At 41.4% G+C, this 922,746-nt stretch carries 828 protein-coding genes, 18 tRNA genes, 13 pseudogenes and 1 riboswitch (2 of these 860 only partly in view); of the genes and pseudogenes, 314 read left to right on the forward strand and 545 right to left on the reverse strand.

What is annotated here, in order from left to right; translation table 11 throughout:
* The 9 genes from IEZ33_RS21110 to IEZ33_RS10835 form a co-directional block, all read right to left on the reverse strand.
* Positions 1-8, reverse strand: partial view of a hypothetical protein gene (locus IEZ33_RS21110; RefSeq protein WP_476738635.1) — the 5' end (the start) only. It extends 151 nt beyond the left edge of the window; only the first 8 of its 159 coding nucleotides appear in the window; it begins with the start codon at positions 6-8; its stop codon lies beyond the left edge, outside the window.
* Between the two features lie 39 nt (positions 9-47).
* On the reverse strand, positions 48-290 hold the full coding sequence (locus tag IEZ33_RS21115) for a hypothetical protein (RefSeq protein ID WP_476738636.1): 243 nt from the start codon (positions 288-290) through the stop codon (positions 48-50).
* A gap of 61 nt (positions 291-351) precedes the next feature.
* Entirely contained in the window at positions 352-1,305 is a 954-nt protein-coding gene (locus tag IEZ33_RS10805) for a DUF3150 domain-containing protein (RefSeq protein ID WP_191600092.1), read from the reverse strand.
* Between the two features lie 98 nt (positions 1,306-1,403).
* Positions 1,404-2,171, reverse strand: a complete 768-nt coding sequence (locus IEZ33_RS10810) for a hypothetical protein (protein WP_191600093.1) — start codon at positions 2,169-2,171, stop codon at positions 1,404-1,406.
* On the reverse strand, positions 2,171-3,130 hold the full coding sequence (locus IEZ33_RS10815; RefSeq protein ID WP_007104990.1) for an AAA family ATPase: 960 nt from the start codon (positions 3,128-3,130) through the stop codon (positions 2,171-2,173). Before IEZ33_RS10815 ends, IEZ33_RS10810 begins: the two co-directional genes overlap by 1 nt.
* A gap of 209 nt (positions 3,131-3,339) precedes the next feature.
* Complete coding sequence (locus IEZ33_RS10820) at positions 3,340-4,356, reverse strand: YqaJ viral recombinase family nuclease (RefSeq protein ID WP_191600094.1); 1,017 nt, start codon at positions 4,354-4,356, stop codon at positions 3,340-3,342.
* Positions 4,357-4,430: 74 nt separating this feature from the next.
* Positions 4,431-5,249, reverse strand: a complete 819-nt coding sequence (gene bet / locus IEZ33_RS10825) for a phage recombination protein Bet (protein WP_191600095.1) — start codon at positions 5,247-5,249, stop codon at positions 4,431-4,433.
* A 79-nt stretch (positions 5,250-5,328) separates the two neighbouring features.
* Positions 5,329-5,748 carry a single-stranded DNA-binding protein gene (locus IEZ33_RS10830; RefSeq protein WP_191600096.1) on the reverse strand — a complete coding sequence of 140 codons (420 nt, stop codon included), beginning with the start codon at positions 5,746-5,748 and terminating at the stop codon, positions 5,329-5,331.
* Positions 5,749-5,763: 15 nt separating this feature from the next.
* On the reverse strand, positions 5,764-6,090 hold the full coding sequence (locus IEZ33_RS10835) for a plasmid-related protein (protein WP_191600097.1): 327 nt from the start codon (positions 6,088-6,090) through the stop codon (positions 5,764-5,766).
* A gap of 367 nt (positions 6,091-6,457) precedes the next feature.
* On the opposite strand from IEZ33_RS10835, the gene IEZ33_RS10840 reads away from it, so the two are divergent.
* Entirely contained in the window at positions 6,458-7,060 is a 603-nt protein-coding gene (locus tag IEZ33_RS10840) for a hypothetical protein (RefSeq protein WP_191600098.1), read from the forward strand.
* Positions 7,061-7,394: 334 nt separating this feature from the next.
* On the opposite strand, the gene IEZ33_RS10845 is transcribed toward IEZ33_RS10840, so the two are convergent.
* The 4 genes from IEZ33_RS10845 to IEZ33_RS10860 all read right to left on the reverse strand — a co-directional run bounded on the left by IEZ33_RS10845 (position 7,395) and on the right by IEZ33_RS10860 (position 11,348).
* On the reverse strand, positions 7,395-8,756 hold the full coding sequence (locus tag IEZ33_RS10845) for a TrkH family potassium uptake protein (protein ID WP_191600099.1): 1,362 nt from the start codon (positions 8,754-8,756) through the stop codon (positions 7,395-7,397).
* 1 nt (position 8,757) lies between these two features.
* Positions 8,758-9,411, reverse strand: coding sequence for a potassium channel family protein (locus IEZ33_RS10850; RefSeq protein ID WP_191600100.1), 654 nt, complete (start codon positions 9,409-9,411; stop codon positions 8,758-8,760).
* 233 nt (positions 9,412-9,644) lie between these two features.
* A complete protein-coding gene (locus IEZ33_RS10855; RefSeq protein WP_191600101.1) occupies positions 9,645-10,322 on the reverse strand; it encodes a response regulator transcription factor in 678 nt (225 codons plus the stop codon).
* Complete coding sequence (locus tag IEZ33_RS10860) at positions 10,323-11,348, reverse strand: sensor histidine kinase (protein ID WP_191600102.1); 1,026 nt, start codon at positions 11,346-11,348, stop codon at positions 10,323-10,325.
* 440 nt (positions 11,349-11,788) lie between these two features.
* On the opposite strand from IEZ33_RS10860, the pseudogene IEZ33_RS21025 reads away from it, so the two are divergent.
* Both IEZ33_RS21025 and IEZ33_RS10875 read left to right on the forward strand, forming a co-directional pair.
* Positions 11,789-11,929 (forward strand): annotated as a pseudogene (locus IEZ33_RS21025) (BCCT family transporter); the annotation flags it as partial.
* Positions 11,910-12,146 (forward strand): BCCT family transporter, encoded by a 237-nt coding sequence (locus IEZ33_RS10875; protein WP_191600103.1) that lies wholly within the window; start codon positions 11,910-11,912, stop codon positions 12,144-12,146. The pseudogene IEZ33_RS21025 and the gene IEZ33_RS10875, both read left to right, overlap by 20 nt.
* A 597-nt stretch (positions 12,147-12,743) precedes the next feature.
* Here the strand turns inward: IEZ33_RS10875 and traN are convergent.
* From traN to IEZ33_RS10910, 7 genes are read right to left on the reverse strand one after another with little or no spacing between them, the layout of a single operon-like run.
* Entirely contained in the window at positions 12,744-16,436 is a 3,693-nt protein-coding gene (traN, locus tag IEZ33_RS10880) for a conjugal transfer protein TraN (protein WP_191600104.1), read from the reverse strand.
* Positions 16,437-16,438: 2 nt separating this feature from the next.
* Positions 16,439-17,467, reverse strand: coding sequence for a TraU family protein (locus IEZ33_RS10885; protein WP_191600105.1), 1,029 nt, complete (start codon positions 17,465-17,467; stop codon positions 16,439-16,441).
* Positions 17,451-18,578, reverse strand: a complete 1,128-nt coding sequence (locus IEZ33_RS10890; RefSeq protein WP_240009505.1) for a TrbC family F-type conjugative pilus assembly protein — start codon at positions 18,576-18,578, stop codon at positions 17,451-17,453. The genes IEZ33_RS10885 and IEZ33_RS10890 overlap by 17 nt, the downstream gene beginning before the upstream one ends.
* Positions 18,579-18,585: 7 nt before the next feature.
* Positions 18,586-19,098, reverse strand: coding sequence for a S26 family signal peptidase (locus IEZ33_RS10895; RefSeq protein ID WP_191600106.1), 513 nt, complete (start codon positions 19,096-19,098; stop codon positions 18,586-18,588).
* Positions 19,082-19,429 carry a plasmid-related protein gene (locus IEZ33_RS10900; RefSeq protein WP_191600107.1) on the reverse strand — a complete coding sequence of 116 codons (348 nt, stop codon included), beginning with the start codon at positions 19,427-19,429 and terminating at the stop codon, positions 19,082-19,084. Before IEZ33_RS10900 ends, IEZ33_RS10895 begins: the two co-directional genes overlap by 17 nt.
* Positions 19,422-21,821: a type IV secretion system protein TraC gene (gene traC / locus IEZ33_RS10905; RefSeq protein ID WP_191600108.1), complete on the reverse strand. Its 2,400-nt coding sequence runs from the start codon at positions 21,819-21,821 to the stop codon at positions 19,422-19,424. The genes IEZ33_RS10900 and traC overlap by 8 nt, the downstream gene beginning before the upstream one ends.
* Positions 21,821-22,513 (reverse strand): DsbC family protein, encoded by a 693-nt coding sequence (locus tag IEZ33_RS10910; RefSeq protein ID WP_191600109.1) that lies wholly within the window; start codon positions 22,511-22,513, stop codon positions 21,821-21,823. The genes traC and IEZ33_RS10910 overlap by 1 nt, the downstream gene beginning before the upstream one ends.
* A gap of 341 nt (positions 22,514-22,854) precedes the next feature.
* Here IEZ33_RS10910 and IEZ33_RS10915 point away from each other — a divergent pair, with 341 nt between their 5' ends.
* Positions 22,855-23,793 carry an Abi family protein gene (locus tag IEZ33_RS10915; protein WP_191600110.1) on the forward strand — a complete coding sequence of 313 codons (939 nt, stop codon included), beginning with the start codon at positions 22,855-22,857 and terminating at the stop codon, positions 23,791-23,793.
* Positions 23,794-23,900: 107 nt separating this feature from the next.
* Here IEZ33_RS10915 and IEZ33_RS10920 read toward each other — a convergent pair.
* Positions 23,901-25,051 (reverse strand): IS3 family transposase gene (locus tag IEZ33_RS10920; protein ID WP_420844856.1). Its coding sequence is split into 2 segments (ribosomal slippage): positions 23,901-24,814 and positions 24,814-25,051, totalling 1,152 coding nucleotides; the frame shifts between segments, so codons are not numbered across the junction.
* A 406-nt stretch (positions 25,052-25,457) separates the two neighbouring features.
* Between IEZ33_RS10920 and abiEi the strand changes: the two genes are divergently transcribed.
* The 3 genes from abiEi to IEZ33_RS10935 all read left to right on the forward strand — a co-directional run bounded on the left by abiEi (position 25,458) and on the right by IEZ33_RS10935 (position 26,913).
* The gene (gene abiEi, locus IEZ33_RS10925; protein WP_191600112.1) at positions 25,458-25,994 is read left to right on the forward strand and encodes a type IV toxin-antitoxin system AbiEi family antitoxin; all 537 of its coding nucleotides are present in this window, start codon (positions 25,458-25,460) and stop codon (positions 25,992-25,994) included.
* Positions 25,995-26,149: 155 nt separating this feature from the next.
* On the forward strand, positions 26,150-26,416 hold the full coding sequence (locus IEZ33_RS10930; RefSeq protein ID WP_000212004.1) for a type II toxin-antitoxin system TacA family antitoxin: 267 nt from the start codon (positions 26,150-26,152) through the stop codon (positions 26,414-26,416).
* Positions 26,407-26,913, forward strand: coding sequence for a GNAT family N-acetyltransferase (locus IEZ33_RS10935; protein ID WP_191600113.1), 507 nt, complete (start codon positions 26,407-26,409; stop codon positions 26,911-26,913). Before IEZ33_RS10930 ends, IEZ33_RS10935 begins: the two co-directional genes overlap by 10 nt.
* A 40-nt stretch (positions 26,914-26,953) precedes the next feature.
* On the opposite strand, the gene traA is transcribed toward IEZ33_RS10935, so the two are convergent.
* From traA to traL, 6 genes are all read right to left on the reverse strand, one after another.
* Positions 26,954-27,340: a TraA family conjugative transfer protein gene (gene traA, locus IEZ33_RS10940; protein ID WP_000180225.1), complete on the reverse strand. Its 387-nt coding sequence runs from the start codon at positions 27,338-27,340 to the stop codon at positions 26,954-26,956.
* Positions 27,337-27,909, reverse strand: a complete 573-nt coding sequence (traV, locus tag IEZ33_RS10945; RefSeq protein WP_191600114.1) for a type IV conjugative transfer system lipoprotein TraV — start codon at positions 27,907-27,909, stop codon at positions 27,337-27,339. Before traV ends, traA begins: the two co-directional genes overlap by 4 nt.
* A gap of 74 nt (positions 27,910-27,983) precedes the next feature.
* Positions 27,984-29,273 carry a TraB/VirB10 family protein gene (locus IEZ33_RS10950; protein WP_191600115.1) on the reverse strand — a complete coding sequence of 430 codons (1,290 nt, stop codon included), beginning with the start codon at positions 29,271-29,273 and terminating at the stop codon, positions 27,984-27,986.
* Between the two features lie 2 nt (positions 29,274-29,275).
* Positions 29,276-30,175, reverse strand: a complete 900-nt coding sequence (locus IEZ33_RS10955; protein ID WP_420844858.1) for a hypothetical protein — start codon at positions 30,173-30,175, stop codon at positions 29,276-29,278.
* Positions 30,156-30,782 (reverse strand): TraE/TraK family type IV conjugative transfer system protein, encoded by a 627-nt coding sequence (locus tag IEZ33_RS10960; RefSeq protein WP_000667170.1) that lies wholly within the window; start codon positions 30,780-30,782, stop codon positions 30,156-30,158. The genes IEZ33_RS10955 and IEZ33_RS10960 overlap by 20 nt, the downstream gene beginning before the upstream one ends.
* Positions 30,779-31,060: a type IV conjugative transfer system protein TraL gene (gene traL, locus IEZ33_RS10965; RefSeq protein ID WP_000433891.1), complete on the reverse strand. Its 282-nt coding sequence runs from the start codon at positions 31,058-31,060 to the stop codon at positions 30,779-30,781. Before traL ends, IEZ33_RS10960 begins: the two co-directional genes overlap by 4 nt.
* 233 nt (positions 31,061-31,293) lie before the next feature.
* Between traL and IEZ33_RS10970 the strand changes: the two genes are divergently transcribed.
* The gene (locus IEZ33_RS10970) at positions 31,294-31,590 is read left to right on the forward strand and encodes a HigA family addiction module antitoxin (RefSeq protein ID WP_191600116.1); all 297 of its coding nucleotides are present in this window, start codon (positions 31,294-31,296) and stop codon (positions 31,588-31,590) included.
* A 195-nt stretch (positions 31,591-31,785) separates the two neighbouring features.
* Here IEZ33_RS10970 and IEZ33_RS10975 read toward each other — a convergent pair whose 3' ends face one another.
* The 20 genes from IEZ33_RS10975 to IEZ33_RS21120 form a co-directional block, all read right to left on the reverse strand.
* Entirely contained in the window at positions 31,786-32,892 is a 1,107-nt protein-coding gene (locus tag IEZ33_RS10975; RefSeq protein WP_191600117.1) for a Fic family protein, read from the reverse strand.
* Between the two features lie 157 nt (positions 32,893-33,049).
* Positions 33,050-33,685 carry an IncC plasmid conjugative DNA transfer DtrJ family protein gene (locus IEZ33_RS10980; RefSeq protein ID WP_191600118.1) on the reverse strand — a complete coding sequence of 212 codons (636 nt, stop codon included), beginning with the start codon at positions 33,683-33,685 and terminating at the stop codon, positions 33,050-33,052.
* The gene (locus tag IEZ33_RS10985; protein ID WP_191600119.1) at positions 33,672-34,232 is read right to left on the reverse strand and encodes a conjugative transfer protein; all 561 of its coding nucleotides are present in this window, start codon (positions 34,230-34,232) and stop codon (positions 33,672-33,674) included. Before IEZ33_RS10985 ends, IEZ33_RS10980 begins: the two co-directional genes overlap by 14 nt.
* A 9-nt stretch (positions 34,233-34,241) precedes the next feature.
* Positions 34,242-36,062, reverse strand: a complete 1,821-nt coding sequence (gene traD, locus IEZ33_RS10990; RefSeq protein WP_191600120.1) for a conjugative transfer system coupling protein TraD — start codon at positions 36,060-36,062, stop codon at positions 34,242-34,244.
* A gap of 47 nt (positions 36,063-36,109) precedes the next feature.
* Positions 36,110-38,260 carry a MobH family relaxase gene (mobH, locus tag IEZ33_RS10995; protein ID WP_191600121.1) on the reverse strand — a complete coding sequence of 717 codons (2,151 nt, stop codon included), beginning with the start codon at positions 38,258-38,260 and terminating at the stop codon, positions 36,110-36,112.
* A gap of 116 nt (positions 38,261-38,376) precedes the next feature.
* Positions 38,377-39,090 (reverse strand): hypothetical protein, encoded by a 714-nt coding sequence (locus IEZ33_RS11000; protein ID WP_191600122.1) that lies wholly within the window; start codon positions 39,088-39,090, stop codon positions 38,377-38,379.
* On the reverse strand, positions 39,091-39,450 hold the full coding sequence (locus IEZ33_RS20745) for a hypothetical protein (protein ID WP_240009506.1): 360 nt from the start codon (positions 39,448-39,450) through the stop codon (positions 39,091-39,093).
* Positions 39,435-40,280 carry a nucleotidyltransferase domain-containing protein gene (locus IEZ33_RS11005; RefSeq protein ID WP_240009507.1) on the reverse strand — a complete coding sequence of 282 codons (846 nt, stop codon included), beginning with the start codon at positions 40,278-40,280 and terminating at the stop codon, positions 39,435-39,437. Before IEZ33_RS11005 ends, IEZ33_RS20745 begins: the two co-directional genes overlap by 16 nt.
* Complete coding sequence (locus tag IEZ33_RS11010; RefSeq protein WP_138942767.1) at positions 40,273-41,427, reverse strand: SAVED domain-containing protein; 1,155 nt, start codon at positions 41,425-41,427, stop codon at positions 40,273-40,275. Before IEZ33_RS11010 ends, IEZ33_RS11005 begins: the two co-directional genes overlap by 8 nt.
* Before the next feature lie 9 nt (positions 41,428-41,436).
* On the reverse strand, positions 41,437-41,805 hold the full coding sequence (locus IEZ33_RS11015) for a metal-dependent hydrolase (RefSeq protein ID WP_129980165.1): 369 nt from the start codon (positions 41,803-41,805) through the stop codon (positions 41,437-41,439).
* Position 41,806: 1 nt separating this feature from the next.
* Complete coding sequence (locus IEZ33_RS11020) at positions 41,807-41,980, reverse strand: hypothetical protein (RefSeq protein ID WP_000224748.1); 174 nt, start codon at positions 41,978-41,980, stop codon at positions 41,807-41,809.
* Positions 41,981-42,109: 129 nt separating this feature from the next.
* Positions 42,110-42,661, reverse strand: a complete 552-nt coding sequence (locus IEZ33_RS11025; RefSeq protein ID WP_191600123.1) for a MarR family transcriptional regulator — start codon at positions 42,659-42,661, stop codon at positions 42,110-42,112.
* Positions 42,662-42,683: 22 nt separating this feature from the next.
* Positions 42,684-43,769, reverse strand: coding sequence for an ATP-binding protein (locus tag IEZ33_RS11030; RefSeq protein WP_191600124.1), 1,086 nt, complete (start codon positions 43,767-43,769; stop codon positions 42,684-42,686).
* Between the two features lie 18 nt (positions 43,770-43,787).
* Positions 43,788-46,820 carry a type I restriction endonuclease subunit R gene (locus tag IEZ33_RS11035; RefSeq protein ID WP_191600125.1) on the reverse strand — a complete coding sequence of 1,011 codons (3,033 nt, stop codon included), beginning with the start codon at positions 46,818-46,820 and terminating at the stop codon, positions 43,788-43,790.
* A gap of 14 nt (positions 46,821-46,834) precedes the next feature.
* Positions 46,835-48,010, reverse strand: a complete 1,176-nt coding sequence (locus IEZ33_RS11040) for a DUF4268 domain-containing protein (protein ID WP_191600126.1) — start codon at positions 48,008-48,010, stop codon at positions 46,835-46,837.
* A 9-nt stretch (positions 48,011-48,019) separates the two neighbouring features.
* The gene (locus IEZ33_RS11045; RefSeq protein ID WP_206696844.1) at positions 48,020-49,405 is read right to left on the reverse strand and encodes a restriction endonuclease subunit S; all 1,386 of its coding nucleotides are present in this window, start codon (positions 49,403-49,405) and stop codon (positions 48,020-48,022) included.
* Positions 49,405-51,834: a type I restriction-modification system subunit M gene (locus IEZ33_RS11050; RefSeq protein WP_191600127.1), complete on the reverse strand. Its 2,430-nt coding sequence runs from the start codon at positions 51,832-51,834 to the stop codon at positions 49,405-49,407. Before IEZ33_RS11050 ends, IEZ33_RS11045 begins: the two co-directional genes overlap by 1 nt.
* Positions 51,835-51,947: 113 nt before the next feature.
* Positions 51,948-52,877: a WYL domain-containing protein gene (locus tag IEZ33_RS11055; RefSeq protein ID WP_191600128.1), complete on the reverse strand. Its 930-nt coding sequence runs from the start codon at positions 52,875-52,877 to the stop codon at positions 51,948-51,950.
* Positions 52,878-52,888: 11 nt separating this feature from the next.
* Positions 52,889-53,182 carry a hypothetical protein gene (locus IEZ33_RS11060; protein WP_191600129.1) on the reverse strand — a complete coding sequence of 98 codons (294 nt, stop codon included), beginning with the start codon at positions 53,180-53,182 and terminating at the stop codon, positions 52,889-52,891.
* Between the two features lie 212 nt (positions 53,183-53,394).
* A complete protein-coding gene (locus tag IEZ33_RS21120; RefSeq protein WP_476738637.1) occupies positions 53,395-53,583 on the reverse strand; it encodes a hypothetical protein in 189 nt (62 codons plus the stop codon).
* Positions 53,584-53,586: 3 nt separating this feature from the next.
* Here IEZ33_RS21120 and IEZ33_RS11070 point away from each other — a divergent pair, with 3 nt between their 5' ends.
* Positions 53,587-53,835, forward strand: a complete 249-nt coding sequence (locus tag IEZ33_RS11070) for a hypothetical protein (protein WP_191603720.1) — start codon at positions 53,587-53,589, stop codon at positions 53,833-53,835.
* Positions 53,836-53,907: 72 nt separating this feature from the next.
* Here the strand turns inward: IEZ33_RS11070 and IEZ33_RS11075 are convergent, their stop codons facing one another.
* Positions 53,908-54,813: a 3'-5' exonuclease gene (locus IEZ33_RS11075; RefSeq protein WP_191600131.1), complete on the reverse strand. Its 906-nt coding sequence runs from the start codon at positions 54,811-54,813 to the stop codon at positions 53,908-53,910.
* Positions 54,814-55,466: 653 nt separating this feature from the next.
* On the opposite strand from IEZ33_RS11075, the gene umuD reads away from it, so the two are divergent.
* Both umuD and umuC read left to right on the forward strand, forming a co-directional pair.
* Positions 55,467-55,916 carry a translesion error-prone DNA polymerase V autoproteolytic subunit gene (umuD, locus tag IEZ33_RS11080; protein ID WP_191600132.1) on the forward strand — a complete coding sequence of 150 codons (450 nt, stop codon included), beginning with the start codon at positions 55,467-55,469 and terminating at the stop codon, positions 55,914-55,916.
* 7 nt (positions 55,917-55,923) lie between these two features.
* Positions 55,924-57,192 (forward strand): translesion error-prone DNA polymerase V subunit UmuC, encoded by a 1,269-nt coding sequence (gene umuC / locus IEZ33_RS11085; RefSeq protein WP_191600133.1) that lies wholly within the window; start codon positions 55,924-55,926, stop codon positions 57,190-57,192.
* A 10-nt stretch (positions 57,193-57,202) separates the two neighbouring features.
* On the opposite strand, the gene mobI is transcribed toward umuC, so the two are convergent.
* Positions 57,203-57,628 (reverse strand): conjugative transfer protein MobI(A/C), encoded by a 426-nt coding sequence (gene mobI / locus IEZ33_RS11090; protein ID WP_476738638.1) that lies wholly within the window; start codon positions 57,626-57,628, stop codon positions 57,203-57,205.
* Positions 57,629-58,110: 482 nt separating this feature from the next.
* On the opposite strand from mobI, the gene IEZ33_RS11095 reads away from it, so the two are divergent.
* The 3 genes from IEZ33_RS11095 to IEZ33_RS20870 all read left to right on the forward strand — a co-directional run bounded on the left by IEZ33_RS11095 (position 58,111) and on the right by IEZ33_RS20870 (position 59,587).
* On the forward strand, positions 58,111-59,085 hold the full coding sequence (locus IEZ33_RS11095; RefSeq protein ID WP_000497805.1) for a ParM/StbA family protein: 975 nt from the start codon (positions 58,111-58,113) through the stop codon (positions 59,083-59,085).
* Between the two features lie 2 nt (positions 59,086-59,087).
* Positions 59,088-59,354, forward strand: a complete 267-nt coding sequence (locus tag IEZ33_RS11100) for a hypothetical protein (protein ID WP_191600135.1) — start codon at positions 59,088-59,090, stop codon at positions 59,352-59,354.
* A gap of 101 nt (positions 59,355-59,455) precedes the next feature.
* On the forward strand, positions 59,456-59,587 hold the full coding sequence (locus IEZ33_RS20870; RefSeq protein ID WP_275672780.1) for a hypothetical protein: 132 nt from the start codon (positions 59,456-59,458) through the stop codon (positions 59,585-59,587).
* A 132-nt stretch (positions 59,588-59,719) separates the two neighbouring features.
* On the opposite strand, the gene IEZ33_RS11105 is transcribed toward IEZ33_RS20870, so the two are convergent.
* From IEZ33_RS11105 to IEZ33_RS11120, 4 genes are all read right to left on the reverse strand, one after another.
* Positions 59,720-59,932, reverse strand: a complete 213-nt coding sequence (locus IEZ33_RS11105) for an AlpA family transcriptional regulator (protein WP_206696845.1) — start codon at positions 59,930-59,932, stop codon at positions 59,720-59,722.
* Positions 59,933-60,020: 88 nt separating this feature from the next.
* Positions 60,021-61,250, reverse strand: coding sequence for a tyrosine-type recombinase/integrase (locus tag IEZ33_RS11110; RefSeq protein ID WP_191600137.1), 1,230 nt, complete (start codon positions 61,248-61,250; stop codon positions 60,021-60,023).
* A gap of 331 nt (positions 61,251-61,581) precedes the next feature.
* Positions 61,582-61,669 (reverse strand) — tRNA-Ser (locus IEZ33_RS11115).
* Between the two features lie 101 nt (positions 61,670-61,770).
* Positions 61,771-62,331, reverse strand: a complete 561-nt coding sequence (locus IEZ33_RS11120; RefSeq protein ID WP_191600138.1) for a nitroreductase family protein — start codon at positions 62,329-62,331, stop codon at positions 61,771-61,773.
* Between the two features lie 109 nt (positions 62,332-62,440).
* On the opposite strand from IEZ33_RS11120, the gene IEZ33_RS11125 reads away from it, so the two are divergent.
* The gene (locus IEZ33_RS11125; RefSeq protein ID WP_191600139.1) at positions 62,441-64,012 is read left to right on the forward strand and encodes a coiled-coil domain-containing protein; all 1,572 of its coding nucleotides are present in this window, start codon (positions 62,441-62,443) and stop codon (positions 64,010-64,012) included.
* A gap of 58 nt (positions 64,013-64,070) precedes the next feature.
* Here IEZ33_RS11125 and queF read toward each other — a convergent pair whose 3' ends face one another.
* The 3 genes from queF to IEZ33_RS11140 are packed head-to-tail and all read right to left on the reverse strand — an operon-like array spanning position 64,071 to position 66,597.
* Positions 64,071-64,895 (reverse strand): NADPH-dependent 7-cyano-7-deazaguanine reductase QueF, encoded by an 825-nt coding sequence (gene queF / locus IEZ33_RS11130; protein ID WP_191600140.1) that lies wholly within the window; start codon positions 64,893-64,895, stop codon positions 64,071-64,073.
* An 11-nt stretch (positions 64,896-64,906) separates the two neighbouring features.
* Positions 64,907-65,680 (reverse strand): ABC transporter permease, encoded by a 774-nt coding sequence (locus tag IEZ33_RS11135; protein WP_191600141.1) that lies wholly within the window; start codon positions 65,678-65,680, stop codon positions 64,907-64,909.
* A complete protein-coding gene (locus IEZ33_RS11140; protein ID WP_191600142.1) occupies positions 65,677-66,597 on the reverse strand; it encodes an ABC transporter ATP-binding protein in 921 nt (306 codons plus the stop codon). The genes IEZ33_RS11135 and IEZ33_RS11140 overlap by 4 nt, the downstream gene beginning before the upstream one ends.
* Before the next feature lie 59 nt (positions 66,598-66,656).
* On the opposite strand from IEZ33_RS11140, the gene IEZ33_RS11145 reads away from it, so the two are divergent.
* Positions 66,657-67,073 (forward strand): PA2817 family protein, encoded by a 417-nt coding sequence (locus IEZ33_RS11145; RefSeq protein WP_191600143.1) that lies wholly within the window; start codon positions 66,657-66,659, stop codon positions 67,071-67,073.
* Positions 67,074-67,118: 45 nt separating this feature from the next.
* Here IEZ33_RS11145 and fabF read toward each other — a convergent pair whose 3' ends face one another.
* The 7 genes from fabF to IEZ33_RS11180 all read right to left on the reverse strand — a co-directional run bounded on the left by fabF (position 67,119) and on the right by IEZ33_RS11180 (position 72,129).
* Positions 67,119-68,357, reverse strand: a complete 1,239-nt coding sequence (gene fabF / locus IEZ33_RS11150) for a beta-ketoacyl-ACP synthase II (protein WP_191600144.1) — start codon at positions 68,355-68,357, stop codon at positions 67,119-67,121.
* Positions 68,358-68,457: 100 nt separating this feature from the next.
* Positions 68,458-68,691 carry an acyl carrier protein gene (gene acpP, locus IEZ33_RS11155; RefSeq protein WP_191600145.1) on the reverse strand — a complete coding sequence of 78 codons (234 nt, stop codon included), beginning with the start codon at positions 68,689-68,691 and terminating at the stop codon, positions 68,458-68,460.
* A 129-nt stretch (positions 68,692-68,820) separates the two neighbouring features.
* Positions 68,821-69,564, reverse strand: coding sequence for a 3-oxoacyl-ACP reductase FabG (gene fabG / locus IEZ33_RS11160; protein WP_191600146.1), 744 nt, complete (start codon positions 69,562-69,564; stop codon positions 68,821-68,823).
* Positions 69,565-69,635: 71 nt separating this feature from the next.
* Complete coding sequence (gene fabD / locus IEZ33_RS11165) at positions 69,636-70,568, reverse strand: ACP S-malonyltransferase (RefSeq protein ID WP_191600147.1); 933 nt, start codon at positions 70,566-70,568, stop codon at positions 69,636-69,638.
* Entirely contained in the window at positions 70,568-71,506 is a 939-nt protein-coding gene (locus IEZ33_RS11170; protein WP_191600148.1) for a fatty acid synthesis protein, read from the reverse strand. The genes fabD and IEZ33_RS11170 overlap by 1 nt, the downstream gene beginning before the upstream one ends.
* 14 nt (positions 71,507-71,520) lie before the next feature.
* On the reverse strand, positions 71,521-71,700 hold the full coding sequence (rpmF, locus tag IEZ33_RS11175) for a 50S ribosomal protein L32 (protein WP_191600149.1): 180 nt from the start codon (positions 71,698-71,700) through the stop codon (positions 71,521-71,523).
* Positions 71,701-71,715: 15 nt separating this feature from the next.
* The gene (locus tag IEZ33_RS11180; RefSeq protein WP_240009508.1) at positions 71,716-72,129 is read right to left on the reverse strand and encodes a YceD family protein; all 414 of its coding nucleotides are present in this window, start codon (positions 72,127-72,129) and stop codon (positions 71,716-71,718) included.
* Positions 72,130-72,378: 249 nt separating this feature from the next.
* Here IEZ33_RS11180 and IEZ33_RS11185 point away from each other — a divergent pair, with 249 nt between their 5' ends.
* Positions 72,379-72,987, forward strand: coding sequence for a Maf family protein (locus tag IEZ33_RS11185; RefSeq protein WP_191600151.1), 609 nt, complete (start codon positions 72,379-72,381; stop codon positions 72,985-72,987).
* A gap of 70 nt (positions 72,988-73,057) precedes the next feature.
* Here IEZ33_RS11185 and sppA read toward each other — a convergent pair whose 3' ends face one another.
* The gene (gene sppA / locus IEZ33_RS11190) at positions 73,058-74,080 is read right to left on the reverse strand and encodes a signal peptide peptidase SppA (RefSeq protein WP_191600152.1); all 1,023 of its coding nucleotides are present in this window, start codon (positions 74,078-74,080) and stop codon (positions 73,058-73,060) included.
* Positions 74,077-74,727, reverse strand: coding sequence for an HAD-IA family hydrolase (locus IEZ33_RS11195; RefSeq protein WP_191600153.1), 651 nt, complete (start codon positions 74,725-74,727; stop codon positions 74,077-74,079). The genes sppA and IEZ33_RS11195 overlap by 4 nt, the downstream gene beginning before the upstream one ends.
* A gap of 68 nt (positions 74,728-74,795) precedes the next feature.
* Between IEZ33_RS11195 and IEZ33_RS11200 the strand changes: the two genes are divergently transcribed.
* Positions 74,796-75,212: a MaoC family dehydratase gene (locus IEZ33_RS11200; protein ID WP_191600154.1), complete on the forward strand. Its 417-nt coding sequence runs from the start codon at positions 74,796-74,798 to the stop codon at positions 75,210-75,212.
* Between the two features lie 52 nt (positions 75,213-75,264).
* Here the strand turns inward: IEZ33_RS11200 and rluC are convergent, their stop codons facing one another.
* Entirely contained in the window at positions 75,265-76,236 is a 972-nt protein-coding gene (rluC, locus tag IEZ33_RS11205; protein WP_191600155.1) for a 23S rRNA pseudouridine(955/2504/2580) synthase RluC, read from the reverse strand.
* Between the two features lie 483 nt (positions 76,237-76,719).
* On the opposite strand from rluC, the gene rne reads away from it, so the two are divergent.
* Positions 76,720-80,061 (forward strand): ribonuclease E, encoded by a 3,342-nt coding sequence (gene rne, locus IEZ33_RS11210; RefSeq protein WP_191600156.1) that lies wholly within the window; start codon positions 76,720-76,722, stop codon positions 80,059-80,061.
* Between the two features lie 142 nt (positions 80,062-80,203).
* Complete coding sequence (locus IEZ33_RS11215) at positions 80,204-81,934, forward strand: SulP family inorganic anion transporter (protein ID WP_191600157.1); 1,731 nt, start codon at positions 80,204-80,206, stop codon at positions 81,932-81,934.
* A gap of 23 nt (positions 81,935-81,957) precedes the next feature.
* Here IEZ33_RS11215 and murB read toward each other — a convergent pair whose 3' ends face one another.
* From murB to IEZ33_RS11250, 7 genes are read right to left on the reverse strand one after another with little or no spacing between them, the layout of a single operon-like run.
* Complete coding sequence (murB, locus tag IEZ33_RS11220; RefSeq protein ID WP_191600158.1) at positions 81,958-82,971, reverse strand: UDP-N-acetylmuramate dehydrogenase; 1,014 nt, start codon at positions 82,969-82,971, stop codon at positions 81,958-81,960.
* A gap of 10 nt (positions 82,972-82,981) precedes the next feature.
* The gene (locus tag IEZ33_RS11225) at positions 82,982-83,458 is read right to left on the reverse strand and encodes a low molecular weight protein-tyrosine-phosphatase (protein WP_191600159.1); all 477 of its coding nucleotides are present in this window, start codon (positions 83,456-83,458) and stop codon (positions 82,982-82,984) included.
* Entirely contained in the window at positions 83,455-83,652 is a 198-nt protein-coding gene (locus IEZ33_RS11230) for a Trm112 family protein (RefSeq protein WP_191600160.1), read from the reverse strand. The genes IEZ33_RS11225 and IEZ33_RS11230 overlap by 4 nt, the downstream gene beginning before the upstream one ends.
* Before the next feature lie 2 nt (positions 83,653-83,654).
* On the reverse strand, positions 83,655-84,695 hold the full coding sequence (gene lpxK / locus IEZ33_RS11235) for a tetraacyldisaccharide 4'-kinase (RefSeq protein WP_191600161.1): 1,041 nt from the start codon (positions 84,693-84,695) through the stop codon (positions 83,655-83,657).
* Entirely contained in the window at positions 84,692-85,114 is a 423-nt protein-coding gene (locus tag IEZ33_RS11240) for an ExbD/TolR family protein (RefSeq protein WP_191600162.1), read from the reverse strand. The genes lpxK and IEZ33_RS11240 overlap by 4 nt, the downstream gene beginning before the upstream one ends.
* The gene (locus IEZ33_RS11245) at positions 85,111-85,740 is read right to left on the reverse strand and encodes a MotA/TolQ/ExbB proton channel family protein (protein ID WP_191600163.1); all 630 of its coding nucleotides are present in this window, start codon (positions 85,738-85,740) and stop codon (positions 85,111-85,113) included. Before IEZ33_RS11245 ends, IEZ33_RS11240 begins: the two co-directional genes overlap by 4 nt.
* A gap of 25 nt (positions 85,741-85,765) precedes the next feature.
* Positions 85,766-87,463, reverse strand: a complete 1,698-nt coding sequence (locus IEZ33_RS11250) for a ComEC/Rec2 family competence protein (RefSeq protein ID WP_191600164.1) — start codon at positions 87,461-87,463, stop codon at positions 85,766-85,768.
* A 42-nt stretch (positions 87,464-87,505) separates the two neighbouring features.
* On the opposite strand from IEZ33_RS11250, the gene IEZ33_RS11255 reads away from it, so the two are divergent.
* Entirely contained in the window at positions 87,506-88,027 is a 522-nt protein-coding gene (locus IEZ33_RS11255; protein ID WP_191600165.1) for a DUF2062 domain-containing protein, read from the forward strand.
* Positions 88,028-88,109: 82 nt separating this feature from the next.
* On the opposite strand, the gene IEZ33_RS11260 is transcribed toward IEZ33_RS11255, so the two are convergent.
* The 5 genes from IEZ33_RS11260 to dapA form a co-directional block, all read right to left on the reverse strand.
* A complete protein-coding gene (locus tag IEZ33_RS11260; RefSeq protein ID WP_191603614.1) occupies positions 88,110-88,793 on the reverse strand; it encodes an ABC transporter ATP-binding protein in 684 nt (227 codons plus the stop codon).
* A gap of 1 nt (position 88,794) precedes the next feature.
* Entirely contained in the window at positions 88,795-90,039 is a 1,245-nt protein-coding gene (locus IEZ33_RS11265; protein ID WP_191600166.1) for a lipoprotein-releasing ABC transporter permease subunit, read from the reverse strand.
* Positions 90,040-90,140: 101 nt separating this feature from the next.
* The gene (purC, locus tag IEZ33_RS11270; RefSeq protein ID WP_191600167.1) at positions 90,141-90,857 is read right to left on the reverse strand and encodes a phosphoribosylaminoimidazolesuccinocarboxamide synthase; all 717 of its coding nucleotides are present in this window, start codon (positions 90,855-90,857) and stop codon (positions 90,141-90,143) included.
* A 24-nt stretch (positions 90,858-90,881) separates the two neighbouring features.
* Positions 90,882-91,958, reverse strand: coding sequence for a hypothetical protein (locus tag IEZ33_RS11275; RefSeq protein ID WP_191600168.1), 1,077 nt, complete (start codon positions 91,956-91,958; stop codon positions 90,882-90,884).
* The gene (dapA, locus tag IEZ33_RS11280; protein ID WP_191600169.1) at positions 91,955-92,836 is read right to left on the reverse strand and encodes a 4-hydroxy-tetrahydrodipicolinate synthase; all 882 of its coding nucleotides are present in this window, start codon (positions 92,834-92,836) and stop codon (positions 91,955-91,957) included. Before dapA ends, IEZ33_RS11275 begins: the two co-directional genes overlap by 4 nt.
* A 173-nt stretch (positions 92,837-93,009) precedes the next feature.
* Here dapA and bcp point away from each other — a divergent pair, with 173 nt between their 5' ends.
* A complete protein-coding gene (gene bcp, locus IEZ33_RS11285; RefSeq protein ID WP_191600170.1) occupies positions 93,010-93,462 on the forward strand; it encodes a thioredoxin-dependent thiol peroxidase in 453 nt (150 codons plus the stop codon).
* Positions 93,463-93,545: 83 nt separating this feature from the next.
* On the opposite strand, the gene IEZ33_RS11290 is transcribed toward bcp, so the two are convergent.
* Together IEZ33_RS11290 and IEZ33_RS11295 are read right to left on the reverse strand one after the other, a co-directional pair.
* Entirely contained in the window at positions 93,546-94,619 is a 1,074-nt protein-coding gene (locus IEZ33_RS11290) for an AI-2E family transporter (protein WP_191600171.1), read from the reverse strand.
* Positions 94,620-94,631: 12 nt separating this feature from the next.
* Positions 94,632-94,877, reverse strand: a complete 246-nt coding sequence (locus IEZ33_RS11295) for a sulfurtransferase TusA family protein (protein ID WP_191600172.1) — start codon at positions 94,875-94,877, stop codon at positions 94,632-94,634.
* A 111-nt stretch (positions 94,878-94,988) separates the two neighbouring features.
* Here IEZ33_RS11295 and IEZ33_RS11300 point away from each other — a divergent pair, with 111 nt between their 5' ends.
* Entirely contained in the window at positions 94,989-96,314 is a 1,326-nt protein-coding gene (locus IEZ33_RS11300) for a M48 family metalloprotease (RefSeq protein WP_191600173.1), read from the forward strand.
* A 47-nt stretch (positions 96,315-96,361) separates the two neighbouring features.
* Here IEZ33_RS11300 and nadA read toward each other — a convergent pair whose 3' ends face one another.
* The 18 genes from nadA to IEZ33_RS11390 form a co-directional block, all read right to left on the reverse strand.
* Positions 96,362-97,411 (reverse strand): quinolinate synthase NadA, encoded by a 1,050-nt coding sequence (gene nadA, locus IEZ33_RS11305; RefSeq protein WP_191600174.1) that lies wholly within the window; start codon positions 97,409-97,411, stop codon positions 96,362-96,364.
* A gap of 71 nt (positions 97,412-97,482) precedes the next feature.
* Positions 97,483-97,558 (reverse strand) — tRNA-Lys (locus tag IEZ33_RS11310).
* A 44-nt stretch (positions 97,559-97,602) separates the two neighbouring features.
* Positions 97,603-98,355 (reverse strand): tol-pal system protein YbgF, encoded by a 753-nt coding sequence (gene ybgF, locus IEZ33_RS11315; RefSeq protein WP_191600175.1) that lies wholly within the window; start codon positions 98,353-98,355, stop codon positions 97,603-97,605.
* Positions 98,355-98,912, reverse strand: coding sequence for a peptidoglycan-associated lipoprotein Pal (pal, locus tag IEZ33_RS11320; protein WP_191600176.1), 558 nt, complete (start codon positions 98,910-98,912; stop codon positions 98,355-98,357). Before pal ends, ybgF begins: the two co-directional genes overlap by 1 nt.
* A gap of 19 nt (positions 98,913-98,931) precedes the next feature.
* The gene (gene tolB, locus IEZ33_RS11325) at positions 98,932-100,224 is read right to left on the reverse strand and encodes a Tol-Pal system beta propeller repeat protein TolB (protein ID WP_191600177.1); all 1,293 of its coding nucleotides are present in this window, start codon (positions 100,222-100,224) and stop codon (positions 98,932-98,934) included.
* Positions 100,224-101,282 carry a cell envelope integrity protein TolA gene (tolA, locus tag IEZ33_RS11330; RefSeq protein WP_191600178.1) on the reverse strand — a complete coding sequence of 353 codons (1,059 nt, stop codon included), beginning with the start codon at positions 101,280-101,282 and terminating at the stop codon, positions 100,224-100,226. The genes tolB and tolA overlap by 1 nt, the downstream gene beginning before the upstream one ends.
* Entirely contained in the window at positions 101,279-101,710 is a 432-nt protein-coding gene (tolR, locus tag IEZ33_RS11335) for a protein TolR (protein WP_240009509.1), read from the reverse strand. Before tolR ends, tolA begins: the two co-directional genes overlap by 4 nt.
* The gene (tolQ, locus tag IEZ33_RS11340) at positions 101,710-102,390 is read right to left on the reverse strand and encodes a protein TolQ (RefSeq protein ID WP_191600179.1); all 681 of its coding nucleotides are present in this window, start codon (positions 102,388-102,390) and stop codon (positions 101,710-101,712) included. Before tolQ ends, tolR begins: the two co-directional genes overlap by 1 nt.
* Positions 102,391-102,399: 9 nt before the next feature.
* Positions 102,400-103,413 carry a Holliday junction branch migration DNA helicase RuvB gene (gene ruvB / locus IEZ33_RS11345; protein WP_191600180.1) on the reverse strand — a complete coding sequence of 338 codons (1,014 nt, stop codon included), beginning with the start codon at positions 103,411-103,413 and terminating at the stop codon, positions 102,400-102,402.
* Positions 103,413-104,021: a Holliday junction branch migration protein RuvA gene (ruvA, locus tag IEZ33_RS11350; RefSeq protein ID WP_191600181.1), complete on the reverse strand. Its 609-nt coding sequence runs from the start codon at positions 104,019-104,021 to the stop codon at positions 103,413-103,415. The genes ruvB and ruvA overlap by 1 nt, the downstream gene beginning before the upstream one ends.
* On the reverse strand, positions 104,018-104,602 hold the full coding sequence (gene ruvC / locus IEZ33_RS11355) for a crossover junction endodeoxyribonuclease RuvC (RefSeq protein WP_240009510.1): 585 nt from the start codon (positions 104,600-104,602) through the stop codon (positions 104,018-104,020). The genes ruvA and ruvC overlap by 4 nt, the downstream gene beginning before the upstream one ends.
* A gap of 112 nt (positions 104,603-104,714) precedes the next feature.
* Positions 104,715-106,484, reverse strand: a complete 1,770-nt coding sequence (aspS, locus tag IEZ33_RS11360) for an aspartate--tRNA ligase (RefSeq protein ID WP_191600182.1) — start codon at positions 106,482-106,484, stop codon at positions 104,715-104,717.
* 233 nt (positions 106,485-106,717) lie between these two features.
* Entirely contained in the window at positions 106,718-108,358 is a 1,641-nt protein-coding gene (locus tag IEZ33_RS11365; RefSeq protein WP_191600183.1) for an NAD(P)/FAD-dependent oxidoreductase, read from the reverse strand.
* 139 nt (positions 108,359-108,497) lie between these two features.
* On the reverse strand, positions 108,498-108,983 hold the full coding sequence (locus IEZ33_RS11370) for a GreA/GreB family elongation factor (RefSeq protein WP_191600184.1): 486 nt from the start codon (positions 108,981-108,983) through the stop codon (positions 108,498-108,500).
* Positions 108,984-109,086: 103 nt separating this feature from the next.
* Complete coding sequence (locus tag IEZ33_RS11375; RefSeq protein ID WP_191600185.1) at positions 109,087-109,569, reverse strand: FKBP-type peptidyl-prolyl cis-trans isomerase; 483 nt, start codon at positions 109,567-109,569, stop codon at positions 109,087-109,089.
* A gap of 300 nt (positions 109,570-109,869) precedes the next feature.
* A complete protein-coding gene (gene cysN / locus IEZ33_RS11380; protein ID WP_191600186.1) occupies positions 109,870-111,483 on the reverse strand; it encodes a sulfate adenylyltransferase subunit CysN in 1,614 nt (537 codons plus the stop codon).
* 104 nt (positions 111,484-111,587) lie between these two features.
* Complete coding sequence (gene cysD / locus IEZ33_RS11385) at positions 111,588-112,499, reverse strand: sulfate adenylyltransferase subunit CysD (RefSeq protein WP_191600187.1); 912 nt, start codon at positions 112,497-112,499, stop codon at positions 111,588-111,590.
* A gap of 410 nt (positions 112,500-112,909) precedes the next feature.
* The gene (locus IEZ33_RS11390) at positions 112,910-113,884 is read right to left on the reverse strand and encodes a hypothetical protein (RefSeq protein ID WP_191600188.1); all 975 of its coding nucleotides are present in this window, start codon (positions 113,882-113,884) and stop codon (positions 112,910-112,912) included.
* A 152-nt stretch (positions 113,885-114,036) separates the two neighbouring features.
* Here IEZ33_RS11390 and IEZ33_RS11395 point away from each other — a divergent pair, with 152 nt between their 5' ends.
* Entirely contained in the window at positions 114,037-114,621 is a 585-nt protein-coding gene (locus tag IEZ33_RS11395) for a superoxide dismutase (protein ID WP_191600189.1), read from the forward strand.
* Between the two features lie 139 nt (positions 114,622-114,760).
* Here the strand turns inward: IEZ33_RS11395 and IEZ33_RS11400 are convergent, their stop codons facing one another.
* Entirely contained in the window at positions 114,761-115,210 is a 450-nt protein-coding gene (locus IEZ33_RS11400; protein ID WP_191600190.1) for a tellurite resistance TerB family protein, read from the reverse strand.
* Between the two features lie 142 nt (positions 115,211-115,352).
* Here IEZ33_RS11400 and IEZ33_RS11405 point away from each other — a divergent pair, with 142 nt between their 5' ends.
* From IEZ33_RS11405 to IEZ33_RS11430, 6 genes are all read left to right on the forward strand, one after another.
* A complete protein-coding gene (locus IEZ33_RS11405; RefSeq protein ID WP_191600191.1) occupies positions 115,353-115,757 on the forward strand; it encodes a YeeE/YedE family protein in 405 nt (134 codons plus the stop codon).
* 14 nt (positions 115,758-115,771) lie between these two features.
* Positions 115,772-116,197: a YeeE/YedE family protein gene (locus IEZ33_RS11410; RefSeq protein WP_191600192.1), complete on the forward strand. Its 426-nt coding sequence runs from the start codon at positions 115,772-115,774 to the stop codon at positions 116,195-116,197.
* 277 nt (positions 116,198-116,474) lie between these two features.
* Positions 116,475-117,641, forward strand: coding sequence for a type III PLP-dependent enzyme (locus tag IEZ33_RS11415; protein WP_191600193.1), 1,167 nt, complete (start codon positions 116,475-116,477; stop codon positions 117,639-117,641).
* Positions 117,642-117,942: 301 nt separating this feature from the next.
* The gene (locus IEZ33_RS11420; RefSeq protein WP_191600194.1) at positions 117,943-119,100 is read left to right on the forward strand and encodes a CaiB/BaiF CoA transferase family protein; all 1,158 of its coding nucleotides are present in this window, start codon (positions 117,943-117,945) and stop codon (positions 119,098-119,100) included.
* A 2-nt stretch (positions 119,101-119,102) separates the two neighbouring features.
* Positions 119,103-119,822 (forward strand): enoyl-CoA hydratase/isomerase family protein, encoded by a 720-nt coding sequence (locus IEZ33_RS11425; protein ID WP_191600195.1) that lies wholly within the window; start codon positions 119,103-119,105, stop codon positions 119,820-119,822.
* A gap of 8 nt (positions 119,823-119,830) precedes the next feature.
* Entirely contained in the window at positions 119,831-120,406 is a 576-nt protein-coding gene (locus tag IEZ33_RS11430) for a cysteine dioxygenase family protein (RefSeq protein WP_191600196.1), read from the forward strand.
* 213 nt (positions 120,407-120,619) lie between these two features.
* Here the strand turns inward: IEZ33_RS11430 and IEZ33_RS21030 are convergent.
* Positions 120,620-120,751 (reverse strand): annotated as a pseudogene (locus IEZ33_RS21030) (Type I secretion system protein TolC); the annotation flags it as partial.
* A 369-nt stretch (positions 120,752-121,120) separates the two neighbouring features.
* On the opposite strand from IEZ33_RS21030, the gene IEZ33_RS11435 reads away from it, so the two are divergent.
* From IEZ33_RS11435 to IEZ33_RS11445, 3 genes are all read left to right on the forward strand, one after another.
* Complete coding sequence (locus IEZ33_RS11435; protein WP_191600197.1) at positions 121,121-121,309, forward strand: CsbD family protein; 189 nt, start codon at positions 121,121-121,123, stop codon at positions 121,307-121,309.
* 62 nt (positions 121,310-121,371) lie between these two features.
* The gene (locus IEZ33_RS11440; RefSeq protein WP_191600198.1) at positions 121,372-121,530 is read left to right on the forward strand and encodes a YqaE/Pmp3 family membrane protein; all 159 of its coding nucleotides are present in this window, start codon (positions 121,372-121,374) and stop codon (positions 121,528-121,530) included.
* A gap of 179 nt (positions 121,531-121,709) precedes the next feature.
* Positions 121,710-122,276: a YqaA family protein gene (locus tag IEZ33_RS11445; RefSeq protein ID WP_206696846.1), complete on the forward strand. Its 567-nt coding sequence runs from the start codon at positions 121,710-121,712 to the stop codon at positions 122,274-122,276.
* A gap of 386 nt (positions 122,277-122,662) precedes the next feature.
* Here the strand turns inward: IEZ33_RS11445 and IEZ33_RS20750 are convergent, their stop codons facing one another.
* The 3 genes and pseudogenes from IEZ33_RS20750 to IEZ33_RS11455 form a co-directional block, all read right to left on the reverse strand.
* Positions 122,663-122,845, reverse strand: coding sequence for a hypothetical protein (locus tag IEZ33_RS20750; protein ID WP_240009714.1), 183 nt, complete (start codon positions 122,843-122,845; stop codon positions 122,663-122,665).
* Between the two features lie 18 nt (positions 122,846-122,863).
* Positions 122,864-123,034 (reverse strand): annotated as a pseudogene (locus tag IEZ33_RS20755) (transposase); the annotation flags it as partial.
* Positions 123,013-123,219: pseudogene (locus IEZ33_RS11455) on the reverse strand (transposase); the annotation flags it as partial. The pseudogenes IEZ33_RS11455 and IEZ33_RS20755, both read right to left, overlap by 22 nt.
* 152 nt (positions 123,220-123,371) lie before the next feature.
* Between IEZ33_RS11455 and IEZ33_RS11460 the strand changes: the two are divergent.
* The gene (locus IEZ33_RS11460; RefSeq protein ID WP_191600200.1) at positions 123,372-123,656 is read left to right on the forward strand and encodes a type II toxin-antitoxin system RelB/DinJ family antitoxin; all 285 of its coding nucleotides are present in this window, start codon (positions 123,372-123,374) and stop codon (positions 123,654-123,656) included.
* Positions 123,653-123,931: a type II toxin-antitoxin system RelE/ParE family toxin gene (locus tag IEZ33_RS11465; RefSeq protein ID WP_046225271.1), complete on the forward strand. Its 279-nt coding sequence runs from the start codon at positions 123,653-123,655 to the stop codon at positions 123,929-123,931. The genes IEZ33_RS11460 and IEZ33_RS11465 overlap by 4 nt, the downstream gene beginning before the upstream one ends.
* A gap of 101 nt (positions 123,932-124,032) precedes the next feature.
* Here the strand turns inward: IEZ33_RS11465 and IEZ33_RS11470 are convergent, their stop codons facing one another.
* Both IEZ33_RS11470 and IEZ33_RS11475 read right to left on the reverse strand, forming a co-directional pair.
* Positions 124,033-124,341 carry a DUF1272 domain-containing protein gene (locus IEZ33_RS11470; protein WP_191600201.1) on the reverse strand — a complete coding sequence of 103 codons (309 nt, stop codon included), beginning with the start codon at positions 124,339-124,341 and terminating at the stop codon, positions 124,033-124,035.
* Between the two features lie 316 nt (positions 124,342-124,657).
* Positions 124,658-125,182 (reverse strand): annotated as a pseudogene (locus IEZ33_RS11475) (IS91 family transposase); the annotation flags it as partial.
* A 110-nt stretch (positions 125,183-125,292) separates the two neighbouring features.
* Between IEZ33_RS11475 and IEZ33_RS11480 the strand changes: the two are divergent.
* A complete protein-coding gene (locus IEZ33_RS11480) occupies positions 125,293-125,559 on the forward strand; it encodes a hypothetical protein (RefSeq protein WP_240009511.1) in 267 nt (88 codons plus the stop codon).
* A 386-nt stretch (positions 125,560-125,945) separates the two neighbouring features.
* Here the strand turns inward: IEZ33_RS11480 and IEZ33_RS20760 are convergent, their stop codons facing one another.
* The 3 genes and pseudogenes from IEZ33_RS20760 to IEZ33_RS11490 all read right to left on the reverse strand — a co-directional run.
* Positions 125,946-126,128: a hypothetical protein gene (locus IEZ33_RS20760; RefSeq protein ID WP_240009715.1), complete on the reverse strand. Its 183-nt coding sequence runs from the start codon at positions 126,126-126,128 to the stop codon at positions 125,946-125,948.
* 18 nt (positions 126,129-126,146) lie between these two features.
* Positions 126,147-126,317, reverse strand: a pseudogene (locus IEZ33_RS20765) (transposase); the annotation flags it as partial.
* Positions 126,296-126,502, reverse strand: a pseudogene (locus tag IEZ33_RS11490) (transposase); the annotation flags it as partial. The pseudogenes IEZ33_RS11490 and IEZ33_RS20765, both read right to left, overlap by 22 nt.
* A 152-nt stretch (positions 126,503-126,654) precedes the next feature.
* On the opposite strand from IEZ33_RS11490, the gene IEZ33_RS11495 reads away from it, so the two are divergent.
* Together IEZ33_RS11495 and IEZ33_RS11500 are read left to right on the forward strand one after the other, a co-directional pair.
* The gene (locus IEZ33_RS11495) at positions 126,655-126,939 is read left to right on the forward strand and encodes a type II toxin-antitoxin system RelB/DinJ family antitoxin (RefSeq protein WP_191600200.1); all 285 of its coding nucleotides are present in this window, start codon (positions 126,655-126,657) and stop codon (positions 126,937-126,939) included.
* Positions 126,936-127,214 carry a type II toxin-antitoxin system RelE/ParE family toxin gene (locus tag IEZ33_RS11500; RefSeq protein WP_046225271.1) on the forward strand — a complete coding sequence of 93 codons (279 nt, stop codon included), beginning with the start codon at positions 126,936-126,938 and terminating at the stop codon, positions 127,212-127,214. The genes IEZ33_RS11495 and IEZ33_RS11500 overlap by 4 nt, the downstream gene beginning before the upstream one ends.
* A gap of 101 nt (positions 127,215-127,315) precedes the next feature.
* Here the strand turns inward: IEZ33_RS11500 and IEZ33_RS11505 are convergent, their stop codons facing one another.
* The 7 genes and pseudogenes from IEZ33_RS11505 to IEZ33_RS11535 form a co-directional block, all read right to left on the reverse strand.
* Entirely contained in the window at positions 127,316-127,624 is a 309-nt protein-coding gene (locus tag IEZ33_RS11505) for a DUF1272 domain-containing protein (protein ID WP_191600201.1), read from the reverse strand.
* 316 nt (positions 127,625-127,940) lie between these two features.
* Positions 127,941-128,465, reverse strand: a pseudogene (locus IEZ33_RS11510) (IS91 family transposase); the annotation flags it as partial.
* A 97-nt stretch (positions 128,466-128,562) separates the two neighbouring features.
* Complete coding sequence (locus tag IEZ33_RS11515) at positions 128,563-129,531, reverse strand: transposase (protein WP_191600204.1); 969 nt, start codon at positions 129,529-129,531, stop codon at positions 128,563-128,565.
* A 78-nt stretch (positions 129,532-129,609) separates the two neighbouring features.
* A pseudogene (locus IEZ33_RS11520) lies at positions 129,610-129,843 on the reverse strand (transposase); the annotation flags it as partial.
* Positions 129,844-129,940: 97 nt separating this feature from the next.
* On the reverse strand, positions 129,941-130,909 hold the full coding sequence (locus tag IEZ33_RS11525; protein WP_191600205.1) for a transposase: 969 nt from the start codon (positions 130,907-130,909) through the stop codon (positions 129,941-129,943).
* A gap of 184 nt (positions 130,910-131,093) precedes the next feature.
* Complete coding sequence (locus tag IEZ33_RS11530; RefSeq protein ID WP_191600206.1) at positions 131,094-132,068, reverse strand: DUF4062 domain-containing protein; 975 nt, start codon at positions 132,066-132,068, stop codon at positions 131,094-131,096.
* A 137-nt stretch (positions 132,069-132,205) separates the two neighbouring features.
* Positions 132,206-133,885 (reverse strand): TIGR04141 family sporadically distributed protein, encoded by a 1,680-nt coding sequence (locus IEZ33_RS11535; protein WP_240009513.1) that lies wholly within the window; start codon positions 133,883-133,885, stop codon positions 132,206-132,208.
* A 360-nt stretch (positions 133,886-134,245) separates the two neighbouring features.
* Here IEZ33_RS11535 and IEZ33_RS11540 point away from each other — a divergent pair.
* Positions 134,246-134,470: pseudogene (locus IEZ33_RS11540) on the forward strand (tyrosine-type recombinase/integrase); the annotation flags it as partial.
* Positions 134,471-135,330: 860 nt separating this feature from the next.
* Entirely contained in the window at positions 135,331-136,179 is an 849-nt protein-coding gene (locus tag IEZ33_RS11545) for an MOSC domain-containing protein (RefSeq protein WP_191600207.1), read from the forward strand.
* 121 nt (positions 136,180-136,300) lie between these two features.
* Here IEZ33_RS11545 and IEZ33_RS11550 read toward each other — a convergent pair whose 3' ends face one another.
* The 12 genes from IEZ33_RS11550 to IEZ33_RS11605 all read right to left on the reverse strand — a co-directional run bounded on the left by IEZ33_RS11550 (position 136,301) and on the right by IEZ33_RS11605 (position 153,053).
* A complete protein-coding gene (locus IEZ33_RS11550; protein WP_191600208.1) occupies positions 136,301-137,308 on the reverse strand; it encodes an MsnO8 family LLM class oxidoreductase in 1,008 nt (335 codons plus the stop codon).
* Positions 137,309-137,481: 173 nt separating this feature from the next.
* Positions 137,482-139,068, reverse strand: coding sequence for an ABC-F family ATPase (locus IEZ33_RS11555; protein ID WP_191600209.1), 1,587 nt, complete (start codon positions 139,066-139,068; stop codon positions 137,482-137,484).
* Between the two features lie 174 nt (positions 139,069-139,242).
* Positions 139,243-139,851, reverse strand: a complete 609-nt coding sequence (gene cobO / locus IEZ33_RS11560; RefSeq protein ID WP_191600210.1) for a cob(I)yrinic acid a,c-diamide adenosyltransferase — start codon at positions 139,849-139,851, stop codon at positions 139,243-139,245.
* Complete coding sequence (locus IEZ33_RS11565; protein WP_191600211.1) at positions 139,852-140,304, reverse strand: hypothetical protein; 453 nt, start codon at positions 140,302-140,304, stop codon at positions 139,852-139,854. It lies immediately after the preceding gene.
* The gene (gene metH / locus IEZ33_RS11570) at positions 140,291-144,025 is read right to left on the reverse strand and encodes a methionine synthase (RefSeq protein WP_191600212.1); all 3,735 of its coding nucleotides are present in this window, start codon (positions 144,023-144,025) and stop codon (positions 140,291-140,293) included. The genes IEZ33_RS11565 and metH overlap by 14 nt, the downstream gene beginning before the upstream one ends.
* Before the next feature lie 191 nt (positions 144,026-144,216).
* Complete coding sequence (locus IEZ33_RS11575) at positions 144,217-146,091, reverse strand: coiled-coil domain-containing protein (RefSeq protein ID WP_191600213.1); 1,875 nt, start codon at positions 146,089-146,091, stop codon at positions 144,217-144,219.
* Positions 146,092-146,253: 162 nt separating this feature from the next.
* Positions 146,254-148,887 carry an aminopeptidase N gene (gene pepN, locus IEZ33_RS11580; protein WP_191600214.1) on the reverse strand — a complete coding sequence of 878 codons (2,634 nt, stop codon included), beginning with the start codon at positions 148,885-148,887 and terminating at the stop codon, positions 146,254-146,256.
* Positions 148,888-148,898: 11 nt separating this feature from the next.
* Positions 148,899-149,723, reverse strand: a complete 825-nt coding sequence (locus IEZ33_RS11585) for a DUF2797 domain-containing protein (RefSeq protein ID WP_191600215.1) — start codon at positions 149,721-149,723, stop codon at positions 148,899-148,901.
* On the reverse strand, positions 149,723-150,004 hold the full coding sequence (locus IEZ33_RS11590) for a YeaC family protein (RefSeq protein ID WP_191600216.1): 282 nt from the start codon (positions 150,002-150,004) through the stop codon (positions 149,723-149,725). The genes IEZ33_RS11585 and IEZ33_RS11590 overlap by 1 nt, the downstream gene beginning before the upstream one ends.
* Before the next feature lie 44 nt (positions 150,005-150,048).
* Positions 150,049-150,921, reverse strand: a complete 873-nt coding sequence (locus IEZ33_RS11595; RefSeq protein WP_191600217.1) for a rhomboid family intramembrane serine protease — start codon at positions 150,919-150,921, stop codon at positions 150,049-150,051.
* Between the two features lie 50 nt (positions 150,922-150,971).
* A complete protein-coding gene (locus tag IEZ33_RS11600; protein WP_191603619.1) occupies positions 150,972-151,853 on the reverse strand; it encodes an NAD(+) kinase in 882 nt (293 codons plus the stop codon).
* A 300-nt stretch (positions 151,854-152,153) separates the two neighbouring features.
* Positions 152,154-153,053, reverse strand: a complete 900-nt coding sequence (locus IEZ33_RS11605; protein ID WP_191600218.1) for a 1-aminocyclopropane-1-carboxylate deaminase/D-cysteine desulfhydrase — start codon at positions 153,051-153,053, stop codon at positions 152,154-152,156.
* Positions 153,054-153,222: 169 nt separating this feature from the next.
* On the opposite strand from IEZ33_RS11605, the gene ydiJ reads away from it, so the two are divergent.
* Positions 153,223-156,297, forward strand: a complete 3,075-nt coding sequence (gene ydiJ / locus IEZ33_RS11610; protein ID WP_191600219.1) for a D-2-hydroxyglutarate dehydrogenase YdiJ — start codon at positions 153,223-153,225, stop codon at positions 156,295-156,297.
* A gap of 77 nt (positions 156,298-156,374) precedes the next feature.
* Entirely contained in the window at positions 156,375-157,115 is a 741-nt protein-coding gene (locus IEZ33_RS11615) for a spermine/spermidine synthase domain-containing protein (protein WP_191600220.1), read from the forward strand.
* Between the two features lie 52 nt (positions 157,116-157,167).
* Here IEZ33_RS11615 and pgm read toward each other — a convergent pair whose 3' ends face one another.
* Together pgm and IEZ33_RS11625 are read right to left on the reverse strand one after the other, a co-directional pair.
* Positions 157,168-158,808, reverse strand: a complete 1,641-nt coding sequence (pgm, locus tag IEZ33_RS11620; RefSeq protein ID WP_191600221.1) for a phosphoglucomutase (alpha-D-glucose-1,6-bisphosphate-dependent) — start codon at positions 158,806-158,808, stop codon at positions 157,168-157,170.
* Between the two features lie 121 nt (positions 158,809-158,929).
* The gene (locus tag IEZ33_RS11625; RefSeq protein WP_191603620.1) at positions 158,930-160,063 is read right to left on the reverse strand and encodes a beta-ketoacyl-ACP synthase III; all 1,134 of its coding nucleotides are present in this window, start codon (positions 160,061-160,063) and stop codon (positions 158,930-158,932) included.
* 180 nt (positions 160,064-160,243) lie between these two features.
* On the opposite strand from IEZ33_RS11625, the gene IEZ33_RS11630 reads away from it, so the two are divergent.
* A complete protein-coding gene (locus tag IEZ33_RS11630; protein ID WP_191600222.1) occupies positions 160,244-161,419 on the forward strand; it encodes a patatin-like phospholipase family protein in 1,176 nt (391 codons plus the stop codon).
* Between the two features lie 44 nt (positions 161,420-161,463).
* Here IEZ33_RS11630 and hpf (IEZ33_RS11635) read toward each other — a convergent pair whose 3' ends face one another.
* Entirely contained in the window at positions 161,464-161,862 is a 399-nt protein-coding gene (gene hpf, locus IEZ33_RS11635; protein WP_191600223.1) for a ribosome hibernation-promoting factor, HPF/YfiA family, read from the reverse strand.
* A 324-nt stretch (positions 161,863-162,186) separates the two neighbouring features.
* On the opposite strand from hpf (IEZ33_RS11635), the gene IEZ33_RS11640 reads away from it, so the two are divergent.
* Positions 162,187-164,343, forward strand: coding sequence for an FAD-dependent oxidoreductase (locus tag IEZ33_RS11640; RefSeq protein WP_191600224.1), 2,157 nt, complete (start codon positions 162,187-162,189; stop codon positions 164,341-164,343).
* Between the two features lie 205 nt (positions 164,344-164,548).
* Here the strand turns inward: IEZ33_RS11640 and IEZ33_RS11645 are convergent, their stop codons facing one another.
* Positions 164,549-166,204 carry a DUF2786 domain-containing protein gene (locus IEZ33_RS11645; RefSeq protein ID WP_191600225.1) on the reverse strand — a complete coding sequence of 552 codons (1,656 nt, stop codon included), beginning with the start codon at positions 166,202-166,204 and terminating at the stop codon, positions 164,549-164,551.
* Between the two features lie 342 nt (positions 166,205-166,546).
* Between IEZ33_RS11645 and IEZ33_RS11650 the strand changes: the two genes are divergently transcribed.
* The 5 genes from IEZ33_RS11650 to IEZ33_RS11670 all read left to right on the forward strand — a co-directional run bounded on the left by IEZ33_RS11650 (position 166,547) and on the right by IEZ33_RS11670 (position 170,681).
* Complete coding sequence (locus IEZ33_RS11650) at positions 166,547-167,416, forward strand: SMP-30/gluconolactonase/LRE family protein (RefSeq protein WP_191600226.1); 870 nt, start codon at positions 166,547-166,549, stop codon at positions 167,414-167,416.
* A 48-nt stretch (positions 167,417-167,464) separates the two neighbouring features.
* On the forward strand, positions 167,465-169,201 hold the full coding sequence (locus IEZ33_RS11655) for a proline--tRNA ligase (protein WP_191600227.1): 1,737 nt from the start codon (positions 167,465-167,467) through the stop codon (positions 169,199-169,201).
* Positions 169,202-169,301: 100 nt separating this feature from the next.
* Entirely contained in the window at positions 169,302-169,646 is a 345-nt protein-coding gene (arsC, locus tag IEZ33_RS11660; protein WP_191600228.1) for an arsenate reductase (glutaredoxin), read from the forward strand.
* A complete protein-coding gene (gene wrbA / locus IEZ33_RS11665; RefSeq protein WP_191600229.1) occupies positions 169,646-170,245 on the forward strand; it encodes an NAD(P)H:quinone oxidoreductase in 600 nt (199 codons plus the stop codon). The genes arsC and wrbA overlap by 1 nt, the downstream gene beginning before the upstream one ends.
* Before the next feature lie 19 nt (positions 170,246-170,264).
* Positions 170,265-170,681 (forward strand): DUF2069 domain-containing protein, encoded by a 417-nt coding sequence (locus IEZ33_RS11670; protein ID WP_191600230.1) that lies wholly within the window; start codon positions 170,265-170,267, stop codon positions 170,679-170,681.
* Positions 170,682-170,784: 103 nt separating this feature from the next.
* Here IEZ33_RS11670 and cysB read toward each other — a convergent pair whose 3' ends face one another.
* Positions 170,785-171,759, reverse strand: coding sequence for an HTH-type transcriptional regulator CysB (gene cysB, locus IEZ33_RS11675; RefSeq protein WP_191600231.1), 975 nt, complete (start codon positions 171,757-171,759; stop codon positions 170,785-170,787).
* A gap of 107 nt (positions 171,760-171,866) precedes the next feature.
* On the opposite strand from cysB, the gene IEZ33_RS11680 reads away from it, so the two are divergent.
* Both IEZ33_RS11680 and IEZ33_RS11685 read left to right on the forward strand, forming a co-directional pair.
* Entirely contained in the window at positions 171,867-172,634 is a 768-nt protein-coding gene (locus tag IEZ33_RS11680) for a sulfite exporter TauE/SafE family protein (protein WP_191600232.1), read from the forward strand.
* 46 nt (positions 172,635-172,680) lie between these two features.
* On the forward strand, positions 172,681-173,754 hold the full coding sequence (locus IEZ33_RS11685) for a 3-deoxy-7-phosphoheptulonate synthase (protein WP_191600233.1): 1,074 nt from the start codon (positions 172,681-172,683) through the stop codon (positions 173,752-173,754).
* A 95-nt stretch (positions 173,755-173,849) separates the two neighbouring features.
* On the opposite strand, the gene nfuA is transcribed toward IEZ33_RS11685, so the two are convergent.
* Positions 173,850-174,431, reverse strand: a complete 582-nt coding sequence (gene nfuA / locus IEZ33_RS11690; protein WP_191600234.1) for a Fe-S biogenesis protein NfuA — start codon at positions 174,429-174,431, stop codon at positions 173,850-173,852.
* Positions 174,432-174,661: 230 nt separating this feature from the next.
* Here nfuA and IEZ33_RS11695 point away from each other — a divergent pair, with 230 nt between their 5' ends.
* The 6 genes from IEZ33_RS11695 to fusA all read left to right on the forward strand — a co-directional run bounded on the left by IEZ33_RS11695 (position 174,662) and on the right by fusA (position 182,122).
* Positions 174,662-176,323, forward strand: coding sequence for a nitrite/sulfite reductase (locus IEZ33_RS11695; RefSeq protein WP_191600235.1), 1,662 nt, complete (start codon positions 174,662-174,664; stop codon positions 176,321-176,323).
* Positions 176,307-176,774 (forward strand): DUF934 domain-containing protein, encoded by a 468-nt coding sequence (locus IEZ33_RS11700; protein ID WP_191600236.1) that lies wholly within the window; start codon positions 176,307-176,309, stop codon positions 176,772-176,774. Before IEZ33_RS11695 ends, IEZ33_RS11700 begins: the two co-directional genes overlap by 17 nt.
* Before the next feature lie 140 nt (positions 176,775-176,914).
* Positions 176,915-177,583, forward strand: a complete 669-nt coding sequence (locus IEZ33_RS11705) for a TIGR04211 family SH3 domain-containing protein (protein ID WP_240009514.1) — start codon at positions 176,915-176,917, stop codon at positions 177,581-177,583.
* Between the two features lies 1 nt (position 177,584).
* Entirely contained in the window at positions 177,585-178,754 is a 1,170-nt protein-coding gene (locus IEZ33_RS11710) for a cation:proton antiporter domain-containing protein (RefSeq protein ID WP_191600237.1), read from the forward strand.
* A gap of 134 nt (positions 178,755-178,888) precedes the next feature.
* Entirely contained in the window at positions 178,889-179,665 is a 777-nt protein-coding gene (locus tag IEZ33_RS11715) for a ferredoxin--NADP reductase (protein ID WP_191600238.1), read from the forward strand.
* Positions 179,666-180,037: 372 nt separating this feature from the next.
* Positions 180,038-182,122, forward strand: a complete 2,085-nt coding sequence (fusA, locus tag IEZ33_RS11720) for an elongation factor G (RefSeq protein WP_191600239.1) — start codon at positions 180,038-180,040, stop codon at positions 182,120-182,122.
* Between the two features lie 82 nt (positions 182,123-182,204).
* On the opposite strand, the gene IEZ33_RS11725 is transcribed toward fusA, so the two are convergent.
* The 10 genes from IEZ33_RS11725 to IEZ33_RS11770 form a co-directional block, all read right to left on the reverse strand.
* Positions 182,205-183,257 (reverse strand): aldo/keto reductase, encoded by a 1,053-nt coding sequence (locus IEZ33_RS11725; RefSeq protein ID WP_191600240.1) that lies wholly within the window; start codon positions 183,255-183,257, stop codon positions 182,205-182,207.
* Positions 183,258-183,344: 87 nt separating this feature from the next.
* Positions 183,345-184,520 (reverse strand): cytochrome-c peroxidase, encoded by a 1,176-nt coding sequence (locus tag IEZ33_RS11730; protein ID WP_191600241.1) that lies wholly within the window; start codon positions 184,518-184,520, stop codon positions 183,345-183,347.
* Between the two features lie 106 nt (positions 184,521-184,626).
* Positions 184,627-184,881 carry a cell division topological specificity factor MinE gene (gene minE / locus IEZ33_RS11735; RefSeq protein ID WP_191600242.1) on the reverse strand — a complete coding sequence of 85 codons (255 nt, stop codon included), beginning with the start codon at positions 184,879-184,881 and terminating at the stop codon, positions 184,627-184,629.
* Position 184,882: 1 nt separating this feature from the next.
* Complete coding sequence (minD, locus tag IEZ33_RS11740) at positions 184,883-185,692, reverse strand: septum site-determining protein MinD (RefSeq protein WP_191600243.1); 810 nt, start codon at positions 185,690-185,692, stop codon at positions 184,883-184,885.
* A gap of 71 nt (positions 185,693-185,763) precedes the next feature.
* Entirely contained in the window at positions 185,764-186,486 is a 723-nt protein-coding gene (minC, locus tag IEZ33_RS11745) for a septum site-determining protein MinC (protein WP_191600244.1), read from the reverse strand.
* A gap of 205 nt (positions 186,487-186,691) precedes the next feature.
* Positions 186,692-187,411, reverse strand: coding sequence for an SIMPL domain-containing protein (locus IEZ33_RS11750; protein ID WP_191600245.1), 720 nt, complete (start codon positions 187,409-187,411; stop codon positions 186,692-186,694).
* Between the two features lie 100 nt (positions 187,412-187,511).
* Positions 187,512-188,798 carry an ATP-binding protein gene (locus IEZ33_RS11755; protein ID WP_191600246.1) on the reverse strand — a complete coding sequence of 429 codons (1,287 nt, stop codon included), beginning with the start codon at positions 188,796-188,798 and terminating at the stop codon, positions 187,512-187,514.
* 20 nt (positions 188,799-188,818) lie between these two features.
* The gene (locus tag IEZ33_RS11760; protein WP_191600247.1) at positions 188,819-189,514 is read right to left on the reverse strand and encodes a response regulator; all 696 of its coding nucleotides are present in this window, start codon (positions 189,512-189,514) and stop codon (positions 188,819-188,821) included.
* A 54-nt stretch (positions 189,515-189,568) separates the two neighbouring features.
* Complete coding sequence (locus IEZ33_RS11765) at positions 189,569-189,970, reverse strand: DUF3019 domain-containing protein (protein ID WP_191600248.1); 402 nt, start codon at positions 189,968-189,970, stop codon at positions 189,569-189,571.
* A 15-nt stretch (positions 189,971-189,985) separates the two neighbouring features.
* On the reverse strand, positions 189,986-190,840 hold the full coding sequence (locus IEZ33_RS11770; protein WP_191600249.1) for a MipA/OmpV family protein: 855 nt from the start codon (positions 190,838-190,840) through the stop codon (positions 189,986-189,988).
* Positions 190,841-191,025: 185 nt separating this feature from the next.
* On the opposite strand from IEZ33_RS11770, the gene IEZ33_RS11775 reads away from it, so the two are divergent.
* The 4 genes from IEZ33_RS11775 (at position 191,026) to IEZ33_RS11790 (ending at position 195,513) form a co-directional block, all read left to right on the forward strand.
* Positions 191,026-191,445 carry a hypothetical protein gene (locus IEZ33_RS11775; protein WP_191600250.1) on the forward strand — a complete coding sequence of 140 codons (420 nt, stop codon included), beginning with the start codon at positions 191,026-191,028 and terminating at the stop codon, positions 191,443-191,445.
* An 86-nt stretch (positions 191,446-191,531) separates the two neighbouring features.
* A complete protein-coding gene (locus IEZ33_RS11780; protein WP_191600251.1) occupies positions 191,532-194,108 on the forward strand; it encodes a serine hydrolase in 2,577 nt (858 codons plus the stop codon).
* A gap of 447 nt (positions 194,109-194,555) precedes the next feature.
* Positions 194,556-194,867: a hypothetical protein gene (locus tag IEZ33_RS11785; protein WP_191600252.1), complete on the forward strand. Its 312-nt coding sequence runs from the start codon at positions 194,556-194,558 to the stop codon at positions 194,865-194,867.
* Between the two features lie 58 nt (positions 194,868-194,925).
* Positions 194,926-195,513 carry a CBS domain-containing protein gene (locus IEZ33_RS11790; RefSeq protein WP_191600253.1) on the forward strand — a complete coding sequence of 196 codons (588 nt, stop codon included), beginning with the start codon at positions 194,926-194,928 and terminating at the stop codon, positions 195,511-195,513.
* A 110-nt stretch (positions 195,514-195,623) separates the two neighbouring features.
* On the opposite strand, the gene IEZ33_RS11795 is transcribed toward IEZ33_RS11790, so the two are convergent.
* The 5 genes from IEZ33_RS11795 to IEZ33_RS11815 all read right to left on the reverse strand — a co-directional run bounded on the left by IEZ33_RS11795 (position 195,624) and on the right by IEZ33_RS11815 (position 200,603).
* A complete protein-coding gene (locus IEZ33_RS11795) occupies positions 195,624-196,367 on the reverse strand; it encodes an amino acid ABC transporter ATP-binding protein (RefSeq protein WP_191600254.1) in 744 nt (247 codons plus the stop codon).
* Positions 196,368-196,379: 12 nt separating this feature from the next.
* Positions 196,380-197,486: an amino acid ABC transporter permease gene (locus IEZ33_RS11800; RefSeq protein WP_191600255.1), complete on the reverse strand. Its 1,107-nt coding sequence runs from the start codon at positions 197,484-197,486 to the stop codon at positions 196,380-196,382.
* A 2-nt stretch (positions 197,487-197,488) separates the two neighbouring features.
* On the reverse strand, positions 197,489-198,622 hold the full coding sequence (locus IEZ33_RS11805; RefSeq protein ID WP_191600256.1) for an ABC transporter permease subunit: 1,134 nt from the start codon (positions 198,620-198,622) through the stop codon (positions 197,489-197,491).
* Positions 198,623-198,710: 88 nt separating this feature from the next.
* The gene (locus IEZ33_RS11810) at positions 198,711-199,730 is read right to left on the reverse strand and encodes an amino acid ABC transporter substrate-binding protein (RefSeq protein ID WP_191600257.1); all 1,020 of its coding nucleotides are present in this window, start codon (positions 199,728-199,730) and stop codon (positions 198,711-198,713) included.
* 192 nt (positions 199,731-199,922) lie between these two features.
* Positions 199,923-200,603 carry a GntR family transcriptional regulator gene (locus tag IEZ33_RS11815; protein WP_191600258.1) on the reverse strand — a complete coding sequence of 227 codons (681 nt, stop codon included), beginning with the start codon at positions 200,601-200,603 and terminating at the stop codon, positions 199,923-199,925.
* A gap of 157 nt (positions 200,604-200,760) precedes the next feature.
* Here IEZ33_RS11815 and iadA point away from each other — a divergent pair, with 157 nt between their 5' ends.
* Positions 200,761-201,930 (forward strand): beta-aspartyl-peptidase, encoded by a 1,170-nt coding sequence (gene iadA, locus IEZ33_RS11820; RefSeq protein WP_240009515.1) that lies wholly within the window; start codon positions 200,761-200,763, stop codon positions 201,928-201,930.
* Between the two features lie 97 nt (positions 201,931-202,027).
* Here the strand turns inward: iadA and IEZ33_RS11825 are convergent, their stop codons facing one another.
* The 11 genes from IEZ33_RS11825 to IEZ33_RS11875 all read right to left on the reverse strand — a co-directional run bounded on the left by IEZ33_RS11825 (position 202,028) and on the right by IEZ33_RS11875 (position 215,517).
* The gene (locus tag IEZ33_RS11825) at positions 202,028-204,013 is read right to left on the reverse strand and encodes a putative bifunctional diguanylate cyclase/phosphodiesterase (RefSeq protein WP_191600260.1); all 1,986 of its coding nucleotides are present in this window, start codon (positions 204,011-204,013) and stop codon (positions 202,028-202,030) included.
* 331 nt (positions 204,014-204,344) lie between these two features.
* On the reverse strand, positions 204,345-204,644 hold the full coding sequence (locus tag IEZ33_RS11830; protein WP_191600261.1) for a DUF1330 domain-containing protein: 300 nt from the start codon (positions 204,642-204,644) through the stop codon (positions 204,345-204,347).
* Between the two features lie 193 nt (positions 204,645-204,837).
* Complete coding sequence (gene goxB, locus IEZ33_RS11835) at positions 204,838-205,998, reverse strand: glycine oxidase maturase GoxB (RefSeq protein WP_191600262.1); 1,161 nt, start codon at positions 205,996-205,998, stop codon at positions 204,838-204,840.
* Positions 205,995-208,046 (reverse strand): CTQ-dependent glycine oxidase GoxA, encoded by a 2,052-nt coding sequence (goxA, locus tag IEZ33_RS11840; protein ID WP_191600263.1) that lies wholly within the window; start codon positions 208,044-208,046, stop codon positions 205,995-205,997. The genes goxB and goxA overlap by 4 nt, the downstream gene beginning before the upstream one ends.
* A 451-nt stretch (positions 208,047-208,497) precedes the next feature.
* Positions 208,498-209,100: a PqiC family protein gene (locus tag IEZ33_RS11845; protein WP_240009516.1), complete on the reverse strand. Its 603-nt coding sequence runs from the start codon at positions 209,098-209,100 to the stop codon at positions 208,498-208,500.
* Positions 209,101-209,118: 18 nt separating this feature from the next.
* A complete protein-coding gene (gene pqiB, locus IEZ33_RS11850) occupies positions 209,119-210,762 on the reverse strand; it encodes an intermembrane transport protein PqiB (protein ID WP_191600264.1) in 1,644 nt (547 codons plus the stop codon).
* Positions 210,762-212,006, reverse strand: a complete 1,245-nt coding sequence (locus IEZ33_RS11855) for a paraquat-inducible protein A (protein ID WP_240009517.1) — start codon at positions 212,004-212,006, stop codon at positions 210,762-210,764. The genes pqiB and IEZ33_RS11855 overlap by 1 nt, the downstream gene beginning before the upstream one ends.
* Positions 212,007-212,221: 215 nt before the next feature.
* On the reverse strand, positions 212,222-212,599 hold the full coding sequence (locus tag IEZ33_RS11860; protein WP_191600266.1) for a PH domain-containing protein: 378 nt from the start codon (positions 212,597-212,599) through the stop codon (positions 212,222-212,224).
* 3 nt (positions 212,600-212,602) lie between these two features.
* Entirely contained in the window at positions 212,603-213,838 is a 1,236-nt protein-coding gene (locus tag IEZ33_RS11865; RefSeq protein ID WP_191600267.1) for a sensor domain-containing phosphodiesterase, read from the reverse strand.
* Between the two features lie 96 nt (positions 213,839-213,934).
* A complete protein-coding gene (locus IEZ33_RS11870) occupies positions 213,935-214,360 on the reverse strand; it encodes a secondary thiamine-phosphate synthase enzyme YjbQ (protein WP_191600268.1) in 426 nt (141 codons plus the stop codon).
* A gap of 395 nt (positions 214,361-214,755) precedes the next feature.
* Positions 214,756-215,517, reverse strand: a complete 762-nt coding sequence (locus IEZ33_RS11875; protein WP_191600269.1) for an EAL domain-containing protein — start codon at positions 215,515-215,517, stop codon at positions 214,756-214,758.
* Positions 215,518-216,245: 728 nt separating this feature from the next.
* On the opposite strand from IEZ33_RS11875, the gene IEZ33_RS11880 reads away from it, so the two are divergent.
* Positions 216,246-217,604 (forward strand): hypothetical protein, encoded by a 1,359-nt coding sequence (locus tag IEZ33_RS11880; RefSeq protein ID WP_191600270.1) that lies wholly within the window; start codon positions 216,246-216,248, stop codon positions 217,602-217,604.
* 166 nt (positions 217,605-217,770) lie between these two features.
* Here the strand turns inward: IEZ33_RS11880 and IEZ33_RS11885 are convergent, their stop codons facing one another.
* The 6 genes from IEZ33_RS11885 to gorA all read right to left on the reverse strand — a co-directional run bounded on the left by IEZ33_RS11885 (position 217,771) and on the right by gorA (position 228,712).
* Positions 217,771-221,526 (reverse strand): SbcC/MukB-like Walker B domain-containing protein, encoded by a 3,756-nt coding sequence (locus IEZ33_RS11885; RefSeq protein ID WP_191600271.1) that lies wholly within the window; start codon positions 221,524-221,526, stop codon positions 217,771-217,773.
* Positions 221,523-222,968 (reverse strand): exonuclease subunit SbcD, encoded by a 1,446-nt coding sequence (sbcD, locus tag IEZ33_RS11890; RefSeq protein WP_191600272.1) that lies wholly within the window; start codon positions 222,966-222,968, stop codon positions 221,523-221,525. Before sbcD ends, IEZ33_RS11885 begins: the two co-directional genes overlap by 4 nt.
* Before the next feature lie 42 nt (positions 222,969-223,010).
* Positions 223,011-223,871 carry a 2Fe-2S iron-sulfur cluster-binding protein gene (locus IEZ33_RS11895; RefSeq protein WP_191600273.1) on the reverse strand — a complete coding sequence of 287 codons (861 nt, stop codon included), beginning with the start codon at positions 223,869-223,871 and terminating at the stop codon, positions 223,011-223,013.
* 77 nt (positions 223,872-223,948) lie between these two features.
* Positions 223,949-225,451, reverse strand: a complete 1,503-nt coding sequence (locus IEZ33_RS11900; protein WP_191600274.1) for an aminoacyl-histidine dipeptidase — start codon at positions 225,449-225,451, stop codon at positions 223,949-223,951.
* 86 nt (positions 225,452-225,537) lie between these two features.
* On the reverse strand, positions 225,538-227,028 hold the full coding sequence (locus tag IEZ33_RS11905; protein WP_191600275.1) for a carboxypeptidase M32: 1,491 nt from the start codon (positions 227,026-227,028) through the stop codon (positions 225,538-225,540).
* Positions 227,029-227,338: 310 nt separating this feature from the next.
* Positions 227,339-228,712 carry a glutathione-disulfide reductase gene (gorA, locus tag IEZ33_RS11910; protein ID WP_191600276.1) on the reverse strand — a complete coding sequence of 458 codons (1,374 nt, stop codon included), beginning with the start codon at positions 228,710-228,712 and terminating at the stop codon, positions 227,339-227,341.
* 255 nt (positions 228,713-228,967) lie between these two features.
* Here gorA and xthA point away from each other — a divergent pair, with 255 nt between their 5' ends.
* Together xthA and IEZ33_RS11920 are read left to right on the forward strand one after the other, a co-directional pair.
* Positions 228,968-229,777 (forward strand): exodeoxyribonuclease III, encoded by an 810-nt coding sequence (xthA, locus tag IEZ33_RS11915; protein WP_191600277.1) that lies wholly within the window; start codon positions 228,968-228,970, stop codon positions 229,775-229,777.
* A 170-nt stretch (positions 229,778-229,947) separates the two neighbouring features.
* On the forward strand, positions 229,948-230,274 hold the full coding sequence (locus tag IEZ33_RS11920) for an ArsR/SmtB family transcription factor (protein ID WP_191600278.1): 327 nt from the start codon (positions 229,948-229,950) through the stop codon (positions 230,272-230,274).
* Positions 230,275-230,284: 10 nt separating this feature from the next.
* Here IEZ33_RS11920 and IEZ33_RS11925 read toward each other — a convergent pair whose 3' ends face one another.
* The 11 genes from IEZ33_RS11925 to sdhC all read right to left on the reverse strand — a co-directional run bounded on the left by IEZ33_RS11925 (position 230,285) and on the right by sdhC (position 244,257).
* A complete protein-coding gene (locus IEZ33_RS11925) occupies positions 230,285-231,121 on the reverse strand; it encodes a DNA ligase (RefSeq protein ID WP_191600279.1) in 837 nt (278 codons plus the stop codon).
* An 88-nt stretch (positions 231,122-231,209) separates the two neighbouring features.
* Positions 231,210-232,430, reverse strand: coding sequence for an L-2-hydroxyglutarate oxidase (gene lhgO, locus IEZ33_RS11930; protein ID WP_206696847.1), 1,221 nt, complete (start codon positions 232,428-232,430; stop codon positions 231,210-231,212).
* 139 nt (positions 232,431-232,569) lie between these two features.
* A complete protein-coding gene (gene sucD / locus IEZ33_RS11935) occupies positions 232,570-233,442 on the reverse strand; it encodes a succinate--CoA ligase subunit alpha (RefSeq protein WP_191600280.1) in 873 nt (290 codons plus the stop codon).
* Positions 233,442-234,608 (reverse strand): ADP-forming succinate--CoA ligase subunit beta, encoded by a 1,167-nt coding sequence (gene sucC, locus IEZ33_RS11940; protein WP_191600281.1) that lies wholly within the window; start codon positions 234,606-234,608, stop codon positions 233,442-233,444. The genes sucD and sucC overlap by 1 nt, the downstream gene beginning before the upstream one ends.
* A gap of 97 nt (positions 234,609-234,705) precedes the next feature.
* A complete protein-coding gene (gene lpdA / locus IEZ33_RS11945; RefSeq protein ID WP_191600282.1) occupies positions 234,706-236,145 on the reverse strand; it encodes a dihydrolipoyl dehydrogenase in 1,440 nt (479 codons plus the stop codon).
* A gap of 133 nt (positions 236,146-236,278) precedes the next feature.
* Positions 236,279-237,796, reverse strand: a complete 1,518-nt coding sequence (gene odhB, locus IEZ33_RS11950; protein WP_191600283.1) for a 2-oxoglutarate dehydrogenase complex dihydrolipoyllysine-residue succinyltransferase — start codon at positions 237,794-237,796, stop codon at positions 236,279-236,281.
* 50 nt (positions 237,797-237,846) lie between these two features.
* Positions 237,847-240,678: a 2-oxoglutarate dehydrogenase E1 component gene (locus tag IEZ33_RS11955; RefSeq protein WP_191600284.1), complete on the reverse strand. Its 2,832-nt coding sequence runs from the start codon at positions 240,676-240,678 to the stop codon at positions 237,847-237,849.
* A 365-nt stretch (positions 240,679-241,043) separates the two neighbouring features.
* A complete protein-coding gene (locus IEZ33_RS11960) occupies positions 241,044-241,748 on the reverse strand; it encodes a succinate dehydrogenase iron-sulfur subunit (RefSeq protein ID WP_191600285.1) in 705 nt (234 codons plus the stop codon).
* Between the two features lie 14 nt (positions 241,749-241,762).
* The gene (gene sdhA / locus IEZ33_RS11965; RefSeq protein WP_191600286.1) at positions 241,763-243,535 is read right to left on the reverse strand and encodes a succinate dehydrogenase flavoprotein subunit; all 1,773 of its coding nucleotides are present in this window, start codon (positions 243,533-243,535) and stop codon (positions 241,763-241,765) included.
* 3 nt (positions 243,536-243,538) lie between these two features.
* Positions 243,539-243,886 (reverse strand): succinate dehydrogenase, hydrophobic membrane anchor protein, encoded by a 348-nt coding sequence (gene sdhD, locus IEZ33_RS11970; protein ID WP_191600287.1) that lies wholly within the window; start codon positions 243,884-243,886, stop codon positions 243,539-243,541.
* The gene (sdhC, locus tag IEZ33_RS11975; RefSeq protein WP_191600288.1) at positions 243,880-244,257 is read right to left on the reverse strand and encodes a succinate dehydrogenase, cytochrome b556 subunit; all 378 of its coding nucleotides are present in this window, start codon (positions 244,255-244,257) and stop codon (positions 243,880-243,882) included. The genes sdhD and sdhC overlap by 7 nt, the downstream gene beginning before the upstream one ends.
* Positions 244,258-244,818: 561 nt before the next feature.
* Between sdhC and gltA the strand changes: the two genes are divergently transcribed.
* Positions 244,819-246,099 carry a citrate synthase gene (gene gltA, locus IEZ33_RS11980; RefSeq protein ID WP_191600289.1) on the forward strand — a complete coding sequence of 427 codons (1,281 nt, stop codon included), beginning with the start codon at positions 244,819-244,821 and terminating at the stop codon, positions 246,097-246,099.
* Between the two features lie 96 nt (positions 246,100-246,195).
* Here gltA and IEZ33_RS11985 read toward each other — a convergent pair whose 3' ends face one another.
* Positions 246,196-246,429: a hypothetical protein gene (locus IEZ33_RS11985; RefSeq protein ID WP_191600290.1), complete on the reverse strand. Its 234-nt coding sequence runs from the start codon at positions 246,427-246,429 to the stop codon at positions 246,196-246,198.
* A 2-nt stretch (positions 246,430-246,431) separates the two neighbouring features.
* A complete protein-coding gene (locus IEZ33_RS11990; RefSeq protein ID WP_191600291.1) occupies positions 246,432-247,514 on the reverse strand; it encodes a DUF2066 domain-containing protein in 1,083 nt (360 codons plus the stop codon).
* A 117-nt stretch (positions 247,515-247,631) separates the two neighbouring features.
* Between IEZ33_RS11990 and purM the strand changes: the two genes are divergently transcribed.
* Genes purM through IEZ33_RS12005 form a run of 3 tightly spaced genes read left to right on the forward strand, consistent with a single transcriptional unit; the run spans position 247,632 to position 250,068 of the window.
* The gene (gene purM / locus IEZ33_RS11995; protein WP_191600292.1) at positions 247,632-248,690 is read left to right on the forward strand and encodes a phosphoribosylformylglycinamidine cyclo-ligase; all 1,059 of its coding nucleotides are present in this window, start codon (positions 247,632-247,634) and stop codon (positions 248,688-248,690) included.
* Positions 248,687-249,340, forward strand: coding sequence for a phosphoribosylglycinamide formyltransferase (gene purN / locus IEZ33_RS12000; protein ID WP_191600293.1), 654 nt, complete (start codon positions 248,687-248,689; stop codon positions 249,338-249,340). Before purM ends, purN begins: the two co-directional genes overlap by 4 nt.
* Positions 249,341-249,354: 14 nt before the next feature.
* Positions 249,355-250,068, forward strand: coding sequence for a DUF3108 domain-containing protein (locus IEZ33_RS12005; RefSeq protein ID WP_191600294.1), 714 nt, complete (start codon positions 249,355-249,357; stop codon positions 250,066-250,068).
* Positions 250,069-250,076: 8 nt separating this feature from the next.
* Here the strand turns inward: IEZ33_RS12005 and mobA are convergent, their stop codons facing one another.
* The 14 genes from mobA to IEZ33_RS12075 form a co-directional block, all read right to left on the reverse strand.
* Positions 250,077-250,661: a molybdenum cofactor guanylyltransferase gene (gene mobA / locus IEZ33_RS12010; protein ID WP_191600295.1), complete on the reverse strand. Its 585-nt coding sequence runs from the start codon at positions 250,659-250,661 to the stop codon at positions 250,077-250,079.
* A gap of 162 nt (positions 250,662-250,823) precedes the next feature.
* Positions 250,824-251,819, reverse strand: coding sequence for a glycosyl transferase family protein (locus IEZ33_RS12015; RefSeq protein ID WP_191600296.1), 996 nt, complete (start codon positions 251,817-251,819; stop codon positions 250,824-250,826).
* Positions 251,816-254,527 (reverse strand): nitrate reductase, encoded by a 2,712-nt coding sequence (locus tag IEZ33_RS12020; protein WP_191600297.1) that lies wholly within the window; start codon positions 254,525-254,527, stop codon positions 251,816-251,818. Before IEZ33_RS12020 ends, IEZ33_RS12015 begins: the two co-directional genes overlap by 4 nt.
* A 324-nt stretch (positions 254,528-254,851) precedes the next feature.
* A complete protein-coding gene (gene nirD / locus IEZ33_RS12025; RefSeq protein ID WP_191600298.1) occupies positions 254,852-255,175 on the reverse strand; it encodes a nitrite reductase small subunit NirD in 324 nt (107 codons plus the stop codon).
* A 9-nt stretch (positions 255,176-255,184) separates the two neighbouring features.
* A complete protein-coding gene (gene nirB, locus IEZ33_RS12030) occupies positions 255,185-257,746 on the reverse strand; it encodes a nitrite reductase large subunit NirB (protein ID WP_191600299.1) in 2,562 nt (853 codons plus the stop codon).
* Positions 257,747-257,799: 53 nt separating this feature from the next.
* Positions 257,800-259,038 carry an NAD(P)/FAD-dependent oxidoreductase gene (locus tag IEZ33_RS12035; RefSeq protein WP_240009518.1) on the reverse strand — a complete coding sequence of 413 codons (1,239 nt, stop codon included), beginning with the start codon at positions 259,036-259,038 and terminating at the stop codon, positions 257,800-257,802.
* A gap of 44 nt (positions 259,039-259,082) precedes the next feature.
* Positions 259,083-259,931, reverse strand: coding sequence for an ABC transporter ATP-binding protein (locus IEZ33_RS12040; RefSeq protein ID WP_420844863.1), 849 nt, complete (start codon positions 259,929-259,931; stop codon positions 259,083-259,085).
* Between the two features lie 12 nt (positions 259,932-259,943).
* Positions 259,944-260,915 (reverse strand): ABC transporter permease, encoded by a 972-nt coding sequence (locus IEZ33_RS12045; RefSeq protein WP_191603626.1) that lies wholly within the window; start codon positions 260,913-260,915, stop codon positions 259,944-259,946.
* 106 nt (positions 260,916-261,021) lie between these two features.
* Positions 261,022-262,365, reverse strand: coding sequence for a CmpA/NrtA family ABC transporter substrate-binding protein (locus tag IEZ33_RS12050; RefSeq protein WP_206696957.1), 1,344 nt, complete (start codon positions 262,363-262,365; stop codon positions 261,022-261,024).
* A 343-nt stretch (positions 262,366-262,708) separates the two neighbouring features.
* Positions 262,709-263,908, reverse strand: coding sequence for a CmpA/NrtA family ABC transporter substrate-binding protein (locus IEZ33_RS12055; RefSeq protein ID WP_191600301.1), 1,200 nt, complete (start codon positions 263,906-263,908; stop codon positions 262,709-262,711).
* Positions 263,908-264,516 carry an ANTAR domain-containing response regulator gene (locus IEZ33_RS12060; RefSeq protein ID WP_240009519.1) on the reverse strand — a complete coding sequence of 203 codons (609 nt, stop codon included), beginning with the start codon at positions 264,514-264,516 and terminating at the stop codon, positions 263,908-263,910. Before IEZ33_RS12060 ends, IEZ33_RS12055 begins: the two co-directional genes overlap by 1 nt.
* Before the next feature lie 220 nt (positions 264,517-264,736).
* Positions 264,737-265,372, reverse strand: coding sequence for a response regulator transcription factor (locus IEZ33_RS12065; RefSeq protein WP_240009520.1), 636 nt, complete (start codon positions 265,370-265,372; stop codon positions 264,737-264,739).
* 121 nt (positions 265,373-265,493) lie between these two features.
* Complete coding sequence (locus tag IEZ33_RS12070; protein WP_240009521.1) at positions 265,494-267,134, reverse strand: HlyD family type I secretion periplasmic adaptor subunit; 1,641 nt, start codon at positions 267,132-267,134, stop codon at positions 265,494-265,496.
* Position 267,135: 1 nt separating this feature from the next.
* On the reverse strand, positions 267,136-269,433 hold the full coding sequence (locus IEZ33_RS12075; RefSeq protein WP_191600303.1) for a type I secretion system permease/ATPase: 2,298 nt from the start codon (positions 269,431-269,433) through the stop codon (positions 267,136-267,138).
* 151 nt (positions 269,434-269,584) lie between these two features.
* Between IEZ33_RS12075 and IEZ33_RS12080 the strand changes: the two genes are divergently transcribed.
* Positions 269,585-269,941, forward strand: a complete 357-nt coding sequence (locus IEZ33_RS12080; RefSeq protein WP_191600304.1) for a hypothetical protein — start codon at positions 269,585-269,587, stop codon at positions 269,939-269,941.
* Between the two features lie 65 nt (positions 269,942-270,006).
* Here the strand turns inward: IEZ33_RS12080 and IEZ33_RS12085 are convergent, their stop codons facing one another.
* The 5 genes from IEZ33_RS12085 to IEZ33_RS12105 are packed head-to-tail and all read right to left on the reverse strand — an operon-like array spanning position 270,007 to position 274,313.
* A complete protein-coding gene (locus IEZ33_RS12085; RefSeq protein ID WP_191600305.1) occupies positions 270,007-271,956 on the reverse strand; it encodes a bifunctional diguanylate cyclase/phosphodiesterase in 1,950 nt (649 codons plus the stop codon).
* Positions 271,957-271,970: 14 nt separating this feature from the next.
* Positions 271,971-272,624: a transglutaminase-like cysteine peptidase gene (locus IEZ33_RS12090; protein ID WP_191600306.1), complete on the reverse strand. Its 654-nt coding sequence runs from the start codon at positions 272,622-272,624 to the stop codon at positions 271,971-271,973.
* Between the two features lie 36 nt (positions 272,625-272,660).
* The gene (locus IEZ33_RS12095; RefSeq protein WP_191600307.1) at positions 272,661-272,951 is read right to left on the reverse strand and encodes a DUF1244 domain-containing protein; all 291 of its coding nucleotides are present in this window, start codon (positions 272,949-272,951) and stop codon (positions 272,661-272,663) included.
* A gap of 19 nt (positions 272,952-272,970) precedes the next feature.
* Positions 272,971-273,561: a DTW domain-containing protein gene (locus tag IEZ33_RS12100; RefSeq protein ID WP_191600308.1), complete on the reverse strand. Its 591-nt coding sequence runs from the start codon at positions 273,559-273,561 to the stop codon at positions 272,971-272,973.
* Positions 273,562-273,584: 23 nt separating this feature from the next.
* The gene (locus tag IEZ33_RS12105) at positions 273,585-274,313 is read right to left on the reverse strand and encodes a pyridoxine 5'-phosphate synthase (RefSeq protein WP_191600309.1); all 729 of its coding nucleotides are present in this window, start codon (positions 274,311-274,313) and stop codon (positions 273,585-273,587) included.
* 188 nt (positions 274,314-274,501) lie between these two features.
* Here IEZ33_RS12105 and IEZ33_RS12110 point away from each other — a divergent pair, with 188 nt between their 5' ends.
* The 3 genes from IEZ33_RS12110 (at position 274,502) to IEZ33_RS12120 (ending at position 276,795) form a co-directional block, all read left to right on the forward strand.
* Complete coding sequence (locus IEZ33_RS12110) at positions 274,502-275,341, forward strand: alpha/beta fold hydrolase (protein WP_191600310.1); 840 nt, start codon at positions 274,502-274,504, stop codon at positions 275,339-275,341.
* A gap of 59 nt (positions 275,342-275,400) precedes the next feature.
* Positions 275,401-276,084 (forward strand): DNA-3-methyladenine glycosylase I, encoded by a 684-nt coding sequence (locus tag IEZ33_RS12115; RefSeq protein WP_191600311.1) that lies wholly within the window; start codon positions 275,401-275,403, stop codon positions 276,082-276,084.
* Between the two features lie 72 nt (positions 276,085-276,156).
* Positions 276,157-276,795, forward strand: a complete 639-nt coding sequence (locus IEZ33_RS12120) for a DsbA family oxidoreductase (protein ID WP_191600312.1) — start codon at positions 276,157-276,159, stop codon at positions 276,793-276,795.
* A 77-nt stretch (positions 276,796-276,872) separates the two neighbouring features.
* Here the strand turns inward: IEZ33_RS12120 and parC are convergent, their stop codons facing one another.
* Positions 276,873-279,158, reverse strand: a complete 2,286-nt coding sequence (parC, locus tag IEZ33_RS12125) for a DNA topoisomerase IV subunit A (RefSeq protein WP_191600313.1) — start codon at positions 279,156-279,158, stop codon at positions 276,873-276,875.
* A 263-nt stretch (positions 279,159-279,421) separates the two neighbouring features.
* Between parC and IEZ33_RS12130 the strand changes: the two genes are divergently transcribed.
* On the forward strand, positions 279,422-280,045 hold the full coding sequence (locus IEZ33_RS12130; protein ID WP_191600314.1) for a cupin domain-containing protein: 624 nt from the start codon (positions 279,422-279,424) through the stop codon (positions 280,043-280,045).
* A 23-nt stretch (positions 280,046-280,068) separates the two neighbouring features.
* On the opposite strand, the gene IEZ33_RS12135 is transcribed toward IEZ33_RS12130, so the two are convergent.
* The 17 genes from IEZ33_RS12135 to IEZ33_RS12215 form a co-directional block, all read right to left on the reverse strand.
* The gene (locus tag IEZ33_RS12135) at positions 280,069-280,956 is read right to left on the reverse strand and encodes a GNAT family N-acetyltransferase (protein ID WP_191600315.1); all 888 of its coding nucleotides are present in this window, start codon (positions 280,954-280,956) and stop codon (positions 280,069-280,071) included.
* 110 nt (positions 280,957-281,066) lie between these two features.
* Positions 281,067-281,948, reverse strand: a complete 882-nt coding sequence (gene aguB / locus IEZ33_RS12140) for an N-carbamoylputrescine amidase (RefSeq protein WP_191600316.1) — start codon at positions 281,946-281,948, stop codon at positions 281,067-281,069.
* A 1-nt stretch (position 281,949) separates the two neighbouring features.
* Positions 281,950-282,993, reverse strand: a complete 1,044-nt coding sequence (locus IEZ33_RS12145) for an agmatine deiminase family protein (RefSeq protein WP_191600317.1) — start codon at positions 282,991-282,993, stop codon at positions 281,950-281,952.
* 15 nt (positions 282,994-283,008) lie between these two features.
* Entirely contained in the window at positions 283,009-284,904 is a 1,896-nt protein-coding gene (gene speA, locus IEZ33_RS12150; RefSeq protein WP_191600318.1) for a biosynthetic arginine decarboxylase, read from the reverse strand.
* 120 nt (positions 284,905-285,024) lie between these two features.
* Complete coding sequence (gene speE / locus IEZ33_RS12155; protein WP_191600319.1) at positions 285,025-285,876, reverse strand: polyamine aminopropyltransferase; 852 nt, start codon at positions 285,874-285,876, stop codon at positions 285,025-285,027.
* Between the two features lie 117 nt (positions 285,877-285,993).
* Entirely contained in the window at positions 285,994-286,953 is a 960-nt protein-coding gene (lipA, locus tag IEZ33_RS12160) for a lipoyl synthase (RefSeq protein ID WP_191600320.1), read from the reverse strand.
* A 1-nt stretch (position 286,954) separates the two neighbouring features.
* On the reverse strand, positions 286,955-287,599 hold the full coding sequence (lipB, locus tag IEZ33_RS12165; protein ID WP_191600321.1) for a lipoyl(octanoyl) transferase LipB: 645 nt from the start codon (positions 287,597-287,599) through the stop codon (positions 286,955-286,957).
* The gene (locus IEZ33_RS12170; protein WP_191600322.1) at positions 287,599-287,907 is read right to left on the reverse strand and encodes a YbeD family protein; all 309 of its coding nucleotides are present in this window, start codon (positions 287,905-287,907) and stop codon (positions 287,599-287,601) included. Before IEZ33_RS12170 ends, lipB begins: the two co-directional genes overlap by 1 nt.
* A 37-nt stretch (positions 287,908-287,944) precedes the next feature.
* On the reverse strand, positions 287,945-289,093 hold the full coding sequence (locus IEZ33_RS12175; RefSeq protein WP_191600323.1) for a D-alanyl-D-alanine carboxypeptidase family protein: 1,149 nt from the start codon (positions 289,091-289,093) through the stop codon (positions 287,945-287,947).
* Between the two features lie 78 nt (positions 289,094-289,171).
* Positions 289,172-290,080 carry a septal ring lytic transglycosylase RlpA family protein gene (locus IEZ33_RS12180; protein ID WP_191600324.1) on the reverse strand — a complete coding sequence of 303 codons (909 nt, stop codon included), beginning with the start codon at positions 290,078-290,080 and terminating at the stop codon, positions 289,172-289,174.
* Entirely contained in the window at positions 290,077-291,129 is a 1,053-nt protein-coding gene (gene mltB, locus IEZ33_RS12185; protein WP_191600325.1) for a lytic murein transglycosylase B, read from the reverse strand. The genes IEZ33_RS12180 and mltB overlap by 4 nt, the downstream gene beginning before the upstream one ends.
* 2 nt (positions 291,130-291,131) lie before the next feature.
* Positions 291,132-292,253, reverse strand: coding sequence for a rod shape-determining protein RodA (rodA, locus tag IEZ33_RS12190; RefSeq protein WP_191600326.1), 1,122 nt, complete (start codon positions 292,251-292,253; stop codon positions 291,132-291,134).
* Positions 292,250-294,127: a penicillin-binding protein 2 gene (mrdA, locus tag IEZ33_RS12195; protein WP_191600327.1), complete on the reverse strand. Its 1,878-nt coding sequence runs from the start codon at positions 294,125-294,127 to the stop codon at positions 292,250-292,252. Before mrdA ends, rodA begins: the two co-directional genes overlap by 4 nt.
* A gap of 11 nt (positions 294,128-294,138) precedes the next feature.
* A complete protein-coding gene (gene rlmH / locus IEZ33_RS12200) occupies positions 294,139-294,606 on the reverse strand; it encodes a 23S rRNA (pseudouridine(1915)-N(3))-methyltransferase RlmH (protein WP_191600328.1) in 468 nt (155 codons plus the stop codon).
* A gap of 12 nt (positions 294,607-294,618) precedes the next feature.
* Positions 294,619-294,972: a ribosome silencing factor gene (rsfS, locus tag IEZ33_RS12205; RefSeq protein WP_191600329.1), complete on the reverse strand. Its 354-nt coding sequence runs from the start codon at positions 294,970-294,972 to the stop codon at positions 294,619-294,621.
* Complete coding sequence (gene nadD / locus IEZ33_RS12210; RefSeq protein WP_240009523.1) at positions 294,969-295,658, reverse strand: nicotinate-nucleotide adenylyltransferase; 690 nt, start codon at positions 295,656-295,658, stop codon at positions 294,969-294,971. The genes rsfS and nadD overlap by 4 nt, the downstream gene beginning before the upstream one ends.
* 11 nt (positions 295,659-295,669) lie before the next feature.
* Positions 295,670-296,929, reverse strand: a complete 1,260-nt coding sequence (locus tag IEZ33_RS12215) for a glutamate-5-semialdehyde dehydrogenase (protein WP_191600330.1) — start codon at positions 296,927-296,929, stop codon at positions 295,670-295,672.
* Between the two features lie 122 nt (positions 296,930-297,051).
* Between IEZ33_RS12215 and tsaA the strand changes: the two genes are divergently transcribed.
* Both tsaA and IEZ33_RS12225 read left to right on the forward strand, forming a co-directional pair.
* A complete protein-coding gene (tsaA, locus tag IEZ33_RS12220; RefSeq protein ID WP_191600331.1) occupies positions 297,052-297,798 on the forward strand; it encodes a tRNA (N6-threonylcarbamoyladenosine(37)-N6)-methyltransferase TrmO in 747 nt (248 codons plus the stop codon).
* Positions 297,788-298,030 (forward strand): hypothetical protein, encoded by a 243-nt coding sequence (locus IEZ33_RS12225; protein WP_240009524.1) that lies wholly within the window; start codon positions 297,788-297,790, stop codon positions 298,028-298,030. The genes tsaA and IEZ33_RS12225 overlap by 11 nt, the downstream gene beginning before the upstream one ends.
* 194 nt (positions 298,031-298,224) lie before the next feature.
* On the opposite strand, the gene rpsA is transcribed toward IEZ33_RS12225, so the two are convergent.
* From rpsA to gyrA, 6 genes are all read right to left on the reverse strand, one after another.
* Positions 298,225-299,907 (reverse strand): 30S ribosomal protein S1, encoded by a 1,683-nt coding sequence (gene rpsA, locus IEZ33_RS12230; protein ID WP_191600332.1) that lies wholly within the window; start codon positions 299,905-299,907, stop codon positions 298,225-298,227.
* A 141-nt stretch (positions 299,908-300,048) separates the two neighbouring features.
* The gene (gene cmk / locus IEZ33_RS12235) at positions 300,049-300,732 is read right to left on the reverse strand and encodes a (d)CMP kinase (protein ID WP_191600333.1); all 684 of its coding nucleotides are present in this window, start codon (positions 300,730-300,732) and stop codon (positions 300,049-300,051) included.
* 19 nt (positions 300,733-300,751) lie between these two features.
* Entirely contained in the window at positions 300,752-302,971 is a 2,220-nt protein-coding gene (locus tag IEZ33_RS12240) for a prephenate dehydrogenase/arogenate dehydrogenase family protein (RefSeq protein WP_191600334.1), read from the reverse strand.
* A 48-nt stretch (positions 302,972-303,019) separates the two neighbouring features.
* Entirely contained in the window at positions 303,020-304,141 is a 1,122-nt protein-coding gene (pheA, locus tag IEZ33_RS12245) for a prephenate dehydratase (protein WP_191600335.1), read from the reverse strand.
* Between the two features lie 6 nt (positions 304,142-304,147).
* Positions 304,148-305,227, reverse strand: a complete 1,080-nt coding sequence (serC, locus tag IEZ33_RS12250) for a 3-phosphoserine/phosphohydroxythreonine transaminase (RefSeq protein ID WP_191600336.1) — start codon at positions 305,225-305,227, stop codon at positions 304,148-304,150.
* 73 nt (positions 305,228-305,300) lie between these two features.
* Positions 305,301-308,012: a DNA gyrase subunit A gene (gyrA, locus tag IEZ33_RS12255; RefSeq protein WP_191600337.1), complete on the reverse strand. Its 2,712-nt coding sequence runs from the start codon at positions 308,010-308,012 to the stop codon at positions 305,301-305,303.
* Between the two features lie 263 nt (positions 308,013-308,275).
* Here gyrA and IEZ33_RS12260 point away from each other — a divergent pair, with 263 nt between their 5' ends.
* The 4 genes from IEZ33_RS12260 to IEZ33_RS12275 all read left to right on the forward strand — a co-directional run bounded on the left by IEZ33_RS12260 (position 308,276) and on the right by IEZ33_RS12275 (position 314,230).
* Positions 308,276-309,610, forward strand: coding sequence for a TRZ/ATZ family hydrolase (locus IEZ33_RS12260; protein WP_191600338.1), 1,335 nt, complete (start codon positions 308,276-308,278; stop codon positions 309,608-309,610).
* Positions 309,611-309,656: 46 nt separating this feature from the next.
* Positions 309,657-310,370 (forward strand): bifunctional 2-polyprenyl-6-hydroxyphenol methylase/3-demethylubiquinol 3-O-methyltransferase UbiG, encoded by a 714-nt coding sequence (gene ubiG / locus IEZ33_RS12265; protein ID WP_191600339.1) that lies wholly within the window; start codon positions 309,657-309,659, stop codon positions 310,368-310,370.
* A 48-nt stretch (positions 310,371-310,418) separates the two neighbouring features.
* Positions 310,419-311,180 (forward strand): YciK family oxidoreductase, encoded by a 762-nt coding sequence (locus tag IEZ33_RS12270; RefSeq protein ID WP_191600340.1) that lies wholly within the window; start codon positions 310,419-310,421, stop codon positions 311,178-311,180.
* A 164-nt stretch (positions 311,181-311,344) separates the two neighbouring features.
* A complete protein-coding gene (locus IEZ33_RS12275) occupies positions 311,345-314,230 on the forward strand; it encodes an insulinase family protein (RefSeq protein WP_191600341.1) in 2,886 nt (961 codons plus the stop codon).
* Positions 314,231-314,616: 386 nt separating this feature from the next.
* Here IEZ33_RS12275 and IEZ33_RS12280 read toward each other — a convergent pair whose 3' ends face one another.
* From IEZ33_RS12280 to IEZ33_RS12300, 5 genes are all read right to left on the reverse strand, one after another.
* Positions 314,617-315,951, reverse strand: coding sequence for a D-serine ammonia-lyase (locus tag IEZ33_RS12280; protein ID WP_191600342.1), 1,335 nt, complete (start codon positions 315,949-315,951; stop codon positions 314,617-314,619).
* 58 nt (positions 315,952-316,009) lie between these two features.
* On the reverse strand, positions 316,010-316,540 hold the full coding sequence (locus tag IEZ33_RS12285; RefSeq protein WP_240009525.1) for an amidase family protein: 531 nt from the start codon (positions 316,538-316,540) through the stop codon (positions 316,010-316,012).
* Positions 316,541-316,908: 368 nt separating this feature from the next.
* Entirely contained in the window at positions 316,909-317,622 is a 714-nt protein-coding gene (locus tag IEZ33_RS12290; RefSeq protein WP_191600343.1) for a pirin family protein, read from the reverse strand.
* A gap of 12 nt (positions 317,623-317,634) precedes the next feature.
* The gene (locus tag IEZ33_RS12295) at positions 317,635-318,585 is read right to left on the reverse strand and encodes a glutathione S-transferase family protein (RefSeq protein ID WP_191600344.1); all 951 of its coding nucleotides are present in this window, start codon (positions 318,583-318,585) and stop codon (positions 317,635-317,637) included.
* Between the two features lie 75 nt (positions 318,586-318,660).
* Entirely contained in the window at positions 318,661-319,101 is a 441-nt protein-coding gene (locus IEZ33_RS12300) for a DoxX family protein (RefSeq protein WP_191600345.1), read from the reverse strand.
* Positions 319,102-319,263: 162 nt separating this feature from the next.
* On the opposite strand from IEZ33_RS12300, the gene IEZ33_RS12305 reads away from it, so the two are divergent.
* Positions 319,264-320,166, forward strand: a complete 903-nt coding sequence (locus IEZ33_RS12305; RefSeq protein WP_191600346.1) for a LysR substrate-binding domain-containing protein — start codon at positions 319,264-319,266, stop codon at positions 320,164-320,166.
* 6 nt (positions 320,167-320,172) lie between these two features.
* Here IEZ33_RS12305 and IEZ33_RS12310 read toward each other — a convergent pair whose 3' ends face one another.
* The 5 genes from IEZ33_RS12310 to IEZ33_RS12330 form a co-directional block, all read right to left on the reverse strand.
* Positions 320,173-320,757 carry a hypothetical protein gene (locus IEZ33_RS12310; protein WP_240009701.1) on the reverse strand — a complete coding sequence of 195 codons (585 nt, stop codon included), beginning with the start codon at positions 320,755-320,757 and terminating at the stop codon, positions 320,173-320,175.
* 124 nt (positions 320,758-320,881) lie between these two features.
* On the reverse strand, positions 320,882-322,084 hold the full coding sequence (gene fabV / locus IEZ33_RS12315; RefSeq protein WP_191600348.1) for an enoyl-ACP reductase FabV: 1,203 nt from the start codon (positions 322,082-322,084) through the stop codon (positions 320,882-320,884).
* Positions 322,085-322,303: 219 nt separating this feature from the next.
* Positions 322,304-322,975 carry a LutC/YkgG family protein gene (locus IEZ33_RS12320; protein ID WP_191600349.1) on the reverse strand — a complete coding sequence of 224 codons (672 nt, stop codon included), beginning with the start codon at positions 322,973-322,975 and terminating at the stop codon, positions 322,304-322,306.
* 16 nt (positions 322,976-322,991) lie between these two features.
* Entirely contained in the window at positions 322,992-324,407 is a 1,416-nt protein-coding gene (locus tag IEZ33_RS12325) for a LutB/LldF family L-lactate oxidation iron-sulfur protein (RefSeq protein WP_191600350.1), read from the reverse strand.
* Complete coding sequence (locus IEZ33_RS12330; protein WP_191600351.1) at positions 324,407-325,252, reverse strand: (Fe-S)-binding protein; 846 nt, start codon at positions 325,250-325,252, stop codon at positions 324,407-324,409. The genes IEZ33_RS12325 and IEZ33_RS12330 overlap by 1 nt, the downstream gene beginning before the upstream one ends.
* A 273-nt stretch (positions 325,253-325,525) precedes the next feature.
* Here IEZ33_RS12330 and IEZ33_RS12335 point away from each other — a divergent pair, with 273 nt between their 5' ends.
* The 4 genes from IEZ33_RS12335 to IEZ33_RS12350 all read left to right on the forward strand — a co-directional run bounded on the left by IEZ33_RS12335 (position 325,526) and on the right by IEZ33_RS12350 (position 329,237).
* Complete coding sequence (locus tag IEZ33_RS12335; RefSeq protein ID WP_191600352.1) at positions 325,526-326,287, forward strand: FCD domain-containing protein; 762 nt, start codon at positions 325,526-325,528, stop codon at positions 326,285-326,287.
* A 46-nt stretch (positions 326,288-326,333) separates the two neighbouring features.
* Positions 326,334-327,581 (forward strand): glycosyltransferase, encoded by a 1,248-nt coding sequence (locus IEZ33_RS12340; protein ID WP_240009526.1) that lies wholly within the window; start codon positions 326,334-326,336, stop codon positions 327,579-327,581.
* Positions 327,582-327,732: 151 nt separating this feature from the next.
* Entirely contained in the window at positions 327,733-327,945 is a 213-nt protein-coding gene (locus IEZ33_RS12345) for a hypothetical protein (RefSeq protein WP_191600353.1), read from the forward strand.
* 377 nt (positions 327,946-328,322) lie between these two features.
* The gene (locus IEZ33_RS12350; protein WP_191600354.1) at positions 328,323-329,237 is read left to right on the forward strand and encodes a homocysteine S-methyltransferase family protein; all 915 of its coding nucleotides are present in this window, start codon (positions 328,323-328,325) and stop codon (positions 329,235-329,237) included.
* Between the two features lie 156 nt (positions 329,238-329,393).
* Here the strand turns inward: IEZ33_RS12350 and IEZ33_RS12355 are convergent, their stop codons facing one another.
* The 3 genes from IEZ33_RS12355 to IEZ33_RS12365 all read right to left on the reverse strand — a co-directional run bounded on the left by IEZ33_RS12355 (position 329,394) and on the right by IEZ33_RS12365 (position 332,086).
* Positions 329,394-330,422, reverse strand: coding sequence for an asparaginase (locus tag IEZ33_RS12355; protein ID WP_191600355.1), 1,029 nt, complete (start codon positions 330,420-330,422; stop codon positions 329,394-329,396).
* The gene (locus IEZ33_RS12360) at positions 330,419-331,822 is read right to left on the reverse strand and encodes an aspartate ammonia-lyase (RefSeq protein WP_191600356.1); all 1,404 of its coding nucleotides are present in this window, start codon (positions 331,820-331,822) and stop codon (positions 330,419-330,421) included. The genes IEZ33_RS12355 and IEZ33_RS12360 overlap by 4 nt, the downstream gene beginning before the upstream one ends.
* Before the next feature lie 96 nt (positions 331,823-331,918).
* Complete coding sequence (locus IEZ33_RS12365) at positions 331,919-332,086, reverse strand: hypothetical protein (protein WP_191600357.1); 168 nt, start codon at positions 332,084-332,086, stop codon at positions 331,919-331,921.
* Positions 332,087-332,306: 220 nt separating this feature from the next.
* Between IEZ33_RS12365 and IEZ33_RS12370 the strand changes: the two genes are divergently transcribed.
* Together IEZ33_RS12370 and IEZ33_RS12375 are read left to right on the forward strand one after the other, a co-directional pair.
* A complete protein-coding gene (locus tag IEZ33_RS12370) occupies positions 332,307-333,122 on the forward strand; it encodes a helix-turn-helix domain-containing protein (protein WP_191600358.1) in 816 nt (271 codons plus the stop codon).
* A 265-nt stretch (positions 333,123-333,387) separates the two neighbouring features.
* Positions 333,388-334,500: a succinylglutamate desuccinylase/aspartoacylase family protein gene (locus IEZ33_RS12375; RefSeq protein ID WP_338040912.1), complete on the forward strand. Its 1,113-nt coding sequence runs from the start codon at positions 333,388-333,390 to the stop codon at positions 334,498-334,500.
* 100 nt (positions 334,501-334,600) lie between these two features.
* On the opposite strand, the gene IEZ33_RS12380 is transcribed toward IEZ33_RS12375, so the two are convergent.
* The 12 genes from IEZ33_RS12380 to IEZ33_RS12435 form a co-directional block, all read right to left on the reverse strand.
* Positions 334,601-336,070 carry an NAD-dependent succinate-semialdehyde dehydrogenase gene (locus IEZ33_RS12380; RefSeq protein ID WP_191600359.1) on the reverse strand — a complete coding sequence of 490 codons (1,470 nt, stop codon included), beginning with the start codon at positions 336,068-336,070 and terminating at the stop codon, positions 334,601-334,603.
* Positions 336,071-336,157: 87 nt separating this feature from the next.
* Positions 336,158-337,315 (reverse strand): iron-containing alcohol dehydrogenase, encoded by a 1,158-nt coding sequence (locus tag IEZ33_RS12385; RefSeq protein WP_191600360.1) that lies wholly within the window; start codon positions 337,313-337,315, stop codon positions 336,158-336,160.
* Positions 337,316-337,325: 10 nt separating this feature from the next.
* A complete protein-coding gene (locus IEZ33_RS12390; RefSeq protein ID WP_191600361.1) occupies positions 337,326-337,982 on the reverse strand; it encodes an ATP-binding cassette domain-containing protein in 657 nt (218 codons plus the stop codon).
* Positions 337,975-338,772 carry an ABC transporter ATP-binding protein gene (locus IEZ33_RS12395; protein ID WP_191600362.1) on the reverse strand — a complete coding sequence of 266 codons (798 nt, stop codon included), beginning with the start codon at positions 338,770-338,772 and terminating at the stop codon, positions 337,975-337,977. The genes IEZ33_RS12390 and IEZ33_RS12395 overlap by 8 nt, the downstream gene beginning before the upstream one ends.
* Positions 338,769-339,716 carry a branched-chain amino acid ABC transporter permease gene (locus IEZ33_RS12400; RefSeq protein ID WP_191600363.1) on the reverse strand — a complete coding sequence of 316 codons (948 nt, stop codon included), beginning with the start codon at positions 339,714-339,716 and terminating at the stop codon, positions 338,769-338,771. The genes IEZ33_RS12395 and IEZ33_RS12400 overlap by 4 nt, the downstream gene beginning before the upstream one ends.
* Positions 339,716-340,612, reverse strand: a complete 897-nt coding sequence (locus IEZ33_RS12405) for a branched-chain amino acid ABC transporter permease (RefSeq protein WP_191600364.1) — start codon at positions 340,610-340,612, stop codon at positions 339,716-339,718. Before IEZ33_RS12405 ends, IEZ33_RS12400 begins: the two co-directional genes overlap by 1 nt.
* A 128-nt stretch (positions 340,613-340,740) precedes the next feature.
* On the reverse strand, positions 340,741-342,018 hold the full coding sequence (locus tag IEZ33_RS12410; protein WP_191600365.1) for an ABC transporter substrate-binding protein: 1,278 nt from the start codon (positions 342,016-342,018) through the stop codon (positions 340,741-340,743).
* A 236-nt stretch (positions 342,019-342,254) separates the two neighbouring features.
* On the reverse strand, positions 342,255-343,544 hold the full coding sequence (locus IEZ33_RS12415; RefSeq protein WP_206696850.1) for an ABC transporter substrate-binding protein: 1,290 nt from the start codon (positions 343,542-343,544) through the stop codon (positions 342,255-342,257).
* Positions 343,541-344,929, reverse strand: coding sequence for a sigma-54-dependent transcriptional regulator (locus IEZ33_RS12420; RefSeq protein WP_191600366.1), 1,389 nt, complete (start codon positions 344,927-344,929; stop codon positions 343,541-343,543). The genes IEZ33_RS12415 and IEZ33_RS12420 overlap by 4 nt, the downstream gene beginning before the upstream one ends.
* A 4-nt stretch (positions 344,930-344,933) precedes the next feature.
* Positions 344,934-346,670, reverse strand: a complete 1,737-nt coding sequence (locus IEZ33_RS12425) for a sensor histidine kinase (RefSeq protein WP_191600367.1) — start codon at positions 346,668-346,670, stop codon at positions 344,934-344,936.
* A gap of 316 nt (positions 346,671-346,986) precedes the next feature.
* A complete protein-coding gene (locus IEZ33_RS12430) occupies positions 346,987-347,772 on the reverse strand; it encodes a class II aldolase/adducin family protein (RefSeq protein WP_191600368.1) in 786 nt (261 codons plus the stop codon).
* A gap of 172 nt (positions 347,773-347,944) precedes the next feature.
* The gene (locus tag IEZ33_RS12435) at positions 347,945-348,463 is read right to left on the reverse strand and encodes a hypothetical protein (RefSeq protein ID WP_191600369.1); all 519 of its coding nucleotides are present in this window, start codon (positions 348,461-348,463) and stop codon (positions 347,945-347,947) included.
* A gap of 307 nt (positions 348,464-348,770) precedes the next feature.
* Between IEZ33_RS12435 and IEZ33_RS12440 the strand changes: the two genes are divergently transcribed.
* A complete protein-coding gene (locus tag IEZ33_RS12440) occupies positions 348,771-349,676 on the forward strand; it encodes a homocysteine S-methyltransferase family protein (protein ID WP_191600370.1) in 906 nt (301 codons plus the stop codon).
* 83 nt (positions 349,677-349,759) lie between these two features.
* Here IEZ33_RS12440 and IEZ33_RS12445 read toward each other — a convergent pair whose 3' ends face one another.
* Entirely contained in the window at positions 349,760-350,707 is a 948-nt protein-coding gene (locus IEZ33_RS12445) for a helix-turn-helix domain-containing protein (protein ID WP_191600371.1), read from the reverse strand.
* A gap of 202 nt (positions 350,708-350,909) precedes the next feature.
* Between IEZ33_RS12445 and exaC the strand changes: the two genes are divergently transcribed.
* From exaC to IEZ33_RS12475, 6 genes are all read left to right on the forward strand, one after another.
* Positions 350,910-352,427: an acetaldehyde dehydrogenase ExaC gene (gene exaC / locus IEZ33_RS12450; protein ID WP_191600372.1), complete on the forward strand. Its 1,518-nt coding sequence runs from the start codon at positions 350,910-350,912 to the stop codon at positions 352,425-352,427.
* A gap of 402 nt (positions 352,428-352,829) precedes the next feature.
* Positions 352,830-354,407 (forward strand): cytochrome ubiquinol oxidase subunit I, encoded by a 1,578-nt coding sequence (locus IEZ33_RS12455; protein ID WP_191600373.1) that lies wholly within the window; start codon positions 352,830-352,832, stop codon positions 354,405-354,407.
* A 1-nt stretch (position 354,408) separates the two neighbouring features.
* On the forward strand, positions 354,409-355,545 hold the full coding sequence (cydB, locus tag IEZ33_RS12460; RefSeq protein ID WP_191600374.1) for a cytochrome d ubiquinol oxidase subunit II: 1,137 nt from the start codon (positions 354,409-354,411) through the stop codon (positions 355,543-355,545).
* Positions 355,546-355,623: 78 nt separating this feature from the next.
* Positions 355,624-355,734, forward strand: a complete 111-nt coding sequence (gene cydX, locus IEZ33_RS12465; RefSeq protein ID WP_191600375.1) for a cytochrome bd-I oxidase subunit CydX — start codon at positions 355,624-355,626, stop codon at positions 355,732-355,734.
* A gap of 5 nt (positions 355,735-355,739) precedes the next feature.
* Positions 355,740-357,581 (forward strand): thiol reductant ABC exporter subunit CydD, encoded by a 1,842-nt coding sequence (cydD, locus tag IEZ33_RS12470; RefSeq protein WP_191600376.1) that lies wholly within the window; start codon positions 355,740-355,742, stop codon positions 357,579-357,581.
* The gene (locus IEZ33_RS12475; RefSeq protein ID WP_191600377.1) at positions 357,565-359,271 is read left to right on the forward strand and encodes an amino acid ABC transporter ATP-binding/permease protein; all 1,707 of its coding nucleotides are present in this window, start codon (positions 357,565-357,567) and stop codon (positions 359,269-359,271) included. The genes cydD and IEZ33_RS12475 overlap by 17 nt, the downstream gene beginning before the upstream one ends.
* Positions 359,272-359,408: 137 nt before the next feature.
* On the opposite strand, the gene IEZ33_RS12480 is transcribed toward IEZ33_RS12475, so the two are convergent.
* Positions 359,409-360,404, reverse strand: coding sequence for a GlxA family transcriptional regulator (locus IEZ33_RS12480; RefSeq protein ID WP_191600378.1), 996 nt, complete (start codon positions 360,402-360,404; stop codon positions 359,409-359,411).
* A gap of 16 nt (positions 360,405-360,420) precedes the next feature.
* On the opposite strand from IEZ33_RS12480, the gene IEZ33_RS21035 reads away from it, so the two are divergent.
* The 9 genes from IEZ33_RS21035 (at position 360,421) to IEZ33_RS12525 (ending at position 369,493) form a co-directional block, all read left to right on the forward strand.
* The gene (locus IEZ33_RS21035) at positions 360,421-361,287 is read left to right on the forward strand and encodes a putative quinol monooxygenase (RefSeq protein WP_240009527.1); all 867 of its coding nucleotides are present in this window, start codon (positions 360,421-360,423) and stop codon (positions 361,285-361,287) included.
* Positions 361,288-361,414: 127 nt separating this feature from the next.
* Entirely contained in the window at positions 361,415-361,795 is a 381-nt protein-coding gene (locus IEZ33_RS12490) for a YybH family protein (protein WP_191600379.1), read from the forward strand.
* A 462-nt stretch (positions 361,796-362,257) separates the two neighbouring features.
* Complete coding sequence (locus IEZ33_RS12495; RefSeq protein WP_191600380.1) at positions 362,258-363,109, forward strand: tyrosine-type recombinase/integrase; 852 nt, start codon at positions 362,258-362,260, stop codon at positions 363,107-363,109.
* 100 nt (positions 363,110-363,209) lie between these two features.
* Positions 363,210-364,178 (forward strand): transposase, encoded by a 969-nt coding sequence (locus tag IEZ33_RS12500; protein ID WP_191603635.1) that lies wholly within the window; start codon positions 363,210-363,212, stop codon positions 364,176-364,178.
* Between the two features lie 380 nt (positions 364,179-364,558).
* Positions 364,559-365,638, forward strand: a complete 1,080-nt coding sequence (locus tag IEZ33_RS12505; RefSeq protein WP_191600381.1) for a DUF418 domain-containing protein — start codon at positions 364,559-364,561, stop codon at positions 365,636-365,638.
* Positions 365,639-365,714: 76 nt separating this feature from the next.
* A complete protein-coding gene (locus IEZ33_RS12510) occupies positions 365,715-366,266 on the forward strand; it encodes a ClbS/DfsB family four-helix bundle protein (RefSeq protein WP_476738639.1) in 552 nt (183 codons plus the stop codon).
* A 132-nt stretch (positions 366,267-366,398) separates the two neighbouring features.
* Positions 366,399-367,289, forward strand: coding sequence for a spermidine synthase (locus tag IEZ33_RS12515; protein ID WP_191600382.1), 891 nt, complete (start codon positions 366,399-366,401; stop codon positions 367,287-367,289).
* Positions 367,290-367,549: 260 nt separating this feature from the next.
* On the forward strand, positions 367,550-368,776 hold the full coding sequence (locus IEZ33_RS12520) for a metallochaperone AztD (RefSeq protein ID WP_191600383.1): 1,227 nt from the start codon (positions 367,550-367,552) through the stop codon (positions 368,774-368,776).
* Positions 368,777-369,028: 252 nt separating this feature from the next.
* Positions 369,029-369,493, forward strand: coding sequence for an ASCH domain-containing protein (locus IEZ33_RS12525; RefSeq protein WP_191600384.1), 465 nt, complete (start codon positions 369,029-369,031; stop codon positions 369,491-369,493).
* Positions 369,494-369,647: 154 nt separating this feature from the next.
* On the opposite strand, the gene IEZ33_RS12530 is transcribed toward IEZ33_RS12525, so the two are convergent.
* Positions 369,648-370,535 carry a class I SAM-dependent methyltransferase gene (locus IEZ33_RS12530; protein WP_191600385.1) on the reverse strand — a complete coding sequence of 296 codons (888 nt, stop codon included), beginning with the start codon at positions 370,533-370,535 and terminating at the stop codon, positions 369,648-369,650.
* A gap of 36 nt (positions 370,536-370,571) precedes the next feature.
* Entirely contained in the window at positions 370,572-371,393 is an 822-nt protein-coding gene (locus tag IEZ33_RS12535) for a PEP-CTERM/exosortase system-associated acyltransferase (RefSeq protein ID WP_191600386.1), read from the reverse strand.
* A 474-nt stretch (positions 371,394-371,867) separates the two neighbouring features.
* Here IEZ33_RS12535 and IEZ33_RS12540 point away from each other — a divergent pair, with 474 nt between their 5' ends.
* Positions 371,868-372,689, forward strand: a complete 822-nt coding sequence (locus IEZ33_RS12540) for a UDP-2,3-diacylglucosamine diphosphatase (protein ID WP_191600387.1) — start codon at positions 371,868-371,870, stop codon at positions 372,687-372,689.
* A 243-nt stretch (positions 372,690-372,932) separates the two neighbouring features.
* On the opposite strand, the gene IEZ33_RS12545 is transcribed toward IEZ33_RS12540, so the two are convergent.
* The 4 genes from IEZ33_RS12545 to IEZ33_RS12560 all read right to left on the reverse strand — a co-directional run bounded on the left by IEZ33_RS12545 (position 372,933) and on the right by IEZ33_RS12560 (position 374,868).
* Positions 372,933-373,406, reverse strand: coding sequence for a GNAT family N-acetyltransferase (locus IEZ33_RS12545; protein ID WP_191600388.1), 474 nt, complete (start codon positions 373,404-373,406; stop codon positions 372,933-372,935).
* Between the two features lie 122 nt (positions 373,407-373,528).
* Positions 373,529-373,777, reverse strand: a complete 249-nt coding sequence (locus IEZ33_RS12550; protein ID WP_191600389.1) for a hypothetical protein — start codon at positions 373,775-373,777, stop codon at positions 373,529-373,531.
* Positions 373,778-374,092: 315 nt separating this feature from the next.
* Positions 374,093-374,329 (reverse strand): RNA recognition motif domain-containing protein, encoded by a 237-nt coding sequence (locus tag IEZ33_RS12555; RefSeq protein WP_191600390.1) that lies wholly within the window; start codon positions 374,327-374,329, stop codon positions 374,093-374,095.
* Positions 374,330-374,442: 113 nt separating this feature from the next.
* Positions 374,443-374,868: a hypothetical protein gene (locus IEZ33_RS12560; RefSeq protein WP_191600391.1), complete on the reverse strand. Its 426-nt coding sequence runs from the start codon at positions 374,866-374,868 to the stop codon at positions 374,443-374,445.
* 162 nt (positions 374,869-375,030) lie between these two features.
* Between IEZ33_RS12560 and leuS the strand changes: the two genes are divergently transcribed.
* The 5 genes from leuS (at position 375,031) to IEZ33_RS12585 (ending at position 382,102) form a co-directional block, all read left to right on the forward strand.
* Positions 375,031-377,478, forward strand: a complete 2,448-nt coding sequence (gene leuS / locus IEZ33_RS12565; protein ID WP_191600392.1) for a leucine--tRNA ligase — start codon at positions 375,031-375,033, stop codon at positions 377,476-377,478.
* Positions 377,479-377,538: 60 nt separating this feature from the next.
* Positions 377,539-378,108, forward strand: coding sequence for an LPS-assembly lipoprotein LptE (locus IEZ33_RS12570; RefSeq protein ID WP_191600393.1), 570 nt, complete (start codon positions 377,539-377,541; stop codon positions 378,106-378,108).
* Between the two features lie 60 nt (positions 378,109-378,168).
* A complete protein-coding gene (gene holA, locus IEZ33_RS12575; RefSeq protein WP_191600394.1) occupies positions 378,169-379,200 on the forward strand; it encodes a DNA polymerase III subunit delta in 1,032 nt (343 codons plus the stop codon).
* A gap of 132 nt (positions 379,201-379,332) precedes the next feature.
* Positions 379,333-381,342: a methyl-accepting chemotaxis protein gene (locus tag IEZ33_RS12580; protein WP_191600395.1), complete on the forward strand. Its 2,010-nt coding sequence runs from the start codon at positions 379,333-379,335 to the stop codon at positions 381,340-381,342.
* Between the two features lie 100 nt (positions 381,343-381,442).
* On the forward strand, positions 381,443-382,102 hold the full coding sequence (locus tag IEZ33_RS12585) for a putative 2OG-Fe(II) oxygenase (RefSeq protein WP_191600396.1): 660 nt from the start codon (positions 381,443-381,445) through the stop codon (positions 382,100-382,102).
* Positions 382,103-382,234: 132 nt separating this feature from the next.
* On the opposite strand, the gene IEZ33_RS12590 is transcribed toward IEZ33_RS12585, so the two are convergent.
* Genes IEZ33_RS12590 through IEZ33_RS12600 form a run of 3 tightly spaced genes read right to left on the reverse strand, consistent with a single transcriptional unit; the run spans position 382,235 to position 386,993 of the window.
* Entirely contained in the window at positions 382,235-383,767 is a 1,533-nt protein-coding gene (locus IEZ33_RS12590) for a SpoVR family protein (RefSeq protein WP_191600397.1), read from the reverse strand.
* The gene (locus IEZ33_RS12595) at positions 383,760-385,037 is read right to left on the reverse strand and encodes a YeaH/YhbH family protein (RefSeq protein ID WP_191600398.1); all 1,278 of its coding nucleotides are present in this window, start codon (positions 385,035-385,037) and stop codon (positions 383,760-383,762) included. Before IEZ33_RS12595 ends, IEZ33_RS12590 begins: the two co-directional genes overlap by 8 nt.
* 33 nt (positions 385,038-385,070) lie before the next feature.
* A complete protein-coding gene (locus IEZ33_RS12600) occupies positions 385,071-386,993 on the reverse strand; it encodes a PrkA family serine protein kinase (RefSeq protein WP_191600399.1) in 1,923 nt (640 codons plus the stop codon).
* 407 nt (positions 386,994-387,400) lie between these two features.
* On the opposite strand from IEZ33_RS12600, the gene IEZ33_RS12605 reads away from it, so the two are divergent.
* From IEZ33_RS12605 to IEZ33_RS12615, 3 genes are read left to right on the forward strand one after another with little or no spacing between them, the layout of a single operon-like run.
* On the forward strand, positions 387,401-388,009 hold the full coding sequence (locus IEZ33_RS12605; protein WP_191600400.1) for a flavin reductase family protein: 609 nt from the start codon (positions 387,401-387,403) through the stop codon (positions 388,007-388,009).
* Between the two features lie 16 nt (positions 388,010-388,025).
* Positions 388,026-390,650, forward strand: a complete 2,625-nt coding sequence (locus IEZ33_RS12610; protein ID WP_191600401.1) for a cyclic nucleotide-binding domain-containing protein — start codon at positions 388,026-388,028, stop codon at positions 390,648-390,650.
* A gap of 49 nt (positions 390,651-390,699) precedes the next feature.
* Positions 390,700-391,632 carry an exopolyphosphatase gene (locus IEZ33_RS12615; protein ID WP_191600402.1) on the forward strand — a complete coding sequence of 311 codons (933 nt, stop codon included), beginning with the start codon at positions 390,700-390,702 and terminating at the stop codon, positions 391,630-391,632.
* A gap of 47 nt (positions 391,633-391,679) precedes the next feature.
* Here IEZ33_RS12615 and IEZ33_RS12620 read toward each other — a convergent pair whose 3' ends face one another.
* The 3 genes from IEZ33_RS12620 to IEZ33_RS12630 form a co-directional block, all read right to left on the reverse strand.
* Positions 391,680-394,295, reverse strand: a complete 2,616-nt coding sequence (locus IEZ33_RS12620) for a bifunctional diguanylate cyclase/phosphodiesterase (protein ID WP_191600403.1) — start codon at positions 394,293-394,295, stop codon at positions 391,680-391,682.
* A 380-nt stretch (positions 394,296-394,675) separates the two neighbouring features.
* Complete coding sequence (locus IEZ33_RS12625; protein WP_191600404.1) at positions 394,676-395,128, reverse strand: hypothetical protein; 453 nt, start codon at positions 395,126-395,128, stop codon at positions 394,676-394,678.
* 3 nt (positions 395,129-395,131) lie between these two features.
* Positions 395,132-395,353 carry a hypothetical protein gene (locus IEZ33_RS12630; protein ID WP_191600405.1) on the reverse strand — a complete coding sequence of 74 codons (222 nt, stop codon included), beginning with the start codon at positions 395,351-395,353 and terminating at the stop codon, positions 395,132-395,134.
* Positions 395,354-395,551: 198 nt separating this feature from the next.
* Between IEZ33_RS12630 and IEZ33_RS12635 the strand changes: the two genes are divergently transcribed.
* Positions 395,552-396,619: a GNAT family N-acetyltransferase gene (locus IEZ33_RS12635; protein ID WP_191600406.1), complete on the forward strand. Its 1,068-nt coding sequence runs from the start codon at positions 395,552-395,554 to the stop codon at positions 396,617-396,619.
* A gap of 8 nt (positions 396,620-396,627) precedes the next feature.
* Positions 396,628-398,580, forward strand: a complete 1,953-nt coding sequence (locus IEZ33_RS12640; RefSeq protein ID WP_191600407.1) for an alkaline phosphatase D family protein — start codon at positions 396,628-396,630, stop codon at positions 398,578-398,580.
* Between the two features lie 109 nt (positions 398,581-398,689).
* Here the strand turns inward: IEZ33_RS12640 and IEZ33_RS12645 are convergent, their stop codons facing one another.
* From IEZ33_RS12645 to IEZ33_RS12685, 9 genes are all read right to left on the reverse strand, one after another.
* A complete protein-coding gene (locus IEZ33_RS12645) occupies positions 398,690-399,613 on the reverse strand; it encodes a diguanylate cyclase domain-containing protein (RefSeq protein WP_191600408.1) in 924 nt (307 codons plus the stop codon).
* Entirely contained in the window at positions 399,610-402,015 is a 2,406-nt protein-coding gene (locus IEZ33_RS12650) for an ATP-binding protein (protein WP_191600409.1), read from the reverse strand. The genes IEZ33_RS12645 and IEZ33_RS12650 overlap by 4 nt, the downstream gene beginning before the upstream one ends.
* Positions 402,016-402,402: 387 nt before the next feature.
* On the reverse strand, positions 402,403-403,302 hold the full coding sequence (locus IEZ33_RS12655) for an AraC family transcriptional regulator (protein ID WP_191600410.1): 900 nt from the start codon (positions 403,300-403,302) through the stop codon (positions 402,403-402,405).
* 71 nt (positions 403,303-403,373) lie between these two features.
* Positions 403,374-404,168 carry an L-iditol 2-dehydrogenase gene (locus IEZ33_RS12660; protein ID WP_191600411.1) on the reverse strand — a complete coding sequence of 265 codons (795 nt, stop codon included), beginning with the start codon at positions 404,166-404,168 and terminating at the stop codon, positions 403,374-403,376.
* Between the two features lie 93 nt (positions 404,169-404,261).
* Complete coding sequence (locus IEZ33_RS12665) at positions 404,262-405,680, reverse strand: mannitol dehydrogenase family protein (RefSeq protein WP_191600412.1); 1,419 nt, start codon at positions 405,678-405,680, stop codon at positions 404,262-404,264.
* Positions 405,673-406,776, reverse strand: a complete 1,104-nt coding sequence (locus tag IEZ33_RS12670; RefSeq protein WP_191600413.1) for an ABC transporter ATP-binding protein — start codon at positions 406,774-406,776, stop codon at positions 405,673-405,675. The genes IEZ33_RS12665 and IEZ33_RS12670 overlap by 8 nt, the downstream gene beginning before the upstream one ends.
* 18 nt (positions 406,777-406,794) lie before the next feature.
* Positions 406,795-407,625: a carbohydrate ABC transporter permease gene (locus IEZ33_RS12675; RefSeq protein ID WP_206696851.1), complete on the reverse strand. Its 831-nt coding sequence runs from the start codon at positions 407,623-407,625 to the stop codon at positions 406,795-406,797.
* Positions 407,626-407,635: 10 nt separating this feature from the next.
* The gene (locus tag IEZ33_RS12680) at positions 407,636-408,496 is read right to left on the reverse strand and encodes a carbohydrate ABC transporter permease (protein WP_191600414.1); all 861 of its coding nucleotides are present in this window, start codon (positions 408,494-408,496) and stop codon (positions 407,636-407,638) included.
* Positions 408,497-408,631: 135 nt separating this feature from the next.
* A complete protein-coding gene (locus tag IEZ33_RS12685) occupies positions 408,632-409,951 on the reverse strand; it encodes an ABC transporter substrate-binding protein (protein ID WP_191600415.1) in 1,320 nt (439 codons plus the stop codon).
* A gap of 373 nt (positions 409,952-410,324) precedes the next feature.
* Between IEZ33_RS12685 and IEZ33_RS12690 the strand changes: the two genes are divergently transcribed.
* Positions 410,325-411,095, forward strand: coding sequence for a class II aldolase/adducin family protein (locus tag IEZ33_RS12690; RefSeq protein WP_191600416.1), 771 nt, complete (start codon positions 410,325-410,327; stop codon positions 411,093-411,095).
* Positions 411,096-411,171: 76 nt separating this feature from the next.
* Here IEZ33_RS12690 and IEZ33_RS12695 read toward each other — a convergent pair whose 3' ends face one another.
* The gene (locus IEZ33_RS12695) at positions 411,172-412,077 is read right to left on the reverse strand and encodes a LysR family transcriptional regulator (RefSeq protein ID WP_191600417.1); all 906 of its coding nucleotides are present in this window, start codon (positions 412,075-412,077) and stop codon (positions 411,172-411,174) included.
* Between the two features lie 128 nt (positions 412,078-412,205).
* Between IEZ33_RS12695 and IEZ33_RS12700 the strand changes: the two genes are divergently transcribed.
* The 10 genes from IEZ33_RS12700 to IEZ33_RS12745 all read left to right on the forward strand — a co-directional run bounded on the left by IEZ33_RS12700 (position 412,206) and on the right by IEZ33_RS12745 (position 422,126).
* Positions 412,206-413,192: a 2Fe-2S iron-sulfur cluster-binding protein gene (locus IEZ33_RS12700; RefSeq protein ID WP_191600418.1), complete on the forward strand. Its 987-nt coding sequence runs from the start codon at positions 412,206-412,208 to the stop codon at positions 413,190-413,192.
* 99 nt (positions 413,193-413,291) lie between these two features.
* Positions 413,292-414,548 (forward strand): aromatic ring-hydroxylating dioxygenase subunit alpha, encoded by a 1,257-nt coding sequence (locus tag IEZ33_RS12705; RefSeq protein WP_191600419.1) that lies wholly within the window; start codon positions 413,292-413,294, stop codon positions 414,546-414,548.
* A gap of 2 nt (positions 414,549-414,550) precedes the next feature.
* On the forward strand, positions 414,551-415,039 hold the full coding sequence (locus IEZ33_RS12710) for an aromatic-ring-hydroxylating dioxygenase subunit beta (RefSeq protein ID WP_240009528.1): 489 nt from the start codon (positions 414,551-414,553) through the stop codon (positions 415,037-415,039).
* Positions 415,040-415,081: 42 nt separating this feature from the next.
* Positions 415,082-415,399: a non-heme iron oxygenase ferredoxin subunit gene (locus IEZ33_RS12715; protein WP_191600420.1), complete on the forward strand. Its 318-nt coding sequence runs from the start codon at positions 415,082-415,084 to the stop codon at positions 415,397-415,399.
* Positions 415,400-415,488: 89 nt separating this feature from the next.
* Positions 415,489-416,451: a TAXI family TRAP transporter solute-binding subunit gene (locus IEZ33_RS12720; RefSeq protein ID WP_191600421.1), complete on the forward strand. Its 963-nt coding sequence runs from the start codon at positions 415,489-415,491 to the stop codon at positions 416,449-416,451.
* 46 nt (positions 416,452-416,497) lie between these two features.
* Positions 416,498-418,441 (forward strand): TRAP transporter permease, encoded by a 1,944-nt coding sequence (locus IEZ33_RS12725; protein WP_191600422.1) that lies wholly within the window; start codon positions 416,498-416,500, stop codon positions 418,439-418,441.
* A 9-nt stretch (positions 418,442-418,450) separates the two neighbouring features.
* Complete coding sequence (gene maiA, locus IEZ33_RS12730; protein ID WP_191600423.1) at positions 418,451-419,092, forward strand: maleylacetoacetate isomerase; 642 nt, start codon at positions 418,451-418,453, stop codon at positions 419,090-419,092.
* A gap of 49 nt (positions 419,093-419,141) precedes the next feature.
* Positions 419,142-420,173 (forward strand): cupin domain-containing protein, encoded by a 1,032-nt coding sequence (locus tag IEZ33_RS12735; RefSeq protein ID WP_191600424.1) that lies wholly within the window; start codon positions 419,142-419,144, stop codon positions 420,171-420,173.
* A 25-nt stretch (positions 420,174-420,198) separates the two neighbouring features.
* Complete coding sequence (locus IEZ33_RS12740; RefSeq protein WP_191600425.1) at positions 420,199-420,897, forward strand: fumarylacetoacetate hydrolase family protein; 699 nt, start codon at positions 420,199-420,201, stop codon at positions 420,895-420,897.
* Between the two features lie 248 nt (positions 420,898-421,145).
* Positions 421,146-422,126: a 2-dehydropantoate 2-reductase gene (locus IEZ33_RS12745; RefSeq protein ID WP_191600426.1), complete on the forward strand. Its 981-nt coding sequence runs from the start codon at positions 421,146-421,148 to the stop codon at positions 422,124-422,126.
* Between the two features lie 112 nt (positions 422,127-422,238).
* Here the strand turns inward: IEZ33_RS12745 and IEZ33_RS12750 are convergent, their stop codons facing one another.
* The 7 genes from IEZ33_RS12750 to hpaE form a co-directional block, all read right to left on the reverse strand.
* Positions 422,239-423,267 carry a TRAP transporter substrate-binding protein gene (locus IEZ33_RS12750; protein ID WP_191600427.1) on the reverse strand — a complete coding sequence of 343 codons (1,029 nt, stop codon included), beginning with the start codon at positions 423,265-423,267 and terminating at the stop codon, positions 422,239-422,241.
* 96 nt (positions 423,268-423,363) lie between these two features.
* Positions 423,364-424,692, reverse strand: coding sequence for a TRAP transporter large permease (locus IEZ33_RS12755; RefSeq protein ID WP_191600428.1), 1,329 nt, complete (start codon positions 424,690-424,692; stop codon positions 423,364-423,366).
* 1 nt (position 424,693) lies between these two features.
* On the reverse strand, positions 424,694-425,221 hold the full coding sequence (locus IEZ33_RS12760) for a TRAP transporter small permease (RefSeq protein ID WP_191600429.1): 528 nt from the start codon (positions 425,219-425,221) through the stop codon (positions 424,694-424,696).
* A gap of 145 nt (positions 425,222-425,366) precedes the next feature.
* Entirely contained in the window at positions 425,367-425,828 is a 462-nt protein-coding gene (locus tag IEZ33_RS12765; protein WP_191600430.1) for a DUF3237 domain-containing protein, read from the reverse strand.
* A gap of 27 nt (positions 425,829-425,855) precedes the next feature.
* Positions 425,856-426,785 (reverse strand): 3,4-dihydroxyphenylacetate 2,3-dioxygenase, encoded by a 930-nt coding sequence (hpaD, locus tag IEZ33_RS12770; protein ID WP_191600431.1) that lies wholly within the window; start codon positions 426,783-426,785, stop codon positions 425,856-425,858.
* 25 nt (positions 426,786-426,810) lie between these two features.
* Positions 426,811-427,191 carry a 5-carboxymethyl-2-hydroxymuconate Delta-isomerase gene (locus tag IEZ33_RS12775; RefSeq protein WP_191600432.1) on the reverse strand — a complete coding sequence of 127 codons (381 nt, stop codon included), beginning with the start codon at positions 427,189-427,191 and terminating at the stop codon, positions 426,811-426,813.
* Between the two features lie 65 nt (positions 427,192-427,256).
* Entirely contained in the window at positions 427,257-428,720 is a 1,464-nt protein-coding gene (hpaE, locus tag IEZ33_RS12780) for a 5-carboxymethyl-2-hydroxymuconate semialdehyde dehydrogenase (protein ID WP_206696852.1), read from the reverse strand.
* 363 nt (positions 428,721-429,083) lie between these two features.
* Between hpaE and IEZ33_RS12785 the strand changes: the two genes are divergently transcribed.
* The 7 genes from IEZ33_RS12785 (at position 429,084) to IEZ33_RS12815 (ending at position 435,115) form a co-directional block, all read left to right on the forward strand.
* Positions 429,084-429,821, forward strand: coding sequence for a fumarylacetoacetate hydrolase family protein (locus IEZ33_RS12785; protein ID WP_191600433.1), 738 nt, complete (start codon positions 429,084-429,086; stop codon positions 429,819-429,821).
* Between the two features lie 12 nt (positions 429,822-429,833).
* Positions 429,834-430,601 (forward strand): fumarylacetoacetate hydrolase family protein, encoded by a 768-nt coding sequence (locus IEZ33_RS12790; RefSeq protein WP_191600434.1) that lies wholly within the window; start codon positions 429,834-429,836, stop codon positions 430,599-430,601.
* Positions 430,602-430,677: 76 nt separating this feature from the next.
* Positions 430,678-431,481 carry a 2-oxo-hept-4-ene-1,7-dioate hydratase gene (hpaH, locus tag IEZ33_RS12795; protein WP_191600435.1) on the forward strand — a complete coding sequence of 268 codons (804 nt, stop codon included), beginning with the start codon at positions 430,678-430,680 and terminating at the stop codon, positions 431,479-431,481.
* A 112-nt stretch (positions 431,482-431,593) separates the two neighbouring features.
* Entirely contained in the window at positions 431,594-432,400 is an 807-nt protein-coding gene (gene hpaI / locus IEZ33_RS12800; protein WP_191600436.1) for a 4-hydroxy-2-oxoheptanedioate aldolase, read from the forward strand.
* 22 nt (positions 432,401-432,422) lie between these two features.
* Complete coding sequence (locus tag IEZ33_RS12805; RefSeq protein ID WP_191600437.1) at positions 432,423-433,322, forward strand: helix-turn-helix domain-containing protein; 900 nt, start codon at positions 432,423-432,425, stop codon at positions 433,320-433,322.
* A gap of 4 nt (positions 433,323-433,326) precedes the next feature.
* Complete coding sequence (locus tag IEZ33_RS12810) at positions 433,327-433,770, forward strand: GlcG/HbpS family heme-binding protein (RefSeq protein ID WP_191600438.1); 444 nt, start codon at positions 433,327-433,329, stop codon at positions 433,768-433,770.
* Between the two features lie 160 nt (positions 433,771-433,930).
* A complete protein-coding gene (locus IEZ33_RS12815; RefSeq protein ID WP_191600439.1) occupies positions 433,931-435,115 on the forward strand; it encodes a multidrug effflux MFS transporter in 1,185 nt (394 codons plus the stop codon).
* A 154-nt stretch (positions 435,116-435,269) separates the two neighbouring features.
* Here the strand turns inward: IEZ33_RS12815 and IEZ33_RS12820 are convergent, their stop codons facing one another.
* A complete protein-coding gene (locus IEZ33_RS12820; protein ID WP_420844879.1) occupies positions 435,270-436,241 on the reverse strand; it encodes an MBL fold metallo-hydrolase in 972 nt (323 codons plus the stop codon).
* Between the two features lie 341 nt (positions 436,242-436,582).
* Between IEZ33_RS12820 and IEZ33_RS12825 the strand changes: the two genes are divergently transcribed.
* Positions 436,583-437,752, forward strand: a complete 1,170-nt coding sequence (locus IEZ33_RS12825) for a p-hydroxyphenylacetate 3-hydroxylase oxygenase component (protein WP_191600441.1) — start codon at positions 436,583-436,585, stop codon at positions 437,750-437,752.
* A gap of 149 nt (positions 437,753-437,901) precedes the next feature.
* The gene (locus tag IEZ33_RS12830; RefSeq protein ID WP_191600442.1) at positions 437,902-438,813 is read left to right on the forward strand and encodes a p-hydroxyphenylacetate 3-hydroxylase reductase component; all 912 of its coding nucleotides are present in this window, start codon (positions 437,902-437,904) and stop codon (positions 438,811-438,813) included.
* Between the two features lie 190 nt (positions 438,814-439,003).
* On the opposite strand, the gene IEZ33_RS12835 is transcribed toward IEZ33_RS12830, so the two are convergent.
* From IEZ33_RS12835 to IEZ33_RS12850, 4 genes are all read right to left on the reverse strand, one after another.
* Positions 439,004-440,107 carry a PQQ-dependent sugar dehydrogenase gene (locus IEZ33_RS12835; RefSeq protein ID WP_191600443.1) on the reverse strand — a complete coding sequence of 368 codons (1,104 nt, stop codon included), beginning with the start codon at positions 440,105-440,107 and terminating at the stop codon, positions 439,004-439,006.
* Between the two features lie 192 nt (positions 440,108-440,299).
* Positions 440,300-441,493 carry an MFS transporter gene (locus IEZ33_RS12840; RefSeq protein WP_191600444.1) on the reverse strand — a complete coding sequence of 398 codons (1,194 nt, stop codon included), beginning with the start codon at positions 441,491-441,493 and terminating at the stop codon, positions 440,300-440,302.
* An 81-nt stretch (positions 441,494-441,574) separates the two neighbouring features.
* Entirely contained in the window at positions 441,575-442,330 is a 756-nt protein-coding gene (locus IEZ33_RS12845) for an alpha/beta hydrolase-fold protein (protein ID WP_191603640.1), read from the reverse strand.
* Positions 442,331-442,441: 111 nt separating this feature from the next.
* Positions 442,442-443,233: an enterochelin esterase domain-containing protein gene (locus tag IEZ33_RS12850; protein WP_191600445.1), complete on the reverse strand. Its 792-nt coding sequence runs from the start codon at positions 443,231-443,233 to the stop codon at positions 442,442-442,444.
* 477 nt (positions 443,234-443,710) lie between these two features.
* Here IEZ33_RS12850 and IEZ33_RS12855 point away from each other — a divergent pair, with 477 nt between their 5' ends.
* Together IEZ33_RS12855 and hpaR are read left to right on the forward strand one after the other, a co-directional pair.
* Entirely contained in the window at positions 443,711-444,883 is a 1,173-nt protein-coding gene (locus IEZ33_RS12855) for an MFS transporter (protein WP_191600446.1), read from the forward strand.
* A 117-nt stretch (positions 444,884-445,000) separates the two neighbouring features.
* A complete protein-coding gene (hpaR, locus tag IEZ33_RS12860; RefSeq protein WP_191600447.1) occupies positions 445,001-445,426 on the forward strand; it encodes a homoprotocatechuate degradation operon regulator HpaR in 426 nt (141 codons plus the stop codon).
* 102 nt (positions 445,427-445,528) lie between these two features.
* On the opposite strand, the gene gbdR is transcribed toward hpaR, so the two are convergent.
* Both gbdR and IEZ33_RS12870 read right to left on the reverse strand, forming a co-directional pair.
* Positions 445,529-446,689: a choline metabolism transcriptional regulator GbdR gene (gbdR, locus tag IEZ33_RS12865; RefSeq protein WP_191600448.1), complete on the reverse strand. Its 1,161-nt coding sequence runs from the start codon at positions 446,687-446,689 to the stop codon at positions 445,529-445,531.
* Positions 446,690-446,909: 220 nt separating this feature from the next.
* A complete protein-coding gene (locus IEZ33_RS12870; protein ID WP_191600449.1) occupies positions 446,910-448,037 on the reverse strand; it encodes an FAD-binding oxidoreductase in 1,128 nt (375 codons plus the stop codon).
* Between the two features lie 332 nt (positions 448,038-448,369).
* On the opposite strand from IEZ33_RS12870, the gene IEZ33_RS12875 reads away from it, so the two are divergent.
* Positions 448,370-449,641: an aromatic ring-hydroxylating oxygenase subunit alpha gene (locus tag IEZ33_RS12875; protein WP_191600450.1), complete on the forward strand. Its 1,272-nt coding sequence runs from the start codon at positions 448,370-448,372 to the stop codon at positions 449,639-449,641.
* A 268-nt stretch (positions 449,642-449,909) separates the two neighbouring features.
* Positions 449,910-450,698, forward strand: a complete 789-nt coding sequence (locus IEZ33_RS12880) for a cyclase family protein (RefSeq protein WP_191600451.1) — start codon at positions 449,910-449,912, stop codon at positions 450,696-450,698.
* A 751-nt stretch (positions 450,699-451,449) separates the two neighbouring features.
* On the opposite strand, the gene IEZ33_RS12885 is transcribed toward IEZ33_RS12880, so the two are convergent.
* Complete coding sequence (locus IEZ33_RS12885; RefSeq protein ID WP_191600452.1) at positions 451,450-452,448, reverse strand: TAXI family TRAP transporter solute-binding subunit; 999 nt, start codon at positions 452,446-452,448, stop codon at positions 451,450-451,452.
* A gap of 214 nt (positions 452,449-452,662) precedes the next feature.
* On the opposite strand from IEZ33_RS12885, the gene IEZ33_RS12890 reads away from it, so the two are divergent.
* Positions 452,663-453,586: a LysR family transcriptional regulator gene (locus IEZ33_RS12890; protein ID WP_191600453.1), complete on the forward strand. Its 924-nt coding sequence runs from the start codon at positions 452,663-452,665 to the stop codon at positions 453,584-453,586.
* Between the two features lie 3 nt (positions 453,587-453,589).
* On the opposite strand, the gene IEZ33_RS12895 is transcribed toward IEZ33_RS12890, so the two are convergent.
* From IEZ33_RS12895 to IEZ33_RS12905, 3 genes are all read right to left on the reverse strand, one after another.
* A complete protein-coding gene (locus IEZ33_RS12895; RefSeq protein ID WP_191600454.1) occupies positions 453,590-454,543 on the reverse strand; it encodes a LysR family transcriptional regulator in 954 nt (317 codons plus the stop codon).
* Between the two features lie 118 nt (positions 454,544-454,661).
* Positions 454,662-456,776, reverse strand: a complete 2,115-nt coding sequence (gene mdoH / locus IEZ33_RS12900) for a glucans biosynthesis glucosyltransferase MdoH (RefSeq protein ID WP_191600455.1) — start codon at positions 456,774-456,776, stop codon at positions 454,662-454,664.
* Positions 456,773-458,254, reverse strand: a complete 1,482-nt coding sequence (locus tag IEZ33_RS12905) for a glucan biosynthesis protein G (protein ID WP_240009529.1) — start codon at positions 458,252-458,254, stop codon at positions 456,773-456,775. The genes mdoH and IEZ33_RS12905 overlap by 4 nt, the downstream gene beginning before the upstream one ends.
* Positions 458,255-458,808: 554 nt before the next feature.
* On the opposite strand from IEZ33_RS12905, the gene IEZ33_RS12910 reads away from it, so the two are divergent.
* Positions 458,809-460,248 carry an NAD-dependent succinate-semialdehyde dehydrogenase gene (locus IEZ33_RS12910; RefSeq protein ID WP_206696853.1) on the forward strand — a complete coding sequence of 480 codons (1,440 nt, stop codon included), beginning with the start codon at positions 458,809-458,811 and terminating at the stop codon, positions 460,246-460,248.
* Positions 460,249-460,357: 109 nt separating this feature from the next.
* Here IEZ33_RS12910 and IEZ33_RS12915 read toward each other — a convergent pair whose 3' ends face one another.
* Complete coding sequence (locus IEZ33_RS12915; RefSeq protein ID WP_191600457.1) at positions 460,358-461,023, reverse strand: glutathione S-transferase; 666 nt, start codon at positions 461,021-461,023, stop codon at positions 460,358-460,360.
* 104 nt (positions 461,024-461,127) lie between these two features.
* Positions 461,128-461,631 (reverse strand): MarR family winged helix-turn-helix transcriptional regulator, encoded by a 504-nt coding sequence (locus IEZ33_RS12920; protein WP_191600458.1) that lies wholly within the window; start codon positions 461,629-461,631, stop codon positions 461,128-461,130.
* A 261-nt stretch (positions 461,632-461,892) separates the two neighbouring features.
* On the opposite strand from IEZ33_RS12920, the gene IEZ33_RS12925 reads away from it, so the two are divergent.
* From IEZ33_RS12925 to IEZ33_RS12950, 6 genes are all read left to right on the forward strand, one after another.
* Complete coding sequence (locus tag IEZ33_RS12925) at positions 461,893-462,858, forward strand: PDR/VanB family oxidoreductase (protein WP_191600459.1); 966 nt, start codon at positions 461,893-461,895, stop codon at positions 462,856-462,858.
* Positions 462,859-462,888: 30 nt separating this feature from the next.
* Positions 462,889-463,968 carry an aromatic ring-hydroxylating dioxygenase subunit alpha gene (locus tag IEZ33_RS12930; RefSeq protein ID WP_191600460.1) on the forward strand — a complete coding sequence of 360 codons (1,080 nt, stop codon included), beginning with the start codon at positions 462,889-462,891 and terminating at the stop codon, positions 463,966-463,968.
* A 90-nt stretch (positions 463,969-464,058) separates the two neighbouring features.
* Positions 464,059-465,072 (forward strand): TRAP transporter substrate-binding protein, encoded by a 1,014-nt coding sequence (locus IEZ33_RS12935; protein ID WP_191600461.1) that lies wholly within the window; start codon positions 464,059-464,061, stop codon positions 465,070-465,072.
* A gap of 109 nt (positions 465,073-465,181) precedes the next feature.
* On the forward strand, positions 465,182-465,697 hold the full coding sequence (locus IEZ33_RS12940) for a TRAP transporter small permease (protein ID WP_191600462.1): 516 nt from the start codon (positions 465,182-465,184) through the stop codon (positions 465,695-465,697).
* Positions 465,694-466,980, forward strand: a complete 1,287-nt coding sequence (locus tag IEZ33_RS12945; RefSeq protein WP_191600463.1) for a TRAP transporter large permease — start codon at positions 465,694-465,696, stop codon at positions 466,978-466,980. The genes IEZ33_RS12940 and IEZ33_RS12945 overlap by 4 nt, the downstream gene beginning before the upstream one ends.
* Positions 466,981-467,450: 470 nt before the next feature.
* Positions 467,451-467,984, forward strand: coding sequence for a glutathione peroxidase (locus IEZ33_RS12950; RefSeq protein ID WP_191600464.1), 534 nt, complete (start codon positions 467,451-467,453; stop codon positions 467,982-467,984).
* A 178-nt stretch (positions 467,985-468,162) separates the two neighbouring features.
* Here IEZ33_RS12950 and glmS read toward each other — a convergent pair whose 3' ends face one another.
* The 3 genes from glmS to IEZ33_RS12965 all read right to left on the reverse strand — a co-directional run bounded on the left by glmS (position 468,163) and on the right by IEZ33_RS12965 (position 473,899).
* Positions 468,163-469,974: a glutamine--fructose-6-phosphate transaminase (isomerizing) gene (gene glmS / locus IEZ33_RS12955; protein WP_191600465.1), complete on the reverse strand. Its 1,812-nt coding sequence runs from the start codon at positions 469,972-469,974 to the stop codon at positions 468,163-468,165.
* 210 nt (positions 469,975-470,184) lie between these two features.
* Positions 470,185-472,803 (reverse strand): hybrid sensor histidine kinase/response regulator, encoded by a 2,619-nt coding sequence (locus tag IEZ33_RS12960; RefSeq protein WP_191600466.1) that lies wholly within the window; start codon positions 472,801-472,803, stop codon positions 470,185-470,187.
* Positions 472,804-472,960: 157 nt separating this feature from the next.
* Entirely contained in the window at positions 472,961-473,899 is a 939-nt protein-coding gene (locus tag IEZ33_RS12965) for an NAD-dependent epimerase/dehydratase family protein (RefSeq protein WP_191600467.1), read from the reverse strand.
* Between the two features lie 233 nt (positions 473,900-474,132).
* Between IEZ33_RS12965 and IEZ33_RS12970 the strand changes: the two genes are divergently transcribed.
* On the forward strand, positions 474,133-475,149 hold the full coding sequence (locus tag IEZ33_RS12970) for a glycosyltransferase family 4 protein (RefSeq protein WP_191600468.1): 1,017 nt from the start codon (positions 474,133-474,135) through the stop codon (positions 475,147-475,149).
* 97 nt (positions 475,150-475,246) lie between these two features.
* On the opposite strand, the gene IEZ33_RS12975 is transcribed toward IEZ33_RS12970, so the two are convergent.
* Positions 475,247-476,230: a glycosyltransferase family 2 protein gene (locus IEZ33_RS12975; protein ID WP_191600469.1), complete on the reverse strand. Its 984-nt coding sequence runs from the start codon at positions 476,228-476,230 to the stop codon at positions 475,247-475,249.
* A 164-nt stretch (positions 476,231-476,394) separates the two neighbouring features.
* Between IEZ33_RS12975 and IEZ33_RS12980 the strand changes: the two genes are divergently transcribed.
* The 19 genes from IEZ33_RS12980 (at position 476,395) to IEZ33_RS13070 (ending at position 500,933) form a co-directional block, all read left to right on the forward strand.
* Entirely contained in the window at positions 476,395-477,603 is a 1,209-nt protein-coding gene (locus IEZ33_RS12980) for a glycosyltransferase family 4 protein (RefSeq protein ID WP_191600470.1), read from the forward strand.
* Positions 477,596-479,068: a lipopolysaccharide biosynthesis protein gene (locus IEZ33_RS12985; RefSeq protein WP_191600471.1), complete on the forward strand. Its 1,473-nt coding sequence runs from the start codon at positions 477,596-477,598 to the stop codon at positions 479,066-479,068. Before IEZ33_RS12980 ends, IEZ33_RS12985 begins: the two co-directional genes overlap by 8 nt.
* On the forward strand, positions 479,052-480,500 hold the full coding sequence (locus tag IEZ33_RS12990; protein WP_191600472.1) for an O-antigen ligase family protein: 1,449 nt from the start codon (positions 479,052-479,054) through the stop codon (positions 480,498-480,500). Before IEZ33_RS12985 ends, IEZ33_RS12990 begins: the two co-directional genes overlap by 17 nt.
* Before the next feature lie 149 nt (positions 480,501-480,649).
* On the forward strand, positions 480,650-481,393 hold the full coding sequence (locus IEZ33_RS12995; RefSeq protein ID WP_191600473.1) for an acyltransferase: 744 nt from the start codon (positions 480,650-480,652) through the stop codon (positions 481,391-481,393).
* A 10-nt stretch (positions 481,394-481,403) separates the two neighbouring features.
* Positions 481,404-482,681 (forward strand): glycosyltransferase family protein, encoded by a 1,278-nt coding sequence (locus IEZ33_RS13000; protein WP_191600474.1) that lies wholly within the window; start codon positions 481,404-481,406, stop codon positions 482,679-482,681.
* Positions 482,678-485,242 carry a hypothetical protein gene (locus tag IEZ33_RS13005; protein ID WP_191600475.1) on the forward strand — a complete coding sequence of 855 codons (2,565 nt, stop codon included), beginning with the start codon at positions 482,678-482,680 and terminating at the stop codon, positions 485,240-485,242. Before IEZ33_RS13000 ends, IEZ33_RS13005 begins: the two co-directional genes overlap by 4 nt.
* 32 nt (positions 485,243-485,274) lie before the next feature.
* Positions 485,275-486,801, forward strand: a complete 1,527-nt coding sequence (locus IEZ33_RS13010) for a GumC family protein (protein ID WP_191600476.1) — start codon at positions 485,275-485,277, stop codon at positions 486,799-486,801.
* A gap of 50 nt (positions 486,802-486,851) precedes the next feature.
* Complete coding sequence (locus IEZ33_RS13015) at positions 486,852-487,958, forward strand: glycosyltransferase (protein WP_191600477.1); 1,107 nt, start codon at positions 486,852-486,854, stop codon at positions 487,956-487,958.
* Entirely contained in the window at positions 487,949-489,106 is a 1,158-nt protein-coding gene (locus IEZ33_RS13020; protein ID WP_191600478.1) for a glycosyltransferase family 2 protein, read from the forward strand. The genes IEZ33_RS13015 and IEZ33_RS13020 overlap by 10 nt, the downstream gene beginning before the upstream one ends.
* A gap of 3 nt (positions 489,107-489,109) precedes the next feature.
* Positions 489,110-489,778, forward strand: a complete 669-nt coding sequence (locus IEZ33_RS13025; protein ID WP_240009530.1) for a sugar transferase — start codon at positions 489,110-489,112, stop codon at positions 489,776-489,778.
* 413 nt (positions 489,779-490,191) lie between these two features.
* On the forward strand, positions 490,192-490,533 hold the full coding sequence (locus IEZ33_RS13030) for an STAS domain-containing protein (protein WP_191600479.1): 342 nt from the start codon (positions 490,192-490,194) through the stop codon (positions 490,531-490,533).
* Positions 490,534-490,541: 8 nt separating this feature from the next.
* Complete coding sequence (locus IEZ33_RS13035; RefSeq protein ID WP_191600480.1) at positions 490,542-491,354, forward strand: OmpA family protein; 813 nt, start codon at positions 490,542-490,544, stop codon at positions 491,352-491,354.
* Between the two features lies 1 nt (position 491,355).
* Positions 491,356-493,467, forward strand: a complete 2,112-nt coding sequence (locus IEZ33_RS13040) for an SLBB domain-containing protein (RefSeq protein ID WP_191600481.1) — start codon at positions 491,356-491,358, stop codon at positions 493,465-493,467.
* 9 nt (positions 493,468-493,476) lie between these two features.
* Positions 493,477-494,184, forward strand: a complete 708-nt coding sequence (locus IEZ33_RS13045; RefSeq protein WP_191600482.1) for a P-loop NTPase family protein — start codon at positions 493,477-493,479, stop codon at positions 494,182-494,184.
* 11 nt (positions 494,185-494,195) lie between these two features.
* Positions 494,196-495,710 (forward strand): response regulator, encoded by a 1,515-nt coding sequence (locus IEZ33_RS13050; protein ID WP_191600483.1) that lies wholly within the window; start codon positions 494,196-494,198, stop codon positions 495,708-495,710.
* A 34-nt stretch (positions 495,711-495,744) separates the two neighbouring features.
* Positions 495,745-497,283, forward strand: coding sequence for a SpoIIE family protein phosphatase (locus IEZ33_RS13055; RefSeq protein ID WP_191600484.1), 1,539 nt, complete (start codon positions 495,745-495,747; stop codon positions 497,281-497,283).
* 50 nt (positions 497,284-497,333) lie between these two features.
* Positions 497,334-498,845: a sigma-54-dependent transcriptional regulator gene (locus tag IEZ33_RS13060; protein ID WP_191600485.1), complete on the forward strand. Its 1,512-nt coding sequence runs from the start codon at positions 497,334-497,336 to the stop codon at positions 498,843-498,845.
* Between the two features lie 252 nt (positions 498,846-499,097).
* Complete coding sequence (locus IEZ33_RS13065; RefSeq protein WP_191600486.1) at positions 499,098-499,904, forward strand: sulfite exporter TauE/SafE family protein; 807 nt, start codon at positions 499,098-499,100, stop codon at positions 499,902-499,904.
* Positions 499,905-500,246: 342 nt separating this feature from the next.
* Complete coding sequence (locus IEZ33_RS13070) at positions 500,247-500,933, forward strand: helix-hairpin-helix domain-containing protein (protein ID WP_191600487.1); 687 nt, start codon at positions 500,247-500,249, stop codon at positions 500,931-500,933.
* A 250-nt stretch (positions 500,934-501,183) separates the two neighbouring features.
* Here IEZ33_RS13070 and IEZ33_RS13075 read toward each other — a convergent pair whose 3' ends face one another.
* The gene (locus tag IEZ33_RS13075; RefSeq protein ID WP_191600488.1) at positions 501,184-502,062 is read right to left on the reverse strand and encodes a LysR family transcriptional regulator; all 879 of its coding nucleotides are present in this window, start codon (positions 502,060-502,062) and stop codon (positions 501,184-501,186) included.
* A gap of 102 nt (positions 502,063-502,164) precedes the next feature.
* Between IEZ33_RS13075 and IEZ33_RS13080 the strand changes: the two genes are divergently transcribed.
* The 5 genes from IEZ33_RS13080 (at position 502,165) to IEZ33_RS21040 (ending at position 506,751) form a co-directional block, all read left to right on the forward strand.
* On the forward strand, positions 502,165-503,352 hold the full coding sequence (locus tag IEZ33_RS13080) for a M20 metallopeptidase family protein (RefSeq protein WP_191600489.1): 1,188 nt from the start codon (positions 502,165-502,167) through the stop codon (positions 503,350-503,352).
* Between the two features lie 49 nt (positions 503,353-503,401).
* A complete protein-coding gene (locus IEZ33_RS13085; protein ID WP_191600490.1) occupies positions 503,402-504,433 on the forward strand; it encodes a TRAP transporter substrate-binding protein in 1,032 nt (343 codons plus the stop codon).
* A 43-nt stretch (positions 504,434-504,476) separates the two neighbouring features.
* Positions 504,477-504,992, forward strand: a complete 516-nt coding sequence (locus IEZ33_RS13090) for a TRAP transporter small permease (protein ID WP_191600491.1) — start codon at positions 504,477-504,479, stop codon at positions 504,990-504,992.
* Positions 504,985-506,268, forward strand: a complete 1,284-nt coding sequence (locus tag IEZ33_RS13095) for a TRAP transporter large permease (protein WP_191600492.1) — start codon at positions 504,985-504,987, stop codon at positions 506,266-506,268. The genes IEZ33_RS13090 and IEZ33_RS13095 overlap by 8 nt, the downstream gene beginning before the upstream one ends.
* A 324-nt stretch (positions 506,269-506,592) precedes the next feature.
* Entirely contained in the window at positions 506,593-506,751 is a 159-nt protein-coding gene (locus IEZ33_RS21040; protein ID WP_420844880.1) for a helix-hairpin-helix domain-containing protein, read from the forward strand.
* 65 nt (positions 506,752-506,816) lie between these two features.
* Here IEZ33_RS21040 and IEZ33_RS13105 read toward each other — a convergent pair.
* Together IEZ33_RS13105 and IEZ33_RS13110 are read right to left on the reverse strand one after the other, a co-directional pair.
* Positions 506,817-507,146, reverse strand: a pseudogene (locus tag IEZ33_RS13105) (GFA family protein); the annotation flags it as partial.
* Between the two features lie 280 nt (positions 507,147-507,426).
* A complete protein-coding gene (locus IEZ33_RS13110; protein WP_191600494.1) occupies positions 507,427-508,377 on the reverse strand; it encodes a LysR family transcriptional regulator in 951 nt (316 codons plus the stop codon).
* Positions 508,378-508,551: 174 nt separating this feature from the next.
* Between IEZ33_RS13110 and IEZ33_RS13115 the strand changes: the two genes are divergently transcribed.
* Entirely contained in the window at positions 508,552-509,205 is a 654-nt protein-coding gene (locus IEZ33_RS13115; protein WP_191600495.1) for a nitroreductase family protein, read from the forward strand.
* A 271-nt stretch (positions 509,206-509,476) separates the two neighbouring features.
* Entirely contained in the window at positions 509,477-510,670 is a 1,194-nt protein-coding gene (gene fdhA / locus IEZ33_RS13120; RefSeq protein ID WP_191600496.1) for a formaldehyde dehydrogenase, glutathione-independent, read from the forward strand.
* A 212-nt stretch (positions 510,671-510,882) separates the two neighbouring features.
* Here the strand turns inward: fdhA and IEZ33_RS13125 are convergent, their stop codons facing one another.
* The 10 genes from IEZ33_RS13125 to IEZ33_RS13170 form a co-directional block, all read right to left on the reverse strand.
* Complete coding sequence (locus IEZ33_RS13125) at positions 510,883-511,431, reverse strand: GGDEF domain-containing protein (protein ID WP_338040953.1); 549 nt, start codon at positions 511,429-511,431, stop codon at positions 510,883-510,885.
* Entirely contained in the window at positions 511,416-512,357 is a 942-nt protein-coding gene (locus tag IEZ33_RS13130; RefSeq protein ID WP_191600498.1) for a GAF domain-containing protein, read from the reverse strand. Before IEZ33_RS13130 ends, IEZ33_RS13125 begins: the two co-directional genes overlap by 16 nt.
* Positions 512,358-512,706: 349 nt before the next feature.
* Positions 512,707-512,889, reverse strand: a complete 183-nt coding sequence (locus tag IEZ33_RS13135; RefSeq protein WP_191600499.1) for a hypothetical protein — start codon at positions 512,887-512,889, stop codon at positions 512,707-512,709.
* Between the two features lie 322 nt (positions 512,890-513,211).
* Positions 513,212-513,288 (reverse strand) — tRNA-Met (locus tag IEZ33_RS13140).
* A 71-nt stretch (positions 513,289-513,359) separates the two neighbouring features.
* A tRNA-Met gene (locus IEZ33_RS13145) sits at positions 513,360-513,436 on the reverse strand.
* A 79-nt stretch (positions 513,437-513,515) separates the two neighbouring features.
* Positions 513,516-513,592: transfer RNA gene (locus IEZ33_RS13150), tRNA-Met, on the reverse strand.
* Positions 513,593-513,668: 76 nt separating this feature from the next.
* Positions 513,669-513,745: transfer RNA gene (locus IEZ33_RS13155), tRNA-Met, on the reverse strand.
* Positions 513,746-513,790: 45 nt separating this feature from the next.
* A tRNA-Met gene (locus IEZ33_RS13160) sits at positions 513,791-513,867 on the reverse strand.
* Between the two features lie 76 nt (positions 513,868-513,943).
* Positions 513,944-514,020: transfer RNA gene (locus IEZ33_RS13165), tRNA-Met, on the reverse strand.
* Positions 514,021-514,065: 45 nt separating this feature from the next.
* Positions 514,066-514,142 (reverse strand) — tRNA-Met (locus IEZ33_RS13170).
* A gap of 373 nt (positions 514,143-514,515) precedes the next feature.
* On the opposite strand from IEZ33_RS13170, the gene msrA reads away from it, so the two are divergent.
* Positions 514,516-515,169 (forward strand): peptide-methionine (S)-S-oxide reductase MsrA, encoded by a 654-nt coding sequence (msrA, locus tag IEZ33_RS13175; protein WP_206696854.1) that lies wholly within the window; start codon positions 514,516-514,518, stop codon positions 515,167-515,169.
* Positions 515,170-515,292: 123 nt separating this feature from the next.
* Here the strand turns inward: msrA and IEZ33_RS13180 are convergent, their stop codons facing one another.
* Positions 515,293-519,117 (reverse strand): CHASE domain-containing protein, encoded by a 3,825-nt coding sequence (locus IEZ33_RS13180; RefSeq protein ID WP_191600500.1) that lies wholly within the window; start codon positions 519,115-519,117, stop codon positions 515,293-515,295.
* Positions 519,118-519,293: 176 nt separating this feature from the next.
* A complete protein-coding gene (locus IEZ33_RS13185) occupies positions 519,294-519,872 on the reverse strand; it encodes a helix-turn-helix domain-containing protein (RefSeq protein WP_240009532.1) in 579 nt (192 codons plus the stop codon).
* A gap of 131 nt (positions 519,873-520,003) precedes the next feature.
* On the opposite strand from IEZ33_RS13185, the gene IEZ33_RS13190 reads away from it, so the two are divergent.
* The 3 genes from IEZ33_RS13190 to IEZ33_RS13200 all read left to right on the forward strand — a co-directional run bounded on the left by IEZ33_RS13190 (position 520,004) and on the right by IEZ33_RS13200 (position 524,449).
* Positions 520,004-521,173 carry a benzoate/H(+) symporter BenE family transporter gene (locus tag IEZ33_RS13190; protein ID WP_240009533.1) on the forward strand — a complete coding sequence of 390 codons (1,170 nt, stop codon included), beginning with the start codon at positions 520,004-520,006 and terminating at the stop codon, positions 521,171-521,173.
* Between the two features lie 153 nt (positions 521,174-521,326).
* Positions 521,327-522,340, forward strand: a complete 1,014-nt coding sequence (locus tag IEZ33_RS13195; protein WP_191600502.1) for a TAXI family TRAP transporter solute-binding subunit — start codon at positions 521,327-521,329, stop codon at positions 522,338-522,340.
* A gap of 81 nt (positions 522,341-522,421) precedes the next feature.
* Positions 522,422-524,449 carry a TRAP transporter permease gene (locus IEZ33_RS13200; RefSeq protein ID WP_191600503.1) on the forward strand — a complete coding sequence of 676 codons (2,028 nt, stop codon included), beginning with the start codon at positions 522,422-522,424 and terminating at the stop codon, positions 524,447-524,449.
* Positions 524,450-524,540: 91 nt separating this feature from the next.
* On the opposite strand, the gene IEZ33_RS13205 is transcribed toward IEZ33_RS13200, so the two are convergent.
* The 4 genes from IEZ33_RS13205 to IEZ33_RS13220 form a co-directional block, all read right to left on the reverse strand.
* The gene (locus IEZ33_RS13205) at positions 524,541-524,912 is read right to left on the reverse strand and encodes a methionine-R-sulfoxide reductase (RefSeq protein WP_191600504.1); all 372 of its coding nucleotides are present in this window, start codon (positions 524,910-524,912) and stop codon (positions 524,541-524,543) included.
* 221 nt (positions 524,913-525,133) lie between these two features.
* Positions 525,134-526,312 carry an acetyl-CoA C-acetyltransferase gene (locus IEZ33_RS13210; RefSeq protein ID WP_191600505.1) on the reverse strand — a complete coding sequence of 393 codons (1,179 nt, stop codon included), beginning with the start codon at positions 526,310-526,312 and terminating at the stop codon, positions 525,134-525,136.
* 29 nt (positions 526,313-526,341) lie between these two features.
* Positions 526,342-527,001, reverse strand: coding sequence for a CoA transferase subunit B (locus IEZ33_RS13215; RefSeq protein WP_191600506.1), 660 nt, complete (start codon positions 526,999-527,001; stop codon positions 526,342-526,344).
* Positions 527,002-527,080: 79 nt separating this feature from the next.
* On the reverse strand, positions 527,081-527,782 hold the full coding sequence (locus IEZ33_RS13220; protein ID WP_191600507.1) for a CoA transferase subunit A: 702 nt from the start codon (positions 527,780-527,782) through the stop codon (positions 527,081-527,083).
* Positions 527,783-527,909: 127 nt separating this feature from the next.
* Between IEZ33_RS13220 and IEZ33_RS13225 the strand changes: the two genes are divergently transcribed.
* Complete coding sequence (locus tag IEZ33_RS13225; protein ID WP_191600508.1) at positions 527,910-528,818, forward strand: LysR family transcriptional regulator; 909 nt, start codon at positions 527,910-527,912, stop codon at positions 528,816-528,818.
* 160 nt (positions 528,819-528,978) lie between these two features.
* Here IEZ33_RS13225 and IEZ33_RS13230 read toward each other — a convergent pair whose 3' ends face one another.
* The 4 genes from IEZ33_RS13230 to IEZ33_RS13245 form a co-directional block, all read right to left on the reverse strand.
* Entirely contained in the window at positions 528,979-529,776 is a 798-nt protein-coding gene (locus IEZ33_RS13230) for a M48 family metalloprotease (protein ID WP_338040913.1), read from the reverse strand.
* Positions 529,777-529,805: 29 nt separating this feature from the next.
* Positions 529,806-530,198 carry a DUF2750 domain-containing protein gene (locus tag IEZ33_RS13235; RefSeq protein ID WP_191600510.1) on the reverse strand — a complete coding sequence of 131 codons (393 nt, stop codon included), beginning with the start codon at positions 530,196-530,198 and terminating at the stop codon, positions 529,806-529,808.
* A gap of 82 nt (positions 530,199-530,280) precedes the next feature.
* On the reverse strand, positions 530,281-530,445 hold the full coding sequence (locus IEZ33_RS13240) for a hypothetical protein (RefSeq protein ID WP_191600511.1): 165 nt from the start codon (positions 530,443-530,445) through the stop codon (positions 530,281-530,283).
* 17 nt (positions 530,446-530,462) lie between these two features.
* Positions 530,463-531,593: a GNAT family N-acetyltransferase/peptidase C39 family protein gene (locus tag IEZ33_RS13245; protein ID WP_240009534.1), complete on the reverse strand. Its 1,131-nt coding sequence runs from the start codon at positions 531,591-531,593 to the stop codon at positions 530,463-530,465.
* 197 nt (positions 531,594-531,790) lie between these two features.
* Here IEZ33_RS13245 and IEZ33_RS13250 point away from each other — a divergent pair, with 197 nt between their 5' ends.
* Positions 531,791-533,257, forward strand: a complete 1,467-nt coding sequence (locus tag IEZ33_RS13250; protein WP_191600513.1) for a RimK family protein — start codon at positions 531,791-531,793, stop codon at positions 533,255-533,257.
* Between the two features lie 68 nt (positions 533,258-533,325).
* Here the strand turns inward: IEZ33_RS13250 and IEZ33_RS13255 are convergent, their stop codons facing one another.
* Genes IEZ33_RS13255 through IEZ33_RS13265 form a run of 3 tightly spaced genes read right to left on the reverse strand, consistent with a single transcriptional unit; the run spans position 533,326 to position 535,319 of the window.
* Positions 533,326-533,751 (reverse strand): group I truncated hemoglobin, encoded by a 426-nt coding sequence (locus IEZ33_RS13255; protein WP_191600514.1) that lies wholly within the window; start codon positions 533,749-533,751, stop codon positions 533,326-533,328.
* 2 nt (positions 533,752-533,753) lie between these two features.
* Positions 533,754-534,629 (reverse strand): DUF3034 family protein, encoded by an 876-nt coding sequence (locus IEZ33_RS13260; RefSeq protein WP_191600515.1) that lies wholly within the window; start codon positions 534,627-534,629, stop codon positions 533,754-533,756.
* An 18-nt stretch (positions 534,630-534,647) separates the two neighbouring features.
* A complete protein-coding gene (locus IEZ33_RS13265) occupies positions 534,648-535,319 on the reverse strand; it encodes a methylamine utilization protein (protein WP_191600516.1) in 672 nt (223 codons plus the stop codon).
* Between the two features lie 176 nt (positions 535,320-535,495).
* Between IEZ33_RS13265 and IEZ33_RS13270 the strand changes: the two genes are divergently transcribed.
* The gene (locus tag IEZ33_RS13270; protein ID WP_191600517.1) at positions 535,496-536,596 is read left to right on the forward strand and encodes a response regulator; all 1,101 of its coding nucleotides are present in this window, start codon (positions 535,496-535,498) and stop codon (positions 536,594-536,596) included.
* Here the strand turns inward: IEZ33_RS13270 and IEZ33_RS13275 are convergent, their stop codons facing one another.
* From IEZ33_RS13275 to IEZ33_RS13295, 5 genes and pseudogenes are all read right to left on the reverse strand, one after another.
* Positions 536,597-537,823, reverse strand: coding sequence for a response regulator (locus tag IEZ33_RS13275; protein ID WP_191600518.1), 1,227 nt, complete (start codon positions 537,821-537,823; stop codon positions 536,597-536,599).
* 45 nt (positions 537,824-537,868) lie between these two features.
* Positions 537,869-538,815: pseudogene (locus IEZ33_RS13280) on the reverse strand (IS30 family transposase).
* Between the two features lie 60 nt (positions 538,816-538,875).
* Positions 538,876-540,582: a sensor histidine kinase gene (locus IEZ33_RS13285; RefSeq protein WP_191600519.1), complete on the reverse strand. Its 1,707-nt coding sequence runs from the start codon at positions 540,580-540,582 to the stop codon at positions 538,876-538,878.
* A 6-nt stretch (positions 540,583-540,588) separates the two neighbouring features.
* A complete protein-coding gene (locus IEZ33_RS13290; RefSeq protein WP_191600520.1) occupies positions 540,589-541,104 on the reverse strand; it encodes a putative pterin-binding protein in 516 nt (171 codons plus the stop codon).
* Between the two features lie 338 nt (positions 541,105-541,442).
* Positions 541,443-542,657, reverse strand: coding sequence for a pyridoxal-phosphate-dependent aminotransferase family protein (locus IEZ33_RS13295; RefSeq protein WP_191600521.1), 1,215 nt, complete (start codon positions 542,655-542,657; stop codon positions 541,443-541,445).
* 257 nt (positions 542,658-542,914) lie between these two features.
* On the opposite strand from IEZ33_RS13295, the gene IEZ33_RS13300 reads away from it, so the two are divergent.
* Positions 542,915-543,340 (forward strand): DUF3010 family protein, encoded by a 426-nt coding sequence (locus tag IEZ33_RS13300; RefSeq protein WP_191600522.1) that lies wholly within the window; start codon positions 542,915-542,917, stop codon positions 543,338-543,340.
* 79 nt (positions 543,341-543,419) lie between these two features.
* Here the strand turns inward: IEZ33_RS13300 and IEZ33_RS13305 are convergent, their stop codons facing one another.
* Positions 543,420-544,301 carry a DMT family transporter gene (locus tag IEZ33_RS13305; RefSeq protein ID WP_240009535.1) on the reverse strand — a complete coding sequence of 294 codons (882 nt, stop codon included), beginning with the start codon at positions 544,299-544,301 and terminating at the stop codon, positions 543,420-543,422.
* Between the two features lie 502 nt (positions 544,302-544,803).
* On the opposite strand from IEZ33_RS13305, the gene IEZ33_RS13310 reads away from it, so the two are divergent.
* The 4 genes from IEZ33_RS13310 to IEZ33_RS13325 all read left to right on the forward strand — a co-directional run bounded on the left by IEZ33_RS13310 (position 544,804) and on the right by IEZ33_RS13325 (position 549,839).
* Complete coding sequence (locus IEZ33_RS13310; RefSeq protein ID WP_191600523.1) at positions 544,804-545,400, forward strand: DUF4402 domain-containing protein; 597 nt, start codon at positions 544,804-544,806, stop codon at positions 545,398-545,400.
* 76 nt (positions 545,401-545,476) lie between these two features.
* Positions 545,477-545,935 (forward strand): DUF4402 domain-containing protein, encoded by a 459-nt coding sequence (locus tag IEZ33_RS13315; RefSeq protein WP_191600524.1) that lies wholly within the window; start codon positions 545,477-545,479, stop codon positions 545,933-545,935.
* Positions 545,936-545,980: 45 nt separating this feature from the next.
* Entirely contained in the window at positions 545,981-546,808 is an 828-nt protein-coding gene (locus tag IEZ33_RS13320) for a fimbrial biogenesis chaperone (RefSeq protein ID WP_191600525.1), read from the forward strand.
* Between the two features lies 1 nt (position 546,809).
* Complete coding sequence (locus IEZ33_RS13325; RefSeq protein WP_191600526.1) at positions 546,810-549,839, forward strand: hypothetical protein; 3,030 nt, start codon at positions 546,810-546,812, stop codon at positions 549,837-549,839.
* A 1-nt stretch (position 549,840) separates the two neighbouring features.
* Here the strand turns inward: IEZ33_RS13325 and IEZ33_RS13330 are convergent, their stop codons facing one another.
* Positions 549,841-550,569, reverse strand: a complete 729-nt coding sequence (locus tag IEZ33_RS13330) for an SPOR domain-containing protein (RefSeq protein WP_191600527.1) — start codon at positions 550,567-550,569, stop codon at positions 549,841-549,843.
* A 25-nt stretch (positions 550,570-550,594) separates the two neighbouring features.
* The gene (locus IEZ33_RS13335) at positions 550,595-551,029 is read right to left on the reverse strand and encodes a YqaA family protein (protein WP_240009536.1); all 435 of its coding nucleotides are present in this window, start codon (positions 551,027-551,029) and stop codon (positions 550,595-550,597) included.
* A gap of 317 nt (positions 551,030-551,346) precedes the next feature.
* Here IEZ33_RS13335 and IEZ33_RS13340 point away from each other — a divergent pair, with 317 nt between their 5' ends.
* The 5 genes from IEZ33_RS13340 (at position 551,347) to IEZ33_RS13360 (ending at position 561,170) form a co-directional block, all read left to right on the forward strand.
* Complete coding sequence (locus tag IEZ33_RS13340) at positions 551,347-554,475, forward strand: phosphorylase b kinase regulatory subunit alpha/beta (protein WP_191600528.1); 3,129 nt, start codon at positions 551,347-551,349, stop codon at positions 554,473-554,475.
* A gap of 22 nt (positions 554,476-554,497) precedes the next feature.
* On the forward strand, positions 554,498-556,678 hold the full coding sequence (gene glgB, locus IEZ33_RS13345; RefSeq protein WP_191600529.1) for a 1,4-alpha-glucan branching protein GlgB: 2,181 nt from the start codon (positions 554,498-554,500) through the stop codon (positions 556,676-556,678).
* A 33-nt stretch (positions 556,679-556,711) separates the two neighbouring features.
* Positions 556,712-558,748: a glycogen debranching protein GlgX gene (gene glgX, locus IEZ33_RS13350; protein ID WP_191600530.1), complete on the forward strand. Its 2,037-nt coding sequence runs from the start codon at positions 556,712-556,714 to the stop codon at positions 558,746-558,748.
* Positions 558,749-558,864: 116 nt separating this feature from the next.
* Positions 558,865-560,133, forward strand: coding sequence for a response regulator (locus IEZ33_RS13355; RefSeq protein ID WP_240009537.1), 1,269 nt, complete (start codon positions 558,865-558,867; stop codon positions 560,131-560,133).
* Positions 560,134-560,198: 65 nt separating this feature from the next.
* Positions 560,199-561,170, forward strand: coding sequence for a serine/threonine protein kinase (locus IEZ33_RS13360; RefSeq protein WP_191600531.1), 972 nt, complete (start codon positions 560,199-560,201; stop codon positions 561,168-561,170).
* On the opposite strand, the gene IEZ33_RS13365 is transcribed toward IEZ33_RS13360, so the two are convergent.
* Complete coding sequence (locus IEZ33_RS13365; RefSeq protein WP_191603648.1) at positions 561,146-561,508, reverse strand: GIY-YIG nuclease family protein; 363 nt, start codon at positions 561,506-561,508, stop codon at positions 561,146-561,148. The two genes, IEZ33_RS13360 and IEZ33_RS13365, sit on opposite strands and share 25 nt — an antisense overlap.
* Before the next feature lie 33 nt (positions 561,509-561,541).
* Positions 561,542-562,150 carry a LysE family translocator gene (locus tag IEZ33_RS13370; RefSeq protein WP_191600532.1) on the reverse strand — a complete coding sequence of 203 codons (609 nt, stop codon included), beginning with the start codon at positions 562,148-562,150 and terminating at the stop codon, positions 561,542-561,544.
* A 407-nt stretch (positions 562,151-562,557) separates the two neighbouring features.
* Between IEZ33_RS13370 and IEZ33_RS13375 the strand changes: the two genes are divergently transcribed.
* The 9 genes from IEZ33_RS13375 (at position 562,558) to IEZ33_RS13415 (ending at position 578,157) form a co-directional block, all read left to right on the forward strand.
* Complete coding sequence (locus IEZ33_RS13375; protein ID WP_191600533.1) at positions 562,558-563,967, forward strand: aminotransferase-like domain-containing protein; 1,410 nt, start codon at positions 562,558-562,560, stop codon at positions 563,965-563,967.
* Between the two features lie 130 nt (positions 563,968-564,097).
* On the forward strand, positions 564,098-565,510 hold the full coding sequence (locus IEZ33_RS13380; RefSeq protein ID WP_191600534.1) for a TolC family protein: 1,413 nt from the start codon (positions 564,098-564,100) through the stop codon (positions 565,508-565,510).
* On the forward strand, positions 565,511-566,680 hold the full coding sequence (locus tag IEZ33_RS13385; protein ID WP_191600535.1) for an efflux RND transporter periplasmic adaptor subunit: 1,170 nt from the start codon (positions 565,511-565,513) through the stop codon (positions 566,678-566,680).
* The gene (locus IEZ33_RS13390) at positions 566,677-569,829 is read left to right on the forward strand and encodes an efflux RND transporter permease subunit (protein WP_191600536.1); all 3,153 of its coding nucleotides are present in this window, start codon (positions 566,677-566,679) and stop codon (positions 569,827-569,829) included. The genes IEZ33_RS13385 and IEZ33_RS13390 overlap by 4 nt, the downstream gene beginning before the upstream one ends.
* A gap of 184 nt (positions 569,830-570,013) precedes the next feature.
* The gene (locus IEZ33_RS13395) at positions 570,014-570,820 is read left to right on the forward strand and encodes a flagellin N-terminal helical domain-containing protein (protein WP_191600537.1); all 807 of its coding nucleotides are present in this window, start codon (positions 570,014-570,016) and stop codon (positions 570,818-570,820) included.
* 216 nt (positions 570,821-571,036) lie between these two features.
* Positions 571,037-571,507 (forward strand): Lrp/AsnC family transcriptional regulator, encoded by a 471-nt coding sequence (locus IEZ33_RS13400; RefSeq protein WP_191600538.1) that lies wholly within the window; start codon positions 571,037-571,039, stop codon positions 571,505-571,507.
* Positions 571,508-571,529: 22 nt separating this feature from the next.
* On the forward strand, positions 571,530-573,215 hold the full coding sequence (locus tag IEZ33_RS13405) for an aminotransferase class V-fold PLP-dependent enzyme (protein ID WP_191600539.1): 1,686 nt from the start codon (positions 571,530-571,532) through the stop codon (positions 573,213-573,215).
* 191 nt (positions 573,216-573,406) lie between these two features.
* Complete coding sequence (locus tag IEZ33_RS13410) at positions 573,407-576,844, forward strand: hybrid sensor histidine kinase/response regulator (RefSeq protein WP_191600540.1); 3,438 nt, start codon at positions 573,407-573,409, stop codon at positions 576,842-576,844.
* Between the two features lie 65 nt (positions 576,845-576,909).
* Entirely contained in the window at positions 576,910-578,157 is a 1,248-nt protein-coding gene (locus IEZ33_RS13415) for a multidrug effflux MFS transporter (RefSeq protein WP_191600541.1), read from the forward strand.
* A gap of 140 nt (positions 578,158-578,297) precedes the next feature.
* Here IEZ33_RS13415 and IEZ33_RS13420 read toward each other — a convergent pair whose 3' ends face one another.
* The 4 genes from IEZ33_RS13420 to IEZ33_RS13435 form a co-directional block, all read right to left on the reverse strand.
* Positions 578,298-580,049: a sugar phosphorylase gene (locus IEZ33_RS13420; protein ID WP_191600542.1), complete on the reverse strand. Its 1,752-nt coding sequence runs from the start codon at positions 580,047-580,049 to the stop codon at positions 578,298-578,300.
* A gap of 18 nt (positions 580,050-580,067) precedes the next feature.
* The gene (locus IEZ33_RS13425; RefSeq protein ID WP_191600543.1) at positions 580,068-581,306 is read right to left on the reverse strand and encodes a glycosyltransferase family protein; all 1,239 of its coding nucleotides are present in this window, start codon (positions 581,304-581,306) and stop codon (positions 580,068-580,070) included.
* A gap of 70 nt (positions 581,307-581,376) precedes the next feature.
* The gene (locus IEZ33_RS13430) at positions 581,377-582,243 is read right to left on the reverse strand and encodes an HAD-IIB family hydrolase (RefSeq protein WP_191600544.1); all 867 of its coding nucleotides are present in this window, start codon (positions 582,241-582,243) and stop codon (positions 581,377-581,379) included.
* The gene (locus tag IEZ33_RS13435; protein WP_191600545.1) at positions 582,240-582,416 is read right to left on the reverse strand and encodes a hypothetical protein; all 177 of its coding nucleotides are present in this window, start codon (positions 582,414-582,416) and stop codon (positions 582,240-582,242) included. Before IEZ33_RS13435 ends, IEZ33_RS13430 begins: the two co-directional genes overlap by 4 nt.
* A 454-nt stretch (positions 582,417-582,870) precedes the next feature.
* On the opposite strand from IEZ33_RS13435, the gene leuE reads away from it, so the two are divergent.
* Positions 582,871-583,530: a leucine efflux protein LeuE gene (leuE, locus tag IEZ33_RS13440; protein ID WP_191600546.1), complete on the forward strand. Its 660-nt coding sequence runs from the start codon at positions 582,871-582,873 to the stop codon at positions 583,528-583,530.
* A 186-nt stretch (positions 583,531-583,716) separates the two neighbouring features.
* Here the strand turns inward: leuE and fadA are convergent, their stop codons facing one another.
* From fadA to IEZ33_RS13485, 9 genes are all read right to left on the reverse strand, one after another.
* Positions 583,717-584,892 carry an acetyl-CoA C-acyltransferase FadA gene (gene fadA, locus IEZ33_RS13445; protein ID WP_191600547.1) on the reverse strand — a complete coding sequence of 392 codons (1,176 nt, stop codon included), beginning with the start codon at positions 584,890-584,892 and terminating at the stop codon, positions 583,717-583,719.
* A 32-nt stretch (positions 584,893-584,924) separates the two neighbouring features.
* Positions 584,925-587,081: a fatty acid oxidation complex subunit alpha FadB gene (gene fadB / locus IEZ33_RS13450; protein WP_191600548.1), complete on the reverse strand. Its 2,157-nt coding sequence runs from the start codon at positions 587,079-587,081 to the stop codon at positions 584,925-584,927.
* A 91-nt stretch (positions 587,082-587,172) separates the two neighbouring features.
* Positions 587,173-588,102 (reverse strand): electron transfer flavoprotein subunit alpha/FixB family protein, encoded by a 930-nt coding sequence (locus tag IEZ33_RS13455; RefSeq protein WP_191600549.1) that lies wholly within the window; start codon positions 588,100-588,102, stop codon positions 587,173-587,175.
* Complete coding sequence (locus IEZ33_RS13460; RefSeq protein ID WP_191600550.1) at positions 588,099-588,851, reverse strand: electron transfer flavoprotein subunit beta/FixA family protein; 753 nt, start codon at positions 588,849-588,851, stop codon at positions 588,099-588,101. The genes IEZ33_RS13455 and IEZ33_RS13460 overlap by 4 nt, the downstream gene beginning before the upstream one ends.
* A gap of 289 nt (positions 588,852-589,140) precedes the next feature.
* Entirely contained in the window at positions 589,141-589,899 is a 759-nt protein-coding gene (locus tag IEZ33_RS13465) for an enoyl-CoA hydratase-related protein (RefSeq protein ID WP_191600551.1), read from the reverse strand.
* Between the two features lie 130 nt (positions 589,900-590,029).
* On the reverse strand, positions 590,030-591,700 hold the full coding sequence (locus IEZ33_RS13470) for an AMP-binding protein (RefSeq protein ID WP_191600552.1): 1,671 nt from the start codon (positions 591,698-591,700) through the stop codon (positions 590,030-590,032).
* A 123-nt stretch (positions 591,701-591,823) separates the two neighbouring features.
* A complete protein-coding gene (locus IEZ33_RS13475) occupies positions 591,824-592,138 on the reverse strand; it encodes an SCP2 sterol-binding domain-containing protein (RefSeq protein WP_191600553.1) in 315 nt (104 codons plus the stop codon).
* Between the two features lie 107 nt (positions 592,139-592,245).
* Complete coding sequence (locus tag IEZ33_RS13480; RefSeq protein ID WP_191600554.1) at positions 592,246-594,045, reverse strand: acyl-CoA dehydrogenase C-terminal domain-containing protein; 1,800 nt, start codon at positions 594,043-594,045, stop codon at positions 592,246-592,248.
* Between the two features lie 218 nt (positions 594,046-594,263).
* Complete coding sequence (locus IEZ33_RS13485; protein WP_191600555.1) at positions 594,264-595,283, reverse strand: CobW family GTP-binding protein; 1,020 nt, start codon at positions 595,281-595,283, stop codon at positions 594,264-594,266.
* A 373-nt stretch (positions 595,284-595,656) separates the two neighbouring features.
* On the opposite strand from IEZ33_RS13485, the gene IEZ33_RS13490 reads away from it, so the two are divergent.
* Positions 595,657-596,490, forward strand: coding sequence for an alpha/beta fold hydrolase (locus tag IEZ33_RS13490; RefSeq protein ID WP_191600556.1), 834 nt, complete (start codon positions 595,657-595,659; stop codon positions 596,488-596,490).
* 5 nt (positions 596,491-596,495) lie between these two features.
* A complete protein-coding gene (locus IEZ33_RS13495; RefSeq protein ID WP_191600557.1) occupies positions 596,496-597,413 on the forward strand; it encodes a GGDEF domain-containing protein in 918 nt (305 codons plus the stop codon).
* Between the two features lie 150 nt (positions 597,414-597,563).
* On the opposite strand, the gene folE2 is transcribed toward IEZ33_RS13495, so the two are convergent.
* The 4 genes from folE2 to IEZ33_RS13515 form a co-directional block, all read right to left on the reverse strand.
* Positions 597,564-598,454 carry a GTP cyclohydrolase FolE2 gene (gene folE2, locus IEZ33_RS13500; protein ID WP_191600558.1) on the reverse strand — a complete coding sequence of 297 codons (891 nt, stop codon included), beginning with the start codon at positions 598,452-598,454 and terminating at the stop codon, positions 597,564-597,566.
* An 82-nt stretch (positions 598,455-598,536) separates the two neighbouring features.
* Positions 598,537-599,754 (reverse strand): zinc metallochaperone GTPase ZigA, encoded by a 1,218-nt coding sequence (zigA, locus tag IEZ33_RS13505; protein ID WP_191600559.1) that lies wholly within the window; start codon positions 599,752-599,754, stop codon positions 598,537-598,539.
* Between the two features lie 343 nt (positions 599,755-600,097).
* The gene (gene dld / locus IEZ33_RS13510; protein WP_191600560.1) at positions 600,098-601,795 is read right to left on the reverse strand and encodes a D-lactate dehydrogenase; all 1,698 of its coding nucleotides are present in this window, start codon (positions 601,793-601,795) and stop codon (positions 600,098-600,100) included.
* A 220-nt stretch (positions 601,796-602,015) separates the two neighbouring features.
* A complete protein-coding gene (locus IEZ33_RS13515; protein WP_191600561.1) occupies positions 602,016-602,318 on the reverse strand; it encodes a hypothetical protein in 303 nt (100 codons plus the stop codon).
* 305 nt (positions 602,319-602,623) lie between these two features.
* Between IEZ33_RS13515 and IEZ33_RS13520 the strand changes: the two genes are divergently transcribed.
* Positions 602,624-603,127 carry a glycine cleavage system transcriptional repressor gene (locus IEZ33_RS13520; RefSeq protein WP_191600562.1) on the forward strand — a complete coding sequence of 168 codons (504 nt, stop codon included), beginning with the start codon at positions 602,624-602,626 and terminating at the stop codon, positions 603,125-603,127.
* Positions 603,128-603,235: 108 nt separating this feature from the next.
* Here IEZ33_RS13520 and IEZ33_RS13525 read toward each other — a convergent pair whose 3' ends face one another.
* Positions 603,236-603,631 carry a DUF3465 domain-containing protein gene (locus tag IEZ33_RS13525; RefSeq protein ID WP_191600563.1) on the reverse strand — a complete coding sequence of 132 codons (396 nt, stop codon included), beginning with the start codon at positions 603,629-603,631 and terminating at the stop codon, positions 603,236-603,238.
* A gap of 625 nt (positions 603,632-604,256) precedes the next feature.
* Here IEZ33_RS13525 and IEZ33_RS13530 point away from each other — a divergent pair.
* Together IEZ33_RS13530 and IEZ33_RS13535 are read left to right on the forward strand one after the other, a co-directional pair.
* Positions 604,257-605,510 carry a D-amino acid dehydrogenase gene (locus IEZ33_RS13530; protein WP_191600564.1) on the forward strand — a complete coding sequence of 418 codons (1,254 nt, stop codon included), beginning with the start codon at positions 604,257-604,259 and terminating at the stop codon, positions 605,508-605,510.
* Between the two features lie 62 nt (positions 605,511-605,572).
* On the forward strand, positions 605,573-605,926 hold the full coding sequence (locus IEZ33_RS13535) for a RidA family protein (RefSeq protein WP_191600565.1): 354 nt from the start codon (positions 605,573-605,575) through the stop codon (positions 605,924-605,926).
* Positions 605,927-606,028: 102 nt separating this feature from the next.
* Here the strand turns inward: IEZ33_RS13535 and IEZ33_RS20635 are convergent, their stop codons facing one another.
* From IEZ33_RS20635 to IEZ33_RS13550, 3 genes are all read right to left on the reverse strand, one after another.
* Entirely contained in the window at positions 606,029-606,217 is a 189-nt protein-coding gene (locus tag IEZ33_RS20635; protein ID WP_206696963.1) for a fasciclin domain-containing protein, read from the reverse strand.
* 118 nt (positions 606,218-606,335) lie between these two features.
* A complete protein-coding gene (locus IEZ33_RS13545) occupies positions 606,336-606,785 on the reverse strand; it encodes a GNAT family N-acetyltransferase (protein WP_191600566.1) in 450 nt (149 codons plus the stop codon).
* 177 nt (positions 606,786-606,962) lie between these two features.
* A complete protein-coding gene (locus IEZ33_RS13550) occupies positions 606,963-607,547 on the reverse strand; it encodes a class I SAM-dependent DNA methyltransferase (protein WP_191600567.1) in 585 nt (194 codons plus the stop codon).
* 411 nt (positions 607,548-607,958) lie between these two features.
* Between IEZ33_RS13550 and IEZ33_RS13555 the strand changes: the two genes are divergently transcribed.
* Together IEZ33_RS13555 and IEZ33_RS13560 are read left to right on the forward strand one after the other, a co-directional pair.
* Positions 607,959-608,942 carry a hypothetical protein gene (locus IEZ33_RS13555; RefSeq protein WP_191600568.1) on the forward strand — a complete coding sequence of 328 codons (984 nt, stop codon included), beginning with the start codon at positions 607,959-607,961 and terminating at the stop codon, positions 608,940-608,942.
* Complete coding sequence (locus tag IEZ33_RS13560; protein WP_191600569.1) at positions 608,912-609,757, forward strand: hypothetical protein; 846 nt, start codon at positions 608,912-608,914, stop codon at positions 609,755-609,757. The genes IEZ33_RS13555 and IEZ33_RS13560 overlap by 31 nt, the downstream gene beginning before the upstream one ends.
* Here IEZ33_RS13560 and IEZ33_RS13565 read toward each other — a convergent pair.
* On the reverse strand, positions 609,752-610,048 hold the full coding sequence (locus IEZ33_RS13565) for a hypothetical protein (RefSeq protein ID WP_191600570.1): 297 nt from the start codon (positions 610,046-610,048) through the stop codon (positions 609,752-609,754). The two genes, IEZ33_RS13560 and IEZ33_RS13565, sit on opposite strands and share 6 nt — an antisense overlap.
* Positions 610,049-610,382: 334 nt before the next feature.
* Between IEZ33_RS13565 and IEZ33_RS13570 the strand changes: the two genes are divergently transcribed.
* Together IEZ33_RS13570 and IEZ33_RS13575 are read left to right on the forward strand one after the other, a co-directional pair.
* Positions 610,383-610,796 carry a VOC family protein gene (locus tag IEZ33_RS13570; protein WP_191600571.1) on the forward strand — a complete coding sequence of 138 codons (414 nt, stop codon included), beginning with the start codon at positions 610,383-610,385 and terminating at the stop codon, positions 610,794-610,796.
* Positions 610,793-611,752, forward strand: coding sequence for a 2-hydroxyacid dehydrogenase (locus tag IEZ33_RS13575; protein WP_191600572.1), 960 nt, complete (start codon positions 610,793-610,795; stop codon positions 611,750-611,752). The genes IEZ33_RS13570 and IEZ33_RS13575 overlap by 4 nt, the downstream gene beginning before the upstream one ends.
* Before the next feature lie 93 nt (positions 611,753-611,845).
* Here IEZ33_RS13575 and IEZ33_RS13580 read toward each other — a convergent pair whose 3' ends face one another.
* The 8 genes from IEZ33_RS13580 to apbC all read right to left on the reverse strand — a co-directional run bounded on the left by IEZ33_RS13580 (position 611,846) and on the right by apbC (position 619,051).
* A complete protein-coding gene (locus IEZ33_RS13580; protein ID WP_191600573.1) occupies positions 611,846-612,601 on the reverse strand; it encodes a M15 family metallopeptidase in 756 nt (251 codons plus the stop codon).
* 1 nt (position 612,602) lies between these two features.
* Complete coding sequence (locus tag IEZ33_RS13585) at positions 612,603-613,880, reverse strand: TRAP transporter large permease (RefSeq protein ID WP_191600574.1); 1,278 nt, start codon at positions 613,878-613,880, stop codon at positions 612,603-612,605.
* Positions 613,874-614,359, reverse strand: coding sequence for a TRAP transporter small permease (locus IEZ33_RS13590; protein ID WP_191600575.1), 486 nt, complete (start codon positions 614,357-614,359; stop codon positions 613,874-613,876). The genes IEZ33_RS13585 and IEZ33_RS13590 overlap by 7 nt, the downstream gene beginning before the upstream one ends.
* A gap of 44 nt (positions 614,360-614,403) precedes the next feature.
* Positions 614,404-615,438 (reverse strand): TRAP transporter substrate-binding protein DctP, encoded by a 1,035-nt coding sequence (gene dctP, locus IEZ33_RS13595; protein WP_191600576.1) that lies wholly within the window; start codon positions 615,436-615,438, stop codon positions 614,404-614,406.
* Between the two features lie 145 nt (positions 615,439-615,583).
* Complete coding sequence (locus tag IEZ33_RS13600; protein ID WP_191600577.1) at positions 615,584-616,498, reverse strand: LysR family transcriptional regulator; 915 nt, start codon at positions 616,496-616,498, stop codon at positions 615,584-615,586.
* Positions 616,499-616,978: 480 nt separating this feature from the next.
* The gene (locus IEZ33_RS13605; RefSeq protein ID WP_191600578.1) at positions 616,979-617,260 is read right to left on the reverse strand and encodes a hypothetical protein; all 282 of its coding nucleotides are present in this window, start codon (positions 617,258-617,260) and stop codon (positions 616,979-616,981) included.
* 111 nt (positions 617,261-617,371) lie between these two features.
* On the reverse strand, positions 617,372-617,965 hold the full coding sequence (dcd, locus tag IEZ33_RS13610; protein ID WP_191600579.1) for a dCTP deaminase: 594 nt from the start codon (positions 617,963-617,965) through the stop codon (positions 617,372-617,374).
* A gap of 9 nt (positions 617,966-617,974) precedes the next feature.
* Positions 617,975-619,051, reverse strand: coding sequence for an iron-sulfur cluster carrier protein ApbC (apbC, locus tag IEZ33_RS13615; protein ID WP_191600580.1), 1,077 nt, complete (start codon positions 619,049-619,051; stop codon positions 617,975-617,977).
* Positions 619,052-619,371: 320 nt separating this feature from the next.
* On the opposite strand from apbC, the gene metG reads away from it, so the two are divergent.
* The 8 genes from metG (at position 619,372) to nth (ending at position 628,559) form a co-directional block, all read left to right on the forward strand.
* The gene (gene metG / locus IEZ33_RS13620; protein WP_191600581.1) at positions 619,372-621,429 is read left to right on the forward strand and encodes a methionine--tRNA ligase; all 2,058 of its coding nucleotides are present in this window, start codon (positions 619,372-619,374) and stop codon (positions 621,427-621,429) included.
* Between the two features lie 294 nt (positions 621,430-621,723).
* Positions 621,724-622,305 (forward strand): electron transport complex subunit RsxA, encoded by a 582-nt coding sequence (gene rsxA / locus IEZ33_RS13625; protein WP_191600582.1) that lies wholly within the window; start codon positions 621,724-621,726, stop codon positions 622,303-622,305.
* A 7-nt stretch (positions 622,306-622,312) separates the two neighbouring features.
* Positions 622,313-622,915, forward strand: coding sequence for an electron transport complex subunit RsxB (rsxB, locus tag IEZ33_RS13630; protein WP_191600583.1), 603 nt, complete (start codon positions 622,313-622,315; stop codon positions 622,913-622,915).
* A 1-nt stretch (position 622,916) separates the two neighbouring features.
* Positions 622,917-625,370 carry an electron transport complex subunit RsxC gene (gene rsxC, locus IEZ33_RS13635; protein WP_191600584.1) on the forward strand — a complete coding sequence of 818 codons (2,454 nt, stop codon included), beginning with the start codon at positions 622,917-622,919 and terminating at the stop codon, positions 625,368-625,370.
* On the forward strand, positions 625,371-626,429 hold the full coding sequence (rsxD, locus tag IEZ33_RS13640; protein ID WP_191600585.1) for an electron transport complex subunit RsxD: 1,059 nt from the start codon (positions 625,371-625,373) through the stop codon (positions 626,427-626,429). It begins immediately after the preceding gene.
* On the forward strand, positions 626,429-627,043 hold the full coding sequence (gene rsxG / locus IEZ33_RS13645) for an electron transport complex subunit RsxG (RefSeq protein ID WP_191600586.1): 615 nt from the start codon (positions 626,429-626,431) through the stop codon (positions 627,041-627,043). The genes rsxD and rsxG overlap by 1 nt, the downstream gene beginning before the upstream one ends.
* Positions 627,044-627,074: 31 nt before the next feature.
* On the forward strand, positions 627,075-627,830 hold the full coding sequence (locus IEZ33_RS13650; protein ID WP_191600587.1) for an electron transport complex subunit E: 756 nt from the start codon (positions 627,075-627,077) through the stop codon (positions 627,828-627,830).
* A 93-nt stretch (positions 627,831-627,923) separates the two neighbouring features.
* Positions 627,924-628,559 carry an endonuclease III gene (gene nth / locus IEZ33_RS13655; RefSeq protein ID WP_191600588.1) on the forward strand — a complete coding sequence of 212 codons (636 nt, stop codon included), beginning with the start codon at positions 627,924-627,926 and terminating at the stop codon, positions 628,557-628,559.
* A gap of 159 nt (positions 628,560-628,718) precedes the next feature.
* Here nth and IEZ33_RS13660 read toward each other — a convergent pair whose 3' ends face one another.
* The 3 genes from IEZ33_RS13660 to IEZ33_RS13670 form a co-directional block, all read right to left on the reverse strand.
* Positions 628,719-629,951, reverse strand: a complete 1,233-nt coding sequence (locus tag IEZ33_RS13660) for an MFS transporter (protein WP_191600589.1) — start codon at positions 629,949-629,951, stop codon at positions 628,719-628,721.
* 364 nt (positions 629,952-630,315) lie between these two features.
* The gene (locus IEZ33_RS13665; protein WP_191600590.1) at positions 630,316-632,874 is read right to left on the reverse strand and encodes a two-component system response regulator; all 2,559 of its coding nucleotides are present in this window, start codon (positions 632,872-632,874) and stop codon (positions 630,316-630,318) included.
* Positions 632,875-632,896: 22 nt separating this feature from the next.
* Positions 632,897-636,076 (reverse strand): ATP-binding protein, encoded by a 3,180-nt coding sequence (locus IEZ33_RS13670; RefSeq protein ID WP_191600591.1) that lies wholly within the window; start codon positions 636,074-636,076, stop codon positions 632,897-632,899.
* A 244-nt stretch (positions 636,077-636,320) separates the two neighbouring features.
* On the opposite strand from IEZ33_RS13670, the gene IEZ33_RS13675 reads away from it, so the two are divergent.
* Positions 636,321-637,634 (forward strand): malonyl-CoA decarboxylase, encoded by a 1,314-nt coding sequence (locus IEZ33_RS13675; RefSeq protein WP_191600592.1) that lies wholly within the window; start codon positions 636,321-636,323, stop codon positions 637,632-637,634.
* Between the two features lie 4 nt (positions 637,635-637,638).
* On the opposite strand, the gene gloA2 is transcribed toward IEZ33_RS13675, so the two are convergent.
* Positions 637,639-638,022 (reverse strand): SMU1112c/YaeR family gloxylase I-like metalloprotein, encoded by a 384-nt coding sequence (gloA2, locus tag IEZ33_RS13680; protein WP_191600593.1) that lies wholly within the window; start codon positions 638,020-638,022, stop codon positions 637,639-637,641.
* 120 nt (positions 638,023-638,142) lie between these two features.
* Between gloA2 and IEZ33_RS13685 the strand changes: the two genes are divergently transcribed.
* The 4 genes from IEZ33_RS13685 to IEZ33_RS13700 all read left to right on the forward strand — a co-directional run bounded on the left by IEZ33_RS13685 (position 638,143) and on the right by IEZ33_RS13700 (position 641,368).
* Positions 638,143-638,403 carry a DUF4212 domain-containing protein gene (locus IEZ33_RS13685; protein ID WP_191600594.1) on the forward strand — a complete coding sequence of 87 codons (261 nt, stop codon included), beginning with the start codon at positions 638,143-638,145 and terminating at the stop codon, positions 638,401-638,403.
* 6 nt (positions 638,404-638,409) lie between these two features.
* Positions 638,410-640,176, forward strand: a complete 1,767-nt coding sequence (locus IEZ33_RS13690; protein ID WP_191600595.1) for a sodium:solute symporter family protein — start codon at positions 638,410-638,412, stop codon at positions 640,174-640,176.
* Between the two features lie 103 nt (positions 640,177-640,279).
* Positions 640,280-640,795 carry a hypothetical protein gene (locus IEZ33_RS13695; protein WP_191600596.1) on the forward strand — a complete coding sequence of 172 codons (516 nt, stop codon included), beginning with the start codon at positions 640,280-640,282 and terminating at the stop codon, positions 640,793-640,795.
* Between the two features lie 243 nt (positions 640,796-641,038).
* The gene (locus IEZ33_RS13700; RefSeq protein ID WP_191600597.1) at positions 641,039-641,368 is read left to right on the forward strand and encodes a hypothetical protein; all 330 of its coding nucleotides are present in this window, start codon (positions 641,039-641,041) and stop codon (positions 641,366-641,368) included.
* An 87-nt stretch (positions 641,369-641,455) separates the two neighbouring features.
* On the opposite strand, the gene IEZ33_RS13705 is transcribed toward IEZ33_RS13700, so the two are convergent.
* The 5 genes from IEZ33_RS13705 to IEZ33_RS13725 all read right to left on the reverse strand — a co-directional run bounded on the left by IEZ33_RS13705 (position 641,456) and on the right by IEZ33_RS13725 (position 646,879).
* Positions 641,456-642,361 (reverse strand): dienelactone hydrolase family protein, encoded by a 906-nt coding sequence (locus tag IEZ33_RS13705; protein ID WP_191600598.1) that lies wholly within the window; start codon positions 642,359-642,361, stop codon positions 641,456-641,458.
* A gap of 152 nt (positions 642,362-642,513) precedes the next feature.
* A complete protein-coding gene (locus IEZ33_RS13710) occupies positions 642,514-643,455 on the reverse strand; it encodes a nucleoside hydrolase (protein ID WP_191600599.1) in 942 nt (313 codons plus the stop codon).
* A gap of 60 nt (positions 643,456-643,515) precedes the next feature.
* Positions 643,516-644,406, reverse strand: coding sequence for a ribokinase (locus IEZ33_RS13715; RefSeq protein ID WP_191600600.1), 891 nt, complete (start codon positions 644,404-644,406; stop codon positions 643,516-643,518).
* A gap of 188 nt (positions 644,407-644,594) precedes the next feature.
* Complete coding sequence (locus IEZ33_RS13720) at positions 644,595-645,836, reverse strand: argininosuccinate synthase (protein ID WP_191600601.1); 1,242 nt, start codon at positions 645,834-645,836, stop codon at positions 644,595-644,597.
* A 173-nt stretch (positions 645,837-646,009) separates the two neighbouring features.
* On the reverse strand, positions 646,010-646,879 hold the full coding sequence (locus IEZ33_RS13725) for a flagellar protein MotY (RefSeq protein WP_240009539.1): 870 nt from the start codon (positions 646,877-646,879) through the stop codon (positions 646,010-646,012).
* 129 nt (positions 646,880-647,008) lie between these two features.
* On the opposite strand from IEZ33_RS13725, the gene rnt reads away from it, so the two are divergent.
* Complete coding sequence (rnt, locus tag IEZ33_RS13730) at positions 647,009-647,659, forward strand: ribonuclease T (RefSeq protein ID WP_191600603.1); 651 nt, start codon at positions 647,009-647,011, stop codon at positions 647,657-647,659.
* A gap of 118 nt (positions 647,660-647,777) precedes the next feature.
* On the opposite strand, the gene IEZ33_RS13735 is transcribed toward rnt, so the two are convergent.
* Entirely contained in the window at positions 647,778-647,936 is a 159-nt protein-coding gene (locus IEZ33_RS13735; RefSeq protein ID WP_191600604.1) for a hypothetical protein, read from the reverse strand.
* Between the two features lie 411 nt (positions 647,937-648,347).
* Between IEZ33_RS13735 and IEZ33_RS13740 the strand changes: the two genes are divergently transcribed.
* The 3 genes from IEZ33_RS13740 (at position 648,348) to IEZ33_RS13750 (ending at position 652,461) form a co-directional block, all read left to right on the forward strand.
* Entirely contained in the window at positions 648,348-648,716 is a 369-nt protein-coding gene (locus tag IEZ33_RS13740; RefSeq protein ID WP_191600605.1) for a YbaN family protein, read from the forward strand.
* A 16-nt stretch (positions 648,717-648,732) separates the two neighbouring features.
* The gene (locus tag IEZ33_RS13745; RefSeq protein ID WP_191600606.1) at positions 648,733-652,065 is read left to right on the forward strand and encodes a DUF748 domain-containing protein; all 3,333 of its coding nucleotides are present in this window, start codon (positions 648,733-648,735) and stop codon (positions 652,063-652,065) included.
* Positions 652,066-652,206: 141 nt separating this feature from the next.
* Entirely contained in the window at positions 652,207-652,461 is a 255-nt protein-coding gene (locus IEZ33_RS13750) for an HP1242/YdcH family protein (protein ID WP_191600607.1), read from the forward strand.
* Positions 652,462-652,531: 70 nt separating this feature from the next.
* Here the strand turns inward: IEZ33_RS13750 and IEZ33_RS13755 are convergent, their stop codons facing one another.
* Entirely contained in the window at positions 652,532-653,401 is an 870-nt protein-coding gene (locus tag IEZ33_RS13755; RefSeq protein WP_191600608.1) for a LysR family transcriptional regulator, read from the reverse strand.
* Positions 653,402-653,552: 151 nt separating this feature from the next.
* Between IEZ33_RS13755 and astA the strand changes: the two genes are divergently transcribed.
* Entirely contained in the window at positions 653,553-654,584 is a 1,032-nt protein-coding gene (gene astA, locus IEZ33_RS13760; RefSeq protein WP_191600609.1) for an arginine N-succinyltransferase, read from the forward strand.
* Positions 654,585-654,612: 28 nt separating this feature from the next.
* Positions 654,613-655,557, forward strand: a complete 945-nt coding sequence (gene ctlX, locus IEZ33_RS13765; RefSeq protein WP_191600610.1) for a citrulline utilization hydrolase CtlX — start codon at positions 654,613-654,615, stop codon at positions 655,555-655,557.
* A 43-nt stretch (positions 655,558-655,600) separates the two neighbouring features.
* Here the strand turns inward: ctlX and arfB are convergent, their stop codons facing one another.
* A complete protein-coding gene (gene arfB, locus IEZ33_RS13770; protein WP_191600611.1) occupies positions 655,601-656,014 on the reverse strand; it encodes an alternative ribosome rescue aminoacyl-tRNA hydrolase ArfB in 414 nt (137 codons plus the stop codon).
* A gap of 154 nt (positions 656,015-656,168) precedes the next feature.
* Here arfB and hisA point away from each other — a divergent pair, with 154 nt between their 5' ends.
* Both hisA and IEZ33_RS13780 read left to right on the forward strand, forming a co-directional pair.
* On the forward strand, positions 656,169-656,936 hold the full coding sequence (gene hisA, locus IEZ33_RS13775) for a phosphoribosylformimino-5-aminoimidazole carboxamide ribotide isomerase (protein WP_191600612.1): 768 nt from the start codon (positions 656,169-656,171) through the stop codon (positions 656,934-656,936).
* Between the two features lie 193 nt (positions 656,937-657,129).
* Positions 657,130-657,966, forward strand: a complete 837-nt coding sequence (locus tag IEZ33_RS13780) for a hypothetical protein (protein WP_191600613.1) — start codon at positions 657,130-657,132, stop codon at positions 657,964-657,966.
* 278 nt (positions 657,967-658,244) lie between these two features.
* On the opposite strand, the gene IEZ33_RS13785 is transcribed toward IEZ33_RS13780, so the two are convergent.
* The 3 genes from IEZ33_RS13785 to pspA form a co-directional block, all read right to left on the reverse strand.
* Positions 658,245-658,688 carry a PspC domain-containing protein gene (locus IEZ33_RS13785; protein WP_191600614.1) on the reverse strand — a complete coding sequence of 148 codons (444 nt, stop codon included), beginning with the start codon at positions 658,686-658,688 and terminating at the stop codon, positions 658,245-658,247.
* A 34-nt stretch (positions 658,689-658,722) separates the two neighbouring features.
* Positions 658,723-658,998: an envelope stress response membrane protein PspB gene (pspB, locus tag IEZ33_RS13790; RefSeq protein ID WP_191600615.1), complete on the reverse strand. Its 276-nt coding sequence runs from the start codon at positions 658,996-658,998 to the stop codon at positions 658,723-658,725.
* A 68-nt stretch (positions 658,999-659,066) separates the two neighbouring features.
* The gene (gene pspA / locus IEZ33_RS13795; protein WP_191600616.1) at positions 659,067-659,741 is read right to left on the reverse strand and encodes a phage shock protein PspA; all 675 of its coding nucleotides are present in this window, start codon (positions 659,739-659,741) and stop codon (positions 659,067-659,069) included.
* A 210-nt stretch (positions 659,742-659,951) separates the two neighbouring features.
* Between pspA and pspF the strand changes: the two genes are divergently transcribed.
* Positions 659,952-660,950 (forward strand): phage shock protein operon transcriptional activator, encoded by a 999-nt coding sequence (gene pspF / locus IEZ33_RS13800; RefSeq protein WP_191600617.1) that lies wholly within the window; start codon positions 659,952-659,954, stop codon positions 660,948-660,950.
* Positions 660,951-661,189: 239 nt separating this feature from the next.
* A complete protein-coding gene (locus tag IEZ33_RS13805) occupies positions 661,190-661,621 on the forward strand; it encodes a BLUF domain-containing protein (protein WP_191600618.1) in 432 nt (143 codons plus the stop codon).
* Positions 661,622-661,630: 9 nt separating this feature from the next.
* Here IEZ33_RS13805 and IEZ33_RS13810 read toward each other — a convergent pair whose 3' ends face one another.
* Both IEZ33_RS13810 and IEZ33_RS13815 read right to left on the reverse strand, forming a co-directional pair.
* Positions 661,631-662,539 carry a hypothetical protein gene (locus IEZ33_RS13810; RefSeq protein ID WP_191600619.1) on the reverse strand — a complete coding sequence of 303 codons (909 nt, stop codon included), beginning with the start codon at positions 662,537-662,539 and terminating at the stop codon, positions 661,631-661,633.
* A 76-nt stretch (positions 662,540-662,615) separates the two neighbouring features.
* Positions 662,616-662,828, reverse strand: coding sequence for a hypothetical protein (locus IEZ33_RS13815; RefSeq protein WP_191600620.1), 213 nt, complete (start codon positions 662,826-662,828; stop codon positions 662,616-662,618).
* A gap of 99 nt (positions 662,829-662,927) precedes the next feature.
* Between IEZ33_RS13815 and yaaA the strand changes: the two genes are divergently transcribed.
* On the forward strand, positions 662,928-663,701 hold the full coding sequence (yaaA, locus tag IEZ33_RS13820) for a peroxide stress protein YaaA (protein WP_191600621.1): 774 nt from the start codon (positions 662,928-662,930) through the stop codon (positions 663,699-663,701).
* A 95-nt stretch (positions 663,702-663,796) separates the two neighbouring features.
* Here the strand turns inward: yaaA and prmC are convergent, their stop codons facing one another.
* From prmC to hemA, 3 genes are read right to left on the reverse strand one after another with little or no spacing between them, the layout of a single operon-like run.
* Entirely contained in the window at positions 663,797-664,633 is an 837-nt protein-coding gene (prmC, locus tag IEZ33_RS13825) for a peptide chain release factor N(5)-glutamine methyltransferase (protein WP_191600622.1), read from the reverse strand.
* A 1-nt stretch (position 664,634) separates the two neighbouring features.
* Positions 664,635-665,726: a peptide chain release factor 1 gene (prfA, locus tag IEZ33_RS13830; RefSeq protein WP_191600623.1), complete on the reverse strand. Its 1,092-nt coding sequence runs from the start codon at positions 665,724-665,726 to the stop codon at positions 664,635-664,637.
* Entirely contained in the window at positions 665,726-666,994 is a 1,269-nt protein-coding gene (gene hemA / locus IEZ33_RS13835) for a glutamyl-tRNA reductase (protein WP_191600624.1), read from the reverse strand. Before hemA ends, prfA begins: the two co-directional genes overlap by 1 nt.
* A 289-nt stretch (positions 666,995-667,283) precedes the next feature.
* On the opposite strand from hemA, the gene IEZ33_RS13840 reads away from it, so the two are divergent.
* From IEZ33_RS13840 to IEZ33_RS13900, 13 genes are all read left to right on the forward strand, one after another.
* A complete protein-coding gene (locus IEZ33_RS13840) occupies positions 667,284-669,074 on the forward strand; it encodes a tetratricopeptide repeat protein (RefSeq protein ID WP_191600625.1) in 1,791 nt (596 codons plus the stop codon).
* A gap of 39 nt (positions 669,075-669,113) precedes the next feature.
* Complete coding sequence (gene lolB / locus IEZ33_RS13845) at positions 669,114-669,683, forward strand: lipoprotein insertase outer membrane protein LolB (protein ID WP_191600626.1); 570 nt, start codon at positions 669,114-669,116, stop codon at positions 669,681-669,683.
* Entirely contained in the window at positions 669,668-670,546 is an 879-nt protein-coding gene (gene ispE / locus IEZ33_RS13850) for a 4-(cytidine 5'-diphospho)-2-C-methyl-D-erythritol kinase (protein WP_191600627.1), read from the forward strand. Before lolB ends, ispE begins: the two co-directional genes overlap by 16 nt.
* A 97-nt stretch (positions 670,547-670,643) precedes the next feature.
* Positions 670,644-671,591, forward strand: a complete 948-nt coding sequence (locus IEZ33_RS13855; RefSeq protein ID WP_191600628.1) for a ribose-phosphate pyrophosphokinase — start codon at positions 670,644-670,646, stop codon at positions 671,589-671,591.
* A 73-nt stretch (positions 671,592-671,664) separates the two neighbouring features.
* Positions 671,665-672,243 carry a 50S ribosomal protein L25/general stress protein Ctc gene (locus IEZ33_RS13860; RefSeq protein ID WP_191600629.1) on the forward strand — a complete coding sequence of 193 codons (579 nt, stop codon included), beginning with the start codon at positions 671,665-671,667 and terminating at the stop codon, positions 672,241-672,243.
* A 19-nt stretch (positions 672,244-672,262) separates the two neighbouring features.
* Complete coding sequence (gene pth, locus IEZ33_RS13865; RefSeq protein WP_191600630.1) at positions 672,263-672,847, forward strand: aminoacyl-tRNA hydrolase; 585 nt, start codon at positions 672,263-672,265, stop codon at positions 672,845-672,847.
* A 27-nt stretch (positions 672,848-672,874) separates the two neighbouring features.
* Positions 672,875-673,966, forward strand: coding sequence for a redox-regulated ATPase YchF (gene ychF / locus IEZ33_RS13870; protein ID WP_191600631.1), 1,092 nt, complete (start codon positions 672,875-672,877; stop codon positions 673,964-673,966).
* A gap of 121 nt (positions 673,967-674,087) precedes the next feature.
* Positions 674,088-674,162 (forward strand) — tRNA-Gln (locus tag IEZ33_RS13875).
* A gap of 29 nt (positions 674,163-674,191) precedes the next feature.
* Positions 674,192-674,268 (forward strand) — tRNA-Met (locus IEZ33_RS13880).
* 15 nt (positions 674,269-674,283) lie between these two features.
* Positions 674,284-674,358 (forward strand) — tRNA-Gln (locus IEZ33_RS13885).
* 18 nt (positions 674,359-674,376) lie between these two features.
* Positions 674,377-674,453, forward strand: a tRNA-Met gene (locus IEZ33_RS13890).
* Positions 674,454-674,468: 15 nt separating this feature from the next.
* Positions 674,469-674,543, forward strand: a tRNA-Gln gene (locus IEZ33_RS13895).
* A gap of 154 nt (positions 674,544-674,697) precedes the next feature.
* Positions 674,698-675,399, forward strand: coding sequence for a TIGR04219 family outer membrane beta-barrel protein (locus IEZ33_RS13900; protein WP_191600632.1), 702 nt, complete (start codon positions 674,698-674,700; stop codon positions 675,397-675,399).
* 104 nt (positions 675,400-675,503) lie between these two features.
* Here the strand turns inward: IEZ33_RS13900 and clpB are convergent, their stop codons facing one another.
* The 3 genes from clpB to rluD form a co-directional block, all read right to left on the reverse strand.
* Positions 675,504-678,083: an ATP-dependent chaperone ClpB gene (gene clpB, locus IEZ33_RS13905; protein ID WP_191600633.1), complete on the reverse strand. Its 2,580-nt coding sequence runs from the start codon at positions 678,081-678,083 to the stop codon at positions 675,504-675,506.
* Positions 678,084-678,219: 136 nt separating this feature from the next.
* Positions 678,220-678,987, reverse strand: coding sequence for a peptidoglycan editing factor PgeF (gene pgeF, locus IEZ33_RS13910; protein WP_240009540.1), 768 nt, complete (start codon positions 678,985-678,987; stop codon positions 678,220-678,222).
* Positions 678,988-679,116: 129 nt separating this feature from the next.
* Positions 679,117-680,100, reverse strand: a complete 984-nt coding sequence (gene rluD / locus IEZ33_RS13915; RefSeq protein ID WP_191600634.1) for a 23S rRNA pseudouridine(1911/1915/1917) synthase RluD — start codon at positions 680,098-680,100, stop codon at positions 679,117-679,119.
* Between the two features lie 161 nt (positions 680,101-680,261).
* Here rluD and IEZ33_RS13920 point away from each other — a divergent pair, with 161 nt between their 5' ends.
* Positions 680,262-681,104, forward strand: coding sequence for an outer membrane protein assembly factor BamD (locus IEZ33_RS13920; protein WP_191600635.1), 843 nt, complete (start codon positions 680,262-680,264; stop codon positions 681,102-681,104).
* Between the two features lie 71 nt (positions 681,105-681,175).
* On the opposite strand, the gene IEZ33_RS13925 is transcribed toward IEZ33_RS13920, so the two are convergent.
* Positions 681,176-681,838: a glutathione S-transferase gene (locus tag IEZ33_RS13925; RefSeq protein WP_191600636.1), complete on the reverse strand. Its 663-nt coding sequence runs from the start codon at positions 681,836-681,838 to the stop codon at positions 681,176-681,178.
* Positions 681,839-681,919: 81 nt separating this feature from the next.
* Entirely contained in the window at positions 681,920-682,132 is a 213-nt protein-coding gene (locus IEZ33_RS13930; RefSeq protein WP_191600637.1) for a cold-shock protein, read from the reverse strand.
* A gap of 389 nt (positions 682,133-682,521) precedes the next feature.
* Here IEZ33_RS13930 and IEZ33_RS13935 point away from each other — a divergent pair, with 389 nt between their 5' ends.
* Together IEZ33_RS13935 and IEZ33_RS13940 are read left to right on the forward strand one after the other, a co-directional pair.
* On the forward strand, positions 682,522-683,733 hold the full coding sequence (locus IEZ33_RS13935) for an ammonium transporter (protein ID WP_191600638.1): 1,212 nt from the start codon (positions 682,522-682,524) through the stop codon (positions 683,731-683,733).
* A 131-nt stretch (positions 683,734-683,864) separates the two neighbouring features.
* Complete coding sequence (locus IEZ33_RS13940; RefSeq protein ID WP_275672811.1) at positions 683,865-684,362, forward strand: DTW domain-containing protein; 498 nt, start codon at positions 683,865-683,867, stop codon at positions 684,360-684,362.
* A 210-nt stretch (positions 684,363-684,572) separates the two neighbouring features.
* Here the strand turns inward: IEZ33_RS13940 and IEZ33_RS13945 are convergent, their stop codons facing one another.
* Positions 684,573-685,502: a porin gene (locus IEZ33_RS13945; protein ID WP_191600640.1), complete on the reverse strand. Its 930-nt coding sequence runs from the start codon at positions 685,500-685,502 to the stop codon at positions 684,573-684,575.
* Between the two features lie 553 nt (positions 685,503-686,055).
* A complete protein-coding gene (locus tag IEZ33_RS13950) occupies positions 686,056-686,766 on the reverse strand; it encodes a fumarylacetoacetate hydrolase family protein (protein ID WP_191600641.1) in 711 nt (236 codons plus the stop codon).
* 163 nt (positions 686,767-686,929) lie between these two features.
* Here IEZ33_RS13950 and IEZ33_RS13955 point away from each other — a divergent pair, with 163 nt between their 5' ends.
* A complete protein-coding gene (locus IEZ33_RS13955; RefSeq protein WP_191600642.1) occupies positions 686,930-689,740 on the forward strand; it encodes a bifunctional diguanylate cyclase/phosphodiesterase in 2,811 nt (936 codons plus the stop codon).
* A 73-nt stretch (positions 689,741-689,813) separates the two neighbouring features.
* Here IEZ33_RS13955 and IEZ33_RS13960 read toward each other — a convergent pair whose 3' ends face one another.
* On the reverse strand, positions 689,814-690,362 hold the full coding sequence (locus IEZ33_RS13960) for a DUF2058 domain-containing protein (protein ID WP_206696857.1): 549 nt from the start codon (positions 690,360-690,362) through the stop codon (positions 689,814-689,816).
* 120 nt (positions 690,363-690,482) lie between these two features.
* Here IEZ33_RS13960 and IEZ33_RS13965 point away from each other — a divergent pair, with 120 nt between their 5' ends.
* Positions 690,483-691,244, forward strand: a complete 762-nt coding sequence (locus IEZ33_RS13965) for a sulfite exporter TauE/SafE family protein (RefSeq protein ID WP_191600643.1) — start codon at positions 690,483-690,485, stop codon at positions 691,242-691,244.
* 283 nt (positions 691,245-691,527) lie between these two features.
* Here the strand turns inward: IEZ33_RS13965 and IEZ33_RS13970 are convergent, their stop codons facing one another.
* The gene (locus IEZ33_RS13970; RefSeq protein ID WP_191600644.1) at positions 691,528-691,737 is read right to left on the reverse strand and encodes a cold-shock protein; all 210 of its coding nucleotides are present in this window, start codon (positions 691,735-691,737) and stop codon (positions 691,528-691,530) included.
* 511 nt (positions 691,738-692,248) lie between these two features.
* On the opposite strand from IEZ33_RS13970, the gene IEZ33_RS13975 reads away from it, so the two are divergent.
* Both IEZ33_RS13975 and IEZ33_RS13980 read left to right on the forward strand, forming a co-directional pair.
* Positions 692,249-693,247, forward strand: coding sequence for a 2-hydroxyacid dehydrogenase (locus IEZ33_RS13975; protein ID WP_191600645.1), 999 nt, complete (start codon positions 692,249-692,251; stop codon positions 693,245-693,247).
* Positions 693,248-693,281: 34 nt separating this feature from the next.
* Entirely contained in the window at positions 693,282-694,172 is an 891-nt protein-coding gene (locus IEZ33_RS13980) for a LysR substrate-binding domain-containing protein (protein ID WP_191600646.1), read from the forward strand.
* 8 nt (positions 694,173-694,180) lie between these two features.
* Here the strand turns inward: IEZ33_RS13980 and IEZ33_RS13985 are convergent, their stop codons facing one another.
* Complete coding sequence (locus IEZ33_RS13985) at positions 694,181-694,573, reverse strand: GFA family protein (protein WP_191600647.1); 393 nt, start codon at positions 694,571-694,573, stop codon at positions 694,181-694,183.
* A gap of 193 nt (positions 694,574-694,766) precedes the next feature.
* Between IEZ33_RS13985 and IEZ33_RS13990 the strand changes: the two genes are divergently transcribed.
* Complete coding sequence (locus IEZ33_RS13990; protein WP_191600648.1) at positions 694,767-695,720, forward strand: LysR family transcriptional regulator; 954 nt, start codon at positions 694,767-694,769, stop codon at positions 695,718-695,720.
* A gap of 122 nt (positions 695,721-695,842) precedes the next feature.
* On the opposite strand, the gene IEZ33_RS13995 is transcribed toward IEZ33_RS13990, so the two are convergent.
* Positions 695,843-696,466: a peroxiredoxin gene (locus IEZ33_RS13995; protein ID WP_191600649.1), complete on the reverse strand. Its 624-nt coding sequence runs from the start codon at positions 696,464-696,466 to the stop codon at positions 695,843-695,845.
* A 136-nt stretch (positions 696,467-696,602) separates the two neighbouring features.
* Complete coding sequence (gene grxD, locus IEZ33_RS14000) at positions 696,603-696,929, reverse strand: Grx4 family monothiol glutaredoxin (protein ID WP_191600650.1); 327 nt, start codon at positions 696,927-696,929, stop codon at positions 696,603-696,605.
* A 231-nt stretch (positions 696,930-697,160) separates the two neighbouring features.
* On the opposite strand from grxD, the gene argF reads away from it, so the two are divergent.
* Together argF and IEZ33_RS14010 are read left to right on the forward strand one after the other, a co-directional pair.
* A complete protein-coding gene (gene argF / locus IEZ33_RS14005) occupies positions 697,161-698,063 on the forward strand; it encodes an ornithine carbamoyltransferase (protein ID WP_191600651.1) in 903 nt (300 codons plus the stop codon).
* 105 nt (positions 698,064-698,168) lie between these two features.
* The gene (locus IEZ33_RS14010; protein ID WP_191600652.1) at positions 698,169-699,095 is read left to right on the forward strand and encodes a LysR family transcriptional regulator; all 927 of its coding nucleotides are present in this window, start codon (positions 698,169-698,171) and stop codon (positions 699,093-699,095) included.
* Between the two features lie 9 nt (positions 699,096-699,104).
* Here the strand turns inward: IEZ33_RS14010 and IEZ33_RS14015 are convergent, their stop codons facing one another.
* From IEZ33_RS14015 to IEZ33_RS14045, 7 genes are all read right to left on the reverse strand, one after another.
* A complete protein-coding gene (locus IEZ33_RS14015) occupies positions 699,105-700,652 on the reverse strand; it encodes an ATP-binding protein (RefSeq protein ID WP_240009541.1) in 1,548 nt (515 codons plus the stop codon).
* The gene (locus tag IEZ33_RS14020) at positions 700,636-701,364 is read right to left on the reverse strand and encodes a response regulator (protein WP_191600653.1); all 729 of its coding nucleotides are present in this window, start codon (positions 701,362-701,364) and stop codon (positions 700,636-700,638) included. Before IEZ33_RS14020 ends, IEZ33_RS14015 begins: the two co-directional genes overlap by 17 nt.
* A gap of 42 nt (positions 701,365-701,406) precedes the next feature.
* Entirely contained in the window at positions 701,407-701,871 is a 465-nt protein-coding gene (locus IEZ33_RS14025; RefSeq protein ID WP_191600654.1) for a DUF1499 domain-containing protein, read from the reverse strand.
* 38 nt (positions 701,872-701,909) lie between these two features.
* A complete protein-coding gene (gene rluB, locus IEZ33_RS14030) occupies positions 701,910-702,800 on the reverse strand; it encodes a 23S rRNA pseudouridine(2605) synthase RluB (RefSeq protein WP_191600655.1) in 891 nt (296 codons plus the stop codon).
* A 193-nt stretch (positions 702,801-702,993) separates the two neighbouring features.
* The gene (locus IEZ33_RS14035) at positions 702,994-703,920 is read right to left on the reverse strand and encodes a class I SAM-dependent methyltransferase (protein ID WP_191600656.1); all 927 of its coding nucleotides are present in this window, start codon (positions 703,918-703,920) and stop codon (positions 702,994-702,996) included.
* Positions 703,921-704,112: 192 nt separating this feature from the next.
* Entirely contained in the window at positions 704,113-704,733 is a 621-nt protein-coding gene (locus IEZ33_RS14040) for an L-threonylcarbamoyladenylate synthase (RefSeq protein ID WP_191600657.1), read from the reverse strand.
* A gap of 80 nt (positions 704,734-704,813) precedes the next feature.
* Positions 704,814-705,698, reverse strand: a complete 885-nt coding sequence (locus IEZ33_RS14045; protein WP_240009542.1) for a PHP domain-containing protein — start codon at positions 705,696-705,698, stop codon at positions 704,814-704,816.
* A 29-nt stretch (positions 705,699-705,727) separates the two neighbouring features.
* Here IEZ33_RS14045 and IEZ33_RS14050 point away from each other — a divergent pair, with 29 nt between their 5' ends.
* A complete protein-coding gene (locus IEZ33_RS14050) occupies positions 705,728-706,264 on the forward strand; it encodes a septation protein A (RefSeq protein WP_191600658.1) in 537 nt (178 codons plus the stop codon).
* A gap of 5 nt (positions 706,265-706,269) precedes the next feature.
* Entirely contained in the window at positions 706,270-706,572 is a 303-nt protein-coding gene (locus IEZ33_RS14055; RefSeq protein WP_191600659.1) for a YciI family protein, read from the forward strand.
* A gap of 33 nt (positions 706,573-706,605) precedes the next feature.
* On the opposite strand, the gene IEZ33_RS14060 is transcribed toward IEZ33_RS14055, so the two are convergent.
* Positions 706,606-706,884, reverse strand: coding sequence for an Rdx family protein (locus IEZ33_RS14060; protein WP_191600660.1), 279 nt, complete (start codon positions 706,882-706,884; stop codon positions 706,606-706,608).
* A gap of 105 nt (positions 706,885-706,989) precedes the next feature.
* Here IEZ33_RS14060 and IEZ33_RS14065 point away from each other — a divergent pair, with 105 nt between their 5' ends.
* The gene (locus tag IEZ33_RS14065) at positions 706,990-707,544 is read left to right on the forward strand and encodes a peptidylprolyl isomerase (RefSeq protein ID WP_191600661.1); all 555 of its coding nucleotides are present in this window, start codon (positions 706,990-706,992) and stop codon (positions 707,542-707,544) included.
* Entirely contained in the window at positions 707,534-709,477 is a 1,944-nt protein-coding gene (gene mnmC / locus IEZ33_RS14070) for a bifunctional tRNA (5-methylaminomethyl-2-thiouridine)(34)-methyltransferase MnmC2/FAD-dependent 5-carboxymethylaminomethyl-2-thiouridine(34) oxidoreductase MnmC1 (protein WP_191600662.1), read from the forward strand. Before IEZ33_RS14065 ends, mnmC begins: the two co-directional genes overlap by 11 nt.
* A gap of 80 nt (positions 709,478-709,557) precedes the next feature.
* Here the strand turns inward: mnmC and IEZ33_RS14075 are convergent, their stop codons facing one another.
* Entirely contained in the window at positions 709,558-709,896 is a 339-nt protein-coding gene (locus tag IEZ33_RS14075; protein ID WP_191600663.1) for a hypothetical protein, read from the reverse strand.
* 116 nt (positions 709,897-710,012) lie between these two features.
* Here IEZ33_RS14075 and cysE point away from each other — a divergent pair, with 116 nt between their 5' ends.
* The gene (gene cysE, locus IEZ33_RS14080; RefSeq protein WP_191603653.1) at positions 710,013-710,825 is read left to right on the forward strand and encodes a serine O-acetyltransferase; all 813 of its coding nucleotides are present in this window, start codon (positions 710,013-710,015) and stop codon (positions 710,823-710,825) included.
* A 39-nt stretch (positions 710,826-710,864) separates the two neighbouring features.
* Here the strand turns inward: cysE and IEZ33_RS14085 are convergent, their stop codons facing one another.
* From IEZ33_RS14085 to ccmA, 12 genes and pseudogenes are all read right to left on the reverse strand, one after another.
* The gene (locus tag IEZ33_RS14085) at positions 710,865-711,098 is read right to left on the reverse strand and encodes a YheU family protein (RefSeq protein WP_191600664.1); all 234 of its coding nucleotides are present in this window, start codon (positions 711,096-711,098) and stop codon (positions 710,865-710,867) included.
* On the reverse strand, positions 711,098-713,140 hold the full coding sequence (gene ligA, locus IEZ33_RS14090; protein WP_191600665.1) for an NAD-dependent DNA ligase LigA: 2,043 nt from the start codon (positions 713,138-713,140) through the stop codon (positions 711,098-711,100). Before ligA ends, IEZ33_RS14085 begins: the two co-directional genes overlap by 1 nt.
* Positions 713,141-713,234: 94 nt before the next feature.
* Complete coding sequence (zipA, locus tag IEZ33_RS14095; RefSeq protein ID WP_191600666.1) at positions 713,235-714,197, reverse strand: cell division protein ZipA; 963 nt, start codon at positions 714,195-714,197, stop codon at positions 713,235-713,237.
* A gap of 64 nt (positions 714,198-714,261) precedes the next feature.
* Positions 714,262-715,437, reverse strand: coding sequence for a tetratricopeptide repeat protein (locus IEZ33_RS14100; RefSeq protein WP_191600667.1), 1,176 nt, complete (start codon positions 715,435-715,437; stop codon positions 714,262-714,264).
* A complete protein-coding gene (locus IEZ33_RS14105; protein ID WP_191600668.1) occupies positions 715,434-715,847 on the reverse strand; it encodes a cytochrome c-type biogenesis protein in 414 nt (137 codons plus the stop codon). The genes IEZ33_RS14100 and IEZ33_RS14105 overlap by 4 nt, the downstream gene beginning before the upstream one ends.
* A complete protein-coding gene (locus IEZ33_RS14110) occupies positions 715,844-716,353 on the reverse strand; it encodes a DsbE family thiol:disulfide interchange protein (protein WP_191600669.1) in 510 nt (169 codons plus the stop codon). The genes IEZ33_RS14105 and IEZ33_RS14110 overlap by 4 nt, the downstream gene beginning before the upstream one ends.
* Complete coding sequence (locus IEZ33_RS14115) at positions 716,350-718,293, reverse strand: heme lyase CcmF/NrfE family subunit (RefSeq protein WP_191600670.1); 1,944 nt, start codon at positions 718,291-718,293, stop codon at positions 716,350-716,352. The genes IEZ33_RS14110 and IEZ33_RS14115 overlap by 4 nt, the downstream gene beginning before the upstream one ends.
* 12 nt (positions 718,294-718,305) lie before the next feature.
* A complete protein-coding gene (gene ccmE / locus IEZ33_RS14120; RefSeq protein WP_191600671.1) occupies positions 718,306-718,761 on the reverse strand; it encodes a cytochrome c maturation protein CcmE in 456 nt (151 codons plus the stop codon).
* Complete coding sequence (ccmD, locus tag IEZ33_RS14125; RefSeq protein WP_191600672.1) at positions 718,761-718,937, reverse strand: heme exporter protein CcmD; 177 nt, start codon at positions 718,935-718,937, stop codon at positions 718,761-718,763. The genes ccmE and ccmD overlap by 1 nt, the downstream gene beginning before the upstream one ends.
* Positions 718,927-719,673, reverse strand: coding sequence for a heme ABC transporter permease (locus IEZ33_RS14130; RefSeq protein ID WP_191600673.1), 747 nt, complete (start codon positions 719,671-719,673; stop codon positions 718,927-718,929). The genes ccmD and IEZ33_RS14130 overlap by 11 nt, the downstream gene beginning before the upstream one ends.
* Positions 719,673-720,335, reverse strand: a complete 663-nt coding sequence (gene ccmB, locus IEZ33_RS14135; RefSeq protein WP_191600674.1) for a heme exporter protein CcmB — start codon at positions 720,333-720,335, stop codon at positions 719,673-719,675. The genes IEZ33_RS14130 and ccmB overlap by 1 nt, the downstream gene beginning before the upstream one ends.
* Positions 720,332-720,931 (reverse strand): annotated as a pseudogene (gene ccmA, locus IEZ33_RS14140) (cytochrome c biogenesis heme-transporting ATPase CcmA); the annotation flags it as partial. The pseudogene ccmA and the gene ccmB, both read right to left, overlap by 4 nt.
* A 141-nt stretch (positions 720,932-721,072) precedes the next feature.
* On the opposite strand from ccmA, the gene fliK reads away from it, so the two are divergent.
* On the forward strand, positions 721,073-722,932 hold the full coding sequence (gene fliK / locus IEZ33_RS14145) for a flagellar hook-length control protein FliK (RefSeq protein ID WP_191600676.1): 1,860 nt from the start codon (positions 721,073-721,075) through the stop codon (positions 722,930-722,932).
* Positions 722,932-723,171 carry an EscU/YscU/HrcU family type III secretion system export apparatus switch protein gene (locus IEZ33_RS14150; RefSeq protein ID WP_191603654.1) on the forward strand — a complete coding sequence of 80 codons (240 nt, stop codon included), beginning with the start codon at positions 722,932-722,934 and terminating at the stop codon, positions 723,169-723,171. The genes fliK and IEZ33_RS14150 overlap by 1 nt, the downstream gene beginning before the upstream one ends.
* Here IEZ33_RS14150 and IEZ33_RS14155 read toward each other — a convergent pair.
* From IEZ33_RS14155 to bioB, 39 genes are all read right to left on the reverse strand, one after another.
* Positions 723,168-723,578, reverse strand: a complete 411-nt coding sequence (locus tag IEZ33_RS14155; RefSeq protein WP_191600677.1) for a DUF2802 domain-containing protein — start codon at positions 723,576-723,578, stop codon at positions 723,168-723,170. The genes IEZ33_RS14150 and IEZ33_RS14155 overlap by 4 nt on opposite strands.
* A 20-nt stretch (positions 723,579-723,598) precedes the next feature.
* Positions 723,599-724,087 carry a chemotaxis protein CheW gene (locus tag IEZ33_RS14160; protein ID WP_191600678.1) on the reverse strand — a complete coding sequence of 163 codons (489 nt, stop codon included), beginning with the start codon at positions 724,085-724,087 and terminating at the stop codon, positions 723,599-723,601.
* 30 nt (positions 724,088-724,117) lie between these two features.
* Positions 724,118-725,377, reverse strand: a complete 1,260-nt coding sequence (locus IEZ33_RS14165) for a chemotaxis protein CheW (RefSeq protein ID WP_240009543.1) — start codon at positions 725,375-725,377, stop codon at positions 724,118-724,120.
* 2 nt (positions 725,378-725,379) lie between these two features.
* On the reverse strand, positions 725,380-726,153 hold the full coding sequence (locus tag IEZ33_RS14170) for a ParA family protein (RefSeq protein ID WP_191600679.1): 774 nt from the start codon (positions 726,151-726,153) through the stop codon (positions 725,380-725,382).
* A 64-nt stretch (positions 726,154-726,217) separates the two neighbouring features.
* Positions 726,218-727,051 carry an OmpA family protein gene (locus tag IEZ33_RS14175; RefSeq protein ID WP_191600680.1) on the reverse strand — a complete coding sequence of 278 codons (834 nt, stop codon included), beginning with the start codon at positions 727,049-727,051 and terminating at the stop codon, positions 726,218-726,220.
* Positions 727,044-727,781, reverse strand: a complete 738-nt coding sequence (locus tag IEZ33_RS14180) for a MotA/TolQ/ExbB proton channel family protein (RefSeq protein WP_191600681.1) — start codon at positions 727,779-727,781, stop codon at positions 727,044-727,046. Before IEZ33_RS14180 ends, IEZ33_RS14175 begins: the two co-directional genes overlap by 8 nt.
* A gap of 2 nt (positions 727,782-727,783) precedes the next feature.
* The gene (locus IEZ33_RS14185; RefSeq protein ID WP_191600682.1) at positions 727,784-728,848 is read right to left on the reverse strand and encodes a protein-glutamate methylesterase/protein-glutamine glutaminase; all 1,065 of its coding nucleotides are present in this window, start codon (positions 728,846-728,848) and stop codon (positions 727,784-727,786) included.
* Between the two features lie 28 nt (positions 728,849-728,876).
* On the reverse strand, positions 728,877-731,153 hold the full coding sequence (locus IEZ33_RS14190) for a chemotaxis protein CheA (protein ID WP_191600683.1): 2,277 nt from the start codon (positions 731,151-731,153) through the stop codon (positions 728,877-728,879).
* A gap of 11 nt (positions 731,154-731,164) precedes the next feature.
* A complete protein-coding gene (locus IEZ33_RS14195) occupies positions 731,165-731,956 on the reverse strand; it encodes a protein phosphatase CheZ (protein WP_191600684.1) in 792 nt (263 codons plus the stop codon).
* Positions 731,957-731,965: 9 nt separating this feature from the next.
* Entirely contained in the window at positions 731,966-732,346 is a 381-nt protein-coding gene (locus IEZ33_RS14200) for a chemotaxis response regulator CheY (RefSeq protein ID WP_206696858.1), read from the reverse strand.
* 56 nt (positions 732,347-732,402) lie between these two features.
* Entirely contained in the window at positions 732,403-733,137 is a 735-nt protein-coding gene (locus IEZ33_RS14205; RefSeq protein WP_191600686.1) for an RNA polymerase sigma factor FliA, read from the reverse strand.
* 98 nt (positions 733,138-733,235) lie between these two features.
* On the reverse strand, positions 733,236-734,582 hold the full coding sequence (gene flhF, locus IEZ33_RS14210) for a flagellar biosynthesis GTPase FlhF (RefSeq protein WP_191600687.1): 1,347 nt from the start codon (positions 734,580-734,582) through the stop codon (positions 733,236-733,238).
* 98 nt (positions 734,583-734,680) lie between these two features.
* On the reverse strand, positions 734,681-736,801 hold the full coding sequence (flhA, locus tag IEZ33_RS14215; RefSeq protein ID WP_240009704.1) for a flagellar biosynthesis protein FlhA: 2,121 nt from the start codon (positions 736,799-736,801) through the stop codon (positions 734,681-734,683).
* 37 nt (positions 736,802-736,838) lie between these two features.
* On the reverse strand, positions 736,839-737,978 hold the full coding sequence (flhB, locus tag IEZ33_RS14220; protein WP_191600689.1) for a flagellar biosynthesis protein FlhB: 1,140 nt from the start codon (positions 737,976-737,978) through the stop codon (positions 736,839-736,841).
* Positions 737,971-738,753 (reverse strand): flagellar biosynthetic protein FliR, encoded by a 783-nt coding sequence (gene fliR, locus IEZ33_RS14225; protein WP_191600690.1) that lies wholly within the window; start codon positions 738,751-738,753, stop codon positions 737,971-737,973. The genes flhB and fliR overlap by 8 nt, the downstream gene beginning before the upstream one ends.
* Entirely contained in the window at positions 738,753-739,022 is a 270-nt protein-coding gene (gene fliQ, locus IEZ33_RS14230; protein ID WP_191600691.1) for a flagellar biosynthesis protein FliQ, read from the reverse strand. Before fliQ ends, fliR begins: the two co-directional genes overlap by 1 nt.
* 2 nt (positions 739,023-739,024) lie before the next feature.
* Positions 739,025-739,765, reverse strand: coding sequence for a flagellar type III secretion system pore protein FliP (fliP, locus tag IEZ33_RS14235; RefSeq protein ID WP_191600692.1), 741 nt, complete (start codon positions 739,763-739,765; stop codon positions 739,025-739,027).
* Positions 739,758-740,177, reverse strand: coding sequence for a flagellar biosynthetic protein FliO (gene fliO / locus IEZ33_RS14240; protein WP_240009544.1), 420 nt, complete (start codon positions 740,175-740,177; stop codon positions 739,758-739,760). Before fliO ends, fliP begins: the two co-directional genes overlap by 8 nt.
* Positions 740,178-740,179: 2 nt before the next feature.
* The gene (gene fliN, locus IEZ33_RS14245) at positions 740,180-740,638 is read right to left on the reverse strand and encodes a flagellar motor switch protein FliN (RefSeq protein WP_191600693.1); all 459 of its coding nucleotides are present in this window, start codon (positions 740,636-740,638) and stop codon (positions 740,180-740,182) included.
* A gap of 12 nt (positions 740,639-740,650) precedes the next feature.
* On the reverse strand, positions 740,651-741,619 hold the full coding sequence (gene fliM / locus IEZ33_RS14250) for a flagellar motor switch protein FliM (protein ID WP_191600694.1): 969 nt from the start codon (positions 741,617-741,619) through the stop codon (positions 740,651-740,653).
* A 5-nt stretch (positions 741,620-741,624) separates the two neighbouring features.
* Positions 741,625-742,149: a flagellar basal body-associated FliL family protein gene (locus tag IEZ33_RS14255; RefSeq protein WP_191600695.1), complete on the reverse strand. Its 525-nt coding sequence runs from the start codon at positions 742,147-742,149 to the stop codon at positions 741,625-741,627.
* Positions 742,150-742,272: 123 nt separating this feature from the next.
* Positions 742,273-744,195 carry a flagellar hook-length control protein FliK gene (locus IEZ33_RS14260; protein WP_191600696.1) on the reverse strand — a complete coding sequence of 641 codons (1,923 nt, stop codon included), beginning with the start codon at positions 744,193-744,195 and terminating at the stop codon, positions 742,273-742,275.
* Between the two features lie 76 nt (positions 744,196-744,271).
* Positions 744,272-745,291 (reverse strand): ATP-binding protein, encoded by a 1,020-nt coding sequence (locus IEZ33_RS14265; RefSeq protein WP_191600697.1) that lies wholly within the window; start codon positions 745,289-745,291, stop codon positions 744,272-744,274.
* 158 nt (positions 745,292-745,449) lie between these two features.
* On the reverse strand, positions 745,450-747,357 hold the full coding sequence (locus IEZ33_RS14270) for a hypothetical protein (protein ID WP_191600698.1): 1,908 nt from the start codon (positions 747,355-747,357) through the stop codon (positions 745,450-745,452).
* 38 nt (positions 747,358-747,395) lie between these two features.
* Positions 747,396-749,351: a hypothetical protein gene (locus IEZ33_RS14275; RefSeq protein ID WP_191600699.1), complete on the reverse strand. Its 1,956-nt coding sequence runs from the start codon at positions 749,349-749,351 to the stop codon at positions 747,396-747,398.
* Between the two features lie 23 nt (positions 749,352-749,374).
* The gene (fliJ, locus tag IEZ33_RS14280; RefSeq protein WP_191600700.1) at positions 749,375-749,812 is read right to left on the reverse strand and encodes a flagellar export protein FliJ; all 438 of its coding nucleotides are present in this window, start codon (positions 749,810-749,812) and stop codon (positions 749,375-749,377) included.
* A 58-nt stretch (positions 749,813-749,870) separates the two neighbouring features.
* A complete protein-coding gene (gene fliI / locus IEZ33_RS14285) occupies positions 749,871-751,190 on the reverse strand; it encodes a flagellar protein export ATPase FliI (RefSeq protein ID WP_191600701.1) in 1,320 nt (439 codons plus the stop codon).
* Positions 751,177-752,103, reverse strand: a complete 927-nt coding sequence (locus tag IEZ33_RS14290; protein ID WP_191600702.1) for a FliH/SctL family protein — start codon at positions 752,101-752,103, stop codon at positions 751,177-751,179. The genes fliI and IEZ33_RS14290 overlap by 14 nt, the downstream gene beginning before the upstream one ends.
* A gap of 3 nt (positions 752,104-752,106) precedes the next feature.
* The gene (gene fliG / locus IEZ33_RS14295) at positions 752,107-753,120 is read right to left on the reverse strand and encodes a flagellar motor switch protein FliG (RefSeq protein ID WP_191600703.1); all 1,014 of its coding nucleotides are present in this window, start codon (positions 753,118-753,120) and stop codon (positions 752,107-752,109) included.
* Positions 753,121-754,788 carry a flagellar basal-body MS-ring/collar protein FliF gene (gene fliF, locus IEZ33_RS14300; protein WP_191600704.1) on the reverse strand — a complete coding sequence of 556 codons (1,668 nt, stop codon included), beginning with the start codon at positions 754,786-754,788 and terminating at the stop codon, positions 753,121-753,123.
* Between the two features lie 25 nt (positions 754,789-754,813).
* On the reverse strand, positions 754,814-755,176 hold the full coding sequence (fliE, locus tag IEZ33_RS14305; RefSeq protein WP_191600705.1) for a flagellar hook-basal body complex protein FliE: 363 nt from the start codon (positions 755,174-755,176) through the stop codon (positions 754,814-754,816).
* A gap of 68 nt (positions 755,177-755,244) precedes the next feature.
* A complete protein-coding gene (locus tag IEZ33_RS14310; RefSeq protein ID WP_191600706.1) occupies positions 755,245-756,588 on the reverse strand; it encodes a sigma-54-dependent transcriptional regulator in 1,344 nt (447 codons plus the stop codon).
* Position 756,589: 1 nt separating this feature from the next.
* Complete coding sequence (locus IEZ33_RS14315) at positions 756,590-757,744, reverse strand: sensor histidine kinase (RefSeq protein ID WP_191600707.1); 1,155 nt, start codon at positions 757,742-757,744, stop codon at positions 756,590-756,592.
* Positions 757,744-758,214 carry a helix-turn-helix domain-containing protein gene (locus IEZ33_RS14320; RefSeq protein WP_191600708.1) on the reverse strand — a complete coding sequence of 157 codons (471 nt, stop codon included), beginning with the start codon at positions 758,212-758,214 and terminating at the stop codon, positions 757,744-757,746. The genes IEZ33_RS14315 and IEZ33_RS14320 overlap by 1 nt, the downstream gene beginning before the upstream one ends.
* A 60-nt stretch (positions 758,215-758,274) precedes the next feature.
* Positions 758,275-758,967: a dethiobiotin synthase gene (bioD, locus tag IEZ33_RS14325; RefSeq protein WP_191600709.1), complete on the reverse strand. Its 693-nt coding sequence runs from the start codon at positions 758,965-758,967 to the stop codon at positions 758,275-758,277.
* Positions 758,968-758,969: 2 nt separating this feature from the next.
* Entirely contained in the window at positions 758,970-759,767 is a 798-nt protein-coding gene (gene bioC, locus IEZ33_RS14330) for a malonyl-ACP O-methyltransferase BioC (protein WP_191600710.1), read from the reverse strand.
* The gene (locus IEZ33_RS14335; RefSeq protein ID WP_191600711.1) at positions 759,742-760,539 is read right to left on the reverse strand and encodes an alpha/beta fold hydrolase; all 798 of its coding nucleotides are present in this window, start codon (positions 760,537-760,539) and stop codon (positions 759,742-759,744) included. The genes bioC and IEZ33_RS14335 overlap by 26 nt, the downstream gene beginning before the upstream one ends.
* Positions 760,540-760,567: 28 nt before the next feature.
* On the reverse strand, positions 760,568-761,740 hold the full coding sequence (bioF, locus tag IEZ33_RS14340; protein WP_191600712.1) for an 8-amino-7-oxononanoate synthase: 1,173 nt from the start codon (positions 761,738-761,740) through the stop codon (positions 760,568-760,570).
* The gene (gene bioB / locus IEZ33_RS14345; protein ID WP_191600713.1) at positions 761,733-762,794 is read right to left on the reverse strand and encodes a biotin synthase BioB; all 1,062 of its coding nucleotides are present in this window, start codon (positions 762,792-762,794) and stop codon (positions 761,733-761,735) included. The genes bioF and bioB overlap by 8 nt, the downstream gene beginning before the upstream one ends.
* Before the next feature lie 393 nt (positions 762,795-763,187).
* Here bioB and IEZ33_RS14350 point away from each other — a divergent pair, with 393 nt between their 5' ends.
* Both IEZ33_RS14350 and bioA read left to right on the forward strand, forming a co-directional pair.
* Positions 763,188-763,562 (forward strand): ComF family protein, encoded by a 375-nt coding sequence (locus IEZ33_RS14350; RefSeq protein ID WP_191600714.1) that lies wholly within the window; start codon positions 763,188-763,190, stop codon positions 763,560-763,562.
* Positions 763,563-763,649: 87 nt separating this feature from the next.
* Entirely contained in the window at positions 763,650-764,957 is a 1,308-nt protein-coding gene (gene bioA / locus IEZ33_RS14355) for an adenosylmethionine--8-amino-7-oxononanoate transaminase (RefSeq protein ID WP_191600715.1), read from the forward strand.
* Positions 764,958-765,018: 61 nt separating this feature from the next.
* Here the strand turns inward: bioA and IEZ33_RS14360 are convergent, their stop codons facing one another.
* The 6 genes from IEZ33_RS14360 to rpsF form a co-directional block, all read right to left on the reverse strand.
* Positions 765,019-766,581 carry a methyl-accepting chemotaxis protein gene (locus IEZ33_RS14360; RefSeq protein WP_191600716.1) on the reverse strand — a complete coding sequence of 521 codons (1,563 nt, stop codon included), beginning with the start codon at positions 766,579-766,581 and terminating at the stop codon, positions 765,019-765,021.
* Between the two features lie 107 nt (positions 766,582-766,688).
* Entirely contained in the window at positions 766,689-768,065 is a 1,377-nt protein-coding gene (dnaB, locus tag IEZ33_RS14365) for a replicative DNA helicase (RefSeq protein ID WP_240009545.1), read from the reverse strand.
* Positions 768,066-768,193: 128 nt separating this feature from the next.
* Positions 768,194-768,637: a 50S ribosomal protein L9 gene (gene rplI / locus IEZ33_RS14370; protein WP_191600717.1), complete on the reverse strand. Its 444-nt coding sequence runs from the start codon at positions 768,635-768,637 to the stop codon at positions 768,194-768,196.
* A gap of 22 nt (positions 768,638-768,659) precedes the next feature.
* Positions 768,660-769,520: a hypothetical protein gene (locus tag IEZ33_RS14375; protein WP_191600718.1), complete on the reverse strand. Its 861-nt coding sequence runs from the start codon at positions 769,518-769,520 to the stop codon at positions 768,660-768,662.
* 18 nt (positions 769,521-769,538) lie between these two features.
* Entirely contained in the window at positions 769,539-769,769 is a 231-nt protein-coding gene (gene rpsR, locus IEZ33_RS14380) for a 30S ribosomal protein S18 (RefSeq protein ID WP_191600719.1), read from the reverse strand.
* 22 nt (positions 769,770-769,791) lie between these two features.
* Complete coding sequence (gene rpsF / locus IEZ33_RS14385) at positions 769,792-770,205, reverse strand: 30S ribosomal protein S6 (protein WP_191600720.1); 414 nt, start codon at positions 770,203-770,205, stop codon at positions 769,792-769,794.
* 134 nt (positions 770,206-770,339) lie between these two features.
* Between rpsF and IEZ33_RS14390 the strand changes: the two genes are divergently transcribed.
* Entirely contained in the window at positions 770,340-771,230 is an 891-nt protein-coding gene (locus IEZ33_RS14390; RefSeq protein ID WP_191600721.1) for a DMT family transporter, read from the forward strand.
* Between the two features lie 20 nt (positions 771,231-771,250).
* Positions 771,251-772,162 (forward strand): DMT family transporter, encoded by a 912-nt coding sequence (locus tag IEZ33_RS14395; RefSeq protein ID WP_191600722.1) that lies wholly within the window; start codon positions 771,251-771,253, stop codon positions 772,160-772,162.
* Between the two features lie 10 nt (positions 772,163-772,172).
* Here IEZ33_RS14395 and IEZ33_RS14400 read toward each other — a convergent pair whose 3' ends face one another.
* From IEZ33_RS14400 to hldE, 7 genes are all read right to left on the reverse strand, one after another.
* A complete protein-coding gene (locus tag IEZ33_RS14400; RefSeq protein WP_191600723.1) occupies positions 772,173-772,991 on the reverse strand; it encodes a DMT family transporter in 819 nt (272 codons plus the stop codon).
* Between the two features lie 231 nt (positions 772,992-773,222).
* Entirely contained in the window at positions 773,223-773,918 is a 696-nt protein-coding gene (locus IEZ33_RS14405) for a thiamine ABC transporter ATP-binding protein (protein WP_191600724.1), read from the reverse strand.
* A complete protein-coding gene (thiP, locus tag IEZ33_RS14410) occupies positions 773,905-775,536 on the reverse strand; it encodes a thiamine/thiamine pyrophosphate ABC transporter permease (protein ID WP_191600725.1) in 1,632 nt (543 codons plus the stop codon). Before thiP ends, IEZ33_RS14405 begins: the two co-directional genes overlap by 14 nt.
* Complete coding sequence (thiB, locus tag IEZ33_RS14415; RefSeq protein ID WP_191600726.1) at positions 775,512-776,525, reverse strand: thiamine ABC transporter substrate binding subunit; 1,014 nt, start codon at positions 776,523-776,525, stop codon at positions 775,512-775,514. Before thiB ends, thiP begins: the two co-directional genes overlap by 25 nt.
* Before the next feature lie 80 nt (positions 776,526-776,605).
* A riboswitch (TPP riboswitch) is annotated at positions 776,606-776,709 on the reverse strand.
* A 91-nt stretch (positions 776,710-776,800) separates the two neighbouring features.
* A complete protein-coding gene (locus tag IEZ33_RS14420) occupies positions 776,801-778,039 on the reverse strand; it encodes a 3-deoxy-D-manno-octulosonic acid transferase (RefSeq protein ID WP_191600727.1) in 1,239 nt (412 codons plus the stop codon).
* A gap of 2 nt (positions 778,040-778,041) precedes the next feature.
* A complete protein-coding gene (gene msbA / locus IEZ33_RS14425; RefSeq protein WP_191600728.1) occupies positions 778,042-779,820 on the reverse strand; it encodes a lipid A export permease/ATP-binding protein MsbA in 1,779 nt (592 codons plus the stop codon).
* The gene (gene hldE / locus IEZ33_RS14430) at positions 779,821-781,248 is read right to left on the reverse strand and encodes a bifunctional D-glycero-beta-D-manno-heptose-7-phosphate kinase/D-glycero-beta-D-manno-heptose 1-phosphate adenylyltransferase HldE (RefSeq protein WP_191603658.1); all 1,428 of its coding nucleotides are present in this window, start codon (positions 781,246-781,248) and stop codon (positions 779,821-779,823) included. It abuts the gene before it with no gap.
* An 87-nt stretch (positions 781,249-781,335) separates the two neighbouring features.
* Here hldE and IEZ33_RS14435 point away from each other — a divergent pair, with 87 nt between their 5' ends.
* Genes IEZ33_RS14435 through waaF form a run of 3 tightly spaced genes read left to right on the forward strand, consistent with a single transcriptional unit; the run spans position 781,336 to position 784,471 of the window.
* Positions 781,336-782,511, forward strand: a complete 1,176-nt coding sequence (locus IEZ33_RS14435) for an AGE family epimerase/isomerase (protein WP_191600729.1) — start codon at positions 781,336-781,338, stop codon at positions 782,509-782,511.
* Between the two features lie 18 nt (positions 782,512-782,529).
* Complete coding sequence (gene rfaD, locus IEZ33_RS14440) at positions 782,530-783,477, forward strand: ADP-glyceromanno-heptose 6-epimerase (RefSeq protein ID WP_191600730.1); 948 nt, start codon at positions 782,530-782,532, stop codon at positions 783,475-783,477.
* A complete protein-coding gene (waaF, locus tag IEZ33_RS14445) occupies positions 783,470-784,471 on the forward strand; it encodes a lipopolysaccharide heptosyltransferase II (protein WP_191600731.1) in 1,002 nt (333 codons plus the stop codon). The genes rfaD and waaF overlap by 8 nt, the downstream gene beginning before the upstream one ends.
* 88 nt (positions 784,472-784,559) lie before the next feature.
* Here waaF and IEZ33_RS14450 read toward each other — a convergent pair whose 3' ends face one another.
* From IEZ33_RS14450 to IEZ33_RS14470, 5 genes are read right to left on the reverse strand one after another with little or no spacing between them, the layout of a single operon-like run.
* Entirely contained in the window at positions 784,560-785,477 is a 918-nt protein-coding gene (locus IEZ33_RS14450; protein WP_191600732.1) for a WaaS/CpsH family glycosyltransferase, read from the reverse strand.
* Entirely contained in the window at positions 785,474-786,259 is a 786-nt protein-coding gene (locus IEZ33_RS14455) for a glycosyltransferase family 2 protein (RefSeq protein ID WP_191600733.1), read from the reverse strand. The genes IEZ33_RS14450 and IEZ33_RS14455 overlap by 4 nt, the downstream gene beginning before the upstream one ends.
* On the reverse strand, positions 786,256-787,035 hold the full coding sequence (locus tag IEZ33_RS14460) for a glycosyltransferase family 2 protein (RefSeq protein WP_191600734.1): 780 nt from the start codon (positions 787,033-787,035) through the stop codon (positions 786,256-786,258). The genes IEZ33_RS14455 and IEZ33_RS14460 overlap by 4 nt, the downstream gene beginning before the upstream one ends.
* A 12-nt stretch (positions 787,036-787,047) precedes the next feature.
* Positions 787,048-787,983, reverse strand: a complete 936-nt coding sequence (locus IEZ33_RS14465; protein WP_191600735.1) for a glycosyl transferase family 90 — start codon at positions 787,981-787,983, stop codon at positions 787,048-787,050.
* 16 nt (positions 787,984-787,999) lie between these two features.
* A complete protein-coding gene (locus IEZ33_RS14470; protein WP_191600736.1) occupies positions 788,000-789,169 on the reverse strand; it encodes a nucleotide sugar dehydrogenase in 1,170 nt (389 codons plus the stop codon).
* 162 nt (positions 789,170-789,331) lie between these two features.
* Between IEZ33_RS14470 and IEZ33_RS14475 the strand changes: the two genes are divergently transcribed.
* Entirely contained in the window at positions 789,332-789,649 is a 318-nt protein-coding gene (locus tag IEZ33_RS14475) for a hypothetical protein (RefSeq protein ID WP_191600737.1), read from the forward strand.
* A gap of 66 nt (positions 789,650-789,715) precedes the next feature.
* Here the strand turns inward: IEZ33_RS14475 and IEZ33_RS14480 are convergent, their stop codons facing one another.
* Both IEZ33_RS14480 and IEZ33_RS14485 read right to left on the reverse strand, forming a co-directional pair.
* Positions 789,716-790,654 (reverse strand): aldose 1-epimerase, encoded by a 939-nt coding sequence (locus IEZ33_RS14480; protein ID WP_191600738.1) that lies wholly within the window; start codon positions 790,652-790,654, stop codon positions 789,716-789,718.
* Between the two features lie 31 nt (positions 790,655-790,685).
* Complete coding sequence (locus tag IEZ33_RS14485; protein WP_240009546.1) at positions 790,686-791,522, reverse strand: sulfurtransferase; 837 nt, start codon at positions 791,520-791,522, stop codon at positions 790,686-790,688.
* A 149-nt stretch (positions 791,523-791,671) separates the two neighbouring features.
* On the opposite strand from IEZ33_RS14485, the gene IEZ33_RS14490 reads away from it, so the two are divergent.
* Positions 791,672-792,427: a TlyA family RNA methyltransferase gene (locus IEZ33_RS14490; RefSeq protein ID WP_191600740.1), complete on the forward strand. Its 756-nt coding sequence runs from the start codon at positions 791,672-791,674 to the stop codon at positions 792,425-792,427.
* Between the two features lie 20 nt (positions 792,428-792,447).
* Here the strand turns inward: IEZ33_RS14490 and IEZ33_RS14495 are convergent, their stop codons facing one another.
* Positions 792,448-793,830 carry an MATE family efflux transporter gene (locus IEZ33_RS14495; RefSeq protein ID WP_191600741.1) on the reverse strand — a complete coding sequence of 461 codons (1,383 nt, stop codon included), beginning with the start codon at positions 793,828-793,830 and terminating at the stop codon, positions 792,448-792,450.
* Positions 793,831-793,967: 137 nt separating this feature from the next.
* Entirely contained in the window at positions 793,968-796,412 is a 2,445-nt protein-coding gene (lon, locus tag IEZ33_RS14500; protein WP_191600742.1) for an endopeptidase La, read from the reverse strand.
* 196 nt (positions 796,413-796,608) lie between these two features.
* On the opposite strand from lon, the gene upp reads away from it, so the two are divergent.
* On the forward strand, positions 796,609-797,265 hold the full coding sequence (gene upp, locus IEZ33_RS14505) for a uracil phosphoribosyltransferase (RefSeq protein ID WP_191600743.1): 657 nt from the start codon (positions 796,609-796,611) through the stop codon (positions 797,263-797,265).
* Positions 797,266-797,386: 121 nt separating this feature from the next.
* On the opposite strand, the gene IEZ33_RS14510 is transcribed toward upp, so the two are convergent.
* Positions 797,387-798,025, reverse strand: a complete 639-nt coding sequence (locus tag IEZ33_RS14510) for a TetR/AcrR family transcriptional regulator (RefSeq protein WP_191600744.1) — start codon at positions 798,023-798,025, stop codon at positions 797,387-797,389.
* Between the two features lie 416 nt (positions 798,026-798,441).
* Entirely contained in the window at positions 798,442-799,593 is a 1,152-nt protein-coding gene (locus IEZ33_RS14515; RefSeq protein WP_191600745.1) for a GGDEF domain-containing protein, read from the reverse strand.
* Positions 799,594-799,884: 291 nt separating this feature from the next.
* Between IEZ33_RS14515 and IEZ33_RS14520 the strand changes: the two genes are divergently transcribed.
* A complete protein-coding gene (locus IEZ33_RS14520; protein WP_191600746.1) occupies positions 799,885-800,814 on the forward strand; it encodes a glucosaminidase domain-containing protein in 930 nt (309 codons plus the stop codon).
* 150 nt (positions 800,815-800,964) lie between these two features.
* Positions 800,965-802,881: a beta-ketoacyl synthase gene (locus IEZ33_RS14525; RefSeq protein WP_191600747.1), complete on the forward strand. Its 1,917-nt coding sequence runs from the start codon at positions 800,965-800,967 to the stop codon at positions 802,879-802,881.
* A gap of 172 nt (positions 802,882-803,053) precedes the next feature.
* Here IEZ33_RS14525 and IEZ33_RS14530 read toward each other — a convergent pair whose 3' ends face one another.
* The 4 genes from IEZ33_RS14530 to IEZ33_RS14545 form a co-directional block, all read right to left on the reverse strand.
* On the reverse strand, positions 803,054-803,449 hold the full coding sequence (locus IEZ33_RS14530) for a hypothetical protein (RefSeq protein ID WP_191600748.1): 396 nt from the start codon (positions 803,447-803,449) through the stop codon (positions 803,054-803,056).
* A gap of 37 nt (positions 803,450-803,486) precedes the next feature.
* Positions 803,487-804,368 (reverse strand): SDR family oxidoreductase, encoded by an 882-nt coding sequence (locus IEZ33_RS14535; protein WP_191600749.1) that lies wholly within the window; start codon positions 804,366-804,368, stop codon positions 803,487-803,489.
* Positions 804,369-804,370: 2 nt separating this feature from the next.
* Positions 804,371-805,147 carry a TatD family hydrolase gene (locus tag IEZ33_RS14540; protein WP_191600750.1) on the reverse strand — a complete coding sequence of 259 codons (777 nt, stop codon included), beginning with the start codon at positions 805,145-805,147 and terminating at the stop codon, positions 804,371-804,373.
* A gap of 96 nt (positions 805,148-805,243) precedes the next feature.
* The gene (locus IEZ33_RS14545; protein WP_191600751.1) at positions 805,244-806,800 is read right to left on the reverse strand and encodes a phosphoenolpyruvate carboxykinase; all 1,557 of its coding nucleotides are present in this window, start codon (positions 806,798-806,800) and stop codon (positions 805,244-805,246) included.
* Between the two features lie 504 nt (positions 806,801-807,304).
* Here IEZ33_RS14545 and gndA point away from each other — a divergent pair.
* On the forward strand, positions 807,305-808,828 hold the full coding sequence (gene gndA, locus IEZ33_RS14550) for an NADP-dependent phosphogluconate dehydrogenase (RefSeq protein WP_191600752.1): 1,524 nt from the start codon (positions 807,305-807,307) through the stop codon (positions 808,826-808,828).
* 75 nt (positions 808,829-808,903) lie between these two features.
* Here the strand turns inward: gndA and IEZ33_RS14555 are convergent, their stop codons facing one another.
* Positions 808,904-809,620, reverse strand: coding sequence for an RNA methyltransferase (locus tag IEZ33_RS14555; protein WP_191600753.1), 717 nt, complete (start codon positions 809,618-809,620; stop codon positions 808,904-808,906).
* Between the two features lie 286 nt (positions 809,621-809,906).
* Between IEZ33_RS14555 and IEZ33_RS14560 the strand changes: the two genes are divergently transcribed.
* Positions 809,907-810,698 (forward strand): inositol monophosphatase family protein, encoded by a 792-nt coding sequence (locus tag IEZ33_RS14560; RefSeq protein WP_191600754.1) that lies wholly within the window; start codon positions 809,907-809,909, stop codon positions 810,696-810,698.
* Positions 810,699-811,024: 326 nt separating this feature from the next.
* On the opposite strand, the gene IEZ33_RS14565 is transcribed toward IEZ33_RS14560, so the two are convergent.
* From IEZ33_RS14565 to IEZ33_RS14605, 9 genes are all read right to left on the reverse strand, one after another.
* Positions 811,025-811,111 (reverse strand) — tRNA-Leu (locus IEZ33_RS14565).
* 80 nt (positions 811,112-811,191) lie between these two features.
* Positions 811,192-811,278: transfer RNA gene (locus tag IEZ33_RS14570), tRNA-Leu, on the reverse strand.
* Positions 811,279-811,307: 29 nt separating this feature from the next.
* Positions 811,308-811,381: transfer RNA gene (locus IEZ33_RS14575), tRNA-Cys, on the reverse strand.
* A gap of 21 nt (positions 811,382-811,402) precedes the next feature.
* A tRNA-Gly gene (locus IEZ33_RS14580) sits at positions 811,403-811,477 on the reverse strand.
* 104 nt (positions 811,478-811,581) lie between these two features.
* Positions 811,582-812,142, reverse strand: a complete 561-nt coding sequence (gene pgsA / locus IEZ33_RS14585; protein ID WP_191600755.1) for a CDP-diacylglycerol--glycerol-3-phosphate 3-phosphatidyltransferase — start codon at positions 812,140-812,142, stop codon at positions 811,582-811,584.
* A gap of 31 nt (positions 812,143-812,173) precedes the next feature.
* Positions 812,174-813,991, reverse strand: coding sequence for an excinuclease ABC subunit UvrC (gene uvrC / locus IEZ33_RS14590; RefSeq protein WP_191600756.1), 1,818 nt, complete (start codon positions 813,989-813,991; stop codon positions 812,174-812,176).
* Between the two features lie 12 nt (positions 813,992-814,003).
* The gene (uvrY, locus tag IEZ33_RS14595; RefSeq protein WP_191600757.1) at positions 814,004-814,645 is read right to left on the reverse strand and encodes a UvrY/SirA/GacA family response regulator transcription factor; all 642 of its coding nucleotides are present in this window, start codon (positions 814,643-814,645) and stop codon (positions 814,004-814,006) included.
* 71 nt (positions 814,646-814,716) lie between these two features.
* Complete coding sequence (locus IEZ33_RS14600) at positions 814,717-815,463, reverse strand: replication protein P (RefSeq protein WP_240009547.1); 747 nt, start codon at positions 815,461-815,463, stop codon at positions 814,717-814,719.
* The gene (locus IEZ33_RS14605) at positions 815,429-816,286 is read right to left on the reverse strand and encodes a DnaT-like ssDNA-binding domain-containing protein (protein WP_191600758.1); all 858 of its coding nucleotides are present in this window, start codon (positions 816,284-816,286) and stop codon (positions 815,429-815,431) included. The genes IEZ33_RS14600 and IEZ33_RS14605 overlap by 35 nt, the downstream gene beginning before the upstream one ends.
* A gap of 226 nt (positions 816,287-816,512) precedes the next feature.
* Between IEZ33_RS14605 and hpf (IEZ33_RS14610) the strand changes: the two genes are divergently transcribed.
* The 6 genes from hpf (IEZ33_RS14610) to IEZ33_RS14635 all read left to right on the forward strand — a co-directional run bounded on the left by hpf (IEZ33_RS14610) (position 816,513) and on the right by IEZ33_RS14635 (position 819,113).
* On the forward strand, positions 816,513-816,830 hold the full coding sequence (gene hpf, locus IEZ33_RS14610; protein WP_191600759.1) for a ribosome hibernation-promoting factor, HPF/YfiA family: 318 nt from the start codon (positions 816,513-816,515) through the stop codon (positions 816,828-816,830).
* A gap of 137 nt (positions 816,831-816,967) precedes the next feature.
* Positions 816,968-817,624 carry a Bax inhibitor-1/YccA family protein gene (locus tag IEZ33_RS14615; protein ID WP_191600760.1) on the forward strand — a complete coding sequence of 219 codons (657 nt, stop codon included), beginning with the start codon at positions 816,968-816,970 and terminating at the stop codon, positions 817,622-817,624.
* Between the two features lie 76 nt (positions 817,625-817,700).
* Positions 817,701-818,093: a sulfurtransferase complex subunit TusD gene (gene tusD / locus IEZ33_RS14620; RefSeq protein ID WP_191600761.1), complete on the forward strand. Its 393-nt coding sequence runs from the start codon at positions 817,701-817,703 to the stop codon at positions 818,091-818,093.
* A 17-nt stretch (positions 818,094-818,110) separates the two neighbouring features.
* Positions 818,111-818,467, forward strand: coding sequence for a DsrE family protein (locus tag IEZ33_RS14625; protein ID WP_191600762.1), 357 nt, complete (start codon positions 818,111-818,113; stop codon positions 818,465-818,467).
* A gap of 1 nt (position 818,468) precedes the next feature.
* Entirely contained in the window at positions 818,469-818,762 is a 294-nt protein-coding gene (gene tusB, locus IEZ33_RS14630; protein WP_191600763.1) for a sulfurtransferase complex subunit TusB, read from the forward strand.
* A gap of 36 nt (positions 818,763-818,798) precedes the next feature.
* Positions 818,799-819,113, forward strand: coding sequence for a TusE/DsrC/DsvC family sulfur relay protein (locus IEZ33_RS14635; RefSeq protein WP_191600764.1), 315 nt, complete (start codon positions 818,799-818,801; stop codon positions 819,111-819,113).
* A 49-nt stretch (positions 819,114-819,162) separates the two neighbouring features.
* Here the strand turns inward: IEZ33_RS14635 and cobA are convergent, their stop codons facing one another.
* The 7 genes from cobA to IEZ33_RS14670 form a co-directional block, all read right to left on the reverse strand.
* The gene (cobA, locus tag IEZ33_RS14640) at positions 819,163-819,900 is read right to left on the reverse strand and encodes a uroporphyrinogen-III C-methyltransferase (protein WP_191600765.1); all 738 of its coding nucleotides are present in this window, start codon (positions 819,898-819,900) and stop codon (positions 819,163-819,165) included.
* Between the two features lie 89 nt (positions 819,901-819,989).
* On the reverse strand, positions 819,990-821,294 hold the full coding sequence (serS, locus tag IEZ33_RS14645) for a serine--tRNA ligase (RefSeq protein WP_191600766.1): 1,305 nt from the start codon (positions 821,292-821,294) through the stop codon (positions 819,990-819,992).
* A gap of 105 nt (positions 821,295-821,399) precedes the next feature.
* Positions 821,400-821,777 (reverse strand): fluoride efflux transporter CrcB, encoded by a 378-nt coding sequence (gene crcB, locus IEZ33_RS14650; RefSeq protein WP_191600767.1) that lies wholly within the window; start codon positions 821,775-821,777, stop codon positions 821,400-821,402.
* Positions 821,778-821,816: 39 nt separating this feature from the next.
* Entirely contained in the window at positions 821,817-823,184 is a 1,368-nt protein-coding gene (locus IEZ33_RS14655; RefSeq protein ID WP_275672812.1) for a replication-associated recombination protein A, read from the reverse strand.
* Between the two features lie 2 nt (positions 823,185-823,186).
* A complete protein-coding gene (gene lolA / locus IEZ33_RS14660) occupies positions 823,187-823,834 on the reverse strand; it encodes an outer membrane lipoprotein periplasmic chaperone LolA (RefSeq protein ID WP_191600769.1) in 648 nt (215 codons plus the stop codon).
* A gap of 42 nt (positions 823,835-823,876) precedes the next feature.
* Complete coding sequence (locus IEZ33_RS14665; RefSeq protein WP_240009548.1) at positions 823,877-826,621, reverse strand: DNA translocase FtsK; 2,745 nt, start codon at positions 826,619-826,621, stop codon at positions 823,877-823,879.
* A 128-nt stretch (positions 826,622-826,749) separates the two neighbouring features.
* Complete coding sequence (locus tag IEZ33_RS14670) at positions 826,750-827,610, reverse strand: hypothetical protein (RefSeq protein WP_191600770.1); 861 nt, start codon at positions 827,608-827,610, stop codon at positions 826,750-826,752.
* A gap of 522 nt (positions 827,611-828,132) precedes the next feature.
* Between IEZ33_RS14670 and aat the strand changes: the two genes are divergently transcribed.
* Positions 828,133-828,870 (forward strand): leucyl/phenylalanyl-tRNA--protein transferase, encoded by a 738-nt coding sequence (gene aat, locus IEZ33_RS14675; protein WP_191600771.1) that lies wholly within the window; start codon positions 828,133-828,135, stop codon positions 828,868-828,870.
* A gap of 227 nt (positions 828,871-829,097) precedes the next feature.
* Positions 829,098-829,316, forward strand: a complete 219-nt coding sequence (infA, locus tag IEZ33_RS14680) for a translation initiation factor IF-1 (protein WP_191600772.1) — start codon at positions 829,098-829,100, stop codon at positions 829,314-829,316.
* Positions 829,317-829,408: 92 nt separating this feature from the next.
* On the opposite strand, the gene clpA is transcribed toward infA, so the two are convergent.
* Positions 829,409-831,667: an ATP-dependent Clp protease ATP-binding subunit ClpA gene (gene clpA, locus IEZ33_RS14685; protein WP_191600773.1), complete on the reverse strand. Its 2,259-nt coding sequence runs from the start codon at positions 831,665-831,667 to the stop codon at positions 829,409-829,411.
* 21 nt (positions 831,668-831,688) lie between these two features.
* Positions 831,689-832,036 (reverse strand): ATP-dependent Clp protease adapter ClpS, encoded by a 348-nt coding sequence (clpS, locus tag IEZ33_RS14690; RefSeq protein WP_206696859.1) that lies wholly within the window; start codon positions 832,034-832,036, stop codon positions 831,689-831,691.
* 318 nt (positions 832,037-832,354) lie between these two features.
* On the opposite strand from clpS, the gene IEZ33_RS14695 reads away from it, so the two are divergent.
* The 10 genes from IEZ33_RS14695 to IEZ33_RS14740 all read left to right on the forward strand — a co-directional run bounded on the left by IEZ33_RS14695 (position 832,355) and on the right by IEZ33_RS14740 (position 841,975).
* Positions 832,355-832,591, forward strand: a complete 237-nt coding sequence (locus IEZ33_RS14695) for a cold shock domain-containing protein (RefSeq protein WP_191600774.1) — start codon at positions 832,355-832,357, stop codon at positions 832,589-832,591.
* A gap of 128 nt (positions 832,592-832,719) precedes the next feature.
* Positions 832,720-833,445: a pseudouridine synthase gene (locus IEZ33_RS14700; RefSeq protein WP_191600775.1), complete on the forward strand. Its 726-nt coding sequence runs from the start codon at positions 832,720-832,722 to the stop codon at positions 833,443-833,445.
* On the forward strand, positions 833,330-833,803 hold the full coding sequence (locus IEZ33_RS14705) for an NUDIX domain-containing protein (RefSeq protein WP_338040919.1): 474 nt from the start codon (positions 833,330-833,332) through the stop codon (positions 833,801-833,803). Before IEZ33_RS14700 ends, IEZ33_RS14705 begins: the two co-directional genes overlap by 116 nt.
* Positions 833,804-833,892: 89 nt before the next feature.
* The gene (gene mnmA, locus IEZ33_RS14710; protein WP_191600776.1) at positions 833,893-835,032 is read left to right on the forward strand and encodes a tRNA 2-thiouridine(34) synthase MnmA; all 1,140 of its coding nucleotides are present in this window, start codon (positions 833,893-833,895) and stop codon (positions 835,030-835,032) included.
* 17 nt (positions 835,033-835,049) lie between these two features.
* The gene (gene hflD, locus IEZ33_RS14715; RefSeq protein ID WP_191600777.1) at positions 835,050-835,676 is read left to right on the forward strand and encodes a high frequency lysogenization protein HflD; all 627 of its coding nucleotides are present in this window, start codon (positions 835,050-835,052) and stop codon (positions 835,674-835,676) included.
* Positions 835,677-835,871: 195 nt separating this feature from the next.
* Positions 835,872-838,094, forward strand: coding sequence for an NADP-dependent isocitrate dehydrogenase (locus IEZ33_RS14720; protein ID WP_191600778.1), 2,223 nt, complete (start codon positions 835,872-835,874; stop codon positions 838,092-838,094).
* A 90-nt stretch (positions 838,095-838,184) separates the two neighbouring features.
* Positions 838,185-838,709, forward strand: a complete 525-nt coding sequence (locus tag IEZ33_RS14725) for a M48 family metallopeptidase (RefSeq protein ID WP_191600779.1) — start codon at positions 838,185-838,187, stop codon at positions 838,707-838,709.
* Between the two features lie 117 nt (positions 838,710-838,826).
* Positions 838,827-840,221, forward strand: coding sequence for an adenylosuccinate lyase (gene purB, locus IEZ33_RS14730; protein ID WP_191600780.1), 1,395 nt, complete (start codon positions 838,827-838,829; stop codon positions 840,219-840,221).
* 128 nt (positions 840,222-840,349) lie between these two features.
* Positions 840,350-841,549: a cupin domain-containing protein gene (locus tag IEZ33_RS14735; protein ID WP_191600781.1), complete on the forward strand. Its 1,200-nt coding sequence runs from the start codon at positions 840,350-840,352 to the stop codon at positions 841,547-841,549.
* A 9-nt stretch (positions 841,550-841,558) separates the two neighbouring features.
* A complete protein-coding gene (locus IEZ33_RS14740; protein ID WP_191600782.1) occupies positions 841,559-841,975 on the forward strand; it encodes a GNAT family N-acetyltransferase in 417 nt (138 codons plus the stop codon).
* Between the two features lie 96 nt (positions 841,976-842,071).
* Here the strand turns inward: IEZ33_RS14740 and IEZ33_RS14745 are convergent, their stop codons facing one another.
* Positions 842,072-842,692: a BamJ family beta-barrel-assembly machinery protein gene (locus IEZ33_RS14745; RefSeq protein ID WP_191600783.1), complete on the reverse strand. Its 621-nt coding sequence runs from the start codon at positions 842,690-842,692 to the stop codon at positions 842,072-842,074.
* Positions 842,693-842,926: 234 nt separating this feature from the next.
* Here IEZ33_RS14745 and IEZ33_RS14750 point away from each other — a divergent pair, with 234 nt between their 5' ends.
* Together IEZ33_RS14750 and IEZ33_RS14755 are read left to right on the forward strand one after the other, a co-directional pair.
* Positions 842,927-843,409, forward strand: coding sequence for a universal stress protein (locus IEZ33_RS14750; protein WP_191600784.1), 483 nt, complete (start codon positions 842,927-842,929; stop codon positions 843,407-843,409).
* Between the two features lie 82 nt (positions 843,410-843,491).
* Positions 843,492-845,429 carry a DNA topoisomerase III gene (locus IEZ33_RS14755; RefSeq protein ID WP_191600785.1) on the forward strand — a complete coding sequence of 646 codons (1,938 nt, stop codon included), beginning with the start codon at positions 843,492-843,494 and terminating at the stop codon, positions 845,427-845,429.
* A gap of 71 nt (positions 845,430-845,500) precedes the next feature.
* Here IEZ33_RS14755 and IEZ33_RS14760 read toward each other — a convergent pair whose 3' ends face one another.
* The 6 genes from IEZ33_RS14760 to IEZ33_RS14785 all read right to left on the reverse strand — a co-directional run bounded on the left by IEZ33_RS14760 (position 845,501) and on the right by IEZ33_RS14785 (position 852,671).
* On the reverse strand, positions 845,501-846,121 hold the full coding sequence (locus IEZ33_RS14760; protein WP_191600786.1) for a LysE family translocator: 621 nt from the start codon (positions 846,119-846,121) through the stop codon (positions 845,501-845,503).
* 62 nt (positions 846,122-846,183) lie between these two features.
* On the reverse strand, positions 846,184-846,960 hold the full coding sequence (locus IEZ33_RS14765) for a hypothetical protein (RefSeq protein ID WP_191600787.1): 777 nt from the start codon (positions 846,958-846,960) through the stop codon (positions 846,184-846,186).
* 69 nt (positions 846,961-847,029) lie between these two features.
* Positions 847,030-847,734 (reverse strand): hypothetical protein, encoded by a 705-nt coding sequence (locus IEZ33_RS14770; RefSeq protein WP_191600788.1) that lies wholly within the window; start codon positions 847,732-847,734, stop codon positions 847,030-847,032.
* A 157-nt stretch (positions 847,735-847,891) separates the two neighbouring features.
* Positions 847,892-849,469, reverse strand: coding sequence for an inorganic phosphate transporter (locus IEZ33_RS14775; RefSeq protein WP_191600789.1), 1,578 nt, complete (start codon positions 849,467-849,469; stop codon positions 847,892-847,894).
* A 262-nt stretch (positions 849,470-849,731) separates the two neighbouring features.
* On the reverse strand, positions 849,732-851,114 hold the full coding sequence (locus tag IEZ33_RS14780; protein WP_191600790.1) for an L-serine ammonia-lyase: 1,383 nt from the start codon (positions 851,112-851,114) through the stop codon (positions 849,732-849,734).
* A gap of 336 nt (positions 851,115-851,450) precedes the next feature.
* Positions 851,451-852,671: an MFS transporter gene (locus tag IEZ33_RS14785; RefSeq protein ID WP_191600791.1), complete on the reverse strand. Its 1,221-nt coding sequence runs from the start codon at positions 852,669-852,671 to the stop codon at positions 851,451-851,453.
* A gap of 254 nt (positions 852,672-852,925) precedes the next feature.
* On the opposite strand from IEZ33_RS14785, the gene IEZ33_RS14790 reads away from it, so the two are divergent.
* On the forward strand, positions 852,926-853,855 hold the full coding sequence (locus IEZ33_RS14790) for an adenosylmethionine decarboxylase (protein ID WP_191603663.1): 930 nt from the start codon (positions 852,926-852,928) through the stop codon (positions 853,853-853,855).
* 80 nt (positions 853,856-853,935) lie between these two features.
* Here IEZ33_RS14790 and zapE read toward each other — a convergent pair whose 3' ends face one another.
* The 25 genes from zapE to IEZ33_RS14915 all read right to left on the reverse strand — a co-directional run bounded on the left by zapE (position 853,936) and on the right by IEZ33_RS14915 (position 889,607).
* Entirely contained in the window at positions 853,936-855,075 is a 1,140-nt protein-coding gene (gene zapE, locus IEZ33_RS14795) for a cell division protein ZapE (protein WP_191600792.1), read from the reverse strand.
* Positions 855,076-855,182: 107 nt separating this feature from the next.
* Positions 855,183-856,073, reverse strand: coding sequence for a transglutaminase family protein (locus tag IEZ33_RS14800; protein ID WP_191600793.1), 891 nt, complete (start codon positions 856,071-856,073; stop codon positions 855,183-855,185).
* Positions 856,070-858,658, reverse strand: a complete 2,589-nt coding sequence (locus IEZ33_RS14805) for a circularly permuted type 2 ATP-grasp protein (RefSeq protein ID WP_191600794.1) — start codon at positions 858,656-858,658, stop codon at positions 856,070-856,072. The genes IEZ33_RS14800 and IEZ33_RS14805 overlap by 4 nt, the downstream gene beginning before the upstream one ends.
* Positions 858,659-858,694: 36 nt before the next feature.
* Entirely contained in the window at positions 858,695-862,069 is a 3,375-nt protein-coding gene (locus tag IEZ33_RS14810; protein WP_191600795.1) for a transglutaminase family protein, read from the reverse strand.
* The gene (locus IEZ33_RS14815) at positions 862,066-863,010 is read right to left on the reverse strand and encodes an alpha-E domain-containing protein (protein ID WP_191600796.1); all 945 of its coding nucleotides are present in this window, start codon (positions 863,008-863,010) and stop codon (positions 862,066-862,068) included. Before IEZ33_RS14815 ends, IEZ33_RS14810 begins: the two co-directional genes overlap by 4 nt.
* Before the next feature lies 1 nt (position 863,011).
* Positions 863,012-864,466: a circularly permuted type 2 ATP-grasp protein gene (locus IEZ33_RS14820; RefSeq protein WP_191600797.1), complete on the reverse strand. Its 1,455-nt coding sequence runs from the start codon at positions 864,464-864,466 to the stop codon at positions 863,012-863,014.
* Positions 864,467-864,710: 244 nt separating this feature from the next.
* Complete coding sequence (gene folE, locus IEZ33_RS14825; protein ID WP_191600798.1) at positions 864,711-865,394, reverse strand: GTP cyclohydrolase I FolE; 684 nt, start codon at positions 865,392-865,394, stop codon at positions 864,711-864,713.
* Positions 865,395-865,543: 149 nt separating this feature from the next.
* A complete protein-coding gene (locus tag IEZ33_RS14830; protein ID WP_191600799.1) occupies positions 865,544-866,605 on the reverse strand; it encodes an MJ1255/VC2487 family glycosyltransferase in 1,062 nt (353 codons plus the stop codon).
* Positions 866,602-867,120: a phosphatase PAP2 family protein gene (locus IEZ33_RS14835; RefSeq protein WP_191600800.1), complete on the reverse strand. Its 519-nt coding sequence runs from the start codon at positions 867,118-867,120 to the stop codon at positions 866,602-866,604. The genes IEZ33_RS14830 and IEZ33_RS14835 overlap by 4 nt, the downstream gene beginning before the upstream one ends.
* Before the next feature lie 102 nt (positions 867,121-867,222).
* Positions 867,223-868,209 (reverse strand): phospholipase A, encoded by a 987-nt coding sequence (locus IEZ33_RS14840; protein WP_191600801.1) that lies wholly within the window; start codon positions 868,207-868,209, stop codon positions 867,223-867,225.
* A gap of 30 nt (positions 868,210-868,239) precedes the next feature.
* Positions 868,240-870,654 carry a putative bifunctional diguanylate cyclase/phosphodiesterase gene (locus IEZ33_RS14845; protein WP_191600802.1) on the reverse strand — a complete coding sequence of 805 codons (2,415 nt, stop codon included), beginning with the start codon at positions 870,652-870,654 and terminating at the stop codon, positions 868,240-868,242.
* Between the two features lie 310 nt (positions 870,655-870,964).
* Positions 870,965-872,869, reverse strand: a complete 1,905-nt coding sequence (locus IEZ33_RS14850) for a PhoX family protein (protein ID WP_191600803.1) — start codon at positions 872,867-872,869, stop codon at positions 870,965-870,967.
* 197 nt (positions 872,870-873,066) lie between these two features.
* Entirely contained in the window at positions 873,067-873,756 is a 690-nt protein-coding gene (locus IEZ33_RS14855; protein WP_191600804.1) for a P-loop NTPase family protein, read from the reverse strand.
* A 41-nt stretch (positions 873,757-873,797) separates the two neighbouring features.
* Positions 873,798-874,148, reverse strand: a complete 351-nt coding sequence (locus IEZ33_RS14860) for a putative quinol monooxygenase (RefSeq protein WP_191600805.1) — start codon at positions 874,146-874,148, stop codon at positions 873,798-873,800.
* Between the two features lie 39 nt (positions 874,149-874,187).
* Positions 874,188-875,429 (reverse strand): sensor domain-containing diguanylate cyclase, encoded by a 1,242-nt coding sequence (locus tag IEZ33_RS14865; RefSeq protein WP_191600806.1) that lies wholly within the window; start codon positions 875,427-875,429, stop codon positions 874,188-874,190.
* Between the two features lie 107 nt (positions 875,430-875,536).
* Positions 875,537-876,739, reverse strand: a complete 1,203-nt coding sequence (locus tag IEZ33_RS14870; RefSeq protein WP_191600807.1) for a sirohydrochlorin chelatase — start codon at positions 876,737-876,739, stop codon at positions 875,537-875,539.
* Positions 876,740-876,804: 65 nt separating this feature from the next.
* Positions 876,805-880,680, reverse strand: coding sequence for a cobaltochelatase subunit CobN (cobN, locus tag IEZ33_RS14875; protein ID WP_191600808.1), 3,876 nt, complete (start codon positions 880,678-880,680; stop codon positions 876,805-876,807).
* Positions 880,681-880,691: 11 nt separating this feature from the next.
* The gene (gene cobW, locus IEZ33_RS14880) at positions 880,692-881,765 is read right to left on the reverse strand and encodes a cobalamin biosynthesis protein CobW (protein WP_191600809.1); all 1,074 of its coding nucleotides are present in this window, start codon (positions 881,763-881,765) and stop codon (positions 880,692-880,694) included.
* Positions 881,766-881,886: 121 nt separating this feature from the next.
* Entirely contained in the window at positions 881,887-882,657 is a 771-nt protein-coding gene (gene cobM / locus IEZ33_RS14885) for a precorrin-4 C(11)-methyltransferase (RefSeq protein ID WP_191600810.1), read from the reverse strand.
* Between the two features lie 65 nt (positions 882,658-882,722).
* Positions 882,723-883,499, reverse strand: a complete 777-nt coding sequence (gene cobJ, locus IEZ33_RS14890) for a precorrin-3B C(17)-methyltransferase (RefSeq protein ID WP_191600811.1) — start codon at positions 883,497-883,499, stop codon at positions 882,723-882,725.
* A gap of 261 nt (positions 883,500-883,760) precedes the next feature.
* Complete coding sequence (locus tag IEZ33_RS14895; protein WP_191600812.1) at positions 883,761-884,729, reverse strand: FkbM family methyltransferase; 969 nt, start codon at positions 884,727-884,729, stop codon at positions 883,761-883,763.
* Between the two features lie 98 nt (positions 884,730-884,827).
* A complete protein-coding gene (locus IEZ33_RS14900; protein ID WP_191600813.1) occupies positions 884,828-886,075 on the reverse strand; it encodes a leucine-rich repeat-containing protein kinase family protein in 1,248 nt (415 codons plus the stop codon).
* A gap of 35 nt (positions 886,076-886,110) precedes the next feature.
* Positions 886,111-886,788 carry a pyrimidine 5'-nucleotidase gene (gene yjjG, locus IEZ33_RS14905; RefSeq protein WP_191600814.1) on the reverse strand — a complete coding sequence of 226 codons (678 nt, stop codon included), beginning with the start codon at positions 886,786-886,788 and terminating at the stop codon, positions 886,111-886,113.
* Between the two features lie 60 nt (positions 886,789-886,848).
* A complete protein-coding gene (locus IEZ33_RS14910) occupies positions 886,849-888,546 on the reverse strand; it encodes a diguanylate cyclase domain-containing protein (RefSeq protein ID WP_191600815.1) in 1,698 nt (565 codons plus the stop codon).
* Positions 888,547-888,578: 32 nt separating this feature from the next.
* Positions 888,579-889,607, reverse strand: a complete 1,029-nt coding sequence (locus tag IEZ33_RS14915; protein ID WP_191600816.1) for an amino acid ABC transporter substrate-binding protein — start codon at positions 889,605-889,607, stop codon at positions 888,579-888,581.
* Positions 889,608-889,984: 377 nt separating this feature from the next.
* On the opposite strand from IEZ33_RS14915, the gene IEZ33_RS14920 reads away from it, so the two are divergent.
* Both IEZ33_RS14920 and IEZ33_RS14925 read left to right on the forward strand, forming a co-directional pair.
* The gene (locus IEZ33_RS14920) at positions 889,985-891,316 is read left to right on the forward strand and encodes a DUF2254 domain-containing protein (RefSeq protein ID WP_191600817.1); all 1,332 of its coding nucleotides are present in this window, start codon (positions 889,985-889,987) and stop codon (positions 891,314-891,316) included.
* Between the two features lie 415 nt (positions 891,317-891,731).
* A complete protein-coding gene (locus IEZ33_RS14925) occupies positions 891,732-892,694 on the forward strand; it encodes a sensor domain-containing diguanylate cyclase (protein ID WP_191600818.1) in 963 nt (320 codons plus the stop codon).
* 27 nt (positions 892,695-892,721) lie between these two features.
* On the opposite strand, the gene IEZ33_RS14930 is transcribed toward IEZ33_RS14925, so the two are convergent.
* The 8 genes from IEZ33_RS14930 to IEZ33_RS14965 all read right to left on the reverse strand — a co-directional run bounded on the left by IEZ33_RS14930 (position 892,722) and on the right by IEZ33_RS14965 (position 900,855).
* Entirely contained in the window at positions 892,722-893,852 is a 1,131-nt protein-coding gene (locus IEZ33_RS14930) for an ABC transporter permease (RefSeq protein ID WP_191600819.1), read from the reverse strand.
* A complete protein-coding gene (locus tag IEZ33_RS14935) occupies positions 893,842-894,852 on the reverse strand; it encodes an ABC transporter ATP-binding protein (RefSeq protein ID WP_191600820.1) in 1,011 nt (336 codons plus the stop codon). The genes IEZ33_RS14930 and IEZ33_RS14935 overlap by 11 nt, the downstream gene beginning before the upstream one ends.
* On the reverse strand, positions 894,849-895,793 hold the full coding sequence (locus IEZ33_RS14940) for an HlyD family secretion protein (protein ID WP_191600821.1): 945 nt from the start codon (positions 895,791-895,793) through the stop codon (positions 894,849-894,851). The genes IEZ33_RS14935 and IEZ33_RS14940 overlap by 4 nt, the downstream gene beginning before the upstream one ends.
* Complete coding sequence (locus IEZ33_RS14945; RefSeq protein ID WP_191600822.1) at positions 895,790-896,467, reverse strand: TetR/AcrR family transcriptional regulator; 678 nt, start codon at positions 896,465-896,467, stop codon at positions 895,790-895,792. Before IEZ33_RS14945 ends, IEZ33_RS14940 begins: the two co-directional genes overlap by 4 nt.
* A 203-nt stretch (positions 896,468-896,670) precedes the next feature.
* A complete protein-coding gene (locus IEZ33_RS14950) occupies positions 896,671-898,047 on the reverse strand; it encodes an FAD-binding oxidoreductase (protein ID WP_191600823.1) in 1,377 nt (458 codons plus the stop codon).
* 722 nt (positions 898,048-898,769) lie between these two features.
* Complete coding sequence (locus IEZ33_RS14955; RefSeq protein ID WP_191600824.1) at positions 898,770-899,462, reverse strand: hypothetical protein; 693 nt, start codon at positions 899,460-899,462, stop codon at positions 898,770-898,772.
* 158 nt (positions 899,463-899,620) lie between these two features.
* A complete protein-coding gene (locus IEZ33_RS14960; RefSeq protein ID WP_191600825.1) occupies positions 899,621-900,316 on the reverse strand; it encodes a VC0807 family protein in 696 nt (231 codons plus the stop codon).
* Between the two features lie 218 nt (positions 900,317-900,534).
* Positions 900,535-900,855 carry a DUF6172 family protein gene (locus IEZ33_RS14965; RefSeq protein WP_191600826.1) on the reverse strand — a complete coding sequence of 107 codons (321 nt, stop codon included), beginning with the start codon at positions 900,853-900,855 and terminating at the stop codon, positions 900,535-900,537.
* A 167-nt stretch (positions 900,856-901,022) separates the two neighbouring features.
* On the opposite strand from IEZ33_RS14965, the gene IEZ33_RS14970 reads away from it, so the two are divergent.
* The 3 genes from IEZ33_RS14970 to IEZ33_RS14980 all read left to right on the forward strand — a co-directional run bounded on the left by IEZ33_RS14970 (position 901,023) and on the right by IEZ33_RS14980 (position 904,210).
* Complete coding sequence (locus IEZ33_RS14970; protein WP_191600827.1) at positions 901,023-901,262, forward strand: phosphatase PAP2 family protein; 240 nt, start codon at positions 901,023-901,025, stop codon at positions 901,260-901,262.
* 93 nt (positions 901,263-901,355) lie between these two features.
* Positions 901,356-902,309: a TAXI family TRAP transporter solute-binding subunit gene (locus IEZ33_RS14975; RefSeq protein WP_191600828.1), complete on the forward strand. Its 954-nt coding sequence runs from the start codon at positions 901,356-901,358 to the stop codon at positions 902,307-902,309.
* A gap of 140 nt (positions 902,310-902,449) precedes the next feature.
* Positions 902,450-904,210 (forward strand): TRAP transporter permease, encoded by a 1,761-nt coding sequence (locus tag IEZ33_RS14980; RefSeq protein ID WP_191600829.1) that lies wholly within the window; start codon positions 902,450-902,452, stop codon positions 904,208-904,210.
* Positions 904,211-904,753: 543 nt separating this feature from the next.
* Here IEZ33_RS14980 and IEZ33_RS14985 read toward each other — a convergent pair.
* Positions 904,754-905,314 carry an HD domain-containing protein gene (locus tag IEZ33_RS14985; RefSeq protein ID WP_191600830.1) on the reverse strand — a complete coding sequence of 187 codons (561 nt, stop codon included), beginning with the start codon at positions 905,312-905,314 and terminating at the stop codon, positions 904,754-904,756.
* Positions 905,315-905,417: 103 nt separating this feature from the next.
* Between IEZ33_RS14985 and IEZ33_RS14990 the strand changes: the two genes are divergently transcribed.
* Positions 905,418-906,371 carry a GlxA family transcriptional regulator gene (locus IEZ33_RS14990; RefSeq protein WP_191600831.1) on the forward strand — a complete coding sequence of 318 codons (954 nt, stop codon included), beginning with the start codon at positions 905,418-905,420 and terminating at the stop codon, positions 906,369-906,371.
* A gap of 31 nt (positions 906,372-906,402) precedes the next feature.
* Here IEZ33_RS14990 and IEZ33_RS14995 read toward each other — a convergent pair whose 3' ends face one another.
* Positions 906,403-907,284 (reverse strand): patatin-like phospholipase family protein, encoded by an 882-nt coding sequence (locus IEZ33_RS14995; RefSeq protein WP_191600832.1) that lies wholly within the window; start codon positions 907,282-907,284, stop codon positions 906,403-906,405.
* Positions 907,285-907,500: 216 nt separating this feature from the next.
* Here IEZ33_RS14995 and IEZ33_RS15000 point away from each other — a divergent pair, with 216 nt between their 5' ends.
* The 7 genes from IEZ33_RS15000 (at position 907,501) to IEZ33_RS15030 (ending at position 914,248) form a co-directional block, all read left to right on the forward strand.
* Positions 907,501-908,148 carry a dioxygenase family protein gene (locus IEZ33_RS15000; RefSeq protein ID WP_191600833.1) on the forward strand — a complete coding sequence of 216 codons (648 nt, stop codon included), beginning with the start codon at positions 907,501-907,503 and terminating at the stop codon, positions 908,146-908,148.
* A 61-nt stretch (positions 908,149-908,209) separates the two neighbouring features.
* On the forward strand, positions 908,210-909,724 hold the full coding sequence (locus IEZ33_RS15005) for an ABC transporter substrate-binding protein (RefSeq protein ID WP_191600834.1): 1,515 nt from the start codon (positions 908,210-908,212) through the stop codon (positions 909,722-909,724).
* Between the two features lie 36 nt (positions 909,725-909,760).
* Positions 909,761-910,006 carry a hypothetical protein gene (locus IEZ33_RS15010; RefSeq protein ID WP_240009550.1) on the forward strand — a complete coding sequence of 82 codons (246 nt, stop codon included), beginning with the start codon at positions 909,761-909,763 and terminating at the stop codon, positions 910,004-910,006.
* An 80-nt stretch (positions 910,007-910,086) separates the two neighbouring features.
* Positions 910,087-911,280, forward strand: coding sequence for an IS4 family transposase (locus IEZ33_RS15015; protein ID WP_191600835.1), 1,194 nt, complete (start codon positions 910,087-910,089; stop codon positions 911,278-911,280).
* Between the two features lie 135 nt (positions 911,281-911,415).
* The gene (locus tag IEZ33_RS15020) at positions 911,416-912,057 is read left to right on the forward strand and encodes an ABC transporter permease (RefSeq protein WP_240009551.1); all 642 of its coding nucleotides are present in this window, start codon (positions 911,416-911,418) and stop codon (positions 912,055-912,057) included.
* Positions 912,057-912,860 carry an ABC transporter permease gene (locus IEZ33_RS15025; RefSeq protein ID WP_191600836.1) on the forward strand — a complete coding sequence of 268 codons (804 nt, stop codon included), beginning with the start codon at positions 912,057-912,059 and terminating at the stop codon, positions 912,858-912,860. Before IEZ33_RS15020 ends, IEZ33_RS15025 begins: the two co-directional genes overlap by 1 nt.
* Positions 912,860-914,248, forward strand: a complete 1,389-nt coding sequence (locus tag IEZ33_RS15030) for an ABC transporter ATP-binding protein (RefSeq protein ID WP_191600837.1) — start codon at positions 912,860-912,862, stop codon at positions 914,246-914,248. Before IEZ33_RS15025 ends, IEZ33_RS15030 begins: the two co-directional genes overlap by 1 nt.
* A 239-nt stretch (positions 914,249-914,487) precedes the next feature.
* Here IEZ33_RS15030 and sstT read toward each other — a convergent pair whose 3' ends face one another.
* From sstT to IEZ33_RS15050, 4 genes are all read right to left on the reverse strand, one after another.
* Entirely contained in the window at positions 914,488-915,729 is a 1,242-nt protein-coding gene (sstT, locus tag IEZ33_RS15035) for a serine/threonine transporter SstT (protein ID WP_191600838.1), read from the reverse strand.
* 206 nt (positions 915,730-915,935) lie between these two features.
* Positions 915,936-917,168 carry an MFS transporter gene (locus IEZ33_RS15040; protein ID WP_191600839.1) on the reverse strand — a complete coding sequence of 411 codons (1,233 nt, stop codon included), beginning with the start codon at positions 917,166-917,168 and terminating at the stop codon, positions 915,936-915,938.
* Positions 917,169-917,519: 351 nt separating this feature from the next.
* Complete coding sequence (locus IEZ33_RS15045) at positions 917,520-918,140, reverse strand: DsbA family protein (RefSeq protein ID WP_191600840.1); 621 nt, start codon at positions 918,138-918,140, stop codon at positions 917,520-917,522.
* Positions 918,134-919,000, reverse strand: coding sequence for an MBL fold metallo-hydrolase (locus IEZ33_RS15050; protein ID WP_191600841.1), 867 nt, complete (start codon positions 918,998-919,000; stop codon positions 918,134-918,136). Before IEZ33_RS15050 ends, IEZ33_RS15045 begins: the two co-directional genes overlap by 7 nt.
* 277 nt (positions 919,001-919,277) lie before the next feature.
* Between IEZ33_RS15050 and IEZ33_RS15055 the strand changes: the two genes are divergently transcribed.
* The 3 genes from IEZ33_RS15055 to IEZ33_RS15065 form a co-directional block, all read left to right on the forward strand.
* Positions 919,278-920,492, forward strand: coding sequence for an MFS transporter (locus IEZ33_RS15055; protein WP_191600842.1), 1,215 nt, complete (start codon positions 919,278-919,280; stop codon positions 920,490-920,492).
* 308 nt (positions 920,493-920,800) lie between these two features.
* Positions 920,801-921,811: a LacI family DNA-binding transcriptional regulator gene (locus IEZ33_RS15060; protein WP_191600843.1), complete on the forward strand. Its 1,011-nt coding sequence runs from the start codon at positions 920,801-920,803 to the stop codon at positions 921,809-921,811.
* Positions 921,812-921,859: 48 nt separating this feature from the next.
* Positions 921,860-922,746: the 5' portion of an ABC transporter substrate-binding protein gene (locus IEZ33_RS15065; RefSeq protein ID WP_191600844.1), read on the forward strand. 463 nt of this gene lie beyond the right edge of the window; the window shows 887 of its 1,350 coding nt (coding positions 1-887); its start codon is at positions 921,860-921,862; its stop codon lies beyond the right edge, outside the window.

Below are 922,746 nucleotides of genomic sequence, written 5' to 3' on the forward strand. Positions count from 1 at the left end.
GTAGACACCTCGTGTTGATATTGCAGCCAGGCCCGCTCATGAGCGGTTTACTGCAATGCTATGTTTGGAACAAATACCATGGCCGTTACCCAAGCTCCTTGTGCGTCCGCATCTGCGATCAAAACAGGGTTCTTGGGGATCACGACACTATGTGTTGGGTACGACCGTTGTACTAACGTTCGACAACACGCCACTTCTGGTATCGATTCGCTTTCAACCGCATCAGTCACACCACGAAAATGTGCTTCAAACTGGTTCAGTTGGCTGGGGTTATGGATAGTTGATTGCATAATTTCCTCTTACATAGTTCAGAGGACATGTGCCCTTCAGGGCAACATGCCCTCAAGGACGTTAGAAATAAAATGAGTTTGGTACAGTCGAACCAAGGTTTGGTCTGACGGTTGGTTGTGGTATTGCACGCAAGTTATCTGCCTGAGCAGATACTGGCTGTGCGGGTTTAGGTTCAGGTTTGGGCATCAGTTGTCTGATATCCAATTGACCTTCACCGTGCATTCTCATCTTGTCTGGATCAGACAAAATTAAAATGGTCGCCATCAGTTCGTGATAGAGATTGTCTGTCACAGGGCCGGTCTTCGGCAGACGAACAAATAAATTGTCCATCGCCTCAACCATCGGCTGAACTCGATGATCTAGGAATGACAAACCATCCAACTTGTCTCTTAATCGCTTGAGCGGATTAAGGGCTCGCTGACTGATTTGATTCTTACCTGCAACGGAGCGCTCAAACAGTTCATTGGCATCACGAGCCACCTCCCTAAAGAGGGTGTGTCCCATACCATTGACCTTGTCATCTAAGCCTCCAGCTTGTTCAGCCGGTTGCATTCGATAGATGGCATAATCGAACTGAAGCCGTTGTTCCACGTCTTCGATGGGTGATAATGCACGTCGGATTGCATCTGCAAATTCCGGGTGTTTCGCAACCCAGTCAAACGTCACCTGATCATAGTTGTCCAAGAACAACTGCTTGCACTGCGCAAACTCCTGACCGATCCGGTCAAGCTCTGGAACAATCTGATCAATTCGGTCTTCAGGGACGGCATAGCCACCTAAAAACCGTACACCGACTTGCTCACACAAGCGCTGCGCTTCTTTCTTAAGCCTTTCAAAGTTCGCCAATGCCTCTGGGTCGCAAATTTTTTTACTCCCTAAGCTGGCAACATCCTTCGGTGGAAGTTGGCTGCCATTGGCTAACCTGAAATCTTCAGGCCTTAGTTTTTTTCTACCGCTCCAGATGGAACAGTCGATGTGACAAATCAATAGTTTGTCGAGGGTTTTAATACTCATAGTGCATCCTCATGCGAGATGGGGACGCACCACTCCCAACAGGAGCAATGGCCCCCGTTTGGGTGGTAGTAATTGACACGCTAATGGCAATACCACTATCAGAAATAGTAATTTTGCGAATCAGGCGACGATTGGTTGAGATCGATTTTCACAGGCATTAAGTCCAGTGCTTCAGCTATCGGGCGAACCCGCTCTAAATCACTGCCTAGCAACCGCAATACATCTTTTTCCAGCTTCAGTTGGTCGGATACTTCTATCCCTTCAGGACTCGCTACTGTGAGCGAACACAGTGGTGGTAATTGACGCTTAAAGGCCAGTAACAGCAACAATGGCCACGGGCCATCATCAGTGTTAACAATGCCAGCGCCTTCACCTGACACTATGCTGATTTGATTGGTACTAGGTAATCCGCTTTTGCAAAACCCTAATGACCATTCTCCAATCCTGACCTGGTTATCATCAATAACAGCCAAGCCATAGGCTTCAAGCAGCTTTGCCATATCGAACAACGCTTTTTGCGCCAGCGAGATTTGGCCATTGACGTCCTTGCGAGTACGAAACTCCCAACTGACGTTATTGGAACACGCGACGCTATCTAGCGCATTTGAGAGTTCAAATGGCCGCCCTTGATGATCAATGCCGACTTGCCCAACAAATCGATAACCCTTGTTGATTTTCTCATTGATTCGTCGGTCTGCTTCAGCGTTAGGATCAGTCGAATCAATCAATCGCTGCTGCGACAATTGACCTGCTTTTCCAAACCGAACTTCAATCTCCTGGTTATCTGCTCCAACGTAAATGGCCCATTCTTTGGCTGTCCCATCAGAATGACTGTAACGGTAAAGAGCAAAGCACTTTTCCATCATCAATCCTCCCAGTGGTCACCGAAGACATCAGCGGCAATACGGTGAATGGCTTCACGTTGCTCCAACTCAGCACGAGCCGTCAAAGACCGAACCAGTGCATACTCCACTGCGTTAGGAGCGCCTTTAAAAGCAAGTGTTAACTTTGCCCAGCGCACCAAGGTCCGAGTGGACATGGTGATACTGAGTTCTGCACCGCCATCCGCGCCCCCAATAAAAAGACGACGAATGTCACCAGCCACCTTCACCATTTTTTGGCGAAAGACCTCTGGTAAGCCCGGCGCAACGTTCTCCAGAATGGCTTCCTCTACAGATGGTTCTGCATAGGTCGCTTCAATGATTCTAAAGCGATCAAGGAAAGCCAAATTCTGTTGAAGCACACCTTGGTACAAGCCCGTCTGGTCACCACTGCCCGCACTGTTGCCGGTAGCGATAAAACGAAACTTGTTATGTGGCATGATGATCTCTCCGCCATTTTGTGCGATGACCAACGGGGCACCTTCCAAAATGTCATTGAGCCCAGCCAGTTCAGCAGGCTCAGCAAGATCCATTTCATTAATGATCAGCAAATGGCCATGCTTCACAGCCAGTGCCAGCGGTCCATACACAAAGGTCATGTTGCCATTAACCAGTGTGTGGTGACCGATAAGATCGGACAACTCCAATCGACCGTGCGCAGTAATTTGCTGAACAGGCCAATTCAATCGAGAAGCAACTTGGCAAATTAGCGAGGTCTTACCGCATCCAGTGGGGCCTGTAATATACAAACCGTCACCGTCTGGGTTAGACAAGAACGCCAATACGTCACGTAAGTCTTCTTTTCTAAAAACATACTCGTCCTTGCGAACGGGAATGTTTGGATGGGTAGTGTCGGCACTAAATCCTTCCAGAACGAAAGCATCAGGAGCCGGGACATTAAACGCTTGATTCACCTGAACCAAAAATGGGGATTGTTCAGTCATGGTAAACCTCATCAGTTTTGACGAGGCCCCATGCCCCAGCAGGGAATGAAGTCCCCGTCGGGTGGTGTGTTGATTGTGGTATGGCTGTGTATGTAAGAGTTCAGCTCGCTCTATCATTCGTACCCAGCATTGGCTACGAGTGAAACTGCTTTCTGATGCACTCGATGTAAGCGCATGAGAAAGGAGCCGAAATCGGCTCCAAGTGAACGTTAAAAATAAAATGAGCTCGGCGAGTCACCTGGCAGAACCAAGTTCTCTTGCTCAAGGCTGATTTTGATTGGTGTTTCAACGGGCTGCTCTGGCTTATTGGTGCTGATGCGCAACCGCTCTTGTGGCGCTTTTCGGTAAGCGGCTAAAACCTGTTCATCCAGCTCGCCTAATTTATCGGTGGCCAATTGCTTATAGTCCACAGGACCCGCCATCATGTAGCGGCTGAGTTTGACCCCAGCATAGTCGGCATGAGCGTAGTTACCCATCATAGCGACCAATTTCGACTGAGTTTCTCGCATTTCCTCTTTCAAAGATTTGATGTGATTTTCCAGTCGAACCACTTCGGCATGTGCTGAGCAATATTGCCGAGACAGCGATGTCCAAAGGTATTGGGCTTCACCCTTGGGAACAAAACAATCTTGCTCAGGGCATTTTGACGGTTCTTTTTTAGTTTGAACTAACTCCCAAAACTGAAGAGCCGTCCCTTGCAACTCAGTTAAGAACGCCTCGTCTCGTTGTATTTCAAACTCAATCAGTTGATCCTCAAAATAGAATACCAACCACCCACGATTGCTATTGGCGACCAGTATTTGATGCTGTACTTGCACCCAATACAACTGGTAGGCCTCGCTTTGTTCTCTGTGAACTTGCACATCCTCAAAAACTGACTGGCAAGGACATTTCAGTTCAACGGGTTCTCCCGCATCGTTGATGCCATCAAAGCTGGCTCGAAAGATTGCGTTATGTTCGGCTTCTGCACATAACGGCAGAAGAAAGTCATTATGCGTATTCTCAAATGCTCGCCTTGCTTGAGGCTCCAACCGTATACCGCGAAGCACATTAGGATTATTCGACAGGTCTTCCGGTAATACGAATCCGGTTTTTTCTGCCCATAATCGCCAAGGTGTTTTGTAGGGTGAACGCCCCATAATAATTGGGGCTTCAGATGCCGTAACCCCTGCAATGCGCCACTGGTGCCATGCAGGAGTACGTTGTGATAGGTCGATAACCTTCATATCGCCTCCTTTGAGGGGAGACTCCCCCGAAGGAGAGAACTCCCCTTCTGGGTCAATTAAACTAATGCTACGACTTAAGAGGCCAAAGGCTGAGACAGCTCTTTTTTGTCTTGTTGCTGTGCATTAAATATTTCTTGTTTCGCAAACGTCAGTTCAACACCTTGAAAATGTTCATTGGCATATTCCAATGCACTATTCCATGCATTTGATGCTTCCGCTCGCTCGATAAGCTTGTAAACAATCCCTCGGGTACGATCATCAACTTGCTCGTTTGGAATCACAGATGGCTCAACAATGTGTGTTGCTTGGCCTTCGATAATTCGCTCCGCTTCGTCTTGATCGAAAATTCCCACAAAGCCAAACGCAATGCGAGAACACTGGATCATGGATTTATGTCTTAGCATTCGCTTAGTGTGCGTCTGCCATGGACCATCTACACGATAAGGGCCATTTTTGCCGTTACCTTCAAAAGGCGGTCGATAGACTTCATCCAGGTATTCAGTGATTTTGACTGGGTGCGAACGGTCGCGCCGATAGATGATGCATTCCATCCATTCTGGGCATTCTTTCGCGCCATCCAGTGAGACTTTGTTTTCTGAAGTCTTAAACTCCATGCCATCAAACTGGTCGTGTTGATTGATGATGCGAGACCATCCATCGACACCTACCACTGGAATAATCCCAGCTTGTTTATCAGGGAACGCAAAAATCTCTTTGGTGAAAGGGTTCAAGCCGTACTGATCTGCAACCACCAAGAGCGCCATCATCTGCTCATTGGTCGGTGCACTACCGTCACGTTGCTTGAATGCTGTTGCTTTTAGAGCATCGAACAGTTTATTCGAGTCGACACTAAAACGCTCAGCAAAGCGTTGGATTAGCTTTGGTTTTTCCATTGTGGACTCCTACAATCAAAGTGGGAGTCTGCCCCTGACGGGAAAGTACTCCCGGCTGGGTTAAAGCGTGTTTGCTCGGTTAAAAATCTGGTTCAGGATATGTTTGTGCCCAATTAGTTTGGGAGCCCGCATCATCCGCCGGTGATGGCTCAGATGTTTTGTTCACACTATCAAGAAGCAGAAACTCGTCCGCGTCCACTTCGGTCAATCGATGCTTAATACCATCTTTCTCCCATGAGCGCGTGCGCTGAGGCCCTTGAACAAAAAGCTTTGCTCCTTTTTGGATCAAATCTTTTGCTCTTAGCCCTAACTTAAATCCACCACGATCTCGAAAAACGACCCGATGCCATTCCGTATGCTCTTTGAGCTCATTGGACTGACGGTCGCGCCATTTTTCAGAAGTGGCCAGTGAAATACTGGTCACTAAATCACCTGATGGATAGGCTCGCGTCTCTGGCTCAGAGCCAACGTAGCCTATGAGTGTTACTTGGTTTTTCATGATGTTCTCCTTGTCTTAGTTGAACTCTGTGCACACAGTCGCTTCTGCCCGGCTGGGCAAAGAAGACTGACGACGCAGATAGGTTGGTATTTCGAGTAAAGCCATGTCGTACGGATGTGGCTCTTTGTAAAACGCAGATGTCAAACGGGGCATGCCAGGTGCTTTAGGCACTATCATTGGACGACGTTTTGGTGTTGATGTGAGCAATCGCTTAATTTGAGAAAATACAAATCGAAACGGGCGCACGCTTTGACGAGCAATCAATCGAAAAAGCAACCAGCTCAGTTTTGCAAGCAACATAATGCCTGCGATTTGGATAATAAATCCGAAGATATATTCCATTGGTAACTCCTTAATTTGGTTTTGAAGGAGTCACCCCCAACTGGGGAAAACTCCCCCAGTTGGGCGGTGAAAAGGCGAACCGTAAGGAACGCATGGTTGAGCATGTAAAAACATGCAGGCTATTTGTTTAAGGAGGCTAGCTACCTCTTACTACCGCTGAGAAAACTCAGAGGTAGGCTTCCTTTGAGCTCATGCTCTCAGGCGCAGATATTACTGAGACAGATCAGCAATATTTGATAGTCAGTGTAACCGTTTTATCCAGACAGGATAGTCAGAAAGATGCTCAATTCATCCATCTAGCTGAAAGGCCATTACTTCACAGAGGATTAGGCTAGGGACTGATTATTGTCATAACAGGAGCAAACTTATGGCCCAAGCAAAACCCAATTACTCGAAACCCATCTTTGAACAATCATTCACAATTAACAGCTTACAAGCGCAACGTGTCGTTGACCGTGTTTTTAGACGGACGGTCAGTGCGCTTTACGGAATCGATGTCATCCTGCGCATCATTGGCGATGAAAACGAAATTGATGAAGTAGAACAGATCATTGGCCAGTTGATCGAGGATTGCGCTAAGGCGGTAGACAGCGAACAAGCTCGTTTGGACGAACTGATGGAGTCCAACGGCATCGATGAAGTACCTGACTACACCGACCCGATTACCTTCAAGGCCAGAATCAGCTCTCCTCAGGTTGGCCAGTTTGTCGGCTTAATTCGGAAACTCGATGCTTTAATGATCTCAATGGACACACTCTGGTTATCTAGTGTGCTTAGCAACAAGCAACGTGTTGATGGCAACTACACATGGCAACAGCGCATCATCAAGCTGGCGCGACGCATTATTGATATTGAAATTCGAGCACGAAAATCAGCTCAAGCCAAGGGTAAAGAAGCAGAAGTTGAACAAGAAGTCCCGTTAACCAATGACGAAATTACTGAAGAGGAAACAGATACCCCCTCCAACTAGCCAACAGGACTACCATCAACCAGCCCCTCTCGAAGGGGTTTTTTTAACCCTGCTACCCGAGATGATAGTTCGGTTGTGTAACAGTGATGTCCGCTCGGAGTCAAAAAACACATTCTATACTGGTTTGTGACTAAAGTTCAGTAAAGTAATTTCTGATGGCACCTACAATATAAATGGTTCATCAATCTAGTATTAAGCATACCCGAGCGAAGAAATTCTAGATTATAAATAGCTCTGCAACTAGCGGCAAAACTAAAGTCAATTGTTGTTTTTATCGTTTTAGATATTGGATTGTAAAACACCGTCTTACTTCCTCGGATTAATAGAAAGAAACTCACCCTATTGCTAACTTTGTCTCTGCAAAACGCAGTTTTTTCTGGCGTGGGGTGGCTAAAAAGTATGCTAAAGTTAATGGTCCTAATCTACCCATGTACATCAAAAATATAATAATCATTTCACCCGATGCAGAGAGCTGACCTGTTAAGCCACGAGATAATCCCACAGTACCTAATGCAGAAACTGCTTCAAATACGACATCTATCATCGGGGCATTTTCCGTCAAAAGTAATGTGAAAATAGCAAACCAAGTCACCATAACCGAAATCATGGTCAATGCTAGAGCTTTGCTGATCGTGCCTTTTGCAATTTCACGTTTAAATACATGTATTTGCTGATCACGGCGTAAGTAGGCGTATGTGGATAAAATCAACACTATAAAGGTCACGACTTTGATACCACTTGCAGTACTTAAAGAGCCGCCACCAATAAACATCAGCATCATGATCAGAGCGGTTGTAGCATCTTCGAGTTGATCAATAGCGAGTGTATTAAAGCCTGCGGTTCTTGGGGTCACTGCCTGAAACCAAGAGGCAAGCCATTTACCGAGTTCGCTGAGTGGCGCTAATGTGTTGGGGTTATCACGTTCTATTAGATATATTGTTATCACAGCAAAAGTATTGATAACCACGGTCCCAGTTATCATCATGCGGCTATAAACCGTCAGCTTTGACCACCGACGGTTTCGCTTTAAATCCATCCAAACGGAAAAACCTAACCCGCCAATGATAAATAATCCTGTAATCGTCAGGTTAACGACGGGGTCATCCACATAAGGCATTAAGCTATTAGCACTTAAGGCAAACCCTGCATTATTAAACGCACTGATGGTATAGAAGAAACCGTGAAAGAAACTGGTTACCCAGCCTTCATCGCTCCAATACCAAGTAAGTATGATGGTTCCCACAAGTTCTACGGTCAAAGCAAACATCAACACGGATTTCGCTGTAGCAACAAGCGTCGAAGAGTCGGTATGGTTGAAGGCTTCTCTTGCGACCGTACGCTCTACAAAGCCGATTTTACCTCCCAAAGCAATCAAGGTCACAATGGCAAAGGTCATGAGGCCAAGCCCACCGCACTGAATGAGTAAAGCAATGATAACTTGCCCAAATAAAGTGAACTGAGTGCCTGTATCAACCACGACTAGCCCTGTCACCGTCACAGCTGAGGTAGCTGTGAACAAACTCTGTATCCAAGTTATTGTCTCATGAGTAGCGATAGGTAATTTCAGTAATAACGTACCCAACAAGATGAGCAGTAAAAAACTACCACTTAAAATCAGTGGCGGCGCACCTATTATTTTTTTTCCTGACTTGGGTCTACGTTCTATCGGCGAGTTAGATGGGTGCCACTGGACCATCTCACACCAACCTTGGAGCAAGGTACTTAAGCTCAGCGCGAGTTCCACACAACAGAATGATATCATTCGCTTTTAAAACAAAATCATGACCAATCTGATTGATCAAGTTTTTTTCACGTTTAATAAGAACAGTTTGCACACTAGCTTTAGCATCACCAAGAATTTTATCAATAGGAGTATCATGTAGTGATGCTCTGATATGAATCTCTACCACATATAAACCATGACCCAATGACAAGTAGTTATTCACCATAGGGTAGTTTAGTGCCTGAGCAACACGTACGCCCATTTCCTCTTCTGGATGGATAATACGTTGAACGCCAAGTTTCGAAACAATGGTGTGGTGTGCTTTAGTGCTAGCCTTAACCCAAATTTCCTTAACATTGAGATTTTTCAATGCCAAGGTACAAAGCAAACTCGACTGCATGTCTTCGCCAATAGCTATTAAAACAGCTTCACTGTTGACAAGATCTAATTCACGCAGCGCATTTTCATCAGTGGAGTCACAAATTATGGCTTGTGTTAACTCCTCGACATATTTCTCAACAATTTTTGGATCGCGATCAACGCCCGTTACTGTGTGTCCGAGATGGATCAATTCAAGACTGGCCGCAATACCAAAACGCCCAAGTCCAATGATAGTAAAATGTGCCATGACAATACCCTTACTAATTTTTTAAAAGTTTGGCAATAAAACGACTAACACCTTGTGGTATTCCTGTCTGCCAAAGATCGTTGCCTGATTAAATATCCAAGACCCTGTATCAGAAAGATGTTCAAAATTGCTTTCTACCATATCAAATCAGGGCCAAGCACAGCCCCCATTCAAAATATGGCATGATCAAGAGTCGAACGGCATTCTTAAGATTAATCATAAGGTAACTACATCTAAACTAAACGATAGCCAATCCCTGATTCGGTTTTAATAAGCTGTTGTTCGTCTGCACTATCGTTAAATTTTTTGCGCAACTGGCTAACCAATACACGCAAATAATGAGTATCATCCGTATGACTTTCGCCCCATACCTCTTTCAACAAGTGTGTTTGTTTAACAAGTTGCCCAGGTGTAATCATGAGCATTTCAATAAACGCAAACTCCTTCTTGGTTAAAATGACTTCGGTATCGTACAGCCAGCATTGATGAGTACTTCTTTGTAGTTTGAGGGCACTAAAAGTCAGGATATCCTTGCTAAAACTCTCACTGACTAAATCTCTCAGCAGTACCTTAATTCGTACAATGAGTTCTCTAATCCCAAACGGCTTACTGAGATAATCGTTAGCCCCTGCTTCAAGCAAGCGAATCTTCTCTTCTTCTTGATCACGTGCTGTTAGGATGAGTACGGGGGTTCTACTTGACTTACGGACCATCGATAGAAACTCGATACCATCGCCATCAGGCAATCCCAAGTCGAGCACCACTACATGCGGCTTAAAATGCTCAAATTGTACTATTGCCATCGCTAACGTGTCTGCTCCTACGTAATCGAAGCCTTCAGTCGCCAAGGAAATGCGCATAAACGTTTGAATTTGAGGCTCATCATCCACCACTAGTATTTTATAGTTCATTCACCCCTCTCCTCGTTGACTGCTTGGCAGCGTAATCTGAATCAAACAACCGTGTTGTACTTCTACACATTCGATATGGCCTTGATGGGCAGAGACCACTCCTTTAGCTACACTCAATCCAAGGCCTGAGCCTGAATCGTCACTTCTTTTTTCCTTGCCTGAATAAAACAGCTCGAACATTCGCTCTGCTTCATCAGGTTGTAGTGATCGGCCTTGATTATAAATATCAATCACCACATCCTGTTGACTCTGATAAATCGTCACACTAACCTGTTTATCTTTAGGGGAATAACGCAGTGCATTATCCAATACATTAAATAGCGCCTGCTCTAGCAAAGCCCGACTGACATCAACCAATGAGACTGCTCCATTGACAGCAACTTCAATACTTGTAGTGGATGAAGAGAAGCGATCGATGACGCTTTTTATGATATGTACAATGGATTCTTGTTGCTTCTGGATGCTAACTACGCCGTGATGCAATTTCATCGCTTGCAATAGGTTCTCTATGTATTGATGTAAGCGATGGCTTTCTTTGATAGCACTGTCAAGCAACTCATCCTTTTCTTTCGCTTGCAATTGCATCTTATATTCTTTGAATGTACCCAAATTACCGATAATCCCCGCGAGCGGAGTTCTCAAATCATGAGATACAGAAAGTAAAATTTGGTGTCGTAATTGAACTTGCTCTAACGCATTTTGTTGATGTCTATATCGCTCAGCGAGCTGACTGGTAATAAAGGCAACTACAATAAAAACGACTAAATTGATGATATCATCCAGGACAAACATCTGTAGCGAATACCGAGGTGTGGTAAAGAGAAAGTTAAAACTGACAGCTTCGGCAGTCGCGGCCACATACGCTATCCGTGAATTACATTGTAAGACAATCACAACGATAGACAGCTGGAGTATCAGTAACACCGCGATGGTTGAACCCAACCAGTATTCAAGTCCTAAAGATGCGACAAGTGCAATAACAAACACTAATGCTGATAAGAGATAGCGCTTTTGTATCCAAGCCATTGCCATACAACTCATTTGAAAGAAAATCTTAATAGTGACTCTATCAGATACAAAACTAGTGTTCGCGTAAAAAAAGCGTTAAATATTGGCGTATCGTAATGATTTGAAGTTGAATTCGGTGAGAACTCCTGAGACCAAAAGCATAGCTAATATGGAGTACTCGCAAATTCATATAATAAGTGCACCACTCATGGTTGAGTAGGTGGCGAGAGATCAATTGCCCATAGGTGGTATTCTAACGTCGCCAAACAATTAGATTATTACCATGAGCTAATACATGGGTTTACTTTGTTGGTGCCCTCTTTATCTTCATCGTAGGCCCTACGGTACTCATTTTATCGTTAGGAGTAGAATCATTAGCTGTGTATCTTTCTGAATTTTTTGCTCGCATTCCGGTTATTGGCACATCGGGTAACAGCCAATAGCCGGGGTGGTGGACAGTCCCGTTTTTTGCAAGCTGTTTTGCTTGGGCACCACTAACTTGCCTGCTCCTGGGTAAAATCACATTGGGCTACACTGTTCGTCAGTTTATTATCGTTAATACCTTACTACCCTCTGTGTTTGGTTTTTTTATGGTTTAGTATTTTCAGTGGATCGTCATTATTTTATGACATCAGTCAAGGCGGGATAATGTTCGAAGCCTATAAAGCAGAAGGTTTTGCCTCAGTCATTTACGTTCTGCTTAACCAATTACCAGGCAGCACATTACTGAGTGTCTTGTTTATTTTTGCCTGCTTTATTACATTCATTATTGTGACAGACTCTAATACTGATGCCATTGGTGGCTTATGTATTTAATTTGTCAGGGGTGCCAGTCATTTCAATAGTTGTTGGATCCGGGTTTGCTTTTATTAAAATGGCCCAACAGGTCAAAAGTAATAGTCTAGTCGCTGAACTACATACTCAAAATGACATGACCAAGGACACCAGCACGGTGCATGAAAAAGTAGCTTTCTAAAAATATGGAGATAAAGCGCTATCCATGGGTAGCGCTTTATTTACAGTTCAAAGCTCCTTCATTTTTTAAAACTAGGGTTTAACGGCAATAGCAGTCTAGTAAGAGAGCGAGTCGGCACTGCTTAGCAACCTCAATAAGTTAAAGTGGTCTATTAACCCATTTACTGTGTGCAGTGAAAGAGTCTTAACAGGCTATATTTACCATTAAGACATTTCTAATTTATCCACTACGTCTAGCATCATTTCTGCTAGGCCATCTGCTCGCTCATTGGTTGTGAATAGCTTTTCTTCAGAAACACCTAGCTTACGACGAACAAACAAAAAAGCATTCAGTGTATGCAACGCACAAAGTGCAAAAATGGTTACTTTAAAGCGGAAAAACGCAGTAAAGTAACCAGTATGGAATATTATTGGCGCAGCTATTTTAGAAGGACGTGCTCAATTATTCCCCGAAATTTCTTCCGTCGCCTCCTGGCGTAATTTCTGAGCATCCATTCCGTTTAGCCTTTCAATAGCTCTGTCTGCGGCACTTTGACGGTTTCCATCAACGTTTAGCGTACTCCCTGAGCCTGTGAGTCTTTCCAAATCCAGTGACGGTATTTCTGGTAGGTTGCCTGTTATTGACAAGATACCTATCCATTCATCCAAATTGACTTGGCTCCAATCTACCTGGTTTAACTGACTCGCGGTCAAACCTTCACAGTTTGGAGACTTTGCACTGCCCCAGCCAAGGCCCAATTGCGGACGCACTTGTTCTTGAATGATCCGTGAAAGTGGCGAAGTAAAACAGCAATATGATTGCCGTTTCTCAACACAGGCACCTAAAAACTTAGACTTGCAGTAAGAACCTACATAGTGGCAACTCTTCAATACCCGCTTGGCGTTCATTTCAAACTCACTCTGCTCACATTTCCAGATAAGCTGAATGAGGATCATAGTGACTGAATAAATCATGTAGGCCGTCATAACCGTACTCAGAACCGCGCCCGCAGCGCCCCCCAGGGCGAAGTTACCGCCCGAAACAACACCATCGGCTCCAACCGCGCCACCAACGTTACTAAACAGTGCCGATTGCGCCCCCGAACCAAAGGTCGTACCTACCCATTCAGCCGTCTTGTTAGTCAACACCTGCATAAAGCCAGTCGCAGCTTGCTCCGCTCCCGCGCCAGCAGCCGTTGATGGCCCAGCCCCCATGAGAGAGTCCCATGCAGACACAAAAGGCTCTTTAACCGCACTCCAGGTACTCGTGATTGGTTCCCTAAGCGTATTCCAGGAACCATAGATTGCAGAAGACGGATTCATAGCCATGACTGCCGTATCAAGCTTGTTAACCGCCACTATCATCGTGATGTAGTCCGATAACGACACGCCACTTGGCTTTTCACAGCAATCCACTATACCGCCAACGGCTTTTTTGCACTGGCCAGCATTACCTTTAAAGACCGTACACTCAACGTTGTCTTGGCCATCAGCTCCCGTGCATGACATATCATTGGTCATAAACTGCGCCGCATTAAGCATCGCTGCGGCCTCTGCAAAGTTAGCCTGCTTGATTGACTCTGGCTCTAAACAATCTGTGCCCATGCAGCGAACTGGCCCCTCACAGTTGTATTGAGTTTCCATTTGAGCGTTTTGCACTTCAACGCTTTGTCCGCAGTCATACACCAAACTTTGGATATAGCAGAAGCCTTCATGACCAGCCCCGCCTTCAGTGCATTCGGTTCTGACGTACTGGCAGGCTGGGTTTTGCTCCAGCGCGGAACACGTATTGGTGGTCGTGTTTTGTCCATTATTGACGATGGTTTGAGTATTACCATTGGCATCTACCCAGCTATCTGAGCTGCCCATGTTGAACTCAGGATGAGCAGTCGAAGCATTGTAGGTCGCTCTTGCCCTCCAGCATGAGAGTCCCAGTCCATCAGAACTGCCGCGACTGGTTAAATGAGCAGGAGACGAAACAACCGCCGGATAAAGGCTTCCAAGATTGGCCAACTCGCCACTACCAACCGTTAACCCGTCGATTCGTTTCGTGCCCGTATCCAAACACTGCCACTGCACCGCAGTAAACTGATCCGTTTGCATCAAGCATTGGTCTACGCCCGGATCACTTGATTGATGAACAATGTCTTGCTCTAAGTACTTGCCAGAGAAGGTCAATGAAGCGCTCAGTTTCGCAGGAGCCAAACACTTCTGAACTTCTCGGCTGCAAGTGTCGAAATCGACTTTGTTCCAGCCGGATTCGCATCTGGAACGAGTGACTTCCTGAGGTTCATGCCACGAAATAATCGAACCATTGACGACTTTACACAATGAGCCAACCAAGGTTCCTTTTGGACAGGTCATTTCAGGGTATTTAATGGACGGTTTCGTCTCAGTCACCGTTTCCTTATTGCCCGTCAGTGAGAGTGTCGTTTTCCAACCATTTGCCTTGGATGGCGACTCGGTGATTTTTATCTCAGTATTTTGATTATCAAAAATCCTCAGCGTCGCGTTTCCAGTTTGCATAGTGCTGCTGTACTGTGGAACAAAACTGAGCGTTTCAGAGCTAAAGCAACTGCGCTCAATAGACCAGCTTTGTTGATGGGTTTCAGCGGATACACGTCGTTCTAACTGACACTGAGTAAGCGTGCTGATCTTCTCGCACACCTGGTAGTCCGGTACATGCTTGGTTTCAGTAAATGGCGTAATCGTCTGAGTAGGCTCACAGGCCTCAAAACTACTTGGCATAAGGTTAGATACCACACACTTTGGATCACTGGTTTGCAATCCACAGTCATAGGTATCGGTAAAACGAATGCATTCTCCTTTATCATTGGTTTCGGCACATTCTGACGACATGAATCCACAGGAAGGATTATCTTCAAGCACTTGGCACGCCTGATTTTCAATCCCCTTATAGCTTTCGTCATCCACACTCACTTGTACACGCCGACACAAAGGCGATATGCCAGCCACAGGGCTTGGGGCAAAGTAGGATTCACAAACTGAAACACCATTGACCACCGTACATCCGTTGGTTGAAGACGGCTGATCCGTGCATTGAATGCTGTAGTCTGAAAACTTCGTCGGGATATCCGCTGCTTGTTCGATACAGGATTGTGGCGACCAACTATCATTCATCACCACCTTGGTTGGATCAAAGCGCACCTTGATGCGTGCATACCCCTCACCACTACCCGTAACTGATACGCGAATTTTTACCGGCACTTCTAAACCGGGCTCTACCGCTTTTAGCCTGGCGGTGAGGTCAGTATTAGGATTGCGTTCCCAACTGGTACTGAGCTCGCAGCGACCTGCCGTTTCTGGTGGAAAGTTATTATTAGGCCCTGACCAGACTTTCTGATCGCCTAGCCACACCTGCATGTAGTCATCCCATTTGGCGTACTCAAGAACGGCTGAGGTAATCGCATCGGGGTTCACGACTTTGAGTGTGATGGCCTGTTCAAACACTTTACAACGGCCACTCCAGTAGTTGTCACCAATTCGCCCTATCCAAACCTCAAGACAACCCTCACCACAAGAGCGAAGGTTCATCGGCCCTGAAACATGCTCAATGATGCCTGCCGTGTAATCGTGAGTGATAGTGCAGCTGTTAACCGCTGTATTGAGCCTGTCGCATTGCTGGTAATTTGGGCGGCCTTCACTTTGAGACTCACAGCCGGGGAAGCTTTGAGTTAATAGATTTGGGTCAGTTTGAACCGCATCGGTTAATGCCCAGAGCGGATCACTGACCATATCTGGCCGAGACCTGTCTTTGATTTGCTGTAGCGAACGAAATGCTTCACCCGTAGCGCCATTTTCGGATGCCATGCTCTCTTGGCGCTGTGTTCCCAATTGATTCATACTGGCATCAGAGCCATAAACGCCCGTTAAGACATCCAATGAGCCCTGATCCATACCAGGGAAAAGCTCTTGCAAGTTAATCGTCTCATTACCACTGCCATTCGGCACCGACAATGTATTGCCATTGAGTGCGGGCATCGTCCAGTTTTGCAGCAATTGCTTACCTTCCTGTTGTCCGCTTAGACCGGATTGGCGCTGCACATCAGCGGCCACACCATGTAAGGGCAAGCACGCCATAGTGATTGATAAAATACCCGCTAACACTCGGGTAAAAAGTGTTGGTTTCATAGTTAACCTCCCGAGTTACAGCAGTCTTGCCAGCGCCACAAAATGTAGAGCGCATCTTCACCGGCACCGGGGATCGTTCGCCACTCTCCCCATTTCATGGTGCTTTCACCGATGACATGCGCACTTTCAGTTTCCGGTACAGGGAAGAACATACTCATCTTGTATTGGGATTTCGGCAGCATGGGGTCGATAACAGGTCGGCATAGCGCACTGTTCCCCATTGTTCGCCTTGCAAGACCACGCCTGTGTTGAGCTGCGATTGCTCGCGCCGCTAAATGGCTGGTGTTTTCTGCTAATGAGCCAAAGGCTAAGGTGTGGCCAGATAAGGGATAGAGATGGCCCCAACTGCCAGCACACCAAAACAACTGGTCGATGGGTTTACCAAGTGTCGATGAGGCAGCGTCAGCGGTACAAGCCGAAATAGCCAATGGATTGGCAACGGCCGCCGCTTCAGGCTGAGTAAAAAAAGCCAGTTCATCGTTCAGCCATGTTGGGTCCAATTCCGACAAATACATCAAGTCAAAGTCCATGTAACCATCGGCATTGCAATTGCCATCCATGAACAAATCGAGCATGACCAAAAGCGGAAAGGCGTAATAATGGTAATGGTAGAAAGCGAGATCACCGGTGTCGTATTCACCCTCGCCATGACCACCTTGCAGTCGCCTATCACCTAACGGTAAGCGAATCCCTCCCAGTGAAGGCGAACAACCTGGCGTTCTGACCAGTTCAATCAAACGCGCTGGCTCCCACATGCTGGTAACAATACCTGGCCTTGGAACACCTAAGTTGTCTTCACATAAGCAAAATGACTTGTTTGATGCACCGCTTGGGACATTGCCAGAGCCAAGAGGAAGCCCTGCAACCCGGATAGGAAAAATGCATGACCAGCAAACATCCGTCAGCAACTTGCCCGACAATAAACCCGCGTCTGGGCAGATCAGTTCGGCTTTTGCAGGCATAGATGCGCCCAGGACAAGCATGACAACGAGAGTCCGCATCAGACGAAACGTATTATTGAGCTTTTGCATGAACAAGCTCCTTTGCTGGAATTTCTTCTATTTCAAACGCGAGCCCCTTTGCTTGAACAAACGATGGGGTGACTTGCAGATCAAAGCGCTGCTTTAGCGAGGCATTGAGAAGGTAAACCGGACTGTCCAATGTCTTTTCGAGCGCATTGAGGCGATTCCAGCCTTGTGCACGGTCGAGCTGCGTGGTGATAAGCGTAATGCGGCGCAGTGTCCTATCTTGGCTCTCAAGCCAATGAGCTACTGCGTCCACTTCTTCAGCGTTCGACGCATTAAACACCACGAGCTGCTGAGTAAATGGCAAGGCTCTGAGCGGGTTAATACGCGTTCCTGCCGGGATCAATGTTCGGCCATTGGCATCTAATAGTGGCCGCTGCATGACGATGGTTGGATCAACCGTTCTTATCCGATACTGCGTGGCTTTGGGTAAGTCAGTGAATGTTTGGCGAGTCCAGAATCGCTCAATGGCTTTTTTCTTTAACGCGCCGAGGTCAAGCAACTGTAAACGCTGCATCGCCACTTGCATCAAATCCGGTTCTAAAATCGAATGAATTGGACCGCGTTGACCCAATGAACCGCTATTGCCAGTTTCAATTTGGCGCTGCAACCAGTCCTTGCTGTAAACCCCTAGTGCACTTGCAGTCACCTTGTCATCCTCTATGCGGAAAATGGCAGGCACGCTAGTCACCCGCCAGTGCACAAAGGCTTTCGGATCGATTCGAACCTGAGGAACAGGATCAAGTCCCGCCATCAGGGTATGCCAATCACGGATAGCCGCTCCCAAGGTCTTTCCTTCAGGAATTCCCCGAAACAACACAATAGCGCCGGTAGCACTGGCCTCTTTAAATAGCTGCTTCAGTGACGAATCACCCAATGAGGACGACGCAAATATCAACCATTCATCGATGTTTTTGCGCGACTTAGGTTGTTCAATCGGTGCAAAAGGGTCGATAAATTCAGATGAACCATCCACAGCACTTTGTAAAATGCTGCGGCTCATTTCGACGATCTTTTTGTCTTCGTCAGACAACGGAAAAGGCTCTTGTGCCCAGGAAACTTGCACCCAAGACAATGGAGCAACCAATAAAAATAAGAGACATAGTCTTTGCATCATCTACCTCCTACCAAAGCGGCCAAGCGCGACCGACAATCTGCTCGCGCTTAACGGCATTCCAATAGCGGGAGTCGAAACTCGTTGCAGCCTCGCCGGAAAACCAATATTCGTTTTCTTGCAGCGTCAATGAACGGCTAAATTCTGTTTCAGCCCCACCAAGACGCTGGGCTAATGCCATGCCGGTAGAGACTTGAGCACCATTCACCAGCACATGCTCAGGAGTCACATTGACTTCATCCCCAGGCATCCCTGTTAGGCGTTTCAGCATACGAGTACCGTCGTTATATAAAGGAGCGAGTCCTTTTGAGTGGAAGGCATACAAACCATCCTTAACGGGCTCTTTATTCCATAGGTCAATCAGATACACCGTGGTATCAGGCAGGCAGCGCTCTTGCTGGGTATCAATACCTATTCGGTAGCGCATCATGGCGTAGGTGCCTACCAAAGCCATGATTAACGCAAGAACGGTCAACCGAATGAGATATGGCCGCCAAGGCATTCTTTTACGGAGTATCTGCATGAGACACCTCCTTTGAGCCTACTGGCACAAATACAGAATCATCAGCACCCACCACCGCTTGGGCATCCAGCACGATAAAACCGGCTGCTTTTAGCTTTTCAATTTGCTGATTGGTCTGAAGCAACCTGGATTCGATGTCTTGTTCGCTGGCATTGGGGCCCAGTGACAACACTGCCTCCCCAAAATCGACTACTGCAATGGGCGTACTTAACGCCAACTGGCTGTGGATGGGTTCGAGTGTTTTCATTAAGAGCCAACTGGTCATTAAACCGCTACCAGCAATAGACAAAGTAATAGAGGCCATAAATGGCCAACGCGTGGACTTATTCATAGCCTCGCTCCTTCAACAACTGAGAGATGGCATCAGCAACAGAAAGGCCTTTGCGCGTTAACTGCTTAATCGCATTTACATCTTCTGCACGGGACGAGTACAACAGCTTGTGAAACGGATCGACGATGAGGCGGCCAATCCCGGTGCCCATTTCGGTAATAAAGAAAATTTCGGAATAGACACCCGTGACGGTATGAACCGTTTTCAGGTATTCATAACCGCCTTCACCGAGTGGCAAGCGGCCTTCTTTTTTGAGCGCGTTGATGGTTTCAGCTTTTTGGCCAAGCAGGTACATATTGGCCGAGTTTTCAGCGATGGCTTTACCTGTAGGGCTGTCATACAAATCGTTGACCGACTGCGTTACCGTTACAGCACTGCCGCCATATTTTCGAAATCGACGGTAACCGGTTTCGATGAACTTACCGACATCACCTTGAGTCAGCAGATCCCAGGCTTCGTCGATGAACACAATCTTGCGACGATCCCGCTCACCTAAATACATCTCTTGTTGGATTTGGTAGATAAGCTGAAGCAACACCACTTGTTGCAGGTGCTTGCGCCCCTTGAGCTCTTCTAACTCCAGAACGGTGAAACGGTTTTTGAAGCGAATATTGTTGTGGCCATTAAAGAAGCGGCCATATTCGCCTTGTGTCGTAAACGGATAGAGCTGCTCACCCACGTCTTGCACACGACGGTCTTCATGATTTTTTAAGGCCTCTGCCACATCATCAACCAACATGGCACGACCTTTTTTCTCCCACAGTTCACGGGTCTGACGCTTTAGGTTGGCCATCTGAAAATCAGTTAATGACTGCGTAGGCGCGGCCATTGCGGCCAATAATCCAACCAGTACATCCGCTTCTTCGTCATAGTCCTCAACGATTTCAAACGGATTTAAGCAAATGCCACTGTCCCGCCCGAACTGTAAGAACTCACCGTCATAGACTTCACACAGCTTTTCATAGGAGCGGCCAACATCAATCACCCAGCATTGCCCGCCTTCTGATAAGTAGGAGGAGATTATTTCGTTCACCAGGAATGACTTGCCCGACCCCGATTGCGCCGCGATGCAACAGTTGTAATTACTGCCCGAGTCATAAAGGGATACACTCATGATCTGGCCATTACGGGAAACAAAGTTAATCACTGGCGTGCCCGTGCCTTTCCAATCCGCAAACAAAGGCAACAGTGGGATCACATGCCGTGTCGCCATGGTCTTGAATCGAAACAAGTCGTTCATCGCCTGGCGGTCAGCACCAAATGGCAAGGCATTCAGGAAAATGGGCAAACAAAAGTACTTGTCTTCCATCAACTCAAATCCGAGCTCTTTGAAATAAGTTCGAGCATTTGAAACAGAGCTGATCGACGTTTCTTCTGTTGGTGAAAACAGCGTTAAGGTCATATTTGCCCGAATAGGACGATCACCTTCTTGCAAGGCTTCAAAAAGAACATCAAATCCCTTTTTCTTGGCTGCCAGCACCGGCACAAACTTGAGCATCGGGCCATAGGCCTGATTGACCGCCCATTGACGCTTCGTCTCTAGACGAGATCGCATCGCCTCGGCTGAAGGAAAGTGAATGGTGACATTTAGCAAAAAGCTGCCGCGTAAGCCGCGACTGCCCGTCATCATATCGCCCGCAAAACTTGCAGCATGACCAAACCAGATCCGCTCAGGCAAGCGCTTAAACGATAAGGTTTTAACTCGGTAATCACCCAGCATCAGACCTTGGCTATCCACCTTGATAGCTCGGTCATAATCCAACACTTGCTCTCTAAGTGGTTTATCTGCCTCACTGCGGATTGGTGATGGATTACGCCAGGAAGCATCTTTTCCCCAGTTAAGCTGAGCACTCAATGCCGCGAGCCAATTTCTGTCAGTCATCTCAGTGACACGAAAACCAACCGTTGCCAGCGCCTGCGAGAAAGAAGCCCGAAGCGCAGATGCTCGACTCAACTCACGCTCCGTCGGTATAGGACTTTCCAAAGGCAATTTGCAGGTGACGATCAGTTGAAAGTTGCGTACCTGAGTCTGGGTCGATTCTTCTATCGGTTGAACCGTGCCCCCATCGAGGAAGTCCGCACGTTTGCGTATCGACGCCCTAAGCAATGGATCGGATTGACGATGCCGTAAGCCCATCATGCGTTGAAGGTCGGTTTGAATATCAGGGGATGCGTATAGGCCAAATTGCAGCAAGGTGTCTTTTGGCCAGTCGTTGTTGAGTAGAACATTAACCCTGTCTGCAACAGACTCATCACCACCCGGCAATGGGTCACATAGAAAACCAAAGCCAACACTCTGGTCTTCCATGAAAAACAGTTGCTCATCGTCTGAATAGGCTAATACTGGCAACAGCTCAGAAGCGCGTTGCCCTGAATACAGAGAGGCTTTCATTAACGCCCCTCCAACCAAGCAGAAAGGTCATAAGGACGGCCTCGGCTGATGCGACCATCATTGGCGACAATGAAAGGCACACCTTGAATGCCAAGGATTTGAGCCGTCACCAAGGTACGCTGCATTGGTTCTAAGTTGCAGGCATCATCCTGTTCTAGGTTACCAATCCGGCCATTGAGCAATGCATCGGTGGCCGCTTTCTTGTCACGCGCACAGCCAAGCTGGCGAACCTGACGCTCTGAATCAGGACCAAGCACTGGCACAGGGAGAATTTGGAAGGTGTATTCTTTGGTTAACGGTAGGGCTTGTTTCAAAAGCTCATGGCAATGCGGGCACCGGGGGTCAACAAAGACCACCACTTTCTTTTTGCCTTCACCCAGCGTCAGAGGATTCAAATCATCCATTTTTAAGCCAAGACGACTTAAGTCCAGCGTGTTCCCCGCTTCACGAATTTCTTCAAGGCTGGTAAGCGGCTTTTTGGACCAGGCATCATAGAGCGTGCCATCAATGACGAACCGGCCACTGTCTGACATGAAAACAATACGGCCATTGCTTTCGACCGCTTTCATACCCGTGACAGGTAAAGAAACCATGCCGTCAATTTTGCCAACGGGCGACACTTCAGACACAGGTTCAGCTTGAACCAATGGAGACAGCGCAAGCGCCAGAATAATTGGAGATACTTTTCGCATGAGGAGTCCTCGTTAATGTAAATCGAGGCTCCAGTCTATGCAGTTGTCCTATGTGGACTCGGTTAGATAGATTGAAGAATTGGATGCCTTGCTAGGGTGCTTAACTATTTGGAAATAACTGTTAGAATTAGGAGGAATAAACAGTGTACAGCTTATAACGAGCAGAAATGAAAAAGGCCGCCTTTCAGCAGCCTCTTCAAATTCTTCTAGATTTCGCCAAAAAACCTATGATTTTAAAGCAATTTCTAGTCAGATTCTGCCCTAGAGCCATATCACGAGCCGATGCTCGGAGGGGGTGTATCTAGGACTTACAGACGCAGTATAGGATTGGAGATAAAGATTTGCAAGTAGATCAAGCGTTCATCAACGCACTAGAGGTAACGCTTTCGAAGTCCCGATTGGACACCTACCGCACATACTTCAGCTGTAAAAATGATGCTGAAGCTCTTGGAACGTATCTTTGGAATAAGTCCTTATCAACAGCATTTTACCCCCTTCTTCAGGCGACTGAAATTACTTTACGAAATTCAATTCATTCAGCTGCTTCCGGCCATTTCAGTGGTAACAAAGAATGGTTTTTAATGAAGAAATTTCCCTCTGCAAAAAAAGAGGCTGAGAAGCAATACCTGAAAAAAGATCGTAAAACACCAATTACTCCCAGACCATCTTCAGATACCGTTGTAGCATCTTTGAGCTTTGGCTTTTGGGTTAATTTACTTACGCAGAATTACGATGACCCAGTAAAAAATACCAAACTTTGGCCGACATTGATTCCAAAAGTGTTCCCAAATGCAAAAAGCACGAACGCAACAAGGACCTCATTACATCATCGATTTAAATTTATAAAAGACTTTAGAAACAGGGTTGGCCACTATGAACCCATCTGGAAAATACGTGAGACTGTTGACGGTGGTGGAAATATTATTCGCTTAGGTCCTACGACCCCGGAAGAAAGCATCATTCGCTTAAACGAATACGTTGATCTGATTGCAGAGAGTTTAATGTGGATGAGCTTTGAACGGTATGATTTTATTGTTGGTATGGGCATCATAGATCACATAAGACAACTATGTTCTCTTGAGGCATTGAGCCATTTTCAGGGAACAAATCCAACCAAACTAAAAGTCAACAAGTTGAAACATGAACTTTCAAAACGTCATAAAGAAAATGGTTCCGTCTCTGGGCTTTATGAACTAACAACATCACTTAAAGGCGTACATAAAGGGAGGAGCATTGTGCTTGAAGTTAAACAGATTTACCCACCAAGAATGATCAAATAAGCTAATCCTGATAAAAAAATAAGGTCCACAAAGCAGTGACTTTGTAGACCCAAACCTTTTAAAGGCATATTTTGAGTTTATCAGGTGCCTGAATCGCTCCTAGTTTCCTAGACACTGCTTTGTTTCAAAAAATAGTTCTTTTCATACTCCATTGGTGACAAGTCATTATTATTTCCATGACGTCGAGTTGGATTATAAAACAGCTCAATATAATTAAATATATCTGCTTTACCTTCCTCTTTGTTCTTATAAATTCTACGACGAATACGTTCTCTTTTTAACAGTGCAAAAAAGCTTTCTGCACACGCATTATCATGGCAGTTTCCTCTACGACTCATGCTTGGGACTAAATTATTAGCTTTAAGCATACTTTGCCAATCATAGCTCGTGTATTGACACCCTTGGTCTGAGTGAACAATAACCTCACCCTTTGGCTTGCGTCGCCAACAAGCCATTGTAATAGCATTAAGTACCAAATCTGTATTAATACGGCCATCCATAGACCAGCCAATTACTTGTCTTGAAAATAGATCAATGATCACAGCAAGAAAAAGCCAGCCTTCTCGTGTACGAATGTACGTAATATCAGTTACCCAAACGGTATTTGGCTTTTCAACGTCAAACTCTCGGTTAAGTAGGTTAGGTGCAATCGTTGATCGTTCTCCACCGCCATAGTTATTTTTCCTCTTATAGCCTCGTTGAGCTTGAAGCCCCTCCGTTCGCATCAGTCGATATACGCGGTTCTTGCCACACTGTTCACCTGTTGATCGTAAATCTTTATAGACCTTGCGATAGCCATAAACACAGCCACTTTCTAGCCAATATTGCTTTATGAAACCCAGTAAATAATCATCTTCTTTGGCGCGTTTGCTAACGGGGTTTGAAAGCCAAGCATAAAAGCCACTGGGGTGGACTTCTAATGCGCGACAGAGCGTACGCACAGGGTATTTCTGTCGGCGAGCTTTTATTAACGTGTATTTTTCTTCGACTCGGCGGCAAAGAACACGGCGGCTTCCTTTAGGATGTCGCGCTCTTCTGTTACACGCTTAAGTTCTGCTTTAAGTCTGCGTAACTCATCAGAATTGGATTGTTTTTCTTGGTAGGAGTGAGCGTTTTCGCCATAGCGATCACGCCAGTGATAAAGGCTTTTAGTTGTTATCCCTAAACGCTTAGCAACATCAGCAATTGAATAACCACCTTCAGTTACCTGCTTAACCGCTGCCATCTTAAATTCTTCGTTATATCGTTCGCCGGCCATGTTGGGCTCCTCTTTAAGTACATTATATAGTTAAAGAGTGTCTAAGATAGAGGGGGCGATTCAGCCCAGTAAAACAGCGCTGATTGCTGGAACAGTTGTGCCAATAATTTCTTGAGAGCTGGCAACAACAGGTAAGGTTGCAGACATAACACTTTTATCGCCTACAAGCGATGGCAGAAGCGCCGTTGCTAGCCAACCGGTTTAGCTGAGCCCGTTTTTTCACACCCTGGGTGTTAAAATTCATCACTGTGTAAACTAACCAAGTCCTTTTAATCCCCCCCCCCTAGAAACCAAGTCAACAAATTTGACACTTTTTGATGTCACTCTTGTAAACTTGTGCCCTACTAAAGTTAAGTCTACACTCATGACATGTTTAAGTGTCATCCTTGATAACTAGAGGCGTATTGTGAAAAAGGCTGAGGCAATTAAAAAGCTCTTAGAATATGACAAGCGTGGTCGCTGTGTTTTTACTAATTCAGATCTGGCCAAAATCTTTCATCAAGATAATGAACGAGCATTGCGTGCAGGAATTAAACGTTTGCAAGACGATGGCTTGCTAACTCGAATGATTAATGGTGTGTACTTATTCAATTTAGCGCAGTCGAAAGGCAGCGACACGTTGGAGCAAATTGCTAAAACTATTCGACGTGGGGAATATAACTACATTAGCTTGGAGTCTGCTCTTTCTGATTATGGTGTTATTTCGCAAATTCCAGTAGATAGGTTAACTGTTATGACAACGGGACGTTCCGGTGAATTCAAAACACCTTTGGGTACAATTGAATTTACGCATACAAAGCGAAATCCGATAGACATTTTAGAAAATACCAGTTTAGTTGGCAGACCACTTAGGTTAGCAACGAAACAAACTGCATACAGAGACCTAAAACGAGTTGGCAGAAATACCCATCTAGTTAACGACGATGCAATGCATAGTAGTTGAACAACTGCAATTGGGGCGCTCTGCCAAGCAAATTTCATCCAGCCAACTACAACCGCTTTTCCCTATCACAGACCCCAAAAGATAATGTGTATCTGTTGACTACACGCTAAAACCGTTTAAACTGTGTATTAAGTAGATATACAGAGGATGGTGTCATGGCTACAAAGACAGCCCCAATCAACATGCGAGTACTGCCATCGGTAAGAGACATCATCGATGCCGCAGCAAGTTTAAAAAAAGTTGATAGAACCGTGTTCATTCAGCAAGCAGCGCTCAATGAAGCGCATAGTATACTGGCAGAACAGCGGGATTTTGTTCTTGAAGCAAAGGCTTTTGAAGCGTTTGATAACGAACTTCGTGCAGAGCCACAGACTCTTGAAGGTATGAAAGATCTGTTTAAAAGGAAAGCGCCTTGGGAATAAGTGCACCAACACTACTCGCTGATGAGCACCAGATTAACGCCTTTCAATGTGGCATCGAAGAACTCGATACTTGGTTAAGAAAGCAGGCGTTAAAAAGTCAAAAACGGGGAACCGCGAGAGTATATGTGGTCAATGACACTGACACCCATCAAGTGGTCGGGTACTATGCCATTGCCATGGGATCAGTTTCCAGAGAGCAAGCTTTCAGTTCATTAAGAAGAAATAGTCCAGATCCCATTCCCATGGTGATTCTAGCCAGGCTTGGAGTAGATAACGCCTATCAAGGTCAAGGCATTGCGGCAGGTCTTTTAAAAGATTGTATCGTTCGCTCAGTACAAGCAATGAACGCTGTCGGTGGAGCAGGAATCTTAGTCCATGCTATTGATGGTAGTGCGCAAACGTTCTACAAGAAATTTGGCTTCAAAGAATCGACGTTTGATCCTTTAGTACTCATGGCAAGGATCTGCGATATCGAAAAATCATTGTCGATAGACTGAGATGACGGCTCCCCTATCACACGAGAAGCCGTCAATATTATCAGGTGCCCAGTAAAACGGCGCTGATTGCTGGAACTGTTGTGCCAATAACTTCTTGAGTGCTAGCAACAACAGGTAAGGTTGCAGACATAACACTTTCAACGACGGTTGGCGTATTGTAGAGACCCATACCGCCACCAATGCCCAAGGCAAAAGCCATCAAGCTTTGGCGAGCGATACCGCCCACAATACCCACCAGAACCATGGCTCCCGCTACGATCCGTCCCAAAGTACCTTGGGTCCAATCTTTTAGGGTATCCCACACATCAGTGAAAGCATCACCACCGGTGCCCGCAAATGAGGGCTCCGAAATCATTAACGCCATTAAACCAAGCGCACCAATGGTCATTAGGCGCTGAGTTTGAATGGTGCGAACTGCATTTGTCATTCGTTAGTTTCTCCGTAGATACTCAAGTTATCGCGCTTACCATCAGCTCCCGCTGAGGCTGAATCGCTTTGAGTCTGAAGTGGACGTAGCACTGGCGAAACCGTTCGAGGTGCTGACACCCCAATATCCCACCGGCGCGGTTCAATTTCGGTAAACACGTAGCTGGATAAATTCAGATCCCCACGGTCATCCTCCCAAGGCGCAATCCAAATTCGCATCACCCTTGAAGGAATGCGAATAGGTGCAGATTGCTGCGTCTCGGGTAATGCTGGATGGCTCAGCAGTCCTGTCTCTAAATCAGATTGTGAATACCCAGAGGGAGAACCAATTCGAGTCGCCACTGCATCAATCGTCTTGGGTGCAGCGCCATTACTGGTAAGCTCATAGACTTCACGAGCGGATAAACAGCGCACACCGTCAGGCATACCTGGGCATCCATATTCACTACTCCCAAGACCCAATGAACTACAGCCAGACAATAAGGTTGAGCCGACTGCCAATAAAAGTAATCCAGCTTTAGACCACTGTTTTGACTGGTGCTTTAGGTTGTTCTGCATTGATGTCGTCATGGTTAACTCTCCTCTGGATACACATCTTATTGTCTGAAACGGACTTCGATCGGTTAGCAACATGCAGGATTTTTTCATCTTCTTGTACCTCCCCCTTGCGAAGTGGCCAACGATAACGAGGCCCCACGAGTGACTATGACTTCAATTCTCCTTGCAGCGTCTACCTCTATGACTGGGAACATATTTTCAGCCATGTCCAAATAGAACTTGGCTACTCGATCCAATGCTTTGCCAGTGCCTTTAATCGCAGCGCCTTGTAATGCTTCTTGGCTCATGACTTGCTGGTACAACTGAGTATCACCGGCATTACCCGTCTGAATCGTCGGAACAGGATTTACATCAAATGCGCCAGCCAAGCCCTGAAGGAACCCGGCCATCATTGATTTGGCCACCAGTTGGCCTTGTTTCGAGACTAATCGGCCACGAATACCGGCTTTGCCGTCTTCACCCACAGCATAAGAATCCAGTCGCGTTTCAATGACGCCACCATCTTCTCTCACACATGAAATGGTCTCGCCTCGCAAATAGGCACGCTCAGAGCTCAAATCACCGTAACCTGCGGCGATCAAGAAACACTCTTTGATATCCGCTCTAAATCGGTTGGGTAAAATGGCTTCCTTTTGAATCCTCAGCAATGCAGGAAAAGGTTCACGTCTTGCAGACTCGTGAGTAGGTGCGTCCAAACCTGTGATCAAAGTACCTGAGATGATGCTGCCTGCCGGTAAATACAAAGGCGGCGCTTCTTGCACAACAACTTCTGGTTCGACAACCACTTCAGGCTCAATCATACGAATCGTGATTGGCGGCAATGGAACATCCCGAGCTCGTGCACCTTGGCCATTGGCTGGATGTTGATAGAGCGGATCTGGCAGCGGCGCATTGGCAAAATAGTCGTCTGGGTTAGACGGCAGTGGCTTTTCTTCTTTAGGCAATTCCATGGCAGATAAAGGCACTTCAAACAGGCTATTTGTGCCTTCAGCTACTGAATCACCTCCAGCGCGAACATCATTAAGTTCCGCTCGAAGGCGAGCCAACTCCGCATTGACCTCACTTGGTATTGAAGGCGAACCTAGGCTTAGCCGTCCTGAATCGACGTCACGACGCAAGCGCTCAACTTCACGACGTAACTGTTCATTGCGCTCACTGAGTAGTTTTACGTTCGCAGCCAAACTATCGACCCCGACATCACGAGTATTGGTATCCGTAAGAATGTGCCGGATCGTTTCCTGTCGGTTCCGACTGCTTGAGCCATCGTCAGGATTAGGTGAAAACACCATCACCATCAGGATGAGGCCACCAGCAATACCAGCAACCGATAGGCCCCGCTTCATGTTCGGGCTCATTTGTTCCCATTGTGCTTTCATCGTTATTCACCTCCCACAAGAAGCGAAGGTCGCTGACTTTCCACCGCTTCTTCACGATGATTGCGAACAACCACATACAACTCAGTCTTTTCACCCGGCAACAAGATATTGCGAGGCCAGTAGGCGCTTGCCACTATATCTGGTGCATGACAGGCTATCTCACTGGCTTCTATCGGTTCATCGGCAAAGCTTTCAACCAGTCCTACATAGACGGTGAAGTAATGTCCCGTCACAATTTGCCCCTGCTTAAAACCAAACTTTAAGCCAGGCTGAAAACATTTCGGGCTTGTGTCAGTTTGGCCAGCTAAACGGATGTCATAGCCTTGTGGTAACTCATTTAGTGCAAGGCGTCTGAGTAAATCACGTAGGTTATCGACGTATGGCTGAGCTGTTTCCCAAGTGGCGGCTTTTCGGTTCACGACGCCCTTAATAGGCCACTGCTGACCATCAATAGCTAAGGTGATTTCACGCGGTGGAATACGACGAGGTACTAAGGTGACTGATAATGAGGGCGCTTCCTGACCAGGCGGAGTGATGTAAAGTGAAACCGGTGATTCTTTGTCCGTGGCCACATATACAACATTCCCCTTGATTTGCGTCTGAGCATCACTGGTTGTTCTCACCTGAGGCGATTCAAACGGCGTCACGATCCGATTCAGATGCCCAAGAGCTACAGGGATCAGTTCATTAACCCCCGGTGTCATCAGTAACGTTGTTGGCACATCCTTTGAAACCGTATTGGTTTGAACCGGTGGATTTGCTGTAGCAGACTGCTTCATCACACTGGCTGGCACAATCGGCAATTCCACGTCTGCATACGACGCTTGAGATAACAGGACGCCACTCAAGCTGATTGCGATTAAGCTTGGTGTCATCCATCGACTAATTTTGGTTCGCATCATTCACCCTCCGGTTTTGCTCTTGGGTCAACTTTTCACGAACTCGCTTCGTTCTAGCTTGCCCCTCGTACGTATCCATCCAACTGAGCTTTGGACGGTATTGCTCAATATCGATGTCAAACTCATAAGTGCGAGTTTGGCGCTGTTCATCTCCAGATGGTCCAGAGACCAAGGAATAACCGGTCACAAAGACATGGCCGGTTTCATACTCATACTCCACTTGTCTGGGTTGGAATTTGAGCGTGACTCGGTCTTCACGGATCTGTCTTGCCTGAATCTCCAGTGCATCGACCACTTGCTGGTACACCGCTGGAGAAAGTAGCGGCTCAATAGCAACCCGGATAAAAGACACATTACCCGGCGTCACGTTGCCCATAAGCTCAGCCAGATAGAGCCCCCAGGATTCCAAGTAAGGCTGAGTAGCCTGGTTTCGTGACACTTCAGCCGTTTCAGACAAGGTTGGTGGTTGAATGGCTACCACGGTATTGCGAGAAAATGCCGCAACCGCAAGCAGCAAGTTAGATAGCACCAGCACTGCAATCAGAAACCGTTGCCATCGGTTCTCTAATTGCGTGCCTTGCCATGATTTTAAAAACACGTCGAACTTCACGGCAGATAGCTCCTGATAAATGGGTTTGGGATCGTCTTGGCCTTGGTTGGCAACAGTCCGGCCCAGTAGATGGCGTGAAGAATAAAACCATCCGGGCGACCATCACGAAAACGCCGATAGAGCTTGGTTGTCACCAACCCCAACAGGCATAAAACCAAGGCATTACCGGTAAAAATGCCGATCACTAGCCCCAACAGAATGGGAGCCATCTCATCGGCACTCCAAAGCAGGAAGTGCGGCGGGTCATCGATATAGGACGGAATACTCACAGGTTCCATAGTCACTCCTCGTTGTTTGAATTGAGAAGTGAAGAATGCCTTGGGATTGACAGGTTCAGTGGTCAGCTAGATGCCGAATTCTTGAAGGTTTTGAGGTGGCTTAGTGATTCTGTACTTACAATCAGATTGATATCGCAACCTTAAGGGTTACAATTAGTTCACGGTAATTGGCACGTTACATTCAGATTCAATGAATGAGATGCGGAAATTGTTAACTACGAGGATTATCACTAATGACTATGCATAACCCTGCTCACCCTGGTGAGATATTAAAAGAGATGGTCATCGAGCCGTTGGAGTTGACGATTACCGATGTTGCAGAACACTTAAATGTAAGCCGTAAAACCCTATCCAATGTATTGAACGGACGAGGTGCAATAACTCCTGAAATGGCCGTGCGCTTGGAGCTGGCTTTTGCTAAGCCCTCTGCTGACCACTGGTTACGCCTGCAAAGCGCTTATGACTTGTCAGTACTCAGAAATCAAAAGGCAACGTTACACGTCAAACCTTATGAACTTGCTTTTGGATAAAGTTGATGGCTTTAAAAACATTGAAAGAAAAAGCACTTAAAAATCCTAGTGTTGTACGGGAATATCATAAACTAAGTCGCGAATTTGCTCTCATCGAACGGAAACTTACACGCAAAATCGCTCGAACACGCAAACCTTAAGCTAGCTGAAAACTGTCGCTAGTTCTATTGGCGTATTCTCTCAATGTTCGTGTTTTTAACTCAAGTGCGCGAGCTTATAACGTGTGCTCCTCCCTCCGGCTTCACTTTTTACCAAGCAACCAATCTCGACCAACGCCGCTAAATGACGAGAAGCGGTTGGCTTACTCACTTTCGCCACTTTATGATATTGCGACGTATTAATGCCTTGGTCAAAATCCCCATCAAGCATTCGATTGAGCACTTTTACTTGCTCCGAGGACAGTCGCGTTTGATCGACATTTCGCCAGAAGTTTGTTTTAAAAACCGTTTGGTCGATTTCTTCGAGCACATTGGTGAAGGTTTCACCTAAGGTGTTTAAAAACCACATAAGCCACGCGGTAATATCCAGTTCACCTTTCTGGGATTGCTCTAATATTTCGTAGTAGCTATTACGGTTGGCTAAAATTGCCACTGACATTGCATAGAAACGGACAGACTGGCGCTCAGCCTGGGCCAGCGCCAAATCAGTGAGTAAGCGGGTGATCCTGCCATTGCCGTCATCTAAAGGATGGAGCGTCACAAACCAAAGATGTGTTATCGCCGCTCTAAGCAATGGATCTAAAGCTGGGTCCTCACGAGAGTCATTAAACCAGCGAATAAACACGTCTAGTTCGGACTCAAGCATATCTCGGCTCGGCGCTTCAAAATGCACCGTGGGTTTATCAATCCTACCCGATACAACCTGCATAGGCTCATCCCCACGTAACTGCCCTCCTATCACAGGATTAAACATGGTGTAACCTTCAGGAAACAGTCGTCTATGCCATTGCAATATTCTCTCAAGTGAGAGCGGCGAGTCTAAATTCTCCACCGCATCTAACATTATTTCTGCAAGGCCATCAGTGCGTTCAGTGGTTGGAAATGGTTTTTCTTCAGAAAGACCGAGCTTATTAGCCAAGGACGAGCGAACAGAAAAAGCGTTGAGCTTCTCACCTTCAATGGCACTCGAATGAATAATGTTCGCCAATAGCGTGTCTAACATACTTTGCTTTTGGTCTTTAGGTTGGCTCGACATCTTGCCCAACAACATTCCTTGGTGAAAGCGAATGTCGCGTAACTTGGGTTCAATGACTTTTTCATCCCAGATAAAGCTTGGCCAGTCAGCTTGTTGCCAGATCCACATCTTGTCGCCTTTTGATTTAAATAACAGCACATTCAAATCATACCATGATTCGAATAAAACCCACAATCACATCTAATAATGATATGAATAACGCGAATATTCATATCATCTTTCGATGTTATCATCCTGTCTTAGTAGACATTAACCTACCTAGGCCTCATATCTTCTTCTGCAAGTGGCTTAACGCCAACCCCGCCATCAACGCCAAGCCGATGATCATCGACGGTAGTACCACCGGTGGAATAGCCAGCGGGACGAACAATCCCATAAACAGCAAGATGACGCCTGAACCCAGAATTATCATGCTATAGCGGTGAATGATAGGGCTCGAAAAATCAAAGGTTGTTTTCTTAATCTTCCAGGTCATCAAGCCGTCCCACAGTGCTGGTAACATGAGAATAAGCGCAAAGGGCAACCAGACCATCAGCAAAGCAAATCGAGTGAACACCTGGTACAACACATCAAAAAATGCCTGAATACGGTCTTCTACCCAGACGAACCAAAAGCCTCCCATGTTCTCCATCCCTTTAGAACGAAGTCGCTGCTCTTCAGTGGGGATCAGAAAATCACGCACAGATTGTTCCATCTGCGTATCAACAACCCATGACTGATACCAGCGATGGCTAGTTTGACCAATCCAATAGCTTGTTTGTGCGCCCAATTGATTTTGGATCATCTGCTTCTCTTTACTGATGACCCGGCCAGTCCAATCACCGGGCACTAACACGCCAATGGCAATAATCTCTAGCATCAGTGCCAGACACAGTAGCCAAACCGACTTATGCTTGCTCATGCCAAACATCCTCTTCTACTCGGGCCAGCATGGCTGAAACGGTTGGCGTCATAATCCGGGCTTTAAGCACTTGTTGAAGCCGCTTTGTCGTCGTATGACCACTTTCATAACGCACTGCGATGCGTCCTTCAGCCAGATACGCCATTCGATTTGGACGATTACGCATCCAGGTGTGGAAATACACACCATCCACGGCGGCCCACTCGAAATGGTCAGGATCACGCAGGCGAATCCCTGTTAAAGCACTGGCAGCAGTCCAGGTCAGTGTCTCAATGAAATGCCACAGTCGTACACTGTCATCATCACAACTCACTTCTTCATAACTGCCCAAGCCATTACACAGACACAAATCAAAGATGGAGTGACCATCTAAGGTGAACGCATCCGTTAAATAGTCTGCCAAGCAATACACTGAGGCCAACGCATGAGGCCAGTCGGCTTCAAGTAGTCTTAAGGTTTCCTTGAACTGGGGGTTATGTTGCTGCCACTGAGCGAGCATTTCTTTACTGGTAAGTGTTGTCATTTTCAGACAGACAGAATGATGCATACAGACTCCTTATGCTGCCTGTGTAGAGCTGGTTAAAATAGGAATGCGACCTTTAATCACGCGGCCACCTGAAAGCTTGGCGATGTACTCCAGGTTGGGAAGCTGGCCTAATAACTGCGGTGGAAACATATCGCCTTCTTCCTCCATCAAGCGTTCGCCATGATTGCCGGTAAACAACGCGGGGCTGTCCGAGTTGGACGACATACCTTGAGTTTGCATGATGTACTGCAACCGAGTCTTAGGCAGGTTGTCAGTAATATACTGCTGCGTTTCGGCGTCCATCACCCGAAGGGCTATCAAGTTGTTAATGTTACCTAACACCTGACGAGCCTTAGCTTCACTGCCTGTACGAGCGGCAAAGTCAGCAAAGGTCTGAGTAGCGATCACACAACGCATTTTTGCGCCACGGCCTTTGTTGAGCAGTTGAATGAAAGGATCGTTAACGACTTCAGCCGCTTCATCGATGAAGATATTTACGGGACGATTATCAACACCATAGTTATAGCGGTCACCGGCCACGGCGGTGAGATCCGATAAAAGCAACGAACCGATGGCGCTGCCAACCATGGCGTCGGTCAATGAATCCAAGCCGATATACGCCACTTGGGCATTGTTGATAATACGGCCAGAATCCGTTATTAACCGGCTGTCATCCACGTCGTTTGCAATCGGTGATAGCAATGGACCTAGTTCACTTGATGTGAGCATATTGAGCACCGGCATCAGTGAGGCCACCATCTTAGAATAGTGGGTTCTATCATGCTCAAACATGCTCAATAGCCCCTCTAAATCGGTATTGGCGGCAACAGGCTGAATGCGTTCGTAGTAGAAAAGCAGCATCGCCATGGCTTGTTTAGCTAAGGTGTTGGCCTTTTCGGTAAAGCGCTTAATCTCCACACTAAAGTTCGGATACACCTGATCCCCCCAGGCTGTGACGGCTTTTACTACCAAACCTTCTGGGCCACCTTCCAAGAATCGTCTCAGTGTTTTCAGATCAGGACGCTGTGACGTAAGCAACAAACCTTGCACGATGTTGTTCAGTGCCATTTGGCCAAAAGCTTTAAATGGATCAGCACCGGTTTCGGATGGGATTAGTGCCGCAATTCGGCTGGCAATTTCAGTGCCCCGGTTAAAGTTTCTCAGGGGATTAAGACGTACTGAATGCTCTGGAAAACCCGGATGAAAATACAGAAAGCGCTCAGGACTACCGGCGGCAATACAAGCTCGCTGCGCATTATCCTTAAGTTCCTTGTCTCCCTTAGGGTCAATAATAATCACGGCTTCATTACGCAAAATGGCCTGGGTGATCATCGCATCAAAGCATCGGGTTTTTCCGGCACCGGTCGTACCGACAATTAAGGTGTGCCCCTCAGTGTGACCAACTGGCTGGTACACATCTTCTTCTTTGGGCTCAACACCATGAATCCAGGTCGAGCCCATTTGCTTGCCGTGACCCTGGTTAAGCAAGGTTTGCTTATCACGCTTTAGGATTTCATAAGCGCGTTGGGCATGGCGTTGGTCCCACTCAAAGCCATAACCTAACCACAATTCATCAGGATGTTTTGCCATCACTTTTTGCAAATGCGACAGCGCCATAAAAGCCAATGGTTTGCCTTTTAGCCCCTTCTGCAACTTATAAAGACGATAAGCCTCAGGCAGGCGGTACAACGCCATGCCCGAGGAAATCCCTGTCATCCACCAAAATGACTCAGGTGGTAGCTCAGTCAGCATTTCTGCGGCAATAGCCCCAGTGGCCCCAACCAGCCAACCTGCTGCTGCCATGGCCTCATAGTTCGTGCGCCAGGGCATTTCGTATGCGTTTTCTTTCATTCATGCTCCGCAAATAACCGTTTGCAATCCGCTTAATTTCAAATGGATTAAGGTTTAGCGTGAGCGGTAAACAGAACCGTTTCCCCCTCATCAAACTGGCATTCGTCACTGGCCGAGATCCCCCGAAGCAGCTGTCCGGCTGGAATGCCATGCTCATTGGCGACTTGGCGTAAGGTTTGAATCGTGACGCGAATACCATCGGCACTATGATCCACGTCTGGGTAATCGCCATCGGTCAGTAAGATGGGCAAATCTTTCACAAAATTAACCATCTGTTGGCGCTGCGCGTGTTTAGGGTCTGTACATGAGTTCGTATTGGGCGCTATCGGCTTTTGCTTACGCTCCGCTCTTGTGGCGGGCTCCTTTGCTTGGCCATTGGTTGTCTCAGTTCGACTCGGCCGCTGTGAAGCCTCATCGTTCTGAATTGCTGACACTGTTTCTGCATCTTGATTGGAGAGATCTATCAGTGCAGTTAGCCCTTTAGAAATCGATACTTTCAGAAGCAACCCTTGCTCCTGAACGCCACCTTTCGTAGTCACAGTTCTGGCCTTACGTGTCGGGTTTGCTGGATCTAGTTCAAGCCAGTCTAATCGACTGAGTTCAGCAAGCAGTTTTCGGGGAGCACACCAATGTCTTACGGCATCGGGATAGCGGATCAGGACTTGCTCACCAACCACAACCAACGCACTGCTGGCCTCTGGAAGCCACGCCAAAGATTCAGGTAGATTCAATGCTGCTACGTTTTGCTGGTTTACGTTATCTGTGATAGCAGCATCGTATGAATGGTGAGGCTTTTCACATCCACCACCCGGAACGTTTTCATTTTTCTGAAGGTGATTAACATCACTAGCATGACAAAGTTCATCATCTTGTTCGGACGGTTTTGTCGATGGCGACTTTGCCAAACTGCTATGTTCGATAGATGATGACGCTTCAGGCAAGCCTGGCTGCTCACTGGAATGGCTCTGAGGTTCTGCTTGTGTTTGCTGTGTTGCTTCCCACTCTGATTTGTTAAACAGTGTCACACCACTTGGTACATTCGAGCTGAACAATAAATCGGCCTCAGATATATGCAGCATGGGTAACCAGATTGGCTTGTCGTCTTTGATCAGCACTTCAGGGGCTAGGCTTTCATATCGCTCATTTGAGGAGGATTTAATGGCCAATCCTCGCTCAATGAGGATGTCCGCAAGGGTATCGGGATCTCTTGGGATGCCTGGTATCTTGTCTTTGGCCAACAGCTCAATGATGTCCTTAGCCGCGCTTTTCCAGACCAGGTAAAGATTGGTTGATTGATTCGATTTTCGTAACCAGACTCTGGCGTCTCGCTGATTGACCAGCCACTGGGAACTGGCAAGTAATCGCCTCATGGCATCAAGTAGATAGCGTTCGACTGGGACACCAAGGGCATTGTCGTCAACGGAAATTCGTTGAGCTTTCAGGTCTCGCTGGACACTGGTTTGGTCAGCTTCAATAACCAATTTAGACAGGACATGCTCGGGATCGGTATTGCCAATTGCCTCCAGCATGGCTTGCAAAATTTCAGGGCCTGGCTGGGTTAACCAGGTGAGCAACTCAGGTGTCATCACCCGGTTTAACACCAGAATTGAAAATTGCTCGTGCCGCTTGCACCGTCCGTCGCGCCAGCGAATGAAATAGCGTTCAATGCTGTTATTTGTGGTCCACTGGGATAAGGTTTCTAAAAAAGGGTTCCACTGATAGCGTCCATCTTCGTCCGTGATGGACAAGTCTGAAACGGGTTTACCAATATCGTGGAACAAACCGCCAAGAGCAGCCGCAACACGCCACCTTGGCTCTAGCTCTTTTTTCTCAACCGGTGTGCCACTGGCAACAAAGATGATCCCTTCAGCTGCTTGTGCCGCCCAGAAAGCAACTTCCAACGAATGACGTAATAGACCACCTGCACCACTGTGATGATGATGCTCAGAAGCTGGCAACAAATGAACATAAGCAGCCAGATGATCAATGCAGGGCTGAATCAGCCTTTGAAACTCACGCTGATTAAAGCCAAGTACCTGGCGCAGTTTGGCAATTAGTTCGTCTTGTGTGGACTGCAAATCTTCAGGTGATGCAGCTGGCAACCCTTTTAGAAATGGCGGATAGCGTGGAATGTCTGCATCCAGTTGAGATGACAGCTCTGTTAGTGCTTTGGTTTGAAAAAATAGGTTTTTAAACATAGTGAACCTCCGACACGATAGTGTGAAGGTTCAATCTGGCGTTGCCGGTTGATTAGACTCAAAAATCCGATATGTATTAACACATATGCCATAAATGCCCGAGGGAGCTTATTAAGCTAAGGCGTATTTCTACTTGGACTTTTAGTTTTTTTCCCAACTCTCCTTTTGGGTTTTTCAATCGGTGTAAAAGCTTCTTGTAGGTGATGGCGAAACCATCTGCGGCGCTCAACTTGACGAAACTCGTTCAAGACAAACCGATAGTCACACGAGCCAAGACGATCACCACAACCACATGGACAAGGTAATTTATTTGCCTCACGCTTGCGCAAACCTAACGCTTTCAGTGCCCGTAGAACCGATGCTTTACCATTAACATTGAACAACTGAGAATAATCATCAATCAGGCCTTTCTCACCATGGTCCAGTTCGCCATAGGGAAAGTTGCCAAATTCAACCCTATGGGACACCGAATAAAGAAACCTGACAACAATCTTTTCGAAAAAGGTTGTCAATGACGAGTCGGTTTTCAAAATTGACTTAATTTTCAGGTCTGAGCCAAGACAAAATGATCCATCAGAGTAAGTATGGAAGTCCTGATTACGAGGAAAGTAACCAGCGGTATCAAACACCACTGGTAAAGCCCTAGGATAATCACTTGGGCATACAATCCTTAGAGAAAATGTTCGCTCTATAAACCGACTTCCAGCTAGCTGTGCTTTTAACTGATACTCTCCCTGTAACTCAACCTTATCTGCATGGACGTCTACTAATCTAATGTTCGGATAGGCCGAGAGAAAAGCCTCTAGGCCTACAGCCTTCCAGTGCTTCATCTATTGCTTAAACCATGGCTTTGGATCAGATGATTGAATTGCGAAAGTTGGTTTTGCTGTCACCGCCGGAATACCCAAGAGACGTGCTACCGAACTTGAATCAAGCTTCAAATCCAAACCATTTTGCGCCGCATTTACTATTCGTTGCGTATCATCACTTGAGCAAAGAGCACTAAAATCAGCTCTAGCTTGATACAGCCATTTATAAAAGTTTTCTTGTAATCGGTATTGAGCAGATTTTTCGTCATACCACTTGTCTGCAAAATCTTCGGCTGGGTTGACTGGGTTCGGAATCATTGGCGCTTGTGCAGAAATATGGTCATCCATCTCGGAGAGCACCGTATTCAACGCTGAAGCCAAATCACTTTCACCTTTATATGATTTAGCAGCCATGTAGTGATGATTACCGATATTGGCTTACTATCCTCATTGTTTTTAAACATAGTGTCACGATGACGCTTCAATAATTGGATCACCTGCTGTAAGGGTGTCTTCCATTGATAATATGGCAGACTATCTATACTGGCTTTAAATCGCATTTCACGTTCGTTTATTACTAACCGTGCCGTCTTCATGCGCGTTTCAAACCATCGAGCATATCCTTCAGGATTGCTGATACGCCAGTTTTCATTCACAACTGCATAAGTGAAATCTGTGTTGTCGGTAATCGAAACTGCAAGCTGAGACACGTTTTGAGCCAAGTTTTCATCAAACTTAGAGTTTTCGACCATCCGCTTTTTCAACAGGCCTCTTCTTGTATCACTCTCTGGCACACACGGAACTATGTCCATGTGAAAGCTAAGCCCATCGGCATACTCTAAGCGCCAACAGCGTTTCTTCTCGGATAGCTCTTCCTTAATGCCTCTGGCGTTTCTATAAAGCTCTAATTCATGACCGACTAGGTGCTTTAGTTGCTTTTGAGTGATAGACGTTTTATCCAGGCCACGCCGAAGATTGCACCCCATGTCTAGGTCATACTGTTCTTCTGAATCGGGCCTAATCGCCGTACCTAGACGAAAGGAACCTTGAGAAAACACGTGGGGATCAAAATTCACGCATGTTGACTCTGGGCGATGTAACCAATCGCCTAGATCCTTATAGCGTTTTTCAGCCTTTTCATAAGCACTGTCAGGTAGCTCAATTTTTTCGAGAATTGTGTTTAGAACATCGTTACTTTTGCTATTACTCATATAGATCTCCTCGAAGCTCGATTGCCATTACAAATTGTTGTGTTTTTATGTCGTGGTCATAAATAAGCCATGGCATATCAGCCTTAGGCATTCTGGCCCGTCCTAATTCGACGGCACACGATACTGGCATCACAGGAAAAATTTGCAGTGGCGTCGCATCCCCGTGTGTATTTTTGATTTCAACAATCAGCTTTCTTATGCACTTTCTGAACAAGGAGAGCTGCTGCTTTGACTGCATGAAATCATTATGAGGCTGCTTTATAGTCACTTCCCAAATCGATGTATCTGGCCCTATAACCCGAGTAATTCGCTCATGCGACACATGGTCACTCAAAGAAAGTACCAGGGCTGGCTTTCCCTCCATATTTTGAGGTCTGTTGATGATGTACTCAAAATCATCTGAACAGTCTTGCCAAAACCAGCCTTTAGGCTCTCGATGCAGCTGATAAGTCTCGACGTCAATTTTGTCGGTGAGCAAAGCGCCAAGTTTTATTAACAATGGTTGAGGAGCTAACGCGAACAATGAAAAATGCTTACAAGAATCCTCTTCGATAATCGATGAAATTTTACTTTGAAAACGCTTCGTTAGGTGTTGCGACTCTGCTTGCCAATATTGTTCAGAGTGATCCTTCAGCTCTGATACCATGGATAGGGTCACTGGCTTTTCAGTTGCCGGATACCAATTCGGAAACATTGCCTCAACACAACCGTGATAATTAATCGGTGATCTTTCAGTTCCAATATTGGCACCATATAAAACAACATTTGATTTGCGATCAGGATCAATGCCTGTGAGTATTTCTATACGTTGCTCATGCTGCATTTTCCAACTAATCAAGAGATCGGCTGGATACCTATCCTCGCTGCCTTTCTGATCAATTTTTTTGTGACAGTCATAGCACATCAACATGAGGTTGCTGACGTCATTCAAGCTGGTTGGCTTAGTTTTAAAGAGTCCCCAACCACGAGGCCCATTCTCAGAAAATGCGTAAATATGAGCATTTTGAGAGACATTGACCGATTCCTGGGTCACCGCTGATTTGTATAGCAACTTATTACACCCGCTAAACTGACAACGCGCAGCGGCACGAGCCCAAAGTTCTCGCTCAACAGGGCGCTTAATGTGCCTCGTGACTTCAACGACCATTCAAAACTCCTATAGTTTGCCAATTAACGGAAGTGAGCGCGGTGTTGTCGCATCACAGAGCAAATGGCTTACATAAGCACATCCGGCTATTAGCCCCAGCCCGCGAAGACACTTATCAATTGCCTCTTCCGGTTGCCACTCATACAAATGTTTGAGACCAACACCTAGTGCAGTTAACACCAATAGACTGTGGCAAAACTGGCGATGGTGAGGGTTACCCAAAGAGGGTTCCAAAATATCTGGAAGCTTGCCAAATAGAGAGCCAACCGTAATGGCAGTTACAGGATGGTGACTGACAGCTTGTTTTTTGTTGTCCGCCAAGGCAACGGTTAAACCAACCGCAGCCCCGACGGCCAAATGGGTTTTACCATTAGCCAAACTATTTCTCCTTCCTGACACCTTTAAAAGGTGTTTTGTCGGATGTCTTTACATCCATGAATCGACCAGTATCAGCATCTCGCTTTACCCAATGTCCGCTTGGCGTCTGAGTCTGAGATCTACCTTTAACGGCACCGTTTCTGTGCCCGTCACCTGATGGGGGATTTGTAGCCATAAAGCCTCCTATTCTGCTTAACTTAATCACATTTATCAGATATTAATAAAAAAGATCCAAAGGATCTGATCAAATAATAAACTTCAATTCTGATTAACGCAAGCAGATTAACCAGAAAATCAAAAAAAACTACAAAATTGATCGGTAGACAAATTCCAGTCCACCTGACTCTGCCACTTCTTTTTGACCTAACACAAGACCTGTAGCATGAAGCTTCTTCAATCGACCACTGGCATTCTGTGCTGAAATGTCAAAGTGCTTAGATACATGTGACGAAGTCACTGTCTTTTTTGCAATAACAAAATCTAGAAGCTCTTTGACAGTCGCACTGAGTTTTACACCAAGTACTTCGTAACCGCTATCGCTCTTTACTAGAAGAGGTTGATCCTTGGCTGTAGCGCCATAAGACCAATTATCCAGAAGGTCACGACTCGGTACATTAGAAAGGTAAAAACCTTTTTCTCCTTTCAATGCTTTAGCCAACGAGATTACACTTTCACGAGGAAATGAAGCATCAGTGAATCGAATGCCTTCCAAGCTGATAGCAAAAATATCGCATGACGGGTGACCATCAACGATCTTTTTAATCTTCACATAGGCTTCACTACCTTCATCGTTACCAAAGGCATGGTCAGAATCTACGACTTCTGAAAGAAGAATTTTATGAGTTAACTGTTTCATCTGCTTAAGTTGACACTATTTATCAGAAATTGTCAACATAGAAGTCAAAACAGATATGGGTTCCTGTGATAGGGACCAACCCCCGATCTTCAGAAACATTGATGAGTTGTCCCTTCGAGTATTCCAAAGCCAATGAGAAAGTTAGCTGCCTAATAACAATGATAACTTTCTCTTTGCTAGCGTGCTCTCGACTACTCTTAAAGCCTAGCCCCCGGCCTTTACCAAAGCGACTAACCTCACCAGATGTAAATGCTTTTTGAACGAGCGCAATGTCATTCTCAACAGTTTCCGCTGAAAACTGTGCGTACAACTTCGGATGTTCACTTTGTAACGTTGTTCTCAAGGTAGCGGCAATACCTAAACCAGAGTCGGATATGACTGTTTGAATATGCTTTGGCTTATTATACGGTCGATACACTTGCAGACCTGCTAGTCCAGGTATTTTGGATTCACTGTGATCAGTAACGTTGCCTACAAGCTCTGAAAAAACAGTCTTAGCCGCTAAGAAATAGCTAGCTGAAGAATGCTCTACAAACCTGTCGCCCAAACGAATTACAAGCTCCTTGTTTTGGGTTGGCTGTGCAATTTCTCCTAGTTCGACCAAGGTATCGCTATTATCCCGATAAGTTTTAGCAGCTGACAAAACGGGCCTTTCAGGAAGACAAGTGACACTTTGATTAAGATAATCAAAGAAGCCATTTCTGCTGAAAAAACTGTGAGTATTAGGACATGCTGTAGTATCCATCACCACATCCTTCCCATTAGCAGTAAGCTGATTCGCCAGAGCAAGAAAACGGGCCAATGCTATCAGCAAAAACTTACAATCGATGCCGAATTTAAATGTTACCTTTGTGGCATCTTTTTGGTACGCAAGCTTACCGATAGCACTTTCAAAGGCTTTCTCATCAATCCAACCTGTACCGAAATCAATTTCCACATGCTGAGCCCGTATCAGGCACCATTCATGATTTGAGTTTTTCACAAACGTATCCTGGTTTTTGTGAAGAAACGAGTTCACTTGGGACTTATCCAGCCCCAGCTCCTTGGCAATTTGACGTCCTTTCAGGCTTGGTGACCCATCTAATAACTCTGAGACTGCCTTCAGCAAACCATCACTCCTTTCTACCTACATACCTACCATTCGTTGCATACTTTGCGTCCACGAGGCTTTAAATGCTGAATCTCCTGCGAACAACTTGTAGAGCTCAAGTTCATCTTTACGGCGTTGCAGCATAATTTCCTTGAGCATTTTTTCGAAGGCCAAATCTCGATTATGAGGATCTGGGTTGTTTTTGTATTTAGATTCAAAATCTGGGTGATTGCGGATACTCTCAGCGATGTTCACGAACTTAACCTTTTGCTCTTCAGGTGTGGCACTCCAGCCCTGGAACCATCGTTCATTAAATGTGCGAATGATTTCATCCAGCGGGTCAGTTTCTTTTTCACCGCCATGCGCCCCACGTGGGTTCGGATTTTGAGGATCAAGCTCCGCTTCTTGGTCACTAAGCTTAATGCTGTGGTTAAGCTTCACACGTTGCAAACCGTATGAACTCAGATCGACAGAATCGAGAAGCTCATCAATAGCATCTGCATCGGGATCTTCCACTTTCAATTTCGGTATTAAAAACTTCAGGAACCAAAACAGTTTTTCCCAGCTGACCATTTCATAAGGCATGATAGACGCCATCTGCCCATAGATTTTCACGAACTGCTTGGCTTTAATCTTAAAGTCCACTTTAGCTTCAGCTTCAAGCTCCAGCTCATGGTCAAACCGCGCTGCTGCAACATCAATGATTGGACTGAGTGTCTGGGCGTCTTCATTCTTGAAATAACGCGTCACAAAGTCTTCAACTTCATACCACTCGTACACACCGACATCGTCCATTTCATCCTTCAACTCGTGCAGCACGTTTATATCTGTAGCCTGCGACAATGACGTTGCTGTGTAGAAAGGATCGAATGCTGACTGAATATCTTCAACCGAGTTGAAAAAGTCTAAAACAAACAGGTCTTCAGTTTTTTTACCCCATTTTGGCGCACTTCGATTGAGACGAGACAATGTCTGTACACACAAGACACTGGCGAGCTTCTTGTCCACATACATGGCGCAAAGCTTAGGCTGGTCAAACCCAGTCAGATACTTGTTAGCAACCACTAAAAGTCGATACTCATCGGTATCAAACATATCTTTGGTATCTGACTCGGCAAAACCATTAATATCTGCTTCGGTATATTCAATACCGTCAACTTCTTTGGTTCCTGAGAAAGCAATGGCAACTTTAAACGGGTTTCCTTGCTCCTCAAGTATCCGCTTAATCGCTTTGTAGTATCGAATGGCCGTCTCAATATTTTGAGTGACCACCATTCCCTTACCTTTACCTTTGAGCTTTTTCGCATTCACGACATGTGGAACAAAATGCTCCAGCATAATCTCTGCCTTGGTATCAATTGTTTGCTGGCTTCGCTCTACATAAGCTCTGAGTTTTTTCTGTGCCTTTTTGGTATCAAACTCAGGGTTATCAGCGATTGATTTCTCAATCTCATAATAACTTTTGTACGTCGTATAATTTGCCAGGACATCCAAGATGAAGCCTTCTTCAATAGCTTGTTTCATCGAATACAAGTGAAACGGCTTGAAAGAGCCATCTTCTTGGCGTTGACCAAATTTCTCCAAAGTGCTGTTTTTTGGTGTCGCTGTAAATGCCAGGTACGACGCATTCCCGCGCATCTTGCGCGATTTCATCGCTTGAAGGATTTTATCCTGAGCATCTTCGGCCTCTTCGATTTCAGACTTGCCCATCGCTCGGTTCATATTGTCATGCGCCGAACCAGACTGTGAGCTGTGTGCTTCATCGATGATCACCGCAAAGCGCTTGTCACTGAGATCGGCGATACCATCAATAATAAACGGAAATTTCTGAATCGTCGTTATAATGATCTTTTTGCCATTCTCCAGCGCTTGCTTAAGCTCAGAAGACTTGTTCGCCGGGGCAATAATGTTCTTTACTTCAGAAAACGCTTTAATGTTATCCCGCAGCTGCTTGTCCAATAGGCGTCTATCGGTAACCACAATTACAGAATCAAATAACGGCTGCTCCAAGCTTTTTCCACCGGCTACATCAGACGAAGCAGGATAGGTTTCAATTAACTGATAAGCAGCCCAGGTAATCGAATTAGACTTACCTGAACCGGCAGAGTGTTGAATTAAGTAAGTCTGACCGACACCGTGCTGGGCAGCATGGTCTACCAATTTTCTCACCACATCCAATTGGTGGTATCGAGGAAAGAACAGGGTTCGCTTTGGTAATGGATCTTTGCTTGACCCATCCAGACGCACAAAATGCTGAATAATATTCGCCAAGCTTTCTTTGGTGAATACTTCTTGCCATAGGTATGCCGTTTTATGGCCCCCTATACCGTCAAAAGAGCGGTTCGGTGGATTACCCTGTCCAAGATTGTGTCCTTTATTGAACGGCAAGAAGAAGGTACTGCCACCTGATAACTTGGTGGTCATATACACTTCGTCGGTATCGACCGCCATATGAACTAGGCAGCGGCCAAAGGTCAGCAATGGCTGAGTTGCATCTCGATCATCCCGATACTGCTTTTGGCCGTGATAACGTGCTGTTTGCCCCGTCCATGCGTTCTTCAACTCCAGCGTTATCAATGGTATTCCGTTAATAAACAATACCATGTCGATTTCTTGTAGGGGATTTGCCATGGAATAGCGCACTTGGCGAGTACAACTAAACACGTTATCTGCAAAGTTTTGCTTTACCTTCTCACTACTGCTTGCCAAAGGGGCTGGATATAGCAAATTGAAGTGAGCATCGTCTACGCTTAGCCCTTTCTTAAGTAAATGCAGAATGCCATGTTTCTTAATTAGTCGGTCAAATCGTTCGAGTAACTTACGCTGCCAATCTGAGGGGTTATTCTTTTGTAGTTTGGCTAGCTCTACTTCCTGTGTCTTTTGCAGAAATTGCCAGAAAAAACGTTCATCAATGGCATATTGCATATTAAAGTCACTAGCAGCACCAATGAAGTATCCAGCACCCAGTGACTGTTGACTCAGCCCCTCTTTGAGCTCTTCAGTACTGATCCCAGCCAGACATTTCTCAATGGCCGACTCTAATGCTTGTTCATTGGTTTGACTGACCATAATTGTAAGTTCCCTTAATCAAAATTCTTCTGTTTCATTGCCTCAGCCGCTTTTTGCAGCGGTCCTTTTAAGGCTTTTTCTAACTTTGTCATCTGCTCTAAGTGCCACGCAACCGCTTGGGGCCACGTATCTTTGTTAAACCCATCAGCTTTGGTCGAAAACTGGATACGGCAAGATTTCTTCTCATCCAGCCTCATCCACTCAAGTTCTGCACCAAAAGTATGCTCAATGTCTTGTTTGGACTGACTCAATAAGTCAAAAAGGTATTTATTATCTTCGGTAACCCCACGGCTGATCCAAAGCTCTACTCGAAGCTCTTTTTGCAGAAATATCAGGTTATACGGACATCCACTTAGCCCTGAGCCTGCTGATAACCAATGATCTTTGCTTGGGCTAATGTTGTTATAGAGTTGGCAAGCGCTTTTCTGAAACGCCTCTAAGGCACGCTCCCAGTACGCGCGCCGCACCGTATGGCGGTTTTTTAGTACCACTTCGGTGGTTTTTTCTTCCGCTTCCTTGGCATTAATGCCGATCATCAACTCTTTCGCTTCTGGCGTTGGGATGATCTGGTCAATATTAATCAGTAGCTGTTCACCCAGTGAATAAGGCGTGATTTTGAAGCAGGCAATGCTAATGCCTTGACCCAATAACCACAGCGCGGTGCTAGTCACTTCTTTGCGAAAGTTCGCCGCAACTAACATAATGCGCTGGCTGTTACCCAGGTTGAGCTTTAACTCATCCAGATCGGGCGCATCCAAAAACTCACATATTCTTTGACTGGCACTAAGAGCGGCACTTGCAGGGGCATTTAACAGGTCAACCTCTCCTATTACAGGCTCATAGCGGTCTAAGTACTGCTGGTAAATTTCAACTATTTGCGCTTTGGTTAAACTGGCGCAGTAAGAAGCATATTTAAGCGCCTGCCACACCACGTCTCGGCCACTGTCGTCCATCTTGTTTTCAATAATGACCAAATTGCCATCTTTATCCAGCGCCAGTAAATCTAAACGTTCACGGGTGTCATCAAAGCCATCAAACTCCTTTTGAATAATCAACAGCTCTTCACCCAATGCGGAAGGCTCGTGTGCCAACCACTCCTGAAGATGCTTGCGCTCAGTAAAGCCCAACTCACTGAACTTCTTGGTCTTAACTGGACTAATCCTGTTGGTCTGATGATTTACCGTGAACATAATCGCTTCCTATTGCTCAACCATTTCTGGGGTGATTTTTATTTTCCCTGTCACGGCGCTGTTGATCAGGGAGGTTTTGTATTCTTTGAGCTTTTCGATTTGATTCTGTTGTATCTCGATAGCTTTCTCATATGCACTAGATTGACTTTTTGTATATGCCAAAATTTCAGCTTGTTCACCTGATGGTGCTACTGGCACGGGAATATCAAAAAGATCACCTGTATACAGGCGAATCAATCCTTCAACAACTCCTGTCGCCCTGATAATGAATTGCTGAATATATGAAGGGTGACGGAATAATATCTCCAAGTATTTGGCGTCTGAAATATGTTCCTTACATTTATAGACGGCATAATCAGGACTAACTAATCCTTTAAATTCAATGTTGCTTTTAAAGAAGACTCCGAGGTGTGCTTTAAGCTTATTAAAAACCAAATCATTCTTATAAACGACTTTATTATCGATATTACTGGCAGCCACTTCTGCCTTGTCGTGATAATCAGCCCTCACAACAAGCCCATGAATTTGACTGACCATAAACAGAGGTTCCTCTCCTGTTTTAGAGCGTTCGTTCCTCTCTTCTAAAACATATTTCAGCCGCTTCACTTCCCAATGCGCTGGAATCTTACCTATCCAATCCACACCGGAGTCTTTCATTGGCACATTGGGATCAAGTCCTTGGGTCACCGCCTGTTGAATGATGATCTGCTTACGCTCTTTCAGCAGGCTAATTTGCTGCTCTTTGATAGCAATCGCTTCGTCGATTTGAGTGGTTTTCTGGTCGAGAAAGTTGGCGATACGGGTTTGTTCATCATCATCCAGCTTTAGAATCCATGCATTCTTAATTAAATCTTGATTCAGAAGCTTAGCGCCGTAGATATTAACCGCTGCATTGTTTTCTAGAAAAATTGGTAGCGCATAATAATAGTAATTAAGATTTAAGTTATCTCTAGGAATAAACGATGCGATGGCTTCGTTTGTATATATATCAGTACTAGCAAACGCTACTTGACCAATAGATAGTTTGAAGCTGTATAACAAACTACCTTTCGGAGTTAATGGTATACGAGCCTGACGTACACCTAGACGAGACAAACAATGATGCCTATTAGTAAACCTTTCATTAAGATCGGCAATTGTGATCCATGGTAAGTCACCATCATAAAACTGTTGATTTCCTGAGGGTGGAGTCCCGCCTGTATGGAACTTGAGTAAACGTTTTAAGGAGATTAGTTCCCAATTATCAGGAATCTCACCTAACCATTCTGCACCAGACTCCTTATAAGACTCATATTTCGGCAGCAACGCTAAACTATGACTCGGGCTGTCCATGCCCTCGCGCTTCGCGCCAACGGCAGTGACGTTGTTCAAATTTATTACCGATAAATTTGCCATTACGCTTCTCCCTGAACTTCCGCCACGTTCACACCCAATATCTGCGCAATAAGACCTTCGGCTTTTTGTTCTAGGTTGATGATATCGGTTGCGACATCGATTAAACTACGCAGCGGTTTATGACGATAGAAATACTTATTGAAGCTGATTTCATAGCCAATTTTTACTGTATCTAGGTTTATCCATGCTTCATCAACATGTGGCTTCACTTCGTCTAGGAAGTACTGGTAAATGCTTTGCGTCAGCGGGACAGATTCTGTATCTCGCAGGTCTGAATTGGTCTCGTAAGTGATGAACTCGCCCTTTTTACCGCCGTCTGCTGTAGGAACGGGGTAATAACCAAAATCTGGCAGGTCAGCGACTTCACAATCAAAGCGCTCCAGCAGGTCGTTTAATTTATCACCCGTTAATTTAACGATCTTTTTAACCACTTTCTTGGCGGTTTCGTCATACCAGCTCACCGCGTTCAGAATGGCATTTTTCTCAGGTGCTGAAAGCTTAATAGCATGGGCTTTTAGCGATTTATCAACTTGGGTTTTAAATTTATTGAAGTCATCAAATTCACTGCTACCGATGTCACCCATCAGCGTTTGTGACGTTTCAAGCAATGCTTTTAGCGCCAGCCAGTGCTTCACATCAAGCAGTTTTGCCTTAGCCTTGGCATTGAGACTGATGTCGTTTTCTTCACACCAAGAAAGAATGTCCTTCTCTATGGATTTTAAGAAGCTCTTTTTCTTGTCAGAACCATAGCCAGTTTTTTCGTAAACGCGTTCGTCGTGCTCTGCGTAAACGTGCTCCATCACTTCACTGAGCTGCTTATCAAAACGCAGTGGGGCTATTGCGTCTTGAGTGAACTTGGCTCTGCGGCGATCTGGGCGCTCGATAGTGACTTTGTAGTAGCCAAAATCGTCATTGCTGAACACCTTACTGGCGATACCGATAGGATCATTGTTTGCATCAAGTGCTCTTTCAACGTCCACACACGCGAGGTAAGTATCAGTGATTTCCGTGATGTGCTCAGGCGCAAATTCGCAGTTTTTGTTACCTAAGTTCTTACGCAACTTACGGTATAGCAAGCTGGCGTCAATCAGCTGTACCTTACCTTTACGTGCCTCTGGTTTATTGTTGTTCAACACCCAAATGTAAGTGGTAATGCCGGTGTTGTAGAACAGGTTATTAGGTAACTGAACGATGGCATCTAGCATGTCGTTTTCAATGATGAAGCGACGAATGTTACTTTCGCCACCGCCCGCATCACCGGTAAAGAGCGATGAGCCATTATGAACAGAAGCAATCCGGCTGCCTAATGGGCTTACGCTCGGATCTTTCATCTTGTTGACCATTTCCATTAAAAAGAGCAGCTGGCCATCACTTGAACGTGGCGTGGCATCTACCACTTCGAGATTTCCCCAATAGTCTTTCAGGCTAACCTTAAAACGCGGGTCAATCACGTCACTACCATCTTTAATATGCTTCTGTTCAGACGCCCAACTCTTACCGTATGGCGGATTAGACAACATAAAGTCAAAGCGAGAAGCCGCAAACTCATCGGTAGACAAGGTTGAGCCTACTTTTATGTTCTCAGGGTTGTTGCCTTTGATCATCATGTCCGATTTACAAATCGCGTAGGTCTCGTCGTTGATCTCTTTGCCGTAGAGGTAAACATCACGGCTGTCGTTAGGGTATTTTTCTTCAATGAAGTTTTGAGATTCAGTGAGCATACCACCGCTGCCACACGCAGGGTCATACACTGTCATGGTAAGCGGTAACTGGTCTTTCACCGGGTCAAACACCAAGTGCGTCATCAGTTCAATAACTTCACGTGGCGTAAAGTGTTCGCCTGCTTCTTCGTTGTTTTCTTCGTTGAACTTGCGGATCAACTCTTCGAACACGTAACCCATACCCAGGTTGGTAAGGGCTGGCATCTTGTTGCCATCTGGGTCTTCGACCGTTTCATGAGTTAGGTTGATATAGGGGGAAACAAACTTCTCGACGACATCAAGAAGGACTTGCTTGGAGGCCATATGACGAATTTGCGATTTGAGGTTAAAGCACTCAATGATCTCTTTGACATTATCGCTAAAGCCAAGCAGGTACTCTTCAAAGTTGGCGAGTAATATCTGTTGGTTATTAGTCGCGGTGTTGAACAGGGATTTCAGCGTCCATTTAGATGTATTGTAAAAGACATAACCACTGGCAGCCTTCAATGGTTCATCATCAAGCTCCGTGGCTTGCATCTCTTCTTTTTGGAACTTTACCTCTTCAAGCACGGCTTCTTTGGTGGGTTCAAGTAACGTATCTAAACGTCGTAATACCACCATAGGTAAAATCACATCACGGTACTTACCGCGAACGTACACATCGCGTAAGCAGTCGTCGGCAATGTTCCAGATAAAGGAGATGAGCTTGTTATGTACACTATGATCCATTTTCTTTTCCTGTTCAGTGTTGGTTGCACCCCACTAGGTTGCTGCAACGGCTTCACTATAAATTTAAAATTCTGTTCTTTATGTAACGCCTAAATGGACGCTACATCGTTCGATTAACTTGTTCTGCCAGGCGCTAGATTTAAGTTTGTGACACCATAAAGTGCTTGGCTGTTACGCAACCAAAGCTGATACTCAAAGCCCATTAATGAGTGTTCCGTAGAACAATCCACATGCCATTGGCGAAGCAAATAGCCAGCAGTTGCAGCTCTAATCTCAACCTTCATCACGCCCCCCGTCATGCCATAATCTAGCTCAATCGCTTCACTGTGCTCTATGCGTGGGTGCGGCACTAACTCCAATTCAACAAAGCGGTTCCATTGTCGGTCTTGGATTTCGAGCTCACTTTCTTTGATAACAGAAGGCGACAAAGTGGAATCTTCAAGCACAACCGCTGCTTTAATGCGGGTCAATACAAAGTCACGGAACTCACCATGCTTGCGGTCATAACCACGAACGTGCCAACGCAGGCCATTGTCCACCAGCGTATGCGGCACAATTTCACGAGTTGTTTCACCGCTCGATAACGACACATAAGTGATGCTCAAGGCTTTGCCTTTGTGAATGGCCTCGGTGACCTTCGCCACTATAGATAAACAGGGCTTGTTAAGGTGATAAGGCGCTTCACAAGCCAGAGGTGGTTTTACCTTTCCAGTAAAGCCATCTCCGTACCCTTGGCTAATCGTCGCCAGCGTTCTCACAACGTCATAGTCGAACAAGGGCTCAAAAGCTTCACCACGCTTATGCAATTTGAGCTTTTGGTCATACTCAATATTGCCTGGTGCAAGCTCTCGGTACATTGTGAAGTCTTTCGTTGCCTGTGTTGGCGCTATACTGAAACGCTCAACCAAATCAGCGCGTACCGCTTCTCCCTTGAATAACAGGGTAAAGTCGATATGCGCAATACGATCACGGCTAGCTTGAGGTAGTTCTTCTAAAAGCGTTCTAGGCTTGCTTCCAGACAGATCATGTTTATTCAGCTTCATGCAACCTTCATCTATTCAATATCTAAGAATTGTGGAGACTTGAGCTTTCTGAGATAAGCTTCCGGATCATGCAAGCCTTGGCTATCTGTCCCTAGTCCAAGCTTCTTTAATAAAGCACTTTTGAGATCTCGACTATGCTCGCCAAAACAAGGGGCATTAGTTGTTTCGTCAATTTCCCGCAGCAAAGCCAATACACCCGAATATGCATGATACTTTTCTGTTTTGGTTGCATTTTTATTGCTAACAATTTGGATCAGCTCTTCTAAAATAGTGAGCTTTGATAAAAGCTCCTTTGATGTATTCATATGGCACTCTCCAGAAACAAACTCCATCTTATGTGGTTGCTCACAGCAAGAAAATAATTTGAATCACGCAACCTAACTAAATTTATTAGGTATCATCCTATCACAAATTATTTTGTAGGGAAGACTAAGCGGCAACTTTTTGATCTGGATTGCAATTGCCGCTCAGGTATGGGCTTGAAGACCTTGTTTTGTGCCAATGCTGATAGCCGCTATCAATGCGCTACCCGAACCAATGGCACCACGATGTTACCGCAATGAGATACCCCTTTGTCCGACTCTGTAGACATCAGAACGCGTTGCTCACTTTCCCTAATGCGCCTGGCAACTTCTGCCTGGGCTGGTAGCAATGGCAGCATCCCTTCAGCAATCGCGTCTGGAGCAGACTCTTGGCCACAGGACATCAAGTGCTTCCATGGATCTTTAAGAAAGCGCTCGAACGTGATGCCAAATTCAATGATGTGGGCAGAGACGAAGATTTCGCCCCAGTATTCAATGTAGGTGTCTTGGTACATGGAAAGATTCCTCTTGTTGGTTATATACCCTGCCTACTTGCAGCCGCAGCGGTGTTACCTGCATTCGCTCACCCCAATCACATAGAAGATCTATGCTCATGGGGACTCGCTCACTTGCCGCCTAGCTGCAACACCAAGTAGTTTGGGTATAACGTAAGTTCACTTTCCATTTTCCAGATGTTTTCAAATATGCAAGGCTTACCTTGTGGAGAGCTACGAAGCTTTAAATCGATTGCGGGCACCTTTGTAGTCATAGTGGGCATGTTCTGAGCCGCGATGGTACAAATCATCCAGGTAAGTTTGTTCCTGCGGCAACTCGTCTTCGCTGATTTCGCGCCACCAATGTTTGTTGGCACCTTTAACACCGTCATGCCAGCGGTAACCACGCTCTTTTAGATAGTCCTTTACATCAAACGGCGCACCAAACGCACGTACTAACACAGTTCGCCTGTCTGCTTCAGACAACAAGTTTGCAACGGACTCGGGCAACAAATGGAACAACCAGGCCATCGCCAAACAATCGGTTGCAGCTCGATGTCCTTCATAAAACCAACCTAAGCGAAGCAGCAGGTACTCAAGCTTTCGACTTTCAAAGCCAAATGCTTTCCAATCTATGCCGCTAGCTGAACAGGCCCAAGACAAATGGCCTAATCCGGCAAACCGCTTTTCAAAGAAAGGACGATCAAACTGTGCATTGTGCGCAACCACCAGCGGATCATCGGATAACCAACTCGCTACCAGTGAATCATCAATGTGCTGGCCTTGAACCATATCATCGGTGATACCGGTTAACTCGGTAATCAGCTCGGGGATTGGCTTGCCGGGATCTTCATACAGGCTGATCACATCAACAATCGACACAATCCGCTGAGCAGAGGGGCTGTAAAGCACCTTAACCATACCAAGCTCAATAATGGACTCATCATCGAAAGACAGTCCGGTTGTCTCTGTATCGAGCAGCACCATTGGCTGTTCATCACCGACCATAGGAGAAAGTTCAAGTGGCCAAGTCTGCGGCTCACGCGTTAATGGAATACGCTCCAGCAATCTAAAATCTTCTGGTCTTTCTGGGATATCCGCGAGACGCTCTAGCGGAAATGGCGCAGGGGCTCTTGTCATTGATGGTTCCTCTTCAATTCTGTTGTTCGCTTTGGGTTATTTCACTGTGCCCTGTTCGTTTATAAACGCGTTTGTACAAAATGCACCTTGGGCCTCAGCGTTTTTTTAATCTTTCTACTGTGTGAACCCATGTATGAAGGCTTTGGCTAAGCCTTTCAGATAGCCTTAGCTAAACCCTTTAGGTAACCCTTACCGATACCCTTTACGCATGACTTAGCCAACCCCTTTTCAAACGGTTGCAAAAGGCTTTAACTGAGTTCGACTGAGCATTTTAATGATGCTCCTGACTTCGCTTTAAGCCAGTAAATTCAATACGAAGCAGAATTTTACTAACTGTTTTTAAACCCTTTGCAAAGGGTTCAACAAGCCTTATCTGACGGTTACTCGACCCATGCGTTAACCAGTAGCAGTAACAGGATCAGTAACAGAAACAAGAGCAGTAGGCAGAAGCAGTATTGTCCAAGCCTTGCAGGCTTTGACGAGGGCGAGCGATCCCCCACATCAAGCTTTTCAACACAAAAAAGAAATCACCCACGACACAACGTCTTACTCGAACAACTACAGTTTTACCTACAATTTTACTTGTAGAAATCAGCATAGCATTAGATACTGTATAAACAAACAGTATTAATTATGATTTTTCGAGGTTCGTCATGAGTGTCTCGCTGATAGGCCGTAGCGGCGCACTTGCCTTCATCAAAGCCAAGCGTCTTCGTATTCCATTGTTCATGGAGCGTGTTTCTGCTGGTTTTCCCTCACCAGCGCAGGATTATGTTGAGCAAACGCTCGACCTTAACGAGCTGTGTATTAAGCGCCCGGCTGCAACGTTCTTTGTGCGTGTTGAAGGGGATTCAATGATTGATGCCGGGATTCATCCAGATGATATTCTGGTGGTTGATCGCTCTGTTCAAGCCAAACACGGTGACATTGTCATCGCTGGCATCCATGGTGAACTCACGGTAAAGGAACTTCAACTGTGGCCGTGCGTCAAGCTGATCCCAAGAAACCGGGCGTATGAACCCATCCATATTCCCGAAGGGACAGAGTTAGAGATATTTGGTGTGGTCACCAATGTGGTGCGAATCATGCGCCGCAAGTCGTGACTGTCCCATGCCTGTATTTGCCTTGGTGGACTGCAACAACTTTTACGCCAGTTGTGAGAAGCTCTTTCGTCCTGATTTAAAAGATACGCCGGTTGTGGTGCTGTCCAACAATGACGGCTGTGTGGTTGCACGCTCGCGTGAAGCCAAGTTTTTCGGTATTAAAATGGGCGTACCCGTCTTTCAGATCAAAGCTAAAATGCAGCGCCATGGCATTTTGGCTTTTTCATCCAACTATGCGCTGTATGCGGATTTGAGCAGTCGAGTGATGCGCACTTTGGAAGAGATGGCACCACGAGTAGAGGTTTACTCCATTGACGAAGCGTTTTTGGATTTAACCGGTATTGAGTCGGCCATATCCCTTGTCGAGTTCGGACAACAAGTGCGAGAGCGCATAGGCCACTGGATTGGGATCACCGTCTGTGTAGGCATTGCACCTACTAAAACACTCGCCAAGCTGGCTAACCATGCCGCCAAGAAATACCCCGCCACTCAGGGGGTTGTAGACCTGACCAATCCAGATCGGCAACGTCGATTGCTCGCATTAGTCCCAGTTGATGATGTTTGGGGCGTTGGTAGACGGCTTTCTAAGCGTTTAAATGCTCTGGGTATCACCACAGCCCTAGACCTCGCCAATGCCTCTCCTAGAGCCATCAGAGACCAGTTCTCGGTGGTTTTAGAGAGAACCGTCAGAGAGCTCAATGGTGAGTCGTGCATTGAACTTGAAGAAATCCCGCCAACTAAGAAGCAAATCGTCTGTAGCCGTTCATTTGCCGTAAAAGTAACGCAATTTGAATTGTTACGTGAGGCCGTATGTGAATACGCAACCCGCGCCACTGAGAAGCTACGCAAAGAACAGCAGCAAGCCAAAGTGCTGACCGTGTTTATACGTACCAGCCCCTTTAAGGACAACGAGCCGCAATACAGCAACTCCGCATCGGGCGAGTTGTTGATACCCAGTTGTGATACGAGGGATTTTATCAAGCTGGCCAGTCACTTACTCAAGCGGATATGGAAGGATGGCTTTCGCTATGCCAAAGCGGGCGTCATGCTGTCTGACTTTTACGATCCCGGCATGTTTCAACCAGGACTATTCGATGACATATCGACCCGCTCTAATAGCCAACAGTTAATGTCTGTATTGGACACAATTAACCAAAGCGGTGCCGGAAAGGTTTTCTTTGCTGGACAAGGCTTGAAGAAAGATTGGTCGATGAAACGAGATCATTTATCTCCAGCGTACACGACACGCTGGAATCAGTTACCACGAGTGAAGTAGACCCTGTGATTCAATAGGCATTCACTCTGCGACGCAGCATGTTGAGCTTATCAACTTGGCGTCGAATATCACTGAAGAATTCTTCTTTCTCCATGGCCAGCGCTAACTCCCATTCTTTGGCTAGACCTTGGCAGTCCAAAAATGAGTATCTCAGCTTCGTCTTTGAAATACGCAGACCTTTACTAAAGACTACTCGCTTGCCTCTTTGACCGTGAAAGCTGTTGATATACCACTCTATGCCAAAGCCATACTTAAAGTCTCTAATACGTACACCAAGCAGCCCCCAATCTTTAAAGGGCACATTCTCGCGAACCTTGTAATGGCTAACCCAAAAGTCATCAACTTCAGCTCGTGCGAGCGCTTTTAGCCTGTCTGTTTCTTGCTGCAATAAATTTGATACTTCCGATTTCCATAGTTCATTGACGATTTCTACCAAACCAATTTCCCCATCCAATTAACCCCAAAAGCCAAAACCACTATCCGTTTGGCTTTTGGATCGAAACGCCAAACGTAAAACTGCCGTAACAATCACTGTTTGGCGTCTCGATATAAATCAACTCGCGCAATCCCATACCTGACAAGAGATACAGCCCGATTTCACTTAAAAACGCCTAAAAAGACGTATCGTCATGAAGATACAAACCGTTTGGCGAGTTCAGGCCAGAATGCAAACGACGTTTGGCGTCTCGATTTTTTTGGCTCATTCATCCGCCGCCAAACAGAGCCTATTCTCATACTTTTGCGAAAATGCAATAGGCAGATAGATGAAAGGATTTGTCACCTTTCTGCCCACCGCCAGTGCACCGAATCCTGATAATGATATTTGAGTGAACCGCCAGAGCACTTGGACATACCCAAGCGTGACCAGTGCGGTTGATTGAAAACCGTTAGAGCACTTTGAGTGCACAGGAGATAAGTATGTTTGTACTAGGCGTAGATATCGGTTACTCAAACCTGAAGCTGGCAATTGGCCAATCAGGCAGTGAACCGAAAACCATTATTCTGCCTGCGGGTGCCGGTCCTGCGGATCGTATGCCGGAGCGTATCGGTGGAGGCGATGATGAAACCTGTTTGTATGTGTCTGTCGATAATGAGCGTTGGGCCGCTGGTGTGCCTGCTGGACGCCTTCAAGGCTGGGAACGAGAGCTTCACCCGGAATATCCCACCACAAAAACCTATAAGGCGCTTTTTCATGCCGCCTTGTTAATGGCTGAAACAGAATCCATCGATTTGGTTGTCACTGGATTACCGGTTTCCCAATTTCATGAACCACAACGTAAGTCTGACCTTGTGAAGCGTTTAAAAGGTGTCCATCAAGTGACGCCTAAGCGCAGCATCACAGTTCATGATGTCAAAGTGCTGCCACAGCCTGCCGGTGCCTATATGGATCTGGTTCAAACAGGTGGAGATTTGGGCTTGATTGAAGAAGGTCGCGTCGTCGTTATAGATCCCGGCTTTTTTTCTGTTGACTGGGTTGCCCTTGAGGCCGGAGAAATTCGCTACAGCTCATCAGGAACCAGTCTTCAGGCAATGTCCGTGCTACTGGAAACCATTGATAAGCTGATTTCGGAAGATCATGGTGCCAAAGTGGGTATGGATCGACTTGAAAAAGCCATGAGAACCGGCGACTTGCAGGTGCTACTATTTGGAGAAAAAGTCGATATTTCACCTTATCTGAATGCTGCAATGAAAAAGGTAGCGCCTGTTGCTCTTACAGCCATGCGCCAATCCATGCGTGACGAAAGCATCAATGCGGACTTGGTATTGATCGCCGGAGGTGGAGCCATGGCTTATAAGGAAGCGGCCAAGGAGATTTTTTCACGAAGCAAGATCATCGTGCCGGAACAGTCTGTTTTGGCGAACGTCCGAGGCTTCTGGTTTTATGGGGCCTGATCATGAGAGTTGTCGTCAACATTCCCCCAGGGAGCCACCCTGAACTGCTCAAAGAATTAGAAAAGACGCCGCCACGGGAACGCGCTGAGCGTCTGCGGATGCTGGCCACAATAGGAATGATGCAACTCTATAATGTTATAGCTGAAACCACAGAAAAAACTTTGTCAGAAGATATTGAAAGTCAGGATAACTTATCAGTAAAGCATTCTGAATCACTTGAAGCTAAGGCTAAACGTAAGCAGTTACTAAAATCAAAACTTTCAGTGTAGTCCATGTGATAAGCAAAAAGTAACGTTTGGTAAATATCTATAGCCAATATCTCAACACTTAAACTAAACGTAACAATGCACAGAATTCAGGGAGGAATGCCATGAAAACACAAAATTTAGAAGAGTTACTACAAACTTTAACAACCATTCATTTTGAAGATATTATTTCCGTACCTCTAGAAGAGCAATCAAACTTCGACTTCGTTGAGCATGTTGAATCACTTCAGGATTAGCTGATAAAGCTTTTTAAAAATGAGCTAGGAAACAAATGCGTTCTCACTCACATACCCCAGAGTTAGGCACCCAAGATATAAAAAAATGCCCATGCCCTAGTTTTGGGAATGGGCATTTTACTAACTAATTTCTTAAGCTTTATTGTCGTGCAGTTGACTTGAATATCGCTGAACTTCTTTTTGGGCGATCCATTCATCAATTTCACTCTCAATCCAGCCAACAGCTCTTGCACCCAATGATATAGGCTTAGGAAATTCATTTTTTGAGATAAAAGAGTAAATCGTACTTCTTGAACAACCGGTTTTTTGACTCAACTCTCGCATTCGAATAATCTTTACTGACATCTTTTCCATTCTCCTCACAAGAAAAAACTTAGTATCGAATATTTAGCATTCCACTGTGGTTAGAAAAGTAAAAAAATCATGAATCTATCTAGCCATTGACGCTATTTACAATAGAAAAAGACCCAAGAGAATTCTTAGTCAGGTAACTACTCCAGCGCTGCATCATTTCTCGACGCCGCTCTAGATAGTCTGTTCGGTTATAGGCATTACGTATCTTGTCTTTACCAATATGAGCAAGTGCTACTTCAATTAAATCAGGATCTTCTCCCCATTCATTCAGTGTAGTACTCGCTAAAGATCTAAACCCATGAGCAGTAGTCCGATTTTTTAACCCAATACGTTTTAACGCTTTATTAATTGACTCAGGATCAACATGGCGGCTATTACTTCTTGTTGAAGGAAAAACATAGGGGCTATTAGACGTAAGCACTTTGAGACCTTCAAGTATAGAAACAGTCTCGTTAGTCAACGGAATTCGGTGTTCACGTTTCATTTTCATTCGGGAGTCTGGAATTATCCATACATTATTTTCAAAATCAATTTCATCCCAACGTGTGCCAGCTGCTTCAGAAGGCCGCGTCATAGTGTGAAGTTGCCATTCAATTAGGTAGCGGGTAACGACATATAAATTTGCATGACCTAAAGCTCTCATTAGATCAGACACCTCGCAAGGGCTTAAAGATTTCATATGCTCGACAACAGGCTTTTTAAATACATCCCTTATACCTGAAAGCGGATTGTGATCAATAAAACCACTATTAACGGCGAAGTTCATGATCTCATTTAGGAGTTGAGCCGTTCTTTTAACAGTTTCTAACTTACCAATACTCTCGGGCTCACGGAGCACTTCTATTACTAATGGAGCACTTAAAGACTTAACTGGGATATCACCAAGTTTATGAAACGCGTACTTTTCAAGCTTTCGCCAGTTATCAAGCATGGTTTTGCTTTTCACTTGAGTGATCTTTAACTCATGCCACTGATCAGCCACATACTTCAAAGTGTATGTTTGTAACAACTTCAGTTTGGCTTTGCGCTCTACGCGCTCAATTTGCGGATCAATGCCTTCGTGCAATAACTTCCTCATCTCATAAGCTTTGTCCCTAGCTTCTGAAAGAGTTACATCGGAGAATGAACCAATACCTATAAATGTCTTTTTACCAGTAACAGGCCTTGTGTATCTAAACTCCCAGAACTTTAAGTTATTAGGTTTAACGTATATATAAAGACCACCACCATCGGATTTTCGAATAGATTTGCCATTAACAGCCTTTAAGGTTTGAACTCGTTTAACAGTTAACTTATTTAAGCTAGCCATGATGCCTCCTTAATCAGCCAGTGTATGACGAGTTCTATGAAGGGAATCACGAAAAAAACAGTCATACAAAAAACCGATTTATATCAATATTTTCAACAACTTAAATATTGTTGATGGTTAAAAAATAATGATTTTTAATTTTGAAATAGGCATTTTAAGTTCAATTAAAAAGTGTATGACTCATATTAAATGCAAGAATAGTCCTACTATCTGCACTACACTTTTTTACTGGACATAATCGTCCATATTGGACCTAATTAAACATAACTAATTGATTTTCATGAATTTCAGACACAAAAAAAGACGTCCTTGGACGTCTTTTCTGTAAATATGGCGGTGAGCAAGAGATTCGAACTCTTGATGCCTTTCGACATACACGCTTTCCAGGCGTGCTCCTTCGGCCACTCGGACAGCTCACCAATTTGGCCTCTCAATTAAGAGTGGCGGTATAATAGTTACGAAGTAATTGAATTGCAAGCATTTTATGATTATTTTTATAAACCAATGCCTTAAAAAGCCATTAAGCCCATGAGATTCTAGTGTCTATTCCGGTATCGTCTACATAACGTGCTTTTTGATCACTTTGACCTACGTAAATAAAGCCGATGATTTGATCATTGTCTTGAAGACCCAATAGCGTTTTTGTTATGTCGCTGTGAGCAACCGGGCCAGAGCGCCAAATTGCGCCATAGCTTAAGGAGTCTAATCCCAATAACACTTGCTGACAGGCGGCGGATACCGCCATGACTTGTTCTATTTGCGGTACTTTTGGATGCACCTCAGTACTGGCATACACCATTAATACACTGGGTGCACGAAACGCTTTTTTAATAAAGCTGTCTTTTTTACTTTCTGGCAACTCTTGAACTTCTGATTTCGCCAAGGCCCAATAGCATTCACCAAGTTGCTCTCTAGCATCGCCTTCATAAATTCGGAACCGCCAAGGCTTTATCGCGCCATGATCAGCCGCCCTACTCGCGGCATTTAGGACCTCATACCATTCGTCCTTAGAAGGCGCGCTACCAGATAGCTGGTTTTTTGAAGATCGATTGCGCATTGCATTTATAATTTCATTACTCATACTGTAGAAAACCTTTTATTTATTAATTTCTTACCATAGACTAAATTTAAGTAAGGTTATTAGAACTTTATCTTAATCTCCGCATTCTTTAAACAGGGGGAGCTATTTAATGGAAAAGTGGTTATTTTGGGGACTTATAGAAGCTTCCACTGTCTTATTTGCCGTTGCCACTTATTTTTCTTGGCGCGCGTGGAATATTTATAAGCAACCAACGACGGAAAACAAGACAGATCCAACAAACACAAAAGTGGATGAAACAGAATTAGAAGCACCCCAAGAAAACCCTGCAAGCCCAGCTGAAGTCGCAGACGCCTTTATGCAATACATTGACCAACACATTAATGTTGCATTAGACAAATTAGAGGCGATTAGAGAAACACCAAACAAATATCTGCAGACAAGGAATAAACTCAAACTTTGGGGTACTATATTAAAGGCTCAGAAGGCCATGTTTATGAATAATAAACAAGATGATCCTTTGCCAATTTTACAACGTTTTTTATCGTCCGTTCTGGATGCTGTGACTAAAGAAAGCCAAAACACCGTTCGCATTGAGTCACTCAAAACAATGCTTGCGGAAATTAGCCGTAACATACAAAGCGCAACTAAAGAAGTAGCGCAAAAAATCTCATCTCTTGAGCAGCAAAAAATCATACAAAGTGAACTACGCACAACCCTCTCCCAGAAAGACAAAGTGATGAGTAACATTCAAGCCAAAGAGGATGAACTTAAAGAGCTAAATCGTTTTGTTAAAAAATCACGTCAATTGATCCAAGATCTAAAAACTTCGCTTGCTAACACAAATAATCAAGAACTGATTTCTTTTTCTGAAACATTTAATGCCACTCAGCAGCAAACAGAGCGCAATACTGACTATGACGATTATCACAGCCTAAAAAAACTAACCGCACTATCTAAACGGCAACAAATTGTAATCGATCAATTAAAAGCCTCGCTTCGATCGTCTAAATCAAAAAAGCATTCTGAGGAAGATAAAGAGTCTCAAGCACTGGCTCTGAAAAAAATGATGAAGCTTACTGAGGAATCAGACAGCCTAATTCAGCAATTAGAAAATGAAATTAGTAACGAAAATCTAACCATTGAAGGGATGAAAAATAAACTGTCTCAAAAAGAAGAAAAAATCAAACAGCTTGAATTAAAAATCAAAGACAGTGATTCAAGCGTCTCTGAGTCACTCAAATCAAATTCACAGCAAAAAACAGCCACACTCAATACCTATAAAACCAATATGAACAATGCCAATCATTTAACGGAAGAGCACGTCCAACAGCAGGCATCTGACGTTGAACAACTCGAGCGCTTACTTAAAGAATCCGAAACCTGTGTCGCCTTACTGACAAATGAATTGAGCTCAGTAGAAGAAGAGAATATTAAATTATTACAACAAGTTGGGGGTATTTCGCAGCAGCAAGCTAACGATAACAAAGAGCAAAATGACGAAGCATCCTTTAAGAGACTTAACGATGAAATTTCAATGCTAGAAAAAGAAATCAATAAACTTAATATCAGCCTTTTAGAGTCCCCCGCCCCCAACAATTACGACACAATAAAAGCCCAATTCAAATCGAAAGAATTGGAATTACAAAGACTGGAATTTGCCCATTCAGATTTAGAAAAGAAGTATTTAAAAGCCGTAGAAAACAAAGAAGCCAACGACTGACAACATGGACGACTGCCACAAACTGTTGGCTTCTTTTACTTAACACTATGCTCTGGTTTTATTGTCTTGTTAAACGATCGTTGCTTAGTGTCACATTATAAGTAGCACGATATGGATTAATATCCAATCCTCCCCGCCTTACGTAACGCGCATAAACTAAAAGAGATTCAGGCTTACATTGACGCATAATATCGATGAACATACGTTCGACACATTGCTCATGAAAGTCCGTATGCTCTCTAAACGAAATAACGTACTTCAACAGAGAAGCATGATCAATCGCCTTCCCCTTATACTCAATATGCACTGAGCCCCAATCTGGCTGATTGGTAACCGGACAGTTTGATTTGAGTAGATGACTGACCAAGCTCTCTTCTACACTTTCGCCACGTTCGCCACTCTCACTCAATTGCAATAATGCCGCATTTGGATGGTATTCTGTCACCTCCACATCAAGCTCATCAATACAAAAATCAGGCTTAATCACTACTAGAGATTCCATGGCTTCTAGATTACGAATAACCACATCCACATCCGCACCGGAAGCTTTTGATAAATCTTGGGACATCAATGATACCACCTCATCTTGACCCTCAAAGTGCGTTTGATTGAATGAATTCAGGTACAATTTAAAGGATTTTGACTCTACTATATTCGGCGAATCGCATGGAAAACGAAATTCAGCCAGTGCAACAATAGGTTTACCTTTTTTATCAAGCCAAGACACCTCATAAGCATTCCAAATGTCTTCGCCAAAAAATGGCAGTTTTTCAGACTCAATCCCCATTTCTGACCATTTGTCTACTCGCGCAATTGGAAACAATAAATTTGCATCGTATTTCGCAACGTATTCTGTTTGTTGTCCTAAAGGTAAAAAACCCATTTATATAGCCCTTAATCTCTAATGCCTTGACCACGGTTTAATAAGTACAAACCGTAACTAAAAAGTACAACAATAAACGACAAAATGATAAAAATCGCCCAATTTACATCTATATCAGATACCCCAAGAATACCAAACCTAAAGGCATTAACCATATATAACACAGGGTTTAGCAAAGACAATTGCTGCCAAAATCCTGGCAGTAAATCTATCGAATAAAACACGCCACCAAGATAGGTCAGAGGCGTTAGGATAAAGGTCGGAACGATCGAAACATCATCAAAGCTACGCGCAAAGATGCCATTGACAAAACCGCCTAACGAGAACAAAACGGATGTCAAAACAACAATCAAGACAGTAATAAAAAGGTGCTGCACCTGCAGATGAGTAAAAAATAACGACAAAATAGTGACAATTAACCCAACAAGCAAGCCTCGTGACACGCCACCTAATACATAGCCCATGAGTATTACCCAATTCGGCGTTGGTGATACCAATAGCTCTTGAACGCTATGTTGGAACTTGGCTGAAAAAAAGGAAGAAGACACATTGGAATAAGAATTAGTAATAATGGACATCATAATCAAACCAGGAACGATGTATTCCATGTAACTAAAGCCACCCATTTCACCAATTCGAGAGCCAATTAAATTACCAAAAATGGCAAAATATAAGATCATTGTAATGGCTGGCGGCAATAGTGTTTGAGGCCAAATACGCATAAAGCGTCGAATTTCACGACGAATAATCGTCAGGAATGCAATGAATATTTCAAACTGACTCATTCTTTATCCTTAGTTAACTTAACAAACAACTCTTCAAGGCGATTGGATTTATTTCTCATACTTGTCACTCTCATACCCTGTTCAGATAAATACGAAAACACGCCATTGAGTGCATTGCCTTTAACCACTTCCACTTCAAATGAATGGCCATCATTAATGAATTTTAATGGGTAACCTTCTATCTCAAACGGAGCGGTAACCTTTTGCTCAAGATCAAATATAAAGGTTTCCATATTCAATGTTTTTAGCAATGACTTTACGCTGGTATTTTCAACAATCTCACCGCGATTAATAATGGCAATGTTACGACACAATTGCTCCGCTTCTTCAAGATAATGCGTCGTTAAAATAATTGTCGTGCCTTGCTCATTAAGCTTTTTAATAAATTCCCACATAGAACGACGCAACTCAATATCAACTCCTGCGGTAGGCTCATCCAGAATGAGTACTTGAGGCTCATGTATGAGGGCTCTAGCAATCATCAATCGTCGTTTCATACCGCCCGATAGCATTCTAGAGGGCGTGTCTTTCTTATCCCAAAGGTCTAGTTGCTTTAAATATTTTTCCGCTCGTACGCCCGCGACGTCTCTATTAATTCCGTAGAACCCCGCTTGAGTAACGACAATATTAAAGACAGTCTCGAAAACATTAAAATTAAATTCTTGCGGCACCACACCTAAATATTTTTTAGCGATCGCAAAATCTTTATCAATGTCCACACCAAAAATGGACACTTTCCCGCCCGTTTTATTGACCAACGAGCATAAAATACCAATTGTTGTCGATTTACCCGCTCCGTTAGGTCCCAAAAGAGCAAAGAAGTCACCCTTGTCAACGGTTAAATTAACCCCTTTAAGTGCCTCAAAACCACCTTCATAGCGTTTTTTAAGATCACTTATTTCAATCGCATGTGTCATAATCTATCTCTAGAGGCAAATGGCCCAATTATTCATTAATTATTAAACAGGTTTTTTTAGTGAACTTACGTACCCAATATATTTTAGATTCATTCACTGAACTCAAACAAAGAATGTTTGAACATCTCCCCTTTGATCAAACGCCACTTGCCGAAGAGGAAGAGGACTTTTTGCAAAAGTGGGATGACCTCATGGAAGAAATTAAATCACTTTCTCATGACTACCTTTTTACAGCTCAAGAGCTGCTTGCAAGGCTAATTCGATGCTACCCAAATCTAACCGCATTGATTAAAAGAGAGCTGCTGTGGTTTGTTGGTGGAGAGTGTCTTCACTTTTTAGGTGACGAAGAACTGGCGTTATATCAAAAATTTGAAGAAACCGCATACGAATACGAACAAAATGGACAAGATTATGATATTGCGTCTTTAATTAGCGAGTTACGTAATAAAGAAACGCCTAATACGATTACCCATTAGATATGCCTGGCATAATTGGCTTACGTTAGCGAATTATGCCACCAATTACATTTTCTTAAACACCAAGGTTCCATTCGTTCCACCAAAACCAAAAGAATTATTCAGTACAACGTTTATCTTTCTTTTTTGTGGGGTCAATGGAACATAATTCAAGTCACACCCTTCACTCGGATCTTCTAAATTTATCGTCGGTGGAGCCACTTGATCTCTAATGGATAAAATCGAAAAAATAGACTCTACAGCACCTGCAGCACCTAACAAATGCCCTATCATAGACTTAGTAGAGCTTATAGCCACATCTGAAGCATCAGCCCCCATTAAAGACTTCACAGCATTACTTTCCGCCAAATCGCCCGCCATTGTCGATGTGCCGTGTGCATTAATATAATCAATTTCGGAGGGGTCAGTCGCCGCATCTTTCAATGCAGATTGCATTGCAGACAAAGCACCTTCACCTGTTTCTGGAGGCGCGGTCATATGGAAAGCATCATCACTCATTCCAAAGCCGCTTAATTCGGCATAAATTTCTGCGCCACGGGCTTTAGCATGTTCATATTCTTCCAGTACCAGTATTCCAGCACCGTCTCCCATGACAAAACCATCTCGATTTTTGTCCCAAGGGCGACTGGCCGTTTTAGGATCATCATTACGAGTAGAAAGCGCTCTTGCGGCGCCGAAACCGCCAATACCAAGTGGGGTAATCGCCATTTCAGAACCACCCGCTATCATCACATCGGCGTCACCATAAGCAATCATTCTACCAGCCATACCAATATTATGCGTACCCGTTGTACAAGCTGTAACAATAGAAATGTTTGGGCCTTTAAAGCCAAAACGTATAGCAATGTGCCCAGATATCATATTAATAATGGCACCAGGTACAAAAAAAGGAGAAATTCTCTTTGGGCCAGATTCAAGCAATAGGCCAACATTCTTTTCTATCATTGGCAAACCACCAATACCAGAACCTATAGCACAACCCACTCGAGTAAAGTCAACCGCGTCCTTATTAATTTTAGCATCGTCTAGCGCCTGTACAGCCGCAGCAACACCATATTGAATAAAGAGGTCCATTTTTCGTGATTCTTTAGCAGTCATGTAAACAGAAGAATCGAAATTCGTTACTTGAGCGGCAAAGCGAGTAGAAAATTGCTGTGCGTCAAATGCGACTATATCGGAAACACCGCTCTTTCCTTCAAGCACATTGTCCCAAGTCTCTTTAACATTATTGCCAAGAGGCGTCACCATCCCCATACCTGTGACAACAACCCGACGACGTGGCATATTTTTCTCCTAAACACGCATTAAATTTGGTCTGACATAAATAAGAAAAGCCGCTGTAAAAAATACAAGCGGCTCTTCTAAAAACTTATTTCACTAAAAATTACAAGTTTGCGTTGATGTAGTCAACCGCAGCTTGAACTGTAGTGATTTTTTCAGCTTCTTCGTCTGGAATTTCAGTATCAAATTCTTCTTCCAAAGCCATAACAAGTTCAACTGTGTCTAGAGAATCTGCACCTAGGTCATCAACAAAAGAAGCCGCTAACACTACTTCTTCTTCTTTAACACCAAGTTGTTCACAAACGATTTTTTTAACGCGTTCTTCAATGCTACTCATTAGAAGTTCCTACTATTATCATTATAAAGCTCAATTGAGCATGATGAATTGTTCAAATTATTTAAAAGATTATATCTCAATGAACCGGTTACCTATTTTCGTTGATCTTTAAACAAAATTCAACTCAAATTACGCCATATACATGCCGCCATTAACATGTAATGTCTCACCGGTTATATATGCAGCGCCTTCTGATGCCAAAAATGCCACAGCGGACGCAATTTCTTGTGGTTGCCCCAATCGAGACGCAGGTACTTTTTCCACTAATTTTGCTTTATGTTCATCAGGCAAATCTTTTGTCATATCAGTTTCAATAAAACCCGGCGCAACGCAATTTACAGTAATGCCACGAGATGCAATTTCGGCCGCCAAAGAACGACTAAAACCTTCAAGGCCCGCTTTTGCAGCCGAATAGTTTGCCTGTCCAGCATTCCCCATAGACCCCACGACCGAACTTATCGAAATGATACGACCAAAACGCGCTTTAGTCATACCTCGCATACACGCCTTGGTTACTCGGAAGACAGACGTCAAATTGGTATTTAGTACCTGCTCCCATTCATCCTCTTTCATTCTTAACATCAAGTTATCACGAGTGATGCCAGCGTTGTTCACCAATACCGTAGGTGCGCCAAACTCACTCGAAATCAGCTTAATGACTGAATCAACAGATTCTGAAGAAGCAACATCTAATACATAGCCTTTGCCAGCATTACCAGCCGCACCCAAGTACTCACTAATGCTTTGAGCACCTTTTTCACTAGTCGCGGTTCCAATTACAACGGCACCTTGGGAAGCAAGCTGTTGAGCAATAGCTTTACCAATACCTCTAGTCGCACCCGTTACTAATGCAATTTTTCCTTCAAGACTCATGCTTATCTCCGTCTTATTTAGTTTTATCTTTTATTTGTCTAACGACACTATTACATTCAATAAAATAGTTTTTATCTTTTGCTTTCTTCAATCGCAGAAGAAAAATCACTAACATTGCCAATACTAGACGCTTCTAACCCTTTGACAATGCGTTTATTTAAGCCTGTCAGCACTTTTCCAGGGCCGCATTCAATCATCTTACTTACACCCAAACTGGACATTAACGCAACCGATTGAGTCCACAACACAGGTTCACTTAATTGTGAAACAAGGTTCTTTTTAAGCAACTCAGGATCAGAAACCGCCTCTGCAGAGACGTTTTGTACCAATTTACATACGGGTGATTTGAATTCAATTTTATCTAATTCAGCCGCCAACTTTTCCCCTGCAGGCAACATCAATTCGCAATGAGAAGGAACACTGACAGGTAGAGGCAACGCGCGCTTCGCACCTGCCTCTTTCATCGCTACCATAGCGAGCTCCACACTTTCTTTTTCGCCTGCAATAACAACCTGACCCGGCGAATTAAAGTTTACTGCACTCACCACACCCGCCGTCTCGGAGCATACTTTTACAACAGTCGTATCATCGAGACCTATAATCGCGGCCATTGCACCTTTCCCTGCAGGCACCGCTTGCTGCATGTATTCTCCACGAAGCCTCACAAGATTCACCGCATCCTTGAATTCCATAGCACCAGCACATACTAAGGCGGAATATTCACCGAGGCTATGTCCAGCTAGGTACTCAGGCAATCCACCTTGCTGCTCACCCCACAAACGCCATAATGCAACACTTGAAGTTAATAATGCTGGTTGCGTTTTATCCGTCTGAGATAAGGACTCTGCATCATTTTGCACTAAATCCCATAAGTCGTATCCCAGAACCTCGGATGCCTCTTTAAACGTCGCTTGAATAATTGGATACGCCAAGGCTAAATCAGCCAACATACCTATCTGCTGCGAACCTTGACCTGGAAATACAAACGCTAATGTAGAATTCATTAAACAACCTCTTTATTTATCTTGGCAGAAATTTTTTCGTGCAAATTATTTTTTGCCATCTCGATTCCATATTCAACGGCACCAGTTAGCGCTATCGCATCTGAGCCGCCATGACCTTTAACAACATTGCCACCAACGCCCACCAGACATGCACCATGATTGCGCCCACCCTTAAATAAAGAATGAATAATATCTTTATCATGACTGGCATTTAATTCTGTGTTGATGAAGGACAACAAACCTTCGGATGCTTTTAAAACGGCATTCCCAACCATGCCATCGCATACAATGACATTTTTCTCCCCTTTGAATATCTCATCTCCTTCGGCGTAGCCAGCATACACTGGCCAAGATCGCCTACTTAATGCCCTATCCACTTCTCGAATAACAGAGCTACCTTTACTTGACTCAACACCGACATTAAGCAACCCTACATGAGCTATTTGATTACCACATGCTTCAATGTAGGCCGCACCTAAGCAGGCAAAACCTTCAAGCATGGTTGCTTGACAATGAACGTTTGCCCCTAAATCCACCAGACAACGTAATGGGGCGCTACCTAATTCACGAATAAGAGCAGGGTACAACCTTGGGCGAACGAGCCCTAAAATAAAACGAGATAAGGCAACCATCACCCCAGTATTGCCGACTGTAACAACCACATCATGCTCTTTGCTTGAAAGGCTTTTGAGCGCTTTGTATAAGGTAGTTTCTTTGCGACGAAATAAGGCTCTATCAACGATGTCATCTTGTAAAATATAATCGGAGCAAGAGACGGTAGAAATAGGTAGATTAGATGAATTAACAGGGGAATAAGATTCGTGATGATAGATTGAGATATCTACATCATCATATTTTTTAAGTACTTCGAGAGCACTCTCAAAAGCAATGCGGGGACCTAAGTCCCCGCCCATAGCGTCTATAGCTACCCTAATCATACTGGGTATCTTAGTTATTCACCTTTTGGGGTGATAACTTGACGACCACGGTAAAAACCATCAGCAGATACATGGTGACGACGGTGAATTTCACCAGTAGATTGCTCTACAGATAAAGTTGGTCCAGTCAATGCATCATGTGAACGACGTTGGCCGCGGCGTGAACGAGTCACTTTACTTTTTTGTACTGCCATTTTGGAGCTCCTAACTTACTTGGCTTTTAATTCTGCCAAAATACTAAATGGATTCGGTTTAATTACCTCATCCTCTGCGTCATCGGTAGACGATGCGTACTTTAAAGCTGCTGGGTTGCAACCACTTTCTTGATGATAAGCGACTATAGGCAAAGCAAGAAGTAATTCTTCCTCTACCAATTTCGACAAAACAACTTCTCCATTGGTCATGACAACTGGATCATATTCTTCAGGAATTTTCTTTGCATGGTCTTCGTCATAAACAAAAGCCAAACTTAGATCAATATCCAAGTCATATGACACAGGCCCAAGGCATCTTTGACAGATGATTTGAACTTGTGATTTTAAATTGCCCGTCGCAATATAGCGCCGATCTTCGTCCACTTTAAAGTCCAGATGAACAACAACTTCCCCAACATCTGATGCCAAGGCAGCGCAAAGCTCCTTAAGCTGGTTAAGGGGCAAAATACCACTGATAGAGAGCTCATGATTCGCTTCTCTGCGTGGATCGAAATATTTAGGTAAAGAGTCATTCAACATGGCGGCAAATAATATTGATAAGAGGCCCGATTGTCAAAGCAAGAATATTCTAAATGCATCTTTTTTATGCTTTTATAAGAATTAAAGTGTAAATTGTATGACTTTAAAGCAATTCCTAACAAAAAAGAGAGAAACTTTGTGAAAGCACCTCTGATTTTGGCGTCCTCCTCTCCTTATAGAAAACAACTTTTAGAACGGCTGCACCTGGATTTCATTTGCATCTCGCCAGATATAAATGAAACAGCAAAACAAAACGAAACCGCTTACGAACTTGTCAATAGACTCGCCTATGAGAAAGCGTCTGCGGTTAATAGCCAATGTAAAGGCAATGGAATTATTATTGCGTCGGATCAAGTTGCGTTATTAGATAGGGTTATTTTAGGCAAACCTCATACACCGGCAAATGCCATAAAACAATTATCCCAGTTTAATGGAAAGAAAGTCACCTTCCTCACCAGTTTGTATGTACTCAACAGCACAACAGGTCAGTACGAAAGTGCCACTGATGAATACCATGTGTATTTTCGGAACTTAACTCAAGCTGAAATTGAAAATTACATAAAAATAGAATCGCCACTCAATTGCGCAGGAAGTTTTAAATGCGAGGGGTTGGGCGCCACGCTCTTTACTAAAATGGAAGGCAATGATCCGACCGGCTTAATTGGCTTACCATTGATCACCCTTTCCGAGCTACTTAGAAAACATGGCGTTAACCCACTAACCCAATTACCAAAAGCCATTAGTTGAAAACAAACGTTAAATCATCCCTTCCCTTTTGCAAGCCGTAAACTTAAATCAAAAAGGAAGGGACATGTCTTCAGTGCATTTTAACGGTTGAAACAAGCTCTAAAATCACACCGACCCCAATGGATTTGGCGAACTCTTCCCACGGCTCTTTTCGAGGTTCGAAGTATACAACGTCAACGCCTTCAAACTTACTATCTAGAACCTTATGAAAACTCATCAAGCCATCTGACAACCCCATATTGACTGATTGCGCACCAGAAAACACCATCCCAGAAAACACATCTTGCGTTTCTTTAAGCCTTGCACCACGCCCATCTTTAACCGCCGTTATAAATTGCTGATGCGTTTCATCTAAAACCGCCTGCCATTTGGCTTTAGCCTCTTCTGTCATAGGCACAAAAGGATCCATAAAAGCTTTATTTTCCCCAGAAGTAAAAGTTCTTCGCTGAACACCTATTTTTTCAATCAAGCCAGATAAATCAAAACCGGATGAAATAACACCTATTGAACCGAGCAAACTGGCCTTATCGACGTAAATCTCATCAGCCGCAGAGGCAATGTAGTAACCGCCTGAGGCCGCCATGTCTTCCACAACAACAATGACTGGCACGGCAGGGTGAGACAGCTTTTTCTCTTTAATCGCATCATAAATAATGCCAGAGTGAACCGGACTGCCTCCAGGACTATTTAATCGAAGCACCACACCATGCAACTTAGATTCTTCATAAGCCTCGTTTAAGAGCTTAACAACAACATCAGAATCGATCTGTTCGCCCGAACCAATGACACCCGTTAACGGCAACACAGCCACAAAAGGTTTACTAATGGCACTCTCGCTGTAATCTACTTGATTGAAAGTAACAAAAATCGCAACCGCAAATAGGGCCAAAAAAGCAAATCTAAAAAAAATCTTCCAACGCCTAGCACGACGCTTTTCTTGAACATTCTCTGATAACACTTTCTCTAATAATGCGTAAACAGAACGCCCCGTATCAGACTCACCTTTACTTTTCGGCGATATCTTTGAACGCCCATCATCTTCCAGCAACTCCATTTGCCCTTTAACGCTATCCTCTTCCTCAGTCCAACTCATACATTATTCCCAACTACATCTATTAATTTAGAAAAATCATCCATTACAGTAAGCGGCCCGCAATTACGTAAACGTTCTTTTTGATGCGCCCCATAACTCACACCAACCGATGGCATTCCAATCGCTTTCGCCATCATAAGATCATACTCTGTATCACCAACCATCACAGCCTGATGAACTGAAACACCTAGCTCATCAAGCAATTCCTGAAGCATTAATGGGTCTGGCTTTGACTTTGTTTCATCCGCACATCGAGTCGCCGCAAAATAATGCTCCGTATGCGTTTCTTTAAGCGCCCTATTTAAGCCTCTGCGAGATTTTCCTGTGGCAACAGCCATTAGAAAACCTTGAGACTTTAAATGCTCAAGCACTTTCATTACGCCATGATAAGCAAGAGGCGTATCATAATCGCCGGCCATAAAAATGCGTTTGTACTCCTCTATAACCTGCATTTTTTTCTCTTGCGACTCTTCAGGCCAAACTTTTTCAGTGGCCTCAGCCAGACCAAGCCCTATAATTTCCTTAATATCATTAGGCACTCGATTCGCAACCCCAACCTTTTTACCAGCCAAAATCATGCAATTACAAATCACCTCAATCGAGTCGAATAAGGTTCCATCCCAATCAAAAATCACCAACTTAATCATTTCAAGCCTTAATATAATCACTACAAAACAGGTAAGATACGCACTTCAATACATTATGGAGCACTTTTATGCCTGTAACATTAGATATCAATACCTTTTCCATTGACCAAACTATTGAAACAACCAACACAACAACAAAAGAAGACGTTCATTTATTCGCCCAAGTCACCGGCGATACGAACCCAGTTCACTTAGACGATGACTATGCCGCCACAACAAGTTTTGGCAAAACCATTGCTCACGGCATGCTAACCGCCGGTTTCATCTCCGCCGCCATAGGCACAAGACTACCTGGTCCAGGCTGCATTTACCTAGAACAGAGCCTTAAATTTAGAGCCCCTGTTTTCATTGGCGATACGGTGACAACACGCTTAACCATTGTCGATATCAATGTTCGACGAAAACGCCTGACATTAAAAACAGAATGCATCGTCAATGACAAAGTGGTCGTCAGCGGTGAAGCCGTAATTATGATACCTATCTAAAACAACTCTTTTTGCCTCAAACACCTTACAGCCCTCATTCATTAGAAGCGTCCTATCCATGAACCGAAGCTAAAGAATGATTCATTAAATCGCGCCATTGATCATCTAATGGCGCCTCTAATAGCATCCTTTCTTCTTGTAAATTGAAATCCAAACGCGTGGCATGCAAACACAATCTTTTGAATCCTAATGACTTAGCAAGTTTTAACTCATCATCGGAGGAGTATTTATCGTCTCCAACAATAGAGTGGCCAGCATATTGGGCATGCACTCTAATCTGATGCGTTCTTCCCGTTACTGGCTCACATTCAATGAGACTAAAACCTTCAAATTGTCTCACCAACTTAAATCGAGTGAGACTTTCCTTACCATCTGGATGAACCTTCACAACTCGCTCACCCGATTTCAACTCATTTTTAAGCAAAGGAGCATTGACCTGTAACTTACGCTTTGACCAATTTCCATGAACAAGGGCAAGGTAAGTTTTTTGTATTCCCTCCTTTTCTCTTAAAGCGGTATGCAGCTCTTTTAATACTGAGCGTTTTTTTGCAATCATAATTAACCCAGAGGTATCACGATCAAGCCGATGAACCAGTTCAACGAATTTCTCTAACGGTCGTATTTGACGAATCACCTCCACCAAACCAAAACTCAACCCGCTACCACCATGGACGGCCAAGCCTGAAGGTTTATTAATCACCATCAATTTTTTATCTTCAAAAACGATTCTGCCTTCAATTTCATTTTTTAATCGATCAGATACTGTCGGTTTTTCAGAAGCAGGCTCAAGTCGTATCGGTGCGATTCTGATAAGATCGCCGGACTGTAATCGAACCTCAGGCTTAACTCGCTTTTTATTAACCCTAACCTCTCCTTTCCTTAAAAGGTTGTATATCCTACCTTTTGGTACACCTTTTAGATGCGTCATTAAAAAATTGTCTACTCTTTGATCATGGTTATTTTCATCAATAGTGACAAATGTGACTTTAGAATAGTCTGTATTATTTCGTTCTGAGTTAGACATAACCAAAGAATGGTTTCCTTTATAATTGAAGCACTTAGTTTTTACTGTTATATTCTATACCACAGAGGGTAAGAGGCACCAAAACGCCTCGAAGAACAAAAGAATTATACAAAGAACACCGCTAGAGCGACACTCTAGTCCACTATCTTACCTCTGTAGAACATAAGCTTAAATAATAAACCGCTTGATTCGGCAAAAACCTTGTCAAGATTAGGTAAATGTCATCCTTGATTGTGCAAAAGCTACAGCTCAAATTTTAAATATTCATGAGAGCCATTCAAGGATTCGCATTTTGTTACTATTAAAAGGCATTGATCGCATAAAATCGTTTCCTTCAAGTTCATAAGAAACGTACGGCGCACTCCAATAGCCCAAGAAAGCAAACGAAATACAATCCTAGGATACGGACTCAAATCCATATTTTGGACATTTAACTCGTCTTTACAAAGTGAACCGACTCGGCCATATAGAGTTCACACTTAAATGATAAGAATGCTAATTAACGCAACTCAACAAGAAGAGTTGCGAGTCGCCCTAGTTGACGGCCAACGTTTATACGATCTTGATATCGAATCTGGTTCCCGCGAGCAGAAAAAAGCCAATATATATAAAGGCCGCATCACTCGAATTGAACCAAGCCTTGAAGCTGCTTTTGTTGATTTTGGAGCAGATCGTCATGGATTCCTTCCACTTAAAGAAATTTCAAAAACGTATTTTTCTAAAAAGCCAAACCATTCTGATGGTCGCATCAACATAAAAGACGTTCTTACTGAAGGTCAAGAAGTGATTGTGCAGGTAGACAAAGAGGAACGCGGCAACAAAGGTGCGGCCTTAACAACGTTTGTCAGTCTTGCTGGTCGTTATTTAGTCCTTATGCCAAACAACCCTCGTGCAGGCGGAATATCTCGCCGTATTGACGGTGATGACAGAACCAACTTGAAAGAAGCCATGTCCGGCCTTAACATGCCAGATAATGGCGGTTTGATTGTTCGCACAGCTGGTGTAGGCCGTTCCACAGAAGAGTTACAATGGGATTTAGACTATCTAAACACATTATGGCTATCCATCACCCAAGCCGCGACAGAAAAACCCGCTCCTTTCTTAATCTATCAAGAAAGCAACATTGTAATACGCGCTATTCGAGATTATTTGCGCGAAGACATCGGTGAAGTATTAATCGATGAAAAAAATGTGTATCAAGACGCCATAAATTTTGTTATGCAAGTTATGCCCCACTTTAAGTCGCGCATCAAACTGTATACCGATCAAACACCTCTTTTTAACCGCTTCCAAATCGAAACGCAGATTGAAACAGCCTTCCAAAGAGAAGTACGTCTTCCTTCCGGTGGATCTATTGTAATTGACCCTACAGAAGCCTTGGTTTCAATCGATATTAACTCAGCCAGAGCAACAAAAGGCGGAGACATTGAAGAGACCGCACTACAAACCAACCTGGAAGCCGCTGACGAAATTGCTCGCCAACTTCGACTCAGAGATATTGGCGGGCTAGTTGTTATTGATTTCATTGACATGACACCAATACGCAACCAAAAAGAAGTCGAAAACCGCATGAAAGATGCTTTAGAAGCAGACCGTGCACGAGTGCAGCTTGGTCGCATCTCTCGCTTCGGACTTCTAGAAATGTCGAGACAACGCCTTCGCCCTTCTTTAGGTGAAACCAGTGGTATTGTATGCCCACGCTGTAACGGACAAGGCTTTATTCGTGATATCGAATCGCTTGGCCTGTCTGTTCTTCGCTTAATAGAAGAGGAGTGCGCAAAAGAACGTACCGCTCAAATTCGTGCCATTTTACCTGTTTCTGTTGCTACCTTCCTATTAAATGAAAAGCGCACGAACATTGCTAAAATTGAAAAGCGCAATCAAGTACATATTATTCTTGTACCTAACCCTCACATGGAAACACCACACTTTGAAGTGGAACGCATCCGTGACGACAGTACTTCTGTTATTCAAGATGACAGCAGTTATAACCTAATTGAAGCACCTGTAACACCACCTTACGAGCCTCGTCAACAAACCGAAGACACTCGTCCTAAGGCGGTTGTTACCAGTATTGCGCCAAAAGCACCGGCACCGGCGGCAGAAGCACCAAAGGCTTCGACAAGCAAAACAAAGCCTGCTAACACGGCAAAACCGGGTTTATTTAGCCGTATTATTAACGCTTTATTTGGATCAGATGAAGTCACTGAAACGACAACTGAAACACCTAAAAAGACACCACCTAAACAAACAACTGAGCGTACTACCAAGAACCCACGTAACGCATCGCGCAACAATAAGCGCAAAGCCAAACATCAGGGATCTTCTACTGCTGAAGAAACAGAAACTCAAAGCAAATCACGCTCTACTCGCCAAACCCGTCGCGAGCAAGCTGAATCAAGAAGCAAACCATCGCGCAACAATAGAGATGACCGTCAGTCAGACGCAAATCGTAACGACTCAAACCGTAACGACTCGTCTAATAACGACAAGAAACCATCACGCGTTGAACGACCTAAGAAAGTTATTCCTGAAGTGAATGAACGCAAACGCGAAAGAAATAGCAATAAACGTCGTAGCGGAAAATTAAAAGAGGAAGCGCAACTTGCTGAAGAAGTAAAACTACAGCAAATTGAAATCGATACTCAGGAAGAAGCCGTAGCCGCTGAAGCAAAAGCAAACAGCAGTAAAAATGCGGACGGTCGCGCACCGAGAGAAAAGCGCAACACCAGTCGACGTACACGCCGTGGCGCCCAAAACACTGAAAAAGAATCTAATAACGAAGAAAATGCAGAGTTAGCCGAAAATTCAGTCAATAATGAGCCAGTAAAAGCAGAAGGCAACACACCAGCCAGCACTCAAGAAGTAGACAACCAAACGTCTATTTTAGAAGAGCTTCAAGCGGCTGTAACAGAACCTACTGAAGCAAAAAAACCAGAAACTGACGCTTTGGCGAACAAACAAACCGAAGCGACTGCGTCTGATAGTGACTCTCGTATAGAAGATAACAACCCTAATAAAAAATTAGACAAATCTGAAAATACGGTTTCTGAAAGTGAATTAAATTCTGAAACACTTCAGCCAGAAACAAAGGTCAAGCCAGCCGAGGATCTAGAAGCCGCCGATCAAGCAAGCCGTAAGACGAAAGAACGCGTTACCCCTAACGTCTCTGAACCTACATCAGTCAACGTCACTGAAGAACCAATAAGCACAACGAGTGAGAATGCTAGCTCAGAGACAGAAACCTTAAATGTGGATAACACTGAAAAGGCAGACTCAGCCGAAGCGACTCAAAGTGAATCGGTTCATACAGAACCAGAAAATTCGACTGAAACCCTATCGGCAACTGAAACCGTCGACAGCAACACCATTAAAAGTGCCGTTATCGATACCGAGGAGCCAACAACCTCCCCGGCCGATACAGCAAGCAATCCTCAACCTGAAATTGATGTCATAACGACAGAAGCTGAATCGACAACCGAGACAGCACCACAATCTCAAGAAAAGGCAAGCAACACAGATGACATAAATCGCTCATCAACCAAGACCAATGAAGCGGTTACGGAGAAACCAGAAAGATCAACGAGAACCCCTCGTCGCGGTCGTGGTAAACCTGCACCCGTAGCAAAAGTCGATATTAAGGAGCCTGTAGAGCTGCCTCAAGCAATCATTGATCAACAAGAAAAGATCAAACTTGAGCGCGAGCAAAGACTCTCTGAAAGTAAACCAAGACGTAACTCTAGAGGCCGTGTACAAAACGACCCAAGATTACAAAGAGAAAGCAAAGGCGAAGACAAACCAGAAGTGGAAACCAGTTCTGACTAACCTAAGCTAAGAAGAAAAGAGCCCGCATAATGCGGGCTCTTTTGCATAAATATATATTTTATTTACCCATTTAAATAAAATTACTATCTATAATTTACTTTATATACCGTTTTAAAAGACAAAAATTAATTAGGATCTTCACATGATTTTTGCCGACTCTCGCTTTAAAGATTTTAACTTTATAGGCGATTTATTTGGTGGAGCCACCACCGCTATCGTCTCCCTTCCACTTGCGCTCGCATTTGGAGCCGCTTCCGGTGCAGGCGCAGAAGCAGGCCTATGGGGTGCCATTTTGGTTGGCCTTTTCGCCTCTTTCTTTGGTGGTTCAACGTCTTTAATTTCTGAACCAACCGGCCCTATGACAGTAGTCATGACAGCCGTCCTTACAACCATGATGGCCGAACACCCAGATCAGGGGCTTGCCATGGCATTTACCGTCGTTATGATGGCCGGCTGTTTTCAGATTTTGCTTGGCAAACTTAAATTAGGCAAATACATAACCCTCATGCCTTATAGCGTAATATCAGGCTTTATGTCTGGTATCGGTATTATTTTAATCATACTACAGCTAGCACCCTTCTTGGGGCAGACCAGCCCAAGCGGTGGTGTACCTGGTACTATCATGGCTATACCAAATCTGGTGCGAAACATGGATTTCGCCGAACTCTTTTTAGGTTTATCCACTCTAGCCGTGCTATTTTACGTACCCAAAAGCTGGAAGAAATACGTACCACCCCAACTTGTTGCCCTTATTTCTATAACACTTCTATCCATTATTCTATTTGATTCCGAATCCATTCGACGAATTGGCGTGATCCCCTCTGGCCTTCCATCAATTCAATGGCCCACCTTTTCTTTTGATTTATTGGGTGAAATGATAATGGACGCCTTAGTCCTTGGAACACTTGGCTGTATTGATACATTACTGACCGCCGTGATTGGCGATAGCCTTACAAGAAAAGAGCACGACTCAAATAAAGAGCTGGTCGGTCAAGGTATTGCCAACCTAGTGTCTGGTTTTTTTGGCGGCCTTCCAGGTGCTGGCGCCACAATGGGAACAGTTGTTAACATTCAAACCGGAGCAAGATCGCCTGTCTCAGGTATTATAAGAGCGTTGATATTGTTCTTTATTGTTATGTGGGCCGCCCAACTAACACAACCTATCCCAATGGCTGTACTCGCTGGTATTGCGCTTTATGTTGGCTTAAATATTCTGGATTGGAGCTTTCTAAAACGCGCTCATAAAGTGGCCCGATCTCCAACTATAATAATGTATGGCGTGATGGTTTTGACCGTTTTCGTTGACTTAATGGTTGCCGTTGGCATAGGCGTGTTTATCGCCAACATACTGACCATTGAGAAACTTAGCCGAATCCAAGAAGGCAATATTAAGTCCATTAGTGATGCGGATGATGATGTACCACTATCAAAACAAGAAAGAGCTTTGCTTGATCAAGCAGAAGGCAAGGTATTGTACTTTTACCTTTCTGGACCAATGATTTTTGGCGTAAGCAGGGCCATTGCTAGACATCACAGTGCAACAACACATTATCAGGCGATGGTGATAGATCTTAGCGACGTACCAATGATGGATTTAACCGTAGGGCTCGCTCTGGAAAACGCCATTAAAGACGCGCTAGAAGCAAATTGCCGCGTTTACATTTTAGCGCCAAATGAACAAACGCGTGAAAGCTTATTTAAACTCGGCGTTAAGAAACAATTGCCTGAAAATGCGTTTGTTGAATCCAGAATGCTCGCTTTAGAACGTGCCTTAGCAGACACAAATGACACGCCAAAAAGACGTCAGGAAGAAGGTGCAGTCAATACAGGAGAAGCCAATAACATACTAACACCGGAAAGCACATCCGATTGATCCCAAGATTATCTATAGTGAGCCTACCCTAACGCAGTAGGCTCTCTTTCAAGCTGCACACCAAACTTACTTTTCACATCGTCAACTATGGCCGTTTGCAACTTCAATAGGTTATCAGACGTTTCATTATCATAGTTAACCAATACAAGCGCTTGCGCCTCATACACCCCTACTCCTCCCACTCTGTGCCCTTTCCAGCCCGCCCTATCAATAAGCCAACCAGCGGCCAATTTCCAACCATCACCCTGTTGATATGAGACAAGGTCAGGGTATAAATGCTTAAGACTTAGGTATTTGGCATCTGAAACAATTGGGTTTTTAAAGAAGCTCCCCGCATTGCCTAATTTTTTGGGATCGGGGAGTTTTTTCTGTCGTATTGCGGACACTTTATTAAAAATTTCTAAAGCGCTCGGAATAAAAGTGTTAAAAGTGCCTTTGGCAAAATAATCTAATTGAGTGTTAGCGAGCGTCGATAATTTAAGCCTAATTTTGGTAACAATATGGGAGCCTTTCCACTCATGTTTGAAGCGACTTTCTCGATAAGAGAAGTGACAATCAGCCACACCAATCCATTCCAAAGCGCCAGTTAAGCGATTATAAACTTCCACTTCCTGTAAGATATCTTTAATCTCTACACCATAAGCCCCAATATTCTGTATTGGGGCGGCACCAGCCGTACCAGGAATTAAGGCCAAATTTTCAATTCCATATAACCCTTGACGAACACTGTACTCAACCGCTTCATGCCAAATTTCACCCGAAGCAAGCTCAAGAATGCAATCAGTCGACCCCTCTATGTAGGATGTAGACATTCCTTTTATACGATTAATCGCCACGACACCTTGCACATCCCCCTCTAAAACGACGTTGCTTCCGGATCCAATAACAGTCAGCGAACACTGCTTATCTTCAACAAACATGATGAGTTCAGCCAGCTCCATTGCATCGTTTACAAGGCAAAAGTACTCAGCATAATAGTTAAAACCAAAGGAATTATGGTGTTTTAGCGAGTGATTATTAAGAATTTGTAGAGGCATAATTGGCTTGTTATTTTGAAGATGAATCAAGAAATGCTAAAAAGTTGTCCGACAAAGCCATAAGATGATCAACCATGACTTCAAACGACTTCTCACCATCGTAATACGGGTCATTTACTTCCCCCAAAGAAGGGCTGTTTGGCAAAGAACCAAATAACAAAATTTTATTTTTATAGGGTTCAGGACACATCGCAATTAAATGTTGATAATTACTTTCATCCATCGCTAGAATCCAATCAAAGTAAGCAAAGTCGTCGTTATTAACCTGCCTTGCCTGTTGATAACCAATATCTATCGAACGCTTTTTTAATGCGGCGATGGAACGAGGATCTGGCTTTGAACCAATATGATAGGCCGCCGTCCCAGCGGAGTCCAACTGCAGATCAATGCCTTTTCTCGAAGCAGCCGCATACTCTAAGATACCTTGTGCCGCTGGCGAACGGCAAATATTACCTAAGCAAACGGTTAACACCTTAATAGATCTCATTTTTTTTGATCAGAATCTAAGCGCTCATCTGTTGTCAGCGTTCGCGCTTCCGTTTCAAGCAATACAGGAATCCCATCACGTATCGGGTAAGCCATTCCTCCCATTTTACTAATAAGCTCTGTTCCCTCTTGATTCAAGATCAATGGTGCTTTAGTAACAGGACAAACCAAAATATCAAGCAGTGCTTTATTCATTTTTAACGTACCTTTGTAAAATTTGATAATGAATTTATCAAATTAAATTTAAAATCTTCAGTTAGCTGCAAACTCACCCTAAGATACCAAACATCATCGTTTTGGATATTAAGAGAGAAACACTTTACAGCATCCTTCTCTGTCATTACTACAGGCCCTTCATTCGGGATATCCTTGGCCTCCAATAAGTGATGGTCAGACAGCCAATGAGTCGAATAATCATTCGCTATATTTAATGTCGTTAAGGTGTTTAAAAAACGAGTCGGATTACCAATTGCCGCCACAACTGACCAAGCAGACTTGCTCTGTAGTACTGATAAGTCAGCCGTTAGCCCCGTTTTAACATTCACTAAATCCACTACACTTAAAGGGAAGCAGGCAAACTTTTCAGAAACCTCTTTAGGAATATACTTAGGACATTCAGAGAATTGCCCCTGTTGAATGACAGATGCAATAAAGTGAACGTCTTTCAACCTTTCAATAGGCTCTCTTAAAGGGCCAACGGGCAGTAAAAAACCATTTCCAAAACCCCTTTCATAATCCACCATCACAATTTCGATATGCCGGTCCAATGCGTAATGCTGTAAACCATCATCGCTAATAACAAGATCAACATCGGCTTCTGCAATCAATTTTTGAACGGCTTGAACACGATCACGCCCTACAACAACGGGGCAAGATGTTCTTTTTGCAAGCATCAACGGCTCATCACCTACGTCTTCTGGCGACGCATCACCAGTAACTAACACGGCGCCTTTATTGTTAGATCCATATCCTCTAGATACAATACCAGGCGTGTAGCCATTCGATACTAACCATTGACACAGAGCCACCACCATAGGGGACTTACCTGTCCCTCCAACAGTCAAGTTACCAACAACGATCACCGGGACGGAAGACTGAAACAAAGACGCTCTACTTTCAAGAAAACGTACTCGTTTTTGTCTAACAAAGCGCTTTATTACTGGCATCAGAGGATAAAAACAACGTGTCCAACAGTGCCCTTCATACCAAGCCTTACTAAATAGGCGATCAAGATTCACTGAGAACGCTCTCTTTCTGCCGTATGAGCTAATTTAGTAAACCCAAGCTGAGAAGCGGCATCATATAGCCTCATAACCATTTCGTAGGATGAATTAGCATCAGCTGTTATGATTAGCGGTATCTGATTATTACCCGAAGACGCTTCCTGCAGTCCAAGCTTAAGAGTTTCAGTACGACCATTGACCAAAGCCAATCCATTAATAACATATTGACCATCAGACGTAATCACCACTTCCAACTTATCATTTCCAATGGAAACCGCATCACTCGCCGATGCCGTTGGTAAGTCAATCGTCAATTCTGTACTTTGCTTAAATGTCGTAGTTACCATGAAAAAAATTAGCAATAAAAAAACAACGTCAATCAACGGTGTTAAATTGATACTTACTTCTTCAATTTTTTGACGGCGAAACTTCAATGTTTCACTCCTGTCTTAGCATCCCTATCCCCATGTATCACTTCGACTAATTTTGTTGCTTGTTGCTCCATCGTCACCACCAGTTCATCAATACGACGACTAAAGAAACGGTGAAATATGAGAGCAGGGATTGCGACACCCAGACCTGCCGCTGTAGTTAAAAGTGCTTCAGAAATACCACCAGCTAACAGCGCCGTATTACCAGCCCCCTCAGACATAAGTACAGAAAACACTTTTATCATTCCGACAACCGTACCAAGTAAACCAAGTAAGGGGGCAATAGCCGCAATGGTACCCAATGTGTTCATAAACTTTTCCAGTTCATGAATGGCATGACTTGCGGCTTCCTGTACACTCTCCTTCATCACATTACGGCCGTGCTTGGAATTCAACAACCCTGCGGCGAAGATAGAGCCTAACCCAATTTCAGATTGCAAATTACGAATTTTTTCAACGGTTAACCTGTCTTCACGAAGCATACCCAAGATCTCAGATAATAAATTTCTTGGTGCTACCCTATTACGTCTAAGAGCCCAAAAACGCTCAATGATAATCGCCATCGCAATGATTGAACAAAGCAATAGTGGCCATATAAAAAAACCACCGGATTTAATAAAATCTAGCACTAACAGCTCCTTCTAAAATTTGACCTTAATTTACCATAATATCAATCTTTTCAATACGCTCACATAGGCCTTGATTATGGCTAAGTAACAAAAAATGACACGCAGAAAAGCCAACATATATTGAATCAGACCTTTCTTTGAGCACGAATTTTTCATTCGCACCGACCTGTATCCACGCCACTTTTAATGCATCAAGCATCTTGATAAGGTTTTCATCAGGCATTGTACTCAAAATAATAAGATCTGGTAGCATATCAAACACCCTTTTTACGGTTAACTTACTATTTGAGTCTGGCCATATCAGTAACGTCCATTTTTTATCCAATAATTCAATCCTTTGTAGATAATTTTTTAGCTCACTCCCTCCCGAATACCACCCAGTATCCAAAAACACAGACCGAATAAAATGATTACCGTCAGTCGTTATTGACTTTTGAAATATTGAAAACAACAACTCATTATTCTTATTTTCAATAATAAACACCTTACTTGGACAAAATTTCCCCGGTAACCAGCAGCTAAATAGTGCTGATTGCGTCACCTCATTACCTACAAAGAGTAATACCACTCCCATCAATACAGTTGCGATAAAAGATAGCCAACGGAAGTACATCACCATAATGACAACGACGAAAATTGAAAACACAATCAATGGCAAAGGTAAAAATGGATTAATTTCAACCAAGGTCATCTGAAGTGCAATAAAACTTAACACATCAAATAAGAAAGCGAGTGCAACGTCTAAGAAAAACATCAAGTAATAGGTGTCTAATAACAATGTTTCGATAACGGAAAAGACACCAACGGGAAACCAGAAAAAGGCGGTAAATGGAATAACCACCATATTTACAAACATGGTGTAAATGGAAACATGCTCTTGCCATCCAACAACAATTATCATGGAGGTAAGGCTAAGCAAGATCTGGATACAAAAAAGTTTTAATGGCCATATCATTGGCACCCGGATCATATGAACAATCACAAAAACCAAGACAAATGACAACCAAAATCCAGCCGAATACAGGTTTTCACTATTGATGGCAATCACTAACATAAAAGCAATAAGAAGTAATTGCTTTACACTCAGTGACCGATGGTAGGCCTTTAATACATTCAGACAAATAAGCATGATACAAGCGCGGCTGACAGCAGGTCCCCATCCAACAAAACTGCCATACAACATTATTAGTACAATAGTAAAAAAAACCTCTAGCGCTCTTTTAGACAGCCCTATTAAAATCAAGGAAGCAGGTAAGACGCACCAAATAACATTCAAAATAATCCGAATTATTGCGTACAGATACCCAACATGAAGACCAGAAACGACAAATAAGTGCCCCACACCCAGCACTTGAACAACCCATTTATCTAATTGATTCATCGCATCTTTTTCGCCAAATAATAAAGCTCTACTAAAACGCCAGCTTGAAAATTTAACAAACATGTTATCCACTGCCCCTTTTGCTAAGCCAAACTTTTGACTGGCCACAATTAAATTGTCATAAAGCAATGCCATGATAGAATGCATCTGATTCAGATATTGACCGACAAACATGAGAAGAAAATACGCAAAAAAAACAAATACAAGATGAACTTCACCTTCTATCCTTACTCTTTGACTGATTAAGTAGAGACAGAGCAGTAAGATGCAAGTAGAATAAAGACCGTTAACATCGTCGGGGACAATGACTGCCCCCATCCATAGAAACAAATGTTGTGACATACAACCTCCATGTTGTAAGTACGACCCAAATACAATTTTAGTATGCCGAAGCGTTACTTCAGAAAATTTATCCCAAACCCTGAAAAATTGAAGTCAAACAAAACTCTGAGCATCTTAGGCTCACAGATTTATGACCAAGATTTATGGCATTTAAGCCGTCGATCCGTTGCAAAAGCATTTTTTATTGGCATTTTTTGGGCATGCATCCCAATGCCGTTTCAAATGCTTGCAGCGGTATTGTGTGCTGTACCATTTCGAGCAAACATCCCCTTATCGGTCGCCCTGGTATGGATCACTAACCCACTCACGATGCCCTTTGTTTTTTATGGCAACTATTTAGTGGGCACTCTCTTTGTCGGTAGTCAAACCACAAAAAAATTCCAGCTTTCCGTTGAGTGGATTTGGGACAAAATGGATCACATCTGGCTTCCGCTGTACGTTGGATCCATCACAACAGGCCTTGTTATCGGCCTAACAGCCTACATCGCTACTTTAGTATTATGGAGACTGCATGTTGTTAAACGCTGGAAATTGAGGCGCTTAAACAAACAAATTAAAAAATAAAGGGATACACTCCTTGTCCCTTTACCTACTCCGTTTTTTCTTAGCCGCGAATTCCTCCCTTAAAAATAATTAACACACCTTGTTACTTTATTTTTTCCAACTCACCCAGAGAAAGCCTGTACGCAGAATCCACCCACGAGAGCATTCTTTCATCGTGAGTAACAATCAAAAAAGCCATATTTTTCGTGGCTTGTAATGACTTAATTAAATTCTGAATTTCTATCGCTGTTGTTTCATCCAAGTTCCCTGTCGGTTCGTCCATTAACACGCAAGATGGATTATTAATTAAGGACCTAGCAACGGCGACCCTCTGTCTTTCTCCTCCGGACAACTGGGCTGGACGATGGGATAAGCGCTCAGCAAGCCCTACTTGAGATAGTAGAGCCGTCGCCTCATCCACCGCAACCTTTTTTCTTTTTCCTGCAATCAGCAGTGGCATCATTACGTTTTCCAATGCTGAAAATTCTGGTAATAAATGATGCAGTTGATACACAAAGCCCAACTCTTTATTCCGCTGCTTAGAGCGTTGCTTGTCATTTAACTTAGACCAGTCTTTACCTGCTAAGCTAACAGAACCAGATGAGGCTAAATCTAAACCAGCTAACAAGTTTAATAACGTCGTTTTACCTGAACCAGAAGCACCAACAATCGCCGCCGTTTCACCTAATTCCAAGGCAAGATTGATCGACTTAAGTACATCAACCACATGTTTACCATCAGAATAAGATTTAGATAAATCACAACATTCCATCACGACTGAAGTCATATTACTCATATCTAAGTGCCTCTGCTGGTTCAATTTGGGATGCTCTCCATGCCGGATAAAGTGTCGCACAGACCGTCATAACAAAAGCAGCAATCACAATTAAGCGAACATCATTCCATTGCAGCTCAGATGGCAGATAACTAATAAAATAGACATCAGCGTTTAAAAATTGCCGATCTAATACTTTCTCAACCCACCCAATAATCGAACTCACATTCAGTGCGGCGGCGACACCTAAAACAACCCCTAGAACAGTCCCTAGTACACCTATAAACACGCCCTGAATAACAAAAACCCACATAACTTGGCCTGATGTTAGGCCCATGGTTCTTAGAATAGCAATATCGGTTTGCTTATCGGTTACCACCATAACCAAAGTAGATACAATATTAAACGCAGCAACGGCAACAATTAATAGCAATAACAACGCAATCATTGTTTTTTCCATTTGTATGGCCTGAAAAAGATTTCCATGCGTTCGCGTCCAATCACTCACTCTATTTTGTCCTGGAACAGCCCTAGCAATATCCCATATTCGGGCGGGCGCAACAAATAGATCATCAAAAGAGATCCTGACCCCTTCAACTTGCCCAGGTTGCAAACGCTTCAATTTCCCAGCATCCCTAACATGTATGTACGAAAAACTACTGTCCAGTTCGGCACCAACTTTAAAAGTACCGACTAAAGTGAAACGCTTCAGCGTTGGGCTAACACCAGCAATGGAGACATTCGCTTCTGGTAAAAGCGCGGTCACTTTATCCCCAACTTTAACTCGAAGCATTCGAGCCAACTGCTCGCCCAAAATAATACCAAATGATACATCGTCTAAATCAGACAACGCCCCCTGGGTCATATTTTTAGAAATAATTGACACTTTCTCTTCAAAGCTTGGGTCAATGCCATTCATTAAGGCTCCATGAACACCAGACTTAGATTGAAACATAACCTGCGTTTGAGTATGTGGGGCTACAGCAATGACATTAGGCTGAGCCATAATAATATCGGATACTGATTGCCAGTCATCTAAGGTAGGCATCCCCCATAGCGTAGCATGAGGCACCATCCCCAAAATTCTTTGTCTTAATTCACGGTCAAATCCATTCATAACAGACAACACCGTTATCAAGACCGCCACCCCAAGCGTTAATCCAGTAATAGAGGAAAAACTAATAAATGAAATAAAGTGGTTAGTTCGCTTCGCTCTCGCGTAACGCAACCCAATTCTTAATGGTAATAAATTTATCAATTCAAGCCCTTTTAAAAATAAAAACGGGAGACATGACAGCCTCCCGTTAAACAACTTTTCTTTTTTGCACAAGCTACAAACGGCTAGCTATTTAGGCTTTGTTACGCAGAAAAATCAATGCCAATTCGGCGGCCAATTTCTTCATAAGACTCAATAACATTACCTAGACCTTGTCTAAAGCGATCTTTATCTAACTTTTCACGGGTTTCACTGTCCCATAAACGACAGCCATCTGGAGAAAATTCATCCCCTAATACAACGTCACCGTGAAACAAGCCAAACTCAAGTTTGTAGTCAACCAGAATCATACCGCCTTCAGCAAATAACGCTTTTAACACGGAATTAACTTGATAAGTTAGCGCTTTCGCTTTAGCCAAATGCTCAGCCTTAGCCCATCCAAATGATTCAACATGGGATTCATTTATCATTGGATCACCCAAAGCATCATTCTTTAAAAACAATTCAAATGTAGGTGGGCTTAATTCTTGACCTTCAGTAACGCCTAAACGACGACATAGGCTGCCTGCAGCAACATTGCGGACAACACATTCAATAGGCATCATGTCTAAGCTTTTCACTAAAGAATCGGTATCACTCAAGCATTTCTCAAAATGCGTTGGTATACCCGCTTCCTGTAGTTTAGTCATAATAAAGGCATTAAACTTATTGTTTACCATGCCTTTACGACTCAGCTGCTCTATTCGCTTGCCATCAAACGCCGATGTGTCATCTCGAAATACGAGAACCATTTTATCAGGATCATCTGTACGAAACACAGACTTTGCTTTACCTGCATACAGCTCTTGTCGTTTTTCCATTGTTAGGGCTCCGAGTAAATTCTATTATGAGGGGTTTATAAAACGTGACATTACTTGATACGAACGTAATTCAGGATAATCAACATCAGAGAAGTCAATAATCAAAAATTTGCCTAACGTATTTGTATCAACTCTAAAGGTATAAATTTCTTCATCCCAATCGATATTATCTAGATTACGCCTTCTACCTTTTATTAAGCTTGGCTTAGACTCATCTTGATCAACAAAAGGAATTTTAAGGTCTACGATATCGCCTATTTTAGGCAATTCCTCTTCTGGCTTTAATGAGAGTTTATTCGAGCTAGTCGACAGTAAATATAAGCCAGCCGAAGAAATCAAGGTTTCTACGTTTTGTGTTTTATCATTTAACCTAAGTACAAACTGCCCCTTATGATCAACCCATAAAGGCGTTGTGTTGGTTTTAAATTGGCTCGATAAAAAAGCGGTAGTATCATTCAGTTGTTTACCTAACACACCCCATAAACGTACAACTGAGGTTTCTGCAAATTGGCTTTCACTCGGGCTTTTCCACTCTGATGAAACACCATCAGATGATTCTTTCCGATAACGAACATCAATTTTGGTACCGATGGGATCAAACGATAAATCAAACTGAAATACAATACCGTCAGATGGTAAGCGAGTAATTGAACGCCACAATGACGCTAATTTACCCTCATTACTCGTGGTGAATCTCTGAGTTTCAATGATTCCATCTAGGTTCGATCGAATTGGGTTACCATCACCATACAAGCCCGTCAGAAAGTTGGTTAGTATATTTTCTGTAACCGATTGTGCGGCCGGAACTAAAAGCTGGTAACGCCCTTCTAATGAGGCAATATGAATCGGCGTTAATGCATGATACAGGGAAGGAGGACTAGGAATTTGAGGCTGACTTAGGTCATTTAAGTTTCCTACACGTTGCTCATTTGGTATATAAAGTTTATCAACTGGTGGCTTACTCCCTTCAGGGTATTTTAAAACCTGGGCATTGGCTTTAACGGTTTTGTAATCATCCCGATGATCCTTGATAACACTAGAGCTACCACAACCTGCTAAAAATAAACATAATATCGTACCAAGAGCACATTGCTTAATCATTTTAATGATATCCCCGAGAGTAACATTGACTCTTCAAGTTGAGCTCGAAATTCAACAGAAAGAGACGTTAATGGTAGACGAATTCCAGCGTCACATAACCCCATTCTATGAACCGCCCATTTTACAGGAATAGGATTAGATTCTAAGAACAAATTAGCGTGTAAAGAAGCCATACTTGCATCCACAGTTCGTGCCATTTCCGCGTTATTTTCAATAGCATAAATAGCCGCTTGGGAAACCTTTTTGGGGGCCACATTAGCCGTCACAGAAATATTACCTTTACCACCAGAAAGCATAAGCTCTACCGCGGTAGCATCATCACCTGAATAAACAGCAAAATCGGCAGGTAATTTTTCAATCAATTCACGGCCTCTTGCCACATCTCCAGTAGCGTCTTTAAGGCCAATGATATTCTTAATAGCAGATAAACGTAGAACGGTCTCATTAGCCATATCGCAGGCAGTTCTTCCGGGTACATTGTAAAGTATCTGTGGAATATCAACCGCTTCAGCGACGGCTTTGAAATGTAAGTAGAGACCTTCTTGGGTGGGTTTGTTGTAGTATGGTGTGACCAGTAAACACGCATCAGCACCCGCCTCTTTCGCCCTTTGAGTTAAATCAATAGCTTCGTGAGTTGAATTTGCACCAGTACCAGCGATAACAGGTACTCGACCTCCTACCTTTTGCACAACTTGACGGATTACATCTGCATGCTCTTCATAATCTAGGGTTGCTGATTCACCCGTCGTTCCAACAGCAACAATGCCGTGTGTGCCTTGTTCAATATGAAACTCAACCAATTCGTCGAGTTTACTTTTATCAACCGCACCATCGTCCATCATTGGGGTAATTAAAGCAACTAAGCTACCGATAATCATTCAGAGTCTCCAAGAAAAAATAACGGGACATATAGTACCGCCCAGCTTGGTTTGAAACAATAACAGTAAGGTGTAAAGCCTTGTAAATAATTGATTGAAAGTAAACTTTTTATCACTATTAATACGTATATCACAATACAATCATTATTTTACTAAAAATAAGGTAACACATTATGACTTTATCCATTGGACAAGAAGCACCAAAATTTGTCTCTAAAGATCAAGATGGTAACGAAATTTCATTAGTGGATTTTTTAGGAAAAAAAGTCGTTTTATATTTTTATCCTAAAGATTCCACTCCAGGCTGCACGACTCAAGCCAAAAATTTAAGAGATAACTTTAGTACATTAACAGAGGCAGGGTACGTTGTTATTGGCGTCAGCCCAGACCCAGAAAAGCGTCATCAGAACTTTATTAAGAAAAACGAACTCCCATTTACCCTAATAAGTGATGAAGATAAATCTGTACACGAACTGTATGGCACGTGGCAGTTAAAGAAATTTATGGGTAAAGAATATATGGGCACCGTTAGAACCACTTTTGTTATTGATGAAGAAGGCAAGATCTCAGGCATCATAAATAAAGTAAAAACAAAAGAACACAGTGAACAAATTCTAGCCCTATAACCTATTTTAAGCCCCTGTGATCGTGCACAACCTCATTCTACAGAGAATTTATAAAAATGCGGGAGTGCACGACACAATCAAACTTAAGCCTGAGTCAAGCGAGGAAGACTCTCCTTAGGCCAAGCATTTAAAATTGCTTTCACTAATGTCGCTAATGGAATGGCAAAGAAAATCCCCCAGAACCCCCAAATACCACCAAAAAATAACACGGCCACAATAATGGCCAATGGATGTAAATTGACGGCTTCCGAAAATAAAAGCGGGACCAATACATTGCCATCTAACGCCTGCACAACTAAATAGGCGATTACGACATATAAAAACTGATTATCTTCAATGCCGTATTGATAGAATGCCACTAGAACAACAGGAATTGTTACCGCCGCTGCACCAATGTAAGGAATTAATACAGACAAACCAACCAATAATGCCAGTAACTCTGCGTACCTCAACCCAAACACAGCGAAAACCACATAGGTCACTATGCCTACTACAAACATTTCAATAAACTTGCCACGAATATAGTTCGCTATTTGCGAATTCATCTCTTGAGCAATGTTTTTCATCATACTGCGTTCTTTCGGTAACCACCCAGTAAACCAATACATAATCTTATGCTGGTCCTTCATTAGAAAAAACATCACTAATGGTACTAAAACGGCATAAATCATTACTGAAAATAAGGAGGGAATACTTGCAAGAGAGAAAGATAACAGCCATTGACCCACATTGGTTAGTTCGGAAGAGAGATCATTTAACACACCATTAATTGAGCTTTGACTTATAATAGGATTTGCCCCTTCAGCAAGTTGACGCAGTAAATTTTGCAGTTCAAGCAGCATTCTTGGGACATCATTAATTAAACGCACCGATTGCTCCCACACGATAGGAACCATCAAACCGACAAATACACCACATCCCATCAAGAAGGAGAAGAATACCAAGGAAACAGATATAGCGTGGTTCATACCAATTTTCTTTAATTTCTCGACAATTCCTTGCAACAAAAAAGCCAGTACAATAGCAATGAGCACTGGAGCAAGAATATTACCTAAAAAGAAGAGGATTCCAATGATACTAACAAGCAGCAATAAAAATATCACCGCCTCTTCATCAGAAAAATAGCGCTTAACTAAATTATCAACTATCTTTAACATATTGACCCACTTCTAATTTTTTTGAACAACAAAAGTAAACACATCTCCTTCATCGAATTGTTCAATTAAACACAGTTCGGTAAGGCTCAAATAATAAGGAATGTCTTTTTTAGAACCAACATCCGTAGTTACTATACATAAAACTTCTTTTGGTGACATCTTCGCTAAAGCCATCTTCATTTTAAGCAATGGCATAGGGCAACAGTCACCACTAGCATCGACCAACACATCATATTTGTGTATGGTGTTTATACTCATATAAGCCTACCTATAAAATTTACCATTATGAAGCAATATCTTACTACTTTAAAAAATCTCTGCATCACATTATTACTGTGCTCTAATTTTTGCTACGCTAATGAAATCATTTTGCCAAGCTTGCAAAAAAGTCTTTCTGAAAGAAGTCTAGACAACCCATCCTATGTGATTGGACAATACTGGTTTAGACAGTTAAATGGCAGTCAACAACTTATCAACTTCCCTCCGGCTTATGATTACTTAAGCGAAAGCCTAGGCCGATTACTTTTATATACTAATCTTTCAGATAAACACGTAGAAATTGGCATACTCAACAGCACAACAAGCAATGCTTTTGTCATGCCCGGCAACCATCTTTTTTTGTATTCTGACATCATTAAGCTACTCGATTCAGAAGACAAGTTCTTTGCATTGTTAGCTCATGAAGCGGCCCACCTTGATGCTAAACATTATGAGCGCCAACAACAAAACGCCCTCCAAGAGCAAAAAAAGATGCTGGCACTAATCGGAACAAGCATCGCTCTTGCACTAGCAGGGTCAGATTCTGAAGCAGGATCAGCCCTTTGGCTTGGGGGCATGGCTAACCATAGCGAAAACGCACTGTCGTACAGCCGTGCGCAAGAACAAGAAGCAGATCGAATAGGAAAATCATATTTAGCCAAAGCCGGTATAGGTTCATCCGCCATGAATGAACTTTTTTTATCCTTTTCAAAAGCATCACCCAGAGGCGAACAACTTGAATTCCTTTCTACTCACCCCGTCCCCCAAAACAGAGCGTCCGATTCACTAAACTCAATTGAGCCGGTGAGTATTATGTTTAAACATGAAAGTGAGTACTTTCAATATTTTCGAGCGACACTGCTGGTTTATAGATCTCTATTAACAGAATCAATCAACCACAGTTTTTTAACGCACCCTAACCCCAGAATAAAACGTTACATTGATATTCTATCTTTTTGGCTCAGAGACATTAAAACAGCACCAGAAATGGTAGAGAAGCTTAATGAAAACAATGAATTTGAAGCGTATTTAAAAGCACAGATTTACATAAGCAGCAAACAAATAGACAAGGCCACCAATCTCATCCATAAAAAACTGGCGCTTGATCCTGACAACGCAACCTATACAACATTGCTGGCTTCAACAACATTCAAGCCTGAGCACAGCGCACCCAAAACGAAACCATATCAATACCAAAGAAATCAGTCTCTCGATACTCGAATTAATATCGCTAAGCACAATCAAAATCTACCGCTTACACTCACTTATTTAGCTCAAAAAAGTTTTGATCAAGGTAAAGCAGATGAAGCACTTACACATTTAAACCGAGCGAAAAAGCTTGCAAACACCCAAGAAAGACAACTTATTGCATCCACATTAGACAATATAAACACCATTATAGAAGCCCAAAAAAGTCTTAACCTGCCCCCCAAATAAAAAAAGCAGGCCAAGCCTGCTTTTGATCTTTGACAAGCAAACTAGATTTATCGAGCCACTTGAAAATCCAGCATCCTTTGAAGTGGTATTAGAGCTTTACGCCTTAATTCCTCTTCAACATGTATCTCATCCGTACCGTGTTTCAAGGCATCACGAAGCAATTCTAAGCTATTTAAAGCCATCCAAGGGCAATGAGCACAACTTCTACAAGTAGCACCTGAACCTGCAGTTGGCGCTTCGATAAAGGTTTTATGAGGAGATGCTTGGCGCATTTTATAAAATATCCCCCTGTCTGTAGCGACAATAAAGGTACTATTTGACATTTCCTTAGATGCATTTAACAGCTGAGAAGTGGACCCAACAACATCTGCAATCTCAACGACTGAATCAGGGGACTCAGGGTGAACCAATATGGCCGCATCCGGGTGTACTTTTTTTAAATCCAGAATACCCTTAGCTTTAAACTCCTCATGAACAATACATGCTCCATCCCAAAGAATCATGTCAGCGCCCGTTTGCTTTTGAATGTAACCACCCAAATGCTGATCAGGGCCCCAGACAATCTTTTCACCTTGATCAACCAGATGATTCACAACCTGCAGCGCGATACTAGAAGTAACAACCCAGTCAGCTCTCGCTTTTACCGCTGCAGAGGTATTTGCATAAACAACCACTTTGCGATCTGGGTATTGATCGCAAAAATCAGAGAACTCATCAATTGGGCACCCTATGTCTAATGAACAAGTTGCTTCAAGGGTAGGCATGATAACCGTTTTCTCAGGACTTAAAATTTTAGAGGTCTCACCCATAAACTTTACGCCAGCCACAACTAATGTTGAAGCACTATGATTTGCTCCAAATCGAGCCATCTCAAGAGAATCGGCTATAATGCCACCCGTTTCCTCAGCTAGAGACTGAATGTCATCATCAGTATAATAATGCGCAACCAAAACAGCGTCTTTTTCAATTAATAAAGATTTAATTTCCTCTTTAAGTAACTCGGAATCTAGAGAAGGCTCTTTTATTAGTTGCTCGGCAGAAGACAGGTATTCTTGGACTGTTTTTCTTAATGGCGATTTGTCGATGACAGTAGACATATTATTAACCCTATTAACTGAATGACAGGTGCTGGCTAAACTATGGAGAAAATGAATAAAGCAGTTCTTAGTGGTGGGTCGTACTGGATTCGAACCAGTGACCAATTGATTAAAAGTCAACTGCTCTACCAACTGAGCTAACGACCCAACGGGGTTCGCATACTATAGAACTGCCTGAAAATTACAAGATTTTATTTTATATTAGACAAATAGCCAGCCGCTAATTTCGCTGTATTTGTTTCAGGAAAACCATCAATAACTTGAGACAGTAAGGCGCGGGCTTTCTCTTTTTGATTCAGTTGATCATATACGATTCCTGACTTGTAAAGAGCATCAGCCTCTTTAGTGTGACCAGAAAAACGTGTCGATACTATCTCAAAATTTTTCAACGCTTGCGCTTTATCATTCTGCACAAGTTTCAATTCACCTAGCCAGTAATAAGCATTGCCCGTTAACTCATTCCTAGGGTACTTAACCACGAAATCAGTAAACGCTTGATCAGCAACTACGTAACTCTTATTTCTTACCAAATCATATGCAGATCGGTAAGCCGCCTGAACTTCAGCAGTAGGCTTTTCTACTTGAATAGGGGCCGATACTATTGAAGAGCCAGCAGTAGAAGGCGAAGCACTAACAACCGGAACGGAAAGAGGTGATGCAACCACAGGTGCAGCGGCCGGCTTATTGAGCAAAGTTGTTAATCTTTTATCTAGGTCAATATAACGATCTAGCTGGTTTCTCTTCATTTTATTAAGTTCGTGAGACTGCTCTTCAATCTTACCTCTTAACTGAGAAACTTCCATCTGCAAGCTTTCTAACTGATACAAAAGCTCAGCGGCTGCCGCGGGAGTGAGACCATTATCTGCTCCATGAACCAACGCAGATGATGCTGTCAGAGACAGCACCATTGCGTAGGAGCGAAGCTTTGAAGCATCAATCATCATTAGTTTTCGTAACGAATTTCAACACGACGATTTAGCTCCCAAGAGCTGTTATCATGACCAAAAGCAACTGGAACTTCTTCACCGAAGCTTACTGATTCAATTTGTGATGCCGCAACACCTTGAATAGTTAAATAACGACTAATTGCTTTAGCACGACGCTCACCCAAAGCCATATTGTATTCACGTGTTCCACGCTCATCAGCATGACCTTCAAGAACAACGCGCGCATCAGGGTTAGCTACTAAGTATTGAGCATGCATGGTTAATGCTTCGCGAGATTCTGGACGTACAATTGACTTATCAAAATCAAAATAGAAAACAGTCGCTACACCGTCAAGCATGGCCATGCCATTTTCATTTGCTACCGCAGAGTCATCAGCAACAATAACACTTGTTAAAGAGCCATCATCACCAGCACCAAACGCTTGATCTGTCGCCTCAGATGTTTCTACAGAGCTAGCTGATGAATCCGTTTCAGAAGCTGTAGTACTACAACCTACGATCCACGCTGCCGACAAACCTACTACCGCAATTTTACTTAATTTTGTAATACTCATTCTTCACTCCTTAAGTGATCTATTTGAAGTAAGGGGACCACGATGGTTCTCTTACATCTCCAGCCGCCGATGGTAACCTATATTTAACCAATCCATCAACGGAAACAACAGATAAAATCCCCTTACCATTATACGTAGTGGCGTACATAACCATACTACCATTAGGTGCAATGCTTGGTGACTCATCTAGATAGGTTTCTGTTAAGACTTGTACACGTCCATTATTCATATCTTGCAACGAGATATTATACTGACCATTATTTTTCTGAACCGTCACTAAAAAGCGTCCATCTGGCGTCATTCTAGCTCTGGTATTCAACTCACCTTCAAAGGTTATTCTTTCAACCGCTTTAGAAGCGATATCAACGCGATAAATTTGAGGGTTGCCTCCTCGATCGGAAGTAAAGATGATACTTTTACCATCTGGTTCCCAGCTTGGCTCTGTATCAATCGAATAATGATTCGTAATACGAGTTAATTTTTGTGTTGCAATATCAAGAACATAGATCTCCGGATTATCATCTTTAGACAGCACTAAAGCCAACTTTTTCCCATCAGGTGACCAAGACGGAGACCCATTCAATCCTTTATACTGAGCAATTTTTTGGCGCTTACCTGTCGCCAACTCCTGAATAAAGATATTAGGTCTACGATCTCTGAACATAACGTAAGAGATAAAACGACCATTATTACTCCATGAAGGAGATAAAATTGGTTCTTTTGATTCCACGATTACTTGAGGACCAAATCCATCCGCATCAGCAACTTGTAACTGGAAGGTCGGTTTTGCTTTATCACCCTCAGCGGTTACATATAATATTTTTGTGCTAAATGCACCACGAACACCAGTCAACAATTCATAAACCTTATCGCTTATATAGTGCGCCGCATCACGGAAATTATTTTTCCTAACTTTAATACTTTCACGACCTTGAACATTTTTTTGCCCCAGCACGTTCAATAATTCAAATTCAATCTCGTATGTATCTCCCGAAAGCAATTTAATCGAGCCAATCAGCACGTAATCCGCCTTTAACAATCGCCAATTACGATAAAATACGTCTTCTTTTTTCGTTGGCTGACTTAGCATCACATTTCTGGGTATCGCATTAAATAAGCCACTGCGCTTGAGGTCATCTTCAATGATTTGAGCCACATCTGGAAGTATCTGCGAGCCTTCATTACCAAACTTAACAACCGCGATTGGCAGAAGCTGATCCGCCCCATTGGTAATCTCAATAACCAGCTGTGCCCGAGCAACACTCGAGAACAGACAAGAACAATACAGTAACAACAATAATATTTTTTTCATTAGCGTCTCAAATCCTGTGGATTAAATATTAAATCAACTTGGCGAAAATTACGTTCAAAAACATAGGAGTCCAGGTCAGCTAGCTCCTCAATTTTCTCAACACGTTTAACAGCATCTACGGCTCGCTGGTCAAACAAAGCATCACCACTGCCTTTCGTGATGTTCACTTGACTAACCTCACCTGTTGGTAAGAAAAATATCCTTAAAAAGGTCCTCATATTATTTCTAGCACTTGGCGGTCTAATCCACGCCCTAGCAATTCGGTCATTTATTAAAGCACTTAAGGACTGAACCATTTGTTGCTCAGCCACATCTCTTTTAGCTTTCTCCGCTTCAGCTAACGCTTGAGCAATCTGCTGCTCAGCCAACTTCTGCTTTTCTTCTGCTTGTTGACGCCGCAACTCTTCTTTACGTTTTTTCTCTTCATTGGCTAATCTGGCCGCTTCTTGCCGCTTTTTCTCTTCTGCTGCTTTCTTTTGTTCTGCGACACGTTTCTTTTCTGCTTCAGCCTCTCTTTTTACCTCTTCTGCTTTTCTCTTAGCAGCCTCAGCGGCTTTCTTTTCTGCTTCCATTTTCTTCCGTTGCTCAGCTTCCTTACGCTTTTTTGCCTCTAAAGCTTGCTGTTCTTTTTGCTTTTTAGCTTCAGCCTCTTTTCTCTGCTGCTTATCGGCTTCAATCTTTAACTGCTTCGCTCTATCCTGCTCCGCCTTATTTTTGGCCTCTTCCTGCTTTTTCTTAGTGAGCGCCAATTGTCTTTTTTGGTCTTCAAGTGCCTTAAGTTCATTTTGTCGCTTTTGCAACGCATTGGCTTTTGCTTTTTCTTGAGCAATCACTTGCGCTTTTCGTTCTTGAGTTTTCTTTTCAGCTTCAGTTTGTTTGCCGATGGACGTTTGTTTAATATCAATCACACTGGCCTGGACAATAGGTGCTCGTTTTGGTTTTATTTCTTCTGCTTCAGAAAAGTCCCACACAAACAGCGCCGACAGCACAACAAGAAGATGCAAAGTAACAGCAAGTACGATGGGTAGAGCATAACTTTCTTGATGAAACAACTTCATTTTTTCAACTCAGGCTCCGTCACAAGCCCCACATTTGGCGCTCCGGCCGCTTGCAATGCCACCATTAAGCGCACAACATCGCCATAAGGAACGTTTTTATCACCTCGAACCAAAACAGGTAAAGATGCATTCTGCGTAAGCACTTTCCGAACTTTATCCTGCAAATCAGCTAAGCTTATTGCATCTTGGGTACCGCCAAAATCCAAAAAGTAGTTGCCTTGATCATCTATAGAAGCAACCAACACCTCAGAGTCAGGATCAGGTATCGGAGCTGCATTTGCATTTGGTAATTCGACATTCACCCCTTGAGTCAGCATGGGGGCGGTAATCATAAAAATAACCAACAATACCAACATAACATCAATATAGGGGACAACATTAATTTCCGACATCGGACGTCGTTTACTACGTCGTTTTAAACGAGGCACTAAGCTACTCCTCCATCACGCACATGAACTTTTCTGTGAAGGATACTCGCAAATTCGTCAGAGAAATTTTCGTAGCTTGATGATAGTGAGTCAGACACGGCGGCAAAACGATTGTATGAAATTACCGCAGGAATAGCGGCTGCAAGGCCAATAGCCGTTGCTATGAGCGCTTCAGCAATGCCAGGGGCAACGGTGGCAAGGGTAGCCTGCTGTACTTCAGCTAAACCAATAAATGAATGCATTATCCCCCAAACAGTACCGAATAAACCGACATAAGGGCTTGTTGATCCTACCGTGGCAAGAAATGATAAATGTTTCTCAAGTTTCTCCTCCTCACGAAACATGGCCACTCTCATTGAGCGTTGCACACCTTCCATAACAGCATCAGGATCGACATTAGATGTCTGTCTTAAACGAGTAAATTCTTTAATACCGGCTGTAAAAATATTCTCTATGCCATCAACCGATCTACCATCTACAGTAATTTGACGATACAACTGGCTTAAATCCATTCCGGACCAAAACAAGTCTTCAAACGTTTTGCGAACCGCCTTCGCTTTACGCAAAACACGCGTTCTTTGAAAAATAATAACCCAAGAAACAACCGACGCCGTTAATAACAACAACATTACTAACTGAACGACGACACTTGCACTTGCAATAAGTCCCCAAATTGACATTCTATACCTCTAAGTTAAATCTGATGGCAACTGATAATTAAAATGCTCATATGCCCGTTTGGTAACTTGACGACCTCTTGGCGTCCTCATTATAAACCCTTGCTGTATTAAGAAAGGCTCAACTACGTCTTCAATTGTATCTCTATCTTCTCCAATAGCCGCAGCAATATTATCTAGACCTACAGGCCGCCCGTCAAATTTCTCAATCATAGTCAATAACATACGACGATCAAGGTGATCAAAACCTTGAGAGTCAACACTCAACATATCGAGAGCGCGTTTAGCAATAACGTCACCCACACACAACTCACCCTTGACCTGCGCAACATCTCTTACTCTGCGCAATAGACGATTAGCAATTCTTGGGGTGCCTCTTGATCTACGCGCTACTTCAAAGCTTCCAGCCTGATCCATCTCAATACCAAGCTTCTTTGCTGAGCGACTCACAATGGAGGTTAACGACTCAACATTGTAAAACTCTAAACGCTGAACAATACCAAACCTATCTCGCAAAGGCGATGTTAATAATCCCGCTCTTGTCGTCGCACCAATCAAAGTAAATGGCGGTATCTCAATTTTTATGGAACGCGCAGCCGGGCCTTCGCCTATCATAATGTCTAGCTGGTAATCCTCCATCGCAGGATACAGAACCTCTTCAATAGCTGGATTTAATCTATGTATCTCATCAATAAAAAGAACATCGCCCTCATTTAGGTTCGTTAACAAAGCGGCCAAATCTCCAGCTCTTTCAAGAACAGGCCCGGAAGTCGTTTTTATCTCAACCCCCATTTCATTTGCAATAATATTGGCTAACGTTGTCTTCCCAAGACCCGGCGGGCCAAAGATCAAAGAATGATCAAGCGCTTCATTACGCTGCTTAGCCGCCTGGATAAAAATCTCCATTTGCTCACGAACAACTGGCTGCCCAATGTATTCCGACAAACTTTGGGGACGAATTGCTCTATCATGATGAAATTCACTTGTTTTTGGCTCAGCCGAAATAATGCGATCAGATTCAATCATCAATTAGCCTTTCTAAGCATATTCTTTAATGCCGCTTTTATGACATCTTCGCTTGTTGCATTAGACATTGGAATAAGCGCAATGGCTTTTGAGGCTTCTTGTGGTTTATAGCCTAATGAAATGAGCGCAGACTCGGCCTCTTGCCTTGGATCTGCCTGAACCTGTTTAAGTACAGCGGGGGTAGAAAAAAGATCTTGTTTTGCGGCTTGACCTAGTTTGTCCCTTAGCTCCACAATTAATCTTTCAGCTGTCTTTTTACCAACACCAGGTATGCCTGTCAGGGCGGTAACATCGGACTCCTGAACAAATTTAACCAATTCATCTGATGACATACTCGACAATATAGCCAATGCCATTTTAGGGCCAATCCCATTGACTTTAATTAAAATACGAAAGAGCGCTCTTTCTGATTTATCAATAAATGCATACAAAGTCTGAGCATCTTCTTTAACTTGAAAATGAGTATATAAAACAACTTGCCCACCAACACTAGGCAACTCATAAAAGGTCGTCATTGAAGCACTTAATTCATAACCAACACCACCAACATCAACCAATAAATCAGGCGGCATTTTTTCTACTAACTTACCAACCAAACGACCAATCACTTTATTTTCCTTACATCTAATTCAGTCCAACGTTTACCTGAGTTTCTTAGTGCTCGCTTACCAGTACCATATTCTAAACCAGACGCCGTTCTGGTGTGCGCGTGACATAAAGCAATGGCCAATGCATCGGCGGCGTCGGCCTGTGGCGATTTATCTAACGACAACAATAATTGAACCATTTGTTGCACCTGTAATTTATCAGCAGAACCACTCCCAACGACCGATTGTTTTACTCGCTTGGCGGAATATTCATGAACAAATACATCATTCAGTGCCGCAACGACAATAGCGGCACCGCGAGCCTGGCCTAACTTTAACGCGGAGTTAGCATTCTTTGCCAAAAACACTTCTTCAATAGCAAACTCATCAGGGTTATATTCAGCAAAAAGTGTCTGAACATTCAGATAAATATTTTTCAACCTCACAGACAACACGTCATCAGGAAGCCTTATACAACCACTGTTTACGTATTTTATTTTACCTTTGGCATCAACATCTATAATACCAAAGCCAGTTATTCTTGAGCCAGGATCGATTGCCAGAATACGTGTTAACACTTTACCACCTTTCGCAGAAAACACACTGTATATCCCAACAGTACTTCAATCAATATTAATAGTAATGAAAAAAGGTCGCATTAAGCGACCTTTTTTATACTTTCTTTACAATTTTAAAATCTTTGCTATAAAAAACTTACTCAACAACAGGTTTACGCACTCTGATACTCAGTTCTTTCAACTGTTTGTCACTTACGGCACCCGGCGCTTGAGTCAACAAACAGGTTGCACTTTGCGTTTTAGGGAAGGCAATAACGTCACGAATGGATTGTGAACCCGTCATCAACATAACCAAGCGGTCCAAACCAAACGCTAAACCACCATGCGGTGGCGCACCAAATTTTAGTGCATCTAGTAAGAATCCAAATTTTTCTTCTTGCTCTTCAGGTGAAATATTTAACAATTCAAATACTGTTTGCTGCATCTCACCTTTGTGTATACGAATCGAACCACCACCTAACTCAGTTCCGTTTAGTACCATATCATAAGCCTGAGATAAGGCCGTTAATGGGCTAGCTTTCAGTTCTTCAGCAGAGCAAGATGGCGCGGTAAATGGATGATGTATAGCGGTAATACCACCATCAGATGTTTCTTCAAACATAGGGAAGTCAACAACCCATAGAGGCGCCCATTCACATGTATACAGATTCAAGTCATCCCCTACTTTACATCGTAAGGCACCCAAAGCTTCTGTCACTACTTTTATGGAATCGGCACCAAAGAAAATTAAATCGCCATCTTGAGCATCGAGACGATCCAACAATTGCTGACGAACCTCAATTGGCAAGAACTTAACAATCGGAGACTGCAAACCCTCTTCAAGATTGGCTTTGTCATTAACTTTAATATACGCCAGACCTTTAGCACCATAAATACCAACAAATTTGGTGTATTCATCAATTTGCTTACGTGTAAGCGCATTACCGCCAGGCACTTTAAGCGCGGCCACACGACCTTTCTCATCTTTAGCAGGCCCAGAGAACACCTTAAAGTCAACCTCTGTCATTAAGTCAGAAACGGTCACAATAGTTAATGGTATACGTAAATCAGGCTTATCAGAACCGTAGGTTTCCATGGCTTCAGCATAAGGCATACGTGGGAATGAACCAAGATCAATGTTTAAAAGCTCTTTAAACATCCCAGTGATCATTGACTCCGTCATTTTCATGATATCTTCTTCACTCATGAATGAGGTCTCGATATCAACCTGAGTAAATTCAGGCTGACGGTCAGCACGTAAGTCTTCATCACGGAAACATTTTGCAATTTGATAATAGCGATCAAAACCAGACACCATTAGCAATTGCTTAAACAATTGTGGTGACTGTGGTAAAGCAAAAAAGCTGCCTTGGTGTGTTCGGCTTGGAACAAGGTAATCACGAGCACCCTCAGGGGTCGCACGAGTCAAAATTGGCGTCTCAATATCCAAGAAACCGTTATCATCTAAATAACGACGTAAAACGGAAGTTACCTTAGAACGGAAACGAAGTTTTTGCTGAACTTCTGGACGACGAAGATCAATGAAGCGATTTTTTAAACGTACATCTTCACCAACAGCTTGATGCTCGTCCAACTGGAATGGGGGAGTGGCCGATCCATTAAGAACTTCAAGATCAAGACCTAAAATTTCAATCTCACCTGTTGGCATATTTGGGTTTGTTGTACCTTCAGGGCGAGCTCTTACTTTCCCTGTCAATTTGACAACATATTCATTACGAACACTGTCTGCAAGAGCAAAGCTTTCTGCACGGTCTGGATCAAAAACGACCTGAGTAACACCTTCACGATCACGTACATCTAGAAAGATAACCCCTCCATGATCACGTCTACGATGAACCCAGCCACATAAAGTGACTTCTTGAGAAATATTGGAAGCATTTAATTCGCCGCAATAATGGCTGCGCATAATATTTATATCCTGTTACTAGCTCAGTAAGAGTGTTTATTTAAGTCCAAAAAGTCGACAGCGGTAAGATCTTTGAGCGCGTCAAACGATCATATCAATTCGTTTTCGACTTTTTAGGTTCTTTCAAATTCTAAAAGGTTCCGCATTATAAGCGAACAAACGCATACACTCTAGGGCATAGGTAAAATTCAATGCCCTTTTATGCATTAATAAAGAGATTCAAAAACGTCGTTTTATTTTTTCAAAATACTTAATGCAACCGCTTCTGCTACTTTTATACCATCTATGCCGGCTGACAAAATCCCACCGGCATAACCTGCACCCTCACCAGAAGGATACAAGCCCGTGGTATTCATACTCACAAAGTCTTTATTTCGTCGAATGCTAACAGGGGAAGAGGTACGAGTCTCAATACCAGTTAAAATGGCGTCATTCATAGCAAAGCCTTTAATTTGACGATCAAAAACCAGTAAAGCTTCTCTCATCGCATCCACAGCGAATGTCGGTAAAGCCTTGGATAAGTCCGTTAATTTAACACCTGGTTTATATGAGGGTTCAACAGAACCAAGCCCTGTGGAGGGAACACCCTTTAAAAAATCACCAACTAACTGGGCAGGCGCATTATAGTTTTCACCGCCCATGGTAAACGCCAATGATTCTAACTGACGCTGCAAGTCAACACCCGCTAAAACGTGCTCTGGGTAATCTTTCTTAGGATCAATGCCGACAACAATAGCGGAATTTGCGTTACGCTCGTTACGAGAATATTGAGACATACCATTTGTCACAACACGCTCACCTTCTGACGTAGCCGCAACAACGGTTCCACCAGGACACATACAAAAACTGTACACACTGCGTCCATTCTCACAATGATGAACTAATTTGTAATCGGCCGCTCCAAGAATTGGATGGCCTGCTTGCACACCAAAACGCCCGTCATCTATTACCGATTGAGGGTGTTCAATACGAAAACCAATTGAGAAAGGTTTCGCTTCCATATACACGCCTTCGTCCAAAAGCATCTGAAAGGTGTCTCTAGCACTGTGACCAATCGCCAACACAAGATGATTCGTTGGTAACACTTCCCCAGAAGACAAAGTCACACCCGTCAATCGACCTTGGTCGGAGCCTTCTTCATGCTCTCGATGTATTTTCTCAACCTTAGAGTTAAACCGTATTTCACCGCCCAAACTAACAATCTCAGCACGGATGTTTTCAACCATCTTAACTAGTTTGAAGGTACCAATATGCGGCTTACTAACATATAAAATTTCTTCAGGCGCTCCAGACTTAACAAATTCTTCCATTACTTTACGGCCAAGGAAACGCTTATCTTTTACCTGACTCCAAAGCTTTCCATCAGAGAATGTACCTGCTCCCCCTTCACCAAACTGAACATTAGATTCTTTATTCAACTTCCTATCACGCCATAACCCCCACGTATCCTTAGTTCGCTGACGCACATCTTGGCCTCGCTCTAAAACGATCGGTTTTAATCCCATTTGAGCCAGTAACAATGCCGCCATAATGCCACACGGACCAAACCCCACAACAACGGGTCTTAACTGCTCTGCCATGGGAAAATTTTCTTCTGCTTTCGCAACAAAATGATAGGATGTATCTGGGGTCGGTTTAACCACATGACTATCAGCAAATCTTTGAAGAACCTTTTTTTCAACGGACTCATTAAGCTCAACATCTAACTGATACAACAAGATAATATTGCCTTTTTTACGGGCATCATAACTTCTTTTAAATATGGTAAAGCCAATTAAATCACTTGCTTCAATATCTAAAGTAGAAACAATGGCGCTATCAAGCTCTTCATCTGTATGATTAAGAGGCAATTTAATATCATTTAGTCGTAACATGGAGGTGGGTGTACTCAAATTAGTATTAGATGGCAGGACTCAGGAGTTAAAGACCTTATTTAATTCAGCGGCGTAGTTTACCACGAAGGCCTTTAAACCGCTAAGATAAGTTTTCATCCCTGCCTTCTCAGGCTCTGACTTACATACAATCTTCAATCTCATAGGTTTTCATTGCCTGAGCAGAATTAAGCACAACGTCATCGCCCTCTTCTTTTCCAAGAAGACACTTTCCTAGTGGTGATGTGATTGAGATTAGGGTAATAGTCTCACGTTTAAGTGTAACTTTCGTCCCACCAGCCACTGGACTAATAAAAAAGTATTGCATTTGATTCGATTGATCAATGAGCTTAACCAAACACCCTTCTGCAACAACAGGACGAACCACTTGATACTGAGACTTACGCTTCACAAACACAGCCAAGTCATTTTCACATTCAATCACCCTTTTGGATTGTCCATGCGCTAGGTAAGATGCCTCAAGGCCAAATGTATCGTATTTGTTTTCAGCAACAGACTCTTCATTTGTCGCCTGCTCATACGCTTGTAACGCGGCCTTGTTGGACACAGCAAGCCTTTCTTTTAAACACAACTGAATACTCTCGATCACATCTTGTTTATTTAACATTTTCGATTCAACAACTTAATTACCCATCAAGATAAACTATTCTGCACAAACAATAATGGCGCCATAAGCGCCATTATTCACACCAGGTAGTTTTTACGCTGGCTTAGTGCTGATGACCGCCCTCACCATGAACATGACCGTGTTCCAATTCTTCTGGAGAAGCTTCACGTACATCGATGATTTCAACATCAAATTTTAGTGTTTTACCCGCCAATGGGTGATTTCCATCTAAAGTAACGCCTTCATCCCCTACGGCAATAACTGTTACAGGCTGCTCACCACCTGGGGTTTGAGCCATAAATTGCATACCGATTTCAATAACATCCACACCTTGAAAGTTTTCACGAGGAACTTCTTGAACCATTTCAGGATAAACAGGACCATAAGCTTCTTCAGGAGAAACAGAAACAGATTCTTTATCACCTGCTTTCTTACCTTGTAATGCTTTATCAAGGCCTTCAATAATATTTTGCGCACCACTCAAAAACACCAATGGCTCTTGACCAATTGAGGAATCTAATTCAGTACCTTCTTCGTCAACCAATGTATAATGCATGCTTACTACGGTATTTGACGCTATTTGCATTGCTATCTCCTTCTTTTATTTATAAGTAGCAGGAACGAGACTTTTATTAAGTAAAAGCCCACTCAAAAATAGCGAGACTTCACGCACCTTGATAATAAGAACCCCCATAATAACGTCCCAAATCGCCAATAACCACCTTGAATGGCACTTTTTCTTTAAGAAACCGTTAAATTCAACAAATACCCAACCGAACAAAAATAGGTATCAGCCCGCCAACCACAACGCCCTGGTCATTTTGTGGTCAAAAAAAATCCCAGACAAAGCTGGGATTTTTCAAACGAAACCGAATTAAGTAAACGGTTATAAGCGAACCGTCTCTATCACACTGAAGACGATATCATCCAATCTTTCTTCAGTAACATGGGAGTCAGCCAACGCTTCATTCTCAATAATAACGGTTAAACCTGTTTTTCTCAAAAGCGCCACATCAGATTCTGTGGCATTTTTCTTCACGATAGCCACAATGCCTTTATTAAGCAAAACCCGTTCAATTAGCTCAACTTGAGAAAACGCATTTTTAGACAAGGAGATGACCGCGGGTTTTTGACCTAAACGAGCCGCTCTATCTTCCGCTGTAACGACAGTGTTTGCATCAAGATCGGCAACCGCCTCTTCAGCCATTGCAGCACCAACAGTCACGTTTGTTAAACGATCAATAACAATGATAGCACCAGTAAAACGACTCTCTACGTATGAATCGAACGCAACGGGGGCATCAAACTGAATGACACATTCAGCAATACCATTTAGCTCGAGCTGGTCGATGTCACTTTTTTCTAACGTATTCACATCAACACGATGCTCAAAATGATGCACTTTACCTGGAACAGATTGCGTACCCACTTTAAAGTTGTACAATTTACCTGGAATCAATGGATGTTCTGCCATCCAAACGATTGAAGCTCTTAACGTAGTAGCCATTAAAGGTTCTTTACCTTTATGAGCCAACATATCACCGCGACTTACATCAATTTCATCTTCCAATGTAAGCGTAACAGCTTGGCCTGATTTGGCCGCCTCCAAATCACCATCATACGTAACAATGGCCTTCACTTTACTGGATTTACCAGATGGCAGGGCAACCACCTCATCACCCGGCTTAACTTGACCTGCCGCAACCGTTCCAGAAAACCCTCTGAAATCAAGGTTTGGTCTGTTGACATATTGCACAGGAAAACGAAAAGCATCGCTTCTTACATCTCGATTAATTTTAACATCTTCAAGGATATTCATTAATGAACCGCCTTGGTACCAAGGCATATTTTCTGAAGGGTTAACTACGTTATCTCCCTTCAAAGCCGACAAAGGAACAAACTGAACATCATCGGTAGCGCGATTACCAAGCTGCTGATTAAAAGCCAAATAATCAGATTTTATTTCATTATATCTTTCTTCTGAGAATTCAACTAAATCCATCTTATTAATTGCAATGACCAGATGCTTAATACCCAATAAAGCGGCGATATAGCTATGACGCTTAGTTTGTGTTTGCACCCCATAACGCGCATCAATCAGAATAATAGCGAGATCAGACGTTGAAGCCCCAGTCGCCATGTTGCGCGTATATTGCTCATGTCCAGGCGTATCCGCAATAATAAATTTACGCTTTTCAGTAGAAAAATAACGATAAGCAACGTCAATAGTAATGCCTTGCTCACGCTCTGCCTGCAAACCATCCACTAGTAAAGCCAAATCAACTTCTTCACCCTGAGTGCCGGACTTCTTACTATCACGCTTGACCGCTTCCATATGATCTTCAAAAATCAGCTTTGAATCATGAAGTAAGCGACCAATAAGGGTACTTTTACCATCATCGACGTTACCGCACGTCAATAAACGCAACATATCTTTTTCTTCATGCTGCTTTAAATAACTCAATATATCTTTATTAATTAATTCTGACTGATGAGACATTACTTACTCCAAAACCTTACTCTGTCAATTAGGCCTTTCATACAACATACAGGTCATTAGTAGTAAAACCCTGCAATACTGAAGATTGAAAACCACGTTAAATGTTAGAAATAACCCTGCTTTTTCTTCTCTTCCATCGAACCAGACGAATCATGATCTATCATTCGCCCCTGCCTCTCAGAGCTTTTTGTAAGCAGCATTTCTTGGATAATTTCAGGAAGTGTATCGGCTTCAGATTCTACGGCACCCGTAAGTGGGTAGCACCCAAGAGTTCTAAAGCGAACCGGTTTCATCATAGGTTTTTCATTTTCATGCAACGGCATACGTTCGTCATCAACCATGATTAATGTGCCATCACGCTCTACAACCGGACGCTCTTTTGCAAAATACAGAGGAACAATATCGATATTTTCTAGGTAAATGTATTGCCATATATCCAATTCAGTCCAGTTTGATAAAGGGAACACTCGAATACTTTCACCTTTATTCACTTTACCGTTATAGATATTCCACAATTCTGGACGTTGGTTTTTAGGATCCCAGCGATGTTGCTTATCACGAAAGGAATACACACGCTCTTTCGCTCGAGACTTCTCTTCATCACGTCTTGCGCCACCGAACGCGGCATCAAAACCGTATTTATCTAAGGCCTGTTTTAGACCTTGTGTTTTCATTACATCAGTATGCTTTGAGCTACCATGAGTAAACGGGCCAATACCCTGAGCCAGGCCTTCAGGGTTCTGATGAACCAATAATTCCAAGCCTAATTTCGCAACCAATTGATCACGGAAGGCAATCATTTCCTTAAATTTCCAACCAGTATCAACGTGCAATAAAGGGAAAGGAGGTTTGCCTGGGTAAAAAGCCTTCATTGCAAGATGCAACATCACAGCCGAATCTTTACCGATAGAATAAAGCATTACAGGATTATCAAACTCTGCCGCCACTTCACGGATGATGTGAATACTCTCAGCTTCAAGCTGCTTTAGATGAGTGAGTCTAGCCTCTGTTGTCATAATATACTGTCTCAATAAAAGTCATAACTGGTTAGCGTTTATCTTAATAAAACCACTATAGCATATCATTAAGTTATAAAAAGAAAACTTATTAGACTTTAAAGGAATATTTATATTAATCTTTTATACACCCATTTCAAATCCGCTCGGTTAACTTTACTGTTAAACAAGGTTATTAATAAGTTACCCTGACTGATAGCTCTAATATTGATCGTGCACATGACGCCGATAAAACTTTTTGCCTATACATAATAAACCAATCCATCGAGCCTACCTATCGAACCTACCTATCGAACCCAAGCTGAAAGGCGCGAAGTGCATGAGAAACAAGAAAAGAGTCAAATTCAAAACCCAAAAAAGGTCGATTAAATCGACCTTTTATTGACAATCACCAACGCGTATTCAGTATTTTAAGGCGCGTCTGCGTCCAACTGTTGCTGAAGTTGTATTTGTAAAACTTGAGACTCTAAACGATTTATGGATGTGTTTATTTGAGCTCTAAAAGCATCCACCGAATCGATCGCTTCCTGATGATCTTTTAACGTTTTTTGCACGTCATTCGAAACCACTTGCGTAACGGCTTGACTCGGCTTATTAGCTAAAGACGCGACTTGTTTGGATAGATCATCGAGTTTAGCTGTTAACGCTGAAATTGTAGATTCATAAGATGAGAGCTGAATAGAGTTGGCTTCCACTCGCCCCTGCAACTCAACCTCTCTGGTATCCAAAGCCGCGGCCGTTTTTTCAAACTGGTCCTGATTTAACGTCAACTCAGTTAAAACGCCTTGCTGCGTTGTCTTAATCTCTTCCAGTGCTGAAACAGCGTCAATTAATTGATTATAACCTGCTTCAACTTCATTAAACGCATCACCCTGAACAGCAATTAATTTTGCTTGAGTCGATGTTGTTTCTTTTAGTGACGAAATCGTACTGTTGATCGAATCTATATTCGCTTTATTAGACGCAATGGCTTTTCTATTTGTGTCATAAGACACACCCCACAATTTGCGGATTTCGCTACTGTGGACGCTTAACGTTTCTTCTAAAGTAGACCCTTGTGCATTCGCCGACACATCTGCCGCAATTAACTGGTGATCTAAATTTTTCACCTCACTTTTCGTTAGCTGCAATTCGTTTAAGAGCATTTGATTTTGCTCCCATAACCAATACCCAGCTCCGCTGGCACCAGCCAAAATCAACAACAATAAAAAATACACACCTCCAAGGCTTGTCTTTTTAGCCGTTGCTCCTGTTGACACACCCGCTGGGTGAGCCGGTGGTGGATTTAATTTCCGCTTGGTTTGAGAGTTAGCGGTTCGTCTTTCGCTTACTTCATCTTGGTCTAAAGTAAGGCTTGGGATATCTACATCATCGTTTCTGGACATCGAGCTCAATTTCTTTATCTACAACTAAAGGGAAAATTTAATAACCATACTAATTTTATGAATATAAAATTCATTTTTTCAGTGCTACTATATAAGCACCATTAACTGCTTGATAACAAGCATTTTTGTATATTAACGCTAGGAGAAAAGATATGTCTTTCGAATTACCAGCTCTTCCTTACGCTAAAGATGCTCTAGAGCCTCACATGTCAGTAGAAACACTAGAGTTTCACCATGGAAAACACCATAACACGTATGTTGTTAAATTAAACGGTCTTGTTCCTGGAACTGAATACGAAGGCAAATCTTTAGAAGAAATCATTGCCGCTGCACCAGCAGGCCCGGTTTTTAACAATGCCGCTCAAATCTGGAATCACACCTTCTTTTGGAATAGTTTAAACCCAAATGGCGGCGGTGAACCAACAGGTGAATTGGCCGATGCCATCAATGCAAAATGGGGTTCTTTTGAAGCATTCCAAGCTGAATTCAACGATAAAGCCGTAAACAACTTCGGTTCAAGCTGGACTTGGTTAGTTAAAAATGCCGCGGGTGAATTAGAAATCGTCAATACTAGCAATGCTGGTACACCGTCAACTAATGGCCAAACGGCACTATTAACCGTAGACCTTTGGGAACATGCTTATTACATTGATTATCGCAATGTACGCCCTGACTATCTAAAAGGTTTCTGGGCGCTTGCTAACTGGGAATTCGCTGCAGCAAACTTCGCCGCTTAATCCTGTTATACGCAGTATAAAAGTGTTTTAAAAGACAATGTAATCTTTTTAAATGCTTAAATAAGCCCCAGTTTGTCTGGGGCTTATTTCTTTGAATCCACTCAAAAATAGCGACGATAAAAATGGGGTATTTGAAACATTAAAGCGCTAACTCTTTTTGCACTTCCAACTTGGTTCGAATAAAGTCTGAATGAGGTACATAAAGCAATTCGCTGATTCTTCTAATACGGTGATCTTCATACTCATCGAGCTCTAAATCTGCATAGGCAATTCGCCACAAGCATCGCATAATTTCATCTTTATCAGCGCGACTCGCTTGCTCATTAATGACATTGGTATACTTAAACATGTCGTTAGCCATTTTAGACTGAGATCTCGCCTCTTCCAGAATGGCCTCAACTTCCGAATCCAAACCTGTCTGAGCTTTTAAAATCTCGAGTATTTTTTCTATTTCCCTTTGATCAACCTCATCATCAGACACCATAATTTCGACAAGCACAGTAGCAAGCGCCAAATGATAGGAGACATCACTTTCTTCAGAGGGTGATTGTGTTAAGTTTGCAAACATTTTTTTGAGTTCAAAAAGCATAATTGGCTCCATTTTTTAGTCATTATAACCAATAACACCGAAGCCCATTGTTTAAAAGATGTAAAAATAATGCAACGAAAAACATTGGTAAATTAGATTTTATTAATATAAGATAATCCTAATATTTGATTTAGGTGTAACTATGGAAAATTTTATTTTACCACTATCCGGTGGGCTATTGATTGGTGTTGCCGCGACCCTTTACCTACTTACAACAGGAAAAGTAGTCGGCATCAGCGGAATTTTTGCTCAAGCATTATTCAATAAGGAGAGAGGGCTACCGATACTCTTTATTATCGGACTTATTCTTGGCGGCAGTACCTACGGCAACCTAATCCCTCAACACACTGACTTTCCTGAAAGCAGAAGTACATTACTTCTCATTATTTCAGGATTACTTGTAGGCTATGGAACTCGATTAGGGCGTGGCTGCACCAGCGGTCATGGTGTCTGCGGAATATCAAGGCTGTCACCTCGCTCAATTATCGCGACATTAATTTTTATAACCAGCGCGATCATCACGGTTTATTTTTTTAACAGTATTTAACATAGGAAGACGATATGAAGGCTCTAATTACATTTATTACCGGCTTGCTCTTTGGCGTTGGTTTGGCCTTTTCAGAAATGACCAACCCAGCTGTGGTTATTGGCTTCTTGGATATAACAAGAAACTGGAACCCTTCCTTACTCTTTGTGATGGTAGGAGCCATCGCCATTGGATTCATTGGTTACCAAATTCAAAAACGCAGAAAAAAACCATTATTCGACTCCAGCTGGTCCATACCAACTCGAAAAGACATCGATTCACCATTAATCATCGGATCAATCTTGTTTGGAATAGGCTGGGGGTTGAGTGGCTATTGTCCGGGTCCAGGACTGACCGCTCTCATTAACAATCCATCCGAAGGTATTATTTTTGTTATCGCACTCATTTTAGGTAGCGGGTTATTTCAGGTGCAATCAAAATTACAAACAAAGCCACAATAAACCATAGAACAAAGCCATAATGGGGAGTGCTTAAATGAATGGAAACTGTCATGATTCTAAAAGTGACCTAATTAATAAAAAAAGCTTGACCTAGAATCATTCTGAAATTAAATTGCGCACGCGTCGTTACTGAACATAATCCGCACCGCTTCAACTGCTGCCGCAGTCGCTTAAGGTTCACACCGGATAAGCAACAGCCATGAGTAGGATGGGGGGGAGGTAAAGACGCATTTATCTTTCGGTTTATGTTTTGTAATAATGAGGAGAACTCCATCTAATGACTATTGACGTCCATTCTTTCTACACACCTGCTAGCTTCGAACGCCTTAAAAAATTGGCTGACACCAAAGAAACTCCTTTTGTTGTCATCGATACCAAAACCATTGAAGAACACTATATTGATTTAAAAAAAGGCTTCCCTATTGCTGATATTTTTTATGCAATGAAAGCCAATCCAGCGCCTGAAATTCTGACATTATTAAGAGATCAGGGCGCAAATTTTGATGTGGCGTCAATTTATGAGCTAGACAAGTTACTTGCGATTGGTGGCGTTTCTCCAGAAAAGATCAGTTACGGCAATACCATAAAAAAAATCAAAGACATTCGCTATTTTTATGATAAAGGCATTCGTATGTTTGCTTCTGACTCAGAAGCCGATTTACATAATATAGCCAAACAAGCGCCTGGCTCACGTGTCTACATTCGTATTCTAACGGAAGGATCTCAGACGGCAGACTGGCCCTTGTCCAGAAAGTTCGGTTGCCACACTGATATGGCGATTAGCCTACTTGTATTGGCCAAAGAACTTGGACTTGTTCCTTACGGCGTTTCTTTCCATGTTGGCTCCCAGCAACGTGACATTGGGGCTTGGGATGAAGCCATTGGTAAAGTGAAAGTTATTTTTGAGCGCCTTAAAGAAGAGAGTGACATCGAGTTACAGATGATTAATATGGGCGGCGGCTTCCCTGCTAACTACATTACTCGGACTAACGACCTTGCCACCTATGCCGAAGAAATCAACCGTTTCTTGGAAGAAGATTTTGGTGCAAACATACCACGCATTATTTTAGAGCCTGGTCGTTCTTTGATATCTAATGCTGGTATATTAGTCAGTGAAGTGGTGTTAATTTCTCGTAAATCCAATACGGCATTAAACCGTTGGATCTTTACCGATGTGGGTAAGTTTTCAGGCCTTATTGAAACCTTAGACGAAGCCATCAAGTACCCGATTCACACAGAAAAATCCGGTGAAGTAGAAGACGTAGTGATCGCGGGTCCAACTTGTGACAGTGCTGATATTATGTATGAAAACTACAAATACGGCTTACCATTAAGCTTGGAAATTGGTGATCGCCTTTACTGGTTATCAACAGGAGCCTACACTACGACTTACAGTGCGGTAGAATTTAATGGCTTCCCGCCTTTAGCCTCTTATTACGTGTAATAGACCTCCACCTATAAAACGCCCTCATTCGTACGGGCGTTTTATAGCGCACAAACAGCACCTCAAACGCCCACCCTCTCCCTCGCTTTGCTTGATTACCTGATCGTGAGTTATTGCATTTAATTTTGTGATAATCACGACTTTTGTACTTTTCGTATTTGTATGCAGAACATTATGTATTGATATACAACACATAATATGTTGATATATGAAAAATCGTATTACTATAAAACACAATCAATGTGTAATACTTGGCTAACAGAATCACAAAACACCTCATTTGATTAAGCGAGAGAGATAAATGAAACCATTAAAAAATATCAAAGTTATTGAGTTTTGCCACGTAGCGGCAGGGCCTTTCTCAAGTATGTCTTTAGCGGATATGGGGGCAGATGTGATTAAAGTAGAGCCAGAAAGTGGTGATTCTATGCGTGCTTGGCCCCCTCTGTCTGAAGGCTTCAGTGAAAACTTCGCGTCTTTAAACCGCAACAAACGATCTATTACATTAAATTTAAAATCTGAATTTGGTTTAGAGGCCGCTCGTCGATTAATTGCGGGGGCAGATGTCGTGGTTGAAAACAACCGTCCCGGAGTAATGAAACGCCTTGGTCTATCTTACGAAGCGGTTAAAGAATTAAATCCAAAGTTGGTTTATTGCTCGGTTTCGGCTTTCGGGCAAACTGGCCCTCGTGCGAACGATGGCGGTTTTGACGTCACTGTTCAAGCCGCTTCCGGTATTATGAGCGTCACCGGTGAACAAGGTGGGGCGCCAGTGAAAGCCGGTGTGCCAGTATCGGATTTTTGTGCCGGACTGTACGCGGCTTACACGATTACTTGTCTATTAAAACAAGTAGCTGAAGGTGGTGAAGGCGGTTTTATTGATATGTCTATGTTAGGTGCTAGCTTGGGAGTATCAGCATTACAAACAAGCGAATACTTTGGTACCGGAATAGATCCGAAAAAACTCGGATCAGCGCACCCGCGAAATGCCCCTTACCAAGCCTTTAAAGCAAAGGACGATTACTTTGTACTGGCTGCCGGAAATGACAAATTGTGGTCTTCCGTATGCGATGTTGTCAACCTCAAAGAGTTGGTGAAACAGCCCAGGTTTCTTACTACAACAGATCGCGCTAAAAACCAGTCCGAACTTAAAGAAATTTTAGAAGCCTGTTTTGCAATGGATGTTGCCGAAGTTTGGGTTGAACGATTACGTGCTGTGGGTGTTCCTTGCGAGCCAATTAACACTTATTCTAAAGCTCTAGAAGACCCTCAAGTTGAACATTCAGGTTGGGTGAGTGACCTAACGCTAGCCTCTGGAGCAAAAACCAAAACCTTTGGCTACCCTGCATTAATTAATGGTAAGAACTTACCTATATATCGAACGGCACCCGGCTTAGGTGAACACAATGATGAAATCTTAAGTGAAATAGGTCTAAAGGCTGGACAGGGAGAAGGATAGGCATGGCTTTGATTGAATTTGAGCAAAAGGACACCACAGGCTTTCTTTATCTTTCTAACCCTGACAAAGGAAACGCTCTCTCACCAGCAATGGTTGAGTCGATGATTTTGTTACTCGAAAAAGACATGCCTTCTGAAATAACATCGCTCGTGATTATTGGCAGAGGCCGACATCTGTGCACGGGGTTTGACCTTTCGGATATAGAGGAACTTTCCGATGGCGATTTACTACTGCGTTTTGTGCGAATTGAACACCTGCTACAACTCATACAACACGCTTCTTATACGACGATTGCGTTTAATCAGGGCGCGGCTTATGGAGCAGGTGCTGATTTATTTTCAGCCTGTCAATATCGTTTTGCTAGTGAGTCCGCAAAGTTTTCTTTTCCAGGACCAAACTTTGGTTTAGTACTGGGAACTCGTCGCTTATCCAATCTTATTGGGGCCAATCAGGCGCTTTCCTTAATTGGCAATAAAAAACCGATAAGAATAGAAACGGCTTTGGAAACCGGTTTGGTCACACACTGCATAGAAGAATCGGATCTTCTTGAAACGATCAGTAACGCGGCAACGTCATTCAGTCCAGAAACGACAGCCGCATTACGAGCCGCTGCTTTAATCGATACTCGTCAAATGGATATGAATGCTCTGGTTCAGTCGGCGTCAAAACCCGGTTTAAAGAATCGAATTCTTACCTATCGAAAGTCACTAACACAAAAATAAGCTTAACTATGATTCAGATTAATAGATTACGACATTTTGTTACTCAAGTTACGGCCGCATTGTCTCCACCTGGTGAACCATCGCAGCCTCCCGCTAACTTAAAAAGTGAACTAAAAAAGTTAGTAAGTCATGACGACTGGTTGCCCGAATCGTTTGCGTTACCTAACCAATCCAGCTATCGACAATATTTACTTTATTGTGATCCTTTTGAACGCATGAGTATAGTTAGCTTTGTTTGGGCTAGGGGTCAACAAACCCCTATACATAATCACACGGTTTGGGGTGCTGTTGGTCAGTTACGCGGTAGTGAAACTTCAATACCTTATGCGCGAGGCCAAGACAAAGTGCTCCGGGCTCAAAGTCCAGAAACAAGCCACCCCAAAGACGTCTTTACTTTTGGGCCCGAAGATGAAGGCGATATACACAAAGTGTTTAATGACAGCTCAGACGTTGCGATAAGTATCCATGTCTATGGCGGTAATATCGGAAAAATTGAAAGATCAACATTTGATGAAAATACGTTTGAAGCTAACTCATTTATCAGTGACTATAGCAACGATGTATTACCCAATATTTGGGTCTAACCCTTAGATTAATATTAGACTCTGAACGTTCAATCGATCTGTTTTTCTACTCACGAATGGCTTTACTGATTTTCACATCAGCGCCATTCGTTCATTACTCAGCTAATAAATGATTTTCGTGAAAACACAAAACACGTCTAAAACTAAGGCTCTACGAACCTTAGATTAATACGAGTAAAGACAAACAGTTTGAACTAATAATAAAATTCACACCTCAACCCACCCTTGACGGTGTTCAGAGCTTTTTCCAGTTAAAGAATCCTCGCCATCTAAGAAAGCACGGCGAACGCATAGACTGATACAGTGGTAATAAGCGGTATCAGATAAACTGGCTTGTTGGTTTCTGGCTCCTGCCGTAGTTTCCTCTCATCCTCGAGTTTTGTTCTTTCTAAATTAAACCCCGATCAAATAAACATCCATAACGCTATGGATGTCCAGTATTGTTCTAATTATGGCACTAATGGATGTGTAGTATTGTTCTTGGCTCCAGTTGGTACAAATTGCATACTGGCCAGTAAAAATTACAGATAAGCGGCATGGCGCTGGGAAAAAAAAATAAAAAAACCTTACTTATCAAAATCTTATAATTTTTTTGATTATTGGCATTTAAATAGCATTAAACAAAGAGCACTTTAAATTCGTTATATCAACATCTTACTTTTTAAAAGCGACAGATATGGCTAATAACATTAAATCGAATCAATAGGCATAAAGATGAATAAAGACATAGCAAAAGGTAAATGGAATCAGTTGACTGGTTCAATACAAAAGAAATACGGAAAATTAACCGACGATGAAATCACAGAGGTGGGCGGTAAATTTGAAAAATTCTACGGCATAATGCAAGAAAGATACGGCATGACTAAAGAAGAAGCACAAAAAGCGTTCAACGAGCTTAATTAACGAATACTAAAAAAGATTACAAGAGAACACCCTACACTAACAACTGAAATTGTGAGGTTAAAATGGATTTAATACGAATTATTTTCTCAATATTATTGCCCCCGTTAGGCGTTTTTTTACAAGTTGGCTTAGGAGGTGCATTCTGGCTCAATATTTTACTGACACTATTTGGGTATATTCCTGGGATCATCCACGCAGTATGGATCATAGCTAAGCGATAACGCACTAAAGAGTGCAAGACTTTGAGGTTCTCCTCAAAGCCTGCACTTACATTAGGTTACTTGTTTATTTTCAGTTAGCTACCTAATGCAAAAATAAGTATTTTTTAAAGGTTGAGTATTTGAATGAGAGTTTTTATCACTTTGCTATGTAACTTGCTGTTATTATTCTTAAGAACATGATGGCAAATCTACAAACAAAAACCAAAAAATGGCTAGAATCGGGTAATGTGTATGCCGTTTTGGCTATTGCTTCATTTTTAGAATCGATAATTGTTCCAATTCCTTTAGAAGCAATCTTAGTTCCCTTGATGCAAGCTCGGCGAGAAAAAATATGGTGGTTAGCATGTTGGGCTACGGTAGGCTGCGTAGCGGGTGCTATTGCTGGCTATTCGGTCGGTTATTTTTTATTCAGTTCTTTTACTGAACACATTGCCAGTTGGTTTTCTGACCCTCAGCAATTAGATAAAGTCACCACACAAATGCAAGAGCAAGGGTTTTGGTATGTATTGTCGATTGGGCTTTTACCTATACCATTTCAGATTGCTATGTTGGCCGCAGGGGCGAGTAAATACGCCTTTGGCATGTTCATTTTAGCTACATTAATTGCCCGTTCATTACGTTATTTTGGTTTGGCCTTGTTAGTCAGATTAGTAGGTAATCAAGCAGAAACGTTATTTAAAAAATATAAGTTACCAGCGACTATCGTCATTACCCTCTTGGTAGTAGCCATATGGGTTATGTTTTGATCATGGCCGATATGGCAAATGTTTACTATGAATATACTATAGACATATATGGACACTCCTGGGTAGTCAAGGCCGAACGTAATCGAATCACTCTTTTTAAGGTGATTTTTAACTTTCTTATTAACTGATCTTGATCTTTTTCTGTCGATTATCACTGATGAAGGGTCGTACTGACATATATCCGACCTATTATGAAAACCTATTTTTGCTGCTCTCTGGCCCTAATGAGATCCGTACTTAACTGTCTCAAACACCCAATCGGTTTTAATAACCTTGTCTTGAACCAGACTATCGTTAAGTGCGGAGAACCCACTTTTACATCATTTTTTCATCGACATAGGTAAATCGTTTTCAGCTTCTAACTTTCTTTATTAGTTTCTATCGCATTAAAGTGCTCGATAATCTTCGTTTCGTTGAAGCAGAATCCACGCTAATCGAGCAAGACGGTTAGCTGTCGCTACAGCCGCTTTATTTTGCCCTCTACGCTCAACAATTTGTTGAATCCATACAGACAGTTTATCTGTTTTACCTTTTGTTCGGTGGAGTAAGGCTCGCGCACCGTGAATCAATTGTTTGCGTAAATATTGATTCCCTCGTTTCGTAATTCCACCATGAATCGATTTTTCTCCACTGGCATATTGCTTGGGTGTGATACCAAGCCAAACAGACAAATCTCTTGGTTTTTCAAATTGACTACCGTTGCCGATGGAAGCAAACAAGGCGGTAGCATTGAGAACGCCAATACCGGGTAAGCACAAATATCAATAGAAAAGAGTTGAGCTAAAAATAAAATTCGCGCCTCGATCCAACCGCGACGGTGCTCAAAGCTTTTTCCTGTAACTGAATCTTCACCACATAAAAAAGCACGGCGAACGCATCGAGAAATACAGTGATAGTAAGGTGTATCAGACAAACTGACTTGTTGGCTTCTGGCCCTTGGCATCGTTTTTTCCTCATCCTTGAGTTTGGTTTTATCTAGTTTAGATCGTGATCAAAAAAACATCAATAAAGTAATGGGTGCCTTAGATTACCCTTAGTTGCCCTTGCCTGACGCTAGTGCTAACATTTGTGTGTACATTAATTTAGGAGCAACTCATGGACACTCGAATTCAATTTCGTGTTGATGACGAAATCAAACGCTTAGCTCAGCAAATGGCTGAAAGCCAAGGACGCACACTTAGCGATGCTTGTCGTGAACTTACTGAGCAAATGGCTGAACAACAACGCAAAGCATTATCTCACGACGCTTGGTTAACTGAACAAGTAAACCTAGCATTTGAGAAGTTTGACTCAGGAAAATCCTCATTTGTTGACCATGACTCAGCAAAAGCACGAATGGCTGAACGAAAAGCAAAGATTCGGAGCCGAGGTCAACAATGATTTTATGGGAAGAAGAATCGCTAAATGATCGTGAGAAGATCTTTGAGTTTCTTTATGACTTCAACCCTGATGCGGCAGACAAAACTGACGAAATTATCGAAGCTAAAGTAGAAAATTTACTTGAGCAACCATTAATGGGTGTTCAACGTGATGGTATTCGAGGACGACTACTCATTATCCCCGAAATCTCAATGATCGTTTCTTACTGGGTTGACGGCTCAGCTATTCGCGTAATGCGAGTTCTACACCAGAAGCAAAAATTCCCTACCGACTGATTGTGGTCGATGGGCAAACTAACGCCCGTAGCACCGGGCAACATGTAGCGTAGCGGAATGTTGTTCCGGTGGCTATGTTTGTTATGAGTTGCCACCATACCCTACCTATTTTTTGGCTCAATTTCTTTTATTGAATTAGAAAATTCTCTAATTTCGGTGATGCTATATTTAGTATGAATTCGTTTTTTTGATTCTGGTTGATGCTCAAGACTTACGCCCATCCTACGTGCTGTTTTTGGACGTATAGGTCTCAAAGTAAAACCACCACCACAATTGGGGCATACATTTTTTAAAAGACCTTCAACGCAAGCAACACAAAAAGTACATTCATAAGTACAAATACAGGCTTCAGTTGAATCGGGAGGAAGGTTCTTATCGCAATTCTCGCAATTTGGACGAAGTTCTAGCATTAGTAAATACTCCCTATTCTGACTGACTCATAACTACTAAGCGGTTATACAGTGGCGAAGCAATGGCTATAACCGTCTGTTGAACGGCCGCTTTATTTATAGGGAATTTGCTTTTTCAAGATTGGCGACGTCCCTGTTTAAATCGCGGTGTTTTTTTGTACTCTTCGAAGGTTACTTTTAAAAAACCTTCGTGTTTTTAGATTTTTCATATTGCTGCCTAATACTTTTACTCGAATTCTAAGTATTAGGCAAGTAAAAGCCCTCAGGTCTCACTACCTGATATTTTTTCCCTTGTCATGTCTTAATCCATTCTTTTCTAACTACTATTTAACCTCAACTGAGTATCATGGTGGTTATCTCCCAGATAAACTACCTTTGATTCACCACAGGAAGGGCATCGACACCCTGTTAGTGCCGTATCTGTCTCTACTTTTTCTACCTTCTTTGTTGGTTCACCACTCTGTCGTTTAATATTTGCCAAGGATCGCTTTTTTACCGCATTCGATAGATAACCATAATGACGAATACGCATGAACCCTTTTGGTAAAACATGTAAAAGAAAACGCCTAATCAGTTCCGCGGGTTCAAGTGACAATCGACTTGCCTTTTTGGTTTTATTATCAAAATAGGACAAGGTCACTTGATTGTCTTTCCATGATTCAAGGCGATGATTATTTAAACCAACTCGATAAGTATAACGCGCTAAATAGCTGACTAAAGTTTCTCGATATTCTAAAGCAGATTTGCAATAAACAACCCATGGATGACTCATTAAATGACTCAGTGTGCCATCCAACGTTGCCTTTTCAATCGTCGATAACGCTCCTTGCCCATACGTCTTAGATTACCATAAAGTAATGGGGGTCTTAGATTACCCAATTCAGTTCTTTTACTGAACACATTGCCAGTTGGTTTTCTGACCCTCAGCAATTAGATAAAGTCACCACACAAATGCAAGAGCAAGGGTTTTGGTATGTATTGTCGATTGGGCTTTTACCTATACCATTTCAGATTGCTATGTTGGCCGCAGGGGCGAGTAAATACGCCTTTGGCATGTTCATTTTAGCTACATTAATTGCCCGTTCATTACGTTATTTTGGTTTGGCCTTGTTAGTCAGATTAGTAGGTAATCAAGCAGAAACGTTATTTAAAAAATATAAGTTACCAGCGACTATCGTCATTACCCTCTTGGTAGTAGCCATATGGGTTGTGTTTTGATCATGGCCGATATGGCAAATGTTTACTATGAATATACTATAGACATATATGGACACTCCTGGGTAGTCAAGGCCGAACGTAATCGAATCACTCTTTTTAGGGTGATTTTTAACTTTCTTATTAACTGATCTTGATCTTTTTCTGTCGATTATCACTGATGAAGGGTCGTACTGACATATATCCGGCCTATTATGAAAACCTATTTTTTCTGCTCTCTGGCCCTAATGAGATCCGTACTTAACTGTCTCAAACACCCAATCGGTTTTAATAACCTTGTCTTGAACCAGACTATCGTTAAGTGCGGAGAACCCACTTTTACATCATTTTTTCATCGACATAGGTAAATCGTTTTCAGCTTCTAACTTTCTTTATTAGTTTCTATCGCATTAAAGTGCTCGATAATCGTCGTTTCGTTGAAGCAGAATCCACGCTAATCGAGCAAGACGGTTAGCTGTCGCTACAGCCGCTTTATTTTGCCCTCTACGCTCAACAATTTGTTGAATCCATACAGACAGTTTATCTGTTTTACCTTTTGTTCGGTGGAGTAAGGCTCGCGCACCGTGAATCAATTGTTTGCGTAAATATTGATTCCCTCGTTTCGTAATTCCACCATGAATCGATTTTTCTCCACTGGCATATTGCTTGGGTGTGATACCAAGCCAAACAGACAAATCTCTTGGTTTTTCAAATTGACTACCGTTGCCGATGGAAGCAAACAAGGCGGTAGCATTGAGAACGCCAATACCGGGTAAGCACAAATATCAATAGAAAAGAGTTGAGCTAAAAATAAAATTCGCGCCTCGATCCAACCGCGACGGTGCTCAAAGCTTTTTCCTGTAACTGAATCTTCACCACATAAAAAAGCACGGCGAACGCATCGAGAAATACAGTGATAGTAAGGTGTATCAGACAAACTGACTTGTTGGCTTCTGGCCCTTGGCATCGTTTTTTCCTCATCCTTGAGTTTGGTTTTATCTAGTTTAGATCGTGATCAAAAAAACATCAATAAAGTAATGGGTGCCTTAGATTACCCTTAGTTGCCCTTGCCTGACGCTAGTGCTAACATTTGTGTGTACATTAATTTAGGAGCAACTCATGGACACTCGAATTCAATTTCGTGTTGATGACGAAATCAAACGCTTAGCTCAGCAAATGGCTGAAAGCCAAGGACGCACACTTAGCGATGCTTGTCGTGAACTTACTGAGCAAATGGCTGAACAACAACGCAAAGCATTATCTCACGACGCTTGGTTAACTGAACAAGTAAACCTAGCATTTGAGAAGTTTGACTCAGGAAAATCCTCATTTGTTGACCATGACTCAGCAAAAGCACGAATGGCTGAACGAAAAGCAAAGATTCGGAGCCGAGGTCAACAATGATTTTATGGGAAGAAGAATCGCTAAATGATCGTGAGAAGATCTTTGAGTTTCTTTATGACTTCAACCCTGATGCGGCAGACAAAACTGACGAAATTATCGAAGCTAAAGTAGAAAATTTACTTGAGCAACCATTAATGGGTGTTCAACGTGATGGTATTCGAGGACGACTACTCATTATCCCCGAAATCTCAATGATCGTTTCTTACTGGGTTGACGGCTCAGCTATTCGCGTAATGCGAGTTCTACACCAGAAGCAAAAATTCCCTACCGACTGATTGTGGTCGATGGGCAAACTAACGCCCGTAGCACCGGGCAGCATGTAGCGTAGCGGAATGTTGTTCCGGTGGCTACGTTTGTTATGAGTTGCCACCATACCCTACCTATTTTTTGGCTCAATTTCTTTTATTGAATTAGAAAATTCTCTAATTTCGGTAATGCTATATTTAGTATGAATTCGTTTTTTTGATTCTGGTTGATGCTCAAGACTTACGCCCATCCTACGTGCTGTTTTTGGACGTATAGGTCTCAAAGTAAAACCACCACCACAATTGGGGCATACATTTTTTAAAAGACCTTCAACGCAAGCAACACAAAAAGTACATTCATAAGTACAAATACAGGCTTCAGTTGAATCGGGAGGAAGGTTCTTATCGCAATTCTCGCAATTTGGACGAAGTTCTAGCATTAGTAAATACTCCCTATTCTGACTGACTCATAACTACTAAGCGGTTATACAGTGGCGCAGCCATGGCTATAACCGTCTGTTGAACGGCCGCTTTATTTATTGGGAATTTGCTTTTTCAAGATTGGCGACGTCCCTGTTTAAATCGCGGTGTTTTTTTGTACTCTTCGAAGGTTACTTTTAAAAAACCTTCGTGTTTTTAGATTTTTCATATTGCTGCCTAATACTTTTACTCGAATTCTAAGTATTAGGCAAGTAAAAGCCCTCAGGTCTCACTACCTGATATTTTTTCCCTTGTCATGTCTTAATCCATTCTTTTCTAACTACTATTTAACCTCAACTGAGTATCATGGTTGTTATCTCCCAGATAAACTACCTTTGATTCACCACAGGAAGGGCATCGACACCCTGTTAGTGCCGTATCTGTCTCTACTTTTTCTACCTTCTTTGTTGGTTCACCGCTGTGTCGTTTAATCTTTTCCAAAGACCGCTTTTTTACCGCATACGATAGATAACCATAATGACGAATACGCATGAACCCTTTTGGTAAAACATGTAAAAGAAAACGCCTAATCAGTTCCGCGGGTTTAAGTGACAATCGACTTGCCTTTTTGGCTTTATTATCAAAATAGGACAAGGTCACTTGATTGTCTTTCCATGATTCAAGGCGATGATTATTTAAACCAACTCGATAAGTATAACGCGCTAAATAGCTGACTAAAGTTTCTCGATATTCTAAAGCAGATTTGCAATAAACAACCCATGGATGACTCATTAAATGACTCAGTGTGCCATCCAACGTTGCCTTTTCAATCGTCGATAACGCTCCTTTCCCATACGTCTTAGATTACCATAAAGTAATGGGTGTCTTAGATTACCCAATAAATCTGCTTACCGCTTAGTAAGGCACGAGGGTATTTGAAATAAAACCGTTGGTTACGCTAGGCAAGTAATCGACAACACCGTTTATTCGGCCTTGACCTTGGTTGGGCGTTTTTGTAACGGGTTATGCTGTTCTCCTGACCAACCACGCTATGAGTATTTTGCTCGAACTTAATAGCGATCGTTAGCCAGTTGTCAGATGATATTCCAAGACGCTGCAAAATGGGTGAAAGCGACAAGTCAATCGAGCCTCGCTTGTCTTGTCGAACAATACGACCTGTCATATCAACCAGTTCAAGATAATCCGTTAACTTAAATAAGATCCCTTTGTTTTTATCTTTGTGCTCATTCCCGATAAAGGGATACAGAGCTTTAGGTTGAGCGCCTTCACCCGCTGCTTTCACTCGTTTCTTGATGCTGGTAAATTCTGATGTTTCCGGTGTCGCTGCGATGTTGGCTCGAATGGGATTAAGATCAACATACGCCATGCAAGCCAAAACAGAGGCTTCGTCTAACAACGCCTGAGACTTAAAGCGCCCCTCCCAAAATCGTCCCGTACAGCCATCTTCAACATTGGCTTGCCGAGCAATCGGTTCGTTTAACTCCCGCATAAACCAGCTGATGTCAGACAACCTTTCTCGATACGCTTCCGCCGACCTTTCTGCTAATTCAAGGGCATAAGCTGGCAGAGTGTCACCGCGGGCGTATTGTTGAGTAAATAATGTACCTTTATGCAATGAATGCCAGCGCCTCAACACCTCATGAGTAGACCAATTTTTGGCTTTTTTTTCATCAAGATGCAGCACAATATGCAAGTGATTGCTCATCACCGCATAAGCACAAATATCGATAGAAAAGAGTTGAGCTAAAAATAAAATTCGCGCCTCGATCCACCCACGACGGTGCTCAAAGCTCTTTCCGGTGACAGAGTCTTCACCACATAAAAAAGCACGGCGAACGCATCGAGAAATACAGTGATAGTAAGGTGTATCAGACAAACTGACTTGTTGGCTTCTGGCCCTTGGCATCGTTCTTTCCTCATCCTTGAGTTTGGTTTTTTTCTAGTTTAGACCGTGATCAAAAAAACATCAATAAAATAATGGGTGTCTTAGATTACCCTCAAAATAGGACAAGGTCACTTGATTGTCTTTCCATGATTCAAGGCGATGATTATTTAAACCAACTCGATAAGTATAACGCGCTAAATAGCTGACTAAAGTTTCTCGATATTCTAAAGCAGATTTGCAATAAACAACCCATGGATGACTCATTAAATGACTCAGTGTGCCATCCAACGTTGCCTTTTCAATCGTCGATAACGCTCCTTGCCCATACGTCTTAGATTACCATAAAGTAATGGGTGTCTTAGATTACCCAATAAATCTGCTTACCGCTTAGTAAGGCACGAGGGTATTTGAAATAAAACCGTTGGTTACGCTAGGCAAGTAATCGACAACACCGTTTATTCGGCCTTGACCTTGGTTGGGCGTTTTTGTAACGGGTTATGCTGTTCTCCTGACCAACCACGCTATGAGTATTTTGCTCGAACTTAATAGCGATCGTTAGCCAGTTGTCAGATGATATTCCAAGACGCTGCAAAATGGGTGAAAGCGACAAGTCAATCGAGCCTCGCTTGTCTTGTCGAACAATACGACCTGTCATATCAACCAGTTCAAGATAATCCGTTAACTTAAATAAGATCCCTTTGTTTTTATCTTTGTGCTCATTCCCGATAAAGGGATACAGAGCTTTAGGTTGAGCGCCTTCACCCGCTGCTTTCACTCGTTTCTTGATGCTGGTAAATTCTGATGTTTCCGGTGTCGCTGCGATGTTGGCTCGAATGGGATTAAGATCAACATACGCCATACAAGCCAAAACAGAGGCTTCGTCTAACAACGCCTGAGACTTAAAGCGCCCCTCCCAAAATCGTCCCGTGCAACCATCTTCAACATTCGCTTGCCGAGCAATCGGCTCGTTTAACTCCCGCATAAACCAGCTGATGTCAGACAACCTTTCTCGATACGCTTCCGCCGACCTTTCTGCTAATTCTATGGCATAGTCCGGCATGGTATCGCCACGCACATATTGTTGAGTGAATAATGTACCTTTATGCAATGAATGCCAGCGCCTCAACACCTCATGAGTAGACCAATTTTTGGCTTGTTTTTCATTAACATGCAGCACAATATGCAAGTGATTACTCATCACCGCATAAGCACAAATATCGATAGAGAAGAGTTGAGCTAAGAATAAAATTCGCGCCTCGATCCACCCACGACGGTGTTCAAAGCTCTTTCCGGTGACAGAGTCTTCACCACATAAAAAAGCACGACGAACACATCGAGAAATACAGTGATAGTAAGGTGTATCAGACAAACTGACTTGTTGGCTTCTGGCCCTTGGCATCGTTTTTTCCTCATCCTTGAGTTTGGTTTTTTTCTAGTTTAGACCGTGATCAAAAAAACATCAATAAAATAATGGGTGTCTTAGATTACCGAGCTGTGCGGAGCCGCATGCAGGGTGGTGTGGGGGCTGGAGGTTAGAAACCTCCGGCTACCCGATTATGTGCTACGTGGCACTTTCTTTATCGCTATCTCTTTAACGCTCTAAGTTGCATCATCTTGGTTTCTCCATATGGAGTTAGCGACCAATATGTTCCACTATCTTTGATGCTTCTTTTCTTTTCACTTTTAGCTATCAACCCCAAGGCTACAAACTGAACTTTCAAAGTTTGAAAATCTACGCTATTAACATTGAGAATTCTTGGTCGCTCCTCTGTTTGTAACTTTAAATACTCGTCAAGCTCTTTTCTTAGATTTGATTCACTAGACTCGTCAAGCATCAGAGGTGCAAGTAAATAAAAACATTCATTCCAAGTAAGTTCCACTGAGGACTCATTTTCGCCGCCGTAATAATAGGAATAATTAAGCACAAAAACATCATTACCTTGCTGAAGTCCCGCGGAACCTTCGGGAGCCGTAGTTCTAGCTTTTTCTAGCTTAGCTTTTAATTCGTCAGCTTCTTTTCGAAGCCTAGCTATTTCTGCATTTGCTTCGTCAGATGAAGCTAAATTGGCTCTAATCCAACCTGTTTGTGGCTTACTTTTAATGAGCTTGACCAAGCTTCTAGACACTTGAGAGCCTAGCTCTGCTGGTGAAGCCCAAAAACGGCACATCTTCTTTTGCACTAAATTACGAAATGCATTTAACTTCTCAATTGATTCTGCAACGTCTTCAGATTTTCCCTTCTCAATCTTTGAAACATCAGAGTGTAAAAACGAAATAATTGGGATGTTTTTCTCTAGTGCATACTCGTATTCCATTTGGGTGTAACTTCTCCCTTCAGGCCCAATGGAGCCATATCGACCAGCTTGTATCAGAACGTAGTAATCACAATCATCAATGAGCCCTTTTATCAGGGTCCACTGATCATCATCAGCTGCCGGAAACAACTCCATGCCGACAGGAATACAATCTAATTCCAACAACGCCTGCATCACTTCCTGTCGTTCTTCAATCAAGTCACTGAATGTAGAACTTACAAATATTTGATATTTTTTATCCATGCTCTCTCTTTAATGAAGCTAATGACTCTCAATGACACATAACGCCCATAATAACAGGCTAAAAATTGTGGGCTAAAATACGAGCGTAGCGAGATAGCCCGCTGTTTTTAGTCCTTGTTAATTTGACTTGTTAGGCATCAAGGCTTCGGTACGGTGCCTACACCGGCAATTTGTACTGCGAACCCTCGTTGTGAAAGACTTTCAAATGCCTTTGAAAGGTTCACTTTACTAAAAAATGGTAAGTTATCCTTCAAGGTTGATGAATCTTCACCAAGTATTACAAATACAACCTCTACACCGTCACTTTTGAAATTATCTAATGGGACGGTATTCTGTAATCCATCACACACGCGTTTGAGAACTTTTCTAGTTGCTTTTCTAAACGCTTTATCACCCAACAATATTTCTGCAGACACACTACCTTGAGCAAATAAGTGACTTAAACCAGCTGAACCACCTTTTCGGTGTTTGACATGAATATACTGCTTGTTTGCAGTCATTAAATCACAAAGCTCAATAGAGGTTGTCGTTCTATTGCTTTTAATTAATTTTTTATCTAAAAGGTAATAAGGATGTGTACTGGCAGCCCTTTCATTGTAGTCACCTTCGGTTTCAATCTTATGCTTTGTCTTACCATCGACGACTTCACTCCATGTATAAACTTCAGGGAACGGTAAGCTAGATATAGGTATTTGTGAAAGAGTAGTGTTTATTCTTGTCATAAAATCAGTAGCGATTTCGTACCATGCCCCAGCAAACAGCACATATACTTTGTTACTTAATTTATGCTCAAAGTAAATAGATTTATATATTTGATGCTCTGTTTCATTTTCATGGACATCGTATACAAATAGTCGATCTCTCTTTATTGAATCAATAGATACAGATGCAACATCAAGATTTGCATAGTAGTCGTTAGTATCAATTGTAGGGGTTATAGTGTTTTTAGAGCGCGTAAAGCTAAAGCCCCAAATAGAATCCCAATCGACTAACTCAGGAATAGTGACACATATATCAGGATTTTTAGCTTTTAATGCTGTAACAAGGTGATTATCTAGGTTTGAAATTTCAGACGATTCTTTAATCTTACGGATGTTATCTACCCATGAAAACTCACCTTTGTAAGAGTCATTATTGTAATAGTCCGAAAGCGTTGAGATTAAATCACTGATTTCATCAATGTTTAACTCTAAACCGAAAGAAAATACAGAATCGCCACCTGAGATATTCTTTAAGTTGACACCTGCTTTGGGTGAACCTGTAACTGCTCTCAATACATCTTTCGAAATATCAATCCCAAAAACGCCGACACCTGACTCTCTCGCAGCTTGAGACTTTTTTTGTACTGCTTGGTCATCTAAAGTAAAAAGATCAACACTTCTCAAACTGTCGTGTTTTAAAGTGTTCAGCGCTGTTTTAATTCCAAAGTCATGGACAAAATACTTGGTATCTAAGAGAAAACGGCCATAACCAAAAATAAAAGCCATTGTATTGTTGGGGGTTTTAATAATTAATAACGCAGAGCTAGATCTATTCGACAGTTCATCCAAATCCACCCCCGTCACTTCTTCAGTAAAAGTAGTCCATTTAGGCTTTTTCTCCGTTGGGATTTTTACGAAAAGATTCCCCTCTAATTCATGTTGAGTATCAATGTCGTAGGTATTAACTTGAGCTGAACTTTTTAAGAATTCACTGACATCAAGATCTTTATACTCATCTTTTACGAGAAATGAATTTAGAAAGAGGTACGGCTTTTTATCATCACCATCCATTGCAGAATACTCCATATTGATGCCTAACATTTTATTAATGCGCATGCGCATCTACACTGTTTTTAATTTCCATATAAATCCCTATAAAAAACTGATTCTATGGCACTTTTTAACCTTTCCCACAGACTGGTTAATTGGAAATCCGAGCGTGCGGGTTTACACATTTATCCACAGCCTGTTATTTGGGATGCGAATATTTTGACCTATTGATACTAAAAGACTTTCTTAATTCTTGCCAGTACAAACGCGCAATACCGCGATTATTTTTTAGACAAATCGAGCCAATTATTGGCAACCTAAAAAAACTGTATATTTGTACAGTTACAGGTCAATTATCCACAAGGAGTGTGTGATGCCTTCTAGTCCGTTTCTTAATTTTATTCGCGGCATGATTCAGTACCTCGTAAGGCCTTAAAAAAGGCCGTCTATGCCGCTAAAATGGTCGAAAAAAGAGTCAACTGTCATACCTTCAGACACTCCTTTGCAACACACTTATTAATGGCGGGTAGAGATATTCGAACCGTTCAAGAACTTCTGGGTCATAACGATGTATCAACCACACAAATTTACACCCATGTTATAGGCCAGCATTTTGCTGGCACTGATAGCCCAATTGAGTTAATCCTATAAAAGCTTCTTCTTAAATAAAAAGAATAAGACAGTATTATCAAAAAACACTTTGTCGGCCTGAAGGCCAGACCTACAAAAGATTCTCATTTTGGTGTGATGTGGTGCTACATAAAAAGTCTGCGTTCATGCGCTCTAAGTGAGTTTGATGACTCTAAAGTACTTTGTCGGCCTGAAGGCCGGACCTACAGTAGATGCTCATTTTAGGTGTGATGTGATGCTACATGAAAAGACGCAGTTTTTTTGTGCTTGTGCGTTCCAATAAAGTTTGAATGACTTGAAAAGGCTTTGTCGGCCTGAAGGCTGGACCTACAGAAGATGCTCGTTTTAGGTGGGATTTGATGCTACATGAAAAGTCTGCATTCATACGGTCTAAGTGAGTTTGATGACTCTAAAGTACTTTGTCGGCCTGAAGGCCGGACCTACAGAAGATACTCGTTTTAGGTGTGATGTGGTGCTACATAAAAAGTCTGCATTCATACGGTCTAAGAGAGTTTAAATGACTAAAAGCACTTTGTCGGCCTGAAGGCCGGACCTACAGAAGATACTCGTTTTAGGTGTGATTTGATGCTACATGAAAAGCCTGCATTCATACGGTCTAAGAGAGTTTGGATGACTCAAAAACACTTTGTCGGCCTGAAGGCCAGACCTTGTTTTGGAAATCGCGTTCTACAGCGATCAGAAAAGAGGATGGTACGAAACCACTGTTGAAATTCTTTTGTTTTTATATGGGCTTTGATATATTCAAGTGACATCTAAAAACCTGAATCTCATTGCTATGAATGTCCCAGCCGTCCCAGCCTGTTTTTCACTAGGTTAAAGAGCGTGACATTTGTGCAACACCTCTAACATTAAGGAAGACAATGCCAGCCACTGTTAGCGAACTTGCCATTTATCCGATTAAATCCATCCAAGGAATCAAGCTGACTCAAGCTGTCGCCACTGATTCCGGCTTCTTTAATGATAGGCGCTATATGCTTGTAAAGCGTTCAGGTGAGTTTATTACAGGCCGCGAAAACCCGTCACTGACCTTAGTTCGATGCACCATTCACCCAGACGACACGCTTGAATTAAGCCATCCCGATAGTGACATTCCTCTTGTCATTAACCCTCATTCGTTTAGTGACAGTAGAATAACGGTAACCATTTGGGAAAACGAAGTGGAAGCACGACTGTGCGGGAGCGAGTGCGATCAGTGGTTTAGTTCTGTATTGGGTGAAGAGGTATTATTAACCTTCTTTGACCAAGATTCTAAACGAGTCACCAAGCGCAGGCCAGATAGGCCAGTTGCTTTTGCGGATGGGTACCCTTATTTAATTACCTCAACAGCCTCTTTAGACGCACTGAATGATCGCTGCTCTGAAGAAATGACAATGGATCGATTTCGCAGCAACATCGTTGTCGATCATTGCGATGCCTTTGCTGAAGACACATGGCAAACCATTCGAATCGGCGAAGCCATCTTTGAAGCAACAAAACCTTGCGCTCGCTGTATTTTTACTACATTAGACCCAATAACAGCACAAAGAAGCCGTAAAGGTGAACCCATCAAGACTTTGGCGAAATTCCGCATGACAGCGGAGAAAGAAGTCACCTTCGGGATGAACTTTGTCTGTATTCAAGAAGGGATCGTAAAACAAAATGACCCTATAGAAGTCATGTCATATAGAGAAGCGGAACACTACCAAGACAAAACATTGATTAAAAAATAATCTGAACTCAATCATCCTAGCTTGTCTAACGTCACTAGGATGATTTTTTTGGTACTACTCTTTGGTGCTACTATGTGATGTTACCCTTGGTGGTAAATCTATAGTCTAACGAAAGCCCGTTTTACCGTTTTCCCGCTAACAGGCGATAGCTGTCTAAGCGATCTTCTTGGCTGTAAGTCACCGTCACCAAAGACAGCTCATCCGTTTGAAATTCATTCGCTAATATTTCAAATTCAGACCAGCATTGGTCTACCGTGCCAATCGTGTAACTTTCTTCAATTTTATCAAAGATGGACTGATGCGAGCTGGACATTGCCTTATAACGATCACGGACTTCAGCTGGAGTGAGGAAATCTTCTCGCTGCCCCATTTGAGCGGCAAACTTACGGTATACGGCCGTACCAGCGCGGAGTTTGGCTTCTTTTTCAGTTTCTCCACAGATGCAAGCAATGGCAAGAATGCGCTGAATACCACCTTGATGCCCTGCTTCTTCCCAGCCTTTTCTGTGCTCTTCAAATATACGAGGGTGGCAGTTATCTGGCGCAATAAAACGCGCCAACGCTAAATGATACCCTAATTGCCCAGCCAATCTCGCGCTGCCACCGCTGGAGCCAAGCATCCACAGCTCTGGCACGTCTCGCACTTCGGGCATCACCTGTATGGGCTTATATGGGTGATTGCTTTCAAAAGAATGGTGAATGAAGTTTTCTAATAACTGCGCCTGTTCCGCATACAACTCACTATTAGAAGATGGGTTAGGAAAAGCCAATGCCGACGAGGTTAAACCTGAGCCGCCGGGTGCGCGCCCTACCCCTAAATCAATGCGACCAGGAAAAAGTGAGGCCAGCATCGAAAAGCACTCTGCCACTTTTAAAGGACTGTAGTGGGATAACATTACGCCACCACTGCCTACTTTTATGCGTTGGGTGATACTGGCTAAATGGGCCACTAAAATTTCAGGACAAGGATTCGCAAAATGCACGCTGTCATGATGCTCTGCTACCCAAAAACGATGATAGTTTAATTCGTCACACATTTTTGCTAACTCAACGGTCAACAAAGGCGCGTCCTTCTTTGCATGAGACCCATGTACAGGCGTCTGATCAACAACCGATAATTTTATGCCCATTATTCACTCTCTTTACCGAAAATATAATTAACATGTTAACTTATTTTGTCTAATCATTGAAGATCATACATTAAAATAAACAAGATTTACCAAGGGGGTATAGAAACAGAAAAGCCAGCTACAAGAGCTGGCTTTTGAGTGGTAATTGGCTCAGTTAACGGAGTCAATCCAACTTATGATTCTTGAGTTTTTAAGTAATCGTCATAAGAACCGTGGTAATCAACGATGCCTGTCGGTGTTAACTCAATAATACGGGTTGCCAGCGAAGACACGAACTCGCGGTCATGAGAGACAAACATCATGGTGCCTGGGTAGTTTTCTAGAGCCAAGTTTAATGACTCTATCGATTCCATATCCAAATGGTTTGTCGGTTCATCTAACAGCATGACATTGGCTTTTTGCAGCATCATTTGACCGAATAGCATACGGCCTTGCTCACCACCAGATAGGACTTTTACAGACTTTTTAATGTCCGTTTGGGAGAACAGCAAACGCCCTAGAACAGCACGAATGTTTTGCTCTTCTTCACCTTCCTTCGCCCACTGCCACATCCAGTCTACTAAATCCATGTCTTTTTCGAACATGTGAGCGTGGTCCTGAGCATAGTAAGACAATTCCGCATTTTCAGACCATTTTACCGTGCCTGAGGTTGGTTCTAAATCACCTACCAAGCATTTTAACAGGGTGGATTTACCGATACCGTTTGGCCCGATAATGGCAATTCGTTCACCGACTTCAACCATCAAGTTAAAGCCACTGAATAATTCCTCATCAAAGGTTTTTCCTAAGCCTTCAACTTGTAACGCCATACGATGAAGTTTCTTTTCTTGATCAAAACGAATAAATGGGTTTTGACGACTAGAAGGTTTCACTTCTTCTAGTTGGATTTTATCGATCTGTTTCGCACGCGATGTGGCCTGCTTAGATTTAGAGGCATTCGCAGAGAAGCGGCTGACAAAGGCTTTTAACTCATTGATTTGTGCTTTCTTTTTAGCATTATCCGCTAACAGACGCTCACGAGACTGAGTCGCCGCCGTCATGTATTCATCATAGTTACCTGGGAATAAGCGCAACGCGCCGTAATCCAAATCCGCCATGTGCGTACAAACACTGTTTAGGAAGTGACGGTCATGGGAAATAATGATCATAGTGCAGTTACGTTCATTCAGTACGCCTTCCAACCAACGGATAGTATTAATGTCCAAGTTGTTTGTTGGTTCGTCTAAAAGCAGAATTTCTGGATCCGAAAACAAGGCTTGAGCAAGCAGGACACGTAATTTCCAACCCGGTGCAATCTCTGTCATAGGACCATAATGCTGGTCTAATGGAATGCCCACGCCCAACAACAATTCACCCGCACGTGCTTCAGCCGTATAACCATCCATCTCCATGAATTCTGCTTCTAAATCACCCGCTCGCAAGCCATCCGCTTCGGTCATATCAGGGTTAGCATAAATGGCGTCTTTTTCTGATTTTACAGCCCATAATTCTTCATGGCCCATAATCACAGTATCAATCACAGAAAAAGCTTCATAAGCGAACTGATCCTGCTTCAGTTTACCCAAACGCTCATTCGTGTCTTTCGAAACGTTACCAGACGTTGGCTCTAAATCGCCCCCTAGAATTTTCATAAAGGTGGATTTACCACAGCCATTGGCTCCGATTAAACCGTAACGGTTACCTTCGCCAAATTTAACTGAAACGTTTTCAAATAACGGCTTTGGGCCGAATTGCATGGTGATATTTGCGGTAGTAAGCAAGGTGATCTTCCGAATTAATGTAATGAATTTGATCCGTAATGATAAACGTTAGTCAACGTTCAAAAATCATACACAGATAGAATGGCGCTATTATGCCATAATTTTCTGGCTGAATCAGAGAAAGGCGAAGAAAAAAACATCAAATAATGGATTCCGAGTGAATCCATTCAATCTCTAAAACTCCAGTCCTTTTTGAGCTTTAATACCACGCTTAAAGGCATGTTTAATTTCTTTGATCTCACTCACGGTATCCGCTAACTCAATGAGGGATTCTGCCGCGCCACGACCAGTAACAACAAGGTGTTGATGTTCTGGACGCGCTAAAATGGCTTGAATCACCTCATCCTCGTCTAAATAATTGTAATGCAACAAATACGTTAATTCATCCAATACAACCAGATCAAGGCTGTCATCTTTTAACATTGCATGGGCATGCTGCCATGCTTCTAAAGACGATTTGACATCTTGTTCCCTATTTTGAGTTTCCCAAGTAAAGCCAGAAGGCATGATTTCCCACTGTACATTGGGCTGAGCTTTAAAAAACTCAATCTCGCCCGTGTCCCAATCCCCTTTTAGAAATTGCACAACACCAACCTTCATACCATGCCCCAATGCGCGCGCCACCATGCCCAACGAAGAACTGGATTTGCCTTTACCATTGCCGGTTAACAGGACAAAGGTTCCCTTGTCTGTTTGCGCTTTAGCAATGCGCTTATCCACATGAAGCTTAATCTTTTTCATGCGTTCAGCGTGTTTTTCTGGGTCTTGAATTGTTTTCGCCATTTACGTTTCTTCCAATGTCTGTTTTAACGCATGCATAAACACATCGCACGCGACTTCAACTTCAATCACATCATTCTGCCAAGCAGAGGCACTGAACCAGCCAGAATACCCTACTTTGATGGACACCTCTGTTTCTAAATCCGACTTTTCTACTAATCGAATGCGCCAGTTTTCGCTGCAAAATTTAGGGTGAAAACGGTAAAAAGCAAAACTCAGTTGGCTTTTTTCTTCAATCTCGCCAATGAGCCCCTTTTTCTCCGTTATCCCACTAAAAACCGAGTACTTTGTCACCATGGGGGCACAGTAAAGCATCCCTTTTGGTAACCACACATCTCTAAGAACCGGGTTCCACTTCCAGTAAGAATGCATGTCTACCAAGGTCAGCCAAACGTCCTCGATGGGTTGATAAAAAACCATCGACTCTTGCGCAAAAAAAGGATTAGATTCTGTCATCTTCAGGGTCATAACCTAGATTAGGTGCTAACCAACGCTCAGCATCGTCTTTCGACATTCCTTTTCTGTTGGCGTACTCTTCTACTTGATCTGGGCCTATCTTTCCGACGCCAAAATACGTGCTTTCAGGTCTCGCAAAATACCAACCACTGACCGCGGCTGTCGGCCACATAGCGTAACTTTCCGTAATGCTAATGCCGGTGTTATTTTCTACGTCCAGCAATGACCACAGTTTTGCTTTTTCCGTATGGTCAGGGCACGCCGGGTAGCCGGGAGCAGGACGAATACCTTGATACTTTTCTTTGATCAGCTCTTGATTCGTTAACGATTCATCGGCCGCATACCCCCAAATTTCTTTACGGGCTTTCTCATGCAGGTATTCAGCACAGGCTTCTGCTAGACGGTCAGCAATGGCCTTAATCATAATGCTATTGTAGTCATCATGGTCTTTTTCATAAGCTTCAACTAAAGGATCAATACCAAAGCCTGTTGCACAAGCAAAAGCGCCAAAATAATCTGATGCGCCACTTTCTTTAGGGGCAATAAAGTCAGCCAAACTGTGATTGTATTTACCCGGTGCGGTCAACTCATTCTGAGTCCGTAAAAAAGATAAGGTTTCTAGTATTTCCTTGCGCTCTTCGTCAGCATAAATTTCCACATCATCGTGATTCACCTGATTTGCTGGAAAAACGCCAATGACGGCTTTTGCTTTTAACGATTTGGATACAATCACGTGTTCTAACATCGCTAAAGCATCTTCATAAACTCGTGTAGCTTCAACACCCACCACCTCATCTGTTAGAATTCGCGGATAAGCTCCTGCCAGTTCCCAAGTCTGGAAAAAGGGTGTCCAATCGATGTAATTTTTTAAATCCGCTAAATTAATGTCATTTTCATCAAAGACGGTAATGCCCAGTTTATTCGGTTTTGCAACGGGAATTGACCAATCAATCGGCGTCTTATTTTGACGCGCTTTAATAATAGAAACGCGTCGTCCCGCACTGGCTCTGTCTTTATAGCGTTTGCGGGTTTTCTCGTAATCCAGCTTAATTTCATCAACAAATTTTTGTCGACGCTCGTCTTTAGCCATTAATGCACTGGCCACACCGACACTGCGAGAAGCGTTGGTCACATGCACCACTTGATTACGCTTGTAATTTTGTTCAATTTTCACCGCCGTATGCGCTTTGGAGGTTGTTGCACCACCAATCATGACTGGAATATCGAAACCTTGACGCTCCATTTCTTTGGCCACATGCACCATTTCATCTAATGACGGTGTAATCAAGCCCGATAGCCCAATAATATCAGCGCCTACTTCACGGGCGGTTTTCAGGATTTTTTCAGAAGGCACCATCACACCTAGATCAATGACTTCAAAGTTATTGCATTGCAGCACAACACCTACAATGTTTTTTCCAATATCATGCACATCGCCTTTTACGGTCGCCATAATCACTTTGCCGTTGCTGGAAGAGGCGGTGTCTTTATTACGCAGCTTTTCTTCTTCAATAAAAGGCATCAAATAGGCCACGGCTTTTTTCATGACTCGGGCCGATTTGACAACTTGAGGCAGAAACATTTTACCTGAGCCGAATAAATCACCCACTATGCCCATGCCATCCATTAATGGGCCTTCTATTACCTCCAAAGGACGATCAAAAAGCAATCTGGCTTCTTCTGTGTCGTCATCAATAAATTCGGTAATGCCTTTCACCAGAGCATGACTCAACCGCTCGCCAACGCCTAAAGAGCGCCATTCTTGTGCGGCTTTTTCGACTTCTTGCGCGCCACTACCAACATACTCTCCGGCAATGTCTAACAAGTTATCGGTGGCATCTGGGGTACGATTTAACACGGCGTCTTCAACGGCATCACGTAATTTTTTAGGAATGTCTTCATAGAGCGCTAATTGGCCCGCATTCACAATGCCCATCGTCATGCCATTTTTAATCGCATGGTAAAGAAAAACCGCATGGATGGCTTCGCGCACATGATTATTGCCACGAAATGAAAATGAAACGTTCGACACACCGCCTGAAATTTTCGCGTAAGGTAGCTCTCGCTTTATATCGCCACAGGCTTCGATAAAATCAAGTGCATAACGGTTGTGCTCTTCAATACCTGTCGCAATGGCAAAAATATTAGGGTCAAAAATAATGTCTTCTGGTGGAAAGTCTACGGTGTCAGTAAGTACTTTATATGAGCGGCGGCAGATTTCAATCTTTCGCTCACGTGTGTCTGCTTGACCCACTTCGTCAAAAGCCATGACAATAACGGCCGCACCGTATTTTTTGATTTTATTTGCTTGCTCGATGAACTTTTCTTCACCTTCTTTTAGGCTAATGGAGTTAACAACGCCTTTGCCCTGAATCCATTTTAAACCGGTTTCTAAGATCTCCCACTTAGATGAGTCCAACATGATGGGCACGCGAGAAATATCAGGCTCTGACGCGATCAATTTTAGGAACCGTTCCATTGCGGCTTCTGAGTCCAACATGCCTTCATCCATGTTGATGTCAATGATCTGTGCGCCATTTTCTACTTGTTGTCTCGCCACATCGAGCGCCGTATCAAAATCGCCCTCCTTAATTAAACGTTTAAACATGGCCGAGCCCGTAACATTGGTTCTTTCACCAACGTTGACAAAAAGCGACGAGTCCTCGATGTTAAAAGGTTCTAAACCTGATAGTCTGCAAGCTTTTTCAATTTCTGGAACGATACGAGGCTGGCTTGAAGCAAACGCATCAGCAAAGGTTTTTATATGAGCGGGGGTCGTTCCGCAGCAACCACCAATAATATTAATAAAACCTTCATCTACCCAGCCTTGAATCTCTTCCAACATTTCTTCTGGCGTTTCATCGTATTCACCAAATGCATTCGGCAAGCCGGCATTCGGATGTGCCGAAACATACGTGTCTGCTATACGAGACAATTCACCTACGTATTGGCGCAAATCTTTCGGCCCTAAGGCACAGTTCAAACCGACACATATGGGTTTTGCGTGTGAAATTGAGTTCCAAAACGCTTCGGTTGTTTGACCTGACAGGGTTCTTCCTGATGCATCGGTAATGGTTCCGGAGATCATAATAGGGTAACGGACCCCTGTCCGTTCGAAATACTCAAGGACGGCATAGATCGCGGCTTTTGCATTTAAAGTGTCAAAAATGGTTTCAATTAAAATAATGTCGACACCCCCTTTGACTAAGCCATCCACCGACACTAGGTAAGCGTCTACAAGCTCATCAAAGGAAACATTGCGATAACCTGGATCATTCACGTCAGGTGAGATTGAACACGTTCGGCTCGTTGGGCCCACCGCGCCTGCAACAAAGCGCGGTTTATTGGGATTCTTTGCAATAAAGTCATCAGCCACTTCTCTTGCAAGGCGCGCCGATTCAAAATTCAGCTCAAAACTTAAATCTTCCATGCTGTAATCCAGCATAGAAATGGAATTAGCATTAAAGGTATTGGTCTCTACTATGTCGGCACCAGCAGCAAAATAGTCACTGTATATCGCACGAATTATTTGCGGTTGAGTAAGAGAAAGCAGATCGTTATTGCCTTTTAAGTCACTAGCCCAGTCCGCAAACCTTTCGCCACGATAATCGCTTTCTTCCAGTTTATAATCTTGAATCATCGTGCCCATTGCACCATCAAGAATTAAAACATTTTGCGCGAGTCTTTGCTCAATAATGGAATATGAATCCGACTTTACCACTAGGTATACCTCTATATATGTTAATGCACATCTACTATAACGAATTGCCGGAAGACAACGCTTGAAAAATAATAATGTGAACGTGAATTTTTTAAGGTTAACCAATCAATAGGCATAAAAAAACGCTCAATAAACCGCTATTTATTGAACGTTTTCCCCATGTATTTTAGGTACTCTAACCGTTTACCAAACTAATCCTTACCTTTCACTAAACGCCCAACAAAAAAACCACCAAGTAGCCCTGCAAAAATGGCAAAACTCCAGAAACCATACTTTTCCCAGAAATCGTCGTTCTCTAACGTAACCAACACTTGATCACGATAAACTTGTCGACTAAAACGCTGGTCATGGTATTGGATTTGTTGATGTATAAAAAGATCGACTCGAGCGGCTCGATGCGCATTTAGTCCACTTATTCTCCAGCGCCACGTTAACTTGCCATTTTCCACTACAGACTCAGCCTCTGTTGCACTGATAAGGTCGAACGCTGTGTCCACAACCAACTCTGCGACATAAGCTTGACCTGATACTACGTTTTCGACATCAGCTGTCACAATCACTTCAAAGGCACTGTTGAGTGGCATGGCCGTAGGACGTTGCCATTTAACATTTACTATGCTGCTTTTTAACTGGTTTTCCAACGAGTTAACCTCGGCTTCGAAAGGTATCAGCGCATTGATTTGCTTTTCTAATATTGATTTTTCTTTCGCTAACGCCTGCTCACGAGCCGAGAGAGTATTCAATTCTGCCGCAATCGAGTTTCGTTGATCCGTCAATTGCGTTAACTCTTTATCTAACTTAGCTTCTTTCACTTTACTTAAATCTAACTCCGCGCGAATGGCCGCTAAAGACAATTCAGTACGGCGATTCATGTCTGTTAGGCGTTCTAACTTTCTTTGTAAATCAGCCAGCCGAGCATTCTCAGAAAGTGAAGAGGAGCCTTCAACTGAAACCATACTTTCGCGGGATACGTATTCTTTCATTAAAGCTTGTTGTTCTTCTAATTGGTTTTCCAATACCTTTATTTGCGCTTGTAAACGCTTATTTGCTTTTTGTAAGTCGCTCTTTTCTAAATTATCACTGTCTAACTCTGAGGTAATATTGCGAGCAAACATAACATTACCAGACGACTTCTCAGCGGCCTCAATGGCATCCGCTTGTAAATTGGCAATGATTTTATCTTGTACAGAGATTCGATCCCATAACACTTGATGTTGAGCTTTTGAGTCAGCAATGGCGCCACCTAGATCAAGATTTTTCTGCTTAAGCTCTGCATAGGCATTGCTAAGACTGACGTTTTCTCTCTCTAATGAAGAGTATTGTTGCCTTAAGGTTTGATAGCGATCTTTTAGTAAATTATGCTTTTCGCTTAACGTTTTATGCTTTGTTTCTAGTTCGATAACGGTTTTTGCGTATTCGTCATTTAGGGCCTGTAAGTTACTAACATTTTCATAGCCGATTGCCAGATCTTTAGAGTCTAAACATGTATTTTGAGCATCCGGTTCAATCACGGCAACATCAGGCGAGGCGATTGATTCCATTGTTTCAACACAGGTTTCTGCGCTATCTGATGCGCTAACTGCATTCCTTTGTGTCGCATTCAGTTGCTCAGTTAAGAGCGCATTATCAGACTCTAACCGTGTTAATTTATTACGTAATTCATTGTCTTTTAATTTTAGGGCCAAATACCGCTCTTCAAGACTTCTACGAGCCGATTTTTCATTCTCAAGAGACCGTAATAACGTCGCATTAGTGCTTTTTGACTTGTTTTGAAGCTGTGAAATTTTTGCTTCATGCTGATTTAACTTAGCATTTAATTCCAGTATTTCCGCTTGATTCGACTCAATTTGTTTCCGTAAAAGAGTGATTTCCGAGATATTTTTTAGCAGGTCATTCTTTAGTTTCACATTTTCATCAGTCAGCTGACTTTGATCGGCATCGGCTTGCGTAGACAATGGCGCAGTTTCTTCAATTGTACTTTCTTGAATTTCTTCCCGAGTTGTTGAACACGAAGAAATAACAAAACTAAAGGCGATCGTACCTATCAGTATTTTCCACCTAACCATCTTTTGCTCCTCTAAAACAAGCCAAGACCACTTAACACGGTTTATCTTATGACAGATTATCCATCAGATTGCAAAAAATCGTCACTAAAAACGTCATTTAGAGAAAAAGCGTTAACAATAAATAGGTTAACGCTTCCCCTATCTCTAAATATTTATTATAGACTAAGCCAGACTTTTCGATACTACTTCAAAGACATCTTTAGACAACTCTTCCATTAAAATACGTTCGAGTTGCTGCTGCATTAGCACAGATAGAGCCGGTTTCATCTTTCTCCAACGAGTCAAAGGTGTACATAGTCGAGACGCCAACTGCGGATTTCTCTTATTTAGTACAATAATTTGATCGGCTAAAAATGCATACCCTGAACCAGACTCATCATGGAAAGTACTCACACTGTTGCCCAAGCCACCCAAAACGGCTCTCACTTTGTTTGGGTTTTTCAAATCAAAGGCATTATGAGACATTAATGCCTTAATTTGTTCCAAACCATGCTCAGTCTCTTGTGCGGCTCTTAACATCAACCATTTATTAACAACTAACGCTTCATGCGACCATTGATCATAAAATTGCTCTAACATGGAAGTAGAATCATCATGATCTGTATTTACCGCAATGGACAGCGCGGAGAATTGATCCGTCATATTATCGGCCGAATGATACTGCGATAACACCGCTTTCTTAGCCGCTATCGAACCAGACTCATTCCAGTAAGATAAGGCGACGTTTTTCAATTGTCGTTGAGAAATTTGCTCAGCATTTGGCAAATAGTCCAACGCAATATTATTTCGCTCATAGCAATCCGCAAATTCTTGCTCTAGGGCCTTAGCAATTAATTGCTTTAGATACGTTCGCGCCTGCTTAATGGCTTGCGGATCCACCTCATCGGATATTTCCGACAAGTAAGCCTGACTTGGTAAGTTCAAAATTAAAGAAACCATGGATTTATCTAACGACTCATCCGAAAGCAAGTGCTTAAACCCAACTAATAACTGTGATTCAATTGATAAAGGCTCATTACGCTTAGCCTGTGTAATGAGAGCATTGAGCTCCCTAACGGCTAACTCTTGAGCCGCACTCCAACGATTAAACCCATCTTCGTCTGAAGACATTAATACCGCCAATTGCTCGACAGTGTAATCGTAAGATAATTTAACCGGAGCCGAAAACCCTCTCAACAAAGAAGGAATAGGCGCCTCATCAACATTGAAAAACTCAAAAACTTGCTCACTCTTACTTAATGTTAAAACGTGGTTTGTTTTAGACTCGCCATCTAATTCCACTGTAAGGGCCTGTCCTTTAGTATCCAGTAAACCCACTCGAATCGGCATAAATAACGGCAGTTTTGTCGGTTGGTTCGACGTAGTTGGTGTCATTTGTGACACCGTCAGCTTGTAGGTTTTAGCGGACTTATCATAGTCACCGGTTACGGTTAACCTTGGTGTACCAGCTTGTGAATACCAACGTTTAAACTGAGATAAATCGATACCACTGGCGTCTTGCATCGCTTGCACAAAGTCATCACACGTTACCGCGTGACCATCGTGTCGATCAAAATAGAGATCAGACCCTTTACGGAAAAGCGCTTCACCAAGTAAGGTGTGAATCATGCGAACAATTTCAGCGCCTTTTTCATAAATAGTTAGAGTATAAAAATTCGAAATTTCAATAAATGACGCCGGTCTAACTGGATGAGACATAGGGCCCGCATCTTCAGCGAACTGAGCCGTTTTCAAGAACGACACATCCTCTATGCGCTTCACAACAGGTGAATTCATATCAGACGAAAACTGTTGGTCTCTAAATACAGTAAAGCCTTCTTTCAGGCTCAACTGAAACCAATCTCGACACGTCACTCGATTACCAGACCAGTTATGAAAATACTCATGAGCAACTACGGCTTCCACACGTTGATAGCCATCGTCTGTCGTTGTTTTAGGGCTGGCAAGTAAACAAGATGAATTGAACACATTTAACCCTTTATTTTCCATTGCGCCCATGTTGAAATCATCAACAGCCACAATCATGAAAATATCAAGGTCATACTCTCTACCGTATTTCTCTTCATCCCATTTCATTGAGCGCTTTAACGCATCCATTGAGTAATCGACTTTATCTATATTATGAGATTCCGTAAAAATCTTAAGCTCAACAGTGCGATTGCTTTGAGTAACAAAGGTATCTTCAAGTACCTCTAAATTGCCAGCGACTAAGGCAAATAAATAGGCTGGTTTTGGGAAAGGGTCATGCCAAACAGCCACCGTTTTACCGTCTTCATTAAGCTCTCTACTTATTTCATTGCCATTAGAAAGTAACACGGGGTATTTATCCGCATCGGCCATAATCGTCGTGGTAAATACGGACATCACATCAGGACGATCTAAATAATACGTGATGTGACGAAACCCCTCTGCCTCACATTGAGTACAAAACATAGAAGAGGAACGATACAAACCTTCAAGACGCGTATTATTTTGCGGTTCAATGAGGGTTTCACACGTTAAAATAAACTGATCAGCGGTTGCTGTAATGATAATTTGATGGTTTTGTATGCGGTACTCTTCCGGTGGCAATTGATAATCATCCATCGCCAGAGCAATCAACTTAACGTCTTCTCCACCATCTAAGATAAGCGGAGACGTCCTAAATTTTGACTCAGGATTACGTCTCATGTGTAAGCGTGATGTAACAATCGTGACGGACTCATCTAAATCAAAGGTAAGCTCCGTTTTGTCTATTAAAAACGCAGGAACTTGATAATCTTTCAAATAAATTGCCGATGGTTGGCCGTCTTTCATAGTTACGAGTCCTATACAATAAACTTTGCGTTATAACCAGTGTATTTGCGAATGTTGATCACACCTGTGTCCAACATCCAGTATTGTCCCTTGATGCCCAATAACGTCCCTTCAACTAAAGGTGTTTTTTCTGCGTTAATGCTAACAACTTTTGTTGGGTACTCGATCACAGGGTAAGTAAAAGTGTGCGTTTCATTTTGATCTGAAAGATCGATTATCGCTTGCAACCCAAATTCATTTTGTAGCGAATCTAACCCTTCATAAACCAATCCTATCAACCGTTCTTGTTCTTGCTCTAAATCCATTTCAGGTGCACGGCCTTTCAGCATGGTACGCCAGTTGGTTTTATCAGCGACAACCTCTTTAAAAAGTGTTTCGACTAAACCAGATAAGCGGCGGTTACTTACACTAAAAATGGCTCTTCCTTGGGTAGCGCCTTGGTCTATCCAGCGAGTGGGTAATTGATCACCTCGAGTAATGCCGACTTTTAATGAAGAAGAGTTGGACAAATAAACATAGTGACTTTGCATACAGTATTTTTCGGCCCACTGCGGCTCACGGCAGGTACCAAGATGATAGTGGCACTTTTCAGGGCTCATAATGCATGAGTCACAGGCGGCGAGTTTAGTAAAGCAGCGATAACAAAAACCTTGGCTAAACGATTTTTTTGTCGATTTACCGCAATGTATGCATTCAATAGCACCACTGAATTCAAGCGCTACTTTTTGTCCTATTAGCGCATTAAGAGGAACCAGCTCATCTCCTAGCTTTAAGCTGTACTCAACCTGACCCTTTATTACTTGGGCCGGCATCTTTCGTATTGATCCTTGTAGCATTAATGTTTTACCTGCGACACGTTATCGACCCATTTTACCGTTTCATGCTCTAGCTCTTCCACTTTACTGTCACAACCAGTGTGAGCATTTCTATCGATAAAACCAACACGTTGCTCTTCGGTTTTGTTCGCATAGTCATAGGCAATAATCGCCTGTAAACACAACTCAGTTTGCTCTGACGTCAAACGGACACCATTGGGCCATTTGCCTAATTCTACAGCTTGCTTTATGCGCCCATAAATCTCAGGGGTTAAGTTATCAATCATGTCGTTAAAATTCATTACATTATCTCTCAAGCTTTTATCATAATGATTAATAAGTACTTTTAGCGTATTTTTGCTATCAGACCATATACCAGTGCGCTGAGCAAACCACTTATTAATCCAACTAAATGGGCTGTATTTGCCATATTCCCAAGGCCCAAGGAGGACGGTAAATCGGTATAACCTATACCAAGCCAAATCATAAAAAATACCATTAGGCCTGGACTTATTAAAGAGGCCCACTTTGAGTTAAGGTAAGGCATTAGCCACGCAAAACCAATACAACCGTACACAAGTCCAGACAAACCGCCGAACAAGGGCGATTCAACTTCCCAATATTGAAAAAGGTTACTTGAAATCGCAATCACCAAAGCACCGAATAACCACAAAAATGAGCCAATTTTTATCTCAAGTTTTCGCCCGATCTCCCATATCCACAATAGATTGAATACTAGGTGCATCATACTAAAGTGAAGAAAAGCGGGCGTGAATAAACGCCAATAAGAATGCGTATCCAACATGGAGGTTAATGACTGAGTGTAAAGCATGTTATTTTCAACAACAATTGGTGTAATAGTAAACCAACCTAAAAAGGTATAATTACGACCAAGTTCCGTTATTAACGAAATAAAAAGGGTGATTAAAATGAGAGCGAGGGTGATTGGGTAAGATTTTATAGCAATAAATAGCTTAGAACGATTGAATGAATTTGTTCTAGAATACGATCTATTGCCATCACCACCCATGTCTTCAGGAGAACGCCCTTCATACACAGAGATTAAATGCTTTACATCATGAGCATGTTGCGCATCAACGACCCAAAGTTCATTTACACCTTGTTGGAATACAACTTGATGGCCTATTTTGTTCTGCCACAACATTTTGCTGAGTTTTTCAGGTGATTGACCTTCAAGAAATCGATACGCTAAAAACATGTTTTTAGTAACCTATTATTGACAGTTAAACTGATTGGTCAAAGACATTTTTATGACGAATACCCTGTTTGCCAACCTAGCTTATTTCTACACACATCATAAAAATCATGGCTTTTTGGATGAATTAAACGAATGGCACCCGCTTTACGATTAATATGAATTTCATCTCCAGGGGCCGCCGTTATATGTAACTGACCATCACAACTAACACTTGGGTAAGTTAAATTTGATTCGCAAACTACAATTCTAATACGTGCATTAGAATCAATAACAATGGGTCTATTACTCAATGTATGAGGGTGCATAGGAACCAAAACCAACGCATCCAGTTTGGGTAGCATAATAGGGCCACCAGCGGACAGAGCATACGCCGTTGAGCCTGTTGGCGTCGCGACAATAAGCCCATCTGATTTTTGATTCATGACAAACTGATCATCAATAAAGAGATCGAAGCGAATCATTCGGGCCGATTTGCCTGGATGTAAAACCAAATCATTTAAGGCGACACCATCCCCACTTGGGCGATTCTGACGTTTAATTTTGGCCTCGATCATAAAACGTTTTTCTTCGAAGAACTCCCCCTTAAAAATGGGGTCTAACTCTTCGGCTAACGCATGTGGAGAGATATCGGTCAAAAAACCCAACGTACCTCGGTTAATGCCCAGAACAGGGATATCGTAATTACATATTGCTCTTGCGGCCCCTAAAAAGCTGCCGTCACCACCCACAACCATGGCTAAATCACATTGGTTGCCTAATTGTCTTAATGGGGCCGTATCCACTTTTATGCCAGGCAACATGGAGGACAGATCTTCTTCAAGAACCGCTTCTTTACCGATATGCTGCAGATATTCTAATAATTTTTTAACGGTATCTAATACTTGGGGCTTATCTAATCTCGCGATCACCCCGACACGTTTAAAATGTCCCATCTGCGCCACTCTTTTCAAATCAATTAACATCAATAGATAACACTCTCCCAAAAAAGAGTGCCATAAAAGAAGACTTTAACATGTTACGAATGTATACCGCTATGCAGTGACCTGAATTCGCAACATTTTATATGTGAAAAGACCTTTTCTGTCAGTCGTCAACCAAGTTAAAATAATGCATAAACAAACGAATAAGCCAACGTTGTAGAAACGAGATCACCATGATAGGTCTATTTTTCTAAGAGTGCGTTAACACGTGCCGTCATCGTATTAGAGTCACATCAAGATAAACGCGTCATACTAGAGTATGGGTGGGTAACCTCTCAAACCTTGTAAGCCACCGGTATGTATTAATAATGTATTGTCCTGTGGCCATCTTCCCTCTCGCATTTCTGTGACAACACCAAATAAGACCTTTGCCGTATATACAGGATCAAATTGGATTTGAGGATTTAATTCAGAAAACTGTACGATAACGTCTTTTAGTCGCCTAGGCAGTTTGGCATAACCACCACAATGATAATCCGCAAGAATAGACAGTCTTTTCTCATCGATAGTTTGATTAAGGCATTTCGCATCATGCATAATACTTTCTAGCAGACCTTCTCCCCCTTTAATGGCCGGAATAACATGCAATCTATCAATGTGTGCATTAGCTAAAAAACCGGCACTTGTGGTACCGGTTCCAGCACTAATCACCCAATGCGGGAAGTCATGACCGCCTTTTTCATAAATGGATTGAGACCACTCAAAACACCCTTGTACGCCCAATGCGTTAGAACCGCCCTCAGGTATCCAATAACACTCACCCAAATAATGCTCTATTTCAGATTTCACTTTTGAGAACATACCTTTGCGGTAATCGCTTCTCAAACTTGGCCAGAGTAATCCCCCTTGATTCACCACATCTTTAAGCGTTGGCGTTAGTTGTAATTGTAATTCACCTCTAACAACAGCAACCGCTTGCATATTATAGTCTGCGCATATATTAGCGAGCGCGTGCAAGTGGTTCGAAAAGGGACCGCCAAAACTGGCAATATGGCTAGCACCAGCTAATTTTGCCGCTTGAATATTATGTTTTAATTTATGCCACTTATTACCAGGCGCTCCTTGATGCTCTAAATCACCACGATAAATCGTCAACTGATAACCGCGCTCTACCAGCTGAATAGGAAGGTTAATCTGTTGAAATAATGACACTTAATAACTCTACTCTATTCGTTAAAAACGCTAACATATCATAAAGTGCACCCCCCATCTGTATATAAGTTCAGGGAAGATACAGAACCAACATATCCATACAAAAAAGATCCCTTTTAATAACGTCTTTTTGATAAAATATCGGCGCTAATTCATGCGGAGAGAGAAAATGATTCCAACAATAACTGAAGTCTCGCCAGTTCAGACTCAATATCTCAAGTTTATTGAACGTCTGAAGGCTTCAGGGTTCTCAGGCGACACCAATTCTGATTATGCCAATCGCATTGTCTTATCCACTGATAACTCAATTTATCAGGTTCTGCCTCAAGGCATACTTTACCCAAGGTCAGTAGAAGACATTCAAATTTTAGTCAAACTTGCTAACCAAAAAGAGTTTCAACATATTGTCTTAAGTCCAAGAGGCGGCGGCACCGGAACAAATGGCCAGTCTCTTACAGATGGGCTAGTCGTCGATTTATCTAGACACATGAATAACATTTTAGAGATCAACGTTGAAGAAGGTTGGGCAAGGGTTCAGACGGGCGTTGTCAAAGATCAGTTAAATAAAGCGCTTAAAGAGAAAGGGTTGTTTTTTGCACCCGAACTCTCCACCAGCAATAGAGCCACCATCGGTGGCATGATCAATACCGACGCCAGTGGCCAAGGTTCGGTCATGTATGGAAAAACACGCGACCATGTTTTAGCATTAAAAACCATTTTGCTTGATGGTACAATTTGGGATTCTGCTCCCGTTACTCAAGAGGCGTTGCAAACGCATATTCAAAGAACAGATTACGCCGGTATCATACATAAAACAGTCGATCTTGCTTACTCAGAAAACAGACAAGCCATCGAAGACACTTTCCCAACGCTTAATCGTTGCTTAACCGGTTACGATTTAGCGCACATAAGAAACCGTGATGGTTTATTCGATTTAAATTCCGTTCTTTGTGGCTCGGAAGGCACGCTTGGCTTTATCGTTGAAGCTAAAGTTAATCTTTTGGCAATCCCAAAATACGCCACGTTAGTCAACATACGCTACAACAGTTTTGAGGCGTCCTTGCGCCACGCAACAGAATTACTTGAAGCCAAACCGACTTCAATAGAAACCGTTGATTCAACAGTATTAGACTTGGCCAAGAACGATATTATTTGGGACAGTGTTGCTAATTTTTTCCCTCAAATTGAAGGCGAAGATGTTCAAGGAATCAATCTCGTTGAGTACACGGATAATGATGAAGCCACCCTCAATCAACGCGTAAAAGCCTTAACCGACACGCTCGATCTTATTGATAAGAGCACATCTAATACGCTTGGCTACACTACCGCTACAGGCCATGGTGACGTCAATAAAATTTGGCGTATGCGTAAAAAGTCAGTGGGCTTATTAGGCAATGCCTCTGGCGAAAAAAGACCTATTCCATTTGTAGAAGACACCGCCGTTCCACCAGAAAACCTAGCCGACTTTATAATGGAATTTAGAGCCGTATTAGACAGTTACAACGTTCAATATGGTATGTTTGGTCATGTCGATGCAGGGGTATTACATGTGCGTCCAGCCATTGATCTAAAAGATGAAGCCCAAGAACCGCTGATTAGAGAAATAACCGATAAAGTCGTCGCCTTAACACAGAAGTACAATGGCTTACTTTGGGGGGAGCACGGTAAAGGTGTGCGCTCAGAATATTCACCTGCATTTTTTGGAGACCTTTACCCTATTATTCAGAAAATTAAAGCCGCATTTGATCCATACAATCAACTTAACCCCGGTAAAATTGCCACACCCTATGAACTAGGCGTGGCGCTCTTAAAAATTGACAGTGTTCCGATACGCGGCCAATTTGATCGTCAGATTTCGACCTCTAACCGTGATCAGTTTAAAGAAAGCCTGTATTGCAACGGTAACGGCGCTTGCCATAATTTTGATCCGAATGACGCCATGTGCCCATCTTGGAAAGGCACCAGAGATAGGCGCCACACCCCAAAAGGAAGAGCGTCTTTAATCCGAGAGTGGGTTCGCGCCATGAGTGAGCAAGGTGTCAATACGGAAGATGCCTCAAAACAAGTTAGGAAAAGCCACTTTATCACCTCATTTCTCCCTAAACTTCGTAACACCATTAACAAAAAGCGGGGGGGATACGATTTTTCACATGAAGTTCATGAATCAATGATGGGCTGCTTGGCGTGTAAGTCGTGTGTGGGCCAATGCCCAATTAAAGTCGATGTACCTGAATTTCGCTCTAAATTTCTAGAGCTTTATTATGGCCGCTATTTACGTCCAACCAAAGACTATCTCATTGGCTCTCTTGAATTTGTGATGCCAAAGCTATCGTTACTAGCGACACCTTACAATTGGATCGTGGAAGCTCAATGGTTTAACCACTTAACCAGCAAGTACATGGGACTGACTGACACCCCAAGTCTGAGTAAAATAAATCTTAAAAAAGAAATGTCACGCCGTGGTATTCGACTGGCAACCCCAATGTCATTAGAAGCGCTCAACCCTAGAGATAGGAAGCGAGCGGTCATTGTGGTCCAAGATGCATTCACGAGTTTTTTTGAGACCGAACTGGTACTGGATACCATGGAGATGCTCAATCGACTAGGCTTCCAAGCGTTCCTTGCGCCCTATCGTCCAAATGGCAAACCATTGCATGTTCATGGTTTTTTAAAAGCCTTTAATCGTACCGCTAGCAAGAACCTGGATATGTTGCAAAACTTATCCTTTTACGGTTTGCCATTCATCGGTATCGAGCCCTCTATGACATTAGCCTATCGTTCAGAATACAGGAAAGCATTTGGTGATTCTCGTTCCATGCCTAACATTCAATTGCTGCAAGAATGGCTCGGCCAACAACAAGAGCACTTAGAAAAGCAACAATTGTCCCTTGGCAAAGACACTTATCACTTGTTGACTCACTGCACGGAAAAAACGAACGCCGCCGCGTCAATCAATAACTGGGTGACTGTCTTTGAAAAACTCGATTTATCTCTGATCGTTGAGACCGTCGGTTGTTGCGGCATGGCAGGAACCTATGGCCATGAATCCCAAAACAAAGCAACATCAAAGGAAATTTACAACCTTTCTTGGAAACAGAAAGTTCAAGACAATGAATTAAAATCAAAACTCGTCGCTACAGGTTATTCTTGCCGTAGCCAAGTCAAGCGGATGGACAGCATTCATATACCACATCCCGCTCAAGCGTTACTAAAACACATACGCATCGCACAAGCGGAATCCTAAACACAACGAATCGACCTTAAGCTGAAAGCCGTGTCGATTCTTTTATACAATGGCCTGAAAGGCAAAAAAGAGAACCCATGACAACATCCAATATCCTTTATAGCTGTGACGATGAGTATGGCCACATAACCGTCTTAGACGACGGTCAGTCTAGAATCCTTTCCTTTGCTAAAGGGGATGAGCAGAGTAAACAGAAAATCTCAACGCCTTTTGTTTTACAACATGAATACACGCAAGCCATGATGCTGGTTTTGCTCTTTAAGCAACCAAAACGGGCCACTATTCTGGGCTTGGGCGGTGGCTGCCTTCTCTCTACTTTACATAATCATATTGCCGGGATAAATTTAACTGCAGTAGAGTTAAGACCCAATGTCATTGATATTGCGGAGCGCTTTTTTCGTTTACCCAAAGGAAAGAAAGTTCAAATAATTGAACAATGCGCCAATCAATACCTAGATAGAAGCGACCAAAAGAAGGTCGATATTCTGTTTACCGATATTTATAATACCAAAGGAATGGATGAATCTGTCTTACAACAGCGCTTTATAGAGCAATGCAATAACAACATAAAGGATGATGGATGGTTGGTGCTTAACTGCTGGTCGGAACACACAAACCACCCAGAACTTATAGAATCATTAAGAGAGTACTTCTTGGACATAAGGGCATTGGATACAGGGTGTGGAAACTGGGTTGTTTTAGCCAGCAAATCCTTTCAAGAGCCGTCCGAGAAGCAACTAAAAAGCCAGGCCCAAAAACTGTCTACCGAGCTTGGCTTTAATTTAACAAAATGGCTAAGTAGATTAAACGAAGTCTAACTTGCAAGGCTAGGCCACTGAAGTACATTTGTGGCCTAGTAAAAAAATAAGACTAATTGATCGCCTTATCCACCAAGGCTTTCGCATCATTTTCAAGATCATTCAGGTGATCTAATGAGACAAAACTTTCAAGATAGATTTTATAGACGTTCTCAGTGCCCGATGGCCTTGCAGCAAACCAACCATTTTGCGTTTCTACCTTTAGACCACCAATAGGCGCCCCATTACCCGGTGCTTCCGTCAGTATGCGTGTAATCACATCACCAGCCAATACATTACTGGAAACGGAACTGGCACTCAAATTAGACAACAAAGCTTTATTCTCTGGTGTCGTTGGAACATCAATACGTTTGTAGTATGGCTTTCCATATTTTTCAACTTGCTCATCATAGAGCTGTTGAGGGTCTTTCCCTGTTACCGCCAAAATTTCTGCCGCCAATAACGCTAAAATAAAACCATCTTTATCCGTCGTCCACACAGAACCATCTTTCCTTAAAAAAGAAGCGCCTGCACTTTCCTCACCACCAAACCCCATAGTGCCATCGTAAAGCCCTTGCACATACCACTTGAAACCGACTGGAACTTCACACAAATTACGCCCAAGTCCAGCCACAACTCGATCGATAATGGCACTTGACACCAGCGTTTTACCAAACTGTATATTTTTACTCCATTGCGGACGATGGCCCGCTAAATACTCAATGGCAACCGCTAAGTAAGCATTTGGGTTCATTAAGCCAGATGTCGAACACACAATACCATGGCGATCAAAATCAGGATCATTACTGACCGAAATATCAAATTGATCTTTTAATTTCAATAAATTCATCATCGCGTATTCTGACGAGCAATCCATGCGAATACGGCCATCTTTATCTAGCGGCATAAAACCAAAAGTGGCGTCCACTTGTGTATTCACCACGGTGAGATCTAACCCATATTTCTCCGCTATTGGCTGCCAGTAATGAATTCCTGACCCTCCCATTGGGTCAACACCCATTTTGATACCCGCTTTAGCAATTGACTCCATATCAATGACGCTGCCCAACTGGTCAACATAATGGCTTATGTAATCGAATGGTTCCAATAAGTCAGATTCATTAGCCAGCTCAAGACGTTGCGTTTTTACTTCTTTAAGCAACCCCTTTAAAAGTGCATTAGCACGATTTGCGATCCAACCCGTCGCGTCGGTATCTGCAGGCCCACCCTTTGGAGGGTTGTATTTAATCCCACCATCTTCAGGTGGATTATGGGAAGGTGTAATGACAATGCCGTCAGCGGTATCTTGATGCGTTGCATTGTGAGTTAAAATCGCATTTGAGATAACCGGTGTTGGTGTGTAGCCATTATCAGATGGAATCCGTAATCGCACACCGTTTGCAGTAAACACTTGAATGGCCGTTTGGTACGCTGGTTCAGATAATCCATGGGTGTCTTTACCCAGATAAAGCGGTCCATCTACGCCAATGGTTTTTCTGTATTCCGCAATAGCTTGGCAAATAGCTAAAATATGGTGTTCATTAAAACTAACGTGCAACGCACTTCCACGATGACCAGATGTGCCAAAACTGACTTTTTGATTAGGATGACGCTCTATATCAGGTGTCCGTGTATAATAAGCCGTAATCAGTTCTGGTAGGTTAACGAGTCTATCGTGAGTGCATGGTTTACCTGCTTGGGGGTGAAGCGCCATAAAATGATCCCTTAAACGGTTAATACAACACGCTTAATACTCCACCATATTGATTGCACATTCAATCGCTAAAACATAAGCCTTATTAATTTATTGATATTTAGCGCTTATATCTTGATTTTCACTCAGCACGTTTCTGAATCACTAAACTACCAATGGAATAACCGGCACCAAATGAGCAAATCACACCAATATCGCCTGGCACTAAATCTTTATGATGCTCAGAAAAGGCGATAATGGAACCGGCTGAAGCGGTATTGGCAAAGCGGTCTAGTACTATTGGTGCCTCATCAAATGTTGCCTCTCTCCCAAGAAGTCTCTTACTAATAAGCAAATTCATATTAATATTCGCTTGATGCAACCACCAGCGTCGCAATTGATTTAGGTTGATATCTAACGATTTTAAATGCGATTCAATGTGATCTGCCGCCATAGGGCAGACATCTTTGAACACTTTACGTCCATTCTGATGAAAAAGCTTATCATCAGCGTAAGGGTCTTCATCAGTAACACGAGTCGTATAGCCAAAATTTGAGCGTATATTGTTCGAATAGGACGTAACACACTGGCTGCCGAGAATGGTGTAACTGTGATCGGACTGACAGGAATCAGAAGACTCAACCACTACGGCCGTTGCCACATCACCAAAAATAAAATGCGAATCTCTATCCTTATAATTAACTTGAGGCGACGTAAGTTCAGGGTTAATGACCAGCACAGCTCGACAACGGCCAGATGCAACAGCATCATGTGCTCGCTGCAAAGCAAAAGTGGCCGATGAACAAGCAACCAGCATATCAAACGCTTGCCCAACAACCCCTAAAGCCGCCTGCACTTCTATCGCAATGGCGGGGTAAGATCGTTGAGTATAAGCGCAAGCGACAATAATCATATCAATGTCTGAAGCTACCTTTTTTGCTTCTAACAAAGCCTTATTTGCCGCTGCAACCGCCATCTCAGCTTGATGTGATAGCTCATCATCCTGCCTAATCGACAACCTAGGGCGCATTCGGTCTATGTCTAAAGCGCCATCCTTGCAATAAATATAACGACTTTTAATACCTGACGCCTTAGCAATAAATTCCGCACTGGAAAAGGGCTTAGCCAACAGCTCACCACTTTCAATTCTTGCTTGATGTTCCTTATTGTAGACTTCAGCCCAAGCATTATAACTCTCAACCAGCTCTTCGTTTGTTATTTTATTGGGTGGGGTCCACAACCCAACACCACTGATTACAACTGACTTATTCTGCATCATCTTTCTCTTCTTGTAATGCTTTAGACCCAAACGGTATGATCTAGGGTCTCTCTTTATTGAAAACATAATGATCTATAATTACATTACCTATAGTTATATCAAAGAAATATCTTTCGGTGCCAGCTATTAAACAACTATATTTCGCGTGTAAAGTAAGAATAACAATTAAGGACATACATGTTTAAGCAGAAAACGAATCCGGCAAATAGCATTACTCAACAGCAACCTAATGCTCACGCCTTAATTTTATCTGGAGGCGGTGCTCGTGCGGCTTACCAAGTAGGCGTTTTATCTACTATAGGCAAATTATTACCTAAAGGCGCGAAACTCCCCTTCCCTATATTATGCGGCACATCCGCGGGAGCATTAAATGCATGCATGTTAGCCACTAATTCCCATGATTTTACAAAAGCGGTCAGTCGGTTAAATTACATTTGGCGACACTTAACCCCCGATAACGTATACGAAACAAAAAGCGTAGAACTGCTTTCCTCGGCCTCAAAAGTATTCGCATCGATAGTGAAGAATAAAAACAACCACGAACACGCTGTGTCCTTACTCAACAATGCACCATTAGATAGGCTATTGCAGCGTTTTCTGCCCCTCCATCAAATAGGCGAAGCCATTAATGAAAAGGAGTTAATCGCTCTCGCCATTACGTCTATGAATTACACGACAGGGGAAACAACCACTTTCTTTGAGGGGGATAAAAATCTAAAAGAATGGTCTGGATTTCGCCACAACGGTAAGGCGTCTAAAATAGATTTCGCACACTTACTCGCTTCTAGTGCCATCCCAACGCTCTTCCCAGCACAAAAAATAGACTCATATTATTATGGTGATGGTGCTATGAGACAAAGATCACCAATCAATCCTGCGATTCAGCTAGGAGCCAATAAAATCATGATTATTGGTGTAAGTGGCAACCGCAACCCTAAATTATGGTCGGATACAGAAGAAGTACCTCACTCACCAACAATCGGGCAAATAACCGGACAATTACTCAATAGCGCGTTCATAGATAACTTAGAAGGTGACATTCAACAACTAGAGCACATCAATAAAATCTTATCTTATGTGGCCGAAGACGTTAAGATCCCCAATATTAAACACATTGATTCTCTGGTCATTTCCCCCTCAGAGGCGATCGATGACATCGCCGCAAAACACATCGATACTTTGCCAAAAAGTATTCGTTTTTTGCTGAATGTAACGGGTAATAGCAACGATTCTTCTGGAAATTCAGCCGCCAGCTATTTGCTATTTACACCAGAGTATTGTCAGGAATTAATTGAATTAGGCCGAAAAGATGCCATGTGGGAAAAAGATAAAATACTTGATTTTTTAAAATAATAAACTGAGCAATAGGGCTCTAAATAAGAGCCCTATATAAGAAACTAATTAATAACCTCTCGTTCAACCAATTCGTTGAACTCGGCTTGATACTCCTTTTCAACAGGACTTTCTACGTCTTTAGCGTTGACGTGATGCACACGCCCTGTAGGGTGACGGGCTTTATGTTTTACCAGTTGTTTTTCTAGTTTGCTAACCAGCATATCGAGTGCTGTAGACAACTGCTTGTCAGTTTTAGCCGTTGCAAATAAATCATGGCCAGGAATGTGAACACTTGCCTCTGCAATTACTTCATTTGTAGCATGTTTTTCAGAATTCAAAATAACATTGATTGTGGTTATCTGGTTATTAATACGTTGAAGATGATCCATTTTTTCTTTAACTAATGCCTGAGTTTCATCGTCAGACTTTACATGATGACCACTAATATTAAGAGTATACATAGATTATTATTCCTTATTCAGTTTACAAAACGATATTTTTAAATATGTACCTTTACCTCTCTCTTTTGCTTTAACCTAAGTAAAACTTATGGCCTAACTCACAAAAATTCAACCTAATTTATTTTTTTTTAGTCTTTTTTTCTGAGAAAGAACAATAATCATACAAAATCCTGAAGAAATACGTTTCTATAAAGTTATTCAATAAGTTACTGAACTATTTTTAATCTGTTTTGTCCTAGTCATTGTCATGTAAATTAACAGAAGATAAACGCATTATGATCATCCCCTCTTTGCTAAAAACCTTAAATTCTACGGAGTGTAAACATGAAAGCGTCTAAAGTTATCATTTTAGGGGTCATCACGTTAGCGATTGCACTCTTTTTCACCTACGATCTGCACACCTATTTGAGCCTGTCGTTTCTTAAAGAACAGCAATCCTCTTTTGCAGAGTTAAAAGCGGAGCGTCCCTTCTTGGTTACTGGCATTTTTTTCATTGGATACATAATTGTAACCGCCTTGTCATTACCTGGAGCGGCCATTTTAACGCTGGCCGCAGGCGCATTATTCGGTTTGTTTCAAGGGCTATTAATTGTCTCTTTTGCCAGTTCGTTAGGTGCCACTTGCGCCTTTTTGGTTTCTCGCTATTTATTCCGAGAATCCGTGCAAGCTAAATTTGGTCAAAATTTAAAATCGTTCAATAAAGGGATGGCGAAAGATGGGGGGCTATACCTGTTCACATTACGCCTTGTACCGGCCTTTCCATTTTTCCTAATAAACTTACTAATGGGCTTAACGCCAATAAAAACATGGCGTTTCTATTGGATAAGCCAAGTCGGCATGTTAGCTGGTACGGCCGTTTTTGTTAACGCAGGAACACAACTGGCTCAAATTGACAGTTTAAAAGGCATTTTATCTCCTGGGCTTATTTTTTCATTCGTTTTACTTGGTGTTTTTCCCATAATAGCTAAGAGAATCATCGCTATGGTTAAATCAAAGAAAAACCTTAAACACATAAAAAAACCTCAGTCATTTGACTACAACATGCTGGTCATTGGTGCTGGGGCAGGCGGACTCGTGAGCTCTTACATAGCCGCTGCAGTCAAAGCAAAAGTCGGCCTAATTGAGCGACATAAAATGGGCGGAGATTGTCTAAATACAGGCTGCGTTCCAAGTAAAGCCTTAATTCGCGCTGGCCATGCTGCTCATGATATGCGTAATGCAGCCAAGCTGGGCCTATCCAACGTAGAACCAGATGTTGATTTTAAAGCTGTTTTCGAGGGAGTTCATAAAGTCATTAAAGAAGTTGAGCCGCATGACTCAATTGAGCGCTATACTGACTTAGGTGTTGACTGCATTACTGGCGATGCAAGGGTCATTTCTCCCTATGAAGTCGAGGTAAACGGCAAAATATTAACCACAAAAAATATTGTGATTGCTACGGGGGCAAGACCTTTTATTCCAGACATTAAAGGCCTTGAGCAAGTTAAATACCATACTAGCGATACCATTTGGGAACTAACAGAAAACCCTGGACGATTGATCGTACTTGGCGGCGGCCCTATTGGCAGTGAGTTAACCCAGTCCTTTGCTAGGCTTGGCGCCGAGGTGACTCAGGTTGAACGTGGCCCAAGAATCATGCCGCGCGAAGATGAAGACGCCGCGAAGTGGATTTCAGATAACTTTATTAGTGAAGGCGTAACGCTGCTAACTGGACACGCTGCCGAAGAAATCATTATCAAAGATGGTGAGAAATTTTTACTTTGCACTTATAAGGACACCCGCACCGACGACACCAGAGACATTCTCATTCCTTTCGACACCTTACTGATTGCGGTAGGCCGCTCCCCGAATGTGCGCGGCATTGGGTTAGAAGAGATCGGTGTTGAGATAAATGAACGCGGAGCACTGGTCGTTGACGATTACTTAAGAACCAACATCCCCAACATCTACGGTGTCGGCGATGTGATCGGTTCTTATCAATTCACCCATACAGCCGCTCATCAAGCCTGGTTTGCAGCTGTAAACGCTCTCTTTGGAAAGTTCAAACAATTTACCGTAGATTATCGCGTGATTCCATGGGCGACATTTACCGACCCTGAGGTTGCTAGGGTGGGTCTTAGTGAAGACGAAGCAAAAGCGCAAAACGTTTCCTACGAAATGGTAAAGTTTGAAATTGAAGAGTTAGACAGAGCGATTGCCGATCGTAAAACGGCGGGATTTGTGAAAGTGTTGACTGTCCCTGGAAAAGATAAAATTCTTGGCGTCACCATAGTTGGCAATCACGCAGGGGATTTAATCGCAGAATACGTCCAAGCGATGAAATATAACATTGGATTAAACAAGGTGCTCGGAACCATACACATTTATCCAACTATGGCCGAGGCCAACAAATACGCAGCCGGAGAATGGAAACGCGCCCATGTGCCCCATAAGTTGATGACCTATGTCGAAAAATTCCACAAATGGGGTCGAGGAAAGTAACAGAGCATTCAATCTAAATTAAAATAAGCACCCGATCAATGATAATGCGATTACTTTATCTACCACCATTGATCAGGTGCCTTCTTATTGAAAGAAAGACTCTATTTTCATTTATGTACGCTAATTTACGATGAAAGCTTAACCAACAACCAGCCATTTCGTAGCAAGGCATTTTGAATTCTTTGAGACTGACTAAAAGGCTCAACTATACGGTTTTCTTATTAACTGGTTTCTGAGAATCCCCAGCATCAATCGACAAGGAAACATAATCTTCAAGCACACCCGCCGTAAAACGCTCACGCTCACTGATTGAACTAATTTTTTCTGATTCCCAGTTAAGCAAGCGAACAAAAACAGAATACTTAGTAATAACCGATAAATTCACATCTTTTATACTGATGCCATTTGATGTCATCAAATGAAACACTTGCTCTAAATTTTTCTGGGCTTCAAACTGACCACTCACGCTGGCAGCAGACAACAACTCTTCCACTTTCAATAAAGGGTTCTCAACCTTATGCGCCTTTTTCGACCCCATAGAAAACGTTAGAAATTTTGTTAGCATATCATCCGTGTAGTTTTCACGAGCATCTATATCCTCTATCTTAGCCGTTTCACTTTCTAACAACTTAATAAATAAACTTTTGCTTTTAATGTCTGAAAATTCCAAATCACGAAGTGACAGATCATTACTGCCCATTATGTCAATCACAGCGTCAAAAGAGACACGTCCTTCTTCTCCATGACGGACAGCATTAGACAGTTGCTTTCTTAGCTCATGCATTATTTTAGCGGCACGATATTCTTCTTTTAGCTGAACATGCCGCTGATAATCGGACGTAATCTTGTTGTAATCTTCCGCTAACTCGTCGTAACCAGCAAGCGCATCACGCTCTTCTCTTAAGCAATGCATACGAATTTCTGAACGACGCTTTTCCCAAGACTCATACGCTTGAGCGCGCAATTGAAACGCTTTCTCTATTGCTTCCTCAAAACTGCGTTCAACTCGGGCTCTCTCACTTCTTTCTGCCAACTCTTCCTGTTCGGTTATCATTCGAGCATTGCGCTTTTCTTTTAACGATTCTTCAGCCAGCTTTTGCTGCATGGCAATGGCATCTAGCTTTGACTGGACATCAGCCTCATTAAAATCCGCTAATTGTTCATGCACTCTATTCCAATACTTATCTTCTTCAAACGGCCTATCCGGATTACTAGAAGCATATTGTCCACGTAATCTTTCAGAGAAATCAACGGCATCAGAACGGAAAGCATTTGCCGCGTCAATAACATTGTCTGCCGCATAATTCATAGATGAAGTGCTATCCTTTACTGAACGATTGAATGGTTTTTTGATGTCTTCAGACGATGTCGATTCGGTTTTTATTTCATGGTTTTCTTCATTCATAGGACAGTCAACGTTTAGATCGGCATTGTCAAAATTGTTTGTGCGGTGAGCAACACTGTCATCATTGGAGCGGCCTAATTTGGATTCAGCATACCCCGACTCATAACCCTCTTCGATATCATCAAGAATCGTTTTACGGCCTGCGTAGGCTTTACTGGCTTCTACAGGTTTTTCACTAAAACGTCTAGAAGAGAAAGATTCCGTAACTTTCGCCTTTTGCGGCTCTGATTCTGTCGTAAACTCTCTGGATTTCGCATTCCAATTCACTCTAAATAGTGTATTTACATCACACAACATAGACTGAGGAATCTCATATTTCTTCAAGAAGTTCTGGTGTATAACTGACTCAGCATGGCGTAACGCCATCTTAGACTCACTTGAATTAGAGGAAGTCGCTAAGTTTAATAGTTTTACAACCTTGCTAATGGCTTTCTTTTTTCTACGTATGCTCACCATAATTGCCTTCCGTATTTAGCCTATTCTTTTATAATTAATAGCATGGTCATTCATATTGATTGTTACCCTTGAAAACGAACAACCTGCTGTAGAAACCAATGTGTAGCAAAAGACTTGCCAACTAATGTAAATACACCAAAACGAACTTGCCATCAATTCGGTCAAAAAAACACCAAGATAATAACAAATAGTATTTTCTGCTGACAACATAGAGACCAGTAATATGCATTTTTTATAGCATACCCCGCCTTATTCAATGCAATGACAAGCTCAAGCATTTATAATCCAGTAAATTATAAGCGTTACTGTATTCTAGACCTTATTCAGTTTTATGGAGACCTCATGCTTAACGTACAATGCTTGATTGATGCTCGGGCAAAACTTGCCGAATGCCCTCGTTGGGACGAACAGAACCACGCTTTATATTATGTGGATATCGACTCATTCCAGTTATGCCGTTATGACCTCGCCTCTGACTCACTAGAAACTCGTCAGTTCGATGAAGAAATTGGCTGCTTTTCTCTTACTGAGTCTGGTGGTTTTATTGCCGCATTTCGTTCAGGCGTGTATACGTTCGCCGATTTTCAAGGTGAACTCACGCCTTATTGGATAGCCGATTACGACATAAAAACCACACGCTTTAACGATGGGCGCTGTGATTTTAACGGTCGCTTCTTGGCTGGCACCATGTACGCCCCAAAGGACGCGTTTAAAGGCGCCTTATATCAATTTTCTGATAACAACAAGACGCTATTAGATCAAGCGGCTTGGACATCAAATGGGCTGGCGTTTTCCCCTGATGGCACAATTATGTATTATTCAGATACGCCAAATCATATTGTTTATAAATTTGATTATGATATGGAAACAGGCAAAGCCTCTAATAAAAACGTTTTTATTGAATTCCCTAGAGGCCTTGGTAGACCAGACGGTGCGGCGGTCGATACCGATGGAAACTACTGGTCAGCACTTTACGCAGGACAAAGAGTCGTCAAGATCAATCCACAAGGTAACATTTTAGAGGAATACCCTGTTCCCGCTATTTATCCTACAATGGTTGCCTTTGGGGGGGCCAATATGAAAACACTCTTTGTAACAACATGCCGAGCCGCTCACACAGATGAAGAACTCGTGTCTTATCCTCAAGCGGGTGGTATTTTTGCGATTGAAACATCCTCCACTGGGTTAATTGAACCCAGGTTTAAAAAATAGAAACACCGTATACAACGCTATCCCATTAACAAACTAGATGAATTAACAATGCGCGCAAGTAATTATTTATTTTCAACATTACGCAACTCCCCAACTGACGCCGTTGTCGTTAGCCATCAATTAATGATTAGAGCCGGTATGATACGACAAGTATCTAAGGGGCTTTACACTTGGCTACCTACAGGCATAAAAGTGTTACGCAAAGCCGAAAAAATTGTCCGAGAAGAAATGCAAAATGCCGGCGCTCTTGAAGTATTAATGCCTGGTGTCCAGCCGTCTGAATTATGGATGGAAACCGGGAGATGGCAAAAATACGGACCGGAGTTACTGCGCCTAAAAGATCGACACGACAGAGACTACTGCCTTGGACCAACCCATGAAGAAGTCATTACCGATTTAGCCCGAAATGAGCTTACCAGTTATAAACAGCTACCCTTAAACTTTTTTCAAATTCAAACAAAATTCCGTGACGAAGTACGCCCCCGCTTTGGTGTAATGCGTTCACGAGAATTTTTAATGAAAGACGCCTACTCGTTCCATGTAAACCAAGAATCGTTGCAGGAAACATACGATGTAATGCATCAAGCGTATTGTAATGTCTTTAACCGTATTGGTTTGGATTACCGCCCTGTTCGCGCTGACACCGGCAGCATTGGCGGTGCATTTTCTCATGAGTTCCATGTGCTAGCCGAATCAGGAGAAGATGATATTGCGTTTAGCGATTCTTCTGACTTTGCTGCCAATGTTGAATTAGCGGAAGCCATAGAGCCAAAAGCCGTCGCTGATGATGCCACACAAGACATGGAAGAGGTTTTCACACCCAATTGTAAAACCATACAACAAGTCGCCAATTTTTTAACATTGCCTGTTGAAAAAACAGTAAAAACAATGCTTATCAAAGGACTCGATGAGAACGGAAACCCGACCATTATTGCTTTGGTTTTACGTGGTGACCACTCAATCAATGAGATCAAGGTTGAAAAAATTGCAGGCGCTGTTATTCCGTTTGAATTTGCTGAAGAAAATGACATTACCCGTGCCGTAGGGTGTGGCCTAGGATCCATTGGACCTATTGGTTTAAAGGATAAAGGCATCCGGGTCATTGTTGACCGATCTGCCGCTGTTATTTCTGATTTCTGCGCTGGAGCAAACAAAGACGATCATCACTTTGTTGGCATTAACTGGTCAAAGAACTGCCCAGAATTTGACGTTGCTGACTTAAGAAATGTAGTTGAAGGTGATCCCTCTCCTGACGGTCAAGGTCAGATTGTTATAAAACGCGGCATCGAAGTAGGCCATATTTTCCAATTAGGTCAACAATATGCCGAGTCTATGAACGCGACTGTACTAGATGAAAATGGCAAAAGCCAAGTCATGTGGATGGGCTGCTATGGAATTGGTGTTACTCGTGTTGTTGCGGCCGCTATAGAACAAAACTACGATGATAAAGGCATCGTTTGGCCTGAATCTATCGCTCCCTACGATGTCGCCATAGTCGCGATGAATTATGACAAATCTGAAGACGTTCGTTCCGTTTGTGACGATTTATACAACACTCTTACTAAAGCTGGCATAGACGTTATTCTTGACGATCGAAAAGAACGACCAGGAGTGAAGTTTGCTGACTGTGAATTACTGGGTATCCCTCACAGAATAGTGGTTGGAGATAAAGGGCTTGCTAAAGGAGAGTTAGAATACAAACACCGACGCTCTGGCGACAGCGAAGACATTGCTTTGGATAGCGCCGTTGACATTCTTCAGAGTAAAATGAACAAAACAACGTAAGTTATTCGCAAGATTTGCCCCATCTACACAATGGGTGGGGCAATAAGTAAATTGTAGACAAAGAACCTTCGACATAAACCAAACACCTCTAGGATTATTCATGACAACCATTTATCACAACCCAAGATGCTCAAAATCAAGAGAAACATTGGCACTTCTTGAAGAAAAAGGCATTAAACTGACGGTTAGACTTTATATGGAAAACCGCCCAAAAGTGGATGAACTAAAAAACGTTTTACACTTTTTGTCATTGCAACCAATCGAGTTAATGAGGACAAAAGAGTCTATCTATAAAGAGCTCAATTTGCATCTACCCGAAACCACCGACGCACAAAGATTATCAGCCATGTGCCAATACCCTAAATTGATTGAGCGCCCAATTGTCATTCATAAAGGCAAAGCCAAAATCGGTCGCCCTCCTGAACACGTCTTGGATTTATTTTAATGCCATCACCCTATGTTCTCATTCTTTACTATAGTCGCCATGGCTCGATTGCTGAGATGGCTAAATACATTGCCAGAGGAGCCAAAAAGCAAACGACGGTGGACGTAAAAATAAGACAAGTACCTGATGTAGCAGCAACAACAACATCGTCTTCACCCTCCATTCCTGATGAAGGCGTTCCTTATTGCACATTGGATGAATTAGCGCAATGTCATGGCTTGATTCTAGGAAGTCCGTCGTATTTCGGCAGTATCGCTGCGCCGTTAAAGCACTTCCTCGATCAAACATCGACTATTTGGATGACAGGGCAATTAATTGACAAACCGGCTTCAGTCTTCACCAGCGGCAGCAGCATGCATGGCGGTCACGAAATGTGCTTACAAGCCCTTTCGATACCACTATTCCATCATGGAATGCTTGTTCAGAGCCAACCCTATAAAGCAAAAGAGTTAATGCAGACAAAAACGGGCGGCACGCCTTATGGGGCCAGCCATCTCGCCACGAGCACAAATAATACGGAGCTCAGCACAGATGAAGCCGCTCTTTGTGAAATGCAGGGATACAGATTGGCTAAATTGATCGATCAACTTAACAAGTAAAGAGAGGCCTTGAGTCATTATGGCAAAAAAAGAAAGCGTTACTCAAAAAGAGAAAGCAAAAGCAACCTCTCTTTATTTGAAAACCTATCCTTTAATGGTGCTCAATTTGATGTCACTTATTGTGGTAATCAGTGTGCATCATTTATTTTTACAAAAAACCGTTTATGATCACCCCTACGCTTTTCTCTTGGCGACTGTATTGCCATTATTACTCATTGTACCGGGAGCACTTAAAGGAAGTTATCGTGGCGCAATCTGGATTTGTTTTGTAACATTGACCTACTTTATTGCCGGCGTGCTGAATTGGACACAAGGGATAAACTGGGCCTACGGAATGAGTGAAACTCTGCTTTCTTTGTCTCTGTTCCACCTAGCATTGATGTACGCAAGATGGAAAGGACTCAGTGAACTTCCACTCAAGAGCCAATCGCTTTAAATAAATTTAACATTGCCAACATCAACACTAAAAAGGCCCCAGAGATAAATAACGATCGTCTTGGGCCTTTTACATTTCATTACGCGGCACTAAGAAGTAAAACTTAATAATGAGGGAGCTGAATCCCATCAAACAAAGCATCAACTTCACTTCGGTTTGCAAGGGACATAGCCTCAGACACAATCTCTTTTGTTAAATGCGGCGCAAAAGATTGAATAAAATCATACATATACCCACGAATAAACGTATTAGATCGGATGCCTATTTTGGTCATGCTGCTTTCAAATAAGTGTGACACATCAATTGCGACAAGGTCGCTGTCTAGATTTTTATCGTATGCCATGGTCGCCACAATACCAACCCCTAACCCCAAACGCACATACGTTTTGATAACGTCAGAATCCGCGGCTGTAAAAACAACATTCGCTTCTAGGCCCGCCTCATGAAACGACTCATCCAATTGAGATCGGCCAGTAAAACCAAATACATAAGTGACTAATGAGTGTTTAGAGAGCTCTTCCAAAGTCAACTGTTCAGTCGAAGCCAATGGGTGCGTCTTAGGAACCACCACCGATCGATTCCAAGTATAACAAGGCAACATAACCAAATTGCCAAACAGCTCTAACGCCTCCGTAGCAATGGCAAAATCCACACCACCGTCATTCGCCATTTCAGCAATTTGCATCGGCGTCCCTTGATGCATATGCAAGCTGACGTCTGGATAATCGGCGATAAAATTATGAATTACTTTTGGCAATGCATAACGAGCCTGTGTATGTGTAGTTGCTATATCTAAAGATCCTTTCCTTTCATCACTGAATTCTTTCGCTATTCGTTTGATATTTTTTGTTTGGCTAAGAATATCACCCGCCAACTCAAGAATTTTTTCACCTGCTGGGGTTACATGCGTCAAATGCTTGCCACTTCGAGCAAACACTTCGACACCTAATTCATCTTCTAATAAGCGAATTTGCTTACTCACTCCAGGCTGAGAAGTATATAAAGCTTGCGCCGTAGCCGACACATTTAGGTCATTACGTGCAACTTCCCAAATATATCTAAGTTGTTGAAGTTTCATTAACGCCCCTTATTCTAAAAAGGTTTAAAAACATAATAAAATATTACTTTATAGAATAGTGAAAAACCTCTAATGTTGCCACAACAATTCTCACTAAGAAGTAAAAGATGGATTTCATTTGGTACATTATGGCGGGTTCGCTCGTAGGTTTAGCCGTTGGCATCACGGGAGTAGGCGGAGGCTCTATCATGACCCCCCTATTATTAATGTTCGGCTTCCCACCTCATATTGCTATCGGAACTGACCTGATGTATGCAGGTTTAGCCAAAAGTACAGGCGTTATCATGCACGCAAAACAAAAGAATGTTAACTGGAACATTATGGCCGCCATGGCCGCTGGAAGCATTCCAGCTTCATTATTAACCGTACTATGGCTATCCCAATACGATACACCGGATTTTTATCAAGAAATTTTGACATCCACTTTAGGTGTCATGCTCGTTGCGACCGCTTTGGTTATTATATTCAGAAAGAAACTGCTATCAGCGAGAGGAGCGGATCACCCAAAATCAAGTCATAGCCGTTTACGGTACATTTTTTTTGCAGGCATTGTACTAGGTACTTTAGTAACACTCACCTCCGTTGGAGCAGGTGCATTAGGCACCGCCCTATTGATGTTACTTTTTCCCACTATGGCCGCTAGAAACATTGTTGGAACAGACTTAGCGCATGCCGTTCCGCTAACTCTAACGGCTGGAATTGGCCATGTCTTTTTAGGGAACGTTGATTACTCATTACTGGTGGCTCTTTTAATTGGCTCTATTCCTGCCATTTATGTTGGCACCCATATTTCCACCTATGTACCAAATAAGGTTTTACAACCAGTTTTAGCTACAGCATTAATGGGATTTGGCGTAAAATACCTTTTCTTTTAAACATAATAACGACTTCGTCGATCAGCAAAAGCAATTAGGATAAAAAATGAGTGACTCCAAGTTAGAAGATTTAAATATTGCCTCATTCTCACCACTATTAACACCAGAGAGAATGAAGCAGGCTTTTCCTGTAACGGAAGAAATTAGAGCGAGCATTACTAAAGCACGTGAAGACATCAAAAACATTCTTGATGGAAAAGATCACAGACTGGTTATCGTGATTGGTCCATGCTCTATTCATGACACCGAGGCCGCACTTGACTATGCCCGTCGATTGAAAGAACTGTCAAAAAAAGTGGATGACACCTTATTAATTGTGATGCGAGCTTATTTTGAAAAACCACGTACCACGGTTGGCTGGAAAGGGCTTATTAATGACCCTAACCTAGATGGTACGTTTGATGTAGAGAAAGGCATGGGGATTGCTCGCAAGCTGTTAATTGATCTTTCTGAAATGGGCTTACCATTAGCCACTGAAGCATTGGACCCAATTTCACCTCAATACATTCAAGATTTAATTAGCTGGTCAGCCATTGGCGCAAGAACGACTGAGTCACAAACTCACAGAGAAATGGCATCAGGTTTATCGGGGCCAGTGGGATTCAAAAACGGTACAGATGGCTCTATGACAGTGGCCGTTAATGCGATGCAATCCGTTTCTCACCCGCATTCTTTTCTAGGTATAAACGAAGCGGGTCAAGTAAGCGTTGTGAACACGAACGGCAATGCGTACGGTCACTTAGTTTTACGAGGCGGTAATGGCAAACCAAATTATGATTCAGTTAACATCACATTGAGTGAGCAGGAACTAACAAAAGCCAAGCTTCCTCATAACATCATGATTGACTGCTCCCATGAGAATTCAAATAAAAAACCTGAGATTCAACCCCTTGTCGCCAAAGACGCTACAAAACAAATCCTTGAGGGCAATAATTCAATCATTGGTTTAATGATCGAAAGTAATATAGGCTGGGGCAATCAAAAAATTAACTCAGACAAAAGCCAGCTTGCTTATGGTGTATCCATTACCGATGCCTGCATAGATTGGAAAGCAACAGAAGAAACCCTGCTTGAAATGACGGATAAGCTGCGCGACGCCTTACCAAAAAGAAAACGTTAACTACTGGCATTTTGCATTGATCCAGTAAAAAATTGATCCAGAAAAAAAGGGCCGCCAATTACGCATTAGCGGCCCTTTTTACAACGACATATTATTTACATAAACGCATTATCTGTAACAGTATGGTCAGTAGAGTCTTTAACCCCGGTTAAGCCTGGCACTTTTTCGATAAGCGTTTTCTCAACACCTTCTTTTAACGTCAAATCGACCGCACTGCAACCCTGACAGCCACCACCAAACTTTAATACGGCAATTTGGCCATCAACAACTTCGATTAAACTTACCTCACCACCATGAGCCGCCAATCCTGGATTGATATCGGAATACAACACATAGTTGATTTGATCTTCTATGGGACTGTCTGCAGACACTTTTGGCATTTTGGCATTCGGTGCTTTAATTGTTAGCTGACCGCCCATTTTTTCTTTTGAGTAATCAACAAACGCCTCATCTAAAAAAGCGACTGAATTCTTTTCGATAAGCACTTTTAATTTGGGCAAATTCAGTATTTCGTCAGATTCAACCGATTCTTCAGGACGACAATATGCCAAGCATGTTTCTGCATAAGGCGTTCCTGGTTGCTGGATAAACATTCTCACAGACATACCGTCAACATCTTGCTTTTCTAGCAAAGAAGACAAATATTCCTGAGCACTATCAGTAATTGTAATATTCATATAAAACCTTATGTCAAACTCTAGGCAATTAATGGGGCTATAGTAACTCAAAACAACCCCCAAGCGAAAGACCAAGTAAAAAAGTAAGGTATTATTTTTATACCCCTGCCTGACCAATATGCCTTATTAGAAAAACCCCTAAACATATAGTTAAATATTCATTTTTAGAATAAGAGATTTTTGGTACAGTAAGCTTACTTTTAATACCATCCAATATAACGGTCCATTATATGTATCAATATGACGCCATTGATCACCAACTTGTTGCGGAACGCGTAGCACAATTTCGTGACCAGACTGAACGTTTTTTAAACAAAGAGCTGAGCGAGCAAGAGTTCTTACCATTACGTTTGCAGAACGGTTTGTATGTTCAACGTTACGCACCTATGTTACGAGTCGCTATTCCTTACGGCATGCTTTCAAGCAAGCAACTAAGAACGCTTTCTGACATCAGTAGACGCTATGACAGAGGGTATGGTCACTTCAGTACTCGCCAAAATTTGCAATTTAATTGGCCAAAACTTGAAGAGGTACCGGATATTCTGGCGGAACTGGCCGCTGTAGAGATGCATGCGATTCAAACAAGCGGTAACTGCATTCGAAACACCACAACAGATCAATATTCTGGCGTTATCGCTGATGAAATTGTTGACCCTCGCCCCTATTGCGAACTCATCCGTCAATGGTCTACTTTCCACCCAGAATACGCTTTTTTACCTCGTAAGTTTAAAATTGCGGTTAACGCAAACGAGAACTCAGATAGAGCCGCCACTCAGGTGCATGATATTGGTTTGCATATCAAAAAAAATGCCGCCGGTGAAATCGGCTTCAAAGTCATTGTTGGTGGCGGTCTAGGTCGTACTCCTATGGTTGGCGTTACTATCTGCGAATTTATTCCACGCGCGGATTTATTAACCTACTTAGAAGCCATTGTTCGCGTATACAATCAACACGGCCGACGTGATAATAAATACAAAGCCCGCATTAAAATTCTAGTTAAAGCTCTGGGTATAGATGAATTTCGTTTGCGCGTTGAAGACGAATGGAAACATATTAAAAACAACGAAAGCACTGTCCCGGCCGCTGAGTTTGAACGCCTACAAAGCTTTTTCACTGAACCAAGCTACGAAGCATTAACAGACAATCCAGGCGCGTTAACGGATAAGTTGGCCGAAAGTACTGGCTTTTCTCGTTGGTTTGAACGTAATACTTTCCCGCACAAAAAACCGGGTTATAGAATTGTTACGTTAACACTGAAAAAAGCCGGTCAAGCACCTGGAGATGCCACGGCAGATCAAATGGATAAAGCGGCTGATTTGGCAGATAAATACAGCTTCAGTGAACTGAGAGTTAGCCATGAGCAAAACCTCGTTTTAGCCGACGTTAGGCAAGACCAGTTGATCGAACTCTGGAACGACTGTAAAGAGGCTGGATTTGCCACACCAACTCTTGGTTTATTGACTGATATGATTTGTTGCCCTGGAGGCGACTTCTGCGCCCTTGCGAATGCTAAATCCATTCCAATAGCAGAGCAGATTCAAGCTGAGTTCGAGAATTTGGACTACCTCTATGACATTGGTGATCTGGATCTAAATATTTCTGGTTGCATGAATGCCTGCGGCCACCACCATGTCGGTAACATTGGCATACTGGGTGTAGACAAGAAAGGCGAAGAGTTTTACCAAATTTCAATCGGCGGCGCATCGGGTCATGATGCCAGCATAGGTAAGATCTTAGGACCATCATTTGCCCAGGAAGAAATCAGTCGTGTAATCCATAAATTGATTGATGTTTACATCGGCCAAAGAACACCAGAAGAGCACTTTATTGACACCTACCGTCGCATCGGAATCACACCATTCAAAGAGGCTGTATATGCAAAAGTTAATTAAAGATGGCTCCATCGTCGAAAATCAATACTCATTGATTCAAGATGGTGATTCGTACACAGACAGCAACGGCATTATTCCGGTCGATAAGTGGTTAGAAAAACCTGTCCCTACGGCTGGTGTATGGCTGAATAGCGACCAAAATCCAAACTTACTGAAAGACGTAGATTTAAGTCAATTCGCCGTAATTGGGGTAAACTTCCCTGCGTTTGTTGATGGACGTGGTTTTACTTATGCTCGACTGCTCAGAGAAAGATACAATTTCAAAGGAGAATTACGAGCCTTAGGCCATTTTATTCCAGATCAACTGGGTTATTTATTAAGAGTTGGCTTTAACAGTTTCGATTTTGCCAGCGAGGTAAATCTTGATTCTGCACTCAAACTACACAAAACATTTAATATTAAGTACCAAGGGGATGTCAGTGATCCAAGGCCTATTTTCCTTAAAAGATAGGTAGATATTTTCAGTTCACTGAAGTAAAACCTAGGTAATATGCGAAAAAGGCTCTTAACGAGCCTTTTTCTATTGCGTATTTCCTAACACCTCTTTATCGTATGTTTTGACTGAAGCTATTGATTGTTAAGGGTCTTATTGTGTTTTATAAATTTATTGTTGGTTTATTTCTATCTGTTGCGTTTTCATCTTCTCTAATGGCCGCGACAGCTTATGTTTCCGATATACAGTTTATTGCCATCAGGGAAGGGCAAAGCAACAGCTCAAGAGCCACAGAACGAGGTATAAAAAGTGGCACGCCTCTTGAGGTGCTATCCAAATCAGAAAGCTATACTCGAGTGAGAACGCCATCCGGTAATGTTGGCTGGGTAGCCAATTATTTCTTAAGTGACGATAAAGTAAGTCGAGATGAATTAGTTGACCTTCAGACACAAATAACATCTTTGTCAGAGACTAAGATCACTTTACAAGACAAACTTGACGATGCAACAGCGTTGGCTGACACGTTAAAAACGGACGTAACCACTCTGGCCATTGAAAAAGAAGCGATTGAAAAACGCTTAAATGAGCTGAACGAACTTACTCAAGAAGCCCAAGAAATAGTTAGCCGAAATAATGAAAATGTTTTTGCTATTGCATCACTTGAACAAAGACTTGCCAGTGCTGAAGAAAAAGCAGATCAACTGCAATCTTCCCACGAACAGAAATGGTTTCTGATAGGTGCCGGAACCTTAGTGGGTGGCTTGTTAATTGGTGTTCTTGTTCCCCTGAATCGTCGTAAAAAAGTCAACAACAGCTCTTGGTCATGAAATGGAAGCGTCCATTGTTCATTCGTTCTTTCTAATCTTTGCTGGGGCAGCGGTTATTGCGACCTTTGCCCTCTATACAAGACAACCTCTAATCATAGCTTATATTGCTCTTGGTGCCTTACTCGGACCATCGGCTTTAAGCTTGATTGATGAACCCGAACTTATGAACGATATGTCGCATATTGGCATCATCTTCTTGCTCTTTCTTTTGGGCTTGGACATGCAACCAAGCCACCTTATCAATATGCTTAAAAAGGCCTCCTGGATTGCGCTACTGTCATCCATAGCTTTTGCAAGTTTTGGCTATGTCATTGCCTACAGCTTTGGTTACACACAAACAGAGAGCATTATTATTGGCATTGCCATGATGTTCTCTAGCACGATTGTGTGTATTAAGTTATTGCCTACAACTGTCCTTCATCATAAACACACAGGAGAGTTGGTTGTTGGATTATTGCTTCTTCAAGACATCATCGCCATTGCTGTTTTATTAGTTCTGTACAGTATCAACGGTAAGGATGGTGGTGGAATCACTCAATTTATACTGCCGGTACTAGGCTTACCTATATTAATCGCTATTGCATTTGCGTTTGTTAAATACATTTTACTTAAACTTATCGCTCGCTTCGATCGCTTTCATGAGTACATATTTCTAGTCTCAATAGGCTGGTGTCTTACGACGGCCATCACAGCAGAAATGCTTGGTTTGTCGGCTGAAATGGGCGCATTTATTGGTGGCGTTGCTCTCGCAACCAGTCCAATTTCTCAATATATTGCCACTAATTTGAAACCATTAAGAGACTTCTTCTTAATTTTGTTCTTTTTTACCATTGGAGCAAGTTTTGACCTCAGCTTATTGGGCGCCGTCATAATTCCCGCCATTGCATTAGCGGTTAGCAGTGTCTTGTTGAAGCCTGTTGTCTTTAGATACCTCCTAAAAGGCCTCAAAGAAGATCGACAGACCTCTTGGGAAGTCGGCTTTCGTTTAGGCCAAGTCAGTGAATTCTCACTATTAATCGCCTATTTAGCCACCAGCATAGGCTTAATAGGAAATTTAGCCTCTCACGTAATACAGGCTACAGCCATTCTTAGCTTCGCTCTATCAACCTATGTGGTGATTTTAAACTACCCTTCTCCGATCGCAATTTCTGACAAATTGCGCAAAGATTGAATAAAAGTAATAAATATATAGAAAGAAATATGAATAAGCACACCTTATTAAGGATATCTAAACTTTCCATAGGATTTTTACGTTCAGTCGTCTTATAGTAGTGCCAATTATTTTGATATATGGAGCGCTCTACAATGGCAAATTTAAGTTCTGAACAGGTTACCTCTGTCCATCATTGGAATGATGGGTTATTTAGCTTTAAGACGACAAGAGATCCAGGCTTTCGCTTTAAGAACGGCCAGTTTGTTATGATTGGTCTTGAAGTGAACGCTCGACCACTGTTAAGAGCGTATAGCGTAGCCAGCCCAAACTACGCCGACGAACTGGAATTTTTCAGCATTAAAGTGCCTGATGGCGCTTTAACATCACGATTACAAAATATTAAAATAGGCGATAACGTCATTATTGGAGGAAAAGCAACAGGCAGCCTCATTGCGGACGATTTATTACCAGGCAAAAACCTTTTCCTATTATCCACAGGCACAGGGTTAGCGGCCTTTATGAGTGTTATTCAAGACCCAGAAGTATACGACCGCTTCGATAGAATCATTTTAGTACACGGGACTCGTCATATCGCCGACCTAGCCTACAAAGAATTTATTGAAAGCGAGCTACCTAGCAATGAATTTTTTGGAGAAGAGGTTAGAGAGAAGCTTACCTATTACCCAACGGTGACTAGAGAAGAATTTAAGAACCAAGGTCGCGTTACCGATTTGATGCGCTCCAATAAACTGACTCAAGATTTGGGCTTACCTGACTTAAACCCAGAAACAGATCGAGTTATGATTTGTGGGAACCAATCCATGTTAGCGGAATGCCGAACTATTCTAGATGAGCGCGGATTTACGATTTCCCCAAAAATTGGAGAAGCTGGAGACTACGTTATTGAGCGGGCATTTGTAGAACAATAACCTAAGCGACCTGGCCTATTTTGTTTTTTACTCGACTGACGCAAAATAGGCAAGCACTCAACAATAAGTCAAGAAAGCCGTAATGCCACCCTCTCAAGCTCATCATTTGTAAATTTCCGCTTAAAATAAGCCATAAAATAAGAAGATTAGCATTCTTCTTACAGACTAAGTAAAGGATCGCTTTTTCATTTGACATTTTTACTCTATAATCCCCCGTGAATTTGCATTATCAATTTCTTTACTTTCTATGAAAGCTGATTTATCACCTTTTGAAGGTAAGAAAATAATGGAATAACCAACGCGAGAGACATGAGAGAAAGGCTGATGTCTTTATCGCGACAATTTTTGTCCTTCACTTATTAGAGTAAAGTAATGGCTGACTTATCAAAATACAGAAACATCGGTATTTTTGCCCACGTTGATGCGGGTAAAACTACTACTACTGAACGTATTCTTAAACTTACCGGTATGATTCACAAAATCGGTGAGGTACATGAGGGTGAATCTACTACCGATTTCATGGAACAAGAAGCTGAGCGTGGTATTACCATCCAGTCTGCTGCCGTTACTTGTTTCTGGAAAGACCACCGTTTCAACGTTATCGACACTCCTGGACACGTTGACTTCACAGTAGAAGTATATCGCTCTTTGAAAGTACTTGATGGTGGTGTTGGTGTATTCTGTGGTTCAGGTGGTGTAGAGCCGCAATCTGAAACTAACTGGCGTTATGCCAATGAGTCAGAAGTTGCACGTATTATCTTTGTAAACAAATTAGACCGTCTAGGTGCTGATTTTTACCGTGTAACTAAGCAAGTTGAAAATGTATTAGGTGCAACACCACTAATCATGGTATTGCCGATCGGTACTGAAGATGAATTCTGCGGTGTTGTTGACCTATTAACGCGCAAAGCCTACATTTGGGATGAAACTGGGCAACCAGAAAACTATTCCGTTGAAGATGTACCTGCAGACATGGCAGATCAAGTTGAAGAATATCGCGAGATGCTTCTTGAAACGGCCGTTGAACAAGATGACGACCTAATGATGGCTTATATGGAAGGTGAAGAGCCTTCTCTTGAAGACGTTAAACGTTGTATCCGTAAAGGTACTCGCGACCTGGCTTTCTTCCCTACTTACTGTGGTTCTGCCTTTAAAAACAAAGGTATGCAACTTCTGCTTGACGCTGTTGTTGACTATCTTCCAAGCCCAACAGATGTTGTGCCACAAGACCTTACTGATGAAGAAGGTAATCCAAACGGTGAAAAAGCAATCGTTGATGCAAACGAGCCATTCAAAGCCCTTGCTTTCAAAATCATGGATGACCGTTTTGGCGCCCTAACATTCGTTCGTGTTTACTCAGGTACGTTAAACAAAGGCGACACCATTCTAAACAGCTTCACGGGCAAAACAGAACGTGTAGGCCGTATGGTTGAAATGCAAGCCGATGACCGTAAAGAGATCAGTACGGCGCAAGCCGGTGACATCTTAGCAATCGTTGGTATGAAGAACGTACAAACTGGTCACACTTTATGTGATGTTAAACACCCTTGTACTCTTGAAGCAATGGTATTCCCTGAGCCTGTTATCTCTATCTCCGTTACACCTAAAGATAAAGGTGGTAACGAGAAAATGGGTATTGCAATTGGTAAAATGGTGGCAGAAGATCCAACATTCCGTGTTGAAACTGACCAAGAAACAGGTGAAACTATCCTTAAAGGTATGGGTGAGCTTCACCTAGACATTAAGGTTGATATCCTTAAGCGTACATACGGTGTTGATCTTGTTGTTGGTCAGCCTCAGGTTGCTTATCGTGAAACCATCACTCGTGAAGTTGAAGACTCTTATACTCATAAGAAACAATCTGGTGGTTCTGGTCAATTCGGTAAGATCGATTACCGTATTAAACCAGGTGAAGCAGGTTCAGGCTTTAAATTCTCTTCTTCTGTTGTTGGTGGTAACGTTCCTAAAGAATTCTTCCCAGCTGTTGAAAAGGGCTTTAAGTCTATGATGGAAGAAGGTACTTTAGCCGGTTTCCCTGTTTTAGACCTTGAAGTTGAACTTTATGATGGTGGCTTCCACGCGGTTGACTCCTCTGCAATTGCTTTTGAAATTGCCGCTAAAGGTGCTTTCCGTCAATCTATGCCAAAAGCGGGCCCTCAGTTGATCGAACCAATCATGAACGTTGACGTCTTCACTCCTGACGATCACGTTGGTGATGTTATCGGTGACCTTAACCGTCGTCGTGGTATGATCAAAGACCAAGAGAAAGGCGTAACAGGCGTTCGTATTAAAGCTGACGTACCTCTATCTGAAATGTTTGGTTACATCAGTACACTGCGTACAATGACTTCTGGCCGTGGTCAATTCTCTATGTTGTTCTCTCATTACCTACCTTGCCCAAATTCTGTGGCAGAAGTGGTGATTGAAGCGCAAAAAGCGAAAAAAGAAGAGAAGTAATTTTCTTTAGCGATCAAAGTTAGCGAATAAAAAGCCGATTCATTGAATCGGCTTTTTTTGTACATTTAAGGCATCTAGTCGTCTAATACGGCATTGGATAGCGCTTATAAACCGCCATAACGTCTTCTAATACAGCTTCTGATAGCGGATTTTTAAACGCATCAATGTCTTCTTTTAGCTGAGACATACTTGTCGCGCCTATAATAGTAGAGGTGACACCGTCAACCTGGTCACACCAAGCTAAGGCCAGATGAGCTAATGAAAGGTTATGCTTTTTAGCGACCTCTAAATAAGATTTTACCGCTTCATTCGCAAGCTCTGTATCTCTAAATAATCCATGACGTTGAGCAAATCCCCATCGACTCCCTTCAGGTCTAGCACCATCTAAGTATTTACCTGTTAAAGCACCTGTAGCCAAAGGTGACCAAGGTAAATAAGCCACATCTTGGTGAACACAATTTTCGATCAAATATGGCCAATCTTTAGCATGCAATAAACTGAATTCATTTTGAATTGACACAGGTTTTGGTAAATTATGCTTGTCACTTAGTCTAAGAAACTCATTAATTCCCCATGGAGTATCATCAGATAAACCAAAATGACGAATTTTACCCGCTTTAATACAGTCATCTAAACCATACAATATATCCAACATACCATCACTTTCTTTCGCCGCATCAACACAACTAAACTGCAACATATTAGGATGGTGCTTGGCAAAATGCGGGCTAGTACGATTTGGCCAATGAAGTTGATACAAATCGATATAATCTGTTTTGAGTCGCGCCAGTGACGTATCAACCGCTTCTATAATCGTTTTACGACTAATAGGAGATCCATTCCGAATATAAGATAAACCAGGGCCGGCTATTTTAGTCGCTAAAACAAACTCGTCACGACGCGCGGCATTTCTCTCAATCCAATTACCAATAATAGCTTCTGTTTTACCATAAGATTCTGCAGTTGGAGGCACCGAGTACATCTCTGCCGTATCGATGAAGTTAATGCCTTCACTTAATGCGTATTCAATTTGTTCATCGGCTTCGGCCTGAGTATTCTGGGTACCCCAAGTCATCGTTCCCAAGCAAACCCTAGAGACAGACAATCCACTACGGCCTAATGGAGAAAATTTCATGTATCACTCCTCAAATAAACTCTCAAAAAATAGTCTCTACTAAAATAGAAAAACTATGACAAACAATAATATACACTTCATTATCATTCAATGAACAGGCGTTTCAAATTTTTTGTCTGTCAAGGTGTTCAAAAATGCGAGTAGAGCGTCTATTTTTTGATCCGTAAGTGCAGGTCCCTTCTCCAATTCTTTTAAATTGACGGTTTCAGGCCATTCGGCTTGATCCCATTCAACCCCAGTTTCTGGGTTAACCGTTCGACTAGGGTTATTAAAGTGATCATAAAATTCAATCACAGTTCTTAACTCTTTAAAAACACCGTTATGCATGTAAGGCCCTGTAACAGCAACATTTCGTAAAGTAGGCACTTTAAATTTACCTTTATGGCGTGCATCGGTCACTCTTGGATTCAGCCATAAACCCGCATCTTTCTTACCCATTGAGTTATCTTTCTCTCTGACCTGAGAATTTTCTGGAATCCCAATGTTTTCATAATGGTAATTAGTAAAGGTTTCTCGCTCATAAAACGGTGATGCGTTTAACTGATGACATGCATTACAATTAGTAAACTGCTGAGAGAAAAACAGTGTCCTGCCCAACTCTTCTTCGGCCGTGAATGTCTCTTCACCTCTTAATACTCGATCGTATTTAGCATCAAAAGGCATAAACAACTCCGTTTCTTCAAACGCCATAATGGCTTGCGTCATTGCGGTATACATAAGAGCGCTATCTTCAAGTACAGGATGACCAAAAATCTCTTCAAAGCGCTTTTTGTAAAATGTATTTTCCTTAATTCTGATCGAGACAGCCTCTTCACTTTCCATACCCATTTCAATTGGGTTTAGGGGAGGCCCCCCTGCTTGCCCTGCTAGAGTCGATTCTCTGCCATCATGAAACTGACCACCAATATAATCGCCAACCGTATTTGTATGAAAGGCCGGAATAAGAGCCGCATAAGCAGCCGTAGGAGCATTACGATCTCCTAAGGAACTGTTGTCAGAGCCTAATGATACCGCCCCATAAACACCATTTTCACGATCATCTACAAAACCTTTTTGAGGGTTATGACAAGTCGCACATGATTGATTACGATGCTTCGATAAATTCACATCGAAATACAGTACAGCACCTAATTGTGATAACAACTCTTGCTTCTCTTGATTTTGGACTAACGCCTGCTTAGAACGCTCTTGAAGTGGACCGCTCTCACAGCCAATCAATCCACAGGCCGCAAAAATAAGTAAGCTTACTTTGATATTTAACATATTGACTCTTTAAAGGTGAATGTAAATCATTATGACCTAATTTTTATAGCAAAAAAAACGCGATTTAATCGCGTTTCTTTAAAATACCCATATTATTTGATTTTCATCATTTTTCTGGCAAAGTTACATTCAATTCTAGAACAGAGCAGTCGTCTGTATTGTCTAACTGAATTTGAACATCATTATCATCTACATGCACATATTTACGAATCACAGCGATGATCTCTCTTTGCATCTGTGGTAAATAATCAGGCTGCTTACGGCGGCCTCTTTCATGTGCAACAATTATTTGTAACCGCTCCTTAGCAACCGATGCAGAGTTAGCCTCTGATTTACTTTTAAAATAATCAAATATACCCACTCTAACCTCCAAGCAGTCGTTTAAAGAATCCCTTTTTTTGCACATCAAGGAAACGTAATGGTCTTTCTTCACCCAATAATCGTTCGACAGCGTCATCGTAAGCCATTCCAGCTTCTGACTCTGTATCTAAAATTACAGGCGTACCTTGGTTTGACGCTTTCAAGACCGCTTCAGATTCAGGAATAACACCCAGCAACGGAATAGCCAAAATCTCTTCTACATCACTCACACTCAACATTTCACCAAGCTCAACTCTCTCAGGATTGTATCGTGTCAGCAACAAATGCTCTTCAATAGGATCATGACCTTGCTCAGCTCTTCGAGACTTACTTTGTAAAATACCTAATATACGATCAGAATCTCTTACTGAAGACACTTCTGGATTGGTGACAACAATAGCAATATCAGCAAAATACAAGGCCATCTGGGCGCCTTTTTCGATACCCGCTGGAGAATCGCATACAATATAGTCGAATTGAGTTGATAACTCGTCCAATACCGTTTGAACACCCTCTTCACTCAACGCATCTTTATCTCTCGTTTGAGATGCCGGTAAAATGAATAAGTTTTTCGTGCGCTTATCTTTTATGAGCGTTTGGCTTAAGGTCGCTTCTTTATTAATAACATTTACAAAATCATAAACGACACGTCGCTCACAACCCATTATTAAATCAAGATTACGCAAACCAACATCAAAATCAATGATGACGGTTTTGTGACCTTTTAATGCCAACCCGGTTCCAATTGCCGCACTGGAAGTGGTTTTACCAACACCACCTTTACCTGATGTGACCACAATAATTTTTGCCAATGCTGTATCTCCCAATGACTGTTATGAGTCTATGTTTAAGCGTTTAAATAGGGTCTAACTACTTGCACTATTTATAACGCAAGAATGTCTAAATTGTCGTCTTTCATTAATACTTGAGCCGATTCTTTCCAAATAATACTTTGTAAAGCATCACTTAACATAAAGTTTCCTGCAATTGAAACCAATTCAGCCTCCATGCTTTTACAAAAAATCCGCGCATTTGTGTCGCCGTTCACACCCGCCAGCGCTCGTCCACGAAGGGCACCATATACATGAATATTACCCTCGGCTAGCACCTCAGCACCAGCACCAACATGAGTAAGAATGACTAAATCACCTTCAGAGTAAACTTGTTGGCCTGAGCGTATAGGTTTTGTGATAACTTTTGTTGGTTGCGTGACTACTTTCTCTTGTACCACAGTCTTTACAACAATATCAGGGTTTTTATCTGTATCAACAATTGGAGGAGTTATCGAACGCGTTTTACTTGGAGGCAACAAAGGCAAATGAAAATCATCATGCCATGCGGGCAAACCAGCCCCTACACTGCGCCAGCCAATCGGTCGAAAGCCTAATTCTGTTACTTGAGAAACCAGAGTATTCAATTCGGTTAAACTCATGTCTCCCTCAAGCTTAGACACATCAATTATCAGTGGTGCTTGGCTAAAGAAATGCGGCGCTTGACTGATTTTTTCACTGATTTGATTAATGACACCAGGAGATGAAAACTTATGCAGCTCAAGTAATACTGTTGTAACGACACTTCCTTTTAAATGGAAGTCTGTTTCTTTCATGCACACGTTCCTTTTATCTTGCAAGAATGCATTGATTATTAAACTTAATAGTTAGCTGCTTATTTTAACAAGCTAAGAAATTAATGAAAGCATTACTGCTTTTAAGAGAAAAAAACACCCTTTTTTCATGAAACTGACAATTCCCATAAATAAAACACAAGATACAAAAGAATAATGACACCATGTTGACTTCTTACAGCACCATTTAATCAGACAAATAATAGGATACGGTTGACACCACTCGTACTTTTTTTATGTGAAGATTATTATTGTCTCTTGAGCTGATACTAAACTGCCCTTGAGAAGCAGTACGAATTTTACCCAAGCTACTTTTAGAGTCTGATGCAAATTTTTCTGCGACCTCTCTCGCCTTTTTCGTTGCTTCTTCAATCATTTCAGGTTTAATTTCATTTAATCGGGTGAAAATATATTCAGTTTGGTAGGAATAATCATTTCCATTAAAGACAATCCCTTGCTTACCCAAAGCGGAAATCCCTCCCATCGTTCGTCGGACAGCATCAATATTATTAGAATAAACCGTCACGGTTTGAGTGGCTGTGTATCGAAATAATGCTTGTGTTTGCCCCCCATATTGCTGAGCGGACTTATCTATAATGGATGGCGCTGAAAAAGTAATTTCATCAGAGTTAACCCCCTCAGCTTCAAGATAATCACGAATTTTATCTGTATTTAAATCGATAGTTTGATACAACGCACCCAAACTGTTATCCGCTACCGTAAATTGAATAGGCCAAATAATAACATCGGCTTTATACTCTCTTTCAGATAGACCTTTAACTGTAACTTGGCGCTCGTATTCCTTATAGCGAATGGCCGCCTCACCCAATAGATACCCTAAAGAAGACAACCCCAGAATGAAGCAAGTCCCTAAAAACACCGAATTAAACCTTGTTAAGTTAGTCATATAGAGCCATCCACCTTACGTTAATCGATTCAAAGTGAGTTAAATTAACACTACAGGTTAGCATTCACCAGTACTCACAAAACATCGTCAAAATCGAAACTTAACTATTCGCTGTGATTTTTTGAAAACGCAGAGACACCTTCGCCCCTCCTAAAACGCTTGATTTATCAATTATCAACAGAGCGGATACCCATTCAGCTATCCGAGAGACAATAGCCAGCCCCATTCCGTGACCTTTTATTCCATGCTCACCTTTCCAAAAAGGCTTCACAACCTGTGCTCTTTGCTCTTCAGGTATTCCCGCGCCATCGTCTTCAATTGAAAATAATGCGCTCTGCCCTTCTGTTTTCAATGAAACGATTATTTTAGAGCAAGCATGTTTCATAGCATTACTCATAAGGTTATTCATCAACATAGCCAGGTAACGTCGGTCGGCCACAATGCTAATAGAGTCTTGATCTAATTGATATTCTATTTCTTTATCTTCCATCTCATGAACAGTAAATAACGATCGTATAAACTGATTTAGATCGATCACTTCATTATTGAGCACCACATTTGACTCATCCAATCGAGCGTATCGTAACAAGGTATCCACTAATGATTCCATTTCCTCTAGATCACAACTAATTCTAGCTAAATATTTGAATCGTGTTTTTAGATCACCCACTTCTTCAAGAGCATCGATACCAAAACGTAGACGAGCAAGAGGCGTCTTTAAATCATGGGAAACCGCTCGACTGAGCATTTTATTGTCGCTGATTAATCGTTCAATACGATCGGCCATGCGATTAAATTCCGTTTCAATATCCGCTATATAAGATATCTTACCTTTAGTAACCCTAGCGTCTAAATCTCCTTTACCAAACGCTCTCGCCGCACTTCTTAAAATGATTAATCGTCCTATTAAAGGAGACAGCCAAACTAATAATATAACAACAACACCGGTATAGAAGGCCAGGGTTAACATCAGGTTTATATTCAAGATGGATGTTTCATTGGTCGTGTTAATGAAGAGTAATGTCATCACTTTATGGCTTTTTTTCATATAAAAATGCAAAGAGACATCGCTTTCAGATTCCAGAATAAGAGGATCGCCTTTTTCGAACCCCTCAGACAAACTGCCCGGTATAGGAAAATTCACTCTATCCTGTAAACTCACCGACAAATGACTTATTTGCTGCCATTGCATCAGAAAGCTTTCTCGACTAGCTGGATCCATGCGATCAAGAGTAGTCGCTAAGTCATGACCCATCGACTTATAAAAGCTAAACTCTTCCATTGATTTGTTATCATCCATTCCATGATAAACTTCATTAATCAACCACCCAAGTCCAATGACGGCCGACACAACAACAAAAATCAAGGAAACAGTGAGTTGCTTCATTTACAAAAAACCTTCTAGTTTTACCATGCGTCGGCGGCAAATAAATACCCTTTTCCCCAAACTGTTTTTATCCTGTAGGGTTGATTTGCATCATCTTCGAGCTTCTTACGTAGACGCGAAATCCTAATATCAATAGATCGGTCAAAACCATCGTAATCAATTCCACGTAAACGCTGCACTAACTCGGCTCGACTGATCACCTTCCCAGCCTCTGAAGCTAAAATCCAAAGCATATCAAATTCATTACTGGACACCGCCACTGGCATCCCATTCAAAGAAACACTTTTTGAAATAGAGTCAATTTTTAATCCTCCAAACATTCTTACAGCTAGCTGGTCGGCCTCACTGCCTCGTCGAAGCAGTGCCTTTATTCTCGCTAATAAAATTCTTGGTTTAATCGGTTTACTAAGGTAATCATCTGCTCCCAGCTCTAGCCCAAGCACTTCGTCACTCTCTTCAACGCAAGCTGTCATCATTAAAATAGGCAAAGGGTAAAATTTTCGAATGTCTTTACAAACATCGAAGCCATTTTTCACAGGCAGCATAATATCAAGTAGAACCAAATCAGGATGATCGGCTTCAACAAGCTCTACCGCTGTATCACCTCTATTAGCAACGCTTACTTCATACCCATGGTCTACTAGGTAGTCACTAATCCACTCAGATAAAGAGGGATCATCTTCAACCACCAATATATGCTCACTTGTTTTTGACATTTTGAAGCCTTTATACAGTTAATTTTAATAACGTTCTAATAAGGTTGGACGCCATTAAAATAAACGCCATTCGCTGTAATTTTTCCGATCGTTTTTGTAAACCCAAGCCACTTTTATTTTTGTTTCAAATACGACATCACCATTACCTTTACGACGAATCTGATAAACCGTGCTGCGGTCTAATTGAACCTCTTTCTTATAGGAACCTATTCCTTTATCGCGCCAACACACTAAAGGCTGAGGCCTTGGTTGCTGGAACAAACAATATTCACCAATATCAGAAACCTTCCAACGAAAAGTGAGGGATTGGTAGCATGTTTGCCCCTTTCTTAATGCAATGCAACGATTCGGTTCTACTTTGAAGAACAAAGCTTGCTCTTCAGCAAATATTGGTAAGGAGATGAGAGACAAGAATAAGCTTGATATTGTTACGAACATCGATAAATTAGTCGTCACGTTCAAACCTCCGAATTAAAAAATATAACTTACGGAGGAAACCCAATAAGTTTGGTTACCCCTTTCCATCAATGGGCTTTCCTTTATGCTATTTGCCAAATCCGTATATCGAATAAACGAAGAAAAAACACTGTGCTCTGTCAGCGGGTAGGTTACACCGACTTCAGTAGAATAGGACAAACTGGATCCAAGACTATACCGAGGAAAACGCGTGGTAGATTCTTGTTCGGACACGCCATAAAGATAGTTATTCGTCTCTTCAGAACTGTACTCTAGGCTGAAAACACCGTGTACATTCCAGTTCTGAATTTGCCAGCTTCTTCCAATTCGTGCCGTACTCGTCATACCACTGCCTTCATGAATGTCGGTTACAAGACGATATTGAAAAATATAATCATCAAAATGCGCTGTTGCTCGAATACCAGCACCATTGTATAAGGTATTTCGATCTTGCAACGCATCATTGCGAACATTTTCATCTAAACTGTTTATCTTCTCATCAACTTCATCGTCAAATTTCCCCTGGACACTAGAAGCAAGAAGATCTAAAGACCAACGCCCCTTATTAAAAAAATTATACCCAAGATTCAAACCATCAGATGTCCCTTGAGACGCTTCTATAAAAAAACCATTATAATAATAATCACCTCCTATTGTGATTCCGACATAGTCATCTACATTATCACCATCATCATAAACACGACCGCCAGTGATATTCGATGCTGATAACCCTATGCCGAAATAACCGCCATTCTCTCTTTTTGACGATTCACCTGAACGAACATCTTGCGCGATGTCTCCAGCTAATGAAAAAGGAGAAGCCGCCAAAACAATGACAAAGGGTAAACATAGTGATTTTACTTTACTCATTTATATGCTCTTTTTTAAATACTACGTTAATTAGGATGAGGGTGATTAAACGTGACTTAAGTAAATAAAGCTGTAACAACATATTGCAATGAAACATTCTGTTACAGGATGCAATTTTTTGATACAGCCCTTCCTGATTATTCCTTTTATATTGCATTCAATAATAACTCATTAGGGGAATGAACTTGACGGCCCAATATCTTCGTTTTTGTATTGCCATATTTATTTCTATTATTAGCTGCATACTGTTTAGCGCCAGTATCGAATCAAGAAGTGACAACATTTCATTAAAAATCGGCGTCTGGCAATCGACTCAGAATAGTGAGTTACTTTTAAATGTCACTAATAATCACTTCTCCTTCTATCATTTAGGTCCAAATAATTGCGTATTATTAGAAAAACAATACCAAATAAAAAATGTTAACACTGTAATAAACAATGTTCATTTCAACAAAGAGTTTCGTGACGGTTGGTTACTCTCACCAACACCTCCAACCCCAATATTAGCTATAACTACGCCCAAAGCTAATACATTGAAAACGATTACTTTCAGGCAAGTCAGCAAACTCCCTAGCCCATGTTTACTTGAGCAAAATAGTCATTAGAAAAATTCGCATTCATCAATAATATTCCCTAACAAGCCAAATTAGAAATTTATAAATACATTTAAACAACCCAGAAGGAGCCATAAATGAGTCCCCATTTACATAACCAATCAACGCCGTACCTAACCGCCTTAATAAGTAGTCTGTTACTCACGGCATGCGGAGATAAGACTGAACTCAGTATCGATTCTTTACCTATTGGTTACTGGCAAGAGGAAGCAACCGGCCTCACCTTAAATATCACAAAAGAGGATGTCTTTATTTATAATGCGTCGAAGCAAACCTGCTCTCAAAGTATGTATTACGAATCACAAGAAGAAGCAAAAAAGTCGCTTACACAACCTAAAATGTCATGGGAAGGAAGCACTCAATTCTTTTCAGCGACTCCATCAGGAGGGTTATCGTCCGAGCGCTTGTCTTTTAAAAAATTAGACACGCTTCCAATGCCATGTCAATTGGCCCCTCCAAAAGACAAATATGATCCGGTTGCGATATTTGAACATACTTGGCACACTTTTAATGACTACTACCCATTCTTTGAGTTACGTAACGTAAACTGGACGTCACAATATGACAAATTCCGACCCAAAGTTACGTCAAACACACCTCAAAAAGAGCTCTTTGTTCTCATCGCCAGTATGTTGTCACCTATTGACGATGGCCATATTGAATTAAGCGTCAACAATAACACTCTTGAAGAGGACTTTAATCCTGCTAGCATGCTTGGTTGGACAAACGCAATTGAACGTCTTGCTCTGGAATATACCGACGGTGATCTAGACCTCTCTTACAAGAGCGTTTTAGATACGTTCAATTCAGGCTTAGAAACCTTTTATTCGATCAATGAATTAAAACATTTAAAAGATTCAAACGGGCGGGATCTAATGGTTTGGGGGGTGCTAAAAAATAATGTTGGTTATCTCCAAATTAACGCAATGGAAGGTTACGCACCTAATAAGGACGGGCTGTTTACCAACACAAAAAACGAATTGACAGAAGTTGAGAAGGCACTAAACAGCGTATTCACTGATTTATCAATGACTCAATCAATGATTGTCGATATTAGATTTAATGGAGGTGGCTACGACGACGTCGCATTAGCAATAGCAGGACGATTTACTAATGACACTTATTTAAGTCATAAAAAACAAAAATACTATTCACACAATACAACGGATCTAAAAAACTATTTTGTGACGCCTTATTCAGACAATGGATACACCAATCCAGTAGCCATTATCACAGGCCCAAATACCGCTAGCGCAGCCGAAATATTCGCTTTATCCATGAAACCGTTAACGCATGTCTCTCAAATAGGTGAACCAACGAGAGGCGTTTTATCAGATGTACTCGATGTTGATCTTGGTGCAGGATGGTCTATCGGTTTATCTCATGAAAATTACTTCAGTGCGAAAAGTGTTCTTTATGAAGGTATTGGTATTCCAGCTGAGTTAGCATCGCCATCGTCAAGTATGTATGCCTTATCAGAGAGCATTTATCCATCCATTAATCGAGCGTACGGGTCCTTCAACATTGACATCTCACTATCAGAATCCGAATTCAATCAACAGATAGAAAGTATCATAACAGAATATAATATCCCCAGTTTAACTGCAGGATGGATCGATAATGAAAAAATCATTAAAACAACAGCATTTGGCTTCGCTGACATTGACCAGAAAATTCCAGCCACCACGAGCACACCTTATAAGTTAGGGTCCATTAGTAAAACATTTCTTGGAGTAAGTGCAATGCAGATGATGGAATTAGGTCTCATTGATTTAGAGACTACTGTTGCTGATACTGGCATCAACATTATCATCGATCACCCTCATATTGATGCAAATAATACCATGACATTACGTCATTTAATGACTCACACCGCCAGCATCAATGATGGCGATAATTACGCATGCAGTTATTACCTAGAAGAAGATAAATCCAGTTTAGCGAATGCATTAGGAGAGAGTGATTGCCCTGAACCAACATCAAGTAACCAGAAAGATTTCTTACATAATTACCTTAATCATGCGGGCAACCTATACAGTGAAACAGAGAATTTCCTAAATACTGAGGTTGGTGACTTTTATAATTATTCGAATATTGGAGCCGCTCTTGCCGCAGAAATGCTGACCACTTTATCAGGCATTCCTTATCAGCAATGGACGGAAGAGAATCTATTTCAAACCATTGGAATGACTAACACCCATTGGTTTAATGGCGATTTCGAGAGTTCAAATAACAAACCTGCTATTAACTACATTCTAAATAACAATGAATCAATCGCTTTACCCCAAAATGCCTTAGCAACGTGGAGTGATGGTGATTTAAAATCGAGTATTGATGATCTATCTCGTTACCTTATGATGGTTGTCCGCGGAGGAGAGATCGATGGAGCCCAAGCCCTTACAAAAGACAGTGTTCACTACATGCTCAGTCCTCAATCAGATGCTACAAACATGTTGGGTTATCCGGCTGTTTTTTGGGAAAACGACGGATTTTTGTTTGGTCATACTGGGGGAGACCCAGGTGTTAACACAACAATGCAATACGACCAAATAAACCAGCTTGGGTATATACTCATTACAAACTCTGATGACGAAGAAGTATGGGGAAGACTGAATCACTTAGTCTACTTAAGAGGCCTTAACTTAACAAAATAAGCTAATTTCTGAGAAAAAGGACGCCTCCGCTTTGGTTCAAGAAAATACAGCTTAAGCGGAGTTTTTTATCACCCCATGAATGCCTCTCAATATTTAAAAGCAATCGTACGATGAACAGCTTACAGACGGTTAACACTCAGTTTTGATTTTCTTACACACTCTCTAATCGATTGACAGTTTTTAAAAAACCACTCATTCGAAACCATCCTATAAAAAAATGCTAGCGCAGGTTTAGCTTTAAACCGAAAGCGTTTCCCGTGAACCACTGTCACCAATGCATCAATCAAAATCAATGAAATGAGTAAAAAAAGTGGATAGGCTCATTAATGGCCAACAAACAACCAAAATAAAAATAAAGTCATTGAATTAAAAATTTTTATACTCATTATTGAAAACATAGCCTAAGATGAAACTAGGCTTAGTTTTTAAAGCAGAGGTTTAAGACACTTGATACGCCTTATTTCAATTGTTAGTTTTTTAGCACTTATTTGCTTATTTGAGAAAGAGAGCACTTTTTCAAATAGTAATAATGATACAGTGCATTTTTCTTGGTCGGAGATGGATCAAGTTCAAACTGTCGAAGCCTCGGCGTCTCTCATTGATGATTCTTCTGATGATCAATCGAACCCTTTCTTAGAACATAGACTTAATCGAATTCAGTGGGTTTCTTTAGTTCTTTTTGATAAAGCTCCAACACGTTTTTTTCGTGTTTTATACCCCAAGCAACACCCTAGAGCACCACCATTCCTATATTCATAACACTTAACGTTAACAAAACCATTTAAACGTATATAACTAATGAATATAGGTGCATCTTATGAAACACTTCAACCGTCTTCAAATTAAACCAACAACTACGCTGTCTTTTCCTGATCTGCAATCTCAAGAACTGTTCCTTGAGTCTCCCGCCACGAGTGTAATAACGGATTTTCAGCAAACACAACCTGTCATGATTGAATTTACCGCAAAAGCTGACGAACTGATTCGATTAATGAAAAAAGAGCACGTCAAACTTAAACTCGTTGTTGATGCCCAAGAAACGTTCATTGGGATTGTGACAACAGATGATTTGGTCGAACAGGAATTTATTCGCCACAGTGCAAAAGGTTTTGAAAGAGAGGAGCTTCTTGTAAAAGATTTTATGATTCCAAAACAATCATTACATGCATTTTCTTATGCTGAGCTTTCAAAAGCCACAATAAGAGATTTATTACACAACCTTAAAGATTATCAAAGACAGCATTTTTTGGTTGTAGACGAGAAGGGAGACAGCATTAGAGGAATTATTTCATCCAGTGATGTTTGTCGAAAATTAAAAATCGAAATTGACTTATTTAACAATTCTAATTTTTCACATATTGCCCATATGCTCGTTGAGGAGAAAAGAGAAGCCATCGTCGCTTAAGCGCCGCCAATCAAAGTTTCACTTTTTAGTAATTCAACATGAACCGATAAAAAAACGACGGATGAGAAACATCAGTCGTTTTTTTATCTCAAAAATCAACTTAACTCATATCAGTGAGCCAGTATTTGATCTAAGAAAAGCTGAGCGCGGTCTGTTTTAGGTTTAATAAAAAACTCGTCAGGCGGCGATATTTCAATAACGCTTCCTGCTTCCATAAAGACAATTCGGTCAGCGAACTCTTTTGCAAACCCCATTTCATGAGTCACGCAAATCATTGTCATACCGTCTTTTGAGAGGGCTCGCATTATTTCCAGCACTTCAGAAATCATTTCCGGGTCAAGCGCTGAAGTAGGCTCGTCGAATAACATAATGTCAGGTGACATAGTTAACGCCCTCGCAATTGCAACACGTTGTTGTTGCCCACCAGAAAGCTGGCCTGGGTACTTGCTCTCCTGTTCACCTATTTTTACTTTATTTAATAAATCTCTAGCCACTTCATTCGCTTGAGCCATAGGCATCCCCAAAACATGACGTAAACCAAAAGTACAATTCTCTAATACTGTCATATGGGGAAACAGATTAAAGTGCTGAAAAACCATTCCTGTATGACGACGAATTTGATCAATATCTTTAACGTTTTCACTGATAGTGATATCACAAATAGTGATATCACCTTCGTCATGTTGTTCTAAGTTGTTCAAACACCGAATCAGAGTTGACTTCCCTGACCCTGATGGTCCACATACGACGATGGTTTCACCCTTAGTAACGACCAGGTCGATATCACGCAGTGCATGATACTTGCCGTACCACTTATTTACTTGATCTAGCTGTACTACCGTTTGTTGAATCATAATGCATTCCAATTAGTGTTTTGTGCGTTTGATACGGCGTTCTAAATAGGCGCCGTATTGGGCGATTGAGAAACAAGCCACAAAGAAAAAAGCAGAAACGACAATTGGCCCTTCTGCATGAAGGCCAAGCCATTCCGCGTTATTGAACGTCGCTTTGACGGCGCCCATCACTTCCAATAAACCAAGAATCATCACCAAGGTTGTTTCTTTGAATAACCCAATAAAATTTGAAATCAACGCAGGAACTGAATTACGCAAAGCTTGAGGCATAACCACATACATCATGGTTTTCCAGTAGCCACATCCCATTGCATAAGAGGCTTCAATTTGACCTTTCGGTACCGCTTGGATTGCCCCCCGAATGATCTCGGCTTTGTAAACGGCTGAGACAAAAATCAAGACGAACAACACACGAAACAATACGTCGATTGTCACACCACTGGGCAAGAAAAGTTGAAGAACCAATGACGCCATAAACAAAAACGTAATCACAGGAATACAACGGACTAACTCGATATATCCAACACATGACAAACGCAAAATAGGTAATTTACTCTGTCGCCCCATCGCTAACAGAATCGAAACAGGTAAAGACAAGCACATAGCAATAATGCCAAGGAAAAAGGTTAGCGTTAAGCCACCTAAAGCACTCGTAGAAATATCTTCAAAAATAAAACCACCTTTCAGTAGCAGCCAGAGTATTACCGGTAATAGTAGAATGTATCCAATCACTATTTTTTGCGAAATGCGTTGGGTAAACAATAATGGGAAAGCAAACAAACCAACAGCAAAAGCTGAGTTCACACGCCACTGCTCGGATTCAGGAAATGGACCATAAAGGTAATAATCAATATATTGTCTGATTGGTATCCAACAGGCGGCATCAGGTGAGCAGTCTGCTCGTCCAGAACCTGAAAATGTGGCAGAGAAAAACAGCCAATTCAAGGCTTTTGGTAATAATGTACCTAATAACAATAGGATAGTAAGCGTAATTACGGCGTCTATCCAAGAGTTAAAAAGGTTGCGTTGTATCCACATCAAAATGCGGCGAGCACTTAACGGACGGCTATCTTGATGTCTCGCCTCTACAGGCTTCCCCGTAAAATTTAGATCATTCATAATTAACGTCCTTTCAGCTGCATGGCGTTATTGAAGCGCCCCATGATGGCCGCAAGAATTAAATTCAAAATCCCGTAGCTCACCATTACAATCACAATACACTCTATGGCTTGACCAGTGATGTTTAAACTACTGCCGCCCATCGTGCCCATAATGTCCATAAAACCAACGACCGAACCTAATGCCGCGGCTTTAAGAACGTTAATATAAATTGATGTCATTGGAGGAATAATAGAATGTAACGCTTGAGGAATAATGACCTTATTCATAACAATATTTCGTTTCACTCCAAGGGCAAGACCCGCCTCCATTTGACCTTTTGAAATGGCCAAAATACTGCCTCGGATCACCTCAGAACCATGACTAGCCGAATAGGTGCTCACAGCAATAATCAACATGACAAATTCGGGCGGAAGCGTCCAACCGTACTTAAAGTTAAATCCAACTAATTGAGGAGCCATAACACTCATAACTGGCGTAAATATGAGGCCTGCTAAGACAACCAAAACAATCGTTACAAATAATGAAGCAAGTAGTCGACGACTTTTTGTCTGTATTTTCTTTCTAACTAAAAAACACAACCCAAGCCAAAGGGAGATCAGTACGATAGAGGCCCATAGACCATAGTTCCAACCGACACTTGGCAATGATAAACCACGGTTAGATAAAAACGACACATCCGCAAAATTAAAGGCTTGCCGCACGCTAGGAAGCGTTAACGAAAAAACATACCAAACCGTAATATGCACTAAGATAGGTACATTCCTCATGTATTCAACAACACAAAGTGAGACAGAAGAAAGTAAGAAATTATCAGACAAACGCATAACCGCCAGAACAAGCGACAAGACAGTGGTCAATAGAATAGCAATAACAGCAAATGCCACCGTGTTCACCATACCTGCTAGCCATGCCATTAAATGTGTCGACGTTTTAGGGTCGTAATGGACAAGACTGTAGCTAATGTCATAGCCTGCGCGTTGAAAAAGAAAATCAAAGCCGCTCGTTAAACCTGCGTTACTCATATTAGTCACCGCATTCAGAACAAGGTACATTGCTCCGTAACCTATGCAGGCGAGAAAAATAAGTTGAATCAGTGCATCTCGAACTTTTCGATTATTAAAAAAGGATTGCATAAACAACTACCATTGATAAAAGGAATACTCTTTAAATGCAATGAAGAACCAGCTTACCCCTGGGAGAATGCAAGCTGGTTACTATCAATTAACGGAAAGGATAGGCGTATAACAAGCCACCGTCAGTATAAAGCGCATTCAAACCTCGCTCGAAATTAAGCGCGGACCCTTTACCAAGGTTACGGTCAAAAATTTCACCGTAGTTACCAACCGCTTTGATCGCGTTGTAAGCCCATTTATTGTCTAAGCCAAAGTTTTGACCTAAGTTACCTTCAACACCAAGTATACGCATCACATCCGGTTTATCACTTTTCAGCTTCGAGTCGACATTGCCTTGAGTAATACCCATTTCTTCTGCTTCGATTAAGGCCATGGCCGTCCATGTCACCACTTGACGCCACTCATCATTACCCTGCTTGACATAGGCACCTAAAGGCTCTTTAGAGATACGTTCAGGTAAAATAACGTGATCCATCGGATTAGGCATACCTTGACGATCGGCCGCAAGAGCCGATGCATCATTTGTTACCGCATCACAACGGTTTGCTAAATAAGCCGCTGTTGACTCAGCACTCGCTTCTACAATTAATGCATTGTAAGTTAGACCACGAGACTCGAAGTAATCATTAATATTCTTCTCACTTGTCGTACCAGGATAAGTACAAATAGTCGCACCATCCAATTCCTCAATAGAATTAACACCCAACGATTTGTTAACCATCAGACCTTGGCCGTCATAAAACCAAGTCGTTGTAACATCAACACCATTTAAACCATCACGAGTGGCCGTAAAAGTAGTAGAACGTGCCAACATATCAATTTCATCCGTAACCAATGCCGTCAAACGGTTACGAGAGTTCATAGTAATAAACTCCACTTTAGATTGGTCACCAAAGACCGCCGCCGCAACGGCTTTACAAAGCGCTATATCTAAACCTGTCCAGTTACCTTTCGTGTCCGGAGTAGAAAAACCCGCTTTACCAGGATGAATACCACACTTCAGGACACCGCGATCTTTCACTTCTTGAAGCTTATCCGCAGCGAAAACAGGAGCACTGGCAGCCATAAAACCAGCGCCAATGACAGCGGTTGCTATGAGTTTTTTCATTATTGTTTCCTTATTGATTTTTTATGTGACACCCAGAGCATACTTTGGATACATATTTATAGTCAATAACGAATAAATGGATACATATAATTTTTTATCTGCAACACTTTCATTAAATAAAAAAAAACGCTTATCCATTCGGTATAAAATACCCAACAATAAGCGTTTTTGGAAAGTGTTGTACTGATAGATTTATGTTGTTAGATCTTGAGCAATTTGCCGGCGTTTAAGTTGATGTGACTTTAACTGTTCAGACAAAGCATAAGCACTCATCATGATATGACTTTCCAAAGCATAACAAGCACCCTCTATATCCCGCTGTTCACAACGCTCAATTAAATCATCATGTTCTCGCAACGATTTAGGGGTGTTACGATTGCTTAAGATAAAAGATTTTAATCTAGCATAATGCCTGTGGTGTAAGCCTTTTACGACATTTTGCATCAATGGTCTATTCGCTGGGCTATACAAAACTTCATGAAATTGATAATTCAATGGAGTCCAGTCTTCAGGCTGGCAATTTCGTAAGTTTTCGTTGATTTCACGGGCTTTGGCGAAATCTTCAGCAAGCATTAAAGGAATGGATAACTCCAGCAACTTCACCTCAATAAGCGCTCTAAGCTCACATTTCTCTAAAAAACTTTCAGGCGAAATAGTCGTCACTGTTGCTCTTCCGGTACCACGAATTTCAACTAATTCTTCACCAGCCAATATTTGTAATGCTTCACGAACTGGAGTTCGACTGACTTTATACGTCGTCGCAATATCAACCTGAGAAAGGGCCATTCCTTCTGGATAGACTCCATTCAGAATTTTTTCTCTAATATCATCCGTAACGGTTAATACCGCTTTTTGCTTATTATTTTCGTTCATAACTTCTATCTAATTAATTTTTGAGTAAACAGCACGAAATATACCGTTAATGCTAACACAGAGAGCAAATATCTGCGAGATTGATGCAAGCAGTCTTGATTAATGAATCCTTTTAATATAAAAATAAACAAATAATGTATCCAATATGGTCCTATATATGTTCAAACTCATCAAGAAAGCAAATATTTACGCTCCAGAATCACTTGGTATTAACGATATTTTGATAGCAGGAGACAAAATACTTAAAATAGAAAAAAACATAGAAATCAGTGGATTAGGTAATTTAGACATCATCGACCTAGGTGGAAAAACCCTAATACCTGGTTTTGTTGATGGTCATGTACATTTAATTGGCGGTGGAGGTGAAGGTGGATACCATACAAGGACACCAGAAGTATTATTAAGCCATTTGACACGGGCTGGTATCACAACGGTTGTTGGCTTACTTGGAACAGATTGCTCAACTCGCCATAACGAAAGCCTATACGCAAAAGCAAAAGGACTCACTAAAGAAGGTGTTAGTGCTTTTATGTTTACTGGTGGTTATAAAGTGCCATCAGAAACCATTACTCAATCCATTCAAAAAGACATTGTGTTTATTGACCAAGTCATTGGATTGAAAACAGCCCTATCAGATCATAGGTCTTCTCAACCGACTATTGATGAACTCTCACGTATGGCTTCAGAAGCACGAGTAGCTGGTTTAATTGCAGGTAAATGCGGACGTATTGTTGTTCATCTTGGTAATTCAACTCAAGGATTTGAACCATTATTTACTGTGATAGAACAATCTGATATTCCCATATCTCAGTTTATTCCTACTCATGTGAATAGAACGATGCATTTAGCAGAGCAAGGTATGGAATGGTTACATAAAGGAGGTTACGTGGACTTAACGGCGGGCATAAATCCTGACAAAGGCGCCAGAGGAAGCATAAAAGCATCTGACTTTTTAGTGCAATGTCATACTAAAGGAATAGATACTCACAAAGTCTGCATCAGTTCCGATGGTAACGGATCTATTCCCATTTTTAATGATAAAAGAGAACTTATTGGTCTAAAAGTGGCCGGCTTTGCTTCACTACTTTATCAATTCAAAGAAATGGTACTCACATGTGGAATGACAATCACAGAAGCGATTACACCTCTAACACAATCACCCGCTGAATGCCTTGGATTAGCCGAAACAAAAGGGCAGATATCACCAGGTAAAGACGCCGATTTCTTAGTACTTAACGAGCAACTCGACATTACGCATACTTATGCACGCGGGATATGCCACCTAAAAGACGGAGTATCACTGATTAAAGGGACGTTTGAGAGCTAATGAACGTTTGCTATGATCTTGCACCCTCTTTTAAAAGTAATAAGGTGCAAGATTTAACTTTCAAAGGCAAAATCACTAATAATAAACACCAGAAAGTCTAACTCAACAAATAAGTCATGTCTTCTTGAGGCAATGCAGGATGAAATAAAAAACCCTGCATTTCATCACAACCATTATCACTTACCCAAGAAGCCGCTTCACTTGTCTCTATCCCTTCAGCTATGATATTAGCCCCCATTATTTTACAAATTTCAACCACAATTTTCGCTAGCCTATCATTTCTAGGTAAATCAGAAATTAAACTTTTATCGATTTTAATGCAATCTGGAGCAAGTTTTTTTAGTCGTGCTAAATTAGAGTACCCTATTCCAAAATCATCAACGGAAATCTTCACTCCCAAACTTCTTATTTTTTTTATGTTGCGTAGAATCTTCTCATCACTTTTTATCAAAGCCGTTTCAGTAAGCTCTATTTCTAAGAATTCCTTTAAGGACGCGCTTTCCTCTATCGATTCTTGCAAAGCATTAATAAAGTGAGACGAGCTAAGTTGATAAATTGAAACATTAATTGATATAAGAATATCAATGTGACGTTTTTTCCAAATTTCTATTTGCTTAATCGCCTCTTTTAAAACCCATATACCCAGTTTATTAATGTGGCCAGCTTGTTCACATAATGAGATAAATGAATCAGGATAAAGTAGTCCATGTTTTGGATGCTGCCATCGAACAAGCGCCTCTAATGCAATGATTTTTTGTGTTTTAGTGCTATATCTTGGCTGATAATGCAAAACCAGTTGGTTAGATAGTATGGCCGATTCCACCTCTGAGGTAAGTTCGTGCCTATATTCAAACCGATTTCTCACCTCATGCTTAAAAACAAAAAATTGATTTTTACCGGCTGATTTAGCTTCATACATGGCTAGGTCAGCGTACTGCATCAAGGTTTTCAAATCATTAGAATGCCTAGGATAAACCGCCACACCGACACTTGGCGTAATGATAGAGTGACTATTATCCGTTTCTATAGGATAAGAAAGAGCTTCAATAATATCTGACGCACGTCTCTCAAAAGTAATGGTTTTATCGTATGACGCAATAAATAAAAATTCGTCTCCCCCTAAGCGAACAACATAATCTTTACTACCACATAAAGCAGATAGTCTTTCAGCTACCTTCACCAGTACCTTATCGCCTTCATTGTGGCCCATTGTATCGTTGATGGTTTTAAATTCATCTAGATCAATGAACATAAAAGCAATCTCTTCTGACTTGTGATTGGATGAGCCAGTCACTACCCTAAATATATCTGGCAAAGCATGGCGATTCGGTAGTTTCGTCAAATAGTCTCGGACAGCCATGGTATTTGCTAAAAACTCAGCTTCTTTTAACCCTTTAACATCTGTAGCACTGACTAAAATGGAAGGTTTACCTGTGACAGGATCAAAACAGCGCCTAGCTTCAATATCATGCCAACTTATCCCTGTTGATGTACCCACTTCAGCCACCAGGTTAGCATCATTCTTTTCACGTATTATTTGCAATAGTTGTAAATAATCCTCTTCGTTGACAAAACGTTCCCTTAAATTTTTATCATTGGAGAAAAAAGCACTTCTTGCAGAAGGGTTTAAATACAGTGTTCTGCCCTTATAATCATGCAAAGAGATCATTAATCGAGTATGCAGCAATGCATCGGCTCCGCGGGTTACTTCGGGCAACACACTGTCTCTTAAATGTCCTTCGCAGAGCATGGCCGTTCGGCCATCATTAAGTAGTATGCCACTAAAACGGATATGCAGTTGGACAGGGTTTCCTTTGGGATAAAGCGTCCATTCTTCAGAAAACGAGTTATCCTTATTGATAAAATCTTCTTGGTATTGAGACAGTCTTTTTTTCACCATTGAAGACATATCTTTTTCAAAATTTCGGTTTTTTAGCTCCTCTATATTATCCGCACTCCAGACTACTAATGCCGCATCATTGGCCCAAACAATCTGAGAAAACTCAATATCGAACACCCAAACAGGCGAGCTAATTTTTTTTACCACTTGAGATTCAATGAAGCCAGTGTTGTACGATGTCACGCTATACCTCTAAAAATAATGATCAGAACACCTCCATGCTTACAACGTTTTCGGCATTATTTCGTCTTTTTTTCTTTGACTTTCAGTTTAGTGTAGCCGATTCGATTAATAAGATGAAAACGAATAAACGTAGGCTCTGAAATATCAGACAACACAAGCATTGTAATCAATGTTTTGTCGTTTCGTGTTATAAAGTTAACTCAACCATTTAGGTCCACAATAAAAAAGTGACTAGGCATGACGTCTTTTACGTCTGTATTCCTCTATGAGTCTTCCGGCCAAGAGACTGCAATCACCTGAATAAAAGAAAAAACCAACACGCTTTTTACAGCTAACTCACCGAGTTTTCTATATTTACCAGAAGGTAATTTGATTCTGAGCCTGAATGACGTAACTTTTTATAAGGCTCATATTCTGCGGAATTAAAAAACGCCATAGCAACGTCTCTTGAAGGAAATTCAATCACGACCGAAAATTGGGGCTTCTTTGACCCCTCAATAATTTCGATATTTTCTGATCGAGTTACGTATTTACCACCATAACTTAATAATAATGGCGTCACATTTTTAGAATATACCTCAATCCAACTAGGGTCAGTTATATTGATTTCTACAATTGCTAGCACTTTCATCGCTCATGCCTCAACTTTCAATAACGTTTTCACTGAATAGATCCATATTCATCCTAAATACGTTACAACTAGCCCACCAAAGGTCTTTATTAATAGCCTGATAAGGTAACATATATAGATTAATATACTTAGTGTAAGACAAGAATAGAAAATCTCCACTCAGAATCCGTTTAATTCTATGACTTTATTAAAGTTAAATATTACGCCTTATCCAAAAGTCACCTGCTTGAAAACGTTTTTCTTGCCCATAAATCACTCGGCGTTGATTCAAATATTGCGTTCTCCCCTCTTCTACAGCATTACTGTATTGATTCAATCTCTCGGCACCTTTCATTACTGGCTCCGCAAAATACTCCGTCACTACGTCAGGCATTTGAACGGCGGACCAAAGAGCGGTTGTCATACCATGGGCTGATAAAGGATCAAATGCTACAGCGGCATCGCCAATGGCAGCCCAACCGGCTAAATGATTTATACCCGCAACAGGAGTCAACCAACGAGTTGCTGCACTGGTGATCTCCGGCGGTTTAACCACGTCAAAGCCAGCGTCCTCAATCCAATATGAAACGTGCTTTGTTTGTGAGATTAAAGCCAACCATAAATCAAGGTTAGCGGTTAACCCTCTAGGAAGAAGATCTGGGTCGGAGTAGAAATTAAGTGACAGTAACCCTGAAGACAGCAAAGAAGCATACCACCAGCCATTCTCAACACTCTCGATAAGCGTTGCGGGTGTTGGGTCTACATCATTATTATTTTTCTGTTGAAGAAAACTGTAAGCCGCAACTAAATGGTCGTCTGTATGGTTATGCGTTTTGTTACTACGAGCAAGCATTTTACCAACCGCTTGCGAACGGCCAGTCGCATCGATAATAAACCTCGCATTTACTTTGCAGCCACCTTGAGTTGTTAGTATCCAAATAGCCTCTTCTTCTTGCATTGAGCTTAAGCTATCGATCAAGAAAAAATCGCTTGCTTGCTTAGCCATATCATGTAAATCACCTTCAAACTTAACTCGGTCTATTATGTGTCCTGCTCCTTCCAGGTGTACAGCCGCATTACGCTCCACTAAAGCATCTTGTCCCCATGAAGAAAAAGTTGCATTTGCTGACCGATGACAGTCGTAGTCTAATAAATAAGATAACCCAAGACTGTGTAAAATGGTGTTGGCGGCCGGAGCCAGAGACTCACCCACTTTATGTCTACTGGATGAATTACCCTTAGAAGATGAGCCGTTTTTGTTAGCGTCAGGACACATCCAAACAACAGAGATACCCGCTTGAGCAAGAGCAATGACAGCAGCCGAACCCGCAATACCATCACCGACTACGGCCACGTCATAACATAGTTCGCTCAATTCGGCAGGTCTCCCATCTTAGGCTTCCAGTCAAACCTTGATTCGACATTACCTCTATCTACTTCGACAAACATCTCTTTAGGAATGGCGGATAATGCGCCCTTACCTGCATGTGACGGCCCGTCACGTCTAACGATAAATCCCATACGCTCCCACAAGGCAATCATATTTGTGATGCCATCCCAATAGCTGGCATTTGCATGATAACCAATACCCGCAACACCTCGCTTCCAGTCTGCGCGATTTTCAAAAAATTTAACTCTCTCTTCATCACTCAAACTATCATTCATTAATTGCTGATAATTCTTCTCAGGCAACACATCCACTGGTAGCAACGCTGGCCACCAAACGGCCGTGGGGAAATCCTCTTGCATAAGTACTTGCTGGCAACTAAATGCATCACACTGCCAGGGTAATCCCATCCAACGAGTCAAATCACCTGCCCATTGATGTCCTAATGGAGGTGACGTGTTCAAACGTGGATCTCCATTAATGGCTTTTTCTAGGGTCAATAAACGTCCAACATTTTGTCCCAACTGAGTTCTTTCTTTATGCGCTAAACGAAACGGTTCTACATGGTCACGATAGTTCCGTGCGTACATTTGCGGAACTCTTAAATAGTAAGTGAGTTCTACTCCTGGATGAAAAGCCCCTCCAGAACAAGGTTCAAGAGCCGCTTCGGTGAGAGCATCTGGCTGTAGAGCCAAATCTAAATCATCGAGGCGAGTTATATTATCGGCTTTCACATCTTCAAAATCATTCACAAACAACCCTTCAGACCAATAGCTTAAAAAGCGATATTGTTGATCCGTAAATTGAAACCACTGCAAAGGACTACCATCAAAATTAATACCATCACCTAACATCATCGGCATCTTTAATCGTTCATCTAAATACGCCGTATCACTGGTATTATGTGGATTACGAAATTTAGAAAATACATCTCGTCTAAACGCAACATTATCTATACTGGGGTCCGCTAGTTTGGCGATGTAATCTGGGTCAGAAAAATCGCCTACCCCCAACCAGCCTTGCCTCAAGTTTGCCGCCGAACTTACCCACTCCATTAACCCTAAACGACGAAATATTGGATAAATGTATTTCCTGAAAGAGATGGGAGTTTCTATTTTATCTGTCCACCCCTGTTTAACATTCATATTCGTAATTGCATCATACAAGGTTGTCACAGGAGGAATTTCCGGGGCAAAATTTGGTCCAATGCAAGCCACCCATGCCGTATCGGCTTCCATGACCGTTCCATCTGGGAAGGTTACTTTTGCTTGCACTGGACCATCACCCCAGTCATCATGCCAACCATCGTTATCAGCAAAACTTGTAATAGGAGCATTAGTTGGACTTTTAGATACGCCATCAGGCGGAATAACAATTAAGCGGCCAACTTCATCTGTTTTTATTTTACCTAAAGCAACGTCTTGCTCCCCCCAGAACTGACCAATGAATTCATAGTGTTTATCCTTTAAATTACTGTTTTTGTTGGTACCCGAAATTGTCTTTTGTTTACCATCAATGACCAACATTTTTTCTCTTTCTTTGTCAGATACAAAATATTGATTACGCTTCATACCAGGAATTCCAGGCGCTAATTCACCATTATCCAACGGGTTGTTAAAGCCGTACCATGCCGCCTTAGTATTAGCCAAATGCACCCGCCATTCTATCGAACCTTTCTCATCTTTTATTTCTCCAATGACACGATCTTGATCATCAAAAGCATAAACACGAAATCGTTGCGCTTGTTTTTTGATCGCTTGAGTACCGTCTTTGAAACCGCCATCAGGCTGAGGAGGAAGACCTGGCACTTCCGGCGCTAAAAAATACTGCTGACTCCCGCCGACTCGACATATACCAATAGCCGGATAGATACCAAGGCGATGTATTTTTGCTCCATCCGGAGCCACCTGCTTTCCGGTTGCCGCAATAGCTGACTTTGGCATCAATGGAAAGCTGCCTAATATAGCAACGCTTCCAGCCATGGCTAAAAAGTCTCTACGCTTTACCCCTTTGGTATTATGATCATCATGGTTCATCTATCACTCCTTGCACAATAATATATAGTTAAGTATTGCTTTAAAAAGACCGTGATTAACAGACTAGTGTAATTTCGGTCAAAAACCATTACACACGGTTACGGAACAAGAACGCGTCAATTACCTCGCTTGTGCATCAAGGGTATTAGGCAAATAGCGGGAATCGAGACCATAAAGGTAGAGTTAGTATCACGCAATACTCTGACGAGAAAGACTTTACAAACTTATTGAAAAAAGCAATAGGCTAACCTAACGCAGAGCAAGCAAACGAATCCATTAACCCACTCTGGATTTATTGCATAAGAAAGCAAAATTGATCAATTTTTTTCCAAGGCAAGTGCATTAATCATGAAGATTTAATTTAGGGATTGAAACAGGTTCTAAAATGGTCTCGGAGAATATTAATAACTTTTGCAAAAACGCAACGACTCATTCGATGAAACCATCAACTTCATTTTTTATAGACGTTAGCCATTTCCTGAATGATTGTCTCGACCACTTTATCTAACCAATTCGTCGCCAAAGTTTGAGTCAACGCCGCATAACCATCTTTTTTCAATGCGTCTTCAACATCAAATGCTTGCGATGCAATTAAGGTTCCTTCAGGTGAAACTAACTGCCATCGACCTGTAATATGCACTAGACCATTAAGATCTGCAAAAAAACGGTCCACTTCAATACTCAGCTGAGCAATAGCGTAACTAGGTAACCGTTGTTTCACAAACCAAGTAATTTGCGGGAGATTCTTTTCCATTCTTTGCTGAGTCAAGCGCGTCAATTGGGGAGAAAGAGGCTCGGCCCACAAGTTAACTTGTGACCGATGCACTTCACCCGTTTTAGACACTAATACGATCTCATTACCAGTCAAATAGTTAGCGACATCAATTGGCATCAATTGCACAGGGACAGGCTTCGTATCTTTTCGATCCCGTTGACTTGATGTTGTGTCTATTAAAAGATATTCATAGCCCAGTTCATCAACCTGTTTTGCACAGCCGGATAAAAAAGTACTGACTAATAATAAGAAGAGCACCGTACGACATTGCATTACCATCTTTATAACCTTCTCATATTATTTGGCCGCCTTCGGCTGAACTTCTGCACGAGGTTTGCTGTCAAAAATCAAAGTATTCGGTTTCTCTCTTAGCTGACGTAACAATGGCTGTAACTCATTCAATGACCGACCTAAAGAGACCATATTTTCTCGTAAAGGACGCCCAATTTGGCCATTCGCTTGATACGTTTCAAGGGTTAAATTTAACTGTTGCATGACCTTTGAAAGATCATCAGGAAGTTGTTGCGTGGCGGATTTTTCGACCAGACTTTCAACGCTTTTGCTAAGCGTTTGCAATTGTCGCAACGTCTCATTTGCCTCTTCCATGGTCTGACCTAACTGTTCAAAGGTTTCTTTAAGGGGCACGGCGGCAAAATTATCCAACAAATTTGATACCTTGCCACCAATATCAGCTAACGCATCAGGTGCTGTAGGAAACACATCATAACCAGCAAATGTCTTCATTTTCGGGGGTTGAGCATTGTCCATAAAATCAAGACTAATCACTCTTGCCGCATTTAAGTAATTGCCTATTTCTAACTTTGCTCGTAGCCCTTGATTAATTCGCGTATCTAAAAGTTCAGTCCATTTTGCCAGTGACTCCTCGCCAGAAACAGACCCATCATGCAGACGCTGGGGCTCTATTCGAGCGAGTACAGGTATAACAGGTCGGTCTAATGAAGCAACGGCATCTATCGAAACACCCGTAAAAGGCACGGCCATTACCGTACCAATACGTACTCCGCGAAATTCAACATCAGCACCAACGGCAAGTCCACTGACATTCGAATCAAACAGAAACAAATACTCGATTGTTTGATTATAAAGATTATTATTCGCCTCTTCTTTTGAGGAGAATAACCGGAAGGAAGTTAAGTCTTTAACCGCTTTACCAGAAACATGATCTTCTCCCAAACCAAAAGATATACCGCCCGACATAAAGGTTTCTAATGAATCTAGCCTGACTTCAAAGCCTTGAACAGAACTTTTAAATGAAAGACCTGGCGTTATCCAGAATTGCACAGTGTCACTTACTAGAGCGTCATAAGGAGGTTTAACAACAATTCGATAAGTAATTGAGCCCGTTGACGTATCAAAACCAACCTCCTCGACATAACCCACTTCATAACCTCGAAAATGCACTAAGGTTCCCACATCCAATTTAGAGGCATTGTCACTGTGTAACAAAATACGAATACCTTCTGTTTTGGTTGATAAAGGTGGTTGGCTTAGCAAAACAAATTCATCACTTTCTTTACCTTTTTCTCCTGGTGACATGTCTATGTAAGCCCCCGATAACAAGGTACTTAAACCACTTACGCCTTCCTTGCCAATTCGCGGTTTTACCACCCAAAACTGCGCATCCTGCTTCAACATTGTTTGAGTTCCCTGATTCATACGGACCTTGATTATTGCTTTATCGTAATCACCGCTTAATCTAATATCAATGACCTTGCCTAAATCAACGTTACGGGCTTTTAATTTAGTCTGTCCGGCTTCTAACCCTTCGGCATTCGCTGCAACGAGTGTGATAACAGGTCCTTGACTGGCCCAGTTTTGGTAAAGCATCCACCCTGCAACAATAATCGCGATTAATGGTACCAACCATATAGAGTTAAAATGCACTCTACGAAGACTCACTATATTATGGTTTTCTTCCATTATTCTTTATCCTCCAAGGACGACGCGTCCCATAATAATCGAGGGTCAAACGACATCGCGGCTAACATAGTAAAAATCACAACAGCCGCAAATGACAGAACAGCCGGTCCAGGAAAAATAGCAATTAAATTACCCATTTGAACCAGTCCAGTTAACACCGCCACAACAAAAATATCAATCATAGACCAGCGTCCAACGATTTCCGTAATTCGATACAGTTTGAGCTTTTGTAAAGGCTCTTTCTCTGTTGGGTAATAAGACTGTAGACAGAGCCAACTTAACGATAATATTTTTGCTAACGGTATCACTACACTCGCAAAAAAGATAACGAGCGCCACAGGATAAGAACCCAAGGACCAAAGTAACAAAACACCTTCCATAATTGAAGATGGCTCGTTTACTCCGAGAAATGTGGTGAACATAATAGGAAAAACATTGGCTGGAACAAACATAATGACAGCGGCAATTAAAAATGCAATGGTTGTGATTAAGCTTTGTGGACGACGACTGTACACTGAATGACCGCAACGGCTACAATGCTTAGCCTCGACGGTCAAGGTCGCTCCACAAAAGTGACAACCTATCAACCCTTGCCTTTTGGCTTGCCGAGGCGTTTTACTGATAGTGTGTTGTGGAGCCAGACCAGCCACCTTATTCCAAAGCCACCTTCTATCCACCAACATGACGGTTTTCAATAAAAGCAGAACATAAGCGCAAAAAGCCCAAAAAGATAACCCAAGTTGAATGTCGGCCATACTGTTCATTTTTACTAACGCGACTAGAATACCAACCAAAAAGACATCGACCATTAACCAAGGTTGGATAACCACAACAGCGCGAACTAAATAGCGCTTCGTCTGCAAACTAATATGTCGATTATGAAATGACCAGACTAGTGTCAAGATTGAGACTAAATAAACAATTGGAAAAACGAATAAAGTCAAGCTAATTATGATACTTAACACCAAGTAATCTTGTGAAATCAGCATACTGACTATATTAAATAAGGTAACGCTGCGTTCCGCACCGTTACTTGAAAAACCAAGAAAAGGGAAAACTAATGCAAAAAAACACATTAACAAAGACGAAATGCCGGTTCCAAGGATTCGCTTTTCTACATGCTCACGAAAATTCAATAAAGTATGACCACATCGTGAGCAAATAAAACGTTCACCAGACTGCAATTGTGGAACCTGGTGTACTAAATCGCACTCCTCGCAGGCGGTAATATTTTCCTGAAACACCAATGACTCCATACAACTCCAACATTGAATTCGGACGTTACCCTCTTAGTAGCAGGGAAATATTACCCATAATCAAGTTATCGGTAAGTGCTCATAAAAAAATTTTAGCAAATGAAGTAAAAACATGAGATAGATAAAGAGCTTAAGTAAAGATCAACCCTTTATTGTTTATCAAAACATCAAATACTTATCATGAGCAGTGTTTTTCATAGAGACTACGCCAATACATAATGACTAATAAGGCGGTTGAACCCTAGTAGATCAAATGATCCTTTCACTTCGAACTTTACTTTTCCCAGTTCGCTTATGTAAAGTTCAATTTCACAATCTAAATCGAGTGTTCCAGATGTTTCAACCGAGAAAGCTTGTATTTTACTATAAGGTATAGAAGTATAGTCTACCTTCGAACCAGTAAGCCCCTGAACGTTCGCGGCAATAATTCGTTTATTCGTAAAAACTAATTGATCTCGAATTGTTTTAAATGCCGCAAAAATAGTCTCATCATCAATTAAGAATTGATGAAAGTCCTCCCTTACTTTATCCATTTCAATAGGTTTTAACTTAAATACGGCTGAACTATCAAAGTCGATCATGATTTATTCCTTATGATAAATGGTATTTTGATAAGAGACCGCTTCGTTGAGCGGGATGGGCTGGCTAAACAAGTACCCTTGAGCCATATCCACTTTAAGATCTTTTAGAACATCAAGTTCTTCAATATATTCAACGCCTTCAGCAAGAAGAGTACAATTTATTGATTTCGAAAAAGCACACAAAGCTTTTGCTAATAAAAAGCGCTTTCTATTAGTATGAATATTACGTATCAGGCTTATGTCTAGCTTAATAATATCAGGCTCAAGCTCTAAAATATGCTGAAAGCTGGCGTACCCAGCCCCAGCATCGTCTATAGCAAGACGTAAACCGGCTTTACGCAATGGCGCGAGTATCCTATTAAAGTCTTCATAGCTCTCAATTGGATCATGTTCCGTCACTTCTAAAACAATATGTTCAATACTAACCTTATCTAAAATCTTGAGAATAGCCCCATTTAAAACGTATTCAGGAGAAATATTAATGGATAAATAGGCTCCACTCTTAATATGCCCTATACTTTTTACGGCTTTTTGAATGGCCAGCTTTTCCAGCGCTTCACCCAAACCAACTAACTTGGCATCTTGGAACCAGAGATTAGGTGGTCGATAGGGTAATGTAAAAAAACGAGAAAGAGACTCAAAGCCGGCCACTTCATTTGTGGCTAAATTAATAATCGGTTGATAGTGAATCTCAACGTCTTCTGATTTTAGTACTTTTTGGATTCGTGATGAGACGTCTCTAAGAAAAACTTCTTCCGTAATATTTTTTTCAATTAAGGTACTGGCTATTTCTGAAATAGCCGTTAAGAAAGACAGGTCTCTTAACGTTAATGTTTTATCCGCTTGATTTTTATAGCAGCATAATGTCCCATAAACTTGACCGCCCTGTAAAATAATCGGTGCACCAATGTAAGAACCAATCATCAGTTTTTGCGTTACCATCAAATTATGAGTAATTGTGTTCAGAGAAGTGTCTGGGATGATATGAGGTAATTCACCATCCACAATTTTTTGACAATAGCTCTCATCTACATGATCCGAATCTCCAGCGCATAAAGGAGATGAGGCTTCACTCTTTTTGTCAAGAATCTTAAAAACACGCCGGTCATCTATAAATTGTGAAATAAAAGCCACATCCATATCTAACTGCTTACGAATAATATGTAATATTTCTTTTAACTTTGCTTCAACGCTGCCTGAATCAACATTTTCAATTATAGTGTTTTGCAACCGATTCATACTATCTCCATTTATTGACGATAGGCTAACCCAAAAAACTGTAAAACAACAGCAGAAGAAAATGGGGTAAACAATACTACCATTAAGAATACCTTATCAAAATGACTCACCATTAAGGGTAATCACGACATTTCTTTTGCCCCCATCATTACGGTGCTCACAAAGATAGATCCCCTGCCAAATTCCAATATTTAACTGACCATTCAGAATAGGAATCGATTGACTCACGCCTAAAACACTAGATTTGATGTGTGCTGGCATATCATCAGCACCTTCATATATATGTTGGTAGTAAGGCGCATTCTCAGGGACATAATGACTAAAGTGCCGTTCCATATCACCTCTAACACTCGGGTCAGCATTTTCATTAATGGTTAAGGACGCTGAGGTATGCTTTATAAAAAGGTGCACTAAACCAATCCTGATTAAGCCTATTTCAGGTATCTGTTTCAATACTTCATCCGTAATTAAATGAAAACCTCTGCGTTTCTCAGATATTTGTATTTCGCGTTGTACCCACATAAATTAACGACACCATTAGAGCTCTGTTTAAAATTTATCAAAAATACCGAAAGTCAATCATGCTTTCGTCCTCTTGGACGTAAGAATAGTTAGAGCCCGCCTTTTCAAACTCAGATTTTCACCGAATTTTTTGGGTATAGCAACTTAAGTAGCATCATAGAAATCTCGAAAAATCACTCGCTTGAAGGCTAATTTCACTCATCCTAATCGTCATTCTTGAAATACCCAAGGTCGATATCACTCTGTGAAGAAAAAATTCACATTTTTTGCAGGCTCATTTGATTCCCAATCAAATTCGTTTCTCACAAAAAAATGAAAAAAATGAAAAAAATGAAAAACATGGTATCGCTAAGGAAGATAAGACGATGAGCACAGAGGGCTTTAAACACCCAATATTAATTAGGAAAATAGACTTCCGGAAGCGCTTCAAAACCTGGTTTTGCAAAATAATACCCCTGCATTAATTCAATTCCAGCTTCTTGTAACCAAACAAACTCCTCATAGGTTTCAATGCCTTCCGCTAGAGCGGTGATATTAAGGTCATGAAAAATAGAAATAGTATTACCAACAATTGACTGGCGAACCTTGTCTAAATGTATATTTCTAATTAAAGACATATCAATTTTAACAATATTGGTTTGAAAATCGGCTAATAAACAAAGGCCAGAATAGCCAGAACCAAAATCATCTAGGGCTGTCATAAAGCCAAAAGACTTATAATACTCCACAATTCTTTTTACATGAGATGTGTCTTCCATCTTTTCAACTTCAGTAAACTCAAATAAGATTCTATCTAGAGGGAAGCCATACAACTTAGCGGCCTCTAAAGTAGTTCGAATGCACCGTTCTGGTTTATAAACGGCATTGGGTAGAAAATTAATACTTAGCATAGAATCCACACCCAATTTAGCGGCTAACTCTATCGCTTTTATACGGCACTTCTGATCAAATAAATAGCGATTTTCATCGTTAACTTGTGAGATTATTGAGTAAGCCGATTCATTATTAAGCCCACGAACCAGCGCTTCATACCCAAAAATTTGCCTCGTGCTAGAGTTAACTATAGGCTGAAAGGCCATCGTAAACTCGAAATCCAACCTGTCTTCACTGCAATGATTACATAACACCTTTACCGCACCCTGTGGTCTTTCTTCCATTATAACCCCCGATATATGAAGTGATTACATCTTGTAATTTAAGACTAGCAACCCCCCTTCAACTGAGCAAGCAATCAAGCACGTGATTGTGCGATTAAGCAAAACCTGAACGCTAACGCTGACTTAGAACGATCGTTCAGGAGCGTAATCATAAATATTATTGGCTACTTGTCATCATTTGTTATTCGTTAGACCTTGCCCATTAAAATTTAATTCGTAGCGAGCTATAGAGCACGCATGTCAAATTTGATCCGTTACTGAAATATTTAAAGCATCTCGAAAATAGCCCAACTATTCACATTCAATACTCACCTCGAATAGCCGGCTTTTATTCACCTGCTGAGGCAGGAGGATTTATTCGAACCTTTCTAAAACAATGACAGGTAATTTATGATGGGTTAGATAAACCATCTAGCTATAAAAAAATAAAAATACGGCCTTATTCAATTAAGAGCCTATTTTAATTCTACACTCACTTAATAAATATAAAACTTAAGGGTATCTCCTGTATGACTCGTTCAACATCAAATTAATTTTCATAGAGTAAATAAATAGATAGATGGGATGCATTATTTATAGGTATGATTAAGTCACACTACTTATAAAAGATAAAATATCGAGATATCTATAAGGTTTTCATTATGCTTTTCTCAGTATTTATTTTACCTTTTTCCGGCTAGAGAAACGCTCAATTAATCTAGTTTATACATTTATAAAAGGGGTAAACAATGTCAAATATCATGTCCCACAGTGAATGGATGAAAAGAACAAAAGGAGGCTTCACTCAGTCCAGAAGCAAGGCGTTAAAAGCAATTGATGCGGCTCTTAAAGAGTTCGACCAAGCACCAACTGAGAAAAATAAAGGGGCTATACTAAAAGCATTGATATCATGGCAACAATCTAAAGGCAATAATTGGAAGCAAAGCATTAGAAATAAAGAAAACGCCGTAGATAACCTATACAGACAATTAACCGGCTTAGGGAATAAGGCGGACATGTTTGCTTTATCTCATATTCAAAACGAGTCTAGAGCCATTATTACAGACTTATTTCAAGGTAAAAAATTAATTTTCAGGCCGGGGTTGCTCACAAAAATCGCTGGAAATAGTAAAACCTTAGGAATAAACACCAACAAAGTCTCTTTCGTAAAGACAACGGTTGGCATTGGCCGTGATGGGCACACATTATCTTCCTCTAGCTCATCATCCTCTAACTCAGGTAACAGTGCAAAAGCGGCGAAGCTAAGCAAAGACCTGCTGAACGAAATCATTCCAAAAGAGTTTCTGGCCGACGTAATGGCGGCGATAAGCAACATAATGCCTAATTTTTTAACTGAACTGGCCGCGTCCTGTATGCCGTTTGTCGGAGTAATTTTTTCAGGAGGGTCGGCTGTTGTAGCAGGCTGCAAAGCGGCACAAGCGGTTTACAAGCTAGATCGCGCTCAAATGCATGCTCAAAGAACCCTAAGTACAGCGGAACCGGCGGCGGCATTTGAAGCGATTACACGAATGTTGAAGCGAGAAGCAGAGCAAAAGACTGAAAAATTTGCAAAAGGGCTAGCTGACTTTGGCTCCAAACTTGCTTCAACTTTAGCGGATGGCGGCACGGCCACCAACGCCGCAATAGGTCTTGCATCTGGTCTAATTAAACTATTAATGTTATTACGAATAGTTCTCAGGGATATTCAAGAAAGAAATGCCGCAAATGAATTACTGTCGAAGCCCATCATTACAATAAAATTATTTGAAGCGAATCCATTAATGGGAGCGTATTTTATTTGTTGTGTGCCCACCAGTGTTATAGTCAATGTCATGCTTAGCAGTAACAATTTCAACACGCCAGGCATGATGGATAAAGTTGAACATGCCGTCAAAAAACACATAAAACCATTAAGAGAACAAGCTCGTAAATTAGCTTCTGAACATCGAATGTACATACCGGAGCTGCAAAACTACCCCGGTATGTTGAAACAAAATAAGAAGAAACTAAAAGCCATGTTAGCGCAAAAGGGCAAAAGCGATATGATAGGCATTGGGAGTGAAGATTTTGACTATATAGTTGGCGAAAATGCCACATCGGAGGTTTGATAATTCGTATTAACTCAGACTTAACCTGATGGTTAACAGCTTTTTAATCGGTGACAGATGAGTGCATCTGATGATGTGTGTCTAAATGGCATTGGGTGAATCGCACACCCAATGCTCTATTTATACTCTCGCTAGTGACCAATATACTCTCGCTAGTGGACAAGGTTTACGCTTCAATTGAGTCAATTTTATATACTTTTTCCAATCTACTCACACCCAATCCTGTCATTTTAGTTACTTTCACTTGAACAGGAATACGATCTTTAAGCGCTTCAACATGACTGATGATGCCAATCATCTTACCTGTCGCATGTAAGTTATCTAAAGCGTCCAACGCCATCTCTAAGGTTTCGCTATCTAATGTGCCAAAACCTTCATCAAGAAATAACGTATCGATACTTGTTTTGTGGGAGACTAAATCCGACAAGGCGAGAGCAAGAGCCAAGCTCACTAGGAAAGATTCCCCTCCAGAAAGGGTTTCCGTAGCTCTTACTGTATCGGCCTGCCATGTATCCATGACCTCTAAAGCGAGATTGTCTGACCCAGCGACATTCCTCTGCAAACAATAGCGTTTATGTAACGCATTAAGTCGTATATTCGCTAAATACACAAGATGATCTAACGTCAGACTTTGCGCAAAGCGTCTGAACTTTGCACCATCAGCTGAGCCAATGAGTTGGTTTAACTGGGTGTAACGAATTAACTCTGTTTCCTTCTTTTGAATTTCAGTGTGTTTAACCGCGCTACTTTCTTGGTTTTGACTATCAACTTTACATGCTTGAGACAGCTCACCTAGCCTCTGTAGCAATGCGCTTCGCTTCGTATCTAACTGATGGGACGCTTCAAGTAACTCAGCCAGTTCACCCTCTATCTCTTTCAAGTCAGTACCGCTTTCTACGGTATTTGCATGGTGGTTCGACCATTGTTCTTGAACCTGCTCTAAGCGTACTTCGGCGTCTCGACCCTCTTGTAAAAGCTGGTTTTCTTTTTCTAATAATGCATTGAGTTCTTCTAGTGCAATTCGACTATTTTGCCATTCTTCCAAACTTTCAAAACAACTTGCTAGCAAAGCTTGGTCCCAAGCATCTTGCAACTTCACATAGTCTGCTTCTAGCAGATTCAGCGTTTTATTATTATGGCTTATTTGTGTCGTATTACGGATATTGTGTTGTTGCCATTGACTCTGTAAATCGGTCGCTTTTTCTAACGGCTTTTCAAAGTCCAAAGTCGCTTGTTTTAATTTTTGCTTTTTCTCTGCCGCTGTTTGTCCTTGCAATAAATCAACTAAAGCAACTTTCAAGGCGTTTAATTCGTTATCCGTTGATCGTTTGATTTCCTGTAATTTGGCTTTTTTGAGGGCAAACTCCTTTAACGCTTCTCCCTTGTAAATTCTATCCTTTTCTAAACTCGCAATCTTCTCATCATGTTGGCGTTGTTCATGCATGGCTTGCTGCCAGGCGTCTAAACGAGACTTTAATTCTGTCAAAGCGACGGCATATTGATTGTTGTAAACGGTGAGGTGATGCTGCTGAGTAATGCCTAATAATTCCACTTCTAAGCTCTCAATGAGCTCATTCATCTGAGTCAATTGAGGTTGAAGTTGATCAAGCGTTTGTTGGTGCCATACTATTGATTGTTCATGCAGCTGTTGTTTCTTATCCTTTTCTGCAATGGTTTTTTCAATAATTTGCAGTTGGTCAGTATACTCGTGCAAAAGTGCTTGCTGCTGTTCAATTACACCTAAAGACTCCCGTTGTTCCTGCAGTCGCTGAGAGACCAATTGCACCACTTGCTGTAATTCAACATGACGGCTTAATGTAAGTGAAGCAACGTGATCCTCAGTCAACCCTTGTTCAACTATGTCATTCAAACCATGTCGAAACTCACCTTCCAATGCGTGAATTTGTGTCGTAAAGGAAGCTTGCTGTTCTTGAAGATGTTTTAAATGGGTCGCTATTTCAATTAGCTTTTCAGCCGCGGCCTTGCCTTCTCTTTCCAGCATGGTTAATTGGTTTTGCTTTTCTGCAAGAGCCTCCGCGGTCTCATTAACTAGGGGTATCGTTAACCCTTCCGCAAAAGGATGGTCTAATGCGCCACATAACGGACAGGGTTCGTGATCGACCAGCTCATGGCGCAGTAATTCTAAATCGGCGATTTTTCTTTGAGCATCCAATAACTGCTGCAAATCTTTGACATGCGCTTTAATCTGCTTATAAGACTGACGCTTTTCAGCAATATAGTGATTTTGTTGTTGCTCTCGTTCTGCAAATTCATGTGCTTTGCTTATTGACTCGTCATTTAACGGCTTGATGTCAAAATACTGTTTTTGCAAACGACTAAGAACATTCAGGGCATTATGCGTTTCTTGTAAAGACATTAATGTTTGTTGCCACTGATTTGGCGTCATTCCATTTGTTAAGTTATTAACGCTTTCTTTCACCAGTGATGCTTTTGCTACCAGTTGATCTTTTTCCTGCTTGGTGAGCTTTTGCTCTTTAAGTATGGCATCTAATGCACTACGTTCATGTTCACTGACTTTTTCGAGTTCAGATTTTCGTTTTAATAAACCCTGCTGTTGAGAAGTAACCTCATCCAACTGCTGAGCTTGATGGATCCAACCAGCCAGTGACTGAGTCACCGTGTCAGGCGATTCCACACTGAGTAACAAGGCTTGATTCGTTTTCTTTGCTTCCTGATGTCGTTGTAAATCCCTTATAATCGCCTCGTGCTCTTGATGCACGCCTTGATAGTCTTGTTCAATTTCTGTTTCTTCATTAAGGATGCGCCGCCATTCTTGCTCTACAGACAATTGTTTATTCAATAAAGGCTGAATCGTCTCTTCTAACTCTTTTTCAAAAGATTCATAGGCCGCAAAGGCCAATTTTTTTTCTGATTTTGCACTTTCTAGAGCTTGCTCTAAAGCTGTCTTTTGAGTGATCAAATCAACCCGATAAGCCTCTAAATCAGACGCGATTTTTTTGTTTTCAGCTAAGGTCTTACCACATTGATCTAAGGATAAGTAAGCGGGTTCTATTTCATTAGCTTGTTTACCTTTATTAAGCCTGTCTAAATCAGGTGCAAAATGTTTCCATTCAAGTTGGTTTTTATTTTTTTGCTCTTGGAACCTTTGCTTCTGCTGATTGAGTTGTTGCGATTGACGCAACCAATCTAGTTTAGTGTTAACGCCTTTTAGCTCTTGATCATAAATCTCTTTAGTCTTAATAAGTTCGGCTTGTTGGTCCTGTAATTGACGTCGTTCTTCCTGACTTAGGATTGGCATAGAATCAAGCGATACTTTGAGCGTTTTTAGTTCTTGATGCTTTTCTTTATGGGTTTCAAAGATAAAACGAGAGATCTCTCCGTAAATTTCTGTGCCTGTTAGCTCTTCCAGTAAGTCAGCACGCTCATTTGACTTGGCATGTAAGAACGCATCAAAACTGCCTTGAGCAAGTAACATAGATTTAGTAAAACGGGAGAAATCTAATCCAGTTAATTCAGTGGTAATGGTCAGTTTATCTTGAATTTTATTGGTCAGTATCTTAGCTGAGTCATCCTTTAGAATCCCATTAAGCTCACTTAATTCAACACTAATGGGCTGCAACTTGCCATCACTTTGACCTCTGGCTCTGCGTTGTCCCCAAAATGCACGATAGCGCTTTGACCGAACTTCAAATTCAACTTCAGCAAGACAAGAAGCCGTATGACGTGTCATCACTTCATTTGAGGTTGGAGATACTTTGATACGTGGCGTTTCATGGAAAAGTGCTAAGCAAATAGCATCAAGTATGGTGGTTTTACCGGCACCCGTCGGACCACTGATGGCAAATATTCCAGCATCAGTAAAAGGGGATTTACTGAAATCCAGCTTCCATTCACCTTTTAAAGAGTTGATGTTTTTTAGTCTTATAGAACAAATCTTCATGGCTCCGGCTTCCTTTTTACATCCGCCTCTGTTTCAGAGGGCACCCTATGCTTCACAGACCCTAACCCTTCATTACCCGCCATGTCTCGCTCTTGTAAGGAAGACACGCATGTCTTAAACATTTTTTTTAATTCTAGAATTTCATTCGAATCATTCTTTTCATCTTGAGATTGTTCCATTTTACCCAAGGTCGATGCGGCCAAACAGCGATCAAACACCTCTTCTACACTGAGCTCTGATAAGGTCTCTTTCGCATCATTATTGTGATCGATCACTTGTGTTTTGACTTGACGGGTCACTCTTAATAAGTCAATTGCAGAGTGTTGAATAATATCCTGAATGTGTTTTTGCACATCACTTAAATACGCATCGGTAATGACTTTAACTTCCAACCATACCGTCTTATTGTCATCAGAGTTTTCCAGACTGGCCACTAACCCTTTTAACTCTTGTAACACGTCACTTACTTCACCTCGAATGGTTTTCATGGTTTGAAAAGTGGGAATTGGAAGTAATTTTGGCTTAAACTTGCCAAGATGTAGCATAGTTTGAGTATCTAACAGAACCATACTTTTTTCTCTATTCAGCTCATCGAAACTCAGACAAATAGGCGAACCTGAATAGCGCTGACAATCATTCCCCGCCACTTCTTGAGCTCGGTGAATATGGCCTAGTGCTAAATAATCAAATGGCGGAAATGCTTGCGCTGGAACCGCTTCTAATGTGCCAATATAAATATCACGTACCGATTCAGATGTTTTGGCACCCAAGGTCGTTAAATGGCCCGTTCCAATAATAGGAATATCTAAATCGAACAAATTTCCCTGTACTTCCATAACATGATCATCGAGTTTATCTTTATCCTGTTCCACATCCCCCTCTCGCCTGTCATTACCTTGGCTAACCTGCTCTTCTGTTTTTAATGCCGCTTCGTATATTTCAAAATAAAAGGCTTGAATTTGATTTAATAAATCCCGTTTTTTATCTGTTTCAGATTGATCCGCCTTACTGGTAACCAAGTCCTTAGGGCGGATAAAAGGGACCGCACACACAACGGCTTCCAACTGACCATGACTATTTTTTACAGGAATAATGTGCTCAGAAATCGTTTCTGGAAGCGCTTTGGCAATGACATTAGCCTCTAAACACGCCAACAGATTTTTTGATTCATTGAGCATACTGACAGAGTCATGATTACCCGCGACAACAATTAACTGACAGGACAATTGATTTAATGAGATAACCAACTCATTAAACAACTCTCGGGCATAACTTGGTGGTGCACCGGTATCAAATACGTCTCCAGCCAAGATAATCAATTCAATATGGTGCTCTTGAACTTGAAGCAACAACCACTCAATCAGTGCTTTATGTTCCGCTTGACGTGTACGCCCCATAAAATGCTGACCGAGATGCCAATCTGAGGTGTGTAAAATTTTCATTCTGTATTAATACCTTACTGATCACTGAAAAGAGTCAGTTTTTTATGGAAAGAAAGTAATTTTAGTAGGATTAAGTTGGACGTCTTGAATTATTTGAGCCCACGTTTCTTGACTTAATTGACTGCCTTGAATAATCCACTGACCACGGGAAAAGCCCAGCTTTGTTGATCCGGCCGTCAGCCATTGCTTGATAACGAGTAACTCTTCTTCTACCTCATTATTTACGATCAGAGTGGATACCTCTTTAATGGATTCTTTTGTGAAGAAAGCTTGCCAGGTATTAAGTGAGGCTTGAGATTGATTAACTAACACTAATCCAATAGGAAAGCGATCAAACGACAATTTTTGAAAGCGAGAAACGGCTCTTACGTTGGCACTTTTTGCCACATTCATCTCTACTGTGTCTCCAACCTTGATGGAATCCAGAAAGTGTTGAATCCTAGGTTCAGTTAGAGGATTAATCGCTACTATCAGGGGCTCTAACGCATCAGACTCAACATAGGCTCGAATTTTCTTTTGACCTGAACAATGCAAGTCGATAGGCAAGCCAAACACATGATCTATCGGTCCAAACAATTCCATTTGCACAGCGTAGTCTGAAAGGTGTTCAATATGGTTGATTTTAATTTCAACAATAGGAGATGGGACATATGAACTCAGAGTGAGCGGCTGACGTATTTGAGTTTGGCAACATAACACCGTTTCTTGAGTCATTTCATTAAACACTTCGCAGGCGCGGCAAACCCCTGCTCGACAACCATAGGAAACGTCAATACCCTGATTTAATAATGTCGAGAGTAGATTATCTCCTAACCTATAACCAACCGATACCCCATTGAATTCGATGCGTAAATTCTCAACGGAACATCGGTTGGTTGAAGCGCTTAACAAGTGTGATTTCATAACAGAGCCAATTTTTCTACCAATGCTTTTTGGTAACAATAATCAAAGTTACGCTATTGTCTCACACTTTTATTCAATTACGCCGTTAGTTTTACAGATTCCTCTAATTCGTCGGCGATTGGAACAGAACGCAGCAAAGCGACCAATAAACGCCAAAAATCTCCAACAGAATCAATCTCTAGCCTTTCGGCTGGTGAATGCGCGCCACGAATATTTGGACCAAAAGACACCATCTCCATCCCCTGATATTTGGCTCCGATAATGCCACATTCCAAGCCAGCATGAATGACTTTTACATTAGCAGGGTAACCCATAACGGACTCATGTACAGAGAGAAAGTGCTTTAACAAACCCGCACGAGGGTCTGGCCTCCAACCAGGATAGCCGTTGTCAATCGTCACTTGTGCATCGATTAAATCAAATGACGCTTTCACTTTTCTAGCTAAAGCCGCGGTTGCCGAGTCAACTAAAGAGCGAACCAGTGAACATCCTGAAAAAATCAAATGTTCGCCGTTTAAAGAAAGATTGATTACCCCTAAATTACAAGAAGTTTCCGTTACGCCAATTAATTCGGGGCTCATGCGAAAAACACCATGAGGAGAGCAATCAAGGGCGTTTAACAAACGGCCTTGATCTTTTTTAGTGAGACCTTTTGACACGTCACATGGCTCTACACTAATGATGATGTTCTTTTCTACCGTTTCAAACTGAGCAGTCATTTCTGAACTTAATAAAGACAAATGGGAACCTAATGCAAGTGCCTGTAAGTCATTCACTAAAAAGCTTGCTGTGGCTTCCCGAGCGATTGCATTGCGCAAGGTGCCGCCGTTAAGTGACATCAACTGTATGTCAAACTGATCATTCAATTGCTGTAAAAGAGTCACCAACATCGCATTGGCGTTTGCCAACCCTTTATGAATATCTAATCCTGAATGACCGCCCTTTAAGCCTTTAATCGTCAATTTAAAGCCAGCCGACCCAATTGACTCAGATGCGACAGGAAATGATTTTTTGAAATTTATATCAGTGCCGCCAGCACAACCGATATACACATCACCTCGATCTTCAGAATCAAGATTCAAAAGAATTTTTCCTTTAAGGATACCCTCTTCTAATTCCATAGCTCCACGTAAACTGGTTTCTTCTTCGATCGTAAACAAGGCTTCTATCGGACCATGGGAAACGTCATTTGATTCCAATACCGCTAACGCCGCTGCCACACCAATACCGTTATCGGCGCCTAATGTGGTGCCTCTTGCATGAACCCAACCATCAATAATATGTGTATTAATTGAATCTTTCTCAAAATCATGCTCAATATCCGCATTCTTTTGTGCAACCATATCTAGGTGGCCTTGTAAAACCACAGTTTGGCGATTTTCCATCCCTTGACTGGCTGACTTACGAATTAATAAATTACCCGCTGGATCTAAATAAGTCTCCATACCGAGTGCCAGAGCCCAATCAATTAAATGACTTCTTAACGGCGCTTCATGATAAGAAGGCCTTGGTATATCACAAAGTAATTTAAAGTGTTTCCAAACCAGCGACGGTGATAATTCTAATAAATGTTCGTTCATTTCAACTCTCTAAGCAATTCAAAAAAGTGGTTAATCATCTTACTGAAGCCCTTTATACGAATAACGCACAAAGATAATCATGATGTTCATTTCTCCGTAGATAAGTAGCGATTAACTAAATGCATTTTGAAGTATTCTGTATTTAACGTTTCACCTGTTGCATTAAAAACCAGCTCTTCTGTCGTGTCCAAGCAGCCTTTTGTCCAAACATGTTGACTTAACCAAGCTTGAAGATCAGTTAAGTCGCCTTTAGCAATCCTCTCCTCTACATTCGGTAAGGTCTTTTTCATCGCGGCCATAAACTGTGCGGCGTACATCGCCCCTAAGGTGTAAGTAGGGAAATAACCAAAAGCCCCGATCGACCAATGAATGTCTTGCATACAGCCATTTTTAACATTATCTGCTGTATCCACACCAAGGTACATTTGCATCTTTTTTTTCCACAACATAGGAATATCTTCTACCTCAATCTTCCCTTCTACTAAGTCTTTTTCAATTTCATAACGCAGCATGACATGAGCGGGATAGGTAACCTCATCCGCGTCAACACGAATAAAATCAGGCTTCACTTTAAGATACAAGGTTTTCAAATTTTCTAACGAGAGTGCATCTTGATCTCCAAACTCATCAATCAAAATGGCATGAATACTTTCAAGAAACGCACTACTACGACCAATTTGCATTTCCATAAATAAGGATTGGCTTTCGTGAATTGCCGTGGAGCGCGCTTTCCCAACAGGAAGATGCCTTAATGATTCTGGCAATCCTTGCTCATATTTCGCGTGGCCCGTTTCATGCACAACACCCATCAATGATTGGGTAAAGTCATCTTCGTTATAACGAGTGGTTAATCGAACGTCTTCAGGCACCCCACCACAAAATGGGTGAACACTGACATCAAGTCGCCCTCGATCAAAATCAAAACCAAACAAGGTCATGATTTTTTCACCTACTTGTTTTTGCGTGTCAATAGAGAAAGGCCCCTTAGGTAATTGGACAGCTTCGCCTTTTTGACGCTCCGTTATCTGTCTAATTAGATTAGGTAACCAGGATTTTAACTCCCCAAAAATGACATCAAGCTTCTCCGACGTCATACCTGGCTCAAACTTATCCAACAATGCGTCATACAAACTTAGGCCCGTCACTTTAGATCGATATGTGGCCTCCTCTCTTGCTAATCGAACAACGTCTCTAAAATTGCTAACAAAACCACCCCAGTTGTTATCTGGTCTTTGCTCACGCCAACCATGCTCACACTTTGCCGCAGCCAAAGACTGTTGTTTCACCAAGTCAGCAGGAAGGCAGGTGGCAAGTCGCCATGTCCGACGCATTTCGCGAACAGATTTTTTTTCTTCGTCTGTTAAACTTGCTTCGTCTAATTGTTCGAAACTTTCTTTTAAAGTCGTAGAGTTAAGAGATTCATGAATCAGTAATGATAGGGTTGCCATTGCATCGGCTCTGGCTTGATGACTTTTGGCTGGCATCATAGTCGCCGCATCCCAGCTCAGCATGGCCTCAACATGTTGCAAATGATGTAAGCGTGAAAAATGCTCTTCAAGTATACTGTAGCTAGACATATCGTCTCCTTCATTTCGATTAGTAGCTAAGATAGTAGAAAGCAATACCGTGGTGCAATTGAAATAAAGATTAACAGTGATTGAAAAAACGTATCAAACGTTTTCTAAAACTATTTACGACATCTTTATAACACATGCTTGTCACGTAAATTGAGAAGAGTGTGTGGGTTATTTGAGCTTGGAAGTGAATCCGTTAAAAAGACCAAAAATAGTACGATTAAGCCTAGTCAGAAGTGAGAACAAACCACCAAACTGAGTGGTTTGTTCTCACTAGATCTGTTCTATATACTCTTATTTAGGTGATTTATGTTCATGAAGGTTTTTTCAATGACGCTTCAGAGAAAGTAACAAATTCTTCAGCACTGGTTGGATGAACGCCTACAGTCGAATCAAAGTCCTCCTTGGTCGCACCGGCTTTCACGGCCACACCAAGACCCTGAATAATCTCTCCAGCATAATCACCTACCATATGAGCACCTATCACTTTGTCGGTCTTATTGTCGACAACCATTTTCATAAAGGTTCTTTCCGTTGAGCCACTTAACGTATGCTTCATCGCTCTGAAGTCCGTTTGATAGACTCTAAAATCATAACCACGTTGCTCAGCTTCTTCTTCTCCTAAGCCAACAGTACCAATTTGCGGCTGGCTAAAGACGGCTGTAGGAACATTATCATAGTCAAAAGTAACGTCTTTACCTTCAAACCAATAACTAATTAATGCCATGGCTTCACCAATTGCCACAGGCGTCAACTGCAGACGATTGATTACATCACCAATAGCAAAAATGCTTGGCGCACTGGTTTTAAAATTACTGTCTACTTTAATAGCGCCTTTTTCTTGTTCTATGCCCGCTTTATCAAGATCTAATGTATCAGTATAGGGAACACGGCCAGTAGCATATAAAATTAGACCAAAAATTTCTTCTCGACCGTCTTTAAATCGTACAAGTCGATCGCCATCAGGCTGATTTGAGTCAACTAGCTGAATGGATTCAACGTCTGTATTTAACTGAACATCTACACCTGATTTTTTATACTCTGCTTGCGCAAAATCTCTGACATCTTGGTCAAACCCACGTAATAACTGTTCGCCTCTATAGGCTAAGGTTGAATCAACACCTAATCCATTTAAGATGCCTGCAAATTCAACCGCAATATAACCCCCACCAACAACCAACGCTTTTTTAGGTAATGAATCTAAGAAGAACATCTCATTCGAGCTCACGACTAATTCGGAACCAGTAAACTCAGGAATGAAAGGCTTACCACCCACCGCGACTAAAATCTTTTCAGCTGTATAATGAGTACCATTCACTTCAACCGTGTGAGCATCAACAAAACGCGCGTAACCATTAATAATATTAACGCCCGCTTTTTCTAACATAGACTGATAAATGCCATTTAACCTCTGAATTTCGGCGGTTTTATTATCGCGTAAAGTAGCCCAATTAAATTCAGCTGAAACGTTTTCCCAACCGTAGCCTTTTGCATCCTTAAAGGAATGACTAAATTCGGACCCGTATACAAATAACTTTTTGGGAACACAGCCAATATTGACACAAGTTCCACCCAAAGCACTTGCTTCTGCTACGGCTACCTTATAACCCTTGCCCGCCGCTATTCTACTTGCACGAACACCGCCAGAACCGGCACCGATGACAAACAAATCGTATTGGTATGACATTGATAAACCTCTTAAATAATAAAAAAACAAAGCCTTCACTTACAGTATAGTAATATGACAACTTTTAAATAAAATAATTCAATTTCCTCGTTTTTTACATGATATTTATAATGATAAAGTGTATTAAAAAATGACCGAAAATTGCTTTTCCTTGATTGAGCTCACTATTTGAATGATAATCAAAGATCATTCAATGATTTATCAGCGCCTGCTGACAGTCTCCTCAAAACCTTCTTAAGAGGTTATTTATTTACAATGAAATTCGTTTCTTTCAATATAAATGGTTTACGCGCTAGACCGCATCAACTTGAAGAATTAGTAAAATCACATTCGCCAGACGTCATTGGCTTACAAGAAATCAAAGTCCACGACGAGGCCTTTCCCCACGCGATTCCTGAGTCCATTGGGTATCATGCCTATTACTTTGGTCAAAAATCCCACTATGGGGTTGCCATATTCAGTAAACAAGAAGCCAAAAAGGTTGAATATGGCTTTCCTGGCGATGAAGAAGATGCTCAACGTAGAATGATTATTGCGACGTTTGATACTGCATCCGGGCCCATTAAAGTTATAAATGGCTACTTCCCTCAGGGTGAGAATAAAGACCACGAAACCAAATTCCCTGCAAAGCGAAAATTCTATCAAGATCTGATGTCATACTTAGAAAACCTAGATCCAAGCGAGCAAATAATTGTTATGGGTGATATTAATATTTCCCCAACTGAGCTTGATATTGGGATAGGTGAAATAAATGCGAAACGCTGGCTTAAATCAGGCAAATGCAGCTTTTTACCTGAAGAAAGAGAATGGCTCGCAACGCTACAAAACTGGGGCTTCACAGATACATTCCGACATTTAAATCCGCACATTAACGATCGCTTCAGTTGGTTCGATTACCGTTCAAAAGGTTTTAATGATACACCCAAACGTGGGCTAAGAATTGATGTTATTCTGGCGTCAACTGGCTTAATGCCAAAACTGATAGAAAGTGAAGTCGACTATGAGATTAGATCTATGGAGAAACCATCAGACCATGCGCCAATATGGGCTACATTTTCTCTTTAATCCTAGTTTGAATTAGAGACGAGAATGGTTAGAAAACAACCAAACTATATTTTTTCGATGATATCTCTCTTCCATGGAATTATGCTTAAGTTCTACGCAACTTATCCACATTCCATGTGGATTGTTTACACAGATAACACCTAACAATAATAAAATTCCAGAGATAGACTATGAATCAACCTGACGTTTCAGACATAAGTGACATGCTTACTAATGCCAAAAAAGCTTCCATATTCCTTAAAGCCCTAGGAAATGAAAAACGCTTGATTATTCTTTGTCATTTATTAGATCAAGAGCACACAGTAGGATCCATTAATGAAAAGCTGCCATTAAGCCAGTCAGCCTTATCCCAGCACCTTGCCGTCCTAAGAAAAGACGGCTTAGTCAAAACACGACGAGATTCTCAAAGCATTTATTATTCTATTGCCGATGAAAAAACCGTTACTTTTATTAAATCATTACATGACTTATTTTGTAATACCGAAAAACAAGAATAATAACATTGGATTACTCTTGTTTCCTCACCCTAAGGAAGCTTGCAAATTTAGGCACTGAGTTTCGTGTTAAGCCATGATATTTGAACGTAATTATCTCTCCAATTTCAGGGGGATTATTGCGTTCGGAATCAGTAAACCCTGAACCGATTTTAAACCGAAGACCCGTGGCCATTTCAACTACCAACGATCCCATCCGCCCTTGATTCCTTCCCTTACCTTTTTCATACGCCACAACAACCGCTTCGGCATCCATGTATGGCTTAAGTTTGAGCAAGGCATCATTTCTTCCATCTTGAAACACAGCATCTTTCTTATGCAGCATCATCCCCTCCGCCCCAATCGAAACGTATTTATCTAAAAGCAATAACAACTCATCACGAGTCGACACGTCTATCTGTTTGATCGGTCGAATATGCTCGATATTTAACGCATTGATTATCTTAGTATAATATTGTGTACGTTTAGCAAATGGTTGTTCATTATTTGGTGCATCAAACACCATATAATGAATTTTCCGCCATTTTTTATCATCAGGTTGGTGACTTAGAACCGTCGACTGAATAAATTCAAAGTCTTGTCTTTTGCTCCATAGCTCCCCATCTAGCCACACATCAGGCCAATCTTTGGTAAACCAATCCGGCGCAAAGATCTTACGACCCGTTTTCGTTACTAATCGCCCTGCTTTCCATATAGCACGGACACCATCGTATTTTTCACTTACTAAATAGTCCCCAATTGAAACGTTATCAGTATAGACACTGGCCTGCTGGATACGCGGTGAACCAGAAATAGTGAGACTCGAAAAAGACAACAATAAGACAATAAATAACCTATTTAAATGCTTCATAGATCCTCCTTGATCATGAATAGTATGCTTACCTAAATCGATAAGCGGATTACAACTTTAACAAACTTACTGCAGCAGTAACAGTGATCTAAACATCTGTCATTAGCTTATCCAATTTTTCGATAATATGACGACCAATGGGTAAAGAAGAGGTCGCCGCTGGTGAAGGTGCATTACACACATGTAAGGTTCTCTGACTTTGAGCAAAAAGAAAATCGTGCACTAAACGACCATCTGCCATTACCGCTTGTGCACGTACGCCAGCAGGGTAAGGAAGCAAATCGACCTCGTTAATCTGGTCGCAGTATTTATTTACTTGAGCTAAGTAACCTGATTTAATCCAAGAATTGCGTGTTTCTTGCAAACCTATTTTCCAAAATTTAGCTAGCAACCTCCAATAACCACTGAACAAAAGCATCTGTAACGTATCTACCGCACTGAAATTAATTTTGCCATAGCCTTCTCTTTTCCAGCCTTGAACCGCATTGGGTCCGACTGTCACACTGCCATCAATCATACGCGTTAAATGCACTCCCAAAAAAGGCAATTCAGGATCTGGAATGGGATAAATTAAGTGATTTACAATTCGATTATGCTTTGCTGGTAACTGATAATACTCACCTCTAAATGGTATAATTTGGAAGTCTGTCGCAATGCCCAACATCTTTGTAATACGGTCCGCCATTAGCCCAGCGCAACTAACCAAATAACGCGTGGCTATGGAGCGATTACCTATTTTAATAACAACTTCCGTGTCACTTTCTTGTAAAGACGTTACCTTAGCGTTCATAAGGAGTTCACCCCCGCCCTTAACAAACAGCTCGGCTAATTTTTGACAAATTTTTTGGTAATCAACTATGCCTGTTTCATGCACAAAAATTGCCGCATCGCCTTTGATATTAGGCTCTTTTATCCTTAGCTCATTCCTATCTAATAGCTCGACTTTTATATCATTTTCTAAACAACGTTTATAAAGCGCATTCATCCTTTTGACTTCAAGTGAGTTTGTTGCCACAAGTAGCTTTCCACAGACATCAAAATCAATATGATATTTACGGCAAAATGCTTTAATTTCCTCCGAGCCTTCTTTACAAAATTTCGCTTTTAGACTTCCAGGAGGGTAATAGACTCCCGCGTGAATCACGCCACTATTGTGTCCAGTTTGATGAAGTCCAACTTGACTCTCTTTCTCTAATAATACAATTTTTTTCTGAGGATTCGCTTGCATTAATTGCCAAGCCGTTGCTAACCCAACCACACCACCACCAATAATAGCGATATCATAATCACAGTGAATCGATTCAGTCATCTTAATTACTCACCCAAGGCTTTGCTATTTCATACATCATTGATCTTTATTCTAAAGCCATATTCAGTATCACACTACAATTAAAAAAAATCCCCGCATATGCGAGGATTTTTAGACACTATCAAATTAACTTAGTTGCTTACCAACCAGTTAATTCTTTTAGTGCATCACCAATTTCGGCTAATGAGCGAACCGTTTTAACACCAGCGTCTTCTAATGCAGCAAATTTTTCATCCGCTGTACCTTTACCACCAGAAATAATCGCACCAGCATGACCCATACGCTTACCAGCAGGAGCTGTAACACCAGCAATGTAAGAAACAACCGGCTTAGTAACATTTGCTTTGATGTAAGCCGCGGCTTCTTCTTCTGCCGTTCCGCCAATTTCACCAATCATTACAATTGCTTCAGTTTGTGGATCTTTTTCAAACAATTCAAGTACATCAATAAAGTTTGTACCTGGAATTGGGTCACCACCAATACCTACGCAAGTAGATTGACCAAAACCAGCATCCGTCGTTTGCTTAACTGCTTCATAAGTTAACGTACCTGAACGAGAGACAATACCTACTTTACCTGGTAAATGGATATGACCAGGCATGATACCGATTTTACATTCACCAGGAGTAATTACGCCTGGGCAGTTTGGACCGATTAAACGAACACCTAATTGGTCACAAGCCACTTTACAGTCAAGCATATCCAAAGTTGGGATGCCTTCAGTAATACAAACGATCAATTTAATACCACTGTTCGCGGCTTCTAAGATAGAATCTTTACAGAAAGGCGCTGGTACATAGATTACAGACGCTTCAGCACCTGTTTGTTCAACCGCTTCTTTCACTGTATTAAATACAGGAAGACCTAAATGTGTTTGACCACCTTTACCAGGAGTAACACCACCAACCATTTTCGTTCCATAAGCAATGGCTTGCTCAGAATGGAATGTACCTTGTCCACCAGTAAAACCTTGGCAGATTACTTTAGTATCTTTATTAATTAAGACAGACATTATTTGCCCTCCGCAGCTTTAACAACTTGTACAGCCGCGTCTTTTAGACTAGTAGCAGCAATGATATCAAGATCAGATTTCGCAAGAACTTCACGTCCTAGATCGGCATTTGTACCTTCTAGACGAACAACAACAGGAACCTGAACACCCACTTCTTTAACAGCACCGATAATACCTTCCGCAATCATATCGCAACGTACGATACCACCAAAGATATTAACCAACACAGCTTTAACATTGTCATCAGAAAGAATGATTTTAAATGCTTCAGAAACACGTTCTTTAGTCGCACCACCACCAACGTCTAAGAAGTTAGCTGGCTTACCACCGTGTAGGTTTACGATATCCATTGTTCCCATCGCAAGACCAGCACCGTTTACCATGCAACCAACGTTACCATCTAGAGCAACGTAATTTAATTCAAAAGAAGCGGCGTGGGCTTCACGAGCATCTTCTTGAGATGGATCATGGAACTCTTGCATTTTCTTCTGACGGTAGACAGCGTTGCTATCAATATTGATTTTACCATCTAAGCAATGAAGATTGCCTTCATCAGTAATAACCAATGGGTTTATTTCTAGAAGCGCAAAATCGCAATCATGAAACATTTGAGATAAACCAAGGAAAATCTTAGTGAACTGCTTAATTTGAACTGGGTTAAGACCCAATTTAAATGCTAATTCACGAGCTTGGTATGGCTGTGCACCAACTAAAGGATCAATAATTGCTTTGTGAATCAAGTGTGGCGTTTCTTCAGCCACTTTCTCGATGTCTACGCCGCCTTCAGTAGAAGCCATGAAAACAACACGACGTGTAGCACGGTCAACAACCGCACCAAGATACAATTCGTTAGCGATATCTGTGCAAGATTCAACTAAGATCTTAGCAACAGGCTGACCATTTTCATCAGTTTGGTAAGTAACTAAGTTTTTACCTAACCACTGAGATGCAAATGCAGCGATCTCATCATGCGTTTTAACAAGCTTTACACCGCCTGCTTTACCACGGCCGCCCGCGTGAACTTGAGCTTTAACCACCCACATGTCACCGCCTATTTTCTTAGCTGCTTCTACAGCTTCTTCTGGCGTGTCACATGCATACCCTGTCGATACTGGCAGGCCGTATTCAGCAAAAAGCTGTTTTGCCTGATATTCGTGTAAGTTCATTCGCTTATTCCGCTCATCTGAATTTATTGAAACGTTGCTTACCAATTAATAAACAACAAAATGCTGACTCTGAAACAAAGTCAGCAAACTTTATATTTTAACGTTTTTTACGATTTGCAATATGAATTGCATGATTATCAACAGCGAGTGCCGCCTCATGAACCGCTTCACTTACCGTTGGGTGAGCAAATACAGTAAGAGCGATATCTTCTGCTGTAGAACCAAATTCCATTGCAATTACGGCTTGAGCAATCAAATCCGCTGCTCCAGCACCAATAATATGACAGCCAAGAATACGATCAGTTTCTTCGCAGGCAATCATTTTCACAAATCCTGTTGTGTCATTTGCCGCCATTGCACGACCAGATGCAGCAAATGGGAATTTGCCCACTTTATACTTTACGCCATCCGCTTTCAGTTCTTGTTCATTTTTACCAACCCAAGCAAGTTCTGGGTGAGTATAAATGACAGAAGGGATGCAGTCGTAGTTCATTTGCGCTTTATGGCCAGCAATAATATCGGCAACCATTACACCTTCTTCAGAGGCTTTATGAGCAAGCATTGGGCCACGAACAATATCACCGATAGCATAAACGCCAGGAACAGATGTTTTACATTGTTCATCAACGAATACAAAACCACGCTCATCCAGTTTCACACCAGAATCGGCGGCTAAACAACCATCAGTGAAAGGCTTACGACCTACCGCTACGATCAACTTATCAAATGTTTGTTTTTGCTCTTCACCCTTTGCATCAAGGTAAGTTACATTAACTTCTTCACCGTTAATCTCGCTACCAGTAACACGTGCGCCTAAACGAATGTCCATGTGTTGTTTCTTAAATACTTTCGCCGCTTCTTTTGCAACATCAACATCACAGACACTTAAGAACGAATCTTGGGCTTCAAGAACCACAACTTCAGAACCTAAACGAGCCCATACTGAGCCCAATTCTAATCCTATTACACCAGCACCGATTACACCTAAACGCTTAGGTACTTCACGGAAATCTAGCGCACCTTCATTATCAACGATAATGTCTCCAGTGCGAGGTGCTGGTGGGATATTTACTGGAATAGAACCCGTAGCAAGAATCACATTTTCTGTCTCAATAACAGATACAGAACCGTCATGAGCAGTAAACTCAACTTTTTTACTGGATAAAACCTTGCCCATACCTTCAAAGCTGGTTACACCATTTGCTTTAAATAATCCGGTAATACCACTTGTTAATTGATCAACAATTTTATCTTTTCGATCAACCATAGCATTAACGTCCATGGATACATCGCCTACGCTAATTCCATGGGCACCATATGACTCTTTGGCGTCATGGTATTTGTGTGATGAGTCCAACAGCGCTTTTGAAGGTATACAACCAACATTTAGACAAGTACCACCTAAGCGAGGTTTATTATCTTTATCTAGCCATTTTTCGATACAAGCTGTTTTCAAACCTAGTTGCGCAGCACGGATAGCGGCAACATAACCACCAGGACCACCACCAATTACCACAACATCAAATTTAGTAGACATAGTTATTTCCATTTTTGACTAATGAAACCAATCAAACAGTTTCTTAGTTTTAATTACAATCGAAATGCGCAGAGGTTAGATCGTCTTTTGGACAACCAACTCACTGCACACCTTTCAACTTAGGAATTAGCAATTATACATCAAGCAACAAACGTGCAGGATCTTCTAATAGCTCTTTTACTGTTACCAAGAACTGTACCGCTTCTTTACCATCGATCATACGATGATCATAAGACAATGCTAGGTACATCATTGGTTGAATAACAACTTGACCATTAACAGCCATTGGACGCTCTTGAATTTTGTGCATCCCAAGAATGGCTGTTTGAGGCGGATTCAAGATTGGTGTAGATAGCAAGGAACCAAAAGTACCACCATTAGTAATAGTGAAAGTACCTCCTTGCATGTCTTCAAGACCAAGCTTGCCATCACGACCACGCAATGCGAAATCCATAATGGTGCTTTCGATATCAGCCAAGCCCATTGAATCCGTATCACGTAATACTGGAACCATTAAACCGCGACTAGTTGAAACAGCCACACCGATATCTTGGTATGCGTGGTAAACCATGTCATTACCATCAATAGATGCATTCACCGCAGGAAAACGTTTTAGTGCTTCAGTACAGGCTTTCACAAAGAAAGACATGAAACCTAATTTAGTTCCATCATGCTTCTTCAGGAAAAGGTCTTTATATTTAGCGCGCAGATCCATGATTGGACCCATGTTAACTTCATTGTAAGTCGTTAACATAGCGGCTGTTTGTTGAGCTTCAACCAGACGGCGTGCAATCGTTGCACGCAAACGCGTCATTGGAACGCGTTTTTCTACACGACCATCCGTATTTGCAATAGGCGCGGCAGCTGGTTTAGCCACAGGAGCAGCAGGTTGAGATGCTTTTTGCTTCACAGCGGCATCAACGTCTTCTTTGGTGATACGACCACCTTTACCAGATCCTTTCACCTGAGAAATGGTTAAGCCAGCCTCTGCTAATGCCTTGCGTGCAGCAGGTCCAGCGACACCATCAGCATCATTATCTACAGGAGCCGAATCAGCAACTGGTGCGGCAGCAGGTGTCGCTGTTGCGCCAGATGCACCAACAAGGAAAGAAGCAAGTACTTGATCACTCATCACAGTGTCGCCTTCATTGGCAGCCAGTTCACCTAAAACGCCTGCGGCTGGAGCAACGACTTCTAAGACAACCTTATCCGTTTCAATATCAACTAAGTGTTCGTCACGCTCACATGCTTCACCTGGTTTTTTGTACCAAGTTGCCACTGTTCCGTCCGCAACGGACTCAGGAAAAGTCGGCGCTTTAATGTCAACGGTTTCGGCCGTGCTTGACGCGGCTGGCGCACTTGTCGAAGCCGCTGTTTCTGACACAGATGTTTCTGCCGGTGCGGTCGCAGCACCACCTTCAGAGAACATGGCCAAAACTTCGCTACTCAAAACGACATCGCCTTCATTTTTTAAGATATCTTGAAGAACACCATCAGCTGGTGCCACAACTTCAAGTACAACTTTATCCGTTTCAATATCAACAATATGCTCATCACGAGTACAAGACTCGCCAGCTTTTTTATACCAAGTAGCAACAGTACCGTCTGCTACTGACTCTGGGAAAACGGGTGCTTTAATTTCAATACTCATTTGATACCCTTATCTTTTTGATAGGCTATTTTACTAAATCAAACGAATGACTAACCAATTAAGGCGTCATTCACTAATGCTTCTTGTTCTTCAACGTGTATAGACATATAACCAGCAGCAGGTGCAGCAGACGAAATACGACCTGCGAAGCGAATTTTCAACTCTGGATATAACTCTTCTAATATACGGTTCATACGATGGCGGTTTGCATGCCAAGCCCCTTGGTTTTTAGGCTCTTCTTGACACCATACTAGAGTTTCTACTTCAGTATATGGTGCTAAAACATCCTTAAAGTCTTGATAAGGGAAAGGATACAATTGTTCCAATCGAATAACGGCAACGTCATCTTTTTCCAACGCTTCACGACGATTAATAAGATCGTAGTATATTTTACCGCTACAAATCACCAAGCGCTTAACTTTCTTAGGCTCTATATTTTGTGCTGTTTCTGGTAAAACGTTTTTGAAACCACCTTCAGACAATTCTTCCAAAGTTGACGTTGCTTGCTTATGCCTCAACAAACTTTTAGGAGACATAATAATCAAAGGGCGCCTTAAAGGGCGAATTGCTTGACGACGAAGTATATGGTAAATCTGGGCAGGCGTAGTTGGTACACAAACTTGAATATTGTATTCAGCACAGAGCTGCAAGAAACGTTCTAAGCGAGCAGATGAATGCTCTGGCCCTTGCCCCTCATAACCATGTGGTAACAACATGGTTAGACCACATAGTCGACCCCATTTATGCTCACCACTTGTAATGAATTGATCTATTACAACCTGAGCACCATTGGCAAAGTCACCGAACTGCGCTTCCCAAACAACCAAACCTTTAGGCGACGTTGTTGCATAACCGTATTCAAAAGCCAAAACAGCTTCTTCAGACAAATAAGAGTCAAACAAATCCATTTGAGGCTGATCATCATACAGGTTCTTTAACGGAGTATAACTACTGCCGTCCTTTTGATTATGTATGACGGCATGCCTATGAGAAAAAGTACCACGGCCAGAATCTTGGCCCGTTATACGAATCGGATAGCCTTGCTCTAACAAAGTGGCAAATGCCAGTGTCTCGGCATACCCCCAATTAAGAGGCAGTGCACCGGCACTCATTTTATCTCTGTCTTCGTATATTTTCTGTACTTGTCTTTGAACCACAACCCCATCAGGAATGGAGGTCAACTTACGCGCCACTTTTTGAAGTTCGGCAAGCGGGTATTTTGTATCCGCACCAGCATCCCATTCAACATTTAGATAAGGAGTCCAATCAACAAAGGAGCCGGTTTGAGACTCAAGAACAAGACTTTTAACTGTATGCTTACCATCATCAAGGTTTTGACGATTTTCATCGACCATTTTGTCTGTTAGAGACTTCTCTATGATGCCTTTAGACACAAGCATGTCGGCATATTGTGTACGCGTGGTTTTTAATTTATTGATGATTTGGTACATTAAAGGCTGAGTACCAGATGGTTCATCCGTTTCGTTGTGACCACGACGACGATAACAAACCATGTCGATAACCACATCACGACCAAATTCGTAGCGATAATCCAAAGCCAGTTGAGTCACAAACAGAACCGCTTCAGGGTCGTCGCCGTTTACGTGAAAGATCGGCGCTTGTACCATTTTTGCAATATCAGTACAGTACTCAGTAGAACGGCTGTCTTCTTGGCGGTTTGTGGTAAAACCAACTTGGTTATTGATAACAATATGGATCGTCCCACCCGTCTTATAAGCACGAGTTTGAGACATTTGGAAGGTTTCCATGACCACACCTTGACCCGCAAATGCCGCATCACCGTGAATCGAAATTGGAACAACCTTTTTACCCTGCTCATCCGATCTACGATCTTGCCTAGCTCGTACAGACCCTTCAACAACAGGCGATACGATTTCTAAATGCGATGGGTTAAAAGATAGAGCAATATGAACCTCACCACCTTCAGTCATGACATTCGAAGAGAAACCCTGATGATACTTAACATCTCCTGATGTATTGACAAGTTTCTTACCTTCAAACTCATCAAACAGATCTTTAGGATTTTTACCAAGCGTATTTACAAGAACATTTAATCGACCACGGTGTGCCATGCCGATAACAACTTCTTTAGCCCCAAGAGAGCCAGAACGTTGAATAAGCTCATTCACCATTGGTATTAAACTTTCAGCCCCTTCTAGACCAAAACGCTTAGCTCCAGGATAACGACTCGCTAAATACTTCTCTAGCCCTTCAGCCGCCGTTAAACGTTCAAGAAGACTGATTCGTGTATCAAGCTCATAATCCGGACGCGACTTTACTGACTCAATACGTTGTTGTAACCAACGCTTTTCTTGAGTATCAACAATGTGCATATATTCATAGCCAATGCTATCGCAATACGTTTTGTTTAAGCCTTCAATGATCGTTTTGAGTTTTTTCGTTTTTTTCGGGAAAAACAATGAACCTGTACTAAAGTCGGTATCTAGATCAGCACCTGTCAGCTCATGATAAGCCAATTCTAAATCCGCAACTTTATGCCTAACTTGTAGACCCAATGGATCTAAACTTGCGTGTTGATGTCCACGCACTCGATAAGCATTAATTAATTGCAATACTTTAATTTGTTTCTGCTCATGATCAGAACCAGCGTTCGTTACTGATGTCTGAAAACGATTTTGGTTTTTACTTAATTGTAGAAATTGTTCTTGGATTACCGAATGAGGAACATCAGTTGACTGTTCTTCACTAACTCGCGGCAATTGATCAAAACATTTACGCCATTCTTCCGAAACTGAGTTCGGATCAACGAGGTAACTTTCAAATAAACCCTCCACATACTCCAAGTTCCCACCTGAAAAATGCGAGGTGCTCCATAGCAACTCCATTAAACTTTCGTGCATTCTCGATCACCCTTATGTTCGAGCCAGCTACCATTATTGGTGCCATCAATCTTATAATTCGTTGACTTATTTCGGCCCAAATTGGCCACTAAAGCCTAGAATTATGTATTACAACAACTCGCCCTACATGAGTTAATACTTAAATAACTATATATTATTTAACAGCCTCACTAATAAGACCATCACCCAATACACCTATTTCCATATAACCGGTTTAAACAGTTAGTTTTTCTTAAACATCCAATCAACATGAGGTCGATTCTTAATTCTTTTAAATAATAAAATGGCGATACCGACAATAAGTCAGTATCGCCTAGAAGACGGTTAAACTAGTTTTGTTAACTCAGACTTCATCAGCATTCTTTTTAAGTCGCTCTTTGTAACAACATTGTTCGAATATTGCCAATCGCTTTTGTAGGGTTCAAGCCTTTAGGACATACATTGACACAGTTCATAATACCATGACAACGAAATACACTAAACGGGTCATCAAGATCAGATAAACGTTCCTGAGTTGCCGTATCACGACTGTCTATTAGAAAACGGTATGCCTGTAAAAGACCTGATGGTCCAACAAACTTATCCGGATTCCACCAGAATGATGGGCACGCAGTAGAACAGCATGCACATAAGATACATTCATATAGACCATCAAGCTTTTCACGCTCTTCAGGTGACTGCAAGCGCTCGATAGCAGGCGCGGGTGATTCGTTAATCAGATATGGACGAATTTTTTCATATTGTTTATAAAATTGCCCCATGTCGACAACAAGATCACGAACAACAGGCAAACCTGGAAGTGGTCGTAAGATCAACTTGTCATTCTTTGCCGCCGCAGAAACTGGCGTAATGCAAGCCAAGCCATTTTTGCCGTTCATATTCATGCCATCTGAACCACACACACCCTCACGGCATGAACGACGGTAAGATATAGATGAATCCTGCTCTTTTAATAGCTGCAATACATCTAATACCATCAAATCTTTGCCTGCAGGCAAATCAATTTGATAATCCTTCATGTATGGAGCGTCATCTACTTCAGGATTATAACGATAAATACTAACTAACATATAAACTACACTCCTTAGTAAGAACGAATTTTTGGAGGGAAAGCTTCTACCGTTTTAGGAGAGAAGTTCACATCACGTTTCGTAACTTTTTTATCTGCTGGGTGGAAAAGAGAGTGTTTCAACCAGTTTTCGTCATCACGCTCAGTATAGTCATTACGAGCATGCGCACCACGACTTTCTTTACGGAATTCAGCTGGAATTGCTGTTGCTTCAGCCACTTCTAATAGGTTTTCAAGTTCTAATGCTTCAATACGAGCTGTGTTAAACGCCTGACTCTTATCGTCTAGATGTAAGTTTTCTACACGCTTACGAATCTCTTTTAATTGATCAAGCCCCGTTTGCATAGCCTCACCATCACGGAACACGCCAAAGTAAAGTTGCATTGTTTTTTGTAGGTCAGCACGAACTGCCGCAACACTCTCGCCGGAAGTCGAGTTATTCAAACGGTTCAAGCGAGCCATAGCTTTATCGATGTTCGTTTCATCAGCGTCAAGTGACTCAAAACCTTCATCAAGGGATTTTTTGACTTGTAAACCTACAGCACGACCGAAAACGACCAAATCCAACAGTGAATTCCCGCCTAATCGGTTAGCCCCATGAACAGAAACACAAGCGGCTTCACCACATGCATACAAACCATCGACAATACTTTCATTACCGTTTTCATCAACAGTCAGAGCTTGACCACCCACATTTGTTGGTGTTCCACCCATCATATAATGGCAAGTAGGGATAACAGGAATTGGCTCTTTTACCGGATCGACATGGGCGAAGGTACGAGATAGCTCAAGGATACCAGGAAGACGTTTATTTAACGTTTCTTCACCAAGGTGATCGAGCTTTAACAAAACATGGTCACCATCTGGACCACAGCCACGACCTTCAAGAATTTCGAGAATCATGGAACGGGCTACAACATCACGGCCAGCTAAATCTTTAGCATTAGGAGCATAACGCTCCATAAAGCGTTCACCATCTTTATTTATAAGGTAACCGCCTTCTCCACGACAACCTTCAGTAACCAATGTACCAGCACCATAGATACCTGTCGGGTGAAACTGCCACATTTCCATATCTTGCATTGGGTAACCAGCGCGCAATGCCATACCAACACCGTCTCCAGTGTTAATGTGTGCATTTGTCGTTGATTGATAAATACGACCGGCACCACCCGTTGCCAAAACAGTCGCTTTTGCTTTCAAATAAACGGTTTCACCCGTTTCAATACAAATAGCAATAACACCAACAACTGCGTCTTCGTTATTTTTAACTAGGTCTACCGCGTACCACTCATTAAAGAAGGTAGTACCACCTTTCAGGTTACCCTGATAAAGAGTGTGTAAAAGAGCATGGCCGGTTCTATCTGCTGCAGCACAAGTACGAGCCGCTTGACCACCTTTACCGTAATCTTTAGATTGACCACCGAATGGGCGCTGATAAATACGGCCATTTTCAGTGCGCGAGAATGGTAACCCCATGTGCTCAAGTTCAAATACGGCCTGTGGCCCAACTGAACACATGTATTCGATAGCGTCTTGGTCACCAATGTAATCCGACCCTTTTACGGTGTCGTACATATGCCAGCGCCAATCGTCATTTGGATCGTCACTCGCGATGGCGCACGTAATGCCACCCTGGGCAGATACCGTGTGGGAACGTGTAGGAAAAACTTTCGTTACACACGCTGTGTTTAAACCAGATTCCGTTAACTGCAACGCAGCACGCATACCTGCACCGCCGCCGCCGATAACAATGGCATCAAAAGAAATTGTACGAATATTTGCCATTATTTATAGCCCCCAAAGAACCTGAATTCCCCATGCAACATAGACAAACATCACTAAGCCACATACGGATTGAAAAAAGAAACGCACACCAGTTGCTTTAATGTAGTCTGTAGAAACAGACCATAGGCCGATCCAAGAGTGCACACCTATAGAAAGCAAGGTCAATAAGCTGAAAATCCTTACCCAAGTCGTTTCAAACAAACCACTCCACTGCTCATAGGTAAGCTCTGGATTAAAAACTAAATAACCTAATATAAATAATGTGTATAGAGAAAGAACAACCGCAGAAATTCTCTGCACCATCCAATCGTAAAGGCCTGAACGACCAAAACTTGTTATCTGGGTTACCATATCCATACTCCTACCAATAATACTAAGATTGCAGCTATAACTAGATTTGCTTTGGCGGCGGCTTGACCGCTCTCTAGCTCTTCAAAATAGCCTAAATCCATAAACAAATGCTTAACACCGGCCACAAGATGATACATCAGTGCAGAAACCGTTCCCCAGATAATAAACTTAGCTAGAAAACTCGTTTGTAAGGTGTTAACAACTTGATCGAATCCTTCTTGGGAGTCCAAAGAAACATCAAACGCATAAAACAAGAAGGCTAGCCCAATAAATAGGATAATTCCTGTCACGCGATGAAGGATCGAAACAATTGCGGTTACGGGCATTGATATTGTAGCAATATCAAGATTGACTGGTCTTTTTTTATTCACGACTCTATACACCATTTTAAGTTGATTGAAGGGTCAATCACGACCTATTTCAGTTACAGAACAGACTCACACTACTCTACTTTTAGGTCCACTAAAAAAACGCCATTAATTTACAAACGCATTATAAAAGCGACTCACCATTCACCTTTAAATTAAAACACCTACAAATCAATGGAATTTTTACGCCGCTAATTATAAACCAGCAGTTTTTATGAAGACAAATACACAAAACAACCTCTTTACAATGATCGGCATTCACAGCATGAATGTAGCCATAAAGATAAACAATAATGGTATAAAACAACATCCCCAAAAAACCACAAGAAAAAAAATAAACACTTTAATTTCAACAGCTTAGATCAATAAAACATAATAAAGAGTGGTATAATAAAGAAAAATCATGTACTTATAAGACTAAAGTTTATGTAAATTTCTTTCATCATCAAACTTAGATAGATTGACATTTATAGTCCACAAACAGTATTTTTTCCGCACCTTCTGGGTCCATAATGTCAATTAACGACATTTTAAACCCCGGACCAGAAACCAAAGGAGACCAAAATGGCTGATAAAAAAGCACGACTGACGATAGATGGCATTGATAAAACGATTGAGTTACCAGTACTAAGTGGTACGATTGGAACAGACGTTATTGATGTTCGTTCGTTAGGTTCGCACGGCATTTTCACCTATGACCCCGGATTCATGTCTACCGGCTCTTGTGAATCAGCAATCACGTATATAGATGGTGATGCTGGCATATTACTTCACAGAGGCTATCCCATTGCCCAACTTGCCGAACATTCTGACTATTTAGAAACTTGCTTCCTTCTGCTTCACGGTGAACTGCCAACCGAAGAAGAAAAAGAAACGTTTGTAAAAACTGTTTCAAACCATACGATGGTAAACCAATCAATGTATAAATTCATTGAAGGTTTCCGTAATGATGCGCACCCGATGGCTATCATGTGTGGTTTGGTAGGCGCTCTATCAGCTTTCTATCAAGATCACATGGACATAACCAATCCAGAGCATCGTGAAATAGCCGCCGTACGTCTAATCTCAAAAATGCCTACATTAGCAGCTACCTGCTACAAGTATTCAAAAGAACAGCCTGTTATGTACCCTCGTAACGAACTGTCCTATTCAGAAAACTTCTTGCACATGATGTTCGCTACACCTTGCGAGGAATACGTTGTTAACCCAGTATTTGCTAAAGCAATGGACCGTATTTTTATCCTACATGCTGACCACGAACAAAATGCATCAACATCTACAGTACGGCTTGCCGGCTCTTCAGGAGCGAACCCTTTCGCCTGTATAGCAGCAGGTATAGCAACACTTTGGGGGCCTGCTCATGGCGGCGCCAATGAAGCCGTATTAACAATGCTTGAAGAAATTGGTGATGAATCCCATATTGATGAATTTATTGCTAAAGCCAAAGACAAAAACGATCCATTTAGGCTTATGGGTTTTGGCCACCGAGTCTATAAAAACTTTGATCCTAGAGCGAAAGTAATGCGCGAGACATGTGATGAAGTTTTGGCTGAATTAGGCCTTTCTAACGACCCATTACTGAAAATTGCAAAACGTCTTGAGCAAATCGCTTTAGAAGACCCTTACTTTATTGAACGAAAACTGTACCCTAATGTTGATTTTTATTCAGGCATCATCATGAAGGCAATTGGTATCCCAACCAGTATGTTCACAGTGATTTTTGCTATGTCGAGAACCATTGGCTGGATATCTCATTGGAATGAAATGATTAGTGGGGCTTATAAAATTGGTCGTCCACGTCAGCTATATACGGGTGTTCCAGAAAGAGATTACCCACAGAAATAGACTTTAGGTCAAACAAAAACCCCCAGTAATTGGATTATTCCATTATTGGGGGCCAACTCACATTATGGTTTGTATTGCACACTCATAAAGAAAATCCTATTCAATATCATCTCCTTCTTGAATTTCCGTAATTACTTCGGCGTAACACACCTTGCAACGCCCTTCTATCCAATGACGAGCTTCAGAAACATACTCTTTAGGCTCCACCATTCCCAAATCCATTTCACCGCATTGATTACACCAAGTCATCGATAAAAAATCGTTTTTCTCTTCTTCAGATCGACTCGAAAAATCGACTTCTTGATACGTCTCCACATTTTCTAAAGTCATAATTATTTGCCTCTAAATTCATAGGATAATGATATATTTGCATTAGGGTCTAAAGCACTTAATGGGTTTTCTATCAAAACAGAATCCAATGCAATAGAGTCTTTTAGTTTGTTAACACCACCATCAGACTGAATTATATAAATAACCTCATCGTCTTTTAAGGACGCCAAATTCCAATTTCTTATTAAAATAATGGAATCTAAATAACTCTGAACCTTTTGCAACTTATCGTAAGTGTTCAAGCCTGTTAAACGCATTTTCAACTGCGACTCTTCCGACACGTCACGAACGGCGGCGTACTTTTCAGAAAGTAACTGGGATAGCTCGTTATTCACACTTAGCGCTATATCCGCTTCACTTTCAGCAACAAAGTTTAAAGGGACAATGTCTCCTGAAGGAAAAAACACTCTCAAATCAACGACACGCTTACCAAATTCATTTCTGACACGAACAACACTAAATAAATCGGTTTGATATCGCTTACTCGCCTGAGAGACTTCATCCTCAAAAAAGCCCCAAATTGCAGGTATAGGGACCGTTCTTTTGTCGACATCATCCAGGATAGGGGCATAGACAGGCAGGCCATTTATTAATGATTGTTCTGATATGGCCGCCAATAGAGGAGATGGTGCATCAACGCCAGACAAAAAACGCCCTTGAACCCCCTCTTGGAGAAGCCAAATTAAAATCGATGGTCGATTACTTCCCCATATAGCAATTTTCCGATCTATTAAAAATAGATTAATCGATTGCTCATAAAAAGTGACCGATACTTTTTTTGACTCAACGAGTTCACCATTAAATTGAATCGGCCGATCAGACGCCAAAATTGAGTGTTGCGCCACCCATGAAGGTGCGCTGTTTAAATCACTATTTGTTAGCGTTTCCTCTATTAAGTCTGGCCGGCCAGACACTTTAATCAAAACATTTTTGGCCGCTTGCCTAAAAGCAGCGGTTAATAGTTGACTTTCTGTCAAACTACTCGGCAAAGTAATTTCTGCACGATACAGACCCGTTATTGAATCAGCCCAACTGATGGGAACCCAAAAAAAACACAATATGAGGATTAAAATACGATTTTTCATAGCTCTCCCTTTAAATATTTGCATATTCTACTGTGTAACGGCCAAAGAACCATAGCCCTATTGAAACTCTATGTTAAAATGCGGTTTTAATCCCCACATCATGATAAGGCATAGGCAATGACCAAATCGGATAAAGCATCGATTAGTTATAAAGACGCAGGCGTTGATATTAACGCCGGTAATCAACTAGTAGAACGAATTAAAGGTGTCAGCAAAAAAACACGTCGACCAGAGGTAATGGGTGGTTTAGGTGGGTTTGGTGCTCTCACACGCTTACCTACTAAATATAAAAACCCCATCCTTGTTTCCGGTACCGACGGCGTTGGTACTAAGTTACGTTTGGCAATGGATATTAATAAGCATGACACTATTGGTATTGATTTGGTTGCCATGTGCGTCAACGATTTAGTTGTTGCAGGTGCTGAGCCCTTATTATTCCTTGATTATTATGCAACCGGCAAGTTAGATATTGATGTTGCTGCAAATGTTGTAACAGGTATTGGTGAAGGTTGCCTTCAAGCTGGCTGCGCATTAGTAGGTGGTGAAACAGCTGAAATGCCTGGCATGTATCATGATGGAGATTATGATTTAGCGGGGTTTTGTGTCGGTGTGGTTGAAGAAGAAAAAATTATTGATGGCTCAAAAGTGAAAGCTGGCGATACATTAATCGCATTAGGCTCTTCAGGCCCTCATTCAAATGGCTACTCTTTAATACGTAAAATCATTGAAGTTTCTAAGGCCGACTTATCGCAACCCATTGCTGGCACAACGTTACAAAACGCGCTCATGGAGCCTACTAAGATTTACGTTAAATCCATTTTAAAACTCATGGAAGCAATGGACGTAAATGCGTTAGCACACATTACGGGCGGTGGTCTTCTTGAAAATATCCCTCGCGTTTTACCTGAAAATGCAGCGGCTTATATTGATGCAAATTCTTGGGTTAGACCTGAAGTATTTAACTGGCTTCAAGAGCAGGGAAATGTAGATCAAGAAGAAATGTACCGCGTACTAAATTGCGGTGTTGGTATGGTCTTGTGTATTGACTCAGATAAAGCTCAACACGCATTAGAAATATTAAAAGCTGAAAACGAGAATGCTTGGGTAATTGGCGATATTCGCCCCCGTACGACCGAGCAAGAAGTTTATATTTCGGATTTAGAGGCGGGTGCATGAGCCTATCCGTTGTTGTCTTAATATCTGGCAGCGGCAGCAACCTCCAAGCTTTGATCGATCAAAGCTTGGAGGGAAAGCTTGATATCACAATAAAAGCCGTTATCAGCAATAAAGCGGATGCTTTTGGATTAGAGCGAGCCAAGAAAGCCAATATACCAGCTGTCTTTATTGATCATAAGAAATTTTCAACTCGAGAAGAGTTTGATGCGGCCTTACAATATGAAATTGATCAACATAAAGCCGAGCTTGTAGTGTTAGCTGGCTTTATGAGAATTCTTACAGAGGGTTTCACCCGTCACTATGATGGCAAAATGCTCAATATACATCCTTCTTTATTACCCAAATTTAAGGGACTCAATACTCACCAAAGAGCCATTGATGCAGGAGATAAAGAACATGGCGTTAGCGTGCATTTTGTCACCGCTGAACTTGATGCTGGGGCCGTTGTTCTGCAGGCGGTCACAGAAATAGAGCCCAGCGACGATGCCGAGTCTTTATCAAAAAAAGTCCATAATTTAGAACATAAAATATACCCTTTAGCCATAAAATGGTTTTCTCAGAAAAGACTTGCCTATAAATCTGGAAAGGTTATGCTCGATTCTGAGCGGCTATCTGATACTGGTATTAGGTATCAGCAAGATATTCATTAATTTAAGGAGGTAGCATGCGAACAGCACTCATATTATTGGTCTCGATATTAGGGTTATTTAGTCAGCCAGCTATCTCTTCATCTGGCACAGCTCAGAAGACAAGTAATTTATTTTTCCCCTACAAAGCGATTTATAGTACAACATGGAAAAAAGGCATCAGTTTTGAAGTTGAAGGCATGCAGGTCCTTACCAAAAAAGAGGATCATTGGTTTTTTGAGTTCACTGCTTCAACCTTTTTTGCCTCTATTAAAGAAAATGTTTCCTTCAATCTCATAGACAATCAGATTCGACCAGAAAAATATTATTATAAAAGTCAGCTACTAGGCAAAAAACGTGAAGCTAAACTGAGCTTTGACTGGGAGAACATGAAAGTTGAAAACGACATTGAAAATAAACCCTGGAAAATGGACATCCATGAGAAAACAATAGATAAACTTGGCATTCAATTGCAATTAAGGCAGGATTTGAAAGCCAATAGAGACGAGTTGCATTACGAAATAGCTGACGGCGGACGATTAAAGTATTGGACATTTGCCCGTATTGGCACACAAAAAATCAAAACTCGCCTTGGTGATCTAGATACAGTAAAAGTAGTGAGAACAGATTCTCAAAATAATGACCGAGAATCCGTTTTTTATTTTGCACCTGAATACGATTTTCTTTTAGTAAAAATGAAATATGTTGAGAAAAAAGAATCCTACTTACTTGAAATTAAGAGCATTGAGTAGTTAACGCATCAGGAAAGTTGCTCTAAATAATTTATATTCATAAAACTGTCTTCGGAGCCCCAATAAATTGACTCGGCATCGATCTCCTTATAAAAAGCCATAACCTTATATTGCTCTCGCTCCAAGAAATCAAGCAGGCATCTTAAGAAGGCGACAGGCATAACGACATGTAATGGCTGAGCTCCTCTACTCGTTTCAATATAAAATGCTTTTGTAGGCTGAGTTTGAGCGCGATGAATCAGTTGCTGAAAAATCTCCCCCGGTACTAAAGGCGTATCACATGGAGAGAAAAGCACATGAGAATACTCATCGCTAAATGAACTTAATGCGGTTGCTAATCCAGACAAAGGACCACAATTTGAAAAAAAAGAGCTATCTTCAAAAATACGAATATTCTCGTCTAAAAATACCTCTTGATTAAGGTTAACATTTACATAGACAGTATTTACATTGACCGCCATTGCTTCATAAGCGTATCGAAACAAAAAATTGCCCTTATACGACTGCAAGGCTTTATTCTTACCTTGCATCCTAACCGCTCGACCACCAGCTAAAATCACACCAACACAATTAAATACGTCTTTTTTCATCATCACAAACACAGCTCAATTACATCGTTCTTATTGAAAAATAGACACTTATTTTACGTTTTATACGCCGTGTCTATGTATTGATGATAAGAATATCAGCTAGTTCCCTTAATGAGGTACTGTTTTCATTAGAGGCTATTCACTGAATTCAAGTCAAAGCCATTCTTATGCAATTTTCTTCAGAGTAAAGATGGATGTATCGCGACCTTGCCAAAAAGCTCCGGCCATCCGACTGCATTCTGCTGGATGCTTATTTGTCATAAGTTGAAGAATGCATGCCATGGTGCCCTGTATAGCTAAATGACCAAATTCATCTTCTTGCACACCTGACCAATGTCGCTGCATTCGCTCAATATCCAAACGATTTTTTTGCCGACAATGCTGTAATGCGGATTTCGGCCAAGGACTCCATTCAATACGTCCTTGCCGAGAAAACCCAAGTTCAACATCTCTTTCCGGATTAATCTCTGCCTCACCATTGCCCCCTCTAAACACTAAAACGGAATCATCTCCTAGCTCGGCTGATGCTTGAATATGCAATTTATCGTAGCCTTGATGAAACACACCATGAACACTGTGCTCAGCGTTAGCGATATTCATCATACGAACAAGGGTATTTACTGGGGATCTGAGACCTAACAACAATTTCAAATCCATTAAATAAGCCAGTTCACTGGCTAGACAATTAAGTGGCATATAAGCAAAGTGATAGCGAAGTAAATGTGCTTCAGCTTCTTCTTTGGAACGAGCAATAGGGAAACCAAGCTTAACAAGCGCCGTTTCAACATATATACGATCTTCCTCCGGGAAACAGTGTCCGTGCATAAAAATACGTATTCCTTGCTGACTTAACGCTAATGCCGACAATAAGAACCACGGTAACTCATTACGTTTCCCCGCGTATGCTGGCCAATCAATATCCACCCCCATTGAAAACGTTAAATGACAATGTTCTCGTATTGCCTGAGTAAAGCCAACGGTTTCTTCTATTGTTTCTTCTCTAATGCGAATTAACATCCAAAATGCGCCTAATTGCTCAGGAGCTACTTTGCCAGATAAAATAAGTGTCATCGCCTGATACGATTCATCACGAGTTAAACTTCTAGCGCCCTTTTTTCCTTTACCTACTATTTTTACGTATTTGACAAAGTCCAAACTCATAACGTCACCTCACTATGTATAGCGATCATTTGCTTCAATTCTGGAATACAAGAGCCACAGTTTGTTCCGCACTTCAATCGGTTACCCAACTCACCGACATTGACGACACCGCGATCAATCAATGGCTGAATTTGTTTGTCTCCCACATTAAAACAAGAACAGACAATTTGACCTTTATCTTCTGCATTTGCCATATACCCGGCACTTAACGCCAGCCTTTTATGATGATCTTCTGGAAGGCTTTTTGGTGGAATGGCTTCCAGAGAAATCGGTAATAAACTGGCTAACCAGCTACGATCTAAAGAGATTGGCTTCTTGGAAAAATAGTAGACTGCAATCGGCAAATTATTGACTGTATAGACAAAACGTTTATCACCATTAAGGGTATTTTTGTATTCACTCCAATCACCGGTTTGACTTGTTTCAAAGGTGTTTAATTGTGTTTTTACAAAGGTTTCTAGATCAATTTTTTCACTAATGGCCACTTCATAGCGGACTCCTTTTAGCTGTCTCACTTCGCAATGATACAGACACGGTGAAACATCTAATTTGACGGCACTGAGAAGAGTGCCATACACAATATTCTTTATGGGAGACAGTTTAGCAATAGTATGTTTTGATTCTGGCTGCCCCGATAGTGGGTCAACAATTTGTGAAACTAAGTTTGATACAACAGAATTACTTGCGACTTGTTGCGTCCAATGAATAGGCACAAATATTTGACCTTGCAGGACACTAACGGGTGAAGCTATTTTTACTGGCATGATAATTTCACCAATTTCTGAAGTAACACGCATTAATTCTTTATTATTAACGCCTAGCTTTCTAGCGTCCTCTTTATTCAATTCAACATAAGGCTCTTGCGTGTGATTTGCTAATGTCGGTGACTTTCCCGTTCTGGTCATTGTATGCCACTGATCTCGTACTCGGCCTGTATTTAATATAAATGGATACGCTTTAGTAACCCTTTGTTTAGGCTTTTCAGGCGAAATAGCGATGAATTTGGCTTTTTTATTAAAGGTAAAAAACGCCCCGTCAGCGAACATTCGCGAGGTACCAGTAGGCGCATGTTCTGTTACTGGCCATTGAATTGGTAATAATGTGTCGTAGGCGCTTTTTGTTAAGTCTTTTAATAAGCCAATATCAAAATCTCTTCTACCATTATTTTCAAAGCCCGATAAAGCGGCATGCTCAACAAATATGTCATAAGAACTCTCATAGGAGAAAGCTGAAGCAAACCCCATTCTACGAGCGACTTGAGTAATGGCCCACCAATCGTGCTTTGACTCAGCAAAAGGAGGTAAAACACCCCGTTGACGTGAAATACGCCTTTCCGAATTCGTCACCGTCCCGTCTTTTTCACTCCAGCCTGTCGCGGGCAGCGATACATCCGCCATCATTGCGGTATCCGTAAACTCCTGACAATCGCTTACAATCACCATTTCACACTTTTCAAGAGCGCGCTTGACTTGCGCCGTGTCTGGAATACTCACCATTGGATTTGTTGACATAATCCAAACAACTTTGATTTTACCGGCTTCCATCGCTTGAAACATATCTACGGCTTTTAACCCACTCTCAGTTGCCATATTTGGCGCTTGCCAAAAACGCTGCACTAGATCTACCGCGCCAGTCGTGGAAAAATCCATATGGGCAGCAAGCTGATTTGCTAATCCTCCGACTTCGCGTCCACCCATTGCATTAGGCTGGCCTGTAATCGAAAATGGTCCCATACCTTCTTTACCAATACGGCCTGTCGCTAGATGGCAATTAATTATGGCATTGCATTTATCAACGCCGGTTGCCGATTGATTTACGCCTTGGGAATAAAACGAAACGGTCTTAGGAGTGTCTAGCCACCATTCGACAAACGTCTCTAATGACGCCTTATCCACCCCAAGTACTTTTGACATACTCTCTATTGAAGGACTTGCAAGCGTTGCTTTTTCTAATGCTTCTGTAAAGCCATTCGTTTTTTGTGAAATAAACGCCTCATCTAAAACATCATTACGATCACTTTCAGAAAGTAGCATTGTATAAACATACGCGTCCGTTCCAGGGTTAATGGCAAGATGCAAATCAGCTATATCACACGTCGCTGTCTTTCTTGGATCAATAACCACCACTTTCATATTAGGCCGTTTTGCTTTGGCCGCAACAACCCTTTGATATAAAACAGGGTGCGTCCAAGCCGCATTTGAACCAATTATAATGAGCAAATCGCAAATCTCTAAATCCTCATAGTTGCAAGGCACTGTGTCAGAACCAAACGCTCTTTTGTAAGCCACTACCGCTGATGCCATACAAAGACGAGAATTAGTATCTACATTAGCCGTTCCTATGAACCCTTTAGCCAATTTATTAGCAACGTAATAATCTTCCGTTAACATTTGACCTGATAAATAAAAAGCAAAGGCATCGGGACCATGATCTCGAGTCACCTGCTGTATCTTTTCCGCAATAGAATCTATTGCCTTAGGCCATGAGACCACTTGGCCTTTTATTTTTGGCGCAGCAAGCCTTCCTTCTGGGATGAGCGTTTCTGAAAGGTTGCTCCCCTTAACACATAAGCGACCAAAATTGGCGGGATGGTCTGTATCGCCTGTTACGGTCTCAATAGAATCGCAACTAGACAGTGAGTGTTTTAGCAAGACTCCGCAACCAACACCACAGTATGGGCAGGTTGTCTGTTCTGTTTTTGGTTGCATCTTGAACATCCTCATGTTGTTTCATTTTTACATCAACAAAAAAAGGCCCAAGCAATCTTTCGATCACTTGGGCCCCGTTGCCTTTTGTCATTTTTATTGACTTATAATGTGACTCTATCCATATCATCGCCGACGATCAGACAGAGTTTATTTGCACGCCTTTGTGCAGCATTTTAACCTTAAATATTTAAAGCAAAAATCAAGCCAATTACTCAACAATTATAACCAATTGTTTTATAAAAACTTTTTTAAAATTTATTCATTCCGCAATAAATAATAATGCGCCAGATTAAATAAAATGCCCATCAACATCACTCTTATTGTTTATTTTGGTGCAATCCAAACACTATTATTATCTAACTTTACATTCCAGACAGGCAAAGACACGGCATCATCAAGACACTCACCCGTTACTAAACAATATCGTTGTTTATACAGTGGGCTTGCTACCGTTAAGCGTCCATCAACTTCCGCAATCAAGCCTCTTGACATGACATTTGCTTTCGCTATAGGGTCCCAATTTGAAAGTGCGTAAAGTTGATTTGACTCTGGTTCAAAAAATATGGCCACTTGGCTATCCGTCACTCTTGCTGCAATACCCGCGTGAGCCACTAAATCATCAAAAGTACAAATTTGTATCCAGTTCATTTTTATCCCCTAGGCCACCGTAGCAATGAGTTTATTTTTCTCAGCGTCTGTTGCTGGACGTATTTGATCACGCTCTTCTACAAATACGACATTTTCATCCAAACCGTCCGAGTTAATAAAATTCTTAAAGAACTTACGGGACTCAGGGTTTTCAATGGTCGTTTTCCATTCACACTGAAACGTATCGACAATTAGAGCCATTTGAGCCTCCAATTCACTGGCGATTCCTAGTGAATCCTCTATAACAACTTGTTTTAAATAGTCCAACCCACCCTCTAACCCTTCCATCCAAACTGAGGTACGCTGTAATCGGTCTGCCGTTTTAACATAAAACATCAATACTCGGTCAATGTAGGCAACCAATTGCTTATCTGTTAGATCCGTTGCAAATAAATCAGCATGGCGAGGCTTCATCCCGCCATTGCCACACACATAAAGATTCCAACCACCTTCCGTGGCAATAATACCGATGTCTTTGCTTTGTGCCTCGGCACACTCTCGTGTACAACCAGAGACAGCAAATTTAAGCTTATGAGGAGAGCGCAGGCCTTTGTATCGGTTTTCAATATCAATGGCCATTTTCATGCTATCGTTAACCCCATAACGACACCAAGTGCTACCAACACAAGATTTCACAGTACGAACGGATTTGCCGTATGCTTGACCCGTTTCAAAACCCACGGCGATGAGCTCTTCCCAAATTAAAGGTAGCTGGGATAAAGTGGCACCAAATAAATCAATTCTTTGACCGCCCGTTATTTTTGTATAAAGCCGGTATTTTTTAGCCACTTCACCAAGGACAATTAACCTTTCAGGCGTTATCTCGCCACCCGGAATACGTGGCACGACGGAATAAGTCCCGTCCTTTTGCATGTTGGCAAGAAACCGATCATTCGTATCTTGTAAAGACACATGCTCTTTTTTTAAAACAAAATCATTCCAGACACTCGCCAATATATTACCAACCGCAGGTTTACAGATCTCACACCCTCGACCTCTTCCATGCTTATGTATTAAATCATTAAAGGTTTTGATTTCGTCAATTTTGACTAAGTTATACAAATCTTGACGTGTATAAGAGAAATGCTCACAAATATCAGTACTGACTTCTACACCAAGTGCCAATAACTCATTATCAACCACTTTTTTCAATAAAGCAGAACAACCACCACAACCTGTACTTGCCTTGGTTTCTGTTTTAACCGCGGCTAAGTCCATTGACCCAGCAGAAATAGCATCGGCAATGTCTTGCTTTGACACATTATGACAACTGCAAATTGACGCATTCGCTGGCAGCATATCCACACCCAACCCTCCGGGCTCTCCCTGACTCACAGGTAAAATCAAGCTTTGTGGATTCTCTGGAAGTGCTATGCCATTTAAATAATACTGTAGTAATGTATCGTAATAGCTGTTGTCTCCAACTAACACGGCGCCTAACAATTTGGTACCATCCTCTGAGACGATCATTTTTCGGTACGCATTTGAGAAGTCATCACGGTAGACAACGCTCTTAGCACTGGGGGTCATTTGATGAGCATCACCGATAGAGCCTACATCACAGCCCAATAGCTTCAATTTAGTACTCATATCAGCGCCAGTAAAAGCCACCGTTTGACGATCAACAACATGATGAGCTGCCGCCTTTGCCATTGTGTATCCTGGCGCAACTAAACCAAAAATACGTCCTTCCCATAATGCACATTCCCCAATGGCGTAAATATCGGCATGTGAAGTCTGGCAAAAATCATTAATAACGATACCGCCTCGCTCTCCTACCGCTAACTGAGCGGTTCGCGCCAACGAATCTTGAGGGCGTATTCCTGCTGAAAAAAGAATAAGATCCGTTTCCAGGAAACTATCATCTGAAAACTCCATCCTGTGTGCAGCGTCTTCACCATCAACAATTTGTGTTGTGGCTTTCGATACATGTACATCTACACCTAAAGCGCGAATCATATTTTTTAATAAACCACCGCCCGCTTCATCCAATTGAACAGGCATTAATCGAGGCGCAAATTCTACGACACTGGTTTTTAATCCCAGATTTTTTAACGCATTCGCGGCTTCTAAACCCAATAAGCCACCACCGACTACTGTCCCTGTTTTCGCCGTTTTAGCACACTCCCGAATAGCATCGAGATCATCTAAAGTTCGATATACAAAGGTATTTTCTCTATCATGACCTTTAATAGGTGGTACAAAAGGATAAGAGCCTGTCGCCAAAACCAATTTTTCGAACATGAACTCTCGATCATCCGCCAACCGGATGCGTTTTTCTACTGTATTGATACCAACAACCTTAGCATTAGTCTCATATTCGATATGATTTTTATCGTAATAAGTCGCATCTGACATCGCTAATTCAGAGTAACTTTTACCGGTAAAATACTCACTCAGATGCACACGATCATAGGCCAGTTTTGCTTCTTCACCAAATACAATGATCTGATACTCATTATTGGCGTCTAACTGAACTAATTGCTCGACAAAGTGATGACCAACCATACCATTACCAACAATGATTAAGTTGGGCTTTTTATTGATTTCTAATTGCATACTATTATTCATATTCACCTCTGATTATCTGGTTCCCTTAGCCAAATTGCTTACTTAACCTGTCATTAGGCTGCTCTTTTTTCGCAATAAGCTTCACCAAAAATAAGTGTGTCTAACATGGTCGACACATCTGTCTGATTTTGAATAAGCTGAAAGTACCAGCCACCATCGGCGACATTGCCATATAGAATTGCGCCTACTAATTTGCCGTCTTTGACAATCAGTTTGCGATAGTGATTTAAAACGTGATCAATGTATTGAATCACGCCTTCGTCGTTGATAGTGCAAGTAGTCCCAACCGAGAAAACATGCACTCCTGACACTTTTAATTTCGTAGGTACAGGCTCTACAGAAAACGCTTTTTGTCTATCTGACAAAGCCGATAACAAACTGTCCAATTGACTCCAAATAGGGGCAACTAAGCCAAAAGTTTGACCTTCAAATTCACTGCATTCACCAATAGCAAATACATTTTTCTCAGAAGTTTCTAAAAACTCATTTACTATAATGGCACGATTTATATTCAATCCAGCGCGCTTGGCCAAACTGATTTCAGGATCAATGCCAGTGGCCACCACAAAAAGATCCGCTTCAATCTCTTCTCCAGAAGACAGAGAGACAGAACCCGCTTGTGATACCTGTCCTGGTAAGATATTGAACGCCTTTGTGCTTGCCCCTAGGCGAAATTCTATCCCCATGGAAGATAACCGATTCATAAGCAAGTTTGCCGATACCTCATCAAGTTGGCGGTTTAGCAAAAAACCCGCTCGGTGTAATAAAGTCACCTTATTCCCCTGCTTAACTAACCCAACAGCCGCCTCCAGTCCAAGCAACCCTCCACCAATCACGACGACTCGACTTTCCGATTTCAAACGGGTCATTAGAGACACATCTTGCAAATTACGAAAGCCAATGACGTTATCAGCATCCGATCCTTTGACAGATAAACAACTTGAACGTGAGCCTGTTGCCATTACTAATTTATCAAAGTGAATTAATTCCCCATTACGCAGAAGGACTTGTTTAGAGTTTAAATTGATGTCGATGGCAGGGTTAGCCGCTATAACAACACCTTGGTTTTCTAAAAATTGCTCCATATCAATTAACATCAGTTCTTCAAGTCCACATTCTTGTGCGAGAAAAGAAGAAAGCATAATTCGGTTATAGCCAGCTTCTGGCTCCTCACCAATTAATGTGATCGTAAAACGATCGGGAAATTCGGCCTGTACTTTTGAAGCAAGACGACTGCCCGCCATCCCAGCACCAACAATGACTAAATGTTCTTTTAATGTCTTTGAGCTCACTTTAGCCCTCCTATATTCAAGCCAGTTACAGAGTATTACCTCTGTTAGGAGGCGGCTTTATCTGCTCTATCTAAAGCCATTTTTGATGCCTTTGCAGGCTTAACAATAGGTTCTATTTTGCGCTGTTTTTCATAAAGAAATTTCAATACTTGTGCACGATATTGAACGTATTTAGGGTTATCAGCCAACTCAAGACGGTTGCGTGGCCGCTCTAAATCAACCGTTAATATTTCACCCACTGTCGCCGCAGGACCATTTGTCATCATGACAATTCGATCGGATAACAACACGGCCTCATCAACATCGTGGGTAATCATAATGACGGTATTATTAAGATCTTTTTGTATTTCCATTAAGGAATCTTGTAAATGTGCCCTTGTTAAGGCATCTAGCGCACCAAAGGGCTCATCCATTAACAACACCGATGGTTCCATAGCTAATGCTCTCGCAATCCCTACACGTTGTTTCATTCCACCAGAAATCTCTGCAGGACGTTTATCCATTGCATGAGTCATTTGGACAAGATCAAGATTATGTAAAATCCAGTTATGCATTTCTTTTTTGCTCTTTGTGCCTTTAAACACTTGTTTAACGGCTAACTCAACATTCTGGTAGGTGGTTAACCAAGGCAATAAAGAATGGTTTTGAAAGACCACCGCTCTTTCTGGACCTGGGCCACGCACCTCTTTACCATCTAATAAAATACCACCTTCGGTTGCATCGTATAATCCTGCAACAATATTCAAAACCGTTGATTTACCACAGCCAGAATGGCCAATCAAAGAAACAAACTCGCCTTTAGTGATCTTCAAAGATACTTTATCAAGTGCTTTGAATGGCCCCTTAGGGGTTGGAAATTCGATCGATACGTTACTTATGTCTAAATGCATCATTGTCGCTACCCTTTACCTTAAAACTTGCGTTTTGTCCCAAGAAGACAATCGTTGAATCATTAACATCACTCTATCCAGTAAAAAACCGATAAAACCGATAACAATAACAGCGACCATAATTCGCCCTAGGGAATTCGAGCTACCATTCTGAAATTCATCCCAAACAAATTTCCCTAAACCTGGGTTTTGCGCCAACATTTCTGCGGCAATCAACACCATCCAAGCAATGCCTAAAGACAACCTGAGTCCGGTAAACATCATTGGAATTGAAGAAGGAATAACAATTTTTGTCACATGGGTTAACCAGTTAAGTCTTAGGACTTTCGATACATTCAATAAATCTTGCTCTATAGCCGCCACCCCAACCGCCGTATTAATTAACGTTGGCCACATACAACATAAAGTAACGGTAAACATGGATGTTAAAAATGATTTAGCAAACATAGGGTCGTCTGTAACATAAGTTGCGCTAACAACCATAGTTACCAAGGGCAACCATGCTAGGGGAGATACGGGTTTAAACACTTGAATGATAGGGTTAAGCGCACTGTAAATGTGGCCGTTCAAACCAATGAGTATTCCCATAGGTATAGCAATTAAACTGGCTAAACCAAAGCCAGCTAACACTGTGTACAAGCTGGTAAATATTTGGTCAAAGAAGGTTGGTTTACCAGTATAAGGTCTTTTTTTAGCGATATAATCAGGGTCGTTTGCTAATTTTTTAGCATTCCTCACGTCTTGACGCTCGTAAAAAGCAACTTCCTTTTCTCTCTCTTCTATATGATCATTCACCAAGCTATTCCATTGCTGGTACACTACAACAGGGCTAGGAAACTCCCCCAGAGAAGTATTAATACGGCTGGCCGATGTATTCCATAAGGCGAGAAATACGACTATCCCCAACAATGGAAACAACCAGTTTTTTATTGATAGGGCCTCTTTCACCCCACCAAAAACCGCGGCATATGCGTTTTGTTTTATCATCATCAATTACTCTTGGTTGTTTCTACTTTCTGTAATCTCTCGAGATCTATTTACTGTTGTCTCTAGCAACAAAAGGGAGGAACGCCTCCCCTATACTAATTTGCGGTTAAATATCTTCTTTACCTTTAAGGCCAATTGAAAAACTATCAAGGTATTTATTAGGAAAGCGGCCATCATAAGTAACACCGTCTATAAATTCTGTTTGCGGTGGCTTAAAGCCTGTTTCACTCTCTAAATCAGGAAAATCCGCCGCTTCTACCACGCCGTCCGTTATTAATTCATTAACAGCAATGGAATAAATATCAGGGCGGTAGACTTTTTTAGCGATATCTAAGTACCAGGAATCTGGCTTAAATTGATCGATTTGTCCCCAACGGCGCATTTGAGTTAGATACCAGATCGCATCACTGTAATAGGGGTACGTGGCGTTGTGACGAAAGAAGACATTAAAGTCTGGGATATCACGCTTATCACCTTTCTCGTATTCAAACGTTCCAGTCATACTGTTGGCAATCACATCGTAGTCTGCACCAACGTACTGGCTTTTTGATAAGATTTTAACGGCTTCAGGACGGTTAGCATTGTTCTCTTCATCAAGCCATTTGGCCGCTCGAATCATCGCTTTTACGACTCGAATATGCGTATTTGGATTCTCTTCCGCCCAACTATGGCTGACGCCAAACACTTTTTCGGGATTGTTTTTCCAAATTTCATAATCGGTAATAACAGGAACACCAATCCCTTTAAACACAGCCTGTTGATTCCATGGCTCGCCAACACAATATCCATGGATAGTGCCAGCTTCCATCGTTGATGGCATTTGAGGTGGAGGCGTAACAGAAAGAAAGGCATCGGCATTTATTTGGCCACTCACATCACCTTTTGACGGTGCATAATATCCAGGATGAATCCCCCCAGCAGCTAACCAATAACGTAATTCATAGTTGTGTGTCGAGACTGGGAACACCATTCCCATATTAAATGGCTTACCCTCCGCTTTTAATTCATCAATAACAGGCTTAAGTGAACTAGCACGAATTGGGTGAACCGGCTTTCCGTCACTATCATGTGGAATGTTTTGTTTCATTTTTGACCAGACATCATTAGAGACAGTAATGGCATTACCGTTCAAGTCCATACTGAATGCCGTAACAATATGGGCTTCTGTTCCATATCCGATGGTTGCGCCAAGAGGTTGACCTGCCAGCATGTGCGCTCCATCTAACTGCCCATCAATTACTCGATCTAATAACACTTTCCAGTTTGCTTGAGCCTCAAGTGTGACGTACAGTCCCTCATCTTCAAAATAGCCTTTTTCATAAGCAATCGCCAAAGGCGCCATGTCGGTTAATTTAATGAAACCGAAGGTAAGATCTTCTTTCTCAGGCTCACCAATTTCAGCAAAAACAAGATTACTAGAAATAGTCGTCCCTATTACGACACTGCTCATCCACAGTACGCTACGAATCTTACCTACTGATTGCTGGATTTTTGTCAAAACTCGTTTTTTCTCTACAAAACAATTCATAATCACTTCCCACCTGAAACGTTAGCAATAAAAAAAGACACAAAAAAAAGGCGCATGCACAACAAGATAAACTTGCTGTACAGGCGCCTTTGCCATTCTTCAATGAATCTACATTGACTCATTTGTTAATTTTCATTACTTAATTAAAAGCATTAACCATGCCAAAAAAATAAGCCATTGATTTTAAATAAATTTATCTATTATGAAATAGAATACCTACCTTAAATGCCTCTATTTAGAACACGCATGCACTGCTATTTAACATTTATAAGTAGTCAAAACCAAATTCTATACCATCTGGATGAATACGAATTTTATCTTCTGCTACGCCTTTTAACCAGTCACTCTCTGACAAAAGCCCGGTTAGTGAATAAGGTTTGCACGGTTGATTTATATTCAAGGCGCGACAATAAACCCTGTCATCAAAGGTATTGATAGCAAAGTCCAATAGAGAAGAGACAGCCGGCAATTGCCCCCAGCGGTTCATCTGTCCTAAAAGCCATAAGGCATAATCAGTATTAGGGCGATTAATCTTATCGCTAGAAAATTTTTGGTACGCTTCCATTGGCCAATCAAATTGCCCTGAAGGTTTAATCGCACTAAAGCCATACCTTAATTGCTCTGCAGGGCAATTTAAATAATCTGGATGGCTGAGCACAGATAATAACTCTTCAAGATTGGCGGCATCGTCCACCCACTCACATGCCGTGTTTAACGCTCGAATTAATGCATCATGTTGCTCTGAGTTTGCATTGGCCCAGTTTTGGTTTACACCTAATACCTTTTCCGGTGTATTGCCCCAAATTTCATACCCAGTCACTATCATATGACCAATACCCTGCTCTACAGCAAGACTGTTCCATGGCTCTCCAACACAGTATCCATCAATAGCGCTATTCTTAAGGAAGTCAATCATTTTTGTCGGCGGAACAACGATAAGCTCAACGTCTTTGTCCGGGTCAATATTCGCACGACTAAGCCAATCTCGTAATTGGTAATGGTGAGAAGAATATGGATACACCATGGCAAATTTCAGTGGTTTTTCATGTTTACCTTTTTTAGCCATAACGGACTTAAGTGCTTTGCCATTTCTTATCTCGTTAGAATTGTTGGTCTCAGTGCTCATTAATTGATACAACTCATTTGAAACTGTAATGCCATTACCATTTTGACTGACAGTAAAACTTGTCTGTATGTTTACTTTTGCGGAGCCGACACCAAGCCCCGAGGCGAGCGGCATGGAGGCCAACATATGGGCTCCTTGGAGAAGATTAAACGCAACTTTATCCCTTATACTCGCCCAAGACGCCTCTTTTGAAAGTACAACATTCACGCCTTCTTTTTCAAAAAAGCCTTTTTCTTTAGCAATCACAAAAGGTGCGCTATCAATTAATGGAATAAAACCCAAAGAGACATCCGCATCAGAGGGGGCATTTATTGGTATCAAACGATCAAGGGTCGACATTATTTTCCACCTCCAATGAGATCCATTACGGAGATTACATTAAGAGCGACTTCAGACATACGTTGGCTTCTATCCATAGCTAATTTTCTTAATGCTGTATAAGCAGCGGCTTCATCACAGCCTTGATGTTTCATAATCAACCCTTTCGCTTTATCAATTAACTTACGATCTTCTAATTGTGTTTTAACGGTTTCTAATTCCAACTTTAAGGCTTGAAATTCACGGAACCGAGCAATGGCGACTTGCAGAATAGGCTTAAAGCGATTTGGTTGCATGCCATCAACGACATAAGCACTCACGCCAGCCCGAATAGCCGCCTCCATAGAGGCTGACTTATCTTCTTCAGCAAACATGACAATTGGACGAGGGTTATTTTTTGTTAATTGAGACATGTTTTCGAGCATGTCTCTATCAGGAGACTCAATATCAATGATGATCATGTCAGGAAGACTTTCCTGAACAGCTTGAGTAAGGTGCTGGGTATTTTCCAATCTCCGAATCACTTTATAACCGTTATCAATTAAAGCCTGCTCAACAATAGCCGCTCTCGCAGGCTCATTATCAACCAACATAACCGTTAAAGGAGAGTGTGATGTTTTTTGATGCATCGTATAAATTGCCTAAAAGGAATAACCTATCAACTAAGCAAATTGCACGCCTATTCCTAAACATTAAAGGCAGAAAGAAGAAAATAAACGGATGATTCCATTTAATATAGTAGAATGCTTTAAACATAATATTAAATGCTAACAAGAAGATGGTATGATTTATTGAACGAATAAATGGCCGTGGGTATTTGACTAGATACAAAAAAAACAGCGCATCGGATTAATGCACTGTATGGACTTTCTGCACCAAGATAGACAGGCCTAATCTGTCTTTTATATTGGTTTTTTTGAATATGTTTGTCATATGTGACTTTACCGTTCGATCACTAATCGACATTTCAGACGCTATTTGTTTATTACTTAACCCTTTGCTTATATAGACAGCCACTTCGCGCTCTTTTGCAGACAATAACTCGAACGACTCTTGAGAAGCCAAGTCGTCGATATTAATATCCATCGAATTAGCCGTAATCAGTTGATCAATGAAGGATTTACCGACCCAAATCTCCCCCATAGCAACAACGGATAAAACCGTTTCTAGCTGCTTTTTTCCTATATAAGGACTGCATTGCCCATTAATACCCTGAGACAACAGTCTCAAACCGGCCGTTTGGCTTGGCTTGTTAGGGAATGTAATGATTTTTAAACTAGGGTACTCGCGTCGTAAAGTAATAGCGCTCTCTATCATTTGATGAAAATGTTCATGGTCCAAATATATGAAACAATACTCAACGTTATCTGGTTTACTTTCATCTAATAAGCGCTTTAGTTCATCCATTGATAGCACCCTTACAAGCGACTTATCAGAAGGAGCAACGGTTAGCCAATGTTTCCATACAGATTCATTTATATTCAAACAAAGTATCTTCAAAATCGTCCTCGATATCATAAATCATAATGAGTGATTTTTACAAATTATTACAATAGTGTCTGTAATGTTTCGTAATAAAATCAATTATCTGTGTAAGTTTTTATAACTACCTTTCCCTTAACGCATTTTGCTGGGCTTTTAAAATTGGTTTGAGTAAATAATCCAACAAGCTCTTTTTACCAGTTAACACATCAACGGTTGCTTGCATTCCCGGAATAATAGGAAGAGGAACTAAATCTGTGCCTAAAAAGTTTTTATCTGTTCTGATACGAACAATATAAAAACTATTACCTTCTTCATCTAAAATAGTATCTGCCGTAATATTTTCAACCTCTCCCTGAAGCCCTCCATAAATAGCAAAATCATAGGCCGATAATTTAACGACCGCATTCAAACCCGGTTTAATAAAACCAATATCTTCTGGTCGAATTTTAGATTCAATCAATAATGAATCCTCAAGCGGTACAATCTCCATTAAACTTTGACCTGGCTTAATAACACCGCCAACAGTATTGATTTGCAATTGCTTAACAATCCCTTTTACTTGAGATCGAACTTGCGTCCTTTGAACTTTATCTTCCAGAGACACATTCACTTCGGCAATTTGATCCAGTTTACTTCTTACACCCGTAAGATCTTCCTGAGCTTCAGCTCGATACTTAGCATCGCTCTCGATCAACTTGGTTTTCGCTTCAATTAAAGCCGATTCTGCTCGAGGTAATGCAAGCTGCGTCGCCTTCATATCACCTCTCATCTGGTTCACTTGACGCTCTAACTGTAACAATTCAACTTTAGAGACCGCACCTTCATTAAAGGCTGGTCGTGTCAATCGTAGTTCTTCATTTGCTAATTCGAAACTTGTAATCAGGTTATTTAACTTCGCTTCTAGTTCTATAACTTCTTGTTCTTTCTGCAAGACTTGTTGCTGAAATACCGTTTGATTAGCACGTAAAGATTCCCTTCTATTTTCATACAATGACATTTCGCGCATAACTACATTTGGGTAATTTATCCGAGTTGATTCGTCAAAATTTGGTCTTTCTCCTGTCGCTTCAGCGGATAGCCTAGCGGCACGTACCAAGAGACCCACATATTCAGCTTGCCTTTCCCTCAGAGATGATAAGGCCTCTGTATTTTCGATCGTCATTAGAAGTTGATTCTTTTCTACAGTTTGACCCACTTCAATATGAATCTCTTTTAAAATACCACCCTCAAGGTTTTGTACTATCTGGACTTGACTAGAAGGTATCACCTTACCTTGACCAACAGTTACCTCATCAAGCTCGGTATAATGAGCCCATAAAAGCCCACAAAAAACAAATACAAAAATACTCCATAGAATGATTCTTCCTCCTCTTGGAGAACGTAGCATTATGGCCGCATTCCTGTTAGAGAGATAATCTAAATCAACTTGCTCAATCTTATTAAGCTCTTCATTTTTATTACTTGGTGGGTCTTCGAGAACACGAAATGGCTGTTTTACCTTTCCTTTCACTACAGAAATCAGGCGACTAATTGTCTTTTCCAGAGAAGAATATAAACATTTCTTTTGTTTTGTAAAGTCGGTAAAAAACGGCTGAATATCATCAGGTAAAAGAAATAACCAATACTGAATTTTTCTTTTAAAAAATGAACGCATATTTTTCCTTTTAACTTTTAGATAAAGAGATAAGAAAGTAAATAAATGCCCCATCTTTTCTTTTAGCAATACAAATAAAGGTTTATTTTTATCTAGCTGATAACTCATATTAACTTACCTTCAATTTGCCTTGGCGAAGCGCTTCATGAACTTGCTCTTTTGGCCCATCTGCAATCAAACGCCCATTATCCATAACAATGAGACGATCAACCATATCAAGCATAGAGGCTTTGTGGGTAATTAAAATTAGTGTTTTATCTTTACAAGCATCCATCAAACGGCGTTTCATCCGTGTTTCCGTTGTATTATCCATCGATGCTGTTGGCTCATCTAAAATAAGAATCGGCGGATCAAATAACATCGCCCGAGCAATAGCCACACTTTGGCGCTGCCCTCCTGAAAGCAAAGCACCTCTTTCTCCAACTAAACTGTCAAGCCCGCTTGGTTTACGATTAGCAAATTCAGCAACACCGGATAACTCAGCCGCTCTGATAATAGCGTCATCTTCGACATACGGTACACCTAGAACAATATTATCTTTAATACTCCCGTAGAATAAAGAAATATCCTGCGAGACGGCCCCGACGTTTCGCCTCAAATCGGTTGGGTTAATTTGACGTAGATCGACTCCATCAATTCGAACCGCGCCTTCTACAGGATGGTACAACCCTGTCATAAGTTTACCTAGCGTTGACTTCCCAGACCCTATCCGTCCAATGATTCCAACTTTTTCACCTTTACGTATCGTAAAACTGATATTACTAATAGCCGCTTGCTCTTCGTCTGGATACGCAAATTTAACAGCCTCAAACTGAAATTCACCATTAAAGGTCGAGCGATGAACGTATTTCACACCTTCAGGACGCTCAACGTCTGAGTCCATAATTTCTTGCAAAGCCGAAAAGGCAGACTTAGCTTGATTATACTTAGTCGCCAAACTTGCCACTTGAGCCATTGGACCAAGTGCTCTACCTGTTAGCATGACCGCGGCAATCAAGGCTCCCATACTCATTTCTCGTTCAGATATCTGATAAACACCCACGATAACGATAACAACCGTCGTTAACTGCTGCACAACCATGGCAAAATTAGAACAAGACTGAGCTAACTGACGAGTCTTCACCCCCCAATCCGCAATATTACCAACGGCGTCTTCCCATTGTTTCTGCTGAACACCCTCGGCATTATTCAGCTTAACACCTTCTGCGTTAGACAAGCTTTCAATTAAAACGGCATGTTTTTGTGAGGCGGTTTTAGAACTCTCTGTAATCGAACGTTTTAAGGGCACTTGTATAATTAAGCTGTAGGAAACAATTAAGAAAATAGCGATCAGAGGAATATAAGCAACAGGGCCGCCAATTAGCCAAATAACAGCGACAATCAAAAACATAAATGGAATATCAACAAGCGTTGTAATACTGGCTGAGGTAATGAATTCGCGAATACTTTCAAACTCTTGTAGGTTTTTTGCAAACGCCCCAACAGACTTAGGTCGAGAGGCCATATTGATATGATTTACTTTTGCAAAAATAGTAGACGATATTAGTATTTCAGATTTTTTGCCTGCAATATCAATAAAATACGCCCTAAAAGTCCGTAATAAAAAATCAAACCCATAAACAACAATTGCACCTATCGCCAGTACCCACAGAGTATCAAAAGCGTTGTTCGGAACCACTCTATCATAAACATTCATGACAAATAAGGGACTGGCCACAGCAAATAAGTTAATCAATAAAGAGGCAAAAATAACATCTCTATAGATTCTCCATGACTGTGTAATCGTTCCCCAAAACCAGTGCGTCTTCTTCGCTTCTTGATCAGACGTTTCTTCTGAACGTTTATCAAAACGATACTGTGGTCGAACAAAAAAACAATACCCAGTATAACTGTTTTGCAAATCATCCATAGTAATCGACACTTCGCCTTCACCTGATTCAGGTAAAAACACTTTCGCCACTTGCTTAGCGGTGTCTACTTCTAATAAAACACACGCTTGCTGGTCTTTTAAAAGCAAAACGGTGGGTAAAACAGCAAGGGGAATTTTATCAAGCGATCTTTTTACAAAGCGTGACACTATGCCAATTTTCTTTGAAGCTCGTTGAAACATCTCAGGCGTCAGCAGATCATCTGTCACAGGAAGGCCTGCTCTTATGGAATCCGCTGTGTAAGGGTTACCAAAAAACTTACTGACTAATACAAGAGAATCTAAGAGCGGGTTTGGGTAGTTTAAGCTGACGCCACCTACAGACCATTGTTTTTCAGGTATCTTTTCATCCAATTCAATCTCTTTTGTACTATTCTCAATGGTATCGTTATTTTCTGAACGAGTATTAATGTTTGAAGTGTCGTTATTTCCTGCAGAATCGTTCAGAGATTCAACGCCCGTATTTTCGGAGTGTGGCATGCCATATCTCTCTTAATTTAAATAACTTATTTCTTTATATTACTCTTTATACCTAAGAAAACGAATAAAATTCAACATAGAATAGTTCTTCTTAGATTAATTGAAAAGCTCTGTTACAATTAATTATTACATTCATATCAAGGAATTAGTCATGCTTTACGCAAAACTGGACCAACATGGAGTCATTATTGATGTTTCAACGGAACAAAGTGATGACTATAAACAATTAGTGGCGCCAAATGACCCTAATGTCGCTCAGATCCTAGAAGATAAAATAAGTAATAGCCAAGCTAAAGGGATCTTAACAAACTCAGATTCAGAGATGATGAGGGTTCTGGAGGACTTGATCGTTCTATTAACAGAAAAACATATAATTCAATTTACAGAACTGCCTCTCGCGGCACAGAAAAAGCTACTCAGTCGAAAATGGGTTCGTGGTCTAAACGCCTCAAACGATGAAACCTTAATTAATGAAGACGTTCCTGATGATAATGATTCGTTTATTTAGTTATCTACGCTTGTTGTAAACTGAAAAGTCATTCAAAAAAAGCGTAGAAACAGTGAAAACCAAGCTTACATGTCTTCTGCTCGACCTAAAATATAGCCTTGAGCGCCATATATATCAAATCTCTGCAATATTTCTAACTGCTTTTTGCTTTCGACACCCGTTGCAATTACCTGCACATTTAAGCTATTAAACATCTTGCATAGTGTATGCATGAAGAACGACTCGGATTCTTTGCCGACAGCCAATTTAGTATAAGAAGGATCGACTTTGACATAGTCTGGCATCAAATCTTGTACATATTGAAACGCCGAAAATTGCTTACCAACATTATCAATGCCAAAAGTAACACCATGCCTTTTTAGTAATTTAGACAAAAGCAAAGCGTGATCTTCAGTAGATAAGACACTCTGCTCAGAGACTTCAAATGACATTTTTGATTTTATGTCGTCTTTCAAATCATCTAACAGCCCATCTAACCAAGTAATAAAAGCGGGTTTGACATACGCCGATGCTGAAAGGTTTATTGTAAGAAGCGTTTTAGGATGGTTATTTTTAATATAATCAACAACCAAATTAATAATAACTTGGTCTACTTTTTCACCTAAATCGAACTGTTCGGCTAGACCAATAAAATACCCCGCATGATATTGCTGATCTTGATATTCAAGGCTAGCAAAAACCTCTTGTTGAAAAACATTCTCTTGATTAGACACTTCAGCAACACTCTGTTTTCTCAATCTAAAAGACTTATTTTCAATGGCAAATTCAAGCATTTCTTTCCATGCAAGACGTCCAATTGCCATGTTTTTACCGACATCAACATCAAACACCTTAACACCATTGAGCCCTAACGCCTTGGCTGATCGAAGGGCCGCATCTGCCTGGGCCATTGCTTTCGATTTCGTTGTTTTTGAATCTAACACAACAGCCCCAATACTCGCCACAAACTCGGAGTAAGGCACCCTTGTTGCTAACAGCTCTTGCATTGATGACATAATTTTATTCACGGTACTTTCAAGACGATCTAAATCAATATGAGACATTAAAATAACAAAGTCAGCACCGGAGAGACGTGCCACGACAGTAGAAGACACACTCCATTTAACTTGCTCAGTTAAAATTTCAGCCGTGTATTTAATAAAAGTATCAGCGGCTTCATAACCACGCTCATTATTTAACTTAGCTAAGTCGGCCAGGCTTACTAAAATTAACCCATCCATGGTTCGATCATTATCGGCAAAATGGGCCGTCGCTTGGCTTTCATAAAAGTTACGATTTCCCAGCCCGCTTACTGGGTCTTTGAATGCCTTAGCCTGAAGCCATTGCGCCGTTTCTGCTTCAGCAGCAAATTCTTTTTCTAATTTTTCTGCCATCCTATTCATTGAAAGCACAACAGAACGCAGTTCACGCGTTTTAGGTAAGTATTCCATTTTCACGAACTTTCGTTGCTGTATGGCTTCTGCTTGAGCCTCAACAGCGGCCAAAGGCTTAAACAATTGTCGTAACGCCATCATTCCAACCAATAATGTGAGCGCTCCGATGACTAAAAATGAAATAACAAGATCCCGTGTAGCCAACCACAACTGATGATATCCATATCCAGCACTACCTGTTATATAAACCTGCCCAAGCTCATTCCATCCATTTGAAATCACCGCATTGGCAATAGGTTCATCAAATTCAATTAGCTCAATAAACCATTCAGGAACACCTTCAATTTGATTAGAATTTATTCGTGCAATGTTCTTATCGGTATCATACACATGCACTCTGACTTCTGAAAAATACCCACTGTCAAATACAGCCTGCACACTGCTATCAACTGAAACATAATCCTCTAACTCCATAAAGTCTGAAATAGACATACTAAGAGAAATAGCGGAATCCTGAGTGGTTGATTCGAGTTGACTAACAAGAAAACCCTTAGTTGTATTAAAGTTAATACCCATTACAACTACTAACATTAAAGAGAATATAGCGACAATCGTGATCATCAACTGCTTAAAAAGCGTCATTATTTTTCTCCGGTTTAATTAAATGCCGCCAAACGACTATTTAAATCTGTCCACAAGCTCAATTTTGAAGATCCACCAACAAGGACGCCTCGGCCTTTTGCCTTTGATAGCCATAAGTTCTTTGCGTTAAAAGAATAAATGGGCAACAAGTCTCTTCTCTTTGAAGCGGGCTTCAATTGTTTATCTAAGTTATCCAGCAATACCGGCACGCCTGTTGGTTTATGATAATAGGCTAACACCATATGATGCTGATCTAACTTTAATGCTTTAACATACACCAAACGCAGTTTTTCATCCGGTACACCGAGCTCCCTCAGCGAGAAATATTTCGCAATAGTGAAATCCTCACAATCCCCTCCGCGAGTGCCTAAAAACTCGATAGGCGTTGCCCAATAATCATTTTTTCCCCAATGCTCAATGTCATCGACAAAGTCCATTTGGTTAAAAAAGTCATTCACCGCAACCAATTTTTCAAGATCGGTGCCGCCCTTCACTCTATTAATCACTTTTCGCCAAGCCATCACTCTTTTTTCCGCTTCAGAACCATATTTCAAAGCAACTTTTCTGGCTAACTGTGCATCTTTATCTGAAATATCCGCAGACAGTAACCCTGCCATCACAATCAAGGAGGCACTTAGAAAGATCAGAAACCCTTTCCGGATAGCCATCTAAACCTTACTCTTTACACTGCAATGGCATAGCGATCATTTTCCATTTTTTTGTTGGAATTCAGCAAGCTGCTCAGGCGTAGCCTTTTTTTGATACTTTGTTTTCCAATCATCGTAAGGTTCACCGTAAACGAATTCACGAGCTTTTTCATAATCCATTTCGACCCCTCGTTCATTACACTCAGCCATATACCATTTACTTAAACAATTACGACAAAAATCAGCCAGGTTCATCAGTTCAATATTTTGCACTTCTTTATGGTTATCTAAGTGCGTTAGAAAACGCTGTAACACGGCGGCTTCAATTTCGTTTTGTTTATTTATCATACTTTATTCCAATTATAATTTAACGAGTAATTTGACTGATATAGGGATTCCGTCGCCATTGCCATTGCTGTACTTGAGAGAAAAAAACCTTTAAGGCCGAAAGGTCTAATTTTTCAATGCATTCTAAAGTATAGACACAGGCTTCAAAAGTAGAGAGTGCATTTTCTTTTGATGTCTTTCTAATAAAATAGTTCCCCTTTGGAGGAGATAAGAAATGCTTAGTCGCCATTTTTTCAAATTGCTGGCAGGTATGATACATTGAAAATGCTTTTCGCCACGTGGCATCTATTAACAAAATACCTTCATAATTATCTAAACTTTGCTTCGTCTCGATTTCAATCGGGGTCGACTGATCGCAAGGGTAAATCAAGCACCATTTAGTCAAATCCAATAAATTTAACTCTCTTAAAATGTCTTCTTGCGAAACGACCGGGATAACTTGAATAGAAGGCATCGCTAAGCGCAATAACCTTACGGTATTCTTCGGGTGTTTCGCTTCTTGAAGACTTTGAAAGACAATCACTTTCAGATCAGTGTGTACGTTTGGAATAAAATGGCACACACAATTCTGCTTTAAAAAGAAACACTGCGCACAGACGGCTCTTGGCATGTAAAATACCCTTAAAAAAAGGCCTATTTTTCTAATATATTTAAATACATTTTTATAACATTATCCCAACCAAGATCTAAAGATTCAATTGTTAATGCATGACCTATTGATACCTCTGTAATAAGTCCGTTTTCACAAAACTTACCCACATTTTTTAAATCAAGATCATGCCCAGCATTAACATCTAAGCCAGCCTCTTTTGCCGCAGCGGCGGCCTCTGTATATTGAGTTAAGCATTGACTCTCTGCTTCTGTTGCAAACGCATTGGAATACGCTTCGGTATACAACTCCACCCTATTAGCACCAATATTTTTGGCCATAATCATATTTTCTGGATCTGGGTCCATAAACAATACAACTCGAATGCCTTTATCTTTTAATTTACCAATAATAGGCCTGAGAACATCTTGGTCTCGACCCAAATTCCAACCATGATCGGAAGTAAGTTGGTTTGGGTCATCAGGCACTAATGTGCATTGATCTGGTACAACATCCAATACAACTTTCAGAAAGTGATCATCAGGAAAGCCCTCAATATTCAACTCTTTACCCGGATAACGAGCCACCAGACTTTTCAGGTCATACGCATCTTGATAGGTTGCATGACGCTGGTCTGGGCGGGGATGGATTGTCAAACCGAATGCACCAAGCGATAGGACACGCTCTGCCATAGTGACCATATTAGGGTAATCACGTCCACGAGAATTTCGTAACAACCCGATTTTGTTAAGATTTACACTCAAATGCGTCATGTTTCACTCTCAAATAAATTTCCGCTAGTATAAAGTAATCTTCTAGATAATTTTAAGCTCTTTCTATTATCATACCCCTTTATCTTAAAATCAGGTTGAAAATCATCAATTTTAACCGCTTAATTGAACTATCTGACAAAGGTATTATCTTACTTTTTTTAAAACCTACTAAACAGACGAATTCATCCATGAAAATTTGGTTTATCATTATTTTATGCCTTGCTTTAAGCGCTTGCTCTAGTCAGAAAAGTGAGATTGATAAAAACGCTGAAATTGCTAAACGAGTAGCACAAACACCCAACCTCATCCTCCAGCACACCATTAAAGCTGAGCATTACCAACTGCATTATGTGAGTAACGGTAACGCCACCAAACCCAATATTTTATTTATTCACGGCACTCCAGGAAGCTGGTCATCTTTCGCTCGCTATTTCGAAGATCCTGACCTTATGAGAGACTACAACATAAACGCTTTAGACAGACCCGGTTGGGGGAAGTCATCTTACCCGACTAATCATTTCCCTAAATCCTTGTCGGAGCAATCTGTATTAATAGGCCCTTTACTGAAAGACATATGGGAGAAAAACAATACAAAAACACTCATTATTGGCCACTCGTTAGGCGGCTCTTTAGCGCCAAAATTGGCCGTGGATTATCCCGAGTACATCGAAGGTGTATTAATATTAGCGGGGGATGTAGGCCCAAAACTAGCAGAAGCTCGCTGGTTTAACTTCGCATTGGATATTTTACCTGAACAGTGGGTACCTAAATTTTGGTACAACGCCAATCAAGAAGTGCTTGAATTAATGCCGGAACTCGAAAAATTACAAAATCAATACAGCAAACTGGACATTCCTGTAACCTTCTTACAAGGCACTAACGATGATCTAGTAAGGCCCCAAAATGCCGAGTTTGCGCAATCTTTATTTCCAAGAATTAACGTTGTTTGGTTAGATGGAGCAAGCCATATCATCAACTTAACGCATGAAAAAGAAGTTAAAAAAGCCATCCAAACGTTTTATCAGTAACACTCGTTTGTACAATAGTTCAAATCAGTACATAAAATAATGCTATCTAAGTAGGAAATATGACCCCTAAATATGAGCCTTTCGACGCTATTTTTAATAGAGCCGCGACTAGACATAATGGTGAAGCATTTTTAAAACAAAGCTTATCCTATCCACTAACGTCCAATGAACTCGGTCGCATTAGCGATGATCGCTGGCTCGCGGCCATGACACAGAAAATTTTCCAATCCGGTATTAACTGGCAAGTAGTAAGAAATAAATGGGAGGGGTTTGAAGACGTTTTTTTTGGATTTGACATCGAAAAGATGACGCTTATTCCCGATGAAATGTGGGAAGAGAAAGCGAAAGATATCCGAATCATTCGTAATCTAGAAAAAGTGCTTACTATTCGAGACAATGCCCTAATGATGTACGAAGCACAACAAGAACATGGTTCTTTTGCCAAACTCATTGCCGATTGGCCAAGTTCCGATATTACCAATCTATGGCGTTACTTAAAAAAACATGGCAAACGCTTAGGCGGTAATACTGGACCATATTCTTTAAGAGTAATGGGAAAAGACACTTTTTTACTCACAAGAGACGTAGAAGGCTATTTAAGAAACAGAGGTATTATTTCGACGGGCAGAGACACACAGGCCGCATTATTATCCGCCCAAGCGGCATTTAATCATTGGCATGATGAAAGCGGTCTGCCTTATTGTCAAATTAGCCAATGCATCGCTTTCAGCGTTAATGCTTAGTAAAGCTTGATTTTCAAAAAACCACCCAAACATTAGAGTACAATCTAATTCCCCTTGTTAATGGAGCGCCTAATGGCCGATTTTCGTATTGACATCATTTCTGATTTTGTCTGCCCTTGGAGTTACCTTGGGTACAACCGTTTGAAACAAGCTATTGATCAACTCGGTGATGACTATCGCTTCGAGATAAAATGGCAACCCTTTGAACTACACCCAGATATTGAGACCCAAGGCGTTGAACGAGAACGCTATTTGGGAGAAAAGTTCGGTAGTTTAGAAAAGTTAACGGAAGCCACCCATGCACTCCAGCAAATAGGTATTGAAGAGGGTATTCAGTTTAACTTTACTGATAAAGATATTTTACCGAATACATTTTCGGCCCACAGATTAATCATGATAGCCAATAAAAGCGGCCTAAGTACGCAACTTGCCCTTGCGCTTTATAACGCTTATTTCACTGAAGGCAAAAACATAGGTGATATTGAGATATTAACAGATATTGCCAAAAACATTGGTATGAAGGAAGAGGATATCGAAGAAGCGTTTACTGAAAAGTCAAAGTTAATCATAGAGAAAAAGATCAAACGCTTTCAAGAGATTGATATTCTGTCTGCACCAACCTACGTTATCGATGATAAATTCATGATTCATGGCGCTCATACTCCGGATTCCTTTTTTAAGGTCCTTACGGACATTGCAAAAAATAGATAATAGGCCATTAAAAATGCGATGACACTGTTAGCAAACAGTATCATCGCATTTTTCTAAACATGGCGTAATTCAATTTTTTATGTTAAATCTGAATTGGCTTGAGCGCTCTTACCTTCTCCTAATTTCACTTCAAAAAGATCAACCCGTTGGAACCCTCTAGGTAGTTTCAGTCCTCGTCGTCCTCTTTCACCTCGATACTCTTCAAGGTCTTTTGCTGTCATAGATAAAAACCTTTTACCTGAGTGAGCCAATAATAAGTCTTCAGCAAGGACACTGGTTACTAACTGAACAAACTCTTCTCGCGATGCCGCTCTGACCGCTGGAATACTCAGCATTTTATTCCCTTTACCTTTTGACATCTGAGGTAAAGAACTTGCTTTAAACACCAGCATTCTACCTTCATTAGACACGACAACAATGTCACTATTTTCAGGAGAGGCCACTTTAATTGGCTGTACTACCTGCGACCCAGCAGGTAAGGTCAAGGAGGCTTTACCCGCTTTGTTTTTCGCATGCAGGTCACCTAATCTTGCAATATAGCCATACCCCGCATCACTTGATATCAAATAATAGCTGTCATCAGAATCTAACATTGCCGCCACTATATGCGTTTCTTTTTCTAAGCTTATACGCCCAGTGATCGGTTCACCTTGCCCCCTAGCCGAAGGTAACAAGTGCGCCTTGAGTGAATACGTGCGTCCATTCGACGCGAATAATATCAAGGTTTGGTTTGACCGACCTTTGACAGAAAGAGAATACTCATCACCAGATTTATAACTCAATCCTGCCACATCAAGATCGTGACCTTTGCCTGCTCTTATCCAACCCTGTTTAGATAACACAACGGTAATTGGGTCATTAGATAACAAATCTTCTTCACTAAATGCTTGAGACTCTTTACGATCAACAATCGGTGTCCGCCTATCGTCTCCATGCTGATCAATCGCTTCTTGAATTTCTTTTGTGATCAATTTTTTCAATTTAGTGTCAGAAGACAATAAACCTTCAAGTTGCTTTCTTTCTTTTTCTAATTCGTCTTGCTCAGCGCGAATGCGCATTTCTTCTAACTTAGCGAGATGGCGAAGCTTTAACTCTAAAATAGCTTCCGCTTGAATGTCTGTGATACCAAATCGTGCCATAAGTACAGGTTTTGGCTTCTCTTCAGTACGAATAATCTCTATTACTTCATCAATATTCAGAAAAGCGACTAACAAACCTTCTAAAATATGCAGTCTGTTATTCACTTTATCCAATCTAAATTGTAAGCGTCTACGGACCACATTAATTCTAAAACGAAGCCACTCAACAAGAAAAGGCTTCAATCCTTTCACTTGAGGCAAACCGTCAAGACCAATTACATTCATATTTACACGATATGAGCGCTCTAGATCGGTCGTTGCAAATAAGTGCGTCATAACCGCTTCAGTATCAACACGATTAGACTTTGGAACTATAACCAACCTGGTTGGATTTTGATGGTCTGATTCATCCCTTAAATCCACAACCATTGGCAATTTTTTAGCCTGCATTTGTGCTGCAATTTGCTCAAGTATCTTATTGCCAGAAACTTGATGCGGCAATTCATTGATAACAATATCACCCTCTTCAAGAGAGTACTGCGCTCTTGCTTTAATTTGTCCTTTACCCGTTTCGTATAGCTTTTTCAGATCGGCTTTGGAAGTGGTTAACTCTCCTCCCGTTGGAAAGTCAGGTCCTTTTACAAAATTAAGTAAATCATCTAACTCAGATTTAGGATTATTTAATAAGTGTATACAGGCATTACCCACTTCCCTCAAATTATGAGGGGGAATGTCTGTGGCCATACCCACCGCGATTCCCGTTGTGCCATTTAATAGAAGATTCGGCAACCGGGCTGGTAATACGGAAGGTTCGTTGAGCGTTCCATCAAAGTTAGGTACCCAGTCCACCGTACCCTGTGCGACTTCTCTTAATAACACATCAGCGTACTTAGAAAGACGAGACTCCGTATAACGCATGGCGGCAAATGATTTAGGGTCATCTGGTGCTCCCCAGTTACCTTGACCATCGACCAGAGGATAACGATAGGAGAATGGTTGAGCCATCAACACCATTGCTTCATAACAAGCACTGTCACCATGAGGATGAAACTTACCAAGTACATCACCGACCGTTCTCGCCGATTTTTTATACTTAGCAGAGGCTTTTAAGCCCAACTCACTCATAGCGTAGACAATTCGTCTTTGCACTGGCTTTAAGCCGTCACCAATATGTGGCAAAGCCCTATCTAAAATGACGTACATAGAGTAATTTAAATACGCTTTTTCGGTATAATCACGTAACGAAAGCGTTTCGTTTTCTTCAAAATTTTGCAACTCAGACAAGGACTTATCCTTTTTCAATTTTCTTTATATCTATACTATAAAGAATGCCACTAGATAGCAGCAACTTTAATATAAACTATATCAATAACGAAGTGATTGAATTCATGTTAAACAACATGATTCAATAACCATTCGGACAACCATCAGGTTTAAATGCATGTATGCCACCCATAGACCCTAAAAACGCGCCTGCCCACAAAACGACAATAATGAATCCAATTGGCCAATCAGGAACTAAAAACCTATTATGCCATTGTGAGAGCATGAACATCTACCAAGAACATTTCTTTCAGAATGAAGTGCAACAACGCTTTTATCGTTTTACGACAGATTGCTACTTATTTGTGCTTGATGGTCAAGCATTTCTTCAAAACCAAAACCAAGAATGTACCATTAAGCCGAATCAAGGGGTTTGGTTAGAGGCCGAAAGTAATAACAAGCTGGTACCACTCAGTAACCAACTCAATTGCTTACTTGTCAAAGTGAGGGGGGCTCCACTCGACACGCCATTTAATGAATACATGAGAGTTCAATCTACCGGTACAGCCAATAAGTCTCTTACGGCATCAAACAACAATCAATGGGTCCTATCTGAACACCCTAATGTGAAAATAGAAGTCGAATTACTGCCTGAACAGCATAATGAACCATTACACTATCATCGTTTTGCTCAACAGTTTATTGTTAGCCTAACCGACACAATAACAATAACGCAGCCAGAGCGCGAAACCACCTTGTCACCCAAAGAGGGTCTACTCATATTGGCCAAAAGCAAACATAAAATAGTCAATAACAACGCTCATTCGGCTCAAATTTTGAACGTTTATTCCCCCAGAGCCAAACACGATAAAGTACTTGTTCTAGGCAAAAAGCATACTCCAACATAAAGTAAGAGCAATCTAGTCTTAGTTTATCTAAGCGTTAATGCAGTAAGAATGTGATCTTCCCAATTACCTGCTATTTTCAAGTAATTACGTGCCTTACCTTCTTCTTCAAACCCTAGACTACGAAGTACCATCGCACTTTTCTGATTATGTGGCATATAGTTCGCCATAATGCGATTAATGTTCATTTCTTCATTTAGGTATTTTATACCTGCGGCAAGCGTTTCCTTCATATAACCTTGACCTTGGTATTTTTCACTAACACTGTAACCAAGGTGACATGCTTGAAAAACCCCACGAACAATTGCAGAGTAATTACTGTATGCCAAAATTTCAGACTCACTTTTATCCAATAAACACAATACAAGCCCTTTATCTTTTCGAAAGTCTTTTTGCATTTCTGCAACCCTTAATTCCGCCGTTTCCATACTGTAATAGCTTTCGTGCCTCAAAGGCTCCCAAGGCTCAAAAAATGCTTTGTTCTCTTTTACATAGGCGTGTAATAGGGGCGCATGCTGCTTTTCTAATAACATCAACGTGCCGCGATTGGTGGGCATCTTCGGTATTTTTTGCCTTAGTAGGTCGCCATCTAAATTTTTAAAGCCATATTCTCGCTCAACTTTTACTACCTTGACATCATAAGACTCATACCAAAATTCTTTACTCATTGACTGCACACGCGCATGAAAAGTATGCTCTTTCCATGCACGAATGCTCGCTAAATCTTTCCAATAAGAAATTAAAATTTGAATATCATCGGTAGCCGTCTCAACGCCTAAAAACCCTTCTTGAATCGATGCCAGATCGATCATCTTATCAAGTAACACACTGTGCATAAGTTCAGATTGAATCAGTTTACTTGTGAAAATCACGGCATAATAAGGCAGGGGTGGTTTTTCATTATATAGTGTCACTGTGATGTCCATTCAATAAAGTAAATTAACCTGTTACAAACAAAAAACACTTAACATCATCAAAACCGTTGTGAACCTACAATACGGTAAGCCCACAACACTTTAAGATGTTAAATCTCCCACGTTTGTCCTGACCCTGCAACAATGGAGTCATACTTCTCTGGTCTTCTATCCCGGAACAAACCAAAAGAGCGTCTTTCATGTTGAATGGCTTTAAGGTCATAAGACGCATATAAAATGGTCTCTTCTGAACGGCCTGCCTCAGCAATTTTCTCGCCCGTTCCATTGGTCATAAAGGATGATCCATAAAACTCAATAAAGCTGTCCTCTCCGAACTCTTTACCAACTCGATTTGCCGCAATGACAGGCGTCATGTTGGCAGCGGCATGTCCTTGCATAGTTCGCTGCCAGTGATCCTTACTGTCTAAGTCAGGATAAGGTGGCTCAGAACCAATTGCCGTTGGATAAAAAATCAGTTCAGCCCCTTTTAGCGCTAAAGTACGAGCCAGCTCTGGAAACCATTGATCCCAACAAATACCACAACCGATACGACCAAACTTAGTATCCCATACTTTAATTCCTGTATTACCTGGTGTGAAATAGTACTTTTCTTGATAACCAGGACCATCAGGAATATGTGTTTTACGATACAGATCTAATAGACTGCCATCCGCATCAATCATAACTAAAGAGTTATAGAAAGCCTGCCCATCTCTTTCAAAAAAGCTAATGGGTAAAACAACCCCCAGTTCTTTTGCAAGCCGTGACATTCTCGTTACCACTTCACTTTCTTTAAGCGATTCCGCCCACTCAAAGAATTCTGGCTTCTGATCAATACAAAAGTAGAACCCAGCAAAAAGCTCTTGCAGTAAAATAATATTGGCTCCATTTGTTGCCGCCTCACGAACTTTACTTTCAGCTTTTGCAATATTGTCTGATTTATTGTTGCTAACGGACATTTGAATGCATGCCACTTTAACTAAAGAGCTCATGTTATTCCTCCACATGTTCATGTAACGCAGGCTGCTGCATGGTAATACAATGGATTCCACCGCCACCTCTAAAAATTGGCAAAGCAAATACAGGCACTATCTCACGCTCAGGAAAGACGTCTCTGAAAATAGCCAGTGCCTTTTCATCATTAGGATCATTGAAAATAGGAACAATAACCGCGCCATTAGCAATATAGAAGTTTATATAAGATAAAGGCAATGGCTGCTCGTTCCATAATTGCGGCGTTGGTTGCGGAATTTCGACTATCTCTAATGAACGCCCCTTAGCATCTACGGCGTTTTCCAAAACCGCTTTATTTTTCGCGAATACAGCGTAATTAGGATGATCTATATCCTCTGTTGACATAGTAATAACCGTTCCGGGCTTTACAAACGCAGCGATAACATCGACATGGCCATCCGTATCCACATCACCATAAACTCCCTCTTCTAACCAGACAATTTTCTCGGCATTAAACGTTTGCTTTAACATTAACTCGATTTCATTTTGAGAAAGATGAGGGTTACGATTTTCATGTAACAAACATTGCTTAGTTGTTAGCAATGTTCCCTCACCATCAAAATGCACACTGCCTCCCTCCAAAATCATATCCATCGATTCAAACGAATTAATTTGATCATTGATCTTTAACGCTTTCATAACATGTTCAGCAATCTTTTGATCATATGTATAAGGAGAAAACTTCTCTCCCCAAGCATTAAAATTCCAGTTAATAGCGTGCAATTTTTCATTGGCCGACACCATAAAGAGTGGCATAACGTCTCTCGCCCACGAGTCATCAACTTCTTTTACAAAAAAATCGATCTTGGGGGCCATATCGACAAACCGTTGAGAGACTTCGTCAAATAAGTCAGGCCTAACAATTATGGTTACAGGCTCAAAGCGCACAATCGCACGAATAACATCTTCGTAACTTTTGTTCGCTAATTCTTCCTGCCCTTCCCATATTTCAGCTCTACAGGGCCAAATCACCCATGTTCTTGAGTGACGTTCCCATTCGGCAGGCATTCTAAAACCAATCATAACAACCACCAATGATTAAATTAAGTAGGTATAACCTTTTAGCACTTTCTTACAAGTGATTAAAAATGCGTCTTGATCCGATGCATCAAGCTCACTTGAGCCAATTTTTTCTGTATAACGTTTTATTAATTCGTTATCGTTATAACTAACGTAACGTAAAACGTCTTGAACACTGTCTCCCATAAGCACATGATCTATTTTAAAACCATCATCGGTTAGATAAACATCAACCGAGCTGGTATCACCAAACAAATTATGTAAATCACCGAGTGTTTCTTGATATGCTCCGACTAAAAAGAATCCCATTAAGTAATCTTCTCCTTTTGGAGGCGGTGGCGGTAAAGGCAAAGAACTCTCCAACCCTTGGCCATCTACATAACGGTATAAACACCCATCTGAATCACAAGTAACATCTTGTATTTTCCCTCTAAATGACGGCTCTTGATCCAAACCTTGCAATGGAATAACAGGGAAAACTTGATCAATACCCCATGCATCCGGCATCGATTGAAACACAGATAGGTTAACAAATAATTTCTCAGCCAGTCGTTCATTGAGCTCATCAATTACGGCTCGATGTCCTCTGTTTCGATTATCTAACCTTGGCAGCAATAGACGGCAAGACGCTAAAAATAGATTCTCAGCTAAAGCTCTTTGCTCTAAATTAAGCTGCCCATGAGTATACAAAGACAAGGCATCATTAAAATCATCTGAAAGATCATGGTACAACTCCACCAAAGAACGCTTATCTTTTCCACCAGACTCAAGAATTTTTAGCGCATCCCACAAACGAAGGATTTCTAATTCGCTCTCAGCATGAGGCTGACTAACCGTTAAAAGCTCTGCTCCAGAAGAAAAAACATTAGCAATCATCATAGCATGATGCGCGGTAACGGCTCGACCTGACTCAGAGATCAAATTAGGGTGAGGCAGATTATGTTGCTCACAAATATTATGAAAAGCAAACACCACGTTATTCGCATACTCACTAATACTGTAATTCGCTGAATAAGCACTTTGGGACCGAGTTCCCTCATAATCCACGCCTAAACCACCGCCAACATCGACCCATTTAACCGGCACACCCATTTGATGCAATTCTGAATAATAGCGAGCGCATTCTTTTAGACTGTTTTGAATATCACGAATTCGCGTTATTTGTGAACCCAGATGAAAATGTATGAGTTCTAGGTAATCAATTATGTTGAGCTCTCTAAGTCTATCAATGGCTCTCATTAACTGAGAGGTTGTTAAACCAAATTTAGATTTTTCACCACCACTGTTGCCCCAATGAGTTGAACAAGTCGAGGCTAAACGAATACGAATGCCAATTCTTGGCTTTACATTTATTTTTTCGGCCTCTTCCAGAATCCAATCAAGTTCATGAAGTTTTTCGACCACTAAGAAGACTTTATGACCCATTTTCTCTGCCATTAAGGCAAGATGTATAAACTCCCTATCTTTATAGCCATTGCAAACAATAATACCGCTTTGACTTTGATGCATGGCCAATACAGCCATCAATTCAGGTTTACTACCGGCCTCTAAACCTACCGATAATGGGTTCTCTGGTTGAAATCCAGTAATTTCTTCAACGACACGACGCTGCTGGTTTACTTTAATCGGGTAAACAATAGAGTAGTCACCCTGGTATTTGTAATACTGAATTGCATCTTGAAAAGAACCTGTAATTTTCTCAATTCTCGAATGCAAAATATTTGGAAACCGAACCAGTGTAGGAAGTGGAATATTCTTTTCTTTCAGTGACTGGGTAAGCTGTGTTAGATCAATCTTTCGCTCTCTGTCAGGCAAAGCAACCACTCGCCCCTTATCACTGATTGAAAAAAAACCGGCACTCCAATGATCCACATTATACAAATCAATAGAATCTTTTACTGACCACTTTGACATAATATGTCCTTTAAGCATACGAAACAGAAATTACGCCCTGTCTCCAAATGATAAAAAACCCCTAATCTTAAACTCAAAGATTAGGGGTGTATAATTTAAACCGATGTACCGAATGATTAATTAAAAAGCATCCAATACATATTGTGGTAAAGAAAACGCGGCCTGATGCAAGTCCGGCGTATAAAAACGCGTTTTCATTCCAGAAGCGGCAAAACGCGCTCTTAATTCTTCTGAGCTCAATTGACGTAAAGCGTCGTTATCTGTTGCCCAAGCAAACGTCATAATGCCACCAACGTAGGTTGGAACGGCTGCAGAATAGAAATGCACATCATTAAAGTAAGGTCGTAAACGCTGTGCTGTTGTCGTAACTTCATGTAGTTGCATAAAGCTCACACCATTTTGAGCAACAAAAACACCACCTTCATTTAAACAGCGTTTGCATCCTTCATAAAAACGAGAACTAAACAACACTTCACCCGGACCTATAGGGTCTGTACAGTCAGAAATAATGACGTCGTATTTTTCATTCGTCTCATTAACATAGTCTACGCCATCAGCAATCACAACATTTGCCTTTGGATGATCGTATGCACCAGCAGAATGCTTCGGTAAGTATTTAGTACACATATCAATAACAGCTTGGTCTATTTCAACTTGAGTTACTTGCTCAACCCCTTCATGGCGAAGCACTTCACGTAACATCCCGCCATCACCACCACCAATAATTAACACTCTTTTCGCATTACCATGAGAAAACATAGGAACATGAGCCATCATTTCATGATAAACAAATTCATCGCGTTCTGTTGTTTGTATCACACCATCTAAAGCCATAATGCGACCAAACTGCTGGTTTTCAAAAATCACTAAATGCTGATGCCCAGTATCAAGCTCAAAAAAAACGTCATCTACTTCAAAATTTTGACCATAACCCGCATGCAGGGTTTCAGCTAAAACTCTTTTATTTGTCATCTGTTCGTCTCCAAATACTGTAGGGATATCGGTGAATTATAACCGATACGCCTAAAAAAATTAGGGAAAGCGCTCTACGCGCTTTCCCATTCATAAACCTATAAACACATTATTTATCTAAGAAACTCGCTCGCCATGAGCTTGCTTATCAGCATGGTATGATGACCTAACTAATGGACCACATGCTGCGTGTTTAAAACCAAGTTCTTTTGCCACTTCTTCATAGCGTTCAAATTCTGCTGGCGGAACAAAACGGGCCATAGGAAAATGATGCTTTGATGGTTGCAGATATTGACCGATTGTCAGCATGTCCACACCATGAGCACGAAGATCTTTCATCACTTCAACAATTTCTTCAAACTCTTCACCCATACCAACCATAAGACCTGATTTCGTTGGCACATCTGGGCAACGTTCTTTGAAGTTTTTCAATAAATCAAGTGACCATTGATAGTCTGAACCCGGTCGAACTTGACGATACAGACGTGGAATAGATTCCAAATTGTGATTAAACACATCTGGTGGGGCAAGCTGTAAAGTATTAATTGCCACTTCCATGCGTCCTCGAAAGTCAGGAACAAGGGTTTCAATTTCGATTGAAGGGCTTGCTTTACGAGTTTCAGTAATACAATCAACAAAGTGTTGTGCACCGCCGTCACGCAAGTCATCGCGGTCAACCGATGTAATAACGACGTATTTAAGCTTCATATCGCGAATAGCAGCCGCTAATTCTTTTGGTTCATCAACACTTAATGCATTGGGCCTGCCATGAGCCACATCACAAAACGGACAACGTCTTGTGCAAATATCCCCCATAATCATAAAGGTAGCCGTACCATTACTGAAACACTCGCCTAAATTAGGGCAATTGGCCTCTTCACATACAGAAGAAAGTTTGTGCTCTCGTAATGTTTTTTTAATACGTGCTATTTCTGGCGACGCTGGCATTCTCACTCTCAGCCAATCTGGCTTACGAGGAATTTCTTCTGTAGGAATCACCTTCACTGGGATACGAGCCATTTTGTCAGCGCCACGGAGTTTCTCTCCTTTAACGACGCGTTTTACTTCTGCTGTCATATTAATTCCACCCTTTTTGGATAGTCGGATGTTCGTGCCCAAGTAATTCAGATAACTGATTTGCCAACTGAATAACAACGTTTTGATAAGTAACGTTTGGATTTAAACGCACCATATCAGTCATTTCTAACCCTTGATATCCACAAGGGTTAATACGATTAAATGGCGACAAATCCATATCCACATTCAACGCTAATCCATGAAAAGAGCAACCTCTTCTTACCCTTAAACCAAGAGAAGATATTTTCTTTTCATCTACATACACACCCGGCGCATCCACTTTGGCATAAGATTCGATCAAATTTTCTCTAAGAGTTTGAATCACTGTATTTTCCAACACAGTAACAAGCTCTCTGACACCCAATTTAGAGCGTTTCAAGTCAATCAGAACATAAGCAATCAATTGGCCCGGCCCATGGTAAGTAACTTGACCACCTCTATCAACAGGGATAACAGGTATGTCTCCCGGAGCAAGCAAATGCTCCGCTTTCCCAGCTTGCCCCTGGGTAAAGACTCGAGGGTGTTGCAACAACCAAATTTCATCCGCTTGTCGTGAATCTCGACTTTGAGTAAAAGTTTTCATCCTCTCCCAAGAGTCCTGGTAGTCCACCAAACCAAGATCTCGGCAAATCAGCTCCCCCTTCATTACATGACCATCTTAACATTGGGAATCGACATTAAATCTTTATGCAATGCGGCTAATTGCGCTTCACTCGTTGCTAAAATTCGAAAGGTAAAACTAATGAACTTACCTTTACTTGACTGATTCGAGCCTACGTTTTTTTCGTCGACTAAAGGCGCATGTTTTTTAATCTCCTCTAAAACGCTTGAAAAAATCAATGCATCCTCAAGAGCAACGACCTTGATCATGTAATTTTCACATGGGAATACTATTTTAGGGGCATCTGTGGATTTATTTTCCGCTAGATCACCGTTTTTTGTAACTAATGCCATAACGCCTACTGTATTTATCGAGTCAAAGAACTTGCTATTAGAACAAATTCATAAAAAAGAGTTTGATTTTATCTAATAAACGTTTAAACAAACCACCCTCTTCCACGGCTTCTAGAGCGACTACGTCTCTCTCAAGCAAAACATTCCCTTCAGATCCAACAACAATTTTACCCAGCACATCACCGACAGCAATTGGTGCTTCAATAACAGGCTGCAGATCCAGAGTTGCTGGCAGAGCATCAGTCTGCTGGCGAGGGATGGTTACCAATACATCTTCAGCGAAACCAATTTTAACAGATTCATTTTCACCGCCCCAAACCTTTGCTTCATTAACAACTTGACCACGACTATACAACTTGCGGGTTTCAAAGTATCTGAAACCGTAATTCAACAACTTCTGTGTCTCAGCCGCTCTTGCCTCGTCACTTTTTGTCCCCATAACAACAGTAATCAATCGAGTACCATTTCGAACAGCTGATGCGGCCAAACAATATCCAGCCTCATTAGTATGACCTGTTTTTAATCCATCAACGGTTGAGTCTCTCCAAAGCAACTTATTACGGTTAGGCTGTTTAATACCGTTATACGTAAAATATTTTTCTGAATACATGGGGTAATTTTCAGGAAATTGAATGATTTTAGCCCTTGAAAGTAACGCTAAATCAAACGCGCTTGAAACATGCCCCTCTGCAGGAAAACCGGTTGAATTTATAAAGTGACTGTTCTTCATTCCAAGAATTTGTGCGTGCTGATTCATCAAGTCTGCAAAAGCAGATTCACTACCGGCCACATGCTCTGACACAGCGACACTTGCATCGTTACCAGATTGAATAACGATGCCTCTCATTAAGTCTTCCAACGACACTTGCGTGCCTTCACGAATGAACATGCGTGAGCCTTCCATACGCCACGCTTTTTCACTGATGTTAACCTTGTCATCAAGTGAAACGTTACCACGCGCTAGTTCATATTCAACAATGTAAGCCGTTAGCAGTTTTGTTAAACTCGCTGGAGGCAACTCCTCATGAGAATTATATTCTACTAAAACATCGCCAGTATAAGCATCCATTAAGATGTAACTGCTAGCAGACAATTGTGGCGGTGCAGGGATCAGAGACGGGGCGGCTGTCACTGTTAGAGAACAAAAGCCCAATAGGATAGTAAAAAGTAAAATTAGATTTTTCATAACCAACTTAAATCTTTTAATGAAAATGAACGTGAATGATACTAAAGGGAGAACGCAATCTCTAGCTTAATCCTGAATCTAAGGCAAAAAGGCTACTCTGATTGGACGAGAAAAACCCGCCGCTTCAATTTTAGCACTCCATAAATCAAGATCGTTTAGCGATGTATATGGGCCAACAAAGACTTTATAAAGGTTATCACTCTGTTTCTTTACACTAATTTTAATTTGAGTATCAAACTTTTGAATCAATTTGGTTTTTAAGCGATTCGCAGAAGCCAGTTTACTGTAAGCACCCAATTGTAAATGCGTAAAGCTACCCTTTGATAAAGCCGCGGAGGTCGAGCTTGATTTTGTCGCGGGTACGACAAGAGGGGGATTTACAATAGTCGTTGGTAATGAATATGTCTCACCCTTTTCAGGCGTGATAGCCTCCACTTTTACTCTTGCCAGACCTTTTTTATGATAGTCCAAACGCGCCGCCGCCGCATAAGACAAGTCAATTAAACGGTCACCATGAAATGGCCCTCGATCATTTACCCTTACAATAACACTTCGACTATTATCAAGGTTCGTCACTTTCAAATAAGTAGGCAATGGTAAATTTTTATGGGCAGCGGAAAAACCGTACATATCATAGGTTTCACCATTTGAGGTCTTATGTCCATGAAATTTATTGCCATACCAAGAAGCGGTTCCAATTGCCGTATAGCCTTTAGCGGAATTCATAACGCGATACGTCTTACCCCAAACCTTGTAGCTTGATTTATTGCCCCCTCTACTCTTGGGCTCCCAAACAGGCACTAAATCAGGTAAATGATCAACGTTGATATCACCCGTCGGAGCATGATCCTGAAGAATGGAATAACGACCACCACCAGACGCTTTATCGTAATCTACAACCGTCTTGGAAGAGGATTGGTTAATGTGCTCGGTACTTGTACAGGCGGATAATAAAAGTGCAACAACACCAATCAGAATTATTTTCATTTGACTCCATTATCGTCATAAATCAATCTGGATAAATCAATAACAGCCATGGTGTAACGTCTACTTGGGTTATAACTCATCAAGGCAAAAAAGTTACGATAGGCCAACCAATAATCAACGCTATTTTCGCTAGACTGCAGTCGAATCAAGCCAGATGATAGTTTAGGGAGTGTGGCGTATGTTTCAACGCCCATTTTTTGCCACGTTGATGGGTAATGAAACGTTTTTCGCTGTTTATTCGACCATGACTTAATTTCTTTACTATTGTGCCGCGTTTTCAGAACAGAAACCTTATCAAGAATAGGTTGATTTGCTTGCCAACCATGATGTTTCAAATAGTTTGCAATGCTTCCTATTGCATCGGCTGAAGATCCCCAAAGATCGACGGTACCATCTTTATCAAAATCAATGGCTAACTTCTGATAATTAGATGGCATAAACTGAGCCATGCCAAGCGCCCCACTATAAGAACCTTTTATACTACTGATTGGCCAAGCTTTAGCTCTTGCCAATAACAGATAAGCCTCAAGCTCACTTCGAAAATAATTTCCACGTCTTGGGTAATCAAATGCCAAGGTAGATAAGGACGTCAATACATCTTTATTGCCGGTAATGCGACCGTAAAATGTTTCTACTCCGATAATAGCAACAATCACCTCAGCCGGAACACCAAACGCCAACTCGGCTTTGTCCAGCCAAACTTTATTTGATTTCAAAAAGTCCTTACCAGCCTCTACCCTAGCATTTCCTAAAAAACGCGCCTTGTACTTATAATAAGGCGTCATTACTTCAGGTTGATTGTTAGATTTGTGAATTACTTGCACACGAGGCGTCATATTATTAAATGCATTAACTAAGAGCGAGTCATCATAACCATGCTTCGCTTTCATGTGCACAACAAACTTCTGGACCTCAACTTTATCCATAAAGGTCGGTATTCGATCAGATAGTTCCGCTGAAGAAGAGATCTCTACTGCCCCCTCTTTACTGCTAAGACGGCCGCACGATACAAGAAGAAAACACACTATAACCGTCCATAAAAATTTCATGATCATCTCGCTTTTTTATGTGTTTGAATCGACATTAAAATACCAAATGTAGCCATAATAGTAATAATCGAAGTTCCACCATAACTAATTAGAGGTAATGGCACACCAACGACAGGAAGAATCCCTGATACCATACCAATATTAACAAACAAATAAACAAAAAAGGTTAAGGTTAAGCTACCGGCAAGCAAGCGAGCATAATTATCTTCAGCCATTGCAGATATATACAAACCACGAGCAATAATAAGCAAATACCCGACTAAAAGTGCAATGCACCCAACCATTCCAAACTCTTCAGCTAATACCGCTATAATGAAGTCAGTATGGCTTTCAGGTAAAAAGTCTAATTGGGCCTGAGTTCCATCTAACCAGCCTTTGCCATAGACACCGCCTGAGCCAATCGCGGTTTTAGATTGAATAATATTCCACCCCGAACCCAATGGGTCACTTTCAGGGTTTAAAAAGGTGAGCACCCTTTGCTTCTGATAAGAGTGCATAACCTGCCATAAACTAAAACCAGCAAGCGGCGCCAACGCAAATGCACCAATAATGTATCGCCACTGAAGTCCAGCCAAAAACAAAGCAAACAACCCAGAGACAGCAACCAATAGCGAGGTTCCTAAATCAGGCTGCCTAGCAATCATTAATACAGGTAACATAATTATAAAAAGCACAATCAAAATATGCTTCAACTTTGGGGGCAAGTGACGATCTGAAAAAAACCACGCAACGGCCATCGGCATAACAATTTTCATTAATTCAGAAGGCTGAAAACGAAACCCTCCTGGCAACTCTAACCAGCGTTGCGCGCCTTTCGCACCAACACCAAAAAAAAGCACCGCGGCCAATAAAGAAAGCGCAAAGAGAAATAAGATAGGAGAGGACCTTCGCATGTATTTTGGCGGCAATTGTGCCAACATTATGCAAGCCGCAAAGCCCAAAGCGAGACGTATCACTTGCCTTTCAACCATATCCTCTCGTTGACCAGAGGCAGAATATAAAACAACCAACCCACCCGAAATAAGTAACAGCAACGAAATCATCAAAAGAATATCAATATGGGCAAGCTTCCATAACCTAGCATTGGTAAATGCCACTACTCTTGAATACAGCGGAACATTCATAGATTAGGCCCCTTTAAATAATCATACTCCGCTGGGTATTCATCTAATAAATACGCATCAAATAGCTTTTTCGTCAGGTCAGCAGGTTTAGAACTACTACCACCATTTTCAAAGATGGCAAAGACAACAATCTCAGGTTTCTTAGACGGTGCAAACCCTATAAACATAGCATGGTCATGTAGGCGGGTTTCCAACTTATCGGCTTCGTACTCTTCGTCCTCCTGCAAACTAAATACCTGCCCAGTACCGGTTTTACCGGCAATCTTATAAGGCGTTCCCTGAAGTCGCCTTGCCGTGCCTTTTCTATCTGAAATCACTTTTTCCATTGCTACAACCACTTTTTCCCAGTTGCGTTTATTTTTCAAACTGATGGTTCTTGTGGTCTCAGTTTCTTGCAAAGATTCAAATTCTTCTCCACCGATTTTCAGCGCCATTCGAGGAGAGTGCAAAACCCCTCTATTGGCAATCACGGTAGTAGCAGAAGCGACTTGCAAAGGCGTTGCCACCATAAAGCCTTGACCTATCCCAATATTAACCGAATCACCCGGATACCAAGGCTCTTTATATTTTGCTTTCTTCCATTCATTAGATGGCAACAACCCATTACTGGCCCCATTTAAATCCAAAATTGCAGGCGATCCAAAGCTTAATTTTTTCAAAAAATTATGGATGGGTGTAATCCCCATCTTTTGAGCCAACTGGTAATAATAAGTATCCACTGACTCAATGATTGACCGCTCCAAATCAACCCAGCCATGACCACCCCTTTTCCAGTCTCGATAGCGTCGTCCATTAGGATTAATTTGATAGTATCCTCGAGCAAAATAGCGCTCATCCCAGCTTGAAAAACCATTCTCTAACCCTGCTAAAGCCATAAAAGGTTTGATCGTTGAAGCCGGTGGATACCCTCCTCGTAACGCCCTATTAAATAGAGGCAATTTGGGCGAGTTCCGCAGAGTCGCATAATCTTTATAGGATATTCCACGTACAAATAGGTTTGGGTCATAACCAGGCTTACTAACCAAGGCCAAAACCCCCCCTGTATTAGGGTCAATAGCAATTACTGAACCTTTATAGTTACCGAGAGAATCATAGGCATATTGCTGTAAGCGCGCATCCAAATGAAGGTGGACATCGCTTCCGGGAGTTGGATTTTGGCGCTCTAATTCGGACATAATTCTTCCACGCGCATTTACTTCAGATTTGCTCAGTCCAGGGATGCCAAATAATTCTTTTTCGTAAAAATCTTCAACGCCAGACTTTCCTATATACAAAGCACCCTGATAGATCTCAGGTTCAACGCGCAAAAGGTCTTTTTCGGTAATCCGTCCAACGTAACCTACGGCATGAGCAAACGCCTCGCCATAAGGGTAATATCGTGTTAACTGAGCTTCGACTTGAACGGCATCCCACTTATATAGGTTAACAGACAGTTTTGCCCATTCTTTATCAGTAAGCTGTTGCTTTAACGTAATGGATTGGTAAGGGCGGCGATAGGATTTTCGCTTGTCATTAAATGCATCCCATTCTTCCGGAGTGATATCCAAAATTCCATCCAACTCTTTTTTAAGCGATGAATAGCTCTCAACTCTTTCAGGAGTAATAGTTAAACTGTGGATAGGACGATTATCAGCCAGCACCAGTCCATTTCGATCGTATATCAATCCCCTAGGTGGTGGCTCAGGAATCAGCATAACTCTGTTTTCATTGGCTTTAGTTTTATATCGATCATACTCTATTACCTGAAGATAAAAGAGCCGACCAATTAACACACCCACAAGTATCAATACCAATATCCCAGAGACAATAATTCGTCTCTGAGTTAAAGATTGCTCTTGACGGTAATTCCTAAAGTATTGCTGACCTTGGCCCATCTGCACATACCCTACCGATGGTAAGGGTGGTTATTCATCAATGTCCAAGCACGATAAATCTGCTCAGCAAGAATTACCCGGACAATTGGATGAGGGAGAGTAAGTTTTGATAAGGACCAACATTTATCCGCTTTTGCCGTGCATCTTGGATCAAGACCATCTGGCCCACCTACAAGCAAACAGAGATTACTGCCTCCCATACGCCATTCTTCAGCTTGATCAGCTAGTTGCTCTGTTGACCACTCCTTACCTAATACCTCCATAGCGATGACTTTTTCGTTAGGAGAAATGGCATCTAACATGGCATCTCCCTCTTTACGGATGGCTTTAGCAATGTCGGTATTTTTCCCTCTTGGTGCCATAGGGATTTCTACAAGTTCTAGAGAAAAATCTTTAGGTAAGCGTTTTGTGTAATCAAGAAAGCCTTCTTGAATCCACTTAGGCATTTTTGTACCAACAGCAATCAATCTTATACGCATAACTAGACATACCTATAGAACTTCAGGAGTAATGTTCCAAAGTTTTTCTAAGTCATAAAAGGAGCGCGCTTCATCTGTCATCACATGCACAACAACGTCATGAAGGTCAACCAACACCCAGTCGCTGCCCATACCTTTGCCTTCAGCGCCTAATGGTTGTAGACCATTCTTTTTCGCATGCTCCACAACATTCTGACCTAATGCATTCACATGACGCTTAGACGTACCAGTACAGATTATCATGTAATCCATCATATCCGTATGAGCCTGGACATTTAGCACAGTGATCTTATCACCCTTTACATCTTCTAAAGATTCAATTGCTAAAGCAAGAATTTGATCAGTGGTGTAATTTTGATCGCTCATGTAGTTGTATTTTCCTGTAAATAAAGTTTGTTTTCATCAATATAGTTTCGTACTGAATCGGGTACCAAGTAAGCAATAGATCGATGGCTTGAAATTAACCTTCTAATCATACTGGAAGAAATATCAAGCGGAGCCAAAGCTTCGAACCAGATGCGACCTGAGGGGGCGCATTGTAACTCAGCTATAGAGGAAGCACGATACTTTTCATAATAGTTATTTAACTCATCTGAGAACGAAGGGTGCCATCCAGGGCGAGAAACCACAAAAACATGAGCATAAAGAGTAAGCTCTTGCCAATCTTTCCACGAACACAGAGACAAAAAACTGTCCATGCCAATCACCATGACAATAGAAACAGACTCACCAAGCTCTGACCTTAATTCTCTTAAGGTATCGATACTGTAACTTGGTTTAGAACGAATAATTTCACGATCATCAATCGTTAATCTTTTATCGGATTTAATAGCCAGTTTTAACATCTCAAGCCGATGCAAAGTCGAAACAATAGGCATGGACTTATGAACTGGCTGCAAACAAGGCACCAATTTCAGTTCATTAAGGGCAAACAAATCAGCCACTTCTACCGCAACTCGTAGGTGGCCATTATGGATAGGACTGTAAGTCCCACCCATAATGGCCACAATATTTAACCCTTCATGGCCTTCATGGCCTTCATCGCTAGACACTGATAACACTCTTAATTATCACGTATATGACCATCACCCAAGACAACAAATTTCTGGCTGGTTAATCCTATTAACCCAACAGGACCACGAGCATGAATTTTATCTGTTGAAATACCAATTTCGGCACCAAAACCGTACTCAAAACCATCTGCAAAAGCCGTCGATGCATTAACCATGACAGAGGAAGAGTCTACCTCAGTCATAAACATACGCGTTTTCGAATAATTTTGGCTAATAATGGCGTCTGAATGATGTGATCCATATTTATTAATATGAGCCATCGCTTCATCTATATCGTCAACCAACTTAATGGATAATTTTGGTGCTAGATACTCTGTATACCAATCGTCCTCTGTAGCAAGACCCATTTCGGAAAAGTATTTTTGACTGCCCTCACAGCCGACTAGCTCAACACCTTTTTCTGTATACAACTCACATAAACGTGGCAAGACTTTGTCAGCCACCGCCACATGCACTAATAAAGATTCCATGGCATTACACACACCATAACGCCTTGTTTTTGCATTCAAAGATATACGAATGGCTTTATCAATATCCGCTTCATCGTCTATATAGACATGACAATTACCATCAAGGTGCTTTATAACAGGAACCTTAGCGTCTTTTGAAATTCTCTCGATCAAACTCTTGCCACCACGCGGAACAATAACGTCTACATAGTCTGGCATAGTGATCATTTCACCAACCGCTTCGCGATCCGTTGTATTAACAATCTGTACAGCGTGCTCAGGAAAACCCGCTTTCTTTAAACCAGTAACAACCACATCCGCTATCGCTTGATTAGAGTAATAGGCTTCACTCCCTCCTCTTAAGATAGTAGCATTACCTGATTTCAAACATAGGCTTGCCGCGTCAATAGTAACATTTGGGCGAGACTCATAAATGATGCCAACAACGCCTAGAGGAACACGCATTTTACCAATTTGAATTCCTGATGGACGATACGCCATATCGGTAATTTCACCAATTGGATCAACAAGGTTAGCCACTTGAGTTAATCCTTCCACCATCCCAGAAATTTTCTTATCATCTATCAAAAGCCGATCAAGCAGGGCTGGGCTCAACCCTTTACTTTTCCCTGCATCCATATCTTTTTGATTCGCCAATTTCAATTGAGGTCGAGCATCATCTAAAGCAGCAGCCATAGCAAGCAAAGCATTATTTTTATCTTGTGTAGACGCTCTCGCTAGAAGACGTGAAGCTTGACGCGCTTGTTGACCAACTTGTTGCATATACATTTTTACTGACATTTTAGACTCTCAACTCATTTTATTAAATTAAACGTTATCGCAATTCTATCCAGCCGTGACAATATTGACGTTATACTATCATATAAGCATTTATTCTTTTTAGCATTTACACGGGGTTTTCTGTGAGCTTTCACTCTAATTACTCATTTAAAACAATTGGCATCATTCATTCCTGCTACACGCAAAAGTTTGGCATCCCTCGCCAGCCAGGGCTAGTGAATGAAGCAACAGCCACACTAGAACTCATTCCTCCCTTTAATAGAATGGATACGCTAGACGGGTTAGATCAATTTTCACACATTTGGATACAATTTATTTTTCACGAATGCTTAAAAGACAATTGGAAGGCAAAAGTTCGCCCACCAAGACTTGGAGGCAAAGAGAAAGTGGGCATATTTTCCTCTAGGGCCACCTATCGCCCTAACCCATTAGGCCTATCTGTAGTAAAAATCGGAAAAATCTACCAACAAGATAACAAGGTATTTATTGAATTACATGGAAGCGATTTACTAAATGGCACACCTGTTGTAGACATAAAACCGTACCTACCTTATGCAGACATCATACAAGAAGCGCAAGGAGGCTTTGCACCCGCACCACCGTCACTCAAAAAGGTCATTTTTTCAGAACGAGCACAAAAACAATGCCTAGACTATAAAAACAATACGGGACGTAATCTAGCCACACTCATCACTGAGATTTTATCTCAAGACCCTCGCCCCTCTTATTTACACAAAAATAACCTAAGACAATATGGCTTTCAGCTATGGGATTTAAACATTCGGTGGCAACCAGAAGAAAATCACTTCGAAGTTATGCATATTGAACCAATGTCGAACTCTAAAGAAGAGGCCTCCGATGATTTCTAAAAAAGCGTTTTTAAAAACCTACCAAGACATAAAAAAGCTCAATAACCAAGAGCCCGATCACAACCCTATCTATCGTTCAAAAAGAGATGAAGAGGTAATAAAAGAATATCATTTTGCGAAATTTAAAAAAAACGCACAACAATTATCAGAAAGTAGCGAATTCAAGGACTTATTAGAAAAAGAAAACTGGACAAACGAAGACGTTCAGCGATTTTTATCACAATTAAAATGAAAAACATTAAATATCAATAACTTAAGGGTTTTATATAGACTTTTTGCCCCTATACCCAAAGTTATCCACACATTTTGTGCATAGTTTTATTGTCAATAGAAATATTGAATTTTTCCAACAATAAGCATTAAATTTAATACAAAAAAAATGCGGACATAAGGTCCGCATTTTGGGGTATTTAAAAAAACAAAATCTTAGTTTTGGTTTTCTAATTGTGCTTTGATCAAGTCACCGATCGTAGTTGGACCACTAGCTTCTGCTTGTTGTTTCTCAGAATGAGACTTAAGAGCAGCCTTTTCTTCTGTAGCATCTTTCTGTTTGATAGAAAGAGCAACAGTGCGAGCTTTACGATCAAGGTTAATGATCGCCGCTTCAACTTTATCACCTTCTTTCAATACAGTCGTTGCATCTTCAACGCGCTCACGGCTCAATTCAGAAACTTTAAGAGTAGCTTCTACGCCGCTAGCTAGAAGGATAACCGCACCTTTAGCATCAACTTCTTTTACTGTACCTTCAACGATAGCACCCTTGTCGTTTTCAGCCGCGAAGCCAACAAAAGGATCTTCTTCAAGCTGCTTAACACCCAAAGAAATACGCTCACGCTCAGCATCGATAGACAATACAACAGTTTCAAGATTATCGCCTTTCTTATATTGACGAACAGCATCTTCACCCGTTTCGTCCCAAGAAAGATCAGACAAGTGAACAAGACCGTCGATACCGCCTTCAAGACCGATAAACACACCGAAGTCAGTGATAGACTTGATTGCGCCAGAGATCTTGTCGCCTTTGTTGTAAGAAGTAGCGAACTCTTCCCATGGATTAGGAGTACATTGCTTAACACCTAAAGAAATACGACGGCGTTCTTCGTCGATATCTAGGATCATAACTTCTACTTCGTCACCAATTTGAACCACTTTAGATGGGTGGATATTTTTGTTTGTCCAATCCATTTCAGAAACGTGAACAAGACCTTCAACACCCTCTTCAAGCTCAGCGAAACAACCGTAGTCAGTAAGGTTAGTTACTTTAGCTGTTACTTTAGTGCCTTCTGGGTAACGGGCTTTGATTGCAACCCATGGATCTTCACCCAATTGCTTAAGACCAAGAGATACACGGTTACGCTCACGGTCAAACTTAAGAACTTTAACATCAATTTCATCGCCAACAGCAATGATTTCGCTTGGGTGCTTAATGCGTTTCCAAGCCATATCAGTGATGTGTAGAAGACCATCAACACCACCCAGATCAACGAATGCACCGTAATCTGTAAGGTTCTTAACGATACCTTTAACTTCTTGACCTTCTTCTAGAGACGCCAATAGAGTTTCACGCTCAGCACTGTTAGTTGCTTCCATAACAGCACGACGAGAAACAACAACATTGTTGCGTTTTTGATCAAGTTTAATAAGTTTAAACTCAAGATCCACACCTTCAAGGTGAGAAGTATCACGGATCGGACGAACGTCAACCAAAGAACCAGGTAAGAAAGCACGGATATTAGCGATATCAACAGTGAAACCACCTTTGACTTTACCGTTAATAACACCAACAACGATTTCGCTGTTTTCATATGCTTTTTCAAGAACTTCCCAAGTTTCAGCGCGTTTCGCTTTTTCACGAGACAATTTAGTCTCACCGAAACCATCTTCAACAGCATCAAGAGCAACTTTTACTTCGTCGCCAACTTTTAAAGTGAATTCACCGCTTTCGGATAGAAATTGAACGCGAGGAATAACACCTTCAGATTTTAGACCTGCATGAACAGTTACCCACTCACTATCGATATCAACGATAATACCAGTAACAATCGAGCCTGGAGCCATTTCTACGGTTAACAGGCTTTCTTCAAACAGTTCAGCGAAGCTTTGAGTCATTGTGTTTCCTTTAATTTAGTACGTTAACGTACTTTAACCATACAACCAGCCTATATGGGGTAATTTTATGATGATGCGAAATAGATTTGGCTGGTCTCTATTTCGACTAAAAAAATGCAAATAGCTTAATTAACTAAGTTATTACGCCACTCCTTTTCTAGTGACTTCAGCAAGTATCATATCGACTACTTGATCAACAGGAGTTGACGTGCTATCAATTACGATAGCTTCTATTGCTGGAACAAGAGGTGCGATCGCTCGATTGGCATCACGCTCATCACGTTCTTTAATAGAATCCACCAAATCTTGAAGATTAACACCTTCACCTTTATCTTGCAATTGTAAAAAACGTCTGCGAGCTCTTTCTTCTGCAGACGCCGTCAAAAACACTTTAACTGTCGCATCTGGAAACACAACCGTTCCCATGTCACGTCCATCAGCGATTAATCCGGGCTCTTGAGCAAAGGCACGCTGACGAAGCAATAAGCCTTCTCGCACAGCAGGTATAGCCGCCAATATAGAAGCTTGATTACCAACCTCTTCCGTACGTATCGCCTGAGTAACAACCTCACCCTCTAATATAATATCCAATCTACCTTCCGCATCCTGCAGAAACTGAATATCCAAATGCTCAGCCAAAATTCTAAGCATATCATGATCATCAATTGACATATCATGATGAGACACCGCAAGCGCCAGAAGTCGATAAAGAGCACCACTATCTAATAGGTGCCACCCCAGTTTGTCAGCCAATAGTTGACTAACGGTACCCTTGCCTGCACCACTCGGTCCATCAATTGCGATTACAGGAGCTAGATTTATCATATTACTTCCTCTTTCAAAACTACTGCACTACAGAACACTGGACACCCAGTGAAGCGGTAATGCGCTCAAACTCATGAAACTCTTCAAATAGCCCAACACAATCGTGTACTTTTATTGCACCGGAACTTCTTGCGCCCAACGCAATTTGCGCCATGGCCAACAAGTAATCTCCAGCACAATCAAGCTCCCCTCCACTGGGAACACCACCTTCAATCTCTACAAAGTCATTACCTATGACACAAGTAACACCCACTTTAATCAAAGAATCTATCAAAGCCCTTAGCCTTTCCTCACACTCAAATGGCAACTTATTAATACCATCAATGCGACTCCTGCCTTTTGCAAAGACAGCCGCCACACAAAGAAAAACCAATTCATCTCGAACCATAAAGGCCTCATTCTCATCAATATTAAATGAGACCAATGATGAGAATTGCACCAAAATAGTCTCTGATAATTCAGGCGTATATGTGATCGAAGATAAGGTCTCAACACTCGCTCCCGCTCTTTTCAACACAGCCAAATACCCAGTGCGTGTATTGTTAACAAGAACATTCTCAATTTCCAATCTCGATCCAGGCAACACACTCGCCAGCAAAACCAACCAAGCTGTTTTTGTAACATCCGCCGGTAGTGCGACATCAACAGATTTAAGCTTTCTATCGTCAGGATAACAAAGAACCCTACCATCTTCTCGCAAAGAACACCCAAATGCAGACAACAAGTTCTCAGTATGATTTCGGCTACATTTAGACTCACTCAAAACCACATTGCTTGACAAATAACATCCCGCAATAAGCGCGGCCATTTTGACCTTAGAATACGCCCCCTGAACGACAACATCAGCTTTAGGCAATTTATTTGGCTTTATATGAACAGGCAGACCAGAAGAGGCAGAAGCGGACACTTTCGCACCTAACGACGCCAGAATTGGCAAAACATCATTTAAAGGAAGTTCAAGTATACTTCCCTCGCCAACCAAGGTTACTTCAAAATCCTGTCCAGCCAAAACGGGAAGCAATATATGCAAAGTCGTTGGAGAGTTACCAACATTAATTGGTGCAATAGGCGCTTTTAACCCCCTTAAACCAACCCCGTGGATACGCAGCTGCCCTTCACCAAACTCTTCTATTACAACTCCCATATCCCTAAACGCTTGAACAGTATGCTTTGCATTAAAGCCAATATCTAAATTACTTAAAAAACTTACCCCTTCTGCTAAAGAGGCCATAGCAATTGCCCTATGAGATAGCGACTGATCACCAGCAAGAGAGACCGCACCTTTAATAGAGCTCATAAGAGGAAAAGACACAGCGATTGATTCAATTCGCGCATTACGCCCTGCCTCTTTTTCCTTCTGCAATCGCATAAAGTGATCTCTCGCAGACTTAGCTCGAGTAAAAACGCCAAACATCGAGGCACCATCAGCCTCCTCTATAGCCATCTTCATTTGCTCAAGACGAGCCATAAATTCATTAAGAACAACAAGGTTAGCGTCTTTATTTGCCAAAAAAACATCTCGCCACATAACAGGATCACTCGAAGCAATACGAGTAAAATCCCTAAAACCACCCGCCGCAAAACGGAAGACATCCTGCCTAAGCTCGCTGTTCGCCAACGAATCAACCAAAGTATATGCCAGTAGATGAGGCAAATGACTTGATCCTGCCAATACAAGATCATGGTGCTCCACATCCATACTAACCACTTCAGCACCAATAGAAGACCAGAATAAATGCAAACGATCTAATAAATTAAGGTCGCTCGTCACTAAGGGGGTGACGATGACTTTGTGATGCTCAAACAAATTTGGATTAGCCGCCAACACACCACTTTTTTCAGCGCCAGCAATAGGATGCCCTGGAATAAAATTAGCCGGAACACAGCCAAAAACGCGCCTAGCCGACTCGATAACACTTGCCTTTGTAGAGCCAACGTCAGTCACCAAGGTGTCTACGTTCAACATTGGAGCAATCGTCTCTAAAACGTGCTCCATGGCTCTAACTGGCGTAGCCAGCAAAATAATATCCATCTTAGAAATAACGTCGGGGGTTAGCTCTATGGCAAAATCAATTACCCCAGTTGACAATCCAAGAGAAAGTTCAGTATCTCGACGATCAGAACCATACAATGTTGCCAGACCTCGCTCTTTCAACGCCTTCGCAACAGAGCCACCAATCATACCGAGACCGATGACCAGCACATTTCCAAAATTTTGAGTCACTTGTGGCAACGACAACTAGACCTCCACCCAACTACTGTTCGACAACATAAACCAGCAAACACCCTATAAAACAGCTATAGGGTAAGATCCCAGAACCTTTACTTCAGAAGCACAAGCCTGCAACTCTTTAATCAATACTTGAGAAGTCTCATTTTGATAGTGCCCCTCAAAATCAATATAAAAAATATAACCCCATTTACTCATCAAAGAAGGCCTAGTTTCTAATCGAGTCATGCTCACACCTAGACGCTTAAAGGGTTCTAGCAAACTATACAAGGCACCGGCCTCGTTTTTAGCGCTTATCAATAAAGACGTTTTATCATGACCACTTTCAGGAACATCTTGATGCCCGACGATCAGAAAGCGAGTGGTATTATCCGGTCTATCCTCGATATTTGATGATATTTTAGACAAACCATAAAGTTCACTGGCAATCTCACCAGCAATAGCCGCAACAGCACGACCGTTACGTGCCGACTCAGAGACCATTCTTGCTGCTTCAGCATTCGAATTAACGGCAATTCGCTCCACATGTGGCCAATATCGATCCAACCATGCTCGACATTGCGCTAAAGACTGTTGATGCGAGTAGATGTGGGTCACCTCATCCGGATTCACAGAGGGAGAGACCAACAAGTGATGATGTATACGCTCTTCAACCTCACCACAAATTTTCAACCGTGAATCTCTAAAACTGTCTAAAGTATGATTAACTACGCCTTCCGTAGAGTTTTCAACCGGAACCACACCATAGTTTGCCGCACCAGACTCGACCTCCCTAAATACTTCATCAATGGCGGCCATCGGCGCACTCACAATAGATTTACCAAAATGCTTAATAGCCGCTTGTTGAGTATAAGTGCCTTCAGGGCCTAAAAATGCAATGCGCATTGGTTTTTCTAAAGCAAGACACGATGACATTACCTGACGAAAAATTCGCGCCATTTCCTCATTACCTAAAGGACCTGAATTTCTTTCCATCACTCGCCTTAACACCTGAGCTTCTCTTTCTGGGCGATAAAAAACAACCGAGTCATCACCCTGATCAGCCAATTTCACTTCAGCCACTTTTTGGGCGCAACGAGCTCGCTCATTAATCAACTGCTGTATTTCGTTATCAATTGAATCTATACGATTTCGTAGTAACGGCAAAGTATCAGGAATATCCATTTTTTTATCAGTCATGCTAAATTACCCGTAACGTTTTTCAAACGACTTCATAAAATCAACCAGCGCCTGAACACCTTCTATTGGCATCGCATTATATATACTCGCCCTCATACCACCAACAGATCTATGACCTGCCAACGTCTTCAATCCAGCCGCCTCAGACTCCTCTAAAAATGCTTTTTCCAACGACTCATCCGCCAAAATAAACGGTATATTCATACGAGAACGAGAAGCGACATCAACATGATTAGAATAAAGCGCACTTTCATCAATGGTCCTATACAAAAGCTCAGCTTTCTCAATATTGATCGCCTCCATTGCCGCAACGCCACCACGCTGCTCCAACCATTCAAAAACAAGATCAGCAAGATAAATAGCAAAAGTTGGAGGCGTATTAATCATAGAATCATTTGCGGCTAAATTAGCAAAATTCCAGGTTGTTGGGAGAGAGCCCTGGCTACGTGACAACAAGTCCTTACGCACTATACAGATAACAACACCCGCAGGACCAACATTCTTCTGCGCCCCTGCATAAATCATCCCATATCGACTGACATCAATTTGACGCGACAGAATCGTAGAAGATAAATCAGCAACAATAGGCAAGTTAGTTTCAGGTAAGTCAGCAAATTCAACACCACCAATGGTTTCATTGGGCGTGATATGCAAATAGGCAGAGGACTCATCAATCTTCCAATCAGAGAATTGAGGGACATGGCTATAGTTATCACCCTTAGAAGAAGCAACAACACTCACAGCGCCATATTTACCTGCTTCCTTAATGGCTTTAGTAGACCATACACCGGTATCTAGATAACTAGATGAACTAAAGCCAGTCATCAAATTTGCTGGAATTTGCGCAAACAAAGATGAGGCGCCACCTTGAACAAACAAGATTTCATAATCATCATTGATATTTAAAAGTCTTGACAAGCGAGCTTTCGCCGAATGAAGAATCGAAACAAACTCATCACTACGATGGCTCATCTCCATTACCGACATCCCCATACCATGCCAGTCCAACATCTCTTTTTGCGCTTTAAGCAGAACTTCTTCAGGAAGCGCAGCAGGACCAGAACAAAAATTATAAACTCGACTCATTGCAACAAATACCTCTAAAAAGGAACACACCCCAAACTAACAAAAATGCGGCTCCACAGCCGCATTTTTAACTTTATTCGCTGTCCGCTTGATCGCTTTCAGCGGCATCACTATCTGGTAGATTCCGCTCCTCAGGAACAGCCACCTCACCATCAGCCTCTATTAGCTCTTCATCATCCTCCAAGCCCTCAAGGCCTTCACCCTCAACAACCCTTTCTAGGCCAACTAGGTGTTCACCTTTAGTAAGTCGAATTAAAGTAACACCCTGAGTATTCCGACCTTGACACGACACTTCTGAAACACGAGTCCTGACCAACGTACCTTGATCTGTTATTAAAATAATTTCATCGTTGTCATCAACTTGTTTCGCACCAATAACAGGACCATTACGCTCGGAAACCTGAATACCAATAACCCCTTGCCCACCACGTCCATAGATAGGGAAATCATCAATCGAAGTACGCTTACCGAAGCCATTTTCACACGCGGTTAACACACTCATACCTTCTTCGGGAACAATCAATGAGACCACTTTCGCATCGTTAGCAAGCTTAATACCACGCACACCTGATGCTGTACGACCCATGGCACGAACATCCGTCTCTTTAAAGCGAATCGTTTTACCCGCCGAAGAAACTAACATAATATCGTTTTCACCGTTGGTTATTGACACACCAACCAATTCATCCGTCTCATCTAAACCCAATGCAATCAGACCTGTCGAGCGTGGGCGCGCAAAGTGTGTCAACGCCGTCTTCTTCACGGTTCCGTTGGCTGTTGCCATAAAGATATAATGACTGGACGTTTCTTCCGTTTCAGGTACATCTGAATCCGCCACAGATTCATCTTCAGAACCATCTTTAGATGGAATAACCAAAGGCAATAACGCCGATATTGACTCACCCTCACTTAAAGGCAACAAGTTCACAATTGGACGACCTTTAGCATTACGACTAGCTACAGGAATCTCAAACACCTTGAGCCAATATACCTTACCGAAATTACTAAATAACATAATAGTGTCATGACTACTGGTAACCAGAAGATGATTAATGTAATCCTCATCTTTCATGCTGGCTGATGACTTGCCACGACCGCCACGACGTTGAGCTTGATACTCAACTAGCGGCTGAGATTTCGCATACCCCGTATCCGATATCGTCACTACCATTGGCGCTTCTTCGATCAAATCAGCAATGGTCAAATCTTGTCTAGAAGTTAAGATTTCAGTGCGTCTCTCGTCCCCAAACTCACCCTTAACGGCCTCTAACTCTTCACGAATCACTTCCATCAGACGAGTAGGATTGGACAAAATATTAAGCAGCTCACTAATCAATTCGATTAATGCTTGATATTCTTTTAATAATTTTTCATGTTCCAACCCAGTTAAACGATGCAAACGTAAATCAAGAATGGCCTGAGCCTGATCCGGAGACAGGTGATAGGATCCATCATGGAAACCGAATTGAGCTTCAAGATTGTCTGGACGGCACGCATCTGCACCCGCTCTTTCAAGCATGGCCATCACATCACCAGGCGGCCAACCTTCAGAAATCAGCTTCTCTTTCGCTTCTGATGAACTTGGGGACGTTCTAATTAATTCAATAACACGATCAATATTAACTAAAGAAACAGCCAACCCTTCAAGGATGTGCCCTCGCTCTCTGGCTTTACGCAATTCAAAAATCGTGCGTCGCGTTACGACTTCTCGGCGATGCTTAACAAAACACTCAAGAATTTGTTTAAGATTCAATAATTGAGGGCGACCTTCAACTAAGGCAACCATATTAATACCGAAAACAGACTGCAGCTGCGTCTGAATAAACAGATTATTTACAACAACATCCGCATTTTCACCACGACGTAACTCGATAACGATGCGCATACCGTCTTTATCAGATTCATCTCGAAGTTCGCTTATCCCTTCAAGCTTTTTCTCTTTCACTAATTCGGCAATTTTTTCAATCAATTTTGCCTTATTTAGCTGATAAGGTATTTCAGTGAATACAATGGCTTCACGATTCGCTTTGTCCATTTCTTCAATATGATGGCGAGCTCGCATATAAATACGGCCACGACCTGTTTTGTATGCTTCAACGATTCCCGCACGCCCATTAATAAAAGCTGAAGTAGGGAAATCAGGGCCTGGGATAAACTCCATCAACTCGTCAATGGAAATGTCAGCATTATCAATAACAGCCAAACAGCCATCAATAATTTCACCTAAATTATGAGGTGGGATATTGGTCGCCATACCAACGGCAATACCAGCTGACCCATTTACAAGCAATCCAGGTACGCGAGATGGCAACACTTCTGGCATGAACTCTGTACCATCATAGTTTGGTACAAAATTGACGGTTTCTTTTTCAAGATCCATCAATAAGTGGTGAGCAATTTTCTCCATTCGGATTTCGGTATAACGCATTGCGGCGGCATTATCACCATCAACCGAACCAAAGTTACCTTGACCATCAACAAGGGTATAACGCATAGAAAATGGTTGCGCCATACGGACTATAGTATCGTAAACGGCGGTATCACCATGAGGGTGATACTTACCAATTACATCACCAACAATACGCGCGGACTTTTTATATGGTTTATTCCAATCATTTTTAAGTTCGTTCATTGCAAATAGAACTCGACGATGCACTGGTTTCAATCCATCTCTTGCATCTGGCAACGCACGCCCAACGATAACGCTCATAGCATAATCGAGATACGAGCCCTTCAGTTCATTTTCGATACTGACTGGAATGATTTCTTTGGCTAATTCACCCATAGGTACAACCGATCCTTATGACGTGGAGTTACACAAACCCCATGAATATCTTTTTATAAGCGCGGCATTGTATCACAAGCCTTTGCAGAACTCCCATATATCCCCCTATGTTTTCCGGTAAAATAAAGCCTGAATCAATCTAAGCGCATTTTTTATACAATTGGCTCTATTTTTCAATCATTTAGTCTTAAGAAAACAATTCCTAACCTTGGTAGAATTTCAATGAAACGCTATAATCAATGAACACTCTCAAAGGCTGTATTATGACTAACCAATTGAATACCCTCTGGGTTGATAGCATCGTGTCTCCTGAATGGATCGCAACAGCGTCCTCTCAAGCCTTGCTGTCAAATTACAGTATTGTGATAGAGAAAGGGGTTATTCTAGACATTTTACCCACTGATATATGCTCAGATCGCTACCAAACCAAAAATCATTTTATTTTAGGAAACCAAATCGTCACCCCTGGCTTTATCAATGCCCACGGACATGCAGCGATGACGCTTTTAAGGGGTTATGCTGACGATCTCCCTTTAATGACATGGCTTAAAGAGCACATCTGGCCTACTGAAACAAAATGGCTGTCAAAAGACTTTACTGTTACCGGCTCTGAACTGGCCATAGCAGAGATGATAAAAAGTGGCACCACTACTTTTAGCGATAATTATTTTTTCTCTGAAGATGTTGGGGTAACCGCTCAAAACATAGGCATTAGAGCTCAACTTTGCCCAACGATATTAACCATGCCCACAAAATGGGCCGGCTCGATGGACGACTATCTTAGTCGGGCCATTGACACTCACCTAAGATTCAAAGACTCAAAACTGGTAAGTGGCATTCTTGGGCCACACTCTCCATACGTCCTTTCAGATGATGAACTTGGCAAAGTTGTGCAGGCCTCACAGGATCTGAATTGCATGATTCAAATGCACGTTCATGAAACGCATTCTGAAATCACTGACTCTCTAGAGAACTATTTTTGCCGACCTTTAGCTAGACTAGAGCGTATTGGCATGCTTAATAGTCAGCTTCAAGCCGTACATATGACTCAACTAACTGAACATGAAATTGAACTGATCGCGGAAAACAACGTCAAAGTGCTCCACTGCCCAGAGTCAAATTTAAAGCTGGCCAGTGGTTTTTGTCCCGTTCACTCATTACAAAAAGCAGGGGTAACGATTGCACTCGGAACGGACGGCGCCGCAAGCAACAATGACCTAGATATGCTTGGTGAAATGCGAACAGCCTCTTTACTGGCAAAAGCCGTTGCATCTGACGCCACAGCGCTAGACGCCGAAACAACGCTACGCATGGCAACCATAGAAGGTGCAAAGGCTCTAAACATGGATCATTATACCGGATCAATAGAGCTTGGTAAGGCCGCCGACTTATGTGCAACATCATTAGATGAGTTTGCTAATATGCCAATATACAACCCCCTTTCCCAGTTGATTTACACAGCAACTAGAGAACAAATAACTCATGTTTGGGTAGCAGGGGAAACCTTATTAAAAGACAAACAACTCACTACAATTGACTCTGACGAACTTAGAATTAAGGTAAGCAAATGGCGTCAAAAAATTAACACTCAACATTAGCCATCTTTAAGTTACGACGACTCTTTTAGCTAAATAGGTATTTATAATGACAACTGAATCACAAAATGTAGACGCACATGAAATTGCCAAGTTTGAAGCATTGGCCAGCCGCTGGTGGGATAAAGAAAGTGAATTCAAACCTTTACATGAAATCAACCCCCTAAGAGTCAATTACATCAATGATGCAACCAATTTAAAGGGTAAAAAAGTCATCGATATTGGCTGTGGCGGTGGCATATTATCAGAAGCAATGGCCAAATTAGGAGCTAACGTCAAAGGTATCGATATGGGTGAAGCTCCCTTAGGCGTTGCTCGTCTTCACCTTCTTGAAAGCAAGCTCGACATCGACTATGAACGCATCACAGCCGAAGCCATTGCCGAGCGAGAAACGGAACAGTACGATGTAGTAACCTGCCTTGAAATGCTTGAACACGTACCTGATCCTTCCTCGATTGTAGCCGCATGTGCAAAATTGGTAAAACCAGGCGGACACGTTTTTTTCTCAACCATTAACCGTAACCCGAAAGCCTATTTATTTGCCGTCGTTGGTGCTGAGTACGTATTAAACATGCTTCCAAAGGGCACTCACGATTACGCAAAATTCATCCAACCTGCCGAATTAAATAACTACGCACGAAACTCTGGCTTGGAAGTGGAAAACTTAATTGGCATGACTTACAACCCCCTGACCAAGATATATAAGCTAAATGAAAAAGACGTATCAGTAAATTATCTTATGAGAACGCATAAGCCAACTTAAGATAAGTATAATCGCATCAACTCTCTCAAAAGAGAGTAAGGAAAATTTATGCTCGACTATCAAGCTCCCAATGACTTACTTAAAGACAAAGTTATTCTCGTAACTGGCGCAGGAGAAGGCATAGGTCGCTCTGCGGCCTTACATTATGCTGCCCATGGCGCAACGGTTATTTTGTTAGGTCGAACAACCAAAAAGCTTGAAGACGTTTATGACGAAATTGAAGCTCGAGGCTACCCGCAAGCCGCCATCGTACCTTTAAACCTAGACTCCGCAGCAGAACATGATTACATTGAAATAGCGAACACCATACAATCCGAGTTTGGCCGCATTGACGGCCTTCTTCACAATGCAAGTATACTTGGAGACAGAACGGGACTGGCAAATTACGAGCCAAGTACCTTCGACCAAGTTATGCGGGTTAATGTATCAAGCCAATTTTTACTAACTCAATCGCTAATGCCATTACTGCTTGACGCGCCTGAGGGATCAATTATCTTCACTACCTCTAGCGTGGGTCGCAAGGCCAGAGCTTATTGGGGAGCTTACGCTGTTTCTAAGTTTGCCACTGAAGCCATGATGCAACTTCTTGCAGATGAGCTAGAAAACACCTCGAATATTCGAGTTAATGCCATAAACCCCGGGGCAACACGCACCAATATGAGAGCAAGAGCCTTCCCTGCCGAGAACCCATCTTCAGTTCTTGCACCTGATGAACTAATGCCTCTTTATTTATACCTCATGGGCCACGACAGTAAAGATGTCAATGGCCAATCAATAGACGCCCAACCAAACCGCAAAGCATCCAATTAGATAGGCGGGTTCCTAACATCACACTTGTTTCTTTGATGTTAGGAACCAACCCCATTCTATAAACCCCCTTTGTTTGAATAATCGGATTAAAAACCCTCACTTTCTTTACAAAAAAAACGACAGTAGATCTACACAGCCTAAGATCATTACTGTACCCTAAAAAAATGAAAAAACTTTACGCTTTTACCTCTATCATCTTAGTTTTGCTTACTTTTGTTTTTGCAAATCAAAACTTAGCAATCGCCAGCAGCCTTTCGACTGAAACTCAGAACAACATGACTCAAATTTCAAAAAGTAAAAACGACAAAAGTCTCTACAAAAGTCTAGTCTTAGAGAATGGCCTACGGGTTCTGTTGGTTTCGGACCCCATTGCTGAAAAATCATCCGCATCACTGTCAGTGAATGTGGGTTCTTTCCAAGACCCGCACCAACAAGAAGGCTTAGCTCATTTTCTCGAACATATGCTTTTTTTAGGTACAGAAAAGTTTCCAGATGCCTCTTCTTACCAAACCTTTATTACGGAAAATGGTGGCGCCAATAATGCTTACACAAGCAGTAATACAACAAACTATTACTTTGATATACAGGAAGACCATTATTCAGAAGCATTGGATCGATTTTCTCAATTCTTTATCAGTCCACTTTTTAGTAAAGAGTTTGCTGACAGAGAAAAAAACGCCGTACATTCAGAATACCTTGCAAAAATAAACGACGATTCAAGACGTGTTAACCAAGCGTTTAAGACACTTTTAAACCCTCAACACCCACAAAGTCGTTTTAGTGTAGGCCGCTTAGATACCCTTAAAGACAGGCCTAACGCGGATTTACAAACTCAACTTAAAACACTCTTTGATCAATATTACAAAGCAAACAACATGGCACTCACTTTGATTTCAACTTTACCTATTAGTGAACTGGAATCGCTCTCCAAGCTGTTTTTTACCGATATAAAAGGCCATCCAGCGCCAATTATTGATACGATTCCTAAGACAACTTTACTGCAAAACCAAACCCCAAAAATGCAATTTGTGGAGCCTATTGCTGACTTTCAAAAAATAAAGTTTCTTTTCCCGATACCAACACAACAGAAAAACTATAAAAGCAAACCAGGGCAATACCTGACTTACATTCTCGGACATGAAGGTTCTGGCTCCTTATTGTCCTATTTAAAACAACAAGGATGGGCAAATGCTCTGGGAGCAAGCACAGGATCGCCTATTGGCAAAGAACAAATCTTTAGCGTTAGTATTCGATTAACGGATGACGGCTTAAATCATATAGATGAAGTCGTTGGGGCATTTTTTTACGCACTGACTATTTTAAAAGACAGCCCTATCGACCCTCTCTACCTGAATGAAAGTAAGATATTAAGCAAATTGGCGTTTGATTATTACGATTACATCCATCCTATTCGGTTATCATCAATCTTATCCAGTCGACTATTGCATTATCCAGCTGAAGACATTTTATCATCATTCAAAATCACCAACCTTGCGAAGGAAGACGACATTCAATCTCTAATGTCTCATCTCACTCATGATAATATGTTGGTACAACTCATTAGCAAAAAGAACTTTCCAACGAACTGGCATGATGACGACTTAATCTGGGATAAAGAGACCTGGTACAACACTAAGTATACAAACTTCCATGCAAACGACTATTTTAAGAATTTATTCCTGCACCCACCTAAACACAATGGGATATCACTCCCTGAGGCCAATCCGTTTTTACCTGAAAACTTAGACACTATTAATGAATTCGATGAACATCCACGTTTAATTTTTCAGCAACCAGGACTTATCTACTGGCACCGGTCTGACAATCAATTCGAAAAACCAGCAAGCAATCACTTTCTGGCCATTCGTTTTGAAAATGCAGCCGACACACCACAGCACTATCTATTAAATCGCTTATTAACAAGGCTGTTTGACGAAGCGATGAGTGAACAAACCTACTTACCTTATGTAGCAGGGCTTGGGTATCGAATTTACCCCCACTTAAATGGCGTAACCATAAATACTAGCGGCTATTCAGACAAACAATTCTACTATTTAAAACAGCTACTAGAAGCGTTTTTACGCTTCAAACCGTCAAAATCACGCTTCGAAGAAAATAAAAAGCAGCTTTTAAAAGATTTATCCAATCAAATAAACACCCCCCCCTATCAATTGGCTATTTCAAAACTTTCAGACCTAGTAACCGAAGAGAGTATTTCAAACCATCAAATGATTGATGCACTCCCTTCGCTAACATTCGAAGACCTTATTCAATTTATGGAACCTAGACTGTCATCCTTTAATCTTGTGGCCTTCAGTAATGGCAATGTCACCAATGAACAAAGCCTAGAGTTTGCGCAAACACTGCTTTCTTTAACCACTCCCTTTTTAAATACACGCGAAAGCGTTGACAATGATCCCGTTAGTTTTGCGCCTACAGACAGGTTAACTCATGAATTTACGGCAAGCAGCAAAGACAACTCTGTGCTATACGTTATCAGAGAGCAAACCGATTTGACGTTAGATGACGAACTTAGAAGTAAAATGTTTTTTGCCATACTTAATCAATTATTTGCAACCGAGTTTTACAGTTCTCTAAGGACAAGACAGCAGTTTGGCTATATTGTCAGTACACATAACTTTGTCATGCAAAACATTCCAAGTCTCGCCTTTACCGTTCAATCACCAACTCGGAGCACGACAGATATACAACAAGCCATAGAAGCATTTATTAACAATCAAAACACTCGCATAGAAGAGCTGAGTGAACATCGTTTTAATAAAGCTAAAAATACCATTATGCAAAGCCTTTTGAGAGAACCCAAAAGCCTTAAGGAAACAACAGGAAGAGATTGGCGAGAAATTGCCAAATTAGCACCAGACTTCAAAAGAAAAGAAAGGCTGATTGACACTCTAAAAACGTTATCGATGGATGAATTTACATCCTTCTACAAGGATAAAGTAGTGAATGGCCACGCCACTCGTCTGTTAATTCATAATCACCCTATAACACTCAATCAATCAAACGAAATAAAGTGGCTAAAAATTTAGCCACTTACTACTTTGTAAGCACATCAAGTCAATAATAAGATACTAGTTGATGCGGTCTGAGCGCTTGGGACAAGCGTGTCAAGCAAACAATATTCGTCTTCTGTATGCATTTTTGCCCGATAGGTTCGGTACCGCATAAAGCCCCCCCCTTTAGAAGAAGTAAACATTGGCGCCCAATAAGCTTCTTCTGTAATGATTTTTATGGCTTCACTGTAACTCTCTTCACGCACTTTAGGATTAACCTTCGCCTGTACTGGCTTTGATGCATCCAGATCATCCTCCTGCCGTCAAAGTGTTTCTAGACTATCTTGTTGATAAAATGAAATCGGAAGAAAATCTAGAAAGAGCGAAGTCATAGCGCGGATGCGCATTCTACAATCACTGAGTTAATACAGCGCTTTACCATGAGCATAATACTTTTTTCTTTCTTCTTCAGGCACCATGTCACCACCTGTCGCCCACATAATGTGCGTTGCGTGAGACATTTTATTGTCCAGTTGATGCGCCTTTAAATACTCCTGCCCCTGATTCATCAGCCTAATAACACCGGCCAACCCTGCCGTTGCTGAGGGCTCTACCTGAATGTTTTCAGCATCCACCAGCATGGCCAAATAACGATACAGATTTTCATCAGATACCGTGTATACGCCGCTTAACAAAGCGTCCATCATGGGACCGACAAAAGCCGAGGGCCTACCAACGGCCAAACCATCGGCGCAAGTAAGATTGTCTATACCCAGGTCTTGCACAGCGATCTTATGGTGTAATCCCGTTTCCATGCCCAATAACATGCAAGGCGAATGGGTTGGCTCGGCAAAAAAGCAATGCACATGATCACCAAATAGCTGTTTGAGACCAAAAGTAATGCCACCCGGTGCGCCACCAACGCCACAAGGAAGGTAAACAAACAACGGATGATCGGCGTCCACCACAATATTTTGTGCTTCCAGTTGCTTTTGCAAACGCAAGGCCGCCACGCTGTAACCTAAAAATAAAGAGGCAGAATCTTCATCGTCAATAAAATACGCGCGGTCATCTTGCTCTGCTTCTTGGCGACCTTGTTCTACCGCCACACTGTAATCCGCCGTGTGCTCAACGACATTCACACCCTTGCTTTTTAATAGGGCTTTCTTCCATTCTCTGGCATCCGACGACATATGAACCGTGACTTTGAAGCCCAATTTTGCACTCATAATACCGATGCTTAAACCAAGGTTTCCTGTCGAGCCGACGACGATTTGATGAGTCGAAAACAAAGCTTTAAAAGCGTCCGAGTCAAACACTCGATACGCATCGTTGCCTTTTAATAAGCCATTCGCCTGCGCCAAACGCTCTGCATGCAATAGCACTTCGTATATACCGCCTCGCGCCTTAATGGAACCCGCGATGGGCAATTGGTTGTCACACTTCATCAGCAAACGACCCGTAATCGGTGCACCTATTAATTCGGTTAAGGTATTTTGCACCACCGGAATGGCGACAAGCTCTGATTCAATTATGCCCTGACTGGCCGCTGTTTCAGGAAACACATCCGCGAGATAAGGTGCAAAGCGAGACAAACGATCTGCCGCATCCAACACATCGGACATTTGCAATGACAAATCATCTTGAATGGAATGAAATACGGCTTTCTTTGGGTTAAACCAAGTGATTTCTTCTAACGCACTGACACATTTAACAACGCAAGATTGAGCAACGGAACTAGCAATAAACTCAGACAAAGGACATTCCTTCCATGACAAATAAATAGGTTACTGGCCTAGTATCGGATAATACCAGTCATTTTAAAACCCAATAAAACCCTCTACGTCTTTTAGAGAAGGTGAACAAGACAGCAGAACCGCCCGAAGACCCCGCGGCAGAGCGTGTCACGTCAAACGGGTTGGCGGTAACTCCGTAAACGGCGTTACGAGTGTTGCCACCGGCGCTCCATTCTGGATTATTGGTTTTCCCTAACGGCAAGGCGCCAGCACTTCTTAACAGCGCGATCATAGGGTCATCCGAAGTCGCCATATTGTCTTTAAAAAGGGTGCTACCAAAGATAGTCGGAAAGCCGGTTAAATCGACCATGTCTTTTACACACAATGGCAAACCATGTAGCGCGCCTAAGGGCTCGCCTTTATCAATGGCTTGCTGAGCTTTTTTGGCTTGTTTGAGTAAATCCTCTGGGTCACTGCAGATCATCGCGTTAACGGCATGATTCACTAAGTTCATTCGGTCTATACAGCTTTGCGCCAACTCCGTCACTGACAACGACTTTCGCGCCATCAAACGTCGCGCTTCGGTCGCATTTAAATCGCACGCCTCCATGATTTCCCCTTAATAGTATTTTCTCGTCTTTTAAGTAAGATCTAATAATATTAAGCATATGAAAAACTTAAAAAAGCGTCATTTTTCGATGACACCTTTGCCGATAAAGCAAAGCGTTATTTGAACCCACGATAAAGTACAGTGAGATTCAGGTTTTAATTTAAACCAAGGCACTCATGCTCATGAAGGCAATCCCGCCCAAGTGGATTACGATGTCCTTGTATTTCACAAAATGACCTAGAGAAAAACGTTGATACTCTTTCTTGACAAACCAGTGACCATTTATACCTTGCTCAAAAGTAGAAACGCGCTCAAATTGGTTAACCTATAACGTAAAACAAATAAAATGTGCCCTTCTCCCATCCATGTCAATGAGAAGGGGCGTCAATTAAAACAATCTCTGAGTCATCCAAAACAGTAAAACGAACACTTGCCTCTTTAGTTACTTCTGCTCCATCGCCGGTATTTAAGATAACTGTCGCATCGTCCGTAATGACCTCAAAACGCCCACTGGATGCCAATATATAAGCTTGATGATGTATCTTATGCTCAAAAGTAGACCCCTTTGACACTTTGCCGCCAAAAACACGAGCCTCTTGATAAATAAAAAGAGCGTCATCTTGATCTTCGGGATAGCCAGAGACTAATAAGCTCAAACCATCATTTTTATTGTTATTTCGAAAACGTTTTGCTTCCCACCTTGGCTTGACATTACGCTGATTTGGCTCAATCCATATTTGGTAAATGGTCAACGGATCTTTAGAAAGATTGTATTCTGAGTGAACAATACCGGTCCCTGCACTCATTACTTGAACCTCTCCATTTTCAGTGACGCCTTTATTACCTTTATTATCTTCATGGGTCACCGATCCACTCCTCACAAACGTAATAATTTCCATATTATTATGGGGGTGGGGTGGGAACCCTTGACCGGGCTCTACCCAATCATCATTAACCACTCTTAGCGTCCCAAACTCCATACGGCTAGGATTGTAATAATGAGCAAAACTAAAATGATGATTGGCTTTAAGCCATCCATGATCCGCTTTGCCTAGCTGTTGAAACGGAAAATGCTTAATCATACGAATCTCCTATTAAAACAAAGTTGCTCTATTATGCGGCAAGTCAAATGACGGCAATGGACCTAATGGCACGACACCCGTTGGGTTAATGGTTTTGTGACTCGCATAATAGTGTCTTTTGGTGTATTCCAAATCCACCGTTTCAGCAATACCTGAGATTTGAAACAGCTCTCTGAGGTAATGACTCAGGTTTTCGAACTCAGATAACTTATTACGATTACATTTAAAGTGACCGTGGTAGACCGCATCAAAACGAACCAAGGTGGTAAACAAACGCCAATCGGCTTCTGTTATACTATTGCCAGCTAAATAACGTTGCTTAGACAAACGTGCTTCCAACCAGTCCAAACTATCGAACAACTGAGTATAAGCAATATTGTAAGCGTCTTGAGTGGTTGCAAAACCGGCTCGATAGACGCCATTATTTATCGTGTTATAAACCCGTTCATTAACCGAATCAATTTCCGCCCTTAACGCGGCCGGATAGTAATCATCATGATTACCTGTAAGCTCATTAAAAGAGGCGTTCAAAATTCGAATAATTTCGCTGGATTCATTATTAACAATAGTGTTGGTTTTCTTATCCCAAAGCACTGGAACGGTCACTCGCCCTTCATAATCTGGAGCCGATTTAAGATACACTTGATAAACGTAATCGAAACCAAATAATGGGTCGCCCTGCTCGCCAAACTCCCAGCCGTTTTCAAGCATTTCAGCCTTAACTACACTCACCGTAATATGTTGCTCTAACCCTTTTAACGCCCTAAAAATCAAAGTTCGATGCGCCCAAGGGCAAGCAAGAGAGACATACAAATGATAACGTCCGCTCTCAGGTTGGTATAGACTGTCTTTTTCAGAAGAGACAGAGTGCCTAAAACGACTTTCTTGTCTCTCAAAATTGCCTTTAGATGCTTTGGTACTGTACCACTGGTCAACCCACTTACCTTTAACAATTAAGCCCATGATTCACTCCCCAAAAAAGTAAATTAAATTAAAAAAACGTCTATAACCAAAACAGAGACACAGTCATAATAATCGCTATTTGTTGCTTAACACCGCATCAATAGAAAACTTACCGCCACCTTGGAAAACCAACGCCACACTCATGGCGAATAAAGCCAGTGCAAACTCATAGCCATTATTGGACATGAATAAACCGTTACTAATGTGCACTGTCAAGATTGCAACCACCATAGTAGCCGCCAACGCTAAAGCAGCAGGTCGAGTAAATAGTCCTATAATAAGTAAAAGACCACCAAAAAATTCTGTACTACCAGCCAGTAAAGCCATCAAATAACCTGGTGCCATACCAATGGACTCCATCCACTGCCCTGTACCTTCAAGACCATAACCACCAAACCAAGCGAATAACTTTTGAGCACCATGAGCAAAGAAAATAATTCCGGCAATTAAGCGTAATGGTAAAGCCGATAAGGTATTTTGTGTTTTCATAACATTCATTAAAATTGATGCGTTCATAAGGTCACTCCAAGAACAAATTGTTCTAATTAATTTAAGATGTGCCCATTGTAGTTATTGTATAAATTTTTAATAAGCGCTATTTTTAGATGGAATCGTTCAAAAAAATTGAACAATTAATTTCTTTATTATAAGTCGTGCCATCACCCTGAAGTATTCATTATGAACACATCGTTGCTCACACTTGAGTCATTACTGGTTTTAGATGCTATCGAAAGAAGAGGCAGCTTCGCAGCCGCGGCTGAACAACTAAATAAAGTACCCTCGGCTTTATCATACATAGTCCAAAAACTGGAAGAACAATTAGGTGTCACCTTGTTTGTAAGACAGGGCAGACGCTCCGTTTTAACACCGGCGGGTCAGCACTTACTCGAAGAAGGAAGAAAAGTACTCTCAGCGGTCAGCAAAATTACTGAACAAACACAAACCATTGCCCATGGATGGGAACCGAAGATTAGAATTGCTATTGATTCTATTTTGGACAATAAAAAAATATTTGATGTCATTGCGGATTTTTTATACGAACATCCTTCGATTGAGATCGATATAACCGAAGAAGTTATGAACGGCACTTGGGAATCACTTATCGATGACGAAGTCGACTTAGTCATTGGCGCGCCAGAGCCAACGCCTAACCAGCAAGGGCTTCGTACAGTCAAAATAGAGACTCTTAACCTATTACTGGTCGTAAAAGCCAACCACCCAATATTGCAATATGAGCAACCATTAGGTAAAAACGATTTGCGTCAATTTAGAACAATAGTGGTACATGACTCTGTCAAAGGAGAAATTCCTCGCTCAAGTAATTTAATCGAAGACAGTCAGCACTTCTTTGTCTCGTCTGTTAACCAAAAAATAGACGCCGTACTTGCAGGGATAGGAATGGGTTTTCTCCCCGAAAATCGCATTCAACCCTACTTAGACAGTAAGCAATTTGTGTCTTTAGATTTCCCCGAGGCTGTTAAGACGTGCGATTTATTTATGGCTTGGAAAACAATAAATCATGGGAAAGGCTTGAAAAATTTAAGCGAGCGATTAGAAAAGATATTCCTCAGCACTCAGTAGATAAGATCAACCACCAATCAATCTTTCTAACATAGCTTCGTCAGAGTTATCATTTTGAGTGTCAGCCTCGCCTGTACCAAACACTTGCACACCAGGAATATTTTCTGGAATAAAGCCATCGTCTTTTAGTTGGTCTTTTTGGTTTGCAGCTTGGTCTTTTTCCAACTTATCCAGTTGATCTCCGAAAACACCCACTTCTGGCATTAACTGCAATCGCTTCGCCTGTATTTCGGCAGGAATATTGCCTGTAAACAACACGGTAAAAGGGGCTTCTTCCGTTCTTCGGTTCACTTCGCTGTAAATTTCATGTTCACGCTCTGCAATGGCAGACATTTCAAGATAAGAACGACTGTTCTCTTTAGCGCCAATAATCACATTAGGCCCTAAAGCAAATTCTTTCTTTTTTTCTGCAGGGACAATACCGACTTCAGGAGGAGAAGAAAAGACTATTTGATGTTTGCCTCTAATCACCTCGTTACCATAGATAACATCAATATCTCTTATCTGAATTTCTTGAGAAAAAGCACTGGATAGATTGGATACACCGATCAAAAGACAGAAGATCAACCCCGCCTTTTCTTTTAAAAACATCAAAACCAAAGACCTCATCACAGCAATACTCAATAAAACACTCATAGAATAGTAGGTGATCTTTAATCAATAAAAAAGGAGTAAGCGGACACCACTTACTCCTTTTTTTGTAGCGTAATGTTAATTAAAGTGAAATCACATTAAAGTCTACTTCAGGACTCACATCCGCTTCGTAGTCCACACCTTCAACACCAAACCCAAAGAGCTTCAAAAACTCATCCTTGTACAGTTGGTAATCCGTCATTTCAAAAAGATTTTCTGAGGTTACTTGAGGCCACAAATCACGGCATGCCGCTTGAATGTCTTCACGTAACTCTAAGTCATCCAGACGCAAACGATTAGACTCATCCGTTAATGATTCCGGGGTTAAGCCATTGTAAAGACGCTCAGAGAACATACGGTAAACTTGCTCCATACAACCTTCATGAACACCTTGCTGACGCATGATTTTAAAAACCATCGCAAGATACAAAGGCATGACAGGAATCGCTGAAGAGGCTTGAGTCACTACAGACTTCAAGACGGCCACATTTGCACCACCACCGGTTTGAGACAACTGGGCATTAATTGCTGTCGCGGCACGATCCAAATCTTCTTTCGCTTTACCCAGTGCGCCGTGCCAATAAATTGGCCAAGTTATATCTGAACCTATGTAAGAATAGGCAACCGTTCGAGCACCTTCGGCCAACACCCCGGCTGATTGCAGAGCATCCATCCAAAGCTCCCAATCTTGACCACCCATTACCACTTTAGTGGCTTCAATTTCTTCTTCTGTTGCGGGTTCGATTTCCGCATCGATAATAACATTTTTATTCGTATCGATCGCGGTAGAACGGTAGGCCTCACCAATAGGCTTTAATACAGAACGAACCACTTCGCCTGTATCCGGCAATTTACGGACTGGCGATGCCAAAGAATAAACGACCATGTCGATTTGACCAAGATCAGCTTTGATCAACTCAATGACTTTTTCACGCGCTTCATTTGAGAAAGCATCACCATTAATGCTTTTCGCATAAAGACCCGCTTCGTGTGCGTATTTCTCAAATGCGGCGGCATTGTACCAACCCGCCGTGCCAGTTTTCTTTTCCGTTGCAGGCTTTTCAAAGAACACACCTAAAGTGGCCGCACCAGATCCAAAAGCCGCCGCAATTCGTGAAGACAAACCATATCCACTTGAAGAGCCAATAACGAGTACTTTTTTAGGGCCGTCTTTAATCTGACCTTTTTGTTTCGTCAGCTCAATCTGTTCTTTCACATTTAAATCGCATCCAGTTGGGTGCGTCGTCGTACAAATAAAACCTCTGATTTTAGGCTGTATTATCATAAAAAATCTCTCGCATTTTGTGTAGTAGATGCCATACCTGAACAGAAAATAACCGACAAACACTTTCAAGTAAGCACTTCAGATGAGAATAATACAATAGTGAAAGTAAGATGTCTCAATTTGTCGTTTCAGAACAGAGTAAAGACATCTGACAGGACAATCAATTCAAAGCCGGGGATACAATAAACGCTGTCCAATGACCTTAACTGGCGATGTGCCCTATTCTTCCGATTCTTCCTCTACTAAAACCACCACTAACTCTTTTGGTCCATGCACACCATACGCTAGGGTTTGCTCAATATCCGCCGTTTTAGAAGGTCCAGAAATAAGCAAAGCATTGGTCGGCATACCCTCTGACCATTTTTGGTGACGTAAGAAATGCCAAAAGGTCGGCTGTATCTGACTTTCGTACAAAATAGCAATGTGAATCGGTGGTACCAGAGACATAAGACGAGGCTCGGATACACTTGGCCACAATACTAAAGTACCGGTTTCGGCTATCCCACCCAAGGTTGATGTAATCGACGCCTCAATGTCGTTAAACAACTCACTTTTCCAGTTTTCGATCGCTTCATCATAAAGCCGAGTTTCGTCAAGAAACGCATCAAAAGACTGTATGTAAGGACTTTCTGGTGACAGCAGCAATCGTTTAATGTTTTTTTCTCGAAGTACGGCTTGAACCGTTTCATCCAGCTTGCCTTGGGAAGTACGAATAACCTCACCTTTAACCTTAGATATCATGCTTTCAAGTTGCTGACTCAATGGCCGGTGACCTTGATAGTCTCTGTGCATTACTTTAAAGCTAGGACGTTCTGGAATGGTATCACCATTACTTATTCTTATTGCTGAAGCCTGTTGTAGTGCATTTAAGATGGCATCACGAGCACTCATAGATCACCTCTTTTTTTCATTTTTTTGCGCGCGCATTCATCTGTTGATGAAAGGTTTTTTTGGCTAATTTAGGTAAGGTTCTTGTATTCGTCCAAGGCGATAACGTACCGGGTTGCAAAAAACGCAACCTCGACAAAGTGGTTGTCATCAATCGATAACGAGTGCCTCCTTGATGCCACCAACGCCACATAGACCAAATAACGGGCTCCATCCCTCGACGTTTAACGCCCGCTCCTTTTACATTGCTGCTCTGTGCATTCGGATGATTCGCCTCTTCCCTTAAACGAACTAATAAATCAGGAATGGGAATTTTAACAGGGCACACTTCAGCACAGGCACCACACAAGCTGGAGGCCGTGGGTAATGATTGGGTTTCATCCAGACCTTCTAAATGCGGCATTAAAATCTTACCGATCGGCCCAGGGTAAGTAAAACCATAAGCATGCCCGCCTATACGGGTGTAGACAGGACAGTGGTTCATACAAGCCGCACAACGTATACAGCGTAAGGTATCAAGCAACTCATCATCTTGATACATCTGTGTTCTACCATGATCAAGTAGCACTAAATGCACAGACTCTGGACCATCAAGTTCATCTTCTTTCCTAGGCCCTGAAATCATATTAAAATACGTTGTGATTGGCTGCCCTGTCGCGCTGCGGGTCAATAAACTTAATAATGGTGCTGTATCTTCAAGCTTCTCTACTACTTTTTCGATTCCCATTATAGCAATATGCGTTTTTGGCACGGTCGTAGTGAGTCGTCCATTTCCTTCATTCTCGACAAGACATAAGGTCCCCGTCTCAGCAACGGCAAAGTTCACTCCAGACAAACCGATGTCTGCTTCCATAAAATTTTGACGTAATTGAAGCCTTGCTTGTTCCGTCATATAAAGCGCATCCTCTTTGCGCTCTATACCGGTTTTTTCATGCAATAAATCAGCAATTTCCGCTGTATTCTTATGAATGGCGGGCATCACGATATGAGAAGGCGTTTCTTTGGCTAATTGAACAATGTACTCACCAAGATCTGACTCAAGACATTCAACGCCGATTTGCTCCATTTTATCGTTCAAGTGAATCTCTTCTGAGACCATAGACTTACCTTTAATGATCTTAGTGGCTTTCTCTTTTAAGGTAATGGATTGAATGATATCAACGGCTTCTGTCGGCGTTTGTGCCCAATGCACTTGAACACCTTTTTGGATTAACTTCGTTTCTAGTTCGACCAATAATTCAGGTAACTTCACTAGAGAATTTTGTCTTACTTGAGCGCCTAATATTCTTAATGCTTCTAATTGAGTTTTGTCGTCAAAAGCAAGATCGCGTTTTTCCATCAAGCCATTCATAGCCGATAAAAAATTAGCTCGAAGTTTCTTATCTTTTACAGCGGCTTCGCTGCGCTCTTGAAAAGGGTCTGTTGTTGTATTCATTACTCACTACCTCCCTCAATAAGCCCTACTCTTCGAGCCACAAAACTTAATAAATGCTCCCCACTTCTCAACGTTAAAGCGCTCTTATCTTTTTCGGCTGCGCCTTTAATATTCATTAAGCAACCGCAATCAGAGCTTAAAAAAGTATCCGCTTTGGTATTCGACAAATGATCCAATTTGTCTTTCACCATAGCATTGGAAATCTCAGGATGCCTTACCGAAAAAGCCCCTCCAAAGCCACAACATTCCGTCACTTTTTCTGGCTCAACCAAATTCACATTTTTTAGCTGCTTCAGCAATGCTTTACCTGAGTCGGTTGTTTTCATTTCGCGTCGACTGCTACATGACGTATGTAGGGCAATCTTAGTCTGCTCACCCTGATCCACTAAAGGTAAATCACACACATGCACCAAAAAATCGGTGAGTTCATAAATTCGCTCAGAGAATTCCTGGGCTTGTTGGTCGTATTCCGTGCCCTCAAACAATCTAGGGTAATGCATTTTCATCATGCCTCCACATGACCCTGAAGGTACAACAATGGGATACTCTTCATTAAAAAGAGACATCTGAGCCAGCGCAACCGACCTTGCTTCCTCCTTGTAACCCGATGTATAGGCGGGCTGCCCGCAGCAAGTTTGGTCTTGTGGAAACAATACCTCTACTCCCGCATGCTCTAATAAAAGCACCCCCGACATGCCTGCCTCTGGGTAAAACAAATCCACCAAACACGTACCAAAAACATACACTTTTTTTGGTTTGGATGGATACAATTTTAATGGACTCGATAGATCATCAGAAAGCGAATCAACTAGCGAATCATCTGGAATAAAATGATGGACAGGCATGGTATTTCCTCAAATGCAAAACCTCATTATTCAGTCAACAAGCCAATAACAGAGAAGTCACATTGACAGTCAAAATGAGATTGATTTTTATAATTATGTATATTGGTAATACCAGTATTACCAATATTTCTTTTATTTTAGACATGCCATGATCATAAAATCAACCAAAGACTTAATTTACGGAGGAAAAAGTATAATAAGGCTGTTTTTTAATTGAAAAAAATGGTCTTACCAATTACGATTTCAGTATTCATTTTAGATACAGGCTTCACTATGTCACGCTCACTTCCCTCACAAGGAAAACTCTCTGACCTTATTACCAAAGAGTTAGAAACCATGATGATAGAAGGATTACTTAAACCAGGAGACAGGCTACCACCAGAAAGAGAATTAGCAGAACGCTTCGATGTTTCCCGACCCTCCTTAAGAGAAGCCATTCAAAACCTTAAAGCAAAAGGCATGGTGGTCAGTAGACAAGGTGGCGGCAACTACATCAGTGAGGATTTAGGCAGTGAACTACGTGACCCTCTCTTACAAGCCATGTCAACTCATCCAGAATTCCGTTATGATTTACTCGAATTCAGAGACGCAATGGAAGGTATTTCAACCTACTATGCGGCGATTCGTAGTACAGATGAAGATAAAGAAAAGCTAACGAATGCCTATAATGAACTGATTAATGCAAACCAAGAAAAGAACCCAGCGCTTGAAGCGAAGCTTGATGCCGCCTTTCATTTAACCATAGCCGAATGCGCTCATAACGCGGTCATGTTGCATACCATGCGCGCTCTATTTCAAATGCTTGCGCAAAGCATTGCGGCCAATTTAGATTATTTATTTCAACACGCTGAAGCTCGTGGCAAAGTAATGGAACAGCATACCGCCATTTATCAAGCCATTATGGAGAGCGACCCTCAAGCCGCTAAAAATGCGATTCATAGTCATTTGTCTTATGTTGAGGATATCTTGCTCGAAGTCAGTCGACTTGAATCACGAAGACAAAGGGCCCTTAAGCAAGCCAATCTTCTTCGATAACTCATATAAAGTCGGTTTATTTTTTATTTTATTAAAAGAGTCCATTGTGAATATTCTAGTAATCGGCTACGTATGGCCAGAACCTAACTCTTCTGCGGCAGGTAGCCGTATGATGCAATTATTAACCAGTTTTAGAGATCAACATTGGAATGTCACTTTTGCCAGCCCAGCGCAACAGTCCGACCATATGGCCAACCTTGATGAACTTGATATTCAATCTGTCTCCATTGAGTTGAACAACAGCAGTTTCGATGAATTCATTCAAAATTTGGTCCCAGATGCTGTCATGTTTGACCGTTTTATGATGGAAGAGCAATTTGGTTGGCGAGTGGAAAAACACGCCCCAGATGCATTGCGCTTACTGAATACAGAAGATTTGCATAGCCTACGCCAAGCGAGGCATCACGCCGTAAAACAAAACAAAGAGTTTGATATTTTAGACATGCACAACCAACATACGGTTAGAGAAATAGCCTCTATTTTTCGTAGCGACCTAACCTTAATGATTTCAGATAAAGAAGTAGAGCTTTTAAAAACGCACTTTCACGTCCCTGAGACACAACTCTATGTGCTTCCTTTCATGCTAACTCTGGAAAAGGATGTCGAACGACAACAATCCACTCCCTTTGAGTCTAGAAAAAATTTCATCAGTATAGGAAATTTTCGCCATGCTCCTAATTGGGATGCGGTATTACAACTCAAAACTGAAATCTGGCCGCTCATTAGAAAATCCTTACCTCAAGCAGAAATGCATATCTACGGTGCTTACCCGCCACCAAAAGCCACCCAATTGCACAATCCAAAACAAGGCTTCCATATAAAGGGTTGGGCTGAAAACGCCAAAAGCGTCGTCCAACAAGCAAGAGTATTACTTGCCCCACTTCGGTTTGGAGCAGGTATAAAAGGTAAACTTGTCGAAGCAATGGAAATGGGAACCCCCAGTATCACTACCATTATTGGTGCCGAAGCCATGCACAATCATCTTCCCTGGAATGGAAAAATAGTAGACGATCCAATGGTGTTTGCAGAAGAAGCCATCGCGCTTTACCAAAACAAAGCGCAGTGGGTAACCTATCAACAAAATGGCTATACTATTCTTGATGAAAAATTCGACAGAAAGACATTAGAACCTGCATTTATAAAGAAGTTAATGCAACATAAAAAGGAATTGGTCGCCATGAGAAAACAGCATTTTATGAGCATGATGTTGCGCCACCATAGCCTTAAAAGCACCCAATATATGTCTCAATGGATCGAAGCAAAAAATAAAAACATTATCCACGAAACAGAATGAATTATTCTTGCCTAATGTTGAGAAAAGCAAATAGATTAGTTTTTCTCAACTATATGCACAATATAAGTCGTTTGTCTTAATGCCCTTAGATTCTTATTATACACCTACTGAAAGAAACAACGAAAACCCAAAAAAATCTAGGAGCTCCATCATGAAAACTCAAAAAACGCTTATCGAATTATTAGACAACATTGACTCAAGCTATATGTCAGAAATCGAAAAAATCGAAATGGCTGCTCGTGCTCAACGCGCTGAAGCAATCAGTAACTCAATTGTTAGCATCGCTCGTTCGATCAAACAATTTGCTATGAACACAAGAAACACTCTTGCACAACAAGAAGCACCAAAAGGTCATCAAGCCTAAGTATTCAGCTTAAGCAATAAAGAAGGGTACAGCGAGATTTTCTTTAGAGTTCATCATTAGAAAATGACTTGCTTTACCACTAGGGCAAAAGCGCAAGAATAAGAATATCAACGCGCGCCTCCCTCCCCTATACACACTCCTTGTAATACTAACCTCATAAAATCAAACAGCGAAAAAAACAGTAGACTTTCCTCTCGTTAGCGTTATTCACACGCTTCATCCTAAGATTCCTTCACAATTCTAATTATCAGAACACATATTCTTAAACATCTCATCCAGCACCCATTTCACTGGAACATAATTCAAATAAAACCCATTGAATACTTTTCAAATACCTATAAAATCGTCGCATATTTTTAAGACTGTAAGGACGTAATATGACTTCTCTAACCATTTTAGACGGCGGCATGGGTCGTGAACTCGCTCGGCTTGGAGCGCCCTTCAAACAGCCAGAATGGTCAGCTCTTGCCATGATGGAAGCACCATTAACGGTCAAAGAAATACATAAATCCTATATCAACAGCGGTTCTCAAGTTATTACCACAAACAGTTACTCACTGGTTCCTTTTCATATTGGTGAAGATGTATTTAAAGAGAGAGGCCGTGAGCTCACTACTCTTTCTGGCAAAGTTGCCCGTGAAGCCGTTGATGAGTGTCATTCTGAAGCAAAAGTCGCCGGATCCTTAGCACCTCTATTTGGTTCATATCGCGCTGACTTATATCAACCTGGCCGTGTAAAAGAGCTAGCCGTTCCGTTAATTGAATCTCTCAACCCTTATGTAGACCTATGGCTATCTGAAACACAAAGCGTGATTGATGAAGTAACACGAGTAAAAGCATTGGTTGATACCATTGACCTTGAGAAAAAACCATTCTGGGTTTCTTTTACTTTAGAAGACTCAGAGCCAACAGAAGTCCCCATCCTTCGTTCTGGAGAAACGGTTACCGAAGCGGTGAAGGCAATGCATGCCATTGGTGTGGATGCCATTCTTTTTAATTGCAGCCAACCTGAAATCATTGGGGAAGCGATCGTATTAACTAAAGCAACACTTTCTGCATTAGGCAATGATGCCATTCAAATTGGTGCTTATGCGAATGCCTTCCCTCCTCAACCGAAGAATGCAACAGCAAACGAGGGCTTAGATGAGCTCAGAAAAGACTTAACACCTCCAGATTATTTAACATGGGTCAAACAGTGGCATGATGATGGAGCGAGTCTCATTGGGGGCTGTTGTGGCATTGGTCCAGAACACATTGAAGCCATTACAGAATATAAAGCGAGCCTAAAATAACCTCATTGGTTCTGGATAAACCAAAGCACTATTCGCAAGCACAAAAATAGCAAGTACAACAAAATGCCATTAGTTAGGAATATAATGGCATTTTGTTGCGTTATACATAAGATCACCTAGCCTACGCATGACGTAGCAACAAGCCTATCCTAATAACTATTCAGTAAATTCACCGCAGTAATTTATAGACCATTTATCCTGTATACCTTGATAAGTTTCTCCTTTTGCAAGTAACCAATGTAATTTGCAAAACGCCGCTTCTAAGGTCATGTCTTTTCCACTCATGACATGCAATGCGTTTAACACAGAGCCCGTTGCATAAGCTCCTTGCGTGACACCACCATGTAAACATTGACTCAGATTAACCACATTTTTCTTTCGATTTACGGCCTCAGCGATAAAGGCTAAAAAAGAAGGCATTTGATCAGGAATATTACCGGCCCCATACGTTAATAAAATAATCGCTTGGCAAGATTCATCCTCTAATAATGACTGATACAAGGTACTTGGCTGACTTGGATGAATGATTAAAACCGCCACAGCACCGGCGTTAAAACAGCCCATTTGTTTCTCAAATTGATTATAATGCGCGTTTTTAACGAATGGCAGCATGCGCTTTGGATACAGTTGTACATTAATAGATAACTCCCCTAGTAGATCATAATTAGGGGTTTGAAAGGCATCAAAACGGCCGCTACTGATTTTCTGAATACGATTCCCCCGCATTAATTTTCCATCGAAAACCAAGCTAACATCCGTAATACGATGATACGTTGCCAAAGACAAAGCGGCTTGCAAATTATCAGTGGCATCACTTCTGTTCATTCCTAATGGGATTTGAGACCCCGTCAAAAGGACATTTTTCCGACAAGCTCCCAACATAAAAGACAACGCAGAGGCTGTATAAGCCATGGTATCCGTCCCATGCAATACGATAAAGCCTTCGTACTCTTGCCAATGAGTTGACAAGGTATGCATAAGCTTAGTCCAATGATCTGGCGTAATATTCGCACTGTCAATTAAGGGAGAAAGTTCTAGCACCTCAAAGCTAGGCAGTGTCACTAAGCTTTCACCCATGGCTTTTTCAATACGCTCTTGTAATCCAGAAGCGGGAGCAAGACCCTTTTCAGTTTGTACCATACCTATGGTACCACCTGTATAAATGATGAGTATTTGAGCGCTCATATAACCACCTTACTGGGTGACAACATAGATTCTGGACTCAATAACAGATTAAGCTGTTCTTCAGATAGCAACTGCTCCTCAATAATCAGAGCCTTAACTGTGTTTCCCGTATGCAATGCCGTATTCGCAATGCGTGACGCATTGGAATAACCAATATAAGGGACCAGAGCCGTAATAATACCAATGCTATTCTCAAGATGCGCAGCACAAACAGCTTCGTTTGCGGTAATCCCCTGAACACAACGATGCTCCAACATACGGCATGCTTCTTTAAGCATTTTTAACGAGTTAAGCAGGTTATAAATAATCATTGGCTCCATTGCATTAAGCTGCAGCTGTCCCGCTTCGGCGGCTAAAGTCACCGCAAGGTCTGACGCGATAACTTGATACGCTGTCTGGTTCATGGCTTCAGGAATAACGGGGTTGACTTTGCCAGGCATGATCGAAGAACCCGGTTGCATTGCTGGTAAATTGATTTCACCTAAACCCGTTCTGGGCCCACTCGAAAGCAAACGTAAGTCATTACTCATTTTGCTTAATTTGATCGCTAAACGTTTCAATATTCCAGAGAAGAAAACAAAAGCCCCCATGTCCGAAGTGGCCTCCACTAAGTTTGTTGCTGGTGTTAACGGTTTCATGGAAATGATGGCTAGTTTTTCAACCACTCGCTTAGCATAACCTTCTGGCGTGTTAATACCTGTGCCAATGGCCGTACCACCAAGATTCACCTCACAAAGTAATGCGCACGCCTCACTGATACGCTCAATGTCTTCACCAAGCGTTACCGCAAATGCATCAAACTCTTGGCCTAACGTCATAGGTACGGCATCTTGTAATTGAGTACGTCCCATTTTCACAATATGAGAAAATTCTCTCGCTTTCCCTTCCAACGCCTTTTTTAGAGACGCCAGACTTGGTACAAAGAGATCCGCGGCAAACTGAATAGCAAGACACGCCGCCGTTGGGTAAGCATCATTGGTCGACTGTGAACGGTTAACATCATCATTGGGGTGTAGGTATTGATACTCTCCTTTTTCATGCCCCAACTTTGTGAGCGCGATATTCGCAATGACTTCATTGGCATTCATATTCGTCGAGGTACCCGCACCGCCTTGAATAACGTCTACGATAAATTGCTCATGATGTTGACCCTCAACCAAATCTAGACAAGCAGACACAATGGCATCGGCCTTTTCGTCTGTTAACAATTTCAATTCTTGGTTGGTTCTTGCTACCGCGGCTTTTACCATCGCAAGTGCTTTGATTAACTCCGGAAAATGAGAGATCGGCACGCCAGTAATAGAAAAATTCTGTGCGGCACGTTGTGTCTGGATGCCATAAAAAGCATCCGCGGGGACGTCCATATTCCCCAGTAAATCGTATTCAGAACGAGTTTTCATAATAGCGTTACCTAGGGCCTCATCATAGGGTGGATAAGGCGTTTAACAAGTGGCGTTGATTTTTATCTTCGTTTGGCAAAGACGTGTGATCTCAGTTCAGATCGGAGCAACGGTCAACCTCAAATAAGGAGTCGGCTGACCTTTATTGCGTTGATCTTCAGACCCTTTCATAACCTGTTTGGTCATCTTGAACACTGGAGATAGAGCAAATACATTCGCTAACGCTAACGGCCTTATACACATGTCAGTCAAAAGAGATAACATAGATAACGCCTAGTATTAGATTGATTGTTACGATTGAACTTTGATCTGATCGTCTGATGACATATTTAACCGAAATAGACGCATGAAAGGGAGTTCGTAAATCGACTCTAGGAGATGCTATATAAAGCTAAATTAGCATCATATAGCATCAATCTTTAATGTTTATTTGTTTCGTTATTGGCTACACTTGTGAAGACATTAAGACAAAGAGTAAACCGCTATGACGGAAGATTTTTCTGCGAATCTAAGATTACTGTGCAGTTACTATAAATCCGTTGCTGAAGTGTGCCGACGATTAAATATCAATCGAGCCCAATTCAACCGCTACCTTAATGAAACGACGGTACCCACTAGGAGTACACTTCGACGTATTGGTGATTTCTTCGGCGTTGAAACGAATGAAATTATGCTACCACACGCACAGTTCGTTCGGCTTGTTCAAGCACGACCTATTCGATCACAGGAAGATCAGCCTAGCGTTACGCCTGAACAACTTGCCTTTAATGATCTTAGTCAAGTAGGCCAACAAGGCCTGGTTCGGTATTGGGGATATTATTTTGAATACTATTTATCCATGGCCTGCCCCGGAAAAATTTTGCGAACCTTGGTAAACATAGAGTCACAAGGAGACAAAACCTATTACCGTCGTATTGAAAGACTAAATACCTCGCTTAGTAAAAAATCTTTTCATGGCATTTACAGTGGCGCGGTTCAGTTGTTATCCGACCGTTTATTCTTAATAGACTACGAGAGTTTAACTCATGTTGAAATGACACAAACAATCCTTTACCCCTCTTTTCGCAATCGAGTGGAGCTGCTAACGGGCCTTCGGCTTGGCGTCTCCGGTCGAGGAGAACGTGTACCTTGCTGTGTCAGAGTGGTTTATGAATATTTGGGGAAAAGTATAAATAAAAAGAAAGTCATTACTCAATGCGGTTTATATGATATCGATAGTGAAGACATTGCCGAAGAGATACGCCATTCCATCATAAACGACATACAAGCAGGTGATTGGCACTTTAAAGCAAGGGTTTAATGCGGTTACGTCATCAAACCGAGAAAAGAGCTCACTATTCTAGAGTATTCGATTCACAGACCGTCTTAGAGGTAATATTTAGGTATTCTCATTCCAGTTTCGAGTGTATAAATACCTTGTTACACAATGAGGTAAAATGCGTTCGTCTAATGATAGTCCTATGCCATTAAAGTGAAGGGCATGAATCATTAAATAGAGCCCAGTTTAAACAGATTCTTAGGCATTTCTAAGACAAACGAATAAAAGCGATAGAGCTCACCAAATCATGCCATTAACAACGATTGAGAATACACCCTCTAACGAGGAATCGGATAAAGCCAATGACACCAAGACAAAAGGTAACAGAGAAATGAATGAACTCGTCATTGCTGGAGTCAGCATCAAGACGGGTGAAATAAAAAAAATTGAGCTGCCGATGCCGCCTCTCTACACAGATACGCATATGTCAATCCCTGTGTATGTTCATCGAGGCAAAAAGCCCGGCCCTTGTCTTTTTGTCAGTGCCGCTATCCATGGTGATGAGCTTAATGGCATAGAAATTGTCAGTCGATTGATCAGCAGCAAATCCATTAAATCCTTACGCGGCACCTTAATTGCTGTACCAATGGTTAACGTATACGGCGTTTTGAATCAAAGCCGGTATTTACCCGACCGACGAGATCTCAATAGAAGCTTTCCAGGCAGTAAAAAAGGTTCACTAGCAGGACGAATTGCCAATATTTTCCTAACGGAAATCGTCTCAAAATGTGATTATGGTATTGATCTGCATACCGGCGCCATTCATCGTAGTAATTTACCTCAAATACGCGCTGATTTAGACGACCCAATAACACTAGAGCTCGCAAAAGCCTTTGGTTTACCCGTATTACTGAATTCAGACATACGAGAGGGATCACTGCGCCAAGCCAGCGCCGACTTTGGCACCAAGGTGCTGTTGTATGAAGCAGGGCAAGCATTGCGCTACGATGAGTTCTCCATTCAAGTTGGTGTGAAAGGCATTATCAACGTTATGCGGCAAATTGGCATGCTGAATAAACGCAAAACCAAAGGCCACTCCATTGAACCTTTCATCGCTCGTCAAAGTGGTTGGGTTCGAGCCAGCGAAAGCGGCTTTGTGAACCACCTAGCAAAACTCGGAGATCATGTGGCAAAAGGAGCACCTCTCGCCTATATAAATGATCCTTACGGCCTGACACTAGCCACCATATACAGTCCTTCAGAAGGCATTGTCATTGGCAAACAAAATATTCCTTTAGCTCAAGAAGGAGAAGCCATGTACCACATCGCGTATTTTAAGGCGCCTGATTCTGTCGCTGAGCATGTGGAGTTTCTTCAAGACAATCTGATGCTGGACGAAAACAACTTGGACCTAGATTAATGGTTAGAAGGGTTAATCGTTGAATACATAAAAAGTTAGCCATGGGGCAACTTTTCAATATCTTAGCTCCCAGCGACCTTTCGCTGGGAGCGTCTGACTCTTAGCGCATACCACCAAGGCAAAGATATTTAAGTTCCATATATTCATCTAGGCCATAGCGGGATCCTTCACGCCCTAAACCACTCTCCTTAATACCGCCAAAGGGCGCTACTTCGGTCGATATAATCCCCTCATTTATACCAATCATACCGGCTTCAAGAGCTTCTGCGACATGCCATACACGATGAATATCATTGCTATAAAAATAAGCAGAAAGACCAAATTCCGAATCGTTGGCCATAGCAATAGCCTCTTCTTCAGTTTCAAACCTAAATAACGGAGCTACCGGACCAAATGTTTCCTCCTTCGCAATTAACATATCCTGATTTACTTCAGTAAGGATGGTTGGTTCGAAAAAAGTACCGCCTAGCGCATGCGCCTGACCACCTAAACCAACTTTAGCACCTTTAGATAAAGCATCAGCTATGTGTCGTCTTACTTTTTCAAGCGCTGCTGGATTTATCAAAGGTCCTTGATGAGTTTCGCCCTCAAGTCCATCACCAACAACCATTTTACTCACTGCAGTCTTCAGCTTTTCGACGAAGACATCGTAAACACCAGACTGTACATATACACGATTCGCACAAACACAGGTCTGCCCCGTATTACGGTACTTGGAAGCCATTAATCCAGAGACAGCCGCATCAAGATCCGCATCATCAAAAACAATAAATGGAGCGTTTCCACCCAATTCTAAACTGACTTTTTTAACCGTATCGCTCGCCTGACGCATCAAAAGCTTACCGACCGGTGTGGAACCAGTAAAAGATACTTTTCGTACAATAGAATTACCTGTTAACTCACCACCAACCGCCACAGCATTGGATTTTGAACAGGTAACAACATTAACAAGTCCTGCAGGAACACCCGCTCGCTCCGCCAAGGCGGTAATTGCAAGTGCAGATAGCGGTGTATCTTCCGCTGGCTTAACAACAACAGAACAGCCAGCGGCTAGAGCTGGCGCGATCTTTCTAGTAATCATGGCTATTGGAAAGTTCCATGGGGTAATGGCAGCAACAACGCCCACAGGCTGTTTAATAACAACAATACGCTTATCCTTACCAGGACCAGGAATAACATCGCCATAAGCCCGTTTGGCTTCTTCGGCAAACCACTCGATGAAACTCGCGCCGTAAGCAACTTCTCCGCGTGACTCGGCAAGAGGCTTACCCTGTTCTGCTGTCATAAGTCGCGCTAAATCTTCTTGATTATCCATAATAAGTTGAAACCATTTACGCAGTATATTGGCCCGATCCTTAGCAAGCATGGAGCGCCAGGATGGCAAAGCCTTATCTGCCGCTTCGATAGCTAAACAAGTATCGGTTCCATCCATGTCGGGAACACTGATTAAATGCTCACCGTTAGCTGGGTTAATAACATCAAACGTCTTGCCAGAAATCGCTTTCACCCATTGCCCACTGATATAAGCTCGATCGCGTAACAGTGCTGAATTTTTTAATTCAATAGACATAATTTACCTCAGTATAAAATAGTCGTAGCCGAACAAAAACGGCTTCGTCCTAAAGAAAAAGTGAAGGTCCACAAAGGGGCCTTGGCTTTAAAAAACGGCTCGATATATTGCCAGTATGTCTTCTTCAGCTAACTCTTTTGGATTATTTACTAATAACCTAATCTGCTTCATCGCTTCGGACGCCAGGGTAGGAAGATCCGACTCACTTATCCCAACCTCTCTTAGAGTTTGCTCTAGTCCTAAATCTAAGCTCAATGCCTGAAGGCAATTTATGAATTCGTCCACTCTGTTCGCCTCTGGAACCGACACCAGTCTGGGAAAAACATCCAATGCTAAGGTGGCATATTCATCTCCACAAACACTGGCGTTAAATCGCATAACCTGAGGAAGCACCAGCGCATTCGAAAGACCATGCGGCACATGGAAAATACCACCAATAGGGTAAGCTAAGGCATGCACTCCCGCTACTGGCGAGTTAGCAAACGCTTGTCCTGCAAGCATCGCCCCTAACAGCATATTAGACCTTGCCTGAATATTTGTTCCATCTTTTACAGCAGTCTCTATATTTGCCCCTAAAAGTCGTAGCGCTTCTCGGGCAATAGCACGAGAGACTGGATTATTATTCGCCGATGCAGATGTGTAGCTTTCAATAGCATGAACCATCGCATCAATGCCCGTTGCAGCGGTTATCAATGCGGGTAAACCTAAAGTTAACTCCGCATCTAACAGTGCAATATCTGGGAGAAGTTGATGCGTTACAACCCCCTTCTTCTCAGACTCACCAACAGTAATAATCGAAATAGGAGTAACCTCAGATCCAGTACCTGCTGTTGTCGGAATTTGGATTAACGGAAGCCGCTTTGCTTTAGATTGATCGACACCGTAAACGTCCTCTAGATTTTCCTCACCACCAATCAGCAGAGCTACTAGCTTCGCTACATCCATTGAAGAGCCTCCACCAAAGCCGATAACACCATCGATATTTGCAGTCTTAGCTTGCACAATTGCAGCCTCAACGATCGATGAAGACGGGTCTGCTACAACATCGCTAAAGACGCAATAATCGACACCAGCCTCACTTAACGAGTCAGTAGCTGAGCTAAGTAAACCGGCTTTAATTAGCCCCAAATCGGTAACTAACATTACCTTCTTACCAATATGTTCGTGTACGATGGCACCGAGACGTTTAATTGAGCCCGGTTCACAAATGACGCTTTTAGTCGTATTGAAAGTAAATGCTTTCATGAGTTTACTCCTAGGTCCAAGAAGCGAGCGGCTTAACACTGCCACGCTCGATCTGAAACGCCTTATCGATAAGGTCCGCTGAATGAGACTGGTCTGATTCAGAAAGCAACACTGTCAATCCTTCATCTTTTAATGCACTTAAAACACTGGCGAGGCGTCTTGAAAGAGCAGGAGCGACACCTTCAAAGGGCTCATCAAGCAGCAATAAATTAGTGCCTGTCATCATGGCTCTAGCTAAGGCGACTAACTTTTGCTGACCTCCAGATAGCTGTAAAGCGCGGCGTTCTGAAAATGCCTCAACTTCTGGCATCATTTCATAGATCCAAGCAAGCCGAGCCTCGGAATTTTTTAGATGACAGGCCCAAGCTGGTGCCAATATGTTTTCTTCAACCGTCAAATCAGGAACTAAGCGGCGATCTTCAGGCATGTAACCTATAGATAGACTAGCGCGCTCGAATGAACCCTGTTTTACCATATCTTTACCATTAATTATTACCTGTCCTGACTTAGGTTTTAGTAACCCCATGATCGAACGCAGCGAGGTTGTTTTGCCCGCACCATTACGACCAATTAAGCCAACCATTGAGCCTTTCTCAACTGAAAAGCTAACATCCCTAAGAATCGTAGTTCCCGCTATCTCCGTAGTAACATTTTTTAGTTCAAGCATCTCTAGACTCCTGATTATTTGAGGGCATTTGATTACTTAAATCAAGATGATGGCCTACCACTAACGCCTGAACTTTAGGGTCTGATAAAACCTTATGGGTAGGGCCATCAGCGAGTACACGACCATCGTAGAAAGCGAGCACTCGATCGGCATATCGCAAAACAACTTCCATATCATGCTCTACAAAAAGAGTAGCCGCCCCACTCTTACGCACGGCCGTCATCACCGTATCCATCAAAATAAATTTATCCTCGACAGCCACACCGGATGTCGGCTCATCTAGCAACATCAGACTAGGACTCGACAACATGGCCATTGCGATATCAAGCAATTTACGAACACCCTGAGGAAGCGTTGATACAACCTCGTCAGCGTATTTTTCAATGTCATATTCACGTAGAACCTCAATTGCTTTTTCAATTTTTTCAGTCGATCTTAAAGGCTTTAAAAAGCTCAGTTTACGATCAACAGAGAAACCAAATGCAATCAACATATTGTCTAAGACTGTCAGCCCTTGAAATAGTTGGGCAACTTGGAAAGAGCGTCCGACACCAGCCAGCGACACCTCCCGAGTTGACTTTCCAACGATAGATTTTCCCCTCACTAGGATATCGCCACTAGAAGGCTGAATGTATCCAGTTACCATATTTATAAATGTGGTTTTTCCCGCACCATTGGAACCAATAACGCCAACGATTTCGCCACTATTGAGCTCAACATTGATATCAGTGGCCGCCGTAACGGCGCCAAAGCTTCTTTCGAGATTTACGGTTTTTAATAAAGCACTCATATCGTTTTCCTCGCTTTCTTCTTGAACCGCTCTACTAAAGACCAAAGGCCTGAAGGTAAGAACACAATGATAGCCAACAAAACAACACCAAGAATCATTTGCCAAGTATAAGGAGACACTGCAAACGCATAGGTACGAAGGGACTCAAATAGAACAGAACCAATTAATGGCGCAGCTACATGCCCAGTCCCTCCCATTAGAGCAATGAATACAAACTCACCAGAAGTTGTCCAATAGGCCATTTCAGGGTCAACATGACCACTTACGAGCGCGGTAATCGCCCCTCCCATCGAAGCTAATCCCGCTGCTATTAAATACTTAACGTAAATCACCTTAAAAACAGATCCGCCTAAATATTCGAGGCGAATCTCATTTTCGCGAACAGCTTCTCCGCCATATCCGGAGAGTGAGTTAAGATAACGCCAAGCCATAATACCAAGGGTAAAAACCAGAAATATCGCTACTCCTATGACTAAATTAGAAGCACCGTCTGGTCCTGGATTCCAGCCTAGTAAGCTCGGATTTGCTACATTAAAACCATCCGTTGAACCTAGCACTTGATTACGCACCAGTAATCCATACAGAATCATGGAAAACGCCAAAGAAAACATGGCAAAGAAAATTTCTCTATAACGACATAGTAACAAACCTATCATCGCAGCAATTAGAACACCTATCACCACCGCCGCCAGCAATATCAGTACAATATCAGTTATTCCTACAAACTGAGTCAGTACACCTGCGACATAAGCGCCCACGCAGTAATAAAGCCCTTGACCGAAGGATACTAAACCCGCTCTCATCAACAGAACCAAGCCAAGTACAACCAAACCTTTACCCATAGCGATGGTCACTAAATATGACATCCATTGAGGCAAAAGAAGACAAACAACAAGAGTGGTGATACCAAGAATTAGTAGTAATGCTTTAGATCTTGTTCTCATCAGATTTTCCTCGCACTAGCAATGGCAAATAAACCTTGTGGACGAAATGCTAGGACCAACCCCATCACCGCATATATCACGAACAATTCAAGTTCTGGATATAGATGCACGGCTGAAGCACGCGCCATACCAACGATCAATGCCCCAACCAAAGCCCCAGTGATGCTACCCAAACCACCAATGACGACGACAGCAAAGGCCAGAACGATCACCTGAATACCAATACCCGGTACAACAGATAAAGCGGGAGCCGTAAGAGCGCCAGCTAATGTGCCTATGCTTGCACCAATTAGAAAAGTTATGGCAAAGATTTTAGAGACGTTTATTCCTAATGCACCGGCTATTTCACGGTCATGAATAACGACTCTAAGTAACTTCCCGTTACGTGTTCGGTTAAGACCATACCAAAGAACAAGACCAATCAAGACACTTACGCCGATCAATAAAAAGTCGTAGTTCGCGAAAGAAAGACCGATGAATGATGACCTACCTAAAAGCATGTAGGGCTGAAATGCAAAATAAGGCTCAACACCAAAAATGAGCTTTATAGAGTCTTCCATAATCAATAGAATGGCATAGGTTACGAGAACCATAACAACTTCATCTCGGCCATACATAAAGCGAAGAAAACCTCTCTCTACAATGAAACCAACAACTACACCGACTGCTAATGCCGTACCAATCAAAACAAAAAAACTTAACCAAGGCGCCGAGCCAGTAGAAAAGTACCAGCCAACCATGGCCGCTCCTGAATAAGCGCCTAACGCATAGAAACTTCCGTGGGACATGTTAAGAATGCGCATCACTCCGAAAATCAGAGTGAGACCCGCAGAAATTAAAAATAGCCAGGACGCATAAACCGAGCCATCCACTAGGATTGCAATAAATTGTGTCATCTGAATATTTCCGATACTTTGCTTAACCCTTGATAATAAAGGTCAAAGCAGGGATGAGAGACCATTAGACAAATTCACTGAAGGCCTTTACAACTACCTCCAGTGAATTTCACACTTGGATGAGACTATCAGTCACAAGTAGCGCCAGGAAATCCTGACTGGATCCAAGTAACGGTATCCGTACCATCAGGCGGGTTAACACAGTCTGCGGAATAGCGAGCTATGTCAGTGAAGGTAATTCCACTATCGCCCTGCTTAACACGACCATAAACCATTTCAGTAGCCGCTTGGTGACCCTCACCTCGGCTCATAGCCACCTTCCCACCAGGACCTTCAAACTCCAAGTATTCAAACGCTTCAATAACTTGCTCAGTCGAAGCGCCTATACCAGCTTTATCTTGAGCAAGTTTGAGACCGATTAGAGCATGTGCCATATGGTATGCAGGAAAGGTAGGAGGTGTACCGAAACGTTTAGTGAACTCAGATTGGAACCAAGTATTTAGTTCACTTTCAGGTGCAAACGGGCCGAAAGGACCACGAGCGCCAATGATGGTTCCATCAGGCAGATATTTTCCTAAGCTGTTCAACGCAGTTTCACCAGCTGTAAAAATTAACTGGTTATCCTCTAGCAAACCACGAGCCGCGGCTTGCAGAACGAAAGCATCGGTGTCACCACCCCAAAACGAGGTATGTATAACATCAGCTGAGTTAACTTGTAATGCTGAAATTTCAGTGCTGTATTGTCCAGCAAAAAGTTTAGGGAATTGCTCGGTTGTAATCTCGATCTCATCATTACGTAAAACTTTTAGCGTTTCAGTGAAATCACGCCAACTATCATGACCCCAAGAATAATTCTGATTGATTCCTGAAACTGAAGTTAGCTCAGGCACATTATCGATAACATATCGTGCAGCCGCGATGTTATCCATACTTGCCGTAGAATGAGTTCGGAATACATATTTATAATCCGCTTCTTCGAAAACACGTGGCGTTCCACAATCGAAAAGGACGGTCAGCATCTTAAGCTCCTCAGCAACTGGCGGAATCGCTAGACAGTCTCCTGAAGAGATATAACCGACAACTGCGTCAACCTGATCACGCTGAGCTAGATTACGAAACTCTGAGGTTTGCTTAGTAGCACCGCCAGCTTCGTCTACAAATACTGGTGCTATCATGCGACCGTCAATACCTATACCTTCAAACGTTCCTGGTAAGGTACCTTCATTCAACGCATCTATTATCAGATCCGCCGCGTTTTTAGCAGGAATTCCGAACGGGCCGGATGCACCGCCTGATAAAAAGGTGACTAGACCCAATTTATATTCTTCGGCAGCGTGTACATTTAGACTTAATCCGCCTGTTGCCATTGCACAAGCTACGGTTGCAGCGAGCAGAGAATGTTTCATTTTGGTTCTCCAAGTTATTGTTATTATGCTTTTGGACGGACAACCAGCTTTCATGGTTTCTGGTGCCCTACCGACGATCACTCAATCGTAGGTAGCTTTACTAAGCAGAACTCGTACCAAAATGATATTTTTTTTAAACAACTGATTTTAAACAAATAATTTTATTTAAAAAGAGAACGGCAAAAAAAATGAGCGATTTCCGCTCATTTAAATAAACATCACTGAGCGAAAGGCGCTCAGTTTCTTCTACTTGTCTCTCCCTCCAGTTGGTCTGGGTAATAAATATGCCAGTTACCGAGCATCACTTTTGCTGGAGGGTACCTGTCATCAAGGACCGTTTCACCAATGGCCATAACTTGTCGAATCTGATGGGAGTTTGCATCCATTGAAGATTGAAATCCTTCAGGATCCTCAGGGACTGTTAGTCCAAGCTCTTCAAATGCCTTTATAATAGCGCCAGAGTTCCGATGGTTAGTACCGACTTTTTTTAAGACCTCCGAAATAGCAACAATCCCTGTGAAGGCCCCTTGTGCTCCTGATGATGGGAAATATCCAGCTTCACGGTGAAACTCTTCGACAAACCACTGGTTAAACTCAGTATCAGGCCAATTATTATGATGCCGCGACGACAAGAGAAGTCCGAGAGGCATTTTACTGCCTAGCTCTGCAAAAATTTCGTAATCCCCCCCCTTCTCGAAATTAGCAAAACGTGATTTTTCGAACAATTCAGTGTCCGTCGCTTGAGTTACAAATGCGACAAAATCACCTCCCCAAAGGCTATTCAGTACGATATCTGGCTTCTGCCTGATCAATTCATTGATATAACGACTGTAATCAGGCTCACTGAGCCTTGGCCAAAGAACGCCTATTATCTCATACGCTACACCTAATCGATCCAATGCTTCTCTAAAATCAGCCCAGACTTGATACCCATATTCATAATCAGGACCAACATACGATATCCGTAGAGGTTTTTCCGCCAAGTGATCGGAAAAATAGTCTTGGATAAATAGAGCGCCTGCCGTCATTGACTGTCTTGTGTCATTAGTGACCCTAAAATAGCGATCATGTAAAAATTCGCCCGTTAATCTCGAAGAAGCATGATCCGTCCCGACAAAAAACACACCGGCAGACTTTGCTATCGAGGAGACTTCAATCGCGACGGATGAATTGACAACGCCACATAAAAAGCTAGCCCCTTCCACGTCGATAAAACGCTTAGCCAGAGCGGTAGCATTGGATAGTTTTGACTTGGTATCACCAATAAGAACTCGCAAACGAGGTCTGTCTGACGACAGTTGTGTTTCAAGGTACTTCATCGCAAGGCGAACACCCAAAACTGAATCACGCCCTAATACACCAGCACGACCTGACATAGGAAAAAGACAGCCAATAGTAGTGTCAGATTCGCTTTTAGATAGCCCTAACTCCTGCGCATTCAGTGTTTTAAAAGGCGTAAGTAACGTAAAAGCACCTATGACAGCAAATGCAAAAAACGGCCACCAAATTGTTCCTCGTTTAATCAACAATCCTCTCCTGTAAGTCCTAGTTTTTGCATCCGACGTTTTAGTGCATGCCTCGAAATACCTAAAGAACTTGCGGCTTCACCTTTACGTCCTCTGAACTGAAGAAGGGCTTCACGAATACATTCAGCCTCACGTTTATACATTTCGTTAGCCAGCGAACTATCGTTTTTAACTTCGTCAGGTTTAATATAAGACACGGTTGAAACCGATGTCCCACTTAAGCTAGCAATTTCAGGAGGCAGGTGCGTAGGTAAAATGGTTTCTCCCGCATGCAGAATGGTTAACCGCTCTATTGTATTTCTAAGCTCCCTTATATTTCCAGGCCACCGATATTCATTAAAAAGAGTGAGTGTTTCAGGTGGAATCATTATGGGGCTACCCCCTTCCTGCAGAGTCAAGTCAATGACAAACTCATCAACTAGTTGAGGGATATCTTCTTTACGCTCTGCCAAACAGGGAATATTCAGTGGCATAACGTTTAATCGGTAGAAAAGATCCTCGCGGAAGGTTCCTGATAAGGCTTCAGCATGAAGATCTCGGTTACTAGCGGCAATGACCCTTATATCAGCCTCTATCTCGGCTTGCCCTCCAACCGACCGAAACCGATGAGTCTCCAGAAAAGTGAGCAGTTTAGCCTGTAGGGGTAAGGGCAACTCACCAATTTCATCTAAAAACAAAGTTCCGCCATTTGCTAACTCAACTAAACCTGTGCGTCTCTTATCCGCACCGGTATAAGCCCCTTTTTCCGCACCGAATAACTCCGCCTCCAACAGGTTTTCAGGCAAAGAAGCACAATTTAAAGCAACAAAGGGCGCACTCTTATCTTTCACGCCATGAAGAGCCTTGGCTATTAACGTCTTGCCACTTCCAGAGGGACCTTGTAGTAGGATTGTACGTGCTGAGCTTTTACCAACCCGTTCTACCTGTTGAAGCAAGGTTTTCATGGCATCACTTGTACCAATTAAACCATGTGTATTTACTTCCTGCCCCCTGCGGTAAGCCACTTCCTCACTCAACTGCCGGTGTTTATGATTTCGTTGAATAAGTAGAATTAACTCATCAAGGTCAAATGGTTTAGTAATATAGTCCTGAGCCCCCTTTTTAACAGCCTCCACCGCGGCGCGAGTATCTCCATGAGCTGAAATCATGATAGTAGTTGGCGGTGACGTCATTACTTTAATAGCATCAAGAATATCGAAACCCGATTGGTCCGGTAGCTTGAGATCCAGAAGCACTAGATCGGGTGTTTTAGTTTCAATGGCAACTAATCCGTCCTTCCCAGTATACGCCGCGTCAACTGTCATTCCTTCTTCTTCTAGTGAGAAAACTAAACTATTAACAAGATTTTTTTCATCATCAATAATAAGAACATTAGGCATACGCATAAAATTATTCCGGACTTGAATTATTCAAATAGAGAGGTAGCTGTAAGGTTACTGTCAAACCCTCGCCAGAAGCGCTTTGAAACCTTAAGGCGCCCTGATTCGCTTGAGCCAACTGCTTACAAATGGCTAGACCTAGCCCCGTACCATTAGTTTTGGTTGTGAAAAAGGGCTCTGTCAAATGACTTAAATGATCTGCACTCACTCCTGGACCGTTATCGATGATAGAGATATATACCGAGAGTCCTTGCTGCCTGATCCGAACCACTACTTTTCCACCAATACCATCAAGAGCCTGAATGGCATTCATTACAAGGTTCATTACAATCTGACGAACTTGGAAAGAATCTGCAAAAGAGAATACCGTAGAATGATCAATCAAAATCAACTGCACTCCATTACGATAAGCCACAGAATCAGCTAAAATTTTAACGGCTTTCACCACGTTTAAAACATCAACTTTACCAGCCTTCGACTCCCTAGGACGTGCGTAGTCCAACAACAGCTGCACAACGTCGTTTACACGATCAATTTCGTTATCAACGGCTTCCATAAGTTTCTGGCGTTTGGGGTCGGTTTCTTTTCTGGATAAAGCCTGAATTGTCGTCTTTATGGTTGCTAATGGATTTCGAATTTCATGAGCTACTCCAGCAGAAAACTGCCCTAAAATAGCCCGTCGCTCTACTTCTACCATTCTTTTTACTAACCGTTTAAGTCTCAGGCGCATGCGTTCAAGTGCAAATGAAAGATAACCTATCTCAGCCGTACCATCTTTTATGTCCAACGGGGTGTCAAAATCACCGCTTGCTACCCTTTCAGCTCCCTGAATAAGTGGGGTAATTTGCCTTTCAAGCCGCGTAGATATATGACGAGACAACACGATAACGCCAAGTGCAACTCCGACGGCTAAAAAAATTAATCCGTATCTAGCAAATTCAAGTGGACCAAGGAGAGGGTCACCTAACCACAGCAAACGAATATGCCAGCCAGGAATAAATTCACTGGAATCAATATCTTTTTCTGAGGTATAACTCGACACCTCTAAATTACCTAACGAGTTCAGCAACACCTTCTGAGGCGGAATAATGACAGGCACCTTGAAACCGGGCAAAGTAAGATCATCTATCTGTTCAGTAAAGCTTGCAAGCCTTATGACTAAGCCAATCCACGCTTTCGGCAGCGGATTAAACCCAGCTGGATTTAGACGAAGTACTATCCAGCCAGGCCTATCAGATATTGGCAAAGCCGGCCCCAACAGCTCCGAACCAGCAAAAGACGTGACAGGCAAATCACGCCAAGAAACGTCTTTAAGCAACCCCTGAGTCATGTGCCATTGCGGTTCATCAAAAAGAGTAGGCTTGGTTACAACGCCATAAATATAAGGACTGTCTAGTTGCTGACGTAATTGAGCTAGCAGCATCGAACTAGGTTCATCATCAGGTTCGGCCGAAGAGAGCCATTCCAAAACTTCGGGACTATCGGCCAGCCCTTTTAGCTCATAAGCCCTTTCTTGCAAAAAGGTTTTTAATAAATTGACAGCGCCAGAAAGCTTAGCGTTAGTACCACTTTCAGTTACTTTTTCAATCGCTCGGACGTATTGGGTATCGTATACGATAGCCATCAATCCAAGCGGGATCAATGCAATCAATAAAGCACTAAATAGATACCGTCTCGCTAAACCATTGCGCTGTAAGGTACGTAAGATAGGTGGGGTGGAAGAATCATGTTTTATTATACTTTTCATTCTACAAACATACATGTAAACGTATTCTGTGCCTACTACCAGATAACGATAAATTTGCCAGATACAGCGTTATATCACTCTGTTAATTCTCAAACTAAAATACGATCCTAATCGATGGAATACACTCGCAATGTGGTCTTCCACTGGTATTGCTTCCCTCATAGGAAAAGCCCTCCGCTTTCGTTCATGTTACCTTAGGAACAAGAACGGGCAGAAAGTTTTTACCATTCTCTTTGAATAAGCTTTCGTCAGTGGTCTTTATGCTTTCGAGTACTGTCCTCATAGTACAAACCATATTTTACTCTGTTAGCGTCGTTTACAGTTTCCAAGTAGGATCTTGTTGATCAATTAAACGCCAGAGCGCGGGCATTTCAGGGTGTCTCACTTTAGCACCAGCTTGAGCCGAACCGCCTTCAAATTGATCCCTAGTATGACGCATAACGGCTTCATCAATTAAATTAAGGTCGCCTGACGCCATGGCTTTCAACTGCACATCGGCATTACGAATAAAAGCAAGATGGCGAACCAAAGCCCATGTAGGTGAATCACCAGCTGTAATTAGGCCGTGATTTTTCAGCAATAGCGTATGATTTTCAGTGCCTAAAACGCGTTTTACTCGTTCCTGCTCTTCTTCATTTAGAACAATGCCTTCAAATTCATGATAGCCAACACGTTGATAAAACTGACACCCTTCTTGGGTAAGTGGAATTGACTCAGTGGCTATTGCCGCCAAAGACTGAGAAATGGGCTCATGCGTGTGGAGAATACAAGTCAGGTCATGACGCGCTTTATGAATCGCTGAATGAATCAAATAACCAGCTTTATTCACGGGCCAATCACTCTCACTGCGCTTATTACCCTCTATGTCAATTTTGATTAAGTCACTGGCTCTAATTTCGTCATAACGCAAACCGAACGGGTTAATCAAAAAATCATCCGTTCCGGGGATACGGTAACTAATATGGTTGTACACCACACTCGTCCACCCAAAATGATCAACTATGCGATAACAGGCGGCCAGCTCTAAACGAGCGTCCCATTCATTTTGACTCATGCCAGCCGGTGGTTTCGGATAATCGATTACAAACCTTTCTTCACCCATAACAACTTCATCCTATTATTATTTTTCTCTATGAAAAACACGACATCAATAATCATGACAACCATCAAAATAGTCGCCATACTAAAAATACTTATAGGATATAGAGTGCTTAATAGATTAGAGCAAGTCAACAATACTTAAGCGACGAACTAAAGGTAATAACAGTAATTAACTAATCAACAACAGCGCCTTTCGATCTATTGCATGGAGGGCATAAAAGCTGAAGGTTCGACACATTATTGGTTAATATTTTTTTAACCGAATACTCTTTTGTCTTATTAGGCCCCAATTGAATGGTGATTGTATTATTGTCTTTCTTTACATAGAGCAACATTGTTCGTCTTAAGTTTGAATAATCAATAGCCTCTATGTGGCCTTCTTCTTTAATTTTCCAACTGGCGCCATTCACCGTTTCAAAAGAATTTTTTTGATGTGTCACAAAGTTCCATGTGAATAAAGACTTAGGAGAGATGTGATCCACATCCGCAATATCGATAGGCAAAATACGACCATCGCAGCGGCCGCCACACCGAAACGTTTCCCATAGATGTACAGAACCGAACCGCTCTGGGTGTGGAGAGCCTCCCGTATCAGAATTACGTATTTGAAGGAACGCTTGCCAATTATGTCTCAGCATGGTTTGTGTCGTTCCCCAATTAATGCCCCCGCCAGGGCCAATAACAACCAACATAATGTTCCCCTATTGATAAAAGTACCATTGAAGTGCCTCCTTTTACACGTAGGCCAACCGTACTTTCAATGAAGTACACCTAAAGTTAGGTCAGCAAACGAGAGATTACATCCAAGTATTGTATGAGTTAAAGAGTAAACCGAATCCAAAGAAGAGCAATTACTCGATAGAACACGAAAGTAGGATAAAAAAATTATCAATGACTATTTTTAGGTGATCTGAGAAAAGGTGTCATTTTTGTGTCCGCTTTTTGTGCTAAATATGATTGAATAGCCGCCTATTTTATTTGAGCCTATAGAAGCTGATTATGACAAAATTGACCCTATTAGATGGCGGAATGGGACGTGAACTGAAACGCGTTGGTGCCCCCTTCTCCCAACCCTTGTGGAGCGCTCAAGCGCTAATAGAAGCACCGCATTATGTTACTCAAGCACATACACGTTTTATTGACGCCGGAGCCGACATCATTACCGTCAATAGCTACGCCTGTGTCCCCTTTCATCTTGGCGATACGCTATATCAGCAACGAGGAGCCGAACTGGCTGAAGCCGCCGCCGTGCTGGCAAAACAAGCCGTCAAAAGCACATCTAAAGACATACCCATCGCCGGCTCGCTGCCTCCAGCACTAGGGTCTTACCGACCCGATTTATTTGAAGCCGACCGTGCGTTTGACATTTTAACGACCCTGTTTACTGCCCAAAACGCACATGTGGACTTATGGATTGCCGAAACGATATCAAGTATTAACGAAGCCCTAACCGTTAGCCGAGTATTTGAAAAGACAAATAAACCTTGCTATTACGCGTTTACTCTAAATGATGAGATAAGCAGACCAAGCGCACTTCGCTCAGGTGAGTTGGTAACGCATGCGATTGAAGCCATTCTAGAAAAAAAAATCGATGGCATTTTCTTTAACTGCTCGATTCCTGAAGTGATAGAACAGGCTCTAATAGAGACCAATAAGGTCCTTGAAAAACATCAGATTTCATTTACTACAGGCGCCTTTGCTAACAGTTTCACCCCCATATCGTCAGTGAACCAAGCCGCCAACCTCAATATTCAAAGCTCACGTGATCTCACTCCGGAGGAATACATCGCCTACGTGAAAAAGTGGCATCACCTAGGAGCAAGTATTATCGGGGGCTGTTGTGGCATTGGGCCAGAGCATATTGAAGCAATGGCTCAGTGGAGAAATAAGCTTGGTGAAAACTAAACGTTGGTGAACGTTATAAAAGACAACGTAGACAGTGTTTAAACACTCAAATGCGCCTGAATGATCAAGCCAGCAATTTGTTCCTACATAAGCTTACTGTCTACTACTTTAGGGGCAACTTGCTTAGGAGCCACTTGTTTAGGAGAAAGGCCAAAATGCTTGTGAAAGCGGCGACTGAAATGACTTAGGCTGACATAGCCGACTTCATAGCTAATTTCAGTGACAGAACAATGCTCTTGCAACCTTTGATAGGCGCGATTCATTCGGCGTTGATGTTGATACTCTAAGGGGGTACAGCCCATCTGACGTTTAAAAGAATCATAGAACCGGCTGCGACTCATGCAGGCTATTTTAGCTAACTTCTCCGCATCCAAAGGCAACGCTAGGTTCTGTTCTATCCAATGTAAAACACTCGTCAGGCCATTCGCATCAGGCACATTGAGAGTAAAATGCAACAAAGCATCTCGACCATGATGCCTTAAAATTCGAGTGACCAATTCATTGACCCCAAAATCCACCAGCAAATCTCTGTCTGGATCATTCTGAATAAAATCACTGGTTAAACGATCCAGTACTTGTTGAGTCGCCTGTGTATGGAGCGTATGCAAAGGTTGATTAGGATCGATGACCGTACCCGCTGGTAAAGATTGTGCCAAAATATCGTTCATTCGGTCACAAATTTGCGCGACCCTCTCTTTCGATATTTCCACGGTCAAACAGGTTGTCGGCGTCTCTAATTGCGCTTCAGGAAAGTCGATAAAGACTTCTTGTTCAGGGGCTAAAATAAACGATTCATGGGGCAAAAATGAGATGTCTTTTTGAAATTCTGTGTGCATAACCTTGGAACCCGTTACCATGCCACAATACAACAAAGCATCGGCTTTTAAGCTGACTTTCTGCGCTTGTTCGTACGTATCGTAAATGCTCAGTTCAGCATGAGGACCCGCAAAACAGACACGATTCTCAACCAATTGAGTAGGCATGCGTTTTTGCCAAATCATCGAATTTTCAGTAGACATAGAGCGACTCATTTCCACACCTCTTATCGTTTTTATTTAGGGTGATGTATTTGTGTACTGTTTTTATCATCACTCTTAGTGGGCCTTGGGTCAACACAAATACTGGATAGTCAGACAAATATCATGGACTGACAGGCAAGTCTTTCTCGCACATTATTTATAGAGTGTAAGCAGAGGTTAACCTCTCACATAAAAACAATAATGGAGAAGCGATATGATTTATGCAAAACCAGGCAGCGAAGGCAGTCTCATTACTTTTCAAGCAGAATACGGAAATTTTATTGGTGGAGAATGGGTTGCACCCGTTAAAGGTCAATACTTTGACAACATCAGTCCTGTTAACGGTGAAGTATTTTGCCGAATTCCTCGCTCTACTGAAGAAGATATAAACCTAGCGTTAGATGCCGCTCATGCCGCACGTGCCGCATGGGGAAAAACATCCGTGACAACACGTTCAAATATGCTGTTAAAAATAGCCGATCGTCTAGAGCAAAATCTTGAAGCACTGGCTGTTGCAGAAACATGGGACAACGGAAAAGCCGTTCGCGAAACCCTCAATGCCGATATTCCTTTAGCCGTGGATCATTTTAGATATTTTGCAGGTTGTTTAAGAGCACAAGAAGGCTCAGCCGCCGAGTTAGACGAACACACCGTTGCCTATCATTTTCACGAACCTTTAGGTGTTGTGGGTCAAATTATCCCTTGGAATTTCCCTATTTTAATGGCCGCATGGAAACTGGCTCCAGCGTTAGCCGCGGGTAACTGCATTGTCTTAAAACCAGCCGAACAAACGCCGGTATCCATTCTAGAATTGGTAAAAGTGATTCAAGACTTATTGCCGCCGGGTGTACTCAACATTGTTAACGGCTTTGGTAAAGAAGCCGGTGAAGCACTGGCAACCAGTAAACGCATCGCCAAAATAGCCTTCACAGGATCGACGCCTGTTGGCTCACACATTTTAAAATGCGCGGCAGAAAACATCATTCCTTCTACGGTTGAGCTGGGTGGTAAATCACCAAACATTTATTTCGCTGATGTAATGAATCAAGAAAAAGAGTTTGTCAGCAAATGCGTAGAAGGGTTAGTACTGGCCTTTTTCAACCAGGGTGAGGTTTGTACTTGTCCATCCCGTGCGTTAGTGCATGAGTCCATTTACGATGAATTTATGGCCTTAGTCATTGAGCGCACAAAAACCATCAAGCGCGGTGATCCATTAGACACAGAAACGCAAGTGGGTGCCCAAGCATCGAAACAGCAGTTTGAAAAAATTCTAAGTTACATCAATATTGGTAAAGAAGAAGGTGCCGAACTGTTAATTGGTGGGGAAATCGCTCCTGTAGAAGGGTTAGACGGTGGTTTTTATGTCCAGCCTACGCTGTTTAAAGGCTCTAATGACATGCGCATTTTCCAAGAAGAGATCTTTGGCCCTGTTGTCAGTGTCACCACATTTAAAGACGAAGCGGAAGCACTGGCTCTTGCCAACGACAGTGAGTTTGGTTTGGGGGCAGGCCTTTGGACAAGGGATACCAACCTAGCCTACCGCATGGGGCGTAACTTGGAAGCAGGTCGAGTTTGGATGAACTGCTACCATCAATACCCAGCCCATTCGGCTTTTGGTGGCTATAAAAAATCCGGTGTCGGCCGAGAAACCCATAAAATTGCCCTAGAGCATTATCAACAAACAAAAAATCTTTTGGTTAGTTATGATGTTAACCCTCTGGGATTTTTCTAAAACAACGAAAAAGATAGCACCATACAAAATGACGTAAGTTAACCTTGTCATTCTAAGAAACAAAGCCAAAGGCAACCCACCTTTGGCTTTTATATACATGACTAAAACGAAACGGGCTATTTTCCAAAGACGGTTAAAACGGATAAGAGACATAACCCAGTCAATAGCATTGAGAAGCAACCAAGTCTGTTTGTCGTACCCTTCCCATTTATATAATTTACCCACTTCGCTTATCCCTTGATCTAACGCAAGGTTTCCTCTGAATCGCTGCTTTATAATTTTGTTTTATAGTCGTTCTTAAATAAGTTAGGGACTCTGGTAGACGTAAGACAACAAGAGCACTGCAAGAAACAGGTGTCTGCAAGCGTCTTTTTCTCAATCAAATGAATGGGTTGAAGTCATATGATTAACGAAGCTGTAGTGGAACTCTCGCGGTTTCAGTTTGCGCTCACTGCTCTGTACCACTTTTTATTTGTGCCGTTAACGCTCGGAATGGCGTTCTTACTGGCGATCATGGAATCGGTTTACGTGATCACGGGTAAGCAAGTTTACAAAGACATGGTGAAGTTTTGGGGCAAGTTATTTGGTATTAACTTTGCGCTGGGTGTGACAACCGGTTTGACCATGGAATTCCAATTCGGAACCAACTGGTCTTACTACTCACACTATGTCGGCGATATTTTCGGTGCGCCGTTGGCCATCGAAGGTTTAATGGCTTTTTTCCTAGAGTCAACCCTCGTTGGTTTGTTCTTCTTTGGTTGGGAACGACTCAGTAAAGTGAAGCACTTGATGGTGACATGGGGTGTGGCACTGGGTTCAAACCTATCGGCATTGTGGATTTTGATTGCGAATGGATGGATGCAAAACCCTGTCGGCTCAGAATTTAATTACGAAACCATGCGAATGGAGCTGGTGGATTTTGGCGCTTTATTGCTTAACCCAGTGGCACAAGTGAAATTTGTTCACACTGTGTCAGCGGGTTACGTGACTGGTGCCATGTTTGTCTTGGCGATTTCAAGCTATTACCTAATTAAAGGCCGTGATCTTGCTTTTGCTCGTCGTTCATTTGCTATTGCGTCGGCTTTCGGTTTGGCGTCTGTCTTAAGTGTTATCATTCTGGGGGACGAATCAGGCTACGAGCTAGGCGAAGTACAGAAAGTGAAATTGGCGGCGGTTGAGGCTGAATGGGAAACGCAAGAAGCCCCTGCGGATTTCACTCTCATCGGTTTCCCAAACCAAGCACTTGAAGAAACCGAATACGCTATTAAAATACCCGGTTTAATGGGGATTATCGCGACCCGTTCTTTAAGTGAAGAAGTCACGGGTATAAAGGACTTAAAAGAGCATAATCGCCAACGTATCATCAATGGTATTTACGCCAACCAACTGCTTGAACAACTTCGTGATGGCTCTTCTGATCCAGTCGTAAAAGAAAACTTCGAAAAAGTGAAAGGCGACCTTGGCTACGGTTTACTCGTCACCGCGTTTAACGAAGACATCAACCGCGTAACGCCTGAAGACATCAACATGGCCGTGGACTATTCCATCCCCCAAGTCGCACCTTTATTCTTTGCCTTCCGTATCATGGTGGCGTGTGGCTTTATCATGCTGTTCATCTTTGCCGTGGCGTTTTATCAAAATGCGCGACGTCGAATAGGCAATAATCCATTATTCCTTAAATTCATCCTACTTAGTTTGCCGTTACCTTGGATCGCCTGTGAAACCGGTTGGTTTGTGGCTGAGTATGGTCGTCAGCCGTGGGCCATTGGTGAAGTATTGCCAATACATGTCGCGGTTTCTAGCTTAACGGCGGCCGAGATTTGGACAACAATTGTTGGTTTCACTGTGCTTTATACCGCATTCCTAGTGGCTGAAATGTACTTGATGATCCGCTTTGCAAAACAAGGTCCTTCTAGTTTACACACAGGCCGTTACGCATTAGAAAAAGAAACTGACCAGCTAAAAGCGCAGGAGGTTTAAGATGGATTACGAACTATTAAAAGTCATTTGGTGGGTCTTGCTTGGCGTTTTGCTGATCGGCTTTGCCATCACGGATGGGTTTGATATGGGTGTCGGTAGCTTGTTAAAAGTGATTGGTGGAGACGACTCAGAGCGTCGCATCATGATTAACGCTATCGCGCCGCATTGGGACGGTAACCAAGTTTGGTTTATTACCGCCGGTGGGGCGCTATTCGCGGCCTTCCCTGTGGTGTACGCAACGTCTTTCTCTGGTTTTTACTTTGCGATGATGTTGGTACTGGCGGCGTTATTCTTCCGTCCTATTGGTTTCGACTACCGTTCTAAACTGGAAAACTCAACATGGCGTAATAGCTGGGACTGGGGCATCGTCTTCGGTTCAGCGGTGCCACCGATCATTTTCGGTGTGGCCTTTGGTAACCTGTTACAGGGTGTACCATTCCAGTTTGATGAATACATGCGTGTCACTTACACAGGTTCATTCTTTGCCTTGCTTAACCCCTTTGCGATACTTTGTGGTTTGGTCAGCTTAATGATGTTAATGACTCAAGGCGGCGCTTGGCTGCTCATGAAAACCGAAGGAAACTTGTACCGTAAAGCCCGCTTAGCAACAACTGTAACCGGTGCGTTAGCCGCTGTGCTGTTTATTCTTGCGGGTGTTTGGTTGGCTTTTGGGATCGACGGTTATGTGATTACCAGTGCGATTGACGGCAATGCGGTTATGACACCGCTAATGAAAACCGCCGAAGTACAAGCGGGTGCGTGGTTAGAAAACTATACCAAAGTCCCCGCTCTAATGCTGGCACCTTTGTTAGGCATTGCAGGTATGTTAATCGCAGCACTGGCTGCTGTCATGAAGAAAGGCGGTTTGGCTTTCCTTGGGTCTTCTATTGGTATCGCGGGCATTATCTCTACCGCGGGTGGCTCTATGTTCCCGTTCTTGATGCCATCTTCTAGTTTCCCAAGCATGAGTTTAACCATGTGGGATGCAACCTCCAGTGAATACACCTTGATGATCATGTTTGTGGTGGCCTGTATCTTTGTACCGATTGTCTTAGGTTACACATTGTGGAGTTACTTAGTGATGTTCGGTCGTTTGACGAAAGAGCATATTACTAAAAACAAACATTCACTTTATTAAAACGGTTACTCACAAAAAAAACCTATTCACAAATTACAGCGAACAAGGAGATTAACGCCTTGTTCTGGAGGAGACATTATGTGGTATTTCGCTTGGATCTTAGGCATTTTATTAGCCTGTTCTTTTGGCATCATTAACGCCGTTTGGTTAGAATTTAACGGTTATGAAGGTGAAGAAGAGCAGTTGTAAGCCTTATGCCGAAAAAAGCAAAGCCGAGACAAGAAAAAGACGCTAAAAGTAAAGCCAAAACGCCGAGACGATTTCAATCGTCTCGGCGAGTAAACACCCCAGAAGCTCAATTTTTAGGGGAGTTAGCCAACCACCAGTCAAACAAGTATCGTATGGCGCAAGGCTTTGGTGTGTTGTTTGCTGTGTCCTTAGTGATGCAAGCTTGGGCATTAGCCAATGTGTTTTCCGACATGGCGTTGCATCAGTCTTTTTCGTTGTCGCTGTTGGTAATGGGGTTATTGGCGTTCCTTATGCGTGCTTTGGTAAACTTTGGCCGAGAACGTATTTGCGCCGAAGCAAGTCGAAATATTCGTTACGATTTGCGCCGTAAACTCTTGTCACACCTTACTCATCTTGGGCCTGCACGCCTAAGAATAGACGAAGATGCGGCACTGTCTACTCGTGTTTACGAGCAAGTAGACGCGCTAGACGATTTCTTTAGTCGCTATAAACCGCAAGTGTTTATGGTGACCCTGATTCCTTGTGTGATCCTACTGTCCGTTGTGTCGGTTTCTTGGATCGCCTTTTTTGTTTTCATGATGACCGCGCCCTTGGTCATTATCTTCATGATTTTTGTAGGCTATAAAGCCGCGCAAGCCAACCGCCGCCAATTTAGTGTGTTGGCCATGCTATCCAACCAGTTTATGGATTTAAGCCAAGGCTTGGCCGAATTAAAACGTCTCGGGCGCACCCGCGAAGCAAGAAAGCGCTTATCAGAAAGCGCTACTGCGTACCAAAAAACCACCATGGGCGTATTGATATTGGCGTTCTTATCGACCGCCACCTTAGAGCTTTTTGCTTCTCTTTCGATTGCCATGATTGCCTTGTATTTGGGACTGGGCTTATTGGAAGTGCTACCTTGGCAAGTGGGCAGTTCTCCCGTTACCTTGACCCAAGCCATGTTCCTATTATTACTGGCACCCGAATTTTATTTACCTTTACGCCAATTAGGCAACGACTATCACGCCAAGCAAAAAGCCGAAGCCGCGGCCACGGATTTGCTGGACATACTGAATACATCAAACGATCAAAGCGCTAACAAAACTGACTCTACAGAGGATGACTCTACTGAGGTCAAGGCCACAGAAAAAACCGAAACGCCATCCGAGACGGTTTCGGCTCAACAGAATAATGGCTTGATTCACTTTGAAACGCTCAGTTGGACACAAGCGGGTCGTTCTCGTTTAGCGTCGATTACTGGGTCTATTTCACAAGGCGAGCGAGTTTGGTTAAGTGGGGAATCGGGCGTGGGGAAATCCAGCTTGTTGCACCTTTTACTGGGTTTTGAACAAAGCTATCAAGGCCAGTTTTATATTGAGAATACCCCTTTTGGCGAGGTGAATTTAGCGGATTGGCGCAACAAATTGGCATGGCTGCCGCAAACACCAGAATGGGTCAATGGCAGTATTCGTCGTAACGTATTGCTGGGCCTTGAAACGCAAGGTTTGAGCGCACCAAGTGAAGACGACATAAAGGCCGCTTTAACCAAAAGCCGGTGTGATGATTTCATTCAAGCCCTACCAGAAGGGCTAGACAGCAAACTTACAGAGTTAGGTTCCGGTTTGTCTGGCGGCCAAATGCAGCGATTATCGATTGCCAGAGCGCTATTATCGCAAGCCAATGTGTGGCTATTGGACGAACCGTGCTCGGGTCTGGATGAAGAAACTGCCGACGCCGTATTAACCACGTTAAACCAAGCCTCTCAGGGGAAAACCTTGCTGGTGGTGAGTCACGACACGCACCCTATCGCATGGGCAGACAAACATTGGGTTCTTACCGAGGGAGGTTTGCATGAGCAAGGTCTCTAATTCTTCTCGTCAGCCGTCTTCTGGCAAACTGACTTTAAAGAGCTTATTAATGGTGAACCTGTGGGGCTTTGTGATTCCCGTTACCGTAGGCATTATGGCCAGTTTAGCGGGCGTTGCCTTACTGGGTATTTCGGGCTGGTTTATTTCCGCTACCGGTTTGGCGACCGCCATGGGCGTTGGTTTGGTCTTTAACTATTTGACCCCAGGGGCCATTGTCCGACTGATGGCGATTCTGCGCACCGCAGGCCGCTATGGCGAACAAGTCACCGCCCACAACCACTTATTGAGTTTATTGCGCCTGCTTCGGCTTTGGGTCTGGGACCAGCGTGTCGCACAAGACCCGGCCAACCTTCACAAACAAAGCCGTGGCGATTTACTACAGCGCCTTGTGAGCGACCTTGACCAAATTATTCGCTGGCCCTTAGTCGTGTTTTTGCCTTGGATTTACGCCTTATTGGCGTACATGGGCGTGTCTATTTTGGCGTACGTGATTTCACCTGTTTTACTGTGGCCGATGGGCATCGCCGCGGTGTGTCATTTGATCATCGTACCTTATATCTGTGGCCGCTTTGCCAGCCATGCTGTGCACGTTGGACAACTATTGGGCGTGCACCGTCGTAGTCGTTTTATCAGCGTGTTTTCGGCGTTAATCACCTTAACCATTCGTGGTCATTGGCAAGACTATTCGCAACGGTTAACCCAGTTGGACGAACGTCAAAAACGCATGGAAATACGCATTCAACAAGCCATTATCCTAGGGCGACTCATCGCCTACACAGTGACTCTAGTATTACTCGCAAGCTGCTTTTATCTGCTCAGTGATGACCAGACTGAGCTTGGAAAATGGACGTTATTGGAAACCGTGCAAGGTACGTGGGTTGTTGCCTTGGTGTTGTCGCTATTGGCGGTCAATGAACTGGTCTTGCCCCTAGCGCAATCCTTTGTTGCCCAAGGCCAATCGCAAGTTGGGCTGCGTCGTTTAAACCAACTACACCAAAATGACAGCGGGAAAAATTCGGAACAAGCGACTGAACTCGTAGAGTCGATTCACCAAATCACCTTAAAAAACTGGCGGGGTTATCATGCCCCCAGCGGCATGGGTCACCAAACCATTAATTGGACAATAGAAGCAGGGCAAAAAATCTGGATTCGCGGAGCAAGCGGTTCAGGGAAATCCACCCTACTCGCCTCGTTAGCTGGGGATTGCTTAGCCACAGGCCATGCCTTCATTACTCAACGCGAGCGTAGCCAGCCAATCGACTTATATGGCAACCCCGCCTATCAATCGCAATTAAGCTACTTGCCTCAGTCACCTTATATTTTCCAACAAAGCATCGCCGCTAATTTATTGCTGGGGGACGAAAATGCCACCAATAACCAACTTTGGGCAGTGTTAGACGCCGTCGCCTTAGGCGACTGGACAAGAAGCCTACCGAACAAACTCGGCACCTTACTCAGCTCACAAGGGCGAGACCTATCAGGCGGACAACGCAAACGACTGGCACTTGCTCGTCTACTGCTGCGAAAGTCACCCATCCTACTGCTAGACGAACCCTTCGATGGACTCGACAAAGCCACCATAGAAAGAATTTGCAACAGCTTAAATGGCGACTACAAACCGCACATGCTCGTGTTTGTCAGCCACATCGAAAGCCAACTTGCAGACGACGCAAAGGTTATAGCGCTGTAGTTCTTTGTCTCTTCCCCTTATCTTTGTTACCTGAAATAAGAAGTAAGGGGAAGACGGAAGATGGTTTTGCTCCTGCATCGCTAATTTTAACCAACTGATTTTTGTCTCTGATTGAGGCGTTAGCTGAAACTTTGGCTTTAATGATGGCTTCTTTGTTGTTGATAATTGGAAGGTGTCATTTTCATTTTTTGTTTAAAAAGTCGGCGAAAGACACTATCGTCGGAATAACCTAAAGAAAAAGCGATTTCTTTCACTGGTTTGTTGGTGGTGACCAATAATGTACACGCATGGCTTATTCGAACTCCGTCAATAAATGCTTTGGGCGTTTCACCTGTAAGTTCTTTTAGCCTGCGATTTAATGTGCGCTCAGAAACTGCCATTACCTTGGATAAATCCTTAGTACTCATCATTTGATAGTGCGCTTTTCGAATGGCGTATTCAGCTTTTGCTAAAAACGGGTTTCTTGACGTTTGATATCCTTCTGGGACATACAAATTTTGAGACTTTGGTATTGCATCGATGACTGAAAAATCAGCCAATACCCTTGCTACTTCGGTACCAGCCAATTTTTTAACGATATAAAGTGTAATAGTCACCCAAGAAAGTGGGCCACCAGCCGTAATGATACCATTGTCATCGATAAGCTCACTGGCCCACTCTGCTTTTGCCTTGGGAAATCGTTGTTTTAACTCATCATGCAACCACCATGTTGTAGTGCATCGTCTGTTATTGAGAACCCCTGCTTCGCCGAGTGCAAATACCCCACTACAAGAGCCACATATAAGCGATCCTTGCTTGTGACGCGCACTCAACCAAGACTGCGTTTTCGAGTTGGTAATCGTTTGGGGGGGACAACCTTCTCCATTTGGGATAAAACCAGGCACTAAAATAGCATCACAGTGGTCAATGGAATTTAGATCAGAGTCAACCTCAAAAGTTCGTCCGTGCCCATCTCTAATAGGCTTTCCATCATGACTAGCTAAAATGACAGTTGGGTTCCATTCTACCTTGGTAAGTGCATTATCTTCGGATTTGTGGACAAAGCTCAAACCACTTAATGCCATCACATCGTTTATGCCCATTAAAGCTGATGGCAGTGCGCCATTAACAGAAAGAATCACAATGGTGGTCATAAATTAGGGGTTATCCATGTTTGGCAAATATTGCACGTATAGTGTCTTTTTTGCCTCTGCTGGTCAAGCGGTTTGGGAGCATAGAATAGCGTTTCAATTACAACATGAGGTCAAAGAGATGAACGTACCGAATCAAATGCGTAAAGCGAGCCTTTATTTAGCAACATCTCTATTCATGCTAACGAGCGCATCTGTATCCCATGCCCAAACCACAGAAAAACAGGAGTCTACAATGAAAGAAGCCACTTATATCCCATTTGCAGCCAAGTCTGAGCAAGACAAAAATCTCGCTAAATTTCTCTCTGAAGGAGCAAAGCTGGTCACTAAAACAGAGCCTAATACCCTATATTGGTATGCACTGAAAAAAACAGACGGCCGCTTTGGGATTTTTGATTTTTTTCCAAATGAAGCCGGTAGAGCGGAGCACTTTGCAGGTCAAGTAGCATCGGCATTGAATGCCAACGCAGATGCTTTGGTTGCTCAAGGCTGGGACAAAGGCGTTGTAGCTAATATCACAAACTCTGCTGTTTTGTCTTACAAAGAGCCTAGTGAAAGCTCAGCAAGTGCAACACAGGCGACCTATATCGTGCTCAATGCGCAAGCAGGAAAAGAGCAGGCATTAGAAAATCTGTTGACAGGAGCGGCTTTGGTGATAGATCAAACTGAACCAAAAACATTGCTTTGGACATCGCTTAAACTCAATAACAACACTTTTGGTATTTTTGATACGTTTACCGATGAAAGTGGCAGAGATGCTCACTTTGCCGGTAAAGTTGCTGCTGCACTCAAAGCCCAAGCAGACGATCTCGTTGTTGGAGGTTGGGAAAACGGTGTTCTAACAAACATTCACAATTTTGAAGTTATTGCAGAAGCAGAGCACTAATTTCTGTCGCCTAATTTGTTCAGTTCCAATATACCTAACGAGTTAATTATGTGGGACGCGCTAAACGCGCGCCCCGCATTAAGGCTATAGCTCCATCATGAGAAAAATTTACGTTATCGGAGGATTTATGATTACAGAAGATAAGAAACAAATTGTGTTCAGCGCGTTGAAAGAGGCAAGTGAAAAATGGAAGGCCGCATTTAACATAGGAAATGCTGATGGGTGCGCATCACAATATGAACCAGATGCGGTAATGACGGCTAAACCGTTTGGTACATTTAATGGTACAGAAGAGATAAAAGCTTTTTGGCAAAAGCTCATTGATGATGGTTTCACTGATGTTGACTATATTGATCCAAAAATTGAAGTCGTTGATGAAAGCAGCGCTGTTTTATCATCAGGGTGGAAAATGAATAAGGCTCAAGGTGTGATCACTAAAGAACTTTGGGTATTGCAGAGTGACGGTACTGCAAAATTACGCATTGATGAATTTGAAGCGCAGAGCTAGCAATTAAAGGGTTTGAACCCTTTAGTTGCCATTCAAATGTCTTGTATAAATATACAGTTTATTTTTCAGAAAAGCTGGTTTCTTGCTCGTTTAGCCATTTTAAATGGCCCAATTGTGCGCGTTTTGTACTGGCAGTAAATAGAAAAGTCTTTTAGTATCAATGAATAAGAATATCCGCATTGCGCTCTTTTTTAGGTATGACGCGCTGTGGTTTCCTAAAAAAGAGATGTGTAAACGCGCATGCTCATTTTTCCAGTTTTGTTTTTTGTGAATAGGTTTATAAAAACATTATTTTTCAGTTGTTTATAAAGGTATTGGTGAGATTTTCGAATTGCCCAAATAAGCATGCGTACTATTAAAATGTTGAACTAAGCCGCTTCGCGGAGCGGTTCATTGTTTCCTTTCTAATTCTATTATTTGTTACCAAACTTAGTTCTCCACTCATAATTGGAGGATTCAGTGATGACCCCATTACGTCAAAAAGTCATTGATCAGATGACATTGCAAGGCCTCTCAGCCGCCACTCAAAAATCTTATCTATATCAGCTAAAAGAAGTCGCTAAGTATTTTCATCTATCTCCTGATGAGCTCAGTGATACAGAAATTCAAAGTTATTTACTTTACCTTATTCGTGATCGTCATTGGTCATGGTCAAGTTGCCGTCAAGCCTTGCATGCGCTTAACTTTCTTTATCGTCATGTTTTGAATAAGACGTTAGGCCAGATGGCTTTACCACATTCCAACAAGAAGCAAAAAATTCCGGATTTACTGTATCCCGATGAAGTATTAAATATCATTCGTGAATGCAGTCATTCCAAGGCGCATGCAGCCATTGTTATTGCCTATTCAACAAGCATGCGGATCAGTGAGATTAATGCGCTAAGAGTGGGAGATTTAGACGGCGAACATAATTGCATCAAAGTAAGGCAAGGAAAAGGCAGTCGAGATCGTTATGTTTTGTCTCCAGAAGGATTAAAAAGTGTATTACGTCATTACTGGAAAGAGTATAAACCAACGGATGTTGTGATTTACGGTCTTGATAAACACCGAGCGCTTCACAGTAAGTATCTACGTTTAGAAGTGAAAGCGGCCGCAAGACGGGCTGGTATAACAAAAACAGTACGTTTTCATAGTTTACGTCATGCTTTTGCGTGCCATCAATTACTGGCTGGCATGCCATTACCTAGGCTCCAAACTCTTCTTGGGCACAGTCAATTGCAAACTACTTTTCGTTATCTTCAATGGATTGCCATGATGGATTTGAGAAGTAATATTAGCGAAGATCTCTTGCGAGATCTTCGGAGCCCGTCGTGAACGGTTTAGGGTTAGTAATACAGGCCACCCATAACGTTGTTGATGTTTTTTTGATCACGGTCTAAACTAGAAAAACAAACTCAAGGATGAGGAAAAAATGATGCCAAGGGCCAGAAGCCAACAAGTCAGTTTGTCTGATACACCTTACTATCACTGTATTTCTCGATGTGTTCGCCGTGCTTTTTTATGTGGTGAAGACTCTGTCACCGGAAAGAGCTTTGAGCACCGTCGTGGGTGGATCGAGGCGCGAATTTTATTCTTAGCTCAACTCTTCTCTATCGATATTTGTGCTTATGCGGTGATGAGTAATCACTTGCATATTGTGCTGCATGTTAATGAAAAACAAGCCAAAAATTGGTCTACTTATGAGGTGTTGAGGCGCTGGCATGCGTTGCATAAAGGCACGTTATTTACTCAACAATACGCCCGCGGCGACACTCAACCTGCTTATGCCATTGAATTAGCAGAAAGATCGGCGGAAGCGTATCGAGAAAGGTTGTCTGACATCAGCTGGTTTATGCGGGAGTTAAACGAACCGATTGCTCGGCAAGCCAATGTTGAAGATGGCTGCACGGGACGATTTTGGGAGGGGCGCTTTAAATCTCAGGCGTTGTTAGACGAAGCCTCTGTTTTAGCTTGTATGGCGTATGTTGATCTTAATCCTATTCGAGCTGGTGTAGCTGAGACACCGGAAACATCAGAATTTACCAGCATCAAGAAACGAGTGAAAGCGGCGGGTGAAGGCGCTCAACCTAAAGCTCTGTATCCCTTTATCGGGAATGAGCATAAAGAGAAAAACGAAGGGATCTTATTTAAGTTAACGGGTTATCTTGAACTGGTTGATATGACAGGCCGTATTGTTCGACAAGACAAGCGAGGCTCGATTGACTTGTCGCTTTCACCCATTTTACAGCGCCTTGGAATATCATCTGACAACTGGCTAACGATCGCGATTAAGTTCGAGCAAAATACCCATGGAATAGTGGGGCAAGAAAATAGCATTACTCGTTACAAAAACGCCCAGCCTCGGTCTAGGCCAAACAAAAGGTGTTGCCAGTTATTGGCCTAGTCTAAGTCGAGAATATAACTCCAACCTAAATTAGAATTACTCAATAGTAAGTAATTCTGCTCGCCTGATGTATGAAAAACCCTCTCAATTAATCGTTTGCTATCAATTCACTGACTTCAATGTCTCTTATTGCTCTTGTATTACTCGTTGTTTGAATTAAAGGATTGTTTATTATTTCATATTTATAAGATTGGATGTCCTGCAGTTTGGCAGTTTGCCCTCGCAAATGCATAAAGCCACGCCCTACTTGCCGCCTATAAAGTATCTAGGAGGGAATGGCCGGACGCTTACGATGGTATTAATGATCTGCTACCATGGAACGTCAAACACCACTAGACGGGAATGGCCGGGCCAGACGCTCACCTTTGAATGGAGTTTCAATGAACAAAAGAGTAATTGGATTTGATCTTGCTAGAGCGTTAGCGATATTTGGTATGGTCATTGTTAACTTTAAAATTGCAATGAAGGCTGAAACCGGTAATGCCTTGTTGATGAGCTTTGCTGGGCTTTTTGAAGGCCGTGCATCAGCCTTATTCGTCATTCTAGCGGGAATTGGCGTAACATTTATAACCAATAAAGCTCGGTCGTCCAGTGATAGGTCATTTATACTAAAGACTCGATTATTGATAGTAAAGCGAGGAGCGTTACTGATTGTGGTCGGTCTTGTTTTCACCCCCATATGGGAGGCAGATATCCTCCACTTTTACGGCTTTTATTTCTTGATCGCTGCGGCCATATTTACGGTTAACGACAAAACATTGTTATGTTTATCGGCACTTATCATGGTGTTATTTCCAGCTTTGATGCTTCTTTTTAACTATGATCAGAACTGGAATTGGGAAACACTGACTTATGAGAACATTTGGTCAGTCGATGGGATGATTAGACATATCTTATTTAACGGCTTCCACCCAGTGTTTCCCTGGTCGGCCTTTTTATTCTTTGGGATGTGGCTAGGACGGCTGGATTTATCTCAAGTATTTTTGAGAAGAAAACTGTTTTTTGGGTCTGTCATCATTCTGCTTATTACAGAAGGTAGTTTTTATTTAATAAGAGCCATTATCGGAGCAGACGGTACACTTGGAATGACATCTGAGGAAGTGACACTCCTGTTTTCAACATCCATTATTCCCCCTTTACCTCAATATATCATCTCAGCGGGTAGCTCCGCCGTTATTTCCTTGGTTACTTGTCTATCTATTTCAGATAGGTATTCTAAAAGCTCTATTATTCAGTGGCTGTCTCAAACTGGGAAAATGTCTTTAACCTTGTATATTGCTCACGTCATTATTGGTATGGGCGTCCTAGAATCTCTCGGGATGCTAGAAAATCAGACGATAAACGTTTCACTATTTAACGCCTTGGTATTTTGTTTTTTTGGGATAATATTTAGCGTCACATGGATTAGGTTTTTTAACATTGGGCCATTAGAGTGGCTCTTTCGTAAAATTGGGCGCTAACAACGCATTACAGTAAACGAAGCGCTAAAAGCCGGGTTCGGGCGGTAGTAATAATATCTCTTTTTAGGCCATGGCCATGAACATAAAGACAAAAACAACAAAGTTGGTGGAATTTAAAATGTCTTCTGTACCAAGGAATAAGGATGAATTGGTGTTAGCGATTAAGTCAATCTTCCCCAAACTAATGGCTGACTATCGCTCAATTCCAAAGAGTAAAGTTCGCAAACCCGCTATAGAGGGAAATGTGAAAGATACCCTTATTAGCATTAGTGATACGGTGGCTTATTTGATAGGTTGGGGGAAACTCGTTCTTAAGTGGCATCACTTAAAATCTAAAAGTCAACATGTAGATTTCCCTGAAACTGGTTATAAATGGAACCAACTGGGTTTATTGGCCGAAAGCTTTCACGAAAAATACAGTGGTTGGAAATACGAGGACCTGCTTGCTGAACTCGAGTCTACTGTTAACGAGATACTTTTGCTCATTTCCCGTTTAAGTAACTATGAATTGTATGGAATAGCATGGTATGAACAATGGACTTTAGGTCGCATGATTCAATTTAACACCTCATCACCTATGAAAAATATGCGTACAAAAGTTCGGCGTTTCAATCGAGAATTTAGCTAGAAATGAGGTAAACGTTATCGTTTATTACCATAATGGTCCCATTCCATTATTATTCCTGCCATCTGTTTGAAGTAAACTCCTTTACACAGCCTTATTCACATAACAACTTATTAGAGTAACAAGGTAACCAACATGTTGAAAGTATCACCGGTTCGCCTATTTCCGCGTCTATTTAACATGAAGGCCACAGAAAAGGTGATTTACGTTGAACAATCATCCTACAGTACCATTATGGTGGTTGATCATGGCGACCTGCGATGCCTTAAATTCAGTGTCAATACAAAAAATGTTTTCCAAAGTTGTTATTACAAACGCGCACCTAGAAAGCTTGTACTGAATTACACTAAGCTACTTTTTTCTGGATTACTGATTAACGACAGCCCCAAGAACGTCCTTATCATTGGATTAGGAGGTGGTATCCTGTCAAACACCCTCCACACACTCTACCCAGAGTCCAAGATTACCAACGTAGAAATCGACCCTGTGATGACGAAAGTGGCTCGAGATTACTTTAATTTTTTTGAAAGTGACGAGGTTATATCGATAAACCAAGACGGTCGCCTCTTTGTACAAACGGCACAAACCAAAAAACAAACGTTTGATTGGATAATTTTAGATGCCTTCGATAGTAATTACATCCCTGAACACCTGGTAACAAAAGACTTTCTCGAAGAAGTTAAAAGCCTGTTAACCAACGACGGTATTTTATCAGCCAACACCTTTATAAACAGCGCACTCTACGACCGTGAGTCTGCTACCTACCATTCTGTATTTGGCGACTTTTTCAACGTGAGAAATGAAGACAGGTATAACCGCATTATATTAACTAGTAAGCAAAACTTACCGACTAAAAACGAATTAACGCAAAGACGAAAAACACTCGAAAAAACGCGAGACCTGTCGGTTTATGATATCAATTTAAACGACCTTGAAGGGTTTCTCACCTCAACCAAAGAACAGCATGACTGGCCAAAAAACACCTTGATACTCACTGATAAACACCCTCCTATAGGCACAGGTTGACAACAGGGAGAAATTCAAATCTGAGTTGATTAACGTCAGTACCAACAACGAATATTCATCAATTCACATTGGCCCAAGACGACAGCAACATGACTTTAATACAAAGATAAAAAATCACGTTATTCACAGTAAACACCTTCTTAAACGAGCGCCAAGTAAAAGGATAAGAGTATTAAAAATTCATAATGGCTATAACTCCTTTTAATGTTATGTTATAACATATTATTAATTTTTAATAGCCATCTGAATGGAGGAAGTAAATGATTAAACATTTAAGAAATGCGAGCCTATTGACGCTGGGGCTGATGTCATCGGTAATAGCAAACGCACATGATGACAAGAATGATGAAAGTGTCACGCTTTACAGAGTGTTTGTGGGTGATCATAAAGCACCTCTTATCACCGCATTTGATCTAAAAGAACCCTCGCAACGATGGACATTTGAAACGGCAGGACAGGCCAAACTTTACTCAGTTGCAGATCATGGTGTGGTCGCTGCAGTACAATCAGATGCGGATCAGGTTGACTTTATCGCATCAGGTGTGACGCTACATGACCATGGCGGACATGCTGATATAAAGACCTCTGACCCTAAAGCCATCACTGAACGTCTAAAAGGAAAGAGACCGTTTCACTTACTAGAGCATAATGGCTATGTGTCAATCAATATGGATAAAGGCGGTTATGCGGTGGCACTTGATGCCCATAAATTAAGTAAGGGAGTCATGGAAAAGCAACGTATTGAGCAAAATCACGCTCATCATGGCGTTGTTGTGCCGTTAAAAGATACTTGGCTATCAAGTGTCGCAGCGGATCATGCGGAAGAAGGTAAAGCGCCGCCTCGCATTGGTATACGATCGGTAAATGTAGATGGCAGCGCGGCAGGTGAATTAGCCACTTGCACCAACTTACACGGAGAATCATTCTCTGGTAACTATTTAGCGTTAGGTTGCAAAGAAGGTGTGCTCACTGTCAACACGTCACAAAGTGACCTGCAATACATAATGCATTCTTACCCAGAACACTTCCCCAAAGGGGAAATGACAGGGCATTTAATTGGAGCAAACTCATTTCAAACATTTTTGGGTAGCTATGGTGCAAAAGGAATGGTTGTTATTGATCCAACAGAAAAACCAACGATGCAATTGGTCGAATTACCTTTTCGTCGAGTAGATTACACGCTGGATCCGATAAAAATTTACAACTCGTATGTATTAACCGAAGATGGTCAGCTGCATCAAATCAATTTATTGAATGCTGAAATTGAAAACAGTGCCCGAGTCATACAGCCTTATAGTATGGATGGTCACTGGAACGACCCTCGTCCTCGCCTAGCGATGGCTGGGAATGAGATTTTAATAACCGATCCTAAAGCAGGCTTAGTTCATCGTATCAATAGCGAAGACCTCTCGCTCATCGACTCAATCAAAATAGAAGGTATCCCTTACAATATTACGGTCATAGGAGGAAGTGGACTTACTCATTAGCGATCAAAACGCGTCGGGGTTCATCATTATGCATAGCCCCGACAAGTATAGCCTCCTACCCATTTACTTAGTTTGAGCCTTCCCTAGATTACAGAGGCTGAACCTTGACCGTGTGTTCTTGAGAATGATAACGTAAAATGGCGCCACTAATAAGTTACCTAAGAATTTGCTTAAATGCGGGTTGAAGGTACAGGGCCAGCAAATAAAAATGTAACGCCCCTGTTCTGCAGGTTTACATGAGGATCGAAAATTATGGATGAAAGAAGCCAAGTTTACTTAAATACGTATTTAAACTCTTTACCGAATGAGATTGCGAAACAACATTCTTCGTTCAGTGCTGATTACTTCTGCTCTGATGAATACAATGCGAATGTCTGTGCAGACTTAATTTTGCGTGGAGAGAAGCGCGCATCATGCAGCATGGCTCATTGGTATACTCATGAGGGGGAAGCGATGCCAGAGGTTGGCCATCTTCAAGTTGTCACTAACTGGAATGGCGACCCCATTTGCATAATTGAAATAACCTCGATAAGACAATGTAAATACAGTGAAATAACGGCTGACTTTGCCGCGGAAGAAGGTGAAGGGGATAAGTCGTTAGAATGGTGGAAAGAAGCTCATTGGGCATTTTTTAGGCTCGAGTGTGAAGAGCTGGGCATTGAACTAAATGAAGACATTCTGTTGATATTAGAGCACTTCAAGGTCGTCTATAAATAACCAGTGGAAAGTCAATTTATGAACCTTGTTCAAGCTAAACGTTCATAACTCGACTTTATTGCTCCGGCGAAAAATAGACCATAACCCATTTATCGAGCCTTTTCCCTGTGACAAATGGGTTAAAGAGAGTATCAAACAATACAAAAATGAAATTTCAATTTAGTATTTTTGATAAAACAACATACTCACCATGATGTAAAGCCTGGTTAAGAGGCTTCTGAATAAATTCTGCAACCATATCGTTCGTATCTGAAATGGATAATAGCTCAGCATTTACTTCGGATAAAAAACCCGACATTTCTTTACTGTCTACAACACATTGAAGAGGCTCACCAATCATTCGTAAATACAACTGAAGAAGCCAAGGCGTATTGTTCTTTTCAGATTGCACTGGTTCTAAGCAAGTAAAACAAAATGTACATTCTTGTTGTATTAATTTACTCATAGAACTAAATAACGAACGTATGTCGCTTTCACTTAAATACATTAAAACACCTTCCGCAATGAAAAGAGTCTTTAAATTTGGATTAAATGCCGAGTATCTCTTGAGCTCCTCTTGTAAGATCTGATGACTAAAGTCAACCTCAAGGAAATGAAAGTTATCCGTATCAACATCATTTTCTAATGCCGCTTTTTTATACTTACTGGTTGTTGGATGATCAACTTCGATAAAATTTACCTGTTTATATTTATCGTGTAGCTGCCAGAGTAGGCAATCAAATCCAGCGCCTAAATTAATGACTTGAGTACAACCATTATCAATAGCTTGCTTGGTAATCTGTTCAATTTTACGTTTTCTCAAAGCATAATGCAGACGAATTCCGGGCAACAAAGCCCACTCTTGAATATTGGCTATTTTATGGTAAAAAACACTTTTACATTGAGCTAACCTTTTAGAACCCACCTCGGACATTGACATGATTTTTTGGGCGTTTAAGCACGTTTCTTCACTGACCAAATATTTATGATCCGAATAAAGCCCCATATAAACCAAGCCTTGTAAGACAGTAAAGGCGGTTGAACTAACCGATTTATCACTCATTTTTTTATGTACCTTTTAAAAATTTTGATTATAAATTCAATCGTCAAACTTTGATGATAATGCCATACCCAAATGCTTATAAAGCGCTCTAAAGTTTTTGGGCATGTTATCGGCTAACTCTGAAATCCTGCAATAATATGGCGCTCTCATACCATGGTAATCAATTTCTGGACCGATTTTCTGAAATGTAAAGCCCACTGAAGACAGCCTTTTGGCAAGTCTGGGTTCCATCATCACAAAAATATGTTCTATATTTTTAAATTGGCAGATATTACCGGCCGCCAAATACACTGCGAGAGAGATTAATGGAAAAGTGCGCAACTCTTTTTCCGTAATAAGATCGGCTTCAACACATTCATCAAGATCAATGCGAGCCTCTTTTTCATGTTGTCGTCGGCGAAATTGGGAATCTACGGCTAATCTAGAAATTTCCCCTAATTGGTCACGAGGAAAATCATTGGGTTTAATAACACATTGCTCTAATAACTCTTTGCAATGCACTTCTATAGGGAGGAGATTAGCCGTTTCTTTTGAATGGACGATACGTACTGTCCCTGCACATACGTCGCTTGAGATGTGCTTTATAAAACAATGATAGGAATGATGATCCATTTCATCCTGCTCAATTTTATCTGACGACAAAGGTAGAAAATTCATTTCATCACAATATACCTTATGGCGCAGCTGTTGACTTACGACCAACTCACTGTGACTTTGAACAGCAACAGGTAAGAAATATTGACTAAAATGCCGAGTAAGCTGAACCGTTTTGTAATTAACAACCACTTGCTTTACTGACTCGACCATAGGCTTAACGAAGGAATGTCGAACAGCTCGCTTAATAAATTTAGAGGCCATTAATGGTGAGTCCCTACTGTTTGATAATGAAATGGTCGTTTCAAATTATTATAACAAACCCATAAGATAACTTATATTCAAAAATAATTAGAATGAAAAAAACCAACCAAGGGTTTTGATATTTTCATTAAATATAGGGCCTCAGTATTATTGAGTAAAAGAGAATGAATCAACTGTATCGGAATCCTAGAAAACCAGTTTTTTTTGCTTAATGCTGAAAAGCAAAAATAGTATTCTTTACTTTGATTAAATTAATATGAAAAGCGATCCATGCTCAGTTGTAAATCGCTATAAGAAAACCTATTAAACGATTATAGAGTTAAGAAAAAAGAAAACGGTTTCCTTTAATAAATCACCTTCCCATTTTTTAATAAAACCGTAGCCAAATTGACTTAGAAGTGACATTTTTCACCATTAGCATAAATGAATCCCATACGCAGTATTTGGACCTTTTTGAGGCTAAAGGAAAGTAAAATGCAAACCCGTTACCGCTCTGTATTTATCTCAGATGTTCATTTAGGCACGCGTGCCTGCCAAGCAAATCACCTGATCGATTTTCTTAATAGAGTAGAATGCGACACTTTATATTTAGTAGGTGATATTATTGACTTATATGAAATGCAGAAAAAGGCGTATTTTACCGATGAACATAGAAGGATTATCAGCCTAATCATGCAAAAAGCTAAAACAGGAACAAAAGTCATCTACATACCTGGTAATCATGATGCTTTTTTTAGACAGTTAGCAGGGCAAAGTATTGCGAGTATTGATATTAAATTAAACGATATTTATACCAGTGTTGATGGTCGACGTTTCTACGTTAGCCATGGCGATGAGTTTGATCAGGTGGTTAAAATCAGTCCTTTGTTATTAGCGATTGGCGATCGGGCTCACGGAATAATGCTCAAGTTAAACAACACGATCAATTGGGCGAGGAAGTTAATTGGTCTCCCCTACTGGTCTTTTGCAAACTACATCAAAAACCACATAAATAAAGCAAAACAATTCATTGGCCGTTTCGAGCAAGCCGCCTTAAAGTCAGCTGAGCATCATCATGTAGATGGCTACATTTGCGGTCATATACACTACGCTTCTTTTCGCCAACAAGACGGCAGACTTTATTGTAACGACGGTGACTGGGTTGAATACTGCTCAGCCCTGGTTGAAAATGAACAAGGTGTTTTCAGCTTACTTCATTGGTCAGAGAACCCTCATATTATAGCCGAAGAACCAAAACAGGAAACCCATTGGGGCACAACCCCAAATACAAGGTCTCGGCCAATCAAATACACATAACAACACAGTGACGAAACCCGATATCAATAAGGTTCCATCTTTTACTCCCACACACGTGGGTTACAAAGCACCGCTTAAGCTCAAAAATGCCAAAAAAAAGCAGAGAGTAATAAACGAAAGTGGCCATTACTTGAAAAAAGAGTGGCTGTTGCTTGAGAAATGTAAGACAACTAAGCCTAAATGCAGAATATCAGTACAATTTAAAGGCGTTTTAAAACTGGATTTTGGATTCATTTAAGCCTTTCAGCCAATGTTCTTAGACAAATTAAAACCTGTCACAACAAAGCCCACTTCTTTGTATAACTTAAGTGCTCGTTCATTATGGTAAGCCACTCTTAGTTTAATTTGGGTGATACCTTTGGCTTGCAATTGTTTTTCTAACACCGACATGGCTTCCTTACCTATCCCTAATCCTTGGTACTCGACTGACACATAAAAGTCATAGATAAAGGTAGACTTGTCGGCGACATTAACAGAATGCCAAAGATAACCTACATGGCGTATCTTCTCACCCATTTCAGCATCAATGCACAATAATGAATGCTCGTTGCCAGCAAGACCATTGGGAAAGCTACGGTCAAGATCTTTTTTGGCTATATCAATAGCAAGTGCTTTAGAATGCCCATAATTTTTAGAGATTTCCCTACTGTAGTCATCAATGAAATACTCGCAATACATAGGGTATTCTTGCTCGCACATGTCCCTAAGCACAACCATATTCATACCTCCTCATTTGATACATTGAATTGATAGAAGGGTTGCTTGCGACCACTAACAAGGTCTCTAGTCTAGGCCAAGTTAGCAAATCGATTCACCCTCTTGATCAATAAAGTCGTTAATTAATGGCGTTTTTTTGGGCCTTTTCGAACAAGATCTTTGCCAGAATCAAAAACATCTTGTGTGACCCAACGTCCTAGTAATAACTGGTGATTGTCATCTAATACCGCAACAAAAGGTCGACCATTAGTATTGTTGGTCGCCAAAGCAATCCCACCCACATTATTTAAACCTAAACCACCATTTTCAATTACCAAAAGAAACGCCTCTAACTCTTCTAGCGTTTCAATTACTTCATTATCGTTGATCATTCACCTAGTCTCATTCGCATTGTAAACGGCATAGGATACCTGTTGTCATAGCTAGGTTAAAGAAACACTAGGCTTTTTTAATCGATTTAACGTGAATCATCATAATGTTCAAGAAACTTCATCCCACTAAGACAAAGGTTTTTTTATGTTCAAATGGAGTATGACGATAGTAAAGGGTTTTATCGGCCTGAAGTCAGCACCTTTTGTGAACTTAAGCATGGCTAGAGACGGGATTGACAGGAAGGTGTGACCTAAACAGAGCCTTCCCCTTAGATAAAATAAGGGAAAAGCATCAATATAGAGTTCTTGATAGCATTACTGAGAGATTTTGACTCGGATGCGGCTTTTATCAACCATGGCTTCGTGTAAGTTCGCAATGGCTTTGCGAGCTTGATCTTCATTTGGCATTTCAACAAAAGCAAAACCTTTCGATTTACCTGTTGTTTGGTCTAATACTAAATCGCAAGCGTCAACGTCGCCATATGCGGTAAATAGATTACGGATTTCTTCTTCGCTGGTAGAGCGAGCAAGGTTGCGAACTAAAAGTTTCATAATGAACCATTGGTGTGTGAATACGATCTGAATTGTCTCACAAATTCTCTACACACCAAGTCATTTTTATGTATTTTCTGTAAATTATTAGCCTTCCCACCACCTAAAGATAACTAATGCCCCGAAAAAATCCCATAATGGCATATTGGGCAAATGTCTAACGTATCACCCTTTTTTTCAATTTCTTGCTCATATTCACAGGACAAACAAACATAGTTGCCAATTTCAGCTCTACTGCCTGCAATATAGCACTCAGCCAGAGGCACAGGGTTCTGATTAATATTATCCACCAACCAAAGCAATCCTACGTCCTCAATTTCGTCAATCTCTTCTTTGACGTGCTTGCCTTGGGACATAATGGTTTTCCAGTTGGCTTCAACCCACGCCTCCATATACGCCATTTTATGATGCCAATAATTCTTCATCAACTCAGCGTCTTCCAGCAACCAATCTTTCGCTCCGACTAAGGTTTTTTTCGTTTCTTCAACAAAATTGCCATTTTCTGTATGGTTATGGTCATCTTTTTTACCTGAATTCATAACTAGCCCCTTATCTGCCTTCTCATTAGTCACTCATCCCTATAAAATAGCTCTATTTTCAATCCTGTTGTCTATTACACTAAAAGCTCTTTATATAGTAGAGTCTAGAACAATTTAGCGTAAAGTCACTTTATTAGTCGTTCATGGGAATAAATTAAGATCATGCAAGAACAGTATAGTCCTCAAGAGATAGAACAAGCCGCGCAATCCTTCTGGGATGAGAACAAAGTATTTAAAGCCGTCGCAGACGTAAACAAGGAGAAGTTCTATTGCCTGTCTATGTTCCCCTATCCAAGTGGTCGACTGCACATGGGTCATGTTCGTAACTATACCATTGGTGATGTCATTTCCCGTTACCAGCGTATGCAAGGCAAAAACGTTATGCAGCCAATGGGCTGGGACGCATTTGGCCTACCTGCTGAAAATGCGGCCATTAAACATAAAACCGCACCAGCAAAATGGACAACAGAAAACATTGCCTACATGAAAGGCCAATTGAAAGAGCTTGGCTTCGGTTACGACTGGGATCGTGAAGTCGCAACTTGCACACCAGAATACTACAAGTGGGAACAATGGTTCTTCACTCAGCTTGTTGAAAAAGGGTTAGCTTACAAAAAAACCGCGGCAGTAAACTGGTGCCCTGAAGACCAAACGGTTCTTGCTAATGAACAGGTTGAAGAAGGTGCTTGTTGGCGTTGCGGTACGACTGTTGAGAAAAAAGAAATCTCACAGTGGTTTATTCGCATTACAGATTATGCTGAAGAACTTTTGAATGACCTAGACCAATTAGATGGCTGGCCTGAAAAGGTTAAAGCCATGCAACGTAACTGGATTGGACGTTCACAAGGTTTAGAGTTTAGTTTTGGCATTGAAGGTCGTGATGAGCGAGTTTCTGTTTATACAACACGTCCAGATACCATCATGGGTGTCACCTATGTGGCGGTTGCCACGCAACACCCACTTTCCCTTGAAGCATCAGAGTCAAATGCAGAACTAGCCAACTTCATTGCTGAAAGCAAGCTTATGTCAACGACAGAAGCCGATATGGCAACAGTTGAAAAACGTGGCATGGATACGGGCTTTAAGGCAATTCATCCAGTGACAGGTGAGTCTGTCCCTGTTTTTGCGGCCAATTTTGTTCTAATGGATTACGGTTCCGGTGCCGTCATGTCGGTTCCAGCGCATGACCAACGTGATTTTGAGTTTGCTAAAAAGTACGACTTGCCAATCAAACAAGTGATTCAACCCGCTGACGAAGACGCCTTTGACATAACACAAGCGGCCTTTACTGAAAAAGGCGTACTCTGCAACTCTGGTGAGTTTGATGGTTTGGATTTTGAAGCGGCTTTTACCGCAATTTCAAATTGGATGTCTGAAAAAGGCTTAGGTGAAATCAAAGTCAATTATCGCCTACGTGATTGGGGTGTAAGCCGCCAACGCTATTGGGGTACTCCAATCCCAACCATTAATCTAAAAGACGGTTCGGTTGTCCCTGTTCCAGCCGATCAATTGCCGGTTGAATTGCCTACAGACGTGATAATGGATGGTGTGAACTCACCGATTAAAAACAACCCTGGCTTCTCCTCTGTTTTATACAATGGTGAAGAAGCTGAACGTGAAACAGATACTTTTGATACCTTCATGGAGTCTTCTTGGTATTTTGCTCGTTATTGCTGCCCGGATTCAACCGATGCCATGCTAACGGAAGAAGCAAACTACTGGCTGCCTGTTGACCAATATGTAGGTGGTGTTGAACACGCTATTCTACATTTATTGTATTCACGTTTTTTTCATAAACTATTGCGTGATGCAGGCTTAGTGAACTCTGATGAACCATTCAAGCGCCTGTTGACGCAAGGCATGGTGAATAAAGATGGTACTAAGATGTCTAAATCTAAAGGCAATACAGTGGATCCTCAAGAGATGATCGAACGCTATGGAGCCGATACAGTACGTTTATTCATTATGTTTAGTGCCCCCCCAGAACAATCTCTTGAGTGGAATGATTCCGGTGTTGACGGGGCGTCGCGCTTCTTACGCCGTTTGTGGGCACTTTGCTATCGCCACACAAATGCTGGAGAAGTAGGCGCTTTAGATAGTGCGTCGTTATCCAGTGATCAAAAAGCAGTGCGCCGTAAAACACATGAAACCATTGCGAAAGTGACGGACGACATAGAGCGTCGTCAAACATTTAATACGGCTATTTCTGCGGTTATGGAACTGTGTAACGACATCAATAAATTTGAAGATACATCAACGCTTGGCTTAGCGGTTGTTCAAGAAGCCCTAGAGTCAGCGGTGTTGTTATTGTCACCTATCGTGCCACATATTGCGCATCAACTTTGGTCTGAATTAGGTCACGATGACAACGTAGTGAATGTTGACTGGCCAACACTAGACGAAGCGGCATTGGTTAAAGATGAATTAACCATCGTTGTGCAAGTTCTCGGTAAAAAACGCGCTGAAATGACCGTTTCGGCCAGTGCGGATAATAAAGAGATTGAAGCCGCGGCTTTAGCGCACCCAAATGTAAGCAAGTTTATTGAGGGTAAAACCGTGCGTAAAGTTGTGGTTGTTCCTGGTCGATTAGTGAATATCGTCGCTAACTAAAACACGATTTCACACCTTTACGTTAGGCCATTTTATAAGCCATAGAGAGTCTTACTCTTTATGGCTTATAAAAATTCAATAGTAGAAATACCAATAACGACTCATTATTACCACTGGAATCATCGTATGACCTCTATTCGCCTCCCCGCTTTATTAGCCTTTGCTTTCATCATAACAGCCTGTGGTTTCCAGCTACGAGGGTCGAACCCGATCTCCCCAGCGTTACAAAATATCGTTATTAACTCCCAGAGTGGTTACATTGCTTTTGACCAAGCGCTTAATAGTGCTTTACGTCGCGCAGGCATTAATGTCATGGATAAAGATACTCCTGCAACAGGTAACGTTCTTGAGTTAAAGGTGAATCCACTATCATCACAAGAAACGATTCTTGGCACCGCCAGTAACAATGATGTGCTGCAACTAGAACGACAATTGTTAACCAACTACTTTATTCGACAAGCGGACGGTAAATCGATTTATGGCCCTCGACGTATTTCAACAAGTAAGCTTTTTACAGAACAAGATGCCAGCGTAAACACAAAAGAGGCTTCAGACGCTGATGCCCTCAACGATATGGCAGAAGAGCTTGCCGAAAAACTCCTCTTAGACTTGTCCTATGCGCCGCTTTAATTCATACGTGATCTCTCTACACTTATTCCTGATCATCCTAAAAAATGAGTACAGCAATCGATGAAAGTTCGAGCGGATCAACTGGGTAATACGCTGTCGAAACAACGTCACCCTATTTATATTATTGCGGGGGATGAAGTCTTACTTTGCCAAGAAGCGGCTGATACCATTCGACAGCACCTTATGGGTGCGGGTGATATCGAAGAAAGACTTCGGTTTATTGCTGATAATCAATTTGATTGGCAAGATGTCATTCAAGAAACGCAAAGTTTGTCGTTATTTTCATCTTGTCGACTGTTCGATATTCAAATTGAAAAGATGGGTGAAAAGCACACCAAGGCACTCACTCAATTAGCACAAGAACTATCTCAAGACCAAGTCATACTATTGACCTTACCCAAATTGGATATGCGAGCGCAAAAAAGCAAATGGTTTACCTCTCTTGAAAAGCAAGGTGTCTTTGTACAGATTTGGCCCATCGATGCAAATCGCCTCCCTCAATGGCTTCAGCAACGCGCGAATACGTACAGCCTGAATCTATCAAGAGAAGCGGCCACCTTATTGTGTGAGCGTAACGAAGGTAATTTATTGGCGCTGGCTCAAGAACTCGAAAAGCGGCTTCTAATACATGGTGAAAATGCAAAACTGACACTTGATATGATTGTTGATTCCGTTGCAGACAGTAGCCGCTACTCTGTTTATGATTTAAGCGACAGATTATTGATGGGAAAAGTGAAAGAATCCTTACATTGCCTAGATAACCTATTAGCCGAAGGGATTGAAGAAAATATCTTACTTTGGTTAATAAACCGTGAAGTAAGTACTTTAGCTCAATTGATGGCCGACTCAACTGAAATGAGCTTTCGTCAAGCGTGCCAAGCCCAGAAAATTTGGGATAAACGCATTCCATTTTATGAATCGGCTTACAGTCGCCATAACCCAACGACTTTGAATTATATGCAGAACTATTTAGCGTTAATGGATCAAAAAATCAAAGGCTTAGATGGACCGGACACCACTACAGGCTTTCGCAATTTGGTGCTGATGCTATGTGGACATAAGCCCGTCTTCACTGAACTTGATATTGTGTAATACTGTCAGGCGATCTATCCCTGAGCTAAATCATTAAATCCCTTTAGGGCGAGAGACATTCCCCATACTTTGTTCTATTCTATTGTTATCCATGAAATTATATAAAAATAATCTGCCTCAATGGAGTCCTCTATGTCTTGGTTTAAACGTAAAGTGGAAAAACAATCCAACTCTACCAATAAAAATGAAGGCCTCAAAATCCTTCAATTAACGCATTCCGAACTGTCCGAAACAAGCTTATCCGCCTTAAAATTCCCAGACAATAAAACACAGCTGATACTTGCATTTGTCTCGTCAAATCTCGATTTTGAAAGCACGGTAGAGAAAATCCAACGCTTCACGCCTTTTTGCGACAAAGTCGTTGCCGTAATGACTTCCGGTGAGCTGAACAGTCAACAAAACCATTTTTACCAAAGCACGGATGGAAAATGGGATTCTATTGTCTTTCAAAGCTACAGTGATGAGCTGCTTGCTACAACAGAGATTAAAACCATTCCATTACATTGTGAAGATTTAAAGCAAGGCAAAGTCTCAAAAAGCAAACACGATAGAATTCGCTCAATCCAGTCTGAAATAGAAAAAATCAACATTAATATGGCCATTAACTATCAAGATACCCTCGCCATTACCTTTATTGACGGGTTGTCTTCCAGTGAAAACTTTTTTATGAAAGCCTTATATGATAGTAAGCGTTTTCCTTGCCATTTTATTGGTGGCTCTGCTGGTGGTAAGTTAGACTTTAAACAAGCTTCCGTTTATGACGGCCATAAAGTGGCTAATAACTGCGCTGTGGTGATTTTTACTAAACTTGCAGACAATATTCGTTACGGCATTCTAAAAACACATAATTTCCAAAAAACGTCCCGTTCCTTTTACATTGCTGAATCTGACCCTCAAAAACGGACTGTTACTACGGTTATTTCCAAGTCGACAGGTAAAATTGTCAATATCGTCGATCACCTTTGCGATTATTTCAAATGCCAACCCGCTGATTTAAATACCAAGCTTGGAAAGCACTCCTTTGCGGTTGAAATTGGCCATGAACTCTTCATACGTTCCATCTCAAATATTGATGTGGACAACAAAATCATTCATTTCTTTTGTGATCTTGATTTTGGGGATGAACTGATTTTAGTCGAGCCAAATGGTTTTGCAGACAGTACAAAACGCGCTTTTGATGAGTTTATGAAAGGTAAACCTCAGCCTGTAGCCATGCTGGCGAATGACTGTATTTTACGCCGTTTAAATAACGCAAAAGCCTTGCAAGAATTAACGGCATTTCAACAAATCAACGCCGCAGGGTTTTCAACATTTGGGGAACTGCTGGGGGTCCATATGAATCAGACTCTCACGGCGCTATTTTTATTCAAAGTAGCGAAAGGTGACGCTTTTTCTGACCCTATTGTCGATAACTTCCCCATTCATTACAGCTATTTCAAAGAGTTTTTCACTTTATCTAGATTGAACAGTTTAATGCAAATTAACCGCTTGCAAGCCGATCTAATTACTTACCTCTCTGAATACCGCCCATTACTTGAGCAGGTTATGCTTAGTTTCAATCAAATAACGCAATACTCTCAACAGACCGAAGCGATTATTAGCGATGTCAGTGGTACTTTCCATGACCTAAGAACAGACATCAATGGACAAGAAGAAGGCCGTCAAGCACTCAGTGGTAATGTGCGTCAATTAAAAGACAATTCGGAACAAGTTTTGGCTATTTTAAAGGTTATTTCAGGGATAGCAGAGCAAACTAATTTACTGGCGTTAAACGCGGCCATAGAAGCGGCGCGAGCAGGAGAAGCCGGTAGAGGTTTTGCTGTGGTTGCAGACGAAGTTAGGCAACTGTCGAAGAACACCCAAGACAGCTTAAACAAAACGGGAGAAACCATTTCCTCTGTCACCAAATCAACAGAAGCCATCAGTCAGTCTATCGAAAGCATCGAGCAGTTTATGTCGCGACTCACCGACAACACTGGCGAGCTAACGTCTCAAATACAAGCATTAGGTGAAGCCTCTAATATGGCGAGTAAGGACGTTAATGAAAGCGTTAAGGCCATTCAAGACATGAGCGCTCGCATGGCGGAAATTGACAGTGAAGTATCGGTGATTGAAAGCTTAAAACAATCTCATAATCTGTAGATGATCAATCGGTAAAACTTAAAGTGGAGCCGCTATTGGCTTCACTTATTTAAATAGGCTGGTATTATGCGCCCTCACCACCCTGCGCTAGGTAAAAAAAATGAATAATGAATCCATCGTCTTGGAAGAAATCAATGTTTGGACAACCCCCCTATTCGTCACACAAATGCCAGATCATGATTTTTTAAAAGACGCCCTCTTAAATGCGGTCTATCAACAAAAAGCCTCTCAAACCACAGCGATTCAAAGCCTAATAGCACCTAAAGCAAAACATGCTTTACATGAAAGTACATTAGACTTTTTAGAGCTTGCCGATGCCAATGTGATGGAAGCAAAACGCGCATTAGAAGAACTGGTTTTAGAGATCGCTAAGTCAGTAAACTATGGATTTTGGCCAGACGAGATCGAAACTGATGCTCATATAATAGAATCTTGGTATCACGTTACACAGAAAGGCGGTTATCATGACGCCCATTCACACCCTAATTGCTCATGGTGTGGCATTTATTATCTAGAGCCTGGCGATGCTAATATAGAAGGCAATGGAGGTCTGAATCGATTTTATGACCCAAGAGTCAATGCTGAACACTATGCTGATTTGGGTACGGCGTATCTTGGTGGTCATGGAGTATGGGATTTTGTTCCAACGGAAGGGCAAATTATCATTTTTCCTTCTTATCTAAAACATTCCGCCTTACCTTACTTCGGTGATAAAGATCGTGTGGTCATTGCCTTTAATTGCATTGTTGAGGCTTACTAAAGCCAACTAACAGATGGGGTTCTATTTATAGGTTAGCGCGGCGCCTACACTTCAGGCGCCTACACTTCAGGCGCTAACCTTTGCCAACTAAACTTTGTTATTAAACGGAGTCTGTCATTCGATAACGTAGGCTTACACATCATCCGCTTTACTATAAAACGTTTCCATTAATTCGGTGTGATTCCAAGACTCTAATGTCACATCAAACCCCCACAGTCGATGAAAATGCTTTAGCACTTCTTTAGTATCATCGTTTAAAGGACGCTCAGAGTCCATGATATGACGCAATACAAGACGGCGATCTCCATAGATATTGACCGTCTGAACTTGAATATTTGGCTCTCTGTGACTCAGGTTATACTGCTGCGCCAAACGCTCTCTTAATTTGCGATAGCCGGTTTCATTATGAATTTCTTTTACTTCCACATAAGAGTCCATTGCATTATTTTCCAAGCCAAATAGACGAAAGTCTCGCATCAATTTGGGTGATAAAAATTGCAGAATAAAGCTTTCATCTTTAAAGTTTTTCATAGCGAAGTTAAGCACTTCTAACCAAGGCTTACCGGCAATATCAGGAAACCATTGCTTGTCCTCGTCAGTAGGTTCCTCACAGATTCTTTTAATGTCTGTGTACATAGCAAAGCCTAATGCATAAGGGTTAATGCCTGAATAATAGGGCGAATCAAACTCAGGCTGTGCTACAACATTTGTGTGGGATTGTAAAAACTCAAGAATAAAACCATCCGTTACCAGCCCTTTATCGTACAGGCCATTCATCAAGGTATAATGCCAGAAAGTTGCCCAACCTTCGTTCATTACCTGAGTTTGTCGCTGAGGGTAAAAATACTGGGCCATTTTTCTCACAATACGAATTAATTCACGCTGCCAAGGTTTGAGTAAAGGCGCGTGCTTCTCTAAAAAATACAATAAATTTTCTTGAGGCTCAGAGGGGAAGCAAAGCGCTTTTTCAGATTCAGGGATGATTTTAAGCGCCGACGGAACGGTTCGCCATAAATCATTAACTTGTTGTTGAAGAATGGCTTCTCGTTCTGAAACCCGATTACGTTCTTCCTCAGCGGATAATGGCAAGGGCCTTTGATAACGGTCCACACCAAAATTCATTAATGCATGACAAGAATCTAGCGTTAATTCCACCTCTTCAATACCGTATTTTTCTTCACAGTCTTGCACGTATTTTTTTGCAAAGACCAAATAGTCTATAATGGCGGTGGCGTCTGTCCATGTTTTAAAAAGGTAATTGCCTTTAAAAAAGGAATTATGACCATAACAGGCGTGAGCAATCACCAGTGCTTGCATCATCATATTATTTTCTTCCATAAGATAAGCGATGCAAGGGGACGAATTAATGACTATTTCATAAGCCAGTCCCATTCGCCCCCTTTTGTAGTTCTGCTCTACATTTAAGAACTGTTTTCCATAGGACCAATGATGGTATCCCAAAGGCATGCCAACCGACGCATAAGCGTCCATCATCTGTTCCGAACTGATAATTTCAATTTGATTAGGGTAAGTGTCTAACCCATATTCAGCCGCAATTTTGCCGATGGCCTCATCGTAAATTTGAATTTTTTCAAAGGTCCAATCGGCCCCTTCAGACAATAATTTACTCTTTTTTGACGCTTTGGCTTTTAATAAATCATGCATGCGGCCTCCTTTGAAATAAATCGCGGAATACAGGGTAAATATCAGCTAACTCCGTAATATGACGTAAAGCAAAAGACGCTTTATGACGAGCCCCAACTTGCTCATAGGCATACCAAAGACTTTGATGATCGCGAGGAGTAATTTCTATGTAAGTGTAATATTGCATGTGCTGAATAAGCTTATCTTCCATTAGGGCCATGCAAGTACTTGAATCGTCGTCCCAATTATCCCCGTCGGAAGCTTGCGCACCATAAATATTCCAAGCATTCGCGGGATAACGTTCCTTAATAATATTTTCCATCAGCTTTAGTGCACTCGAGACTATGGTACCGCCGGTTTCTCGTGAGTAAAAAAACTCTTCTTCAGACACTTCTTTCGCACTCGTATGGTGACGAATAAAAACCAAGTCGATTTTTTCGTAGCGACGTTTTAAAAATAAATACAGCAGGATAAAAAAGCGTTTGGCTATATTCTTGGTTTCTTGTGTCATGGAACCAGAGACGTCCATGACACAGAACATAACCGCTTGCGTGCTGGGTTTTGGCTCTTTTATATGATGGTTATAACGTAAATCATACGTATCTAAAAAAGGGGTTCTGGCGATTTTTTGCTTCAACTCCTCCGCTAATTGTTCTAATGTGGCCTCTTTCTTTCTATCTCTTAAAATAGCCTCTTGCGTCTGCAATTGAATCAGCTCTTGCTCTACTTCATGTAATTTTTTTCGAGAACTCGCACTCATGACCAAACGCCTTGCTTGGGCGTTTCTCATTGATCGTACTATGTTCATTTTAGACGGAGTACCATCTGCGACAATACCCGCTCTCTTGATCTGATACTCAACCACTTCTTTTAATTCTTTTGCTAGAAGGTTTGGTAACTCAAGGTCTTCAAAGACAAAATCCAAAAACTCTTCTTGAGAGATTTGAAAAACAAAGTCATCGTCACCTTCACCTGAATCACTTGCACTGCCATTTCCTCCCTGTCCTTGCCCACTTTGTGGCTTGGGGATACGATCACCCGATTGGAACTCTTTATTACCAGGGTGAACAACGGATCCTTTCCCGCCTTGTCCATGGCCAAAGACAGGCTCATGAATATCCCGTCTAGGAATCGTAATACTCTCTCCACGATCCAGATCTTGTATACTGCGAGAGTTAACCGCTTCTTCAACCGCTTTTTTAATATGCGTCTTATATCGGCGTAAGAAACGTTGACGGTTAACACTGCTTTTATGCTTTCCATTTAGGCGGCGGTCAATAATATAAGACATAAGCGCACCTCCTTTTGAGTGGTGTAAAGTACTCTATTGAGATTTACGAACTCTTAAATACCATTCGGATAGAAGCCGTACCTGTTTTTCTGTGTAGCCTCGCTCAACCATACGGTTAACAAAATCATTATGTTTTTTTTGCTCCTCTTTGGACGATTTTGCACTAAAAGAAATCACTGGAAGTAAATCCTCCGTATTTGAGAACATCTTTCTTTCAATCACAGCACGAAGTTTTTCGTAACTTAACCAGCTTGGGTTCATGCCGTTGTTATTCGCTCGTGCCCTTAATACAAAGTTCACCACTTCGTTGCGGAAATCTTTAGGATTACTGATGCCAGCGGGTTTTTCTATTTTTTCAAGTTCACTATTAATAGCAACTCGATCCAATATATCGCCGGTTTCAGGGTCTCTGTATTCTTGATCTTGTATCCAAAAATCCGCATAAACAACATAACGATCAAAGATATTTTGTCCATATTCTGAATACGACTCTAAATAAGCCGTCTGAATCTCTTTACCGATAAACTCCACATACCTAGGGGCAATGTATTCCTTCAAACTTCTTAAATAACGATCGTGAGTTTCTTGAGCAAATTGTTCTTGTTCGATTTGCTGCTCTAAAACGTACATTAGATGGACAGGATTGGCGGCCACTTCGGTTGGGTCAAAGTTAAAGACACGGGACAGAATTTTAAATGCAAAACGGGTAGATAACCCATCCATGCCTTCATTTACTCCGGCTGCGTCTTTGTATTCTTGCAAGGATTTTGCTTTTGGATCGATATCTTTTAAAGATTCACCATCATAAATGCGCATTTTAGAGTACACACTGGCGTTTTCAGGTTCTTTTAAACGTGACAATACGGTGAACTGCGCCAGCATTTTTAGCGTATCAGGAGCACAAGGTGCCGTATTAAGAGAGCTGTGCTCCATCAGCTTTTCATAAATAGACGTTTCTTCCGATACCCGAGTGCAATAAGGCACCTTGACGGTATAAACTCGATCAATAAAGGCTTCGTTGGTTTTGTTGTTCTTGAAGGTTTGCCATTCTGATTCATTCGAGTGCGCAAGAATAATACCGTCAAAGGGAATACCTCCCACCCCTTCAGTCCCGTTGTAGTTTCCTTCTTGAGTGGCTGTCAACAGTGGATGCAAAACCTTGATGGGGGCTTTAAACATCTCGACAAACTCCATTAAACCTCGGTTACCTCGACACAACCCACCCGAGTAACTGTAAGCATCGGTATCATTTTGTTCGAAAAACTCCAGTTTACGAATGTCCACTTTACCGACTAGAGCAGAAATATCTTGGTTATTTTCATCCCCAGGTTCGGTTTTCGAAATGGCAATTTGCTTTATAGCGGAAGGGTAAATTTTAATCACTTTAAATTGTCGAATGTCACCGTTGTATTCAATTAACCGTTTCGCGGCCCATGGAGACATACTGTTTTTTAAATACCGTGTCGAAATACCGTACTCATCTTGCAGTATGTCACCGTCTTCATGCGCGTCAAATAATGACAAAGGTGATTCAAAAACGGGGGAATCTTTAATGGCATAAAAAGGTTGGGCTTGCATCAGCTCTTTTAACTTTTCAGCAAGCGATGACTTACCGCCACCAACAGGGCCCAATAAATACAAAACCTGTTTAGACTCTTCTAAGCCTTGGGAGGCATGGGTTAAAAACGCGACGATACGCTCAATGCACTCTTCCATTCCATAAAAAGATTTAAATGCAGGGTACTGTTTAATGACTTTATTGGAGAATATGCGACTCATTCTAGAGTCTTTCGATGTATCAATTAAAATTGGATTGCCAATGGCTTTCAACAACCTTTCTGCTGGAGACGCATACGCATCTTGGTCAGATTTGCAGAGCAACAAATACTCATCAAGCGTCATCTCTTCTTCTTTTTGAGCATCGTAGCGTGACTGGATATGATCAAATATACTCATGATAACCCCCCAAGCCGTTGCGATACATGGGTCTCACATTGGCCTATATAGATCGAATTCTGCTAAAAGCACAACAGAAGAAGCAAAAGAGGCATGGCTTTGATACTCACCTGCTTTATTCTATTTAGCTTTTATACAAACCACTTTATAGGTGTAGCACACAAATAAGCTTACTCAAGGATGGTTTTTTTATAGGATCAAAGAAAAACATCGATTCACTAATCGCAACTAATTGTCCTGTAATCATTTTAATGCATCGAGAGCACAAACTTAAAAAAAGTAAACTTAACAATTGTTTACGTCATATGGATACTAAAGTTAATCTATCAATACCCATTGATCTTTTTATGCAGATGAAGAATAGTAATTACTGACGTTTTATTTAGCCTATACGATGGAATAAGAATATGTTTTTTGATTTTGACAATTTAACAGCAAATCAGCGCTATCATTTGATAACCCAAACCATAACGCCTCGACCAATCGCGTGGATTTTGACCAAAAATGATTCAGGTAGCATTAACCTAGCCCCTTTTTCTTACTTTAATGCCATTGGCTCAGATCCCGCTTTGCTTGTTGTTTCTATTGGTAATAAATCTGAAACCATTGGCAAAGATACTAAAGTCAATCTATTAAGAGAAAAGGAATGTGTTTTGCATATTCCTTCAGAAGCCTTAGCGGAAGCCGTTAATATGAGCGCCTCTTCTTTGCCCTATGGTGAATCAGAAATTGACTTATGTGAGCTCAGCTTAGCGCCTTTTAGTGACTCTCTTCCTCGAGTAGCTGAAGCAAAAGTCGCCTTACACTGCCGTCTTTACGATGTTCACACTGTTGGAGATTCGGCATTTGAAGCATTTTATCTAGAAATTATAGGAATGCATGTTGAAAACGACATCGTCACTCAAGAAGGACATCATACATTTATAGACAGTACTATGCTTAAACCGTTAGGTAGACTTGGCGGAAATGACTTTGCGGCATTTGGTGGCAAAATCACAATAAAACGACCTTCTTAATTTATAAGGAACCTGTATGGATGTTGCAAATATTGTTAGACAATTACCTTTTTTAGAAAACACGTCTGAATCCATTATTGAGCGAATTATCTCTATGGCAAGGTTAGTCACCTTGACTAAAGATAACGTGCTTATTAAACACTCTGATCAAGGTAATACACTGTACTTTTTAGTTGAGGGAAAAGTGTCTATTTCGATTCCTTCCAAAGAGACTAAAGAAGAACATGAAGTTGGCTCAATCAGTGAGACAAACACTCCGATAGGTTGGTCTGCGTTACGTTATCCTTCACGCTATGCCACTACATTCACCACCTTAGAAGACACCACTTTAATCTCTTTGCCCATAGTAGACTTAAAAACACTGCTTGATAACGAACTTGAATTCGGCAACCAATTTTTACATTTTGTGTACCAAACTTGTCTTTCTGTATTGGCCGATATTCAAAATAAAACCAAGCCATTTTTTTCTAATGAATCATTAGCTTTTGAAGAAACTCGCCCTTTTATTAAAGACGATTTAAGCAACCATAACTTTGCTAAGGCGAAAGAGATTCTAGACGCTTCCTCTTTTTTTGAGAGCTTTACCGAATCAGATATTACATTATTCGCTAAGGCATCCCAACAACTCTTGGTTCATCAAGGTGACATCATAAGCCAACAGAATCAATACGCCGACGGCCTTTATTTTCTTCTAAACGGTAAGGTTATTGTGAGATATCAAACCGAAACCGGAGACATCCTTACCACTAGAACGATTTCTCGAAAAAGTGCGCTTCTTGGTTGGTGTACAACAGATAAAGACATTCTAAATAGAACCTCAATGATCGCCTCAAGAGACAGTACTATTTTGTATATATCGAGAGAAGATGTCAGACAAATATTACTGGCCAATGCGTCGCTTAATATAAAATATTGGTATCGACTCATATGGTTAGTAGGTACACATTTACTGGCGGCTCGAATGCGTTACCTATCACAAACATCAAATAATGAAGTTTTTGCGGTAACCAATGTGGTAGAGCAAAATGCGGCATTACTTCCAGTAACGTCCCCTTTGTATAAAATTGGTGAACTGCTAAAAAGCCCCGTTACAACCGATGAAGCGTTCGGGCTCCTCTACAAAAGTTTGCATTTTGGAAATATGCTTGAAAGAACCATTTCTGGAATGTGTTTAGACATTTTAAGAGATGTACAAAGAGAGAACGGTTTCTATAGACATCTACAACGTGCCTACGATGAAATCACTCAATTACCAAGTGACACTCCAGCTACGGACGTTCGTCGTAAAAGTGTCTCTCTCTTTGAGCAGGCGTTTCATCAAGTGCCATATGTGATAAAAGGTTTAGAGAACTTACCCAAAAAGCCCGGTAGTTTATTCATCTATAATCACTTAAGTCATTCCTCCAGTACTTGCCTTCCAAATGGCTTTCAATTCCCTCTAGATGCTCAGTTTATCAGCAGCATGATATTAGATAAACAATATGGGGTGGCGGGTGTTAGAGTGGTCAGAAGAAGTCAAAAAAATGAACTCTGGAGAGATGATTATTACAAACGCTTTGGTAATTTGTTTGTCAATTCATGGGAGTCATTGGACTCAGATGAGGAACTAAACCAACTCTTCCTTCAAGCCGGTCAAGCCGTGATAAAATCCAATACACCTTTGCTCATTGCCCCTGAAGGACGATCCTTTAGTACGGATGAATCACCTGGCGAAATGCGTTCATCCATTTTCGAGCTTGCGGCCTCAATGGGAACGGAAGAGCCTTGGATCGTCCCCATTGCCGTTGCACACTTTGATAAAAGAGTGGATCACACTGTCTATTCTGTCGTCATTAAACCTGCATTTAAGCTTTCAAGTAGTATTGATATAACCAAGCCTGATGCCGTGCAGACCTTTGTTCAAGACTATAAAACCACCTTTAGAGGCTACGTAGAAGAAGCGATTCAACTGGCAGCAGAGATCAGCACAACACCAGATTTAAGCTCTCAAGAAGGGTATCGCTCAAATGTCAAAAAACTAAATCAATTAGAAGTTGAGTTTGAGTCAGATGTACGTGAACTGGAATTCCGCTTATCAAAAAATCCAGATGATGCTAATCCAGTGGCATTTTATGGTTCAACTACCATACGTAATTGGCCCGATCTGTCTTCTCAGCTTGGGCGTAATGATATTGTTAATCTAGGTTTCTCAGCCGCAACGCTTGAAGCTTGCGTTTACTATTTTGAACGAATTGTACTGCCTCAAAAACCCCGTTCTATCGTGCTATACGCTGGCGATAATGACATTGGTAACTTACATAGCAGTAACCGAGTATTAGAACTTTACATTGAATTATTGCAGAAAATAGACTCTCACTTGCCACATATCCCAGTCACCATTATTAGTATAAAACCGAGTTTATCACGATCACCACAATACGACACCATAACCAAAACCAATGAGGGCTTAAGAAGATTGGCAAAAACAAGACCAAACACGGAATATTTAGACTTATTTTCATTGCTTTTAGATCGCTCGGGCACGATAAAAACCAATTTATTTGAAGATGATTTGTTGCATCTCAATACACGAGGCTACAAAATTTGGTCAAAACAGGTAAAATCATTACAACATTTTATTTTTGATCGCATGACAGAGTAAAATCTGATGCATGACAATACTACATAATAAATTTAATCTTGGAAAAACTATGACTGACTCCAAATTTAGACTGGTAACCCGCAGTGATTTCGATGGCCTTGTTTGCGCTGTCCTTTTGAAAGACCTTGATTTAATTGATGACATTTTATTCGTTCATCCGAAAGACATGCAAGATGGTAAAATAAACATTACTTCAAACGACATTACAACTAACTTACCTTATGTGCCAGGTTGTCACATTGCATTTGATCACCATTTAAGTGAAACGGTTCGTAATGATAAAAATATATCAAATCATGTAATAGACCCTAATGCCCCATCAGCGGCCAGAGTTGTCTATGATTATTACGGCGGACTAGAACGGTTCCCTAATATTTCTACGGACATGATGGATGCGGTAGATAAAGGGGACGCCGCCCAATTTTCTGAAGAGGAAGTATTAAACCCCACTGATTGGGTATTAATGAACTTTATTATGGATGCCAGAACCGGCCTCGGTCGCTTTAGAGAGTTCAAGGTATCAAACTATCAATTAATGATGCATTTAATTGATTGTTGTAAAGACATGGACATCAAAGAGATCTTGCAATTAGACGATGTCGCTGAACGTGTAGAGCTTTATAACAAACATAATGTGTTAGCAAAAGAGCAAATTGCTCGTTGTGCAACACGGCATAAGAACCTAATTGTCTTAGACCTTACACAGGAAGAGACTATTTACGCAACGAATCGTTTTGTCATTTATGCCATGTATCCCGACTGCAATATCTCCATTCATAAAATGTGGGGGTTAAAACAGCAAAATACGGTTTACGCCATTGGCAAATCTATCTTAAACCGTTCTTCCAATACAAATGTTGGTGAGCTTTGCTTACAATACGATGGTGGAGGCCATTTAAATGCGGGGACGTGTCAGGTTGACAACGATAAAGCCGACTCGGTGTTAATAGAACTCATTCAAAAAATTAACGCCGACGGATAGTCTTTTTATGGAAGCAAGCTCATCGATCTTGTTGAGCTTGCTTGTTATTACACTTCCTTGTCCTGATTTCTTTTTAGTAACTCATAAACCTTATCACTTACCATCGGCCGATAAAAATAATAACCTTGCAAGTAATCGCAGCCAAACTCTTTTAACATTGACCATTGCGCTTGATTTTCAACACCTTCAGCCACAACCTTCATCGACATACTGACAGCTAATGCAATGATTGCTTTTGCAACATCGTGGTCAAAATTATCAGTCGTAATACCATCAATAAAAGATCGATCAATTTTCAATACATCGGCATTTAACTTTTTCAAATACCCCAAAGAGGTATAACCTGAACCAAAGTCATCGATAGAGGACGTGACGCCCATTCTAAACAATTGATTTAGCACCAAAGTAGCGTTGTCAGGGTCCATCATCATGGCCGTCTCGGTAACCTCAACTTGCAACAAATTGACTAAATAAGGCTGCTCTTGCATGAGCGCTTCAAACGTTCGCAATAAACTGGGGAGGCTGATATGGGATGCCGAAATATTGATTGAAACGGGGCACAAGCGCAGTCCTTTTCGCTTCCATTCTTTTTGCTGTCTAGCAACTTCATGTATCACCCAATCATCAAGATACTGTATTAGGTTTGTTTCTTCTGCAATGGGTATAAAGTCATCTGGAGGTATCATGCCTTTTTCTGGATGATTCCAACGAACCAAAGCTTCAAGGCTGCGAATGTTGCCAGTACTCGCATCAACAATGGGCTGATAGAATAAAACCAATTGATCCTTCTTAATCCCTTCCCTGAGAAGAGATTCAATTAACATTCTGTCTGGTGTCGCCTCTTTTAAAAATTCATTATGCCAAAAACGATAACACCCTTTACCCGCATTTTTCGCTTTATATAAAGCTATATCCGCATATTTCATGGCGGTAACACAATCTGATGCGTGTTCTGGCAAATTTACAATCCCCATACTCGCACCGACGAAGACTTGATGGCCCTGTAAATTAAATGGCAGAGATAAGGCGTCAATAATCCCTTGAGCCTTTTTCTCGATAACTGGCCGTGAGACATCGCCTTCTAGAACGATAACGAACTCATCTCCGCCTTGACGCGCAACCATTGATTGATTTTGAGTTTCATCTTTTAATCTTCTAGCCACATTGACAAGCAGCTCATCACCAACATCATGACCCAGAGAGTCATTGACGTATTTAAAGCGATCAAGATCAAGGTATATTAATACAATCGGCGCCGGTAACGTTTGCGCTCTATCTAATTTACTGATCAAATACTGTTCAAAGCGAGTTCGATTCGGCAGCAATGTTTGAGCATCGTAGTAGGCTAATTGTTTTAATTGTACTTGAGCTTTTTTAGACTCTGATATGTCACTAAAAATAACAAGATAATTGGTTAATACCCCTTCATCATCAAAATAAGCCTCTAATGAAAGCCATAAAGTTTTTCCCAAAAGGCGCTCATCCTGAAAATTTACTTCTCCTGACCATTTTTGATCTGAGTACACCCTCATCCATATTTCGTTGTTAGACAGCTCATGGGTAAAAACTGAAGATAAACGACTGTTTACATTTTCTGAAAAAGCCCTTTCTTCAAGGTCTAATATCTCGGCTGCAGCCGTATTAAAATCCAGCACATTGTGATTTCTATCCATCAAAATATTCCCTTGAAAAGATGAATGGAAAAATTGTGAAGATAGCTTAATTCGGTTTATCGAGTCTTTGTCTTTGGTGATGTCTTTAAGCAAACCTAGCAATCGTGGCGGCATATGTTGTGTTTTTTTCTCAAAGCCGCCTTGAACACTAACGTAATGCTCTTTCCCTCTCGGAGTGATAAATCGGTGCTCTACCTGAAAAACACTTTTGTAGGATAGTGAATTAGAAATGGATTTATCGACTTTTTCTCTTTCATTTTCAGGGATACAGGATAAATACCGCTCAATACTCCAATGAGAATCATCACTCGGCAAACCAAATAAAGTAAGTAGACCTTTAGAAAGGGTTATCGTATTAGTGGTTAGGTCTAATGACCAAGCCCCCATTTGAGACAACTTGTGGGCCTGCAATAAATCATGTTGAGATTGTTCAAGGACCTTCTGACTTTTTACCAATTGGGTTATGTCATTAATGCAATATAAGCGACCGATATTCTCTCCCTGAAAATATCGAATTCTACATTCATATTCTAACAACCGGCCATCTTTTAACTCTAATACCCCAGAACGATTCTCTGAAGATGACGCATCTTCAAGAACTTTACTTGTAAAACCATCAGGATCAAGAACTAATGCTAAAATATGCTCAACACAACTGACCTGATCGATTTCACCAGCCCATTCTTCAGGTAAACACCACACATTTTTAAATTCATCATTAAAAATAAAAGTATCACTGCCAATTTCCGTCACCAACATGGCGTCTCTAGCCGCATTAAATGTGGCTTCAAATAAGTGATTACTGAGTTCTAACCGCTCATACCGTTGGACCAATTCAGTTGTTGTCAACTCAAGAGAGTTTTTTAGAAAGCCATTTTGTTTCTCTAAATCATCTATATAGGCACGTAATTCTTCTATAAATGCCGTTCGATCACCTAATCCCTTATCCAATAAGTGCTTGTTTAGTATACTATTTAATGTCTCACTCATTAAAAATAACGCCTTAGAGTACAGCTAGAGAAAAAGTCTAAAATAGTATTCATTTTCATCGCCTCATATCAATTTTTATAATAATTTTTTAAGCCAGTCATCATAATACAAAGCATCTCATAATGAGGATTAAAAAAGTACACTTACAGTCAAAAATTAACAACGCCTTTAGACAATTCGATTTAATTATTTTTACATCATTACTTTAAACAAAATAATCTCAAAATCAATTAAAGAATTTTAATTAACATAGTAAATTTGAAGACCTAAAATTAATAATAACACAGCTAAAAATCATCTTACGAATTACAATAAATCATCTAATAGAAACAAGTAAAAATATAAATAATGAAATTAACAGAGAATCTAAAAGCATTAAGTTATTGTTTCTTTTTATCTGGTTCTAGAACGAGATCCGCCTTAGATCTTAGTTTAGTTTTACTACGAATTGCATCAAACGGATCAGATTGTGGCTTTGATGAGTCGTCAGCGGCCTTGCTTAATGACGTTTTGTCTGGAGAAGATGTTTTGTAAAAGAATCGTTTTTTGGACCTAATCTGAGAAGGTTTTTTTGACGGTGACGTTTTAGTTTTGAGAATAGTATTAACAAAAATGAACAGTCCCGCTGCCAGCAGAAATACAACCCATTTGATAATAAACGACACAGCAAGATAGCTTGTATCATTGTTTAATTGGCTGTATTGAACAAAATCCTGATGGATTTGTTCAATCATCCACAGGGAAAAGAGCAAAGCGACTAAAGAAATAATGACACGCTTATATTTTTTCCAAACAAAAGTAACAAAGGTAAGGCGGAAAATTTGATTCATCATAAACTAACCAAAAAGACTGATCCCGAGTAGAGCAAGAACAGCTAAAAGCCCTTTCTCCTTCACTTCAGATTTTATTTTCTGCTCCTCTTCTTGAACGACAACTTCAAGATCTTCCTCACTCATCTCTTCCGCTTTTCTCCCTGCGAGTACAATTCGAGTCTTGGCCCTCGAAATTGCTTTTTCCCGAAGTATTTTTCGATATTTTTTTGTGATTGACGTTAGCATATTGTCGCTCTTGAACAGATTAAACACATACAGTCAGTAAGATACCATAAACCCATCAGCTTTTAAGAATGTAAAAGTAATAAAAAAGTAAAGATTCCCTTGGTACTCTATCTGTTTCCTAGCCGGAATTTTACCGTTAGTATTAAGAAAGGAAGACCGTTCAATGAGTATGATTTTAAACCTGAGACCTAGGTCATTATGCAACCAACCGCCATCGACATTTTAATACTAAACGAAAACTGGGCTGATTTATCAGAGGCGCTCGACAATATTGATCGAGAAAACATGATCGCTCATAGTTTTTACGCTAATAGCATTCTCATCGCTTATGGAAAAGGCACAGAAAACAACCTTCCAAAAGCCATTTTAGAGTTAAAAAAAGCACTTAATTTAGACCATAATAACTCACTCTACAAAACGATTTTATCGACCATGTTATTGCAGTCGAGTGAAGTAGAGGAAGCTCAACGTTATGCCCTTGAAGCGTGCAAAACATCCCCAAAAGACCCAACAACCTATATGGCCCTAGCGCGCTCTTTTTTAGCCCAGAAGCAAAATGATAAAGCCTATAATGTTTTTAAACGAGCGCTATCCTATACACCAAAATCTCATCAGAGTTTAAGGTCAGATATCCAAACAAACCTTCTAAAGCTGCCGGCATTATGGAATACGCCCTTAATCGGAAAGCGACTAACGTTAGCTAGGGTATCAGACGATCACTTCGATTATTTACTAAAGATAAGAAATAATGATGTCTTTAGAAATAAATACAACATGTTCCATAAAACCTCTGTTGAAGCGGTAAATGAAAGCATCGCCCTTTCACAGAAAAGTCCGTTAGAAACAAATAAAATAGAATGGATTATTGAGCAAGACGCTCAGCCAGTAGGACTCGCTTCCTTGGTAGATATTAATTTTTTAAATTCCAGAGCGGAACTTCTTATTGGTTTTCCAGATAAAGGAAATGGATGGCAGTCTCTGGAAGCGACTCTTCTTGTGCTAGAATTTGCGTTTAAACAAGCTGGGCTTTTTAAAGTGTATAGCTATGTTTACTCAGATAATATGAGTAGTCAAAATAACACTCTTCACTTAGGCTTTACTCAAGAAGGAACATTAAGGTCCCATGTGAAGAGGCCGGGGACAGATGAGTGGCTTGATTTAATCGTAAATGGTTGCTTAGCCCATGAGTTTTATAACAATATAAAGCTGATAAAACTGTTTAAACGTGTTCTTGGAAGAGAACTGCTCGAAAACGCATTACCTTAGAGTAAAGAATGCTAACTACAGACGATACCAACCCACATTCGCTCCCACCTGTAATCGCTGGCCCCATACTGCGAAAAACAACATCAAATGAAGTCACTTTATGGCTCGCTACCAGTATCGCATTCACCCCTACCTGTTCTTTAAAGTACAAAGAGGCTGAGCTGTCTGCTGAGAATAAAGCACTGCACGTTACACAAAGGTGTATGCGCCTAGGAAAACATCTTTTCTTACATTTCATCCACATTATTCCAAAAGACTCTTTACCTTACGACACTTGGATTAATTACAATATTAGTTTGCAAGAAACACCATCCAGTAAGATCTATGCCATGTCTGACTGGGCTTCCGATTTGTATTACCAAAACAAAAATGCCTTTGGCTTTATTTTACAAAATACAGTATCAAAACTATTACATGGATCATGCCGTAAGCCGCATTTCAATAGTCATCACAATACCGATGGACTAAAAATAGTAGATGATTTGCTGGCATCGTCAACCGTTAATGATTGGCCTTCGTTGCTTATTTTGTCAGGGGATCAAATTTATGCGGATGATGTGGCTGGACCAATGTTGCATGCAGTACATCAAGTTATTGAAGCACTGGGGTTGTCTAGTGAACAGCTAGAAGGATCTGACCTGTCAGACGATTCAGAACTTCATTCTAATAAAGCTTACTATTACAAAAGACAGGAACTTTTACCTCATTCTAAAAAAACCAAAGACCTACGTAAGCAGTTTTTTGGCGGCGTAAAAAAACCCGTTTTTACATCTGATACAGCCGATAATCACTTAATGACCTTAAGTGAAATGATCGCCATGTACTTACTGGTTTGGTCCCCTACATGTTGGCGTTTTGTCACTTTAGAATGCCCTCAACAAATAGTGTCCGCAGAAGAGAAAGCGCTTTATGATAAAGAAAAAGCCATTATTTTAAATTTCAAAGCAGACCTATTCAAAGTACAAAGGGCAATGGCTCATCTTCCAACCGCCATGATATTTGATGACCATGATGTAACTGACGATTGGAACCTGAATTTAGCTTGGGAAGAATCAGCTTATGAAAATCCACTTTCTAGACGAATAATAGGCAATGCCCTCATCGCGTATTTACTGTTTCAAGGATGGGGGAATAAACCAAGTGCATTTGATGATACCAAAATGAATGCGCTCGACGCTCTTTTTAATGATAATACACAAAAACGGCATGATAACGTTATAACGGAGTTACTCAATTTTGATAATTGGCATTATGAATGGTCTACTTCTCCGCCATTAGTCGTACTGGATACTCGAACTCGCAGATGGGTCTCTGAAAACAAACCGAACCGCCCATCTGGGTTAATGGATTGGGAGGCACTTACTGATTTACAACACACTCTGATCAATAATCAAAACGCCGTTATACTCGTTTCTCCTGCGCCTATTTTTGGCGTTAAACTTATTGAAACTGTACAGAGGGTTTTCACTTGGTTTGGTCACCCATTGATGGTGGATGCAGAAAACTGGATGGCTCATCCTGGTTCCGCCTATGCCTTGATGAATCTATTTAGACACCCAAAAACACCACACAACTTCGTTATTTTATCCGGTGATGTTCACTACTCCTTTGTCTACGACATTACTCTAAAAGGTCGCAAAAACAGCCCTAATATTTGGCAAATCACCAGCAGTGGCATTAAAAACGAATTCCCAACCACATTACTCAACTGGTTTGATCGATTAAATCGCTGGCTTTATGCACCTTGGTCGCCTTTGAATTGGTTTACAAAAAGAAGAGGAATGTGGGTTTCAGCGAGAAAACCCAGCAATGCATCAAAGGGTGAACGGCTGGTGAATCATTCAGGTATTGGTTTGGTGATTTTGAATGAAAAAGGACAACCAATTCACATTAGTCAAATTAGTGATATAGATAACCCAATTGAATTTAAAAAACGATCATCCGAAAAGCAGTTTGAATAATGCAGACTCCTTAATACGGATACCCTCTAATTCCAACGCTCCAACTAGCAAACACAAGATGGATAACTCCTTAATACAAAAAGTAATAATCCTTGGCATGCTATAGAGTTTACGCTGAGTTAAGCAAATCGCCTTCAAACCATAGCACACAATTTTTACCCTTTTTCTTTGACAGATACAGCATCTTATCAGCGGCGCTAAATAGGCTACCAACATCATCACTCAATCTTGGAATATAAGTCACTCCGCCAGCACTTATGGTGACTGTGTTACATTTTTTGTCTTTATTGATAGTATGCGGCAACTCAGAAACGTCCTTTACACATTCAGTAACCACTTCCATTGCGTATTCTTTATCACACTCCGGCAATAATACAACAAACTCTTCTCCTCCATATCGTGCAACCAGATCGACAGGCCGCTCAAAATGATTCGACAAGACTTTAGCCACTCGCTGTAACACCTTATCGCCTTCAGCATGCCCATGCTGGTCATTAAATTTTTTAAAATCATCTATGTCTATCACGACCAAAGAAAGAGGGGATTTTGCAACTAGGGCCTCGTCCCACTTTTTTTGCAGTTTTTCTTGATACTTTCTTCTGTTGGCCAGTGATGTTAAAGGGTCTATATTGGCAAGGTACTCTAACATTCGTCTTTGCTTAGCCAATTGTAAGTGTAAATTAATTCTGGCTTTTATAATTTCAGTATTAAACGGTTTATGAATGTAATCACTTGCGCCTAGCAACAATCCTTTTTCTTCATGCATGGCATCATTTAAAGCCGTAATAAAGATAACTGGGATAGCACACGTTCTGACATCACGGCTTAAAACTTCCATAGTTTCAAATCCATCCATATCAGGCATTAGGATATCAAGTAAAATTAAATCAGGCTTTACCTCAATGGCTTTTCTTATCCCTTGTGCACCACTTTTTGCCAGTGTCACATTCACATCATTGCGTAAAATATCGCCTATAATTTTTAGATTAATTTTTTCATCATCAATTACTAGGACCCGTTGCGTTTCAATCATGGATCGATACCTTGCATTTTATCTAGCAAATCTTGAGCAATAATGGCCGCTCTTTCGTACTCAACTTCCTCCACATTCCAAACAAGCTCACCTACTTGGCTTACATACTCGGTATTAGCAACCAATGAATGTAACGTATCGAAATAATGTTCGGCGGCAAAATCGGAGTTTTTTAACAGTGGTAAGAGTTGAACTAACACCTTTTGAATCTGTAGGGAATTTGACTCAATACAATCAGATTTATCTATTACGTTTAGACTCGGCCCTTCAGGAAATACAGATCTTAATCCTTCTATATGCCTTTGAAGGGAGTACAAAACGGCTATAAAAAAGGCATCTGATCCACTATTATTTCGTATTTCATCTTCTAATTTAGCACAGCTGAATGAAAGCTCGAAGGCACCAACATAAGCAGAGCCAGATTTAAGTGCATGCGCAAACTCTAAAATTTCATGCTTGTCCTTAGCCATTTTAAGTTTAAAAAGTGCATCCAGTTGTTGATTATATTGCTTGAAAAAAAAGTGGACAACATCGAGGTATAGCAAAGGCATGTTCCCCATATTTTGAACGCCCCGTTCGACATCGAACCATTCTATTAAGGACATATCCGATAAAATGGTAGTATCTCTTTCATCGACTTTATCAAGAGGATATTGAGCCAACTTAATTCTGGCCTCTACTGAGGGCGGTGTGAAATTAAGGTCATGATTACTACGCGATAAAAGGTGATGGTGTAGTTTTTCATACAAAACCCGTTTGTCGATCGGTTTGCCAATATGATCATTCATGCCGTTGAGGTAAGAGGTTTCAATGGCTTCTTCATTAACATGAGCCGTCATTGCAATAATAGGCACATTTTCAAGCCTTAGTTCGTTTCTCACTTTTTTTGCAACCGTAAAGCCATCCATTTCAGGCATTTGTATGTCTAAAAGAATCAAATCGTATTGCGTATTTTCAATTTTACTTAGAGCCGCCAATCCATTTGTTGCTGTGTCAATGGCCACCCCAGTCTCTTCTAGATACCCTATTGCTACATGCGTATTGATGAGGTGATCATCCACGACTAGGACACGAAATTTTGACAAGTCAGGGACCCTTGCTACATGGCGAAAAGGCTTACGTCTTCTTTCTTGAGATACTTGTTGAAGGTGAGTACTCAAAGGCAGAGAGACGGTAAATGTCGTTCCTTTTCCCAGTTCACTTTCCAAATGAATGTTCCCACCCATTAATTCACAAAGTTGATTGGAAATAGACAACCCCAGACCAGTCCCACCATACTTACGAGTAATGCTGGTATCCGCTTGATTAAAAGATTGGAATAAATGACAACTCTGTTCTTTAGATATACCAATACCTGTATCAGAGACATAAAAAATCAAGATGACTTCTTGAAACGTACGTTCTTCGCACTTTACGGTTAAGCATACTTGGCCTTTCTCAGTAAATTTAATAGCATTACTAATCAAGTTCACTAAAATCTGCTGTATTCTGAGAGGATCACCAATAAGTATTGCTGGCACTTTTGGGTCAATATGACAAATGAGCTCTAGCGTCTTTTCACTCGCTTTTATCGCATTCATATTTATAACTCTATGAACGGTCTTTTCTACGGAAAAAGCAATTTTTTCAATAACTAATTTTCCCGCTTCCATCTTTGAGAAGTCGAGAACATCATTAACAATATCTAATAGAACCTCACCAGAATCTAAAATTTTTCGTATGAAATCTTCCTGGTAACGATCTAGGTTCGTTTTCAGAATAAGATCACTTAACCCGATAACAGCGTTAATAGGCGTTCTAATTTCATGACTCATTCTTGCTACAAAAGACGACTTGGCCATCAGAGCTTCTTCTGCAACTTTCTTCGATTTCTCTAACTCAAGCGTTCTCTCTTTTACTTTTGCATCTAAATTCTGATTTATCTCTTCTAATGCATAACTGTATTCTTTTAATTTTTCATTCGCTTTTATCGCAACCTTTTCCGCTTCTTTGATTTTTGAGATATCCCGAGTGACACCACAAACAAACCGAGGCTCACCTTTATTGTTAAATATGGGAACAAACAATGTATCAAAATAAATACTCGACCCATCCATTCGAATATTTTGTTGTTCTTTAGAAATAGGCGTCTTATTCTGAATCACTTCTCTGTAGGTTTGATAAAGCTCATTCGCAACATTTTCACCAAACATAGGCATGATATCAAGACGATGAACATTTACTGACTCATCCAAACCCATTACCTTTCGGGAGGCGGGGTTATTATCAAATAAAGAAAAAGTACCATCCTCTTCTAACGCCATGATGAACATGAGATCAGCCGAATGCTTCCACATTTGTAGGAAGCAATCCATCACAATTTCATCATGCTCCGCCGGATCAAATAATTGATTTAAACTCATTAAATCATTCCTTATTTGCCTATCACAAGGTAGAAAACCATTAAATGGTTTTTCTATATAAAGTTATTTTTGTTACACAAGACGACGTCACTTTGCCCAAATCATAACACCATCAAAAACATGTTGAATATTAGTATAAAAAAAGTGATAACTGAATATGTTGCTATCAATGTTATACCATATGCGTTATGACAAACATTAAAAAAATATCTCTAGTAAGATGTAATCGGCCTTGTATTCAAAGCCTTTAATGGAATATGACTTTTATTAGAAAGTAATGATATAAATTGACTTTCATCTAGGAGCTTAAGAATAGGGTTAGGGGTAAAGTGTATCAAAAGGTAAAAAAGACCAGTCTGTTTCATTAGTATAGAAGAAAAGGATATCTTAAAGAATAGTTGCAATTTTCATTTCATTATTATTCGATTGTTGCACCCGAAACTCTCTTGGGGTAACACCTTTTAACTCATGGAATCGACGATTAAAATTAGCAATATTGTTAAAGCCCACTTGAAAGCAAATAGTCGCCACTTGAGAATCCGTTTCTGCAAGCAGGTTGCAGGCTCTGCTGATACGCACACGATTCACAAATTCAATAAAACGGTTACCGGTTGCCTTTTTAAAAAAGCGGGAAAAATGGCTATCCGACATACCGATAAGATTCGCAGCATTAGACAAACTAATGTCATCATTAAAATTTTGAGAGACGTAATCAACAACGGTATTGATTTTACGCTGCTGAACTTCACTCGTTTTTTGATCTATCTGAACAGTTGAAAGTAACCGATAGTTTTGACAGTTCGCTAAAGTATGTAATAAAGACAAGGTAAGCAATAATTTACTTAATCCTTGTGCATCACGTATTTCTTGAAATCGTCTAATCAGTTCATTCAAATCAAGATTAAGAAACTCTATACCAGATTTCGCTTTTGCTAAAAGGGGAAGTAATTCTGAGAATTCAGGTATTATTTTCATACCTTCAGAGAAGGATTGATGATCAAAACGAATGGCCATATCACGCACTTCAACTGGATCTTGATCGTTTTGACACACCCAATTATGAGGTAATCTAGGCCCTACTAATATAATCTGTCCAGGAGAGAATGAACCAATATAGTCGCCTACAAACACTTTGCCTTTGGTTGATACTATTAAATGCAATTCATAATCATCGTGAGCATGCCAACGAACCAAATCGCTAGGAAAACCATGCTCTAGATAGCGAATAGTGTCAATAGTATCACCAAGGATTTCATATTCAGGTGTTTTGTTTTTTGTAATGGACATTGTGATTCCTAAAATATTCAGAGAACGAAACGTCCCCCCTAAAAAAAGAAAACAACAAAAAAAGGCCGTTGTTAACTCATAACATTACCACCATCTACATTATAAGTTTGTGCGGTAATGTAGCTAGCCCCATCAGAAGCCAAAAATAAAGCAACTGAGGCAATCTCTTCTGGTTGCCCCATATAGCCTAACGGAACAGCCTTACCAACAGCTATTTTCTTTTCTCCTAGTGGCAAGTGTTCATATTTTGCAAACAAGGCGTCCACTTCAGCCCACATAGGCGTATCAATGACACCCGGTGAGATCGCATTTACAGTAATGTTATGCTCAGCAAAGGCTAACGCGGCAGATTGAGTATAGCTAATAACAGCCGCTTTGGTAGCACAATAATGCGACACTAAAGCCTCGCCACGACGACCCGCTTGTGATGCCATATTAATGATTCGCCCCTGGACACCTAATTCAATCATTTTCTTTGCGACTTTTTGCATTATAAAAAACAACGCCTTTACATTGATACTAAAAAGACGGTCAAAACTGTCCTCTGTCGCGTCTAGAAGAGGCGCCAAATCAAAAACAGCCGCATTATTCACAAGAATGTCAATTTTTTGAAATGCGTTCAAAGTCTCTGATATTAACTGATCCACTCCGTTAGGGTCACAAACATCACATCCGATATACAACGCTTGATCTGGGTATTTTTCTACTAGTTTAGACAGGGAGTCAGGTCGTTTTTGCGGATAATCCGTTAACATGACCTGAGCACCGTTTGCCAAGTAGGTCTCGGCAATAGCCAATCCAATACCGCCTGCGGCACCAGTGATAAGGGCGACTTTATTTGTTAAATCTTGATTACTTTTCTGCATACTATGATCCTTTATTCTCTGCAAAACATACGTTTACTACCTAGTATGATTAACCAAAATCTATAGGTAGTCTCTCATTTTGTATGGTGTTTCTTATAGGGCGTTTTTAATCGCGTTTGTTAGATCCTGAGTAAATTTCGGATACTCTTCTGGAACCTTTTGCCATAAAAAACGGTCTGTGACAAACGCATTAATTCCGGCTTCGTCATCCGTAAAAGCCGATAACTTATCAATATTTGGTTCATTATAAGTAATCGATAATTTACCTTTAGCCACCTTATTGATAAACACAAACCAACTCGCAATACCTTCAATCGTTTTGTAAGGATTTCCTCCTAAACGATAGATTTCGGCTAATGTTGGGTAAACAAAAATAGCAAATTTCGCATAGCCATCTGTACAGATACGCTCTACGGTATCACCAATATTACGGTTACTAAAACGTTGAGCAATCACGTCATAATAAGCGGGTAGATCGACAATTGATTCCCCAATAGCTGGAATCGAATCTTGTTTAATAAAATCCGTAAAATATTGCTTTAGTTGCGCATCCTGCATCGCTTCATCGAAATACGTAAGCTGTTTTAACGCGGCTTGGTAAGTCACAACAGTATGTCCCGCATTGAGTATTCGAATCTTAGCTTCTTCAAATGGAGTTACGTCCGAGACAAATTCAACACCGACTTCATTTAATAAAGGCTTCTCACCCGCAAAATCGTCCTCAATAACCCATTGAATGAAATCTTCACCCATGACAGTCATCTCATCCGCTACGCCAAAACGTGCTTGAACATCATCGACATGTTGATGACTTGGTTTAGGTGTGATTCGATCCACCATGGAACAAGGGAATGAAACGTTTTCTTCAACCCAATCGATTAATGCAAAATCATTTTTAGCTTGTAGAAATTGAATCAAGCCTGTTTTCAATAACGTTCCATTATGACGAAGATTGTCACAGCTTAGCAAAGTAACCTTAGAGTTAGAGGTTTCACTGCGGAGCTTTAATCCAGCATAAAGAAAGGCATATAACGTATTTCTTCCCGAGGCTATATCTTCCTTAATAAAATGATTATCTAGCATTAACTGTTTGTTTTCATCTAGATAATATCCACCCTCAGTAACGGTAAAAGTCACCAGTTGAATAGTAGGATTAGACATCAACTCATCGACTGAGTTAGGCACAGTCGAACCATCGATAAGCCGCACAATAGAACGAATATGTTCGTACTCAACTCGACCATCGGCCGACATAGTCTTAAGCACGTATTCGCCTTTTTGCTTTTCTAATTGTGAAAAACCAACTCGATCTTGAGAACGAATATTAACACCAACTAGCCCCCAATCTTTGCCTGCAGGGAGTGCTAATAAACGATCAAAAAAAACCGCTTGATGCGCTCTATGAAAAGCTCCCACCCCAAGGTGCATGACACCGGCTGTGATATCATCTCGCACATAGTTCTGTGTCGACATTCTCTCAGCGTTTCGTTCAATTTTGAGAAAATCAGACATCTTCGACTTCCTCAGCAAGAAGAGAAATAACCCGATCACTTTCGTTAAAAAGAATCATTTCATCACGATCAATATTAATATTAACTAACTGACCATCTTTAATATCACTGCGTGCAGGTACTTTCACAATAATTGTCTGATTACTGCTAAGCTGAATGTGTGCGTAGGCTTCAGAACCTAAGTGTTCAATCAGTTCAATGCGCCCATTAAGATCGCCTTTTTCCTCTGACAAACTCATGTGTTCAGGGCGAATACCAAGAACAATTGAACTGGGTATAGGGCCACTGATGCGAGCCGTTGGGAAGCGAATTTCACCATCACCTAATTGGAAAACCAACTCATTTTCTTGACGAATCATGTTTTCAGTTGGCAACAAATTCATTTTAGGCGTACCAATAAATTCAGCCACAAAACGGCTGTTTGGCTGACGGTATAGCTCTAATGGTGTCCCCACTTGCTCAATCGATCCGGCATTAAGAATAACCACTCGGTCTGCCAACGTCATCGCCTCAACCTGATCATGAGTAACATAAATCATTGTAGTACCAAGCTTTTTGTGTAATCTAGCCAGTTCTAAACGCATCTGTACACGTAATGCCGCATCTAAATTTGATAACGGTTCATCAAAAAGAAAGACTTTAGGTTGGCGAACAATCGCACGGCCAATGGCAACCCTTTGACGCTGACCACCAGAAAGCTCTTTTGGCTTACGCTCCAGTAAAGGATCAAGTTGCAATGAAGCGGATACAGATCGAACTTTTTCTTTAACTTCTTCATCCGGTACTTTCGCTAATCGCAAAGCAAAAGAAAGATTATCCGCCACAGTCATATGTGGATAAAGAGCGTAAGACTGGAAAACCATTGCCAAGTCTCGTTTTGACGAAGCAAGCTCTGTAATATCTCGACCATCAAGATTGATCGAACCACTGGAACTGGATTCTAAGCCGGCAATGGTTCTTAGTAAGGTTGACTTGCCACAACCAGATGGACCAACAAAGACAACAAACTCACCTTCTTTTATTGATAAATTAATGCCGCGTAACGCATGGTAACTGTCATAGTATTTTTGTAGTTCAGTAATGGCTAAATAAGACATGATGTAAATTCCTAATTATTATTTTACGGCGCCAAAAGTAAGGCCTTGGACAAGTTGTTTCTGACAGAACCAACCAAATATAACGATAGGTGCACAAGCTAACGTTGATGCAGCGGATAACTTGGCCCAGAATAACCCTTCAGGACTTGAGTAAGAGGCAATCATAGCGGTCAAAGGTGCCGCTTCGGAGGCCGTCAAATTAAGTGACCAAAAGGCTTCATTCCAACAAAGGACAATAGACAATAAACCAGTAGATGAAATACCACCGATAGACAATGGCAGCACTACTTTCATCATTTCATCCCATGGGGTAGCACCGTCCATTCGTGCGGCTTCTAAGATTTCCTTTGGCAAATCTTTAAAGTAAGAGAACAACATCCAAATGATGATAGGCAGATTCATAAGAGTGAAAATAATCACCAGCCCGATTCGAGAATCCAAAAGCCCATTGTCTCTAAACAAAATATAGATAGGGACAAGCACACCTACAGCTGGCAACATTTTGGTTGATAGCATCCAGAGCAAAATGTCTTTCGTTCTTTTTGTCGGCGAAAACGCCATAGAGTATGCCGCTGGTACACCAATAATTAGCGCAATAATGGTGGCGCCAAAAGAAGTAACCACGGAGTTCATAGCGTGTTTCAAATAATCACTGCGCTCTTGAACAATACTGAAATTATCCAGTGTTGGTTCAAAGAAAAGCGTTGGTGGTATTGAAATAGCTTGCAGCTCAGTTTTAAAGGAGGTAATAAACATCCAAAAAATCGGAAAAAATAATAAGCAAGCGACTAACCAAGAGAAAAAGCCAATGATTAACGTTTTAAATTTACGTTGTTGATTAAGCGTCATAATAATCACCTTATACCGTTAAATTCTTGCCAACGGCACGGATTAAAAAGAAAGCCACAATGTTTGCGAGAATCACGGCGAAAAGTCCACCAGCCGATGCCACACCAACATCATACTGAAGTAGAGCTTGGTTATAGATTAAATACGCTAGGTTGGTACTATCATAACCAGGACCACCACCTGTAGAGACAAATATCTCCGCAAATATAGCCAATAAAAAGATGGTTTCAATCATCACGACAACTGCAATAGGTCGAGCTAGATGAGGAATCGTTAGGTATCGGAAGATATCCCAGCCAGTCGCTCCATCCATTGCTGCGGCTTCTTTTTGTTCAGTATCTTGCGATTGTAAGGCCGTAACAAAAACCAATATAGCAAAGGGTAACCACTGCCAACTGGCCATCATAATGACGGACCCCAAGGGAAAGTCGGAGAGCCAATCTATCGGCTCAAATCCGAGTGATTGAGAGATCCATGCAAAAACGCCATACACAGGATTCATCATCATATTCTTCCAAATCAGCGCATTTACTGTTGGCATGATAAAAAAAGGTGAAATTAACAAAACACGAACAATACTTCGGCCAAAGAACGGTTTATCGATTAGCGCTGACAACGCCACACCGAGAACCACTGTGATGATAAGCACGGATAATAAAAGAGTTAAGGTATTAAATATGGCAGGCAAAAAGCCCGGATCCGTCATAAAAAACTCAAAGTTCATCAAGCCAACAAAATTATTTTGTCCTGGATAAAGTAAGTTATAACGAATGGTTGAAAAATAAATGGTCATGGATAACGGAACTATCATCCAAACCAACAGTAAAATGACTGATGGCGCCATTAATAAGCGAGTAATAGAACGCTTCATGGTGAGTATCTCTTATAAGGAACAATTATCGGCAGGCAGCTATATCAACCCAATCTTGAAAAAGCTGTACGCTTCAATGAATTCCGGAAGGCTATAATCCCAAACCTTCCGGAGTATTTCGCTTAGCCACTCATTCTAGTAGTAGCCAGCTTGGCGCATTTGACGATCAGCCGACGTATTTGCTGATTTTAATGCTTGATCAACAGTCATACTGCCTGCCAACGCACCAGAAACCATCTGTCCAGTGGTTGTACCAATTGCTTGGAACTCTGGAATGGCCGCAAACTGCACACCAACATAAGGCGATGGCTTCAGCGTACTGTCTGCTGGGTTAGCTGAGTTAATGGCTTTTAGCTCCGCGTCAGCAAAGACAGCCGCTTCTTGGAATTTAGGGTTTTCATAGGTACTAGTACGTGTACCTGTAGGAACGGCCGCCCAACCATTTTTATTTCCAACTAGCTCTATGTATTCTTTAGACGTTGCCCAGCGAATAAAGGTTTGCGCTGCATCCGCATTCTTAGTCGCAGCAGGAATGGCTAAGGACCAAGCCCATAGCCAATTGGCGCCTTTCTCAGTAACCTTATATGGCGATTGCGCAAAACCAACCTGATCCGCTACTTTACTTTGTTTGGGATCGGTTACAAATGAAGCCGCAATTGTCGCGTCAATCCACATGCCACACTTACCTTCATTGAACAGCGCCAGGTTTTCGTTGAAGCTATTACTACTGGCACCTGGAGGCCCATATTTATTGAGTAAATCAACGTAGAAATTAACCGCACTTTTCCATTCGGCGGATTCAAGTTGAGGTTTCCAATCTTCATCAAACCAACGAGCACCGAATGAATTGGCCATAGTAGACATAAAGGCCATGTTATCGCCCCAGCCAGCTTTACCACGAAGACACATGCCGTAAACACCATTGCTAGGATCGTGTACTGCCGCCGCTACATCACGTATGTGATCCCAGCTATCACGATCGTTAATTTCCATACCCGCATTCTTAACGAGATCTTTGCGGTACATAACCATCGAACTTTCACCATAGAAAGGTGCTGCATACAAAGTATCTTTGTAAGACAGGCCGCCGCGAATAGAGGGAAGAATGTCTTCTACATCGTAATCACCACTCACGTCAATTGCTTGTAACCAATCACGCTCTGCCCAAATTGGTGCCTCATACATACCAATAGTCATAACATCATATAGGCCACTTTTATTGGCAATATCTTGTGTGACATTTTGGCGAAGTACACCTTCTTCCAAAGTAACCCATTTTACTTTGATATCCGGGTGTGCCTTTTCAAATTCTGGAGTGAGTTTTTGCATTTCAATCATGTGGCCATTATTTACTGTGGCGACGGTGATCTCTGTGGCTGCCGCAGCATGAGTTGCCATGATTGCCGTAGCGAAGGAAACAGCACAGGTAACTGTACTTTTAGCAAAGATATTCATAGGTTATTCCCCATTTGGAGTATTTTGTTTTTATAGTCTTACCAAATCTTGGATACATATTACCAAGTGAATTAACTATAGGAGACTAGAGTTAAGACCTCTAATACGGAAACAGAAAATACAGATACTTTTTTGACAGGTTTATCACTAATTTCAGCTCAAGCTGTCAAAAACATATATGTTTAACATGAGATACGACCATGTGAGCAATAGGTAAAAACAAGCAACGACTGTTTAAGGCGCCAACTAGGCTATATAAAAAATATGGAGCTTCACCATAATAATTTTAGTTTTTTATAGTCTATATTTTATTTAACATGTTAAATAGAGACCTTATCTCATAAACATAAAACAGCTTAATAAGAGTATTATCATGTCTTCTACAACTCGTAACTATGATCACCCAACTCGCTTTAACGACGCAGAATGGAAAGCACGCGTTGACTTGGCCGCCATGTACCGTATTTTCGCTCATATGAAATGGGATGAGTCCATATACAATCACATTTCATTGCGTGTACCTGGTGAGGATAATCACTTTCTAATCAATCCTTTTGGGCTTCATTACAGCGAAGTCACCGCATCCAACCTAGTAAAAGTTGACCTTGAAGGTAATATTATCGGTCACTCTGATTGGCCAATTAACCCAGCTGGGTTCACCTTCCACAGTGCTATTCATGACAAAGTAGACGATGCCCACTGTGTTATGCACGTTCATACTACGTCAACGCTTGCCGTTTGTTGTTTACAAGATGGCCTGTCATACAGCAACTTCTACTCCGCTCAACTATGGGATAAAATCGCTTATCATGAATTTGAAGGTATTACGTTAGACCTAGAAGAAGGCCAACGTATTTTAGACAGCGCGGGGGACAAACCATTACTTATGCTTCGCAACCATGGCCCAGTGGTAATGGGTGCCTCTCTAGCTCAAGCGTTTTCCTTAATGTGGTTAATAAATCGCGCTTGTGAAGTGCAGATGGCATCGATGTCTATGGGGCCAGTACGTGAAATTTCAGAAGAAATCTGTAAAAAATGTACCGCTCAATCACTTAATTTCGATCCAAGATTTGGTGCTGGAGAAGATGTATTCGCCGCGATGAAACGCATTATTGAGAAGCAAGACCCTTCTTTTAAAAACTGAGTATCACATTCATTAAAATCCCCCTGTTAACTCAAAAAATAGGGGGGTTAAACGCCAAAAACGAACCTATTTACCTTTATTCTGAAAAAAGCTCAAATATCAAATTTCTAAACCAAACATTTCCAGTATCTTGATGAAAGCGACGGTGCCAGAACATGTTAATTTGCGCAGGTGGAATATCAACAGGGTGAGGCTTTACAATCAGCTTCAAGTTTTCCGCTGTCTGCAAGGCTAACTTCTCCGTAACCGTCGCAATCAAATCCGTTTTCGAGACGATATATGGCGCAGAGATAAAGTGCGGTAATTTCAACTTGCTCACACGAACAATGCCTGTTTTGGACAAGAGTTTTTCGACCCGTCCATGACCTGTATCTTGCGCCTCTATAATAATATGCTCTGACTTAGAAAAATCCTCTAACGTAAGGTTGCCTTTAGAGTAAGGGTGGCCTTCTCGCATTAAACAAACGTAGTCCTGATCGAATAACCGACGCTGATAAAACCCAGCTTCTAATTGAGGTAAAAGGCCTATAGCAAGGTCAACGCTGCCTGTTTCCAGCTCCTCTTTTAATGAATGTCCTTGGTCTCTGACGGTACTGACTGAAATATTAGGGGCATGTTCAGCCAAATAAGCCATAAGCTTAGGTAGCATATAAATCTCACCTAAATCCGTCATATTGATACAAAACGACCGATCACTTACCAGTGGATCAAACCGATCTTGAAAATTTAAACCATCTTGCAGTGTGCTTAATGCATAACCAACAGACTCGGCAATATTATCTGCAAAAGGGGTCGGTCTCATGCCACGAGCCGTTCGTTCAAACAGCTCATCATGTAAAGCTAACCTCAACCTGGCCAAGGCATTACTAACGGCTGGCTGAGTTAAACCAAGATGTTCAGCAACTAAACCCGTTTTCCTTTCTCGATACATTAGTTGGAAAACAATAAGCAAATTCAGATCTATATCTTGTAATCGAATCATATGAGATCTCACCAACGTGAATAATAACTATCAGAGCTATTTTATATCTGAATATTTAAACACGACTTATAGTCACTGTACAGAGAGCACATCGAACAATAATCAAACAACAATAAGTATGAGCGCCGATGGAAATTCTAATCAGACCGACTAACAAAACGATTACGGTATCGTCTAACACCACACTTTTAGATGCCTTTATCCAAAATGACATTGCGATATCCTACAGCTGCTTGTCAGGCAGGTGTGGCACGTGTCGCTGTAAAATTGTAGAAGGATCCGTTTCAGGGCCTGCGGCAGCTGAAGGACGATTGGCGCAAAATGGCCAATACGTTCTTGCCTGTCAAAGTCGTATCGAAACAGATTGTGTTATTGAGGTGCCTGAACCTGATGAAATCATTACCCATCCAACCAAAACCTTAAAAGTGCAGGTGACGGCCTATGACGAACTGTCAAAAGACGTACGTCGACTTAGAGTAAAAACAACCAAAGCATTTGAGTATTCCCCAGGCCAGTTTTCAAACTTAACCTTTTGGAAAGAAAACGGCACCCGTTCCTACTCCATGGCCGGAATAATGGAAGATAACGAATTGGAGTTTCACATCCGTTTAGTGCCAAACGGCCGCGTCACATCAAAGCTCGATGGTCAGATAAACGTTGGTGATTCAATCAAATTAAACGGCCCTCTTGGCGCGTCCTATTTACGTCGTAAAAATCTTGATCCGATGTTGTGTGTCGCAACAGGAACAGGGCTGGCCCCGATTATTTCGATTATCAGAGGGGCGTTAGAGTTTCAGATGAAAAATGATATTCACTTGGTTTTCGGCGCGCGCACCAAAGAAGATTTATACGGTTTGGATTATTTAGAACGGCTTGCGGCCGAGCACCCAACCTTTCAATACACCATTGCATTAGACCACACAGAACCCAACAGCTCTTATTTCAAAGGTTTGGTCACGGATGCCATTACATCTCAGTATTCCGACCTTAAAAACTGGCGCATCTATTTAGCGGGGGCACCCGCGATGGTTGAAGCGGCGTCTCTAGCCTGCACCAAACGAGGCGCTAATATAGAGCAAATTTATGCTGATGCCTTTTACCCAAGCGGGGTCTAAAAGCACGAAAGTATAAAGCAATCGAATCACAAAACACTTTTAACAAGAACCGGCCATATCGCTAAATGGCCAGTAATAAAGACAAAAAAGGTGAATAAAATGAGTCAGGAACAGCGTATTCCAGTCACACCTATTTGGGATCATGAAGACACCAGTCGCATTCCTTTCTGGGCCTACACAAGTGAAGAAGTACACAAACAAGAGCTTGAAAAACTCTTTTACAAGAACCACTGGTGTTATGTTGGCCTAGAAGCCGAAATCCCCAATTCTGGCGATTTCAAACGAACCGTTATTGGCGAGCGCTCTGTCATCATGGTACGTCATGAAGACGACAGTATCTATGTTGTCGAAAACGTTTGTGCACATAGAGGCATGCGTTTTTGCAGAGAAAAACACGGCAATACAAAAAGCTTCACCTGCCCTTATCACCAATGGAATTATGACCTAGAGGGCAACCTTCAAGGTGTGCCATTCCGCCGTGGTGTTAAGCAAGATGGCAAAGTGAAAGGCGGCATGCCAAAGGATTTTAAAACCTCAGAGCATGGATTAACTAAATTAAAAGTGGCTCAACGAGGCGGTGTTATTTTTGCCAGTTTTGACCATGAAATAGAATCCTTCGAAGACTTTCTTGGCCCAAAAATGCTCGGATACTTTGACCGTATGTTTAATGGACGCAAGCTCACTCTCTTGGGTTACAACAAGCAACGCATTCCTGGTAACTGGAAGCTGATGCAAGAAAACATAAAAGACCCCTATCACCCCGGCTTATTACACACTTGGTTTGTCACCTTCGGCTTATGGCGCGCTGATAACCGCTCGGAATTAAAAATGGACGACCATTTTCGTCATGCGGCCATGATATCGACGCGAGGCACCGGTGGAAAAGATACACAAACGACCAATGTTTCAAGCTTCAAAGAGTCCATGCAACTAAATGACCCAAGCTTCTTAGATGTTGAAGTCGAATCATGGTGGGACGGCCCTACCGCCGTCATGATGACACTCTTCCCAAGTGTCATCCTGCAACAACAAGTGAACAGTGTCAGTACGAGGCACATTCAACCCAATGGATACGGTTCATTCGACTTTGTTTGGACGCATTTTGGATACGAAGACGACACCCCTGAGATGACAGAACGCCGCCTACGACAAGCCAATTTATTTGGCCCTGCAGGATTTGTTTCAGCCGATGATGGTGAAGTAATTGAGTTTTCCCAAGAAGGCTTTGAACAAAAACCCTTCCATCGCTCACTCGCCGAACTTGGCGGTACAGCCATTGAAGAAACCGATCACATGGTCTCTGAAACTTTAATCCGAGGCATGTATGACTACTGGCGCAAAGTGATGGGAGTATGAGCATGAAAACGACCAATATGACCAATGAGAATTACCTAAAACTGACTCAGTTCTACCAGCAATACGCCACCGTAGTTGATCAAGCCAATTGGGACCAATGGCTAGAGCTATTTACTGAAGACTGTGTTTATAAAGTACAAGCCCGTGAAAACTATGATCGAAATCTCCCTATGGCGGCACTGTCTTTGACCAGTAAGGGCATGTTAAAAGATCGAATTTATGGCATTACAGAAACCATTTTTCATGACCCATACCACCAGCTTCATATGGTCTCATCGCCTTTAATCGTAAAAGAAAGCGACAACGGCGTGATCGAATCTCAAGCCAATTACACCGTCTTTCGAACCAAAAACGATGGCATGGCCGAGGTCTTTAATGTCGGGCGCTATATAGATCGACTTCGTATCACAAAAGACGGAATTAAGATCGAATCTAGGCTGTGTATTTTTGATAACGAGATGATCCTTAACTCGTTGATCTACCCAATTTAGAAAGCCTAAGCCTACACATCAGAATAAAAAAAGAGGTTCACCATGAGCAACAACTGGATAGATACCATCAACATCGAAGAAGTACCTGAAGACGACGTGATCGGCGTTAATGTAAATGGCCATCAAATCGCTCTTTATAAAGTAGATGACGAGGTTTTCGCGACGGATAACGTCTGCACCCATGGTCAGGCATTACTAAGCGATGGCTTTTTAGAAGATGGCGAAATTGAATGCCCCCTTCATCAAGGTCGATTTTGCATTAAAAGTGGTAAAGCTATGAATGAGCCACTGACTGAAGACATTAAAACGTATGAAACGAAAATAGAAGAAGGGCAAGTCTTTTTGAAATTTCGTGAATGACCAATTTTTCATTGTACTTCGCCTAAGCATCGACAATGAAAAACCTAGCTAGCCAGCAAACAATAAATATAAATTATCTGGAGAGAATTATGAAGAAGTCACTATTACCCCTTATCACTGCATGCTCAATCACTCTTCTATCAGGGAGTGTGTCAGCACAAATTTTGTCTATCGCCTCACCACCACAAGGCTCGGTGTGGAACACCATGAGCAACGGCATTGCAAACATTGGCCGCTCAAAAGAAAATATTAACTTAGTGGTTCAACCCTACAGTGGTAACCGCGCCATGATGGATGCGGTTAATCAAGGGTTAGCTGAATTTGCCATAAATGATGTTAACGATGCCATCGTTGCCGTACAAGGTGATGCGGATTACAAAGGCAAAAAACGCACTCATTTGAGAGTCGCTCTGCGCATCAGCCCCCAGCCTATTGGTATTTTTGTTCGAAAAGATGCCGATATCGATAGCATTGCTGATTTAAAAGGGAAACGCGTTGCATCCGGCTGGAATGCGTTCCCTATAGGGCGCCCTCATATGGAAGCCATGTTAGCTACTGGTGGTCTTACTTGGGACGATGTCCGCAAAGTACCCGTACCCGATTTGATTCGTGCCGCCGATAACTTGTCATCCGGTCGTCTTGATGCCACCTATTTTGCCGTTGGTGGACCAAAGGTGGCGGAAGTCGATGCCTCTGTTGGCGGTGTAAAGTTTTTGCCCGTTAAAACCGATCAAGCAGCACGTGAAGCCGTGTTAAAAATACGACCTGCTTTTTATTTCTCAAACGTGCAGCCTGCCCCCCACCTTGTTGGCATTGAACAAGCAACACAAATGCTGACGTGGGATAACGTACTGATCGTTAACGATAAAGTATCTGAAGATCAAGTATATCAAATGGTTAAAGCCATTTTGGAGAATAAAGAATCGCTCATCAAACTCTATCCAGGGTTTAAATCATTGGCCGTCAATGTGCCAAATAAAAATTACCCAGGAATTGAATACCACCCAGGTGCCATTCGTTACTTCAAAGAAAAAGGCCTTTGGCAAGAATAAGGTAAAACCCGTTTCTCTTTATGTATTTTAGCTAAAGGTGCTTTCAATGAACGCAGATTCCTCAACGCATGAAATAGCGACTCACGAGCCAGCTATCATGTCGGTTATACGCAACGGCCTAGGGATGTTGATCGCTCTGGCGGCCATTGCTTTTGCGGCCGACCTATTCAGTAGGATGGGGATATCCATCTATACCGAACAATACCTCGCGGTGGTTTTGGGTGTTAGCTTGGCGCTGGTGTTCCTTAAGCCACAAACCAATACCAGTAAACGTGCAATCAATGCGATACTCGCATTGATTGGCTTAAGCGCAAGCTTATACATGGCGGTGCAATACCCCGACCTCGTTGAACGTCAACTCGACTTACCTCCTGATGCCTTACTGATCTCAGCCGTACTGTTTATCTTGGTATTAGAAGGGTTACGTCGAGTAGTCGGTATCACTTTGGTGATTGTGGTCATGCTTTTTATGGCATTCGCATTACTTGGAAGCCATTTGTCAGGACCACTACAAACACGTGAAATAAGCCTAGATCGATTGTTTGTTTATCTAGGTGTCGATACCAATGGCATGTTGGGCTTGACCCTAAACGTCGCGGCGACCATCGTCATCGGTTTTATTTTGTTTGGACAACTGCTACTTCGCTCTGGAGGCGCGGACTTCTTTAACGATGTCGCTCTGTCTTTGATGGGAACAAAAAAAGGCGGCTCAGGCAAAATTGCCACGATTGCGTCTGCCTTGTTTGGCTCAATTTCAGGTGTTGTGGTGTCAAATATCGTCGCCACTGGTGTGGTGACAATTCGAATGATGAAGAAAGGCGGATTCAAGCCTCACACAGCGGCCGCGATTGAAACGGTTGCCTCAACAGGTGGGCAAATTATGCCACCGGTTATGGGAGCTGTCGCGTTTTTAATGGCGGAGTTTTTACAGATTAGCTACAGTGCGGTTGTACTAGCCGCATTAGTACCCGCCATTCTGTATTACGCTGCGCTTTATATTCAAGTTGATCTTGAAGCCGAAAAAGAAAAAATATTACCCATTGACCCTGAGCTGATTCCGGCAAAAAGTACCGTACTTAAAAACGGCTGGGTATTTGTTATTCCTTTTGCAGCGGTCATTTTAGCCTTATTTACCTTTAATCAACGTCCTGAAACAGCGGCTCTCTGGGGCGCTCTTGGAGCACTTATCGTGGGCGTTGCAAAGGGATATAAAGGCAAACGTATGGGCATAAAAGACGTTTGGGGAAGCCTAGAGGAAACGGGACACTCCATTGTCGATATTATTATGATCGGTGCCGCGGCTGGCTTCATTATTGGCATTCTAAACATTACAGGATTGGGCTTCGGCTTGACCTATTTCTTAGTTGAACTGGGCCAAGGGAATCTATTCTTATTACTGGTCATCTCCGCTGCGGTATGCATTATCTTAGGCATGGGAATGCCAACCGTAGGCGTATATTTGCTGCTCGCTGTATTGGTTGCACCGTCACTGATCCAAGTGGGCGTCGAACCCATTGCGGCTCACCTATTTATTTTTTACCTCGGCATGATGTCTATGGTGACACCACCCATTGCGATAGGTGCTTTCTTTGCGGCCAGTATTGCCAAATCCGACCCGATGAGAACCGCACTAACCTCCATGAGATTAGGATGGACCGCTTATATTATCCCCTTCTTGTTCGTCACCACGCCATCATTACTATTAATCGGAACGACCGAACAAATAGTGATTACCGTTATGAGCGCTTTAGTGGGGGTTTGGGCTGTTTCTGTTGGCTTTGCTGGCTACTTTAAGAAAAAACTCAACCTTCCTTTTAGACTGAGTTTTGTTCTAAGCGGCGGGTTATTTCTACTGCCTAATTTACAAGGAGGCGACACGCCTATTATCCCGAAAATAGCCGGTGTCGTCATATTAGCTTCCTTGATTCTTTCGGCTTATCTACTCAAAAAGCCTAACTCACAGCCATCACATGACATCAATCAGTCATAGGAGAAAACCATGCAATTATACAATTTTTTTAACAGTTCTACCTCCTATCGAGTACGCATCGCCTTAGCGCTAAAAGGGCTCGATTACCAACATCATGGTGTCAATATTCGAATCGGAGAACAGTCTTCGATAAGTCATAAAAAGTTGAATCCTGCTAAAGGAGTGCCTGTGTTGATTACCAATGATGGGGAAAAGCTGACCCAATCAATGGCGATTTTGGACTATTTAGAACAAACCTACCCAGACGTTCCTTTATTGCCGACGGAAACCTTAGTCAGAGCCAGAGTTTTAGAAGTAGCGAATTTAATCGCCTGCGATATGCATCCAGTAAACAACCTACGCATTTTAGCTTACCTAAAACAACAATTAGATGTTTCTGAGGAACAAAAAGCGCAATGGTACAAGCATTGGGTTCAAGAAAGTTTTACGGCGCTAGAAAGTTTATTAAACGAATACGGTCACGGTACTTACTGTTTTGGAACGCATCCAACGCTGGCTGATTGTTGTTTGGTACCACAAGTGGCGAATGCCTTACGTTTTGGTTGTGATTTATCCGCCTTCACCAAGATTTTAAGTATTTATGACTATTGTCAGCAACAAGCAGAATTTCAAAAAGCGGCGCCCAGTCAACAGCCTGATTTCATCAATTAAACCGCTTAGCCGAGCAACACTGGCGAGCATAATATACGAGGAAACGACAATGACATCATTAGGTACATTAGAGGATTTACCTCAATCCTATCGTGACAAGTTAACCGAGTTAAACCTGGTACCACTTTGGCCAAATATGCGGGCGGTTTTGCCCCATAAAGTCCCAAGTCGTAAAACACAAACATTAAACTGGCACTTTAACGACCTACGCCCCCTATTAATTGAAGCGGGTGACTTAACACCAATGGAAAAAGCGGAACGCCGTGTATTGGTTTTAGCCAACCCAGGACATGGTCTGACAAATATGCAAGCCACACCGAGCATTTACATGGGGTTGCAATTAATCCTACCGGGAGAAACCGCCCCTAATCATCGTCATACACCGAACGCCGTACGCATTATTATTGAAGGTGAAGGCGCCACAACGATTGTCGATGGCGAACCTTGTGTCATGGAGCGTGGCGATTTAATTTTAACGCCCTCAGGTAAATGGCATGAACATCAACACGAAGGTGATGGCCCTATTATTTGGTTGGATATTTTAGACCTACCTTTGATCTATCAACTTGAAGGGTCTTGGGCAATAGAAGGAAAGGCGCAAAATCAGACTCTAAAAAGAGACAAATCGTTTGCCGAATACAGTGCCGCAGGGGTCGTTCCTGAACTGGGTTTCCAAAGAGAAAATACCGACTCGCCTATGCTTCGCTACCCTTGGGCTAAAACGCGAGACTGTCTTGTAGAGATGGCAAAACATTATCCCAATAGCCCATTACGTATCGCTTACGTGAACCCTGAAAACGGTGCTAGTTTATTCCCAAGTATTGGCTTCGGAGCCATGATGTTACGTCCTAACGAAACCTTATCACTACCAAAACGCACAACAGCGTGCGTGTTCCATATTGTTGAAGGTCAAGGGGCTCTCTCCGTTGATACGAATAACGTCATTCAATGGACAGAAAAAGACACGTTAAGCGCACCTGGCTATACAGAGATAATACTCTGGAACGAATCAAGTACTGAGCCTGCTTTTATTATCACCGCTGACGAAGCGCCACTGCATCGTTATCTCGGCATTTTTTAATTATTTTTTATCAAAGGAAAACATCATGACTACTACGCTTTTATTCCCTGCTAAAGAACCTGTTTTGGCTAAAATTGCTGATTCTGAAACCTTGTTCCCCGTCAACCGTATTTTCTGTGTCGGTCGTAATTACCATGCACATGCGGCTGAAATGGGTGTGTCGGTTGATAAAACAACTGAAGAACCTTTTTACTTTATTAAAGACTCAAGCGCTTATGTGCCAAGTGGCTCAAGCATTGATTACCCACCACAAACAACAAACTACCATTATGAAATGGAATTTGTTATCGCCATTGGAGAAGAAGGTTTTAACGTGAGCGAAGATCAAGCTGAAAGTATCATTTTTGGTTACGCTTGTGGTTTGGATATGACACGAAGAGATTTGCAACTTAAAGCCCGTGAAACTCGCCGCCCGTGGGATTTAGGCAAAGATTTTGAACAATCGGCCATTTTATCACCCATCGTCCCTTTTGAAAAAACCGGCGCTATCACAAAAGGCAAAATTGAATTAGCCGTGAATGGTGAAACAAAACAATCTTCAGATATGGGTTTATTAATCTGGAATGTAAGAGAAATTATCGCTCATTTATCTAAATTTTATCACTTACAACCAGGCGACTTAATTTATACCGGAACGCCTGATGGTGTGGGTTCTGTTGTACAGGGAGATAAGATTAATGGCGCTATCGAAGGTCTCGGTTCTATTCAACTAAGCATTAAGTAATATGCATATTAAATAAGGTCGGATTTTAGGTTTCGACCTTGTTTAACAACCTTAATATGTAGATTGACCTCCCCTGAGTAGCAATAAAAACACAGTCTACTCTTAGCAAATCAAGACAATTTTTTTCAAAAAACCTGAGTTCGATAAAAAATGGTGATCGCCACCATACTTTTTAGTGTTTAGCTCTGACCAAACATTACTTAACATGTTATTAATATAGACAAAACAGTGTTTAACAAGGAGACAAAATGAAAGTATGTATTGTAGGAGTTGGAGCTATAGGAGGCTTTATTGGTACGCGTCTGGCCAAACTGGATGGTGTTACCGTTAATGCATTAGCTCGTGGTGAAAGTGTACAAGCGCTAAATACCCATGGGTGGCGTTTAGAGGAAGCAGGAGAGCTGGTTCAACGGCCTTGTTTTGCCTCAGACTCCGCGGCGGACCTAGGTGTTCAAGATATCGTGGTTATTGCTCTAAAAACACCCGCGCTCACCGCCGTTTTACCCAAGTTAGCACCATTAATAGATAAAAACACCTTGGTTATTTCAGCGATGAATGGGATACCTTGGTGGTTCTTTCGAGAACTCGAAGAAAAGTCTCACTTACCTTTTGAATCCGTAAATCCCGAAGGACAGCACAGCAACGCCATACCCTATAACAATATTATCGGTTTAGTTGTGCACGCGGCCGCCATTAGAAAAGAACCTGGATTAATTCAGCATAAAGCGGGTAATACGCTCATTATCGGGGAACCCGAAGGAGGTAAATCCAATAGAGTGCAAATCGTTGCGGATGCACTTACAGGCGCAGGATTTGATTGTACTCAATCGGATAATATTCGATCCGATGTTTGGTACAAACTTTGGGGTAACATGACCATGAACCCAGTCAGTGCGATTACGGGAGCCACCGCCGATAAAATCCTAGAAGACCCCCTTGTTCGAAGATATTGCTCTGCCATCATGAATGAAGCGGCTCTTATAGGTAAAGAAATCGGTTGCCATATCGGTGAAGACCCAGAGAGTCGCCATAAAAGCACGGAAAAGCTGGGCGCCTTCAAAACGTCTATGCTTCAAGATGTTGAGAATGGCACACCTATCGAGCTTGATTCCATTTTAGGCGTCATTTATGAGCTGTCTCAAAGACTTGAAATAGAGTCCCCCAACATTGAGTCATTATTTGGGCTCACTCGTCTTTTTGCCACAACCAAAGGCTTATACCAAAAATAGAGTCCCGTTTCAAAAGAAAACCCCAATGGCGAGCCATTGGGGTTTTGATTTTTAAATACGTTAAAGGCGATTAATAACCATTAACGGTATGAACATACCCATATTTAAAACGTTATTTTTTACCTTCGTCAACGTGTTTTCTGAAAGCCGCTAATGCCGCTTCAGCGTCAACATCGCGATCTTCAACCGAATTCACCCAAAAGTCATCAAGACCTTCTGCTAACTTATTCAAATCTTTCACACGCTGGTCGTCTTCACTAAGAATAACCACATTAACACCTTGTTCTTTCGCTTCTAAAATACCATTTTCGTCGGCTTTACCCCATGCCGCACCCGCTAATCGAGATAACCTTTCACCGGAAACACTCATAATGGCGTCTTTGTCTTTTTGACTAAGGTCCGCAAAAACGTCTTCATTCATTACAATACTAAACGCCGTTGAATATAAGCCTTTAGGAAATAAAGTTAAGTCTGTACTGATTTCAGATAAACGAAAGAACTTCTGCTCTTGTGCAGGAAGAAAAGTACCGTCAACAACACCTTGTTGCATCATTTCATATGACTTGGTAGATGGCGCGCCAACTGGAGTCACTTCCAGAAGTTCCGCAAGGTCGTTAATCAAACCGCCACCAATGCGCATTTTTTTACCTTTCAAATCATCTAATGAATTTACTGGAAATTTAGTATGTAATTGCCCAGGGCCGTGAACAAATAAAGCCAGTAAGTGTAATCCATCGTATTCACCAGCTGACTCAAAATGCTCTTTATACGTTTTCCAAAGTGCCACAGAACCATTTTCAGCATCCGTGATTTCACCTGGGATTTCAGCCACACCTGTTAATTTAAAACGACCTGGAACATAAGCATTTACGGTAAAACCGGCATCGTAAACACCGTCTTCAACAGCATCAAAAATGGTTTTTGGATGGCCAGTATAATTTTCAATAACAACGTCTACACGACCTTCTGTTGCTTCTTCAACCCATTGTTCCCACATCGGCCAAACCGTCGCATTTTGCGGGTTTGTTGGTGGCAACCAAGTGGCCACACGAATGGTTGTCTCTGCTGACATGGCTGACGCGGAACAGACAGCACTCGCAATCGCAGTTGCACAAATTAAGCCTTTTTTAAAATTCATCATTTTTATTATATTCCTATTGCTTATGAATTATTTTACAACCATCGCCCTATAATGGCTGCTCATTTTATTACTCTTATTACTTTTAGTAATTCCGTTCTATCTATACAAAAGTTCTGGCAGAAACATTGAAACCTGAAAAACAAATACAATAATCAGCAGCCTAATAATGTCGACGCACCAAAAAGGCGTAACCCCTTTAAAAATCGTACCGGCTTTCACATCCTTCAGAACCGCGCTTAAGACAAACACATTCATGCCCACAGGAGGGGTTATCAGACTAATCTCAGTCACAACCACAACGACAATGCCAAACCACACTAGATCGAAACCTAAGCTGGCAACTAAAGGGTAAAAAACCGGCACCGTAAGTAGCAACATAGAAAGGCTTTCAAACACCATCCCTAGCACAATGTAAATACATAGAATGACAAGAATAACGACAATGGGTGCAAGCTCTAAAGCGGTAACAAAGTTCAACAAAGCATCAGGCAGTCCAGCACGGTTGATAAAATCAGAGAAGATTAATGCACCGATAACAACGCTGAATAACATGGCTGACGTTCTGGCCGTATCAATCAAGGTTTCAAATAAACCACCAAGACTCAAGCTACGACGAGCAAAGCCAATCAATAGTGCACCACCGGCACCAATACCGGCCGCTTCAGTTGGTGTAAAAATACCGAGATATATCCCACCCATCACGATCGTAAAGAGCATTAAAACACCCCAAATGCCTCTCAAAGCGATCATTTTTTCTTTAAAAGACATGCGTTCCCCAGCCGGACCGGCCGCTGGATTTCGCCATACAACATAACGAACGGCCCCCATGTAAAGCAAAATGCCTAACATTCCAGGAATAAAGCCAGCCGCAAATAATTCACGAATACTGGATTCGGTTAATAATCCGTATATCACCAGAATCACACTTGGTGGAATCAATATGCCTAATGTGCCTCCTGCCGCGATCGATGCCGTCGCCAAGCCATCAGAATAGCCAAACTTACGCATTGGAGGCATGGCAACTTTAGCCATGGTTGCTGAGGTGGCTAAACTAGAACCACAAATGGCCGAAAAGCCACCACAAGCCAAAACAGTCGACATGGCAAGACCACCTTTACGATGGCCTAGAAACGCATAGGAGGCATTATACAACTCATGGGATAAGCCGGATCGGGTAACAATATTCCCCATTAAGATAAAGAGTGGAATAACAGATAAACTGTATTCTTGAACCGTTTCGATTACTCGACTGGACGCTAAGGTAAGCGACGCCGTCCAGCGAAATGAAAATAGATTATCCAATCCTAGCCCTTGCAAAATGGCAAAACCAAAAAAGCCAACAATGCCCATCGCAAAGGCAATTGGCATACGTAAAATTAGGATAAAAAATAACAGTACGGCAAAACCAATAAATACAACTGACACGTTATTCTCCAACCGATTGTGAGACGTTTTTATCTGTAAACACTCTATAAGCGCCATACGTCAACATGCATGCCGCCGTCACCCAGCTCATCACAGCAATATATTGTGCAATATGACCAGCAGGCAGGCCTAGATATTCGGTTAATTCACCTCGACGTAAAGAGCGTTCCGCCAATTGATAAATTCGTACCGCTAAGAAATAAAACGACGTTGAAATAATAAAAACAGAGAAAATGCCAAGAATTTTGACAATACGATTCCCCAGAACATGATCTAAAAGGTCAACCACCACATGACTGCCGCGCCATGTAATAACGGGCATTTGCGCAAATACCATGATAGCCAAACCAATCTGAGTTAACTCTACGGCACCATCAATCGAATTATTAAACAGATAACGACCCGCTACATCAAAGCAAGTCAATAAAACGAGCAGCAATAGAACCGTTGCAGCAATTCCTTCTAAGGTCACGCCTATCCATCGGTAAATATTAGGTTCTGGATAATGCTTTTCTATCCATCCACTCATACCAAACTCCCAAAATTAATTTATCAAATTATTATAGTTATTCTTACTATTTCAATTCTTGCTATAAATTTAGTTATCATGTTAATTAAATAACATTGAGGATAAAACTATTTACGATCAACATCAAATCAAAATATTTTATCGTTTATAAAACTTCAAATAACGCCAGTTCGACCAAATCGGGTCTACGTATTCCAGTCCCGACAAAAACACGCTCTGTAATCCATTGCATAGACTCAGAACTGGTTTCAAATACTGGATTACAACGAAAGTAAATAAGCTCAGGGTCAACAGGAATGCCTGCTTTTATCTTTTCTGTTGCGTCAGCTGAAGCCACTCGAATCGCTCTATTGTGAATATAAATCAGCGTACCGTCCTCTAATTCCACAACATAACGAGCATCAAGATGAGACAGAGTTGGGGAAACAATTAATTGGCAATCGGCACCGCCTCTCAGTACCTTTCCTTGCCAACCATCGGCTTCTATTGAACCACCAATAATAGGAATGACTCGACGCTCTCCATGAACAGAGACACCGACTTCCTGTGGTGAATCAATTTCTACTTTCAACGTTGCAAAATGCTTTAGCTCTGGTGCGGCTATCATGTAAAACCTCCTACAGGAAAATTCACGTTACAAACGGCTTTTACCGTAAGTAAATGTACCATTCTCAACCGATGCTTGAGGTTTAGGAACGGCCTCACCTGTTTGAGGTGATACAGGAAAAATAGCGTTAATTTGTCCAGTACCGGAAGCGCCGAAATAAGGAGTTAGCACTTCTACTTTCTGATCGTAATCAGACCAACCCAGAGCACCGAGCAGCATCGCTGTGTCATGCATAAAGCCTTCACCATGACCTTTAGCCGCGTATTCTGGTAACATTTCGCAAAACGTCTTCCATTCTGCGTTTTCCCACATTTTCACTACAGATTCATCCAGAGATTCTAAGAAAGGGCTCCAAATTTTATGCGCGAAATCTGGCGCACTGCCATTTTGGGCAAAACGGTGCGACAAAGAGCCACTGGCTAAAATAGCAACGTTACCATCGTAATGTTTTTCAATGGCCTCTCTCAATGCCCAACCAAAACGCGCTGAGTCATTTAAATAGTGTACCGTTAGCAAAGCCGATACTGAGATCACTTTAAAATGCCTATCCGCATTCATATAACGCATAGGAACCAAGGTGCCGTATTCAGGAGCTAAAGTCGTATCGTGATGAGCCAGTGTCTCTACACCCTGTTCGTTGCAGACTTGTGCGATAATCTTACCCAATTCAGGGTTACCATCCACCTCGTAGTCCATATTCTTAATAAAATGAGGTAACTCATTACTGGTGTACGAACCTTCAAAGTGTTCAGCACAATTAATGTGATAATTTGCGTTCACCAACCAGTGAGTATCAAAAACGATAATAGTATCGACATTCAGCTCTTTGCAACGTCGAGCAATTTCATAATGACCATCTATGGCTGACTGACGAGTGCCTTTTCTTGGACCCTCTAACTCAGAAAGATACATAGAAGGTACATGCGTAATTTTAGCGGCTAATGCTAGCTTACCCATCGGTATAACCTCTTAATTTGACCCACTATTTAAATAGTGGGTGTATATTATTTTTATTAAATTTTAGAACGGGATGAAGTTCAGTTAATTCAAAGGAAATTTGGCAATAACCTGTATCCGTAATAGGCTTCATCCAATTACAGAGTATCTCGAAGACATTCTCTGCAACTTCTTGGCGTAATTCCATACTGCGACCATGACCAATTTTTAGCGTCAAATTAACCAATGCAAACTCTTCTCTTCCATCGGCTATACGGTAATCATCACAACGAATCGCTCGACTACGAACACCACCAAGTGGAAAAGCGCCAGTGGAGACAACGTACTCATGAAACGCTTTAAATAATGGCTGGAAATCCAATCGATCTTCTAAATTAGCTGAATATTCAATAATAAAATGTGGCACTTATATCTCCCAAAAAAGAGGGTATCTCTTCTTTCAAACAACAAAAAAATAACCGGAAGATACCTTTATACACCCCATTTCGGAATATGATGGCTCCCCATACTAATACACACATTCTTTGGTTCACAGAATATTTCGTAGCTGTATGTTCCGCCTTCACGGCCAGTACCGGACGCCTTCATTCCACCAAATGGGGTACGTAAGTCGCGTACGTTTTGGCTATTTACAAACAACATGCCCGCTTCAATTTGACGAGCAATACGATGCACTTTGCCGTTATCTTGAGTCCATAGGTAAGAGGCCAAACCATAATCATTGTCGTTTGCCATACTGATCACATCCGCTTCATCTTTAAACGGAATCAAAACGGCTACTGGACCAAAAATCTCTTCACGAGCAATGCGCATGTCATTGGTTACATCACGGAATGCGGTTGGACGAACAAAATGACCGCCTTTAAGGTGATCAGGTAATTCTGCTGTTGGCTTTTCAGGGCCGCCAGCGATGAGTGTCGCGCCTTCCTCAATGCCTGTTTTGATGTAGCCAGTGACTTTTTCCCAGTGCTGCAGGCTAATAAGTGAGCCTACTTTTGTGTTCATATCAGTAGGGTCACCTACTTCAATCTTATTCGCACGGGCGGCGAAATCAGCACAAAATTTATCATAAATTTTTTCTTGAACGAAGATTCTTGAACCGGCTGTGCAGCGCTCACCATTGATGGAAAAAATACCAAAAACCGCCGCATCGAGAGCCCGCTCGTAATCACAATCGTCAAAGATCATAACGGGGGATTTGCCACCTAATTCCATTGAGAATTTTTTCAATCCCGCCGTTGAAATAATGTGCTTGCCTGTTGACGTGCCACCCGTGAAAGAAATCGCCGCCACATCAGGGTTTGTCACCAAAGCGTTACCCGTTGTAGAGCCAAAACCGTGGACAATATTAAATACGCCTGCAGGAATACCCGCCTCCAGAGACAATTTACCAAGAAAGTCGGTCGTTAGCGGAGACAACTCAGATTGCTTCATTACCGCCGTATTACCAAGGGCCAAGCAAGGCGCTGTCTTCCAAGTCCCCGTCATGAATGGCACATTCCAAGGTGAAATAAGCGCACAAACCCCTGTTGGCTGATACAAAGAATAGTTCAGCATTTGGTCGTCCATAGGATAAGTATGACCATTCATTTGCTTTGCCATTTCAGCAAAGAAATAGAAGTTGTTAGAAGCTCGGGGAACCAGTGCATTTTGCGTTTGATAGAGAGGTAGACCTGTATCAGCGGTTTCCATTTGGGCTAACTCTTCAACATTGTCAGCAATTAAATCACCCAATTTCGTGATGATTTTTGAACGCTTTGCCACTGGCATATTGGCCCAAGCCGGAAAAGCGGCTTTCGCTGCCGCCACTGCTTCGGCTACTTGTGCATCCGACGCATGTGCGACTTCCGCTAGCACTTCACCTGTAGCAGGGTTCACAGTTTGAAACGTTTCTTTACTTTCTACCCATTTACCATTGATCAAATTTTTTATCATTTTTATAACCTCTCATACCAAAGGGCGATGTCTGTTTTCTGGCGTATCAATCTCCTGTCAATTGTACTGCTCAGACTCAAATATTGTTAACATGTTAATTAAATTATTACGTCAACTTCATTTTGTCAAGCCAGATAAATATTTAATTGATAAAACTCAATCAAATCCGTGTTTATAAAAATAGACAAAAGGCCATAAAAAAATGGCTAAACGCGATTAGTACTCGATTAAGTTTGCTCAAGAAAACGCATTTTTCACTTGATTCCAGCTCCGATTAACATGGGTTTTTCTTTTTTGAGTTGACACTTCAAGATTATTAAGCAAATATAGTTAACATGTTAAGCACATTAGGATGATTACTCCATGTATAGCTATAGAATAAAAAAAGACGGACAACCCCTCAGTCAACAAGTAAAAGAAGCGTTTGAAGTTGAATTAACAAATGACTTATTACCCGCTACAAATGGCGCCGTTATTGGCGTTGCATTGAATGACAAAGTACTTTTTGACTCGCTGGAAAAACAATTCAATGAAAAACCTCATGTTAATCCTCCAAAAACACCTGTTTTACACATAAAAACAGATAACACCCATATTGGTTACGGCGATACCGTTCGTATTCCAACTAACATGGGAACGGTTTTCTCCGGTCCTTCTCTTGGTATTGTCATCGGTAAACAAGCCTGTCGAGTCAGTGAAAAAGAGGCTCTTAACCACATCCAAGGTTACACCATTGTCAATGAAGTAAGCCTTGAAGAAACCTCTTTCTATCGCCCTGCGGTAAAAGCAAAGTGCCGTGACACTTTCTGTCCCATTGGCCCTTGGGTCCTTGATAAAGAACACGTTGGTAATGCACAAAACTTAACAATATCCACCTATGTTAACGACGTTCTTTGTCATACAACCAACACCAACCAAATGGTGCACAGTATTGAACAGGTCGTGGCTTATATTAGTAGCTTCATTACCCTAGAAGTGGGTGACCTCATCATTGCGGGCACACCATTACGAACCGATAATCTAGCGGTAAAAGACGGTGATGTTGTCATGATTGACATTGAAAACATTGGTCGTTTAGTGAATCCAGTGGCAGCAGAATAGGGAGCGATTAAAATGAAACGCGCAAAAATTTTACACAACGAACAAACGCTAAACGTAACCGTTAACAAGGCTGGCCAAGTCATTACGGCAGAGGGTTCGGTCTTAGAAGAAGGTAGCTTTACTTGGTTACCCCCTTGTGAAGGTAAAGCCTTTGTATTGGCGATTAACTACGCTGACCATGCCGCTGAGCTGTCATTTAAAGCCCCTGATGAACCTTTAGTCTTCTTAAAATCAAGTAATACCTTGATTGGTCATGATCAGAAAACCTATCAACCTGACAACATAGATTATATGCACTATGAGTGTGAATTAGTGGTGGTGATCGGCAAAGAAGCGAAAAACGTTTCTCTTGAAGAGGCCATGGACTATGTTGGTGGCTATACTGTTGGTAACGACTACGCCATTCGAGATTATTTAGAAAATTACTACCGCCCTAATCTTCGTGTTAAAAGCCGTGATACTTGCACTCCGATTGGCCCATACATCATTGACGCAGCCGAAATACCTGATCCGCATAATCTCACCATTCGCACCTTTATTAACGGTGAATTGAAGCAAGAAGGATCAACAAAAGACCTGATATTTAATGTGCCTTACTTGGTCTCTTACTTAAGCAACATTATGACACTTACACCGGGTGATATGATTTTCACAGGCACACCTGAAGGTCTTGCTCATGTGTATCCTGGTGATGAAGTCATTGTCGAAGTGGAAGGCGTCGGCGTATTGAAAAATACCATTATTTCAGAAACAGAATACCTAAATAGCCTTGCCAATTAATCGCGATAAAAGAACGCCCTAACGATAGTAAAACGCTCGTTAGGGCGTTCCTAAAATAATAAATAAGGAATTAAGCATGCTGTCACCTGACATTCTTAAGCAATGTGCTCAACGTTTAAACAAAGCCGAAAAAGAGCGCGTTCAAATTCGTCAAATTTCACTAGACTTCCCTGAAATTGAGATTGATGATGCCTATGCCATTCAACGTGAATGGTTAAACATCAAACTGGCTGAAGGTCGTAAGATCATTGGTCATAAAATTGGTTTAACCTCTCGCGCCATGCAACAAAGTTCTCAAATTGATGAACCAGATTATGGAACATTGCTGGATGACATGCTGTATCACGATGGTTGTGAAATTGAGACAGATAAATTTATCGTTCCACGAATTGAAGTAGAATTGGCCTTCATTTTGAAAAAACCACTAAAAGGTCCGAATTGCACCCTGCTCGATGTTTACAATGCGACCGATTATGTGGTTCCAGCACTTGAACTGATTGATGCTCGCAGTCAATCCATCGACCCAGATACAAAACGTCCACGCCTTGTTTATGACACGATTTCTGATAATGCCGCGAATGCCGCCATCATCTTAGGTGGGCGCCCAATAAAAATAGATGAAATGGATTTGCGTTGGGTATCGGCCATTATGATGCGTAACGGCGTTATTGAAGAGACTGGCGTTGCCGCTGGCGTATTAAACCACCCTGCCAACGGCGTTGCTTGGTTAGCCAACAAACTAGCCCCTTTTGATGTGGAATTGGAAGCGGGTCAAATCATTTTAGGTGGCTCCTTTACCCGCCCAACACCAGCACGTAAAGGCGATACCTTTACCGTTGATTACGGCCCATTAGGCACAGTGTCCTGCCACTTTAAGTAATCAAAGCATCCAAACTGTCGTTAACCAACTTGATTCCATAGCACTTCCCAAGTGATCGAATCAAGTGGTTAACAAGAACATACACATGCACATGCACATGAGGATAATCACCATGAGCGCGCCAAAAAATGAATTCAAAGTGGCTCTTAGAAACCGTCAAACACAAATTGGCCTATGGCTTGGACTAGCAAACTCCTACACAGCTGAGTTAATAGCCTCAGCTGGGTTTGATTGGCTATTAATTGATGGTGAACACGCACCAAATACCTTGCAAACCATGGTCACACAATTACAAGCCATTGCCCCATATAAAAGTCATCCTATTGTACGCCCTGCTTGGGCAGATCATGTCAGCTTAAAGCAGATTTTAGATTTAGGTGTGCAAACGATTCTTGCACCAATGATTGATAGTGCAGAGCAAGCCGATCAAGTGGTTAAAGCCACTCGCTACCCACCCCAAGGTATTCGTGGTGTAGGCAGTGCGTTAGCTCGGGCGTCTCAGTTCAATCGAACACCGAACTATTTAACCACTGCAAACGATGAGATTTGTGTCCTAGTCCAAATTGAAACATTAGCAGGCGTAAACGCTTTAGATGACATTTTAGACGTAGACGGTGTCGATGGCGTCTTTATTGGACCCGCTGATTTAAGTGCCTCTATGGGGTTTATAGGCCAACCAAACCACCCAGAAGTTGTCACTGTTATAGAACAAAGCATGGCTAAGATTGTCGCAAAAGGCAAAGCCCCAGGCATTTTGATGGCAGATGAGAAACAAGCAAAACGCTACATCGATCAAGGTGCGTTATTCGTTGCCGTAGGCAGTGATACAGGCTTATTGATGAACAGCACTAAAGCCCTAACCAGTAAGTTTATGCAACAAGACGAAGCCGACTCTGATCAAGGCTGCTCTGTTTATTAAGCCTCTATTTGAGTACAACCCGATGACAAAAGAATGGATTCCAAACCTTAAATTAGGACAGGATTACGATAAAAATTATCGTGATGCTGACATACATTTTGATCAACTTGGCGCCATGGCCGATTTTTTTGGTCGCGATATGCCGGTTCATATGCATGCTGATTATTGTCAAATCCATTTTGTCTTATCGGGTAAGACTCAATTTAATATCGATCAAAACCTATACAAAACAGCAGGAGCGGCCATATTTTATACGCCTCCCGCTACGCCCCATGCATTTTTAACTGAAGCGGATGCACCGGGATACGTGCTCACTCTACATCATTCAATTATAAGTAACATAGCCGACGACTTGGACTCCATCAAGCAAAGCCACTTTTTGATTCTACCAAGCTGCATTGACAATGATGCTATTAATCCTGTGAATAAATTCGCTTTTGATTCCACCATTGCATTGATGGAACTAATCAAGTCGGAATGGAAAAACGAACTGTCCCATAAAAGTGATGCGCTATTAGGCTTGATAAAAGTATTACTGCTTAATATTTTTCGATTGTCCACGGCCGACGAGAAAAGCAACAGTCGTAGCCGTCATGAAGTAGAGATTTATAAGAACTTTAATTTACTTATCGAAGAGAATTATAAAGTAGAAAAGAGCATTACATTTTATTGTAAGCAACTTGATATTAATGAAAGTCGCTTAAACTACGTTTGTAAAAAAGTCTCAGGCTCCCCGCCGAAAACCATTATAAATAACCGTATTATTTTGGAAGCCAAACGACACATTATTCATGCCAATCAGAGTTTAAACGAATTGTCGTATTACCTTGGCTATTTAGACCCCTCTTACTTTTCGCGTTTTTTTCAAATTAAAACGGGATTTACGCCAAGTGAATACAAAAAACTCAATAGCCAAGGATAAACTCATGCACAACCTTATTCGTCAGACCAAAGAGATTGATTACGAATGCGCTGTACAAATGTGCCTCACCGCCATTTCTCAAGCCAATGTTTTTTCCGCCGCCGTTGGCGTAGTCGTACTCTCGCCAACAGGCATTGAATTAGCGGCGGTAAGAATGAACAACGCGCCATTACACGCATTTAATATTGCCCGTAAAAAAGCCTTCACCGCGGCCAGCTTTAAAGTGCCTACCTATTCGTGGCAAGAAAAATTAAAACAAAAGCCTAATACAATGAATGCACTCTTACGAGAAGAAAACTTTACGTATTTAGGTGGTGGTGTGCCTATCTACTCAGAAGCAGAGGGGAAAGGTGAATTGCTGGGGGCGATTGGAGTATCTGGGGCGACGGAACAACAAGACATTGAATGCGCTGAACATGCGATAAATCAACTATTGAATACCTTATAAAAAATTCACTCAAAAGAAGCGTACGCCGGCTCTTAACTTGAAATCGTCTTAACGGCATTCCTGTGAAACTAAAAATAAGCATCACTTACTCTTGTACAAGGCTGTTAACATTGTCCGATAACCACTTTTCACTGTCAATCAGAGCATCGAGGAACACGTTATGACTCTAACTAACTCCCCATCGCAATCAAAATGGATGATCCCTCTGCTCGGCTATTTGGTTTCTTTTGGTCCACTTTCTATTGATATGTACTTACCTAGTTTGCCAACCATCGCGAATGATTTGGGCACGTCTCAAGTGACGATTCAGTACACCATCACAGCGTTTTTATTCGGTATGGCCATCGGTATGTTATTTTTTGGTCCCATGTCCGATTTGATGGGGCGCAAAAAACTTTTATTAATTGGAACCGCATCCTATGTTGTCAGCAGTATAGGTTGTGCTCTGGTTAACGATGGTGAATCGCTTATTTTATTACGTTTCCTACAATCTCTTGGCGCGGCATCCGCAGGCGTACTGGCTCGCGCTTTAGTAAGAGACCTCTTCCCACTCGACAAAGCCGCTGGAATACTTTCCAACATGCACATAATCTCTATGGGGGTTATGTTACTGTCACCCATTCTCGGCGCGTATATTGTCACCTGGTTAAATTGGCGTTGGATATTTTATTTTCTTTCTGCCCTCTCCTTTATATCACTGGTCGCCATCTTCCTTATTATTCAAGAACCAGAAAAAACGAATACGAATACAACCAGTTTAAAAGGGTATTTATCTGTTTATGCCGATTGCCTTGCTCATAAAAAAGTCGGCTTCTATTTATTAGCAAACGGTTTTGCTTTCGGTGGCATGTTTGCCTTTATTGCCGCCTCAGCTTTTGTTTACATTGATTATTTTGAATTTTCTGAAACCACATACGCCATCGTTTTTTCCTCTAATGTATCCATGGTGATTGCGGCCACCTTTATCAATAAAGCTCTAGTGAAACACTTCAGCGTCCTCACGGCATTGAAAAGCACATCCAGCTTATCATTGGCCGCATCATGGTTGATTATTGTCACGGCGGTATTTATTTCAAACAGTTCCATCATGTTCATTTTTGTTACCATGCTTTACATCAGTGTCACTGGAGCCATTGGCGCAAACAGCTTAGCCTGTTTATTTGATTTGATGCCTTCAAGAGCCGGAACCATGGCAGGATTGCTTGTTTCCATTCAGTTTATTATCGGCGGCATTGTGAGCTACGTCACCAGCTTAATCTTTGACGGCACATCAAGTTCACTTTTGGTTGTGATGGGTATTTGTGGCTGTCTTAGCTACTTATTTCACCGATTATCACAGAGATAACAAATACTTCTATAGGTACTCTTAACGTCTAAGTCATACCTAATCTCGAAGAAATCGCCTCGTGAGAACCTTTGCTCACTGTTTTTCCGCAAAAAAAAGGGCGCCTAGATCAGGGCCCTTTTTGTGCACTTTGTGATGATCATTAATAACGTTTTTACTTACTCTTTTCTATCGCTAGACGCTTAACAGCCCCTTCACGTAAACTGTCGAGTTGGGCTTGGAAAGCCTCAGGATCGACCATTGGATGAGGATCCCCAGCACCGCGTTTTGCTAATAACGCGGCGGTTTCAGGTAAATTATTAGAGAACCCATGAGTCGATAAGTGCACTTGCAAGGGGTTCTTGGCACCTTGTACTAACTCAGAGATTTTATCAATACTGTGAATAAAATCTTCTACTTGAGAAGGACCTTCTATCGCATTTAGTCCCAAGCCGCCGACAGTAAAGGCCTGGTAGCTGTTATCACCATCTTTTACGGTATAGCCATAAGACGCGGTACCATGAGTGTGCCCCGGTGTCTCATAAACCGTAAAGGTGCTATCACCTAGAGTGATCTCATCGCCATCTTTTACCACGATATCACGATCAATCATGCTCCAAGCTCGACGACCGCCTTGGCTCTTAGCCGCACCTTCTTCAGCTTCTTCATACCCCTCTTCAGTCATGACAAAACGTGCGTTAGGTAACAGCGCTTTCAGTTTATCAGCACCACCAACATGATCAAAATGGCCATGCGTCATCAGAACGTATTTAATATCGGCTAAATCAACGTTCATTTTCTTTAAATTATCAAGCAAGACATCGACAAACGGCCCATAAAGCGTATCAATCAGAACCGTTCCTTCCGAAGTGTTAACCGTCCAAGCCGATACCCAACAAATCCCAACGTAATTAACATTATCAAACGCTTTATAGGGCTCTACGTACTGCGCTTCGGCATTACCTAACCAAGCACCTAGTTCTCTGGGCATTTTGCCTGTTTTACCAAACTCCTCAAATTTTTCCAAAATAGGAGCCGATTGACAGCCTTCAATTTCAGAGGCGACGGCAGGTAACGCAAGCGCCCCCAATGAGCAGGCCGCTAATGCCGTTACAAGGGTTGTTTTTTGCTTAACGTAATTTTTCAACATTGATTATTCCACCTTTTGATTCATGAAGTGACGACTAAAACAGAGCATCTATTCTGAGTTTAATCGTAACTTCAAATGGTTTTGTTATTGTTTTAAAGGAGTAAATCCTTTGTTTATATTATCTATTGTTTATTATTCAAACAATGGACTAATCCAGAAATTCCTACAAAATTGAATACCATCAAAGCAAATAAAAAACATTATTTTTCTAGAAAAGTACTAGAAAATAGCCAGTATCTACATTCCTTTTAAGCGCGCTAGCTTAGATACTTGATGCATCCGTTGTTCGCCTCATCAGCGAAAACAATCACATAAAAAAACAATAAGAGTATGCCCAAATGAAAAGAGCGAACCCTTTACTTAAACGCTTACAAGAAATCTTACCAAACATTGCCCAAAATGCTTCTCTAGCCGAAGAGCTACGTCAAGCACCGCAAGAGAACATTGATTTACTCAAACAAGCTGGATTACATAAAGCCTTTTTACCTGAGGCCTATGGTGGCTACGAAGTCTCTTTACCTGAATTTGGTGATTGCATTGCCGCACTTGCAGGCGCTTGTGCCAGCACAGCTTGGGCTTTTAGTCTGTTGTGCACACACAGTCACCAAATTGCCTTGTTCCCAAAGCAAGCACAAGAGGATGTCTGGAAAGAATCACCTGATGATCTCGCCAGCAGCAGCATAGCGCCTTTTGGCAAGTATCAAGAAACAGACGGTGGCATCATTTTTAATGGTGACATGCGTTGGAGCAGCGGCTGTGACCATGCGCAATGGGCGTTGTGCGGATTTCTACGAGAAAACACTGCAGGCACAAAAGATCATTGTTTCGCGCTGATTCCTGCCACCGATTACACCATAGATGACGACTGGCAAGCCGCCGCAATGAAAGGCAGTGGTACAAAAACACTGGTTGTTCGTGACAAATTTGTACCAGAACATAGAATACAAAAAGCCAAAGACATGATGGAAGGAAAATCTGGAGGGTTTGGTTTATACCCTGACAGTAAGATCTATTATGCCCCTTATCGCCCTTATTTTGCATCTGGCTTTTCAGCGATTAGTTTAGGCATTGCAGAGCGCATGTTGGCTTTATTTAAGGAAACCACCCAAGGTCGTATTCGAGCCTATACCGGTGCAAAAGTTGGTACGGCCACCCCCGCATTGCTGCGCATAGCCGAATCCTCTCATCAAGTAATGGCGGCACGCGCTTTTCTCGAAAAAACCTGGGAAGAGCACGCCGAATACGCTGAAGCACACCGTTATCCAGACCGTGCAAAACTCGCCGAATGGCGGACTAATCAAGCCTATGTTGTGAAAATGTGTATTGATGCCGTAGATAGATTATTCAGTAGTATGGGAGCAAGCCATTGGTATTTGGATAAAGAGGCACAGCGCCTATTCCGCGACAGCCATGTTACCGGCGCTCATGCCTATACCGACTACGATGTTTGTGCACAAATATTTGGTCGAGAAATTATGGGCTTAGAGCCAGATCCATCTTTACTTTAATGGGCTATCTAGCACGCTAGAATGAATCAGAGTAAAGGCATTCAACACGATGTAAAACGCCTTTCTCTGACCCTATGATAAAAAGTTTATTGAACATCATGATAAGCACCATAACGAAAATAATAGAGCTAAAATAATAGGACAACCACATGTCATTCGATACCAATGAATTCCGCAGAGCATTAGGCAACTTCGCCACAGGCGTAACAGTCATCACGGCCCAAGATGAGCAAGGTAATAAAGTGGGCGTAACCGCAAACAGCTTTAATTCTGTTTCTCTTGATCCACCATTGGTTTTATGGAGTCTTGTTAAAAGTTCAAGTAGCTATAAGGTATTTGAGCAAGCTAAGCATTTTGCTGTTAACGTATTAGCGGCCGATCAAATCGATACATCTAATAACTTCGCAAAGCCAAGTGACGATAAATTTGCTGGTATGGAATTTGACCTAGGGGTTGGCAATAGCCCTATTTTAAAAAACACTACGGCCTGCTTTCAATGTGAACAACATCAAATAATCGATGGTGGTGATCATTGGATTATGCTTGGTAAAGTAGTGTCATTCGATCACGTTGGTCGTAATCCTCTGCTGTATGTGCAAGGAAGTTATGCCGGAGCCATCCCTTTTACGGCTTCTACCGCAAAAACAACCAAACCTCAAAATGCACTTAACTCATTAGACAGGCTCAATAACAATGCATTTTATCTGATGAACAAAGTGCTGCAGAAAGTTCAGGAACACTATTTCCCAAAGCAATCTGCGACAGGGCTCAACACCAGTGAAGCACGACTGTTATTAGTACTGAGTGACGCAAAAGGCATAACTCTTGATGAATTAAAACGTTTGGTTACGATACCCTCTACTGATGTTGAATCTGGAGTAGAGCAACTTATTCAAACGGGCTTGCTCTCAAGCGAACTGGCACTCACCTCAAAAGGTCACGATATGGCCGAACGATTATGGGACATTGCCAATAAACAACAAGAGGATATTTTTGGCGACTTCAGTAAAGAAGAATACGACAACTTCAAAAAATTACTGCAATCCGTATTAAACCAATGACAGTAATACCAAATGTCGTCCTGAATTGAATCACCCTTTGATTAGCCACGTAAGGTATTTTGGCTAATAAAAAAGCAACGCCCTATTAATAAATTTGGACGTTGCTTTATTTTTAACAAGGCCATACATCATCAAGACTGGCTTAATAATAGATGTTAAGGCGTCAATAGCTAATTGTTGTTAATAACGTCTAGCGTGAGGTTAGCGATACTTTTAGCAGTTTCCCTGAGTCCGTTCCAATATACAAGGTACCGTTGGAATCTTGGGCAATAGAACGTAACCTCTCATTCAACTCTTCTAAATAACGGGTTTCTGAAGTGTCACCTTTACCATCAAGGTGAACTCTATTGAGGTGGCGCAATGCCAGCGCGGTAGAAACAAAGTCACCATTCCAGTGATGTCCCGGCTCACTGCGATAACGTAAGAGACTGCCCGGTGCAATTGAAGGTATGTAGACTTTTATAGGGCTTTCCATACCCGGCTTATCTTGCCCTTCTCCGACACTAATTGGACCCCAGTATTCTTTGCCGTGAGAGACCACTGGCCAGCCATAGTTGGCCCCTGCTTTTATTTGATTAATCTCGTCGCCACCACGCGGCCCATGTTCATTCGACCATAAGGTTTGCGTTTCCCGATCGAAAAATAAGCCTTGCGGATTTCTATGGCCATAACTCCATATTTCGTTTTTTATTAAATCAGTGCTAACAAATGGATTATCGGCTGGCACGCTGCCATCTAAATTTAAGCGTAAAATACTGCCCGCATGATTGGCACCATCTTGCGCGTTCTCACGTTTTCCCCTTTCACCCACTGAGAAAAATACATGATCATCGCCATCAAACGCGATGCGGCTGCCATAATGCTTGGTCGTTGAGCTGGCTGAGTCTGTAACCAACAGATCTTGCCAATTCCTTAACTGGCTTCCATCGAGCTGTGCTCTAGCAAGTGTCGTCGCCGAACCACTATTTGTTGGTTTTGCATAGGTGAAATACAGCCATTGTTCTTCATTAAAGTTGGGGGATTTCGCAACATCTAATAACCCACCTTGGCCTCTAGAATCGACGCTTGGCACCCCCTTTACGGCGTGCTTATTCCCATTCAGTAAATTTACTTTGTAGGCATCACCTTTCTTCAACGTAACAATAGCACTCTGATCATCTAACAAGCTCAAACCCCATAAAGCACCATCAAACTGCGCCACAGGGTCGACTTTTACTGAATCATCGATAGTCTGACTTATCCCCTGAATACTGAATGACATCAAAATCGTAAAACACGCTGTCTCTTTTTTCATTATCAGTTACCTCGTCAGATAAAATGCATTGCACTAAAAAGTATTCCTATAAAATAATAGAGAAGTAAATTTAAAGAGAAAAGACACCTTTGTAAAATCTTACAATAACGGCCAGAATTGAAGCTAGAACGAAAAATGCACTAAAGCACATAACTTACTTTAGCTCATTGTATCGATCCAAACACTCGCGACTTAACTAGGTTGTTGTATACGGCTTGCTAAATAGCTAAACAGAACACCACAAGAACATATAATGAGCACCAAACTGCTGAATCCAGTAATACCAAAACCGGTAATAACGGCGGCAAACGTCGGCGGACCTAAAGTAGCACCTAGATTCCCAAACTGAGCGATTAACCCATAACCTTGTGCTTGTTCAACAGGGTTACGAGCAAGAGAAGGAATCATCGCTAAAGCCGCTCCCGGTATCATTCCAAGGCACAATGTGGTGGCAGCAACAACAAGACTAAAAAATACGGTTTGAGCAATCAAAAAAGGCAGCATAAGTGCCGTGATTGCGACACCAAAATACGCGATAAGCGCCACCTTTTGAGGACGCATAAAATACTGTCCTAACGCGCCAGCAAGGAAAGTACCGCCCGTACTAATAAGCGGCAATACCACCAGCATAGACGCACGAATGGCTTCATTTTCAACAAAGCGTGGTATGTAAGTAAGTAACGATACCAAGGTGCAGGTATAAAAAACAAAAACCAAACTGGGGTATAAGGATCGGGGATTACGGTAAATACTTAACATTTGAGCCAGCAATCTACTTTGCCCCCCCGCTACAGGCACAAAATCCAAAACAGGATTCTTTCTTAATAGAAAATGCAACACCACACCAAAACCACTGATTAACAACGCGTGACTCAAGAAGAGCCCATGCAACCCCAATTGATCCAACGCGCTTTTTCCAAGCCAACCCGTAATAGCGAAAGCCACACCAAAAAAAGTCCCCCATAGTCCCATTGTTAGTGATCTATGTTGAGGGGCACTTAATTTTGCTATTAAGGTTGGTGCCGCCACGACCACCCCTAACTGGGAGAAACCTTCAAGCAGACGAGTCAATAAAAAAAGACTAAAATGAGGCAATAAAGACTGCAAAAAAGACAACACGCCCCCTAAAAATAAGGCACCGACCAACACCTTTAAATAGCCTATCCTATTTGCAATCATACCAGCGAAAACACCAAAAATAAGACCCGCAATACCCACTACAGACAGCGTTAACCCTGTCAAGGTGGCTCCGGTTTGATAATGCATCATCACAGCATCGTAAGAAACGGACAGCTTTGCGAATTGCATGGCTGCACTGACACCAGCAAGCCACAAGAAAATCACTTCCAGCCACTGGGTCTGAGTATTGGGAACAGATTGAGTCATGCCATATCCTTAATGAGTTTGGTCGACAATTTTACAATAAAAAAGACCTCATAGGGATAGTAAACCTGACCTATTGATCAGCTACTGCTTTTCAAACAGCGCTAACATGCCTTCTGCAAATGCCTGTTGCCAACTAAAGTAATCGTGTCCTGCTGCGTACTCTTTATAAATCACATCGTATCCTTTTGCATTCAGTACGGTACGCAAATGACGATTACTTTCTAACAGACCAATACCACTTCCCTTACCCGACTCGAAGACCCCTGCACTTAAGAAAAAGCGTATGGGCTTCGCCTTCGTTGACGCAACCCAATGCGCTACGTACTCTTCGTTTTCTGGCGACGTATTTGCTGGTGACCACCAATAAGAACCCGACATAGAAAGCACATTGCCAAAGGTCTCAGGATAACGTAATGCCACGGAACTGGAAGCCAGTCCACCATAGCTGGAGCCAGCAAGAACGGTATGCTGTGCATCGATACTAATACCCAGTTCACCTTTCGCCCAAGGCAAGACTTCTTCCACCAAGGCTCTAGCAAAGACAGGGTTATCAGGCAGCTCTTGCCCCCGAGATTGGCTGCTTGCGTTATCAACGAAGATCGCTGCTATAGGAGGCAATCGCTTACTCGCCACTAGGTTATCCAAAATAACTGGAATAGGTACCTTGGTGGTGTATTTCAATCCGTCAAATTGCAGTAATAAAGTAGCATCTGGATCATTTGAGTCAAAATCAGCCGATCTATATAGCCAGATGTGACGCTCATTCTGCAGTAACTCACTTTTGAAGCGATGCTTAACGAAGGTGCCTGAGGCAACACCTTGCTGTTTGCTGTAAATCTCATCAGGTAATGCCGCTAAACTTACAGAAGAATCGTAATTAAATGGGCTAAACGCCTCCTCAAACGCTTTTTAGGCCAAGGAAACTTATTCAAAGGGTCCGCTTGTACTTTAGCCAATAACGCAACTTTTCTCTCCCCATGGCGAGCCTGAAAATTCAGGAATATCCGGTGCCAGTTTATAGGATAAACGTGTCGTAGAAGGCACAACAAAACTTTTAAACCAAATATCAGTACCGACTAAATTTTCAAGAAACTCATGTTGATTCGAGGGAGCACCAAATAAGCGGACGTTGTGTTTTGCCCCGCGATACAGAAAGGTCATGATTACTTTGTCGGCATGAGGCAAAGCAGGATCAATGTCTTGCGATGACACCAAAGGCTCAATAAGTGGAGTCCCTTGATTAACAATGCCGTCCCACAGAGTTGTTATTGATTGTTTTTTTTGTATCTTAGCGACTAATGTTTTAATCGTAGGGCTCAAATAGGTTCTGATTGGCGGATGTTGATCCACCACTGGAATCTGTTTTGTAATGCTAAGGCTGTATTCAATCTCACCGTCTTCTGGAACAAGCGATATCAAGCGCAAACTTTGCGTTGCCTCATTCGCTACAAAACGAAATTGATCACCACTAGCAACGGATTCTAGTAATAAGCGCATTTTGTTTTTTTCAGTCTGTTCTATTTCATGTAAACCAAGGTTCACCTCACCGTTGGAAATCACTATTTGACCTTCAATATAATCCCCAACGGCCACATTTAAAGGGACATCAACCTCAGTAGAAAGCACGCCTTTGATGTTATTGGTAAGGCTTAATGCCCCTTCGTTAGCCTGACTGTATTGGCTTGAAGAAAATAGCCATGAAGCACAAAGAACGTGCATTAATCGTTTAGCGGTTGTCACTGAAACGCCTCCTTATCTTTTAGAACAACAAAATACCCAAAAGCCCATTCAACCTTGAACACAACAATGATCGTCAGAAAAGACCATCGGCTAAAAGGAGAAAAAAGAATGGTACATAATTACGAACCAGAGGTAAATGATAATGAATATTATTTACTTTCGTTAATACAGTGCTTTTAAGGACGAATACGGAGGAATGATAGGATTGACTAATCGAATATTTATGAGCATTAATCTCTACAGAAGCACGTTCTTATGATCTTTATTCTTGTGATCTTTATGGTAGAGCCTCAGCATGTAAGTACAAGTATCTGAATAATCTATGACCTTACCTAAAATATCTATTTTACAAACCTTGACCTTACACGTTATGTTGTTTAACCGAGTACCTTCTTTTTTCATTACTCGACGAACGCATTATGTTTTAGAACAAAGCATCTAATACAACACCCTATAAAGACACATTAAGAAAACACTATGCCCACTCTTCCACTTAGCTATCTTATATTTATCGCAATGAGCAGCCCTATTGCGATCAACCTTCTTTTACCGGCATTACCCAGCATTGCAGAGAAACTTAATGTTGATATCAGTTTAGTGCAGCTCAGCTATTCCCTTTACTTACTGTCTTTAGCAATAGGGCAGCTATTAGTAGGTGGCATTGTTAATCATTTAGGCTATAGGAAAACCATGATACTCGGCCTTGCTAGCTTTACGTTAGGCAGTGCGATGGCTGGCGTATTTGGTAATTTAGAGAGTTTGCTTATTGGTCGAATCATGCAAGGTCTAGGGGGAGCGATCGCTATATCGTTAGCAAGGGCTTTATTAGTTGACGGCGCAGGTAAAGAAAAAGCATCACAAAAAATGGGCTATATCATTATGGCCATAGCTATTTCTCAGAGTATCGCACCGCTCATCGGTGGCTTTATCAACAGTCACTTTGGTTGGCAGATTATTTTTTTCGCCTCACTTCTACAAGGTTTATTGGCATTGATGCTGACCTTTAAATTGGTCCCGCAACTTGAGCAAAAAAAGCGGCGCCCGTCATTTAAAGAGAACATTTCTCTCTATGGACAACTACTAAAAGCAAGCGATTTTCGTTCTTATACCCTAGCCAATACTTTGGTCGCCATTTGTTTCTATGTGTTTGTTAGCTCGTCACCCTATATTACTAATGATTTTGATGGTGGCGTTCATGCGTTTGGTTATTGGTTTATTACCATCTCTATTGCCTTCATGGCAGGCGGTTATCTCAGCACTCTTATTAACCAAAAAGTGACACTGGATCGTACCATACTCATAGGCAACAGCATCAGCATTTGTGGTGCCTTGTTGCTCTTGTTAGGGCAACTCGTATTAGAGCAAAGTTACGCGGCGTTATTTTTACCGATGAGCTTAGTTACTTTTGGTCGAGGCATCAGTCAACCAAACAATCAAACCGCCGCCATTAGTAGCATCAGCAACCAATCCAGTATGGCCGCTGGCTTAATGGGTTTTCTGCAGCTGTTATCAGGCGCCATATTCTCGCAATTTACGCCCCTCATTGTGACCTCATCACCGCTTCTGGTTTTTATCCTAATTTTTGCTTGTATGACTCTTGCGATGTTCATACACCTCAAGCATTGGCTTATCACAGTGAGATCAATCTAAAAGGGAAATAAAGTCAGCGGTTTTATCTATGCAAACTGGCAAGCATTTTGCTATATTAATACTTAACATATTAATTACACTCGATTTTCCAATCACCTCTTACACGCCTTATAGATTATGAAAAAATTAGAAGACTCGCTTACATTACAATTGCTTAGAGCTCGTGAATCAGCCATGATGTTTTTCCGCCCGATCTTACAAGAAACGGGGTTTACAGAGCAGCAATGGCGGGTCATCCGAGTTTTAAATGACAATGGCCAGCTTGAAGCACGTCAATTGGCCGAAAAGTGCTGTATTTTAAGCCCCAGCTTAACAAGAATTATCAGTCGCTTTGAAAAAGAAGGCTTACTCATTCGAACTCGATCATCCCAAGATCAGCGTATTACCTTATTGTCATTAAGTGAAGAAGCTAAAAAAGTGTTCGATGAAATCAGCCCTAAAGTAGACAAATCCTACGAGAAATTAACTGAAAAAATGGGCAAAGAAAAAATGAAAGCGCTGAGCCTTTTATTAAAAGAACTCACAGAACTTGAATCGAATTAACACCGATCCATATTGTATTCCCTAAGTAAGTGACTATTCGGAATACGCACTTACTTTAGGCCGTAATTCTACGATGTTTATTGCCCTTCTATTTTCCCTCATCTAATAGGTAATAACAGAACAACTCAGATCATTCCCCAGATCAACGCTACCAAAGCTAGGCTCGGTTTGAGCTTTATTTAATGCCAAAGAAGCATGGGCAAATCGTTCACTGTCGGTGATTGAAACCAAACCAGGCTCTTTTTGGATCGGCTGGAAATTATCCGTTGACCAGACCATCTTACGCTCATCTCTTGGCGAGGTACCTATGTGCTTACGATAACAACGGCTAAAATGCGGAGTTGAAATAAAGCCACACGCTGCAGAAATTTCCACAACAGACATACTCGACTGTTTTAATAACTGCCTAGCCCTATCCAGCCGTAATCGCAGATAATAACGCGACGGTGAACAGTCTAAATATTTATGGAACATCCTTTCTAATTGTCGCCTTGAAACATCCACAAAAACCGCTAACTCATCAAGATCAATCGGCTCTTCAAGGTTGTTTTCCATCAGTTCAATCACATCCACGAGCTTAGGCTTAAAACCACCGCCACTGTTTACCTGACGTAATAATACCCGTTGCTGATCCGATTCTGTGCGAATCCGATCACAAATAAACATATCTGACACAGCACTAGACAATTTTGAGCTGTGCTCACGGGCAATTAAGGTTAAAAACATGTCTAAAGGTGCACTGCCACCGGAAGAGGTAAAACGTTTATCATCGATAGTAAAAAGCTTATTATTGCAGTTCACTTTAGGATAGTTTTCTTGCAATATGGTTAAGCATTCCCAGTGCGCACTGCAGTTATAGCCATCAAGCAAACCAGCATGCGCCAATACATAAGCACCAGTACAAATTGCGCCAACATGAACACCTTTACGCGCCCTTTTTTGTAACCAGCTCACTTGTTTAGAGGTGAAATTACGTGTGATATCGACACCACCAACCACAACAATCATATCCAGTTCGGGGGCGTTCTCAAGAGAGGAATCCGGCGTAAGACTCAAACCATCGCTGGCAGAAGAAGGTAGGCCTGTCTCTGTCAATACATGCCAACTGTAGAGTTCTTTGGCCGAGAGCTGGTTTGCCATTCTCAAAGGCTCTATTGAAGAGGCAAGAGCAATCATAGTGAAATGATCAAGTAGCAGGAAACCAACTCGAGTGGTTGATTTACCAATAGTAGGGGAAGGCGAAGCACCTGTTACTTTGACCATATTTCTTTCCTCTTACGTAAGTGTTTTCGATACGTAGCAAGAAACAAACCAATCGAACACTTTTTATTATTTTTTAATTAACTACTCAAGGCAGTTATCATTCCCGCCAATTGCTAACAACTTACGGCCAATTAAATACTCAGCAGACCCTTATCTAGTCTGCTGCTGTGCACTAATTTAAAACACTTGTAACTTTCTTTTAAGATAAAAGCAATATTTTTTAATACTCAACACTGATGTTCGATTTAGCCACAGTACAACAGGATAAAACATAGCCGGCTTCCACATCGTCATCGGTAATGCCACCATTATGCTCCATTGAGGTATCGCCCTCCTTCACTAGCACTTTACAGGTTCCACATATTCCCATACCGCACGCCTTAGGAATGTGCAAATCCAATTTCGCTGCTGCATTATGAATCGTTTCGCCCGGCGCAATTTGCACGCTTTTCCCATAGTTAGCAAACTCAACCGTTAATAAGTCCTCGCGCTTAATGGAATCTGCCTCGGCTTGAGCCACTTCAGCTAATTCAATGGCATCTTCCACAATGGAATCTGGCGTCGCACCAAACGATTCCTCATGGTAACGACTCATATCAAAGCCTTTTTCTTCTAAGAGTGCCTTTACCGCTTTCATATAAGGCGCGGGTCCACAACAAAACACCTCACGTTCCAAGAAGTCTGGGGCAATCATTTGCAACTTAGCAAAATCTAAAAAACCACGGTAACCATTCCAAGACAAACCGTTATGCATTCTCTCAACAATCATATGCAAACTAAAATTGCCAATCCGCGACGCCATGTGATCCAGCTCACGAGGAAAAACCAAATCTCTAGGGGTACGAGCACTGTGTACAAAGGTCACATCGACATCAGCATTGGTATCAAACCACCAGCGTGCCATTGACATAACCGGGGTAATACCAACCCCACCAGACAACAACAGCACTTTTTCAGAAGGATGATCAATGCAATTAAAATTCCCTATTGGTCCATGCACCGCAAGTTCAGTACCTTCATCAAGATTGTCATGCAACCAATTTGAGACCATCCCGCCATGTACTCGTTTTACCGTAATGGAAAAACTATAAGGTACAGAAGGCGAGCTGGAAATGGTGTAAGAACGCATAATTTGCTGACCATCAATTTCAAGCTCTAAAGTCACAAACTGACCGGGTTTAAAGAAAAACAGAATCGGCTGTTGCGCCATAAAACAAAAAGTACGAACATCCCATGACTCTTGAATGACTTTTACACAACGAACATTGTGTCGACCATTTACCCAAGTTTGCGTATTTACCGGGATAAAGTAATCCGCATTAACGCCAGTCGCATTTGAAGTTGTCATAATGATTCTCTCTTACTGCATCGTTGTGTAATTTCATTTTTGCATTGTCGTTCTACTCCTAGTATTGAAGTTAACCATTCACGACAATTTGTTGCTCATAGCAGCCATTCCATATAGCCCATGCACTTACCCCTCGAATAAGAGTCGATTTTTGTCGGCCGCGTGTCGTGAACAGGCATTTTTAAAAACAAGCCTTGTGTGAGCATTGCCCTATCTACAATGCAGAGAAACAATGCAGAGAAACACCTTTTATCTCTCTTAATCCTATATAACGCTTGTCCTATAAAGGAAAAGAACAACATCCACTCTTTTTGTCATTAAGGCTGAAAAAGATGAACCAAAATGATTTGCTAAACTTGCGCCATGCCACACTAAAAGAAGCTCGTGATGAGATGTCTACCTTGCTCTCCTCTCGACCAGCTAATTATTCATTGGATGCGCCGCTTTATAATGATCCGCATATGTTCCGAATCGACATGGAAGAAGTCTTTCAAAAAGAGTGGCTCTTTGTGGGAATGACCAGCGAAGCACCGAAAAGAGGAGATTACTTCACCTTAGAGGTCGGACAAAACCCAGTATTGGTCATCCGAGACGCAGACGGTTCTATTAATGCCTTTCATAATACCTGCCGACATCGTGGATCGAGAATTTGTACAGAGCACAGAGGAAAGGTAGCCAATCTTGTATGCCCTTATCACCAGTGGACCTACGACTTAAAAGGTAATCTCCTGTTCGCAGGCACAGAAATGGGAGACAGTTTCGACAAACAAAAGCACGGACTAAAACGTGCCCACTGCAAAACAGCAGGCGGATTTATCTTTGTTTGCTTGGCCGATGACGCACCCGAAGGTGACTTTGATGCGTTTCTACAAACGTTAGAAGCGTACATGGAACCTTACGATGTTGAAAACACCAAACTGGCCATTGAATCCAATATGTATGAAAGGGCAAACTGGAAGCTGGTGCTTGAAAACAACCGTGAATGCTATCACTGTGCAGCCAACCACCCAGAGCTGTTAAACACCCTACTTGAGTGGGACGATACACAAGATCCAAGAGCACCACAGGAATTCCTAGATCATTACAAAGCACAATCGGACCAGTGGGACGCAGAAAACATACCGCATCAACATAAAAGCTTCGGCCCTGGACTGCGTAATCGAATAGTACGCATGCCCTTAAAGAAAGGCACCAAGGTGATGACCATTGACGGCGGCCATGGCTGTAGCAAAATGCTTGGCCGAGTGAAAAATGCTGAGTTGGGCTCCATGCGTATTTTGCACTTGCCCAACTCATGGAACCACATGCAATCTGACCACTTTATTGTCTTTCGAGTGTTACCCATTTCCGCTCAAGAAACCCTTGTAACAACAAAATGGTTTGTTCACAAAGACGCTGTAGAAGGAGTGGATTACGACCCTGAACGCCTACGCCAAGTGTGGGACGCCACCAATGAACAAGATAAAGTACTGGGCGAACAAAACCAACTAGGCATTAACTCAATGGCTTACCAACCAGGTCCTTATTCTGAAACCTATGAATTTGGCGTGGTCAATTTTATTGAATGGTATACCGACACCATCCTTAAAAACCTCAATAAATAAAACCACTGTCTATCGACCGTGCTCTAGATTGATCAATAAACCCCAAACATAATGCTATGTCTGGGGTTTATTTTTTATAGGCAACGTCATCTTAAGTTCACGCTACCATTCCCGTTATCTAGGTAACACTCAAATTCAGAATAAAAGTCAAGTTTATAATATCAAGGTGACCAGTGAGTATTATCAACTTAATCAACCAATGCTTTTTCTTTATTATTAAAGGTATTGCACTAATAGAATGCACCATAATAAAAAGAGGTATTACTCCATGAAACCATCCAAGACCAGACGCCTTGTCGATCTGTCCGTGACCTTAGACAACAACCCTTATACCGATCCTCCTCCACTGCTGCCTAAAATAGACTACATCGACCACCAACAAGGCTGGCCGGAAATGGGTAACATGTTTCCCGGTTTAAAAAAAGAAGACATGCCCGGTGACGAAGCGTGGGCAGCTGAAAAAATGGTAATGAGCGCCCATAATGGTACACATATGGACGCGCCATGGCACTACGCCTCTACTACAGACGGTGGCAAACCAGCGTATGGGATTGATGAATTGCCCTTAGATTGGTGTTTGCAACCGGGCGTAAAATTGGATTTCCGCGACTTCCCTGATGGTCACATCATCACCGCCGCCGAAGTTGAGGCCGAACTAAAGCGCATCAACCACGAGCTGCAACCTTTAGACATCATTCTAGTCAACACTCGCGCTGGCGCCATTTACGGAGAACCAGGGTATTTAGAAGCTGGGATTGGCATGGGACGTGAAGCCACCATGTACCTGTTAGAACGTGGGGTACGGGTGGTTGGCACCGATGCATGGAGCTGGGACGCCCCTTTCAAATACACACGCGAAAAGTTTGCCGAATCAGGTGACGCCTCCATTATTTGGGAAGGTCACAAAGCCGGCCGGGATATTGGCTACGGACAAATGGAAAAGCTGTCTAACCTAGAAAGCCTACCTGCCGATGGCTTCATGGTGTCTTGCTTCCCATATAAAATCAAAAACGGCTCCGCTGGCTTCATCCGCGCCGTCGCCATTTTTGAAGAATAAACCATGAACTGAAAAAGAAAAAAGGAGTACCCTGAAAACAGTGCTCTTTTTTTTGCTCTCTCCCTCACAAAATATGCATTACCAGACTTTGCACTCGTTCCCACTGTCTCCGTGAGGACTCATACGTTATGCATAACTACCAGACTTTGCACTCGTTCCCACGCTCCGCGTGGTAATGCATAGCGACCAGACTTTATACTCGTTCCCACTGTCTCCGTGAGGACTCATACGTTATGCATAACTACCAGACTTTACGCTCGTTCCCACGCTCTGCGTGGTAATGCATAGCTACCAGACTTTGCAAATTTCTAGTAATCCGCTTTCGCCTTCATAATCACGCGCACTAGAATATCGCCAATGACATGACAAGTTGACATACCCTCTCCTAGTGCCCACGACCTCCATATGCATTACCTCGCAGAGCGTGGGAACGAGAGTGCTCGGCCTGCTTGAGAGTGCTCGCCTGTTTTCCAGCTTCGTTCCTAGACAATTACTCGACTATTTGAATTCCTAGCTCCCTCGCTCTCCTTTACTTAGTGCATACAGTATGTATTTGAGCTCGTTCCCACGCTCCGCGTGGTAATGCATAGCGACCAGACTTTGCAAATTTCTAGTAATCCGCTTTCGCCTTCATAATCACGCGCACTAGAATATCGCCAATGACATGCCAAGTTGACATACCCTCTCCTAGTGCCCACGACCTCCTTTAGTTATTATTACAGGTCAATAAGTGTATGTATTTTAAGAAAATTTAAGGCATTAGTTTGTCAGGAATACCCACACCAATTTCTTGATAGTAGCGTACGGCTCCTGGATGCAAAGGGGCATTAACACCAGCAAAATAATCCGTGACTGGAAGGTCTCTAAAACTGGAGTTTGATTCGGCTAAATCTAAACGATGCTCTATAAAATCCTTAGTTAAGGTATAGGCAATATCATCAGAAATATCTTTTCTTACCGCCATCATCATGACCGTTTGCCAAGTAATAACCGAGCTTTCATTTACTTGGCCAGGATAGGTATTTGGTGGAATTTGAACGGCTTGCATACCTAATCCTTCAGGTGGTGTCATCTTATCGCCTGGTACACCTAAAATGCGAATATCATTTGCCAAGCTCAGCTCGGCTACAGACTGAGACCCTAAACCAAAAGTTCCAACATATACATCAAACTGACCATCTTGATAGCTTTGTGTCGCCGCGCCCCATGGTGCTTTGATTGGTTCATATTCTCCCTCCGCTAGACCACCAGCGTTTGCTAATGCAATCACTTGCATGTTCGCAGCACCGGCTGGAGGACCTATATACACTCGCTTACCTTTAGCCTCAGACCAAGACTTTATGCCTGAATCCGCTCTCGTAATAGGGTGATAGTAACTACCGGGGATGGTAAATAAACCACGGACATTAGCCGATAGTTCCTTAGATTTGCTGGCCATTTTCGCATAGGGACCAACACCTTTAGTCAATGCGGTAAATGCGGGGGGTGGAATAACAGCGGAGTCTAAACTTCCCTTTCCAAGCTTGAGTAGCGACTTGGTAAGTGTTTGATTTAAGGAGAGTTGCACGTCAACACCACTGTTTGACCAGTACGGTGCCATGGCTTGAGGAACCATACCAAGCAGACTACTTGAAGAAGCTGTTTCCATGCCAATTTTTTCAGCGTAACTAAACGATGCGATAAAACTGCTGGCGCATATCATACTGACAGCACACAATCCGTTACGTAATACTTTCTTAGGGTTGTACATTTTATGACTCCTGCTTATTTTATTTTTTTTTTAGCTCCAACTAATCTACCCTGCCATCAAATATTCGTAAAATGTTTATTTAGAGTTCCAAACAGACATTTATGAATACTTGAGTATAATAAGCCTCTGGTATAAATACTTATATTTACAGTAAACAATGCATCAAAATACCCGTATTGTTATTTTCTAATAAAATTGACATAGGCACCTCTAGATGGAATCGAAGCATCTTATTTATTTATCAGTCATTTTGGATAAAGGATCAATCACGGCCGCTGCAGAGCATTTCAATATGGCTCAGCCCACATTAACAAGAGCGATGGCCACCCTTGAGATGCAAGCAGGTGGCCCGCTTTTTACACGCAGTCGTTTTGGTGTAACCAATACGCCTTTAGGCGAAGCGCTTGCACGAGATGGGCGAGCCATCATTCGACAAGTTAACTCTGCTCAAGAACAAATATCCCGTCATAAATTGGGCATTAAACAAAACTTACGTATCGCTTTTGGATCTCTTCTTGGCATGAGCACCATGTCGATCATTATTGAAAAATTAGTAAAAGAGCTACCAGAAATTTCCATTACCGCCACCACTTTAAACCCTGCAACGGCGATTGAAGGTTTACTGGATGACCAATTTGATATCATTCTTGCGCCAAACTCTTTAGCTCGATGGTCCTCTAATATTCATCAAGAGCTCATATTAAAAGACAGAATTGGCATATTTTGCGGAGCGAACCATCCATTGGCGCACAAAAAAGTAATACAAATCGAGGATTTTAAAGAATTAGATTGGCTCAGCCTTGGTATTTCATCAACTTTCGAGAAGCAAACGGAACAAATGCTTACATCCTATGGCATTAATAGCACAAGAACCAAAGTCGTTTTTAGAAACGATGCCATCATTCTAATGAGGATGCTGGAAACGGGATCTTATCTTGCGGCCTTACCTCATTTCCCGACTTCCATCATAAAAAAAGAGTATGCCATTCGAGAGATTACAATGAAGGGTACGGTGCCAATTGAAAGAGACATATATTTAATGTGCAGAGGCTCGATCAAAGCGCTTCCAATCTACGAAGCATTTAATCGAATAGCTCGACAAGTATTTAAGACATTATCTAAAGAGCCGCTCTCTTAATACTCAACCCTGAAACAACGCCTCCCCTTGCCAACGACCAGAATTACATTCCATTGTAGTCACCTGACGAATGAGAGGGATAACCGCTTTTAGCATAGCCGTTTGGGGGCGATCTATAGAGGTAGTAATACACACTTCACGCCACAGAGTTGGCTCAACGATTTCTATCGCCTGTATTTGACCGGTTTGTTGTAAATGAAAAAAGGCCGATGTTGGCGATAGTAAAACGCCATGACCATCCACAACATAACGTAAAGTGGTCATTAATTGCCCAAAAGCTGGTTTGTGCGGTAGCCTAATCCCCGTTTTCTCTTCGTAATAACTTAACAAATAGCCAAGCGAATCACGCGCTCCTGTAACAATAATCTCATGATCAGCTAATTCAGAGAAGGTAATATTGTTTTTGCCTATTAGCCGCTTGTGAGACGCCACTTTAGGCTCATTGCCAATGGCAATAAATAATTTCTCTCTAAATAACTTCGTTTGGTGTAAGTGGCTTAAATCAGAGCCATCAGGAGAAGCAATCGCCATATCAATTTCACCTGATTGCAACTGACTTGATAAGTTATAAGAAAGCCCGGTATGAAAGTCCAACTTAATATTGGGGTACTTTTCCTCAACAAGCGCAAGCAAGGGAACAGAAAGAATGTTCCCAATGGGCTGTGTCATACCAATCGACAGCACACCCGATGGTTCGTTCTCGAATTGATGTACGTCCGATTTAGCTTGTTCGATTTGGCGCATTATTGACTCAGCGTGGGTGCGAAAAATTTGACCACTTTGTGTCAATACGACACCACGAAAACTGCGATCAAATAAACTCGTCCCCAGTTCATGCTCTAAATTATCTAACTGCAAACTGATGCTTGGTTGAGCGACATTTAAAGCTCTTGCGGCAGCAGCAATGCTGTTGAGCTCGGCTGTTTTAAGAAAAAAGGTGAGCTGCTTACTGTTCATAATCAATATGGGTACATAAAAAATATTGAGCTATACCCTATTTATTTTTGTTTTTAATTGCCAGCTTTTTTATGATGATTTGCAAAAGTACAACACCATCAAACGCACGCAACCGGTTTTATTCAGGTAGATATTTCTGCATGGCACGCATTAGGGATTGGTGCTGTAGAATGGCTAAACACTCAGCGTCACTTAAATGATCCAATAAACCACTTATGTTATCGTTGTTAAGAATTTGCCATTCAGCGCAAATCCAGTCACGGCAAAATTCTTTATTCTCCTTATCTACTGGCATTTGTGCAAGATGCCAATGAAATAATGAGGCATCAGACACTAGACGCTTTAATGACGCCAATTCGTTATTGAAAGAACCGTCAACTAACGTCATCGAATGCAGCTGAAGCGCGACAATCGGGTGTGGTTGCTTTTCTTCTGGTGCACGAAGAATCCCAAAAAAACGAATGAGATTACCTCGCTTTCTGCCCCCACTGAGCCAAGAAAGCGGTATTGAAAACACTAAGCCAAAGCTAATCGGTAAAGACCAATAAAATAATTCTTCGCTTAAGAAGAGCGCACTGCTTGCTAAAGCCATACCAAATATGGTGTGACTATAGTGTGCGCGACTTGCCACTTTCCATGACGTTGCACCGTCGTCTCTCGACTGAGGTTTCCAACCGCTGTCCTTACCTTTGAATACACTGTAAACCACTTGAAACTGAGACAACATCAAAATGGGAGCATATAACGCCGATAAAACGGCTTCCACCATGGTACTGAGTGTAAGCAGAATGGGACCGCCAAATTGCAAACAACGTCGGAAATTCAACAGGGCAGCGAACCAGCCGTACACTTTTGGCGCTAATACTAATGCCATAGAAAGAATAAACAAAGAGCGCGCTTTTTCGAAGTCAAATACTGGCCAAGTGGGAAACAGCGAGGGATTGGCAAAATACTCTGGACGAACAAAATAAGCCTGTATGGCCAGTGCGAACCCCACCAGAATTAATAACAACCAAAAGACAGCACTTAAATACGACATAATGCCAGAAAACAAGTGTAAACGAGTGGCGAAATGGAACCCTTTAGCGAACACAAAAGCGTTATGCTGCAAGTTACCCTGACACCAACGACGATCGCGAACAATGACATCCACGAGAGAAGGAGGTGCTTCTTCGTAAGAAGCGGTTAAGTCAGTATCAAACCGCACTCCCCAACCCGCTCGGCGTAACAATGCGGCTTCCATAAAGTCATGGCTCATCACATGCCCACCAAACGGTGCTTTTCCCGCCAGTACAGGGAGACCTGACGCTTCAGCAAAGGCCTTGGTTCTAATAATGGCATTATGTCCCCAAAAATTAGATGAATTACCATGCCAAGCGGCTAGGCCAGACGCATAAATTGGCCCAAAACAGTGATTAGCAAATTGCTGAAGACGACTGTATAAAGTATTTGCACGAATAATAGTCGGCAACGTTTGAATGAGACCCAAACTCGGCTCGGCACTCATTCGACGGGTCAAAGAAACCAAGCACTCTGCGCCCATTAGGCTGTCCGCATCCAATACAATCATGCACTCGTAATCATCCCCAAAGCGCATAACCCATTCTGCAATGTTGCCCGCTTTACGTTCGGCATTATTATAGCGTCTACGATAAAAAATGGGGCAAGCCGCTGAGTCATTATTTAACAGCGGGAAAAACGCTTGTTCCTCTGCAACCCAAGCATCGGCTTTATTCGTGTCACTCAAAATAAAGAAGGCAAATTGGCCTGGAGCCTGTTTCAGTAAGTCATGATGCATCGCATGTATAGTGGCGCGAATGCGCACAGGATCTTCGTTATACACAGGCAGTAAAATGGCCGTAACGCCCTCGGCTTCTTTTTCTTTTCGACGGCTTGAGAAGGGAGAGATTTGATACAACAATCCTAGCGTAGCTTGTGAGAAAGCGAAAGAGATCCAAGAGAAGTTAACGCAAAACAACGCTAAGAATAACCACTGTAATCCTGCAATTCCGTTAGCGCTCAACACACTGTGCATTTCTCTAGCACCGTACCAAGACAGCCCCGCTGTCATCACTAACACAAATAAACGCGCCATTAAGGTGACAAGATCAATGAGGCTGAAGGCCATTTTGCTTGCTTGGGCGGCCTCATTTACCTCATGTCTTGGCATCGCCAAAGGCGACTCTACTGGTAAAGCCCGTTTAGCAAGATTACCCTTAGCCAATTTAATCATTCCCTTATCCAACGATATAACCATGTTGGTGCCATGGCCACTTCACCTTGTTTGAGTTGAACTCTTAATTCGGCTAAATCATTGTCCGCAGGATCAAACGTAACAAACACTCGAACCCCATTATTATTTGGATTCTTCATAACCAAAGTCTCCAGTATTTTTCCTTTACTGATAAAGCTATCTACGCTTAATTCCTCTAACTTCACATTAGGCATTTTGTTGTAATCAATCACCATTTCAGGAAGATCACTAAATATTTTTACGCCTTTGGCACTGCGTATGGTTCTTGGAACAGCTAAGGAGACTGGCGTATCGTTTGACCAAGTCATCCAATATTGATAGGTGTAAGACTGGCTTTTTTTAAACCCATCTTTGGGTTGCCAAAAAGCGACTATGTTATCGTTCGTTTCGGCCGCTGAGGGAATCTCAACTAATTCAATGTGGCCCTCACCCCAATCATTAATGGGTTTAATCCAAGCTGACGGACGGGTATCGTAGCGCGCCTCTAAGTCCTGGTAATCTTCAAAATGTCTATGTCGTTGGATTAAACCAAAGCCTTTTGGTGAAGTACCGCTAAACGCACTTACCTGCAAGCTTTTTGGATTACTCAAAGGTCGCCAAATCATCTCATCCTGAGAGGTCAATATTTGCAGCCCTTCTGAATCATGAACGGCGGGTCGATAATCTGGAAGGTCAGATGAATCAAGCGAACTGTTGTGCATAAACATTGACGTCAATGGCGCGATACCCACATGCTTCAGGTCCACTCTGGGGAAAAGCGTGGACTTAACATCAATGTGTGTGGGTTTGCCAGGATAAATGCCAAAACGATAAGCACCTGTAATGCTTTTACTGTCAAGTAACGCATGAACGACAATCGCATCTTGGCTTGAAGAAGGTCGCTCAATCCAAAACTTTTTAAACATCGGGAACTCTTCACCTTTCGGCTGAGCAACATTAACCGCAAGCCCTCGCGCTGACAGCCCATAAGATTGACCTTTCGAGACCGCTCTGAAATAGCTTGCGCCCTGAAAAACAACAAATTCATCCGAACGATCTGCATGATTTATAGGGTAATGTAGACGTAACCCAGCGTATTGACCGACTTTGGCAATCAACGCCGCAATGTCATCCGTAGGTGTATTAAAAGATTCTGATGACACAGTAAGTGGAAAGGCTCGCGCATTTTCAACGACATCAATTGACACCAAATCTTTAAATAAAAAGCCGGGAGCAAATAACTGTACTGAAAACTTGGTCGGCGTATTGCCCCAGACAGCTTGATTTTGTTGATAATTAATTTTTCGATAAGTGGAGTAATCCATATCAATCAAAGCTTGGGGTGCCTTTTCAGCAGGCTTCATAGGAGAAAGAGACAGGTCTTTGGCTAGATCAACAACCGTCTGATGAGAAAAAACATAATCTTGTGCGGCTTGATCTTGTTGTGCAAAAGCACGACCAAACGTAATTATTAGCAACGATGCAACGAAAAACCACTTTATAAATATGAAAGGGATGAGAGGTAAACACGATAAAGGAACAAGCACTATTTTCAAAAAAATTCTCACAAAATTTAATTAGTCTAGCGAAAATTCACCATGAAACTTGCGCCACAATTTGGTGCCACATCATATAGTTAAACGAAGGGAAGATTAAGTCAGAAATGTTGTAGAAATGCACAAGAATTAAGGATAGATTGTAAGGGGCAATCTACCCTGAACACGGGTATTGCTTACTTTGAGAGAGTTTATCTTTGATAAGCATTAAATAAACGCTTGTCCTATCATTCGCTTTGATCACGCCACTTAATAAGAACGTCTAACCGACTAACCCGCTCTTTATCTTTACTATGAAATAAGATGTAGGCGCCAATTTTAACATTAAAAATTAGTTAACATGTTAATCTATTTACTTTAACCCTCGAAAATTTAATAATAGCTGAATGACTCATGTATGAGACAGCAGGCGATAACGCCACCACAAAGAATAAAAAACATACTTATTTTTCATTACCAACAGATAGGTGATACTCATGTTAAAGGATATGAACCTTCTTAAATCTCGTTGTTTAGTCAATGGCGAGTGGATCGAAGCAAAAACAAAAGCCACACATCCAGTCACTAACCCTGCGACAGGTGAAACCATTATAGAGATTCCTCACCTTTCTGCAGACGAAATCCCGGCGGTAATCGAAGCATCTAAGGTGGCTCAAAAAAAATGGGCGGCTTTACCGGCCAAAGAACGTTCTGGCATTTTACGCCGTTGGTTTGAATTAATGCTGGAGAATGCCGATGATTTGGCGTTACTGATGACAACAGAACAAGGTAAGCCATTAGCCGAAGCCAAAGGTGAAATTGCTTACGCGGCGTCTTTTATTGAATGGTTTGCGGAAGAAGCAAAACGCATTTATGGCGACACTATCCCGGCTCCGAGAGCAGACCAGCGCCTAACCGTTATTCGCCAACCTATTGGTGTCACCGCGGCCATCACGCCATGGAACTTCCCAGCCGCTATGATTACGCGAAAAGCGGCACCCGCTTTAGCGGCGGGCTGCTCAATGATTGTTCGTCCAGCGGATTTAACGCCACTTACCGCTTTAGCCATTGCTGAACTGGCGCAACGTGCTGGCATCCCTGCAGGCGTCTTCCAAGTGGTCACAGGTTCGGCCAGCAAAATTGGTAAAGTACTGACCGATAGCCACACAGTAAGCAAACTTTCGTTTACAGGCTCTACCGAAGTGGGTCGTTTACTGATGGCTCAATGTGCCGACACGATCAAAAAAGTCTCTCTTGAATTGGGCGGTAATGCCCCTTTTATCGTATTTGATGATGCGGACCTTGATAAAGCGGTTGAAGGTGCCATGGCGTCTAAATATCGTAACGCAGGCCAAACCTGTGTGTGCGCCAACCGTATTTTGGTACAACGTGGCGTGTACGATCAATTTGCCGCAAAATTAATGGAAAAAGTCAAAGCATTAAAAGTCGGTAATGGTGCTGAAGCCGGCACAGACATAGGCCCTATGATAGAAGAAAAAGCCATTGTCAAAGTAGAAGAACACATCAATGATGCGGTGAGCAAAGGAGCGACTTTGATTCACGGTGGCGATCGTTTAGGTGGGCTATTTATCTCTCCAGCAATATTAACAGGCGTTACGCCTGAGATGAATGTGGCGCAGGAAGAAACCTTTGGGCCTCTTGCGCCATTATTTGCCTTTGACACAGAAGAAGAAGCCATCACCATGGCCAATGACACCATCTTTGGTCTTGCGGCTTATTTCTTTACCCGTGATCATGCCCGTACAATCCGCGTCTCTGAAGCATTAGAGTACGGCATGGTTGGTCATAATACAGGCCTAATTTCCAATGAAGTCGCTCCTTTTGGTGGTGTCAAGCAATCTGGTCTTGGTCGTGAAGGCTCTAAGTACGGTATTGAAGATTATTTAGAAATGAAATACATTTGCAGCGCGATTTAATCACCTGTAATACCTACTCGACCACAGGACATTGCTAATCATGCCTGTGGTCACTAGGAGACAATACCCTAGCCTGTCTTTCTAAAAACCTGTCTTTCTGAAAAAAGAGTTAAAGTGTTGTAAAAGCACCGCCTCTTGCTATGGCTTTTTGATACGCTGGGGCCGTTTCTACCTGTTTAATAAAACGACATAGGTTCGGGAACTGAGTCACATCAATACGGCCACTAGACGCTTGCAATGGAAAGCTCATTTGTATGTCGGCGGCACTTAATTCATCGCCCACAATCCACTTATGCTCACCCAATACTTTTTCAATAAAGGCTAACTGTGGCTTAAGACGCGGCATAATAAACTTTTCTTGGACCTTATTGCTTAACGTTTTCGCAATCGGTTTTATAAAAAAAGGCATCGGACTTTCAGGAATTTTCATCATCACCAATTTCATGACTAATAAAGGCATCAAAGAACCTTCAGCAAAATGTAACCAATAGCGATAATCCAGTAATGCCTGACCTTCAGAAGGTCGCAAACGCTTTTCTGTATCGTATTTATCCAATAAATATTCGATAATCGCACCCGATTCGGCAATCGTTAGTTCACCATCAGTGATCACGGGTGACTTGCCTAATGGATGGATTTTTTTCAAAGATTCAGGGGCGGCCGCCGTCTCAGGGTCTCGTTTATATTCAACTAGGTCATACTCTAACTTCAGTTCTTCCAGCAACCAAAGAATACGCTGCGAACGTGAGTTTTCCAAATGATGTACTTTAATCATATTCCCTCCTTTAATGTGTGCTTAAAATAAGCCCATCGCTTTATTTATACATAAGGGTTATACGACAGAAAATATAAAATGGATGCCATTCCCTCTTATATTTCTCAGTCTTGTGTTGACACTGGTCCATTTGGATCAAATGCATTAACTTGCCCAATGTTCGCATTTAATTTATGTAATAATCGTAGCAAAACCTCCACTTCTTCTGCTTGAAACCCACCGAGTAATAACGCTTCTCGCTCTAAAGCAATATGTAAAATTTTATCGTGTAATATTTCACCCTCTTTGGTTAAGCAAATTAACGAAGAGCGCCCATCTTTTTCATCTTTTATAAAGTTAACTGAGCCTCGCTGGCTCAATAGCTTCAGAGCTCGACTCACAGCTGCTTTATCTAGCCCAATTACCTGACACATACGATTAGCCGTGATATTTTGCTCGACTTTTAACAGCGCCAATAACCGCCATTCCACCACACCAACATCAAAGTTTTTTCGATAGCAAGCCGATGCCCCGCTGGACAGCTTGTTTGCCAAAAAGGTAACAAGTGCAGGTACATATCGATCTAAATCTAACTGATTATTTTTAGTTGTTATCCGTTTTTTCGTCATTTTAAAAATATCTCTGTCATCAGACCTATTATGCTACTCACACTCACAGCGTATGAAAAGCCTTTCCTTATACTTACTTTGTTTAGTTATTACCCAACACAATTACGCCATAACCATTTGATTTCTTTTTATATTTCTAAAAACACACAAAATAACCACAGAAAGATAGTTGACATAACAACCAAAAACTAAATATAGTTGACATAACAACTATATTTAGTGAATGCGCATAAAGCCATAAAAAAATTAAAAGGCCGCCCCATGTTGGATGTTATTATTCTAAGCAAGACACAAGAAACCGCTGACATTATCAGCTTTGAATTAGGTAAATCTGACGGTTCCGCTTTACCTGCTTTCGAAGCTGGCTCGCATATTGATGTGCAAGTGAATGCAAAGCTAGTCCGCCAATACTCACTCTACAATGCCCCAAAAAATCATCAAACTTACAAAATTGCCGTACTAAAAGACGCCAATTCTCGCGGTGGCTCTTCGGCGGTTCATGACACGTTTGAAGTTGGCGACACAATCCAGATTTCATCTCCTCGTAACTTGTTCCCATTAAAAAACAACAGTAATAAAACGTTACTTTTTGCCGGTGGCATTGGCATCACACCCTTGCTTTCTATGGCACAAGTACTTAACGAGCTTGAGCAAAACTTCGAGCTGCACTATTTCTCACGCTCAAAAAGCCATACCGCTTTTTTTGACGATTTGAGTAATTCGCCATTCGCAGAACAGGTATTTTTTCATTTTAGTGATGAACGTGATGACAAGGACCGCGTAGTAAAACAAGCCTTAAGCCAAGAAGGGGCTCTCAATAAAGACAGTCACCTTTATACCTGTGGACCAAATGGCTTTATGGATTATATCTTCGGCTCAGCAAAAGCGCTCGGCTGGTCAGAAGAAAACCTCCATAAAGAGGTCTTTAATGCGGCCCCCATTGAGCTTGATGACAGTGATAAAGCCTTTACCCTTGAACTGGTTCGCTCTGGTATCCACCTTGAAATACCCGCCGACAAAACGGTATTGGAAGTATTAGAAGACGCTGACATAGAGCTTGATTCGTCTTGCGAACAAGGCGTGTGTGGCTCTTGTATTACCAAGGTTATTAGCGGCACGCCAGACCACCGAGACCAATTCCTGACCGACATTGAAAAATCACTCAATGACCAGTTTACCCCCTGCTGCTCGCGCGCATTAACTGATTCACTCAGTATCGACTTATAAAAAGCCCGTCTAGAAAATAAGAGGTCCATCATGACTACGACAGTACAAGCAATCCACCCAAACGACATAAAAAGCGCCTCAATACCAGATCGCTCCTCTTTTCCACTCGATATGTGGTATGTAGCCGCCCTCAGTAAAGAAGTACAAGACAAACCCTTGGCACGTACTTTGCTCAATGAAGCCATCGTTATTTATCGAACAACAGATGGCCAAGTCGGCGCATTAGAAGACCGTTGTTGCCACCGTGCCTTGCCTTTATCCCTCGGTACATTGGAAGAAACAGGCTTACGCTGTGGTTACCACGGTTTGTTGTTTAACAGCTCGGGCAAATGCATCGAAATTCCAGGACAAGACAAGATCCCTTCTAAGGCGAAAGTAGCGGCTTACCCAGTAAAAGAGCAAGACGACATTATCTGGATTTGGTTTGGTTCCAAAGAAAACCCACAACCGACTTGTGAGCCTCCGGCTTACCCAGTTCATAATGATGATCGCTACCTATACGATGGCGACATTTACCATTATGAAGCCCCTTATCAATTGATACATGACAACTTACTGGACTTGAGTCATTTAGGTTATGTCCACGTACACACCATTGGCGGTAATGCCAAAATTCACATGAATGCCGAAATGAAAGTCGAACAAGAAGGCGATTCGGTTCGAGTAACGCGCTATATGCCTGACTCGACGCCGCCACCAACCTATACCGCCGCCTACCCGTTCAAAGGCCAAGTGGATCGTTGGCAAGAGATTGTGTTTCACCCTTCTCATCTTGAGATCTGGACAGGGGCGGTGGATGTGAATACCGAGTCCCTTGATGACCGAAATCGTGGTGGTTTTCATTTAAAAGGCTTTCATGGTGTCACACCAGAAACCGATGAAACCAGCTTCTACATTTGGACTCAAGCCAGTAACCCGACCAGCAACCCAGAAGAAAACATGAAACTGGTGATCGAACAAACGGCGTTAACCTTTGATGAAGACAAGGTTGTCATTGAAGCGCAATACGCCAACATGAAGCACTTTGGTGATAAAAAAATGATTGATATCCACGTGGATGTGGGCGCGAACCGAGCTCGAAGGATCATTAAGCAATTAAAAGGAGAATGAATTTCACGTCGTCGTTAGAGACAGTCGGGCAGATTACGTCTCTGGATGAACAAAGAACATCTAACAATACTAATAAAAGCAGGTGAGAACATGAAAGTAAAATCCGTTATTCTAACGTTGTTATCGGGCATTCTAGCCGCCAATGTGGCTCATGCAGAGACACACAGGTTACGTTTAGGTCACTTTTGGCCCGCAGGCTCGAGTGTTGATCAAGTCATCACGGACTGGGCCGATAAGGTAAAAGCCGATTCAAATGGCGAATTAGCCATTGATATTTATCCATCGCAAACCTTAGCCAAAGCCACGCAAAGCTATTCAGCCACCGTCAATGGTATTATGGACATCACAGTAACCGCTCAAGGTTACATGGCAGGACGATTTCCTTTAACACAAATTATTGAACTGCCTGGCATTGTCAGCACAGCGGAAAATGCCAGTTGCGTCCTGCAAAACCTCTATGACGACCAGCTCATATCGAACGAATACAAAGACACACATCCATTGTTTTTCTTTGCACATGGACCCGGTCATATCCATACAAACGGCAAAGCGATTATAGCCCCTGAAGATCTTAGCGGCCTGCGTATCCGTCGTGCAACAACGGTTGTGGCAAATATTTTATCCTCTTTAGGCGCTCAACCTGTCGGCATGCCAGCGCCTGAAACCTATACCGCCGCTCAGCGTAAAGTGATTGATGGCGTCGCGTTCCCATGGCAAGCCATGAAGGACTTTAGACTGAATGAGCAACTCACCTCCCATACTGAAATGGGACTGTATACCTTGTCTTTTATCACCACAATGAACAACCGTTCCTATAAAGCCTTGCCTGCCAACCTTCAGCAAGTCATTGATAATAACAGTGGCATGGAATGGGCTCGTACCATGGGTAAAAAGCTGGACGATCTTGATACGGCGGGCCGCGCTCAAGCGGTTGCCGAGGGCCATTCTATCAATACCATCGACAACATCATGGATAACCCGACATGGAAACCGGTGCTCAGTACGGTCGTCGATGACTACTTAACATCCGTCAGCAAACCCAACCTAAACGCCAACACCATCTATCAAAAAGCACTCAGTCATAAGCAAAGCTGCGACTTATAAGACCAAAAATCTAACACGACTCTTCACCTTGCAGTATCGAGGTGAAGCGTTGTTTGACTTTTAAGGTTATCAATTAATGCTGAAAAAACGTTACAAAATGGAGAAAGCGATGAATACGATAAGTCGGCTTTTTGACCGCTTTACTTACGGCTTACATATGCTAAGTGGCGTCATTCTAATTGGTATGATGTTCATTACGCTCGTCGATGTACTCACGCGTACCCTATTCAAAATGACTGGCGGTGAAACGGATTGGACCTTTATAGGCGGTATTGAATTAATAAAATACGGATTGCTTATCATGGTTCTACTGTCCCTCCCCTACTCGGTTAGGCGCTCCCAAGTCATCGTCGATTTGCTTACAGAAAAACTTCCAGAGAGAGGAAAAGCCTTTTTGGAAGGCCTCTTCATGCTTGGTTTTGTGGCATTAGGTTATGGTATGAGTACGCGCTTTTTACATGCGATTGAACAAGCCAAAATGACCGGAGAAACCACCCAAGATTTATTGATTCCCCTGTCTTATTTTTATGGCATTAGCGCTTTTGCAACGGCCGTTCTCGCGGTGGCCTCTCTGCTCGTTTCCATTCGCTGTTGGTTTTTTTGGAAGGAAGATACTATCTCATGAGTGCTTCATTGATCGGACTTATCTGTATTCTTAGCATGCTCGCTCTGATTGCCATTCGTATGCCTATTGCACTGGCTATGGCGGCAACGGGCTTTATTGGCTTTGGTTGGATTGTGGCATTTGAACCTGCCATGTCGATACTCGAAAGCGGCCCTTTTGAAACCCTCTCTAACTACAGTTTCAGCCCTATCCCGATGTTTATTTTAATGGGCGTGTTTGCCTCAAAAGCCAGAATGTCACAAGAATTATTCGAAGGATCGAGAATCCTGTTTGGACGTTGGCGCGGCGGTATGGCCTTAGCCGCCGTCACATCCTGCGGCATTTTTTCTGCGATTTCAGGTTCCTCTTTAGCCACCGCCGCGAGTATGTCACGGGTGGCGTTACCTGAAATGGAAAAAAACGGTTATGCCAAATCCTTAGCCTCTGGCACTTTAGCGGCTGGCGGCACATTGGGCATTATGATTCCACCCTCCATCGCCTTGTTACTGTATGCCTTGATTACCGAGCAATCGGTCGGCGACATGTTTATCGCTGGCGTCATTCCAGGGCTACTCGGCCTGGCATTATACTGCCTAACCATTGCCATCGTGGTATCGCTTAATCCAAAACTGGCACGACCTGGGCAAGCGACTAGTTTCTTGCAAAAGCTCAAAGGACTAAAAGGGTTAGTACCCTTTACTGGCGTGTTTGCTTTGATCATTAGTGGTATCTACAGCGGTATTTTTACCCCCACAGAGGCCGCTTCAATTGGCGCCGCCAGTACCTTCTTTATTGCCCTTTTTAGAGGTATGAACCTTAAACAATTTATGGAAGCGGTAGAAGAAACCTTGTTCATGACCTCTATGATTTTTTTCATGATCATTGGCGCTGAAATCTTTGGTTACTTTCTATCGGTATCTCGTATCTCATTTTCCATTGTTGAACTGGTAAATGACTTGCAACTCACCCCTTATATGATTCTATTTTGTGTGTTGGCGTTGTTCATTGTATTAGGGTGCGTAATGGACAGCATTGCCATGCTGTTGCTGACCGTCCCGGTTGTTTACCCTCTTGTTGTTTCAGCCGGTTTCGACCCCGTTTGGTTTGGTATTGTCGCTGTTATCACCGTCGAATTAGGGCTGATAACCCCACCAGTCGGGATGAATGTTTTTGTCATTAAATCCGTTGCACCACACATTTCTATTAAAGATATTTTTAAAGGGGTCTTCCCCTTTGTGCTTTCAGACCTTGTGCGTTTGGCGCTCATTATTGCCTTTCCTGTCCTAGCGCTTGGTTTTCTATAAACGGCGGCTACGGTAAGTAGGTATTAAAAAAGTAGGCACATAAAGCCATCCAATAATGACGAGTTAATGGATGGCTTTATGACTAAAGGCTTCTGATCAAGACTCTACTAGAATTCAAATAAGCATTACTTTAAAAACATTACTTCAAAAACGTTTTTTGGGCGGCTTTTTATCATGAAAAATGCCTAATGCACACGTTTGTGCTAACAACTAACTAAGAACACCATGATATTAGTCAGACGTTTGAGGTGTGTTGTTCCGCGCGTGAATTAGGTCTATATCAAAGTCGGCCGTTAACACACAAGGGATTTATTCAGGTCCATTTTATTACGCGGTCTAACAGGCTATTAATGAAATGATAAAGCGGAAGAGTCATTAATTTATGCAATTGCTTCACATTTACAGAGTACATAAAGCGGTAGTATGGATGCGTTTATTTAAGTTACTTTTACATTGATGAGAGATTAACCATGGCCCAAGTACTAAATTTCACCGTTAATACTATCCAAGGCGAAGCGATTGACCTATCAAGTTACCAAGGCAAAACCGTTTTAATCGTAAATGTTGCATCCAAATGCGGTTTAACAGGTCAATACGAAGGTCTTGAGTCTTTATACAAAAAATACCAAGATCAAGGTTTTGAAATTTTAGGCTTCCCTGCAAACGACTTTGCAGGCCAAGAGCCAGGTACAGATGAAGAAATCCAAGCATTCTGCAGTCTCACATACGACGTTACTTTCCCGATGTTTAGTAAAATAACCGTCACGGGTGAAAATAAGCATCCTCTTTACAAAAGCCTTATTGAAGCGGAACCAGTGACTCCTAACCGTGAAGCCATGGTCACTATGTTAGCTGGTCACAATATTGAAGCCACAAAAGCACCGGAAGTCGTCTGGAACTTTGAAAAGTTCTTAATCACGAAAGCGGGAAAAGTTGTTCGTTTTTCACCAGACGTAACCCCAGAAAATGAAGCATTTATTACGGCAATTGAAACGGATTTATAGCGGCTAAGCGATGTGATTGTCTGTTCTTTTTAAACAAGCAAGCAAAGTAAAAAGTGAAATACCAGTACTCTCTTAATAGCTTAAGTACTGGTTATTTCACTCCTCATGAGCACTTTTCGATTAGGAAAAACGCGTTGCTATTTACAAATATTTTTTCTCTCCCCTTCGAGAGACACTCTTATTCAACCGTAACCGATTTGGCTAAATTACGGGGTTGATCGACATCCATACCACGTTGTAACGCTGTAAAATAAGACAGAAGCTGTACCGCAATACTGTAGACAAATGGGGTGAGCACTTCATGCAATGTTGGCATTTCGATCATCCCGTCCGCTTTATCTTTGCATACTTCGCAACCCAGTTTGTCGCTAATCAAAATAATCTTAGCGCCACGAGCACGCACCTCTTGTAAGTTCGAGACCACTTTTTCAAACAATCTGTCATAAGGCGCAATCACAACCACAGGCATACCTTCGTCAATTAACGCAATTGGGCCATGTTTTAATTCTCCCGCCGCATACCCTTCAGCATGAATATAAGAGATTTCTTTAAGCTTTAATGCTCCCTCTAGAGCAATCGGGTAAGATTGACCACGCCCCAGAAAAATAGCGCTGCTTGCCCCATCAAATTCTTTTGCAATTTCTTCAATGTGCCCTTGCTTCATTAATGCTGAACGTACACTGCTTATCACATCCATTTCTGGCATTGCGCCAAGCTCTGTTAGTATCTCATGACCTGCATGTCGTTGTAGCGCAGCTTTTTTTACTAAACTAAACAATACCGCCAGTTGAGAGGTAAACGCTTTTGTTGAGGCCACACCGATTTCAGGCCCACATAAAGTTCGATAGATAAAATCGGATTCACGTGCGATAGAACTGTTCGCGACATTCACAACGGACAAGCAAAACTGATTTTTTGATTTAGCAAAACGTAATGCGGCAAGCGTATCGGCAGTTTCACCACTTTGAGAGATAAACAAGCAACCACCATTTTGAGACATAGGAGGCTCTCGATAACGAAATTCAGACGCAAGATCTACTTCAACAATGAGGTTTGCCATACGCTCAAACCAATATTTTGCCACCATACCAGCGTAGTAGCTGGTACCGCAGGCTATTATTTGTAGGCGGTCTAACTTAGCAAAATCCATTTCTTTCACTTGATTTATCTTTGTACTCTTCATCCCTTCCCAAGTACGCTTTAACGCATCAGCTTGCTCATGAATCTCTTTGAACATAAAGTGATTATAACCGCCTTTTGTTACCACAAATTGATCATTATCCACTTTAACTTTCTCACGAATTACAATCTGACCATTCGCATCAATAATATGCACACTGTCCGCTTTAACGATGGCAATATCATCTTCTTCTAAATAAAGCACTTCTTCAGCCATGCCGGAGGTAGCCACAACATCTGACGCAATAAAAGCCGATTCGGCATTAAACCCCACTACTAATGGGCTGCCTCGACGCGTTGCAATGATTTGATTTTCCAGCCCTTCAATGAGGATACCCAGCGCAAAAGTCCCAATAACGTTTTCTAAAGCTGCTTTCACAGCCATAGCGGGGGACGCATTCGCTTCTAAATACAGGTTGATCAAATGTGGCAATACTTCTGTATCCGTTTCACTAATAAAATCCTCCCCCACTGCTTTCAGTTGAGTGCGTAGGTCATCCGCATTTTCAATGATTCCATTATGAACAACCGCCACATTTAAAAAAACATGAGGATGAGCATTAACGGCCGTTGGCTTCCCATGAGTCGCCCAACGTGTATGAGCTATCCCGGTATGCCCTTCCAAAGGGTGCTGATCTACCATGGATTCTAAATTAATTAATTTTCCAGATGCTCGACGACAATCTAGATTGCCAGACTTTAGCATGGCAATCCCGGAAGAATCGTACCCTCTGTATTCTAGCGCTTTCAGTCCACGCAGTAAGGTCTTTGTAGCTGCCTTATCGTTAACAACACCGAAGATTCCGCACATATTCATTCTCCAACCATTTGAGTTATGATTGAGGATTTGCGAGACTCATGCCAACTTGATGGGTATTTTATAAGACATTGATTTTTATAAAAATATAATATGAAACCGTTTTCATAGCACTTAAACCGCTTCGTTATTCTCTTTATTAAGTGGCGATACACAAAAAAATTGCAAAATGCAAAATCTTCATACCTCAAATGCAATTAAGAATTATCCATTCAACGCTTTAATCGTATTTCTAATGACATCACTTTGGGCAGACAAAGTCTGAGCAATTAACTCAAACGCGTCTTCGTCACTTGTTTCTTCATAAAACTCTAGCTTTTGAGCAGCCTCTGCCACAGCAGACGCACCAACGGCATAAGCACTGCCCTTTATACTATGAGCCATAAAGCGTATCGCAACTATGTCTCCTCCTTTTTGCAAATAATCACTCAGATTTTCACACACACGTTGTAACTCGTTTTCAAAACTGACTAAAAGCCTAATATAGGTTTGTTGTGAGCACCCTGTTTGCTGCATCGCCTGATGAATATTCAATCCAGGTAAAGACGTTGGCCACGTTAAAAGTGGATTCGAATGATGTTTATCTGTTAATTCATTCATCATTGAAGACACAGAGGTTGACGAAATATTCAACCATTTTAGAGATATTTCATACAATTTTTCCGGTGAGATAGGTTTACTTAAATAATCATCCATGCCCGCATCCAACGCTTTTTGGCGATCTCCTTGCATCACATTTGCGGTCATTGCAATAATAGGAATGCTGTCCCAATTTGGATTTTTTCGAATTCGCTTTGTCGCACTGTAACCGTCTAAAACAGGCATTTGAACGTCCATTAAAATAAGATCAAAGCGCCCCACTTTTAGGCTATTAATCGCTTTCTCTCCATTCTCAGCATGCGCAACCTCAGCCGATTGGGCTATCATCAGTTGACTCACAATTTGTGCGTTAATAGGATTATCTTCGACGATCAGAACCCGCTTATGTCGAAAACCATCGCGTAATATCAATTTGGTGTTATTCTGATGCAGCCAATTTGACCCAACTAAACGATTAGACAAATGTTCTAACACACTCATGGGGGTAATAAACCCACCTAAAAAATTAATCTTGCTTTCTTCTGGCTGATTCTCGGATGAATCATGATCCCCATTCGAAAGAACCAATATCGGTATGGTTCTCAGTTTAGGGTTTGCTTCTATTATGCGTTCTAACCAATGACTTAAATCGTCATCCTTATCTGTGATACGGCTTTGAACAATGATCACTTTATCCAGATGATGATGTGATAACATCAGATCGTCGGAAGAGGCATCTAAGAAAACATAGTCGAACCCACTATCTGATAAGACCGTATTGAGCCCTTTACGCATTCCTAAAAGTCCGATACATAAATTCTTTTTTTCTATTTCGGGAGTCTGACTTACATATGATTTATAGGGAATAAAGAAACAAAATTCGCTGCCCCTTCCAATCTTACTTTCAACGAGAATGTCGCCTCCCATAAGATGAGCAAACCGGCGAACAATCGCGAGACCTAAGCCCGTACCACCAAAGCGTCTGGTAGTACTGGTATCTTCTTGACTAAAAGCATCAAAAAGTGACTCAATTTTACTTGTTTCAATGCCTATACCGGTGTCTTGAATAATAAAAACAAGTAAGTCATCATTCGATTTTCCCTCTATTTTAACGTGTAATGTCACTCCGCCAGTGTGAGTAAATTTAATGGCATTACTCACTAGATTCATCAATACTTGATTGATACGTAATTCATCGCCGAATTGAGTATCAGGAATAGAAAAATCTCGATCAATACAAAAATCTATGCCTTTCTCTTGTGCCTTGAACACATTCAGTACATAGATTTGCTCCAACAGACCATCAAGGCTGTATTCAACTTCATCTAATTCCACCTTGCCCGACTCCACCTTGGAGAAATCCAAAATATCATTGATAATAATTAATAGGTTATCAGCTGATCGCTGCATTTTACGAAGGTAATCTGACTGCTCATCGGTCAAGTTAGTGTTTTGCAATAAATGCCCTAAACCAATAATGCCATTCATAGGTGTACGAATTTCATGACTCATGGTGGCTAAAAAGTCTGATTTCGCGCGGGTTGCAGACTCCACTTTTACCACTGTCGACTCTAACTTAGCCGCCATTTTTAGGGTTTCGCTGTGCTCTTGATCAGTTCGCCTATTTTGCAGAACCAAGTCCACGACCAGAGCCCCAACAGAAGCACCAAGTAATACTAAAAGCAAGGTGAAATAATTATAAAGAGACACCAGTTCTGCCCGGGTTGTCACAGCAAAGTCAGCACCATATTCAAGGACTTTAAGCTCTATCGTTTGGTTAAGATTTTGAATATTCGCTATTTTATTAAACACAGCACTTAGTGAACCCTGTAATATGGCCTGTTCAAATAAAATCGCATCAATCTCTTTAATCAATTGAAATAAATGTTCAATTGATTCTGAAACTTCCGGCACCTTCTTATAAAAGCGTCCTAATTTACCAGTACGCATGATATCAACCCGACTGTATAAAATATCAAAACGCAACAGCACATCATCAAAGTTAGTCGGGCTATTTACAGATAAGTCATCCTGCGACCAAGTGAGTAGACGGACCTGAAAACGCAGGGCTTCTTTTTCTACTTGATGGACTGCCCTCAACGCATCTTCTTCAGAAGAGGAAGATAAAATATCTTGTTGATCATTAATAAAGAAATACAAAAACATCGACACAATCAAAAAGAAGACGCTAATAAAACTTAATAACCAAAGGCGCCATCTTTGTTTTAGTTGAGTTTTCGACATTTTTGCTCCATGAGTTTCAACAATATCTACCGCCTAATATAAATAGATAAACAATTATTCATAAATAAATGAATAATAACATTACGCCATAAAAGATAGACGATATCACAATAGCATTGTTTCATTGAGTAATGATGCGGGATCAGTCTCTAAAGTCTTAGCCATTGACGATTTTTTTATACGTAGGCTGCATCATCTCAATCAGACCTAACCCTAAGTCGTAATCTGGCTTCATACCAAAATAATGAGTTAATCGACTGACATCACCCAGTGATACTTGGATGTCTCCTGTTCTTTTTGGCCGATAGACTAATCCCACGTCATAACCGACAACCGAAAACAGCGTTTCAGCAAGAGATTTAATACTGCAAGGTTTACCTGTGCATATATTAAACACTGGCGCAGAACACTGAACTTTTGACATACCAGCAATCAAAAATTTAACCACGTCTTTTACATAAACAAAATCACGAATCTGGCTACCATCGCCAAAGAGAACTAAACCTTGATGGTTTTCTATGCGTTTTGAAAAAATGGAAATTACGCCGCTATAAGGTGAATTAGGATCTTGACGCTCACCGAACACATTAAAAAATCGAAAACCCATCGTTGGGATTTTATGAATAATTCCGGCAACTTTCGCCTGTAATTCACAAGCCAACTTATCCACGCCATAGGCACTCAAAGGACGGACCTGACTCGATTCATTTAGAGGTATACTGGCATTGTCTCCATAAACAGCAGCGGATGAAGCATAAACAACTGGCACCTTTCTCTCTGTTTTAGCGCAAGCTTCAAGAATGGTCACCGTGGCCGTTTGATTCGTGCTGTGTGTTTCTAGCCATTCGTTATTGGACCTTTCCACTGAGGCAATAGCCGCCAAATGAAAACAACCATCGACCTCATTGATCAGTTTTTGCATCAAGACTTTATCTCGAACATCACCAATGATTAACGTCGCACTGTCAGCAAGGTTTTCTAGCTTTCCAGTTGATAAGTTATCAATGACATTAACTTGGTGACCTTGCTGTATTAAAGACTCGCATAAATGTGAACCGATGAATCCACAACCACCTGTTACTAAATAAGTTGCCATATAGGCCTCCGTACATGATTTTTCGACTTTGTAACAGAGGTATTTCAAGCTTTATGCCAATAGAAAAAATAACTTTAAATACAGAAGGTTATATTCATAAAAACGGCTTTTTTATAGCAGAGCCAATGGCTTTTTTGCATTTTGCAATTCACTTATGGCATCGACTTTGCTTTTTGATTTTATATCAATTATCAAACGCGACCCCAAATACGGCTATCAGGAGCTATATAACTATGAATATCACCTTATTTCTCGACTCCAAAAACAAGGGAGGCATTGAAACCCATGTTGCTAATTTAGCCGAAGCGTTAACGGCACAATCTCATCGGGTTAAGGTCATCGTTTGGAAACGCTATGATCGGCAAGATCATCCCTTACAAAACATGATGCAAAAAGCAAACATTCCTTTTTATTATGCAGATGGGGCCTTATCTCAACTTATTCGTTATGTAGAAAAAGGGTCAATCTTGCATACTCATGGATATAAAGCAAATTTACTCGGTAAACTGGGTCACACACTCGGCGCGTGGCATTGCATACCAACCCATCATAATGGTGATGTAGGAACAGGATTACTCAAGCTATATGTCCAGCTGGATGAATTGAGCTCGCGCTGGTTTTCCCCTATATCCGTCAGTAATGAAATTTACCATCGACTGGGAAGCCGTGGTATAAAGTTGAAAAACTTTCTAAGTTACCTCCCCTCTTTAGACATTAAAGGACATCACACTAAACACATTGCCTTTGTCGGCCGTATTAGCGATGAAAAAGATCCGGAACATTTCTGTCAACTCGCGAAAACTATGGTGCAGAAGCATTCAACCTTATCATTTCATCTTTACGGTGAAGGGCATGCTAGACAGGCGTTAACTGAACACTATCCAGAAGTCACCTTTTATGGAGAACAACCGATGGAGAATCACTGGCAAACGATCGATCTCCTGTGTCTTACCTCTAAAACCGAAGGGCTACCCTTAGCCGCCTTAGAGGCCATGTCACGAGGAATACCGGTTTTATCTTACGATGTTGGCGACCTATCGGAGTTAATTGAACATGGTGCAACAGGGTGGGTTGTTGAAAAAAGGGATCAATCGGAGCCATCAATGGGTATGATTGAGATATTACAGAAGTGGGAAACCATGGCCTTACATGAAAAAAAGCGCTTCAGAAAGCAGTCACAAGCACGCATTCATCAACACTACAGTGCTCAGAGTGTGTTACCAAAACTGCTTGCTCATTATCACGCTTAGTATTCATCGATTGACACTCATTACTTGATAAATAGGGCGAAGCGTTTATTTTGACTCGCCCTTTATGATTTTCCTCCTCAATGACACATCACCTACCCTATGCGTGACGCCATAATCCATAGACAAAATGAGATAGACAAGCGCGAAAATTACGTTTTGTAGGCAGACGATAACACGCTTGAATATATGACAATACAGCAGGCCAATATCCACCAGGTTGACCTTGTAAAGCTTCAGCTTCTGCCAGTTTAAAACGAGCAAACGCCGGCGTATAACAGTATGGATTCAAGGTTTCCATAGACGGTTTATAACGTTCTAAAATACACAGCATGCTCTTGAGTCGACGCTGTTGATTACGAGATATCGAGTTACTTCTCACTAAATAATGAGTAGTAGAATACTTAATAACCGACAAATCACCTTTGTTTGATAACTTCAACCACAGATCCCAATCACTCGCCGAGAAAAGCGTCTCATCAAACCCTCCCACCTCTCTAATCGCACGGGTTTTTACCAATACAGTAGAAGTACCAATGATGTTTTCTTCATATACACAGGTTTTATCTTTCCCGGAAATCATCGCGTAATCCGTTGTGACACCTTTCAATAATGCTGAAAATCTTGGCCAGAAATGAAAGCAGCGTCCTAAATCCACACCTTGCTCATCTAAGTGATCGTATTCGGTAAAATTCATTACACAGTTTGGATTGGAATACACCGTTTCTAACTGAGCTTTCAATTTTCGTTTGTACCAAAAATCATCGGCGTCTAAAAAAGCAATCCAGTCACCTTGAGCCACTTTAATCGCTAAGTTACGAGCCGCGGATACACCTTTGTGCTCACCTTTTATTACCTTAATTCTGGGATCCTTTTTTGCCTGCTCTGCTAGCCAAATATCACTGCCATCTGTTGAACCATCGTCAACAATTAACAGTTCAAAAGACACGCCTTGTGCTAACACACTGTCTATCGCTGACGGCAAATAAGATAGGCAGTTATAGGTCGGCATAATCACGCTCACAAGAGAATCATGAGACTGAGCCTTTAATGTTAGATCTAAACGTTCACTATTTTTTATCATGCGATTTTTCCCTTTTCAAGTTTGGCATTGCCTTTGCAATTTACCCTTAAGACAAGCTATTTGCTATGTAACAAGAGACCTCTATTACAAAGGTTTCATTCAATATTGCACTCAATGTGCCAACTTTTATTTATCGCCAAAGTCGACAAATAAGGAGCATAACAATGAAAAAAATTGCCTATTTAACGACTCACTTCCCGGTGTTATCCGAAACCTTTGTAGGCAACGAGATACGGGCGATACAGAGATTAAAGCATGATATAGAGCTCGTTGCCTTTGAGCCGTCCCTTGGTCCCGCACAAGCCGATGATCTGATCTTATTTAAAAGACTCTTCATCCTGAAGAAGGTTTCTTCAGTCGCCACTTTATCACGCCTACTGTTTTCGCCATTTGGTTTGCATTCTGCAATGCAATTTGTCAATCAACAGACAGGGTTACCAAAGCGCTCCTTACTTTGGTACGGGGCAAAATTGGCCGCGCACGTCAAGCAAACCGATTGTCAGCATATTCATGCTCATTTTGGCTTAGCCAGTACAGCAACGGCAATTGTAGCGGCCAAGCTCGCGGGAGTAAGTGTCTCTTTTACCTGTCATGGCTATGATATGTACCTTAGTCCAGCCGACCTTACCTTAAAACTCCAATCAGCCAACTTTACCGTTGCCGTATGCAACACCATGCAACAAGACATGCTCTCATTATCACCAAAATCCAACATCATAAGAGTCCGTTGCGGTGTCGATGTTTCACAACTCGACGATAAAATGTCTGCGCCGAATTACTCCAGCCAACGATTGCTTTATCTCGGACGATTGTCGGCAACAAAAGGCGTATCAGTGCTAATGGAAGCCTTGTCTATCATGCCAATCGAACAGCGACCTTTTATTGATGTGGTCGGAGACGGTCCGTTAAAATCTGAACTGGTTGAAACCTGCAAAACACTTGGACTCACACATTGGGTTAGCTTTCTCGGAGCCAAGCCTGCTACCTGGCTAGGACAGCATTATGGTGATTATCGAGCCTTAGTTGCTCCTTTTGTGATTACCCCTGAAGGGGTTGAAGACACAGGTCCATTAGTCATCAAAGAGGCGATGATGTATTCCCTTCCGGTTTTGACAACCGATGTTTCATCCTGTCAAGAAATGCTACTAGACGATCATAATAAAATGGCGAATTTAGGCATAATGGTAAAGTGGGGAGACCCTTTAGCATTATCACAAGGACTATCAAAAATGATGGCATATTCACCGGATACCTTAAGATCCATGGGAACAACAGGTCATCAATATCTACTTTCACATTTTGTTATTGACGATCAAGTTAAACATTTATCAAACGCGTTTGAAACCTGCCAAGGCGAGGTGCAATATGTTTAATCTATTGCTTAAATCTCACGGTTTATCCGCCAAAATACAGATAAATAAATCGTCCGCTGTCGTACAACAAGGCTATTACGCTGTTGGTTTGATGATCACAAAAGTCATCAGTTTTTTTCTGCTACCTTATCTTGCTAGTCAATTGGGGTTAATCGAGTTTGCTCGCTTAGAAACACTATTAGCGATCATTAATGGCGCAACCATTGTCGTCAGCTTAGGTATGGTCAATATACTGTACCGTAAAGTTGGCAAGTCAAGATCCAAAGCCGCTAGCCATCGTATTGCGGCTCAGTTAGCAGGCAATGCCATCCTAATCGCCTTATTCATTACACTACTGGGAGTGATCACCACACCGATTCACCACCCAATTATCTCTTCTATCGTTCATGTCAGCGTCATTGAACTCTGGCTTTGTATTGCTCTGATCAGCACCGAAGGTATTTTAGGTGTTAGCTTAGCGTGGCTGAGAATGAAAGAACAAGCGGCTTTGTTCTTTCAAATGATGATGATGCGCGCGTTGCTCTACACGGCGTTTGTTTTTATATTTTTAACCCATGACTTAGGACTTACTTGGATTTTAGTCGCCTCACTTTTAGCGGTGCTTTATCAAGTCTTTCACCTCATCTATTTCCAACGCAAAGACACGGGGTTACTCTTTTCACTGTCTTCCCTGAGAAAAACAGCTTTCTACGGATGGCCATTTGTGATCAGTGGCCTTGCTATGTACGCCACTCAAGGTATGGAAGTGGTATTGCTCGCTCAAAAAATCAACCCAGAGCTGCTTTCTTCTTATGTCATCGCCATTAAGTTTTTCCTCATTGCCGCTTTAATAAATCAGCCTTTTTTACTTTGGTGGTACCCAAAGCGTATGCAGGTTATCCACCAAGAGAAAGGATCAATAAAAGCAGGTGTTGGGGCTACTTTAGGGGTCTTTATCGCGTGTTTTTCGAGTGTCATTATTTGGCTTTGGGCACCTATTCTTATCGACTTCTTATTTGAAGACGGCATTGCACCCGCAAAGTCCTTTTTACCCTGGTTACTGATTGCAGGCGTATTAAAACAGTGGGGAGCACTTTATAACCTTGGCTGCTTTAGTAGTGAAAATAACCGTAACCAGATGTACATTGAGCTATGCACGGGTGGGGGATGCCTGGTCGCATTTCCTATTGCGATTCACTTTGCTGGTATCTATGGGGCACTGGGGGTTTTTATTCTAAGCCAAGCTGGCCGCCTGCTCGCTTATTGGGTGATCAGTCAGCGACAGTATTATGTAATCTACCCTATACGACTACTATTAACCGGCTGCGTTATCTGTCTTAGTGCCATTACACTGGGTTTATTAGGTACTCGTTACTTAGCTGAGTGGCACAGTTTGGCGCCCTTTATCCTCAGTCTACTACTCAGTGCAATACTGGTTTTTGGGTTGGTTGTATTAGGGAGGATCGGTCATGCTATTACACAATAAATCAAAATCGACATCTATCTTATTGCCCATTATCTTGACTTTATTTTTAGCTGGCATTTGGTGGCTTGCGCCCCATCCCTTACTCATTTTACCCTTAGCCTTTTTACCCATAGCCGCTTGGTTTGCGCTCAATAATGCCATCTGGATTTGCATGGGCTTTATTCTCTTTTCTTTTTTCCGAATCCATGAAGCTTTCCCAGTACTTTATTCTCTTAAAATTCCACAGCTATTAGCTTTAGGAACCTTAGCCGTAACCGCTTGGCATATGTATTTAACAAAAAAAATAACGCCTTTTTGGAACAGTCATTTAACCGGGTTCGCTATTTTCTTTTGTTTAGTCACTTTTGGATTACTATTTGCCAGTAACCGAGGTGAGGCCATAAGCGCATGGACAGGGAATTTTGTCAAAATCGCTCTCATGGTACTCATTATCGCGTGGCTGCCAAAAAGCAAGAAAGATTTCGCTATTTGCAATTGGAGTATTTTACTGACTGGCATCGTCATCGCTATTGTGGCTTTAAACAACAAAATAAACGGCATTGGTTTAGTAGAAGGCACACGTGTGACAATTGGACGCAATATAGGCTCCATGTTAGGAGACCCAAATGATTTGGCTTTAGTTTTACTCTTTCCTACTAGCTTCGCTTTGGCTTTACTCTTTGCACCTTCTAGCAATAAACTCCCCAAGTTTCTCGCTTTATGCGGCTACCTAATCATAGTCTCAGCTATTATTGCCACTCAAAGTCGCGGTGGCTTATTAGGAATTATGGCGGTTACTGGGGTATTTGCTTGGCAAAAAGTCAAAAACAAAGTCTTATTAATCAGTATGGGGGTGATGGTAGCAGGGTTATTGCTGGCGCTGGCCGGTATTTCAGATCGTGCATCTGGCGGTGCAGAAGAAGCGGGTATCGATGCCTCTGCGATGGGGAGGATTTATGCTTGGCAAGCCGCATGGAATATGGCGGTATCTAATCCATTAACCGGTGTAGGGTTGAGCAATTTCTATGTTAACTATTATTTTTACAGTCCACATTGGGATGGAAAAAACCACGCAGTACACAGCACTTGGCTCGGTGTGTTAGCTGAAACGGGGTTTGTTGGATTTATCGCGTTTACCACCATGGTTATTCGAACGTTAATCAATAACATAATGCAGGTCCGTTTAATTAATCAACTCACACGGATTGTAGAGCATAGCACCTCTCTCGCCCCGGCTTATGTCGCCAGTGCTCAAGCGACATTAGCGGGCATTGTTGGCGTCATGGTATCAGGGACTTTCTTGACCCAGGGTTTTACTTGGCCTATTTATATCCTATTTGCATTAAGCATGGCGGTTACCAACACTCTCTCTCCCATTTTGCAAACACTCGAGCAAGAGCAACAAAAATACTCGCGTAAAACACTTTATAGCCAGAAAAAAACAAAACCATAACTTATTGTTTTACTGGAAGTAATCCCCCCTAATCTAGTTTAATAATTAGATGCATTTTGCGACTGGCATAAAGCCTGCAAATACCCTTTTACAGAAAGCGAAAACCGTCTTAGGCAAATTTCGTTGAACGCAGTTGAAAGGAATGTTTTATGCAAAACGTCAAATATTGGATAAAAAATAGCCCAACCCCAATAGCGAAACTCGTAAGGCAGAGCTACCAACCAGTCAAACAGTTGGAACTGCCTGTCATCCCTATTGCGACAAAACTAATTTATCAGCTCCACAAAGTCAGCCATATTTTATTCACCAGCCTGTTTCGACGCATGTATTGGACACCTCTCTTTAAAAGCCAAATTAAAGGCGGCAAAGGCTTATATTTATATTCAGGTATGCCCCAATTGTTGGGTAACGTATCTATTACCGTTGGTAAAGGGTGCCGCTGGTCTGGTATCAGTACGGTTTCTGGACGTTGTAACAACCAAGATCGTCCTTGCTTAACTATTGGAGAGAATGTCGACATAGGTTGGCAAACAAGCATCGCTGTTGGCACGAGTGTCACCTTAGATAACAATGTTCGCATGGCTGGGAGGGCTTTTTTAGCGGGTTACCCAGGTCACCCTATTAACCCTTATGATCGTGCCAAAGGATTACCAGATGAAGACCATCAAGTGGGGGCAATTCACCTAAAAGAGAATGTTTGGCTGGGTACGGGCGTTTCTATTATTGGTGGCGTAACCGTTGGGGAAAACAGCATCATTGGCGCTGGTAGTGTGGTGACTCATAACATTCCTGCGAATGTTGTGGCGGCTGGCGTCCCAGCAAAAGTCATCAGAAAGCTTAACCCGAATGAGTTACGTATTCACTCAGAAGACAACATTGATACCTTAGCTTAGGGAGAACCTTATGAAGTGGATTGTTTTTGCAGAAGATTGGAACAGCCATCCAAGCAGCACTCAGCATTTTTTTAAGCGCATAGTTCAGAATGAACCTGTAATATGGATGAACTCAATCGGTTTACGCTCACCAACATGGAATCACCGAGACTTAAGTCGGCTCGTGCAAAAGGCTAAGAGTGTGGTATTCAAACCGCAACAGTTCATTAAAGAAAGCCATACAGCACAGTCGTGTTATTCAATTAATTCAAAACAAATACCTTGGCAGGAAATACAATGGAGAAAAACACAAGATCCCATTGTCATTGCGCCAAAAGCACTGCCCTTTCATCAAAGTGCCCTGGCACGTCGTGTTAATGCCTACTCACTCTCTAAACAAATTAATCATCAAGTTTCAACACAATGGGCAAAAAGTTTACCCTGTGGAGAAGGTGAAAAAGAAGAAGATACAACCATACTTTGGCTATCTCTACCCTCAGCGGTAGACATGATTGGTCGATGCAATGAAGATCTAAGCATATATTACTGTGGCGACGATTTTAGTTCACTTGCAGGTGTTGACCATTCTGTAATAGGCAAGATGGAGATCGAATTAGCAGAAAAATGTGATCTCATTTTTACGGCCAGCGAGACCTTAAGACATAAGTTCCCAGCACATAAAACCCATTTACTTGAACATGGGGTGGACTATCGCTTATTCCAAACACCTAAGCCTAAACCAGATAATTTCCCGACGGGCAAGGTGATGGGATTTTACGGACAACTCGCAGACTGGGTGGATATAGATCTATTAATAAAATTGTCCGAGACCTATCCGGACTGGACTATTATGCTTATCGGTCAAATCGATACCGATACCAAAAGCTTACTTTCCAGACATAATGTAAAGCAATTACCTCCAATGTCACATCCACAATTAGCCGCTTTTGCTCAGCACTGGGACATAGCCCTATTACCCTTCAAGCATTGCCAACAAATTCATCATTGTAACCCACTAAAGCTAAGAGAGTATTTAGCAACCGGTACCCCAATTGTGTGCACAGACTTTCCGGCCGCTAGACCTTACCAACCCCATTTAACTTTGGTAAAACAAGAGGATTGTTTTATCAATAAAGTTAACCAAACCATTCTATCTATATTGCTTTTAGACGAAGCTCAGCAAGTAAAACGAAAAACCGCACAGCAACTTTCTGTGTACAAATCATCTTGGGAACAAAAGGTGAGAACTATTTGCCATACAATCAATCAACATAGACGAACACCTCAACCGTCGAATGGGCCTCTATGATGTTAATGACACACGCCGCTACGCGCTTAAAAATACTACTACTTTGTGCCCTGATGACCGGCCTCACAGCCTTAGGTAGCGAAATTTATGCAAATGAAGCGGTTCTAAAAACTGGTGATAACCCAATAATCCGCACTTTTTCACTTGCGTCTGCAACCAGCAATAACTGGCATTTACCGAATGGGCTGCCAAAAGGCACAGAATTAGAAGTAACAGGAGAAGTGGCCAGTGAAACCGGCCGTATACTCGTCAGAATAGACCATGCAGCCAGTAAAAGTTATTACACCCGCTTTAACCATGAACAAATCTTAAATTCGGGTAAATTTGTTATTCATATTGATTTAGATAGGCTGAAAACAGCACATCAACACCCTTTTCCAGCGTCTGACATTCGTCAGACCTATTTAAGTACTTTATCAGGAAAGATCACATTTTTAACGGCACAAATCAGAGTCAAACCGAGTGCGCCAAAAAACATCGTCGGCTGGGATCTTGGGAACCAAAATACGTCTAATGCCTGGGGTTTTTATGCGCTGACACCAGACTCAACATGGGAATCTCTCGGCGGGAAGTCCATCAACAAGCCAGAAGAGCCAGGTGAAAAAATCATTGAGGGAACACTGAGAAGTCGAGACCGCCCTTACCATGACGAACTTACTCGAGACGGACTGGAGGGAATCAGTAAAATCACTCTCCCCTTAGAAAATGGTATTTGGCGGATACGCTTATGGACGCAAGATATCGGCGAATGGGAATACTTACCTCACCCGCTAAATCGCACCATCAGCCTCAATAAACAAAGGATTCTACACGAACGCCTTAGCCCTCTTGAATGGCAGAAGCGGAACTACTTCCCTTCACCCAAGTACCCTCTTCACGCTATAAAAAATGCCTTAAAAGAGTCAAAAACGGAAGCGCTCTATCAGGCTTTTTGGCGTGATATCGGGAGCAAACGAGGTTCTCCTGTCGATGCCATTGTCGAGGTAAAAAACAATTTTTTGCTTATTGAGATGAACAGCGACGTACCAGCTGGTCGCTTTCTATCGGCCATCATAGCCACACCGTGGGACAACCAGGCCGAAGCACGTTTTAACGCATTCGATCGATTAAGGTATGACTTTTTTACACAACGTTGGCCGATAATAATTGATAACACGGCACTTGAAATTTCGGACAATCTGAACGCAGTCGACTGGATAAACGATTCGCCCTGGTTAGCTGAAGGAGAACTCGTTACTTTCAAAATTAATTTTGCCCACTTACCGTATGATTTAGGCCGATTAAAAAAAGCAGAATTACCATTGGAAGACATTACTTGGTTTATCATGACACCAATGATCAATCGTGTTGGAGGCCAAGAAAATGCGCTCACTCTACGGTCTTATTTAACCTCTTTTGACCCTCTCGATGGCGTAACACAAGCACCGAGCCATTCTGATGTTTGGTATGTCACAGGAAAGTTCAAACCAAACTCCCAAAAACAACAGGCCACTCTGTTTTTTACTAACGGGCAGACCAAGCAGACCTTTCACTCCCTTGACGTGTCCTTGCCTGAGGCGAAGCTACCCATTGGTTTATATATGGACTATGCTCCTCACTTGGTCTGGTTTTCTCAAGAAGAAGCCATAAAACAAGCCAATTGTGATTATCGTTTTATGAAAAAAATTGGCTTAACTGGCACCGCACCCGCTTTACCGACACCGATTTTGACGCAGACGCCAACGCAAGCAATAGAGAAAGTCCAAAGTCGCCTAACCGATCTAAAAAGAGCCATCCAAGCACCCTACATAGCAGGATTGTTACCACCTTTTCCGGCCTATACACCGATCAAACGCATGTTAACAGAACCGAGTTTTAATCAAAGTAGAAAGTCTACGGGCAATCTTATAAACACGTTAACGTCAATCGGTTCTCTAAATAATTTGATTATGTGGTCCATGGCCGATGAACCCGGTTTATTTCCTGATCTGGACGCACAACTCAGTACTCTCAATAAACGTCTTTCTCAATCAAAGACAGGGATCAAAACCTACGCACAACTCAATCACTCCCAACACGATTTACTAATTGATCAGTACCAGAGTGTATTAATCAATCAAGGGTATGGCTTAACGGAATCTCGCCTTAATGATTTGACGGTTAAAAACACCCCTTACTACCTTTACAACTTACCCAATTTACGCGCCTCAGCCGGACATTATTTGTGGCGTAGCAACGCTCAAGGCTTTTGGCAATGGCACGCACGAATGCCAACAGCACACCCTTTTGATCCAACCGATGGTCGTGAGGACGATGTGCACTTTATATTACCCACCTTAAAAGGGTGTGAACGACCCACTATTCGTGCAGACTTGCTCAGTTTGCGAGCGGGTATAAATGATTTTCGTTGGCTTTCTTGGCTCTCGCAAAATGCAAAAAACCATATTGATTTTGCAATCTTGCAACAAGAAATACGACATAAAATATCGTTAAACTATTTAAATAATAACTTTAAAAACAAAGAGTTAAATAGAAATATAAAATCAATTAAACAACTGGCACAGAGTCTGCAATTGAACTAATACAGTCATTTTACATTTGTATTGAGGTTCTTATGCAATTAGCCATTCAGGCACGTTTGTACCGCCTGCTTTGCGCCGCTTGGAGGCATCGGTACCTATTAGTGATTCCGCCACTTATTTTACCGATTGTTGGTTTTTTTCTATCCACAGTGGCGCCAAGAATATACGACAATCACACCTCATTTTTGGTCCAGGAAAGCGCCACATTAAACCCATTTTTGAAAGATTTATCAGTTGACTCGCAAATTCAACAGCGTATGAAAGCCCTAAATACCTTGCTTCACAGTCGTCATATTTTACAGAAAGTAGCTGGTGAAGAAGGTTTGTACTCAGAAAGCGCTTCTGACTACCAAAAAGATCGCATCATCAGTCGCTTATCCGCTAATTTAAAAGTCAGTCTATTTGGTTCTGATCTAATTCGTATCACCTATCGCAGTGACTCAAAAGAAGGCATGGATACAACATTAAAGGCTGTGCGAGAGGTGTTTATCGATCAGTTATTAGCACCAGAACGCAGCTCCATGAGAAACTCAGAAGCCTTTTTACTCACACAGTTGGACACTCAGCGTTCTCAGTTAGAAACAGCCGAAGCGGCACTGGCAAAATTCAAATCCAAACACGTGATGCAATTACCCAGTTTATTTAATAATAACGTCACCTCTATCTCTGAATTACGCCAATTAATCGCAGAAAAAGAAATTGAATTCGCAGGTCAAGAAGCCGTGATGGCCAGTTTGCACACGCAATTAATTCGCAACAACCCAATCGTTGCACAATTAGAGAATGACATAGTGTCCCATAAACGCGAACTCAGCACCTTGCTTTCACGCTATACCCTTCAGCACAGTAAGGTAGTAATCGCAAATGCCAAATTACGTCGACTTGAACAAGAGCTCAAAGATTTAATCGAGTTAACAGCGAAAATAGACAACATTGATGAACTAGAGCGTTTATGGCAGTCATCAAGCATCGCCCCTCCCGGAAATATAGATAGCCATTCTCTGAGCCTCTCACCTAACAATGAAATTGAGTCCGCTCGATTGCGCTATTCACGTATAAAACAGGAATTGAGCCAACTTAGAAAGCAACATGACGGCTTGTTTCAACTTATTAACAGCAGCAGTGACATTGAGCAGACCCTGCAAACTCTGACACGTGATTTACAAGTCCAAAACAAAATTTACCAAGAAACATTAGATCGTTATGAACGCGCTAAAGTCACTGGAGCTCTGGGCAGTTACGAGCAAAGAGACCGTATCAAAATCATCGATAAAGCCTATGTTCCCTCATCCCCTAGCAACATGCCGCGATTGCTGTATGTCATTTTAGGTGTGGTTGCAGGTATTGGTTTAGGTGTTGGGACGGCCATTATATTAGAACTGACTGATTCACGCATACGTTATATAAAAGACGTTCAAAAGATTGCTAATGTTCCCGTTTTAGCGCGTTTACCAAGAATTAAAGACAACCACTATATCTTTGATGCTCAACTTTTGGTTGGGGAAAAACGGCCGTCTACAAAACGTTTTCAACGCTTCAAATTAATGAAAAAAAGCTAGGTCAACTTGCCATAGACCGATTAGTTATACCAATAAAACGAGGAATTCATATGAAAATCATTGAAGTTGTCCAACACTTAGCCCCAGGGGGCATTGAGACGTTAGTGTTAGAATTACAGCAAGTTTACTCTAAAGTAGATCAAGTCATCATTATTAGTTTAGAGGGCCAAGAACAGCAAGCTATGGAAAAATGGCATCGTTTGACCAATATAAATTGCACCTTAATTTTTTTGGATAAACGTCCCGGGATTCAGTTGGGTGTTATAAGGCAGCTAACAAAAATATTTAAAACAAACAGACCCGATGCGGTACATACTCACCATATTGGACCTCTTCTGTATGCTGGAATTGCGGCACGCCATGCGGGAATCCATTCTGTTACCCATACAGAGCACGATGTATGGCATTTACAAACTAACCGTAAACGCTTCTTTTTACAAAGAGTGTTGCTGCAGTACGTGAAACCGACTTTAGTCGCAGATGCCACCTATGTCAGTGAAGCCTTAACGGCGTTATTTCCGAAATATAAAAACCAAATCATCACTAATGGTATCAACATAGATACGTTTTACCCCAGTGATATGGCGACGGCACGAAAAGCGCTTACCCTAGAACCTCTCAGTAACGTGAAGTTAATCGGTTGTGCTGCGCGTTTAGTTGAAGGTAAAGGACATACCTATCTGATCGAAGCACTATCAAACTTACCCAGTAATGTTCATTTAGTGTTAGCTGGAGACGGCCCTTTACGAAAAGCCCTTGAAGATCAATGTGAGAGTTTGGGGCTGTCTAAAAGAGTCTATTTCCTAGGTAATGTTGATCAGATGGCTAATTTTTACCGTGCTTTGGATCTTTTCTGCTTACCTTCAGAAGCGGAAGGATTACCCCTTTCTCCGCTAGAAGCTCAGGCATGCAACATTCCTGTCGTGGTCACAAATGTTGGCGGCTGCAAAGAAGCGGTCTGCCCTAACACTGGCATATTAATCCCCGCCAAAGATGCCAATATACTTACTTTAGCGCTGACAAAGGGACTCTCAAAGAAATCTATCAATTTTACATCAAGACCTAGAGATTTTGTCACCAAAGAACGCTCTCACACGAGTATGGCGTCTATGTATCGAGCCTTAATGCAGGAAAAAGGAGAAAAAAAATGGCTATAACCTTTCTTATATGTACCTTTCTAGTATCGGCTATTATGATTTTTTATCATCACTTTGGTTATCCGATACTACTCAGAGGGCTAACCGGACGACTCTCAGCGAGACCAGAACGTACTTTTGAAATACAAAAAGATAATGCCTACCCCAACGTGGCATTGGTCATTCCAATTTATAATGAGGGGGTGAACATTGCTGAAAAAATCTACAACCTCTCTTTTTTGGACTATCCGAGTGACAAGCTCAACGTGCATCTTATCTTTGACGGTTGCACTGACGATTCGTTTGCAAAAGCGCAAAATGCCAGTAGCATTGCATTTTGCAAAAACCTCAATATTACCTTTCATAACGACACTGAAAACCGTGGAAAACTCGCTCAATTAAACCGGATTATACCCTCTATTAAAGCGGATATTATTGGCTTGTCCGATGTGACGGCATTACTTTCTATTGATTCATTAAAACACTGTGCTGAGCATTTTTCAGATAAAACAGTAGGCGCAGTCTGCGCTACCTATCGCTTTCTATCCTCTGGAAAAGAACAAGAAAAAGCCTACTGGCAATACCAAACTAATATTAAATTGCGCGAAAGTCTACTGGGCTCTACTTTAGGGGCTCACGGGGCATTTTACTTAATTCGCAGAGACTTATTTGTCTCATTACCAAAAGATACCATCAATGATGACTTCGTCTTACCTTGTGAAATTATCAAACAAAAACATAAAGTTATATACGATAAAAGCATAGTATCCGTTGAAATCGAAGCCAGTAATTTAAAACAGGATTTTGCCCGTAGAGTCAGAATCAGCGCTGGTAACTTACAGCAGAGCCTACGTTTAATTCGCTTATTAGATCCTTCTTATGGGATAACCGCATTTATGTTTTTCTCTTGTAAGTGGATCAGACCATTTATGCCTATCTTTTTTATCTTAACACTTATTTCCTCCATGATACTGACGGCGTATTCAAGCTGGTTTTTGGTGTTTTTTTTAGGCCAACTGTTTCTTTATAGTTTAGTTCTGGCACAGCAATTGCTGGCCTTTAATAACAAGCTGCTAATTAAACTACACTATTTAATCACTGGTCATATCATTAGCTTAATTGGTGCTATTCAATATTTGACAGGTTCTTACAAAGAGCCTTGGAGATAAAGTATGAACATTCGAGCATTTACTCAACAAAAAATGATGGTTAACTACATTCCAATGTCTGTTCGTCTGACTAAGCGTCTGTTTGATTTAGTACTTGCTTTACTGCTTTTGCTAATAACCTTACCCATTTGGCCGCTGGTTATGCTGGCCATCAAATTGGATTCTAAAGGACCTATTTTCTTTGCTCAGAAGCGCATTGGTCGTTCAACGGCGGATTCATTTGATGCCTTTTACATGGTCAAATTTCGAACCATGGTAGAAAATGCGGAGGCTAAAACAGGTCCTATCTGGGCGACAAAAAATGATCCAAGAATCACCCGTGTTGGCCGCTTTATGAGAAAAACCCGTATTGATGAACTACCACAACTTTTTAACGTCTTTAAAGGTGACATGTCGATGATTGGACCAAGACCAGAAAGACCCAGCATCACTGAAAATCTAGAAAACCAGATTCCATTGTTTACTGAACGCACGTATGGGGTACTTCCTGGTATTACCGGATTAGCTCAAGTATGTCAGGGATATGATGAGACGATTGAAGATAGCCGTAATAAACTGGGTTACGATTTATCCTATTCTGTCGCTATGTCTAGCTTCAGCGGTTGGATTTTGATGGATTTATTCATTATTTGGAAAACCATAATTGTTGTTGTTCTTGGTCGTGGCCAATAATCCAATGAAATGGCTTTTACCGAGTTCAAATGTTTTACTAGCAATATTTACATTTTAAAGCGTTATCTCTTCTTCTGACATTGCCTGCCTCTTACTGCATTGAGAATAGGCAATGTATCACAGACTTATCTTCTTTGCTTAATTCATGCCGTGTTTCATCTTATCTCTGATCGTCACACTTAGTTTAATAACACCCCTTCTGCATCTGGTTAGTTCATTAGTGTTGTTTGCGTTTCGCAACTCACTGTTTGCATTCTGCAATTTTTGTGTTTTTTTTCACCTTAGAACTTTATAAAAGTTCCAAAAAAAATTTTTTAGTCAATAAAAACAGTAACTTAATATTTTATATAAAGTTGGCTTGATGCATGCAATACCTTCTGTATTCAATACAAAACCACCAGAAGGATTCATTTATGTACCATTCACATTACACACTCAATCAATACGAAGTATTGGAGGTAAAAGGCGAGTTAGATTGCGTTGCTGTTGCTCAACGTAAGGACTTAATAGAAGCCGTCCCAGCCACTTTCGAAGAACACATTGTCTTTGATTTGTCTGAGGTAACTTTTATTGATTCATCAGGTATTGGCGTCATCGTTTACTTATTTAAACGACTTAGAGAACAAAATAGACAACTCATCATCGCTGGGGTAACAGGGCAACCAAAAGAGCTGATGAAACTATTGCGCATTGATAGGGCTATTACGATAAAAGATAGCGCTCGCAGCTGCCTATATTCAACCACTGAGCATTAAGGAGATTTATGATGCAAGCACTGACCCAATGTATTGCAATTGGCTTAATCAGCACAGCAATAACAGGCTGTGCTTCCAATAACATACTCTCTAAACCGGACTATCCATTTGAACATCATCAAGCTCAAACGAATCGTATTAGTGATGCTGTACGTATTGCAACCGTTCGCATAGCTCAACTGAATCACAGCGGCGGTGCTGATTGCATTCCAGCAAGAATGTATCGTATGCAGCAACTTGCTCGAACCATACGTCAAGAACATGAGATAGGGTTGAATCAAGAGGCGGCCTTGAATTTACGTATTCTCGATCAGCAAATCCAAAATGCTGAAGACGGATTAGCCTATTTACAAATCAACACAGCCTGCCAGCAACACCTTGAAGACCCCAGAATTATTGCACTGACACCGTTATTGGAAAAAATCACTCAAAATACCTTTACCAGTAACAGTCACACACTACCAACTAGTATGCCATTACAATTAGATCAATTAGCTCATTGGTTAAAAACACATCCAGCTTATCGAATCACGCTAATTGGTCATACAGATTCACAGGGAGAAAAAGAAAAAAACGACCTATTGGCCTTACAGCGCGCTACGGCTTTAGCAAACTACCTTAGAACACAGCGTGTTTTAAATTATCAGATTAAAATCGATGCGCAGGGTGAATTTAATCCAATTAGTAGTAACGCTTTTGAGTCTATGCGTTATATTAATAGGAGGGTTTCATTAGAAGTTAACTTATTGGTTCCTAGCCAAAAACTAACAAGTAAAATAAAAGAATGGCCATCAATAACGGATATTTGGGGTGGAAAGTAGTATGAATAGAAGAAATACCGCCAACAGACTAACAAGGTGGGTTTTGTTGTTGTGTCTGACTTTTTGCTCTCTTTGGTTATCGGCTGCAGAAACACAAGACTTAATTCGCCCTGGAGATATTTTAAAAATCGATTATCTTGGTGAAGAAGGTTTTGAGGAACCGTTCTTAGTCGATCGGCAAGGCCATATCGTTTTACCTGAAATTGGTTTGATTACGGTTTCTGGTTTACGATTAAGCGACGCCCAACAGCTTATTCAAGTACAACTGTCCTCTCGTTACCTTAATACCAGTCAGCTTAGGGTCGATATCTTGTCTCAACGCTTGTTAGTTACTGTTCTCGGGTATGTAAAAACACCAGGTGAAGTAGACATTCCAGCTAATGGTTCATTGCAAATGGCTCTCACAGCGGCAGGGGGAATCAAGCCAGGAGGTCAACTTAATAAATTGCAAATACGTCGCGGAGATGAGGTCTCCATAATCGATTTCAAACAGTATTTAGATACTGGGGATGATGGGATTATTCCTACTCTCAAACCACTTGATGTCATCTTTGTTCCCTCTTCTCCCCTTACTGGTAATGTGGAGGTCGAGTTTGACGCCGCCAGTTTGTTATCTGGTGGCGATGCCGCCGAAAAAAACCAATCGGTTAAAATTTTTGGCGAAGTGCATAAGCCAGGCACTTTTACCTACGATGAAACGCAGAACATAGTGGACTTATTAATGCGCGCTGGCGGCGTGACTCGGTTTGCAAGTGTTGAACAGATACGCCTTATTACCGATGGGGATCCAATACTGTTCGATTTAAAAGACTATTTAGACGGCGGCAATAAAGTCCCGTTACCTATGGTAGCCGCTGGTGCAACCTTATTTGTACCAATGAAAGAAGAGGAAATTAAAACCGGGAATCGAACTGTTTACGTCATGGGTGAAGTTTTCCGTCCCGGCGCTTACGAAGTCAAAGGCGAAGCGTCATTCTTTGAGATTCTGGCTAATGCTGGTGGCCCAAGCCGTTTTGCACGCACTAGAGAAATTCGGATCATTCGAGGTAATGGTGATGTTACTCACTTTGACCTCCAAGCTTATACAGAGGGGTTATCGATTCAACCCACACCAAACGTGTCACCTGGCGATGCAATTTTTGTCCCTGAGAAAAACGATATTAACCAAACCTCCTGGTTAAAAATCACCCCAGACAATGCCATACATGTTATTGGCGCCATTACTCAACCAGGACGTTATGAATGGTCCGACGAAATGGGCCTGATGGACATCATTGCAGAAAGTCGTGGACCAACTAAAGACGCTGATTTAACCCGCTTAACCATTAAACGATTCAATGACGCGCCTATTGTTTATGACCTCAAAGGTTATCTTGCGGGGGAAAACCGAACTCCCCTACCAGAACTAAAAGGCGGTGACAGCATTGTTATCCCACGTGTACCGGATTTACCGGCAGGCAATAAAGCGGCATGGATTAGACAAAGCAGCGATGAATCCGTCTTTGTATTAGGACAAGTGGGCGTACCTGGTCGCTATCGCTTCACCCATGAACAAAGCTTTTTAGATGTACTGTCCGCCGCCAATGGTCCAACCGAACAAGCCGATTTGCGGGCCGTTCGTGTCATTCATCGTAATACCCAAAAAGTGCAACTCACTGAAGTCGATCTAGCCCTGTATTTTGAAACAGGAGACGAAACACTGATACCTTTTATTCAGCCAGGAGACACAATTTTTGTACCAGGGAAAGACCTTATCGACTATCCGCAACAAGCCTCTCGATCCGTGCGTGTTATGGGATCATTAAACAGCCCCGGTCATTACCGCTTTAATGATGATATGAATTTACTCGACTTGTTAGCCCGAGCAGGCGGGCCAACGGATTCAGGAGATATTGAAGACATTCAAATACTTCATCAAGGCTGCTGCGAACCGGTGACTACGCATTTTAATCTGAAAGCCTACTTAGATGACCCTAAAGGAAAAGTTCTGCCTATCGTGCGTTCTGGCGATACGGTTTTTATTCCATCCAGTGAAAATGGTGCCTGGTCTAAAACAATGTCACTGGTACGAGATTTCCTAAGCATTGCCACCTTGCTGATCTTGATCCTATAGGAGATATCGATGAATACCCTACCCGTCAATTATGTTGAACTCGAAGCCATTTATCAAACATTAGAAAAACGCGCTTATCGCTGTATCAGCTTAAGTGGTGTACATGACTTATGCGGTACATCTATGACCGCTTATGCATTAGCTAAACGCTATCAAGCCAATGGCTACCGAGTCCTCTTAGTGGATGTAAACTTACATCATCCAAACTTGGATTCACAATTGGGACTTAAACGCCTCGATTGGGAAGTTGGCTGCGATCAAGTCGCTCCCATTTTTGCGCCATCAGAAATGGGGACCCACTATTTAACGGCCCCCATTAGCAATACCGCTTCCCTCAGCTTTCGTGACCCTAACGCCATTCAACATTCTTTATCTCAATGGCTAGAACAGTATGATAGAGTTATTTTCGACACCGCCCCAATAAGTACCACCAACTATCGCGATATTCCTACAAACCTAATTTGCTCTGCCGCCGATGCATCCGTGCTTTTAATGAAAAGCGAATTTACCACAGAGGTCGCTTTAAAAGATTGCTGCGAGCGTCTCGCCAAAGCCAATGCAAACCTAGTGGGTGTGGTAATGAACGATGTCCATTTCCCGTCCTTAGCAAGTGAAATGATTCGAGAAACTGAACGCATACCAAACGTCTTGAATACGGTTAAACACTTTTTACAAAGACAAATTCATAAGTCAACATTGCTCAACTTTCGCATTTAGCGGGGAACCTCATGAAAATAGCCCTATTTGTCAGTTTAATGGTCACAGAAGGTCTGATTTATTTCGCATTCCAACACAACGGCGAAAGAGAACCAGACCTCAGTGCATCATTTTTTATTGAAGAAACAGCCGTTATTTCCATCCTATTTCTGACTCCAATTTTTCTATGCTTGATGCTATTACGTATTTTTAAACAGTCAATTCCTCAAAATGTGATCAAAGTCGAAGCAACAACACCTCAAGAAAGACCTCGACATTCAGAAGAATTAGAAAGACTACCTGATATAGGAAAAAATGCCGCTTCATTTCATCCCCTATCGGTCCTACAAGATTGCCATGAAGCCATTGTTATCTATAAGCATGAGTCATTATGCTATGCAAACACATCCGCCTTAACACTGTTTGGAGCCGACAGTTTTGACAATTTACAAATAAAAGATCACTTTTCGAGTGAGTTATTAGATAAAATCAGTCACACCTTAACAACTAAACAGGATTTTCGTTCTCATAAAGCCAATATCATTACTCGAGCCATGAACGTCCTGCCAGTAACAATTCGGGCTAAAATCTATGATAATCAAACGGCTTTTTTTATTATCAATAACAGTAAACCTGTAAACATTGGCGAACCTGTAATCTCTGTACCTACTCCTATTGAAATCATAGATAACAGTCATCAAGATTCATCAGCGGCATCGCCAACGGATCCGCACAAGGTCAAAGGCCGTATTTTACTGGTTGAAGACAGCCTCACTCATCAACTGATGCTACTTGATCAACTGAATGACTTAGGTTTAGACGTTACCTGTGCTAACAATGGTCAGGAAGCTCTAGAAGCATCCAAACATGAAGTCTTTGACCTAATGTTAATTGACTTACAAATGCCGGTTATGGATGGACTAACCGCGAGCAAATGCATTAGAAAATTACCCCAACACAGTCATACTTCTATTATCGCTATGTCTAGCACGGTTACCCCTGAATTACGCGATGAGATGACCCGCTCTGGTATGAATGAGTTTATAAAAAAACCCGTTAGCAAAAAAGCGCTGCTTACTATTATCAATCAGTGGCGTTTAACACCTAATCAACAGCCCATTCCGTATGAGAAAGAGCACTTCTCTGAAGACGAAAAAGACGTCTCCATTTTAAAAGAAAGCATTATCCTTCAAATGATCGAAGACATTGGCGAAGCCCGCTGCAACAGTATGTCATTAATCGCAATTGAGGAAATCGACAAACGCATTCAGAGAATTGAACGCGATATTGCAGAACAAAATATCGACAGCTTGCAACGTCAAGCTCATACTATCAAAAGCACGGCGGCAAGCTTCGGGATGGTTTCATCCTCAGAGTCTGCAAGAGCCTTAGAATTTGCCTGTATGCATAATACTCATGAACAAGCCTTGGATAGCAAAACAACAAATACAACAATCAACGACTTATGTGATCATTTAAAAACACAATTTTCACATTCTAAAAACGCTCTAAAAGATTTTTTTCAACAGCGTACTCCGATGGGTTAACCTTGAATATCCCAGACTCTTTTAGGAATCATTAATGATGCTCACACCTAAGCTACTGCACTTTCATTATTCTAATGACCTGCCAAGAAGAGCCCGGCATGCCGTTCAAAACATTTTGCTGCAAAGCCCTTTACCCCTAGCCGCTCGTAATAAAGTACTACTGGCTATTAGCGAAATTTGTACAAACTATGTTCGTCATAGTGAAAAAAAGCCGACCTTAATAATGCTCTCTTTACATTGGTCAAAAGACACATTTAGTTTACGCCTTCACGATAATGGAAGCCCCATCCCCAACACTTTTGAAGTAGCCAGCTTAGATGTATTACTGTCGGAAGAGCTGAACACCAGCGGCTACGGCATGGCCATTTTGCAAGCTGAGTTTGACCAGTGTGATTACCTTCAACTCCCAAATGAACGCGGTAACTACTGGGCTTTATCCTTTCCTATAGACCTTATAGAAAAGCGCCATAAAATTATTATTATTGACGATGATCCTGTCCAGCTCTCTATGCTTGAGCTCTATTTAGAAAATCACGATATTGAGGTATTTAGCTCTCCTTTTGATGCGATCAATTGGCTAAAAAATAATACAGTCGATATCATTATTTCAGACATTTACATGCCAGATTTAGATGGATTAGCTTTTCGAGAAAGGTTAAAAGATCTTCCCCATCTTAGCTCCACACCTTTTATTTTTTTAACGGGGGATAACAGCCAATCTTTAAGCCATAATATTTTTCGTAGCGAGATTGATGACTTTATTATCAAGCCTGTACAAAAAACAAAAATACAACAGATCATCAATAGAGTAATTCAACGAAGTCATAATTTATTCCTTCAAGCTTGTACACTACTAGATACCGATGTAAAAAAACAATTAAGACCGGCACTACAAAACAAGAATATTTTTCCCCAATATCGCTTTTCCTCCTTTGCTCGTAGTGCCGATATAGGAGGTGGTGATTGTTGGCATTTAGATCATAACGCCGATAAAACAGAACAACACTTAATTCTATGTGATGTGATGGGACATGATATAAAAGCCAGTTTTAACGCATCCCGTTTACATGGTTTCTTACAAGCCATAACCTATAGATTACTAACTAATGAAAAAGAACCGTCTTTTGGAATGGAATTGCTATCAGCAACGAATTTTTGGTTGAGTGAATCAGCGCCAGACCTTATTACAACCTTGCAATGTTTACGCTTAGATGGCCATGGTCAAATACAGATTTACAATGCTGGCGGTTTGCCCGCGCTACTTGTCACAAAAGAAGGAGACCTTGCTTCTTTGCCCGTTACAGGGCCTTTACTTGGCCTGCAAAGTAACCCCGTGTTTATTCCGCATAATGTGCAACTTACTATGGGGGAGTGCTTAATCGTCTTTACTGATGGATTACTGGAAGTCCCGAATAATTTATTCCTAGAACAAGCTCAGTTTAGCCAGCTGGCTGCAATCGTTAAGAAAAATCGATTAGACCGTGCTCCATTAGACACAGCTATAGATGACTTCGTCAAAAATATCTCTGCACATGATGATATCAGCGCTATTATCATAGAAAAAATTCACTAGGAAAAATAGCGCTAATTTCTTAGACTAGAAAAATACAGGAGAGATTCATTATGACAAAAACGGACGTATCTATACTTATTGTAGAAGACAGTCTTACTCTATCAGAGCTTTATAGTAGCTACCTTGGCGCCAATGCTTACAAATCTAATGCAGTCGATAACGGCCAATCCGCTTTAAATCTACTTCAACGTAATACTTATGATATCGTCTTGCTTGATTTACAGTTACCCGATATGAATGGAATTGACATTCTAAAAAGCATTCATGCTCAACAGATCCCTACTTCAGTCATTATTATTACCTCCCATGGATCAGTAGAATCGGCCGTAGAAACCATGAATTATGGGGCAGTAGACTACCTTGAAAAACCTTTTAATGCCCATCGCCTGATAACGACCATTCAAAATGCTTTAAAAAATAATCTGTTGATAAAACAGCTTGAAGCGTTAAAAGAAAACTATGAACGCAGTAAATTTGTTGGTTTTATCGGCCAATCTACACCAATGCAACGGGTTTACAATATCATTGAAAGTGCCGCCCCGAGTAAAGCCACCGTTTTTGTCACAGGAGAAAGTGGTACAGGTAAAGAGGTCTGTGCTGAAGCCATACACAAACTCAGTCAACGTAAAGACAAAGCCTTTATCGCACTCAACTGCGGAGCGATTCCAAAAGATCTAATGGAAAGTGAAATTTTTGGACACACTAAGGGCGCTTTTACTGGAGCCGTAACCAATAGACAAGGGGCGGCAGAAAGATCTCATCAAGGCACTTTATTTTTGGATGAAATCTGTGAGATGGACATGGATTTACAAGTAAAGCTGCTGAGATTTATTCAAACAGGCACCTATCAAAAAGTTGGCAGTAGCGACGTTCAAAAAGTGGATGTGCGGTTTGTTTGCGCAACCAATAAAAACCCACTGAAGGAAGTAGAAGCGGGTCGATTTAGAGAAGATCTCTATTATCGACTGCATGTTATCCCTATCCATTTACCGCCTTTGCGCGATAGAGAAGCCGATATTGTGATGTTGGCTAAATACTTTTTAACCCTCTATGCAAAGGAAGAAAATAAGGCTTTCAACAACTTCACCCCAAAAACGGAAGTTGTGCTTAACAGCTATCAGTGGCCCGGTAATATTCGTCAACTACAAAATGTAATTCGTAACATTATTGTCCTGAACGACAGCGATACCGTCGATGCGGATATGCTACCTCCGCCACTTAATGATTTAATTCACAATATTGAGGTACGCAACATACCACAACTCGCTTCTCCTCTTGTTACTGCGCAATCAGATGCAAGCCGTAAACTTGTGATAAGTAATGTCGCGCATAACATGCCAGATAGCCGTCAGACTATTACCAATGAAACACGGATAAATAATGAATCGGCTATTAATAGACCCGAATCAAAAAATAGAATCATCCCCTTATGGATTGAAGAAAAAGAGATCATTGAACGAGCCATTGCACTTTGTGATGGGAATATCCCTCAAGCAGCCGCTCAGCTAGAAGTCAGTCCATCTACTATTTATCGAAAAAAACAGCAATGGGAAAGCACGTAAACATTCTTGCACTAATGCGGCACTCTATTCAACTAGACGATGAATCTGGTTGAATAGAAACGCGATCTACTTTAGCAAATTTAACCGCTATCGCCGGCACGATGTCATTCAATTGAAGCAAAAAATACAGTCGCTAGAACACCAAGAACACAGTAACGTTTTACCTTATTATGCTTCGTTTCATTCAAGTCAATTGCGTACTGCGTTATTATTCTGTCACGCTTTCTCATCAGACATAACATAAGGGCAAACATGGAACATCTATTTTGGTGGCAATACGCATTAATTGGTGCCATTTTCATATGGAGCGGCTTTGTTCGGAGTGGCTTGGGTTTTGGTGGCGCGGTTTTAGCCTTACCTTTCTTATTGCTTGTCAAAAATGATCCTTTGATATTTTTGCCTATTATCTCGATTCATCTATTAGTCTTTTCGAGTTGGATTGCGTGGCAAGGGGCAAAAACCACAAAAAAACAAGCCCAATTAGCCACTGAACAAGGCAATAGTCCAACAGAAGCACAAGGTAATATTGCGTGGGGGTACTTAAAAAAAGCGCTTGGTATCATGATAGTGCCAAAACTAGTCGGCGTGTTTGGCTTGCTTACCCTACCAGGTGACATTGTGACTGGCGTTATCTTTGTTATCGTGGCGATTTTCGCCGTATCGTATATTATGAATAAACCGTTTTATACCAATAATAAAGCGCTCGACACGGCCTTTCTTATGCTTGGCGGCTACGTCAGTGGTACGTCTTTAATTGGTGCGCCATTAATCGTATCAGTATTTGCCACTAAAGTGCCACGCCACCAGCTTCGAGACACCTTGTTTGTTCTTTGGTTTATTCTGGTCTTAATCAAAATGACCTCGTTTCTCATCGCGGACATTGATTTACAACTGGTTCACCAGCTTTGGTTACTTCCCTGTGCGCTTATCGGACATATATTTGGGCAGCGCTTACATGAACGTATCAAAGCCGCTGAAACGCCTGTTTTCTTCCAGTTCGTCGGTTGGGCATTACTTACTGTCTGCGGTTTTGGTTTGTACTCAACCTTTATGCTCTGAGCGTCTATAAATCCCGGTTTTTCTATTGGCTTAGTTTTAATGTAGCGCTGGCATTGAATACCCTTTAGAAAAGGAATGGCATAAGGCGTCACCATGATTTTCGAGATCGAATTCACGATTGTTACAAAACAATATCGGGCGCTTTTTCAGAAAACGATCCCTCATCAAGTAGTGAGTTTTTTTATTTTTGCGGATGTTCAACGGATTGGCTATCGAGATTAGTAAGTGTAAACACAGCTTTAACAAAACATCCATTGTATAGTCATATTTTCCTTGCATCTGAGTAAATTATGATCAAAGATCAGCGCCATAAATCAATAGAGGTTTTTTAAAGGAGAAAACGTGAACATCTCATTAGGAAATGCCGTAAGCTCATCTGGACTTAGCCTAAATGGCGGTTATAGCTATCGCATTCAAAACGATCGTATTATTGTCACAATAGATCATATTCAAAGTAATCGCGCTTACGACAATTTGAGTGGTACTCTTTGCTTAGCCGTTCAAGCATTCTCTTTTAATGACGCACCTTCAAGCGCGTTAACATTAGCATCAATAACGTTAGGTGAACTCAAAGGGCAGCATAGTTTACCTAATTGCGCTTACGATTTGATTTTTCACGAGCCTCCAGCAGGAATCTGGAAATTTGCGCTGGTATTATGCGAGTGGAATGGAACAGACTATTCGGTGTGTGATACGGCCTTCTTTAATGAGCCTTATTGTGTTGAAGTAGCCCCAGAGAAAAAAAATACCGGTAATGAAGTAAAAGGCCACAGCACCCAAACGGAGCTCAAAAACAGACAACCTAAGCCTCAAAAAAAACCAATCACATTGTCAGACAGTGACACCAATAATTTAAAAAAACTAAATAGAGTGAAGCTAGAGCGCCTAGCTAAAATCAAAGGCATCCCCCTTGCTGTCGCAAAACGACTCGTAGCTCAAAGACCATTTCACTCTATTAAAGCCATTTTAAGTGTAAAAGGAGTGGGTCCTAAGACGCTACATAACATCTTAGACGATTTGAACCAATAAAAGACATGTTGGCAAGATAATCAGAAATGAATTCTTGAGCTGTCATCATTTTTACTAGCCCCTAGAAAATAGTAATATCTGAAAACGTATGAATAAAAGCGGATAAAACAGATAACCCAAACATAAATAGTGATTTGGTTTAGACAGTTGAACGGAAATTCGTATTCGCTCTACAGATCTTAAAAGAGGTATTCTAGTAAGTTTCACCCTTTAAACAACCAGACGTTTTGAAATAGGAGTCTTGATAACATTATTCCACCTCAATACTATCAATTAGATTATTAATTTGTTGTGTTCGATTGCCCTTCAGCCAAACCATTTTAAGCTCTAGAGGTATGTTCAAATCTTCAAGTGAATAATAAACCACTGGTTCGGCTAATCCCTCCATGACTTTTTCCGGCATAAAAGTATAGCCTTGATCACTACTCACTAAAGACATAATGGTCGCACTGGTGTTTCCCGTCTCTAAAAGGCTTGGCTGAAACCCTTTCTCACCAAAATAGGAAAAAACAACATCATAAAACGGCTCACTGGCAGATCGATCGAACCAAATAAAATTATACGGTTCTAGGTCTTTAAGGTGTTGAGCCGGCTTTTTCGCTAGATCCGATTCGACATGAGTAACAAGTACTAAACGATCTTGGTTAATCGTCATACTCTCGATCAATGGGGATTCTGGAGGATAATACATAATGCCAGCATGTAAGCGACGCTGAAAGAGATAGTCTATTTGATTACTCGCAAGCATGGCATTGACACGTAGCTTGATGTCTGGATATTGCTGACGAAAGTGTTTAAGTGCGTCTGATATTTGTTGGGTACGCAAATGTAATGCTGTGGTTCCTAGCTCTAAAACCCCTTGAGTCCCTTCTGTTATTTGAGCCACTTTTTCACGGGCCGTTTCCAATTGCCCAAAAATACGGCTCACGTCATCGTAAAAGACCTTGCCAGCTTCCGTTAAAGTAACCCCTGTGCTGTAGCGTTCAAAAAGACTGGCCCCCAAGTGCTCTTCAAGCTGTCTGATTTGTCTGGTTAAAGAAGGTTGGGCGATATAAAGCCGTCTTGAGGCTTCCGAAAATGACCCCGATTCAGCAATTGAAATAAAATATTGCAGCTGCTTCAAATTCATATCGGCTATACCTTTTTGCTATGGAAAGAATCAGATCTGATATTATCTTAGCAAAGGCCCTGTGTGCTAACTTATTTTTTTAATAATACGCTTGGAGGCATAATGAAATCCTATTTTGAAGCCATTGCAGATGAATTAGTATCCATTAGACATCATCTTCACCGTTTTCCTGAATTGGCCTATTGTGAGACATCTACCGCTGAATTAATTGAAAAACATCTCAGCGCATTAGAGATTACCTTTCAAAATGGCATAGGCAAAACGGGCATAGTGGGAGAAATAACGGGCTTATTACCGGATAACGGTAAACGCATTGGCTTACGCGCTGATATGGACGCCTTACCCTTAATCGAGATGTCAGAGCACGATCATGTGTCAGAAATTGAGGGCTGCATGCACGCCTGTGGCCATGACGGTCATACGGTTATCTTACTTGGCGTGGCGCGCTACTTACAAACGCACCGCGACCAATTCGCAGGAACGGTATACCTCATCTTCCAGCCCGCGGAAGAAGGTGGCGCTGGTGGCTTGGCGATGATAGAGGATGGCTTACTAGAGCGCTTCCCAATGAATGAAGTCTACGCCTTACACAACTGGCCCTATTTACCATTAGGTCAATTTGGTGTTCGTAACGGGCCGATAATGGCGGCAACCGATAAAGTCATCATCGAAATTATTGGCAAAGGTGGTCATGGCGGAGTGAGTCCCCATTTAACCGTAGACCCTATTCGTGTCGCCGGTGAGCTCATCTCTTCCTTGCACAGTATTGTGTCACGAGAGTTTGCACCACAAGACAGTGTGGTACTGAGCTTGTGCGCAATGGAAAGTGGCGACCTGAATGCGTTTACCGTCATTCCTGAAAATGCGCGTATTCATGGCACCACTCGCACCTTGACGCCAGAACAACGAGACAAAATAGAAGCCTCGATTCATCGAGTTTGTGATGGCATTGCGCAGGCTTTCTCGGCGACAATTAAGGTTGATTATGACAGAAAATACCCAGCCACGATTAACACACCCGATGAAGCGGAAAAAGTGGCGCGTGTGATTACCGAAACCTTTGGTGAACAAGCACTCGCTCAAGATGTTTTACCGAGTATGGGAGGTGAAGACTTTGCCTTCATATTAGAACGTTGCAATGGCGCTTATTTCTTTTTAGGCACGGGAGTGGAAACGCAACAAACTCACGCCCTTCATAGCCCATACTTTGATTTCAATGACGAAGCAATTGTCTATGGCTGTACCGCCATGACAAAGATCGCTTTAACAGCACTAAATGAGCGTTCATAAAACACAACCAATAAGACGCTCTTAATTAAACCATAAAAGGAACACACTCATGATAAAAAGAAATTTTGCAACACTCTTTACCGCCTCCCTCATTACCACTGGAATATCACTCAGCAACATAGCTGTTGCTGAAAACTTTATCATGTCTTCTTGGGTTCCACCCACTCATCCACTGGTAAAAGATGTACTGGCCCCTTGGACAAAAGACATTAAGAAAGCGACGGATGGGCGCGTCAATATTCGTATCTTACCTAAATCAATAGGCTCTCCTCCACAGCAGTTTGAGGTCGTTGAAAGCAAACAAGCGGACATCGTCTATGGCAATCAATCCTATACGGCTGGGGTATTTAATGATTACGCGTTTGTTGAGCTCCCGTTTGGCGGCGACAACCCAATCGCGACCTCTGTCGCTTACTGGCGTACCTATGATCGCTACTTAAAAGCAAATGACGAAATGGGCAGTGTGAAAGTATTAAGCTTATTTACACATGGTCCCGGTCAGCTATTTACCAAAGGCGTTGAGTTTACTGACATCAGTGATAAAAACGCCGATGCCAAAATCCGTGCAGGGGGTGTGTCTTCAGCCAATGCCGTAAGCATTTTAAAAGCAACCCCTATTCAAGCCCCTCTTTCTAGTGCGGCAGAGATGCTAACCAATGGCGTCGTCAATGGCATTGCGCTTGATCCTATGAGTTTGTCTATCTTACATTTTGATAAATACGTTGATAGACGCTTTGAAATTGAAGGTGGCTTTTACAATGTCAGCTTCTTTGTTGCGATGAACAAAGACTCGTGGAATAAAATTTCTAAAGACGATCAAAAAATTATCGACCAATTAAGTGGTGAACACCTCGCGCGCAAAGCAGGTGAAATGTGGCTTCGCGGTGGCGACAACTCAACTGAGTTTTATGCCGAAAAAGGCATTAAAACGTACCAACCAACGGGTCAATTCAAAGAACAACTACAGCAACTGCTTTCTGTTCATGAAAAAGAGTGGGTGGAAAAAAGTACTCAAAAAGGGTTACCCGCTCAAGAGGTGTTAGATTACTACCGCTCTGAGGTTAGTGCTTTATCTCAGTAGGCCAATAGGCGGTATTCTAATTCTATCGACAACAGGAAATACTATGCTAGTAACATTTTTCCAGAGGCTTCGGGCGACATTGCGCCCCGTTGCCATCTATTTAACTGGGTTTGCATGGGTGAGCGTCGCCTTGATTACGCTCGCCGATGTTATTGGTCGTGCTAGCCTGAATTTGCCCATTTATGGCAGTTTTGAGTTAGTAAAGTTGATGATGGCACTCGGCCTTTTGTTCTCTATGCCATTGGTCTCGATATCTAATGCGCAAGTAACCGTCGAGCTTATTTCTCAGCGCTACAGCAAGAAACTAAAGCGACTGCTCACCGTATTTTCCAGCTTAATAGGCGCCATATTTTTTGGCTTCTTTACGTTAAGTATCGGCCAACTGTGCCTGAAGTTTTTGCATACGGGAGAGCACAGCACGCTGTGGAAAATACCTTATAGCGCAATAGCAGGTGGTATGGCATTCGTCTGCATATTGACGACATTGGGGTGTTTAGTTCACTGCTTCATAACCGAAGATAACGCGAACGACACAGAGCAGGAGGCAATAAATGCTTGAAGTCAGTCTTATATTGTTCGCCATGTTAGCGGCCATGTTAGCGGGTATTCCCATTGCCTATTGTTTAGGGATCGCGGGCTTTGTGGGTGGCTATATGGTCATAGGATATGACGCCATGTTGTCACAACTGGGCAGTTCATTATTTGAAGCAGGGTACGCCTATGAGTTTTGTGTTGTCCCCCTGTTTATTTTTATGGGTTGTTTAGTGTCAAAAACCAAAATTTCAGACAGCTTGTTTGCAGCGGCCAACGCCATGATAGGTCACCACAAAGGTGGTATCGGTATGGCCACCGCCGTAGCATGCGGAGGCTTTAGCGCCATCTCTGGCAGCTCATTAGCCACCGCGGCGACCATGAGTAAAGCGGCATTACCGCAGATGCGTAAGTATGGTTATCACGATCGCCTTGCCACTGGGGTTATCGCGGCGGGTGGCACTTTGGGGATTTTGATCCCGCCAAGTATTGTCCTAATCTTTTACGGCATCCTCACCCAACAAGACATAGCCGACTTATTTAAAGCGGGCATCATTCCGGGTTTATTAGGTGTTTTTGGCTACATGTTAGCCGTGCGATTGGTCACCTTCTTCAGGCCAGATTACGGCCCACGCGGCGATAAAACCAACTGGAAACAAAGACTTCAAACCTTAAAAGGAATTTTGGACTTTATTATCTTGTTTGCTGTCGTGATAGGAGGCATGTACTCAGGTATTTTCACCTCCGTGGAAGCGGCCAGTATTGGTGCCGTCAGTGCATTCGTCTTAGCCGGTTTGCGAGGCAAATTATCTGTAGCGCTAGTAAAAGACGCCTTACTGGAAACCAGTAAAACCACGGGCATGCTATTTTGCATTTTCTTAGGTGCACTGCTGCTGACCTCTTACATTAACTACTCTGAGTTGCCTTGGTTATTGACGGATTTAATTGATCAGTTTGAATTATCAGGCGTTCAAGTGGTACTGGTTGTCCTGATGATTTGTATGCTTCTCGGTATGGTATTAGAGGCCTTTTCAATCATTTTGCTGATTGTGCCGATTGCGCTGCCAATATTGCAAATGACCGATGTAAACCTTATTTGGTTTGGCATTATCTTAGTCGTCACCACAGAAATCAGCTTGATTAGCCCTCCGGTGGGAATGAACGTCTTTGTCCTAAAATCGGTGAACCCAGACATATCCACTGGCACCATTTTTAAAGGCGTTGTCCCTTTCATTTTTATTGATCTCATTCGCTTAGCGATACTAATTATGTTCCCATTACTCTCACTGGTTTTGGTTTCATAAGCGGTCAGGCTTTCTCTCTTTTTAAGAGGCCACTTTTAAAAGGAAGTCTTAAAAGGTAGCGAACAAAGGCCAGACAAGGAAAAAACGGACGATGATGCAACAGAAGAAACAAGGGCTTAACATTTAAAAATGAGCCTAAAGAAATAAACCGAGTGACAAACATCACTCGGCTTATTTATATTCATTGAGACAAATCTTGCTCATGTTGTGATCTCACGTCTCCTTTCTCCACTACCGCCCTTAAAAGCGGTTTAGTACTGGAAAGCTCCAAAGCCAATCACATTGTCAGACAGTGACACCAATAATTTAAAAAAACTAAATAGAGTGAAGCTAGAGCGCCTAGCTAAAATCAAAGGCACCCCCCTTGCTGTCGCTGAACGACTCGTAGCTCAAAGACCATTTCACTCTATTAAAGCCATTTTAAGTGTAAAAGGAGTGGAGCCTAAGACGCTACATAACATTTTTGACGCATTAAATAATTAAAAGAATAGTCTCAAGACAGCCGCAAAAACGATCTACTTTGCCCATTTTCTAATAACGGCTGCTGGCTATCCCTCTTCAAAATGCGCAAACACGTCAGCCGCTGTCATATTATGCGTTTCATTTTTAAACTCGTAATAGTCTGGTTTTTCATCGATAAATATCTGATGTGTGAAATTAAAACTGGCGCTTGCTTCAAGTAAACCAATAGGAAGATGATATTGGTTAGCTGGCTTAAGATAGTAAAATAAATGCGTCCCGCAATGGGTACAAAACCCCCGTTCAGCCCACTCGGAGGAAGGATAGCGTGTTACGCTCGTTTCATTTGATATTTTCATTTTATCCGCGCAGTCAATTGCCAGCATTGGGCCACCACCCCAGTTCCGACACATACTGCAATGACATGCCGCTAACTCATTGCTAGCCTATTCAACTTCTATCTCAACGCTACCACACAAACATTTACCATGCCCTTTCATACCTTATAACCCCCACTGTTATCGCACTCTTCAAATAGTTTGAGTGTCTCATTATTAGCCGCAATAGTTGAATATGTAAAGCCTTGTTGATGAACGAATGGAACCTACCCTATCTACATCCTAAGCGTGATTTGAGTAAACTACTTTTATAATGAAGCCTATTTACACTAGCCTTTTTATAAAACGAATCGCCAAGCATTTAATCTTCCAATACACCTTTCTCCAACAGCCCGTTATCGACTAATTGAGTTAAAATCACTTTGGTACGCTCTCGAAACATATCGCGTAATAAACGAACGGTTGGCGTTATGGATTGGCGGCTCGGGCAAATTAACCAAAGCTCTCCTTGAGGGACTTTATAATCCGGTAGCAACGGCACCAAACGACCTGAGAGTAAATCATTGGCAATATCCAACGAGGATTTTACAGCCACACCTTTCCCTGCAACACACCAACGCCTAACTAAGTCTCCATCATTCGCCGCACAATAGGATTTTAACTTAATTTTGTAAGAACGCTCCACATCCGCTTTTACGCCTGTGACATGCCAAGTATCATTCAAAATATTGTGCAATTGATAAAATAAACCTTGATGATTTAGCAGGTCTTTAGGGTGTTCAGGCGTACCGTGTAATTCAAGGTAACTTGGACTAGCTACCAGTAATCTGGGCACGTTACAAATCTTAAAACCATATAAATTGGAATCTGCAGGTGCGCCATAACGCAACGCAATGTCTAATGCATCACGATAGAAGTCAATATTGCTGTCACTAATATGTACCCTCAACGTTACTTGTGGATACTGCTCCATAAAACCATCCACCCAAGGAATCGCTATATTTCGTCCTAAATCAGACGATACCGCTAAACGAACTTCGCCGCTAATGATATCCAAATCATTATGTATCGCTTGTTTGGCTTGATCCAACATTGACATGGCCGCGATGCATTGTGGTAAATAACGTTCACCGGCACTGGAAAGGCGTAAGTGGCGTGTCGTTCGCACAAACAGCTCAACACCGAGCGTGGACTCTATACGCTTAACCGCCGCACTTGCTGTCGCTATTTGCATATCCAAATGGGTTGCTGCCGCCGTAATACTGCGAAACTCTGCGACTTTTATAACGACTCGAAGATCTTCAAGCTGCATGACTTAGCCCTTATTAGAAATGAAAACCACCTTCTATTATCAAATAATAATTGATAATAATTCAATCAAAACCCTGTTTTTCATTTAATTATGTCTCGATATTATAGCGCCATCAATTTCAGCACGACTTGTTATAACGAGTGCTGAACACTTAACTTATTATGGAGACAAAACATGTCACATCAGATTATTGCTAACCTAGAAAAACGCCATACCGTAAAACACTATGATGCATCTAAACGTATCTCTAAAGCGGATCTGGTTATTATTCTGGAAGCAATGCGCCTTTCGCCTTCTTCTATTAATTCTCAGCCGTGGAAATTTATCGTTATTGAAAGCGACGAAGCGAAACAGCGTTTTCACGACACATTCGTCAATAAATTCCAGTTCAACCAAAAGCACGCAAAATCAGCTTCACATACTATTCTTTTCGCCCATAAAACACACTATTCCCGTGCCGACTACGAAAAAGTAATTGACACAGACATTCAAACAGGTCGCACAAAAGCGGAGAACAAAGACGCGTCTTTCGGTGCTTTTGCTTTTGTAGATATGAATACAGACGATAAAGGCAACAACGCCGCGTGGACAAAAGCTCAAACCTACCTAGCTCTTGGTAATGTTATGCACTCAGTGGCTAGTCTAGGCATCGACTCTACCCCAATGGAAGGAGTAGATCACGAACTGATCAGTGAATTATTTCCGGAGCTTGAAGGCTATCAATGCGATGTTGCGCTTGCAATGGGTTACAGCGATTCGGACCAAGACTATAACGCGGCCTTACCAAAATCACGCCTATCCATCGAAAACGTAGTCACTAGGCTTTAAGCCGATGTAACCCTTCACCAACGAGGTCAGATATACCTTATCTAACCTCGTTACTTTTTTATGGACGCTCTCGCCTGAGAAAAATGAGATGCCCCCATCATTTGTAACAATTCCCTGACATTCAAGCCGTCAGAGATAATTATCGACATCCTTTTTTATCCGTCGTTTTCAGGTTACTTTTATGTCGTGCAAAGACCTATCCTTTTTTTCGCTGGTGACAAAATAGCCAGTCAAGCACACAACAAAAACAACAGCAAAAAAGGATGTCCACATGAGCAATTACGCAAACCGAGGCGTTATCTATCAAGGCAATGGCACTGTCAAAGTTGAAGCCATCCCCTTTCCTGAATTGGCTATCGGTAAACGCCGCTGTGACCATGGCGTTATTCTGAAAGTCGTTACCACCAATATCTGCGGCAGTGATCAACATATGGTTCGAGGCCGCACAACCGCACCAAGCGGCTTAGTCCTTGGACATGAAATCACTGGCGAAGTCATTGAATGTGGTCGCGATGTGGAATTCATAAAAGTTGGGGACTTGGTGTCTGTACCCTTTAACATTGCCTGCGGCCGTTGTCGTAATTGCAAAGAAGGTAAAACGGGGATATGTTTGAACGTTAACCCAGCGCGCCCTGGTGCGGCTTATGGGTACGTTGATATGGGCGGTTGGGTTGGCGGACAGGCCGATTACGTCATGGTGCCTTACGCTGATTTCAATTTACTAAAATTCCCTGATGCAGATCAAGCCCGCGAGAAAATTCAAAGTTTAACACTTCTGTCTGATATTTTCCCAACAGGGTTCCATGGTTGCGTTACCGCTGGCGTGGGTCCAGGCTCTACCGTGTATATCGCTGGTGCGGGTCCCGTTGGTTTAGCGGCGGCGGCATCGGCGCATTTGCTTGGCGCGGCCTGCGTCATTGTTGGCGACATGATAGAAGATCGACTCAATCAAGCACGCTCTTTTGGCTGCGAAACCATCGATCTCAGACAAGAAGGCGACATTCAAGATAAAATTGAAGCGATTCTTGGAGACCGTGAAGTGGATGCTTTTGTGGACTGCGTCGGTTTTGAAGCTCACGCTTGTGGCTGTAATCACCACCAAGAATCCCCTGCCGTTGTGTTAAACTCAGCGATGCAAATGACGCGTGCGGGTGGTCAGATCGGCATACCAGGCTTGTATGTAACAGAAGACCCAGGTGCCGTCGACAGTGCCGCACAACAAGGTAGTTTAAGCATGCGTTTTGGCCTAGGTTGGGCGAAATCTCATTCACTTCATACAGGCCAATGCCCTGTCATGAAATATCATAGAGCACTGATGCAAGCAATCTTGTTTGATAAAATCGACATTGCCAAAGCCGTAAACGTGCAAATGATTTCACTTGATCAAGCGCCACAAGGTTATGCGGATTTTGATGGCGGTGCCGCGAAGAAATTCGTTATCGACCCTCACAAAATGGTGAGTTGATCCATCCGAAAACGGAATAACTAGACACAAAAGGCCTTGTCCTACTAACGCGTAGAATGTCGCTAGTAAAGCCAGGCCTTTTCTTTATGTGACTGTTTGGGTGGATGCTAATGTTTCTTAAAAACGGTTAAACACCTGTGCCGTACCTTAAGAAAGTAAATCAAGTTACCCCAAAAGAAGAGAAGGCGCACTTTTTTTACATTTTTAATTTTTCAGAACGGCTCAAACATAACTTTATTTCGACCGGTTTGTTTTGCTTGGTACAAAGCGCGATCCGCCACCTCAAAAGCATCGATAGCGTTAGATAATGGACGCTCGATCACAGTAAAGCCGATGGATACCGAGTATTTTATAACCTCCCCCTGATGTATAAAGTGTGTTTCCCCTATTTGGCTACATAAATACTCTAAAAGATGATGAGCCTTTTTTTGATTCGTATTTGGCATAAGAACAGCAAACTCCTCACCACCAACACGAGCAAGAAAGTCATCAGGACGTACCACTTTTCGGCAAGTTTGAGAAAACTGGTTAAGAACTCTGTCACCCACAGTATGACCGTATTTATCATTAATTTTCTTGAAAAAATCAATATCAAGTATGGCTAAGGAAAGGGGAGATTGATGATCATTTGATTTAGAAAGCTGATCATCCAGAATCTCATCAAATTTACGACGATTGATCAAACCGGTTAACGAATCCGTAGTCGCCTCTATAGTGAGTCGCTCAACATCATTTTTTCTTTGCGTTATATCCCAGAAAATACCTGAAAGCGTGTAGTTTCCTCTGGTTCGGTTTTTATCGAATTACATGAAATTTCTATCCAACAATATTGACCAGTTGAACGCCTAATTTTTAGGTCATAGTGAAACGTCGTCTCGTCAGAAGAAGTTAAAAAGCCTTTGGCCATTTCAAGAAACGGCCTCCTATGATCAGGGTGAATACGTTCTAGCCATTGCTTAAAGTTAAATAATTTACGGCTGACCACGTTATCATCGGGGTTTAGAACTTCAGAAGTACACCACAGATACCCTCGACGACTGTCCAGCTCCCAACTACTACAAGCAATGTTTTCTTTTAAAATCTCAAGTTGATTTTGTTTGGCTCGGTAGTCATCTCTTACTATGGCACTGGAAATAAAATAACTCGCCGTTCGAAGCATAATAATTTCATTGGCTGACCAAGTACACTCTCTTTCACAATCATCTAGACCGAGCGTACCCCACCATTGATTATCAATAATAATAGGAATGGTCAGCATAGACTTAATGCCTTGTTCTTCAAGGTGCGACTTTAGCCAGGCGTCCGGTAGATGAGCGGTAATCAGACTCTGATATTCCCCCCGTTTTCTGCTTTCCATTAAATCGATGTACTCAGGCTCAACAAGCTGAGACGTGAAGTGATTAAAGTGAGGCAAACCAATTTGCTTATATTTTTTATGGGAGAACCATTCAAACGCATAATCTTGAATAATAAAATCGGTTTGAATGTCCAAAGTTTGAAAAATCCATACTCGGCTTACGCCTGTGGACATCCCAAGTTCAGCCAACAAGGTATTAATCCCATCTAACCAACCTTCCCCCGTCACCAAATCTTCTGCACTTTGCAAAATTGCCGTGAGGACATCATTGCCTAGACTTGTCTCATCTTTAGCAATGCATTTATTCAAATCACCAGTATTAATTGCCATCCTAGATCAGAACCATACCCCGTTGTTTTACTTCACGGTTACTAAAGTACAATAAAGAAGAAAGTAAAGTATATAGCGAGTGAATTTACTAAAGATACCCAAAACTAAGAAACCTCCGATTATACACCAACACCAATCAAAGACACCCAGTTAAAAAGTTCTTCCAGAGGATACTAAAAACATATCTAAACTAAAATACGGATAATGAAACAAGGCTTAGCGTCGTTTTTTGTCATTTTTAACAACGACAAACCCACCATTCTGTAGAAATGGGAAAATCTGGATGAGCAAAATCAATCATGCTTTTATGACGTCATTTTAGTGAAGTGAGAGTAATGGAATACCTAGGTTAAGCAAACAATCGGCAACATCGTTTATTCGGCCTCGCTTTTGGATAACAACACAATAAGACAACTCGATCAAAAGAAAGCGTTGATAAGGTCGACGAGATAGGGGCGCTCAATGGTGAATCTGAAATAGCCGAATTTAAATCCGTTTCGCCGATCCATGACACCAATACTTTTTCAACCATAAACGCATCCCTAATAAACACAGTTGCTTAATAAGGACAGAGACTACTACAGTTTGCCGTAAAGTACATCATTAGAAAAATAGCGTTAGGGTGACCATTTTCAGCCGTATTAAGAAGAGGTAACTCAAATGAGCCAACTGTGGGGCTAAACGCAACCATTACTAAGCTCCGTATTAATAAGATCATGGATTCATTAAAACGAAGGTTTGAGGAAACAAAGAAGAGATAAAAGATTCAGACAAAGCATCAAAAATACATTTATAAATGTCTAACAATTTTGTTCAGGGTGTTTTTAGATTTTATAGAGAGAGAATACAAGAAATGGTTGCGGGAGCCGGATTCGAACCAACGACCTTCGGGTTATGAGCCCGACGAGCTACCAGACTGCTCCATCCCGCGACGAGTTAAACTATTGATATAGTTTACTTTTTAGTGATATTTTGACTATTTCTATGACCAAATTCAATATTTGGTTGCGGGAGCCGGATTCGAACCAACGACCTTCGGGTTATGAGCCCGACGAGCTACCAGACTGCTCCATCCCGCGACTAATTAAACTATTGATTTATATAGCTTATATTCAAAATATAAAAGATAAGAAATGTGACTGAATTACTATTTAGTCATGGTTGCGGGAGCAGGATTCGAACCTACGACCTTCGGGTTATGAGCCCGACGAGCTACCAGACTGCTCCATCCCGCGCCAAACTAAAATATTGATATAATTTAGATTTTTATCTTTTAGTGCTGGAAAAATTAGATGACAAAATTAATATGAATGGTTGCGGGAGCCGGATTCGAACCAACGACCTTCGGGTTATGAGCCCGACGAGCTACCAGACTGCTCCATCCCGCGACTAATTAATTTTACTTAAATCACTAACAATTTCAGTTGATGAATTGGTTGCGGGAGCCGGATTCGAACCAACGACCTTCGGGTTATGAGCCCGACGAGCTACCAGACTGCTCCATCCCGCGCCAAACTAAAATATTGATATAATTTAGATTTTTATCTTTTAGTGCTGGAAAAATTAGATGACAAAATTAATATGAATGGTTGCGGGAGCCGGATTCGAACCAACGACCTTCGGGTTATGAGCCCGACGAGCTACCAGACTGCTCCATCCCGCGACTAATTAATTTTACTTAAATCACTAACAATTTCAGTTGATGAATTGGTTGCGGGAGCCGGATTCGAACCAACGACCTTCGGGTTATGAGCCCGACGAGCTACCAGACTGCTCCATCCCGCGACTAATTATCATTCGTTGAAATAAAAGCAAACTGGTAATTTGCTTCTTGCTGTCTCAACGAGGTGCGTATTATATAGATGCATTCAGTAGAGTCAAGTGGTTTTATGAAATACCCCCATCTTATTTGCCGCTTATCATTTCATACTTTCTTTAAAAGTCTTTTCTTCTGACCCGCAGAGAAATCAATATGGCTTACGTTCCTAAGTGCTGTTTACTTGATTGATTTATAACACCTCGTATCCTAAATGGCACGTTTTAGATGATGTCTATTTAATTTAACCTAACTTGCCCTTTTTTTGATTTATTTTTGCAGTATTCTATAAAAATCTTCCTGTATTATACTGATAGAAAATTACTGTTTAGAGGATTAGCTATGTCAATTGACTCAATATTAAAAAAATCATCCATACCGTCTAAAGAAGACGCTATTCCAGGCAGACCTGAAGCCATTACTCTCTCAGGCATTCATGCTATTACTCAGGAAGACATCACTCGCTTACCTCACGAACATGAAGACATGATAGTGTTAGGAATGGGGTGCTTTTGGGGAGCCGAACGAAAATTTTGGAACACGAAAGGCGTAACGGTTACGGCTGTTGGCTATGCCGGAGGGCATACTGAGAATCCGACATACGACGAGACCTGCACGGGTCAAACAGGGCATTCAGAAGTTGTGAAAGTGATATTTGATACAAAAACGATCTCTTTAGAAGAGGTGTTGCAAGTGTTTTGGGAAAACCATGACCCTACTCAAGGTATGAGACAAGGTAATGACATTGGCAGTCAATACCGTTCAGTTATTTACACAACACACAAAGAGCAAACGGATGCTGTTGAGCAAAGTGTTGCCGCTTATCAGCAACGCTTATTAGAGGCCGGCTTGTCAATGATCACGACCGAAAGAGAAGCTCTCGACACGCTTTATTACGCGGAAGAATACCATCAACAGTATCTTCACAAGAATCCAAATGGTTACTGTGGGTTATCAGGTACAGGTGTGTCTTGTCCTATCGGTTTGTCTGTTTAGCACGAATTTTATTCGCAACCCCCCGCAAGTAAAGTATGAGAGACGTATTCTAAGTCAATCATACTTTACTTGCTCTTGAGGCTTAATTGAATCGCTAAAATACGCCCTAAGGAACTCCGAAAGCTAGAATGAATTCAACTTAAAAAGACTGAGCTGAATAAGTACTTCTAAATCTTCTAAGTTTGCCTTATCAAAAAATACCTCTCCATGTCGAGTTTCTCGCATCATAATAACTTCAAAAGATTTGAGCTTTTCTACAACACTTATTGCCCCAACTGTACTCGAGGCACCTCTTAAAGTATGCAACACAGAACTGACTTTTTCTTTATCACAAACTGAGTTTGCTTCCCTGAGTTGCATTAATAACGCGCTAGCATCGTCTTCAAATGTCATCATTACTTTTTTAAACAGCGTCTTATTGCCAGAAAAGCGTTTTAAAATAGCCTGTAATGAATCCGTTTTTATATCGTTTTCCTCTATTTCTTCAATCCTAGCGCCTTCCACTGGATCCTTTATCTGGGAGTGGGTCCAGAAAAGAATTTTCTCGACAACAAATTGAATTTCGATGGGTTTTCCTAAATGGTCGTTCATACCGGCTTCTAAACACGCTTTGATATCAAGCGCTGAAACGTTCGCCGTCATGGCGAGTATTGGTAAGTTAGTGAATCGAGCATCGGTACGAATTCGTCTTGTCGCTTCCAAGCCATCGATATCTGGCATTTGCATGTCCATTAACACGACATCATAAGAGTCACCTGCTTCCATCACTTTCTCAACACCTTCAATCCCACCTTCAGCAACCGATACATTCGCGCCTTCCATAATGAGAAGCTCAGTGGCCACTTGTCGGTTTAATGCGTTATCCTCAACCAACAAAATCGTTAACCCTTCCAATTTTGCTTCGGATGGGGAAGGTTGAATGATTGATTCAGGAGATAAGTTAGTATTGTCCATAACATTGCAAACAATATTTAACACCTGAACGGGCGTTGCTGGCTTACTTATAATATCGGAGATGGGTACTGTTTGAACATTTTTCACTTCTGAAAGCGCAACTTGTGAAAACGCTGTGACAAGAATAACTTTTGGCTTTGGCTTACCTAAATCCATTTTCCCTAGCACTTCCAACATGTCCATCCCGGACATTGTGGGCATATTCCAATCTAAGAAAATAATGTCGTAATAACGGTCTTTTTGGTAACAAGTGCGGATAAGATCCAAGCCCTGAATGGCATTTGAAGCCACACTCACATTCCATCCTAGTACCTTGGCGGTATTAGAAAGCACATTACGCGCTATTTCACTGTCATCTACAATTAACACGCTCAACGATTGGTGTAATAACGCTTTATGTTGGTCCTCTATTGATCCGGATTCACAGTCAAACTTAATCGTGAAACTAAATACGCTCCCCTTTCCAGGTTCACTTTCTACGTGTAATTGGCCACCCATTAGTTCAATAAGCGTTTTACTGATTACTAACCCCAAGCCTGACCCACCAAAACGCCTTGCAATAGAAGCTTCTGCTTGGCTAAATCCATTAAAAATCTTATCTATTTGATCGGGGTGTATACCGATTCCGGTATCCGTTACAGAAAAATGCAATGTTGTCGTACGATCCGTTCGGCCCAATTCCTCAACTTTCAAAATGATGTGACCCGCTTCAGTAAATTTAAAGGCGTTACTGGTTAAATTTGTCAGAATTTGTTGGAGACGTAACTGATCACCGATGAGAGTTGATGGCATATCGACAGGTAAATCAAATAAAACCTCAACAGGCTTATCTGATTGATTGCCTGATAAAATGGTCGCTAATTCCTGCATAACAGACTCGAGTTCAAATGCATGTACATCGAGCTCCAATTTACCGGCGTCTAATTTTGAATAATCTAATATGTCGTTCAATAATGATAATAATGACGTCGCGGCCGATGTCGCTTTCACGGCATAATCTAATTGCCTTCGTGTAAGCTCTGTTCTTTGTATTAAATTAAGCATACCCAAAACGGCGTTCATAGGGGTTCTAATTTCATGACTCATATTCGCTAAGAAATTAGACTTTTCTTTGCTTGCCTCATCAGATTTTTCTTTGGCGTGGCGCAACCAAGCCTCAAGCTCAACTTGAGAGGTTATATTACGATTAATCCCCGTTACTTTTTTGGCTACACCATGGCTATCCCGTTCAATGTAAGCACCCGCTTGAATATGACGAATACGGCCATCAGGTAATATAATCCGGAAAACTGGATCGTATTCACACTCATTATTAACCGCACCAATCAAGCATTGCTCCGTACTATCGCGATCTTCAGGGTGTAAGCGTGACGTCCAATGCTCGTATACCAGTTCATCAGGAACATCATGCTTAGCATAACCATAAATGTCATACATTTGGTTATTCCATGTAAGCTTATCGGTATCAATTTGCCAGGTCCAAATACCAAGTTCAGCCACTTCAGAAGCCATCAATAAATGGTTACTGGCCGCGGTTAAGTCACTTGTACGCTCTTCTACCAGATGCTCCAAATTATCGTTTACTTGCAAAATCACCTGCTCATTATGCTTTTGAACAGAAATATCCCGACAAGTAACAGAAGAACCAATTACTTTCTTATATTCATTAGTAATAGGAGAAACCGCGATAGACACGTCAACCAAAGAACCGTCTTTTCTTTGCCTTACCGCATCAAAATGAGAAATATGCTCACCTTCGGATACTTTTTTGAGGATATCAAGCTCATCTTTTTTGTCGAGTGGCGTCACAATCAGATCAATCAGCTTTTTACCTAGTACTTCGTCACGTTTATAACCAAAGAGCTCTTTCGCTCCCTTATTCCAGCTGATTATGGTTCCTTTCAAAGAAACACCAATAATCCCATCTAATGTACTTTCAACAATCGATGCAAGCTTAGCTTGCTCTTGAATAACCAGTAGCCTATTTTGGCGAGTCTGACTGATCGCACCCACCAAAGAGGCCACTAAAAAAGTAAAAATAATTCCAAGAAAGACGACCAAATTAGGCGGAGTCAAACGCATTCTGTCAACAAACGCAGGCTTTATAGAATATTCACTTTCCCAAATACGCCCAAAAATTTCGTGCTGCTGCTTAACCACCAACACAACCTCTTGCTCTGGATCCTTTATATCACTATCAAAAAAGGTAATGGGTTGTGTTGGATCGGTTACATCTTTTAGAGCAAATTGTTCAATGTTTTTATTAATTATTTGATCGGCTAATATTTCTTCCATTATCAAAGGGGCATAGCTCCAACCATACCCTCGACTCTTTCTCTCCTCTTCCGTACTCGGCGTAACACCATTTTCATAGAGAGGCATTAGGATTAAAAAAGATTGTTTTGGATTTCCTGTGGCCTGAACCAACGTAATAGGCCCACTTAGCTGCGCTTTCCCAGATAATATGGACTTCCAAGCCGCCTCTCTTCGATTCTTTTCAGAAGCGATATCCAAGCCAACCGCACTTAGATTGCGGTCTACTGGCTCAATATACTTAATCACAAAGCGCTCGCCTTCATTTGGATTAAGCTCTCGAATGGCGAAGTTAGACCATCCATCCTTCTTAGCCTCTTCTACGAAGCTCAATTCCTGAGACGGTAAAACACGCTCAATATAGCCAAACCCTCTTGCGCCTGGAAACTCTTTATCCACATCTCTCGTTTCGCTATACAGTTTAAAGCTTTCTCGAGTTATTGAGTCTTTTCCAAGTACAACTAGGGGGCCTCTTGCCCCGGCAAGTCCATATTGATATAGATTCATACGAGTTAATGCCGTATCAATATGAAAAGTGGATGCACTCTTAGCGGCATCTAGAATGTACGCTTGATTATTTTTAGAAACATACAAGGCACTTACAACAGTGATGACAAAGCCGACGATCACACTGGCAATGGCAAACCTATTTTTCACAATTTCGACAGATTTTCCCTTCATATCATGACCTTATGTTTCTAATACGGTTACCAAAATACATGCATTAACAAAGATGCAAAGCAATGCATAGATCTTCCCACAGACTTTATCATAGTCTATTTTTTTTCAACTGATTAGCCTATTTGCGCTTTCTTACATGACCTCGCGTTATAACCGTCCCCTAATTGAAGAATAATCTATGGATAATGAATAATATTATGAAAAACCGTTACATCCAAAGACCGATTTCTGTATCCGTGAGGCTTATCGGCTAGAAACCTCATTACTTGTCCTTGAGACAATACCGTCCAATAGCCATCAATAAAAATCTCCATCTCCCCATAAATGACCGTTACCAATTCAATAACGCCTTTATCATGAGGATCTGACAGACTCACAAAGCCAGGTTGCAAAATCAGTTCAAATAATTCGAAACCTAATGCCTTATCGTAGGGCGATAACGTCTTCACTGATAAGTCTTCATTTGATAACTCGTGTTGAATATTGGACGATTTATTCAAAGCATCATTATTCAGTAACGGATGCCCAAAAGGCGTATTAACAGGTGCTAGAAAATGACTTAATGAAACATGAAATCCGGTGGCAATTTTCCAGAGAGTGGCTACCGTCGGGCTGGACTCGCCTCTCTCAATTTGACCTAACATGGCTTTACTCACGCCTGTTTCACTTGACGCCTTATCAAGACTCCATTTTCTTAAAGTTCGTTCTTCTTTTAGTTTAGAAGACAAATATTGGTTTATTGATGTCACGAGCATCCTCAAAAAACGGTCATTTAGTTTATTTATACAAAATACTTGTGCGCTATAACGTACGAGTGTTAATCTTCATCTCGACCGTTATAGCGCACAACCTTAATAACTTCTAGCCATTATTTATGTAGAATAAAATGAAAACCATGTACTTACCAAAAATATCGCATATTACCTCTGGCTTTGTGGCCGTCCTAGTAGGCTACACAAGTTCCGTTGCTATTATTTTCCAGGCCGCCCTTGCCTCTGGTGCAAGCAGTGACCAAATCAGCTCATGGTTATGGGCACTAGGGATTGGAATGGGCGTGACTAGCTTTGGGTTATCCCTCTATTACAAAACGCCAATACTTACCGCATGGTCGACACCTGGGGCGGCACTGCTTGCTACAGGCTTATCAGGTACTAGCCTAGAAGAAGCCATTGGTTTATTTATTGTGTGTTCAATATTAATTACCTTTTGCGGACTAACGGGTATTTTTGAAAAAATCATGTCTTATGTTCCCAGTACGTTGGCTTCAGCCATGCTAGCGGGTGTGCTCTTTCCTTTTGCATTAAATGGTTTTGGGGCTTTAAGCACTCACCCTTTACTCGTTGGCTCTATGGTGGTTGTATTCTTTATTTTAAAAAAAGTATTACCCAACTATGCGGTTCCTTTTGTGCTTATTATTGGTATAGCTATCGCCTCCCTTCAGAGTTTAATTGCTTATGAAGACGTCTCCCTGCTCATTTCAACACCTATATGGATTACGCCTTCTTTTTCTTTAGGAAGTATTTTAGGTATTGGACTTCCATTGTTTATCGTGACAATGGCTTCTCAGAATGTGCCAGGGCTGGCCGTATTAAGGTCCCATGACTATCAGGTTTCGGCCTCTCCGTTAATCAGTTGTACTGGAATCGCAGGCATAGTGTTGGCCCCATTTGGAGGGTTTGCTTTCAACTTAGCGGCTATTACCGCGGCTATTTGTATGGGAGAAGACGCCGATAAAAACAAGGCAAGTCGCTATTTCGCTTCGATGTGGGCGGGTGGGTTTTACATTTTAATGGGGCTATTTAGTACAACTGTTGTGGCGTTATTTTCAGCCTTCCCGCAGGCACTTGTATTAGCCATCGCGGCACTTGCATTACTCGGCACTATTGGTAATAGCCTGCATCAGGCCTTAAATCAACCATCAGAGAGGGATTCCGCCCTACTAACCTTTTTAATTACCGCTTCTGGCATGTCAATGTTCGGTATTGGTAGCGCGTTTTGGGGATTGATCATTGGTCTGTGTGTTTATCATTTTAATTTAGTTAAATCGAGAGTTTAGCCTATAGATACATGTCAACCTATGATGAAATAATTAGGGCTAGAGCTGTTTAAATGCCTAGTTCTGTTCTAATATGATTATTCGCGCCTTTTAGTGCGCTGTAAATTCCAATAAAACATAAGAAGACACACTGAAGTGAATTAGGAGAGTTAAATGAGTCGTTTTAAGAAAGTATTTAAAGCCGCCACAATCGGTGCGGCTTTATTTGTCGGATTAAATACAGCTTCTCATGCTGTTGATTTAAAGTTCTTTACTATTGGAACAGGTGGTACGGCTTATACATACTATCCTGTTGGTGGTGTCATCGCTAACGCCATTTCAAATCCACCTGGTTCACGCCCTTGTGCCGAAGGCGGCAGTTGTGGTGTAGAAGGCTTAATTGCCTCAGCGGTTTCTTCTCGCGGTTCTGTTGATAACGTAAATGCGGTTCTATCTGGTTTACGTGATTCCGGTTTTGCACAATCCGATGTCGCTTACTGGGCGTACACTGGCACCGGAACAATGGAAGGTAAAAAACCGGCTAAAGACTTGCGTACCATCGCCGCGTTATTTGAGGAACATATTCATTTAGTGTCTTTAGCGAGCAGTGGAATTAACTCTGTTGCTGATTTAAAAGGAAAGCGTGTTTCTTTAGATGAACCAGGTTCCGGTACTTATGTTGATGCTAAACTTATCCTGGATGCGAACGGCCTATCTACATCTGACGTCACAGTAGAAGCGCTAAAAGGTAATGCCGCATCAGAAGCCTTACGTAACGGCAAAATTGATGCCTTCTTTACTGTAGCAGGCTACCCAACAGGCAGTATTGTTGAATTGGCCTCAGCGGAAGAAATTAAACTGGTTCCAATTGATGGTGCTGCAGCCAAAGCATTAACTGACAAATACGGTTTCTTCGCTCAAAGCAACATCCCAGACGGCGCTTACGAAGGTGTTAGCTCAACGGCGACCGTTGCTGTTGGCGCTCAATGGTACACTAGTGCTAAGCAAGATGAAGAGCTAATTTATAATATTACCAAAGCACTATGGAATGAAAAGTCTCGTACTTTGCTAGACGTTGGCCATTCTAAAGGTAAGAGTATTACTCTTGAATCGGCTTTGAGCGGTGTTGGCGTTCCTTTACACCCTGGTGCAGAACGTTTCTACAAAGAAGCCGGCATCATAAAATAGTTTTAAGTTTTTGAACTGACAATGACACGGGTGCTTTAGCTAAGCACCCGTGTTTTTTTATATGATCTTACTGGAGCTATCATGTCATCCGATCTCAAAAAAGAACTTACCCCAGAAGAATTAGCCGCTATAGAACGGAAATACGACCCAGAACTTGCTTTTAGACCTACTGGTAAAATGATGGCGGCGATCATAGCAACGATTCTAGTGGCCATGTCAGCTTATCATTTCTACGCTTCAGGTTTTGGTTTGGTTCGAGAAGTACTGCATAGAGGCATACACATTTCGTTTGTTCTTGGATTGGTTTTTTTACTTTTCTCTTATAAAAAAGCCACTTCATTGGACCTACCAAAGGCTACCTGGTATCGCATCAGTGGCGTATCTATTCTTGACGTTGTATTCAGTATTTCGTCTGTTGCGGCCGCTCTGTATTTACCCCTGCTACCGCCTGAAATATTAGCGGACAGAGTGGGTAATCCTTCTGAAATTGATATTTTAATGGGCACCATTCTACTGGTTCTTACGCTTGAAGCCACACGCCGCTCCGTAGGGCCGACCCTTCCTATCATCGGCTTAATATTCATCGCTTTTGCTTTATTTGGTCCTTATGCTCCTGGGGCATTAAAGCACGGTGGTACAAGCTGGTTAGGACTAATCAATCACCTCTATTTAACCAATCAGGGGATTTATGGTGTGGCCATTGGAGTAATGGCTCAATATGTGTTCCTGTTTATCCTTTTCGGCGTGTTAGCCACGCGCATTGGGCTAGGTCAATTATTTATCGATCTCGCTATGGTCATTGCGGGTAGGTACTCAGGCGGCCCTGCAAAAGTGGCCATCTTCTCTTCCGCTTTTATGGGAACCATATCAGGCTCATCCATTGCGAATACCGTTACTACGGGCGCACTAACCATCCCCGCCATGAAAAAAGTAGGCTACCCACCTCACTTTGCTGGTGCCGTTGAAGCGACGTCTTCTACGGGTGGTCAAATTACACCGCCCATTTTAGGTGCGGCGGCATTTATAATGGTTGAATACCTAGAAATTCCATTAAAAGACGTGTTAACAGCGGCCTTATTTCCAGCTCTCTTACATTATTTTGGTATTTTCATCATGGTTCACCTTGAGGCTAAAAAATTAGGCTTAAGAGGACTTCGTGCAGAAGAATTACCAAAAGCGGCCTTGGTGATAAAGCAACACTGGCTATCTATTATTCCTTTGGTCATCTTGGTGTATTTCATTTTAGATGGGAGAACACCCGATTTTGCCGCTGTATATGGAATTATAGCGTGCGTTGTCGTTGGCTTTCTAAACCCTGTAAACCGGCTATCAATAAAAGATTTGTGGGACTCACTGGCCGTTGGTGCTAAAAATACGCTGGCCGTTGGTGCCGCCGCGGCAACGGTAGGTATTGTTGTGGGTGTTGTAACACTGACGGGCGTTGGCTTTAGGTTAGGCTATGTTGTAGTCCAAACAGCAACGGATATGGGGGCGGTCATTGGTGATATTTGGCCATTAAACTACTTCTCTGTTGAGCAATGGGCGCTTTTTGTCTCATTAATTCTGATTGCATTAGCCTGTATTATTATGGGTGCCGGTATCCCTACTACCGCGACCTACATTATTTTAGTGGCCGTTGCCGCACCGGCTTTAGCGCAACTTAATGTGCAACCTTTGGTATCCCATTTCTTCGTATTCTATTACGGTGTACTTGCTGACATAACGCCACCTGTAGCGTTAGCTGCCTACGCCGCCGCCGGTATTGCCGGAGCGAATCCATTTAAAACGGGTAATACGGCTTTTCGATTAGGCATTGCAAAAGCACTTGTGCCTTTTGTTTTTGTTTATTCCCCAGCATTACTCATCGTTGTTGATGGTTTCACCTGGTCTTCCTTCTTCGTTACCCTTATTGGCGCAATGCTGGGTATTGCGACACTAGGTACGGCATTTGCTGGATACCTATTTACCCACATGAGTATGGCTCAACGCTGGTGGTTTGCCCTTGTGTCTTTCCTATTTATTGCACCGGGATTAGTAACAATGGCCATTGGTCTTGTTCTGCTTGCCCCCATGATATTCTTGCAATTACGTCAAAGAAAATTAACCTAGTCCATTTTCTATACCCATTAAAAAGGGTGTTTCTAGCCAGAGAAACACCCTTTTTTCGTTACTATACCTGTCTAAACAGGACAGTACTGAATTACTTTTCGTTGGCCACAAACGTCATGGAAATTGAGTTAACACAGTGACGAATATTTTTTTCAGTCAAATATTCACCTTCAAATACATGACCAAGGTGTCCATCACAATTCGAACAAACTATCTCAATGCGACGGCCATCGGCATCAGGCACACGCTTTACTGAGCCTTCAATTTCATCATCAAAGCTTGGCCAGCCGCAATGCGAAGGAAACTTATGCTCGGAACGATACAAAGGCGTTTCACACTGTTTACAAACATAATACCCGCCGTCAAAGAGGTCTGTATATTCTCCGGTAAACGGGTGCTCTGTCCCTTTATGCAAAATAACACGTTGCTCTTCTAAAGTAAGAGGATTGAATTTTTCTTTCATAGTCAGATTGCTTCCTAAGAATATAAAAGAGCATTGTCGCATTGATTGGTATTTTTAGAAACTTAGGTTGAAATGAGTTTCTTAGGTTTTCCACATTTCAGAACGAGATATTTACACAAAACAAATTCACAAGAAGGCCATAAATAGACCTTCTTGAACTCAATGCACTCCCTGAACTCAAATGCACTCCCTGAACTCGAATACACAAAATACCCTTCTCTTTAATTTCTAGAGACGGCTAACGCCGTTCCCATACCACCACCAATGCATAGGGTTGCTAGACCTTTTTTTACGTCTCTCTTTTGCATTTCGTGAATTAAGCTAACCAACACTCGGCAACCTGAAGCTCCAATGGGGTGACCCAATGCAATAGCGCCACCGTTCACATTAACCTTATTCGTGTCCCAACCCAACTCTTGATTGACACTCAATGCTTGAACAGCAAACGCTTCATTAGCTTCAATTAGGTCTAAATCATCAATTGACCAGTTAATTTTTTGTAGGCATTTTCTTGTAGCATGAATTGGCCCAGTCCCCATAATTTCAGGGTCAATTCCTGCATTCGCATAACCTTCAACATAAGCAAGAATCGGTAAATCAAGCGCATTTGCCTTCTCTTCGGTTGTGACCACCACCATGGCGGCACCATCGTTTAATGTAGAGGCATTGCCCGCGGTCACTGATCCATCCTTTTTAAACGCAGGTCGCAATTTACCCAGAGATTCTAGTGTTGTTTGCGGTCTTGGCTGCTCATCTTGAGCAACAACAATGTCATCACCTCTTCTTTGAGGAACATGCATCTCGATAATTTCTTCATCAAAACGCCCAACAGCAATAGCCTCACCGGCTTTCTTCTGTGAGGCTACGGCAAACTCATCTTGCGTTGCTCGTGAAATATCCCAACGCTTGGCAATATTCTCCGCTGTGATCCCCATATGATAGTCATTAAAGGCATCCCATAGACCATCCGTCACCATTGAGTCTACTAATGCCCAGTTACCCATTTTCTGTCCGTTACGGCTATTAGGGAGTAGGTGTGCGGCTTGACTCATGGACTCTTGTCCACCCGCCACAATCATTTCAGCATCGCCAGCCAGAATCGCTTGCGCAGCCAACTGCACCGCCTTCAGACCAGAACCACATACTTTGTTAATTGTCATAGCAGAAACATGATTCGGCAAGCCCGCTTTAATGGCGGTTTGGCGTGCTGGGTTTTGCCCACAACCAGCCGTTAATACTTGACCTAAAATGACTTCATCAATGTTTTCCGTTAACACCGGCTGCTGATTCAACATTCTGGATAAAAGCTGACGGCCTAATTCAACCGCACTAAGCGAAGCAAGGCCTCCGGAAAAAGCACCAACAGGCGTTCTGTTCGCCGCTACAATTACTATTTTCATATTTATTCACTTCTCTAATAGATCACAAGTTAAGAAAACTGCATTTCTGGAACATGATCAGGAACGATCAGTTTCCCTTGGGTTTTCTCAATAATTTCTTCCACACTGACACCTGGAGCGCGCTCTTTTAATACAAAAGCACCGTCTTCAATTTCTAACCAAGCCAGATCTGTTAATACTTTTTTAATGCAGCCTTTCCCTGTTAATGGTAAAGAGCACGATTCTAATAACTTTGAGTCGCCATTTTTTGAGGCATGCGTCATAGTGACAATAATATTATCAGCACCCGCCACTAAATCCATTGCGCCACCCATGCCTTTAATTAATTTGTTCGGGATCATCCAAGAAGCAATATTCCCCTGAGTGTCCACTTCAAAAGCACCAAGTACAGTTAGATCGACATGCCCACCACGAATCATCGCAAAGGATTCAGCAGACGAAAAAATCGATGCGCCAGCAACGGCCGTAACGGTTTGTTTACCTGCATTTATCATGTCTGCATCAATGGTTCCTTCGGTTGGGAACTCACCCATACCTAAAAGACCATTTTCAGACTGAAGCATGACTTCCATACCGTCAGGCACATAGTTAGCCACTAACGTTGGAATGCCTATGCCTAAATTCACGTAAAAGCCATCTTGTAATTCGCGCGCAACACGCATTGCCATTTGATCTCTTGAAAGTGTCATATCATCACCAAAATGTTATTTTTCTAAAAAATGTGGTTAAAGGGAGGCATTAGCGTCTCCGTTTTGGCTGAGCCGTGTATCAAGCATCTTTGACAGTACGCTTTTCGATTCGCTTTTCAAACGACCCAACAATTAAACGATCAACATAAATTCCAGGCGTATGAATATGCGCAGGATCAAGTTCACCCACTTCAACAAGCTCTTCCACCTCAACCACTGTAATTTTTCCGGCCGTGGCCGCTAAAGGATTAAAGTTTTGTGCGGTGTGACGATAAATAACATTACCGTAGCGATCGGCTTTCCAGCCTTTCACAATGGCAAAATCACCTCGAATTGACTCCTCAAGTAGATATTCTCTACCATCAAACTCTTTAACATCTTTACCTTCTGCGACAGGAGTACCTACGCCAGTTGCTGTATAAAAAGCAGGAATACCAGCACCACCAGCGCGAATTTTTTCAGCCAATGTCCCTTGCGGCGTCAGTTCAACTTCTAACTCACCCTCTAATAATTGCTTCTCAAATAACGCATTTTCACCAACATAAGACGACACCATTTTTTTCACTTGCTTGTCTTCCAATAGCACCCCCAAACCAAAACCATCGACACCACAATTATTGGAAACAATGGTTAGATTTTTTGTTTGACGCTTTTTAATCTCTGCAATCAAGTTCTCTGGTATACCGCATAAACCAAAGCCACCCGCAATAACGGTCATGCCGTCTTCTAGGCCAGCCATGGCTTCTTCATAGCTGCCAACCACTTTATCGAAACCCGCCATCTTGATACTCCTGTGAACATTAATTTTTATATAAATGAATTCATCTTAGATTTTACTTGTTTTGAGTGTGTATTAGTTTTATATATTAGTTAAGTTTATTTTTTCTATTTATTGATCAGGTTTTTAAATGAATGTTAAACAACTGCGCGCATTTGTTACAGTGGCTCGCACACTCAGTTTTGCTGAGTCGGCCAACATACTCCATCTATCGCAACCCACTCTTAGTCTGACCATTAAAAATCTAGAAGAACTTTTGGGTGGTCGATTATTAAGTCGAACAACCCGAACAATGGCTCTCACACCAGAAGGAGAAGCGCTGCTGCCTATAGCGAAACAATTATTGGCTCAATGGGACAACGCGGAAGAAGAAATACATCAGAGGTTCTCATTACAAAAAGGCAAAATAGCCATTGCGGCCATGCCTTCGTTTGCCGCCTCTTTATTGCCTGAGGGGTTAGTGAATTACCATAAAAAATACCCCAAAATTAAAGTGGAAATACACGATGTGTTGGCTGATACCGTAGTCGATATGGTAAGACAAGGCCGATTAGAAATTGGCATTTCATTTGACCCCGGTAATAATGAGGATCTGAATTTTAAACCGTTATTTAAAGACAGATTTATTGCCGTATTACCAAAACACCACCCGTTAGCCAATGCTCAAGAAATTACCTGGAGGGCATTATTAGAAAACGATTTTATTACTTTGCAGCGCCCTTCTAGTGTCAGGCAGCTGATTGAAGAAACGCTTGAGCAACACGACTTGACATTGTCAGTCGCCTACGACGCACATCAATTAGCCACTGTAGGACGAATGGTAGCAACAGGCCTTGGCGTGGCGGTTGTACCTGCATTGTGCGAGCAACAAATGCAAGAGCAAGGTGCTTACTGTTTGCCCGTAACAGAGCCTTCTATAGAAAGGGATATAGGGATCATCACTCGCAGTCGGACACAACTTTCAAGTGCAGCCATTACCATGATAGATGTCCTTATTCGTACCTTTGAAAAGAAAAAACTCACCCGCACTTTAGGCTAACGTCTTAGCCACGTTTACACACAAGATACCCCAATAAAAAAGCCAAACGGCTTAGACATGAATCTAGACAGTTTGGCTCGGTATGCAACCACGACTCGGTATTTAACCAGTACTCGGGTTTAACTAGTACTCGGTATCTAACCACTGTAAGAAAGCCATTTTAGTAACAGTTAGCCTGCTTATTTTGTGCCACTAAGGCTTGATAAGTCGCTAATGGCGCCACCATATTATGGTTTAAATCATCAATGCGTGTTGAGTGCGCTGGATGAGTAGACATCAGTTCTGGCGGTTGCTCTCCTGAATTGGCACTCATATTACGCCAGAGTTCAGTGCTTTCACGTGGATCAAAGCCGGCTTGAGACATTAGGTTAAGTCCGATTAAATCGGCTTCGGATTCATGCGCACGGCTAAAAGGCAGAATTATTCCATATTGAGCTCCCAATCCTAGACCTTGGAAAATCGCCTGCTTTACGGGTGTGCTTGCACCGCTTAGCTTTTGGCCCAGCGCCAATACTTGAGTGGTTGCCAACTGAGTAGAGACACGTTCGTTACCGTGACGAGCCAATACATGGCCAACTTCATGCCCCATTACCGAAGCCAGTTGTGATTGATTGGTTGCCACTTCAAGTAAGCCAGTATAAACGCCGATTTTATACCCAGGTAACGCAAAAGCATTCACTTGAGGATCATCAAATAAGACCACTTCCCAGTCATGATTGCGGTATTCATCGGGTAAAACGTTAATAATTCGATCCGCGACACATTGAACATGGTTGGTTAATTTTGTACTGGTCGAGGTTTTCACTTCTTCTTTCATCGTGGTGAAGGATTGAACCCCCATTTCATCCAGTTGGCTATCGGGTAATAATACAAATTGAGATCGGCCCGTTGGAGAGGAGGTGCACGCAATCAACACAATTGACATTGCGCCTATGGTTAAGCTACGTAAAAAGTTCATTTTCATAAAAACCTTCAGGTTGAATCTGTTTAATCGTTCGTTTCAATAAGTAAATCAACACCAATATCTCGAGAGAACTCTTCAGTAGAGACAACAATCCCTTCACCCGCTAGATTTGGCGCAATACCTAATTTAAATCCATCTCGAGTCATGCCTGGAAGCCATTTACTAGCGAAATTATCAAATGAAATCACACTGGATGTGAACCCATCATGTTCTTTCCCTTTCCATTTTTCAGCAAGAGACGCATCATTCCAAATGGGCAATACTTTTTCACTTCCCAATTCTACGATAAGACAACCTTGATCATCTTGTAAAACCCACACATCTTGGCTTTTTTTACAGTGTTTTACGAATTCATCATAACGAGCATTACTTTGTAAACGAAAAAAAGCGTCTACTTGTTGATCATCAAAAGACATTTAGCTACCTACCAATTAGAATTTTGATCATCATATCACAGCACTTTAATGAACTATAAGCATCATCAATTTAGTCATTAAATTAATCGCTCAAATTAGGCAAGTCATCTGGCTGTAAAGCACTTTTATCAAGTGTATTATTCGTGCCGGTCGACTTATCTGAAAACAATGTCCCAATAAATACGCCGGCGGCTGAGACTAAAATAACAAGACAAACAATCGCCAAAATGGCTAGATATTTCTTCACTCTGCTTCCTACTTAAACTATTTAGCGGATAATAAAACCGCTGTTTGCAACCGACTTTGGCCAAAACGAGACATTTTCTCAAAGTCTTCTCTTGCTATAGGTACATACTGACAGTCTACACTAGAATGCGCATCACTACTTGGGTCAGGGTCATGCACATAAATACACTGTTCATCATAACCAGATAATACCACCCAATGGGGCGCTTTTTTACCATCCATTCGATACGTACTAATCAAAATAATGGGTAGGTATCCAGAATCAAATGCCGCTAACAGGGATTCCAACGTCATCGTAAAATAACGGACAGTAATATCGGCTTCAATACATTCTTTAACAAACATAGTATGCACCCGAGTCACAATGTCTTTTTTTAACGCATCGCGAACACCATCGACAAACAAAGGCGCTTTTTCATTTAACCATACCTCTGCAATCGCACCTCTTTTTTTAGCCGCTAAAGCCAATCCCATAGGATGACAACCGCCGTGCCCAGACGTCATAAAAATAGTCGTCGCTTCTCGCCAAATTTGCAGCTCATCATCTGGGTCGGCCTTATACGACGGAATTAATGCCGTTAAGCCCATTTGTAACGAGGCTGGTCCGCAGGTAAATGGCGTGCCTTGTTGAATCCAAGGCAGTGCCACCGAAACCCTTTCCTGAGACAAATGCCGTATGCGCTTTTGCATTCTCAGTGCATTACTAAGGTCCTCATAATACGCGTCATAATGGCCAAACTTGCGATAACCTAACTTCTCATAAAGCCGGATGGCAGGCAAATTATGTTCATTCACTTCTAAACGTAGCATAATCTTATTTTTAGATAGCGCCTCGTTTTCACAAGATTCAAGCAGCATTTTAGCCACACCTTTACCTCTAACGGCTTCACTGACAGCAATAGAGTACAACCTAGCCAAACGAGTACCCTGATGTAAATGAAGCAGTGCGTAACCAACAATTTTATCCGCTCTTACAAGGGCGCCTTCTTTATGATCGTCACCCTCATCTTGATAAACAGCAACCAGTATTGTGCTGTTGGTTGAATTAAGTGCATGTCGAAAACTTCGACGGCTTATTCTGTCACTTTCGAAAGCATTATTTTCAAGCTGAACAAGCTCTGTTAACTCTTTGGTAACCGCGTTACGCACGACGATCTTCACTGTATATCTACTCGATTAGGTTAGTTAGTGGCACAAAATAAAAGCGGATTCTATGCTTGAATATACGTAAAAGATAGCGTATTTATTGATCAAAAATATATAATTCAAACCTCTTGTCATTCGTTAAAAATAAGCGCACTATCCGCGAAATTTCATGGCCTTTTACTGTAAGGAAGCCACCCCTAATGTCACAGACATACATTGTTGTTGATCACACTAAAGATTGGTCTGCTTTTTTAGAAAGCGACCGAGTTATTACCTTTAGTCAGTACCTCAATATGACCGATAAACACCACGGTCGTACCCGTATCATCAATTTATGTAAGAGTAATAAATATCTATCAGATGGCTACTATTGTTCGCTATTAGGTGAAAGTCGTGGTCATCATGTCATGCCCTCCGTGAGAGTACTCAATGACTTGAGTAAAAAAGATTTATATGAGCTCTATTTCGCAGACTTACTAATCGATTTAACGAAAAAATTGACGTCACCTGAGGAAGAGAAAACGCTAAAAGTACGCAGCTTTTTTGGTAAAACAGCGGATGCGACTTACAAAGAGCTGGCACGTAAACTGTTTGAAAAAATGCCATGTCCAGCTCTGGAAATAGCTTTAAAATTTAAAAAATCATGGCAGATCAGTTCTTTACAAGCCATTTCTCATCAATCATTGAGTGATGAAGACGAAACCTTATTTGCCGAAGCGCTTGAAGCGTTTAGCCATAAAGTGTGGAGTTCTACCAAGTCACGCCGCTCCGCGCGCTATGATTTAGCTATTTTAGTTAACCCAGAGGAACAACTTCCTCCTAGTGACGCAATGGCGTTAAAAAAGTTCGTACAAGCAGGCAAACAGCTTGATATCCAAGTGGACTTCATTGGTCCAAAAGACATTATGCGACTGCCCGAATACGATGGTTTATTTATTCGTGAAACCACCAATATTGACCATCACACCTATCGTTTTGCAAAAAAAGCGGAAGCGGCAGGTCTTGTTGTTATGGACGACCCTCAATCCATTATGCGTTGTACAAATAAAGTCTATCTGGCTGACCTATTTCGGACTCATAAAGTACCCTGCCCAAAAACAAGGATAGTTCATAGAAACGAAGAAAACATTGAGCAGGCTTTAGAAGACAATATAAGCTATCCAATGGTGGTAAAAATACCTGACGGGGCCTTTTCAAAAGGGGTGATTAAGGCGAAAGATAGGACTGAGTTAACGTCAAGTTTGAATGAATTATTTAAGAAATCGTCGCTGCTTTTGGTACAAGAATATTTATATACCGAGTTCGATTGGCGTATTGGCATTTTAAATAATAAGCCACTATTTGCTTGCCGTTATTATATGGTGAAAAACCATTGGCAGATTTATCAACACAGCACTAACAAAAGTGAAAGTGGTGGGTTTGATACCTTACCGACATTTGAAGTGCCAAGACGAGTCCTGCAAGCGGCAATTGCGGCTACCAAGCCCATAGGTGATGGATTATACGGAGTCGACGTAAAAGAAATAAATGGTCGTGGTTATGTCATCGAAGTGAATGACAATCCAAGCATCGACCGTGGCGTGGAAGACAAATACCTAGGCGAAGAACTGTATATGCAGATTATGGCCGAATTTTTACGCAGAATGCAGCTAAAACATAACCATTAATCACCATACAATGAAAAAACGATCGACATGGAGTTGATCGTTTTTTAGACAAATCAGTAATAGCGGCACTACTTATACAACATGTCTTCTCGAGTCGATATTAATCGAGCTAACACTTTATTTTGCAACGGGTAATCTAGATCGGCTTGAGTCATGGCTTTGGTTAGAATGTCTACCGTATGGTTGAACACACTTTCGTTAATGTTTTTCCCAGCATGGACATCCGTCATGCTGTCTCCTGTGTATGTGCAGGGACCATCCAAACGTACGCACAAATATTCTATCCATTTTTCTTTAAAACGAGGAATATTGGATTTTTCAAAAAATACGTAAAGCGACTCATCAAAGCTCACTTCTTTAAGAAAATTATCTGTAATTTCAACCAATTTTTCATGCCCTCCAATCGCCTCATACAAGGTATTTTTTGGGGCTGGAGAGACGGCACAGGCACTCATTAGAAATAGACTTGCTAAGCCAATTGTTGTTTTTAACATAATCACCACACATAACCCGTTAAGGATACATACAACCCCGTTTGTTTTGCTGATCCAGCAATTGAACCCAAATCAACCCACGCTGCCGTAACATTAATGTCTTTATTCGGAATATAAGAGACAAAGACATCTTTCCAGTCATCTTCTTTAAGCCCTAGGTTATCCGGCTTTTGTCGGTATTCCATCCCAACAACCCAATGAGGGCTAACAAGTACGCCAAATGACCCTTCAAACATTACGTCGTAACTTGCCTTGTTTTTCCCACCATAACCCAACAGCCCTAACTCATTGGCTTTTGTTGCCCTAGCCGCCAAATTCCAAACCAGGTTATAACCATCAAGGAAGCCTAGATGCACTTTGGTTGCGGCCAGGTATAAATCCGTTCCGGATTCTGAATGACCGGCACCGACAACCGATTTTGCAACAAAGGCATCCGCTAATCTTTTATGCTGAATGCCAATACTCAACTGGGGGTAATTCGAATACACGGCATCACCGTACAAACGAACTTTGGCACCTATGATATCTTGCTCTATTTCTCCTCCTGTTGACGCATTCGTTAAAGATACAGGCAGATGAAACACCTGCTTGGCGTAACTCAATTCAACACGATCATAAAAACCAGCCGCTATGCCTTGACTCGATAAGCGATAATCCTGAGTGTTTACATTAGTAATGAATACTGAACCTGAGGTTTCATCACGGCTATCGTACCCAGCTAATGTTGCCCATGGAACAAGGCCTCCCCCACCACTGCCTTCGACTTGAGATAACCCCGCCGTTGCGAGTAATTTCCCTTCGCCAGCCAAAGTAGGTAACGTCATAAAACTCGCTATAGAAGCAATAAACAGTGGCCATAAACTGGCTTTTATTTTCATAGACTCGCCTTAAGTAGATTAAAACTTTTTACCAAAACCTGAATAGTTGGAATGAGAAGAGTGATCGATAGAATCATCATAACTGGAGAACACATCTTCGTGTGGGAACAAATCTAGCGTTAAACTAAAAGACTCATTCGCTGGATCAATAGAATATTCTACACGCCTATTAACACCTTGAGTTGATCGTTCGTGCCACACTTTGACGGTCTTCGAGTTGCCTAATTCAATGATCACTTGCCCTTTTTCATCTGTCTTATAGGCCAATTCTTGATCAGCAACATAAACATAACCAATCATACTGTCATGAATATTACACCCAAGTATAACCAGACCTCTTTCATCAAATGGTATAGGGTTCGCTTGATTACCTTTATAGAGTTTTAGTTCAAAGGTTTTCGGCTTTGAAAAACTGTACACGCTGTGTCGAATGTCATCACTGTTTGGAAAAGACACTAACTGGCCCTTTTGTACCACCAACACTCTAGGCACAAACTCGACATCAATTTGATCCATAATAGCGATTTGATCAGGAACCAGAATCCTTTTATCCGACTTAACACTTAAGACCGCATTTCTGACTGGCTGACCCTCATTATCCAATATCGTGATTGTCGTTTGAGCACCTACTGTTTGAGCAAATATTAAGGACAAAACAAAGAGCCGAATAGGATTTATTACGTTAAACATCTTTACTCCATAATACGATTGAATGCATTTAGGTTCTTACGTTTCCAATTATCTTTCATCTTAACAATCCTTTACCAAATGTACATTTCATAATCCCCTTTTCGATGCCAATATACTAGGTAGAACATTTAAAAAAGTGAACTTGAATACCTACAACATAATGAATGGTGTGCAGAATGTCTACAAACAAACCTACTGTGCTAATAGTAGATGATGAATCCATAAACATTAGTATTTTAATGTCTTTTTTAAAAACGGATTACCGAATTATTGCGGCAAAAAATGGCCATCAAGCACTTGACAGACTAACAGATGCAATTCCTCCCGATATAATCTTACTGGATGTTGTTATGCCTGAGATGGATGGTTATGAAGTCTGTAAAAAAATAAAAGACAACCCTGTAACTCAACATATTCCTGTTATTTTTATCTCATCTAAAAATAACCATATTGACGAAACCAATGGCTTTGAAATGGGTGCAGCAGATTACATAACCAAACCAATTTCTCCGCCAATTGTCTTATCGCGAATAAAAACACACCTTAATTTGGCTCGTGTTAGACAATTACTGGTTTCACAGAATCATCTACTAGAAGAGACCATCAAACAACGAACAAAAGAACTTACTCAGACTCAAGACATTACTATATTAGCACTCGCAACCTTAGCTGAAACACGCGACAATGAAACGGGCAACCACATTAGAAGAACACAAAATTACGTCAAAGCACTTGCAATAGAATTAGCCAAGAACCCTAAACACAATGAATTTCTAACGCCCGAGAATATTGACCTGCTATTTAAATCCGCACCTTTGCATGACATCGGAAAAGTTGGCATTCCCGACAACATCCTTCTGAAGCCTGGAAAGCTTTCTACAGATGAGTTCCATATAATGAAAGATCACGCCTCTCTCGGAAATGAGGCACTTTCAAAAGCTGAGCAATTACTAGGAAATGGTAATATATCGTTTTTAAGGTTTGCTCGTGAAATAGCGTCAGGCCACCACGAGAAATGGGATGGCTCAGGATATCCTAAAGGCTTATCAGGTGAGGAAATCCCATTCTCGGCAAGACTGATGGCCGTTGCAGATGTGTACGATGCCCTCATTAGTAAACGAGTATATAAACCTGCGTTTACTCATAGCAAAGCCGTGAGCATCATTATTGAAGGATCTGGAAAGCACTTCGACCCTGAGATAGTCAATGCATTTTTAAAGATTGAAAAACAATTTGTCGACATTGCAAAGTGCTTTTCAGATGGAGATCAAGTTTGATTAATTTTTCCCATCAGAAATAAAATAAACAGTCTCTTTAGCCGATTCAAACTCCATGTTTTCAATTTGTTCAATGAGCACTATCACTCGATCGTCATCTGAATAATGTTTTAGTTCAGCAATACAGTCTAAGCAAGTTAAATCACCTATCTGAAGTAACGGTACTAAGTTCATTAGTATCGATTGCAGCGGTCTTTTTTTCTCCGACTTGCCATCCGTGAGTAACAACACTTCATGACGGCGAATATCAGCAAGCTTTCTTTCAAACTTCTTAATAACAACATTCAACTTTTGAAGCTGAGAGGACAAGACAGCTCGATCCCTTTCATTTTCCATTTCAGACAGCAGAGCGCCAATTTCTTGAACGCCTAAATTAAAAGATACGCCTTTAAGGTTATGACACAAGTCTTTCTTATGAGAGGTATTTCCTAAAAAAATATTTTTTTCTAACTGAGTGTACCCCTCCTTTAATTCACCAACATACCGTAATAGAAGAGAATAAAATCGGTTAACATCATTATTAACATTAGGCATAGCTAAATTGGTATCGATACCAGCTTGCCGCAAAGCGCTCAATACACTGGAGTATTGTCCATAGTCTAGCGGTGTTGGAGATTGCTTTTCTGAATTAGTCGTATTTTCAAAAAAAACCTCATCATCAAGAGCGTCTAATTGTCTCTTTACCACATTAAATAAATTAACCGGATTGATTGGCTTGCTAATAAAACCACGCATGCCAATACTTTTAATGTATTCTTTATCATTTCCCAATATATTCGCTGTCATAGCGATGATGGGAGGTGCTTTTGATCCTAGCTCTTTTATAATAATCTTAGTTGCTTCATACCCATCCATAATAGGCATTTGAATATCCATCAAGATAATATCAAAAGAAAAAAGTTTGATTTTACCCGTAGCGTCCTTACCATCACTAGAGCAAACAACATACATCCCTCTTTCCTCTAATAATTCCAGTAAAATAGTTGTATTTATTTCATTATCTTCAACTAGAAGTACCTTTTTACCGGAAAAGTCAAAGTCATAAAGCTCTGTATTATTAGAAATTTTATGCGTTGAAAGTATACGATTTAAATTATCTATTAGACTTTTAGGTGTAAAAACATAATTCAAAAAATAACCATTAAAATAATCATCAACTATGTATTCACGACCGATTATGTTTTCACAAAAAACAATGTAAGGAATTGATTTAGAAGAAAAATCCAACCCTAAAAAGCCCGAATTCAAGTCCGAAGTGCGACACTTTTCATTTCAAGCAGCCAAACACATCTTTTTAAAAATAACGGCTGGTTGCTTGAACCCTAAACACTTCCTTGGACGATGGTTTATTCGTCTCATCGCGAAATGTATTCTCTCTTCTGTAACACTTCTTAAATCAGTGCCTTTGGGCACATACTGTCTTAGAAGGCCGTTACTATTTTCATTCGCTCCACGCTCCCAAGAGCTATATGGATGAGCAAAATACACTTTCGTATCTAATGCTTTAGCTATCTTAGCGTGATAGGCAAACTCTCGACCATTATCTGCTGTGATCGTGTGCACATGATCTTTAAAAGGCATCAATAACTCTATGGTAGCCTGAGTCACATCTTTGGCTGACTTTGAGTTCACTTTCTTTATCAGGTAAAAGCGCGTCTTTCTTTCCAATAAAGTAACGATGGACCCCGTTCCATTCTTGCCTAAAACAGTGTCTATTTCCCAATCACCAAAACGCTTTTTTGTCTCCACAATGACTGGGCGCTCATCAATAGAGACTTTTTTTTAATCACTTCTGCTTTCGTTCGCTGTCCTTTCCTGTAGCGTTTTTTTCCTTGCCTCAAATGACGATAAAGCGTCCCTTTGTTTCTTTTGTCATCATGGATATATTGATAAATCCATTCATGACTAACAGGAACTCCGCAGTTTTTAAGTACGTTAGAGACTTGCTCAGGGCTCCAGTCGATTTCAATTAAAATACGAATAAAATCAATGGTCTCTGATGATATTCGATACTTAGCGGATGTCTTTCGCCTTATCAAGCATGCTCTTTGAGCTTTATCAGGACAATATCCTGTTGCTTTTTTATTCCGCTTTAGCTCACGATAAATCGTAGCTCTATGGCAATTAAGTGCACGTGCTATATTTGAAACTGATATTTCTTGCCCTAAAAGAGCTGAAATCTGGTATCTTTTGCCTTCGGTCAACTGCTGATAATTCATGTTGGTACTGCTTAGTTTTGTGGTGAAAAGAAGTGTACCAACTTCAGCAGTTGGCTTCTTCTACACCTGATTTGCAGTGTCGCACTTATTATCTGAATTTAGGAAGTATTCCTTTAAAAAAACATCATAGTTTAAAATGATAACGACATCTAAAAAATCACTTGAATTCAAATCATTACTATCTGTTAATTTAACCGCATCATACCCATACAAACACAGGAGTTCATTAACTCCATCTTTAAAGCCTACCAGACCAATTTTTTTAGATTTTTTTATGATGTCGTCATTAACTTCACTATCCGTTGAAGTTTCTTGACAAGGTTTGATATTAGCTTTTTTTAAAGGCAGTTCAACGGTAAAAACAGTCCCTTTTCCAAACTCACTGTCCACATAGATATTACCCTGCATCAAGTCAACAAATCGTTTGCAAATGGCCAACCCCAGACCTGTCCCACCGTATTTACGCGTGGTTGTTGTGTCAGCTTGACTAAAAGAATCAAAAATAATCTCGGTATAACCTTTGTCCATGCCAATTCCAGTATCGGACACAACGATTTTCAATAATGTATTATCATCAGTTTTAACATCATATTCATTATTTCTCGGGGAATCAGATGAAATACCAACACGAACCTCTCCTGTATGAGTAAATTTGACCGCATTACTCACTAAGTTAAGCAACAGTTGATTTATTCTAAGTGGGTCACCTAAATAGTTATCCGGTAAATTAAAATCTCTTTCGATAAAAAAAAGAATGCCCTTTTCTTTGGCCTTAATACTATTTAAGTCATAAATACTATCTAAAATATCATCTAAAGAAAATATGCGTTCTTCAAGCTCAAGCTTGCCAGCTTCAACTTTTGAAAGATCTAATATGTCATTAATAATGAGTAACAAGTTATTCGCTGACTCCTGAATTTTATCTAAATACTCATTTTGTTTTTCATCAAGTTTTGTATTGCCAAGCAGATAGCCAAGTCCCATTATACCATTCATAGGTGTTCTAATTTCATGGCTCATCGTGGCTAAGAAATCACTTTTGGCTTGGGTCGCTTTCTCGGATTTCTTCAATGCTTCGTTTAAATTAACAGACAGTTCTCTTTCAATTAAATACGATTTGTTAATGGCTTTTTTTTGTTTAAAAAGAGAAATAATGATTAATGGAATTGTAACAATAAGAAATAAAAGAAGTAAAATCAAAAGACTAAATAGAGAGGTCAAAGAATCCCTTCTTTCAACTTTCTGTACCGCTCTATTTTCCAATATTCCAGACATCATAATTTCTGTTGCTTGACGTATTTTCTTAATCTCACCGTTAATATAAGAAATATCTTCTCTGGACAGGTGATTTTTAGAAAATAGAACCGCATCAATGCCATTCAGTAAGCGGATAACGTCATTAAGTTTGGTTAAAGAATCGGGGATTTTTAAGATGATTTTTTTTAACTTACCGCTATTTAGAATATTCGCACGGCTGAATAAAATTTCAAACCGAACATGAACTGATTCCAACGTAGATTCATTAGATTCAAATAGAGACAATTCATTAGAGAGTTTATAGGATTCTAACTCTAACGTATAAGAGGCCCAAACCTCATTTTCGTTAGCAGGATTGGTTATTACCCGCTGTTCTTCATATATCAAAAAAAGTAAACCAATACTTAATACAAAAAAAAGGCTACTGATTGTTATCAAATAACCAGCATGTAGCTTTCTCAATACAACAACGCGTAAAAAATAGCCCAGTTTCGATTTAAAACCAAACATAGGCGTCTACTGAATACTAATAGACTTAACTTGCCATACAGAGCGATTATGGATTACCTCATTTTGCAGCTCAGAGAATTCATCAAAGGGATAAATAACAAACAGTGGACCCTTATCTCTAATTCTCAGCATTTTCCCATTTTTCTTCATCGCAAGAAGAACGTTATATTTATCCAAGTCTTCAATGGGCATATTGGCACTGTAATCGTTTAAAGCGGTAATTTTTAGCAAAGTCCCACCGGTTGAGCCTACCGTTTTTAATACATCCTTAATAAGAACACCTTCAAAGGTATTCACACCATCTGTCCAAGGCGTAGTAGTGACACTTTTTTTAAGACCGATGGCATTAAGCATAGTAAGATCAAACTCCGCTTTACCATCAGGGTTATTCGTAAACTGAAGATGGCCTGTCACAGTAAGTAGAACAGGGCCTACCGGTTTCATCAATTCAGCGCCATAAGAAAACACCGAGGAGAATCCTAGAATCAAGATGGTTAAAAAACGCAATGTAAGTGAGCTCATATTATTTTCCTGACGTTATTTTCACTAAGAATATACACTTTTCTCAGCCTTTATTTGTTGTAAATATGTAAGTACGCTATCTCATTTCTACGCCTTTGAGTTAAACCCCATTATCACAATATGGAAAAATAGGATTACATAACACCTTAATACGGCCTATTTATACTCGAATATAAGGTCGCTCACTTCCAATTGGGTATCACGTTCTATTTTCCCAAAAAAAGACCCGTTGCAAAATGGACCCTATTTATCATTGGGTTATTCATTCCGCTACTGGTCTTAGTGTCGTTGTTTCTACTGGTATTGTTTTATTCTTAGGGAGTATTAGCGAATAAGCCTTATCTTCCCAAAGACTGAAGATAGGTTTCTAATTCAGCCATACCTGTTGGGAGATCCACTTTTACACCGAGGTCTCTCATGGTGCAACCAAGTGCGTGCAGCGCTCTAAACAAGTTATGCTCTCTACACTGCTCCCCCATTTGCCCAATACGCACTATTGGTTGCCCAAATGAGCCAGCTATCTCCACTTTATGCTTATGAGAGATATGGTGACAAATATCATTGGCCGTTAGTCCGTCAGGAATGACAATACCAACCACTGAGTTTAAACGAGATTCAGGCGGCACAAATAACTCTAACCCCATCCCTTCAATACCGTGCTGTAAAGCCAAAGAACAACGTAGATGTCTTTGAAAGCGCGTTTCTAGTGTCTCTTCGCACACTAATTTTAATGCTTCATGTATCGCCATTATGCCAGAAACAGGTGCCGTGTAATGATAACCGTTGTTGTGCCAAAAGTTTTCAGCAAGCTTGGCATCTAAACACCATTGCACTACGGGCTCTTTACGTAATTTAATTTTACGCCAGGCCAATTCAGAAAAGGCAAGTAGCGAGACTCCGGGAATAGAAGATAAACCCTTTTGACCGCCGGTTATAACAGCATCAACCTGCCATTCATCCATTTTTAAGGGCATGGTACTTAAGGTACAAACAGCATCAACAACAAGCAAACAATCGTATTCTTTTGCCAATTGGCCGATTTCTTTTAGATAAATATTATAAACCGTATTAGAAGTCTCACCTTGCACCATGGTGATAATCTTAGGTCTCACTTTCTCTATATGCGCTTTTACCCAATCTGGATCAGCGGCTTCTTTAACTGGGGTGACGACTTCTGTAACAATACCCCCAACTCGAGCCGCCATTTGAGCCATTCTGTTACTAAAAAAGCCATTAGAAATACTTAAAACACGATCATTTGGCTCAACCAAGTTCGCCGCGGCCATTTCCATCGCCGCTGATCCAGGTCCGGCGACCCCAAGCACCCATTTTGAGTTGGTTTGAAAAACATAACGCGTCATTGATTTCACTTGATCAATCACATGAGACATGGTTTCACCAAGATGATTAATGACCACAGAGTTCGCTTTAGCGACTCGCTCGGGGATAGGAACAGGGCCCGCTCCCATCATCAATAAAGGCTCTTGAGGTAAAATATCATGTAAAGAACGCACATCAGGGCAAGGAACAGAAGAAACGATAAATTCACTCATGGGTAAAACAGCCTATAACATAATTTTTTTAAGGTTGGACAGTATAAAATATCGATATTTTGCGTTATGCAAAATATTATTCTAAAAGTATACGCTTTTATCATTTTAAAGCAGAGAGTCTTTTAGCAAAAAAGTCACAAACACCCCAATCAATTAAAATTCCATTACATCCCTCTATTTATCCTTGTTATACGCAGTGTTTTTTACTTTTGCCTATGGGATAATTAACCCTAAATTAAACAGCAAAGAGAACAGTCATGATTACATGCGGTGTAGAAATTAAAAGCAACGAAGCGATTCTTTGCTTACTATCAAAAGACAGGGGGTTATTCCAAATTATCGATTGTCGCCAAATTCGCATACCTCTTGTTCAGTCCGAAGACACTGAAGCAATGAGGAAGTATCAATTCACATTGAAAAAACTGTTTGAAGACTACAAAGTAAATCAAGTTGCCATTAAAGAACGACCAACTAAAGGAAAGTTTGCGGGGTCGTCTGCTGGTTTTAAAATAGAGGCCGCTATTCAATTAATCGATTCTGTTGATGTGACGCTTATTAGCACTAACGAGCTAAAGGAATCGATAAAAGCAAATCCATTTCCAATACCTTTTTCTGATACCGGCTTAAGAGCGTTTCAAGAAGGTGCGTTCTCTGTCGCTTATGCAGTAAGTAGCGAACGTTAATTTGACGGATGGATTGTGCTTACACACAGTTCATCCGCAAAACACTAAGCCGCTTCGCCTTTATGCAACAGTAAAGCGATTAAACGATTTTTTTGGAAAAAAGGACCATTAGCACGCCTCCAAGAATAAACGATGACGATAACAACACATGTAAACTAAAGGCTTCACCAACGAAAAACACACCACCAATTGCCGCAAGGACAGGTACCAAGAGCTGCAATACGGCGGGAGTTGTACCTTTTAGTAAGGGCAAAATAGAATACCAAATGGCATAACCTAAACCTGACGCAAGCACACCAGACGCAAGAGCAAAGATCACCCCCGTAACGGTTAGTGACAATGCATCAAATGTGGCAACGAACAGGAAAATCAAAGCTGGGAGCGTCCGAACAAAATTTCCTAGAGTGTCCTCCAATGGTTTTTTCGACGATTTGCCATTCATACTGTAAAACCCCCAAGCGACACCAGAAGCGGTCATTAAGAGAAAACCTTCCAATGATGGAGACGTAATCGTTGGTGACACTAAATAAACAAAGCCAGAGAACGCGATTATCACACCACACCACTCACTTCTTGATAGTCGCCCTCCCATTAGTATATTGGTCAAAATCATGGTTATCTGCACCGCTGCAAACAAGATCAAAGCACCCAGACCTGTCTCTAATGTAAGGTAGGCATAAGAAAACGAAAGGGCATATATAAATAAATAAAACGCACCTTTCCAACTTCCAAACTGCATCAAGGTTCGATAACTCTCTGTCTTTTTTGTTGATTTATTTAACAGCAACCAAAGAATAATTAAGGTGATCGTCCCAGAAAATAAACGAATGAGGGTAAATCCAGACGCATCGATCACACCAGCGCCTAGCGCCAAACGACAAAAAATTGAGTTTGCAGCAAAGGCAACTAAAGCCAACACCGTGCCAAGCACTAATTTTATTACTTTGTTATTAAGAATCACATTGCATCCAAGTATTTTTAATAGCGATTTTTTTACGGGTTACATTTGATTGAAAAAGTGACCTAAAGTTCACCATCGTTTTAGCATTTTTTTGAGGTAGTTCTCAACCCGCCCTTACTAAACGATTCAGTTGATTTAACATCACCCTATCGCCGATAATATTTTTATGTGCTAAGTCGGGGGAATTCGCTTTATAAAGGGGGGTCTAAGATCCAGTAAGCTGAAAAATTTAGGACTCTTGGCCAGTATGCCAGATCAACCTGTGAACTTACATTTAGTAACATTTCTTTCATTTATAAAAAACATATTTAGTACAAAAATAAAACTCAAGTTTACACATCCTCTGCCGATGTGCTTAATGAAGTGCATGCCTAATATCAAGAAATTAAAGCAATTTTGATATAAATTCTTCTTAAAAGCGTGTATTCATTAAGCTAGACCAGATAGCCTTAATTATTAAGATTGACGAATAGATTTATTCTATCAAACAAAAGGTACTTTTATGACTATATCAAAAATACAAAAGCGTATTGTAGTTGGCTCGATTTTACTTGGTGCGGCTTCATTCTCCATGGCTGAAACAGTAAACACAACCGCCACAGTGACGGTACAAAATGCCTTCAACCTAGTTGAAGCAACGCCATTTAGTGTTGGTACAATCAGAGCAACAGCTGACCCAGCGGGCACTGCAACGGCGACAGTTATTATTCCTGCCGATGGATCCGCGCCAACAGCGGCAACATCCGGTGCTCCAGCGGCCGTATCAGTATTGACAGCGGGTGCTCCAGCCACCTATACCGTAGACAGTGCAGCAGGCTTCACTAGCTTAACCCTAACGCTTCCAAGCGGACCAATTAACCTAGCGGCCGCGGCTGCGCCTCCAGGTACACCAAAATTCACCTTAGGCACATTCACGGGCTATATCACGAGTGGTCCAAACAATGGTACAGCGTATGCTGCTGCAAACTTGCAAACGGATGCAACGGGGGCTGTTTCATTTTCAGTTGGTGCAACATTAACAACTGACACTGCCACTTCCACATCACCTTATATTGATGGGGACTATACAGGTACTTTCCCTATAATCGTTATTTATTAATAGGTTACCTTGCAGAATCGAAGCATTAGGCTAATATAATGCTTCGATTCAATTTATTATGGAGAGTAATAAAAGTATGAAATTAATACTCATTTTTTGCTTTCTAATTTTACCTTCAATGTCATTACTGGCAGAAGTGGTAAACATAAGACCATTATCATTTGGACGAGTAGTAATCAGCAACAATGCCACTGTAGGTGAATATACTATTGATTATTTAGGCAATATAACGGCGACTAACCATTTCAGAATTATAGAAGCGGGGTCTCCAGCTGAGTTCCTACTATTTAATTACCCAGCAAACGCTCAAGTTTTCATTACCCCTACTGTGATACAAGCTTCGACAAGCAGCACGCCTTTTTCAACAGGGCAATTCACCTTAGTTAATTTAACCTCTCCAGGCTCTATTTTTATTCGAACGGATGGAACCGCAGAGGTGGGTATCGGTGGTACATTAAGGACCTCTGGCTCAGGCAGTATGAATTACAGTGATGCCGACTACACTATCAACCTTCAGGTTTCTTTTGATTTTTGATTTTAACAAACGTTTATAAATACAGGCACCTAGATGAAAAAAAATATGTTTAACATTTTTATCAGTATTTTTTTATGCAGCTTTTCTCTTTCCACATTGGCCAGTTTACTTATTTCACCTACACGCTTAGTTCTGGATGAAAGGTCGCGTTCTGCCAACGTCATACTAATGAACACCAGTAATGAAATCCAAAGCTACCGATTAGATTGGAAAGAACTCAAAGCCCTTCCAGAAGGCGGTTACCGAGAACTTTCTCAACAAGAGCTGCTGTCTTTTCCCATATTAAGCCGGATGGCTAGACTGTCGCCAAAGCAAGTCACCTTAAAACCAGGAGAGTCACAAACCGTTAAGGTATCGGCTCGTAAGCCAAGAAACCTAAATGATGGGGAGTATCGATCACATCTGCAGTTTACCGCCTTACCTAAAGTCGACCTTAATACTTCAGCACCATCAACAACCAGTATCAAACTCAATGTTTTACTCAGTTATTCAATCCCTGTGATCTTTAGGCTTGGTCAATTCCAATATGGCAATAAAATCAATAATATCTCACTTAAGCATGATAAAAAGAATAACAAAGCAACCATTAATATTGATCTGCAAAAACAAGGTAAATACAGTCTGTCTGGTAATTTATATGCCTATTGGAAACCGTTAAATTCATCGAAAGAAACCCGGGTCGGCATTTTGAATGGATTTAATTTTCACCATGAGCTCGATAATATTGTGGCGAAGGTATCTTGGGAAAACTTTACATTGACGGCAGGAACACTCAGAGTCGTTTATCAAGGCTCTCAAGAATTCTCTGGCACTCAATTTTCCGACTACAGCTTAACCATTACGCCAGCCATGGTTAAGTCGGCCCTAAATTAATATGAAGTTCTATTCTGTCGTTTTAACGCTTATTATTGGCTTATGCAGCTCACTCACACTGGCCGATGAGAAGAGTTTTCTCTTACAACTTGAAACAATCAAAAAAAAATACCAGGCAATAGAACAAGGGCAACCTCTAAGCAGAGAAATACCATTTGCCGAAACGAAAGAAACAATACAAGAAACGATAGACACTCCGTTAAACACTCAAAACATTGGTATCCCTGTAGGTGAGGAGTTGGCCCTATCAATGTATGTTGATGCCATCTATCTTGGCGATATTTTTGCCGAGAAATCGACAGATTCAGCTATGTTAGGCATCAATGCTTTTGTGACTTTGCTGGATTTTCCTATCTATTTCTCCAATGATTTAGTCTCAGCGCAGGGCTGGTTTTTTGAAGAAGCCAACCGCTTCTCCCTAAATAGCGTTGAAAACACGGTGAACGTTGAGGTGTCTGGCCAAGCTAATCTACTGTCTTCTGAAAACTACGTCATCAGAGAGGATGACATATACATCGAAAGTAAACTGATTGAAGAATGGTTTGGAGTAACCTTTGATTTTGACTTTAGACGGCTGCAAGTAACAATCCTTTCTGAGCGGGCACTTCCCATTCAACTCCAACTTGCAAGAAGGAATAAAAAAACCAATGAATCATCGCCTAGCCGAGACGCCTCATTACCGCTAAAAGAAAACCCTTATAAAGTGTTCACTGCGCCCGTTGCTGATTTGCAAGTCAGCGTAAATAAAAAAGAAAACAGTGACACAACGTCCACCTATTCAATATTAGGTTCAAACGATCTGGCTTATTTTAATGCTCAATACAGCTTAAGTGGCAACAATCAAGACAGTCTAACCGACTTTAGGTTAAACCTATCAAAAGAGTCTCCCGACGCGAATTTATTAGGCCCCTTAAACGCAACATCGGTTGAAATAGGCGACGTACAAGCCTCAAACATAGGGATAGACAGTGCCACTGGCTTATCGCGAGGTATACGCGTTAGCAATAAACCATTAACCAACCGCAGCAATCAATCACGAATCGACATAAGTGGGGACATTCAACCTAATTGGGATATAGAACTTTATCGAAATGGTCTATTAATTGGCAATTTGTTTAGTTTGCAAGACAATCGATATGAGTTTAAAGACGTTGATTTATTATACGGCAACAACCAATTTGATATTATATTCTATGGTCCGCAAGGACAGACTTTAAAAGAAACCCGCCAATATTATATAAACAACAACGATTTTGACAGTGACGGAAACTACGATATTTCATTAGTAGATCGTGGCGAGTCTCTTTTCGACATTGAAAATAAAGCGCAACAGAACCAGGACCCAGGTATTGAACTCGCTGGTGTCTACACCAAAGGGTTAACTAATTGGCTATCTACTTATGTAGGAGGCAGCACGTTATTAGACAAAAGTGAGACAATAGATAACCCTGAAAGTCGCTACTCAGCCGGTGCTGACATTTCTGTATTTAATCGAATACTTTTGGGATTCGATTTTAGTGAAAGCTCGAACAATGAAAGCGCTAAAGAATACACAGCCAGAACCGTTTTAGGAAAACAATCTGTTAATCTATCGGCTCGTGAAAATAAACAAATTAACACGACAACATTAGAACTTGAGAGTAACACATCCTACAAAGCGTCCATTTCAGGAAGAGTTTTTTCAAAAAATCCAATCAATTATCAACAAAGCATAGAGCAATTCATAGATAACAATGACGTCAAGACGAACTCTATAAGCAATGATATTGGATTCAATATTGGGGACGTATCAGTCAATCATGGATTAAAATGGCAAACAACGGATTCAGAAAGTGATATAGATGATCAATTAGCCGGAAACATTCGAACCAGACACGTTTTCGGAAATGTGTTCCTGCGAAATCAGCTGGATTACAGCCTACAACCTGATACAGAAGTTGATCAGATAAAAACAGAAGCAAACCTCTATTTTTCAGAAGATGTCGACTTTAAACTGTCCTATAGCAGACAATTTGACCCGAATGTAAATATTTATGGTGCCGGTATCACATGGAAGCCTGAGGAAGTTATTCTTTCGAGTAACTTTTTATATAATGACACGTCGGGGTGGAATGTTAACCTTATTGGCCGAGTCAGTCTTGGACAAAAAGAAACTGGCGACAGCAATGTGTTCTTTGTTACCCAAAAAAGCTTAGTAAATCGTGGGTCTATTCTCATTCGAGTCTTTGAAGATAGAAATAATAACGGCACTTTTGATGTCGGTGAACCCTTACTCAAGGGCGTAAAAGTAAAAAGCGTACAAAACTACAACAGTGCAATAACGGACAGCAGCGGCATAGCCATACTTACGTCTATGCAAAACAATAAAGCCAGCGACATTGTTGTTGACACAGCAACCTTACCAGATGCGTATTTGAAGCCACAAACTCCTGGCGTCTCCATTTCTCCTAGACGAGGCTCAGTAGACAGTTACGATTTGGCCATTATTCAGACGAGTGAGATAGAAGGTTCCGTTTTTATTGGCCAATTAGACAGCAATAAATACGCCTCTTACGCGACGGTAAACTTAATGAATGCAAAGAATGAAGTGGTGGACAGCACAGATACCGAGTACGACGGTTACTACCTTTTTTCAGATGTCCCTCCAGGTTCATACAAAATCAACATAAGCCAAGAATACACAGAGAAAAGAAACTTATTACGCTCCGAAGCCGTTGACATTAAAGTAACCAACAACTCAGAAATATTAAGTAATATGGATTTTGTGCTCAGAGAGCCAAGGAAGTTAGCAGGCTACGTTTCACAAATAGGTGTCTTTAGCTCTAAAGCAACACTGAACGCTTACTGGCTACTACTCAATAAAACCTACCCTTCATTCAACAGCCAAAAAACAGCCTACTACGATCAAATCGACACTAAGCTGTTTTTGTATACGGCTTTCTTTAAAGACAAAGAACAAGCAATTAACGAGTGTGAGCGATTAATACAGAGCACTATAAACTGTACTGTTGCTGAAAAAAGTTTAAATTAGATTACAGTTCTTCACCCTGATAAAGTCCAACAAAACAATCTTGGTTACGTTCTTTTAACTGAGAACAATAGCGGCTTCCGGCTGACCGACTAACAAAGGGTCCCACTTTAAGCGTCCATAGGCTTTTCTGTTTTACCGATACTTTTTCTTTTATAGGATTCACCGTGGACATCAGTTCAGGGAAACTACCTTGAAGCCTTAGCCAGCCTTTCGCCAACTGTATTTCATTATCATAGGCCGCCACTTGAACAGCATACTGACTCGATTTCATATTCGCCTTGTTCGTAGGAGAACGGTTTACCTTGGATGTTGACGAAGCAGGCATGTTAAATTGCGCTTGAACATAGGCTGGTTTTTCAGTCAAAGCCTCATCCATATTATTCTCTGGCTTCAAAATGTCTTCAACAGCCGAGACGTTTTGAGGAGCGGGCACCAATGGGGCGGCTTGAACTTCCCCTCCCAAGTTTTCTGGCGAGTTTGATAATTGACTGGTATTAATACTTTGAATCAATAGTTTAAAGTCTTCTTCTAATGCCAATAGTCTCTCAATATCTGGCTTTACCGCTTCCCATTCGGCTTTCTGTTGATCAAGCTGCTTCTTTAACGCTTCATTTTCCAATTTTGTTTGGCTGTTATCTACTTGTTGCGTCGATGAACATGCCGCCAAGGAAATAGCAGATAAAATAAGCAGATTCTTATACACACGCTTAGATGAATTATGGTATTTCATGAGTAAATAGTCCTAGTGTAATGCATTATGTAAAAACGACAGACCCACCCCACAATAGAAATCCGTATCGAGCTCCCTTTCCAATAAATACAAGAGGAACAAAAATCTTAAGAGGAGTTTTAAAAATGCCAGCGACCAAACTGATTCCATCGCCAACAACAGGTAACCAACAGAGCAATAAGCTCCAACACCCATACTTCTGAAAACACTTTTCTGCATAATCAAGCTTATCTAATCTAGCATAAAACCAGGGTCTATTCTCGAATTTCCGACAATATTTCCCCAACCAAAAATTCACTACAGATCCCAAAGTATTAAAAATACTGGCAACAAGAAACAGCAGATACGTCGAGAGTAATGGATCATTTAAGTAGTACATAAATAATACTTCAGAGCCTAGAGGCATTAATGTAGCTGAAATAAACGCAACAGCGGCCATATTCAAATAATCGATCAACACATGATTTACACCTATACAGAGATGGCTTAGTTTATCACCAGTCAGATAAAAAGAGAGTGTTTGCGAGCGGCCTCACTATTTTAGATTGGCCTGGACACACCATACATAAAATATTCTCTCTTCTTTTTCCTCATAAACGGCGACCTATATGTGACACTTTTTCACTCAAAAGTCACATTACCGCCCCAAAATAAAGCAGTCATAAATCAAATCGTTAACCACCTTACCTTCAATCAAAATCTTGAGTATAGTGTAAGTATTCAGCCAGTAATTTACCTTTTTTAAGGTTATGACTTTTTCTTTTATAGGAAACAAAAATGACATCGGGACATCAGAGCGCGCTTGATTCTCTTTACCAACATATCCAACAGGTCATTCTTTCTCGTCAGCACCCTGTAACAGGTTTATTTCCTGCGAGCACCAGTATTAACGCTCATGGTAACTACACAGATGCTTGGGTGCGAGACAACGTTTATAGCATTCAAGCTATTTGGGCTCTTTACCTAGCGTATAAAAGAAATGGTAACCCACAACAAAGGGCACATGAACTGGAATTTTCTTGCGTAAAAATGATGCGCGGATTGCTTTTTGCCATGATGAGACAATCTCACAAAGTCGAAGCATTTAAATACAGCCTTCACCCTAAAGATGCACTGCACGCAAAATACGATACCAAAACAGGCTTGGAAGCCGTCGCGGACGATGCTTGGGGCCACCTACAAATAGATGCCACTAGCTTTTACCTATTGATGCTGGCGCAAATGACAAAAGCGGGTAGCAAACTCATTTTTACTCGAGATGAAACAAACTTCATTCAGAACCTTGTGTATTACGTTTCTCGAACCTATAGAACACCTGACTTCGGTATATGGGAGCGAGGCAATAAGGTTAATAACGGTAAAGAAGAGATTAATGCCAGCTCAGTTGGGATGGCAAAAGCGGCAATGGAAGCCTTAGATGGTTTAAACCTATTTGGGGAAGAAGGTCCTGAATGGGCCGTTATTCACTCTTTTGCCGATGCCGTCACTCGTGCAGGCTCCGTTTTACAATCTCTTTTACCAAAAGAATCTCGCTCAAAAGAAGTCGATAGCGCCTTGCTAAGCATTATTAGCTTCCCTGCATTTGCCGTTAATGACGAAAAATTAGCTCGCCGAACCCGCCATGAAATCATCAGCAAATTGGGCGGGGAGTATGGCTGTAAACGCTTCTTATTAGATGGTCATCAATCGGTTCTTGAAGATAAAACACGTATTTATTACGAGTACGATGAGCTGATTAATTTTGAGCACATCGAATCAGAGTGGCCACTGTTCTTTACCTATTTATACATTGATCGTCTGTTTGCCCGCGACTGGGAAAGTGCTAACCATTACAGAAGAAAATTAGAAAGCTTGATGGTAGAAAAAGACGGGCAGCTGTTATTACCCGAACTCTACTACGTTCCAGAAGAGAATATACTGGCAGAAAAAGAAAGTCCTGGATCGCAAAAACGCGTACCCAATGACAACCTGCCTCTGGTCTGGGCTCAAAGCCTTTATTTAGTTGGCAAAATGCTAGACGAAGAGCTAATCACTCCTGACGATATTGACCCTCTAGGCTTACATAAAATTCAATATCGTCGCAGTCCAGTTAGAACCTCTATGGTTGTTCTAGCGCAAAATGCTGACGTAAAGCAGAAAATCGTTAATTCAGGTGTTTTATGTCAAACAATCGAAGAGATCGCACCACTTAAGGTTATTAGCTCCGCTCAACTTGTCGGCACCTATCGTCAACTGGGGGAATCGGAAGCGCTAGGGCTTAGCGGGCGCCCCAATCGAGCACTTAACAGTTTATCAACATCACAACTTTTTTTCATTAATGATGAAAAATACCTGTGTTTGTCTTGGATTCAAAATGAAGACAAAGATTACAGCAAGGTAGACCCAAAACTCTTTATAGAACACATATGCAATGAGTTAAAAATCATTAAAGACAATTGGTATTACCCAGAAAATGCGGTCTTTACGGTGTTAATTGATGACGCAATCACAGAAATGAAAAACAGTGATGAACTATTTGAGTTTTTAAGAAAGCTGCAAAATCATGAATTAAGCGAATATGAAGTTATTCCTCAATCGGCTAAAAATGCCTATAAATCAGGCAGTCGAAGAAGTATGAATATCTCTCAAAGACGAGGTTTTTCCCTAGGGACCAATTTAGAAGTTCACCAGCCACCTTGGCCATTATCAAATGAGAATGCTTCTAGCCAATTCAATGCCTCAGAAGAAACCACCGAGTCACTCCTAGCAACACTTTATAATAAACCGTCCTTAGACGATGCCGTAACCTGCTTACTGGAATTGGGTGACAGAAAAGCGTTAATGCAAACAATACCCTCATCCAAGCCAGCCGTAACCCCTTATAGTGTACTCAACTCTGTTTATACAGAGGCGCTGCTAAAAGAAAATTGGAAACAAGTAAGGCAGCTATATTCACTTATGGTTGAGCCAACAACGGATTTAGCCACCTATATTGCCGATATTACCGTTCGTCAAAGACAACTTGTTTTAGGCGATAATTCTCATTCAGAAATTCACATTACTCAGCCATTACATCAAGTTGAGATCGTCGATCTTCTGAGAAAAATCTCGGCTACGCCTTTATCCTTGATAATCAATCATGAACTTATTTCGGTTGTAGGCACTATAATAAGGGTCTATCCAGATTATTTTTCCGGTGTAAGAACGATTCGACTGTTTAATTTAGTTCAACTTTGTGCAAGGCAGTTTGAACCTGAAGGAGAAAAGGATGCCTATGACGTTCTTTCTGATATTGAACCAAGTCAAATCTACTTTGCTCTACGAGATATTTTAAAACAAAAGCATTTACAATTTCCGAAAGATACGTCAGGGTTAGACTTCAATAAAGTGGATTTCAGCGGCGCCGGCACGCAACTAAAAGACATAGACTGGTTTGATTGGCGTGTAGAACAAGGCATGATAACCAGCTTACCAGACAGCCTCCTCTCTCAACTTTGGGATACATTGAGTCATGCAAATAGTATTGTATTTGGAGATTTACAAAGTAATACGAGCTTAGACTGTCAGAGAACACTGAACTCGATGACAAAAGGGGAAGACACCTTTGCGCTTTTGATTGAATCATTAACCTATAATATTCATCCAAGTTGGTATAAAAGCTTAATTTTTGAAGCGTTACATGCCTTTATACAGTTTTGCAATCAACACCCACATTCGGCTTTTGATCAAACCGTTAATCTTCCTGTTTTAGTCAGTCATGCGACAGAGGATTTTGCAAAGCAACATAATTTAAAAAATTCAAATCATTCGATTAGCGCAAACCTTGATGATTTTGCGCAATTAACACCAAACAAAGTAAATCAGTATTTACGTTGGGCGGTCAGTAAACTGCATAACCAACAAAAGCAGACTGAGCCTAATAATTAGCATAATGTTGCTGGAGATTTAAATGGATCTGTTACAAGACTTATTGAGCGCAAGATGTTCTGACCCTTTTGGATGTCTTGGATTGCTTCCCGACTCATCAGGCAAAGGCCTTAATTTAACAATATGGCAACCTGGTGCGATAAGCGTAACCGTTCTAAACCTTGCTGATGACAAAGTCTTAGGGGAAATGGAAAGGATTGACGAAGCGGGTCTATTTCGTTTTTCTTGGCCGCGTCGCAGCAAACGCTTTCACTACCGTATTAAAATCATTTTTGAAAATCATGAATTAATTCGCGTTGACCCCTATCAATTTATTGAAGCGACCTTCACAGACCTAGAGCATCACACGGCGAATCTATACAAGAATCAGGGTGCAAACAAAGTCAGCGTAAAAATCAATTCAAAATTAACCATTGATGGTACTCGATTTGTTGTTTATGCACCCGCGGCACGTTCTATTAGTGTCGTTGGGGACTTTAACGCATGGGATGGCCGATCTCACCCTATGTCGAGTAATGGAGACGGTTTATGGCGTTTGTTTATTCCAGATGTTGGTGCTAACCAAGCGTATAAGTATGAAATACGCGCCAGGACGGGCGAGTTACTGCCTCATCGGACAGATCCCTATGCTCGTTATATCGAGCAATATCCTTCATTTGCCAGTCTGACGTGGTTTGACAAACCTTACCAGTGGCAAGACGATGAATGGATCAGGCAAGTCAATGTTGACCACTATGAACGCCCAATGAGCATTTATGAAGTCCATTTAGGGTCCTGGCGGCGAAACGAAAATAAGCCATTAACCTATTTAGAGCTAAAGGATCAACTTGTTCCCTACGTAAAAGAAATGGGATACACCCATGTAGAGCTGCTACCTATTACGGAATACCCTTTTGACGGTTCTTGGGGATATCAGCCTGTCGGTCTTTACGCAGTAACGTCTCGATTTGGTACGCCAGAAGAATTTAAAGCATTGATAGATGCGTTTCATATGGCCGGGATTGGCGTCATTATGGATTGGGTACCCGCTCACTTCCCTGCAGACAGTCACGGACTAGGGAATTTTGATGGCACATCTCAATACGAATACCCTGACCCTAAAAAAGGCTGGCATCCTGAATGGAACTCTCATATTTATGATTTTGGCAAAGAACATGTTGTCAATTACTTAATCAGTAATGCGGTGTATTGGCTAGAAGAGTTTCATATAGATGGACTCAGAGTCGATGCGGTTGCCTCTATGCTCTATCTTGATTATTCAAGGGAAGACGGAGAATGGATACCCAATGTCGATGGTGGCAATCATAACTACGAAGCCATTGCCTTCCTAAGAAAACTGAATGAAACCGTTTATCTTAACCATCCTCGTTGTTTCACGGTAGCAGAAGAATCAACTGCGTTTCCTGGCGTATCTAAACCTACGTATATGAATGGACTTGGGTTTGGTTTCAAGTGGAATATGGGATGGATGAATGACAGTCTTGATTATATATCAAAAGATCCTGTGTACAGGAAACACCATCATGGCGAAATCACTTTTAGTATGGTGTATTCTTTTGATGAACAGTTTGTGCTCCCTCTTTCACATGATGAAGTGGTCCATGGGAAAGGTTCATTAATTACAAAAATGCCCGGAGACAGTTGGCAAAAATTTGCTAACCTAAGAGCATACACATCATTTATGTTTACGCACCCTGGGAAAAAACTAAACTTTATGGGTAACGAAATTGCCCAAGGTCAGGAGTGGAGCCATGAACGTTCTATCGATTGGCATTTATTAGAGGTTGAACAACATAAAGGCCAACAAACGTTAACTCGAGACCTAAATCATCTGTACCAGAATGAACCCGCACTGCAACTTGATCATTCCGGACATGGATTCGAATGGATATGCCATGATGATGGCACCAACAGCATTATTTCATTTCTGAGAAAAGATAAAACAAATACGGAAATCCTTTTAGTTGTCACTAATTTCACTCCAGTACCCCATAACATTTACCGTCTAGGTGTGCCTGTTGAGGGGGAATTTGACGTAATATTCAACTCTGATGCGGGCATTTACACTGGCAGTGACTACCCAATCTCATCGAAATATGAAGTCAATAATGAGGCGTCACATAGCAAGGCATTTAGCATTAATATGCAAATCCCCCCTCTTGCGACTGTTATTTTAAAATGGCGCCCAAAGACATCGGCTTAAAGGCTCACCTAATGCTTAACTGGATTGTATTGAATGAATGATTTTACTCTTGAACCTGGTAGCCCAATCACATTAGGTGCCAGCCTAACTCAAGACGGAGTTAACTTTGCCGTATTCTCTAAACATGCAACACAAATTTATCTTTGCATTTTCGATGGAAACGAAGAAGTTGCCCGGCTGCCATTTAAGCATAAAACTCAATCCATTTGGCACAGTGAAGTAATAGGGTTAACCAAGAAGCATACTTATGGATATCGAGCTGTAGGCCCTTTTAAGCCAGATCAACAGCACCTTTTCAATGTCAATAAACTGTTAATGGATCCGTACGCAAAATCATTTACAGAAGGGCTTTATTGGCATCCTGATCAATCTGCAGTTGATTTAGACGGCAATATAAATAACGCTGACTCAGCTCATTGTGTCCCTAAGTCGGTTATATTCACCTCTCCCTATACCAGCCAAGAACACAGACCACCAAGAGCAAAAATCGCTCCCCAAGAGCGCAGTCTTTATGAACTTCATGTTAAGGGTTTCAGCCAACAGCTAGACATTAAAGATGATTTAAAAGGCACCTATTTAGGCGTAATTTCAGAAAAAGGGCTACAACACTTAAAACGCCTTGGTGTCACGACCATCCAATTAATGCCTTGCTTTAGTTTTGCCACAGAGAGCCGACTCACTGAACTTAATTTAACAAATTATTGGGGTTATAACCCAATCAGTTTCTTTGCGGCAGAAAAAAGTTATGCACTAGACAATGAACTCCTTGAGTTTAAACAAATGATAGATGGTCTACGATCAGCAGGCTTTGAAGTGATTCTTGATGTTGTCTATAACCATACGGTGGAAAGTGAACTTCATCAATCCAGCGTCTGTTTCAAAGGACTAGACAATGCAACTTATTACCGCCATGACCATGGTCACTATTTAAACTACACTGGCTGCGGTAATTGTATTGATACCTTTCAAGACAATAGTTTACGTTTAATTATGGACAGTATGCGCTACTGGGTTGAAGAAATGGGGGTTGATGGATTCCGTTTTGATTTAGGGGTTGATCTAGGTCGAACTCAGCATGAGTTTTCAGCTAAAGCCCCTCTTTTACAAGCTATTTTACAAGACCCAGTGCTGCGCCAAACTTGCCTAGTTGCCGAACCCTGGGACATCGGTCCGAATGGCTATCAGGTTGGTCAGTTTCCAAATGGTTTTCTTGAATGTAACGACCAATACCGAGATACATTACGTCGTTTCTGGCGAGGTGATGAAGGACAAACACAAGCGCTAGCAACACGCTTAATGGGATCACGAGATTTTTTCCATAAAGGCTCAAAAAGTGCTTTAACATCAGTCAACTACGTTACTTACCATGATGGTTATACGTTAAGAGATTTAGTCTCTTATCATCGAAGACACAATCTAGCTAACATGGAAAATAACCGTGATGGCCATGGTGATAATATTAGCCAAAATTTCGGCGTAGAGGGCACAACTACTGACGATAAAGTCAATAAACAGCGATTAAATCAGCAACTATGTATGCTGGCGACTTTACTTCTCAGTCAGGGAACGCCGCATATTTTAGGCGGCGATGAACTTTCTCATTCTCAAAATGGTAACAACAATGCCTACTGCCAAGATAACACAACCACCTGGCTAAATTGGACCCCTTCGGAAGAAAGCCAACAGTTAACCAATGCTATTTCGGCTCTCTTAACCTTAAGAAAACAGCACCCAGTTCTCACAGAAGTGCGCTTACCTGATGATACTCTTTATCAACACGAAACGTCAGATTTAGTTGAATGGTTTAATGAACGTGGCCAGCCTATGACCGATTTTGATTGGCACGAACAAGAAAGAGACTTTCTGAGCGTGCTGATGACAAGGCCCTCTCATTCAGGGTCTTCTTTATGGATTGGCTTTTATCGAGAAGACAGTCTGGCTCGCTTTGAGCTTCCAGAAGGGACAAATAAAATAACGACACTCTTTAAAACAGACGGTGTAAATGTAGAGGATGATTGCATTAAGTGCGCCTGCCGCAGTGTTTTTGTAATGGCAGTAGATAGGCATTAAAGTATTGATTTGAAAATTGGAACTGTGCCAATATAATTTATCATTAAAAAATAACCATTGGTTACTAGATTGAGTGGCGCCTAATTACCTTAGTCAATTTATAAATAGGACAGTAAGTGAACGATATTACCACACCCAACTTTGCGAATATTGACGACTTAGGAAATTCGGAAAAACCGAAAGTAGATTCACAAAAAAGAGTCTTAATCATTGAAGATTTGGCAGAAATGCGTTTTATGCTAAAGTCTCTAATGTCGAGCCTAGGTTTTGTTCATATTGATTTAGAATCAACAGGGACAGCAGGGTTAAAAGCCGTTTTACAAAGACAGTACGATATAATTTTATCGGACTATAATCTAGGAGGGTCGGTCGATGGCCAGCAAATCTTAGAGTATTCTCGCAAAACCTACCCTTTAGATCATTCAACTATTTATATAATGATAACCGCTGATACAGCCTATGAAAGTGTTGTCAGTGTTTTAGAATATCAGCCAGACAGCTATTTAGTGAAGCCATTCCCTCCCGAAGCCTTTGTTAGAAGATTAAAGCGGGTTCAAGAGCAAAAGAAAATCTTTGAAGACGTCAATAAGTTTCGTATGGCACGTGATTTTGAAAACGTTGAGATTGAAGCCAAAAGAATTATGCAAGAAATGCCCGTTTTTAAAAATCTATGCACAAAAATAATTGGTGAATCGCTTTTTTCGAGAGACATGTTCAAAGAAGCTAAAGTACATTACTTACTCACACTTCAGCAAAACAAAAACCTTGCGTGGGCCTACTGTGGCATTGCCCAATGTGAAATGAAGCTAGGCGCTATGGCCGCCGCGGCAAAGAATCTTGAACAAACAATCAGTTTAAGTCGACACTATTTATCGGCTTATGATCTTTTAGCCGATTCCTATGAAAAACTGGAGCAACCAGAAAATGCACAATTGGCGCTTAAAAAGGCCATTGAAGTGTCTCCTAAAGCATTAGAAAGATCCACTCGACTTGGGAAACTCAGCCAACAGGTAAAAGATTGGGAAACAGCAGAGCTTTCTTTTGCACGAGTCGTTCGTCTTGCGAGAGACTCTAGTTATGAAAAAGTTGAAATTTATTATGATCATTTAAAATCCATTACAGATTGCCTTAATAACGGGATTGAAAACACCAAATTAATGGATAGGTTTAAACGTTCATTGACTCGCTTAAGAGTCATTGGCAAACAAGATCCTTCCGCGGTTTCTAATTCCTTTCGTTTAGAAGTACAGCAGTTGTTAACGCGTAAATACCCTGAAGAAGCGAAAAAAACGTGGCAAGCATGGCATCGCTTGATTCTTAATAACAAAGCGACACCGATTACAGCCGCGCAAGAGAAAGCACTCAAAAGAATGTTGGGGCTATAATACAAGCCCCACTCCAACCTAACTCGGGTCACAATATCTGGTGACTCTTTATCGAAACCATACTTATGTCGCTACCCCCCTTTGAAAACCTCACACCTGATTTCATTTTAGATGCCGTTGAAAGCACTGGACTTTGGTCAGATGCAAGAATCTACCCGTTAAACAGCTATGAGAATCGAGTCTACCAAGTTGGCATTGAAGAGGGCTCACCTTTGATCGCTAAATTCTACCGCCCTAATCGCTGGAACGAGCCGCAGCTCCTAGAAGAACATACGATATTAAAGGCATTAATAGAATCACATGTGTCTGTTGTCGCTCCTATTGAGTTCTCAGGTAGAACGCTACTGGACTATAAAGGCTTTCACTTTTGCCTTTATAACAAAATACAAGGACAATCTCCTGACGCAGACAATATGGATCACCTGTTTAGAACAGGAGAGCTCATTGGCCAAATGCATAAAGGAATGAGTACGTTGACACTTGAGCATCGAAAACGCTTAATGCCGCTAGATATCATCAAAGCATCAGCAGAAAAAATCCTTCATAGCACCTTAATTCCCTCTAGCCTGAAACCAAAATATCAATCTTTAGTTGATGAAATTTACCTTAAATCAGAACAGGTTATTCATAAAAACTGGCCAGATGACGTTCAAATAATTCATGGAGACTGCCACCGTAGCAACCTATTACTAACAGAAGATCAGTTGTATCTTCTCGATTTTGATGACTGCACCACTGGCCCTCAAATTCAAGATATCTGGTTACATTTATCAGGAGATATAGAGCAACAAAAGCAACAGTTAAGTGAACTGATCGAAGGATATGAATGTTTTCACGAATTTGACCGAACACAATTGAGACTGATTGATCCATTAAAATCGATGCGTTTAATCCAATACAGCGCGTGGTTATTAGACCGCTGGACTGATCCCGCCTTTCCTAAAGCATTTCCTTGGTTTGCTAGTGAAGATTATTGGCTGGGCCATATGGCTCAATTGAAGGAAGGCCTTCTTCAATGGGGGCAACTTTCTTCATAACTCATGTGATTTAACGCTTTAACCAATGGCGCTTTTTTCTTAAGAATACTTTTATCAAGAAAAAAGCGGCCCTCGATTAAGGCACTCTTATCTTTTCTTTTTAGCTGCTTAATATAATGTTCAATCTTAAGAGCGTCACTCTTTGAACCAACCCTTTCATGCCACATTAAAATAAGAGGGCCTTTCCCTTTTAGGTATTTGGCGCCTTTTTTAGTCTCTTGATGCTCTTTAAAACGCCTATCTACATCGGTTGTAACACCTGTGTATAACGTATTTAAACGGGTTTGAATAATATAAACACTCCATTGAGATGGAGATTTAGGTGTATTTTCATTCATCACAAGCACACTACCAACTCCTATATAGGTTTATCACGCAACGACCATAAGTAAAGTACTTGCCGTAGCCGCACCCATAATGTAATTAAACATACGCTTACGCTTCTCATTCGTTAACAGACGACCAATTGAAACGCCTAAACCAGCCCATATACAAATAGCAGGAAGACCTAATGACGCAAATAGAATCACGATCCAAATAGCTGAGGTTACATAAGCATCCCCTTCCATACTGAATGTGCTAACACAGCCAATCGCCATCATCCACGCTTTCGGGTTCACAAATTGAAATAACGCCGCCTGCCACCAACTAAATGGATTACTTTTTATCGCGCGCTCGCCTTCTATGGCCTCTTTAACAGGGGCAAAAGTGATTTTATAAGACAACCATAATAAATACGCGGCACCTAACCACTTTAAGGCATCATATAAAATAGGAAAGGCTTTAAAAATAACCCCTAAGCCAGTCAGCACCGACACCAGCAACATGGCTACGCCCAATAAAATCCCCACAATATGCGGTATTGTTCTAAAAAAACCAAACTGGGCTCCAGAAGCCAGTAACATGACATTATTTGGCCCTGGTGTTACCGATGTAATAAAAGCAAACAGTGCTACTGACATAAAAAATGTCCATTCCATTTATCGCCCCTTTTTCATTGTGAATAGATCTACTGTTAAACACTTTATATTACCCTTCGCCTTTTCTTGAAGGATTTCATCAAGCGTCATATTAATATCGTCATACCTAGACACATCCAACTTGGATAATTGCCTACGCGTGATAAACTTCTTTAAATGCTTCTGAATATGCTCTAACAGCGCGATCATTAACACCTTTATTCTCCCTAAAAGTCTTTTAACATAGGAGAACAGTTTAGAAAAAAATAACATATCAATACAGATGTAAAAAATATTCTTTTACACCATACAGAAAAAATAAATTGCCACTGTATGATCATAATTATCTCAATCTGTATGGTAAAAGACTATCAGGTTATAACAATTTATTTTAAAGTTGATACAGATGAATCTCCAATGGATAGGCCATGACCCTCTATGAAAATTTAGCAAATCATTTAAAAGAGCATATCCAGCAAGGCTTTTTTCCTGTTGGCTCTAAACTTCCCTCTGTTAGGCAGTTATCACATGAGCACAGTGTTAGCTTATCAACAGTACAAGAAGCGTATCGTCAACTTGAGCTCGAAGGGATGGTAGAGGCGAAACCCAAGTCGGGCTACTTTGTTCGAAAAATCGAAATTCGAACCCCATTACCAAAAACAACAAGACCACCACAAAGGCCCATGGAGGTCTCTCAGTGGGAGGAAGTACTGAACTTGCTACTTTGTAAATCTGAAGAGGGTTTTCTTCAGTTACAACATGCCATGCCAGACATGGAGTCCAGTAGTTTGAAACCCTTGCTGAAAAAGCTTGGTGATTTAAGCCGTCATAGACCTGATCTAGGACTGCCTTATGGAGACATTAGAGGATCAGAAGAATTAAGAGAACAATTAGTACGTTTGGTTGTCGCTTCTGGTTGCCTACTACATCCAGATGATTTAGTTGTTACCTCGGGTTGCCAAGAAGCGTTATCGGTCTGCCTGAGAGCGGTCACTCAACCTGGGGACATTGTGGCTATTGAATCTCCTAGTTTTTATGGCTCCATGCAAGCCATTAAGGCGGCAAACCTCAAAACGATGGAAATTCCCACCCACTCAGAAGATGGATTAAGTTTAGAAGCATTGGAACTGGCCTTAGATCAATGGCCAATAAAAGCGATTTTGATTACCCCAACCTGCAATAACCCAATGGGGTATTCACTATCAGAAGCGAAAAAAGAGCGTTTATATAAGCTCGCTCAAAGCTACGATATTGCTATCATCGAAGACGATGTCTATGGTGACATATCCTATGACTTCCCACGCCCTAAAAGCATTAAGTCATTTGATGAGGATGGACGTGTTTTACTGTGTTCCTCGTTTTCTAAAAGCATTGCCCCTGGCCTACGAGTAGGTTGGATAGCGGCCGGGCGTTATCGAGACAAAGTCACTCATATTAAATACGTCAGTAGCTCTATGTGTCCGACTCTACCTCAAATAGCCCTTGCAGACTTTATTAAAACAGGAGGCTATGAACGCCATGTTCGTCGTATGAGGCTGCAATATCAGCAAAGTCGAGATCATTTTCTAGAGGCGATTCAGACCTACTTACCTAAAGGGACTCGTGCTAGCTATCCTAAAGGAGGTTTTGTTTTATGGGTTGAATTAGAAGGGAATATTGATGTGACCAAGTTGGCGCAAATTGGTCGTAAATACAAAATAAACATTGCTCCCGGAATGCTCTTTTCCTCCACAGGTAAATATCGAAATTGTATGCGCCTGAACTTTTCAGAGCAAAACCTAAGTGAACGCGAAAACGGTATTCGTAAACTTGCGTACATCATTAATGAATACAGTTAGAATCAGGCTACCTTCCAGCGTTGCATTTAATTGTAAATTAACACTAAAGATTCTATTAATAATCTTAATCTTCCGCTATTAATTAGCCTTTATATTAGCCCGTTCTATTTATTACTTTTAGAGAACAAATATGGGATCTTCATTAAACTGGTCACTCATCACACTTCTGGTGTTGTTTCTTTCTGCCTGCAGTACAAATAAATCGAATGACTTTACTGAAAAAGCCCTCTCGACTTCAGAGAACCTAGTGGATAAGCACCCTTTGTGGGAAAGCTTTGAAGATGAAAATACGTTACATAATGGCACCGCCCTTAAACTAACTGATCTCATTGATTTACCTGAATTAATCCCACTTATTCAATATGCACACACAAATAACCCTAATATCCTTCAAGATGCTTTATCGGTTGAAATACAATCCGAAAATGTTAAAACCAACCAAAAGAATTCCCAACCAACACTCGCCGCAAATGTAAATACAAACAAAAGCAAAGGCAGCGACCTTACCTTTACCCCTAGTGTGACCATTCGATGGGAAGCGGATTTATGGCAGAAGTTAGCATTAGAAGAAAAAGTAAGTGTCAGTTTGTATCAGCAAAATTTAGCGTCTTTAAAAGCCGCACAAAACAGTCTTTCAGCGAAGATAATTAAAAACTGGTTACAGCAGGTTTATCAGCAGAGAATCATTGATATTAATACCCAACGGGTTGATTTATTAGAAAAAAATGCTGGATTAGTACTAAAACAGTTTAAAAATGGATTAGGTTCATTAGAAGATAAAAATACCGCTCAGACAGCCAGTGAAAAAGCAAAATCAACGCTTCTCAACGATAAAGAAAATTTGGCCATCACACAGCGCACTCTTAACCTGTATCTTGGCCTCACTGATTCACAATCAAATAAACCCGCATCGCTGATTAGTAAACAATATCCCGAAGTAATTTCACCTCTGTCCGTGTTTGGTGTACAGAACTTACAAGGTCGGCCAGATTTACGAGCGGCCTTTATTTCCATAAAAATAAATGAACTCACGACAGACATAGCCTATAAAGCGTTGCTGCCATCCTTTAGCCTACAAGCTTCTTTAACGAATTCCAGCCGTTCTCTTCGAGACGCCTTATTCACATCGCCTGTTTGGAGTTTATTAGGGCAATTGAGCGCACCGCTTTTTCAACAAGGCCAGCTTAAATCCAATATTAAAATCGCAGAATTAAAAACAGCTCAGGCCTATCAGAACTATAAAGAAGCGTTGTCAAACGCACTTTTTGAAGTAGAGAATGCCGTCAGTCTCGAAAAAACATTGGAAGGTAGGCAACTCTCGATTCAAAATGCTTTGAATAGCTCTAGAAAAAGCCTTCAACAATATCAAAAAAAATACCGCTCTGGTTTGGTCGATCTCAGTGATCTGATCAATGCTCAACAAAACACATTTAACTTAGAAGCCGAATTAGAAAGCCTTTTGCTTTTGCGCTTATCAAACAGAATCGATCTTGGTTTGGCTCTCGGATTAGGTAGCCCAACCGTTTTTGGAGAAACAAAATAAATGAAACGCTTTTTACCATGGATTTTATTTATTCTAATGTCATGTCTTTTAGCCGGTATTTATGTATATATTTCCAGTGCAATCGAAGCAAAAAATCAAACGACAGCACGTCCTCGTCCACCAGCCGAAGAGCAAGTTTTGGACGTGTCTGTTATTGAGGTTAGAGCACAAAAACATGTCGCTATGCTGTCCGCTAATGGAACGACAAAGTCTCGCTTTGAAGTAAACTTAACGGCTAAAGTCAGTGGCGACGTCGAACGAATCAACCCTAATTTTGAAACTGGAAACAGGGTTCCGGCAGGAACAGAGCTCCTTAAACTCAAGAATTTAGAGCTGATATCAAACCTCAGCCAAGCAAAAAATCAGCAGGCAAAAGCCATTCTTGCACTTAAAGAAGAAGAGCGCTTGGTAGATCAAGCTGAGGCTGAATGGAAAGCCGCAGGCTTTAGTGGAGACCCTGACTCAGAGCTGGTACTCAGAAAGCCCCAACTAGCGGTAGCAAAACAAACACTCTTAGAAGCAAAAAATGCCTTACTTGAAGCGCAAGAAGACATACTCAACCTAGTCATTAAAATGCCTTTTCCAGGCCTTATTGTTGAACGAACGATTTCGCCAAATACACAAATAACAACGGGAGAGACTGTAGGCACTGTATACAGCACTGACCGCATCGAGATTACCCTTCCCCTGTCAAACAGCGACTGGCAAAAGCTGCCCTCAGCAGAGAGTATGTTAAGCCAAAAATGGCCAGTGACAATTGAATCAATTGACAACTTAACTCGTTGGGAAGGTTATGTTCTAAGAACCGCTAATCACATCGATACAACAACAAGAATGCGCCATATTGTCGTGGCCATTGATGCACCTCTAGAACAGTCTCCTCGCTTACTTCCAGGCCGTTTCGTTACGGTAATAATCAAGGGGAAACCAATAAATGATTTATGGCGTTTGCCTAGCTCTTCTCTCAGTCAAAACAGTGAAATTTGGTATATTGACAGTGATAGTCGATTGCAATCTTTCGCAACCTTACCTGTTTTTTCAGATAACAAGTCTATCTATATTAAGGCCCCAACAACGCTCACTACAGACAAACAAAAAATACTTATAAAGCCCTACAACAGTTACGTACAAGGGGCACTTGTTAACCCATTGGAGGTTAACTCTAAATGAGCTCACCAGAAACCCATAGAGGCATTATTCCTTGGTTTGCATCCAATCCCGTTGCAGCCAACCTATTACTTTTCTTAGTTATTATATTAGGGGTTATTAATGTTGGGGATCTCAATAAAGAGACCTTCCCTAGCTTAGAACCTAACAGGGTTAATATTTCTGTCAATTTTGATGCTGGGTCGGCTAAACAGTCTGAAGAAGGCATTGCGATAATAATAGAGCAAGAATTAGAAAGCGTTTCAGGCATAAAAAATATTACGACAGAATCAAACGCCAGTGGCGTTCGCGTCACTCTAGAGAAAAACACGGATTATGACATCGATCTGCTTGAAAAAGACGTTAAGGATAAGATGGATGGTATACGCTCTTTTCCTGAGGACGCAGACCCTGCGGTGGTAAGCAAAGCAACAAGGCAGTCTCATGCTATTTGGCTGCAAATATACGGCGATACTGACCGACGCACATTACAAAGACTGGCATTAGAACTAAAAACAGATCTACTTAATCATAATAATATCAGTCAAGTAACCACATCCGGTATGCGTGATCCTATCATTGCCATTGAGGTTGATAAACTTAAGCTGCAAAGCCATAATTTACTACTTACCGATGTCATTACTAAAATCAATCAAGAGTCCAGTCCAGCCAAAGTCGCGTCTTTGAGAGATGAGGATATTTTTCTTAAAATCAAATCCTCTGATCAAGCTTACATTGCCAACGAATTTGCCTCTATTCCAATTAAAAGCCTGTCTGAGGGAGGGCAGCTGACCCTAGGGGAAATTGCCACTATTAGTGATAGTTTCAATAACGATGACTTTGTTTTATCCCGGTTTAATGGTCAAAGCAGTTTGGCGTTACAGGTTATCGCTACGGGCGAAGATGATATTTCAGAATCCGCTTTAGCCGCAAAAGAAGTCGTTGAGGAATGGCACGCCTCCGGACGCTTAGCCAAAAATATGCAGCTGAGTTATTGGGAAGATAGAAGCGAAACAATAAACCAGCGTCTTGAGCTAATGATTGATAATGCGATTACTGGTGTTTTATTAGTCTTTATTCTATTGGCTATTTTTCTAAATATTACCGTCGCATTTTGGGTAGCCATGGGATTACCTTTTATCTTCTTCGGTACCTTATTCATTATGGGAACAGACTCGATCGCCTTGACCCTTAATATGTTTACCACCTTTGGCTTTATTATGGCTCTGGGCATTGTTGTTGACGATGCCGTGGTGGTAGGCGAAAATATTTATTCTGTACGATCTAAAGATGGTGATACTCTTTCAAATACGATAAAGGGAACGATGCAAGTCGCCGTTCCAACGTTATTTGGTGTTTTCACGACCATCGCCGCTTTCTGGGCACTATCAAATATTGAAGGTCGACTTGGACAGATTTACTCACAGTTTGCCTTGGTCATCGCCATTTGTTTGGTTTTATCTATTATCGAGTCTAAATTAATTCTTCCTGCGCATTTAGCGCACCTGAATACCCACAAAAAAGCCAGTACTAATCCGATTTCCGTTCTGTGGAGTGGAGTGCAAAATGCCGCCAACTTTGGTCTTAACTGGTTTTCAACACGCCTTTATCAACCTGTTATTTTTCTCGCGTTACATTACCGATATGCGGTTTTAATATTGTTTATTAGCCTCTTTGTGTTGGTCGTTTCCATGCCTTTTACTGGAGCCATCAGAATGAGTTTTTTCCCTCAAATACCGGGTGATACTATTCGAGCCAATGTCACCATGTTCAACGATGCTAGTTACGGTCAAACAAATGCGGTGCTACTGCAGCTAGAAAAGCAGGCCTATGCAACCGACAAAAAACTCATAAAAAATACAACGACACAAGAAAGTGGCGTTTCTAACCTTCAGGTATCTGCAAATAGCGATCAATCCGGTGCTCTGCGAATAGAATTAGCCGCCAATGCGCCTTACTCCGCAAGAGAGTTTTCCAGAGCGTGGCAACGTATGATTGGCAAGCCTGAAGGCGTCCAAAATCTTCGCATTCGCAGTTCTAGGGAAACAGTGGATGCGTTAAGAGTTGAGCTTAGAGGCAACGATCAAGAGCTTTTATCCGCCGCAACTCAAGCTATGTTAGTACAATTAAATACATTACCAGCCGTTAACGGCGTTGAAGAAAATAAGACACCTACGGACCCTCAAATCAGTTTGTCTTTGAATGAGCAAGGCCGAGCAATGGGGTTGAATACTCAAGACTTATCCAGTCAAGTTTTACGTCGTTTTTCTAGTACTGAAATCCAATCTTATCAAAGAGATAATGATGAAGTTGAAGTGCGTATTGGCTACCTCACCAAAGATAAACAAACCCCTTCTCAATTATCTGATGCCGAAATAGTCCTATCAAATGGAACCAGAGTTCCTTTATCGGATGTCGCTCATATTGACATGCAATATGCTGACACAAGCATTACTCGCATCAATGGAAAGCGCTCAGAATACCTCTCTGCAGAAGTCAATAAAGATCAAATGTCTTCAACGGAAGTTGTTGATTATCTAAAAAGTGCCATAGTGCCCAAAATACAAAAACAATTTTCTGGGGTCGATATTTATTTTTCTGGCGAAGCGGAAGAAAGAGAAGAAACGCAATCGTCCATGATTAAAATGTTTATCATCGCGTTATTTATTATCTATGGATTACTGGCTATTCCTCTAAAATCTTACAGCCAACCTATTATTATTATGACCGTCATTCCATTTGGAATTATTGGCGCCTTATTAGGGCATTGGTTGAATGACTTATCTTTAGGTATTTTATCCCTAAATGGCATCATCGCTTTAAGCGGGGTGGTCGTAAATGACAGTTTATTGTTGGTGTCTCGTTTCAATGAAATAAAAAAAACGACAGGCCACATCACACAAGCCATTTCAGAAGCCTGCACGAGTCGTCTAAGAGCCGTATTACTTACCTCATTTACGACCTTCGCAGGTTTAATGCCGATATTAGGCGAAGAGTCTAGGCAGGCGCAATTCTTAGTTCCTGCTGCCGTTTCTCTTGCCTATGGCATTTTATTCGCGACGGTCATAACACTCGTTTTAATTCCTATCTTATTAATGATTCAAGAGGATATTCAACGGTTATTCCATTCCAAAAAAGCACTAAACCAAGGAAATCAATCGATTACGACTTAAAATACCTTATCGGCCGTATTACCTAAAGGAAGACACGCTAAAACGACAAAGAAAAGTGTTTGACTTAACAATTTATAAATACGATTCTTGTTATCGGGCTGTATTGATAAAACTTAAGCTATACTTTGTTATTTTTTCTATCAAGTACTATAATTGATTAATATTTACTCAGGAGGGTATCTGCATGAGCATTCAAATTAATCCATCATCGAATTTTGTTAACAGCAGTGCAACCGCTGGCGTCTCACAAGCAAATGGACAACTTTCCAGTGGCCGCCGAATTAACAGTGCAGCAGATGATGCAGCAGGACTGCAAATTGCGGATCGCTTAACATCTGGAATAAATGGTAATCAACAGGCTATCTCTAACATCCTATCAGGTGATTCCGTCTTACAAATTGCGAGTGGTGGGTTAAATCAAATCAGCGAGAACCTTCAGCAATTACGTGAATTAGGTATTCAATCTGGTAACGGCTCCTTAAATGATAATGATCGAGCGGCAATACAAGCACAAGCCAACGGCATTTTACAAAATATACAAGACACAATTAGCCAAACGACCTATGGCGGTGAAGAGCTACTAACGCAAGATTCCAGCTTATCTTTCCAAGGTAGCGCCGATGCCGAAAGCAGCATTAACGTGTCAACATATAATGTAGACTCACAATTGAATACAGCGGGCTTATACAGCGTTGATTTCTCCAACCCAGCCGCTTTAACCACCTCATTAGCGTCAATTGACACCAGTTTAGAAAACATAAGTGCGATCCAATCCGAGTATGGTGCACAACAAAATGCCTTTAGTAGTCGAGTAGATTCATTATTAAATGCTCAAGAGAATGAATCAGCCGCAAGATCACGTATTCAAGATACAGATTTTGCCTCGGCTGTTTCTGATCAAATTATTCAAAGTATTTTAGAAAAATCCTCTGTCAGTGTTCAGGCCCAAGCGAATATTTCAAATACCAGAGCGCTCAACCTACTGACCTAACTTATTTCATAAAATAGTTATTAGTGACGGCCAAAACACCTCAATTGAGGTGTTTTTTTTTATTCTTTAACTATTTTTTTACTTTTTTTGTCTCTTGTAAAAGAATTAAATTCCTAAATATCGACGCCCTTAAAATACAGTTGCATGAAATGAAAGCAAAGAGTAAAGTTTGAAATACATTCCCAAATTAAAAACAAATTATAGAAAAAAATCGTTATGGATAGCAAAGACATAGAACTACTTACTTTAATACAACATGATGATAGTATTTCTATCGATGAGATAGCTCAGCAGGTTGGCCTTTCAAAAACGCCCTGTTGGCGGCGTATTCAAAAGCTAGAACAGCAAGGTTACATAAAGAAACGTGTGGCGCTCTTGGACAGCGACAAACTAAACCTCAATGTATCCGTTTTTGTTCAAGTCAAAACGAATCACCATGAAAAGGACTGGCTGGAAAGTTTTTCAGATGTTGTCTCTCAATTTCCAGAAGTCATTGAGTTCTACAGAATGGCCGGAGAATACGATTATCTATTGCGTGTATTAGTGAGTGATATCCAATCTTATGATCGTTTCTATAAAAGGTTAATAGAAAAAACGTCTTTAACAGATGTGACCTCTAACTTTGCCATGGAACAAATAAAATATACCACTGAGCTGCCGCTTTCTACTGTATTGAGTAAGCCGTAGCTCTCTTAAAGAGAAACGGCTTATGAACAATTTTCAGCAGAGTACAGAGCAAAAACAATCCTTAATCGCCCATCTGCGTAAAAATATTGTAGGGGATAATACATTTATTCAAACCGCATTTGGAAAACGTAAGTTAACTTATGCCGATTACACCGCGTCAGGGAGAAGTTTGCATTTTATTGAGCAAGCTATTCTTCATTATGTATTGCCCTATTATGCGAATACTCATACAGAATCGACCATCACAGGTAAGCAAACAACTTGTTTTCGCGAAGACGCTCGCCAAATCATACAAAAATCCGTTAATGCAACAGATGATGATTTGGTCCTTTTTTGTGGTTCCGGTGCCACAGCGGCCATTAATAAGCTGATATCTCTGCTGAATCTACCCCTTTTAACTCAGGAACATGGCACAAAACCCATCGTCTTTATAGGGCCTTATGAACACCACTCTAATGATTTACCATGGAGAGAAGCGGACGTTGAACTGATCAGAATTCCGGAGGTTCAGACAGGCGGAGTAGACATTAATGCGCTTGAAAATGCACTTATCCGCTATCAAGACAGACCAATAAAAATAGGCAGTTTCTCAGCGGCATCGAATGTGACGGGAATAAAAACAGACCAAACAGCGATTACTCGCCTATTACATGAACACAATGCACTTTCTTTTTGGGATTTTGCGGCCGCCGCACCCTACGTTGATATCGACATGAATCCTAATTTACCTAAGGCATTGTCTAGTGATTCTTCATTATTACATAAAGATGCTATTTTCTTATCTTGTCATAAGTTTATTGGTGGTCCTGGAACACCCGGTATTTTAATCATCAAAAAACATCTTATTAAAAACACCATCCCATCGACTGTGGGCGGTGGAACGGTCTCATTTGTCAGCCATAATAAACACAACTACTTGCCTATTGGAACCAGAAGAGAAGAAGGCGGTACACCTAATATTGTTGAGTCCATTCGTGCTGGTATGGTGTTTAAAGTCAAAGCCGATATCGGTGCCGAATACATAGAAATGCTTGAAAAAAACTATCTTGATCAAATAGAGCAACGCTGGAGAAATCATGACAAGATTGAGATATTAGGTGCTGACACAAGAGATCGATTAACCATCACTTCCTTTCGAATCAAAGCCGCTCATAATTACTTACATCACGGCTATATTGTTGCCTTGCTAAATGACCTATTTGGTATTCAAATGCGCGGTGGCTGCTCTTGTGCAGGACCTTACGGTCACGAATTACTTGGACTAGACGATCAAACATCAGCCGCCATCACAGAGGCTCTTAGCAAAGGCCGCTCAATACTGAAACCAGGATGGACGCGTTTCAATTTGAATTACTTCCTCACTCAAGAAGAGGTCAATTTCATTTTAGACGCCGTAGAGTTCGTTGCCGAACAGGGTATAAAACTGCTTCCTTACTATGAGTATCACGAAATCAGTGACTTATGGCTTTTCCAAGGCAAGCATAGACCAACACGCTCTCTAGAAAGTGTTTTGCAAGATACGCTCAGCTTACAAGATGAGGTGACAGATTCCCAGAAGCGCATTCTATGGCAGTCTTACTTAAAGCAGGCCGAAAACGTCGTCGCGGCAAATAATTTGCCGCAATACCAAAAGTGCAACCAACCCTTTAATTCAGAATTTGAGACTTTACGTGAATTTGTATTATCAAAGGATTTTGACATAGTTTAAACGAAGGACTGTGACATAGTTTAAACGAAGACTTTTTATCTAGTATTCGTTAACACAAACGGTGAGAGACGAAAGTCTTATTGCCGTTTTTTTTATTTCTCGGCAAAATACGCTATTTAATGACACAATATTAATGCCTTCCATGTATTTTTCAATTTTGTAAAAGACATGCTTTTTAAGGATAAGATACGATGACTTTTCTTTGGATATTCTTGGCCGTCATTTACATTTTAGGGCTTTTTTGGATCGCCATTTGGGGCGACAAAGAACAACCACGAATCAAAAAACTCACCCGTAGCCCTATTATTTACAGTTTCTCACTCGCTATCTATTGTACGGCATGGACATTTTACGGCACTGTTGGGGAAGCCGCTCGATCTGGCTGGAACTACTTACCAATTTTTCTTGGTCCTATTTTACTGTATCTATTTGCGTTCCCTTTTTTAAAAAAGCTTACTCTCGTAAGTCATAAACAAAATATTACCTCAATAGCGGACTTTATTTCTTCTCGTTATGGTAAAAGGCCGCTAACCGCACCATTGGTTATCCTCATCGCTCTATTAGCCATCATCCCTTATATTTCATTACAACTTAAAGCCATCGGCTCAAACTTCACCTTATTTGTTAACCAAGGCGATACCTCTTCTAATATTATTGTACTTGTGGCTACCATTTTAGTTGGCGTATTCGCTATCTTATTCGGTACACGAAAAGTAGAAGTGACTGACTACCGCTCAGGCATGATGCTTGCCATCGCCTCCGAATCTCTCTTTAAACTGCTCGCTATTTTAATTGTAGGCTTTCTTGCGATCATCACATTAACCAGTCAGCACCAAGAGCTTTCGTTCGAGAGAATAGATTTCTCTGTTTGGAATATCAGCAATTTGTTTTCATTTTCATTCATAATGCAAACATTAATGGCCGCTGCGGCCGTTATCTGCTTACCAAGACAATTCCACGTCACCGTTGTTGATCATCAAGATGAAAAGCAATTGAAGACAGCTCGCTGGGTCTTCCCTCTGTACTTATTAACCTTTGCACTTATTATTCCTCCTATTGCCATTGCTGGCCAAAGTCTCTTCGGAAACGCCGTCAATGCAGATACGTATGTAATTCAATTCGCGCTTAACTCAAACAATATTTTGCTGGAAATACTGATCTTCTTAGGGGGCATATCCGCCACCACGGCGATGATTATTATCGCCACATTTGCGCTTAGCATTATGATCAGTAATGATGTGATTTTGCCTTTATTAATTGCAAGAGCAAGTTCACACCAACAAGCCCTTCCTCTTTACCGTAAAAAAATCTTAATGATTCGTCGTTTAGTGATTACTGGTGTACTCGTCTTGTCCTACTTGTACTATCAAGAGATGGCGAATAACGAGCCTTTAGCCGGAACAGGATTAATCGCGTTCTCTCTCGTGTTACAACTGATTCCAGCGGTTGTGGGCGGCCTTTATTGGAAAAGAGGCCATGTTACCGGGGTATATTCAGGACTTATACTTGGCTTCTTATGCTGGCTTTTATGGATGTTTATCCCTTTAACCAACAATGTATCGTGGGCAATCAAAGAGACAGGCTCACGCACAGACATTATTATTTATGGGGCATTTATTAGTTTAGTTGCCAATGTCTTCGGTTATATCCTAGGCTCTCTTTTAGGCAATGAAAGACTGATTGATCGTATTCAAGCTACCGCCTTTGTTAACCCTAACGCCGAATTAGAAAATCGTTTTTTTAAACCAAAAAGCAAAGCGGTTAACAGTGATTTATGTGTGTTATTAGAAACATTTCTAGGCGGAAACCGCTTAAAGCAAGTCTTAGCCGAGTTCGAAAAAGATCAAACACAAACACTGGAACCCAATGCTACCCCAAACAGGCTTTTTATAGATTACTGTGAACGTATTCTGGGTGGCGTTCTCGGTGGGTCCTCTGCTCGAACTATCATCAACTCCCTGCTAGTTGACAAACAAATTAATATTGAAGAAATGGTGACTTACCTCGATGAAACAACGCAAGCCATCCAGTTCAATCAAAACTTATTGTTTATTTCAATGGATAACCTAGATCAAGGCATCAGTGTCGTCGACAAAGAGCTGCAACTTGTGGCTTGGAATAAGACCTACACAGAACTTTACCCCTACCCTAAGGGCATGTTAAAAGTGGGTTTAAAAGTAGAGGAACTCATTAAGTTTAACGCCCTTCGTGGAGAGTGTGGCGTTGGAGATGTGGCAAGTCTCGTCAATAAACGCCTTGAGCATTTAAGAAAAGGCACCACGCACCGTTTTTTACGTCGTCGGTCTAATGGGCGCGTCATTGAAATGGTAGGAAACCCATTACCTAATGGCGGTTTTGTTACCAGTTTTACGGATGTCACTGAACACATAGAAAGCCAGCAAGCATTACAAGAAGCCAATATAGATTTAGAAAAAAGAGTCGTCGCTCGAACTCAAGAAGTACAAAGTATCAACAGAGAGTTACATCAGGAAATTGAACGCCGAGCCACAGCAGAAAAAGAGTTAATGAAGGCTAAAGCCGAAGCGGAAAAGGCCAATATCGATAAGACTGAGTTTTTAGCTCTAGCCAGTCACGACATTTTACAACCATTGAACGCCGCTCGCTTGTATTTAGGCGCCCTTCATTCCGCCCCACTTAACGATGACACCAAGTCAACTCTGGATAAATTAACCGCTTCGGTACAATCGACAGAAACCCTTATATCAACATTACTAGAAATTGCTCGTCTAGATCAAGGTGCAGTTAAACCTCGGTTAAAAGATTGCTCTCTCGATGAATTACTCACTCCAGTTATTAATGAGTTCAGTATTATTGCCCACGAAAAAGGATTAACGATACGAACCAGAATGCAAAATAGCTATGTACACACAGACCCTGTTTACTTGAGAAGAATTGTACAAAACTTCGTCTCTAACGCCGTAAAATACACAAAAACCGGTAAGGTGCTCATTGCCTGTCGAAAAAGAAAAGACCATATCATCATCCAAGTCTGGGATACGGGTATTGGCATCCCAAAAATTGAACAAGAAAAAGTATTCGAAGATTTCTATCGTTGGAAAAATACCGAAGAAGCGGGGTTGGGGCTAGGGCTAGGACTAGTAAAAAGGATGCAAAAGGCGTTAAGCCTTACCATGAGACTTAATTCCGTTCCTAATAAAGGCAGTTGCTTCAGTATTACGGTACCACTAGCCAAGCAACGACTTGTACCCGCTATAGAAACGGACATACCCTCATCAGAAGAGAAAACCCATTCACATTCCTGCACGGTTTGGTGTATTGATGACGATAAAAACAATGTAGATGCCATGCAAACCTTGATGAATCAATGGCATTGTCACGTCCAATGCTTTTCGAATACAGCAAGTTGCCTAAACACTCAAGGACCTCCACATTTACTACTGGTGGATTATCAATTGGGAGAAAATAAAAATGGTTTAGACTTAATTAAAGACTTAAGAGAAAAGTATCAAATTACCATTCCTGCGGTATTACTTACCGCCGTTCAAGATGAGGAATTAATACAGTTGTGTAAACAGCTCGATATTATCTACATGCAAAAGCCAGCAAAACCAGCAAGATTAAGAGCATTAATCAGATCGGTGGAGTAAAGTCATAATTCATGCACAATCTCATCATATAATGACATTTCTCAATAATTCACTTGGATTGTGATATGACCGTTTACTCCGCTTCAGACTCTTCTTCTCCAAACAAAAGTCCCCTATCGGCCATGGAGTTTACTTTTCTCACCGCGACTTTGATGTCTATCGTTGCGATATCCATTGATGCGCTTTTACCTGCTCTAGGGGTCATTTCTCAAGATTTAGCAGTTGAAGATGCCAATCGTACTCAACTAATTATTAGCATGCTGTTCCTAGGCATGTCTTTAGGCCAATTAATTTGTGGCCCTTTATCTGATTCAACAGGACGTAAGCCGATACTTTATGCCGGCATACTCATTTATTTAATGGGTACGGTTATGTGTTTTATGGCGACAGATTTAAACGATTTATTGATTGGTCGCTTTATACAAGGACTTGGCGTCGCTGGCCCCTATATTTCAGCCATTTCACTTGTCCGTGACCAATACAAAGGCAATGATATGGCAAAAATCATGTCCTTAGTAATGATGATTTTTATTCTAGTGCCTGCTATTGCACCGTCCATTGGACAAGCTATTTTACTTTTTACCAACTGGCATGGGATTTTTGTTTTATACCTAATCTATGCGTGTCTTATTTTAATCTGGATATACATACGACTAGATGAAACCTTACCGAAAGCAAAGCGAATCCCATTTACCAAAGACGGTTTCTCTTTTGGCTTCAAAGAGGTGGTTACCAACAAATCAGTTATCAGCTTAACCTTATCAATGGGACTGATTTTTGGCTGTTTGATTGGATACATCAACTCATCTCAACAGATTTTTCAGGAACAATTTCATACAGGTAAATTGTTTAGTGTTTACTTTGGTGTTCTGGCTTTACTGCTTGGTATCGCATCACTGATGAATTCAAAACTTGTGCAACGCCTTGGCATGCATTTAATAACAACTCGAGCCTTTAGTGCTCTCATTGTAAGCTCCTTAGTCTTTTTGATTATTCAATTGTATGTGGAAGTACACCTATGGATGTTTATGCTGTATGCAGGCAGTCTATTTTTTAGTTTTGGCTTGCTATTTGGCAACTTAAACGCCATGGCAATGGAACCAATGGGACACGTTGCGGGCATCGCATCCGCTATTATTGGTGCCACTTCTTCTATTTTATCTCTAACAGTTGGCACTATTATTGGTCAACTGTATAACGGCACAACGCTCCCCATCACCATTGGCTTTTTCATTATGAGCAGTTTGGCTTTGGGTTTATTATTCTACGCTGAAAAACATAAAGCCCCTCGGCCGGACACAACAATACCTTAGGGGATAACACTAAATAAAATCTAAAAGGCAAACAGGATAAAGCAACTGAATTTTGATCCTCTCAAAAGCATGCAAGCGGCGCTATTTAACCACCCGCTTGCCTTGTGACTTTTTATTATCTTAAAGTACAAAAAGCACTCTTAATCTAACCTGATATTAGTCAGCCAGACGGTTTGATATGGAGCAAGCGTGACCACTTCATTCAGATTTTCAATCGAATCACCAGAAATCAAATCAAACCATGAATTATTAGAAATCAAGTTCAATTCATTCAGACGCAATTCAGCGGGCTCTTTAGTGATGTTACTGACACAAAAAATACTTTGCTTACGGTCGGAACTTTGACGCCAAAAACCAAATAAATTGAGCCCTAAATGGAGCACAAACTGGATGGCATTTGGATGAAAAGCCAATTGCCGTTTTCTGATATCGATTAGCGCAAGCATCCTTCCAAGGACTTTATGGTGCGAACTGGCGGGATTGCCTAACTGAGACTCTAACTGCTCGTAGTCCCACCGATGACGATTAATAGAACGATTATGATGGGTATTCTTCAATTTTTCATAATCATTGCGTGTCCCCAACATACTATGGATATAGATACCCGGGATCCCTTCCAAGGCAAACATGATTGCATGTGCGCAAATAAATCGTTCTAACCCCCATTTATCTTCACCCTCCACAGTCCCTTGCAAAGCATCAAATAAAGATATGTTCATTTCATACGCTTTCTGTTCGCCTGTTTCTGACGTTCGCCATGAAATCCGACCACCAAAGCGTTGCATGGTGTTAACCAGAGTATTTAGCTCAATATCATTTAATAAACCTTCAGCTGGCCTTAATCCAATACCATCATGAGAAGCGATAAAGTTGAAATAACAAGTCCCATTTTGCGCAGGGGGCATACTCATTAACCAACGCTTAAGATACAAGCAATCGCCGGTAATAAGTGTGTTGACTAACAACGGAGGTAATGAAAAGTTATAAATACAGTGCGCTTCATTTGCATTACCAAAATAGGTTAAATTTTGCGTATTTGGGATATTAGTTTCGGTTATTATGATCGCGCTGGGCTCGGCATGCTCAATAAGTGACCTTAACAATCTTACCACTTCATGAGTTTGCGGCAAATTAATAGACGAGCTACTCAATTTTTTCCATAAAAAAGCCACCGCATCCAATCTAAAAATTCGTACTCCGGCATCCAGATATTGACGGATAATAGAAACGAATGTCAGTAAAACCTCAGGATTTCTAAAGTCTAAATCCACTTGATCGTGACTAAAGGTACACCAGACATGCTGCAGGCCTTGCTCCGTTTCTGTTGGTCTCAGTAGCGGGCTGGTTCTTGGACGCACCACTTGAGATAAGTCGTCATCAGGGTTCGCCGTAAAGAAATAATCACGGCCTTTACCTTCTCCTTTAATGAAATTTTCAAACCAAATACCTCGACTTGAGCAGTGGTTGATCACCAAATCAGACATTAACTTACGCTTGGTAGCGATCTCTGTAATATCCTCCCAGTCACCTAGTGACTCATTGACGCTGGAATAATCAATTACAGAAAAACCATCATCCGAACTATAGGGGAAAAAAGGAAGTATGTGTACGCCATTAATACTTTCCTTTATATGAGCATCTAGAAAACGGTCTAACGTTTTCAAAGGCTTTATACCGTCTTCTAATAAGCTATCTCCATAGGTGATCAGAATCATATCCTTCTGGGACCAATGATTTGCATAAGGAACAGGGTCTTCACAATGTGAATTCAGTCCCATCATATCAATTAAATCCAAACTTAATTCTTGATAGCTTGGTTCAATGTCAACCCCATCATAGATCACGGTAAGTTGCTGTTGTAACTTCTCTGCAAGCTGTGTCAACACATTCATACATTCCCCTTCCCGTCTTTATATCTCTGATGCGGTTACTTTAAATTCTTGATAGTCTTCCTCTACTGCACTTTTTAATTCATCCAGTACATTTGGCATAGCACTGATGACTCGGTTCCATGCTGGGATAAAAGGTGTTTCCATTGGATTGTCTAAAAATTGAGTCCCTGCCTGCATAATATTCTTGGCAAACATTTCCACAGATTTTTCTTCTGTATGAATATCCAAGGTCAGACCATTAATAATGGCATCGTTCTTATATGTCTCAATATAATCCAAAGCGATTCGATAGTAAGTTGCCTTAATTGTGCGCATGGTTTCAGGATTGATGGTATAGCCTTGGGTCGCCAACTTTCTAAAAAATGCCTTAGTAATATCAATCGACATTTTTGATAAACCGGCGTTCTCATCTTCTAAAGATAAATCTTGGTGCTTGTGATCGTAAGAATCCGCAATATCTACTTGGCAAATACGGTTAGACGCATAATTACGGTGCATTTCAGACAATACTCCAATCTCTAGTCCCCAGTCACTTGGAATACGTAAATCTGTTAGCACATCACGTCTAAAGGAGAACTCACCCGATAGCGAATAGCGGAAACTGTCCATAAAGTCTAAATATTCATTGTGGCCCAGTACGCGTTTCAAAGACTTAATCAAAGGTGTCACTAGCAATCGCGCCACCCGACCATTGAGCTTCCCATTCGCAAAACGAGAGTAAAAACCCTTACTAAACTCATAATTAAATTGAGGGTTGGCAACGGGATAAATTAACCTAGCCAATAAGTCTCTATCGTAAGTCAATATATCACAATCGTGTAATGCTATGGATTCAGATCTAGCTGAAGCCAGCATATACCCCATGCAATACCAAACATTTCTCCCCTTGCCTAGCTCTGTTGGTGCTAACCCCATAGCTTGAAGCTTTGCGTCCAATGCTTGTAACCTAGGTCCGTCATTCCACAAAATTCGATGGTGCTGTGGTAGTTCGTCAAAAAATGCAATGGCATGTTTGTACTGCGCTAAAGACGCTCTGTCCAGGCCGATAACAATTTCAGACAAATAAGGTACTTGTGCAATTTTACTGATTATATCGGGCAATGCGTTGCCTTCTAATTCTGAAAACAGGGATGGTAATATCAAACCTAAAGGACGCTTTTCAGAAAACTGAATGAGCTCATCCTCTAATTCACTGGTGCTGCGTTTAGTAAGATTATGTAGCGTTGTTACGATTCCATTTTGATAAAAATCCGCCATAACGATTGCCCCTATATATGTAAAATATAATAAAACGATTCTTTTAAAATAAACTGAGCTTAATGGTCTTCTACTTAAGCTCGCTAAACAAAATTTTACCTATGGCCTCGCTCCAACCTTTTGGGCCCACCTCTGACGTTTTAATGACGCCAGCAGAACGCTTTAAACAGGGGAAAGCATGAAAATTAGAACGAATTTGAACCGCGATATCCGCAACCTCCAACATAGCATTGTCATTTTCCCCATCACCCAAAGCCACTGACGAGCTCGACTGAAGAAAAGCCGCTAACCAAAGCATGGCTCTTCCTTTGTCTGAATTGCCGCCAACATGGACAAAACGCCCTCCTTTAACCACCGTTGCCCCGGCTTTCTGCATTAGATGCTTAAACTGCATCAACTCTTCATCTGATCCGTGCCATTGTAGTGGCTCGCCGTACTCTCGCTTTGAAGCGGCCTGAGCCTGTTCAAGGCTTAAACCTGTAACCTGCTGAATGTCAGAAATCGACATACTGGAAAACCCCGTATACAAATGCGAGAATGCAAACGTATTCTTTGCTAAAAGTGACAACCAGTATTCACGAGGTTCAATAAAAGACTTTCGGTAATAACAACCTTTATAGCTCGATCCTAAAATCACTTTTATAAGTTGATTGTCAGAGGTATAAGAGTCAATTAGGTCCTCTTTTGTGTCGCATAATTCGTATAAAAAAGACTCCGGGATATAAACGGCCGCGCCATTCTCTACGATAAAAGGCGTGTCTAATTGCAAACTCCTGCGAATAGGTAACAGCTCATCGAATGTTTTACTGGTGTTTGGAATAACAGGGATTCGTCTAAGCTTCAGTTGTTGCAACATAGGCATAGCCGCCGCGGCACTGTACGTATCATGATCCAGGAGGGTGCCATCTAAATCGGTGAAAACAGCTAAAGAGTTCATTGTGCTGTCTCCGCTGATGTATCACCTAGATAAAACAAATAACCGTCAAACGCACCAAAATAAAACACTAAAAACACAACGGCAACACTGACCCACCAATACGGTGCAGCCCCATACAATTGAGATAAAAACTGCTTTTCTAGTTTAAAAGCCTTGATAAACGGGGATTCCATCACTCTTGCCCAACTTTAGTTATGACTATTAGGTAATAACTAACAATTACTGTGCCAGTATCAAACTATTCCAGAAATGAATGATCCAAATGTCTAATAATTAACCCAAGAAAGTGCCATGTAAAAGGGTTAAATCGACTACAATAGGGCCTAGGTATTGACGATCTAATAGAAATTCTGGATTTTGAATACGCGGTTTAAAATCCCTATTGCTCTGAACAAAAGAAAAAGGTTTAGAGACTGCATCGTCACACTAACGAAGTGGCAAACCCGTTATTCAAAGGCCGCTTTACTGTCTAAAGGTTATTTAATATTGAATTCAAATCCTTCTCGATTGTTCTTAAATATAGTTCATTCGTCAGTGTATATTACCTAGACTGATCACGGATTCTTGATATGATTGCACTCAATAATACCACTTTAGTCCACCCTCTTTATTAAGGATCAAATGTAAATGGAAAGCTTTGGCGTTATTAACTATTTTGCCTATGTCGTTGGTGCTATGCTCATTATTTTATTACCAGGGCCAAACTCACTGTATGTGCTTTCTTTAGCCGCACAACAGGGAACTCGCATTGGCTGGTCCGCCGTTGCGGGTGTGTTTGTTGGGGACTCATTACTCATCATAGCAACGGCTATGGGTGCTATCTCAGTTTTGAGCGCTTACCCAGCACTTTTCATGGTGATAAAATACGCTGGTGCGGCTTATTTAACGTTTATTGGTGTTAAATTACTGCATGGCGCCTACACAACATGGCAGCGCAAAGGTGATACCACCTATGATGTTAAAACCATCAAGAAGTCATCTACCAGCAAAGCCTTTAAAAAGGCATTATTCGTGAGCCTTTTAAACCCGAAAGCAATTTTGTTTTTTTTGTCCTTTTTTGTACAATTTGTTGATCCAGCCTACAGCAATCCAGTGCTGCCATTCTTTATCCTAGCCATTACACTACAGCTCTTCAGCTTAATTTATTTAGCCGTTCTTATTTATGCTGGTACGAAACTCGCTGTCGCCTTTAAATCACGTAAGCGCATTACCGCCTTATCAAGTGGCACGGTAGGAACGGGGTTTATTGCTTTTGCAGTTAAATTATCGTTAGCCAGCGCACAATAATAGAGCACAACGATAGATCACCTCCTTTTAAAAGGTTGAATTTACGGCATTAAACCAATCATTAGATAAAAAAAAGCCCCATAAATGGGGCAAAATGACAAAAGTTGTATGATTAACGGGACAACTTCTTAACGCTCTGTAAAAGATTAAACCCTTTAAAATAGGGCTTTAATCCTATAATGGGGGTTAAAGGCGCTCAAATACCGTTGCAATGCCCTGCCCCATACCGATACACATGGTAGCAAGTCCAAGCTTAGCGTCTTTCTGTTGCATGACATTTAATAAGGTAGTAGCAATACGCGTACCAGAACAGCCAAGTGGATGACCTAAGGCAATAGCACCACCGTTCAGGTTCACTTTTTCATCAACCAATTTCAGCAACTTTAAATCTTTCAATACTGGAATAGATTGTGCTGCAAAGGCCTCATTTAGCTCAACAATATCAATATCATCAATGGTTAAACCAGCACGCTTCAACGCTTTTTTCGTAGCCGGTACAGGCCCATAACCCATAATCGCAGGATCACAACCAGCAACAGCCATGCTACGAATACGCGCGATAGGCGTTAGACCAAGTTCCATCGCTTTTTTACCAGACATAAGAATCATGGCTGAAGCACCATCAGATAAAGCGGAAGAAGTACCGGCTGTGACAGTGCCCACTTTTGGCACAAATACAGGTTTAAGTTTTCCTAGAGATTCCATAGACGTTTCAGGACGTATTACTTCATCCGTTTCCACCAATATTTTATTACCTGCTTCGTCATGACCTTCAACAGGGATAATTTCATTCGTAAAGCGACCGTCTAAAGTCGCTTCTTGCGCTAATCGATGAGAACGAACACCAAACTCATCTTGCTGTTCTCTTGTTACTCCGTGCATTTTCCCTAGCATTTCGGCCGTCACACCCATCATCATCGACGCCTTTGCCATGTGCTTAGACAAGGCCGGGTTCACATCCACCCCATGCATCATAGAGACGTGACCCATGTGCTCAACACCACCCACGATAAAGACGTCGCCTTGACCTGTCATAATCGCTTGTGCTGCCGTATGTATAGCCGACATGGAAGAGCCACATAAACGGTTAACGGTTTGCGCTGCCGAGGTCATTGGCAAACCACTCAACAAACTCACGGCTCGAGCCACATTAAAACCTTGTTCTAAGGTCTGGTTAACACAACCCCAAATTAAATCTTCAACCTCTTTAGGGTTAACGGATGGGTTGCGTGCTAATAGACCCTTAACAACAGCCGCCGATAAATTTTCAGCCCTTACATTACGAAACGCACCGTTTTTAGATTTCCCCATTGGGGAACGGGCAGCATCGATAACAACTACATCAGTTTCATTGAAATTCATTGATATTCTCCTAATCCTATTCTGACCAAAGGTTAAACAGCTATGCCGTAGTAAGTCGCATTGTTTTGTGCCATCGCACGCATGTTGGCCGTTGGTTCATACAATTTACCAAGATGACTATAACGATCGGCCAAATCACAAAATGCCTGCAACCCCATTTGATCTAAATAATGCAATGCACCGCCCAAATACGGAGGAAAACCAATGCCGTAAATTAATCCCATGTCGGCTTCTGCTGGAGAGCCAACAATGCCCTCTTCAACACAACGAACGGTTTCAATACACAAAGGAATCATCATACGAGCAATAATATCGTCTTCTGTAAGCTCTGTTGTTGAAGTAACCGTCGGCGCTAAAATAGCATGAATTTCTTCATCGTAAATTTTCTTCGGTTTTCCTTTACGATCGTTCTCGTAACGATAGAAACCTTTTTGATTTTTCTGCCCAAAACGCTCAACTTCAAACAGTTTATCAATCACGTTTGTGCCTTCATGTTGCATTCTATCAGGAAAGCCTTTTGCCATGACTTCATCGGCATGGAATGCGGTGTCCAAGCCCACAACATCCAACAAATAAGCGGGGCCCATTGGCCAACCAAATTTCTCCATGACTTTATCAATCATTTGAAAATCTGCTCCCTCTTTCATCATGGCGGAAAAACCACCAAAGTAAGGGAACAATACTCGGTTTACCAAGAAACCAGGACAGTCATTTACGACGATAGGCGTCTTACCCATAGCTTGGGCATAAGACACGGTACGAGCAATCGCCGCATCACTGGTTTTCTCACCACGAATAACTTCCACTAATGGCATACGGTGAACGGGATTAAAGAAGTGCATACCACAAAAGTTTTCAGGTCTTTGTAACTCTTTCGCCAATTCTGTAATTGAAATAGTAGATGTGTTTGACGTTAAAATGGTGTCTTTACTGATGTGCTTCTCTGTTTCAGCCAAAACAGCCTTCTTAACATTCACATTTTCAACCACGGCCTCAACAACCAAATCAACATGGTCAAACTCACCATAGCTTAAAGCGGGGGTAATACCATTAAGCGCTTTCATGGCTTTTTCCGCTGTCATACGACCGCGCGATACCTGACCACCTAGCAACTTATTCGCTTCGCTTAACCCTAATTCTAACGCTTCATTACGAATATCTTTCATAATGATAGGGGTTCCTTTAGAGGAGGACTGATAAGCTACCCCACCACCCATAATGCCAGCGCCCAATACCGCCGCTTGATTCACTCGCTCGGCGCCTTTAGACATTTGACTTGCTGTTTTCTTGATTTGTTGATCTTTTAGGAACAGACCAACCAATGCTTTTGCAACGGGTCCTTTAGCCAATTTTACAAAGCCAGCAATCTCGGTTTCGATGGCTTTCTCACGTGTTTGACCAATCACTTTTTCAATCGTTTTGATCGCGACCATAGGAGCAGGGTAATGCTTCCCAGCTTTAGCGCCAACAACACCTCGAACAGATTCAAAGATCATCATTTTTTCAATTGGCGAAAACACCATAGTGGCATTATTGTCTTCGCGACGCTGCAGGTAGTTCAACTTACCATCAACCACCTGTTGAACAAGGTGTAATGAAGACTCTAAAACCTTATCTTGAGCAACAACAGCATCAACAGCACCGTCTTTTAGTGCGTCTGCAGAACGTTTTTGTCCTGCACCACAAATCCACTCACAAGCATTATCAACACCGATTAAACGAGGCAAACGAATCGTGCCTCCCCAACCAGGGTAAATTCCTAATTGCGTTTCTGGTAAACCCACTTTGGCCGAGTCAGCCATTACACGATAATCACAGGCTAAACATAATTCAAAGCCGCCACCCAATGCAATGCCATTAATCGCGGCAACAGTAGGATAAGGAAGATCCGCTATTTCATTGAAAATATCATGAACTTCTCGCAACTTTCCTTCTAAGACACTGTCATCAAGAGTAAACCACGTTGTAAACTCTGTAATGTCGGCACCGACAACAAATACGTCTTTTGCACTGTTAAATACAACACCAGTTACATTAGATACGGTTTTTACAACCGTTATCGCTTCGGCTAACTCTTTTAAAGTAAGTTGATTAAACTTGTTTACCGACTCGCCTTGTAAGTCCAAAGTAACAAGAACAACACCTGTCTCTAATTGGGATACTTTGACGGCTTTTCCTTCAAATATCATGTTTGTCTCCGGTTTTTATTATTAAGTTCTATCTACTTAGGATGAAACTAAACAAACGAATGACGACATCGTCATTCGTGCCTCAAATACATTAAAGTGATTTTTCCAACTCAGGAACGGCTTCAAACAAGTCCGCAACCAGACCGTAATCAGCCACCTGAAAGATGGGTGCTTCTTCGTCTTTGTTAATTGCCACAATCACTTTTGAATCCTTCATGCCGGCAAGATGCTGAATGGCGCCTGAAATACCTACGGCAATATACAAATCAGGGGCAACGGTTTTTCCTGTTTGCCCTACTTGCCAATCATTTGGTACAAAACCAGCATCAACCGCTGCACGAGAAGCGCCTACCGCCGCACCCAATTTATCAGCAACGGTTTCAAGCAGACTAAAGTTCTCTCCACTGCCCATTCCACGCCCACCAGAAACGATGATACTCGCCGCCGTTAATTCAGGGCGATCTGATACCGCTAACTGCTCACTAACAAATTGACACCGATCAGACACAATCACCTGATCTAAAGTAATAATACTAGCACTACCGCCTTGGTTCGCCACTGGATCAAAGCCAGTAGCACGCACTGTCATCACTTTAATCGGATCACTTGTCTTCACTGTGGCTAACGCATTGCCTGCGTAAATAGGTCTAATAAAAGTATCAGCACTCACTACTTCAATCACATCCGATAATTGCGCCACATCCAATAACGCCGCAACACGAGGCAAGAGGTTTTTACCTGTGGTCGTTGCTGGCGCAAGAATGTGTTCATAACGACTCGCAATATCGACCACTAATTTACTGATATTTTCCGCTAGTTGATGTTCATAAGCGGCCTCATCAGCAAGTAAAACACGAACAACCGATTCCGCATTAGCCGCCTGGTCTGCAACGGATTGGCAATTCATACCAGCGACGAGTACATGAATGTCCGTGCCTATTTTTTTCGCGGCGGCAATGGTATTTAACGTACTCGGTTTTAATAACGTATTATCGTGCTCGGCAATAATTAATAGGCTCATGGTAATACCTTCGCTTCGTTCTTTAGTTTTTCAACAAGTTCAGCAACAGAACCGACTTTAATCCCCGCTTTTCGTTCAGAAGGAGGAGCAACAGACACTATTTCAACCTTTGACTGAGTATTCACTCTCAATTGATCAAGGTTTTTAACGTCAAGTGGTTTTCTCTTCGCTTTCATAATATTTGGTAATGAGGCAAATCTTGGCTCATTTAGTCGTAAATCCGTTGTTACGACCGCTGGAAGGGTAACGGATAGTATTTGTAAGCCACCGTCAATTTCGCGAGTTACTTTTGCTTTTCCATCTTCGATAACCACTTCAGACGCAAAGGTTGCTTGGGGGTAATCTAATAGAGCGGCCACCATTTGCCCCGTTTGATTGTTATCAGAGTCAATGGCCTGTTTGCCCATAATGATCAAATCGGCGGCCTCTTCTTTTGCAACTTCAGCAATCAGTTTTGCTACGGCTAAAGAGTCCAATCCGTCTTCGGTTTCTACTTGAATACCTCGATCGGCACCTAATGCCAACGCCGTTCTTATTGTTTCCTGACACATTTTTGAACCGACAGAGACAACCACGACTTCGGAGGCGATTCCTTGTTCTTTAAGACGGATGGCTTCCTCTACCGCAATTTCACAAAATGGATTAATCGACATTTTCACATTAGCCAGCTCAACCGCAGAATGGTCCGCTTTGACTCTCACTTTTACGTTGTAATCGACAACGCGCTTTACCGTTACTAAAATCTTCATAAAACCTCGATCTACACTGTCTGTTAGGTTGACCCTAATGCTTCTGCCTATCCACAATTGACCCATTCGATCGTATAGTCAATCAAGTATCTGAGCCATAACAAAAGCAAAATAAGAATCACAAAATCATATAGCTATACTAGTTTCATTAAGAATTTCATCAATAACAAAAAAGCCTCAGTTCACTGACAAAAAAAATCACCTTACTCTTTTCTCAAATACATAGAAGAAAAGCTTAAAGTGATTTTATGATGTAACAATTGACTGAGGCTAAGACAATAGCCCAGAATTAACCAATCTTAGGGCGAGAGAGAAATGACTTAAAAGCCTGATGCGCTTCTTTAGATTGAAGCCGGTCCTTAAAAATCCGCCCCTCTCTCATTAAGGTCATCTGAACCTCATCTTGGAAACGATTTTTCAATAAATTTTTACTTAAAATAACCGCTTCAGGAGGAAGCTGGACGGTTTTTTCTGCAAAATTCAACGCCAATGCCAAGGCTTCACCTTCTTCACATAAGTGATTCACCATACCAATGCTGTGCGCTTCTTCAGCATCAAAAGGCTCGCCTAAAATAAGCTTTTCAAAAGAAAGCTGATGCCCTGCTAGGCTCGGCAATAGATAACTAACGGCCGCTTCAGGCACAACGCCCAATTTCACAAATGGGAAGCATAATGAGGCATTACGGGCAGAAAAGACCATATCACAATGCAATAACAGGGTTGCACCAATTCCAACAGCTCGGCCTTCTACCGCCGCATACAGTGGTTTGGGGTATTGAGAAAGTGTGCGTAAAAACGCCATTATTGGAGACATTTTATCGGGCTGCTGGGCTATTGTTACAAATTCGGCGATGTCATTTCCAGAAGAGAAATCTGGCCCCGCGCCATGAATAACAGTGACTAAAACGTCTTTTCTAGACTCACCCTCTACAAGAAACTGGGTTAGGGCTTGATACATGTCTAGTGTAATAGCATTCTTTTTAGAAGCACGATTAAAACTAATAGTTTGAATGCCATTTAAAACACTCGACTGAATAAAATCACTCATAATAACCTTCTTTTTCGTGACTGGATTTAACGGATCTAATCACCGTAAACCGCTACCCTCTTGTTGCCCACAGACATTAGGACTTAGTCGATAACGGCTACGGCTACGATCAATGTTTTAAACAGCGTCGCTACTCATCTCTTAATGCACGACGTAGCACTTTACCCACGTTTGTCTTAGGTAAATCTTCACGAATTTCAATACACTTAGGCACTTTGTATGCCGCAAGCTCTTTACGACAAAATAGACGTAGATCGGACAAATCAACTTTTACTTTAGGGTCTTTTAGAACAACAAAGGCTTTTACCGCCTCCCCAGTTTTTTCATCCTCAATACCAATTGCCGCCGCCTCTAAAATATCCTCATGAGAGCTCAAGCAATCTTCCACTTCAGAAGGGTAGACATTAAACCCTGACACTATAATCATGTCTTTCGCTCTATCAACAATCTGTATATATCCATCAGAGTGTCGTTTCGCGATGTCACCAGTAATAAAGTAACCATCTTCCGTCATTGATTCGCGTGTTGAATCCTCCCTCTGCCAATACCCTTTTGTCACCTGCGGGCCATAGACACAAAGAACACCCGCCTCCCCATCAGGAACCTCATTATTGTCATCATCAACAAACTTCAACAATGTATCATCGACTGGCACACCGATTGTCCCTATTTGCTCTTTACCTACGGGATTAAACGAAACAACTGGGGACGTTTCTGTTAATCCATACCCTTCAATAACGGTACGACCCGTTACTTTCTTCCATTCGTCTGCCGCAGAGTGGGTCAACGCCATGCCGCCAGAGGCTGTGATTTTTAAGCGAGAAAAATCCAACTTTTTAAAGTCTTCGTTATTACAAAGAGCAACAAAAAGCGTATTTAAACCCACAAAACCCGAAAAACGCCATTTTTTAAGCTCTTTCACAAACCCAGGAATGTCTCTAGGGTTAGGAATCAAAATACTATGAGCGCCACGATTTAAGAGCGTAAGCCCATGGATAAGAAAAGAATAGATATGATACATAGGTAAAGGGGCAATATAGAGCTCCTCTCCTGGAGTGCAATGATCACATAAGCGATCACCTAACTGATGCAGATTCGAAATTAAGTTGGCATGGGTTAGCATGGCTCCTTTTGCAACACCCGTTGTCCCCCCCGTATATTGTAAGACCGCAATATCTTCAGGATTTTTATGAATTATGTTGACACTTAATTGTTGGCCCTGCTTAACCGCTGTAAAAAAGTCGACTGATTTTGGCAATGAGTAAGGCGGCACCATTTTTTTAACGTACTTAACAACTGAATTAATAAGCAGTTTTTTTGGCATTGGATGAAAATCAGCGATTTGCGTGACAAATACATGCTTAATATTGGTTTTATCAATGATTGCTTCAACATTGTGAGCCATGTTGGCAAACACCACCAGCGCTTTGGCACCAGAGTCATTGAATTGATGCTGCAATTCTTTTGGCGTGTATAGCGGGTTGGTATTAACAACGATTAAACCGGCTTTTATCGCACCAAAAACGGCAATGGGTGATTGGATAACATTTGGTAATTGGATGGCAATACGATCGCCTTCTTTCAAATCGGTATTTTTTTGTAAATACGCGGCAAAGCCACTTGATAGATCATCAAGTTCACCATAAGTAATCGTCTTACCAACACTGGTAAAAGCAGGACAATCTTTAAATTCTTTACATGCTTTTTGAAACACATCGATTAACGAACGAAAATTATGTGGATTCAGGTGCTCTGGAATCCAACTTCCTGGCTTTTTCTTGGTGGAGGTGTCTTTAGTCATAGTAACGCTCCTGTTTGTTTTTTTTATAGGAGAAACCTGTTACGAACAAGCCCAACTCATGAATTCATCAAAAGTTGGGCTTAGCTTAAATTGGCTATAGGTTGGTCAGATTTCCCAATCGAATTAGTTGGGGAATATTTGCGTCAACTTAGTGGCCAACATAATATCTCCATCAGCACGGATTTTACCTTGCATGAAGGCGTCCATACCATCTAATTCACCACTCATTACATTTTTCAATGTATCTAGATCCATACTTAATGTGACCGTTGCATCATCATGCTCGCCTTCTTGTAAGACACACTTTTCATCTTCAATAACTAAATGGAAGTGATCACTATCATCAATTTCAAACTGAAAAACAGCGTCCATTCCATCGGCTTCTTCAGCGTCAAAACGTTCAACCATAGCTTCAAACACTTTCTTTGCTTCACTCATTCGGGATATTCCTATTTTATACGTTCTTAATTGGCCGCCTATCACGGCATATCTCTAAATTTTAGACAATGAATCTATTTAATCGCTGCCTTTTATTGTCGATACGCTTAGACAATAACAAAGTTTTCTTCGTCCATAGACAATAGGTTATTCGCACCTGACAGCATGGCTTCAACATGAGCCCGAGTTCTTGGCAATAAACGCTCGTAATAGAAGGTTGCGGTTTGTAACTTAGCCGTATAAAAACCAACTTCATCCGTTCCGGCATCCAATTTATTCTGCGCAACAATCGCCATATTTGCCCAGAAATACGCTAGCACAACATAACCAGAGAACATTAAGTAATCAAATGATGCCGCGCCCACTTCATCTTTGTTTCGCATGGCTTTCATGCCAATTTTCAGGGTTAAATCCCCCCATTCACCATTTAGTTTACTCAATTCGCTAATAAGAGGCTTAACACGCTTATCCCCTTTATGTTCTTTACAGAACTTATGCACAATTTTTGTGAACCGTTTTAGGGTTGCGCCTTGAGTCATCAGAACCTTACGGCCTAATAAGTCCAATGCCTGAATCCCTGTCGTCCCTTCATACAACATGGAAATGCGCGCATCACGTACATTTTGTTCCATGCCCCATTCAGCGATAAAGCCGTGACCACCGAACACTTGCAAACCTTGGTTAGCCGATTCAAAACCTGTTTCGGTTAAAAAGGCTTTTGCAATCGGTGTTAATAAAGACATCAGCTCGTCCGCCTCAGCTTTCTCATCCGCCGAGCCTTTCTTTGTCACATCAACAAGTTTAGAACAATAGTGAACAAGTGCACGTCCACCCTCAGCAAAGGCTTTTTGTGTGAGTAACATCCGACGAACATCAGGATGAACGATAATAGAGTCGGCCGGTTTATCAGGTGATTTAGGACCTGATAAAGAGCGCATTTGCAGACGGTCTTTTGCGTAAGCAACGGAGTTTTGCAACGCCCACTCACTGTGAACTAGGCCTTGTAACGCCGTTCCAAGACGAGCCGTGTTCATAAAGGTAAACATGCAGTTTAGCCCCTTGTTCGCTGGTCCAATCAAAAACCCTTTTGCCCCATCGAAATTCATAACACAAGTCGCGTTACCATGAATCCCCATTTTGTGTTCAATTGAGCCACAAGACACTGTATTTCGATCGGCAACGGAACCATCTTCCGCGACATTAAATTTAGGCACAATAAAGAGTGAAATGCCTTTCGTACCTTCCGGGGCTCCGGCAATACGGGCCAAAACAATGTGCACTATGTTGCCAGCCATGTCGTGCTCACCCGCGGAGATAAAGATTTTAGTACCACTGATTGAATATGAACCGTCATCATTTGGTTCTGCTTTGGTTTTTAAGAGACCTAAATCCGTACCACAATGAGACTCTGTTAGACACATTGTGCCTGTCCACTCTCCAGAGACCAGCTTAGTCAAATACGTTTGCTTTTGCTCATCAGTACCATGACTTTCGATCGTATTCATCGCACCATGACTCAAGCCAGGATACATACTCCAAGACCAGTTAGCAGAGGCCACCATTTCAGTAACCATCATACCAAGCGATTCTGGCAGACCTTGGCCACCAACAGATTCAGGATGAGCAAGCGCAGGCCAACCACCTTCAACATATTGCTGATAAGCTTCTTTAAAACCATCAGGGGTTGTGACAACACCATCATTAAAAGTACAGCCTTGTTGATCACCAATGCGATTCAACGGTGATAAGACACGCTCAGAAAACTTGGCCCCTTCTTCTAGAATCGCATCAACCATATCTGGCGTCGCTTCTTCTCCACCAGGTAAATTGGCATAATGCGTTGAAAAATCCAATAACTCTTCGGTGACAAATTTAATATCACGCAACGGTGCTTTATATTCAGGCATGTTCTCTACCTCATTTATTGTTTTATCTTGTCGTTACACTCATTAGTACAATGGTGCGCTTATGTATTAAGAGTGGGGTATAAAGGCAAATCTCTCAATAACAAAAGCCTCCATAATACCTGACAAAAATATTCAACAGACGGAATAAACCATTCATAATGATAGAGTAGAAAAGACTCAACTTGGCTATAATCCAATAAAATAGACTAAAAGCCCCTTCATATGAGTTTTTTACACATTTTTGAAGCCAAGCTATACCAATCTGAGTTGGCTAGACCGATCACTTCTAAGCGGCTTTTTTTTGTCCAAGGTGACAATTCCATCCTGGGTTCACCTGTAGATGCATTAACAAAAAGCCCCAGTTCATCATTTAATTTACATACCCCTTTTACACGATAGACACCATCAAGGTTGGTGATATCAGATAACATAGAACGTAACGATGATTCAGAAAACAGGACCGTATCAGACCAGCGCCAACCCGCTACCATCATAGCGTCTTGTTCCTTGACATAATGATCTTCTTTAGCAGGCGTTCTGCAAGTATTTTCATGACTGTGACTGTGATGCACATCTCGTTTTGCAAGCGACAGCGAGTCTGTAGATAGAAACGTGTTCAAGCCAATGTCTAACTCTTCTACACTCAAGCTCATCGGGTTTGAAAGGAAATAACCATCCTGCTCTTTTCCCCTACAGTATTCTTTTAAGCGTTGCGCATCTTGATCGGAATAGGTATCCACATGGCTAAATACAATACCATTAGCAGAATCCACTTGATCGTTAAAAACCTCATGCTCTACATAACGAGGATCAGAAAGATGACGAGCATCAATAACACAAAAGGAGCCTGTAACGAGCAATACATCTTGGTATTGCGTCGCACGCAGCTTTTCCAGTATCTGTTTTGGGTGCCCGAGCCCTGAAGGTTCAATTAAGATACGATCTGGATTTTGCTGGCGTATTAACTGGTTTAAACCTTGTTCAAACGCCGCCGATGTTGTGCAACATACACAACCTCCTGGCACTTCTTTAATCGCAATATTGTCTTTAAATAAACGGCCTTGTTGTAGGGAGTTTTGCAAAAGCACCCCGTCTAAACCGATATCACCAAATTCATTAACCAACACCGCCCAGCGTTCGTAAACGGGTGCCTGCTCTAATAAATGATGAATCAAGGTAGTCTTACCAGCGCCTAAAAACCCTGTGATAACGTTGACTTTAATGCCTTGGTAACGCATAAAATACCTTTTTATTTTTACGATAAATACATGCTTTAACAGCACTGACTTAAAGTTACAGACTGATCATAAACGTGCCGAAAATAGAACTTGATCAACGATTACCAGCGGCTTTTATTGAGTGAAGATTCTAATGACATTAAAAAAAATAACAGCCTTAACTCATTTTTCTTATTTAAGATGGATAAACACCCACCTTCAGTTCAACTCTCTTACACTAAATCACATTATTCACAAAAAACATGACTCTTACAAAAACACTTACTATCCTATTCATATACAATAAATGAGATAAGACCTAAACAATAAATTTGAATTATTCTGTTACCAATGTTAATAAGGATATCACCAAACCATTATCACGGTATTGCCTATGTATGATCAAACCAACGTATTAGCACCAGAAGCCATTATTAAACGCAATAACGTTCAGATATCTGGAGAAGGAGAACAAACCATTATTCTTGCTCATGGTTTTGGCTGTGATCAAAATATGTGGCGCTTCATTAAAGCCGATTTGGAAAAGCGGTTCAAAGTCGTCGTATTCGATTATGTCGGTAGTGGTAAATCTCAACTTTCCTACTACATACCAGAACGCTATAAATCATTAGAAGGTTACGCTTTAGATGTCATTGAAATCTGTGATGCACTTTCACTAGAAAACGTAATTTTTGTTGGTCACTCTGTGAGCGGCACCATAGGCCTATTAGCGTCTCAGCAACGAGAAGATCTATTTTCAGATATCGCATTAGTTTGTCCCTCTCCCTGTTTTTTGAATATTAAGCCGGAATACTTCGGTGGATTTGATAAAGAAGACTTAGAGGAGCTGGTTAACCTAATGGATAAAAATTACATCGGCTGGGCAAACTATTTAGCGCCATTGGTTATGGGGCAGTCTAATCCTGATGAACTGGTTGAAGAACTAACTGACAGTTTCTGTTCTACCGACCCTAAATATTCAAAGCCTTTCGCAATGGCTACTTTCTTCTCAGACTATCGGGCTTTACTGCCTAGCGTAACGTCTTCTTGCCTTGTTTTACAGAGTTCAAATGATTCTTTAGCCGCTGTAGAAATAGGGAAGTATATGGAGTCAAACATTCCGCAAGCGACATTAGATATTATCGATGCAAAAGGCCACTGCTTACACATGACGGAACCTCAAAAAGTTCTGCACAGCTTATTAAATTTTCTAGATGATGCCGCTTAATCCATATGATAAACAGTTTTTCATGTGGATTATTTATCAGTAACATCAATGAAAGACACATTGAGTACGTCAATGATAATATTTGTCGTACTCTTTTATACGAAGAAAGCGATTTAATAGGCTTAGATGTTAATGAAATATTCACCAAAGCTTCGCTGATTTTTTTAGAAAGTTACGTCTACCCTACCTTATTAAAAGAGCATGAGCTTACTGAGATTCAATTAACCATCCTGACAAAAGAGAGAGACAGACTGCCAATTGTCGCCAACATCAACATTCAAGACAACATCATTTTTTGGTCTATCTTCACCGCCGTAAAACGAGATAAACTGTACCAAGAACTGCTAGATGTTAGGGATAAGCTTGAGCACCAAGCTGAAAAACTTGAATTGGCCGCCACAACAGATTACCTAACTCACCTACTCAATCGACGATCAATAATCGAAAAAACAGAAAGCCTGATTAAAAACACGTGTAGAAAAAGCCCAGCCTTATCTTTAGCTATGATAGATATCGATTTTTTTAAACAAATTAATGACCAGCATGGTCATGTAAAGGGCGATGAAATTTTAATTGAAGTCGGAAAAGCATTAAATCAAGTTTGTTTAAAGCAAGACCTAGCGGCCAGGTGGGGAGGTGAAGAGTTTTTAGTTGTTTTTTATGGTCCAACATTTGAAGAGACTAAACATCTTTGTCAAAAAATACACAAGAAAATACATGAAATCAAACTTTCTGATCAACCGTTAACGGTCAGTATTGGCGTTGTCACTTATCATCTTGATCATCACACTAACACAACCTTAGATGACATCATTGAAGAGGCCGACCAACTAATGTACCAAGCTAAAAATAATGGTCGAAATCAAACGAGATCTCGTCAAATTCTCAATGTTAAAAGCGCGAAGAATACTCTAGCGCTTTAACAATGAAACAAACACAGTAATGGTCTTGTGTTTTATTCTAACAGGAAGCGACCTAATTTCTTAGAGATCATCCACTCATCTGCCTCCTATGATAATAGCCATCGTAACGCGCACAGCAAAGGATCATGTATTAGATAGAAACCTAGGCATTTATAACCAAGCAACCGCATCATGCGGATGTAAACTTTCCAAATGACGTACATGCACTTTAGGCGCTGCAAATAGACCATTAAGTTTCGCTTGAATTTTACGTGCGGCATCTTCGACAAACATCAAATTTTGGCCGTTTAACGCCGCAAAGGCCTGTTCATCCGATCGTTTTACTGAGGTTTGTAGTGGGGTTCCTAACGCACTTTCAATGCAATTTATTAATGGTAGTAATGAAAAAGTACCTATGTTGCTGGGCACATCTATACTAACAACCGCTTCACTGCGCTGACTATGGGCTGTTGCTAAGGTCGCATTCTGTCGAAGCCATTGAGCAACCGTGTTTGAAGTTAGGTTCACTTGATTCCCAAAATCATCCAGAAACCTCTGCTCGACTAATTGTCTCGATAAGGCCGCTGAGCAAGGGCAAGTTGAGGAATATTCCACGGTCACAGTGGCTTTGATCGTTAACACGTTTTTCACTATCTTAGAGACAATACAAACAGGATACGCTTTCCAGCCAGATTCCCCCTGAGTCACTAGCGCCGGACGACGAATCAATAAATCAAAAGATAACCGCAGTCGAGCACTGTCTGTATGGCAATCTTGATGAGTTTCAATCATGGCGTGTAACAGCGTTTCTAAACGATGAGGAGAAAGTGCTTTGCCATCACTTAAGGTTTCCAGTAACCGATAGAGCCTCGACATATGAATGCCCTTTATATGGGCCGCAGGCAAATTCACTTGAACATCGGCACTCGCATGTAGCTCTCTTTTATACTCAGCGTCTATGATAGTAATAGGTATATCTATGCCCTGCATTCCGACCCATTCTAAAGAGGATTGATTGGACGCTTTATCGGAAATAGACACATCAGGAAGTAAGTTATTCATTCGTTTTTTATTCCTAAGATGCACTTCTTAAGAGTATAAAAAGTGCAGCAACATCAGATTATTAATATAAAAAGCAAACCGATCAAGCCCATTCGATAAATGGGTTCGGCCATGTTTTCCACACCTTGGCGCCTTGAGAAAGCTCCTCGTTTGTTAACAAACAACGATCCAAAGACGAACGTAAAGCGCCTTCATCCATGTCCATTCCAATTAACACCAACTCTTGACGGGCATCCCCCACTTTGTCGTCCCACTTTTCATAAATCCAATCAATGGACTCTTCATCTGTAGGCCAATTTTCTTTTGGCACAGAGACCCACCAATAACCCGCAGGAGCATGCCTTGCTGCCGAGCCAGCTTGCGACCAGCTGCCCGCTTTGGTTGGATCGCTAGCCAACCAAAAATAGCCTTTTGAGCGAACTACACCCGGCCAATCTTGATTAATTAAGTCGTAGAAACGCTCTGAATGAAACGGTCTTCTCGCTTTATATACAAAGCTACTGATTCCATATTCCTCTGTTTCTGGTACATGGGTTCCACGAATTTCTTGCAACCAAGCCGGTGCTAAAGAAGCTTGTTCAAAGTCAAATAACCCAGTATTTAATATTTGATCCAGTGGTACTTTACCAAATTGCGCTATGTAAATTTTAGCCCGAGTATTCAGGCTAATAAGAATGGCCTTTAAACGATCACCTTCTTCTTCGCTGACCAAGTCAATTTTGTTTATGACAATGACATCACAAAACTCAATTTGCTCAATCAATAAGTCAACGACCGTTCGGTCATCTTCCTCCCCTAACGATTCCCCACGCTCTTGCAAACCATCTTGTGAACTGTAATCACGAAGAAAATTAAATGCATCGACAACGGTAACCATGGTGTCAAGTTGTGCAACTTCATTTAAACAACGACCATCTTCACCTTCAAATGTAAAGGTTTCAGCCACAGGGAGCGGTTCAGAAATACCCGTAGACTCAATCACAATTTGATCAAACGTTCCCTCCTTTGCCAATCTCTCCACCTCGATTAATAAATCTTCTCTGAGCGTACAACAAATACACCCATTACTCATCTCAACCATTTTTTCATCAGTACGGGATAATTCGGCACCACCCTCCCTGATCAAGTTGGCATCTATATTGACCTCACTCATATCATTAACAATAACAGCAACACGCCGACCTTCACGGTTCGTCAAAATATGATTAAGTAAAGTCGTTTTACCTGCCCCAAGAAAACCTGAAATAACCGTTACTGGCAGCTTTTTTTTCTGCTCGATCTTCTCTAGATGCTCACTCATATACTCCCCCTACATTATGAAACAACAAAAAAAGAAATGTTATATCATAACATTTAGAATTAAAACCAATACTCAATTAAATAAATGGTAGAACCATAGAAAACAAGCAGTAGACAGGGAAAAGTAAGCTGTTATCAATACAGAGTCGGCAGCCCATAGAGACGTAAGAAAGCAAGAAAATGTTTATCGAGCCAAACACCTTAGTATTTCAAATAACGTTTTATGACACAGAAGCGGATCCGCTTCTGTGTCAAGCCAAAAATCAAACCAAATCGCGTAATGCATCCAATAAAGTAAACGTCGGAAATTTCTCTGTAATATAAAATAAACGAAGTATATAAAACTATTGCCAGTGCTTACCTCTTGCAGTTTTACCAATCCCAGGGTTTAAACTATTGGTTGGGTCATTGTCTTGATAGAAGCGTTTAAGGGGTTCTTTCGCGTTATAAAGCTGTCCAACATTATGCTCTGCTGGGTATTCGGCTCCCTTTTGGTCTAAAAAGGCCAATAATTGATCTTTCACATTTTTTTCATCAACACCCACTTTTAAAAAGTAATCTTGATGCATAACATGGCACATAAAGTGACCTGTGTAGAGTTTTGCTTCGATTAAGTTATCAATCTCGGCTGGTAGTGTTTCAAACCATTCGGTTTCATTACGGCGTAAAGCAATATCCAGAGACAGCAAGTCACCAAATTGAGGATTCAATGTATGGTAACGTTTGGCGGCACCGCCAGCGACAAATCGATTGAGGAAAGCTCGTTTACCTTCATCATCCGTACATTCGAAATAGTCACCTTCATTCTCATCAAAGAACTTACCTAAATAACCTTCTGCTTCAGCTATACCATCATCTGACATTTGCAACATCAAGTGATGCTCATATTGGTCTCGATAATCACGAATTTTCTTCGGTATATGGTCTGGAAATAAATTAGCCATGGCTTGCAACGCCTTATCAGTCAGATTTTCAGGTAAAATAGGCAGTTTATTAAAGAGACGATCTATCTTATTTTTCAGTGAAAATAATTTAGGCATATTTTCACTGCCAAATTTTTGTATCACAATAAATGAATCCTTTCCGTATTTATCGCACACATCAAAATAGCTTCGGTGAACATACTCTCCTGCAACAGGAAGGTGTTTAAAGCCGCTTAAAATATCTCGCCTTAAGCGTGTTAAGGTATCGGTGCTATTGGTGCCGATATAAAACACTTTCTCTTTTTTTACCTTTGGAAAAGTATCCAAGCGAACAGCAAAAACAATCAGTTTTCCTGCACAACCAGAGGTTTCATACAAGCGTCGGCTATCATTGTTAAATCGAGAAGGCGTGTCAGCATCAACATCTCGTACCCGTTCTTGATACTCCTTATCGCTGGCGGCTCGTTCAGGGTATTCAATGTCTTCTTCTTTATAGGCCTTATATTCTAACGTATTCAATATTTCTTCTGGATCTTCTCCCAAATTAATACCAAGATGATTAACAAGGGTTAATTGTTGGTTTTCATCAATACGCGCATAAAGTGCCATTTCAGTATAGGCTGGACCCCGTTGAATCAATGCACCACCAGAGTTGTTGCACACGCCGCCAACAATGGATGCGCCTATGCAAGATGATCCGATCACAGAATGCGGCTCACGATCATACACTTCCAAAGCCTTCTCTAATTCGTACAAACGACTTCCGGGGAAAGATACCACTTGCTTGCCGTCATTTATCAAATGTATTGATTGCAATTGGGTTGTGCTAATAATAACCACATCTCGATCGTACTCTCCATTAGGTGTCGAGCCGCCCGTCAAACCGGTATTCGCCGCTTGCATAATTATTATGATATCGGCTTCAACACAGTTTTTAGTCACTCCCCATAACTCAATGAGAGTAGAAGGAATAATGACCGCTAAGACCTTGCCGCTACCAAAGCGAAAGCCTTTTGCATAACTCGCCGCTTTTTTATCATCAGTAATAACGTTTTTATGGCCCACTATTTGTCGCTGAGCCATTAAAAAGTCATTTAAATTAACGTCATTTTTATCCATTGAACTACTCGTTTTAAATATAAATTTGGCGTGGTAAGGTGCGAATACGTTTTCAAAAATTCAGTATTGAGGAAAATCATCCCACAAAGAATGCCGTACTTGCCTCCTAGATAAACTAAGGATAAAGCAGGAGCCCATGTCAAAACAAGAATCTTTCTTATTTGCAGAAATAATTCTAGGATGCTGTATTATCTCATGTTAATAACAGATGGAATGGACATTAGAACCCTCTATAGCGCTTCACAAGCACATCGTTTACATACAAGTCGTAACAATGAGGCCGTATACCACCAAATATCATTGGTCGTATTCGTTCTAATCGAATATGATGCTTTTCATTTATACCCACAACAAAATCAAAAGTATCATTGCGTTTTATTAACACGTTACCGCCTGATCGTGTCGGCTTTTTTAAATTTCTCATTTCACCATTTTCTACATAAAAAAGATGGCCGGTAATCCAATTTCTCTGAACAATAAGGTGGGTTGTTTCCGTTTCGCCTAAGGTAACCGAGAGGTTCATATTTAATCCAATTTAACGACTGATGATACTTTAAAACGAACAGTATAAATCGATAACGTTCACACGTCTTTCTCTCATTTCTGCGTAGTCGCGTAGTCCTCTTCTAGTACCCATTATTCTACGTTCTAAGGAACGTAAATAAATCACCATGCACGAACAAGATGACGTTATAAGAGAGTCAGCATTATGCCTGATGCCTTCTAAACCTACTTTACAGCCCCGTAATTATTCACTAAATTTAGTGATAAAGTGTTACGCTCTATGCGTGAGTAAGTTCTGTAAAATAATTCTAAAAGAGAGTTTATATGTCACAACATTTGGTTTTAAGCTTTATTGGGGACGATCAACCAGGGTTAGTTGAACGTTTATCTGAAACCATTACACGCCATCATGGCAATTGGTTAGAAAGTCGAATGGCGCATTTAGCCGATAAGTTTGCCGGTATTTTAACCTTGTCTGTTCCCCTGGCGTATCAGGATGCGCTGATCAATGAACTAAAAGATTTTGATAAAATTGGTTTGCATGTGACCGTAGAAATAGCCAACTCAGCCTCGGAAGAGATGGAAACTCTGTCCCTTTCTGTGGTTGCCAATGATCGCCCTGGCATAGTGCAAGAGGTTTCTCAGGTTCTACACGCTCTTTTAGTGAATGTAAAAGAGCTCAGCACGACTTGTGAGCCCGCACCGATGAGCTCCGACATGCTGTTTCGGACCGATATGGTGTTGTCCATCCCTAAAAGCCTGCCGTTAAATGAACTGGAGTCCGCATTAGAAAATATCAGCAGTGACCTCATGGTTGAACTCACCTAAGTTCTCACTAGAAAAATACGGTAAAGATAAGCTTTTATTAAAAAACGGCCGAACATGATTGTCTGTCTTTTAATAAAAGCGTTGCCCCTCTTGAATACTAGATGAAATTTATTCAAACACACGCCCAGCGTACTCTAACCAACCATGAGCATGTTTATTTCCTGGGTCGCGATGAGTCCAATGGATTACACCACCTTTACTATTCCATTCATATTCACCATAGAATGCAACTCGATCACCAAGCTTCAAACCATCCAACCGAGGTGCTAAATCAATGTTATGCGCCACCAAAAGGGTTTGATTACTATCGAGTCTCAGGATGAATTTTTGATGCCTTGAACCTTTATTATCATCAGGAAGTAATCGAGACACCGTTCCAGAGCCACGAATTTGAATGTCACTCTGGTGTGCTTCGTAAGCTTGCTTAAGTTGATTGTCATTCGCCTGCACATTCACTGCGCCTAAGCAAAGTATGGATAAAAATAGAACTAAGATGTGTTTCATTTTCGTTGCTCCTTTGATGAACAGTCGTTGCGTTCATGGCTCTCGTGTTTAGTTGTTTTTGGCGAAATTATTGATCACCAAAGGCCATGAACGTTCCCTTCTTGCGTTAACCAATTGTTATTTATATGAAATTCTTGGGGGTACCTCAGGTATAGACCCACTTTTATAGACAAGGTATAGCGATGTAATTCTAGTTCAAAATCAATGAAATACAACATGCAAAAAATTTAAATCAAGAGTGAAAAAAGTGATCTAACGTGATTGAGGATATCCGTTCAGCGTTAGCCTTAAAAGCCTGAATAATTGGATAACTCAACATAGTCAACCTAACAGAAACCGAAAAGTAGAACATTCATACTGTTTAACCTTGGATGCCTTAATGGATTTTTGCATGCTAAACAAAACAACCTAAATTCAATTATTTTCTCTATCACACTCAGTTTAATAAGCCTTCTTACGGTATATAACATAATAACCAATCAAAAAAAACACTAAGCATAAAAAACTTAATATAATTAAATATATAGAATATACAACCAAAAATCACGCATTAATTAGTTATTAAAACTTAATAAATAGCACTAAAATAGTCAAACTAACTATCAATAAATACGGTTTCTTTATTATGCATATTTGTATTCTTGGTTCAGGCGTAATTGGGTTAACTTCAGCGTATTATCTTGCAAAGAAAGGAGCTAACGTCACAGTTATTGACCGCCAGAAGGGCCCCGCACTGGAAACTAGCTTTGCAAACGCGGGACAGATCTCACCGGGTTACTCCGCCCCTTGGGCGGCACCAGGCATACCGTTAAAAGCGGCCAAGTGGCTCTTGCAAAAGCACTCGCCTTTACGTCTTAGCTTATCACCTGATACCGATAAAATTGCTTGGATAGTTAAGATGTTAGGTCAATGTAACGAGTCAGCTTACAACACCAATAAATCACGTATGATGGCTCTTGCAGAATACAGTCGTGATCAATTTATTGAGATGCGCGACCAGCTCGGTATTCAATATGACGACCGTCAGCAAGGCACGCTACAATTGTTCCGCACTCAAAAACAAGTCGACGGTGCTCTAAAAGACATAAAAGTATTGGAAACATTGGGGGTCGCGCACGAAATGCTCAGCGCAGCCGAATGTACGGCAATAGAAACAGGCCTTCGACCAGTGGAAAGTAAGCTAGCTGGTGGGTTACGTTTGCCTGGCGACGAAACCGGTGACTGCTACGTATTCTGCGAAAAGCTAAAAAAAGAATGTGATGCGTTGGGCGTAACATTTCAATTTAACGAAAACATTCAATCTATCACTAAATCTGGTTCACGGGTTACAGGTGTAGCCACGAATCAAGGCGAACAAACATTTGACAAAGTGCTGGTCTGCTTAGGCAGCTTTTCAACCAAACTACTTAACACCATTGGAATAAAGCTCCCAGTGTACCCTGTTAAAGGCTACTCATTGACGGTACCAATTACAGATGTTCAATACGCTCCAATCTCGACAGTGATGGATGAAACGTATAAAGTCGCTGTAACACGTTTAGGCGATCGTATTCGAGCAGCGGGCACAGCCGAACTTAACGGTTACAATCTTGATTTGCCAGAATCTCGCACCAACACCATTAATCATGTAGTCAGCGACTTATTTGGTCAAAGCTGTGACTTAGACAAAGCCGAATACTGGACAGGGCTGCGTCCAATGACGCACGATGGCACACCTATTATTGGAATGACAGACCTACAAGGTCTTTACCTTAACACTGGTCACGGCACATTAGGCTGGACTATGTCATGCGGCTCTGGTCAGGTAATTGCAGATTTAATGCTTGGAGAACACCCAAAAATTGACACCCATGATCTGTCAATTAAACGTTATCAATAAGGGCTCGACGAAGAGCCCTTAAATTTAAAAAATAATGAATAAAGTGACAAACAGGAGAACCTATGTCTATACAACGTTACGAAACAAAGGCTCGCATGAGCCGCGCCGTTGTCCACAACAATACTGTGTATCTATGTGGTCAAGTAGCTGAAGATCGCACTCAAGATATCACTCATCAAACTCAAACCATGCTAGCAAAAGTCGACGATTTATTGGCGTCGGTTGGCAGTGATCGTGAACACCTTTTATCCGCCACCATTTACGTTAAGGACATGAGTCTGTTCGCTGAAATGAATGCTGTATGGGATGCCTGGGTACCTGAAGGACACGCTCCTGCACGCGCGTGCGTAGAAGCCAAAATGGCCTCACCAGAATTACTCGTTGAAATTTCAGTTGTCGCCGCCCTTAAAACTTAATTCAACAGAAGCCAGCGGTGTATTCATTTCCTCACAGATAGCAGGACACCATTTTGCTATCTGATTTTAATCCGCTCGTTAAAAAGCAGAATACAAATAATTTTATACTCTGCTTTTATCGTTTAAACTTAACTTACATTCTTTAGGTAATAGAACCTTATCGATTACATGAATGACTCCGTTACTTGCTTCAACGTCAGCTATAGCTACTTTCGCGTCATTAATCATCACATTACCATTACTGGCTTTTACTGTGACAGCTTGGCCTTGAACCGTATTCGCACTGTTCAGCTAGACCACACCCGCCGAAGCTACCTTTCCGGAAACGACATGATACGTAAGCCTAGCCACAAGCTTATCTTTGTTTTCTGACTCTAGCCGCATTTTACTTTTAAGCGTCATACAAAGTTTACAAACTTAAAAAATAGTTATAAACGCCTGTCTCTTTTTTATACCCAAGTGATTCATACAAAGACTGAGCGTTAAGGTTATCCTTAGAGGTTTCCAGAGCAATGCCTTTAGATTTTGTTTCAATAGCAAACAATTTAGCGGCCTCCATCAACTTTTTAGCGACACCTAAACGTCTAGCAGAAGGTGACACATAAAGATCATTTAACACCCAACTGGCCTGAGCCGAAACGGAAGAAAACATTGGATACAATTGAGTGAAACCCAATACATTACCATTTTCATCATACGCATAAAAAATAACAGAATCTTTGTTTGTTAAACGATCAAAAATAAAATTCTCGGCTAAGTCTACATTGCTATCTTGCTGATAAAAAACACGATAAGAATTAAATAACTCACTAATTTCCTTTAAATTTTCGATTTCAGCCTTTTTGACACTAATACTCATTTTCTCTCCTAAGGACAAACTTTGATATTAAACATTCGCTTTATTTGACCTATTTTATCTCATCCTTGAAGTTAATTTTTACAGTTTAGACTGTGGTCAAAGTGACACCTATAACGCAATGATATAGCGGTATTATTCGGCGCAAAAACTGTAATGTGTCCTGTTTATTAACCGTTATTAAGCATTCTTACCGATTGCCATTAAAACAGGCCTATCACCTTTGGAACTACTCATTATAAAAGGACAATTCACCCTAATATCTACAAAACCATTTGCTACAAATGCTTGCTTAACCCTTTTGTCCGAAAGACCCATACCAGTTGACTCTTCATCAGAGAGCCAGTCCCATTGGACAAACACCCCACCTTTTTTTAGTAAAGATTTTAATACAATCAAAGTCGCTTCATAATCAGGTAAGAAACTGCAAACAGACGACGCCACGATTAGATCAAATTTGCTTTTTAGTTCTGGGTGGTTTTGCACTAACTCTTTGGATAGATAATCTGAGATAGACGAGACATTATTAAGCGCTTTTTTATCTAAATGCTTTATCATCTCTGAAGATGGATCTATCGCAACAATACGTTTAACCTCTGGACTCATTAGCTGAGTTAAGGCGCCTGTACCACAACCAAAATCAAAGACAGTAAGGTTATTAAGATCGATATTCTCTAAAAGCTCGGAAAATGCTTTTTTTGCATACGTTTCAACAGAGGGATCTACATCCCATTTTTCTGCATACTCATCCCACTCGTTACTCAAAACACGCTCCATAAATTCATAGTTTATCTAAATGCCTAACTATTTTTAGTAGTGCTCGCTGACACATTTATCCACAACCTGTTATTTCTGGTGCGGACATTCTTATCCATTGATAGTAAAACACTTTTTGTATTGCCGCTATTACAATTCAAACAACACATGAGCATTAAAATTACTAAACAAGCAAAATCCCTAAACCCTCTCTTCTTTCAATCGCTCTAGCCGCCTCATGGTGCCTTTATGGTCGTGTGGATTAAAGACCAGACACTCAATTTTGTACTATGATCGTATTAAACGTCACATTCACAATTGTATGAACCACCGTATACCTGCAATGTGGCAAAAAACTTGCTCAAGTTTCATTCAGCTCGGCCGCTAATAGAGTACAGATTCATAAAAGGGACTTTAAAGATGGCGCATATATCAGTGACCGGTATGAGCAATACGAATGTGACGATGAGGTTTTACTCATCCAACCAATCAAACCAATCTCAACTCAGCAATGCCTCCTCTTCTGGGTTACAAAACGCAGTAGTCGATCTAAGTTCATCACAGGTTCTACAAAGTGAGCGTGATATCTTAGAAGAGTCTTCCTTTTCACTGATTCGTCCGAAAGGCGATCCGTATAATCTGTACCAAGATGATCCCGAGCTTAAAGAAAAAGCAAAGGCGCTTGCTGAGCGCCTTGATGGTCCGATACATGAGGGCAATGCGGGCCACTTCTTTTATCAAAACAGTATGCGAGATTTCCTCCATGCCGACGTGCTAACCGACCCGGAGTTTCTGGATTTGGCGGAATCCATGAGCGATGACGAACTAGAGGATTTATCCATCACGATTAAAGCAATGGTTCTGCCAGCGTCGGCAAATTACACAACCCATAATGAAGCCGACCGTTCTTATCAAAATAAAGTAGCTAAATTTATGGATGCCTTGAAAAGCAATAATACTGTTGAGCGCAGTGCCATATTAGAACAATCTGCCAAATACGCTGAACAAGTCGATGTCGATGCCGCCACCAGCTTTAAACAGAATGTCTTCGGTCAAAAAATCACTCAAATCAAGTTTGATCCCTACCGCAGCGATACCTCCGCCAATAATCTGCACAACTATGTGACGGCGATCGTCGCCACAGACGACCCCAGCGCTTTAACCGAGCAACTTGGACACATGAACGATGAAGCACAAAGCGGTTTACTCAGCGTTTACGGTTTGGACACAGCTCTAGGCGACCGCTTAGCCCAGCTAGCAGGGCCAAAGGGCAACCAATTGCCCGACTCCTTGCTTGGTGCATTGGGTGATATGGTCGACTCAATCAAAATTTCTGAACTGGTGTCTCAGGTCAAAAAAGACTTTGGCATTGCTTGGCATGGCATGGCAATGAAGCCTTGTTAAAAGACAATGAAGAAAGCCATGGTCGAGAGTTTGCCTTGGACTCGGTAACCAGCATGATCAATATGTTGGAACAATACGACTTTTCTGAAGAACAACTAGAGACCATGGGAACCGAACTGAGCGGCTTATCGAACCCAGAAAAACGCGCTTACATCGAGATCACCGCCACAGGTCTCGATGATATGCTGCAAACCAAGGTGAGGGATAACGTCAACAAAAAGAACCTCGATGAGGCCATTTCCGTAGTGAGTGAGCTGCGCAATAACCAAAATGTACTCTCACTGGTCAACGGCGCTCGCTACCATGATGTCACTCTGATAGAGCGCCCTGACATCGAAGAAGGTTTGACGGTGATCGCATTAGAAGGCGCGGCCGTGTTTAAAAACCTCGACAGTGCCGTGAATCAGTCAAGAATACTTTTAGGCGCCACCAAAAGCCAAGCCAACATGGTTAACGGCCACTCGGTAAAAGGTCATGAATCGGAAAATATATACAGCGCAAAAACCTTCGACGTTTATAAAAAAGACGTTGGCAACCTAGTCAGCACGCTCGTGGCGTTTGAAAGCGCTCACAGTGACAGTAGCGCCACCGAGAAAATGTCTCTTAATGCCTTCACAGAAACGTTAGCGAACATGCACTCGGGCATTCGTGATGAAACCTTACAGCGCGTCAGCGATGAAATAGTAACGGACTCATTCCGCAATAAAGTGACTGAAAACACTCAACTCGCGTTTTTATCTAACGTTGTACAAAAAATGACGTATGAAACACAACGTGACTTCGAAGAATCAGCCAATGGCGCAATCAGGTCATAACGTAACCCTCCAATCATAAGTGGTGACTAATGCTGGACATCCAATCTTATAAATTAGAAACAACATAAAATCCTCTAATTCAAACAACAAGCATAACGCTCCTCGACAGGCGTCCTCCGATCTTTCTGCTAATTCTAGGACATAGTCCGGCATGGTATCGCCTCGAGAGTATTGTTGCGTAAATAAGGTGCCTTTATGCAAAGCGTGCCAACGCCTCAACACCTCATGAGATGACCAATTTTTGGCTTGTTTTTCATCAACATGCCGCACAATATGCAAGTGATTACTCATCACCACATAAGCACAAATATCGATAGAAAAGGTCTGAGCTAAGAATAAAATTCGCGCCTCGATCCACCCACAACGGTGCGCAAAGCGCTTTGCAGTGACCGAGTCTTCACCACATAAAAAAGCACGGCGAACGCATCGACTGATGCAGTGCTAATAAGGTGTGTCAGACAAATTGACCTGTTGGCTTCTTGCCCTTGGCATACGTGATCCTCATCCTTGAGTTTGGTTCTTTCCAGTTTAGACCGTGATAAAAAAACATCAATATCGTTATGGGTGGCCTGTAATATTGCACTACAATATAAGCCGCTAATTTCGAATAAAAAGGAAATACACTATGTCATCTATCTTTCACTTAGCGTTTAATGTCACCGACTTAGAAATAGCCTGCGACTTCTATTCCAATACATTAGGCTGTAAACAAGGACGAAAAACTGATACTTGGGTCGATTATAATTTTTTTGGACATCAGCTGTCCCTTCATCTAGGCGAGCCGTTTCATATAGAGCCTACCGGAAAAGTAGATAATATCGCCGTTCCCATGCCACACTTTGGAGCCATTCTTCCCTTAACACAATGGAAAGAATTGGCCATAAAACTGCAAGCACTCAACATCACTTTTATCATTCAACCCAGTGTACGTTTTGAGGGGCAAGCAGGCGAACAACACACCATGTTCTTTAGCGACCCTTTTGGAAACCCAATAGAATTTAAAAGTTTTGCCAATACAGATAGGGTATTTCAATCATGAGCCCCATTGTTTTCATTCATAGCATGGATACGGTAAATCAAGAACAATGGCTTGCTCAATTCAACCTACTTTTACCTAATGAAACCATTGTTTTAGAACATCAATTAACGGATGAAGAAGCCTCTCGAGTTGAATTAGCGATTGCCGCTAACCCAAGCGTAGAGGTATTAGCCCGTTTTCCTAACTTAATTTGGGTCCAGAGTTTATGGGCCGGTGTGGAAGCGATGGTACGTTCCTTTCGATCCATTAATATGGCTAAAGCACGCCCAACCCAATTGGTCAGACTGATCGACCCGACTCTTGCTAATACGATGTCAGAAGCGGTGCTGACGTGGAGTTTGTATTTATATCGTAATATCCCTGAATACCTAGCCCAACAAAAGCAAAACATGTGGCGACCCATTCCCTACCCTGTGATTGAAACAGTGCAAGTGTCTGTATTAGGCACAGGAGAGTTAGGCATAGCGTCAATGAATGCATTAGTCAATCAAGGGTTCAGTGTCAACAGTTGGAGTAGGAATCACAAAGACATTGCCAATGTCTCCCATTACTCTGGTAAAGAAGGATTGGTTTCTTTACTAAAAAAAACAGACATTTTAATCTGCTTACTTCCTTTAACCGATCACACCCAAAAACTGCTCAATAAAGAAACGTTGGGGCTCCTTCCTAAAGGAGCAAAACTGATCAACTTCGCCAGAGGTGGAATAATCAATCACGATGATCTAACAAGCCTACTCGATGCCGGTCATCTTTCACACGCCGTATTAGATGTTTTCGAAGAAGAACCCCTTTCAAAAGACAGCCCGCTGTGGCAACACCCAAAGCTATCCATTTTGCCTCATATCTCAGCGACTACGAATGTCGACTCGGCTTCAAAAGTGGTTGCAAACAATATTAACAACTATCGTAAAAACGGTACGATTCCAAGCTCAGTAGATTTAGAACGAGGTTATTGAGAAAGGTGCCAGTGTACTAACTGTAGAGGCCCTAGATAACAAGGATTATCTAGGGCCCTTTGTTTTTGAAATGTCTACGAACTCAGCATAAAGCTAAATGAAGCCATTCTCTATAATTTCACTTTCCCATTGTTTAAGAATGTCTCTTGGTCGAGTAACGCCATACATCGCTTTCTTGCTTTCAGACCGATATGCCCATAACTGGTTTCCAAAATCATAATGCCACCACTCACTTGGTAGGTTAGTAAAACCTACTTCGATCATGGCATTATAAAGAATTCGACGATTCTCCTGCGACGCTTTATCACTCCAACTGGGCGTTTCAAGTGCGTCTGTCCATGAGTACTGACTCGCTTCGTCGAAGTGAGTCCCCATATCTAAAAAACGCCCCATGTCGTCGCACAATGCCACATCGACTGATCCCCCAGTAAGGTGAGGGCTAGGAGCACTGATATCGGTACTAGGAGGCGAGACTAGACTCTTCGCCTTTTCATGCAAGTAGTTTTCTGAATGGTGAGGAAACGACTTCTTCAAAATATTAATTAAAGTATCAAACAAATATTGCTGTACAGAAAAAGGACGCCAACCATCAAGCACCACTAACCTGATACCAGAAGGCATTAGGTCGATCACTTGATGTAATTTATCAAACACACTTTCGCGTACAAAACACTCAGGAATGGCATTGGCAATGCCCATTTTTGCATAGAAAGGGTAAGTCACTAAACGATTCGAGGTGCTTAACGGGATCAATACTTCACCGTTATCTTCAATAGTAATTTTCCTGTAATTATTCCAAGAAAAACCATTCGACGGAGGAATTTGATTTTGTGCTATAAAGCGGCTCATATCAATTAAAAACACTCGGTAATAATAAAGTTAAACTCGGAAAGCAAATAACAAAGATCTGAGCAAAAACAGCCACCATCACAAACGGCCAAATACTTTTAAACATCTCAGTGATTTCGATCTTACTCACTGCCGCCGCAACAAAAACACACGCCCCCATTGGCGGAGTGATCAATGCAATGGTGATATTGATTGTAATCACCACACCCAGATGTACTGGATCAATACCAGAGGCAATCGCCACGGGGAAAAACACCGGCGTAAGTAACATTAATGCAGACACTTCTTCCATTAACATACCGATAAAAAAAGTAATCAGACTGAGAATCAAAAGCACAGTAGTAGGATTATTTTTAAAAGGTTCCAAATATACGAGGAGTTGAGAAGGTAATTGCGCATAAGCCAATAACCAACTCACCACAGACGACGCGGCAATAATGACAAAGATGGTGCCAGTCAAAATAGCTGTATCAATAAGTGCTTCACGAAGTTTGCTAAATGACAAGCTACGATTTAGCAAACCGAGCAGCAAAGCATAAGCAACAATTAAAGCACCCGATTCAGTTGGTGTAACAAAACCAAAAACAATACTGGAGACAATGATAAAAGGAGCTATCAAGGCTGGGGCCGAATACCAAAAAGCGTATAAAATGCCTTTAACGCTAGACCTTTCCGTTTGACTTTGTAAGCCAACTTTTCTGGCATACAGATAATTCATAATAATAAAAGCACCACCAAGCAATAGGCCAGGAATGACGCCAGCCAGAAACAAATCTCCCACGGAGGTATTGGTCAAAGACGCATAAAGAATCATGAAAATACTGGGTGGAATAATCGGTCCAATCAATGAACTGGCAGCCGTTAAACCTGCAGCATAGCTAGTTGAATAACCTTCTTTTTTCATCGCAGGAACAAGCAGCGACCCAAGAGCGGACGTATCGGCAACCGCTGAGCCATTCACACCCGCAAAAAACACGCTAGACACAACATTAACGTAGCCTAAACCACCGCGCAGATGCCCAACCAATGAGTTGGCTAAACGGATCAATTGCGAGGTCAATCCTGAGGAGTTCATCAAGTTGCCAGCAAAAATAAAAAGCGGAATGGCCATTAAAGCAAAAGAATTAATACCGCCAAAAAACTGTTGAGGCACCATGCGGTAGGCTAGAAAGAAGTCAACAAAATAAAAGCCTATTAATGACGCTAACAACAGGCAAATAAATAATGGCACACCTAATAATATGTTTACTAAAAAGGTAATAACGATAGCAATCAGCATGCTTCATTCCTCTTGTGATTCTGCGGGAATGGCCCTTGCATAAGTACCATCAAAAACAAAGCACCAAAGCCAATAGGCACAGATAACAAAGGAATCGTTTTGCTCACACCCAGACTCATGCTGGCAAACTTATTCAGCGAGATTGAATAACGTGCACTCACGTAGATAAAAAACAACGAAACGCCCAGTACGACCAACCATTGATACATACGAATCAACTGACGAGCAGTATGACCAACGTGTTGTTCGACAAAAGAGACTCTCATGTGTCGCGAGTCTACATAGGCGCAAGACATCGCCAACATGACACTGGCAATGATGCCATATCGAGAAAGTTCATCCGACCAAATAGGCGAATGATTTAAAATATAGCGAGTAAATACGCTATACAAGATAAGCAATACATTCAAAGCAAGAATGGATGCCGATGTAAACAACAGTAAGCGATACGATGTTGCCCGTATAGAGTTCAAAGTCATAATGGCCTCGTAACGGCGCCCAAAGGCGCCGAACTAAATGGGGTTTACTTTTTAAACCCAACGTCTTTTAATGCTAAATCAACCCATTTCTGATCGATACCTTCCTCTTCTAACCATTTAAAATAAGAAGGCTGGCCCACTGTACGAAATTCTTCTAACTCGGCCGCCGAAGGACGATACACTTCCATTCCCTTCTCTTCTAAAAAAGCAACACGGGAATCAACCTGACTTTCAACCGCTTTTCTGTTGATGTCATTCGCTTCTTTCACCGCCGCCATTAAAGCCGCTTTGTCTTCAGATGAAAGGCTTTTTAGTAGCTCATCATTGCCGACTAAGAACTGGTCGGAATATTGGATGTTTGCCAACGTTGCGTATTTTTGCACTTCAAATAAACTGCCTAAAATAATGTACATAGGCGGATTCATCTGGCCATCAGCGACACCTGTTTTTAGAGCAAGGTAAACTTCTGTCCAGGGGATTGGTGTTCCAGACGCACCAAATGCGTTGTAAAGAGCAACCTGACTTTTATCCATCGCCCGATAGCGAAGACCGTCGAAATCTTTCGGGGATTTAATTGGGTGCTTATTATTGGTAAAGGCAAGAAAGCCGCCCTCTTCCACTACCGCCATAAGGTGCCCACCAGTACGCTCATAAAACTCACTCTGCACAGCTTTCCAGTAATTTCCTTCATCAAAAAACTGACGGGCTTGATCAAAACCACTGAATAGGAAAGGAATGGCACTGACAAAAATTTCTGGAAATAAAGGAGAAACACCTCCAAAAGACGCCACATTTAGACTTGGCGTATTTAATACCTGCTCCATGCGCTCTTCCTCTTCACCCAACATGCTGTTTGGATAAAGCTTAAGAGTCAGTTCACCATTGGTTTTCTGATCCACTAATTTTTGCAGATTGGTTGCAAATAAATGTACTGCATTCTTATCTGCATCAGCCGCACCGTTATAACTTAGATTGATGGTTTGTGCTTGAACAGCAAGAGACATGGATGAAATGGCGGCCCCTAATGCCATTGCTTTAAACAAACGTGTTTTACCGAATATTTGATTCATAACTGTCATTTTTGAGTTCCTTTATGATTTTAAAGTAATCTGTTTTCTATCATTTTATTATTCACACTATCAACTTAAACTTGAGCTGTTGACATCACAAGACCTAAAACGTTGCAATAAAGTCAACACACATTAGAAAACAAAATTAGCCACTCTATTTGTGAGCTAAGAACGCCATCGTTTCACTCAGGTGGCTCAAAAGAGCCTGAGCAGCCAAAGTCAATTCTCTACTTTCTATGCTCAAAACTTGCACTTTGGCTTGGGAAAGAATACTGCTCTTAATAGGAATAACGACTATCTTCCCCTGCTCAATTTCGTCACGTACGGTCAGTAATGGCATAAAAGTAATACCAAGACCTGACATCACAAAGTTCTTCAAAGCGGCAACCGAGTTAGTTCTAAGGCGAGGCGTTAATTTTAAATGATTCAATTCTTCTACCAGTGTCACCAAGCGCCCCATACCCGTTGATTTATCAAGAAGAGCAAAAGGATACTCTGCAACAGAATGGAAAGTCACAGGCGCTTGTTGTTTGGTTAAAGCATGCCCTGGTGGCACGATCAGTTCAAGGGGGTGACTGGTTTCGAGATGACAATAGAGTTTGGGGTTATTAACAGAAGCGTAAGTTAACGCAAAATCAATGTGCTCCTCTTGGAGTAGTTGTACCGCATCCTGTGCTCCAGCCATTTCTACTGACAATTGAATCCCTTTATGCTTCTCCAAAAATGACTGCAATGAAGATGAAATCAGATCACCTAAAATCCCCTCACCTACCGCAATTCGCACTTCACCCGTTCTCAAATTGAGTAAATCATCGATTCTCGATAACGTGGCTTGTTCACTGGCCGACATTTTTCGATAATACTGAAGTAACTCATTACCTGCAGGCGTAATAGGATTATGGTTATTCGTTCGATCCCAAACGGGCAACAGTAATTTTTCTTCTAATTGAGACAACAAACGACTGACTGCGGAGGGATCAACATTGAGTCGAGCGGCGGCTTTCCTCAGTGTTTTATAACGCGCAATAGCATTAAGGTATTCCAATGCACGAGGGGGGAGTTTATGCATAAATATCCTAAAAAGATAAAAAGGTGGGTACACTTTAGCTTAAATTGAATTTGCAATGGGAGCAAAAATAAAATTCGCGTCCCGATCCACACACGACGATGTGAAACGCTTTTTCCAGTAACAGTATCTTCACCTCACAACAAAGAACGACGAACGCATTGAGAGATGCAATGGCATTACGGGGTATCAGACAAACTGACTTGTTGGCTTCTGGCCCTTGGCCTCGTTTTCTCCTCAGCCTTGAGTCGTGTCCTTTTCAATTTGAACGGCGATCGCCGTTGTGCCTTTGGTCGTTAGGTCACACGTTGGTACGCTCACTTGTTACAACTGTATCAAGTCACCTTGCTTGGTTATCGTTATTATGACGAAGTCTTTGCTTTAGAACTTATAACTCTGGGCAGCCATGAAAATTTTATCGTGATGAGAATGAGACTTTCGAGGGTTGTAACTACAAAACAGTTATAAACAAATAGGCCTAGCTTAACGCCTTGTACCCCAAACTTTTGAAACGGCTCTGTCTGAACCGAGTGTCCCGACAACTAATGCGGTGGCAGCGACGCCAAAAAACACAATGAAGGGGACTATGGCTCCGCCTTGGCTAAAGTGGATGCCTAGATAGGCGATGCCTAAGGATAACAGCAGAAAGATACAGCCCATTATCACTAAAATGGTTCTATGAGATTCTTTATAAGAGAACGCTCCCTCACCGCGCTCAAACACATTCAATAAGGGTAAAAAGAGTTTTCTTAGAGGCTGTTTCACGCAAGGTTCCTATCGGTTTCTTTGTGTCTGACAGAGTATAAGGTTGTAAAAGACGCTCGTTTTAGACACGCTTTTACAACCTTAATAGCCGCTCATTACCTGAGTATACAATTAAAGTAATTTTTCATCATTACTGATACGGCTACCAACGGCTGAACTTTGGTCACGATATTTAGCATTGTCACGCTTGTTGTAGGGGCGATCCGCCGCGCCAGTCATGGTTTCAAAATTAATCGCGCCAATGGTCATACCAGGGCGAACGGCAAGCGGTAATTTACCACCGTTTAAAAACTCTAATACGATTCCACCGCTCCAACCCGGGTCGATTCGATGCGCCGTTACGTGTACCATAAGCCCCAAACGCGCCAAAGAAGAGCGGCCATCTAGCCAGCCAACAAGGTGCTCGGGAACCGTAATGGATTCTTTCGTAACGCCCAAAACCAATTCACCAGGATGAATAAAGAAAGGTTCTCCATCAGGCAGAACGATTTCGTCTCCCATCACCGATTCTATGGTTTTATTAAGCGCTTCTTTTGGACCACTTAGATCCAAGTAAGGTGCAGGATGCCCTTGAAAGACCCGAAACGAGTTGCCTAATGTTAGGTCAACGGATACCCCACTGATGGCATTGTTATCTGGCCTTGGGTCAATGGTGATAACGCCCTCATCAAGGGCGGCTATAATATCTCGGTCACACAAACGCATTTTTTTTCCTTAATCATCACTCATGCCAATGGTTGGCATTTCAAAAGAAGTATTTGAATTGGCAAGAGTAGCACCAAGCTTGCGTGCAATCGAATGATAAATGGCGGCAACATCACCTTTTTCATCGCTGACAACTGGCGGCACGCCAGCATCACTTTGTTTACGTATCGCCAAACTTAACGGTAATTTACCCAATACGTTCACATCAAACTCCTGTGCTAAGGCCTCTCCACCTTCGTCACCAAAAATGGCTTCATGATGACCGCAATTTGAACAAATATGGGTCGACATATTTTCAACCACACCTAAGACAGGAATGTTCACTTTGCGAAACATTTCAATACCACGGCGGGCGTCCAATAACGCAATGTCTTGTGGCGTTGTGACGATAACCGAACCCGCGACAGGTACTTTTTGCGATAAAGTAAGCTGGATGTCACCCGTACCCGGTGGCATATCGACAAACAAAAAATCAAGATCATCCCAATCCGTTTGCGTAAGTAGCTGCATTAATGCGCCCGTTACCATTGGACCGCGCCATGCAACAGGCGTATCTTTGGTCATAAGAAACGCCATCGACATGACTTGCACCCCATGGGCAACCGGTGGAATGAAGAACTTTTCATCACGTACTTTAGGTCGTGTATCCGCATCAAAACCAAGCATCATGCCTTGGCTTGGGCCATAAATATCGGCGTCTAAAATACCCACTTTTGCGCCTTCTTGGGCCATAGCTAAGGCAAGGTTTACCGTTGTAGTAGATTTACCAACACCCCCTTTACCCGACGCGACGGCAATCACATTTTTCACGCCTGTCATACCCGGTAAGTTACCTTGAGTACCGTAGGACTCAATTGTACTCTGAATCGTTAAATCCACTTTACGAGTATCGCCTAGCTGACTTAATGTCGCCTGGATTCGATTTATCAAACTGTGTGTTTCTGTTTGAGCTACGTAAGGCAAGCTTAACGTAAGCGTTAATGACTCCGCGTGACTGGATAATTGCCAAACATCGCCATAAGGTGACTGTGAGTTTTCATCCACTAATGCCTTTAGTTCAGACAATATTTGCACGTCAGTTAACATGAAACGCTTCTCCTAAAATAAAATACCGTGAGCAAGGGTAAAATTACGCTCATAATTAAAAAAAATGGGGGCATTTGCTATAAAAGCAAGTCCAGCACTTGCACCTATTTCAGTGGTTCTTATAATTACGCGGTCAGATTTTTAACCGCGCTTCGAATCTCGCTTTTCTTGAGTCACGCTATTGCACGTCAATAGTCTGATTTGGACACCATAAAGAGTCGAACGCCACCTACAATCCATTGGTTTTTTTGCGATGTGTTTTCGTATCCATCTCAAATACACTGACTGGAATGTCATCATATTTAATAGGCTTACATAAAATGGCACACACGCAACGCAAAATTTTAGTTACTAGCGCCCTTCCATATGCCAATGGTCCCATTCATTTAGGTCATATGCTAGAACATATTCAAACTGATATTTGGGTACGCTTTCAGAAACTAAGAGGCCACTTATGTACGGCGGTTTGTGCGGACGATGCTCACGGCACCGCGATTATGATCAAAGCCAATAATCAAGGCATTACCTCTGAAGAATTGATTGATGGTGTGCGTAAAGAACACATGGCGGATTTCAACGATTTCTTAATCGGTTACGATAACTACCACACGACCCATTCAGAAGAGAATAAAGAGCTGTCTTCTTCTATTTATATGGCCTTGCGCGCCAACGATAAAATTTCCGTTCGTTCTATTGTACAAGCCTACGACCCAGAAAAAGAAATGTTTCTAGCGGATCGTTTTATCAAGGGAACCTGCCCTAAATGCAAAGCTGAAGATCAGTACGGTGACAATTGTGAAGTCTGTTCAGCCACTTACACACCAATGGAAATGATTGATCCTCGCTCAGTGTATTCTGGTGCCACACCGGTTGAAAAAGAATCCGAGCATTATTTCTTTAAATTGCCTGACTTCCAAGAATTTTTGGCAAAATGGACTCGCAGCGGAACCTTACAAGATCAGGTGGCCAATAAACTGGCGGAATGGCTAGATTCCGGTTTACAGGAATGGGACATTAGCCGTGATGCACCCTACTTTGGCTTTGAAATACCCGATGCGCCAGGTAAGTATTTTTACGTTTGGCTAGACGCACCCATTGGCTACATGGCCAGCTTCAAGAACCTGTGTGATCGTACAGAAGGTTTGGAGTTTGATGACTATTGGGGCAAAGATTCAGAAGCCGAGCTGTATCACTTTATCGGTAAAGACATTATTAACTTCCATGCGTTATTCTGGCCAGCTATGTTGCACTCGGCGGGTTACCGTACTCCAACCGGCGTAAACGCCCATGGCTACGTGACGGTAAATGGCACTAAGATGTCAAAGTCTCGCGGTACTTTCATTATGGCGAGAACCTACTTAAACCATTTAGATCCTCAATATATCCGTTACTACTTTGCGGCAAAATTGAATAACAGTATTGATGATATCGACTTAAATTTAGAAGATTTTGTACAACGAGTTAACTCAGACGTTGTAGGTAAAATCGTTAACATCGCCAGCCGCACGGCGAGTTTCATTAACAAAAAATTCGACAACACGCTCTCGGCGGATGTTGTTGAAATGGACATGATACAAAGCTTTATCGATGCCGGTGACGTAATTGCGCAATTCTTTGAGCAAAGAGAATACGGTAAAGCCATTCGTGAAATTATGCGTCTTGCTGACATCGCTAATACTTATATTGCTGATCAGGCTCCTTGGGTATTGGCCAAGAACGAAGACACTCTTGGTAAAGCGCAAGAAGTCTGTACAGTGGCGTTAAATCTATTCAGTATTTTAATGACCTATCTAAAGCCCGTTATGCCGACGTTAGTGACAGACGCCGAAGCTTTCTTAAATAAGGAACTGACGTGGGACAACCGCAGTGAATTACTCTTTGGTACACAGGTGAATAAATTCTCCCCTCTGATGGGGCGTATCGATGCTAAGCAAATAGAAGCCATGGTTGAAGAATCAAAACAAGCCGTCGCCGACGCCGCAAAGGAAATCGCTGTCGCCGCAGAGGATAAAGCGGAAGAAGAGACCGAGTTATCAAAAGAGCCGATTAATGAAGAAATCGACTTTGATGCCTTTGCCAAAGTGGATTTACGCGTGGCGTTGATCGCAAAAGCAGAACACGTTCCAAAAGCCAATAAATTATTAAAATTAACACTGGATTTAGGTGGCGAAACACGCACTGTTTTTTCTGGCATTAAGTCCGCTTACAAACCGGAAGATCTAGAAGGCAAGTTGACCGTTATGGTGGCAAACTTAGCCCCACGTAAAATGAAATTTGGCTTATCTGAAGGCATGGTTTTAGCGGCGGGTCCTGGTGGTGAAGAAATTTACCTAATGGAGCCACATAGTGGTGCCAAGCCTGGGCAACGAATTATGTAGTACGATGCTTTAAATAGTCAAAGGGCCAATCGTACCTCATTGCGGCTGGCCCTTTTTATGACTCATATTTGGCACTAAATGAAGCGTCTCTCGACTTTATCAATAGTACTTCAAATAATAATAAACAAACCTATTCTTATAAGAATAGCCTATTAAATATATTCTAAATAAAACTAAGCAAACTCCTCTTTTAGTTTTATTAGTTATAAGCAGCTTGGTATAGTTACGCAGTACGTATTATCCCTTTTACGTGCGCTACTTTTAAACTCATCATATTTTTAAATTGGACGTGAGATGACTGACTATCTCTTAATTTTGGTCAGTACAATATTGGTAAACAATTTTGTATTGGTGCAATTTTTAGGCCTTTGCCCTTTTATGGGTGTTTCTAGTAAATTAGAAACCTCTATCGGTATGGCTATGGCGACAACATTCGTTTTAACCTTGTCGAGCTTATGCAGTTATTTGACCTTCGAATATATTTTGCGTCCATTTGGTCTGGAGTACTTGAAAACCATTTCATTTATTCTTGTGATTGCCGTTGTTGTGCAATTTACTGAAATGGTCGTCCGCAAAACCAGCCCCTTACTTTATCGAGTTTTGGGGATTTTCTTGCCTTTAATCACCACTAACTGCGCGGTATTAGGGGTTGCTTTACAAAACACCAGTAAACAACACGGTTTTGTTGATTCCCTTCTTTATGGGTTTGGGGCCGCCGTGGGGTTTGCCTTCGTATTAATTTTATTTTCAGCCATGCGTGAGCGAATTAATGTGGCTGATGTGCCAATGGCCTTTCGTGGTTCGGCCATTGGCATGGTCACCGCAGGTTTAATGGCCCTAGCCTTTATGGGCTTTACTGGTTTAGTGCAGATATAGGCCCAATATGACAACCATACTTATTGCTGTAGGCATTCTGTTAGTTCTTTCGCTTATCTTTGGCGCCATTCTGGGTTTTGCCAACGTGCGTTTCCACGTTGAAGGCGACCCAATTGTCGATGAAATAGACGCTATCCTGCCACAAACACAGTGTGGTCAATGTGGTCACCCGGGGTGCCGTCCTTATGCCGAAGCCATTGCTAATGGTGAAGCGATTAACCACTGTCCTCCCGGAGGTCAAGCCACGATTCAGGCGCTGGCCGACCTACTTGACGTGGAAGCCATTCCCCTCGATGGAGACCACGGAGAAGAGACAGCCACTCGAGTTGCCGTGATTCGTGAAGAAGAATGCATTGGCTGTACTAAGTGCATCCAAGCGTGTCCTGTTGATGCCATTTTAGGGGCCGCAAAACAAATGCACACCGTTATTGCTGACGAATGTACCGGGTGTGATTTATGCATTGATCCATGCCCTGTCGATTGTATTGATATGGTGGAAGTGGGTGTCACCACAAAAACCTGGTCTTGGGACAAGCCGATCGGACCAATGTCACGCCCTGGAAGTTTAATCGCTACTGACCGTCAACCTTCAACGGAGGCCAGTCACTAAAATGCTACCTACCGCACCTATTTTTGACTTTCATGGTGGTATTCACCCTGAACAAAATAAAACCCAGTCACTGACCTTACCTTTAGGAAGGCCAAAACTGCCTAAAGAGCTTGTTTTGCCTCTAGGACAACATATTGGTCAAGCATCTAGGCCGCTTGTCAGTGTTGGCGATAGTGTCTTAAAAGGTCAAACAATCGCCATCAACAATGGCTTTTTGAGCAGTTTTTTGCATGCGCCAACCTCAGGTAAAATCATCGCGATTGAAGACAGAGCCATTGCACACCCATCCGGTTTAAGTGACCTTTGCATCATACTTCAACCAGACAATGTGGAAAGATGGTGTGACCTTAGACCCATGCCACTTTGGCAGGAGTCCACCAAAACAGATGTGCTTACCTACCTGGCTGAAATGGGGATTGTCGGCATGGGTGGCGCGGGTTTCCCAACTCAGGTCAAATTACAAGGCGCACAAAAAAACAACCTTGAGTATTTAATTATCAATGCAGCGGAATGTGAACCTTATATTACGGCTGACGATATGCTAATGCGCGAGAAAACCGCACAACTCGTACAAGGCATCCAAATTCTGCAATTTCTAGCGGAAGCCAACGAAGTACTCATTGGTATTGAAGACAACAAACCACAAGCAATTGAGCAACTACAGAATGAAATTCGCGCTCGTCACCTTGAAAATCAAATTAAGTTAGCCATTGTCCCAACCAAATACCCTTCTGGCGGTGAAAAACAACTGATCCAATTACTTACAGACAGAGAGGTACCAAGTGGTAAACACCCTATTGATATTGGCATTATTTGTCAAAATGTCGGTACCTGTGTCGCGATATACGATGCGGTTGTGCTTGGTCAACCACTGATTTCACGTATCACCACACTCACTGGCGATGCCTTCTCTCAACCTCAAAATGTTGAGGTTCTTTTGGGCACCCCGATTGATCACTTATTAGAATACGCCGACTGTGATGACGCCACATTACAGCGCTTAATTATGGGTGGCCCAATGATGGGCTTTACCTTAGAGAACCCATCGGTTCCTGTGGTAAAAACCACCAACTGTATTTTAGCGGCCACAGCAAAAGAATTGCCTCAACCAGAGCCAGAGCAAGCTTGTATTCGTTGTGGAATGTGTGAACAGGTTTGTCCTGCAAGCCTATTACCACAACAGTTATTGTGGTTTACCAAGAGCCAAGAATTTGAAAAGGCAGAGCATTACAATCTGTTTGATTGCATCGAATGCGGAGCTTGCTCCTATGTCTGTCCGAGCAGCATTCCATTAGTACAATATTACCGTCACGGCAAAAGTGAGATCCGTGACGCTCGTGAAGCGAACATAAAATCCGATCATGCAAAACTGCGCTTTGAAGCACGTAAAGCGCGTCAAGAAGCCGAAGCAGCGGAAAAAGAAGCCAAACGCCTTGCTCGTGCCAAGCCCGCACCGAAAAAAGACACCGATAAAAAAGTGGCACCCGCCACACAAACAGAAACGGCGAAACCATCGGCGAATGATGCCAGTAAGAAACTCAAAGTAGACATTGCCATTGCAAAAGCAAAATTGAAAAAATTAGAAAAAACACTAACAACGGCTCAAGAAGAAGAAAGAACCGAGTCCATCACTCAACTTCAACTTGAGGTGAATGAACAAAAGAATACGCTCAGCCAATTAGAAAATGAGTTAAGTACTCTGGCACCAGCTCCGGCCAAAGCGCCAAAAATCACCAATTCTGAAGAAGCGGCCGTGAAGCAATTAAAAATTGATGCCGCCATTGCGAAAGCCGCCGTGAAGAAAATTGAAAAAGCCATTAAACGAGCACAGGACATTAATGCACCCGAGCTTGATGAGCTTAATAAACAACTTCAGACAGCGACTTTACGTGCCACCGATCTGGAGCACTCTTTAGCGACAGCAACAACCGCACTGGAACAAGCTCGCTCGGCTCAAGATACTTCCGAAAAGACGTCCTCGGCAAACAACGCATCAACAACAGCTGACGATACTCAATTGGCAAGCAAAAAACTTAAAATCGATGTCGCTATCGCTAATGCGGCGGTTAAAAAAGCCAAGAAAAATATCGAAGCGATGAAAGCCGAAGGCTTAGATGAGGCGAGCATCGATGCATCAGGGTTGCCACAAAAACTGACAGAAAGTGAGGCCAAACTTGCTGATCTTCAATCACAACTCGCTCAACTTGCAGAGTCATCAGGAAACAAAGAAACGGCGCCTAAAGAGGGCACAACAAACCCTCTTACAGAGCAGATCAAAAAACAAAAGATTGCCGTTGCGTTAGCAAAAGCTCAACTCAGTAAACTTAAGAAAAAATTAGAGAAAGAGCCAGAGAACGCCGCAGAGATACACATTGCCATCAGTGAGAAGCAAGCCGCTCAAACCGCCGCTGAAACCGAACTGGCTCAACTCCTCAACACGCAAGAGAAAAACTAAATGGCACTTTTAAGGATTACCTCTCCTCATTCTCAAAGAGCAGGCCGTAAAACCTCGTGGGTCATGCTCATGGTTATTGCGGCGACTTTACCAGGATTCGTCGTACAGACCGCCCTTTTTGGTTGGGGGACCTTACTGAATATAGTCATTGCCATTATCGCGGCACTGGTCAGTGAAGCCCTCATTTTAAAAATGCGCCAACGCGCCATTAACTTCTTTTTAAAAGATTACAGTGCCGTCCTGACAGCCGTTCTGCTCGGCTTGGCTTTACCTCCTAGTGTGCCTTGGTGGTTAACAGTAACAGCCAGTTCCTTCGCCATTGTATTTGCTAAACAGGTTTATGGAGGCTTAGGCAACAACCCATTTAACCCAGCGATGGTGGGGTATGCGATTGTCTTAGTTTCTTTCCCCGTGCCAATGACACAATGGCTAGGTTCAGCCGACATCGTCACCGCTCAAGCGACCTTACCTTTTGTTGATTCATTCGCCGCCATTTTTGCTGGCGTACCCGTGATAGACAGTTACACCATGGCCACGCCTTTGGATGCATTTAAACATAAAGAAGGGTTAATGAGTTCTGAAGCCTTTGCCAGTGTCGAAGGCTTAAGCACATCCAACCTATCTAACTGGTTCTATGTCAATATGGCGTACCTTGTGGGTGGTCTTGCTTTACTGTATTTTCGAATCATCACATGGCACACCCCTGTCGCCCTTTTAGGTGCATTGGCGGTAATGGCCTCGTTGTTTTATATTGTTGATGTCAGTAACGCCGCCACCCCCTATTTCCACCTTACAACGGGCGCCGCCATGTTTGGTGCCTTTTTTATTGCCACTGACCCTGTATCTTCTTGCACCAGTAATAGAGGCAAACTTTTCTATGGGTGTGGTATCGGCATTTTAATTTTCATTATTAGGACGTGGGGGGGGTATCCAGATGCCGTCGCATTCGCCGTCTTATTAATGAACTTTGCGGCTCCGTTTATCGATTATTACAGCCAGCCACGCTCTTATGGCCATAAAAAAGCCAAAAAAGGCCTTAAAATCGGAGACTCAAAATAATGGATATTATTGCTTCTATTCGTCGTAACAGTCTTGGGTTAGGTATTTTTGCTGTCGTCACGGCTGGTTTTATTGCGGTGACGCAGCAATTCACTAAAGCCACCATCGAAAAAAACATCATTGAAGCGCAGCTGGCCGCCTTTAGTGAAATTTTACCATCCGACCGCTACAATAATGAGCTATACACCGATGTTATTACCTTAAACGATTCGTTACTGGGCTCAAGCGAGCCGCATCACGCCTACCTCGCCCGAATGAACAACGAGGTAACGGCCATTATTTTTGAAACAACGGCGCCTGGGGGTTACAACGGCAATTTAGAGCTTTTGGTCGCTATCGATAAAAACAGTATTGTTACAGGTACTCGTATTATCAGCCATAAAGAAACACCGGGATTGGGTGATAAAGTAGATGTAAAAAAATCCCCTTGGGTTCACAGTTTTGTTGGCACCTTTCTAGGGGAAGATCAGGATAAAAAATGGCAAGTTAAAAAAGATGGTGGTGAGTTTGATCAATTCACCGGCGCAACGATCACCCCCCGTGCTGTCGTTCGATCGATAAAAAATACGCTCATCTATTTTGAACAAAATAAAGACAGCTTATTAAAACGTTAACCATCAAGCTTTAGCCGTTATAGGAAACAACATGAGTGATAACAACCTAGTTGATGACACAATAGAAGCAAGCAAAACAGGTACCGATTACGCTGAGATCGTCTATAACGGCATCTGGAAAAACAACCCAGCCTTGGTTCAATTATTGGGGCTCTGTCCATTACTGGCCGTAACCAGCACAGTAGTCAATGCCATTGGATTAGGGCTAGCCACTCTGGTGGTATTAGTCGGATCGAATATGGCGGTTTCATTAATACGCAATTACGTGGCCGATGCCGTCCGGCTACCTGCGTTTGTGATGATCATCGCCTCCTTCACAACCTGTATTGAGCTATTAATGCAGGCATACACCTATGAACTTTATCAGATTTTAGGCATTTTCATTCCTCTTATCGTAACCAACTGCGCCATCTTAGGACGTGCAGATGCTTTCGCCAGTCGTAATCCTATTCTACCTTCAGCCTTAGATGGATTTATGATGGGACTTGGGTTCATGGCCATTCTAGTGCTTCTGGGAGGAATGCGAGAATTGGTTGGCCAAGGGACGCTTTTCTCTGATATGTCATTATTATTTGGAGACATGGCTAACCATTGGAAATGGGTCGTTTTCTCAGATTACCACGATGTTCTGTTTGCTATTTTACCTCCCGGAGCCTTCATTGGTTTAGGGCTGTTAATTGCCTTAAAAAATTATTGGGATCAAAAAGAAAAAGCACGTATAGAAGCCAAAAAGGAAAAAACAGCTCCCGGCTCAAAGCGTGTTCGAGTGACAGGCAATGTGGCTTAATGACAAGCGTTAAGAGTCAACTAACGCCTCATTAATCACATACTATTTAAGAGAAATCACTTCTTTTCATTGAAAGAGCACAAAGGCACAACAGTGAATAAGCACAAAAGACATGAGATTTTTAGCCGCTTACGAGCCGAAAACCCTAACCCTAAAACTGAACTCGAATACAGTTCACCGTTTGAATTGCTTATTGCTGTTTTGCTTTCAGCACAAGCCACCGATGTGAGCGTCAACAAAGCCACTCGTAAACTCTTTCCGGTAGCAAATACACCCGAAGCCATACTTGCTCTGGGTGTAGATGGGCTAAAAGAATACATCAAGACCATTGGACTCTTTAATGCAAAAGCCGAAAACACCATCAAAACCTGCCGTTTACTGATCGAAAAACACAACAGTGTGGTTCCCGATAACCGAGAAGCTTTAGAAGCCCTACCCGGCGTAGGTCGTAAAACAGCGAACGTGGTGTTAAATACCGCCTTTCGTCAAATCGCCATGGCGGTAGACACCCATATTTTTCGCTTCGGTAACCGCACCAAAGTAGCTCCCGGTAAAGATGTATTAGAAGTCGAAGCCAAGCTATTAAAGTTTGTTCCGAAAGAGTTTTTACTTGACGCCCATCATTGGATGATTTTACACGGGCGGTATATTTGCGTTGCCCGCAAGCCTAAATGCGATGCCTGCATTATAGAAGATCTATGCGAGTTTAAAGAAAAAACGTCAACTTAAGCCGCGCGACTTTTTCTAAAACGAAGCAACCTCACACATTAACACCCTATTATTTCGAGTATCATTCAGTACTCAACTTCCAGTGAGAACGGCGCCACTCATTAGATGAATGGCTGATATAAATACGGTGTGTCTCGTTAATCGTCTTATGCGATACCATTAGGCTAGCTCAGCGATGTTATCAAACAGGGTTAGTCGACGTTTTTGCTGCCACATAATCCAACTTCCAAGCAGAACCAGTAAAAAAGCATCGATGGCGATGAGAACAAATACCAGATTCAGAGAATGGGTCAACTCAAAAATATAACCTGCAATAACATTCCCTAGGGTGCCTCCGAGTCCAAAAGTAACCATGCATATACCATTAATTTGCATTGTTGCTGTGGCTCCGAAAGACTGGCCAACCCAACCAGCCACCACACCCCACATTGGAAAATACATCAATCCATAACCAAAGCCAGCCAAGGGAGCAAACAATGCCGCATCGTAAAGGAAGAAAAGAATACAGACAAAAAACACACTGAAAATGCTTAATAACGAATACGCATGACTTTTTTTATCCGCTAACTTACCCACTAGAACGCCGGCAAACATACCGCTCACACCTGCGATAGCCCAAGTATAGCCACCCAAATCCGAAGACAGACCTAAACTATCTAAATACGTATTTAACCAGTTAGAAAATGGCATAGTGGCAAACCCGACTAAAAAGCAAATTAAACAAGAAAAAAATGCCACTCGGTGATGTCTGATGGTATTCATTAATAAACCAAATGAGAGTGCATTTTGGTTTGGTTCAAGGTTGGAACCGGAAACACCTTTATCAAGACGTTCTGTTTTTTCTGACTTTAATTTCACGAGTAGATAACAGGTAAGGCAAACCACGAACACGCCATATAAAGACGCAAATAACCAACTGGCTTGCCAACCAACAAGAGGAGCGACCAACAAAATAAGTCCGCCATTTATAGCATACCCCCAGGCTGTGCCACTTGATGCTGTGGCTAAATACGTCGAGCGATGCTGTCTCTGAGCATAACGACTTATGATTTCTACTATGGTTCCCCAACTCATTGCGGCACTCGCCGCCAGTATAGTAAGAAGGGCAATAATAACGACAGGCTCTTCTATCACAGACAGACTAAATAATAAGGATGAGGTTAAAATTCCTGTCATAATAGACAGTTTTGCCGTCCCTATTCTATGTCCCACGGCTCCCAGTAAAAGAGCGCCAAGTAAATACGCAATTTGTGTTAACGCACCAACAAGAGCCAGATGCCAGTGACTTATAGCAATAGTTTCGCGCATCAAGGGGACAAGCGCGGCAAATAAAAATAGGCCGAACCCATGACTTAAGATCTGATTTAAAGCAAAAACGAAAGCCATAAACATACAAATACCCCTTACTACAAAACAGTCTAGAGTGGGATATTTATGAGTAAAATCAGACTATTTTCTCTTAAATACCCGTGAGAATAAGCTGACATTATTCATTTTTATCGTTTATGCATGTCTCAATTCACGACAAATTATGACTTTTTAACGACAGAATTATTTGTATTAACTTTCCATTAAGAAGGGCATTAAAAAGGCGCTAGAGAACACATAAAGATAACGGTAAAAACACAGTAAAAAGGGCATGTCTAGGATAACAAAAAGACTCATCTACTAGGGAAGGTGCGAATAACATCGCGTAGCAATTTTTATAAAAATCTATTAAGTATTTTTCAATTCGAAATAGAATAAAGACGTTACGTTATTGCTTCTCCAATAATTCATTAATAGCCATATTCGCAATTGGTCGACTAAAGACATATCCTTGCATTTCATCGCAGTGCAATTCGGTAAGTATGGCTTTTTGCTCCAAGGTCTCAACGCCCTCGGCGATGACTTTTAAGTTTAGATGGTGCGCCAAACTGATAATAGAAGCGACGATTCCTTTGTCTTTTGCTGAGTGATTAATATCCTTAATAAAGCTTCTGTCTATTTTAATGGTATTAACAGACAAATCTTTGACCCTACTCAGTGATGAGTACCCCGTACCAAAATCGTCAATAGATAAATGAATACCCATATTTTGAAAAGCCAACATCTGTTTTTCGGCTAACCTTTGATTCTCCATCATTGAGCTTTCAGTAATTTCAAATTCTAAGTTTTCTGCTTTAAACCCCGTTTCCTCCAGAATACTTGCCACTCTTAAAGGTAAGTTTTCTTGAGCAATTTGAACGGCCGATAAATTCAAAGCCAAACGGCCAGTAATTTGTTTAGTGTCCCACCACTCTTTTGACTCTTTACAGGCTTTTCTCAAAATGGCTTCGCCAAGACGCACGATATGCCCCGTTTCTTCTGCCAAAGAGATAAACATATCTGGAGGAATTAACCCGTGCTTAGGATGATTCCAACGGACGAGTGCTTCTAATCCATCAATTTTACCTGTTGAAAGCGTCACTTTTGGTTGATAGTTAATCAAGAACTGGTCATTAGTAACAAGGTTATGCAGCTGCTGTTCTAATTCCAAACGAAATAAAGAACGATGATCCATTTCTTTCGTATAAAACTGTATATTGTTACGCCCTAACGATTTGGCATGATACATGGCAATATCAGCATGCCTCAAAAGGTCCTTGTAATTATTACTATCATCAGGGTAAGCCGTTATTCCGATACTTGCCGAAAGGCTTACCTGAGAGCCGGCTAAATTTAGCGGCTTTGCTATGTAACTTAATATACGTTCTGCAATAGGCAAAATTTCACTGGTATGATTCACCTGTTCCAATATAAGAGCAAACTCATCCGCCCCTAAACGTGCTGCGGTATCACAATCTCTTATCGAACTGGACAAACGCTTTCCAATTTCCTTAAGTAAAATGTCGCCAGAAGCATGACCCAAGGTATCATTTATGCTTTTAAAATTATCTAAATCTAAGAAAACTACTGCCATTTGATGCTTATTACGATGAGCTACATCAATGGCATGCTGAATGCGTTCCATAAAAAGTGTTCTATTTGGTAACCCAGTAAGACTATCGTAATTAGCTAAATAACGCAGTTTGTCTTCCGCATTTTTACGATAAGTAATATCAGTAAAAGCACCAATAAAATGGGTAACCACATTCGTTTGATCTCTTAGCACACTGATATTAAGTTCTTGAGGAAAGTAATTGCCTTGTTTATCAACGCCCCACACTTCTTCACGACTGTAAGTATCATTTTTCGTATTACTTAACAGTTGGCCAGCAAACATATGCAATACTTCTTTATATGGCTCACCCATTAATGTAAGCAATGATTTTCCGAGCACATCCTCAGCGGTAAACTCAGTAATAGTCGTAAACGCTGTATTTATTTTTAGTATTTTCCAATTATGATCACACACCCAGACCGCATCAAAAATATTTTCGAAAGACTTTGCCGCCAGTAAAAGGTCTTGCTCTGCTTGTTTTAAACGAGAAATGTTTTTTAAGGTTCCAGATATTCTAATTGGTTGGTTATTAGGGTCACGATTAACCACCTTACCTCTTAACAACAGCCACACCCATTCATCTCGATCGCTTTTGGAACGAAAAGTGGCTTCAAAATATTCAGCTTCATTTTTTAAATGATCAAAAAAACTTTTCTTAAGATCCACAAAATCTTCGGTATGTATAAGAGGTTGAAAGGCGTCGATGTGGCTAAAAATTGGAATGTCTTCCAGCTTCAGAGGCAATGGATTTTTACGTCTAAACTCACCATTTGTTAAATTCCAATCCCAAAGCTCATCGCCACTTCCCCACAAAGAAAGCTGAAGGCGCTCTTGATTCTCTTGAACTTCTTCAATATAACGCTGAATTCGATTTTGCTGCTCTAATCTATCTTTCTCATGCGACGAATTGCGGTTTTCCATTTCTAAATATTGTTTGTTCAATAATAAAGTCATGAAGTCACGATGTTGTTTCATCTCTAAATGACTTTTTATTTTCGCTCTTAAAATGGGTAAACAAATCGGCTTTGTAAAATAATCTACTGCACCTAATTCAAGCCCTTTAATTTGCTCTTGCTCTGAAGAAGAGGCTGTGACGAAGATGATGGGAATGTTTTCACACTGCTTGTACTCTTTTATTTTCTCGAATACTTCATATCCATCCATTTCTGGCATAGAAATATCCAATAGAATCAAATCGGGAGGATTTTTAGAACTGACAATTTTTAACGCTTTTATACCATTAGTAGCCACCAAGGTAGTGTAATCATCCTTTAATGCATTCAGCATCATTTTAAGATTAATGGTTTCGTCATCTACAACGAGAATTTTATGACGATGTACCGCTTGAACCATGATAATCCTACCTTGTTAGACTTTATTGTAAGATGTTCTCTGACAACATTTGTTTAATTAATTGATCTACATGTTCCAATGCGATTGATGCATCGTCAAAATTAAAATGATGTAAATGCTCCTCTAATAGTAATATATAGTTGTTTTTTTCAATTGGTTTAACATGCTCTTTTATTTTTTCAAAAAGGTCAAGCGCTTCACCATCACTTGTATTAATGAGCTTTTTCAAATCCATTAAGAGCATAATGACTTCTTGATAATCAATGTCAGAAACATTCTTTATGCTATTTAGAGACTGATTTTTCATAGGTAAAAGATAAATAACAACTTGAGATAGACTGTTTTCAGCTTGATCAAATAAGGTTGCAAAATTTTCCAATAAATCATCACTATCTTGAATTTCTTTCATTAAATCCATTTCTGAACACCCGATTAATCTCTTAGCTTGTTTCTCTATTGCATAACTTATCTTTGATAATAAATACATACCCAAATTGGCGGACACCCCTTTTATCGCATGCGCTAATTGAGCTAAATTAGCATACTCTTTATTATCTAAATAACGTTTAAGTTGGGTATAACTGCCACTAAACTCGTTTGAAAAATCACTTAATAAAGAGCAATATAATGTTTTATTTCCATTAACTCTCTCTAAACCTAGGATCAAGTCGATGCCTAATGTTTGATTTTGCAAGAAGGATACGTCGTCCATTGATTCATTATTATGGTCACTAATGGGTAGGAAAGCGCGTTCTGCAGGAGCGATCCACAAGCCTAAAACGTCCCAAAGTTGATTCACATCTAAAGGTTTACTTAAATAGTCATTAAAGCCAGCCTCTTTGCACTCATCAATCACGCCTTTCATCGTATTAGCGGTAATGGCAATAATAGGTAATTTTTCGATTTTCAATTGTTGACGAATAAACTTGGTCGCTTCAACACCACCCATAACAGGCATCTGTAAGTCCATCAAAATTAAATCAAAACATTCATCTTCTAAAATTTCGACCGCTTGTTTGCCGTTATCGGCTAACTGAATTCGCACCCCTCCACTGACTAGAATTTCACTAAGAATTTGTTGATTAATCACTACATCCTCGACGATCAGGACTTTCGCCCCTCCAACCTTTATCTGATTTAATTGACGTCGTTTAAAGTCTTCAATGCCGCTGTTATCCGAAGACAGTTGTAATTCTTTTGGGTAGCCTAAAGTAGACATAATGGCATTAAACAGCTTAGAAGGCTTAATCGGTCTTTCTATGATTTGAATAACCGTAACGGTATCCACTTCTTTTTTTACCTCTGCAATAAATGCAATTGGGATAGTGAGCAAAAGATTATATTCAGCAATACTGTCAATCAATAATTTATGTGTCAGACTAAGTTGAAGAGGAATATCGATCAACGCCATCCCAAACTCATACATGGATGAACTCTTTGAGAGCAAATCTTGAGCTTGTTTTAATGTTTCAACAAACACAACTGAAAAGCCCATTGTCGTCAACATGGACATCATCATTGTAGTCTGGCTTCCTCGGCTGCAAACACAGAGGATATCTGTGGTTGCCTTTTTTTCTGGGAGCAAAGGGAAAACCAGTTGTTCAATATCCGTGTCAATACCAAGCTTTACATTTAACGTAAAGACCGATCCACGATCGACTTTGCTTTTTACCTGTATCCAGCCTTCCATTAATTCGCTTAACTTTTGACTTATAGCCAAACCCAGGCCTGTCCCTCCGTATTTTCGAGTAGTAGAAACATCCCCCTGATAAAAGGCATCAAAAAGTGTTGGTATTCTTCCTTCTTCAATGCCGACACCGGTATCTTCAACTATAAATGTTAAGAAAACGTCACTTTCAGATTGAAAAGTACAACGCACTTTCAATTGGACGCTTCCACTGTGAGTAAATTTCAGCGCATTATTAATAAGATTAATAAGTATTTGATTGAGACGTAAATCATCACCAACGACTCTTCTGGGTACACTTTTATCAATAATCAACGCAAAGTCGAGCTGCTTCAAATTAAATTTACTACTAAATAGATCGATGTGTTTTTCAAGGCTCGGTAACAGCTCAAACGGTTTATTTTCTAACTCAATTTTGCCCGCTGATATTTTTGAAAAGTCCAGAACATCATTTATAATATGAACCAATGCTTCCGATGCTGTGTCTGCTTTATCAATATAACCACTAAGAGTTGGAGTAAGCTGTTGCTCTCTCATTAAATAAATTAATCCGGTAATCGCATGCACTGGTGTACGAATTTCATGGCTCATATTGGCTAAAAAGTCACTTTTAGCCTGCGTAGCAGATTCCGCTCTCTCTTTCTGCTCCTGTAATAGTTTTTGACTCATTTCAAGCCTAGACATCATTAAATTAAATATATGGCCTATATTGCCAATTAAGTCATTTCTATTTTCAGTTAATACCCTTTCATGTAAGTGTCCTTTTTCTGTAATCGCCATCATGGTATGAACGAGACCGGATAAGCGTTTTCGAATAATGTAGTAAAGGCTCCACTGCAGTAACAGTATAAGAAGCGTACAAAAAACCATGAAAACAATACTTCTATGAATAATTTGAGAAGACGTATTTTCCAATTCCAGAATATGTTTTTTAGAATCCTGAGTTGCGTAAACAACACGGTCTGACGCGACTTCAAACAACCAATAATTACGAAAAGCGATTTCACTTTTCACTTCATTAAGATTATTAAATATATCTTCCGAATCTTCCATTAGCCGTTGCAATTGAATAGGGCTGGACGTTCCTAATACTTCATTAATTATATCGATTATGATTTCTGCATTCTCTTTATAAAGACCCAGTAATTTTGCGTCCATAGAATCTGGCCAGGCGCTTTCTATATCCGACTTAATTTTCAACAAACTTTCTTTTATTTGTAATATTTTGTCGTAATCTCTAGATGAGTCAAAAACTAAAAATTCAAGTTCAACCATGAACGCTTGTGTTTTAAACGCACTGTCCGCTAACAATTCCTTTAATGGAAGTTGAGAGTTCACCAACTTCAAAAGAGCGGCATTAGATGTTTCTGATGATTGGGATACGGCTTTTATTTGGCTGTCTAAATCATCAAGTTTTTGCCACCACCATTGATTACTCGCAACGATAAGCAGCACCACAAGTAACGCATTCGCGATTAATAGTAAGCCTATAGAAACCGTTTTATTAGAAAGCACTTGCACTACCCTTAAAATTGGAAGATCAAGGTATTAGAGACACTGTGATCATCATCACCCGAGTTATTATTAACTTAAACAAGGCATTCCTTAACTATAGAAGAACCTACAGAATACACATCAAGTTTATTCCTTTATCATCCCTGCTTTATAATCCATAGAAGACAGGTGCGAATTTTTGATGCGCATGCGACAATATTTGAAGAATCAATTTACGCCAAAATCATAAGAGTTAAGGGTTTGTATGTTATTGAATAAATGGCTAAGTTCTGTCGCCGATGTCGGAAGGGAGATGCTGTCTCGTAAAAACGACACTCGTAAATCAAAAACATTAGAAGAGTACTGCGCAGATCTCATGTCTAACAAGGGTGAAGCGCTTGGAACCGCTATCGCTAATGAAGTTGCAGCGGCCTATCAAGCCGCCGATGATGAAAAAAAACTCAGCTTTTTTCATCATTTAATTGACTGTTATTCACCAGATCCCGATGCGGTAGTTGAACTCGCCAATGCTTACCGTAACGAGCCAAACTATGAAAGCTATGTTGCGTTAAGCAGCGCTATAGAAGCACCACGCCAAAAGCTTTTCAAACGAATGAATATGGCCACTCAAGGTACGGAGGTAATTGTTTCCTTGCGTAAAGATTTCCTACGCTTAGTGAAAAACCACCCTGAACTAAAGCCAATCGACTTTGACTTATTGCATTTATTAAAATCATGGTTCAACCGTGGCTTTTTAACCATCGCTGAAATTGATTGGAATACACCTGCGGTCATTTTAGAAAAACTGATTGAATACGAAGCTGTCCACTTTATGTCGGGCTGGAACGACTTGAAAAAACGCTTGGGGCCGAACCGCCGTTGCTATGCTTTTTTCCATGCGTCTTTACCAAATGAACCACTTATCTTTGTTGAGGTAGCGCTGGTAAATGGTTTAGCGGGATCCATTGAGCCTTTAATTGATCCAGACCCACAAAGTGAGAAGGGCGACGCCGATGTGGATACCGCAATTTTTTATTCCATTAGTAACTGTCAAGCTGGCTTAGCAGGCATTTCTTTTGGTAATTTCTTAATAAAACAAGTCGTAATGGAATTGAAAAAAGAGTTTCCAGAGTTAACTCAGTTCTCTACACTGTCACCCATTCCAAGTTTCCGTCGTTGGTTATCACAGGAACTCGATAACAAAGAAAGTACCTTCCTCACTCAAAGTAATCGTTCCACTTTAAGCTTGTTAAGTGAAACCGATTGGTCCACCAGCCAAGAGCATTGCGAATTATTACAACCCGTGTTAACAAAGCTCTGTGCTCACTATATCGTCAACGCTAAAAAAGCAAACAAACCGTATGATCCGGTAACCCGTTTTCATTTAGGCAATGGCGCTCGTGTTGAACGTCTTAACTGGATGGGGGACAAATCCACTAAAGGATTGAGCCAATCTGCAGGCCTACTGGTCAATTATTTCTATGCCATAGATGAAGTAGAAAAAAATCATGAAGCGTTTGTTAACCAAGGGACGATCGCCTATTCAAAAGACATAAGCAAATTCCTCTTAGCAAACTAACGCTTTATTCCTCATATAATTCTAAGGGCAAGCCATCTGGATCTTGAAAAAAAGTAAAGAGCTTGCCCGTAAACTCATCGGTTCTGATCACTTCTACTTCGACACCTTTTTCTTGCAAATAAGACGTTGTCTTTTCAACTGACTCAACGACAAAAGCCAAATGTCGTAACCCCTGAGCTTCAGGTGTCGATGGCCGCTTTGGAGGATTAACAAAAGAAAAAAGTTCTATCTGCCCTCCATCTGGTAGTCGTAGGTCCAATTTATAAGACTGCCGTGCTTCTCGGTAATTTTCAGCAATCACCTCTAATTGCAAAATTTGAGTATAAAAGTGTTTAGACACTTCGTAATCAGAGCAAATAATGGCCACATGATGAATACGCTTAAACATAGATTTCCTTCATTTTCTTTTCTTTTCTTTTCTTAGACTAAAGTCGGGGTCCCACTTTGTCATAGTACTGTTAAATTAGGCTTGCAAATAAAAATAATTATAATTTAAAGGAGATCGCCTGTGGCAGATCAAAACAGCAACGCTAAAAACTATTGGAAGGCAAACGTCAGACTGATTTTAGGCAGTTTATTCGTTTGGGCTTTCGTTTCTTATGGCTGCGGTATTCTATTACGCCCTCTACTCTCTGGTATTGAGATTGGAGGCGCTGACCTCGGTTTTTGGTTTGCCCAACAGGGCTCCATTATTACCTTTATGGGGATTATTTTCCATTACGCATGGAAAATGAATAAGTTAGATAAAGAATATGGACTTGAGGAGTAAGCAACCATGAGTCAATTTACAATTAACTTATTATTTGTTGGTGCGTCTTTTGCGTTGTATATCGGCATCGCGATTTGGGCAAGGGCAGGTTCAACAAAAGAGTTTTACGTCGCTGGCGGTGGTGTTCATCCTGTGATGAACGGTATGGCGACCGCCGCAGACTGGATGTCAGCCGCGTCTTTTATTTCGATGGCAGGTTTAATCGCCGCAGGTGGTTACGCTAACTCTACGTTCCTAATGGGATGGACTGGTGGTTACGTTCTTTTGGCCATGTTATTGGCGCCTTACCTACGTAAATTTGGTAAGTTTACTGTTCCAGACTTTATCGGTGATCGCTTTTACAGCCCGGCCGCCCGTTTGGTTGCTGTTGCTTGTTTGATCATAGCGTCTGTTACCTATGTAATAGGTCAGATGACGGGGGCTGGCGTGGCTTTCTCTCGTTTCTTAGAAGTTAGTAACGATACTGGCCTAATGATTGCCGCGGTTGTGGTCTTCCTATACGCCGTATTAGGCGGCATGAAGGGCATCACCTATACCCAAGTAGCGCAATACGTTGTGCTTATTATTGCTTACACCATTCCGGCCGTTTTCATCTCTTTACAACTAACCGATACCTTTATTCCTGCGATCGGTTTATTTTCAGAACATACGGAGTCGGGAGTACCTCTGCTACAAAAATTAGATGAAGTCGTTAGAGAGCTTGGCTTTCGAGACTATACCGCCGACGTGGACAACAAACTCAACATGGTACTGTTTACCCTATCGTTAATGATTGGTACGGCCGGCTTACCCCATGTAATCATTCGCTTCTTTACCGTTCCTAAAGTAGCCGATGCTCGTTGGTCTGCAGGGTGGGCATTGGTTTTTATAGCATTACTGTACCTAACCGCACCCGCCGTAGCGTCAATGGCTCGCTTGAACTTATTAACCACAATTTATCCAAGTGGACCAACGGCCGAAGCCATTGCCTATGAAGAGCGCCCAGACTGGATTCAGACCTGGGAAACCACTGGTTTAATCCAATTTGAGGATAAAAACCAAGACGGCCGAATTCAGTTCTACAATGACAGCCCAGCCTTTACTGAAACCGCTACCGAACGAGGCTGGCAAGGCAATGAACTAAAAGTGAATAATGATATTTTGGTTCTTGCCAACCCAGAAATTGCCAATTTACCAGGGTGGGTTGTTGGATTGATTGCCGCAGGAGGATTGGCCGCCGCACTGTCAACAGCCGCTGGGTTGTTATTAGCCATTTCATCCGCCGTTAGCCACGATTTAATCAAAGGCTCGATAAACCCCAACATATCCGACAAACATGAATTACTCGCCGCGCGGCTATCTATGGGAGTGGCGATTGTCGTTGCTACCTACCTTGGTTTAAACCCACCAGGTTTTGCGGCTCAAGTGGTTGCTCTTGCGTTCGGTATTGCGGCCGCATCGATTTTCCCAGCCTTAATGATGGGGATTTTCTCCAAACGCATTAATAGTAAAGGGGCCATCGCCGGTATGTTGGCGGGATTATTATCAACCGTCATTTATATATTCCTTTTCTTGGGCTGGTTCTTTATTCCTGGAACAGCGTCTTATACCAACACACCTGACAATTGGTTATTTGGTATATCGCCTCTATCATTTGGCGCTATCGGAGCCATGATAAACTTTGCTGTTGCCTTTGGCGTCTCCTCCATGACAGAAGCACCACCGAAAGCCATTCAAGATTTAGTGGAAAGCGTGCGTTATCCAAAAGGCGCTGGAGAAGCTATTGACCATTAACTCAATCGTCACAATGTAAAATAGCATCACATTAAATGGTAAGCCGCCAGAGTATGATGTCAATACTCTGGCCTTTCTATCGCTAAATAAGAAGTGAGACATTATGTTTTGGGAATTAGTTGCAACTGTTTTTGCCGGTATTAGTAGTGCAGGCATCGCCTTATTTTTACGTTCAATCAGTAAAAAGAAACTTCCCGTCTGGATTATCCCTACCTTTGCAGGCCTGGGTATGTTGGCATTTCAAGTACAAAGTGAATACGGCTGGTACACACACCAAGTCAGTTTATTGCCACAAGGTGTTGAAGTGGTTAAAAAGGTTGAAGAAGAAGCGCTATGGCGCCCATGGAGTTTTATTTACCCACAGACAACACGATTTATTGCTGCAGATATAAAAAACGCCTCGATTAACGCATTAAATACCAATGTGATTCTAGTTGATTTGTATTTCTTTGAGCGTCGCCATCTAGCCAAAAGAGTCCCTCAGGTTGTCAATTGTGGCACCTTATCGAGAGCACATTTGACGCAAAATTTAGAAGTTCAAACCCACTTGATCAATCAAAAAAAGTGGACACAATTAGATAAAAAGGACCCGTTATTAACGAAACTCTGTCAAGCCTAAGCCATTCATCAATTACTCACTTAATTATTAAAAAACAGAGAGTTGAGTCAAATCATAAAAATACCAACTTAGTTTTATTAAACGCTGTTATAAAGGTACACTTCAAAAGAGCGTTTTATAATAACTCGCTTTTCATCATTTAGTTTTGATTCATGAAAAGACCCGTGAAAAGCGTCTATTCATTTAATACACTATACTGTTCGTAGAACAATGGAATATCAAAGTGGAATATAAGAACACATTATGAGTAAGAAACCGTCACAAGCGTATGTAAGATGTTTCTGGGTAGGACGTATGCAGTTAATTAATGGGACTTTTGTGCCGATTCACTGCACCCACATGTCCAATAAGTTTTTAGAAGTTGAAGCACCACAAAGCATCTTTGGTTCAAAAAAAGTCAAAGTAGAATTGGACGCTTCGCATGACGGAAAAATGAAAAAAATTAAAGCCATTTGCGCAACCGATCTAGATGTTTTAAACGAACATGACAAACACTATATAAAACTGCACTTTGAACGCATTGCAGAGGAAGACATTAAATTTATTGAAGAATTTGTCGAAGCTCATGCCTAAACAACAGAATAACGAAGGCTAAGAAGAAGCTAACGTTAACAAAGGCCAATCTACTTAAACTAACTAGATTGGCCAAGTCATTAATGCTTAAGCTAGCTGAGCTTTAAAAAAGTCCACACTTCTTGACCACGCTAATTCAGCACTTGCCTCATCATAACGAGCCGTTGAATCATTATGGAAGCCATGATTTACATCTTCGTAGACAAATGCTTGGTAATCTACCTGATTGGCTTTTAAAGCCGCTTCATACTCACCCCACGTGGCATTCACTCTTTTATCCAATTCACCAAACTGTAGCATCATAGGCGCTTTGATCTGATCAATATTGGCTTTTGGAGGCGTACCATAAAAAGGCACAGCGGCATTAATAATATCCGGCATTTCGGCGGCCAGCATGTTACTAATGTAGCCACCATAACAAAAACCAATAACACCCAACTTAGCATTACTTAGTTCGTGATTTTTCAGAAACCGTGCCGCGGCTTTAAAATCTTCTTCCATTTTTGCGGAATCCAATGATTTTTGTAGCGCACGGCCTTCGTCATCATTTCCTGGATACCCCCCTACAGAAAACAGAATATCAGGGGCAAAGGCAATAAAGCCTACTTTAGCCAACCTACGCGCGACATCTTCTATGTATGGGTTTAAGCCTCGATTTTCATGCACCACCAATACTACAGGAGCGTTACCTTGAAGCTCTTTTGGAACAACTAAATAGCCATTGCCTTTTCCATGACCGCTTGGTGAGTCGAATTCTTCATAGCTTGCAATAATGTCGGGATCATTAAAAGAAACCTGTTCAGCTAATGCGTAATTAGGAATCAAAGCCCCAGCTACCATGCTCATACTTAACCCTGCGACGCCTAATGCACCTAGGCGAGATAAAAAAGTTCGTCTATCGATATCGCCATGTGCATATTCATCATACCAATCAAATGCTTCTTGCGGGATTGCAGACACCGTTGACGAAGCGACATTTGTTTTTTCAGTCATGACACAGTCCTCTTTGCAGAATAGTTTTAGGGTTATATAAGCAATACGTCAGTACGCTTTTTTTGGATTTAAAATAATAGGTAATTTCTTACAAGGCATAAAAAAAGCCTCAATTTAGAGGCCTTTTTTAGGAAGCATTCTAAACGCTTATATTAAGATAGCGTCTTCTCAAATAAATTCAATAACCGATCACTGTCCACTTCCATACACACCTGAGTCATTGGAACGCCATCCCAATGAGGTTCAGGGAATGACATGCCTTGTGGAGCGAATATGGTTTGCCCAATAGCAATGCCTTCACACGCTACGCGAATGGCCCCTAATTCAATACCAAAAATATCGGGCTCCATCGCATAAGCCACCGTTGAAGCATCATGAAAAAAGCACCCATCCACATTCAGTCGATCATTATAGAATTGAATATAATATTGGGCCGCTTGATGCAGAAAGTCACCATGTTCTGGACGGGATGCTTTAATACGCGCTAATATATCGTTTGTTAATAGCACTTGGTGAGTTACATCTAAACCAATCATGGTCACTTGCCAATTCGCTGTAAACACGATGTCAGCGGCATGCGGGTCATTGATAATATTCGCTTCTGCAACAGGAGATACGTTGCCGTATTCGACAGCCGCTCCCCCCATTAAGATAACTTCATCGACTAAATCCGCAATTTCAGGTGCCATTTTAAGCGCAGTAGCCAAGTTACCCAAAGGTCCTAAAGCAATAAGTGTTACCTCACCTGGGTTTGCTTTTACCGAATCAATAATAAACTGCGCCGCACTTACGTCTACGGCACGGCTCTTCGGATCAGGCCAATTGATATTCCCAAAACCATCTGCACCATGAACAAAATCAGCATGCGGTCTAGGCTCAATCTCTAAGGGAACCGCAACACCTTTAGCAACGGGAACATTAACGCCTGCGAGTTCAGTCAAAATCAGAGCATTTTTCGTCGCTAAATCTACAGAAACATTGCCAAATGTTGTCGTTAAACCAAGCACATCTAATTGGTTCGTCTTAAAGGCAAAAAGAATGGCCATTGCATCATCAACACCAGGATCCGTATCGATTATTACTTTACGAGACATTATGTTCTCCTATTTTATTCTGCTTAAATTCGGTTAAAACAACAGCGGTCAGAACCATCATTATTGAGCGACTAAGAATTCATCAACTTCTTGCTTAGTGGGAATCGCTGGCGCAGCACCTAAACGAGTGACACAAACAGCCGAAGCCGCGCAAGCACGAGTTAATGCCTCTTTAATTGAAAGCTCATTCATTAACGCCGCTAGAAAGAAGCCGATGAAAGTATCTCCTGCGGCGGTTGTATCAATCGGAGCTACCTTAAAAGCAGGGACAAAAATATCTTGCTCACCACATAAATAGCGAACACCTTTACTGCCTAAGGTCATTAAAATGGCTAAATCTGGATACTGATGCTTTAACGCATCCTTGGCGGCGTCTACAGTGGACGCTTGAACCAAGTCCATGGCTTCTACTTCGTTTACAATCAGTAGATCAATAGAAGGCATAAGCTGCTGAGTTAAAGCAACGTCCATTGGCGCTGGGTTAAAAGCAATAGGAATGTGTTTTTGATTCGCTTGTTTAACAATATAATCTATTTGATTGGTTTCGTTTTGCAACAACACCCAATCGCCTTTAATCACTTTTTCTAATGCCTCATCTACCAAGGCATTGTTTAAAGTATGGTTGGCCCCTGGAAATAGAATAATGGCATTTTCAGCTTCTTTGTTTAGTTGAATAATGGCATGACCTGTCGGTGTTGTTGTACGCGAAATAAATGACGTATTTACGCCAACCTCATTCAGCTCTTTGATAACCGCATCGTCGTGAGTATGCACAGCACCAACATGCCGAACATCTGCGCCGGCTCTTGCCAAAGCGATGGATTGATTCGCACCTTTGCCGCCCAATTGCATTTGGTAAGACAGCGAAGCCATCGTTTCACCTGGTCGTACAAAATGATCTACTTTATACAGATGATCTAAATTAATAGAGCCAAAGTTATACACTGCCATTTTTTATACCTTTTTAAACACTAAGTATTGCACTTAGCGCCTCGTTAATCTTTTTATTTTTACATCACACATTGAAAATTATGTTTCAATAATGACAAAAAAGAAACAAAAGAATTCATTCTCAGGAAAATAAAATAAAAAAACGCCCCTGTCATACGAAAGGAGCGTCTTATTTTGATTCCGTTAAACTAGTTAGGTTGTTTAACTTTATCTAAGAATGAACGACCTTTTTGTGCCGCAATACGCATACGTAATGCATTAAGCTTAATAAATCCAGCCGCATCTTTCTGATCATAAGCACCCGCATCATCTTCAAACGTGGCAACAGAACTATCAAATAAGCTGTTATCAGACTGACGACCCACAACCGTGACGTTACCTTTATACAGTTTTAAACGCACTGTGCCACTCACGTATTCTTGGGATGCATCAATCAGTGCTTGCATCATACGACGTTCTTCAGACCACCAGAAACCGTTATAGATGATTTTCGCATAACGCGGCATCATTTCATCTTTTAAGTGCATCGCTTCACGATCTAAAGTGATGGATTCGATCGCACGGTGCGCTCTCATCATGATAGTCCCACCCGGTGTTTCATAACAACCACGAGCCTTCATGCCTACAAAACGGTTCTCTACAATATCAACGCGCCCAATGCCATTCGCACCACCAATCTTGTTCAATGTTTCCAAGATAGTTGCAGGAGACATGGCTTCGCCATTAATAGAAACTGGGTCACCTTTTTCATAACCAATTTCAATGTAAGTGGCTTCATTTGGCGCATCTTCAGGGGAAACAGACCAGCGCCACATATCATCTTCAGGCTCTGTCCAAGGATCTTCAAGTTGATCACCCTCAAAAGAAATGTGCAGCAAGTTGGCATCCATTGAATAAGGAGATTTTTTCTTCTTAGTAGAAAAGTCGACTGGAATCTCATGCTTTTCACAGTACGCCATTAGCGTTTCACGTGAAGTAAGGTCCCATTCACGCCAAGGTGCAATCACTTTTACACCAGGCTTAAGCGCATAAGCACCTAGCTCGAAACGAACTTGGTCGTTCCCTTTACCTGTTGCGCCATGAGAGATGGCATCTGCACCCGTTTCGTTTGCTATCTCAATCAAGCGCTTCGCGATAAGAGGACGAGCAATAGACGTACCAAGTAAGTACTCGCCTTCATAAATAGTATTGGCACGAAACATAGGGAAAACGAAATCACGAACAAACTCTTCGCGTAAGTCTTCGATGTAAATTTCCTTGATACCCAACGCTTGAGCTTTAGCGCGAGCTGGTTCAACTTCTTCACCCTGGCCTAAATCAGCCGTAAAAGTAACCACTTCACAATTATACTCTTCTTGAAGCCACTTCACGATTACGGAAGTATCAAGGCCACCAGAATAGGCTAAAACAACCTTATTCACGTCAGACATTCTTATATTTCTCCTTATGAGATTGTATATACGCTACTCATTAATTGTTCTAGCAACGCACTATTAAATATATTATAGGGGTAACCTAGTTTAAGTTTTCACTGATTTCTTAGCAAGCCGCAAACGCAGTATTCCTAGCGTTAAAGAGGGTGAATTGCGAAATAATTTGGTAATTATTCGAATTTTTCAAGACGGATCGTTACCCGACGGTTACGCTCTCGTCCAGCGGACGTCCGGTTTTCGATCGCAGGGTAACGCTCACCGTGATAACGAGAAATGATTTTTTCAGCAGGAACACCTTGTTCCAACAAATACGTAGTGACCACTTCAGCCCGTACTTTGGATAATTCACGGTTATCACGTCGCGAGCCAAGAGAATCAGTATGCCCATCAATGTAAATATATTCGACAGATGGGTCAGAAGAAACATACAGTGCAATTAAATCTAAACGGTTTCTTATACGACTCGATAATTCAACCCCCTTATTGGCAAACAACACCGCAGAACGGGCAATTTGATCATAATTAACGGGCAATAAGCCGGACAAGCAACGACGAAATTCATTATAAGCCGGTGCAAAATTAATATTTGATAAGCTAACTTCAATGGTTTCTCGGCTGCTTTCCCAAGCGGTTCCTGCCACAATGGGATGGCGGCCATTATCTAACGAAGTCAGCATTCTTTCCGCTACTTTACCACCAACTTCAACCGTTAAACCGTAACCGGGATAGGGTAACACCTCTAACGTTTCAGGATTTGAGCCAGGCGCCCAATTAGGTGCTTGTGAAATAATATACACATTGCCGGGGCCCATTTTTTCATTTTCGGGTTTTAGAATAAACTTCATAGGCTCGCCAGCTTCTTTTATAAAGTGGCCTTCACCATAGTGAGGAACAGGATGCGTTAAGCTGCAGGAAAAAATATCGCCAGACAGAAGCCATTCCGCACTTTCAAAACTGGATTGATAACGGGTTAAGGCTTGCGAGGGGGTGGCCAAACACAAAGCAAGGGATGCGATCACGAAATTAATTTTATGTTGCATTGCATTTCCCATTTAGAGTCTCGTTCAAGCTGTCACTAATATGTTATCATTCTCAATTTTTCTAGCCAGTATAAACTAAATACGTGGCAGAATAAGAATTTCCATTTGTCAAACCAACAGACTTTTACTATGCATGAAATAAAAGATCGTTTCCGTGGCTTCCTACCTGTCGTTATCGACATAGAAACCGCAGGCTTTAATGCTAAAACAGATGCACTCCTAGAAATTGCCGCCAGCCTACTCCGGATGGATGACAATGGTGAGCTCTATATTCATGAAACCGTTGAGTTTTTAGTCAAACCATTTGAAGGCGCGAACTTAGAAAAAGCCGCGCTTGAGTTCACAGGAATTGACCCATATGCTCCCGATCGCAACGACATGAATGAGCAAGAAATGTTGGGCCAGCTCTTTAGTAAAGTTCGCAAGGAACTTAAATCAGTTGAGTGTAAACGCGCCATTCTTGTGGGCCATAATGCGTCTTTTGACCATGGTTTTTTAAATGCAGCCATTGAGCGATGTGAAATTAAACGCAATCCATTCCACCCTTTTTCCAGCTTCGACACAGCCAGTTTAGCCGGTCTCGCCTTCGGCCAAACGGTTTTAGCGAAAGCCTGTGAAGTCGCAGGCATTGAATTTAGTAATGCCGAAGCGCATTCCGCCAAATACGACACAGCAAAAACGGCTGAACTCTTTTGTGAGATCGTCAATCGCTGGAAGCAAATGGGAGGCTGGGCCCTATCCGACCCGAATATGGAAGACAGCATGGCGTCTTTTATGTAAAAAAACATGTAAAATGTAAAGACTACTTCACTAAGTCGTCAACACAGACATGCCAAAAACAGGCGAAAAAGCCGTGTTTATGAGTTATAAATGCGCATTTTGAGCCTGTTTTTACAGTCTATTGAACTGGCCCTAATACTATAAAAATACCATGCGGTAGAAAGTATTCTATTTTAAAATACCGTCCTAGCTGAATACTCAGAATCCAGCCAGCACAGTGCCCTCTGACATCGTCTTTCACCCCTTCTCTCTCTATTAACAAGTCACCTGTAAACACACCCAACAGCCTACACTATTTTGTATAACAACAACCTTGTATGATGATTTTAATGGTTATTGATGTATATTATTTAACCATTATCGGGAGGCCGCATAGGCCGTTGAGATGTAGGTCGGGATTCATCCCGACAAATCTTCTGCACTGGACGCTTAGGTTGTTGAAATTGGTTGAGTTGTTGGCCTAAAGGCGCAACCTACATTACTTTCAGATGCACTGGCCTCATAGGCCGTTGAGATGTAGGTCGGGATTCATCCCGACAAACCTTCTGCACTGGCCGCTTAGGTTGTTGAAAATGGGTGAGTTGTTGGCCTAAAGGCGCAACCTACATTGGGTAATTATCCCATTTAATGTTTGCCAATTTTTGTCGAATCCCCTACCGTATGATCTGAATTTAATGGAATATGAGGCATGCCTATTAAACGCATCGCGTATCTTGGATTGGGTTGGTTGTCTTTGGTGGCGGGGGTGATCGGTATTTTTTTACCTTTACTACCAACGACACCGTTCGTCTTGCTGTCGGCGTGGTGTTTTTCACGCTCGTCCAGACGCTTTCATGCTTGGTTAACAGAGCACCGTTTCTTTGGCCCCATTGTGCGTGATTGGCAATCTGGGCATGGCATCCCTAGGAAAACCCGCAATAGAGCACTTATTCTTATGTGGCTGAGTATGGGGTTGTCTATGTATCTAGTCGGTCGGCCTTGGGCAACGTTTGCCTTGATTAGCATTGGTATCATGACAAGCGTTATGTTGCTTCGTTTACCCATTAAAAAACAATAATATGGATAAGGTTATTATGAATAAGTCGCCATTAATATTATTTAGTTTACGTCGCCTCGCTCTCATTTTTTTATCGGTTATCTTTATTATCGGTTTTTTGATTTGGCTGCTTTTGCCGGTTGTGACCAAAACCATCTTAAACCACTACTTCCAGCAGCAAAATGCGCAGCTGATTATTAATGAGTTAGACATTAACCCTTTTCAGGGCGTTATCGTTGCAAAAGATGTGGAGGCGTATTCGCTTAAGAGTGATGCTAAGGAACAAGTATTATCCCTTGAGAGTTTTAAAATAGACCTTTCGTATTCTTCTCTTTTCAATAAAACTCTTTATGTAAATACCCTGCGTCTGAATGGATTAAATGCGGACTTAGTTCAATCCGAGAACGCTTGGCACGTTGCAGGGCTCACCTTTCCTATTCCGGCCGCCACTAACGATGACGTGGAGACCATGGCACCAGCAGAGGGTGAAGACGTCAGTCCATCGGATTGGAGAATAGACGTTCCTAAGATTCAAATATCAAATACCCAGTTAACGCTAGACCGTTTTAATCAGGATGTGCCATCGGCGCCTTTTAAAGACACGTTAAACATTAACACTATTTTGCTCTCTGACATTGAGGGCAAAGCGAATGTCTGGAATGCCAAAGCCGATATAGACATCAGCATCAACCAGTCCATTGTGCGTTTACAGTCTAGCTTTACCTATAACCCAGAAAAGGTGACGGCTTTCATTGAACTTGATGAACTAACGGTGGATTCTACACAATTTAGCCATTATTTTATTCAAAACGAGACGCCACCTCAGGTCTTATTATCCGTATCTGGTGATATGGAAATAGAGCAAGGCTTAGCCGATAGTAATAAACGACTGTCCGTCTCTAGCCAGGCTTTTTCCGTCTTACTTAATGACTTAACGGTCAGTACACCCGACTTGTCTTTTTCATCTGATAGTATTCAGTTAAACACGCAAGAGCTCGCATTCAACTTATCTCCGGATAATCATTTTGATATACAAACAGCGGCGACCTTGGAGGCGAATACCTCACAATTTTCGATGCCTACAAAAGACGCAGACCAAGCAAAGTCTGGCAATACATCAACCACAGGAACCCATGTCTCTTTAGGCAAGCTTTCCACACAAGCTTCGTTAAATGTGAGTCAAGACGAGGCCTTGTTAACTGTACTAGACTCTATGACAGACATTGAATTACTCGCCCTGAAAGGCCATGTTAATGAGTTCAATATAGCCAACGAGATGAGTCATCTCGTGTTGTCTGAGCTTTCTATAAAGCAAGATAAACTGAACGCGCTCGATCTTGATGCTCATTTACGATTCGATTCTAAGCAACTCGATTTGTCATCGTCTATCGACCCATTAAAGGCAAATTACAAAAACCTTCAGTTCGGAAGCGAAATTACCCTAAGTAAAAACGCAGAAAAGCTTGATTTGCGCAGCTTAAATACCACACTACTCACTCATACCGTTGAGTTCATCCAAGACTCTGTCGAGTTCACCAATGAACTCACGGAGCTAAGCCTACCTAAACTCTCGCTAAATAGGCTGTTAAATGGAAACCACGATTTAGCGCTTGAACTGAACCCAACTTTGCGCAGCCAAAACACGAACATGAAGAATGCTGAAGACTACGCTCAGTATAAAGACATTAACTTTTCCGGCGATCTTGCACTCAAACAAGCCGATAAGCAGGTTGCATTTGATGGGCAAAACATCGCTCTTTCCGCAAAAAACGTATCGGCAAACCAAGCGGACTATAAGCTGGATTCGTCACTTATACAGCTGTCTTTACCTAATATTGCGTTTCATCAAAACCAAAACCAAGAAATGAGTCTAAAAGCCGACCCTCAGGTTGACTTAAAACAAATCACGGTTCTTAACGCAGACGATGATCAACTTCTAGCATTGGGCGCTCTTTCAAGTTCTGCGGTTTATGTCGAAAAAAATCCGACCACAATGTCATTAAAAATGGATGACATCACCCTTTCAGATACGGTTATTTCCAAGCCAAACACGACCCAAGCCGAAACCCCTTATCTGGCGAAATTCAGTAAACTTTATGCCAATGCCTTGGATATAACAGATACCAAAGCCAGTATTAACGCCATTACCTTAACGGATGTAGAGTCTAATCTGTTATTTGATAATCAGAGGAATCTTAAGAATTTGGTCTTTTCACAAAATGACGATGCCGCGTCTGCAACGAAAGCCGCTGAGGAGACAGGAAAAAGAACAGAATCAAGCCCAACAGAGACTTCCAGCGTGGCCAGCAGCACCACAAAAGCGTTAACTGACGAACCTGAGACCCAACCTTACCATCTAAAACTGAATGAATTTAAAATTGATGGTGAGTCCAGTATTTACATAAATGATGAAGGTATCGTCCCCAGCCTAAGTCAAACGCTTTATATCGACAACTTTAGCATCACTAAGGTCGATACCAGCCAACCAAAACAAGCCACACATATTCTGTTGGATGCACGTAACGGTAAATACGCGACCATTCACTTAGAATCTGAGGTTACTCCTTCAAGCGATCACCTTACTATGCAAACCCAATTGTCGACAAAAGAAATTGAACTCACGCCTTTCTCTCCTTATATTGCGGATATATTGGGTTATACCATCGAATCAGGACAATTGGATGCCGACATAAAAGTGGACTCTGATAACGGAAAATTAGCGGGTAATTCAGCGCTTACATTTCGACGCTTTGACTTAGGCGGCCGTGATGATCAGACCAGCAGCAGCCCAAGTGTCATTCCTTTAAACTTAGCCATAGGGGCACTGAAAGACGGTAAAAATAATATTGCCCTTAACATCCCTATGTCGGGCGATATCAATAACCCCTCGTTCCAATGGCAGAACTTTCTGATCATCCCAATCCGTAAAGCGCTTTACAGTGCATCTAGCTCTTACCTTATGCAAACCTTTGTACCCTACGCCAACATCATCAGCGTGGCACAAATCGCCAGCGAGCAAATATTTAAATTAAGGATGAAGCCACTTGATTATCTTCCTGAAGAGACGGGTATTTCCGATACCCAAACGCAATTTGTCGAGCAGCTATCCGCATTATTAAAAGAGAAAAGGGAGGCTCAATTAAAGATGTGTTCTATCGCTGTGCCAGCCGACTTAGGTATTGAGGATACTTCTGTTGAATTAACTGAAATACAAATTGAATCACTTAAAGCTCTGGCTCAACGGCGCGCCGAGAATTTAAAAGACAGCCTAATACGCTCAGAAGACATTGCTTCGTCACGTTTATTTCTGTGTTCCTCTACGATTGATAGACAAGCAGGTGCGTCTCCAAGAATTGAGTTTGAGTTTTAAGATTGATCTAGAGCAAGAAAGTCACGTCACATGCATCAGCAACACCAGAAAAACTGATGCATGTCAGCATAATTTCTAACAGATGCGTTACTCTAGCGGCATCACTACTTACTATGTATTTTTATGGATAAGGAAGAAATTATGCCAGTAGAACACCACTCTTTAGTGAACGATTTACCTGAATTCAAAGAAGAAATTCATGAATTAAAAATCAATAACGCGCATTTTCGCAAACGGTTTGATGAATACCATGAAATCACCCGCCGTATTGAAAACATGGAAAATGAACTGATTCCAGCGACAACTCAAGAAGAAGAAGCGGCAAAAATTCATCGACTAGCGTTAAAGGATGAGCTATTTCTTATGATTCAAAAAGAAAAAGCCTCCATCGCTTAATAACGAATTACCCTCTCGAACACCCTAGAAATACCTTTGACGCCTAATATATTTTTGTATTAGGCGTTTTTTAATGCGGTTCTTTTAGCATCTCCAAGAACACATGCGCCGAATTTGATAGTGTTCTTTCAGTATGAATCAAACAACCAATACGGCGTTCGATCAGTGCATTGGGCAGGTCGAGAATACAAAGTGACTCATCAATCAGGTTTTCAGGTAAGACACTCCAACCAACACCCGCAGAGACCAGCATTTTTATCGCTTCCAGATAGTTGGTTGGGACAGAAACCGTTAAGTCGACCCCAGCGTGATCAAACAGGTCATCAATCAGCTGTCTAGTGTAAGTGGATCTACCGGGTAAAATACCCGAAAATTGACTGAGTGATGCCAATGTCACCGCGTTGCTTTTCGCCAGTGCGTGCTCTTTAGAACAGACAAAATTTAATCTTTCAGGCCATAGAGTAATAAAGCTAAGCTTATCATCAAGTTGTGATGGCTCGGTGATAATCGCCAGCTCTAACTTTCCCTGAAGGACATCTTGGTAGGCGTGTTTTGAGTGAATAAAATCTAAAGCAAATTCAACCTTTTGGTGCTTTTCAATAAAGCGTCTAATCGGTCTAGCAAGGTGGTGCAATCCAATATGCTGAGTGGTTGCGATAGAAAGTTGCCCCTCTACTGTCAATGACAAATTTTGTAAAGCGGTTAAACCACTTCTCGCCTCTTGCAATAGCCTATACGCATGGGGCAAAAACACTTCTCCGGCTTCAGTCAAATAAATACGTCTTCCGATACGGTCAAACAAACGGCATTTTAATTGGTCTTCTAAAGATTGAATTCTTTTGCTGATGCCGGGCTGAGTAAGGTGAAGTTTTTCGGCCGCTAATGAAAAGGAGTTTTCCTCTGCCGCGGTAATAAAGGCTTTAACAGCAATGGTATTCACAGAACGCTCCTACAGAAATCATTGTCAACATCATATATTTGCATAATAGTTTGTTATTCATTGTATAACAAATTGAATTTTGTGTTATCTCAAATTCACCTTAGTATGCGAACACCTTACTTTTTAACCCTTGATTTTGAGTCCGACCATAATGATGTTGATTCGCCCTATTGAAAAAAATGATATTGATGCGCTTTATACAATGGCAGAGAATGCTGGCGTGGGGTTTACCTCTCTGCCAGCTGACAGACAATTATTAAAAGACAAAATGGCCGCTGCAGAAAAAGCCTTTAACAGCGATGATAACAATGAATCCAATCAGAGTTACCTGTTTGTTCTTGAAGATACCGAAAACCAAGCCATCGCCGGTGTTTGTGGTATTGAATCGGCCCTGGGTTTGGACTCTCCTTGGTACAATTATCGATTAGGCACACTGGTACATGCTTCACCTTCCTTAAAAGTCTACGGACAAAGCAAGACCTTAAGTTTAAGCAATGACCACACGGGTTATTCTGAACTTTGTACACTTTTTTTAAGCCAAGATTATCGTCACAGTAAAAACGGCAGTTTGCTTTCTAAAAGCCGTTTCATGTTCATGGCCAACTTTCCAAATAGATTTCACCAACGAGTTATCGCTGAAATGCGAGGCGTTAGCGATGATGAAGGAAACTCGCCTTTTTGGAACGGCTTAGGCGCTCATTTTTTCTCGATGCCCTTTGCCCAAGCTGATAATTTATCCGGTTTGGGGAACAAGTCATTTATTGCGGAGCTTATGCCTAAGCTGCCCATTTACATCGATTTACTCAGCCCATCCGTGCAAGCCGTTATTGGGCAAGTACACGAAAACACCCTACCAGCACTCAAAATGCTGGAAAACGAAGGGTTTCAGAACCTGGGCTACGTAGATATTTTTGATGGTGGTCCAACCATTGAAGCCGATGTTCGCCATATTCGCGCCATTAACCAAAATAAAATTTACCCGGTTTGTATTGGTCAACCCAGCTCAACTCATCTGCAAATAGTAAGTAATACAGGGTGTACTTCTTATCGCTGCACCTTAGCAAACGCGGACAAATTGCCCTCTGGTGAATTGCTGATTGACGCAAAAACAGCGAAGGCTCTTAACCTAAAAACAGGCGATCTTATTCGTTCCGTATCACTAAGCTCAACGTCATTGTCGTAATTTCTTATTATTTTTAGAGCAGATAATCATGCACGCAAAACAGCAACAACTTTCCGATACTTTAGTCATGGTCCGACCCGTTGACTTTGGATTTAATGAACAAACAGGGGACGATAATGCGTTCCAACATCGACCAGATAAAGACGAGCATGTTACCGAAAAAGCCCTGATTGAATTCCAAAACATGGTGAGTAACTTGCGCTCTGTAGGCCTAACCGTCTTAGTTTTAGAAAGCCGAACGACCCCACAAAAAACACCTGACGCCGTTTTCCCTAACAATTGGTTTTCCACTACTCAATCTGGAGATCTGCTTGTTTATCCTATGCATGCAGAGAACCGTCGACAAGAGAGAAGAATTAACGACTTAACAGAGTTACTTGAAAACAATCATTATAAAGTTAACAACACTCAAATTATCGGTCAATTTGACGAAAAAGAAGAGGTTCTAGAAGGCACTGGTGTGCTTATTTTTGATCATATTCACAATAGAATTTTTGCCGCCCAATCGGAGCGCTGCCACCCAGCACAGCTGGCACGTTTTGCGTCTGCAAGACAGTACAGTGAAACCTACTTGTTTCACACAACAAGCTCCTCTGGCTTACCCATTTATCATACGAACGTTATGATGAGCATCGGAGAAGGGTTTGCCGTTATTTGTGCCGACAGCATTACCGACAAAAGAGAATATCAAACCCTTAAGTCTGCTTTGGAAATGGATAGAGAAATCATTGAAATTAGCATGGAACAGACAGAAAAACATTTTTGCGCCAATATTCTGCATGTAACCAACAATCAAGGCGAACCCTATATTGTCATGTCTCAAAGTGCATTTAATGGTTTTACTCATACTCAGAAAACGCAACTAGAGAAATACGGCACCTTATTACCAAACCCAATCGATACGATTGAAAAAATTGGCGGCGGCAGTGCCCGTTGTATGATAGCCGAAATTTTTCTACCAAAAACGGCGTAGTCTAAACAAAATGAGCCAATGGAATGACCCAGCGTAAAGCGAACTAATCCCAGTTTGCTTTACGCAGAGCTTTTTTCTGACCCACTTTCTTTTTTGAAACAACCCGTTTTATTTTCGAGGCTTTGGTTGGTTTTGTCGGTCGGCGCGTTTTTTGCACCTTAATCGCATCTAAAATTAATGCTTTTAGCCGATTCAACGCGTCTTCTCTGTTTAATTCCTGTGTTCGATGCTGTTGCGCCTTTAATATAATTTCTCCATCACGAGTAATACGAGAATCACTCATGGCTAACAATCTTTCTTTATGGAAAGCGGGTAAAGAAGATTTTTCAATATCAAACCGCAGATGAATGGCGGAGGACACTTTATTAACGTTTTGTCCACCAGCCCCCTGGGAACGGATGGCCGTTAATTCAATTTCTTTGTCTGGTATCGATACCGCTAACGAAATTTGTAACATAGCATCTATTGTCTCTTGTTGTATTGAAATACCTCATAAACAGAGAGAGTATACCAGTCTCAGAACAAGTTCGCTTTTCACATCGTTTCCTTATAAAAAATCATATACAATTATTTGTATCGTTTATTCATTCTAAATAAAAGGAGCACAGAGATTGACTCAGTTTCGCCCATGTATCGACTTGCATCAAGGGAAAGTAAAGCAAATTGTTGGCGGTAGCCTGAACGATAAAGGTGCCAAGGAAAATTTCATCAGCGAACACGATGCTAGTTACTATGCGTCTTTATATAGAGAATACGGTTTGCGCGGCGGGCATGTTATTGCTCTTGGTAAAGGCAATAAAACCAAGTCATTAGACGCGTTAAAAGCGTACCCTCAAGGGTTGCAATTTGGTGGCGGCGTAACCGCAAGAAATGCGACTGAATTCTTAGAAGCGGGTGCATCTCATGTAATCGTTACATCATTTTTATTTGAAAACGATGAGTTTTCATGGGATCGATTAGATAAAATAAAAAGACAAACAGGCACCGAACGTTTGATTCTTGATTTAAGCTGTCGCCGTACTGAGTCAGGTTGGCGCATTGCAACCAATCGCTGGCAGACCGTCACTTCCACCCAAGTAAACAAAGAAAATTTAATCGAGTTGGCGGACCATTGTGACGAATTCTTAATACATGCCGCCGATGTTGAAGGCTTACAATCCGGTATCGATGATGAATTGGTGACCTTACTCGGTAGTCACTGCAGCATTCCTGTCACTTATGCAGGCGGCGCCCGATCCATAGAAGACTTACAAAAAGTAAATCTTTTATCGAATGGTAAAGTGGACCTCACAATAGGCAGTGCGCTTGATATTTTTGGTGGTCAAGGCATTACTTTGGAAGAATGCATTGAATGGAATAAACAACACGCGAAACAATAACCTGTCACTCATTCTCCCCTTAATGTAAAAGAGACTTCATCATTGATGGCTTTATCATAGCTGATCCAATCATTCTTTACACCGCTTAGGTTGGATCAGCGTGCTTCACTTCTCGACTTGCCCTCCCCCATGCATCATAATTGGTTCTATTTACCGTTAGACGCTGCAAAAGCAGCCTACATTGAGGTTTTACATGATAATGCACCGTTTAGGGCTTGCCACTCTCGCCCTACTGCTTAGCGCTTGTTCTACAACAACACAGGTTCTCGAAGAAAAGACCGCAACAACGCCGCCGCCCTCTGAGATGACAAACACAACACATCAGTCCGAGAATCATGATACGCTGCCGATTCAAGAAACGCTCAATGATCAAACAGTCTCGGAGACCATGACCTCCGTGAAATCAAAAACTGAGCAGGCGCCGACAGAATTCACCTCAAACAAAACATTGAATCAGCAAAATGAGCAAGAACGTCAAAACCTATTAAATAAAAGAGCTGAATTATCCGACAGCATTCAATTTAACGCTAAGAATTTAACCCTGGTTACGGGTAAATCCTTTTCCATTGGTCACTCGCATCGCTTCGACAATCAGCAAGAGATCACGACAATACAAGATGATATTCAGCATCTACAAAACCTAGCCGCTGCCATTCAACGAGAACAAGCACAACTCGAAAAGCGTATCGAGACACGCAAGTTATCCCCTAACAAAGCCGATTTAATACAGGTCTATTTATCAGAAGCCACTGTCGCTCAAGGTAACCACTCTTATCAAACAATGCCTCTTGTTGGTGAGTGGACTCGTGGTGAAAGTCGAATGATTAATATTAAGGACAAAGAATTATTCAATTCAGACTCTTCTGAGAAGATCGCCATCAGCTTCACCGAAGGCTACCACTTACTGATCAATGGCCAGTCCGTTATTAACGTAGACGCTAAAACGAATAAGAAAGAAGCCAGTTTCAACGTCAGCAATGACAAAAAGAGCGCGATCATCACAGGAAAAATAGACTACAAACTAAAGTAGTTCTTTTGTAAATCGCAGTTCTTGTGTAAATAGTCGTTCTTGTGTGAAACACTGACCAGAGTAATTTAATAAAATGGCGGCCGTAAGTAAGATTGCGTCAGCCATTTTATTCCCCTAATCAGTATTAATGCCTATTAATAATTAAGATAAAAAGTACCAATGGGATATGTAAAAATAAAAACACTTGATTTTGTGCGACAACAGCTAAAATAAAACTAGTAAAAGAAGTCAGTTGCATTAAAAACGAAGACATCTTCCACTCCTTACAACCCATTAATTTAATCACGAATTTTTGAAAATTCACGTTCAAGATCAAATTTCTTTGAAGTAACGTGCCTTTCCATCTCTGTCACACGACGGGTTGCTTCATCCAACCTTTCCTTCGCTCTGCGTAAGCGAACATTTGCACTGTCGGAATACTTAAACATTTTTTTGGGGCGATAGCTGTGTTGACGCTCATCGTACTCATATTCATACGCATCTTCCGCTGGTCTCGTGTCCAAAAACCACCAAAGCCCAATATAAGCCATGACACAAAACCCACCTAAAAATAAAAAGCCACCAAACGTAAATAAGCGCACAACCCAAGCATCAACATCGAAATGATCAGCTAAGCCAGCACAAACACCCCCAAGATAGCCTTTCTCCTTATTACGATAGAGATTCATCCCCCAACCTTGGTGCTTTTGCCCTTTAATATTACCTTTACATCGATACTTCATAATAATCACCTTATTGTCCTGCTAGAAAATTCCGTTATGAATCTAAATCGTCTGATTGAGTACGGCTTGATTTTGCATGCTCTTTGTAGCGCCAATCAGGACTTTCCACATCAAGAATTTTTTCTAACGCATCAATACGATCCGTTAATTTGTCGGCCACCATAAGCAAGGACTCTAACTCTTGCTTTTCAGACTGTTCTAACCCTTTAACCGATCGGGTCTTACTTCGGTAGTGCAAAAGTAGCCAAATAGGCGCGACCACAGTCATAAAAATAATGGTTGGCACGAATAAAAACACCGCCATACTCATATCAAAATCCTTACTGTTTAGAATGCATTAAAATCTTAAAATTAAACTACGGCTTAAAGTAAACGACTTTATTCGTTTACTTTTGTCATCTTTTCTTTCAGTTTAGCTAACTCATCATTAATTTTGTCATTATTTTCTAGCGCATCAATTTGTGATTTCAAATCCGTTTTAGATTCGGTTCCCATATCCATGGATTCGATTTGGCCTTCATAATCGTCCATGCGACGCTCAAAGCGTTCAAATTTATCAAACGCATCATCTATTGTGGCCTTGTTATTTTGGCGCTTCACTCTCAAACGGCTTTCCACACTGGATTGACGCATTAGCATGGCCTTTTGCTTGGCTTTAGCGTCCGTTAATTTGGTTTGTAATTGACCCACCTCTTCAGTTAAATGGTCAAGATGCTCATCCAAAGACGCCAATTCTTGGTCTACTATCTCTATTTCACGTTCAATTTGTTGCTTTTCATTAAGTGCGGCGCGGGCCAAATCTTCACGACCTTTTCCAATGGCTAACACGGCTTTCTCTTCCCATTCATGAGACTCTTGACGCATTCTATCTAAACGCCTTCCGGTTGTTTTTCGATCTGCAATCACTCTTGCTGAACTTGATCTTACTTCAACCAATGTCTCTTCCATTTCTTGGATCATCATGCGGATCATTTTCTGCGGATCCTCCGCCTTGTCCAACAGTGCAGTTAAGTTACTGTTAATAATATCCGTCATTCTTGAAAAAATACCCATGGCTAAACTCCTCATTGTTGACTGTGGTTTTGTATATGTACTTGATTCATTTACAAGCTTTATGCCAAAAGTATTAAGCAATTGATTTAAAAGAGTAAAAATAAAAAAACTAACGAAAGGAAATAGAAACCCGCCCAAAACATGGCCTTTAAAACCATTAAATGGTATAAAAAACCATTAAAAATGGTATTTAATACCTTATAGGTGGTCATGGATAATTATACGCAAAGAATAATCGGTAGCTCACAAGCGCTCTCTGACGCATTAGATCATGCCTCTTTACTCGCCAAGATAAATAGACCTGTTTTAGTGTGCGGAGAACGCGGTAGCGGTAAGGAAATGATCGCCCAAAGACTGCACTATTTATCGAATCGCTGGGATCAGCCCTATATCACGATTAATTGCGCGGCGATTAGCGAAAGCTTAATGGAAAGTGAGCTTTTTGGGCACGAAGCAGGTGCTTTCACTGGGGCGTCTAAATCCCACAAGGGGCACTTTGAAAAAGCCGACAAAGGCACCCTTTTCTTAGACGAGCTTGCTACCATGTCGTTGCGCTTACAGGAAAAATTACTGCGCTTAATTGAATACGGAGAATTTGAAAAACTCGGTGGCACTAAAACACTATCCGTTGACGTTAGGGTTATTGCCGCAACCAATGCAGACTTGGTGTCATTAAGTCAGATAGGTGAGTTCCGAGCCGATTTATTAGACCGGCTCGCTTTTGATGTTATCCAAGTTCCTCCCTTGAGAGCAAGACAAGATGACATAGAAGAACTCGCCAATTTTTTCGCCATAAGACTGACCTCTGAACTTCAATGGGATTACTTCCCAGGCTTTTCTGATAAATCACTACATGAGTTAAAAACACACCACTGGCCTGGAAACATAAGGGAGCTAAAAAACACAGTAGAACGCTCAGTTTATCGCTGGGGAGAGCAAGACACACAGATTGATACTATTATTATTGACCCTTTTAATGGTCTAACAAAGCACCCTATTCACACCCACAAGACCACCGACACAACGACACAGTCGGCCTTTCAAATAGAAAGCGGTCTGTCGCTAAAAGAACAAACCCAAAAGCTCCAAGTACATTTAGTAAAAGAGGCTCTCAAAAGCAACCAGCACAACCAGAAAAAAGCAGCCGACTCACTTGGTCTTAGTTACGATCAAATAAGAGGTCTCATTCGAAAACATGGGCTCAAATAGCCGATATCAAACCTTCCTATTTTATTTAATAGAAAAGCGTAGCCAGTATTAAGGGCCGCGATGATCGACAACTTCCGCTCCCTCCCGCTATCTCCCGCTATCTCCCGAAAAATGACACTTTCTTACAAAAAGAAAGTGAACTCACTTTTACAGCACAAATTTGGTATGTTAAAAAGACAACTCTCTTGCTAAGACTTAAGCAAAAGCAAGGCTAAACCAAACACAAGGAGTATCTTGCAATGCAGCTAACCCAATTACTCTATGCCAGCACCATCTGCGATGAATTATCTGTAGACGAAATAAACATGATTCTGAAATCATCGAGGAAGAACAATCCCGGTTCAGGCCTCACAGGGTTGCTGTATTTTAATCGTCGATATTTTTTACAGTGCATAGAAGGGGCAAGAACCGAGGTAAATGAGACCTTTCATCGTATCCAACAAGACACTAGACACAAAAACATCGTCATCCTTCATTATTCGGAGATTTCTGAGCGTTTTTTCCCAAATTGGGGGATGGGATACCTCACTGAGTCGAGCGCAACACAGTCTGTCTATATTCGTTTTGCTAACAATCCACTTTTTAACCCATACTTAATGAAAGGAGAGAGTGCCTTAGGCATGATAAAAGCGCTAAAAGCACTTAAAAGCGGCCAGCAATCACAGACCTAACGCGCTGTTTCATTTTACTTTCTTAGCGAGCCACTTAGCCATCACAGGTAAAAGATAAGTAGGTGCTTGAATTGCACCTGCAAGTGGTAAAAAAGCGGGACCTAATAGACTGCCGGCTATGGTATAAGTAAGCAAGACATTTCTATTCCCTGATGCTACAGCAGCCACAAACGCAAGTTCTACTCCTTTTACTCTGTATAGAAAAAAGCCACTGATAAAAAAACAGCCACATAACATGGTGGCAATCGCTAAATATTGATAAGCCAACATAGGCGACCTGTCCCACATCAAACGAAACTCACCAATCAAACCAAATGGAAAAGCAAAAACCAAGAGGACAGTATAAGGTGACACAGTCAATAAAAATCGAGAAACCTTTTCCGGACGTACAAACCGGTGAAGCAAAAAAGACAACAACATAGGCCCAAAAATAAAAATAACCAACCGTAAACAATACGACTGTATATCTAAAGCCATGCCATCCGAATGGGTAACGCATAACAGCAAGTAAATCGCGATTGGTAGCAAAAGCGTACTGGCTATGGTCATCGCCATCGCCATTAAGACATCAAAGCCTAACACTCTAATAATCGCCGGGGTTGCAAATAAAGAGCCTGTTGCTGCAACAGCGCCAATGGCCAACACTAACTCGTCTGTCGCCCCAAGCAGCAAGGACGCACCGATGCATAAAGCCATAAGGCCAAATGAGTGGTAACAAGCGTATTGCCATACGAGTGGTTTAACCAACATTCGAAGCAAAGCAGACGGTTTCATGCTTAATAGGGTAAGCACCATTAAGCTAAATAAGACATAAGGCAAAAAAGGGAAGAATGACAAGGAGTACTGAGGCATTAAAAAGCCAGCAATGGCAGCAACAAACATAAACACCAGTGAATGCTTTATGACAAAAGACAACATATAAAAATAGCCACATGAAAGACTGCTATAAAAAAACAGTCAGGAAAAGTAAAAAAGCGTGCGCAGTAAAAGCAGATTATTTCTTTAGCGAATAGCGTTTGTTTTCTTCAGGTAACTCAGGCATTTCAACAGGCCAGTTTTCCCGCGCTAAATCGAACGCTTCTCTTAGATTAGCCAGCTCATCTTTGGTACCATATTGTTGGACGTCCTTCTCCAATCGATTATTAGTGACGCCAAATTCAGACTTTGATACTAACAAAGTTGGAAAGAGTACTATTTTTTCAGACATAAATTTTCTCTATTGCATCCATATCTAGATATCTATCGTCACTCTATGGATAATCTTAAATAAACGCAATCCTCAAACGTGCAAACTCCTGGAAAAGCCATGAAATTTTTAATATCACCAGCAAAAACGCTTGATTTAACAAGCCAACCGCCAACCGAGCAACATTCTATCCCAGCATTTCTGGATAAATCGCAAACACTTATTACGACCATTAAACCTTACACGCCTGCCGACATTGCTAAACTCATGAAATTAAGCGATAAGCTTTCCACGTTGAATGTAGAACGCTATCAAGAATGGCAGCAGGAACATACAAAGGACAACAGCCGACAAGCGGTTTTCACCTTCATGGGAGATGTTTACACAGGTTTAGACGCCTATTCATTGAGCCATGAAGACATCCTCTATGCACAAGATAACCTGCGTATTTTAAGCGGTCTGTATGGGATATTAAAACCTCTTGATCTGATGCAAGCCTATCGATTAGAAATGGGCATAAAACTGGAAAACCCAAAAGGAGCAAACTTGTATCAATTTTGGAAAGATATTTTAGCCGATGAAATCAATCAAGAATTGGACAAAGATGAGTTACTTATTAATTTAGCCTCAAATGAATATTTTAAATCGGTTGATGTAAAGCAACTTAAAAATGACGTTATTTCTCCAGTGTTTCTGGATGAAAAAAATGGGCAATATAAAGTTATTAGCTTTTACGCAAAAAAAGCGCGCGGATTGATGGCTCGCTATTTAATCGAAAAACGCGGTCAAAATTATGACGCACTATTAAATTTTGATTACTCGGGATACCAATATAATAAGGAGAAGTCCACTTATAACGCGCCAGTATTTAGCCGACCAGAAAGTGCACAATGACCGAGACAGATTAAACAGATAAAAACACGTTAAGGTGATGATGGCTTGCTAACCGCCATCACCGACCTTTGCATTAACATAACCTCAAACGGCCACTAACCAGACCATTGACCCAAAGTCACTCGATCATTACCGGCATAGTCCTTTACCGTTGAGACATTGCTGTAACCTAGAGAGCGTAAGATTTGCTGACTCTTTTCGGCTTGCTCAAAACCGTGCTCAAAAGCCAACCAACCGGCCTTAATCAGATAGTTTCGTGCTTCTTGCGCAATAATCTGAATATCCGCATACCCAGCCAAATCGGCCACTAAGGCGGATTTCGGCTCAAAGCGAACATCGCCTTCGTCAAGGTGATGGTCAAGTGCATCAATGTAAGGAGGATTTGAAACAATTACATCAAAACCACATTGATCAACATTCGTAAACCAACGGCTTTGGTAAATTAGGGCATTCAGGTTTAATTTTTTGGCATTTTTTCGCGCCAGCAAAACGGCTTCCTCAATTAAATCAACCCCATGCACCAAAGCGGTAGATCGCTCAGACGCAATGGCCAAAGCAACCGCGCCAGTCCCTGTCCCCAAGTCCAACACTTTTGGAGCCGCTAAAGACGCGACTTTTTCTAAGGCTATTTCAACTAAAACCTCTGTGTCAGCCCTAGGTATTAAGGTACAAGGAGACACATCAAATTCTAAGGACCAAAACTCCTGAACCCCAAGCAAGTAGGCAATTGGCTCACCTGAAATACGAGCCGCTAGCAATTCGTTAAAAGCCGATCGTTGCTCACGATCAAGCGTTTTTTCTGGCCAGGTATACAGGTAAGATGTCTTGACTTGAAGAACATGAGACAGCAGCAATTGAGCGTCCAATTGAGCGCTATCAGAAAGGGCGACTAATTTAGCCGCCCCTTCTTGTAAACATTGATCAATTCTCATCTTATGTATTATCGTTACTTAATGCGGCTAATTGCTCAGCCTGATGCTCATTTATTAATGGGCTGACCAAAGAGTCCAGTTCACCGGCGACAATTTCATCTAGTTTATAAAGAGTAAGATTAATACGATGATCCGTTACCCTACCTTGAGGGTAGTTATAGGTACGAATTCGCTCAGAGCGATCACCACTGCCGACAAGAGACTTACGTGTCTCAGACTTTTCGGCCGCGTATTTTTCATCTTCTGCCGCCTGCAGTCTGGAGGCTAAAAGCGACATCGCTTTGGCTCTGTTTTTATGCTGTGAACGCTCTTCTTGACACTCAACAACCACACCCGTTGGGATGTGCGTCAGACGAATCGCTGAGTCCGTCTTGTTTACATGCTGACCACCCGCGCCTGACGCCCTGAAAGTATCAATTCTTAAGTCGGCTTTATTTATTTCTATTGCATCAACTTCATCCATTTCGGCCATAATCGCAACAGTACAAGCGGACGTATGTATACGACCTTGAGATTCAGTTGCAGGCACACGTTGAACACGATGCACACCCGATTCAAACTTCAGTTTAGAATAAGCACCTTCACCGACTATACGCGCAATCACTTCTTTAAAACCACCATGCTCGCCCTCGTTGGAGCTGATTATTTCAACTCTCCAACGCTGAGTTTCGGCATAACGAGAATACATACGAAATAAATCGCCAGCAAAAATGGAGGCTTCATCACCACCGGTTCCAGCGCGTACTTCTAGAAAGACATTACGGGAATCATTTGGGTCTTTTGGCAGCAATAGCTTTTGCAGTACTTCCAACAGCTCTTCTTTCTGTTGATTGCCCGATTTGAGTTCTTCTTGTCCCATTTCACGTAGATCAGGATCACTGTCAGAACACATCAACTCTGCTTCTTCAATGTTTTCCATAATTTGCTGAAAGCCTGTGAAACATTTCACTACAGGTTCAAGCTCGGCATATTCTTTTGAGTAAGAACGAAAAAGATCTTGATTCATGATGACTTCCGCTTCACCTAGCAAAGCAGACAACTCATCATAGCGATCCGATAAGGTTTCTAATTTTAATTTAATCGATTCTTTCATTATTTATTTTTTTCATCTGTAATGCCCAAAACTTGAGTCGCGATATCTAATGCGTACTGATCTTCATTTGCACCTGCCACTCTAAGATATTGAGTAGGTGAATTAATCAGCTTATTCATCAAGCTGTGTGCGAGTTTCTGTAAAACCTGCTCTGGCGTTTGACCAGCTTCAAGACTTTTAATGGCTTTCGCCAGCTCAAGCTGCTTTGTGGATTCAGCTTGTTGTCGATAGTTAACAATTATGTCTGAGACTTTTCTTGATTCAATGCTTTTTCGAAAAGCGACCACGCCATCATCAATGATGACCTCGGCCTCTTTTGCCGCATCGAGTCGAGCTTTTTGATTTTCTTGTATTACCGAATGAAGATCATCGACAGTATAGAGGTAGATGTCTTGAATCTCTTCAACTTCTGGCTCAATATCTCTTGGTACCGCGATATCAATTAACAACATTGGCTTGCGACGACGCTTAGCAATGGCTTTTTCAACCACACCTTTACCTATAATAGGCAGTTGACTCGCAGTCGATGAAATAACAATATCGGCTAAGGGTAAATACTCCGAAAGATCAGACAACAAAATGGCTTCAGCGCCCATTTCCTCGGCAAGAATTTGAGCGCGAGCAAGGGTTCTATTCGCCACAATAATTCTTTTAATACCACTTTCTTTTAAATGTTTTGCAACCAGTTCTATTGTTTGTCCTGCACCGATTAATAACGCGGTACTTTTTTTCACATCCGCAAAAATTCGCTGAGCCAAACTCACCGAAGCAAATGCAATAGACACTGGATTTTCACCAATGGTGGTATCCGTTCTTACTTGTTTAGCAATTGAGAAGGTCTTTTGAAAAAGTGTTTGTAGGTTTGAGCCTATGTACTTCCCTTCTTGGGATACCGCAAAGGCCGATTTAACTTGACCAAGAATCTGCGGCTCTCCTAAAACAAGAGAATCCAATCCCGATGCAACACGCATAATGTGACGAATGCTGTCATCTTCATGGTGGGTATAACAAAATTTGCGCAACTCATCTAAAGGAACACTATGGTATTCACTCAGCCATTCTACAATTTTATTTACTTTTCCATCATTTTCTACCGAACAATACAACTCGGTTCGGTTGCAAGTAGATACGATAACAGCCTCTTTCGCGAGCTCATGGTGAACCAGAGCCCCTAAGGCGTCATACATCTTCTCTGGAGCAAAGGCAACACGCTCACGAATTGAAACAGGGGCAGTTTTATGGTTGATACCAACCGTAACAAGCGGCATTCAAAAACTCTTCTTCAAGACTTAGGTCGTAAACACATAATCGAATTACACTCTTTCTATGAGACTTTCTATTAGGCTTTCTACTAGAGTAAGTCGATTGTGTGTATACATCGAATTTTAGTGCGTGCATTATACGTGTTATTCGTGCATTTTCGCACCCCATGACGTCAATAAAATCAAATCTATGTGGTCGCCATTTGCGACTATTACATCAAAATCTTTAATTTGATGTTGGCACCACCAAGATCGAACGTTACTATAATGAGAATCAATTTTAATTGAGACAACAATGCCATTTCCAAAACCACGTCACACACGACAAAAAGTACTTGCTATAAAGAGCAGACAAGCTCTGAGACGCCCTATTCAACCTATGAAGTCTGTTTTAAGCTTGACACTTTGTTTATTTGTTTTATCAGGCTGCAGTACATTCACGGCCAAAAACAAACTTGCTACCCGCCTTAACCCAATTGAAATAGACTTAAAGGCCACATCAATACAAGAAGCGTTAGTGGCTGAATTTTCACTTGCAAGAGGCGATAAAAAACAAGCCGTCAACCAATATCTCAACCTTGCTATTTCAGAACAAAACAGCACCCTTGCGGAAAAAGCGACATTAATTGCACTGTCTTTAAACGATCCGACGTTAATTATTCATGCAACAGATGTTTGGCTCTCTATAGACAATTCAGCCGCCAATGTTTATTCCATTCGCTTTAGAACCTTTACAATACAAGGCAACAAGGATCTGGCCGCTAAAGCGATAATACAAGCTTACAATGCCTCGGTCCCCTTAGATTTTTTAAGCAAAACCATTAACTCTTTTTCAACAACGCCAAAGCACCTTAAAAAAGTGAATGACGCGATAAACTCACTTCCCCAAGACATTCTTAGTGACACAGAAACTCGATCTGCTTTGATCCACTCAGCGTATTTTCAAGGGAACAATAAAGAAGCAAAAAATTCTGCTTTGGCTTTGCTTAATGACAGTAAAAAGAACAAACACCTGTTGCCCTCTGATATTTATTTCATATTAGGGTTGACGCAAAAACAAGATGGCCAAATTGAAGAAGCCATCACAACATTAGAGCAAGGCTTAGCTTATTATCCTGATGAGTTCACACTTATTTCTTCATTAATTGAATTTGAAATGGACAATGAAAATTTTGAAGCGGCCAAAGAACATTATACGAATGCAAGGTTATCAACCTTATACAAGGCTCAGCTATCCATTCATTATGTGAGTTTGTTAATACAAAATGATTTGTCATCGATCGCATTGAAAGTATTAGACCCTATAAATTATGAGGCGACAGGCTTTGCTGGCCGCTTTTATTTTTTAGAGGCGAACGCCCTTGCTAATTTAGGGGATAAAACCGAGGCGATAGAAAAGCTTAAACAAGTAGATGGCCCCTTGTTTAGTAACGCGATGGAGCAAATCATTGTATGGCTTTATGATCTTAACAGAGAGTCAGAGGTTAACGCCCTGATTGCGTCCCAATTTGAGCAAAGACAAAATGCTAATAACATATTAAACGTTATGCAATTTCACGAAAGTCAGCAGCACGTTAAATTAGCCATTGAGCTGGCCAATATGATTTTGTTAAAACAACCTGATGCCGCCGATGTCCGCTATAAAAAAGCACTTCTCGAAGACACCCTAGGCAACTGGCAACAAACTGAAGTCGACCTGCGCTTACTCATCAGTAAAGATCCCGAAAATGCTAACTATTTAAATGCACTTGGTTATACACTATTGATACGCACGCAACACTACGATGAAGCGATAGACTTGATTTCAGCCGCCTATGAATTGGATCCAGAAAATCCGGCCGTTATTGACAGCCTGGGTTGGGCCTATTATTTAAAAGGTAACCTTACAAAAGCTGAATTGCTGTTGAATGAAGCATGGACCCTTTTACCTGATGCTGAAATAGCCGCCCATTATGGTGAAACACTTTGGCAGCAAGAGAAATACGATGAAGCCATTATAGTATGGCAACACGCAATTGATAGCTCTCCAAGCCACCCAGCATTAGTAGAAACGCTGAATCGACTTAACCCATCAATGCTCGAATAAGCGAATCGGATAGGATAGGATAGGATAGGATTTATAATTATGCGAATAGGTTTTATTATTACGACTCTGATGTTCATTTCAGGATGCAGTAATACACCAAAAAATACGACACCAAAGCCACTTACGGTTGATGCCATTTCGCAATGGGAGACGGTTGGGCGAGTTGGTATACGCACAGAAGAAGACGCACTCTCTGGCAATTTTAATTGGTTTCAAAATAACGCAACATTTGATCTTTCCATTGTTGGGCCGTTTGGGCAGGGATCAACGCTCTTGACACAAACAGCGCCCGGTCAAGTTGAATTAAAATACGAAGATAACATCATTCAAGGAACATCCGCTCGAACATTATTAAGTGACCATTTTGGCTGGCAATTTCCTGTTGACCAAATAGCTTATTGGATAAGAGGACTGCCCTCACCGAGTAGCCCTTATGAAGTTAGCAATGGCTTTCGTTCCGAGCGCCCAGAAGAAATCATTCAAGATGGCTGGATCGTGACCTATAAAGATTACAGTACCATAGATGGGCTGGAACTTCCAAGTAAACTACAAGCCTCTAACCCACCCTTTCGAGTGAATTTGATTATCACACAATGGACAATAAAATAGACACGTTAACACTGCCTTCGCCTGCCAAATTAAATTTATTTTTACACATTATTGGCAGGAGAAAAGATGGTTATCATTTATTGGAAACACTTTTTCAATTCATTGAGTTTCATGACACATTACACTTTGAGTCGAACTTAAAAGACAACATAACGGTTTCACCGACCATTGATGACTTACCTGTAGAAGACAATCTGGTTTTTAAAGCCGCGTCAAAACTTCTCCCTTTTAGAAAAAACACACGTTTTGGCACCCATATTCACTTAGATAAAAACCTACCTATGGGGGCTGGTATTGGCGGTGGAAGTTCCAACGCGGCAACCACCTTACTGGCTCTTAACGAACTTTGGGAATGCCAACTCTCGCTCGACGAACTCGCGGATATTGGTTTATCGCTTGGGGCCGATGTGCCTATTTTCGTTCATGGAAAAAGCGCTTTTGCTGAAGGGGTAGGAGAAAAGCTGACCTTTGTTGAACCGCAAACACCGACCTATCTATTGATTAAACCCAACGTTCATGTCAACACTGGTCAAATTTTTACCGATAAACGTTTGACAAGAGACACCTTGCCCATCAAAATATCGCACGTCTTAACACTGGACGGGCATAATGATTGTCTAAACGTTGTAAGAGAACTCTATCCTGACGTGAACGAGGCGTTTCTTTGGCTTAAAAATCAAGGAGATGTAAAACTCACGGGCACTGGAGCCTGTCTTTTTTTAGCGTTTAAACAAAAAGCGGATGCTGAACGGGTAAAGCAAGCAGTGCCAAAAAAATGGCAATCTTGGATATGCAATGGAAGCAATACCTCATTAACGCACACAGCACTTGACCAGTGGGTAGAAAAAAATCGAAAAAAGTAGATCTGAGATACTCTTTTTAATCTTAGCTAACTGAGAGCTGTTTTTTCCGTATACGCTTCTATTCATCACGAACAATTTAATACAAAAGGTATTCACAGTGTCCAAGTTGATGGTTTTTACCGGTAATGCAAACCCTGAACTCGCTCGCCGAGTAGTTCGCCGCCTAGGTTTACCTATTGGCAACGCTACTGTTGGCAAATTCAGTGACGGAGAAATCACAGTCGAGATAAACGAAAACGTCCGCGGTAAAGACGTTTTTATCATTCAGTCTACTTGCGCGCCAAGTAATGATAACCTGATGGAACTGATTGTTATGGCAGACGCTCTGCGTCGAGCGTCTGCTAGTCGAGTCACCGCGGTCATTCCTTATTTTGGCTACGCTCGTCAAGACCGTCGTGTTCGCTCTGCACGTGTCCCTATCACCGCAAAAGTAGTGGCTGATATGATCTCTGCTGTTGGGATCAACCGCGTACTGACTGTCGACCTTCATGCGGATCAAATTCAAGGCTTCTTTGACATTCCAGTAGACAACGTTTATGGAACACCTTTATTGCTTGATGACTTGCAACGCCAAGGTTATGAGAACATCACGGTTGTTTCTCCTGATGTTGGCGGTGTTGTTCGCGCAAGAGCGTTTGCAAAGTTACTGGATGATGCAGACCTAGCCATCATAGACAAACGTCGCCCACGAGCCAACGAAGCACAAATCATGCATTTAATTGGTGATGTAGCCGGCAAAACATGCGTATTAATCGACGATATGTGTGATACTGGCGGAACCTTGTGCGCAGCGGCAAAAGCCTTAAAAGAACATGGCGCCGAAAGGGTCTTAGCGTATTGCACCCACCCTATTCTGTCCGGCAAAGCCATTGAAAATGTCACTAACTCTGTTTTAGATGAATTGGTTGTTACTGACACCATCCCTCTAAGACAAGATGCGCTTGAATGCCCAAAAATTCGCCAACTGTCCATGTCGGATATTTTGGCAGAAGCTGTTCGTCGCGTATGCAACGAAGAGTCTATTAGTGCTATGTTTGGTGCCTAACCCAAAACCAAACGCATTTGCTCGGGGCCGGTCGCAGTCTTGGGCTAACTATACTTAATTTTAGGAATACAAAATGTCATTAACAATTAATGCAAACACTCGTGAACTACATGGCAAAGGTGCGAGCCGCCGCCTACGTAAAGAATATTTAGTTCCTGGTGTAATCTACGGTGGTTCTTCTGAGCCTCAGTCTATTTCTTTTGCCGTAAACGAGTTAAACAAAGCAATTGAAAACCCAGCCTTCTTCACTAGCATCATCGAAGTAACCGTTGCAGGCAAGCCAGAGAAAGCTATCATCAAAGCACTTCAACGTCACCCAGCACGTCCTGAAGTTCTTCATATTGACCTTCTACGCGTTGAAGAAAACACAGTTATTACGACTCGTGTTCCTTTAAGCTTTGTTGGCGCTGCAACAAGCCCTGGTGTTAAAACTCAAGGCGGTCGTCTGGTTGTTGAAGCGAAACTTGCTGAAGTTCGTTGCTTACCAGCTAACCTTCCTGCTGAACTTGTTGTTGATTGTAACAACGCTCAATTAGGCGATATCTATCACCTTTCTGACGCAGCTATTCCAGAAGGCGTTGAACTTATTGCATTGTTGAAAGGCGAAGATCACAACCAACCAATTGGTCGTATCGACAAGTCTAAACGTTAAGATTATTGAAGGCAGTATTGTGGCGAGTTTTAAATTATTAGTTGGTCTGGGTAATCCTGGTGCTGAATATGATAACACCCGCCATAATGCTGGCGCTCAATACATAAAGGCATTGGCTCAACAGAGCCAATGCCTTTTGCGTTTTGAAAAAAAGTTTTCAGGTGAATTTGGAAAAGTTTCTATTGGTGGAAAAGAATGCTACTTGTTGATTCCAACCACTTATATGAATTTGAGCGGCTCAGCCGTCCAAGCATTGTGTCAATTTTATAAAATACAACCTCAAGAAGTATTCGTTATCCATGACGAGCTAGATCTCCCTCCCGGCACAGCAAAACTTAAAGTCGGCGGAGGACATGGTGGACATAATGGACTCAAAGACATTATCTCAAAACTTGGTAATAACCGTGATTTCGGTCGCTTACGTATTGGTATTGGGCACCCAGGTCACGCCAGTAAAGTAGCCGGTTACGTTTTAACCAAAGCGCCCTCCACAGAATTTCTAAAGATTGAACACGCGATTGATGAATCCCTTCGATATACAGATGATATCGTAGCTGGCAACTTTAATAACGTGATGAATACACTGCACAGCTTCAAAGCTTAAACATTTATATTATATTCAGGAATTATTATGGGTTTTAATTGCGGCATCGTCGGATTACCAAATGTCGGTAAATCCACTCTATTCAATGCACTTACCAAAGCGGGTATTGGTGCTGAAAACTTCCCTTTTTGTACAATCGAGCCGAATGCTGGTGTGGTGGCTATGCCAGACCCACGCCTTGATGCGCTGTCAGCCATCGTTAAACCTGAAAAGGTATTAGCGACTACAATGGAGTTTGTCGATATTGCCGGTCTAGTTGAAGGGGCCTCAAAAGGGGAAGGGCTAGGCAATAAGTTCTTGGCAAACATTCGTGAAACGGATGCCATTGCACACGTTGTACGCTGCTTTGAAGATGAGAACGTTATTCACGTTGCCAATAAAATCGACCCCAAAGCAGACATTGAAATCATCAATCTTGAACTGATTTTTGCCGATATCGAATCAATCGATAAACAAATTGTCCGCACGGCGAAAAATGCAAAAAGCGGCAATAAAGAAGCGATGGCTCACAAGCTCTTTTTAGAAAAGCTTAAAGCGCATTTAGAAGACGGATTTCCAGTTCGTTCATTGGAAATGACGGACGATGAAGCAAAAGAAGTTAAAGCACTTCACCTTCTTACAACAAAGCCCACCATGTACATTGCAAACGTGGCAGAGGACGGGTTTGAAGATAATCCACACCTTGACCAAGTAAAGGCCATTGCTGAGTCTGAGGGCGCCATGGTGGTTCCTATTTGCAATCAGCTAGAAGCCGAAATCTCCGAACTTAATGCGGAAGAAATGCAAGAGTTCCTTGATGAAATGGGAATGGAAGAGCCTGGCTTGGATCGTGTTATCCGCGCCGGTTACGAGTTACTTGGTCTACAAACCTATTTCACAGCGGGTGTAAAAGAAGTTCGCGCCTGGACGGTAAAGCAAGGGGCAACCGCACCACAAGCCGCTGGCGTCATCCACACAGACTTTGAGAAAGGCTTTATTCGTGCCGAAGTCGTTGCTTACGATGACTTTATTTCTTATAAGGGCGAAAACGGCGCGAAAGAGGCAGGTAAGTGGCGTTTAGAAGGCAAAGAATACATTGTAAAAGACGGCGATGTGATGCATTTCCGCTTCAATGTATAGAATTATTAAATAGTTAGCGATATTTTCAGAAAAAAGCTTGACCCGATAAGGCCATATATGAATAATATCGCACCCAGAGACACGGCATCGAACAAAAGATAATTTGTCTCTGGTTTGCAATTGGGGTATCGCCAAGCGGTAAGGCAACAGGTTTTGATCCTGTCATGCGTAGGTTCGAATCCTGCTACCCCAGCCATTTGCAAACAGTGTTAGGAAAGTAATTATGGCTATGTAGCTCAGTTGGTTAGAGCACATCACTCATAATGATGGGGTCACTAGTTCGAATCTAGTCATAGCCACCATTAATTACTAAAATTTGGGGTATCGCCAAGCGGTAAGGCAACAGGTTTTGATCCTGTCATGCGTAGGTTCGAATCCTGCTACCCCAGCCAATTTCCCTAATACAGAAAGGCTATGTAGCTCAGTTGGTTAGAGCACATCACTCATAATGATGGGGTCACTAGTTCGAATCTAGTCATAGCCACCATACAATTTGGTTATTTGGGGTATCGCCAAGCGGTAAGGCAACAGGTTTTGATCCTGTCATGCGTAGGTTCGAATCCTGCTACCCCAGCCAATTTAATACCCTCTTTGAACAACACCCATTTCTTATTTTAACTCCTTTCATTCTGATACCTCTCTATTTGCAATAAGATGCAATCTTTATTAGTCAAATACAAGTTCAAAAGTTTATACTAATCTAAATCTTCAATAACATGGATAATCTTATTATGAGAGCTGCTCTACTCCTTTCTTCTTTAGTTCTTGCTAGCACGGCCCACGCTGATGTTTTAGGTTTAACCGCTGAAATTGGTGCATTTTCACCCGATGCAACAGTTAAGTTTTCGGATCACAATACCCCAAGCAACACGACCGATATGGACGCTGATAGCAGTCGCTATTACGGTATTGCTTTTGAACACCCACTGCCACTGATTCCGAATATTCGTCTTCAGGGCACAAGTCTAGAGTCTGAGGGAACCGTCACCTCAAATGTGATTTTTGACGGACAAGTATTATCAGGCCAAGCAAAGCTTGATTTATCACATACCGACTACACCTTTTATTACGAATTTTTAGATGGGTTGCTTTGGCTAGATCTTGACGCAGGCTTAACGCTAAGAGACTTTGACGGATCAATTGAACTTAACTCTGAGAAGAGTGATTTGTCAGAAATTATTCCTATGGGATACATATCGGCCTACGCAAAGATACCTGGAACCAGCGTTTCCGTTGGCGGTGAATTAAAAACCATGGCGTATGGCGACTCAAGCATTACTGACACAACAATCAAAGTAAAATATGAAACACCGTTCTTAGTTGGCATTGAAGGCGGCTATCGCTCTATGGATATCGATTTAGTGGATGTTGACAATAAAGATGTTTACAGTGAAAGCTCAGGTGTATTTATAGGCGCTTTTATCGATTTCTAAACCCCACCCAACGCCCTGTATAACGCACATAAAAAAACCGCGGCTTTTGTTTAAAATATCAACCAAACAAAGGCCACGGTTTTTTACTATATTAACGTCTCAGTTTATTTTTTTGTAAAACAAATCTCATCTTCTTTCGTATCCGCCACAATCACATCCCCGCTCACAAATCTTCCGGCAAGCAACTCGTTAGCTAATGGATTTTCTATCCATCTCTGTATGGCTCTTTTCAGCGGTCGAGCGCCGTAAATTGGATCGTAACCCACCTCAGACAAACGAGTCATGGCACTCTCACTCATTGTCATGCTCATCCCCATCTCAGCCAAACGTTGATTCAAGTGAAGCAATTGAATACGCGCAATACCTTGTATTTGAGATAACATCAATGGATGGAAAACAACGGCCTCATCAATTCTGTTGATAAACTCAGGGCGAAAATGCATTCCAACCACGTCCATTACTTTTTCTTTAATCTCATCATATTGGCTATCATCTCGATACTCCTGAATCACATCAGAACCAAGGTTTGACGTCATTACAATCACTGTATTACGGAAGTCGACCGTTCGCCCCTGCCCGTCTGTTAATCGACCATCATCCAATACTTGCAATAGAATATTAAAGACATCTGGATGCGCTTTTTCTATCTCATCAAGTAACAGTACTGAATAGGGACGACGACGAACGGCCTCAGTCAAATAGCCGCCTTCTTCGTAACCCACATACCCAGGAGGAGAGCCAATTAAACGGGAAACAGAATGCTTCTCCATAAATTCCGACATATCCAAGCGCACCATAGCCGCTTCAGAGTCAAACAAAAAAGTAGCCAGAGACTTACACAACTCAGTCTTACCAACCCCAGTAGGCCCTAAGAACAAAAATGAACCATTAGGCCTATTTGGATCGGCCAAACCAGACCTGGAGCGTCTAACGGCATTAGCAACCGCCCCAACGGCTTCTTCCTGACCGATAACCGACTCATGTAACGCCTCTTCCATTCGAAGCAACTTATCACGCTCACCCTCCAACATCTTATCAACAGGAATGCCTGTCCATCTTGATACAACAGTGGCGATCTCTTCCTCGCTTACTCTGTTTCGAAGCAATTGAGTTTGACCCAATTCTTCCGCTTGACTGGCTTTTTCAATTTCGGCTTCCAACATTGGAATAACACCATACTGAAGCTCAGACATCTTCGCTAAATTTCCCTCACGACGCGCTTCTTCCATCTCATGCCTAACGGATTCAAGATCCTCTTTTAGCTTTTGCCCACCTTGGACTAAGGCTTTTTCAGCATTCCAAATTTCATCTAAATCAGAATATTGTTTTTCTAGTGACTCAACTTCGGAATCCAGCTCTTTTAGACGGGTTTTAGAGGCCTTATCCTTTTCTTTTTTCAAAGCTTCCTGCTCTATCTTTAACTGAATTAGGCGGCGCTCTAATCGGTCCATATCCTCTGGCTTTGAATCCATTTCCATTCGTATGCGACTGCCCGCTTCATCAATTAAGTCAATGGCTTTATCAGGTAACTGCCTATCTGTAATATAACGTTGAGACAGTTTAGCCGCAGCAATAATAGCCGAGTCAGTAATGTCCACACCATGGTGCACCTCATAACGCTCTTTTAAGCCACGTAGAATAGCAACCGTGTCAGCAACCGAGGGTTCTTCCACCAGAACCTTTTGAAAACGACGCTCCAGAGCCGCATCCTTTTCAATAAACTGACGGTATTCATTTAATGTCGTCGCCCCTACACAATGCAGTTCACCACGTGCAAGAGCAGGTTTAAGCATATTACCGGCATCCATAGAACCTTCGGATTTTCCAGCACCCACCATAGTATGAATTTCATCAATAAACAGGATAACTTGCCCCTCTTGCTTAGAGAGTTCATTGAGCACGGCTTTTAAACGCTCCTCAAATTCACCACGATACTTAGCCCCCGCAATCAGAGTTCCCATATCTAAAGAAAGCACTCGTTTATTTTTTAGGCCTTCAGGAACTTCACCATTGATAATACGCTGAGCCAATCCTTCGGCAATGGCCGTTTTACCCACGCCCGGCTCACCAATGAGTACGGGGTTATTTTTACGACGACGTTGGAGAACTTGGATAGTACGACGTATTTCATCATCACGACCAATGACGGGATCTAGCTTACCAGAGGCGGCTCTTGCGGTTAAATCAACGGTATATTTATCAAGCGCTTGGCGATTTTCTTCTGCATTCGCATCATTTACCCCTTCGCCACCACGCACCTGATCAATTACAGCCGCGATATCGTTTTTGGTAACGCCAGTTGCTTTTAATGTTTTTGCAAGATCATCTTTGCCATCAAACATGGCCATCAAAATCAATTCGGATGAAATAAACTGATCTTTTCGTTTTTGCGCTTCTTTATCACCAAGATTTAATAACCGCACCATCTCAGGCGACATTTGAACATTGCCATCATGATCATTCACTTTGGCAAGTTGGCCTAACACATCGTTCAGTGATTCTCTTAACTTTACAACTTGAATGCCAGATTGCTGAAGAATAGGACGAGTACTGCCTCCTTGTTGATCTATCAAGGCAATCAATAAATGTACAGGCTCTATGTAGGAATGGTCATGCCCTAAGGCAACAGATTGAGCATCAGAAAGAGCGAGCTGCAACTTACTTGTTAATCGATCAATTCTCATTAATAAACTCCTTTGTATAGGAAAATTCTTACTGTATTTACCTAGTTAATACGTCCCAAAGTACAAATTTCAACACTCGAGTGTCAAAATAATGACACTCATCAAGAAAGCACCCTGATTTACTGGTAGAAAATTATTATTCAAACCAAATCACACTGGCCATTCGACCCGTCACACCGTCCCTTCTATAGGAGTAGAAGCATTCTTTCTCAATAAAGGTACAACGGTCGCCGCCATAAATTTGATTTACCCCTGCCAAGCTAAGCCTTTGACGAGCCAACAAATACAAATCGCCAAGCCACTTTCCCCCGGCTTTAGGCGTAAAAGCCAAAGCGGCCTCAGGCGAATGATCAACAAATGCCTCTTTAACCTCTTCACCAATCTCAAAAGATTGCGGCCCAATTGCCGGTCCCAACCATGCCATTAGATTTTCTGTTTCATCAAAATGGTTTACCGCCTGCTCGATTACACCATCACATAATCCACGCCAACCAGCGTGCAAAGCAGAGACTTGAGTACCGCTTGAATTCGTTAAAAACACGGGTAAACAATCCGCGGTAAGAATCGCGCACACCTGATTCGCTTCTTTTGTCGTTGATGCATCCGCTTGATCATGAAGGCCTTCAGAACAGGCCGAGTCAAAAGGCAGTTCAAGCGTACGGGTACCATGCACCTGATTCAACCACACTAGAGTGTTTGGCATCGTCGTTCGCCTTTGAAGCAACAAGCGATTGTAAGCAACATGATCTGGGTTATCATTCACATGAGCGCCTAAATTTAAGCCCATGTATTCACCCTCACTCACACCACCTTTACGGGTAGAAACGAACGCTCGAACGTTTTTAGGTGCCGGCCAATCAGGTTGAATCAAATCTAACGCTTCATGAGAATTCTCAACTTTCAAAACACACCTCAATATCACAAAATATAAGCTTGCATATAAACAAGAAAGCAGCCATAGGGCCGCTTTCTTACTTGATACTTATAACAAAGAAAAACAGTAAAATCGCTTTCTTTTAAAAGCTAATCTTTATTAATAATACTCAGAATCGTCACTTCCAGAATCTTCCATATCTTGTTTTAGCAATTCAATTAGATGCTGCATATCTTCTGGAAGATCCACTTCCCACTCCATAAAGTCACCACTAATTGGATGGGTTAACTCTAATTTTTTAGCATGCAGGGCTTGACGTCTAAACAAACGAATACCCTCTTGGAGCTCAGGAGAACAGGCTTTTGGCATTTTTAAACGACCTGCATACTGCGGATCACCCACGAGAGGGAATTTCGCAAATGCCATATGCACGCGAATTTGGTGTGTACGGCCAGTCTCAAGCTTTAATCGAATGTGGGTGTGGTTTTTGAAACGCTTCACCAAACGGTAATGAGTAATCGCCTCTTTCCCGTGTATTGGCTCAACGGCCATTTTTTGGCGATTATTAGGGTGACGCCCAATAGGTTCGTCCACGACACCCCCGCCTGTCATCACGCCAATAGTAATGGCTTCGTACTCACGACCCATACTACGATCTTGCAGTTGAGAAACGAGATCTGTTTGAGCCGCCAATGTTTTAGCGATTACCATCAAACCTGTCGTTTCTTTGTCCAGTCGATGGACGATACCTGCTCGCGGCACATGGCCCACTTCAGGAGCATGATGCAAAACCGCATTAAGCAAGGTACCATCTCTGTGCCCAGACGCTGGATGCACAACAAGTCCTGCCGGCTTATTAATCACTAAAATATCATCATCTTCATAAACAATATTTAACGGGATGTCCTCTGGTAAATGCTCTTCTTGATTTTCTACAAGAACACTTAACGAAATAATCTCTCCCCCAAACACTTTCTCTTTTGCTTTTACTTTTTTACCATCTACTAAAATGGTACCTTCTTTTATCCAAGACTGAATACGAGACCTTGAAAAATCTTCAAATAGTTCAGTAGAGACTTGATCCAGTCTCTGGCCACTAAAATCCACGGGAACTTGGGCTTCTTTTACAATACGCTCTGCCATACAATGTACTTAAATTGTTGATGAGTGGAAATTACATAAAATTCACACATCATCAAGTGATAATAAAAACTCAGCTCTGTTATTATTGAACACAGTGTTCACACTTAGAGCCACAGATAGCCAATTCGGTAACTTTTACTTATTTAAGGTTTTAATTATACATGGGATTTCATCAGACGTTGCTGCGATTCATAACAATTACGAGTTTTTCTTTGCTTGCAATCGCTTGCGCAAACAAAACAGTACAAGAAGCAGACCTTCCAGAACAAGAATATTACCAAAAAGCGCAGGCGGCGCTAGAGGATGGATTACCAACAACCGCGGTAAAACATTTAAAAGATTTAACAAACCGCTACCCTTTCGGTGAATACACTGTACGTGCTGAACTTGATCTAATATACGCTTATCTCAGTGCTGGGGACTATATCGCCGCACACGCGAATGTAGAACGGTTTATTAAGAACCACCCCGACCACTCTTCACTGGATTACGCTTTCTATATGAGAGCGCTTAGTACTTACAAGAGCACAGAGAGCTTTTTGGGTCGATATTTAGACTTAGACCCTAGCGAAAGAGACGTATCAGAATTAACAACGTCATTTAATGAATTTTCATTACTACTTAAACGCTTTCCTGATAGCCAATATGCGCCTGACTCAAAAGTAAGAATGATCTATTTAAGGAATATTATCGCTAGACATGAAGTTCAGGTTGCAAGATACTATTTTAAGCGTAAAGCCCCCCTGTCGGCCTTACGACGCGGCCAAACTGTTTTAGAACAATATCCAAGTTCTGACTCTATTGAAGATGCCTTAGCTATTGTTATTCAAGCGTACATGGATTTAGAACAGTACGATTTAGCTCAAAATAACATAGAATTTTTGATTGAAAACTTCCCCTCATCCAGCCGCTTAGATGAGAACAATAAATTTATTACGGCAAGCCTGCCAAAAGATGCCGAGCCAGACTTTTTATATTGGGTAACACTGGGCGCGATTGATTAACAAGCAAGGCCATTTATTTGTATTAAATGAATGGCCTGATCTTTTTCGTCTAAAACCCGATTACAAGATTGTTAAGGGAAAAAGATTTCTTCTTGGCCTTCCACCCATTGTGGGTACTTCTTCATCACAACCAAAAACAAACTCGACTCTAAAAAGCGAGCCAACCACAACTTTAAATGGGGGTAACCACAGCTCTCAAACCAAACTGTATTGACGCCAGCAAACTGTCTAATAAACGGAAAAATGGCCACATCCGCCAACGTCATTTCTTTGCCTAATATAAAAGATGATTGACTCAATTGAGTTTCTAATTTAGACAAAAAATGCTCCCCTTTGCGTCTGTAAAATACCTCTGGATTCTCTGGAAAACGATCTGCGTATTTATATTTATCTAACCAAGCCTTAAACTCATTATCGTTTTCTTCAATCCACCGCTCAATGTGCTCTCTTAGAACGGGGTTGTTAGGCCACAATTGAGTGGCCAGTGAGGACCTATGGCCTCCTAATTGCGTCGCTTTATCTATAGCCCAAAATATAATATCTTTACTTTCTTCATAACGGTCGCCATGGTCGATAAGCTGAGGGACTGTAGACCGCCCTCCTAAAGACAGCAGAGCGGCAGGCTTATTTTTTAATACAACCTCTCGAAGCTCTACCCTTTCTTCTAATAATGCCAGCGTATAACGCGCTCTAATGGCGTAAGGACAGCGCCTAAAAGAATATAAAATGGTCAATTTAACAACAACCTCCTACTACCATTACCCAAAGACATAAAAAAACCACGACCTGCGTGGCTTTTTTATAACAAGCAAAAATTAAACGATGGTTACGTTTTCAGCTTGTGGGCCTTTTTGGCCATCAGTTACTTCAAAGCTCACAGCTTGGCCTTCTTGTAGAGTACGACGACCCGTGCCATTTATCGCGCGAAAATGAACAAAGACATCCGCTCCACCATCACGTTCAATAAAACCAAATCCTTTTTCATCGTTAAACCATTTAACAATACCTGTTACTAATTCACCAGACATACAAACCTCATTACTTATTAAGCTGCCCTTTATTGGGTCAGTCTATTTACAACCTCTGAATTTATCATTCAAGAGGCATCCTTTTTCATGGTTATCTCAAACAGAACGACCCTTTGGTGCTCTCAAAATAAAAATAAACCACCCCTTGATAATATGATGTCCAAATTCAAATGGGAAGAACTGCAATAAAACTTCACGAAAAATTAATAAGAAGATACGTCTAGAGAATCACACAAAAAAACAAAATGCACCAATTTAATACAAATAGGCCCAGTTTTTGCATTGTAATGGATCAATAAATATAAAAGCACCCGCGAATATATTTTATGCACCACATAAAAACAACAACTCAAAAAAACGCACCATATAAGAACAGAGAGGACCCCCTAGTGGATCAAATTAATAATGCTGTAGAAACGCTTGTATCAAGTTCCAATACATTATTTATTCTTTTAGGCGCGATAATGGTATTTGCGATGCATGCCGGATTCGCATTCCTAGAAGTTGGGACAGTGAGACAAAAGAATCAAGTAAATGCACTGGTTAAAATCATGACTGACTTTGCTGTCTCAGCTCTAGTCTACTTTTTCATCGGCTACCAAATTGCCTATGGGAGCCATTTTTTTTCAAGTGCAACAGAACTCTCTCAAAATAATGGTTATGAACTCGTCAAATTTTTCTTTTTAATGACATTTGCGGCCGCTATTCCAGCCATTATATCGGGAGGAGTCGCGGAACGCGCACGCTTTTATCCCATGCTTATTTCCGCCGCCATTATAGTAGGCCTTGTTTACCCTTTATTCGAAGGCATGATTTGGAACGGGAACTACGGCTTTCAATCTTGGCTAGAAACGCAATTCGGCGCAGGATTTCATGATTTTGCGGGCTCCGTTGTCGTGCATGGTGTAGGAGGATGGGTCGCTTTAGCTGCCACCTTACTTTTAGGACCTCGAACAGGACGTTATCGAAATGGTAAAGTTGTCGCATTTGCACCGTCCAACATCCCCTTTCTTGCACTTGGCGCATGGATTTTATGCATTGGCTGGTTTGGTTTTAACGTGATGTCGGCGCAAACTCTAGATGGTGTCAGCGGCCTGGTTGCGGTTAATTCATTAATGGCCATGGTTGGAGGCATTATTGCGGCCATGGTATTTGGTAAAAATGACCCTGGCTTTATTCATAACGGTCCATTAGCGGGACTTGTCGCAATTTGCGCAGGCTCAGATATTCTTCATCCAATTGGCGCTCTTGTGACTGGCGCAATAGCTGGCGCACTTTTTACCTGGCTGTTTATCTTAATCCAACAAAAATTTTCTAACCTTGACGACGTATTAGGGGTTTGGCCGCTCCACGGTATTTGCGGTGCATGGGGCGGTATTGCAGCCGGTATTTTTGGAACAGAAGCAATGGGCGGACTTGGGGGCGTAAGCTTAGTCTCCCAAATCATTGGCACGGTAGCTGGGATCAGCATTGCCTTGATCGGGGGATTTCTTGTGTATAGCGTCACCAAAATGCTTAGTGGACTTAGGCTGTCTCAAGAAGACGAATTTAATGGTGCCGACTTAAGTTTGCATAAAATCAGCTCAACGAATAAAGACTAATCTTGTAAAACCAGTTATTACTGGTTCTTTATAACCCTAGCCAACCTAGCTAGGGTTTTTTTTATCCTTTATTATAGGTCCCTCACTACGATGATAATAAGTCACCTATTATCAGCCCAAGTTTTTATAACATTAAGCCTTATAATACGATGCAAATTACCCTACTTACTCACTCTAGAGAGTTAGTCAAAACCACAGGCACTGGCCCAATTGTAAAAAAAGTCCTATCCGACAAATGCCATATTATCGAATGGCAAAGAAAAATACCTGATAAGATATTTGCTTCTCTTGATCCCTTAAAAACAGCGCTTGTGTATCCGATAAAAGAGACGGCGAAGTGGCCAATATCAGAACTAACTGATGCACAATTACCTAACATTGAGCATTTTGTTATTTTAGATGGCACCTGGCAAGAAGCTCAAAAAATGTATCATAGAAGCCCTTATTTACATGGGCTACCGCATTACGCCATCCGCTCTCAACATCGCTCTGAGTATCAACTCAGAAGAAATCAAAAGTCCGTTGGCTTATGCACAGCTGAGGTAGTTATTGAAATATTAAGAAGCAAAAAGTGTACTGAATTAGCAAGCCTACTTCACCAGCGATTTACGGCTTTCAATCAATTCTAGGCCGCCATACACCTTTATTAAAAAAAAGCACACTCAAGGTGCGCTAAAAAAGTCCCAGTATAGAAACCGATTAAGATCCTAAAATGGAACCTTGAATGATCATACTTTACAGTTAGGCCCTCCTAAACGTTAGAAGGGCCTAAGAATAAAGTTAGGACAAAATAATTATTAAAGATTTCTAGAAACCATAATTTCTAGAAACCATAATCTCTAAAAACCGTAGTAAGCACCGACGGCTGTGAAATCAAGCTCATCTGCAGATTGCTGACCGGCTTCAACATACACATAAACATCTTCACCCAAGTTATAGGTCGCACCCAGAGCGTACTCGTCATAATCTTCTGAGTTAGCAAGATCTAGCTCTACTTGTTGGAATGAGCCATACAAGCGACCTATGCCATATTCATAGCTGGCACCAACACCCATACGCGTATCAACGTCTGTATTTTCTTCATACTTCGCTTTTAACGTCATTGCAGCATCCAGTTGATAGCTTGCTGATAGACCGATGGTTTCTTTTGCATTGGGTGTGTTGTCTAGAGTGTCATAACCAAGGGCGAGCGTTAAAGCGTCTAGATTATATTTAACGACAGCCGTAAACGCTTCCCCTTCTTCAACCTGAGTTGATGACACCTCAGACTCAGCATCCCCCTTAACCTGAGCGGCAAGCTGAACTTCAAACCCGCCAAAAGATGGACTGAAATACGCAAGAGTGTCACCTTCTGTCGTCGTTGCTGAACCACTGATGCCTGCGAATTCAAATTGGTCTAAGCCATCCTGTATAGCATTATTATAAATACTGTCAAAAGTACCGATTTGCACTTTACCAAAACCACCTTTGGCGCCGACATACGCCTGATCAAGATTTACATCTATATCACTGGTTTTTTCGTCGGCATCGGCTTCCAATTCATATTTGAAAAAACCCGTCAAACCTTGATTTAACTTAGTTTCGCCCTTGAACCCAAAAGTTGAACCATTATCTGTAATTTCACTCTCACTATCACCACCAGCTACATCAGAATTATGGTATACAAGCTGTATATTACCGTAAGCATCTACGTAAGAATCATCTGCAGCTTGTGCAATTGATGTGAAAGCCGCACTTGAAACAGCCATTGCGATTAAAGATCTTTTCATCGGTTATTCCTTCTTAATTATTGCACTAAATCAGTCGAACGCTCAGACCGAACGCATTCGGTGAAACCAATATAAGCCGAATTTTTTTGTAAACAATATGGTCCTAGGTAATTACTTTTTTGCTCAATATTTCATGCAGAATTAACCGAATATGGCATCAAGAAAGAACTTACATAATCATGACTAAAATTACACATTAAAATAAATACAGCAAAATCAACAACTTAAATATAATCTTATTTTTCTTTGCTTTAACTGAGATCCTGATTAATACACTTATTCATATAAGTTAAAACTAATGGAAATAACTCAAGAAGAAAAAGGCAAAAAAAAAGGATACGGAATCCTTGATTGGGGATCAAAAATCAAAAAAACCAAAAGAAGTGTGCAAACGAGCCGATTTTACGAAAAAAATAGAGAGGCAATTAACAATTAGAAAGTAAAAATAGTCATAAGAAATTCAGAAAATACACCTGATTCTTACCTTTTCTCTAAAATAAAAGAATTAATCGGGTAAAAACCAAGTGTTTTATGAAGGCTAATAAAGCACTTACTAGAAAACGGTCAATTCAAATCGACCTAATCCCTCTATCGAAGCCTGCATGGTTTCACCCACTTTCACAGGGCCAACATTTTCAGGCGTACCCGTCATTATCAAATCCCCAGGATGCAACTCGAAGAGTCTGGATAAATGACTAATTACTTCCGCTATAGACCACGTTAAATTGGATAAATCACTTTTCTGTTTTAAAACGCCATCCACTCTCAACTCAATGGCCCCATGATCTAAAACGCCAACTTGCTGAATGGTTTTAATCGGTGTTAATGGGGCCGATAATTCAAATGATTTACCAACTTCCCAAGGACGCCCTTTTTTCTTTGCTTGGGATTGAAGGTCCCTCCTTGTCATATCAAGACCAACAGAGTACCCAAAAACACAATCCATCGCATCAGTCTTTGAAATATTGAACCCACCTTTAGAAAGAGCCACGACAAGCTCCACTTCGTATTCATAGCGACTGGTTTCAGCAGGGTATGGCACAGAACTAGAATCACTCGAAAAAGGTATCTCAAAAACGCTAGAAACATCCTTACAAAAGAAGAACGGAGGATCACGCTCTGGATCATCACCCATTTCCCTTGAATGTTCTGCGTAGTTTCGCCCAACACAATAGATTCGATTTATTGGAAATTTTTGTTCACTTTCAAAAATGCTAAGAGAAACAGTCTCCTTAGGAGGAAAAACAAAGTGACGAAAGCTCATAAATACAAATACTCATTTTAATGCAAGTTTAAGACAGTAAATCATAGATAAAACAAATATCTATTGCTTTTTATTGATCCACATCATGATAGATAAGTAAACCCTTACCATGATTACTCTAAGTTATGGATACTGTGTATTTTCAAGAACGAGTTTACTTTACATGCTTCACAAGCTTGCGCGTAACTTACAATTCAAGCAAATTTTAGCGTCTTTTGGCTTTGCTATATTTTCTTTATTGATCATTTTTTTCTATCTTTTATGGGAAGAGAAATACAATAGAGGGGTTGATTTTATTGAATTCAAAGAAAATGCCATCTTAGAGCATGAGCGAAAGATTGTTCAAGAAATAAAAGATGTTATTGAAACAATCGCTTTTGAAAGTAACGAAAATCGAAACAAGCTTAAATATTTGATCAAAAGCGAAGTGTTAACAGCACACATCATCGCTACAAAGCTCTTTCATGAGTTACAAACGTTCCTTCCTGAGGAAAAAATCAAACACACCATTATAGAAACACTCAGAAACATTCGATTTTTTGATGGCCGTGGGTATATTTTTATTGATGACTTACAAGGAACCAACCTCCTGATGCCTCCCTCTCCAGAGATTGAAGGCAAATCTATCTCTGATAAACAGGATGATTCGGGGAAATATATTGTTAAAGAGTTCCTTGAAATCGTCGCCTCAGAAAAGCAAGAAGGGTTCGCAACTTATCGATGGACAATCCCTCAATCAAATCAAGCATTACAGGAAAATAAGCTGTCTTTCGTTAAAAAATTCACCCCTTATGATTGGTTAATAGGTTCAGGAGATTATATTACCCATGCAGAAAAAGACCTAAAACAGAATCTACTTAACCGCATTCAATCAAAAATCAACGACAACATTTTTTTTATTTCTATAAAAGACAATGCGGGGAAGAGTCTTACACCTCATGAAAGAACGCAAAGCAACACGCTGAGTAATTACTTCTTTTTACAAGATGAAAGCCATTCAAAGCACGATAGCAACTTCATTATAACTCAAACCATAAAAGAGCCTATTTGGGATTGGGAGATTAGTGGTGGCTATTACTCAGACCAATTCGATGACTATATAAATCAGCAATGGTTAGCTCAAACGATTAAACAAAATAAAAATTTCAATAACCTAATGCTAGGGCTATTAACTGTCAGTGCTTTTATCTTATTAAGCGCGCTATTTATGTCAATCTGGATAAATAAAACATTCAGAGCTTACAGAGAAGAACAAGAGAGCCAAAGAGAAATCCTATTACAAAATCAAACCGACCTTGAGCTTGACGCTCGTGTTTTTAACAGCACAAATGAAGGCATTATCATTACCGACAAGGATAACAGAATAATTAAATGCAACTCAGCGTTTACAGAAATTACAGGCTATGAAGAAACAGAAGTTAAGGGCAAAAGCCCTTCATTTTTAAGCTCTCAAAAAACCCCTAGACACACTTACCTATCCATGTGGGAAAGCCTAACAAAAAAAGGCCATTGGCAAGGTGAAGTAATCAACAAACATAAAACGGGTTTTTTATTCCCCGAGTGGCTATCGATCAATGTACATAAGGACAAAAACGGTGACGTTATCAGCTACATAGGAACCATTACAGATATTACGTCACGCAAACGTATTCAAGAAAAATTGGAACATTTAGCCCATTTCGACTCTCTCACAGACCTCCCAAACAGACGACAATTAAACGATTTTATAGAACAAAGCATTACCGATGAAGAAATCCCTTACTTTTACATACTCTTCATGGACCTTGATAACTTTAAGTTCATTAATGACAGCTTAGGGCATGCAGTAGGTGATAAAGTACTACAAAAAACAGCCTCACGATTAGCCAACTTAACCAGCTCAACTAACTTAGCTTGTCGACTTGGTGGTGATGAATTTGTCGCCGTAATCAAAGACCCACTTATCACTCCAGACATCAAATTATTTGTTGAGAACTTAAAAAATAGAATTGGTGAACCTATCCATATTTTAGGGAATTCCTTAATTGTCACTCCCAGCATAGGCATTTCTCAGTACCCTAAAGATGGAGAGAGTCATGATATTTTACTAAAAAATGCCGATACAGCGCTTTATTTAGCTAAAGATAATGGACGAAATCGCTATGAGTTCTTCACTTCATCATTAAGCAAAATGGCGGCCGAAAGAGTATCTCTTGAGCAGGATTTAAGACAAGCAATACAACTTAACCAGTTCGAACTTTACTATCAACCTCAAATAGACCTCAACACAGGCGACCTAACAGGATGTGAAGCATTAATAAGATGGCACCACCCTAAAAGAGGACGAGTGCCACCTGATGTATTTATACCCATTGCAGAAGAAACAGGATTAATTATTGTAATAGGGCATTGGGTTCTAGAAGAAGCGCTCAAGCAACTATCACACTGGGAAATAAAAAATGATGCCTTTAACATGGCAATCAATTTTTCAGCCAGACAGTTTGATGAAGATGTTCCCCAAACGATCCATAGATTAATCAAAAAGTATCAACTAGACGCCAAAATGATTACCTTTGAAATAACTGAAAGCTTACTAATAAAACAACCCGCACAAGCGATTAAAATGTTAACCGACATACGAAACCTAGGAATCAAAATTGCACTTGACGATTTCGGAACAGGGTTTTCAAGCCTCTCTTATCTAAAAAAATTCCCTTTAGATAAGTTAAAAATTGATCGCAGTTTCATCAAAGAAATGCATCATAATAAAGACGACATTGCTATAACTAAATCGATTGTTGCAACAGCAAAGCATTTTGACTTAACCACTATTGCGGAAGGCGTTGAAAACAAAGAACAGGAAGCACTTTTACAGGAGATTGGCTGTAACCATGTTCAGGGTTACTACTACTCCAAACCTGTCACAGCCTTTGATATGCAACAAAAAATCAAACAAAACACGTCAGGTAAACATCAGCTCGTCTTTGGAGGTTGACAAATACACTTGAGATCAGCTTCGAAGCGGATCGATCATTCTCGATTGCGTCTTCATGTTTATTAATACGTATTTACCACATCAAATCATCTGGGATCTTAAAGTCTGCATAAGGATCGTCTTCGTCTTCAATATCCTCTACCCTATCATTACAAACCAGCACATAAGAATCGTCTCTCTGACTAATCTTTACAGCTACAGGCTCGGCGACCAGTTCATATTTATCGTCTAACTTAACAATAGCTAATTGACCGGCGGCTAATTGATTGTGCATTTGTTGACTAATATAAAGCTGCTTCACTTTTTTATTGTCTTTAAAATGGTATGCAATATCACCTTCTTCTTTAGGAATTCGATTCATTTCTATTATCTGGCGGATTTGTGCTTGCACAGCCCTTTTAAACGCCGCCTCTTCTTTTTGCAGGTTAAGCAAGCGATCTTTCTCCGCCTTTTCATCTCTTTGCTTCTTTAACTCTTGCTGCTTTAGGTTTTCATCTTCTGCTGTTGCTTTACCGTTTTTAACCTTTTGTTTATGCTGTAATTTTTCTGCTTTAAGTTTTTTGACTTTCTTTTTATCAACCAATCCTGCTTTCATTAGTTGCTCTTGAAGAGATTTTGCCACTTTTTATTTCTCCTAATAAAATTCTTAAATAAAACACCAAGATAAAAACTCTTATTTTTTATTAATAAAAGGTATATTACCTTATCTAATTAATCTTAACTCCGAACTGGACTCAACAAAATGGACATGAGCTTAACCTACATAGCCCTTCTTTTAGGCACCGGTTTTGTAGCAGGTATTATAAACACTTTAGCAGGCGGTGGCTCTAACCTTACTCTACCGGCATTAATGGTAATGGGAATGCCGGCAGATATTGCCAATGCCACCAATCGGGTTGGCGTACTTTTACAATCTGTCGCGGGTATAGTCGGCTTTAAGAAAGCCAAAAAAATAGATACATCAGACATTGTCCCTGTTCTAATCCCCACGCTAATTGGGGGTGTCGTTGGAAGCATTATCGCTTCATTCGCACCACCTGAGTTACTAAAACCACTATTGCTGTCTGCCATGATAGGCATGACGATTATCATGCTACTTAAGCCTGGTATCATATCACCGCCTCCAGGTACCATTCCTCATAAAATAAATAAGAAACCAAGCGCATGGATTGCCCTTTTTATTGCTGGTGTTTATGGCGGATTTGTTCAAGCAGGCGTAGGTTTTATTTTAATAGGGGCACTTGCAGGAACATTAAGATATGACCTAGTCAGGACAAACGCATTGAAGATGGTTTGTACCTGTGCATTTACGACACTAGCCGTCGGTGTTTTTATTTGGAACGATCAAATTTTGTGGGCGCCAGGCTTAACCTTAAGCATTGGTACCGTTTTAGGCTCACACCTAGCGGTGAAGTTTGCGATCAAAGCCGATCCTAAAACGCTGAAGTGGTTCTTATTTATTATGACCTTGTGTGGCAGTGCGGCCGCCCTATTATCAGACTAACCTCTTAGAGGGCACAATTAGGGTCTTTAGGTCTTTAGGTCTTTAGGTCTTTAGGTCTTTAGGTCTTTAGGTCTTTAGGTCTTTAGGTCTTTAGGTCTTTAGGTCTTTAGGTCTTTAGGTCTTTAGGTCTTTAGGTCTTTAGGTCTTTAGGTCTTTAGGTCTTTAGGTCTTTAGGTCTTTAGGATATCTATGTATTTCCATAAAAAAAGGCATAAAAAAAGACGACATATGCCGTCTTTTTTAAAAGATCAAACCGCTCTGGGACTAACCAGAAACGTATTCCTTATAAAGGAGTTACGTTTTGCGCTTCTGGACCTTTTTTACCTTGAGCTACTTGAAACTCAACTTTTTGACCTTCAGCTAAGGTTTTGAAACCGTTAGAGTTGATCGCAGAAAAGTGAACAAAAACATCAGGGCCTTTATCTTGAGTGATAAAACCGAAACCTTTAGTTTCGTTGAAAAATTTAACTGTACCAGTTACTACTTCAGACATATCTTGTATCCTGTATATATATTTAAATCTCACAATAGAATTCATTTCCAATGTGAGGCAGTGCTAAAAAACTCGGTATTACTTATGACTGACAGGACTGAGTATTACTGAAGTAATAGCCGTAACTCTGGACATAAATATTGCCAACTCTTTATAACGACTTCATTGTATCCTGCTATTTTATTAGGGTCAATCATATAATGACTTTATTTTAAAAAAAGCACCAAATAAAAATAAAACCATTATAAATCAATAAATTAGATTAAACATCACATCCAAAAAAGGATCGAGACAGAGCTAAAATAATGAAAAATCAAATATAAAATGACAATGTATGACTTCACCTCTTCTTTTTAAAAGAAGAAATTAACGCGTATATCACTCAAACAAACTACACTCAACACATATAAGCCACGCCCCGCATCAACATTCACTTAGGCGGGGCGCAACAAAGTGGTAAGATTCCTTAATCATGCAAATACGTCAAACGCCCATAAAAAGGATAGTCGATATGAAGGTTGCGGTATTTTCTAGTAAGACCTATGACAAACAAACACTCACACATGAGAATGCTTATGCCAATATAGAGCTGGATTTTTTTGAAAGTAGATTGAGCACTGAAACCGTTGCTCTAACAAAAGGATTTGATGCCATATCTTGCTTTGTAAATGATCAAATTGACAAGTATGTTTTACAGCAGCTTTCTGCTAATGGCATCAAAGCCATCGCTCTCAGGTGTGCAGGTTACAATAATGTCGATATAAAAACCGCTATCGATTTAGACATATCTGTCTATCACGTACCTGACTACAGTCCAGAGTCTGTAGCTGAGCATGCCGTCGCTCTTATCATGACATTAAATCGAAAAACTCATAGGGCATTTCATAGAGTCAAAGAAGGTAATTTTTCCCTAGAAGGATTGATGGGGTTTAATTTATCAAATAAAACAGTAGGCTGTATTGGGACCGGTAGAATTGGCCAAGCCTTCTCAAAAATTATGATCGGCTTTGGCTGTCGTGTTTTATGCCATGATATTAGACCAAGTCAAATGCTCATTGATTTGGGATGCGAATATGTTGACTTAGCTTCACTTTATGAACAATCCGATATCATCAGCCTTCACTGCCCTTTAACCAATGAGACCAATCATCTAATAAACAAAGATAGCTTGGAGCAAATGCGCAAAGGTGTCATGATTATTAACACCAGCCGCGGAGCCCTAGTAAACGCCCAAGAGGCAATCGATGCGCTTTATTCAGAAAAAATTGGTTACCTAGGTTTAGATGTTTATGAACAAGAAGGCACCCTATTTTTTGAAGATATGTCAGGCACTATAATCCAAGACAGCGTCTTCCAACTTATGTTAACGTTCCCTAATGTTGTTGTGACAGGGCATCAGGGTTACTTTACAGATACCGCTTTATCACACATAGCACAAACGACCTTAGAAAATCTTTATCAGCACGAACACAGCATACAAAGCAGCAGAATCCTAACTCAAAGCAACTAACCAACACCTATTTGATGAAAAAAAATAATTCTTTATGAAAATAACATTAAGACAATTACAGATTTTCGAAGCCGTTGTACATACAGGCTCAGTGACGGCCGCGGCCGATTTAGTTGCTATCAGCCAACCAGCTGCAAGCCAAGCATTGAGAGAGCTTGAGGCGCTTCTCGGCAGACCTTTATTTAGAAGACACGGGAAACGCCTACAAATAACGCCTCAAGCTAGGGACCTTTTACCTCAAGCTAGAGCCGTTTTGAGTCAGATAGAACAGATTGAGAGTATGGGTGATTCTGGAGAGTTAAGTGGATCACTACAATTAGCATCGAGTGTCAGTGTTGGTAACTACTTACTTCCAAGGCAAATGGCTGAATTTAAAGAAAAACATCCAAATATCCGTTTCAATTTAGAAATTGGTAATACACAAAGTGTTATTCATCAACTTCTAACAGGCAAAGCAGAAGTTGGTTTTATTGAAGGTTATTGCCAACATGCAGAACTGCTTGTTGATACTTGGCTTCAAGATGAAATGGTTGTATTTGGCTCAGCTCTACTGGATGGACCAGACACACTATCATGGGACGACCTATCAAAAGCAAACTGGGTCATGCGAGAAGCGGGCTCGGGCACACGAAACATATTGGAACAGGCAATTGGGGCGAATGTGCCACAATTAAATATCAGCCTATCGCTCGCCCATATGGAAGCCGTTAAGCAGGCCGTAATTTATAAAATGGGGCTAGGATGCCTCTCAAAACTCGCATTAAAACAAGAACTAGACGCTGGCTTAATTAGGATATTTAACACACCGTTAAAACTGAACAGAAACCTTTTGATCGTAACGCCAAAAGGGTCTACTTTGACGCAAAACGCTCAGAAATTTGTGGAGCAATGCCAAGAAGTACAGCTTTCCACCTTAATCAATTAAAATGAGCACTATTTGTCTTCGGGATATTGAGGTAAATCATCATTTATCTCATACCAACTAGGCTTGGAAGAGACATATATATGGTATTCAGGAGGTAAATTTGGGTCGCCATCAATGATGGATAAAGGAATATCTAAATGACTTGGGTAATCTTTATTGTAGTAATAAAGGTTACTTCCACAGGCTTTGCAAAAGCCTCTTTTCACTTTTTCGGAAGATTCAAAACAACGTATTTTCTTTTTCCCAGATAACCATTCGACATCACTTTTTAAAATAGCACCATAAGCGACACTACTGGCTCCGTGACTTTTACGGCATTGACCACAATGGCAATAGGACGCACTAATAAAAGGAGATTTTATTTCCATTTGAACAAGGCCACATAAACACGACGCTTTCATACTAATATACACTTTCTAATCAAATACGATTGAATAAAACAGACTTGTTCGACTTTAACACAAACCAGTAAGACATCTCCATATAAGAGCAATCGCTTTCAAACGCAATTTACCGCTTTCTGATTGAGGTTTTGATATTTATCTGTAAAATAAATTCACTAGAAAAATACAACGAAATTAAAATATAAAACGTATGAATATTAATAGAATCGACCTTAACTTACTAATCTATTTAGACGTCTTACTACGAGAGTGCAATGTTACGCGCTCTGCAAGCAAGTTGAACATAACCCAACCGGCCATGAGTAATGGGCTGAAGCGCCTAAGAGACCTACTCGGCGACCCATTGTTAGTACGCACTAGTGAAGGTATGAAGCCAACTGAAAAAGCCCTTAGGCTGCAACCCATTGTGCGACGGGTTTTATTAGAGTTAGAAGAGGCGCTACAACCTGCCGCGGATTTTAACGCAAAAACCAGTACCAGAGTGTTTCGCATTATGGCCAGCGATTATGCAACCTCAACCGTCATTCCTTTATTATTAAATCGCCTTAGAGAAAATGCACCAGGAATAACGCTGGATATTATGACACCAAGTGATGTCACCTTTCATGATGTCGAGGCTGGAAAAATAGACATGGCGATTAATCGCTTTGAAGAACTGCCTCAATCTTTTCATGAAAAAAGCGTATGGATGGATTCATTTGTTTGTTTAATGAGTGTTCATAATTTAGTGCGGCATAATTTTGATTTAGATAATTACCTTGCATCACAACACATTTGGGTCAGTAAAACAGGGTTTGGAGTAGGCGTTGGGATGGACCCTACTGACGTTCAAAAATTAGGATGGGTAGATGAAGCCCTTCAGACCATTGACAAAAAACGCAGTATTCGTGTGTTTACTCGAAGCTATCATACAGCCATGCATTTATCTCTTGAACAAGATTTGATCGCGACCTTACCCCGCAAAGTGGCCATGATTAATAAGAACAATCCTGACCTTGTGATTTTAGAGCCTCCTTTTGAAATCCCGCTTATTGAACTGAAAATGATCTGGAGCCCATTATTGCATCACGACGCAAGCCATATATGGTTTAGACAGCAGGTCAACGAACTTGCAAAAGAATTTCAGCTACAGAACAACTACTAGATAGACAAATAGAAGAGCAACGACTAGATAGACAAATAGACTTTTTATAACGTCACAGTTTTAGGTATAAAAAAACCGCTGATTTCAAGGCGAAACCAGCGGTTTTAGACATCATGAAATAATTACAGCTTATCACCGCTTTCAGATAGGTAAGACGCTACACCTTCCGGTGTATTTACCATACCTTTATCACCTTTATTCCAGCCAGCAGGACATACTTGACCGTTCTCTTCGAAGAATTGTAACGCTTCAACCACACGAACCAATTCATCCATATTACGACCAATCGGCTCATCATTAACAACTTGAGAGCGAACAATGCCTTTTTGGTCAATTACAAAAGAAGCTCGCATTGCAACGCCAGCAGGGTAATAAGAGTCACCACCCTCAGATTCAATACCGTATGCTTTCGCAATAGCATGATCCATATCGGCCGCTAGTGTGTACTCAACAGCACCGATACCACCTTCATTAACTGGCGTATTTCTCCAAGCATTATGTGTAAAATGAGAGTCAATTGAAACACCAATCACTTCCACACCAAGCTTACGAAATTGTTCCATACGATGAGACATGGCAATAATTTCAGAAGGACAAACAAAAGTGAAATCCAGTGGATAGAAGAAAACAACGGCGTATTTTCCTTTAATTGTTGCTGACAAGTTAAAAGAATCAACAATTTGACCGTCTGCTAAAACAGCTGGAACAGTGAAATCAGGTGCTTGCTTACCAACTAATATTGTCATTCTAAGAGATCTCCATAATTAATTAAAATTCATTTACTAAATAGAATATTGCCAAAACATTATATCGTTAAACTTAAGGTTCTATGCGATTGATAATATTAATAACGGCAATAAAATTTATCTATCATGGGCTATGTTATTCGGCACTTGATGCCACAGTTTCTTCGATTAGCGTTTTCAATTCGCCATTCGATGCCATTTCAACAACAATATCACATCCTCCCACTAATTCACCTTTCACCCACAACTGAGGGAATGTCGGCCAATTAGCAAATTTCGGCAGTTCAGCGCGAATATCTGGATTTTCTAGAATATTAACGAAAGCAAAACGCTCACCACAAGTCATAAGAGCTTGTACAGTTTGAGCGGAAAAACCGCATTGAGGCGCTCGTGGAGTACCTTTCATGTATAAAAGGATAGGATTGCCGTCAATTTGTTCTTTAATTGTATCAAGTGTACTCACGTTAAAACCTCTTGTTTCATAATTAGAATCATTTATGCCCTAGACACGATTAAGCATGCCAAAAATACGCCGTGTATTTAATAAGGCTTTACGGGTGTTTATATGGGTTCTAAAAATAGAATACAAGGCCTATATCCTATTTAGAGTGAGTTTCTAGCCTTTACTAACTCTGTTCAGTGTATTACATTGGCCGATTCCTTTTTAAATTAATATCTACAGGAGTAGCCTCACGTGTCCCCAAGGCATTTTTTAACGCTAATGGATCTTTCTTCCGACGAACTGAAGCAGATTTTAAATCGTGCCTCTGAATTAAAAAAAATACATCGTGACGGAACTCAATATCAACCTTTAAAAAATCGTGTTCTAGCGATGATTTTTGAAAAGTCTTCAACTCGAACGAGGGTTTCTTTTGAAGCGGGTATGGCGCAATTTGGCGGTCATGCTATTTTCCTATCCCCTAGAGATACGCAACTAGGCCGTGGGGAACCGATAGAAGACAGCGCGAAAGTCATTTCTAGTATGGTTGATGCTGTGATGATCCGTACATTTGATCACGCCAGCATTGAAACTTTTGCTAAGCATTCCTCGGTACCTGTGATTAACGCTTTAACTGACGATTTCCACCCATGTCAACTACTGGCTGATATGCAGACATATCAAGAACATAGGGGGGATATAGACGGTAAAAAAGTGGTTTGGGTTGGTGATGGAAACAACATGTGTCATTCCTACATTAATGCGGCCGAGCTATTGAACTTCAATTTAGTTGTTGCCTGTCCAAACGGATATGAACCAAATGCACAGCTTGTCGAGAAATTTGCGCATCGCGTGACGGTATTAAACCATGCACAAGAAGCCGTTAAAGAGGCCGATCTTATCGTTACCGATGTATTTGCATCAATGGGTCAAGAAGACGAACAAGAAAAGCGCTTAAAAGATTTCCAATCATTCCAAGTAAATCAAGAGCTGATGTCTCTAGCCAATAAAGATGCGTTATTTATGCATTGTCTACCTGCACACAGGGGAGAAGAAGTAACGGCAGAAGTAATTGATCATCCCGACTCTGTTGTTTGGGATGAAGCAGAGAATCGATTGCATGCGCAAAAAGCCTTACTTGAATTCCTTCTTTGTTAAGCATCTTGCGTTCATACAAGAACGATAAGAAAACCAATTAACCATCATAATAAGAATGTTATGGTGGTTATTTTTAATGCTCTCTTTGCATAAGATCAAATCAGTATGAGCCTCATTGAAGTTAGACATCTAAAAACATTAACCGCCCTGAGAGAAACTGGCAGTCTCGTCGAAGCCGCCGATAGAGTCCATTTAACTCAATCCGCACTGTCTCATCAATTAAAAGATTTAGAAGAAAAACTTGGCTGTCAGCTATTTATACGTAAGACCAAACCCGTTCGCTTTACCAGCGCGGGACTAAGATTATTGCAATTAGCTGACGATGTAATACCTTCATTTAGAAGTGCTCAGAGAGACATTCAACGCTTTGCGGAAGGTGAAAGCGGAAGGTTACATATTGCCATTGAGTGCCATAGTTGCTACGAATGGCTAATGCCTACGATTGATCACTTCAGAGAACACTGGCCAGATGTAGAGCTTGATCTATCAACTGCATTTAGCTTTATGCCGCTCCCTGCATTAGCTCGTGGCGATTTAGACCTGGTTGTCACGTCTGACCCTGTAGATATCCCCAACATCGAGTATGTTCCACTTTTTCAATATGAATCTCAGGTTGCACTTTCTCGACATCACAAACTTTCCACTAAAGAGTATATTGAACCTCAGGACCTTGAAAATGAAACCCTTATCACCTATCCCATTGAAGCGGAAAGATTAGATATTTTCAGGAATTTTTTAGACCCGGCGGGCATACGCCCTGCCAAAATTAGACACTGTGAATTAACATTAATGATGATGCAGCTTGTCGCAAGTGGCAGAGGTGTATGCTGCTTACCCAATTGGGCGCTTACGGAATACACCAATAGACAATATGTTATTACTAAATCGCTTGGTGAAGAAGGCATTTGGTGTAAATTGTACCTTGCCATTCGTAAGGATCAAAGAGACAGCTCTTACATACAGGACTTAATTAGCACGGCGTCTCAAACCTGTTTCAAAAACTTAAAAGGCATTTTATCACCAGACTTATGATGGCCACTTTTAGCTAACATCCTTTTTATGGTAGTTTTTTGACCAAATAAAACTAAATTTTGCCCCTCCCAAAGAACTACCATCAATGAGCACTGCACCGCCGTGCCAAAAAGCAATTTTTTGCACGATCGCCAATCCCAGTCCATACCCACCAGAAGCTCGAGTACGACTGTTATCTAAACGCTGGAAAGGTATAAAAACTTTATCTCTGTCCTCAAATGCAATACCAGGGCCGTCATCCTCGATATCTATTTTGCAAGACACATCATCACAATCAAAACTAATTTTCAGTTTGCTTTTCGCGTATTTTGAGGCATTCAAAATAAGGTTTTGTAATGCTCTATGGAGATGATGAGCATCAGCTAAGACTAGGCTTTGTTTAGGGTCAATTTCAATTTCTATGTCAAAATTGGACAACAGAGACTCATTATTTTCTACAATTGAAGAGATAACGTCATCTATATCCACTTTTGTAAAATGCAGCGTCAACCCACCTTCTTCTAACTTCCCATAGGTTAACACTTCGTCCACCAGAGTGTTCAACTCTTCAACATCACCCTCAAGCCCATCAATAGCTGGGAGGTTATTGTCGTTTACGTCATCTTTTAGTGATTCAAGTCCAAACCTCAAACGTGCAATGGGGGTTCTTAGTTCATGGGATATCGCATTAATCATGTCCCTTTGCACCCTAAGTAAGCGCTGTATGTGTAAAGACATAGAATCAAAGGAGCCAGCCAATTCCTCTAACGTCCCGTCATCAGAAAGATTCTTTGGAACTTCTGCATTCCCCTTCGCTATCTCTCTTGTAAAGTCTCTAAAAGTCTTTCTTTTTTGCTCTAAACTTAATAGACCTTTCCAGATGAGCACTAACATCAGCAGAATAGTAACACCAATAATATTAGTCATCAGCAGTATGATGTTTTCTGAAATGTGGACAGGTATCGCAATCTTCAACGAAGGGGTTCCCTTTTGAACCCAGATAAATGCACTGTTCCCTAAGTCAGAGTGAAAAGCAGACAAACCGATGGGTGATCCAGAAGAGTTATCGTTATATTCAGCCGTAATACAAGGTAAGGAATTAAGTAATTTTTTTCGATCAATCTGACTGAACTTAGGCGACTCTAAAAATGACTTTAACAATCCTTCGATTAGATACATGTCGGAAGTGTGGGAAAATATGGCCGAGAAAATAACCTCTTTATTATCAGTGTAGAAGTAAAACCTATCTTCGCGTAAAAGGTCAATATCAGACAAGTTTCGCTCTACTATGCTGACAATCTGATCCGCCGTAAAAGGTGAGGAAACATTCGATGTATCCCACTTAAAACGAGACAGGGAAGTGTCTCTCCCTATCATGACATTAAGAGCACTTATCCCTAAATCTGCACACATTAAACTTTTTGAATGAGAAAGCATGTGATTTGATTGAGCTCGGTATAAAGAGACAAGACTAAAAATCAACAGAACCAAGCCACCTAAGATAAAACTTAGGTAGAGTTGCCAACTGCTTCGAGCCATTTTAGAGGCTAAAGCCGTAAGGTTAAACCTCTTTGACAAAAAGATAACCTTTGCTACGAATGGTTTTAATTTTTCTTGGGTGAACAGGGTCATCGCCTATTTTCGAACGAATCCTAGAGATTCGAACATCAACAGATCTATCTTGTCCATCGTACTCTATTCCACGCAATTGACCAAAGATCTCTTCTCGACTTAAAATCTGCCCGGCATTACTAGCAAGCAACCACAAAAGATCAAACTCAGCACTCGTTAGATCGATCTCTTCTCCAGTTACCCATGCTTCCCGTCTAGAATTATCAATTTCCAAAGGTCCAAAGGTTAACACGCTACTCGCTTTCGCCGACATTGAAGAAATAGAAGAAAAGTCAACATCTTGAGTACTTCGCCTCAGCAGAGATTGAATACGAGCTAGGAGAACTCTTGGCTTCACAGGCTTTGCGACGTAATCATCCGCCCCAATTTCAAGACCCAGAATTTGGTCCACATCATCACTTCTTGCTGTAAGCATTAAGATCGGCGATTGATACTCTTCTCTCACACTACGACATACAGTAAAACCATCGGCGCCAGGTAACATTAAGTCAAGAATGACCAATGAGGGCTTTGTTTCAATAATACGACTGATGGCACGACGACCATCTGACTCAATCTCAACAACAAAGCCATTTTTTTGTAGATATTCTTTGGTGAGTAGCGCTAAACGCTCATCATCTTCCACTATTAGGATGGTTTGAGAGCCAGTACTTGTCATTTAATATCCTCTTTATGAGCCTTTTAAAATGAACGGATGAAATTAAGGCTGATTAGTTGAAATAAATTCTTTCATTTTAAGCACTCGATTACGATTTACATCCATATCTGAATAACCAACACGTGAGGCAGAGCGAACATGAAGTACGCTGTCTGCCTCTGGCCAGTAAAGTTCGACATCATCGACAAAACCAAAGAAAGAGCTTTTTATTTCAACATAAAAGTAACCAAGCTCACTCGTTACTATATGAGCATTACCTTGGTCTAAAAAGTATTTCTCTAACAATAGCTGCATTTCAAGGTGAGGCTGTTTATAGATTATGGGTTCAACGTAATGCACTTCATCAGACTCAGGAGATTGAGAAGAAACACAATTAGGCGATTCTGAACATGGCAAAAATACGCCATCCGTTACACCTAAATTTTCTGGTCTATCGTTATTTAAATTAATATAAAATAAAAAGCCAACAAACAACGCAACAATAAACACTAGAACCCGACTAAACATGTACTACTCACCTCCAACACACGCCGTTACGCTTTACATTATCGAAATGTACGCTTTCCTGACTTTTTAGGCTTAAACTCTGGTTTATCAGACGTCTGCCAATCAAACCCTTTAGGACGCTTTTTACCACCTGTTTTAGAATTTTGACGTTTGGCGTCTTTTTTATCTTGAACTGTTTTGGCAGAAATGGGTTTCTGAGGTAAGTTAACCAAAGAGCATAGTCCATTGACTTCCATTTCGTCCATTTCAACAAAACGACCTACTTTTGCTTTTGATGGTAAAAATACCGGACCAAATCTTACACGTTTTAATCGATTAACTTTTGCGCCTTGTGATTCCCACATACGACGTACTTCTCGATTTCGGCCTTCCATCAAACACACATAAAACCAACGGTTAATACCTTCACCACCACCATCAACAATATCTGTAAATTTGGCCATGCCATCTTCAAGAAAAACACCTTTTTTAAGGTTCTTGATGTTTTCATCGGTAATTTCCCCCATCACTCGAACTAGATACTCTCGATCTATCTCAGTTGAAGGGTGCATTAGCCTGTTCGCCAGTTCACCGTCCGTCGTAAATAAAAGTAAACCAGAGGTATTAATATCTAATCGACCAACAGCGATCCAACGCTCACCACGTAATTTCGGTAAGCTATCAAAAATAGTTGGACGCCCTTCAGGGTCTTTCCGTGTACACACCTCACCCTCAGGCTTATTATAAATAAGCACTCGACGGCTTTCACCTGCTTCCGATACTTTTACCGGATACCCATCCATTAAAATTTCATCTGAAACTTTTACACGATCGCCTAATTTAGCAACGTCACCGTTGACTTGTACACGACCTTCACGAATTCGCGTTTCCATCTCACGACGAGAACCTTGACCAGCTCGTGCTAATACTTTTTGTAACTTTTCGTCCATTACGACCTCTTTATGGGAATGCTTCTCAGCAACCCGTTTTATGACTTAAATACATGCTATGCAGCATAATAGAAGCATTATAATCTGCAATCTATGTCTTTACACCCCTCATTTATAAATATACTAAACTCATATAACAAGTCAGCCATTTAAATACCTACAAAAAGAATAATTAAAAGACGAATCACACCATTTACAGTCCATGATAACGATATACTAAGGCCTTAAGGTTTTTATTCTGATCTTTTTCTGGAAAACCTAAAGCGCTCTCAAGTCGGTACTCAAAATTAAAGCCATCGCCTGCATGTTCTGTAATCAATTCCATAAACTTCTTTTCTGTTAAATCAGGACTATTGGCACACAAGAGTAAAGTCGCCTTATTGCTGACAATATCAGAAAGACGGCGTAATATTTTTTGATAATCTTTTGTTAATTCGAAACTGCCTTTTTGAAAGCTTGGGGGATCAATAATAATTAACTCAAAAGGCCCTAATTTTTTAAGCTTGCCAAAGGACTTAAGAATATCATGGGGAAAAAAACGTACGTTCTCATCAAAACCATTCAATTTATGATTTACTTTCCCTTGCGCTAAAACCCCTTTATTCATATCCATATTAACAACGGAAGTGGCTCCCCCATGCATCGCCGCCAAAGAGAAGCCACAGGTATAGGAGAAAAGATTAAGTACTTTTTTATGTTTAGATTGAGAAACAACAAATGATCGTCCATTACGCATATCAGGAAAAATGCCTGTATTCTGATGCGTCAACAAATCAACTTGGTAAGAAAGCCCCAATTCAACAACAATATGAGGACTGGGCAACGTACCATAGAATACTCGACTACTGGTTTCTCTTCCCGCTCTCTGTTGATACACAAGACCGGTTATAAAATCGGCATAAACAGATGCTTTATTCCATACTTGATGAACGAGCCTCTCGAGCTCATCGGTTTCAATCTCTTGATAAGAAGTCAAAAACAAGAATGGCGGATAAAAATCTAAATTGATGTGTTCTAAAGAGGGAAAACAATGCCCTCTTCCATGAAAAATACGCCTCAATTCATTTTCAGAAACATCGGCCTGCTCAATAGCGTCTAATATAGGGGAATAAGAAATCACATTTATCCTACTTTTTCCAACATCGATTTACGGCTCTGTTTGAGATACTAATAAGTACAATAAAAGGTGCAGAGCACAAACTTGCTCAAAGAAAGCGAATAAATCCGTTTAATGCCGCCATAACCAAGACTAACAACAAAAGCCCAGCTTAAAATATACCAATCTAATTAGCGGTTTAATAAAATTGCCACATTACTGAAAGGGTGAAGGATCACCCGCTCCAACACGAACAATTTCAATGTCATCCGTATCCATTTTTACTACGGTTGTTGGTTCCATGCCGCAATAACCACCATCAATAACGAGATCTAGAGCATGCTCCAGCGTATCTCTTATATCGTAAGGATCTGTCATGGGCATAGTTTCACCGGGAAGTATGAGAGATGAGCTCATAATAGGCTCACCTAACTCAGCCAACAATGCCTGTACTATTTTGTTATCAGGCACTCGGATACCTATTGTTTTACGCTTCGGATGCAATAAACGCCTAGGAACTTCAGAGGTGGCATTAAAAATAAAAGTATATGGCCCTGGCGTATTGTGTTTTAACAAACGATATAACGCATTATCAAAACGAGCATACGTTGAAATCTCTGAAAGATCACTGCACACCAAAGTAAAGTTGTGCTTATCGTCAAGTCGACGAATTGCACGAATTCTGTCTAACGCCGATTTATCTCCTAAATGACAACCTAATGAATACCCGCAGTCTGTTGGATAAACAATGACGCCACCTTTACGTATCACTTCAGCCGCCTGCTTAATCAAGCGTACTTGTGGGTTTTCAGTGTGTATTTGGAAAAACTGACTCATTTCATACTCCAGCAGCCTGATAGAACTCACATTCTCGCTGCAAAACAATTAGTAATATATTCAACAATAACAAAACCTTGCTACCAATCTTGCCAAACGGTTCCAATTCTCGCCTCATCAAAAGGAGTGAATTTTCCGACCTGACACCAAGGGCCATACGGTCCATGAAAATCACTGCCTACCGACGCTTTAATCTTATGTTCTTTAATAAGACCTTCCAATAGGCGAACACTTTCGGGTTTATCGTTACCTGAAGAAACCTCTAAAGAAGTACCTCCATATTGAACAAAGTCGAAAATCAGTTTCTTCAACTTTGTAACGGTGATCGGATAACGTTTTGGGTGCGCTAATACAAGCTCCATCCCATGACCGTTTAATACGGACAAAACAGACTCTAAATCAGGCCATACGTCCCTCAACTGACCTAAGCGTTTATTACCTAAATAGCGATCGAAGGCTTTATTTACGTCTTTGACAAGGTTTTGATCTACCATTACACGAGCAAAATGTGGACGACCGATCTGACTGGTGCCAGCTTCTTGCATAGCGTTATCAAATAAATCGGGTAAACCTTGCTTCATCAGCAAGAGCGCTATTTTTTTTGCTCTATCAATACGAATTTTTTGATTGGCATCTAATACCTCAAGAAGTGCAGAGTTATCTTCGGAAAAATTTAATGCAACCAAATGAATCGGTATACCTTTCCATAAAGTAGAAATTTCTACACCAGTAACCAGTTTAATATTATGTACCTTAGCCGCCTCTCTTGCTTCACCTAACCCAGCAATCGTGTCATGATCTGTCAGCGAGAATAGCTCTATATTTTGCTCGGAAGCTAAAGATAAAAGTGCTTTTGGCGTGAGTGCCCCATCGGAAAAAGTCGAGTGACTATGAAAGTCAATTCTGCGGTGTAGTTGAGAATCGTTAATTCTCCCCTGTTCATTAATGTCTTTGATCGTTATCATGCCTACAGCATACATAATTTGGTTTTTATATGAAAATTTTATTCGATTTTTTACCCATTATTATCTTCTTTGGCGTCTATAAATACTCAGGAGATATCATTATAGCGACGGCGGTCCTGATTCCTGCAACCATAATTCAAGTTGCCTATAGCTGGATCAAAACACGAACGATTGAGAAGATGCACATCGTCTCTCTGGTATTGGTCATCCTTTTAGGCGGTGCTACCGTTCTGTTAGGGGATGGCGATTTTATCAAATGGAAACCAACCATTGTTAACGGCCTTTTCGCTCTTGCTTTTTTTGGTAGCCAATTCATTGGTAACAAAAACATCATTCAAAGAATGATGGGGGATAAAATAGAATTACCGTTTAAAGTGTGGCGTACTCTGAATCTTGCGTGGGTAGGTTTTTTTATTGTATCCGCCATAGCAAATCTCTATGTTGCCTTTCAATTTAGTGAAGAGGTATGGGTAAACTTTAAACTATTTGGTTTGCTTGGTATGACTCTTGTTTTTATTATTCTACAAGGCATTTATTTGTCATCTCACTTACAAAATAAGGAGTAAATTCTATGCTGTATTCCATCGTTGGAGAAGATCACCCAAATAGTTTGGCGGACCGAGCCAAATCTCGTGCCGCTCACTTGGAGCGACTGCACACCTTACAAAGTGGTGGCAAGCTCATTCTTGCAGGACCAAACCCTATGATCGATAGTAATGATCCAGGAGAGGCCGGATTTAGTGGCAGTATTATTATAGCCGAGTTCGACTCTTTAGAGGCCGCTCAAGCATGGGCTAGTGAAGACCCATACTTGGCAGCAGGCGTATACAAAAATGTGACAGTAAAACCCTTTAAACAAGTCTTACCGGCTTAAATTGAGTAAAGATTACTTATAATTTTCAGGTGTCTATTTCTTATCAAGATGACCAAGATCTCTTTGAGGGTCAATAAGATCTCTTAACCTTTTCTTAAGAGTCTTGGCATCTGGAAAGCCATCCTCTTCTTTACGACACCAAATTTCAGTATTATTTGCTCTTACTTTGAAAACACCGCCTTGAACTGGAATTAATTTAACACTCTTAATGTCATCATCAAACGTACTTAATAACTCCTGTGATAACCAAGCGGCGCGAAGCATCCATCGACAAAGGGTGCAATATTCAATTTCTACATCAACCGTTCTCATGACAATACCCATACAATTAACAACAAAACCTTCTAATTAAAACACTTGGCTCGCACCAATGAACCCCCTAATATTAGTGACAATTTTAAAATAAGGAAGCAAATTATGATAAAACACGTTATTTCAGCCCTAGCGATCGCCACAGTCTCTCTGACGGCCGCGGCTACCGAAGTGAACATTGTTACTAATCAAGGAACAATAACGGTTAATTTAAATGAAGACGCGGCACCAAAAACTGTCACAAATTTTTTGCGTTATGTGGATGATGGGTTTTACAGTAACACTATTTTTCATAGAGTAATGCCTGGCTTTATGGTTCAAGGTGGTGGGTTCACACCAACGCTTGAGAGAAAAGACACGTATAAAGCGGTTGCCTATGAAGGCGATAATAATCTTTATAACGATAGAGGCACTATTTCTATGGCCCGCACTCAAGACCCAAACAGCGCAACGTCTCAGTTTTTTATCAATCATATCGATAACGCCTTTTTGAATCACAGTGCCAGAGGTTACGGTTATACCGTTTTTGGTAAGGTAACAGCGGGAATGGATGTAGTAGATAAAATTGCAAAAATACCGACTCAAACAGTTGGGCCCTATCAAAACGTACCGACCAAAAATGTCATTATAGAAAAAGTAGTACGTACTGATGGTCTATAAACTGTCCTCCCCAGAATTAACATGGCAGGATAATGGCGCACCAAATTCTAGACAATTTGGTGATATCTATTTTGATACACAATCGGGAATTGAAGAAACTGACTATGTGTTTATCCAACAAAACAACTTAACAGAACGCTGGAAAAATCTACCAGGATCCTGTTTCACTATTGCAGAAACAGGCTTCGGAACGGGATTAAATTTTTTATGTGCATGGGATGCTTGGCTTAAATCAGGCCCTCTAGATGCAACACTGCATTTCCTGTCAGTTGAAAAATACCCTCTCTCTGTAGATATGTTGAAAACGGCACTAAAAATGTGGCCAGAGCTTTCTGCGTTAAGCGATGAGCTAATCGCTAATTATCCTGTCATTTGTCATGGGCTTCACCGAATTTCATTAAATCAAGGAAAGGTCCAACTCACTCTTTGGTTTGGTGAAGCCTCTGAGGGATTCGCTACATTGAATGCACATGTAGATGCTTGGTTCCTTGATGGATTCGCCCCCAGCAAAAATCCTGAAATGTGGTCCGAATCATTATTTAAAGAAATTTTAAGGCTAAGCGATACCGGCACAACGCTCTCAACCTTTACGGCCGCTGGTATTGTAAGAAGAGGGCTCCAGTCAACAGGCTTTGCCATAAAGAAAGTGAAAGGCTTCGGCCAAAAAAGAGAAATGCTCAAGGGTATTTTAGAAAAGCAACCAGACTCATTTCATCAAAGAATGTCAGAAGGTTTACCTTGGCTCAGTGTTCGATCGAATACTCCTCCCCCCAAAAAAGTACTCATTATTGGAGCAGGACTTGCAGGCTCTCATTGCGCTTGGCAATTGGCCTCTAGAGGCATTTTAGTTGATGTCTGGGAAGAAAAAAAAGAGATCGCTGACGGGGCGTCTGGTAACCCTCAAGGTATGATTTACCCTAAACTGGCTAGTCACGATACGCCATTAAACCGTTTTTATCTTGCAGGTTATCTCTATACTAATCGGTTTTTAAAATCGATAGATTCAACCAATACCTTTTGGAATGATTGTGGGTTAATTCAGAAGCCAATTACCGATCTTGAATCAAATAGATTCAAAAAAATAATAGCGGATGAAATATACCCTCAAGACGTTTTACGGCAAAATAAAAATAATAATGAGTTGTTTTTGCCACTTTCTGGATGGGTTAAACCCAAAGATCTATGCAAACACTTACTTGATCATAGCAAAATACAATTACATTTAAATAAGCCATTAAAAAAACTTGAGTCGCTGGGTAACCAGTCATGGAAAGTTTACTCAAATGAGTCAATAGAAGAATTTTCTCATGTTATTTTATGTCAAGCGTACGACAGTGGGCTTGCTGATACATTTCTTGACTTACCCAGAAAGGCCATAAGGGGGCAAGTGTCATCGCTTCCCCTAAATGAAGATGTCCTTCTAGACAAGGTCATTTGTCACGAAGGTTATGTGTCTCCTCCTATTGATGAGAAAGGGAGTAAACACCTTCACTTTGGCTCTACGTACAGTCTTAACGACACCGATGAAAATGTGAGGTTTACAGACCACCAGAAAAACCTTCAAAAGCTAGAAAAACTGATCCCAAACCAAAATTGGCAAAATAAAGCGAACGACTGCGCTGGTAGAGTGTCTTTCCGCTGCACCGCACCGGACTACACCCCCATTGTTGGACCAATCTTTGAGCAAGAGACATTGAACGAATGTTATGCCAAACTCAGCAAGAACGCGAAGTGGAAGTCAGATAAAACAGCCCAACCGTTAAGTGGCCTTTTTATCAATATATGTCATGGATCAAAAGGCTTAGTTTCTACACCACTGAGTGCCTGTTATTTAACCAGCTTGATTTTAAATGAGGCCTCGCCTTTTGAAAGACAAATCGAGAGAGCATTGCACCCTGCTCGCTTTACGATAAGAAGATTGAAACGCCGTTAATTAATAAGACTAGTAAAATAATACGCACTGAAGCATTACTAGTCTTATTTTTAGGATGTCTGTTTCTATTTCATACCGCTTTACATGGCACCCTTACTAAACAACGCACAAGCACTTGGAATCAGATCGGTTAAATTACTTGCCGTTTGAGTACGAAGAACAATGGATTCAAGATTTGGAGACAAGTTTTCAAGTTTCCCCTTAAGCCGTAAAACACTCGGGTTGATCGGCTCATATGGGTAGATATGGTCCTGCATACTAAGTTTATGCAACTCATCTAGTTCTTCTTGTAATAACGACCTCATGGCAAAGAATAAATCTTTGTTATTAATATCATTGGTTTCCCAATACGCATCAGCAAAAGCACTGTTTAACTCGTAAAATACATGCAATGCATCGGCAACTGTTTTGGTAGTCATAGTCTCTCCAGAAAATGAGGGCACTTTGTTTGCGTTTGCCCTTGTTTTGTTTCATGCTAACCCATAAATTACATTTTACCTCAGAATTAACATTGGTGAACAGATTGAGTAATGCAATGCACAATACCGTGACACCAGGCAACTTATGGTCGTCTTTACATTCAGAAGCAAAGAAACTCGCACAAGGTGAACCTATATTAGCAAGTTTTTTTAATACAACAATCCTTAGACACGAAAGCTTACAATCTGCGATCAGTTTCTTGCTAGCAAATAAGCTCGACAGCGCTTCAATTCCCGCGATGGTATTACGCGAAGTATTTGAAGAAGCCATGGCCGATAAAAGTTCGAATATTGTGTCTCTTATTGAACAAGATATTTTAGCTATAAAAGAACGTGACGCCGCGTGTGAGTGCCTAACAACACCCTTCTTATTTTTTAAAGGGTTCCATGCGTTACAAAGCCACCGCATCGCCAACTGGCTATGGAAGCAAAAACGAGAAAGCCTTGCTCTTTTCATGCAAAGTCAAGTATCTATGGCATTCAGTGTCGATATTCACCCAGCGGCAAAAATTGGCGGAGGAGTGATGCTTGATCACGGCACAGGACTGGTTGTTGGTGAGACTTGTGTTATCGACGACAATGTTTCTATTTTACAGTCTGTTACCCTCGGAGGCACAGGTAAGGAACACGGGGATCGACACCCTAAAATACGCAGCGGCGTGTTAATTGGCGCTGGTGCAAAAATCCTTGGAAACATTGAAGTAGGTGAAGGCGCGAAAATTGGTGCGGGTAGTGTCGTTATTGAAGCCGTTGAAGCACATACAACTGTAGCGGGAGTACCCGCTAAAGTTGTTGGCCGAAATACAGAAAAAGAACCATCTAGAATAATGGATCACAATATAAATCATTGTGTTCAGAGAAAAAGTTAATAATCAACACGCCTTTTAAAGTCCTCTGTGTAAACCTATCTAAAGATCATATTGCTGTAATTGATCTTTAGATAGGAGTTTTACGGTCTCACTTTCTGTATCAAATAACAAAAATGCACTTTTTGATGATAATAAAGCCAACGCTTCTGCAACTTTTTCTTCTAAAGTAAGATCGTAGTTTCCGTAATCGGTCCCATCACGAGTAACAATTTCTTCCAATATCCTGTTTAAAGTTTCCTTTTCTAAAGAATGATGTGGAATCAATGTGTCCATTACACCTCTCCGTATTCTGATAAAAACGTCATAAGTTGAGATTCATCCATAATTGAAACGTCAAGTGACTGGGCTTTTGTTAACTTAGAACCGGCTTTTTCACCTGCAATTAAACAGTCTGTTTTTTTAGAGACAGAGCCACTCACTTTAGCCCCTAGTTGAATTAGCCGCTCTTTTACTTCATCGCGGTTCATTTGACTAAGTGATCCGGTTACTACGTAAGTTTTACCTTCTAAAGGTAATGGACCTTGACCAACGGAATTCCGCTTAGTTTCCCAAGTAATTCCCGCATTAATCAAGGATCTGATCGTTTCGACATTATTTTCTTGTTGGAAAAATAACCTTATATGCTGAGCAACAATAGGGCCGACATCCTCCACATCGATTAATTCTTCTTCCGTGGCTGACATCAACTCATCTAAGGTTTTAAAATAGGACGTTAAGGTTCTTGCAGTAGCCTCTCCGACTTCTCGAATACCTAAAGAATAGATAAACCGATTAAATTGCGTTTGTTTGGCTCTTTCAATAGAATTCAATAAATTATCTAAGGATTTTTGCCCCATTCGTTCAAGATTAAGCAGATCCGTTTGTTTTTCTTTCAATAAAAATACATCGGCAGGTGAAGAGATAAAATCCAGTTCGACTAATTGCTCAACTAGCTTGTCACCTAAGCCATCTATATCCATCGCCTTACGCGAGACAAAATGCTTTAACGCCTCTTTACGTTGAGCCGCACAAATAAGACCACCAGTACAGCGAACCACAGCCTCACCTGGAACTCGCTCTGTATCAGAACCACATACTGGACACTGTGAAGGATAAATAACGTCGTAAGAATCATCAGGCCGTTTTTCTTCAACCACTTGTACTATTTGAGGAATAACATCCCCAGCACGTCGAATAATCACATAATCTTTTACTTTCACTCCCAATCGAAGCATTTCATCCTTGTTATGGAGGGTGGCATTTGAAACAGTTACCCCGCCAACAAAAACAGGTGTTAAACGAGCAACAGGCGTGATTGCACCCGTTCGACCTACCTGAAAATCGATGTCTTCAATTTGTGTCATTTCTTCTTGGGCGGGAAATTTCCTCGCTATCGCCCAACGAGGTGCTCTTGCTACAAAACCTAGACGCTTTTGATCCTCTATTGAGTCAACTTTATACACAATACCATCTATATCATAAGCAAGTTCATTCCGGATGGACTCAAGTTTGGCATAGTATTCAATACACCCTTTTATACCATTCACTTTTTCCATTAAAGGGTTCACTTTGAACCCCCAATCATTAAGAGTCGATAATGAGTCAAAATGGCTACTAAACGAACCGTGCCCTTCTATATAGCCTATTGAATAAACACACAGAACCAATGGCCGGCTAGCGGTAATTTTAGGATCTAACTGCCTTAATGACCCAGCCGCCGCATTGCGAGGATTCACAAACGCTTTCTCTCCCTTTTCTCGAGCTAATGAATTCAAACGCTCAAATCCTTCCTTTGGCATGTAAATTTCACCTCTCACTTCAACAACAGTAGGAGGTTCATCCGTTCGTAATGTTAAGGGAATGGAGTTCAAGGTTCTAATATTTGAAGTGATATCTTCACCGGACAGCCCATCACCACGAGTTAACCCTCGTACTAAACGACCAGACTCGTAACGTAAACTAATGGCTAAGCCATCAAGCTTTGGCTCACAACAATAATCAACATCAGCGTCACCTAGCAGCTTCACTACTCTTTCGTGAAAGTCTTCCAGTGACTCATCATTGAAAGCATTATCTAAAGAAAGCATAGGCCGTGTATGTGAGACCGTAATAAAACCTTGTGTAGGCTTTTCACCCACTCTTTGTGTTGGAGAGTTTTCTAATACCAGCTCAGGGTGCTGTGCTTCTAACGCCTGTAACGCCATATAACAACGATCGTATTCTATATCAGGAACAATCGGCGCATCTTGAATGTGATAGGCATAACTGTAATCGTTTAACAACTTCACCAAATCAGCAATCTGTTTGTTGATTAATTTTGTTGACTGATCGGTCATTCGTTTCTCTCTCTATACATTAATTGGTATGACATCGTTACACATAAAAAAGGCCACTTTACGATGGCCTTTTCATAATTTAAGTAAAGAAGGTTTATTTTATTTTTTTGAGCTTCCGACGCTCAAAGTCACGAATTCGTTGACGACTATGAGAAATAGCTTGCTCACTCATCAGATTGCGTCTTTCGTCTTTGAGTTCGCCGCCCAAATTTCTAACGATTGCTTGAGCCGTTTCCAACATAAAATCAAAAGCCATCATGCTGTTTTTTGGGCCAGGTAATCCCATAAAAAAACTGACTCCTGGAAAGGTTTTCTCACCCATAGAATCAATATTAAACGTCCCTGGCTCAACAGCATTCGCCATACTAAACTGAACTTTTCCTCGATCAAAGCCTTCTTCATGTCGATGAAAAATATCCATTTCTCCATATCGCATACCGCAGTTTAACACCAACTGCAGTAATTCAACGCCTACAAAAGGGCTATTTTCAGGAGAAAAAACATTGATTACAATAACTTCTTCAATCTCTGCGTCATAATCCTCTTCTAAAAATTCTTCCGTCGAATTGCCTGCAATCGGTTGATCGACATCTACAATAGAATAATCTCGTTCAAAGTCCTCTTGAGAAGCACTATCCGCTGTAAAGGCATGACCTTCGTCTGAATAACTTTTTCGCGTCTCTGATTCATCCACTGCGCTAAAACGTTCAGGAACAAGAGACTCAAGCTCATCAAGATGTATTTCATCATCTTTATGAAAGCTTGGGCCAGAGTCTAGCTTGTGAGGCAGATCTGTTAACGGGGCATTTGATGTTTGACGTGCCACTTCAAACGCATTATTAACCGCTTCAGAGCCCGCTACAGGACGAGCTCCGCCATTAGGTAACTCACGTTTAATGATCGCATCTTTTAAGAGAACATCTGGATCAACAACCTCATCCTCTTGAGACTCATCAAAAGCGTTATTTTTTTTATAGCGACGATAGCCATCAATCAAAATGACAATGATTATGAAAACGCCAACTGCTATTAGCCACTCACGCAAGCTAAAATCCATTATGTATTCCGAATTACATTAATAAAGTTATGCATATTATTAAACTATGTCAGCCTAGATTCAATTATAACGAGACAGGAATGATTAAAAGTTTTGTTTTTTCAATGAAAACACCTTTTTTTGATCCGATTATTTTGCCTTGAGTCAAATCGGTGTCAGTGATTTTGGCCAATTTTACAATTATGTCTACCTTTTTAGCATCGGCTAACGTTATCCCGGGCATTAAATTATCTAAATTCGTTAATTCAATAATCTGAGTAATATCATTTACCGAAAGGCGCTTAATGGCGATTGGCATAGGCTGATCAGGCAGTCTAGCATACACCAAGAAGACACTTTGCGGGTCTATGGATTTCATAGCACTCAGATCAAGCTGAATACTTAAGCGCTGTTTAATTAAGCTTGGAATATCGGCTTCGCTAATATTCCCTGTTTCTCTTGCTTTTCGAATACCCTCTAAAAGAGCGGATCGTTCATTCGGATTCTGGCCATTTACAATGGCTTTTTGCCAAGCGGTTATAGCACCTATGTAGTTTTTGCTATCAAACTCAGCAATGCCTTTAAGGCCTAATGCTGTCGCTTGATTAGGGTCTAGAAGTAACACCTCATCGACGGCCTCTTTCATCTTTTCGTTTACTTTTTGACCATTAGCATAAAAAATGGCTTGAGCATATTCAACCAACACACGAATTTTATTATCAACCTCATCACCAGGCATTTTAGCTAAAGCTTTATCGAAGGCGGGGAGAGCTTGAAGATAATCATTTTGACTTAAAAAATCTTGGGCAACAAAATACCAATCTTCTGCTCGACCATATTTATTTGCTCGAAAAGTTAAAAAATCAGACAGTTTTTCTGGAGACATCGACTTACTAGAAATGGCAGCAGTAAAAGCGACTTCTTTATGGAAGCCCAGCTTTTCATAAAGAGAAACACTTCCTAATACACTCGCCACAACAAAGATTGCTAGCATCAATTGCGTCATTCGATTATTAAGAACGTAGTGATACCCTTTAGATTTTGCGGTTTCTTCTAATGTAAGATCCTCTTCTAATTGTTGCGCTTCATTTGGACTAATACGTCCAAAAGCGACCTCATCTTCAATTTCTTTGCGTCTAATAACAGAGAAATTAGCGGCTAATTCAACTTCACTCTTTTTTGTTATCCCAACGACTGAACGTAACACATAAAAAACAGAAACGATTAATATAACCGCCATCACTAACCAGCCAAATATCATTTTGAATCGCTCCTTAATGACCGACGATTACTACGAATAATCAAAACAAAAGCAATCAACCCAAGTACCAATAAAATTAGGGGCCCATACCAAAGAAAAAAAGTGCCTGCATTATTCGAGGGTTTATATAGAACAAACTCTCCGTATCGGGCAACCATGTAATCTACAATCTCTTTATCACTGAGACCTTGCTCAATCATGCTATAAATTTGATTACGAAGATCAATGGCAATTCCAGCATTAGAGTCGGCTAGGTTTTGATTTTGACACTTTGGGCAACGCAGTTCTTCTATCAGAGAGTTATAGCGAGTTTCATGCAATGATGAACTGAACTTTAAAACAGACTCAGCCTCAGAAAAAGCGGCAGAAGAAAACAATGTAATTAAGCAGAAAAACAAAGAAAATCTCATTTAAAATACACCTTCATTGATTGCCAGACAACGTCATCCACAACACCCTGGTGACGATAAACAACAACACCTTTAGAGTTAACCACAAAAGTTTCAGGTGCCCCTGTTACTCCCATATCGACGCCAAAATGGCCTAACTCGTCTAGTAGAACGTGCGTGTAAGGATCGCCTCTTTCTTGTAACCATTTTATAGCTTCACTGGTTTCGTCTTTATAATCAATGCCAACTATTGACACATCTTGATCCGCTAATGCCATTAAATAACTGTGTTCAACACTGCAAGCTGGACACCATGTTCCCCAAAAATTAATGAGATAAGGGCCTGTGGGTAAAGCGTCATTCGTTACGATTTGATTAGAATGCAAATCAACTAAAGCCACATTTGGTAGTGGTTTATCAATTAATGCAGAAGGCATATATTGCGTATCTTTACCTAACTGCAAAAAAAACACGCTGCCTAAAACGGCAAAAGCAATTAAAGGTAGAAAAAACAACAGCTTCTTCATATTGCCGCCCCTGATACTTTTCTATAGCGTTTATCCATTGCAGAAAGCAATCCACCAAACATCATTAAAATACCGCCGAGCCAAATCCAACGAACAAAAGGCTTTACATGAATTCTAACCCCCCAAGCCCCTTCACCCAGGTCCTCACCTAGAGAAATATAGAGATCTCTAAACAAACCATTATCAATAGAGGCCTCAGTCATAACCTGACCACGAGCGTCATAAAAACGCTTTTCAGGCTTTAAATGCGCAACAAACTCACCGTCTTTCGAAATAATGATTTGTCCTTGGTCAGCAATAAAATTGGGGCCTTCAAAATGTTTAACACCATCGAACTTAAACTCATAGCCAGAAAGAACACTGACATCCCCTTTGCTCATTCGAACCATTTGTTCATCACTGCTTACACTGACAAACAAGACACCAACCAAAGAGACAGCCATACCTAAATGGGCAAGTACCATTCCGTAATAGTTTCTTGGCAACATTCTCGCTCTTGGTATAATCCCCTTAGAACCCGCGCTCACTTTTACGAACCAATCATAAAAAGTCAGTATAAACACCCAAAAAGCCACACTTAAACTGATCCAAGACATTAGTCCAAGGTCATAACTGTAAGTTAGAACAGCGCCACTAACGAGCGAACAGCCTGCCGGTATCATTAGCTTTTTTGCTAAGACATTAACAGAGGTGTTATGCCACTTTGACAAAGGTCCTATTGACATAAAGACCATAAGCAATAGTGCCATAGGAGAAAAAACACTATTAAAATAAGGGGCTCCTACTGAAATTTTCCCGAAACCCAAAGCATCGAAGATTAGCGGATACAGTGTTCCAATCAAGACGGTCAATGTCATGGTGGTTAACAAAATATTATTTAATAACAGCCATGCTTCCCGACCTGTCGCACCAAATGTGACTCTAGATTTCACTTCTGATGCCTTCAGTGCATATAGCAATAAACTACCACCCACCATTAAAAATAGCAGCACTAAAATATAGACACCTCGGGTAGGGTCAGCAGCAAACGCATGTACAGAGGTGAGAACACCTGAACGGACTAGGAAAGTACCCAATAAGCTTAAACAAAATGTAAAAATGGCGAGAAGTACCGTCCAGCTTTTAAATACACCGCGCTTTTCAGTCACGGCCAATGAATGGATCAATGCCGTACCGGCTAACCAAGGCATAAAGGAAGCATTTTCCACGGGATCCCAAAACCACCAGCCACCCCAGCCAAGTTCGTAATACGCCCACCAACTTCCTAATGTGATACCAATAGTTAGAAAAGCCCAAGAAACAGAGGTCCAGGGTCTTGCCCAGCGAGCCCATGACGCATTCAAATTACCCGTAATGAGAGCGGTAATAGCAAACGCAAATGCGACTGAAAATCCAACGTACCCCATATAAAGCATAGGGGGATGAATAATTAAACCTACGTCTTGTAATAGAGGATTAAGATCCGCCCCCTCTAGAGGTGCTTCAGGTAATAAACGAATAAAAGGGGAAGAGGTAAATAATAGAAAGGACGCAAACCCTGTGGTAACAATACCTAATACAGATAAAACGAGAGAGCGCACTTCTGTTGGAAGATTGTCGCCTTTGATAGCGACAGCACAAGCCCAACCGCATAAGATCAGCACCCACAACAATAAAGAGCCCTCATGTCCGCCCCAAACAGCACTAATTTTGAACCATACAGGTAATTGACTGTTAGAATTCTGACTAACATACAACACAGAAAAATCATCTATGGCAAAAGAATAGGCTAGAGCCAAAAAGCTAATAAAAACCAGCGCTGTCATTACATAGGTTAAAGGCCGAGCAAGTTCTAATAAAATGAGATTGCGCCTCCAATAACCATAAATAGGGAGAATGGATAAAGAAACAGCAAAAAACAAAGATAAAATTAGTGTGAAATGACCAATTTCTGGAAACATGAAAAATACCAATCAATAAGAGGTGTTAGATGAGTCTGAATTAAGCTCGGCTTGTTTTAGGGCTTCTGCAATTTCTGGAGGCATATATTCTTCATCATGCTTAGCCAATACTTCGGAAGCGATAAATACACCGTCAGCATTTAGCTTACCCTGAGCCACAATCCCCTGCCCTTCTCTAAACAAATCAGGCAATATCCCTTTATATTCAATCCTGACTTTCTCGGTAAAGTCTGTCACTTCAAAAGAAACATATAAGGTTTTATTGTCTCTTTTAACACTGCCATCTACCACCATGCCTCCAGCCCTTAACATAACGTCTTTTGGCGCTTCACCGGCCGCAATTTGAGAAGGAGAATAAAATAAATTGATGTTTTGTTGTAATGCATACATAACCAGAGCAAGTGCCACCCCAAGTACAACAACAATGCTACTGATAGCAATAATTCGTTTTTTTCTAATTGGATGCATCACTTTTCCTGCTCTCTGGTAAAACGTTTGACTAATTGATTGGTAACTTGTCTCTTTTGTTGCCAGGTTTGCCAAGCAATAGCCAATAAACTTACAGCGCTTATCCCATAAGCTGTCCAGACATAAAAGCCATGTCTTCCCATTTGAAGAAAATCTGAAAAAGAATCAAATGCCACGGTTCAATACCTCATTCTTTACCCAATTAGACCGGCGCTCTCTATTTAATATTTCTGTTTGCATACGAATCATCGCAAGACCCGCTATAAACAAATACAAACCGATACTGCTGACAAGCAGTGGCAACCACATTTCCATTGGCATAGCGGGTTTCTCAGTCAATTTGAAGGTGGCAGGTTGATGCAGAGTATTCCACCATTCAACGGAATATTTAATAATAGGCAAATTAATCAACCCAACGACACAGATCACTGAAACCGCTTTATCTGCTAAGACTTTATCATCTAAGCTATTTTGGATAGCCATCACACCCATATACAATAAAAATAGTACTAGCACTGAAGTTAGGCGAGCATCCCAAACCCACCAAGTACCCCAAGTCGGTTTGCCCCATATTGCACCTGAGAGTAACGCAATTAAGGCCGCTAACGCACCTAAAGGCGCAACCGATTTAATGAATATTGGCGCCATTTTCATTTGCCAGACTAGAAACACGAAGCCAGCAATACCAAGCCCCAAATAGCATGACTGAGCCAAAATAGCGGCAGGCACATGAATATAAATAATTCTAAAGCTGTTTCCTTGTTGGTAGTCTTCGGGAGCAAAGCCCAACCCCCAAATTATACCGACTACCAATAAAGTCACGCCGCCCAAGAAAACACATAAAGACCAACGTGATGCAAACTGAAAAAACCACTTTGGTGACCCCAGTTTATGAAACCAAGTCCAACTCATTAATTTACACTCGCTTTAATTGAAATTGCAGACATGATTGGAGAAACAACTAAGGAAACCAAGGAAATTGCTCCCAATATCGCTATTTGTCCGTCATACAGCATGCCATTCTGGGCGGCACGAATCGCCCCTGTAGAGAAAATAATAACCGGTAAGTAGAATGGTATAATAATTAACAACATAAGTACGGCACCATGACGTAAAGAAACCGTCAAGGCAGAGCCAATTGTACCAATAAGAAAGAGGGCAGGAGTGCCTAAGATCAAGGTTTTTAGCAATACATAAAAAATATCAGTAGATAGAAATAGCATTTGAGAAAGTAGAGGCGCCATGGCCAATAAAGGAACAATAACGATAAGCCAATGAATAAAAGTTTTTAACAAAATCAAAAGTGGCAGCGACAGCCCACTGACTAACCACTGCTCTAAACAACCATCATTGAAGTCTTCTTTAAACATACTTTCAACAGACATCAAAATGGCCAAAGAGGCGGCACACCAAATAATACCGCCAGCCGCAACGCTTAAAAATTCGGGAGAAGGGCTGACACCTAATGGGAACAACGTTATCACCATTATGAAAAACACAAGCGCATTAATGGTATCTTGCTTTCTTCGGAGCAAAGTGAGCAATTCACCTTTCGCAAAAGAAGTATAGTTCATAACGTTAAATCAATCTCTTTGATATGAAGAGATGCGTCTATATTTTGATGTGTCGTTAGGATAATAACACCTCCAGCGCTAATATGACTCTTCATGCGTTTTTCCAATGAATCAACCCCCTTCACATCTAAAGCAGTGAAAGGCTCATCCAATAACCACAAAGGTTTATCCGTTAACCATAGCCTAGCTAACGTAATACGACGTTTTTGCCCCGCAGAAAGTTGATTAGATGGCGTATCTTCATAACCGGATAACGAAACGGCATGCAGTGCGAACGAAATATCTTCATCACTCGCCTTCGGAAAATACCAACGGAGGTTTTCCGATACAGAAAAAACCGATTTGATTGCAGAGTGATGCCCTAGATACAGCACATCATTATGCAACAAGTCCCGATAACGACTTACGTCTTCATTGTTATAAACAATATGCCCTTCTAACGCCGGTAAGATACCAACTAGAACTTTTAACAAGGTACTTTTGCCGGCGCCATTTTCCCCATTGATTTTTGCTATATCTCCACTAACAAGAGAAAAAGACATCTCTTTACAAAGATACCTTTCTCCACGCTCAATCCAAAGGTTAGACACGCTTAAACTAATAGAAGAATACAAAAGATTTGCCTTTTCTTGCCGACAACAAGGTAGTAACGTATTTTCGTTTAAATGAAACTGCCGCTATTATAAAAGAAAGATGAAAAAATAACGACAAACGAGTGCCTTAACTAGGTCAATTTAATGATGTTTGATATTAGTAAACTGAATTCATCGTCTTCTCAGGCAATCAATAGCCTCAAGGGACAACCAACAAAAGAACTTACTGGCACCCTTGCTAAGCTTTCAAGTGAGCTTAAATTAATAGAAAGCTTGGAACTTATTAAAGTAAACAGTGCAAAAGATGTCACCTTCCAACAAAAGCCAGCGCAAATTATTGAGGTTAGTACAAAAGCACATCAAAACTTTAATCTAATCAACACCCAAAATAAGTTAGATCTGCAAAATGGAGACACGCTTCAACTACACGTTCAGAAAAATGGTGATCGAGCTATCATCTCTCTGATAAATCAAAATAACCGTACACCAGTACCCACATCACCAAACAAGCATACACATTCATCTGAGCAGACAGTTCAGAAAATGTTAACAACAGAAGCCAGCAAGAACCTAATTCAAAACAATCATCAGAATCAAAGTGCAACGACTCAAAATAGCTCAATTCAAAAGCACGGTTTAGTCAACACAACATCCAACATAACAAAGGATGCAACACCTACGATTCTCACCTCATCGACTGTGGACTTAACTCAATCAAAACCCAACAAGGTTAACACTCTCTCAGTGAGTTCACTCAATAATACAGCGAATGCTCAATTAACGATTTCAGACATTAAGCTACCTGTTAACATCCTATCAAAGACAATCCCTTTAACCGTTTTATCCATTTCTCAAACTACTACAAGCTCTGTTCATAATACTTCTATGCCCCTTGCGGAGGTAAAGACAAGACCAAATACAACGACAACACAGTCGCCCAATACAACCCCCCCTAATCCATCAGTACAAAGTAGCCAATATACTCAAGATCAAACAAAAATGATTCAGAGCCAGCAAACAGCCAATCACTCTGTAAAAACACCCACCCAGATACCCAGCTTTTTAGTAGAAGTGAGTGACGGTGAAGAAACTTTTACCATCAAAACATTGCATAGACCAGAAATCGGATCAAAAATGGCGGTAATGGTTGATACAAAAGGACAGGTTCAACTCCTTCCAAAAGAAACTCTACCGTCTATTAATACACCAGTGGAGGACGGCTTAAAGGTAAGCTTACCAAAACAGCTTAACCTACAAGAAATCAATCAACTGATAAAACAGTTGGATACCCTCTCACAATCAAGTCAGCTTGGCAGCGAAAAGCTTCAACAAACCTTAACAAAATTAATTTCAAGCATCCCAAATTTGACGACGTTAGTTACTCATCCTGAGTCTTTAAAACAAACTTTCCAGCAAAGTGGTTTATTTTTAGAAAGTAATTTAGCGAAAGAAACCCCTTCAATTGAAAAAGACATAAAACTAAATTTTTTAAAGCTCCAAGCCGCCATATCTGAAATGAGTAGCACTAAACTTCCCTCTCAATTTGACCTAGTAGAAAATGCCATTGAAAGAATCACCACAAATCAATTAAAGCATTTAGTTGAAACAGTGCGAACTGAAAGCCAACTCTTTCCATTACACATGGAACTACCGATCAAACATGGAAACAGCAGCTCTTATGTTCAATTTGAAATCGATAAGGATGCAAGCGAAATTGAAAATCATGACCAGGAGAAAAGACGTTGGCTTGTAAAGTTAAAGTTTGATTTTCCTGAGACAGGTAAAATTGAAGCGCGTTTAAGCATTAAGGATAATAAAGCCGATCTCATTTTTGTAGCCGAAAACAAACACACCGAACTCAAAATTCGCTCTCAATTAAGTCAAGTAAAAGCAAATTTAAAAACTAAAGACATCGAGGTTGAGAGGATCGATTGCTTTTGTGCTCCATTAGACAGTGAGCCAAAGCAAATCATAACAAAAAGATTAATTGATGTGAGAACATGATGAAAAAAGCGGTTGCTCTACAATACGACTTCCAAAATGCGCCGAAACTTACTGCCAAAGGCACTGGATTTATGGCGCAGCGGATTATGGAAGTAGCGAAAGAAAATGGTGTACTGTTACACAAAAGTCCAGAACTGGTTGAAATGCTCAGTACACTAGAACTCGGAGATGAAATACCTGAGACTCTCTACCTTGCTGTAGCGGAAATTATCGCGTTCGCCCATCAACTTAAAAGTTAAGTAAACCTTTGATCTGATGGCCGACGAGACTCTTTATGCAACAGACTAATCAGCTCCGCTTCAGCTCGAATCAAACCACATTTTGATACTAAATCATCTACTGTTGCACCTAATGCTAGCAGTTCCATTGCTCTATTGTAGGAAACATTACCTTCTTTTGATAAAATTTCTGACTGCCTTTCTACGGCAATATTTAATTTTTTCTCAATAGCGACTAATCGTCTACCCATACCGATTGAGCCAGAAGCTAACACTTGAATTTGTTTTTTTTGATTTTGATCCGCATCAAGTTGCGTATTCGTTAGACGTTTCAACCTCTTTGATAAGGAATAAACCCAAAAACTCACTCCTATCAGAATAAGAAACTGCACAACCAAAATAAGGTTAAATAACCATTGAGATTCCATGAAGCAATTACAACCTTAACCTACATTGAAGAAACTTCTTGCCACTCTTCTTCTGATAACAGTTTATCCAAATCCACCAGAATAAGAAGCGTATCGTTTTTATGACATACGCCTTGAATAAATCTTGAAGATTCGTCATTCCCTACATTAGGTGAAGGCTCAATTTCGGATTGGCGTAGGTACACAACTTCTGATACCGCATCAACTAATATTCCTATAACATGACCTTCAACTTCAAGAATCATAATACGAGTCGAGTCTGTAATTTCCCCTGTAGGCAAAGAAAAACGTTGACACGTGTCAATAACAGTGACAACACTCCCTCTAAGATTAATAATACCGAGGACGTAAGATGGGGCACCAGGTACGGGAGCAATTTCTGAATAACGTAACACCTCTTTAACCTGCATTACATTAATACCGTATATCTCATTTTCCAAACGAAAAGTCACCCATTGTAGAATCGGGTCTTCATTCGATTGAACTGCTTTACTCGTTGTTAAAGACATAACTAAACCTCCAACATCATTAAAAAGATGTTATTTTAAATGGGCTTTAAAACCGTTTTTTGGGTCATTTAATAGTTCAATAAAACCTTGAATATCAAGAATAGCGCACATATGTTCAATTACCGTTCCAGCTAACCAGGGTCTTTTACTCCTGTCAGAGCGCCATTTAACGGCTGAAGGCTCTAGCGTTATCGCTTCCGCTACGACCTCACAAGCAAGACCCCAATCAGATCGATCAAGCTGTATTACAAATTTAAAGTTTTCTTTAAGATCACCTTGATAGTGATTTGGCATTACCCATAAAGCGGTATCTACTGTTCTAATATGCTTATCGTGTACAGTTGCCACACCCAAAAACCATTTTGGTTGTCCAAAAAGTGGTGTAAGATTTGATTTGTCAGCCTTTTGAATACCTCCAAGCTCTACTAACGGAACGGCCATTTTCAAGCCACCAACTTTAAAAAGAAGGCATTCAAATCGACTTTTAGCCCATGGCAAAGGGTCTGTTTTGGATAAGACTGGAGCCGTATCTTCAACCTGATTATCGGCATCAATAAGGTCATTCAAATCTGACTTAATTGTAGGTCTTAATCGTTTCGGTTGCACTGGAGATGGCAGAGAAACGTCTTCTATTCGTGAAGAGCCATCAAATTCGAAATCAGCGGTTTCAGCAACGGACTTTTTTTCTTCTGACTCAAGACTCAAACCGTCAGGGTGATTATCGGACTCCTTACCAGCACTTTCTAAAACAACCTCATCATAGTCAACTTTTGTGCCCTCATCGTCCTCTTTCACGGCCTCTTCATGCACAGAAAGAGAGTCCTCAGCCTTGTCTACAACCTGATGCATACTTGCATCTTGTACAGCGGCTTCGAAATCAGCAAAGGCAGCATCTAAATTATCAAAATCGTTCTCATCCCAAGACTCTTCCTCAACAGCAGCCATCTCGCTAAAGGGCTCCGCAGAAGAAAGATCAACTTCTACTTCAGTTTCCTCAACGCCGTCTTTTTCATAATCAAGAGAGAGACGCTCATTGGAAGTAGAGAAAGCACTTTCATCCGCGCCGTCATCGACCTCTGTCGAGTCAGTCAGACTTGAAGAGGTATCTAGAGAAACACTTTCTAAAGCACTCTCTGCATTTTCCTCTTCCGTTGGGTTGGTGTCATCTTCATTAGCTAACTCATTTAAATGAGAAATTGTGGCTTCTTGAAGCAACTCATCCAAATATCTCTGAACGGCAAGCTGTGGTCCAATTAACTCATCTTCTTCTGTTGGCTTAAATTCTTTCATGATCAATTCACAGGGTCTTTCAACGTACTAATTAGACTGGCGTAAGCCTTTATTCCCCTAGCACTGCTATCTAAGGCCGAAGGTGCAATACCAGCTGTACTGGCATCTCGTAACTTAGTATCAATTGGTATTACAGAATGCCAAACAAGGTCGTCATAAGTATCTTTAAGACTTCTTAAACTCTTATTAGAAGCTTGAGTTCGTCGATCAAAAAGAGTGGGTACAATAATATAAGGCACGGGTTTTTTTCTTGCTCGATTTATCATGGTCAATGTTCTAACCATCCGTTCCAAACCTTTAATGGCTAAAAACTCCGTCTGAACAGGTATCACCAGTTGCTGACAAGCCGCTAATGCATTAATCATCAAGACACCTAATACCGGTGGACTATCGATCAATACATAATCATAATCATCCCATAAAATGGCAAGCGTTTTAGAAATAACTAACCCCATTCCACCTTGGGCCTGAGCATGACGCTCCAATGTAGCTAGAGCAGTAGAAGATGGCAGTAAAGATAAGTTAGGATGACCGGTGTCTAATACCAACTTTTTAGGAAGCTCCTGCGTAATTTTACCTTGAACTTGGAATAAGTCATACACACTGTGTTCTATAGAATCCGGATCAAATCGAAAATAACTCGTTAAAGATCCATGAGGGTCTAAATCAACCATGAGCACCCTATGCCCCTCATCCGCGAGCAGGCCGGCAAGAGACACCACAGTCGTTGTTTTGCCAACACCTCCTTTTTGATTCGCTACAGCCCAAATGTGCACAATTGACCCCTAAATTATTACTGTTTTTTTCTGGCATAATTCTATTATCATAAACAGCAATAAGCTATTTAAACAAGAGATCATACACACCAACATTATCCGTTTTGCTTATTTTTAATGTTACACGCCGGTTCTGCTCTCTGGCAAATTCATTAGTATTTCTTACCTGTGGTTTAAAGCTCGAAAAACCGATAGGTGCAATGTACTCCGGTGGAATACCTCTAAAAACCATTTCATCAACAACTGAAGAGGCTCTTTCTGAAGAAAGATGCCAATTTGTTGTGTACTGTGACGAGTTTATAGCTAGATCATCTGTATGACCTTCAACAATAATGGGGTATTTAAACTGTTTCAAAAATTCAGTCAAAGAGATCAATATTGCAACCGCATCATTAGTCAACTCATATTGACCTGTATCAAATAGTAAGCCAGATCTTAAATCAAGATTAATCCAATTTTTATCTTCTGATAAACTAATTAAACCTGCTGACGAGTACTCATCCAATTGATTCGCAATCAATTGACTAAGCTGGTTAAACAATATCGAAGAAGACTCTGGAGCATTCACTCCAGGTAACTCGGCGTCCTCAGACTCCGCTGGATCGACCTCAAACATTGACTCAGATTGAGGGTCATTTGTCGTTGGGTCACCAATTGATATTGGCTTTATTGATTTCTGAACAGCATCAAAAATGCCCTCTAGCGTCTCACTTATTAATTTATCATCACCTGCGTTCTGTATAGATATAGAATATAAAGCAACAAAAAAAGCAAAGAGTAAGGTGATAAAATCCGCATAAGAGAGAATCCAACGATCCTTTGATAACCCTCTTTTTTTTGATTTAAAAGAAGGTCTTTTCACTCTTGCCTTTCTGGTTAATTCATCTGTTTCACTCATAGCCACTAAGCTCAACATCTAGCCTCTGCGGATGCTTACCAAGCGCTATTCCGTGAATACCATCTATTAACAATTGGTTGTATAACAATTCTTGATCGGCATAAAACGCCACCTTCTTAGCTAATGGGAAAATAACTAAATTAGCAAAACCTTGACCGTATAACGTTGAAACAAAAGCAACAGCAATGCCATGACCCAAAGCTTCGGGGCTGTTTAAATTTGCCATCGCTTGAATTAAACCAAGAACGGATCCCATAATACCAAGAGTAGGTGCATAACCACCAATAGACTCCATAAATTCAATTGCAGATTCTCTTTTTTCTCGCAAACGAATTGCTTCATCATGCATTCGCTCAGTTAATTCGTCCGCATCAGTACCATCAACAGCCATTTGAAGCGCTCTGATAGCAAGCGCACTATTCAAATTACTGACGTCATTATCAAGTGAAACAAGAGACGTTTTACGTGCTTTTACAGCAAGCAGGAATATAGATTGCCGTGCATTCGATAAATTGTAACGAGGAGGAAATAAAGTCCATTTGAACATTGCAAGAGAACGCAATGAGTTAGATAAGGTACTTTGAATTAAGGCAGCACCAATGCTACCTATAACAACAATGATAGCTGATGGCAGGTTCAGAAGTAAAACAAGCTCCCCTCCACCTAGCCAATTCGCCAAAAAAACTGACGTAAACGCAATTATAAGTCCAGCTAAGGTTAGAAGATCCAACGTTAACTAACCTCTTTAACAATTCGATGGCCTATATCGTCTAAATCAATCACATCATCCGATAAGTTTGCTTTTTCAATAGCCATGGGCATGCCATAGATAACACAGGTTGATTCACTCTGAGACCAGACTTTAGAACCAGAGTTTTTTAACATCCTGGCACCTTCTCTGCCATCCATCCCCATACCCGTCATAACAATTGACAATACTTTCCCTGGGTAACATTTAGAGGCAGAACCGAAAGTAACATCAACAGAAGGTTTATAGTTTAACCTTTCATCTCCATCTAAAATGCGCACACAACCACCATTACGAGAATCAATCATCATTTGCTTTCCTCCGGGCGCGATAAGGGCAACACCAGGTAGAAGCTTGTCGCCATCGTGCGCTTCTCTAACCGTAATCTGACAAATTTGATTCAAACGATCCGCAAATGCCCCCGTAAAAGCGGCTGGCATATGTTGAACAACCACAATAGGAACAGCAATATCATGAGGTAATTTCGTTAAAACGTTTTGCAATGCCATTGGCCCTCCAGTCGATGTACCGATGGCAATTAAGCCAACTTTTTTACGAGACCGAGGTATAATGACACCCCTTTCCGTAACAATCGGAGCGGAAACTTTTTTAGGCGCCGCTTTATAAACAGGCTTTTCACCTAACATAACGGTTGTTCTTGAAACCGTTAAGACACGTTCAACTAGGGCATGCTTAACAACCTTTGAATCGCGCGAGATATCTTCAAAGTTTTTAGGCATGAAATCAACTGCGCCTGCCTCCAATGCATCAAGAGTCACTCTTGCCCCTTCATGAGTCAGCGAAGAAAACATCAAGACAGGAGTCGGGCGTAATTTCATGATATTGGCAACGGCCGCAATACCGTCAAGGACTGGCATTTCATAATCCATTGTCACAACATCAGGCTTAAGAGACTGAACCTTATCGACAGCCTCTTGCCCATTTGTTGCTGTTCCGATTACTTTAAGGCGAGGGTCTGCTTCAAAAATTTCAACCAATCGTCTTCTAAAAAAACCAGAATCATCAACAACAAGTACTTTTACTGGCATATAGCCACTCCTAAAACCTTTTGACTATTTAGTGCGTTGAAGCATAATTTTTTAACATACTAGGAACGTCTAGAATTAATGCAATTCTTCCATCACCTGTTATTGTTGCGCCCGCCATTCCAGCGGTACCTTGAAGCATTTTTCCAAGAGGTTTAATAACAACTTCTTCCTGACCAACCAGTTGATCAACGACAAAACCTACTTCATTTATGCCGACTTGCACAACAACTACATGAGCTTCTTCTGGTGCATTTTCATCCGCTTTACCTTTAACCAACCATTTTTTCAGATGGAATATAGGCAAAGTTTTCCCTCTAATGACAACGACCTGCTGCCCATTAACGACGTTGGTTTTCTTCAGGTTAAGATGAAAAATTTCATTTACACTCACAAGAGGAAAAGCAAAAGCTTGATCGTCAAGCATAACCATCAATGTTGGCATTATCGCAAGCGTTAAAGGAACCTTGATACTAAAACGCGAACCTTTACCTAAGACTGATTTAATATCTAAAGTACCATTGAGCTGTGAGATTTTTGTTTTCACAACATCCATCCCAACGCCTCGACCTGAAACATCAGTAATTTCAACTTTTGTCGAGAAACCAGGTGCAAAAATCAAATTAAAAGCTTCATTATCTGACAAGCGTTCCGCCGCATCAGAATCCATTAGACCTTTTTCAACAGCTTTCAATCTTAGCTTATCGGGGTCCATACCTGCACCGTCATCTTCAATAGATAACAGTATATGGTCGCCTTCCTGCTCTGCAGCGAGGATAACGTGACCCATTCTAGGCTTGCCATTTGCCTCACGTACATCAGGAGCTTCTACACCGTGGTCAACAGAGTTCCTCACCAAATGCACTAGTGGATCCGCAAGCGCCTCAACGAGGTTCTTATCTAAATCGGTTTCTTCACCTCGAAGCTCAAGATTCACTTCTTTTTTCATGTTTCTTGCTAGGTCACGAACCACGCGTGGGAATCGGCCGAAAACTTTTTTGATCGGTTGCATCCTGGTTTTCATGACGGCATTTTGTAAATCGCCGGTTACTACATCCAAATTGGAAACAGCTTTACCCATCGACTCATCGTCACTCTGTAAACCTAAACGAACCAGTCTGTTTCGAACTAAAACAAGCTCACCCACCATATTCATAATGTCATCAAGACGCTTCGTATCGACACGAACAGTCGTTTCTTGTACAACAGGAGAAGGGGCATTGCCTTTTTCTTTAGCCGGAGCGACTTCTTCAGGCTCAACATTAGCTTTAACTACTGGTTTAACCGATGCTTTTGGTTTAGCTTTTGCTTTTGCTTTCGGCTTAGCAGGCTCTGATTTAGGTTCAGCATCCGTCTTATTTACTTTCGGCTCTTCAGTTTCAGCTTCAATTGGACCTTTACCCTTACCATGCAATGAGTCAAGTAAGTTTTCAAATTCATCGTCAGTAATTAAGTTCGATTGCCCCGCTGTATCAGCACCCGCATCCGTATCATTTGATGATACGTCAGAAGATGAAGACTCTTCATCGTTGGATTGAGCACTGCCATGAAGTGTATCAAGCAATTGTTCGAATTCTTCCTCAGTAATGTCATCGGATGAGGCCGCCTCAGGAGCAACATCGTCTTCAATATCAGAAGTATCTTTTTTACTTTCTCCTACAGCGCCGTGCAGTTGATCAAGTAAAGACTCAAATTCATCTTCTGTTATTTCATCTGATGAACCCGCACTAGTCTCATCATCAGGACTAGAAGCAGGATCTGAATCAAGAGCACTTAGTAAGGATTCAAACTCATCATCTGTTATGTCAACAGATTCGTTTTGCTCGGTTTCTTCATCTTCTTCTGAGTCACCCTCATCTTCTTCAAACTCATCATCAGAAGAATCATCGTCAGAAGCGTCTTCAAGTTCGTCATCCGTAGGAGGAGACGCATATCGACTTAGTGCGGTTATAATGGCTGGGTCTGCTTTTTCCGGCTCTAGACCAGATCGAACAGCATCAAACATTTCATTAACAGCATCCAAAGCTTGAAGCACCACATCCATCAATTCAGATGTGACTTTTCGCTGACCATTACGGAGAATATCAAACACATTCTCTGCATAATGACAACAGTCGACCAAAGGAGTCAGCTGTAAAAAACCAGCACCACCTTTGACAGTATGAAAGCCTCGAAATATAGCATTTAGCAATGCTTTATCTTCTGGATTTTGCTCTAGATCTACTAATTGCTCAGAAAGCTGTTCTAGGATTTCCCCAGCTTCAACTAAAAAATCTTGAAGAATTTCTTCATCGACTTCGAAACTCATCCTCAGCTCCTTTAAAAACCAAGACTAGATAACAAGTCATCTACTTCGTCTTGACTATTCAATACTTCTGGATTGTTATCGTTTTTGATGGCTGGACCGTGACCACGAGTATCATCCTCTTCTGCAAGGGTTAATTCGTGTTCAATTCCCGAAATGCTATCAACTCGACCCGCTACAGCGACTAAGTGAACCAGTTTCTCTTCGACATCACGAATCAAGTCATTTACTTTAGTAATTACTTGCCCCGTTAAATCTTGATAACCTTGCTCGAGTAATATTGTATTAAGATTTGTATGCAAGATTGTCGCACTATCATCTGCATACGATAGAAACACATCAATTCTTTTATAAAGCTGACGAAATTCTTCAGGAGAAAGATCCCTTTGAATTAATCGCCCCCAGTCCTTGCGTAACTCTTTTGCCTGTTTTTGAAGTTCACTAGCGACAGGTACGCTACTATCAACCATATCCATGGTTTTATTAGCCGCATTACTTGTCATCTCAACGACGTAATTTAATCGATCAGATGCATCCGTAATTTTAGAGCCATTATCAGATTCATCAGTGTCTGTTAGTTCAATTTCTACAGAGTCGACTTTAAAGTCTTTAATCGCATTATGTAAGCTACGAGTTAAATTACCAACTTCGTTATAAAAGCTCTTATGCCTTGCTTCACTTAACTCTTGTATTATTTGAATAGCACTAGAAAAATTGCCTACCTCAATGCTATTTAGCAAATCGACAGCGCCATTTTTTAATATAGATTCAAAATCATCCAAACTAGAACTGGATTTATCTGACATTAGATACCCCTATTTCCCAGCGTCGATACGTTCGAAAATCTTTTCAATTTTCTCTTTCAACGCAACAGCGGTAAAAGGTTTAACGACATAACCATTCACTCCCGCTTGTGCAGCTGAAATAATTTGATCTCGTTTCGCCTCTGCTGTAACCATTAAAACAGGGATTGTTTTAAGTTTATCATCAGCGCGAACAGCTCTCAGCAACTCTATCCCTGTCATTCCAGGCATATTCCAATCAGTTACCAGAAAATCAATCGACCCTGCTTGCAATATTGGCAGCGCCGTTGTTCCATCATCAGCTTCTACCGTATTAGTAAAACCTAAATCTCGGAGAAGATTTTTAATTATCCTTCTCATTGTTGAAAAATCATCAACAATTAGAATTTTCATATTTTTATCCAATGCGACCTCCACAACCCAAAGGTAGTATTTCAAAACTCAAAATTTTATTCTCGCCAATCAATTAATTTGACCTTCAATCTCATAGCCGCTTGGCTATGAATCTGACTTACTCGAGATTCACTTACACCTAAAACTGCACCAATTTCTTTTAAATTCATTTCTTCATTATAGTACAAAGACAATACTAGTTTTTCTCTCTCAGGCAAAGAATCTATTGCCTTAATTAAAGAGTCTTGAAAATCTTCACTTTCAACACTTTCGAAGGGGCTAGACGCATTATCTGAAACACTATCAAAATTCAAACTATCGGAATCAAGCAACTCCTCAAAACTAAACAATTGGCTCGACATGGATGATTGTAATATATCATGATATTCATCAAGCTCAATTCCCATAGATGAAGCCACCTCTAAATTCGTCGCTTCACGGCCTAAGGAAGATTCGAGCTCGTTAATCGCACTTGCGACAGCTCGACCATTTCGTCTTACTGACCTGGGAGCCCAATCACTTTTTCTCACTTCATCCATAATAAAACCACGAATGCGTATTCCTGCATACGTTTCAAAGCTAGCGCCTTTATTCGATTCAAAACGCTTATGAGCTTCCAGCAGTCCCATCATGCCAGCCTGGATTAAATCATCAACCTCAACACTACTAGGCATTCTCGCTAAGAGATGATAAGCAATTTTTTTCACTAAGAAGCCATACTGATTGACAATAACGTCAACAGACAGAGGTGCATTTTTTGAGTAGGCGTCGTAGCCGATCTTAGTCTGCATAAACAATAAAAAAACAACCCAATAATTTTTAAGTTAAAAACATCATCTAGACATTACTACATAGACGATCAACAAAGTAAAAAAGTAACATAAAATTACTAACTACCGTATTTAAGAGAACTATAAAGATGACTATATTGCTCAGCCACATAGACAGCTCGACTCACCAAGTTATGAGACCTAGCCGGCTGAATATCATCAGGAATTCTTTGTCCATCAGCAACATACACTACTGGAAGGTTCTCTTCAACAATTACACTAATTGCTTCACCAAGTGAAGCCGATTCATCTAATTTACTTAAAACACAACCATCAAGCCTGACTTTTGAATATACGTCTACAACCGTTTTCAGCACCTGCCTTTGACTTGTACAGGGCAGAACTAATAATTTTTTCAAGTTGGGCCTTGCACGATTAATCATGAGCAACTGCCTTTCAAGATTCCGATCTCTAGGATTCATACCGGCCGTATCAACCAACACCAATGAGTAATCAGCATACTTATCTAATACATCATTTAAGTCTGAATATTCATTTACAACAACAACGGGGACCCCAAGGATACGTCCGAATGTCCTTAACTGCTCGTGCGCGGCAATTCTATAAGTGTCTGTAGTAACAAGCACCACACTACTATTACCATACTTTAAAACATGCTGAGCCGCTATTTTACCGATAGTGGTTGTTTTACCAACACCTGTGGGCCCCATAAAAGCAATACACCCCAGTAACTCACTGGTCTTAACCCTAGTTGGTATATGGTCGGCTAAGTGAGCAAGAACTCTATTCCAGTCATCTTCCCTACCAAGCAAATCAATATCATCTAGCAATCTTGAGATAACATTCTCAGAAATACCTAATCCCTTTAATTTGTCTCGAACTTTCAACAACTCAGGATTCACGGCTTCTTTAACGTCTAGTTTTCTCTGTTGATCCAGCTGGCCCTGTTGAGTTTGAATATTTTTTTGGTTTTGCAATAGAGCTTTGACTTCTCTTAATTCTTGCTCCATTTCCTTAAATTGCTGTTCTTTAACAGAGTTTGTAATAGATAACGACTCTTCAATTTTTGGCTCATCATTACCAGACTCAATAGGGGAAAGCCTAATTTCTTTATCTATAAAAGTAGTCTCGTCATTAGACCTTTGTCTAGCACTTTCGATTCTTTGCTTGTAAGTTAAGCTCGCTTCATCTTCGTGAAGAGGTTTTTTTCTAGGCAATTCAGCGTCTTTATAAGAAGGTCTTTGAGTATTTTTATGACGGCTATCTTCTGGAGCGGCGGACAAACTTGTAGGCAAACTACCGTCGTAATCTAAGGCAGCAACAATTTCAATCTCCCCACTAGGAAGTCGCTGATTAGACAAAATAACAGCATCTGGGCCAACAGCATCACGGACTTTCCGTATTGCTTGGCGCATATCAGGTGCTCGGAACCGCCTTATTTGCATGAAATATCAATTCCTTTGGGTTATTTTGCTTACAAATCCATAGCTTACCCGAAAGAATTAGATAAATATAGATGGATAATTACTTCAATTGGGGGATTTTATTGACCAATTACACCAACAACGGTAATTCTCTTATGATCAGGCACCTCTTGATAAGATAGAACAGCCATCCCAATCGACCCATAGCGCATAAACCGAGCCAGCATAGGCCTAATAGGCGCTGACACTATTAATATTGGCGTATTACCCATGGCCTCTTGCTGTTCAGCAGATTGTCGAAGCGATGTTTGCAATTGCTCTGCCATAGACGGTTCAAGAATCAAAGCCTCTTCATTCTTAACACCTGCCTGCTGACTTTGCTGAACGGTTTGCATTAACATTTTTTCCAATTGAGGCTCTAACGTTAACACTGGCACTTCATCCACACCATCAGCAAGCGTCTGAATAATCAACCTAGATAAGGACATTCTAACAGCTGAGGTAAGAATCATAGGATCCATAGTTTTTGGTTGGACACCCATAATAGATTCAGCAATGGTGCGCATATCTCTCAAAGGAACCCCTTCGACTAATAAATTTTGCAATACTTTTAGTAGCACGCTTACTGGTATGGTATTTGGAACCAACTCTTCTGCTAGTTTCGGGTTATGTTGCTTTAACAACCCTAATAGCTGTTGCACCTCATCATGCCCAATTAGTTCATATGAATGCTTGTGCATTATTTGATTTATATGAGTGGCTACAACCGTACTTACGTCTACTACTGTATACCCAAAAGTTTGCGCTTGATCTCTCTTTTTTGTGTCGATCCATACAGCATCTAAGCCAAATGAAGGGTCCTTTCCTGGAATACCATCTAACTTGCCAAAAACTTGACCAGGATCAATGGCGAGGTCTTTGTCTGGATGCACCTCGGCTTCTGCTAAACTCACTCCCATCAAGGTAACTCGATAAGCATTTGGCATAAGATCCAAATTATCTCGAATATGAACACTTGGAACCAAAAAACCCAAGTCTTGCGACAACTTTCTTCTCACGCCTTTAATTCTCGATAAAAGTTCACCTCCTTGTGTTTTATCTACTAAAGGAATGAGTCTGTAACCCACTTCAAGGCCTAACATATCTACAGGAGCCACATCTTCCCAGCTAAGATCTTTGGTCGCTTCAGTCGGTGCTGGAGCCTCACCTGATTTTGATTGAGCGGGTTTTACACCTGTTTTTGGTTTGCTTTTCTCTTGTTTGCGATAATCTATATAATAAGCCAGACCACCAACAACCAATGCTAAAGAAAGAAATGAGAAGTGTGGCATACCAGGAACTATCCCCATTATAGTCAATACCAGCGCCGCCACATACAAAGCCTTAGAGGAAGCAAACATCTGACTAAAGACCTGATCCCCCATGTCACCCGTTTCATTGACACGAGTCACCATTACCGCCGCCGCTGTAGAAAGCATCAATGATGGTAATTGAGCTACCAAGCCATCACCAATTGTCAGTAAGGAATAAAGCTCAACCGCTTCTGAGAAGCTCAATCCATGCTGAGACATACCAATGGCAAGCCCACCAATGATATTGATACCCAATATCATTAGCCCTGCAATCGCATCTCCCTTTACGAACTTACTGGCACCATCCATAGAGCCATAAAACTCGGCTTCAGAAGCAATTTCTTTACGCCGTTTAGTCGCCTCATCGGGATCTATCATCCCCGCATTCAAGTCCGCATCAATTGCCATTTGCTTGCCGGGCATAGCATCCAAAACAAAACGAGCACTTACCTCAGATATACGACCAGCCCCTTTAGTTACCACAGCAAAATTAATGATCATTAAAATAGCAAAGACAACAAAACCAACAACATAATTCCCCCCAATAACCACCTCACCAAAGGCCTCAATCACCTTACCCGCCGCATCCCCACCTTCGTGACCATACAGCAGAACCACACGTGTAGAAGCCACATTAAGAGCAAGCCTCATTAAAGTAGAAACCAATAGAACGGTTGGAAACACAGCAAAATCAAGTGGTCGCATTGAATAAATGGCCACTAAAAGGACAACGATGGCCAACGCTATATTAAAGGTAAATAACACATCAAGTAAAAAAGCCGGAATAGGCAGTATCATCATTGCCAATAAAGACAACAACAAGAAAGGGACGCCTAAATGCCCTGTAACAACCGACCTAACTCGACCTAACACTTGATTTCTATCTATTTCCACTTAAAGCAATACCTTATAATCAATAGCATTTTTAACCACCCCACTTAAGATCTTCAGGAACATCCAACGGAGGTAATGGGCCAGGATCACTTGCCGCAAAGTTCTTCGCTTGCTTAAGTTGATACACATAAGCCAATAATTGAGCTACGGTTTTAAATAGCCCTTCAGGTATTTCATCACCTATCTCAGTATGATGATAAATGGCTCGAGCCAAGACTGGCGATTGTATCACAGGGATTTCATAGAAGTTTCCTACTTCCCTGATCTTTAATGCAATAACATCATGCCCTTTCGCAAGTAAAATGGGGGCAGCCTGTCCACCACTAGCATCATACTGTAAGGCAACAGAAAAGTGTGTAGGGTTAGTTATAATAACATCCGCTTTTGGCACATCGGACATCATACGCCTCATCGCCGCCTGTCTTTGCGCTTGGCGAATTTTGCCTTTTACTTCAGGATCCCCCTCTTGCTGCTTGTATTCATCTTTAACCTCTTGTTTGGTCATTTTTAACTTTTCGGCATGCGACCAGATCTGATACGGCACATCAATTGCCGCAATAAAAATAAGCGTCAAAGAAACAAAGATAAATGCCCATATTAAGATATCCACCCCATGAGCAAGCGCAAGGTCAATACTTTGAAATGTCAGCCCAAGCACTTCAACTAAATATAAATTCAAAACGATATAAGCAACGCCCATTACCAAGACAACCTTAGCAATCGACTTAAACAATTCAACTAACGATTGAGTCGAAAACATCCGCTTGATACCAGCGATAGGGTTCATTTTGCTTAATTTAGGCATCATTGGTTCCCAGGAAAAATTCAACCCTCCCATGGCAACACTACCAATAATACCCGCCACCGCAAGCACCCCCATAAGAAAGACGGTTGAATTACCAACACCTAACAGGGATTCATAGAGATGAAATATCATTCGACTAATTTCAAAAACATCTTTTCGATCAATAACAAAATTAAAGCTAAACACCCTCATTAAGTCATCGACTAACAAAGAACCAGTACCATAAATACTTACGGCGGCAACAATAAGCAAGGTTGCGGAGCTAAGGTCTTTGGATCGAGCTAAGTTACCTTTCTTTTTCGCATCACTTAGCTTTTTACTGGTAGCACTTTCGGTTTTTTCAGAACCGTCTTCATTTTCAGCCATTTAATCGAATCCCCCATACATTCTTCAACCAATCCGTCATTTCAGTAAAGAAGAGTTTATAAATATCTAAAAAATCTTCTAACATTACCCAAAAGAAGAACATTGAAAACAACATTATGACAGGGAAACCAAGCGCAAAAATATTCAGTTGAGGAGAGGCCTTCGCTACAATACCAAAAGACAAATTCATAATAAGCACAGCAATCGCTAAAGGCAGAACCATCAATAGCGCTTTCTCAAAAAGCCACCCCCCTAAAGTAGCCAAATCATAATATTTTTCACTAGCAAAGCCAGCCCCAACAGGCCAATAAGTAAAGCTCTCTACTAAGTACTCAAACATAACGTGATGACCATTCGTACCAATAAACGCCAAACCTGCCATGGAAAGATAATACTGACCTAATGTTGCGACTGATATACCGTTAGCTGGGTCATTAGACATGGCAAAACCAAGACCCGCTTTCATAGCGGCCAACTGTCCCGCCAATGAAAATATTTGAAACAACACAGTAACAACAAACCCAAGAACAACCCCTATTATTAATTGCTCAAAAATGAGAACAATCATTCCTGGAGAAATCGACTCATATTCAGGCATAGCAATAACAGGAGTGATAATAACGGAAAAAATAAAAGCGAAAGCTAATCTAACAGGGACACTAACAAGGTTGGAACCAATCAAAGGAAGCGCCATTAAAAAGGCACCTATACGGAAGAAAGGCAACAAAAAACTAAAGGTTAACTCAATTAATTGATCTGGATTTAACTCTAACATCACCCAATGATCATTGGAATATCAGTAAATAATTGAATAGTAAAATCGGTTAACTGCATAAGAATCCATGGTCCAAGATACATAATAACCCCAAGAGTTATAATAAACTTAGGAAGGAAGGAAAGAGTTTGCTCATTAATTTGAGTTGCCGCTTGAAAAACACTCACGACAAGACCTGCTACCAACCCTGGCACCATCAATGCTGTAACCAAAATAATTATCAGATAAAAGCCGCGACCATAAAGATCTAAAACAACCTGAGGATCCATAGTTAAATACCAAAACTTGCCGCTAATGTACCCATTATCATAGACCAACCGTCCACCATAACAAACAACATTATTTTAAATGGTAAAGAAATAATAACTGGCGAGAGCATCATCATACCCATTGCCATCAAAACACTGGCAACAACCAAGTCTACAATCAAAAAAGGGATAAAAATCATAAAGCCTATTTGAAAGGCGGTTTTAAGCTCACTTGTCACAAATGCAGGCATCAGTATTGTAAAAGGCAGAGTTTCGAGTGACTCTATTTGCCCCTCTTTACCCGCTAGCTTAACGAACAGAGCAATATCATCTTCTCGCGTTTGAGCCAGCATAAAATCTCTAATGGGGACAGATGCCGCCTGAACAGCGTCAAGCGAAGCGAGCTGATCATTTAAGTAAGGTTGTAACGCCTGATCATTAATACGATCCAAAGTAGGGGTCATTATAAAAAGCGTAAGAAATAACGCCATGCCTATTAAAACTTGGTTTGAAGGCGTTGATTGAAGACCAATTGCCTGCCTTAGAATAGACAATACAATTATGATTCGAGTAAAAGAAGACATCATTATTAACGCTGACGGCAATAAAGACAGCGCCGTCATTATAAATAGGATTTGCAAGGAGACGCTATAATCCTGTGAGCCATCGGGATTTGTCACGACAGTAACGGCCGGTAGACCAGACTCACTCAACCCATATACTGACCACAATGACAAAAATACCGTTACAATCCCTTTAAGCATGTTCACTCTCATTCACAGAGTTTTGATGCACATTCTCCTCTTCCAGTAAGTCATTAAAACTTGCTGTATCAGTAAATTCTTTAATCTTAGTAATTGAATTCGCCGTCACACCCAGCAACAACCTTTGGTTCTCCACCTCTACCATCACTAATTTTTCTTTAGACCCTAAAGATTGCACAGAAACGATTTTAATTGCAGATCGGCTGGTACCCAGCTGTAGAGATTGCAATTTCTTATAAGCAAAGAGCAGCACAGGGATTAAGACCAGAACAACACTTAACGAAAAAAACATTCGCCAAAGAGAGGAGGCTTCAGCAATTTCTGAAACACCCGTTGATGCCCCTCCAACTGGAACAAAAAAGAAACTACAGCTAACAACAAAGCATTTTATCAATAAAGAAAAAGGGCGCAAGGTTATTTCAATCTTCTAATACGTTCACTTGGGCTGACCACATCCGTTAAACGAATACCATAACGATCATTTACCACAACCACCTCACCATGAGCAATCAAAGTACCGTTAACCAGAACATCTAAAGGCTCTCCAGCAAAACGATCCAGCTCCACAACAGAACCTTGAGTTAATTGCAAAAGGTTACGAATAGCGATTTCAGTATTACCAAGCTCCATGGACAAAGTAACAGGAATATCCATGATTAAATCAAGATCAGACCCGAAATTTTGAGTAGATGGGACAGCAGAAGCAAGTTCTTCAAACTCGGCAGGCTTAACATCCTGCTCGGACATTGCCGCCGCCCATTCATCTTCTATTCCCTCACCTTCACCGGTTTCACCGGCTTCGGCCATGGCTTCAGCCCACTCATCGGCTAACGCTCCGTCCATACCTTCTTGATCAGGAGATTCTTCTGACATGCTATTCACTCATTATTTTACAATTTTAATACTATCAACCATTTGAACAGAGTATCTTTCATTACTCACCCCAAGTTTACCTCTAATTGTTGGTATCCCATTGGCTTTAACAATAACATGCTCTGGCATTTCTATTGGTATCACATCCCCAGCTTTGAACTTAACAACATCGGCTAAACTAATCTTTTTTTGAACGACCGTCGCGGTTAAATTTACATTAAGATCTTCAACATCTTGCCTTAACGATTTACCCCAACGCTCATCTTTTTCATCAACATCACTTTGTACGCCAGCGTCTAACAATTCTCGAACGGGCTCAATCATTGAATAAGGTAATGTGATATGCAATTCGCCACCACCACCATCTAACTCAATATGAAAAGTTGAAACAATAACAACCTCACTCGGGCTAACAATGTTCGCCATCGCGGGGTTTACTTCTGAACTGATGTATTCTAGTTCTAATTTTAAAACAGGAGCCCAAGCCTCTGTTAAATCAATAAAGACCTGTTCTAGCATTAATTGAACAATACGTATTTCTGTTGGCGTAAATTCACGACCTTCGATTTTCGCATGACGACCATCACCACCAAAGAAGTTATCAACTAATTTAAAAACAAGTTTTGCATCTAAAATAAATAAAGCCGTGCTTCTTAGCGGCCTGAATTTAACAAGATTAAGACTGGTCGGAACGTACAACGTATGCACATACTCTCCAAATTTCATAATCTGTAAACCGCCAGAAGAAACATCTGCTGTCCGACGCAGTAAGTTAAAAAGACTTATACGAGTATAGCGAGCAAAACGCTCATTAATCATTTCAAGAGTTGGCATCCTGCCTCGAACAATTCGCTCTTGACTCGTTATATCATAAGATGAAATCCCATTGGGATCCTTCGGTTCATCGTCTTCTGGCTTTTCATCCGCACCATGTAAGAGGGCATCTATTTCATCTTGAGATAATAAATCTTGTGCCGACATAATCGTTACTGCATCACAAAGTTAGTAAACAAAACATCTTCAACACCACCCGAGCCAGTTTCTTGAGTTAAAATTCCATTTATGGACTCGATCGAAGCGGTTTTTAAGGCTATCTTTCCTTCCAATGTCTGCAATTCATCGAAGTTCTGATTAGCAAAAAGCAACACTAGACTGTTTCTAATAAGAGGCATATGTATTTTTATTGCGTCAATTTGTACTTGATCACGAGACTTCACAGTAAGATTAAGCTGTAAGTATCGTTGTTTGTTCGCAACAATAAAATCAACAACGAATGCAGGGTCTAGCTCTAAATATATTGCAGGGCCAGTAACTGAAGCACCGGCATCACCACTCATTTCAGCACTTTCTTCCGCACTTGCACCTGACTCATCTTCTCCTCCTAAAAGGAAAAAAGCCGCCGCACCGCCGCCGCCAAGAACGAGCAAAAGAGCCACAACTATAATAATTAGCTTCTTTTTCCCTCCTTTTTTACCACCTTCTTCCCCAACATCTAATCCGTCTTCAGCCATTTTACACTCTCATAATGTTTCTATAGGGTTATTATCAATATAGTACCCTAAATTTTATTAGAAATACGGTCTGCGAACCAAGACTAATCATACTTTATATGAAATCAGATAGAAAAGTAGTCGCTAGGCATAAAAGTCGACTCCGGTCGCATTTATATAAGATGTGTTTACCTCTTCAATATCATCTAACTCGGCGCCAAGACCGGAATTTTTCGAAAGATTCCCCTCCCCTCCTTCTTCTTGATGTTGACCTTGTTGCTGACCTTGAGAAACATTAACATCTACTTTTGATAAATCTATACCCTGCTGAGCCAGCAATTCTCTCAATCTCTGTATTTGATTTTCTAATAAATCTCTTGCCTGAGGTGTAGCGGCACTAAATGACACACTCGCCCCATCACTATCTAAAGACACCTTTACAGTCAAGCTCCCTAATTCCGGTGGATCAAGGTGTATTTCAGCCGTTTGCATACCTTCTTTCATTATCCAACGAACTTTTTCCTGCATTTCTTGTGGCCAGTTAGGGTCATTCGGTAGAGCTGTCATTGTTAAAGACGACTGTGAAGACACCTGCACACCTTGGGAAGTAATAGTAAAAGCCGTTGAGCCACTTGCCGTTGAAAGCGGTGTCACTAATTTTGAATCTAGATTAGAGGCTTGTAGGCTGTCCATTTTTGATTCAAGAAGCGCTGATTTTTTCAAAAGTTCATTATCAATAAATTCACTAGAGATAAACTCATCTATTGATGGGTCAGCCTCCGGTTGCGGCAACTTATTTTCTAGAGGCAACTTAAACTCATTAGAAAATGGCATCGTTGTCTTATTGTCACTTTTTAAGGAGGTTACAAATAAGGGGGCACTTTCATCTTTTAGAGAGTCTGGATCTAGGCCAGAGGACACATGCTCAACAGTGTTCGAACTCTTAAATAAAGAATTCATGCCCTGAGCATGGATTACCCCTTCTTGATTTTGGTTAGCACCCTCTTTATCAACACCAACGGAATCAACGGATTGCTTGTTCATTTCCCCAAGAATCCAAGTTAAATTTACTGGGCCTAACTCATCCGCAGCACTGGTTTCTATATCACCGTCACTGGTGACCCCGGGCACAAGGTCATTTAACACGGACGCATCTATTTCACCATTATTGGCAAGTTGTAAAATTTGCTTAAGCTTGTCCTCTAAGGTTACATCATCACTTACAGGAGCAAGTGACTCCGTAATACCATCGTCGCTTAATGATAGAATAATTGAATCAACTTGCTCTTCGACAGTGTCAGTATTACCTAGGTTGAGATGTAGATTCTCCACCGCGCTAACGTTAAATAGGTTTTCTTCCGTTCCAGAGTGTTTTAGTGGCGAGCTTTCATTGTCATCAACATTTAGATCAATCGCCAATTCATTAATAGCGACCTTTCCATTATCAGATTCATTACTGTCAACCAACTCTGAATCTAAAGATAATATTGTATTTACATCATTAGAAAGTTGCTCAACAGATGCCGACTCTAAATTTGCAGATTCTTCTTCATTTATAGTAATTTGGACAAGATCGGATGACGACTGATTTGCTGCATATTCTTGATATGTAGGTAAAGCATTTCTAATGTTCCCAGATCCAACTTCCTTCTGAGGCGGTTCATCACGAGTATTAAGTGATTTTTTTTCAGTTTGATGCACATCTGAGTCAGTCTTAGGCAACGCATTGCCGCCATTAAGTTCGTCATTAGCCGCTTTACTATCCGCATTCTTATCAAATTTAGTATTCTGATCTTGATCATTTTCTAATTTGAGTTTGGGCGTTTTCTTCTCTGGATCGGCCATCCCTTCGGAACGACTCTCCCCAGTTGTCGAATTACCTTGATTGGCGTTTTTTTTGGTCACGGCCTCTTTATTTTCAATGCGATTGTGACTGGCCCGATCGAGAGCGTCAGCAAAACTAAGATCTCTGGCATTTGAATTAAATGCACGCGACTCACCCAATGATTGAGATACATTTTTTCGACTTGCTTCTGATGATACAAAATTATCTAATTGCGTTAGCATAGTGACCCCTCCAATACTACACGACTAATGAAGTAGCAAAATTAAGGCCAAAACACACTTTTTATAGGTGTTTAACTTATAAAGTCCATTTAAAAAGAATTGTCGTCTTGTTCCCTTTAGGTGAAACCGTCACTTCTTCACTCAAATATCTCACTAAATATAACCCTCTATTATAAGGAACGCCCTCTTGATTGGCTTCGATAGCAATTAAATCAGGGTTATATCCCTTTCCACTATCTTCAACAACAACAGTGACCGAGCGATCAATTAATGAGCGGTTTGCATGCATTTTAATTGACACAAAACCATTAGAAATCTCTTTTAAGCGCTTTTGTTTTTCCAAAAAATAGTTAGAAAAACCCTCAGGTGTTTTTTTAAGATCTGAGTTTAGTCCTAAAACCCCGTGCTCTAATGCATTTGAAAACAATTCTGAAACTATCATACATAACGGCTTTGAATGTTTCTGTAAACCTGGAATAAGCTCAGTAGAACGTAAAATAAAAGGCAATGGGTCAACACTCTGCAGAGCGGTTGAATCAAGAAAGTATTCAGACTCAATACAGCTTAGACAGTCTTTTGTTGCAGACTCTACTGAAAATGAAGAAATAGATGAGTAACTGAAAGACTGTGTTGAATCGACTACATGATCACAGTTCACCTCATAGGAAGGCAAGACGACATTAGCAGAATAACAAAGATGCGAAAAAGCAGCAGACTTGAAAAAAGACTCATCTTGCAATTCAAAGCGGTTATTTATCTGAACAACCACGACAGAAATGGAGAAGCCATTCTCAATTGAAAGGAAAATCGACTCATTTACCCAACGAGTTAACACTAAATTATCAGGAGGAAAAGAAAATAATATAAGCGATAGATGTGTCTTTGAAAGCCCTTTACAAATAGATTCAATTATACCTGAGTCCATCTCTACGTCGACACACAAGAGACTTACTGCAGCCAATTCAACCGAATTCAATTGATCTAGACAATTAAATACATCAACTTCATAACCATTACTTACAAGAAAAGCGTATAAAAACCTCATCTCAGCTGGAGATTCGCTGATTATTAATGCTTTAGGGAAGGAATGAGTCATTTGGTCTCAAGCAAATAAAAATCATATAAAGCACGAATACATCTACTTTTTAAAATAGACAAATGAGCACCATATAGAAATACTATCCACTTAACCCCCTGCTAAATAATGTAAAAATTATTATAGACCGAATGCCACTCGAACAATGTCAAAAATTGTTAACCATTCTCTTTTTCATTTTCAATGTGTTCAGAGTTAGGGGCTAAACTCAATACAGACCGTTGATGGGCATCAAAAAGAGGTCTTATAATCTCATCCGACATCTCTAAACAACTATTTATTAAATCAGTCTCAAAGTTATGAATGTATTCAAATGCCTTGTCTTTTCTTAACTCCGCCACACTGATTTCGGATTTAAATAAATCAATTGTTTTTTGCTCATCATCAGATAGCTCACTGAGTAATGAAATAACAGTGTCGACATCATGGTTAATGTCTTTGGCAATAGACTTCCTTTCAACTTCACCTTTAGATTGCTCCAAAAGAAGCGTTTTTAAAGTTATAGCCCGAACTTCATTTAAAAAGCGTGTCGACTCACTTAATGCACGACCACTCGCTTGCATTTCTTTATGAACAATTTGCAGCTTCTGTAAAATATTTTCATACCCCAACAAAACGGTGGATTCTAAATGCTCAGATAACTCAGATGAAATTCTAGACAGTCTTGTACGTAAATCATCCTCCCACACAGTGAATTCAGGCAGAAATGCACCCTCTCCGGTATGAGCAAGCGGAGGTTCTCTCTCTTCAGGATAATCCGACGTCACACCAGAATTAGCCGCAGCGGGGACGTGCAATGCACTCAGATCACTTAAGTCTTCAAAATCATCCAATTCTTCAAGATCATCCAATCCTTCAAATGCATCTAATTCAGTAACATTATGTACATAGGCTTCATGAGTATTTGATTTCAATATTGATAATCTAATATTTTCCAAACCACGACTTATTTCTGCTAGAGGCGATCGCCCTCTCCTTACTCTAATTGGTGTATTCCATACACCTTGCTCCATTAACTTAATTGATTTATGCACTACGCCTAATTCAACTTGATCTGAAATAAAGTCCAGTGTTAAAACACAACCACGACTTGCATCATTAAGAATAATAGGAGAATGCTCTAATTTATATAGGCCGTTCTCCAATAAAATTTTATGCTCAGATTCTTGCAACCAGATAAAACGAGATTCATCAATGTACTCACCAATCAAGCTAGAATCAGAATGTACATCTAACAGAGTCGATAAAGCGCCTTCGGACTCTTGCCATAGCCTGTAAAATGAGTCATTTATTTCTAGAATTTTATGCTCTTCGTCAATCAAAATACTAGGGATGGGTGAGCCTTGAAACACACACTCTAATTTCTCAGCTTTTGCCTTCAACTCTTTCATAGGAGACAGTTGATTCTCACCCAAAAATATCAATAACTCATTTATTTCAGCCATTTCATAGGTATTTACATAGCCTAAGCCTTCATCAAGATCCAAAGACATAAATTTTTTAATAGTCGATCGGATGCAAGCAAAGTCATCTTGAACTTTGCTCTTAAAAGTAGAGTAAAAGAGTGAAAGGCACAGAATCAAAAAAAGCAAAATAAACAATAACACCCAATCTAAATACAGGTCTGCCCTATAAACCAGTTCATCATCGTGCGCTTTTTCTAATGACAAATAGACGGTTTTACCTAACTCTCTGTTCTTAGCAACATACTCAAGAGACGTTTCATTGTTTCCTTCAAGTAAATGCTTAAAAAAAACAGCGTTAAAATCAAAATGGCGTTCAAATGATGACTGTTTAATAGATGTATGAACTAAGTCTGCCTTTCGAAATAGCTCATTTTTTGACATAACACCATTACTGAAATAGGCGGAAGCCTCATATTGGAGCTCATTTAGCAAAAAATTGATATTGGCCACCTGATCTCTAGATACTAACGCACTATTTGAAGATTGACTGGTATGATGAAAAAGGCTTGAGGCCACAAAAAAAACCAAAGCAACAAAAAACACTGTAAAAAAGCACAGTTTTGCATAGACATGGGTGATTTTGATTTTATTTTTCATCATATAATTTTCTTAATTGTCATTTAATAAAATAGACCACTTTATCTTGATTTTACTATCACATTGATTTCTTGATCATCATACCGAATCGACTTAAAGGCCGTTAGGGAGTTCCATAGTAACACTTTACTTCCGTTAATCATTACCGACTCTATGTCAAAACTAATTGAGGAAAAATAAATTGCAAAGTTTTTATCGGCCTCGTGAAAATAAACAAGGCTTCCTCGCTGAAGTTTTTTCGAGTCAAAATCACTTGTTAGGTTTTTAATGGGATAGATAACACCCTTGAACAAGGTAAAATAGCTCAACTGATTATCATTTTGCTTATTCAGTTCAAATACCTTATCTACTGTTATATTTTCAATTGAGCAATCAAGGTTACGCTCAACGGCGATTAAGGTACGATCATACCGCCCTAAAAAAGCAATCTGGCACGATTTCCCCTCATTACTAGCAACCTCGCTTAGCGCCTCAACTTTTGAAAAAACAGGAATTTGTAAAGGCGTAAACTCGCCCAGAACCTCTCCCTCCCTCGTGCTCCAAAAAGCCGCTAAGGTTGGTAGCATAGTGTTTTTTGAACTGAGCTTCCTGGCCGTTGTGGATTCACTAACGAAGTCACAAAGCAAACCAAATATTAGGCCGGCCTGCTCAATAAACACAATTTTTTTGTCTTCAGAGCTTTTCGTTTTGAATACTGATTTTTTCGGAGAAATTGACCAATCAATATGTTGAAATACCAAGATATCTAAACCGTCCAGATCATAATAAGAAGCACCACTTTGATCAGCCACAATATCACTCTGACAATGAGTAAAACCCAGGATTTGATATTTTGGAACCAGGTATCTTTTCTCTTTCAACGTTATAATCAACACATCTAGGTATAAAGAGTCGTATTCTAATAAAAAAAAGTTATTTAAATCGAAATGCGAAGCGTCTAAAGGCAAGCTAACCATTTTGCTTGTATCTAACTTGCCCGAAGTTAAAGAGCACGTCTCAGTATCGCTTTCAAATAAATAGGACAAGACCGAAAGATAAGACTCTCCATTAAAACGAAAATAAGAAATAAGCTGGTTTCCGTCGGCATAAGCTAGCTTGTCCTCTAAAAAAAACTCAACTTCTTTTTTAATACAAGTTGGAAAAAAAACATTAGCTAACTTTTGCTTAAAAAAAATATTGGAACCTGATTTAATTAAATCATCCATTTTAAAAGCGTACCTTAATCGATACGCCTCTATTTTTTGAGTTAAGTAATCGCAAAAGCCACCACTCACAGATGAAACTGCAGCACCACTGTCTTCATAAAGCTCGATAGAATCTATAATATCTTTATATATAAAGGTTTCTGCAGAGTGACTATCAAGCACTTTGCTCCAACCTAACAAGGGGTAGCGTTGCTGTATCCATTCTAATGAACAAAATGAATCCACTTCAATTTTTAGCTCTACACATTGATCTACATTCCCGACATCGTTCTTAACACTCGTCAGCCTAAATGCGGCAATATCATCATTTATTAGCATATTCGATATCGAAGGCGCCATATCAGAGCCGTCTTCCCTTAAAAAAGAGATGAAGGTTGAAAATTCTTTTTGTTGAGACTTATCTTGCTTTAATGAAACAAGTATCTGCTTTAGCGTTTCAACGAGTTCGTCTTGATGTTGAAGGTCTGCATCACATAATTTCTTGTAAAAATCCAGTAATGAAAGAGATTGACGAATACTGTCTAGAAGAAACAATATAAAAGCATCTGCACGGCTTCGGTGTGCAGAAAAAATAAATGAGGAAGCTAAAAGTAAAGATTTATTCGCTAGCAGCCAATCAAGCAGAGGGGAGCCTGCCACAGGAGAATGCTCTAATAAAGAGTAGATATTAAAAAAAGCCGATTTTAACACTTTAGTACGTTTGTGGGGCGGTGTTTCAATACCGATAACAAGTAACTCTAAGTCATCTAGAAGATAAAGTATTTTTTTTTCTAGTGACGTATCAAATGACATAAATCGTTGCCTTATGCACTACACTACGATTGCTTTGCTAAAATAAAGCGCTGCATTGCAAACTCATCGCTTTGAGACTGCTCTCTTTTATCCTCAATTAAGGCTTCAGAAGTAAGGTGCTTGTTTTTCAGCCAATCCATGCTCTCAGTTTTTCCTCTCGCTTTTACCCACTGATTCCTTACGAAATTAGATTCCTGCTCAACTCGAGCAATCTGCTGTTTTTGCTGCACAATGGCCTGCCCCAAACGATCAACAAAATGCTGATAATTAGTCGACAAAAACGCATTTAACCCTATAAGGTTTCTTTCAGAACGATACTGTTCTGAATACGCTTCCAGTTGAACTAATTTTTCTTTCTCAGATTCAACTTGAGCTTGCTGGACCGCCAACCGTTTAGCAACATCATTTTCCTTTTGCTTTGCTAAATTTACTAATATTTGCATTCGAGCGGACTTTTTCACACCAGCACTCCATTAATATACGTCATAGTCTTCATTAAAAACCACTAAGACAAGATGATCAAGTCATCGCCTTAACTAAGGCCTCAAGACTTTGATCAATAGTAAAACTTTCTTTCAGACCTTGCTGCAAAAAGCCTTTAATATTTGGCATTAACTTAATCGCTTGATCCGTATCAGGATCAGAACCTTTAACATAGGCACCAATGGCAATTAAATCTTGGTTTTGTTGATACTTTGAATAAAGCTGCTTCACTCTCATAGCACCACTCATATGCGCATCAGTCACAATGTGAGGCATTGCCCTTGAGATAGAGGCTTCAACGTCAATTGCAGGGTAATGACCCTCTTCTGCCAATCGCCGAGAAAGCACAATATGACCGTCAAGTATCGCTCTTGACGCATCGGCAATGGGGTCCTGTTGATCATCACCTTCCGTTAACACAGTGTAAAATGCGGTAATTGAGCCTCCTCCATCTTTGCCATTTCCAGCCCTCTCTACTAATTTTGGCAACTTAGAAAAAACAGAGGGCGGATACCCTTTTGTGGCCGGAGGTTCACCAACAGATAGAGCAATTTCACGTTGGGCCTGAGCATACCGAGTTAACGAATCCATTAATAGTAATACGTTTTTTCCTTGATCTCGATAATACTCAGCAATTCTGGTCGTAAGCACGGCGGCACGCAGACGCATTAAAGCGGAATCGTCGGCAGGAGAAGCAATCACCACGGAATGAGCCAGGCCCTCTTCACCTAGGATCTGCTCAATAAATTCTTTAACCTCCCTTCCCCTTTCACCTATTAAACCAACAATAGTGATATCCGCTTCAGTAAATCGAGTCATCATACCAAGCAGCATGCTCTTGCCAACACCACTCCCTGCAAACAGACCCAATCTCTGGCCTTTACCAACGGTTAAAAGGCTATTAATTGATTTAATTCCAACATCTAAAGGTTGTGAAATAGGTTTTCTTTGGAGCGGGTTAATGGTCGTAGTATGTAAACTAATATAGTCCTTTGCTCTGATAGGTCCTTTCCCATCCAAAGGTTTACCCAGCCCATTTATCACTCGACCTAATAACGCATCACCAACCGGAATCATGCTATCACCAAGAATTGGGCGAACTCGTGCTCCTGGAAGGATTCCATCGATGGCTTCTGTAGGCATTAAATAAGTGAGCTCACCCGTGAAGCCAACAACCTCAGATTCAACCCACCTATCTTTTTTTACTTGAACATCACAACAGTCACCCAAAGCGACTTTACAGCCAACCGCCTCCATTGTTAGCCCGACCATTCGAGTGATTCTACCTTCAAAAGTAGCTTTTAAAGGGCTAACACCAATTTGATCCAATTTTTTAAGACGTTCAGTGAGAGTCATTGGCGTCTCTATCAATATCAGATTCTGTATCAGCACCGATAACCGCGTCACCTTCTACATCCGCATTAACACCTAGATCAATGTCTGTATCTGAATCGACAGTCATCTCAGTATCGATCTGAGTATTAACCTGTTCAATTTCAGAAAAAATCTTTTCTAAACGACTTTCAATTGCACCATCAATAAAAAAGTTTTTTGATTCCAACACAAACCCACCTGGAAGCAAACTATCAAGAGGCTCTAGATACAAATTAAACCCTTTAAAGACCTGATAATCATTTAATAATTCTACGTCTTTAGGATTAAGAGAAAGTTTAATCTTTCCTTCATAGTCCTCAATGGAATCAAATATGGAGGCAAGCTGTGACTTAAGAATACGACTAGAGTGCTCACTTATTTCTAACTGAACAATATTATCCACCACTCTTTTAATGGTTTTATAGACAGTCTCTTCTATAATAGAACGCGTTGACTCTAAAGGCTTGGAGAGCTCTTCTACTAGTGTTTTTAGTACACTCTCTATTTGCTCAAATTGTGAGTTCGCCTGATCCTTAGCTTCATTATGCCCAGCGTCAAAACCTTCTGCCTTACCTATTTCATAACCTTCTACATGACCCGCGGTATAACCTTCTGCACGCCCCTGTTCAAAACCTTTCTCAGAACCCTCATCAAGGCCTTGAGAAAAGCCCTCATCATAAGCCGCCGAACGGATTTCTTCGAGCTGTGACGCCGTTAGAGGCTCATATACCAATTCATCATTATCCACTTCTTCATAAGTAACAGTGGCTTCCGTTTTTATAAGCAAACCACTTTTGGCTTCTTCTACCTTTTTATTGCTATCCTCTAAACACGGTAATTCCCAACGTTCGTAAGCCGTCAGTTTCTTTCCATTTTTATTTACATCATCACTCATTAATTAAACCATTGCCTCGCCGCCGCCGCCGAGAACAATCTCGCCGTTATCAGCAAGTCTTCGAGCAACAGCAAGAATTTCTTTTTGAGCAACCTCAACCTCACTGACTCGTACAGGGCCTTTAGCTTCTAGATCATCTTTTAGCATATCAGCCGCACGGGAAGACATATTTTTAAATACCTTCTCTTGCATATCTGGATCAGCCCCCTTCAGAGCTAGGATCAAGGTTTCAGATTCAACTTCACGGAGGATAACCTGAATCCCCCTATCATCCACTTCCATCAAGTTATCAAAGACAAACATCATATCCTGAATGGTATTCGCTAAATCTTCATCAACATCACGTATGGATTCCATTAAATCGGCTTCGACCGAGCTATCAATAAAGTTCATGATATTCGCTGCGGTTCTAACACCACCAATAGAAGTCGATTGGGTAGATTGATTACCAGAGAACTGCCTTTCAAGAATGTTGTTCAACTCTTGTAACGCGGCTGGTTGAACCGTTTCCAAAGACGCGACACGAAGTACAATATCCAATCGTACACGTTCATCAAAATTGGCCAAAATATCGGCCGCTTGATCTGGATCTAAATAAGAAATAACAATAGCTTGAATCTGAGGGTGCTCGTAGCGAATAACATCAGCAACCGCACGTGGCTCCATCCATTTAAGCGTATCAAGCCCTGTGGTATTGCCACCTAGTAAAATACGATCAATTAGGCTATTTGCTTTCTCATCACCTAACGCTTCTTTTAACATATTCCTGATGTAGCCGTCAGCACCCAAACCTAAACCGGTTTGATCACCTACTAACACCAGAAAATCATCTAATACTTTTTCGACTTGATGACGTTGGACATTCGCTAATTGAGCCATTGCTTGACCAATTTTCTGAACTTCTTTGGGTCCCATATGTTTTAGAATTTGAGCTGCATCGGACTCACCTAATGACATTAGTAAAACAGCTGCTTTTTGAACAGACGATAAATCAGAACCTTGATCTGCTTCACTCATTTATTCTTCCAATACCCATTGTTTAACAACTTGAGCAACTCGCTCTGGCTCTTCCGCTATTAGACCTCGAATAGCATTTAATTGCCTTTCTATTTTTTCTGGAGATCCTGGAACCATAACATCTTCAGCACTCACCAATGACACTTGATCATCAGATATTTCGTCTGTTTCATCTGCGAAAATAGAGGCTTCAGTATCTTCAGCAACAGCAATTTTATTTTGCTCTCCAAGCGATTTAAGAATGGGCCTAACAACAATTAACAGCAGTAATAAAACAAAGAAACCAACCAAGACAGGCTGCAATAAATTCAGGAACCAAGTTTGCTGATAAAAAGGAATTTCTTCTGCTTGTTCAGGCGGCTCAGGTAACGCAAAAGGCGTGTTAACAACATTGATACTGTCTCCCCGACTGGGGTCAAAACCAACAGAGTCACGTACCAATAAAGTCAAACGTTGAAGCTCATTATCACTCCAGGGTGTTCTTACTACCCCTGACGTTTCTGGGTCAATTGACGCAATATCATCAACAACCACAGCGACAGAAAGGCGCCTAATCGTGCCTTGCTGACGAACCGTATAACTGATACTTCGATCTAACTCAAAGTTTCGAGTCGTTTCTTGTCTGGATTGCCCAGGAGTTTGCGAATTATCACCACCTACGTTCGCTCCATTCACATCAGCCACTTCGGGAGCGTTAATAGCTCCTGGAGGTTGATTTGTTAAGGCTCCAGGAACACCTGAATTGGCTACTCCAGCACGGTTTTCCTTCAATGTCTGCTCACTTCTAAGAGCCAACAAATCAGGGTTAAACTGTTCGTCCGTTTGCTCAACAGAAGTAAAGTCAACATCCGCTGATACTTCAGCCTTAAAGCGACCAGCACCAACAACTGGGTTCAATATATTGTTTACGCGGCTTAGCAATACATCTTCAACTTTTCGAGTGTAGTCAAACTGCTTACCGGCTATAGAGAGTTCCGAGTCTTGATCTTTTTGACTTAACAAAGTGCCTCGTTGATCCACAACCGTCACGTCTTTGTGATTTAATTGAGAAATACTTGAAGACACTAGATTTACAATGGCATCAACCTGACTCGAATCTAATCGGCGTCCTGGATAAAGTTCTAAAAAAACAGAAGCTGACGGTTTGCGTGTGTCACGTACAAAGACGGACTCTTTTGGAATAGCCAGGTGAACTCTGGCTGATTTAATGCTTTGCAGGCTAGTGATTGTCCGACTTAGCTCTCCCTCGAGACCACGCCGGTAACGGGCATTTTCAACAAATTGAGAAGTACCAAGAGCTTGCTCTTGATCCATAATCTCCATACCTATGATATTGTCATTAACAATACCAGAGCCCGCCAGTTTCAGCCTTGCTAGATGATAAGAATCCGATTCAACTAACAGTGCACCGGTGTTCTCATCCAATTTAAATGGAATATTATTAATGGTCAAAAGTTCAACAATTTGATCCGCATTATAATCCGTTATACTGCTTAAAACTGGTTTATATTCGGTGCCATTACTCCACAGCACGGCCGCCAGACCTATTGCTATAGACGCAGCTAAGCCGACCATTAAAGCCAACTGCCTTATTACAGTTAGTTTATTAAAGCCAGTAAGCAATTCTACATAGAGCTTTTGATCTGATTGAGCCGAAACATTATCCATTTAAGAGAGCCAATGATTATTAAACTTAAATAGGCATGTTCATAATTTTTTCGTATGCATCAACAAGCTTATTTCTGACTTGAGTCATCGCTTCAAAAGAAACACTCGACTTTTGAAGACCGATCATTACTTGAGGTAGGTCTACACCTTCAACCCCTCGCTCATAAGACTGAGCCAAATTTTTCGACTCAGCTTGTAGAGTATTTACATTATCGACTGCATTTTTCAGCATTGCCGAAAAGTCAGCCCGCTCAATACCATTTTCAACACCGGCGATGTCCCCTACTTTATTTATAGGGTTAGTAATTGACGCGGGTTGTTGAATTTGTGAGCGCATGTCTCTCATTTGAGACAAAACCTGATTTATGTCTGGCCTGTTTGTGACCATAGCACCCATCCTAAAAAATTACCTATTAAAGCAGCTTAGCACAAAGATGATAGAAATATGATATAAAATCAATCAACTTCTAAACCGCACTCTCTCATTTTTGCAATTTTATACCGTAATGTTCTTGGGCTAATACCCAGTTTCTCAGCCACCTCTTTTCTTTTTCCGTTACTGTCGATTAACGCTTGAGCAATAATTCTGAATTCATGTTGTTGTACACCTTGCCCAAGAATTGACGCCGCATTATCGTCTATATCTTCGTTCTCAGACAAGTCATCCGCGCTAATAGCATCAAAAACAATCTGTGGCGCTTCTATCTTATCATCCATTGATAAAATTAACGCTCGCTGAATGACATTTTCTAATTCCCTAACGTTACCTGGCCATGGGTGTGACTCGAGTTTACTTTGCGCTTCAAGAGTCATAACCGGCTGTGGTATACGCATTTTCAACGCGTATTTTTCTAACATCATTTTGGCAATAGGCAAAATATCGGCTTTACGCTCTCTAATTGGTGGCCATTTCAGAGGAAAGACATTTAATCTGTAGTACAGATCTTCCCGGAAACCGCCTTCTTTAACGTATTCAGCAAGATCTCGGTTTGTGGTGGCCAAAATCCGAATATTCAAAGGAATAGGCTTTTTGCCTCCCAACCTTTCAACCTCATTTTCTTGAATAACGCGTAAAAGCTTAGCCTGCAAGCCGATATCCATTTCCGTAATTTCATCAAGTAAAATGGTTCCTCCATTTGCTTGTTCAAACTTTCCTGCTTGGGAAGTCACCGCACCAGTGTACGCGCCTTTTTCATAACCAAATAAAAGCGCTTCGAGCATATTTTCAGGGATAGCGGCACAATTTAAGGCGACAAAAGGCTCATCAGCTCGAGTAGAGTTTTGATGTATAAAACTGGCTAAAACCTCCTTCCCTGTCCCACTTTCACCACTGATTAAAACGGTTGAATCCGTTTTAGCAACGCGCTTAGCAAGGTTAAGTAAACTAATACTGGCTTTATCAATCGCTATTGGTTGATTGTTTTTTCCACTCGATTTTCTTTTCGTATGCTTCATTACGACAGACACAAGCTCATTGGCTTGAAAAGGCTTTAACAAATAGTCTACAGCACCGTCTCTCATGGCCTCTACCGCTTTGGATATGTCGCCATAAGCCGTCATAAGCATAATAGGCATATCAGGGTAATGATCCACTACGTGTTTAAGTAAATGATAGCCATCAACACCTGGTAAATTAATGTCTGATATCACCATATCAAACGGTCTATGCTTGAGCATAACGATAGCATCTTCAGCATTGTAAGCCACTTTGCACTCATAATTCTCTAGCATTAACGTATCTTCTAAGGCTTCCGCTAACGCTTTATCGTCTTCAACTATTAATAATTGCACTTCTGACATTTTATACCCTTATTAATGGCAGACGAACCAATGCGGTTGTCCCTTGCCCTAACTCACTAAAGAGTTCAAATTGACCATGATGGGCCCTTGATATGGCTTTCACCACCATAATCCCTAACCCCGTTCCATTTTGTTTAGTCGTAATGAACCCCTGATGTATTTTTTGTAACAAATCAGGAGACATGCCTACCCCGGAGTCAATACAATAAATACTCAAAAACGCGTCTTTAATCTCTATTTTTACTTTAACAACGCCACCTTCATCTTGTGCATCAATACCATTATTAATTAAATTCAATAATGCGCCTATCAAGGTATCTTTATTACATTGTAAAAGATATTCCGGTAATAGTTTAGGCAGATCAAACTCTAATTGGGCATTCTTTTGCTGGCAAACCTCAATGGCAGCCGCATTAAACTCTTTTAAAAACACGAGCACATTAAGCTTTGAGTCTAAACGAACGTCGCTTTTAGAAAAGACCAACATATCTCTGATTTGCCTTTCCATATGCTGCAATCGTCCCATTAGCTTAACCGAGAACTTCAACCTATTTTCTAGACTTATATTCTCTTTCTGTAAATGTCCTGCATATAACGTCGCTGTCGAAAGAGGTGTCCTTATCTGGTGAGCTAAAGCGGCAACCATGGTTCCCATGTTTGACAACCTTTCATGATGAGCCAGTTGCTTTTGCAGTTTATGCGTTTCTGTGAGATCAACAAATACGACCAGTTGACCTGGAACATCACCAAGAGATGATGTTTCAACACGAACACGCCTCCCACTAACCATAGAAACTTCATAACCATCATCCTGTTTAGGGGAAAAACTTTCAGAGACGACTTTTGACCAGGACTCCCCAACTAGTGGAGAGGAAAAGAGTTGCGATGCGGCACTATTAGCCATCACAATCATGCCATCAGAACTCAGCAACAGAACGCCTACAGGCATAGATTCAAACAGCTGTTGGAATTGGCGCAGTAATAATTGATTCTTTTTCTCTTCTTTGGCCTTCTCCTGCTCTGCAAACGCCAATCGTTCAGATAGAACCTCAGCTTGCTTCTGCAAATCATTATAGGAATTGGCCAAGACTTCTGATGACAACAAAAACTCATCAAAAGCCGCTTTTAAAACGGCTATTTCTTCATCTTTTGTCACTAAAACTCCGATTTATCAATATTGTAACGTCGCATTTTTTCAATCAAAGTTGTACGTTGTATCTGCAGGTTTTGGGCCGCTTTAGAAACGACTCCGTTTGCGACTAAAAGAGCCTGTCGAATAAGAAGTGATTCAAGCCGCTTAACATGCAAGTTTAAATCAACCGCATTTATCGCAGGTAATTTAGATAATCGTGATATTTTTTGCAGAATGGGCTTCAGCTCTTCATATTGCCAAGGAAGAGGTAAATACCAAGACGTAGGCGCTGACAAATTAACCTCATCAGAAGACCGCAAGCAAATAACGGGAATTAAGGAGTTGATATAAAAATCATTTAACGATCCTATGATTACAAAATTAGGATCATCGGCAATGTTATCACCGGCAATAATACCCACTCCAATAAAATTTAATAATAAAGTGACATCACGCTCTTCAGACGCTGTTAAGCCATAAATTAGTGCTTTCATCTACGCTCCTGTTCATTAATAAACAATATAAACGCATGACCTTAGAATTGAGACATGAAACTACGACAAAACAGCGTCCAAAATTAAATCAAACCTAGCATCAGATGACTCATAAGTTTGATAATAGTCCAATTCACCTAAAAACGGTGCATCAACTAGTGCCTTTAATGTTTGCAGATTTTCTTTATAACAAGACATGGCACCCTGAGCGCTGTTAGCAATCCATCCAGAGAGAGCTAAGCCATCATTTTTTATAGACTCAATTGTTAACAATGTATGATTAATGCAGCCTAATTTCATATTTACAACTAGGATCACAGGCAAACCTAACGATTTCGCTAAATCAGACATCAACTCCCTATCATTTAATGGCACTTTCCAGCCTCCAGCGCCCTCGATTAAAGCGAAGTCATGGGGGGTCAATAAAGATCCCTTTATAAAACCATCCAGACGACTCACTGTAATTAGCTTACTCTCTCTTTGAGCCGCAATATGAGGTGCAATTGCCGGCTCAAAGACAATGGGATTTACTTGAGAGTAGTGCATATTCACTGAAGACGCTTTTTGAATCATTAAAGCATCATCATTTACGAGTTCATCATCGACTTGGGCTGCGCCCGCGGCAATTGGCTTTAATCCAAAACTTTTAATATCCCTTCGCGCCGCCGCCTTTAAAAGACCAACCGTAACATAGGTTTTACCCGCATCCGTATCTGTACCCGTTACAAAAAAACGTTTTTTACTATTTTTCATTTTTAAACCTTTCTTGCGACAACATAAGCCACGCTATAACTCAAAGGAATCCCAATACCATCATGTAAAGCATGATATGAACCAACAAACTCCCGCCAAATAGAAGGGGTTACATAAGATTTATGGGCAGAATCGGTAATGACACTTGCGCCCACTTTTTTGACGGAATAAACCGCACTCTGCACTGAGTCAAAATGCATTGTAATAACGGTGCATTTTTGATCTTCAATCACAAAGCCAGACGGCACCAAGTTGGCAAGTATTTCTTCAAAGTGGGGATATTGATTACTATGAAGTCTGCCATCAACCTTTTCCCAAGAATCGGCTATTTCCTGCATTGAACCATCACATAAAGTGGAAAAGCACCAATACCCCCCTTTTTCTAAGGCGCGATTGATTTCTTTAAACAAAGAGAAATGAGACGTGGTCCATTGAATCGCTAGACTGGAGAAAAACAAATCAACAGAGTCGGAAGGAAAAGGAAGATGCTCTGCATCAGCACAGATAAAAGTCGCATTAGGCGTTTTTTCGCGTGCTACATTGAGCATTTCAACAGACAAATCAAGCGCCATTAATTCATCTGACATCGTTATTAGAGCCGGCAACGCATTACCCGTACCACACCCTAAATCAGCGGTTCGCCTAAAACTACTTTTAGGCAACATTGAAATCAAGGAAGCTAATACCTGATGCTGAAAACCCGCATGCTGATCATAAGTAACAGCCGCTCGACCAAAACTCTTCGCTAGCTGCTGCTTATAGAGAGTAGAAGGGTTAGACGCCATAAATAAACTGTTCAATTAAGTCTTTGCTCTTTTCTACTTTTTCTAAAAAAGGTTGATGAGAACACCCATCAATTACTTCAACACGCTGCTTTCCACTTATCTGATCTAACTCAGACAAAACGTCATAGGGCACCAACGCATCTTGTTTTCCATAGATATGTAAATTTGGGCAATCGAGTAAGGCAAACTCTCTACGAACGTCCAAATTTTTGAGTAACCGTAAACCTCCATCCAACGCCAAACCATTGAACGCCTCAGGATTTACATATTCTATTAGCTGCTTCTGCAACACTCGAGAGTCATTAGCCCCTTTAGATTGCAAAGCAATAAACCGCCTCAGAGCCGTATCAGGAGATTCATGCACCAGTTTTGCAAAATTGTTAAACGATGATTCATCCATTCCTGTAGGCCACTCATCTTGCCTCACAAAACAAGGGGAAGAAGAAAACGTAATCAAACCTTTAACACGACTTGAACGTCTTGCCGCAACGTAAGTGGCAATCATTCCACCTAAAGACCATCCGATCCACCAACTTGAATCAGGAGCAATTTCCAAAAATTGCTCAGTCAATACATCGATATCGTAATTCATGCCTAAACGAGTCAACTGCAAACTGTCGCTATTCGACGTAATACCCGGTAAATCCACCAACACTATATAAAATTTTTCACTTAAGGCCTCAGCAAATGGCAACATGCTCTCCTTTGGCATGCCCCAACCTGGAATCATAAAAATAGCCTGATTGCTACGCTCGCCAAGACAACTGTACTCTAATTGAAATCGCATTGCTTTCACCCTAATAGACTATGTTTATTTACTGATTTGGCAAAGAACGCTCTAGTGCATAGACTAACATATCAATATCTTGCAAACTATGTGAGGCAGATAAGGTAATACGCAAGCGCGCTAGGCCGATAGGCACTGTCGGAGGCCGAATTGCCGTACACCAAACGCCCCTGGACTTCAATTGCTCACTCATTGTTAATGCAACCGAACTTTCGCCGACTAAAATTGGCTGTATAGCCGTAGATGATGGCATTAATTCTAAGGAATAGGCTTGCATTTTTTGCCGGAAGTAACGAATATTTTCCGCCAATTTACCACGTAATTCACCCCCTTCCGATGACTGAAGTAAACGAATACTTGCCGAAGTCACTTGAGCCACAGCAGGAGACATCGCGGTCGTATAAATATATGGGCGAGCAAATTGAGTAAGGTATTCGCCAATATCACTAGTGGTTGCTATAAATGCACCCGCCGTTCCAATCGCCTTACCAAAAGTTCCCATTAAGATAGGAACCTCTATTGACGATAAACTAGAAACACCTAAACACCCTCTGCCTGAGTCTCCCATACACCCAATACCATGAGCATCATCAACCATTAATAACGCCTTGTATTGATCTGCTAGGGCCGCCAATTCACGTAACGGTGCCATATCACCGTCCATACTAAATACACCATCCGTTACCAGCAGCGACCCCACAGAGGCGTTTTTTAATAGCCGTTCACAGCCAGCAACATCATTATGAACATAACGACGTAAACGACTCTCTGATAGTTTTGCTCCATCAACAAGAGAAGCGTGATTCAACTTATCACCGATTACCTCTCTCGTTTTATGGCCTAATGCGGTAACAGCACCCAAATTAGCCATATAACCGGCACTGAATAACATGACCTTTTCATAGCCTAGCCATTGAGCAATATCTTCTTCAAGCTTTTGATGAGCAAAAGAATGACCAACAACAAGATGCGATGCACCACTACCAACGCCATAGTCATCAACGGCGCATTTGAGGGATTTCTTTAGTACGGGGTGATTTGCTAATCCTAGGTAATCATTTGAGCAAAAAGCAACATAAGGCTTACCGTCAATCACGGTATGAGGTGTTTGCGGTCCGTCGAGAACGACTGATTTTCGAATTAGATTCGCTTGCTGTCGATCAACAAGCGACTCATTCATCCAATCAGGTAAATCAAACATGAACACTTGCGTCGTAAAAAAGCCTATCTTCTTGCTGTTTTTTAACTTGAACCAACAAAGCTTCTTTTTCGGCTTCATCAGAAAGCGCTTCTGTTTTTTCCGTATTAATACCTAACTTATCAAATAGCTGCATATCTTTATGCGCTTCTGGGTTTGGTGTGGTAAGCAATTTCTCTCCATAAAAAATAGAGTTTGCACCAGCCATAAAACACAAAGCCTGCATCTGCTCATTCATACCTTCACGCCCAGCGGATAAACGGACATGGGACATTGGCATCATAATGCGAGCAACAGCGATGGTTCGAATAAACTCAAAAGGCTCTAAATCATCTACATTTGCCATTGGTGTGCCTTCAACTTTAACCAACATATTGATTGGCACACTTTCTGGATGAGGTGTCATTTGTGAGAGTTGACGCAACAATCCAATTCGATCTCTTTGCTCTTCACCCATTCCCATAATACCACCACAACAAAGCTTAATACCTGAATCACGAACGCGTGACAAAGTATCCAACCTTTCTTGGTAAGAGCGTGTTGTTATAATGCTGTCATAAAACTCAGGAGAGGTATCCAAGTTATGATTGTAATAGTCTAATCCTACTTCAGATAACATCTGCGCTTGCTTGTCATTCAAAGTCCCCAAAGTAACACATGACTCAAGACCTAACGCCTTAACGCCTTTGATCATTTCTAGCACATAAGGAAAGTCTTTTTCTGAGGGGTGCTTCCAAGCCGCTCCCATACAAAAGCGTGTCGCTCCTTTTTCTTTGGCTCGATTGGCTTCTGAAAGCACCTTTTCCACTTCAGCTAATTTTTCTTTTTCCAATTCTGTGTTGTAATGTCCACTTTGAGGACAATACTTACAATCTTCTGGACAAGCGCCTGTTTTGATTGACATTAAAGTACTGACTTGAACCTCATTTGGCGTAAAGTTTGCTCGATGAATTGTCTGCGCTTGAAATAACAAATCCATAAAAGGAAGATTAAACAAAGCGTGAACTTCAGCTTCAGTCCAATCGTGTTTTAGCTCAAAAGACGAGTTTGCAGACATATTTACCTCAAAAATTTTATTGTATAACTAAGGAAGGCAATACTAATGAAATGGAACTCACTGTCAACCCATATAACCACACAGGTTTACTACTTAACAATTAACAAACATTGCTTACTATGCGAAGCGCCGTCAAAAAATGCCATCTGCGAATTTTGCCTCCCTTACATCTCCTTCAATAAATCACACTGCAAATGCTGCGCTCGCCCTACAAAAACACATTTAGTACTTTGTGGGGATTGCCAAAAAAACCATAAGAACCTGAGAGCTCAAAAAATCATAGCCCCACTCCAATACGAAGATCTGACATCCTACATAATTAAAGCGATAAAGTTTCAACAGCACACTCACTTTCTACGTGCACTTATACCCTATTTAGTCAACGCGCTGGAAATGCACTATCAAAACACCCCATGGCCTAAAGAAATCATTCCCCTTCCAAGCCATGCAACACGCATTAAACAAAGAGGGTTTTGCCATACCCGACTCATGGCCAACTTTATTCGGCATGATTTATCTCAAAAGATAAATATAAATTCAAATAGCCTGATAAAAAACACCTATACAGCCGCTCAACACACACTCAATAAAAAGGACAGATTGACGGCACAAAAAAACACATTCCAAGTCATAAACAAAGTGGCGAAGCACGTTGCTCTAATAGACGACGTAATCACTACAGGCAGCACTATTGACGCCTGTACCACCACCTTATTTAAACATGGAGTGGAAAGAATTGATGTTTGGTCCTTAGCAAGAACACCCTAAAATAGAGACATCTACCTTTTAGACGCTTTCACTGAGAAGCCACTTTCTTTAAGATACCCTTAATTTTACTACTTAGATGATGATTTCATGCCCCAACAACATACAGATGAAGCGTTAATACAACTAGATAAAGAACTCCTTTGGCACCCTTACACGTCCATGAGTCACCCTGCACCGCATTTTTTAGTAAAAAAGGCTCAAGGATCTCGCATCACCTTATCCGATGGCAAAGAGTTAATTGATGGCATGTCTTCTTGGTGGAGTGTCATTCATGGCTACAGTCATCCGGTTATTAACAACGCAATGAAATCACAAATTGATGATTTTTCTCATGTAATGTTTGGCGGATTAACACATGAACCAGCCATTAAGCTGGCGGAGAAGCTCTCAGATATCACACCACATGGGCTTTCAAGAGTTTTCTTTTCCGACTCAGGTTCTGTCTCTGTGGAAGTGGCCTTAAAGATGGCCATTCAATACTGGCACTCGTCTGGACGACCAAACAAAAAAAAATTCATCACGCCACGAAACGGCTATCACGGCGACACCTTTGCCGCCATGTCGGTATGCGACCCAATAAATGGTATGCATGGGCTATTTGAAGGGGCACTCACTAAGCAACACTTTATCCCATCACCACCAACTGGCATCAACACACCCGTTGATGAAGACTATTTAACGGAAGTACGCCAAATAATAGAGAAAACTCATTTAGAAGTAGCTGGATTAATTATAGAGCCTGTTGTACAAAATGCTGGCGGAATGCGTTTCTATAACCCATTGTATTTGGATAGAATGAAACTTCTGTGCGAGGAATTTGATTTACTCTTAATTTTCGACGAAATCGCTACTGGATTTGGCCGCACTGGAAAAATGTTTGCAAGCGATCACTGTAACATTTCGCCAGACATAATGTGTGTAGGGAAGGCATTAACCGGCGGCTACATTACTCTTGCCGCCACAATTACCAATGACAAAGTTGCTCTAGGAATTAGCGATAAAGGTGGCGTATTTATGCATGGACCTACTTTTATGGGTAACCCACTTGCCTGCTCTGCCGCCAATGCCAGCCTATCACTTTTAAGTTCATACGACCTAACCTCTCGAATCCAGACAATTGAAAGCAAGCTTACGGAGAGTTTAAAGCGATGTAGGTCTCTAGCGAATGTAGCGGACGTAAGATGCCTGGGTGCCATAGGTGTAGTAGAACTAACCTCACCAGTGAACCAACAACAGATTCAACCTCTTTTTGTTGAACAAGGCGTTTGGGTCAGACCATTTGGTAAACTTATTTACTTAATGCCCCCTTACATCATCAGCAACGAAGACCTTGAAACTCTTGGAAACGCGATTTATAACGTCACTAAATCATTAGCTTATAATACAAAAAACTAAATACAAGACCCCCCACATAGACAGCAAGTGGGGGCAAGTGTATTTGAACAATGAATAAGCGCTATTTTTTGAAGCGTTCCGATAAATTCATTTGCTCGTATGCCTCTTCCTCAATACGAGTAATATTAATCACTGTATTTTCCGCTTTCGTTATACTCTCTTGATTCAAGCTATCGACTTCTACCATTTTCTCATTAAGACTTTGGGCCATGTTAGATTGACTCTGAGCGGTAACATTGATCTGAGCCGTCATATCAACAATTTTCATGATAGCACTTTCAATGGAAGTCATATTTTTAGCGACCTGATTAACCCTCTCAACACCTTGATGTGCAACTTCGGAGCCTTTATCAATCGTCAGTAAAACCGCATGAGTATTTTTCTTCAACTCTTCGGTCATCTTATTAATATTTTGCGTGGCTTGCTGAGTTCTTGTCGCCAACGCCCTAACTTCATCAGCCACAACGGCAAAACCTCGACCCGCCTCACCCGCTCTTGCGGCCTCAATTGCGGCATTTAACGCGAGTAAATTAGTTTGCTCAGCGATGTCGCTAATAGAGTTAACTACCTCATTAATGGTATCACTTTCTTTTGATAGAATATCAACAACGACTTTCGCTTCACTTATTTCGCTGTAAACTTTACGTATTGTTAACCCCGTTTCCTCAGCCAATTCCTGACTTTGACGCGTTTCAGAACATACCGATTCAGTTGCATCAACCGCCATACGAACATTTTCCGCAACATCATTTATACTTTCCAACATATAAGACGTATCTGAAACAACCGATTCAAAGCGATTTCGTTGCAGACTAAAGCCTTCAAGATTGCTTGCCACATTCTCCCTTACTCGGGAAGCATGACCTTTAAGCTGCTTTGAGCTTTCAACAAGACGATGACGAAAGGTATTGCTAGACGCTTCTCTGTGAAGCTGTGAAAAAAGAATAGCGGCGTGATCGCCAATAGATTGACAGTACATATACTGCCCAAGCGCATTATGCGACTCAGAAGATAATGTTTGTAACGTTGCTTTTCTTGCTGACGCCTGCTTGGCCACAAGCAAAGCACCTAAAAGAGAAGCAATAACACCAACAGTTTGAACAAAGCCACTGTCGTTCATAAAAGACACAACAAACGTTAGCAAAAAAGCAACAAAAAGTGGAAGGCTACTGTTCTGCATAGCGGAACTAAATTTCGTTAAAACAGGAACAACCGGGCCACCTTTATTAACACGATCATACAAAGCCTGCGCGTGTTTTACCTCTTGCTCCGTCGCTTTTCTGCGTACAGATTCATAACCAACCACCTTCCCTGATTCCATCAAAGGACTTACATGCGCACTCACCCAATAATGATCCCCACTCTTACAACGATTCTTAACTATCCCCATCCAGTTGTTACCCTGTTTAAGGTTAACCCACATATCCGCAAACGCGGCAGGTGGAACATCAATATGTCGAATTAAATTATGCGGTTGACCAATCAACTCTTCTCGCGCATAACCTGCAACTTCACAAAAAGCATCATTTACAAAAGTGATTTTTCCTTTTACATCTGTACTCGAAACCAATACGTAATCCTGAGGGAAACGCGCTTCCTTATTCGTTACTGGCATCTTACGCATAAAAACTCTCTTAATCTAAAGTCTAAAAATAATTAAAATTTAACGATACAATGACAGTACAAAATCTGACATTTTTATACAACAGACAACTTAAAAAATAACTAGAACTATTCGTCCTGAAAATCCCTATAGGCATCAGGAGCCAAGTCTTCAAAGCGCGTAAATTTACCGACAAAAGACAACCGACACGTCCCTATTGGGCCATTACGCTGCTTACCAATAATTATTTCAGCGATGCCTTTATAAGGCGTATCTTCATTGTATACCTCATCTCGATACACAAACGAAATAATGTCCGCATCTTGCTCTATTGCTCCAGACTCACGCAAATCCGAGTTTACTGGACGTTTATTTGGGCGGTTTTCCAAACTCCGGTTCAACTGTGATAACGCAATAACTGGACACTCCATCTCCTTAGCAATGGCTTTAAGAGATCGTGAAATTTCAGATATTTCATTAGTACGACCTTCTGAAAAGCCTGGAATTTGCATTAACTGTAGATAATCGATCATTATAAGCGCCACACCACCGTTATCGCGCGCAATACGCCTGACTCTAGAGCGCATTTCAGTCGGGCTTATTCCTGCCGTATCATCAATAAAGAGCTTTCTATCTTTCAGCATTTTCACCGCTGACATTAACTTATCCCAGTCTTCTTGTTGCAATTGACCAGATCGCATTCTGGTTTGATCTATTTTCCCTAAAGAGGATAGCATACGCATCATAAGCTGCTCAGATGGCATCTCAAGACTAAAAACAATAACAGGTAAATCCGTAATCATGGTCGCATTTTCAACCAAATTCATTGCAAACGTTGTTTTACCCATAGACGGTCGACCAGCCACTATGATCAGATCGGATTTTTGCAGACCAGACGTCATGGCGTCTAAATCAGTAAACCCTGTACTCAAACCAGTAATGGACCCCTCTTGATGATATAGCTCATCAATTTTATCAACCGTTGCATTTAATATTTCAGAAACGATTCTAGGACCGCCTTTTTTATTGCCACCTTCTGCAATTTGAAAGATTTTACGCTCCGCTTCATCAAGCACTTCTGCCGCCGTCATCCCTTCAGGATTAAACGCTCGCGTTGTAATATCTGTCGTGGTGGTAATCAAAGAACGAAGTACCGATCGCTCCCTCACAATCTCAGCATAAGCCGCAATATTAGCCGCACTTGGCGTCGATTCAACCATCTCCATTAAATAAGCAACACCACCTATAGCCTCTAACTCACCACGCTTATCTAAACGCTCACCAATAGTCACCATATCAACTGGTTCAGAGTCATCAACTAAACGCGCAATCACTGCAAAAATTTGTTTGTGCTCAGGCCGATAAAAATCATCAGAAACAACCACCTCAGAAACTTTATCCCATGCCTGCGGATCCAACATAAGCCCCCCAACAACAGATCGCTCTGCTTCAATAGAATAAGGAGGTAGTTTTAAGGGTGCAGAGGCTTGTTCTTGTCTATCCACAATAGTTATCCAGAGTCGTAAAGAAATGCGAAAATAATAAAGGAAGGGTACCATGTAGCAAAAAAAAGGGCACCTGATGCAATACATCAAGTGCCCTTTTTAATCTGGTAATCAAAGTATTACAATGATTAGCCTGCGGTTACAACAACGGTAACAGCAACAACTACTTCAGAGTGTACTTGCACATCAATCTCAAAAGAACCTGTGTGACGGATCACACCTTCTGGCAGACGAACTTCAGCTTTAGACACTTCAACTTCAGTAGATATCAATTCAGCGATGTCACGAGCACCGATTGAACCGAATAATTTACCTTCATCACCAGCATTTGCTTCGATAGTGAAAGTTTTACCGGCCAATTGCTCGCCACGAGCAACAGCCGCATCTTTACGAACAGCAGCCTGAGCTTCAAGCTCAGCACGACGCTCTTCAAAAGAAGCTAAGTTTGCTTTAGTAGCCATTACAGCTTTTTTATTTGGAACCAAAAAGTTACGAGCGAAGCCTGGTTTTACAGTAACAACGTCACCGATACCGCCTAACTTGTTTACTTTGTCGAGTAGAATAACTTCCATCTCGATCACCTCTAATTAATAATTAGCTATCACTTAAATCAGATGGCTTTTCTTGTATTCTGCTTCGAAAATCTATAAACGAATCGGCTACAGCTAATACTATTAACACATTCGTAAAATAGGCTTTTAGAAGAAACAAACCCACAAGATAGAAAACAACCAATCCAACTATCCCAATTCTTTTTTTTGCCAATACACCATGTACTAAAGCGATACCTGCCAAAACGAAAACAGGCACAGATACTTGAGCTAAAAAATGAAATTCCTCTCCTAGGCTTTCACCTAACAAAACCATTCCACCTAACAACAACACCGATACCAATGGCAATCGGAGTTGATGAAATTCATTACGCAGCCCGCCAGGATTATATAAAGCCGCTTGCCACTTTCTCGCTAGAAAAAGTGCCGCAACAGCAACAAACACCTGAACAGTTGAAAGAGCAACCACAACCTGACCAAAGACAATACCTTTATCAGGCACTTCTATTTTTTGCTCGGATAAAAACAGTTGAATCATCTCAGTCATTAGATTCAACATACCAGGCATCAGGAAAGGAAGAAAAAACACCCCCAACAAAGCAATACCACTGGCCGCCGTTAAAACAAACGACCAAGAAATTTTTGTACGCAACAAATAACCCAATACAAGGACTTGAACCAACACGATCAACGAAGTAGCATCACCTTGGTAAAACCACAACATTAATGGTGGCAATCCACCCCATGCAAGTACAGGGATTGCTTCTGCAACACCTTTTCGAAGCACCACAAAACCTAAAATGGCTGCCGCTAACCAAAACATAAGCGGGATCACGCTAAACGCGGCAACACCAATAATGGCATTCATACGTCGCTTCATCACCCAGTTTGCTAGAGCATTCATGCGGTACCCCTAAGTCACTTAATTAAAGTGGCTATCAGTGTATGGCAAAAGAGCAATATAGCGAGCACGCTTAATAGCAGTCGCTAATTGACGCTGGTAACGAGCCTTTGTGCCAGTAATACGGCTAGGAACAATTTTACCAGTTTCAGTAACATAACCTTTAAGTGTCTCTAGATCTTTGTAATCGATCTCGATTGTGCCTTCTGCAGTAAAACGGCAGAATTTACGACGACGGAAAAAACGAGCCATAAGTATCTCCTAATCCAATAAATTATTCAGCCGAATCGTCAGAAGAGTTATCTTCTTCAACGGAATTTTCTAAAGCACGCTCTTCACGCTGAGGCGCTGGGCGACGGTCATCACGACCTTCAGATGCTTTAATTGGAGAAACTTCTGTCACTGCCGCTTTACGACGAATTACCAAGTTACGGATAATTGCATCGTTATAACGGAAAGTGTCGTTTAGTTCAGACAAAACACCTTCAGAACACTCAACATTCATAAGAACATAGTGTGCTTTGTGAATTTTGTTGATTGGGTAAGCTAATTGACGGCGGCCCCAGTCTTCTAGACGGTGAACTTGACCACCATCTTCAGTAATCAAGTTTGTGTAACGCTCGACCATTGCTGGTACTTGTTCACTTTGATCTGGATGAACCAGAAATACGATTTCATAATGACGCATTGAAGCTCCTTATGGGTTCTTAGTCTCCACGCTTCCCCCGTTAGATAAGCTGTGAGACAAGGAGTATTGATTTACGGGGTGCGGTATTATATAACACAGCTAAAAATAATGAAACCAAGGACTTTAAAAAAATCATGACAAATCAAACAAAAGCGATGGCTTTAGGGTTCATGGCCGTTTTCTTTTGGTCGACTGTGGCAACCGCGTTTAGTCTCTCATTGTCTCAGCAAAGCCCAGCTCAGTTATTACTCATAGCCTCAGCCGCGTCGCTCGTCTTTTTAGTTTCATTAATACTCTATAAAAAACAGTTTAGCGAATTAACTCACCACGTATTAAGTTCATGGAAAACCTCTCTTATTTTTGGCGCCATCAATCCTTTTGTTTATTATCTCGTGGTACTTGAAGCGTATAAATTGCTGCCAGCTCAAGAAGCTCAAGCCATTAATTATACTTGGGCTATTATGCTCAGTTTTATGGCCGTCCCGATACTAAAACAGCGATTGGTGTTTTTTGACCTTATTGCTGCAATAAGCGGCTACTTTGGCGTGTTGATCATCGCAACTAACGGGCGCCCTTTTTCACTTGAATTTGGTAACGCTTACGGTGTGTTTTTGGCATTAGTCAGTACAATCATCTGGGCCAGCTATTGGTTACTTAACACAAGAGATAAGCGCCCAAACTTAATAGGTTTAACTCTCAATTTTACTTTTGCTTTCCCCCTTATTTTAATCTACTGGTGGCTAACAGAAGACTCGATACAGTGGAGTAGTAAAGGCTTATTGTGTGGCCTTTACATAGGACTCTTCGAAATGGGATTAACCTTTGTGTTATGGAATAACGCATTAAAACTGACCTCAAAAGCAACAAAGGTAGCAAATTTAATCTTTCTAGCTCCTATTTTATCCATTTTTTGGCTTTCTCAATTTACTGATGAAACATTAAAACTCTCGACTCTTGTAGGGCTTGCCTGCATACTTATTGGATTAGGCATTCAAAATATCGCCAAAGTCAGAAAACAAAATTAGCTTATTGAATAAGGACGATCATGCCAGCGTTTTTCTATTTATTATTACCCGTACTTTTTTGGTCTGGTAATTATGTATTGGGCAGAATTACACTTGGAACGGGGCTGGACCCTTTCTTCCTTTCTTTTGCTCGCTGGACTCTCGCCTGCTTAATTATTCTTCCTTTTGCTTATAAGAATCTACTGAAAGAATATAAAACGATTTTAATCCATTGGAAAATAATCACTTTTTTCGCTTGGTTTGGGATATGTAATTATAATTTATTTTTATATATAGGGCTGACAACAACCAGCGTCACCAATGCCGTTCTTTTAAACTCTGTGGTACCAGTCATTATTTTAATTGCCGCGAGAGTGTTACTTGGGCAAAGAACCACATGGCTGCAAAATACAGGCATTATTATCTCAACCCTTGGCGTCGTTAATATTGTTAGCCAAGGTCGCCTTGATACGCTATTAAACCTCTCTATATCTACTGGTGACTTATGGATCATAGCCGCCGCATTATGCTGGGCTATCTACTCGGTACTCATAGCTAAAAAGCCCAAGAATCTATCTATGCTCGGCTTTTTTGCGAGCACAGCGATTATTGGCATGTTAATCCAAATCCCCATTACCATACTTTTTAGCAAGCAAGATATCAGCAATATAACAAGTACCGATATGGGCGTAATTTTATACATGTCTGTTTTCGCTTCAATTGGCGCTTTCTTGTGTTGGAACACAGGCATTCAAAAATTAGGCGCAGCAACAGCGGGGCAGTTTATTCATTTAATGCCTGTATTTAGCATCTTTCTTTCTTTAATATTTCTCAATGAACGCCTTTATAGCTTCCATATCATTGGCATCATCTTCATCTTTGGAGGCATTTTTATTGCAACAATATTAAACAAAGTAAAAACAAAAAGGGTAAGAGAAAAACAACCCTCTTAAAAAAGTCATACTATCGAGATAAGCGAGCACTGTAGAGAATACTGATAAAAATGCAGCCCATGCCTATAAAAGCAAGAAAGTTGGGAATATAGCCCCATATCAACCACCCCCAGACACCACTAAACACAACACCAATATAACTTATCGGTGAAACAATGCTTGCAGGAGCATAAGTATAAGCTCTTGTGTACAAATACATGCCTAGATATAACGTAATAGAGACAACAGCAACCCAACCCAGCAAGTGCATTGGAACAGACAGACTGGCGCCTTGAATCCACACCAAAATCAAGGACAGAAACGCCGAAACAGCAAAGTAAACCGCCATCGTTTCTTCACTGCGAACAGACTTTGATAAAGCCCGAGTGGCTACCATTGAAAAAGCCAATCCAATAGCCGATAGAAAACCAACAATATGCCAATAATTCACATCTTTTGGAGTTGGTTGAATAATCAATACAACACCGCAAAAACCAATAATTAATGGTAACCATCGCCTGGCTGGAATGTTAACTTTATGCATGAATAAAACAACAAAAGGCACACACAAAGGCGCGCACGTCCGCAATAAAGAAGCTTCAACTAAAGGAATATGATTCAGTGCATAATAATAAAAAACAAAAGCCGAAAACCCACCCACACTGCGAAGGAAATGCACTTTCCATACAGTGACTGAATGACGCTCCCAGTGACCTTTTTGCTGAGGCAATAAAAAGCACAAACAGACAAGACTTTGCCAAAAAACAAGCGCGGCAACAGCCACCTCTTCTTGCACAATTTTTGCAGCTAATGCCGTAACAGACAAGGTTAAAGCGTAGGCCACTGTCATTACAATGCCCTTTTTTAACAATTCACTTTCACTCAACACAAAGGAACTCTTATATCAAAATAAAACAGTAGAAAGATTTAGTCTAATCAACCAAACTCGTCGAACACTTAGTCTCTCTCATACCAAGGTAAACGCCAAATACAGACGAACATCAAGCTGTCATCAAATCAACAGACAAAAAGATCTTTTCTTACTTTCGAATAGTAAAAAAGGTTAAGACAAATCTCTCCATTATTCAGCTAAACCAAAATACTTTGAGAATGCGGCAGGTATAACATCAGAGGCAAGCTTAGAGGCGGCTTCATGAGCCACGATACTCCCTTTCTCAATCAAAATAATTCGCCCGCCAATTAAACTCGCTTCCTGTGGCAAATGGGAAATGAGCAACGTGGTTAACCCTAGCTCTAAAGTAACATCATTAACCAAATAGAGCATCTCTTCACGTAAGGACGGGTCCAAGGCACTAAAAGGCTCATCAAGTAATAATATCGGCTTTTTCCGCACCAATGCCCGCGCTATAGCAACTCGCTGAGCCTGCCCTCCAGATAAAGCCTGCGGGAAACACTCAGCTTTATCAATGAGCTGTGTTTTTTCAAGCGCCCATTGCACTTTTACTTTTTGCTCTTGATCCAAAGAAAAAGAGGGGGATAAACCAATCGCCACATTTTGCCAAACACTTAACTGCGGAAATAAATTATCACTTTGAAACAAGGTGGATATGGGCCTTTCGTAAGGAGGTAATGAAACCAATGAGTCGCCGTTAAAGCTAAGCTCTCCACGACCATTTAAAAAACCACCCAACAAATGCAAAAGTGTACTTTTCCCTTCACCACTCCCACCAAGCAAAGTAGTTACGCCTGGTGAAATATCCACGCAATAATTCGCTTGAAAACGCTCCCAATTATATCGAAGATTAATATTTAACACGTTTACTTACTCCACCAATGACGCGAGATGAGCAATAAAATAAAATCAAACACAGAGAGATTAATACCACAGCAACACACGCACCTTCTTCAAGCCGATAAGAGCCAATTAATTGAAATAAATATAATGGTAACGACACCAAACCCTGACTCCCAAATAACGCAATCACTCCCATATCACCTAAAGAGAGCAAAAGAGCATAACCGAAGGCTTGAGCAACACTTGTTCGAATCAGTGACCATTCCAGACACCAACGAGACCAAAAGTGAACCCCCAAGCTAAGATACACATTTCGAAAACGGCGCTCTTGTTGATACATGGCAGGCATCAAAGATCTCAAAACAAATGGTAACGCCATAACCGCATTAACCCATACAACAACCCAGTAACTAGACTGCATTCCCCATCCAAGATCCCGCAGAAACAAAAACAAACCAGTAGCAATCACCAAGCCAGGAACCATTAAAATCATGTTACCTAAATGCTCTATTTTATTAGGCAAAAACGCGAGATATGGTCGAGCCATACAAAAACGTGCGAGCACACCAAAACACACACCAAGCCATAAACTCACTAACGCCGCCGGCACTGCAATTTGCAATGAAACAATCACAGCACTCCACAGCGAGACAGACCCTAATGTTTTAAAAAATATAGGCGAAAAGATCGGGTCGAAAATAGCCAAAAAGGGGGGGACAACCAATATGAATGCACCCAGTAATGCCAAACAATCTGCTGACCGAGCCAAACAAGAATCTTTGATCACATAACTCCTTACCGCTAATAGACTCACATCCTGCCGATTAACGGGTGCAATGCGGTAAACAAGAACAGCAAAAAATGTACAAATAAACACCTGCAATAGAGCAAGAAAACTGGCTTTATTAAGGTCAAAATCAAACCTGAGAGCTTGATATATTGCCACTTCTAAGGTACTAAACTTTGGCCCTCCACCTAAACTTAACACGACAGCAAAACTTGAGAAACACAGCATAAAAATTAATACAAACGCTCCGGGCAACACTTTTTTTATGTAGTGCCATTCAATCCAGCGAAATGCCGCCCAACGAGAAAAACCCAACTGAGATGCCTGTCGCCATTGTCCAGAAGGAATTAAGTCATAGCCCTGCAGAAAAAGACGTACCGCCAAGGGCATATTGAAAAACACATGAGCAAGTAAAATCCCCACCAAACCATACAAAGGAACGTCAACCCCAAACAGTTGATTCAGCCAGCCAGTTCGACCATAAACAACGACCAGACCTAAAATCGCCACAATCGTCGGCACAACCATTGAAACAGAAAACAGTTGCAGTAAAACGGCTTTTCCATAAAATTGTCGATGAACTAAACAAGAGGCCACTGGAATTGCAATTAATAAACTAATCCCACTACTTAGCAGAGCTTGCCATAAGGAAAAACGTACAAGCCGCCAAAGATACGGCTGCTGAATGTAGCCAAACCATGAGTTTAATTCACTATAACGCAAAAGAGCCACCAGACTGGCCGCTCCTATTAGTAGAAAAAAGCCAACACCCAACAGTGCTGGCAGTAGGCCTTTGATGGCTCGAAAAGAAAACAATTTAACGCCTTTTATCGAGTTGTTGCCTCTAACCATTCATCAATCCAAACCTTGCGATTTTGAGCAACATCGGCGGCTGGTAGCACTAAGCTTTTAACGGGTTTTAACGCATCGTCAAACGCGGCAGGGAGTTCTTCTTCCAACTCAACCACGGGTAACATCCAGTTACCCGTTGCAACGACAGATTGAAAACCTGGCTGCAAAATAAACTGCATGAAACGCTTTGCTAGGGCAGGATTCGGTGCATCCTTCATCATGGCTGCCACTTCAATTTGTGGATAAAGTCCTTCTGTAGCGCTGGCGGCTTTATATTTGTCATCACCTTCTGCGATAATATGGTATGCAGGAGAGGTCGTATAGCTTAACACAACATCCGCTTCACCTTTCAAAAATAAGCCATAAGCATCAGACCAACCTTTTGTTACCGTTACAGTATGACCAGCAAGTCGCTCCCACGCATCAGCAGAATGATCGCCATAAACCGACTTCATCCATAACAACAAACCAAGTCCTGGAGTACTCGTACGTGGGTCTTGATAAATAACCCGCAGATCTTGATTGTCTACTACCTCTTCTAAACTGCTTGGCGGATTTTGAAGCGTTTCAGAGTTATAAATAAAAGCGAAATGCCCTTGGTCGAAGGGCACAAACGTTTTATCCTTCCAGCCGCCTGAAACAGTTACTGCAGAGGTTTCAACTGAGTGATTCGCTAATAAGCCAGTCTGCTTTGCGGCTTCCATTAAGTTTAGATCTAGCCCCAATAACACATCAGCTTGTGACGATTTACCCTCTAGTTGTGCACGAGACAAAATACCAACAGAAGAATCAAGTGCAACAAAATTCACTACACAAGCACATTCTTTTTCAAAATTGGCTTTTATTTTAGGACCTGGCCCCCAATCGGATGCAAACGCATCATAGGTATACACATTAAGAGTATCTGTCGCTAAAGTTATAGGCGAAAAAACAAGGCCAAGACTCACAACAGATGCCGAAAAAAAAGAAGTTAAAGAAAATGTATTCAAAGTGTCGCTCCTAAGGAAAGTGAGCGGCGTACAGGTGAAACGGCAAATGTGACATTTAAACCACAACTTAATGTAGGCTATTCAATTTGCTATCTCGATTCCTACGCCAGCATAATCTGGATCAGGTTCAACGGGTTAGCGCATTCGCTTCTCAGCCTAATTAAAGGCACCCCATGAGATGTATTCGGGCTAGATTATAACGATAATAAAAAAAATCGCTAGGAACTTACAATATAAACTCTCTCTGCTGACATCTCAAAGTAGCCGCTGAAGACTTACTCCATTTCACCAATACGACTCAGCACTCGACCTACGGCGCCTTGATTCCGCCGCGCAAAAAATAACGCTTTTTCTCCCATCGACATTCGCAAGCTAGAGTCGCCAAGCAACTTAAGTAAGCGGCTTGCTAGAGCTGACTCATCATGGCAGATTAGCCCAGCGCCTTCATCAATTAGGCCTTGTGTGATCTCTTTAAAATTAAATGTATGCTCTCCGACCAAGATGGGTTTAGAAAGCAACGCTGGTTCGATTGGGTTATGCCCTCCACGCTTTATCAAACTGCCGCCCACAAAAGCGACATCAGAACAATGGTAGTATGAAAGCAATTCCCCCATTGAATCTCCGATAATTACATCGTATCCAGACCAGTTTTCTGCAGATACTTCACTGCGTTTAGCAACGCGCGTAAAGTGTAACTTGGCGAGTTTATAAACGTCTTCAAAGCGCTCTGGATGTCGAGGAACTAAAATAAGCAAAGCATGAAGATGATGTTGCTTTATTACCTTATGAGACTCACAAAGTAACGTTTCTTCGTCTTCATGGGTGCTTGCACCAACCCAAACCAATGTTTCATCAGAAAATAAAGATCGCCAGTTACTTTCCAAAACAGTATTTGGAACAGTTAGATCAAATTTAATATTACCGGTTACGCACACGTTTTTAGCGCCAAGTTGTTCAAAGCGTTTTGCATCCACTCCATCGTGAGCACAAATTTTCTTTGGGATCTGCATGATTTTTTTCGAAAGACTGGCAAACTTAAGGTATTTTTTTAACGAACGCTCACTCAAACGGGCGTTAATCAAGAAGACTTCAATATCGTTTTGCTGGCATTGCATTAATAAATTTGGCCACATTTCTGTTTCAACGATTACTAACTTTGAACAAAGTATTTTATCTAGGAAACGTTTAACGGATTTTTTAAAGTCTACAGGAAGATAATGATGCTGCACATTGTGCTTAAAGAGCTGATCAACTTGAGCCGCTCCTGTGGGAGTCATAGTAGTAATTAATAATTTTTTCTGGGGGTGTAAACGCTGCCATTCAGCGACCAAAGGCCGAACAGCGAGTACCTCTCCAACCGAGGCACAGTGTATCCAAAGGTCCACAGAAATCCTTGACTCTACTTCACCCAGTGCCTGTGAAATAGAGTAATTTTCATGATTATCTGCAAAGCGCTTTAACTTAATGAAAATAAAAGGTGTGAGCAATTTGAGAAGTATCTGATAAGCCCACATGGCTACGCCTCAGGTTCATCATTAAATTGTTGATGATACAGTTGAGCATAGGCGCCTTTCAACTCCAATAACTCAGCATGAGTCCCTATCTCAACCACTTCCCCATGATCAATTACGGCAATAATATCCGCATTTTCAACCGTCGATAATCGATGAGCAATAGCAATGGTGGTTCTGCCTTTCATGAGAGAGTCTAACGCCTGTTGAATCGCTCTTTCCGATTCAGAATCCAGTGCGGAAGTAGCTTCATCTAAAATAAGAATAGGCGCATTTTTTAAAATGGCCCTGGCAATCGCAATACGTTGACGCTGACCACCGGAAAGTAAAACCCCATTTTCACCCACTAAGGTATCTAAGCCGTTCTCTAGCTCTTCAATGAAGCCCCAGGCATTTGCGGCTTTTGCCGCCGCTATTACCTCTTCTTCAGAAGACTCTTTTAGGTCTCCATAGGCAATATTAGAGCGAATCGATCCGTTAAACAAAATCACCTGCTGGTTTACCAGGGCAATGTTTTTTCTAAGATTATCAATTGCATATTGATTAACCGCGACACCATCTAAAAGCAAATCACCTTCTGCAACATCATAAAAGCGAGGAATTAAATTTGCGACGGTAGACTTACCGCCACCAGATCGACCCACAAGCGCCAAGGTTTTTCCGGCGGGAAGGAAAAGGCTAATATCGTTAAGGATTTTTTTGTCTGTATTTGGGTAAGAGAAATTAAGTTTATTAAACTCAATATCCCCCTTAAAACGCGCTATGCGCTTCACACCCGTATTTTTTTCTTCCGCTAAATCCAAAAAGCTAAAAATACTTTCTGCCGCTGAAATACCTTTCTGTAAAATACTGTTCACTTCTGTTAACTGGCGCATAGGCTTGCTCAACATGCCTGCTGCACCAATAAAAGCAACAAAATCCCCCGCCGACATTGAAGCACTGATTGTGGGATCTAATGCCATCCAAATAAGCATGGCTAAGGCAACAGCGACGATAAACTGCACAATCGGCACATTTAATGCTTTGGTTAACTCTAGTTTAAGCTGAGAGCGGCGATTTTCATTTGCGGCTTGATAAAAGCGTTCTGTTTCAAATGTTGCGCCACCAAAAATTTTAATGACTTCATGCCCTTTGATCGACTCAGAAGCCACATCAGTTACCCCGCCCATTGCGTCCTGTATACGCGTACTTAACTTACGAAAACGCTTAGAAGCATAAGAGACAATCAAACCAATAATGGGCACAATAAGTAAGAACAATAAAGACAATCGCCAGTTGGTATAAAGCATGTATCCCATCAGTCCAATAACGGTAAAACCTTCCCTTAATAACGTTTTCAGCGCATTGGTTACCGAGCCAATGACTTGCTCAGTATCATAAGTAAGCTTGGCCAATAAACGCCCCGTAGGCATAGAATGATAATAACTAGAAGGCAAAGCCACTAATTTGTTAAACATACTGGTTCTAAGATCAAACACCACTTTATTGGCAATCTGAGCCATAAAATACGAGCTGGTAAAGGTTCCTAACCCTCTAATAACAAAAATCCCTAAGATCGACAGCGGAATCAATAAGCGGTTTTCCGTCGCTTGACCATTAGAAACAACGTCAACAATATGCTTTAGTAAAGCCGCTAATGCGGGCTCCATGGCAGCATACATCATAAAACCAATGACACTGAGCACTAGATAATGCCAAGACCCTTTGAGGTAGGTCAATAAACGAAAGTAAAGTTGTCTGCCCGTTTGTGGTTTGTTTTTTCCAGCGCTATCAACTTGGCTCATTTATAAGTTAGCCTTTTCAATAATCTTAGTTGTTGAGTAACCGTCTACGAAAGTCAGCACCTTTACTTCCCCACCACTGGATAGGACATGTTCAGCACCGACAATGGTATCAATAGAGTAATCTCCCCCCTTAACAAGCACGTCAGGTGAAAGCGCCTCTATAATGGCTTTAGGGGTATCCTCATCAAACCAGGTGACCCAATCGATGGCACCTATCCCCTCCAAAACCGCCATTCTGTGTTCCAAATTATTAATCGGGCGCTTTTCTCCCTTTAGGCGTTTCACGGAAGCATCTGTATTGACGGCAACGATAAGCCGATCACCAAGCGCTTTTGCTTGTTTCATGTAAGTCACATGCCCAGGGTGCAATATATCGAAACAGCCGTTGGTGAAAACCACCTTTTCATCATTCAATTGAGCCAACTTTATTTGCTCTAATAATTCACTGGCTGACAAGACGCCGAAATTGGTAGTACGTGAACGAGCAAACATAATCGCTTCCAGCTGCTCTGATGATATAGTCGCCGTACCTAATTTGCCAATAACATAACCGGCGGCCTGGTTTGCATATTCCACGGCATCTGTTAGCCGTTTGCTGGTCACAAAAATGGAGGCGAGAACCGCAATAACGGTATCGCCAGCCCCCGTCACATCAAACACTTCACGAGCCGCCGTAGCGAGAGAGAAAGGCGGCTTGCTGTCCTCAAACAACATTAAACCGTCTTCTCCACGAGTAACTAAAAGGGCCTTCCAATCGAACTGCTTGCGCAAAGATTCACCACGAGAAATAAGCGCCTTAGTATCTTCACAATGGCCGACTATGGTTTCAAACTCACTGAGGTTTGGTTTAACTAACGTCGCACCTTGATAAATAGAAAAATCCTTACCTTTCGGATCAACAAAAGAAGGCACAGAATGTTGATTAGCTAATTGAATTAAAGGCTGAATTCCTGATAACGTACCCTTAGCGTAATCAGAAAATATCACCGCATCACAATCGGCAATCGTCTCGTTAACCAAGGATTCGATTTCAGAGCGGTGATCGAAGCTTGCGAAATCTTCTTCAAAGTCCACCCGAATAAGTTGTTGATGCCGACTAATGACCCTCAACTTAGTTATGGTAGGCAAAGCGTCACTGTGATAAAAACGACATTGTACATTTTCATTTATTAAACAGGACTTCAGCGCATTGGCGTTTTCATCCTTACCAACGATACCAATTAAGGTTACTTTCACCCCCAACTTAGCCAAGCCTAAAGCGACGTTTGCGGCACCACCAGCCCGATCTTCAACGCCAGACACTTTAACAACCTGGACAGGCGCTTCCGGAGATATGCGAGATGTACCGCCATGCCAATAGCGATCTAGCATCACATCGCCAACGACGAGGATATGTTTTTCTTTAAAATTAAGATAAGAAGAGTTCATAGCGTAATAGTATTCGATTTTTGAGGATGAGCATCTTATCATATCCGGCAGCCAAGTTGGATAGACTTAAAATAAGGCACCACTGTAATGATAGTGAATTTGATTAAAAAAAATTGCCAAAACTTTGTGTTTAACGGTTTATTGCACCAATGGAACAAAAATGGGTTCCACTCGACACAAGGTTACAGCTTTGAGAGCTTAACAAGCACATGGGAAATAAACCCTGTTGGCCGCACTAGGCTACTGACCCAATGTCGTCAGCTGTACACATTCTCACATGCCTCGTTAGTCGACAACAACCCCGGGTGGAAGGCACGCTTAGCGCCTTTATTTAGTTTTATAACTCAAAACTATTTTAAGAGTGACCGTTGGATTTTTTCTTTAGATGATAAATTAACCCCACTTGACGAAAAAAGTGATGCCTACGCTCTGGCCTTTGTTCTGCTATCTTTTAGTTATTATTACCAAGCTACAAGAGATGAAAAAGCCCTTGAATTAATTGAATCAACCCACCTTTTCTTACAAGAAAAAATGCGTTCAAATAAAGGTGGATACTATGAATCTTTCCCCATAGACTCTCTCTCAATACGCCGTCAAAATCCTCACATGCACCTACTTGAAGGATATATTGCAGCCTACCATGCAACCGAAAGTGAACCCTATAAGCTCGCATTGATTGAATTGTTATCCCTAGCAAAAACACACTTTTTTGATGCAGAAACAAAAAGCCTTCGAGAGTTTTTTAATTCAGACTGGTCTTATAATCTCAATACAGGTCACATCATTGAACCAGGCCATCACTTTGAATGGGTTTGGTTACTGCATCAATCGTATAAAATTGATGCAGACCCAGAGTATTTGATCATGGCCGATGCCCTTTGGGAAAAAGCCACGCGATATGGATTAGACCCAAAAGGTGGTGTTTATAACCAAATACACGCAAAAACAAACCAAGTACTGGATAAAGAAAAGCGTATTTGGCCTCTTACTGAATATTTAAAAGCGCTGTGCGCTCATCTTGAAGATGGTCCAAACAAAGTGGAACAGATCAAGAACGCGATTAGTTTCATTTTCACTCATTACCTCCATCGAGATGGTCATTGGAATGAGTTTTTGGATGCCGACAATAAACCAAAAGATCACCCTCTTCCAGGAACAAGCAGTTATCATATTTTTCTAGGCTTATGGGAGGTCATCCAATGGTGTCAAATTTCAATGGACAGAACCAATACGCTGTCCCATGTAAACCAACCCCAAATTTAGCATTAAAGGAACAATCATATGTACGTAGTTACTGGTGGTGCTGGCTTTATTGGCAGCAATATTGTCCACGCATTAAATAAACGAGGTATTGATGACATCCTTGTCGTTGATGATTTAACCGATGGCAAAAAATGCCGTAATTTAAGCGATCTAAATATTGCTGATTACATGGATATGCATGACTTTTTAGCGGCTATAAAAAACGACTCCCTTAACGCAGAAGTCACGGCTATATTTCATGAAGGGGCCTGCTCGGCAACGACTGAGTGGGATGGTAAATTCGTAATGGACGTAAACTATCAATATTCAAAAGCCGTTTTACATTATTGCTTAGAGAAAAAAATTCCATTTTCTTATGCCTCATCTGCTTCCGTATACGGCGCAGGCCCAATCTTTAAAGAAGATCGTTCGCAAGAAAAACCGTTAAATATGTACGCGTTTTCAAAATTTCAATTTGACCAATACATTCGCCGCTTATTACCAAACATTGAAAGCCAAGTATGCGGTTTCCGTTATTTCAATGTCTATGGGCCGCGAGAGCAACATAAAGGGTCGATGGCCAGTGTGGCTTTTCACCTTCGTAATCAAATATCAGCGGGTGAAAACCCAAAACTTTTTGGCGCGTACGATGGCTATGAAGCGGGCGGACAGAGCCGTGATTTTATCTATGTTGAAGACTTAGTAAAGACCAAGCTTTGGTTTTTAGATAACCCTAATCAATCCGGAATTTTTAACCTTGGCACCGGTAAAGCAGAACCTTTTAGAACCATTGCTGAAACCGTAATTAACTATTATGGACGAGGTGACATCGAGTTTATCGAATTTCCAGAGCATCTAAAAGGTGTATACCAGAGCTTCACTGAAGCCGATATTAGCAACCTAAGAAATACCGGTTATAAAGGTAGCTTTAGAGGCCTCGCCCAAGGGGTAACAGATTATTTAACTTGGTTGGATCATAATGGCTAAATATCTGATTGTAGGCCCATCATGGGTGGGCGATATGGTAATGGCTCAAAGCCTATTTAGTCGAGTGAAAAAAGACGATCACGAGGCCATCATTGATGTCATCGGCCCTGCTTGGTCAGCCCCTATTTTAGCAAGAATGCCAGAGGTACGTCAGGCAATCACCTTAAAAACGGCCCATGGAGAATGGGGTATTAAGACCCGCCGATCTCTGGGTAAACGCTTACAAGCCGAACAGTACGATAAAGCCATTATTATACCGCGCTCTTGGAAATCAGCACTTGTTCCTTTTTTTGCGAACATCCCGGTGCGTGTGGGTTTTCATGGTGAGCAACGTTTTGTTTTATTAACTGAACGTCGAAAGCTCGATAAAACCATTTTGGACCAAACGGTAAAACGCTTTACCTCATTGGGTGTTGATATAGAGAAAGCCTACCCACCCGAGCCGTTAATACACCCTAAATTGGTCGTTGATAAAAACAATCAGCAGCACTTACTGTCTCACTTTAAGCTCTCAAAAGAGAGACCGGCCGTGGCTTTAATGGCAGGAGCGGAATTCGGTCCATCAAAACAATGGCCGCTACATCACTTCCAAGAAGTCGCCCAGCACTTGATCAGAAAAGGTTATCAAATATGGGTATTAGGAGGCCCAAAAGACCAAGAAGATGGTGACAAAATCATTGATGGTTTAGGTGAGTTTGCGTTTAATTTATGTGGAAAAACCAAATTAGTTGATGCCATAGACCTACTCGCTTATTCCGAGCAGGCCATCAGCAATGACTCTGGACTAATGCATGTTGCCGCAGCGGTAGGTACCCATGTACATGGGATATACGGTTCAACAAGTGACGCTTTCACACCACCACTGACAGATAAAAAAACCATTCATAATTTACACTTGGACTGTTCACCGTGCTTTAAAAGACACTGTCCATTAGGGCATACAGACTGCCAACATAATTTAAAACCACACAGTATTATTCATACTCTGAAATAAAGCCTAAAACCTGAATGGCTAGGTAGGTGACCTATATAGCCATTCAGGTTAGTCATTTAAGAAACTCAGTATATTCGTTAACGACATTTTACTTAATCATAGCTGACAGCAAATGGTCAATTGTATATTGCTGTTTAATCGAATCATCAATCTCTGTAGTTGGAGCGTCTAGGAACTCAAGCAAGGTCCGCTTTTCATGGCCTAATACATAAATGTTATTTTCATGATAAAAATCGTAATGGACGATGTCTTTGTTGTTCGTCAGGAGTTTTTTATTTAGAAAAAGAGACTCCAATGCTCGCGTTGTTAATCCTTCTTGATACCCTTGACTTATCTCTAGCAAACAGGTTGATCTAGACGCTCGCCGTAAATACTCTTCGTAAGAAATATAATGTTCAGAAAAGAGAGCTAATTCTTCCTGTTGATATTTTTTACGCTTATCTTTGACTAAATGACAATCAAATCCAACCTCGATACCCATTAGCTGTTGCTTAACATGCTGTAAGAATGCCAGCCGACCCTTATCCACTCCTGAAAAGAAAACCCTATGACTTTCCGATTCTGTTGTTAAATAGCTTACTTCATCTTGCTTCAAAAACCTTAGTACCTGCGGATGATAGTGAAAGCCAAAATTCGAAGCATCGCCCTTATCAAAAGTCCAAATTTTTATACTATTCAGCCGGCAATACCAAAGCAAAAAAAACCGCCGTTTGGAACTCATCGAAGAAATTGGATTCCAAAGCCAAAGAGCGGCTGCACTATTTTGAGTTTTTGCGTAGTTATCCAAAGCAAGAATATCTTCCATAGCAAAAAAAATAAGTTGTTCATCTTCATTTCTTTTCTTACTTGAAATAAGTGATCTCAAAATAACATACAAACGCTTGAACATCGCCACTTTGGTTTTCGTTTTGAAATCTGACACGGTTACCTTGGTTTTATCACCAAGATCATCAAAGATAAACTTAGATAGATAAAAGTCATTGCGAACTATGGAAAGTTTTTTCATTTAAGGTGCTTATCTAACCCAGATTCAATCCACTGGAGCTTATTATCAATGGTATTACTTAAAATCTCATCATTTTTCGGTAAGCTCGCACGTGTGTTTTCTTTGTGATATAGGTGAAATCCAACTCCGGAAAACTTTAAATAAAAACGTTGAATGCCTTTATTTAACATACGAATAACCATTTCACTGTCTTCTCGCCCCCAACCTTCAAATGCTTCGTTATAGCCATTGATCGCAACAATGTCTTTTTTCCAAAAAGCAATGTTACACCCTCTAGTTGACCTATCTGAATTCCATACTTTTGAAAATAAACGACTTAATAATGGAGAACTAAGGGTGTTGTGACGATTGCGCAGCCCTTTAGTAAAGAAGTTCGGGATCGAGAAATTTTGCATAATACGTTTACTTAAATCGTCCCCCATCAGAACCCGCCCTCCTTGAACAAAGAAATTAGGGCGAGCTGCGGCAATATGGGAAGCAATAAAATCAGGCGCAATCAAGATATCGCCATCAATAATAATAATGTAATCGCCCCGAGCTTTGGTAATAGCGCGGTTACGACTCATTGCCAACCGAAAACCACTGTCTTCTTGCCAGCTGTGGATAAGCGGAACTGGGAAGTTTTCGGCATAGGTTTTTATCAAACGTTGAGTATCTTCTCTTGAACCATCGTCTGCAATGATCACTTCATAAGGCAAAGTACTTTGCTTCAAAACACTTTGCAACACGACTTCCAACGCCTCTTTCCAATTATAAGTCGTTACAATTAAGGTAACTTTCATTTATCGCGCTCCGTTTGCTCTCTGAGCCATAAATCAATGTATTTTACAAAAGTTGAGTGCATACCCAGCCACGCGAGAATAAACCCATGCTTGCCATCCAGAAAACCTCGCTTTATGAAATACATTTTCACAAAGCACGCAATAGCATGTAATAATGCCGTCCCTAATCCTGATTTTTTCTTACCTTCTCTTTGGTCTGTCCATGCTTTTAAGTAGCCTGTCGTCTTATTGATATAATGATGCAAATTTTCATAAGTATCATGATATAAAATACCTTCCGAGATTTTTTTAATCCTTACTCCCTCACCCACAACCACTTTTTCATGAACAAGTGCGTCGTTGTAAGCGACTTTTTCTCTTGGATACAAACGAACAATCCAATCAGGGCTCCAGCCAGAGTAATGTATATATTTACCAAACGCTTTTGTAAGACGATTAACTTCATAACAGATATCTAAATCTGAATTCAAAATAATGTGCTGTATAGACGCCTTAAGTTCAGGAGAAATACATTCATCCGCATCAAGCACTAAAACCCAATCTGAAGACATATAAGACTGGGCAAGCTGCCTTTGTCTACCAAACCCAGGCCAGTCTAAATTCTGATAGACAGTCGCTTGATATTTGTCCGCAATGTCTAACGTTGAGTCTGTACTCCCTGAATCAACAATGACAATTTCATTAACCCAACCAAAAACAGATTCTAAACACTTGGCTAAATGCTTTTCCTCATTTTTAACTATCATCAAAACGCCAAGCGTAGTTTCAGTATTCATATCAATCCGTTTTTAAAGTTGTCCAGAGAGCTCAAAATACTTCTTCGCAACTAAAAGGTTAATTTTATGTTCTCGCTCAATATCTTTGAACTGCTCAGTATAAGTTTGAGCGTTCTTAATAATTTCTTGGGCAAGGGCTTGATTTTCGTTGTAAAACTGAATCTTTTCTTCAAGATCACTGAAATCATCTTTGAGCAACACATAATGAACATCAGGAACTAATCGGCCTTCCATGTACCAAGTTTCAAAACGTGGCCGCCTCATAAAGCACAAAGAATTAGAGGACATAATCCACTTTAAATTTGTCGCAACATCTTTACCTTCAACACTGACAATGTATTTATATTCCAACTGCTGATCAATAGTGAGAAAACCTTTGAAACCAACATCATCTTTTAAGCTGTCATCACTGTGTCCTATATTACATAGCGGATGGGTCGCAAATTTATCCGTCAGTATTTTTCTATGTTTTTGATAAATCATTCCCCGCCAAACAGCCTGACCTTTCTTATCTTTAAACTGTTTTTTATCGTTAAGAAAATTATAATGACGAATGGCATTTAATTTAAGCAATACTGAAGCCTGATTGTTGTCTGAAATAGGTCGGCTTTTAACAAATGAAGGTTCATCTGGGATATGAATTACATCCCCGAAAACATAACTAAACCTTAATGCTTTGGGAAAATACTTAACAATTTTCTTTGTATCAGCGTAATAAGCAAAACTTTTGTCTTTCTTGAAGCGGCCAATTTCAACAGAAGAACGTAAATTTGAAAAAAGCGGATCCTTACAATAATAATTAACTCGCTGCTCGATATCAGCATCAACCCAAAATTTTGATAATACAGCCCGATAGTCCTTAAACTCTGGCTTACTAATGACAATAAGCTCAGATAAGTAATACCAAATCTTCTTTGCTCTTTTTTTAAAATAATGCAAATCTTTCATTTTTTAACACTTACCATTATGAATCGATACCAAACAAATCCCGTGTATAGACTTTATTTGAAACATCTGAAATTTCTTCTGTCATTCTATTGGCAACAATAACATCGCTCAATTTTTTGAATTCACTCATGTCATTAATCACTCTTGAGTTATAAAAGAACGCATCACTCAAAACAGGCTCATACACAACAACCTCGACCCCTTCCGCTTTTATTCGTTTCATCACACCTTGTACCGCTGAAGCCCTGAAGTTATCAGAGCCCACCTTCATAACCAATCGATATATACCAACGACTTTAGGGTTTTTACTTAAAATTGATTCAGCGATAAAGTTTTTACGCGTGACATTGGCATCCACAATCGCTTTTACAAGATTATTTGGTACTTTATCGTAATTCGCCAAAAGCTGCTTTGTGTCCTTCGGCAAACAATAGCCACCATACCCAAAAGAAGGATTATTGTAGTGATTACCAATACGACTGTCAGAACTAACACCTTTTATAATCTGCTTAGAATCCAGGCCATGCGTTTCTGCAAAGCTATCTAACTCATTAAAAAAAGCAACTCTCATGGCCAAGTAGGTATTTGCAAACAACTTAATTGCTTCGGCTTCAGTTGAACCTGTTAGTAAAACCTCTATATCATCTTTTTTAGCCGCTTGAGCCAGCAAATTAGCGAAGGTGCGCGCTCTCTCTGATTCCTCTCCAACGATAATTCTAGATGGGTAGAGGTTATCATAAAGCGCTTTTCCTTCTCTTAAAAATTCTGGAGAAAAAATAAGATTAGCGGTTTTATATTCCTTTGATGCTTTGCTTGTAAAACCAACAGGAACAGTTGACTTTACAATCATCGTTGCTAAAGGGTTTATATTTATGACATCCTGAATAACGGCCTCAACTAATTTCGTATTAAAATAATTAGTATCGGGATCATAATCCGTTGGTGTGGCTATGATAATAAAATCGGCATTATCATATGCTTCAATCTTATCAAGTGTGGCTCTAAAGTTAAGATTTCCGGCCTTTAAATACGCCTCAACATCGGCATCCACAATGGGAGAAAGACCTATATTTAATAGGTCGACTTTTTCCTGCAAAATATCAAGCGCAACCACTTCATTATGTTGAGCAAGAAGCAAGGCATTAGAAATACCGACATAACCTGTTCCTACCACTGCTATTTTCATGATTGCTCCATAACGATTCGATTTGTTTGGCTGACCATTTTATGAAGCTTTATAAAGGGATTCAATCAAAACTGGATCTAGGAAGGAAAAGATAAAAATAATGCCAGCAAAACAATCAAATTCAGGCTACTCTAAAAGAAAACAATAATATGGAGTTAGTCTATGAAGTTTGAACTTGTTGATCGTCAAGGATATATCCCTGATTTAGTCTATGGAGAAGCAGGACAGGAACTCGCATGCTTTGTTCCTGATAGCTATAAATGGCAACAAATTGCGTATAACAATGGCGAAGGTGATGTCTTAATAGACGGCCATACTTGGCGCTTCTTTTTCGCACAAGAAGGCATTGGTGTTAAATTAATCGACGGCATAGTTACCCTTAAAGAAGCCGAATCCTTTCTCTCTGCTGTAAAAATAAAGATTTGGGGTGAGAAAAACCAGCAAGTACAAATGTTTATCGCAGGAACAACACCTAGATAGAATAAACCCGAGCACTTAGTGATGATAACTAACACGCGTTAAGACTACTAAGTGCTCATTAGACTATTAATTAAACGTCGGCTTAAATTGAATTTCACCTTGTATAAAGTCATTAGAAGAAAGCATTTGAGTGCCCCCTAATTCATCGGGTAGGTCAATGTGGTTAAATGAATTAGTGGTATGAGTGACTGGTTCAAGACAAAAAAATGCACTATTCTGCTCTTGATCATCTGTAGACGGCTCAGGTGAAAACAACACTAGGTTTCGAAATATTTCCGATGCATTTATTACCAATTGACCACCATGAGAAGGCCAAGATAATAACGCAGTACCATCCCATCCGGTAAAATTATTGTCTAAGCCAATCTCTAAGTGACCACGTCTAAAATTCACTACTGCATCCGTTTCTGTTTTATGAGTATGAGGAATCAAAAACTCATCACTAAACCACTGCCCAGTTGAGTGAAATTGGACCTTCATATTGGGTTCGTAGATAAAATATGGGTGAATTCCCATGCCTGCTGGCATGACTTGACTCCCTGTATTCAAAAGCTTTAGACGAATGGTCAATCCGTCATCATTTAATTCAAACACTTGCTCTGCTTGATAAGAATACGGCCATCCAAAAGTATCAACCGAGTCATTAGGAAAAGTAAACACTAAAGTCGCGCTGGTTTCTGTTTGTTTTTTAACGTGCCACACCCCCAACCAACTATGACCGTGATTAAATAGCGGCCAATCAGCGATGTTTGCCGAAATTAAGTGTTCACGACCATCAACTTCAAGTCTATTATTACCAATGCGATTTGATAATGGGAACAAAGGAAAAGATGAGGCGTTAAGTGCATCAATCGGCTCTTTGAGTTGGCTAGGCTCTACGGGCCTTAACCAATCAATTCTTTGACTTTCCTTTATCGAAAAAAAGTGTGTGATTACACCGCCTTTATCAGGACTTAAACCAAGTTCAAAAAAGTCATTTTTTAATATTATTACTGAGTCGCTCATCACATTACCTCTGTGTCAATGACTGGTTAATCTAATCTTCTTGCGATTCTTTCACTAATCGCATCATCCTTTTGGACCACAAACTCCAAGAACCTACAAACACCTTTTGATAATCTAGACCAGCAACGGTTGCCGCTAAAACGTTATGGCAAGCTGTAACACCTGAACCGCAATAATGAACAAGCGGTTTGTTTTCGTCATTCAATAGCTCAAATTCCTTTAGTAACTGCTCTGACGGCTTAAATAAACCACTCTCTAACAGATTGTCTGAAAACGGACGATTTTTTGCGCCAGGTATATGCCCAGCAACGGGATCCATTGTCTCTTCTTCTCCATGGAAGCGATTAACCGCACGCGCATCAATCAAGCCATACTGATTCAATTCAAAATTATTAAGCACCGTCGCTTCGTCAACGCTTAATGGAAAACGAGATTGATTAGTCGTTATTTTTCCAACTTCCTTAACCTCTTTCCCTGCACCAGACTCTGTTGGCAATTCTTTTTCTTGCCAAGTATTAAACCCTCCATCAAGCACATAACAAGTAATATCTAGCTGAATGAGCATCCACCAGCACCTTGCCGCGATGGCGCCCCCCATATCATCGTAAACGACAACCACACTGTCTTTATTTACGCCTAACAATTGAAGTGTATTAACAAAATCGTCTATAGAAGGTAAAGGGTGCCTTCCAGTTTCATCTGTTTCCGTGGCGGCTAATTGGGTATGAAGATCGACAAAGGTCGCATTAGGAATATGACTATTAAAATAGAGCTGATAGCCTTTCTCATGGTCTAATAAATAAAAACGGCTATCTAAAACGACCAGATCTTCATCACTCAATCGAGAGACAAGTTCATCACTTGACATTAATGCCTTCACAATCACCTCACTTTTTTTAGCTATTTCTTATTAGTTTTTGTATTTAATCAGATATTTCTATAGACAACATGTTTTTTTTGATAGAATTGTTCGATCTTTTTTAGTTCCTCCCCATAGACAACATACTTATCCCCGCCATGAAACGCATTGACATTGTTCTCACAGAAAAAAACATCGCAAAATCTCGCTCGCAAGCACAATCTTTTATTCAGGAAAAAAGAGTATTTGCCCAAATTAAAGGGCAGCTTACCCTAATTACAAAACCGAGTACCAAAGTAACCCCTGAATGCGAAATACAGCTACAACACAGCGATACTGATCAATACGTTTCACGAGGTGCTCTCAAGCTCGTTGGCGCTTTAGAGCTGTCGCAACTTGATATTGCAGGTTTCACGGTATTAGATGTTGGACAATCAACTGGCGGGTTTACTGATTGCGCCCTACAACAAGGTGCAGGTAAAGTAATTGGAATTGAAGTGGGACACGATCAATTAGACTCATCTTTAATACAGGACCCTAGAGTGGTTTGCTTAGAAGGAGTTAATGCTCGAAATCTAAACGTAGACGACTTAGGAGAACATTTTCCTGAAAAAGGCTTCGACCTAGCGGTAATGGATGTGTCCTTTATTTCTCAAGCAAAGATTCTTCCTCAATTACCCGAGTTACTCTCCGAAGAGGGCCATTTAATTTCTCTCGTGAAACCACAGTTTGAAGTGGGTAAAGAAGGAATAGGTAAAGGTGGCATAGTCAAAGACCCTAGCCTATTTAAACAAGTCGAGCAACGTATCTGTAAACTGGTAAGTGATTTAGGGTTTTCCATTCAAAGCTACACTGAAAGCCCAATTAAGGGAGGGGATGGCAATAGAGAATTTCTCTTATGGGCCAAAAAGTAACTCAACTGAACATAAGCCTTCTAAGACGCTAATTCATCATAGTTTATACTTGGGTCTATTCTTAATAGCTCAGCATCCTTGTGCTCTAATTCTGCCACATATTTTCTTGCCATATAAAAGCCAATACAGCCAAAGATAATCGAACCAACCGCTTGCCCGAATAAAATCCCTTCAGCCCCTATGCCCCATGAAAAAATAATGATTAATGGCCAAGTTCCTAATGTTGCCCTCGCAAAATTAAGCGCTGTACCAACATAGGGTCGACCAAGATTGTTAAAGGTGGCCAGCGCGATAAAAAGCAAACTTTGAAAGAAAAAACTAAAAGAGATAAAACTTGCAAAAAAACGAATTAACTCCGCTGTCGCCGCTTTTGCATTAAAGGTTTCAATCAACCAATCTTGACTCACGAACAAGAGCAAACACATGACAAGACAATAACAAAAACTGTAAATAACCGCGCTAGTTAACGTACTTTTCATTCTTTCAAAGGATTTAGCGCCAAAATTCTGACCAAGAATGGGACCAACGGCACCGGATAAAGCAAATAGGCCCCCAAACACAACAGGTATAATACGACCAATGATAGCAATGCCAGCCACCACATCATCACCAAAAGCAGCAGAGTGCTCCATAACAATCAAATTTGCTAAAGGAGAAGATAAATTGGTTAGCATGGCAGGGATAGCAATAAGAGAAATAACTCTTACGTCTTTATAAAAATCCAACAAATCAAATTGCGCTAACATCTTATGCAAATGAATCACACAGTAATAAGTGATGCCAACCATAGAAAAACGAGCAATAAGAGACGCTATAGCCGCCCCTTGAACCTCTAGCCCAAACCCAAATATCAATATAGGGTCCAGTACAGCATTCACTAAACCACCTAAAAAAGTGGCATACATGGCTCGCTTAGCATCACCAATCGCTCGCATAATGCCAGAGCCTATCATGGCCACCATAACCGCTGGCATCCCCCAAATTAAGACCTGCAAATACTCAATAGAAAGATCCAAGGTACGGCTACTGGCACCAATATAAAGCAATATATGAGGAATATTGGGATAAATAAGCCAAACTAAAAAAGAAGAAAATACAACGCCATAAACAAGAGAGTTGACCGAACGACGCTTAGCTAACGCCATATCACCCGCACCGACAGCACGTGAAATTAAGGCCGTGGCCGCAATGGCAACCGCTATACTAATAGAAATCGTAAAAAAAAGAATGGTGCTCGCAAAACCGACGGCGGCGACCGCCTCTTGTTTACCTAACATGGATAAAAACCACATATCCACAAGGTCAACCAAAAACATACACATCAGGCCCAGCGCCCCCGTAGCGGACATGACAACAACATGCTTCAATGTCGAACCTTGGGTAAACGTTGCCTGCTTAGGCATTTTCTTCTCCAGACACAGTAAAAATAAAAACAAAAAAACCGAACGTAATGCGGAGCACGTTCGGTCTACTGTATTTTCTCATGTATCCTAATTTGAACAAACCCTAAAAATTGAATACTTTCAGGGTTTGCTCACTTTTAATGTACTTCTGTCTTCTTATCAAACACAATCTTTTCAACGTCCGAATAACGACTGGCAAAATTTACCGTCATACCATTTTTGATGGAATCAGGTAATTCGTCATAATCACGGCGATTTGCTTCTGGTAAAATGAGCTCATGTATTTTAATACGCTTAGCCGCAATTACCTTTTCCCGAATTCCACCAACCGCAAGTACTTGACCTGTTAACGTAAGCTCTCCTGTCATGGCTAGAGGACGACGAATAGGTTCTCCTCGAGCTAACGACATAAGGGCTGTTGCCATCGTAACGCCGGCACTTGGTCCATCTTTCGGAGTCGCTCCTTCTGGAACATGTAGATGGATAAGACACTTGTCAAAAAATTCAGGATGAAGTTGATACGATTTAGTATGAGAACAGACATAGGAATAAGCGATCTCGGCTGATTCCTTCATCACATCCCCAAGCTTACCAGTTAACTTCAAGCCACGACTTAACTCATGGATCTTGTTTGCTTCAATAGGTAAGGTAGCGCCTCCCATCGATGTCCATGCTAACCCCGTTACTACGCCCACACCTCGTATACTTTTTTCGGCCCGGAAATATGGCATTCCCAATAAGGACTCAATGTCTTTAACCCCAACATTAATACTCTCTGACTGATTTAACATAAGCTGGACAACAGATTTTCTTAATATTTTTTGCAGCAGTTTATCCATACCACGAACACCCGCTTCTCGAGCATAGTCTTCAATCACATGCTTTAATGCCGCATCAGTTATATTCAACTGCTTTTTAAGCAATTTATTTTTCTTCAGAAGCTTCGGCCATAGATGTTGCTTAGCAATCGCCAGCTTTTCTTCTGAGGTATAACCTGACAATCGAATCACATCCATACGATCTAACAAAGGCGCTGGGATCGTGTCTAATTGATTTGCAGTACAAACAAATAAGGTTTTAGATAAATCAATTCTCATATCAAGATAGTGATCAAGAAACTCGGAATTTTGTTCGGGGTCAAGCGCCTCCAATAAAGCAGAGGCTGGGTCACCTTGAAAAGACGAACCAATTTTGTCAATTTCATCCAGCATAATCACTGGGTTTTCAACCTGAACGTCTTTTAACGCTTGTACAAATTTTCCGGGTAATGCTCCGATATACGTTCTGCGATGACCTTTAATCTCAGCTTCGTCTCTCATTCCGCCTAAACTAAAACGATAAAACTTTCGGTTTAGCGCATCCGCTATTGATTTACCTATAGATGTTTTACCAACGCCTGGGGGCCCCACCAGCAACATAATCGAGCCACCCATTTCGCCTCGATGTGCACCCAAAGCAAGAAACTCGATAATACGATCTTTTACATCATCTAGTCCTGCATGCTGTTTTTCAAGCACATCGCGTGCGGCTTGAATATCTAAGTTATCTTCAGAATGAACTCCCCACGGCAAGGACGTCGCCCAATCGAGATAGTTACGAGTCACCCCATACTCCGGAGAACCAGGCTCTAACATACTCAATTTATGTAACTCTTCATCGATTTTTATTTGCGCCTGCTCACTCACCACCTTTTCGAGTAATCTCTCCTTGAAACTGTCTAAGTCTGATGTTTTATCATCTTTAGTTAAACCCAGTTCTTTTTGAATCACCTTCAATTGCTCTTTAAGGAAGAACTCTCTTTGGTGTTTTGTGAGTTTTTCATTTACTTCGGCACTGATTTCGTTTTGCAGACGAGCAATTTCTAACTCTTTCTTAATCAAAAGCAAAGCTAAGTTTAATCTTGGCTGGATAGCTTGAGTCGCTAAAACCTCATACAACTCTTCCGCTTCCGCCGACGTAATTGATGCGGCAAAATCAGCCAGTAGACCTGGCTCATTAAATGAAAAGCGGCCTAAATATTGTTTTAAATCTTCACTGAATAATGGATTAAGGCGGATTAACTCCTTAATACTATCAAGCAAAGCGATAGAATACGCTTTTGACTCATCATCTTTTACTTTACTGTCATGCAAATATTTCACACGGGCTAAATAAGGCGCCTCTTCACTTAACCATTCAACCACTTCAAAACGTTTTACTCCCTGAGCTAAAAAAGTCACTTTACCATTTTCTAGCGCCGCTTTATGGACTTTGGCAACACAGCCTATCGTTCTAAATGCATCAATAGTGGGTTTACCTGAAGCCGTTTTGGCAGCATAAACCAGCCCAACAACATTTTGATGGGCATCAGAAACACGCTCAATTGTTCCCTCCCAAGGAACCGCATCAACCATTACAGGCTGCACTTGAGCAGGAAAAAAAGGCCGGCTAGAGATAGGAAGTAAATATAAGGTCTCAGGCAACACATCTTCAGGCAAGGCCAGTGCTTTGGGGTCATCAATGACGACATTATCAGTATCTACCGTTTCATTTTCTTGGGAGCTATCAGCAACGCCATCAAGGTATTCTTCATCGTTATTCATAATTCTTCTCGGTGAATCAAATAGTGGAACTCACAAATTTCTTTCTAACTATGTAATGACAAAAGTAATGATTACAACTATGAGCAAATGAAAACTAAAACATAAGCCCCCTCTGTATGGTATTATTCACGCAATAAAAGACATGCTCTTTTTCTTCACTATTTAACTTCAAATACTCATTCATGGAGCTCAATTGATGCAAGCGGCCGACATTTTAAAATCCTACTCAGACATCACTGTTATCGACCACCCTTTTGTACAGCATAAACTCACCAGTTTACGCGACAAAAATACAAGTACTCGCGAGTTTCGTATGCTTGTTGAAGAACTGGGGACACTGATTGGATACGAAGCAACAAGAGATTTAGAAACAGTCGATATTGAAATTGAGACACCGCTAGAAAAAGCGATGTGCCCAGTTCTGAAAGGCAAAAAACTGTGCATAGTCACGATTATGCGTGCCGGTAATGGCTTAGCAGAGGGCGTATTAAAGTTATCACCTTCTGCTCGAGTTGGTCATATTGGCATGTATCGAGACCCTGAAACCAAGCAACCAGTTGACTATTATTTGAAAATGCCGCACTCAATTGAAGAACGCACGATCATTGTTGTTGACCCAATGTTAGCAACGGGAAATTCAGCCGCTGCGGCCATTGAAAAAATGAAAAAAATGGGCGCAAAAGACATCCGATTTATTTGTTTATTTGCTGCGCCAGAAGGCATTGTGGCCTTTAAAGAAGAACATAACGATGTACCTATGTACATTGGCGCAATTGATCGCGAACTAGATGAACATGCCTACATTCGTCCAGGCGTTGGTGACGCGGGAGATCGCATTTACGGAACACGTTAAAAGTCAGTTGTTAAAAAAATACCCTCCGTTTTGAGGGTATTTTTTTAGAATACTGACCTATAAGCTCTATTGCCTGCATGTTTCTTCTACTACATAGAGCTTAAAAATACGCCTCTTTCAATTATTGAATCCCACAACCGGCTAGAATCATTCCGATAATGAAGTCTTTTGCATCTTCATAATCGTCTTCTTCTAACCTAGGCTTATTTAGAACAATTTTAATCTGCGCATCAAAATCCGCATAGGTTTGTGTCATTGCCCACAAACTAATAAACAGATGCTCAGTCGAAACAGGCTTCATGAGGCCTTGCTCCACCCAGCCCTCGATAATGCTTTTCTCTCTTGCAATCTCTTCTACAAATCGCTCACGTAAAAAGTCTAATACAAATGGCTCCTCTCCCATTAAAGCCATTGCAAAAACTTTTGATGCATTTGCATGCTCTCTAGAATGATCAATTTTTTCGCTTATATAGCGAGTAAAAGAAAATTTAGGGGTGTCACTTTCTTCAAACGCGCTAACAGAATCTAGCCATAACTCTAGAATATTCTCTAACACAGCCTCTAAAAGGTCTTTCTTAGAACGAAAATAGTAATGAATATTCGCTTTTGGTAATTCAGCCTCATCAGCGATCATTTGAGTTGTTGTTTTAGCTAATCCCTGCCTTGCAAAAACCTTCTCTGCACAATTTAAAATATGCGCTTGATTTTGTTCACGTATATGAATCTTTAATTGATCCTTAGCACGCTTTGTATCTGTCAAAAGGACACCTCTCAATAAGAATGTAAACTACGTTCGCCTCAATAAGGCGATATAAAATTATACGGAAGGGATAATACGGGGAATACAATAGCATCCTTTTAATAAAGGAAAAAGCACCCTGCATTTAAGGCTGTGAAATATTAACGGTTTAAAAGAAGATGGTACGGTAAAAATCCAAAATAAAAAAAGGGAGCAATTGCTCCCCATTTCCCCTCGCAGCAGAATTAAGTCAATGACTATAGGCATTCATCACAACTTAAACTACTGCACCACTTTGGCTCTGTGACCTAAGTGAAAATCATTTTCACTTTAGATGTTTTTTTGACTTTCGAATAGAAACGAAAATTTCATAAAGCTAATTATAAGCACATTTTTTTCTTACGACAAGACATCGAACGCTTTTATTGACCAAATGTTCAACTTTTTTTATTAAGCTCTATTTTATTTCTTCCATTCCGTTTAGCTAGATAAAGAGCATTATCAGCACGTTTTATAATTTGTTCGGGCGAAAGGTTTGCCTGTGACTCACTCACTCCCATACTAATAGTAACTTGCACATCCTTGTAAACCCCTTTTTTTGAGTCCAATACTTGAACCTTCATAGCTTCAATTGAGGCTCTTAACCCCTCCAAACTGCTTTCAATATCTGCCCAACACTTATTGACAAATAAAACGGTAAACTCCTCACCACCATAACGAAAAGGTTTTCCGCCCATAGATACATTAGAGAATACTTCAGCAACCCGATATAAGACGATGTCCCCCATATCATGACCATAGGTATCATTGAATTTTTTAAAATGGTCTATATCAGCCATAACAACAACATAGCGTTTAGGTAAAGCCAATAATTTTTCGTTTAACGCTCTGCGGCTATTTAACTTTGTTAGATCATCCACGTAAGCCATCTGATGACTCTCTATTAATATATAAAAGACCCAAATCAAAAAACAACCAGACAAAAGTAAAGATGCCTGCCCTTGAGAGCTAACGATATAAAATAAAATTAATAATGTTATTTGAGTTATTAATACACTTGCGCATAGGCCGCTTGCGGTTCTCCACCAACGAAACACACCAGACAACAAACAGGCGAAAACAAACAACATCAATATTAAGGTTGACCAAGATAGCGACTCTAAAAACCAAACTGTTTCATTCAGAATAGGAAATGAGATCCATCCTTTTTCAAAAGCAACACTCCAAGAATAAAGCATGCCCATAAACGCAATTCGATTAACAGCATAGCGATTCAAAAAACCTCTTTCTTGAATTAGTGAGACCACAGATAAGTTTAAAACCGTTACAGCTATGTATCCAAATGAACTTATACTCTGAGTAGAGAAAAATAATTGATAAAGAGGAACACACAATAAGATGGCAATTAAGAACAATCGCCCTTTATTGAAATGCCATGCAAGCAAAACCAGAATAACGAGAAGAACAAAAGGGAGGTAGAGCACGACATTTAGCCAGACTACCGGGGCAAAGTGCATGTAAGCGCCCGCATACAAACTTGCAATAATCACAAGCAAAGGCATCAAAAGTACATTCAGGGTCTTAGGCATAGCTCAACTTTCAACTTATCACATTCTCAAACAGAGTATATTCTGCCTTTTGTAGAGTTTTTTTTCACCAACAATCAACGTTTTGTCCGAGACCCTTCTGCAAAAATACAGCCTGTCTTATCTAATAAAATAAGTAAAAAAAATGATCTGCATACTAATACTGTCTTTCATCGCTCTTTTTCGTAATAATAAGGCAATTAAATCGCTCTATTTTCAGGCTCGTCGGTAATGTGTTAGCTTATATAATTGCGCTCAACCGTTTTCTTTAATACGCATAGGTTTCTATTAATTATGGAACGAAAAATATTATGGGTACTTTCCTTTTTAGTTATATTCATTTTATGGCTAAAACTAGAGCCCATTAATCCATCTAAGCCAAGCAACCCTGTGATAGAAAAACCTATCCCAAGCCCAAGCCCAAGCCCAAGTATATCGCCTGAATCATCTTCTTCAAGTGAAGAAAACACACCTATTGAAGAAAGTATTGAACTTGAAAAACCAGTAAAAAAACCCAAAGCATCCATTCCAGCCGAGTCAGGAGAAACACCCCCAGATTTCGCAAGCATCAGCGATATTCAAGAAAGAAAAGACGCTTTCTTTAACTATTTATTGCCTTTTGTAGTTGAGAAAAACGCTTTATTAATAAGAGATAGAGAAAAAATCCATGCCATTTTAGCCAACAAAGAACCACCATCTAGAGAAGAAAAAAGGTGGTTGAAAGCGTTAAGAGAGATATTTAAACTTAATAAAGTAGACGTTTTTACCCATGAAACCATTGCGGAACTTCTCTTATACGTTGATATCATTCCAGAGTCCTTAGTCTTTGCTCAAGCCGCAAACGAATCGGCCTGGGGAACGTCTCGATTTGCGGTAGAAGGTAACAATTATTTTGGTCAATGGTGCTTTAGACAAGGCTGCGGCCTAGTGCCAGAAAAACGTGATGATGAAGCTGAGCATGAAGTGAGAAGATTTAAAAATGCTAAAGAATCTGTGTTTGCATACATAGATAATTTAAATATTAATGCCGCTTATGCTGATCTTAGAGAAAGACGGGCAGAATTAAGAAGAAATGATGTTGAGATTACGGGATTATCCTTAGCATCGGGGTTGCACAGCTACTCGCAACGAGGGCAGGATTATATTGATGAGATTGAAAGTCTCATTAACTATAATGAACTATGGAAGTTCAACCAAAACAAAGAAATTTTAATAGAAGAATAAGCCCTAAACATATCACAATAAAGAAAAATAACCAGAAAGCATGACAACTCTAATTCATTGAAGTCATTACCTATTTCAGGCTAGCTAAGGCACACAACCTTCTTTACAATAGCTAGCCTTAATCATTCACTTTGAAACGAGGGAATTCATTTGGCCCGTTTACCTGTTATTGTTGGCTTTGGTGGAATCAACTCGGCTGGCCGTTCTTCTTCACATCAAGCTTATAGAAGAATTGTGATCGACATGTTGCCAAGCACCGTTCAACAGGAAGTCTTGCTTGACTTAGCAACATTAACCAAGACTGCCGAGCATCGAAACGGAATCTGGTATACAGATTCGGGAGAGCAACTTGACTCAGGTGCTTTTATCAACTTATTCAGTGAGGAAATCCTTGCTAAGACATTAATTAGACGAATTCACCCGTCTTTTTTTGATGTTGATAATGTTACCTTGCACAAGTCATCCATCCTTTCCCCAAGTCCAAACGATGAACACATTGTTTTCACAATAAAAACACGCTCACTTCCTGAAAACCTCCCACATAATTGGACTGTTCTAGCGCTATCAAATTCTCTTTCAGAAGTAACCGTTGAAGGTAACTTAGAAGCGCTCATAAAAGACACGAAAGAACTTAGCGTTAAGTCAGCTGGTCAACTACCAACAGGCTTCGATCCTTCCACTATGTATCAAAGTCGCAACCATCCCCGTGGATTGCAAATGACAGTATACGGCGCTTCAGATGCCATAAATAGCAGCGGCATCCCCTGGGGGAAAATACGCGACAACGTCTCTCCAGACAAAGTCGCCGTTTTTGCCGCAAACTCTATTGGCCAAATGGATGATCTAGGCTTTGGAGGCATGCTCAAATCTGCACTGCAAGGTAAGCGTACAACGTCAAAACACCTCCCCCTTGGCTACGCCCAAATGCCTGCTGACTTTGTTAATGCTTATGTTCTTGGTAGCGCTGGTGTTGTCGGTACCTCTATAGGCGCCTGTGCGACTTATTTCTTCAACCTAGAAAAAGCCATTGCTGGCATTAAATCTGGAGAAATAAGAGTTGCCATGGTGGGCGGCAGTGATGCTCCGATTACACCAGAGATAATTGAAGGCTTTCGCACAATGGGAGCCCTAGCCGAAGACAGCGCGTTACTGGCATTAGATGCAATCAAGGATCAACAAGAACCTGACCATACTCAAAGCTGCCGTCCTTTTGCAAATAATTGTGGATTTACAATCGGTGAATCCAGTCAATGGACCCTGTTAATGGATGATGAACTTGCTTTAGAGTTGGGGGCCAACATCCACGGAGCCATACCCGCTGTTTATTCTTTCGCTGATGGACATAAAAAATCGATATCAGCACCCGGAATAGGTAACTATTTAACTCTGGGGAAAGCCATGGCTTATTTAAAGAACATCATTGGTGAAGATGGACTTCATAACAGAACCTTCATTCAAGCTCACGGTACCAGCACACCTCAGAACAGAATTACTGAGTCTCATGTTTTAAGCCAAGTAGCAAAAAGCTTCGGAGCAAAACATATCCCAGTGACGGCTGTAAAGGCGTTTTTAGGCCATTCACAAGGTACCGCAGGTGGCGATCAACTTCATGTATCTCTTGGTGTTTGGGAGCATGGCATACTTCCTGGAATCACAACAACCAAACAGCTAGCGGATGACGTTCATACTGAGGGTCTGTCTTTTCAGTTAACGCACCAGGATTATGGCAAAACGCATTTTGATGGCGCCTTATTGAACTCAAAAGGGTTTGGTGGCAACAACGGCACGGCGGTTTTATTGGCTCCTCATAAAGTGATAGAAATGCTTTCAAATAAGCATTCTGAAGACACGATGAAGCGTTACTTCGATAGAAATATTGAAACCAAAGAGAAAAGCGAGCGGTATAATAAACAAGCCATTCTTGGTGAATCGAAACCCATATATCATTTCGGACAAAATGTTCTAGCCGGTGAAGACCTGTCTATAACAAAAGAAAAGATACAACTACCTGGATACGCACTAGAGGTTGATCTTCAGGTAAAAAATGATCTAGAAGAATATTTATAGTACCGACTATTGAGCTACAAGAGTGGGAGGAATCAAACCTCCCACCAGCTATCCTTAGCACTAATCTCTTTTCTAAAAATCAATTAAGCAATCCATCCCCCATCAACACAAGCCACCAACCCAACACATTAATTCACGGTGCAACAAAAGAGCACCACTTCAAGATAAAACTCTAGCCTTTAAATATTGTACGAGAAGAGCGCCATAAAGATAAAACAAAGGCCGTGATCACTCCTGCCGTTCCACCAAATGTAAGCAAATAAAGAAAATTATCAATAGGTAGGGCTAATACAGATTGGATAAAAAATAAGTTTGGCATGACTGAAAACAACCAAATCCCCATAATCAAAAAAACACCATCCATAAATGAATTAAAGCGGGTTTTTACCAATAACCAAGCGTTAAAATACACATAGCACAAGACACCAACCGAAAACAACGCAATAAAAATCGGATCATCACTCTTGTCGACAGCTAGCATTTTTGGTGCCGCCAAACTCCAAAGTCCTCCCAAAATAAAAAGCAAGCATATCGTTAAAAATACCGCCTTATGATTTATTTTTTGCAAAACAATTACCCTCCATTCAACATTGCCATGACTTATACTAGGTAAATTGATACAGGTCTTTTACCAGTTTACGCAAACTCGCCCTCCAAGGCCTTTGCTTCACTCCAAAGTGGTTAAAGACTTTACGACAAGATAAAGACTGTCTTTTGACTAATACGATATCCTCAGAATCAGGAAAACAATCGCTAATGGCTTCAATGGAGACTGGGGCTTTTGGGTCAAATTGACCTGCTGTGGCTAAAATAGCTTCGACAAAACCATACCAACTAATCTCTTCAGAACAGCAATAATGATACACCCCAGTATTCGTTGAACCATAATAATGCTGCTTAATCATAGTTAACGTGACTCGAGCCAGATCAGAAACAGGAGATGGGCTACCCACAAAACTATCATTATGGGCTAAATTTACACCCTTTTTGATTAAGTCTATAGTTCGGCAGACGAAGTCATCATTTTTACCATTAAAAAGCCAGCCAGTTCGTAAAACAACATTTTGAGGTAACGATAAAAAACGCTGTTCCGATTCAATTAAAGCCAAAGAATAAGAATCTTGAGAGTCAGGTTGATCGTTCTCATCGTAAGCTGTCTCTTTATCTCCTGAAAACACCAAAGCACTACTAATCATAAACAGTTGGGTGTTTGTTTGCTCAGAATAAGCCGTCAGAGCATTAATAAACTTCTGATAACGGGAATCCAGACAACGATCAATACTAAGAGCATCAATAATCACATCACACTCAATGCCATTTAAAAAGCCTGAATCATAATCATATTTAAACAATTCATGACAAGAAAGCGTATACCACTCGAACTCAGAAAGTGCTGAAGCAAATAATAAAAGTTCTTCGCCAACAACCGTGTCACTTCCCAATAGCACAATACGTATTGGTGCGTTTATATCTCTATTTCGATTCAACTCTAGAACCCCTTTACAATACTTGGAAATACCCTGCCGACATTTATGGAGGTTTGATACGCTATGTCTTTTATAGATTCCTGTCTAATTTCAGAAATTGATTGAGCAACTATCGGAATATTCAAAGGCGTGTTTCTTTCCCCTTGTTTGCCAAAGACAGGCATATCGGGCGAATCAGTTTCCAACACATAGTCAACTGAGTTTAGCTCTTTGATCACTTTAATCGATTTTTTCGCTCTTGTATAAGTAATATTACCACCAATACCCAATACAAAGCCGAGCTCAATAAAGCGTTGAGCTTGGACCCAGCTCCCACTAAACCCATGAACAGCGCCTCCATATAAGAAGTGGCTATTTTTTAACTCTTTATAGAGGATGTCATAGCTTCGTCGTGCATGCAGTATCACGGGAAGCTTCAGTGACTTAGCGATGGATAATTGAGCCCTAAAAAAAGCCAGCTGAATGTCTATTGGAAGCGAGTTTGGCCAAATATCTAAACCTATCTCACCAATTGCAACAGTAAAATTGGATTCACAAAAGCCGCCCAATAAATCAATAGAGCGAAACTCCTCACCGTTTAAAAAATAAGGGTGAATACCATAAGCCATAGATAAACTAGAGTACTCTTGACTCAAAATCGACTGTTTTTCCCACCCTTTAAAACGCGTACCCGGCACAATAAAATGCCTGACATCATGGTGATGACATTTTTTTAAAATGTCGCCTCTATCTTTGTCAAAAACAGAAAAGTCTAAATGACAATGGCTATCAATATACATATATTTGATTATCCTGAAATTTATCAAAAACACCAGAACAAAAAAAACCGCCCTATGCATTAAAATACATAGGGCGGTTTACTTTACCGTTTAAAACTAGACCTTTGGGCCTGCATCAATAATCTGTGTAGACACACCTTTAAATTTGGTAAAATTCGTAACAAACTGATTAATAAGCCCTTTCGCCTGTTCAGCATAAGCCTCATCATTTGACCAAGTCTTACGAGGATTTAATAGTATTGGGTCGACCCCCTCAACAGACTTAGGTACGGTTAAGTTAACATCGTCTAAATGCTCTACTTCAGCATCTATCAAAGCGCCTGACTGAATGGCCGCAATAACAGCACGAGTCGTTGGAATACTAAAACGCTGCCCCCCCTTACCGTGAGCACCACCTGTCCAACCCGTGTTAACAAGATAAACCTGACTACCAAAATCTTCAATACGCTTAATAAGAAGGTCGGCATAAACATGAGCAGGTCGAGGAAAGAAAGGTGCGCCAAAACAAGTGGAAAACGTTGATTTAATGCCACTCCCAGCACCCATTTCAGTGGATCCAACAAGTGCAGTATAACCACTCAAAAAGTGATAGGCCGCGGCCTCTTTTGACAAAATAGATACTGGAGGCAAAACACCTGTTAGGTCACAAGTTAAAAATACAATTGCATTAGGCTCTCCAGCTCGGTTACCTTCTGCACATTTCTCAATATGATCTCTTGGGTATCCTGCACGGCTATTTTGCGTTAATGATGTATCTGTATAATCGGCTTTTCGAGTATCAGGATCAATCACAACATTTTCAACAATCGTACCAAATTTAATGGCCTTCCAGATTAAAGGTTCATTTTTTTCAGACAGATCAATACACTTAGCATAACAACCGCCCTCTAAGTTAAAAACAGTATCCTTACCCCAACCATGTTCATCATCACCAATTAAAAAGCGCTCTTCATCAGCAGAGAGCGTTGTTTTTCCGGTACCGGACAAACCAAAAAATAATGTTACGTCTTTCTCAGGGCCAACATTGGCCGCACAATGCATTGGCAACACATCTTTTTCTGGTAACAAATAGTTTTGTACAGAAAACATTGCTTTTTTCATTTCACCCGCATAGCGCATACCTGCGATAAGCACTTTCTTATCCGCAAAATTTAAAATAACACACGACTCTGAGTTTGTTCCATCTTCCTCAGGAGTACACTCAAAAGTTGGTACATTAAGAATTTGCCATTCGTCTTTGCTCACTGGGTTATAAGTTTCAGGGCGAATAAACAAATTTCTACCAAACAAATGATGCCAAGCCGTTTCTGTCCTCATAATTGCAGGCAGATAATAATCGTCTCCGGCACCAACATGAATATTAGATAAATACGATTCTCGCTCATTCAAATAAGACTCTACTTTACACCACAAAGCCCCAAATTTTTCTTGCGGGAAGGGACGATTGACTGATCCCCATTCGATATTATCTTTGCTAGAGCTTTCTTCGACGATAAAACGATCTAAAGGTGAACGACCTGTTCGATCCCCAGTCTCAACAACCAAAGCACCGTTATCCGCTAACTGACCTTCATTATTTTGAAGTGCTTTCTCAACAAGCTGAGCTGTAGTCAAATTAGTGTGAATCATTGATCGTTTAGTTTCCGCATTCATGTTTACTATTCCTCTGAACATCCAGTAACGTTGCCACTGCGTGATAGCCTATTTGTTTTAAAAATGGTAACAAAAAAATCTAAAAAAGAGTATTAATATAACGAAATGTTATTTTACTACAAAACTAAAAGCTCCCGCTAAAAACATTTAAACATTTGATTTAAAAGATTTTTAATTGAAATTAATTTTTATATAACGACAAAAAAATCACTTTTTTACGACAAAAATTATCAAATAAAATACCTATAATTGATCTTGTAATTTAATTACTTTAAAAAAGGAGCTCCCCATTAAAAAGAACGTAAAACCGTAGTTTTTTTACTTCATAACTTACAAAAATGCGACACAACACCGAACACTCAGAGATCAAGATTAATATCATGTTAAATTTCAAACTATTTACTTATTTTTTAACTCATCTTTCTTTAGATAGAAGCATCAATCATCATCTTCATGATAAAATCCATTGAACCCCTCTCTCTATAATTAGGTTGATCAGTAACTATGTTAAATTCACATCAGAGCTGCAATATTGGTTTTGTAGGTCTTGGCGTCATGGGAAAAAGTCTTGCCCTCAATCTAGCCGATCACGGTTACAAGGTTGCAGGCTTTGACCTTGACGAAAATAAAATTAACGATGTTCTTGCAACGGAAGAAAAAGAGCGCTGTTCCAGTATTTCTGAGGCAAGAATTATTGGCTGCAGTACTCTTGAAGAGATGCTTCCAAAACTAACAACGCCACGGGTCATTGTCTTACTCGTTCCTGCAGGTAAACCAGTCGATATTGTCTGCGAACAACTGCTTAACAGTGGACTTGAAGCCAATGATATCGTTGTTGACTGCGGTAACAGCCAGTGGACAGATACTATTCGCCGCGAGTCAGAATACAGAGGCAAATTGAAATTCTTTGGCACAGCGGTTTCTGGAGGAGAAGTTGGCGCTCGTTTTGGCCCATCTCTAATGCCAGGCGGTGACGCTGACTCATGGAAGTATCTTCAACCAATGTGGGAAGCCGTTTCAGCAAAGGTAAATAAAGATGGAACGCAAATTATCAGCAACATTCCAGGCAAACAAGTCACTGAGGGCGAACCTTGCACCACTTACTTGGGGCCAAATGGAGCCGGGCATTACGTAAAAATGGTTCATAACGGCATTGAATACGCTGATATGCAACTCATCTGTGAAGCCTACCATTTACTAAGATCGCTACTAGGCTATGAACCAGAAGAAATTGGTAAAATATTCGAGACATGGAATGAAGGAGAACTTAATAGTTACCTAGTTGAAATTACGGCGGATATTCTTCAGCATTACGACAACACAACAGGCGCCCCTTTGGTAGACATGATTCTAGACAGTGCGGGTCAAAAAGGCACAGGTCGTTGGACATCGATCAGCGCTACACAAATGGGTGTTCCGGCTGGAATTATTAGTGAATCAGTCTATGCTAGAGCCTTAAGTACACTGACAGAAGAACGCGAAAAAGCCGCCTCCTTATTAGTTGCTGAAACAGAGCTTGGAGAAATAGATTCAGAAGCGGTTATTGAGTCAGTAAGAAACGCCCTTTATTGCGCCAAAATTTGTGCCTACGCTCAGGGCTTTCAAATAATGCGCGCGGCACAAAAAGAATACAACTGGTCTTTTAATTTCAGCGACATCGCAAAAATTTGGCGTGGTGGCTGTATTATTAGAGCGTCTTTCCTGCAAAAAATTGCAACAGCATTCACTGAAAAACCAGATTTAGAAAACCTGCTGCTTGCGGATTACTTTGCAGACACACTAGCCGATAAACAAAAAGGCTTACGTCAAGCTGTTGTTCTTGCTGCTCAGTCGGGTATTCCAACACCCTCTTTTTTCTCCGCATTAGCTTATTTTGACGGATACCGTTCAGAAATTCTTCCTGCTAATTTATTGCAAGCACAACGAGATTATTTTGGAGCGCATTCTTACGAGAGAGTTGATGCTGAAGCTGGGCAAAAATTCCATACGCTATGGCAAGAAAAAAACCGTCCTGAGAAAAAGCTTTAACAATGAAAACGTTTATTACGTAAAAAAAGGTGCCAATTTGGCACCTTTTTTTATTACGCTATTAAGGAAAGCGGATTATTTCATTTTTTCCACAGAAGTTAATACGCCTCTGAGCATTCCTATCTCATGCTGATCCAGCTGCGCTCTCTGAAATAAGCGTCGAAACCTGGTCATCACCTGCCTAGGCGTGTTTGGGTCTAAAAACTCTGTCAATAACATCACCTTTTCCAAATGCTCCAGCATATAGTCTACTTGCTCAGCTGTAGCAGCAGGCACGTCCCATTTCGTTTGAACGGGCTGATCATTTATCATTAACAAGGATTTCATGCGTAATTCGTAGCATAAAACTTGAACAGCGGCCGCAAGGTTTAAGGAGCTAAACGACTCAATAGAAGGGATATGCACATGATAATGACAACGTTGCAATTCTTCATTAGTTAAACCACGATCTTCTCGACCAAAAACCAATGCCGTTTCAAGAGCTTCCTCGTAGACTAGATCGGCTGCTTGCCTAGGGTCAACTAACGGCCAAGGTATATGACGCTCTCTTGCGCTCGTACCAATAACGAGCTGGCAGTCCGCAACAGCATCCTCTAACGTATCCACTACCACCGCATTTTCAAGCAAATCAACAGCACCAGAGGCTCGACTTATCGCCTCGTCACTTGGGAATACCTTTGGTGAAACAAGATATAAGCGCTCCAACCCCATGTTTTTCATTGCACGAGCCGCACCACCAATATTACCGGGATGGGATGTATTTACGAGAACAATACGAACCTTGCTATTCATTGCGAAAAAACCAACTATAATTAGACAATTTGAATTTTGTCAATAGTAGCAGACTTTCCCGAATGATTTGCTATTTAAACATTAAAGAGAGCAATAAATAACCAATTTTAGCTGGTTTAATAAAGAGATTTCGATTAAAATGCCGCTCAAATTATTCGTAGTTGGTCCCTACAATTGGCTGATCAAAATATGAACGTACGCTCTTTAACACTTTTCCAGTAACTTATCTTACGACACCTTATGTCTTTGATAATTTAGCACCTCTTAGAAACTTAAACGGTATCTTATGCAACCAAGAATTAACATCGCCATCAAAGCAGCCCGCGCAGCAGCTGATTATATTGTTCACACTCAAGAAAAATTACTTTTTGATAAAGAACAAGGCCAAGATCCAGATCATGTCTACAAAACGGTTTGCCAAGGCGCTGAAAAAACGATCGTTCATCATCTTGAAAAAGCCTATCCAAACGATACAATCACAACTCGCTTAGGCGGTCGCATACAAAACGGTGAAGAAGGCGAATGGATTGTTGATACCATTCAAGGTCAATATTTGTTTACTCGCGGCCTTAGTGGTCACTGCATTACAATGAGCTATCTAATTGCTGGAAAAGTAGAACACGCCCTAATCATAAACCCCATGACAAAGGACGAATATTACGCAAGTAAGGGCCGCGGCGCCTATCTTAATAACTCTCGCATTCGCTCATCAAATGCTCGAGACCTTAGTAACGCACTTGTTGCAGCACAGTTTCCCTCAACTGATAAGACACGACCAAACGCAAGCGGACAATTCGCAACGTTTGCATCACTAGCAGACAAAGGTGCCCGTGTTATCACCCAAGACTCACCAGCATTACAAATTGTTAACGTTGCTGCTGGCCGTGTTGATGCCACCTGGGGAATTAAACTTTTTGAATGGGAAACACAAGCACCTCTTTTCATCGCAAAAGAAGCTGGCTGTATCTTTTCTGATTTTAACGGCTCACCAAGCATTGAAGAAACGGGTAATATATTATGCGCAAACCCACGCTTATTCAAAAACCTACTACCAATTCTAAATAAGAACTTATCTTAAGAGGCTTACACAGTAGCCAGTAGTCTATGTGAGCTAACCACCCGCATAAAAGAACGCGCCAGTCATCACAATACAATCCAGGCAACTCGTTGCTCTGGATTGTATTGGTCTAAAGCCACACAACCTACGCACAAATAGGCGAATTACACCCCCCTCTTACTCTTACTTAAAAAGTCAAATACAACAATAAATAGACAAACCTACCCCAAAAAAACCTAAAAAGGAAATAATTCACATAAAGAAAAAAATTTAACCAGAAGAAAAGGGGAACGTAGCTCAGAAAGAGAATTGAAGAGATAATTTAGAGCAAAAAAAAGCACCATGAATGGTGCCCGGGACCGGAATCGAACCGGTACGATATTTCTATCGCAAGATTTTAAGTCTTGTGCGTCTACCAATTTCGCCACCCGGGCAGAACAAACAGCAGAATAATAAATCCTACTGCAAAATCACGTAAGCCTGCAAGGCTCTTATATAAAAAAGGCACCATAAATGGTGCCCGGGACCGGAATCGAACCGGTACGATATTTCTATCGCAAGATTTTAAGTCTTGTGCGTCTACCAATTTCGCCACCCGGGCACATCTATTGATGTATCCTTTGATTATTTTGGAGGCCGGAGTCGGAATCGAACCGGCGTTCACGGAGTTGCAGTCCGCTGCATGACCACTCTGCCATCCGGCCTCAAATAATCTATCTTTTGATTGGAGCGGGAAACGAGGCTCGAACTCGCGACCCCAACCTTGGCAAGGTTGTGCTCTACCACTGAGCTATTCCCGCGCTCAAAAGATGGTGCATATTCTATGCTTTTTATTATTTACGTCAAGCATTTAAATAAAAAAAAGCTAAAAACTTTATATCAACAAGTTCCAGCCGAAAACTGATTATTTTTTATCCGAAATTGATGACGTTAACTCTGGCCATGCCGCTTTTAGATACACATACATTGACCACAGAGTTAATAATGCCGCAAAGATAAGAACAGCCTCCCCCCAAATCGCCCATTCAGAGCTTGGGGGACTTCCTAATAGCATAAAAATTGACAGCATTTGCATGGCCGTTTTAACCTTACCAATATAAGAAACAGCCACACTGGCTCTTTTACCCATCTCAGCCATCCACTCTCGTAATGCTGAAATAACAATTTCTCTACTCACGATCACAACACTAGCAATCGTCATAAGAGTACTAGCATAACTTTCAACCAACATAACCAGAGCAACAGAAACCATTACCTTATCCGCAACTGGATCAAAAAAAGCACCAAATGGCGTTGCTTGATCTAGTTTACGGGCAAGATAACCATCAAGCCAATCAGTAAAGGCGGCGACAGCAAAAATCGCAGCACACGTGACATAGCGACCATCCCAAGGCAAGTAATAGGTAGCTACTAAAACTGGAATTAAAAGAATCCGTATAGATGTCAATATATTAGGTATATTCATGAGTTTCCTAAGCACTCGCTTACAATAAGGTTCATTTTTTATGTAGAAAAGAATAAATTTCAAAGGCTTTCTTCACACCAATACCCTTCACTTTTGCAATATCTTCCTCGCTTGCAGACAATAACTCCTGCATACCACCAAATGCGGTCAATAAACTTTTTCGCCGAGTTGGCCCAATCCCCTCTATACCTTCCAACACAGAATGACGACGCTTTTTATCTCGCCTTTGCCTATGATTTTTAATGGCAAACCGATGGGATTCATCACGAATATGCTGAATCAAGTGTAACGCGGCTGAATCTGGAGGTAATACCACCTCTTCTTCTTTTGAACCAATGTACAAGGTTTCAAGCCCTGGTTTACGCGTTGTTCCCTTTGCTACACCCAGCAAGAATATATCAATTAAACCAAGCTCTTTTAATACATTTTCAGCCTGGGTCAGCTGCCCCTTACCACCATCAATTAACAATACATCAGGTGGCTCAAGCTCTCCATCTCGGACTCTTTTATAACGTCTTGTTAGTGCTTGATTCATGGCAGCATAATCGTCTCCGGCGGCAACATCCTCGATATTAAAAGTTCGGTAACGTTTTTTATCTGGACCATCAACCCCAAACACAACACAAGATGCGACAGTGGACTCGCCACTGGAGTGACTTATATCAAAACACTCCATCGTTTTGGGTGGCTCAGGCAATCCAAGTAATTTTTGTAAAGCGACTACACGACTAAAGTGATTTCTCTTGTCCAATAATCTTGCCTGCAACCCCTGCTCAGCATTAAGCTTCGCAAGATCCAACCAACGAGCACGTTGCCCACGGACAGAAGACGTTAACTCAATTTTTTTATGGCAACTGGACAACAACGCATCCGTCAGGGTATCACTGTCATCTAGATCATGGCTGATGATGATGGTTTTAGGTAAATCATTGTTACCAATATAAAATTGGGCTATAAAAGTTGACAATAACTCCCCTTCTGTCATTTCAATTGGCATTTTAGGGTAATAACTTTTACTTCCAATTACCTTTCCTTGCCGAACCATCATTAAATGAACGCACAAGCCACCAGGCTGTATAAGAGCCGCCAAGACATCCGCATCACCAGAATGACCATAAACATTTTGCTGCTCTTGGACATGTTTCAGCTGGACTATTTGATCCCTCAATAGAGCCGCACGCTCAAACTCCATGCTCTTAGCTGCTGTTGTCATTTGCTGAGTTATTTCATTCGTTAGCTCATGATTTTTTCCTTCCAGAAACATTTTGGCATGTCGAACGTCATTCTCATATTCAACATCTTCAATTAAGTTTACGCAAGGTGCAGAACAGCGCTTTATTTGATACTGCAAACAAGGCCTAGAGCGATTTGAATAATAACTGTCCTCACATTGCCTCACTTTAAAGACTTTCTGCATTGTATTTAGACTTTCTTTTACAGCACTCCCACTAGGAAAAGGCCCAAATAACTGCCCTTTTGTTTTGGTTGAACCGCGTCGAAAAAGTAAAGCCGGATGCTGATGCTCAGACAACAAAATATAAGGATAGGATTTATCATCACGCAATAAAATATTATAAGGTGGTCGATGTTGCTTGATAAGAGTTTGCTCTAACAACAACGCTTCGGTTTCACTCTTCGTTACCGTAATGTCTATAGCATCAATACGGCTAACCAATGCCATGGTTTTTGTTGTTAACCCTGAAGTGCGGAAATAACTCGACACTCTATTTTTTAAGTTCTTTGCCTTTCCAACATACAGAAGTACACCTTTGCCATACATACGATATACGCCAGGTCTAGATGTCAGATTACTTACAAAGTGTTTAGAATCAAAATCTTGAGTATTCAAACAGCCACTCTATTAACCCATACCTAATAAGCTGTAGCGGACAGCTAATTTAGTTAACTCAACATCACTACTAATATTTAATTTATCAAACATACGATAACGATAAGTGTTTACAGTTTTACTACTGAGATTAAGCGAATCCGCTATTTCTTGAGGTTTCTTACAATCAATGATCATTTGAGCAATTTGCAATTCACGATCCGATAATATATCAAGTGGCGATGCGCCATCCTCAGAAGAAATTTTAGAAAGTGCCATTTTTTGGGCAACCGATCCAGTAATGTATTTCTTCCCTTGAGAAACTGTGTGAATCGCATCTAGCATTTCTTTAGCAGGAGCTCCCTTTGTTAAATAGCCACTTGCGCCAGCTTCAATCAGCTTTGAAGGGTATGGATTATCATCATGAGCCGATAATGCAATAATTTTTATTTTTGGAAATAATCTCTTAATTTCCTTGGTTGCCCCAAGTCCACCGATACCAGGCATATGCACATCCATTAGAATAATATCGGGCTGCAGTTGCCTCGTCTTTTCAATTGCATCTTCACCGCTAGCCGCACTACCAACAACAGAAAGCATCTTCTCATCTTGTAACACACGAGAAATACCAGTACTCACCAGCTCATGATCATCAACAATTAGAATTTTTAGCACGCATACCACCTTGCTATTCATACAGTAACACGATTATATCAATCAAATGTGTTCATTAAACACCTTCAACACTATGAAGGCAGATCTATATCAAACCCTAATGACTCAAGTTCAGTTATCGATTTCATACGATAGCTTGCACGTACAGAAGTCCCTACTGTTTTTTTTGTATAGTACAGTAAAGCCGCCGCCTTTGATTCACTCAAGCCCGTTTCTTTTACCAGCTTTGGAATCAGTGTCACCAATAAGTCTTCTTGTTTATTTTCGATTTGTTGTACTTTAGGTAGCGTTAACAACTTCCCTGAAATGACCGCTTGGACCTGCTCTAGATAAGCTTTTTCAAATACTGGCCACGTTTTACTCTCTTCCTCTGTCCTTAGGAAATACCACCCTACTTTCGATCCCGCAAAATAAATAGCCGGGTGACTCCAGCGAAACTCTAGCGGATTCATACGACAGCGACATGCTTCCATATATGCATTTCTCGGGTTTATCAGACCATATACCTTATAGGCCGTATTAATCAAGTTTAAAAATTCAGAAATTGTTGGCGGCCAAGCATAGGTTTCTTTTGCCCGCTCTACAGCATAGGCGAGCAGTGGCTCTTGAAACCCCTTAATGGCGATTGACCACTCTCTTTTAGCCAATTTCACCTCATCAGGCGTACTGTAGGCGGAAGCAAATTTATGTGTATAAATCGCTTTAAATCGAGCAAATAGCATATTAACAAGAATTCTATTCTGCTGCTCTTGGGAGTCACCTTGATTCAGTGATTCTTGCCCGTTACCAGTCTGTGTCGTGGATGTTGGTGAGTGCATCGCTAACTTCTTCTTTAGAGGTTCTAGAAGTGTATGAACGGCTTGAGGTTCCTTCATTAGAAGATCTATCCGATTGTTTATACTGCCATTGTCGTTTTACATACTTAAAAAATTCGCTATTCCAAGTACGCACATTTTTACGCTGCTCTTTAATTCGTAATAAAAACTCAGCTTGTAACTGTAAAGCGAACGGCCTTGGAATGCCTAATTGCAAGAGTTGCTCAAGAGTGGCTTCTTCTGGCAACCATTGATCAGGTTGACGCGTTCTTTCTTTCTGTTCCAGATATAAATCAAAATCAGTAACACCACGCCGCCTCTCATTGGCTGTAGGTTGAACTCTGCCTTTCACCGCTGAAGCCGTGTCATGGTAATGGTTTGGTGTTGATGAAGTTGGCCTTGCCTGAGTCGACACCCTATCATTAGAATACATCGACCCTCCCTTTTTTGCAGCGGAAAGGCGTTCAACCTTTTCAACCAAAGTATCTTTTTGCGAAGACAACCCTGAATGAGGGGACTCTTGATGTTCCCGAAAATTATTTTTATTAGGTTCAGTTTTTTCAGCCGTTAAGCGAATTTCAATTAGGGTGTGATTCCTCTCAAAGGTCAAACAATTATTGAGCTGCAAGCTCGACAATATCCTAAGTAACATTGGCTGAGTCCAGAACGGCAACTGAGACAACAAATGCGAGATCTCTCCCTGCAAACAAACCGATCTAGATAAGTAAGATTGTTGACGAAGAAAAGCCAATAAAACAGCTTCTTCCAAACCAATTTCAGCCGCTACTGAAAAAGAAATTGGCAATGTAAAATCATATTCAGACATAGGTCACATACTAAGTTTATTGTTCCCGAAGTCTAGCAAATAGATACTCTTTCCGCACTAAAACAAAGAATGAAATAATAAATAAACACAACCCATGTCTCACTAACTTTTTGCTGTATATTGAAAAAGTCTGTTGACAATAAATTTATGCACTCCTATTCTGAATTTGTACCGCATTACATAAATCAAAAAAAAGCGGTCCTATTTACACTGAGGAGAAAGTTGTATGTACACAATCAATATCACGGGTCATCACGTCGACGTCACTCCAGCACTAAAAGATCACATAAATGAAAAATTCGGTAAACTTTCTAGATTGAGCGATCAAATTACAACCGTTCAAGTTACTCTACTACAAGACAGCAACGAACAGAAAGCGGAAGCAACCATTCACCTTCCCGGTAAAGACTTATTTGCGGCGGCCGTGTCTGAAGATCGACTATTTCATGCCATCGATTCCATGGTCGATAAGCTAGCCAGACAGATTGATAAGCACAAAACCAAACAATCCGCAGGCCACCACAAACCCACAGTCGCACTTTAGTAACAAACAATTAACTTACAAAAAAAACACCCCTTTATAAGTGGTGTTTTTTTTATAATTTCTATTTATACTTGAGTTTGTAAAATCCTCCCCCATATCAGAGTTAATAGAAAAACTTTCCTTTAGGAGTGTAAATTATGCGTTATAATGATGCTATTACCAATCAGCCGTCTGAAGTGGTAAACAAAACCCTCAGAAGTACCTACAGCCTGCTAGCGATGACATTATTTTTTAGTGCATTTACTGCGTTCTTAAGTATTTCATTACAGCTACCTCATCCAGGTCTAATCATCACTCTCGTTGGTTTTTATGGACTGTTGTTTTTAACTCATAAATTTCAAAACAGTGGGCTAGGCATTGTATTTGTTTTTGCGCTAACTGGTTTCATGGGACTCACTATTGGCCCTATCATCAGTATGTATTTGAATCTTCCTAATGGCGCTTCAATGGTCATGACAGCGTTCGGCATTACTGGGCTTTCATTCCTTGGGTTGTCGGCCTATGCCATTGCAACTAAAAAAGATTTTAGCTTTTTAAATGGCTTTATGATGGTTGGCTTCTTTGTCTTAATTGGCGCTATGATCGCAAACTTCTTCTTACAAATGCCTGCCATACAAATCTTCTTATCCGCGGGTTTCGCTCTTTTTTCTGCCGCTATGATTTTATGGCAAACAGGTCAGATCGTTCGCGGCGGAGAAACAAATTATATAATTGCTACTGTTAACTTATACGTTTCAATTTATAATATGTTCTTGAGCGTTTTAAGCCTTCTTGGTATGGCCAATGATGATTAGTCTGTTCTAAATTGACTAACAGAATACCAAAAGGGGCTTAAAGCCCCTTTTGTTTGTCTTGCACAAAGGCTTTTCTATGCAGTACACCCTATTTATTCAAGGCTCGCCTTTTTCTACAAAAGCCTGCCATTCAGCCTATCGCTTCGCGGCAGCCGCTCTTGATTCTGGTCAATATACTATTAATGGTGTGTTTTTTTACGAAGACAGCGTTTTAATAGCAAATGCGCTAATGCAACCACCAAGAGATGAGGGCAATATCGGTACGCTATGGCAAGCATTATCCAAAAAATATTCTATCAATCTCTATGTCTGTATTGCCGCCGCACTTAGGCGAGGGATAATTAATGAGGCGGAAATGCATCGTCATGAATTAACACAACATTCATTAGCCGAAGGGTTTCAGCTCGAAGGACTTGGAACTCTCGTCCAACTAATAAACACAAGCAGCAAAACCGTAACGTTTCGTTAATTGGACGACACTACTTTATGAAATCTTTCCTAATTTATTTATCAAGCTCTCCATTTTCAAGCCTATCCGCTAAGGAGGGTCTAGATATCGCCTTAGTTATGGCCACATTTGAGCAGCCTGTCGACCTATTTGTTAACGGCCCTGCCCTACCTATTTTATACTCAGAACAAAAACCCACGCCTCTACATGGAAAAAATCTGTCTAAAGTTTTACCTAGCCTAGAGTTCTATGACATAGAGAATATCTATGTGCTACAAGAAGAAATTGATCGTTTTTCAAGCCATTCGCCACCACTCTGGGACGGGATCACAGTACTAAGCGCGAACGAATGGAAAGAGAAGCTACCCTCTTACGAACACATCATTAGGTTTTAATATGAGATTACACCAACTAAATAAAGCATTCTATTCAGACTCAATAGAAAGGGATATCCGCTACAGCCTATCAACACATGATAAAGCTATTTTAATAGAAGACGCGGTTCTAAGACTTATTGATAAGAATGACCCTTTACTCAACACATTTCAAAAAGCACATATCGATGTATACGTCCTTGAATCTGATATTAAAGCCTATGGCTTAAGCATCAAGAATGACTCTATTACCACCTTAACCGATGCAGAATGGGTAACACTTACCAGTAAATGCAATCAACAAGTTGCATGGTAAACACGGCTCAGTGCCATTTTCGTGGAGAATGAGTAAATGAAAAATATCAACTTAGACAAAGAAGGCTATTTATTGGACTTATCCGCATGGTCTACTGATGTAGCCGAAGAAATCGCTCAGAAAGAAGGCATCAAATTAACGGATTCACATTGGGAGATCATTTTTTTATTACGAGACTTCTATGAAGAATACGAACTTTCCCCAGCAATGAGGCCATTAGTAAAAGCCGTAGCAAAAAAGCTTGGGGCAGATAAAGGCAAAAGCCTCTATCTTATGAAATTATTTCCAGGTAGCCCACCAAAGCTCGCCGCTAAAATCGCAGGTCTTCCTAAACCTGCAAATTGCATTTAATTAAATGCTATTCAGTATTCAGGGATGGAACGCTCAGCGTAAACAAAAACTAATTATACCAAGAAAGCTTATCCTGCAATAAAACCACTTCACCGATAATAAGCAAAGCTGGAGACTTCACCTCATTATCAAGAGCAATCTGAGGGATATTTTTTATATCAGAAGTAAAGACTCGCTGCCGCTTTGTTGTGCCTTTTTCCACAATGGCAACAGGCATAGAACCAAGCATTCCAAAACGCTGTAACGAATCACTAATTTCAGCCAGTCCAGTTAACCCCATATAAATAACCAAAGTTTGAGCAGGATGGACCAATTCATCCCAAGGTAACCCCGTACTCCCATCTTTTAAATGGCCAGTTAAAAAGCGAACTGATTGAGCGTAATCACGGTGCGTGAGTGGAATGCCAGCATACGCCGCACAACCCGCGGCAGCGGTAACACCCGGGACGACCTCAAATTCAACCCCCTCCTCAACGAGCTCCTCAATTTCTTCTCCTCCACGACCAAAAATAAAAGGGTCTCCACCTTTTAAGCGCACAACTGACTTACCTTCTTTCGCTTTTTTAGCCAGTAATGAGTTAATTTCTCCTTGAGGTAAGCTATGCAGAGATTTAGCCTTACCAACATACATCTTTTCTGCTGCATCGGGTATAAGTGCAATAATTTCATCACCAACCAAACGGTCATAGAGAACAACATCGGCCCCTAGCAATAGTCGATGCGCTTTTAACGTTAATAATTCAGGATCTCCTGGACCAGCACCAATTAAATAGACCTTTCCATTCATTTTAGACTTTCTCGATTGTTGTTTCTCATCAAAAAAGCCCCGTAATGGGGCTTTCACGCATGTATCACGCACTAGAACAACGTCATCAACTAGTCAACTGAACGCAGCTCTGTTTTTCCACCCATATACGACTGTAGCACAGCAGGAATGCGGATACTGCCGTCTTCATTCTGATAATTTTCTAAAATAGCCACCAGAGTACGACCCACAGCCAACCCTGAACCATTCAATGTATGTGCCAACTCTGGACGACCCGTTTCAGGGTTGCGCCATCTAGCCTGCATTCTCCTAGCCTGAAAGTCCCACATATTGGAACAAGATGAGATCTCTCGGTACTTGCCTTGGCCTGGTAGCCAAACCTCAATATCGTAAGTTTTATGTGCCGAGAACCCCAAATCTCCACCACATAAAATAACCGTACGATATGGAAGCTCTAATTTTTGCAAAATAACTTCCGCATGACCGACCAATTCTTCCAAAACTTCTTCTGAGCGGTCAGGACGACAAATATGAACCAACTCAACTTTCTCAAATTGATGTTGACGAATCATGCCACGAGTATCGCGACCATAACTTCCCGCTTCACTTCGAAAACACGGAGTATGCGCCACATATTTATGATGTAGATTCTCATCCCCTAGAATCTCGTCGCGCACCAAGTTGGTTACAGGTACTTCTGCAGTGGGAATCAAATACAAATCATTATTTCCACTGTCTTTATCAACAGGTACTTTAAATAAGTCCGCTTCAAATTTAGGTAACTGTCCCGTACCCTTTAATGAGTGCTCATTTACTAAATAGGGTACATACACTTCTGTATAGCCATGCTCATCCGCATGTGTGTTCACCATAAATTGAATCAAAGCACGGTGTAAACGCGCCAAATCTTGGGTCATGACAGCGAAACGAGAGCCGGTAATTTTAACCGCAGCTTCGAAATCCAGCATGCCTAATTGTTCACCTAAATCAACATGATCTTTTGCCTCAAATGGCAACGCTGTTGGCACGCCCCAACGACGAATTTCTACATTATCATCTTCACTTGTGCCTACAGGTACGGACGAATGAGGGACATTAGGAATACCAGCCAGTAAGTTATCCATCTTATGCTGAACGTCCGCTAGCGCCTCTTTCGCTCTCGACAAATCATCCCCTAAAGTAGAGGTTTGTGCTTTTAACTGTGCCGCCAATTCTTTGTCACCCGACTTCATCGCCATCCCAATCTCTTTTGAGACAGAGTTACGAGATTGCTGCAATTGCTCTGTTTCAATTTGAATCGATTTACGCTGCTCTTCTAACTCGATAAAAGTAGCCACATCCAAAGTATAACCTTTGGTTAATAGTTGCTTGGCAACAGCTTCAGGGTCAGTTCTAAGTGCTTTAATGTCTAACATTGCGGCAAAATCATCCTATAATAAAAATGAATTTAGTGACTGCTATTACGCTCTCAGCCTCTAAATTGGAAATTAAAAATTTTATGTGTCTTTAAAATTGAATCGTTAAAGTGTTCGAGTTAACAATATACCAATAGCCAATCCCAAAACGCTTAAAAAGCAGCTCAATAATAAATAGCTTAATGCCGTTAGCCAAGCCTGCTGATGGATTAGAGACACAATTTCCAAAGAAAAAGTTGAAAAAGTGGTGAATGCCCCTAAAAATCCCACCATAATAAGTGGTCTATAGGTTTCGAGAGTGGGTATGCGCTCCGTCATCATAACAAAACATACACCCATCAACATACTTCCAAGAACGTTAATACTGAGCGTAGCAAATGGAAAGAGCGTTTTTAAGCGCTCATTAATGAGCGTAGACAAGGCAAAACGACATACCGCACCAAGAGCGCCTCCCATGGCCACCATCGAATACGTTAAAAGCATAGTATGGTCTCAATTATCGCATTCAGGGTAGATTGAGAATTATTCATCATCGCCATATAAAGCACCACCTGGCATTGGATAACGTACGTAATTACTCTGATTGTCCTGCATCTTAAGCCAAGTCATTTTCTCTTTAATTTTCTTCTCCAATCCTCTATCACTTGGATGATAATACGTCTCTGTCTGCACCTCTTCTGGCAGATATACTTCACCAGCCGCATAAGCATAGGGTTCTGAATGAGCATAACGGTAACCTTCACCATGACCCATATTCTTCGCTAGAGACGTTGGCGCATTTCTTAAATGATTCGGAACATCATAACTAGGTTGAGAGGCAACATCTCGCATCGCTTTCTTAAAAGCCTCATATACCGAATTACTCTTAGGTGCACAAGCCAAATAAACAGTCGCTTGCGCAATCGCCCTATTCCCTTCACTCGGGCCAACTCGCTCAAATACATCCCAAGCCGTTAAAGCAACCTGCATCGCTCTTGGGTCGGCATTGCCAATATCTTCAGAGGCAATGGCCAACAAACGTCGTGCAATATAAAGAGGATCACAGCCGCCATCCAACATGCGAGCCATCCAATATAAAGCACCATCAGGAGAAGAACCGCGAACAGACTTATGAAAAGCTGAGATTTGATCGTAAAAAACATCTCCTTTATTATCATAACGCCGAAAAGAGCCACCTAACACATCTTTAATATTTTGCTCATCAACCTGATCATTTTCAGCAAGGTCAGTGACAATTTCTAAAAAGTTCAAAGCCCGTCGAATGTCACCGTCTGCCGCTCTGGCAAGAACGTCAAGATAATGATCATTGATCTGAAGACGCCGCTTACCCAATCCCCTTACCTCGTCAGTAAGAGCATGCAAGAGCACAGATTTGACATCATCCACAGTAGGCGTTTTAAGTCGATACACCCTAGCTCGAGAAAGTAAGGCAGAATTTAGCTCGAAGGAAGGGTTCTCCGTCGTCGCCCCAATAAACAAGAAAGTACCATCTTCAATATGTGGTAGAAAGGCATCCTGCTGCGACTTATTAAATCGATGCACCTCATCAATAAATAAAATTGATTGCTTACCGGTTAAAACCGTATTTTGCTTCGCTCGTTCTACAGCAGAGCGAATGTCTTTGACACCCGACATAACGGCCGATAAGGTAATAAAATGAATGTCAAGTTGGTGAGATAAAAGTTGAGCAAAGGTCGTTTTGCCAATTCCAGGGTTACCCCATAGTATAAAGGAATGACAGCGGCCGCTCTCAATCATTTTTCTTAATGGTTTTCCATCACCGGTCAAGTGCGCCTGACCAACATATTCAGACAAACTTTGCGGCCTCATACGAGCCGCTAAAGGAATAAAGGACGACTCAGTTTCTTGATCTGAAAACAAATCCATAATGCTTATTCTTCGATAAAAACATCAATATCAGATGGCAAGTCAACCACGAAGTTTTTCTCTGACACGCCCTCATGAGTCTCAATATCGTTAAACTCGATAACGGTTGTCTGACCCAAACTGTCTTCAATACTCATTGCACCAATGACGTCATTTTTAAAGGACAAGGTCAAACTGCCAAACAAACCTTCTTCGGAGTTTGGAATAAGACGAAAACGTTGCTGCCCCAAAAAAGCCACATCATAAAAGGGCAACACTTTAGCCGCGGGCTGGCCCAATAAAGCCGCAGGAGATTGACCCAAAGTATTAACAACTTTCTTCTTAGTCGCCTGCTCTAAATCAACATCCCATATTGTCAACCACTCACCATCAGAAATAATGCGTTGTGGGAAAGGGTTGATCGTATCCCAAACAAAACGATTAGGGCTAGCAAGCATGAAAACGCCTTCACTTAATTGTACTTGATCTCCAGAATCGTTATAGGTAACTTGAAGAAATTTACCTTCAACATTTCTATTGGCTTCTAATAATTCTGCCAATACAGCGGCTTGACTCCCTTGACCATCCTTAATTTGATCTGCGGCAAAAGAAGACACAGAAAAAATCACACAAAAAGCAATCAGTACATTTTTCAACGAGAATTTACGATACATTCAAATTTTCCTACGCTTTTACTCAAACATCAATTTAGCCATTTAAGACTCTGGTATAAGCACTTCTCTTTGACCATTTGTCCCCATTGGACCCACAAGACCTGCAGACTCCATTGCCTCCACAAGATTGGCCGCCCTGTTATACCCTATTTTAAGGCGTCTCTGAATAGAAGAAATTGAGGCTTTACGAGTTTCAACCACAATTTTTACAGCTTCATCATACAAAGCATCTTTATCTTCAGAGTCGCCTGTTGCCGACATTAAATCCTCTGGATTAACAACAACATCTTCAATATAGTCAGGCTCCCCCCTCTCACGCCACTCTTCTACAACAGCATGAACCTCTTCATCCGAAACAAAAGCACCATGAACCCGAATTGGTGTTGGCAACCCAGCGGGTAGATAAAGCATGTCTCCCATGCCCAAAAGCTGATCCGCACCCCCTTGATCAAGTATCGTCCTAGAATCAATTTTTGATGACACCTGAAATGCCATTCTAGTCGGAATATTTGCCTTAATTAGGCCAGTAATAACATCAACCGATGGACGTTGTGTCGCTAGAATCAAATGGATTCCAGCTGCACGTGCTTTTTGAGCTATGCGGGCAATAAGTTCTTCAACCTTTTTACCAACAATCATCATCATATCAGCGAATTCGTCCACGACGATTACAATATAAGGGAGTGGCTCTAAGAGTGGTACGGTTCTTGGCACACCGTCTAACGAAAACATGGCCTCGCCGTCCGGTTGCCATAAAGGATCCTCTATTGGACTACCCGATTCAATCGCCTCTCTCACTTTTTTGTTATACCCAGCAATATTTCGGACGCCTAACTTTGACATGAGCTTATATCGACGCTCCATTTCATCAACAGACCAACGTAGCCCATTAGCCGCATCTTTCATATCGGTAATAACAGGAGTCAATAAATGTGGAATACCTTCATAAATAGACAACTCAAGCATCTTAGGATCAACCATGATCATGCGAACCTCATCGGGTGTCGATTTAAGCAGCATACTTAATATCATGGCATTCACACCGACAGATTTACCTGAGCCGGTTGTCCCCGCCACCAAAACATGGGGCATTTTTGCTAAATCAACAACCACAGGCTCACCTGATATGTCATGACCTAAAGACAGAGTTAAGGGTGAGGTAGACTTATCATAAGCATCACAATGAATTACTTCACTAAAATACACCGTATCGCGTATTTGATTTGGAATTTCTATACCAATGGTTGATTTACCAGCAATGACCTCCACTACTCGCACACTCATCACACTTAAAGAACGCGCTAGGTCTTTTGCTAAATTGGTAATACGTGACACCTTGACGCCTGGAGCTGGTTGAATTTCAAAACGCGTAATCACTGGCCCAGGATTAACCTCAACCACCTCGGCTTTTACGCCAAAATCAAGCAATCGAATTTCCAACAATTCAGAAAGTGCGATTAATTCATCTTCCGTATATCCGCCTTTTTTAGGTTGCGGTTTTGTTAAAATAGAACGATCTGGCAAACTGAATAATGACGGGCCCTTTATTGAAGATAGGCCAGATTCAGCACCACCAAGATTTTCCAACTGCTTCGCTTCTGACAGCGTCCGAACAGCAGGTTTATGACCCGAGTTCACCATATCAACTGGGCTTTTTTGTGGTTGGCTTTGTGTTTTTTCAAACGGAATATCTACTTGAGCCTTTGGTTTATCAGGAGAGTCTGTCTCAATTTTTTTTGTTGATGCTAAAGGTTTAGAAGCGGCTTTATTTACAGAAGGTGACCCCTCAACATATAAAGTATCTTCAACATTAATATCTAAATCACCAAGTGAAAACTCATCACTTGCCGATGCCGACATAAGATCCGCTTGGTCAAATTCACCAAGATTCACCTCCCTATCATGAGATGAATGTAATGGCTGGCGGTGCGGTACAGATTTATTGCGTTTAAAATAATTTACAAGTGTCGAAAATAACGGCTCTTTACGGCCTACCTCAAATTGACTTTCATCCGATGTGCTTGCGTTACTTTCATGAACCATTTCGCTGGACTTAGCTTTACGTAGCTTTCTAAATAAAGCAGGTTCATCGATATCAGACATCGCTTCCTCATGCGTGTATTCTTCATTAGCCGCAACGTCTTTAACCTCTTCCTCAGCTGAGTTTTCAATTTTACGGTTTTCAAAAAAAGCGCAAATGCGACGATAAAGAATAAACGCTTCCTCACCGATTTTTTCAGCCATAAAAATCCAATGCAATTGCAAAAGCAAAGTGAGCGACAACAGCCATATCGCTAAAGATACTAGGGTGGCGCCATCGTAACCAACCCAATGAAAAAGTAAACTACCAAGAGCCCTCCCTAGGATACCACCAGCCCCATACTGATAACTATTTTCACCTACAGTGTGTAAGAAGCTCAAAGCCGTACCAGAGGACAAATATAAAATGGAGCCAACCGTACAAATAAGCGCGTGGGTCAAAGGCGCTAATTTATGCGCGTTACGCCACACAACAAATAGAGTGCAGATAAACACAATAGGTAAAGATAAAAACAGTGAGCCAAAAAAGGCCGAGCTGATGTCAGCGATGATCGCCCCTAATGCCCCCATCGAATTATAGATGGCATGACTACTACCAGAATAAAACCAACCTGGGTCTTCGGCATTATAGGTATAAGTCGCTAAGCTAAAAAATAAAAAAAATACCAAGGCCGTAATAAAGGCCGCCTGTTTAGCAAACAACTCCCACATAGGTGATCGTCCCGACTCACTCAAACTTTCTGACAAAATGGCCTCTCACACAGTTTTACATTAAGTTAAGAATTTTTATCTTACTTTATATCTCAAGCGAAAGTTTACCACAAAAAAAACCAGCCCGAGGGCTGGTTTTTAGCTTTTCCTAAGAAAGGGAAATCTTAGAAGAATGATTTAACACCAACGATAACTTTCTCATCAGAAAGTTCACCATCGTAGTTTTTAACGTAGTAAGTTAGATCACCTACTGCGTACTCACCAATGAAGTAAGTACCGTCTTTGTTGTTCTCTTCATCAGAAGTGTATTCTAGAGTAAGAGTTAACGCGTCAGTTGCCGCGAAAGCGATAGAAGCAGTTAGTTCTTCACGATCAGTTGTTGTACCAGTACCAACTTCACCTACACCGTAGTTCAAAGACAGTGTCGCAGCACCAGCGTCAGCTTGTAGGCCAACGTTAACGGCATTCGCATCACCAACAGAACCACCAGAGATACCGGCTTTGAAACCACCAAGATCAGCAACATAAGAAGCCGCAACACCGATATCAGAATCATCAGTAGCAGTAGAAGTAGTTGCTTCAAGTGCAATAGTTAGGCCTGGAGCAACATTGTAACGAACACCTGTGTTATCAGTATCGCCAGCTGCCGTTCTCAGATCAACACCACCGATCAACTCATCCATGCCCATGAATGAACCAGTTGCTACTGATCCATCAAAACGACCGAAAGAAACAGCGCCTTGCTTAACATAAAGTTTTTCAAAGCCAACTTTAGTGCCTTCATCAGCGCCAGTAGTAGCAATTTCGATTTCAGCGTAAACAACACCAGTATCAACTTTTAATTCAACTTCACCAAGATCTGTACCGTCTGCAAGATCGTTAGTTGCTTTTGAATCACCGTAGTAAGACGTATATTCAACACCCGCTTCACCTGTAAAAACAGCTTCAGCAGCAAAAGTAGTAGTAGATACAGCGGCCGCAACAGCAGATACTGCAAAGATAGAAGCAAGTTTAATCGCTTTCATTCAAGATTCCCCTTTATATTTTATATTTTGTCTTTTAGACCTATTGAAAGGTTTCTATAACCTAAACAAGAAACGCTGACAAATCAACGACTCATGTATACTAAAACCTAACAGTTTCACTTTTATGACATATAGGTCAGAAAAGTCAACCATTTACTCATTACCAAACAACATAATTTTAAATCGTTGCTTCGAAACGAAGTTGGTTTAGAACTGACATGATTAAAACCAAGTTTTCCTATGCTGGTCAAGCCTTCATGTGTTTTTTTTTCTTATTTTTTGCATTTTTGATGTTTTAAATGATTTGACAGATCAAAAACAGCCTTTATGTTGCATAATCCGGATATATGTGAATGTAAAAAACAGCCAAAAAACAATTTTACTCAAACATTAAACGTATTTTCAAACACCTTCTTTTTTTTATCGTTATCAAAAGAAATGAGTGAAAAATAACATTTAAAAACAAAATTTAGGAGCAAAGCTTCTATACTGGTAGTCGATACTATTCAAAAAAAGAAAACGATGACACAGCAAACAGAGCAAAAAACACTGACCTTATTGAATGACTCTCCTTTTGACATACCGATACCTCATAAGGCACTAGATGATCCTGATGGATTATGTGCTGTAGGCGGCGATTTAAGCGTAATACGCCTTATTAATATGTATCAACATGGTTTTTTCCCTTGGTATAGTGAACCAGACCCAATTTTATGGTGGCATCCAACAAATAGATGCGTGCTTATGCCATCTCAATTTCACTTATCTAGATCAATGAGAAAACACCTAAGAAAGCACTCATGGGAAATAAAAATTAATACCGCCTTTGATGAAGTGATGAACCATTGTTCGATGAGTCGCCAGAGCAAAGAAGGGACATGGATTTCTGATGAAATCAAAACCGCGTACAAAGAACTGCAATTGTCTGGCTTCGCCCACTCAGTAGAAGTATGGGAAGATAGCACCCTCATAGGTGGGTTTTATGGCGTCTGTATTGACCATGTTTTTTTTGGGGAGTCCATGTTTTCAAATAAAGAAAACGCCTCTAAAACAGCCTTATACGCACTTTGTCAATATGCATCAGACATTGGAGTAGAATTAATCGACTGCCAAGTGGAATCGAGCCACCTACTTTCTCTAGGTGCAAAATTAATCGACAGGTCAATCTTCTGTGATCTGCTAAAAAAATATTGTGTGGAGGCTCAAGGTAATCTAGCGTTAACAAATACCAAGACAATTTCTTGGAAAATTACCCCTTAAATTGCCATCTTAGTCGTAATTTTATCAACAAGATGTACTCGTCTTAGTCGATAGGGATGCAAATATAGGCCTGAAAAGAAGAATACTTCCTCTGCTCATTTGCTATTCAGCATTTTTTTAGGCAAAATACGCGCGACTAAATTTCAAATAAGACCTTATTCTTAATATTGTGCAATTTGAATTGGGCTTTATATGGCCTTCACCTTTCAAACCATAGGACATTTATTGTGGCAAAAGAAGACAGCTTAGAAATGGAAGGCACTATCATTGATACACTGCCTAACACCATGTTCCGCGTCGAACTAGAAAACGGACACGTTGTAATTGCGCATATTTCAGGAAAAATGCGCAAAAATTACATTCGTATATTAACTGGCGATAAAGTAAAAGTTGAACTTACACCTTACGACTTAACTAAGGGTCGTATCGTTTATCGTGCACGTTAAACTGTCTATTTTTACTGTAAAGAAATAGAAATAAGACATAAAAAAACCGGATAATATCCGGTTTTTTTATGTCTATCTAAACCACTCGATCGCTAATGGTGCAGTAACTTTTCTTCCTCGATCGTTAATAGTAATTCATCCTTCCCTTCATCAAGCGTTGCTTTAACAACACCACCACCATCTAAACTTCCAAACAAAATCAGTTCAGCCAAGGGTTTCTTTAGATGCTCTTGTATTACTCGAGCCATAGGCCTCGCCCCCATTGTTTGATCGTATCCCTTACTCGCCAACCACCCTCTTGCGGTATCGGCAACGTCAAGGAGAACAGACTTTGGATCAAGCTGAGCTTGCAGCTCTACTAGGAACTTATCCACAACGTTAAAGATAACTCTTTCATCAAGCTGCTTAAATTGAATTACGGCATCTAAACGGTTTCGAAACTCTGGCGTAAAAGTACGACTGATAATTTCCATACCATCGGTTGAATTATCTTGACTTGAGAAACCAATTGAACGTTTTGCAAGCACTTCAGCGCCCGCATTAGACGTCATGATCAAAATAACATTCCTAAAGTCTGCTTTACGCCCATTGTTGTCTGTTAGGGTTCCATGATCCATAACTTGAAGCAATATATTAAACACTTCTGGATGGGCTTTTTCTATCTCATCCAGCAATACAACACTGTGTGGGTTTTTAGTAACGGCTTCCGTTAATAAACCGCCTTGATCAAAGCCAACATAGCCTGGTGGCGCACCGATTAAACGAGATACGGCATGACGCTCCATATATTCAGACATATCAAAACGAATTAACTCAACACCAAGTTGCTTTGCAAGCTGGCGAGTTACTTCTGTTTTGCCCACCCCTGTTGGACCAGCCATAAGAAACGAACCAATTGGTTTTTGATCCGGTTTGAGGCCAGCACGTGACAACTTAATCGCGGCGGATAAGGACTCAATCGCACCGTCTTGCCCAAACACCACCATTTTAAGGTTGCGTTCTAGGTTAGAAAGCACTTGCCTATCATCTGAATTAACCGCTTTTACCGGTACACGAGCAATTTTTGAAACAATATCTTCTATTTCAGTAACACCAATAACCTCTTTACGCTTTTCTTTGGGCTGCAAGCGCTGGTATGCGCCAGCTTCATCGATGACATCGATGGCTTTATCTGGCATATGACGATCTGTAATGTAACGCGAAGCCAACTCGGAAGCGGCTAATAGCGCCGGTTCTTCATATTTAATTTGATGATGATCTTCAAAAGAACCAATAATACCTTTCAGTATTTGATAGGTGTCTTCAACACTTGGTTCATTTACATCAATTTTTTGGAAACGCCTGGCAAGCGCATGATCTTTTTCAAAAACACCTCTAAATTCTTGAAAGGTTGTCGAGCCAATACAACGTAAATCACCGGAGCTCAGGGCTGGTTTAAGCAGGTTTGACGCATCCATCACGCCCCCAGAGGCCGCACCAGCACCTATAATAGTGTGAATTTCATCGATAAACAAAATGGCATTCGGTTGTTTCTTCAAATCATTCAAAAGCTGTTTCAAACGTTTTTCAAAGTCACCACGGTATTTGGTGCCAGCGAGCAAAGCCCCCATGTCTAAAGAATAAACCACTCCATCTTGAATAACATCAGGCACTTCATTATCGACTATTCGTTTTGCCAGCCCCTCTGCGATTGCCGTTTTACCGACACCTGATTCGCCAACCAAAAGGGGGTTATTTTTGCGGCGGCGTGACAGAGTTTGCACCACTCTTTCGACTTCGTATTCACGACCGATTAGTCTATCAATCTTTCCTTTCTTAGCTTCTTCATTGAGGTTTGTGGCGTATTTTTGTAATGGAGCAACATTACTATCATCTTGCTCATCCTCTTCTTTGTCTTCTGCTGAGGCTTGATCCCCTACTTTAGAGATCCCATGAGCCACAAAGTTCACAACATCAATACGAGCAACACCATGGCGCTTGAGCAAATAAACGCCCTGACTTTCTTGCTCACTAAAAATAGCCACTAAGACATTAGCGCCTGTTACTTCTCTTTTACCAGAGGATTGAACATGAAAAACGGCACGCTGGAGAACGCGCTGAAAACCAAGAGTTGGCTGAACTTCTCTCTCCGCATCATCCTCTGGTATTAACGGCGTTGTACTGTCTACAAACTCCTCTAACTCCTGTTTTAAAACATCCAATGCGACACCACAAGCGGACAAAACCGAAGACGCCGCATGATTTTCTATTAAAGCCAATAAAAGGTGTTCGACCGTCATAAACTCATGACGTTTATCCCTAGCTGTTTTAAATGCGTTATTTAAGGTTTGCTCTAGTTCTTTATCTAGCATAGTAGTAACCTCACCATTAAGTCAGTCAACTTGTTGCAAATCACACATTAAAGGATGCTCATTTTGTTGAGCAAACTGCTGCACCATTGCCACTTTCGTTTCTGCAACGTCAAAAGTAAATACGCCGCAAACCCCCTTACCTTTAGTATGAACCTCCAACATAACTTGCTTCGCTTTTTCTGTATCCAAAGAAAAGAAACGCTGCAAAACAAAGACAACAAAATCCATTGGCGTAAAATCATCATTAAACAAAACAACCTGATACATAGAGGGTGGCTTTAACTGCATTTCTTCTTTAGATATAGCAACCACTGAATGACCTTGCTGATCATCTTCTAATCCTAGTCGAATTTTTTGCGCTGTAATCATCCTCAATCTCTAAATAATGTAAAAGTTTAAAAAAGTATTCAAATTATGTGTTCTTACTTAGTTAATTGGCATTTTTTACCGAAAATCAATTCACCTAAGTAAGTAATTTTTACTTGTAATCAGTCTAGCACCTTATTAATCAGTAAAGTTTGCATAAATTGCGATTTTACCAGCGGCATTTTGAGACACTTTTGCGATTTTTATAAAATAAATAAAAACTTCGACGCTCTTTTTTGTTTTTTCCATAAAATACACTATGGTTAAGTTATTGTTTCTTTTTTGTCGTTACATTAACTCTGTATTATGTTGGAGAGAAAAATGCACACTGGAACAGTGAAATGGTTCAATAATGCAAAAGGTTATGGTTTTATCGTATGCGATCAATTTGAGGAAGACTTATTTAGTCACTATTCAGCCATCAACATTGAAGGCTATAAAACACTAAAGTCAGGCCAGCAAGTTGTGTTTGAAGTTACCCCTGGAGAGAGAGGCCTACATGCGATCAACATATCTCCTCAACAAGAAGAGGAAAAAGACCAAACAGCAGAATCCTAACTTACAAAAAGGTGACACAAACAGAGATAAAGGAAAAGAACAAAGATACTAAACTTGGGTATACAGGGTGAATATTCAAACTAGATCTAACATAATAGGTTTACTATAAATACCTAATATGGAATCTAATGACAGACCTTATCTTGTTTAATAAGCCGTTCCAAGTACTAAGTCAATTTAGTAAGGAAGGAGACAAAGCGACTTTAGCTGACTTTATTAGTCTACCAGACGTTTACCCAGCTGGCCGATTAGATTTTGACTCAGAAGGACTTATGCTACTAACGTCCAATGGCGCTCTGCAGCATTTAATTGCTTCTCCACAGTTTAAAATGCCCAAAACGTACTGGGCTCAAGTGGAAGGCATCCCGTCAGACTACGCCTTATCTCAACTGGAAGCAGGTATTGAGCTGAAAGATGGGGTAACCTTACCAGCTAAGGTCAAACGAATTTTTCCGGACAATATCCACGAAAGAACCCCTGCAGTTCGTTTTCGTCAATCCATCCCTACCTCCTGGATTGAATTACAAATACACGAAGGCAAAAACAGGCAAGTTAGGCGAATGACCGCCGCTGTAGGCTATCCCACCCTCAGATTAATAAGAGTGGCTATAGGCCCTTACTCTATTGAACACAACAATGTATCCGTTGGAGAGTGGAAAAAAGAGCCTATCTCCTCTGAACTTACACAACAGGTAAATTTATTTGAACAACGAAAAAGTAAAAAAACATCTACCTCGTTTGACCGTCGCCGCCATAGTAGTCAAGCAAGAAAAAAACCGATCAGGAAAAACGATCAAGAAATATTTGATGGTAAAAGAGTGGCAAGAAAAACCAACAAAACAGTTAGTCGTTAATCAACCTGCTGGTCACGTTGAAAACCATGAAACATTAGAAGATGCTATCATCAGAGAAACACACGAAGAAACAGGATGGCAAGTAAACCCAACTCATTTACTGGGGCTATATAGCTTCACCCCAACCAAAGACTCTGCAACCTACCATAGGATTTGCTTTATCTGTGAGCCAATTAAAAAAAATCAACACACCTTAGACCCTGACATAGAGAGTTGCACGTGGTTGACTAGAGAAGAAATACTCTCATTACCATTACGCAGCCCATTGGTCGAACAGTGTATTGAAGATTACGAAAATGGCCTTATATCTCCTTTAAATTTGCTGAATAACGTCCACTTGACGGCCTATGATAATTAATCACATAAGGTACAATAGTGCTAAAAGATTTGAACCTATACTTTCAAACCTTTATCCCTAGATGACTATAATTAGATGAATACAATTAAATGAATATACATACCACATCCCCGAAAACGCCATCAAATTCCGACAAAAAAGTGATTGTTGGTATGTCTGGAGGTGTCGACTCCTCTGTTTCTGCTCTTCTCTTGATACAACAAGGCTATCAAGTGGAAGGGTTATTTATGAAGAACTGGGACGAAGATGATGGTACAGAATACTGCACAGCAAAAGACGACCTTGCTGACGCCCAAGCAGTTTGTAATACGTTAAACATACGTCTTCATACAGCCAACTTCGCCTCTGAATACTGGGATAATGTGTTCGAACATTTTCTAGAAGAATACAAAGCTGGTCGTACGCCAAATCCAGATATTCTTTGTAATAAAGAGATAAAATTCAAAGCGTTTTTAGAATACGCCTTGGAACTGGAAGCTGACTATATAGCAACAGGCCATTATGTCCGCCGTGGCGAACTTGACGGTAACGCCACACTTCTAAAAGGGCTAGATACGAACAAAGATCAGAGCTACTTCCTCTATGCTGTCGGTAAAAATGAAATAGCCAAAACATTATTCCCAGTCGGAGAACTAGAAAAACCTGAAGTGCGCCGCCTAGCGGAAGAATATAAGTTAATCACGCACAACAAAAAAGACAGCACAGGCATTTGTTTTATTGGTGAGCGCCGCTTTAAAGACTTTCTAGAGCAATACTTACCCGCTCAACCAGGTAAAATAAAGACGCTAGAAGGTGACACTATTGGTAAACATTCTGGATTGATGTATCACACGATAGGTCAGAGACAAGGCCTTGGCATTGGTGGTTTAGCCAATTATTCAGACGACCCTTGGTATGTTGTTGAAAAAGACTTAAAAAATAATGTCTTACTTGTGACACAAGGAGGTGAGCACTCATCTCTTTATAAAACCCACTTAATTGCTGATAATATGGACTGGGTTGCTCTTGAAGCACCTTCTATGCCATTGAAATGCAAAGCCAAGTGTCGTTATCGCCAAGCAGATCAGGAATGTACCATCATGTCATTAGGTAAAGGGCGCTATGAAGTAAGCTTTGTAGAACCCCAAAGAGCAATTACACCAGGCCAATCTGTGGTATTTTACCTTGATAATTTATGCCTTGGTGGCGGTATTATTAACCAAGCTTTTAACAAAGAGCAGCAATTATAAATAGGCAAAACACTATCGTGAGTAATCGAGAAAAAGATCAAGTCATTGCCTTGTCCGCATTATTCCAAGCGGCTGAATTGGTAACAAAAATTGCTAAAACAGGGCAGGCAGATCAGACCTTACTAACCCCTCTTTTAGACAGCGTTCTAATAATGGATGCGGCTAATACGTGCGATATTTATGGCGGCGAGTGGGAATGGTCAACAAACCTCAGCCAGGGTAAAAAGCTGTGTAAACAGACATTGGGCAATGATAGAAGCGCTGTCGACCCAGATATCATTCGCTACGCTCTTAGCCTGCTTCATCTTGAAGCCAAGCTGTCTAAAGATAAAGAGATGTTATCGTTAGTTGGGCAAAAACTGGATCACTTGGTGCGCCAACGAGAGCACTTTGACTCCAGCACCCATAGTAATATGATTGCCGCTATGTCTGGCCTCTATCAAGACACGCTCAGCACCTTAAGCTTTCGAATTCAAGTTCAAGGGGACAGTCGATATTTGCAACAGAACCCTATTTCAGAACAAGTTAGAGCCATATTATTAGCTGGCGTAAGAGCAGCCATTTTATGGCGGCAACTCGGCGGTAGGCGCTGGCACTTTTTAATCAAACGTAAATCATTAGTCGCGGCTCTTGAACGTCGATAAAAGTAAATCACTTATAAAAATTGCGAGTATATCGTTAACCAATACATATCTTGTTGGTTTTTTATGTACTATATGTACTCGAGAATGATGACCTGATCGCTCAAGGCGAAATCATCAACAAAAACAAGACTCTATTTGATTAGCAATTATCACTAATTCAATTGGTTAAACCGATCATAATGTTAGGGGAAACACATGTCAGATAATCAAACTATCTACTATACACTTACAGATGAAGCTCCTGCTCTTGCAACCGCTTCACTACTACCGATTGTTCGTACTTTTACCAAGGAAGCAGGTGTTGCAGTTGAATTAACTGATATTTCACTTGCTGCGCGAATTCTTTCTGCGTTTCCAGAATCCTTAACACCAGAACAACGTGTTGTAGATGGGTTGCAGTTTTTGGGCGAACTTACTTTAGACCCCGCAGCCAACATTGTAAAACTACCAAACATCAGTGCTTCAATTCCTCAGTTAACAGCGGCGATTAAAGAGCTTCAATCTCAAGGCTATGCTGTGCCTAGCTATCCAGAAGCGCCTTCAACAGATGAAGAAAAAGCCATTCAAGCCGGTTACTCAAAAATTCTTGGCAGTGCTGTAAACCCTGTATTACGTCAAGGTAACTCCGACCGTCGTGCGCCAGCGGCTGTTAAAGCATTCGCTCGCAAAAACCCGCATTCAATGGGGAAATGGAGCAAAGCATCTCAATCACACGCTGACTACATGCGTGACGGAGATTTCTTCTCTAGCGAACAGTCTGTAACAATAGAAAAAGATCAAAGCGTTCGCCTTGAATTCGTCTCTCAATCAGGCGAAGTGACGCTTAAGAAAACCTTGCCAGTGATTGCTGGAGAAGTGCTTGATAGCATGAACATGAGCTGCACTAAGCTACGTTCATTTATTGAAGAATCACTAAAAGAGGCAAAAGAAAGCAACATCATGTGGTCTTTGCACGTTAAAGCAACCATGATGAAGGTTTCACACCCTATTGTATTCGGTCACGCTGTTACTGTTTTCTACAAAGACGTGTTTGAAAAATACGGTGATCTATTTAAAGAAATTGGCGTAAACCCGAACAACGGTTTGGGCAATGTATACGATAAAATCAAATCGTTACCAGAAGCCAAACAAAAAGAAATTACGGCCGCTATTGAAGCATGTTACGAAACTCGCCCTGAATTAGCGATGGTTGATTCAGACCGAGGCATTACTAACTTACATGTACCAAGTGACGTAATCGTTGATGCTTCTATGCCTGCAATGATTCGTGGATCGGGTAAAATGTGGGGCCGTGACGGTCAACCTAAAGACGCGAAGGCTGTTATGCCTGAGTCCACTTACGCACGAATTTATCAAGAAGCGATTAACTTCTGTAAAACAAATGGCGCGTTCGATCCAACAACAATGGGTACCGTACCAAACGTTGGCTTAATGGCTCAGAAAGCCGAAGAATATGGTTCTCACGATAAAACATACGAAATCGCTGAAAATGGCATCATGCGTGTTGTTGATGAAAACGGTACAGTGCTAATGCAACATAACGTTGAGCAGGGTGATATTTGGCGCGCATGCCAAACAAAAGATGCACCGATTCGCGATTGGGTAAAGTTAGGCGTAACGCGTGCTCGCCAATCAAACACGCCAGCCATTTTCTGGCTAGAAGACGAACGCGCACACGATAACGAACTTCGTAAAAAAGTTGAAGCCTATTTAAAAGAGCATGATTTAGACGGTGTTGATGTTCGCATTATGCCTTACAACGAAGCCATTCGCTTTACTATGGAACGTGCGGTGCGTGGTTTAGATACCATATCAGTAACGGGTAACGTTCTACGTGATTACCTAACCGATTTATTTCCGATTCTTGAGCTAGGCACCTCAGCCAAAATGCTATCTATCGTACCAATGCTAAATGGCGGCGGCATGTATGAGACCGGTGCTGGTGGCTCTGCACCAAAACACGTACAACAATTAACCCAAGAAAACCACTTACGTTGGGATTCTCTTGGAGAATTCTTAGCCATTGCTGTTTCTTTAGAAGAGCTTGGCATTAAGAACAACAATGAAAAATCCATTGTTCTAGCAAAAGCGTTGGATAAGGCCACAGAGCGCTTATTGGATACCAACAAGTCTCCATCTCGTAAAACAGGCGAGCTTGATAACCGCGGCAGCCATTTTTACCTAGCGCTTTACTGGGCACAAGAGCTTGCCGGTCAAACTGAAAACGCCGAATTAGCGGCTAAATTTACTTCATTCGCCGCCAACCTTGCAGAAAATGAAGCTAAAATCGTTGCAGAATTGAATGGTGTCCAAGGTAATCCAGCAGAATTATCTGGTTACTATCATATTGACCTTGAGCAAGTTGCTAAAGTAATGCGCCCAAGTGCAACTCTTAACGCCGCTCTAGAAACGGTTTAATTTACAGTTAAATAGTTAATTTTAGCGCTGCGAAAAAACCCAAACGATCTTTTCGTTTGGGTTTTTTATTTACTAAAATCGACGAGAAATATGAACACACTTAAGTATCTCAATCAGTATTCCAAAGAACTACAAGCGCAAGTGTTAACACTCATTGAAACAAACAAGCTGACAGACCACATCCGCAAGCAGTACCCAATGCCCCATCAAGTCAATAACGATAAAATGTTACGCGAGTTTACCCTCGAATTAAAAAATCGTTATCTCAGGAAGTCAGACCCTTTAAGTAAGGTTGTTTATGACAATAAAATCCATGTGGTAAATAACGCCCTTGGATTACATAGTTACGCGTCACGCGTTCAAGGGAGCAAGCTGAAGAGTAAAAATGAAATACGCATCAGTTCCGCTTTCAAACGAGCGCCCGAAGCGTTCCTAAAAATGATTGTCGTACACGAATTGGCTCATTTAAAAGAAAAAGACCACAACAAAGCCTTCTATAAGTTGTGTTGCCACATGCTGCCGAACTACCATCAGCTAGAATTTGATATGAGACTTTATCTAACTCATATAGAATTTATTGGAGAGATATATCCGTCAGGAGATCAAAAATGTTAAGACTCTTTGAACAATCACACACAATTGATCAAAGAATGCGCTTACTATAATGGCTTCCAAGCCCCCTTTTGCCTATAATAGCCGCTCCCTGAAAATCATGGTCGAGGCTCTTTCTCAATGCAACAAATAGGCTTTACAGAACTCTCAAGTTTAAACGCTATCTCTCCAATTGATGGCCGGTATGGCGCAAAAACTCAAATTCTTCGTCGCTCCGTAAGTGAGTACGGTTTGTTAAGAATGCGAGTGTTAGTCGAAGTTAGATGGCTACAAGCACTGTCTAATCACTCTGAGATACAAGAAGTTCCCGCATTAAGCGATTCTGCAAATCAATTTTTGAATGAACTGGCGGAAAACTTCAGTGAAGCAGATGCTCAAGCAATCAAAGACATCGAGAAAACCACAAACCACGATGTTAAAGCAGTAGAATACTTCATCAAAGGCAAAATGGAGACAGTGCCAGAACTTGCGGCCGTTTCAGAATTTGTGCATTTTGCTTGTACTTCGGAAGACATCAACAATCTATCTCATGCACTTATGCTTAATGAAGCTTTAAATGAGGGTATTCTTCCTGAATTAAATAATGTTGTGAGTGCCATTCAGACTCTGGCACACGAGCATGCTGAGCAATCTATGCTATCTCGTACTCACGGCCAAACGGCATCACCAACAACTGTTGGCAAAGAAATGGCGAATGTCGCCGCTCGTTTAGCTCGTCAAGTGAAGCAAATCAAGCAAGTTGAATTTTTAGGTAAGATTAACGGTGCGGTTGGCAACTATAACGCCCACCTTTCCGCTTACCCAACCATTGATTGGCAAGCGCATGCAGAAAAGTTTGTTACCTCACTTGGTTTAACTTGGAACCCTTACACAACTCAAATCGAACCACACGATTACATTGCTGAGTTGTATGATGCGCTGTGTCGCTTTAATACCATTTTGATCGACTTTGATCGCGATGTTTGGGGTTACATCTCCATGGGATTCTTCAAGCAAAAAACCATTGCCGGTGAAATTGGCTCATCCACTATGCCACATAAAGTCAATCCAATTGATTTTGAAAATTCAGAAGGTAACTTGGGGATCGCCAATGCCATCATGGGACACCTGAGCGCTAAACTTCCAATTTCTCGTTGGCAGCGAGACTTAACAGATTCTACCGTTTTACGTAATCTTGGCGTTGGTTTAGCCCATTGCCTAATCTCTTATCAAGCCACCTTAAAAGGGATCAGTAAATTAGAAATCAATAAGCCTCGTCTAGAACAGGACCTTGATTCTGCATGGGAAGTACTTGCCGAACCAATCCAAACAGTTATGCGTCGTTACGGTATTGAATCTCCGTACGAAAAACTAAAAGAACTCACCCGCGGCCGAACCATTGACCAAGCCACAATTGAAGCGTTTGTTGATACGTTAGAACTGCCTGAAGAAGCGAAGCAGCAATTAAAAGCGCTTACACCAAGTAATTATATTGGTAATGCCGTTGCTCAAGCAAAAAATATCGACGCAGTATAAACACACACGCTGCGTTTGCGTGCTAATCTAGTATTGAATTTATTTAACTCTAGATAAACAAGAAAAGAGCCGATTCATCGGCTCTTTTTTATTTACCTTAATTTTCATATTACACACAGAGACACAACATGAGCACACTGGATTCTCCTATTTCCATTTTAGGTGGCATGACTATTCGGACTTTTATGGAAGAATATTGGCAGCAAAAACCCTTAGTCATTCGAGGGGGATTAGTCGACTTCCCACTGCCTTTGGAAGCGGATGAATTAGCAGGCTTATCAATGGAAGAGGAAGTAGAATCTCGCATTGTTATCGAAAATGGCCATACACCTTGGGAATTACAACAAGGTCCATTCAATGAAGATACTTTTGCTAATCTTCCTGAAACTGAGTGGACGTTACTTGTGCAAGCTGTCGATCATTGGGTGCCAGAAATCCAAGAGTTAAAAGAACGCTTTCATTTTTTACCCAGCTGGCGTCTAGACGATGTTATGGTAAGTTACGCAACAGAAGGCGGGAGCGTTGGTCCACATTTCGATCAATACGATGTTTTTCTCATTCAGGTGGCTGGCGCACGCCGTTGGCAGGTACTGTCTCCTTCGCAGTATAAAGACGCACCAATCAAAGACATACAATTGCATATTTTATCGGAATTTACTCCAGATAGTACACAAGAATACGATTTACAACCGGGTGATATTCTCTATTTACCTCCCAACTTTGCACATAATGGCAGAGCCTTGGATAACGACTGTATGACCTATTCTATCGGCTTTAGAGCGCCTAGTATTCAAGATGCACTCACCGGAATGCACGACCAACTTATCGAGGAAACAGATGAAAAAAGACGCTTTGCGGCTCCTGGCGTTTTCAAAGAATTACATCATGCTGCGATTGATTCAGAGGACATACAATACCTCCACTCAGAGCTATCAAAACTATTAAACCAGCCAGAAAAACTATTAGATTGGCTGGGACAGAATATGAGTGATGTAAAATACCCTGAATTTCAAAAGACGTTAACAGCAGAGGAAGTTTCACAAGCCTTAAACCAAGCTAAATCTGGTGCGGCCTTTTTTCGTCCAGGTGATGCTAGAATCTGTTATGCAGAATCATTCACTCATCCTGAACAGATCAAAGTTTTCTGCAACGGCGACAATCTCTTGGTTGATAAGTCACTAGAAAGCCTTATTCAAGCCATATGCGATCAGGTAGAATTTGATTTTACTGAATTAGATTTTAGCCAACACGCTGATTTAGAACCCATGTTAAGGTTTTTATTTCAGGCTCAAGGTCTTGTCGAGCTAATTGAAAACGAAGAGTTATAAGGATTTCTCATGAAAGTATTAACGACTGATTGGAACAGCAGCAAAGCGCAACTGCAATTTGTACGTAAGCAAGTATTTATTCTTGAACAAGGTATCGATGAGCAAGATGAATGGGATGCGCATGACGAAACTTCAGTGCATTTTGTTTCTTTTGGTACCACGGCCGTTCCAACGGGTGTGGCAAGATTAACGTCGAATGGGCAAATTGGTCGTATGGCGGTTTTACCCAGTTACCGTCATCAAGGCTACGCGTCATTAATTCTACGTAAAGCGATACAAGTCGCACGCGAAATGGGACATCGAAAAGTATTCTTGCATGCGCAAACAGATGCGCAATCTTTCTATGAAAAACAGGATTTTACAACCAATGGGAAGATGTTTTTAGAAGCAGGAATTTTTCACGTTTTAATGGAAAGAGACATCTAATATTTTCTTTCATCTAATATTTTCTTTCATCTAATAAAAAACGGGCCAATAAAAAGCCCGTTTTTTTATTCATTGATATTTTACTGTTTTGTAAAATTAAACAACAGCAATCAATTCAACATCAAATACCAATACAGAGAAAGGCTTAATCATCGCACCAGCGCCTTGTGCACCGTAGGCAAGTTCTGCAGGAATAGTAAGACGGTATTTAGCGCCTTCTTTCATCATTTGCAATGCTTCAGTCCAACCAGCAATCACGCCTGTTACTGGGAACTCAATTGGCTCACCACGAGCAATTGAGCTATCAAAAACCTGTCCATCAATTAAACGACCTTCATAATGAACGCGCACGGTTGAAGACGTTTCTGGTGTTGCACCAGTACCTTCTTCAAGAACTTCATACTGAAGACCGCTGTCTGTTACTTGAACACCGTCTTTGGCTTTGTTTTCTACTAAGAAAGCGTCGCCTGCTTTGACTGTTTCTTCAGAAGCGGCCTTTTGCTTTTCTTCCATATCAGCTTGAAGAGAGGCAAATGCCGCTTCTAATTCTTCACCAGGAACGCGCATCTCAGCGCCATTCAACGAATCTTCAATGGCCGCAAAAAGGTGCTCCAATGAAATCTCACCAAGGTCACTTCCGCTTAATTGATCACCAATTTGACGACCAATACCATAACCAATTTTTGCTGCGTTTGTGTCGAATGACAACTCTGACATAGTCCATACTCTCTTTTATAAGTGTGATATTAAATTTAAGGGCGACATCATAACATAGACGTTTTCTTCTTCCGACCCAAGATTTACCGTCAGCACTAAAGAAACATAGTCCAAACAAAAAAATGACTCAATTATAAAACATTGATGTGCATCAGAGGGTTTATTTGTGAATAACATAGAATAAACCTAAGTAACCCACGTTATATCGCCTTAAAGTACATCTAGGAGAATAGTATGCTAACGAAAATAAAGACCATTATTTATGCCTGCGATCTAGAAGGTAAAGCACAAGAAGCCATGAGCCTAGCCATGAATATGGCACTGCAAAACCAAGCAAAATTAATTATGGTACATGTTTTGAATCCTGTTACGCCGCAAACAGAAAACATGATTCAGAATTACCTCCAGGCGGATGTTCTGCAACGCCTTAGAGAAGACGCCATTAACAATACAAAAGAGAAAATGCACTCTCAATTAGAAACATTTTTAAATGAAAACAGCGAAGAGCTAAAAGAGCTTACTCACAAACCAGAATACATTACCGTCAGCGGCCTTCCCTATGAAGCCATTCAAAATACCGCAAAAGACTATAAAGCGGACATGATAGTAATGAACAGTCGTACCCATTCAAAACTTGGACAAATGATGCTTGGGTCCACCGCAAACAAGGTGATTCATCAAAGTAACATCCCTGTTTTAGTTGTTCCTATTCGATAATGTAGGGCAAGTAATTTAACACTGGCATCAAGCCATAATCATGTATACACTTTACTGTATATAAAACCAGTAAAGTGTATACATGATCTTATATATTGCAGAAAAACCCAGTGTTGGTCGCGCCGTCGCAGATGTGTTACCAAAACCCCACCAAAAAGGAGACGGTTATATTAGAGTCGCTAATGGCGACACTGTAACTTGGTGCATTGGACATTTATTAGAGCAAGCGGAACCTGAGGCCTATAACAGTGATTATAAAAAATGGCGTAAAGAAGATCTGCCTATTATTCCAGAAAAATGGAAGCATCAGGTAAAACCTCAAACAAAAAAGCAATTTTCTGTCGTTAAAAAACTGATTAATGAAGCGGACTTATTAGTCAATATGGGAGACCCTGACCGAGTAGGCCAAATATTAGTCGATGAAGTCATTAACTACGCCGGTGTCAGCAAAACAAAACGCGAGTCAACAAAGCGCTGCCTCATCAGCGACCTTAACCCCGCCGCTATTAAGAAGTCATTAAATAATTTACGCAACAATACAGACTTTATTCCTCTTGCCACATCTGCTCTAGCGCGTGCGCGTGCCGATTGGTTATATGGTATTAATATGACACGTTTATGCACCTTGCAAGGTCAACGCTCAGGTTATAACGGCGTCTTATCCATTGGCCGTGTTCAAACCCCGGTATTAGGATTAGTCGTTCATCGAGATCAAGAAATAGCTCGCTTTATTTCTAAACCTTTTTATGATGTTTTTGTCCTCTTAGAAACCACTAATGGTGAACAATACCAAGCCAAATGGAAACCCAGTGAAGCCTGCTCTCCCTACATGGATGAAGAAGGTAGAGTCTTATCCAAAAAGTTAGTTGGAAACGTATTAGAGAGAGTTTCTAATCAAGTAGGCCGTGTAACTCGGGTAAACACGGATAAGAAAAAACAACCAGCACCATTGCCCTATAATTTATCCACATTACAGATAGAGGCCTCAAAACGCTTTAACTTAAATGCTCAGGAAACACTGGATACCTGCCAACAACTCTACGAACGACACAAGCTCATAACCTACCCTCGATCCGATTGCCGTTACCTACCGATAGGCCATCTAGAAGATAAACATCGAGTAACACAATCCATTAAAGAAACCTGCCCAGCATTAAACGAAGCCGTCGAAAACGCCAACCTAAAACGAAAAAGCAAAGCGTGGAACGATTCAAAAGTAAGTGCTCACCACGCTATTATTCCCACGTCCAAATCGATGGATCCCAATAGACTCACAAAAAATGAAAAGTGTGTTTATGAGCTGATATCAAGACAGTATTTAATCCAGTTTTATCCGGATTTCGAATACGCTGAAAAACAAATTGATCATGATGTGGCAGGAGGCCTGTTTATTGCCAAGCAAAAAGATATTTTACACCAAGGATGGAAGGCATTATTTCCTTCTAAAAAGGCAGAAGAAAAAGAGAATGCGTTCTCAGAGAAGAATTTGCCAGCCGTCTCCCAAGGTGACCAAGTAACTTGTCTTAATGGGAGAATTGACGAAAAAAACACCAGCCCGCCAAAACACTTCACGGATGCCACCTTGCTTTCAGCGATGACAGGGATTGCCCGTTATGTACAGGACATCGAAATCAAAAAAGTTCTCAGGGAGACGGATGGACTCGGTACAGAAGCCACGCGAGCAGGCATTATTGAGCTGCTGTTTAAGCGTCAATTTTTGACAAAAAAAGGCAAAGAAATACATTCAACCGACGTTGGTCGACAACTGATAAACAGTTTACCATCTCAAATGGTGTTACCAGATATGACGGCACACTGGGAGTCTCAACTGGAAGCCATCAGTGATAAAAGAATGAATTACGCCCAATTTATGCAGCCCCTAACCAATGGACTGACAACGCTGATTAGTCAAGTTGGCGAAGTCACCTTTTCAGGCATGAGTGGCATGGGGAAGAAATTCACCAGCAGAAAGCGCAAAACACCAAGGAAAAACACAAGAAGTCAAAAAGCCAATACCTAGACTGATTAATATGACAGATTCTTAATTCAAGACCAGCCTCTTATAAGAGTAAAAATGTAGCACTTATAATACTACCCAATGGCCAGCCAGATACCCACTCCTAGCATTAAAGAGCCGGCGATGCGATTCATCAATCGGACGTTACCACTTTGCTGTAGCAAGGTTCTTAAAGTTCGCCCTCCAGTCGCATAAATCAACAGACAGAGAAACTCTAACGATAAAATGATCGCAACAAGCACACTTAATTGACTGAACAATGACTGTTCTGTTGTGAGAAAGGGTGGCAATAAAGCCACAAAAAAAGCCCAGCCTTTTGGGTTAGCAATGGCGGTCATAAACCCTTGACTGGCTAACTCAAAACGAGAAGCGGGTGTACTTTCCGAATCGGATGACTTAATTGCCATTTTGCCTTTGGAGCGCCACATCTGAATACCAATATAGGCTAAATAGGCACCCCCTACATATTTAAAAACGACAAATGCACTTGGGTAGTTAAGCAATAAGGCCGCAACGCCTATTGCAGAAGAAATAGCGACTAAACCAACACCACACAACTCACCAAACATCATCCACAAAGCGCGCTTAACGCCAATCGTCATTCCCATGGTCATGGCTAAGGTCATACACATACCAGGCGTGATAGAAACGAAAAAAAATGTCGGTATAAAAACGGAAAGTAATGATAAATTCACAGGTGTTCCAAATAAAAAAGCAATATTAAATTAATAATAAATCAAAGTATTACAATAACCTATTAAAAATATTTTTTCTTTTCAAAATCATCCTTGCCAATAAACTTATTCCACTCATCATCTGCGTCCTCCTCCTCCTCATCGTCACCCATTAGCTCTTCTTCTTGCTTTTGAAGTAATAAATCACTCTCTATTTCATCAACGTAGCCTTGAAATTTTTTACGAGCTTCATCCGCTTCAGGCACTTCTTTAATGGGCTCAAGCTCACTAACCGCTTCCTTATATAATTCAATAGCATCTTCAAACTTATTCATTAAAAAAGCTTGGCGAGCCAAATAACCTTTATGATCGGCACTGACTTTATACCTGAAAAATGACAGTAGAGTTTTATATTTGAACGCTGAGTCAGAATCAATTTTTTTCTGTTCTTTCGATGTGTTTAAAAAATTATCAAACGAATCAAATAAGCGCTTCAACTCCATCACCTGTAATTCATCATTAACAGCACGCGCTTTTCTTTTTTGTTTGCTTTCTTGAAACTCTTGCATTTCTTGAGCGGCATGAGACCGCCTACGCTTCAAAGATTCATCAGGTTGCAAAGATAAGAGCTCATCAAAAACAGAAACAAGACAAGAAAACAGCCAAAGCCTTAAATCCTTTGGCTGATATTGGGGAGGAAAATCATCAAGGTATCGACGAATCTGTCTAGCTTGGTTATTTAAAAGTGATGCTTTACGCAGTTTTTCAAGACGCGCCTGCTCTTTCATTTGCAACATGATTACAAAACCAATAAAACCACCAAAAAGTGCAAGTAGAACAATTATGGTAATTGTCGTCATAAATCTGTCCAAAAGTTACATTAGTCAAAAATTTAAATGAAATTTATTTAAGAACCTGCGTTTTAATAATTAACGCTCATTGATCTGTTGAACATTTTGATTGATATGCAACTGTTTTTCCACCTGCTGAATAGATCTTGTAATTGTCTTTATTAGATCATCACAAGCCACCAATAAATTAATTTTTTCTGCGTCCGTTAAAGCCGTTCGATAATGTTCTAAAGCAGACGCTTTTTTATCCATATCTAAAAGATCATCACCTTGTTTCATTAATATATCGATTTTTGCTAATGCGTGACAATAGCGAATTTTCTCTAAATAGTCTTTTGCACTGGCTCTATCTATTTGCCTGAGCTCAGTTTGGCGTTTAATAAATGTGGGGATTTTCAACAGAGCATGTTGCACTTGCTCTAATCGCCCAGCCGTAACTACTTTTTCATCTGAAGCAATGTAAGTATCAGAATATATTTCTTCGAATAAAAGGGTCATTTCTTTTTTGTAACTTAATTGCTCCATAGTGAACGGATGGTTTGCTAGTTTAGTATAGCCATTAACAATGTAAGTCAGTAGCATTGACTTTAACTCTATCGGTAAGTATCGATCAGGTAGAATTCTCACGGCATTCGATAACTTATCACAAATGAGCAGCAATTCCTCTTCCGCCTTTAATCTAGCTAGGCTTCTAACTTGATGATCACGATATAAAAGATACCCTACAAACAAACAAAAAACTAAAATAAACAACCATACTAGGTAAGGAACCAAAGAAGCCATAAATTAAATAATACCAATTAAACACATTATTTGATTTAGTATAAAAAAATTTATCAATAAATCACTGGAAATATCTTTTTCTAATAAAAAAAGCCAGTGCAGAACGGCTACACTGGCTTTAAAAATACAATACTCTTACGTTAGTTACAAACTATGATTAGAGATTACTCATACTAAAACCAAGTAACATGTAAAAAATCATAGCCGATAAAATAGCTGAAGTCGGAACCGTAATGATCCACGCAGCGGCAATTTTCAGTAGTGCTGATCGTTTCACCAGCTCTTGCTTGGTCGCCTTCTTCAAACCTTTGCGCTCACGTTTAGAAATCGGAGAGTTATCCGCCAAACCTTTCAATTCACGCAATAACGCCCTTTTCTCTTCGACAGAAGCGGATTCAAACCGAGTAACGAACTCGTTCGTCTGGACGGCATCATGTCCAGCGTCTTCCGAATGAGAAATAATAGCCGCAATCTTTTTGTTATAAGACGCTTTTACATACTCACGTAAAAAACCAACGCCAAAAATCCCACCAACCGCTATATGAGTTGAACTAACAGGAAGTCCTAATTGAGAAGCAATAATCACAGTAATCGCGGCCGCCATTGCAATACAAAATGCTCGGACTTTATCCAATTCTGTTATTTCAGATCCGACTGTTTTTATTAATTTTGGTCCGTATAGCGCTAGCCCAACAGCAATACCTAAACCACCAACAAGCATAATCCATAATGGTATCGCGGCTTTAGAAGACACATGCCCCGTCATTAAGGCATCATTAATGGCCGCTAATGGCCCGATTGCATTAGCAACATCATTGGCACCGTGAGCAAAACTCAACAGAGCCGCTGAAATTATTAATGGAATAGTAAACAAATCATTTACTGAGTTCTTAGTATTTTTCAAGTTATCAGCCGCTTTTTCAATAAAAGGACGCACTAAAAAATAAGCAACGATTGCAATACCAAAACCAACCATAGCGGCTGTGACAATATCCGCTTTCCAAAGTTTCTTGAGTCCTTTCATTATCAAGTAAGTTGAGAAAGCCCACACCATTAATGCAATCAATAAAGGCACAACTTTACGCGCCGCGGCAATCATATCCGTTTGATAGGTAACGCTGCGTTTTATATAGATTAAAAAAGATGCGGCTATGACGCCGCCAAATAATGGTGAGATAACCCAACTCGCAGCAATCGCCGCCATTTGCCCCCAGTTCGCAATATCCCAACCGCCAGCGGCGATGCCAGCACCAAGAACGCCACCCACAATTGAGTGTGTGGTAGAAACAGGAGCCCCGACATAAGTGGCTAAGTTCAACCATAATGCCCCAGCAAGTAATGCGGCCATCATAACCCAGATAAAAGTTTCCGCATCAGCAATTGCATTCGGATTAATAATGCCTTTCTTAATAGTGCCAACAACACTACCACCTGCAATCAACGCACCAGCTGCTTCAAAAATAGCCGCAATCAATATTGCCCCCGTCATCGATAACGCCTTTGAGCCCACTGCAGGACCAACATTATTTGCCACATCATTCGCGCCAATATTCAAGGCCATATAAGCACCAATTGCGGCTGCGATAGCAAGAATAGAAACATTGGACACGGCCGCGCCATTCGAACTTGCATACAAGCCAACAACGATAACAAAAGCAATAGCAATCACTAAACGAATTGTGTCTGAAAAGCCAAAGTTTGAGGAATTCACCTTTTGGTTTTTTGAAGGGTCCATACGGTCTCTACTATTTTTGAGGTTGAAATGTATTCAGGCTTGAAACTAACGACTAGTTTCGTTTACAGCACATCCAAGCCGCACCTGAAATTCATAAATCTGCTACAATTTCGTCATAAAACTGTAAAAACGGCGCCATTCTACTATGAGCAAACAGATATAAAAACCCTTAAAACTTTAACTTTTGTAAGGACGCTTCCTTACCTCTCTAACGATTGGTTTAAAAAGCAAAGATTACTTTGTATAACAAGATATTAACCAATTAACATTCAATCACATTAACCGCTAGCCCACCCCGTGACGTTTCCTTATATTTTTCATTCATGTCCATACCCGTGTCTTTCATCGTTTTAATCACTTTATCTAAAGAAACATAATGAGAGCCATTTCCTCTCAACGCCATGGAAGCTGAATTGATCGCTTTTACAGATGCCATGGCATTTCTTTCTATACAAGGCACTTGAACCAAACCACCAATAGGATCACACGTAAGACCTAAATTATGCTCCATACCGATTTCCGCTGCATTTTCAATTTGCTCAGGGGTTCCCCCGGTCGCCGCCGCTAAGCCAGCTGCCGCCATAGCACAAGCCGAGCCCACTTCTCCCTGACAACCCACCTCGGCACCCGATATTGACGCATTCTTCTTAAAAAGCATGCCTATAGCCGCCGCTGTCAACATAAAATTAACAATGCCCTGTTCACTTGAACGTGGGCAAAATTCCCAATAATAATGCAACACGGCTGGAATAATGCCCGCCGCCCCATTTGTTGGAGCTGTTACGACACGACCTCCACCAGCATTTTCTTCATTTACGGCCAGGGCGTACAAATTTACCCAATCCATCGCCCCCAAAGATGGGGTAATCATATCCATCCGGTTTTTATTACTAAGATCAGCAAAGAGCTTTGCTGCACGTCGTTTTACCTTCAGACCGCCAGGTAAAATCCCTTCGTTTAATTTGCCATTTTCAACGCATTCTTGCATTACTCGCCAGATACGTAAAATACCTTCCTTTATTTCAGCTTCAGTACGCCATACTTTTTCATTTTCCAACATAATCTCCGCCATACTTAAATTATGTTGTTCACACAGGGATAAAAGCTCTTTTGCACTATTGAACTCATACGGAAATTTTATATTTTCTTCAACAAGTTCGACCTCACCCTGAGCATTTTCTTGCACGATAAAGCCACCCCCTACTGAATAGTAGGTTTTTTCTGCAATTAAATTCAGCTCATTATTAAAAGCACGTAAAGTCATACCATTGGCGTGAAAATCAAGGCGTTTGACTTTGTGATAAATTAAGTCTGTTTCTGGGTTAAAGGTAAGAGGTTTAACGCCCAACAAAGCTAATACATTCGTTGCGCTAATATGTTCAATGCGCGAACTTACAGATTTAGGTTCAATGCTCTCTGGCCATTCCCCCTCAAGCCCCATTAATACAGCCGTACCAGTACCATGACCTTTTCCCGTTGCGCCTAAAGAACCATAGAGTTCACATTCAATTCGAGACACATTATCGAAAAGTTTTTCGTTTGAAAGAAACTGAGCAAATTTATTTGCGGCTACCATTGGACCCACAGTATGAGAGCTTGAAGGACCAATACCAATTTTAAACAGGTCAAATAAACTTATTGCCATGATGCGATCTCACTTAAATCTGCTGAATATGAAAAACTGTAGATGCCATACTCAAGTTACCCACAAAACTTTTAGGAAGGTGTTCGCCTTTCCTAAAAAGGAAATAAGTTTCCAATTGGAAACTTATTTCATTCTCACACAGAATTTTCTATATTGACAATTCTTTTTTTGATTTTTTATTACACAATTCAAAAACGACAAAAACGATACCTGAACGCGTCATAATTGAGAATAAATAGAAACACGCCTTTCACGTCACCCTAGCCATATTTAGTCTGAGCTCATTTTCTGTAAAAGAACAGCAGGATAGATGCCTTAATTAGAACACCGATAAAGTTACGCGGCTTTATGATGAATTCTCACTTTAAAATACAAAAAAGCGACGAATAATATAAGATAAGCAACACCAAGGAATACAAATGGGATAACCGCATTCACCTGATACAAAGAAGCCATTAATATGGGTCCAGATGCCCCACCTAGACCTTGGAGAGACGCATTCACACTCGCTAATCGGCTCTGTTCTTCATTTTTAGCTAAAACAGTTTGAGCCGTTATAACCCCAGGAAATAAGAAACCACTACAAATTCCAAATAACCCCATCGCGAGAACCACCCCAAAATAAGATGGCATTGTGATAAAACAAATCTGGGTCACTAACGCAAAAAAAACACCCAAATAAATTAACCGAGTCGGCCCAAGTTCAAATCTAGGTACTAACACCATCTGCACTAGAATACTCATCAGTGACATGACCATCATGGCATAACCTAATTGGGTTGTGGTTTCTACAGCGTTCCATCCAAATCGGTCTTGTAATAAGAACCCCATTATTTGTTGAATGCCCGTTATCCCCAAAATAACCAACGTCGACATCATCAAAAATGGCAGCGCCGGATGCTTAAACCAATTAATGGCTTTTGGTTTGGTCATCACTTTTACATGGGTGGTATCTTTTACGATGAAAAAGACAAGAAAAAAAAGTAACACAGCAAAGACAGCAATTAAATAAAAGGGGGCCGTTAAACTGATGCTACTCGCAAAAGACGCCAGTGCAGGGCCTAAAATCATTCCAATACTAAAAGAAGCACCAATGGATGCGATGGTAGAACTTCGTTTGTTAGGATCACCATGAAGCACTAAATAAGTCTGAATCGCAGGAACAATACCAGAAATACCTAAACCAAACACAACCCGCAAACAAATCAGAATATAATAGGAAGCCTCAGCCGATACATGTTGTGATAATGCCTGCTGTAATATGAAGCCGGTAAAACCTAACGTTACGACATAGGAAGTCATCCCAATAAGTATGGATCTCATCCTTCCTATTCGAGCGATTATCCCCCCCCAAAGAAACGCCCCCAGTACGAAAAAAATAGCACCTACTGTGATCACACTACTAATGCGCACGTCAGAAAGGCCTATCTCTCGTCCAATTGGAGGTAAAGAAGTGAAAATAAAAGACTGGCCGATACCAACAGACGTCAAGCAAGCCAGTAATATGATACGTGACGCTTTTCCTGCAATAACGTTTCTTTCATTTAAGCCCGACATTTTAATCCTTTTAAAATCAACAGATATCAATAGTTTTGTAAATAATATATAGTTTGTTTACAAAACGATACAATATTTTAGTCACTATTAAAAACAGTTGATTGTCTTAACACTTGATAAGTTAAAGGCATACATTTACGTTTTTTAATACTTTTCCTTTCTCGATTTTAGCATTTACGGCTACAATACAAACCTTAATGAAATTGATGCAAATGCCGTGCTTAAGGTACAGTAAATGGAGGGTAAAAGATTTGATGTTCTTTGAAGGTTCGGAAAAAAAAGTAGAGGTGGTTGTAGCTGATAATGCCCCCTCTCTCCGCTCTCTAGGCCAACCCTTTTGGGAAAAAATGGTCGCTAAATGCAATGCGACAATTCTTTCAAGTATTTCCAATGAAAAATGCGATGCGTATTTATTGTCCGAATCCAGTTTATTTGTATGGGAACACCACTTTGTCATGCTGACATGCGGTACAACGACATTAGTCGAATCCGTAAAAACATTTATGGATATTTTTGAAAAAGAACAAATATTATCCGTTATTTTCCAGCGCAAAAACGAGTATCAATCACACCTCCAAAAGTCTTCTTTTGCTGAAGACATAAGTGCTCTGCAAAAAAGGATGTCAGGCGTTGCGTATCAACTAGGCAACTTAGACACTCATCATAACTATATCTATCACTTAGATAAGCCTTATGTCCCTGATGACAATGATTATACTTACGAATTATTGATGTATCATATTCAAGGGCCTGTTGCGAACTACCTTAGAAGTGAAGAGCAGGACGCTCAAACAATTCGCACACTCATGAATTTTGAAGAAATTCTTCCGGGTTTTGAAATAAACGATTTTGTGTTTGAGCCCTTTGGTTATTCAATGAATGCGCTTAAAGAAGGGTTTTATGCAACCATGCACATTACCCCTCAAGAAGAAAGTTCCTACGTTAGTTTTGAAACCAACCTTGATTTAGCCAATGAACACACCGAGATCTTTAATAAACTGATCTCGATTCTGCAGCCAGGAAGCTTTGATATTATCAGCTTTAATGGCATTCCTAATGTGGAGGCTCAAAACCATCTACTCATGAACCAAGTTAACGAGCCTTTATCATGCGGTTACACCATGAGGTTCTATGAATACATGCAAAAACAAGAAAAAGCACTTCGTGCCTACAAATTAAAATAATCGATTCAACAACAAGGTCAACCGAGCAATATAAAAAGCCTTTGGTTGACCTTGGTTTAATACTACTATTTAACGTCTATTTATAACTTTACTAAATACGATTGGGTTTGCATCTCTGTTATACGGCTAAGCGTTCTTCTAAACTCAAATTGCAAAGCACCATTACAATAAAGCAGATCAAGCAATACTGTCGCTTGAAAATACATCACAACTCTTTGATCATAACATTCGTCTACCAAGCTAATAAAACGTCTCACGGCATCATCATTTATACCCAAGTTTACTTTCCTCGCCCCTGTAACACCTGAACCAACAGCACCATCTTCTACCCCTCGAGCTTTAATACGCTCATAAGGTTCACTGCTTAATTCAGGGATATTAGAAATTATAAGATGACGATATTGTTTTGCTATCTCGATATAGTCAGTAGGAGATCGAGGACTGTCGCAAAGATCGACGAAACGGAACCACACTGATACGTCAGAACGTGCCTGAACAGGAATATTTCTCCCGTTAATATAGACGTCTTTAGCTATAAAATCGTCCGGCATAAATAAAGATGAAATTACTGCTTGAAATTCAGGGCCTTGATCAAGGAAATAAACGGGTTGATCAAGTGGAAAGCGGTAACGATAATCCACCAATCCAGATAGTTCAAAACAATATAAATAGTTACTTAACAACGCGATTGTGGGCTTAAAGCGTTCTTTTTGCAGTTGGTTTTGAAACAAATGAGTAATAGGAATATTTGAAGTAGCAACCAAGAAAACTTTATTCTCAAACAACGCTCTTATTATCCCTCCAAGTAACATGGCATCAGCAATATCTGAAACGAAAAACTCATCAAAGCAAATAACCTTTACCTCTTTAGACAATCTTTTTGCAATGACTTTCAAGGGATCACTTACACCTTGAGTAGCGTTTAATTCCTTATGCAAATCTGACATAAAATGATGAAAATGCAGACGCTTCCCCACCCCCTCAGGTAAAGACTGGTAAAACAAATTCATTAATAATGTTTTGCCTCTTCCAACCTGCCCCCACATATAAACACCAAGCGAGCCACTGAATGGGTCAACAGACTGTGTTGTAAGATGTGAAGGCGCCGTCAGTTTTTCAAATAAACGATCAAGCGCCACTAAAGAACTTTGCTGACTTTCATCATAAGAAATTATTTCTTGTTGTATCAGGCTATTATATTTTTCACTTGGTGGGGTCATACAAATCACTTAACAATGCGAACAGTTAAATCAAATTACAACAAAATGCAAAAAGCCTGTAGAAAAAGGTTTTTTTACCACAGGCTTTTCGAACTGAATCAAAAAAATTAACCTGTAGAGGCGAGCCTTTGAACATCTACAGAAACGGATAAGAACTGCCCTTCTCCACCATCAAAAATCACACCTTGCAAAGGTGTTACATCTGAATAATCTCTTCCCCAAGCGGTAACCAAGTGCTGAGTCGTGGGCATTACATCGTTAGTAGGGTCAAATTCTACCCACCCTAAATCAGGCAAAAACACGGCAAACCAAGCATGGGAAGCGTCTGCACCGATTAACTTATCCTCACCTGGAGGAGGTAATGTTTCAAGGTATCCACTAACGTAACGGGTAGGAAAACCTAGAGACCTCAAACACCCAATGGCTAGATGAGCAAAGTCCTGACATACTCCACTCTTTAGCTTTAACACCTGATCAAGCGGTGTCGCTACCGTAGTCACATTAGGATCAAATTTAAACTCTGTAAAAATCTTATTTGTAAAGTTTCGAAGCGCCTGCAGCAAAGGCACATCGTCTTGAAAAACCTCGCGAGCGTAGGCGGCCAAAGGTTCTGAAGCACGAATCATAGGAGAATCCAATAGAAACTCCCTTGCTTCTAAAAAGTCAGGGTCCTGAGACGTTATAATCTGCTCTAAATACTCTTTACAGGTTGGTCCTTGCGTTAAGATTGGTAAAACGACATTGGTCGCAATATCAAGCTCACTAACAACATCAATTAACAATTTTTTATGAGCGTCTTGCACTGAGAAGTAAAAAGACTTATTGCCAAAATAATCTTTTCTTTCCTGCTGACTAATCGGCTCTGGCGTTATTTGAATAGAACTTTTTAAGCACTGCTGAGTCAACGTATCCCTCGGCATCAAATGTGCAACGTTATAACACAATGAGACAGGGGTAACGTATTTATACTCTGTTAGATGACGAACACGGTACTTCATACATCATTTCCCCATTCAGTGCTCACCAATTTTTGTGGGCCACTTGTCTTGTGATCAAAATACTTATCACTGATTTTTGAGGTAAATAACTCTAGATTTTCCTGTAGTTCCATCATTAAGTGATTCAAGTTCTCTCGTTGATTCGTCACCGGCTCAACTATCGAAAGCGTTTCCAGATTGGACAGTTGAATATCATTTAATGATCGAATAATAATGCGCACTTCCGCACTCATCTCTCTCAAAGAGGTTTTACTTCTCGGTAAATCACTTACCAATAAACGTAATTGATCAATTTGATAGAATAAAGATCTTGGGTTTGTTTCGTCTAGCATTAATAAATCTAATCCATATTCGACTTCTACTTGAGTACGATATCTTCTTCTAAAAGAAATTAACGCTTCAACACTTAATAAAACCGATTCAAGTACTTGCTGCTGATTCAATTGCGATAGAGAGTCCGTTAAAGTCGATCTCAATAAAGTAGCCGTTTGAATCGCCCTTTCTGTCCTTCTGCCAATCTCTTGAAACTTCCAGTCTATTCCTCTGAGCATACTTTCGTGATTAAGACCTGATAAGGCCAAGAGAGACGTAACTAAATTATCTAATGACTCTTCGGGAGCTTCTGGTAGTCCATTAATATAAGCACGATCAACTTCAAAGAGATAATCCCTAAGATTGTTGATGATTTTACGCGTATCGGCGGACAGCATTTCTTTAATTTCTTCTGCGCACGTCAGCAAAGATAATAAATTTGATTTAACAGACCCGACTCTTGACGCATCAGAAACAATAGCCACAAACTCAGATTCAGGATCGTCTAATAGGGCCCCAGATTCTTCGCAGAACCCAGGAATACAGCCCGTTTGAATAGAAACCGCTTTAAATAAAACGTCACGACACTCTTTTGGTAAAGTATCAACGCCGTTCATTTGTGAGAACACAGTCCTTAATAAACGCATTGTCATTTCAGCACGCTCAGCATACCGTCCCATCCAAAATAAATTCTCAACCACTCGACTAGGTAAGTTGGAATGATGGATACCTTGTGGAGACTCCTGTTTATGCAGTAGAGTGAAATCATTCCTTACATCACTTGACATGACCCAGGTATCTTTACTCATCGACCCATTGTAATTTGTCACAATGGTGTCGTTTTCCCCTGCACACACTCTCGTCAAGCCACCAGACATGACAGTGTAGCTATCCTCACTTGAAACGGTAAAAGTTCGTAAGATAGAGGGCCTCGAACAAATCTGGTTGTTTTGCCAAGCTGGAGTATGTGAGGCCGCCAAATAACTTTGAGCCGTGTAACGATGAGGGGCACTTTTAATTCGCTGTAGAAGCTGTTGAGACTCGGCATCGGATAACTGCCTACCGTACACACTTGGCGCAGCAGCACTTCTAATGGCTGGCTTTATAATGAGATTACTGAGGTTTTCTTTTACAAACGAAAAATCATCCGTATCACCGCACCACCAAGTTTCAACAGACGGCATAGATAAATCATGCCCAAAGAAGTACTGGCTTATTTTTGGTAAATATTTTAACAACGCAGGGGTTTCAAGTATGCCAGACCCTAAAGGGTTCGCCATAACAACATTACCAGAGCGAATGACTTCTAAAATGCCAGGAACACCGAGAAAAGAATCAGACCTTAATTCAGCCTGGTCGCAAAATGCGTCATCAACTCGACGAAGAATAACATCGACTTTCTCTAACCCTTGTAACGATTTTAACCATACATGACCATTACGAACAGTTAAGTCTCGGCCTTGTACAAGTGAATAACCAAGATAGTTTGCTAATAGAGCTTGTTCGAAGTAAGAACTGCTGTAAGCGCCCGAGGTCATTATGACAACTCGTGGATCATCTGTTTTGTCGATAACCAGATTCGCCAACATATTACGCAATGCCTTAAAGAAGTACGACAACCGGTGGACATCACTTTCACGAAACAGGCTCGGCATAACCCTAGAAAGCACGGTTCTATTCTCCAGTGCATAACCCGTGCCGCTAGGCGCTTGAGTACGATCCCCAATAACACAAAAGCGACCATCCTGTGTCCGCACCATGTCTGCAGCATGCAAAAGTAAATTATGGCTACCTGGCACGTTCATGTCTTGGCAAGCACGGAGGAATCCAGGATGACCATAAATGACTTCTGGTGGAATCACGCCTTGCTTAATTAAATTTCGTGGCCCGTAAATGTCTTTTAATATCAAATCAAACAACATTGACCTTTCAATTAAAGATGTTTCAATTGTCCGCCAATCTGTATCATTCAAAATAAAGGGGATTGGATCCAACCCCCAAATTTTAGGCGACATCGGCTCAGCCGCTAGATTATAGGTTGCCCCATCATCCCTAAGTATCCTCTGAGCACGACGCTCTCTATCACTTAAACCGTCCTTTCCAAGCGATGAAACGCTCTCAAACAAATGTTGCCAATGAGGACGAGCCGTTCGGTTATTTGTAAATGCTTCATCGTAGGTCCCCTCTGAAAGAGGGTACCATGATGAATCAACCTTACTTTTGTTCGTCTCATTAGGCTCTGAAGGAGAGCCAGATTGTGATTGTATTTGCATAGCTTGCATTAGGTAGTATTTGCTCAGTTAAATAAATTAAAGAGCATTATACCGTTTCCTTAAATCAAGTGTATGAGGATATTCTCCCATTGGCTCCTCAGGTGGAGGTGCCATTGGTTTAGAGGCCGTTTTATTTGGATAAAAATGCCCCAATGCTTCAAATTCATCTGGTGCACTAAAGCGCCCTTGAGTAAAGCCATTATCCCAGAAACGATTCACCCTACGTGCTTCAGCTTCATTTGCATTCACTGGTAAGGTTTCATAACTACGTCCACCCGGATGAGAGATATGGTAAGTACAACCTCCAACAGACATACCATTCCAAGTATCAATCAAATCAAATACCAGCGGAGTATCAACACCTAAAACGGGGTGTAGAGCGGATGGTGGAGCCCACGCCTTATAACGAACAGCACCAACAAACTCACCGTGTTTCCCGGTAGATTTTATTGGTACTCGACGCCCATTACAGGCCAATACATAACGCCCTTCTGTTAACCCAGACAATTTAACCTGCAATCGTTCAACAGATGAATCTACATAACGGGACGTCCCAGACATAGAGATTTCTTCACCTAACACATGCCAAGGTTCAATCGCCCAGCGCAGTTCTAACTCAATATCATCAACTTGTAATCGACCATAATGAGGGAAGCGGAACTCTTCGAACGCCGCCAACCATTCCAGTTTAAATGGGTAGCCATGCTGTTGCAGGTCTTTCACCACTTCTTTAATGTCATTCCACACGAAATGCGGCAACATAAATTTATCATGCAGTGACGTTCCCCAGCGAACTAATGGCTTCTTGTACGGTTCTTTCCAAAAGCGCGCCACAAGACAACGTAACAAAAGAATTTGTACTAATGCCATTCTTGGGTGTGGCGGCATTTCAAAACCGCGAAACTCTAGCAAACCTTGTCGACCGCTTGATGTCCCTGCTGCATACAATTTATCGATACAGAACTCGGAGCGATGCGTATTACCTGTGATGTCTATCAGTAGGTTGCGCATTAAACGGTCGGCAAGCCAAGGTTCTTGTACAAAACCATCAGGCATTTCTTGAAAAGCAATTTCCATTTCGTACATCATCTCATCACGACCTTCATCAGGACGCGGCGCTTGACTGGTTGGTCCAATAAACATACCTGAGAACAAGTACGAAAGACCTGGATGATGCTGCCAAAAAGTGACTAAACTACGAAGCAAATCTGGCTTTCTTAAAATTGGACTGTCTGTAGGAGTTAAGCCACCAAGAGTAATATGATTACCACCCCCTGTTCCCGTATGACGCCCATCGATCATAAACTTCTCTGTTCCTAAGCGACATTGGCGCGCTTCTTCATATAGAAGTTCGGTGTTATGAACCATCTCATCCCAGTTAGACGCTGGGTGGATATTGACCTCAATGACACCTGGATCAGGAGTAATCTGGAAACGCTGAAGACGAGCGTCTCTTGGAGGTTCATAACCTTCAATAATGAGAGGTAAAGACAATTTCGCCGCCACTGTCTCAAGAGCATGCAGCAACTCAACATAATGTTCTAGTTGTTGGACCGGTGGTAAAAATACATGCAATTTGCCATCACGAGGTTCAATACATAAAGCGGTACGAATGACTTCTTTATAGGCTTTTTGCTTGGGTACTTTCGTTTCATTCACATCAACATCTTGATTCGACTTTCTCAAAGAAGACATCATAGAGCGTGGATCACGAGCAGGAGGAACAGTCGAAACTAATGGTTGTCTAGGCTCAAACGGGTCTCTTTCGGGTTTAACGTCTTCTTCAGCAAGCGCTGGCAAAGAGTTTAAAGGCAAACGATAACCAAGTGGCGAATCTCCCGGAATAAGAGTTAACACATCCCTTCTCATTGGCCAATCAGAACTTTCCCAACCTGTCCCAACATCTAAAGGCTGAAGAGGTAATACAAAACCAGTAGGCGTATTTAAACCGCGAGTTAGCAATTTAGCTAAACGACGACGATCTAAACTGTCTGTTAAATCCGCTTTAGTTGGGTCAACATTTTCAGGAAGAGATTGCTCCATCCAAAGATAATGTAATGTATCTTCATAGGCCGGATTTAAGTAAGCGTCATCAAGTTTCAATACTTCACACAAAGCCTGACCAAAACGTTTGGCATCGGCTGCATCGTGTTTATAATCCTTGTCGACTCGAGCCAATAAATCTGTATTATGCCAAAGTGGTTTATCATCAAGACGCCAGAAGCAACCTAATGCCCAACGAGGAACTTCTTCACCTGGATACCATTTTCCTTGACCGTAATGCAACATACCTTCAGGAGCAAAACGTTTTTTCAAACGTAGTAAAAGGTCTTTTGCTAATTTTAATTTATCTTTCCCCAGCGCTTCGGTATTCCATTGAGCGGAGTCCATATCATCTATCGAAACAAATGTCGGCTCCCCCCCCATAGTCAATCGAACATCACCCTCAATTAGCTCTTCATCAACAGCATCACCTAACGCTTTGATATCCAACCAATCCCCGTCAGAATACGGCTTGGTAACACGTGGATCTTCAAGAATACGAGTAACCACATTAGAGTAGCTAAACTCGGTTTCACATTTATCAGTAAAACCCGTAATTGGCGCGGCAGAAACCGGGTCAGGAGTACAAGCGAGTGGGATATGTCCTTCACCTGCAAACAAGCCCGACGTTGGATCAAGACCAACCCAACCAGCACCAGGTAAGAAAACTTCACACCATGCATGTAAATCGGTAAAGTCTTCTTCTGGGCCAGACGGGCCATCTAACGCTTTTACATCCGAGGTTAACTGCACTAGATACCCTGAAGCAAAACGAGCCGCCAAACCACAATGCCTAAAGATTTGAATCAACAACCAAGATGTATCTCGACAAGAGCCTTTAGCCAGTTCCAACGTTTCTTCACTTGTCTGAACACCTGGTTCTAGACGAATTCCATAACCAATATCTTGTGAAAGCTTGGTATTGACCATCACTAAGAAATCATTGATGGGCATCTCATCTTTAGGAATACTCTGAGCGTATTCTTTTAATAAAGGTCCTGATTCGATTATTTCTAAATAGGGTTTAAGCTCTTTTTGTAACTGGTCATCGTATGCAAAGGGATAACTTTCTGCGTACTTCTCAACAAAGAAATCGAATGGGTTAATCACCGTCATATCGGCAATAACTTCAACTTCAAAGGTTAAAGTGTCTGTTTTTTCAGGGAAAACAAGCCTTGATTGAAAATTCCCAAATGGATCCTGCTGCCAATTTAAAAAGTGGTTTTCAGGTGTTACTTTCAATGAGTAACTGTGTATGTGAGTACGTGAGTGTGGTGCTGGACGCAAACGTAAAATATGCGGTGCAACGTTTACATGGCGGTCAAACTTGTACTCTGTCTTGTGCTGTAGAGCAACACGAATAGTCAAGCCGCTTCTCCTTTATCAAATGAAAACCAACTCTCAGTAATGTTAGAACTGAGCTGAATAATACCGATCTGCAATTCGTTTAAATAATCTCTGAACTTCATGTCAAGATCATCGGAACTGGTAATTTCAAAATCCATTTCTTTTAGCGCATTCAATGACTCTAAAACAGCGTCACCATGCGGTAACTTATTGACGGCCAAAAGCATTTCATCAAAACAAAAACTCACAGAACGAGGGAAGTAGGCATCATTCAGCATGAATCTAGCCACTTTTGCTCCGCTAATAGATGTTCTCACAGTACGACGGTAATTAAGATACGCACTTTGGGATTTTAGCACTTTAGACCACAACACCTGAGCCAAAGCCAATCGTTCTTCTTCCTGATGTTGTAACATCAAAGACACAGCCGCATCCAATACTCGAGTGGTCATATCAGAGCGCTCAACATTACGACCTAAAAGAACAAATTGCCATGTTGCATCACGACTCATTGTACCGGCTAATAAGCCATTAATGGTCTGGCAACCCTCAATAATTCTCGTCAAAAATGTATGTCGGTCTGATCGATTAATGCCTTTTTTGATATTAGTTCGAGCATAGATATCTAGCTCATTGATCAGCTCCCATGTGGCTTCAGGAACCACATCTCTTGTGGTACGAATATTCTCACGCACCATTTTAAGGGATGACAGCATAGAACTTGAGTTTGTGTCATCTTCTAACATAAACTTTAAAACGTTTTTTTCGTCTTGAACCTTATACCTTTCGTGAAACAATTCAGTGCTACCATTAATTTTAACCAAATTATACCAGCTAATATCAACGCCTTTAGGTAAGTCATACATCATATTGTCGTAAACACTTACTAGGCGTGCAATGTTTTCAACACGTTCAACATAACGCGCACTCCAATAAATACGTTCAGCAACTCGTGATAACATATTATTTCGCCTCCAAATCAACAATCCAAGTGTCTTTACTGCCACCGCCTTGAGATGAGTTAACAACAAGTGAGCCTTTTTTCATTGCAACACGAGTCAACCCACCAGTAGTCACATAAGTATCTTTGCTTTGTAGAATAAAAGGCCGTAAATCCAAATGCCTTGGTTCTATCAGTCCCTTACCCACTAACGTTGGCGATGTGGAAAGCTTTAATGTTGGTTGTGCAATGTAATTACGAGGATTCGCTTTAATTAAATCAGCAAAAATTGCCTGATCCTTTTTGGTTGAATGCGGCCCGACAAGCATACCATAACCACCAGATTCATTTGCTGGTTTCACCACTAGCTGGTCTAGGTTAGCTAAAACGTATTCTCTTTGTTCTGGGTCATCACATAGAAACGTTTCAACATTGGCCAGAATCGGCTCTTCATTAAGGTAGTATCGAATTATGTCAGGCACATAGGCATACACCACTTTATCATCAGCCACACCGGCTCCCGGTGCGTTTGCTAAAGCAACATTCCCCTTTTGCCAAGCCCTCATCAACCCCGGAACACCCAATACTGAAGTTGGATCAAACGCTTCTGGATCAATAAAAAGGTCATCAATACGACGATAAATCACATCCACGCGCTCTGGGCCTGAAATGGTTTTCATATAAACACAATCATCATCGGCAACAAATAAATCGCTACCTTCGACTAACTCGGCTCCCATCTGCTGAGCAAGAAATGCATGTTCAAAATAAGCTGAATTAAATATTCCAGGAGTTAATACGACAATTTCAGGAACTTCTATGTCTCTAGGAGACAGGGCGGCTAACATATCAAAAAGCTTAGAGGTGTAATCATCAACCGGTAAAATTGTATCGTTTTCAAAAAGCTCAGGTAATACTCGCTTTGTAATGGCTCTATTTTCGAGCATATAAGAAACGCCTGAAGGAACGCGCAAATTATCTTCTAGTACGTAAAACTGTCCCTCACCTGCTCGCACCAAATCAGTGCCACAAATATGGGCCCAAACACCAAAAGGTGGCGAGATGCCAACACATTCTGGTCTAAAGTTTTTCGATTCTTTTATGATGTGTTCTGGAATGATGCCATCTTTAATGACATTTTGATCGTGGTAAAGATCATCTATGAAAAGGTTCAGCGCATTCAGTCTTTGCTTTAATCCTGCATCGGCGATTTTCCAGTCCGCGGCTGATATTGTTCTTGGGATAATATCAAAAGGCCAAGCTCTATCAATATTTCCTTCTTCTGTATAAACCGTAAAACTCACGCCCATTTCTTGAATGGTCGCTTCGGCAAGTAATCTCCTTTTCTCTAATTCATCACCTTCAAGTGATGATAAATAGTTCACTAATTTTTTAGATGGCGCCCTTGGTTCTTGCTTCTCGTTGATGAGTTCATCAAAAAAATTATTAGAATCGTACTCTTTCCAATTTATTTCCATACATCTTAGCCCTCTTATTATGAATGCTCAGGCTTGAGCCTAATCGGCACGTCATTTTTTATTTATTTACACTATTCATGAGTTTTATAATAAGAACAATTAACCCATTCAAAAAATATAATCAACTTAATTATCTCATTGATTTATAAGAAGCAATTATCAGGCCATAGCGTAAATACGTTAAAAATCAAAAAAGTAGCTCTGTCGACACTACTTTGAATAAAAGTAAGACTAAGTTGTATTTTTATCGGGCTAAGAATTCAGCTCTGGTTTTATCGCTTGATTTAAACAATCCCCCTAGCGCTGTCGTTTGTGTTGAAGAGCTTGCATCCATGACACCTCTTGCTTTAACACAATAATGTGTTGCGACAATACTGACGGCCACGTTATCTGTTTCAAGCAACGTTTGTAGTGTCACTAAAATCTGCTGAGTCAAGCGCTCCTGAACCTGTGGCCGTTGACCAAAAAAACGCACAATTCGATTTATCTTAGATAAACCAATTATTTTATTTTTTGGTAAATACGCGACTTTGGCCAAACCATCAATAGTGACAAAATGATGTTCGCATGTGCTGGTAAAGCTAATATCACATACCTTTACCATCTCATCGACTTTCATCTTGTTATCAATCACTGTAATTTTAGGAAACTGGTCATAGTCCAATCCTGAAAAAATTTCTTTAACGTACATTTTAGCGATGCGATGAGGTGTTTCTGCCAAACTGTCATCAGACAAATCTAAACCAAGAGTCGTTACAACATCTTCAAATGCATGCTTAATACGCTGATATTTTTCTTCAGAAGTTAAGCCATTATCAATCATAGGTGTTTCCAGCCCATGCTTAATTAAAGCCTCTTTAACTTTTAACGCTTCAACAGACGGTCCAACAGAAAGCGAATTAGTAAGAGTAGTTGTCGCTGTTTGCATATTAAATTTCCTAACAAGACTGAAATGTGGCGTAGCATCAGATCATCAAATGAAATGAGCCTTTCTCATATTGTACCGTTGAAAGCACTATAAGTTCACCACATTCTGTTAAGAGATCACATCTTGAAAACAAAAACTCACGACATAAGTTAAGCTGACGCAATAATATCAAGGTTTACATCATGATCCATTGCATAGACTTGTGACCATAACTCTTTGGCCATATCTTCTACTGGAGTCAATGCGCCCTCTGAAAGCCACTGAGCTAGATAAGCGGCTGTGTCTGGATAGTCGACTTGTACAGGAATCTGAGTGTCTAGCCACAAGCGAATCCCTTCTGCCGTCAGTTCATCCGTGGCTTGAGCCAAACCAAGCATTTCTAAAGCAATTGCATTTGAATGCTGTTCAACCTGACCTTTTAAAGGCTTTACTAAAATTCGTTTACCTAACGCCAATGCTTCTGAATTAAGCTCAAATCCAGCGTTACACAACACGGATTGACTTAATCGTAAATTTTTTTGAAACCTATCTAAACCAAATGGATAGACAGTGACGTTTCCATACTGACCAGGTTCAACATCTTTGCAATGTAATAGAAACTCAAACTCCTTAATCGTTCTTAAAAGATCAATGACAAGTAAAGACATTTCAAACGGTAGATAAACCAGCACTTTTCGAGGGTCCACTGACGACTTTGCGCCATGACTTAATACAATTGGAGGCAAAATAGGGTAGTTAAAATGACTCCAATGAAGGCCTACCTGTTTATTTGAAGGGGCAAACCATTTAAATAAATAAGCCGCCCATTGGCTTTTATACCTCGGAATATCAAAAGAGAAAGCATATTGATGACCGATCCCAATACACTCTCTTCCACTTAATTTCGCCGCCCAGGCTACTATAGGTTCAAAATCAGAGACGAACAAATCGTATTGAGTAAGATCGATGCCTTTAACGTCTTTAATAAATTGTTTTGTTTTTACTTTTTTCAGTGTATTAAAAAGATCCAGCGACCCATTACTAGATTGAAACGTAAGGCCAGCCTTCACTTTATAGTCACCAAACGCTTCCATATCGAAAAAGTCTTTCGACTCTCTTCCTGAAAATAGATACGTAACTTCAACCCCTAATTGTTTCAACAAGGGGGCTAATGCACGAGCTCGTGAGATATGACCATTACCTGTCGCTTGAACACCATACAATATTTTCACCCGACAACCCCCTCAACAACAATGAAAGCACAACCCGATCCGAGCAAGGCACCTACCAAGGTATCAGTAGGAAAATGCACTCCTAAAAACACCCTTGATAGAGCCACATTTAGAGCCCAAAAATACCAACAAAGATTCAGTCCAGGTAGCCATTCAGACAAAAAATACGCCATCAAAAAAGCACCAGAAGTATGCCCAGATGGGAATGAAAAATGATCAGCAGGTCGAATAAAGCTTTTAAAATCATCTAATGCTTCTGCGGGTCTACTTCGCTTAAAACCATTCTTCGCTATAAAATAAATACCGCGTTCTATAGCAAATGAACAGAGCAAGAGAACAACCCATTGTGATTGCCCATAAAAAAACAAAAGAAAAGTGATGAAGAGATAAATAGGGCCGTCTGCCGTAAACGAAATACAGCGACTAATATTTGCAAGAAAAGCTCGTCGTTTACGAGCCATACACCAACAAAAAGCCAACACATCTAGGTGATGAATTTGTTTTAATACCGCCATAAATAGTGTCTCAAGTTCAAACTTTATTCAGACTAAAATAAAATAATGACAAGAAAAGGACACTAAAATGACATTTCTATGACCACACAAATTGTGTAGAGGCTACAACCAACCCGTAAGCGTTACGCCAAGACCTATGCTTTGAGTTTTGTTATTGTAGTCAAGTAACGACTGCCCATACCCATTAAAATACTGGATATAACCACGAATTTTCCCCCATACTGGAAACGTAAATCCTAATTGAACCGCTCCTTTATTATCGGTTCGCAAATTATTCCGCACCATTAAATCGATACTATAATCATCAATAACATGCACCACCCCTAACTCACCATAGCCTAAGTATTTTTCAATATTAGGGTTATCGTCATCTTTCTTCTTTTCAGGGATCCGATACCAAGGTTTAATCGACAAAATTGTATTCTCATGCTCAAAAATAAACTCAGCAAAAATACGATTCCAAGAACGTGAAAAAGGCTCTACTCGACCGTTTGATTGATGATTTATGCCTAAACTTACGTATTTAGGCATAAAATAACTCTCACCCTTAACCTCATAAAGTAGAAAAGCTTCCGGTTCATGGTTTGTATCCCTAAAAGGAGCGGATATCTCTGAATTATAAGCCTGCCAATAAGCCTGTTGCGTATAAGCAAACCATAAGCTGGTATCGGTATTAAAAACATTATTAGAGACAGGGAACTTCAAGCTAATTTGAAATTTAAATTCCACACTGTCTAAGCTTTCATCGGATAAAGTACTTTCCGATTGGTTACGCGAGTTTGGATTATGAGTATAAGCCAAAGGCAGAAAGTAATTTGGCTTATGAGGTGTAATGACAAAAGGGTTTGATGTTGTTGCATTTTCTCTACGAATTCGCTGTTCCAGCAAACCATCAGATAGCTTAGCTCGTTCACTAATAGATAAGGGCTGCTCAGGCTCATCGCCTAAATTCTCTAAAGCAGGAGAAATAGTCTCAATGAAGGAAGCTTCTTTTGTATTTTTACCTTCTTTTCCCTGTTTTGAAGCGTCTTCAGCAAAACTAGGAAAAGCAAAAGAGCACGCGACAAACAAAATAACTTTATTAATCATAATTTTCATACTTTTTTAACAAGGAATGGCCTAACGACGATGAGTTGGAACGGTACTCTTAGAAAAGCTTTTAACAAAATCAATTGCTGGCATTGGCCGACCAAAATAATAGCCTTGAAAACGAAGACACCCCATATTCTGCAATTCACAATAATGTTCTTCGGTTTCAACTCCCTCTGCAATAACTTCGATATCAAGCGCTTTTGACATCGCAATAATCGCTGCAATAATCGCTGTATCACTTTTATCTACCAACAAGTCCCTGACAAAAGACTGATCAATTTTCAATCTATTGATTGGTAACGTCTTAAGATACTTCAAAGAAGAATACCCGGTCCCGAAGTCATCAATTGATAAGAACGCGCCCAGCTCTCTTATTTTATTCATTTTTTCACGGCTAATGGTCAAATCACCAAGAAGCATACTTTCTGTAATTTCTAAATCAATATATTCAGGCGCTAAAGAATATTTAGTCAAGAGCATTTCTAAAGCAAGCAGGAAATCAGATTGTTGAAATTGAATAGCACTCACATTAATTGACAATTTCCAATCTGATTGCCAAAACCCCTCCTTAATCCAAACAGACAATTGTCTAAAGGACTCTTCCATTACCCAATCACCAATACTATTAATTAAGCCAATTTCTTCTGCTAAAGGAATAAATACGCCAGGAGGCGTAAAAGAACCATCCGCTCTTGGCCAACGAATTAGTACTTCTGCACCAGTACAGGCCCCATCAAAGGCATTTTGTGGTTGGAAATACAGCTCAAATTCTCCATGCTCAATGGCTTCATGCATGGACTTGTCCATAGACATACGCTCATCACTCATGGCTTGCATTTCATGAGAATAGAAACGATAAGTATTTCTGCCAGCATCTTTTGCTTTATATAAAGCGGTGTCAGCTTGTTTCAATAAAATCGTCGCATCATTTTCAAGGTCATTAAATATCGTAATGCCGATACTTACGGTGATGTGTAGCTCATGCAAGCCAACATTTTTCGGCATGGCGAAAACAGATATGATTTCTTGGGCAAAAAGGGCAATTTTTTCAGAAACAAACTCTTCACTACCTTCAATATTTGGCCAGAGCACAACAAACTCATCACCTCCAAGTCGCGCCGTTACCACCTCATCTCGGTTAAGGCTTTCTAAATCCGCAGCAACTAAACGCAGTAAATTATCGCCTACATTATGGCCTAACGAATCATTTATATTTTTAAATCGATCTAGATCTAAGAATAATAAAGCACCGGTTTTCTTCTCTTTTTTATTACTTCGGCTAAAACTATCCAATCGATCTAATAAATATCGTCTATTCGGCAACTGCGTTAAAGGATCATAAAAAGCCAAACGATTAATTCTATCCTCAGCTTCCTTTCGTGCCGAAATATCTCGTACTAACAACAGTACTTCTACTTTATGCTGTAAATTGTATTTTATCAGTCTAATTTCGACAGGAATTTTAATGCCATTATCTGAAAGATAGTGTGTTTCCAATGTAAGAGGTTGATCAAGCGCTAAAGAAACCAGTAAATCGTTAAAATACTCCCATCCCTTTGCTGTATGAAACTCTTCCATATAACAACCTAATAACTTATCTTCTTTACGATCAAGAAGACGCTCACTTGCTTTATTTACCAAACAAATTTTTCCATCTTCTTCTACTAGAAAAATGGCGTCGCCAGCGTGAGCAATAATCGCTTGTGTATGAACGATATTGTATTCAAGCGCCGTATGTGTATCGGTTAATTTTTGAAATACTCTACTAAATACCCGACTTAATTCTCCGAGTTCATCATTCTCGTGTCCTGCCGGTGTAATAATTGGAAGCCTATGTATCGATTTACGACTTGATTCAGATAGGGTAACGGTGAGTTTTTTAAGTGGTCTAGTAACCATGTAGTAAAAGAACAACGATATCAAAGACGCCAATAGAATGTCTTTTACTAAGGAACCGATTAACAAAAGGACATTCTGTTCCAGAATCTCTTCTATTAAAAATTCTCTATCGGCGGTTAAAATAATTTTTCCCAAAATAACATTACGGTCTTCATAGCGTAATACCAACTCAAACTGATCGATCTTTGGTAACAACCAATTCGCCATCTCTATATAAAAAACCGAATGTTGTACACTTCTCGAACTTGAGGCAAATATGTTGCCATTTTCATCCAGCATTTCCGCTTTTAAGACATATTTGTTTTGCATTAGTCCATTAATTTGTTGTTGAGCCAACACTTCGTCTATCCTAAAAGCCGCCTGAACCGCTGGCTTTTCAACAACAGCTAGCAATGCATTAAACTCTTGGGAAATGGCTTCACGACTGGAGATTACATTTGAATAGAAGGTAAGTGCACTCACAATGAGGCTGAGGATAACGGCTAGCAATAATGTGGCAATGGCTTGCTTACCAAACAATGAACGAGTAAACGCAAACTGCAACCTAACCTCCTAAGGATATAAAAGCGTTATCTTCTCAGATAGCCCTTTTAAAATCATCACTCTTTTTAGTTAAAATACCACATTATTACATTTTTTTGACTACATTATTTGACCAGTTGTATTAGAATTAACCAATTAAAAAATACTGCAAACAGTATATATAACTCTCTGAATAATAATAGGTGGATTTAAAAAGAGTTGATAAAAATACTCTTTTTAGAATGAATAAAATAATAGCCCCTCTCTCTTTTTAATAGACAAAAAAAAACCACACCTAATTACTTAGACGTGGCTTTTTCCTAATCACTTTTTAACCAATGACAGAACCGTCATCACGTGTAATCGCAATAACGCTTGAACGAGGAATAGAGTCACCGCCATCAGGCCAGTTTGAATTGCCTTTTTCCCCTGGATGTTGAACACTGATAAACATCGTTTTTTTATCGGAACTCCAAGCCGCTCCTGTAATTTCACATTCATTTGGTCCAACCAAGAAACGACGAATCTCACCCGTTTCAGTGTCAGCAACCAACATCTGGTTATTACCTTGACCAGCAAAACCGTCTTTATTGGAATAATTTCCATCGGTTTGAATCCACAACAATCCTTTTGAATCAAACTTAAGTCCATCGGGAGAGTTAAACATGTTATCTTGATTAATGTTTTTAGAACCAGCATTGGCGTCATCATAGACAGCAGGATTACCCGCTAACAAGAATAAATCCCAATTAAACTCTTGAGAAGTATGATCTTCGTTTATTGGTTTCCAACGCACGATTTGGCCAAAGTTATTTTTAACTCGAGGGTTAGGCCCAACAGCAGGAGTCGCATCACCACCAGCGTTGGTTTTCACTCCTCGGTTTTTATTGTTGGTTAAGCAGCAATACACTTCTACTTTGTTCGGATTCGATGAAACCCACTCTGGGCGATCCATGGTCGTTGCGCCCACTTTAGACGCCGCTAGACGAGTATGAATCGCAATTTCAGCGTCTGTCATACCTGTGGTTTCAGGTGTAAGGGCAAGCCATTCACCTTTATTATTCTCATGAAATTTAGCAACAAACAAAGTACCTTTTGAAAGCAATTCAGAATGATCACCACCCGCCGTGTATTTTCCTTCTGAAACGAAGCGGTATAAAAACTCACCTCGCTCATCATCACCTAAATACACAACAACATGGCCGTTTGCCGCAATCGCTACTTCAGCATTCTCATGCTTAAAGCGACCTAGTGCCGTACGCTTTTTCGGCATTGAATTTGGATTAGTTGGATCGATTTCAACAATATATCCAAAACGATTTGGTTCATTTGGGTTTTTAACAAGATCAAAGCGATCGTCCGCCATCGCCCAGTTATAACCTCGATCCTTAGTACTTACACCGTAACGTGCCAACTCTGGACTGATCTTATAATTTTCATCACTGGCAGAAAAATAACCATTAAAATTTTCTTCGCAAGTGAGGTAAGTTCCCCATGGTGTTTGCCCATTACCACAGTTATTCCAAGTACCTTTAGCCACTTCTCCTTTAGGATCTGACGATGTTTTTAACAGCGCATGACCACGAGCAGGACCCGTTATAGCCATTTCAGTGTCGGCCGTAATACGACGGTTATACATAGAGTCTTTTACTACTCCCCATTTACCGTCTTTTTGATTGATTTCTACAATGGATACGCCATGAGCCGCTTTTGATTTGCGAATATCGTCGGCTGTTACAGCAATACCACCTTCTCGATTAGACAGTAACGTTTTAGAATCTGTGTATTCGTTGTTAACGGCTAAAATATTTTTACCATTATGTCTGAAAAATGCTAGGCCATCACTGTGATCACCAAATGCCATTTCCTGAGATGCTCCTGTACCACCTGTTGACTTATCAAGTTCAGGTGCTTTTGACCATAATGGATCTCCCCACGAGGTCACAACTTGCCAGCTGTATCCTTTTGGAACGGTAACCGTGTCGAGTGCATTTGCTTTTACCATGTCAAAAGCCAATCGGCTTGACTTATTACCCGCCGCAACAGCATTAGCCGCCGATAACGTTGTTGACCCCATGACAAACGCGGTGGCCCCAAAAGCCGCACCGCCACCTAAGAATGAACGGCGAGACATGGATGCTTCCGCCACATTATCAAAATCAACAACCGAGGGCGCAGGACGAACGATTTCATCAAACTCATCAAAACCAATTTCAACTGTGTTCTTAGTGGTCATCTCTCATTACTCCAAAACATAATTTAGTTATTAAGCAGCATCATGCACTTATGCTAAGAACAAATGTAATAGATTAATATGTCAATGACGTGACAGTTTAGTGAAGCTCTAGAAGCAATAAAGAGAACATTAGAAGAGTGGGCATAGGGGGACTAATAAGGTATGGATTGTGTCAACCCATACCGACACGATACTCGTTAATCTTTCAAAAGCATATCAAGTTGAGAATAACCATGTTTAAGCCAAATTTTCATGCGCTGTCTTTCCGCAATATTCATTAGGCGACGATCATTCGCTACAGCCCAAAAGCTGGAATTATTAAAATCAATTTTTTGGGTTAACTTTGTTTGCAGCTTCGCTAGTTCAAAAAATTCCGCTTCACGCTCAACCGCTTTTAAATAGGTCTTTGATTTATGGAAGCGAGAAAAGTTGTCTCCACGCCCTAAATTTTGCACCACAACAAACGCCAAACCAGATTGAGTGTACTTAGTCATAAGTGTATCCAGTAAAGTCACAGAGTCGGCTCCGTCATCCATCACATGCCAAAGATATACTTGGCAACCCATCTCATCTAGCAAACCAAATACATCCGTTTCTTCGATCCACTGGCCCAAAGACTGAGACGTTTGAGCGGCTAAATCAATAATCAAATCATTTTCTGGATTCTCATCAATAGCCGTTAACATGCCATCAAGGCTGTCTTCTTCACCAATAATAACTGGAGACGCAAATTCAGAATAAAAACGTGAAAAAGTCCCATGTGAGGAGTCACAATCAAATCCTAAAAACGGTATGTCACGATCAATATAGTACTGTGCCAGCAATCTAGATGTCATCGATTTACCTACACCACCCTTCTCTCCACCAATAAAGTGAACTTTACTCATATTATCCTCAACTTAAAAATTAAAGCCTATTGCACTTGTAACTAGCTGAATATTGGAGAGTCGTATTGCTCTGGCTCATCAGAGTAAATGGTGACATTCCAATCTTCAGCTAACCCCTCTTCCGCTACACAGTATTTTTCAAAAAAACCACCAATTTCCTCCCTTTTGCAATGGGCTTCAAATGACGCCATATCAGCCCATATTTCATTAAAGACAATAGGAAAGCTTTTACCCTCAGCAAAAGGGCTGGGTATATGTCGAGTAACAATGTATTGCAGGCACCCATCTTCTCTTAATGTATTCGGCTCTAAAGACTGTAAAACCTCAAACAAGGCTTTTTCTTTGCCTGGCTTCGCCTTAAATTGAGCCATGCAGTACACTTTTTTTGACATTTTAAAATCCTGTAGTTAAATTTTATATTCAAGAAATACTTAATTTATAACGACCATTTGATCTCGACCATTCTGTTTTGCTATATATAACCCCTGATCAGCACGGTCTATAATTTGATGGACAGATTGATCACTTTCCTTATGCTCCACCACGCCGCCACTAACTGTAAAGAAAATTTCTCCTTTCTCAGATAATAAAGGCGTTAGCCGTGTTTTATCACAGATTTGATTGGCGATGTTCAGGGCATCATCTAACCCTTGCTTTGGCAACAGCACTAAAAACTCTTCACCTCCGTAACGCCCTACCATTCCTTGGCTACCTACTATTTTTTTCAGAATAGTAGAAAAGTGCCGCAAAACATCATCACCAATTAAATGCCCATAAGTATCATTGATGGTTTTAAAGCGGTCGAGGTCTAACAAGATACAAGACAAATTAGACAAGCCTTTTGCGACAAAATAAGCGTCAAAAGAGTCAATCAAAAAACGATGGTTGTGTAACTCCGTCAGGCTATCGGTATTTGCTGTCTCAATTAATTTTTTTTCTAATAAAACCTGTTCAGTGACATCAATGAGTACTGTCTGAATGACTTTTTTCTTATCCCAGACAATTGACCTTTCAACTAACTCAATACAAATAACGTCACCTGTTTTGGTTCGACTAAAATGACGCTCTCTATTGTTGCTTAATTCACCATTGAGAATAGATTGCACTCTTTTCGTTGCACGATATATGTCTTCACCAACAAAAAAAACTTCAATAGAGGGTAAAGCCAGTATTTCTTCGACTGTATCGTAACCAAGCATATCGGCGTACGCTTGATTGACAAAAAGAGGTTTAAAGTCACTATGAATGACCATACCTTGAATCGAGCCTTCAACTAAATCACGAAAGCGCTGCTCACTTTCCCTTAACAAATGTTCTGATTCGACTTGAGAGGTCATATCAATAATAGAAACTTGTAATGCAGGCTCACCTTCCCATTCAATAATATGATCAATACACAGTATATGCTTAGTAACGCCATGACGATCAAGGTTTTTGAAGAGTTGTACTGTTGAGTCTTTTTCCCCTCTCATTATCGCAGTGTACATTTCTTGAGCTAAGGCTCGCTGATCCTCAGCAATAAGAGACAACAAAGAATCTATAGCGACAAGTTCGTGTGATGTCTCAAAACCATAAAGTAATGCGCACTTTTCGTCTGCATACAAAGGCTTAAAGTCACGATGTATAATAATGCCGTAACGTGAATCCATTAATGAAAGAGGGTTCCTAACCATTTGAAAACCTAAAAATAAAAAAATACCAGTTTAAAATAGCAACAAATAACGCTGATAAACAATTATTTTTAACCATTTGTCCAACAAAAAAAGAATGCTCACTGACGCTAACGATGTGCAAACGCGGTTTTGCTACAATCTCTTTCTGCGTTATCCTTTTCAGCGTCTAAAATATCTTGCGGAAACTGCCCCATAAAACAGCAACAAATGCCCTCACCTATCATGGTTCTAGGACCTTCTGGGTGACCAATGTGTTTATAGACACCATGAGAGTGAGAGAGGGCATGCGAATGGCTATGGCTATGGCTATGGCTATGGCTATGGCTATGGCTATGGCTATGGCTATGAGAGTGACTTGGTAAATGATTGAGGTCAACAGAGTGATCATGGGCGTGGTCCGACTCAGACAAACCTTGAGTATCATCCTGCGGATCTGTAAATTCAGCATGATGATGATGCACGTCTACTTCACCAGCGGCCAGTCGGCGCTTAAATGAATTCATTAACGTTTCACCTTGTGCTGTAAGTTCCCCCGTCATTATTTCATTTACGCGATTTTCAAAAGCGTCGATCACTTTACAATGATCACTTAAGTAAGGCGTTTGAATAAATTCAATACTAGGGTTGTCCTGCGCCACTTTATCTACATACCCTTGGATTCGCTTAATTAAGCGCCCAGTGAATAAAAAGTAAGGTGCGACCACAACACGTTTATAACCCAGCTTCAACAGTTTCTCTAAGCCAGCACCAACAGAAGGGTAAGTAACACCAGAGTAGACGGTATCAGCCCAACCAAAGCCCATGTTTTCGTTTACAATACGGGTTAATTTCGCCGCTTCCGCATTGGCAAGTGTGTCAGACGTACCACGACCCACAACAACCAACAAAGTATCGTACAAGCTTTTAGGTGGATTCTTTGGATCGATTCCCAATGATTCATAAATACGTGCTTGAAAAGCCTCAATCATATCTTCTTGAAGCCCTAACTCACGCCCGTATGTGACCTTTAAATTACTATTTTTTTCTTCATAGGTAGTTAAAACTGAGGGAATGTCATTTTTAGCATGAGTTGCTGCAAACAGCATGCCTGGAACCGCATAGATCTCACCGACACCTTGTTCAACAAGGCGATTTAACCCCATATGGATATTAGGAGCAGAGAACTCCAAAAAGCCATATTCGACGGGTAAATCAGGAAATCGTTTTTTTAAACCCGCCGCAACCAACCCAAATTCTCTTTCGGCATCTTTATCGCGGCTTCCGTGACCACAAATCATGATGCCTTTTTTTGCGTTCTCTTGATTTATCATAACTGTCCCTTGTGGTTAACGTCTTATGGACGTTCTAATCATGTAAAATTTATCGCTATTTGCAATTAATTCGGCTTAATTTGCTCTCTGCGCTGATCAATATCAAGCAAAAGCGTTTGTAATGAATCCTGATAAGATCCATTTTCCTTCCACATCCCTCTTTGACAAGCCTCTAAAAGGCGTTCTGCCATTTCTTCTAAGGCATGAGGATTATTGTCTTTTAGAAAATGCTGATTTTGTTTGTCAAACAATAAGCGATCACATACTTGCTTATATTGATAATCAGATACGATATCTGTTGTTGCATCATAAGCGAACAAATAATCAACCGTAGCCGCCATTTCAAAGGCGCCTTTATAACCGTGCTCTTGCATCGCACCAATCCATTTTGGGTTTAGCACTCTTGTCCGTATCACTCGATTCAACTCTTCTTTTAACGTACGGACTTTTGGCATAGACGGGTTGGAATGATCATTATGGAAAACATCTGGCGCTTCGTTTTTCAAAACGGTAACAGCATTGGTCATGCCACCCTGAAACTGGTAATAGTCATCTGAATCCAAAATATCATGCTCTCTGTTATCTTGATTCTGCATAACCAGCTCTAACCGTGACAAACGATCCGAAAAGGAATTTCGAGCTAAAACACCGTCTCCAGCTTGACCATCATAAGCATAGCTTCCCCAATTTAAGTAGGCCTCAGCCAAATCTTCTTTTGAATCCCAACAACGTTCATCGATTAAACCTTGCAAACCCGCTCCATAAGCACCTGGCTTACTACCAAATACTCGGTAGCTGGCCTGTCTTTGGGCATCGGCCTCATCCATTCCCTGAGAAATCAATGTGCTTCTACGCTCTTCAATATGTTGTTGAATTACATTCCCTGTACCAGGCTCAATAAAATCAGCTATGGCTTGTACGGCAGTATCAAATAACCGCATTACATTTGGAAATGCATCCCGGAAAAAACCCGACACTCTCAAAGTAACATCGACCCTTGGGCGACCTAGTTGCATGCAGGATAACACCTCAAAATCAGACACTCGATTTGAACCTGACGCCCAGATAGGACGCACGCCCATCAGCGCAAAAGCTTGTGCAATATCGTCACCACCGGTTCTCATGGTCGCCGTCCCCCAAACAGACAAACCAATTTCTGTTGGGTAATCCCCGTGCTCTTGTAGATAGCGCTCAATTAAAGATTGCGCGGACTTTTCACCCAATGCCCAAGCCGCTGGCGAAGGTATGGCTCGATTGTCTACAGAGAAAAAATTTCGCCCTGTTGGCAAGGTATCCAAACGCCCTCGGGTAGGAGCGCCACTTGGCCCCGGCGGAATAAAACCGCCACTTAAGCCTGTTAATAGTGCTTGTAATTCATCCACAGCGCTTTTTTCTAAGGAAGGCATCAATCGACGTTTAGCATGTTCCAACAGACGTGCTGTCAAAGGAAAAGATGACGTCAATGACTCTAGATTTTCCAAATTAATTAAATAAGTTAAGCACAGTTTCTCAGCCAACCATTCCAAACGCTCTTTCGTATCCGCGCCAGTACGCCAAACCACATCACTCAACGCCATTAAACAAGCGGGCCTCTCACCTTCCCAAGGCGTGGCTAAAGACGTCAATGGGTCAAATAGCTTACCTTTTTCAGTTAACCCCAAATCAGACACAAGGCTATGTAAAATGCCTTGGCTCTCAGGTGTTTTTCCACGAGGGAGGCGTAATAAAGCGACCACCGTATCGGCCAGTTTTTCAGCGCTAGGTAATTGCCCTAAAACATGTAAGCCATGACGAATTTGGGCCTCTTTGATTTCACACAAATACGCATCCAAACTCTCTAATACGGCACGTTCATCATTCCCATTCTCTAAAGCAACTTCCTCTAACAAATGAGTACTTTCAGCCAAGATGAGAATTTGCTCTTTCAACCACTTTTCACGGCGAACGTCCATGCCTAACGCTTGATAATATTCATCAACTAGACCTTCTAGCACTAACAACTCGCCGTAAGTTTCTGCCCTTGTCATGGGTGGCATCAGGTGATCAATAATAGCCGCTTGAATACGCCGTTTAGCCTGAGCACCTTCCCCAGGGTCATTGACAATAAAAGGATAAAAGTGCGGCATTGGACCTAAAACGATATCAGGCCAACATTGTTCAGATAAAGCAGCGCCTTTACCCGGAAGCCATTCTAAATTTCCGTGTTTCCCCACATGGACAATGGCATCTACTTGATACACATGACGTAACCAAAAATAATACGCTAAATAACTGTGAGGCGGAATCAAGTCTGGATCATGGTAGTTAGCGGCCAAGTCGACATTAAAGCCTCGAGCAGGTTGAATCCCCACAAACGTTTCCCCGAGACGAATACCGGCTAACATAATTCTGGCTTGGCCATTCTGTATTCGGCATTTATGATCCTCTTCTGCGGGACCCCAACGCGTTAATACAGCTTGTTGAGATGCGTGCGGTAATTGCTTAAAATACTGTTGATACTCCTTTAATGATAGACTTTGCCAACAGCCTCTTTCATGTAAGGTATTGGGGTTATTTGTGATCGCCCCCAAAAGTTCTTCTATCAATGCATTTCCAGTAATAGGAATCGTTTCAACAGGGTAACCAGCCTGCGCCATAGACGATAATATAGTAATCATAGAAGCTGGTGTGTCCAGCCCAACACCATTACCAATACGACCATCTTTCGTTGGGTAATTAGCCAGTATTAACGCAATGCGCTTTTGCGAATTGCTTTTTTCACTTAAACGACAATAAGCTTTAGCTAATGCCGCGACAAATTTCGCTCGCTCAATGTGAATACCGTATTGCACAAGATTAATTTGTCCCTGAGAATGGTAGGAAGCATGTTGTTTAAAGCTCACGGCACGCGTCACGATACGACCGTCCATCTCAGGTAACACCACTTGCATGGCCATATCACGACTTCTCAATCCCTGAAATTGATCTTGCCAATCTTCCTCTGTACTACTGGATAAAATTAATTGCAGCACTGGAATCGCGCGGTCAAAAGAAGACTGAAAATCCGTTGGTTCTGACGCTAAATCAGGGCTTCCAACACGGTTACTTGCGAACCCAGTAGCATTTAATACCACTTTAATAGACAGCTGATTAAGGACCTCATTCACCACAGAAAGCGACATCTCATCTTTTAATGACCGTATCGCCAAAGCAATAACAACCAATCCTTGTGAGGCAAAAATCGCCATGAGGTCATCAAACATCTGAGTATTGCCGCTTTGCACATGGCTGCGATAAAACAATAATACGCCATCCGCTCGTTGCAAACCTAGATCCGATTGCCACTCTTGGACACGGCTTGAGGTCGATTTATGATAAACAAAACACGCCGGCAAAGAGCTAGGAGGACTAAAACCTAAAAGAGAGCATTTCTCTAATGACTGAGTATAAGATGACGTAACCAATTGCTGAGCAAGAAATAATAATAAAGAACGAATATTTTGAGGACCACCCTCTCGTAAATAACGCCACACGTCAAATGACACATTGGCAGACACAGTAGAGGCCTCAAAAAGCGACTCATCTAACGCATCATCACCGGGAACAATAATCAAATGCCGGCCTTGTTTGGCTTTAGACCAAGACAGCAAACGCTCAAACCCATAAGACCAATAATGTTGACCGCCTAATAAGGAGACCACAACTAACTTGGCCTGTTCCAATACTTTATCTTCATACAAGTCATACGCTGCGGGCTTTAAAAGTTGCATCCAATTGGCTAAACGAATACTAGGCAAAGCATAATTCGGCTCAGTCTTATCTATCTCATCCATCGCGAAAGCACAGGCATTTAACACGCTGTCTGAGGCCGACAAAAACACAATGTCTCCCGCCGTTTGCTCTAGGTCGATAATCCCTTCATCATCAACAAAGCCACCCGGTTTCGCTGCCAATAGATGCATTTACGACCACCTTAGTTTACTGAAGAAGTGTCTAACGCTTTTTCTATCTTAGCTTTATTAAGCCCTTTTCCGATAAACACCAATTGAGTTTTTCGTTCTTCTGCTGGTGCCCATAAACGATCAAAGTGACGCTCCAAGCGTTCTCCAACCACTTGAAACACTTGACGCATAGGCTTACCTGCAACAGCGGCAAAACCTTTTACTCGATAAATATTATTCTCAGTAACTAAGGTATTTAACACCGTATTTAATGCATTTGAGTCGACTTCACCCAATGACACGACAAACGAATCAAAATGATCATGAGCATGATCGTGTTCGGCACCATGTGCATGGTGGTGATCATGATGATTGTGGATATGGTTAATGTGCACCTCTGTTGCTGACTCCATTCCTAACAGCCTATCCAATGGTGCCAACCCATGATCTATGTAAGCTGTCTTCACTTTTGCCGGTACTTTATGCGCCACAATCTTGGCGACTTTGTTTTTTTCAAGCTCGGACAATAAATCCGTCTTACTCACAACAACCAGGTCGGCCGCACTTAACTGGTCATCCAATAACTCTTGTAAACTCGGGTCATGATCTAAACTTTCATCAGCCAGACGTTGAGCTTGTACTTTATCGGCATCATGAGCAAAACGCCCAGCCGCTACCGCTGGCCCATCAATCACCGTTATTACGGCATCCACCGTGCAATATTCTTTTATTCCAGGCCAATTAAACGCTTGTACTAATGGTTTAGGCAGCGCTAAGCCACTGGTTTCAATTAGGATATGATCAATGTCACCACGTCGAGCAACCAATTGTTTCATTACCGGTAAAAACTCTTCTTCTACTGTACAACAAATACAGCCATTCGCCAGTTCATAAAAACCGTCTTCTGAACGCGTTTCCGAGCCTTCTTCACAATCCAAAGGACAAGAGCGTAGCAACTCTGAATCAATATCTAACTCACCGAATTCATTGACAATCACAGCAATACGTTTGCCTGCTGCCTGCTTTAATACATTAGACAATAAGGTAGTTTTACCGCTACCAAGAAAACCAGTAACAATGGTCGTCGGGATTTTATTTAGTTGCATGCTCTCTACTCTTAAATAATCATTAATTGAGATCGTTAAATGACCTAGGTAAGGTATATTACGTATTTCGATAATCGGCCAAGCAATACATGACCCGTTAATAAAAGACGCTTACCCTAGTTTATTTTTTCTTATGCTTCACTTTACGGTAGATATGCGCCTGATTTTTATCGTACAAATAGGATTCATCAAACTCTTCCGTATCCAAAACATGCCCCACCAAAATAAGGCTGGTACGAGTAAATTTCTTTTCGCGCACTTTTTGGACTATGTCGGATAAGGTGCCAGTGACATAGTCTTGATCTGGCCAACTGGTGCGATAACAAACGGCAACAGGGCAAGCTGTACCATAATGAGGTATCAGCTCTTCAACAATCTTATGAATTCTCGTCACCCCTAAATGAATGGCCAGCGTCGCACCACTCTGGGCTAATGCCGGTAAACGCTCCCTTTCTGGAAACGGGGTTTTTCCTTCATACCGTGTCATTATGACAGTTTGAGATACCCCAGAAAGCGTCAATTCTTTTTTCAACATGGCCGCCGACGCCGCAACAGCACTGACACCGGGGATGATGTCGTATGCAATATTTAACAGGTCTAAACGTCGCATTTGCTCGCCTGTAGCACCATATAAAGAGGGGTCTCCTGAATGTAATCGCGCCACATTTTTCCCCTCTTTAAAGGCTTTTTCTATCACAGCCGTGGTTTCATCAAGGTTCATTTTAGCGGTGTCCAGAATACACTCTGCGGAACCCTCTACACGTTCAACAACCTCTCGTGGAATCAAAGAACCGGCGTAGAGAACAACAGGGCAAAGGGTTAAGGTTTTCACGGCTTTGACTGTCATTAAATCTGGATCGCCCGGCCCAGCACCGATAAAGTAAACTTTCATTTTGTGCTGCTCCTTGTTTAATCTAATAGAGATGCCACCTTATTCATTTAAACCCTCCATATGATTTATAGTTTTTTCGAGTAGCCTCGAGGCGTATAAATCCAGTGTTTTTCACCATTCACAATATGTCTAGATTCACTATTTCCTATACTAACCATGGTAAACATATCCACCTGACTGGCATCCAATTCACCTAACGAAGTAAAGACAATGTCTTCTTCTAAACGCGTCAGCTGTCGCCCAATCATCACGGGCGTAGAGGCGGGGCGATACTGCAATAACACATCACGAGCATGATTCAATTGCCAATCTCTTTTACGTGACACAGGATTATAAAAAGACACAACAAAGTCACCGATACCCGCCGCATGAATCCGTTTATCAATGGTTTCCCAAGGCGTTAATAAATCGGATAAAGATATCGTACAGAAGTCATGACCTAACATGGCACCAACACGACTGGCGCCTGCTTGCATCGCGGAAATACCAGGAACCACTTCGATTTCTACTTCCAACCATTCTGGATGCGATTCTTTACCTTGAAGTTGTTGGTCTAATAACTCAAATACCAATGTGGCCATGGCATAAATACCAATGTCACCGCTTGAAATTAATGACGTTGTTTTACCTGATGCGGCTAAATTGAGGGCCAACCGAGCGCGCCCAATTTCTTCACCTAATGGTAAGTCGTGATGCTGTTTACCCTCACAAATGGCACCTAGTAAATCCAAATAATAGCCGTAAGCCACCATATCAGTACTGGCGCTTAACGCCGACAAGGCCTTCGGAGCCACCAAATCCAAATCACCCGGCCCTATACCGATTACAAACAACTGACTCATAGAACAACCGTTGCAAAAATATAATAGAAGGATTATACAGAACTTATTAGATGGAATGTGTGAAATTCATTAACATGGAGATGAGCTTTCTTCACATTAAAAGAGCTGTCGTCTTGAGAGAAGAGAGGAATAATCATTAATATAACATTGTATTGTTCTTAAACTAAAGCGTAAAAAAACTCTGTATACGCTTTAGCTTATTCTTAAAATTCAATAACTTTAAAACTAAAGGAATTTATCATTGACTACCTACGGATTCAATTATTTAACAGAGAGCTTCGTCAAAACGTCACTAACATCATAGGATCTTAACCAAACCAAGTTTTCTAGTAGTGGCCGTGAATATCCAATATCTATTAATGCCTGAGCCGCAGCTTCTGCGATTTCTTGATTTGTTTGACAGGCCATATTTTTTGTTAAATTAGGAATATCAACCTTGTCTGCGATCTCAGCCGCAGCTAATAATTCGTTTGTTTGAACAGTACGCCACTCCCCATCCTGATTTTCTAACGGTGTCAGTCCATAACTCAGCATCATCCCAATAAAATCCCTTGATAAAAAGCCAGCTTCACCAATAGAAAGCGGAGAAAACTCAGTAATGATTTTAATATTCGTTGAGGCGTTAATGATTGTACTTAGTCCTTTTAATGCTGGTAATTCATAGCCTTCAATATTAATTTTAATAAAATTGACTGGGGTGGTAACTAGGCTATCACCTTTTACTATTCGTACTTCTGTCGATTCATCTGAACAACAAACTGAAGAATAAAGCCGATGCATACCGTGATTGTCTTTACTCTTAAACAACAAAGCAGATCCCGATTCGTGACTTAATGCAACTTGATGAAGTGATAACGAATAGTTATCTTTTATATAAGAAGCACAGTTCATTTCTAAAATTTTATAATTTTCATAGTCCGGCTCGATAGCAATAACGTTCCCGTTCTCTCCAACGATATTGGCAAATAATGTCGTGTAATATCCAATATTAGCACCAATATCTAAGCACACATCCCCCTCTTTAATTAGTAATGAGCACAAGCGTGTTTCTTCTGGCTCAAATACAGCATTCAGCCTTAAGTCCAAACTGTCTATTTTGTCTAACTGAAACAAACGATTATGCAATTTGATTGCGTTATCCATTGTTAGCCCAGTTCCTAGTTGCTGATTCGATAATTTTTCAGAGGGACTCAATTCAGATACACCCCGATTACCTATCAACTTTGACACTAGCTCACTTATCATTCCCACTGTTTTACTCCTTTTGATTTGTTCCTATCAAATATATTGCTGAGACAAATGAATCTACTTCCAGAACTAAAACACATTTAAGCAATATTAAACATTCGGCGCTTTAAATCGTAATAGGCTTCGGTTTGCTTATCTTCTTCAATACACAAATTCAACATGTCTTCTATAAAGTGCGTCATGGCTCTTTGCTCAATACGCTGAAGGCCATGCTGTTGGTACATAGGCAAGCAATCGTATTTTGAGGCCGCTCCAAAATCACCAAATAATAAGTGTCCTTCAGGGTGAATCAACATATTATGTGCGTATAAGTCTCCATGACAGATGCGTTTAGATCTTAAGTGTGCCATGACACTATCAACTTGATTTACCATGTGTTGAATTTGAGAAATGGAAAACGCTTGCCCTTGCGTAAATGTATCACGAGTACAAGTGTCAAAACTGGGCGCTTGGCCTAGATTGAAATAATTCGGTGGTATCAAAGACATCACCAAGGCCGACATAGAGTCTTCTGCAATTTTTGCCAGCGGCGTTACCACGTTCGGGTGTTCACCTACTGATAAGCAAATATCCAACTCATCTTCTGGAGAACCATCGCTGGTGACCTCACCTTTAAACACCTTAATTGCGACCTCACGAGCAAGATTGTCATTCGCCTCACGATTGATTGCTCTCGAAATCACGCCTGACGCACCTTGCCCCAATACTTCTTGCCATTCAAATTGGCTACGTTTTAAGGTCATACATTCCGCATGTTCATCTCTTACATCGCAGAATGGGTTATTAGAAAAAGCCAACCAAGCCAAACGAGGTAAACTCAATAATAAGTATGGAAACTCAGCAAACTGATTAGAAGAGATCCTAAGAAGCTCTAAGTTTTTACAACGCGCAATGGCGTTCGGCAAATGCGTTATCGCATTTCCAGCTAACGCCAGTTTTTGCAATCGCTCTAGATCACCTAAGCTTTCTGGTAACACCTTAATACAATTATCTGTCAGTATTAACCAACGTAAATTCTCTGGCAACGAGGTCTCTGGCACGTCGATTATTTGATTGTGCTTAAAACCAATAATGTCTAAGGATTCACAGACGCCTAACGCATCAGGCAAACGAGTAAATTGATTATTAGAGCAAAACAAAATACGCAATTTGGTTAAACGAGATAAGTCTGCGGGTAATTCTGTTAGCCGATTATTTGACAGATCCAGAACTTCTAAAGTATCCGCTAAAGTAAAAATTTCACGCGGAAATTGAGTTAGATCTTCCGCTAATTGAAGGTGAGTAGCACCCACTAACTCCCCTTTTTTGAGCTGTTCTAAAGTTTGCACAGGTCACATCCATTATCAAAATCGAATTGCGGCTATTATGCCTTAATAAGGCGTTGTTTTAACGCTTGATGGGAAGAAACTTCAAAAGTAGGCAGAATGCCGTCACTGTTATCATGATGGTGTGGGTTATACCAACACGTATCAATTCCAGCATTTACGCCACCTAATATATCTGACTTTAATGTGTCCCCGACAATCAGCACTTTGCCTCTCGCTGGCTGCCCCATTTTCTCAAAGGCATAATCGAAAATCTTTTTACTGGGTTTTGCGGCACCCACTTGTTCAGAAATGGCTAAAAATTCGAACGTGTTGTTCAACCCATTCCTTGCAAGACGAACCTTTTGTAAATCCGTAAAACCATTTGTTATAATCGCCATCTTGACTTGACCTTTAAGGCTTTCAAGTAGATCCAGAACACCATCCAAAGGTGTACAAATTTCAGCCATTGCATTTAAAAATGCCGAATTAAGGTTTTTTTCAGTCACATTTAAACGCCTTGCCCAAAGCTCAAAACGACGCATTTTCAAGGTTTCAGCATCAATTTCATCGTTTTGATACTGAACCCAAAGCGGTTTGTTTTTGCTCTGATATTCTTCAAAATGACTTTCAGTGAAATCAACCCCGAACGCCTTTAGGGCTTTTTTTAACCCTGAAAAGGCATCAAAATGGAATAAAGTCTCATCCGCATCAAATAGAACCCAATCGTACTGCATGTGTTTTCCTAGTTAGTAATGAGATGTCGAAAATATAAGAAACCATTTACCAATAGTAGACTAATCTGAAATAGCCATACCGCATACTTTATTACGTCCGCTGTTTTTAGCCTCATAGAGTGCCACATCAGCCATAGAAATAAGTTGTTCTGGGGTGTTTCCAGCATCAGGGAGTTGAGTGGCAATACCGACACTAATGGTGACGATGTCCAATGGTGACTTTTCATGGGGGAAAGCGTTATTAAAAACGGAATCTTTAAGCGCATTCGCTAATGTGTAAGTCTCTTCTTTACTCATACCGATCAGTAATGCAATGAACTCTTCGCCACCATAACGAGCCACTTTCCCTCCTACTTTATCGATGTAGGATTTAAATAATTGTGCTATTTCACGCAGACATCGATCACCCTCTTGATGCCCATAAAAATCGTTATAGAGTTTAAAATAATCCAGATCCAACATAATAATGCTAACCTGTGATTGCGTTTTTTCGGCTTGCTCCCAACTTTCTGCCAAACTTTGAAAGAAGTGCCGACGGTTCGCTATTTTAGTTAAATCGTCTGTGTGGCTAATCAGTTGAAGCGACTCATTTAATGCATGTAATTTTTCATTTGCTTCTTCAACGTCCTTTTGTGCTTTAACCGATTCAGAGTTAGCTTTATTTATTGAGTCAACAAAAATGGAGAAGGCTCTCGCAATCACGGAAATTTCATCTTTACCACACTTAGGGATATTAACTGCTTTACCATTTATATGCTCAGTAATGATCTGACTCAGTGAGTTTAGTCTTCGTATTATATAATGCTGTATAAACCAGTAGGCTATAATGGTTAACATTAAAAAAGCGAGGCTAAATATCAGTATCTTAAAAATCACTTTGTTTATTAACTTAGCATGTTCATTGGATGCTTTTGTTGTTGCGTTTTTTAGAGATAAGTAAAACTCAAAACAAGCACTGCTTAATCGTTGTGCAGCCAGCCTCGTTTGACGAGCTGAGCCTAAAATGGCTAAAGAGTGGTGGATCTTTTGTTTGTTTATGGCAAATGTTAATTCTGATAAGCCTTTGATTTCCTGAATACGTGAACTCAGTGTTTCATTTAATCCTTCCATATTAAAAAGTTTTTTTATATTTTCTTCGTTGAGTTCCCTTAGTTTATTAGATTGCCCTAAACTTTCTGAGTATAAAGCCAATACCGTCGTGCTGACTATATTAGTGAAAATCTCATGATAACTTGGATTTACTGTCTCTGAAGCTTCGGCCTTTATTTGATTACTTTGAAGCACCATTAAGCGTTGTTTTATTTCAGCCGTTTCTCTATTAAGCTTTTCATTTTCAAAAAGATGATTATCTAAACTTATTATCGAATCAAAGTATTGAGCGCTAAGCAAATCGATTTCATTTATAAATGTTTGTTCCAACTCTGAATTGGCTGAGATCTTTTGACGAATAGCATTAAAAAATTGTTGAAAATTTTCACTTATAGGGTAGGAATTTGTATTACTGTATTCTTGTCCTATAATTTTTTCTAATGTTTGAGCGCTCAGTCGTTCGGTGTCTCTAGATAATTCAGAAGCGTACATAGCGCGTTCGAAATGAACATGCGAAAGTGTCTTAAACTCATGAGCTTGTTGCCATAAAGTATAAATGCTGTAACTATTTGTTAATAAATAAAAACCTAACACAGTAAATAGCACTAAATTTAGGCGGAAGCCTATTTTATCAAAGCGCTTTAGCCACGATTTATTCTTGGAAAACACGTATTCCCCCCTAAATGTGCAAGTTTATACACTTATTTAAAAGGCGGAGAAAATAATACCCCACCATCTTTCCATAAAGCATTTAAACCACGCGTCGAATTAACAGACGAGCCTTCTCCATAGTAGCGGTTAAATATTTCACTGTAATTTCCCACTGTTTTTATTACGCGATAAGCCCAGTCTTGATCAAGCCCAAGTTGTCTTCCTATGTCTCCACTTGTTCCTATGAGGTTGTTAATTTCAACGTTGTTGCTGGTTTTCTTAAGGTAATCGATGTTATTTGATGTGATACCTTTTTCTTCGGCTAAAATAATGGCGTGCACAACAGAACGAACAATTCTTTCCCATTGCGGATCATCATCCCTGACAGCAGGTCCGATAGGTTCACGCGAAAACGTCATTGGTAATACGGCGTAGTTTTCTTGCTTATCGGTACGGTTGGCTAAATTTATGAGTAAGTTCATCCTATCAGCCGTATAAGCATCGCATACGTTGCTTCGAAAAAATTGATCACCATTTGAATAGATCACGTTAGTATCGAAGCGGTTAGCTGAAACGTACTCTTCAAAGTTGTTCTGAGACGTTGTATTTTCTGTCACGCACACCGTTTTATTTTGTAGATCTTTAAATGAACTAATATTGGAACTATTTCGTACTAGTAGGCCTTGACCATCAAACAAATAAATTGCAGGAAAGCGAATGTTGTATTGGTTTTCTCGACCTACTGTCCATGTTGAACTGTACATAACCACATCGGTAATCTTTTCCTGGAGAGAGGTGAAGCGACTCTTGGCTTTTACCTCCACATAATTTATGTAATCTGGGTTGTTTAAAACGGCTACCGCAACCGCTCTGCAGAACTCAACATAAAAACCAGTCCAATATCCTTTTGCCGATATTGCGCTGCGCCCCGGGTCATCTGGAAAAACCCCACAATTTAAATCCCCCCTTTCTTTAACTGCTGCAAGGGTAGACGAATGCCCTTGCGCACTAGCCAAAGAAAGAAAAAAAATGATCAAGAGGGTGTACACATACTGAGGTAATGATCTATTAGCCAACATAAATCTTCCAAAAAATGGATATTTGATTATCTGACACTTTGGTCAGAAAACTATCTCTACAGTTATATCAAAAAACAGAGCTGTCACCTAGTAAGAAAGAGGTTTGGTGCAAGAGTTTGATTAAAATAACCTAATTCAAGGCGAATTAAGCAGGCATGAAAAATAGTATTCAACATTGAATAATCCTCCGCAAAAGAGAAACGCGTCTTTTACGCGATAAAACGAAAGAGGCCGACACACATTAGGAATTTATAGGTACCCGCATCACAATTTAGTATGCTTTGGCAGATCCTAACCCTCTCTTATATCCTTGATCGATGAAACGCATTAAAGTTAAGAGCCTCTGAAATCACTCTAAAGCACAAAAAGGAAGCGTTTTGTTATTAAATATTACCAAATTTGCGCCAATAATTGAAAAGGCACGAGCCAGCTTTTGGTTTGTTCCTAGCTTTATGGTGTTATTTTCAATATGGCTTGCGATCGGCTCTATCTACATTGATGCGGCTTATATTGATCATATTGAACCCAACTTACCAATAATTTATCGGCTCGATATTGATGCGATTCGATCATTATTGGCCGCCATTGCTGGAGCAATGATTACGGTTACCAGCATCGCCTTCTCAATTACAATTGTAGCGCTTACCTTAGCGTCATCGCAATTTGGTCCACGTTTATTGCGTAATTTTATGATGGATTCGGGAACACAAGTTGTACTTGGTTCATTCATTTCTAATTTTTTGTATTGCATCCTTGTATTTTGCGCACTCAGTTTTCAAGAGCCATACGCTTTTAAACCTGGGGTTACGGTTGTTATCGCCGTTTTGATGACCTGTATTAGCGTAGGGGTATTAATTTATTTTATTCATCATGTCGCTAAATCCATTCAAGCTGATGTGGTAATCGATGATGTTTACCAAGAGTTAAAACGTGGCATTAAAAATCTTGAACCATCAATTAACCAACAAGCTAAGACAGGCGTAAATGACGAAACTATTGAGGCTAACTTGACTCAACGAACTCAACAAAAAAATGTACTGGCTAGTTGTAGTGGGTATGTTCAGACAATTGATCATAGCGCATTAATAGCGCTAGCGGCTGACAGTGACATTTTAATTGAGTGCTTATTTAGACCGGGGGATTTTGCGGTTAAAAACGCCGTACTAGCCATCATTCACTCGAATAATGTTGCAGATGAAAAGGTGACGCAATTAGCCACTAAGCAAATCGTATTAGGTGGATACAGAACGCCGGTCCAAGATCCAGAATTTGCTATCCACCAACTAGTCGAAATTGCTTTACGAGCTCTTTCTCCAGGAATTAATGACCCCTATTCTGCCATCACCTGTGTCGATAAACTCAACTCAGTATTATGCGACCTAACCAAAATAAACTTTCCAAATAAAGGAAATTATGACCCAAAAAATCGGTTAAGACTTGTTTGTAAAGTGCTAACGTTTGATGACATTGCCAAAGCGGCATTCGACCAAATCAGACAACAGGCAAAGAGCAATGTTGCTGTCACTATTAGACTTTTGGAGTCTTTGCAGGTGCTGATGACCTTTGCTCAAAATGATAAGCAAAAACAATTTGTAAGCAGCCAAACGAAAATGATAGAAGAGCAGCAATCCAGGCAATCACTATCTAAAGACGATTTAAAAGCAATTAATGCTAAAGTGGCGTTAATTTTAATAAGTAAACAAAGCTAAAAAGAAATGGATAATCCCCGTTCTTAAGCATGATAGCAATCCTTCTTTAAACTGTATTTTTTTATAAAAGGTAAATTAAGTGGTTGGATACTATGCTTAAAACGGGCCTTTGTTTAGAGATGTTCTGTTAATATAGGGATAAGAACGTCAATAAGGCCTCTCTAACGTTAATTTCATAGTTTTCATTTTACTGTGCTTATTCTATCTAACACTTACTACTTTATAGAAGAGCTAACGGTTTATGCTAGTCACTCTAAAACGTGATTGCCCGTACTTTAATACCAACAGGCAGCATGACATTTACTTAAACTAGTCTAAAATACTGATATCATCTAAGCGATAAACGAGCAAAGTGAGTAGAGGTACAGGCCTCACCTAGGAATATCATTTACTACAATACTTATGGAGCATAGTAATGCAGCCGCCAGAAAAGCCATGCAATGAAACGGGACGATTGCAAGCATTAAGAGCGCTTAAAATTCTAGATTCATCGCATGAAGAAAGGTTTGATCGTGTCACTCGAATGGCTAAGCAAATGTTTGCCGTACCTATTACCTCGGTGACATTAATCGACGAGAATAGACAGTGGTTTAAATCAAGCCAAGGTCTAGACATACTGGAGACACCAAGAGACATTTCTTTTTGTGGGCATGCGATCAACCAAGAGGATTTGTTTATTGTTGCTGACACCTTAAAAGATGAACGTTTTTTTGATAACCCCTTCGTTATTGGAGCGCCTCATGTTCGCTTTTATGCAGGTTATCCTCTTAAGTTGCGGCCAGGTATATTCTTAGGCACTTTATGTATTCTTGATACTAAACCCAGGATATTTAGTGACGCTGAAAAATGTTTACTGAACGATTTTGGCGCAATGATTGAACAAGAAATACGATCCATGCAATGGGCTACTTTTGACGAATTAACCATGATTTATAGTCGCCGTGGCTTTTTTACATTGGCAGAACATACACACAAACTGTGTGTTAGAAAAAGCATGTCAATCGCCTTCATCTTTTTTGATTTAGATGCCTTCAAGCCGATCAACGATACCTATGGTCACCAACAAGGAGATTCTGTATTAGTTCAATTTGCAGAAGCCCTGCAACAATCATTTCGAGAAAGTGACATTATTGGGCGTTTAGGTGGAGACGAGTTTATTGTTATGCTTTCAGACACCGACATAACGGAAGTAAACTCACTTTTAAACAAATTCACACAGACTGTTCATCGTCTTAATTTAGATAAGCCTTATCTAATTAAGTTCAGTTCGGGAGTGTCCTATTTTACCTGTGTTGATAATCTATTATTAGACGACATGATTGAACAAGCCGATGTCGCTATGTACCATCAAAAAGCGAGCAAAAAGGTGACTCGATAAACGCGGAAACGTACTCTGATTATCACTTTATTCTAACGTCTTCTTAAAGCGCACAGAGGCAATAGTAATACCCATTATAGTAAACCCAGCTAACCAAAAAGCATCTTTTCCTAACAGCATGATACTGGCATCCCTTAATGCAATAGCTCGAATCATACGCATAAAATGGGTAATGGGTAATGACTCGGCAATCCATTGAGCCGCGACAGGCATCGCATCGTAAGGGAACATAAATCCCGATAATAGAATAGATGGCAGCAATATAAAAATCGTCATCTGCATCGCCTGCAATTGGTTTTTTACCAGAGTTGAAATCACCAAACCGAGTGTTAAGCTAGCAAAAACGAATAGAATCGAGGCACCAAAAAGAGAAAGTAGGCCACCTCTAACTGGCACTGAAAAAACCCAATAACCAACACTTAAAATAATAACGACTTGTATTAGCCCGACCAATACATAAGGTGAAATTTTTCCAATCATGAGTTCAATAGGACGTATGGGGGTAGTAATTAAAAACTCCATATTGCCATGCTCATATTCTCGTACAATGGCCGCTGAAGTAAACAGGATCATTGTCATGGTTAAAATCACGGCCACTAAACCAGGTACGATATTAACCACCGTTCTTTGCTCTGGGTTGAAATACTTCACCACTTCAAAACTGGGAGCCGTTCGTGTCACTATTTGACCAGAGACGCCATCCAAAGGCATAGTACGTAAAGCACTAATAGCAGACGAAATTACGGTATCTGAACCGTCTACAATCCATTGACCTACTGGCAAGCTCATGGCTGAATTCAATTGTTTAGGATCATATCGAGGATGCAAGAATAAGCGCTTTGTTAGATCTGCAGGCAGGTATAAAACGGCCTCAACCTCTCCTTTTGTAATGGCGATTTCAGCGTCTTTAATGGATCGATATCGAGCAACAAAATTCACGGATTGAGTTGCAATGACCGCCTGTTCGATGGCTCTGCTTTCCACGGTTAGACTCAAGTCAACAAGCCCAGCGGGAATATGCCTTGCATCCGTATTAATGGCATAACCAAACAGCATTAATTGAACCAAGGGTATCATGACAATCATGCCAAACGTCATTCTGTCTCGAGAAAGTTGCTTTAATTCTTTTATAAAAACCGCGTAAATTCTAATCCACATAACGCCCTCCAGTACAAGAAACAAAAACATCTTCAAGACTTGGACGGGCCAATACGGTATCGCGACCATCGCTCAATTGAGCGATGAAAGCGAGAGGATCCTCGACCTTCTTATTAACTAACACTCTTAAATGAGCACCAATTTGAGCCGCAGACAGAACCTCTTTCTGTTCAATTAGACTTTGCTTAAGCGTCCTTAATTGACGACCACTCACTTCTACAACCGTTGCCGGCATGGCGTCCATTAAATCGTTAGGTGAGCCGTCTGCCCGTTTTCTGCCGTCTTCTAGAATAGCCAACGCATGACAACGTTCCGCTTCATCCATGTAATGAGTCGACACCAAAATGGTGGTACCCGCTGAACATAGATCAAACAATCGCTCCCAAAACTCGCGGCGATTTTCTGGGTCAACAGCGGAAGTCGGTTCATCAAGAAACAGCAACTCTGGAGAATGCAATGTGGCACAGGCTAGCGCCAAACGTTGCTTCTGCCCTCCACTCATTGAGCCAGCAAACTGCCTAATTTGCTTTTCTAAATCATAAAGAGACAGTAATTCTTCAATACGAGCGTTTTTTTGCTTACCTGAAAGCCCATAAATGGCCCCAACAAAATTGAGGTTTTCTTGTACAGTTAAATTGTCATACAAAGAAAATTTTTGTGTCATGTATCCTATGCGTTGTTTCAGAGATTCTTCATGGCCTTTTAGCGGTCTCCCTAAAATATTAACTTCGCCTTCACTGGCTTCCAACAACCCTGTTAATAAACGAATACTGGTGGATTTACCACAACCATTTGGCCCAAGAAAACCATAAATACAGCCTTTAGGTATTCTTAAATCAAGATTATTCACCGCCACATGTTGCCCAAACCGCTTAGTTAAGCCTTTGGCTTCAATGGCATACTCAACACTTTCTTCTTCCACTCTTTTTTTATCTATTCTTTCTTGGTCGAGATTGTTCTTCTCTGTAAGCACCTTTTTACTGAAAGCCGCACTATTCATGGTAAGTGAACCTCAACAGCCAATCCTGTAGGTAAATCATCGGCTTTTAATAAATCAATATCCGTTAGATACATAAGCCGCGCCCTATCTCGTTCATTGAGCGAATAGAAAGGAGTGTAGGCCGGTTGCGTTCGAATATTACGAACGTTTCCTTTAAACGGGTGCTCTATACCATCAGCAAACACTGACACACTGTCGCCTATTTTAAGGCTTGATAGTGCATTGGCAGGCAAATACACTCTGGCATAAGGCAATGAGTCCGCAATGAAACTGATTAACGGCGTACCTGCTGTAATACGATCCCCGATATGCCACGGCAGTGTCTCTATGACACCATCAATCGGTGCTTTAATCGTGAGATCATCTAATCCTATTTGTTGCCCTAAGAGAGCGGCTTGAGCCGCGTCAACCTTCGCTCTTGCTTGAACAATGTCCTCTTCTCTTGCACCGTTTTTTAATTCCAGCCACTGATCATGCGCTTGCTGAGCGTTGGCTTTCGTCGTGTCTCGCCCGGCTTTTGCAGCGTCATAATCCGCTTTCCCTATTACCCTACTTTGATAAAGTTTACTAAAGCGTTGATATTTGAGCTCAGCTTCTATCTTGGCGGCTTGAGTCGCATTCAATGCAGCAAATGCGGCACTTAATTGTTCTGGTCTGGTGCCTGAAGCAAGACCGCTTAAGACCGCTTCAGCCTGATCTAGCTCAGCTTTTCGTTGGGCCAATAGAGCGTCGGCTCGGCGTGTGTCTAATTGCAACAGGGTATCGCCTTTTGATACTTTTTGCCCTTCAGTGACGTTAATGAAAACAATGGGCTCAGTAACAGGTGAAGAAAGAAGGTGTTGATCTCTCTCAATGTTTCCCATAGCGTAAGTACTGTCTTCTTGACAACCAATTAAGATGGCGCAGATGAAGATCAATGGAACAGCGGATATCGTTTTCATGATACGTCCTTGTCCTTTTCAGTTATTGCTACGCTTTCTGGTAACGTAAAAAGACCTTGTTCTAAAAGCCTTTGGTTGTGTTCTGCCAACCTTAACAACCAATCTTCTTTGAGTTCAACACCAAGCTGTTGTTGTAAATATCGAGGGGCCAATACAGGAAAGATCATCAGACTCACAAAGCTCAAACGAATCCATTCTGAATTAAGGTTAGGGTTAATCTTTTTCTGCTGTCTAAATAGCTCAATCCATTTTTCAGATCGCTGTAACAAACCATCAATAATGCCCGTTAAAATGCTGAAAGTCTGTGGGTTAGTCGGTTGATTCAGTATTTGAAGAATCAGATTTGGGAGCATGGGACTTGCCGCAATCATACGGTAATAGGTTTGCATCAATAATAAAGGATTAGGCTCGGTATTTGGGTCTATATCCTTTTGCATTTGCTCCAAAACAGGCGCTAACGTTTCTTGGATGGTCGCTTCAAACAAGCCTGCCTTTGAACCAAAGTAATAACGGATCATGGCCGCGTCAACGCCTGCAGAAAGGGCTATTTTTCGCGTCGAGACCTTATCGAAGCCATGTTCTGAAAAACACTTCTTGGCTGCTTCAATTAAATTTTCTCGGGCAGAATCTCGGGTTCTGCCGGTTTGTTTAGGCCGACCTGTTCGAATGACCATAACGGACTCCGGTGATTAATTCATCTGCTGATGAATATAAGCCATTTAAAGAGAAACCGTTATTACGTTAATTCCTCATATCATAAGAAAATGAGGAATTAACGTAATATGTTATGTTTTCGTCACTCTGCCTATTTTAACAGCAGGACGATGACCTGAGCGTTAAATGCGTTTGCGTTTCCCATATTGACACATCATTTACCTTACAAAACTCGACCTTGGTTTAAAATACCTTTTGGGTCTAGGGCTTGTTTAAGGGTAGCCATTAACGCCATTTCTTCTGCTGTTCGGGAATGATGCAAATACTTCTTTTTTAGTACGCCAATGCCGTGTTCCGCCGACACAGACCCTTTGTAATCCCCAATTAACCCCATAATAATGGCTGAGATAGCATCAAGGTCTTTCTCTAGGCCAGTGCCAGCACAAACATGTAAATTACTGTCGCCGATATGACCAAAAATTCTCAGTTTAATATCAGGAAATGCCTTGTAAAGGGCTGGCTCCAATGCATCCATAAAGGATTGCATACTGCTGATAGGCACACTAATATCGGTATTAACAACGTGCCCCATTACGGACAGCAGCTCACCAATACCATCACGAATAACCCAAAACGAATCCGCTTCTTTTAATGACTGCGCAAGTACCGCATCGGCTATCATGCCATTTTCCATTGCGTCAAATAAAACCGCCGCGAATTTTTCTGCATCTTGTTCTTGATCCTGTCCTTGATATTCAATCAAAGCATAAAAAGGATGATGTTGTTTAAAAGGACTCTGGGCTTGCTCAACAGTGTCAATTACTTCATCAAAATAATTCGCCCACATCACTTCAAACGAGGTCACACCGTCCCCTAAAGAGCCATAACACTGTTGTAACAATTTGAGCACACTTGGAAAATCTGGTAACGCGCATAAAGCCGTTTGAGTCGCATTGGCTTTCGGATACAGCCGAACAACTACTTTTGTCACAATACCAAGCGTACCTTCAGAGCCAATAAACAAATGTTTCAAATCAAAACCAGCATTGTTTTTTAGCATTTTATTAAGTGAACTTATAATGGTACCGTCGGGTAGCACTGTTTCTAAGCCTAATGTTAACGCTCTTGCCGGACCATAACGGATTACTTGGTTTCCACCCGCATTCGTCGCAACGTTACCCCCAATCGTACAGGTGCCACGTGACCCCATATCAAGAGGAAAATACATGTCAGCGTCTTCCGCGGCCTCTTGTATCACTTGCAATGGCGTACCTGCTAACGCGGTTAATGTCATTGACTCTTTATCAATTTCAATGATGCCATTCATTCTCTCAAGAGAAATGGCAATCTCTTGTTCTTGCGGTACCGCTCCAGCACTAATGCCTGTCATACCACCTTGAATAACAACGGCTTGACTCTGCTCACTGCAGAGTGAAAGAACCTGTGAAACCTCTTCCGTAGAGGTGGGTCGAACGACAGCAATGGGTAAACGACCATCAACGCCACTCCAATCTTTTTTATATTTATCGCCAATAGCGGAACCTGTAAGAACCGATTTATCGCCAAAAGCCTGTATTAGCTGATCGATAATATTGCTCATATTAAATAATGCCTAACTGTATTAATGAATATTGAGTAGCAGAATAACTTGTTCAGTGAAGCCAAGCGTGAAAATGCCAACTTTACTGAAACGGCAACTGAATCTGTATTATCACTTAGAATAATACCATGAATGAGAAGACGGATTATTGACTACATAGAAACGGTTTTCCACTTCACTTAACCTTATATAGGGTTTGATCCGCCAGCTTTGCTAAGATCTCTAAATCATGATCAAGATAAAAGACAATACAAATACTCGTATCAACATGCGCCTTGGCCTGATTAATAATAAAACACAAATAAAAGCTCAACCGTTTTTCGAGTTATTAGAGCTGCCTTAAACGCTTCTACACCCACTTGCAGAACGACAAATTCCTCATCGCCTAGCGTGCGCTAAAAAATGGCCTTTCCAAAAAGGCTACCAACGTCACAGGTATTTTAGCCCCTATGAATAAAATTCACCGAACTATTGAAACAATATGACGCTTTATCCTTTTGAGACTACGATGCTACAACGCTTTATGTCAAAATGAACATGAACCTAATAGAGAAGAGCCCAAAGATGCCATTTTATTTCAACGCATAATTTGTAGGCGGGCCAGGTTCGCTAGGGGTTTTGGTCGTTAAAAAACCTATTTTAGAGAAAACAGAACAAGTTTCTCGTTGGAGAGACGACAGGGATAGTCACGAAAACACACGATTTATAGCATTTTACTCTCGTTAAGAACGGCGCCAATTTAGATCCGTTGGCCCGCTCGGTAGATTGGTTATGCCAAGTAATTTTTTGATGTCAGCGGTGTCTCCTGCATCGGCATATCCCATGACAGTGACATCTTCACCAAGCATCCCAGGGATAAAAAGTTGGTAGGCATCCATTCCTCCTAGAATTGCATCCCCTAACGCAGGATCATAACCTCTTTTTTTCATGTCATTTAACCGTTGATCATTTTTATCTGTCCAATATTTAGGGTTTTTGATGTCATGGATATTCATTGGGGCAAATTTTCCCCATAAAGCTTTAACAGGCTTTTTTAATTTAATGATTTGCAAGGTATCAAGTGTATTCCACTCAATTTTCACACAGCTCGCAATGCGAGCGTATACATGAAAAGGCACACCATTTAATGCCGCCTCCTCTACTGAGCGTCGAAGGCCATATACCTGTTCTTTAAAGGAATTTTTTGCACACCACCATTCCGATACATTGGCTTTTGGTCCACCAATTTTATGAGCCGATACTTTCCATAACTCCATACCAACAGGCAATTCAAAAGGCCCAGCAATACCGCCTTTATTGAAACCGCCCCCCGTAGCTTCCATGTATTTTCTCCATTTTACAGCCCCTCCAGTATTCCCTTTATAGGCCATATTTATATACGGATGTCTAAACCATTGATCATTAACGGCTGGCATAATTTCTCCAATATGGACAACTATTGTTGTAGGTTAAGGTTTTAATAATATTTTCTTTTTAAAATACTAGTCCAGAATATAAAAAATAAAAAGTGTTATATTCCTATTTAAAATCGCATTTAACCAAACGCTTTTCCAACCAAAATCAACCATTGATATTATTTTTTGCCAACTAATTCTTCTAACTTCAAACCAGTCATTTTATTAATTGAACGCATTAAATAATAAAAAATCCCCATCATCATCACCATAGATGGGAGGGCAATCATGGGATAACTGTACAAAGTTAATTGGCCGAGTTCTTCATTAAATGCCGCCGTTCCAGCCGGGCTCACAACAATCCATCGAGCAAGTACATAATTCATAAAAGCGGAAAAAGCGAAAGAGCCAGCCACAAAATACGTCGCTTTCATTAAACGTTTTTCAAATTCAACCGCGCTGTTATTTTCTTCTAACTTCTTTTTGATGGTCTCAACATCCATAATATCGGCATTTAATAGCAAGGCTCTTACTAACGGATAAGGGGTAAACGTGGAAATTAGTACAGCCATACCGATAACGGCAGGTATAGCGGCTTCTTTAATGGCCAACCATTTAGTATCCAATTCAAGTAAACCGATTCCCCCTGTAAGCAAAACACTTATCAAACCCAATAAAGCAATGAAATTAAACTTCTTATATTTAATTAGCTCAAAAATCCCCCAACTGAGAGGCAAAGCAAGCGCGGCAATTAGCCCTCCTTGAACGCCTAACTGATCTTCACCACTTAATTTCATTAAAATAACAGACGGTAAAATGATGCTAACAATAAGGTCAACCATTGGACGAGGTTTGTGTGTAGGGGTGTGCTTCATGATTATAGGTTTCCAACTTAAATTCAAAAATGCGATCAGTAGTGTAGCGAATAACGGTCGACTCATAAATCCTATTAAAGAGCATACTAAAACTGTCTATTTACTCAAATATAAAACGGCCTAACTCGGCGTATATAAAAATTGGTTCTCTCTTAGCAGGCAGGCTCTTTTAATGTCCTAATCGAAAACAGCTAGGGACACGTAAGTTCTCACTCATTTTAATCATCTTGAGGATTTTCTTCAGCCTTTGTGTGAGCACGCTTGGAACGCGTCTTTGGGGTTGCAATTACTTCTAAATAGAAAGATTTCCAATGGAGATTTTGCGCCGCACTGATGTTGCTATTAATATCGCCCTCATGAATGGATTTAGCTGTAGCGGGATTTTGACCAAACTTACAGTCAAACCCCCAAAAATCAGCCTTTTCAGGCAAGGCTTTATTACGTTCTTCTTTTATGTATTTCTTCACATCATTTTTGGCTGTTTCGATAATACGCTGATAGGTCATTTTAGGGTTGGATAGAACAAACGTTTTCTTCATTAGGATCCTAATTAAATTAATAATACGGCATAATAATGCCGTTATGATGGCCATCATAACGGGTTAACCGTTAATCATCTATAAATAAGAGTCTTTAGACCAATTTGCTCGATTTTTTGATCTCCAGAAAACCGTAAGAAAAGATAGATATTGCCTCTTTTATAGCGATGACTATCTATAGCTTAAATAAGAAATTAGGCTATATTGCTTGGGCTTATGCTTTGATTATTATGGTGGGGTCGGTTCATTTAGCGTGGCACTATGCGTTAGATGGCTATTTTGCCTTGATTCTTACAACCATCATTTGGTTTTCTGTTAAAACAATACTTAAACGGTTTCCACTCCCCCAAGCACAACACTCACAAGATTTAGATAAGAACGGGGTTCGCTCTCCAATGATTTCCTAAACCGCAAGCTAACACACCTTGATTCTGCGTGCATTTATGTATGTTCTATTGGTAAACTTTAGATCAAATAACAACACAAAGAGAATCGCTTAAATGAAGTTTTACACAGCATTAATTAGCACAGCCGTTGGTTTAGCCGTTACTCAATTTGGTTATGCGCAGACTCAAATAACCTATAAATCCGCTAAAACCAGCTCATCTTATTATCAAATGGCCGTAGAAATTGCGCAGGCGGTAAAGCAAGACACTAACAGCAACATAATTGTTACCGTAGAAGAAAGTCAAGGTTCGGTGCAGAATGTCATGGAATCAGCTGTTCGAGGTGCAAATTATGTTTTTACTACGCCGCCAGCCTTAGTCTCATTAGCGCAAGACGGTAAAGCCATGTTTAAAAACAGAAGTAACCCAAAATTTTCTGAAATTAGAGCATTGTTCCCTATTCCGTCTTTAGCGATGCACTTTGTGGTATCGGACAAGAGTGGCATAAATAGTTTCTCTGAAATGGAAGGGAAAAAAATACTATTGGGTAAGGGCTCTTTCGGTGCCACTGAAGGTGCGAAATACATTAAGTTGTTTGGTTTAGAAGGAAAAATAGACCTGGCCCAAGTAGAGCTGTCTAATGCCGTTCCCGCATTAAAAAATGGCCAAATAGATGGTTTCGTTACGTCAGGCTCTTTTCCTGCACCAAACGTAATTGAAGCGGCCGCCGGTACAAAGTTAAACGTGTTGTCTTTAAGTGATGAGCAAATTGTTCAATCAAAGCGTACTAGATTAGTCATTCCAGCAGGCACTTATACAGGGCAAGACACGGACATTACCACGACGTCCCTACCTGTTGTGGCCTATTCAAGCACGGCCATGGACAACGACACCGCTTATACTCTAACAAAAGCTTTTTGGAGCCAGAAAGAGTTAATGTCCGATACATCACCCTGGTGGAAAGGTGTATCAACTGACATGCTAAGTAACATTACCGGCAAAGTTCACCCTGGTGCCGCAAGGTACTATCAAGAAATGGGGGTAACGTTAACGCCTGATCAAGAGTAAGTGATCTCTTTTTATTAAATAAACAACAGAAAAACAAGTTCATCCGCATCATAAACTAAATAGCCTTGCAATTTTGTTTATGATGCGGATGTATTCAGGGCTTTATTTTATTCTCCAACTTCTTTGACGGGCCATATTCTATGCCTAGTAAATATTTTTGGGCCGGGTTTGGCTTCGTTAGTATTATTTTTCATTTAACACTTATTTTTTCAGGTCTTGTGCCTAATTTAGTCAGTCGCCCTTTGCACATGGCACTTGCTTTGCCATGGGCTTTTATCTTCTTAAGCCATACTCGATTCGAACGCGTCACGGGCTACCTATTCACCTTAGTCGGTTTACTTGCAACGCTATGGGTCGCTTACAATGCCGACTTTTTAGGCGATCAGTACGGCTACATCAGTGAACACTATCAGCTTTGGATTGCGGCAATTTTATTACTCAGTGTCTTAGAAATGGCAAGGCGCTGCATCGGCTGGCCCTTACCATTAGTCGCCGCTATTGCACTGTTATACGGCATGTTTGGTCAGCATATTCCCGGAGAATTTGGTCATCCAGGTACTCCATTAGGCAGCTTTTTAGGCACCCTAACCATCGCAGAAGGAGGAATTTGGGGGAAACTCACTGGCGTTTCCGTTAGTATTGTCGCTATTTTTGTTATTTTTGGTGCCGTACTTAACGCAGGAGAAGCAGGACAAGGATTTATGAACCTAGCCCTTACGGCCGCAGGTAGACTTCGAGGAGGCGCGGCTAAAGTATCCGTAATATCCTCAGCACTTTTTGGCTCAATTTCAGGATCGGCTTCCGCAAACGTCGCCTCTACTGGCGCCATTACGTTACCAGCCATGACCAAATTGGGTTACCCGAAATCCCTCGCTGGAGCAACAGAAGCAGTGGCCTCATCAGGAGGGCAAATAATGCCTCCGCTAATGGGAGCCGGGGCATTTGTCATGGTTGAGCTTACAGGGATTCCCTATCAAAGCATTATGTTGGCCGCTATTTTACCTGCTATTTTATATTTCTGGGCTGTTTGGGTTGGCATTGACGCATTTGCTTTACGCTATGATTTAAAAGCGGTCAGTAAAGATCAACAGCCAAGTCGACGTCAGCTGCTAATCACTTGTAGCTTCTTTTTGATCCCCTTTTCACTCTTATTATGGGGAATGTTTGGTCCAGCGTATACACCACAGTTTGCTGCAAGCATAGCCATTTTCGGGGCCGCTCTATTGCTTTTCTTTAATTCAAAAGGAGTTGCAAATAAACAGCAATGGCTTAGTCGACTTGAAGATGTTGGCATCAATGCTGGCAAACAAATTGCCATGATAGCCGCTATAATACTGTGTGCCTCTATCGTCATTGGCGTGCTATCAATTACCGGTTTAGGTGTGAAAATAACCTCTCTCATTATATCCGGTTCAGCTGGCATGCTCTGGCCTGCTATTTTATTAACGGCCATTGCTTGCTTAATTCTGGGTATGGAAGTCCCCACTACCGCTGCCTATGTTATCTGTATTTCAGTGGCTGGACCGGCTCTTGCTCAGCTAGGCTTATCGCCTCTGCAATCACATCTATTCGTGTTTTGGTTTGCACTGCTATCGACCATTACCCCTCCGGTTTGTGGTAGCGTATTTATTGCCGCAGGCATGGTAAAGGAAAACTGGCTTAAGGTAGCTGGTGTTGCCATGATGCTAGGCGTTGGCCTTTACCTAATTCCATTAGCCATGATAGCTAATCCATCACTGATTCAGTTAGGAACAAGTCCACTGCTGGCCATTGCAAGCGCATTGAAAATTGCACTCGCACTTTATTGCATATCAATGGCTCTCATTGCTCCTTTCAAATTGGTCAAACGAGCACTGTATTTGGCCTTTGGTTTGCTGTTGATTTTCGCCTTACCTATTTAATAACGAGCACAGTACGAAAAACCAATATCGCTTCCAGTTCAATCAAAAGGGAATCGATATTGGCATCACTTATCATTAGAGAAAATGATATGGGTAGTCGGTCATTTTTTAAATGAGGTATAAGTCGAGGTTTAAGCACTATCTCTAGGAGGACACGCAAAAATGACATCAAATGGCTCAGGCGATTGCGCTCTCAACATAGCAATAAAATTTGGCAATACAACGTGTTGGGAAAAATCTGTAGCGGCTATGACCTAATCCGTGTAAAGCCAGCGGGTGTGAATAATACCGACATTAATCCCAGAACGGCTAGGTACTCTAAAGCAGAACTGAAGACAGCGGTGCAGGTTGGAATAGAAGCTCGTTAGCAAGCGATAACCCGTTTTTTTGTTGCCAACCTTTTTCAACACCGATAGCTCTACACTTTACTCAGTGTGTTCTTAAACTCACAAATTTTTAATAAGACAGGCACCACTTTTAGGCTTCGAGCAACACGGGTAAAGAATAGCCTAACGGTGCATACCTACTTTAAATTGTTAACACTTAGTTTTTGTATATATTTTTAATACGCATCATTGGAAATGGATTTAGCGGATTGCGACCAAGCTGTATGAACGTAAACCTCATCAAGGTTTTGTGAAAGCCTGCATTTGGAATTGCCTGCTTAACTTCTTTTATAAACAAGCGACTCACCCCCATTTTCACTACACCTAATGAAAAATCAATGAGGTCAGCTTTTCGAAAAACTTCAGCAACTCTTGAATAAGGGCCTTTATACTCACCAATTAAATGATGCATGTCGATCATAATTTGAATTTCTTCATTCCAATCACTAAGGCCTTTTATTTCTAACCATTGAGAGCAGTCTTGATAAGATGGAATAAGGTAGTCCACTCTATCATGAGTCCATAAGGCTATATCATGAAAAACCGCGGCTATTTGAATTTTTTTACTCTCTTCCTCCTTAATATCCGGCATTAAATAATGACAAAAATTAAGCATTCTAGTGACATGGTTTTTATAACCTTCAAAGTCATTTTTAATGACGTCACGGTATTCTTCTAAAATACCATCTACAAGCGGGTAATTAGTCACTACATCCATAGCCTCGTCCTCTTCGAATTAATTACTACGCACATTATAATTATGTGCATTTGATACGAAATGGCTATAATGGCAAAAATCGATACTATTAGGCCAAATTTGTATGGTAGAAGTAGCTATTGTTGCTTTTGAAGGTATAAGTATGTTCCACCTTTCAGTACCCATTGCAATTTTTAGGGACGCATTACTGAATGAGCAGAAGCTCTTTAATGTACGTGTATGTTCAGAAATGGGCGGTCAGGTCAATTCGGCCGATGGCTTAGGTATCGATATACAAAATGATATCTCAATGATTAATCAAGCAGACATTGTTATTGTACCGAGTTGGATACCAGATAAAATACCAAGCACTTCTTTAAAGAGACAGCTTGTAGCAGCACACCAGAGTAACAAACTAATTGTAGGGTTATGTATAGGAGCCTATGCTATAGCACATTGCGGTGTATTAAACGGGATGCGAGCAACAACGCATTGGAAATATGGGGCCGATTTTGCAAAAAAATTCCCTTTAATAACGTGTGACATAAATCCGTTGTTTATCGTTGAGAGAAATGTTATCACCTCAGCAGGAAGTGCGGCGGCAATCGATTGCTGTCTCCATATAGTGAAACATTACTATGGGGTTAAGGTGGCCAATAAAATTGCACGCGTAATGGTCTCATCTCCTGAACGAAATGGTGGACAAAATCAATATATTGAAACCCCAACAATAGAAAAGCCAAGTGATGAAAGAATCGCTAAGTTAGTTGACTTAATTCTGGAAAACATCACAGATACTTATACATTAGAAAGTGTGGCAGAGTATTGCATGATGAGCGTTCGTAGCTTTAGCCGAAACTTTAAGTCATCGAATGCGATAAGTTTTAATGCTTGGCTAATCAATGTTAGGCTTAACTATAGCTTAGAGTTACTAGAGTCTACTAGTTTGACTGTTTCGGAGATATCTGAAAGAGCGGGCTTTCATTCTGAACAAATTTACCGAAAACATTTCATAAAAAAATACGATATCCCCCCAAAAGCATGGCAAAAAACATTCAAAAGCCCCAACCATAACTAATACTTGAGTTGCTCCTTTAAAAGACGACAAATCAAGTTGCTGACCCTAGACTTTCACACATTGAATTATACCCAAGGTCTATCATTTCAGACGCTCTATTAAACTCCAGCATACCACATGCATTCCTCGGAATTTCAATCAAATAATCGGCTGGATAAGTCGCTTGTTTATGCCTGAAAATTGTATTTTGCATAGCATCAAATGCCTGATTAGCGATCTCAAACACCCCAACATCTTTTCCAATAGGCTCTTCGGGTGAGCCTTTAAAACGATTAACAAAACCAGCCACTTTATCTGAAATAGGTGAGCCTAGCGCATTATCTAAATCCGTTACCACGGGTGTTCTCTTAGTTTCTAACACTTTACCAACAAGATTAACCGCAATTGTTAAGTCTGTACCATCACAAAAAGTTGGCGCTACAGGAATAGGATTCAAAATTCCCCCATCCATTAATTCTCTGCCATTATAGCTAAATGGCGTAAAGAAGAACGGCAATGATATAGACGCTCTAATGGCATCAAACAGTTTTCCTGAGTTGAGCCAAACTTCTTTTTCATTAGCGATATCTGATGCTACCGCCGTGTACTTGATGGGTAAGTCTTCAATTTTCAAATCACCAACAAGTTCCGTCAAGGTATTAATCAATTTATCACCTTTCACTAAACCACTTCTATTCCATGAGAGATCTAACAACGTAAGGATATCCATTTTCGTGATGCTTCTTGACCACTGTTCGAAATCATCTAGCTTCCCTGCGGCATAAATGCCGCCAATCAGTGCACCGATGGAACACCCAGAAATGGATTCTATATGGTAATCATGTTCTTCTAACCATTTTATTATTCCAATGTGAGACAAACCACGCGCACCGCCACTTCCGAGAACAAGAGAGACTGTTTTTTGTTTACTCATACTTCCACCACTTCTTTCTAAAAACGCATCAATGCAAGAACCAACAACACGATACCAATGCACTTTTGAACATTAATAACGGCCTTCGCTACTCGATAGGCTAAAACATCAATTTATTCAATTCGAAATCTAGCATAACATTTTAACCATAACCTCTAAGGCATTGTGTATTACACTTTGATAATAAGACCCACTTTTATGCAAGGTATTCACGACATGATAGACAATTCTAAAAGGCAAATACTGAAAAGAATGGGCCTATGCCTCTCTCTGCCGCTATTAACAACGGTTAGTTTTAGTACCCGAACCTATGCAGACACACCTGTAGGTTCACCACGTTTAACCGATAGATGGTCTGTTGGCGGAACAAATAAAATCATTAGCCCATACCCAAACGACAGTATCTTCGACTCTCATCTGCCATGCGCGGTTAAAATGACTGAACCTAGAACGCTCGGCCCTTGTTTTTTCTCAGTAAAAACATCTGACGACATTTCTGATGGTCAAAGTGGTTTGCCTATGATGTTGTGTATGAAACTAATAGGCCATGACTGCAATCCATTAGTCAATTATGAAATTGAGGTCTGGCATGCTAACAGTCTCGGTATCTATTCTGCTGATACACGTCAAAGCGACGAGGCTCAACGGTTTCGTAGTAGAATGTGCTCAAATAACAACCAAGATGCGTTAGAAAGTACTTGGTTTAGAGGAAGCCAAATCACAGACAGCCGTGGTCGAGTCAATTTTAAAAGCTGTTTCCCAGGCTGGTATGCCGGTCGTACCATTCATATTCACGTGCGTATTACTCACTCTCATTATTTCTGTGCAAATTCAAAAAAAATCTTACAAGAATTAATGTTATAATATATCATAACATTAATTCAAAAATACGCAGTCCTTCGTTAATACAAGAGCAAATATCTCTATGAAATATCTAAAGAAATCCTTGGTCATTGCCGCTTTGGCAAGCGCCGCTTTGTCTCTACAGGCACAAACCATCACCATTACTTCTCCATGGGAACTTAAATCCCAAGATCCAACCGTTGGCGGTTATGCGTTCACACGTATGGGGATAACGGAAACACTGGTCAGCATCAACAAATCTGGAGGCTTGAAGCCTCAACTTGCTACTGAATGGTCTGTCAGTGATGATAAAAAAGTGTGGACATTCGTTTTGCGCAACAAGGTCACATTCAGTGATGGTGAAGCCCTTACTGCGGAGGCGGTAATCCATTCCCTAGAAGTAGCCAAAGAGAAACCGGGCCCTTTGAAAGGCGTACCAATTCTTTCCATGAAGAGCCAGAATAATTCGGTCATCTTTACCTTAGAAAAACCTTATACCTTGCTGCCCGCCGCATTAGGACACCATACTACAATGATTTTATCGCCTAAGGCGTATGACAAAGACGGTGATGTCAATAAGGTGATTGGTACAGGACCATTTAATGTTAAAGAATTCACTCCGCCACAGCGTCTGAGTATTGTTAAAAAAGACGATTATTGGGGAGAAAAAGCCAGCATTGGTGAAATTGAATACATTGCAGCATCGCGTAGCGTAACTCGTGCATTGATGGCTGAAAGTAAGCCTTCCATTATCGCATACAGCCTTGATGCAGCCAGCATTAGCCGTTTGAAGCACAATCCGAAACTCGATGTGATGAGTATCATGTTACCACGTGTTATCACAATAAAAGTAAACCATAAACATCCCTTCATGCAGGACGTAAACGTTCGTCAAGCCATGAGCCAAGCCATCAACCGAAATGGTATTGCGGCCTCTTTGCTTCGTTCCCCTGAAATCAAAACAACGCAACTGTTACCACCAAGCCTTTCACAATGGCACAACACCGATTTAGAACCTTTCCAATACAACGCTGATAACGCCAAAGCCTTGTTAGAAAAAGCCGGTTTTACCTTTAATGATGAAGGCTACGCTGAAAAAGACGGCAAAGTTTTCGAAATCACAATGAGAACCTACTCTGACCGCCCTGAGCTGCCATTAATCGCTAATGCGATCCAAGACCAATTCAAAAAGATTGGTATTAAAATGGACATTTCTATCGGCAGTTACACAGAAGTTCCTGGTGGTCACCAAGACGGCACTTTAGACGTCGCGTTAATGTCACGTAACTACGCCACAGTACAATCACCACTGAATAACATCGCCAGCGATTTTGGCCGTGGTGGTGCGGATTGGGGCGCAATGAACTGGGAAAATGAAGCCGTTGCCCAAGCGTTGGATGCACTTAAGCTGGATAATACCGACGAGGCAGCCGATGCAAACCGTGCCTTGGTAACCCGTGCTATTCAAGAAGAACTGCCTGTCATTCCGGTCATTTGGTATAAGCAATCTGTCGTTGTATCGAAAAACCTAAAAGGCGTTTCTCTTGATCCTTTCGATACGACATACCGTTTAAATGAAATTGAGTTAGTGAAATAACCCCCATTTAGACTAAAGGAAAAGACTGAACTCAGTATGAAAAGACAAACCGTTAACACGCTACTCAACATTCTCGCTTGGCGGTCCATCCAAGCTGTTTTTGTCGCGCTTTTCGTCGGCATTGTGTGCTTTTTTGCCGCACAAGGCTTAGGTGGAAACATGGCTTATCGCATTGCAGGTGGTCGCTATGGCATTGATTTGATGGATTCAAGCACAGCTGAAAGCGTTGCGCGTGAATTAGGGTTAGACCCTGAGGTATCCCCACGAATTTCATATAAATAACAATTAGTTAACGCAAGAAGGGAACGTTCATGGCCCTTGGTGATCAATAATTTCGCCAAAAACAACCAAACACGAGAGCCATGAACGCGACGACTATTTTGAACAAAATCCTCCCTCTTGTCAGCCCCAATATGCACAAAACTCGGCGCAATGCTGTCGCGGCCTGCATTCAAAGTCTTGCTCAGGGCAATCTCAGTACGGTGACCAACATTGGAAGAGGTATTCAATCTAAAACTTTTGAAAAGCACTGCATCAAACGTGCTGATCGAGTACTTTCTAACGCTCATTTACAACAAGAATCACTCTCTATTTATGCTCATATGTGTCACCTTTTTGCGAGCCAAGGGCGACCTATTATCAGTGTCGATTGGTCTGATCTTGATGCGCGAAAACAACACTTTCTCATTCGAGCGGTAGTGGCCTTTCAAGGTCGGCCATTTACTCTATACGAGGAAGTGCATGACATTAAAACCAAGGAGAAACCGAAAACACACAAGTACTTTCTTTCCACGCTAAAATCACTTCTTCCAAAAGAGACCAAACCAATCATTGTCACGGATGCCGGTTTTAAAATGCCTTGGATAGAGTTAGTAAAAAGCTTAGGTTGGGATTATGTCGGACGTGTCCGTCGACCGCGTAAATTTTTTGATGAAGAAAGCCAATCATGGCGCTGTATCTCACATTTATTTCCGACAGCCAATGCCACGCCAAAGTCACTTTCGTTGAATCTAGGACAATCAACGCCTCACTTTTGTCATCTGGCGCTCTATAAAGGAAAGCCAAAAGGTCGGCACTCTTTAAACCAAGACGGATCAACGAAAGCATCAAAGACATCGTTAACCGCGGCACGTGGAGCAAAAGAGCCGTGGTTGTTGATTTCATCATTGCCAAAAAACCGCTCGTTTGCCAAGAAAAGCGTGAAGGTTTATCAGACACGAATGCAAATAGAAGAAAGTTTTAGAGACATGAAAAGCACAAAATTCGGCTTAGGTTTCGAGCATAACTACACTAAAATTTTAGCCAGAATGAAGCTGCTGGTTTTACTGACAACGCTGACCGCTATGGTGCTTATCTTATTAGGCAAAGTGGTTGAACTGGCTGGATTAGCGTATCGTTTTCAATCGTCCAGCACTCGCAAACGCAGAGTGCTCTCTCATTTTTTTCTGGGCAAAAGAGCATTGTCTACGAATCTAAAAATCACCCTCAAACAATGGCGAGAAGGAGTTCAGCAATTCGCTGAACAGCTGTTTAAGGGAGAAGGTTTTATGGTTTAAATTCGTGGGGATACCTCAGGGTTAGACCGCAGTTTATGGGTTCGATTAGTTGAATGGTTAGGCGATAGCTTAACCTTCAACTTCGGTAACTCATTAGTCAGTGGTTCCCCTGTCATTGAAGAAGTTGGGCACACTTTGGGTCATTCATTAACGCTTGCGGGTGCGAGTATTGTGTTATCGGTTTTTATGGCCGTACCTTTGGGCGTCTTGGCAGCAAAACACCCGAACTCTTGGTTCGACAAGACCCTGTTATTTTGTAGCGTGTCATTAAAGTCCGTACCGAATTTTGTGATTGGTATTTTATTGGTTATGTTGTTTGCGGTGCAGATGAGACTGCTGCCCGCGGCGGGACATGGCGATTTTTCCTACTTAATTTTACCTACTTTGACACTGGCGTTAGGGCTTGCTGCCGTCTCTGTGCAAGTCGTGAGAGACAGCACACTTGGCGTACGTAATTCAACGTATTTTTTGTTTTCGCGCATTAAAGGCTTATCGGATGCGCAAACATTCCAACGTCATGGTTGGCGTAATTTGCTCGTCCCTGTCGTAGCCTTTTTAGGCATTCAATTTATTACGATTGTTGAAGGCGTTGTGGTGATTGAAACCTTATTTGCATGGCCGGGTATTGGTCACAGTTTAGTGCATGCCATCTTTGCAAGGGATATTCCTATCGTTCAAGGTGCTGCGGTGGCAATGGGGTTAATTTTTGTGGCGATGAATGCATTAGTGGATATCGCCGTACTGCTGCTCGACCCACGTGAAGGAAGTAAGTCATAATGAATATCCTATCCTTTTTTACATTACTTTCTTTCAAGCAAAAAATCGGACTTTTACTCTTCATCGTTCCTTGTATTTTTGCCTTAGTCGCACCGTTACTTGTTGCGGGTAGCCCACACGATCAATCTTTGATGGATACACTCCAAGCGCCAAGTGCTGAGCACTGGTTTGGTACGGATCATCTGGGACGTGACATGTGGTTGCGCTTGGCCTCTGCCCTGCAAGTGTCTCTTGGTATCGCGGTAGTGAGCACCTTGTTTGCCACTGGATTTGGCACGCTAATGGGGGTTCTGTCCGCGCAATACCCAAAAACCGCCGATAAAGTCTTAAATTTAATTTCCAATTTATTCTTGGCGGTTCCTGGACTGTTATTTATATTGCTGTTCGCAACGATTGCACCGGGGAAACTATGGCCACTCTTTTTGGGTGTCTCTTTGATTGCCAGTATCGAAATGTATCGTGTCGTGCGAGCGCAATCGATGATTATCGCTAACCGTGATGCCGTAGCGGCCTCTCAGTTATTGGGATTCACGCCATGGTATTTACTACAGAGACACTATTTCCCAGAGCTGCGTCCGATTATCTTACGTTTGGCGGCTTTTACCTTGGCTACCACTGTTTTATCCGTCGCCTCCCTTGGGTTTATTAACGTTGGTGTAAAGCCTCCCCGTGCAGAATTGGGTCTCATGATGATTGAACTTATGCCTTATTATTACGAAGCACCGTGGATCATATTACAGCCAATAATTGCTTTATTTATATTAGTTCTAGGATTAAACCTGATGATTGGGAAGAAAAAATAATGCTCGTTGTAAAAAACCTAAGCGTTAAAACGCGTGATGGGAACATGATCGTTAACCCAGTATCATTTGAATTAGTCGCAGGTGAAGCGCTGACCATTGTCGGTGAAACCGGTTCAGGCAAGACCTTATTGGCTCAAGCCATTGCAAATAATCTACCCGATGGCTTAATTGCTGAAGGTGAGATTTATTTACACGATCAAGCTCTTCACACGCTTTCTGCTGACGCACGTAATGCCTTATGGGGGACAAGTATCTGTGTTCTACCACAGGAGCCGACTCGCTCGTTAGATCCGACCATGCATGCGATCAAGCAGGTTAAAGAAGGTTATCAGATCGTTAAAGGTTTAAATGCCAATGACGCCACGTCTAAAGCTACTCTTGATTTTGACAGCGTTAAACTGACTCACGCGACACACAAATACCCATTTGAGTTATCTGGCGGTATGGCACAAAGAGTCGCGTTTCTAGCATCACGTTCGGGCGGGGCGACCTTCACTGTTGCGGATGAGCCAACCAAAGGGTTAGACGCCAACCGACGTGATGATATTGCCAAGCAATTGCGCTCGCTCATTGAAAAAAATGAAGGCGTCTTTACAATCACCCATGACATTGACGTTGCCCATCAGCTCGGTGGATGCGTGATGATTATGCGTAAAGGTGACGTTATAGAAGTGGGAGAAAGCCAACAAGTTCTCAGCCACCCTGCTCACCCCTATACACAAGAGCTTATTGATGCCGATCCACGTCGCTGGCCAAAAAGAGAAGCAAAAAGCAACAAGGATCCATCCATCGTCAATGCGAAAAACCTCAGCAAAAGCCGAGGTGGAAAAACGCTTTTCAACGATGTATCACTTAGTTTGCATCCGGGGCAAATTATTGGTGTCAGTGGTGACAGTGGCTGTGGAAAAAGCACACTGGGAGATATGTTATTAGGTCTATTACCAAGCGATAGCGGTACCATAGAATGGGCACACAAACCTAACGAAAGACATAAAGCTCAAAAACTCTTCCAAGACCCAACGGATGTGTTTTCGGCTCATGTTCCTTTAAGAACCAGCTTCCATGATCTGATGAAGAAATATCACATCGGCCAAGATAAGCTAAAAGGACTGCTTGCTGAGTTACGATTGGATGAGGGACTCATTGACCGCCATCCAGATCAAGTCTCAGGTGGTGAGTTACAACGCTTAGCGATTGTCCGTGTGATGCTGCTTGATCCTACGTTTATTTTTGCAGATGAACCCACTTCACGTCTGGATATGTTGACTCAAAAAACCGTTATTGAAGCGCTCGTCAATGTCGTGAAACTCAGCAACGTCGCCATTATGATAGTCAGCCATGATAAAGCTTTATTAAACAGCGTTTGCGATGAATTGATTACCCTGTAACACAATGAAATGAGGTTAAGCTCTTGATCTAAATATAATACTCATAGACGTATTCTAGCTTTTGTGTAGCAACGCCATTGAGTGTGAAAATAGATCTCAGGGCTCTAAGGCTCTAAGGCTCTAAGGCTCTAGGCGTCCCCTAGAGACTGAAAATACCAATACGTGGTAACTAAACCTATAATAGGATGCGTTATCGTTATAGCAGAGATTAAAAAGGGAGCACTCGGCTCCCTACTCTCTTACAGCATTAGACGGTCGACTCGCGCTTTATCCTTCGCAAGACTCGCCGCAGCCGTGAACAATACATCAGTCGAACTGTTCAGCCCCGTTTCCGCTGAATCTTGCAATACGCCAATAATGAAACCAACGGCGACCACTTGCATAGCGATCTCATTTGGAATGTTAAATAAGCTACAAGCCAATGGAATCAATAGCAGTGAACCACCAGCCACACCAGATGCACCACAAGCCGATACAGCCGCAATAAGGCTAAGCAACAAGGCGGTTCCAAAATCCAATGAAATGCCTAATGTATGCACAGCCGCTAGGGTAAGTACAGTGATTGTAATAGCGGCACCGGCCATATTTATTGTGGCGCCTAGAGGAATAGAAACAGAATACGTATCTTCATCCAGCTCCAAACGCTTACAAAGATCTAAATTAACTGGAATATTTGCGGCCGAACTGCGAGTAAAGAAAGCCGTTACACCACTTTCTTTTAGGCACTTAAACACCAAAGGGTAAGGGTTACGACGCAGTTTCCAAAACACCAATAATGGGTTTGTTACAAGAGCGATAAATAACATAGCGCCGATCAACACACCTAATAAATGAGAGTACCCAAGTAAGGCATCAAAACCCGTTGCGGCAGTAGTACTGGCCACCAAACCAAAAATACCAAAGGGAGCTAAACGAATAATGACAGAGACAATACGAGTGACACTGGTAGACAAATGTTGCAGTAACGCTTTCGTTCCTTCTGTTGCATGGCGTAAACCCAAGCCAAAGCCAATTGCCCAAGTCAAAATCCCCACATAATTACCTTGGACTAACGCATTCACTGGATTATCGACCATTTTAAAGACTAACGTACGCAATACCTCTCCGACACCTTGTGGAGCACTTTGACTAAAGTCTGATGCGACTAAATTCAACTGCGTTGGAAACAGGAAACTAAACACGACGGCCGTTAATGCCGCGACAAAAGTGCCTAATAAATACAGTGCAAGCACAGGGCGAATGTGGCTTTGTTGAGCTTGCTTGTGGTTGGCAATGGAAGCGATCACCAGCAAAAAAACCAAAATAGGCGCTATCGCTTTTAATGCCTGAACAAAAAAGAGGCCTAATAAGCTTGTAGATAAAGCGATATCTGGCGAAACATACGCTAAGGTAATACCGCAAAGAATACCGATGGCAATTTGTAATACCAAGCTACCCTGCAGATAGCGCGGCAATAGCGATGGTTTATTATTTAATGTCATTAGAAATGGATCCATTGAAATTTCGGAACCGCACCTTACCCCATGACGCAAGAAAAATGAACCATTTTAGGGCATAGTAAAAGCAATCATTGTAAAATATCAGCTAAAATGAAAATTTTTTGAATTATCCAAAAAGAATTTCTTTTTAATTACATCAACGGACAAACCGAGTCGACCTAAAACACTACGCATCAGACACAGTTTAGCTAGGCTTCAGGTAAGCGTATAACCATAATCACACCAAACAAGGTTACCATTGAAAAAACAAGCACCAGAACCTCTAGAGAGATCAGGTATGTTAACAAGCTTAACGCACTCATTCCCAAAAGGATAAGCCCAATAATGGTATTACTAACAGACACATAACTGGTACGCTTATTTCCCTCACCCAAATTCACCAAATACGTCTTGCGCCCAACCCTAACACCTTGATGAGCCACGCTGAGAACAAAATACAACGCAGGTATTAGCCATACAGTAAACACGGTATCGGCCAGAAACGTCACGCAACAAAACAAAACACCACCGGTAAGTGCACTCAATAAAGAAGAAACGATCATCACCTGTCGACTTGAATAGTCTGAAAACAATCCCCAAAAAGGCGATGACAATAACGACGCTAAGCCACTGGCTAAGATAAACATGCCCAACAACCAAGTGCCACTATCAAATCGCTGTTGAGCGATAACCACATAAAATGGAGCACTTAATGCCGCACACAAAAATAAGGAACGAGCAATAACAAACTTCCGAAAAACGTGATCAGTCCATAATAGATTTAGCGTCTTAAACGCATCCCAAAAATGATCACCTTCATCTTCTGTCTCGCTTAAAGGCTCTTTAATAGCAGCATAAATGCCAGCGGCCAATAACCAAACACAAGCGGCGCCAACAATTCCCCAGACATAAAACTCAGAATCACTCTTAGTAGGGTCTAAGTAAAACAACATGCAAATGGCCAAACCCACCGTGATCAGCCCCGACGCACTGGATGACCAACCCGTTACTCTGCCTCGCTTTTCTTTAATCACTGTTTTGCCTAATACATCTTTGGACGCAACCGAGTTAAGCCCCCTAGCGACACTAAACACGATCAGACCACCAATAACGACCCAACCCGCACTCGCCCCTTCCAGTAAAAGAACAGCACAACCAATAACAACAACAGAAAAAGATTGAATAATGCTACCGAGAACCCAAACCCACTTCCTTACTTTTAACGGGTAGATAAAATGCGCTATCGCTATTTGAGGCAATAAAGAACCAGATTCACGTATCGGAACCAACCAGCCTAATAAGTACAAGGGCGCACCAACACTTTGAAGTAGCCAAGGCAAAGTCACCTTCGGATTAATTAAAACATCACCTAAATTAATTAAAAACTGAGAGAAAAGCAGTTTAACGACATTACGTCTTTCAACCTTCTTGTTATCTACCATAACAATTTTCTCATTGTGGTTTGATTGATCTGGATAGCCATTGAAAACCCCTTAAGCAAAACAGTTGAGCTAAATACAACCCGAATGAGTTAAATCATGGATCTAATACTCTCATAAATAGGATACCTAATGCATGTTGCCATCAAAACGCGGTTGTCCGAGCGGACTGTATCACGGCAAATTAAGAAGGCCGTTCGCCGTCTCATATTGACTAATCAGTCCATAACCTATGCCCAGATTGACTCTACTAAACACGCACTACCCAGCTCTATCCAGAGAAAAAAATGCCCTAAACCATTTCCATGGAATAGAGCACTTTTACTGTTGCTATTTTCTTTTCAGACGAGGGTTTTATCCTAAAGTTGATAAATAGCCTTTCCATTCATCAGGCTTACCATAGTAAGCGCTGTGAGTTAAACGCTGTAATTTACCCTTTTTCTCGATAAGAATCGTTGGGTATCCATTGACTTGTAACGGCCCCATTAACTCATGACTTCTTTCTATTTCACTCATCATCACGGCCGCCGAGCTGGCCATTTTTGCTTGCCAAGTGGTTTCATCAAGCCCTAGTGAAACCGCCAATGTTTGCAAAGCTTCAGGTTTATCAAGTTCTCGGCCGTCTTGATAGTGCGCTGCTTGAATCGCCTTTAACATCAAGTGAGGCGCTATGCCCATTTCAATGCCAACTAAAAACGCTTGAGTTGGTAAGTAGGAATCGATAACAAACTCTCCTTCTCCTGCCACTCTCGCTTTATAGGCTTCGCCAAAATGCACTTGTGTCCTGTCGGCAATTTGCTTGTCTGCTTGCAGAATATGGTGTCTAAAAGACGGATCTATCGCACGTTTTGGTATCATGCCTCCCGGGTGGTAAACCACCTCAAACTCGGGCATGTCCGCTAGTACAGCAATTAACGATGATGCTCCGTAACACCAACCACACATTGGGTCAAAAAAATAATGTACTTTTACCATGTCATTTCACCTTTATGTACTTTAGCCGCGATATCCAAGTTCAAAGCACCTTGTGCATTAGGGTATTTAGCCGTCATTGTTTTAATCAATTCAGCACTGTTTTTACTGTCTCCTTTCGCTTTTTGAAAAGCATTGAGGTAATCAAGCGAGTAGCTGATGCTATCTGCTGTTAACTCTGTACCTTGTGCCATATGACCAGGAACAACCTTAGTAGGATTAAGTGCCATCATTTCTTTTAATTGCGCTTTCCACGCGTCTTGAGATTCATTAGATTGCGCATCCGCCATCCATAAATGCATATTACCGAAAATCGCAACATTACCTAAAAGCGCTTTATTAGAGGGGATCCATAAGTAAGGTCGGTGAGCTAAAACACCGTCAGTGCCTCGAATTTCAATCGTGTGTCCATCAAGCATCAGAGTGGATTGAACATAGGCCTTTGGAACAATAGGGTTTACTGGCGCATTCGAGCCCATTTTAGGTCCCCAAAATCCAACTTTACCAGCCATTTTCTTTTCAAGCACTTTTTTCACAGCAGGCGTAGTGATGATCTCCGCTTCAGGGAAAATATCATGCAAGGTTTCAGCACCAAAATAGTAATCAGGGTCTGCTTGACTGACAAAAATTGTTTTTAATTCTTTATTAGAGTCCAATACTTTTGCCGCAATACGCAATGCATCGGCTTTCGTAAACCCTGCATCAATGACCATCGCTTCTGTTTCACCGTATACCACAGTAGAAGTCACACCAAAGCTACTGGGTGCCGCATGGTATACGTCAAGCGTTAGCCTGTTAGACTCCGCCGCAAAAGCAGAGTGAGTAATCAGAACAGAAGCCACCAAAGAAATAAATTTTTTCATGTTTTTCTCCAAAAGAATGTTTATTTAATTCATGTGGACATCATAGGAGATGAGCGTCCACAGAAAAACACACAAAAAAGAGCATTATTGTTTCTTAAATCGTTCTAATAGAAATAAACAAAACCCGTCATGCATAAAAATGATAGCCAACCATTACAAGTTGAATACGCTAAAGGTTCGTTATTATTTTCTTATTGTTCAATCTAACTCAGCAAATAAATCCTATAATAACGCCCTACCTGACACTCACCCTAACAACTATGGCTAACTCAACCCCATGAAACGACTACAGCAATTAGCACAACACGATGCCGCCTTTTTACTCTTGTTTATTTTCCTAGTGGCATTAAGTTTACGAGGGCCAGTCACCGGCTTACCGCCTTTACTAGACAGGATAAGCACGGACCTCAATTTAAGTAGCTCACAGTCGGGGCTGCTCACCAGCCTGCCTTTATTAGCATTTGGCTTTTTTGCTCCTGTCGCGTCTTGGCTAACTCGTCATTTTCGTATTGAACGCATTTTGGCCGCTGGTGTCTTCTTGATTGCGACAGGCATGATCATTCGAACTCTTGGCTCAATCAGCACCTTGTATAGCGGCGCCCTCTTTATTGGGGCAGGCATTGCAATTGGTAACGTACTGTTACCCAGCTTGTTAAAACGTGAATTTCCTAACTACGTTGTTCAGCTGACGGCTATTTACGTACTGATGATGAGTGTTGGTGGCTTTTTGATGTCGAGTTTGGCTGTACCCTTAAGCCTTTATGCTGAACAGCCTGATGTGAGTTTACCAATGAGTGGCTGGTCATTCGCCTTGGCGTGTCAAAGCCTATTGATTTTATTACCATTAGTGGTGTGGTTTAGCGGCAAGATAACACAAGGTCAGATACCGCAAACAAGCTTAATCGATATCAGTTCTTCAGTGTGGCGTTCAATCACGGCGTGGCAAGTGGCCAGCTTTTTAGCCGTAAACTCGCTGATTAATTACGTTGTTGTCGCGTGGGTGCCCGCTATTTTAATCCATCACGGCTATACCGACTCGACAGCGGGACTTTATCAAGGCTATTTGCAATTAGCCGGTGCGATCCCTTCCTTAATTTTAGCGCCCTTTATCAATCGATTAGGCAGCCACAGACGCTTATGTTTATGTGCCACAGGGCTGACTTTCCTAAGTTTGAGTGGCTTTTTATTCATTCCAAGTTGGTCTGGCTTTTGGTCTGTATCTTTTGGTTTTGGCATCAGTATGGGCTTTATTTTAGGGCTATCTTTCGTCAGTTTAAGAACCAATAGTCCAAAACAAGCCGCCTCATTATCAGGTATGGCTCAGTTAATGGGTTATACTCTCGCGGCCATTGGCCCTGTTTTGATTGGTGCTCTATATGATTGGCAACACTCTTGGAATGCGCCACTCTACATTATGATCGGCATCAGCTTAGTATGGATGGGATTAGGTTGGTTGGCTAGCCCTCAACAGAACAACGCATCGACACAATAAAGACATAATCCTCTTTCCCGTATTACGTTCTATATTCAACATGTATCGATCGTTTTAGCACGCCTCTCGCCAAGAGGCATGCCCTTCCACGACCGATCAACTCTTATTTTTTCAACAGAGCCTCGACATTCCGAATTTTATCGCCGCATCCAGTTCGCACCTAAACTGTGCAAAAAATAATCGTTGCATCGAAACATTTTCGGTCTTAACGTCTTTCGTTGCTGGTCACGAAACGCACGATTAACGCTTTTAAATAAGCGCTAAATGATGGACAGTGTAAAAATAAGAATGGTGCAGTGAAATGTTTTATGTCGATTAAAGAAATAGCTACTCAGTTGGATTTGTCGGTATCCACCGTGTCACGAGCACTGAACGATTACCCAGATATCAGCCCAAGTACCAAAAAGCGCGTTTTGAAAGAAGCCGCGCGACAGGGTTACCAACTAAAAGGAGCCGATGCCGCTCATTGGGTGCAAGCTAAACGCGTTATTACGGCCATAATACCGAGCCAAGAGACGCAATACATCGACCCCATTCTTTCGAAGGTGCTTGCTGGAACGCGACGCGCACTACAAGCAGAAGGCTATTTACTGCAAGTAGTCGCAGTCGAAACGGGGAAGCAGGAATTAAGCGAGTTTGAACGCCTTGTTAAAGCAGGTGATCAAGAGGGCTTTTTACTCCTTCGCACTCGGGTCAATGATCCTAAAGTCCAACGTTTACTGAAACTTAACGTGCCTTTTGTGTGTTACGGACGCACCGAACGAGCGAATCAGTTTGCTTGGCTGGATTTAGATAACCACCAAGTCGGCCAATTAAGTCTGATTCGCCTTTATGAACAAGGCCATCGTCAAATTGGCGTTATTTCGGTGAGCGAGCGATATTTTTTTGCTCAAGAAAGACGACGCGGCATTCAAGATGCGGCGGATAAAGTGGGTCTTTCTATTGTCTCCGAGCACAGTTTAGAAGTCGGCTTTGACGAGGAAAAAAGTTACCTCGACTGTGCCGAATTTCTCCTCCAGCACCCAGATATCACTGCGCTGATTTGCCTAACGAGCACCAGCGCGCGCAGCGCCGCTTTAGCGGTAATGCGGTTACACAACTCTCGACTCAATCATAACGAGCAACAAATAAGTGTGATTGGTTGTGATACGCCTGCTGATGAGCTAACGGCCAGCATGGGGATTACCAGCATTCAACAAGCGCCTCCCGCACAAATAGGCGAACAACTTGCGCAGATGATGGTTTCCCGCATCAAAGGGACGCCGGTGAAAGAACTGCAGATCGTATTAACGCCGGGAGTGGTAAAAAACGGGTACTAACCCAAAACAGTTCGGAAAACTCGTATAACAATAAATGAGGAAACGACAATGAAAAAATCTCTGCTCGTCGCCAGTACGGTACTGGTAAACGGACTTCTAATAAGCCAAGTGTCTAATGCGGCTACAGTAGAATTTTGGACGGCACAAACCCAATCGGACAGACTGCAAACCATCGAATTACTTGCCAGTACCTTCGAAGCTTTAAACGATGGCGTGACCGTCAAAGTGGTGGGCGTCGACGAAAACGAAATGGCGACACAAATGGCCGCAGCCGTGGCAGCAGGCACAACACCGCAACTGATTGAAGTGAACTCTGAAATCATCATGGCACTGGGGGAAGAAGGCATTGTCGATACCCAAACTCACCAAGGCGTCGTGGGCGATATTGGTAAGAGCCGCTTCCATACAGGCGCTCTAACCACATTGACGTCCCCTGAAGGCCAATATTATGGTTTACCTTACCATGGTTGGATTCAGGGCATTTGGTATCGCAAAGACTGGTTTGATGAAAAAGGTTTAGCCGCGCCCAATACATGGGAAAACATTGAAACCGCCGCCAAAGCGTTAACCGACAAAGCGAACAACCAATACGGTATTTTAGTCGGCACCAAACAAGACAGCTACACAGAACAAGTCTTCACTCAGTTAGCGTTGTCTAACAATGCGGCGGAGTTTGATGACAAAGGCGACCTCATATTCAATAGTCCTGCCACGTTAGAAACCATCCAATATTACAAAGAACTCGCCAAATACAACCCACCAGGACCACAAAACTGGCGCGCCCGAGATTATTACCTGCAAGGTAAAATGGGCATGTTCTTCTATTCAACCTACATCATGGATGACCTTGCTTTAGCCGAAGTCGCCAAAGGTTCACTGTCCTCTGAGAACTTTAAAGAACTCAGCGGTGGCACTTTCGACCCCAAATTGGTTAA

It is taken from the genome of Marinomonas algicola, assembly GCF_014805825.1.
GTDB lineage: Bacteria > Pseudomonadota > Gammaproteobacteria > Pseudomonadales > Marinomonadaceae > Marinomonas > Marinomonas algicola.

Coding starts and splice junctions, on each gene's coding strand:
- leuE (WP_191600546.1), top strand. CDS start 582,871: ATGGAAAGCTTTGGCGTTATTAACTATTTTGCCTATGTCGTTGGTGCT.
- IEZ33_RS12735 (WP_191600424.1), top strand. CDS start 419,142: ATGACATCATTAGGTACATTAGAGGATTTACCTCAATCCTATCGTGAC.
- serS (WP_191600766.1), bottom strand. CDS start 821,294: ATGTTAGACATTAAAGCACTTAGAACTGACCCTGAAGCTGTTGCCAAG.
- IEZ33_RS13200 (WP_191600503.1), top strand. CDS start 522,422: ATGTCATCCGATCTCAAAAAAGAACTTACCCCAGAAGAATTAGCCGCT.
- IEZ33_RS12630 (WP_191600405.1), bottom strand. CDS start 395,353: ATGCTAACGTCAATCACAAAAAAATATCGAAAAATACTTCGGGAAAAA.
- IEZ33_RS14195 (WP_191600684.1), bottom strand. CDS start 731,956: ATGTCAGATAAATCCAGTTCTAGTTTGGATGATTTTGAATCTATATTA.
- dctP (WP_191600576.1), bottom strand. CDS start 615,438: ATGACAGTTATGAATCAAATATTCGGTAAAACACGTTTGTTTAAAGCA.
- nfuA (WP_191600234.1), bottom strand. CDS start 174,431: ATGAATATTACAATTACTGATAGTGCTCAGGAATATTTGTCTTCTTTG.
- IEZ33_RS14025 (WP_191600654.1), bottom strand. CDS start 701,871: ATGTTTAGTCGGGTTCTAGTGTTTATTGTTGCGTTGTTTGTTGGCTTT.
- IEZ33_RS11250 (WP_191600164.1), bottom strand. CDS start 87,463: ATGTCACAACATTTGTTTCTATGGATGGGGGCAGTCATTGTCCCCGAC.
- IEZ33_RS12580 (WP_191600395.1), top strand. CDS start 379,333: ATGTCTTGGTTTAAACGTAAAGTGGAAAAACAATCCAACTCTACCAAT.
- IEZ33_RS10890 (WP_240009505.1), bottom strand. CDS start 18,578: ATGATGCAAAGACTATGTCTCTTATTTTTATTGGTTGCTCCATTGTCT.
- astA (WP_191600609.1), top strand. CDS start 653,553: ATGATGTTGATTCGCCCTATTGAAAAAAATGATATTGATGCGCTTTAT.
- ctlX (WP_191600610.1), top strand. CDS start 654,613: ATGCACGCAAAACAGCAACAACTTTCCGATACTTTAGTCATGGTCCGA.
- purC (WP_191600167.1), bottom strand. CDS start 90,857: ATGGAAAAACGACAAGAGCTGTATGCAGGTAAAGCAAAGTCTGTGTTT.
- IEZ33_RS13135 (WP_191600499.1), bottom strand. CDS start 512,889: ATGGTTGAAAAAGTATTGGTGTCATGGATCGGCGAAACGGATTTAAAT.
- cobW (WP_191600809.1), bottom strand. CDS start 881,765: ATGCAACTAAATAAAATCCCGACGACCATTGTTACTGGTTTTCTTGGT.
- IEZ33_RS11100 (WP_191600135.1), top strand. CDS start 59,088: ATGAGAGTTGTCGTCAACATTCCCCCAGGGAGCCACCCTGAACTGCTC.
- hldE (WP_191603658.1), bottom strand. CDS start 781,248: ATGAACTCTTCTTATCTTAATTTTAAAGAAAAACATATCCTCGTCGTT.
- rsxG (WP_191600586.1), top strand. CDS start 626,429: ATGGATATTATTGCTTCTATTCGTCGTAACAGTCTTGGGTTAGGTATT.
- IEZ33_RS11680 (WP_191600232.1), top strand. CDS start 171,867: ATGGATTTCATTTGGTACATTATGGCGGGTTCGCTCGTAGGTTTAGCC.
- waaF (WP_191600731.1), top strand. CDS start 783,470: ATGGCTAAATATCTGATTGTAGGCCCATCATGGGTGGGCGATATGGTA.
- IEZ33_RS12985 (WP_191600471.1), top strand. CDS start 477,596: ATGTTTAATCTATTGCTTAAATCTCACGGTTTATCCGCCAAAATACAG.
- IEZ33_RS14750 (WP_191600784.1), top strand. CDS start 842,927: ATGCTAACGAAAATAAAGACCATTATTTATGCCTGCGATCTAGAAGGT.
- IEZ33_RS12440 (WP_191600370.1), top strand. CDS start 348,771: ATGACAAAATTGACCCTATTAGATGGCGGAATGGGACGTGAACTGAAA.
- IEZ33_RS14560 (WP_191600754.1), top strand. CDS start 809,907: ATGCAACCAAGAATTAACATCGCCATCAAAGCAGCCCGCGCAGCAGCT.
- IEZ33_RS10805 (WP_191600092.1), bottom strand. CDS start 1,305: ATGAGTATTAAAACCCTCGACAAACTATTGATTTGTCACATCGACTGT.
- IEZ33_RS11470 (WP_191600201.1), bottom strand. CDS start 124,341: ATGCTAGAACTTCGTCCAAATTGCGAGAATTGCGATAAGAACCTTCCT.
- IEZ33_RS21120 (WP_476738637.1), bottom strand. CDS start 53,583: ATGTCCTGTGGCCAAGAGTCTGCTCCAGACGCGATTGCTGAAGGGATG.
- IEZ33_RS13020 (WP_191600478.1), top strand. CDS start 487,949: ATGGCTATAACCTTTCTTATATGTACCTTTCTAGTATCGGCTATTATG.
- IEZ33_RS14540 (WP_191600750.1), bottom strand. CDS start 805,147: ATGTATATTGATAGCCATTGTCATTTAGACTTTTCTGTTTTTGACAAA.
- IEZ33_RS14190 (WP_191600683.1), bottom strand. CDS start 731,153: ATGAGTTTCGAAGTCGATGAAGAAATTCTTCAAGATTTTTTAGTTGAA.
- IEZ33_RS12115 (WP_191600311.1), top strand. CDS start 275,401: ATGACCCCTAAATATGAGCCTTTCGACGCTATTTTTAATAGAGCCGCG.
- IEZ33_RS10820 (WP_191600094.1), bottom strand. CDS start 4,356: ATGAAGGTTATCGACCTATCACAACGTACTCCTGCATGGCACCAGTGG.
- IEZ33_RS12515 (WP_191600382.1), top strand. CDS start 366,399: ATGTTGAAAGTATCACCGGTTCGCCTATTTCCGCGTCTATTTAACATG.
- IEZ33_RS13080 (WP_191600489.1), top strand. CDS start 502,165: ATGAAATCCTATTTTGAAGCCATTGCAGATGAATTAGTATCCATTAGA.
- fliI (WP_191600701.1), bottom strand. CDS start 751,190: ATGACTCTCACTGAACGTCTTAAAAAATTGGATCAAATTGGTGTTAGC.
- pgsA (WP_191600755.1), bottom strand. CDS start 812,142: ATGAATATACCTAATATATTGACATCTATACGGATTCTTTTAATTCCA.
- IEZ33_RS11105 (WP_206696845.1), bottom strand. CDS start 59,932: ATGTCAGTAAAGATTATTCGAATGCGAGAGTTGAGTCAAAAAACCGGT.
- fadA (WP_191600547.1), bottom strand. CDS start 584,892: ATGAATTTCAATGAAACTGATGTAGTTGTTATCGATGCTGCCCGTTCC.
- exaC (WP_191600372.1), top strand. CDS start 350,910: ATGATTTATGCAAAACCAGGCAGCGAAGGCAGTCTCATTACTTTTCAA.
- IEZ33_RS13920 (WP_191600635.1), top strand. CDS start 680,262: ATGGGATTTCATCAGACGTTGCTGCGATTCATAACAATTACGAGTTTT.
- IEZ33_RS14400 (WP_191600723.1), bottom strand. CDS start 772,991: ATGACAGTGGCCTACGCTTTAACCTTGTCTGTTACGGCATTAGCTGCA.
- IEZ33_RS13375 (WP_191600533.1), top strand. CDS start 562,558: ATGACCCTCTATGAAAATTTAGCAAATCATTTAAAAGAGCATATCCAG.
- IEZ33_RS13455 (WP_191600549.1), bottom strand. CDS start 588,102: ATGAGCCTATTAATTATTGCCGAGCACGATAATACGTTATTAAAACCG.
- IEZ33_RS12095 (WP_191600307.1), bottom strand. CDS start 272,951: ATGATAAATAAACAAAACGAAATTGAAGCCGCCGTGTTACAGCGTTTT.
- IEZ33_RS12055 (WP_191600301.1), bottom strand. CDS start 263,908: ATGTCGACCCTTGATCGTTTGATACCAATAAATGCCCCCTCTGATGCG.
- IEZ33_RS11750 (WP_191600245.1), bottom strand. CDS start 187,411: ATGACTAACTTAACAAGGTTTAATTCGGTGTTTTTAGGGACTTGCTTC.
- IEZ33_RS13530 (WP_191600564.1), top strand. CDS start 604,257: ATGCATATTTGTATTCTTGGTTCAGGCGTAATTGGGTTAACTTCAGCG.
- IEZ33_RS14350 (WP_191600714.1), top strand. CDS start 763,188: ATGCACTATCAAAACACCCCATGGCCTAAAGAAATCATTCCCCTTCCA.
- IEZ33_RS13515 (WP_191600561.1), bottom strand. CDS start 602,318: ATGAACCTCTCGGTTACCTTAGGCGAAACGGAAACAACCCACCTTATT.
- IEZ33_RS14160 (WP_191600678.1), bottom strand. CDS start 724,087: ATGTCTTTAACAACGAGTAAAGCAGTTCAATCGAATGAAGACCCGATT.
- IEZ33_RS13965 (WP_191600643.1), top strand. CDS start 690,483: ATGGACATGAGCTTAACCTACATAGCCCTTCTTTTAGGCACCGGTTTT.
- IEZ33_RS21035 (WP_240009527.1), top strand. CDS start 360,421: ATGTTTGGCAAATATTGCACGTATAGTGTCTTTTTTGCCTCTGCTGGT.
- IEZ33_RS12490 (WP_191600379.1), top strand. CDS start 361,415: ATGATTACAGAAGATAAGAAACAAATTGTGTTCAGCGCGTTGAAAGAG.
- ydiJ (WP_191600219.1), top strand. CDS start 153,223: ATGATTCCAACAATAACTGAAGTCTCGCCAGTTCAGACTCAATATCTC.
- lolB (WP_191600626.1), top strand. CDS start 669,114: ATGCGAATAGGTTTTATTATTACGACTCTGATGTTCATTTCAGGATGC.
- IEZ33_RS13295 (WP_191600521.1), bottom strand. CDS start 542,657: ATGAGTGAATTTATCGTTTCTTCTGTTCCTTGCCCTGATGTGCGTTCT.
- IEZ33_RS13370 (WP_191600532.1), bottom strand. CDS start 562,150: ATGGAATGGACATTTTTTATGTCAGTAGCACTGTTTGCTTTTATTACA.
- IEZ33_RS12215 (WP_191600330.1), bottom strand. CDS start 296,929: ATGTCAGTAAAAATGTATATGCAACAAGTTGGTCAACAAGCGCGTCAA.
- IEZ33_RS12170 (WP_191600322.1), bottom strand. CDS start 287,907: ATGGCATTAGTTACAAAAAACGGTGATCTAGCGGAAAATAAATCCACA.
- IEZ33_RS11685 (WP_191600233.1), top strand. CDS start 172,681: ATGAGTGACTCCAAGTTAGAAGATTTAAATATTGCCTCATTCTCACCA.
- IEZ33_RS13430 (WP_191600544.1), bottom strand. CDS start 582,243: ATGAACTCTTTAGCTGTTTTCACCGATTTAGATGGCACCCTCCTGGAT.
- zipA (WP_191600666.1), bottom strand. CDS start 714,197: ATGGATTTTAGCTTGCGTGAGTGGCTAATAGCAGTTGGCGTTTTCATA.
- queF (WP_191600140.1), bottom strand. CDS start 64,895: ATGGGTTTTTTACCTTTAGGACAACAAACAGAATACGTTGCGAAATAC.
- purN (WP_191600293.1), top strand. CDS start 248,687: ATGAGCCTATCCGTTGTTGTCTTAATATCTGGCAGCGGCAGCAACCTC.
- IEZ33_RS13310 (WP_191600523.1), top strand. CDS start 544,804: ATGACTATATCAAAAATACAAAAGCGTATTGTAGTTGGCTCGATTTTA.
- IEZ33_RS12400 (WP_191600363.1), bottom strand. CDS start 339,716: ATGAGAACAAGATCTAAAGCATTACTACTAATTCTTGGTATCACCACT.
- IEZ33_RS13395 (WP_191600537.1), top strand. CDS start 570,014: ATGAGCATTCAAATTAATCCATCATCGAATTTTGTTAACAGCAGTGCA.
- IEZ33_RS11875 (WP_191600269.1), bottom strand. CDS start 215,517: ATGGAAGAAAGACCACAGGGTGCGGTAAAGGTGTTATGTAATCATTGC.
- fliP (WP_191600692.1), bottom strand. CDS start 739,765: ATGCTTAAAGGGATTGTAACGGTATTTTTGTCATTGTGGTCAGTATAT.
- IEZ33_RS13005 (WP_191600475.1), top strand. CDS start 482,678: ATGATGTTAATGACACACGCCGCTACGCGCTTAAAAATACTACTACTT.
- IEZ33_RS13970 (WP_191600644.1), bottom strand. CDS start 691,737: ATGTCTGAAGTAGTAACTGGTACAGTTAAATTTTTCAACGAAACTAAA.
- IEZ33_RS12665 (WP_191600412.1), bottom strand. CDS start 405,680: ATGTCTGATTTTCTCAAAATTGAACGAAACGCTGAGAGAATGTCGACA.
- IEZ33_RS12530 (WP_191600385.1), bottom strand. CDS start 370,535: ATGAGTGATAAATCGGTTAGTTCAACCGCCTTTACTGTCTTACAAGGC.
- IEZ33_RS13340 (WP_191600528.1), top strand. CDS start 551,347: ATGACATCGGGACATCAGAGCGCGCTTGATTCTCTTTACCAACATATC.
- IEZ33_RS11025 (WP_191600123.1), bottom strand. CDS start 42,661: ATGAAACAGTTAACTCATAAAATTCTTCTTTCAGAAGTCGTAGATTCT.
- IEZ33_RS12655 (WP_191600410.1), bottom strand. CDS start 403,302: ATGTCCATTACAAAAAACAAAACACCTGAATATGAAATCCTTGGTGAT.
- hpaI (WP_191600436.1), top strand. CDS start 431,594: ATGAGCGCGCCAAAAAATGAATTCAAAGTGGCTCTTAGAAACCGTCAA.
- IEZ33_RS12085 (WP_191600305.1), bottom strand. CDS start 271,956: ATGACGCTTTTTAAGCAGTTGATGATCACGATTGTCGCTATATTCTCT.
- IEZ33_RS13650 (WP_191600587.1), top strand. CDS start 627,075: ATGAGTGATAACAACCTAGTTGATGACACAATAGAAGCAAGCAAAACA.
- IEZ33_RS11095 (WP_000497805.1), top strand. CDS start 58,111: ATGTTTGTACTAGGCGTAGATATCGGTTACTCAAACCTGAAGCTGGCA.
- leuS (WP_191600392.1), top strand. CDS start 375,031: ATGCAAGAACAGTATAGTCCTCAAGAGATAGAACAAGCCGCGCAATCC.
- ychF (WP_191600631.1), top strand. CDS start 672,875: ATGGGTTTTAATTGCGGCATCGTCGGATTACCAAATGTCGGTAAATCC.
- aat (WP_191600771.1), top strand. CDS start 828,133: ATGACACAGCAAACAGAGCAAAAAACACTGACCTTATTGAATGACTCT.
- IEZ33_RS12745 (WP_191600426.1), top strand. CDS start 421,146: ATGAAAGTATGTATTGTAGGAGTTGGAGCTATAGGAGGCTTTATTGGT.
- IEZ33_RS14010 (WP_191600652.1), top strand. CDS start 698,169: ATGAGCCTCATTGAAGTTAGACATCTAAAAACATTAACCGCCCTGAGA.
- IEZ33_RS12550 (WP_191600389.1), bottom strand. CDS start 373,777: ATGATCAACGATAATGAAGTAATTGAAACGCTAGAAGAGTTAGAGGCG.
- IEZ33_RS12020 (WP_191600297.1), bottom strand. CDS start 254,527: ATGCAACCAAAAACAGAACAGACAACCTGCCCATACTGTGGTGTTGGT.
- IEZ33_RS14670 (WP_191600770.1), bottom strand. CDS start 827,610: ATGAAAGCGATTAAACTTGCTTCTATCTTTGCAGTATCTGCTGTTGCG.
- IEZ33_RS11460 (WP_191600200.1), top strand. CDS start 123,372: ATGGACACTCGAATTCAATTTCGTGTTGATGACGAAATCAAACGCTTA.
- IEZ33_RS13025 (WP_240009530.1), top strand. CDS start 489,110: ATGAACATTCGAGCATTTACTCAACAAAAAATGATGGTTAACTACATT.
- umuC (WP_191600133.1), top strand. CDS start 55,924: ATGCCTGTATTTGCCTTGGTGGACTGCAACAACTTTTACGCCAGTTGT.
- IEZ33_RS14940 (WP_191600821.1), bottom strand. CDS start 895,793: ATGAAAACGATATCCGCTGTTCCATTGATCTTCATCTGCGCCATCTTA.
- IEZ33_RS14815 (WP_191600796.1), bottom strand. CDS start 863,010: ATGTTATCACGAGTTGCTGAACGTATTTATTGGAGTGCGCGTTATGTT.
- IEZ33_RS13725 (WP_240009539.1), bottom strand. CDS start 646,879: ATGCAACATAAAATTAATTTCGTGATCGCATCCCTTGCTTTGTGTTTG.
- IEZ33_RS13410 (WP_191600540.1), top strand. CDS start 573,407: ATGACTTTTCTTTGGATATTCTTGGCCGTCATTTACATTTTAGGGCTT.
- IEZ33_RS12950 (WP_191600464.1), top strand. CDS start 467,451: ATGGCCCAAGTACTAAATTTCACCGTTAATACTATCCAAGGCGAAGCG.
- IEZ33_RS13000 (WP_191600474.1), top strand. CDS start 481,404: ATGAAGTGGATTGTTTTTGCAGAAGATTGGAACAGCCATCCAAGCAGC.
- IEZ33_RS14520 (WP_191600746.1), top strand. CDS start 799,885: ATGGAACGAAAAATATTATGGGTACTTTCCTTTTTAGTTATATTCATT.
- IEZ33_RS13255 (WP_191600514.1), bottom strand. CDS start 533,751: ATGTTAAAAACAACAATTGGCTTAGCAAGTCTATTTCTAATGAGTGCC.
- IEZ33_RS10855 (WP_191600101.1), bottom strand. CDS start 10,322: ATGAACTATAAAATACTAGTGGTGGATGATGAGCCTCAAATTCAAACG.
- IEZ33_RS12040 (WP_420844863.1), bottom strand. CDS start 259,931: ATGATGCATTTAGACATAAGTAACGTATCGATCGAATTTCCAACCCCT.
- IEZ33_RS11670 (WP_191600230.1), top strand. CDS start 170,265: ATGGCAAAAAAAGAAAGCGTTACTCAAAAAGAGAAAGCAAAAGCAACC.
- IEZ33_RS14745 (WP_191600783.1), bottom strand. CDS start 842,692: ATGTCAGAGTTGTCATTCGACACAAACGCAGCAAAAATTGGTTATGGT.
- IEZ33_RS12750 (WP_191600427.1), bottom strand. CDS start 423,267: ATGATGAATTTTAAAAAAGGCTTAATTTGTGCAACTGCGATTGCGAGT.
- pspF (WP_191600617.1), top strand. CDS start 659,952: ATGGATAATTATACGCAAAGAATAATCGGTAGCTCACAAGCGCTCTCT.
- IEZ33_RS10950 (WP_191600115.1), bottom strand. CDS start 29,273: ATGAAAGCACAATGGGAACAAATGAGCCCGAACATGAAGCGGGGCCTA.
- IEZ33_RS12840 (WP_191600444.1), bottom strand. CDS start 441,493: ATGACTCAATCTGTTCCCAATACTCAGACCCAGTGGCTGGAAGTGATT.
- cobJ (WP_191600811.1), bottom strand. CDS start 883,499: ATGAGTCAGTTGTTTGTAATCGGTATAGGGCCGGGTGATTTGGATTTG.
- IEZ33_RS13780 (WP_191600613.1), top strand. CDS start 657,130: ATGATAATGCACCGTTTAGGGCTTGCCACTCTCGCCCTACTGCTTAGC.
- IEZ33_RS14130 (WP_191600673.1), bottom strand. CDS start 719,673: ATGAGTTGGACTTGGTTTCATAAACTGGGGTCACCAAAGTGGTTTTTT.
- IEZ33_RS14925 (WP_191600818.1), top strand. CDS start 891,732: ATGCAGCCGCCAGAAAAGCCATGCAATGAAACGGGACGATTGCAAGCA.
- IEZ33_RS14255 (WP_191600695.1), bottom strand. CDS start 742,149: ATGGCTGAAGACGGATTAGATGTTGGGGAAGAAGGTGGTAAAAAAGGA.
- IEZ33_RS11695 (WP_191600235.1), top strand. CDS start 174,662: ATGTATCAATATGACGCCATTGATCACCAACTTGTTGCGGAACGCGTA.
- IEZ33_RS15050 (WP_191600841.1), bottom strand. CDS start 919,000: ATGAAAAAATTTATTTCTTTGGTGGCTTCTGTTCTGATTACTCACTCT.
- IEZ33_RS11370 (WP_191600184.1), bottom strand. CDS start 108,983: ATGTTAAATAAACAAGATGTGATCGAGAGTATTCAGTTGTGTTTAAAA.
- IEZ33_RS13460 (WP_191600550.1), bottom strand. CDS start 588,851: ATGAAGATTTTAGTAACGGTAAAGCGCGTTGTCGATTACAACGTAAAA.
- thiP (WP_191600725.1), bottom strand. CDS start 775,536: ATGGTTAGAGGCAACAACTCGATAAAAGGCGTTAAATTGTTTTCTTTT.
- mrdA (WP_191600327.1), bottom strand. CDS start 294,127: ATGGGCCAAGGTCAGCAATACTTTAGGAATTACCGTCAAGAGCAATCT.
- IEZ33_RS11050 (WP_191600127.1), bottom strand. CDS start 51,834: ATGGATCATAGTGTACATAACAAGCTCATCTCCTTTATCTGGAACATT.
- IEZ33_RS10860 (WP_191600102.1), bottom strand. CDS start 11,348: ATGGCTTGGATACAAAAGCGCTATCTCTTATCAGCATTAGTGTTTGTT.
- IEZ33_RS11260 (WP_191603614.1), bottom strand. CDS start 88,793: ATGACTTCAGTCGTGATGGAATGTTGTGATTTATCTAAATCTTATTCT.
- cobM (WP_191600810.1), bottom strand. CDS start 882,657: ATGAAAGTTTACTTTATCGGTGCTGGGCCGGGCGATCCAGATTTAATG.
- apbC (WP_191600580.1), bottom strand. CDS start 619,051: ATGTTAACTGACGTGCAAATATTGTCTGAACTAAAGGCATTAGTGGAT.
- lipB (WP_191600321.1), bottom strand. CDS start 287,599: ATGAAGGGGGAGCTGATTTGCCGAGATCTTGGTTTGGTGGACTACCAG.
- IEZ33_RS11530 (WP_191600206.1), bottom strand. CDS start 132,068: ATGGATAAAAAATATCAAATATTTGTAAGTTCTACATTCAGTGACTTG.
- goxA (WP_191600263.1), bottom strand. CDS start 208,046: ATGAACCATGATGATCATAATACCAAAGGGGTAAAGCGTAGAGACTTT.
- IEZ33_RS11000 (WP_191600122.1), bottom strand. CDS start 39,090: ATGAAGCACTGGAAGGCTGTAGGCCTAGAGGCTTTTCTCTCGGCCTAT.
- IEZ33_RS13860 (WP_191600629.1), top strand. CDS start 671,665: ATGTCATTAACAATTAATGCAAACACTCGTGAACTACATGGCAAAGGT.
- IEZ33_RS12620 (WP_191600403.1), bottom strand. CDS start 394,295: ATGAGTGAGACATTAAATAGTATACTAAACAAGCACTTATTGGATAAG.
- bet (WP_191600095.1), bottom strand. CDS start 5,249: ATGGAAAAACCAAAGCTAATCCAACGCTTTGCTGAGCGTTTTAGTGTC.
- IEZ33_RS11830 (WP_191600261.1), bottom strand. CDS start 204,644: ATGAAAGTGCTAGCAATTGTAGAAATCAATATAACTGACCCTAGTTGG.
- IEZ33_RS12270 (WP_191600340.1), top strand. CDS start 310,419: ATGCTCGACTATCAAGCTCCCAATGACTTACTTAAAGACAAAGTTATT.
- IEZ33_RS13035 (WP_191600480.1), top strand. CDS start 490,542: ATGATGCAAGCACTGACCCAATGTATTGCAATTGGCTTAATCAGCACA.
- rluD (WP_191600634.1), bottom strand. CDS start 680,100: ATGGCAGAGCGTATTGTAAAAGAAGCCCAAGTTCCCGTGGATTTTAGT.
- cysB (WP_191600231.1), bottom strand. CDS start 171,759: ATGAAACTTCAACAACTTAGATATATTTGGGAAGTTGCACGTAATGAC.
- clpS (WP_206696859.1), bottom strand. CDS start 832,036: ATGATTACAGCGCAAAAAATTCGACTAGGATTAGAAGATGATCAGCAA.
- fliN (WP_191600693.1), bottom strand. CDS start 740,638: ATGTCAGAAGAATCTCCTGATCAAGAAGGTATGGACGGAGCGTTAGCC.
- gyrA (WP_191600337.1), bottom strand. CDS start 308,012: ATGGGTGAATTAGCCAAAGAAATCATTCCAGTCAGTATCGAAAATGAA.
- IEZ33_RS14945 (WP_191600822.1), bottom strand. CDS start 896,467: ATGGTCATTCGAACAGGTCGGCCTAAACAAACCGGCAGAACCCGAGAT.
- IEZ33_RS12345 (WP_191600353.1), top strand. CDS start 327,733: ATGAAAACTCAAAAAACGCTTATCGAATTATTAGACAACATTGACTCA.
- IEZ33_RS13665 (WP_191600590.1), bottom strand. CDS start 632,874: ATGGTTCAAGCGGTACATCGTCATAAAATTCTCGTTGTAGATGACGAA.
- IEZ33_RS14870 (WP_191600807.1), bottom strand. CDS start 876,739: ATGATAAATCAAGAGAACGCAAAAAAAGGCATCATGATTTGTGGTCAC.
- IEZ33_RS14490 (WP_191600740.1), top strand. CDS start 791,672: ATGAAACGCATTGACATTGTTCTCACAGAAAAAAACATCGCAAAATCT.
- pspB (WP_191600615.1), bottom strand. CDS start 658,998: ATGAGTATGGCGGTGTTTTTATTCGTGCCAACCATTATTTTTATGACT.
- IEZ33_RS15045 (WP_191600840.1), bottom strand. CDS start 918,140: ATGGTAAAAGTACATTATTTTTTTGACCCAATGTGTGGTTGGTGTTAC.
- speE (WP_191600319.1), bottom strand. CDS start 285,876: ATGACAAATAAAAGAGTTTTAGCTGAAACCCTGCATGCGGGTTATGGT.
- aspS (WP_191600182.1), bottom strand. CDS start 106,484: ATGCGCAGCCATTATTGCGGCGAATTAAATGCTTCCAATATTTCTCAA.
- IEZ33_RS14635 (WP_191600764.1), top strand. CDS start 818,799: ATGAAAAATATCAACTTAGACAAAGAAGGCTATTTATTGGACTTATCC.
- IEZ33_RS12145 (WP_191600317.1), bottom strand. CDS start 282,993: ATGATTGGTTTTAGAATGCCTGCCGAATGGGAACGTCACTCAAGAACA.
- IEZ33_RS14800 (WP_191600793.1), bottom strand. CDS start 856,073: ATGAAGTACCGTGTTCGTCATCTAACAGAGTATAAATACGTTACCCCT.
- IEZ33_RS13570 (WP_191600571.1), top strand. CDS start 610,383: ATGTCATCTATCTTTCACTTAGCGTTTAATGTCACCGACTTAGAAATA.
- IEZ33_RS13975 (WP_191600645.1), top strand. CDS start 692,249: ATGAAGGTTGCGGTATTTTCTAGTAAGACCTATGACAAACAAACACTC.
- IEZ33_RS12765 (WP_191600430.1), bottom strand. CDS start 425,828: ATGATAGCCGCACCAGAGCTAAAGCATTTTGCAACGTTGAAAGTAGAA.
- IEZ33_RS14695 (WP_191600774.1), top strand. CDS start 832,355: ATGCACACTGGAACAGTGAAATGGTTCAATAATGCAAAAGGTTATGGT.
- IEZ33_RS11170 (WP_191600148.1), bottom strand. CDS start 71,506: ATGATTAGGGTAGCTATAGACGCTATGGGCGGGGACTTAGGTCCCCGC.
- IEZ33_RS14980 (WP_191600829.1), top strand. CDS start 902,450: ATGCCTAGTAAATATTTTTGGGCCGGGTTTGGCTTCGTTAGTATTATT.
- sucD (WP_191600280.1), bottom strand. CDS start 233,442: ATGTCTGTCTTAATTAATAAAGATACTAAAGTAATCTGCCAAGGTTTT.
- nirB (WP_191600299.1), bottom strand. CDS start 257,746: ATGAATAATAGTATGCAATTAGAAATCAATAAAAAGCCCAACTTAATC.
- IEZ33_RS12320 (WP_191600349.1), bottom strand. CDS start 322,975: ATGAGTGCTCGTGATGCCATCTTAAATGCACTACAACAGGCTTCAGCA.
- IEZ33_RS13090 (WP_191600491.1), top strand. CDS start 504,477: ATGCTAGTAACATTTTTCCAGAGGCTTCGGGCGACATTGCGCCCCGTT.
- IEZ33_RS11040 (WP_191600126.1), bottom strand. CDS start 48,010: ATGTTCACGGTAAATCATCAGACCAACAGGATTAGTCCAGTTAAGACC.
- IEZ33_RS14990 (WP_191600831.1), top strand. CDS start 905,418: ATGGTAGAAGTAGCTATTGTTGCTTTTGAAGGTATAAGTATGTTCCAC.
- IEZ33_RS12480 (WP_191600378.1), bottom strand. CDS start 360,404: ATGACCACCATTGTGATTCTTTCTGTTAATGGCGCACTGCCATCAGCT.
- IEZ33_RS11255 (WP_191600165.1), top strand. CDS start 87,506: ATGCCGAAGCGTTACTTCAGAAAATTTATCCCAAACCCTGAAAAATTG.
- IEZ33_RS15015 (WP_191600835.1), top strand. CDS start 910,087: ATGAACGCGACGACTATTTTGAACAAAATCCTCCCTCTTGTCAGCCCC.
- glgX (WP_191600530.1), top strand. CDS start 556,712: ATGAATGATTTTACTCTTGAACCTGGTAGCCCAATCACATTAGGTGCC.
- IEZ33_RS11480 (WP_240009511.1), top strand. CDS start 125,293: ATGCAAGAGCAAGGGTTTTGGTATGTATTGTCGATTGGGCTTTTACCT.
- traD (WP_191600120.1), bottom strand. CDS start 36,062: ATGAAAGAAAACGCATACGAAATGCCCTGGCGCACGAACTATGAGGCC.
- fusA (WP_191600239.1), top strand. CDS start 180,038: ATGGCTGACTTATCAAAATACAGAAACATCGGTATTTTTGCCCACGTT.
- metG (WP_191600581.1), top strand. CDS start 619,372: ATGGCACACACGCAACGCAAAATTTTAGTTACTAGCGCCCTTCCATAT.
- IEZ33_RS14850 (WP_191600803.1), bottom strand. CDS start 872,869: ATGACCACTAAGAACACAGTTGAAATTGGTTTTGATGAGTTTGATGAA.
- IEZ33_RS12700 (WP_191600418.1), top strand. CDS start 412,206: ATGGAAATTCTAATCAGACCGACTAACAAAACGATTACGGTATCGTCT.
- IEZ33_RS11125 (WP_191600139.1), top strand. CDS start 62,441: ATGGAAAAGTGGTTATTTTGGGGACTTATAGAAGCTTCCACTGTCTTA.
- IEZ33_RS13475 (WP_191600553.1), bottom strand. CDS start 592,138: ATGAGTGAAGCAAAGAAAGTGTTTGAAGCTATGGTTGAACGTTTTGAC.
- IEZ33_RS14545 (WP_191600751.1), bottom strand. CDS start 806,800: ATGAATGCGGAAACTAAACGATCAATGATTCACACTAATTTGACTACA.
- IEZ33_RS12635 (WP_191600406.1), top strand. CDS start 395,552: ATGCAACCAACCGCCATCGACATTTTAATACTAAACGAAAACTGGGCT.
- cydX (WP_191600375.1), top strand. CDS start 355,624: ATGTGGTATTTCGCTTGGATCTTAGGCATTTTATTAGCCTGTTCTTTT.
- IEZ33_RS12420 (WP_191600366.1), bottom strand. CDS start 344,929: ATGCGTATGCCTAATGTTCTTATTATTGATGATGAAAAAAATCTTGTT.
- IEZ33_RS13365 (WP_191603648.1), bottom strand. CDS start 561,508: ATGAATGAAAATACACCTAAATCTCCATCTCAATGGAGTGTTTATATT.
- IEZ33_RS14050 (WP_191600658.1), top strand. CDS start 705,728: ATGAAAATTTTATTCGATTTTTTACCCATTATTATCTTCTTTGGCGTC.
- IEZ33_RS12875 (WP_191600450.1), top strand. CDS start 448,370: ATGAACCAAAATGATTTGCTAAACTTGCGCCATGCCACACTAAAAGAA.
- IEZ33_RS13095 (WP_191600492.1), top strand. CDS start 504,985: ATGCTTGAAGTCAGTCTTATATTGTTCGCCATGTTAGCGGCCATGTTA.
- holA (WP_191600394.1), top strand. CDS start 378,169: ATGAAAGTTCGAGCGGATCAACTGGGTAATACGCTGTCGAAACAACGT.
- rlmH (WP_191600328.1), bottom strand. CDS start 294,606: ATGCGTATAAGATTGATTGCTGTTGGTACAAAAATGCCTAAGTGGATT.
- fabF (WP_191600144.1), bottom strand. CDS start 68,357: ATGCCACGTCGTCGGGTTGTTGTCACAGGTATGGGGATGGTGACGCCT.
- fabG (WP_191600146.1), bottom strand. CDS start 69,564: ATGAGTCTTGAAGGAAAAATTGCATTAGTAACGGGTGCGACTAGAGGT.
- IEZ33_RS11515 (WP_191600204.1), bottom strand. CDS start 129,531: ATGCCAAGGGCCAGAAGCCAACAAGTCAGTTTGTCTGATACACCTTAC.
- IEZ33_RS11760 (WP_191600247.1), bottom strand. CDS start 189,514: ATGTCAAAAACAAGTGAGCATATATTGGTGGTTGAAGATGATCCCTCT.
- IEZ33_RS12455 (WP_191600373.1), top strand. CDS start 352,830: ATGATTAACGAAGCTGTAGTGGAACTCTCGCGGTTTCAGTTTGCGCTC.
- minC (WP_191600244.1), bottom strand. CDS start 186,486: ATGAAAGAAACAGACTTCCATTTAAAAGGAAGTGTCGTTACAACAGTA.
- IEZ33_RS11960 (WP_191600285.1), bottom strand. CDS start 241,748: ATGTTAGTTAGTATTTATCGTTATAATCCTGAAGTAGATGACGCTCCA.
- IEZ33_RS11770 (WP_191600249.1), bottom strand. CDS start 190,840: ATGAGTAAAGTAAAATCACTATGTTTACCCTTTGTCATTGTTTTGGCG.
- IEZ33_RS13315 (WP_191600524.1), top strand. CDS start 545,477: ATGAAATTAATACTCATTTTTTGCTTTCTAATTTTACCTTCAATGTCA.
- IEZ33_RS14605 (WP_191600758.1), bottom strand. CDS start 816,286: ATGTCTGAATATGATTTTACATTGCCAATTTCTTTTTCAGTAGCGGCT.
- rpmF (WP_191600149.1), bottom strand. CDS start 71,700: ATGGCAGTACAAAAAAGTAAAGTGACTCGTTCACGCCGCGGCCAACGT.
- IEZ33_RS12680 (WP_191600414.1), bottom strand. CDS start 408,496: ATGAAGCGTTCTATTACTCGCTTATTAATGGCGCCATCAGTCATTTTA.
- IEZ33_RS12980 (WP_191600470.1), top strand. CDS start 476,395: ATGAAAAAAATTGCCTATTTAACGACTCACTTCCCGGTGTTATCCGAA.
- IEZ33_RS12375 (WP_338040912.1), top strand. CDS start 333,388: ATGCCATTAACAACGATTGAGAATACACCCTCTAACGAGGAATCGGAT.
- IEZ33_RS14975 (WP_191600828.1), top strand. CDS start 901,356: ATGAAGTTTTACACAGCATTAATTAGCACAGCCGTTGGTTTAGCCGTT.
- IEZ33_RS12600 (WP_191600399.1), bottom strand. CDS start 386,993: ATGAGTATATTTGATCATATCCAGTCACGCTACGATGCTCAAAAAGAA.
- IEZ33_RS10900 (WP_191600107.1), bottom strand. CDS start 19,429: ATGAATAAGTCCACGCGTTGGCCATTTATGGCCTCTATTACTTTGTCT.
- IEZ33_RS11110 (WP_191600137.1), bottom strand. CDS start 61,250: ATGGCTAGCTTAAATAAGTTAACTGTTAAACGAGTTCAAACCTTAAAG.
- IEZ33_RS11920 (WP_191600278.1), top strand. CDS start 229,948: ATGAATCAACCTGACGTTTCAGACATAAGTGACATGCTTACTAATGCC.
- lolA (WP_191600769.1), bottom strand. CDS start 823,834: ATGTATCGTAAATTCTCGTTGAAAAATGTACTGATTGCTTTTTGTGTG.
- IEZ33_RS11120 (WP_191600138.1), bottom strand. CDS start 62,331: ATGAGTAATGAAATTATAAATGCAATGCGCAATCGATCTTCAAAAAAC.
- IEZ33_RS12785 (WP_191600433.1), top strand. CDS start 429,084: ATGTATAGCTATAGAATAAAAAAAGACGGACAACCCCTCAGTCAACAA.
- IEZ33_RS14460 (WP_191600734.1), bottom strand. CDS start 787,035: ATGAATACTGAAACTACGCTTGGCGTTTTGATGATAGTTAAAAATGAG.
- rpsA (WP_191600332.1), bottom strand. CDS start 299,907: ATGACTCAAAGCTTCGCTGAACTGTTTGAAGAAAGCCTGTTAACCGTA.
- IEZ33_RS13785 (WP_191600614.1), bottom strand. CDS start 658,688: ATGAAGTATCGATGTAAAGGTAATATTAAAGGGCAAAAGCACCAAGGT.
- IEZ33_RS12495 (WP_191600380.1), top strand. CDS start 362,258: ATGACCCCATTACGTCAAAAAGTCATTGATCAGATGACATTGCAAGGC.
- serC (WP_191600336.1), bottom strand. CDS start 305,227: ATGAGTCGAGTTTATAATTTTTGTTCTGGTCCTGCTGCGCTTCCTGAA.
- traV (WP_191600114.1), bottom strand. CDS start 27,909: ATGACGACATCAATGCAGAACAACCTAAAGCACCAGTCAAAACAGTGG.
- purB (WP_191600780.1), top strand. CDS start 838,827: ATGCAACAAATAGGCTTTACAGAACTCTCAAGTTTAAACGCTATCTCT.
- dcd (WP_191600579.1), bottom strand. CDS start 617,965: ATGCGTTTGTGTGACCGAGATATTATAGCCGCCCTTGATGAGGGCGTT.
- IEZ33_RS11215 (WP_191600157.1), top strand. CDS start 80,204: ATGATTTTTGCCGACTCTCGCTTTAAAGATTTTAACTTTATAGGCGAT.
- prfA (WP_191600623.1), bottom strand. CDS start 665,726: ATGAAAGAATCGATTAAATTAAAATTAGAAACCTTATCGGATCGCTAT.
- IEZ33_RS14175 (WP_191600680.1), bottom strand. CDS start 727,051: ATGAGTGAAACAGATGAATTAACCAGAAAGGCAAGAGTGAAAAGACCT.
- fdhA (WP_191600496.1), top strand. CDS start 509,477: ATGAGCAATTACGCAAACCGAGGCGTTATCTATCAAGGCAATGGCACT.
- rfaD (WP_191600730.1), top strand. CDS start 782,530: ATGTACGTAGTTACTGGTGGTGCTGGCTTTATTGGCAGCAATATTGTC.
- IEZ33_RS14775 (WP_191600789.1), bottom strand. CDS start 849,469: ATGGACCCTTCAAAAAACCAAAAGGTGAATTCCTCAAACTTTGGCTTT.
- IEZ33_RS14105 (WP_191600668.1), bottom strand. CDS start 715,847: ATGAGATTTTCTTTGTTTTTCTGCTTAATTACATTGTTTTCTTCTGCC.
- IEZ33_RS12880 (WP_191600451.1), top strand. CDS start 449,910: ATGAAACCATCCAAGACCAGACGCCTTGTCGATCTGTCCGTGACCTTA.
- IEZ33_RS12970 (WP_191600468.1), top strand. CDS start 474,133: ATGAATATCACCTTATTTCTCGACTCCAAAAACAAGGGAGGCATTGAA.
- dld (WP_191600560.1), bottom strand. CDS start 601,795: ATGGATAAAAATGACGTTAATTTAAATGACTTTTTAATGGCTCAGCGA.
- IEZ33_RS11440 (WP_191600198.1), top strand. CDS start 121,372: ATGGATTTAATACGAATTATTTTCTCAATATTATTGCCCCCGTTAGGC.
- flhF (WP_191600687.1), bottom strand. CDS start 734,582: ATGCAAATAAGGCGGTTCCGAGCACCTGATATGCGCCAAGCAATACGG.
- IEZ33_RS12825 (WP_191600441.1), top strand. CDS start 436,583: ATGAAAAGAGCGAACCCTTTACTTAAACGCTTACAAGAAATCTTACCA.
- IEZ33_RS14185 (WP_191600682.1), bottom strand. CDS start 728,848: ATGCCAGTAAAAGTACTTGTTGTTGATGATTCTGGTTTTTTTAGAAGA.
- IEZ33_RS12960 (WP_191600466.1), bottom strand. CDS start 472,803: ATGTCGAAAACTCAACTAAAACAAAGATGGCGCCTTTGGTTATTAAGT.
- pal (WP_191600176.1), bottom strand. CDS start 98,912: ATGAGTATTACAAAATTAAGTAAAATTGCGGTAGTAGGTTTGTCGGCA.
- IEZ33_RS11990 (WP_191600291.1), bottom strand. CDS start 247,514: ATGAAAAATCGTATTTTAATCCTCATATTGTGTTTTTTTTGGGTTCCC.
- IEZ33_RS12410 (WP_191600365.1), bottom strand. CDS start 342,018: ATGAAACATTCTCTGCTCGCTGCAACCGTAGCTTGTGCAATGGCAACA.
- IEZ33_RS14965 (WP_191600826.1), bottom strand. CDS start 900,855: ATGAAGAAAACGTTTGTTCTATCCAACCCTAAAATGACCTATCAGCGT.
- IEZ33_RS12120 (WP_191600312.1), top strand. CDS start 276,157: ATGGCCGATTTTCGTATTGACATCATTTCTGATTTTGTCTGCCCTTGG.
- IEZ33_RS11715 (WP_191600238.1), top strand. CDS start 178,889: ATGGCAAATTTAAGTTCTGAACAGGTTACCTCTGTCCATCATTGGAAT.
- bioB (WP_191600713.1), bottom strand. CDS start 762,794: ATGTCTGCAAACTCGTCTTTTGAGCTAAAACACGATTGGACTGAAGCT.
- IEZ33_RS11955 (WP_191600284.1), bottom strand. CDS start 240,678: ATGCACGAAAGTTTAATGGAGTTGCTATGGAGCACCTCGCATTTTTCA.
- IEZ33_RS15030 (WP_191600837.1), top strand. CDS start 912,860: ATGCTCGTTGTAAAAAACCTAAGCGTTAAAACGCGTGATGGGAACATG.
- IEZ33_RS10885 (WP_191600105.1), bottom strand. CDS start 17,467: ATGCAAAAGCTCAATAATACGTTTCGTCTGATGCGGACTCTCGTTGTC.
- IEZ33_RS11640 (WP_191600224.1), top strand. CDS start 162,187: ATGAAAGCGTCTAAAGTTATCATTTTAGGGGTCATCACGTTAGCGATT.
- cmk (WP_191600333.1), bottom strand. CDS start 300,732: ATGATAAATCTAGCTCCTGTAATCGCAATTGATGGACCGAGTGGTGCA.
- folE (WP_191600798.1), bottom strand. CDS start 865,394: ATGCAAACAGCGACAACTACTCTTACTAATTCGCTTTCTGTTGGACCG.
- IEZ33_RS14995 (WP_191600832.1), bottom strand. CDS start 907,284: ATGAGTAAACAAAAAACAGTCTCTCTTGTTCTCGGAAGTGGCGGTGCG.
- sucC (WP_191600281.1), bottom strand. CDS start 234,608: ATGAACTTACACGAATATCAGGCAAAACAGCTTTTTGCTGAATACGGC.
- gltA (WP_191600289.1), top strand. CDS start 244,819: ATGGCTGATAAAAAAGCACGACTGACGATAGATGGCATTGATAAAACG.
- IEZ33_RS13690 (WP_191600595.1), top strand. CDS start 638,410: ATGAGTCAATTTACAATTAACTTATTATTTGTTGGTGCGTCTTTTGCG.
- IEZ33_RS11790 (WP_191600253.1), top strand. CDS start 194,926: ATGAAACACTTCAACCGTCTTCAAATTAAACCAACAACTACGCTGTCT.
- IEZ33_RS13900 (WP_191600632.1), top strand. CDS start 674,698: ATGAGAGCTGCTCTACTCCTTTCTTCTTTAGTTCTTGCTAGCACGGCC.
- fliR (WP_191600690.1), bottom strand. CDS start 738,753: ATGTTAGAGTTAAATCCAGATCAATTAATTGAGTTAACCTTTAGTTTT.
- fabV (WP_191600348.1), bottom strand. CDS start 322,084: ATGATAATACAGCCTAAAATCAGAGGTTTTATTTGTACGACGACGCAC.
- umuD (WP_191600132.1), top strand. CDS start 55,467: ATGAGTGTCTCGCTGATAGGCCGTAGCGGCGCACTTGCCTTCATCAAA.
- IEZ33_RS12965 (WP_191600467.1), bottom strand. CDS start 473,899: ATGGCAACTTATTTAGTAACAGGTGGTTGTGGATTCATCGGTTCACAT.
- IEZ33_RS11415 (WP_191600193.1), top strand. CDS start 116,475: ATGACTATTGACGTCCATTCTTTCTACACACCTGCTAGCTTCGAACGC.
- rpsF (WP_191600720.1), bottom strand. CDS start 770,205: ATGCGTCATTATGAAATCGTATTTCTGGTTCATCCAGATCAAAGTGAA.
- IEZ33_RS12180 (WP_191600324.1), bottom strand. CDS start 290,080: ATGAAAATAATTCTGATTGGTGTTGTTGCACTTTTATTATCCGCCTGT.
- IEZ33_RS14055 (WP_191600659.1), top strand. CDS start 706,270: ATGCTGTATTCCATCGTTGGAGAAGATCACCCAAATAGTTTGGCGGAC.
- IEZ33_RS12390 (WP_191600361.1), bottom strand. CDS start 337,982: ATGCTTGAACTAAAAAATGTTACTACGGAGATAGCGGGAACTACGATT.
- IEZ33_RS12935 (WP_191600461.1), top strand. CDS start 464,059: ATGAAAGTAAAATCCGTTATTCTAACGTTGTTATCGGGCATTCTAGCC.
- sdhD (WP_191600287.1), bottom strand. CDS start 243,886: ATGGTAACCCAGATAACAAGTTTTGGTCGTTCAGGCCTTTACGATTGG.
- IEZ33_RS14780 (WP_191600790.1), bottom strand. CDS start 851,114: ATGGCAATAAGTTTATTTGACCTGTTTAAAATTGGTATTGGTCCTTCA.
- IEZ33_RS12325 (WP_191600350.1), bottom strand. CDS start 324,407: ATGAATACAACAACAGACCCTTTTCAAGAGCGCAGCGAAGCCGCTGTA.
- IEZ33_RS11295 (WP_191600172.1), bottom strand. CDS start 94,877: ATGAGTATAAACACCATACACAAATATGATGTGTTGGTCGATGCTAGT.
- IEZ33_RS12975 (WP_191600469.1), bottom strand. CDS start 476,230: ATGATAAAAAATAGTGAACGTTTAGATCTAACATTAAAGGCTCAGTCT.
- IEZ33_RS14935 (WP_191600820.1), bottom strand. CDS start 894,852: ATGAATAGTGCGGCTTTCAGTAAAAAGGTGCTTACAGAGAAGAACAAT.
- IEZ33_RS13745 (WP_191600606.1), top strand. CDS start 648,733: ATGAATAAGTCGCCATTAATATTATTTAGTTTACGTCGCCTCGCTCTC.
- IEZ33_RS13360 (WP_191600531.1), top strand. CDS start 560,199: ATGTCGCTACCCCCCTTTGAAAACCTCACACCTGATTTCATTTTAGAT.
- rne (WP_191600156.1), top strand. CDS start 76,720: ATGATAAGAATGCTAATTAACGCAACTCAACAAGAAGAGTTGCGAGTC.
- IEZ33_RS14860 (WP_191600805.1), bottom strand. CDS start 874,148: ATGTCAAAAAAAGTGTACTGCATGGCTCAATTTAAGGCGAAGCCAGGC.
- IEZ33_RS13115 (WP_191600495.1), top strand. CDS start 508,552: ATGTCACATCAGATTATTGCTAACCTAGAAAAACGCCATACCGTAAAA.
- IEZ33_RS12810 (WP_191600438.1), top strand. CDS start 433,327: ATGCACAACCTTATTCGTCAGACCAAAGAGATTGATTACGAATGCGCT.
- IEZ33_RS12080 (WP_191600304.1), top strand. CDS start 269,585: ATGCTTTACGCAAAACTGGACCAACATGGAGTCATTATTGATGTTTCA.
- IEZ33_RS11135 (WP_191600141.1), bottom strand. CDS start 65,680: ATGAGTCAGTTTGAAATATTCATTGCATTCCTGACGATTATTCGTCGT.
- pgm (WP_191600221.1), bottom strand. CDS start 158,808: ATGGCGCTTCACCCCCAAGCAGGTAAACCATGCACTCACGATAGACTC.
- IEZ33_RS12740 (WP_191600425.1), top strand. CDS start 420,199: ATGACTACTACGCTTTTATTCCCTGCTAAAGAACCTGTTTTGGCTAAA.
- IEZ33_RS10830 (WP_191600096.1), bottom strand. CDS start 5,748: ATGAAAAACCAAGTAACACTCATAGGCTACGTTGGCTCTGAGCCAGAG.
- IEZ33_RS10980 (WP_191600118.1), bottom strand. CDS start 33,685: ATGAGCAAGCATAAGTCGGTTTGGCTACTGTGTCTGGCACTGATGCTA.
- IEZ33_RS12610 (WP_191600401.1), top strand. CDS start 388,026: ATGGATGTTGCAAATATTGTTAGACAATTACCTTTTTTAGAAAACACG.
- zapE (WP_191600792.1), bottom strand. CDS start 855,075: ATGACCCCACCAAGTGAAAAATATAATAGCCTGATACAACAAGAAATA.
- IEZ33_RS11810 (WP_191600257.1), bottom strand. CDS start 199,730: ATGAAAAAACTCATAGCAACCGCTGTCATTGGCGCTGGTTTTATGGCT.
- IEZ33_RS14700 (WP_191600775.1), top strand. CDS start 832,720: ATGACAGACCTTATCTTGTTTAATAAGCCGTTCCAAGTACTAAGTCAA.
- IEZ33_RS13420 (WP_191600542.1), bottom strand. CDS start 580,049: ATGAATGTGTTGACACAGCTTGCAGAGAAGTTACAACAGCAACTTACC.
- IEZ33_RS12835 (WP_191600443.1), bottom strand. CDS start 440,107: ATGAAAAAAGAGACAGCGTGTTTTACGATTTTGATGTCATTCAGTATT.
- IEZ33_RS11985 (WP_191600290.1), bottom strand. CDS start 246,429: ATGACTTTAGAAAATGTGGAGACGTATCAAGAAGTCGATTTTTCGAGT.
- IEZ33_RS11375 (WP_191600185.1), bottom strand. CDS start 109,569: ATGCAAATAGCGTCAAATACCGTAGTAAGCATGCATTATACATTGGTT.
- IEZ33_RS14260 (WP_191600696.1), bottom strand. CDS start 744,195: ATGCTAACGCAATTAGATAATTTTGTATCATCAGAAGCAAGTCGAAAA.
- ligA (WP_191600665.1), bottom strand. CDS start 713,140: ATGACCGATCAGTCAACAAAATTAATCAACAAACAGATTGCTGATTTG.
- IEZ33_RS14470 (WP_191600736.1), bottom strand. CDS start 789,169: ATGAAAATAGCAGTGGTAGGAACAGGTTATGTCGGTATTTCTAATGCC.
- IEZ33_RS13270 (WP_191600517.1), top strand. CDS start 535,496: ATGTCTACAAACAAACCTACTGTGCTAATAGTAGATGATGAATCCATA.
- fliK (WP_191600676.1), top strand. CDS start 721,073: ATGATGTTTGATATTAGTAAACTGAATTCATCGTCTTCTCAGGCAATC.
- IEZ33_RS14955 (WP_191600824.1), bottom strand. CDS start 899,462: ATGCCAGCCGTTAATGATCAATGGTTTAGACATCCGTATATAAATATG.
- sppA (WP_191600152.1), bottom strand. CDS start 74,080: ATGAGTTGGACTGAGGAAGAGGATAGCGTTAAAGGGCAAATGGAGTTG.
- glgB (WP_191600529.1), top strand. CDS start 554,498: ATGGATCTGTTACAAGACTTATTGAGCGCAAGATGTTCTGACCCTTTT.
- IEZ33_RS14455 (WP_191600733.1), bottom strand. CDS start 786,259: ATGAAAGTTACCTTAATTGTAACGACTTATAATTGGAAAGAGGCGTTG.
- IEZ33_RS13010 (WP_191600476.1), top strand. CDS start 485,275: ATGCAATTAGCCATTCAGGCACGTTTGTACCGCCTGCTTTGCGCCGCT.
- IEZ33_RS12670 (WP_191600413.1), bottom strand. CDS start 406,776: ATGTCTTATTTAGCCATTACTGAACTACAAAAATACTATGACAGTTAC.
- IEZ33_RS13600 (WP_191600577.1), bottom strand. CDS start 616,498: ATGCATAAACTCCCCCCTCGTGCATTGGAATACCTTAATGCTATTGCG.
- IEZ33_RS10970 (WP_191600116.1), top strand. CDS start 31,294: ATGACTATGCATAACCCTGCTCACCCTGGTGAGATATTAAAAGAGATG.
- IEZ33_RS11020 (WP_000224748.1), bottom strand. CDS start 41,980: ATGGCTACAAATCCCCCATCAGGTGACGGGCACAGAAACGGTGCCGTT.
- IEZ33_RS12715 (WP_191600420.1), top strand. CDS start 415,082: ATGAGCAACAACTGGATAGATACCATCAACATCGAAGAAGTACCTGAA.
- IEZ33_RS11645 (WP_191600225.1), bottom strand. CDS start 166,204: ATGGTGAGCATACGTAGAAAAAAGAAAGCCATTAGCAAGGTTGTAAAA.
- rsxC (WP_191600584.1), top strand. CDS start 622,917: ATGCTACCTACCGCACCTATTTTTGACTTTCATGGTGGTATTCACCCT.
- tolQ (WP_191600179.1), bottom strand. CDS start 102,390: ATGTCAATTTGGGGACTTATTGCAAGTGCAAGTGTCGTCGTTCAGTTA.
- IEZ33_RS12690 (WP_191600416.1), top strand. CDS start 410,325: ATGTCTTCTACAACTCGTAACTATGATCACCCAACTCGCTTTAACGAC.
- IEZ33_RS13990 (WP_191600648.1), top strand. CDS start 694,767: ATGAATATTAATAGAATCGACCTTAACTTACTAATCTATTTAGACGTC.
- IEZ33_RS15010 (WP_240009550.1), top strand. CDS start 909,761: ATGAAAAGACAAACCGTTAACACGCTACTCAACATTCTCGCTTGGCGG.
- IEZ33_RS12275 (WP_191600341.1), top strand. CDS start 311,345: ATGAAAAAACTTTACGCTTTTACCTCTATCATCTTAGTTTTGCTTACT.
- IEZ33_RS14320 (WP_191600708.1), bottom strand. CDS start 758,214: ATGAAAGCACTAATTTATGGCTTAACAGCGTCTGAAGAGCGTGATGTC.
- IEZ33_RS12100 (WP_191600308.1), bottom strand. CDS start 273,561: ATGCCAAGAGCCGTCTGTGCGCAGTGTTTCTTTTTAAAGCAGAATTGT.
- IEZ33_RS12830 (WP_191600442.1), top strand. CDS start 437,902: ATGTCATTCGATACCAATGAATTCCGCAGAGCATTAGGCAACTTCGCC.
- IEZ33_RS13205 (WP_191600504.1), bottom strand. CDS start 524,912: ATGAAAGAAAAATTCAATCCTCTTACTTTAGAAGAGCAACGTGTTATT.
- IEZ33_RS12365 (WP_191600357.1), bottom strand. CDS start 332,086: ATGTTATCTCTTTTGACTGACATGTGTATAAGGCCGTTAGCGTTAGCG.
- wrbA (WP_191600229.1), top strand. CDS start 169,646: ATGCCATCACCCTATGTTCTCATTCTTTACTATAGTCGCCATGGCTCG.
- IEZ33_RS13535 (WP_191600565.1), top strand. CDS start 605,573: ATGTCTATACAACGTTACGAAACAAAGGCTCGCATGAGCCGCGCCGTT.
- IEZ33_RS10850 (WP_191600100.1), bottom strand. CDS start 9,411: ATGGCACATTTTACTATCATTGGACTTGGGCGTTTTGGTATTGCGGCC.
- IEZ33_RS12995 (WP_191600473.1), top strand. CDS start 480,650: ATGCAAAACGTCAAATATTGGATAAAAAATAGCCCAACCCCAATAGCG.
- IEZ33_RS12855 (WP_191600446.1), top strand. CDS start 443,711: ATGCCCACTCTTCCACTTAGCTATCTTATATTTATCGCAATGAGCAGC.
- prmC (WP_191600622.1), bottom strand. CDS start 664,633: ATGAGAATTGATCAATGTTTACAAGAAGGGGCGGCTAAATTAGTCGCC.
- IEZ33_RS13380 (WP_191600534.1), top strand. CDS start 564,098: ATGGGATCTTCATTAAACTGGTCACTCATCACACTTCTGGTGTTGTTT.
- IEZ33_RS11525 (WP_191600205.1), bottom strand. CDS start 130,909: ATGCCAAGGGCCAGAAGCCAACAAGTCAGTTTGTCTGATACACCTTAC.
- sstT (WP_191600838.1), bottom strand. CDS start 915,729: ATGACATTAAATAATAAACCATCGCTATTGCCGCGCTATCTGCAGGGT.
- IEZ33_RS13330 (WP_191600527.1), bottom strand. CDS start 550,569: ATGAAATACCATAATTCATCTAAGCGTGTGTATAAGAATCTGCTTATT.
- cydB (WP_191600374.1), top strand. CDS start 354,409: ATGGATTACGAACTATTAAAAGTCATTTGGTGGGTCTTGCTTGGCGTT.
- traA (WP_000180225.1), bottom strand. CDS start 27,340: ATGACAAATGCAGTTCGCACCATTCAAACTCAGCGCCTAATGACCATT.
- IEZ33_RS10845 (WP_191600099.1), bottom strand. CDS start 8,756: ATGGTCCAGTGGCACCCATCTAACTCGCCGATAGAACGTAGACCCAAG.
- IEZ33_RS12425 (WP_191600367.1), bottom strand. CDS start 346,670: ATGAAAAGTATAATAAAACATGATTCTTCCACCCCACCTATCTTACGT.
- nadA (WP_191600174.1), bottom strand. CDS start 97,411: ATGTCTACTGTCATCGACAAATCGCCATTAAGAAAAACAGTCCAAGAA.
- pheA (WP_191600335.1), bottom strand. CDS start 304,141: ATGACTGATAAAAAAATGGATATTCCTGATACTTTGCCGTTACTACGA.
- IEZ33_RS13950 (WP_191600641.1), bottom strand. CDS start 686,766: ATGAGCTTTCGTCACTTTGTTTTTCCTCCTAAGGAGACTGTTTCTCTT.
- IEZ33_RS12645 (WP_191600408.1), bottom strand. CDS start 399,613: ATGATTGAAACGCAACGGGTCCTAGTAATTGATGATGAAAAAATTAAT.
- IEZ33_RS12260 (WP_191600338.1), top strand. CDS start 308,276: ATGACTAACCAATTGAATACCCTCTGGGTTGATAGCATCGTGTCTCCT.
- IEZ33_RS13290 (WP_191600520.1), bottom strand. CDS start 541,104: ATGAGCTCACTTACATTGCGTTTTTTAACCATCTTGATTCTAGGATTC.
- cysE (WP_191603653.1), top strand. CDS start 710,013: ATGCACAATACCGTGACACCAGGCAACTTATGGTCGTCTTTACATTCA.
- IEZ33_RS14930 (WP_191600819.1), bottom strand. CDS start 893,852: ATGTGGATTAGAATTTACGCGGTTTTTATAAAAGAATTAAAGCAACTT.
- IEZ33_RS14515 (WP_191600745.1), bottom strand. CDS start 799,593: ATGCCTAAGACCCTGAATGTACTTTTGATGCCTTTGCTTGTGATTATT.
- IEZ33_RS14435 (WP_191600729.1), top strand. CDS start 781,336: ATGATAGTGAATTTGATTAAAAAAAATTGCCAAAACTTTGTGTTTAAC.
- folE2 (WP_191600558.1), bottom strand. CDS start 598,454: ATGAATAACTTACTTCCTGATGTGTCTATTTCCGATAAAGCGTCCAAT.
- IEZ33_RS13300 (WP_191600522.1), top strand. CDS start 542,915: ATGATTACATGCGGTGTAGAAATTAAAAGCAACGAAGCGATTCTTTGC.
- IEZ33_RS11390 (WP_191600188.1), bottom strand. CDS start 113,884: ATGTCCAGAAACGATGATGTAGATATCCCAAGCCTTACTTTAGACCAA.
- fliG (WP_191600703.1), bottom strand. CDS start 753,120: ATGAGTGAAGCAGATCAAGGTTCTGATTTATCGTCTGTTCAAAAAGCA.
- IEZ33_RS12045 (WP_191603626.1), bottom strand. CDS start 260,915: ATGATAAAACAAAACGCATATGCCGCGGTTTTTGGTGGGGTGAAAGAG.
- IEZ33_RS14085 (WP_191600664.1), bottom strand. CDS start 711,098: ATGGACACATTGATTCCACATCATTCTTTAGAAAAGGAAACTTTAAAC.
- IEZ33_RS14915 (WP_191600816.1), bottom strand. CDS start 889,607: ATGTTGGCTAATAGATCATTACCTCAGTATGTGTACACCCTCTTGATC.
- IEZ33_RS13185 (WP_240009532.1), bottom strand. CDS start 519,872: ATGCTCGTGACATCAATAAACCAATATTTGTCTTCTAAACTAAAAGAA.
- IEZ33_RS12625 (WP_191600404.1), bottom strand. CDS start 395,128: ATGATGAATCAAATTTTCCGCCTTACCTTTGTTACTTTTGTTTGGAAA.
- IEZ33_RS13210 (WP_191600505.1), bottom strand. CDS start 526,312: ATGAAAATAGTAATTGTAGCGGCGAACAGAACGCCTGTTGGTGCTTTT.
- IEZ33_RS11780 (WP_191600251.1), top strand. CDS start 191,532: ATGAGTCCCCATTTACATAACCAATCAACGCCGTACCTAACCGCCTTA.
- fabD (WP_191600147.1), bottom strand. CDS start 70,568: ATGAATTCTACATTAGCGTTTGTATTTCCAGGTCAAGGTTCGCAGCAG.
- IEZ33_RS13195 (WP_191600502.1), top strand. CDS start 521,327: ATGAGTCGTTTTAAGAAAGTATTTAAAGCCGCCACAATCGGTGCGGCT.
- IEZ33_RS11500 (WP_046225271.1), top strand. CDS start 126,936: ATGATTTTATGGGAAGAAGAATCGCTAAATGATCGTGAGAAGATCTTT.
- IEZ33_RS12890 (WP_191600453.1), top strand. CDS start 452,663: ATGGAATCGAAGCATCTTATTTATTTATCAGTCATTTTGGATAAAGGA.
- IEZ33_RS13030 (WP_191600479.1), top strand. CDS start 490,192: ATGTACCATTCACATTACACACTCAATCAATACGAAGTATTGGAGGTA.
- IEZ33_RS13740 (WP_191600605.1), top strand. CDS start 648,348: ATGCCTATTAAACGCATCGCGTATCTTGGATTGGGTTGGTTGTCTTTG.
- IEZ33_RS14720 (WP_191600778.1), top strand. CDS start 835,872: ATGTCAGATAATCAAACTATCTACTATACACTTACAGATGAAGCTCCT.
- IEZ33_RS14045 (WP_240009542.1), bottom strand. CDS start 705,698: ATGATAACGATCAAAGACATTAATGAACAGGGGAGAATTAACGATTCT.
- IEZ33_RS12685 (WP_191600415.1), bottom strand. CDS start 409,951: ATGAATATCTTTGCTAAAAGTACAGTTACCTGTGCTGTTTCCTTCGCT.
- tolA (WP_191600178.1), bottom strand. CDS start 101,282: ATGAAGTTGTTTCATCAAGAAAGTTATGCTCTACCCATCGTACTTGCT.
- IEZ33_RS13660 (WP_191600589.1), bottom strand. CDS start 629,951: ATGTTTATGGCTTTCGTTTTTGCTTTAAATCAGATCTTAAGTCATGGG.
- IEZ33_RS14615 (WP_191600760.1), top strand. CDS start 816,968: ATGCGTTATAATGATGCTATTACCAATCAGCCGTCTGAAGTGGTAAAC.
- zigA (WP_191600559.1), bottom strand. CDS start 599,754: ATGAGTGAGCATCTAGAGAAGATCGAGCAGAAAAAAAAGCTGCCAGTA.
- murB (WP_191600158.1), bottom strand. CDS start 82,971: ATGCCTCTACAAATTCTTAATAATCACTCGCTAAAACACCATAATTCC.
- IEZ33_RS13235 (WP_191600510.1), bottom strand. CDS start 530,198: ATGTCTTTTGATGATCAACAAGTAGACGCTTTTTTTCGTTTACAAAGT.
- IEZ33_RS14075 (WP_191600663.1), bottom strand. CDS start 709,896: ATGACTACCAAAACAGTTGCCGATGCATTGCATGTATTTTACGAGTTA.
- rplI (WP_191600717.1), bottom strand. CDS start 768,637: ATGGAAGTTATTCTACTCGACAAAGTAAACAAGTTAGGCGGTATCGGT.
- IEZ33_RS11545 (WP_191600207.1), top strand. CDS start 135,331: ATGCCAGCCACTGTTAGCGAACTTGCCATTTATCCGATTAAATCCATC.
- crcB (WP_191600767.1), bottom strand. CDS start 821,777: ATGCTTTTAACGTATTCGATGGTGGCCATGGGAGGCGCTCTTGGTGCG.
- IEZ33_RS12615 (WP_191600402.1), top strand. CDS start 390,700: ATGACTGACTCCAAATTTAGACTGGTAACCCGCAGTGATTTCGATGGC.
- IEZ33_RS13840 (WP_191600625.1), top strand. CDS start 667,284: ATGCCATTTCCAAAACCACGTCACACACGACAAAAAGTACTTGCTATA.
- speA (WP_191600318.1), bottom strand. CDS start 284,904: ATGTCAAAGTGGTCAGTAAAAGATTCTATTGATTTGTATAATGTGGAT.
- IEZ33_RS14040 (WP_191600657.1), bottom strand. CDS start 704,733: ATGAGTCAGTTTTTCCAAATACACACTGAAAACCCACAAGTACGCTTG.
- IEZ33_RS11625 (WP_191603620.1), bottom strand. CDS start 160,063: ATGCAGAATAAGTCAGTTGTAATCAGTGGTGTTGGGTTGTGGACCCCA.
- IEZ33_RS13075 (WP_191600488.1), bottom strand. CDS start 502,062: ATGAATTTGAAGCAGCTGCAATATTTTATTTCAATTGCTGAATCGGGG.
- IEZ33_RS13465 (WP_191600551.1), bottom strand. CDS start 589,899: ATGAGTGATTTTATTCAGTCGAGTGTTTTAAATGGCATTCAAACTATT.
- IEZ33_RS14970 (WP_191600827.1), top strand. CDS start 901,023: ATGACTATCTATAGCTTAAATAAGAAATTAGGCTATATTGCTTGGGCT.
- IEZ33_RS12870 (WP_191600449.1), bottom strand. CDS start 448,037: ATGACAACTTCAAATGCGACTGGCGTTAATGCGGATTACTTTATCCCG.
- IEZ33_RS12525 (WP_191600384.1), top strand. CDS start 369,029: ATGGATGAAAGAAGCCAAGTTTACTTAAATACGTATTTAAACTCTTTA.
- traN (WP_191600104.1), bottom strand. CDS start 16,436: ATGAAACCAACACTTTTTACCCGAGTGTTAGCGGGTATTTTATCAATC.
- hpf (WP_191600759.1), top strand. CDS start 816,513: ATGTACACAATCAATATCACGGGTCATCACGTCGACGTCACTCCAGCA.
- IEZ33_RS11010 (WP_138942767.1), bottom strand. CDS start 41,427: ATGGTCGTTGAAGTCACGAGGCACATTAAGCGCCCTGTTGAGCGAGAA.
- IEZ33_RS14265 (WP_191600697.1), bottom strand. CDS start 745,291: ATGACTCATTCCTTCCCTAAAGCATTAATAATCAGCGAATCTCCAGCT.
- IEZ33_RS14110 (WP_191600669.1), bottom strand. CDS start 716,353: ATGAAGAAGCTGTTGTTTTTTCTACCTTTAATTGCTTTTGCCGTTTTA.
- IEZ33_RS13260 (WP_191600515.1), bottom strand. CDS start 534,629: ATGAAAATAAAAGCCAGTTTATGGCCACTGTTTATTGCTTCTATAGCG.
- IEZ33_RS11035 (WP_191600125.1), bottom strand. CDS start 46,820: ATGGTCAGTCAAACCAATGAACAAGCATTAGAGTCGGCCATTGAGAAA.
- IEZ33_RS13435 (WP_191600545.1), bottom strand. CDS start 582,416: ATGGAATCCCCGTTTATCAAGGCTTTTAAACTAGAAAAGCAGTTTTTA.
- IEZ33_RS12560 (WP_191600391.1), bottom strand. CDS start 374,868: ATGAATTCAGGTAAAAAAGATGACCATAACCATACAGAAAATGGCAAT.
- IEZ33_RS10975 (WP_191600117.1), bottom strand. CDS start 32,892: ATGTGGATCTGGCAACAAGCTGACTGGCCAAGCTTTATCTGGGATGAA.
- IEZ33_RS13470 (WP_191600552.1), bottom strand. CDS start 591,700: ATGACTAAAGACACCTCCACCAAGAAAAAGCCAGGAAGTTGGATTCCA.
- bioF (WP_191600712.1), bottom strand. CDS start 761,740: ATGTTTGATTTACCTGATTGGATGAATGAGTCGCTTGTTGATCGACAG.
- IEZ33_RS13720 (WP_191600601.1), bottom strand. CDS start 645,836: ATGTCTGACGTGAATAAGGTTGTTTTAGCCTATTCTGGTGGCCTTGAT.
- IEZ33_RS12595 (WP_191600398.1), bottom strand. CDS start 385,037: ATGTCTTATATTATTGACCGCCGCCTAAATGGAAAGCATAAAAGCAGT.
- IEZ33_RS15040 (WP_191600839.1), bottom strand. CDS start 917,168: ATGGTAGATAACAAGAAGGTTGAAAGACGTAATGTCGTTAAACTGCTT.
- clpB (WP_191600633.1), bottom strand. CDS start 678,083: ATGAGAATTGATCGATTAACAAGTAAGTTGCAGCTCGCTCTTTCTGAT.
- IEZ33_RS11800 (WP_191600255.1), bottom strand. CDS start 197,486: ATGAATGATCTAAATTTTACGGGGAAGCCTGTAGAGGCGAGACATCAA.
- IEZ33_RS13485 (WP_191600555.1), bottom strand. CDS start 595,283: ATGCGTTACCAAGGCATTAAAGTCAACGTTATCACAGGGTTTTTAGGC.
- IEZ33_RS11860 (WP_191600266.1), bottom strand. CDS start 212,599: ATGATCGACTTTGATAGTTCAGCCGTATTTAAGTTAAAACCTATTGAA.
- bcp (WP_191600170.1), top strand. CDS start 93,010: ATGACTTTATCCATTGGACAAGAAGCACCAAAATTTGTCTCTAAAGAT.
- IEZ33_RS14820 (WP_191600797.1), bottom strand. CDS start 864,466: ATGGAAATAAATTGGAAAGAGTACGATTCTAATAATTTTTTTGATGAA.
- IEZ33_RS14770 (WP_191600788.1), bottom strand. CDS start 847,734: ATGGCTTCTTTGGTTCCTTACCTAGTATGGTTGTTTATTTTAGTTTTT.
- IEZ33_RS12435 (WP_191600369.1), bottom strand. CDS start 348,463: ATGTTGGTTGTTATTGGCCCTGGCGGGGGCATTAATTGGGGAACGACA.
- fliE (WP_191600705.1), bottom strand. CDS start 755,176: ATGGTCACAAACAGGCCAGACATAAATCAGGTTTTGTCTCAAATGAGA.
- IEZ33_RS11420 (WP_191600194.1), top strand. CDS start 117,943: ATGAAACCATTAAAAAATATCAAAGTTATTGAGTTTTGCCACGTAGCG.
- IEZ33_RS11880 (WP_191600270.1), top strand. CDS start 216,246: ATGTCAAATATCATGTCCCACAGTGAATGGATGAAAAGAACAAAAGGA.
- IEZ33_RS14165 (WP_240009543.1), bottom strand. CDS start 725,377: ATGAAAGAATTTAAGCCAACAGAAGAAGATGAGTTAATTGGACCACAG.
- IEZ33_RS12660 (WP_191600411.1), bottom strand. CDS start 404,168: ATGCAGAAAAGTAATCAAGATTTAACAAATAAAGTCGCCCTTATCACT.
- IEZ33_RS12285 (WP_240009525.1), bottom strand. CDS start 316,540: ATGGAGGCGTGCGATTTAAATGCGACCGAAGCGCGACGTTTGATGGCG.
- IEZ33_RS12005 (WP_191600294.1), top strand. CDS start 249,355: ATGCGAACAGCACTCATATTATTGGTCTCGATATTAGGGTTATTTAGT.
- clpA (WP_191600773.1), bottom strand. CDS start 831,667: ATGCTAGATAAAGAACTAGAGCAAACCTTAAATAACGCATTTAAAACA.
- IEZ33_RS13265 (WP_191600516.1), bottom strand. CDS start 535,319: ATGTTTAACGTAATAAATCCTATTCGGCTCTTTGTTTTGTCCTTAATA.
- pepN (WP_191600214.1), bottom strand. CDS start 148,887: ATGAAAGACGGCCAACCATCGGCAATTTATTTGAAAGATTATCAAGTT.
- IEZ33_RS14310 (WP_191600706.1), bottom strand. CDS start 756,588: ATGTCAGAAGTGCAATTATTAATAGTTGAAGACGATAAAGCGTTAGCG.
- IEZ33_RS14625 (WP_191600762.1), top strand. CDS start 818,111: ATGAAATCTTTCCTAATTTATTTATCAAGCTCTCCATTTTCAAGCCTA.
- IEZ33_RS14950 (WP_191600823.1), bottom strand. CDS start 898,047: ATGAGCAATATTATCGATCAGCTAATACAGGCTTTTGGCGATAAATCG.
- sdhA (WP_191600286.1), bottom strand. CDS start 243,535: ATGGCAAATATTCGTACAATTTCTTTTGATGCCATTGTTATCGGCGGC.
- IEZ33_RS11060 (WP_191600129.1), bottom strand. CDS start 53,182: ATGAATACATCAAAGGAGCTTTTATCAAAGCTCACTATTTTAGAAGAG.
- cobO (WP_191600210.1), bottom strand. CDS start 139,851: ATGGCGAAAACAATTCAAGACCCAGAAAAACACGCTGAACGCATGAAA.
- rsxD (WP_191600585.1), top strand. CDS start 625,371: ATGGCACTTTTAAGGATTACCTCTCCTCATTCTCAAAGAGCAGGCCGT.
- IEZ33_RS12380 (WP_191600359.1), bottom strand. CDS start 336,070: ATGTCTATTGAATTAAAAAATTCAGCACTGTTACGCGATCGAGCTTAT.
- IEZ33_RS13055 (WP_191600484.1), top strand. CDS start 495,745: ATGATGCTCACACCTAAGCTACTGCACTTTCATTATTCTAATGACCTG.
- IEZ33_RS11655 (WP_191600227.1), top strand. CDS start 167,465: ATGCGCGCAAGTAATTATTTATTTTCAACATTACGCAACTCCCCAACT.
- glmS (WP_191600465.1), bottom strand. CDS start 469,974: ATGTGCGGAATCTTCGGTGTTGTTAACGATAAGGCAGCTACAAAGACC.
- pqiB (WP_191600264.1), bottom strand. CDS start 210,762: ATGGAAGAAAACCATAATATAGTGAGTCTTCGTAGAGTGCATTTTAAC.
- IEZ33_RS12395 (WP_191600362.1), bottom strand. CDS start 338,772: ATGAGTGCTTTATTAAAAACCGTAAATCTCGAAAGAAGCTTTGGCGCC.
- IEZ33_RS14395 (WP_191600722.1), top strand. CDS start 771,251: ATGCCAGCGTTTTTCTATTTATTATTACCCGTACTTTTTTGGTCTGGT.
- IEZ33_RS12675 (WP_206696851.1), bottom strand. CDS start 407,625: ATGACGCTTAATCAACAACGTAAATTTAAAACGTTAATCATTGGCTTT.
- IEZ33_RS13040 (WP_191600481.1), top strand. CDS start 491,356: ATGAATAGAAGAAATACCGCCAACAGACTAACAAGGTGGGTTTTGTTG.
- IEZ33_RS13425 (WP_191600543.1), bottom strand. CDS start 581,306: ATGGCGGATTTTTATCAAAATGGAATCGTAACAACGCTACATAATCTT.
- IEZ33_RS13065 (WP_191600486.1), top strand. CDS start 499,098: ATGGAACATCTATTTTGGTGGCAATACGCATTAATTGGTGCCATTTTC.
- IEZ33_RS13050 (WP_191600483.1), top strand. CDS start 494,196: ATGAAAATAGCCCTATTTGTCAGTTTAATGGTCACAGAAGGTCTGATT.
- IEZ33_RS11565 (WP_191600211.1), bottom strand. CDS start 140,304: ATGACAGAATCTAATCCTTTTTTTGCGCAAGAGTCGATGGTTTTTTAT.
- IEZ33_RS11590 (WP_191600216.1), bottom strand. CDS start 150,004: ATGAATTTTAACGACATGATTGATAACTTAACCCCTGAGATTTATGGG.
- IEZ33_RS10840 (WP_191600098.1), top strand. CDS start 6,458: ATGGCCCAAGCAAAACCCAATTACTCGAAACCCATCTTTGAACAATCA.
- IEZ33_RS11710 (WP_191600237.1), top strand. CDS start 177,585: ATGGAAGCGTCCATTGTTCATTCGTTCTTTCTAATCTTTGCTGGGGCA.
- IEZ33_RS13225 (WP_191600508.1), top strand. CDS start 527,910: ATGAATGTTAAACAACTGCGCGCATTTGTTACAGTGGCTCGCACACTC.
- IEZ33_RS14475 (WP_191600737.1), top strand. CDS start 789,332: ATGAAGTTTGAACTTGTTGATCGTCAAGGATATATCCCTGATTTAGTC.
- IEZ33_RS10985 (WP_191600119.1), bottom strand. CDS start 34,232: ATGCATCATTCTGTCTGTCTGAAAATGACAACACTTACCAGTAAAGAA.
- IEZ33_RS12650 (WP_191600409.1), bottom strand. CDS start 402,015: ATGAGTTTAAATCAATTATTTGATCCGGCGGAGCATGATGAAATTGTG.
- traC (WP_191600108.1), bottom strand. CDS start 21,821: ATGAAAGCCTCTCTGTATTCAGGGCAACGCGCTTCTGAGCTGTTGCCA.
- gndA (WP_191600752.1), top strand. CDS start 807,305: ATGTTAAATTCACATCAGAGCTGCAATATTGGTTTTGTAGGTCTTGGC.
- ccmB (WP_191600674.1), bottom strand. CDS start 720,335: ATGAACTATACTTCTTTTGCGAAAGGTGAATTGCTCACTTTGCTCCGA.
- IEZ33_RS13060 (WP_191600485.1), top strand. CDS start 497,334: ATGACAAAAACGGACGTATCTATACTTATTGTAGAAGACAGTCTTACT.
- IEZ33_RS11725 (WP_191600240.1), bottom strand. CDS start 183,257: ATGAAATTTTCTCCATTAGGCCGTAGTGGATTGTCTGTCTCTAGGGTT.
- IEZ33_RS12335 (WP_191600352.1), top strand. CDS start 325,526: ATGTCACGCTCACTTCCCTCACAAGGAAAACTCTCTGACCTTATTACC.
- IEZ33_RS12225 (WP_240009524.1), top strand. CDS start 297,788: ATGATTTCTAAAAAAGCGTTTTTAAAAACCTACCAAGACATAAAAAAG.
- IEZ33_RS13415 (WP_191600541.1), top strand. CDS start 576,910: ATGACCGTTTACTCCGCTTCAGACTCTTCTTCTCCAAACAAAAGTCCC.
- IEZ33_RS13230 (WP_338040913.1), bottom strand. CDS start 529,776: ATGAACTTTTTACGTAGCTTAACCATAGGCGCAATGTCAATTGTGTTG.
- rsfS (WP_191600329.1), bottom strand. CDS start 294,972: ATGAGCGATCAAAATTACACCACTGATCAAATTCTTGCTTTAGCAATT.
- IEZ33_RS11465 (WP_046225271.1), top strand. CDS start 123,653: ATGATTTTATGGGAAGAAGAATCGCTAAATGATCGTGAGAAGATCTTT.
- IEZ33_RS11815 (WP_191600258.1), bottom strand. CDS start 200,603: ATGAACGAAAATAATAAGCAAAAAGCGGTATTAACCGTTACGGATGAT.
- IEZ33_RS10815 (WP_007104990.1), bottom strand. CDS start 3,130: ATGACTGAACAATCCCCATTTTTGGTTCAGGTGAATCAAGCGTTTAAT.
- IEZ33_RS11425 (WP_191600195.1), top strand. CDS start 119,103: ATGGCTTTGATTGAATTTGAGCAAAAGGACACCACAGGCTTTCTTTAT.
- IEZ33_RS14275 (WP_191600699.1), bottom strand. CDS start 749,351: ATGTCATTTGATACGTCACTAGAAAAAAAAATACTTTATCTTCTAGAT.
- IEZ33_RS12720 (WP_191600421.1), top strand. CDS start 415,489: ATGAAGAAGTCACTATTACCCCTTATCACTGCATGCTCAATCACTCTT.
- IEZ33_RS12885 (WP_191600452.1), bottom strand. CDS start 452,448: ATGTACAACCCTAAGAAAGTATTACGTAACGGATTGTGTGCTGTCAGT.
- cobN (WP_191600808.1), bottom strand. CDS start 880,680: ATGCATCTATTGGCAGCGAAACCGGGTGGCTTTGTTGATGATGAAGGG.
- IEZ33_RS14020 (WP_191600653.1), bottom strand. CDS start 701,364: ATGACAAGTACTGGCTCTCAAACCATCCTAATAGTGGAAGATGATGAG.
- IEZ33_RS12475 (WP_191600377.1), top strand. CDS start 357,565: ATGAGCAAGGTCTCTAATTCTTCTCGTCAGCCGTCTTCTGGCAAACTG.
- IEZ33_RS11410 (WP_191600192.1), top strand. CDS start 115,772: ATGAAGGCTCTAATTACATTTATTACCGGCTTGCTCTTTGGCGTTGGT.
- hpaR (WP_191600447.1), top strand. CDS start 445,001: ATGAAAAAATTAGAAGACTCGCTTACATTACAATTGCTTAGAGCTCGT.
- IEZ33_RS12110 (WP_191600310.1), top strand. CDS start 274,502: ATGAAAATTTGGTTTATCATTATTTTATGCCTTGCTTTAAGCGCTTGC.
- IEZ33_RS13015 (WP_191600477.1), top strand. CDS start 486,852: ATGAAAATCATTGAAGTTGTCCAACACTTAGCCCCAGGGGGCATTGAG.
- IEZ33_RS14840 (WP_191600801.1), bottom strand. CDS start 868,209: ATGATTAATAAAGTTATTTTGTTTGTCGCGTGCTCTTTTGCTTTTCCT.
- IEZ33_RS12505 (WP_191600381.1), top strand. CDS start 364,559: ATGAACAAAAGAGTAATTGGATTTGATCTTGCTAGAGCGTTAGCGATA.
- IEZ33_RS11755 (WP_191600246.1), bottom strand. CDS start 188,798: ATGAAGCAACTCACTGTTTCCTTGATTTTTGTTGTTGTGTCGGCCGTC.
- IEZ33_RS11140 (WP_191600142.1), bottom strand. CDS start 66,597: ATGACACATGCGATTGAAATAAGTGATCTTAAAAAACGCTATGAAGGT.
- IEZ33_RS13495 (WP_191600557.1), top strand. CDS start 596,496: ATGATAAACAGTTTTTCATGTGGATTATTTATCAGTAACATCAATGAA.
- IEZ33_RS11400 (WP_191600190.1), bottom strand. CDS start 115,210: ATGCTTTTTGAACTCAAAAAAATGTTTGCAAACTTAACACAATCACCC.
- IEZ33_RS10955 (WP_420844858.1), bottom strand. CDS start 30,175: ATGATGCGAACCAAAATTAGTCGATGGATGACACCAAGCTTAATCGCA.
- IEZ33_RS11505 (WP_191600201.1), bottom strand. CDS start 127,624: ATGCTAGAACTTCGTCCAAATTGCGAGAATTGCGATAAGAACCTTCCT.
- purM (WP_191600292.1), top strand. CDS start 247,632: ATGACCAAATCGGATAAAGCATCGATTAGTTATAAAGACGCAGGCGTT.
- rluB (WP_191600655.1), bottom strand. CDS start 702,800: ATGGACGAAAAGTTACAAAAAGTATTAGCACGAGCTGGTCAAGGTTCT.
- IEZ33_RS12545 (WP_191600388.1), bottom strand. CDS start 373,406: ATGGTTGTGCTTAGGGACATGTGCGAGCAAGAATACCCTATGTATTGC.
- IEZ33_RS13325 (WP_191600526.1), top strand. CDS start 546,810: ATGAAGTTCTATTCTGTCGTTTTAACGCTTATTATTGGCTTATGCAGC.
- mdoH (WP_191600455.1), bottom strand. CDS start 456,776: ATGATTAAATTGGCTAAGGGTAATCTTGCTAAACGGGCTTTACCAGTA.
- IEZ33_RS14755 (WP_191600785.1), top strand. CDS start 843,492: ATGATCTTATATATTGCAGAAAAACCCAGTGTTGGTCGCGCCGTCGCA.
- flhB (WP_191600689.1), bottom strand. CDS start 737,978: ATGGCTGAAAATGAAGACGGTTCTGAAAAAACCGAAAGTGCTACCAGT.
- IEZ33_RS14865 (WP_191600806.1), bottom strand. CDS start 875,429: ATGGTTAGGAACCCTCTTTCATTAATGGATTCACGTTACGGCATTATT.
- IEZ33_RS13705 (WP_191600598.1), bottom strand. CDS start 642,361: ATGACTGAAAAAACAAATGTCGCTTCGTCAACGGTGTCTGCAATCCCG.
- IEZ33_RS13555 (WP_191600568.1), top strand. CDS start 607,959: ATGGCGCATATATCAGTGACCGGTATGAGCAATACGAATGTGACGATG.
- IEZ33_RS13585 (WP_191600574.1), bottom strand. CDS start 613,880: ATGCTGATTGCTATCGTTATTACCTTTTTAGTAAACATATTATTAGGT.
- IEZ33_RS13320 (WP_191600525.1), top strand. CDS start 545,981: ATGTTTAACATTTTTATCAGTATTTTTTTATGCAGCTTTTCTCTTTCC.
- IEZ33_RS11055 (WP_191600128.1), bottom strand. CDS start 52,877: ATGAAGCTGAATAAACATGATCTGTCTGGAAGCAAGCCTAGAACGCTT.
- IEZ33_RS11795 (WP_191600254.1), bottom strand. CDS start 196,367: ATGATTCAACAAACGGTAGTACAGCTAGATCAAGTAAATAAGTGGTAC.
- IEZ33_RS13955 (WP_191600642.1), top strand. CDS start 686,930: ATGCTTCACAAGCTTGCGCGTAACTTACAATTCAAGCAAATTTTAGCG.
- IEZ33_RS13815 (WP_191600620.1), bottom strand. CDS start 662,828: ATGTCTGAAAAAATAGTACTCTTTCCAACTTTGTTAGTATCAAAGTCT.
- IEZ33_RS11865 (WP_191600267.1), bottom strand. CDS start 213,838: ATGAATCGGTTGCAAAACACTATAATTGAAAATGTTGATTCAGGCAGC.
- traL (WP_000433891.1), bottom strand. CDS start 31,060: ATGGAACCTGTGAGTATTCCGTCCTATATCGATGACCCGCCGCACTTC.
- IEZ33_RS10835 (WP_191600097.1), bottom strand. CDS start 6,090: ATGGAATATATCTTCGGATTTATTATCCAAATCGCAGGCATTATGTTG.
- lpdA (WP_191600282.1), bottom strand. CDS start 236,145: ATGTCTACTAAATTTGATGTTGTGGTAATTGGTGGTGGTCCTGGTGGT.
- hpaH (WP_191600435.1), top strand. CDS start 430,678: ATGCTGTCACCTGACATTCTTAAGCAATGTGCTCAACGTTTAAACAAA.
- IEZ33_RS11585 (WP_191600215.1), bottom strand. CDS start 149,723: ATGCTACAAGGATCAATACGAAAGATGCCGGCCCAAGTAATAAAGGGT.
- IEZ33_RS13400 (WP_191600538.1), top strand. CDS start 571,037: ATGGATAGCAAAGACATAGAACTACTTACTTTAATACAACATGATGAT.
- gbdR (WP_191600448.1), bottom strand. CDS start 446,689: ATGGTCAAAGTAACAGGTGCTTCGCCTTCCCCTACTATTGGTAAATCA.
- IEZ33_RS14205 (WP_191600686.1), bottom strand. CDS start 733,137: ATGCAGACTAAGATCGGCTACGACGCCTACTCAAAAAATGCACCTCTG.
- IEZ33_RS11805 (WP_191600256.1), bottom strand. CDS start 198,622: ATGCAATCCTTTTTTAATAATCGAAAAGTTCGAGATGCACTGATTCAA.
- IEZ33_RS13995 (WP_191600649.1), bottom strand. CDS start 696,466: ATGACAATATTAGTTGGTAAGCAAGCACCTGATTTCACTGTTCCAGCT.
- IEZ33_RS10910 (WP_191600109.1), bottom strand. CDS start 22,513: ATGCGAAAAGTATCTCCAATTATTCTGGCGCTTGCGCTGTCTCCATTG.
- IEZ33_RS12710 (WP_240009528.1), top strand. CDS start 414,551: ATGAAAACGACCAATATGACCAATGAGAATTACCTAAAACTGACTCAG.
- lipA (WP_191600320.1), bottom strand. CDS start 286,953: ATGACAGCAGAAGTAAAACGCGTCGTTAAAGGAGAGAAACTCCGTGGC.
- upp (WP_191600743.1), top strand. CDS start 796,609: ATGCAAGCGGCCGACATTTTAAAATCCTACTCAGACATCACTGTTATC.
- IEZ33_RS15055 (WP_191600842.1), top strand. CDS start 919,278: ATGAAACGACTACAGCAATTAGCACAACACGATGCCGCCTTTTTACTC.
- IEZ33_RS14390 (WP_191600721.1), top strand. CDS start 770,340: ATGACAAATCAAACAAAAGCGATGGCTTTAGGGTTCATGGCCGTTTTC.
- IEZ33_RS12300 (WP_191600345.1), bottom strand. CDS start 319,101: ATGAACGCATCAATTTTAATGAATGTTATGAAAACACAAAATACCTTA.
- hpaD (WP_191600431.1), bottom strand. CDS start 426,785: ATGGGTAAGCTAGCATTAGCCGCTAAAATTACGCATGTACCTTCTATG.
- IEZ33_RS20870 (WP_275672780.1), top strand. CDS start 59,456: ATGAAAACACAAAATTTAGAAGAGTTACTACAAACTTTAACAACCATT.
- hemA (WP_191600624.1), bottom strand. CDS start 666,994: ATGCCGCTTGTTACGGTTGGTATCAACCATAAAACTGCCCCTGTTTCA.
- maiA (WP_191600423.1), top strand. CDS start 418,451: ATGCAATTATACAATTTTTTTAACAGTTCTACCTCCTATCGAGTACGC.
- IEZ33_RS14450 (WP_191600732.1), bottom strand. CDS start 785,477: ATGAAAAAACTTTCCATAGTTCGCAATGACTTTTATCTATCTAAGTTT.
- arfB (WP_191600611.1), bottom strand. CDS start 656,014: ATGTTACAAATTTCGTTAGCGGTATCGATACCAGACAAAGAAATTGAA.
- IEZ33_RS11650 (WP_191600226.1), top strand. CDS start 166,547: ATGCTTAACGTACAATGCTTGATTGATGCTCGGGCAAAACTTGCCGAA.
- IEZ33_RS15000 (WP_191600833.1), top strand. CDS start 907,501: ATGATAGACAATTCTAAAAGGCAAATACTGAAAAGAATGGGCCTATGC.
- IEZ33_RS12330 (WP_191600351.1), bottom strand. CDS start 325,252: ATGCCTGTCCATCATTTTATTCCAGATGATTCGCTAGTTGATTCGCTT.
- fadB (WP_191600548.1), bottom strand. CDS start 587,081: ATGATATTTGAAGGAAAAGCCGTCAAAGTATCCCAATTAGAGACAGGT.
- IEZ33_RS13930 (WP_191600637.1), bottom strand. CDS start 682,132: ATGTCTGGTGAATTAGTAACAGGTATTGTTAAATGGTTTAACGATGAA.
- ubiG (WP_191600339.1), top strand. CDS start 309,657: ATGACAACTGAATCACAAAATGTAGACGCACATGAAATTGCCAAGTTT.
- IEZ33_RS12405 (WP_191600364.1), bottom strand. CDS start 340,612: ATGACACAATTTATTGCAATCCTAGTGGATGGCTCGGTTTATGCGTCC.
- IEZ33_RS10930 (WP_000212004.1), top strand. CDS start 26,150: ATGGCTACAAAGACAGCCCCAATCAACATGCGAGTACTGCCATCGGTA.
- IEZ33_RS14985 (WP_191600830.1), bottom strand. CDS start 905,314: ATGGATGTAGTGACTAATTACCCGCTTGTAGATGGTATTTTAGAAGAA.
- acpP (WP_191600145.1), bottom strand. CDS start 68,691: ATGAGTAGCATTGAAGAACGCGTTAAAAAAATCGTTTGTGAACAACTT.
- arsC (WP_191600228.1), top strand. CDS start 169,302: ATGACAACCATTTATCACAACCCAAGATGCTCAAAATCAAGAGAAACA.
- IEZ33_RS13220 (WP_191600507.1), bottom strand. CDS start 527,782: ATGGCGGGTTTCGATAAAGTGGTTGGCAGCTATGAAGAAGCCATGGCT.
- IEZ33_RS14115 (WP_191600670.1), bottom strand. CDS start 718,293: ATGTTTCCAGAAATTGGTCATTTCACACTAATTTTATCTTTGTTTTTT.
- IEZ33_RS12695 (WP_191600417.1), bottom strand. CDS start 412,077: ATGATTCGATTACAAGATATAGATCTGAATTTGCTTATTGTTTTCCAA.
- IEZ33_RS12070 (WP_240009521.1), bottom strand. CDS start 267,134: ATGAGTTATCAGCTAGATAAAAATAAACCTTTATTTGTATTGCTAAAA.
- IEZ33_RS12305 (WP_191600346.1), top strand. CDS start 319,264: ATGAACACATCGTTGCTCACACTTGAGTCATTACTGGTTTTAGATGCT.
- IEZ33_RS15060 (WP_191600843.1), top strand. CDS start 920,801: ATGTCGATTAAAGAAATAGCTACTCAGTTGGATTTGTCGGTATCCACC.
- IEZ33_RS11230 (WP_191600160.1), bottom strand. CDS start 83,652: ATGAATAAAGCACTGCTTGATATTTTGGTTTGTCCTGTTACTAAAGCA.
- IEZ33_RS13385 (WP_191600535.1), top strand. CDS start 565,511: ATGAAACGCTTTTTACCATGGATTTTATTTATTCTAATGTCATGTCTT.
- IEZ33_RS12445 (WP_191600371.1), bottom strand. CDS start 350,707: ATGAGTCGCTCTATGTCTACTGAAAATTCGATGATTTGGCAAAAACGC.
- rsxA (WP_191600582.1), top strand. CDS start 621,724: ATGACTGACTATCTCTTAATTTTGGTCAGTACAATATTGGTAAACAAT.
- IEZ33_RS12360 (WP_191600356.1), bottom strand. CDS start 331,822: ATGAAAACTCGTTCTGAATACGATTTACTGGGGAATATGGACGTCCCC.
- IEZ33_RS13810 (WP_191600619.1), bottom strand. CDS start 662,539: ATGTTGTCTTTTGTCATAAAGCATTCACTGGTGTTTATGTTTGTTGCT.
- IEZ33_RS12370 (WP_191600358.1), top strand. CDS start 332,307: ATGACGGAAGATTTTTCTGCGAATCTAAGATTACTGTGCAGTTACTAT.
- mobH (WP_191600121.1), bottom strand. CDS start 38,260: ATGTTTAAAAACCTATTTTTTCAAACCAAAGCACTAACAGAGCTGTCA.
- fliQ (WP_191600691.1), bottom strand. CDS start 739,022: ATGGATCCTCAGGTTGTTTTAGATCTTTATGGTCGCGGCTTTTATCTG.
- IEZ33_RS11275 (WP_191600168.1), bottom strand. CDS start 91,958: ATGATTAAGCAATGTGCTCTTGGTACGATATTATGTTTATTTTTAGCA.
- IEZ33_RS11200 (WP_191600154.1), top strand. CDS start 74,796: ATGCCTGTAACATTAGATATCAATACCTTTTCCATTGACCAAACTATT.
- IEZ33_RS12430 (WP_191600368.1), bottom strand. CDS start 347,772: ATGGGTGAAGAAAGGTTTGTAATCGATTATCCGAAACCACCGGCTGGC.
- IEZ33_RS14290 (WP_191600702.1), bottom strand. CDS start 752,103: ATGAGTGATGATGTAAATAAAAATGGAAAGAAACTGACGGCTTACGAA.
- ispE (WP_191600627.1), top strand. CDS start 669,668: ATGGACAATAAAATAGACACGTTAACACTGCCTTCGCCTGCCAAATTA.
- IEZ33_RS12940 (WP_191600462.1), top strand. CDS start 465,182: ATGAATACGATAAGTCGGCTTTTTGACCGCTTTACTTACGGCTTACAT.
- yaaA (WP_191600621.1), top strand. CDS start 662,928: ATGAAATTTTTAATATCACCAGCAAAAACGCTTGATTTAACAAGCCAA.
- lhgO (WP_206696847.1), bottom strand. CDS start 232,430: ATGACTGAATCGATTCACTGTGATTATGATATCGCTATTATTGGTGGT.
- IEZ33_RS11900 (WP_191600274.1), bottom strand. CDS start 225,451: ATGAACGAACATTTATTAGAATTATCACCGTCGCTGGTTTGGAAACAC.
- IEZ33_RS12815 (WP_191600439.1), top strand. CDS start 433,931: ATGACTCTAACTAACTCCCCATCGCAATCAAAATGGATGATCCCTCTG.
- IEZ33_RS14060 (WP_191600660.1), bottom strand. CDS start 706,884: ATGAGAACGGTTGATGTAGAAATTGAATATTGCACCCTTTGTCGATGG.
- IEZ33_RS10810 (WP_191600093.1), bottom strand. CDS start 2,171: ATGATGGAAAAGTGCTTTGCTCTTTACCGTTACAGTCATTCTGATGGG.
- IEZ33_RS11595 (WP_191600217.1), bottom strand. CDS start 150,921: ATGTTTTTAGCGTATCGATTTCTTGAAGGTCAATCACCTGAAAAACTC.
- IEZ33_RS14360 (WP_191600716.1), bottom strand. CDS start 766,581: ATGCGTAAGATGCCAGTAACGAATAAGGAAGCGCGTTTCCCTCAGGAT.
- IEZ33_RS14960 (WP_191600825.1), bottom strand. CDS start 900,316: ATGAAGCACACCCCTACACACAAACCTCGTCCAATGGTTGACCTTATT.
- aguB (WP_191600316.1), bottom strand. CDS start 281,948: ATGAGCTCTTTAGTTAAAGTGGCATGCATTCAAATGTCCGTTAGCAAC.
- IEZ33_RS12295 (WP_191600344.1), bottom strand. CDS start 318,585: ATGGGCTTAATTGTTAAAGGTAAGTGGGTTGACCAGTGGTACAGTACC.
- IEZ33_RS14100 (WP_191600667.1), bottom strand. CDS start 715,437: ATGATATTTGGCTGGTTAGTGATGGCGGTTATATTAATCGTTTCTGTT.
- IEZ33_RS11885 (WP_191600271.1), bottom strand. CDS start 221,526: ATGAAGATTTGTTCTATAAGACTAAAAAACATCAACTCTTTAAAAGGT.
- IEZ33_RS14150 (WP_191603654.1), top strand. CDS start 722,932: ATGAAAAAAGCGGTTGCTCTACAATACGACTTCCAAAATGCGCCGAAA.
- rpsR (WP_191600719.1), bottom strand. CDS start 769,769: ATGGCTCGTTTTTTCCGTCGTCGTAAATTCTGCCGTTTTACTGCAGAA.
- IEZ33_RS12725 (WP_191600422.1), top strand. CDS start 416,498: ATGAACGCAGATTCCTCAACGCATGAAATAGCGACTCACGAGCCAGCT.
- IEZ33_RS11075 (WP_191600131.1), bottom strand. CDS start 54,813: ATGACAAGAGCCCCTGCGCCATTTCCGCTAGAGCGTCTCGCGGATATC.
- IEZ33_RS14465 (WP_191600735.1), bottom strand. CDS start 787,983: ATGAAAGATTTGCATTATTTTAAAAAAAGAGCAAAGAAGATTTGGTAT.
- IEZ33_RS12130 (WP_191600314.1), top strand. CDS start 279,422: ATGAACATCTACCAAGAACATTTCTTTCAGAATGAAGTGCAACAACGC.
- IEZ33_RS12920 (WP_191600458.1), bottom strand. CDS start 461,631: ATGACGAAAAAACGGATAACAACTAAAAATAATCAGTTAGATTTAGAT.
- bioA (WP_191600715.1), top strand. CDS start 763,650: ATGCCCCAACAACATACAGATGAAGCGTTAATACAACTAGATAAAGAA.
- IEZ33_RS11700 (WP_191600236.1), top strand. CDS start 176,307: ATGCAAAAGTTAATTAAAGATGGCTCCATCGTCGAAAATCAATACTCA.
- IEZ33_RS13565 (WP_191600570.1), bottom strand. CDS start 610,048: ATGAGTAATCACTTGCATATTGTGCGGCATGTTGATGAAAAACAAGCC.
- IEZ33_RS12510 (WP_476738639.1), top strand. CDS start 365,715: ATGAACATAAAGACAAAAACAACAAAGTTGGTGGAATTTAAAATGTCT.
- IEZ33_RS12590 (WP_191600397.1), bottom strand. CDS start 383,767: ATGCATGATTTATTAAAAGCCAAAGCGTCAAAAAAGAGTAAATTATTG.
- cysN (WP_191600186.1), bottom strand. CDS start 111,483: ATGTCTCATCAGTCAGAATTAATTAATAAAGATATATTGAGTTATTTA.
- IEZ33_RS14335 (WP_191600711.1), bottom strand. CDS start 760,539: ATGCGATTTCAATTAGAGTACAGTTGTCTTGGCGAGCGTAGCAATCAG.
- IEZ33_RS10895 (WP_191600106.1), bottom strand. CDS start 19,098: ATGCAGATACTCCGTAAAAGAATGCCTTGGCGGCCATATCTCATTCGG.
- IEZ33_RS13580 (WP_191600573.1), bottom strand. CDS start 612,601: ATGAGCCGCTTTATAGCACAAAATCAAATTCCTCCGTCGAATGGTTTT.
- IEZ33_RS12060 (WP_240009519.1), bottom strand. CDS start 264,516: ATGCATCAAAAAACATCACACTCTCCTTTAACGGTTATGTTGGTTGAT.
- mnmC (WP_191600662.1), top strand. CDS start 707,534: ATGGTCTATAAACTGTCCTCCCCAGAATTAACATGGCAGGATAATGGC.
- IEZ33_RS13130 (WP_191600498.1), bottom strand. CDS start 512,357: ATGGCAATTAATACTGGTGATTTGAATAAATGCATTGCTAAAGATGAG.
- IEZ33_RS13215 (WP_191600506.1), bottom strand. CDS start 527,001: ATGACACTTTCAAGAGATCAAATGGCAATGCGTGTTGCGCGCGAATTA.
- IEZ33_RS12895 (WP_191600454.1), bottom strand. CDS start 454,543: ATGAACAGTAAGCAGCTCACCTTTTTTCTTAAAACAGCCGAGCTCAAC.
- IEZ33_RS12535 (WP_191600386.1), bottom strand. CDS start 371,393: ATGGCCTCTAAATTTATTAAGCGAGCTGTTCGACATTCCTTCGTTAAG.
- IEZ33_RS14835 (WP_191600800.1), bottom strand. CDS start 867,120: ATGGCGGTATTAAAACAAATTCATCACCTAGATGTGTTGGCTTTTTGT.
- rsxB (WP_191600583.1), top strand. CDS start 622,313: ATGACAACCATACTTATTGCTGTAGGCATTCTGTTAGTTCTTTCGCTT.
- IEZ33_RS12760 (WP_191600429.1), bottom strand. CDS start 425,221: ATGAGTGGATGGATAGAAAAGCATTATCCAGAACCTAATATTTACCGA.
- IEZ33_RS12385 (WP_191600360.1), bottom strand. CDS start 337,315: ATGAAAGCATTTACTTTCAATACGACTAAAAGCGTCATTTGTGAACCG.
- IEZ33_RS12075 (WP_191600303.1), bottom strand. CDS start 269,433: ATGCCACACTCCGAAAATACGGGCGTTGAATCTCTGAACGATTCTGCA.
- IEZ33_RS13520 (WP_191600562.1), top strand. CDS start 602,624: ATGTCACAACATTTGGTTTTAAGCTTTATTGGGGACGATCAACCAGGG.
- IEZ33_RS12090 (WP_191600306.1), bottom strand. CDS start 272,624: ATGGCTATCCGGAAAGGGTTTCTGATCTTTCTAAGTGCCTCCTTGATT.
- ccmE (WP_191600671.1), bottom strand. CDS start 718,761: ATGCATCCAATTAGAAAAAAACGAATTATTGCTATCAGTAGCATTGTT.
- sbcD (WP_191600272.1), bottom strand. CDS start 222,968: ATGAAAATTTTACACACCTCAGATTGGCATCTCGGTCAGCATTTTATG.
- ruvB (WP_191600180.1), bottom strand. CDS start 103,413: ATGATTGAATCTGATCGCATTATTTCGGCTGAGCCAAAAACAAGTGAA.
- IEZ33_RS14270 (WP_191600698.1), bottom strand. CDS start 747,357: ATGATGAAAAATAAAATCAAAATCACCCATGTCTATGCAAAACTGTGC.
- IEZ33_RS14375 (WP_191600718.1), bottom strand. CDS start 769,520: ATGAATGCTCTAGCAAACTGGGTGATGAAGCGACGTATGAATGCCATT.
- msbA (WP_191600728.1), bottom strand. CDS start 779,820: ATGAGCCAAGTTGATAGCGCTGGAAAAAACAAACCACAAACGGGCAGA.
- IEZ33_RS13110 (WP_191600494.1), bottom strand. CDS start 508,377: ATGCAGCTTGAAGATCTTCGAGTCGTTATAAAAGTCGCAGAGTTTCGC.
- IEZ33_RS14200 (WP_206696858.1), bottom strand. CDS start 732,346: ATGAAAATTCTAATTGTTGATGATTTTTCAACAATGAGAAGGATAATT.
- pspA (WP_191600616.1), bottom strand. CDS start 659,741: ATGGGTATTTTTTCAAGAATGACGGATATTATTAACAGTAACTTAACT.
- fliF (WP_191600704.1), bottom strand. CDS start 754,788: ATGGATAATGTTTCGGCTCAATCAGATCAAAAGCTCTATGTAGAATTG.
- mnmA (WP_191600776.1), top strand. CDS start 833,893: ATGAATATACATACCACATCCCCGAAAACGCCATCAAATTCCGACAAA.
- IEZ33_RS12805 (WP_191600437.1), top strand. CDS start 432,423: ATGACAAAAGAATGGATTCCAAACCTTAAATTAGGACAGGATTACGAT.
- bioD (WP_191600709.1), bottom strand. CDS start 758,967: ATGAAAAATAGTAAAAAACGTTTTTTTGTAACGGGTACAGATACGGAT.
- IEZ33_RS11045 (WP_206696844.1), bottom strand. CDS start 49,405: ATGGCAAATTTATCGGTAATAAATTTGAACAACGTCACTGCCGTTGGC.
- IEZ33_RS12290 (WP_191600343.1), bottom strand. CDS start 317,622: ATGATTAAGCATTTTCCGTTTCAACAGCTAGGCAAAGCGGATCATGGA.
- IEZ33_RS13945 (WP_191600640.1), bottom strand. CDS start 685,502: ATGAAAAGATCTTTAATCGCAATGGCTGTTTCAAGTGCGGCTTTCACA.
- IEZ33_RS12310 (WP_240009701.1), bottom strand. CDS start 320,757: ATGTTTTTAAAAGAAAAGGCGGGGTTGATCTTCTGTCTTTTGATCGGT.
- lon (WP_191600742.1), bottom strand. CDS start 796,412: ATGAATAACGATGAAGAATACCTTGATGGCGTTGCTGATAGCTCCCAA.
- IEZ33_RS11905 (WP_191600275.1), bottom strand. CDS start 227,028: ATGTCTAGCTACAGTATACTTGAAGAGCATTTTTCACGCTTACATCAT.
- IEZ33_RS13590 (WP_191600575.1), bottom strand. CDS start 614,359: ATGACTTTGAACTCTATACGGGCAACATCGTATCGCTTACTGTTGTTT.
- IEZ33_RS13675 (WP_191600592.1), top strand. CDS start 636,321: ATGTTATTGAATAAATGGCTAAGTTCTGTCGCCGATGTCGGAAGGGAG.
- IEZ33_RS11870 (WP_191600268.1), bottom strand. CDS start 214,360: ATGTGGGTACAACGCGAAATACAAATATCTGAGAAACGCAGAGGTTTT.
- IEZ33_RS11435 (WP_191600197.1), top strand. CDS start 121,121: ATGAATAAAGACATAGCAAAAGGTAAATGGAATCAGTTGACTGGTTCA.
- IEZ33_RS12015 (WP_191600296.1), bottom strand. CDS start 251,819: ATGAGTTTGGACTTTGTCAAATACGTAAAAATAGTAGGTAAAGGAAAA.
- IEZ33_RS14555 (WP_191600753.1), bottom strand. CDS start 809,620: ATGAATAGCAAGGTTCGTATTGTTCTCGTAAATACATCCCATCCCGGT.
- IEZ33_RS12175 (WP_191600323.1), bottom strand. CDS start 289,093: ATGAAAAATCTAATTTTACTTTTTACTATCCTATTGGGCTTTTGTTCT.
- IEZ33_RS12540 (WP_191600387.1), top strand. CDS start 371,868: ATGCAAACCCGTTACCGCTCTGTATTTATCTCAGATGTTCATTTAGGC.
- cobA (WP_191600765.1), bottom strand. CDS start 819,900: ATGAATGGAAAGGTCTATTTAATTGGTGCTGGTCCAGGAGATCCTGAA.
- rodA (WP_191600326.1), bottom strand. CDS start 292,253: ATGAATGTTCCGCTGTATTCAAGAGTAGTGGCATTTACCAATGCTAGG.
- IEZ33_RS11550 (WP_191600208.1), bottom strand. CDS start 137,308: ATGGGCATAAAATTATCGGTTGTTGATCAGACGCCTGTACATGGGTCT.
- IEZ33_RS13985 (WP_191600647.1), bottom strand. CDS start 694,573: ATGAAAGCGTCGTGTTTATGTGGCCTTGTTCAAATGGAAATAAAATCT.
- gorA (WP_191600276.1), bottom strand. CDS start 228,712: ATGTCATACCAATACGATTTGTTTGTCATCGGTGCCGGTTCTGGCGGT.
- IEZ33_RS13695 (WP_191600596.1), top strand. CDS start 640,280: ATGTTTTGGGAATTAGTTGCAACTGTTTTTGCCGGTATTAGTAGTGCA.
- IEZ33_RS11615 (WP_191600220.1), top strand. CDS start 156,375: ATGACAACATCCAATATCCTTTATAGCTGTGACGATGAGTATGGCCAC.
- hpf (WP_191600223.1), bottom strand. CDS start 161,862: ATGTATACTCTTAATATTAGTGGTCATCATGTAAAGTCTGACGATGAA.
- IEZ33_RS13750 (WP_191600607.1), top strand. CDS start 652,207: ATGCCAGTAGAACACCACTCTTTAGTGAACGATTTACCTGAATTCAAA.
- IEZ33_RS14785 (WP_191600791.1), bottom strand. CDS start 852,671: ATGTCGGGCTTAAATGAAAGAAACGTTATTGCAGGAAAAGCGTCACGT.
- IEZ33_RS14855 (WP_191600804.1), bottom strand. CDS start 873,756: ATGAGTAAAGTTCACTTTATTGGTGGAGAGAAGGGTGGTGTAGGTAAA.
- IEZ33_RS11535 (WP_240009513.1), bottom strand. CDS start 133,885: ATGCGCATTAATAAAATGTTAGGCATCAATATGGAGTATTCTGCAATG.
- IEZ33_RS11895 (WP_191600273.1), bottom strand. CDS start 223,871: ATGAAATCACACTTGTTAAGCGCTTCAACCAACCGATGTTCCGTTGAG.
- IEZ33_RS12990 (WP_191600472.1), top strand. CDS start 479,052: ATGCTATTACACAATAAATCAAAATCGACATCTATCTTATTGCCCATT.
- IEZ33_RS13285 (WP_191600519.1), bottom strand. CDS start 540,582: ATGTTTGGTTTTAAATCGAAACTGGGCTATTTTTTACGCGTTGTTGTA.
- IEZ33_RS12350 (WP_191600354.1), top strand. CDS start 328,323: ATGACTTCTCTAACCATTTTAGACGGCGGCATGGGTCGTGAACTCGCT.
- IEZ33_RS14495 (WP_191600741.1), bottom strand. CDS start 793,830: ATGCCTAAGCAGGCAACGTTTACCCAAGGTTCGACATTGAAGCATGTT.
- IEZ33_RS11495 (WP_191600200.1), top strand. CDS start 126,655: ATGGACACTCGAATTCAATTTCGTGTTGATGACGAAATCAAACGCTTA.
- odhB (WP_191600283.1), bottom strand. CDS start 237,796: ATGAGTATTGAAATTAAAGCACCCGTTTTCCCAGAGTCAGTAGCAGAC.
- yjjG (WP_191600814.1), bottom strand. CDS start 886,788: ATGCAGTACGATTGGGTTCTATTTGATGCGGATGAGACTTTATTCCAT.
- IEZ33_RS12500 (WP_191603635.1), top strand. CDS start 363,210: ATGCCAAGGGCCAGAAGCCAACAAGTCAGTTTGTCTGATACACCTTAC.
- IEZ33_RS12050 (WP_206696957.1), bottom strand. CDS start 262,365: ATGAGCAGTGTCGTAATAGGGACGACTATTTCTAGTAATCTTGTTTTT.
- nirD (WP_191600298.1), bottom strand. CDS start 255,175: ATGAACTGGATACAAATTTGTACTTTTGATGATTTAGTGGCTCACGCG.
- IEZ33_RS15005 (WP_191600834.1), top strand. CDS start 908,210: ATGAAATATCTAAAGAAATCCTTGGTCATTGCCGCTTTGGCAAGCGCC.
- IEZ33_RS14765 (WP_191600787.1), bottom strand. CDS start 846,960: ATGACGACAATTACCATAATTGTTCTACTTGCACTTTTTGGTGGTTTT.
- IEZ33_RS13575 (WP_191600572.1), top strand. CDS start 610,793: ATGAGCCCCATTGTTTTCATTCATAGCATGGATACGGTAAATCAAGAA.
- IEZ33_RS12355 (WP_191600355.1), bottom strand. CDS start 330,422: ATGAGCGCTCAAATACTCATCATTTATACAGGTGGTACCATAGGTATG.
- IEZ33_RS12640 (WP_191600407.1), top strand. CDS start 396,628: ATGCTAACTACAGACGATACCAACCCACATTCGCTCCCACCTGTAATC.
- IEZ33_RS13085 (WP_191600490.1), top strand. CDS start 503,402: ATGATAAAAAGAAATTTTGCAACACTCTTTACCGCCTCCCTCATTACC.
- xthA (WP_191600277.1), top strand. CDS start 228,968: ATGAAATTCGTTTCTTTCAATATAAATGGTTTACGCGCTAGACCGCAT.
- IEZ33_RS11600 (WP_191603619.1), bottom strand. CDS start 151,853: ATGGGACATTTTAAACGTGTCGGGGTGATCGCGAGATTAGATAAGCCC.
- IEZ33_RS12605 (WP_191600400.1), top strand. CDS start 387,401: ATGTTTTTTGATTTTGACAATTTAACAGCAAATCAGCGCTATCATTTG.
- IEZ33_RS11730 (WP_191600241.1), bottom strand. CDS start 184,520: ATGTTAAATATCAAAGTAAGCTTACTTATTTTTGCGGCCTGTGGATTG.
- IEZ33_RS14485 (WP_240009546.1), bottom strand. CDS start 791,522: ATGTCAAGTGATGAACTTGTCTCTCGATTGAGTGATGAAGATCTGGTC.
- IEZ33_RS14740 (WP_191600782.1), top strand. CDS start 841,559: ATGAAAGTATTAACGACTGATTGGAACAGCAGCAAAGCGCAACTGCAA.
- msrA (WP_206696854.1), top strand. CDS start 514,516: ATGTCAATTGACTCAATATTAAAAAAATCATCCATACCGTCTAAAGAA.
- hpaE (WP_206696852.1), bottom strand. CDS start 428,720: ATGATAAAAAATTTGATCAATGGTAAATGGGTAGAAAGTAAAGAAACG.
- tolB (WP_191600177.1), bottom strand. CDS start 100,224: ATGAAAAAAATATTATTGTTGTTACTGTATTGTTCTTGTCTGTTCTCG.
- IEZ33_RS12705 (WP_191600419.1), top strand. CDS start 413,292: ATGAGTCAGGAACAGCGTATTCCAGTCACACCTATTTGGGATCATGAA.
- IEZ33_RS14600 (WP_240009547.1), bottom strand. CDS start 815,463: ATGCACTCACCAACATCCACGACACAGACTGGTAACGGGCAAGAATCA.
- IEZ33_RS13480 (WP_191600554.1), bottom strand. CDS start 594,045: ATGCCTGAATATAAAGCACCGTTGCGTGATATTAAATTTGTCACCGAA.
- IEZ33_RS13490 (WP_191600556.1), top strand. CDS start 595,657: ATGTATGATCAAACCAACGTATTAGCACCAGAAGCCATTATTAAACGC.
- IEZ33_RS11195 (WP_191600153.1), bottom strand. CDS start 74,727: ATGATTAAGTTGGTGATTTTTGATTGGGATGGAACCTTATTCGACTCG.
- IEZ33_RS13805 (WP_191600618.1), top strand. CDS start 661,190: ATGCAGCTAACCCAATTACTCTATGCCAGCACCATCTGCGATGAATTA.
- IEZ33_RS12555 (WP_191600390.1), bottom strand. CDS start 374,329: ATGAAACTTTTAGTTCGCAACCTTGCTCGCTCTACCAGCGAAGAAGAA.
- IEZ33_RS11925 (WP_191600279.1), bottom strand. CDS start 231,121: ATGAAGCATTTAAATAGGTTATTTATTGTCTTATTGTTGTCTTTTTCG.
- IEZ33_RS13045 (WP_191600482.1), top strand. CDS start 493,477: ATGAATACCCTACCCGTCAATTATGTTGAACTCGAAGCCATTTATCAA.
- IEZ33_RS13180 (WP_191600500.1), bottom strand. CDS start 519,117: ATGAAGGGAAAATCTGTCGAAATTGTGAAAAATAGGTTTGCCATTGCC.
- mltB (WP_191600325.1), bottom strand. CDS start 291,129: ATGAAATTTTTATGGACGGTTATAGTGTGTTTTCTTCTTGTATCGTGC.
- cydD (WP_191600376.1), top strand. CDS start 355,740: ATGCCGAAAAAAGCAAAGCCGAGACAAGAAAAAGACGCTAAAAGTAAA.
- IEZ33_RS11575 (WP_191600213.1), bottom strand. CDS start 146,091: ATGGTTAGGTGGAAAATACTGATAGGTACGATCGCCTTTAGTTTTGTT.
- gloA2 (WP_191600593.1), bottom strand. CDS start 638,022: ATGTTTAAGCGTATTCATCATGTGGCCATTATTTGCTCTGATTACGAA.
- IEZ33_RS12945 (WP_191600463.1), top strand. CDS start 465,694: ATGAGTGCTTCATTGATCGGACTTATCTGTATTCTTAGCATGCTCGCT.
- IEZ33_RS15025 (WP_191600836.1), top strand. CDS start 912,057: ATGAATATCCTATCCTTTTTTACATTACTTTCTTTCAAGCAAAAAATC.
- dapA (WP_191600169.1), bottom strand. CDS start 92,836: ATGATTATCGGTAGCTTAGTTGCTTTAATTACCCCAATGATGGACGAT.
- IEZ33_RS14065 (WP_191600661.1), top strand. CDS start 706,990: ATGATAAAACACGTTATTTCAGCCCTAGCGATCGCCACAGTCTCTCTG.
- IEZ33_RS14725 (WP_191600779.1), top strand. CDS start 838,185: ATGAACACACTTAAGTATCTCAATCAGTATTCCAAAGAACTACAAGCG.
- IEZ33_RS14420 (WP_191600727.1), bottom strand. CDS start 778,039: ATGTGGGCTTATCAGATACTTCTCAAATTGCTCACACCTTTTATTTTC.
- tusD (WP_191600761.1), top strand. CDS start 817,701: ATGCAGTACACCCTATTTATTCAAGGCTCGCCTTTTTCTACAAAAGCC.
- IEZ33_RS13700 (WP_191600597.1), top strand. CDS start 641,039: ATGAGTAAGAAACCGTCACAAGCGTATGTAAGATGTTTCTGGGTAGGA.
- ybgF (WP_191600175.1), bottom strand. CDS start 98,355: ATGATGATTGATGCTTCAAAGCTTCGCTCCTACGCAATGGTGCTGTCT.
- IEZ33_RS13545 (WP_191600566.1), bottom strand. CDS start 606,785: ATGAGTATTAGTGTCAAAAAGGCTGAAATCGAAAATTTAAAGGAAATT.
- IEZ33_RS11445 (WP_206696846.1), top strand. CDS start 121,710: ATGGCAAATCTACAAACAAAAACCAAAAAATGGCTAGAATCGGGTAAT.
- IEZ33_RS12910 (WP_206696853.1), top strand. CDS start 458,809: ATGTTAAAGGATATGAACCTTCTTAAATCTCGTTGTTTAGTCAATGGC.
- tusB (WP_191600763.1), top strand. CDS start 818,469: ATGAGATTACACCAACTAAATAAAGCATTCTATTCAGACTCAATAGAA.
- IEZ33_RS21115 (WP_476738636.1), bottom strand. CDS start 290: ATGCAATCAACTATCCATAACCCCAGCCAACTGAACCAGTTTGAAGCA.
- rluC (WP_191600155.1), bottom strand. CDS start 76,236: ATGTCTAACTCAGAACGAAATAATACAGACTATTCTAAAGTCACATTT.
- IEZ33_RS13390 (WP_191600536.1), top strand. CDS start 566,677: ATGAGCTCACCAGAAACCCATAGAGGCATTATTCCTTGGTTTGCATCC.
- IEZ33_RS11395 (WP_191600189.1), top strand. CDS start 114,037: ATGTCTTTCGAATTACCAGCTCTTCCTTACGCTAAAGATGCTCTAGAG.
- iadA (WP_240009515.1), top strand. CDS start 200,761: ATGTTCAAACTCATCAAGAAAGCAAATATTTACGCTCCAGAATCACTT.
- IEZ33_RS11225 (WP_191600159.1), bottom strand. CDS start 83,458: ATGAGATCTATTAAGGTGTTAACCGTTTGCTTAGGTAATATTTGCCGT.
- fliM (WP_191600694.1), bottom strand. CDS start 741,619: ATGTCGGCACAAGATTTATTATCTCAAGATGAAATAGATGCCCTCTTA.
- IEZ33_RS13710 (WP_191600599.1), bottom strand. CDS start 643,455: ATGTCTCGTAAAGTAATAATCGATACGGATCCTGGTGTTGATGATGCA.
- IEZ33_RS14155 (WP_191600677.1), bottom strand. CDS start 723,578: ATGGAATCTCAATGGTTATTTAACCTTATTTTGGTTGTGCAGTTTCTT.
- IEZ33_RS14805 (WP_191600794.1), bottom strand. CDS start 858,658: ATGCAAATACAATCACAATCTGGCTCTCCTTCAGAGCCTAATGAGACG.
- IEZ33_RS12105 (WP_191600309.1), bottom strand. CDS start 274,313: ATGACGCATTTGAGTGTAAATCTTAACAAAATCGGGTTGTTACGAAAT.
- IEZ33_RS14480 (WP_191600738.1), bottom strand. CDS start 790,654: ATGAGCGACTCAGTAATAATATTAAAAAATGACTTTTTTGAACTTGGT.
- IEZ33_RS12570 (WP_191600393.1), top strand. CDS start 377,539: ATGGCTTATAAAAATTCAATAGTAGAAATACCAATAACGACTCATTAT.
- mobA (WP_191600295.1), bottom strand. CDS start 250,661: ATGATGAAAAAAGACGTATTTAATTGTGTTGGTGTGATTTTAGCTGGT.
- IEZ33_RS13405 (WP_191600539.1), top strand. CDS start 571,530: ATGAACAATTTTCAGCAGAGTACAGAGCAAAAACAATCCTTAATCGCC.
- IEZ33_RS11845 (WP_240009516.1), bottom strand. CDS start 209,100: ATGGTAATGCAATGTCGTACGGTGCTCTTCTTATTATTAGTCAGTACT.
- IEZ33_RS12930 (WP_191600460.1), top strand. CDS start 462,889: ATGACTACGACAGTACAAGCAATCCACCCAAACGACATAAAAAGCGCC.
- IEZ33_RS11405 (WP_191600191.1), top strand. CDS start 115,353: ATGGAAAATTTTATTTTACCACTATCCGGTGGGCTATTGATTGGTGTT.
- rnt (WP_191600603.1), top strand. CDS start 647,009: ATGCATGAAATAAAAGATCGTTTCCGTGGCTTCCTACCTGTCGTTATC.
- IEZ33_RS14735 (WP_191600781.1), top strand. CDS start 840,350: ATGAGCACACTGGATTCTCCTATTTCCATTTTAGGTGGCATGACTATT.
- IEZ33_RS13980 (WP_191600646.1), top strand. CDS start 693,282: ATGAAAATAACATTAAGACAATTACAGATTTTCGAAGCCGTTGTACAT.
- IEZ33_RS13525 (WP_191600563.1), bottom strand. CDS start 603,631: ATGAAACACATCTTAGTTCTATTTTTATCCATACTTTGCTTAGGCGCA.
- cysD (WP_191600187.1), bottom strand. CDS start 112,499: ATGACAACAGAGGCTAGACTCACTCATCTAAAGCAGCTTGAAGCTGAG.
- IEZ33_RS13715 (WP_191600600.1), bottom strand. CDS start 644,406: ATGGCAGTGTATAACTTTGGCTCTATTAATTTAGATCATCTGTATAAA.
- IEZ33_RS13190 (WP_240009533.1), top strand. CDS start 520,004: ATGAAAACCATGTACTTACCAAAAATATCGCATATTACCTCTGGCTTT.
- IEZ33_RS12925 (WP_191600459.1), top strand. CDS start 461,893: ATGTTGGATGTTATTATTCTAAGCAAGACACAAGAAACCGCTGACATT.
- IEZ33_RS12790 (WP_191600434.1), top strand. CDS start 429,834: ATGAAACGCGCAAAAATTTTACACAACGAACAAACGCTAAACGTAACC.
- IEZ33_RS12585 (WP_191600396.1), top strand. CDS start 381,443: ATGAATAATGAATCCATCGTCTTGGAAGAAATCAATGTTTGGACAACC.
- IEZ33_RS12915 (WP_191600457.1), bottom strand. CDS start 461,023: ATGATTAAAGTACATCATTTGGAAAACTCACGTTCGCAGCGTATTCTT.
- IEZ33_RS14790 (WP_191603663.1), top strand. CDS start 852,926: ATGTTCTTTGAAGGTTCGGAAAAAAAAGTAGAGGTGGTTGTAGCTGAT.
- IEZ33_RS12520 (WP_191600383.1), top strand. CDS start 367,550: ATGATTAAACATTTAAGAAATGCGAGCCTATTGACGCTGGGGCTGATG.
- IEZ33_RS13250 (WP_191600513.1), top strand. CDS start 531,791: ATGTCACAGACATACATTGTTGTTGATCACACTAAAGATTGGTCTGCT.
- IEZ33_RS11430 (WP_191600196.1), top strand. CDS start 119,831: ATGATTCAGATTAATAGATTACGACATTTTGTTACTCAAGTTACGGCC.
- IEZ33_RS11630 (WP_191600222.1), top strand. CDS start 160,244: ATGTTTAAGCAGAAAACGAATCCGGCAAATAGCATTACTCAACAGCAA.
- IEZ33_RS11005 (WP_240009507.1), bottom strand. CDS start 40,280: ATGAGTAATAGCAAAAGTAACGATGTTCTAAACACAATTCTCGAAAAA.
- IEZ33_RS11290 (WP_191600171.1), bottom strand. CDS start 94,619: ATGTTAAAGATAGTTGATAATTTAGTTAAGCGCTATTTTTCTGATGAA.
- IEZ33_RS11365 (WP_191600183.1), bottom strand. CDS start 108,358: ATGTTACGACTAAATGATATTAAATTGCCTCTTAATCATACAGATGAA.